843 protein-coding genes, 14 tRNA genes, 1 other RNA gene, 25 pseudogenes and 3 other annotated features (2 of these 886 running past the window's edge) are annotated in these 922,746 nt (G+C 53.0%); of the genes and pseudogenes, 423 read left to right on the top strand and 460 right to left on the bottom strand.

Features of this window, described 5'->3' with window-relative positions:
• Window positions 1-1,324 carry the 5' portion of a PLP-dependent aminotransferase family protein gene (locus ACQE32_RS06990; RefSeq protein ID WP_426981479.1) on the bottom strand. Its footprint begins 11 nt before the window's first position, so the window shows 1,324 of its 1,335 coding nt (coding positions 1-1,324); it begins with the start codon at window positions 1,322-1,324; its stop codon lies beyond the left edge, outside the window.
• A 109-nt stretch (window positions 1,325-1,433) separates the two neighbouring features.
• Here ACQE32_RS06990 and ACQE32_RS06985 point away from each other — a divergent pair, with 109 nt between their 5' ends.
• The gene (locus ACQE32_RS06985) at window positions 1,434-2,333 is read left to right on the top strand and encodes a DMT family transporter (protein WP_426972980.1); all 900 of its coding nucleotides are present in this window, start codon (window positions 1,434-1,436) and stop codon (window positions 2,331-2,333) included.
• 264 nt (window positions 2,334-2,597) lie between these two features.
• Here ACQE32_RS06985 and ACQE32_RS06980 read toward each other — a convergent pair whose 3' ends face one another.
• Entirely contained in the window at window positions 2,598-3,482 is an 885-nt protein-coding gene (locus ACQE32_RS06980; protein ID WP_426981480.1) for a LysR family transcriptional regulator, read from the bottom strand.
• Window positions 3,483-3,592: 110 nt separating this feature from the next.
• Between ACQE32_RS06980 and ACQE32_RS06975 the strand changes: the two genes are divergently transcribed.
• Both ACQE32_RS06975 and yajD read left to right on the top strand, forming a co-directional pair.
• Window positions 3,593-4,654 carry a hypothetical protein gene (locus ACQE32_RS06975; RefSeq protein WP_427021549.1) on the top strand — a complete coding sequence of 354 codons (1,062 nt, stop codon included), beginning with the start codon at window positions 3,593-3,595 and terminating at the stop codon, window positions 4,652-4,654.
• Window positions 4,655-4,873: 219 nt separating this feature from the next.
• On the top strand, window positions 4,874-5,221 hold the full coding sequence (yajD, locus tag ACQE32_RS06970) for an HNH nuclease YajD (protein ID WP_085072056.1): 348 nt from the start codon (window positions 4,874-4,876) through the stop codon (window positions 5,219-5,221).
• 111 nt (window positions 5,222-5,332) lie between these two features.
• On the opposite strand, the gene ACQE32_RS06965 is transcribed toward yajD, so the two are convergent.
• The gene (locus ACQE32_RS06965; RefSeq protein WP_426972976.1) at window positions 5,333-5,689 is read right to left on the bottom strand and encodes an ArsR/SmtB family transcription factor; all 357 of its coding nucleotides are present in this window, start codon (window positions 5,687-5,689) and stop codon (window positions 5,333-5,335) included.
• 139 nt (window positions 5,690-5,828) lie between these two features.
• Here ACQE32_RS06965 and ACQE32_RS06960 point away from each other — a divergent pair, with 139 nt between their 5' ends.
• The 3 genes from ACQE32_RS06960 to ACQE32_RS06950 all read left to right on the top strand — a co-directional run bounded on the left by ACQE32_RS06960 (window position 5,829) and on the right by ACQE32_RS06950 (window position 9,079).
• On the top strand, window positions 5,829-7,262 hold the full coding sequence (locus ACQE32_RS06960; RefSeq protein ID WP_427021548.1) for an MFS transporter: 1,434 nt from the start codon (window positions 5,829-5,831) through the stop codon (window positions 7,260-7,262).
• A gap of 296 nt (window positions 7,263-7,558) precedes the next feature.
• A protein-coding gene (locus tag ACQE32_RS06955; protein ID WP_427021547.1) for an IS3 family transposase occupies window positions 7,559-8,757 on the top strand; the annotation gives its coding sequence in 2 pieces (ribosomal slippage) (window positions 7,559-7,847 and window positions 7,847-8,757; 1,200 coding nt in all).
• The gene (locus ACQE32_RS06950) at window positions 8,675-9,079 is read left to right on the top strand and encodes a GNAT family N-acetyltransferase (RefSeq protein WP_427021546.1); all 405 of its coding nucleotides are present in this window, start codon (window positions 8,675-8,677) and stop codon (window positions 9,077-9,079) included. The genes ACQE32_RS06955 and ACQE32_RS06950 overlap by 83 nt, the downstream gene beginning before the upstream one ends.
• A 342-nt stretch (window positions 9,080-9,421) precedes the next feature.
• On the opposite strand, the gene ACQE32_RS06945 is transcribed toward ACQE32_RS06950, so the two are convergent.
• From ACQE32_RS06945 to ACQE32_RS06935, 3 genes are all read right to left on the bottom strand, one after another.
• Window positions 9,422-10,132 carry a hypothetical protein gene (locus ACQE32_RS06945; protein ID WP_427021545.1) on the bottom strand — a complete coding sequence of 237 codons (711 nt, stop codon included), beginning with the start codon at window positions 10,130-10,132 and terminating at the stop codon, window positions 9,422-9,424.
• A gap of 81 nt (window positions 10,133-10,213) precedes the next feature.
• The gene (locus ACQE32_RS06940) at window positions 10,214-10,588 is read right to left on the bottom strand and encodes a helix-turn-helix domain-containing protein (protein WP_427021544.1); all 375 of its coding nucleotides are present in this window, start codon (window positions 10,586-10,588) and stop codon (window positions 10,214-10,216) included.
• 79 nt (window positions 10,589-10,667) lie between these two features.
• The gene (locus tag ACQE32_RS06935) at window positions 10,668-10,943 is read right to left on the bottom strand and encodes a type II toxin-antitoxin system RelE family toxin (RefSeq protein WP_427021543.1); all 276 of its coding nucleotides are present in this window, start codon (window positions 10,941-10,943) and stop codon (window positions 10,668-10,670) included.
• Between the two features lie 229 nt (window positions 10,944-11,172).
• Between ACQE32_RS06935 and ACQE32_RS06930 the strand changes: the two genes are divergently transcribed.
• Window positions 11,173-11,550 carry a peptidase gene (locus ACQE32_RS06930; protein WP_427021542.1) on the top strand — a complete coding sequence of 126 codons (378 nt, stop codon included), beginning with the start codon at window positions 11,173-11,175 and terminating at the stop codon, window positions 11,548-11,550.
• Between the two features lie 29 nt (window positions 11,551-11,579).
• On the opposite strand, the gene ACQE32_RS06925 is transcribed toward ACQE32_RS06930, so the two are convergent.
• Window positions 11,580-11,969, bottom strand: a complete 390-nt coding sequence (locus ACQE32_RS06925) for a helix-turn-helix domain-containing protein (RefSeq protein WP_427021541.1) — start codon at window positions 11,967-11,969, stop codon at window positions 11,580-11,582.
• Window positions 11,966-12,268 (bottom strand): type II toxin-antitoxin system HigB family toxin, encoded by a 303-nt coding sequence (locus ACQE32_RS06920; protein ID WP_427021540.1) that lies wholly within the window; start codon window positions 12,266-12,268, stop codon window positions 11,966-11,968. Before ACQE32_RS06920 ends, ACQE32_RS06925 begins: the two co-directional genes overlap by 4 nt.
• A 129-nt stretch (window positions 12,269-12,397) precedes the next feature.
• Between ACQE32_RS06920 and umuC the strand changes: the two are divergent.
• Window positions 12,398-13,657 (top strand): annotated as a pseudogene (umuC, locus tag ACQE32_RS06915) (translesion error-prone DNA polymerase V subunit UmuC).
• A 298-nt stretch (window positions 13,658-13,955) separates the two neighbouring features.
• Here the strand turns inward: umuC and ACQE32_RS06910 are convergent.
• From ACQE32_RS06910 to ACQE32_RS06890, 5 genes are all read right to left on the bottom strand, one after another.
• Entirely contained in the window at window positions 13,956-14,273 is a 318-nt protein-coding gene (locus tag ACQE32_RS06910; RefSeq protein WP_427021539.1) for a cupin domain-containing protein, read from the bottom strand.
• Complete coding sequence (locus ACQE32_RS06905) at window positions 14,263-15,027, bottom strand: YqcI/YcgG family protein (RefSeq protein WP_427021538.1); 765 nt, start codon at window positions 15,025-15,027, stop codon at window positions 14,263-14,265. The genes ACQE32_RS06910 and ACQE32_RS06905 overlap by 11 nt, the downstream gene beginning before the upstream one ends.
• A 12-nt stretch (window positions 15,028-15,039) precedes the next feature.
• Complete coding sequence (locus ACQE32_RS06900; RefSeq protein ID WP_427021537.1) at window positions 15,040-16,248, bottom strand: ATP-grasp domain-containing protein; 1,209 nt, start codon at window positions 16,246-16,248, stop codon at window positions 15,040-15,042.
• Window positions 16,227-17,405: a hypothetical protein gene (locus tag ACQE32_RS06895; RefSeq protein ID WP_427021536.1), complete on the bottom strand. Its 1,179-nt coding sequence runs from the start codon at window positions 17,403-17,405 to the stop codon at window positions 16,227-16,229. The genes ACQE32_RS06900 and ACQE32_RS06895 overlap by 22 nt, the downstream gene beginning before the upstream one ends.
• A 522-nt stretch (window positions 17,406-17,927) precedes the next feature.
• Window positions 17,928-18,335, bottom strand: a complete 408-nt coding sequence (locus tag ACQE32_RS06890; RefSeq protein ID WP_427021535.1) for a hypothetical protein — start codon at window positions 18,333-18,335, stop codon at window positions 17,928-17,930.
• A gap of 148 nt (window positions 18,336-18,483) precedes the next feature.
• Here ACQE32_RS06890 and ACQE32_RS06885 point away from each other — a divergent pair, with 148 nt between their 5' ends.
• The 6 genes from ACQE32_RS06885 to ACQE32_RS06860 all read left to right on the top strand — a co-directional run bounded on the left by ACQE32_RS06885 (window position 18,484) and on the right by ACQE32_RS06860 (window position 22,337).
• Window positions 18,484-18,858: a hypothetical protein gene (locus ACQE32_RS06885; protein ID WP_427021534.1), complete on the top strand. Its 375-nt coding sequence runs from the start codon at window positions 18,484-18,486 to the stop codon at window positions 18,856-18,858.
• Window positions 18,859-19,577: 719 nt separating this feature from the next.
• Window positions 19,578-19,778: a hypothetical protein gene (locus ACQE32_RS06880; RefSeq protein WP_427021533.1), complete on the top strand. Its 201-nt coding sequence runs from the start codon at window positions 19,578-19,580 to the stop codon at window positions 19,776-19,778.
• Complete coding sequence (locus ACQE32_RS06875; RefSeq protein ID WP_427021532.1) at window positions 19,750-20,037, top strand: ParB/Srx family N-terminal domain-containing protein; 288 nt, start codon at window positions 19,750-19,752, stop codon at window positions 20,035-20,037. Before ACQE32_RS06880 ends, ACQE32_RS06875 begins: the two co-directional genes overlap by 29 nt.
• A 34-nt stretch (window positions 20,038-20,071) precedes the next feature.
• Window positions 20,072-20,722, top strand: coding sequence for an alpha/beta fold hydrolase (locus ACQE32_RS06870; protein WP_427021531.1), 651 nt, complete (start codon window positions 20,072-20,074; stop codon window positions 20,720-20,722).
• A 204-nt stretch (window positions 20,723-20,926) separates the two neighbouring features.
• On the top strand, window positions 20,927-21,838 hold the full coding sequence (locus ACQE32_RS06865) for an alpha/beta fold hydrolase (protein ID WP_426972964.1): 912 nt from the start codon (window positions 20,927-20,929) through the stop codon (window positions 21,836-21,838).
• 202 nt (window positions 21,839-22,040) lie between these two features.
• Complete coding sequence (locus ACQE32_RS06860) at window positions 22,041-22,337, top strand: chorismate mutase (RefSeq protein WP_427021530.1); 297 nt, start codon at window positions 22,041-22,043, stop codon at window positions 22,335-22,337.
• Window positions 22,338-22,601: 264 nt separating this feature from the next.
• Here the strand turns inward: ACQE32_RS06860 and ACQE32_RS06855 are convergent, their stop codons facing one another.
• Window positions 22,602-23,510 (bottom strand): LysR family transcriptional regulator, encoded by a 909-nt coding sequence (locus ACQE32_RS06855; protein ID WP_426981485.1) that lies wholly within the window; start codon window positions 23,508-23,510, stop codon window positions 22,602-22,604.
• Between the two features lie 100 nt (window positions 23,511-23,610).
• Between ACQE32_RS06855 and ACQE32_RS06850 the strand changes: the two genes are divergently transcribed.
• Window positions 23,611-24,738, top strand: a complete 1,128-nt coding sequence (locus tag ACQE32_RS06850; protein WP_426981486.1) for an FAD-dependent monooxygenase — start codon at window positions 23,611-23,613, stop codon at window positions 24,736-24,738.
• Between the two features lie 517 nt (window positions 24,739-25,255).
• Here the strand turns inward: ACQE32_RS06850 and ACQE32_RS06845 are convergent.
• Window positions 25,256-25,728: pseudogene (locus ACQE32_RS06845) on the bottom strand (primase-like DNA-binding domain-containing protein); the annotation flags it as partial.
• Between the two features lie 132 nt (window positions 25,729-25,860).
• On the opposite strand from ACQE32_RS06845, the gene ACQE32_RS06840 reads away from it, so the two are divergent.
• Window positions 25,861-26,679 (top strand): AraC family transcriptional regulator, encoded by an 819-nt coding sequence (locus ACQE32_RS06840; protein ID WP_426973086.1) that lies wholly within the window; start codon window positions 25,861-25,863, stop codon window positions 26,677-26,679.
• Here ACQE32_RS06840 and ACQE32_RS06835 read toward each other — a convergent pair.
• From ACQE32_RS06835 to ACQE32_RS06820, 4 genes are all read right to left on the bottom strand, one after another.
• Complete coding sequence (locus ACQE32_RS06835) at window positions 26,650-27,288, bottom strand: LysE family transporter (protein ID WP_426972959.1); 639 nt, start codon at window positions 27,286-27,288, stop codon at window positions 26,650-26,652. The two genes, ACQE32_RS06840 and ACQE32_RS06835, sit on opposite strands and share 30 nt — an antisense overlap.
• A complete protein-coding gene (locus ACQE32_RS06830; RefSeq protein WP_427021529.1) occupies window positions 27,285-28,586 on the bottom strand; it encodes a hypothetical protein in 1,302 nt (433 codons plus the stop codon). The genes ACQE32_RS06835 and ACQE32_RS06830 overlap by 4 nt, the downstream gene beginning before the upstream one ends.
• A gap of 325 nt (window positions 28,587-28,911) precedes the next feature.
• Window positions 28,912-29,304 carry a VOC family protein gene (locus tag ACQE32_RS06825; RefSeq protein ID WP_427021528.1) on the bottom strand — a complete coding sequence of 131 codons (393 nt, stop codon included), beginning with the start codon at window positions 29,302-29,304 and terminating at the stop codon, window positions 28,912-28,914.
• Between the two features lie 291 nt (window positions 29,305-29,595).
• Window positions 29,596-30,639 (bottom strand): NAD-dependent epimerase/dehydratase family protein, encoded by a 1,044-nt coding sequence (locus tag ACQE32_RS06820; protein WP_427021527.1) that lies wholly within the window; start codon window positions 30,637-30,639, stop codon window positions 29,596-29,598.
• 394 nt (window positions 30,640-31,033) lie between these two features.
• Here ACQE32_RS06820 and ACQE32_RS06815 point away from each other — a divergent pair, with 394 nt between their 5' ends.
• Window positions 31,034-31,522, top strand: a complete 489-nt coding sequence (locus ACQE32_RS06815) for a DinB family protein (RefSeq protein WP_427021526.1) — start codon at window positions 31,034-31,036, stop codon at window positions 31,520-31,522.
• Window positions 31,523-31,648: 126 nt separating this feature from the next.
• On the opposite strand, the gene ACQE32_RS06810 is transcribed toward ACQE32_RS06815, so the two are convergent.
• Window positions 31,649-32,167 (bottom strand): GrpB family protein, encoded by a 519-nt coding sequence (locus ACQE32_RS06810; RefSeq protein ID WP_427021525.1) that lies wholly within the window; start codon window positions 32,165-32,167, stop codon window positions 31,649-31,651.
• A 110-nt stretch (window positions 32,168-32,277) separates the two neighbouring features.
• On the opposite strand from ACQE32_RS06810, the gene ACQE32_RS06805 reads away from it, so the two are divergent.
• The 3 genes from ACQE32_RS06805 (at window position 32,278) to ACQE32_RS06795 (ending at window position 35,016) form a co-directional block, all read left to right on the top strand.
• The gene (locus tag ACQE32_RS06805) at window positions 32,278-32,589 is read left to right on the top strand and encodes a hypothetical protein (protein ID WP_426972950.1); all 312 of its coding nucleotides are present in this window, start codon (window positions 32,278-32,280) and stop codon (window positions 32,587-32,589) included.
• Window positions 32,590-33,345: 756 nt separating this feature from the next.
• The gene (locus ACQE32_RS06800) at window positions 33,346-33,744 is read left to right on the top strand and encodes a branched-chain amino acid transport system II carrier protein (protein WP_426972949.1); all 399 of its coding nucleotides are present in this window, start codon (window positions 33,346-33,348) and stop codon (window positions 33,742-33,744) included.
• A gap of 9 nt (window positions 33,745-33,753) precedes the next feature.
• Window positions 33,754-35,016, top strand: a complete 1,263-nt coding sequence (locus tag ACQE32_RS06795; protein ID WP_427021753.1) for an amino acid permease — start codon at window positions 33,754-33,756, stop codon at window positions 35,014-35,016.
• A 201-nt stretch (window positions 35,017-35,217) separates the two neighbouring features.
• On the opposite strand, the gene ACQE32_RS06790 is transcribed toward ACQE32_RS06795, so the two are convergent.
• The 5 genes from ACQE32_RS06790 to ACQE32_RS06770 form a co-directional block, all read right to left on the bottom strand.
• Entirely contained in the window at window positions 35,218-35,694 is a 477-nt protein-coding gene (locus ACQE32_RS06790) for a DUF1348 family protein (protein WP_427021524.1), read from the bottom strand.
• Between the two features lie 53 nt (window positions 35,695-35,747).
• Window positions 35,748-36,323, bottom strand: a complete 576-nt coding sequence (locus ACQE32_RS06785; protein ID WP_427021752.1) for a TetR/AcrR family transcriptional regulator — start codon at window positions 36,321-36,323, stop codon at window positions 35,748-35,750.
• A 640-nt stretch (window positions 36,324-36,963) separates the two neighbouring features.
• Window positions 36,964-37,386: an arsenate reductase (glutaredoxin) gene (gene arsC / locus ACQE32_RS06780; RefSeq protein ID WP_426972947.1), complete on the bottom strand. Its 423-nt coding sequence runs from the start codon at window positions 37,384-37,386 to the stop codon at window positions 36,964-36,966.
• Between the two features lie 30 nt (window positions 37,387-37,416).
• On the bottom strand, window positions 37,417-38,700 hold the full coding sequence (locus tag ACQE32_RS06775; RefSeq protein ID WP_427021523.1) for an arsenic transporter: 1,284 nt from the start codon (window positions 38,698-38,700) through the stop codon (window positions 37,417-37,419).
• A gap of 134 nt (window positions 38,701-38,834) precedes the next feature.
• Window positions 38,835-39,113, bottom strand: coding sequence for a hypothetical protein (locus ACQE32_RS06770; RefSeq protein WP_426972945.1), 279 nt, complete (start codon window positions 39,111-39,113; stop codon window positions 38,835-38,837).
• Between the two features lie 478 nt (window positions 39,114-39,591).
• On the opposite strand from ACQE32_RS06770, the gene ACQE32_RS06765 reads away from it, so the two are divergent.
• Window positions 39,592-39,667, top strand: a tRNA-Val gene (locus tag ACQE32_RS06765).
• A gap of 359 nt (window positions 39,668-40,026) precedes the next feature.
• A complete protein-coding gene (locus ACQE32_RS06760) occupies window positions 40,027-41,256 on the top strand; it encodes an amino acid permease (RefSeq protein ID WP_426972943.1) in 1,230 nt (409 codons plus the stop codon).
• A 75-nt stretch (window positions 41,257-41,331) separates the two neighbouring features.
• Here the strand turns inward: ACQE32_RS06760 and ACQE32_RS06755 are convergent, their stop codons facing one another.
• Window positions 41,332-42,891: a sensor domain-containing diguanylate cyclase gene (locus ACQE32_RS06755; RefSeq protein ID WP_427021522.1), complete on the bottom strand. Its 1,560-nt coding sequence runs from the start codon at window positions 42,889-42,891 to the stop codon at window positions 41,332-41,334.
• 661 nt (window positions 42,892-43,552) lie between these two features.
• Between ACQE32_RS06755 and ACQE32_RS06750 the strand changes: the two genes are divergently transcribed.
• On the top strand, window positions 43,553-43,801 hold the full coding sequence (locus tag ACQE32_RS06750) for a hypothetical protein (RefSeq protein ID WP_427021521.1): 249 nt from the start codon (window positions 43,553-43,555) through the stop codon (window positions 43,799-43,801).
• Between the two features lie 44 nt (window positions 43,802-43,845).
• On the opposite strand, the gene ACQE32_RS06745 is transcribed toward ACQE32_RS06750, so the two are convergent.
• From ACQE32_RS06745 to ACQE32_RS06730, 4 genes are all read right to left on the bottom strand, one after another.
• Window positions 43,846-44,448, bottom strand: a complete 603-nt coding sequence (locus tag ACQE32_RS06745; RefSeq protein WP_426972938.1) for a glutathione S-transferase family protein — start codon at window positions 44,446-44,448, stop codon at window positions 43,846-43,848.
• 176 nt (window positions 44,449-44,624) lie between these two features.
• Window positions 44,625-45,500, bottom strand: a complete 876-nt coding sequence (locus tag ACQE32_RS06740) for a DUF4198 domain-containing protein (RefSeq protein ID WP_427021520.1) — start codon at window positions 45,498-45,500, stop codon at window positions 44,625-44,627.
• Between the two features lie 230 nt (window positions 45,501-45,730).
• Window positions 45,731-45,991 (bottom strand): DUF2534 family protein, encoded by a 261-nt coding sequence (locus ACQE32_RS06735; RefSeq protein WP_250652441.1) that lies wholly within the window; start codon window positions 45,989-45,991, stop codon window positions 45,731-45,733.
• 171 nt (window positions 45,992-46,162) lie between these two features.
• Window positions 46,163-46,696 (bottom strand): hypothetical protein, encoded by a 534-nt coding sequence (locus ACQE32_RS06730; RefSeq protein ID WP_427021519.1) that lies wholly within the window; start codon window positions 46,694-46,696, stop codon window positions 46,163-46,165.
• Between the two features lie 483 nt (window positions 46,697-47,179).
• Between ACQE32_RS06730 and ACQE32_RS06725 the strand changes: the two genes are divergently transcribed.
• Window positions 47,180-48,037 carry a manganese catalase family protein gene (locus tag ACQE32_RS06725; protein WP_426972933.1) on the top strand — a complete coding sequence of 286 codons (858 nt, stop codon included), beginning with the start codon at window positions 47,180-47,182 and terminating at the stop codon, window positions 48,035-48,037.
• Window positions 48,038-48,059: 22 nt separating this feature from the next.
• Here ACQE32_RS06725 and ACQE32_RS06720 read toward each other — a convergent pair whose 3' ends face one another.
• On the bottom strand, window positions 48,060-48,299 hold the full coding sequence (locus tag ACQE32_RS06720; protein WP_426973094.1) for a hypothetical protein: 240 nt from the start codon (window positions 48,297-48,299) through the stop codon (window positions 48,060-48,062).
• Between ACQE32_RS06720 and ACQE32_RS06715 the strand changes: the two genes are divergently transcribed.
• Window positions 48,190-48,420, top strand: coding sequence for a DUF1272 domain-containing protein (locus ACQE32_RS06715; RefSeq protein ID WP_250652444.1), 231 nt, complete (start codon window positions 48,190-48,192; stop codon window positions 48,418-48,420). The genes ACQE32_RS06720 and ACQE32_RS06715 overlap by 110 nt on opposite strands.
• Before the next feature lie 166 nt (window positions 48,421-48,586).
• Here ACQE32_RS06715 and ACQE32_RS06710 read toward each other — a convergent pair whose 3' ends face one another.
• The gene (locus ACQE32_RS06710; RefSeq protein WP_426972932.1) at window positions 48,587-48,832 is read right to left on the bottom strand and encodes a biofilm development regulator YmgB/AriR family protein; all 246 of its coding nucleotides are present in this window, start codon (window positions 48,830-48,832) and stop codon (window positions 48,587-48,589) included.
• A gap of 666 nt (window positions 48,833-49,498) precedes the next feature.
• On the opposite strand from ACQE32_RS06710, the gene ACQE32_RS06705 reads away from it, so the two are divergent.
• The 3 genes from ACQE32_RS06705 to ACQE32_RS06695 all read left to right on the top strand — a co-directional run bounded on the left by ACQE32_RS06705 (window position 49,499) and on the right by ACQE32_RS06695 (window position 51,636).
• Complete coding sequence (locus ACQE32_RS06705; RefSeq protein WP_426972931.1) at window positions 49,499-49,852, top strand: anti-adapter protein IraM; 354 nt, start codon at window positions 49,499-49,501, stop codon at window positions 49,850-49,852.
• Window positions 49,853-51,092: 1,240 nt separating this feature from the next.
• Window positions 51,093-51,245 carry a hypothetical protein gene (locus ACQE32_RS06700; RefSeq protein WP_418304160.1) on the top strand — a complete coding sequence of 51 codons (153 nt, stop codon included), beginning with the start codon at window positions 51,093-51,095 and terminating at the stop codon, window positions 51,243-51,245.
• Window positions 51,246-51,369: 124 nt separating this feature from the next.
• Entirely contained in the window at window positions 51,370-51,636 is a 267-nt protein-coding gene (locus ACQE32_RS06695; protein WP_085072010.1) for a DksA/TraR family C4-type zinc finger protein, read from the top strand.
• 161 nt (window positions 51,637-51,797) lie between these two features.
• On the opposite strand, the gene ACQE32_RS06690 is transcribed toward ACQE32_RS06695, so the two are convergent.
• Window positions 51,798-52,040, bottom strand: coding sequence for a helix-turn-helix domain-containing protein (locus tag ACQE32_RS06690; RefSeq protein ID WP_085072009.1), 243 nt, complete (start codon window positions 52,038-52,040; stop codon window positions 51,798-51,800).
• A gap of 301 nt (window positions 52,041-52,341) precedes the next feature.
• On the opposite strand from ACQE32_RS06690, the pseudogene umuD reads away from it, so the two are divergent.
• A pseudogene (gene umuD / locus ACQE32_RS06685) lies at window positions 52,342-52,760 on the top strand (translesion error-prone DNA polymerase V autoproteolytic subunit).
• A 224-nt stretch (window positions 52,761-52,984) separates the two neighbouring features.
• Here the strand turns inward: umuD and ACQE32_RS06680 are convergent.
• Together ACQE32_RS06680 and ACQE32_RS06675 are read right to left on the bottom strand one after the other, a co-directional pair.
• Window positions 52,985-53,551 carry a C40 family peptidase gene (locus ACQE32_RS06680; RefSeq protein WP_426972929.1) on the bottom strand — a complete coding sequence of 189 codons (567 nt, stop codon included), beginning with the start codon at window positions 53,549-53,551 and terminating at the stop codon, window positions 52,985-52,987.
• Between the two features lie 303 nt (window positions 53,552-53,854).
• Window positions 53,855-54,541: an SDR family oxidoreductase gene (locus tag ACQE32_RS06675; protein WP_427021518.1), complete on the bottom strand. Its 687-nt coding sequence runs from the start codon at window positions 54,539-54,541 to the stop codon at window positions 53,855-53,857.
• Window positions 54,542-54,717: 176 nt separating this feature from the next.
• On the opposite strand from ACQE32_RS06675, the gene ACQE32_RS06670 reads away from it, so the two are divergent.
• On the top strand, window positions 54,718-55,650 hold the full coding sequence (locus ACQE32_RS06670) for an AraC family transcriptional regulator (RefSeq protein WP_250652450.1): 933 nt from the start codon (window positions 54,718-54,720) through the stop codon (window positions 55,648-55,650).
• Between the two features lie 136 nt (window positions 55,651-55,786).
• On the opposite strand, the gene ACQE32_RS06665 is transcribed toward ACQE32_RS06670, so the two are convergent.
• Window positions 55,787-56,374: a TetR/AcrR family transcriptional regulator gene (locus tag ACQE32_RS06665; protein ID WP_427021517.1), complete on the bottom strand. Its 588-nt coding sequence runs from the start codon at window positions 56,372-56,374 to the stop codon at window positions 55,787-55,789.
• On the bottom strand, window positions 56,371-56,967 hold the full coding sequence (locus tag ACQE32_RS06660) for an NAD(P)H-dependent oxidoreductase (RefSeq protein ID WP_427021516.1): 597 nt from the start codon (window positions 56,965-56,967) through the stop codon (window positions 56,371-56,373). The genes ACQE32_RS06665 and ACQE32_RS06660 overlap by 4 nt, the downstream gene beginning before the upstream one ends.
• 291 nt (window positions 56,968-57,258) lie before the next feature.
• Between ACQE32_RS06660 and ACQE32_RS06655 the strand changes: the two genes are divergently transcribed.
• The 5 genes from ACQE32_RS06655 to ACQE32_RS06635 all read left to right on the top strand — a co-directional run bounded on the left by ACQE32_RS06655 (window position 57,259) and on the right by ACQE32_RS06635 (window position 62,113).
• Entirely contained in the window at window positions 57,259-58,758 is a 1,500-nt protein-coding gene (locus tag ACQE32_RS06655) for a PTS transporter subunit EIIC (protein WP_427021515.1), read from the top strand.
• 84 nt (window positions 58,759-58,842) lie between these two features.
• Window positions 58,843-59,859 (top strand): substrate-binding domain-containing protein, encoded by a 1,017-nt coding sequence (locus tag ACQE32_RS06650; protein WP_426972915.1) that lies wholly within the window; start codon window positions 58,843-58,845, stop codon window positions 59,857-59,859.
• Window positions 59,860-60,054: 195 nt separating this feature from the next.
• Window positions 60,055-60,486: a carboxymuconolactone decarboxylase family protein gene (locus tag ACQE32_RS06645; RefSeq protein WP_427021514.1), complete on the top strand. Its 432-nt coding sequence runs from the start codon at window positions 60,055-60,057 to the stop codon at window positions 60,484-60,486.
• Window positions 60,487-60,812: 326 nt separating this feature from the next.
• Window positions 60,813-61,406: a sugar transferase gene (locus tag ACQE32_RS06640; protein ID WP_085071988.1), complete on the top strand. Its 594-nt coding sequence runs from the start codon at window positions 60,813-60,815 to the stop codon at window positions 61,404-61,406.
• 2 nt (window positions 61,407-61,408) lie between these two features.
• Window positions 61,409-62,113 (top strand): PIG-L deacetylase family protein, encoded by a 705-nt coding sequence (locus tag ACQE32_RS06635; protein WP_426972912.1) that lies wholly within the window; start codon window positions 61,409-61,411, stop codon window positions 62,111-62,113.
• An 85-nt stretch (window positions 62,114-62,198) separates the two neighbouring features.
• On the opposite strand, the gene ACQE32_RS06630 is transcribed toward ACQE32_RS06635, so the two are convergent.
• The 6 genes from ACQE32_RS06630 to ACQE32_RS06605 form a co-directional block, all read right to left on the bottom strand.
• A complete protein-coding gene (locus tag ACQE32_RS06630) occupies window positions 62,199-62,327 on the bottom strand; it encodes a hypothetical protein (RefSeq protein ID WP_426972911.1) in 129 nt (42 codons plus the stop codon).
• 64 nt (window positions 62,328-62,391) lie between these two features.
• Window positions 62,392-63,870, bottom strand: coding sequence for a SulP family inorganic anion transporter (locus ACQE32_RS06625; RefSeq protein WP_427021513.1), 1,479 nt, complete (start codon window positions 63,868-63,870; stop codon window positions 62,392-62,394).
• Window positions 63,871-64,265: 395 nt separating this feature from the next.
• On the bottom strand, window positions 64,266-64,373 hold the full coding sequence (locus tag ACQE32_RS06620; RefSeq protein WP_426972907.1) for an NAD(P)H-dependent oxidoreductase: 108 nt from the start codon (window positions 64,371-64,373) through the stop codon (window positions 64,266-64,268).
• A gap of 222 nt (window positions 64,374-64,595) precedes the next feature.
• Complete coding sequence (locus ACQE32_RS06615; RefSeq protein ID WP_426972905.1) at window positions 64,596-66,092, bottom strand: MFS transporter; 1,497 nt, start codon at window positions 66,090-66,092, stop codon at window positions 64,596-64,598.
• 173 nt (window positions 66,093-66,265) lie between these two features.
• Window positions 66,266-69,370, bottom strand: a complete 3,105-nt coding sequence (locus tag ACQE32_RS06610) for a multidrug efflux RND transporter permease subunit (RefSeq protein ID WP_426972904.1) — start codon at window positions 69,368-69,370, stop codon at window positions 66,266-66,268.
• Window positions 69,371-69,400: 30 nt separating this feature from the next.
• Window positions 69,401-70,531: an efflux RND transporter periplasmic adaptor subunit gene (locus ACQE32_RS06605; protein ID WP_426981503.1), complete on the bottom strand. Its 1,131-nt coding sequence runs from the start codon at window positions 70,529-70,531 to the stop codon at window positions 69,401-69,403.
• 135 nt (window positions 70,532-70,666) lie between these two features.
• On the opposite strand from ACQE32_RS06605, the gene ACQE32_RS06600 reads away from it, so the two are divergent.
• Together ACQE32_RS06600 and ACQE32_RS06595 are read left to right on the top strand one after the other, a co-directional pair.
• Complete coding sequence (locus ACQE32_RS06600; protein WP_426972900.1) at window positions 70,667-71,362, top strand: response regulator; 696 nt, start codon at window positions 70,667-70,669, stop codon at window positions 71,360-71,362.
• A 1-nt stretch (window position 71,363) separates the two neighbouring features.
• Window positions 71,364-72,419, top strand: coding sequence for an ATP-binding protein (locus ACQE32_RS06595; RefSeq protein WP_426972898.1), 1,056 nt, complete (start codon window positions 71,364-71,366; stop codon window positions 72,417-72,419).
• Between the two features lie 138 nt (window positions 72,420-72,557).
• Here the strand turns inward: ACQE32_RS06595 and ACQE32_RS06590 are convergent, their stop codons facing one another.
• Window positions 72,558-73,133 carry a TetR/AcrR family transcriptional regulator gene (locus tag ACQE32_RS06590; RefSeq protein WP_426972897.1) on the bottom strand — a complete coding sequence of 192 codons (576 nt, stop codon included), beginning with the start codon at window positions 73,131-73,133 and terminating at the stop codon, window positions 72,558-72,560.
• A gap of 91 nt (window positions 73,134-73,224) precedes the next feature.
• On the opposite strand from ACQE32_RS06590, the gene ACQE32_RS06585 reads away from it, so the two are divergent.
• Window positions 73,225-74,112, top strand: coding sequence for an ABC transporter six-transmembrane domain-containing protein (locus ACQE32_RS06585; protein ID WP_426972895.1), 888 nt, complete (start codon window positions 73,225-73,227; stop codon window positions 74,110-74,112).
• Window positions 74,113-74,634: 522 nt separating this feature from the next.
• On the opposite strand, the gene ACQE32_RS06580 is transcribed toward ACQE32_RS06585, so the two are convergent.
• Window positions 74,635-75,516, bottom strand: a complete 882-nt coding sequence (locus ACQE32_RS06580; RefSeq protein ID WP_427021512.1) for an ROK family protein — start codon at window positions 75,514-75,516, stop codon at window positions 74,635-74,637.
• A gap of 134 nt (window positions 75,517-75,650) precedes the next feature.
• Here ACQE32_RS06580 and ACQE32_RS06575 point away from each other — a divergent pair, with 134 nt between their 5' ends.
• The 8 genes from ACQE32_RS06575 to ahr all read left to right on the top strand — a co-directional run bounded on the left by ACQE32_RS06575 (window position 75,651) and on the right by ahr (window position 83,952).
• Entirely contained in the window at window positions 75,651-76,145 is a 495-nt protein-coding gene (locus ACQE32_RS06575) for a thioredoxin family protein (RefSeq protein ID WP_426972891.1), read from the top strand.
• A gap of 423 nt (window positions 76,146-76,568) precedes the next feature.
• Window positions 76,569-78,359: a copper resistance system multicopper oxidase gene (locus ACQE32_RS06570; RefSeq protein WP_426972889.1), complete on the top strand. Its 1,791-nt coding sequence runs from the start codon at window positions 76,569-76,571 to the stop codon at window positions 78,357-78,359.
• A 142-nt stretch (window positions 78,360-78,501) separates the two neighbouring features.
• Complete coding sequence (locus ACQE32_RS06565) at window positions 78,502-79,341, top strand: copper resistance protein B (protein ID WP_427021751.1); 840 nt, start codon at window positions 78,502-78,504, stop codon at window positions 79,339-79,341.
• A gap of 32 nt (window positions 79,342-79,373) precedes the next feature.
• Complete coding sequence (gene copC, locus ACQE32_RS06560) at window positions 79,374-79,754, top strand: copper homeostasis periplasmic binding protein CopC (RefSeq protein ID WP_250652474.1); 381 nt, start codon at window positions 79,374-79,376, stop codon at window positions 79,752-79,754.
• 4 nt (window positions 79,755-79,758) lie between these two features.
• Complete coding sequence (copD, locus tag ACQE32_RS06555; RefSeq protein ID WP_426972887.1) at window positions 79,759-80,691, top strand: copper homeostasis membrane protein CopD; 933 nt, start codon at window positions 79,759-79,761, stop codon at window positions 80,689-80,691.
• 31 nt (window positions 80,692-80,722) lie between these two features.
• Entirely contained in the window at window positions 80,723-81,403 is a 681-nt protein-coding gene (locus ACQE32_RS06550; protein WP_426972885.1) for a heavy metal response regulator transcription factor, read from the top strand.
• A complete protein-coding gene (locus tag ACQE32_RS06545; protein ID WP_426972883.1) occupies window positions 81,400-82,821 on the top strand; it encodes a heavy metal sensor histidine kinase in 1,422 nt (473 codons plus the stop codon). The genes ACQE32_RS06550 and ACQE32_RS06545 overlap by 4 nt, the downstream gene beginning before the upstream one ends.
• Before the next feature lie 114 nt (window positions 82,822-82,935).
• Window positions 82,936-83,952, top strand: coding sequence for an NADPH-dependent aldehyde reductase Ahr (gene ahr, locus ACQE32_RS06540; protein ID WP_426972882.1), 1,017 nt, complete (start codon window positions 82,936-82,938; stop codon window positions 83,950-83,952).
• Window positions 83,953-84,012: 60 nt separating this feature from the next.
• On the opposite strand, the gene ACQE32_RS06535 is transcribed toward ahr, so the two are convergent.
• The gene (locus tag ACQE32_RS06535; protein WP_426981510.1) at window positions 84,013-85,461 is read right to left on the bottom strand and encodes an amino acid permease; all 1,449 of its coding nucleotides are present in this window, start codon (window positions 85,459-85,461) and stop codon (window positions 84,013-84,015) included.
• Between the two features lie 565 nt (window positions 85,462-86,026).
• Here ACQE32_RS06535 and ACQE32_RS06530 point away from each other — a divergent pair.
• Window positions 86,027-87,301, top strand: coding sequence for a Glu/Leu/Phe/Val family dehydrogenase (locus ACQE32_RS06530; RefSeq protein ID WP_426972878.1), 1,275 nt, complete (start codon window positions 86,027-86,029; stop codon window positions 87,299-87,301).
• An 84-nt stretch (window positions 87,302-87,385) separates the two neighbouring features.
• Here the strand turns inward: ACQE32_RS06530 and ACQE32_RS06525 are convergent, their stop codons facing one another.
• The 5 genes from ACQE32_RS06525 to ACQE32_RS06505 form a co-directional block, all read right to left on the bottom strand.
• The gene (locus ACQE32_RS06525; RefSeq protein ID WP_250652478.1) at window positions 87,386-87,640 is read right to left on the bottom strand and encodes a hypothetical protein; all 255 of its coding nucleotides are present in this window, start codon (window positions 87,638-87,640) and stop codon (window positions 87,386-87,388) included.
• A gap of 215 nt (window positions 87,641-87,855) precedes the next feature.
• A complete protein-coding gene (locus tag ACQE32_RS06520; RefSeq protein ID WP_426973078.1) occupies window positions 87,856-88,128 on the bottom strand; it encodes a hypothetical protein in 273 nt (90 codons plus the stop codon).
• Between the two features lie 194 nt (window positions 88,129-88,322).
• Window positions 88,323-88,910, bottom strand: a complete 588-nt coding sequence (locus tag ACQE32_RS06515; RefSeq protein ID WP_426972876.1) for a YceI family protein — start codon at window positions 88,908-88,910, stop codon at window positions 88,323-88,325.
• Between the two features lie 31 nt (window positions 88,911-88,941).
• Window positions 88,942-89,070 (bottom strand): hypothetical protein, encoded by a 129-nt coding sequence (locus ACQE32_RS06510; RefSeq protein WP_426972875.1) that lies wholly within the window; start codon window positions 89,068-89,070, stop codon window positions 88,942-88,944.
• A gap of 56 nt (window positions 89,071-89,126) precedes the next feature.
• Entirely contained in the window at window positions 89,127-89,264 is a 138-nt protein-coding gene (locus ACQE32_RS06505; protein ID WP_426972873.1) for a hypothetical protein, read from the bottom strand.
• Between the two features lie 171 nt (window positions 89,265-89,435).
• Between ACQE32_RS06505 and ACQE32_RS06500 the strand changes: the two genes are divergently transcribed.
• From ACQE32_RS06500 to lysM, 3 genes are all read left to right on the top strand, one after another.
• A complete protein-coding gene (locus ACQE32_RS06500) occupies window positions 89,436-89,636 on the top strand; it encodes a hypothetical protein (protein ID WP_426972871.1) in 201 nt (66 codons plus the stop codon).
• A gap of 382 nt (window positions 89,637-90,018) precedes the next feature.
• Complete coding sequence (locus ACQE32_RS06495) at window positions 90,019-91,983, top strand: M10 family metallopeptidase C-terminal domain-containing protein (RefSeq protein ID WP_427021511.1); 1,965 nt, start codon at window positions 90,019-90,021, stop codon at window positions 91,981-91,983.
• A 96-nt stretch (window positions 91,984-92,079) separates the two neighbouring features.
• Window positions 92,080-92,520, top strand: coding sequence for a peptidoglycan-binding protein LysM (lysM, locus tag ACQE32_RS06490; protein WP_426972867.1), 441 nt, complete (start codon window positions 92,080-92,082; stop codon window positions 92,518-92,520).
• 120 nt (window positions 92,521-92,640) lie between these two features.
• On the opposite strand, the gene ACQE32_RS06485 is transcribed toward lysM, so the two are convergent.
• From ACQE32_RS06485 to ACQE32_RS06470, 4 genes are all read right to left on the bottom strand, one after another.
• A complete protein-coding gene (locus ACQE32_RS06485; protein ID WP_426972865.1) occupies window positions 92,641-93,807 on the bottom strand; it encodes a zinc-dependent alcohol dehydrogenase in 1,167 nt (388 codons plus the stop codon).
• The gene (locus ACQE32_RS06480) at window positions 93,807-94,346 is read right to left on the bottom strand and encodes an SRPBCC family protein (RefSeq protein ID WP_426972864.1); all 540 of its coding nucleotides are present in this window, start codon (window positions 94,344-94,346) and stop codon (window positions 93,807-93,809) included. Before ACQE32_RS06480 ends, ACQE32_RS06485 begins: the two co-directional genes overlap by 1 nt.
• 111 nt (window positions 94,347-94,457) lie before the next feature.
• A complete protein-coding gene (locus ACQE32_RS06475; protein ID WP_167373299.1) occupies window positions 94,458-94,634 on the bottom strand; it encodes a hypothetical protein in 177 nt (58 codons plus the stop codon).
• A 121-nt stretch (window positions 94,635-94,755) separates the two neighbouring features.
• Entirely contained in the window at window positions 94,756-96,522 is a 1,767-nt protein-coding gene (locus ACQE32_RS06470) for a sensor domain-containing phosphodiesterase (RefSeq protein WP_427021510.1), read from the bottom strand.
• Window positions 96,523-96,646: 124 nt separating this feature from the next.
• On the opposite strand from ACQE32_RS06470, the gene ACQE32_RS06465 reads away from it, so the two are divergent.
• Window positions 96,647-96,853 (top strand): DUF2767 family protein, encoded by a 207-nt coding sequence (locus ACQE32_RS06465; RefSeq protein ID WP_426972859.1) that lies wholly within the window; start codon window positions 96,647-96,649, stop codon window positions 96,851-96,853.
• A gap of 12 nt (window positions 96,854-96,865) precedes the next feature.
• Here ACQE32_RS06465 and ACQE32_RS06460 read toward each other — a convergent pair whose 3' ends face one another.
• Together ACQE32_RS06460 and ACQE32_RS06455 are read right to left on the bottom strand one after the other, a co-directional pair.
• Window positions 96,866-97,420, bottom strand: coding sequence for a hypothetical protein (locus ACQE32_RS06460; protein WP_426972858.1), 555 nt, complete (start codon window positions 97,418-97,420; stop codon window positions 96,866-96,868).
• Window positions 97,421-97,433: 13 nt separating this feature from the next.
• Window positions 97,434-97,796 carry a hypothetical protein gene (locus tag ACQE32_RS06455; protein WP_426972856.1) on the bottom strand — a complete coding sequence of 121 codons (363 nt, stop codon included), beginning with the start codon at window positions 97,794-97,796 and terminating at the stop codon, window positions 97,434-97,436.
• 214 nt (window positions 97,797-98,010) lie between these two features.
• Between ACQE32_RS06455 and ACQE32_RS06450 the strand changes: the two genes are divergently transcribed.
• Window positions 98,011-98,190, top strand: coding sequence for a hypothetical protein (locus ACQE32_RS06450; RefSeq protein ID WP_085071945.1), 180 nt, complete (start codon window positions 98,011-98,013; stop codon window positions 98,188-98,190).
• Window positions 98,191-98,259: 69 nt separating this feature from the next.
• Here the strand turns inward: ACQE32_RS06450 and ACQE32_RS06445 are convergent, their stop codons facing one another.
• Window positions 98,260-98,616 (bottom strand): DUF4186 domain-containing protein, encoded by a 357-nt coding sequence (locus ACQE32_RS06445; protein WP_426981513.1) that lies wholly within the window; start codon window positions 98,614-98,616, stop codon window positions 98,260-98,262.
• A gap of 192 nt (window positions 98,617-98,808) precedes the next feature.
• Here ACQE32_RS06445 and ACQE32_RS06440 point away from each other — a divergent pair, with 192 nt between their 5' ends.
• On the top strand, window positions 98,809-99,192 hold the full coding sequence (locus ACQE32_RS06440) for a hypothetical protein (protein WP_426972852.1): 384 nt from the start codon (window positions 98,809-98,811) through the stop codon (window positions 99,190-99,192).
• On the opposite strand, the gene ldcA is transcribed toward ACQE32_RS06440, so the two are convergent.
• Window positions 99,189-100,145: a muramoyltetrapeptide carboxypeptidase gene (ldcA, locus tag ACQE32_RS06435; protein WP_427021509.1), complete on the bottom strand. Its 957-nt coding sequence runs from the start codon at window positions 100,143-100,145 to the stop codon at window positions 99,189-99,191. The two genes, ACQE32_RS06440 and ldcA, sit on opposite strands and share 4 nt — an antisense overlap.
• A 188-nt stretch (window positions 100,146-100,333) precedes the next feature.
• Between ldcA and emtA the strand changes: the two genes are divergently transcribed.
• Window positions 100,334-100,948 carry a membrane-bound lytic murein transglycosylase EmtA gene (gene emtA, locus ACQE32_RS06430; protein ID WP_250652714.1) on the top strand — a complete coding sequence of 205 codons (615 nt, stop codon included), beginning with the start codon at window positions 100,334-100,336 and terminating at the stop codon, window positions 100,946-100,948.
• On the opposite strand, the gene ACQE32_RS06425 is transcribed toward emtA, so the two are convergent.
• Together ACQE32_RS06425 and ACQE32_RS06420 are read right to left on the bottom strand one after the other, a co-directional pair.
• A complete protein-coding gene (locus tag ACQE32_RS06425) occupies window positions 100,933-102,081 on the bottom strand; it encodes a mechanosensitive ion channel family protein (RefSeq protein WP_426972849.1) in 1,149 nt (382 codons plus the stop codon). The two genes, emtA and ACQE32_RS06425, sit on opposite strands and share 16 nt — an antisense overlap.
• A gap of 98 nt (window positions 102,082-102,179) precedes the next feature.
• Window positions 102,180-102,914, bottom strand: coding sequence for a flagellar brake protein (locus tag ACQE32_RS06420; RefSeq protein ID WP_426972847.1), 735 nt, complete (start codon window positions 102,912-102,914; stop codon window positions 102,180-102,182).
• A 221-nt stretch (window positions 102,915-103,135) separates the two neighbouring features.
• Between ACQE32_RS06420 and ACQE32_RS06415 the strand changes: the two genes are divergently transcribed.
• Window positions 103,136-103,333 carry a glycine zipper domain-containing protein gene (locus tag ACQE32_RS06415; protein WP_250652492.1) on the top strand — a complete coding sequence of 66 codons (198 nt, stop codon included), beginning with the start codon at window positions 103,136-103,138 and terminating at the stop codon, window positions 103,331-103,333.
• 13 nt (window positions 103,334-103,346) lie between these two features.
• Complete coding sequence (locus ACQE32_RS06410) at window positions 103,347-103,595, top strand: GlsB/YeaQ/YmgE family stress response membrane protein (RefSeq protein WP_085071937.1); 249 nt, start codon at window positions 103,347-103,349, stop codon at window positions 103,593-103,595.
• Window positions 103,596-103,744: 149 nt separating this feature from the next.
• On the opposite strand, the gene ACQE32_RS06405 is transcribed toward ACQE32_RS06410, so the two are convergent.
• Both ACQE32_RS06405 and treA read right to left on the bottom strand, forming a co-directional pair.
• Complete coding sequence (locus ACQE32_RS06405) at window positions 103,745-105,853, bottom strand: TonB-dependent siderophore receptor (protein ID WP_426981514.1); 2,109 nt, start codon at window positions 105,851-105,853, stop codon at window positions 103,745-103,747.
• 218 nt (window positions 105,854-106,071) lie between these two features.
• Window positions 106,072-107,739, bottom strand: a complete 1,668-nt coding sequence (gene treA, locus ACQE32_RS06400; RefSeq protein ID WP_426972844.1) for an alpha,alpha-trehalase TreA — start codon at window positions 107,737-107,739, stop codon at window positions 106,072-106,074.
• Between the two features lie 275 nt (window positions 107,740-108,014).
• Between treA and ACQE32_RS06395 the strand changes: the two genes are divergently transcribed.
• The 3 genes and pseudogenes from ACQE32_RS06395 (at window position 108,015) to ACQE32_RS06385 (ending at window position 110,295) form a co-directional block, all read left to right on the top strand.
• Entirely contained in the window at window positions 108,015-108,635 is a 621-nt protein-coding gene (locus tag ACQE32_RS06395) for a LysE family translocator (protein WP_427021508.1), read from the top strand.
• 63 nt (window positions 108,636-108,698) lie between these two features.
• Window positions 108,699-108,794 (top strand): annotated as a pseudogene (locus ACQE32_RS06390) (hypothetical protein); the annotation flags it as partial.
• 217 nt (window positions 108,795-109,011) lie between these two features.
• Entirely contained in the window at window positions 109,012-110,295 is a 1,284-nt protein-coding gene (locus ACQE32_RS06385) for a globin domain-containing protein (protein WP_427021507.1), read from the top strand.
• 353 nt (window positions 110,296-110,648) lie between these two features.
• On the opposite strand, the gene ACQE32_RS06380 is transcribed toward ACQE32_RS06385, so the two are convergent.
• Window positions 110,649-110,736 (bottom strand) — tRNA-Ser (locus ACQE32_RS06380).
• Between the two features lie 232 nt (window positions 110,737-110,968).
• Here ACQE32_RS06380 and ACQE32_RS06375 point away from each other — a divergent pair.
• The 4 genes from ACQE32_RS06375 (at window position 110,969) to ACQE32_RS06360 (ending at window position 114,900) form a co-directional block, all read left to right on the top strand.
• On the top strand, window positions 110,969-112,438 hold the full coding sequence (locus tag ACQE32_RS06375; RefSeq protein ID WP_426981515.1) for a peptide MFS transporter: 1,470 nt from the start codon (window positions 110,969-110,971) through the stop codon (window positions 112,436-112,438).
• A 106-nt stretch (window positions 112,439-112,544) separates the two neighbouring features.
• Window positions 112,545-113,486, top strand: coding sequence for a glyoxylate/hydroxypyruvate reductase GhrA (gene ghrA / locus ACQE32_RS06370; protein ID WP_427021506.1), 942 nt, complete (start codon window positions 112,545-112,547; stop codon window positions 113,484-113,486).
• A gap of 59 nt (window positions 113,487-113,545) precedes the next feature.
• Window positions 113,546-114,283: a phosphatase gene (locus ACQE32_RS06365; protein WP_427021505.1), complete on the top strand. Its 738-nt coding sequence runs from the start codon at window positions 113,546-113,548 to the stop codon at window positions 114,281-114,283.
• Window positions 114,284-114,318: 35 nt separating this feature from the next.
• Window positions 114,319-114,900, top strand: coding sequence for a TorD/DmsD family molecular chaperone (locus ACQE32_RS06360; RefSeq protein WP_426981552.1), 582 nt, complete (start codon window positions 114,319-114,321; stop codon window positions 114,898-114,900).
• An 82-nt stretch (window positions 114,901-114,982) separates the two neighbouring features.
• Here the strand turns inward: ACQE32_RS06360 and ACQE32_RS06355 are convergent, their stop codons facing one another.
• Together ACQE32_RS06355 and ACQE32_RS06350 are read right to left on the bottom strand one after the other, a co-directional pair.
• Window positions 114,983-116,359, bottom strand: a complete 1,377-nt coding sequence (locus tag ACQE32_RS06355) for a CoA transferase (protein WP_427021504.1) — start codon at window positions 116,357-116,359, stop codon at window positions 114,983-114,985.
• A gap of 60 nt (window positions 116,360-116,419) precedes the next feature.
• On the bottom strand, window positions 116,420-117,319 hold the full coding sequence (locus ACQE32_RS06350; RefSeq protein WP_250652504.1) for a DMT family transporter: 900 nt from the start codon (window positions 117,317-117,319) through the stop codon (window positions 116,420-116,422).
• Window positions 117,320-117,798: 479 nt separating this feature from the next.
• On the opposite strand from ACQE32_RS06350, the gene exaC reads away from it, so the two are divergent.
• From exaC to ACQE32_RS06330, 4 genes are all read left to right on the top strand, one after another.
• On the top strand, window positions 117,799-119,319 hold the full coding sequence (gene exaC / locus ACQE32_RS06345) for an acetaldehyde dehydrogenase ExaC (protein ID WP_427021503.1): 1,521 nt from the start codon (window positions 117,799-117,801) through the stop codon (window positions 119,317-119,319).
• A 120-nt stretch (window positions 119,320-119,439) separates the two neighbouring features.
• Entirely contained in the window at window positions 119,440-120,000 is a 561-nt protein-coding gene (locus tag ACQE32_RS06340) for a nucleotidyltransferase family protein (protein WP_426972831.1), read from the top strand.
• A complete protein-coding gene (locus tag ACQE32_RS06335) occupies window positions 120,000-120,968 on the top strand; it encodes an XdhC family protein (protein ID WP_427021502.1) in 969 nt (322 codons plus the stop codon). Before ACQE32_RS06340 ends, ACQE32_RS06335 begins: the two co-directional genes overlap by 1 nt.
• A gap of 233 nt (window positions 120,969-121,201) precedes the next feature.
• Window positions 121,202-121,402 carry a hypothetical protein gene (locus ACQE32_RS06330; protein ID WP_426972827.1) on the top strand — a complete coding sequence of 67 codons (201 nt, stop codon included), beginning with the start codon at window positions 121,202-121,204 and terminating at the stop codon, window positions 121,400-121,402.
• Window positions 121,403-121,477: 75 nt separating this feature from the next.
• On the opposite strand, the gene ACQE32_RS06325 is transcribed toward ACQE32_RS06330, so the two are convergent.
• The 3 genes and pseudogenes from ACQE32_RS06325 to ACQE32_RS06315 all read right to left on the bottom strand — a co-directional run.
• Window positions 121,478-123,034: a methyl-accepting chemotaxis protein gene (locus ACQE32_RS06325; protein WP_427021501.1), complete on the bottom strand. Its 1,557-nt coding sequence runs from the start codon at window positions 123,032-123,034 to the stop codon at window positions 121,478-121,480.
• A 379-nt stretch (window positions 123,035-123,413) separates the two neighbouring features.
• Window positions 123,414-123,587, bottom strand: a pseudogene (locus tag ACQE32_RS06320) (type I glyceraldehyde-3-phosphate dehydrogenase); the annotation flags it as partial.
• Between the two features lies 1 nt (window position 123,588).
• Window positions 123,589-123,781 (bottom strand): annotated as a pseudogene (locus ACQE32_RS06315) (glyceraldehyde 3-phosphate dehydrogenase NAD-binding domain-containing protein); the annotation flags it as partial.
• Between the two features lie 182 nt (window positions 123,782-123,963).
• Between ACQE32_RS06315 and ACQE32_RS06310 the strand changes: the two are divergent.
• The gene (locus ACQE32_RS06310; RefSeq protein WP_427021500.1) at window positions 123,964-125,085 is read left to right on the top strand and encodes an aminotransferase class V-fold PLP-dependent enzyme; all 1,122 of its coding nucleotides are present in this window, start codon (window positions 123,964-123,966) and stop codon (window positions 125,083-125,085) included.
• A gap of 26 nt (window positions 125,086-125,111) precedes the next feature.
• Here ACQE32_RS06310 and ACQE32_RS06305 read toward each other — a convergent pair whose 3' ends face one another.
• The gene (locus tag ACQE32_RS06305; protein ID WP_427021499.1) at window positions 125,112-125,780 is read right to left on the bottom strand and encodes a YecA family protein; all 669 of its coding nucleotides are present in this window, start codon (window positions 125,778-125,780) and stop codon (window positions 125,112-125,114) included.
• Between the two features lie 366 nt (window positions 125,781-126,146).
• Here ACQE32_RS06305 and ACQE32_RS06300 point away from each other — a divergent pair, with 366 nt between their 5' ends.
• The 3 genes from ACQE32_RS06300 to ACQE32_RS06290 all read left to right on the top strand — a co-directional run bounded on the left by ACQE32_RS06300 (window position 126,147) and on the right by ACQE32_RS06290 (window position 128,855).
• Window positions 126,147-126,473: a four-helix bundle copper-binding protein gene (locus ACQE32_RS06300; RefSeq protein WP_426981561.1), complete on the top strand. Its 327-nt coding sequence runs from the start codon at window positions 126,147-126,149 to the stop codon at window positions 126,471-126,473.
• 497 nt (window positions 126,474-126,970) lie between these two features.
• Window positions 126,971-128,206: a cation:proton antiporter gene (locus ACQE32_RS06295; RefSeq protein ID WP_426972822.1), complete on the top strand. Its 1,236-nt coding sequence runs from the start codon at window positions 126,971-126,973 to the stop codon at window positions 128,204-128,206.
• A 121-nt stretch (window positions 128,207-128,327) separates the two neighbouring features.
• Window positions 128,328-128,855, top strand: coding sequence for a DUF421 domain-containing protein (locus tag ACQE32_RS06290; protein ID WP_426972820.1), 528 nt, complete (start codon window positions 128,328-128,330; stop codon window positions 128,853-128,855).
• Between the two features lie 112 nt (window positions 128,856-128,967).
• Here ACQE32_RS06290 and ACQE32_RS06285 read toward each other — a convergent pair whose 3' ends face one another.
• The gene (locus ACQE32_RS06285) at window positions 128,968-129,213 is read right to left on the bottom strand and encodes a DUF2543 family protein (RefSeq protein WP_250652515.1); all 246 of its coding nucleotides are present in this window, start codon (window positions 129,211-129,213) and stop codon (window positions 128,968-128,970) included.
• A gap of 247 nt (window positions 129,214-129,460) precedes the next feature.
• The gene (locus ACQE32_RS06280; RefSeq protein WP_426972819.1) at window positions 129,461-129,943 is read right to left on the bottom strand and encodes a cold-shock protein; all 483 of its coding nucleotides are present in this window, start codon (window positions 129,941-129,943) and stop codon (window positions 129,461-129,463) included.
• A gap of 159 nt (window positions 129,944-130,102) precedes the next feature.
• Here ACQE32_RS06280 and ACQE32_RS06275 point away from each other — a divergent pair, with 159 nt between their 5' ends.
• Both ACQE32_RS06275 and ACQE32_RS06270 read left to right on the top strand, forming a co-directional pair.
• A complete protein-coding gene (locus ACQE32_RS06275) occupies window positions 130,103-130,459 on the top strand; it encodes a hypothetical protein (RefSeq protein ID WP_426972818.1) in 357 nt (118 codons plus the stop codon).
• Window positions 130,452-131,579, top strand: coding sequence for an ABC transporter permease (locus ACQE32_RS06270; RefSeq protein WP_426981578.1), 1,128 nt, complete (start codon window positions 130,452-130,454; stop codon window positions 131,577-131,579). Before ACQE32_RS06275 ends, ACQE32_RS06270 begins: the two co-directional genes overlap by 8 nt.
• 29 nt (window positions 131,580-131,608) lie before the next feature.
• Here the strand turns inward: ACQE32_RS06270 and ACQE32_RS06265 are convergent, their stop codons facing one another.
• The 4 genes and pseudogenes from ACQE32_RS06265 to ychF form a co-directional block, all read right to left on the bottom strand.
• Window positions 131,609-132,580: an alpha/beta hydrolase family protein gene (locus tag ACQE32_RS06265; protein ID WP_427021498.1), complete on the bottom strand. Its 972-nt coding sequence runs from the start codon at window positions 132,578-132,580 to the stop codon at window positions 131,609-131,611.
• Window positions 132,581-132,913: 333 nt separating this feature from the next.
• Window positions 132,914-133,111, bottom strand: a pseudogene (locus tag ACQE32_RS06260) (DUF2569 family protein); the annotation flags it as partial.
• Between the two features lie 252 nt (window positions 133,112-133,363).
• Window positions 133,364-134,189: pseudogene (locus tag ACQE32_RS06255) on the bottom strand (IS3 family transposase); the annotation flags it as partial.
• A 183-nt stretch (window positions 134,190-134,372) separates the two neighbouring features.
• Complete coding sequence (gene ychF, locus ACQE32_RS06250; RefSeq protein WP_426972812.1) at window positions 134,373-135,464, bottom strand: redox-regulated ATPase YchF; 1,092 nt, start codon at window positions 135,462-135,464, stop codon at window positions 134,373-134,375.
• 216 nt (window positions 135,465-135,680) lie between these two features.
• On the opposite strand from ychF, the gene ACQE32_RS06245 reads away from it, so the two are divergent.
• A complete protein-coding gene (locus ACQE32_RS06245) occupies window positions 135,681-136,373 on the top strand; it encodes an EAL domain-containing protein (protein WP_426972810.1) in 693 nt (230 codons plus the stop codon).
• Window positions 136,374-136,389: 16 nt separating this feature from the next.
• Here ACQE32_RS06245 and pth read toward each other — a convergent pair whose 3' ends face one another.
• Complete coding sequence (gene pth, locus ACQE32_RS06240; RefSeq protein ID WP_426972808.1) at window positions 136,390-136,977, bottom strand: aminoacyl-tRNA hydrolase; 588 nt, start codon at window positions 136,975-136,977, stop codon at window positions 136,390-136,392.
• A 250-nt stretch (window positions 136,978-137,227) separates the two neighbouring features.
• Here pth and ychH point away from each other — a divergent pair, with 250 nt between their 5' ends.
• Entirely contained in the window at window positions 137,228-137,515 is a 288-nt protein-coding gene (gene ychH / locus ACQE32_RS06235; protein WP_250652519.1) for a stress-induced protein YchH, read from the top strand.
• Here ychH and ACQE32_RS06230 read toward each other — a convergent pair.
• The 4 genes from ACQE32_RS06230 to lolB form a co-directional block, all read right to left on the bottom strand.
• Window positions 137,512-138,672: a diguanylate cyclase gene (locus ACQE32_RS06230; RefSeq protein WP_426972804.1), complete on the bottom strand. Its 1,161-nt coding sequence runs from the start codon at window positions 138,670-138,672 to the stop codon at window positions 137,512-137,514. The genes ychH and ACQE32_RS06230 overlap by 4 nt on opposite strands.
• A gap of 222 nt (window positions 138,673-138,894) precedes the next feature.
• Complete coding sequence (gene prs, locus ACQE32_RS06225; protein WP_038626473.1) at window positions 138,895-139,842, bottom strand: ribose-phosphate diphosphokinase; 948 nt, start codon at window positions 139,840-139,842, stop codon at window positions 138,895-138,897.
• A gap of 136 nt (window positions 139,843-139,978) precedes the next feature.
• Window positions 139,979-140,842 (bottom strand): 4-(cytidine 5'-diphospho)-2-C-methyl-D-erythritol kinase, encoded by an 864-nt coding sequence (gene ispE, locus ACQE32_RS06220; protein WP_426981581.1) that lies wholly within the window; start codon window positions 140,840-140,842, stop codon window positions 139,979-139,981.
• Window positions 140,839-141,456 (bottom strand): lipoprotein insertase outer membrane protein LolB, encoded by a 618-nt coding sequence (gene lolB / locus ACQE32_RS06215; RefSeq protein ID WP_250652715.1) that lies wholly within the window; start codon window positions 141,454-141,456, stop codon window positions 140,839-140,841. The genes ispE and lolB overlap by 4 nt, the downstream gene beginning before the upstream one ends.
• Window positions 141,457-141,678: 222 nt before the next feature.
• Here lolB and hemA point away from each other — a divergent pair, with 222 nt between their 5' ends.
• From hemA to kdsA, 6 genes are read left to right on the top strand one after another with little or no spacing between them, the layout of a single operon-like run.
• Entirely contained in the window at window positions 141,679-142,935 is a 1,257-nt protein-coding gene (gene hemA / locus ACQE32_RS06210; protein ID WP_426972801.1) for a glutamyl-tRNA reductase, read from the top strand.
• Window positions 142,936-142,971: 36 nt separating this feature from the next.
• The gene (gene prfA / locus ACQE32_RS06205; protein WP_085071902.1) at window positions 142,972-144,054 is read left to right on the top strand and encodes a peptide chain release factor 1; all 1,083 of its coding nucleotides are present in this window, start codon (window positions 142,972-142,974) and stop codon (window positions 144,052-144,054) included.
• Window positions 144,054-144,881, top strand: a complete 828-nt coding sequence (prmC, locus tag ACQE32_RS06200; RefSeq protein ID WP_426972800.1) for a peptide chain release factor N(5)-glutamine methyltransferase — start codon at window positions 144,054-144,056, stop codon at window positions 144,879-144,881. Before prfA ends, prmC begins: the two co-directional genes overlap by 1 nt.
• A gap of 14 nt (window positions 144,882-144,895) precedes the next feature.
• On the top strand, window positions 144,896-145,294 hold the full coding sequence (locus ACQE32_RS06195) for a SirB2 family protein (protein ID WP_250652716.1): 399 nt from the start codon (window positions 144,896-144,898) through the stop codon (window positions 145,292-145,294).
• Entirely contained in the window at window positions 145,291-146,100 is an 810-nt protein-coding gene (gene sirB1 / locus ACQE32_RS06190; protein ID WP_426972798.1) for an invasion regulator SirB1, read from the top strand. The genes ACQE32_RS06195 and sirB1 overlap by 4 nt, the downstream gene beginning before the upstream one ends.
• 35 nt (window positions 146,101-146,135) lie before the next feature.
• Window positions 146,136-146,990 (top strand): 3-deoxy-8-phosphooctulonate synthase, encoded by an 855-nt coding sequence (gene kdsA / locus ACQE32_RS06185; RefSeq protein ID WP_085072369.1) that lies wholly within the window; start codon window positions 146,136-146,138, stop codon window positions 146,988-146,990.
• Window positions 146,991-147,073: 83 nt separating this feature from the next.
• Here the strand turns inward: kdsA and chaA are convergent, their stop codons facing one another.
• Window positions 147,074-148,171 (bottom strand): sodium-potassium/proton antiporter ChaA, encoded by a 1,098-nt coding sequence (gene chaA, locus ACQE32_RS06180; RefSeq protein WP_426981671.1) that lies wholly within the window; start codon window positions 148,169-148,171, stop codon window positions 147,074-147,076.
• Window positions 148,172-148,561: 390 nt separating this feature from the next.
• On the opposite strand from chaA, the gene chaB reads away from it, so the two are divergent.
• Together chaB and ACQE32_RS06170 are read left to right on the top strand one after the other, a co-directional pair.
• Window positions 148,562-148,792: a putative cation transport regulator ChaB gene (chaB, locus tag ACQE32_RS06175; RefSeq protein WP_250652528.1), complete on the top strand. Its 231-nt coding sequence runs from the start codon at window positions 148,562-148,564 to the stop codon at window positions 148,790-148,792.
• A gap of 292 nt (window positions 148,793-149,084) precedes the next feature.
• The gene (locus tag ACQE32_RS06170) at window positions 149,085-149,762 is read left to right on the top strand and encodes a gamma-glutamylcyclotransferase (protein WP_426972797.1); all 678 of its coding nucleotides are present in this window, start codon (window positions 149,085-149,087) and stop codon (window positions 149,760-149,762) included.
• Between the two features lie 9 nt (window positions 149,763-149,771).
• Here the strand turns inward: ACQE32_RS06170 and ACQE32_RS06165 are convergent, their stop codons facing one another.
• The 9 genes from ACQE32_RS06165 to ACQE32_RS06125 all read right to left on the bottom strand — a co-directional run bounded on the left by ACQE32_RS06165 (window position 149,772) and on the right by ACQE32_RS06125 (window position 161,140).
• Window positions 149,772-151,190, bottom strand: a complete 1,419-nt coding sequence (locus ACQE32_RS06165) for a serine/threonine protein kinase (protein WP_427021497.1) — start codon at window positions 151,188-151,190, stop codon at window positions 149,772-149,774.
• A 54-nt stretch (window positions 151,191-151,244) separates the two neighbouring features.
• Window positions 151,245-152,171: a hypothetical protein gene (locus ACQE32_RS06160; protein WP_426973075.1), complete on the bottom strand. Its 927-nt coding sequence runs from the start codon at window positions 152,169-152,171 to the stop codon at window positions 151,245-151,247.
• A gap of 194 nt (window positions 152,172-152,365) precedes the next feature.
• Window positions 152,366-153,142 (bottom strand): PP2C family protein-serine/threonine phosphatase, encoded by a 777-nt coding sequence (locus ACQE32_RS06155; protein WP_426972795.1) that lies wholly within the window; start codon window positions 153,140-153,142, stop codon window positions 152,366-152,368.
• Window positions 153,139-154,317, bottom strand: a complete 1,179-nt coding sequence (tagH, locus tag ACQE32_RS06150; RefSeq protein ID WP_426981585.1) for a type VI secretion system-associated FHA domain protein TagH — start codon at window positions 154,315-154,317, stop codon at window positions 153,139-153,141. The genes ACQE32_RS06155 and tagH overlap by 4 nt, the downstream gene beginning before the upstream one ends.
• A 35-nt stretch (window positions 154,318-154,352) precedes the next feature.
• Window positions 154,353-155,048, bottom strand: coding sequence for a type VI secretion system-associated protein TagF (gene tagF / locus ACQE32_RS06145; RefSeq protein ID WP_426972793.1), 696 nt, complete (start codon window positions 155,046-155,048; stop codon window positions 154,353-154,355).
• A 10-nt stretch (window positions 155,049-155,058) separates the two neighbouring features.
• Window positions 155,059-157,173, bottom strand: coding sequence for a type VI secretion system membrane subunit TssM (tssM, locus tag ACQE32_RS06140; protein WP_427021496.1), 2,115 nt, complete (start codon window positions 157,171-157,173; stop codon window positions 155,059-155,061).
• The gene (icmH, locus tag ACQE32_RS06135; protein WP_426981587.1) at window positions 157,173-158,387 is read right to left on the bottom strand and encodes a type IVB secretion system protein IcmH/DotU; all 1,215 of its coding nucleotides are present in this window, start codon (window positions 158,385-158,387) and stop codon (window positions 157,173-157,175) included. Before icmH ends, tssM begins: the two co-directional genes overlap by 1 nt.
• Window positions 158,388-158,472: 85 nt before the next feature.
• Entirely contained in the window at window positions 158,473-158,928 is a 456-nt protein-coding gene (locus ACQE32_RS06130; RefSeq protein ID WP_426973073.1) for an SH3 domain-containing protein, read from the bottom strand.
• A gap of 424 nt (window positions 158,929-159,352) precedes the next feature.
• Entirely contained in the window at window positions 159,353-161,140 is a 1,788-nt protein-coding gene (locus ACQE32_RS06125) for a methyl-accepting chemotaxis protein (protein ID WP_427021495.1), read from the bottom strand.
• A gap of 168 nt (window positions 161,141-161,308) precedes the next feature.
• Between ACQE32_RS06125 and ACQE32_RS06120 the strand changes: the two genes are divergently transcribed.
• The 8 genes from ACQE32_RS06120 (at window position 161,309) to ACQE32_RS06085 (ending at window position 174,875) form a co-directional block, all read left to right on the top strand.
• Window positions 161,309-162,553, top strand: a complete 1,245-nt coding sequence (locus ACQE32_RS06120) for a nitrate- and nitrite sensing domain-containing protein (RefSeq protein WP_427021494.1) — start codon at window positions 161,309-161,311, stop codon at window positions 162,551-162,553.
• A gap of 240 nt (window positions 162,554-162,793) precedes the next feature.
• Complete coding sequence (locus tag ACQE32_RS06115) at window positions 162,794-164,059, top strand: CmpA/NrtA family ABC transporter substrate-binding protein (protein WP_427021493.1); 1,266 nt, start codon at window positions 162,794-162,796, stop codon at window positions 164,057-164,059.
• Window positions 164,056-164,931: a nitrate ABC transporter permease gene (gene ntrB / locus ACQE32_RS06110; RefSeq protein ID WP_426972787.1), complete on the top strand. Its 876-nt coding sequence runs from the start codon at window positions 164,056-164,058 to the stop codon at window positions 164,929-164,931. Before ACQE32_RS06115 ends, ntrB begins: the two co-directional genes overlap by 4 nt.
• An 11-nt stretch (window positions 164,932-164,942) precedes the next feature.
• Window positions 164,943-165,731 carry an ABC transporter ATP-binding protein gene (locus ACQE32_RS06105; protein ID WP_426972785.1) on the top strand — a complete coding sequence of 263 codons (789 nt, stop codon included), beginning with the start codon at window positions 164,943-164,945 and terminating at the stop codon, window positions 165,729-165,731.
• Window positions 165,732-165,741: 10 nt separating this feature from the next.
• On the top strand, window positions 165,742-169,830 hold the full coding sequence (gene nirB / locus ACQE32_RS06100) for a nitrite reductase large subunit NirB (RefSeq protein WP_427021492.1): 4,089 nt from the start codon (window positions 165,742-165,744) through the stop codon (window positions 169,828-169,830).
• Window positions 169,827-172,469, top strand: a complete 2,643-nt coding sequence (locus ACQE32_RS06095) for a molybdopterin-dependent oxidoreductase (RefSeq protein WP_427021491.1) — start codon at window positions 169,827-169,829, stop codon at window positions 172,467-172,469. Before nirB ends, ACQE32_RS06095 begins: the two co-directional genes overlap by 4 nt.
• Window positions 172,466-173,287 carry a uroporphyrinogen-III C-methyltransferase gene (cobA, locus tag ACQE32_RS06090; protein ID WP_427021490.1) on the top strand — a complete coding sequence of 274 codons (822 nt, stop codon included), beginning with the start codon at window positions 172,466-172,468 and terminating at the stop codon, window positions 173,285-173,287. The genes ACQE32_RS06095 and cobA overlap by 4 nt, the downstream gene beginning before the upstream one ends.
• Before the next feature lie 145 nt (window positions 173,288-173,432).
• A complete protein-coding gene (locus ACQE32_RS06085) occupies window positions 173,433-174,875 on the top strand; it encodes a YchO/YchP family invasin (RefSeq protein ID WP_426972780.1) in 1,443 nt (480 codons plus the stop codon).
• 259 nt (window positions 174,876-175,134) lie between these two features.
• Here the strand turns inward: ACQE32_RS06085 and ACQE32_RS06080 are convergent, their stop codons facing one another.
• Genes ACQE32_RS06080 through ACQE32_RS06070 form a run of 3 tightly spaced genes read right to left on the bottom strand, consistent with a single transcriptional unit; the run spans window position 175,135 to window position 177,752 of the window.
• Entirely contained in the window at window positions 175,135-175,293 is a 159-nt protein-coding gene (locus ACQE32_RS06080) for a DUF2474 domain-containing protein (RefSeq protein ID WP_420851634.1), read from the bottom strand.
• Window positions 175,294-175,305: 12 nt separating this feature from the next.
• Complete coding sequence (gene cydB, locus ACQE32_RS06075) at window positions 175,306-176,316, bottom strand: cytochrome d ubiquinol oxidase subunit II (protein ID WP_426981595.1); 1,011 nt, start codon at window positions 176,314-176,316, stop codon at window positions 175,306-175,308.
• On the bottom strand, window positions 176,316-177,752 hold the full coding sequence (locus ACQE32_RS06070) for a cytochrome ubiquinol oxidase subunit I (RefSeq protein WP_426972777.1): 1,437 nt from the start codon (window positions 177,750-177,752) through the stop codon (window positions 176,316-176,318). The genes cydB and ACQE32_RS06070 overlap by 1 nt, the downstream gene beginning before the upstream one ends.
• A 497-nt stretch (window positions 177,753-178,249) precedes the next feature.
• On the opposite strand from ACQE32_RS06070, the gene ACQE32_RS06065 reads away from it, so the two are divergent.
• Genes ACQE32_RS06065 through astE form a run of 5 tightly spaced genes read left to right on the top strand, consistent with a single transcriptional unit; the run spans window position 178,250 to window position 184,374 of the window.
• Entirely contained in the window at window positions 178,250-179,467 is a 1,218-nt protein-coding gene (locus tag ACQE32_RS06065; protein ID WP_426981596.1) for a bifunctional succinylornithine transaminase/acetylornithine transaminase, read from the top strand.
• Window positions 179,467-180,510 (top strand): arginine N-succinyltransferase, encoded by a 1,044-nt coding sequence (gene astA / locus ACQE32_RS06060; RefSeq protein WP_426972773.1) that lies wholly within the window; start codon window positions 179,467-179,469, stop codon window positions 180,508-180,510. The genes ACQE32_RS06065 and astA overlap by 1 nt, the downstream gene beginning before the upstream one ends.
• Entirely contained in the window at window positions 180,507-181,976 is a 1,470-nt protein-coding gene (gene astD / locus ACQE32_RS06055) for a succinylglutamate-semialdehyde dehydrogenase (RefSeq protein ID WP_427021489.1), read from the top strand. Before astA ends, astD begins: the two co-directional genes overlap by 4 nt.
• Window positions 181,973-183,304, top strand: a complete 1,332-nt coding sequence (gene astB / locus ACQE32_RS06050) for an N-succinylarginine dihydrolase (RefSeq protein WP_427021488.1) — start codon at window positions 181,973-181,975, stop codon at window positions 183,302-183,304. Before astD ends, astB begins: the two co-directional genes overlap by 4 nt.
• 56 nt (window positions 183,305-183,360) lie before the next feature.
• Complete coding sequence (gene astE, locus ACQE32_RS06045) at window positions 183,361-184,374, top strand: succinylglutamate desuccinylase (protein ID WP_427021487.1); 1,014 nt, start codon at window positions 183,361-183,363, stop codon at window positions 184,372-184,374.
• Between the two features lie 38 nt (window positions 184,375-184,412).
• Here astE and ACQE32_RS06040 read toward each other — a convergent pair whose 3' ends face one another.
• Window positions 184,413-185,690 (bottom strand): MFS transporter, encoded by a 1,278-nt coding sequence (locus ACQE32_RS06040; RefSeq protein WP_250652545.1) that lies wholly within the window; start codon window positions 185,688-185,690, stop codon window positions 184,413-184,415.
• Window positions 185,683-186,837 carry a mandelate racemase/muconate lactonizing enzyme family protein gene (locus ACQE32_RS06035; RefSeq protein WP_427021486.1) on the bottom strand — a complete coding sequence of 385 codons (1,155 nt, stop codon included), beginning with the start codon at window positions 186,835-186,837 and terminating at the stop codon, window positions 185,683-185,685. Before ACQE32_RS06035 ends, ACQE32_RS06040 begins: the two co-directional genes overlap by 8 nt.
• Before the next feature lie 479 nt (window positions 186,838-187,316).
• Here ACQE32_RS06035 and spy point away from each other — a divergent pair, with 479 nt between their 5' ends.
• Window positions 187,317-187,808: an ATP-independent periplasmic protein-refolding chaperone Spy gene (gene spy, locus ACQE32_RS06030; RefSeq protein ID WP_426972767.1), complete on the top strand. Its 492-nt coding sequence runs from the start codon at window positions 187,317-187,319 to the stop codon at window positions 187,806-187,808.
• Window positions 187,809-187,886: 78 nt separating this feature from the next.
• On the opposite strand, the gene ACQE32_RS06025 is transcribed toward spy, so the two are convergent.
• From ACQE32_RS06025 to ACQE32_RS06010, 4 genes are all read right to left on the bottom strand, one after another.
• A complete protein-coding gene (locus ACQE32_RS06025; protein ID WP_426972765.1) occupies window positions 187,887-188,918 on the bottom strand; it encodes an SDR family oxidoreductase in 1,032 nt (343 codons plus the stop codon).
• Window positions 188,919-189,014: 96 nt separating this feature from the next.
• The gene (cho, locus tag ACQE32_RS06020) at window positions 189,015-189,878 is read right to left on the bottom strand and encodes an excinuclease Cho (RefSeq protein ID WP_426972764.1); all 864 of its coding nucleotides are present in this window, start codon (window positions 189,876-189,878) and stop codon (window positions 189,015-189,017) included.
• A 258-nt stretch (window positions 189,879-190,136) separates the two neighbouring features.
• Complete coding sequence (nadE, locus tag ACQE32_RS06015; protein ID WP_426972763.1) at window positions 190,137-190,964, bottom strand: ammonia-dependent NAD(+) synthetase; 828 nt, start codon at window positions 190,962-190,964, stop codon at window positions 190,137-190,139.
• Between the two features lie 121 nt (window positions 190,965-191,085).
• Window positions 191,086-192,276: a multidrug effflux MFS transporter gene (locus ACQE32_RS06010; protein ID WP_426972762.1), complete on the bottom strand. Its 1,191-nt coding sequence runs from the start codon at window positions 192,274-192,276 to the stop codon at window positions 191,086-191,088.
• A 282-nt stretch (window positions 192,277-192,558) separates the two neighbouring features.
• Between ACQE32_RS06010 and osmE the strand changes: the two genes are divergently transcribed.
• A complete protein-coding gene (gene osmE, locus ACQE32_RS06005) occupies window positions 192,559-192,894 on the top strand; it encodes an osmotically-inducible lipoprotein OsmE (RefSeq protein ID WP_085071865.1) in 336 nt (111 codons plus the stop codon).
• 131 nt (window positions 192,895-193,025) lie between these two features.
• Here osmE and ACQE32_RS06000 read toward each other — a convergent pair whose 3' ends face one another.
• The 7 genes from ACQE32_RS06000 to hxpB form a co-directional block, all read right to left on the bottom strand.
• On the bottom strand, window positions 193,026-193,412 hold the full coding sequence (locus ACQE32_RS06000) for a DUF6515 family protein (RefSeq protein ID WP_427021485.1): 387 nt from the start codon (window positions 193,410-193,412) through the stop codon (window positions 193,026-193,028).
• Window positions 193,413-193,549: 137 nt separating this feature from the next.
• The gene (gene katE / locus ACQE32_RS05995) at window positions 193,550-195,814 is read right to left on the bottom strand and encodes a catalase HPII (protein WP_426972758.1); all 2,265 of its coding nucleotides are present in this window, start codon (window positions 195,812-195,814) and stop codon (window positions 193,550-193,552) included.
• 229 nt (window positions 195,815-196,043) lie between these two features.
• Entirely contained in the window at window positions 196,044-197,435 is a 1,392-nt protein-coding gene (locus ACQE32_RS05990) for an L-cystine transporter (protein ID WP_426981604.1), read from the bottom strand.
• A 190-nt stretch (window positions 197,436-197,625) separates the two neighbouring features.
• Window positions 197,626-198,201 carry a metal-dependent hydrolase gene (locus ACQE32_RS05985; protein ID WP_085071861.1) on the bottom strand — a complete coding sequence of 192 codons (576 nt, stop codon included), beginning with the start codon at window positions 198,199-198,201 and terminating at the stop codon, window positions 197,626-197,628.
• A 124-nt stretch (window positions 198,202-198,325) separates the two neighbouring features.
• Window positions 198,326-199,087, bottom strand: coding sequence for a 2-dehydro-3-deoxy-D-gluconate 5-dehydrogenase KduD (kduD, locus tag ACQE32_RS05980; protein WP_426972755.1), 762 nt, complete (start codon window positions 199,085-199,087; stop codon window positions 198,326-198,328).
• Between the two features lie 22 nt (window positions 199,088-199,109).
• Window positions 199,110-199,946: a 5-dehydro-4-deoxy-D-glucuronate isomerase gene (gene kduI, locus ACQE32_RS05975; protein ID WP_426972754.1), complete on the bottom strand. Its 837-nt coding sequence runs from the start codon at window positions 199,944-199,946 to the stop codon at window positions 199,110-199,112.
• A gap of 251 nt (window positions 199,947-200,197) precedes the next feature.
• Window positions 200,198-200,869, bottom strand: coding sequence for a hexitol phosphatase HxpB (gene hxpB, locus ACQE32_RS05970; RefSeq protein WP_426972752.1), 672 nt, complete (start codon window positions 200,867-200,869; stop codon window positions 200,198-200,200).
• 160 nt (window positions 200,870-201,029) lie between these two features.
• Between hxpB and ACQE32_RS05965 the strand changes: the two genes are divergently transcribed.
• A complete protein-coding gene (locus ACQE32_RS05965; protein ID WP_426972751.1) occupies window positions 201,030-201,566 on the top strand; it encodes a YniB family protein in 537 nt (178 codons plus the stop codon).
• 30 nt (window positions 201,567-201,596) lie between these two features.
• Here ACQE32_RS05965 and ACQE32_RS05960 read toward each other — a convergent pair whose 3' ends face one another.
• On the bottom strand, window positions 201,597-202,481 hold the full coding sequence (locus ACQE32_RS05960; RefSeq protein ID WP_427021484.1) for a fructosamine kinase family protein: 885 nt from the start codon (window positions 202,479-202,481) through the stop codon (window positions 201,597-201,599).
• Between the two features lie 74 nt (window positions 202,482-202,555).
• Window positions 202,556-202,849 carry a type V toxin-antitoxin system endoribonuclease antitoxin GhoS gene (ghoS, locus tag ACQE32_RS05955; protein ID WP_427021483.1) on the bottom strand — a complete coding sequence of 98 codons (294 nt, stop codon included), beginning with the start codon at window positions 202,847-202,849 and terminating at the stop codon, window positions 202,556-202,558.
• A 202-nt stretch (window positions 202,850-203,051) separates the two neighbouring features.
• Between ghoS and ACQE32_RS05950 the strand changes: the two genes are divergently transcribed.
• On the top strand, window positions 203,052-204,146 hold the full coding sequence (locus ACQE32_RS05950; protein WP_427021750.1) for an ABC transporter substrate-binding protein: 1,095 nt from the start codon (window positions 203,052-203,054) through the stop codon (window positions 204,144-204,146).
• 269 nt (window positions 204,147-204,415) lie between these two features.
• Window positions 204,416-205,177 (top strand): DUF481 domain-containing protein, encoded by a 762-nt coding sequence (locus tag ACQE32_RS05945; RefSeq protein ID WP_426972746.1) that lies wholly within the window; start codon window positions 204,416-204,418, stop codon window positions 205,175-205,177.
• Between the two features lie 58 nt (window positions 205,178-205,235).
• Here ACQE32_RS05945 and ACQE32_RS05940 read toward each other — a convergent pair whose 3' ends face one another.
• Window positions 205,236-205,724 carry a DUF1641 domain-containing protein gene (locus ACQE32_RS05940; RefSeq protein WP_427021482.1) on the bottom strand — a complete coding sequence of 163 codons (489 nt, stop codon included), beginning with the start codon at window positions 205,722-205,724 and terminating at the stop codon, window positions 205,236-205,238.
• Window positions 205,724-208,696 (bottom strand): formate dehydrogenase subunit alpha, encoded by a 2,973-nt coding sequence (gene fdhF, locus ACQE32_RS05935; protein WP_427021481.1) that lies wholly within the window; start codon window positions 208,694-208,696, stop codon window positions 205,724-205,726. Before fdhF ends, ACQE32_RS05940 begins: the two co-directional genes overlap by 1 nt.
• A gap of 220 nt (window positions 208,697-208,916) precedes the next feature.
• Here fdhF and ACQE32_RS05930 point away from each other — a divergent pair, with 220 nt between their 5' ends.
• The 16 genes and pseudogenes from ACQE32_RS05930 to ACQE32_RS05855 all read left to right on the top strand — a co-directional run bounded on the left by ACQE32_RS05930 (window position 208,917) and on the right by ACQE32_RS05855 (window position 223,040).
• Window positions 208,917-209,213: a hypothetical protein gene (locus tag ACQE32_RS05930; RefSeq protein WP_426972741.1), complete on the top strand. Its 297-nt coding sequence runs from the start codon at window positions 208,917-208,919 to the stop codon at window positions 209,211-209,213.
• Between the two features lie 424 nt (window positions 209,214-209,637).
• Complete coding sequence (thrS, locus tag ACQE32_RS05925; protein WP_426972739.1) at window positions 209,638-211,566, top strand: threonine--tRNA ligase; 1,929 nt, start codon at window positions 209,638-209,640, stop codon at window positions 211,564-211,566.
• Window positions 211,567-211,569: 3 nt separating this feature from the next.
• Window positions 211,570-212,112, top strand: a complete 543-nt coding sequence (infC, locus tag ACQE32_RS05920) for a translation initiation factor IF-3 (RefSeq protein WP_038626364.1) — start codon at window positions 211,570-211,572, stop codon at window positions 212,110-212,112.
• Between the two features lie 96 nt (window positions 212,113-212,208).
• The gene (gene rpmI / locus ACQE32_RS05915; RefSeq protein WP_038626362.1) at window positions 212,209-212,406 is read left to right on the top strand and encodes a 50S ribosomal protein L35; all 198 of its coding nucleotides are present in this window, start codon (window positions 212,209-212,211) and stop codon (window positions 212,404-212,406) included.
• A 40-nt stretch (window positions 212,407-212,446) separates the two neighbouring features.
• The gene (rplT, locus tag ACQE32_RS05910; protein WP_010616241.1) at window positions 212,447-212,803 is read left to right on the top strand and encodes a 50S ribosomal protein L20; all 357 of its coding nucleotides are present in this window, start codon (window positions 212,447-212,449) and stop codon (window positions 212,801-212,803) included.
• Window positions 212,804-212,916: 113 nt separating this feature from the next.
• Window positions 212,917-213,041 (top strand) — a sequence feature (Phe leader region).
• Window positions 212,926-212,967 (top strand): annotated as a pseudogene (gene pheM / locus ACQE32_RS05905) (pheST operon leader peptide PheM). It overlaps the preceding feature by 42 nt.
• A 72-nt stretch (window positions 213,042-213,113) precedes the next feature.
• Window positions 213,114-214,097 carry a phenylalanine--tRNA ligase subunit alpha gene (gene pheS / locus ACQE32_RS05900; protein WP_085071847.1) on the top strand — a complete coding sequence of 328 codons (984 nt, stop codon included), beginning with the start codon at window positions 213,114-213,116 and terminating at the stop codon, window positions 214,095-214,097.
• A 14-nt stretch (window positions 214,098-214,111) separates the two neighbouring features.
• On the top strand, window positions 214,112-216,499 hold the full coding sequence (pheT, locus tag ACQE32_RS05895) for a phenylalanine--tRNA ligase subunit beta (RefSeq protein WP_427021480.1): 2,388 nt from the start codon (window positions 214,112-214,114) through the stop codon (window positions 216,497-216,499).
• 4 nt (window positions 216,500-216,503) lie between these two features.
• On the top strand, window positions 216,504-216,803 hold the full coding sequence (ihfA, locus tag ACQE32_RS05890) for an integration host factor subunit alpha (RefSeq protein ID WP_038626354.1): 300 nt from the start codon (window positions 216,504-216,506) through the stop codon (window positions 216,801-216,803).
• A 217-nt stretch (window positions 216,804-217,020) separates the two neighbouring features.
• Complete coding sequence (locus ACQE32_RS05885) at window positions 217,021-217,452, top strand: DUF2502 domain-containing protein (RefSeq protein WP_426972735.1); 432 nt, start codon at window positions 217,021-217,023, stop codon at window positions 217,450-217,452.
• Window positions 217,453-217,553: 101 nt separating this feature from the next.
• Window positions 217,554-218,537: a vitamin B12 ABC transporter permease BtuC gene (gene btuC / locus ACQE32_RS05880; protein WP_250652562.1), complete on the top strand. Its 984-nt coding sequence runs from the start codon at window positions 217,554-217,556 to the stop codon at window positions 218,535-218,537.
• Window positions 218,538-218,570: 33 nt separating this feature from the next.
• On the top strand, window positions 218,571-219,116 hold the full coding sequence (locus ACQE32_RS05875; RefSeq protein WP_426972734.1) for a glutathione peroxidase: 546 nt from the start codon (window positions 218,571-218,573) through the stop codon (window positions 219,114-219,116).
• Window positions 219,116-219,871, top strand: a complete 756-nt coding sequence (gene btuD, locus ACQE32_RS05870) for a vitamin B12 ABC transporter ATP-binding protein BtuD (protein ID WP_427021479.1) — start codon at window positions 219,116-219,118, stop codon at window positions 219,869-219,871. Before ACQE32_RS05875 ends, btuD begins: the two co-directional genes overlap by 1 nt.
• A 70-nt stretch (window positions 219,872-219,941) precedes the next feature.
• Window positions 219,942-220,403 carry a C40 family peptidase gene (locus ACQE32_RS05865; RefSeq protein ID WP_426972732.1) on the top strand — a complete coding sequence of 154 codons (462 nt, stop codon included), beginning with the start codon at window positions 219,942-219,944 and terminating at the stop codon, window positions 220,401-220,403.
• Between the two features lie 380 nt (window positions 220,404-220,783).
• A complete protein-coding gene (locus ACQE32_RS05860; protein WP_426972730.1) occupies window positions 220,784-221,524 on the top strand; it encodes an EAL domain-containing protein in 741 nt (246 codons plus the stop codon).
• Window positions 221,525-221,600: 76 nt separating this feature from the next.
• A complete protein-coding gene (locus ACQE32_RS05855; RefSeq protein WP_426972729.1) occupies window positions 221,601-223,040 on the top strand; it encodes a protein adenylyltransferase SelO in 1,440 nt (479 codons plus the stop codon).
• A 169-nt stretch (window positions 223,041-223,209) separates the two neighbouring features.
• Here the strand turns inward: ACQE32_RS05855 and ACQE32_RS05850 are convergent, their stop codons facing one another.
• Window positions 223,210-224,256: a 3-deoxy-7-phosphoheptulonate synthase gene (locus ACQE32_RS05850; protein ID WP_426981609.1), complete on the bottom strand. Its 1,047-nt coding sequence runs from the start codon at window positions 224,254-224,256 to the stop codon at window positions 223,210-223,212.
• A gap of 140 nt (window positions 224,257-224,396) precedes the next feature.
• Entirely contained in the window at window positions 224,397-225,224 is an 828-nt protein-coding gene (gene ppsR, locus ACQE32_RS05845) for a posphoenolpyruvate synthetase regulatory kinase/phosphorylase PpsR (RefSeq protein WP_157130210.1), read from the bottom strand.
• Between the two features lie 485 nt (window positions 225,225-225,709).
• Between ppsR and ppsA the strand changes: the two genes are divergently transcribed.
• Window positions 225,710-228,085: a phosphoenolpyruvate synthase gene (ppsA, locus tag ACQE32_RS05840; RefSeq protein ID WP_426972726.1), complete on the top strand. Its 2,376-nt coding sequence runs from the start codon at window positions 225,710-225,712 to the stop codon at window positions 228,083-228,085.
• Window positions 228,086-228,153: 68 nt separating this feature from the next.
• Here the strand turns inward: ppsA and rprA are convergent.
• Both rprA and ydiK read right to left on the bottom strand, forming a co-directional pair.
• Window positions 228,154-228,263, bottom strand: an RNA gene (rprA, locus tag ACQE32_RS05835) — antisense sRNA RprA.
• 244 nt (window positions 228,264-228,507) lie between these two features.
• Window positions 228,508-229,638 carry an AI-2E family transporter YdiK gene (ydiK, locus tag ACQE32_RS05830; RefSeq protein WP_426972724.1) on the bottom strand — a complete coding sequence of 377 codons (1,131 nt, stop codon included), beginning with the start codon at window positions 229,636-229,638 and terminating at the stop codon, window positions 228,508-228,510.
• A 218-nt stretch (window positions 229,639-229,856) separates the two neighbouring features.
• Between ydiK and ydiJ the strand changes: the two genes are divergently transcribed.
• Together ydiJ and ACQE32_RS05820 are read left to right on the top strand one after the other, a co-directional pair.
• Window positions 229,857-232,910 (top strand): D-2-hydroxyglutarate dehydrogenase YdiJ, encoded by a 3,054-nt coding sequence (gene ydiJ, locus ACQE32_RS05825; protein WP_426972723.1) that lies wholly within the window; start codon window positions 229,857-229,859, stop codon window positions 232,908-232,910.
• Entirely contained in the window at window positions 232,910-233,341 is a 432-nt protein-coding gene (locus ACQE32_RS05820) for a hotdog fold thioesterase (RefSeq protein WP_427021478.1), read from the top strand. The genes ydiJ and ACQE32_RS05820 overlap by 1 nt, the downstream gene beginning before the upstream one ends.
• A gap of 3 nt (window positions 233,342-233,344) precedes the next feature.
• On the opposite strand, the gene ACQE32_RS05815 is transcribed toward ACQE32_RS05820, so the two are convergent.
• Window positions 233,345-233,749: a hypothetical protein gene (locus tag ACQE32_RS05815; RefSeq protein WP_426972721.1), complete on the bottom strand. Its 405-nt coding sequence runs from the start codon at window positions 233,747-233,749 to the stop codon at window positions 233,345-233,347.
• Window positions 233,750-234,141: 392 nt separating this feature from the next.
• On the opposite strand from ACQE32_RS05815, the gene sufA reads away from it, so the two are divergent.
• From sufA to ACQE32_RS05780, 7 genes are all read left to right on the top strand, one after another.
• Window positions 234,142-234,516 (top strand): Fe-S cluster assembly scaffold SufA, encoded by a 375-nt coding sequence (gene sufA, locus ACQE32_RS05810; RefSeq protein ID WP_426972720.1) that lies wholly within the window; start codon window positions 234,142-234,144, stop codon window positions 234,514-234,516.
• A 7-nt stretch (window positions 234,517-234,523) separates the two neighbouring features.
• Window positions 234,524-236,020 (top strand): Fe-S cluster assembly protein SufB, encoded by a 1,497-nt coding sequence (gene sufB, locus ACQE32_RS05805; protein ID WP_427021477.1) that lies wholly within the window; start codon window positions 234,524-234,526, stop codon window positions 236,018-236,020.
• A gap of 46 nt (window positions 236,021-236,066) precedes the next feature.
• Window positions 236,067-236,813 carry a Fe-S cluster assembly ATPase SufC gene (gene sufC, locus ACQE32_RS05800; RefSeq protein WP_085071831.1) on the top strand — a complete coding sequence of 249 codons (747 nt, stop codon included), beginning with the start codon at window positions 236,067-236,069 and terminating at the stop codon, window positions 236,811-236,813.
• The gene (gene sufD / locus ACQE32_RS05795; RefSeq protein WP_427021476.1) at window positions 236,788-238,068 is read left to right on the top strand and encodes a Fe-S cluster assembly protein SufD; all 1,281 of its coding nucleotides are present in this window, start codon (window positions 236,788-236,790) and stop codon (window positions 238,066-238,068) included. Before sufC ends, sufD begins: the two co-directional genes overlap by 26 nt.
• Window positions 238,065-239,288: a cysteine desulfurase SufS gene (gene sufS / locus ACQE32_RS05790; RefSeq protein WP_427021475.1), complete on the top strand. Its 1,224-nt coding sequence runs from the start codon at window positions 238,065-238,067 to the stop codon at window positions 239,286-239,288. Before sufD ends, sufS begins: the two co-directional genes overlap by 4 nt.
• A gap of 27 nt (window positions 239,289-239,315) precedes the next feature.
• Window positions 239,316-239,732, top strand: coding sequence for a cysteine desulfuration protein SufE (gene sufE / locus ACQE32_RS05785; protein WP_426972715.1), 417 nt, complete (start codon window positions 239,316-239,318; stop codon window positions 239,730-239,732).
• A 65-nt stretch (window positions 239,733-239,797) separates the two neighbouring features.
• Entirely contained in the window at window positions 239,798-240,817 is a 1,020-nt protein-coding gene (locus ACQE32_RS05780) for a L,D-transpeptidase family protein (RefSeq protein ID WP_427021474.1), read from the top strand.
• Between the two features lie 79 nt (window positions 240,818-240,896).
• On the opposite strand, the gene ACQE32_RS05775 is transcribed toward ACQE32_RS05780, so the two are convergent.
• The 6 genes from ACQE32_RS05775 to ACQE32_RS05750 form a co-directional block, all read right to left on the bottom strand.
• Entirely contained in the window at window positions 240,897-241,133 is a 237-nt protein-coding gene (locus ACQE32_RS05775; RefSeq protein ID WP_002908860.1) for a major outer membrane lipoprotein, read from the bottom strand.
• 298 nt (window positions 241,134-241,431) lie between these two features.
• Window positions 241,432-242,844, bottom strand: coding sequence for a pyruvate kinase PykF (gene pykF, locus ACQE32_RS05770; protein WP_250652579.1), 1,413 nt, complete (start codon window positions 242,842-242,844; stop codon window positions 241,432-241,434).
• 586 nt (window positions 242,845-243,430) lie between these two features.
• A tRNA-Val gene (locus ACQE32_RS05765) sits at window positions 243,431-243,507 on the bottom strand.
• An 11-nt stretch (window positions 243,508-243,518) separates the two neighbouring features.
• A tRNA-Val gene (locus ACQE32_RS05760) sits at window positions 243,519-243,595 on the bottom strand.
• Window positions 243,596-243,599: 4 nt separating this feature from the next.
• Window positions 243,600-243,676 (bottom strand) — tRNA-Val (locus ACQE32_RS05755).
• Window positions 243,677-243,814: 138 nt separating this feature from the next.
• Entirely contained in the window at window positions 243,815-245,188 is a 1,374-nt protein-coding gene (locus ACQE32_RS05750) for an MATE family efflux transporter (RefSeq protein WP_426981618.1), read from the bottom strand.
• 224 nt (window positions 245,189-245,412) lie between these two features.
• Between ACQE32_RS05750 and ACQE32_RS05745 the strand changes: the two genes are divergently transcribed.
• Window positions 245,413-246,060 carry a riboflavin synthase subunit alpha gene (locus ACQE32_RS05745; protein ID WP_426972709.1) on the top strand — a complete coding sequence of 216 codons (648 nt, stop codon included), beginning with the start codon at window positions 245,413-245,415 and terminating at the stop codon, window positions 246,058-246,060.
• A gap of 63 nt (window positions 246,061-246,123) precedes the next feature.
• Here the strand turns inward: ACQE32_RS05745 and cfa are convergent, their stop codons facing one another.
• Window positions 246,124-247,272, bottom strand: coding sequence for a cyclopropane fatty acyl phospholipid synthase (gene cfa, locus ACQE32_RS05740; RefSeq protein ID WP_426981620.1), 1,149 nt, complete (start codon window positions 247,270-247,272; stop codon window positions 246,124-246,126).
• A gap of 290 nt (window positions 247,273-247,562) precedes the next feature.
• A complete protein-coding gene (gene punC / locus ACQE32_RS05735; protein WP_426981621.1) occupies window positions 247,563-248,765 on the bottom strand; it encodes a purine nucleoside transporter PunC in 1,203 nt (400 codons plus the stop codon).
• 111 nt (window positions 248,766-248,876) lie between these two features.
• Here punC and punR point away from each other — a divergent pair, with 111 nt between their 5' ends.
• Window positions 248,877-249,785: a DNA-binding transcriptional activator PunR gene (gene punR, locus ACQE32_RS05730; protein WP_426972705.1), complete on the top strand. Its 909-nt coding sequence runs from the start codon at window positions 248,877-248,879 to the stop codon at window positions 249,783-249,785.
• A gap of 35 nt (window positions 249,786-249,820) precedes the next feature.
• Here the strand turns inward: punR and purR are convergent, their stop codons facing one another.
• Complete coding sequence (gene purR / locus ACQE32_RS05725) at window positions 249,821-250,846, bottom strand: HTH-type transcriptional repressor PurR (protein ID WP_085071820.1); 1,026 nt, start codon at window positions 250,844-250,846, stop codon at window positions 249,821-249,823.
• A 282-nt stretch (window positions 250,847-251,128) separates the two neighbouring features.
• Here purR and ACQE32_RS05720 point away from each other — a divergent pair, with 282 nt between their 5' ends.
• The gene (locus tag ACQE32_RS05720; RefSeq protein ID WP_426972703.1) at window positions 251,129-251,218 is read left to right on the top strand and encodes a YnhF family membrane protein; all 90 of its coding nucleotides are present in this window, start codon (window positions 251,129-251,131) and stop codon (window positions 251,216-251,218) included.
• A gap of 55 nt (window positions 251,219-251,273) precedes the next feature.
• Here ACQE32_RS05720 and ACQE32_RS05715 read toward each other — a convergent pair whose 3' ends face one another.
• Window positions 251,274-252,092: a C40 family peptidase gene (locus ACQE32_RS05715; RefSeq protein WP_426972702.1), complete on the bottom strand. Its 819-nt coding sequence runs from the start codon at window positions 252,090-252,092 to the stop codon at window positions 251,274-251,276.
• 358 nt (window positions 252,093-252,450) lie between these two features.
• Here ACQE32_RS05715 and ACQE32_RS05710 point away from each other — a divergent pair, with 358 nt between their 5' ends.
• On the top strand, window positions 252,451-252,786 hold the full coding sequence (locus tag ACQE32_RS05710) for a Grx4 family monothiol glutaredoxin (RefSeq protein WP_208615362.1): 336 nt from the start codon (window positions 252,451-252,453) through the stop codon (window positions 252,784-252,786).
• A 65-nt stretch (window positions 252,787-252,851) separates the two neighbouring features.
• Here the strand turns inward: ACQE32_RS05710 and rnt are convergent, their stop codons facing one another.
• The 4 genes from rnt to eptA form a co-directional block, all read right to left on the bottom strand.
• Window positions 252,852-253,547: a ribonuclease T gene (gene rnt, locus ACQE32_RS05705; RefSeq protein ID WP_250652586.1), complete on the bottom strand. Its 696-nt coding sequence runs from the start codon at window positions 253,545-253,547 to the stop codon at window positions 252,852-252,854.
• A 102-nt stretch (window positions 253,548-253,649) separates the two neighbouring features.
• A complete protein-coding gene (gene gloA, locus ACQE32_RS05700; RefSeq protein ID WP_085071815.1) occupies window positions 253,650-254,057 on the bottom strand; it encodes a lactoylglutathione lyase in 408 nt (135 codons plus the stop codon).
• 125 nt (window positions 254,058-254,182) lie between these two features.
• On the bottom strand, window positions 254,183-254,773 hold the full coding sequence (locus ACQE32_RS05695; protein ID WP_426981623.1) for a TetR/AcrR family transcriptional regulator: 591 nt from the start codon (window positions 254,771-254,773) through the stop codon (window positions 254,183-254,185).
• A gap of 38 nt (window positions 254,774-254,811) precedes the next feature.
• On the bottom strand, window positions 254,812-256,446 hold the full coding sequence (gene eptA, locus ACQE32_RS05690) for a phosphoethanolamine transferase EptA (RefSeq protein ID WP_427021473.1): 1,635 nt from the start codon (window positions 256,444-256,446) through the stop codon (window positions 254,812-254,814).
• Window positions 256,447-256,649: 203 nt separating this feature from the next.
• Here eptA and ACQE32_RS05685 point away from each other — a divergent pair, with 203 nt between their 5' ends.
• The 4 genes from ACQE32_RS05685 to slyA all read left to right on the top strand — a co-directional run bounded on the left by ACQE32_RS05685 (window position 256,650) and on the right by slyA (window position 259,482).
• On the top strand, window positions 256,650-256,889 hold the full coding sequence (locus ACQE32_RS05685) for a DUF1289 domain-containing protein (protein ID WP_250652721.1): 240 nt from the start codon (window positions 256,650-256,652) through the stop codon (window positions 256,887-256,889).
• Between the two features lie 71 nt (window positions 256,890-256,960).
• Window positions 256,961-257,857, top strand: coding sequence for an aldo/keto reductase (locus ACQE32_RS05680; RefSeq protein ID WP_427021472.1), 897 nt, complete (start codon window positions 256,961-256,963; stop codon window positions 257,855-257,857).
• Between the two features lie 91 nt (window positions 257,858-257,948).
• Complete coding sequence (gene sodC / locus ACQE32_RS05675) at window positions 257,949-258,470, top strand: superoxide dismutase [Cu-Zn] SodC (protein WP_426972696.1); 522 nt, start codon at window positions 257,949-257,951, stop codon at window positions 258,468-258,470.
• 568 nt (window positions 258,471-259,038) lie between these two features.
• Window positions 259,039-259,482 carry a transcriptional regulator SlyA gene (gene slyA / locus ACQE32_RS05670; protein ID WP_167373298.1) on the top strand — a complete coding sequence of 148 codons (444 nt, stop codon included), beginning with the start codon at window positions 259,039-259,041 and terminating at the stop codon, window positions 259,480-259,482.
• Between the two features lie 49 nt (window positions 259,483-259,531).
• On the opposite strand, the gene slyB is transcribed toward slyA, so the two are convergent.
• Window positions 259,532-259,999, bottom strand: a complete 468-nt coding sequence (gene slyB / locus ACQE32_RS05665) for an outer membrane lipoprotein SlyB (RefSeq protein ID WP_426972695.1) — start codon at window positions 259,997-259,999, stop codon at window positions 259,532-259,534.
• A 287-nt stretch (window positions 260,000-260,286) separates the two neighbouring features.
• Here slyB and anmK point away from each other — a divergent pair, with 287 nt between their 5' ends.
• From anmK to pdxY, 5 genes are all read left to right on the top strand, one after another.
• Window positions 260,287-261,405 carry an anhydro-N-acetylmuramic acid kinase gene (anmK, locus tag ACQE32_RS05660; protein WP_427021471.1) on the top strand — a complete coding sequence of 373 codons (1,119 nt, stop codon included), beginning with the start codon at window positions 260,287-260,289 and terminating at the stop codon, window positions 261,403-261,405.
• Window positions 261,406-261,424: 19 nt separating this feature from the next.
• Entirely contained in the window at window positions 261,425-261,739 is a 315-nt protein-coding gene (locus tag ACQE32_RS05655) for an MliC family protein (protein WP_426972693.1), read from the top strand.
• A 58-nt stretch (window positions 261,740-261,797) separates the two neighbouring features.
• Window positions 261,798-262,454: a pyridoxamine 5'-phosphate oxidase gene (gene pdxH / locus ACQE32_RS05650; protein ID WP_426972691.1), complete on the top strand. Its 657-nt coding sequence runs from the start codon at window positions 261,798-261,800 to the stop codon at window positions 262,452-262,454.
• A gap of 132 nt (window positions 262,455-262,586) precedes the next feature.
• Entirely contained in the window at window positions 262,587-263,861 is a 1,275-nt protein-coding gene (gene tyrS / locus ACQE32_RS05645) for a tyrosine--tRNA ligase (RefSeq protein WP_427021470.1), read from the top strand.
• Between the two features lie 57 nt (window positions 263,862-263,918).
• Window positions 263,919-264,779, top strand: a complete 861-nt coding sequence (gene pdxY / locus ACQE32_RS05640) for a pyridoxal kinase PdxY (RefSeq protein ID WP_085071804.1) — start codon at window positions 263,919-263,921, stop codon at window positions 264,777-264,779.
• A 55-nt stretch (window positions 264,780-264,834) separates the two neighbouring features.
• Here pdxY and gstA read toward each other — a convergent pair whose 3' ends face one another.
• From gstA to betT, 3 genes are all read right to left on the bottom strand, one after another.
• The gene (gene gstA, locus ACQE32_RS05635; RefSeq protein WP_426972686.1) at window positions 264,835-265,440 is read right to left on the bottom strand and encodes a glutathione transferase GstA; all 606 of its coding nucleotides are present in this window, start codon (window positions 265,438-265,440) and stop codon (window positions 264,835-264,837) included.
• A 125-nt stretch (window positions 265,441-265,565) separates the two neighbouring features.
• Window positions 265,566-267,053: a dipeptide/tripeptide permease DtpA gene (gene dtpA, locus ACQE32_RS05630; RefSeq protein WP_427021469.1), complete on the bottom strand. Its 1,488-nt coding sequence runs from the start codon at window positions 267,051-267,053 to the stop codon at window positions 265,566-265,568.
• A 533-nt stretch (window positions 267,054-267,586) separates the two neighbouring features.
• Window positions 267,587-269,596 carry a choline BCCT transporter BetT gene (gene betT / locus ACQE32_RS05625; RefSeq protein ID WP_426972684.1) on the bottom strand — a complete coding sequence of 670 codons (2,010 nt, stop codon included), beginning with the start codon at window positions 269,594-269,596 and terminating at the stop codon, window positions 267,587-267,589.
• Between the two features lie 162 nt (window positions 269,597-269,758).
• On the opposite strand from betT, the gene betI reads away from it, so the two are divergent.
• Genes betI through betA form a run of 3 tightly spaced genes read left to right on the top strand, consistent with a single transcriptional unit; the run spans window position 269,759 to window position 273,564 of the window.
• On the top strand, window positions 269,759-270,364 hold the full coding sequence (betI, locus tag ACQE32_RS05620; RefSeq protein ID WP_426972683.1) for a transcriptional regulator BetI: 606 nt from the start codon (window positions 269,759-269,761) through the stop codon (window positions 270,362-270,364).
• 11 nt (window positions 270,365-270,375) lie between these two features.
• The gene (gene betB, locus ACQE32_RS05615) at window positions 270,376-271,836 is read left to right on the top strand and encodes a betaine-aldehyde dehydrogenase (protein WP_426972682.1); all 1,461 of its coding nucleotides are present in this window, start codon (window positions 270,376-270,378) and stop codon (window positions 271,834-271,836) included.
• 42 nt (window positions 271,837-271,878) lie between these two features.
• The gene (betA, locus tag ACQE32_RS05610) at window positions 271,879-273,564 is read left to right on the top strand and encodes a choline dehydrogenase (protein ID WP_427021468.1); all 1,686 of its coding nucleotides are present in this window, start codon (window positions 271,879-271,881) and stop codon (window positions 273,562-273,564) included.
• 162 nt (window positions 273,565-273,726) lie between these two features.
• Here the strand turns inward: betA and nth are convergent, their stop codons facing one another.
• From nth to ydgT, 9 genes are all read right to left on the bottom strand, one after another.
• Window positions 273,727-274,362, bottom strand: coding sequence for an endonuclease III (gene nth / locus ACQE32_RS05605; RefSeq protein WP_426972679.1), 636 nt, complete (start codon window positions 274,360-274,362; stop codon window positions 273,727-273,729).
• On the bottom strand, window positions 274,359-275,048 hold the full coding sequence (locus ACQE32_RS05600) for an electron transport complex subunit E (protein ID WP_250652599.1): 690 nt from the start codon (window positions 275,046-275,048) through the stop codon (window positions 274,359-274,361). The genes nth and ACQE32_RS05600 overlap by 4 nt, the downstream gene beginning before the upstream one ends.
• The gene (gene rsxG, locus ACQE32_RS05595; RefSeq protein WP_426981632.1) at window positions 275,041-275,673 is read right to left on the bottom strand and encodes an electron transport complex subunit RsxG; all 633 of its coding nucleotides are present in this window, start codon (window positions 275,671-275,673) and stop codon (window positions 275,041-275,043) included. The genes ACQE32_RS05600 and rsxG overlap by 8 nt, the downstream gene beginning before the upstream one ends.
• A 3-nt stretch (window positions 275,674-275,676) precedes the next feature.
• Window positions 275,677-276,732, bottom strand: a complete 1,056-nt coding sequence (gene rsxD, locus ACQE32_RS05590) for an electron transport complex subunit RsxD (protein WP_426972676.1) — start codon at window positions 276,730-276,732, stop codon at window positions 275,677-275,679.
• The gene (rsxC, locus tag ACQE32_RS05585; protein ID WP_427021467.1) at window positions 276,733-279,033 is read right to left on the bottom strand and encodes an electron transport complex subunit RsxC; all 2,301 of its coding nucleotides are present in this window, start codon (window positions 279,031-279,033) and stop codon (window positions 276,733-276,735) included. It lies immediately after the preceding gene.
• The gene (gene rsxB / locus ACQE32_RS05580) at window positions 279,026-279,604 is read right to left on the bottom strand and encodes an electron transport complex subunit RsxB (RefSeq protein ID WP_085071792.1); all 579 of its coding nucleotides are present in this window, start codon (window positions 279,602-279,604) and stop codon (window positions 279,026-279,028) included. The genes rsxC and rsxB overlap by 8 nt, the downstream gene beginning before the upstream one ends.
• Window positions 279,604-280,185 carry an electron transport complex subunit RsxA gene (rsxA, locus tag ACQE32_RS05575; RefSeq protein ID WP_085071791.1) on the bottom strand — a complete coding sequence of 194 codons (582 nt, stop codon included), beginning with the start codon at window positions 280,183-280,185 and terminating at the stop codon, window positions 279,604-279,606. Before rsxA ends, rsxB begins: the two co-directional genes overlap by 1 nt.
• 125 nt (window positions 280,186-280,310) lie before the next feature.
• Window positions 280,311-280,754: a DUF2569 domain-containing protein gene (locus ACQE32_RS05570; protein WP_426972672.1), complete on the bottom strand. Its 444-nt coding sequence runs from the start codon at window positions 280,752-280,754 to the stop codon at window positions 280,311-280,313.
• Window positions 280,755-280,864: 110 nt separating this feature from the next.
• Window positions 280,865-281,080 (bottom strand): transcription modulator YdgT, encoded by a 216-nt coding sequence (gene ydgT, locus ACQE32_RS05565; RefSeq protein ID WP_157130207.1) that lies wholly within the window; start codon window positions 281,078-281,080, stop codon window positions 280,865-280,867.
• 681 nt (window positions 281,081-281,761) lie between these two features.
• Between ydgT and ytfQ the strand changes: the two genes are divergently transcribed.
• From ytfQ to yjfF, 4 genes are all read left to right on the top strand, one after another.
• On the top strand, window positions 281,762-282,718 hold the full coding sequence (ytfQ, locus tag ACQE32_RS05560) for a galactofuranose ABC transporter, galactofuranose-binding protein YtfQ (RefSeq protein WP_426972670.1): 957 nt from the start codon (window positions 281,762-281,764) through the stop codon (window positions 282,716-282,718).
• Between the two features lie 71 nt (window positions 282,719-282,789).
• Window positions 282,790-284,307 carry a galactofuranose ABC transporter, ATP-binding protein YtfR gene (gene ytfR, locus ACQE32_RS05555; RefSeq protein ID WP_427021466.1) on the top strand — a complete coding sequence of 506 codons (1,518 nt, stop codon included), beginning with the start codon at window positions 282,790-282,792 and terminating at the stop codon, window positions 284,305-284,307.
• The gene (ytfT, locus tag ACQE32_RS05550) at window positions 284,300-285,319 is read left to right on the top strand and encodes a galactofuranose ABC transporter, ATP-binding protein YtfT (protein ID WP_426972667.1); all 1,020 of its coding nucleotides are present in this window, start codon (window positions 284,300-284,302) and stop codon (window positions 285,317-285,319) included. The genes ytfR and ytfT overlap by 8 nt, the downstream gene beginning before the upstream one ends.
• Complete coding sequence (yjfF, locus tag ACQE32_RS05545; RefSeq protein ID WP_426972666.1) at window positions 285,312-286,304, top strand: galactofuranose ABC transporter, permease protein YjfF; 993 nt, start codon at window positions 285,312-285,314, stop codon at window positions 286,302-286,304. The genes ytfT and yjfF overlap by 8 nt, the downstream gene beginning before the upstream one ends.
• 196 nt (window positions 286,305-286,500) lie before the next feature.
• Here the strand turns inward: yjfF and araA are convergent, their stop codons facing one another.
• Window positions 286,501-288,003 (bottom strand): L-arabinose isomerase, encoded by a 1,503-nt coding sequence (gene araA, locus ACQE32_RS05540; protein WP_427021465.1) that lies wholly within the window; start codon window positions 288,001-288,003, stop codon window positions 286,501-286,503.
• A 9-nt stretch (window positions 288,004-288,012) separates the two neighbouring features.
• On the bottom strand, window positions 288,013-289,698 hold the full coding sequence (locus tag ACQE32_RS05535; RefSeq protein ID WP_426972663.1) for a ribulokinase: 1,686 nt from the start codon (window positions 289,696-289,698) through the stop codon (window positions 288,013-288,015).
• 372 nt (window positions 289,699-290,070) lie between these two features.
• Between ACQE32_RS05535 and ACQE32_RS05530 the strand changes: the two genes are divergently transcribed.
• The 6 genes from ACQE32_RS05530 to add all read left to right on the top strand — a co-directional run bounded on the left by ACQE32_RS05530 (window position 290,071) and on the right by add (window position 296,866).
• A complete protein-coding gene (locus ACQE32_RS05530) occupies window positions 290,071-291,054 on the top strand; it encodes an arabinose ABC transporter substrate-binding protein (RefSeq protein ID WP_426981636.1) in 984 nt (327 codons plus the stop codon).
• Between the two features lie 128 nt (window positions 291,055-291,182).
• On the top strand, window positions 291,183-292,706 hold the full coding sequence (gene araG, locus ACQE32_RS05525) for an L-arabinose ABC transporter ATP-binding protein AraG (protein WP_426981637.1): 1,524 nt from the start codon (window positions 291,183-291,185) through the stop codon (window positions 292,704-292,706).
• Between the two features lie 15 nt (window positions 292,707-292,721).
• Window positions 292,722-293,705, top strand: a complete 984-nt coding sequence (gene araH, locus ACQE32_RS05520; RefSeq protein WP_427021464.1) for an L-arabinose ABC transporter permease AraH — start codon at window positions 292,722-292,724, stop codon at window positions 293,703-293,705.
• A gap of 58 nt (window positions 293,706-293,763) precedes the next feature.
• A complete protein-coding gene (gene araC, locus ACQE32_RS05515; RefSeq protein WP_085071780.1) occupies window positions 293,764-294,681 on the top strand; it encodes an arabinose operon transcriptional regulator AraC in 918 nt (305 codons plus the stop codon).
• Window positions 294,682-294,980: 299 nt separating this feature from the next.
• Window positions 294,981-295,703, top strand: coding sequence for a GNAT family N-acetyltransferase (locus tag ACQE32_RS05510; RefSeq protein ID WP_426972658.1), 723 nt, complete (start codon window positions 294,981-294,983; stop codon window positions 295,701-295,703).
• A 164-nt stretch (window positions 295,704-295,867) separates the two neighbouring features.
• Window positions 295,868-296,866 (top strand): adenosine deaminase, encoded by a 999-nt coding sequence (add, locus tag ACQE32_RS05505; RefSeq protein ID WP_426981638.1) that lies wholly within the window; start codon window positions 295,868-295,870, stop codon window positions 296,864-296,866.
• A gap of 48 nt (window positions 296,867-296,914) precedes the next feature.
• Here add and ACQE32_RS05500 read toward each other — a convergent pair whose 3' ends face one another.
• The 3 genes from ACQE32_RS05500 to manA form a co-directional block, all read right to left on the bottom strand.
• A complete protein-coding gene (locus ACQE32_RS05500; protein WP_427021463.1) occupies window positions 296,915-297,697 on the bottom strand; it encodes a DUF1460 domain-containing protein in 783 nt (260 codons plus the stop codon).
• 201 nt (window positions 297,698-297,898) lie between these two features.
• Window positions 297,899-299,395: a YdgA family protein gene (locus ACQE32_RS05495; RefSeq protein WP_426972653.1), complete on the bottom strand. Its 1,497-nt coding sequence runs from the start codon at window positions 299,393-299,395 to the stop codon at window positions 297,899-297,901.
• Window positions 299,396-299,469: 74 nt separating this feature from the next.
• A complete protein-coding gene (gene manA, locus ACQE32_RS05490) occupies window positions 299,470-300,642 on the bottom strand; it encodes a mannose-6-phosphate isomerase (protein ID WP_427021462.1) in 1,173 nt (390 codons plus the stop codon).
• Between the two features lie 199 nt (window positions 300,643-300,841).
• On the opposite strand from manA, the gene fumC reads away from it, so the two are divergent.
• Window positions 300,842-302,239, top strand: a complete 1,398-nt coding sequence (fumC, locus tag ACQE32_RS05485) for a class II fumarate hydratase (RefSeq protein ID WP_427021461.1) — start codon at window positions 300,842-300,844, stop codon at window positions 302,237-302,239.
• A 93-nt stretch (window positions 302,240-302,332) separates the two neighbouring features.
• On the opposite strand, the gene tus is transcribed toward fumC, so the two are convergent.
• Both tus and ACQE32_RS05475 read right to left on the bottom strand, forming a co-directional pair.
• Window positions 302,333-303,271 carry a DNA replication terminus site-binding protein gene (gene tus / locus ACQE32_RS05480; RefSeq protein ID WP_427021460.1) on the bottom strand — a complete coding sequence of 313 codons (939 nt, stop codon included), beginning with the start codon at window positions 303,269-303,271 and terminating at the stop codon, window positions 302,333-302,335.
• A gap of 139 nt (window positions 303,272-303,410) precedes the next feature.
• On the bottom strand, window positions 303,411-304,667 hold the full coding sequence (locus ACQE32_RS05475) for an MFS transporter (protein WP_427021459.1): 1,257 nt from the start codon (window positions 304,665-304,667) through the stop codon (window positions 303,411-303,413).
• A 94-nt stretch (window positions 304,668-304,761) separates the two neighbouring features.
• On the opposite strand from ACQE32_RS05475, the gene ACQE32_RS05470 reads away from it, so the two are divergent.
• From ACQE32_RS05470 to bioD, 3 genes are all read left to right on the top strand, one after another.
• Complete coding sequence (locus ACQE32_RS05470) at window positions 304,762-305,661, top strand: LysR substrate-binding domain-containing protein (protein WP_426981645.1); 900 nt, start codon at window positions 304,762-304,764, stop codon at window positions 305,659-305,661.
• Between the two features lie 233 nt (window positions 305,662-305,894).
• On the top strand, window positions 305,895-307,112 hold the full coding sequence (mlc, locus tag ACQE32_RS05465) for a sugar metabolism global transcriptional regulator Mlc (RefSeq protein WP_427021458.1): 1,218 nt from the start codon (window positions 305,895-305,897) through the stop codon (window positions 307,110-307,112).
• A 131-nt stretch (window positions 307,113-307,243) separates the two neighbouring features.
• Window positions 307,244-307,927 carry a dethiobiotin synthase gene (gene bioD, locus ACQE32_RS05460; RefSeq protein ID WP_426972643.1) on the top strand — a complete coding sequence of 228 codons (684 nt, stop codon included), beginning with the start codon at window positions 307,244-307,246 and terminating at the stop codon, window positions 307,925-307,927.
• A gap of 112 nt (window positions 307,928-308,039) precedes the next feature.
• Here the strand turns inward: bioD and osmV are convergent, their stop codons facing one another.
• The 4 genes from osmV to ACQE32_RS05440 are packed head-to-tail and all read right to left on the bottom strand — an operon-like array spanning window position 308,040 to window position 311,469.
• A complete protein-coding gene (gene osmV, locus ACQE32_RS05455) occupies window positions 308,040-309,176 on the bottom strand; it encodes an osmoprotectant ABC transporter ATP-binding protein OsmV (RefSeq protein ID WP_426981646.1) in 1,137 nt (378 codons plus the stop codon).
• On the bottom strand, window positions 309,176-309,823 hold the full coding sequence (gene osmW / locus ACQE32_RS05450) for an osmoprotectant ABC transporter permease OsmW (RefSeq protein ID WP_426972641.1): 648 nt from the start codon (window positions 309,821-309,823) through the stop codon (window positions 309,176-309,178). Before osmW ends, osmV begins: the two co-directional genes overlap by 1 nt.
• Before the next feature lie 9 nt (window positions 309,824-309,832).
• Complete coding sequence (locus ACQE32_RS05445) at window positions 309,833-310,744, bottom strand: glycine betaine ABC transporter substrate-binding protein (RefSeq protein WP_427021457.1); 912 nt, start codon at window positions 310,742-310,744, stop codon at window positions 309,833-309,835.
• An 11-nt stretch (window positions 310,745-310,755) separates the two neighbouring features.
• The gene (locus ACQE32_RS05440) at window positions 310,756-311,469 is read right to left on the bottom strand and encodes an ABC transporter permease (protein ID WP_426972638.1); all 714 of its coding nucleotides are present in this window, start codon (window positions 311,467-311,469) and stop codon (window positions 310,756-310,758) included.
• Between the two features lie 379 nt (window positions 311,470-311,848).
• Here ACQE32_RS05440 and ACQE32_RS05435 point away from each other — a divergent pair, with 379 nt between their 5' ends.
• The gene (locus ACQE32_RS05435) at window positions 311,849-313,303 is read left to right on the top strand and encodes an MDR family MFS transporter (protein WP_427021456.1); all 1,455 of its coding nucleotides are present in this window, start codon (window positions 311,849-311,851) and stop codon (window positions 313,301-313,303) included.
• A 137-nt stretch (window positions 313,304-313,440) separates the two neighbouring features.
• Here ACQE32_RS05435 and ACQE32_RS05430 read toward each other — a convergent pair whose 3' ends face one another.
• Both ACQE32_RS05430 and ACQE32_RS05425 read right to left on the bottom strand, forming a co-directional pair.
• Window positions 313,441-313,737 carry a DUF1161 domain-containing protein gene (locus ACQE32_RS05430; protein WP_250652626.1) on the bottom strand — a complete coding sequence of 99 codons (297 nt, stop codon included), beginning with the start codon at window positions 313,735-313,737 and terminating at the stop codon, window positions 313,441-313,443.
• Window positions 313,738-313,789: 52 nt separating this feature from the next.
• A complete protein-coding gene (locus tag ACQE32_RS05425) occupies window positions 313,790-314,137 on the bottom strand; it encodes a DUF1283 family protein (protein ID WP_250652722.1) in 348 nt (115 codons plus the stop codon).
• A gap of 120 nt (window positions 314,138-314,257) precedes the next feature.
• Here ACQE32_RS05425 and ACQE32_RS05420 point away from each other — a divergent pair, with 120 nt between their 5' ends.
• On the top strand, window positions 314,258-314,584 hold the full coding sequence (locus tag ACQE32_RS05420) for a YnfA family protein (protein ID WP_085071761.1): 327 nt from the start codon (window positions 314,258-314,260) through the stop codon (window positions 314,582-314,584).
• 98 nt (window positions 314,585-314,682) lie between these two features.
• Here ACQE32_RS05420 and ydfG read toward each other — a convergent pair whose 3' ends face one another.
• Window positions 314,683-315,432 (bottom strand): bifunctional NADP-dependent 3-hydroxy acid dehydrogenase/3-hydroxypropionate dehydrogenase YdfG, encoded by a 750-nt coding sequence (gene ydfG, locus ACQE32_RS05415; RefSeq protein ID WP_426972636.1) that lies wholly within the window; start codon window positions 315,430-315,432, stop codon window positions 314,683-314,685.
• A 360-nt stretch (window positions 315,433-315,792) separates the two neighbouring features.
• Between ydfG and guaD the strand changes: the two genes are divergently transcribed.
• The 6 genes from guaD to bla all read left to right on the top strand — a co-directional run bounded on the left by guaD (window position 315,793) and on the right by bla (window position 324,890).
• Window positions 315,793-317,130 carry a guanine deaminase gene (gene guaD, locus ACQE32_RS05410; RefSeq protein WP_427021455.1) on the top strand — a complete coding sequence of 446 codons (1,338 nt, stop codon included), beginning with the start codon at window positions 315,793-315,795 and terminating at the stop codon, window positions 317,128-317,130.
• Window positions 317,127-318,569 (top strand): xanthine dehydrogenase small subunit, encoded by a 1,443-nt coding sequence (xdhA, locus tag ACQE32_RS05405; protein WP_427021454.1) that lies wholly within the window; start codon window positions 317,127-317,129, stop codon window positions 318,567-318,569. The genes guaD and xdhA overlap by 4 nt, the downstream gene beginning before the upstream one ends.
• Window positions 318,559-320,925 (top strand): xanthine dehydrogenase molybdopterin binding subunit, encoded by a 2,367-nt coding sequence (gene xdhB / locus ACQE32_RS05400; RefSeq protein WP_427021453.1) that lies wholly within the window; start codon window positions 318,559-318,561, stop codon window positions 320,923-320,925. The genes xdhA and xdhB overlap by 11 nt, the downstream gene beginning before the upstream one ends.
• Window positions 320,912-321,703 carry a xanthine dehydrogenase accessory protein XdhC gene (xdhC, locus tag ACQE32_RS05395; protein ID WP_427021452.1) on the top strand — a complete coding sequence of 264 codons (792 nt, stop codon included), beginning with the start codon at window positions 320,912-320,914 and terminating at the stop codon, window positions 321,701-321,703. Before xdhB ends, xdhC begins: the two co-directional genes overlap by 14 nt.
• A 49-nt stretch (window positions 321,704-321,752) precedes the next feature.
• The gene (dcp, locus tag ACQE32_RS05390; RefSeq protein ID WP_427021451.1) at window positions 321,753-323,906 is read left to right on the top strand and encodes a peptidyl-dipeptidase Dcp; all 2,154 of its coding nucleotides are present in this window, start codon (window positions 321,753-321,755) and stop codon (window positions 323,904-323,906) included.
• A gap of 117 nt (window positions 323,907-324,023) precedes the next feature.
• On the top strand, window positions 324,024-324,890 hold the full coding sequence (bla, locus tag ACQE32_RS05385; protein WP_426981653.1) for a class A beta-lactamase: 867 nt from the start codon (window positions 324,024-324,026) through the stop codon (window positions 324,888-324,890).
• Window positions 324,891-324,915: 25 nt separating this feature from the next.
• Here bla and hpxO read toward each other — a convergent pair whose 3' ends face one another.
• From hpxO to ACQE32_RS05370, 3 genes are all read right to left on the bottom strand, one after another.
• A complete protein-coding gene (hpxO, locus tag ACQE32_RS05380; protein WP_427021450.1) occupies window positions 324,916-326,073 on the bottom strand; it encodes an FAD-dependent urate hydroxylase HpxO in 1,158 nt (385 codons plus the stop codon).
• 155 nt (window positions 326,074-326,228) lie between these two features.
• The gene (gene glsB / locus ACQE32_RS05375; protein ID WP_427021449.1) at window positions 326,229-327,152 is read right to left on the bottom strand and encodes a glutaminase B; all 924 of its coding nucleotides are present in this window, start codon (window positions 327,150-327,152) and stop codon (window positions 326,229-326,231) included.
• 161 nt (window positions 327,153-327,313) lie between these two features.
• Complete coding sequence (locus tag ACQE32_RS05370) at window positions 327,314-328,381, bottom strand: SDR family oxidoreductase (RefSeq protein ID WP_426972623.1); 1,068 nt, start codon at window positions 328,379-328,381, stop codon at window positions 327,314-327,316.
• 93 nt (window positions 328,382-328,474) lie between these two features.
• On the opposite strand from ACQE32_RS05370, the gene ACQE32_RS05365 reads away from it, so the two are divergent.
• On the top strand, window positions 328,475-329,383 hold the full coding sequence (locus tag ACQE32_RS05365) for a LysR family transcriptional regulator (protein WP_427021749.1): 909 nt from the start codon (window positions 328,475-328,477) through the stop codon (window positions 329,381-329,383).
• Here ACQE32_RS05365 and ACQE32_RS05360 read toward each other — a convergent pair.
• The 6 genes from ACQE32_RS05360 to ACQE32_RS05335 all read right to left on the bottom strand — a co-directional run bounded on the left by ACQE32_RS05360 (window position 329,380) and on the right by ACQE32_RS05335 (window position 336,675).
• Window positions 329,380-330,261, bottom strand: a complete 882-nt coding sequence (locus ACQE32_RS05360) for a nickel/cobalt transporter (protein ID WP_427021748.1) — start codon at window positions 330,259-330,261, stop codon at window positions 329,380-329,382. The genes ACQE32_RS05365 and ACQE32_RS05360 overlap by 4 nt on opposite strands.
• 197 nt (window positions 330,262-330,458) lie before the next feature.
• Complete coding sequence (locus tag ACQE32_RS05355) at window positions 330,459-331,445, bottom strand: UV damage endonuclease UvsE (RefSeq protein ID WP_426972620.1); 987 nt, start codon at window positions 331,443-331,445, stop codon at window positions 330,459-330,461.
• A 157-nt stretch (window positions 331,446-331,602) separates the two neighbouring features.
• On the bottom strand, window positions 331,603-332,403 hold the full coding sequence (locus tag ACQE32_RS05350; RefSeq protein ID WP_426972619.1) for a MetQ/NlpA family ABC transporter substrate-binding protein: 801 nt from the start codon (window positions 332,401-332,403) through the stop codon (window positions 331,603-331,605).
• 120 nt (window positions 332,404-332,523) lie between these two features.
• On the bottom strand, window positions 332,524-333,558 hold the full coding sequence (locus ACQE32_RS05345; RefSeq protein WP_426972618.1) for a tyrosine-type recombinase/integrase: 1,035 nt from the start codon (window positions 333,556-333,558) through the stop codon (window positions 332,524-332,526).
• A 271-nt stretch (window positions 333,559-333,829) separates the two neighbouring features.
• Window positions 333,830-335,209, bottom strand: a complete 1,380-nt coding sequence (locus ACQE32_RS05340; protein WP_427021448.1) for an MFS transporter — start codon at window positions 335,207-335,209, stop codon at window positions 333,830-333,832.
• Between the two features lie 239 nt (window positions 335,210-335,448).
• Complete coding sequence (locus ACQE32_RS05335) at window positions 335,449-336,675, bottom strand: LysR family transcriptional regulator (RefSeq protein ID WP_427021447.1); 1,227 nt, start codon at window positions 336,673-336,675, stop codon at window positions 335,449-335,451.
• Window positions 336,676-336,801: 126 nt separating this feature from the next.
• Between ACQE32_RS05335 and ACQE32_RS05330 the strand changes: the two genes are divergently transcribed.
• The 5 genes from ACQE32_RS05330 (at window position 336,802) to ACQE32_RS05310 (ending at window position 341,312) form a co-directional block, all read left to right on the top strand.
• Window positions 336,802-337,542, top strand: a complete 741-nt coding sequence (locus tag ACQE32_RS05330; protein ID WP_420851638.1) for a PIG-L deacetylase family protein — start codon at window positions 336,802-336,804, stop codon at window positions 337,540-337,542.
• Window positions 337,539-338,258: a 4-carboxy-4-hydroxy-2-oxoadipate aldolase/oxaloacetate decarboxylase gene (locus tag ACQE32_RS05325; RefSeq protein WP_427021446.1), complete on the top strand. Its 720-nt coding sequence runs from the start codon at window positions 337,539-337,541 to the stop codon at window positions 338,256-338,258. Before ACQE32_RS05330 ends, ACQE32_RS05325 begins: the two co-directional genes overlap by 4 nt.
• A complete protein-coding gene (locus ACQE32_RS05320; protein WP_427021445.1) occupies window positions 338,255-339,337 on the top strand; it encodes a 4-oxalomesaconate tautomerase in 1,083 nt (360 codons plus the stop codon). Before ACQE32_RS05325 ends, ACQE32_RS05320 begins: the two co-directional genes overlap by 4 nt.
• A 10-nt stretch (window positions 339,338-339,347) precedes the next feature.
• A complete protein-coding gene (locus ACQE32_RS05315) occupies window positions 339,348-340,220 on the top strand; it encodes a DUF1932 domain-containing protein (RefSeq protein WP_427021444.1) in 873 nt (290 codons plus the stop codon).
• Window positions 340,221-340,334: 114 nt separating this feature from the next.
• On the top strand, window positions 340,335-341,312 hold the full coding sequence (locus ACQE32_RS05310) for a VOC family protein (RefSeq protein WP_427021443.1): 978 nt from the start codon (window positions 340,335-340,337) through the stop codon (window positions 341,310-341,312).
• 347 nt (window positions 341,313-341,659) lie between these two features.
• Here the strand turns inward: ACQE32_RS05310 and ACQE32_RS05305 are convergent, their stop codons facing one another.
• The 8 genes and pseudogenes from ACQE32_RS05305 to ACQE32_RS05270 form a co-directional block, all read right to left on the bottom strand.
• A complete protein-coding gene (locus tag ACQE32_RS05305) occupies window positions 341,660-344,149 on the bottom strand; it encodes a hypothetical protein (protein ID WP_427021442.1) in 2,490 nt (829 codons plus the stop codon).
• Window positions 344,150-344,702: 553 nt separating this feature from the next.
• A pseudogene (locus ACQE32_RS05300) lies at window positions 344,703-345,944 on the bottom strand (VWA domain-containing protein); the annotation flags it as partial.
• Window positions 345,945-346,015: 71 nt separating this feature from the next.
• Complete coding sequence (locus ACQE32_RS05295; protein ID WP_426972614.1) at window positions 346,016-346,591, bottom strand: TerD family protein; 576 nt, start codon at window positions 346,589-346,591, stop codon at window positions 346,016-346,018.
• 75 nt (window positions 346,592-346,666) lie between these two features.
• The gene (locus ACQE32_RS05290) at window positions 346,667-347,245 is read right to left on the bottom strand and encodes a TerD family protein (protein ID WP_426972612.1); all 579 of its coding nucleotides are present in this window, start codon (window positions 347,243-347,245) and stop codon (window positions 346,667-346,669) included.
• 58 nt (window positions 347,246-347,303) lie between these two features.
• Complete coding sequence (locus ACQE32_RS05285) at window positions 347,304-348,347, bottom strand: TerC/Alx family metal homeostasis membrane protein (RefSeq protein WP_426972610.1); 1,044 nt, start codon at window positions 348,345-348,347, stop codon at window positions 347,304-347,306.
• Window positions 348,348-348,381: 34 nt separating this feature from the next.
• Window positions 348,382-348,837, bottom strand: a complete 456-nt coding sequence (locus ACQE32_RS05280) for a tellurite resistance TerB family protein (RefSeq protein WP_085071737.1) — start codon at window positions 348,835-348,837, stop codon at window positions 348,382-348,384.
• Window positions 348,838-348,850: 13 nt separating this feature from the next.
• On the bottom strand, window positions 348,851-350,011 hold the full coding sequence (locus ACQE32_RS05275; RefSeq protein ID WP_427021441.1) for a TerD family protein: 1,161 nt from the start codon (window positions 350,009-350,011) through the stop codon (window positions 348,851-348,853).
• Window positions 350,011-350,589 (bottom strand): TerD family protein, encoded by a 579-nt coding sequence (locus ACQE32_RS05270; RefSeq protein WP_426973067.1) that lies wholly within the window; start codon window positions 350,587-350,589, stop codon window positions 350,011-350,013. Before ACQE32_RS05270 ends, ACQE32_RS05275 begins: the two co-directional genes overlap by 1 nt.
• 308 nt (window positions 350,590-350,897) lie before the next feature.
• Here ACQE32_RS05270 and ACQE32_RS05265 point away from each other — a divergent pair, with 308 nt between their 5' ends.
• From ACQE32_RS05265 to ACQE32_RS05240, 6 genes are all read left to right on the top strand, one after another.
• A complete protein-coding gene (locus tag ACQE32_RS05265) occupies window positions 350,898-351,989 on the top strand; it encodes an ATP-grasp domain-containing protein (protein WP_427021440.1) in 1,092 nt (363 codons plus the stop codon).
• Window positions 351,990-351,998: 9 nt separating this feature from the next.
• Window positions 351,999-353,132, top strand: a complete 1,134-nt coding sequence (locus ACQE32_RS05260; RefSeq protein WP_427021439.1) for a phosphoribosyltransferase domain-containing protein — start codon at window positions 351,999-352,001, stop codon at window positions 353,130-353,132.
• Window positions 353,125-353,907 (top strand): hypothetical protein, encoded by a 783-nt coding sequence (locus ACQE32_RS05255; protein ID WP_427021438.1) that lies wholly within the window; start codon window positions 353,125-353,127, stop codon window positions 353,905-353,907. Before ACQE32_RS05260 ends, ACQE32_RS05255 begins: the two co-directional genes overlap by 8 nt.
• Entirely contained in the window at window positions 353,904-354,989 is a 1,086-nt protein-coding gene (locus tag ACQE32_RS05250) for a cysteine protease StiP family protein (RefSeq protein ID WP_426981695.1), read from the top strand. The genes ACQE32_RS05255 and ACQE32_RS05250 overlap by 4 nt, the downstream gene beginning before the upstream one ends.
• Before the next feature lie 2 nt (window positions 354,990-354,991).
• Window positions 354,992-355,933, top strand: a complete 942-nt coding sequence (locus ACQE32_RS05245) for an HpcH/HpaI aldolase/citrate lyase family protein (RefSeq protein WP_426972601.1) — start codon at window positions 354,992-354,994, stop codon at window positions 355,931-355,933.
• A gap of 95 nt (window positions 355,934-356,028) precedes the next feature.
• The gene (locus tag ACQE32_RS05240; protein ID WP_427021437.1) at window positions 356,029-356,409 is read left to right on the top strand and encodes a tellurium resistance protein TerW; all 381 of its coding nucleotides are present in this window, start codon (window positions 356,029-356,031) and stop codon (window positions 356,407-356,409) included.
• Window positions 356,410-356,535: 126 nt separating this feature from the next.
• On the opposite strand, the gene mqo is transcribed toward ACQE32_RS05240, so the two are convergent.
• Entirely contained in the window at window positions 356,536-358,185 is a 1,650-nt protein-coding gene (gene mqo, locus ACQE32_RS05235) for a malate dehydrogenase (quinone) (RefSeq protein ID WP_426972597.1), read from the bottom strand.
• A 161-nt stretch (window positions 358,186-358,346) separates the two neighbouring features.
• Here mqo and ACQE32_RS05230 point away from each other — a divergent pair, with 161 nt between their 5' ends.
• Both ACQE32_RS05230 and dcuR read left to right on the top strand, forming a co-directional pair.
• The gene (locus ACQE32_RS05230) at window positions 358,347-359,978 is read left to right on the top strand and encodes a sensor histidine kinase (protein WP_427021436.1); all 1,632 of its coding nucleotides are present in this window, start codon (window positions 358,347-358,349) and stop codon (window positions 359,976-359,978) included.
• On the top strand, window positions 359,975-360,691 hold the full coding sequence (gene dcuR / locus ACQE32_RS05225) for a two-component system response regulator DcuR (protein WP_426972593.1): 717 nt from the start codon (window positions 359,975-359,977) through the stop codon (window positions 360,689-360,691). The genes ACQE32_RS05230 and dcuR overlap by 4 nt, the downstream gene beginning before the upstream one ends.
• 38 nt (window positions 360,692-360,729) lie before the next feature.
• Here the strand turns inward: dcuR and ACQE32_RS05220 are convergent, their stop codons facing one another.
• Window positions 360,730-361,752 carry an LLM class flavin-dependent oxidoreductase gene (locus ACQE32_RS05220; RefSeq protein WP_427021435.1) on the bottom strand — a complete coding sequence of 341 codons (1,023 nt, stop codon included), beginning with the start codon at window positions 361,750-361,752 and terminating at the stop codon, window positions 360,730-360,732.
• A gap of 244 nt (window positions 361,753-361,996) precedes the next feature.
• On the opposite strand from ACQE32_RS05220, the gene tyrP reads away from it, so the two are divergent.
• Both tyrP and ACQE32_RS05210 read left to right on the top strand, forming a co-directional pair.
• Window positions 361,997-363,208, top strand: coding sequence for a tyrosine transporter TyrP (gene tyrP / locus ACQE32_RS05215; RefSeq protein ID WP_427021434.1), 1,212 nt, complete (start codon window positions 361,997-361,999; stop codon window positions 363,206-363,208).
• A gap of 83 nt (window positions 363,209-363,291) precedes the next feature.
• Window positions 363,292-363,894 (top strand): hypothetical protein, encoded by a 603-nt coding sequence (locus ACQE32_RS05210; RefSeq protein WP_427021433.1) that lies wholly within the window; start codon window positions 363,292-363,294, stop codon window positions 363,892-363,894.
• Window positions 363,895-363,954: 60 nt separating this feature from the next.
• Here the strand turns inward: ACQE32_RS05210 and ACQE32_RS05205 are convergent, their stop codons facing one another.
• The 8 genes from ACQE32_RS05205 to araJ all read right to left on the bottom strand — a co-directional run bounded on the left by ACQE32_RS05205 (window position 363,955) and on the right by araJ (window position 376,743).
• The gene (locus ACQE32_RS05205; protein ID WP_426972586.1) at window positions 363,955-364,695 is read right to left on the bottom strand and encodes a nitroreductase family protein; all 741 of its coding nucleotides are present in this window, start codon (window positions 364,693-364,695) and stop codon (window positions 363,955-363,957) included.
• Window positions 364,696-364,844: 149 nt separating this feature from the next.
• Complete coding sequence (locus tag ACQE32_RS05200; protein WP_426981811.1) at window positions 364,845-366,545, bottom strand: tannase/feruloyl esterase family alpha/beta hydrolase; 1,701 nt, start codon at window positions 366,543-366,545, stop codon at window positions 364,845-364,847.
• Between the two features lie 499 nt (window positions 366,546-367,044).
• On the bottom strand, window positions 367,045-367,722 hold the full coding sequence (gene narI / locus ACQE32_RS05195) for a respiratory nitrate reductase subunit gamma (protein WP_426972584.1): 678 nt from the start codon (window positions 367,720-367,722) through the stop codon (window positions 367,045-367,047).
• Window positions 367,722-368,417: a nitrate reductase molybdenum cofactor assembly chaperone gene (narJ, locus tag ACQE32_RS05190; protein WP_426972582.1), complete on the bottom strand. Its 696-nt coding sequence runs from the start codon at window positions 368,415-368,417 to the stop codon at window positions 367,722-367,724. The genes narI and narJ overlap by 1 nt, the downstream gene beginning before the upstream one ends.
• A complete protein-coding gene (gene narH, locus ACQE32_RS05185; protein ID WP_426972580.1) occupies window positions 368,417-369,949 on the bottom strand; it encodes a nitrate reductase subunit beta in 1,533 nt (510 codons plus the stop codon). Before narH ends, narJ begins: the two co-directional genes overlap by 1 nt.
• Window positions 369,946-373,686 (bottom strand): nitrate reductase subunit alpha, encoded by a 3,741-nt coding sequence (locus ACQE32_RS05180; protein ID WP_427021432.1) that lies wholly within the window; start codon window positions 373,684-373,686, stop codon window positions 369,946-369,948. Before ACQE32_RS05180 ends, narH begins: the two co-directional genes overlap by 4 nt.
• Before the next feature lie 84 nt (window positions 373,687-373,770).
• A complete protein-coding gene (gene narU / locus ACQE32_RS05175) occupies window positions 373,771-375,153 on the bottom strand; it encodes a nitrate/nitrite transporter NarU (protein WP_426972576.1) in 1,383 nt (460 codons plus the stop codon).
• 411 nt (window positions 375,154-375,564) lie between these two features.
• Window positions 375,565-376,743, bottom strand: coding sequence for an MFS transporter AraJ (araJ, locus tag ACQE32_RS05170; RefSeq protein WP_427021431.1), 1,179 nt, complete (start codon window positions 376,741-376,743; stop codon window positions 375,565-375,567).
• Between the two features lie 112 nt (window positions 376,744-376,855).
• On the opposite strand from araJ, the gene ACQE32_RS05165 reads away from it, so the two are divergent.
• Window positions 376,856-377,437 (top strand): flavin reductase family protein, encoded by a 582-nt coding sequence (locus tag ACQE32_RS05165; protein WP_427021430.1) that lies wholly within the window; start codon window positions 376,856-376,858, stop codon window positions 377,435-377,437.
• Window positions 377,438-377,495: 58 nt separating this feature from the next.
• Here ACQE32_RS05165 and ACQE32_RS05160 read toward each other — a convergent pair whose 3' ends face one another.
• Entirely contained in the window at window positions 377,496-379,841 is a 2,346-nt protein-coding gene (locus ACQE32_RS05160; RefSeq protein ID WP_427021429.1) for a membrane-bound PQQ-dependent dehydrogenase, glucose/quinate/shikimate family, read from the bottom strand.
• 639 nt (window positions 379,842-380,480) lie between these two features.
• Between ACQE32_RS05160 and ACQE32_RS05155 the strand changes: the two are divergent.
• Window positions 380,481-380,795 (top strand): annotated as a pseudogene (locus tag ACQE32_RS05155) (MFS transporter); the annotation flags it as partial.
• Between the two features lie 151 nt (window positions 380,796-380,946).
• On the opposite strand, the gene ACQE32_RS05150 reads toward ACQE32_RS05155, so the two are convergent.
• Both ACQE32_RS05150 and ACQE32_RS05145 read right to left on the bottom strand, forming a co-directional pair.
• Entirely contained in the window at window positions 380,947-381,411 is a 465-nt protein-coding gene (locus tag ACQE32_RS05150; protein WP_426972571.1) for a hypothetical protein, read from the bottom strand.
• 276 nt (window positions 381,412-381,687) lie between these two features.
• Complete coding sequence (locus ACQE32_RS05145; RefSeq protein ID WP_427021428.1) at window positions 381,688-383,289, bottom strand: methyl-accepting chemotaxis protein; 1,602 nt, start codon at window positions 383,287-383,289, stop codon at window positions 381,688-381,690.
• A 527-nt stretch (window positions 383,290-383,816) separates the two neighbouring features.
• On the opposite strand from ACQE32_RS05145, the gene ahpC reads away from it, so the two are divergent.
• On the top strand, window positions 383,817-384,380 hold the full coding sequence (gene ahpC, locus ACQE32_RS05140; protein WP_085071716.1) for an alkyl hydroperoxide reductase subunit C: 564 nt from the start codon (window positions 383,817-383,819) through the stop codon (window positions 384,378-384,380).
• A gap of 65 nt (window positions 384,381-384,445) precedes the next feature.
• A complete protein-coding gene (gene ahpF / locus ACQE32_RS05135; RefSeq protein ID WP_426981706.1) occupies window positions 384,446-386,014 on the top strand; it encodes an alkyl hydroperoxide reductase subunit F in 1,569 nt (522 codons plus the stop codon).
• Between the two features lie 58 nt (window positions 386,015-386,072).
• On the opposite strand, the gene ACQE32_RS05130 is transcribed toward ahpF, so the two are convergent.
• Genes ACQE32_RS05130 through ACQE32_RS05120 form a run of 3 tightly spaced genes read right to left on the bottom strand, consistent with a single transcriptional unit; the run spans window position 386,073 to window position 387,773 of the window.
• On the bottom strand, window positions 386,073-386,507 hold the full coding sequence (locus ACQE32_RS05130; protein ID WP_426972567.1) for a thiol-disulfide oxidoreductase DCC family protein: 435 nt from the start codon (window positions 386,505-386,507) through the stop codon (window positions 386,073-386,075).
• The gene (locus ACQE32_RS05125) at window positions 386,500-386,889 is read right to left on the bottom strand and encodes a hypothetical protein (protein ID WP_250649968.1); all 390 of its coding nucleotides are present in this window, start codon (window positions 386,887-386,889) and stop codon (window positions 386,500-386,502) included. The genes ACQE32_RS05130 and ACQE32_RS05125 overlap by 8 nt, the downstream gene beginning before the upstream one ends.
• Window positions 386,890-386,945: 56 nt before the next feature.
• The gene (locus ACQE32_RS05120; RefSeq protein ID WP_426972566.1) at window positions 386,946-387,773 is read right to left on the bottom strand and encodes an arylamine N-acetyltransferase family protein; all 828 of its coding nucleotides are present in this window, start codon (window positions 387,771-387,773) and stop codon (window positions 386,946-386,948) included.
• A 666-nt stretch (window positions 387,774-388,439) separates the two neighbouring features.
• Between ACQE32_RS05120 and ACQE32_RS05115 the strand changes: the two genes are divergently transcribed.
• Window positions 388,440-388,787 carry a hypothetical protein gene (locus tag ACQE32_RS05115; RefSeq protein WP_427021427.1) on the top strand — a complete coding sequence of 116 codons (348 nt, stop codon included), beginning with the start codon at window positions 388,440-388,442 and terminating at the stop codon, window positions 388,785-388,787.
• 45 nt (window positions 388,788-388,832) lie between these two features.
• Here ACQE32_RS05115 and ACQE32_RS05110 read toward each other — a convergent pair whose 3' ends face one another.
• The gene (locus tag ACQE32_RS05110; protein ID WP_426981708.1) at window positions 388,833-389,702 is read right to left on the bottom strand and encodes an NAD(P)-dependent oxidoreductase; all 870 of its coding nucleotides are present in this window, start codon (window positions 389,700-389,702) and stop codon (window positions 388,833-388,835) included.
• A gap of 238 nt (window positions 389,703-389,940) precedes the next feature.
• Here ACQE32_RS05110 and pqqU point away from each other — a divergent pair, with 238 nt between their 5' ends.
• A complete protein-coding gene (gene pqqU, locus ACQE32_RS05105) occupies window positions 389,941-392,067 on the top strand; it encodes a TonB-dependent receptor PqqU (RefSeq protein ID WP_427021426.1) in 2,127 nt (708 codons plus the stop codon).
• Window positions 392,068-392,075: 8 nt separating this feature from the next.
• Here pqqU and ACQE32_RS05100 read toward each other — a convergent pair whose 3' ends face one another.
• On the bottom strand, window positions 392,076-392,642 hold the full coding sequence (locus ACQE32_RS05100; RefSeq protein WP_426981710.1) for a helix-turn-helix domain-containing protein: 567 nt from the start codon (window positions 392,640-392,642) through the stop codon (window positions 392,076-392,078).
• A gap of 80 nt (window positions 392,643-392,722) precedes the next feature.
• On the opposite strand from ACQE32_RS05100, the gene ACQE32_RS05095 reads away from it, so the two are divergent.
• On the top strand, window positions 392,723-393,901 hold the full coding sequence (locus ACQE32_RS05095) for a benzoate/H(+) symporter BenE family transporter (RefSeq protein ID WP_427021425.1): 1,179 nt from the start codon (window positions 392,723-392,725) through the stop codon (window positions 393,899-393,901).
• A gap of 309 nt (window positions 393,902-394,210) precedes the next feature.
• Here ACQE32_RS05095 and ACQE32_RS05090 read toward each other — a convergent pair whose 3' ends face one another.
• Window positions 394,211-394,393 (bottom strand): general stress protein, encoded by a 183-nt coding sequence (locus tag ACQE32_RS05090; protein ID WP_038626107.1) that lies wholly within the window; start codon window positions 394,391-394,393, stop codon window positions 394,211-394,213.
• Between the two features lie 294 nt (window positions 394,394-394,687).
• Entirely contained in the window at window positions 394,688-395,005 is a 318-nt protein-coding gene (locus tag ACQE32_RS05085; protein ID WP_426972555.1) for a hypothetical protein, read from the bottom strand.
• A 43-nt stretch (window positions 395,006-395,048) separates the two neighbouring features.
• Here ACQE32_RS05085 and ACQE32_RS05080 point away from each other — a divergent pair, with 43 nt between their 5' ends.
• Genes ACQE32_RS05080 through ACQE32_RS05070 form a run of 3 tightly spaced genes read left to right on the top strand, consistent with a single transcriptional unit; the run spans window position 395,049 to window position 401,796 of the window.
• Window positions 395,049-396,413 (top strand): SrfA family protein, encoded by a 1,365-nt coding sequence (locus ACQE32_RS05080; RefSeq protein WP_426981713.1) that lies wholly within the window; start codon window positions 395,049-395,051, stop codon window positions 396,411-396,413.
• A gap of 2 nt (window positions 396,414-396,415) precedes the next feature.
• Window positions 396,416-399,391 carry a virulence factor SrfB gene (locus ACQE32_RS05075; protein ID WP_426972551.1) on the top strand — a complete coding sequence of 992 codons (2,976 nt, stop codon included), beginning with the start codon at window positions 396,416-396,418 and terminating at the stop codon, window positions 399,389-399,391.
• Window positions 399,388-401,796, top strand: a complete 2,409-nt coding sequence (locus ACQE32_RS05070) for a virulence factor SrfC family protein (protein WP_427021424.1) — start codon at window positions 399,388-399,390, stop codon at window positions 401,794-401,796. The genes ACQE32_RS05075 and ACQE32_RS05070 overlap by 4 nt, the downstream gene beginning before the upstream one ends.
• 35 nt (window positions 401,797-401,831) lie before the next feature.
• Here ACQE32_RS05070 and ACQE32_RS05065 read toward each other — a convergent pair whose 3' ends face one another.
• The 3 genes from ACQE32_RS05065 to ACQE32_RS05055 form a co-directional block, all read right to left on the bottom strand.
• Window positions 401,832-402,104 carry a barstar family protein gene (locus ACQE32_RS05065; RefSeq protein ID WP_427021747.1) on the bottom strand — a complete coding sequence of 91 codons (273 nt, stop codon included), beginning with the start codon at window positions 402,102-402,104 and terminating at the stop codon, window positions 401,832-401,834.
• Window positions 402,105-402,222: 118 nt separating this feature from the next.
• Complete coding sequence (locus tag ACQE32_RS05060; RefSeq protein WP_427021423.1) at window positions 402,223-403,551, bottom strand: glycoside hydrolase family 28 protein; 1,329 nt, start codon at window positions 403,549-403,551, stop codon at window positions 402,223-402,225.
• 137 nt (window positions 403,552-403,688) lie between these two features.
• Window positions 403,689-404,042, bottom strand: coding sequence for a helix-turn-helix domain-containing protein (locus tag ACQE32_RS05055; RefSeq protein WP_085071702.1), 354 nt, complete (start codon window positions 404,040-404,042; stop codon window positions 403,689-403,691).
• Window positions 404,043-404,419: 377 nt separating this feature from the next.
• Here ACQE32_RS05055 and ACQE32_RS05050 point away from each other — a divergent pair, with 377 nt between their 5' ends.
• The 3 genes and pseudogenes from ACQE32_RS05050 to ACQE32_RS05040 all read left to right on the top strand — a co-directional run bounded on the left by ACQE32_RS05050 (window position 404,420) and on the right by ACQE32_RS05040 (window position 405,716).
• On the top strand, window positions 404,420-404,755 hold the full coding sequence (locus tag ACQE32_RS05050) for an AAA family ATPase (protein WP_427021422.1): 336 nt from the start codon (window positions 404,420-404,422) through the stop codon (window positions 404,753-404,755).
• Window positions 404,756-404,822: 67 nt separating this feature from the next.
• Window positions 404,823-405,243, top strand: a pseudogene (locus tag ACQE32_RS05045) (bleomycin resistance protein).
• A gap of 179 nt (window positions 405,244-405,422) precedes the next feature.
• Window positions 405,423-405,716 (top strand): metallophosphoesterase family protein, encoded by a 294-nt coding sequence (locus ACQE32_RS05040; protein WP_426972545.1) that lies wholly within the window; start codon window positions 405,423-405,425, stop codon window positions 405,714-405,716.
• Window positions 405,717-406,186: 470 nt separating this feature from the next.
• Here the strand turns inward: ACQE32_RS05040 and ACQE32_RS05035 are convergent, their stop codons facing one another.
• The 3 genes from ACQE32_RS05035 to ACQE32_RS05025 all read right to left on the bottom strand — a co-directional run bounded on the left by ACQE32_RS05035 (window position 406,187) and on the right by ACQE32_RS05025 (window position 408,932).
• Window positions 406,187-406,672, bottom strand: a complete 486-nt coding sequence (locus tag ACQE32_RS05035; protein ID WP_426972544.1) for an RrF2 family transcriptional regulator — start codon at window positions 406,670-406,672, stop codon at window positions 406,187-406,189.
• Window positions 406,673-406,863: 191 nt separating this feature from the next.
• Complete coding sequence (locus tag ACQE32_RS05030; RefSeq protein WP_426973064.1) at window positions 406,864-408,018, bottom strand: MFS transporter; 1,155 nt, start codon at window positions 408,016-408,018, stop codon at window positions 406,864-406,866.
• Between the two features lie 53 nt (window positions 408,019-408,071).
• Entirely contained in the window at window positions 408,072-408,932 is an 861-nt protein-coding gene (locus ACQE32_RS05025; RefSeq protein WP_427021421.1) for a helix-turn-helix transcriptional regulator, read from the bottom strand.
• Window positions 408,933-409,048: 116 nt separating this feature from the next.
• On the opposite strand from ACQE32_RS05025, the gene ACQE32_RS05020 reads away from it, so the two are divergent.
• The 3 genes from ACQE32_RS05020 (at window position 409,049) to ACQE32_RS05010 (ending at window position 412,508) form a co-directional block, all read left to right on the top strand.
• Window positions 409,049-410,470: an MFS transporter gene (locus ACQE32_RS05020; protein WP_426981717.1), complete on the top strand. Its 1,422-nt coding sequence runs from the start codon at window positions 409,049-409,051 to the stop codon at window positions 410,468-410,470.
• 276 nt (window positions 410,471-410,746) lie between these two features.
• On the top strand, window positions 410,747-411,085 hold the full coding sequence (locus tag ACQE32_RS05015) for a hypothetical protein (RefSeq protein WP_426972541.1): 339 nt from the start codon (window positions 410,747-410,749) through the stop codon (window positions 411,083-411,085).
• A gap of 241 nt (window positions 411,086-411,326) precedes the next feature.
• Window positions 411,327-412,508: a sugar transporter gene (locus ACQE32_RS05010; protein ID WP_426972540.1), complete on the top strand. Its 1,182-nt coding sequence runs from the start codon at window positions 411,327-411,329 to the stop codon at window positions 412,506-412,508.
• A 72-nt stretch (window positions 412,509-412,580) separates the two neighbouring features.
• Here the strand turns inward: ACQE32_RS05010 and rhaM are convergent, their stop codons facing one another.
• The 4 genes from rhaM to rhaB are packed head-to-tail and all read right to left on the bottom strand — an operon-like array spanning window position 412,581 to window position 416,464.
• On the bottom strand, window positions 412,581-412,895 hold the full coding sequence (rhaM, locus tag ACQE32_RS05005) for an L-rhamnose mutarotase (protein WP_426972539.1): 315 nt from the start codon (window positions 412,893-412,895) through the stop codon (window positions 412,581-412,583).
• Window positions 412,885-413,727, bottom strand: a complete 843-nt coding sequence (rhaD, locus tag ACQE32_RS05000) for a rhamnulose-1-phosphate aldolase (protein WP_085071694.1) — start codon at window positions 413,725-413,727, stop codon at window positions 412,885-412,887. Before rhaD ends, rhaM begins: the two co-directional genes overlap by 11 nt.
• Window positions 413,728-413,738: 11 nt before the next feature.
• A complete protein-coding gene (locus ACQE32_RS04995) occupies window positions 413,739-414,995 on the bottom strand; it encodes an L-rhamnose isomerase (RefSeq protein WP_426972538.1) in 1,257 nt (418 codons plus the stop codon).
• A complete protein-coding gene (rhaB, locus tag ACQE32_RS04990; RefSeq protein WP_427021420.1) occupies window positions 414,992-416,464 on the bottom strand; it encodes a rhamnulokinase in 1,473 nt (490 codons plus the stop codon). Before rhaB ends, ACQE32_RS04995 begins: the two co-directional genes overlap by 4 nt.
• A 298-nt stretch (window positions 416,465-416,762) precedes the next feature.
• Here rhaB and rhaS point away from each other — a divergent pair, with 298 nt between their 5' ends.
• Together rhaS and rhaR are read left to right on the top strand one after the other, a co-directional pair.
• On the top strand, window positions 416,763-417,587 hold the full coding sequence (gene rhaS, locus ACQE32_RS04985; RefSeq protein ID WP_085071691.1) for an HTH-type transcriptional activator RhaS: 825 nt from the start codon (window positions 416,763-416,765) through the stop codon (window positions 417,585-417,587).
• A 12-nt stretch (window positions 417,588-417,599) separates the two neighbouring features.
• Window positions 417,600-418,469, top strand: coding sequence for an HTH-type transcriptional activator RhaR (gene rhaR, locus ACQE32_RS04980; protein WP_427021419.1), 870 nt, complete (start codon window positions 417,600-417,602; stop codon window positions 418,467-418,469).
• A 114-nt stretch (window positions 418,470-418,583) separates the two neighbouring features.
• Here the strand turns inward: rhaR and rhaT are convergent, their stop codons facing one another.
• Window positions 418,584-419,618 carry an L-rhamnose/proton symporter RhaT gene (gene rhaT, locus ACQE32_RS04975; RefSeq protein WP_250649991.1) on the bottom strand — a complete coding sequence of 345 codons (1,035 nt, stop codon included), beginning with the start codon at window positions 419,616-419,618 and terminating at the stop codon, window positions 418,584-418,586.
• A gap of 397 nt (window positions 419,619-420,015) precedes the next feature.
• Here rhaT and aldA point away from each other — a divergent pair, with 397 nt between their 5' ends.
• A complete protein-coding gene (gene aldA / locus ACQE32_RS04970; protein WP_427021418.1) occupies window positions 420,016-421,452 on the top strand; it encodes an aldehyde dehydrogenase in 1,437 nt (478 codons plus the stop codon).
• 140 nt (window positions 421,453-421,592) lie between these two features.
• On the opposite strand, the gene ACQE32_RS04965 is transcribed toward aldA, so the two are convergent.
• The 5 genes from ACQE32_RS04965 to ACQE32_RS04945 form a co-directional block, all read right to left on the bottom strand.
• Window positions 421,593-422,516 (bottom strand): LacI family DNA-binding transcriptional regulator, encoded by a 924-nt coding sequence (locus tag ACQE32_RS04965; protein ID WP_427021417.1) that lies wholly within the window; start codon window positions 422,514-422,516, stop codon window positions 421,593-421,595.
• 20 nt (window positions 422,517-422,536) lie between these two features.
• Window positions 422,537-423,931, bottom strand: coding sequence for a glycoside hydrolase family 1 protein (locus ACQE32_RS04960; RefSeq protein ID WP_426981722.1), 1,395 nt, complete (start codon window positions 423,929-423,931; stop codon window positions 422,537-422,539).
• Window positions 423,932-423,942: 11 nt separating this feature from the next.
• A complete protein-coding gene (locus tag ACQE32_RS04955; RefSeq protein ID WP_426972527.1) occupies window positions 423,943-425,271 on the bottom strand; it encodes a PTS sugar transporter subunit IIC in 1,329 nt (442 codons plus the stop codon).
• Entirely contained in the window at window positions 425,271-425,591 is a 321-nt protein-coding gene (locus ACQE32_RS04950) for a PTS sugar transporter subunit IIB (protein ID WP_426972526.1), read from the bottom strand. The genes ACQE32_RS04955 and ACQE32_RS04950 overlap by 1 nt, the downstream gene beginning before the upstream one ends.
• A 250-nt stretch (window positions 425,592-425,841) precedes the next feature.
• On the bottom strand, window positions 425,842-427,428 hold the full coding sequence (locus ACQE32_RS04945) for an ABC transporter substrate-binding protein (RefSeq protein ID WP_426972525.1): 1,587 nt from the start codon (window positions 427,426-427,428) through the stop codon (window positions 425,842-425,844).
• Window positions 427,429-427,552: 124 nt separating this feature from the next.
• Between ACQE32_RS04945 and pepT the strand changes: the two genes are divergently transcribed.
• The gene (gene pepT / locus ACQE32_RS04940) at window positions 427,553-428,779 is read left to right on the top strand and encodes a peptidase T (protein WP_427021416.1); all 1,227 of its coding nucleotides are present in this window, start codon (window positions 427,553-427,555) and stop codon (window positions 428,777-428,779) included.
• Between the two features lie 64 nt (window positions 428,780-428,843).
• On the opposite strand, the gene ACQE32_RS04935 is transcribed toward pepT, so the two are convergent.
• Together ACQE32_RS04935 and ACQE32_RS04930 are read right to left on the bottom strand one after the other, a co-directional pair.
• Window positions 428,844-429,626 carry a transporter substrate-binding domain-containing protein gene (locus ACQE32_RS04935; protein ID WP_427021415.1) on the bottom strand — a complete coding sequence of 261 codons (783 nt, stop codon included), beginning with the start codon at window positions 429,624-429,626 and terminating at the stop codon, window positions 428,844-428,846.
• A gap of 17 nt (window positions 429,627-429,643) precedes the next feature.
• On the bottom strand, window positions 429,644-430,813 hold the full coding sequence (locus ACQE32_RS04930; protein WP_426981726.1) for a methionine aminotransferase: 1,170 nt from the start codon (window positions 430,811-430,813) through the stop codon (window positions 429,644-429,646).
• A 128-nt stretch (window positions 430,814-430,941) separates the two neighbouring features.
• Here ACQE32_RS04930 and ACQE32_RS04925 point away from each other — a divergent pair, with 128 nt between their 5' ends.
• The gene (locus ACQE32_RS04925) at window positions 430,942-431,811 is read left to right on the top strand and encodes a LysR substrate-binding domain-containing protein (RefSeq protein WP_426972521.1); all 870 of its coding nucleotides are present in this window, start codon (window positions 430,942-430,944) and stop codon (window positions 431,809-431,811) included.
• A gap of 18 nt (window positions 431,812-431,829) precedes the next feature.
• Here the strand turns inward: ACQE32_RS04925 and ACQE32_RS04920 are convergent, their stop codons facing one another.
• The 4 genes from ACQE32_RS04920 to ACQE32_RS04905 form a co-directional block, all read right to left on the bottom strand.
• Window positions 431,830-433,497, bottom strand: coding sequence for a methyl-accepting chemotaxis protein (locus tag ACQE32_RS04920; protein ID WP_426972519.1), 1,668 nt, complete (start codon window positions 433,495-433,497; stop codon window positions 431,830-431,832).
• A 237-nt stretch (window positions 433,498-433,734) separates the two neighbouring features.
• On the bottom strand, window positions 433,735-435,252 hold the full coding sequence (locus ACQE32_RS04915; protein ID WP_427021414.1) for a carboxylesterase/lipase family protein: 1,518 nt from the start codon (window positions 435,250-435,252) through the stop codon (window positions 433,735-433,737).
• 286 nt (window positions 435,253-435,538) lie between these two features.
• Window positions 435,539-436,876, bottom strand: coding sequence for a 2-oxoadipate dioxygenase/decarboxylase HglS (gene hglS, locus ACQE32_RS04910; RefSeq protein WP_427021413.1), 1,338 nt, complete (start codon window positions 436,874-436,876; stop codon window positions 435,539-435,541).
• A 141-nt stretch (window positions 436,877-437,017) separates the two neighbouring features.
• Window positions 437,018-438,328, bottom strand: a complete 1,311-nt coding sequence (locus ACQE32_RS04905) for an MFS transporter (protein WP_426981812.1) — start codon at window positions 438,326-438,328, stop codon at window positions 437,018-437,020.
• A gap of 318 nt (window positions 438,329-438,646) precedes the next feature.
• On the opposite strand from ACQE32_RS04905, the gene ACQE32_RS04900 reads away from it, so the two are divergent.
• The gene (locus ACQE32_RS04900) at window positions 438,647-439,570 is read left to right on the top strand and encodes a LysR substrate-binding domain-containing protein (RefSeq protein WP_426972514.1); all 924 of its coding nucleotides are present in this window, start codon (window positions 438,647-438,649) and stop codon (window positions 439,568-439,570) included.
• Window positions 439,571-439,633: 63 nt separating this feature from the next.
• Here ACQE32_RS04900 and smrA read toward each other — a convergent pair whose 3' ends face one another.
• Entirely contained in the window at window positions 439,634-440,197 is a 564-nt protein-coding gene (gene smrA / locus ACQE32_RS04895) for a DNA endonuclease SmrA (protein ID WP_426972513.1), read from the bottom strand.
• Between the two features lie 396 nt (window positions 440,198-440,593).
• Between smrA and ACQE32_RS04890 the strand changes: the two genes are divergently transcribed.
• The 4 genes from ACQE32_RS04890 to ACQE32_RS04875 all read left to right on the top strand — a co-directional run bounded on the left by ACQE32_RS04890 (window position 440,594) and on the right by ACQE32_RS04875 (window position 443,631).
• On the top strand, window positions 440,594-441,346 hold the full coding sequence (locus ACQE32_RS04890; RefSeq protein ID WP_085071672.1) for an FNR family transcription factor: 753 nt from the start codon (window positions 440,594-440,596) through the stop codon (window positions 441,344-441,346).
• Between the two features lie 118 nt (window positions 441,347-441,464).
• Complete coding sequence (uspE, locus tag ACQE32_RS04885) at window positions 441,465-442,415, top strand: universal stress protein UspE (protein ID WP_426981729.1); 951 nt, start codon at window positions 441,465-441,467, stop codon at window positions 442,413-442,415.
• A 281-nt stretch (window positions 442,416-442,696) separates the two neighbouring features.
• Window positions 442,697-443,041, top strand: a complete 345-nt coding sequence (locus ACQE32_RS04880; RefSeq protein WP_426972511.1) for a hypothetical protein — start codon at window positions 442,697-442,699, stop codon at window positions 443,039-443,041.
• The gene (locus ACQE32_RS04875; protein ID WP_427021412.1) at window positions 443,041-443,631 is read left to right on the top strand and encodes a hypothetical protein; all 591 of its coding nucleotides are present in this window, start codon (window positions 443,041-443,043) and stop codon (window positions 443,629-443,631) included. Before ACQE32_RS04880 ends, ACQE32_RS04875 begins: the two co-directional genes overlap by 1 nt.
• A 127-nt stretch (window positions 443,632-443,758) precedes the next feature.
• Here ACQE32_RS04875 and pntB read toward each other — a convergent pair whose 3' ends face one another.
• Window positions 443,759-445,150 (bottom strand): Re/Si-specific NAD(P)(+) transhydrogenase subunit beta, encoded by a 1,392-nt coding sequence (gene pntB / locus ACQE32_RS04870; protein ID WP_427021411.1) that lies wholly within the window; start codon window positions 445,148-445,150, stop codon window positions 443,759-443,761.
• A gap of 11 nt (window positions 445,151-445,161) precedes the next feature.
• Window positions 445,162-446,691 carry a Re/Si-specific NAD(P)(+) transhydrogenase subunit alpha gene (pntA, locus tag ACQE32_RS04865; RefSeq protein WP_426972505.1) on the bottom strand — a complete coding sequence of 510 codons (1,530 nt, stop codon included), beginning with the start codon at window positions 446,689-446,691 and terminating at the stop codon, window positions 445,162-445,164.
• Window positions 446,692-447,204: 513 nt separating this feature from the next.
• On the opposite strand from pntA, the gene ydgH reads away from it, so the two are divergent.
• Together ydgH and ACQE32_RS04855 are read left to right on the top strand one after the other, a co-directional pair.
• Window positions 447,205-448,158, top strand: a complete 954-nt coding sequence (gene ydgH / locus ACQE32_RS04860; protein WP_427021410.1) for a DUF1471 family protein YdgH — start codon at window positions 447,205-447,207, stop codon at window positions 448,156-448,158.
• 211 nt (window positions 448,159-448,369) lie between these two features.
• The gene (locus ACQE32_RS04855; RefSeq protein ID WP_426972502.1) at window positions 448,370-449,761 is read left to right on the top strand and encodes a basic amino acid/polyamine antiporter; all 1,392 of its coding nucleotides are present in this window, start codon (window positions 448,370-448,372) and stop codon (window positions 449,759-449,761) included.
• Here ACQE32_RS04855 and ACQE32_RS04850 read toward each other — a convergent pair whose 3' ends face one another.
• Entirely contained in the window at window positions 449,762-450,175 is a 414-nt protein-coding gene (locus ACQE32_RS04850; RefSeq protein ID WP_426972500.1) for a hypothetical protein, read from the bottom strand.
• Window positions 450,176-450,352: 177 nt separating this feature from the next.
• Between ACQE32_RS04850 and rstA the strand changes: the two genes are divergently transcribed.
• From rstA to ACQE32_RS04825, 5 genes and pseudogenes are all read left to right on the top strand, one after another.
• Window positions 450,353-451,075: a two-component system response regulator RstA gene (gene rstA / locus ACQE32_RS04845; protein ID WP_426981732.1), complete on the top strand. Its 723-nt coding sequence runs from the start codon at window positions 450,353-450,355 to the stop codon at window positions 451,073-451,075.
• On the top strand, window positions 451,075-452,382 hold the full coding sequence (rstB, locus tag ACQE32_RS04840; RefSeq protein ID WP_426972498.1) for a two-component system sensor histidine kinase RstB: 1,308 nt from the start codon (window positions 451,075-451,077) through the stop codon (window positions 452,380-452,382). The genes rstA and rstB overlap by 1 nt, the downstream gene beginning before the upstream one ends.
• A gap of 14 nt (window positions 452,383-452,396) precedes the next feature.
• Window positions 452,397-453,887, top strand: a complete 1,491-nt coding sequence (locus tag ACQE32_RS04835; RefSeq protein ID WP_426972496.1) for a carboxypeptidase M32 — start codon at window positions 452,397-452,399, stop codon at window positions 453,885-453,887.
• A 167-nt stretch (window positions 453,888-454,054) separates the two neighbouring features.
• Window positions 454,055-454,333, top strand: a pseudogene (gene asr / locus ACQE32_RS04830) (acid resistance repetitive basic protein Asr); the annotation flags it as partial.
• 353 nt (window positions 454,334-454,686) lie between these two features.
• Complete coding sequence (locus ACQE32_RS04825) at window positions 454,687-455,502, top strand: trypsin-like serine peptidase (protein ID WP_426972495.1); 816 nt, start codon at window positions 454,687-454,689, stop codon at window positions 455,500-455,502.
• A gap of 18 nt (window positions 455,503-455,520) precedes the next feature.
• Here the strand turns inward: ACQE32_RS04825 and hrpA are convergent, their stop codons facing one another.
• A complete protein-coding gene (hrpA, locus tag ACQE32_RS04820) occupies window positions 455,521-459,423 on the bottom strand; it encodes an ATP-dependent RNA helicase HrpA (protein ID WP_427021409.1) in 3,903 nt (1,300 codons plus the stop codon).
• Between the two features lie 254 nt (window positions 459,424-459,677).
• On the opposite strand from hrpA, the gene ACQE32_RS04815 reads away from it, so the two are divergent.
• Window positions 459,678-460,277: an FMN-dependent NADH-azoreductase gene (locus tag ACQE32_RS04815; protein ID WP_426972492.1), complete on the top strand. Its 600-nt coding sequence runs from the start codon at window positions 459,678-459,680 to the stop codon at window positions 460,275-460,277.
• A gap of 76 nt (window positions 460,278-460,353) precedes the next feature.
• Here the strand turns inward: ACQE32_RS04815 and ACQE32_RS04810 are convergent, their stop codons facing one another.
• The 3 genes from ACQE32_RS04810 to ACQE32_RS04800 are packed head-to-tail and all read right to left on the bottom strand — an operon-like array spanning window position 460,354 to window position 463,491.
• Window positions 460,354-460,677: a YdbL family protein gene (locus ACQE32_RS04810; RefSeq protein ID WP_427021746.1), complete on the bottom strand. Its 324-nt coding sequence runs from the start codon at window positions 460,675-460,677 to the stop codon at window positions 460,354-460,356.
• 11 nt (window positions 460,678-460,688) lie between these two features.
• Window positions 460,689-460,874, bottom strand: coding sequence for a YnbE family lipoprotein (locus ACQE32_RS04805; RefSeq protein WP_085071656.1), 186 nt, complete (start codon window positions 460,872-460,874; stop codon window positions 460,689-460,691).
• Window positions 460,864-463,491, bottom strand: coding sequence for a YdbH family protein (locus ACQE32_RS04800; RefSeq protein ID WP_426981813.1), 2,628 nt, complete (start codon window positions 463,489-463,491; stop codon window positions 460,864-460,866). Before ACQE32_RS04800 ends, ACQE32_RS04805 begins: the two co-directional genes overlap by 11 nt.
• A 184-nt stretch (window positions 463,492-463,675) precedes the next feature.
• Between ACQE32_RS04800 and ACQE32_RS04795 the strand changes: the two genes are divergently transcribed.
• Complete coding sequence (locus tag ACQE32_RS04795) at window positions 463,676-464,668, top strand: 2-hydroxyacid dehydrogenase (protein ID WP_085071654.1); 993 nt, start codon at window positions 463,676-463,678, stop codon at window positions 464,666-464,668.
• A 36-nt stretch (window positions 464,669-464,704) separates the two neighbouring features.
• Here ACQE32_RS04795 and ACQE32_RS04790 read toward each other — a convergent pair whose 3' ends face one another.
• A complete protein-coding gene (locus ACQE32_RS04790) occupies window positions 464,705-464,977 on the bottom strand; it encodes a putative hemolysin (RefSeq protein WP_426981735.1) in 273 nt (90 codons plus the stop codon).
• A 331-nt stretch (window positions 464,978-465,308) separates the two neighbouring features.
• On the opposite strand from ACQE32_RS04790, the gene ACQE32_RS04785 reads away from it, so the two are divergent.
• The 3 genes and pseudogenes from ACQE32_RS04785 to ttcA all read left to right on the top strand — a co-directional run bounded on the left by ACQE32_RS04785 (window position 465,309) and on the right by ttcA (window position 468,657).
• Window positions 465,309-467,300, top strand: a complete 1,992-nt coding sequence (locus tag ACQE32_RS04785; protein WP_426972490.1) for a BCCT family transporter — start codon at window positions 465,309-465,311, stop codon at window positions 467,298-467,300.
• A 164-nt stretch (window positions 467,301-467,464) separates the two neighbouring features.
• A pseudogene (locus ACQE32_RS04780) lies at window positions 467,465-467,677 on the top strand (site-specific integrase); the annotation flags it as partial.
• Window positions 467,678-467,721: 44 nt separating this feature from the next.
• A complete protein-coding gene (gene ttcA, locus ACQE32_RS04775) occupies window positions 467,722-468,657 on the top strand; it encodes a tRNA 2-thiocytidine(32) synthetase TtcA (RefSeq protein ID WP_426972488.1) in 936 nt (311 codons plus the stop codon).
• Window positions 468,658-468,710: 53 nt separating this feature from the next.
• On the opposite strand, the gene ACQE32_RS04770 is transcribed toward ttcA, so the two are convergent.
• The 3 genes from ACQE32_RS04770 to ACQE32_RS04760 all read right to left on the bottom strand — a co-directional run bounded on the left by ACQE32_RS04770 (window position 468,711) and on the right by ACQE32_RS04760 (window position 471,917).
• Window positions 468,711-468,866, bottom strand: coding sequence for a hypothetical protein (locus ACQE32_RS04770; RefSeq protein ID WP_250650019.1), 156 nt, complete (start codon window positions 468,864-468,866; stop codon window positions 468,711-468,713).
• 272 nt (window positions 468,867-469,138) lie between these two features.
• A complete protein-coding gene (zntB, locus tag ACQE32_RS04765) occupies window positions 469,139-470,122 on the bottom strand; it encodes a zinc transporter ZntB (RefSeq protein WP_085072352.1) in 984 nt (327 codons plus the stop codon).
• Between the two features lie 178 nt (window positions 470,123-470,300).
• A complete protein-coding gene (locus tag ACQE32_RS04760; protein ID WP_427021408.1) occupies window positions 470,301-471,917 on the bottom strand; it encodes a peptide ABC transporter substrate-binding protein in 1,617 nt (538 codons plus the stop codon).
• Window positions 471,918-472,071: 154 nt separating this feature from the next.
• On the opposite strand from ACQE32_RS04760, the gene mpaA reads away from it, so the two are divergent.
• On the top strand, window positions 472,072-472,797 hold the full coding sequence (gene mpaA / locus ACQE32_RS04755) for a murein tripeptide amidase MpaA (protein ID WP_085072351.1): 726 nt from the start codon (window positions 472,072-472,074) through the stop codon (window positions 472,795-472,797).
• On the opposite strand, the gene ycjG is transcribed toward mpaA, so the two are convergent.
• A complete protein-coding gene (gene ycjG / locus ACQE32_RS04750) occupies window positions 472,794-473,771 on the bottom strand; it encodes an L-Ala-D/L-Glu epimerase (RefSeq protein ID WP_426972485.1) in 978 nt (325 codons plus the stop codon). The genes mpaA and ycjG overlap by 4 nt on opposite strands.
• A gap of 175 nt (window positions 473,772-473,946) precedes the next feature.
• On the opposite strand from ycjG, the gene tpx reads away from it, so the two are divergent.
• The 4 genes and pseudogenes from tpx to ACQE32_RS04730 all read left to right on the top strand — a co-directional run bounded on the left by tpx (window position 473,947) and on the right by ACQE32_RS04730 (window position 476,519).
• A complete protein-coding gene (gene tpx / locus ACQE32_RS04745; protein WP_426972484.1) occupies window positions 473,947-474,450 on the top strand; it encodes a thiol peroxidase in 504 nt (167 codons plus the stop codon).
• 230 nt (window positions 474,451-474,680) lie between these two features.
• A pseudogene (locus tag ACQE32_RS04740) lies at window positions 474,681-475,553 on the top strand (DUF3289 family protein).
• Window positions 475,540-476,016: a DUF943 family protein gene (locus ACQE32_RS04735; RefSeq protein WP_427021407.1), complete on the top strand. Its 477-nt coding sequence runs from the start codon at window positions 475,540-475,542 to the stop codon at window positions 476,014-476,016. The pseudogene ACQE32_RS04740 and the gene ACQE32_RS04735 overlap by 14 nt, the downstream one beginning before the upstream one ends.
• Window positions 476,017-476,058: 42 nt before the next feature.
• Window positions 476,059-476,519: pseudogene (locus ACQE32_RS04730) on the top strand (DUF943 family protein).
• 93 nt (window positions 476,520-476,612) lie between these two features.
• Here the strand turns inward: ACQE32_RS04730 and tyrR are convergent.
• The 7 genes from tyrR to pspA all read right to left on the bottom strand — a co-directional run bounded on the left by tyrR (window position 476,613) and on the right by pspA (window position 482,631).
• Entirely contained in the window at window positions 476,613-478,178 is a 1,566-nt protein-coding gene (gene tyrR / locus ACQE32_RS04725; RefSeq protein ID WP_426972481.1) for a transcriptional regulator TyrR, read from the bottom strand.
• A gap of 286 nt (window positions 478,179-478,464) precedes the next feature.
• Window positions 478,465-479,496 (bottom strand): TIGR01620 family protein, encoded by a 1,032-nt coding sequence (locus tag ACQE32_RS04720; protein WP_426972480.1) that lies wholly within the window; start codon window positions 479,494-479,496, stop codon window positions 478,465-478,467.
• Window positions 479,493-480,890 (bottom strand): YcjX family protein, encoded by a 1,398-nt coding sequence (locus ACQE32_RS04715; RefSeq protein ID WP_426981741.1) that lies wholly within the window; start codon window positions 480,888-480,890, stop codon window positions 479,493-479,495. The genes ACQE32_RS04720 and ACQE32_RS04715 overlap by 4 nt, the downstream gene beginning before the upstream one ends.
• Window positions 480,891-481,022: 132 nt before the next feature.
• A complete protein-coding gene (gene pspD, locus ACQE32_RS04710) occupies window positions 481,023-481,238 on the bottom strand; it encodes a phage shock protein PspD (protein WP_250650026.1) in 216 nt (71 codons plus the stop codon).
• A gap of 55 nt (window positions 481,239-481,293) precedes the next feature.
• Window positions 481,294-481,656 (bottom strand): envelope stress response membrane protein PspC, encoded by a 363-nt coding sequence (gene pspC, locus ACQE32_RS04705; protein ID WP_250650027.1) that lies wholly within the window; start codon window positions 481,654-481,656, stop codon window positions 481,294-481,296.
• Window positions 481,653-481,877 carry an envelope stress response membrane protein PspB gene (pspB, locus tag ACQE32_RS04700; RefSeq protein ID WP_250650028.1) on the bottom strand — a complete coding sequence of 75 codons (225 nt, stop codon included), beginning with the start codon at window positions 481,875-481,877 and terminating at the stop codon, window positions 481,653-481,655. Before pspB ends, pspC begins: the two co-directional genes overlap by 4 nt.
• 88 nt (window positions 481,878-481,965) lie before the next feature.
• The gene (pspA, locus tag ACQE32_RS04695) at window positions 481,966-482,631 is read right to left on the bottom strand and encodes a phage shock protein PspA (protein WP_427021406.1); all 666 of its coding nucleotides are present in this window, start codon (window positions 482,629-482,631) and stop codon (window positions 481,966-481,968) included.
• 163 nt (window positions 482,632-482,794) lie between these two features.
• On the opposite strand from pspA, the gene pspF reads away from it, so the two are divergent.
• Complete coding sequence (pspF, locus tag ACQE32_RS04690; RefSeq protein ID WP_427021405.1) at window positions 482,795-483,850, top strand: phage shock protein operon transcriptional activator; 1,056 nt, start codon at window positions 482,795-482,797, stop codon at window positions 483,848-483,850.
• Between the two features lie 12 nt (window positions 483,851-483,862).
• Here pspF and ACQE32_RS04685 read toward each other — a convergent pair whose 3' ends face one another.
• From ACQE32_RS04685 to uraH, 3 genes are all read right to left on the bottom strand, one after another.
• Window positions 483,863-483,988 carry a hypothetical protein gene (locus tag ACQE32_RS04685; RefSeq protein ID WP_427021404.1) on the bottom strand — a complete coding sequence of 42 codons (126 nt, stop codon included), beginning with the start codon at window positions 483,986-483,988 and terminating at the stop codon, window positions 483,863-483,865.
• Window positions 483,989-484,029: 41 nt separating this feature from the next.
• Entirely contained in the window at window positions 484,030-484,893 is an 864-nt protein-coding gene (locus tag ACQE32_RS04680; protein ID WP_427021403.1) for an acyltransferase family protein, read from the bottom strand.
• Window positions 484,894-485,195: 302 nt separating this feature from the next.
• A complete protein-coding gene (gene uraH, locus ACQE32_RS04675) occupies window positions 485,196-485,606 on the bottom strand; it encodes a hydroxyisourate hydrolase (RefSeq protein WP_250650032.1) in 411 nt (136 codons plus the stop codon).
• 384 nt (window positions 485,607-485,990) lie between these two features.
• Here uraH and sapA point away from each other — a divergent pair, with 384 nt between their 5' ends.
• The 7 genes from sapA (at window position 485,991) to ACQE32_RS04640 (ending at window position 493,545) form a co-directional block, all read left to right on the top strand.
• Window positions 485,991-487,619: an ABC transporter substrate-binding protein SapA gene (gene sapA, locus ACQE32_RS04670; RefSeq protein WP_426972472.1), complete on the top strand. Its 1,629-nt coding sequence runs from the start codon at window positions 485,991-485,993 to the stop codon at window positions 487,617-487,619.
• Window positions 487,616-488,578 carry a putrescine export ABC transporter permease SapB gene (gene sapB / locus ACQE32_RS04665; protein ID WP_426981743.1) on the top strand — a complete coding sequence of 321 codons (963 nt, stop codon included), beginning with the start codon at window positions 487,616-487,618 and terminating at the stop codon, window positions 488,576-488,578. Before sapA ends, sapB begins: the two co-directional genes overlap by 4 nt.
• Window positions 488,568-489,458 carry a putrescine export ABC transporter permease SapC gene (sapC, locus tag ACQE32_RS04660; RefSeq protein WP_426972469.1) on the top strand — a complete coding sequence of 297 codons (891 nt, stop codon included), beginning with the start codon at window positions 488,568-488,570 and terminating at the stop codon, window positions 489,456-489,458. The genes sapB and sapC overlap by 11 nt, the downstream gene beginning before the upstream one ends.
• The gene (sapD, locus tag ACQE32_RS04655; RefSeq protein ID WP_426972468.1) at window positions 489,458-490,450 is read left to right on the top strand and encodes a putrescine export ABC transporter ATP-binding protein SapD; all 993 of its coding nucleotides are present in this window, start codon (window positions 489,458-489,460) and stop codon (window positions 490,448-490,450) included. Before sapC ends, sapD begins: the two co-directional genes overlap by 1 nt.
• A complete protein-coding gene (sapF, locus tag ACQE32_RS04650) occupies window positions 490,450-491,262 on the top strand; it encodes a putrescine export ABC transporter ATP-binding protein SapF (protein WP_426972467.1) in 813 nt (270 codons plus the stop codon). The genes sapD and sapF overlap by 1 nt, the downstream gene beginning before the upstream one ends.
• 158 nt (window positions 491,263-491,420) lie before the next feature.
• Window positions 491,421-492,209, top strand: a complete 789-nt coding sequence (gene fabI, locus ACQE32_RS04645; RefSeq protein ID WP_085071628.1) for an enoyl-ACP reductase FabI — start codon at window positions 491,421-491,423, stop codon at window positions 492,207-492,209.
• Window positions 492,210-492,408: 199 nt separating this feature from the next.
• Window positions 492,409-493,545: a CMD domain-containing protein gene (locus ACQE32_RS04640; protein ID WP_427021402.1), complete on the top strand. Its 1,137-nt coding sequence runs from the start codon at window positions 492,409-492,411 to the stop codon at window positions 493,543-493,545.
• Here ACQE32_RS04640 and ACQE32_RS04635 read toward each other — a convergent pair.
• Window positions 493,542-494,441, bottom strand: a complete 900-nt coding sequence (locus ACQE32_RS04635; protein ID WP_085071626.1) for a LysR family transcriptional regulator — start codon at window positions 494,439-494,441, stop codon at window positions 493,542-493,544. The two genes, ACQE32_RS04640 and ACQE32_RS04635, sit on opposite strands and share 4 nt — an antisense overlap.
• 247 nt (window positions 494,442-494,688) lie before the next feature.
• On the opposite strand from ACQE32_RS04635, the pseudogene ACQE32_RS04630 reads away from it, so the two are divergent.
• A pseudogene (locus ACQE32_RS04630) lies at window positions 494,689-495,066 on the top strand (IS3 family transposase); the annotation flags it as partial.
• Between the two features lie 86 nt (window positions 495,067-495,152).
• Here ACQE32_RS04630 and ACQE32_RS04625 read toward each other — a convergent pair.
• The 3 genes from ACQE32_RS04625 to ACQE32_RS04615 form a co-directional block, all read right to left on the bottom strand.
• A complete protein-coding gene (locus tag ACQE32_RS04625; RefSeq protein WP_426972462.1) occupies window positions 495,153-496,118 on the bottom strand; it encodes a chemotaxis protein in 966 nt (321 codons plus the stop codon).
• Between the two features lie 283 nt (window positions 496,119-496,401).
• Entirely contained in the window at window positions 496,402-496,611 is a 210-nt protein-coding gene (locus ACQE32_RS04620) for a hypothetical protein (protein WP_426972461.1), read from the bottom strand.
• 396 nt (window positions 496,612-497,007) lie between these two features.
• Complete coding sequence (locus ACQE32_RS04615) at window positions 497,008-498,600, bottom strand: PTS transporter subunit EIIC (protein ID WP_426981746.1); 1,593 nt, start codon at window positions 498,598-498,600, stop codon at window positions 497,008-497,010.
• 245 nt (window positions 498,601-498,845) lie between these two features.
• On the opposite strand from ACQE32_RS04615, the gene ACQE32_RS04610 reads away from it, so the two are divergent.
• The 5 genes from ACQE32_RS04610 to pdeR all read left to right on the top strand — a co-directional run bounded on the left by ACQE32_RS04610 (window position 498,846) and on the right by pdeR (window position 507,970).
• A complete protein-coding gene (locus ACQE32_RS04610) occupies window positions 498,846-501,152 on the top strand; it encodes an FdhF/YdeP family oxidoreductase (RefSeq protein ID WP_250650037.1) in 2,307 nt (768 codons plus the stop codon).
• 124 nt (window positions 501,153-501,276) lie between these two features.
• Window positions 501,277-503,208: an exoribonuclease II gene (locus tag ACQE32_RS04605; protein WP_426972457.1), complete on the top strand. Its 1,932-nt coding sequence runs from the start codon at window positions 501,277-501,279 to the stop codon at window positions 503,206-503,208.
• Between the two features lie 202 nt (window positions 503,209-503,410).
• Window positions 503,411-505,477, top strand: a complete 2,067-nt coding sequence (locus ACQE32_RS04600; protein WP_426972455.1) for a carbon starvation CstA family protein — start codon at window positions 503,411-503,413, stop codon at window positions 505,475-505,477.
• The gene (locus tag ACQE32_RS04595) at window positions 505,470-505,763 is read left to right on the top strand and encodes a YbdD/YjiX family protein (RefSeq protein WP_427021401.1); all 294 of its coding nucleotides are present in this window, start codon (window positions 505,470-505,472) and stop codon (window positions 505,761-505,763) included. Before ACQE32_RS04600 ends, ACQE32_RS04595 begins: the two co-directional genes overlap by 8 nt.
• A 221-nt stretch (window positions 505,764-505,984) precedes the next feature.
• Entirely contained in the window at window positions 505,985-507,970 is a 1,986-nt protein-coding gene (gene pdeR, locus ACQE32_RS04590) for a cyclic di-GMP phosphodiesterase (protein ID WP_427021400.1), read from the top strand.
• A gap of 6 nt (window positions 507,971-507,976) precedes the next feature.
• Here the strand turns inward: pdeR and ACQE32_RS04585 are convergent, their stop codons facing one another.
• The 3 genes from ACQE32_RS04585 to araD all read right to left on the bottom strand — a co-directional run bounded on the left by ACQE32_RS04585 (window position 507,977) and on the right by araD (window position 510,837).
• Window positions 507,977-508,843 (bottom strand): crotonase/enoyl-CoA hydratase family protein, encoded by an 867-nt coding sequence (locus ACQE32_RS04585; RefSeq protein WP_426981750.1) that lies wholly within the window; start codon window positions 508,841-508,843, stop codon window positions 507,977-507,979.
• Window positions 508,844-508,983: 140 nt separating this feature from the next.
• On the bottom strand, window positions 508,984-509,967 hold the full coding sequence (gene kdgT, locus ACQE32_RS04580; protein WP_426972450.1) for a 2-keto-3-deoxygluconate transporter: 984 nt from the start codon (window positions 509,965-509,967) through the stop codon (window positions 508,984-508,986).
• A gap of 168 nt (window positions 509,968-510,135) precedes the next feature.
• On the bottom strand, window positions 510,136-510,837 hold the full coding sequence (gene araD, locus ACQE32_RS04575; RefSeq protein ID WP_426972448.1) for an L-ribulose-5-phosphate 4-epimerase: 702 nt from the start codon (window positions 510,835-510,837) through the stop codon (window positions 510,136-510,138).
• A 396-nt stretch (window positions 510,838-511,233) separates the two neighbouring features.
• Here araD and osmB point away from each other — a divergent pair, with 396 nt between their 5' ends.
• Window positions 511,234-511,449: an osmotically-inducible lipoprotein OsmB gene (osmB, locus tag ACQE32_RS04570; RefSeq protein ID WP_103058444.1), complete on the top strand. Its 216-nt coding sequence runs from the start codon at window positions 511,234-511,236 to the stop codon at window positions 511,447-511,449.
• A gap of 81 nt (window positions 511,450-511,530) precedes the next feature.
• On the opposite strand, the gene yciH is transcribed toward osmB, so the two are convergent.
• The 5 genes from yciH to pgpB form a co-directional block, all read right to left on the bottom strand.
• The gene (yciH, locus tag ACQE32_RS04565) at window positions 511,531-511,854 is read right to left on the bottom strand and encodes a stress response translation initiation inhibitor YciH (protein ID WP_427021399.1); all 324 of its coding nucleotides are present in this window, start codon (window positions 511,852-511,854) and stop codon (window positions 511,531-511,533) included.
• Window positions 511,851-512,573 carry an orotidine-5'-phosphate decarboxylase gene (gene pyrF / locus ACQE32_RS04560; protein ID WP_426972446.1) on the bottom strand — a complete coding sequence of 241 codons (723 nt, stop codon included), beginning with the start codon at window positions 512,571-512,573 and terminating at the stop codon, window positions 511,851-511,853. Before pyrF ends, yciH begins: the two co-directional genes overlap by 4 nt.
• A 234-nt stretch (window positions 512,574-512,807) precedes the next feature.
• Window positions 512,808-513,977, bottom strand: a complete 1,170-nt coding sequence (gene lapB / locus ACQE32_RS04555) for a lipopolysaccharide assembly protein LapB (protein ID WP_426972444.1) — start codon at window positions 513,975-513,977, stop codon at window positions 512,808-512,810.
• Window positions 513,978-513,983: 6 nt separating this feature from the next.
• Window positions 513,984-514,289, bottom strand: a complete 306-nt coding sequence (locus tag ACQE32_RS04550) for a LapA family protein (protein ID WP_085071610.1) — start codon at window positions 514,287-514,289, stop codon at window positions 513,984-513,986.
• 143 nt (window positions 514,290-514,432) lie between these two features.
• On the bottom strand, window positions 514,433-515,203 hold the full coding sequence (pgpB, locus tag ACQE32_RS04545) for a phosphatidylglycerophosphatase B (RefSeq protein ID WP_426972442.1): 771 nt from the start codon (window positions 515,201-515,203) through the stop codon (window positions 514,433-514,435).
• A gap of 232 nt (window positions 515,204-515,435) precedes the next feature.
• Here pgpB and ribA point away from each other — a divergent pair, with 232 nt between their 5' ends.
• Window positions 515,436-516,029: a GTP cyclohydrolase II gene (ribA, locus tag ACQE32_RS04540; protein WP_426972441.1), complete on the top strand. Its 594-nt coding sequence runs from the start codon at window positions 515,436-515,438 to the stop codon at window positions 516,027-516,029.
• Between the two features lie 58 nt (window positions 516,030-516,087).
• Here ribA and acnA read toward each other — a convergent pair whose 3' ends face one another.
• The 5 genes from acnA to topA all read right to left on the bottom strand — a co-directional run bounded on the left by acnA (window position 516,088) and on the right by topA (window position 523,948).
• Window positions 516,088-518,763 carry an aconitate hydratase AcnA gene (gene acnA, locus ACQE32_RS04535; RefSeq protein WP_427021398.1) on the bottom strand — a complete coding sequence of 892 codons (2,676 nt, stop codon included), beginning with the start codon at window positions 518,761-518,763 and terminating at the stop codon, window positions 516,088-516,090.
• A gap of 518 nt (window positions 518,764-519,281) precedes the next feature.
• Window positions 519,282-519,446, bottom strand: coding sequence for a hypothetical protein (locus ACQE32_RS04530; protein WP_250650048.1), 165 nt, complete (start codon window positions 519,444-519,446; stop codon window positions 519,282-519,284).
• A 2-nt stretch (window positions 519,447-519,448) separates the two neighbouring features.
• The gene (locus ACQE32_RS04525) at window positions 519,449-519,604 is read right to left on the bottom strand and encodes a YmiA family putative membrane protein (protein WP_418304129.1); all 156 of its coding nucleotides are present in this window, start codon (window positions 519,602-519,604) and stop codon (window positions 519,449-519,451) included.
• Window positions 519,605-520,107: 503 nt separating this feature from the next.
• Window positions 520,108-521,082: an HTH-type transcriptional regulator CysB gene (gene cysB / locus ACQE32_RS04520; RefSeq protein WP_085071605.1), complete on the bottom strand. Its 975-nt coding sequence runs from the start codon at window positions 521,080-521,082 to the stop codon at window positions 520,108-520,110.
• 277 nt (window positions 521,083-521,359) lie between these two features.
• Complete coding sequence (gene topA / locus ACQE32_RS04515; protein WP_426981753.1) at window positions 521,360-523,948, bottom strand: type I DNA topoisomerase; 2,589 nt, start codon at window positions 523,946-523,948, stop codon at window positions 521,360-521,362.
• A gap of 404 nt (window positions 523,949-524,352) precedes the next feature.
• Between topA and ACQE32_RS04510 the strand changes: the two genes are divergently transcribed.
• Complete coding sequence (locus ACQE32_RS04510; protein WP_426972438.1) at window positions 524,353-524,604, top strand: DUF2498 family protein; 252 nt, start codon at window positions 524,353-524,355, stop codon at window positions 524,602-524,604.
• Window positions 524,605-524,631: 27 nt separating this feature from the next.
• On the opposite strand, the gene sohB is transcribed toward ACQE32_RS04510, so the two are convergent.
• Window positions 524,632-525,681, bottom strand: coding sequence for a protease SohB (gene sohB / locus ACQE32_RS04505; RefSeq protein WP_426972437.1), 1,050 nt, complete (start codon window positions 525,679-525,681; stop codon window positions 524,632-524,634).
• Window positions 525,682-525,875: 194 nt separating this feature from the next.
• Between sohB and ACQE32_RS04500 the strand changes: the two genes are divergently transcribed.
• Both ACQE32_RS04500 and cobO read left to right on the top strand, forming a co-directional pair.
• Window positions 525,876-526,637 (top strand): YciK family oxidoreductase, encoded by a 762-nt coding sequence (locus ACQE32_RS04500; protein ID WP_426972436.1) that lies wholly within the window; start codon window positions 525,876-525,878, stop codon window positions 526,635-526,637.
• A complete protein-coding gene (gene cobO, locus ACQE32_RS04495; RefSeq protein WP_250650053.1) occupies window positions 526,637-527,230 on the top strand; it encodes a cob(I)yrinic acid a,c-diamide adenosyltransferase in 594 nt (197 codons plus the stop codon). Before ACQE32_RS04500 ends, cobO begins: the two co-directional genes overlap by 1 nt.
• 54 nt (window positions 527,231-527,284) lie before the next feature.
• Here the strand turns inward: cobO and rluB are convergent, their stop codons facing one another.
• The 3 genes from rluB to rnm form a co-directional block, all read right to left on the bottom strand.
• Window positions 527,285-528,169, bottom strand: coding sequence for a 23S rRNA pseudouridine(2605) synthase RluB (rluB, locus tag ACQE32_RS04490; RefSeq protein WP_426972435.1), 885 nt, complete (start codon window positions 528,167-528,169; stop codon window positions 527,285-527,287).
• 268 nt (window positions 528,170-528,437) lie between these two features.
• Complete coding sequence (locus tag ACQE32_RS04485; protein ID WP_250650054.1) at window positions 528,438-529,058, bottom strand: L-threonylcarbamoyladenylate synthase; 621 nt, start codon at window positions 529,056-529,058, stop codon at window positions 528,438-528,440.
• Window positions 529,059-529,071: 13 nt separating this feature from the next.
• The gene (gene rnm / locus ACQE32_RS04480) at window positions 529,072-529,956 is read right to left on the bottom strand and encodes an RNase RNM (protein WP_250650055.1); all 885 of its coding nucleotides are present in this window, start codon (window positions 529,954-529,956) and stop codon (window positions 529,072-529,074) included.
• A gap of 148 nt (window positions 529,957-530,104) precedes the next feature.
• Window positions 530,105-530,201: a sequence feature (Trp leader region), on the top strand.
• 22 nt (window positions 530,202-530,223) lie between these two features.
• On the opposite strand from rnm, the gene ACQE32_RS04475 reads away from it, so the two are divergent.
• The 7 genes from ACQE32_RS04475 to ACQE32_RS04445 all read left to right on the top strand — a co-directional run bounded on the left by ACQE32_RS04475 (window position 530,224) and on the right by ACQE32_RS04445 (window position 537,235).
• Window positions 530,224-531,786: an anthranilate synthase component 1 gene (locus tag ACQE32_RS04475; protein ID WP_427021397.1), complete on the top strand. Its 1,563-nt coding sequence runs from the start codon at window positions 530,224-530,226 to the stop codon at window positions 531,784-531,786.
• Window positions 531,786-532,364 carry a glutamine amidotransferase-related protein gene (locus ACQE32_RS04470; RefSeq protein WP_250650057.1) on the top strand — a complete coding sequence of 193 codons (579 nt, stop codon included), beginning with the start codon at window positions 531,786-531,788 and terminating at the stop codon, window positions 532,362-532,364. The genes ACQE32_RS04475 and ACQE32_RS04470 overlap by 1 nt, the downstream gene beginning before the upstream one ends.
• A 15-nt stretch (window positions 532,365-532,379) precedes the next feature.
• The gene (trpD, locus tag ACQE32_RS04465; protein ID WP_426981755.1) at window positions 532,380-533,378 is read left to right on the top strand and encodes an anthranilate phosphoribosyltransferase; all 999 of its coding nucleotides are present in this window, start codon (window positions 532,380-532,382) and stop codon (window positions 533,376-533,378) included.
• A gap of 2 nt (window positions 533,379-533,380) precedes the next feature.
• A complete protein-coding gene (gene trpCF, locus ACQE32_RS04460; protein WP_426981756.1) occupies window positions 533,381-534,739 on the top strand; it encodes a bifunctional indole-3-glycerol-phosphate synthase TrpC/phosphoribosylanthranilate isomerase TrpF in 1,359 nt (452 codons plus the stop codon).
• A 45-nt stretch (window positions 534,740-534,784) separates the two neighbouring features.
• The gene (gene trpB / locus ACQE32_RS04455; protein ID WP_427021396.1) at window positions 534,785-535,975 is read left to right on the top strand and encodes a tryptophan synthase subunit beta; all 1,191 of its coding nucleotides are present in this window, start codon (window positions 534,785-534,787) and stop codon (window positions 535,973-535,975) included.
• Window positions 535,975-536,778: a tryptophan synthase subunit alpha gene (gene trpA / locus ACQE32_RS04450; RefSeq protein ID WP_426972430.1), complete on the top strand. Its 804-nt coding sequence runs from the start codon at window positions 535,975-535,977 to the stop codon at window positions 536,776-536,778. The genes trpB and trpA overlap by 1 nt, the downstream gene beginning before the upstream one ends.
• Before the next feature lie 142 nt (window positions 536,779-536,920).
• A complete protein-coding gene (locus tag ACQE32_RS04445; RefSeq protein ID WP_250650062.1) occupies window positions 536,921-537,235 on the top strand; it encodes a BON domain-containing protein in 315 nt (104 codons plus the stop codon).
• A 51-nt stretch (window positions 537,236-537,286) separates the two neighbouring features.
• Here the strand turns inward: ACQE32_RS04445 and ompW are convergent, their stop codons facing one another.
• Window positions 537,287-537,919: an outer membrane protein OmpW gene (gene ompW, locus ACQE32_RS04440; protein WP_427021395.1), complete on the bottom strand. Its 633-nt coding sequence runs from the start codon at window positions 537,917-537,919 to the stop codon at window positions 537,287-537,289.
• Between the two features lie 267 nt (window positions 537,920-538,186).
• On the opposite strand from ompW, the gene ACQE32_RS04435 reads away from it, so the two are divergent.
• From ACQE32_RS04435 to yciA, 4 genes are all read left to right on the top strand, one after another.
• Window positions 538,187-538,606 (top strand): YkgJ family cysteine cluster protein, encoded by a 420-nt coding sequence (locus tag ACQE32_RS04435; protein WP_426981759.1) that lies wholly within the window; start codon window positions 538,187-538,189, stop codon window positions 538,604-538,606.
• Window positions 538,607-538,631: 25 nt separating this feature from the next.
• Window positions 538,632-539,369: a YciC family protein gene (locus tag ACQE32_RS04430; protein WP_426972425.1), complete on the top strand. Its 738-nt coding sequence runs from the start codon at window positions 538,632-538,634 to the stop codon at window positions 539,367-539,369.
• 62 nt (window positions 539,370-539,431) lie between these two features.
• Window positions 539,432-539,968, top strand: a complete 537-nt coding sequence (locus ACQE32_RS04425) for a septation protein A (RefSeq protein ID WP_085072349.1) — start codon at window positions 539,432-539,434, stop codon at window positions 539,966-539,968.
• Window positions 539,969-540,028: 60 nt separating this feature from the next.
• Window positions 540,029-540,457 carry an acyl-CoA thioester hydrolase YciA gene (yciA, locus tag ACQE32_RS04420; protein WP_426981761.1) on the top strand — a complete coding sequence of 143 codons (429 nt, stop codon included), beginning with the start codon at window positions 540,029-540,031 and terminating at the stop codon, window positions 540,455-540,457.
• Window positions 540,458-540,526: 69 nt separating this feature from the next.
• On the opposite strand, the gene tonB is transcribed toward yciA, so the two are convergent.
• On the bottom strand, window positions 540,527-541,273 hold the full coding sequence (gene tonB / locus ACQE32_RS04415; protein ID WP_426972420.1) for a TonB system transport protein TonB: 747 nt from the start codon (window positions 541,271-541,273) through the stop codon (window positions 540,527-540,529).
• Between the two features lie 207 nt (window positions 541,274-541,480).
• Here tonB and ACQE32_RS04410 point away from each other — a divergent pair, with 207 nt between their 5' ends.
• Window positions 541,481-541,777 (top strand): YciI family protein, encoded by a 297-nt coding sequence (locus ACQE32_RS04410; RefSeq protein ID WP_426972418.1) that lies wholly within the window; start codon window positions 541,481-541,483, stop codon window positions 541,775-541,777.
• Between the two features lie 84 nt (window positions 541,778-541,861).
• On the opposite strand, the gene ACQE32_RS04405 is transcribed toward ACQE32_RS04410, so the two are convergent.
• Window positions 541,862-542,035 (bottom strand): YciY family protein, encoded by a 174-nt coding sequence (locus ACQE32_RS04405; RefSeq protein WP_250650067.1) that lies wholly within the window; start codon window positions 542,033-542,035, stop codon window positions 541,862-541,864.
• Window positions 542,036-542,190: 155 nt separating this feature from the next.
• Between ACQE32_RS04405 and cls the strand changes: the two genes are divergently transcribed.
• Together cls and ACQE32_RS04395 are read left to right on the top strand one after the other, a co-directional pair.
• On the top strand, window positions 542,191-543,651 hold the full coding sequence (gene cls, locus ACQE32_RS04400) for a cardiolipin synthase (protein ID WP_426972417.1): 1,461 nt from the start codon (window positions 542,191-542,193) through the stop codon (window positions 543,649-543,651).
• A 46-nt stretch (window positions 543,652-543,697) separates the two neighbouring features.
• Window positions 543,698-544,021, top strand: a complete 324-nt coding sequence (locus ACQE32_RS04395) for an HI1450 family dsDNA-mimic protein (protein ID WP_427021394.1) — start codon at window positions 543,698-543,700, stop codon at window positions 544,019-544,021.
• Window positions 544,022-544,077: 56 nt separating this feature from the next.
• On the opposite strand, the gene oppF is transcribed toward ACQE32_RS04395, so the two are convergent.
• The 7 genes from oppF to ACQE32_RS04360 form a co-directional block, all read right to left on the bottom strand.
• Complete coding sequence (gene oppF / locus ACQE32_RS04390; RefSeq protein WP_426981763.1) at window positions 544,078-545,079, bottom strand: murein tripeptide/oligopeptide ABC transporter ATP binding protein OppF; 1,002 nt, start codon at window positions 545,077-545,079, stop codon at window positions 544,078-544,080.
• A complete protein-coding gene (locus ACQE32_RS04385) occupies window positions 545,076-546,089 on the bottom strand; it encodes an ABC transporter ATP-binding protein (protein WP_250650070.1) in 1,014 nt (337 codons plus the stop codon). Before ACQE32_RS04385 ends, oppF begins: the two co-directional genes overlap by 4 nt.
• A gap of 11 nt (window positions 546,090-546,100) precedes the next feature.
• Window positions 546,101-547,009, bottom strand: a complete 909-nt coding sequence (gene oppC, locus ACQE32_RS04380; RefSeq protein ID WP_250650071.1) for an oligopeptide ABC transporter permease OppC — start codon at window positions 547,007-547,009, stop codon at window positions 546,101-546,103.
• A gap of 14 nt (window positions 547,010-547,023) precedes the next feature.
• Window positions 547,024-547,944: an oligopeptide ABC transporter permease OppB gene (gene oppB, locus ACQE32_RS04375; protein ID WP_085071578.1), complete on the bottom strand. Its 921-nt coding sequence runs from the start codon at window positions 547,942-547,944 to the stop codon at window positions 547,024-547,026.
• 88 nt (window positions 547,945-548,032) lie between these two features.
• Window positions 548,033-549,673: an oligopeptide ABC transporter substrate-binding protein OppA gene (gene oppA / locus ACQE32_RS04370; RefSeq protein ID WP_426981765.1), complete on the bottom strand. Its 1,641-nt coding sequence runs from the start codon at window positions 549,671-549,673 to the stop codon at window positions 548,033-548,035.
• Between the two features lie 167 nt (window positions 549,674-549,840).
• The gene (locus tag ACQE32_RS04365; protein ID WP_426981766.1) at window positions 549,841-551,466 is read right to left on the bottom strand and encodes an ABC transporter substrate-binding protein; all 1,626 of its coding nucleotides are present in this window, start codon (window positions 551,464-551,466) and stop codon (window positions 549,841-549,843) included.
• A 619-nt stretch (window positions 551,467-552,085) separates the two neighbouring features.
• A complete protein-coding gene (locus ACQE32_RS04360; RefSeq protein ID WP_426972413.1) occupies window positions 552,086-552,733 on the bottom strand; it encodes a YchE family NAAT transporter in 648 nt (215 codons plus the stop codon).
• Window positions 552,734-553,203: 470 nt separating this feature from the next.
• On the opposite strand from ACQE32_RS04360, the gene adhE reads away from it, so the two are divergent.
• The gene (gene adhE, locus ACQE32_RS04355) at window positions 553,204-555,891 is read left to right on the top strand and encodes a bifunctional acetaldehyde-CoA/alcohol dehydrogenase (RefSeq protein WP_426972412.1); all 2,688 of its coding nucleotides are present in this window, start codon (window positions 553,204-553,206) and stop codon (window positions 555,889-555,891) included.
• A gap of 161 nt (window positions 555,892-556,052) precedes the next feature.
• Here adhE and tdk read toward each other — a convergent pair whose 3' ends face one another.
• Window positions 556,053-556,658 carry a thymidine kinase gene (tdk, locus tag ACQE32_RS04350; protein ID WP_427021393.1) on the bottom strand — a complete coding sequence of 202 codons (606 nt, stop codon included), beginning with the start codon at window positions 556,656-556,658 and terminating at the stop codon, window positions 556,053-556,055.
• 509 nt (window positions 556,659-557,167) lie between these two features.
• Here tdk and hns point away from each other — a divergent pair.
• A complete protein-coding gene (gene hns / locus ACQE32_RS04345) occupies window positions 557,168-557,575 on the top strand; it encodes a histone-like nucleoid-structuring protein H-NS (protein WP_085071573.1) in 408 nt (135 codons plus the stop codon).
• A 131-nt stretch (window positions 557,576-557,706) separates the two neighbouring features.
• Here the strand turns inward: hns and ACQE32_RS04340 are convergent, their stop codons facing one another.
• From ACQE32_RS04340 to rssA, 5 genes are all read right to left on the bottom strand, one after another.
• Entirely contained in the window at window positions 557,707-558,711 is a 1,005-nt protein-coding gene (locus tag ACQE32_RS04340; RefSeq protein ID WP_426972411.1) for an NAD-dependent epimerase, read from the bottom strand.
• A gap of 14 nt (window positions 558,712-558,725) precedes the next feature.
• A complete protein-coding gene (locus ACQE32_RS04335) occupies window positions 558,726-560,066 on the bottom strand; it encodes a UDP-glucose dehydrogenase family protein (RefSeq protein WP_426972410.1) in 1,341 nt (446 codons plus the stop codon).
• Window positions 560,067-560,090: 24 nt separating this feature from the next.
• Entirely contained in the window at window positions 560,091-560,999 is a 909-nt protein-coding gene (galU, locus tag ACQE32_RS04330; protein ID WP_250650074.1) for a UTP--glucose-1-phosphate uridylyltransferase GalU, read from the bottom strand.
• Between the two features lie 194 nt (window positions 561,000-561,193).
• Window positions 561,194-562,207 carry a two-component system response regulator RssB gene (rssB, locus tag ACQE32_RS04325; RefSeq protein WP_426972409.1) on the bottom strand — a complete coding sequence of 338 codons (1,014 nt, stop codon included), beginning with the start codon at window positions 562,205-562,207 and terminating at the stop codon, window positions 561,194-561,196.
• Between the two features lie 100 nt (window positions 562,208-562,307).
• A complete protein-coding gene (gene rssA, locus ACQE32_RS04320; RefSeq protein ID WP_426972408.1) occupies window positions 562,308-563,207 on the bottom strand; it encodes a patatin-like phospholipase RssA in 900 nt (299 codons plus the stop codon).
• Between the two features lie 109 nt (window positions 563,208-563,316).
• On the opposite strand from rssA, the gene ACQE32_RS04315 reads away from it, so the two are divergent.
• The 5 genes from ACQE32_RS04315 (at window position 563,317) to xthA (ending at window position 566,124) form a co-directional block, all read left to right on the top strand.
• Window positions 563,317-563,775 (top strand): YchJ family protein, encoded by a 459-nt coding sequence (locus ACQE32_RS04315; RefSeq protein WP_085071567.1) that lies wholly within the window; start codon window positions 563,317-563,319, stop codon window positions 563,773-563,775.
• 53 nt (window positions 563,776-563,828) lie between these two features.
• A complete protein-coding gene (purU, locus tag ACQE32_RS04310) occupies window positions 563,829-564,677 on the top strand; it encodes a formyltetrahydrofolate deformylase (protein WP_085071566.1) in 849 nt (282 codons plus the stop codon).
• 149 nt (window positions 564,678-564,826) lie between these two features.
• Window positions 564,827-564,911 (top strand) — tRNA-Tyr (locus ACQE32_RS04305).
• A gap of 130 nt (window positions 564,912-565,041) precedes the next feature.
• Window positions 565,042-565,126 (top strand) — tRNA-Tyr (locus ACQE32_RS04300).
• 191 nt (window positions 565,127-565,317) lie between these two features.
• Window positions 565,318-566,124 (top strand): exodeoxyribonuclease III, encoded by an 807-nt coding sequence (gene xthA, locus ACQE32_RS04295; RefSeq protein ID WP_085071565.1) that lies wholly within the window; start codon window positions 565,318-565,320, stop codon window positions 566,122-566,124.
• A gap of 37 nt (window positions 566,125-566,161) precedes the next feature.
• Here the strand turns inward: xthA and ACQE32_RS04290 are convergent, their stop codons facing one another.
• The 3 genes from ACQE32_RS04290 to ACQE32_RS04280 all read right to left on the bottom strand — a co-directional run bounded on the left by ACQE32_RS04290 (window position 566,162) and on the right by ACQE32_RS04280 (window position 569,130).
• Window positions 566,162-566,473: a YnjH family protein gene (locus tag ACQE32_RS04290; protein ID WP_085071564.1), complete on the bottom strand. Its 312-nt coding sequence runs from the start codon at window positions 566,471-566,473 to the stop codon at window positions 566,162-566,164.
• Window positions 566,473-568,389: a DNA topoisomerase III gene (locus ACQE32_RS04285; RefSeq protein WP_426972407.1), complete on the bottom strand. Its 1,917-nt coding sequence runs from the start codon at window positions 568,387-568,389 to the stop codon at window positions 566,473-566,475. The genes ACQE32_RS04290 and ACQE32_RS04285 overlap by 1 nt, the downstream gene beginning before the upstream one ends.
• A 189-nt stretch (window positions 568,390-568,578) precedes the next feature.
• Window positions 568,579-569,130 (bottom strand): NAD(P)H nitroreductase, encoded by a 552-nt coding sequence (locus ACQE32_RS04280; protein WP_085071562.1) that lies wholly within the window; start codon window positions 569,128-569,130, stop codon window positions 568,579-568,581.
• 172 nt (window positions 569,131-569,302) lie between these two features.
• Between ACQE32_RS04280 and sppA the strand changes: the two genes are divergently transcribed.
• From sppA to pncA, 3 genes are all read left to right on the top strand, one after another.
• Window positions 569,303-571,159: a signal peptide peptidase SppA gene (gene sppA / locus ACQE32_RS04275; protein ID WP_426972406.1), complete on the top strand. Its 1,857-nt coding sequence runs from the start codon at window positions 569,303-569,305 to the stop codon at window positions 571,157-571,159.
• Window positions 571,160-571,252: 93 nt separating this feature from the next.
• Window positions 571,253-572,269 (top strand): asparaginase, encoded by a 1,017-nt coding sequence (gene ansA, locus ACQE32_RS04270; RefSeq protein WP_427021392.1) that lies wholly within the window; start codon window positions 571,253-571,255, stop codon window positions 572,267-572,269.
• Between the two features lie 14 nt (window positions 572,270-572,283).
• Window positions 572,284-572,895 (top strand): bifunctional nicotinamidase/pyrazinamidase, encoded by a 612-nt coding sequence (pncA, locus tag ACQE32_RS04265; RefSeq protein ID WP_426972405.1) that lies wholly within the window; start codon window positions 572,284-572,286, stop codon window positions 572,893-572,895.
• A 30-nt stretch (window positions 572,896-572,925) separates the two neighbouring features.
• Here pncA and ACQE32_RS04260 read toward each other — a convergent pair whose 3' ends face one another.
• Both ACQE32_RS04260 and msrB read right to left on the bottom strand, forming a co-directional pair.
• A complete protein-coding gene (locus ACQE32_RS04260) occupies window positions 572,926-573,207 on the bottom strand; it encodes a YeaC family protein (protein ID WP_426972403.1) in 282 nt (93 codons plus the stop codon).
• A 4-nt stretch (window positions 573,208-573,211) separates the two neighbouring features.
• The gene (gene msrB / locus ACQE32_RS04255; protein ID WP_427021391.1) at window positions 573,212-573,622 is read right to left on the bottom strand and encodes a peptide-methionine (R)-S-oxide reductase MsrB; all 411 of its coding nucleotides are present in this window, start codon (window positions 573,620-573,622) and stop codon (window positions 573,212-573,214) included.
• Between the two features lie 342 nt (window positions 573,623-573,964).
• Between msrB and gapA the strand changes: the two genes are divergently transcribed.
• A complete protein-coding gene (gene gapA, locus ACQE32_RS04250; RefSeq protein WP_250650083.1) occupies window positions 573,965-574,963 on the top strand; it encodes a glyceraldehyde-3-phosphate dehydrogenase in 999 nt (332 codons plus the stop codon).
• A gap of 77 nt (window positions 574,964-575,040) precedes the next feature.
• Window positions 575,041-575,919 (top strand): D-hexose-6-phosphate mutarotase, encoded by an 879-nt coding sequence (locus tag ACQE32_RS04245; protein WP_426972402.1) that lies wholly within the window; start codon window positions 575,041-575,043, stop codon window positions 575,917-575,919.
• A 72-nt stretch (window positions 575,920-575,991) separates the two neighbouring features.
• Here the strand turns inward: ACQE32_RS04245 and ACQE32_RS04240 are convergent, their stop codons facing one another.
• A complete protein-coding gene (locus tag ACQE32_RS04240; protein ID WP_426972401.1) occupies window positions 575,992-576,843 on the bottom strand; it encodes an aldo/keto reductase in 852 nt (283 codons plus the stop codon).
• 76 nt (window positions 576,844-576,919) lie between these two features.
• Window positions 576,920-577,669, bottom strand: a complete 750-nt coding sequence (locus ACQE32_RS04235) for a MipA/OmpV family protein (RefSeq protein WP_426972400.1) — start codon at window positions 577,667-577,669, stop codon at window positions 576,920-576,922.
• Window positions 577,670-578,092: 423 nt separating this feature from the next.
• Here ACQE32_RS04235 and yeaG point away from each other — a divergent pair, with 423 nt between their 5' ends.
• Together yeaG and ACQE32_RS04225 are read left to right on the top strand one after the other, a co-directional pair.
• A complete protein-coding gene (yeaG, locus tag ACQE32_RS04230) occupies window positions 578,093-580,027 on the top strand; it encodes a protein kinase YeaG (RefSeq protein WP_085071542.1) in 1,935 nt (644 codons plus the stop codon).
• Between the two features lie 93 nt (window positions 580,028-580,120).
• Complete coding sequence (locus tag ACQE32_RS04225) at window positions 580,121-581,398, top strand: YeaH/YhbH family protein (protein ID WP_426972398.1); 1,278 nt, start codon at window positions 580,121-580,123, stop codon at window positions 581,396-581,398.
• Between the two features lie 78 nt (window positions 581,399-581,476).
• Here the strand turns inward: ACQE32_RS04225 and ACQE32_RS04220 are convergent, their stop codons facing one another.
• Both ACQE32_RS04220 and ACQE32_RS04215 read right to left on the bottom strand, forming a co-directional pair.
• Window positions 581,477-581,998, bottom strand: coding sequence for a hypothetical protein (locus tag ACQE32_RS04220; RefSeq protein WP_426981771.1), 522 nt, complete (start codon window positions 581,996-581,998; stop codon window positions 581,477-581,479).
• Between the two features lie 495 nt (window positions 581,999-582,493).
• A complete protein-coding gene (locus tag ACQE32_RS04215) occupies window positions 582,494-583,204 on the bottom strand; it encodes a phage antirepressor KilAC domain-containing protein (RefSeq protein ID WP_250650089.1) in 711 nt (236 codons plus the stop codon).
• Between the two features lie 244 nt (window positions 583,205-583,448).
• Between ACQE32_RS04215 and ACQE32_RS04210 the strand changes: the two genes are divergently transcribed.
• The 3 genes from ACQE32_RS04210 (at window position 583,449) to ACQE32_RS04200 (ending at window position 586,793) form a co-directional block, all read left to right on the top strand.
• A complete protein-coding gene (locus ACQE32_RS04210) occupies window positions 583,449-585,176 on the top strand; it encodes a potassium/proton antiporter (RefSeq protein WP_426972395.1) in 1,728 nt (575 codons plus the stop codon).
• A 78-nt stretch (window positions 585,177-585,254) separates the two neighbouring features.
• Entirely contained in the window at window positions 585,255-585,488 is a 234-nt protein-coding gene (locus ACQE32_RS04205) for a DUF1480 family protein (RefSeq protein ID WP_085071537.1), read from the top strand.
• Between the two features lie 114 nt (window positions 585,489-585,602).
• Window positions 585,603-586,793, top strand: coding sequence for a multidrug effflux MFS transporter (locus tag ACQE32_RS04200; protein WP_426972394.1), 1,191 nt, complete (start codon window positions 585,603-585,605; stop codon window positions 586,791-586,793).
• A 1-nt stretch (window position 586,794) separates the two neighbouring features.
• Here ACQE32_RS04200 and dadX read toward each other — a convergent pair whose 3' ends face one another.
• On the bottom strand, window positions 586,795-587,865 hold the full coding sequence (gene dadX, locus ACQE32_RS04195) for a catabolic alanine racemase DadX (RefSeq protein WP_426972393.1): 1,071 nt from the start codon (window positions 587,863-587,865) through the stop codon (window positions 586,795-586,797).
• A 19-nt stretch (window positions 587,866-587,884) separates the two neighbouring features.
• Window positions 587,885-589,189: a D-amino acid dehydrogenase gene (locus tag ACQE32_RS04190; protein ID WP_427021390.1), complete on the bottom strand. Its 1,305-nt coding sequence runs from the start codon at window positions 589,187-589,189 to the stop codon at window positions 587,885-587,887.
• 505 nt (window positions 589,190-589,694) lie between these two features.
• Here ACQE32_RS04190 and ACQE32_RS04185 point away from each other — a divergent pair.
• Complete coding sequence (locus ACQE32_RS04185; protein ID WP_426972390.1) at window positions 589,695-591,230, top strand: SpoVR family protein; 1,536 nt, start codon at window positions 589,695-589,697, stop codon at window positions 591,228-591,230.
• 58 nt (window positions 591,231-591,288) lie between these two features.
• On the opposite strand, the gene fadR is transcribed toward ACQE32_RS04185, so the two are convergent.
• Window positions 591,289-592,005, bottom strand: coding sequence for a fatty acid metabolism transcriptional regulator FadR (fadR, locus tag ACQE32_RS04180; RefSeq protein ID WP_085071531.1), 717 nt, complete (start codon window positions 592,003-592,005; stop codon window positions 591,289-591,291).
• Window positions 592,006-592,219: 214 nt separating this feature from the next.
• Between fadR and nhaB the strand changes: the two genes are divergently transcribed.
• Both nhaB and dsbB read left to right on the top strand, forming a co-directional pair.
• Window positions 592,220-593,764 carry a sodium/proton antiporter NhaB gene (gene nhaB, locus ACQE32_RS04175; protein ID WP_426981772.1) on the top strand — a complete coding sequence of 515 codons (1,545 nt, stop codon included), beginning with the start codon at window positions 592,220-592,222 and terminating at the stop codon, window positions 593,762-593,764.
• A gap of 128 nt (window positions 593,765-593,892) precedes the next feature.
• Window positions 593,893-594,423: a disulfide bond formation protein DsbB gene (gene dsbB / locus ACQE32_RS04170; protein ID WP_085071529.1), complete on the top strand. Its 531-nt coding sequence runs from the start codon at window positions 593,893-593,895 to the stop codon at window positions 594,421-594,423.
• Window positions 594,424-594,439: 16 nt separating this feature from the next.
• Here dsbB and ACQE32_RS04165 read toward each other — a convergent pair whose 3' ends face one another.
• The 4 genes from ACQE32_RS04165 to ACQE32_RS04150 all read right to left on the bottom strand — a co-directional run bounded on the left by ACQE32_RS04165 (window position 594,440) and on the right by ACQE32_RS04150 (window position 597,109).
• A complete protein-coding gene (locus ACQE32_RS04165) occupies window positions 594,440-594,886 on the bottom strand; it encodes a YcgN family cysteine cluster protein (RefSeq protein WP_085071528.1) in 447 nt (148 codons plus the stop codon).
• Window positions 594,887-594,946: 60 nt separating this feature from the next.
• Entirely contained in the window at window positions 594,947-595,606 is a 660-nt protein-coding gene (locus ACQE32_RS04160) for a fumarylacetoacetate hydrolase family protein (protein WP_426972388.1), read from the bottom strand.
• Window positions 595,607-595,653: 47 nt separating this feature from the next.
• Window positions 595,654-596,748 carry a lytic murein transglycosylase gene (locus ACQE32_RS04155; RefSeq protein WP_427021389.1) on the bottom strand — a complete coding sequence of 365 codons (1,095 nt, stop codon included), beginning with the start codon at window positions 596,746-596,748 and terminating at the stop codon, window positions 595,654-595,656.
• An 85-nt stretch (window positions 596,749-596,833) separates the two neighbouring features.
• Window positions 596,834-597,109, bottom strand: coding sequence for a YcgL domain-containing protein (locus tag ACQE32_RS04150; RefSeq protein WP_250650097.1), 276 nt, complete (start codon window positions 597,107-597,109; stop codon window positions 596,834-596,836).
• Window positions 597,110-597,269: 160 nt separating this feature from the next.
• On the opposite strand from ACQE32_RS04150, the gene minC reads away from it, so the two are divergent.
• Genes minC through minE form a run of 3 tightly spaced genes read left to right on the top strand, consistent with a single transcriptional unit; the run spans window position 597,270 to window position 599,085 of the window.
• Complete coding sequence (minC, locus tag ACQE32_RS04145) at window positions 597,270-597,968, top strand: septum site-determining protein MinC (RefSeq protein WP_250650098.1); 699 nt, start codon at window positions 597,270-597,272, stop codon at window positions 597,966-597,968.
• Between the two features lie 31 nt (window positions 597,969-597,999).
• Window positions 598,000-598,812, top strand: a complete 813-nt coding sequence (gene minD, locus ACQE32_RS04140; RefSeq protein WP_085071523.1) for a septum site-determining protein MinD — start codon at window positions 598,000-598,002, stop codon at window positions 598,810-598,812.
• Window positions 598,813-598,815: 3 nt separating this feature from the next.
• Window positions 598,816-599,085, top strand: coding sequence for a cell division topological specificity factor MinE (gene minE / locus ACQE32_RS04135; RefSeq protein WP_085071522.1), 270 nt, complete (start codon window positions 598,816-598,818; stop codon window positions 599,083-599,085).
• 54 nt (window positions 599,086-599,139) lie between these two features.
• On the opposite strand, the gene rnd is transcribed toward minE, so the two are convergent.
• The 5 genes from rnd to ACQE32_RS04110 all read right to left on the bottom strand — a co-directional run bounded on the left by rnd (window position 599,140) and on the right by ACQE32_RS04110 (window position 605,578).
• Window positions 599,140-600,267, bottom strand: a complete 1,128-nt coding sequence (rnd, locus tag ACQE32_RS04130) for a ribonuclease D (RefSeq protein WP_427021388.1) — start codon at window positions 600,265-600,267, stop codon at window positions 599,140-599,142.
• Between the two features lie 108 nt (window positions 600,268-600,375).
• Window positions 600,376-602,055: a long-chain-fatty-acid--CoA ligase FadD gene (fadD, locus tag ACQE32_RS04125; protein WP_427021387.1), complete on the bottom strand. Its 1,680-nt coding sequence runs from the start codon at window positions 602,053-602,055 to the stop codon at window positions 600,376-600,378.
• Window positions 602,056-602,258: 203 nt separating this feature from the next.
• Window positions 602,259-602,849 (bottom strand): Slp family lipoprotein, encoded by a 591-nt coding sequence (locus ACQE32_RS04120; protein WP_426972382.1) that lies wholly within the window; start codon window positions 602,847-602,849, stop codon window positions 602,259-602,261.
• Between the two features lie 59 nt (window positions 602,850-602,908).
• Window positions 602,909-603,610, bottom strand: a complete 702-nt coding sequence (gene tsaB / locus ACQE32_RS04115) for a tRNA (adenosine(37)-N6)-threonylcarbamoyltransferase complex dimerization subunit type 1 TsaB (protein WP_426972380.1) — start codon at window positions 603,608-603,610, stop codon at window positions 602,909-602,911.
• 57 nt (window positions 603,611-603,667) lie between these two features.
• The gene (locus tag ACQE32_RS04110; protein WP_427021386.1) at window positions 603,668-605,578 is read right to left on the bottom strand and encodes an ATP-dependent DNA helicase; all 1,911 of its coding nucleotides are present in this window, start codon (window positions 605,576-605,578) and stop codon (window positions 603,668-603,670) included.
• 152 nt (window positions 605,579-605,730) lie between these two features.
• Here ACQE32_RS04110 and ACQE32_RS04105 point away from each other — a divergent pair, with 152 nt between their 5' ends.
• A complete protein-coding gene (locus ACQE32_RS04105; protein ID WP_085071517.1) occupies window positions 605,731-606,084 on the top strand; it encodes a RidA family protein in 354 nt (117 codons plus the stop codon).
• Here the strand turns inward: ACQE32_RS04105 and ACQE32_RS04100 are convergent, their stop codons facing one another.
• Window positions 606,085-606,273, bottom strand: a complete 189-nt coding sequence (locus ACQE32_RS04100; protein ID WP_085071516.1) for a YoaH family protein — start codon at window positions 606,271-606,273, stop codon at window positions 606,085-606,087.
• Between the two features lie 159 nt (window positions 606,274-606,432).
• Here ACQE32_RS04100 and pabB point away from each other — a divergent pair, with 159 nt between their 5' ends.
• The 4 genes from pabB (at window position 606,433) to ACQE32_RS04080 (ending at window position 611,870) form a co-directional block, all read left to right on the top strand.
• A complete protein-coding gene (gene pabB, locus ACQE32_RS04095) occupies window positions 606,433-607,815 on the top strand; it encodes an aminodeoxychorismate synthase component 1 (protein ID WP_426973059.1) in 1,383 nt (460 codons plus the stop codon).
• The gene (locus ACQE32_RS04090) at window positions 607,790-608,377 is read left to right on the top strand and encodes a CoA pyrophosphatase (RefSeq protein ID WP_426981816.1); all 588 of its coding nucleotides are present in this window, start codon (window positions 607,790-607,792) and stop codon (window positions 608,375-608,377) included. The genes pabB and ACQE32_RS04090 overlap by 26 nt, the downstream gene beginning before the upstream one ends.
• 267 nt (window positions 608,378-608,644) lie before the next feature.
• Window positions 608,645-610,009: an L-serine ammonia-lyase gene (locus ACQE32_RS04085; RefSeq protein WP_085071514.1), complete on the top strand. Its 1,365-nt coding sequence runs from the start codon at window positions 608,645-608,647 to the stop codon at window positions 610,007-610,009.
• Window positions 610,010-610,307: 298 nt separating this feature from the next.
• The gene (locus tag ACQE32_RS04080; RefSeq protein ID WP_426972377.1) at window positions 610,308-611,870 is read left to right on the top strand and encodes an EAL domain-containing protein; all 1,563 of its coding nucleotides are present in this window, start codon (window positions 610,308-610,310) and stop codon (window positions 611,868-611,870) included.
• 30 nt (window positions 611,871-611,900) lie between these two features.
• Here the strand turns inward: ACQE32_RS04080 and ACQE32_RS04075 are convergent, their stop codons facing one another.
• Window positions 611,901-613,466, bottom strand: a complete 1,566-nt coding sequence (locus ACQE32_RS04075; protein ID WP_426972375.1) for a TerC family protein — start codon at window positions 613,464-613,466, stop codon at window positions 611,901-611,903.
• A 520-nt stretch (window positions 613,467-613,986) separates the two neighbouring features.
• Here ACQE32_RS04075 and manX point away from each other — a divergent pair.
• The 5 genes from manX to mntP all read left to right on the top strand — a co-directional run bounded on the left by manX (window position 613,987) and on the right by mntP (window position 618,175).
• Window positions 613,987-614,949 (top strand): PTS mannose transporter subunit IIAB, encoded by a 963-nt coding sequence (gene manX / locus ACQE32_RS04070; RefSeq protein ID WP_426972373.1) that lies wholly within the window; start codon window positions 613,987-613,989, stop codon window positions 614,947-614,949.
• A gap of 65 nt (window positions 614,950-615,014) precedes the next feature.
• Entirely contained in the window at window positions 615,015-615,821 is an 807-nt protein-coding gene (locus ACQE32_RS04065) for a PTS mannose/fructose/sorbose transporter subunit IIC (protein WP_085071510.1), read from the top strand.
• 11 nt (window positions 615,822-615,832) lie between these two features.
• The gene (locus ACQE32_RS04060) at window positions 615,833-616,681 is read left to right on the top strand and encodes a PTS mannose transporter subunit IID (RefSeq protein ID WP_426972372.1); all 849 of its coding nucleotides are present in this window, start codon (window positions 615,833-615,835) and stop codon (window positions 616,679-616,681) included.
• An 84-nt stretch (window positions 616,682-616,765) separates the two neighbouring features.
• On the top strand, window positions 616,766-617,224 hold the full coding sequence (locus tag ACQE32_RS04055; RefSeq protein ID WP_427021385.1) for a DUF986 family protein: 459 nt from the start codon (window positions 616,766-616,768) through the stop codon (window positions 617,222-617,224).
• Window positions 617,225-617,605: 381 nt separating this feature from the next.
• Window positions 617,606-618,175 carry a manganese efflux pump MntP gene (mntP, locus tag ACQE32_RS04050; RefSeq protein ID WP_085072344.1) on the top strand — a complete coding sequence of 190 codons (570 nt, stop codon included), beginning with the start codon at window positions 617,606-617,608 and terminating at the stop codon, window positions 618,173-618,175.
• Between the two features lie 9 nt (window positions 618,176-618,184).
• On the opposite strand, the gene rlmA is transcribed toward mntP, so the two are convergent.
• From rlmA to ACQE32_RS04025, 5 genes are all read right to left on the bottom strand, one after another.
• Window positions 618,185-618,991: a 23S rRNA (guanine(745)-N(1))-methyltransferase gene (rlmA, locus tag ACQE32_RS04045; protein WP_427021384.1), complete on the bottom strand. Its 807-nt coding sequence runs from the start codon at window positions 618,989-618,991 to the stop codon at window positions 618,185-618,187.
• 162 nt (window positions 618,992-619,153) lie between these two features.
• Window positions 619,154-619,363 carry a transcription antiterminator/RNA stability regulator CspE gene (gene cspE / locus ACQE32_RS04040; protein WP_004386688.1) on the bottom strand — a complete coding sequence of 70 codons (210 nt, stop codon included), beginning with the start codon at window positions 619,361-619,363 and terminating at the stop codon, window positions 619,154-619,156.
• A complete protein-coding gene (locus ACQE32_RS04035) occupies window positions 619,350-619,517 on the bottom strand; it encodes a DUF2627 domain-containing protein (protein ID WP_103058347.1) in 168 nt (55 codons plus the stop codon). The genes cspE (ACQE32_RS04040) and ACQE32_RS04035 overlap by 14 nt, the downstream gene beginning before the upstream one ends.
• 536 nt (window positions 619,518-620,053) lie before the next feature.
• Window positions 620,054-621,058, bottom strand: coding sequence for an MBL fold metallo-hydrolase (locus tag ACQE32_RS04030; RefSeq protein WP_427021383.1), 1,005 nt, complete (start codon window positions 621,056-621,058; stop codon window positions 620,054-620,056).
• A gap of 28 nt (window positions 621,059-621,086) precedes the next feature.
• On the bottom strand, window positions 621,087-621,353 hold the full coding sequence (locus tag ACQE32_RS04025) for a YebO family protein (RefSeq protein ID WP_427021382.1): 267 nt from the start codon (window positions 621,351-621,353) through the stop codon (window positions 621,087-621,089).
• Between the two features lie 180 nt (window positions 621,354-621,533).
• On the opposite strand from ACQE32_RS04025, the gene ACQE32_RS04020 reads away from it, so the two are divergent.
• Window positions 621,534-621,776: a YobH family protein gene (locus ACQE32_RS04020; RefSeq protein ID WP_085071504.1), complete on the top strand. Its 243-nt coding sequence runs from the start codon at window positions 621,534-621,536 to the stop codon at window positions 621,774-621,776.
• Window positions 621,777-621,824: 48 nt separating this feature from the next.
• On the opposite strand, the gene kdgR is transcribed toward ACQE32_RS04020, so the two are convergent.
• A complete protein-coding gene (gene kdgR / locus ACQE32_RS04015; protein ID WP_085071503.1) occupies window positions 621,825-622,616 on the bottom strand; it encodes a DNA-binding transcriptional regulator KdgR in 792 nt (263 codons plus the stop codon).
• Window positions 622,617-622,804: 188 nt separating this feature from the next.
• Here kdgR and ACQE32_RS04010 point away from each other — a divergent pair, with 188 nt between their 5' ends.
• Window positions 622,805-624,187, top strand: a complete 1,383-nt coding sequence (locus ACQE32_RS04010; protein ID WP_426972366.1) for an MFS transporter — start codon at window positions 622,805-622,807, stop codon at window positions 624,185-624,187.
• Window positions 624,188-624,283: 96 nt separating this feature from the next.
• Here ACQE32_RS04010 and htpX read toward each other — a convergent pair whose 3' ends face one another.
• The 4 genes from htpX to ACQE32_RS03990 form a co-directional block, all read right to left on the bottom strand.
• The gene (gene htpX, locus ACQE32_RS04005) at window positions 624,284-625,165 is read right to left on the bottom strand and encodes a protease HtpX (protein ID WP_085071501.1); all 882 of its coding nucleotides are present in this window, start codon (window positions 625,163-625,165) and stop codon (window positions 624,284-624,286) included.
• 238 nt (window positions 625,166-625,403) lie between these two features.
• Window positions 625,404-627,449 (bottom strand): carboxy terminal-processing peptidase, encoded by a 2,046-nt coding sequence (prc, locus tag ACQE32_RS04000; RefSeq protein ID WP_426972364.1) that lies wholly within the window; start codon window positions 627,447-627,449, stop codon window positions 625,404-625,406.
• Window positions 627,450-627,468: 19 nt separating this feature from the next.
• The gene (gene proQ / locus ACQE32_RS03995; RefSeq protein WP_427021381.1) at window positions 627,469-628,158 is read right to left on the bottom strand and encodes an RNA chaperone ProQ; all 690 of its coding nucleotides are present in this window, start codon (window positions 628,156-628,158) and stop codon (window positions 627,469-627,471) included.
• A 96-nt stretch (window positions 628,159-628,254) separates the two neighbouring features.
• On the bottom strand, window positions 628,255-628,755 hold the full coding sequence (locus ACQE32_RS03990) for a GAF domain-containing protein (RefSeq protein WP_085071498.1): 501 nt from the start codon (window positions 628,753-628,755) through the stop codon (window positions 628,255-628,257).
• Between the two features lie 218 nt (window positions 628,756-628,973).
• On the opposite strand from ACQE32_RS03990, the gene yebS reads away from it, so the two are divergent.
• From yebS to rsmF, 3 genes are all read left to right on the top strand, one after another.
• Entirely contained in the window at window positions 628,974-630,215 is a 1,242-nt protein-coding gene (gene yebS, locus ACQE32_RS03985; protein ID WP_426972360.1) for a membrane integrity lipid transport subunit YebS, read from the top strand.
• Window positions 630,181-632,817 carry an MlaD family protein gene (locus tag ACQE32_RS03980; protein ID WP_426981781.1) on the top strand — a complete coding sequence of 879 codons (2,637 nt, stop codon included), beginning with the start codon at window positions 630,181-630,183 and terminating at the stop codon, window positions 632,815-632,817. Before yebS ends, ACQE32_RS03980 begins: the two co-directional genes overlap by 35 nt.
• Before the next feature lie 104 nt (window positions 632,818-632,921).
• On the top strand, window positions 632,922-634,361 hold the full coding sequence (gene rsmF / locus ACQE32_RS03975) for a 16S rRNA (cytosine(1407)-C(5))-methyltransferase RsmF (RefSeq protein WP_426981782.1): 1,440 nt from the start codon (window positions 632,922-632,924) through the stop codon (window positions 634,359-634,361).
• Between the two features lie 18 nt (window positions 634,362-634,379).
• On the opposite strand, the gene ACQE32_RS03970 is transcribed toward rsmF, so the two are convergent.
• Together ACQE32_RS03970 and ACQE32_RS03965 are read right to left on the bottom strand one after the other, a co-directional pair.
• Entirely contained in the window at window positions 634,380-635,027 is a 648-nt protein-coding gene (locus ACQE32_RS03970) for a metallophosphoesterase (protein WP_427021380.1), read from the bottom strand.
• A gap of 233 nt (window positions 635,028-635,260) precedes the next feature.
• A complete protein-coding gene (locus ACQE32_RS03965; protein ID WP_427021379.1) occupies window positions 635,261-636,142 on the bottom strand; it encodes an alpha/beta fold hydrolase in 882 nt (293 codons plus the stop codon).
• 204 nt (window positions 636,143-636,346) lie between these two features.
• Here ACQE32_RS03965 and ACQE32_RS03960 point away from each other — a divergent pair, with 204 nt between their 5' ends.
• From ACQE32_RS03960 to ACQE32_RS03940, 5 genes are all read left to right on the top strand, one after another.
• Complete coding sequence (locus tag ACQE32_RS03960; RefSeq protein ID WP_426972352.1) at window positions 636,347-637,045, top strand: CTP synthase C-terminal region-related (seleno)protein; 699 nt, start codon at window positions 636,347-636,349, stop codon at window positions 637,043-637,045.
• Between the two features lie 566 nt (window positions 637,046-637,611).
• Window positions 637,612-637,860 carry a CsbD family protein gene (locus tag ACQE32_RS03955; protein WP_250650120.1) on the top strand — a complete coding sequence of 83 codons (249 nt, stop codon included), beginning with the start codon at window positions 637,612-637,614 and terminating at the stop codon, window positions 637,858-637,860.
• A gap of 290 nt (window positions 637,861-638,150) precedes the next feature.
• Entirely contained in the window at window positions 638,151-639,362 is a 1,212-nt protein-coding gene (locus tag ACQE32_RS03950) for a diguanylate phosphodiesterase (protein WP_427021378.1), read from the top strand.
• Between the two features lie 516 nt (window positions 639,363-639,878).
• Window positions 639,879-640,067: a hypothetical protein gene (locus tag ACQE32_RS03945; RefSeq protein WP_426972350.1), complete on the top strand. Its 189-nt coding sequence runs from the start codon at window positions 639,879-639,881 to the stop codon at window positions 640,065-640,067.
• Between the two features lie 228 nt (window positions 640,068-640,295).
• Window positions 640,296-641,711, top strand: a complete 1,416-nt coding sequence (locus ACQE32_RS03940) for a hypothetical protein (RefSeq protein WP_426972349.1) — start codon at window positions 640,296-640,298, stop codon at window positions 641,709-641,711.
• Window positions 641,712-641,905: 194 nt separating this feature from the next.
• Here the strand turns inward: ACQE32_RS03940 and ACQE32_RS03935 are convergent.
• Window positions 641,906-642,004, bottom strand: a pseudogene (locus tag ACQE32_RS03935) (general stress protein); the annotation flags it as partial.
• 250 nt (window positions 642,005-642,254) lie between these two features.
• Here ACQE32_RS03935 and ACQE32_RS03930 point away from each other — a divergent pair.
• Entirely contained in the window at window positions 642,255-642,515 is a 261-nt protein-coding gene (locus ACQE32_RS03930; RefSeq protein ID WP_085071486.1) for a hypothetical protein, read from the top strand.
• Window positions 642,516-642,871: 356 nt separating this feature from the next.
• Here ACQE32_RS03930 and ACQE32_RS03925 read toward each other — a convergent pair whose 3' ends face one another.
• Together ACQE32_RS03925 and ACQE32_RS03920 are read right to left on the bottom strand one after the other, a co-directional pair.
• Complete coding sequence (locus ACQE32_RS03925; RefSeq protein ID WP_426972348.1) at window positions 642,872-643,405, bottom strand: hypothetical protein; 534 nt, start codon at window positions 643,403-643,405, stop codon at window positions 642,872-642,874.
• Between the two features lie 519 nt (window positions 643,406-643,924).
• The gene (locus ACQE32_RS03920; RefSeq protein ID WP_427021377.1) at window positions 643,925-644,098 is read right to left on the bottom strand and encodes a hypothetical protein; all 174 of its coding nucleotides are present in this window, start codon (window positions 644,096-644,098) and stop codon (window positions 643,925-643,927) included.
• 244 nt (window positions 644,099-644,342) lie between these two features.
• On the opposite strand from ACQE32_RS03920, the pseudogene ACQE32_RS03915 reads away from it, so the two are divergent.
• Window positions 644,343-644,705: pseudogene (locus ACQE32_RS03915) on the top strand (tail fiber assembly protein).
• A gap of 350 nt (window positions 644,706-645,055) precedes the next feature.
• Here the strand turns inward: ACQE32_RS03915 and ACQE32_RS03910 are convergent.
• Window positions 645,056-646,210, bottom strand: a pseudogene (locus tag ACQE32_RS03910) (IS3 family transposase).
• A 75-nt stretch (window positions 646,211-646,285) separates the two neighbouring features.
• The gene (locus tag ACQE32_RS03905; RefSeq protein WP_427021376.1) at window positions 646,286-646,504 is read right to left on the bottom strand and encodes a helix-turn-helix domain-containing protein; all 219 of its coding nucleotides are present in this window, start codon (window positions 646,502-646,504) and stop codon (window positions 646,286-646,288) included.
• 98 nt (window positions 646,505-646,602) lie between these two features.
• Here ACQE32_RS03905 and ACQE32_RS03900 point away from each other — a divergent pair, with 98 nt between their 5' ends.
• The 7 genes and pseudogenes from ACQE32_RS03900 (at window position 646,603) to ACQE32_RS03870 (ending at window position 652,490) form a co-directional block, all read left to right on the top strand.
• On the top strand, window positions 646,603-647,232 hold the full coding sequence (locus tag ACQE32_RS03900) for a LexA family protein (protein WP_427021375.1): 630 nt from the start codon (window positions 646,603-646,605) through the stop codon (window positions 647,230-647,232).
• Between the two features lie 74 nt (window positions 647,233-647,306).
• Window positions 647,307-647,948 carry a hypothetical protein gene (locus tag ACQE32_RS03895; protein ID WP_427021374.1) on the top strand — a complete coding sequence of 214 codons (642 nt, stop codon included), beginning with the start codon at window positions 647,307-647,309 and terminating at the stop codon, window positions 647,946-647,948.
• 289 nt (window positions 647,949-648,237) lie between these two features.
• On the top strand, window positions 648,238-648,450 hold the full coding sequence (locus ACQE32_RS03890; RefSeq protein ID WP_427021373.1) for a hypothetical protein: 213 nt from the start codon (window positions 648,238-648,240) through the stop codon (window positions 648,448-648,450).
• A gap of 265 nt (window positions 648,451-648,715) precedes the next feature.
• A pseudogene (locus ACQE32_RS03885) lies at window positions 648,716-649,464 on the top strand (HipA family kinase).
• Window positions 649,461-650,288, top strand: a complete 828-nt coding sequence (locus ACQE32_RS03880; RefSeq protein ID WP_427021372.1) for a DUF3037 domain-containing protein — start codon at window positions 649,461-649,463, stop codon at window positions 650,286-650,288. The pseudogene ACQE32_RS03885 and the gene ACQE32_RS03880 overlap by 4 nt, the downstream one beginning before the upstream one ends.
• A 216-nt stretch (window positions 650,289-650,504) precedes the next feature.
• Window positions 650,505-651,612 (top strand): annotated as a pseudogene (locus ACQE32_RS03875) (IS3 family transposase).
• A gap of 548 nt (window positions 651,613-652,160) precedes the next feature.
• On the top strand, window positions 652,161-652,490 hold the full coding sequence (locus ACQE32_RS03870; protein ID WP_427021371.1) for an antitermination protein N: 330 nt from the start codon (window positions 652,161-652,163) through the stop codon (window positions 652,488-652,490).
• Window positions 652,491-652,535: 45 nt separating this feature from the next.
• Here ACQE32_RS03870 and ACQE32_RS03865 read toward each other — a convergent pair whose 3' ends face one another.
• Window positions 652,536-652,892, bottom strand: coding sequence for a nuclear transport factor 2 family protein (locus ACQE32_RS03865; RefSeq protein ID WP_427021370.1), 357 nt, complete (start codon window positions 652,890-652,892; stop codon window positions 652,536-652,538).
• Window positions 652,893-653,178: 286 nt separating this feature from the next.
• On the opposite strand from ACQE32_RS03865, the gene ACQE32_RS03860 reads away from it, so the two are divergent.
• From ACQE32_RS03860 to ACQE32_RS03850, 3 genes and pseudogenes are all read left to right on the top strand, one after another.
• Window positions 653,179-653,472, top strand: coding sequence for a hypothetical protein (locus ACQE32_RS03860; protein ID WP_427021369.1), 294 nt, complete (start codon window positions 653,179-653,181; stop codon window positions 653,470-653,472).
• Window positions 653,472-654,275: pseudogene (locus ACQE32_RS03855) on the top strand (PD-(D/E)XK nuclease-like domain-containing protein); the annotation flags it as partial. The gene ACQE32_RS03860 and the pseudogene ACQE32_RS03855, both read left to right, overlap by 1 nt.
• Window positions 654,276-654,641: 366 nt before the next feature.
• Window positions 654,642-654,821: a tyrosine-type recombinase/integrase gene (locus ACQE32_RS03850; protein ID WP_427021368.1), complete on the top strand. Its 180-nt coding sequence runs from the start codon at window positions 654,642-654,644 to the stop codon at window positions 654,819-654,821.
• A 341-nt stretch (window positions 654,822-655,162) separates the two neighbouring features.
• On the opposite strand, the gene ACQE32_RS03845 is transcribed toward ACQE32_RS03850, so the two are convergent.
• Genes ACQE32_RS03845 through yobA form a run of 3 tightly spaced genes read right to left on the bottom strand, consistent with a single transcriptional unit; the run spans window position 655,163 to window position 656,793 of the window.
• On the bottom strand, window positions 655,163-655,504 hold the full coding sequence (locus ACQE32_RS03845; RefSeq protein ID WP_250650134.1) for a YebY family protein: 342 nt from the start codon (window positions 655,502-655,504) through the stop codon (window positions 655,163-655,165).
• Window positions 655,505-655,537: 33 nt separating this feature from the next.
• On the bottom strand, window positions 655,538-656,413 hold the full coding sequence (copD, locus tag ACQE32_RS03840) for a copper homeostasis membrane protein CopD (RefSeq protein WP_427021745.1): 876 nt from the start codon (window positions 656,411-656,413) through the stop codon (window positions 655,538-655,540).
• Window positions 656,414-656,415: 2 nt separating this feature from the next.
• Window positions 656,416-656,793, bottom strand: a complete 378-nt coding sequence (yobA, locus tag ACQE32_RS03835) for a CopC domain-containing protein YobA (RefSeq protein ID WP_427021367.1) — start codon at window positions 656,791-656,793, stop codon at window positions 656,416-656,418.
• A gap of 128 nt (window positions 656,794-656,921) precedes the next feature.
• Here yobA and ACQE32_RS03830 point away from each other — a divergent pair, with 128 nt between their 5' ends.
• Together ACQE32_RS03830 and exoX are read left to right on the top strand one after the other, a co-directional pair.
• Complete coding sequence (locus ACQE32_RS03830; protein ID WP_085071474.1) at window positions 656,922-657,149, top strand: DNA polymerase III subunit theta; 228 nt, start codon at window positions 656,922-656,924, stop codon at window positions 657,147-657,149.
• Between the two features lie 27 nt (window positions 657,150-657,176).
• Window positions 657,177-657,845, top strand: coding sequence for an exodeoxyribonuclease X (gene exoX, locus ACQE32_RS03825; RefSeq protein WP_427021366.1), 669 nt, complete (start codon window positions 657,177-657,179; stop codon window positions 657,843-657,845).
• Here exoX and ACQE32_RS03820 read toward each other — a convergent pair.
• The 3 genes from ACQE32_RS03820 to ACQE32_RS03810 form a co-directional block, all read right to left on the bottom strand.
• The gene (locus ACQE32_RS03820) at window positions 657,842-659,905 is read right to left on the bottom strand and encodes a prolyl oligopeptidase family serine peptidase (RefSeq protein WP_427021365.1); all 2,064 of its coding nucleotides are present in this window, start codon (window positions 659,903-659,905) and stop codon (window positions 657,842-657,844) included. The two genes, exoX and ACQE32_RS03820, sit on opposite strands and share 4 nt — an antisense overlap.
• Before the next feature lie 136 nt (window positions 659,906-660,041).
• Entirely contained in the window at window positions 660,042-660,713 is a 672-nt protein-coding gene (locus tag ACQE32_RS03815) for a tellurite resistance TerB family protein (RefSeq protein ID WP_427021364.1), read from the bottom strand.
• A 326-nt stretch (window positions 660,714-661,039) separates the two neighbouring features.
• Window positions 661,040-661,381 (bottom strand): YebG family protein, encoded by a 342-nt coding sequence (locus tag ACQE32_RS03810; protein WP_426972268.1) that lies wholly within the window; start codon window positions 661,379-661,381, stop codon window positions 661,040-661,042.
• Window positions 661,382-661,521: 140 nt separating this feature from the next.
• Between ACQE32_RS03810 and purT the strand changes: the two genes are divergently transcribed.
• A complete protein-coding gene (purT, locus tag ACQE32_RS03805) occupies window positions 661,522-662,700 on the top strand; it encodes a formate-dependent phosphoribosylglycinamide formyltransferase (protein WP_427021363.1) in 1,179 nt (392 codons plus the stop codon).
• 36 nt (window positions 662,701-662,736) lie between these two features.
• Here the strand turns inward: purT and ACQE32_RS03800 are convergent, their stop codons facing one another.
• Window positions 662,737-663,375 carry a bifunctional 4-hydroxy-2-oxoglutarate aldolase/2-dehydro-3-deoxy-phosphogluconate aldolase gene (locus ACQE32_RS03800; protein ID WP_250650142.1) on the bottom strand — a complete coding sequence of 213 codons (639 nt, stop codon included), beginning with the start codon at window positions 663,373-663,375 and terminating at the stop codon, window positions 662,737-662,739.
• 209 nt (window positions 663,376-663,584) lie between these two features.
• Window positions 663,585-665,060: a glucose-6-phosphate dehydrogenase gene (gene zwf / locus ACQE32_RS03795; RefSeq protein WP_085071467.1), complete on the bottom strand. Its 1,476-nt coding sequence runs from the start codon at window positions 665,058-665,060 to the stop codon at window positions 663,585-663,587.
• A 358-nt stretch (window positions 665,061-665,418) separates the two neighbouring features.
• Between zwf and ACQE32_RS03790 the strand changes: the two genes are divergently transcribed.
• The 6 genes from ACQE32_RS03790 to ACQE32_RS03765 all read left to right on the top strand — a co-directional run bounded on the left by ACQE32_RS03790 (window position 665,419) and on the right by ACQE32_RS03765 (window position 675,121).
• Complete coding sequence (locus ACQE32_RS03790; protein WP_427021362.1) at window positions 665,419-666,291, top strand: MurR/RpiR family transcriptional regulator; 873 nt, start codon at window positions 665,419-665,421, stop codon at window positions 666,289-666,291.
• Window positions 666,292-666,609: 318 nt separating this feature from the next.
• The gene (gene pyk / locus ACQE32_RS03785; protein ID WP_085071466.1) at window positions 666,610-668,052 is read left to right on the top strand and encodes a pyruvate kinase; all 1,443 of its coding nucleotides are present in this window, start codon (window positions 666,610-666,612) and stop codon (window positions 668,050-668,052) included.
• A 535-nt stretch (window positions 668,053-668,587) separates the two neighbouring features.
• Window positions 668,588-670,144: a pyridoxal phosphate-dependent decarboxylase family protein gene (locus ACQE32_RS03780; protein WP_427021361.1), complete on the top strand. Its 1,557-nt coding sequence runs from the start codon at window positions 668,588-668,590 to the stop codon at window positions 670,142-670,144.
• A 10-nt stretch (window positions 670,145-670,154) separates the two neighbouring features.
• Complete coding sequence (locus ACQE32_RS03775) at window positions 670,155-671,447, top strand: lysine N(6)-hydroxylase/L-ornithine N(5)-oxygenase family protein (protein ID WP_426972259.1); 1,293 nt, start codon at window positions 670,155-670,157, stop codon at window positions 671,445-671,447.
• 1 nt (window position 671,448) lies between these two features.
• Window positions 671,449-673,806: a GNAT family N-acetyltransferase gene (locus ACQE32_RS03770; RefSeq protein ID WP_427021360.1), complete on the top strand. Its 2,358-nt coding sequence runs from the start codon at window positions 671,449-671,451 to the stop codon at window positions 673,804-673,806.
• Between the two features lie 82 nt (window positions 673,807-673,888).
• A complete protein-coding gene (locus tag ACQE32_RS03765; RefSeq protein ID WP_426972257.1) occupies window positions 673,889-675,121 on the top strand; it encodes an MFS transporter in 1,233 nt (410 codons plus the stop codon).
• 139 nt (window positions 675,122-675,260) lie between these two features.
• Here ACQE32_RS03765 and lpxM read toward each other — a convergent pair whose 3' ends face one another.
• From lpxM to znuA, 3 genes are all read right to left on the bottom strand, one after another.
• Entirely contained in the window at window positions 675,261-676,235 is a 975-nt protein-coding gene (gene lpxM / locus ACQE32_RS03760) for a lauroyl-Kdo(2)-lipid IV(A) myristoyltransferase (RefSeq protein ID WP_427021359.1), read from the bottom strand.
• A 181-nt stretch (window positions 676,236-676,416) separates the two neighbouring features.
• Entirely contained in the window at window positions 676,417-677,736 is a 1,320-nt protein-coding gene (gene mepM, locus ACQE32_RS03755) for a murein DD-endopeptidase MepM (RefSeq protein ID WP_426972254.1), read from the bottom strand.
• 13 nt (window positions 677,737-677,749) lie between these two features.
• Complete coding sequence (gene znuA / locus ACQE32_RS03750; protein WP_426980902.1) at window positions 677,750-678,697, bottom strand: zinc ABC transporter substrate-binding protein ZnuA; 948 nt, start codon at window positions 678,695-678,697, stop codon at window positions 677,750-677,752.
• A gap of 77 nt (window positions 678,698-678,774) precedes the next feature.
• Here znuA and znuC point away from each other — a divergent pair, with 77 nt between their 5' ends.
• Window positions 678,775-679,527 (top strand): zinc ABC transporter ATP-binding protein ZnuC, encoded by a 753-nt coding sequence (gene znuC / locus ACQE32_RS03745; protein ID WP_426972250.1) that lies wholly within the window; start codon window positions 678,775-678,777, stop codon window positions 679,525-679,527.
• On the top strand, window positions 679,527-680,312 hold the full coding sequence (znuB, locus tag ACQE32_RS03740) for a zinc ABC transporter permease subunit ZnuB (RefSeq protein WP_426972248.1): 786 nt from the start codon (window positions 679,527-679,529) through the stop codon (window positions 680,310-680,312). Before znuC ends, znuB begins: the two co-directional genes overlap by 1 nt.
• A 44-nt stretch (window positions 680,313-680,356) precedes the next feature.
• Here znuB and ruvB read toward each other — a convergent pair whose 3' ends face one another.
• The 6 genes from ruvB to aspS all read right to left on the bottom strand — a co-directional run bounded on the left by ruvB (window position 680,357) and on the right by aspS (window position 685,776).
• Window positions 680,357-681,361, bottom strand: a complete 1,005-nt coding sequence (gene ruvB / locus ACQE32_RS03735) for a Holliday junction branch migration DNA helicase RuvB (protein WP_085071456.1) — start codon at window positions 681,359-681,361, stop codon at window positions 680,357-680,359.
• An 8-nt stretch (window positions 681,362-681,369) separates the two neighbouring features.
• Window positions 681,370-681,984: a Holliday junction branch migration protein RuvA gene (gene ruvA, locus ACQE32_RS03730; RefSeq protein ID WP_250650150.1), complete on the bottom strand. Its 615-nt coding sequence runs from the start codon at window positions 681,982-681,984 to the stop codon at window positions 681,370-681,372.
• A gap of 85 nt (window positions 681,985-682,069) precedes the next feature.
• Window positions 682,070-682,594, bottom strand: coding sequence for a crossover junction endodeoxyribonuclease RuvC (gene ruvC / locus ACQE32_RS03725; RefSeq protein WP_085071454.1), 525 nt, complete (start codon window positions 682,592-682,594; stop codon window positions 682,070-682,072).
• A 37-nt stretch (window positions 682,595-682,631) separates the two neighbouring features.
• Complete coding sequence (locus ACQE32_RS03720; RefSeq protein ID WP_426972246.1) at window positions 682,632-683,375, bottom strand: YebC/PmpR family DNA-binding transcriptional regulator; 744 nt, start codon at window positions 683,373-683,375, stop codon at window positions 682,632-682,634.
• Window positions 683,376-683,561: 186 nt separating this feature from the next.
• Window positions 683,562-683,996 carry a dihydroneopterin triphosphate diphosphatase gene (gene nudB / locus ACQE32_RS03715; protein ID WP_426972244.1) on the bottom strand — a complete coding sequence of 145 codons (435 nt, stop codon included), beginning with the start codon at window positions 683,994-683,996 and terminating at the stop codon, window positions 683,562-683,564.
• 1 nt (window position 683,997) lies between these two features.
• On the bottom strand, window positions 683,998-685,776 hold the full coding sequence (gene aspS, locus ACQE32_RS03710) for an aspartate--tRNA ligase (RefSeq protein ID WP_426972243.1): 1,779 nt from the start codon (window positions 685,774-685,776) through the stop codon (window positions 683,998-684,000).
• A 311-nt stretch (window positions 685,777-686,087) separates the two neighbouring features.
• Here aspS and ACQE32_RS03705 point away from each other — a divergent pair, with 311 nt between their 5' ends.
• Both ACQE32_RS03705 and ACQE32_RS03700 read left to right on the top strand, forming a co-directional pair.
• Complete coding sequence (locus tag ACQE32_RS03705; protein WP_427021744.1) at window positions 686,088-686,654, top strand: hydrolase; 567 nt, start codon at window positions 686,088-686,090, stop codon at window positions 686,652-686,654.
• Between the two features lie 108 nt (window positions 686,655-686,762).
• On the top strand, window positions 686,763-687,584 hold the full coding sequence (locus ACQE32_RS03700) for a DUF72 domain-containing protein (RefSeq protein ID WP_426972242.1): 822 nt from the start codon (window positions 686,763-686,765) through the stop codon (window positions 687,582-687,584).
• Between the two features lie 2 nt (window positions 687,585-687,586).
• Here ACQE32_RS03700 and ACQE32_RS03695 read toward each other — a convergent pair whose 3' ends face one another.
• On the bottom strand, window positions 687,587-687,991 hold the full coding sequence (locus tag ACQE32_RS03695) for a putative T6SS immunity periplasmic lipoprotein (RefSeq protein ID WP_426972240.1): 405 nt from the start codon (window positions 687,989-687,991) through the stop codon (window positions 687,587-687,589).
• Window positions 687,992-687,993: 2 nt separating this feature from the next.
• Entirely contained in the window at window positions 687,994-688,542 is a 549-nt protein-coding gene (locus ACQE32_RS03690) for a type IV secretion protein Rhs (RefSeq protein WP_426972239.1), read from the bottom strand.
• 307 nt (window positions 688,543-688,849) lie between these two features.
• Between ACQE32_RS03690 and cmoA the strand changes: the two genes are divergently transcribed.
• The 4 genes from cmoA (at window position 688,850) to ACQE32_RS03670 (ending at window position 692,350) form a co-directional block, all read left to right on the top strand.
• Window positions 688,850-689,590 (top strand): carboxy-S-adenosyl-L-methionine synthase CmoA, encoded by a 741-nt coding sequence (gene cmoA, locus ACQE32_RS03685; protein WP_426972237.1) that lies wholly within the window; start codon window positions 688,850-688,852, stop codon window positions 689,588-689,590.
• On the top strand, window positions 689,587-690,555 hold the full coding sequence (cmoB, locus tag ACQE32_RS03680) for a tRNA 5-methoxyuridine(34)/uridine 5-oxyacetic acid(34) synthase CmoB (protein ID WP_427021358.1): 969 nt from the start codon (window positions 689,587-689,589) through the stop codon (window positions 690,553-690,555). The genes cmoA and cmoB overlap by 4 nt, the downstream gene beginning before the upstream one ends.
• 155 nt (window positions 690,556-690,710) lie before the next feature.
• Window positions 690,711-691,160, top strand: coding sequence for a DUF4385 domain-containing protein (locus ACQE32_RS03675; RefSeq protein ID WP_250650156.1), 450 nt, complete (start codon window positions 690,711-690,713; stop codon window positions 691,158-691,160).
• Window positions 691,161-691,252: 92 nt separating this feature from the next.
• Window positions 691,253-692,350 (top strand): glycerol dehydrogenase, encoded by a 1,098-nt coding sequence (locus ACQE32_RS03670; RefSeq protein WP_426980895.1) that lies wholly within the window; start codon window positions 691,253-691,255, stop codon window positions 692,348-692,350.
• Window positions 692,351-692,423: 73 nt separating this feature from the next.
• Here ACQE32_RS03670 and ACQE32_RS03665 read toward each other — a convergent pair whose 3' ends face one another.
• The 6 genes from ACQE32_RS03665 to ACQE32_RS03640 form a co-directional block, all read right to left on the bottom strand.
• Window positions 692,424-693,290 (bottom strand): hypothetical protein, encoded by an 867-nt coding sequence (locus ACQE32_RS03665; RefSeq protein ID WP_426972232.1) that lies wholly within the window; start codon window positions 693,288-693,290, stop codon window positions 692,424-692,426.
• 72 nt (window positions 693,291-693,362) lie between these two features.
• Window positions 693,363-694,184: a hypothetical protein gene (locus ACQE32_RS03660; protein ID WP_427021357.1), complete on the bottom strand. Its 822-nt coding sequence runs from the start codon at window positions 694,182-694,184 to the stop codon at window positions 693,363-693,365.
• Window positions 694,185-694,217: 33 nt separating this feature from the next.
• Window positions 694,218-694,709: a hypothetical protein gene (locus ACQE32_RS03655; protein WP_427021356.1), complete on the bottom strand. Its 492-nt coding sequence runs from the start codon at window positions 694,707-694,709 to the stop codon at window positions 694,218-694,220.
• 400 nt (window positions 694,710-695,109) lie between these two features.
• On the bottom strand, window positions 695,110-696,801 hold the full coding sequence (locus ACQE32_RS03650; protein WP_427021355.1) for a hypothetical protein: 1,692 nt from the start codon (window positions 696,799-696,801) through the stop codon (window positions 695,110-695,112).
• 149 nt (window positions 696,802-696,950) lie between these two features.
• Window positions 696,951-697,208: a hypothetical protein gene (locus tag ACQE32_RS03645; protein ID WP_426972230.1), complete on the bottom strand. Its 258-nt coding sequence runs from the start codon at window positions 697,206-697,208 to the stop codon at window positions 696,951-696,953.
• Window positions 697,205-697,675, bottom strand: coding sequence for a glycoside hydrolase family protein (locus ACQE32_RS03640; protein ID WP_426972229.1), 471 nt, complete (start codon window positions 697,673-697,675; stop codon window positions 697,205-697,207). Before ACQE32_RS03640 ends, ACQE32_RS03645 begins: the two co-directional genes overlap by 4 nt.
• Before the next feature lie 135 nt (window positions 697,676-697,810).
• Here ACQE32_RS03640 and ACQE32_RS03635 point away from each other — a divergent pair, with 135 nt between their 5' ends.
• Window positions 697,811-698,449, top strand: coding sequence for a helix-turn-helix domain-containing protein (locus ACQE32_RS03635; protein WP_426980886.1), 639 nt, complete (start codon window positions 697,811-697,813; stop codon window positions 698,447-698,449).
• Between the two features lie 1,038 nt (window positions 698,450-699,487).
• On the opposite strand, the gene ACQE32_RS03630 is transcribed toward ACQE32_RS03635, so the two are convergent.
• Window positions 699,488-699,937 carry a hypothetical protein gene (locus tag ACQE32_RS03630; RefSeq protein ID WP_426972226.1) on the bottom strand — a complete coding sequence of 150 codons (450 nt, stop codon included), beginning with the start codon at window positions 699,935-699,937 and terminating at the stop codon, window positions 699,488-699,490.
• 385 nt (window positions 699,938-700,322) lie between these two features.
• Complete coding sequence (cutC, locus tag ACQE32_RS03625) at window positions 700,323-701,075, bottom strand: copper homeostasis protein CutC (protein WP_427021354.1); 753 nt, start codon at window positions 701,073-701,075, stop codon at window positions 700,323-700,325.
• An 85-nt stretch (window positions 701,076-701,160) separates the two neighbouring features.
• Here cutC and ACQE32_RS03620 point away from each other — a divergent pair, with 85 nt between their 5' ends.
• Window positions 701,161-702,309, top strand: a complete 1,149-nt coding sequence (locus ACQE32_RS03620; protein ID WP_426972222.1) for a MalY/PatB family protein — start codon at window positions 701,161-701,163, stop codon at window positions 702,307-702,309.
• Here ACQE32_RS03620 and ACQE32_RS03615 read toward each other — a convergent pair.
• Complete coding sequence (locus ACQE32_RS03615) at window positions 702,306-702,869, bottom strand: VOC family protein (RefSeq protein ID WP_250650167.1); 564 nt, start codon at window positions 702,867-702,869, stop codon at window positions 702,306-702,308. The two genes, ACQE32_RS03620 and ACQE32_RS03615, sit on opposite strands and share 4 nt — an antisense overlap.
• Window positions 702,870-703,508: 639 nt before the next feature.
• On the opposite strand from ACQE32_RS03615, the gene argS reads away from it, so the two are divergent.
• Window positions 703,509-705,242 (top strand): arginine--tRNA ligase, encoded by a 1,734-nt coding sequence (argS, locus tag ACQE32_RS03610; RefSeq protein ID WP_426973048.1) that lies wholly within the window; start codon window positions 703,509-703,511, stop codon window positions 705,240-705,242.
• Window positions 705,243-705,427: 185 nt separating this feature from the next.
• On the opposite strand, the gene flhE is transcribed toward argS, so the two are convergent.
• The 20 genes and pseudogenes from flhE to ACQE32_RS03510 all read right to left on the bottom strand — a co-directional run bounded on the left by flhE (window position 705,428) and on the right by ACQE32_RS03510 (window position 728,573).
• A complete protein-coding gene (gene flhE / locus ACQE32_RS03605; RefSeq protein ID WP_426972221.1) occupies window positions 705,428-705,823 on the bottom strand; it encodes a flagellar protein FlhE in 396 nt (131 codons plus the stop codon).
• A complete protein-coding gene (gene flhA, locus ACQE32_RS03600; RefSeq protein ID WP_427021353.1) occupies window positions 705,823-707,904 on the bottom strand; it encodes a flagellar biosynthesis protein FlhA in 2,082 nt (693 codons plus the stop codon). Before flhA ends, flhE begins: the two co-directional genes overlap by 1 nt.
• The gene (flhB, locus tag ACQE32_RS03595) at window positions 707,897-709,048 is read right to left on the bottom strand and encodes a flagellar biosynthesis protein FlhB (RefSeq protein WP_426972219.1); all 1,152 of its coding nucleotides are present in this window, start codon (window positions 709,046-709,048) and stop codon (window positions 707,897-707,899) included. Before flhB ends, flhA begins: the two co-directional genes overlap by 8 nt.
• 191 nt (window positions 709,049-709,239) lie before the next feature.
• Window positions 709,240-709,884, bottom strand: a complete 645-nt coding sequence (gene cheZ / locus ACQE32_RS03590) for a protein phosphatase CheZ (protein WP_085071433.1) — start codon at window positions 709,882-709,884, stop codon at window positions 709,240-709,242.
• Between the two features lie 9 nt (window positions 709,885-709,893).
• Window positions 709,894-710,283, bottom strand: coding sequence for a chemotaxis response regulator CheY (cheY, locus tag ACQE32_RS03585; RefSeq protein WP_085071432.1), 390 nt, complete (start codon window positions 710,281-710,283; stop codon window positions 709,894-709,896).
• 40 nt (window positions 710,284-710,323) lie between these two features.
• Window positions 710,324-711,373 carry a protein-glutamate methylesterase/protein-glutamine glutaminase gene (locus ACQE32_RS03580; RefSeq protein WP_250650172.1) on the bottom strand — a complete coding sequence of 350 codons (1,050 nt, stop codon included), beginning with the start codon at window positions 711,371-711,373 and terminating at the stop codon, window positions 710,324-710,326.
• Entirely contained in the window at window positions 711,370-712,245 is an 876-nt protein-coding gene (gene cheR / locus ACQE32_RS03575) for a protein-glutamate O-methyltransferase CheR (RefSeq protein ID WP_085071430.1), read from the bottom strand. The genes ACQE32_RS03580 and cheR overlap by 4 nt, the downstream gene beginning before the upstream one ends.
• A gap of 302 nt (window positions 712,246-712,547) precedes the next feature.
• Window positions 712,548-714,221 (bottom strand): methyl-accepting chemotaxis protein, encoded by a 1,674-nt coding sequence (locus tag ACQE32_RS03570; RefSeq protein ID WP_426972216.1) that lies wholly within the window; start codon window positions 714,219-714,221, stop codon window positions 712,548-712,550.
• A 202-nt stretch (window positions 714,222-714,423) separates the two neighbouring features.
• Entirely contained in the window at window positions 714,424-716,097 is a 1,674-nt protein-coding gene (locus ACQE32_RS03565) for a methyl-accepting chemotaxis protein (protein WP_427021352.1), read from the bottom strand.
• A gap of 143 nt (window positions 716,098-716,240) precedes the next feature.
• Window positions 716,241-717,899, bottom strand: a complete 1,659-nt coding sequence (locus tag ACQE32_RS03560; protein WP_427021351.1) for a methyl-accepting chemotaxis protein — start codon at window positions 717,897-717,899, stop codon at window positions 716,241-716,243.
• Between the two features lie 334 nt (window positions 717,900-718,233).
• A complete protein-coding gene (gene cheW, locus ACQE32_RS03555; protein ID WP_085071426.1) occupies window positions 718,234-718,731 on the bottom strand; it encodes a chemotaxis protein CheW in 498 nt (165 codons plus the stop codon).
• 24 nt (window positions 718,732-718,755) lie between these two features.
• Window positions 718,756-720,753 (bottom strand): chemotaxis protein CheA, encoded by a 1,998-nt coding sequence (cheA, locus tag ACQE32_RS03550; RefSeq protein WP_426973047.1) that lies wholly within the window; start codon window positions 720,751-720,753, stop codon window positions 718,756-718,758.
• Window positions 720,754-720,764: 11 nt separating this feature from the next.
• Window positions 720,765-721,796 (bottom strand): flagellar motor protein MotB, encoded by a 1,032-nt coding sequence (motB, locus tag ACQE32_RS03545; protein ID WP_426972211.1) that lies wholly within the window; start codon window positions 721,794-721,796, stop codon window positions 720,765-720,767.
• Window positions 721,793-722,680: a flagellar motor stator protein MotA gene (motA, locus tag ACQE32_RS03540; protein ID WP_426972209.1), complete on the bottom strand. Its 888-nt coding sequence runs from the start codon at window positions 722,678-722,680 to the stop codon at window positions 721,793-721,795. The genes motB and motA overlap by 4 nt, the downstream gene beginning before the upstream one ends.
• Before the next feature lie 133 nt (window positions 722,681-722,813).
• Complete coding sequence (gene flhC / locus ACQE32_RS03535) at window positions 722,814-723,392, bottom strand: flagellar transcriptional regulator FlhC (RefSeq protein ID WP_426972208.1); 579 nt, start codon at window positions 723,390-723,392, stop codon at window positions 722,814-722,816.
• Window positions 723,392-723,739 (bottom strand): flagellar transcriptional regulator FlhD, encoded by a 348-nt coding sequence (gene flhD, locus ACQE32_RS03530; protein ID WP_085071421.1) that lies wholly within the window; start codon window positions 723,737-723,739, stop codon window positions 723,392-723,394. The genes flhC and flhD overlap by 1 nt, the downstream gene beginning before the upstream one ends.
• 1,019 nt (window positions 723,740-724,758) lie before the next feature.
• Window positions 724,759-726,195 (bottom strand): alpha,alpha-trehalose-phosphate synthase, encoded by a 1,437-nt coding sequence (otsA, locus tag ACQE32_RS03525; protein ID WP_426972207.1) that lies wholly within the window; start codon window positions 726,193-726,195, stop codon window positions 724,759-724,761.
• A pseudogene (otsB, locus tag ACQE32_RS03520) lies at window positions 726,192-726,985 on the bottom strand (trehalose-phosphatase). Before otsB ends, otsA begins: the two are co-directional and overlap by 4 nt.
• Window positions 726,986-727,318: 333 nt before the next feature.
• Complete coding sequence (locus ACQE32_RS03515; protein WP_426972205.1) at window positions 727,319-728,002, bottom strand: SOS response-associated peptidase family protein; 684 nt, start codon at window positions 728,000-728,002, stop codon at window positions 727,319-727,321.
• A gap of 40 nt (window positions 728,003-728,042) precedes the next feature.
• Window positions 728,043-728,573, bottom strand: coding sequence for an isochorismatase family protein (locus ACQE32_RS03510; protein WP_085071418.1), 531 nt, complete (start codon window positions 728,571-728,573; stop codon window positions 728,043-728,045).
• Between the two features lie 319 nt (window positions 728,574-728,892).
• On the opposite strand from ACQE32_RS03510, the gene ACQE32_RS03505 reads away from it, so the two are divergent.
• The 3 genes from ACQE32_RS03505 (at window position 728,893) to ACQE32_RS03495 (ending at window position 730,341) form a co-directional block, all read left to right on the top strand.
• Window positions 728,893-729,456 (top strand): flavin reductase family protein, encoded by a 564-nt coding sequence (locus ACQE32_RS03505; RefSeq protein ID WP_426972203.1) that lies wholly within the window; start codon window positions 728,893-728,895, stop codon window positions 729,454-729,456.
• A gap of 123 nt (window positions 729,457-729,579) precedes the next feature.
• Window positions 729,580-730,119, top strand: coding sequence for a peptide-methionine (S)-S-oxide reductase MsrA (gene msrA, locus ACQE32_RS03500; RefSeq protein WP_085071416.1), 540 nt, complete (start codon window positions 729,580-729,582; stop codon window positions 730,117-730,119).
• Window positions 730,120-730,253: 134 nt separating this feature from the next.
• Window positions 730,254-730,341 (top strand) — tRNA-Ser (locus ACQE32_RS03495).
• A gap of 305 nt (window positions 730,342-730,646) precedes the next feature.
• On the opposite strand, the gene phoH is transcribed toward ACQE32_RS03495, so the two are convergent.
• From phoH to ACQE32_RS03465, 6 genes are all read right to left on the bottom strand, one after another.
• Entirely contained in the window at window positions 730,647-731,435 is a 789-nt protein-coding gene (phoH, locus tag ACQE32_RS03490; RefSeq protein ID WP_085071414.1) for a phosphate starvation-inducible protein PhoH, read from the bottom strand.
• Between the two features lie 66 nt (window positions 731,436-731,501).
• Window positions 731,502-731,702 carry a hypothetical protein gene (locus tag ACQE32_RS03485; protein WP_426972202.1) on the bottom strand — a complete coding sequence of 67 codons (201 nt, stop codon included), beginning with the start codon at window positions 731,700-731,702 and terminating at the stop codon, window positions 731,502-731,504.
• Between the two features lie 297 nt (window positions 731,703-731,999).
• Window positions 732,000-733,277: an iron uptake transporter deferrochelatase/peroxidase subunit gene (gene efeB / locus ACQE32_RS03480; RefSeq protein ID WP_427021350.1), complete on the bottom strand. Its 1,278-nt coding sequence runs from the start codon at window positions 733,275-733,277 to the stop codon at window positions 732,000-732,002.
• A gap of 5 nt (window positions 733,278-733,282) precedes the next feature.
• The gene (gene efeO / locus ACQE32_RS03475) at window positions 733,283-734,404 is read right to left on the bottom strand and encodes an iron uptake system protein EfeO (protein ID WP_427021349.1); all 1,122 of its coding nucleotides are present in this window, start codon (window positions 734,402-734,404) and stop codon (window positions 733,283-733,285) included.
• Between the two features lie 53 nt (window positions 734,405-734,457).
• Window positions 734,458-735,291 (bottom strand): iron uptake transporter permease EfeU, encoded by an 834-nt coding sequence (gene efeU, locus ACQE32_RS03470; protein WP_427021348.1) that lies wholly within the window; start codon window positions 735,289-735,291, stop codon window positions 734,458-734,460.
• Window positions 735,292-735,477: 186 nt separating this feature from the next.
• A complete protein-coding gene (locus ACQE32_RS03465; protein ID WP_085071410.1) occupies window positions 735,478-735,957 on the bottom strand; it encodes an Lrp/AsnC family transcriptional regulator in 480 nt (159 codons plus the stop codon).
• Window positions 735,958-736,119: 162 nt separating this feature from the next.
• Between ACQE32_RS03465 and ACQE32_RS03460 the strand changes: the two genes are divergently transcribed.
• The 3 genes from ACQE32_RS03460 to ACQE32_RS03450 all read left to right on the top strand — a co-directional run bounded on the left by ACQE32_RS03460 (window position 736,120) and on the right by ACQE32_RS03450 (window position 737,623).
• On the top strand, window positions 736,120-736,323 hold the full coding sequence (locus tag ACQE32_RS03460) for a hypothetical protein (RefSeq protein WP_427021347.1): 204 nt from the start codon (window positions 736,120-736,122) through the stop codon (window positions 736,321-736,323).
• Between the two features lie 17 nt (window positions 736,324-736,340).
• On the top strand, window positions 736,341-736,763 hold the full coding sequence (locus tag ACQE32_RS03455) for a DUF2000 domain-containing protein (RefSeq protein WP_426980876.1): 423 nt from the start codon (window positions 736,341-736,343) through the stop codon (window positions 736,761-736,763).
• A 233-nt stretch (window positions 736,764-736,996) separates the two neighbouring features.
• Window positions 736,997-737,623 carry a LysE family translocator gene (locus ACQE32_RS03450; protein ID WP_426980875.1) on the top strand — a complete coding sequence of 209 codons (627 nt, stop codon included), beginning with the start codon at window positions 736,997-736,999 and terminating at the stop codon, window positions 737,621-737,623.
• Window positions 737,624-737,685: 62 nt separating this feature from the next.
• Here ACQE32_RS03450 and ACQE32_RS03445 read toward each other — a convergent pair whose 3' ends face one another.
• Window positions 737,686-738,402, bottom strand: coding sequence for a GNAT family N-acetyltransferase (locus tag ACQE32_RS03445; RefSeq protein ID WP_427021346.1), 717 nt, complete (start codon window positions 738,400-738,402; stop codon window positions 737,686-737,688).
• A 99-nt stretch (window positions 738,403-738,501) separates the two neighbouring features.
• Here ACQE32_RS03445 and ACQE32_RS03440 point away from each other — a divergent pair, with 99 nt between their 5' ends.
• Window positions 738,502-739,965, top strand: coding sequence for a PLP-dependent aminotransferase family protein (locus ACQE32_RS03440; RefSeq protein WP_427021345.1), 1,464 nt, complete (start codon window positions 738,502-738,504; stop codon window positions 739,963-739,965).
• Between the two features lie 123 nt (window positions 739,966-740,088).
• On the opposite strand, the gene putP is transcribed toward ACQE32_RS03440, so the two are convergent.
• On the bottom strand, window positions 740,089-741,573 hold the full coding sequence (gene putP, locus ACQE32_RS03435; protein ID WP_426972194.1) for a sodium/proline symporter PutP: 1,485 nt from the start codon (window positions 741,571-741,573) through the stop codon (window positions 740,089-740,091).
• 433 nt (window positions 741,574-742,006) lie between these two features.
• On the opposite strand from putP, the gene putA reads away from it, so the two are divergent.
• On the top strand, window positions 742,007-745,957 hold the full coding sequence (gene putA, locus ACQE32_RS03430) for a trifunctional transcriptional regulator/proline dehydrogenase/L-glutamate gamma-semialdehyde dehydrogenase (RefSeq protein ID WP_426972192.1): 3,951 nt from the start codon (window positions 742,007-742,009) through the stop codon (window positions 745,955-745,957).
• A gap of 235 nt (window positions 745,958-746,192) precedes the next feature.
• Window positions 746,193-746,417: pseudogene (locus ACQE32_RS03425) on the top strand (ISNCY family transposase); the annotation flags it as partial.
• Between the two features lie 120 nt (window positions 746,418-746,537).
• Here ACQE32_RS03425 and ACQE32_RS03420 read toward each other — a convergent pair.
• The 8 genes from ACQE32_RS03420 to ACQE32_RS03385 form a co-directional block, all read right to left on the bottom strand.
• On the bottom strand, window positions 746,538-747,611 hold the full coding sequence (locus tag ACQE32_RS03420) for an acyltransferase family protein (RefSeq protein WP_426980872.1): 1,074 nt from the start codon (window positions 747,609-747,611) through the stop codon (window positions 746,538-746,540).
• A gap of 227 nt (window positions 747,612-747,838) precedes the next feature.
• Window positions 747,839-748,591, bottom strand: coding sequence for an L-cystine ABC transporter ATP-binding protein TcyN (gene tcyN, locus ACQE32_RS03415; protein WP_427021344.1), 753 nt, complete (start codon window positions 748,589-748,591; stop codon window positions 747,839-747,841).
• On the bottom strand, window positions 748,588-749,256 hold the full coding sequence (gene tcyL / locus ACQE32_RS03410) for a cystine ABC transporter permease (RefSeq protein ID WP_426972188.1): 669 nt from the start codon (window positions 749,254-749,256) through the stop codon (window positions 748,588-748,590). Before tcyL ends, tcyN begins: the two co-directional genes overlap by 4 nt.
• On the bottom strand, window positions 749,256-750,056 hold the full coding sequence (gene tcyJ / locus ACQE32_RS03405) for a cystine ABC transporter substrate-binding protein (RefSeq protein ID WP_250650195.1): 801 nt from the start codon (window positions 750,054-750,056) through the stop codon (window positions 749,256-749,258). Before tcyJ ends, tcyL begins: the two co-directional genes overlap by 1 nt.
• Window positions 750,057-750,253: 197 nt before the next feature.
• On the bottom strand, window positions 750,254-751,240 hold the full coding sequence (locus tag ACQE32_RS03400; protein ID WP_426972187.1) for a D-cysteine desulfhydrase: 987 nt from the start codon (window positions 751,238-751,240) through the stop codon (window positions 750,254-750,256).
• A 148-nt stretch (window positions 751,241-751,388) separates the two neighbouring features.
• Complete coding sequence (gene fliZ, locus ACQE32_RS03395; protein ID WP_085071397.1) at window positions 751,389-751,892, bottom strand: flagella biosynthesis regulatory protein FliZ; 504 nt, start codon at window positions 751,890-751,892, stop codon at window positions 751,389-751,391.
• 46 nt (window positions 751,893-751,938) lie between these two features.
• The gene (locus tag ACQE32_RS03390; RefSeq protein WP_085071396.1) at window positions 751,939-752,661 is read right to left on the bottom strand and encodes an RNA polymerase sigma factor FliA; all 723 of its coding nucleotides are present in this window, start codon (window positions 752,659-752,661) and stop codon (window positions 751,939-751,941) included.
• 147 nt (window positions 752,662-752,808) lie between these two features.
• Window positions 752,809-753,780 (bottom strand): HNH endonuclease signature motif containing protein, encoded by a 972-nt coding sequence (locus tag ACQE32_RS03385; RefSeq protein ID WP_426972185.1) that lies wholly within the window; start codon window positions 753,778-753,780, stop codon window positions 752,809-752,811.
• Between the two features lie 238 nt (window positions 753,781-754,018).
• Here ACQE32_RS03385 and rfbA point away from each other — a divergent pair, with 238 nt between their 5' ends.
• The 3 genes from rfbA to rfbD are packed head-to-tail and all read left to right on the top strand — an operon-like array spanning window position 754,019 to window position 756,260.
• Window positions 754,019-754,888: a glucose-1-phosphate thymidylyltransferase RfbA gene (rfbA, locus tag ACQE32_RS03380; protein ID WP_427021343.1), complete on the top strand. Its 870-nt coding sequence runs from the start codon at window positions 754,019-754,021 to the stop codon at window positions 754,886-754,888.
• Window positions 754,885-755,433: a dTDP-4-dehydrorhamnose 3,5-epimerase gene (gene rfbC, locus ACQE32_RS03375; RefSeq protein WP_085071393.1), complete on the top strand. Its 549-nt coding sequence runs from the start codon at window positions 754,885-754,887 to the stop codon at window positions 755,431-755,433. Before rfbA ends, rfbC begins: the two co-directional genes overlap by 4 nt.
• Window positions 755,418-756,260 (top strand): dTDP-4-dehydrorhamnose reductase, encoded by an 843-nt coding sequence (rfbD, locus tag ACQE32_RS03370; protein ID WP_426972183.1) that lies wholly within the window; start codon window positions 755,418-755,420, stop codon window positions 756,258-756,260. The genes rfbC and rfbD overlap by 16 nt, the downstream gene beginning before the upstream one ends.
• Window positions 756,261-756,934: 674 nt before the next feature.
• On the opposite strand, the gene ACQE32_RS03365 is transcribed toward rfbD, so the two are convergent.
• Window positions 756,935-758,416, bottom strand: a complete 1,482-nt coding sequence (locus ACQE32_RS03365; RefSeq protein ID WP_427021342.1) for a glycosyltransferase family 39 protein — start codon at window positions 758,414-758,416, stop codon at window positions 756,935-756,937.
• Window positions 758,417-758,784: 368 nt separating this feature from the next.
• Between ACQE32_RS03365 and treZ the strand changes: the two genes are divergently transcribed.
• From treZ to ACQE32_RS03335, 6 genes are all read left to right on the top strand, one after another.
• Window positions 758,785-760,572: a malto-oligosyltrehalose trehalohydrolase gene (gene treZ, locus ACQE32_RS03360; protein ID WP_427021341.1), complete on the top strand. Its 1,788-nt coding sequence runs from the start codon at window positions 758,785-758,787 to the stop codon at window positions 760,570-760,572.
• Window positions 760,569-763,103, top strand: a complete 2,535-nt coding sequence (gene treY, locus ACQE32_RS03355; protein WP_427021340.1) for a malto-oligosyltrehalose synthase — start codon at window positions 760,569-760,571, stop codon at window positions 763,101-763,103. The genes treZ and treY overlap by 4 nt, the downstream gene beginning before the upstream one ends.
• A gap of 69 nt (window positions 763,104-763,172) precedes the next feature.
• Window positions 763,173-765,248 carry a glycogen debranching protein GlgX gene (gene glgX, locus ACQE32_RS03350; protein ID WP_426972176.1) on the top strand — a complete coding sequence of 692 codons (2,076 nt, stop codon included), beginning with the start codon at window positions 763,173-763,175 and terminating at the stop codon, window positions 765,246-765,248.
• Between the two features lie 349 nt (window positions 765,249-765,597).
• On the top strand, window positions 765,598-766,767 hold the full coding sequence (locus tag ACQE32_RS03345; protein ID WP_426980866.1) for an ATP-grasp domain-containing protein: 1,170 nt from the start codon (window positions 765,598-765,600) through the stop codon (window positions 766,765-766,767).
• Between the two features lie 11 nt (window positions 766,768-766,778).
• Window positions 766,779-767,888 carry a Gfo/Idh/MocA family protein gene (locus ACQE32_RS03340; RefSeq protein WP_426972172.1) on the top strand — a complete coding sequence of 370 codons (1,110 nt, stop codon included), beginning with the start codon at window positions 766,779-766,781 and terminating at the stop codon, window positions 767,886-767,888.
• A gap of 36 nt (window positions 767,889-767,924) precedes the next feature.
• Complete coding sequence (locus tag ACQE32_RS03335; RefSeq protein ID WP_427021339.1) at window positions 767,925-769,031, top strand: FkbM family methyltransferase; 1,107 nt, start codon at window positions 767,925-767,927, stop codon at window positions 769,029-769,031.
• Window positions 769,032-769,109: 78 nt separating this feature from the next.
• Here the strand turns inward: ACQE32_RS03335 and ACQE32_RS03330 are convergent, their stop codons facing one another.
• The 5 genes from ACQE32_RS03330 to ACQE32_RS03310 form a co-directional block, all read right to left on the bottom strand.
• Window positions 769,110-770,258, bottom strand: a complete 1,149-nt coding sequence (locus ACQE32_RS03330) for a DegT/DnrJ/EryC1/StrS family aminotransferase (RefSeq protein ID WP_427021338.1) — start codon at window positions 770,256-770,258, stop codon at window positions 769,110-769,112.
• Between the two features lie 131 nt (window positions 770,259-770,389).
• Entirely contained in the window at window positions 770,390-773,866 is a 3,477-nt protein-coding gene (locus tag ACQE32_RS03325) for a glycosyltransferase family 2 protein (protein WP_427021337.1), read from the bottom strand.
• A 170-nt stretch (window positions 773,867-774,036) separates the two neighbouring features.
• Window positions 774,037-777,732: a glycosyltransferase gene (locus ACQE32_RS03320; RefSeq protein WP_427021336.1), complete on the bottom strand. Its 3,696-nt coding sequence runs from the start codon at window positions 777,730-777,732 to the stop codon at window positions 774,037-774,039.
• 193 nt (window positions 777,733-777,925) lie between these two features.
• Window positions 777,926-778,831 (bottom strand): flagellin, encoded by a 906-nt coding sequence (locus ACQE32_RS03315; protein ID WP_426972164.1) that lies wholly within the window; start codon window positions 778,829-778,831, stop codon window positions 777,926-777,928.
• Window positions 778,832-779,034: 203 nt separating this feature from the next.
• Window positions 779,035-779,940, bottom strand: coding sequence for a flagellin (locus ACQE32_RS03310; RefSeq protein WP_426972162.1), 906 nt, complete (start codon window positions 779,938-779,940; stop codon window positions 779,035-779,037).
• Window positions 779,941-780,192: 252 nt separating this feature from the next.
• Between ACQE32_RS03310 and fliD the strand changes: the two genes are divergently transcribed.
• From fliD to fliT, 3 genes are read left to right on the top strand one after another with little or no spacing between them, the layout of a single operon-like run.
• On the top strand, window positions 780,193-781,596 hold the full coding sequence (fliD, locus tag ACQE32_RS03305; protein ID WP_427021335.1) for a flagellar filament capping protein FliD: 1,404 nt from the start codon (window positions 780,193-780,195) through the stop codon (window positions 781,594-781,596).
• 13 nt (window positions 781,597-781,609) lie between these two features.
• The gene (gene fliS, locus ACQE32_RS03300; protein ID WP_250650212.1) at window positions 781,610-782,017 is read left to right on the top strand and encodes a flagellar export chaperone FliS; all 408 of its coding nucleotides are present in this window, start codon (window positions 781,610-781,612) and stop codon (window positions 782,015-782,017) included.
• Window positions 782,017-782,379, top strand: a complete 363-nt coding sequence (fliT, locus tag ACQE32_RS03295; protein ID WP_426980861.1) for a flagella biosynthesis regulatory protein FliT — start codon at window positions 782,017-782,019, stop codon at window positions 782,377-782,379. Before fliS ends, fliT begins: the two co-directional genes overlap by 1 nt.
• Before the next feature lie 72 nt (window positions 782,380-782,451).
• Here the strand turns inward: fliT and yedD are convergent, their stop codons facing one another.
• Complete coding sequence (yedD, locus tag ACQE32_RS03290) at window positions 782,452-782,931, bottom strand: lipoprotein YedD (RefSeq protein WP_426972157.1); 480 nt, start codon at window positions 782,929-782,931, stop codon at window positions 782,452-782,454.
• Between the two features lie 221 nt (window positions 782,932-783,152).
• Here yedD and ACQE32_RS03285 point away from each other — a divergent pair, with 221 nt between their 5' ends.
• Entirely contained in the window at window positions 783,153-783,476 is a 324-nt protein-coding gene (locus ACQE32_RS03285) for a DUF6388 family protein (protein ID WP_250650215.1), read from the top strand.
• Between the two features lie 183 nt (window positions 783,477-783,659).
• Here the strand turns inward: ACQE32_RS03285 and iraP are convergent, their stop codons facing one another.
• Window positions 783,660-783,950 (bottom strand): anti-adapter protein IraP, encoded by a 291-nt coding sequence (iraP, locus tag ACQE32_RS03280; protein WP_085071380.1) that lies wholly within the window; start codon window positions 783,948-783,950, stop codon window positions 783,660-783,662.
• A gap of 187 nt (window positions 783,951-784,137) precedes the next feature.
• On the opposite strand from iraP, the gene ACQE32_RS03275 reads away from it, so the two are divergent.
• Window positions 784,138-784,377, top strand: coding sequence for a DinI-like family protein (locus tag ACQE32_RS03275; RefSeq protein ID WP_038625468.1), 240 nt, complete (start codon window positions 784,138-784,140; stop codon window positions 784,375-784,377).
• A gap of 47 nt (window positions 784,378-784,424) precedes the next feature.
• Here ACQE32_RS03275 and ACQE32_RS03270 read toward each other — a convergent pair whose 3' ends face one another.
• From ACQE32_RS03270 to ACQE32_RS03245, 6 genes are all read right to left on the bottom strand, one after another.
• Window positions 784,425-784,571 carry a hypothetical protein gene (locus tag ACQE32_RS03270; RefSeq protein ID WP_167373296.1) on the bottom strand — a complete coding sequence of 49 codons (147 nt, stop codon included), beginning with the start codon at window positions 784,569-784,571 and terminating at the stop codon, window positions 784,425-784,427.
• Window positions 784,572-784,962: 391 nt separating this feature from the next.
• Complete coding sequence (gene cspE / locus ACQE32_RS03265) at window positions 784,963-785,175, bottom strand: transcription antiterminator/RNA stability regulator CspE (protein WP_085071379.1); 213 nt, start codon at window positions 785,173-785,175, stop codon at window positions 784,963-784,965.
• Between the two features lie 382 nt (window positions 785,176-785,557).
• Window positions 785,558-785,710, bottom strand: coding sequence for a hypothetical protein (locus ACQE32_RS03260; protein WP_250650216.1), 153 nt, complete (start codon window positions 785,708-785,710; stop codon window positions 785,558-785,560).
• Between the two features lie 98 nt (window positions 785,711-785,808).
• Window positions 785,809-786,150: an MliC family protein gene (locus ACQE32_RS03255; protein ID WP_427021334.1), complete on the bottom strand. Its 342-nt coding sequence runs from the start codon at window positions 786,148-786,150 to the stop codon at window positions 785,809-785,811.
• Between the two features lie 233 nt (window positions 786,151-786,383).
• Entirely contained in the window at window positions 786,384-786,704 is a 321-nt protein-coding gene (locus ACQE32_RS03250) for a hypothetical protein (protein WP_427021333.1), read from the bottom strand.
• 514 nt (window positions 786,705-787,218) lie between these two features.
• Window positions 787,219-787,632, bottom strand: coding sequence for a gas vesicle protein (locus ACQE32_RS03245; protein ID WP_426972150.1), 414 nt, complete (start codon window positions 787,630-787,632; stop codon window positions 787,219-787,221).
• Window positions 787,633-787,872: 240 nt separating this feature from the next.
• Between ACQE32_RS03245 and ACQE32_RS03240 the strand changes: the two genes are divergently transcribed.
• From ACQE32_RS03240 to ACQE32_RS03230, 3 genes are all read left to right on the top strand, one after another.
• Window positions 787,873-787,948 (top strand) — tRNA-Lys (locus tag ACQE32_RS03240).
• A 1-nt stretch (window position 787,949) separates the two neighbouring features.
• A tRNA-Gly gene (locus ACQE32_RS03235) sits at window positions 787,950-788,023 on the top strand.
• A gap of 138 nt (window positions 788,024-788,161) precedes the next feature.
• Entirely contained in the window at window positions 788,162-788,371 is a 210-nt protein-coding gene (locus ACQE32_RS03230) for a hypothetical protein (protein WP_085071375.1), read from the top strand.
• A 100-nt stretch (window positions 788,372-788,471) separates the two neighbouring features.
• Here ACQE32_RS03230 and fliE read toward each other — a convergent pair whose 3' ends face one another.
• Window positions 788,472-788,783 carry a flagellar hook-basal body complex protein FliE gene (fliE, locus tag ACQE32_RS03225; protein WP_085071304.1) on the bottom strand — a complete coding sequence of 104 codons (312 nt, stop codon included), beginning with the start codon at window positions 788,781-788,783 and terminating at the stop codon, window positions 788,472-788,474.
• A gap of 235 nt (window positions 788,784-789,018) precedes the next feature.
• On the opposite strand from fliE, the gene fliF reads away from it, so the two are divergent.
• The 15 genes from fliF to ACQE32_RS03150 all read left to right on the top strand — a co-directional run bounded on the left by fliF (window position 789,019) and on the right by ACQE32_RS03150 (window position 802,905).
• A complete protein-coding gene (gene fliF / locus ACQE32_RS03220) occupies window positions 789,019-790,710 on the top strand; it encodes a flagellar basal-body MS-ring/collar protein FliF (protein WP_426972145.1) in 1,692 nt (563 codons plus the stop codon).
• A complete protein-coding gene (fliG, locus tag ACQE32_RS03215) occupies window positions 790,707-791,699 on the top strand; it encodes a flagellar motor switch protein FliG (protein ID WP_426972144.1) in 993 nt (330 codons plus the stop codon). Before fliF ends, fliG begins: the two co-directional genes overlap by 4 nt.
• On the top strand, window positions 791,692-792,399 hold the full coding sequence (gene fliH, locus ACQE32_RS03210; RefSeq protein WP_426972143.1) for a flagellar assembly protein FliH: 708 nt from the start codon (window positions 791,692-791,694) through the stop codon (window positions 792,397-792,399). Before fliG ends, fliH begins: the two co-directional genes overlap by 8 nt.
• On the top strand, window positions 792,399-793,760 hold the full coding sequence (gene fliI, locus ACQE32_RS03205; RefSeq protein ID WP_426972141.1) for a flagellar protein export ATPase FliI: 1,362 nt from the start codon (window positions 792,399-792,401) through the stop codon (window positions 793,758-793,760). The genes fliH and fliI overlap by 1 nt, the downstream gene beginning before the upstream one ends.
• 45 nt (window positions 793,761-793,805) lie before the next feature.
• The gene (gene fliJ / locus ACQE32_RS03200) at window positions 793,806-794,255 is read left to right on the top strand and encodes a flagellar export protein FliJ (RefSeq protein ID WP_085071299.1); all 450 of its coding nucleotides are present in this window, start codon (window positions 793,806-793,808) and stop codon (window positions 794,253-794,255) included.
• Window positions 794,248-795,492, top strand: a complete 1,245-nt coding sequence (locus ACQE32_RS03195) for a flagellar hook-length control protein FliK (protein WP_426972139.1) — start codon at window positions 794,248-794,250, stop codon at window positions 795,490-795,492. Before fliJ ends, ACQE32_RS03195 begins: the two co-directional genes overlap by 8 nt.
• A gap of 132 nt (window positions 795,493-795,624) precedes the next feature.
• Entirely contained in the window at window positions 795,625-796,107 is a 483-nt protein-coding gene (fliL, locus tag ACQE32_RS03190) for a flagellar basal body-associated protein FliL (protein ID WP_426972138.1), read from the top strand.
• 4 nt (window positions 796,108-796,111) lie between these two features.
• Window positions 796,112-797,119 (top strand): flagellar motor switch protein FliM, encoded by a 1,008-nt coding sequence (fliM, locus tag ACQE32_RS03185; RefSeq protein WP_085071296.1) that lies wholly within the window; start codon window positions 796,112-796,114, stop codon window positions 797,117-797,119.
• Window positions 797,112-797,525 (top strand): flagellar motor switch protein FliN, encoded by a 414-nt coding sequence (fliN, locus tag ACQE32_RS03180; protein WP_085071295.1) that lies wholly within the window; start codon window positions 797,112-797,114, stop codon window positions 797,523-797,525. Before fliM ends, fliN begins: the two co-directional genes overlap by 8 nt.
• 2 nt (window positions 797,526-797,527) lie before the next feature.
• Complete coding sequence (fliO, locus tag ACQE32_RS03175) at window positions 797,528-797,932, top strand: flagellar biosynthetic protein FliO (RefSeq protein WP_250650225.1); 405 nt, start codon at window positions 797,528-797,530, stop codon at window positions 797,930-797,932.
• Window positions 797,932-798,663 carry a flagellar type III secretion system pore protein FliP gene (gene fliP, locus ACQE32_RS03170; RefSeq protein WP_250652739.1) on the top strand — a complete coding sequence of 244 codons (732 nt, stop codon included), beginning with the start codon at window positions 797,932-797,934 and terminating at the stop codon, window positions 798,661-798,663. The genes fliO and fliP overlap by 1 nt, the downstream gene beginning before the upstream one ends.
• Window positions 798,664-798,677: 14 nt before the next feature.
• Window positions 798,678-798,947 carry a flagellar biosynthesis protein FliQ gene (gene fliQ, locus ACQE32_RS03165; RefSeq protein WP_085071293.1) on the top strand — a complete coding sequence of 90 codons (270 nt, stop codon included), beginning with the start codon at window positions 798,678-798,680 and terminating at the stop codon, window positions 798,945-798,947.
• Window positions 798,948-798,989: 42 nt separating this feature from the next.
• On the top strand, window positions 798,990-799,775 hold the full coding sequence (fliR, locus tag ACQE32_RS03160) for a flagellar biosynthetic protein FliR (RefSeq protein ID WP_426972136.1): 786 nt from the start codon (window positions 798,990-798,992) through the stop codon (window positions 799,773-799,775).
• A gap of 649 nt (window positions 799,776-800,424) precedes the next feature.
• Entirely contained in the window at window positions 800,425-801,060 is a 636-nt protein-coding gene (gene rcsA, locus ACQE32_RS03155) for a transcriptional regulator RcsA (protein ID WP_085071290.1), read from the top strand.
• A gap of 144 nt (window positions 801,061-801,204) precedes the next feature.
• Window positions 801,205-802,905: a methyl-accepting chemotaxis protein gene (locus ACQE32_RS03150; RefSeq protein WP_426972134.1), complete on the top strand. Its 1,701-nt coding sequence runs from the start codon at window positions 801,205-801,207 to the stop codon at window positions 802,903-802,905.
• A gap of 67 nt (window positions 802,906-802,972) precedes the next feature.
• Here ACQE32_RS03150 and dsrB read toward each other — a convergent pair whose 3' ends face one another.
• Both dsrB and ACQE32_RS03140 read right to left on the bottom strand, forming a co-directional pair.
• A complete protein-coding gene (gene dsrB / locus ACQE32_RS03145) occupies window positions 802,973-803,170 on the bottom strand; it encodes a protein DsrB (RefSeq protein WP_085071288.1) in 198 nt (65 codons plus the stop codon).
• Between the two features lie 54 nt (window positions 803,171-803,224).
• On the bottom strand, window positions 803,225-803,383 hold the full coding sequence (locus tag ACQE32_RS03140) for a YqaE/Pmp3 family membrane protein (protein ID WP_085071287.1): 159 nt from the start codon (window positions 803,381-803,383) through the stop codon (window positions 803,225-803,227).
• Between the two features lie 340 nt (window positions 803,384-803,723).
• Between ACQE32_RS03140 and ACQE32_RS03135 the strand changes: the two genes are divergently transcribed.
• From ACQE32_RS03135 to ACQE32_RS03125, 3 genes are all read left to right on the top strand, one after another.
• On the top strand, window positions 803,724-803,942 hold the full coding sequence (locus ACQE32_RS03135) for a hypothetical protein (protein WP_426972132.1): 219 nt from the start codon (window positions 803,724-803,726) through the stop codon (window positions 803,940-803,942).
• A 371-nt stretch (window positions 803,943-804,313) separates the two neighbouring features.
• Complete coding sequence (locus ACQE32_RS03130; protein WP_085071285.1) at window positions 804,314-805,120, top strand: mannosyl-3-phosphoglycerate phosphatase-related protein; 807 nt, start codon at window positions 804,314-804,316, stop codon at window positions 805,118-805,120.
• 44 nt (window positions 805,121-805,164) lie between these two features.
• On the top strand, window positions 805,165-806,385 hold the full coding sequence (locus ACQE32_RS03125) for a glycosyl transferase (protein ID WP_085071284.1): 1,221 nt from the start codon (window positions 805,165-805,167) through the stop codon (window positions 806,383-806,385).
• Between the two features lie 69 nt (window positions 806,386-806,454).
• Here ACQE32_RS03125 and ACQE32_RS03120 read toward each other — a convergent pair whose 3' ends face one another.
• The 6 genes from ACQE32_RS03120 to ACQE32_RS03095 all read right to left on the bottom strand — a co-directional run bounded on the left by ACQE32_RS03120 (window position 806,455) and on the right by ACQE32_RS03095 (window position 809,369).
• Window positions 806,455-806,730, bottom strand: coding sequence for a hypothetical protein (locus ACQE32_RS03120; protein WP_250650228.1), 276 nt, complete (start codon window positions 806,728-806,730; stop codon window positions 806,455-806,457).
• 93 nt (window positions 806,731-806,823) lie between these two features.
• The gene (locus tag ACQE32_RS03115) at window positions 806,824-807,501 is read right to left on the bottom strand and encodes a LexA family protein (protein ID WP_426972129.1); all 678 of its coding nucleotides are present in this window, start codon (window positions 807,499-807,501) and stop codon (window positions 806,824-806,826) included.
• Window positions 807,502-807,611: 110 nt separating this feature from the next.
• Window positions 807,612-807,791: a YodC family protein gene (locus ACQE32_RS03110; protein WP_250650230.1), complete on the bottom strand. Its 180-nt coding sequence runs from the start codon at window positions 807,789-807,791 to the stop codon at window positions 807,612-807,614.
• Window positions 807,792-808,012: 221 nt separating this feature from the next.
• Window positions 808,013-808,144 (bottom strand): hypothetical protein, encoded by a 132-nt coding sequence (locus ACQE32_RS03105; protein ID WP_427021332.1) that lies wholly within the window; start codon window positions 808,142-808,144, stop codon window positions 808,013-808,015.
• Window positions 808,145-808,182: 38 nt separating this feature from the next.
• Window positions 808,183-809,085: a DUF808 family protein gene (locus tag ACQE32_RS03100; protein WP_426972127.1), complete on the bottom strand. Its 903-nt coding sequence runs from the start codon at window positions 809,083-809,085 to the stop codon at window positions 808,183-808,185.
• A gap of 14 nt (window positions 809,086-809,099) precedes the next feature.
• Window positions 809,100-809,369, bottom strand: coding sequence for a hypothetical protein (locus ACQE32_RS03095; RefSeq protein WP_085071279.1), 270 nt, complete (start codon window positions 809,367-809,369; stop codon window positions 809,100-809,102).
• A 340-nt stretch (window positions 809,370-809,709) separates the two neighbouring features.
• Here ACQE32_RS03095 and ACQE32_RS03090 point away from each other — a divergent pair, with 340 nt between their 5' ends.
• The gene (locus ACQE32_RS03090) at window positions 809,710-810,645 is read left to right on the top strand and encodes a hypothetical protein (RefSeq protein WP_427021331.1); all 936 of its coding nucleotides are present in this window, start codon (window positions 809,710-809,712) and stop codon (window positions 810,643-810,645) included.
• Window positions 810,646-810,655: 10 nt separating this feature from the next.
• On the opposite strand, the gene ACQE32_RS03085 is transcribed toward ACQE32_RS03090, so the two are convergent.
• Window positions 810,656-811,180 (bottom strand): very short patch repair endonuclease, encoded by a 525-nt coding sequence (locus tag ACQE32_RS03085; protein ID WP_426972125.1) that lies wholly within the window; start codon window positions 811,178-811,180, stop codon window positions 810,656-810,658.
• Between the two features lie 143 nt (window positions 811,181-811,323).
• Here ACQE32_RS03085 and ACQE32_RS03080 point away from each other — a divergent pair, with 143 nt between their 5' ends.
• Window positions 811,324-812,046 (top strand): hypothetical protein, encoded by a 723-nt coding sequence (locus ACQE32_RS03080; protein WP_427021330.1) that lies wholly within the window; start codon window positions 811,324-811,326, stop codon window positions 812,044-812,046.
• A 59-nt stretch (window positions 812,047-812,105) separates the two neighbouring features.
• Here the strand turns inward: ACQE32_RS03080 and ACQE32_RS03075 are convergent, their stop codons facing one another.
• Entirely contained in the window at window positions 812,106-813,518 is a 1,413-nt protein-coding gene (locus tag ACQE32_RS03075; RefSeq protein WP_427021329.1) for a DNA cytosine methyltransferase, read from the bottom strand.
• Window positions 813,519-813,671: 153 nt separating this feature from the next.
• Between ACQE32_RS03075 and ACQE32_RS03070 the strand changes: the two genes are divergently transcribed.
• Both ACQE32_RS03070 and ACQE32_RS03065 read left to right on the top strand, forming a co-directional pair.
• Window positions 813,672-814,328 carry an epoxyqueuosine reductase QueH gene (locus tag ACQE32_RS03070; RefSeq protein WP_426972122.1) on the top strand — a complete coding sequence of 219 codons (657 nt, stop codon included), beginning with the start codon at window positions 813,672-813,674 and terminating at the stop codon, window positions 814,326-814,328.
• A 128-nt stretch (window positions 814,329-814,456) separates the two neighbouring features.
• A complete protein-coding gene (locus ACQE32_RS03065; RefSeq protein WP_426972121.1) occupies window positions 814,457-816,043 on the top strand; it encodes a methyl-accepting chemotaxis protein in 1,587 nt (528 codons plus the stop codon).
• On the opposite strand, the gene ACQE32_RS03060 is transcribed toward ACQE32_RS03065, so the two are convergent.
• Window positions 816,044-816,325: a hypothetical protein gene (locus ACQE32_RS03060; protein WP_426972120.1), complete on the bottom strand. Its 282-nt coding sequence runs from the start codon at window positions 816,323-816,325 to the stop codon at window positions 816,044-816,046. It abuts the gene before it with no gap.
• A 69-nt stretch (window positions 816,326-816,394) separates the two neighbouring features.
• Entirely contained in the window at window positions 816,395-817,099 is a 705-nt protein-coding gene (locus tag ACQE32_RS03055; protein WP_426972119.1) for a phosphohydrolase, read from the bottom strand.
• A 635-nt stretch (window positions 817,100-817,734) separates the two neighbouring features.
• Here ACQE32_RS03055 and ACQE32_RS03050 point away from each other — a divergent pair.
• The 6 genes from ACQE32_RS03050 to ACQE32_RS03025 all read left to right on the top strand — a co-directional run bounded on the left by ACQE32_RS03050 (window position 817,735) and on the right by ACQE32_RS03025 (window position 825,206).
• Window positions 817,735-818,397 (top strand): hypothetical protein, encoded by a 663-nt coding sequence (locus tag ACQE32_RS03050; RefSeq protein WP_250650238.1) that lies wholly within the window; start codon window positions 817,735-817,737, stop codon window positions 818,395-818,397.
• A gap of 108 nt (window positions 818,398-818,505) precedes the next feature.
• Window positions 818,506-819,273, top strand: coding sequence for a DgsA anti-repressor MtfA (gene mtfA, locus ACQE32_RS03045; protein WP_426972118.1), 768 nt, complete (start codon window positions 818,506-818,508; stop codon window positions 819,271-819,273).
• Between the two features lie 110 nt (window positions 819,274-819,383).
• Window positions 819,384-819,459 (top strand) — tRNA-Asn (locus ACQE32_RS03040).
• 320 nt (window positions 819,460-819,779) lie between these two features.
• On the top strand, window positions 819,780-821,327 hold the full coding sequence (gene cadC, locus ACQE32_RS03035; protein ID WP_427021328.1) for a lysine decarboxylation/transport transcriptional activator CadC: 1,548 nt from the start codon (window positions 819,780-819,782) through the stop codon (window positions 821,325-821,327).
• Between the two features lie 332 nt (window positions 821,328-821,659).
• Window positions 821,660-823,000, top strand: coding sequence for a cadaverine/lysine antiporter (gene cadB, locus ACQE32_RS03030; protein WP_427021327.1), 1,341 nt, complete (start codon window positions 821,660-821,662; stop codon window positions 822,998-823,000).
• A gap of 70 nt (window positions 823,001-823,070) precedes the next feature.
• Window positions 823,071-825,206 (top strand): lysine decarboxylase CadA, encoded by a 2,136-nt coding sequence (locus ACQE32_RS03025; protein WP_426980843.1) that lies wholly within the window; start codon window positions 823,071-823,073, stop codon window positions 825,204-825,206.
• A 127-nt stretch (window positions 825,207-825,333) separates the two neighbouring features.
• On the opposite strand, the gene ACQE32_RS03020 is transcribed toward ACQE32_RS03025, so the two are convergent.
• Genes ACQE32_RS03020 through ACQE32_RS03010 form a run of 3 tightly spaced genes read right to left on the bottom strand, consistent with a single transcriptional unit; the run spans window position 825,334 to window position 828,030 of the window.
• Complete coding sequence (locus ACQE32_RS03020; RefSeq protein ID WP_426972114.1) at window positions 825,334-826,080, bottom strand: alpha/beta fold hydrolase; 747 nt, start codon at window positions 826,078-826,080, stop codon at window positions 825,334-825,336.
• A complete protein-coding gene (locus tag ACQE32_RS03015) occupies window positions 826,080-827,153 on the bottom strand; it encodes a class I mannose-6-phosphate isomerase (protein ID WP_427021326.1) in 1,074 nt (357 codons plus the stop codon). Before ACQE32_RS03015 ends, ACQE32_RS03020 begins: the two co-directional genes overlap by 1 nt.
• A 19-nt stretch (window positions 827,154-827,172) precedes the next feature.
• Window positions 827,173-828,030, bottom strand: a complete 858-nt coding sequence (locus tag ACQE32_RS03010; RefSeq protein ID WP_427021325.1) for a glucose 1-dehydrogenase — start codon at window positions 828,028-828,030, stop codon at window positions 827,173-827,175.
• Window positions 828,031-828,339: 309 nt separating this feature from the next.
• Between ACQE32_RS03010 and ACQE32_RS03005 the strand changes: the two genes are divergently transcribed.
• Window positions 828,340-828,837 carry a pyridoxamine 5'-phosphate oxidase family protein gene (locus ACQE32_RS03005; protein ID WP_085071259.1) on the top strand — a complete coding sequence of 166 codons (498 nt, stop codon included), beginning with the start codon at window positions 828,340-828,342 and terminating at the stop codon, window positions 828,835-828,837.
• A 131-nt stretch (window positions 828,838-828,968) separates the two neighbouring features.
• Here the strand turns inward: ACQE32_RS03005 and ACQE32_RS03000 are convergent, their stop codons facing one another.
• On the bottom strand, window positions 828,969-830,417 hold the full coding sequence (locus ACQE32_RS03000) for an EmmdR/YeeO family multidrug/toxin efflux MATE transporter (protein WP_250650245.1): 1,449 nt from the start codon (window positions 830,415-830,417) through the stop codon (window positions 828,969-828,971).
• Window positions 830,418-830,745: 328 nt separating this feature from the next.
• Between ACQE32_RS03000 and ACQE32_RS02995 the strand changes: the two genes are divergently transcribed.
• The 5 genes from ACQE32_RS02995 to ACQE32_RS02975 all read left to right on the top strand — a co-directional run bounded on the left by ACQE32_RS02995 (window position 830,746) and on the right by ACQE32_RS02975 (window position 835,186).
• Window positions 830,746-830,821: transfer RNA gene (locus ACQE32_RS02995), tRNA-Asn, on the top strand.
• Between the two features lie 320 nt (window positions 830,822-831,141).
• Window positions 831,142-832,140 carry an ABC transporter substrate-binding protein gene (locus ACQE32_RS02990; RefSeq protein ID WP_426972110.1) on the top strand — a complete coding sequence of 333 codons (999 nt, stop codon included), beginning with the start codon at window positions 831,142-831,144 and terminating at the stop codon, window positions 832,138-832,140.
• Between the two features lie 32 nt (window positions 832,141-832,172).
• Entirely contained in the window at window positions 832,173-833,177 is a 1,005-nt protein-coding gene (locus ACQE32_RS02985) for a FecCD family ABC transporter permease (RefSeq protein WP_427021743.1), read from the top strand.
• Window positions 833,177-833,938 carry an ABC transporter ATP-binding protein gene (locus tag ACQE32_RS02980; RefSeq protein ID WP_426980840.1) on the top strand — a complete coding sequence of 254 codons (762 nt, stop codon included), beginning with the start codon at window positions 833,177-833,179 and terminating at the stop codon, window positions 833,936-833,938. The genes ACQE32_RS02985 and ACQE32_RS02980 overlap by 1 nt, the downstream gene beginning before the upstream one ends.
• A 15-nt stretch (window positions 833,939-833,953) precedes the next feature.
• On the top strand, window positions 833,954-835,186 hold the full coding sequence (locus tag ACQE32_RS02975) for an MDR family MFS transporter (protein ID WP_427021324.1): 1,233 nt from the start codon (window positions 833,954-833,956) through the stop codon (window positions 835,184-835,186).
• A 96-nt stretch (window positions 835,187-835,282) separates the two neighbouring features.
• On the opposite strand, the gene ACQE32_RS02970 is transcribed toward ACQE32_RS02975, so the two are convergent.
• Window positions 835,283-835,573: a putative quinol monooxygenase gene (locus ACQE32_RS02970; protein ID WP_250650258.1), complete on the bottom strand. Its 291-nt coding sequence runs from the start codon at window positions 835,571-835,573 to the stop codon at window positions 835,283-835,285.
• A 205-nt stretch (window positions 835,574-835,778) separates the two neighbouring features.
• Between ACQE32_RS02970 and ACQE32_RS02965 the strand changes: the two genes are divergently transcribed.
• From ACQE32_RS02965 to ACQE32_RS02945, 5 genes are all read left to right on the top strand, one after another.
• Window positions 835,779-836,039 carry a hypothetical protein gene (locus ACQE32_RS02965; RefSeq protein WP_085071250.1) on the top strand — a complete coding sequence of 87 codons (261 nt, stop codon included), beginning with the start codon at window positions 835,779-835,781 and terminating at the stop codon, window positions 836,037-836,039.
• Between the two features lie 207 nt (window positions 836,040-836,246).
• On the top strand, window positions 836,247-836,738 hold the full coding sequence (locus ACQE32_RS02960) for a (2Fe-2S)-binding protein (RefSeq protein ID WP_426972106.1): 492 nt from the start codon (window positions 836,247-836,249) through the stop codon (window positions 836,736-836,738).
• The gene (locus ACQE32_RS02955) at window positions 836,735-837,733 is read left to right on the top strand and encodes an FAD binding domain-containing protein (protein ID WP_426972105.1); all 999 of its coding nucleotides are present in this window, start codon (window positions 836,735-836,737) and stop codon (window positions 837,731-837,733) included. The genes ACQE32_RS02960 and ACQE32_RS02955 overlap by 4 nt, the downstream gene beginning before the upstream one ends.
• Entirely contained in the window at window positions 837,730-840,033 is a 2,304-nt protein-coding gene (locus tag ACQE32_RS02950; protein WP_426980836.1) for a xanthine dehydrogenase family protein molybdopterin-binding subunit, read from the top strand. Before ACQE32_RS02955 ends, ACQE32_RS02950 begins: the two co-directional genes overlap by 4 nt.
• Window positions 840,034-840,096: 63 nt before the next feature.
• Window positions 840,097-841,557, top strand: a complete 1,461-nt coding sequence (locus ACQE32_RS02945; protein ID WP_426980834.1) for an AMP nucleosidase — start codon at window positions 840,097-840,099, stop codon at window positions 841,555-841,557.
• A 48-nt stretch (window positions 841,558-841,605) separates the two neighbouring features.
• On the opposite strand, the gene mdtI is transcribed toward ACQE32_RS02945, so the two are convergent.
• The 4 genes from mdtI to phnH form a co-directional block, all read right to left on the bottom strand.
• Window positions 841,606-841,935: a multidrug/spermidine efflux SMR transporter subunit MdtI gene (mdtI, locus tag ACQE32_RS02940; protein WP_427021323.1), complete on the bottom strand. Its 330-nt coding sequence runs from the start codon at window positions 841,933-841,935 to the stop codon at window positions 841,606-841,608.
• Window positions 841,922-842,290 carry a multidrug/spermidine efflux SMR transporter subunit MdtJ gene (gene mdtJ, locus ACQE32_RS02935; protein ID WP_426972101.1) on the bottom strand — a complete coding sequence of 123 codons (369 nt, stop codon included), beginning with the start codon at window positions 842,288-842,290 and terminating at the stop codon, window positions 841,922-841,924. The genes mdtI and mdtJ overlap by 14 nt, the downstream gene beginning before the upstream one ends.
• A gap of 549 nt (window positions 842,291-842,839) precedes the next feature.
• Window positions 842,840-844,135, bottom strand: a complete 1,296-nt coding sequence (locus tag ACQE32_RS02930) for an NCS2 family permease (protein WP_426972100.1) — start codon at window positions 844,133-844,135, stop codon at window positions 842,840-842,842.
• Window positions 844,136-844,386: 251 nt separating this feature from the next.
• Window positions 844,387-844,938, bottom strand: a complete 552-nt coding sequence (gene phnH / locus ACQE32_RS02925; RefSeq protein ID WP_426972099.1) for a phosphonate C-P lyase system protein PhnH — start codon at window positions 844,936-844,938, stop codon at window positions 844,387-844,389.
• A gap of 262 nt (window positions 844,939-845,200) precedes the next feature.
• Here phnH and ACQE32_RS02920 point away from each other — a divergent pair, with 262 nt between their 5' ends.
• A complete protein-coding gene (locus tag ACQE32_RS02920) occupies window positions 845,201-847,375 on the top strand; it encodes a bifunctional diguanylate cyclase/phosphodiesterase (RefSeq protein WP_426980832.1) in 2,175 nt (724 codons plus the stop codon).
• A gap of 77 nt (window positions 847,376-847,452) precedes the next feature.
• On the opposite strand, the gene ACQE32_RS02915 is transcribed toward ACQE32_RS02920, so the two are convergent.
• The 5 genes from ACQE32_RS02915 to nac form a co-directional block, all read right to left on the bottom strand.
• The gene (locus ACQE32_RS02915) at window positions 847,453-848,298 is read right to left on the bottom strand and encodes an oxidoreductase (RefSeq protein ID WP_426980831.1); all 846 of its coding nucleotides are present in this window, start codon (window positions 848,296-848,298) and stop codon (window positions 847,453-847,455) included.
• A gap of 159 nt (window positions 848,299-848,457) precedes the next feature.
• Entirely contained in the window at window positions 848,458-850,254 is a 1,797-nt protein-coding gene (locus tag ACQE32_RS02910) for a thiamine pyrophosphate-requiring protein (RefSeq protein WP_427021322.1), read from the bottom strand.
• Between the two features lie 71 nt (window positions 850,255-850,325).
• A complete protein-coding gene (locus ACQE32_RS02905) occupies window positions 850,326-851,150 on the bottom strand; it encodes a GNAT family N-acetyltransferase (protein WP_426972094.1) in 825 nt (274 codons plus the stop codon).
• A 68-nt stretch (window positions 851,151-851,218) separates the two neighbouring features.
• A complete protein-coding gene (gene cbl / locus ACQE32_RS02900) occupies window positions 851,219-852,175 on the bottom strand; it encodes an HTH-type transcriptional regulator Cbl (RefSeq protein ID WP_427021321.1) in 957 nt (318 codons plus the stop codon).
• 152 nt (window positions 852,176-852,327) lie between these two features.
• A complete protein-coding gene (gene nac / locus ACQE32_RS02895; RefSeq protein ID WP_427021320.1) occupies window positions 852,328-853,245 on the bottom strand; it encodes a nitrogen assimilation transcriptional regulator NAC in 918 nt (305 codons plus the stop codon).
• A gap of 565 nt (window positions 853,246-853,810) precedes the next feature.
• On the opposite strand from nac, the gene ACQE32_RS02890 reads away from it, so the two are divergent.
• Window positions 853,811-855,124 carry a CitMHS family transporter gene (locus tag ACQE32_RS02890; protein ID WP_427021319.1) on the top strand — a complete coding sequence of 438 codons (1,314 nt, stop codon included), beginning with the start codon at window positions 853,811-853,813 and terminating at the stop codon, window positions 855,122-855,124.
• A 157-nt stretch (window positions 855,125-855,281) separates the two neighbouring features.
• Here the strand turns inward: ACQE32_RS02890 and ACQE32_RS02885 are convergent, their stop codons facing one another.
• From ACQE32_RS02885 to ACQE32_RS02870, 4 genes are all read right to left on the bottom strand, one after another.
• The gene (locus tag ACQE32_RS02885) at window positions 855,282-856,211 is read right to left on the bottom strand and encodes an Rpn family recombination-promoting nuclease/putative transposase (RefSeq protein ID WP_426972090.1); all 930 of its coding nucleotides are present in this window, start codon (window positions 856,209-856,211) and stop codon (window positions 855,282-855,284) included.
• A gap of 315 nt (window positions 856,212-856,526) precedes the next feature.
• Window positions 856,527-857,546 (bottom strand): ABC transporter permease, encoded by a 1,020-nt coding sequence (locus ACQE32_RS02880; protein ID WP_427021742.1) that lies wholly within the window; start codon window positions 857,544-857,546, stop codon window positions 856,527-856,529.
• Window positions 857,547-857,576: 30 nt separating this feature from the next.
• Window positions 857,577-859,061 carry a sugar ABC transporter ATP-binding protein gene (locus tag ACQE32_RS02875; protein ID WP_427021318.1) on the bottom strand — a complete coding sequence of 495 codons (1,485 nt, stop codon included), beginning with the start codon at window positions 859,059-859,061 and terminating at the stop codon, window positions 857,577-857,579.
• A gap of 68 nt (window positions 859,062-859,129) precedes the next feature.
• Window positions 859,130-860,050: a sugar ABC transporter substrate-binding protein gene (locus ACQE32_RS02870; protein WP_426972087.1), complete on the bottom strand. Its 921-nt coding sequence runs from the start codon at window positions 860,048-860,050 to the stop codon at window positions 859,130-859,132.
• Window positions 860,051-860,545: 495 nt separating this feature from the next.
• On the opposite strand from ACQE32_RS02870, the gene ACQE32_RS02865 reads away from it, so the two are divergent.
• Window positions 860,546-860,621: transfer RNA gene (locus ACQE32_RS02865), tRNA-Asn, on the top strand.
• A 165-nt stretch (window positions 860,622-860,786) separates the two neighbouring features.
• On the opposite strand, the gene ACQE32_RS02860 is transcribed toward ACQE32_RS02865, so the two are convergent.
• Window positions 860,787-861,527 carry a hypothetical protein gene (locus ACQE32_RS02860; protein WP_427021317.1) on the bottom strand — a complete coding sequence of 247 codons (741 nt, stop codon included), beginning with the start codon at window positions 861,525-861,527 and terminating at the stop codon, window positions 860,787-860,789.
• Between the two features lie 434 nt (window positions 861,528-861,961).
• Between ACQE32_RS02860 and ACQE32_RS02855 the strand changes: the two genes are divergently transcribed.
• Complete coding sequence (locus tag ACQE32_RS02855; protein ID WP_426972085.1) at window positions 861,962-862,609, top strand: TetR family transcriptional regulator; 648 nt, start codon at window positions 861,962-861,964, stop codon at window positions 862,607-862,609.
• A gap of 75 nt (window positions 862,610-862,684) precedes the next feature.
• On the opposite strand, the gene ACQE32_RS02850 is transcribed toward ACQE32_RS02855, so the two are convergent.
• Window positions 862,685-864,517 carry a DNA/RNA non-specific endonuclease gene (locus tag ACQE32_RS02850; protein WP_427021316.1) on the bottom strand — a complete coding sequence of 611 codons (1,833 nt, stop codon included), beginning with the start codon at window positions 864,515-864,517 and terminating at the stop codon, window positions 862,685-862,687.
• Window positions 864,518-864,704: 187 nt separating this feature from the next.
• On the opposite strand from ACQE32_RS02850, the gene ACQE32_RS02845 reads away from it, so the two are divergent.
• The 4 genes from ACQE32_RS02845 (at window position 864,705) to ACQE32_RS02830 (ending at window position 869,380) form a co-directional block, all read left to right on the top strand.
• Window positions 864,705-864,780 (top strand) — tRNA-Asn (locus ACQE32_RS02845).
• A gap of 781 nt (window positions 864,781-865,561) precedes the next feature.
• On the top strand, window positions 865,562-866,290 hold the full coding sequence (locus ACQE32_RS02840) for a fimbrial biogenesis chaperone (protein WP_427021315.1): 729 nt from the start codon (window positions 865,562-865,564) through the stop codon (window positions 866,288-866,290).
• A gap of 91 nt (window positions 866,291-866,381) precedes the next feature.
• Window positions 866,382-866,912 carry a fimbrial protein gene (locus ACQE32_RS02835; RefSeq protein WP_426972081.1) on the top strand — a complete coding sequence of 177 codons (531 nt, stop codon included), beginning with the start codon at window positions 866,382-866,384 and terminating at the stop codon, window positions 866,910-866,912.
• A 68-nt stretch (window positions 866,913-866,980) separates the two neighbouring features.
• Window positions 866,981-869,380, top strand: a complete 2,400-nt coding sequence (locus ACQE32_RS02830; protein WP_427021314.1) for a fimbria/pilus outer membrane usher protein — start codon at window positions 866,981-866,983, stop codon at window positions 869,378-869,380.
• 96 nt (window positions 869,381-869,476) lie between these two features.
• Here ACQE32_RS02830 and ACQE32_RS02825 read toward each other — a convergent pair whose 3' ends face one another.
• The 5 genes from ACQE32_RS02825 to ACQE32_RS02805 all read right to left on the bottom strand — a co-directional run bounded on the left by ACQE32_RS02825 (window position 869,477) and on the right by ACQE32_RS02805 (window position 874,020).
• Window positions 869,477-869,809: a DUF496 family protein gene (locus ACQE32_RS02825; RefSeq protein ID WP_085072333.1), complete on the bottom strand. Its 333-nt coding sequence runs from the start codon at window positions 869,807-869,809 to the stop codon at window positions 869,477-869,479.
• A gap of 159 nt (window positions 869,810-869,968) precedes the next feature.
• Window positions 869,969-871,027 carry an FUSC family protein gene (locus tag ACQE32_RS02820; protein ID WP_426972077.1) on the bottom strand — a complete coding sequence of 353 codons (1,059 nt, stop codon included), beginning with the start codon at window positions 871,025-871,027 and terminating at the stop codon, window positions 869,969-869,971.
• Window positions 871,028-871,212: 185 nt separating this feature from the next.
• Window positions 871,213-872,250, bottom strand: a complete 1,038-nt coding sequence (locus tag ACQE32_RS02815) for a MerR family transcriptional regulator (RefSeq protein WP_426972075.1) — start codon at window positions 872,248-872,250, stop codon at window positions 871,213-871,215.
• Window positions 872,251-872,401: 151 nt separating this feature from the next.
• Entirely contained in the window at window positions 872,402-873,565 is a 1,164-nt protein-coding gene (dacD, locus tag ACQE32_RS02810; protein ID WP_426972074.1) for a serine-type D-Ala-D-Ala carboxypeptidase DacD, read from the bottom strand.
• Between the two features lie 227 nt (window positions 873,566-873,792).
• On the bottom strand, window positions 873,793-874,020 hold the full coding sequence (locus ACQE32_RS02805; RefSeq protein ID WP_085071223.1) for a YgdI/YgdR family lipoprotein: 228 nt from the start codon (window positions 874,018-874,020) through the stop codon (window positions 873,793-873,795).
• A 185-nt stretch (window positions 874,021-874,205) separates the two neighbouring features.
• Here ACQE32_RS02805 and ACQE32_RS02800 point away from each other — a divergent pair, with 185 nt between their 5' ends.
• The 5 genes from ACQE32_RS02800 (at window position 874,206) to sbcB (ending at window position 879,710) form a co-directional block, all read left to right on the top strand.
• The gene (locus ACQE32_RS02800; RefSeq protein ID WP_427021741.1) at window positions 874,206-876,530 is read left to right on the top strand and encodes an FdhF/YdeP family oxidoreductase; all 2,325 of its coding nucleotides are present in this window, start codon (window positions 874,206-874,208) and stop codon (window positions 876,528-876,530) included.
• A 305-nt stretch (window positions 876,531-876,835) separates the two neighbouring features.
• Window positions 876,836-877,330, top strand: a complete 495-nt coding sequence (locus ACQE32_RS02795) for a hypothetical protein (protein ID WP_427021313.1) — start codon at window positions 876,836-876,838, stop codon at window positions 877,328-877,330.
• Window positions 877,303-877,689, top strand: a complete 387-nt coding sequence (locus ACQE32_RS02790) for an HNH endonuclease signature motif containing protein (protein ID WP_427021312.1) — start codon at window positions 877,303-877,305, stop codon at window positions 877,687-877,689. Before ACQE32_RS02795 ends, ACQE32_RS02790 begins: the two co-directional genes overlap by 28 nt.
• Window positions 877,686-878,165 (top strand): YrhA family protein, encoded by a 480-nt coding sequence (locus tag ACQE32_RS02785; protein WP_427021311.1) that lies wholly within the window; start codon window positions 877,686-877,688, stop codon window positions 878,163-878,165. The genes ACQE32_RS02790 and ACQE32_RS02785 overlap by 4 nt, the downstream gene beginning before the upstream one ends.
• Before the next feature lie 105 nt (window positions 878,166-878,270).
• Complete coding sequence (gene sbcB / locus ACQE32_RS02780; RefSeq protein ID WP_426980932.1) at window positions 878,271-879,710, top strand: exodeoxyribonuclease I; 1,440 nt, start codon at window positions 878,271-878,273, stop codon at window positions 879,708-879,710.
• 42 nt (window positions 879,711-879,752) lie between these two features.
• Here sbcB and ACQE32_RS02775 read toward each other — a convergent pair whose 3' ends face one another.
• The 4 genes from ACQE32_RS02775 to ACQE32_RS02760 form a co-directional block, all read right to left on the bottom strand.
• Window positions 879,753-880,298, bottom strand: a complete 546-nt coding sequence (locus ACQE32_RS02775) for a YfaZ family outer membrane protein (protein WP_426972071.1) — start codon at window positions 880,296-880,298, stop codon at window positions 879,753-879,755.
• Between the two features lie 220 nt (window positions 880,299-880,518).
• On the bottom strand, window positions 880,519-881,880 hold the full coding sequence (locus ACQE32_RS02770) for an APC family permease (protein ID WP_426972070.1): 1,362 nt from the start codon (window positions 881,878-881,880) through the stop codon (window positions 880,519-880,521).
• Window positions 881,881-882,190: 310 nt separating this feature from the next.
• Window positions 882,191-883,486 carry a 4-aminobutyrate--2-oxoglutarate transaminase gene (gene gabT / locus ACQE32_RS02765; protein WP_427021310.1) on the bottom strand — a complete coding sequence of 432 codons (1,296 nt, stop codon included), beginning with the start codon at window positions 883,484-883,486 and terminating at the stop codon, window positions 882,191-882,193.
• 10 nt (window positions 883,487-883,496) lie between these two features.
• Window positions 883,497-884,912 (bottom strand): glutamine synthetase family protein, encoded by a 1,416-nt coding sequence (locus tag ACQE32_RS02760; protein WP_426972067.1) that lies wholly within the window; start codon window positions 884,910-884,912, stop codon window positions 883,497-883,499.
• A gap of 273 nt (window positions 884,913-885,185) precedes the next feature.
• On the opposite strand from ACQE32_RS02760, the gene puuD reads away from it, so the two are divergent.
• From puuD to ACQE32_RS02745, 3 genes are read left to right on the top strand one after another with little or no spacing between them, the layout of a single operon-like run.
• A complete protein-coding gene (gene puuD / locus ACQE32_RS02755; RefSeq protein ID WP_427021309.1) occupies window positions 885,186-885,944 on the top strand; it encodes a gamma-glutamyl-gamma-aminobutyrate hydrolase in 759 nt (252 codons plus the stop codon).
• On the top strand, window positions 885,941-886,498 hold the full coding sequence (gene puuR / locus ACQE32_RS02750) for an HTH-type transcriptional regulator PuuR (RefSeq protein WP_426972065.1): 558 nt from the start codon (window positions 885,941-885,943) through the stop codon (window positions 886,496-886,498). The genes puuD and puuR overlap by 4 nt, the downstream gene beginning before the upstream one ends.
• Before the next feature lie 18 nt (window positions 886,499-886,516).
• The gene (locus tag ACQE32_RS02745) at window positions 886,517-887,794 is read left to right on the top strand and encodes an NAD(P)/FAD-dependent oxidoreductase (RefSeq protein ID WP_427021308.1); all 1,278 of its coding nucleotides are present in this window, start codon (window positions 886,517-886,519) and stop codon (window positions 887,792-887,794) included.
• 11 nt (window positions 887,795-887,805) lie between these two features.
• On the opposite strand, the gene ACQE32_RS02740 is transcribed toward ACQE32_RS02745, so the two are convergent.
• The gene (locus ACQE32_RS02740; RefSeq protein WP_426980815.1) at window positions 887,806-888,630 is read right to left on the bottom strand and encodes an SDR family oxidoreductase; all 825 of its coding nucleotides are present in this window, start codon (window positions 888,628-888,630) and stop codon (window positions 887,806-887,808) included.
• 170 nt (window positions 888,631-888,800) lie between these two features.
• On the opposite strand from ACQE32_RS02740, the gene hisL reads away from it, so the two are divergent.
• The 9 genes from hisL to hisIE all read left to right on the top strand — a co-directional run bounded on the left by hisL (window position 888,801) and on the right by hisIE (window position 896,048).
• Entirely contained in the window at window positions 888,801-888,848 is a 48-nt protein-coding gene (hisL, locus tag ACQE32_RS02735) for a his operon leader peptide (protein WP_100396937.1), read from the top strand.
• Window positions 888,824-888,944 (top strand) — a sequence feature (His leader region). It overlaps the preceding gene by 25 nt.
• Before the next feature lie 44 nt (window positions 888,945-888,988).
• Complete coding sequence (gene hisG / locus ACQE32_RS02730; RefSeq protein WP_426972062.1) at window positions 888,989-889,888, top strand: ATP phosphoribosyltransferase; 900 nt, start codon at window positions 888,989-888,991, stop codon at window positions 889,886-889,888.
• A 4-nt stretch (window positions 889,889-889,892) separates the two neighbouring features.
• Window positions 889,893-891,200: a histidinol dehydrogenase gene (gene hisD, locus ACQE32_RS02725; protein WP_426972061.1), complete on the top strand. Its 1,308-nt coding sequence runs from the start codon at window positions 889,893-889,895 to the stop codon at window positions 891,198-891,200.
• Window positions 891,197-892,288, top strand: coding sequence for a histidinol-phosphate transaminase (hisC, locus tag ACQE32_RS02720; protein WP_427021307.1), 1,092 nt, complete (start codon window positions 891,197-891,199; stop codon window positions 892,286-892,288). Before hisD ends, hisC begins: the two co-directional genes overlap by 4 nt.
• The gene (hisB, locus tag ACQE32_RS02715; protein WP_427021306.1) at window positions 892,285-893,352 is read left to right on the top strand and encodes a bifunctional histidinol-phosphatase/imidazoleglycerol-phosphate dehydratase HisB; all 1,068 of its coding nucleotides are present in this window, start codon (window positions 892,285-892,287) and stop codon (window positions 893,350-893,352) included. The genes hisC and hisB overlap by 4 nt, the downstream gene beginning before the upstream one ends.
• Window positions 893,352-893,942, top strand: a complete 591-nt coding sequence (gene hisH / locus ACQE32_RS02710; protein WP_250650300.1) for an imidazole glycerol phosphate synthase subunit HisH — start codon at window positions 893,352-893,354, stop codon at window positions 893,940-893,942. Before hisB ends, hisH begins: the two co-directional genes overlap by 1 nt.
• Window positions 893,943-893,944: 2 nt before the next feature.
• Window positions 893,945-894,682, top strand: coding sequence for a 1-(5-phosphoribosyl)-5-[(5-phosphoribosylamino)methylideneamino]imidazole-4-carboxamide isomerase (gene hisA, locus ACQE32_RS02705; protein ID WP_427021305.1), 738 nt, complete (start codon window positions 893,945-893,947; stop codon window positions 894,680-894,682).
• A complete protein-coding gene (hisF, locus tag ACQE32_RS02700) occupies window positions 894,664-895,440 on the top strand; it encodes an imidazole glycerol phosphate synthase subunit HisF (protein WP_427021304.1) in 777 nt (258 codons plus the stop codon). The genes hisA and hisF overlap by 19 nt, the downstream gene beginning before the upstream one ends.
• Window positions 895,434-896,048 carry a bifunctional phosphoribosyl-AMP cyclohydrolase/phosphoribosyl-ATP diphosphatase HisIE gene (gene hisIE, locus ACQE32_RS02695; protein ID WP_426980811.1) on the top strand — a complete coding sequence of 205 codons (615 nt, stop codon included), beginning with the start codon at window positions 895,434-895,436 and terminating at the stop codon, window positions 896,046-896,048. Before hisF ends, hisIE begins: the two co-directional genes overlap by 7 nt.
• A 42-nt stretch (window positions 896,049-896,090) precedes the next feature.
• On the opposite strand, the gene wzzB is transcribed toward hisIE, so the two are convergent.
• The 19 genes from wzzB to galF form a co-directional block, all read right to left on the bottom strand.
• The gene (wzzB, locus tag ACQE32_RS02690) at window positions 896,091-897,101 is read right to left on the bottom strand and encodes an LPS O-antigen chain length determinant protein WzzB (protein WP_427021303.1); all 1,011 of its coding nucleotides are present in this window, start codon (window positions 897,099-897,101) and stop codon (window positions 896,091-896,093) included.
• A gap of 139 nt (window positions 897,102-897,240) precedes the next feature.
• Complete coding sequence (gene gndA / locus ACQE32_RS02685) at window positions 897,241-898,647, bottom strand: NADP-dependent phosphogluconate dehydrogenase (protein WP_426980809.1); 1,407 nt, start codon at window positions 898,645-898,647, stop codon at window positions 897,241-897,243.
• A gap of 167 nt (window positions 898,648-898,814) precedes the next feature.
• Window positions 898,815-899,228 (bottom strand): WbuC family cupin fold metalloprotein, encoded by a 414-nt coding sequence (locus ACQE32_RS02680; RefSeq protein WP_427021302.1) that lies wholly within the window; start codon window positions 899,226-899,228, stop codon window positions 898,815-898,817.
• On the bottom strand, window positions 899,215-900,429 hold the full coding sequence (locus ACQE32_RS02675) for a glycosyltransferase family 4 protein (RefSeq protein WP_427021301.1): 1,215 nt from the start codon (window positions 900,427-900,429) through the stop codon (window positions 899,215-899,217). The genes ACQE32_RS02680 and ACQE32_RS02675 overlap by 14 nt, the downstream gene beginning before the upstream one ends.
• Complete coding sequence (gene wecB, locus ACQE32_RS02670; protein WP_427021300.1) at window positions 900,429-901,559, bottom strand: non-hydrolyzing UDP-N-acetylglucosamine 2-epimerase; 1,131 nt, start codon at window positions 901,557-901,559, stop codon at window positions 900,429-900,431. Before wecB ends, ACQE32_RS02675 begins: the two co-directional genes overlap by 1 nt.
• A 9-nt stretch (window positions 901,560-901,568) precedes the next feature.
• Window positions 901,569-902,696 carry a UDP-2-acetamido-2,6-beta-L-arabino-hexul-4-ose reductase gene (gene wbjC / locus ACQE32_RS02665; protein ID WP_427021299.1) on the bottom strand — a complete coding sequence of 376 codons (1,128 nt, stop codon included), beginning with the start codon at window positions 902,694-902,696 and terminating at the stop codon, window positions 901,569-901,571.
• 3 nt (window positions 902,697-902,699) lie between these two features.
• The gene (locus ACQE32_RS02660; RefSeq protein WP_427021298.1) at window positions 902,700-903,743 is read right to left on the bottom strand and encodes a polysaccharide biosynthesis protein; all 1,044 of its coding nucleotides are present in this window, start codon (window positions 903,741-903,743) and stop codon (window positions 902,700-902,702) included.
• Window positions 903,744-903,764: 21 nt separating this feature from the next.
• The gene (locus tag ACQE32_RS02655; RefSeq protein ID WP_427021297.1) at window positions 903,765-904,892 is read right to left on the bottom strand and encodes a glycosyltransferase; all 1,128 of its coding nucleotides are present in this window, start codon (window positions 904,890-904,892) and stop codon (window positions 903,765-903,767) included.
• Complete coding sequence (locus ACQE32_RS02650) at window positions 904,867-906,225, bottom strand: hypothetical protein (protein WP_427021296.1); 1,359 nt, start codon at window positions 906,223-906,225, stop codon at window positions 904,867-904,869. Before ACQE32_RS02650 ends, ACQE32_RS02655 begins: the two co-directional genes overlap by 26 nt.
• Entirely contained in the window at window positions 906,216-907,682 is a 1,467-nt protein-coding gene (locus tag ACQE32_RS02645; RefSeq protein ID WP_427021295.1) for a hypothetical protein, read from the bottom strand. The genes ACQE32_RS02650 and ACQE32_RS02645 overlap by 10 nt, the downstream gene beginning before the upstream one ends.
• Window positions 907,682-908,749 (bottom strand): pseudaminic acid synthase, encoded by a 1,068-nt coding sequence (pseI, locus tag ACQE32_RS02640; RefSeq protein WP_427021294.1) that lies wholly within the window; start codon window positions 908,747-908,749, stop codon window positions 907,682-907,684. The genes ACQE32_RS02645 and pseI overlap by 1 nt, the downstream gene beginning before the upstream one ends.
• A gap of 11 nt (window positions 908,750-908,760) precedes the next feature.
• Window positions 908,761-909,282 carry a UDP-4-amino-4,6-dideoxy-N-acetyl-beta-L-altrosamine N-acetyltransferase gene (gene pseH / locus ACQE32_RS02635; RefSeq protein WP_427021293.1) on the bottom strand — a complete coding sequence of 174 codons (522 nt, stop codon included), beginning with the start codon at window positions 909,280-909,282 and terminating at the stop codon, window positions 908,761-908,763.
• Window positions 909,275-910,378: a UDP-2,4-diacetamido-2,4,6-trideoxy-beta-L-altropyranose hydrolase gene (gene pseG / locus ACQE32_RS02630; RefSeq protein WP_427021292.1), complete on the bottom strand. Its 1,104-nt coding sequence runs from the start codon at window positions 910,376-910,378 to the stop codon at window positions 909,275-909,277. The genes pseH and pseG overlap by 8 nt, the downstream gene beginning before the upstream one ends.
• Window positions 910,360-911,070 (bottom strand): pseudaminic acid cytidylyltransferase, encoded by a 711-nt coding sequence (gene pseF, locus ACQE32_RS02625; protein WP_427021291.1) that lies wholly within the window; start codon window positions 911,068-911,070, stop codon window positions 910,360-910,362. Before pseF ends, pseG begins: the two co-directional genes overlap by 19 nt.
• The gene (gene pseC, locus ACQE32_RS02620) at window positions 911,067-912,227 is read right to left on the bottom strand and encodes a UDP-4-amino-4,6-dideoxy-N-acetyl-beta-L-altrosamine transaminase (protein ID WP_427021290.1); all 1,161 of its coding nucleotides are present in this window, start codon (window positions 912,225-912,227) and stop codon (window positions 911,067-911,069) included. The genes pseF and pseC overlap by 4 nt, the downstream gene beginning before the upstream one ends.
• Window positions 912,228-912,408: 181 nt before the next feature.
• Complete coding sequence (locus tag ACQE32_RS02615) at window positions 912,409-913,644, bottom strand: lipopolysaccharide biosynthesis protein (RefSeq protein ID WP_427021289.1); 1,236 nt, start codon at window positions 913,642-913,644, stop codon at window positions 912,409-912,411.
• 138 nt (window positions 913,645-913,782) lie between these two features.
• On the bottom strand, window positions 913,783-914,829 hold the full coding sequence (wecA, locus tag ACQE32_RS02610) for a UDP-N-acetylglucosamine--undecaprenyl-phosphate N-acetylglucosaminephosphotransferase (RefSeq protein ID WP_427021288.1): 1,047 nt from the start codon (window positions 914,827-914,829) through the stop codon (window positions 913,783-913,785).
• Window positions 914,830-915,385: 556 nt separating this feature from the next.
• Entirely contained in the window at window positions 915,386-916,399 is a 1,014-nt protein-coding gene (gene galE, locus ACQE32_RS02605; protein ID WP_426972037.1) for a UDP-glucose 4-epimerase GalE, read from the bottom strand.
• Window positions 916,400-916,448: 49 nt separating this feature from the next.
• Window positions 916,449-917,345, bottom strand: a complete 897-nt coding sequence (gene galF / locus ACQE32_RS02600; RefSeq protein WP_426972036.1) for a UTP--glucose-1-phosphate uridylyltransferase GalF — start codon at window positions 917,343-917,345, stop codon at window positions 916,449-916,451.
• 377 nt (window positions 917,346-917,722) lie between these two features.
• Between galF and ACQE32_RS02595 the strand changes: the two genes are divergently transcribed.
• Window positions 917,723-919,558 carry a hypothetical protein gene (locus ACQE32_RS02595; protein ID WP_427021287.1) on the top strand — a complete coding sequence of 612 codons (1,836 nt, stop codon included), beginning with the start codon at window positions 917,723-917,725 and terminating at the stop codon, window positions 919,556-919,558.
• A gap of 210 nt (window positions 919,559-919,768) precedes the next feature.
• Here the strand turns inward: ACQE32_RS02595 and ACQE32_RS02590 are convergent, their stop codons facing one another.
• The 3 genes from ACQE32_RS02590 to ACQE32_RS02580 form a co-directional block, all read right to left on the bottom strand.
• Window positions 919,769-921,247, bottom strand: coding sequence for a lipopolysaccharide biosynthesis protein (locus ACQE32_RS02590; protein WP_427021286.1), 1,479 nt, complete (start codon window positions 921,245-921,247; stop codon window positions 919,769-919,771).
• Window positions 921,248-921,279: 32 nt separating this feature from the next.
• Window positions 921,280-922,302 carry a polysaccharide pyruvyl transferase family protein gene (locus tag ACQE32_RS02585; protein ID WP_426972032.1) on the bottom strand — a complete coding sequence of 341 codons (1,023 nt, stop codon included), beginning with the start codon at window positions 922,300-922,302 and terminating at the stop codon, window positions 921,280-921,282.
• Window positions 922,303-922,397: 95 nt separating this feature from the next.
• Window positions 922,398-922,746 carry the 3' end of a glycosyltransferase family 2 protein gene (locus tag ACQE32_RS02580; RefSeq protein ID WP_426972031.1) on the bottom strand. It continues 656 nt past the right edge of the window, so only the last 349 of its 1,005 coding nucleotides appear in the window; its start codon lies beyond the right edge, outside the window; the stop codon is at window positions 922,398-922,400.

Genomic DNA, 922,746 nt, shown 5'->3' with positions numbered 1-922,746 from the left:
TTTCATATTCTATTGTCTGTTTCACTGCGCTCAGGGCAAGCCGGAGCTTATCCAAAGTGACCGAGCCCAGCGCGAGGCGAATGGCGTGCGGCACGTTTTGTGAGGTGCTGAATGGCTCTGCGGTAGAAACGGAGATCTGCTGCTGCATTAAACGGTTCACAATTCGTTCAGCTCTGATCTCACAAGGTAGCGGTAGCCAGATAAAGTAGGAATTGGGATGGCTTACCCAGTCACTGTCACCCAGGATCTCGCGGGCAATAACCTGGCGCTGGCGGGCATCACGCCGTTTCAGTAACTCCAGACGCCTGATCGTACCATCCTTAATCCAGCCACAAACAATCGAGACCATGAGGGAAGGCGTATTCCACGTTGTGGCACGAATAGCACGCTCAAGCGCTCCACGCATGTGAGCTGGACAGACCACAGCACCGACACGCAGGCCGGTAGCAATATTTTTCGCAAAGCCGGTGACATAGACCGTTCTTTCCGGTGCATAGCAGGCGAGGGGGGCTGGTGGATGATGGACGAGAAAGGCATAGGCTGCGTCCTCAAGCACGAGGAGATCAAACGTTCTGGCAATGAGGGCGAGTTCCCTGCGCTGAGCATGACTCAGGACCCAGCCAAGCGGATTATGCAGCGTAGGCATTGTATAGATCGCACGAACGCGCCGGCGTTGGCAGATTTGCCTTAACGCATTCAGGTCAGGACCGTCAGAACCCGCAGGTATCGGTGCAAGTTCCAGATGATAAAGCGTGGCCAGAGCTTTAAAGCCAGGATAAATGAGCGCATCTACCGCTACCACATCGCCGGGTTTCAGCAGGCCCATCACAGCTATCGTGAGGCCATGCTGCGCACCATTCACAATCAGCACGTCATCCGCAGAGGATGAAATGCCAGCGTTCCTCAGCCATGAAGCAATAGTATTCCGATCGTTTTGTCTCCCGGCGTGAGGTTGGTAACGCAGCCCTGATTCAAGATCACCGGTTGTGGCCAGTGAACGAATCGCTTCACGCAGCAGTTCAGTCTGTTCCGGCAGAGAAGGGTAATTAAAGTTGAGATCCAGAACGTCTGACGCCACGACATGCTGGTCCGTTCCAAGCCCGGCAGGCAACGAAATATCTCGCACAAAGGTCCCACGGCCAGTTTCTCCACTCACAAGGCCCATGGCTTCCAGTTCTGCATAAACGCGGGTTGCGGTTGCCAGGGAAATGCGTTTCTCGGCGGATAGCGCCCTGTGGGTCAAAAGTCGGGTACCTGCCGGAAGGCTGCCGCTTCGGATCGCGCCCGCGTATTCATCCACGATAGCTTTATAGCGCGCCTTCATAAATTGTATCCATGACAATTTTTTGATTGTAATAAATCATGAGGGCTAGCATAGGGACTGTCAATTTTTGCGGCTTGCTGTTTCAGCCATGCTTCAATGCGGGGGTATTGTGGTGACCAATAGAGAGAATAAAGCAGTTCCCGGCGCGGTGTCCGGCTGGATCAATGGCTTACTGGGCGTAATAATATTCAGCGGTTCGCTGCCAGCCACACGAATAGCGGTTCAGGATATGAACCCTTTTTTCCTGACTTTTATACGAGCCTCAATCGCCGGTATGCTGGCAATCATGCTGATCCTGTTTTTCAGTCAGAAACGTCCGCAGCGCCATCAGATAGGCTCTTTAATCATTGTTGCGCTCGGTGTAGTAATGGGTTTTCCGCTGCTGACGGCAATAGCGCTGCAGCACATAACCTCTGCTCATTCAATCGTGTTTCTGGGGCTGCTACCACTGGCTACCGCCATTTTTGGCGTAATCAGAGCAGGGGAAAGACCACGCCTGCCATTCTGGATATTTTCTATAATTGGCAGCCTGTTAGTAGGGGGATTCGCTCTGTCGCAGAGTGTGTCGGTCTCCGCGATCGGTGACTTACTGATGCTGGCCTCTGTAGTTGTCTGCGGACTGGGCTATGCCGAAGGCGCAAAGCTTTCACGTGAAATGGGCGGATGGCAGGTGATAAGTTGGGCGCTGATTATTTCTTTGCCGCTGATGCTCATGGCCACGTTTATCACTATGCCAGAAGATGCCAGTGCGATAAGCGTACGAGGATGGACTGCGCTGGCATATGTCTCCCTTTTCAGCATGCTGATAGGATTTATTTTCTGGTACAAAGGATTGGCTACAGGCGGTATTGCCGCTGTGGGGCAGCTACAGCTGCTGCAGCCTTTCTTCGGGCTGGGGCTTTCCGCCTCGCTGCTGTCGGAAACTGTGACTCCTTTGATGCTTGCGGTCACGCTGGGGGTAATCCTTTGTGTCATCGGTTCGCGCAAATTTGCACGTAAAGCATCTTAATGCCGCTGCGGTAGAAACTACGCAGGGATGGCCGTTTCTGATTCCAGGTTGTCCGCCTCTAAGGGATGCCTGATATGCTGACAGACGATTGTTGCCCAATATCACGGCCCAGTAAGGCACCAGGGTAGCATGTAAGAGCCGGTCACCGGATCTTCGGGGATCGGCGGTTATATGCAACTTTCTATACTTAACAGCGCAACACGATAGAGAGGTTAATTCTGTAAAATGGCATGGATCAGTAAATATCCAAAACGCCGCATGCCATCAGGAAAAGTGAGCAACCATAAAGTCAACGAATACGCGTACTTTGGGTGATAAGTGGCGATTTTGCGGATACATCACGACCACTGGTTTTTCTGGCGTTATAAAGTCGTCAAGCACCCTTTCCAGTTTCCCCTCTTTTACAGCATTTTCAATCATATAATCCTGGCAATAGATGACTCCTGAATCACTAATTGCAGCATCTATCATTGCTTCCCCATCATCCAGCGATAATGTCCCGGCAGGGATGTGCACAATTTTTTGATTATTCCTGAAAAAAAGCCATTCGCTAATTCTTTTTGTCTGAGGAGAAATAAATGACACGCAATTATGATTGCGCAGATCTTCCGGTTTTTCAGGGCGGGGGTGTTGTTGAAAATAATGAGGGGAAGCGGCCACAACGAAACGGGTCACCCCTAAAGAACGTGCAACCATTCGCGTGTCAGGCAAATCACCAATACGCACGATGACGTCAAAACCCTCTTCCACCACATCAACAAAGCGATCGGTTACGCTGGCATCTACCTTAACCTGCGGGTAATGCTGCATAAAGGTAGAAATTACTGGTATCACTCGCGAACGTCCAAAACCAGCAGGAATGCTGATATGAAGACGCCCCTGGGGGGCATTCTGTGCGTGAGACATCGCGAGCTTAGCGTCATCCAGATCGTTCAGAATTTGCTTACATCGCTGGTATAGCGCAGTCCCATCAGCTGTCAGGCTCAGACTACGGGTTGTGCGGTTAAATAACCTGACGTGCAGTTCATTTTCCAGCCGTGAAACCGCTTTACTCACCCCTGAAGCACTGATACCCAGCTCTGCAGCCGCCACGGTAAAATTACCGCCCTCCGCTGCAGCTACAAAAGCAGCTATCGCGCCAAGATCCATAATGTCGCCTCACTGGAATTTTAGTCATCAATGTAGTGATTTGAGGCTTATATATCAACTTTAGTTTGTTATCTAAAGTGTGCTCTCTGACTATTCATTGAAAGAAAATCATGATCTCTCTCAAAATAAGTAAGCTCGTTGGCTTTACGCTGACCTTTTGCATAACAATCAATTCAGCGATGTTGCACGCACAGGAATTTATCGGCTATGTGGAAAACACCGTCAATCCGGAAGATATGGTGGTCATTCCTGATACCCCGTGGGTGGTCACATCAACAGACAGAACACCAGGGAAATCTAAACCAGGCTATTTATATCTCATTAATTCAGTGACTGGTGTCGCTCAGTTGGCTAATGCTAAGGTCGCACCTGTCTCTTCAGCGGGCGATCCAACCTGTAAACCTCTTGAGTTAAACGACCTGGCGATGAGTGGGCTTGCCATACGAAGTGCAACTGATGGCGCTCTTCAACTGATGGCGGTAAATCGCGGGAAACGAATGTCGATTGAATTCTTCAACGTTGATCTTCCAACATCTAAACCGGCTTTGACATGGAGCGGATGTTTGATCATGCCTGATAACGCTTTCCCCAATGCGGTTACTCCGCTCAGTAACGACAGTCTGGCAGTGACAATTTCTTTTGAAACGGATAATAAAAAATTCATGCAGCAGCTGGAGGATAAGGTTAATACCGGTTACCTGTTAGAGTGGACTAAACAAAAAGGTTTCAAAAGGATTGCTGACAGTGAACTCTCGCTGAATAACGGTCTTAAAATCAGTGCTGATGGCAAATTTTATTACATTGCGGGCTGGGGAAGCGAGGGCATCTTGCGGTTACCTACTTCTTCAGGCAGTGGTAAGGCTCTTCAGGTGAACATTGGTATGAAGCCAGATAATTTGAGTTGGTCCAGCGATGGAAATCTCATAGTCGCAGGCCAGCTTCAGTCAGCAACCAGCATTTTTAATTGTGTTGCTTCTGATAAAGATGTCTGCCCGGTTCCTTTTAAAATTATTGAAGTTGATCCTGATACTTTGGCTACCCTTCGGGTTCTGGTTGATGGTGAAAAGATGGAGAATTACGCTGCTGCAACAACAGGGCTGGAAGTTGGTAAAGAGTTATGGGTGAGTGCTTTTCGCAACACGAAAATTGCCCGTTATCGCCTGGACAAATAACTACTTAACAATGCCGGTGGCTAACTCATTACACTGGCAGCCTATTAACCCCATTTTTTTTTGACGTCTCCTTCAGGCACTCGGAGGACAGCAACTGGACGTGCGCTGTTTGCGATAAGCGAAAAGCGTACGGAGCAAGCAACTTGAAATTCCCGGTTAAGCAGGCTAGCTTGCTTAAATTGAATGGAAAATTATTTTTTATAACAGGTAACATCAGTAATGGCTCTGATCCCAAAAAACTATACGCGGCTGGAAAGTGGCTACCGTGAGAAAGCATTAAAAATCTATCCGTGGGTATGTGGACGCTGCTCACGGGAGTTTGTTTACTCCAATCTACGCGAGTTAACGGTTCACCACATCGACCACGACCATACCAATAACCCGGAAGACGGCAGTAACTGGGAGTTATTGTGTCTGTATTGCCATGACCACGAACACTCGAAGTACACAGAAGCTGACCAGTACGGCACAACTGTGGTGGCAGGGGAGGACGCGCAAAAAGATGTGGCGGCCGCAACCTATAATCCCTTTGCCGATTTAAAGTCGATGCTTAATAAAAAGAAATGAGGTTAGAAATGTCCGCCTCTGACACAAAGTAACCTATAGCGGCGGCGTTATGCCGCTGTGAACGAACAGCGGACTTATGCGTTCAGTTCACATCATTTTTTCATATACCTGTTATTCCGGGCGGAGAGGCGGCAGATGCCTTGTTGTTGACTGCTGCGTCAGTGCATCGTTTTCCACCGCGCCCAACAGAACATCAAGCAGCCCGGGGAAGCGGGCATCCAGATCTTCCCGACGCAGTGACAGTAAATTTTCGCGTCCGTAAGGACGCTGCCAGATAACGCCACTGTCTCGTAATACACGCCAGTGGTGAGTTAGCGTTGATTTGGGGATACCGCTCAGCACGGCGCTACAGGCATACTCACCACCGCCAGCCAGTACACGCACCACAGTCAGACGTAGCGGATTTCCCAAAGCCGTCAGCACATTTTCAAGACGTATTTGTTCTGTGTCAGGATGGTTAGAAAGCATCTGGTTACTCCTCGGCTTAGCAACATGCCAACACTCTACTTTAAATTTTATCAGTTGACTAATGTACGAGTACACTCATACATTAATTGTACGTATGTACTCGTACATTAGTTTCTTTGGTTTATATGGAGATTGTTTAATGGCTATTCCCTCACCGGTTTCAGGCATCCCTCGTTTACAACACTGGAGCCTTGCGCTGCTTGCGTTCGCCCAGCTTATTTATTCCCTGGATATCAATATTGTGTTTGTGGCTCTGCCAGTGATTGGCGCGGGCCTGGGATTTTCAGAGCACACGCTTCAGTGGGTGGTCAGTGCTTACACGGTATGCTGCGGAGGATTTTTACTGTTTGGTGGACGGGCTGCAGATCTGCTGGGACAGCGTCGCGTATTTATTAGTGCGTTGTGGGTTTACGCGCTCTCTTCGCTTGCTGGAGGTTTAGCATGGAGTCCTGTTGTCATCGTAATTGCGCGAGCTATACAAGGCATAGGCGCTGCAATGCTGTTTCCATCCACGCTTTCACTTATAAACAGGCTGTTTGAGGAAGGTCCCTCACGCAACAGAGCACTGGCTATATGGGGCGGCGCCGGAGCAAGCGGCCTGACGCTGGGATCGCTTGCCGGAGGTATTCTCACCAGTTTTTATGGCTGGCCGGCAGTGTTTTTCGTCAACGTTGTTCTGGCAGCTATCGCGATTTCTGCTGCTTTTTTCGTCTTACCCAAGGATAGCCTGCGCAATGAGCGCCGCCGTTTCGATTTTCCGGGCGCTTTGACAGTAACCGTGGGAGCAACCCTGTTGGTTTATGCCATGGTTCAGGGACCGGAAGACGGCTGGCTGTCAGGACATATCCTTTTATCACTGGTTCTGGCAGCTGTATTTCTGTTGACGTTTGCTGCCATTGAGTCACGCAGCCACGATCCACTGATGCCGGTACGCTTATTCAGAAACCGTAGTCTGGTCACAGGCATGGTAATTACATTCATTTATATGGGAACCTTTGGTGCTCTGCCTTATTTTCTGACAGTTATGTTTCAGAGCGTTATGGGGTACAGCGCCCTGCAAACTGGCCTGGCATTTATTATTCCTTCGCTGGCAATTTTTGCCGGGACGCAGCTCGGAGCCCGACTGGCAAATTGCCTGCCGGTGCGCACGACGTTACTGGCCGGTTTTTTGACCGGAATCGCCGGGACTCTGGCAATGGTGCCGGCAGTCTTTTCAGGCGCGTCTTATGCAGAAATACTGCCCGGGTTGGCCATTTCAGGAGCAGGCCAGGGAATTGTATGGACGGCAATGTGGATAGCTTCTGGCGCTGGCGTAAAGCATAACGAACAGGGGATCGCTTCAGGCATGGCATCCACAACGCTGAACGTGGGTAATGCTATTGGTATTGCTTTGCTGATAGCCTTATCCGGAAGTGGGGCCGAAAATCTGCAACGGGAAACCTCTGTGAGCAGCCTCGAAAATGCCATACAACTTGCTTTTTATCTGGCTGCAGCCGGACAGATGGCGGGACTTCTTGTTTCCCGTCTGTTGCCCTTCAAAGCTGCGACTGGTGTATCAGCAGAAACGACGTAACTGAAAATCAGTCTTCTTCTGTATCCGTTTCCAGATGAAAAACAGGCGTATCAAAGGCTTGCTGTCAGGCAGGTTTCACTAACGTTAATCTTCTGCGTTACCGGCTCACGCTAACGGGGAGTGAGAGGCTTAACGTGCCGATATGTGCCAGCTTGTATGTGGATGTCAGCTTCTGGCATGGGCTGCTGTAGCAGCCCTGACAAGCTCAAACTTCTATCAAGTCAAATATCTCTAACGCATCATCGACTTCAATATTGTAGTGGTTTACTGAATTTGGCCACCTGAACAGAGGTGATATGCTCACCTCAGAACATTACAGGTGCCTCAATGAAAAAAGAAATTTCAGCGCAGAGTTTAAACGCGAATCCGCTCAACTGGTCGTTGACCAGAACTACACCGTGGCAGATGCAGCCAGCGCTATGGATGTCGGCCTATCCACAATGACGCGATGGGTGAAAAAATTGCGTGATGAGCGGCAGGGAAAAACACCTAAAGCCTCTCCCATTACTCCGGAAAAAATTGAAATACGTGAGCTGAGGAAAAAACTACAACGTATTGAAATGAAAAGCGAAATATTAAAAAAGGCTACCGCGCTCTTGATGTCAGACTCCCTGAACAGTTCTCGATAATCGGGAAACTCAGAGCGCATTATCCGGTGGTCACACTCTGCCACGTGTTCGGGGTTCATCGCAGCAGCTACAAGTACTGGAAAAACCGTCCTGAAAAACCAGATGGCAGACGGGCTGTATTACGCAGCCAGGTTCTGGAACTTCATAGCGTCAGCCATGGCTCTGCTGGCGCAAGGAGTATCGCAACTATGGCAACCATGAAGGGCTTCAGGATGGGACGATGGCTCGCTGGCAGGCTCATGAAAGAACTGGGGCTGGTCAGTTGTCAGCAGCCCACCCATCGGTATAAACGCGGTGGTCCTGAACACATCGCTATCCCGAATCACCTTAAGCGGCAGTTCGCAGTGGCAGAGCCGAATCAGGTGTGGTGTGGCGATGTGACCTATATCTGGACAGGCAGGCGCTGGGCTTACCTTGCCGTTGTTCTCAACCTGTTCGCGAGAAAACCGGTGGGCCGGGCAATGTCGTTCTCACCGGACAGCAGACTGACCATCAAAGCGCTGGAGATGGCATGGGAGGCCCGGGGAAAACCAGCCGGAGTGATGTTCCATAGTGATCAGGGTAGCCATTACACAAGCAGACAGTTCCGGCAGGTACTGTGGCGTTATCGGATCAAGCAGAGTATGAGTCGGCGTGGAAACTGCTGGGATAATAGCCCAATGGAGCGCTTCTTCAGGAGTCTGAAGAACGAATGGGTACCGGTGACGGGTTACACAAGCTTCAGCGATGCAGCCTGGGCAATAAAGGACTATATCGTTTGGTATTACAGCGCGCTCAGGCCGCATGAATATAACGGTGGGTTACCACCAAATGAATCGGAAAGTCGATACTGGAAAAACTCTAAAGCGGTGGCCAGTTTTTGTTGACCACTACATCTTTGGGTTCACTAATGAAGGAACCTTGTTTGGGTACGCCCTAATTTTTGCGCATCCATCGCAAGACCTTCCGTTGTACTGCCATAAAATTTATGTATATGAGCAATATCGTGGTCATAAAATAGGCAGCAAGCTGCTGGCTGCGATTCTTGATTTTCCAAATGAAGTCGGTCTGCTTTGCTCGTCTGATTTGGTTCCTTTTTACGAATCTGCCGGGATGTACTTTAAGGGAAATTTCACTCCGCCACTATCAGACGCGGGGGTTCACAAAAACTCGCGGTATGTATGCAGGACTTTGCGTAATGAGCACTAATAATAGTGGTCAGTCTAAGAATCTGCCCATATTCATGTTGAACGATAGCGACATTGATAACATCATACAGGCTATTTTATCAGCCCAAAAGTGATCTCTATCCCCGGCATCGCCCAGGGATTTCAAAACAGATTTTTTCAAGCAGGTAACTGTTTGATTAATAAGCAATTAAAGACTTTCGTTAACCAGAGGGGCATCCTGATCAACCTCTATCCCCTCCACCAGCTCCTTTATTAGCACCCACTGTTACACACTTACGGGCTTGATCTGGTCAGGGTGTTTAGCCATATCCTCATCAAGCAGCTGCAGCATTTTTTTCATAATCAATCAGTGCGTTGATCATCACCTTCCCTCGTCGGTCATATTTCCACTTGATGAGGCCCATATTCCATCCCCTACGTACGCAGCGCCGCCATCACCGTCGGAAAAAACGCTATACGGGAACGAATAATCAAGATTCTCTTCTTCTATGCTTGGTAAGCCTTGATCTTTTCTTATGAAATTTTCTTTTTGTCTTGATGTAAGCCGATTGTTTTGGTAGACGCAGTAATATTCGAATTTATCCCATAGATCGATGGACATTATCTCATTTGAATATTTAAGAAATATTGATGAGAGAAGCCGGTAAATATCAAAATAGTTAATGCCCAAACCTTGTAACCGGCTGATTTTATCATATTCACCAGGTTCATAAAAAAGCTGAAAGGGTTGCATTAGTTCAGGTGCATTGCCCGGCTTATAGAATTGGATTTTATAATAGGAGGATCCTTCTGCTTCATCGATTGTCTCCATTAAACAGAATGATAGCCCGAAATGGCCTATACACCGACTGCCACTTTCTCTAACTGACTCTTCCTTTTTCCGCCAAAAAAAATCTTTTTCATTGTAGAAAGAGTATATTTTGTCAAAAAGAAATTTCGTTATGAATATCCGTTCAATGTAGATGCCTGAACCTTCAATTTCATCAGCAGACATACTCATCAAGTCATATCGCAAACTTGGTTTCGTGTGCTGATACTTGATTCGACCATCTCTTTTGGTAAATATTTTCATAAATCACCTGTAAAATGTTCATCCTGAGACGTAACGCTTACGTTAACAACATAAAAAACCCGCTATGCGCGGGCTTGTAATTCAATCAAGATACAGTTGCGTTACGCGGCAATCATACAGTTTTGCCAGCTTTTCAAGCGTCTTTTTTTGGGGCTTTGTACGCGTTTCCAGCTTGGCTACGCCGCTCGTAGTGATACCCAGCGCCTCCGCCACCTGCTCGCGGGTCAGGTTACGGTAGATGCGCCAGGCTACGTGCATCGGCACATTCTGTTTGCGGCGGATCATCACGACGTCATGAGGGAAAGTCTCTTCGTCGTTATCACCAGCCTCATAAGGAACAGGCTCGAAAAATTCGTCCAGCTCCGTTTCAGCCACCAGCTTTTCAAACAGCTCAATGGGAACCACCGCGCTGATTCGGTTGCCCTCGGCATCCGTTATAAATTGTATTGCGCTCATACGATTACACTCTTTGCGTTGAGTTTCAGTTTCCGGGCAATGATGGAGAGGCAGTTAGGCGGGTTTCCCCGCCTTCCTTTTACCGTTTGCTGTATGTGGTCGTTGTCCGTCTCAGCACATCGTGGATTTCGATAATCACCGGCTTACCTTTGATTATCTTATACAGTACCCGATAGTGACCGATGACCAGTTTATGCCGTTTTTCCTTGTCATCTGTCAGCTTCTCGACTTTCAGATGTTGAATGTTAGGCCACTTTTTCAGCTCTTCAATTTTCTCCGCTAAGTCGTCACCAACATCGCGGGGAAATTTGTCGAGGTTCCTAAGCGCTTTACCTTTCCAGACAAGCTCTGGCATTTGCCTCTCAATGTTTTTAAAGAACGTATCCCGGTTGGGATGGACTAAATATAATATAATTCAGTCCACAATACAAGGATCTTAGTCCATTTTATTTGGTATTTAGTCCATATGTTGCGAGATTTAGTCCTTTTGTTGCACGAACAGGCTTGGGTAGGATTCAGATAATAGCGAACGCCAGATAAAAAGCTAAAATTCAGAGGTAATTATCTGATGTATGAGGCATTTCATGGCGTTTCAAAATCCGGCGCAGAACTATTCTGAACACCGGCTAAGCTTGGGTGATCTGGTCTATCTTTCCCCACACTCAATCTATCTGATGCGCAGCGCCAGCGACTATCCTGATGCAGGTATTGTTAAAGGCTCACTGTTAGCGATTGATCGCTCCCTGACGCCGCAGCATGGGCATATCATCATAGCCATCGTAGAGGATGAACTGGTAATGCGCCGCCTGCTGCTAATTCCCTCTCCGGCACTCCAGGAACTAACTGGGGACGGTGTATTAACGCCATTGGCCGCCGATCAGGAATTACCTGTATGGGGCGTTGTGGCTTATGCTGTAACCGATCTGGCCGGTCTGGGCTTTAACCACGAATCTCAGGAATAAAAAAGCCCGCTCTAAGCGGGCTTTCATTACTAAATTCTTAGCTTGTCAGGTGAGGTCACACCCACCAGGGAAGCAAGCGGGATATTAAACATTTCGTGCAGATTGCGGATCATAGGAAGCGTCAATGGCCGCTTGTTATTCAGCACTTCATAGACGCGATTCTGACGCCCAATCGCTGGCACCAAGTCTTTAGCCGTCATCTGCATCTGTTCCATGCGAAATTTAATTGCCTCAGTCGGAGTGGGTGCTTCAATCGGATAGTGCTCTTGCTCGTATCTCTCAATAAGCAAGATCATTACTTCCAGAAAATTTCCGGCTTCGGATCCCGGCTCCGGCTCATTATCAAACAGCGGCGATACGGCAGCCAGGGCCGCCTCGTAATCTGCTTCGGTGTGAATTGGTTTAATTTGGTAAGTCATCGCATATCCACCGTGTTAGCGTCTATTTTGTCGTACTCAGCGTGAGTCCCTATAAATTTGATATAGACCGCCTGAAATTTGTAGGCTATTGCAACAATAAGGCGGTAAGTATTTCCTTTAATATTGAATACCACCCTGCTATTGTTCAGAAAATCTGCCGTGCTGTACGTCGCCTTTATGTCTTGTGGCGTTTTCCACTGAGCCTTACTGGCTTCATCTATCCAGGCCTTTAGCGGTTGCTCAGCCTGATTATGAATCTGATAAAAATTTTTGAGTGTTGCGGTCGATATGATACGCACAACCTATCCTTGATGTCCCGCTGTGGGATTAGTTTAACAGTCCCGCAGTGGGACATCAAGTTTTTAGACGCTCTTTTTGTTTGATGTATACTGTATGGATAAACAGTTAAAGGTTCGGACTAACCCATTATGTTCGCGCTCGCTGACGCCAACAACTTTTACGCATCTTGCGAAACCGTCTTCCGCCCCGATTTGAGGGGCAAACCTATCGTCGTGGTTAGTAACAATGACGGCTGCGTTATCGCCCGTAGCGCGGAGTCGAAAAAGCTCGGCGTTAAAATGGGCGATCCCCTTTTCAAGTTTGAAAATTTCTTTCGCCAGAACGGCATAACGGTGTTCAGCTCTAACTATGCGCTCTACGGAGACATGAGCAGCCGTATGATGTCCATTCTCGGCGAAATGGCACCCGACCAGGAAATATATTCAATCGATGAGTCCTTCCTTGACGCCTCCGGCATAGCCAGTTACATGCCGCGGGAAGAGTTTGGCCACCAGATGCGATCCCGTGTCCGTAAAGAAACCGGCCTGACTATTGGTGTCGGCTTTGGGCCTACCAAAACGCTCGCAAAATTAGCTAATTACTCGGCCAAAAAGTGGACGAAAACAAATGGGGTGGTTGACCTGTCCAGCCCCGTACGTCAGCGCAAACTGATGGCGCTGGTGGACGTTACAGAGGTGTGGGGCGTTGGTGGTCGCATCGCCAAGCGACTCCAGGCTATGGGCATCAAAACTGCGCTTGACCTAGCCGATAGCAATACCAGTTTGATCCGCAAAAATTTCAATGTTGTGCTGGAACGTACAGTGCGAGAACTTAACGGGGAGTCCTGTATAGCGCTTGAGGATGCGCCACCAGCAAAACAGCAGATCGTCTGTTCTAAATCTTTCGGTTAGCGCATTACCGAGCTGGAGGATATGCAGCATGCCGTTGTGACGTATGCGATGCGGGCGGCTGAAAAGCTACGCGAACAGGGGGCGAAGTGTTGACATATCAGCATTTTTATTGCGACCGGCAGGTACGGCAATGAGCCGCAGTATGCTAATACTGCCTCTCTTACGTGTGAATACCCCACCAGCGATACGGGGGATATTGTGGCGTTCGCTATGCGTGGTCTGGAAAAGATCTGGCGTGACGGCTACAGATATGCCAAAGCGGGCATAATGCTCGGAGATTTTTACCAGACTGGCGTTGCCCAGCTGAATATGCTCAGTGAACATCAACCGCGAGCAAATGCTGACGCGCTGATGTCTGCACTTGACCAGATTAATCGTTCCGGCCTGGGTAAAGTGTGGTTCACCGGTCAGGGTACGCATAACCCATGGCAGATGAAGCGGGAAATGCTTTCTCCCCGCTATACAACCTGCTTGGCTGAACTACTAGTTGTTAAGTGAATAGCTGCTAACTGATTATGGCAGACCATCTATCAGCTGATAAATTATTGAATTCTTCGTTACTCTTAGCTGCGCTGATATGACTCAACGAGGCTGCTTTAATCTCATTTTGGCAACGAGGTGCAGCATAAACAGTCCGCGAATAAATGCGCTGGAAATTGTAAGGAGGAGCTTTTAGATATCGCACCGAGTATGCTATCTGTTAGGGGGCCGTCTTCCGTGATGAGATGAAAAGCAGCGCACCGATGATAACAAAGCTGGCTCCCGAGCCAGCTTCTTAGAAACAGTATCGGAGCGATCAGGACAACGCTATCAGCTGTGTTGCTATAGCATAAACACAGCCATTATTCGAAGCGACCGACTGGTGCCGGAGCATGGATGGAAGATAGATAATATCTCCTGGCCAACAAGTGCGGACTTCATCTTCATAGAAGAAATCCAGCGCGCCTTCAATAATTAGCAGTGTTTCACTATTCTGGTGCTGGTGCCAGGCATGAGTTTTGTTTGCAGCATCGCGCTGAAACTCAATACAGCCCTGATCGGGCAGCATTCGATAAAGTAGGTCATATACAGCACTTTTATCAGAGACATCGATATGGGAAAACTCAATATTCATCTTGTTTCACTCCAGTGGTGTCAGATTGAAAGCAGGTTTGTGAATTATTTCTCTGCATTTTATGGAAAGGGCAGGCTATTTTTTTATCATCACCATCATCAAGGAAGTACTGTAACCATTCTCGATTATTAATATCACCATATTTACCTAAAAATGGCGATTTGGGGACAGCATCATAAGGCTCCAGTCTTTTAGTTACCGTAGCGAAGGCACTATTTGCTTTGCTATCTGTATCCAGAAGATCATCAAATACCCATCTTGGCTGAATGGTTAACATAAAACCTGGGCTGCGTCTGCTCAGTCTGTTTACATGTGCCGGCGTATTGCAAACTATAAACATAGGCACGCCATGAAAGCAAAACTCCCACGCAGGATCGTCCAGTTTCTCGGGTATGTCTGCTGGCCATGGCGTATTATCTAACTTGCTTAAGCCCTCTAAAATTCTCCAGAATTTTTTGCTGTACTCTTCAATACTGGTAATGGGGGATGGCCGTTCAAATACAACAAATGACGTTTGTTTACCGTAGGATTTATAATTTTCGCAAAATTCTATCAGATCATCGCGAAGCGCTTCGGCGGTAAGTTCTTCATAAAACGAAAACCTGAGCATGTCTTTTTTATAGCCATTTACACCAAAAATGCAGGGGAAAGGCCGATCCTTATTGCAAACAGTTGCATCGAAATCAGCGAAAATAATCTTCTGCCATTTAGTTAAAGAGACGCGACCATCTTTTATTTCACTGGCTGAATACATATACTCTTCCTTTCATTGAAAAAGATTACGGATTTGTTGCTCAGAAATATCTAATTCGGTATCTGAAGTTGCAACCAGAGAGACAATGCCCGGGCAATTGGAGAGGTCGATTGTCAATGGAACAGGCTGGTTATCATTTATAAAAAATTTAACGTGCTCAACGCACTTAACTGACAGCATCTGTTCTGTTAAAGCAGCCGTATCGGAGATAGTAAAGTGTTCTTTTTCATTAATCAGAAAGACAATGCGAGCTTTACTTGTCAGTCTCACAGGAGTTGTGTCAAAACTCTGAGTGAGCATATCGATAACGCTGGTTAACAAACCCGGCGAGTAACATTTTTCAAAAACCAGAGGGGCGATGCCACCGTGCAGCCTGGCACCCAGTTCTATAAGAATGGGGCCATTTTTTGTATTCATTATTTCCAGATGCGCCGGACCGAATTCAACACCAAGCACCATCACTGATTTTTTAGCATACTCAATGAGGGGTGTATAATTCGGGTCGTTAACATCCAATACTTCCAAGCTTTGATAAACGAAATGACTGCCATTATGCAAACCCTTTTTATAGCGGCATAGCGTACATACTTTAATATCTTGCCCGTCGACAACTAAATCAACAACAAACTCTTCACCGTCAAGCTTCTCTTGCACAAGATAGTATTCATTTGGCACGCCTGTGATGTTAGTTTGCTCCCAGTTGATTTGGGAGATCCAGTTAGTTGCTTCCTCTTTATTATCAAAAAATACAACACCATCGGTCAGACATGAACTATCTGGCTTAATAACATAGCCAGAATCGCTATTAATATCGCTGATGTCAGTATTTGTCTGACTTATTTTTTTAGAGGCAATATGTTTCAGGCCAGCCAGAGCCAGCTGCTGTTGCATGATACTCTTTTTTCTTCGGTAATCAGTAGTACGATAATCATTTTTAGTTACATTATAGGGAGAAGCTAATTTTTCAGCGCAATACACTCCAGTCTCTGAGCCTGGAATAATAGCCAGCAGATTATTACTATCGATTACCCCGGCAATTTCCCCGGCAGAGTACAGCGTTTTATCTACAAATCCTTCGCCGGTATACGATTGGGTAAATCTTTGAGGAATCGTTTCTGATGATAATACGCCATAACATTTAATGCCTCTTTTTTTTAATTCAGGTGCTATCAACGCGCCTGTAGAAAATGGGTCAACAATTACAACTGTGTCTTTTGGCATTTGACTTTTTTTCCTTGTTGCGATGAGAGAATGAAGATGAACATGCTGGCACCAACGAACGGAAACAGATATGCAGAAGAGTCAACCCCAAAGAACAGGCTGCTTGTCAGTATACCAAATGTCAAAGGGCCAATGGACTGGGAGAAGGTATAAATGGTCGCGCTAAATTTAGCTACGGCATTAGCTTCATGGAAATTAGTCGTTTCATCAATCATATCTTTTCGCAGGTTGATTCTGATGGTGTTAAGGGAAAAGCCAATTAAGAAACAGACCACTACAGATACCAAGGGGATACTACTCAGAGTGAAGATGGCATCGGACAAGGTTAATGTTATCGAAGGAAGCAGAAGTCGGAATTTATTTAGATTCACAAATGCCGCGAGGAACGCTCCAACTCCAGCAACGCCGCTACAGACGCCATAGTAATCAGCAGTTAAGTTTTTTACGTTTTGAAAAAGAATAGGAGTAAGGGTGTTAAACGCGCAGATATGCAGCCCGATTAACCCAATAGCAATGCTCAGGTATTTAAGCTTATTTGATAAAACTCCCTCATCATCGGCCACCTGGTGATCGCTGTGATTATCATCAGCGGCCGCTTTTTCTTTGTACAACCGATTACCAAACAAGCTGACTAGAATATCAAAAGCGCACAGCAGCATGATCAGCTGATTGTAGTCCAGCTTTGTCAGGAAGTAGCCGCTGGATAGGGCACCAAAAAAAGATCCTATTTGTACCAGAGTCTGCATCACCCGGGAGGCTCTTTGTGATGAAATATGTCCATCGAGAACCAGTTTGGCGTTACTGGATTCAAGGGTGCTTAAGGTTATCAAAGATAAGTAGCCGATACTCAGAGAGGTTATGATAAATCCGAATTTGCTATCCGAGTAATGAAGGAGGGCGGTGACCAGCAGTATCAGGTAAACAATAATGCGCCTTTTATATAAATCACTAACGGTGATAAATTTCTTAACTTTGTTAATATTGAGTTTTCTTAACAAAAAAGGTAATGCCGTACCGACAGAAAGAGTAACACCAAGAAAAAGTGGGGAAGATGTGACTTTTAATGAATTCCAGATGTTACTAAGAAGTAAAACCATATCTGAAAAATAAAGAAGAACCAGTAACGAATAAAATCGTATAACCGCAGAATTCAACATTGCAGACATCCATCTGTTTATGGCCCATATTTGCGTATAGATATTTGAACATTTGTATGCCAACTGTAAAGAAAATATTAATAATATTTAGTTATAAGGATATTCTCTTTGTGTGCCGATAAAAAAGGACGCTGACAGGAGACCACGGTCAACGGCAGAACGGTAGCAAATTCTGTTGCTACCCCCGGCTCTTTCAGTAAAAGGTAAGAACCAATATAAATAATGGTTTTATTAAACACAGCTTCTGGATCCATATTTCAACTGAAGTACACTGTCTTGCCCCCGCTTTCCGTATAGCATGACTCAAATGCGGGACTTGTCTGGAATAACTTAGCGATATGAAGATTAAAACATCTTTTATATCAGCCTATTAACTCGCTAACTGCCAATCGTTCTGAGCTTCTCCTAAGGTGTAAACATGAGCCTTATCAATGTTGGTGTTATACCCCGCGCCCTGATAGCAGTGAAAAGAGGCGTTACTCCCAACGGTGTCACGCAGGCAAAGCATATAAAAACGGTTTTTCATAAAGGCACAGCCGTATCGATAGGCTCGATAGCTTCATCATAATCTGACGGCTTAATTTGCCCGCTACTGAACGCCAGACTTAGACATGCCATTAGCCAGTAAAACGCGGTAGCGCCTGTGCAGTGCGATTCTTTACCGGAAGCGTAGTAAAACTCGCCGCATTCGCTGTGTTCGCCACCGGTTGGATAGATCGTTTTATGACATGCGAAAGAGGCAAAGCTGTTTTTAATGAGGTCTGACTTGATGCCATCCAGCCGCCCTTCATTCAGTTCAATTCCGCCCTCTTTCAGAAACGGGCAGTTGGCGCACGGCTTCTTCAGCGCAAAATAACAATCACTCTTTATAAACTTTACGCTTGAACTCAAAAATTTTGCCGACCTGATACGCGCCCATAATTTCTTCATCGAAACCGTAACGCTCCATAATTGCCGAACAGGCATGCTCCATTTCTTCTACGAAGGCATTGAATACGTCGACCTTCATTCTGTCTGTCCACCAGTCCATGTAGTGGTTTACTGAAATGACGCGCACGTACGCGCTGGAGAAAGAATAATGAGCTTCGGAGTGTTAAATGCTGTCCTGGTTATGGGCTACTGCATAATCTCGAAATGTTTCTTCCTTGAGCTGCACGGCGCAAGTTACTTTTTTGGCCTGGCCCTGTGCGTCATTGCGGCAAAAATCTTTGCCTCCGGAAAGAAAAACCCTGCTGGAGATGAGATGATTTTTCGGCTGCTGTTCCCGTTTACTGGGCTGGCGATGATTATTGCCGGCATCTGGTTTTATCCAGCGACCGAGGCGATTACCGCCTCAGAAAGCGATATTGTCCAGGCCAGTGGAGCGTTTCCGGAGGAGGTTTTCACCCTGTTCTTTATCTCTATGGGCGGCATCATCCTGATCCTGAGCATGGTCAGGATGCTGAAGAAATGAATCCTGATTTTACTGGCCGTATGAGGAGCAACCTTTACGGCCTGTATTCCGGTTCAGCCAGAAAAGCGGGCGGCCCTGCGGGCCGGGTAAAGACGGTGCTGACGCACCGCCTCTCTCCCTTCGCCTGCGCTTTCTCTCTCCGGGGCGCTGTCTCACGCTCTTCTCTCTTTGCTCCCTGCTGCTGTTAATCCTTCTGCTGCGCTGCAGCTGTGTCGTCAGCTCTCTTTCTCTGAAGGTCAACAGCGCCAACATCCTGATGGCCACCTCCGGCTCCCCGGCATAGCCGGGTCGTCAGCCCTACTGCGCTAACCGGCAGAGCCGGTAAGCTCCGCCGGACCGCAAGCGTTCCGGGCCTCACGGCTGGGGTCTGATGGCAACGGCCAGGTCAACCCCTGCAGCCGGCTGGCGCCGGCGCTTCTGCAGGCCGCCGCTGCGCGGCAACCTATAAGGACCAGCCCGGCACCGTGGTGTGCCGTTCCGGGGCTGTGCCCTGTTCATCTCCCGCGTTCTGTTTCGTTTCCCGAATCCCTTCGCCGTGCAGAAACCTGGCACCCGGGCGTCTTCACGCAAGGGTCGCACGCTAAACGGCGGCACCCGGTCCCTGCGGGCTGCGGCTTTGCCGTTTCCCCCTGCGTTCAGCCTGATGCCCGGTCGCCCGTTCTGCCCTCACGGCGAGGAACTCGGAGAAACATCACATGAAACTGAACAGGAGAAACAACATGTCACAGCAGAACGTCAACACCACGGCTTCAAAATCTGAAGAATCATCATCTTTAAAAACAAAAAAAACGCGTCGTCCCGCGAAAGCGAAAGCGGACAAAGCCGCAGCAGCGGCGGTAGAGCAGGCACTGGAAAAAAATCGACATCGAGATGATCCCGCTCTCGCGCCTGATGATTTCACCCCTCAACGTGCGCAGTAAGATCTACGTCCGGTCACGTATCGAGTCGCTTGCCGCCACCATTAAAAACGTCGGGCTGCTGCATAACCTGATCGCGCACGATATGGCTGACGGGATGCTGGGCGTGGCCTGCGGTGGACGCCGTCTTACCGCGATGCAGCTGCTGGTTTCGCAGGGCGTGTATCAGCCCGATCAGCCCATCCCGGTCAAGCGCGTCACTGAGGAGCTGGCGCGGGCGGCTTCAATGGTCGAAAACGGCGAGCGTAAGGTCCCCTTGTAATAATGCTTCATGGCCTCCTGATGGATGGGAAGTTTTGGAAAGACAATGGCTTAATATCAGCCCTGAGCCCTTTTTTCACATTGTTTGTCCGGATCTTATAGGCCATGGAAAAAGCGAAAAAACAAATGTGAAAGAATTTTATACCCAACAAAATCAGGCATTATCCATTGTTAAAATTATGGATGAGCTGGGTTATAAAAAAGCGCATGTCATCGGTTACTCCGCTGGAGCCTGGGTGGCTTTGGGCCTGCTAAATCGCTTTCCAGAACGGTTTAATTCCGTTGTGCTGGGCGGGTGGGACTTCAAAAGTGGGCTTCCAGATACGCCTGAAGGTAAGCTTAGTTTTGAGGTATTTATGTCTTATGCGAGATGCGTAGCGCCAGAACTTACCACCTCGCTTTCGACAGACGATGAAAAAAGTGTGAGATATTTTTTCGATGAGCTAAGGAAGTACCTGGGAAAGGAGGAAAGCTTTTTTCCTTATAGTATCCCAACACTGCTTTGGGCAGGTGCCAGCGACCCTTATTACGCATCTATGGCTGAGTTAGCAGAACTACATGCTTTACCACTTCTCACTGGTAAGGGGGATCATTTGAGTGAACTAAAGAATCTGGATAAGCGCTCAATGAATGCAATTCTTAAATTCATTCAATCTCCAGAAACCTTTATTTCGTCTGTTACCTGATCACTTAAATGCAAAGCACAGTGATTTTCCTACAGTCCGCTTTTGGCACAAAGCGGAATGACTTGGGCGCAATATCCGTTTTGAGCAAAAGCGGACCTTGTTGTCGGTGGCTGGCTGTTGTGCAAATGCATTGGCGACTCGCGGTCGAGCGCGGCGCCTGTTACTCTCATACCGCTTAGCGCTTAGCTTAAACTGGGAGGTCTGATGCATACCGCAAATATCTGTGCCATGATCGGAGCAACGCTTTTACTGATGTCACTCTGCGTCTCGGCGTCCGCAGCTCAGTCAACGTCTATAGTTTCAGAACATCCAAACTCACAGCGTATCTCTGTACAGACGCAAGGCTCGGGACCGGATGTGATATTGATTCCGGGGCTGGCCTCGCCTCGCGAAGTCTGGGCCGATTTAGCAGCAGATTTACGTAAGCACCACCGCATTCATCTGGTAGAACTGGCGGGCTTTGCCAGCACACCTGCCATTTCCAACCCAGAGGGAAAGGTCATCGCACCGGCAGTTGATGCCATCGCTGAATACATCCGCACCCATCACATCAACGCACCGGCGATTATTGGTCATTCTCTCGGAGGGGAAATTGCCCTGATGCTGGGTGCCCGTCATCCCGACCAGGTTGGTCGCCTGATGATCGCCGATGCCTTGCCGTTCTATACGTTGATGATTGACCCTGCCGCGACCAGCAAAACAGCTGTCCGGCAAGCCACTGCTACACGAGACTGGCTGCTGGCACAGTCGCCGGAGCAAAGGGTAGCGTCTCAGAAGACATCCATAGCCCGCTTAGCCAAAACCGAGGCGGTGAGGCCAGCTTTGGTGACTGCGGGGATCAATTCCGATCGTAAAACCGTTGCCGATGCCGTGTATGAATTGATGATTACCGATTTGCGTCCCGAGCTTGGTCGTATTAAAGCGCCGATTGAGATCGTCTACGCCTATGACGGCCTGTTCGGAGTGCCTGCCGCCGGCGTGGATGCGATGTACCGTCAAGCCTATGCCTCTGCACCAGATATTCATTTCACGCGGATCGATGACAGCTTTCACTTCGTCATGCTCGACCAGCCAGAACGGTTCTCCAGCGCGGTTGAGTCATTCTTAAATAAGTAAAAGCTCCAGGGGATGTTGGCATATTCACTCTCCATTAAATCAGGAGATGTGATTAGAGCTGTCCCCTGTGAGCGAAAAGCGAACCCAGTAAATTAGTAGACATTTTCTCAAACCTCTACCCACGGCATAGTTCTATAGATGGCACCTGTCAGAATTTAATGTATCCTACAAGAACTCGTGTACTAGTCCAGGGGTTCGTTTTATGTGTTTTTCCAGTATTGACGAAGTTAGAGAACGTATCGATCAAATCGATAGTGAGCTGGTTAAATTAATAGCTCAGCGTGCGGGGTGTGTTAAAGCCGCTGCTGCGTTCAAAACCGATAGTACCGCCGTTCGTGCTCCGGATCGCGTAGAGCAGGTCATCAGTAAGGCGCGTGAGAGAGCCGCGGAAATTGGACTTCCGAAAGTAATCATTGAAAAGATCTACCGGAGCATGATTGATGCATTTATTGACTATGAGCTTAAACAATATGAAAAATTGCAACAGGAAAAAGCCTGACAGCGCGCGAAATCAAAAATCGAAGTATTAGTAGTTGAGTATAAATATCTTCCGAGGTCCGCTTTTGGCACAAAGCGGACTGACATGCGGGCCAAAGTCCGCTTTGAGCAGGAAGCGGACGTTCTGACGGCACACTTAGATCGAGAGGTTTTTAATAAAGGGAAGTAAGTCAGCTTAATGCAGCTATACGAAAAAACTTCGCCTTTAAAACATTTTGCCGGCATTTCTTATCACCTGGACCAAAATAGTGGATTGCTTAGCCGATTATGTTCTGTCCTCACTATGTACACCCAAATGGCCAATAGCCCATTGCAGGTGTTCCAGAAAAGTCTTCACTTTAATTTGTAAGTATTTTCTGCCGGAATACAGCGCATATAGCACCAAATCTTCTGGTTCGCGGTTACAGTTAATTTTAACAAGGGAGCCGTTGTTAATTTCTGATTCACAGGCATGAAGAGGCAAGATGGCGAAACCAAGTCCTTTTAGTGCTGCAGCCTTGGCCATCTGTCCACTGTTCACCTTGTAGCTGGACTGCACCTGGACGGTTTGGTTCTGTTTGAATCTCCAGGGCATTCCCTGGAGTACCGACATACTAGTAATACAGGGGATTTTGGTTAGTTCATCAACCGATTGTGGTGATGGGTGACGTTCCAGAAGTTCTGGTGCGGCTACCACACAGCTCGGCCAGCGCAGAATTTCTCTGGCGACCCAGCAAGAATCCTCCAGTGGCCCACGTCCAAAGCGTAATACCAGATCGAATCCATCCAGTAGTCCCTCTGTTGGGTCCAATTGTGTGTCACAACTGAGCTGTATTTGTGGATGCCGAATGCAGAAGTCAGCGAGAATGTCTGCCATGAATGGAAGGTCTGGTGTAATGATCTTCAGGTGGCCTGATAGTGAATCACCAAACAGTGACACTTCTTCCAGGGCATGATCCAAAGCGTGCGTGAGCGGCTTAATGGATTGATACAGCAGTTTACCGGCTGCGGTTGGAATTATCTTACGCGTCGTACGCTCCAGCAGCCGCACATGAAGTTGTTGTTCAAGTAAAGTGATATGTCGACTGACATTGGACGATGGCAGCTGAAGCTGCTCTGCCGCGAGCTTAAAGCTCAACTTTTCGTAAACAGCCTGAAAACAGATCAGCCACTGTATTTCAAATTTTTCAATCATTAATTATCCCAAAAAATGAGATTAACAAAACTATAATTCCATATTTATCACTAATCAGGTGGTCATTACAATTCCCATTAAGTTTCGTAATAGGAAGGGAATGATGACCAGAACCAAGAAAATTGCCATCGTAGGCGCCGGGGTTGCTGGAATGGCACTGGCAATCCTCGCAACCAAACAGGGCCATCAAGTCAGCCTGTTTGAGCGTGGCAGCAATGTGTCTTCTATGGGAGCTGGTGTGACGCTGTGGCCCAATGCCATGTTCGTCATGCAGAAGATGGGGCTGGACAAAAAGGCCATGCAAGTGGGTGGTACACCATGCATGATGCGCCAGTTTGATCAGCATGGTCTCCTTCAGACTGAGTTCGATATTTTAGCAGTGAACTCACTTTGCGGTTTTCCCAGTGTGGCAGTTTTACGGCGTGAGCTGATGAGCTTACTGGCCGGTGCGTTAGAGAGTCTGGGTAGGGAGATCAAGTTCAATTGTTCAATCACTGCAGCGGACGTGATGAAGTTGAGCCAAGAGTTTGATCTGGTAGTCGGAGCTGACGGGCGTATGAATTCAGTCGTCCGTCAGGCAATGTATGCGGAGAAAGTCACTCCTCGTTATCATGGCTTTGTGAACGTAATAGGTGTGGGAAGACAACGAGAGGGCACCTTGAGCAACACTATTGATGACTTTCGTGGTCAAAGTGAGCGTTTTGGAATCGTCCCAGTAAATGATGGGTGGTGCTATTGGGCAGGAGCGTGGAAAGCTCCTGTTGACCATGAACTTCCTCGGGCGCATTGGCGCGATGAGTTGCATCGGCGTTTTCGGGACTGGCCTGATCCTGTGCAGAATGTGCTGCTGTCATGTGATAGTGCATCTGTGAGGGGAATTTTTGTGCATGACATTGATCCTCTTCCTTTTTGGCATAAAGACAATGTTTTACTCATCGGAGACGCGGCTCATGCTTCCTTGCCGACATCTGGGCAGGGTGCATGTCAGGCGCTGGAAGATGCATGGAGTCTTACTCGCTTACTGAAAGAGAGCGATGATCTGGAAATTGCTCTGCAAGGCTTCTACCAACAGAGACATATTAAGACCTCAGCAGCACAGTTGGTTGGAAGACAATTCGCGCAGAAAATTTTCTCTGAGCAGCCTGAGCCACTGTTGCCTGCATCCATTAATTCCGCAGCAGAACTCAGCCGGTTCTGGATGCAGGGTTTAAAGCATGTAGCCTTCTGAAACAGGTCATGAGGATGCGGTATAACTGTATGTCGGAAGAATACTAATCGGTGCGATGTTAGTGTTAAACGCTGACCTAAGAATGTCCGCTTTTGGCACAAAGTAGACGCTTGGCATGAGCTTCTGTGAATTACCAGTAAGGCCATCTTAAGATTTAGCAATCCTGCAGCCGGTGTGCTGTCCCGGCTGCTCCTCACATACTCCTCACCTGATTTTCTCAAAATCGATCTCAGCCCAGTCATATCAAGGGGCTCAGGAACTCTCCTCACTTCACCCCTCACTTTGCCGTCTGGTCATTAGCGTCATCACTTCGCCATCAACCTTAATTAGCCCTTTAGTTTCAAACTTTGTTATCCAGCTACTGAAGTTTTTAACGTCAAGCCCAGGCGCCTTCATATCATCCCTTATGACCGCACGGGTGCAGATGTCGTTGTTCATTGTCCGGCTGCGGATCAGGTTCCAGAGTGCGATATGATTTTCCGTAAGTTTTGCGATATCACTGAGTTCGGCAGCCAGTTCAGTAACATCGCGCGAAACATCCCGCACGGCCAGCGAAAGGATTTCTTCGCTCTCTTCGTCCGTAAACAGCTTTACCGGCTGCAGGTCGTATGCCCGACGTTTCGGCTTCCTGGCTAAGGGTGAGGTTAGAGCGTATATGACCCTTGGTACTTTTCTTGCGAAGATACGCTTTACCATACTCAGCCATGGCTCCGGGCATACTGTGCCGAGGCGAGTCAGAGATATCGGCTTGCTCAGCCCGTTCGCCCGCATGTAAGCCATGCAGGCGTGATAGAGATTACGACGCGGGCTGAAAGGAATCACTTCTGCGTTACCAATAAACATGCCGTCACACTGCTGTGAAGCCGTCAGGTAACCACAGAAATCCACCAGCGAATCGCACTCGCGCTTGATGGCCAGTGCCTCCTCAGACGTCTGCTGTTCAGACAGCACCTGACAAGCCTCCTGCTGGTCAACAAAGCGGGTGAGAAGATCACTGTCAGATTGAACCCACAGGATAATTTATTCGCTGACGCCCTAAAACCACCAGTTGAAAAAACGTTCAGTAAATGGTTTTATCATTCATTAATAACTATTCACTATTGCTGCATAAGGTCAGATAAGTTGTCACTAGAGTCTGCAGAGTGGTTTAGCCGGAATGGCATAGAGTGCTCACGGGTCAGGGCCCGTAATTCGGGCTTTCCGAAACATCTTCATGATGAATATGTCATCAGTGCAAACCTGACGGGGGTAGAGGAAATCTGGCTGGCAGGAAAAACCGCCTATGTTAAAAGTGGTCAGGTTACCTTATATAATCCGGGAACTATTCAGGCTTCGCGTTTTGATACTCAAGCCGTGGAATTCATCAGTGTGCACATACCCCAGACAGTGATAAAAATACTTGCAGATGAGGACAATCTCAATAGCGCTCATGAAACCCCAGTTCTGCGAGAAGGCATAATCAATAACACTCGCCTGTTTGACGCGCTGTACCGTTTTGCAACATCAGCCCGACTGGAGCGGGGCATGGATGAGGAGCAGGAATTGATTTTACTTTGTGGTGAGCTGCTTGAGACGTCAGCTCTACTTCAGAGATCTGATGAACAGAAAATCAATATTATTATCGAGTACTTGCGAGAGCACCTCAGCGTAAAACCGCAGCTGGAGATGCTCGCGCAGCTGGCGGGGATGAGCAAATATCATCTTGTTCGCTTCTTCACCCGGCATACGGGTATGCCGCCTCTGCAGTATCATATGCAGCTTCGTCTGCACCATGCCCGCGACTTGCTTCGCAGAAACGTGCATCCTCTCGATGCGGCGATAATGCTGGGATTTTACGATCAGAGTCATTTCATTAATGCATTTCGCAAAGTGATGGGAACAACACCCCATCACTATGCTTCGCAGGTCAGATCAGGTCACCATAAACTCCCGGTACCCTGACACAATCACGTAAAGCGCAAAATAGCTGAATATGATCGCTGAGGCTATATAGGAATATTTAAGCAGGCGTTGACCAAGCAGTTTGCCTCCAAAACTTCCAACCAGGCACAAGACACAGGTCCAAAACATTCCCGCAATGAAAAAGCCACTCAGAAACCAGGACGTTGCCGTAACGCTGTGCTGGCCCATCCGGGATATCAGCGCACCGCCCACTGTCGCAAACCACAGAATAGCCGTGGGGGATGACATGGCAAGCATCACGCCCCGGCTAAATTCACGCAGCAGCGGGCGATACTGATGGGTTTCGCTCACGTTAAGCTCCGAAGCCTTCCTGAAAGCGGCCATCAGCATTTTGCCGGCGAACCACAGAAGCATCGCGCCGCCGCCAATCCACAATATCCAGCGTACGGCTTCATACTGAAGCAGTACGGCCATTCCCGCCAGCGCCAGTAATGCATATGCCAGGTCACCCACACAAGTCCCTATTCCCAGCCAGAAACCATGAAAATATCCGCGTTGCATGGCAAGGGTAATCATGGCGATATTGGCAATCCCGATATCAAGACACAGCGAAAGGCTCAGTAGGAAACCATTTGAAAACTCGATCATAACGTAAAGCCTTTAATCTTCTGGTCGTACTCGATCATGTCGACAGTTTTACCCAGCCGGTTCAGCAGCAGATCCGCCTCTTCAGGCTGATGATGAGGTGAATAGCATTGCAGGAATGCCAGGGCTGCCTCTGTATCACCCTGCAATACAGAGTGTGTCATTGCTGTTGCCAGTGCCGTCAGAGCAGGCTTCACCGCGCTGAGGTCCACCGCATAATGCGTCCCATTCCAGTTCAGACACCGGTGTTCAGTTAGCCACTTGAGCTGTATATAGGCCGCCCCTGCATCAGGATAATCACATGGGCCGCGGCGCAAATATCTCAGCATTTCCAGCAAGAAAATTTTTAACTGCAACGTCTCATTCAGCTGCAGGGCCTGTCGGGAAGGCTCTGTCAGGCACATCAAAAGCCCAAAAACATCCGCCAGTGCTTCCTGCACAACCATTGATCCCCATCTGTCCTGTTTACTTAACTGGCCAAACATCATCTTTTCAAGAACAACGGAATGCCCCAGATCATGACCGCGGAACCAGGCAATCAGGTGGCGGGCACAAAGAGCGCTGTCCGGGATAGCGTCATGCTGCCAGCCAAGCAGGGCAGCCTGGGACCGGGCAAAGCATTCAAACAGGTTCAGATAGGTATTTGCAAACACGATGGTGCGCTTCTGTGAGGCGTATTTCACGCCTTCATCTTCAGGAAAAAAATAGGCAAAATGTTTTGGGTAGCTGTTAGCTTCGCCAGCAATGGCAAACAGGTCAACAATTTTGTATCGGCATCCAGGTAGCGCAATCAGCCGCTGGTCGATATGTTTTTGCAGCCAGCACAGGTTGTCCGGAAAGAGCTCATCCACCACATCCGAAACCTCCTGCAGTCCGCGATCGGGTAACCCAAACCAGGCGGAATAATGCTGCGTGCGGGACTTACCTACCCATGTCGACATGTAACCTATTCCCTGCACCAGCTCCTGTTCATCGAGTCCTGCTATCTGCGGGAGAATTTCTTTTGCTGTGCTGGCGTCAGTGAGGATTTCTGCGCGTAACTGCAACGCTTTGCAGGTATCCGGATCGCCAAATTCCTGCGCAAGCTTGAAACAGATAATGCTGAGCTTTTCTTCAACAGACTGAAGCAGCGAACTCCCGGTCCGAGTGGAAACCGGGTGAATATGACTGGCCGCCTCTGCAAGACGTGTAGCCTGGTGGATGAGGTCCAGCGCTGCGGGCGAAAGTGAGTCAGGCAGAGGGATATCCATCATGTGGATATGGTATGAGTCAGCAGCGGGCCAGAACGGTGTCGTAAACATGAAATTCCCTTCCATTATCAGTAACGAGAAGTCTACTTAACCATTGCATCTGTAATCGGTATTGGAAGGAATTGCGCGATGGGGCCGGAAAGAACGGTTCACTTCAAAACCATAACCGACTACTTCGTTTCATTGCCCTGCAACGCATAAATCAACAGAGTTCGGTTAGGGCAACGTCCGTTTCTGGCACAGAGCAGACCGATACGCAGGCCAGTGTCCGCTATGAGCGAGAAGTGGACGTTAGCTTTTCAGACCTGTTCGTACACTATTGGGCTGTTAAGTTGAAACAGTGCTGTAGCGTCCAAATGTGTTGATAGAGGTATCGTTACGCAAAGCTCTCCAGTATTTGCTTTGCATGCATGTAATCGTAAGACGTAACTTCGATCTTGTTGTTACTGAGATCGCTAAAGTATACGGACATCGATACATCGTGGTCACTGACGGTGAAAGGGATTTTATTGTCCTTGAGGATCGGTATTAGCTCAATGAAAGATGGCGCCCCCACTCCGAAAGCCATCGTATGACCAGGATGCTGAGACTTTCTGAGGAAAAGGGAAAGTGCCGCTCCGTTATTCCTTATGACCAGCGGTCCTCCCTGTTCAAACCAGAAGTACAGCGAGCTATCGCGTGAGAAACCAAGGATCTCTTTATACCATTGTTCTGCCTGCTCAATATCTTCAACATATACATGTATATGATCAATCTCGGCTATCTTCATAACATGGCTCCCTGATTTTTGTTACCGGAAATACTCGCTGAAGCAATTTTGATAAACGACCCGCAAAGCACATGACAACACATCATTTACCATAATCTTTTATGGCACATATAGCTGTTGTTAACGTCCGCTTCTGGCACAAAGCGGACGCTTATCCGGCATAGCTGTCAGGCGGACCGCCGCCCCGCCGCCTCGCTTCCTGAGCGATTTGTTGGTGTATTAATTCCGCCGTTTCAAAACGGGCCTGGAGAGTAGATCGGCAGCCTGCCAGACGCCAGGCTGCCTGAAATATCAGGGTATAAGTTTGCTGCTTCGCATGGCTTCCAGATGCTCAATCAACACGTCATCGGAGCGCCTGATCATGGCGTCAAACCCTTCCCGGCGCGCTTTGGTGACGTCAAATATGGCATCTTTCTCAACATGGAAGATAAAGTCACCAAATCCACCTAACGCCAACTTGTCGATATCTTTCTCTTGCAGTTGCGCCTTATCGGCGATGGATGACCAGAGGGGCTTAAGCGCGCTGAGACGTTCGCTAAGCGAGACAGGTTGCGCCTCGCCGACCGGTACGCCGAACCAGTCAGCCAGCTTCGGCCAGACGTGACACCAGCGGAACACGTCGCCATTTGTGATATTGAACGCGCCGAATTTGGCATTTTCGGCAGCCCAGACAGCGCTTTGACCAAGGATGCGACTGTCAGTGATGTTCACCAGCGTATTGCGATACGCTTCATCCGGGCCGGGGAAATGCAGAGCGGTTCCCGTTTCGCGGCAAATCGTACCGTACACGCCGATCAGATTTCCCAGGTTCATGGGCGATCCGAATGAGTGACCGATGACGATATCGGGGCGCAGTGCGGTCCAGCCGATGCCTTCGTCGCTAATCTTTCTCGCATAGTCTTCATGCCGGAAATAGAGGTTTGGTGGAAAATGACGGCTGTCCTCTTCCCGTGCTGGGGTGCGGTAAACGCCCAGGTGTGCGCCATAAACCTTTCCGCCCTGAACAAAGATAGTATGTTTCAGCGTATTGCCTGACGAACGTACCGCGCCGATCAGATTTTCAAACATCAGCGCATTGATATCCGCCTCCACGCCCGGATTGGGATCCTGGCGCAATGCGGCGTAAAAGATATGCGTCACTGTTTCAAACGCTTCGCGGTGTTGATTAAGATCCTCTGAAGAGGTCAGGTCGGCGCTGATATGAGGAGAAGGGTGAGGGCTGTGCGGCGAACGCCCAAGAGTAGTGATTTGCCAGCCCGCTTTATGGAAGGAATCATGAGCGGCAAAGCCAACTACGCCGCCAGCACCGACCAGCAATACGTGCTTATCATTCATATAATTCTCCGTTTGGTTTCATATAACAAGATTAGCTGCAACATACAGAGGGTTTTACCGCTGGCAGCAAACAGAACCGTTGCCGAATGCTGTTATTAAAAGGTGATCTATATAACATAATGAGTCAAACAACGATGAGCAGGCGAAGCAGCCCCAGGCGCTTTTCTCTCTGTTCGCGCCATACCACACAGTAATTTTTCGAGTCGCCGTAGATGTTTGTCGAAAGTGCCAATGTTGGCTTGTGACAAAAAGTAGCTGCAACAGCCCCATTCGGCAGCAATGAGCGAAAAGCGGACCTTGTTCACGCTTATGCTTATGCCTTAGAGGATGAAAGTCTGCTACAAAATGTGCATTATTGATATGCAATCGGGACAGGCAAATCAGGAGAAAATTCATGGACAAGAGCACACTAGTTACACTCTTAAAATTCAAGCGTTGGATTGATGCCGAAACTCTAAAAACAATTAAAGGCATCAGCGAATCTGCTTATGCAGAAAAACGTCATCTGATGCTAAGACTGATGAACCATATTCATGTGGTAGACATGATTTTTAGAGCCAATATTTCGGGACAGCAGCATGGTTATACTGCCCTGAATACCCCTGAAACACCCTCTGTAGATGAGCTTGAGGTCAAAATGGACGTCTGTACAAACTGGTATATCCAGCGAGTCAGCTCAATGGCTCCAGCCGATTTAGAAGAAACTATTAAGTTCAGTTTCGTCGATGGTGGTGAGGGAAAAATGACTGCCATAGATATGCTAAATCATATGCTTTTTCATGGAACCTACCACCGTGGGGCAGTAGGCTGGTTAATTTCTGAGTGCGGAGGTGTTCCTCCGAAAGATGTGCTGACAGTTTTTCTGAGGGATCATAATCACTGACAGGTAGTTCTTCTGCTAATTACCTATCTAGCGGCTTCGATGGCCGCTTTGAGCAAAAAGCAGACGTGTAGCTCATGGCGTTTGAGTATGTCCATTACATCGAACATAACACCCCGGCAACGAAATCTATCTCGAACGTTCCTGGGCATTCAGCGCCAGTCGTAGATGATGCTCTATAAAGTTCGCTTTAAGCGCGCTATAGCGATGAACATCGTTTTTACTGAGTAATGCTGCCGAGAGTTTTATCTCAGCATACTTCCCAGCAATGGCTCTGTTTTTTCTTAGGTAATCACGGAAAGCAAGATGTCTTACTACCTGCATATCTCCAACAGCAAAAGCATGCACTTGATGACTACGCTGATCACCGCCCTTAATGAAATATCTACGCCCCGAAATCCCGTTCTCTCCGCGAGCAACATACCCGGCGCGGGTCATTGCAGAGTTGTATCTATCCAGTTCATTGATGTCGGAGACTTCCAGCAGTATGTCAATTACGGGCTTTGCTGAGAGACCCGGCACAGATGTACTGCCAATATGATGGATACTTTTAGCCACTCCACCGAGCAATGTCTTTATCAGTAAACTTTCAGCTTCAAACATCTCAGGCCATTTATCATCGTATGGCACAACAATAATCGTTCGCATATACACCTCTTCCTGGCTCTGAGCATTTAACATTCGATTTCGTTTACGAATCACACCTCCTTCCACACTATGTTATGTTTAAAACCTTTCCAGAACATATGGGTAGAAACATGATTGTAAGAACATGGCACGGATGCGTACCAGTCAGGCATGCAGAAGGCTTTGCAAACCATTTGCAAAAAACCGGTGTTGAACATTCAGAGAGGACACCGGGAAATATGGGGGCATATGTACGAAGAGAGACGCAGGGTGAATGGGAGCATTTCTTCCTGGCAACTTACTGGAAAGATCTTGAGGCAGTAAAAGCATTCGCAGGCGAACAGTACCAGATTGCAGTTACCTATCCGGATGACGAGCAATTTCAGTTGCTATCCGATCCTTACGTTTTCCAGCATAACGTCCAAACGGTCTCCCCTTTGTAATAATTTGCGGGCTGATGCCATGAGGCGGTGTCTTCCCCTTTGGGGGTGCCCAGTACTCATATTTTACATAGCAGTGTGGGTGCCTACAGTTGATGTGAAGGTCCGCTCTTGGCACAGAGCGGACTGGAAGGGGTGTAAGGTCCGCAAGAGCGAAAAGCGGACGTTCAGCCTGCAAAATAAGTTCAGTAACACTGGGTTGGCACAGGCAAATAAATAGCACCTGAACTCGTTAACTTGATAATTTCTTAAGCGGTCAGGGACTCATTACGATGTTAAATGCATTTTTGAGATATTACCGGGCATCCCGACTGCATTATAACCATTCCTCTGACAGCCTCTTCCGGCTCCATACGCGTCGCCCGTCATAAAGCCTTTCGCACTTCATATGGCAAGAGGTTTAAAACACTGCATGTTGTTGTTTTGTCATAAATAAAAGGGCGGTGACATGTCACGACGCGCGGCAAAAAATACTGGATGGTTACCGGAATGTTTTCAGTCTGGTTTTTTAATGCCGTGTAAGCATACCTGTTAATACACGCTATAAAATGATCGAATAAGTATATCCTTCAGAATAACGGTTACTTATGGTAATTAATTAGTAAGGTATTTATTTTTAATTAACAGGCGTGCAGGCAGGGAAAGTCAGACGTTATTTATTCGTTGATTTAACATATGCCTTTTTTAATTAACCGCCTGTTAAAGTATCGTCATTAAATGATGATAATTGCCTGCAGGCATACTGACAAGGTTTACGGTATGCGAAAGCAATTCCTTCCCACCAGCGACGTGATAGCTCTGAGCTTCATGACCCTGGCGCTGTTCCTCGGTGCAGGTAACATTATCTATCCGCCAATTGTTGGCAAGATGACCAGCGAATATTATTTGATTTCTTCGATCGGGTTCAATATTTCCGGTGTGCTTCTTCCGATGCTGGCCGTCCCATACGATCGCGTTACCGGTATGGGTAAGCATCGCGTTCAGCACCTACACCGCCGTATTCAAACCCCTGGGCTTTACTGTCACCCTGCTGGATACGCTGCCGCTCGCCAGCGTATCACTGGGCTGGATCCTGCCGACCGCGCTTGTGGCGCTACTACTACTGCTAAAAGACAAAACCTCAAGAAAAGTAATCGTCGCCTCCAACTAACAGCGTGATAAACCATGATGAATACAGCAATAACTACCACAGGCAACATCACAACGCGCCGCAGCTGGCGCTGGCAGGACAACATCTGGACGCTGGGCCTGTATGGTACAGCGGTCGGGGCGGGAACGTTGTTTCTGCCTGTGGAAATTGGCACACGCGGCCCGGTCATCTTCCTGGTGATGTTGCTGCTGGGCCTGCCGTTATCCCTGATACCGCATCTGCTCCTGTGTCGTGTATACATGCGTGAGGAGCAGATCGCAGACGGCAAGCTGCCGATCTTTGGCTCCTTCTTCAGCGGACGCGGTGAAAAGCTGATCACACTGTTCTACTGCGTGACGTTCTTCCCGGTAACGCTGGTTTACGGAGTGGCGCTGGTTAATGCGCTGGATAACTTCCTGGTAGAACATATGCACATTACAGTGATCAGCCGTGGGCCGCTGTCGTTTATCGTGGTCGCTGCACTGTATGTGGTGCTGAGCAAGGGGCGCGACAGGGTGGTGGCCACCATGAGTGCGCTGGCGCTGCCGTTCGCTGTATCTGTACTGCTGATCGCCGTATCACTTATCCCGGACTGGCATCTGTCAAACCTGACCAGCACGTTCACCGAGGTGAAGGCCACGCCGATGCCGATGATCCTGAAAGGTATCTGGGTGACGCTGCCGCTCATTACCTTCTCTTTCTGCTGTGCGCCGATGGTGTCCCCGCTGACCTCTTACTACAGGGAAAGAAAAGCCGAGGGTGAGAGCAAGGCGTTGTTCGTGATCCGGGTGGCTTATATGGCTATCTTCACCAGCATCATCTTTTTCGTGCTGAGTTGCGTGCTGAGTATCCCGCATAGCAGCTTTGTGCGGGCGAAGGCGGAGAACCTGAACGTGTTGTCTGTGATGAAGGGGAACGGTGGTTTCAGCCTGATTTATTACGTCGCCCCGTTCATCGCTATCATCGGTATGACGAAATCCTTTCTGGGGGTAGGTTTGTCGGTCGCAGAGATGTGCGGCCAGCTGGCCGCCAGCGTATCCGGCAAAAAGACCACTACCAACAAGCGCGTGGCCTCTCTGGTGCTGTTTCTGCTGACCTTTAGCATCGTTTACGCCAATCCGGATGTGCTCAACCTGATTGAAACCCTTTGTGGGCCACTGATTGCGGTGATCCTGTTCCTGATCCCCGTGTACCTCATTTACACCCGCACTGCGCTGGCGCAGCTACGCGGCGTGACGGTATTTCTGGTCATGCTGGGTGGAGTGGCAACGCTGTCTGCACTGCTCTGGTCAATTATTTAATAAGTGACGATGGCAGAATAACGCTAAGAATATTCAGGTCCGATAGGTGATTTATTTGCCCAACATGCCTGCTTCTGGCACAACGCAGACAGCGGAGGGGCAGTCCACTGTCTGCGTTAAACATATATCGTTAATTTCGACTTTGAAAAAAGCCTTTGGCTAAGTGAGAGTGATAAGCCTGCCGGGAAAAAATGGAACAGGCTAGAGGCCCAGCTCCGACAGCCCCGGATGATCATCCGGACGACGTCCCAGCGGCCAGTGGAACTTGCGCTCGCTCTCATCGATTGGCATATCGTTGATACAGGCGAAGCGGCGGTGCATCAGGCCATCTGCTTCAAACTCCCAGTTTTCATTGCCATAAGAGCGGAACCAGTTACCCGAGTCATCATGCCATTCATAGGCATACCGTACGGCGATGCGGTTATCAGTAAACGCCCATAATTCCTTGATCAGGCGATACTCCAGCTCCTTTTTCCATTTACGGATCAGGAAACTTTTGGCTTCTTCACGATGAGTAACAAACTCGGCTCGGTTACGCCATTGAGTATCCAGCGTATAAGCCAGCGATACCTTTTCAGCATCGCGGCTGTTCCAGCCATCCTCAGCGAGCCGTACCTTTTCAATCGCCGTTTCGCGAGTGAAGGGAGGAAGGGGCGGGCGAATCTGTTTTTCGGACATGGTAGCGCCTCCAGGCGATCAGGATATATCAGTAGAGTCAATATTTTCGACGCTCAGGCCGGGTGAGTGGCCTGCTTCAGCAGCAGCTGCGCCACGTCTCTTGCGCTGTCGGCGGCGCTGGCATCGCCCATCACATGCGACATGGTGATGGCGCCCTCTGTGAGGATCAGTAGCTGTCTTGCCAGGGCTAACGGTTGCTCAATGTTCAGTTGACGGGTGAGTTCAAGCGTATAATCCAGCAGCTTTTGCTTATGAAGCTTTGCTATCTGCCGCACGGGATCGTCAGGATCACCAACTTCTCCGGCGGTGTTGATAAAGGCGCAGCCACGAAAGCCATCTGACTCAAACCAGCCTTTGAGTACAGTGAACATATTCAGGATACGTTCCTGAGGGGACGTGCCTTTATTACATTCCATTATGAACCATTGCATCCAGCGCTCATCACGCGCATTTAACGCGGCAGCGGCCACATCATCCTTGGTTGCGAAGTAGCGATAGATACTTTTTCTGGCCACGCCAGAGGTCCTGACCAGAAGGTCCATGCCGGTGGCATGAATGCCGTTCTGATAAATAAGCCGCTCTGCGGTTTCCAGGATTTTTTCCCGGGTGTCGGTTGTTTTTTTGTTCATGAGGCGATGGTAGAACGATCGTTCTACCCTGTCAAGCCACAGGGTAAGCACATTTTCAGAGAACGCAGGCAATGTTTTCCAAATGTGAAAGCGCTCTGGTTCACGCAGCCTGACGCGCATTTCTGTCACCCTCAAACGGCTGTTTCCCCGTGCCGGATAACGCCCTGTTGGGATCCCGTTCCTGCCTGCCCGGCCTGTTAGGGCATGGGCATGGTTCATGAAGGAAAGGTCGCTGCTCTTGTACCGGACCACGCTCTGAGCATCCGCGCAGGCGCCGATAACGAAAGCATTCAGCATTCTGCGAATTGCTTCAGATAAGCTAAAAAAGCGCGCTAAGCCAACCTGCCGCGCAAAAACGTCATGTGTGGGCTGCTAAGGTGAAAACAGCGCCTATAATAGGTGCGCAGGTAACAAGATACCCAGGCGCATCAGAAGGGGAGCTATGAAAAAGGTATTAATGCTGGTGGTCTGTTTATATCTTACCGGTTGTTCATGGGGTATGGCGTCACTGATCCCTGCCTCGGATGTTTGTCCAAACGGGCGGGATGGTATAACAGGGCAGTGTCGCTAGCAGGGCGTTTAGCAGGTCCAGGCGACTCACCGCCATCGTTCTGTACGATGGCGGTGAGCTACATTGCCATTATTTCAGGCGTTTCCCGGTCTCATCAATGATGATTTCGCCATCTTCTTTAACAAACATTCCCTGCTGCGGATTAGGCAGAATATCCAGAACTTTTTCTGCCGGGCGGCAGAGCCGGGTACCCAACGGCGTCACTACAATCGGGCGATTAATCAGTAACGGATACTGCACCATAAAATCGATAAGCTGCTCATCGCTAAAACGATCTTCTTCCAGTCCCAGCGTGGCATAAGGCTCAACGTTTTTTCGTAATACATCACGTACGCCAATGCCCATCTTTTCAAGCAGCGCTTTCAGCTCTGCCTGCGACGGCGGCGTTTCCAGATAATAGATAATGTGTGGTTCATCGCCGCTGTTGCGAATCAGCGCCAGCGTATTGCGCGAGGTTCCGCAGTTCGGGTTGTGATAGATAGTAATGCTCATTAAAGCCTCTCAAAAATAGCCACGGACAGATTATACTGACAGCCACAGCGCCAGTGCGATAAGCGTTACCACTAAAACCGGCAGCGTCATAACCAAACCCACACGGAAGTAGTAGCCCCAACTGATACGAATATCCTTTTGCGCCAGCACATGCAGCCACAACAGCGTTGCCAGGCTACCGATCGGGGTAATTTTAGGACCAAGATCGCAGCCGATGATATTAGCGTAAATCATTGCCTCTTTTATCACGCCCTGCGCATCACTGGCGTTAATAGAGAGTGCGCCGATTAATACCGTCGGCATATTATTCATTACCGAAGAAAGCGCAGCGGTAAGCAAGCCTGTGCCAAGCGTAGCGACCCAGATACCCTGTTGCGCCAGCTGATTGAGAAGGGCAGAGAGAAAGCTGGTCAGGCCCGCGTTACGCAGTCCGTAAACCACCAGATACATGCCGAGGGAAAAAATCACAATTTGCCACGGCGCGCCGCGTAATACTTTGCCGGTATCAATAACTTTCCCCTGACGGGCAATCAGCCAGAGGATCAGCGCGGCCACTGCAGCCACCAGGCTTACCGGCACGCCAAGCGGCTCCAGCACAAAAAAGCCGATCAGCAGGATAGCCAGTACAATCCAGCCCGCCCTGAAGGTGCGTCGATCGCGAATGGCCTCCTCGGGCGCTTTAAGCCGTGCGGTATCATAGACCACAGGAATACCCCGACGGAAGAAAAGGTGCAGCATTGCCAGACTGGCGGCAATGGCAGCAAGATCCACCGGCACCATAACCCGCGCGTAATCACTAAAGCCCAGATGGAAGTAGTCCGCCGTTACGATGTTGACCAGGTTGGAAACCACCAGCGGCAGGCTGGAGGTATCGGCAATAAACCCGGCGGCCATCACGAAGGCGAGCGTTGAGGCACGACTAAAGCCCAGCGCCAGCAGCATAGCAATCACGATGGGGGTGAGAATAAGCGCGGCGCCATCATTGGCAAACAGCGCCGCCACGCAGGCACCCAGTAGAATAATCAGGGTAAATAGCCGCTTTCCACGACCATGCCCGCCACGCGCCACATGCAGCGCTGCCCATTCAAAAAAGCCGCTCTCATCCAACAACAGACTAATAATAATAATGGCAATAAAGGTGGCCGTGGCGTTCCAGACGATTTGCCAGACAATGCTGATATCGCTGATGCTGACCGCGCCGCTAAGCAGAGCCAGCGCAGCGCCGATAGAAGCGCTCCAGCCAATCTGCAGGCCGCGCGGCTGCCAGATAACCAAAACAAGGGTAAAAATAAAAATTGCACCAGCCAACAACATGGCAACTCCGCTGTGAAAAAAAATGGTAATAACAAATACAGCAGCTAAAGACAAAAAAACAGCCCCGATCCTGTAAAACGCACCTCAGCAGCATGAGACGCGTACAGAAACGGGGCTGATACACAGGCCAGATATCAGGCTATGTCGCCTGAAAGCGAGTCGCGAGAGACAAAAATAATATGTGAAGGCGTTTCGTTACTCAGCAACATCTCTTCCACCTGGCCGCTGGCGGAAACAAAGGTCACGGTATCGCCCTGATTCAGCTCCTCAAAAGCTTCGGCAGGTTGCGTCGCCTTTAAAATTTCAAAATGGCTGCGTGGGGATGCATTTTCTCCTTCAGGCTGCTCCGTAAAATAGTTACCGGTGAATGCATATTCCGGATGGTCTTTGATGTGCAGTTGAACAGAGGGCATAACACCTCCTGATTACCGTGGTCTGAATTATCAGCCTAAACGCAGATATCCAGTTTGCCATTTAGCAAAGATGAAAGGGCGATGATTAAGATTTATCCTAAACGATCGCAGCGGCGGCACAACGCTAAGCCTGTTCGTGTAACCCTGACTGACAAATATAGATAAATATATGCAATTTTAATCAATACGGAGACTTGTTAAAGCGAAGGTTAAGCGTAGTCTTAAGGCTCGTCAGAAATGTACGAGATGTTATTTACATGAGGTGATTATGCATTCATTAAAGTTCTGTTGTCCCATCTGCGGTAGCAATAAATTCATCTTTACCTGCCAGTCCAGCACTAAAAAAACCCGGCACGGAGCGAGCTGCGCTTGCTGCCAGCGTCCTCTTACTATGGCTTCCTGTGTGACCAGCCCGGCTGAACATCCCCGGTGGGCTAAAAGCCTTTAGGCTGCTATCTTCCTTTCACACTTTTGCAATACGGGCGTGGTATAAGCGGTGATTACACCAGCCGTACCGGCTGAGGATGCGGGTTCGAGTCCTGCTGCCCGTTCCAACCCTGGCTGCCCTGGCAAACAGTTTATCTGTAATGCCTTTACGCTCACGGCCTGATTTATTTCATAAAGATAAATATTCTGTTAATTATTTGCTGTTGGCTAATAATTTCCCCTTTATAAAATAATAAGAGCAAAGATTAATAGAATAAATAGCCATATTTAAAATGACTTTCCCCGCTTTAATAGAATCTGATATTTTGTCTCATAATTATACAATTTACTGACACGCCGCCCTGTCATCTTTTTTCTGATAGAATGCGCCTCTGCAGACGTTTCTCTATCCTGACTGGTTCCCTTACCCAGAGACACAGAGTCTGTACATTTTATTTGATTCTTGATGGTTTATTTGTAGGTTTTTATGAAACAGCAGGGTTGGAAACTCCAGGATACGATCTGGACGTTAGGTTTGTATGGCACCACGGTGGGCGCAGGCACGCTTTTTTTGCCGATTGAGATTGGTACGCGTGGGCCGCTTATTTTTATTATTATGCTGCTGCTGGGGTTACCGCTCTCATTGCTGCCGCATCTGGTGCTGGCGCGCGTCTATATGAGTGAAGCCACGCCTCAGCGTCTGCCAGCCCTGAGCACCTGGTTTGGGCCGCGTGGCGACTGGCTGATGACGCTGCTCTACTGCGTCGCGTTTTACCCGGTAATGCTGGTGTATGGCATTTCGCTGGTTAATGCGCTGGATAACTTCCTGGTAGATCATCTCCACTTCGCCCGCATCAACAAAGGGTTACTGACTCTGTTATGTATGGTTGTGCTGTTTGGTATTCTGAGCAAAGGCCGCAGTAAAGTCGTCAGCACGTTAGGCACTCTGGCGTTGCCTTTTGCCGTGGCCATTATTGCGATTGCCGCCGTACAGATCCCAGCATGGCGCTGGAGTAACGTGACCGATGCCCTGAATGCGCTGCCCGATGCCTCTGCTGAAACCACTTTTAAAAATATCTGGCTGACGTTGCCGCTAATCACTTTCTCTTTTTGCTGTGCGCCGATTATCTCGCCTTTGGTGGCGCACTATCAGCAATCGCAAGATAAGCTGCGGGTATATCGGGTAATAAAAGTTGCCTATCTGGCGATATTCCTCAGTATTATCTTTTTTGTTTTCAGCTGTGTATTGAGCATTCCGCACGCAACATTTGTCGAGGCAAAAGAGAAAAATCTGAACGTGCTGTCGGTTATTTCATCACCGGGCAGCGCTGGCGTGCTGTTTTATATCGCGCCCCTGATCGCCATTATCGGCATGACAAAATCCTTCCTTGGCGTCTCGCTATCGGTAGCGGAAACCTTTAGCGACTTTACCGTCAGGCTGTTTAACTGCCGTAGCGATAAAGGCCGAAAAATCAGTCAGGCGGCGGCCATGCTGGCGATGTATGGCGTCACCTCGTTGATTGTTTACGAAAACCCAAACGTCATTACGTTGATCGAAGCATTCTGCGGCCCGCTGATCGCCATTATTTTGTTTTTAATCCCCGCCTGGCTGATTTATAACAAGCCCGGCCTCGCTTTTCTGCGCGGCGGCAAAGCGTTGGTGATTTTAGCGGGCGGTATCGCCACACTTTCGGCGCTGCTCTATTCAATGATGTAACCGGCGTAGCGGGAGAGGGAGGGCCCTTTCCCGCTCAGACAGAAGCGTTGCCAGCAACAGGCGGCAGCATGCAGATTATTCACTCGCCTCGCTTATCAATGCCCGGTTGCGGCCATTATGCTTGGCCTGATAGAGCGCATGGTCAGCGCCTTCCTTAATGCGCTGCGCATCCTGTGCGTCATCACTGCCCACCAGAACAATACAGCCAGCGCTGAGTGTCACCACGCCCGCTTCTAATGTGGTGCTTTCATGCGGGATGGCCGCTTCGCGTACCGCGTCAACGGCGTTTTGTGCAATATGCAAGGTCGCGTCAGGCGAGGTATCCGGCAGCACAATCGCAAACTCTTCACCGCCGTAGCGTGCTATTAAATCTGTTTGCCGCAGGGGGAGATTTTTCAACGCCTCTCCTACGCGCCGCAGGCAGTTGTCGCCAGCAACGTGACCATAGGTATCGTTGTAAAGTTTGAAAAAATCGATATCCATCATGATTAATCCCACCCCTTTACCGCTGAGCCCTGAACGTTTCAGGCTTTGACCCAGAAAAAGATCAAACTGGCGACGGTTCGCCAGGCCTGTCAGGCCATCCAGCAGCGCCAGCGCCTGCAGGCTTTGATTGATGGTGGTCAGCTCATCGCGCAGCGTGGTGAGCTCGACCTGGTTTTCTACATTGGTGCGTACCTGACGCAGAACCAGCGTGCCGATCAAAACGATGATCAGCAGCAGCGTACCGTTTAGCACCAAATCCGGCATGCTGTCATGCAACCACCGTGACCAGAGCGCAGATTTATCGAATCCGGCCGCCACAATCAATGGATACTGACCGGAGCGCGCATAGCCAAAAATACGCACTTTATCATCCAGCGCAGAGTTCCAGGTGCCTTTTCCCCGATCCGCACGAACCAGCTGAGTGGTAAACAACGGGCTGGCTGAGAGGCTTTGATTGATAAAAGTATCCGGGAGAGGGCGGACATAGAGAGCGGTTCCGTCATCCAGCAGCAGCGCCAGCAGGTCACCTTCGCCCAGCTCAAAATAGCTGTAAAAACGCTTAAAAGATTCAATCCGCACCGTTGCCAGCGCCACGCCGACGAAGCCGTTGCCCGCATCATTCAGGCGTATCGAAACCGGGATCACCAGTTCGCCGGTCGAACGGCTGCGGATCACCTGACCGATATGGATACCACCATGACGATTGTTACGATGGTAAGTAAAATATTCCCGATCGGCATTATTCATGCCGGTTGGCGTTTGGCCGGCGGCAGTGGCGATCCAGTTTCCCTGGGCATCATAGACAAACAGGCCATTCAACTGCGGCAGTCCGCTTTTCATCTCTGCCAGTGCGGCGTTTAGCGCTGCTTTATCCGCATGGGTTGGACCGCTAGCCGGAATCTCACGCTGGATAGCACGCAGCGTGATTTCTGTTTGTAAAAAGGTATCTTCTGCCTGGCGCGCCTGCGATACAGAAAGGTTGACCGCGCTGCTCTCGGTATCCTGCAGCTTACGCGACCAGGAGCGGTCAAGCGTCCATGCGCTAACCACCAACACTGCAGTCAGCAGCAGCAGCATAAATATCATCATTGTCCTGCCAAGCGAAGAGTGCAGAACAAACGTGCCGGAAAGTTTTTTGCTGATTTTCATGGATCTTTTCGCCGCCGGGGAAGGACTTTTAAGTAAAGCACAGCTTATGCTTTTACGGCATCAACGGATCAGCCTTAAGTCGTAGCGCTGTAATGGTCAGTCGGCAGCAGCAAAAAGACGCTGAGTTAACGCCATAAAAAAGCCCGCACGAAGCGGGCTGGACATTTCCGAAGGGCCGATAGCGATACCGGCAAGCAGCTTACAAGATTACGTCAGTGATTAGTCACCTTACGAGCAGGGCGAACCCACAGGCACAGCGCTATCTCGTCAGGTTTGATGACTATCGGCGCGCGGCGGTGGAACTTTAGCGCACGGATAAAAACGTCACTCTTCCTGTTCTGCCATTTGGGCGATCTGTTGGTTAATCAGACTATCGGATACGTGAATCGCCGCAGTAAAGCCTGCGGCTATTGCCAGTAGCCACATCAATTTTTTCAGCGTCATGACTTTCTCCATAGCGTTATTTATCTATTAATTTCCGGCTATCGTGGCGCGTTGAAGGCTCCGGTTGAAACACGCAAAATATCCTACAGACAAGGGAATTTTTTGTACAGAATGTTAATGGTTTCAACAGACATAATACGATTTTTAAGCTTTTGCCTATCTCAGGAAGAAGTACGATCAGCTGGCCTGGGCTGAGCTTTATGGAAATAATCGACGCATGACTACTTATCGTATTCGCGTTGGATTCCATAATCCTTCCGCCTTGACTTTTTTGCAGCTGAACGAGCTGCTGGAACCGCGTCGCTTCTGCCGGCTTAGTTCATATGGTGAGAAGTTTCGTTGTTATATTGAATATGAATATCAGTCGGAGGTGCATGACTACTGTTCTGTCTGCCAGCTTGCGTGGACCCAGGCCTGCAAAGTAAAAAGAAATCCGCTGGTACTGGTTGAAGTGAAAAATGTCTGAGACGTGTTGAGGGAAGGGAAGGCGTTCACGCCTTCCTGTGGATCTTAACGATTATTCATTTCTACTGCCCGAAGGCTGGCGGGACGGGAAAAACAGCGCTTTACATAATCTGCTAACGGTTCGCTAAGCGTCAGGCCAGCCGCCTGCGACCAGGCAAGATTATGCGCCAGGAAAATATCGGCCAGGGTAAAGTTTTCACCGGCGATCCAGCGATCCAAACGGGCCTGCGACAGCAGGCGCAGCGCTGTTTGAGCATCAGCCGCAGCGCTTTCGGCAACGGCTTTCACCCGCGCTGATTCAGGCAACAGCAGCTTGTGCTTTAATGTTAACCACACGGGCGCTTCCAGCTCGGTTATTGCAAAGCTTAACCATTGATCGATGATCGCCTGCTCCTCCGGCTGCACCGGATAGAGCACGCGTCCGGCATATTTCGTGCAGATAAATTTACAGATAGCCTGCGTTTCAGCCAGAAAAAATGAGCCATCTTCCAGCACCGGAACTTTACGCTGAGGATGAGGCGATCTTATTCCTGGCTCTCCCGGCTTCAGGGCGACCCGGACGGGCTGATAAGGGAGCTCCATTTCTTCCAGCGTCCATAACACACGCAGCGAGCGGCTTTTAGGATAGGTGTAGATTTTCAGCGTCATTCTCCTCTTATTTAGTTTCCCGTTGCGTCAGCGCAGTCTGACGCGGCAAAACATTGTTAGCAGCTTAGCGTAGCAGAAGAGGAAACCGCTCACACTGCTTAATGATTTGCACAGAGCGTTGCGGATGAGGATGCACTAAAATGAAAGCCTGGAGCCGCGCTCCAGGTTATCAGAAACTATTTAGCTACTGAAAAGCCAAAAGTGGTTTGATCGAGGTGAATATCGCAAACCGCTTTATCTTTGTAAGGCGTATCGTTAGCCGTCATCAGCAGCCATTGCCCGGCTTTCAGAATGGGCAGGCTTAATTTGCCGCTGCTGTCAGTACGATCTTTCATGGCTGCATTTTCATAAGCATAGGTATGCGCCAGGGCCGGGTGGCTCAGGTTGGCATCCACGCTGTGATGATGATGATGGTGGGCATGCGGTTTAGCGGCATCACGCGGAGCTGATAAATCCACCATGGCAATACTCACTTCATGATTAGCCAGCGGTTTTCCGTTAGCTAACAGCGTAAGGGTGAGCGTATCGCCGGTTTTGAGCGTAGCGGGATCGACCTCAGGCACAAATTCCAGTCGGACGCCGGTTGGCTGGGTCAGAGCGCTGTTAGTTCCCGGCGCGCCGACATAACTGACTGTTTTAGCGCTCATGGTGCTTTCCATGCAATAGCTGCCGGCCCACTGAGATTTATTGCTCTGACGCCACTGATATTTCTCACCGTCAGGCTTCAGAGACCAGAAAGCGGGCTTATAGGTGGCCGTCACCAGTACGGATCCGCTGGCGGCGTTGTTCTGACTGAATTTGTACTGTTCGCTGTTAATCGGGAACTCAGTGACTTTGCCATCGCTGCCTGTGACCCTGAGCGGAGCAAACAGCGCCTGACGCGCGGCTAGGATCGGCTCGCCATGCGGGAAATTTTCCCCATATCCCATCTCAATTTGTAGCGGATTGCCTGCCGTGACCGGCGGTACGTTTAACCATAGCTCATGCGCCTGCAGGCCGGTAGAGGTTAGCGCCGTGATGGAAAGCGTGGCACTCAACAGCATATTTTTCATTTTATCTCCTGAACATTCCCAAAGGTTCCAGTTGACCGGGCGCTTAACAGCGTCGAACGCTACAGTCGCCACGGGCGCGAAATGTTATATCATAACAAATTCTCACTGGGTAGCATTGTGATGGGGATTGCTGCAGATAAAACAGGTGGCCGTTGCTAAACAGAAAGCCTCAACTACCGTAGCGCAGGGCTGGCGGTAGTCGGGAGAGAGCAGAAAGTTAATGAAGCTGGTTAATGTGTCTCTTTTTCGCCCAAAAAATAGAATGCCAGCGGTAGAGAAAAGATAAGTGTAATTACCGTGGTGTAAACCAGCACCATTGCGCCCTGCAGGATATACATTTGCATTGACCAGGCTGAGAGCGGCAGGTTGTATTCTTCAATTACGCCGCCAATGGTAGCGCGAATAAGAATTGACAGCGCAATGATAAAAATTACCAGCACCGAAAGCAGAAACTTTTTGCCTTCAGGTTTTTTTAATTTTTCAAGCAACATACAACGCCTCTTTTGCGTTAATAACAGCGATCGTGCTAACCGCTAAGCAAGTATACCGTTTTAGCTGCTGACTATCTCGCCCATTGAACCGATAACCGGGCTCTGGACGCTGCGCCCTGCCTGTAAGAGAGGGCAGGAAAGGCCGTCCAGTACAAATAGCCCGGGCCTGCGTTAACCACTCCAGCCCAGTTGTTGGCTAATGGCACGACGATAGGGTGTATCTAACTGTTGCGGCACCTGAGCAAGGTAGTTACGTGCATGCTCACGCTTCTCGCCCTCCAGGCTACGAAGATAGGCGATGGCATCGTCAATCGTGGGAACTAATCCTTCGTTGTTCGCGCTGCGTGGCGGTAGTGCTGTCCAGATTACCGCATCAATTTGACGCTGCTGCGCCCACTCTGCCAGCGGACCAACAGGCGAACCCTGAGCAATCAGCACGCCGACGCCATCATTTCTGTCTTGCGGGATCTGTTCGCGCTGGCGCAACGCTTCGCAAGCCTGTTCCAACGTATCAACAGCCAACAGCGCCCAGAAAACCTGCACAGCAGGAGCATTAAGACAAACTGCGGTTGCCAGTTCACCATTATCGCCAATGCGGGAGAATTCAATCGGAAGCCAGGGACCATCAGCGTGCCACTCGCCGCTGACTGGTAGCGGATCAGGCTTCCACAGTAGCGAGCCCCAACCCAGACATGCAATATTCATTTTTACTCTCCTGAATCGCTTTAATTATTTTGCCGCTGACAATTTATAGCGCTGAAAGTGCTTCTATCAGCATAGAACGAACCGTGGGGAGTACCAGCTCCGCCCCGGCCGACAGGTTAGTTTTTTTGATACGGGCCGGGTGCAGGCAAATGCATGGGGCAATAACCGGTGAGAGAAGATTTCCGGTGATTAGACCTTTCGATTTGATAGGAAACGCCTTAAATATAATCATAAGGTCCGGGCATTGCCTGGTGCCGTTTAAAGAAATATCTGGCGGTTAAAATGCATGATAATGCGCAAATATGACGGTAACTTTCATCAAGATAATCGGGCTGCAGGCCAGGCGAAGCCAGACAAAATGATGCTGTATAGCATGTCTCAAATGAGAATCTTTATTATTGATATTTGATTTATGCATAAACACCTTCCAGGCTTGTTTAGGCTTTAGACGTTTCAACCTACCAGGCAAGAGAGGAGGATTGTATGTTTCACCACTCATCAAAAATGCAGTTTCCGGTACGAGTAGAAAAACCCGATCCAGAATTCGCGATGCTGCTGCAACAGGCTATCGGCGGGGTAGAAGGCGAAATTCGCGTAGCAATGCAGTATTTCTTCCAGGCAATGGGCGCGCGCGGCGATGCACGTATCAGGGATCTGCTGATGTCTACCGCCACGGAGGAGCTGGGTCATATCGAAATGCTGGCCTATGCCGTCGCGCTGAATCTTGAAGGTGCGCCGCTTTCTTATCAGGAAGCCTCAGCCAAAGATCCAGTGGTGAATGCCATTCTTGGCGGCATGAATCCACGTCATATTCTTTCTTCAGGTCTGGCGGCCATGCCGGTGAATGCTAACGGCATGCCTTTTGATATGAGCCATATCTATGCTTCAGGTAACGTTGCGGCAGATATGCTGGCAAACGTCACGGCCGAGGCGACAGGGCGTGTGCTGGCTACCCGCCTGTATAACATGACTGAAGATAAAGGCATGAAAGATTTCCTGTCCTTCCTGATCGCCCGCGATACCATGCACCAGCAGCAATGGCTGGCGGTGATTGAAGATATGGGTGGTCTGAACGCCTCTCTGCCTATTCCTAACAGCTTCCCACAGGAAAATGAGGCAACAGAGCATTCTTATTATTGTCTGAACACGTCTCTGGATAAACCGTTGCCGAAAGGTCGCTGGAGCGAAGGCCCTTCTTATGATGGCAAAGGGCAGTTTACCGCTAAAGAAAAACCTGAAATCCTTGGTGATGAGCCGTTACTGGGGCCAGCCCGTCCGGGATCTGGCGCGCAGAGTGAGCAGATTTCCGGTACGGTACCGCCAGCGGGCACGGTTAAATAAGCTGAACGCTGATTAGCGCTGTTCATTTTGCAAGCTGCACAAGGCCACCCTGCGGTGGCCTTATTTTTTGCTGTAAAAAAAGAGCATGCTTCTTTTTTCTGGCTTCTGTGCCAATATTGTTACGGGTTGAAATCATCGCTGTGGAGGCGGCCATGCTGGAATTAAGACCGAATTGCGAGTGCTGTGATTGCGATCTCCCACCGGAATCACCGCTGGCAATGATCTGCTCTTTTGAATGTACTTTCTGTCGCAGCTGCGCCACAACCCGGCTTCAGGAGCGATGCCCTAACTGCGGAGGTGAGCTGGTACGTCGACCTGTCAGGCCGCGTAATAAACTACTCGCTCATCCTGCCGCTACGAAAAGGGTGGTTTCGCCCTGTTAAAGCCGTGTTCTGGCTGCGTTAATCTCACATAAATAAGCGTGTAGCCGTGGTCTGCAGGCCATGCCGTTATTTGCCCGTTACCCAGTCGGGTGGTTAGCAATAACGGCTAACGCCGTAATTTTACCTCCTTTAACATGATGCGACCTGTCTGTGGCGCAGCGCAGTATTAATTTCTGCCACCACGTAATAATAGTTCCAGCGCCTGACGATAGAATTGAAGCCTGTCGCGATCATTTTCTGTTTCAATCTTTTCTAACAGGCTGGCAATGATGTTTTTTTCACTACGTCCATGTTTTTTGGTGGCCATCTTTTCCAGCAGCGTACGCAATATCTCTTCATTAGGGCTTTCTTTTGTCGCTGACTGTTTAAAGTAGTTGACGATCTGACTTTCAATTCCTTGTTCCTGATTCACAGTGCATCTCCGGTGAATAATATATCGTTATAAAGTTAAAAAAAGGTAACGTTTCACATGCGTTTGTTATCTGAAAGTAACCTCATGAAAATCGCGACAATATACCCATGTCTATTATAAGGTTATGACATGATATTTTATCGTCCGGTGCTGAAGTTATATCGCAAAATCAATATTTATCCATTTTTTATTAAGTAATTTTCTTACTGATTTCTGATGCAGGTAACTAGTATAGTCTGCTAATAATTTCTTTCTAATCTATTTGTTAGCTTAGGATTAGTTGCCGCAAATTTATTGATTTCATTTAGGTTGTTTATTGTTAATTCAGAAAGGCTTTAAACCATGATTAAGTGGGGTTAAGATCTTTTAAAGGCTATTTCTTTTTAATAACGTGAATTTTATGAAAATAAATTATGCAGAATATGTTGCTTAGTTAATGTCAAGTAGTGTCCTTAAACGTCATTGTTTATCTACTAAAGAAAGTTAATTAGATAAACCCTGGTTTTATTGATCTCTGTTTAATTTTATTTAAATAGTAAGAATTTTCCTTTCAAACATTAGCGAAGTGAAATAGTATTTCACCCACAGTTAAACATAACTGTATAGTTACATGGAATTGCTAAGTTAGCGATATTTAATGGATTTTTACGAGTGAGAGAGGGCGGCATGCATTATAACGTCATGGATTCTCTGATGTGTCCTTTAACAGGAACGGTTTTTAGCGGCGTTATAACCAGGAAAAACCTGAAGTTAATTATCTGGTATCAGGGAGAGACAATCGTTCAGGCTGGAGATGTACTATCCTCGACTGGAAAAGAATTACTGGTCAATGGTATAGCCAGCAATGTAAAGATTATTACCGTATTTCCTTTTAATCGCGCAAACTGGGCATTACTGTCCAGCCGCACTGGATGTCCGGCAAATGGAACGCGGCCACCTTCAGCCTGTCATCGTCCCGGAACATGTCGTTTTGCATCTTGTCCATATGGATTAGAAAAGTTGGCCGCAGTGGAGGAATGAAATAATATCAGGGCAACGGCAATCTTCCTCGTTCTTTTAATTTTTAATGGCATACATTATGGAAGATGCTGTTGTTCCTAAAGTTAATTTTGGCCTCAATTTTTAGCAATTTGGCTACTCTGACTCACCTGATATAGATCTCTCCGTAGCGGATCATAAACCTTTTAACGCAGAGGCAAGGTACGCGACTTTCTCTTTGTGCCAGATGTTAAAGCGCGATCAGTGTGAAACGAAAGGGCATTTTGTTATTCGGCACTTATGCTTATAAGCACAGGTGATGTGTGATTGCTGGCTATTACCAGGGCAGTTTTTATTGTAGTCATAGAGATTTTGCCAATACACTGCCCGAAATATAGAAACGTCAAGCATAGTAAAAGGCTGAATATACCCATTAACGATCAAACCATTCTCAGTTGTTTCCAGCCTGTCGCCGGGGAAGAGGTAAGACTCTGAACCGTACCATAAAACAAACTTCAGATTATAGGGCGAACTGACAAGCGAAAAAACGGTATCTGAATCGGGGCTGACAATAGAGTCAAGTACATACCAAACCATAACTGCTCCATTAAACGACAACAAAAAAATCCTGCTTTTTGAGTGTGAGAGTCTCGACTCTACTCAAGAGATTATAGTCAGAATTTACTGTTCTTCTTGAAAATCAGTTAATTTATTGCAACTTTTAAGCAGCCAGGATTTAACTTATTGATTATTTTGCGAAATGAAATAAGTGGTTATTGTGTAAAAGTGATGCAGAAGGAAGAGTGAGATACAGGACAAAACGCCAGGCGGAAATTTTTTGGAAAGCTCTCATACCTGTACTTTAAGAGAGTTGATACATAAGTTATTTTAAAGGAATATAGACCTCGTTGATTGCGGGCAGCCTAAAGCCGTTCAGGCCGCCCGGCAACAGCAAAGCCGTTACAGCATCATTTTGCTGTTCGGCGCAAAAAGCCATACGGCTGCCGCACCAGGGAAACCTTTCTGGAAACAGCACTACGCTTTTCTGGAAAAAACTATAAAAATTAATAGATATTAAGGCCGCCTTTGGGTGGCCTTTTTAATTTCATACTCCGTCCCAGAGTGTTGAACTGCGTGGCCGCTCCTTTTCCGTTTCGCCGTGCTCGCCCGATCTGACGTTACCGGCGGACTGGGCGATAAAAATAAAAATTACCAAGCACAAGACAGCATCAAGGAAGGGTGCTAAGCTGGTGAATCACTCAATAAATATTAAGGCTTTCTTATTTTAACTATTAAATACCGATGCTCTCGTTGTCAGGGTCATCAATGTCGTATCTCGTTGTTCGACGTCTCAATGCGTAACCCCCATGGCGCCATCTGCATCTTTTGTAAATCCCCCATGCTTGTAAGTTACCTGACGTCCCAGGCTGCCTGAATCGTTTCTTTTGTTGTCCTTTCCCTGAAAAGCGGGTTCTCTGCGTTTTGCTGATGCCCGGCGACTTGAAGTGTGGGACACCTGCAACCATATTTAATCTTAATCATCAGATCAGGAGGAAATCATGGCCAGCGGTTGGGCTTCTGACGAAGCCGTAAATGAACAGATTGATAGCACCATCAATGATGGCGTAGAGCGGGTCCGTCAGGCTCTTGGACAGGGCGAAAGTGAACGTTACTGTCAGGAGTGTGGCGAGGAAATCTCTGAAGCAAGACGAAAGGCGCTTAAAGGCGTACGCTTTTGTCTTGCTTGCCAAAGTGAGATGGATAAGAAACAACAAAACCTCAGCCTTTATAATCGGCGCGGCAGTAAAGACAGCCAGCTACGCTAATCGTATGGAAGGCAAAATAAGCCACCGATAAATAATCCTTGCGGTTATTGCTTTGCCTTTACAGGGTAAACAACAACCCTTTGTCTCTTTTTCCCCTCGTAACGCCCGAACCCCTTGTCAGACGCCCTTTACCGGCTATACATCTTATTTTTTAACACCTCTTATTTTCTTGGCGTCAGCAGATAATCGGGATGCTTCCCCGCCAGCAAAAGCAGCAGTTCATATTCACCCTGACTTAGTCCTCCGTTCTTGCTGGCTTCCGCTTCCGACTCTTTCTTTTGCCATACACGCAAACTGTAATCAAAGCGTTCTGCCGCTTCCGCCTGCGTCAGGCCAGCTGCCTGACGCGTGGTTTTAATGGTGGCACCGGTCGCAGGGATCATGGACAGTACTTTCAGAGGCATCGCATTCTCCACAACAATTTATAATAAGTTTTTTCCTAAGCATTAACACGGACGCTTCCGGTGTCAAGGCAAGCTAAATTGTTATAGTTTTATAATTAATTGATATTACAGTTGTTGGCTTATTTTTAGACATTATCAAATTTTAAATTTCAGTTAATACTGAAAAAGCAGAGATTTAGCGAAGCGGTAAAATGATCTATCGCCTGTGAAAGGCGATTTTCGCCTTTACGCGCTGCGTTTGATCAAAACCACCTGTTACGTTTACTGTGATTGTATACAGTTTTTATCAGGGTTATTTGTTATGGATTTCATCAGATCTGCTGAACTGCGTGCTATTTTGCATTTGCCGCTGTTTATCGGGCGGGTAGCATGTGGTTTTCCCTCTCCGGCGCAGGATCATATTGAACAGCGTCTTGATCTCAACGATCTGTTAGTGCAGCGACCCAGCGCCACCTGTTTTGTCAGGATAAGCGGCGATTCAATGATCGAGGGCGGCATCAGTGATGGTGATATGCTGGTGGTGGGTTGTTCGCTAACCTCAGAGCATGAAGATATTGTGATAGCGGCGGTAGTAGGGGAGTTTACAGTAAAAAGCTCCAGCTACGGCCGAATGTGCAACTGGTGCCGATGAATCCGGCTTATCGGCCTATTGTTTTGAATAGCGAAAAGGGGCTGCAAATTTTTGGCGTGGTGATCTTTACCATCAAAGTGGTGAAATAGACCCAGAGCAAACCACGCCTTGCCAGCCACGCAATCCCTTTGCGTCAGTTTTGCTCAGACACTAATATCACGAGCGTATCGGGTTCCCGCTTACCAGCGCCGGGATGGTGACCTCCCTGATGCGCTGTGTGAGTGTGATGTAAAGTAAGCGTAAAACCAGGCGCAGAAAATCAGCGGCGCGGAAACAGCGTTATGCTTACGCCGCCGCGCCGAAGAAAAACAGGTTAGTTTCTTTTACTTAAGCTCATGCCGTCATTATTTAAGCTGATGCCGGCATCATATTCTTTATTCAACCGACGCGCCTGATAAAAAACGGACTGCCAGTAAGGATTGTCCAGCGAGGAGCGAATCACGCCTTTGCTGGTGGAAGCATGCAGGAAATGCCGGTCGGTATCGTAAAAGCCGACATGCATTCCGCCATTGATGCGGAAGAAAACTAAATCACCGGGGCGCAATTGCGTTGGCTTAACATGCGTGCCCATATGAATAAGCTCGCGCGTAGTGAGCCGTTCAACCGGTAAATTAAAGCGGTCTTTTAACGTTCTCCAGACAAAGCCAGAGCAATCCACGCCTGATAATTTCGTGCCGCCCCATTCATAAGGCGTGCCGTGCCAGGTATGCATTTGATCGTGCAGAGCCGCAATCACTGGAATCAAATCAGCCTGATCGCCTTGCGCGCTGGCATCGGCTGAATCCTGCGCTGTTGCTGAGTTTTTACCCGGAGATGAAGAACAACCGGCAAGAGCAATAAAAGAGACAAGCAATAACGTTTGAGCCAGTTTGCGATTCATTTTTATTAGCACGCTAGATTAAGGGGAAAAGTTCTGAATATTCTGTTTTATAACTGAAAGAAGCGCTACCCAGAAACTTAACTTTTTCTTTTACGTTAATTTACCAGAAACCGGCCGGAAAGCGCCGGTTCTACAGCTTTTCTGCTGGATTAGCGCTTTATGTTGCTAAAATTATGTTACACATTAAGCACAAACAAACTGCTCGCTACCGGACATTACGCCTGCGTTTGGCAACGGTGCGTGAGGTTAGTAAGGGCTGGCGGTAGGGCGCACAATGATTTCACTGACGTCCACTTCATCAGGCTAAGCGATGGCATATGACATTGCGCGGGCAATGCTCTCTGGTTGCAGTGCTACCTGCCGGAAGGTCTGCATCGCCTGGCGCGCTGTGTCATCGCTGATAATATCGGCCAGCTCCGACTCAACCACGCCCGGCGAGATCACTGTTACCCGAATTTTATTGGTTTCCTGCCGCAGCCCGTCAGAGATGGCGCGAACGGCATATTTGCTGGCGCAATAAACGGCAGCGGTGGGCGAGACGCTGTGAGCGCCAATGGAGGCAACATTGATAATATGGCCGTACGCCTGCGCCTGCATAGCCGGAAGCACCGCTGCAATGCCATACAGCACTCCGCGCACGTTAACATCCAGCGTCAACTCCCATTCCTCTACCTTCAGCGCTGACAGCGGCGACAGCGGCATCACCCCCGCGTTATTAATCAGCACATCGATGCGGCCATATTTTTCCATGGCCAGACCGGCTAACCGCTGCAGCGCGCTACGCTCCAGCACATCACACTGTAACGCATCAATGCTTGCCCCTTCGGCGCGCAGTTCGGCGCACAGCGTTTCAAGACGATCGAGACGGCGTGCGCCTACAATCAGCATATGGCCTTCAGCCGCCAGCAGGCGGGCAGTTGCTTCACCGATACCGCTGCTGGCGCCGGTCAGAATGATGACTTTGTTGTTTCCACAAATTGTCTGGCTCATGGTTTTACGCTCCATAAAATCGTTGAGCCTTCAGCTTAAAAACATCCCACCATCCCGGATAGCGCTATTCCTCACTAAGTATTGCCTGATTATCTCGTTATCACTGCGACCGCTATTGCTGGCAAATAGAAAGAGGCTAATATTGCCTGACCTCTTATCGTCGGGACGATAACGGAATGATGTCAGCTATACAGCAGCAAATTTGCCAGTCTCTTCAGGTGCTGGCACCGCAGGAAGGCTATACCGCTTCGCTGCTGGAGGAGGTGCGTTTTATGCGTGCGGACCAGCCCATCGAACGTACACCAGTGCTCTATGAACCCAGCATTATTATTGTTTGCCAGGGGCGTAAGCGAGGCTATCTCGCCGATCGCATCTGGCACTATGATGCGCAGCAGTTTCTGGTGCTCTCAGTGCCTTTACCTTTTTCTTCAGAAACAGAAGCGACGCCGGAAGAGCCGATGCTGGCCGTGGCGGTAAAGCTTAACCTGGCGCTGGCGACGGAGCTTCTTATGCTGGTTGGGGAGTCGGGAAAGCAGCTTGCTTCTGCACCGGAAGGGATGGTTTCAACGCCGCTTGATGCGCCTTTGCTGGATGTGTTGCATCGGCTGCTGAAGGCGCTGCAATCTCCGCTGGAAACCAGGGCGCTGGGCGCATCGTTGCTACGCGAACTCTATTTTCGTGTTCTGATGAGCGAGCAGGGCGGCGCTATCCGCGCTGCGCTAGCCTGTCAGGGGCACTTTGGTCGCATTGCGCGTGCGCTAAATCATATACATCAGCAGTGGCAAAGCCCGTTAAATGTGCCCATGCTGGCGGAAAAAGCAGGAATGAGCGTGCCGCGTTTTCATATTCATTTCAAGGCTATTACCCACACATCGCCGATACAGTACATTAAATCTGTCAGGCTACATCAGGCCCGGCTGATGATGATACGCAGCAATCTCCCCGCTGCAAAAACTGCGCTGCAGGTAGGCTATGAAAGCGCATCGCAGTTTAACCGTGAATTTCGTCGTTTCTTTGGCCGTAGCCCAGGCGACGAGACTCGTCGGATGAAACAGGCCCTTGCTTTACTACCGCCTGCCGAGTTGGAAAGGCAGGCGATTTCCCATTGATAAGCGACTGGCGGAACGTTTCTGCCATTAGCGAGTAGTGGTCAGTCTGACGCAGCGCTGAATAATGGTTTCCAGGCAGGCCCGCAGCTTGCGGGCAGACGTCTTCACTGTGCCCCGATGAGCAGGCAATGATGCGTTAGCGGCTGCGTTCGATCGTCGTGATAATCAGTGCGGTAAGCTCCTGCAATCCTTCCTGCTGACTGATATCACCACAAATCACCGCACTGGAAATGGCATCTGCCGCCCCCAGCAATCCCCACATGGTAGCCAGAGGAATGCCGGAGGGCGCAACAAAGGCTGCAAACCAGCTGCGAAACTTTTCGATAAAATTGAGCTGATACTGGCGTTTAACCTCGGCAAGTTCCGGGGTGCTGTCCAGCGAAGAGAGAACATCAGGGATTTCGCGTCCCTGCGTCAGCACACAATTCACATAACTGGCGGCCATCACCGCAGCTTTGTCCTGTAGCCTGTGGCCCGCCGCCGCCATAGCCGCATCGAAAAGCGCGTTCTGACGAATATCAAAATCTTCGTACAGCGCAGCCAGCAAGCCGTGACGCGTACTGAAGTGATCGTACACTACCGGCTTGCTGACGCCTGCTTGTTCAGCCACGCGGCCCAGCGTGAGCGCATCGGTGCCTTCCTGGCGTACCAGATCCCATGCAACGCTTAACAGCTGCTGTCGTCTGGCCTGATGAGTCATACGCTGGCGTGAAGCCTGATTCATATCTTTTCCTTCTGTTCAAACAACTGTCGGCCAAGATTATAGGCCAGGGTGTAATGCGCGTCGGGATAGTTTTCATCGGCAGGCAGCAGCAGTTCGCTGGTTATCACCGGCGCGCCGCAGTAGCCAAAAATACCCAGGTCAATTTGGGTGCGCATGCTGCTGAAATAACCGCGACGGAGATAAGTGCGTGGGGTGGCTGCGCCCAGCGCCAGAAGATGCACCTGCAGATGTCCAAGCTTGCCAGTGACCTTATCCCCGGCTTCTTCATATGCCCAGCCCTGGGTAAACACCCGGTCGATCCAGCCTTTTAGCTGTGCCGGAAATGACCACCAGTAAACGGGATAGACCAGCACCAGCGCATTAGCACGGTTTAGCCGCTGCTGTTCGGCCAGCGCATCAGCAGGTAATGGCGAGCCATGTTTAAACTGCTCGTAGTCAGCCAGGCTGAAACACGGATCGAACTGCTCCGCAGCGAGGTTGACCTGCTCAAAAGTATGTGTGCCGCTGGCGGCAACGCCCTGGGCCACCTGTGAAGCTATCGCCTGGGTATGTGACTGACTATCGGGATGGGCATAAACGATCAGTGCGTGCATATCAATGACCTCATTTTCAGGTTACCTACCAACAGTAAGTTACTAATGGTAGGTTAATGGCGCACGTCTGGCAAGTCCGTTTCTGGCTGGCTTTAGCTTTGCAGATAGAATAAGCGCCAGCGCGATCTTTGATGGACTTCAAACAATCATAATTCCCTATGACCGGGCGTAAAATTTTTGTTGCACGCCGTTATCACTTATTTCACGATGGTAGAACGTTCTAATAAAACGTTCTACTTACAATAACAGCGCGTTTTTAGCGCAGGTAACGGCCTTAACCCGGGGAAGAAAATGAGTGTAATATCAGGGTTTGTGAAGTCGCTGTCTAAGCTTTCTATGATTGGGCGCGCATTGATGCTGCCTATCTCTCTGTTGCCCGCCGCCGGGCTGCTGCTGGCGTTCGGGGATAAGTTTCACTTACCGTTAATGATGAATGCGGGCGGGGTGATTTTCGATAACCTGCCGCTGCTGTTTGCTATTGGCTCCGCCGTGGGGCTGGCTTCTGAATCAGGGATTGCTGCACTCTCGGCTGCCGTCTCGGTGTTTATTACCAATATGACGATCGGCACCGTATTGTCGATTACCCCCGAAATGGCTGCACAGGGCGGAAAGTATGCAATGGTGGTCGGCATTCCTACGCTGCAAATGGGCGTATTCGGCGGCCTGCTGTGCGGCATTCTGGCAGCCTGGTGCTACAACCGTTTTCACACCATTCAGTTGCCGGAGTTTCTCGGCTTTTTCTCAGGCAAACGCTTTGTCGCTATTGCCACCGCGTTTCTCTCTTTCCTGCTGGGTCTGCTGTTGCCTTATATCTGGCAATATATTCAGTCCGGTATTGATGCGCTGTCGCTAGTGGTCAACGGCGATAACCAGGCAGCATCGACGTTTATTTTCGGGCTGGTGGAACGTGCGCTGATCCCGCTTGGGCTGCATCATATCTGGTATCCCTCTTTCTGGTATTCGTTCGGGGATTACACGACCCAGGCGGGGCAGGTTATTCATGGCGACCAGACCATCTGGTTTAAAATGCTGGAAGAGGGCACAAAATCTTTTAGCAGCGATACTTACCAGAATGCCGGTAAATTCATGCAGGGCGAATTCCCGTTAATGTTGTTTGCACTGCCGGCGGCCTGCCTGGCGATGTACCATGAGGCGCAAACCAAAAACAAAAAAATCGCTGCGGGGATCCTGTTCTCTGCTGCGCTGACCTGCTTCCTGACCGGGATTACCGAACCGGTTGAATTTACCTTTATTTTTGTCGCGCCGATCCTCTATGTGTTTAACGCAGTGATGGCCGGGCTCTCCTATATGTGTATGTATCTGATGCATGCGCATATCGCCAAATCTTTCTCTGCCGGGCTGATTGACTATATTTCGTTTGGCATCCTGCCCTCGTTTAACGGGTATCAGACTAACTTCCTTAATGCCATCATCATCGGGGTGCCGATGGGGCTGATTTACTACGTTACTTTCCGCTTTGTGATCCGCCGTTTTGATATCAAAACCCCGGGTCGGGCAGATGTCACTGCCGATGCCAGTGATAAAACAGACGACGAACTGGCTACGGAGATCATTGCTCTGCTGGGCGGCGCGCGCAATATTGATTCCGTGGGCGCCTGCATTACTCGTCTGCGTCTTGAAGTTGCCCAGGGCGGGCAGGTGGATAAAGATGGGCTGAACGCACTGGGGGCGCGTGGCGTGGTCTTTGTCGGTGAGAGAGGCATTCAGGTGATCTTTGGCGCACGGGCGCAGTTTATCGCCCAGAAACTGTCTCTGATGCTGGGCAAATAAGCGAGGCGGGCAGTAAAAAAAGCCTCCTGACTTTTCTCAGGAGGCTTTACTCTGGCGGATAAGCCGCACCTTCAGGGAGAAAATGTGAAAAGGGTTAGCATCGTTGAGGTCGCTAAACAGGCTGGCGTGTCGGTTTCAACCGTCTCGCTGGTGCTGCGTCAGAAAGGAAAAATTTCCGCTGCCACCATAGCGCGGGTGCATGAAGCGATGAGTGCGCTGGGCTATGTGCATAATGTGGCCGCCGCCAATCTGCGCGCCAATACTTCCAACCTGATTGGCCTGATTGTGCCTGATTTCAGCGACAGCTTTGCTGTTAAAGTGATGGCGAGTATCGTGCAGGAGCTGGAACGCCAGCACTATATGGTATTTCTGCGACAGCCACAGGATGAAGGCGACGCGCTTGAGCGTTGTCTGCTCTCCTTCAAACAGCAGGGCGTCGCGGGGGTGATCTATCTGGCATCAGATGTCACTGCCGCCTTGCTGCCGGAAAAGATCCGCTGCTGTGCGCTGCCGCTGGTGGTGGTTTCGCAATCCCTGCAACAGGATGGCTGTAATTTAGTGATGCGAGATAACCGGCAGGCAGCCTCTCTGGCTACCCGCTATCTGATTGAACGCGGACACCGTAATATCGCCTATATCGGCGGCACGGAGAACGATCGGATTCGCCAGCAGCGTCTGTTGGGTTTTAGCAGCGCCCTGGCACAGTACGGGATGGCGCTTCGGGAGACATTAACGCCCGCCTGCGCTGAAAGTACCCAGGCGGCAAGCCAGGTAACGCGTCATCTGCTGGAGAATAACAACACGATTACAGCGCTGCTCTGTCATTCACCCAATGCGATGATTGGCAGTATCAGCGCCATTTATCAGGTTGGTCGTACGCCTGGCAAAGATGTGTTTCTCACGCAACAGGTGGCGCTGCTCGGCTTCGAAGATATGCTGCATGTTAACCTTACCTCGCCATCCTTCACCTATGTCTCCTCTGCCAGCGAAGAGACAGGCCGACAGGCCGCTGCCCTGATCTTGCGCAAGCTGAGCGAGCCGGATCTCCCTCCGCAACGCATCACGCTTTCCGGCCAACTGGTGGTGCGGGAATCAGCATAAAGCCAAAACAGACGGAAGGTTTCCAGGGCGTTGGCGTCAGGCGTGTTATCTCACCGGTCAGCATCTCGATCTGCACGCTTTATAAGCAGTTTGGTTCGCATAAATCAGAAGCGTGGCGTTCTGACAGCACCAGAGAGAAAATGGTGTTTTTTCAGGGTGATAGTCTTTTGAACTTCACTTCAAAAGGAAGAGATCATGACCACGCTTCGTCTGCCTTATTTCAAACTCTCTAACGACGCTTATATGGGCCTTGTTTCCACTAAAAAAGCGTTAGAAAAAAGCTCTCTGGGAAAGGTGCTTATTGAGCTTATCTATCTGCGCGTTTCTCAAATGAACGGCTGTGCCTTCTGTCTTGAAATGCATGCGAAATCACTGCGGGAATCAGGGGTAGAGAACGCTAAGATTGATGCGCTTGCCGGATGGCGCGTCAGCCACCACTTCGATGATAAAGAAAAAGCCGCTTTGCAATGGGCAGAAGCGCTGGTCAGGGTTGATGAGACATTTGCCTCTGATAACGACTTTGAACCGCTCAATAAGTTTTTTACCGACGTTGAAATTTCCGATCTCACTTTCGCCGTTTCGCTTATGTCAGCCTTTAACCGGCTTGCCATAGGAATGAGACAGTAAACAAGCCTCAGCGGATCAGCTTCACTTATGTGCGGCTGATCGGCACGCTATTTTTAGCGCTACACAAGGGTAAACAGGCAATAAACCGCTTTTATTCACCTGCTAAAAGCCATCTCCTCCGATGTTTTATTTCCCGCAATGGTAAGGAAAATCTGAATATTCCTGTTTTTTCTCTGCGTAATCTTTTGAAATTACTGGATATTATCTTCAAGTTTTCACCATGTGATCTGAGTAGGTTTACTTGATTTTGCTTATATTTCAATCTGTATCTTTAGATTGCGTGATGTTTTGACATGGCGGATGGCTGAAGCCTTTCAGAGGTTGCTATGACGATAAAGAAACGCTTTTTCGATATCCTTGTTGCCTCATTTTGTTTGCTCCTGCTAATGCCGTTTATGTTAATCACGGCGCTAATTCTGTGGCTAACAGGCATGAAACCCTTGTTTAGCCATCCCAGAATGGGGCAGGGCGGCAAAATCTTTTACTGCCTGAAATTTACCTCCATGCTGCCGATGGAGAAAGTTTCTGCTGCTGAACAGGCGCGTATCCGGCATGAGCTGCAGCTCTACAGCGTGGTAAAAAACGATCCGCGCGTCACCCGTTTCGGCGCCTTCATCCGTAAAACCAGCATCGATGAACTTCCGCAGTTTATTAATGTACTTCGGGGCGATATGTCGGTTATCGGACCGCGTCCCATCGCGGCCTACGAAAAAGATAAATATGGGCGCAGTTACCGCTATTACTGTTCCGTAAAACCCGGCATTACCGGCCTGTGGCAGGTATCAGGGCGAGACGATCTGCCTTATCACCGTCGCGTGGCGATTGATCGCTATTACAGCCGCCGCCGTCGCGCCCGGATGGATATCTATATTTTTCTGAAGACGTTCGGCGTGGTGGCCGGTATGAAAGGGGTTAACTGATCATGGAACAGCTTTTTTCTTACCGACGCTGGCTGATCATCAGCCCGCACGCTGATGATGCAGAGTTGGGCTGCGGCGGCAGCATCGCCAGAGCTATCGACGCCGGTATTGAGGTGCATATTGCGGTGGTGATACTGAAAGGAGAAACCCATCTGCGTGGGCAGCGTTATGTTCCTGCTTCCCAGCGCCATCAGGAGCTGGCCGCCGCTATGAACAGCGCCGGAGCGCACTATTCCGTGCTGAATTTTGTTAACGAGGGGGAGTGCTTCGATCTGGCCTCTTCAAGCCAGTCAGCCTGTGTTCAGCAGCTGGATACGCTTATTGAAGACATTCAGCCTGAGCTGCTGCTGCTGCCGGTTCCCTCGTTTCATCAGGAGCATCAGTGGGTTTATAACTGCTGCATTGCCGCTACACGCCCTACCAAAAACCAACGCTCGCTGCGCCTGATCGCTGCGTATGAGTATCCGGCTGCCGGGTGGGGCAACTCCTCATCCTGGGACAGTTCGCGTGGCGCGCTCTATATCAATATCAGCGATTATTTAGCGGCGAAACTGGCGATGCTGGCAGAACATCAGTCGCAGATGTCTGCGACAAAAAATGCGCTCATCTCACTTGATGGCGTAAAGCGACTGGCATCATTTCGGGGCGTTGAAGCGGGATACGATTATGCAGAGATGCTTTATCTTATGCGCGGATGGATTGATTGATAAATCTTTCTGACCGCAGGCTGGAAAGCGCATCGCCGCTTAACGGCTGAGGAAAAGCGGCGCGCTGGTCACTGAACAATAGGGTTTACGCCTGCTCCAGCACGGAAAGTGCGCGAGCAACTTCGCTGCGATCGCGATCAGAAAGCGAAAGCAGCAGATGTGGCCGGCAGTCATGGTCGGCCAGGCGCAGGATGCTGACGGCGGGGGTTATCATAAAAGCCGGGTGGTTCAGGCCGTTAATTGCGGCCTGAGCGCCAGACGGGCCTGCCGCCTATGGCTTAATGACCCGCCATCAGTTTTTCTACCTCTTCCGGTTTATCATGTATTCCGAAACGTTCAACGAGGGCACGGGTTGCCGCGTTCATTCCCTGAATCTGCACCTTCTTTCCTTCGCGATGGAACTTCATCACCACGCGGTCCAGCGCGCTTACTGAGGTAATGTCCCAAAAGTGGGCGTGCGTTACGTCAATCACCACACGTTCAATCGCCTCGTGGAAGTCGAAGTGGTTGGTGAAGCGGTCAGATGAGGCAAAAAATACCTGCCCGCTGACGATATAGGTGCGGGTATCCTCCCTTAGCGATGAGTTAATCACCATAAAATGGGCCACTTTCGTGGCAAAGTTCAGCGCGGCAATCAGCACCCCGGCCAGAACGCCAAACGCCAGATTATGCGTAGCCACGACCACCGCTACGGTGGCCAGCATCACCACGCTGGTCGAGAGCGGATGTCGCCGCAGATCGGTAATTGAACGCCACGAAAACGTGCTGATGGAAACCATAATCATTACCGCGACCAGCGCCGCCATCGGTATCTGCGCCACCCAGTCACGTAAAAAGACAATCAGGCAGAGCAGCATCACGCCAGCGGTGAGTGTGGAAAGGCGTCCGCGCCCGCCGGATTTCACGTTGATAACGGATTGCCCAATCATTGCGCAACCCGCCATGCCGCCGATAAATGAGGTGCAGATATTGGCAATGCCCTGTGCCTTGCACTCGCGGTTCTTATCGCTTGGCGTGTCCGTCATGTCGTCCACGATAGTGGCCGTCATCATGGACTCCAGCAGTCCTACCACGGCGAGCCCCGCAGAGTAAGGCAGGATAATCAGCAGAGTATTGAGGTTAAAAGGTATATCCGGGATAAGGAATACCGGCAGGCTGTCGGGCAGTTTGCCCATGTCGCCTACGGTGCGGACATCCAGATGCAACCACAGGGAAATAGCGGTCAGCACCACGATACAAACCAGCGGCGAAGGGAGGGTTTTATTGAGACAGGGAAAGAGATAAATGATGCCAAGACCGGCGGCGGTCAGGGCATAAACGTGCCAGGTAACGTTGGTCAGTTCTGGCAACTGTGCCAGGAATATCAGAATCGCCAGCGCGTTGACAAAACCGGTCACCACCGAGCGCGACACGTAGCGCATCAGGCTACCAAGCCGCAGATAGCCGGCGGCAAGTTGCAGGACGCCGGTTAGCACCGAGGCAGCAAGTAAATATTGCAGGCCATGATCTTTCACCAGCGTCACCATCAGCAGCGCCATGGCTCCGGTTGATGATGAAATCATTGCCGGGCGACCGCCGAAGAAGGCCATAACAAGAGGAATACAGAACGCGGCGTAAAGTCCGACCTGTGGGTCTACACCCGCGATGACAGAAAAAGCGATCGCTTCAGGAATAAGCGCGAGCGCGACAACAATACCAGCCAGTACGTCGCCACGGACGTTACCCAGCCAGTCCTTACGCGTCGAGGACAGCAACATAGTCTTTTCTCAATTTTTGAATGCAGTCAGCCCGAGAGGGCAAAATTTTATGTACAAAAAAGCACATCCGCAGACGGGATGTTTTTGTGTGCGACTGAAGCTACTCAGTGCGACAGAGAGGGAGATAACTCAGGGTGGCGTAATACGCATAATGTTTTTTAAAACTCCTTTACGGCGGCGTGTGCACCTTCAGGAACCAAAATGCCTGCGGAATCGGTATGCAGGGCAGGCGATGAAAGTTAGCTGGCTGTCAAAAATCAGAAACGTCAAACCAGAACCGCGTTTAACTTTACACAAAATTTCCACAGGATCAATCAAATGATAACCCAAAATCGCTACGGGTATTCTTTTTCTCAGCGTGCTGACCCGTACAGCTATATTTATTAGCCATAATTTCAAACACAGCCAAGATAGGCTCTAAGCATTGATGGCATGAAGTACCACCAAACCGGGAAAACGAATAGCAGGTGGCCTACCTCAGACAACTCTGCCGATAAAGACATAGCAGACTGGCAATATGACCAGTCAACTTTTTCTGTCAGGAGGGGAGCAAGTGATATTTTATTTTCCCATAATGGAATACTCCTTAATTTATATGTCCAGGTTACATAATATTAAAGGGAAATACGCTTTTATAAAATATCACAATGATGTCGCTCTCCGTTCTCGCCAGGATGATAACCGGAGGGCGAGCATAATATAGTTAACAATGACTTCCCTGATTCCTAAGACATCTCCTCTTCAGATGCACGATATATATGGCGCGTCCATCCACCTAAAATTAAGCAGGTGGCAAGCAGAATGAAAATAGCTATGCTAAAAACCACAAAAAATGCCTTAAGAAAAGCCTCTTCTGCCAAATTACGTAATTTCTCACCCTGTGAGGAAGCCATCTCCTGAGCAAGCAGTAGGGCACCATCAATGCTGTCTTTTGCGCTAGCGGGTATAGAAGGGACCCCAGACATAAAATGCATATATACCGCAGACATAAAGCCCCCTAATAAAGCAATACCAATAGCACCACCTAATTCATAAGATACGCCCTCTACCGAAGCGGCGGTGCCAGCGCTGCTTTCCGGTGAGTTCAACATGATAGCCGTCGAGGCTGCAGTCATTGCACCTCCTAACCCTGCGCCCACGATGGAAAGCGATATGATTGACAACCACAGGCCAGCATCATAATAAAACAGATAAACTGCCGCGCCTGCTGCTGAAATGAGTAATGTGCAAAGGATTGCTCTTATTGAGCCTGTATAAGGAATAATATAGCCAATTACGGGGCCTATGAAAAAGGATGCCAGAGGTAGCGGTAAAATATACAGCCCGGCCCGTAAAGGTGACATGTCCAGAATAAGCTGAAGACGCTGCGTTATTGCCAGCTCAATGCCTGTAAGAGATGCTGAAGCAATTAAAGCTGTAATAACCCCCGCACTGAATAGACGACTTTTAAATATTGCTATGTTTAACATAGGTGCAGGGGAGATTTTTTGGCTGTGAATAAACTTAGCGGTCATTACTGCCCCGACGGCACCTGCCACAAGAAAGTGGCTCAGTTGCGGGTCGGGTTTGCTGAATTCTTTCATCGCATACACCAATCCGGTCATCCCCAGCAGAATCTGGCCAGCCGCGATAAAATCAAAAACACGGGTTGGATTGGCCGTAACAGGCGGAATGAGCTTAACGGAGAAAAGCAGTGTAATAAGGACAACAGGAACATTTATGAGAAAGACGGATCCCCACCAAAAATATTCAAGCAGTATACCGCCCACAACCGGACCCAGAGCTGCACCGCCTGATGCTACAGCGGCCCATACGCCGATGGCAAAAGAGCGTTCGGCAGGATCGTTAAATGTCTTACGTACGATAGATAAGGTGGCAGGCATCATGGCCGATGCGCCAATGCCAAGTAATACTCTGGCAATAATCAATAGCTCCGGAGAGGGAGCAAAGGCCGCTATAACTGAAGCCAGGCCAAAAATGATCAATCCGGCATTAAAAAACAGATGTGCACCGTATCGGTCGCACAACGCGCCCATACTGATAAGTAGTCCAGCCATGGTCAACGGATAAGAATTTACTATCCAAAGCTTCTGGTTAGCCGAGGCCATTAGATCGTGGGTTAAACGTGGCAGTGCCGTATAAAGTACTGTCATGTCGATAACAACAAGCAACATCGCGCCAGAAATCACAGCCAGCACTAACCAACGAAACGATGAGATCATCTTGGTTCTCCCAAAACGCTTGTGTAAATGTTTGTTGTGCGTCATAGCCTTAATGAAGAAAGGATAATGACCGTAAAATTTTCCTCCCTTTAATCATTTGCTGGTAACCCGGGAGCAAATCAGGCATTTATCTCTGTTATAGACGGCGCACCGGAACGGTGCGCCTCAAAACATTAAGCTGGCCTTTTTTTGGTAAATCTGGCGACAACGCTCATTACAGCAAAGTAAAAGAGCGGTACGAAGAAGATCGCGAGTAGAGTACCGCTGATCATGCCACCAAATACGCCGGTACCGATCGCATGCTGCGTTTCTGCGCTGGCTCCACTTGCAAGCATCAATGGCACAACGCCCAGCGTGAATGCCAATGATGTCATAAGTATCGGACGTAAACGCATTCTGGCAGCTTCCAGTGCCGCTTCGGTCAAACTTTTGCCCTCTTCATGAAGCTGTTTAGCAAATTCCACAATCAGAATGGCGTTTTTAGCTGAAAGTCCAATAATGGTAATCATACCCACTTTGAAAAAGACATCATTGGGCATGTCTCTTATCAGTACAGCCAGTACGGCACCCAGCAGACCAAGCGGTACAACCAGCATGACAGATAGTGGGACAGACCAGCTTTCATACAGTGCAGCTAGCACCAGAAATACCACCAGCATCGAAATAGCCATCAGCGCCGTGGCTTCTGACGCAGATTGTTGCTCCTGAAGCGACAATCCTGTCCATTCAATTGCGAAGCCCTCTGGCAATTGAGAGGCAAGCTGTTCCATTTCCTTAATCGCATCACCGCTTGAATATCCTTGTGCAGCATTGCCGGTGATTTTGACAGCCTGGTAGCCTTTGTAGCGCACCAGCTGCAGTGGTGAGGTTTCCCACTTGGCCTGAACAAACTCAGAAAGCGGAACCATCCCTCCACTACCATTACGGACATAGAGTTTTAAAATATCATTGAGTTGCATACGGTAAGGTGCATCAGCCTGCACAATGACCTGCTGCATCCTGTCAGCATTAGGGAAATCATTCACATAAAGTGAGCCAATCGCCCCTGATAAGGTCTGGCTGATTTCATCAAATGATACGCCTAGCGCAAAGGCCTTTTGTCGGTCAATTTGCAGATTGATTACCTGACCATCTGGCAGACCATCTACATAGACGCCCTCTACGATCTTACTTTTAGACGCCAACTCCAGCAGTTGATTTTGTGCTTCAGTTAGGGCGGCATAACCTTTCCCGGCTCTGTCTTCAAGACGGAGTGCAAAACCCGAAGAGTTGCCTAATTCATCAATAGCGGGTGGCATCAGGCTAAAGACATCGCCTTCAGGTACACCGCGCATCATATCCTGCACCCGAGCAGCCTCTGAGCCTGCTGTTGCACCGTTTCGTTGCCCCCAGTCTTTCAGGGTGGTGAACGCCATGGCGGAGTTCGGGCCCGAGCCTGCAAAGCTAAAACCCAGGATCGACAAATTCGCTTCTATTCCCGGACGTCCCAGTACACCATTTTCAAATGATTTCACTACTTCCAGAGTACGTTCGGTTGTAGCATCAGAAGGTAACTGAATAGAGGTCAGAAAATATCCCTGATCTTCCTCCGGCAGAAAAGCGGAAGGAACATTTTTCATCGTAAAGAACAGTACCAGGCATAACACCGCATAAACAGCCAGTGCACGACCGGTTCTTTTTAGCAGCCAGCCAACGCGAGACTCGTAACGATCGGTGAGCGCTGCGAATTTACGATTGAACCAGCCGAAAAAGCCTTTCTTCTCATGTGCTCCCTGCGCAACGGGCTTCAGCAGAGTGGCACATAATGCCGGGGTCAGGCTGAGCGCGAGGAAAGCAGAAAAAAGAATGGATACAGCCATGGACAGCGTGAACTGGCGATAAATTGCGCCGACAGAGCCGCTTGCCAAAGCCATCGGAATAAATACTGCGCTGAGCACCAGGGTAATACCGATCACGGCCCCGGTTATCTCTTTCATTGCTTTCTGAGTAGCTTCTTTAGGTGGCAGTCCCTCTTCAGCCATGATGCGCTCGACATTCTCAACCACAACGATAGCGTCATCGACGATGATACCAATAGCCAGCACCATGCCAAACATAGTCAGAACGTTGATGGAAAATCCTGCCATTAACATGACAGTAAAGGTTCCGAGCAATGCAATAGGGGCCACAATTGCAGGTATAAAAGTGTACCGGACATTCTGTAAAAACAGATACATCACAAGGAACACCAGTACCATCGCCTCTATAAAAGTATGCACAACTTTTTCAATGGAAATTTTAACAAAGGGCGCAGTATTAAACGGAATGGTGTAATGCATACCCGTCGGCATCGCTTTGCTCAGCTCTTCCAACCGCGCCGTGATTTGCCCGGCGGTCTGAACCGCATTAGCGCCAGGCGCTAGCTGCACGGCCGCGCCAGTAGAGACCCGACCATTCTCCCGGGTTGAATAGGCGTAGGTTTGTGGCCCCAGTTCAATCCTCGCTACGTCTGCGAGCCTCACCCTTGATCCGTCACGGTTAGAACGCAGTGTAATATTGCCGAACTCCTCTGGCGAACCAAGCTGCCCTGTTACCGTCAAAGGGTAAGATACACGTTGACCAGGTAATGCCGGAGCATCCCCTGTACGACCAGGAGAGATCTGGGCGTTCTCAGCGCTAATAGCCTGACTGATATCGCTAATGGTGAGGTTATACTGCGTCAACTTAAACGGATCGACCCAGATACGCATTGCTTTCTCGGCACCGAAAAGTTGCACCCTGCCCACGCCGCTTACCCTGCGCAGCTCTTCAGTGATATTACGTGCAAAGTAGTCGCTCAGATCGCTTTCTGAAAATGAACCTTCATCAGAAGAGAGACCAACCACCATCAAAAAGCTGGATGAAGAAGCTTCAACGTTCAGCCCGTTCTGGCGTACCACCTGTGGCAGACGTGGTTCAACCACTTTGATGCGGTTCTGTACATCAACCTGCGCCAGTTCCGGGTCGGTACCTGGAGTAAACGTTACCGTAATGGTAGCCATACCCGAAGTATCACTTGAGGACTCAAAATAGAGCAGGTTTTTGACTGAAGAAAGCTCACGTTCAATCAGGGCGACAACGTTATTGTTCATTGTCTCCGGCGTTGAACCCGGGTAGGTTGCATAAATGTTAACAGAAGGTGGTGCAACCGAAGGGTAGCGCGCAACGGGAAGTTTTGGAATCGCAATGAGCCCAAAAAGTATTATAAAAACCGCGATCACCCAGGCGAATACGGGGCGGTTAATAAAAAACTGTGGCATGAGGTATCCTGTTTAAAATAAATTCCGGTTTTAAATATGTGTCGTCTTAGTGTCGGCCTGTATCGGCATACCTTCCTGCAACCTTTCGGCACCCTGCACCACTAATCGATCTCCGGCTTGCAGCCCTTTGCGAACAAAATAATTACCTTTCAGAACTTCTCCCAGCTCTACCTCAGTTGAGCGAGCTTTACCTGCATCATCAATCCATACGCGGGTCTTACCATTTATACGTAGCACGGCTTCCTGTGGGATTAACAGACCACCAGGGCTCAACTGCCGTGATAGTTTTGCCTGCACATACATTCCGGGCAGAAGGGTTTTGTCTGAATTATTCACGCGCAACCTCATGACCACATCGCCAGTTCCGGGATCGACACTCACGCCTGTAAACAGAAGGCTGGCACTGTTAGTCAATACCTCTCCTGTTGCAGATATGACTTCTGCCTGAATCGGCAGTCCTTCTGTGGTGAGCTGGTTATGCTTAACAGGTAGCTGTGAAAGCTCCGCTGCGGGCTGGCGTACATCCACATATACGGAATCAATCTGTTGCAATGTCGCCATCGCCTGACTGTCACTGGCGCTGACCAGCGCTCCCTCGGTAACAAAGTTCTGATCGACGCGTCCATCAATAGGCGCCCTGACCGTCGCATAAGAAAGATCGAGCTTCTTACGCTCCAGAACAGCACGGGCCTCTGATACAGCCGCACTGGCCTGTGCTGTTACCGAGGCTGCATCCTCATAGTCTTGTTGACTGATAGCTCCGGTGCCACGTAGCTTTGCGAGGCGTGTGCTCCGTGACTTGAGCTGCTGGTGGCTGGCCTGCGCTTTCTCAAGTGCCGCCGCTGCACTGTTAACTTCAGCCTGGAAGGGGGCTGGGTCAATCTGGAAAAGCGGCTGGCCGGCTTTTATCTCACTTCCCTGGTTAAACAGCATGCTGGTAATAATCCCACTGACCTGAGGCCGGATTTGCGCCGTGCGCAACGCTGCGACCCGACCGGGATAAAGCTTTTCAAGAACAACAGGCTGCTCAGTTAGCACCTTTACGGCAACTACAGCCGGTGCTACTTCGGTCTCCACCTGGGATTCACTATCAGCATCACAGCCTGATAAACTGACAAGCATGAACAACAGTAATAACTTTGTAACGCTTCTGGTAAACATATCAACCCTGTTAACGTGTTTTTGATGGAGGAGAATGCTGTTAAATTCATTATAAAATCATTATATTGAGGTTTTATGGAGTTCGTGTGGAGATGGTGTGGAGCGTAAAAGAAAACAGGCCTGAAGCGAGGGAACATGAACACAATTAAATTGTTGTTGGCAGAAGATGAAGATGAGATAGCAGATATTCTTGGTGCTTATCTTCAAAAGGAAAATTTTGAAGTTATTCATGCGAAAGATGGACTTGAGGCCATTTCTTTTTTTAAAAAAGGGGACATCGCGTTCGTTATCCTGGATATCAAAATGCCCGCCATGGACGGATGGCAAGTATTGAATGAAATACGAAAAACGTCTGACGTGCCGGTCATGATGCTAACCGCGCTTGATGCCGATATTGACAAGATTCATGCTTTACGGAGCGGTGCCGATGATTATATTGTTAAGCCTTTCAACGCAGTGGAAGTGGTAGCCAGAGTTCACGTGATTCTACGCCGTATGGCTTTTTACGACATAAGTAAAAGCACAGGCCACTATAGTACCCGGAATATCATGTTAGACGTTACCAGTCATCAGGTAAAAATAAAAAAAACCAATGTTGATATCGGCGATAAACTGACTTTAACGGAATTCAAAATCCTGCAACATTTAATTCGTTATCCCAAGCGTGTTTTTTCACGCCAGGAATTAATAGAATATTGTCTTCCCGAGGGAGATGTTAGTGAGCGCACCGTTGACAGTCACATCAGTAAACTCCGAAAAAAAATTGAGCAGGCTGGTTTACAGGCTGTTCCTGAAAGTATACGTGGCTTTGGCTACCGGTTAGGGGACTAATATGGCTCAGGCAGGTATTCGCTACCAACTTTTTATTCTGACTACTAAAGTAGCTTTGAGCACTATCGTTTTATTATCCGCCGTTTATAGTATTTATATTTATTTTTTTTCCGACCTCGGGGACAGGTATAGCTGGATCCCATCAACACATGATTGGGCTTTAACAGTGATTGCGGGCTTGTTCTCTTCGGCAATAGCGCTATTTTTTGCATGGCGCTTTGCAAGAAAAATTATTTTGCCCCTTAATGCGCTTGCTTATAGCGCAAGGCGTATTGCTGAAGGCCGCCTGGACGAGCGCGCCGTTCATAATATGCATGAAATAAGAGAAGCGGGCTTAATGATCGATGACTTCAACCTTATGGCAGATAAGCTTGAGGTTATGTCTAATGATATGAAAAAGTGGAATGCGGCAATAGCGCATGAATTAAGAACGCCTGTTACTGTTCTCAAGGGAAGGATACAGGGGATGTCTGAAGGCATCTTTGATACAGAAAAAAAACAGTTTGATATATTACTTCGTCAGACAGAAGCTTTGTCAAGGCTCATAGACGATCTGCGTGTACTCAGTCTTTCCGACAGTGGTCAGCTTTATCTTTATAAAGAAACACTCCACCTTCAGGAAGTGATTATTTATTGTGTGGAGGCATTCAGAGATAAGCTCAGTGCACATGGGATTGAGCCGGTTATTGAAGCGGAAGAAGTTATCTGTTTTGCAGATGAAATCCGTATCCGGCAAATATTATCTGCGTTGCTCAGTAATGTCTGTAAATATGCTTCTCCTGGCGTAGTGATGGTGACTTGTCGCGCTGAGAATCATCAAATTGTTTTAACAGTTGAAGATGAAGGACCCGGTATAAGTGATAATGAGAGAGGCAGTGTTTTCGAAGCTTTTTTCCGGGCAGAGAAAGACCGAATACTTAAGCCTGATGGCACAGGTTTAGGCCTGGCGGTTGTGTACGCTATCGCCCGTGCGCATGGCGGAAAAGCGGCTTGTCGCCGAAGCAATCTGGGCGGAACCTGTATTGAAGTCGTTTTTACAGGAAACACTGAAAATTAAAGACACATATTGTAAACCAAATCCGCGATGAATTCGGAGCCGCTTTTTGAACCCGTTCCGCAAACATCTGAATAAAGATAATTGAAGCAGAACAACAAGGTTCGAGTCGGCAGCAGTGTTTCTCCGCTGAGATAACAATTAGCGTATTTGTTCAATAAAAGCATTAATATCAGTCACCGCTTCGCTGCGTTTTTCCGGTGTGAATTTGATGAGTAGATTATCAGAGTAACCATTGAGTAGGGCACTCAACTGGCGGGTGATACGAACAGTGTCAACGTCCCCAAAGGTGCCAGCGGCTTTTCCTTCATTGATTATTTTAGTGATAAATCTATCCCATTTTAGGGTGAGCGACTCTGCCAAATCAGCAAAGGCTGCATTATGCGCGGCCATTTGCCAGAGTGAGCTGTATAACTGCCAGACGGCATCGGGGGAATCGGGCAGATAGTTATCAATCAGGGCGTTGAGCTTTTCAGCAGGTGTCCTGTCTGTTATAGACGCAGAAAACGCTGCCAGGTCGCTTTCAAGATAATGGCTCAACGCCGCGATACAGAGCGCCTGCCAGTCACTGAAATAATAATAAATATGACTCCGGGAAAGGCCGAGAGCCTCGGTGACATCACGCGTCGAAACTTTTTCAACCCCTCGCTCAATGAACAGGGCAATCGCGCCATTCAGAATGCGTTGCTTTAACACTTCTTTTGATTCTTTCATCATTAGTTTCCATTGACACTATGGCGTTGCTCAAATAGACTGCCGTTAAATTTTGAGCAGTCGCTCAAGGTTAATCTTACCAGAATTGCAGGATATGAAAACCTCAAAAATAGCGCCGCCCGTTTCCCGTAGTGCCGCCCAGACGCTGAAGCTGCTTGGACGTCGTCACAGCAAGAAACTTATCCTAACATTACTGCTTGTGGTCGCAGAAAATGTTACCTATCTTCTTTATCCTCTGCTGGCAGGTTTCGCCATAAATGCCATCGTTGCCGGAAAAGCATGGCATGCAGTGTTTTATGCCATGATGGTTTTTACCATGTGGGTTATCAGCGCCGCCCGGCGTACGGTAGATACGCGTACTTTTGCCAGAATCTATGCAGAACTGGCGGTGCCGATTATTCTTGCTCAGCGCCGTGAAAATCATAACCCTTCGGTGATAGCGGCTCGTGTTGCTTTATCACGCGAATTTGTTGATTTTTTTGAGAAGCATTTACCGGTATTAATTACCTCTCTGGCCTCTATCGCTGGAGCAGCTATTATGCTACTGGCTATTGAGTTTTGGACCGGCATGGCATGCCTGGCAATTTTGTTATTTTTTGCTTTTTTTCTTCCGGGGTATACCCGCAAAAATGAAGCGTTATTCGTCAGGCTTAATAACCGACTTGAGAAAGAGGTGGATTTTGTCAACAGCGCCCCCACCATTTCGCTTATCCGACATTATGGTACACTGGCTCGCTTGCGTATTCGTCTGTCCGATCGTGAAGCGCTGGGTTATCTTTCAATCGGTGCCGTGTCAGCGCTACTGTTCGCTATGACAATCCTCGCGATGTCATTTCGCGGTGGTATTGACGCAGGACATATTTATTCCGTCATAACCTATATGTGGATGTTTGCAATGAGCCTGGATGATGGTCCTCAACTGCTGGAGAAATACTCCCAGCTCAAAGATATCGGGAAAAGGGTTAATACGGATTTGGTTTAAGATCCAGACTAACGCTGTCTGGAAAATACCCTGCAGTCGCCAGCTGCTTGTAGTGAGCTGTTTTCTGGCTTAAAAGCGCTGCGATATGAAGTTATGCTTTTCAGATATAAAAGGCTCCACATTATATATCGTTTAACCGTATATAGTGTGGAGTAAGAATTAAGCGTGCCAGGTAAGTTGTACCGTGAGCAGGGCGGTCAGATTAGACAGTAACTAAAAAATAAGGATGTACAGGCCAAGCCGTTTTTTACAGGAAATTAGTTTTTACTAAGAAAAATAGGGTTTAAGTGGGTAAACCTTCCAGCCTGTAAAATCAATTGCATTTTATGTGGTTTTTAAAGGGGTTATTTCAATGAGTACCCAGATGTTCTTAATCGCTACTTTCTAAATAAGCCTGATTAGGCGCTTTAATAACGTCGTTTTTGTCAGTAAATAGATCACTCTTTGACAGTTTCAGGCTACCACTGGAAATAAGACTGCCTTTATTGAACCAGCAGCAGCGGCATTTATCCAAATGTCAGATTAGGTTTTTTCCTGTTGGGACTGCAGGAAATGTTTTACTGCCCCCAGCATGCCGGAATCATTGCCGTAGGTGGCTGTATCCACCTGCACATCAAGATCAAACCACGCCAGATGATAGCGCAGCTCTTCCAGAAAGCTTTCCCGCTCGGTAATGCCACCGCCAAGGAAAATACATTCAGGGTTGAAAACGTGCGCAAGATTGTAGATGCCACCACAAAGATCCTGATAAAAATTCATCACTAATCGACTGCAAATCGGATCGTTATTATCGTAGCGGGCGAATATCTCTTCGCCGGTGATCTCTTCCTGCTTTTGACCCGTGTGCATACTGTAGTTTTGCGTCAGCACGCGCATCGTGCAGGTGGTGTTCATGGTATAGTGGCGAACATTCTCGCTGCCTGGTCGAGTGCTGAGCAGCGAACCGAATTCACCGGCGCGACACTGCTTGCCACGGACCAGCGCATTGTTGCAGAAGATCGCGCCGCCAACGCCGGTGCCGATGGTCATCATTAAAAAGTCAGACATCTCCTGCGCTTTACCCAGCCAGCGCTCCGCCAGTAACGCACAGTTGGCATCATTTTCTACGCTGACGGGCAGCGGCGTTTTTCCCTGCAACCACTCACCAAGATGGAAATCATCAAAATCGCGGATAGCGCCGCCCATCGCAATATAACCGCTGTCCGGATCCACATAGCCGGGCGTACTCACGGCTACGCCTTCACAGTCGGCATGTCGAGCCAGCCAGGTCAGCACACCATCCAGTATCTCTTTGCCGGAGTGGTTCATAATATCTTTTTTATCGCGCGCGACTATTTCGCCTTTATCGGTAACAATGCCCATTTTTAATGATGTGCCGCCGATATCAAACGCCGCTATTTTCACGTCATTTTCTCCTCTGGTTTTTAAAATATAAACATGAGTATAGGCCCGTCATGCGCAAGGCGATGTTCTGAGGTGTATGCGGCGGCGGATTCTTTTAAGATAGGCCACTATCGGTTGTTACTGGAGAAGGTTTGATGAGCGCATTTGAAACGCTGTTTAAGCAGGGGAAAAATACCGCAGAGTTTATTGCTAGCGGCACGCCGGAGCAGATCGCCGATCTGCAGCGCTGGCAGGCGATGCTGGAAAGCCAGAGTGAAGCGGTAGAAAAGGCGCTTGCGCCTGCACAACAGGCGGCAGGGCGCTTCCGGCTGCTGGTGGCGGCCGAGATGTGGTGTCCGGACTGTCATCGCAACATTCCGCCAATGGCGCTGCTGTGCCAGCGACTGCCTGACATCGAAATGGCGATTATCACTCGTGATGAGGCGCAGCCTTTTATTGAACTGCTGGGGGTGGATAAGGTGAAAATCCCGATGGCCGTGGTGCTGGATGAGGCTTTTACGCCGTTAGGCGTCTTTATCGAGCGGCCTGACTCGGTGGTGAATGGCGACGCGGAGCAGCTTGAGGCTTATCGTCGCGGCGAGCTGTTAGCAGAAACTATCAGTGATATCAGCGCTATTATCGCAGCGTAAAAACAGGACAGAGCCTCGATACATTTTCTGTGTACAGTACAGAGGCAGGCTACAATAAGCTAAGAATATAAGACAAAGCTGAACGGGGGAACACCGAGCCGGATTATCCCCCGTTTCAGTACTCGTAAATTTTGCCGTTAACGCTTTAATATCCTTTCTCCTGAAGGTGCAGATGATCAGCAGGAGATAAACAATTACTCACTGAAACTCTCTTGCTGGCAGAAATGCCTATTATTAGGTTTAATAAAAAACAATCTAAAACAGTGAGTTATAACATTACAGAATTGTAATAACCTTCGTGTTTTAGCTGTGATAACTTCCAGGTAACAAAAATTAAACTTCCTGAACGGTAAGTATAACTTGTACTTGCGTTATGGAGAGACACCTTGTTTTGAGGTGACATGAATGTGCTGGAGTTGAGTCATGCAGCTTAAAAGTTCACGACGTAATTTCATTAAAGGCATTACTGCCGCCGGTATTGTCGGCGGCCTGGGGCTGCGATCCTTCGATGCGTTTTCGGCGGTAAGCCTGATGCCTTCCCGTACGCTTACCGGCAGCGATTTTGATCTTTTTATCGGTGAAACGATGCTCAATATCACCGGTAAAACCCGTTACGCAAAAACCATTAATGCCGGCCTGCCGGGGCCGCTGTTGCGCTGGAAGGAAGGCGATACCGTTACGTTACGGGTTAAAAACCACCTGTCCGAAACCACCTCTATTCACTGGCATGGCCTTATTTTGCCGGCAAATATGGATGGCGTGCCGGGGCTCAGTTTTCATGGCATTGAGCCGGACGAGACCTATGTTTACTCCTTTCAGGTAAAGCAGAACGGAACATACTGGTATCACAGCCATTCCGGCCTGCAGGAGCAGGAAGGCGTTTATGGTCCGATTATCATCGAAGCGGCTCAGCCTGAGCCCTTTGTCTGGGACAGCGAACATATTGTGATGCTGACCGACTGGTCTGATGAAAAAGCCTCAGACATTCTCGCAAAACTGAAAAAGCAGTCAGATTATTACAATTTCGCCAAACCCACCGTTAGCGACTTTTTCCGCGATGCCAGGGAAAAAGGTCTCGGCAACACGTTAGCCGATCGGAAGATGTGGGCAGAGATGAAAATGAACCCGACGGATCTGGCTGATGTCAGTGGTGCCACCTATACCTATCTTATGAATGGCCAGGGGCCGGGTAAAAACTGGACTGGTCTGTTCCGCAAAGGGGAAAAAGTACGTCTGCGTTTCATTAACGGTTCAGCCATGAGCTATTTTGACGTGCGCATTCCCGGCTTGAAAATGACGGTGGTGGCTGCTGATGGACAGTATGTCACGCCTGTCTCTGTTGATGAATTCCGCATCGCCGCTGCTGAAACCTACGATGTTATTGTGGAACCGGTTGACGATGCCTACACCATTTTTGCCCAGTCCATGGACCGGAGCGGCTACGCGCGTGGCACACTCGCGGTTCGTGAAGGGCTCTCTGCACCGGTTCCGGTACCCGATCCGCGTCCCTGGCTGACCATGGACGATATGGGTATGGGCGACATGGATCATGGCAGTATGGATCACAGCCAGATGCAGAGCATGGACCACGGCACGATGGATCACAGCCAGATGCAGAGCATGGATCACGGCGCAATGGATCATAGCCAGATGCAGAGCATGGACCACGGCAGCATGAACCCTGGCCAGATGCAGCAACATCCCGCGAGCGAAACAGATAATCCTCTGGTCGACATGCAGGCCATGATGCCGACGGCAAAATTAAGCGATCCGGGCATCGGGCTGCGTAATAACGGCAGAAAGGTACTGACGTATGCCGATCTGAAAAGCACCTTTGAGGATCCGGATGGCCGTGAACCGTCACGCACTATCGAACTGCATCTTACCGGGCATATGGAAAAATTTGCCTGGTCATTCAACGGCATTAAATTCTCAGATTCGGAACCGGTCACGCTCCGCTACGGCGAACGTGTGCGTATTGTGCTGGTTAACGACACCATGATGACGCACCCCATTCACCTGCACGGTATGTGGAGCGATCTGGAGGATGAGCAGGGCAATTTTCTGGTGCGTAAACATACCATTGATATGCCGCCGGGAAGCCGTCGCAGCTACCGTGTGACGGCGGATGCGCTCGGGCGCTGGGCTTATCACTGTCATCTTCTTTTCCATATGGAAACCGGCATGTTCCGTGAAGTCCGGGTAATTGAGTGAGGTGGTGATGATGCCAGTTTCAGGGTGGAGTGATATGACAAAGAATTTTTCACGTTCAGCGGCAGGGCTGGCGATTTGGTCGGTGATTGCCGGGACCCCCTCTGCGCCCGCTTACGCAGCCCAGACCGATCCGTCTCAGCCTATGCAGCACAACATGTCGGGAATGGACCACTCTGCGATGCAGGGCATGGACCATTCGGCGATGGAAGGAATGGCGTCGATGTCGGGTATGGAAGCGATGGAATCCATGCAGCCTGCTGCACCCACGCAAAGCCGCACCCCCATTCCGCCGATTACGGAAGCTGACCGGAAAGCGGCGTTCCCGGATGTTCATGGTCATGAAGTTCATGACAGGAGCGTAAATTACTTTCTGCTTGCCGATCGGCTGGAATGGCAGAAGAACAGTGATCCCGGCGGTTTCAACTGGAACCTGAGCGGTTGGGTAGGGGGAGATATTGATCGGCTTTGGATACGCAGCGAAGGCGAAACCAGCGACGGTAAAACGGAATCGGCAGAAGTTCAGGCTCTGTGGGGACATGCCGTTACGCCCTGGTGGGATGTGGTTGCCGGTGTCCGTCAGGATTTTAAGCCCGGAAAACCACAGACCTGGCTTGCAGCCGGTTTTCAGGGAATGGCGCTCTATAACTTTGAAACGGAGCTGACGGCTTTTGCCGGAGAGCAGGGGCGTACCGCGCTGAGGCTGGAGGCGGATTACGATGTTCTGCTGACTAATCGTCTTATTTTGCAGCCCTCTCTGGAAGCCAATATTTATGGCAAAGATGACGACGCGCGCGAAACCGGCAAGGGGCTGTCCAGTACCGAATTAGCATTGCGTCTTCGCTACGAAGTGAAACGTGAGTTCGCCCCTTACGTGGGGGTTTCCTGGAGCCAGCTCTACGGCAATACCGCCGATATGGCTGCCCGTGAGGGTGAAAAAGATAACGAAGTGCGTTTCCTTCTCGGGGCTCGCATGTGGTTCTGATGCCGTTAATTCAAACAAAGCAGGTATTTATTATGAAACGTACTTATGCTGGCTACTTTATCGCTGTTGCTGCTTCTGTGGTTGCTTTTGCTGCACAGGCTCATCCGGAACTGGCTTCTTCCGTACCTGCGGACAAAGCTGAGGTAACGGCACCTGCAAAAGTGGAACTCCATTTTACTGAGGATCTGGTCACTAAATTCTCCGGTGCGCGCCTTGTGATGACTGCCATGCCGGGCATGGCTTCCCATGCGCCTATGCCGGTTGCAACTAAAGTATCAGCAGGCAGCGATGCGAAAACAATGGTTATCACGCCGGTAAAACCCTTGCCTGCCGGAACCTATAAAGTGGAGTGGCGGGCGGTATCCTCTGATACCCATCCCCGTACCGGGAACTACAGCTTCACTGTGAAGTAATCTCATGAACGATCAGCTTTTGATTGCTATCCGGTTTCTGCTTTATCTTGATCTCATGGTTCTTTTTGGCCTGCCCTTATTTGAGATGTACGGGGTGAAAGGCGCTCTAAAGAAACCGGTGTCTTTGTTCAGCGGCTGGTCGTTCTGCTTTACGCTCATCTCTGCGGGTATTGTTCTCTCGCTGGCGAATATGCTGCTTGTTGCCCAGTCGATGAGCGGCGTCAGTCATCCCGGTGAGTTAACCCTGCATATTATGAAAATGGTTGTCGGGGAAACCGCAGTCGGTATGAGCTGGGTGATCCGGCTCGTTGCGCTGGTCATGGCCTTTATGGGCCTCAGCCTGCGGATAAAATATACCAGGCTTTCATGTTATATGCTGGTCCTGTCTGGCGGCACGGCGCTGGCGACCCTGGCATGGGGCGGACATGCGGCCATGAACGACGGTGTCCGCTATTACCTGCATCTGCTAAGCGATATTATCCACCTGTTCGCGGCGGGAGCCTGGGTAGGCGCGCTGGCGGCCTTTAGCCTGCTATTGTGTAACGAAAAAGCAGAAGAAGCTGACTATGCCCGGCAACTGGCCGATGCGCTAACGGGGTTCGCCCGCACGGGAACCCTCATTGTGCTGAGCATTGTGATTACCGCCGTGGTTAATGTCTTATTTATCGTTGAAAAACCCCTGACTACCTTACCAGGGAGCGACTATGGGCTGTTGTTGCTGATTAAAACCCTACTGTTTTGCCTGCTGCTGCTGCTGGCTGCGCTTAATCGCTTTCGGCTTGCCCCGGCGCTGAAAAATGCGCTGCTTCAGGGCCACCATAAAGCAAGCATTATCCTGATGCGTAAAAGCATTATCACGGAATTTACCCTATCGATACTGATACTGGCCATCGTCGCCTGGCTCGGCACATTGTCGCCCGGTAGCGGTATGGCGTAACCCCCAAACGCAGCCCCAGGAAAACCGCATCATGACCACCATGCTGATTGTCGAGGATGAACTGAAAACCGGGACCTACCTGAAGCAGGGACTTCAGGAGGCAGGATATGAGGTGACGCTGGTGCATGACGGACGTCAGGGGCTGGAGCATATCCTGCAACAGCGTTACGATCTGATTATTCTGGATGTCATGCTGCCATCAATGGATGGCTGGGATATTCTGCGACAAATGCGAATGGCCTGCCACGAAGAACCGGTGCTGTTTCTGACCGCCAGAGATAATGTCAGCGAGAAGATTAAAGGTCTCGATCTGGGCGCGGATGACTATCTGCTTAAACCCTTCGATTTTGCCGAGCTGTTGGCCCGTGTCCGCATGCTGCTCAGGCGCAACCGCATGCAGGCTTCCGGGACACACCGCATTGCCGATCTGTTTATGGATGTTGCTCGCCGAAGCGTGAGCCGCTCCGGCAAAAAAATTCATCTCTCCTCAAAAGAGTTTGTGCTGCTTGAGCTGCTGTTACAGCGAACCGGAGAGGTATTGCCGAGAAGCCTGATTTCTTCCCTGGTCTGGAATATTAATTTTGACAGCGATACCAATGTGATTGATGTCGCAGTCAGGCGGCTTCGCAGCAAGGTGGATGATGACTTTACGCCAAAGCTTATTCATACCGTAAGGGGAATTGGTTATGTCCTGGAGATACGCGAAGATTGAAACGTAACGGCTCCCTGACCTCACGGCTGAGCATGATATTTGCGGGCGTGATGATGTCCGTCTGGCTGCTTTCCAGCGTCCTGCTGGTGGCCGCCCTGAGCAGCTATTTTCGCCATCAGGATGCCTCGTTATTAACCGGCAAGCTTGAACTGGTCACTGAACTGCTTGAAGGGGAAGTACATGCCGGAAGGCTCGACAGCGCGTCGCTTGCGCGCAAGCTTGCGGATGCCATGGTCGGTCACAGCGGGCTCTATCTTTCCGTTAAAACCTCAGATAATCAGATACTGGCTGATTACGCCTCATCTGGTTTTCAGGTTCCGCAGCAACGCTTTGCCGACGAAGCCGCCCGTCCGGAGACGCTGCAAACCGTAGAGAAACAGGGGGGACGGTATCATGTGTTGGTCAGAAAAATCAGTGCCCGCGACGCTGGCAGACAAAGCGACGTGCTGATCACAGCCGCTTATGATACCGGTTTTCATGATGCGTTTATCGGTCAGCTTAAAAGGTGGCTGGTCTGGTTTAACCTCGCCCTGATTTTTATTTCGGTATTTCTGGGCTGGCTGGTTACCCGTATGGGGCTGAGACCCCTGAATGAAATAAACCGGCTGGCCTCGGCGATCACCATTAATAACCTCAGCGAACGCCTTCCCGCGCATGATCTGCCAGCGGAGCTGAAGGCGACGGTAGCTGAATTCAACAGCATGCTTGAGCGGCTGGAAAATTCATTTCGTCGCCTCTCTGAGTTGTCATCTGATATTGCCCATGAGCTGCGCACGCCCGTCAGTAACCTGATGATGCAGACCCAGGTCGCCCTGTCCCGGGAGCGCGATGCGGAAAGTTATCGGGAGGTGCTTTTTTCAAATCTGGAAGAGCTAAGTCGGCTTGCCAGAATGAGCAGTGATATGCTTTTTCTGGCGAAATCAGAGAACGGGCTGATGCCTCTGGAAAAGCAGCGCGTTTCCCTTAACGCAGAACTGGCAGAACTTATCGACTTTTTCGAACCGCTGGCTGGCGACAGCGATAAAACCCTGTTACTGCAGGGGGAAGCCGCCGTCAAAGGCGATCGTCTGATGCTGCGTCGTGCGTTGAGCAATCTGCTGGCCAACGCCATAAAATATTCTTTACCCGCTTCAGCCATTAGCGTGCTGGTGGAACAGAAAGCGGGAGCGGTATTGGTACAGTTTTCTAACCCTACAGAAAATCTCTCTCAGGAAAACCTGGGGCGGCTTTTTGACCGGTTTTATCGTGGCGACGCCTCACGGCAGCATAATACGGATGGAGCCGGGCTGGGGCTGTCCATCACGCGCGCGATTTTACTGGCGCATGATGGCGATCTGCAGGTTGCCATGAAGGATAACGTCATTACGTTCACGGCTATTATTCCGGCGTCAGTCACCGCTCAGCAGCCATCGGATTAACTTGCAGAAAAACTAACTGACTGAAAAATAACCGTGGCATAAAGTGGAAAGTCTTTTGCTACTGCGCTTTGCTACACTCTCAGCTGGATCCCTAACGCAATCTGAGGTGAATTAGTGAAAATCAAGAGCTATGCAGCGATGGAAGCCGGTCAGGCTTTAGAACTCTATGAATATGAAGCAGCATCGCTGAGCGCCGAAGATGTTGAAGTCGAAGTGGAATACTGTGGCGTTTGTCATTCTGATTTGTCGATGATCGATAACGAGTGGGGCGTTTCTCAATATCCTGTGATCGCCGGTCATGAGGTGATTGGGCGCGTTTCCGCACTGGGCGAGGCGGCTAAAAACAAAGGCCTTTCCGTTGGTCAGCGCGTGGGCATTGGCTGGACGGCGAAAAGCTGCGAACACTGCGACGCCTGCATCACCGGCGATCAGGTCAACTGCCTGAACGGCATCGTGCCGACCATCGCTAACAAAGGCGGCTTTGCCGAGAAGCTGCGCGCTAACTGGCAATGGGTGATTCCGCTGCCGGAGAAACTGGATCCGGCATCAGCCGGTCCGCTGCTGTGTGCCGGCATCACGGTTTTCAAACCGCTGCTGATGCATAACATCACCGCCACCAGCCGCGTCGGAGTAATCGGCATCGGCGGCCTGGGCCATATTGCGATTAAAATCCTGCATGCAATGGGCGCAGAAGTGACCGCATTCAGCTCAACGCCGGAGAAAAAACAGTCGATTCTTGATATGGGTGCGGATCATGTGGTCAACAGCCGCGATCCGGCAGCGCTGGAAAAACTGGCCGGTCAGTTTGATCTGATCCTCAGCACCGTGGCGGTGGATCTCGACTGGCAGCCGTACTTTGCAGCGCTGGCACCGCGCGGTAAATTCCATACCGTGGGCGCGGTGATGAAACCTTTCGACGTACCGTCGTTCAGCCTGATTCTGGGTGACCGCGCGGTAACCGGTTCTTCCACCGGTTCGCCGGGCCAGCTGCGTACACTGCTGAAGCTGGCGTCGCGCACCGATATCGCGCCGAAAGTGGAGTTTTTCCCGATGTCGAAAATCAATGAAGCGCTGGATCACGTGCGCGCCGGTAAGGCGAATTATCGCGTGGTGCTGAAAGCAGATTTTTAATCTGCCAGCGCGCATAAAGATAAGTCAGGCGGCGAGATCATCTCGCCGCCTTTTTTTCGATCAGGATTCAATGCTGGTTTGCCAGGACTGGCGCGCCCGCGCCTGACGACGACGCAGCGTCAGCCGCCAGAAAACGGCCAGCAGGATAAACCAGACAGGCATGGCGCAAAGCGCCGCACGCGTATCGGCATCGAAAACCATAATCACCAGTGAAAACAGGAAAAACAGTAGCGTCAACCAGCACATCGCCCGGCCGCCCGGCATTTTAAACGTTGACTGCTGATGTAACTCCGGCTGACGCCGACGGTAAACCAGATAGGCCACCAGAATCATTCCCCAGCTGTAGATCACCAGAATCGCCGCCAGCGTGGAAACAATGGTGAACAGCGTCATGACGTTGGGCGTCAGAAACAGCAGCAGCGTGCCGCTCAGCATACAGAAGCAGGAGAACAGCAGGCTGCGCACCGGTATCGCCGTAACGCGCGACAGGATGCGGAACTGGCGATGCGCATGTTTTTCCACCGACAAGCCATACAGCATGCGGGTACTGGAATAGACGCCACTGTTGGCAGAGGACATGGCGGACGTGAGCGCAACAAAGTTAATCAGCGCGGCGGCGGCGGGCAGGCCCGCTTTATCAAACAGCGTGACAAACGGGCTGGTTTCTGGCGAAACGTGCTGCCAGGAGGTGACGGCAATAATCACCACCATCGATAGCACATAAAAAATAATAATGCGTAGCGGAATGGCCCGGATGGCGCGTGGCAGGATCTTTTCCGGCGTTTTGGTTTCCGCCGTCATGGTGCCGAGCAGCTCAATGCCGGTATAGGAAAAAATAGCGATCTGAAAGCCGGCAAAGAAGCCGACCACGCCGTGCGGCATAAACACTGCCGGATCGGTCAGATTGCCCACCGAGGCTTGCACGCCGTCTGGCGATGTCCAGCCGGTGGCGATCATCCACAGGCCGGTAAGGATCAGCGCAATAATGGCGATAACCTTGATGATGGCAAACCAGAACTCCGCTTCACCAAACATTTTGACCGACAGCAGGTTAAACGCAAACAGCAGCGCCAGCGCAAACAGCGCCGGGATCCAGGGCGACAGCGTCGGTAACCAGTACTGCACATAGCCGCCGCACACCACCACATCGGCGATGCAGGTCACCACCCAGCTTAGCCAGTATGACCAGCCGAGAAAGAAGCTTGCTTTCGGCCCCAGATAATCGGATACAAAATCTGCGAATGAACGGTAATCCAGCCGGGTAAGCAGCACTTCGCCCATGGCCCGCATCACCATATACATAAAAAAGCCGACCACGATATAGGTGATCAGAATGGAGGTGCCGGAAACGGCAATGGTTTTACCTGCGCCCATAAACAGGCCGGTGCCGATCGCGCCGCCGAGAGAGATCAGCTGGATATGTCGTTCGCTCAGGCCGCGTTGTAAGGTCTGCGGGGCACTCTGTTCATTGCCCGATGGTCTCGATCGCGGTGGTTGTTTTGCGGTCATGGCTTCTCCTCTTATAACGGCTGACCATGAAGTAAATTCCGATTGCAGACAAACGCACCCCCTCCCCGTAACGACGCAGGGATCAGGCGCTCAGCGCGCCAGGAACAGGGCAGGCTTGTCTGGATAATGAACGGTATTCAGCGGACTACAGGCAGCCTCATTTTCAACATTTTGAAAACGATAGCGATTTCTGATTCGCGAAAGAATCAGCCGGTACAACAGCAGCTGGCGGGTTAATGCTGGCTGGCAAATTTTACATTGTCAACTCTGTAAAATAACGAAAATTTAACTTTTTGATCGCTTTCAACTTTCTGAAAAGTCAGGAAAAATCTTTTTTATGCACAAATAGTGCATAATAAATGCATAAAGTCCGCATCCTTATGGCAACCAATAAAAGTAACTAATTATTCATCTCTGTTGCGATTGCTTTACGCAAAAACAATTTTTTCCATCAGACTGAAAAATCTATCGCCGATAATTAATGGTAAATTCATTAACGCATAGTGATATGCAGGTCATTTCCACGGTTAAACAATATAAATAACTTTGTTCAAAAAGGTTTGTTATGGAAAAGCTATCTTACGCGTCAGAAAGCGGTACATCGGCCTGGAACACCTACCTTCAGCAAATCGATCGCGTAGCCCCTTATCTGGGCGATTTGTCGCGCTGGATCGATACGCTGCGCCATCCGAAACGTGCCCTGATCGTTGATATTCCCCTGCAGATGGATGACGGAACCATCCGCCATTTTGAAGGCTTTCGTGTTCAGCACAATCTTTCCCGGGGTCCGGGTAAGGGCGGTATTCGCTACCATCCTGACGTGGATCTGAATGAAGTCATGGCCCTCTCCGCCTGGATGACTATTAAATGTGCCGCAGTGAACCTGCCTTACGGCGGGGCGAAAGGCGGCATTCGCGTCGATCCGTTCTCGCTGTCCGAGGGAGAACTGGAACGCCTGACTCGCCGCTATACCAGTGAAATCGGTCTGATTATCGGGCCGCAGCGCGACATTCCGGCACCGGATGTGGGCACCAACGGTAAAGTGATGGCATGGATGATGGATACCTATTCCATGAACCACGGCACCACCATTACCGGCGTGGTGACCGGCAAACCGATTCATCTCGGCGGCTCGTTGGGTCGTGAAAAAGCGACCGGACGCGGCGTATTTGTTACCGGTCGTGAAGTCGCAGGGCGCGCCGGTATTGAAATCGAAGGCGCAAAAATTGCCGTGCAGGGCTTTGGTAACGTCGGCAGCGAAGCGGCTCGTCTGTTTGCGGAAGCGGGCGCGCGCGTGGTGGTGATCCAGGATCATACCGCTACGCTGTTTAATGCGGACGGAATTGATCTGCACGCGCTCAGCGAGTGGCAGCTCAGCCACAAACAGATCGCCGGTTTCCCTGGCGCCCAGAAAATCAATAGCGAAGATTTCTGGACCACCAAAATGGATATTCTGATCCCGGCGGCGCTGGAAGGGCAGATCACGCGCGAACGTGCAGAGAAGCTTAGCTGCAAACTGGTGCTGGAAGGGGCGAATGGCCCAACCTATCCTGATGCGGATGATATTCTTAAGGCGCGCGGCATTACCGTGGTGCCGGATGTTATCTGTAACGCAGGCGGGGTAACGGTCAGCTACTTTGAATGGGTGCAGGATATGGCGAGCTTCTTCTGGAGCGAAGAAGAGATCAATGCGCGTATGGACAAGATCATGACCGAAGCGATGGTACATGTCTGGGATAAAGCCATAGAGAAAGAATGTACGCTGCGTACCGCTGCCTATATCGTTGCCTGCGAACGTATCCTGATGGCGCGTAAAGATCGCGGTATCTATCCAGGCTAAGTCGCTGGTTACGGCGTGTTGCGCTGTGAACAGAGCAGGCCCGACGCAATACAGAAGCTACGGGCCTGCGGTTAACCTCTCGCATCAGCTGGTCTGGCTGGTGCGTTTCCGATTCTGTGTGGTGTATTTGCGTCCTGCTCTGGCGCGGCTTAATGTATGCGTAAACAGCATGACATCTTCACGCAGCCAGACGCGAACGGAAAGTGGCGCATGATTCAGCGACTCAGGCAGCGATACGCCGTCAATGGTGCCGCGATTACAGATAGCGCGAATCAGTTCGGTCTCTTTGATACCCGCATACCGGGCAAACTCCGGGGCGGTAAAATGTTGGCGTGCCATACAGTCTCCTTAAGCCTGCTTTGAATAATGGTTAATAAAATTTAGCTTAAGGTTATTTTTTATCCTTTTTTCTGGCGAAATTATTGATCCATGTCAGAAAGTACGAAACTCTAAAGTAAAGTTTTCTTACCGTTTCGCTTGTTTAATCAGAGGGTTATTAGCGGCGTAACAGCACGCGGTAATAATGTTAGCCTCTAAGCCAGGCAAAGCCTGCTTCAGGTAATCTGCAAGATTGCACCAGGGGTTTTTAACATCTGAAACAGCTGCTGCTGGCTGGCGTCTGAAACCTCCTGCGTATCCCAGCCGTGCCGCCAGGTCAGGTGATGGATATGACCCAGCTGACGCCACAGCGCAATAGCAGAAGCGGCCAGTGAGCAGCTTTCATCGCTTTGCAGGCATTCAAACGTGGTATGGCTCTCTTCATCCAGGGCGTTAATAAACACATGCGTGGCCTCGGCGGGAATCACGACCCGCAGATCCTCCAGCATATCTGCGCTGACGGAAGCGGAAAGACGCAGGATAAATGACGCTGAATTCACGGTTACCTCTCTGATAAGCATCTGGTTACCAGAATGGTACGCCAGCAGCGTGAAGCGCGCGCGGTTTTCTTGCGGGTAAATGCAGCAGAAGGCGGTCCGGGAAGAGGAAAATCATCAGCCCTGACAGAGCAGGGCTGAAAGGATTATTTGGCCGCGTAGGCTTCGGTAGAGATAGTCAGCGTAACGTCATCGCTAACGGCTGGAATATACTGCTTCAGATTAAAATCGGAACGTTTTACCGTTGCCGTGGCGTCAAAGCCAATCGCCTGCTTTTTCAGCATGGGATGTTCTCCCTGCTTGTTCAGCGTGGCGTGCAGCGTGACCGGACGGGTAACGCCTTTAAGCGTCAAATCGCCCTGTACCTCATAGCGGTTGTTGCCTTTGCTGATAACGCGCGTGCTGCGGAAGGTCGCTGTGGGATAAGTGCCGGTATTAAAATATTGATCGCCTTTGAATTCGGTGGTCAGCGCCTCAACATGGGTATCAATATTGGTCAGGGGCAGCGTCACGTCGACTTTTGATTTTTCCGGATTCGCGCTGTCGAAAACCAGCGTGCCGCTGGTGCCGGAAATATCAGCGGTCGGATGAGAAAAACCAAAATGCGACCAGCTCATTACCACGGAGGTATGCTCCGGGTTCAGCTGATAGGTCTGCGCCTCAGCATGGCTGAACTGCGCCCAAAGGCCCAGGCTTAACACCAGCGGCGTGGCAATTTTTTTCATGCTCAACATAACGACAATCCTGCAATCACTAAAAAGGAATTTAAGTGTGGTCGCTGACGACAAGAACCGAAAGCAAAGATAATTGTTTTTGTTTTTCAAATAATTTGAAGAAAATCAGCGAGGCAGGCGATGCGGCATAAGAAAGACCCACCAGCGGCGGGTCTTGCACAGGGTCGAAAGCCCCATGTCTCTTGTCAGCCCTTCGGTAATTCAGGGAAGGGCGAATTAACGGCCAGGGCCGCCTTGATGGAATCCACCGCCATGACCGCCGCCCGGGCCGCCCCAGCCAGGGCCCCACCAGACACAGCCGCTTAATGATGCGGTCAGCATGACCGCCGTTAATAACATAAACACTTTTTTCATGATTACCTCCAGCAAGTGCGCGCGATTCTAAGATAAAAAAATGTGCCTTAAACCAGGCGACCCGCTGATTTTCACTTTCCTGACATTTTGCTGCGTTTTTCCTGCGACACAGGCGAAAAGGCCTTTGCTGCCAGGTTTTGCTATATTTAAAAAAAGAGACAGGAGGCAAGAATGGACGTGAATATTGAAAAACATCAGATGGCTAACGGCGAGTATGAGTATCGTGCCAGCTGTGAACAGCCGGGCTACCGCTTTACGCTTATTGGTAAAGGAAAAAACGCGACAGAAGCGGACAATAACCTGCGACAGAATCTTGAAGAGATGAAAACGCGTCTTGATGAAATTATTGAGATCAGCAAGGTTTCCGCCTGACGGTTAACCTTCCGTTTATGCAGCAACATTCGCTAACCGCAGGCCGGGCCGTATAACGCTGCCCGGCCTGTTTTGGTAATGAGCGCAGCGGAAATATTTGAGGCCGCTTTAATAATCCTGGCGATAAAAATAACTCTTATTTCGCTGAGCTATTTCTCTGAGGGACACAATGAAATCCGGTTATAATAATGCGTCCACAATTAGCGCCGCACCGGCAAAAAAAGTTCTCTAATGTTGCGCCTGTTTTGCCGATATAGCTAAAGACGGTGCTAAGGTCGTTTTAATCCAGAACCTGCAGTAAATTCGAAATGATTCGTTATTCCCTGTCAGGATGAGCGGGTAATGCTGGCTTCTCGGAACCTATTTTTCCGGAGAAAAGCCCTTGTCCACAAAGAGCATACGCACTTCCTGGTTCGACCCCGATCTGCAGGCTGCGACCAGCGCAACCAGCAGCAGTTACTATTCCAGTGCGCCCACTGTGCATTACAGCTCCAGCCAGGCTGCGGTTCAGCTCACTCGCAGCGGGCTGAGCTGGAATGGATATCAGGTCTATAACAAGCCGTTGGAAATCAGTTTCGCTTTTCCCGATAACCTTACGAGCACGCCATACGGTGATAAAGGCATTGTTACCTTTAACAGCGAACAGCAAGCGGCGGCGCTGAAATCGCTGCAGTCCTGGGCCGATGTGGCGAACATAAAATTTACGCAGGTGAGCAGCGGCGCCCGGTTAACCTTTGCCAACTATACGCAGTATGCCAATGGTCAGCAGGCGGACGATCAGGCGTATGCTTATCTGCCGGGCGGCAGCCGGGCGGCGGGTACGATGTGGTTCAATTACAATATGGCCAATAACCGCTTACCGGAACATTATGAGTATGGACGCCTGACGCTGACCCATGAACTAGGACATGCTCTTGGCCTGAGCCATCCTGGTGACTATAACAGCGGCACCGGAGAGATCTCTTATAGCGCCAGCGCTCCTTATATAGAGGATTCGCGTCAGTACACCTTAATGAGTTACTGGAGTGAAACCAACACCGGCGCTAATTTTTACGGGCACTATGCGGCTTCGCCGCTGCTGCATGACATTGCTGCTATTCAGCGTCTGTATGGCGCTAACATGACCACGCTGACGGGCAATACCGTGTATGGCTTCGGTTCGAATACCGGACGAGACTATTACACTGCACTCAGCAGCAGCGATGTGCTGATCTTTTCTGTCTGGGATGCAGGCGGCAACGATACGCTGAACTTTTCCGGCTACCGGCAGAATCAGCGGATTAACCTTAATGCAGAGACGTTTTCCAACGTGGGCGGGCTGATTGGCAACGTCTCTGTCGCGCTCGGCGTGGTAATTGAAAACGCCATTGCCGGCACCGGTCACGATACGCTGATTGGCAACGCGGTCGCTAACGGCCTGCGCGGCAACGCTGGCAACGATACGCTGTACGGTAACGATGGCAACGACACGTTGTATGGCGACAGCGGCAGCGATCGACTCTACGGCGGCAACGGCAACGATGTGCTGTATGGCGGTCTCGATATCGACACGCTGTACGGCGATAGCGGACTCGATCGTTTATACGGCAATGACGGCAACGATCTGCTGTATGGCGCGCTCGGTAACGATACGTTGTACGGGGAAAACGGTAACGATCGTCTGTTTGGCGGCGAGGGTGATGACCTGCTGTATGGCGCAAACGGCATTGATACGCTGTACGGGGAAAACGGCCATGACCGGATGTACGGCGGTGAGGGCGACGATCTGCTGTACGGCAATAACGGCAACGACCGTCTGTATGGCGAAAACGGCCACGATCGTCTGTTTGGCGGCGAGGGTGATGACCTGCTGTACGGCAACAACGGCAACGATCGGCTGTACGGGGAAAATGGTCACGATCGTCTGTATGGCGGCGAAAGCAACGATCTGCTGTACGGCGGCAGCGGCAACGATACGCTATATGGTGAAAACGGCATCGACCGGCTGGAAGGCGGAGCAGGAGCCGATCATTTATATGGCGGTGGCGGGGCGGATAAGCTCTACGGCGGCGCAGGTAACGATCGGTTTATCTTCACCAGCGCGAAAGATTCCCTGTCTGGACTGCGTGATTTAATCGGTGACTTCACCAGCGGCAGTGACAAAATCGACCTGTCAGCGCTGGACAGCCACGCATATCCGCTGCGCTTCGCCTCAAAGTTCACCGGCAGGCTGGGCGAAATGCAGATGACATGGGATGTCACTAACCATCTGACGCATTTAAAGCTGAATCTGTCAGGAGATATGCAGCCGGATATGATCATTGATATTGCGGCGCGCCCTAATATGCATATTGATTTTATTGTTTAGAAAGCAGCCAGGCCTGCGCTGCCGTTCGGGCTGAATAGCATCCATCTGCTACGCTTAGAGGAAGATAAATTTTTTTAGCGTAAAAATGGAGGATGCATGGGACTGTTAAGCTTTGTGAAAGACGCAGGAGAAAAACTGTGGGATACGGTAACGCATAACTCACAGGAACAGGATGCAAAGCTCAAAGAGCATCTACAGAAAACCGGGGTGCCGGATGCCGATAAGGTGCAGGTTGCGGTAAAAGATGGTCAGGCAACGGTAACCGGCGAAGGTTTGAGCCAGGAAGCAAAAGAGAAAATTCTGGTGGCGATCGGTAACGTAGCCGGAATCAGCGGCGTTGATGACAAGGTAGCAGTGTCACAACCCGCCACGGAAAGCCGTTTTTATACCGTGAAGAAAGGCGATACCCTGAGCGCTATCTCGAAAGAGATGTATGGCAACCCCAACGAATACAATAAGATTTTTGAGGCCAACAAGCCGATGCTGAGCAGCCCCGATAAGATCTATCCGGGTCAAACGCTGCGTATTCCGCAATAACGGTTCAGTCCCGCCTTGCGGCGGGCTACTATTGACATTTACTTGTAGATAGCCCGGGTTTGAAACATAAACAACGGGGACCATTCGGTCCCCGTTGTTTATTCCTGGACGACTGGCCGGTCAGGGCGCAAATACCGCCCGCAGGCAGCCATCTTCCTTGTGTTTAAACATCTCATAGCCGCGTGGTGCCTCTTCCAGCGAGAAGCGGTGGGTCGCCATAAACGCGGGGTTCAGTTCACCTTTCGCCACATGATCAAGCAGCCGATGCATATAACGCTGACCATGCTGCTGTGCGGTGCGGATTGTCAGGCTTTTATTAATCATCAGTCCCAGCGGAAACTTATCCATCACGCCGTAAACGCCCAGAATCGAAATATTACCGCCTTTGCGGCAGGAGTAGAGCGCCTGGCGCAGCGCAGCGCCTACGTCCGTTTGCAAGTGCAGCAGCTGTTTAGTGCGATCGTAAACCTGCGTCAGGCCTTCACCGCGCGCCTCCATTCCTACAGCATCAATACAGCTATCCGGGCCGCGTCCGCCGGTCAGCTCCAGCAGCGCCTCATGGATATCCGCCTTGCTGTAATCCAGGGTAATGGCACCGGCATAATCGCGCGCCATCGCCAGTCGTTCCGGGAAACGGTCAATCGCGATCACCTGATGCGCGCCCATAAGCCAGGCGCTCTGCATCGCCATCAGCCCCACGCCGCCGCAGCCCCAAACCGCCACGGTATCGCCAGGATGAATATTACAGAAATCCGCGCCCATGTAGCCGGTAGGGGCGGCGTCCGATAAAAACAGCGCCTGTTCGTCGCTGACCGTCTCCGGTACCACAAAGCAGTCATTATCGGCGAAAGGAACGCGCACATATTCAGCATGAGAACCGGCATAGCCGCCGAAGGCGTGGCTGTAGGCGTAAATTCCGGCGGTTGCGTGTCCCAGTACCGGTTCGCCTTGTTCCCAGTGTGGATTAGTATTATCACAGCAGGAAGGCAGTTCATGCTGACAATACCAACAGGAGCCACAGGAGATAAAAGAGGGCACCACCACCCGATCGCCGCGCCTGATATTTTTAACCGCGCTGCCGACCTCCACCACTTCACCCATAAATTCATGACCAAGAATATCGCCTTCGCGCATGGTCGGGATCAGGCCATCAATAACGTGCAAGTCGGAACCACAGGTGGTGGTTAAGCCTACTTTGATAATCGCATCATGCGGATTCAGCAAAGCGGGATCTGCCACGCTTTCTACCCGTAAGTCATTGACGCCGTTCCAGCATAAAGCTCGCATTACGCCTCCTTATCTTTTCGTTCTGTATGACGGCCCGCTGGCTGCCCGTCAAGGCTGGGGATCTCTCCGGTTTCGGCCAGGCTCTTAAAGCGGTGCAGCGCCTTGCTGAGCTGCTCTTTGGGAAACAGATCGAGCAGCGTAGTCACTTTTTTACCCAGCGCGCCGCCCGGTGGGTTAAAGCGCAGCGTCAGCGTCAGCTCGGTGCCCCATTCGCCAGGTGCAGGGCGAAACTGCAGCATGCCTTCGTTCGGTACGTCGGCACCGTCCAGCGATTCCCAGGCGATAACCACGCCCGGCTGTTGTTCAACAATCCGGCTGCGCCAGCGAAAGCTTTTTTTCAGCGGCCCCTTAACTTCCCAGTCGGCGTCGGTATCATCGATCACCGTTATCTGGGCAAAGTGAGCCATAATTTGCGGCAGTGTGGCGGGATCGCGCCATAACGCATAGAGCTGATCGGCAGGTTTGCCGATGGTGATCCAGCGGCGCAGCTGGGTTTCGTGGGCGTCATGGGTGCCCTTAGCGTGAACTTTCTTACTCACAAAACCTCCGGTTGTTAACAGCGGTTGTGATGCAGTCAGGAAGGGGAAGGAACGGCGTCGCGTATCCCAAATAACTTGCCCCTGCGCCGAAAGCCAGCGCAGGGGCAGATATCAGAACAGATGGAAATGGTGGCGCAGGCTGAAAATGCTCCAGTAGATGGCGGAAGCAACCAGGTACGCCCAGCAGCCCCAGTAGGCTACCGGTTCGCGTTTACTTTTCTCTTTCGGCAAATTCACAAACAAATAGAACGCAGAGGCGATCAGCGCAATAAAGTAAAATATTTTCAATTTACTCTCCTTTTTCCTTGGCTACTCTGAGCATAGCGTTGTAAAAGCTATAGCACAGAAGCGCAAAGAAGGAGAAATAAACGGCAGAAATCACCCGGCAAAGATGAGGCGAAATAATGGTTTACTGTTGTAACCATCTCTCCAGCGCGGTGGCTTTCATCGGTGCCGAGCAGTAAAAACCCTGCACTTCATCACAGCCCAGCGACTGCAGCTGTTCATAGGTTTCTTTATCCTCAACGCCCTCAGCCAGTACCACGTAATCCAGATCCTTCAGCATACTTATCACGTTACGGACAATAATGCCGCTGGCGGTATCATGCTGGAGACGGCTAATCAGAGAGCGATCCAGTTTAATGACATCAATCGGAATGCGCCGCAGATAGCTGATATTGCTGTAGCCAGAGCCGAAGTCATCTAGCGAAATCTTAAAGCCGCGCAGCTTCAGCATATCGAAACCGTGCAGCGCGTTGGGGCTGGCGTGGATCTCTTCCGTTTCCAGGCATTCAATACCTAAATATTCTGGCGTCAAACCGCAGCGCAGCAGCCGCTCTTCCTGGCGATCGGCAAAGTCGGGACGGCAAATATCGGAGACGCTCACGTTAACCGACACCGGCAGATGAATGCCTTTTTGCGCCCAGCGCTGCAGCTGCCTGATGGCGCTATCCAGCACCCAGTCTGTCAGCTCCGCCATCAGGCTGGTGCCGGCCGCCAGTGGAATAAAGCGGCCGGGCGGGATCTCGCCTTCAACAGGATGCTTCCAGCGCAGCAGCGCCTCCAGACCCACGGTTTTGCCGGTGTGCAGGCAAATTTTCGGTTGATAAACCAGGTAAAGGCCGTAGCGTCCGCGCACTGCCCGCGCCAGATCGTTTAGCCGCTGAAACTCCTGATTCCGTCTTTGATCGTTTTCGCTATCGAACAGCTGGAAGAGATTTTGTTGGGCGATCGCCTCATGTAACGCGCTGAGCGCACGGCGCATTGCCTCCAGCGGCGGCAGGGTTCGGGGAGAAAACTGCACTTCTCCCACACGAACCTGTAAATCGATGGTAATGGTATCGCCGAGACAGGCGTTAATGCCGCCCAGCTTTTCGCTGCAGAGTTTGCTGTCCATTCCCTCTTCGCTGTGAGTTAACAGCGCAAAGCGGCCATGATTAATCAGGTAGAGCATCGGCTCTTTGTCGTGAAGGCTCAGCCGCTGATACAGCACCCGGGTTAACTCATGCAGCAGCCCCTCAGACGCGGCAATCCCCAATGAGCGCGACACATCGAAAATGTGCTGCGGATCGATACAGTCAATCATTAACAGACGCCACTGCTGATCGGGCAGCATGTCGGCGCTTAATTCCAGATCGCGCAGTAAACGCTGACGATTGGGCAGGCCGGTAACGGTATCGATATAACCATTGGCATACCAGGCGTCGAGAAAGGCGGCGGCGAGGCGCGCTAATGTCGCCAGCGTTATCTGCTGCTCTTCGCTGAACGTGCGCGGCTGCGTATCAGTGACGCACAGCGTGCCGATGATGTCATCTTCACCGGAGATCAGCGGCGCGCCAGCGTAAAAGCGGATAAAGGGTGCGCCGCGCGTTAGCGGATGCTGCTCAAATCGCGGGTCTTGCCAGGTGTCAGGGCAAATCAGTAGGCGTTCGCACTGTATGGTATGACGGCAGAACGCATGCTGTAGCGAGGTTTCCATTAATGGAAACATCTGCGGCGCTTTAATGTACTGGCGCTCTTCATCAAGAATCGAAACGTAGCAGCTGGGAATGCCTAACAGCTGGCTGGTGAGTAACGTGAACTGACTAAGAATTTCATCCCGGCAGCGGTCATTTTTTTTCAGCAGTTCCAGTGCTGCACGCCTTTTGCTATTTAATGGTTGTAATGGGCTAAGCATGATTGTTCGCCTGGCGTCGGAACGAAAAATTAAAAGGGAATGATTATACTTAGCGAAGTATCGGCGCGTGCGGCCTTTGCTTTAGTTTTACTTTTGGGCCAGGTTCAGAAAAGAGGAGCAAGTAATGAAACGTGATGCACTAAGCGAAGATGATTATGACGAGGTTTGTCGGGTGATTGGCGATGCGGCAATCGTGTTATCGGAAAACGGCCTGAATACCGAGCGCGAAACGCTCGCCAGTTTGCTCTGGCAAACGCGCCAGCGCCGCCAGGATAGCGACCGGGACGAACAGAAAGTACTGGAGCATGCGATCCGGCTGATTAAGCCCTGAATCGCATCCGGATTATCTCTGTCGCGGCGGCAACGAGGGAAATTCTGTCACCAGGAAGTGACGCAGATGATCCAGACACCATTCGGCATCCTCGCTGTGCTGACAGCAAAAGGCGAGGGTGATTTTCTTGCTGTGTACGCCGCCCATCTCCAGTTCAGACCAGCTCCACTTTAGCGCGGAACGCGCATAGCTCACCATCGCACCATCGTTAATGTGATGATCGATCTCCTGTTTCGCCAGATACGCCCAAAAATAGTCATCCAGACTCACGGCATCCACCGTTAACGAGGCGGGTAAACCCGGGCGAAAGGTAAAATCCACATAGCCGCCGATCCCGCTTTCCAGACGTCGATAATCACAACCCAGCGTCATAAACAGTCCATCCTGCAAATTCACCTCTTCCAGCAGGCGTCGCAGGTTAGGAGAGCGTTTGGCTTCCTCAATCTCATCAATGCGCTGTGTCTCCTGCGTTAAATCGATACCGCCATAATTAATGCTGCCGTCGCTGTAATTTTCATGCGGATAGGGAAAGCTAATGAAGCGGTCGTGCTGTGTATCCTGTTCCATGCTGATATCTCATTCAGTTGAGCTTAGCGTTAGCTGTGGCGGATGACTTCCCGCAGGTCCAGGTAATCATCTGATCCTGTTGCGGATCGATCAGGCGAAACTGTTTATCGGAAATACGCTGGGCCAGATAACCCTCTTTAGTGACCGCTGCCGGGATGTAGCGGGTGCGATCGGTAGAATGGAGCGGTCCGCTTTCCACTTTGACGTCATCAGTAGCCACGCTAAACGAACTCACCAGATCGAACACGGTGCCGTGGGTAACATGACCTTCCTGACCGTAAATCGAGGCGACTTTGCCGGGACACTCAACGCCCTGCGGGCCGGAAGAGCAGGCAGCCAGCAAAAAGGGAAGCGTGAACATCATCACTCGCAGCATATGCATTGCCTTTTTATGTTATCGCTTTTCCTGCCCAATAAAACAGGACCGGCGCAGCAGTGCGCTACGCTTTCAACAGCATAGCATTCACCCGAAGAAATGATGGAATTCAGCCTTGCTGTTTCAACTGGACCAGTGAAAAAAAATGACTTAACTTGGTTTGGCGCAATAAATTTGGCAAACTGTGCGCCCTATCACGAAAGGGAAAAGCGGAATGAAAGAAGAAGAAGCCAGTCTGATGCTGATTCGCCATGCTATCGATAACCTGCCGCAGCCGCAGAAGGAGCGGGTAGAGCGCTGTATTGGCAGAATAAAAGAGACGTTGCGCGAGTATGAGGAAGAGGATGCTGGGCTGGCGTTGATGCTGGTGGCAGCGGAAATTGCCGCAGAGTAAAAAAATTGTGGCACAAATTTTGAGCGGATCTGAAAGCTGCACCATGCGGCGTTATTCCCGCCGGTGAATTCAGCGATTCATCTCTTTCACCAGCCAGGCGTGGATCACCGTAACAATATAGCGCTGCTGTTCGGCGCTTAGCGGTTGATGTGCGGCGATTCGATGCCACTTTTCCAGACAGCCACGGCAGCAGGTTGCGGTGGCATGCTGCGCAATAAACACCGGGTGCCCACGCATGGGCGTCTGCTTGCCATCGTTACGCGGCTCGGCAGCGGCAAGACGCTGGGCAATAAAATCCGCCGCATGGCGGTCAATCACCTCGGGGCCTTTTTCCAGGCAATATTGCCGCTCCTTACTGCCCAGCCGAAAGCGACGACGAAAAGTCGACGCGTCCAGGCGTTGAAACAACCGATCAAGTTCAGACATACATCGCTCCTGTTCACCGCATCGATGTTAATGGCATGACCCGCGTTGTCAAATCAACAGCTAACAGGGCGTCTGACAGCATTTTCAGTACCGGCTTGCGCCAGATCATCTCTTCCGTTCGCATTTCTGGCGATGTCAGGCTATGCATATTAAGGCAATATTTTGTGTAATTACGCTGAGGATGCATGCGTTATGAGAAAATTATTACTGGCGGCAGGATTGCTTACGCTGTTTACATCGTCTGCCCGGAGCGAAACTGAATTTCAAATCACCTGTCCGGGCAGGGCGGTGATGACCATCTCACGTGCACAGCACGGCCTGACCACGCTGATGTGGCCGCAGCGCCATTTCCAGGTCGCCTCGGGTCAGGTGCGACATACGCTGGAAAATGGTGCGAAGGTCGCCATTACTCGTTTTCGCAATGGCGATCGGTTGATCATTAATCAGAGCAGCGGCAAGGTCTGGTTTGCCTATCGCAATACCAATAAGCTGCTGCCCTGTAGCCGTAGCGTTAAACGCGAAGTAGAAGCGATCACCCTGGAGCGGTTTGACGATCGCGGTCATATTGATTCTTAACGCTCTGCTTCCGACGCTGCGTGGGCAGATAATACCGGATGACCGCTGATGCGCAGGCTGGCCTGGCCGCTCGCCACGCTCAGCGTGCCCTGCGCGCCCAGCGGCAGCGTTACCGTCGCCTGGTCATGACCAAAATCGAGCCCGTCGACGATCGGCAGACCGCTAAGCTCGCGCATGCGCTGCCACACGGTTGGAAAGCCGAAGCCGTTATCATAGTCGGAAAGTTTACAGCCGGTGAAGCTGCCAATAATAATCGCCCGCTGGCGCGCCAGGATACCGCACTGATGCAGCTGCAGCAGCATGCGCTCGGTGCGAAACGGATGCTCATTTACATCCTCGATCACCAAAATGCCGTCATCAATATCCGGCATCCACGGCGTGCCGATCAGCGTCATGATCATGGCCAGGTTGCCACCCCATAGCGTGCCGCTCAGCGTCGGCAATGTCGGCGTACTGCTTGCCCAGGTCAGGGTAAACTCAGGCGACGTTAACGCCTGCCAGAAGTGGTTCCAGCTGAATTCAGACAACTCCGGCGTGCCAAAATTGCCGCACAGCATCGGCCCGCTGAAAGTGATCAACCCAGACTGCGCCAGCAGCGCCAGCTGCAGCGCGGTAAAATCGCTATGACCGCACAACGCGACCGGCTTGCCCTGTAGCTGTTGTCGCAGGCCGGCGTAATCGATCTGGTCCATTAACCGCGTCACGCCGTAACCGCCGCGCACCGCCAGAACAATATCAGGCAGCAGGCTGAGCCGGGCCAGCGCGTTGATATCCTGCAGGCGTTCGGCATCGCTGCCAGCGAAGCGCTGAAAACGGCGACCGGTTACCGTCTGATTGGTTACCTGATGTCCCGCCTGTTGCAGTCGCTGGATACCCAGCGCGGCGGCAGGCTGATTATGGCAGTAACCGGACGGCGCGATCAGATGGATAGTACGAGGCGTATGCGGGTTCATTAACGGGACTCCTGTTGTTTATCGTCCTGCAGTCCAACTGCGTGATGATGACGAAAAGCGTGACTAAAGTCATCATTTGTCACACTTTATTCAGCAATTCAGATAAGCGGTAATTTTTAAAAGCGAACCGCTAAGTAAGATGGGCGCAGCAATCAGGCTTCGAGGAACCCTACAGCGTGAAAATCAGGATGCTGGTGCTATCGGCACTATTACTGGCAGGCTGTGCCAGTAAAACCACCAACCATACTGCCCAGGAGCGGCAAACGCCCTTAACCAAAGCCGCGCCAGCACACGTTTCGCAAACCTGGTCGATGTTTACGGAAAACGCCGCCAGCCATTATGGCGTTGACGAGCGCTTAATCAGCGCGATTATCAGCGTTGAATCGGGTGGCAATCCTGATGCGGTAAGCCGCTCGAATGCCGTTGGCCTGATGCAAATCAAAGCCTCGACCGCCGGACGTGAAGTCTATCGTGCACAGGGACGTCATGGACAACCTTCAACGCGCGAGCTGCGCGATCCGGCAAAAAACATTGATATCGGCACCGCCTATATCCGTCTGCTACAGCAGCGGGCATTGGCGGGCATTCGTGACCCGGAAACGCTGCGTTACGCCACGATTGTCTCTTATGCTAATGGCGCAGGTGCACTGTTGCGCACCTTTTCGCGTGACCGCGATCGGGCTATCGCCATGATTAATGAGATGTCGCCGGACGAGTTTCGACGCCATGTGCAGACCAGACATCCGGCTGCACAGGCGCCGCGTTACCTGTGGAAAGTGAATACCGTTTATCGCACCATCTGAGGCTGACGGTCAGCCTGCTGGTTATCCTCATCCTCGTTAGACGCCTTTTCCGCCATGTTGAGTTCCGGCAATGTCCCGCCGGTAAACTGAACGTGGCGGATCGGGAAGGCGAAATGCACATCCAGTTCGGCCAGACGCTCCATCAGCTGCAGGTTTATCTCCTGCTGAATATCCATATATTTGTTGTAGTCGGCATCGGTAACAAAATAGATCACTTCATAAGTCAGCTGGGAAACATCAAACGATAAGAAGTGCGCGCGGTCGAAACGGGTTTGTTCAACGCCCTCAATAATCTCTTTAACGATACCGCCAATTTTACGCGCTTTCTCTGCTGGCGTGTTATAGCTGATGCCAAAGCGAAACTGGATGCGGCGTTCCTGCATACGCTTATAGTTGTGAATGGTTTGCTGTAACAGCACCGCGTTAGCGCAAACGATCTGTTCACCGCTGAGGCTGCGAATGCGGGTCGTCTTCAGGCCGATATGCTCAATGGAGCCGGCAATATCGCCGAAAACAATAAAGTCGCCGATTTCAAACGGCTTATCCAGCCCGATAGCCAGCGAGGCAAAAACATCGCTCAGCACGGTTTGAATCGCCAGCGCGACCGCAATACCGCCTACCCCTAAGCTGGCGACCAGCGCAGTAATGTTGACGCCCATATTTGACAGGATCGCCAGCATCATAATCGCCCAGATAAATATCCGCAGCATAATGCCCAGGATCACCATGGTGACCGGGTTACGCACATGTGTAGGATCGCGCAGCATATTTCTCAGCCACAGGCGGACGCCGCAGTCCAGCCACAGCGCGAACTGCAGCATCAGGGCGATAAACCAGCCGTGAGAAATGTTGCTTTGCCAGGTGGCAGGCAGCTCGATAAATTTAATCGCAATCAGCAGGGAAAAGATAAACAGCAGCAGGCGGCTGGTGGTGCGCAACATCTCAACGGCGATGTTATAAAAGCGCGAGCGGTGATCGTTTTCAAAACGTCCAAGACGGGAGCTGATAAAGCCAATCAGCGAGCGCAGCAACCAGTAAATAATAAATGTGCCGGCAACAACGATAACCGTATTGAACCAGAACGTTTGGTTAAACAGCAGTGACAGATTCCGGTCGGAAAATAGAGTTTCCATCAGGGGAGCTTCTCCTTACGGTTGATTGAGTGGCCTGAAATCAACACTAAGCCTGGCTCAGGCGGATGTCCTTTGCCAGGCGAGAGAAGAAGCACCCTTTAACGAAAGCGCATCGCTTTTTCACGCGCAACGCGTTCAAGAGAGAAAATAATTTGCTGTAGTTGACGCTCCTGCGCGGCGCTCAGCGAGGCAAAACTAAAGCTCAGACGCGGCGTTGAAACCGTCTCATTTTTACTGCTCACGGTAGTGCGGGTGCCCACGTGCAGCAGCTGAGCATCTACCTGAAGCTCGCCATATTCGCCCATATCCAACCGCATGCTGCGCCAGAGATCTCCGCAGACAAGGTTTTCCGGCATGTCGCCTTCCACCAGTACGCCAATGCCGCCCAGGGAAATATCCTGCAAGCGGAAACGCGCCTTGCCGCCTTCAGGCCAGCTGGCATGACAGTAAAAAAGCGGGTCCAGCGGGGCGCTAATCCGAAAATATTCACGACGCTGGATCTGCAACAGTTCAGACGGCAGCGGGGTGCTGAAAGCGGGCAGGCCGCCAAAATGCGTCTCGTGCAATTGCTCCAGACTGAATTCGACTTTTGCCCCTTTCATTTCCGCAGTAATGGTCAGGCTGCGCATCTCCAGCGTGACCTGATTATCATAATCGTTACTGCCGTAATCGATTACCAGCAGCTCTTTATCAACGGACAGGATACGGCTAATAAACTGGCCGCGCGCATGGGAAACCATGATCGGCGTACCGTCACGTTCGATGTCGCGCAATACGCCTAACACCGCCAGCGTGCCACGTTTGTAATACTGCTCATTGTCAGGCTCTTTCACTTACTTTCCCGTCCCGGTCTGTTTCCAGATATTTCTGTAATACGCGTTATCTGCTGTTTATCGGCACTGCAACGTAGAAATTTATAGCAGTCGTTGCTTTTTTGGGTAAAAAAACTGCAAAAAGTTATCTCTGAAATCACATAGTTAGAAACCTGTCCTATACTTGTTGCCAGAAGTGTGATGAACAGGTCAGCCGCTCACCGATCTCAGGAGGACTGGGTATGTTTTCGAAAAAAGAAACGCGCGACAGTCTGGAATATGCGCAGGACCGTACACGCGAAGCAGGCAGTGAACTGTGTCGTGAAATGAACAACGTAACGCATCAGGCGTGTACGTATGTAAGAAGTAACCCCTGGGCAGGCGTCGGTGCCGGTGCCGTAGTGGGTCTCATTGTTGGTATGTTAATTAGCCGTAAATAAGAAGGAGTTACAGATGGGAATTCTGTCATGGATCATTTTTGGTTTAATCGCCGGTATTATCGCTAAATGGGTCATGCCGGGTAAAGATGGTGGTGGTATCATTATTACCATTATTCTGGGCATCATCGGTGCCGTAGTCGGCGGCTGGATCAGTACCTTCTTTGGCTTCGGCCGCGTTGATGGCTTCAATTTCGGCAGCTTTGTGGTCGCGGTGATCGGTGCCATCCTGGTGCTGTTTATTTATCGCAAGGTTCGTCATTAAGCTTTAAATACAAAAAGGAGGCTAACGCCTCCTTTTTTTATGTCTGCGATTCCACGTTTTTCATTGGTGTATGCTGTATCAGCGCAAAGGGCTTTCCAGCCAATTCGCCTGCGCCAGTACCCTTAGCAAGCCGACACAGCGTCGCGCCGTCAGAAATCGTAGCCGACGGTGGCGGTAACAGTCCGCTCCGCACCCCAGTAGCAGTTGCCGGTACCGTAACAGGCGGCAACATATTTACGATCGGTGAGGTTATTGGCAGCCACCTGTACCCATGCGCCTTTCAGCTGATGATTCCATACACCCAGATCCGCTTTTACCGAAGCATCAAACAGGGTAACGGAAGGTATGCGGCGGGTATTCGCATTATCCGCCCACTGTTTACCGATATAGCGTACGCCCGCGCCTGCGCTGATGCCGTAATCGAACTGATAATGGCCCCACAGCGATGCCATCTGGTTAGGCGTAATGTAAGGCGTATGCCCATCATTACCATCTACCGTTTCTTTATAACGGACATGGTTAAGCGTATAGCCTGCAATGGTACTCAGGCGAGGCGTAAGCTGATTACGCGCCTCCAGCTCAAGCCCTTGCGAATGGACTTTACCGGCGGGTTCATAATAGCCCAGGTTAACGTTACGGTTAGCCACATCGTTTTGCGTCAAATCATAGGCAGCAATACTATAAAGATCGCTGGTGCCTGGCGGCTGATACTTTAACCCGGCTTCGTACTGTTCTGATGTGGAGGGCTTCAGCAGTTGGCGCGTGTTCTGACCGCTAAATGCCGTTGGCGTAATCCCCTGGCTCCAGCTGATATAGGGCGAAAGGCCATTATCGAACGCATAGAGTAACGAGCTACGGGCGCTGATATAGTCGTCCTGGCGGCGATCCGTATCGCTGCCATTGGTAACAATACGATCATAACGACCAGACAGGTTCAGATGCCACTTATCCCATACCATTTCATCTTGCAGATAAGCGCCGGTTTGGTAATAGCGATGGATCAGCGTGTTATAATTCCGGTCAAACGCATTCAACGTGGTTGTATAGTTTTTTGCATCCAGGGATCCTATGATGCCGAGGTAAGGCAGTTCAGAAATGTTATTTTTATAACGATGATATTCCACACCCATCAGCAAGGTATGGGCAAGCGCGCCGGTAGTGAAATCTGCTTGTAGCTGATTATCAATGGCAAAGGCATCCAGCGAAGAGCGAGAGGAAGAGATACCTTGTTTAAGCGTATTAGTGTTGCCTATCCAGCCGGATTGATAAAGCTGATCGATCTCGACGTTCGAGTGGGTATAGTTGGCGTTTGAACGGAACGCCCAGGTATCGTTAAAGCGATGCGAGAAAGCGTAGCTATAAATCTGTTCACGACGTTTATATTGATTCGGTGCGCCAGGGCCATCATTAAAACCGGAGCTGAGTTTATAACCGTTGTGTTCATATAAAGAACCATCGGCCGGTACTGAGCCGTGGAAACCACCAGACGGATCTTTCTGCAAATAGGCTTTAAGTAATAATGAGGTATCGCTATCAGGCTGCCATAACAGGGATGGCGAAATAGCGTAGCGTTCTTCGCGCGCATGATCGTATTGCGTATCGCTTTTACGCGTCATACCGGTGAGACGCCAGGCCCACTGATTATTAATGGCATTGGTATAATCAAACGCGGCACCGTTTGTTTCCTGCGTGCCGGTGCTGAGGCGGAAATGACCTTCCTGATTAAATTGCGGAAGTTTGCTGGTCATATTCACTAACCCGCCGGGAATCGTCTGACCATAGGTAGCGGAAGAGGGGCCTTTAATAATATCGACGCGTTCAATAAACCAGGGATCGATTTGCAAAATGTTGTGACTGTTACTGTCACTCATTACGCGCAAACCATCGAGGAAGGTGTTATTGACGTCAGTACCGTGGAAACCGCGCAGGGAAATAGTATCGAAGCGGCTGGCACCACCGGCAAAGTTAGTAAACGCGCCTGGCGTGTAATTTAACGCCTGATTTATATTTATCGCGCCCTGATCTTCCATCTGCTGGCGCGTTACCACCGAAACAGACTGACCGGTAGTAATCAGCGGCTGATCGGTTTTAGTCGCGCCTTTACTGGTTTTAACGGTATAGCCTGAGGTCGGCGAATCGGCAGTTTCAGCAGGTTGCGCAGTGACCGTCAGCGTCTCTTCCGCGATAGATAAGCCCGGGACGGTGAGCGCCAGTGAACAAAGCAGCGCAGAACGTTTCAGGTTAAAAGGCATTCCCATGTGATATCCCTTAAACAGAGTCGAAAAGGCCGCCCGGTAACGGAACGCGGCCAGAGGCAATGTAAGATCATGTAACTGAAAAGACTAATGAGAATTATTATCTTTATCGGTTGACGATTCAAGATGTAATTTATCTGATTATTTCCAGATAATTTGTGAGGATTCAGGGGATTAAAAGGCGAGGACTGGCAGCCCGGCGGTTGCCGGGCTGCCAAAGTTTACTGTGATTTTTTCATATCACTCACGTTATTACAGGTGACATCTTTCGGGCAGTACATATCCATCAGCTTAAGAGTAACGCCATTGGTCCAGCCAAAGCCGTCCTGCAACGGATATTCACCGCCGCCGCCGCCGCCAAGGTTACCTTCCACCACATATTTCTCCACCAGCTTGTGCTCGCGGTCATAGGTGGCCTGAACGTTATCAAGGAAGCGCATCCCAATCTCTTTCGCCAGCGTCTGTTTGCCGTAGTGATTCAGACCTTCCACCGCGACCCACTGCAGCGGTGCCCAGCCGTTTGGGGCGTCCCACTGCTGACCATTATGCACATTGGTGGTCACCAGACCGCCCGCCTTGACCAACTGTTTTTCAACGGCGGCGGCGGTTTTTGTCGCCTGCTCGTCGCTGGCAACCTGCATATAGAGCGGGAACAGCGCGGCGGCAGTCAGCTGCGTGCGCACGCTGCTGCGTTTCCAGTCATAGTCGGCATACCAGCCGCCTTCCGCATTCCATAAATAGCGATTAATTGCCGCCTGACGTTTTTCCGCCAGTTCCGCATAGCGTTGGCTGTCGCTCTGCTTGTCCGCAACTTTACTGGCGCGTTCCAACGTTTTTTCCAGATGGAACAGCAGGGCGTTCAGATCAACCGGAACAATTTCGGTGGTGCGGATAGTGGAAAGATCTTTCGGGTCGTCAAACCAGCGCGAGCTGAAATCCCAGCCAGACGCCGCGCCGGAGCGCAGATCGCGATAGAGTTCCGCTTTATTGCGCTGTTTGGCTTTTTCCGCCGTGGCGATGTCATCCATATAAGATTCGGTGCGCGGCACATCGCGTGCGTCCCAGTAACGGTTCAGAACGGTGCCATCTTTCAGCTTCACGACGCGCTTGCTGGCATTACCGGCCGCCACGCTTTGGGCGTCCGCCATCCAGTATTGATACTCTTTTTGCAACTGCGGCAGATATTTACTGTAAGTGTTTTCACCGGCGTGCTGCGCCAGCAAATCAACCATCAGGCTAAAAAACGGCGGCTGCGAGCGGCTCAGATAGTAGCTGCGGTTGCCGTTGGGAATGTGGCCATATTTATCCAGCTCATGAGCAAAGTTATCAACCATATTCTGAACGCGGTCCCAGTGGCCGCTTTCCGCCAGACCCAGCATGGTGAAATAGCTGTCCCAGTAGTAAATTTCGCGGAAACGACCGCCCGGCACCACATAAGGTTTTGGCAACGGCAGCAGGGAATCATATTGATTTACTTTATCCGTAGTGCGCGTCAGCACCGGCCACAGGCCGTCAATATGCTCGCGCAGGCTTTGTCCCGCTGGCGGCACATAGGCTTCGCCTTTGCCCGGCAGGGTGAAATTAGCATCGACAAAGCGGCGTAAATCAAAATTGCGCTGGTTTTTTTGCATTTGCCAGTCAGCCAGAATGGACGCCGGATCAAATTTCGGCACCGCATCGGCAAAGGTTTTCTGATCCGGGAAGAACTTCGCTGACTGAACTGCATGATAAAGCGGCCCCAGGCGCACATCCGGCGGCTGCGGTGCCTGAGTCAGCAGGCGTTGATCGTCCGCCGCCTGTGCATAAAAAGATCCCGTTGCCAGCGCGCCGGTAATCAGTAAAGGCAATAACAGTGCGCCTTTCCATTGAGAAGGTACGGCCTTTTTCATCAGTATTCTCCTTGTCCAGACCCGACATGGCCTGTAAGTGTTTGACCATTCAAAAAACTTTAGACGAAATTAAAGAGTTTGCCTGGCGTGAAGTCGGGAAATGTGAGTTGGATTAGGGTTTTAACTTGTACGCCGGGGGTGAGGCGTTACGGGTCTGTTCAGCGGCTGGCTAATCAATAAGCGGTTGATTTTACCCCTGTTAAAGGTTAAAAATTTTTAACTATTATATCGTGCAGGTTGATTTTTACCTGATACTCGCCCTTGCGGAGAAAGAGATGTCCGTCACGGATTCACTGTTTGCCTTTTCATTTGCCGCATTGCTGTTAACGCTGACACCCGGGCTGGACACAGCACTTATTTTGCGTACTGCAACGGTTGAGGGCAGGAAAAAAGCATTCCAGGCGGCAACTGGCATCAATACCGGCTGTTTTATCTGGGGAGCACTGGTGGCGTTGGGACTGGGGGCGTTGCTGGCGGCATCTGAAATAGCTTATAACTTGCTGAAATGGTGTGGCGCGGCCTGGTTATGCTGGTTAGGAATAGGACTCATATTTAAGCCGCGAAGAAAATTAGTCACCTCAGACACGACGAATCCGATTACAACAAATTGGTTTGTAAAAGGGATGCTGGGTAATGTACTGAATCCCAAAATAGGCGTTTTTTACGTCTCATTTCTGCCGCAGTTTATACCTGCCGGACACTCCCCGGTGCTGTGGACATTCCTGCTGGTATCCATCCATATTGTTATCGGTACGCTGTGGTCAGCGGTATTGATAACGGGAACGCGTTTCGCGTCCGGAATATTAAGAAAAACACGATTTGTCCAGTGGATGGATCGCGCTACCGGCACCCTTTTTATATTGTTTGCAGCAAAACTGGCGCTGAGTCACCGCTAGCTATTTTTGGGTGGTTTAACGCGGGAAAACGTTCTTCCCCTTACAACCTAAAAGGAGCAAAAAATGATTGTCAGAACCTGGCACGGATATGTCCCGCTAAAACATGCAGACGGTTTCGCCAGATATCTGCAAAAAACCGGCGTTGAGCATTCAACATCAGCACACCATTCACTCCGTTTCTGCCCTGTAGCATGTTCCCGGTCGCCAGCCTGTGGCGCTGACCTGCCTGCGCTATTTCTTATCCTGCTTCTTATGATACTCAATGTAGCCAGACTTCAACTTGCTCAAAGGCTCTATATTTAAAGCAGCCAGGAGAGCCTTGCGTAGGGGGCTCAGTTTTTTATCGGTAATAAATTAAAAACAAAGTGAGGTATCAATGTTAAGCGAGAGGCAAAACGAGCTGGTTAAAGCCACAGTACCGGTACTAAAAGAGAACGGAGAGGCGTTAACGGATTATTTCTATAAGCGCATGTTAAAAAATAATCCTCACCTGAAAGAAACCTTCAACATGGGACATCAACGCAGCGGCGCGCAGGCTAAAGCGCTGGCGGGAGCGGTGCTGGCTTATGCCGAAAATATTGACGATCCCTCGGTATTGATGCCGGTTGTTGAGCTGATTTGCCATAAACATGTCAGCCTGAATATACAGGCTCCCGATTATAATATTGTTGGTGAGAATCTACTGCATTCCATCAGCGAAGTGCTTAACATCCCGATGGATGATGAGCTTATCACCGCCTGGGGCGTGGCCTATCAACAGCTGGCTGACATCTTTATTGCAACTGAAAAGCAACTGTACGAAGAGCGTAAAAATACCATCGGAAGCTGGACCGGCTGGCGAAACTTTATCGTGGATAAAAAGATAAAGGAGAGCGAGGAAATTACTTCGTTTTATCTGGTTCCGCAGGATGGCGGGCCGCTACCTGCTTACAAGCCCGGCCAATATATTACCTTACGGGTAGAGGTTGCGGCGTTGGGTATTAAACAGCCTCGCCAGTACAGTTTGTCCAGCAGCCCCTCTGACCCTTATCTGCGTATCTCGGTTAAGCGCGAAGATCCCCGTACGGAAGGTCAGGATCCGGGTTACGTTTCTTCCACGCTGCATGACGCTGTTAACGAAGGCAGCGTGGTTGAGCTCAGCGCTCCGGCAGGCAACTTTTATTTGCTGAATCCGGATGCCGTTAATGTGCTGATCAGCGCGGGCGTTGGGCTGACGCCAATGATCTCTATGGTTAATCATCTGCTGGCTGAACACGCCGATCCCAATGTTAATCCCGCGCTATATGAAGAAAACCAAGCCAGTAATACAGCGTATCGGACGCTGAAAAAAGATATCTATTTTATTCACGCCGCCCGTAGTTCTGAAGTGCATGCGTTGCGTAAAGAGCTGGAAAACCTGGCCAGCCAGAACGACAACCTGCATGTTTTTATTGCCTATGAGAATGTAAAAGAGAGCGAGGTGGCGGGCAAAGATTATCATATGCAGGGAAGGCTGGATTTAAAGGCACTTCCTGTTGGGTATCTGCCCAAAGAGGCGGATTACTATTTATGCGGGCCGATTCCGTTTATGCAGGAGCAGTATCGCGCTTTGATTGCGTTGGGGATCCCGCAGGATAAAATATATAGCGAGGCCTTTGGCACCGGCGGGCTGCATTTATAGCGCCTCGCTGCGTGCTTTATGCGCACAAAAAAAGCCTGAACGTTCACTCAGGCTTTTTGCTAATAAAAAAGCCTGAACTTTCGCTCAGGCTCTCTCATGCATACAAAAAAGCCTGAACTTTCGCTCAGGCTTTCTCATGCATACAAAAAAGCCTGAACTTTCGCTCAGGCTCTCTTATGAAATATGGCGGTGAGAGGGGGATTGACTCGCTTCGCTCGCCCTGCGGGCAGCCTGTGGCTGTCCAACCGGCTTTGCCGGTTGTCGAACCCGGCGGGGCTTCTCATCACCCCTCTCTGTGGTGCTCTATGCATACAAAAAAGCCTGAACTTTCGCTCAGGCTCTCTTATGAAATATGGCGGTGAGAGGGGGATTCGAACCCCCGATACGTTGCCGTATACACACTTTCCAGGCGTGCTCCTTCAGCCACTCGGACACCTCACCATATTGTCGTCAACAGGCACACTGCTGACCGGCGCTAATGTAGGGATTTTGCCGCGGCGCGTCAATCAACTTTCTGCGCTAAATGATGCGTTTAGTCAGTTTTAAACCACTTCGGCGCGAAAATAAGCGAAAAGCAGGGCAATGAACCCGAATAGCATAAATCATACTGCATAATCCGGGCTGGAGATGCATACTGATGCGCAATTTATGCTTAAAAATCACTGAGGTCAGCTTGAACAATCCAACCAAAGCGCAACCACAGGGGGTTCCGGCTGGAACCAGGGCGCTGTTCTTTATTCAAATTTTCGCAACGCTCGGCTTCGCCGTGCTTTACTCCACGCTGGTGCTCTATGCCACCAAACGCCTCGGCTTCAGCGAAGCGCAGGCCAATGCCACCATGGGCGTTTTCGGCGCATTCAACTACGGTTTGCACCTTTTCGGTGGCTACCTGGGCGGGCGTTTCCTCAGTAACCGTAATTTGTTCGTGCTGGGCATGGTATTACAGGTCATCGGGTGCTGGGTGCTGTCAGGTGAAAGCGCGCAGGGGCTTTACTGGGGGCTGGCGATGTTCCTTACCGGCAGCGGGCTGAATGTCACCTGTATCAATATGATGCTGACCCAGCGCTTTACGCCTGACGATCAACGCCGCGAAAGCGCGTTTTTATGGAACTACGCCGGGATGAACCTGGGGTTCTTTATCGGCTTCACCGGCGCAGGTTATTTTCAGCTTGGCGAGCATTATCAGGCGCTGTTCCTGTTTGCTACCGTGGGTAACGCGCTGGCTATTGTTATCAGCCTGCTGCGCTGGAAAATTCTGGCGGATATTGATACGCCGCTGCTGCATGCCAGCCCGCGTCAATACTGGTTGCGAATGGCAATCGGCCTGGCGGTACTGGTCGTGTTGGTGCCGGTTATTCGCATCATGCTGACGCACGCCGATTTTACCGGCTCTTTTGTTATTGCGCTGGGCGTGCTGATCTTCCTGCTGCTGTGTATTACTACGCTACGCCATCGACCGCGTCACGAGCAGCGCCGCATGTCAGCTTATCTGCTGCTGGCGTTAGGCTCGCTGGTTTTCTGGATGCTTTATCAGCTGGCGCCGATGGGGCTGATGCTGTTCGTAGAACACAACATTAACCTCAACATCTGGGGAGTGCGTATTGCACCGCAGTGGGTGCAAAACATTAACACGCTGGTGATCGTCATCGGCGGGCCACTGCTGGCCGTTGCCTTTAACCGTCTGCGTCAGCGCGGCTGGCGCATCGATATTCCGCTACAGTTTGCCTGCTCGCTGTTCTGTATCGGACTGGGCATGCTGGTTTTGCCGCTGGGCATTATGCTGGCGGGGGGCGACGGCATGGTGGCTTTCAAATGGATCTTCTTCAGCTACCTGCTGCAAAGCATCGGCGAGCTGCTGATTTCGCCAATCGGTTACGCGATGATCGGCAAACTGGCCCCGACGCGCTATCAGGGCATTATGATGGGCTGCTGGATGATGGTCACCGGTGTCGCATCGGTACTGGCGGGCTATGTGTCCGCACTGATGCCGGAAAACAGCGGCAGTAGCGCGCTGCTAACCAATCCTGGCTACAGCCATATCTTCAGCCTGCTGGGCTGGGGCGCAGCGGCGGTTGGTCTGGTGATGCTGTTGCTTATGCCGCTGCTGCGCAGATTGATTCAGTCAACCGCGCCGCAGGCGTAATCGTTTTCAGGCCCGTCCGCCGTGGCGGGCCATACTCTGCAATTTTTTCTTGCCAGCGCCTCCAATTTCCCCGAGCCTTGGGTGAAATAAAAACAAAGGAGGCTCTATGGACATCATTTTTTACCATCCCACCTTTAGCCCGGAAAAATGGCAGCAGGGCCTGCAACAGCAGCTTCCGCAGGCGCGGCTGCGGCTCTGGCAGCCGGGCGACAACGATCACGCCGACTATGCGCTGATGCGCTTCGCGCCAGTTGAAATGCTGCAGGGACGTCGCGGACTAAAGGCAATTTTTGCCATTGGCGCAGGCGTGGATGATATTCTTGGCCTGTTAAAACAGCATCCGGATATGATCGATCCGGCGGTACCGCTGTTCCGTCTGGAGGATACCGGCATGGGCCTGCAAATGCAGGAGTATGCGGTACACACCGTGCTGGGCTGGTTCCGCCGCTTCGACGACTACCGCTTACAGCAGCAGCAGGCGCTCTGGCAGCCGTTGCCTAACTACAAGCGCGAAAACTTTACCATCGGCATTATGGGCGCGGGCGTGCTGGGGCTGAGCGTGGCGGAAAGCCTGAAGCCCTGGGGTTTTCCGCTGCGCTGCTGGAGCCGCTCGCCAAAGCAGCTGACAGGAATTGAGAGCTTTCATGGCGCTGAGCAGATGGCAGACTTTCTTTCCGGCACTCAGGTATTGATTAACCTGTTGCCCAACACGCCGCAAACCCAGGAGATCATCAACCGTGCGCTGCTTGACCAGCTTAATGATGGCGCTTTTGTCATGAATCTGGCGCGCGGGGCGCATGTGGTGGAAGAAGATCTGCTGGCGGCGCTGAATGACAATAAAATCAAGGGCGCAGCGCTGGATGTTTTTGTTAATGAGCCGCTGTCGCCGGATCATCCGTTCTGGCTTCATCCGCGCGTCACGCTGACGCCGCATAATGCCGCAGTAACCCTGCAGGATGAAGCGATACGCTTTATCGCCGGCGCGATTGCGCAACTGGAAGCGGGGCAGCAGCCCGAAGGCCGTGTTGATCTGACGCGCGGCTATTAACCGTAACGATTATGATGGCAGGGCGCGGCCCTTGCCCAATCTCAAGGAGAAGGCCTTAAATGTATCCTGTAGATTTACATATGCACACTGTAGCCAGCACCCACGCATACAGTACGCTGCATGACTATATCGCTGCCGCAAAACAGAACGGCATCAAACTGTTCGCCATTACCGATCATGGCCCCGATATGGCCGATGCGCCGCACTACTGGCACTTTATCAATATGCATGTCTGGCCGCGCGTGGTGGATGGCGTGGGCATTTTGCGCGGCATCGAAGCGAATATTAAAAACACCGCCGGCGAGATCGACTGCACCGGACGCATGCTGGATGCGATGGATTTAGTGGTGGCCGGTTTTCATGAGCCGGTGTTTGCTCCGCAGGATAAAGCGACCCATACCGAAGCGATGATCGCCACTATGGCCAGCGGCAATGTGCATATTATCAGTCATCCCGGCAACCCGAAGTTTCCGGTCGATATTCCGGCGATTGCCGAAGCAGCGGCGAAATATCAGGTGGCGCTGGAGATTAACAACTCTTCCTTTACCCACTCGCGCCCCGGCAGCGAGCCGAACTGTCGCGCTATCGCCGCAGCGGTAAAAGAGGCGGGCGGATGGCTGGCGTTTGGTTCCGATTCCCATACCGCTTTTACCCTGGGAAATTTTGAACATTGCCTGCGTATTGCGCGCGAGGTGGATTTTCCGGAGGAACGCGTGTTAAATGTCACGCCGCGCCGCCTGCTTGATTTTCTGGAAATGCGGGGCGGGAAGCCTCTCGACGCGTTTGCTGACTTTTAACGGCGGCGTCTTAACCTCTGAACGGACTGAAAGTAATGAATGAGTTTTCCATCATCTGCCGCGTGCTTGGCTCGCTGTTTAATCGTCAGCCGCAGGATCCGCTGCTGGTGCCGCTGTTCACGCTGATCCGTGAAGGCAAACTGCAACAGAACTGGCCGCTGGAGCAGGATGAGCTGCTGACACGTCTGCAACAGCATGCCGAACCACAGGCGCTGGCCGCCGATTACAATGCGCTGTTTGTCGGCAGCGACTGCAGCGTGCCGCCTTATGGCTCGCAGTGGCAGGATGGTCCGGCAGAGGCAGAGGTACGTGCTTTTTTACAACAGCGCGGTATGCCGCTGAGCGATGCGCCAGCCGATCACTTTGGCGCGTTACTGCTGGCGGCCTCCTGGCTGGAAGATCAGGCGCAGGAAGATGAGATTCAGGCGCAGATCGCACTGTTTGATGAGTATCTGCTGCCCTGGTGCGGCGCGTTTCTCGGCAAGGTTGAAGCGCACGCCACCAGCGGCTTTTACCGTACGCTGGCAGCATTAAGCCGCGAAGCGCTGCAGGCAATGCGTGAAGAGCTGGCAGAAGCGGAAGAGGAAGCAGAACAAGAGGGCGAAGACGAAGCGTAATTACGCATCGTTGCTGTTTTCTGGTCAGGCCCTTTACCTGCGGTTAAAACGCAGTAGGTACCGGCACGGCAAAACCAAACCGCTACCGGTCTGGCAACCAGTTGGCGGAGGCTGAACCCAGCGGGCTGCCGCTGCGTGACCAGAGCAGCGGAGTGCCGGGCAGCCACAGCGGCGGTCGCAGCCGGTAGCCTATGCCCAGCGGGGTGAGTTCCAGCGTATCGCTTTCATCGTGCGGCTGCGTCGGGCCTGGGCCAATCGCTGCTGTGTTGGCTGCGTAAGGATGTGAAGTCAGCAGATGCGCAGTGCGTGCCAGAGAGAGCCGGGCCGTTATGCCGGAGCGATGCGCGACGCGTCGGCGCATGCCTTCCAGCACGGCTGCCGCCATCAGATAACCCGTTGCATGATCCAGCGCCTGGACCGGCAGGGGAGATGGCGCATCGGCAGCCTGCCAGCGCTGGCCCGCATCGGCGATGCCGCAGGCCATCTGCACCAGACTGTCGTAACCGCGTCGATTGCGCCAGGGGCCGCTCCAGCCCCAGGCGTTCAGGCTGACATCCACCAGTCCGGGCGCTAACTGTTGCCGACGTGCATTGTCGTAACCCAGTTTTTCCAGCGCATCGGCGCGATAGCCATGCACCAGCACATCTGCCTGTGCCAGCAGCTGTTCAAACTGCTGTCGCCCCTGCGCGCTTTTTAAATCGAGCCGGGCGCAGCGTTTGCCCTGCATCATCTCCTCTTCCAGCGAAGGCTCCTCCCAGTCAGGGGGATCGAGACGCAGCACCTCAGCGCCCAGCCCGGCCAGAAAACGAGTGGCCACCGGCCCGGCGATGACGCGCGTTAAATCCAGCACTTTAACGCCCCGTAACGGGCGTGCGATCGGAAGAGACCATGCGGGCGGCGCACCCTGCGTCTGTGTTTCCCAGGCGATTAGCGGCTCCTGCGCCACGCATTTCCCCTGTGGGTGCTGCTGCCATTCAGCCAAAGTGCGCATCTGTGCAGCACAGCCGCCGGCATCAATGATGGCCTGCTCAAGCGTCTGTTTTTGCCAGCCGGCAACCACTTTTGCCAGCACCACACGGTCCGTCTGTTTTCCCAGCACGCGCTCCATCGCCTGACGGTGATGCGGCGCATTAGTATGCAAACGGATCCAGCCGTCAGCGGTGGCGTAGTCACCTGAGAAAACATCCCAGGCGGCAGGCAGCGGGCGATTTATCGGACGAAAAGTGCGCTGGAACCAGCGTGAGGCGAGACGGATATCAACCGTGACCTTTTCAGGATTGCCAACCAGGCCAGCGGCGGACTGCGCCGCCAGTGCCATGCTGGTGGCGGCAAGTTCACTGACCGGAAAAGCTGATGCAAAGGCTTCATATCCCTGCAGGATCATGGGTGGGGGCAAGGTTTCTCCCTTTAGAGCATGCCACAGCTGCTGCCAGAAAAGTGCCGCCAGGTTGCTATCCATATCCTTCTCCCTCAGTTCTTTCTCTCTTTCACCTTAGCAATGGATGGACTTTTTTTCCTGTTATGGCTGACGCTTACGTCGTAGCGGCAAACGGGGGAAGCGGGCATGCATACGTAAACGACGGATATTGATTACTGCGATAGCGGTGCCACAAATAACCAGCAGCGAGCCGATAATTTTAAACATATTCATGCTGTCGCCCAGCACCAGCACGCCCATAATCACGGCCAGCACCGGCGTCAGCAGCGAATAGGGCATCAGCAGGTTGACGTTATATTTTTTCAGCAGCGCATACCAGAGCGAATAGGCCACAACGGAAGAGGCGATAGCGCTATACAAAATGCCGAACCAGCCCCGCCATGAAGCGTGCAAGAGCGCGTCAATCTGATGCGCTTCGGTCAGCCATGAGGTTACGCCTACGATGGGGATTGCCATAAACGACAGCCAGCCGGTCATGGTTAACGGTTTGATTGGCGGCGCTTTTTTGACAATCAGGTTGCTGATAGCCCAGCCGCATGCGCTGGTCAGCAGCAGCGCCAGCACCCACCAGTTGGGGATCGTTGGGCTGCCGGTCAAGACCACCACGCCGCTAAGAGAGATAGCGATGCCAAATAATTGCATCAGCGTTAACTTCTCTTTCAGGATCACCCAGGCGAGCAACATGGCAATCGGCGTGCCCAGCTGTACCAGCACCGCGCCGGTACCGGCATCGGTGTAGCTGATACCGACAAACAGCAGGGAAAAATGCATAAAACCAAAGGTAAATGCCAGCGCCGCCAGCCAGGGCAACTGGGCACGGGTGATACGGGTAAAGGGGATCAGAACCAGCGCGACGACCACGAAGCGCATAAAGGTCATAAATAACGGCGGCAGATCCAGCAGGCCCCATTTAATGGCCACGTTATTAAATGCCCAAATGGAGACGACCATCAACACCAGAAAAAAATGACGCAGAGCCACAACACCATCCTTAATTGTCTGCAATAAATCATTAACTATCATGACAGGTATCGACACACAGACAAGCCTTAGCGCGGCGGTTTTCTTTGCCTGCTTATTATCAGCCCGCACCCAAGTCTCAGAAAAAGTTATGAGACAGCCCTCAACAGAGCTGCAATACTGTGCAACCGAAACGCTCCCGTAACAGGAAAAGAATTCGGTATGGCCTGCACGCAGCATCCTCTTGCAACATTATGCAGGCCTGTTTGCCGGAGGGCGCGGATTTTAATCCTGCCGCGCAGCCGGATACCCATCAGCCACGCCTGATTTTACAGCGTTTCTGGCAAAGCCTGCGCCAGCGTGAGCAGCTTAGCGCCTGAGGCGCTGAATCTTTCCGCCGCGCTCACACTTTTCTCCTGTGGCAACTGACAAAGCTGCTGCACTCGGCCATGTTAATAAATGGTTACTTATTTGTTAGCTGACACCACAGGAGAATCGGTATGCGCTATGCCTGGCCCGGATATAAAGATTCGCTGATAACGCTGCAGCAGCGCTATGGCAACTACATTAACGGTGAATTTGTTGCGCCGGTTAGCGGCGACTATTTCACAAATACATCGCCGGTCGACGGCTCGGTTATCGGCGAATTTCCGCGCTCCGGCCAGCAGGATATTGAAAATGCGCTGGACGCGGCGCATGCCGCTGCCGATCGCTGGGGTAAAACCTCGGTACAGATACGCTCTCAGCTGCTGCTGAAAATTGCTGACCGTCTGGAACAGAACCTGGAGCGCCTTGCGGTACATGAGACCTGGGACAATGGCAAACCGGTGCGTGAGACCCTGGCGGCCGATCTGCCGCTGGCGGTGGATCACTTTCGCTATTTTGCCGGTTGTATTCGTGCGCAGGAGGGCACGGCGGCGGAGATTGATGAGCATACCGCCGCCTACCATATTCACGAGCCGCTGGGCGTGGTTGGACAGATTATCCCGTGGAATTTCCCGCTGCTGATGGCGGCCTGGAAACTGGCACCGGCACTGGCGGCCGGTAACTGCGTGGTGCTGAAGCCTGCCGAGCAGACGCCGCTGTCGATCACGCTTTTTGCTGAGCTGGTGGGCGATCTGTTGCCGCCGGGCGTGCTGAACGTGGTACACGGTTTTGGTCGCGAGGCGGGCGAAGCGCTGGCGAGCAATCCGCGTATCGCTAAAATCGCCTTTACCGGTTCTACCGCAACCGGCACCCATATTCTGGAGCTGGCGGCGAAAAACCTGATCCCGTCCACGGTGGAACTGGGCGGTAAATCGCCTAACATCTTCTTTGAAGATATTATGCAGGCGGAGCCTTCTTTTATTGAGAAAGCGGCAGAAGGTGTGGTACTGGGCTTTCTTAATCAGGGCGAAGTGTGTACCTGTCCATCGCGCGCGCTGATTCAGGAATCGATTTACGAGCCGTTTATCGCAGCGGTGATGGCGCGGATAAAAACCATTCGACGCGGCGATCCGCTCGATACCGAGACGATGATCGGCGCGCAGGCTTCGCAGCAGCAGTTTGATAAAATCCTCTCTTATCTGGATATCGCGCAGCAAGAGGGCGCAGAGATCCTGACGGGTGGCGGCATTGAGCCAACTGAAGGGCAACTGCAAAGCGGCTACTATATACAGCCAACGCTGTTGAAAGGCAGTAATAGTATGCGGGTGTTTCAGGAGGAGATCTTCGGACCGGTTGTGGGCATTACCACCTTCAAAGATGAGGCGGAAGCCATCGCTATTGCCAACGATTCAATTTACGGTCTCGGCGCAGGCGTCTGGACGCGCGATATTAACCGCGCCTGGCGCGTCGGACGCGCCATCAAAGCGGGTCGCGTCTGGACTAACTGCTATCATCTTTATCCGGCGCACGCGGCGTTCGGCGGTTATAAAAAATCGGGTATTGGTCGTGAAACCCACAAAATGATGCTCGATCATTATCAGCAGACCAAAAACCTGCTGGTGAGCTACAGCATTGAGCCGCTGGGCTTTTTCTGACTTTGCCTTCCCGCCTCAGGGGCGTTCCACGCCCCTTTTTTTATCCTTTGATACCAATTTTTGCAGGCCTGGTGCCCGACGATCTATGCTTAGCTTTTATCGTAACGCAACGGGACGTCTATGACCGTAGGGATTTTGCTGCTGGCAGCTGGAGAAAGTACGCGCTATCGCGCCGCCTGCGGTCGCCATAAGCTGCTGGAGCCGATAGAGGGCGAACCAATGCTGGCGCGCAGCTACCGTATCGCCAGAGAAAGCGGCCTGCCGGTGGCGGTGGTGCTCAGACCAGAGCCGCTGGCGCTGCGGCGCTGCATTGGCGGCGCACGCCAGATTATCCTGCCGAGCACGGGCATCGCCAGCTCTGTCGCCGCCGGGGTAAAGGCAACGGCACACTGGCATGGCTGGCTGATTATGCTGGCGGATATGCCGTGGCTGAGTCCGGCAACGCTACAGCAGACGGCAGAAGCGCTGAAAGAACATCAGCGGGTGCGCGCCTGCTGGCAAGGTCAGCCAGGTCATCCGGTGGGCTTTAGCCAGGAGTGTTATGCGCAGCTGGTGACGTTAAGCGGCGAAACGGCAGCGCGTGAGCTGTTAGCGCAGCATGACGTTTATCTGCTGGCGACGCAGGACAGGGGCGCGGTACGTGATGTCGATCTGCCGTCAATGCTGTCGGGAGAGGGATAATGCAGTCACTTGATCAACAGGTTATTGACCGCGCGCTGCAGTGGCATCTGCAGGGAGAGTGCGTCTGGCTCTGTACCGTATTGCACAGCTGGGGATCGGCGCCGCGCGCGCCCGGTGCGCTGCTGGTGGCAAATCAGCAGGGACAATTTTGCGGGTCGCTCTCCGGTGGCTGTATTGAAGAGGATTTTCTTGTGCGCTTACAGCAGGGAACTTTTAACGCCGCCAGCCAGATAGTGCGCTACGGTGAAGGCGGGCTGGCAACATCCACCCGGCTGCCGTGCGGCGGGGTGCTGGATGTGCTGATTGAACGGCTGCTGCCGGACGCAGCCAGCCTGAGCCATCTCCGCCGTCTGCAGCAGGCGCTGGCGGGCGGCGATCGGCTGCGCAAGCAGATTGTAATAGGGCAGAGTGCACAGCTGGAAACCGAGAGCGATCGCGTGCCGCGCGCATTGTGCTATGACCATGACAGCGTATCGTTATCAGTAGGCAGCGTGCCGACGCTGCTGCTGGCAGGCTATTCAGCGGTAGCCGGTGAATGCCTGCGCCTGGCGCTGATGCTGGGCATGCAGGTTATTGTGTGTGAACATCGTGATGCCTTCTGGCAACAGCTTCAGGAGCACCATTTACCGCAGCCGCATTTGCGCTGTATCAGTCAGCACCCGGCGCGCTATCTGGAGCTGCACGGCGCAAGCGATCAAACCGCGGTGATCTGCGCCACGCACGATCCGCGTGTGGATGATCTGGCGCTGCTGGAGGCGGTAAATACGCCCGCTTTTTATCTGGGAGCCATGGGATCCGCCAGCAACAGCCAACAGCGGCTGGCGCGTCTGCGTCGGATCGGTGAGCTGGATGAAAGCGCGTTACAACGTATTCATGCCCCCATTGGACTGCCGATCGGCAGTAAAACACCCACGGAGATCGCGTTGGCGATTATGGCCGATATCGTACGTGTCAAAAATGGGCGTTGATTATTCGCAGCTTACTGTTAGTTACTTTCTGATGTTTCAGAAACGCATAGCGATCATAATAAGAACATACGGCCAGCACGGCGCTGTTTGAGTTAACGACGTCAGCATATAAACCACGCTCTCATGAAAACGATAAGAGAAATATCGGAAAAAAAGCCGCTTACCCTGTTGATTTGGCGTAATGGTCCGATATTACTATGCTTAAAAAGATGCATTTTCACTGGAGAGAACTGATGTCAGTAAGCCGTAGCCTGTTTGACGAGCGTGATGAAACGCTGGATGCTCTTGAGGAAAGCCTGATTGCAGTGAACTTGCCGGGACGACAGCCGCTTCATCTGAGCGACAAAGAACGTTTCCCTGCGCTGATGAGCGAACATTACAGCGCGCTGCGCGATCCGCTTTATGACAGCGATGAGCGGGTGTTCTGGCGTTAACATCCCGCTGCGGATGAATATATTCCGTTAACTTTTAGGCAGGAGAAGCGGCCTCGCGCTTCTCCTGCTGTTTCGTTATAGCGCGGTGGTTTTGAAAATCGCCACACTGCGGCTGAGCTGTGACGCCTGATCCTCCAGCGCCGCCGCAGCGGAAGCGGCCTGTTCCACCAGCGTAGCGTTCTGCTGCGTGACCTCATCCATCTGTGTAACTGCCAGACCGACATGTTCAATACCGTTTGCCTGCTCACTGGAAGCCTGGGAAATCTCAGTCATGATCTCAGAAACACGCTGGATGGAAGTCACGATATCTTTCATCGTAATGCCAGCATCGGCGACCAGCGAGGTGCCTTCGGTTACACGTTCTGAAGATTGATGGATTAGCTGCTTGATCTCTTTCGCTGCGGTTGCACTGCGCTGGGCCAGTGCGCGCACCTCGCTGGCAACTACCGCAAAGCCGCGCCCCTGTTCGCCTGCACGTGCGGCTTCCACAGCGGCATTCAGCGCCAGGATGTTGGTCTGGAAGGCGATGCCTTCAATGGTGCTGATAATATCCACGATATGCTGTGAACTTTCTGCAATCGCTGACATGGTGACGACGACCTGATCTACGACTTCGCCACCGCGTAGCGCCACCTGCGACGCATCGCTGGCCAGTGTGCTGGCATGCCGGGCATTAGAGGTATTCTGCCGCACCGTAGCGGTCAGCTGCTCCATACTGGCCGATGTCTCCTCCAGCGACGCTGCCTGCTGCTCGGTGCGGCTGGAGAGATCGATATTGCCTGTCGCCACCTCTTTCGCTGCGTTATCAATTGAGGCCGACGCATTTTGAATATCAGAGACCACGCGCATCAGTTGTGCCTGCATCGATGCCAGCGCGTTAATCAGTACGCCGGTTTCATCACGCGAGTTTGCAGAAAGCGGAGTCGTCAGATCGCCGGTGGCAATTGCCTGAGCGGCATCCACTGCGCGTTGTAATGGAAGGGTGATTGCGCGCGTCAGCACATAGCCCAGCGTTATGGCAATAGTTAAGCCGAACAGTGCACCAAAAATCAGCGTCAGCGTGGTTTGCGATGTGATTGAATCCACGGCGGCCTGGCGTTGCTTAACCAGTACCTGCTCTGCTCCAGCGAATTCATTGATAATGGCGCGCATGTTATCCATCTCCGCTTTACCGGTATTGGCTTCAAACGCCTCAATAAATGCCTGCCCGGTCAAGGTACCGGCATCGGCGGCGCGACGGTTTTCCAGTAGGCGTGCGGCAAAATCGCTTTTCCAGGTCTTCTCAAATTCCAACAGACGATCCAGACGTTGCTGCTGGACAGGGTTATCCGACGTTAACTGGCGGGCCTTTTCCAGATGCTGCAGGAATACCTTTTGCCCGTCCGCATACGGCTGCAACATATCTTCTTTGCCATTAAGGGCATAACCGCGCAGGCCGGTCTCCATATTAATCAGGCTCTCAACCAGCCCTCGGCTTTCATCAATAACCTGCCAGGTATGCACGTTCCAGCTATTTGCTGTGACGATACGCGAAAAGTTTAAGTAAAAAGTCGCGCAGATAACTAACATCACTGCGACAACCGCCCCGAAAGCCAGAATAAACTTTCGCTTGATAGTTAAATTTCTAAACATGTGTTATTACCTGCGAACAGAGGTCAGTCCAGTTGAAGTGTTATTGTTGCTTAAGCATCGGCGGGGAAAGCGAAACCTTTAGTAGGTATACATAAGAAAGGTGCATGTTTTTTTTGCGGCTGTATTCGGCTGATCATCGATGCTATCGCGCCGAGAAAAAATCACAACGCAGGCTGGATGAGAGGGCAGGGTGATAAAATCAAATCCATGCACAAGCGCATTAGGGGCGTCGCTATTTTTACTGTTGACGCTGCCGATCTTGGCGAAGTAAGCAGCGTGGGAATAGTGCTGTGCTGTAGACGCAGGCGTCAGAAATGTAAAATATTCAAAAGGATTTCTGATAAATTCATGGATGAAATGCTGGCTATTCTGCAGGTCATCAAAGAGAGATTCTCTGTTCTGTTATGCGCTGATAATTAAGCGCCAGATCGACAAGGCGATTTGAAAATCCCCATTCGTTGTCATACCAGGCAAGGGTTTTGACCATATTGCCACCGATAACCAGCGTTGACAGCCCGTCAATAAGCGATGAACGCGGATCGCCCTGATGATTAACCATCGATGCTACGCTGCCCATGGCTTGCCTCCATGGCCGCCGGCAGCGTGCCCAGCAGAGAGCAGGTGAGCCAGCGTTTTGCTGTCTGTCAGATTGTTTATCGCCACAATCTGCAGCGCTGGGTTGCCCAGTGCTGCGCGTAGTACGTTGCGCCCGATCCTGCCAAATCCATTAATACCGATTCTGACCATGATAACCCCTTGTCTGTTGTCCCGGGTGGCGCGCAGAGAAGAAGAAGCGGCAACCTGTTTTGGGTGTGTTTTTCTGAGAATGATGTTAAAAAAATAAATCTTTTAACAAAATATTATGAGTATGCTGGCGCGACTGCCCGGTCGCCTTGCAGCATTAAGTCTGTCTTTCACAGGAGCGTCGCGTGTCTGTTAACATCCCTCAGCATTTAATTCCCTCCGATCCGCGTTTTGGCTGTGGCCCTTCATTAATTCGCCTGGAAGATCTGGCCCGCCTGCAACAGCAAGGGCCGCATCTGTTAGGCACCAGTCATCGCAAAGAGCCGGTAAAAGCGTTATGTCGGGAAATTCAGGATAACCTGCGCAGCTATTTAAATGTTCCTCAGGACTACAGCATCGTGCTGGGGAACGGTGGCGCGACCCTATTGTTTGATATGGTTGGACTTGGGCTGGTGAAAAAGCGCATCGTTCATCATGTCTGCGGCGAGTTCTCTGATAAATGGTTTAACGCTTCCCGACGTATTCCCTGGATCGAGGCGGAAAAGCGCCAGGTAGAAAATGGGCAGGGCAATGTGATGACGCAAGGCGAAGGCGCAGACGTTGTTGCCGTTACGCTGAACGAAACCTCTACCGGCGTAATGAATACCCTTTTGCCGGACGTTGATGAGCACTGCCTGCTGGCGGTAGATGCCACCAGCGGCGCGGGACAGGTAGCCTGCGATATTTCCCGTACCGATCTCTTTTTCTTCTCTCCACAAAAGGTTTTCGCCAGCGAAGGAGGGCTGTTTGTGGCCTTGCTGTCGCCGAAAGCGAAAGCCCGTATCGCGGAGGTCGCCGCGGATCGTGAGCGCTATATTCCGGTTTTTGCCGACTGGCGGCTGGCGCTGAGTAACAGCGAGCAGGCGCAAACTTATAATACGCCAGCCGTGGTAACGCTATGGCTGTTTGCTGAGCAGGTTAAGCGGATGAATGCGCTGGGATTCGCGCAGGTAGAGCAGCAGGCAAAAGAGAAGGCCGAGTGGATCTATCAATGGGCGCAGACGCATAACAGCTTATCCTGCTATGTGGCGGATCCGTGGGCGCGTTCAACTACGGTGGCGACCATCAACGTTGCCGATTCGGTTGACGTAAGCAAGCTGACAGCCTGGCTGGAACAGCGGCAGCTGGTTTATGGTATTGATGGCTACCGGGCGCTGGGCCGTAACCAGCTACGCATTGCGCTATTTCATAATATTTCGCTGGAGGATTTGAAAAAGCTTACGGCGTTAATCGATTATCTGATCGACTGCGGGGGATTTGCCGCATAAAAAATGCGCCCGCAGGCGCATCATGCTTAGTGCAGGCAGCACTGCTTATATTTTTTACCACTGCCGCAGAAACAGGGATCGTTGCGGCCTGGCTTTTGCCCGGTGACGATTGGCTGCTGCGGCGCAGGCACCGCTTCCGGCTGGGCGATCCAGTAATCGTGCAGCGCCAGCGCAGCAGGGCGAATGGCGGCAAATCGTGCTTCCATCTCTTCCGGGGAAAGGTTTTCCAGCTGCGGGAAATTTTCCTCTTTACCGTGCAGGGCGATGGCTTCCAGCGCAGGTTGTAAATTTTCCGGCAGCGTTGACCAGTCGCTCAGCGCCACGCCGCGCATATAGCCAAAGCACCACTCTTCCACCACGGTGAAATCCTGGCCTTCGGTTTCACGTACGCCAAACAATGGATCGAACTGCTCGGGAAAATCCGCAAGACGATCGGCAATATCGTTCATATGCTGGAAGCAGAGCTCCATAAAGCGGTTCATTTCACGCTCGTTGCTCCATTTCGGAATGCGCTTCTCACCGCCCCAGAGCGCTACCAGCCATTGGGCTGGCTCAATGGTTTTCGGACCGGAAAGCACGGCGGTCAGCAGGCCATCCAGCTCGGCAACATCCACGATTGACTCCTCGCTGCCATATTTATCCAGCATTTCGTCAAGCCATTGCAGCTCTTTCTCGGTCAATGGGCCTTCTTTCATACTGTTGCCTCCTGGGCGCTTAGATTTAAAACCGCAGCAGTGTACACGCTTATCCGCTCAGCTTAGCTATAAATATGACAACTGGCCTGGCGAGGCGGCGAGGGAATCAGGCGTCGGGTTTATTTTTGCCATTATTTTACGACGGCACTAAACAGCATCTATGCCTGCTTTTTGCAACAAGAACGTTGAAAGTGGTTTTGCGATCTGTTTCGGAAACCCCGGCAGCTTGTGAGTGGCTTTTCCTTTATCCTACCCGTTCGTATTCTGATAAATTTTACTGAAATTAACAGGCTACTTTGCAGCACTGGCTATTATGATCCAGGATTATTACTTACCAGACAACAATCAGGGTAAGGGAGAAAATATATGTCAGAAAAATACCGCAGCTGTATTGAAGCCTGTTATATCTGCGCCGCAACGTGTGATTACTGTGCCACGTCATGTTTGAAGGAGGCGGATGTCGATATGATGCGTGAATGTATCCGCTCGGACATGCAGTGTGCCGCCATCTGTCGTCTGGCCGCGCAGTTTATGACGCTTGAAAGTGAATTCTCTGCTGAACTCTGCAACCTCTGCGCTGATATCTGTCAGAAATGCGGCGATGAATGCGCGAAACATGAGCACAACCATTGTAAAAAGTGTGCCGAAGCCTGTCACCGGTGTGCCGAAGAATGCAGAAAAATGGCCGCCTGATAATGCGGAGGCCAGAGAGCTGACTGGATACGCCTTTCTGATATTCAACGTAAAGCGTTTCTTTTGGGCAGAAGACACCCCGGCTCTGTGAGATACGCCAGACATTTGCGCCAACTGAGCAAGGTTGCTTACGCATAAAATCTGACTGATCTCTTTTCACTGTCCCGACAACAATCCTGTTCCGCACCGGAAAGAGAGACTGGTTTTATAAAGGTCGTTGAAATCCTGTATTTCAGGCCAGCTGCCATCTAAAAAATACTCCTTCTAATGGAGCGGCTTCTTGCTCTTCCGATGCTGCCGAACGGCAGGAGCGTGCTGATTTCGGTGCTCTTTTTTTAACTCAGGGACGGGCATATAACAGCGGTGGGTTTGACTCCACCCCGGTGGGCTTTACAGGCAGCGCTGCGATTTATACCCCTGGCCGCCATGTCGTGGCAAAACAGGGGCGGGCTGCTGCTTTGTTCATGAACGGGCTATCTGGCTGAAGAGGGACTCAAATGCTGAACATTGCAGCCATCTTTTTGTGTATTACTGCTCTACTGGCGTATCTCAACCGGCGTTATGTTGGGCTGCCGTCGGCTATCGGCGTTATGGCCATTGCGCTGGTCATTTCCCTGTTTAATATGCTCGCCGACACGTTGGGAATCCCTGTTTTACGGACGCTTGAGCAATCTCTGGTTGAATCCGTAGATTTTTCCGAGCTGCTGATGCAGGGGATGCTGTCACTGTTACTGTTTGCCGGCGCTTTACATGTGGATCTGCATAAGCTGCGTGCCTACCGGTGGCAGGTGGCTTCACTTGCCATTATCGGCACGGCATTCTCAACCGTCATCATTGGCGTGTGTTTATGGGGAATTCTTACGCTCACCAGCCTGCAACTGCCTTTCGCTTATTGCCTGATTTTTGGGGCATTAATTTCACCTACTGACCCGATTGCCGTGATTGGTATTTTGCGTTCTGCCGGGGCACCCAAAAATGTTGAGCTCGTTATGTCAGGCGAATCGCTCTTTAACGATGGGGTCAGCGTGGTTTTGTTTTCACTGATTCTCTCCATGATTACCAGCGCTGAAGCCCCCGGCATTACGGAAGCTATGACTCTTCTTATCAGGGAGGCGGGGGGTGGGGCCCTGTTGGGAGGGGGTGTTGGTTACATTATTTATTTAATGCTCAAAAGCATCGACAGCTATCAGGAGGAAGTGCTGCTTACCCTGGCTGCGGTACTGGGCGGCTATGCGCTGGCTACGTACCTCGAAGTATCAGGGCCGCTGGCTATGGTAGTCATGGGGCTTATCATTGGGAATCAGGGCCGCTCAAACGCAATGTCAGAAGAGACGGAACGCCATATTGATATGTTCTGGGAGCTTATTGACGAGATACTCAATGCCGTGCTGTTTGTGCTGATTGGTCTGGAGGTGATATTGATTCATTTTACCCATAAGCTTCTGGGCGTGGCATGCATAGTTATTCTTCTGACGCTTTTTACCCGGCTACTGACTGTGGGCCTACCTATCGGCCTGTTTAACCGTATTTTCAGGTTGCCGAAGGGGGCATGGGCGGTGCTGACCTGGGGTGGGTTACGTGGCGGTATCTCAGTGGCATTAGCGCTTTCCCTGCCGACAGGGGAGCATCGCGACACCGTCGTGTCGCTTACCTATCTTGTCGTAGTATTTTCAATACTTGTTCAGGGTATGTCCGTTGGGAAGCTTGCCCGTCGCATTATACGACCAGATTAAGTTTTATAATGGCAATGCTGCATCACCTGAAAAAATGAGTTGCAGTTAACCCTATATGGCTAAGCGCCCGTACCCACAGACCCGGGAATTTCCTTTAATTAATGTAACTACCGGAGAAATAATGGAAGGGATATTTTTCAGTAGCGGCTCTGCGCTTGTTCGCACGCTGATTATTGGCATTCTTGCTTACGTTAACCTCATCATATTGCTGCGCCTGTCAGGTCGGCGTACGCTGTCTAAAATGAACGCGTTCGATCTGGTGGTTACGGTGGCACTGGGGTCAACGTACGCTACGGTCTTGCTTAACCGCAACGTGTCTCTTGCCCAGGGGACGCTCGCGTTTGCCCTGCTGATTGTGTTGCAGTATGGAGTCACCTGGTCCAGCGTCAGAGCTGGTTGGTTCCGCAAGCTGGTAACCGGTGAGCCAGCCTTATTATTCTATCAGGGCCATTTTCTTACCCAGGCGATGCGGTCGTCCCGTGTAACAAAAGACGAAGTCCGTTCAGCTATCCGGGCAGGGGGCTTTGCTGCCCTGGAAGACATCGAAGCGGTGGTGCTGGAAACAGACGGGAGCTTTAGTATCGTCAGGTCTGGGGCGGAAGGCCGTTCCGCGCTTTCTGACGTCACCATACAGAACTCCGATGACTGAATTTTCAACCAGCGCCGTTTAGCACGAAGTGGCAAGGCTGAGGGAGCGTTCGATCTGCAAAAACGGACACCACACTCACGTTGTATCCGTTTCAAAATCCCCTCAGCGGGAACTACTCATTGCCCCATTGATTCAGGAATGTGGCTATCTCATCAATACGCGCTTCATCGATACCGGCTTCATCAGCGATCTCTTTCTGCGCATCCTCACTGATCTCTTCGTTATTCATTAAGCGCGTAATCAGCAGTTGAAAATAGTGCGCCAGAGGATCGCGTTCTGCGTCGCTCACCGCCCTGGCCGTTTCCGTCGAATACTCATCCACGATGTCATAAAATTTAAGCGGTATTTCTTTGTTCATAAAAGATCCTCAGGGACTGTGTTTGGTGTCAGTTGCTGTTTGCATCGTCTGGCCTGAATAATATCATTCTTGTTGGGTTTTTTGGTCATCCAGTCGGGGCAGGGCGTTAAGGCGATCGGTTTTATGCCGGGAGCGGGCTGATGGCTGGCGAAGGTGATAAAAGAGTTGGCTATCACGGCGCACACAGGCCGATAGCCAGTGTTGAAACATGGCGCAAAATTTCAACACCGGGTCAGTACGCGTTATTTCAAACCTTGAGCAGCTTCACTGTGGCATCTATGTCTATTTCATCTTCCGAGAAGATTAACGTGGTTCCCTGAAAGGTAGTGATTGCCAGTTTTTTCAGTGAACGCATCTCACCAGGCTGCGCCGCTGATTTCGGCCTGATGCTTCTCATCAGTACGCCCACAGACAGTACGGGGCTTTCTTTATCGATGCGGGTATCGGCAGGCACTTCTTCGCTGTAAACCAGGTAGGATTTGATTGAGGTAAGCTTAACGCGCTCGCCTGCAATATAGAGATATTTACTTTCCGGTAAGACTTTTACCGCATATGCTGACAAGCCCTTGCTGTTGGTGGTGGGCTCGAAAGTTACCGCCGCATCTTTCTTTATCAGTTCAGGGTTGGCGACCTTGATCACATGAAAATAACGATTCTCGCCGTTTTCATCTTTGATAAATCCAAAACCTTTATCCTGAAACCACGTTGTGATTGTTCCGTTCATCGCCATTACCGCCTGATTAATCGTTTATCTACTGACTTTTTGCAGCGCGCAGTGTAAAGCACATTGCCTGCGCAGACCATGTCTTTGGTTTAAGTCTGGATGATAAATTTCAGGTATGCGAGGGGATAGCCTGGTAAAAGAGTCAGCGACACAGAGTGGAATTATATGGAAGAAGCGGAGTACCTCTGCGGACGTATCTGCATCATGAATCAAGGGGAAATCCTGACGCAGGGCAGCATGACGCAGCTGTTGAAAAAACATTGCGATGGTGAAGTGGTTGAGTGCCGTACTGCGCAGCCTCAAAGGCTGGAAGCCATCAGGAAGCATGCTCAGGTACTGGAATACAACGTTAATGAGAAGGAAGGCAGAGTGAGTATGCTTATTGTAAATGCATCCAGCTTTATCAGTTATTTACTGGCCTTTACGCAGAAAGAGGGCGTGGAAATCGGTGAGCTGGTGGTGCGCAAAAAAACGCTTGATGATCTTTTTATGTCGCTGGCGGGGAGAGGCTTTCATGAATAATGCCCTGTTTAACCTGATGCTCACGCAGTTTCGGCAATATATACGCGAACCGCAAATCCTGTTCTGGTCGTTCGGGTTTCCGCTGTTGCTGGTGTGGTTGCTGGGGCTTTCTTTTTCTTCGCAAGACATTCCGGAACGGCGTATTGGCGTTGTGTTACCGCAGGATCGCGCCGCCGCCGCCCAGGTTCGCCAGTGGAGCGAGCAGCTGTCTGCTAACCCGCATCAATTATCCGGCGTTATCAATTTGCCTGAGGTTAAACGTCAACATCTGATAAAGGTGACTTATCGCGTAAGCTATTATCAGAATCGTGATGAGGTGATACTGGCGCTTAAACGCGGCGACATTCAAATGTTTGTGGAAGCGACGCAACCAAAAGAGGGGGATAACGCCGAGCCAAAGCGGATTTACTATCTTGATCCGCAGGATAACGAAGCGATGCTGTCATATTATTTATTGAATGAGAAAGAAAAGGGCGCGCAACAGCCGCAGGATAATAATCTTTCGGTGCTGGAAACCGCAGGGCTACGATACGTTGACTTTTTGGTGCCTGGGCTGCTGGCGATGGCGATCATGGAAACCTGTCTGATTGCCGTCGGCTGGGCGCTGGTGGAAAAACGTATTACCCGCGTGACGCGGCAGATGTGTATTACGCCAATGCGTAAATCGACCTTTTTGCTGGCACATATCGGCGCCTGTTTCCTGATTAACTTTATCGAAATTTTGATTATCAACCTGTTTGCCCGCGTCTATTTTGATGTGGAAATTCAGGGATCTTTTAACGCGTTTCTGCTGCTGCTGTTTGCAGGCAATGTCTGTTTCTCTGGGATGGCTGTATTAGCTTCTTCAAGAGCGATGAAAGCGCAAACGGCCAACGGTCTGCTTGAAGTGACTATTCTGATTCAGGTTTTGCTCTCTGGCATCTTTTTCAGTTATAAAAATTTCCCGCACTGGATGGCTTCCATTATTGAATATCTGCCATTAACTGTTTTGGCGGATGCGATGAGGAAGGTCTTTATTGAAGGCGCGCATGTGCAGCTGGTGATGCCTGCTACGTTGATGCTGTTGGGTTTTGGCTTGATTACCTTTATTATCGGAATGAGAATTTTCCGTTGGTATTAAAAAGAGGCGGGGCTTTCCCGCCTTCTCTATTACTGGCAGTCACGGTGCTGCCAGGAAAATTGCTGCTGATCCTGTAAAAAACCAGGGTAAAAAATGGTTCGTGGAAAAAACAGCCCCTTGTACCCGCTTTTTACGAAAGACTCCTCGGTGCTTTTTTCCAGCATAGAGTGTGTGGCCTGAGGATAGCGTTTTATTTCCAGTTTATTCGCCCGGTTTAAATATTGACGGTATATCTGTTCAGTATTGTTAATATCGACATTGATATCTTTACCACCGAGCGCCAAAAATACCGGAGAGCGTATAGCGCTAAGATCCTGCGTGGCATCGGCACGATAATTTTTATGCACGAAATGCCAGCGCTCGGCAGTAAAGTCGGCGGCGTCACCCTGTGTTTTCTGATACTGCTCAAAAGAAGCATTATTATTAAGTAGCGATAACACCTGCCGGTCGCGCTTTAATTCCATATCGATTTCATGCTGCGAGCGGCCCTGTTGTTTCATGCTGGCGATAGTATTATAGCGACCCTGTTGCAGCCAATTAATTGCAGGGGAAACCGCGATCATAAAACAGAGATCAGGATATCTGACCGCAACTTTTGGCATAACCCAGCCTCCCTGGCTGGCGGCCCATAGCGCGATGCGCTGGCCATCCAACTGCGGCTGGCCTTTTATCCAGTGAATAGCTGCCACTACTTCATCGGCACGATCATCCATGCTTTGCTGCAACCAGTTACCGGGTGCGCCGCCAACGCCAGGCTTATTCCATGACAAGGAGGCGAAGCCTGAACGCGCCAGCGCTTCCCAGATCGGCCGGTAAAAGCCACCATGCGTTGCGTTGATGGGGCCATCGCCATGGATAAATATAACCACACCGGGTTTTCCATCCGCCAGCGGATGGCGTGGCATCGCCAGAATAGCATCAAGATTATTTGGCTGGTGAGAAATAGTGATGCTCTTTTCATTAAGCTGATAACTATTCTGATAGAGAATAATAGCCAGCACGGTTGAGCTTATGGCCAGAGTGCCTATCGTCTTCCTTTTTAATAAAAACCGCCTGATCAGTTTCATTGCTTTTATCTTAGGGGGAATGTAAAGGTACATTAATAAAAGCCATTAATCAGGTCAAGTACAAAGCGCCTTTGCACAGCAGTCAGAAATTAATTAATATTTAACGTTTTAATGCTTGCATTTAGCAATTTGCTGCGTACCCTGACTGGCGCAAGCCTTCCTGAACAGGTATACCGACCTGCCGAGAGGAAAGGTAACTTCTACTGAGCAGGATCATTATAAGCCAGGGGGGGGGCGTCGCCCTATAAATGACGGTGCGCTTAACGCCTACCGGATAAAAGTTTTCTTAACGCGTACAGAACAACGGAAGTAAGGTATCCAGATGCATGCGTAAATCGTATGCGTAACGATTCGCATCACCTGGTTAGCGTTCATCGGGATATCCGGATATATATAAGAGGTCGCCAGCCGGTCAAGGATCATAATGGCGAGCCCAGCAGCTATTAATAAAATATAAGCCAGCGGTAATTCCTTTTTTTACGTGCAAACAGCGATAACGTGTAAATAACATAAAGCAGAAGAATAAAATTAATGCCTGTTGCAATAAATAAATAGCTCGGTTGAGCAATTGACAGTTGACCTAACGTTTCCAGTCCGGTTTTTAACGTAACGGACAGAGAGGTGAAATAACCTTAGGAGACTAAAATCATATTGAGCTATGGCAGATATAGTAGGCCGCCTATTTTCCGGTACTGCTTTTGTTCACATTCAGGGCTGGCTACCCTGAGCGCCCTGGAACATCACCCCGACGGGCTTACCGCGAGTTTCCAATGCCATTTCCAGCGCTTTCATGGTGAGTCTGCTGTCTGGCGAGAACGACATTGCCCGGCCCACTGGTTTTCTTGCGAACAGGTCGAGAACAACGGTGAGGTACGCCCAGCGCTTACCCGTCCAGATATAGGTCACATCACCGCACCACACCACACCTGGTTTGGCTCTGTTACGGCGAACTGCCGCTCAAGGTGATTAGGGATAGCAACATGTTCATGACCACCACGCTTGTACTGGTGAGTTGGCTGCTGGCAACTCACCAGCCCCAGCTCTTTCATTAGCCTGCCTGCGAGCCAGCGCCCCATCTGGCAGCCTCTCTGGGTTGCCATTGTGGCGATGCTTCTTGCTCCGGCCGAACCGTGACTGATGCCATGCAGCTCAAGTACCTGACTTCGTAACATAGCCGTCTGCCGTCTGGTTTTTCAGGACGGTTTTTTCCAGTATTTATAGCTGCTGCGATGAACCCCGAACACATGGCAGAGAGTGGCCACAGGATAGCGCGCCCTGAGTTTCCCGATTATCGAGAACGGTTCAGGGAGTCTGACATCAAGAGCGCGGTAGCCTTTTTTAATATTTCGTTTTCCATTTCAATACGTTGTAACTTTTTCTTCAGTTCACGTATTTCGATTTGTTCCGGTGTTATCGGAGAGGCTTTTGGTGTATTGCCCTGACGCTCTTCACGCAGTTGCCTGACCCATTTTGTCATCGTGGAAAGACCGACATCCATAGCCTTAGCGGCATCAGAGACGGTGTGGTTTTGATCGACAACCAACTGTACTCATTTAGAATGAAGATGGAAGTCTAATGTACTCACCTATGTACTCAATTTTCACTGCGCTTCTACGACATCACCTGAGACAATATGAAATGAAAAATCCACACAAGTGCGTGGATTTAATGATTTTCTTTTATTGTTATGAGATTTAATAAAACCTCATGAGACAACAGATTTTATTTAGACGTTGAACAGGAAGTTCATCACATCGCCATCTTTAACGATATACTCTTTGCCTTCTGAACGCATCTTGCCGGCTTCTTTCGCGCCCTGTTCACCTTTGTAGGTAATAAAATCTTCAAAAGCGATGGTCTGCGCGCGGATAAAGCCTTTTTCAAAGTCAGTATGGATCTTACCGGCCGCCTGCGGCGCGGTGGCCCCGACAGGAATCGTCCAGGCGCGTACTTCTTTTACGCCTGCGGTGAAATAGGTCTGCAGATTCAGCAGCGCATAGCCGGCACGAATAACACGGTTCAGGCCCGGCTCTTCCAGACCCAGCTCCGCCATAAACTCGGCGCGCTCGTCATCTTCCAGCTCGGCGATATCAGATTCAACGGCGGCGCAAACCGGCACGACCACAGAACCTTCCTGTTCAGCGATAGCGCGTACCTGATCCAGATAAGGGTTATTCTCGAAGCCATCTTCATTCACGTTAGCGATGTACATGGTTGGCTTCAGCGTCAGGAAGCTCAGATAGCGGATCGCCGCTTTCTCTTCTTCATCCAGCGACAGGGCGCGCAGCATACCAGCATTTTCCAGGTGCGGCAGACACTTCTCCAGCACCGCCTGCTCCAGTTTGGCGTCTTTATCGCCGCCTTTGGCTTTTTTCTGTATGCGCTGCAGGGCACGTTCACAGGTATCCAGGTCGGAAAGCGCCAGCTCAGTATTAATGACGTCAATATCTTCCGCCGGGTTTACTTTGCCGGAAACATGAATGATATTATCGTTTTCAAAGCAGCGGACTACGTGGCCAATCGCTTCGGTTTCACGAATATTTGTCAGGAACTGGTTACCCAGGCCTTCACCTTTGGATGCCCCTTTTACCAGACCAGCAATATCAACAAATTCCATTGTGGTCGGGATAATACGCTGCGGCTTAACAATTTCCGCCAGCTGGTCGAGACGTGAATCAGGCATTGGCACCACGCCGGTATTAGGCTCAATGGTACAGAACGGGAAATTTGCTGCTTCGATGCCCGCTTTGGTTAACGCATTGAACAGAGTGGATTTACCCACGTTAGGCAGGCCCACGATACCGCATTTGAATCCCATGTTTGAATCACCTTAATTGCTGAGATAACCGGACAATAACCGTTGCCGGTAATGACATGAAAAATTTGCCGCTATTATACACGTAATTATGGCCCGGATGCGGCTGATTTCATCCTGAGCCAGTGGGAAAACGCGTTTTAAAACTGCAATTGTGCTGATTGTTGCTGATAATAAGAACGAGGCGTAACGAGAAGCGAGAGGCGCAACCAGTTTTCTATGATCAAGCTGCAACAGCCGCTGGAAATAATGTGCGATGTGCTGCATACGCCTGCTGGTCGTATCGTTGCGCTTGATCTGCACTATGATGAGCCGCATTCGGCCGCCTATCGTAGCGTAGTTGGTCGCCTGAAGCTGGAATCCCTCTCTACGGCGCAGCGGGAAGAGATGCTCATCCACCAACTGCTGAGCCTGGAAAGCATGTCCGCCTTGCTGCGTCAGCGCCAGTGGCTTTGTTGTATTACGCTCGATTTTGCGCTGGCGCAGCGGGTTACCGAATCGGCTTTTATACGCCATGCCCTACAACATCTGCCTTTTTTACGGCTGTCGTTATCTGAAGCTTTTCCCAACCTGCATGATGGCATCGATAATCCGTTAATCAGAACGCTGTCTGAGCAGATGAATATCTTATGGCTGAGCGATCTTGGCGCTGGCTACGCTAATCTGAATGCGGTGCAAAGCCATATTTTCGAGGCGGTGAGGCTGGACCGACGTTTTTTCGCCGAAAATGTGCATAAATCGATATTTATCGTGCTGCTGCGACAGATAATGCAAATGACTAACCGGCTGATTGTGGATGGGGTAGAAGACGAGGCGCAGCGGGTCATGCTGGAGCAGCAGGGCGTTTGGGCTTTGCAGAACTACCTGTACGCGCCGCTGCCGCTCAGCAAAATCGGTGACCTGCCGGATTAACGCAGCAGGTGTAACCTTAACTCGCTTTATAGCTATGCAGCCGGTTCATCGCCTTCAGCAAGTCATCTTTTAACCAGACTTCTGTACAGCGAGCTGCCTCATCAACCGCATTATCGATCAGCGTTTGCTCAGAGGTGGGCGGTTTACCCAGCACAAAACCCACCACCTTATTGCGATCGCCCGGATGACCAATACCAATGCGCAGGCGATGAAAGTTGGGATTATTGCCCAGTTTGCTGATGATATCTTTCAGCCCGTTATGGCCGCCATGTCCGCCGCCCAGCTTGAACTTCGCTACGCCTGGCGGGAGATCCAACTCATCATGGGCCACCAGAATCTCTTCAGGGGCAATGCGATAAAAGGTCGCCATCGCCGCCACCGCTTTACCGCTCAGGTTCATAAAGGTGGTTGGCACCAGCAGGCGCACATCTTTCCCCGCCACGTTAAGTCGTGCGGTATAGCCAAAAAACTTACTCTCTTCTTTCAGGGACTGATTATGGCGCTCTGCGAGTAAATCCACATACCAGGCACCGGCATTGTGGCGCGTTGCGGCGTATTCGGCGCCAGGGTTGGCAAGGCCAACAATCAGCTTAATCTCACTCACGGGGGTCTTTCCTGCTAAAAACCGAAGGGCGATAGTGTAGCGGCCTGCTGACAAGAATACAAAGCGGGTTAGGCTTTTAGTTACGGTAGTAAATAATATGTTTTCTATATAAATACAGACGGTTATCAATAAATTTTATCGAACAGTAGTTAAAATGTGTGATCGTGCGCCCAACGGGCAGTTGGGTCATCTCCTAAGCTTAGGGTGGTTTAACAGTATGTGCTGTGCAGCCAAAAAAAGGAGGCAGGGGATGAAACGTAAAAACGCAATGATTGCAGGTAATGGTTTGATGGGGCTGGGGTTACTGACCATGATTGCAGGCATCGGCTATGCGGTACTAAACCAGCTGCCGCAGCTCCAGTTGCCTCCAATGCTAACGCCTCTCGCGATCCTGAGTATTTTTATTGGCGCACTGTTGTGGCTGGTGGGCGCACGTATTAGCGGACGTGAAAAAGTGGCCGATAAGTATTACTGGTTGCGTCACTGTGGCGATCAACGTTGCCGTCGTGCCTCTCATCAACGCCCCCATAGCCATTAAAGGTTAAGGTTCACCAGCGTCGCGCTCTGCGGCGCTGTGGTTTTTATCTCAATACGGTTGCGTCCACCCGCTTTAGCTTCATAAAGCGCTTTATCCGCCATCATCATCAATGACGAAAAGCTGTGGGTTTTGCCAGCCGCAATGCCGATACTTACCGTGTATTCAATATTATCCGGGCGAGAAACCATCGCCAGGAGCCGAATCTCTTCACATAAACTCCGCGCTTTCTCTACATCACCGACAAAAAGTGCGGCAAATTCCTCACCGCCCAGTCGGGAAAAGGTACATTCTGCGGGCAAAACTTTCTCTACGACGCGGCAAAAATCCAGCAGCACCCGATCGCCCTGATTATGGCCATACCGGTCGTTGATGCTTTTGAAATGATCCAGATCGAAGACCATGGCGACCAGAGGAAGCTGTTTTTGCATGCTTTTTTTCTCAGCAAGCCCCGCCTGGGCAAATAACGCACGGCGGTTCCAGACGCTGGTTAGGGGATCGCGTAACGAAGCCTGTTTATAGCGTATCTGCGTGCGCTCATTCACCATTGCCAGAATAGTGAATGTCAGGCCAATCACAAACAGCGTTGATTCCAGGATAACGTAGCTGGAAAACGGGCTATGTCCCATCGCATTGTGAGCGGAGGAGCCGCTGTCGAAACACATGCGCGAGAGATGAAACACCAGATGAAAGCAGAGCAGGAGCTGAGCTGGCCAGAAAGTGATCTGCAGGCAGGCGCGTGAACGGACCAGCATAATAATCAATGCAACGGTATAGCTGATGCACAGCAGGCAGCTCACCATAATGCGCTTTGGTATCGAGTAATAAAACGAAGGAAAACAGCAGAGCAGCGCCCAAAGCAGCGCACCAAACAGCCAGCTAATCCCGGGGCGAAACCCGGAAAACACGCGAAAGGCGTTCAGCCACATGCCATAGGCCAGCATCACTAACGTGTTGCCCACCGCCACCGGCAGGAACAGAAGACCATGATTACGCAGGCTGCCGAGCCATACCGAGATCATCATGGCGATAATTGCCACGGTGGTGAAGCCCAGCACGCGATCGTACTGCGCGCCGCTCCAGGCAAAAATCATAATTATGCTCAGAAAGCCCAGCACATAGAGTTCACAGATAAACAGTGTGTAGACATCAAGTGCCATAACGCGCTTCCCTATAAAAAAACCGCAGCAAAATATCATGACTCGCCGGTTGTAAAAAGCGCTTAACGCAGCGGTAAAAGAAATGCCATGAACTTTACGCGCTTTGCTGATTATCGATCGTGGAATTAGCTATAGGTGCCACAGGCTTATCAACAGATAGCGGCAGGACGGGAGAGTATAAAAAAAAACCGGGCCTGAGCCCGGTTTTTATCATTTTAGCGATTAATGTTCAAACATCGCAGAGATAGACTCTTCATTGCTAATGCGGCGAATCGCTTCAGCCAGCATGCCTGAAAGGGTCAGGGTACGCACATTAGGCAGCGCCTTGATCTCGTCAGCCAGTGGGATGGTATCGCAAACCACGACTTCATCGATCACTGAGTGACGCAGGTTTTCCGCTGCGTTGCCCGAAAAGATCGGATGCGTTGCATAGGCGAAGACACGTTTAGCGCCGCGCTCTTTCAGCGCTTCAGCTGCTTTGCACAGCGTGCCGCCGGTATCGATCATATCGTCAACCAGTACGCAGTCGCGGCCTGCCACGTCACCAATAATATGCATAACCTGAGAAACGTTAGCGCGCGGACGACGTTTATCAATAATGGCCATATCGGTATCGTTAAGCAGCTTGGCGATAGCACGGGCGCGAACGACGCCGCCGATATCCGGGGAAACCACAATCGGATTCTCCAGACCAATCTGCAGCATATCTTCCAGTAAAATTGGGCTACCGAATACGTTATCAACCGGAACGTCGAAGAAGCCCTGGATCTGTTCTGCGTGCAGGTCCACTGTCAGCACACGGTCAACGCCGACGCTGGAAAGGAAGTCCGCAACCACTTTAGCGGTAATCGGCACGCGCGCTGAACGAACGCGACGGTCCTGACGAGCATAGCCAAAGTAGGGGATTACAGCGGTAATACGACCAGCAGAAGCGCGACGCAGCGCGTCTACCATTACAACCAGCTCCATCAGGTTGTCATTGGTAGGGGCACAGGTGGACTGGATGATGAAAATATCGCCACCGCGTACATTTTCGTTGATTTGTACGCTCACTTCACCATCACTGAAACGACCGACGGCGGCGTCGCCCAGGCTGGTGTAAAGGCGGTTGGCAATACGTTGTGCTAGTTCCGGGGTGGCGTTACCAGCAAAAAGCTTCATATCAGGCACGAGAAGAACCTCAGGCTTTGCGTCCAGAGAATGCACACAGGCGAACGGCAACGGGCGCGCTATATCCGTCGCATGCGTGCATACGGGTGTATTAAAGCGTTCTGTGCAGCGTCAGGAACAGGGTGACACTGTCACATTACGCCAGGTGCCCTGAAAGAATGCGGTGAAGAGGCGAAAGGTTTACGCCTTGCGCCACGAATCCCTGCATCCAGTTCGGGGCCAGCTCAAGCACCTGACGGGCTGCGGACTCGGTGTCGAATTCTGCAAACACACAAGCGCCGGTTCCTGTCAGGCGCGACGGCGCGTATTCTAGCAGCCAGGAAACAAGCGCATCAACCTCGCGAAAACGTTTTCTTACGACTGCCTCACAATCATTGCTGAAAGGAGCCTGTAACAGCGCATCAAATGAGCGTACCGGTGAATTACGCATCAGTTCAGGATCGTTAAACACCAGCGGCGTAGAAACGGCAACGCCAGGGTGCGCCACCAGATACCATTTCTCTGCCGGTGCGACAGGCTGTAACGCTTCGCCCACCCCTTCGGCAAAGGCGGCATGACCGCGCACAAAAACCGGAACATCGGCACCCAGCTGCAGACCCAGCGCGCAAAGCGTTTCATTTTCCAGCCCGGTATTCCACAGGTGATTAAGCGCCACCAGCACTGTTGCAGCATTGGAAGAACCGCCGCCCAGCCCGCCGCCCATTGGCAAACGCTTGTCGATAGCGATATCTGCACCAGCCTGAGCCGGCAGCGTGCCGCGATCGGCAGCGGCGCGCATCAACAGTCGGGCGGCGCGCACAATCAGGTTATCTTCATGCGCTACGCCGGGAACCGGTGTTAATAAACGGATCTCGCCATGGGTCTGCGGTGTGATCCGCAGACTGTCGCCATAATCAAGAAACTGAAACAGCGTCTGCAGATTATGGTAGCCGTCAGGGCGACGGCCAGTGATATAGAGAAACAGGTTTAGCTTCGCCGGGGCGGGCCAGGTGGTAATCATTGTACAGTCCAGCTATCCATGCGCAGTTTAATACGTTTATCGCCTTGTTTTAGCTCAATGCTGGCAGGCAACGCCGGGTTAACCTTGTGGTCATAGCCCTGAATGGTAACGTCCCACTGCTGCCCGTTGCGGCTGTAGCTCAGCGTGCGCAGTTGATATTGATCGTCCAGGGTGAAATCAGTGGCATCGCCCGGCAGGCCGAGCATCCACTGACGCAAGTTCGCCAGCGGGATATCCATGCCGGTCAGCTGTGAGATCATTTTTTCAGCATCGTTGCTGACGTAGCGTTTGCCTTTATTATCCACTAACTGCACCGTTGCGCCCTGCGCATCCAGCTGCAGTTCGGTGCTGCCGAGCGGGTTGGTCAGCAACAGACGATAGCGGTCAGAGGCAGTTTGCTGCCAGTTAAAGCGCGCATAAACTTTTTGCTGGTCAGAAAGCCAGGCAAAAGCGCCGCGCGTTTGATACTGGGTGATTTTTTGTACTGCCTGCTGGTGTTGCTGCCACTGCAATGAGGTAGGACTTTGACCGGGGCCTTGAGGTTTATTGATGGTACAGGCCGCCAGCAATACGCTGGCAAGGGGAAGCAGCCGCAACGAGCGGCGGGTAAACAGATCAAACACCGGGTCATCTCCTCAAACACACTTTTTAGAGCTAAACGAGTAACGCTAATCATTCACTGGTTACCCGTCAACGTGGAATTATCGAAATTCAGTCTTATCAGCTATATCTTATTACAGTCATAGTCTTTGTATGGCTTTTCATGATCTCCCGCATCTTGTAGAATGCGCCTCATAAAACCCCAACAACATTGGGATAACCCGATCTGATTCACCATGACGCTGCTGGCCCTCGGAATAAATCATAAAACGGCACCTGTTGCCTTACGCGAAAGAGTTACCTTCTCGCCGGATACGCTGGATGAGGCTTTAAACAGCCTGCTGGCGCAGCCGATGGTGCAGGGGGGCGTTGTGCTGTCTACCTGTAACCGCACAGAACTCTATCTTAGCGTAGAGCAGCAGGAAAACCTGCATGAACGTCTGGTGCAATGGTTGTGTGAATATCATAACCTGCGCGAAGACGAAGTGCGCAAAAGCCTCTACTGGCATCATGACAATGAGGCGGTCAGCCATCTGATGCGCGTCGCCAGCGGACTGGATTCGCTGGTGCTTGGCGAACCCCAGATCCTCGGTCAGGTGAAAAAAGCCTTTGCCGATTCCCAGCGCGGCCATTCGCTCTCCAGCGAACTGGAGCGCATGTTTCAGAAAACATTCTCTGTTGCCAAACGGGTGCGCACCGAAACCGATATCGGCGCCAGCGCCGTCTCTGTTGCCTTTGCTGCCTGTACCCTGGCTCGCCAGATTTTTGAATCGCTCTCTACGGTTAACGTATTGTTGGTCGGCGCGGGAGAAACCATCGAGCTGGCGGCGCGTCACCTGCGCGAACACCATGTAAAAAAACTGATGATCGCCAACCGTACCCGTGAGCGCGCCCAGCTGCTGGCGAATGAGGTTGGCGCAGAAGTGATCGGCCTGGCGGATATCGATAGCCGTCTGGCGGAGGCGGATATTATTATCAGCTCCACCGCCAGCCCGCTGCCGATTATCGGACGCGGTATGGTGGAGCGGGCGCTGAAGGCGCGGCGCAATCAGCCGATGCTGCTGGTGGATATCGCCGTACCGCGCGATGTCGAGCCGGAAGTTGGCAAGCTCGCAAATGCTTATCTTTACAGCGTCGATGATCTGCAGGCGATTATTGAAAATAATATGGCCCAGCGGAAGGCGGCGGCCGTACAGGCCGAAACCATCGTTGCGCAGGAAAGCAGTGAATTTATGGCCTGGCTGCGCGCGCAAAGCGCGGTTGAGACCATTCGCGATTATCGTGAACAGGCGGCGCAGATACGCGCTGAGCTGGAAGCAAAAGCGCTGGCCGCGTTGCAGCAGGGCGCGGATGCGCAGGAAGTGCTGCATGATCTGGCCCACAAGCTAACCAACCGGCTGATTCACGCCCCTACTAAATCCCTGCAGCAGGCTGCACGCGACGGCGATGGCGAACGCCTGCAGATCCTGCGTGACAGCCTCGGGCTGGACTAGAACAATCCCACACCAATACAGGGTAAATCATACCAGATGAAGACTTCTATTGTTGCCAAACTGGAAGCCTTGCAGGAGCGCCACGAAGAAGTGGAAGCGATGCTTGGCGATGCCAGCGTCATCGCCGAGCAGGAGCGTTTCCGTGCGCTGTCGCGCGAATATGCCCAGCTTACCGACGTCAGCCAATGCTTCCGTCAGTGGCAGCAGGTGCAGGAAGATATCGCCACCGCCGAGCAGATGCTTAGCGACGCGGAAATGCGCGACATGGCAATGGACGAACTGAAAATCGCCCGCGCGCAGAGCGAAGAGCTGGAACAACAGCTGCAGGTGCTGCTGTTGCCGAAAGATCCCGACGACGAGCGCGATTGCTTTGTTGAAATACGCGCAGGCGCGGGCGGGGACGAAGCGGCTATTTTTGCCGGCGATCTGTTCCGCATGTATAGCCGCTTCGCGGAATCGCGGCGCTGGCGCGTTGAGGTGATCAGCGCAAACGAAGGCGAACATGGCGGTTATAAAGAGATGATCGCGCGCGTTAGCGGCGAAGGCGCTTACGGTCGGCTGAAGTTTGAGTCGGGCGGGCATCGCGTGCAGCGCGTACCGGAAACCGAATCTCAGGGCCGTATCCACACTTCCGCCTGTACCGTTGCGGTGATGCCGGAGCTGCCGGAAGCGGAGCTGCCCGATATTAATCCGTCCGATTTAAAAATTGATACTTTCCGCTCGTCGGGCGCGGGTGGTCAGCACGTTAACACCACCGATTCGGCTATCCGTATCACCCACTTGCCTACCGGCATCGTGGTGGAGTGTCAGGACGAACGTTCCCAACATAAAAACAAGGCCAAGGCGCTGTCGGTATTGGGCGCGCGTATCCATGCGGCGGAAATGGCCCGCCGTCACGAGCAGGAAGCCTCCACGCGTCGCAATTTGTTAGGCAGCGGCGACCGCTCCGATCGTATCCGGACCTATAACTTCCCGCAGGGACGTGTGACCGACCATCGTATCAACCTGACGATCTACCGCCTGGATGAGGTGATGGAAGGTAAGTTGGATAGCCTGATCGAACCGATTGTGCAGGAGCATCAGGCGGATCAGCTGGCTGCGCTTGCCGGGCAGGATTAATGGATATTCGCAGTTGGTTAAAAGCCGCCTGCGCCACGCTGTGCGGCGGCGAAAGTCCAAAGCGCGATGCCGAAGTGCTGCTCTGTTTTGTCACGGGAAAATCGCGCAGCTGGCTGATGGCCTTTGATGAGACACCGCTGGATGCGGCGCAGCTGGCGCAGCTCAATGCCCTGATCGCCCGGCGGGCCCGTGGCGAGCCGGTTGCGCATCTCACCGGCGAGCGCGAGTTCTGGTCGCTGCCGCTTACCGTTTCGCCGGTTACCTTAATTCCCCGTCCCGATACCGAAATTCTGGTGGAGCAGGCGCTGGCGCGTCTGCCTGATTGCGCCGTGGATATTCTCGATCTCGGCACCGGCACCGGCGCGGTGGCGCTGGCCATCGCCAGCGAGCGGCCCGATTGCCGGATTACTGGCGTGGATCGGGTGGCGGATGCGGTGGCGCTGGCGCAGCACAATGCGCAAAAGCTGCAGATCGCCAACGTCACCTTTTTGCTCAGCGACTGGTTTAGCGCGCTGAACGATCAAAAATTTGCGCTGATTGTCAGCAATCCCCCCTATATTGATGCCGCCGATGCGCACTTACAGCAGGGCGATGTACGCTTTGAGCCGCTCAGCGCACTGGTGGCACAGGAGCAGGGGCTGGCCGATATCCGACATATTGCCCATGCGGCACGGCATTATCTGCTGCCGGACGGGGCGATAATGCTGGAGCATGGCTGGCAACAGGGTGAGGCAGTGCGTACTATCCTCTCTGCTCAGGATTATCAGAACGTAAAAACCTGCCAGGACTATGCGGGTCACGATCGGGTGACGATCGCCAATTATTAAACAGGGAGATCATGATGGCTGCTTATTATGGCGTAATTAAACATTTCCATTTGCTCACCGTCGCCGTCACGGTGCTGCTGTTTATTCTGCGTTTTTTCTGGCTGCAACGCGGCTCAGCCATGATGTCGCAGCGCTGGGTGCGTATCGTGCCGCATATCAATGATACGCTGTTGTTTATTAGCGGGATAAGCCTGGTAATGATTACCCACTTCTATCCGTTTACGCCGCAGGGTTCCTGGCTGACGGAAAAGCTGTTTGGCGTTATTATCTATGTCGCCCTGGGCGTTGTGGCTTTTGGCCGTCGCCCGCGTGAGGCTAAAGTACGCTGGATTGCCTTTATCGTGGCGCTGGCAGTGCTGGGCATCATTATTAAGCTGGCCGTAACCAAACTGCCGCTTTTGGGGATTGTATGACATCAGTAACAAATATCGATTTTAGCGAAGCGCCGCTATGTGAAGCGGTAATCGCCACCTCGCGCGCTATCCGCCATGACTTTCCGGCAGATGCGGTTAACGCACAGCTGCAGGCGCTGGTAGAGGAAGCGCGGGACTACGTTTCAACGGTACAGGGGCCTGACTTTCAGCTGGAGAAGCTGCTGGAGCTGTTTTATAAAAAGTGGAAGTTTGGCGGTGCCAGCGGCGTCTACAAGCTTTCCGATGTGCTCTGGCTGGATAACGTATTGAATACGCGCCGGGGAACGGCGGTATCGCTCGGCGTGGTGCTGTTGCATATCGCGCATCAGCTGGAGCTGCCGCTGATGCCGGTAATTTTCCCGACGCAGCTGATTTTACGCGCCGACTGGATGGATGGCGAAATGTGGCTGATCAACCCTTTTAACGGTGACACGCTCAGCGAACATACGCTGGAAGTCTGGCTGAAAGGCAATATCAGCCCAACGGCAGAGCTGTACGACGAGGATCTGGATGAGGCGGAGTCATCAACCGTTATCCGCAAAATGCTGGATACGTTGAAAACCGCGCTGATGGAAGAGAAGCATATGGAGCTGGCGCTCAACGTCTGCAACCTGCTGCTGGAAATCGATCCGGACGACCCGTATGAAATTCGCGACCGTGGCCTGATCTACGCGCAGCTCGATTGTGAACACGTTGCCCTGACCGATCTGATCTATTTTGTTGAGCAGTGCCCGGAAGATCCGGTCAGCGAAATGATTAAAGTCCAGATCCATGCAATTGAACAGAAACAGGTGACGCTGCACTAAGCGGCGTAAGCCATTCAATGAAAAAAGGCGAAGGCATGAAAGAAAAAGTTGTCAGTATCGGTGATATTCAGGTCGCTAACGATCTGCCGTTTGTACTCTTTGGTGGAATGAACGTACTGGAGTCGCGCGATCTGGCGATGCGCATCTGCGAACACTACGTGACCGTGACCAATAAGTTGGGCATCCCTTACGTTTTCAAAGCCTCTTTCGATAAAGCTAACCGCTCATCCATTCACTCTTACCGTGGCCCAGGCCTGGAAGAGGGAATGAAGATTTTCCAGGAGCTGAAGCAAACGTTCGGCGTGAAAATCATTACCGACGTGCACGAAGCGTCACAGGCGCAGCCGGTTGCAGATGTGGTAGATGTGATTCAGCTGCCTGCATTCCTGGCGCGTCAGACCGATCTGGTTGAAGCGATGGCTAAAACCGGCGCGGTAATCAACGTGAAGAAGCCGCAGTTTGTCAGCCCGGGTCAGATGGGTAATATCGTCGAGAAGTTTGCCGAAGGCGGTAACGACAAGGTTATCCTGTGCGATCGCGGCGCCAACTTTGGTTATGACAACCTGGTTGTAGATATGCTGGGCTTCAATGTCATGAAGCGCGTCTCTAACAACAGCCCGGTGATCTTCGATGTAACCCATGCGCTGCAAACGCGCGATCCGTTTGGCGCTGCGTCCGGCGGTCGTCGTGCGCAGGTGGCAGAACTGGCGCGCGCCGGCATGGCGGTGGGCATCGCTGGTCTGTTTATCGAAGCGCATCCGGATCCGGCTAATGCGAAATGCGACGGTCCGTCCGCGCTGCCGCTGGACAAGCTGGAACCTTTCCTGGTGCAGATGAAAGCCATCGATGACCTGGTAAAAAGCTTCCCGGAGCTGGACACCAGCAAGTAATTGCCAGGCGTTCAGGATCAAAAAAGCAGCGGCCAAACCGCTGCTTTTTTATTGCTGCTGTTACGCGCTGGTGAGCGCCCGGACTACAGCATAATTGTCATCAGATAGCCGATAAATAACGCCAGATGCGCGCAGCCGTTCAATACATTGGTACGGCCGGTAGAGAACGAGATGTTACACAGGATCAGCACCGCGCCCATCATCACCATATGCGGCGGCTCCAGGCCAAAAATTAGCTCTTGTCCGGTCAGTGCGGCGATCAGCGTTACCGCAGGCACCGTGAGTGAGATGGTCGCCAGCACCGAACCAAAAAAGAGATTCATGGCGCGCTGCACCTGATTTGCCAGCACCGCTCTGATCGCGCCTAAACCTTCCGGCGATAAAATCAACAATGCGATCAGGAAACCGGTGAACTGTTTCGGCGCATCCAGCTCCGTCAGCAAATGTTCCAGCGGCCCGGCGTTCATTTTGGTTACGGTGATCACCGCTACAAGATGAATCACCAGCCAGATAGCGTGCCACAGGCTGCTATGCGCGGAAGGTTTGCCATGATGCGGATCGTCATCATCGCCTTCATCCTCATGCTCATAAATAAACAGGCTCTGATGCGTTTTGGTCTGGATCAGCAGGAAAACGCCATACATGGCGGCAGAAATGGCGGAAATAATCAGTGCCTGAGTGGTGGTGAAATTGCCGTTCGGCAGGGCGTTAGGAAACACCAGCACCAGAATCGCCAGCGGGAAAATGGCAATCAGATACTGTTTCACACCGGCGAGGTTAACGTACTGCGTGGCAAATTTACGTCCGCCCAGCAGCAGTGCAAAACCCACCAGCCCGGCAGTGACAATCATAATGATCGAATAGAGCGTATCGCGCATCAGCGCAGGCGCTGCGTTGCCGGTTGCCATTAGGGCAGAAATTAAGCTGACCTCCAGAATCACCACTGACAGGCTCAGGATCAGCGAGCCGTAGGGTTCCCCCAGCCGGTGCGCCAGCACATCCGCGTGACGCACGACGCTAAATGCGCTACAGAGGATCCCTGCCAGCGCTAACAGATTAATTGAAACAACCAGCGGCATCGTATCTGCGTTACCGTACAGCCACAACACGGCCAGCGCAGCCAGAGGAAAAAAGAGTGAGTATTCGGTATGGCGGGTTTTCTTGCTGTCATGCGTACCCATAGGCAATATTATTCTCCTGTCTTAACGGTGCATCCCTTGTTACAGAAACCCAATGGTGAGCCTCTAAAGATTAAACGCTGTTATGTTTTTTACCAGCGCCCACAGTGTAATGACTCTGAATAAATGCGCATTGTTTTTTACTTTCTTTTACTTGTTCTCACAAATGGCATGATAAAGGGCGTTTTTAAATGATTTCCCTTTAAAGTACTTCTTTATCAGTTAGTTAAATTATTGTTAGGCAAAATAAATAAAACCTTTTCAGCGGGAAAGAGCCATGAAATCGGTATTTATGGCAGTTCTGCTGTGGAAAAATCCGCGAGCGCTGGTCTGTGCAGTTTGCGCAAAAAACAATGCCAGGCCACACTTAAACTCACTCATACAGGAGGAAATATGCCTTATAAAACCACAGCTTCACTGCCGGACAACGTAAAAAACGTTCTGCCTGCCCATGCTCAGGAAATTTATCAGGCAGCTTTCAACAGCGCCTGGGATGAATATAAGGAGAAAAAAGAACGCCGTGACGATGAATCACGGGAGGAAGTCGCGCATAAGGTGGCATGGGCAGCGGTAAAAAATAAATATGAAAAGGGCGATGACGATAAGTGGCATCCCAAAAAGTAGGCTAAGCGCCGGGTACGCCGCGCCGCGCGCCCGGTCCGCATCGGCTGCACTCTGCTTCCCGCCGTGAGTCGCATCAACTGCTGAAAAAATTTCCCTTAAATCCCTCAAGACTTGCGCTAAGCCGCCGATGCTTTTTATAACATCGTACTCTTATGTGATCGGCTTCACGCTTGCAAGCGCTGGCGGAAATGAATAAGGTCTTTTTAATCCTGACGAAACCACAGCGAAGCTATCGGCAACGAAATAAAAGCGGTTCGACAGAGGAAAGAAAGGTAAGGCTAAGGAGGTAAGGTTGTTAACACGCGAATTCTTATTAAAAGCAGACTGTAAAACCGCTTTTGGCGAAATTGAGGAGTCGCTGTTATGGACCTGTGAACAGCGCGCGGCATCGCTGGCAGCGACGCTGGCCTGTCGGCCTGATAACAGTCCGGTATGGATCTTTGGTTACGGCTCCCTGATGTGGAATCCGGTTTTTGAAGCGGAAGAGGTGGCGGCGGCGACGCTGCACGGCTGGCATCGCGCTTTTTGCCTGCGGCTAACGGTGGGACGCGGAACGGCACAGCAGCCCGGACGAATGCTGGCGTTAAAAGAGGGCGGCATTACCAGCGGGCTTGCTTTTCGGCTGCCCAACGATCGCCTGCATGAAGAGCTGGAGCTGCTGTGGAAGCGGGAAATGGTGACCGGCTGCTATTTACCCAGCTGGCGCGAACTGACGTTGAAAGATGGCCGTCGCGTCACTGCGCTGGTATTTATTATGGATCCGCGGCATCCCCTGTATGAAGCGGACACCTGCTCAAAGACTATCGCGCCGCTGATTGCACATGCCAGCGGGCCGCTGGGCACCAATGCACAGTATCTGTTTTCCCTGGCGCAGGAGCTGCATCAGCGCGGTATGGAAGATACCGCGCTGTCCGATCTTGCCAGGCAGGTGCGCGAACTTCAGGTCTCGCATCACAGCTTACAGGGCTAGCCTGACAGATTATTTGCTGCGCGCCGGATTAATGAGCCAGGTGCCGGCGCGATTAATCTCCAGCTGCTGGCTGTGTACGCTATCCTCCTGATGCACTTCAATCAGATAACGGCCTGCGGCCAGGTTAAGCGCCGCATAGCCGTTATTGCTCGGCTTCACGTCCAGCGTTTCTCCGTTCAGGCTGACCGTTTCATTACTGCGCAAGCGGAGATAAACCGTGGCCATTGTCGGCCCGCTGCCCTGCGGCTGCTGTTGCGCCGCATCGGTTGTCGCGTTGCTCTCACGGGCGGTGCTGGTCTGCTTATTGCCGCCGCTGTTCACCAGAACGGCGATAGCGATCACCGCCAGCAACGCGCCGCCGCTCAACAAAATTAACGGCAGCGAAACACGACGCGGCGTGCGCGGCGTTAATGGCTCGGCGCTGGAGGCACCATGATTGACCGCCAGTACTACCGGCTCCGGCGTGGTGGCTGCTTCCGGCTCTTTCTCCTGAACCGCATTTACGGCGCTGACCAGCTGCTGTACATCGCTGACCGGCAGGGAAATAAGCGTCGCCAGCTCATCAACGGACTGCGGACGATCGGAAGGCTTCATCATCAGAGCGCGATCCACGGCATGCAGCAACGACAGGGAATAACCTGCGGGCTGACGCTGCGCCAGCGGCTGATAGTGGTCCTCGATACAGCGCACCACGCTGGCTGGCGGCGGGCTGCCGGTTATCAGCGTATGTAGCACCGCGCCCAACGCATAAATGTCGGTCCAGGGGCCCTGTTCGCTATCGGTCTCTTCGCTGTACTGCTCGATGGGCGCGAAGCCAGGCTTCAGCATGATCTCCGTTTCGTCAGAAAGGTTACCGATCTCTTTGCGCGCCGAGCCAAAATCAAGCAGTACCGGCAGCTGGTTATCCTGGATTTGAATATTATCCAGCGCAATATCACGATGCAGATAGCCCGCCTGATGAATGGTGCCAATTGCGCCAAACAGCGGAGGCAGCAGCTGACGTATCCACTCTTCATTAATGGTATCGGGATGCTGATGTTGCCACGCTTTTAACGACATGCCGCTATACCAGAGCGTGCCCATATAGGCGGTGCCGTTCTCTTCCCAGAAACGCAGCACATGCAGCAGTCCGGGATGGTTAAAGCGCGCCAGCAGACGCGCCTCCTGAATAAAACTGCTCAGCCCGGCGTTGTACAGCTTGCCGAATCGCTCGCTGCGCAGGCCAAGCGAAAGATCGTCATTGCGTATCGCCAGCGACGCCGGCATATACTCTTTAATGGCGATGGTGCGCTCCAGCAAATGATCCCACGCGCGGTAGACAATGCCGAAACCGCCGCCGCCAATCACATCCTTGATTTCAAATTCATTGAATCGATGACCCGCCGGGAGGGCGCCAGCCACCATATTCTGTTCTTCATTTGCCGACATAGTTACCACTCTCTGAGCGTTTACGGCCTGTTTACTGCAGGCACGCGCCTGCGTTTAATTTAAGGTGCGGTATGCGCCAATCGCCGGATCGGCGAGGTCGGGATGCAGCGCATCCACCAGCATAACGTTTATCTTTTGTTTGGCGGGCAGCATACCGGACCAGGTTTTGCGCACCGCGTTCACCCGCGCCCGGACCGCCGTAAGGTCCTGGGCCGTGCTTTTATCCATTTTTATCAGCAGCGTGCCGCTGAACTGCCACACATGAAGATGATTATCAAAAGGCAGGATCAGCCAGCTATCTTCCGCGCTGGTATTGGTCACCACCATGCGCTGGTTATTGATATTTACCATGCTTAGCGTGGCGTTGTCCGGCTTCAGACCGATCAGCGGATAACCCTGCCAGAAATTCACTGTGACCGGCTCGCTTTTGCCGTTGTTCACCAGCGTTAGCTCGCTGGCGCCCTCCAGCCAGCCCTCGGTCGAGCAGCTCAGGTTGCGATTATCGGGAATAAACATCGACTGACCGTTATCGTCCCACCAGGTGCGGAAATGGCAGCCGCCCGGCAGTTCGAAGTGCTGTAGCGGCTCCGTGTTGGCGGGGCGAGAGAGATCGAGCGGAGCAGCATTATTGGCGTTTGCCGTCGCGGTTGCATCAGCGGTAACGATGGGCCGCCAGTTTTGTGCTTTCACTGCGGTTCCGCTGGCCAGCGCCGCACCCTGGCTATCCATCATCTCCCACGGCAGCTCCTGCAATTTTCCACACTGATTAGCCAGCAGGGTACCGACGCGGGGCAAAAAGGAGGTTAACACCGTGGAATCTTTGCTTTCGCCGGAAACAATGCGCAGATGCAGCGTTTCCTTACACCAGTCCTGCGGCGCATTGCTGGCGACATTATCAATAAACACCTCCAGTGCCATGCTGGGGGAGTAAACCACGCGATAATTCTCGGCGTTGGCGGCGGAGGCCACGAAAAGCGCCATAACGCCATGCAGCCAAATAACTGCTTTATGGCCAGTCACCCCGGCGCGCAGGGCATGGTGGCAGAGGCGTAATGCGCCCCGCGTTACAGTTAACGCAGAACAATCTGTCAGGAACGACGTTGTGTGCGTGTTTACCATCGGGCCGGACACCCGGCGCAGGCACTTGGTCAGCAATTTCATAACGCTCCTTGAAATTAATCGCGAGGCGGCAACAGGCGTGCCGAATCAGCCAGCGACTGTAATAATGTCGTCTCCTGCGGCGACCCGACCCAAATGGCGATGGCGCTCAGGTTATCGTTTTTGCGGGCCCGGTCGATGGCCTGCTGCATCAGCGTTAACCACTCCTCGCAGCTGTTTACCATGCGCAGCGCCTGCTCCATTTCAGCGGTGGCCAGATGAAGCCAAAAGCCATCGCTGCACACTAAAAAGGCATCGCCATCCTCCAGCGTAATCACCTCGCTGTGGCTGACCTCGCGCATCGCTTCTGCCCCGAGCGCATTATAAAGTAAATTACTGTTAATGCCGGTATTTTCATAACCTGCATCCTTCATTCGCTGCGCCAGACTGTGGTCGTGCGTCACCTGTTTCAGGTAGCCACGGCGGAAATGATAAATGCGGCTATCCCCAGCGTGCGCCCACCATGCCAGCTGTTGAGTCCGGTCAATAAACAGCGCGGCGAGGGTAGTGCTCATGCGCTGTAATTTCGGATTTATCTGCTGTGCTTCGCGGATAGCGCGATCGCTTTTTTCAATTGCCTGATAGCTCGCCTGAACGGTGAATGCCGGAAGCGAACTCAGCGTATCCAGTAGCGTATCGCAGGCGATGCGCGCCGCCTGTTCGCCGCCGGGCAGACCGGCCACGCCATCGCACACCGCAAAGCAGGCGTTTTGTTCAGTCAGCAGATGGCCTACCCGATCCTGATTGTTCGTGCGCTCGCCCTGTTGCGAGGTAATGGCAAAGGCGATATTCATTCGTTCTCCGTTCGCGTCTGAGAGTCTTTGTACTGATTCACTTCCATGTCATAGGCGTGCAAAAAGGCTTCGCCAAACAGGGAGTGAAAATCATCCTCCAGCTCGCCGGCGGTGCGCTGGTAGCTGCGCATAAAATAGTCCCACAGCGCCGCTTTACGATGCGCGGTAAAAGGCATTTTTGGCAGTTGTCCATCCTGACGCGCATTCTCTTCCAGCCGCTGCGGATTAAATGACTGCAGCATGGCGGCGATAATCGCCCGGATCCCGGCGATCATACCGAGCTGATGCGCCTGTAAATCCACCAGCGCATCGCGAACCGCCTGTTCCGGCTGCATAAAGCCTGGCATCTGGCTCTGGTACATCTGCATCAGCACCGTTTTGCCCGACGGTAAAATTTTAAAGGGATTGTTGGCTTCATTCAGAATCATGGTCATTTCAGCCTTAACCCCGCGCTTAAGAATCGAGCGCGAAGAGAGCAGAGCGACAGTACCCTGAGAAAACAGGCTTAGCATGCGGCCCGTCATCCGCATCTGCTCTTCAGTCAATGCATCCTTGCCATGATTATCCAGCCCCATCCCATCCAGCAGCGCCTGAATCAGCCGACCATCGCTGCATGGCTGCATGCCTTCAGCGCCTTCTGCCTGTTCGCTGCGGTCGCGCGGCAGCGGGTCGATATCCAGCCGTGCGCCGCTGTGCGCGTTTGTCCGGCTGGAAGCGCTGTCGCTCGCGGCAACGGGCTCCAGCGTGGAGGTCACCAGCGGAGAATAATCATAGTGCGCCATCCCCAGCGGATCGGAGCTCTGTGCGTTTTGCTGAAACAGCGAGAGCGGATCAAAGCTGCTGGCCAGATTCTCGCTGACGATATCATGGCGCGGATCGCGCACATCAATTTGATACTCGCCGATGGTCAGGGTATCGCCGTGCTGCAGCAGAACCTGACTGTCGCGATCCAGCGGGCGTCCATTTAACACCACGCTGGTGACGCTGCCGTGATTGGTTAATCGACATTCACCCTGCGCTGAAACATGAACCACCGCCTGCAGGCGGGAAATGGCACGCGCTTCATCCGGCAGGACTAAATCATTGTCCTGACTGCGGCCAATGGTCCCGCCGGGGGGTAAAAAGTCGACCGTCTGATAGGGCACGCCTGTCTGTTGCACAATGGTAAATCGCATGATGATTCCTGCATCAAAAGTCGGGACAAAAGGCACTACTCAAACATCGGTGGATAAAGACCGTTACGTCCCGGCTGCGCACCTGCGGCCGGGTTAAACAGCAGGGAAAAAAGCTGCGCGTTTAAAATGCCGCTGTGCTTGTGCGTGGCGTGAGGGAACCCGTCACAGCGGTTACTCCACCAGTAGCTGATAAAATGTTGTGGGTTAAAGCGATCGGCGACTTCGCGCCAGCTTAAGGTGCAGGGCAGATCCTGATAACCGATCACGTCCATAATAGCGGAGCGTTGTTTTTCTGGCACTGGCAGCGGGGGCAGCGCCAGCAGGTTTTGCTCCAGCGTATCGACCGGCTGCGATTCGCGTACCGCCTGCAGTAAACAGCCGCCCAGTTGACGATACCAGTCGCCGGCGATAATCAACTGCGCCGGATGCCACTGTTCAGGGGTAAAGGTTTTTACCGCCACCAGCGGCCAGCTGCGGCCTACGCGATCGCGTGAGGGCAGCAGGCAGCCCATCTGGATGCGCTGGAAACCGGGCGTGACTGGAATAATAAAGTTCCACACCGGTGCACGCTGAAAGGCTTCCGCCGTCACCTTTTGCTGGTGCCACTGGGTGATACCCTGCTGAAACCAGTTGGACCAGCCGGTGACCAGGCTATCCGACAGCCGACGCTGCAGGAAATCGCCGGTAACCGGTAGCTTGCCATACCAGCCCGGAGCTAATTTCTCCGCCATAACCGTTTCCTCACTGATGCCGATTGCCCGCTCGCTGCGTTGTTTCTGCGGACGCGATCACAAACTGCCTGCCGTCCGGCGTTGAGTCCGCCAGACTGGCTGCCAGCTTGCGCATAATTAATGCGTTGTCGCGAGCGAAAGGCGACGACTGTATCTGCCGATCCAGCAGTTGGCTAAGATGCCAGTCAAGCTGCTGAAGATCGTGCGTGGTGACGTTCGCCGGCAGGGTACGCTGTAAGTTCTGCATCAACCAGCCGCGCAGGAATTCGCCGTCATAATTGCGCGGCTGATAAAGCATCTGATAAGCGCGCAGGGCATTACGGCTAAATTCGCTGTCATTACCTTTATCACTGCCTAAAATGCGCGTGATTTCCTGCGCCACGCGTGGCAGCAGCAACGATTTCAGGGCGTTCTGATAGAGTACCCCAGCGGCGTCGCTAACCTGATCGCCGCGATAGAGTCCGGCCCGCATACTGAGCGGCGGATTATCCAGGGAAAAACGCTCTACCTGCGGCAACTTCACCAGGCTATTCAAATAGGGTAGCAGATCGAAAATGGTGCCGGCGTTTTGCCGGGCAAGTTCCTCGCCCTGATGTGTCAACGGCGGGACGCGCTGTGCAATCTGCTGAAGATAGTGCTGGTTTTGCAGATAGCTGGTAAACCAGAGCCCGCAGGCCAGCAACAGCCCGGCGGCCATCGCGCCATAGGCGGTCCAGTGCAGCAGGCGATTACGGTCTTCCCAGCGGCTATCGCTGCCGGCCAGCCCGCTTTCTTCAAAGATCAGGTCGCTCAGCAAGTGGCGGATAAAATAACTTTGCCCTTTGTTACCGGGAATGGGCGCGGCACGGTTCACGCTGTCCCAGGCGGCAATAGAGTGTTCGCCGGTGCGCGGCAACTGTAGTTTACGCGTCAGCTGCCCCATAATGCGATCGAACGGCAGGCCTTCCTGCGTGCCGCTGGTAAAGAACAGGCCGCGCGGCGACCAGGCAACCGCGCCGCCGACCGGCGAAAAGACAATATCCAGGTACTCTGCCAGAAGCGGACGCAGCGAGGCGAACTCCTGCGGGAACAGGAAGCAATCGGCGCGCTGCATCAGCTCGTTCTGCTGTTCCATGCGGTGCGCCACGTCGCGCTGTAGCTGCTGCTGCAACAGGGTAAACTGCTGCTCGAAATGGCCACTAAGCGGCGTGCTGCCGTCGCGGTGCGCCTCCCAGGGGAAGGTAAAGCCCCAGATGCGGTCGCGCTGCTGCTTATCCAGCGTGGCGAAATAGCCCATAAAGCCTTTCAGCAGATCGGTTTTTGTCACCATGATATAGACCGGAAACGCAATGCCGGTCTGCTGATGCAGTTCATGCATGCGTTGCCGCAGGGCGGTGGCCTGGGCATAACGCGCTTCGGCAGCATCGCTGAGCAGATCGGCGACGCTTATCGTCATGATTACGCCGTTGATCGGCTGACGCGCCCGAAAGCGTTTCAGCAGGGCGATAAACGTTTGCCATTCGCTGGCGTCGCGGGCGCGCTGGCTCTCCTGCAGGGTATAACGTCCTGCGGTATCCAGCAGGACGGCGCGATCGGTAAACCACCAGTCGCAGTGGCGCGTGCCGCCGATGCCGCGCACGGCGCTTTTGCCAAGGCTATCAGTTAATGGGAACTCCAGACCAGAGTTCAGCAAGGCGGTGGTTTTACCGGCGCCAGGCGCGCCGACAATCATGTACCACGGCAGCTGATAGAGCCACGGCGCGCTGTAGCGCTGCCAGCGGCTGCCATGACGCTTACGGCCAAACTGCGTTTTTTTCAGCAGAGTAATGGCTTCGTTAAAGCGCTCGGTCAGCATGCTTTCCGTTGCCTGTTGCTCTGCCGGGTCAAGCATCGCCTGCTGCTGCAGGTTCGTCAGTAGACGATTATTGAACCAGGCGTTATACAGTCGGGGGATCAGCTGCATCAGGATCCAGAAAAAATAGGCGAGCCCAATCACCAGCTGGCGATTAAACACCGGCTCCAGCGGGCGCGCATCGTTAATGACCAACAGCGGGCCAACAATCCAGATCAGGCAGGCAAAGGCGCTAATGCCGATAAAGCCCCAGGCCAGACGACTGGCAAGCAACGGGGGCCATGCTTTCTTCATTACGGCTTCTCCTTTTGCGCAGGGTTCACCGGCGCGGCGAACAGCGTAATTTCGATACGTCGATTACGGGCGCGATTTTCTTCACTGTCGTTCGGCAGGAGCGGATCGCTATCGCCGCGTCCCTCCGCCTTGATCTGATGTCCGGCGGTGAGTTGCTGATTCAGCAGGGCGGCGATGGTTTTCGCCCGTGCCAGAGAAAATTCATAGCTCGACGGAAAACGATTAGTGCGCGGCACGCGGTTATCGGTATAGGCGGAAACCAGCAGAGTGCCTTTGATATCCTGTACCGCGTCGGCGACACGCATCAGCAACGCGCGCCCTGAGCTATTCAGCGCGGTGGCACCCGGTTCGAAAAGTTTATCGGAGGAAAGAATAATTTTACTGCCAAAAGCACCATCACTGACTTCCAACTGACCTGCGGCCAGCACATCGCTTAAGCGCTGGCGTAAATTAAGTAGCGACTGCGGCGTCGCCGCGCCGCGTGACAGCGTCACTTCAGGCAACGGTGCCTGATAGATAGCGCGCAGCACCGGTTCAGCCTGGCTGCCCAGCCGCCAGTTAAGGCCGCTATAAATCAGCCCGGCAATTAAGGCGGTAATCAGCAAACAGCTCCAGATCGGCACCGGCGGTCGCCAGAACTGGCTGGAGAGCGGCCTGGCCTCAACCGTCACGCTGGTGGGGGTATTCTGATCCTGCCGGGTTTCGGCAATCAGTTGTCCAAGGCGAGTGCGCAGAGTATCGCGCTGTTGACGGCCATTTTCGATGCCGCGATAGCGGCCTTCATAGCCCAGCAGCAGACAATAGTGGATCACTTCCAGCAGCGCCAGATGCTGGGCCGGATTTTGCGACAGGCGGGAGAGCAGCTGAAAAAACTTCTCGCCGCCCCAGCTTTCGTTATGGAAGGTCACCAGCAGGCCGTTGCCCGACCAGACGCCACGAATGCCCCAGGGCGTCTGTGCTGCCGCTTCGTCCAGCGTGCTGCAAAGACAGTAGCGGGCGCCGATAATGGTTTCAAACGGCAACCCGGCCAGCTTGCAGCGGTTTTCAAACTGACGCACTTCTTCCACCAGTTGCAGGCGCAGCCCGGCCGGATCGTCATGCGTGGCAGCCATACGAATATGCACAATGGTATTCAACAGCGGGGAGGCCGCTGCCAGTAATATATTATCCGTGCTCGTGTTGTGTGCTTCACGGGCAGCATCTACAGGCGTCATTGAATCACATTATTCCAGACCGAAAATATCCCATTTTCAGCAGTAACCGGGAGTTCCTGCCGGGTTATGCGCCGGCAGGCGTAGTTTAATCAAGGATCCAGGTAGCGGTATTGGCTTTGCGACAGGCTTTACTGGCGCCGCCGACATCCACACAGACTTGCTTAGTGGCGCGGCGTGGACGCGGACGATCGTTGCGCAGCGTCTGCTCATAACGATCGCTGGGCACGCCCGCTTTCATCGGCACATAGCCGATAAGCTGCGTATCATCAGGCTCGGCGATGGCCAGCCAGTTATTTTCCACCTTGCCCAGCACCTGGAAAGGCTTGCCGTTTTCCAGATAGCGCACCACTTTGCCGCCGTAGTCGGGCGTGGTCATCACCGAAGCGTTGTACAGCGCGCGATAGCTTTCATCAATCGGCGTAAACTCGCCGGGCGCACTGACCGCATGACGATGGACCAGCGTCATGCCGTTGACGGTGCTGCTAACCAGCGTGTCGTCATTGACGGGCGGTGCAGGTGGTTTACAGCCAGCAACGGTCATAACAGCGAGTAATGTCAGCGCGAAACGAATTTTCACTTTGATCCTCACGATCTCATCAGATTATCTGGACAAAAGCCAGAGCGTGTAGCGCAGAGACGCGACGGGCAAACCTGATGCTTGCCGAAATTTGACGCGGCTGGCTGGAAAAATTGCTCAGATTTACAGAAAGATAAAACCAGGCTCAGTCTACCTGACACTTTTGAGATTTCAAACCATTGCGCGAGTCTGTTTCTCATGTTACTTGCGCGCCGTGCGTCACCTTAGCGGCATCGCCCGACGGCAGCGTCAGAACATTATCTGGCAAGTATAGACAGCAAAGCAGGCGCGGCGCAGGCTTAATGCAACGCGCGAAAAAAGAAAGGGCAGAGGGAAAGGGATATCGCCCGACAGCGCGCACGCACTGCCAGGCGAACTCTTTCAGAATTTACAGACGGAAGTGGCCTGCAGTATCGGCCAGCTCGTTAGCCTGAAACTTCAGCGCGCCGGCAGCGGCGGTAGATTGCACCACCAGTTCGGCATTCTGTTGCACCATTTCATCCAGTTTGCCAATAGCCAGATGTACGCCCTGAATGCCGTGCAGCTGCGTTTCACTGGCCAGCGTAATACCTTCCATGATTTCAGAAACGCTGGCCACATTGCTGACGATATCATCCATGCTTTCGCCCGCCATGCGGACATAGTGTGAGCCGGTCGCCACGCTCTGCGTGGTGCTGTCGATCAGGGTTTTAATCTCTTTCGCCGCTTGCGCGCTGCGCTGCGCCAGATTACGCACTTCACCGGCGACCACGGCAAAACCACGTCCTTGTTCACCGGCGCGCGCGGCCTCGACCGCAGCGTTAAGCGCCAGAATATTGGTCTGGAAGGCGATGCCGTCGATCACGCTGATAATATCGCCAATTTTACCCGATGCCTGTTCAATGGTTTCCATGGTGGCGATCACGCTGGAGACCACTTCGCCGCCACGTCGCGCGGCTTCAGAAGCGGAGGCCGCCTGCTGATTCGCCTGCATTGCCGACTGGGTTGATTCGGTTACCGACTGGCTAATCGCATCCATCGCGCTGACCGTTTCGCGCAGGTTATTCGCTGCCTGCTCGGTACGCCCGGAGAGATCGGCGTTGCCGCTGGCGATCTCATTGGCGGCAACCTGCACTGAGGCGCTGGCGTCGCGCAACTGCGTCATCACCGTAGCCAGCTTATCGGTAAAGGCGTTAAAGGCGCTGGCGATTTGCGAGACTTCATCATTGCCGTTGACCGGCAGGCGCTGGGTCAGGTCGTTATCGCCAGAGCTGATCGCATGCATCGCATCACGAATCGACAGCAGGCGACGCATCAGCGCGCCAATCAGCAGACCGATTACCAGTGCGGTGACCAGCACCAGTAGGATCAGCGAAACCGCGGAGGCAGAAAGCAGCGAATGCATACCGGCGTACGCTTCCGCACGATCCAGCGCAACCACCAGATACCAGTCGGTGCCGCTAACCGGTTTCGCCAGCAGCAGCTTGTCCACGCCGCTCAGCTGTGCTGCCACCGGCGTGTCGCTGCGCAGCAGGGCGGGTACGTCAAGGTCGGGCAGCAGATTTTTCACCGGTTTCAGCGCCATATCCGCATCGCTGGTGGTCACAATCATGCCGTTTTTATCGATCAGCAGGCCGCTGCTGGCGGGCGTAGGGTGAATAGAGCCAACGTTTGCGACAACGCTATCCATGGCCACATCGCCGGAGAGCACCGCCTGCAGCGTACCGTTCTCTGTTACCGGAATGGCGAAAGCCACCACCAGCTTACCGCTGGTGACATCGACATAGGGCGGCGTCACGATCGGTTTTCCGGCTGCCTGCGCCTGCAAATACCACGGACGCCCCGTTGGATCAAAGTCAGGGGGAATGCCGGTCGCATCGGAAAATTTCGCTATTTTGCTGGCGTAGCCGGCATAAACGTTAGTAAAGCCGCCCGCAGCCGCCACCTGGCGGAACGCCGGGACCGGATCGGCCTCCAGCGCCACCGGCTGCAGCGAGGCGATCATGGTGGACTTGCTGTTAACCCATTCGGCAATCGCGGCATTATGGCTGTCGGCTACCGCTTCCAGCGTGCTGGTAATGGCCTGCTGATTATATTTTTCCGTTACCAGATAGTTCAGCGTGGCGTTGATTATCAACGCTACCACCACGCAGGCGGTAGTAATAGCAACAATACGGGCACGAATTGAAGAAAGCATGGTGGAGCCTCATGAAACCGAGATCAGTTCTTACGGTATCGGTTATCAGCCTCAACAACTTGAGACTGATGCGTGAAATATAAGCAAAACCTATCGCTTCCCTGATGCGATAAGCGGCACGTACTTTGCTTGATCCTGAGCGGGATAAGGTTAACGGGGCGGTTGATAATGCAAAACACCACCGATTATGCCTGGCGTTACTGGTCAGCGTCACGGGAAAGCGAGCGGTTAGCGTTACAGGAATTGTTAAATAGCGAGGCGCTACTCGATGCGATTAGCGCTTTAATTCACGCCCTCCAACGCGAACGCGGCATCTCCATGCTCTGGCTCTGCCGCGACAGCGATTTAACGTTGCCGCAGCTGATCAGGCGGCAAGATGAAGTTGATAAGGCGCTGAGCGGCATGCTGACGCAGTTGCCGGAGCCGGAAAAGCGGGCCGCCGCCAGCGGTTTTTATGGGCGCGTGGCACTGACGCTACAGGCGTTAAGCGGGCTGACGGCGCTACGTGAAGAGGTGCTGCGCCATCAGCTGCCCTATAACGCTGCAATAGAGCAGTACAGCGAACTGATACGGCATCTGCTGCATTTGATATTCGAGGCGGCGGATAACGCCAGCCACAGCATGTCACGAGCGTTGCTGGCGCTGTTCAGCTTTATGCAGGGCAAAGAGCTGGCCGGGCAGGAGCGGGCAATCGGCGCGGCGGGCTTTGCCGCCGGCGCGTTCAGTAAAGCGGATCGTCAGCAGCTGGTGACGCTGCTGGAGAGTCAGGATCGCAGCTTCAGCACCTTTTGCCAGTTTGCCGACGAGCAGAGTCTGCAAGCCTGGCACGCCATCGCTGAAGCGGGACAGGAGACAGAAAAGCTGCGGCGCATTGCCTGTAGCGGGATGAGCACGCGCGGTGCTGATGCGCAGCGCTGGTTTCAGCTGCTCAGTGAGCGGCTGGATGGCATGAAGCAGACAGAACAGCTGCTCCGGCAGCAGGTCATGCGCACCTGTCGTGATGGCATTGCCCAGCTGGAAACGGCAAATGCCGCGCCGCTGTGGGAAGCATGTCGGCAGCCGTCAGGCTACAGCCTGTATGTCACCAACACCCCCTGGCTGGAGGAGGGCGGCATGCTGGACGCAGCGGGGATTGCGCCGCAGCTGGGACGTTCGCTGCTGACGCTGATAGAGAATCAGGCTCAGCGCCTGCAGGCGCAAGACGATGAGCTGGCGGCGATGCACGCCACGCTGACGGAGCGTAAGCAGATCGACCGGGCCAAAGCGCTGTTGATGCAGCATTACCAGTGCGATGAGCAACAGGCATGGCATACGCTGCGCAAAATGGCCATGGATCAAAATAAGCGGGTCGGTGAAATTGCGCGGGCGTTGACAGAGGTTGCTGCCGTGTTCTCGCTACCTCATACCAGGTAGCTGCACAATCAGCGTGCGTAACATGTCACACCAGAGTGCGCCGCCTGGCGCTCACCCTCCTAAAGCCGCCTGCGGAGCGCATTTAAAAGCTGGCACGTCGCTTGCAGTAACCTAACACAATGGATGCATTTGTTTCGCCAACGGCGGTGAAACGAGTGCTTTGGATAAAGGCGTCCGCTCGCAGGCTTTCACTCCCTGCGATGGACGCCTTTTTTTATCTCTTTTATCAGGAAGCACAAAATGAGCAACGCGCGTTTTATGTCGTCACGTCGCTGTTTTCTCGTTGGCAGCGCGCTGGCGGCGGGCAGTGTCCTGGTGCCGGGATTAGGCCGCGCGGTCTGGGCTGCAGGTTCTGACGCGCCGGAAAAGCCGCTGGTGCGCGTGGGCTTTATCCCGCTTACCGACTGCGCCCCGGTGATTATGGCGGCCCTGAAAGGGTTCGATAAAAAGCATGGCATCAACCTGCAGCCGTCGAAAGAGGCGAGCTGGGCGGCGGTGCGCGACAAACTCGCCTCCGGCGAACTGGATGCCGCACACGCGTTGTACAGCATGATCTATGGATTGCATCTCGGTATTGCCGGTAAGCAACAGGCGATGGCGAATTTAATGACGCTGAACAACAACGGCCAGGCGATCACGCTCTCCAGCCAGCTCAGGCAACAGGGCGTCCACGACGGCAACAGCCTGCAAAAGCGGGTAGCCGCCAGCGAACCGGGCACTTATCGCTTCGCGCATACCTTTCCCACCGGCACCCATGCCATGTGGCTTTACTACTGGCTGGCCAGCGTGGGTATCGACCCCTTCCGCGATCTGCGTCTGCTGGTGGTGCCGCCGCCACAGATGGTGATGAATATGAAAATCGGCAACATGAGCGGCTTCTGTGTGGGCGAGCCGTGGAACCAGCGCGCCATCAGCGAGCAGGTTGGCTATACCGCCGTCACCAGCCAGCAGGTCTGGCCGGATCATCCGGAAAAAATCCTCGCCACGCGCGCGCAGTGGGTACAGGACAACCCCAACACCGCCCGTGCCCTGACCGCTGCGGTGCTGGAGGCTGCCCGCTGGATCGATGCCTCAGAGGATAACCGGCGGGAAACCGCACGGGCGATAGCCGGGCGCGCCTGTCTCAATACCCGGGCGGAGAGCATTACCGGAAGAATGCTGGGCGAGTATCAGGATGGTCTGGGCCGTCGCTGGCAGGACGCGCACGGCATGCAATTTTTCCGCGACGGCGAAGTGAGTTTCCCCTGGCTGTCGGATGGCATGTGGTTTTTAACCCAGCTACAGCGCTGGGGCCTGCTGAAGCAGCAGCCCGATTACCAGGCGGTAGCGCGCGCCATCAACCGCACCGACATTTATCGTCAGGCTGCCAGCGCGGTGGGCAATATTTCGGTGCCGCAGAGTGAGATGCGCCGCAGCACGCTGATCGACGGCAACGTTTGGGATGGCAGCAATCCTGCCGCCTGGGCCAATGATTTCGCCATTAAACGCCGAGGAGAACCCGCATGAAGAACAAAGCTCAGATCGTACCGCGCGCAGAAACCGCGCCTGCGGTAGCGGAAGTGATCGTCTTGCCGCCCGCATTGCCGCGTCCCCGGCGGCGTCGCTGGTCGCTTAACGCGCTGCTGAAGCGGCTGATCCCGTTGTGCTGCGGCCTGCTGCTGCTGCTCGGCATCTGGCAGATTGCGGCGCTGAACAGCAACGGCTTTCCCACGCCGCTGGCTACCGGGCAGGCGGCGCTAACGCTGTTTGCCCACCCTTTTTATAACGGCGGCCCTAACGATCAGGGGATCGGCTGGAACATTATCGCCTCTCTGACGCGTGTTGCGGTGGGCTTTGGGCTGGCGGCGCTGGTGGGGATCCCGGCAGGTTTTCTGATTGGGCGCTTTCGCTTTCTGGCGCAGATGTTTAATCCGCTGATTGCGCTACTGCGCCCGGTCAGCCCGCTGGCCTGGCTGCCGATTGGTCTGCTGCTGTTTCAACGCGCCGAACCCGCCTCCAGCTGGACCATTTTTATCTGCTCCATCTGGCCGATGATCATCAATACCGCCGAAGGCGTGCAGCGTATCCCACAGGATTATCTCAACGTGGCGCGGGTACTGAAGCTCTCTGAATGGACCATCCTGCGCAAAATCCTGTTTCCGGCGGTGCTGCCTGCGGTACTGACCGGGGTGCGCCTCTCAATTGGCATCGCCTGGCTGGTGATCGTCGCGGCAGAAATGCTGACTGGCGGCCTGGGCATCGGCTTCTGGATCTGGAACGAATGGAACAACCTCAACGTAGAAAACATTCTGATCGCCATTTTTATTATCGGCGTGGTGGGTCTGCTGCTGGAGCAGGGACTCATGCTGCTGGCGCGTCGTTTTAGCTGGGAAAAATAGGGGAGTACGCCATGCAAAATATTATTCAGGTGCAGAGTGTCAGCCAGCGCTTTCATACTTCTGAGGGCGAATTTCTGGCGCTGGATAACGTCTCTTTTAACGTGCGCGCCGGAGAGACGCTGAGTCTGATCGGCCACTCTGGCTGCGGTAAATCAACTCTGCTTAACCTTATCGCCGGACTGACGCTGCCCAGCGATGGCGTACTGCTGTGTGATAACCGTGAGATTGCCGGTCCTGGCCCGGAGCGGGCGATGGTGTTTCAGAATCACTCGCTGCTGCCGTGGCTCACAGCGCAGGAGAATGTGGCGCTGGCGGTAGATCACCTCTTTCAACACAGCATGAACCGGGCGGAGCGACGGGAGTGGATTGAGCATAACCTGGCGCGGGTGCAGATGAGTCATGCAGCCCATAAACGACCGGCAGCGCTGTCAGGCGGCATGAAACAGCGTATTGGCATTGCCCGCGCGCTGGCGATGAAACCGCGCGTCCTGCTGATGGATGAGCCCTTTGGCGCGCTGGACGCCCTGACGCGCGCCCATTTGCAGGATAGCGTGATGCGTATTCAGCAGGAGCTGAACACCACCATTGTGCTGATAACCCATGACGTTGACGAGGCGGTGCTGCTGTCGGATCGGGTACTGATGATGACTAACGGCCCGGCGGCGACGCTGGGCGAAATCCTGACCATCGATTTGCCGCGTCCGCGTTCGCGCGTGGCGCTGGCGGACGAACCGCGCTATCACCAGCTGCGTCAGCAGATCCTGCATTTCCTGTATGAAAAACAGTGCCACGCGGCCTGAGGAGTCAGCAATGCCTGAACATCTGGTGGTTATCGGTAACGGCATGGCGGGAATGCGGATGGTGGAAACCCTGCTGCAGCTGGCGCCCGGACGCTATCGCATCACGGTGATCGGCAGCGAGGCGCAGGGCAATTACAACCGTATCCAGCTTTCGCCGGTGCTGGGCGGTGAAAAAAGCTTTCAGGAGACGCTTATCCACGCGCCGGAATGGTATCAGCAGCAGGGCATTCGCCTGCTGGCAGGAGAGAAAGTGCTGGCGGTGGATGTGCAACAGTGCCAGCTGACCACGGAACGGCGCAGGCTGAACTGGGATCGTTTGGTATTTGCCACCGGTGCCGAGCCGCGCCTGCCCGCGATCCCCGGCATTGAACAACCCCATGTCGGCGGCTTTCGCACAGTGCGAGACGTGGAGCGGATGCTGGCGCTGGACGGGCCGGTGGTGGTGCTGGGCGGCGGCCTGTTAGGGATAGAGGCCGCCGCGGCGCTGCGTTTGCGCGGTCGCGACGTCACGCTGGTGCATCGTCATCGCTGGCTGCTGGATCGCCAGCTGGATGAAACCGCTGGCGGCCTGCTGGCACAGGCGCTGACGCAGCGTGGCATCCGCTGCCGTCCTGGCGCAGGCATTGAAGGTATTCATCGTGACACCGTCACCTTAACCAGCGGTGAAACGCTGCCTGCCGCTAATGTGGTTATCGCCATCGGTGTGCAGCCCGCTGTCGCCGTGGCACGTAAAGCCGGTATTCCCTGCGCTCAGGGCATTCTGGTGGATAGCCAGCTGCGCAGCACGCTTTCAGGCATCTGGGCGCTGGGTGAATGTTGTGAAATTAACGGGGAAACGTTTGGCCTGCTGGCACCGTGCCTGGCACAGGCAGAAGTCCTGGCGCATCAGCTGGCCAATATGCCCATTGCTGATTTTCACCATCAGGCGCAGGGCACCCGATTAAAAGTCACCGGCATCGACATCTTTAGCGTTGGCGAGACCGGCAGCGCGCCCGGCAGCCGTTCGCTGACCGCCAGCGATCCGCTCAGCCAGCACTATCGTCGGCTGGTGCTGCGTGACGGCAAACTCACCGGCGCGATCCTTTATGGCGATACCTCAGCGGCAGCCTCGCTGCTGCAACATCTGCAACACAGCGCTCCCGTTACTGAGGGCGCGCTGTTTGGCTTCACCTATCCCCACAGGCAGCCTGAGGCTGCGGAGAGTAAAGCGATGAACAAACCGGTTATGGTGGTAATAGGTCACGGCATGGTTGGCCACTATTTTCTTGAACAGTTGGTAAATAAGCAGCTGCATTTGCGCTATCAGCTGGTGGTTTATGGCGAAGAGCCGCACAGCGCCTACGATCGCGTACACCTTTCCGACTACTTCTCCGGGCGCGATGCGCAGGCGCTGTCGCTGGTAAGTGAAGATTTTTTTACCCGACATAATATTGAGTTACGTTGTCACGAAAAGGTCACCCATATTGACCGCCAGCGTCGCTGCGTACGCGACAGCAGCGGACGTGAGATGGCCTGGGATAGGCTGGTACTCGCCACCGGCTCTTACGCCTTCGTACCGCCGATTCCGGGCTTCGACGCAGACAACTGCTTTGTCTATCGTACCTTAACCGATCTGGATGCGATCAGGGCACGCGCTGCCAGTGCCCGCCGCGGCGTGGTGATCGGCGGCGGTCTGCTGGGGCTGGAAGCGGCCAATGCGCTGAAAACCCTGGGCCTGGAAACGCATGTGGTGGAGTTTGCCCCGCGTCTGATGGCGGTGCAGCTGGATGAGGGTGGCGCGCAGATGCTGCGGCGTAAAATCGAAGCGTTGGGCGTTACGGTGCATACCGCCACCGAAACGCGTGAAATTGAAACGCTGGCGGATGGCTCGCTACAGCTGCATTTTGCCGATGGCGGTACGCTGCAGAGCGATCTGGTGCTGTTTTCCGCCGGTATTCGCCCGCGTGATGAACTGGCACGCGAGGCAGGCCTCACGCTGGGGCCGCGCGGGGGCATCGTGATCGACGACGGCTGTCGCACCAGCGATCCGGACATTGCGGCGATTGGCGAATGTGCGCTGTGGCAGGGGCAGATATTTGGCCTGGTTGCGCCTGGCTATCAGATGGCGCGCGTGCTGGCCAGCACTCTGGCAGATGAACCGGCCGCCTTCACCGGCGCGGATATGAGCACCAAACTAAAGCTATTGGGCGTGGAAGTTGCATCGCTGGGCGATGCGCATGGGCGCAGCGAAGGCAGTCAAAGCTACCACTGGATCAATGGCCCGCAGGAGATTTACAAGAAAATTGTGGTCTCCGCCGATGGCAAACGGCTGCTGGGGGCGGTGCTGGTAGGCGACAGCAGCGAATACAGCGAGCTGCAACAGATGATGCTGAATGCTATTCCGCTGCCGCCTCAGCCGGAAAGCCTGATCCTGCCGCGCACGTCTGGTGCGCCAACAAAAGCGTTGGGCGTAGCGGCGCTGCCGGAGAGTGCGCAAATTTGCTCCTGCCATAACGTCAGCAAAGGCGATATTTGCCATGCGGTCAGCAACGGCTGTGGGGACATGGCCTCATTGAAAAGCGGTACCAAAGCCGCCACCGGCTGCGGCGGCTGTAGCGCGCTGGTCAAACAGGTGATGGAACATCAGCTGGCGGCACAGGGCGTTGAGGTCAGGAAAGATGTCTGCGAACATTTCGCCTGGTCGCGTCAGCAGCTTTATCATCTGGTACGCGTGGGCCGGATCAAAACGTTCGAACAGCTGCTGGCACAGCATGGCCGTGGTCACGGCTGTGAAATCTGCAAGCCGCTGGCCGCCTCGATTTTCGCCTCATGCTGGAACGATTATCTGCTGAAACCACAGCACTTGCCCCTTCAGGAGACCAACGATCGCTACTTCGCCAATATACAGAAAGATGGCAGCTACTCGGTGGTGCCGCGTATTCCCGGCGGCGAGATTACGCCGCAGGGGCTGATTGCCATCGGTCAGGTTGCTGAGCGCTTTAATCTCTACAGTAAAATCACCGGCGGTCAGCGCATCGATCTGTTTGGCGCGGCGCTGGATCAACTGCCCGCTATCTGGCAGGCGCTGCTTGATGCCGGATTTGAAACCGGCCACGCCTACGGTAAGTCGCTGCGAACGGTTAAATCGTGCGTCGGCAGCAGCTGGTGCCGCTATGGCGTGCAGGACTCTACCGGCTTCGCCATCCAGCTGGAGAATCGCTATAAGGGGCTGCGCGCGCCGCATAAAATTAAAATGGCGGTGTCCGGCTGTACCCGCGAATGCGCTGAGGCGCAGAGCAAGGATATTGGCGTCATTGCCACGGAAAACGGCTGGAATTTGTACGTTTGCGGCAACGGCGGCATGAAGCCGCGCCATGCCGATCTCTTTGCCAGCGATCTGGACGAGCAGGACTTAATCCGCTATGTGGATCGCCTGCTGATGTTCTATATCCGCACCGCAGATCGCCTGCAGCGCACCAGCGTCTGGATGGATAACCTGGAGGGCGGGCTGGAATACCTGCGTGAAGTGGTTATCCACGATAGTCTGGGGATTGGGGCGGAGCTGGAGCAGGAGATGCAGCAGATTGTCGACAGCTGGCAGTGCGAATGGCGCACCACACTGGCGTCGCCGGATCGGCTGCGGCTGTTTCGCGCCACGCTGAACAGCGACGAGCCGGATGAAACGCTACAGTGGCAGCGGGAGCGCGGCCAAATCCGCCCGGCAACCGCGCCGCAGAGCGTGACGTTACCCCTGCCGCAAGAGCCCTGGAGCGATATCTGCACGCTGGGGGCGATTCCGCCGCAGGCGGGCATCGGCGCGCGGCTGGGCGGTCAGCGTATTGCGCTGTTCCGTTTTGGCGATGTGATTTATGCGCTGGATGATAATGAACCCGGCACCAACGCCAGCGTAATGTCGCGTGGTATTTTGGGCGATGTTGCCGGTGAGCCGATAGTGATCTCACCGCTTTATAAACAGCGTTTTCGCCTGCGTGACGGCATCGCGCTTGATGGCGCAGATTTGCAACTGCGCTGCTGGCCGGTGCGTATTGTAGCCGGACGGGTGCTGGTCGGCAGCGAGCCGCTGGCAGTGGGTAAGCTGAGCGTGGCGGAGGCATCATGAAAACCACCTGTCCTTACTGCGGCGTCGGCTGCGGCGTAGAGGTCAGGGCGGACGTGCAGGGCTGGCAGGTCAGCGGTGACCTGCAGCATCCGGCCAATGCGGGGCGTCTGTGCGTGAAGGGCGCGGCGCTGGCCGAAACGCTCATCCCGGCGGGCCGCCTGCTGTGGCCGCTGGTGGACGGGCGGCGCGTCTCCTGGCAGAGCGCGCTGGATAGCGTCGCCGAACGGTTACAGAAGATCATTCAGCAGCATGGTCCCAACGCCGTGGCGTTTTACGCTTCCGGCCAGCTGCTGACCGAGGATTACTACGTTGCCAATAAACTGATGAAAGGGTTTATCGGCAGCGGCAATATCGACACCAACTCGCGTCTCTGTATGGCTTCGGCGGTAACCGGCTACAAGCGTGCGCTGGGGGCCGATGCGGTTCCCTGCTGCTATGAGGATTTCGCCCGCGCGGAGGTTATCGTTCTGGTTGGCTCCAATGCGGCCTGGACACATCCCGTGGCGTATCAGCGGCTGGTGCAGGCGAAGCAGCAGAATCCGGCGCTGCGCGTGGTGGTTATCGATCCGCGCCGCAGCGCCAGCTGCGATCTGGCCGATCTCCACCTGCCGCTCGCGCCGGGCAGCGACAGCGCGCTGTTTAACGGGTTGCTACACTGGCTGGCGCAGGGCGGCTACGGTGACAGCGCTATGCAACCGCACCTGGATCAGGTGCCGGAAACCCTGGCGGCCGCAGCCGAGTGGACATCTGAACGTGTGGCCCAAACCTGTGAGCTGCCGCAGCAGGATATCCAGGCGTTTTATCGCCTGTTTGCAGCGCATCAACGGGTATTAACGCTGTGGTGCATGGGCATTAATCAGTCTTCCAGCGGCAGCGACAAGTGTAATGCGATTCTGAATGCGCATCTGTTTAGCGGCAAGATCGGGCAGCCTGGCAGCGGTCCTTTTTCTCTGACCGGCCAGCCCAACGCCATGGGCGGACGCGAAGTCGGCGGGCTGGCAAATCAGCTGGCGGCGCAAATGGACTTCACTCCGGAAAACAGCGATCGACTAAAACGCTTCTGGCAGAGCGAGCGGGTTGCGACGCAGCCAGGCCTGAAGGCGGTGGAGCTGTTTCAGGCGATTGGGCGTGGCGAGGTGAAAGCAGTCTGGATTATGGGTACCAACCCGGCGGTCTCGCTGCCGGACGGCAACGCCGTGGCGCAGGCGTTGCAGCGCTGCGAGCTGGTGATTGTCTCTGACGTTATGCGCGCCACCGATACCAACGCCTTTGCCGATATTCTGCTGCCGGCCCAGGCCTGGGGTGAGAAAAACGGCACGGTGACCAACTCTGAACGCCGCATTTCACGTCAGCGCGCCTTTATATCGCCGCAGGGCGAAGCGCGTCCTGACTGGTGGATGCTGGCGCAGGTCGCGCAGCGATTGGGATACGGCACCGCGTTCAGCTGGCAGCATCCGGCGGAAATATTTCGTGAGCATGCCGCACTTTCCGGCTTTGAAAATCAGGGACGGCGCGCCTTTGATATCAGCGGACTGGCGCAGCTCAGCAACAATGAATGGGACGATCTGAAGCCGCTGCAGTGGCCGGTCAACGGTGACTATCCGCAGGGGTGCGCCCGGCTGTTTGCTACACGCCGCTTCTATCATCCCGACGGCAAGGCGCGCCTGCTGCCGGTAACGCCTGCCGGACCGCGCGTTGCCGTGAGCCGCAGTTGGCCGTTAATGATGAACACCGGCCGAATCCGCGACCAGTGGCATACCATGACGCGTACCGGACTGGTGCCGCGTCTGCTGCAACATTATTCCGAACCCTTTGTGGCACTGCATCCTGATGATGCGCTGCGCTATGGCATCTGGCCCGATGCGCTGGTGCGTATTCAGTCGCGGCATGGCTGGATGCTGACGCGCGCTATCCTGACGGAAGATCAAACGCCGGGCACGCTGTTTGTACCGATGCACTGGAATCAACAGTATTGCGCCGAGGGCAATGTGGATCGGCTGGTGGCGCCCTGGCGCTGCGAACACTCTGGTCAGCCGGAGAGCAAACAGACCCCGGTACGCATTCAGCCCTGGCAGAGTGACTGGCAGGGCACGCTGTTTCTACGTGACAACGTCACGCCGGCGGCCGTTAACTGGTGGTGCCGCATACCGGTAGCAGACGGCATTGCCTGCTTTTCACTGGCACACCAGGGCGACCCACGTCGCTGGCTGCAGACAATGTTAAAGCCGGAATGGACGCTACAGCAGGCGGGCGATGAACAGGCTTTTTATCACCTGATTGCCTGGGATCGGGGCGAGGTTCAGCTCGCCTTTTATGCCGCTGCGCGCCGTCCGGTAACGGATGATGCCCTGATTGCCGCCGCTTTTCAGCAGCCGCCCGCTTCGTCAGCGTCACGCTTTGCACTGTTGGCGGGGCGCGCCATGCTGGAAGAAGCGCGTGGCAAAACCCTCTGCAGCTGCTTTGGCATTGGCGAACAGCAGATTACCGCTGCGATCCACCAGGGCGCGTTAAGCTGTGCGGCGCTGGGGCAGCAGCTGAAGTGTGGCACCAACTGTGGCTCCTGCCTGCCGGAGTTGAAAAAACTTATTGAACAACATGCCCCTCAGCAGGCTGAGGCGGTAAGCGGGAGGTCAGCATGACACAACGGTTACCTGCACTGAACAGGCTTTTAAGCGGCGGCATTAACCAGGCGCAGGGCAGCGTCTGGCTGGTGGGCGCGGGGCCGGGTGATGCCGAACTGCTGACGCTGAAGGCGCTGCGGTTGCTCGGCGAGGCGGACGTGGTGGTTTACGATCGGCTGGTCAGCGAAGAGGTGCTGGCACTGATCCCCACCGACACGCTGGCGCTTGACGTCGGTAAAACGCCGGGTTTTCACGGCATGAAACAGCATCAGATTAGCCAGCTGCTGGTGGATTTAGCCCGCAGCGGACGCAAGGTCGTGAGGCTGAAGGGGGGCGATCCCTTTATTTTTGGCCGTGGCGGAGAGGAGATGCAGCAGCTGCAGGCGGCGGGCATCGCCTGTGATGTTGTGCCGGGCATCACGGCTGCGACCGGCTGCGCCGCCGCCTGCGGTATCCCGCTGACGCACCGGGACATGGCGCAGTCGGTACGCTTTATTACCGGTCACGGCAAAGAGGGCAAGCCGCACCTTGCCTGGGAGAGCTTACAGGATGCCAGCCAGACGCTGGTGTTCTATATGGGACTGACCTGGGGCGCGGAACTCAGTAGTCAGCTGCGTCAGCACGGACGCGCTGCTGGCACCCCGGTTGCGGTGATTGAGCGCGGCACGCGGCATGACCAGCGCGTATTGATCACGACGCTGGCCCAGCTGCCGATGACCATCACGCACTATCAGCCGCTGTCGCCTTCGCTCATTATCGTGGGCGAGGTGGTAAGGCTCTATCGTGCCTCTCAGGCGGCAGAAGCAGTACCATGCGCGACAGGGGCTTCAGGGTGAGATTCGCGCTCATAACAGCGCGCTTTTCAGACTAATGACGCGTCGGGAAAATCATGATCCAGCTCACAATTATGCTAAGCTAAAGGCTTATTCACGCTGATTACGGCCACCCATGATGACAGCTTAAGTTAACCCCGACGCCGCTATGTTATTAATACACCGAGTTACCTTATCTACATTTTTGCTGCTGTTGCCCGGCACGCTGTTACTGAGCCGCGATGCCCATGCTTTTCAGCCGGAAAGCAGGGTGCCCGACGCCCCCTTTAACGATCCTGCACGCTTTAGCGCTGTACAGGAGAGCCTTCCCAGCCTTGGCGGCGATGTGTCGTCAGAAGATGCCTTTACCACGCGCCTGGCGCAGATCGCCAAAAGCATCGGCGAAGCCAGTAACAGCTCCAGCGACGCAAACTTTGGCCAACAGGCGGGAGTCTGGGCGTTTAATCATTTGCGCGATGAGGTTACCGGACGGCTGGTGGATGAGGGGCAGTCGCTGCTTTCTCCTTATGGCACGGCGCAGCTTTCGCTGCAGGTAGATATGGAGGGTAATTTTAATGGCAGTGGCGGCCAGTTGCTCACTCCCTGGCAGGATAACTATCACTATTTAACCTTTTCGCAGCTGGGCGTCACGCAAACCAGCGATGGGCTGGTGGGCAGTGCCGGACTGGGGCAGCGCTGGGTAGCGGACAACTGGCTACTCGGCTATAACGCGCTGGTGGATCGCCAATTCGATTCAGGTTTACAGCGCGCCTCGCTCGGTACCGAGGCCTGGAGCGATTTTCTGCGCCTCTCGGCAAATTACTATGCGCCGCTTAGCGGCTGGCGTAACAGCAGTGTTCTTCAACAAAACCGCATGGCGCGCGGCTACGATATTACTACCCAGGGCTATCTGCCGTTTTATCGCCAGCTGGGCGTTTCGGTAACCTGGGAGCAATACCTGGGGGATCAGGTGGCGCTGTTTAATAACGGCAGCCTGGAGAAAAACCCGGTTGCGGTGAAAGTCGGGGTCAACTATACCCCGGTGCCGCTGTTGACCTTTACCGCCTCGCATAAAGAGGGTGAAAGCGGCCAGTCGCAGGATCAGCTGGGCATGCGTATCAACTATCGCCCCGGCGTGGCGCTGAGCAAGCAGCTCTCCGCCGATAACGTCGCCGAGGCACGATCGCTGCGCGGCAGCCGTTACGATTTGGTTGAGCGCAATACCACGCCGGTACTGGAGTTCCGCCAGCGTAAAACGCTATCGGTATTTTTGGCGACGCCGCCCTGGCAGCTGAGTTCAGGTGAAGCGCTGGCGCTGAAACTTCAGATTCGCGCTGCCAATGACATTACTGCTGTGAGCTGGCAGGGCGATACGCAGGCGCTGAGCCTGACGCCGCCGCCGGACAATCGCAGCCCACACGGATGGACAGTGATTATGCCCGCCTGGGATAACTCGCCCGGAGCCAGCAATCAGTATCGCTTGTCGGTAACGCTGGAAGACAGCAAGCAGCAGCGCGTAACCTCTAACTGGATCACGCTGCAGGTCACGCCACCGATGACGCTGCAGACGCCCGCCGCAGACCGCTTCGACGTAATGCAGGCCGCACCGTAGCGCAGGAAGCCTGTATGAACTTTAATGCAGGCTACGTCCAGCTTAAAGCGCAGGGGCAGGCAGTGCGTTAGTGCGTTAGCTTTACGCAGACCACTCCTAACGTAAAGCACAGGGCGTTCAGGCAGAAGAGTAAAGCGCCCCGCGCCATGAAGGGCGCGGGGCGAGCTGTCAGGAATGACGTTTTTTGCGTCTTTACGATCGGCCTGAACGCCCTGTGCAGGCACTGCGCTAACAGGCGACACCCCGCACTAACAGGCTATCAATGCGTTTTCAAACCGGCAGCGGACATCAGCACGCGGAACAGACTGGCCACCACAAACAGCGCCAGCACGCTGCCGCCCCAGATAATCACCATCCACAGCAACCGGCGCCACAGCGGCTGCTTCGTGGTTTTCCCGGTCATGCGTTGAATTGCCATCGCATACTCCTGTTAATGGTAACCCTGATTCGGATCGATCTTGCCGCGGAATACATAATAGCTCCAGAAGGTATACACCAGAATCAGCGGGATAATAAACAGCGCGCCAACCAGCATAAAGCCCTGGCTCTCCGGCGGCGCAGAGGCCGCGCGGAACGTAATATCCGGCGGGATCAGATTTGGCCAAATACTGATCCCCAGCCCGCTAAAGCCCAGGAACACCAGCGCCAGCGTCAGAATAAAAGGCGCATAGTGCGCATCCGGCAGCCAGGCGTTACGCCACAGCGCCCATGACACCAACAATACCAAAACCGGCACCGGCAGGAAGAAAAACAGATTCGGCGTGGTAAACCAGCGGTCAGCAATCGACTGATGCGTCAGCGGCGTCCAGATGCTGACAATCGCCATTACTACCAGCAGAGCCAGCAGCAGCGGACGCGCCAGTTTACGCATGGTTTGCAGCAGATGGCCTTCCGTCTTGATAATCAGCCAGCTGGCACCCAGCAGCGCATAGGCCACCACCAGACCCAGCCCACAGAACAGACTGAATGGGGTAATCCAGTCGAACACGCTGCCGCTCCATTCTCGTCCCTGCACCGGGAAACCGTTCAGGAACGCCCCCAGCACCACGCCCTGCGCAAAGGTCGCGATAAAAGAACCGGCGATAAAGGACTTATCCCAGAAGCCGCGATGCGACACCGTGGCCTTAAAGCGGAACTCAAAGGCGACGCCACGAAAAATCAGCCCGATCAGCATAATCGTCAGCGGCACCGCCAGCGCATCCAGAATCACCGAATAGGCCAGCGGGAAAGCGCCGAAGAGCCCGGCACCTCCCATCACCAGCCAGGTCTCGTTGCCGTCCCAGACTGGCGCAACGGTATTCATCATTACGTCGCGGTCTTTAGTCTCGCGCACCATCGGATAGAGCAAACCGATGCCAAGGTCAAAGCCATCCATCACCACGTACATCAGAATGCTAAACACAATGATGATGAACCAGATCAGCGGAAGATCGATACCCATTATTTAATTCCTCCCAGTTCATCTTTCTTGGGCTCATCCAGCGACTCATCGGCGGCAGAGAGCGGACGGGCTGGCGTACGAGGCGTGCCCGGACCACCGTGCATCGCATGATCCACAAATGGCTGCGGCCCGCGCGCGACCAGTTTCAGCAGATAAACCAGACCCACGCCAAACACCGAGGCGTAAACCAGAATAAAGGCCAGCAGGCTTATCGACATATGCAGCGTACCGTGACTGGAAACCGCATCGCGGGTACGCATCAGCCCGTACACCACCCACGGCTGACGGCCAATTTCAGTGGTAAACCAGCCAGCCAGGATCGCCAGCAGACCGGATGGCCCCATCAGCAGCACAAAACGGTGGAACAGGCGCTGATCGTACAGCCGCTTACGCAGGCGCAGCACCAGGCTCCAGACGCCTGCCAGAATCATCAACAGGCCCAGCGCCACCATAATGCGGAACGACCAGAAAATAATGGTGGAATTAGGACGATCTTCCGGCGGGAAGCTTTTCAGCGCCGGGATCTGTTTGGTCATACTGTGGGTCAGGATAATACTGCCCAGCACCGGTATCTCTACCGCATACTTTGTCTCTTCCGCCTCCATATCGGGCAGGCCAAACAGAATCAGCGGCGTCGGCTCGCCAGGGGTATTCTCCCAGTGACCTTCAATCGCCGCGATTTTAGCTGGCTGATGCTCCAGCGTATTCAGGCCGTGCGCATCGCCAATACCGGCCTGGATAGGTGCAACAATCAGCGCCATCCACATCGCCATCGAGAACATCCGTTTAACTGCCGGGCTCTTGTTACCGCGCAACAGATGCCACGCGCCCGATGCGCCGACAAAAAAGGCGGTGGAGAGGAAGGCGGCGGTTGTCATATGCAGCAGACGATAAGGGAAAGAGGGATTAAAAATCACTTTAAACCAGTCAGCCGGGATCAGCTGGCCGTTAAGCACCTCATAGCCCTGCGGCGTATGCATAAAACTGTTGGAGGCGAGGATCCAGAAGGTCGACATCAGCGTCCCCAGCGCCACCATGCAGGTAGAGAAGAAATGCAGTCCCGGCCCCACGCGATTCCAGCCAAACATCATTACGCCAAGGAAGCCCGCTTCCAGGAAGAAGGCGGTCAGCACTTCATAGGTCAACAGCGGGCCGGTAATGCTGCCCGCATAGGCGGAGAACCCGCTCCAGTTGGTCCCGAACTGGTAAGCCATGACCAGGCCGGAAACCACACCCATACCAAAATTCACTGCAAAAATTTTCAACCAGAAATGATACAGGTCGCGCCAGGTGTTATTGCGGGTTTTCAGCCATAACGCTTCCAGCACCATCAGAAAACTGGCAAGACCAATGGTAATTGCAGGAAAAATTATGTGAAAAGAGACCGTAAACGCAAATTGTATCCTTGCCAGTTCGAATGCGTCTAAACCGAACATAGCCACCTCGAGATGTTCATTATTAAGCGTCCAAAGAGAAAGTCCTTGCTGATAACACAACAAGTGTAGAAGAGGGTGCAGTGAACCACAGAAATGATAGCTATAACAGAAACAGAAAATAGAAAATAACCTATAACAGTCAGGGCGCGTTGTGCACTGTTTTGATGCGCTTCGCCTTTTTACTGTGCCTGTTATGCCCTGTTTTAACAGCAAATGTTATTCAGGATCACAAAAGCAATATTTTATTTTATCGCTGCATAATTCCGCTGTTTGATCTGTCGTTTATGCCGCAGTCTCAGATATTTATTCACTATTTATGCATTTAGTGTGAATAGCATTGAATCGTAAGTGATTGATTTACGGTTGATGAGCCTGTTTTATGCATTTTTAACGCTGGCTGGCACACAGCATGCAATCTAGAGTAGAGCTGCAATGAATCATTTCATTAACATAATTTAAACTTTTGATTCACCCACGGGTGATGCTATGAGGCCGCTATGCAACAGTCAGTTTCTCGTCAGGATTTCGATCGCTGGATGGTTCCCGCTTATTCTCCTGCCAGTTTTGTGCCGGATCGTGCGGAAGGCTCAATGCTGTGGGATCAAAACGGTAAGGAATATGTCGATTTCGCCGGTGGTATTGCCGTTAATGCGCTGGGCCATGCGCATCCCGAACTTCAGCAGGCGCTGCAGCAGCAGGCGGCCAGACTCTGGCACACCGGCAACGGCTATACTAATGCGCCAATTTTGCGTCTGGCGAAACAGCTGATTGATGCCACTTTTGCCGAGCGGGTGTTTTTCTGCAACTCCGGTGCCGAGGCGAACGAAGCGGCGCTGAAGCTGGCGCGTAAGTATGCTCACGACCATTTCGGGCCGGAAAAAAGCAACATTATCGCTTTCAAAAATGCCTTTCATGGCCGCACGCTGTTTACCGTCTCGGCAGGCGGTCAGCCCGCCTATTCCAAAGATTTCGCGCCGCTGCCGGGCGGGATTGATCATGCGGTATTCAACGATCTTGATTCGGTAGCGAGCCTGATCAATGACCATACTGCAGCGGTCATCGTTGAGCCCATCCAGGGAGAAGGCGGTGTGCTGCCTGCCGAACCGGCTTTTCTGCGTGGGCTGCGCGAACTGTGCGATCGCCATAACGCGTTGCTGATTTTTGATGAAGTGCAGAGCGGCGTGGGCCGCACCGGCTCGCTTTACGCCTATATGCATTATGGCGTGACGCCGGATGTGCTGAGCACGGCCAAAGCGCTGGGCGGCGGTTTCCCGATTGGCGCAATGTTAACCACAGAGAAGCTGGGCGCGGCGCTGAACGTTGGCAGCCACGGCACCACCTATGGCGGTAACCCGCTGGCGGGCGCGGTTGGCGGCAAAGTCATGGAGCTGGTTAATTGTCCGGAGGTGCTGGAGGGCGTACATCTGCGCCATCGCTGGTTTACCGATGGTTTGAATGCCATTAACCAGCGCCTGCATCTGTTTAAAGAGATCCGCGGGCTCGGCCTGCTGATTGGCTGTGTATTAAATGAAGACTTTAGCGGCAAGGCGAAACAGTTCAGCCTGGCGGCGGCGGACGAGGGCGTGATGGTGCTGATTGCAGGCGCTAACGTGGTGCGCTTTGCGCCGTCGCTGATTATCAGCGAGCAGGATGTTAAAGAGGGGCTGGCCCGCTTTGAACGCGCCTGCGAGTCGGTTATTAAAGGAGCGTCGTGATGATGTATATTCGCCCCGTAGAGCGTGACGATCTGCCGCAGCTGATGGCGCTGGCGGGTAAAACCGGCGGCGGTCTGACCTCGCTGCCCGCCGACAGCAAAACGCTGGCGGCGCGCATTGAGCGCTCGATCCAGACCTGGCAGGATACGCTGCCGCGCGCCCAGCAGGGCTACGTTTTTGTGCTGGCCGACAGTGATACCCACCAGGCCTGTGGTATTTGCGCCATTGAGGTGGCGGTAGGGCTGGAGGATCCCTGGTATAACTTCCGCGTCGGCACCCAGGTACACGCCTCGAAAGAGCTGGACGTGTATAACAGCCTTGCCACGCTGTCGCTGTGCAACGATCACACCGGCAGCAGCGAACTCTGTACGCTGTTTCTCGACCCTGAACGTCGTGACGGTAAAAACGGCTATCTGCTGTCAAAATCTCGCTTCTTGTTTATCGCCGCCTTCCGCGAACGCTTTATGGATAAAGTGGTGGCCGAAATGCGCGGCGTCAGCGATGAGCAGGGACGCTCGCCATTCTGGGACAGCGTTGGCAGCCACTTTTTCTCTATGGACTTTACCCAGGCCGATTTTCTGAGCGGCACCGGACAGAAAGCCTTTATCGCCGAGCTGATGCCCAAGCATCCTTTATATGTCCACTATCTGTCGGCAGAGGCGCAGGCGGTAATCGGGCAGGTTCATCCGCAAACCGCGCCAGCCCGCGCAGTGCTGGAGGCCGAGGGTTTCCGCTATCAAAATTACGTGGATATCTTTGACGGCGGCCCTACGCTGGAGTGCGACATTGAACATATCCGGGCGGTACGCAAGAGCCGTCTGGTGACCGTCAGGGCGATCGATCAGGAGGCGTCCGCTGCTGATACGCTGCCGCTCTGCCTGGTCAGCAACGATAACTACTATCATTATCGCGTTCTGCTGTTGCCTGCCGATCCCAACAGCGGACAGATACGCATCCCGGCCGCCGCCGCCGAAATTTTACGCTGTCAGCCCGGCGATACGTTGCGGGCCGTGCCACTTTGTAGCGAGGAGAAAAAAGCATGACGCACTGTATCAATGGAGAATGGCTGAGCGGCCAGGGTGAAAGCCTGAGTAAAAACGATCCGGTGGATGGCGCGCTGCTGTGGCAGGGCAACGCTGCTGATGAACAGCAGGTGGCCGCCGCCTGCGCTGCGGCACGCGCCGCGTTTCCCGCCTGGGCGCGCCAGCCGTTCGCTGCTCGTCAGGCAATTGCAGAAAATTTTGCGGCTCAGCTGGAACAGCATAAAAACGATCTGAGCGAAACCATCGCCCGTGAAACCGGCAAGCCGCGCTGGGAGGCGCTGACTGAAGTGCAGGCGATGATCAATAAAGTCGCCATCTCCGTTAAGGCTTACCATGAGCGTACCGGTACGCATCAGCAGGCGGAGAGCGCACTACGCCACCGTCCGCATGGCGTGCTGGCGGTGTTTGGCCCTTACAATTTCCCCGGTCATCTGCCGAATGGGCATATCGTTCCTGCCTTGCTGGCGGGCAACAGCGTGGTGTTTAAGCCCAGCGAGCTGACGCCGCTGACCGCAGAAAAGACCATGCGACTGTGGCTGGAAGCGGGCATGCCGCCGGGCGTGCTGAACCTGGTGCAGGGCGCCCGCAGCGTTGGTCAGGCGCTGGCACAGCAGCCGCAGATTGACGGCGTGCTGTTTACCGGTAGCGCCAGCACTGGCTATCAGCTGCATCGGCAGTTTGCCGGTCAGCCGGAAAAAATGCTGGCGCTGGAGATGGGCGGGAATAACGCTCTGATCGTAGAGGATGTGGCCGACATTGACGCGGCCGTGCATATTGCCGTGCAGTCCGCCTTTATTACCGCCGGGCAGCGCTGTACCTGCGCGCGTCGGCTGCTGGTGAAGCGCGGCGCGGAAGGCGACGCGTTCCTGCAACGTCTGGTGGAAGTGACGCAGCAGCTGCGCATCGGGCGCTGGAATGATGAGCCGCAGCCGTTTATGGGCAGCGTGATTTCGCCGCAGGCCGCCGGACATATTTATCAGGAGTGGCAGAAGCGCATTGCAGCAGGCGGTAAGCCGCTGCTGAAAATGTGCTGGCCAGCGCGTGACAGCGCGCTGCTGACGCCGGGGATTATCGATCTCACCGGCGTCAGTAACGTGGCGGATGAAGAGGTGTTCGGGCCGCTGCTGGCGGTGGTGCGCTACGACAGCTTTGAGCAGGCGATAGCGCTGGCGAACGCAACCCGCTACGGTCTGTCGTGCGGGCTGATCTCGCCGCAGCGGGAGAAATTTGACCAGCTGCTGATTGAGGCGCGCGCGGGCATTGTTAACTGGAACAAGCCGCTGACCGGCGCGGCCAGCACCGCACCCTTTGGCGGTATTGGCGCTTCAGGCAACCATCGCGCCAGCGCCTGGTACGCCGCCGACTACTGTGCCTGGCCGTTGGCTTCGCTGGAAACGCCCGATCTTACCCTGCCTGCGACGCTGTCGCCAGGTCTTGACTTCAGCCAGCCGGAGACGCGCTCATGAAAGCCAGAGAAGTGAATTTTGATGGGCTGGTGGGGCTGACCCATCACTATGCGGGCCTGTCGTTTGGTAATGAAGCCTCGACGCGTCATCAGCATCAGCTCTCTAACCCCTGGCTGGCGGCAAAGCAGGGGCTGCTAAAAATGAAGGCGCTGGCGGATGCCGGTTTCGCGCAGGGTGTGATCCCGCCGCACGAACGGCCCCATCTGCCGATGCTGCGTCGGCTGGGCTTTAGCGGCAGCGATGCGCAGGTGCTGGCTAAAGCGGCACGGCAGGCGCCGCAGCTGCTCTCGGCGGTGAGTTCCGCCTCTGCCATGTGGGTGGCGAATGCCGCCACGGTTTCGCCTTCTGCCGACAGCGCCGACGGCAAAACGCATTTCACCGTGGCGAACCTGAACAATAAATTTCACCGGGCCATTGAGTCGCAGACCACCGGCGCGCTGCTGCGCGCGATTTTCCGCGACGAACGTTACTTCGCTCATCATTCTGCACTGCCGCAGGTGGCGCTGCTGGGAGATGAGGGTGCCGCTAACCATAATCGCTTTGGCGGCGACTACGGTGAGCCGGGCGTGCAGCTGTTTGTCTATGGTCGCGAAGAGAGTCATGGCGGCCTGGTACCGGCGCGCTATCCAGCGCGCCAGACCCGCGAGGCCAGCGAAGCGGTGGCCAGGCTGCATCAGCTCGATCCGGCCCGTACGCTGTTTGTGCAGCAGAACCCAGCGGTAATCGATCAGGGCGTTTTCCATAATGATGTTATTGCCGTCAGCAACCAGTGCGTGCTGTTTTGCCATCAGCTGGCGTTTCTGCATCAGGATAAGCTCCTGACGGATTTAAGCGAAAGAGTGCCCGGCTTTACGCCAGTTATTGTGCCGGACAATCGCGTGTCGGTGACGGACGCGGTCGCCACATATCTGTTTAATAGTCAGCTACTGAGCCGGGACGATGGTACTATGCTGCTGGTACTGCCGCAGGAGGCACGTCAGCATAGCGGCGTCTGGCAATATCTCACGGAGCTGGTGGAGAGCGGCGGGCCGATTCGCGAACTAAAAGTGTTCGATCTGCGCGAAAGCATGAACAATGGCGGCGGTCCGGCCTGTCTGCGTTTGCGCGTGGCGCTTAACGCTACCGAACAGCAGGCGGTTAACCCGGCGGTGATGATGAACGATCAATTGTTCGCCACGCTTAACCAGTGGGTCGATCGTCACTACCGCGATCGGCTTACCCAGGCCGATTTGGCCGATCCGCAATTACTGATCGAAGGGCGCGAAGCACTGGATGAGCTGACGCGTTTGCTAGACTTAGGAAGTGTTTACCCATTCCAGCAGGAATAAAGGCCCGACGGCGCGATGGTTTCGCGTCGTCGGTTTCCCGCGTCACAGGAGATTTCATGCAGGATTTGTTACAGCAAACGCTTTCCGGCAACCCGCCGACAATAACCAGTGGGACATTGCCAAATCTACACTGGCGATGGCTGGATGAGGGGATCCTTGAGCTGACCCCGCTGGTACAGGCTCAACAGGCCGTGGTTATTTCAGCCGGTATTCATGGTAATGAGACCGCGCCGGTTGAGATTCTGAATGCAATAGTGACCCGGCTGTTACAGGGGGAATTACCGCTGACGGTGCGGCTGCTGGTCTTGCTCGGCAACCCGCCTGCGTTGCGCGCCGGAGAACGCTATCTGCGCTGTGATTTAAACCGGCTGTTCGGCGGACGCTGGCAGCAGTTTGAAAATTGTCCTGAAGCGCAGCGCGCTTTATGCCTGGAGCAGGCGCTGGAGACATTCTGGCAGGCCGGGGCGCATCAGGAGACGCGCTGGCATCTTGATCTGCATACCGCGATCCGCGGCTCTTATCATACGCGCTTTGGCGTGTTGCCGTTCAGTATGCAGCCCTGGTCTGAGGATTTTTTGCACTGGCTGGCGGCGGCGGGCATGGAGGCGCTGGTGTTTCATCGCGCGCCAGGCGGCACCTTCAGCCATTACAGCAGCGAGCATTTTCAGGCTGCCAGCTGTACGCTGGAGCTGGGCAAGGCATTGCCGTTCGGTCATAACGATCTGGCACAGTTTCAGGCAGCGCAGCAGGCGCTGACATCATTGATCGCTGGCGAACCGCTGCCGGAAGCTACCGTGACACCGCGTCGTTATCGGGTTACGCAGCAGATAACACGTAACAGCGAGTATTTTCAGTTGTACATGAGCCCGCAGACGCTGAACTTCACTGCTTTTCCGCAGGGCACGCTGCTGGCGGAAGATGGTAAAACACGTTATTTCGTGCAGCAGGCGCAAGAGTATGTTCTGTTTCCCAATCCCAACGTTGCCCCTGGCCTGCGTGCCGGTTTAATGCTGGTGGAAGATAATGCTCATAACGCGGCGCTGAGCGGTGACGCGGCGGCGCAGCAATAGCCAAAGCGGCCCAGACTGACCGGGCCGTAGATACCGCGCTACGCCAGCGCGCGTAGCCTGGTTACGCTCTGTTGACGTACAAACAGCGCCAGCATCGCAATTCCGGTGAGCGCCAGTGCGCTGGCCAGCAGGAAGGCGGAAGAGTAGCCCCCGCCAAACTGGATCAGAAAGCCGGTGATCGCCGGAGAGAGGATCCCCGCAAGGTTTGCCAGTAAATGAACAAAACCACCCGCCGTGCCGATGCGTTCCGCCGGAACAATATCCTGTAACAGTGACCAGCACGCCTGCGGCGTCATATAGGCAAACACGCTGGCGAGCGTGATCAACGCCACGGCGAAGATGATGTTGTCAGTCCAGGCGGTAAACATTACGCTGACTCCCGCAACCGCCAGCCCGGCGAAAATCACCAGCTTGCGTGACAACAAAAAATTCCCGGTACGCCGGTAGATAGCATCAGAGATCAACCCCCCGCCAATAAAGCCTGCCGTTGCGCCCAGCCACGGCAGAATGCCGATCAGACTCATGCTTTTAATATCCAGATGCTGGTAATCGGTCAGATAGCTCGGCAGCCAGGAGAGGAAAAAGAACTGAATATAGTTAAAGCAGAAAAAAGCGGCGGCCACGCCCAATACCGGCAGCGAGAACACGTAGCGCCAGATGCCTGCGGGACGGGTTCCTGCTTCAGCGATGCGGGTAGCGGGGCGGTGCGCTTTAATCAGATGACGTTCAGCGTCGCTAACGCGTGGATGATCTTCCGGCTTATCCCGGAACAGCCACAGCCAGAAGCCCAGCCAGACAAAACCCAGTAGCGCAATCGCCACAAAGGAGAGGCGCCAGCCGAAATGCAGCCCCACCAGACCCACTATCGGAGCCGCCACCGCAGCGCCCAAAGGCTGCCCGGCATTGGTAAAGCCCACCGCGCGACCAGTTTCCTTACGTGGAAACCAGTTGGAGATCGATTTATTGGTGGTGGTGCCCATCGGACCTTCGCCAATCCCGAATAGCACACGCATGATCAGCAAATGGGTGAAGTTGCCCGCCAGCGCGGTAGCGCCGCAAAACAGTGACCAGACTGCTGCCGCCCAGCCAAATACCCGTCGCGGTCCAAAGCGATCCGCAGCCCAGCCGCCTAAAAAGCAGAACAGACAGTAGCCAATAAAAAAGCAGCTAAACAGGATGCCCATCTGCGCATCGTCAATATGCAGATCTTTTTTTACCAGCGGAGCCATAACCGATAAGGCTGCCCGATCGAGATAGTTCAACATTCCGGCAAAAAACAGAAGCAGAGCAACAACGCTGCGGTAATTTTTAAACATGACGGGTTCCCTCCATATCGATTTGCAAATGGCTGACGGTATGCTGTTTCATTACCTGCACATCAGGCGTAAAGCCCAGCCCCGGTGCGTCCGGGAGCACAAGGGTCGGCGAAAAGGCGAGCTGAGGATAGAGTGGGGAGGCGAAACGGATAAACGGCACTTCCAGCTGAACCTCGTCGGGCAGCGCTGCCACAATATGCGCCGTCGCCAGCAGCCCGGCGCCGTAATAGAAGCAGTGGGGAACGACCTTTACCCGATGCTTGCTCGCCCGTTGAATTACGCGCAGCAGCGCGCTAATACCGCCTACTTTCGCTACGCTGGGCTGAGCCACATCGATGGCGGCGTTGTTAAACAGCTCGGCGAAACCCCACTCGCCGCAGGCATTCTCTCCTGCGGCGATCGGCATTCCCGCACTGCGCACCCTTGCCAGACCATGCGCATCCTCTGGTGGCCAGACCGGCTCTTCCAGCCAGCCCAGCTTCAGCTCCGTGAGTTGCGCCGCACGCAGGCTGGCTTCTTCCACCGTCCAGGGGCAGTTTACATCGACCATCAGCGTCGCTTCTGGCGGCAGGGCGGCGCGGGCTGCGGCAATCGCCGCATACTCGGTTTCATGCAGCTTCAGAGTACGGAACCCCGCCTGCCAGGCGCGCATGACCTGACGGGCAACCTCTTCCGGCTGGTTGTTATAGCTGACCAGGCTGGCATAGAGGCCAATTTGCTGACGGCGAGCCCCCAGCAGCTGCCACAGAGGTTGAGCAAGCTGCTGTCCCAGCAGATCCCATAGCGCGATATCGATGGCTGACAGGCCAAAGCGCACCGGCCCGCCGCGACCAAAACCATGCAGCGCCTTTTCCGCCTCTGCCATTAGCGCCTCCAGCGCGGCACGGCTCTGTGGAACTGGTTTGCCTAAAAAGCAGGGGATCACCAGCTGCTGTAGAGCCTGAAGCGTCACCGGGTTGGCGAGATGGCCAAAAGCCTCGCCCCAGCCGTGGATGCCGCTGCTGGTTTCTATGCGCACCAGCAGCGTTTCCATCTGTTTAAGAGCCGGCGAGGCGGCGTTCCATGCGGTTTCCTGATCTGTCGCCGTGGGACGATCGCTGTCAAAAGGGAGGCTGAGGCGTATTACCTCAATGCTTGTTATTTTCATGCCATACACCTTAAAAGTAGGGGAAATAAGAGAGAGAGAGGCGTTTTAAAATATTTTTCAGCATTAACTGGAATTAACCGACAACAGTATAAAAAACAGGCGGGGCGGGGGCACTGTACAGGCGCATGAAGTTAGGGCGAGGAAACAGCATATCTTTTGGCAAATGAATAAGCGCTCGCGCGGCAGCTCACAAAAACAGCGCAGGAAAAATCTTCCCACAGGCGTTAACTTTTTCTTTCCTCTATTCTGTGCTCAGGGTTACACTTCTCCACTATTCCCTCTTTTTTCCGCATAGTGTCATATTCTTTTGCAATTCTTCACCCTAATCTTCTTATTCTCTCCAGGATTGCTGCATCTTTATCTTCTATGCTTTCAGGGCTTTACTCAGACTCTGAGTACTTGACGTTTGGTGTCGTAGACTCATTTCCGTAGCAGCGACATCAGCTGTCGTCATAAAACTGATAAGTAAGGACAATACAATGCGTAAACTCACCTCTATTTTGGTAGCATCGGCTCTGGCTTTCGGTGCGGCGACCGTTGCTCACGCAGCAGATGAGATCACCCCGCCGCCGGCAGGCAGCGAGCAGGCGATGCATCATAAAGGTCCGATGGGACATGGCCCGATGGGGATGTTCAAAAATCTGAACCTGACAGATGCGCAGAAACAGCAGATGCGTGACATCATGAAAGATGCCCGCAAAGATATGAAACGTCCGTCACTGGAAGAGCGCCGCGCTAATCACGCGATTATCGCCGCCGATAGTTTCGACCGTAGCAAAGCGGAAGCGCAGGCTGAGAAAATGACCGCCAATGCGAAAGAAAACGCTCTGGCGATGATGGAAACGCAGAACAAACTGTATAACGTGCTGACGCCGGAACAGAAAAAGCAGTACAACGCTAATTTTGAGAAACGTCTGACTGAAAAGCCGATGCGTGACGGTAAGATGGCTCCACCGCCAGCTGACGAATAATCGTCGCGCGGAGTAATTCCTGAGACCGCCGACGTTGTCCATGGCCTTGTGCCGTGGGCAGCGTCGGCGGTTTTTTTATCAGAAGGTGCCGGTGCCGCCGTCAGAGCACCAGACCTGACCTGAAGAAAAGCTGCTTTCCGCTGAGGCCAGCGTGACATAGAGCGGGGCGATCTCAACCGGCTGCCCTGGTCGACCAAACGGCGCTTCCTCGCCAAATTTCATCACTTTTTCCATCGGCTGACCGCCGCTGGATTGTAATGGCGTCCAGTAAGGGCCCGGCGCAACGGCATTGACCCGAATCCCTTTTTCCGCCACCTGTTTTGCCAGTGCTTTGGTAAAGGCAATAATCGCTGCTTTGGTTTGCGCGTAGTCCAGCAGGATAGCGCTGGGTTTGCCTGCCTGCACCGAAGAGGTATTGACAATGGCTGAGCCCGGCTTCAGATGCGCCATTGCCGCTTTGGTGATCCAGAACATCGCGTAGACGTTAGTTTTGAAGGTTTTGTCGAACGACTCGGTGGTCAGATCGGTAATCGACTCCACATACTGCTGTCGGCCAGCATTGTTAACCAGGATGTCCAGCCCGCCAAGCTGCGTTGCCGCATCGTTAACCAGCTTCTGACAAAAAGCCTCATCGGTAATATCGCCAGGGATAGCAACCGCTTTACGGCCCGCCGCCTGAATCAGATCGATGACCTCTTTGGCATCCGACTCTTCTTCCGGCAGATAGTTAATTGCGACATCGGCACCTTCACGCGCGTAGGCAATCGCCACGGCACGGCCAATACCGGAATCGCCGCCGGTGATCAGCGCTTTGCGGCCGGTGAGACGTCCGCTGCCACGGTAGCTTTCTTCACCGTGATCGGGGCGCGGCACCATTTTACTGGCCAGGCCCGGCGGATCCTGCGGCTGGCGTTCAAAAGGGGGTTTGGGAAAAGCGTCGAGCGGATTTTTACCGGTTAGCGGCGGAACGTTGTTTGGGGCTGCACCGGCGCTGCCGCTTTCCGCTGCGCTGGCGCTGCCCGCCATAGCCATACCGGTAACCGCCATGCTGCCCATCAGGCCGCCAACCACCTGGCGACGAGAAAACTTACTGTGATCGTGTTGAGACATGTGTTCTCCTTTCCATCAGTAAAGTGTCTAACAAACGGCGACACAACTGATTAAAAGGTAGACGCAAATCACAGTTCATGCGAAGCGGTGCCGGGATCAGAGCGGGATAATCGGATATTTTCCGCTCAGCATCGGGCGGCAAAGATATTTGTAGCCGTCATTATCAAAGCCCTTCGGCGGACTGGTGAGACTTTTCGCCTCGTCGAGGTGGCTGACGGAGCCAAGGTAGAACCAGTTATGGATAATGTGCATCTGCGTTTCCTGCGGGCCTTCCTCCACCAGCGCGACGGCACCCGGCCACGGCCAGCACACTACGCGGACTTTCTCCAGCGCGGCCAGCAATCGCTGGTGATGATCGCTCACCGACTCTTTGCCACAGCAGGCGCCAGCACAGCGTTTCAGGCTGGCACGGAAACAGGCGCGATTTTTACTGTGGCTTTCCAGCCCCAGCAGGCCATAACAGAGCTGATGTTCATCGGCGACAGACTTGAGCGTCTCCTGCGCCGCACGGCGGCTGGAATAGAGCCCAAACAGGTTAGGCGAGGCGGAGAAATCGAGATCGCGCGCATAAACAATGGCGGGCTGAGAGAGGCCGTCCCATTGAAGCGAACAGAGCTGCCGGTTGCGCCGCAGCCGTTTGTTGAACAACGGCTGTTGATTTTTGATCATCTGTGCTTCCAGCAGCAGCGCCCCCAGCTCGCCGGCGGTGGTTATCCAGCTCAGACGGCGCGTCAGGCGCAGCATTTTTGCCTCATCCGGCGTGCGGAAATGTGACATTACCCGCGTACGCAAGTTAATGCTTTTGCCGATATAGAGCGGCATAACGTCGCTGTCGCCGTGAAATGTATAGACGCCGGGCAGCTTCGGAATGTCGGCCAGGAATGAGCGAAGATGATCGGGATATTCATAAATGGCCGCCGCTTCAAATTCAAGGCGGTGGCTGGCAGCACGTCTTACCACAGGTGACTCCGTTTACTGGTTGCATATCCAGTCTATCAGCCGGGGCGGAAATTGAACAGCGCAAAAAAACGGCGCATTGCAGGTTTTATCATCGCCCGTAGAAGGGAGTCAGATTGAGCCACCTGCGCATATTGCAAACATAATGGGTAGACTGGCCGGGCAAACGGAAGTTACGAAAAGGCTGAGCGGGGCGGAAAGAGAGAGAGCCAAAAGCGAGCAAGCGAGCAGGCCGCATGCGGCAGTCTGCCCGCAGAGCGATTATTTTTTCCAGTAATCGTCAAAAACGGTGACCGGCAGGCGACGCTTATGCTCGGTTTTCAGATACCAGCCTTCTATCGTTTTGGCGGCAGATTCATCGATCTGCTGGCCTTCAAGATAGGCATCGATTTGACCATAGCTAACGCCCAGCGCCACTTCATCCAGCAGGCCCGGGCGATCGTCTTCCAGATCTGCCGTTGGGTGTTTGAGATAGAGGTGCTGCGGGCAGCCCAGCTCTTTTAGCAGCATTTTGCCCTGGCCTTTGGTCAGGCGATGCAGCGGGTTAATATCAGTGCCGCCGTCGCCATATTTGGTAAAGAAGCCGGTAACCGCTTCAGCCGCATGGTCGGTACCCACCACCAGGCCCTGGGTCATGCCGGCGATGCTGTATTGCGCCTTCATACGTTCGCGCGCTTTTTCATTGCCGCGTACAAAATCGCTAAGCTCAATACCTGCCTCTTTCAGCGCGCGCTCGCTGGCCTGCACTGCTTCTTTGATGTTTACCACCAGCGTACGATCGGGCTGAATAAAATCGAGCGCATCCTGACAATCTTTTTCATCCGCCTGCACGCCGTACGGCAGACGCACGGCAATAAACTGATAGGCGCTGTTACCGGTTTCTTCGCGCAGTTCGCTGATAGCCAGCTGGCTCAATTTGCCGCAGAGGGTAGAATCCTGACCGCCGCTGATGCCCAGCACCAGGGTTTTTAAAAAGGGATGGGCTTTCAGATAGGATTTCAAAAACTCAACGCTGGTACGAATTTCCTCTCTGGCATCGATCGTCGGCTTGACATCCAGCGCCTTAATTATTTCCTGCTGCAGTGACATAAACCACTCCTTAAATCAGTAGCCTGATGGCTCGTTGCGAATGCGTATCTGTTAAAGCTAACGTGCATCAGGCAAAACGACAAGCGGGTTTGCGCCTGAGAAATGTTCAGGCGCGGTTAATTCAGACAGTTTGCGGTTTTTTTGCCAGCAGGATAAAGGTTGTGATTGCCAACACGTAACAGCCAAAGATGGTAAAGGTCATGGTTAATACCGAGGTGCCGCCCAGGCCGGTAACCGGCACGCTGATCGCCCCAAGGGTAAACATGGTGACGCCAATCACCGCCGAGGCGCTGCCTGCGCGTTTGCCCTGGCTTTGCATCGCCAGCGATGCGGCGGTAACGGAGATGACGCCATTGCTGGCCACGGTAAAGAACAATGCCACCAGCACCAGCGGCAGCGCTGCGCCAGTGAGACCGGTTAAAACCAGACTGGTGGAAGCCATAAACGCCAGCATCAGACCGCCTTTCAGCACGCGATATTCACCCCACAGCGGACAGAGGCGGGCGCTGGTTTGTGATGCGATAATCAGCCCCAGCCCGTTCAGCGCAAAGCAGAAGCTGAACGCCTGCGGCGACAGGCCGTAGATCTGCTGCAGCACAAAAGGCGATGCGCCGATATAAGCGAACATCCCGGACATCATAAACCCCTGCGTCAGGCAGAACCCCATAAAGGGACGGTGGGTGACCACTTTGCCCAGAGCTCCCCAGGCAGAGAGCAGGGAGCCATGGCTACGCTGCTCAGGCGGCAGGGTTTCATGCAGCTTAACGCGCACCATAATCAGCAGCAGCAGCGGGATCAGCGCCAGCACCATAAATAGCCCGCGCCAGTCAAGGACAGCCATCAACGCGCCGCCCATCACCGGTGCGGCAATCGGGGCCAGACCATTCACCAGCATCAGCAAAGCAAAAAAGCGCGTTAAATCGTGTCCGCTATACATGTCGCGGGCAATAGCGCGTGACAGGACCGCGCCGCCAGCGCCAGCCAGCCCTTCAAACAGGCGCGCCAGTAATAGCTGGTCGATGTTTTGCGCCAGCGCGCAGCCTACCGAAGCAATAATCAACAGGATCAGCGACAGATTCAGCGGTCGCAGACGGCCCATTTTATCGCTGAGCGGGCCAAACAGTAACTGTCCTACGCCCAGCCCAAGCAGACCGGCAGTGAGGCTTAGCTGCGCGGTAGCAGTGGGCGTGTTCAGGTCTGCAGCCAGGTCAGGCAACGCCGGCAGATAAAGATCGATGCATAGCGGCCCTAACGCCGCCAGCAGGCCAAGGCTTATCGCATAGCCAATAGGGTTACGATGGGTTGATGTCATGTTGTTTTTATCTCCCTGTCTAAAACGGTGTGGCATGTTGTGCATTTATTGCGCAGACCTCTGCGGACTGCACTATCGCTGCGGGGGCAGGCGGCGCGATTATACGGTTTTACGCCTGGTTTCCCCACGGTTTCGCCGGGCAATGATTTCGCCGGGCAATGACCCTTGCGCAACGCTAAATCGGAGTCGGCTGAAAACCAACAAATCTGCGGCATAAATTTGATAAATCAGTAGTTGTGTTCCAGGATTACTTCACATGGACAATGAATGAGGAACATAAAGATGAAAAAACTCACAGGATTTATTGGTGCTGCAGTGGCTTTAGCGGTGTTATCTGGCTGTACCGCTTACGATCGTGCTGAAAGTTTCGTTACTCAGCCCGTCGTGAAGGATGTGAAAAAAGGCATGACGCGTGAACAGGTTCGTCAGGTAGCTGGCCCGGCGTCTACTGAAATCACCATGGTACACGCGCGCGGTACCTGTCAGACTTATGTACTGGGCGAGCGTGATGGCAAACCGCAGACCTATTTTGTCAGCTATAACGACACAGGTCGCGTGATGAACTACGGCTTCCAGAGCTGTAAAGAGTACGATACCGATCCGCAGGCCAATCAGTAAGGTCTGAACGAAATTAGCAGGGGCGGCCTAAGGCCGCCCCTGCTGTTTCTGCTTTCTGTTTATCTTGATGGTTGTTCCATCAGACAGGGCCGCTGCACAACAGACTTTCCTGCGTCCTATATTATCCCGGTCTATAGCCCCGGCGGACGCGGTACCTCAAGATATTCCCCGTCAATATTGCGTTCATAGTAGTGCCCATCCTGCACATAATAGCGTCGCCCGTTGTAGTCAAGCGCATGCATGCTGTTGTCGAGCGTAACGCGTTCTGCAGGCGGTTTTACTACCACGCAGTTTTCTCCATGGCGTTGGTAATAGGTGCCGTTGAGTAAGTAGTAAGTGAGGCCGCCAATCAACACGGCGGTTGCCGCCTCTGGCAGGAAGCTAAAGGGGGCCGGACGTCCCCAGCCGGGACCGCCGCCGCCATGGTGCCAGCCCGGGTCCGGTTCGCCTGGATGGGCCAGGGCAATAACCGGTGTGGTTAGCGTCAGGGCAAGTAGCGATGCGATAACCTTTTTCATGATAATTCGCCTGCATTAACTCACAGCAGAATCGATCTAAACGTGGGAATAAACAAGCGGGGAAGGGAGGATTTAGCGCATGGTTACTATGCTTAACGCTTCCTTAACGTGGCGGGCTAAATAGCCCGCCAACGGCATCAGGCTGGTACGCTTAGCGCTTTCTGGCTGCGAGACCAGATACGGTGCGCGCCGAGAGAAGCGATAAACTCGCTCATCAGTACTCCTTCGGCTTTCACATCCTCAACCAGTCCTTCTTCAGGCTCATCGTCGCCCAGGCCAAACTGCGCTTTGAAACGGCGAGCATCGCCGCTCAGGCCGATAACCTTCAGATGTTTATAAGCCTCCAGCAGATAATAGCGCGCATCGCCGCTCAGCAGCAGCGCATCAATATTACCGTCCGGCACAATCACCGCATCCACCGTAACCGAAGGCAGGCCGCTAAAGGTGCCGTCAATCGGCAGGCTGGAGCCATCATCGGCACGCACCTGTCCCATATGCGAGGCCAGTAGCCTGGCGTGCACGCCGTGCGCTTTCAGCTCCTGCAAAATCGCCAGCACGTCGGCCGCTTTCACGCCGTCGCTCACCAGCAGAGCAACCTGACGGCCTTTGATATTGCCGTTCGAGATGGCATACAGGCTCAGGCTGGCATCCTTTTTCAGGCCGTTAACATCTTTAGGCGGCGCGGTATGCAGTTTTTCATCCGACAGTGCAATGCCCAGATTCTGCGCCACGCCGTGCGCCAGCGACACATCAATATGCAGCAGATGATCCACGACGCGCTCGCGAATATAGGCACGCGCGACTTTACCCAACTCGAAAGAGAAGGCTTCAATAATATGCTGCTGCTCAATTGGCGTCTGGCTTAGCCAGAACAGACGCGGCTGGGAATAGTATTCGCCGAACGATGGGCTGCGCTCACGTACCTTGTGGCCTTCGATGCGCTCCTGATAACTTTCAAAACCGCCACGGCGCGGCTGCGGCGGCGTTTCGCGCGGCCAGTTATCGTTGATAGAGTTCGGTTCATAGTTCGCTGGATTAGTATCAATATCCATGCGATGCATGCCCTGGCGCTGGAAGTTATGGTAAGGGCAGACCGGGCGGTTAATAGGAATTTCATGGAAATTCGGACCGCCAAGGCGACTGATTTGCGTATCGGTATAGGAAAAGAGGCGACCCTGCAGCAGCGGATCGTTAGTAAAGTCGAGTCCCGGCACAATATGGCCCGGATGGAAGGCAACCTGCTCGGTTTCGGCAAAGAAATTATCCGGGTTGCGGTTCAGCACCATTTTACCGATCAGCTCTACCGGCACCAGCTCTTCAGGGATCAGCTTGGTGGCATCCAGCAGATCAAAATCAAACTTAAATTCGTCCGCTTCCGGGATCAGCTGCACGCCGAGTTCATATTCCGGATAATCGCCTGCCTCAATCGCTTCCCACAGATCGCGGCGATGGAAATCAGGGTCGCGGCCGGTCAGCTTTTGCGCCTCGTCCCACAGCAGCGACGCTTTGCCTGCCACCGGCTTCCAGTGGAAACGGACAAAGGTTGCTTTACCTTCTGCGTTAATCATGCGGAAGGTATGAATGCCAAACCCTTCCATGGTGCGATAGCTGCGCGGAATACCGCGATCGGACATTGCCCACATCACGTTATGCAGCGTTTCCGGCTGCAGCGAAACGTAATCCCAGAAGGTATCGTGCGCGCTTTGTCCCTGCGGGATTTCATTATGCGGTTCGGGTTTCACCGCATGGACAAAGTCAGGAAATTTATGCGCATCCTGAATAAAGAACACCGGCGTATTATTGCCCACCAGGTCAAACACGCCTTCCTGCGTATAAAATTTGGTGGCGAAGCCGCGAATATCCCGCACGGTATCGGCGGAACCGGCGCTGCCCTGAACCGTGGAGAAACGGACAAAGACCGGGGTGACCTGACTGGGATCGCGCAGGAAATCCGCTTTGGTGATGTCGCTCATGGAGCGATAGGGCTGGAAATAGCCGTGCGCCGCTGAACCGCGCGCATGCACGATACGCTCAGGAATGCGTTCATGGTCAAAATGCGTGATTTTTTCACGCATGATGAAATCTTCCAGCAGCGTCGGTCCGCGCGTCCCCGCCTTCAGTGAGTTTTGATCGTTGGCGATGCGCGTCCCCTGATTGGTGGTCAGCGGAAAGTTCTCACCGCCTTTGCGGTGCGCGTCCAGCTGATCGAGTTTGGCGTTACGCGTGGTGGGCGACTTGAGGCTTCCCGGCGCGGTAGGCTGTTTGCCTGGCGGCGTCGGTTCGGAAGAGGGTTGATGCGATCCATCCGCTGGGGCTAAAGAATCCAGACCTGGCCTGGCGGATTCGGGGCCTGTAGCCGGTGCGCTGTGGCTCAGCTCCTTATTATCGGTTTCTTTCGACATTAGCATTGCTCCTGTTGATGTCGTTTAAGGCTCCATTAACTATAGAACAGCACATTAGGTACGCCTGGAATTTCCGGGATTTTGTGTTATAGCGCATTAAGGCGGTTGAAAAGAAAATGTCTTCAGGCGAGCCACAGAGAAAAAAATAAGGGCCGGAAAATCCGGCCCTTAAGGGGTTTGTCCGACCTGAACGCAGCAGGCTCAGGTTCACTGTCAGGGCACAGCGGCGTTAGCGATGTGCCAGTTCGCTATGATCGTCGCTATTAAGCAGCGCCTTGTCTGTCTGGCGCAGCCAGCGGCTGGTGAGGGAACCGGCCGTCATTGAACCATTAACGTTCAGTGCGGTGCGGCCCATATCGATCAGCGGCTCAATAGAGATAAGCAGGGCAGCCAGAGTAACCGGAAGCCCCATCGCCGGCAGTACCAGCAGCGCGGCAAAGGTCGCACCGCCGCCGACGCCCGCCACACCGGCTGAGCTCAGCGTCACGATACCAACCAGCGTGGCGATCCATACCGGATCCAGCGGGTTGATGCCCATGGTCGGCGCAACCATTACTGCCAGCATAGTAGGATAAAGACCGGCACAGCCGTTCTGTCCGATAGTGGCACCGAATGAGGCGGAGAAGCTGGCGATAGATTCCGGCACGCCGAGACGCTGGGTCTGTGCTTCCACGTTAAGCGGAATAGAAGCGGCGCTGGAGCGGCTGGTAAAGGCAAAGGTGATCACTGGCCAGACCTTACGGAAAAAGCGCAGCGGATTAATGCCGTTAACCGACAGCAGCAGGGCATGTACGCCAAACATAATCGCCAGGCCCAGATATGAGGCCACCACAAAGCCGCCGAGCTTGATGATATCCTGCAGGTTAGAGCTGGCCACCACCTTGGTCATCAGCGCCAGCACGCCATATGGCGTCAGCTTCATAATCAGGCGAACCAGCTTCATTACCCACAGCTGTAAAACCTCAATCGCTTTCAGGACGCGCTCACCTTTTTCCCGGTCATCCTTTAACAACTGCAAGGCGGCAACGCCAAGGAAAGCGGCAAAAATCACCACGCTGATAATGGAGGTGGGGTTAGCACCGGCCAGATCGGCAAAGGGATTTTTCGGGATAAAAGAGAGCAGCATTTGCGGCGCGCTGAGATCGGCAACTTTACCCGCATAGTTAGACTGAATGGCCGACAGACGAGCCGTTTCCTGCACGCCCTGCACCAGACCTTCGGCGGTCAGACCAAACAGGGTAGTGACAAATACCCCGACCAGCGCCGCGATAGCGGTGGTAAACAGCAGGACGCCAATGGTCAGCGCGCTGATTTTTCCCAATGCGGAGGCGTTATGCAAACGCGCCACGGCGCTGAGAATAGAGACAAATACCAGCGGCATCACGATCATCTGCAGCAGCTGAACGTAACCGTTGCCTACCACGTTAAACCAGCTAATCGACTCTTTCAGTACCGCTGCGTTGTCTCCGTAGATCAGATGCAGCGCCAGGCCAAACAGCACGCCAATGACCAGACCCACCAATACTTTTTTCGACAGGCTCCAGCCCTGGCGGCCAAGCCGGGATAACACCACCAGCAGGACGATAAACGTCAAAATATTCAAAATAAGCGGAACATTCATTTTTTTTCTCCATGAGATTACCCCACCGCCGCGTTAAAACGCAGCCTGTGGGGTCGGAAGAAGTGTTTTTATCGGCGCAGTGTGTTGCGCAATGGGCGAAATGGTATCAGGTCAGCACCTGACGCCATTAGATCCGAATGGAATGGGTTATAACTTTTTGTCTGATTTTGTATGCAAATGCAGCAGGCGCTTAGTTCAACAGACGATCGATGCCCGTCTGTACATTATTCATTACGCGGGCAGGCCAGCCGTCCGCACCGAACTGGGGCATGCCAGGCGGAAACCATAACGCCCCGGCAACCAGCGCCAGGCAGAACAGACGTTCCAGCTGGTTGCCTGATTTTGTGTTTAATAGCGGCAGTCGAAAGCGCCAGCGGCATGGCCACAACAGCGGCACGCCAGCGGGCGTGAGCATATCAGCCGCAATATGACTGAGATAGCCTAATACCATGCCGTGCATGGCATCGCCCGGCAACGGCGAACCGTGCGGCAGATTAAACTGTAGCAGCACGATGCCGCCCAGCACCGCCAGTAAACTATGGGTAAAGCCCCGATGCCCGAACGCCCGCGCAATGGGCTGGGAAATCCAGCGAAAACGCTGCCCAAGGGTTGAGCGGGGATGATCGATATCAGGCAGCAGGCAGGTCAGCAGAACCGCCGGAATAATATGCCACCAGTCGCCGTTAGCCAGCTCTGGCGTAAGCTCAGCGCGCTTGGCAAAAATAGCGCTGGCAATGGCGAAAATAACGTGGCCTTCGGCCGTCATGGAGATAACCTGGATACATAACTGTCAATGTATCCAGTATAGGGGATTTATACAGTAGAATGGAAGTTGTGACGCTGTAACCAAAAGTGAATACCGGACAGAGCCAGGCCCTGTCCGGTAACCATTAGCGTGCCAGCCAGCCGCCGTCAACCGCCAGCGTATAGCCGTTAACATAATCAGAAGCGGATGAAGCCAGGAATACGACCGGCCCCATCATATCGTCCGGTTTACCCCAGCGTCCGGCCGGAATACGGCCAAGAATTTCCTGACTGCGACCTTCATCGTTACGTAGCTGCTCGGTGTTGTTGGTTGCCATATAGCCCGGTGCGATGGCGTTAACATTAATGTTATGCGCCGCCCACTCATTGGCCATCAACCGCGTCAGGCCCATTACCGCGCTTTTAGACGCGGTATAAGATGGCACCCGAATTCCGCCCTGGAAAGAGAGCATGGAGGCGATATTGATGATTTTGCCGCCGTTGCCCTGACTGATAAACTGACGCGCCACCGCCTGCGAGAGGAAGAATACCGTTTTGCTGTTGATATTCATCACGTCATCCCAGTTCTGCTCGCTGAATTCAATCGCGTCCTGGCGGCGAATAATACCGGCGTTGTTAACTAAAATATCGATACGACCAAAGGCGGCAACCGCCTGTTGCACCACTTGCGGGATGCAGCTGCTGTCCATCAAATTGGCATTGATGTTGATAAAGCGGCGGCCGGTAGCTTCCACCAGCGCGGGCGTGTCATCCGCGCCAGAGTGGTTAACGCCGACGATATCACAGCCCGCCTGCGCCAGCCCTACAGCCATTCCCTGACCCAGACCCGTATTACAGCCGGTAATCAGCGCCACTTTTCCTTCGAGGTTAAATGCATTCAGTATCATTTTTTGCTTCCTGTAATCGTCGTTAACGCAGTTCACTGACTTTGACGTGATCCATATCGTCAAAGACCTGATTTTCACCCACCATGCCCCAGATAAAGGTATAGCGTTTGGTGCCGACGCCGGCATGAATCGACCAGCTCGGCGAAATTACCGCCTGCTCGTTATGCACCAGCAGATGACGCGTTTCCTGCGGCTGACCCATCATATGAAACACGGCGGTTTCCTCATCCATATCGAAGTAAAAGTAAACTTCCATACGGCGTTCGTGGGTATGGCAGGGCATGGTGTTCCACAGGCTGCCTTCTTCGAGTTTGGTCAGGCCCATGGTGAGCTGGCAGGTTGGTAACACATCCGGCACGATAAATTTATTAATGGTGCGGCGGTTGCTGGTGGCGGGATCGCCCAGCGTGGCAGTCGAGGCCTCTTCCAGGGTGATTTTTTTATCCGGGTAACGCGTATGGGCCGGGGCGCTGTTGTAATAAAATTTAGCGGGCTGGCTGGCATCTACGCTTTTAAACACCACCGACTGCGCGCCCATGCCCACATAGAGCGCCTGCTGGTTACCAATTTCCCAGGCTTTGCCATCAACTTCAATCAGGCCCGGCCCGCCAATATTGATCACGCCCAGTTCGCGGCGTTCCAGAAAATAACTCACACCCAGTTGCTTACCCACTTCGCTGCCGATAGTGACGCTTTCACGCACCGGCATTACGCCGCCGACGATAATGCGGTCGATATGGCTGTAGGTCATGGTGTAGTTGTCAGCCGTGAATATGTTCTCAATAAGAAATTCGCGGCGTAAGCCAGCCGTATCAAGCTGACGGGCATGGTCGCTATGGATGCTTTGACGAACTTGCATGTCGATGCCTCTCTGAGGTTAGAACCTATAAATCAGGAATACGCTTGTCGTTAACAGAATCATAGGCAGGTCGGCATGCGAATTCAATAAAAATGAAATGGTGTTTTATTTATTTTGCACGTCGGATCATATTTGCGGAAAAAACAGTGGGGCTAAAGCAGGGCGTGGCAGCGATCGGAGACCAGCAGCAGAGTCAAAGTGACAGGGCGCAAAGGAAATAGCCTGCCTGCAAAGCGCAGGCAGGGTAAAAGTCAGTAGCCCTTTAACTGCTGGGCAGTGAGCTGTAACAGCGAATCCAGCTTAACGTCCGCCAGCGCCCAACGCCCATCGCTGCGATATTCAGCTGCGGGAACCACGACCGAGCGCATACGCGCCGCTTTAGTGGCAATCATGCCGTTAAAGGAATCTTCCAGCGTGACGCAGTTTAACGGATCCACGCCGAGACGTGCCGCGGCATCCAGATAGACCTGCGGATGCGGTTTGCTGTAGGGTAGCGCCTCGGCGGAGACCAGCACCTCGAAATAGTCGCGCAGATTAAACAGTGCCAGTACTTTTTCCAGCATATGCAGCGGTGAGGCGGAAGCCAGACCGATTTTTAAACCCTCAGACCGGCAGAGCTGCAGCGCCTGCTCCACGCCCGGCAACAGCGGTTTCTTCTCTTCCACCAGATTGATGGCGCGGGTAATGATGCGGTCGGTAACCTCCTGCTGGCTGGGTCCATTCCACGGCAGCGTTTCGAACCACATGCGCACCACCTGATCGATACGCAGGCCCAGCGTATCCGGCAGTTCGCTACGGCGCGACAGATCAACATCCAGCGTGGCGAATACATCCATTTCCGCCTGATCCCATAAGGGTTCAGAATCAATCAGCAAACCGTCCATATCAAATATCGCGGCCAGTACAGGTCGGGTGTAGGTCATACAAGGCTCCATTTTCACATTTTGTCTTTAACATAGCATGAAGCTTTCCAGCAGGCATGGTGGGACTCACAGGATAAAATAATTAGCAGCGCTTTTTTCCAGGCGCTTTTCCCTGACAGCGGGTAGACTTACTGCCAGACAACAGGTGCAAGGAGAAACCATGACTTATCAACAGGCTGGCCGTGTTGCCATTATCAAACGCGTGGCTGGCTGGATTATTTTTCTACCGGCGCTGGTTTCCACGTTGGTATCGCTAATGAATTTTATGTTCACGCACAGCGAAAAGCGGCCCGGCATTGATGCGGTGCTGCTCGATTTTATTCACGTGATGATCGATATGATCCGTTTCAATACGCCGTTTCTTGGTTTTTTCTGGCGTAATTCGCCGGTGCCCGACTTTAATGCGGGTGGCAATATCGGTTTCTGGCTTATCTATATCCTGATTTTTGTGGGTCTGGCGCTGCAGGCATCGGGCGCACGTATGTGGCGTCAGTCGCGCCATATAAAAGAAGGGCTCGAAGATATGCTGATCCTGGAACAGGTAAAAGGCGAGGAAGGGCGCAGCCGACAGCAGCTGGAGGAAAAAATCGTGGTGCCACGGCACACTATTTTCCTGCAAATCTTCCCGCTCTATGTGTTGCCGATCGTTATCGCCCTGGCAGGCTACTTTGTACTGTCAGTAACCGGTTTTATCTGAACAGCGTAACGGGCCTGAACAATGATCGCTTCAGGCCCGATTTTTCTGTTGCTCATCCCGTTCCAGCAGCAGGCCCACCGCGCGCTGCGCCTCACTTAGCCAGGCACCGCCAAACACATTGGCGCGGTTGAGCAGGTAATAAAGCTGATAAACTGGCTGACGCTGTGGATAATCCTCCGGCAGCGGCCATTCCGACTGATAACCTGCCAGAATGTTTTCCGGAAAAGCAGGATAGCGGGAAAGCATCGCCAGATCGCATTCACGATCGCCCCAGTAGCAGGCGGGATCGTAGATCCACGGTCCGCTTTCGCTGCCCGCGCAGTTAGTGGGCCATAAATCGCCGTGCAACAGCGAGGGCTGAGGATGATGAGTCGCCAGTGCGCGCTGAACGCAATCGATAATCAACTCGGTATTACCGTACAAAATGCCTTTTTCCGCCGCCAGCTGGAGCTGCCAGCCTATCCGCTGCTCGGAAAAGAAGCGCGACCAGCGACGCACCCAGACATTGGGCTGAGGCGTAGTGGTAATATTATTGTCGAAATCAAGACCGAAATGGGGCTGTTCGCTCCACTGATGCAGGCGGGCAAGCTGCTGCCCCAGCTGAAAGGCGCTGGCTTCATCCAGCGGGCGCGGCTCAATATACTCCAGAAGCAGAAAACTGTAATCGCGATCGCTGCCGATGCCATACACTTTCGGCACGCGTACCGTCTGGCTGCGTGCCAACAGCGCCAGCTGATCCGCTTCGGCGGTAAAGGCGCTCAGCATCTCCTGCGTATTGCACTTCATAAAGAGTTGATGTTCGCCATAGCGAATTTGCCAGGCAGCATGAACTTCACCGGCAGGCAGCTCCGTGCGCTGGGTAATTTCCGCATGTCCTAATTGTTCATTCAACAGACGACTTATGGCTGACCACATGGGGTTATCCTCATTCTCGCTGTGTAATGACAGAGCATAAAATCGGCGCCAACGCGCAGCTCGCTCTTCAGGCGTTAAGGGCGGTTCTGCTGGATATAATCCACAAAGGTTTGTACCTCCACCTCCGGCTCACTCTCCAGCGCGACTTCGCCGAGGCTGATGGCTTGCTGACGGATCTCATCAGCGCTTTTAGCGCTGACGATGCCGTAACTGTTGGTACCCAGCTCGTGCGTATGGCCCTCATCATCCTGCAGAGTAGCGCTAAAACCGCTGTTAGCCATCGCGCTGTTGAGTTCAAGACCGGCAGCCAGCCCCTTGTCCTGGTAACGAAAGGTAACAACATACCGGGTCACACTTGATGGGCTCATATTCACCTCGTTGTTCCCGAAAGAATTTTCAGCTTAGACCATCACTGCCAAAGCGGCGAATCAGTAACAAAACAGGTTTGATAATGCGATTAATTATCATTATTATCATGTCGCTAACCTTTTGAATAATAGTTGAACAGGCACCGTCTGTGACAAGGAGAACGATGTGCATCGCGCAATAAAATTTTCTGCCTCGGTTGTTATGCTGGCAGCTTCCGCATCGGCCGTAGCAACCACTTATCCCGTTACCCTGACTGATTTCGATGGGCAGAAAATCACCCTGGCTAAGGAGCCGCAGCGAATCGTGGTTCAGGACGGACGCGATATTCTTGCGCTGGCGCTGCTCGATCGCGCGGATCCTTTTCAGCGCGTCGTGGCCTGGAATAACCTGTTAAAGAAAAGCGACGGGCACACCTGGCAACTGATGCTGGGCAAATGGCCGCAGGCTGAGCATATTACCGATATGGGCTTCAGCGATAAGGGTGAGGTAAATCTTGAAAGCGTTATCGCCCAGCGGCCAGATTTAATGATTGCACAGCTGCGCTCAAAACCGTCGTTAACCCAGACCGGCGTGCTGGCAAAGCTTAAGCAGTTGAATATTCCGGTGCTGTTTATCGATACCTTTAAAAACCCGGTAAAGGATGCGCCAGCCAGCGTAACGCTGTTGGGTGAGGCGCTTAATCGCGAGCAGGAAGCGCAGCAGTACACCGATTTTTATCAGCAGCACTACCAGGCAATTCAGGATAAGGTGCGGACGGTTTCCCCGAAACCGCGCATCTTTATTGAAGCCAAAGCCGGGCTGGCCGGGCTGGAATCGTGCTGCTTTACCCACGGCCATGTTGGCTGGGGTTCTATGGTGGAAGCGGTCGGCGCGACCAATATTGGCTCAGAGCTGCTGCCGGGTGCAACTGGCGAGGTATCGCTGGAGAAGGTGATCGCCATGAAACCGGACGCCTATATCGTGTCGGGTTCACAGTGGGCAAGCAAAAATAATGCGGCCGTGCCGTTCGGCTATGGCGTAACGCAGCAGCAGGTTGATGTGGCATTTAATAAAATGAAACAGCGCCCGGGCTTTGCACAGTTACAGCCAGTGAAAGAAGGGCATTTTTATGGCGTTTATCATAATTTCTATAATCACCCATGGAATATTGTGGGTATTGAATATCTGGCGAAATTTATTTATCCGCAGCCATTCGCTCAGCTTGATCCAGCCAACAGCTGGCATGAAATCGTCACGCGTTTTACTACCATCCCGGAAGGCCAGGGCGTATTAGGCTCGGCGGCTCCACAAAAGTAACTGCGGTTTTAAGCACGCTTTTCGGCGTGCTTTTCTTTGATAACAAAGGGAAATAAATATTTTTCCAGCCGTGCTGCGTTTCGCCTGATTACCCTTTATAATGCGCGCCGTTAATAAGAAAATTCCAATTCATGACATCTTTTCCTTTGGATGCTTAGGTATTCACGCTGTTTAACGCCTGTTTACAATATTTACGGTAAGTGACGTTGATTGCAGCGTAAAACCCTTCAGACTCTCCCTTTTTTAAACTGTCGTACGGATCACAATAAATGAATTTGCTTAATAAGTTTTCTGCTGCGCTATTACTTTCTGCGGGCGCTTTCTGTCATCAGGCCATGGCTGATAACACCGTATTTACCGTTATGGATGACCCCTCTACCGCTAAAAAAACCTTTGAAGGCAATGCGGCGGCGGGTTATTTAGCACAGACGGGAAACACCAAAAGTTCTTCATTAACCGCACAGACCAATATGACATGGTATCAGCCGAATACCGCGTACAGCCTGTGGGGCAACGCAGCCAACACGTCTTCTAACGATGAGCGTTCTTCCGAAACCTATCAGGTAGGTGGACGTACACGTTATAACATGACCGACCATGACTATCTGTTCGGTCAGGCCAGCTGGCTTAGCGATCGTTTTAACGGCTATGATTCGCGTGATGTGCTGGCTGCCGGTTACGGTCGTCAAATCCTGAACGGCCCGGTGCATTCGCTGCGTGTGGAATTCGGTCCGGGCGTACGCTATGACGATTTCCATGACGGCGGACATGAAACGCAGGGACTGGGCTACGGTGCGATGAGCTATCAGTGGCAGATGACCGATACCACTAAGTTTATTCAGGGTGCCTCGGTGTTGAGCAGCTTTAATGACAACACCACGGTTAACTCTGAGACCGGCCTGCAGGTAGCAATTAACGCGCACTTTGCACTGAAGGTGACCTATAACGTGACCTGGAATAACAATCCGCCAGAGTCTGCGCCGGATCATACCGATACCAAAACGCAGGTTCTGCTCTCCTACGCGATGTAAAAACCGGTTTTACTGCGTGTGATAACAAAGGGCTGCCAGAGGCAGCCCTTAAATATTCTCAGGCATGGCTGTCTTTACCGGTAAAGGCGCTGATGGGTTTGTCCGGTGCCGGTTGCTCCATCGCGGTAGCGAACGCCTTTAAGCCGGCGACCAGCGGCATCACCGCATGCCACAGACTCTCATCGTGCAGCAACTTCCAGGTGCCGCTGACGCCGGGTGCAACCTCATGGTGCTGTTGGGTTTCAGCGTGCTGGTTCACTGCGTTTAAGGCTGATTTCACCGCGTAAACCGTTTTATGAAACTGCCCTGGCGGAATATCAGACAGCGCCATCAGCAATACTGAAAGGTTTTGCATCGCATTCTGCGAGCCCGGTTTGTTTAATCCCTCTACCAGAACTTTGGCAATCTGCGTGTTGGCTGAAACCATATCGTTGGCCAGACGCAGAAAACCGTGATGGTGCAGGCTGTGCAGTAGCTCATGCAACGCATCGTGTGCATCAGGTTCGGTTTTGGGTGGCGGGACATCATAATTTATCGGTTCAGCCATTAAAATTTCTCCGGATGTTGGGTGTGTTCAGGGGGAAGGGTATAACCCTCTTGCTGCCATTTGATTTCGATCGGCAGTCGGGTTTGCGGCGTGCGGCTGCCGTAGCGGAAGTTTTGATGCGGCAACGGCTCGGCCAGCGGTGGGTGCGCCAGCTTAACCATTTTTACCGCAATCTCTTTATAGGCCGGAGTGTTTACATCTGGATCGTGGTGGTCGCCGGTCAGACCATTAACGCCCGGCTTGCCATAGTGGATCGGCATAAACAGCACGTTGCCCGCGACACGATCGCTGACAATCACCGGCACCTCAATTGCGTTACGGCGCGATGCGATGCTCACCCAGTCGCCCTGCTGGAGTTGGCGCGCCTCGGCCAGCTGTGGACTGATCTCCACAAAGCCGTTTGGCGAAAGCGAAAACATACGGTCGCCGCGTCCGGTCTGGTTGGTGGACTGAAAATGCTCCAGCATCCGGCCATTGTTTAACCAGAGATCGTATTCGTCATCTGGCGCCTCCTGCGGCGGCTGCCAGTGAATGGGATAGAGTACCGCTTTGCCGTCGGGAAATTTAAAACCGTCGGTATAGAGCAGCGGGGTGCTGCTGCCGTCCGGCTTCACCGGCCACAGCTGAGACCGCCAGCCGCTGAGCTGCTGATAATCCACCCCAGCGAAGATATCGGCGATGCGTGCGGCTTCGGCCATGATCTCACCCGGATGGGTATAATTCCAGGGATAACCCAGCCGGGCGGCGAGATCGGTAAGAATACGCCAGTCGGGCAGGCTGTCGCCCAGCGGCGGCATCACCTCGTAAAAACGCTGGATGCGGCGCTCGGTATTAACATAGGTTCCCTCTTTTTCTACGCTGGGGCAGCCCGGCAGCACCACATCGGCAAAGGCCGCGGTGCGGCTCATAAAGATATCCTGCACCACCATAAACTCCAGCTTACTGAACGCCTCATGCACCCTGGTGGAGTTTGCATCGGAAAAGGCGGTTTCCTCACCAATGATATACATCGCTTTTAACGCGCCCTGATGCGCGTGTTCGATCATTAAATAATTATCCGCTCCCGCCTGGTCTGAGAGCGTTTCTGGCGTAACGCCCCAGGCATGAGCCCACTTCTCCCGCACCGCAGGGACGGTAACCTTTTCGTAGCCCGGATAAATATTGCTCAGACAGCCGAAGTCGCTGGCACCCTGCACATTATTATGTCCGCGCATCGGATAGCCGCCGGTGCCTGGCCGACCATAATTGCCGGTAACCAGCAGCAGGTTCGAGAGAGCGGTGCTGGTATCCGCGCCGTGGCTGTGCTGGGTAATGCCCATGGCCCACAGGATAGAGACCCGTTCCGCCTGGCCGATCATTTCCGCCGCGCTAATCATCTCTTCAACGCTCAGGCCGGTCTGCTCGCTGACCTCGTTCAGGGTAAAAGGCGCCAGCGAGGCGCGGTACTCCTCCAGCTGGTTGACCTTTCCGGCAAGAAACGCCGCATCAGCATAGTTATGTTCAAACATATAACGGGACATGGCCGAGGCCCACAGGCTGTCGCTGCCGGGTTTGATGCGCAGGTACAGATCGGCACGCTCGGCCATTTCATGTTTGCGCGGATCCACCACCAGCAGTTTTTGTCTGTGATGTTTTTGCGCGGCCTTGATGCGCGAGGCGATAACCGGATGGTTTTCCGCCAGGTTGCTGCCGACAATCACGATTAAATCAGCTTTTTGCAGATCCTCTATCGTGCCTGCGTCGCCGCCATAACCCACGGTGCGGAACAGTCCTTCGGTCGCCGGGTTCTGGCAGTAACGCGAAGAGTTATCGACATTGTTGGTGCCAAAAATCAGGCGGGCAATTTTCTGCGTCAGGTAAGCTTCTTCATTACTGCCTTTGCTGGAACCGATAAACCCGATACTGTCGCCGCCGTGCTGCGTGGCGATGGTTTTGAGCCGTTGTGCGACGAGATCCAGCGCCTCATCCCAGCTGGCCGGACGAAAGCGCCCGTTTTCACGGATCAGCGGTGTGGTCAGTCGTTGCGGACTGTTCACGAAATCCCAGCCAAATTTGCCTTTCAGGCAGGTTGAAATGCCGTTTACCGGCGCATCCGCCACCGGCTGAACTTTCAGGATATGGCGATCGCGCGTCCACATTTCGAAGCTGCAGCCGACGCCGCAATAGGTGCAGACGGTTTTGGTTTTTTTGATCTCTTTCTGCCGCATCGCCATATCTATCAGCGAAACGCCGGTAACAGGCTGCGCGCCAATGGTGTTTTCCAGCGACTTCACTAACTCAATCATGGGGCGTTTGAGATCTTCCGGCATTGCGGTAAAAGGCCCGGCGTCAGGCTGCATGGTTTTTTCCAGCAGTGCGTTACAGGGACAAACGGTAACGCAGTGGCCGCAGCTGACGCAGCTGGATCCAGCAATTTCGGTGCCGCCATCCCACAATACGCGCGGATGTTCCGCACCGTAGTCAATAGAGAGCGTTTCATTGACCTCAACGTTCTGACACGCCTCTACACAGCGACCACACAGAATGCACTGATCGGGATCATAGGTGTAGAAAGGGTTACTTTCATCTTTGAGATAAGGTTTACGTTGATAGGGATAGTACTGAATAGGGATACGCATATCGGCGACGGTATTATGCAGCGTGCAGTCGCCGGTATTGTGTTCGCACAGGGTACAGTAGAGTTCGTGACGCGCCAGCAGTCGATCCATGCCTTCTTTCTGCGCGGCTTTCGCTTCAGGCTGATGGCTGGAAATCTCCATGCCATCCCAGGTTCGCAACGTACAGCCGCGCACCAGCTCACCCTGATATTCAACCCAGCAGACATCGCACGATTGCAGCGGAGGCAGGGCAGGGTGATAACAGACGTGCGGCAAGATTTTTTCCTGGGCTTGTAAAAAATCAATCAGAGGCTGGTCAGCTTCACCGCTCAGGTGTTCGCCGTTATAAATAATGGTGCAGGTGTTCTGGCTCATCAGGCGCTCTCATAAGGCAATGCATCATGACCACTTCCTGTGTGCTTTCCCTGTTTTCGTAAAGTTATGTCATTGAAGGTAGACCCTGACGCTATTCCCGGCAAAAGGGCTGTGATAAAAAACCTGATTTCAAATGATAAAAATTATTTCAAACAGTGGCGCGCCTGCGGTTGCTGCCTACGCTTTAAAGTAAGGCTGGCTAAAGCGGGAGGGCCTTATCATGAGTGAAGTTATGTCATTACTGTCCGGGGGCTGGAGTTGGATACTGGGAGGGCTGGCGCTTATTGCCGGGCTTGCCGGCTCTTACTTTGGTGGAAAAAAAATTGGCAAGACGCAAGAGAAGGCTCGCGGGGATGTGGCAGCGGCAGAGCTGCAAACCCAACAGGCTGAGGCGATTGCAAAAAAACAGGCGGATAATATTAAGGTGGCTAAGCATGTGGAAACGTCTAACGCTACTGTCAGTGACGCTGCTGCTCGTGACAAGCTGCACCGGTCGAAGTACAACGTCGATGATTGACCGCGCCAGCGTCGATTCATCCTGTACGTTATTTCAGCCTATCTATACGCATGGCAAAGATGCCGAGGTGATGGACGTTCGCACGATACGCGCGATCAATACGCATAATGAGCTGTGGGACAGGCTCTGCAGTGAAGAAAAACAGTAAGGAGAACCTTTTCCTGAATGTGCTAACGGCCCGCTGATGCGGGCCGCTTTCTTTTGTAGGTCACGGCAAACACCTGTTTAACATCATCCCTTTAGCGTGTAAGATGTCCGCTCTTCAACTCTTACCCGGCCGGGCACTTCTGCATCTTGTCCCTGGCTGCGTACCAAATTAACAACTGTGGGTTAGTTTTGGCCGGTAATCCGTTGAAAATTAACTTCTAACCAATGTTTGCATGTAATCTTTCGTGTGGGTTACCACTGCAATTAAGGATATGAAATGCCTGTAATTACCCTTCCTGACGGCAGTCAGCGCAGCTTTGACCGACCTGTTAGCGTGATGGATATTGCGCAAGATATCGGTCCAGGGCTGGCAAAAGCCTGTATCGCCGGTCGCGTTAATGGCGAACTGGTGGATGCGGTTGATCCAATCGCCGAAGATGCCAGCGTTGCTATTATCACCGCTAAAGATGACGCAGGTCTGGAGATTATCCGCCACTCCTGCGCGCATCTGCTAGGTCACGCCATGAAACAGCTCTGGCCCAACGCGAAAATGGCTATCGGTCCGGTTATTGATAACGGTTTCTATTACGATGTCGACCTCGATCATACTCTGACGCAGGAAGATCTCGATCGGCTGGAAAAGCGCATGCATGAGCTGGCCGAAACGAACTATGACGTCGTTAAGAAAAAAGTCAGCTGGCAGGAAGCGCGTGACGTCTTTGCCGCACGCGGTGAAAACTATAAAACCACCATTCTTGATGAGAATATCAGCCATGACGATCGTCCTGGTCTGTATCACCATGAAGAATATGTCGATATGTGCCGTGGGCCGCACGTGCCTAATATGCGTTTCTGCCATCACTTTAAACTGCAGAAAATTGCGGGCGCTTACTGGCGTGGCGACAGCAGCAATAAAATGCTGCAGCGTATTTATGGCACCGCATGGGCGGATAAAAAGCAGCTGAACGCTTATCTGCAGCGTCTGGAAGAGGCGGCCAAGCGTGACCATCGTAAGATCGGTAAGCAGCTTGATCTCTATCATATGCAGGAAGAAGCGCCGGGTATGGTATTCTGGCACAACGATGGCTGGACTATCTTCCGTGAGCTTGAAACTTTTGTTCGCAGTAAGCTGAAAGAGTACCAGTACCAGGAAGTTAAAGGTCCGTTCATGATGGACCGCGTCCTGTGGGAAAAAACCGGCCACTGGGAAAACTATAAAGAAGCGATGTTTACCACCGCTTCTGAGAACCGTGAATACTGCATTAAGCCGATGAATTGTCCCGGCCACGTGCAGATTTTCAATCAGGGTCTAAAATCATACCGCGACCTGCCATTACGTATGGCGGAGTTCGGCAGCTGCCACCGTAACGAGCCTTCCGGCGCGTTGCATGGTCTGATGCGTGTGCGCGGCTTTACCCAGGACGACGCCCATATCTTCTGTACGGAAGAGCAGGTGCGTGCTGAGGTTAACAGCTGCATTAAGATGGTGTACGACATGTACAGCACCTTCGGTTTTGAAAAAATCGTGGTGAAGCTGTCTACCCGTCCGGAAAAACGCATCGGCAGCGATGAATTATGGGATCGTGCTGAAACGGATCTGGCTGCGGCGCTGGAAGAGAACGCGATTCCGTTCGAATACCAGCCGGGCGAGGGCGCATTCTACGGTCCTAAAATTGAATTCACCCTGCATGACTGCCTGGATCGTCCATGGCAGTGTGGTACCGTACAGCTCGATTTCTCATTGCCGAGCCGTCTGAGTGCCTCTTATGTAGGTGAAAATAACGAACGACAGGTGCCGGTGATGATTCACCGTGCTATTCTGGGTTCAATGGAACGCTTTATCGGTATTCTCACTGAAGAATACGCCGGTTTTTATCCAACCTGGCTGGCACCGGTACAAGCGGTGGTGATGAATATCACCGACGGGCAGTCTGATTATGTCAACGAATTAACGCGAAAATTACAGAATGCGGGCATTCGTGTAAAAGCAGACTTGAGAAACGAGAAGATTGGCTTTAAAATCCGCGAGCACACATTGCGTCGCGTCCCTTATATGTTGGTTTGCGGTGATAAAGAGGTAGAAGCCGGTAAAGTGGCTGTACGTACCCGCCGCGGTAAAGACCTTGGGTCCATGGACGTGGATGTGCTGATCGAGAAGCTGCAGCAAGAAATACGCAGCCGCAATCTTCATCAATTGGAGGAATAAGGTATTAAAGGCGGAAAACGAGTTCAACCGACGCGTCCCAATCGTATTAACGGTGAAATCCGTGCTACCGAGGTGCGTCTGACTGGCGTCGAAGGCGAGCAGCTTGGTATTGTTAGTTTACGCGAAGCTATTGAAAAAGCTGAAGAAGCAGGTGTTGATTTAGTTGAAATCAGCCCTAACGCCGAACCGCCGGTTTGTCGTATAATGGATTACGGCAAGTTCCTCTATGAAAAGAGTAAGTCTTCTAAGGAACAGAAGAAGAAGCAGAAAGTTATCCAGGTGAAGGAAATTAAATTCCGCCCTGGTACCGATGAAGGCGACTATCAGGTCAAACTACGCAACCTGATTCGTTTTCTGGAAGAAGGCGATAAAGCCAAAATCACCCTGCGTTTTCGCGGTCGTGAGATGGCGCACCAACAGATCGGTATGGAAGTGCTTAACCGCGTGAAAGAAGATCTGAGTGAACTGGCAGTAGTTGAATCTTTCCCTTCGAAGATTGAAGGCCGCCAGATGATCATGGTGCTCGCACCCAAGAAGAAACAGTAGGCTTTCAAGTAATAATGTCGCGCAGCGTTCGCGCTGTGCGATTTTATTCGCCTGTCTGGTTCATTTTATTAACAATGCGAAGTGGATATTTTATAAATGCCTAAGATTAAAACTGTCCGTGGCGCGGCTAAACGCTTTAAAAAAACCGGTAAAGGTGGCTTTAAGCACAAGCACGCGAACCTGCGTCATATCCTGACCAAAAAATCAACCAAGCGTAAACGTCACCTGCGCCCGAAAGCCATGGTGTCTAAAGGCGATCTGGGTCTGGTTATTGCCTGCCTGCCGTACGCATAAGTTAATTTTTTCAATCAGAATATAGAACAGGAGAGCTCAAATGGCTCGTGTAAAACGTGGTGTAATTGCTCGCGCACGTCACAAAAAAATCTTAAAACAAGCTAAAGGCTACTACGGTGCACGTTCACGTGTTTACCGCGTTGCCTTCCAGGCTGTTATCAAAGCTGGTCAGTATGCTTACCGCGATCGTCGTCAGCGTAAGCGTCAGTTCCGTCAGCTGTGGATTGCGCGTATCAACGCTGCAGCGCGTCAGAACGGTATCTCTTACAGCCGTTTCATCAATGGCCTGAAAAAAGCGTCCATTGAAATTGACCGTAAAATCCTGGCCGACATCGCCGTATTCGACAAAGTGGCTTTCACTGCACTGGTTGAAAAAGCGAAATCAGCTCTGGCGTAAGTCAGATGGAAGAGGGAGCGTGCTCCCTCTTTTATTTTATGTAACCGTAGCAAAAGATTGACTTTTCCGCCTGCTGGCATTTCAATAGAGCCGTCTAACGCAAGCGACAAGGTAAACCAAGCATGCACGCTATTTTTCGTTTCTTTTTTTACTTTAGCACCTGAATTTTGGGGGCTTGTGCGCGAAAAAAGAAACGAAAAATCGCACTGAAAGCCTCCCTCGTGGAGGCTTTTTTATTTTCCGCGAACTGATATGGACTTCTGGTCCCCACCTGAAACAGCCCGGCCTTAGGCTGGAAGAAGAGGAAACAATGTCCCATCTCGCAGAGCTGGTTGCCAACGCCAGGGCAGCCATTGAACATGCGCAGGATGTTGCGGCGTTAGATAACGTCCGCGTCGAATATCTGGGCAAAAAAGGGCATCTGACCCTGCAGATGACCACCCTGCGCGAACTGCCGGCCGAAGAGCGTCCTGCGGCAGGCGCGGTGATTAACGAAGCCAAACAGCAGGTGCAGGAAGCGCTTAACGTGCGTAAAGACGCGCTGGAATCCGCCGCGCTAAACGCGCGTCTGGCTGCAGAAACCATCGATGTTTCCCTGCCCGGACGTCGGGTAGAAAACGGTGGCCTGCATCCGGTAACCCGTACCATCAATCGCATTGAAGACTTTTTTGGCGAGCTGGGTTTTGCTGTAGTTACCGGACCGGAAATCGAAGATGATTATCATAACTTCGATGCGCTGAACATTCCGGGTCACCACCCGGCCCGCGCCGATCATGACACCTTCTGGTTTGACGCCACGCGCCTGCTGCGTACCCAGACTTCTGGCGTACAGATCCGCACCATGAAAAACCAGCAGCCGCCGATTCGCATTATCGCGCCGGGCCGCGTTTACCGTAACGACTACGACCAAACGCATACGCCGATGTTCCATCAGATGGAAGGCCTGATTGTCGATAAAGATATCAGCTTCACCAATCTGAAGGGCACGCTGCACGATTTCTTGCGTAACTTCTTTGAAGAAGATTTGCAGATCCGCTTCCGTCCTTCCTATTTCCCGTTCACCGAGCCATCTGCGGAAGTGGATGTCATGGGTAAAAACGGCAAATGGCTGGAAGTGCTGGGCTGCGGTATGGTGCATCCAAACGTGCTGCGCAATGTCGGCATCGATCCGGAAGTCTATTCTGGCTTCGCTTTCGGCATGGGTATGGAACGTCTGACCATGCTGCGTTATGGCGTGACCGATCTGCGCGCTTTCTTCGAAAACGATCTTCGTTTCCTCAAACAGTTTAAATAAGGGCAGGTTATCCAATGAAATTCAGTGAACTCTGGTTACGCGAATGGGTAAATCCGGCTCTTGACAGTGCGGCCCTGGCGGAACAAATCACTATGGCCGGTCTGGAAGTTGACGGCATTGAACCGGTCGCCGGCGCTTTCCATGGCGTAGTGGTTGGCGAAGTGGTCGAATGCGCTCAGCATCCGAACGCCGATAAACTGCGCGTAACCAAGGTCAACGTCGGCGGCGATCGCCTGCTGGATATCGTCTGCGGTGCGCCAAACTGCCGTCAGGGGCTGAAAGTGGCCGTGGCCACCGTCGGGGCCGTGCTGCCGGGCGATTTTAAAATCAAAGCGGCGAAACTGCGCGGTGAGCCGTCGGAGGGCATGCTCTGTTCTTTCTCTGAGCTGGGCATCAGTGATGATCACAACGGCATTATCGAACTGCCTGCGGACGCGCCGATTGGCACCGATATCCGTGAATATCTGCAGCTGAACGATAACAGCATCGAAATCAGTATCACGCCAAACCGTGCCGACTGCTTTGGCATTATCGGTATCGCACGTGACGTCGCGGTGCTGAATAGCCTGCCGCTCAACGCGCCGGAAATGGTTGCGGTGCCAGCGACCATCAGCGATACGCTGCCGATTCGCGTAGACGCCACCGATGCCTGTCCGCGCTATCTGAGCCGGGTGGTCAAAAATATCAATGTGAAGGCGGCCACGCCGTTGTGGATGAAAGAGAAGCTGCGTCGCTGCGGCATCCGCTCTATCGATCCGGTGGTAGACGTGACCAACTATGTGCTGCTGGAGCTGGGTCAGCCGATGCACGCCTTCGATCTGGATTGCATTGATGGCGGCATTGTGGTGCGCATGGCGCAGCAGGATGAAGCGCTGACGCTGCTTGATGGCAATGAAGTGAAGCTGAACAGCGACACGCTGGTGATTGCTGACCATCATAAACCGCTGGCAATGGGTGGCATCTTTGGCGGCGAGCATTCAGGCGTGAATGAAGAGACCACAAACGTGCTGCTGGAATGCGCCTGGTTTGCGCCGCTGGCGATTGCCGGCCGCGCACGTCGCCACGGTTTGCATACCGATGCCTCCCATCGCTATGAGCGCGGCGTCGATCCGACCCTGCAGCAACAGGCAATGGAGCGCGCGACGCGCCTGCTGCTGGATATTTGCGGCGGTGAAGCGGGCCCGGTTGTGGATACCAGCGCGCAGGATAAGCTGCCGGTACGCGCCACCATCACGCTGCGTCGTGAGAAGCTGGATCGACTGATTGGTCATCCTATTGCCGATGCGCAGGTTACCGATATTCTGCAGCGTCTGGGCTGTGAAGTAAGCGTAAGCGAAGGCGAATGGCGCGCGGTAGCACCGGGCTGGCGCTTTGATATGGCGATTGAAGAAGATCTGGTTGAAGAAGTCGCGCGCGTTTACGGCTATAACAACATCCCGGACGTGCCGGTTAAAGCCTCGCTGGTGATGACGCAGCATCGTGAAGCGTCGCTGTCGCTAAGGCGCGTAAAAAATCTGCTGGTGGATAAAGGTTACCAGGAAGCCATTACCTACAGCTTTGTCGATCCCAAAGTGCAGGCTCTGCTGCACCCTGGCGAAGAAGCGCTGCTCCTGCCCAGCCCCATCTCCAGTGATATGTCTGCGATGCGTCTCTCGTTGTGGACCGGTCTGCTCTCTGCCGTGGTCTATAACCAGAACCGCCAGCAGAGCCGTGTACGCCTGTTTGAAAGCGGATTACGCTTTGTGCCAGATACTCAAGCAGATTTAGGTATCCGCCAGGATGTTATGCTGGCTGGCGTACTGAGCGGTAACCGCTACGAAGAGCATTGGGACCTGGCGCGTCAGACCGTCGACTTCTATGATTTAAAAGGTGATTTGGAATCGGTACTGGAACTGACCGGTAAACTGGATGCCATTGAATTTCGTGCCGAAGCTAATCCGGCCCTGCATCCGGGGCAAAGCGCAGCGATCTATTTACAGGGTGAACGCATCGGATTTATCGGTGTGGTGCATCCGGAGCTGGAACGCAAGCTGGATCTCAATGGCCGCACCTTAGTGTTTGAACTGCTTTGGAATAAGGTTGCAGACCGCGTCCTGCCTGATGCGCGCGAGATTTCGCGCTTTCCGGCAAACCGTCGCGATATCGCCGTTGTGGTGGCTGAAACGGTTCCCGCAGCAGATATCATTGCGGAGTGTAAGAAAGTTGGCGCAAATCAGATAGTTGGCGTAAACTTGTTTGACGTGTACCGTGGTAAGGGTGTAAACGAAGGTTTTAAGAGCCTTGCGATAAGCCTGATTTTGCAAGATACCAGCCGGACACTCGAAGAAGACGAGATTGCCGCAACCGTCGCCAACTGCGTTGCGGCATTAAAAGAGCGATTCCAGGCAACCTTGAGGGATTGAACCTATGGCGCTTACAAAAGCTGATATGTCGGAATACCTGTTTGAAAAGCTGGGGCTGAGTAAACGGGATGCCAAAGAGCTGGTTGAACTGTTTTTTGAAGAGGTAAGAAGAGCTTTGGAAAACGGCGAGCAGGTCAAACTGTCTGGATTTGGCAATTTTGATCTTCGCGATAAAAATCAACGGCCGGGGCGTAACCCGAAAACCGGTGAAGATATCCCTATCACCGCGCGTCGTGTGGTGACATTTCGTCCTGGACAAAAGCTGAAAAGCCGCGTCGAGAACGCTTCCCCTAAAAACAGCTGATCTGTCAGCACCATAAAGGCCGCCTCGTGCGGCCTTTTTTATGGGTGTTTTACCGGCTGCTTCATCAGCACGGATTTTCCGCCTTTTCCATAAAGTCACCACAATGTAAGGAATGCGTAAGGCGCGGGAAAATAAGCCGAAAATCGGCTCAGGCTGATAGTGACAGCTACCTGATCACAGGTATAAACAGGGGATGAAACATGATGAGGTTACCCCGATGAACATAAAAAAATTACTTCCAGGTATCGTGCTGAGCATCGTGGCGGCGCTGCCCGTTGTCGCCAGCGCTGACGTTTCGTTTGATCTGACACCTGCTGGCGTAACGATCCATATTGGCGATCGCGATCATCGAGGCTACTACTGGGATGGTTATGACTGGCGAGCTCCAAAATGGTGGCAGGAGCATCATGGACGTCATATTGGCGAGAAGGGGCCGCGCGGCTACTGGAATGGCAACGGGTGGCAGCCACATCGACCTGAAGCGCATCAGCAGCAACCCGTGCGTAAAAAGCCGGTTACGCATCATCAGGAACCGGCACGCGATCGCCCGACGGCGCACCGTGACGCATCCGGTAGCGATCGACTGGCCGCAGATCAGCAGGCTCATGGCGCAGCAGGCCATCGTCCCGATTTCCAGCCGCACGGTTAAGCACATTATGCCGGACGACTGTGTCCGGCTTTTCTTATTCCTTTCTTTTTCTGCCTTAGCCACTACAATCAAATCTCTGTTTTCCTTATAAAACTATAGCTATGTCGCTGCTAACTGAACTCTCCCGTCAGGCGGATCGTCGCGCTTATCGCTGGCTGGTCTGGCTGAGCGCTATGCTGCTGGGCGTTACGCTGGTAAGCCTGTGCGCGGGAGAGACGTGGATTCTGCCTGACCGCTGGCTAAGCGAGGAGGGCAAGCTGTTTGTCTGGCAACTGCGTCTGCCGCGCACGCTGAGTGTGTTGCTGGTTGGCGCCTCGCTGGCAACGGCGGGGTGCGTAATGCAGGCGCTGTTTGAAAACCCGCTGGCGGAACCCGGCCTGCTTGGCGTATCAAACGGCGCGGGGCTCGGCCTTGTGCTGTGTGTGCTGCTGGGAAATGGCGATTTCTGGGCGTTCAGCCTGGCAGCCATTGCCGGTGCGCTGCTGGTCACGCTGATCCTGCTGCGTTTTGCCCGTCGTCATCTTTCTAACAGCCGACTGCTGTTAGCGGGCATTGCGCTGGGGATTATCTGTAGTGCGGCGATGACCTGGGTGGTTTATTTCAGCAGTAATCTCGATCTGCGACAGCTGATGTACTGGATGATGGGCGGCTTTAGCGGCATTGACTGGCGCTACCGCTGGCTGATGCTGGCGCTGCTGCCGGTGCTGATCTGGCTGAGTGGGCAGGCGAAAATTCTGAATCTACTGGCACTGGGCGAAACCAGCGCCCGTCAGCTTGGCCTGTCACTTTATCTCTGGCGCAACCTGCTGGTGGTGGCGATTGGCTGGTTGGTTGGTGTTAGCGTAGCGCTGGCCGGGGCAATTGGCTTTATTGGGCTGGTGGTGCCGCATTTGCTGCGGCTGAACGGGCTCACCGATCATCGTATGCTGCTGCCCGCCAGCGCACTGGCCGGGGCCGCCGTATTGCTTGCTGCCGATATCATTGCCAGACTGATACTTACCGCAGCGGAATTGCCCATTGGCGTTGTCACCGCTACGCTGGGGGCGCCGCTGTTTATTTGGTTATTACTCACTCAGCACCGTTAAGGGCTGTACCACACACCGAAACAGGAAACGCGCATGAGCATTTATGATACTGAACTGGTTATGCTGGATGGTAAACGCACCACGCTGGGACAATGGAAAGGCGATGTACTGCTGATAGTTAACGTCGCTTCTCAGTGTGGACTGACGCCACAGTATAAAGAGCTGGAGAACCTGCAGCGCGCCTGGAATAAGTCCGGCTTTAACGTGCTCGGTTTTCCGTGCAACGCCTTTCTTGGTCAGGAGCCAGGCAGTAATGAAGAGATCAGGGAGTTTTGCGACACCAACTACGGTATCAGCTTCCCGATGTTCAGCAAGATCGAAGTGAACGGTCCTGAGCGTCATCCGCTGTATCAGCAATTGATCGCCGCCTGCCCTGAAGCGGTCGAGCCAGAAAACAGCGGCTTCTATGAGCGTATGGCAAGTAAAGGACGTGCGCCGAAAGAAAAGGGCGATATTTTATGGAATTTTGAAAAGTTCCTCGTGGGGCGCAACGGTGAAGTGGTACAGCGTTTCGCGCCGGATATGACGCCGGAAGATCCTATTGTGATGGAAAGCATCAAGCTCGCGCTGGCAAAATAATGTTGTTGTCCATTGAGCAGGCGACCGTCCCGGGACGCCTGCAGGCTTTTAGTGCCCAGGTGAAAAGCGGCGATCTGGTTCATCTGCTTGGTCCCAATGGTGCCGGTAAAAGCTCCTTGTTAGCGCGTCTGGCCGGGCTGTTACCAGGCGCAGGCGTGGTGCGTCTTATCGGTAGGCCGCTGGAGGGGTGGCCGCGGGCGGCGCTGGCGAGACGGCGTGCCTGGCTACCACAGCAGCAGCAACAGTTGGGGCAGATGGCGGTTTTCCACTATTTACAGCAACATCTGATCGGGGCAAAATCCGGTCAGGATATGCTGCTGTCACGTCTGCTGGCTGCTTTTCAACTGCATGATAAGCTTACGCGTTCGTTAAGCCAGCTTTCCGGCGGTGAATGGCAGCGCGTCAGGCTTATGGCGGTATTGCTACAGGTTTGGCCGTGCGTCGCGCAGCCGGCAACGCTGCTGCTACTGGATGAGCCTTACGCCGGTCTGGACGTGGTGCAGCAGCAGGCGCTGGATCGCGAGTTAACCGCTTTTTGCGAGGCGGGCGGCGCGGTGATCACCAGCGGTCACGATGTTAACCATAGCCTGCGTCATGCGCGCGACGTATGGCTGATGCAACAGGGTAAAGTTATCCGCCAGGGACGGGCTGAGGCGGTCCTGCAGCCTGATACGCTGCGTATGCTGTATGGGCTGACGTTTCGTAAGCTACAGTCGGAAGGAGAAAGCTGGTTAGTGGCTGAAGAGGCGCGCTGAGAAGATTGCCAGCGTCAGGACTTACCGTTACAGTTAGCCCGGCTCCGCTCATACAGGATGGACTCAGGTTATGCGAATCGGTGTATTACTTTTGCTTAGTGTATTGCTTGTCGGCTGTAGTCATCATGCGCCACCGCCTAATGCGCGACTTTCTGATTCAGTTACCGTTATTGCCGAGCTGAACGATCAGCTAAGCCGCTGGCAGGGTACGCCCTATCGTTACGGTGGCCTGAGCCGCAGAGGTATCGACTGCTCTGGATTTGTTTATCTGACATTTCGCGATCGCTTTAATTTACAACTGCCGCGCAGTACACGCGACCAGAGCGATACAGGCACGCGCATCGATAAAGATCAGTTACTGCCGGGAGATTTGGTCTTTTTTAAGACTGGCCGTGGTGAGAATGGTCTGCACGTAGGCATTTATGACAGTGATAAAAGGTTTATCCATGCTTCTACCAGCAAAGGGGTAATCCGCTCTTCACTGGATAACAGTTACTGGCAAAAAGTATTTTGGCAGGCGCGAAGAATTTAAGATTAACCTGTTGAAAAAGCATCAATCGATTCAGAAAATGCTCATTTAATCAGCGCTTAAAATATGGAATGATATACCGGTAATGCAAATCGACAATGAATGAAATTTCAGCTTTACATAAGCAGTCTTTTTAATTGCTCAGTAAGTAAGATATTCCCGAAAACAACGAGAATGATCACTAAATCTTATTTATTTGGCTGATTCAGCGTAGAGAAACATAAGCGGTCATAAAGGTAAATTTGCGTTATATAGTTTAGTATCAGCAGTTTACTGCGTTAAAAGAAGCAGGGGCGGGCATTACTTATCATTAAATATACTATTGATTGTAATATTTCCTTGGTATAGGATGCGCGAATTGCCACTTTTTTATGGCTAAAAAAATGACAACAACAGTTTTTGCTGATTATTTTATTCATACAGCCTTCAACCCTGTTTATGCTTTAAATGGCCGATTACTTGCCGTAGATTTGCTATCCAGCTTTACACATACTTCTCTTAATGTTGTTGTGCCGCAGGATATTCTGTTACCTCAGTTCGACGGCGAACAGCGCTTGCAAACCTTACAAAAGCAGATCAGCGTTATTGAGCAGTATCACGACTTTTTCCTGCGGAATAATGTTGCAGTAATTTTGAACGTGGATGAAGAGATGGTTGAAACCCTTTTATCCAGCGAGTTTTTGCTACGTAAATTGCGACCGCTGCAGGCGCTGGAATTAGGGCTGAGTGAGAGTTTTCCTAACTTCAGGGCGGGAAAAGATAATCCGTTATTAAGCAGCCTGAACGATAATTTTAAATTAACCCTGACTAATTTTGGCTCAGGCAAAGCGCCTGCAAAAGCGGTTTACGATAATTTGTTTCATCGCATCCGGCTGGATAAATATTTTTTGCAGCAGACGCTGAAGCGCGCCTCATATCATTCCATGTTAAAGGCGATCGTTTATCAGGTAAGCGATCACTGCCAGCAATTTATCGTATCGGGCATTGACGATCTCACTACCCTGGAAAAAGTCGCCCCATTCGCCTTTACCGGTATGCAGGGCGCGCTGTTCCCCCCGGTTCCAGACAGCGAGCTGGCCGCTCTGATGGAGCCACCTCACGGCTTTTCTGACGGTCAATGCTGATAAACCCACGCGGTTTTCTGTTTACCACGGCATAACAGGGTTACACTTAAACTCTACTGCGGTAAACGGAGGCAGCATGGAGTTTAATAACACCTGGCATAACGAACTAAGCGGATTTTATACCGCGCTGAAGCCAACACCGCTGAAACAGGCCCGCCTGCTTTATCATAGCGAGGCGCTGGCGCGCGAGCTGGAACTGGATGAAAGCTGGTTCAACCAGGAAAATACCGGCGTCTGGAGCGGTGAAACGCTGTTACCTGGCATGCAACCGCTGGCGCAGGTCTATAGCGGCCATCAGTTTGGCGTCTGGGCCGGGCAGCTGGGCGATGGTCGCGGCATTCTGCTGGGCGAGCAGCAGCTGAGCGATGGCAGAAAATTTGACTGGCACCTAAAGGGAGCAGGCTTAACCCCATATTCACGTATGGGAGACGGGCGCGCTGTGTTACGTTCAACCGTGCGTGAGTTTCTCGCCTCTGAAGCCCTGCATCATTTAGGCATTCCCACCAGCCGGGCGCTGACCATTGTGACCAGCGATGATCCTGTTTACCGTGAAACCAAAGAGCGCGGGGCGATGCTGTTGCGCGTGGCAGAAAGCCATGCGCGCTTTGGTCATTTCGAACACTTCTTTTATCACGGCGAACCGGAAAAAGTACGCCAGCTGGCAGACTACCTCATCCATCATCACTGGCCGTCACTGGCGTCAGAGCCGGATCGCTATCTGCTGTGGTTTAGCGATGTGGTGGAGCGCACAGCACGCCTTATCGCCGCCTGGCAAAGCGTGGGCTTCGCTCATGGAGTGATGAATACCGATAATATGTCGATTCTGGGCCTGACGCTGGATTATGGGCCCTACGGTTTTCTGGATGACTATCAGCCTGGCTTTATTTGCAATCATTCGGATTATCAGGGACGTTACGCCTTTGATAATCAGCCGATGATCGGTTTATGGAATCTTAACCGGCTGGCGCATGCGCTGTCGGATCTGATGACTACCGAACAGCTTAAGCAGGCACTGAGTCTCTACGAGCCGGCATTAATGACGGCATGGGGCGAAAGAATGCGCGCGAAGCTGGGCTTTTTAATGCCGCAGGCGGAAGATAACGAGCTGTTGACCGGATTGCTGGCGTTAATGAGCCAGGAAGGGAGTGATTATACCCGCACCTTCCGTATGCTAAGCGAGACGCAGCAGCAGGAGAGCCGCTCACCGCTGCGTGACGAGTTTATCGATCGTGCCGCGTTTGACCAGTGGTATCAGCGCTATCAGCAGCGCTTATTAAAAGATGAGTGCAGCGATGCTGAACGCCAGCAGCGAATGAAAGCGGCGAACCCGGCGGTTGTTTTACGTAACTATCTGGCGCAGCAGGCGATTGAAGGCGCGGAACGCGATGACATCACCATGCTGCGACATCTGCATCAGGCGTTGTGTAATCCGTTCAGCGATGCGCCAGAATATGCTGATTTAACCCGACGTCCGCCGGATGAAGGTAAGAAAATCTCGGTAAGCTGTTCCAGCTAATCGCAGGGTGTCAGCGGATCTGGTACGGAGGTTCACTGCACTGAACTCAGGGCGCGGTGAGTGCAGGCAGAAAAGTAAAGCGGCCCGCGTCATAGAGGGCGCGGGCCGGGGAGCTGTTTTGCGTGTTTACGCTCGGCCTGTACTCCCGGGGCCGATGCCGATTTTTTAACTAAAAGCGGCTGTCGACTGCATCGGCGAGCTGTGCCAGGACCGCTTCGCTATCTTCCCAGCTAAGACAGGGATCGGTAATGGACTGACCATAAGTGAGTGGCTGTCCGCTTACCACTGGCTGATTGCCTTCCTGCAAAAAGCTTTCAATCATCACCCCGGCAATGGCGCGCGATCCGTCACGGATCTGCTGCGCTACCGATGCAGCTACGTCACGCTGGCGGCGATGCTGCTTCAGACAGTTGCCGTGGCTGAAATCCACAACCAGATGCTCTGGCAGATCAAAGGCACGCAGGCTGGCGACCGCATCAGCAATATCCTGTGCATGGTAGTTTGGCACTTTTCCACCGCGCATAATGATATGGCCGGAAGGATTACCGCTGGTCTGATAAATGGTCATCTGGCCATGCTTGTCAGGCGAAAGGAACATATGGCTTACCCGTGCCGCCCGGATGGCATCGACGGCAATGCGCGTATTGCCATCGGTACCGTTTTTAAAACCAACCGGGCAGGAGAGGGCGGAGGCCATTTCACGATGGATCTGGCTTTCCGTGGTGCGCGCGCCAATTGCCCCCCAGCTTACTAAATCGGCGATAAACTGGCCGATCACCATATCAAGAAACTCTGTCGCGGTAGGCAGGCCCAGCGCATTGATATCCAGCAGAAGCTTACGCGCGATAGCAAGCCCTTCATTAACACGAAACGAGCCGTCAAGATCGGGGTCGGAAATCAGCCCTTTCCAGCCAACAACGGTACGGGGCTTTTCAAAATAGGTGCGCATCACGATTTCAAGGCGGGAATGATATTTATCATGCAGCGCCTTGAGTTTAGCGGCATATTCCAGCGCGGCGCGCGGGTCGTGTAGCGAGCAGGGGCCTATAATCACCAGCAGGCGCGCATCCTCGCCGGAAAGAATGCGCGCAATGCGCTGGCGCGCCGAGGTGACATTCGCAGCAATAGCTTCGCTTATCGGATATTGCTCTGCCAGCGCTGCGGGCGTCACCAGCGTATCGATGCGAGCAGTACGCAGTTCATCAGTTTTGTTCATTGAGATCTCAAAATAATGTCTTCACAGCGGCAGAAGTACCGGGAAGTGATGGCGATCACAATAAACCAACCAGCAGTAAATTCAACCGTCCGGAAGGGGTAAAAGCGTGTTTTGCAGCACAATACGCGCCGGATTCTGGCCTAATACATCCGGCGGCTCAGCCCCATAATATCGAGAATTTTGGTGGCGATTTCTTCAACCGAATAGTTAGTGCTGTTGAGATAGCGTATTTGATGCGAGCGAAACAGCGCCTCCACTTCCCCTACTTCCAGCCGACACTGACGCATCGAAGCGTAGCGTGTGTTCTCGGCGCGCTCCTGACGAATCGCCGCCAGCCGCTCCGGATCGATCGTTAAACCGAACAGTTTGTGCTGGAAGGGCTTCAGGGCAGGCGGCAGCTTCAGATTATCCATATCATCGGCGATAAAGGGATAATTTGCGGCGCGCACGCCAAACTGCATGGCAAGATAGAGGCTGGTTGGCGTTTTACCGCAGCGGGAAACGCCCAGCAAAATCACCTGCGCCTCATCCAGACCGCGAAGTGAAATGCCATCATCATGCGCCAGGGTGTAGTCGATAGCGGCGATACGCGCGTCATACTTGCCCAGATTACTGGCCGTCAGACCGTGGGTACGGTGCGCCACCGGCGCAGGCGCGATGCCCAATTCCTGCTGTAGCGGTGCAACCAGCGCCTGCACTATATCCTGACAAAAGCCGTCGCTCTGTAGAATAATGTCGCGCACTTCCGGCAGTACAATAGAAAAAAACACTAAAGGGCGTAAGCCGCTTTGCTGATAAATGGCGTTGATCTGTGCTTTCACCGCCTGGGCGCGCTGCACGTTTTCAACAAAAGGCAGGGTAAAACTATTGGCCATTACCGGAAACTGCGACATAACCGCATGTCCCAGCACCTCTGCGGTGATGGCGGTGCCGTCAGAGATATAAAAAACGCTGCGTTCTGCCGTCATACTTATTCTCTCTTATCCAGGGTTAACCGAGCCTGACAGATAATCGCAGCGAAAATCAAGCGGGAAGTTCGTATAAATATTGAAATTAATTTTTCAAAAATAGTTAATGTGAATATTTTATTCTTTCTGGGTTTTATCCCGTACCGAAAGCATAAGAAAATGAAATGGCGTTCCTGTTTTCATTTATCGACAGGGCGGAACACAACAAACAAATGGATAAAAACAGGATTGTAGCGTTGCGCAACGGAATAAATAAGGTTAAGCGATTACATTAATTTATCCCGATGAAATGGCTGGGTTTTTTATAAAATAATATTGTTGCGCAAACGCACTATTATAGGCGGAGTTTTCTTAAAAATATTTTTTTACTCTGCTTTAACGATTCAACACTTTCGCTTTTACATTCTGCTGTGCCAGGCTGAATAAGCGTTATCAGCGCTATTTTTCCGTGTGCCCCTCAAATTTATCATAAAAGGATTGTCCCAATGTCCAATCAAGGCGAAATGCCGCTAGTGCTCTGGTATAGCCAGTTAGGCATGAACGATGTTGATCGCGTGGGAGGAAAGAATGCCTCTCTCGGTGAAATGATTACTAACCTGTCGTCGCTTGGCGTATCCGTTCCAAACGGTTTTGCGACCACCTCGGAAGCCTTCAATCAATTTCTCGATCAGAGCGGCGTTAACCAGCGTATTTATGCCTTGCTGGATGAAACCGACATTGATGATGTGGATGAACTGGCGAAAGCGGGTAAACAGATCCGTCAGTGGATTGTGGAGACCCCTTTTCAGCCGGCGCTGGAAGAGGCCATACGCGAAGCCTATCAGCAACTCTCGGCAGATGATGACGAGGCCTCGTTCGCCGTGCGATCTTCAGCGACCGCTGAGGATATGCCGGATGCCTCATTCGCCGGTCAGCAGGAAACCTTCCTTAACGTCCAGGGTATTGATGCCGTCATGGTGGCGGTAAAACATGTTTACGCGTCGCTGTTTAATGACCGCGCCATCTCTTATCGTGTGCATCAGGGCTACGATCATCGTGGCGTGGCGCTCTCCGCTGGCGTACAGCGCATGGTGCGTTCCGATGAGGCCGCTTCCGGCGTAATGTTTACCATTGATACGGAATCGGGCTTTGATCAGGTGGTCTTTATTACCGCCGCCTGGGGGCTGGGCGAAATGGTGGTGCAGGGCGCAGTTAACCCGGATGAATTTTATGTGCATAAGCCGACGCTGCAGGCTAACCGTCCCGCCATTGTGCGCCGTAATATGGGCTCAAAAAAAATTCGCATGGTCTATGCCGATTCGCAGGAGCACGGTGAACAGGTAAAAATCGAAGACGTGCCGCAACAGGATCGCGATCGTTTCTGCCTCAGTGATGACGAAGTACAGGCGCTGGCGCATCAGGCGCTGCAAATTGAGAAACATTATAAGCGTCCAATGGATATTGAGTGGGCGAAAGATGGCCATACCGGCAAGCTCTATATCGTTCAGGCGCGTCCGGAAACTGTGCGCTCTAACGGGCAGGTCATGGAACGTTATACGCTACAGGGCAAAGGCAAGATTGTGGTCGAGGGACGTGCAATTGGTCATCGCATTGGCGCCGGTGAAGTAAAAGTCATTCACGATATCAGCGAAATGAATCGCATTCAGAAGGGCGATGTGCTGGTCACCGATATGACCGACCCGGACTGGGAGCCGATTATGAAAAAAGCGGCAGCGATCGTCACGAACCGTGGCGGGCGCACCTGCCATGCGGCCATCATTGCCCGCGAACTGGGTATCCCGGCAGTAGTAGGCTGCGGCGACGCTACCGATCGACTGAAGGATGGTCATAAGGTTACCGTTTCCTGCGCCGAGGGCGATACCGGTTATGTTTACGACGACCTGCTCGACTTTGAAGTAAAAAGTTCGCAGGTGGATAAAATGCCTGATCTGCCGCTCAAAATCATGATGAACGTAGGTAACCCGGATCGGGCATTTGATTTTGCCTGTCTGCCTAACGAAGGGGTGGGCCTGGCGCGTCTGGAATTTATTATTAACCGCATGATCGGCGTGCATCCAAAAGCGCTGCTGGAGTTCGACCAGCAGACGCCGGAGCTGCAGCAGAAAATCCGCGAACTCATGAAAGGTTTCGACGATCCGGTCGAGTTCTATGTCGGGCGTCTGACGGAAGGGATCGCCACGCTGGGTGCCGCTTTTGCGCCGAAGCGCGTGATTGTGCGGCTGTCGGACTTTAAATCTAACGAATATGCCAATCTGGTTGGCGGCGAACGCTATGAGCCGGAAGAGGAAAACCCGATGCTGGGCTTCCGAGGTGCCGGACGCTACGTGGCAGATCGCTTCCGCGACTGCTTTGCGCTGGAATGCCAGGCCGTTAAACGCGTGCGCAATGAGATGGGGCTGACCAACGTCGAAATTATGATCCCGTTTGTACGTACCGTTGCGCAGGCGGAAGCGGTTATTGAGGAACTGGCGCGTCAGGGACTCAAGCGCGGCGAAAACGGCCTGAAGATTATTATGATGTGCGAAATCCCCTCTAATGCGCTGCTGGCGGAGCAGTTCCTGGAGCATTTCGACGGCTTCTCTATTGGCTCAAATGATATGACGCAGCTGACGCTGGGGTTAGACCGCGATTCCGGCGTGGTTTCCGAACTGTTCGACGAACGTAACGAAGCGGTAAAAGCGCTGCTGTCGATGGCAATTCGCGCCGCCAAAAAGCAGGGGAAATATGTGGGTATTTGTGGTCAGGGGCCATCCGATCATCAGGACTTTGCCGCCTGGCTGATGGAGGAGGGTATCGACAGCCTGTCGCTTAACCCTGATACGGTGGTTCAGACCTGGCTAAGCCTTGCAGAAATAAAGTAAAAGATCCCTTAATAATGTTACTTAACGATAAAGGCCGGAATTTTCCGGCCTTTTTACTCGAAAAAAGCATAAAAAAAAGCCCATCACATGGGATGGGCAAAGACTACACACAGCAATTCTTCACTTTACTCAGGGGAAAAAGGTTGTTTAAAAATCATAGGTTTGATCCTAAACATGGCACTCATAGTATTCAGCTACAGCTTGCCAGTCTTTAAGAATCCTCTTATTAGTTAATCATGCGTTACATTAAATGCGCCACTTTACTCTTTTAAGGCCCGAAAACAGTGCCAGTGGTAATCAGTTTCACGCAGGCACTACCTCATAAGATATAAAGCAGGGTAAATATTAAGAAGATTTAATATTATTCCGGGGGATTTACACAGGGGGAAAAGCCGGGCAGCGCTAAATGCCCGGCGGGAGGGTTAATTTGTGGTTGTGGTGTTCTTTACATCTTCTTCATGTTCAGCCAGTTCCTCTACCACATCTTCAGGATCTTCTTGCGGCATTGGTGCTTCATGCACCCAAACAGTGACCAGACGGTAGGAGACTGCCAGTACCACCGGCCCAATAAACAGACCAATCATGCCAAAAGCCACCAGGCCGCCGATAACGCCGGAGAGGATCAAAATCATGGGTAAATCTGCGCCCATGCGGATCAGCACCGGACGCAGCACATTATCCAGCGTACCGACCACGCAGCTCCAGACCAGCAGCACCGTACCCCATGTGGTATCGCCGCTCCAGTAAAGCCAGATAATCGCCGGGATAAGTACTGGTAGTGGCCCCGCCTGCACCAGACAAAACAGAATCATCAGCACCGTCAGCAGCGTGGCATAAGGTATCCCGGCTACGGCCAGGCCGATGCCACCCAGCACGCCCTGCACCAGTGCCGTAACCACGACGCCCAGCGCGACCGCACGAATCGCCTGTCCGGCAAGCAGCACCGATGCATCACCCCGGCGACCGGCCAGACGGAAAGCGAAGTGGCGAATGCCGTCGCCCACCTGCTCGCCGCGCCAGTAAAGCAGCACGCTGAACAGCAGCATCAGGCCGAGATGCAGCAAAAATCGGCCAAAATGGCCCGCCTGAGAGACAAAAAAGCCGGTGGTGCGCCCAATATAAGGCTGTACTTTTGTCATCACTGCGCCGCCGCCGCCGTCCAGCAGCAGGTGATAGCTGTGATAGAGTTTTTCACCAATCAGCGGCACCTCATTCAGCCAGGTCAGCTGAGGAGGATGAAGGTTTCCTGAGGTCGCCCAGGCGACCACTGGTCCGGTATTATCGATCAGGCTATTTACCAGCAGCGCGACGGGAATAATGAACAGCAGCAGCAGGATAAGCGTCATAGCGATAATCGCCAGCGTACGTCGTCCCCAAAGCAGAGCCTGTAGCTTGATCATTAACGGCCAGGTGGCAATAACCACCATCGCAGCCCAGGCAAATCCCAAAATAAATGGCTGCACTACCCAGAAGCAGGCAACGATCATCAGCAGGATGAACATCAAAGAGAAGAGAATCTGGGTTAAATCCATATCCTGTTGCAGTTTTCTCATACGAAAAAAGGATCCTTAATTTACGCCTTGCGATTATGAACAGCCCATTGCCGCTCAGCCCATAATAATGCGTGATTTCTTTACGTTGCGACAGAGTTAAGCGCCGGAAGTTTTTACGTTTCCTGAAAAAACAGCGGGGCATAAAAAAATGTGATACAACGAGATTTCGCAGATAAAACAGCAAGCGCAAACGATACACAACATTTGGTCACCCGATAATGATCCCACAGATTTCTCAGGCGCCAGGCCTCGTGCAACTGGTGCTTTCATTTTTGGACACGCTTAAGCAACAAGGCTTTACCGGCGATACGGCCACCAGCTATGCCGATCGTTTAACCATGTCGACCGATAACAGTATTTATCAGCTGTTACCGGATGCCGTGCTTTTTCCTCGCTCTACCGCTGATGTCGCTCTGTTAGCCAGAGTGGCGGCGATGCCGCAGTTTTCCCGCCTGATTTTTACTCCGCGTGGCGGCGGCACCGGCACGAATGGACAGTCGCTAAATCAGGGCATCGTGGTTGATATGTCGCGCTATATGAACCGAATCCTGGAGATCAATCCAGAGCAGGGCTGGGTGCGGGTTGAGGCGGGCGTGATAAAAGATCAGCTCAATGCCTTTCTTAAGCCTTACGGCTACTTTTTCTCGCCGGAGCTGTCAACCAGCAACCGCGCCACGCTGGGCGGCATGATTAATACGGATGCTTCCGGTCAGGGCTCGCTGGTATACGGCAAAACCTCCGATCATGTGCTGGGGCTGCGGGCGGTGGTGCTGGGCGGTGATATTATCGATACGCGCGCCATGCCGGTTGCACTGGCAGAACAGCTGGCCGCTGAGCAGACAACGGAAGGGCGTATCTATCACACTGTGCTGTCACGCTGCCGCCAGCAGCGCGATCTGATTACGGAAAAATTCCCGCCGCTGAACCGTTTTCTCACTGGTTACGATTTACGTCATGTATTAAGCGACGATCTGCAGACGTTCGATTTGACCCGCATTCTGTGCGGGGCTGAAGGCACGCTGGCCTTTATCAGTGAAGCCCGTCTGAATATTACGCCGCTGCCTGCGGTGCGGCGTTTAGTGAATATCAAGTATGACTCGTTTGATTCGGCGTTACGTAATGCGCCTTTAATGGTAGAAGCCAAAGCGCTGTCGGTAGAGACCGTTGATTCAAAAGTGCTGAATCTGGCGCGTGAGGATATTGTCTGGCATTCGGTTCGCGAATTAATTACCGATGTGCCGGGCAAAGAGATGCTCGGCATTAATATTGTGGAATTCGCCGGAGACGATCCTCAGCTGATCGACACCCAGCTAACGGCCCTGTGCCAGCGTCTCGATGCGCTGATGGCGCAGCAGCAGGGCGGCGTGATCGGCTATCAGCTTTGTAACGATATCGATGCCATCGAGCGCATCTACAATATGCGTAAAAAAGCGGTAGGCCTGTTGGGCAATGCCAAAGGACGCGCCAAGCCCATTCCGTTTGTGGAAGATACCGCCGTGCCGCCAGAGCATCTGGCGGACTATATTACCGAGTTTCGCACCTTGCTGGATAATCACGGCCTGAATTACGGCATGTTTGGTCATGTGGATGCGGGCGTGCTGCATGTGCGGCCTGCGCTGGATATGTGCGATCCGCAGCAGGAGATGCTGATGAAGCAGATCTCCGATGAGGTCGTGGCGCTGACGGCGCGCTATGGCGGCCTGCTGTGGGGAGAACACGGCAAAGGGTTCCGTGCGCAATATAGCCCTGCCTTTTTTGGCGAAACGCTGTATGAAGAGCTGCGCCGGATCAAAGCGGCCTTCGATCCCGCCAACCGCCTTAACCCAGGCAAGATCTGTACGCCCACTGGCGTCGATGAGCCAATGATGCAGGTCGATGGTGTGAAACGCGGCTATTATGACCGTCAGATCCCGCTGGCGGTGCGTAACGAGTGGCGTGGCGCGATGGAGTGCAACGGCAACGGCCTGTGCTTTAATTTTGATGTGCGCAGCCCGATGTGTCCCTCGATGAAAATTACCCGCGACCGCATCCATTCGCCGAAAGGGCGCGCCACGTTGACGCGTGAATGGCTGCGTCTGCTGGCGGAGAAGGGTATCGATCCGCTGACGCTGGAGCAGCAGATCCCGGAATCGGCTATTAGCCTGCGGGGGTTAATCGCCCGCACCCGCAACAGCTGGTATGCGCGTAAAGGTGAATATGACTTTTCGCATGAGGTGAAAGAGGCGATGTCAGGCTGTCTCGCCTGTAAAGCCTGTTCAACGCAGTGCCCAATCAAAATCGATGTGCCGGCCTTCCGCTCGCGCTTTTTGCAGCTTTATCACACGCGTTACCTGCGCCCGCTCAGCGATCATCTGGTGGCGGCGGTAGAAAGCTATGCGCCGGTGATGGCGCGCGCGCCGCGCACCTTTAATTTCTTCCTGCGCCAGCCCTGGCTGAGGACTTTGAGCCAGCGTCATATCGGTATGGTTGATTTGCCGCTGCTTTCTTCACCAACGCTAAAACAACAGCTGGCGGGCCATAGGGCGGCGACCACCACGCTGGAACAGCTGGAGAGGCTCGACGCTGCACAGCGGGAAAAAACGGTGCTGGTGGTTCAGGATCCCTTTACCAGCTATTACGAAGCGCAGGTAGTGGCGGACTTTGTGCGCCTGATTGAAAAACTGGGTTATCAGCCGGTACTGCTGCCGTTTTCGCCTAACGGCAAAGCGCAGCATATAAAAGGCTTTCTGAAACGCTTCGCCCGCACCGCACAGAAAACGGCAGATTTCCTTAACCGGCTGGCGCGTTTGGGGATGCCGATGGTCGGCGTCGATCCTGCGCTGGTGCTGTGTTACCGCGATGAGTATCAGCAGACGCTGGGCGATAAACGCGGCGATTTCCACGTTCAGCTGGTGCATGAGTGGCTGCATCAGGCGCTGTCGTCGCGCGCCATACAGCCACCTGGTGGCGAAGCCTGGTATCTGTTTGCCCACTGTACCGAGGTCACTACGCTGCCCGCAACGCCGAATCAGTGGGCCGCTATATTTGCGCGCTTTGGTGCGCGCCTGGAAAATATCAATGTGGGCTGCTGCGGCATGGCGGGTACCTACGGGCATGAGGCGAAGAACCTGGATAACTCGCTGGGCATTTATGAGCTTTCCTGGCATCCACAGTTGCAAAAACTGCCGCGTCAACGCTGCCTGGCCACCGGCTATTCCTGTCGTAGCCAGGTTAAACGTATCGAAGGCAATGGGATGCGTCACCCGCTGCAGGCGCTGTTGGAGTTAATATAATGGCGATCTGGCAACGACAGGCCACCCTCGAGCAGATCAACGCACAGGGCGAAGGCTGTATGGTAGGGCATTTAGGCATCCGCTTTACGGCGCTGCATGATGACGGCCTGGAGGCGGTGATGCCGGTGGATGCGCGTACGCGTCAGCCGTTTGGGCTGCTGCACGGCGGTGCTTCCGCCGTACTGGCGGAAACGTTAGGCTCAATGGCGGGTTATCTCTGCACGCAGGAGGATGACATGCTGGTGGGCCTGGAAATCAATGCCAACCATCTGCATGCGGTACGTGAGGGCGAGGTGCGGGGCCGCTGTCGGCCACTGCATCTTGGCCGCATGCATCAGGTCTGGCAGATTGACATTTATGATGATGAAAACCGTCTTTGTTGCAGTTCCCGGCTCACCACGTCAGTAAGGCCTGACGCAGCCAGAAACTGAGATTTACCAGATCCAGCCAGCATGCCTGACGAAATCGCTTTGCAGAACGGTGGCCTTTTCCCAGTCACCGCTCATTGTCAGGTGCTGGCAGAGTTTAGTCAGCGTATGGCGTGCCAGCTGGCACGCCTGCATACGGAACAGCCGTTCCCGTTGGCTATTGTTCACCTCCTGCAGCAGCCGATGATGAAGTTTTCCCAGCGCATGAAGATAACTTTGCTCATCGCCATTGAGCTGGCAGAGTTCGGCCATATCTAAACAGGTATCATTGAAATTACGAAGCTGATCGAGGGAGCAATCGGGACGGTTCAGTTTGGCCTGCGCCAGATAAAAATCCACCGTCATATCACGCACGGCAAATTTATATTCATCGATTTTATGCTGTAGCCAGGCATTAACGGAGAGGTTCATGCTTTACCTGAGATGTGTTAATGATAATCATTATCATAATAAAATTGCTGCAGGTTGCAATGGCGCGGCGGAAGAATTTATCGATTAATGCTTCCTGTTGATAAAATCGGCAATAGCAATCCCAACCTTCTTATATAAGCGTAAAATAGCTGGTGGAGCAGGTTAACTCAGGTAGCACTTTTTAAATGAATGATTTTAAAATATTATTCCCCACCAACAGGCGCGTTATGATGGTCTGCGCAATCTGGTCTGGCAGGTACTATCCTTAGTTAATGGGCCTTAAAACGTCAATTTTGCGCTTATCCCTGCAAAACAAGAGGTTGAAGCAATTATCATTATCACTAACATAGTGGGATAAGCCTGTAAGGCATCGCATCGCGAGGTAATAAACAATGCAATCTGCAAATCCGGCCTCTTTCTCTCCAGATGATTTTATCTGGAAGGGTTTGACCCTTACTGACAGCGCAGCGCAGCAAATCAAGGCGCTTACCGCTAACGATCCGCAAGTGTTAGGACTCCGGCTGGGCGTAAAACAGTCCGGCTGTGCGGGGTTCGGCTATACCATGGACCTGGTGAAAGAGCCTGTAGCAGACGATCTGCTGTTTACTCATCAGGGCGCAACGCTGTACGTGCCGCTTCAGGCGATGCCCCTTATTGACGGTACGCAGGTAGATTTCGTTCGCGAAGGCCTGAATCAGGTATTTAAATTTAATAATCCTAAAGCTCAACACGCCTGCGGTTGTGGTGAGAGCTTTGGCGTTGAGTAACAGTGCTATGTCCCAAAACAGTGAAGCATCAGACGACGTACAAATCTGGGAAGGCGGCCGCAAAAATTATAAAGAAGGCTTCTTTACCCAACTGCAAACCGATGAGCTGGCGCACGGCATCAGCGAAGAGGTGGTGCGTGCCATTTCCGCGAAGCGCAACGAGCCGGAGTGGATGCTGGAGTTCCGCCTGAAAGCCTATGAAGCCTGGCTGCAAATGGAAGAGCCGCACTGGCTGAAAGCCCATTACGACAAGCTGGATTATCAGGATTACAGCTATTACTCGGCGCCTTCCTGCGGCAACTGCGATGACAGCTGCGCGTCAGAGCCGGGTGCGCAGCAAACCTCCGGCGGTCAGGCAAGCAGCAGCTACCTGACGCAGGAAGTAGAAAAAGCGTTCGAACAGCTCGGCGTACCGGTGCGTGAAGGGAAAGAGGTGGCGGTCGACGCCATTTTTGACTCGGTATCGGTAGCCACCACCTATCGCCATAAACTGGCGGAGCAGGGCATTATTTTCTGCTCATTTGGCGAAGCTATTCAGGAACATCCGGAACTGGTAAAGAAATATCTTGGTACCGTGGTGCCGCATAATGATAACTTCTTTGCCGCGCTGAACTCGGCTGTGGCCTCAGACGGCACCTTTGTTTATATCCCGAAAGGGGTGCGCTGCCCGATGGAGCTTTCCACCTATTTCCGCATCAACGCGGCGAAAACCGGACAATTCGAGCGCACAATTCTGATCGCCGATGAAGAGAGCTACGTCAGCTATATCGAGGGCTGCTCCGCGCCGGTACGTGACACCTATCAGCTGCATGCGGCGGTGGTGGAAGTGATCATTCATAAAAACGCCGAAGTGAAATACTCCACGGTACAGAACTGGTTCCCGGGCGGCGAAGGGGAAGGCGGTATTCTGAACTTTGTGACCAAGCGCGCGCTGTGCGAAGGCGAGGGCAGCAAAATGTCCTGGACGCAATCGGAAACCGGCTCTGCAATTACCTGGAAATATCCAAGCGTGATCCTGCGCGGCGATAACTCTATCGGTGAGTTCTATTCTGTCGCGCTGACCAGCGGTCGCCAGCAGGCGGACACCGGCACCAAGATGATCCATATTGGTAAAAACACCAAATCGACCATCATCTCCAAAGGGATCTCCGCCGGTAAGAGCCAGAACACCTATCGTGGACTGGTAAAGATTATGCCAACCGCCACCAACGCGCGTAACTTTACCCAGTGTGATTCCATGCTGATAGGCCCGGACTGCGGGGCGCATACCTTCCCGTATGTTGAGACGCGTAACAACACCGCGCAGCTGGAGCATGAAGCCACCACCTCACGTATTGGCGAAGATCAGCTTTTCTACTGCCTGCAGCGTGGGATCAGCGAAGAGGATGCGATCTCCATGATTGTTAATGGTTTCTGTAAAGATGTCTTCTCTGAACTGCCGCTGGAATTTGCCGTTGAGGCGCAAAAGCTGTTGGCCATTAGTCTGGAACACAGCGTTGGCTAATGCCAGCGCGATGCATCGTTGCCTGTGGGCAAGCGAAGGATAAAACATGTTAAGCATTAAAGATTTACAGGTAAACATCGAAGATAAGGCCATTCTGCGCGGACTCGATCTTGAAATAAAGCCGGGTGAAGTTCATGCGATCATGGGACCTAACGGCTCCGGTAAGAGCACGCTTTCCGCGACTCTGGCAGGTCGCGAAGAGTATGAAGTGGTTGGCGGCTCGGTGGATTTCAAAGGTAAAGATCTGCTGGAGCTGTCGCCGGAAGATCGCGCGGGCGAAGGCATCTTTATGGCTTTCCAGTATCCGGTGGAAATCCCCGGCGTCAGCAATCAGTTTTTCCTGCAAACCGCTGTTAATGCGGTACGTAAATATCGTCAACAGGAAGAGCTGGACCGTTTCGATTTTCAGGACTTTATCGAAGAAAAAATCGAACTGCTGAAAATGCCGGAAGATTTGTTGACCCGCTCGGTTAACGTTGGCTTTTCCGGCGGCGAAAAGAAACGTAACGATATTCTGCAGATGGCGGCGCTGGAGCCGGACCTGTGCATTCTGGATGAAACCGACTCCGGTCTGGACATCGATGCGTTGAAAATTGTCTCTAACGGCGTGAACTCGCTGCGAGATGGCAAACGCGCCTTTATTATTGTTACGCACTATCAGCGTATTCTGGACTATATCAAGCCGGACTATGTTCATGTGCTTTATCAGGGCAAAATTGTGAAATCTGGCGACTTTACGCTGGTTAAACAGCTGGAGGAGCAAGGCTATGGCTGGCTTACCGACCAGGAGTGAAAACGCGCTGCAGCAGTGGCACCATCTGTTTGAGTCGCGCGGCGACGTGCGCTCGCTACAGGCACAGCAGCACTGGCAGCAGCTGATGCGGCTGGGATTGCCGACCCGCAAGCATGAAAACTGGAAATATACGCCGCTGGACGAGCTGCTCAGCCAGCAGTTTGTATTGCCTGAAGCGTCCGCGCTCACGGCTGAAGATGTTACTCGCCTGGCGCTGCCGCTGGACGCAGCGCGCCTGGTGTTTGTTGACGGGCATTTTAATGCTGCGCTGAGCGATACTCAGTTCGATCATTTTGAGGTGCAGGTAGCCAGCGCGGCGGAAAGACGCAATTTCGCCACTCCCGTGCAGCCGGAGGTGTTTCTGCACCTGACCGAGAGCCTGGCCGAGCAGGCGACCATGCTGCGCCTGCCGCGTGGCAAAGCGGCTGCACGTCCGCTCTATTTGCTGCATATCAGCAGCGGTCGGGCAGAACAGCAGCTGAATACGGTGCATTACCGTCATCATTTGCAGATTGATGAGGGTGCTGAAGCGCAGGTAATTGAACATTACGTTAGCCTGGATGCGCAGCCGCATTTTACCGGCGCTCGTCTGACCATGATGGTTGGTGACAATGCACAGCTGACGCATACCAAACTTTCGTTTGAGAATGCCGCCAGCTTCCATTTTGCGCATAACGATATCGTGACCGGGCGCGATGCGCGCGTCAGCAGCCACAGCTTCCTGCTGGGCGCTGGCCTGAGTCGTCACAATACCAGCGCGCAGCTGAACGGCGAAAATAGCGACCTCTCTATCAACAGCCTGGTGCTGCCGGTAGACAAAGAGGTATGCGATACCCGCACTTACCTTGAGCACAACAAAGGCTCCTGTCAGAGCCGTCAGCTGCATAAAACCATTGTGCGCGATCGCGCCCGTGCGGTATTTAACGGCATGATCAAGGTGGCTCAGCATGCGCTGAAAACGGATGGTCAGATGACCAACAACAACCTGCTGTTGGGGCGTCTGGCGGAAGTGGATACCAAGCCGCAGCTGGAAATCTATGCCGATGACGTTAAATGCAGCCATGGCGCTACCGTGGGACGCATTGACGAAGAACAGATGTTCTACCTGCGCGCGCGCGGCATTAGCGAAGAAGCGGCGCAACGTATGATCGTCTACGCCTTTGCTGCGGAACTTACAGAAGCGATTGACGATGAAACGCTGAAAGATTTTGTTCAGCAGCGCATCGCGCAACGTTTTCCCGGAGGCATTCAATGAGTTTTGATCTCGCACGCGTCAGGGCCGATTTCCCGATTCTGGCACGCGAGGTCAACGGACAGCCGTTGGCCTACCTTGACAGCGCGGCCAGCGCGCAGAAACCGCTGGCGGTGATTAACGCGGAAAGTCATTTCTACCAGCACGGCTATGCGGCGGTTCACCGAGGGATCCATACCCTCAGCGCTGCCGCCACGACGGATATGGAAAACGTGCGCGCCCAGGCGGCGCGTTTTCTTAATGCTGCCTCGCCGGAAGAGATTGTTTTCGTTAAAGGCACCACAGAAGGCATCAATCTGGTCGCCCACAGCTGGGGCGGCAGTCAGCTGCAGCCAGGCGACAATATTATTATCACTGCCATGGAGCATCACGCGAATATCGTGCCGTGGCAGATGGTGGCTGCCCGTACCGGCGCTACCATTCGTGTATTGCCGCTGACGGCGGATGGGGAGCTGGATAGCTCGCAGCTCGCTTCGCTGATTGACAGTAAAACGCGTTTGCTGGCGGTGACGCACGTTTCCAACGTGCTGGGCACCGTTAACCCGGTTAAAGAGCTGGTTGCGCAGGCGAAAGCGGCAGGGCTGGTGACGCTGGTGGATGGCGCGCAGGCCGTGATGCACCAGCGGGTAGATGTGCAGGACATTGACTGCGACTTCTATCTGTTCTCCGGGCATAAAATCTACGGGCCGACCGGCATTGGTATTCTGTATGGCCGCTATGCGCAGCTGTCAGCGCTGCCACCGTGGGAAGGCGGCGGCGCGATGATTGAGCACGTGGTGCTGCCGGAAGGCACAACCTACGCCAAAGCGCCCTGGAGCCTCGAGGCGGGCACGCCTAATACCGGCGGTATTATTGGACTGGGCGCAGCGCTCGCCTATGTGGAAGCGCTGGGGCTGGATAATATTCAGGCTCGTGAACAGTCGCTGATGCGTTATGCGCTGGATAAGCTGGCGTCGGTACCTGAGCTGACCATTTACGGGCCGCAGACGCGCGCCGGCGTGATCGCATTCAATCTTGGCAACCATCACGCCTATGATGTGGGCAGTTTCCTCGATCAGTACGGGATTGCTATTCGTACCGGTCACCACTGCGCAATGCCACTGATGAAGCACTATGGCGTTCCTGCTATGTGTCGCGCATCGTTCGCCATGTATAATAGCGAAGAAGAGGCCGATCGGCTTGCCGCAGGGCTGACACGTATTCATCGCTTGCTGGGAGGCTAAGCCATCCGGCGGGCAAGGGAGGAAGGAATGGCGATACTGCCAGAGAAAGAGAAGCTGGTGCGCAATTTTAATCGCTGCGCCAACTGGGAAGAGAAGTACCTGTATGTGATTGAACTGGGAGGGAAGCTGCCAGAATTGTCTGATTCCTTCCACCAGCCGGAATACAGCGTTTCCGGCTGCCAGAGCCAGGTCTGGATTGTCATGCAGCAGGGCACCGACGGTACCGTCGAACTGCTGGGCGATAGCGATGCGGCCATTGTTAAGGGCTTGATTGCGATTGTATTTAGCCTTTATCAGGGCATGACGCCGCAGCAAATTGTAGAATTTGATGTGCGTCCCTGGTTTGAACAACTGGCATTAACGCAGCACCTTACTCCGTCCCGTTCTCAGGGGCTGGAAGCCATGATCCGCACTATCCGCGCCCGCGCGCAGAGGCTCTGCTAAGCTACACTTCTCTCACACCCCGTTACGGTTAGCGGGGTGCGTTATTCATCACGAGAGAAGCCTACATGAACGCTCACCTTCCTTTTGCCGGCTGGTTGATATGCGCCGCGCTCTTTGTACCGCGCCTGGTCAGCGCCACTGAATATCCTTTGCCTGCCGAAAACAGCCGCTTGATTGGCGAAAACACCACGGCGCAGGTGCCGAACGATAAGCGGCCGCTGGAGTCGATTGCCGCGCGCTATCAGGTCGGTCTGTTAAATATGCTGGAAGCGAATCCCGGTACCGATCCCTGGCTGCCTGCCGCAGGCAGCGAGCTTACCATCCCTCATCAGATGCTGCTGCCCGATACCAAACGCGAGGGCATCTTGGTCAATCTGGCGGAGCTGCGTCTTTATTACTATCCGAAAGGGGAAAACAAGGTGATTGTCTATCCGATCGGCATCGGCCAGCAGGGGATTATGACCCCTTCGATGGTTACCCGCATTAGCCAAAAAATTCCTGGCCCAACCTGGACGCCAACCCCCAATATCCGCAAGCGCTACGCGCAGGAAGGGGTGAAACTGCCAGCCGTGTTTCCCGCCGGGCCTGATAATCCAATGGGACTGTTTGCGCTGCGTCTGGCCTGGGGTAGCGGTCACTATCTGATTCACGGCACTAACGCTGATTTCGGCATTGGCATGCGCGTCAGCTCAGGCTGTATTCGTCTGCGGCCTGATGATATCGAGACCCTGTTTAACAGCGTGTCGGAGAATACGCGGGTGCAGATTGTCAACCAACCGGTGAAGTACGCTATTGAACCCGACGGTAAGCGCTATATTGAAGTACATCAGCCGTTATCGCGTAATGAGCAGGATGACCCACAAACAATGCCGCTGCCGCTTAGCAAAGCGCTAAAGCGTTTTATCAACAGCAGCGAGAGCGATAAAGCGATCATCGAGGCGGCGTTAAAACGACGTTCAGGCATGCCGGTACTGGTTAACCTTGGCGAAGCGGTAAACCATGACCAGATAGCGCCGCAGAATGCGCTGGAAAGCGCGCAGGAGCATGAGACGGGTCAAGAGAGCGCTACGATGGGGAAAAGCTGAGAGGCACTTACAGCGGGCTGTTCAGAAAGCACAAAAAAAATGGTGCCCATTGGGCACCATTTTTATTACACCAGTACTCTTACTTACGGTAAGAATGAGCCTGGTTGTCCAGACGCTGGTTAGCACGAGCTGCGTCATCTTTAGCAGCCTGTACGTCAGAACGCATTGCGTTCACGTCGTTGCTCAGCTGGTCAACTTTCGCGTTCAGAGTCTGAACGTCGCTTGACAGCTGGTCGATTTTAGCATTGCTGGAGCAACCAGCCAGCAGAGTTGAACCCAGAATTACCGCGCCCAGTACCAGTTTAGTACGATTCATTATTTATACCCTCTAGATTGAGTTAATCTCCATGTAGCGTTACAAGTATTACACAAAGTTTTTTGGTATGAGAATAAATTTTTGATGAGAACATGCTTATTTTTACTCGTTCGCTCAAAGAAACATCTGTTAAGCCAATAATGCCAAAAAATAAGTTAAAACAGTCAGATTTAATTGATTTTATCTTGCCTGAAAGGCAGATTTTATTGTTATTTTCAATTGGAATTTTTGGAAATAACCGTTACGACAAAATAAAAAAAGCGCCTTACGGCGCTTTTATCTGCAGGGCTGTGATTATTTACAGTACATGTACAGAAGCAGTATTTGTTGTTCCGCTTGGTACCAGGGCACCTGAGACCATTACCACCACATCACCTTTCTGGCCGTAACCGCTCTCCAGCGCGATTTCTTTACCAATACGGTAGAAATCATCGGTAGAGGCGATCTCATTCACCACGCGCGCTTCAATGCCTTTGCTCAGCAGCAGCTGGCGTGCAGTGATTTCATTGGTGGTTAACGCCAGAATGGTGGCATCAGGGAAGTACTTACGCACCGACTTCGCGGATTTACCGCCTTCGGTCGCAACCACAATCAACGGGGCTTCCAGCTTCTCAGCGGTCTCAACTGCGCCGCGACATACCGCTTCGGTGATACGCAGTTTGCGGTTGTCGTTCAGCGTATCAATGCGTGATTTCATTACGCGATCGGTACGTTCGCAGATGGTCGCCATAATGCGTACCGATTCCAGCGGGTATTTACCTTTAGCACTTTCACCAGAGAGCATGACCGCATCGGTACCGTCAAGAATGGCGTTCGCCACGTCGCCGGCTTCCGCACGGGTAGGGCGTGGGTTTTTGATCATGGAATCAAGCATCTGAGTGGCAGTGATAACCACTTTGCGTGCTTTATTACATTTCTTGATCATCATTTTCTGCGCGAAAATCACCTCTTCAACCGGGATTTCCACGCCGAGGTCGCCACGGGCAACCATGATGCCGTCAGAAGCATCCAGGATCTCATCAAAGTTATTGAGGCCTTCCTGGTTCTCAATTTTAGAGATGATCTGGATATGCTCGCCGCCGTGCTTTTTCAGATGCTCACGAATTTCCAGCACGTCTGAACGCTTACGAATAAAGGAGGCTGCAACGAAATCCACACCCTGTTCGCAACCGAAAATCAGATCGCGTTTATCTTTCTCAGCCAGCGCAGGCAGCTGAATGGAAACGCCCGGCAGGTTAACGCCTTTGTTTTCACCCAGATCGCCATTGTTCAGCACGGTACAAACCACGCTGTTTTCAGTGACTTCAGTGACTTCCATACCGATCAGGCCATCGTCGACCAGTACGGTATTACCGATTTTCAGATCGGCAGCAAAACCAGCGTAAGTCACGGCAACGCGCTCGCTGTTGCCAATCACGGACTGATCGGTGGTGAAGGTGAACGTCTGGCCCGCTTTCAGCGAAACATCGTTACCGCCTTCCAGTTTCATGGTGCGAATTTCCGGACCTTTGGTATCCAGCAGGATAGCTGCCTGATGACCCGTTTTTTGCATAACCGCGCGGATATTGGCGATACGACGACCATGCTCTTCGTAGTCACCGTGAGAGAAATTCAGACGCATAACATTCATGCCCGCTTCCAGCAGGTTGGTTAGCATCTCTTCTGATTCAGTTTTCGGGCCGATGGTACAAACGATCTTGGTCTTTTTCATGACAAGTTATCTGTAAGTTGTGATGGATGATTAAGGTTTGAGGTCGATGCCTGGTGCATCGGGGAAATATTCATGCTCAGTGAGCGGACTGCGATACAAACTAAGAATAGGTGACAGATATGAAGCGTGCAGAGGAAGTTGAGCGATGATGTTCCGTGGCCCCTGTGGGCGAGTTGCGCAACTGGTTGTGAGTGTAGGTAAGGGCACGTCAATTGGCTGAAACCATTCAAGTGAAACACCGAAGGATAGTATAGACGCTAAGTATACGAAAACCAATCAAAAAGGGTGGAAGCAGCTGGTGCAAGATCAAGGAAAGTGACGTTGCGGCAACTGTATTTTGCCTTTGCGCGGGGCGGAATTAGCGATAGAGATCGTCTCGGGCATCCAGACGGAATGCCGGTTGTATACCAGGAAAGTTCTGATATGGCGGATTTTTATTAAGGCAGAATTGGCTGATAAAAAACTTTTTTTAGCGGGATAAATTATGAATAAAATTACACTTGCTGTAAGCCGTACAGATGAAAAACCGGCGTAAACAGAACAAGGCTGATGAGAGAAACAGAGAAAAGGGAGAATACAAAGAGAGTGGTGCGTTCTAATGGACTCGAACCATCGACCCCCACCATGTCAAGGTGGTGCTCTAACCAACTGAGCTAAGAACGCAACGTAATTTTTGGTGCGTCCGAGTGGACTCGAACCACCGACCCCCACCATGTCAAGGTGGTGCTCTAACCAACTGAGCTACGGACGCACTTTGGTGCGTTCTAATGGACTCGAACCATCGACCCCCACCATGTCAAGGTGGTGCTCTAACCAACTGAGCTAAGAACGCATCTGCCGTCTTGGGTGACGGCGGGGACGAATATTAGCGACACTGCTCACCGCTGGCAAGCAGAAACATGCAATTTTCTGCGCAACTGCCCATCAACTGTGCGACCCGCCGTTTTTTTAGACGCGGCGGGCGTTTAACTTAATGCGCCGCACGGCTCAGGATCAGTTCAGCCGGTAATTTTTGCAGTCGGCGAATGCGCCACAGCATCATTACTGCCGCTGAGGTTAACCCAAGAATAAAACCGCACCAGAAGCCTGCCGGGCCCATAGGCGGCACAATCCAGTCGGTCAGCGCCAGCAGATAGCCGCTGGGTAAGCCAACCACCCAGTAAGCCACCAGCGTAATAAAGAAGATCGAGCGCGTATCCTTATAACCACGCAAGATACCGCTGCCGATCACCTGAATGGAATCAGAGAACTGATAGAGGGCGGCCAGCATCATGAGCTGCGCGGCCAGCGCAACGACCTGCGGATTATCATTATAGAGCAGGGCAATCTGCTCTCTGAAGGTAACCGTAAACAATGCCGTCGCGGCAGCCATCATGATGCCCACGCCCTGACCGGTCCAGGCCGCGACTTTTGCCGCATCGACCGAACCCTGCCCAAGGCGGAAGCCGACGCGAATGGTTGTTGCTACCCCCAGCGAAAGCGGAAGGACGAACATCAATGAACTAAAGTTAAGCGCAATCTGATGACCGGCAACATTAACGATGCCCAGTGGAGAAACCAGTAGGGCGACCACGGCAAACAGGGTAACTTCAAAAAACAGCGCCAGCGCAACCGGCAGGCCGAGACGGGTTAGCCGCGACAGAACCGTCCAGTCTGGGGCGCTGAAGTAGCCGGGCAGGGTAATATCGCGCATGGAGCGCGCCCGACGCACCCACAACCGCATAATGATAAACATCACCCAGTAAACTGATGCCGTTGCAACACCACAGCCAACCCCGCCTAAGGCGGGCATGCCCAGATGGCCATAAATAAACACGTAGTTAACCGGAATATTGACCAGTAAACCGATAAAGCCCATCACCATGCCGGGTTTGGTTTTTGATAATCCTTCGCACTGGTTACGGGCGACCTGAAAAAACAGATAGCCCGGCGCGCCCCACAGCAGCGCACGCAGATAACCCACCGCCTTATCAGCTAAAGCGGGATCAATATCGTGCATTGCATGGATCATATAACCGGCATTCCACAGCACAATCATAATCAGCACCGAGACCATCGCCGCCAGCCAGTAAGCCTGACGCACCTGACTGGCGATGCGTTCACGATGTCCGGAACCGTTAAGCTGCGCCACCACCGGCGTTAAGGCTAAAATAAGTCCGTGACCAAACAGGATAGCGGGCAGCCAGATTGAGGTGCCGACTGCAACGGCGGCCATATCGGTCGCGCTAACCGATCCCGCCATAATGGTATCGACAAAACCCATAGCTGTTTGCGCAACCTGCGCCAGAATAACCGGAATGGCAAGAGCCAGTAATTGACGCGCTTCTGTCACATACTTCTGCACGTATACACCTTTTTATGTTTTAAGAAATGGATAGATAGTGTCCAGAGGAACAGGATAATTAAGAATAGATAATGATGCACAACGCTGGTGCAGGATCATAACCACATCAGACGGTGAAGGAAACCGCATTTTATGGTACCGGGGTGGCGCTTTTCACGCTTCTGCCGGCCTGCTCTGCGTTGGAGAGTATGTTAATATCAGCAAAAACTCACTGAGGCCGATCTATGTTTACCGGAATTGTGCAGGGCACCGCAGAGGTGGTTGCCATTGAAGAAAAAACTAACTTTCGCACTCATATTGTTAAAATGCCGCAGGCGTTATTACCGGGTCTGGAGCTGGGTGCGTCGGTAGCGCATAACGGTTGCTGTCTGACCGTAACGGAAATTAATGGCGATCGGGTCAGCTTCGATTTGGTAAAAGAGACGTTACGCATTACTAATCTTGGCGATTTGCAGCCGGGCGATACGGTAAATATTGAACGCGCGGCGAAGTTTAGCGACGAAATTGGCGGTCATTTGATGTCCGGTCATATTATGACCACGGCAGAAATCAGCAAAATCATTAATGCGGAAAATAACCGTGAGATCTGGTTTAAACCGCAGGACAGTACGCTACTGAAATATATCCTTCACAAAGGTTTTATCGGCATTGATGGTATCAGCCTGACCGTAGGCGATGTCACTAAAACTAAATTTTGCGTCCATCTTATTCCTGAGACGTTGATGCGTACCACGCTGGGCGCAAAAAGGCTGGGGCAGCGGGTCAATATTGAAATCGATCCGCATACGCAGGCGATTGTGGATACGGTGGAACGCGTACTGGCGCAACGTGATGCGGCGCTGGCGACCAGGCTGCAAAACAACGCGGAATAAGCTGGCACACCATAAAAAAACAGGCAACCGGGTTGCCTGTTTTTTTATTTGCCCGGCATACCGTTAATGGGGTACGCGTAATCCGCCTTCGATGCCGCGACTAAATAGCACCTGCCATAGCTGAATATCACGTGCACGAAACGCGCCAGCACAGGCGTTAAGGTAATAGGTGAACATGCGTTTAAAACGCTCGCCATATTTCTCCGCAAGCTGTGGCCACGCCGCGAGAAAACGCTCATACCATGCCATTAACGTAGTATCGTAATCAGCGCCAAAATTATGCCAGTCTTCCATAATGAAATGCGGTTCGCTGGCTTCGGCAATATGACGTACCGACGGCAAACAGCCATTGGGGAAAATATATTTATCAATCCAGGGATCAACATCCATATTGGTTTTAATCGCGCCAATGGTATGCAGCAGGAACAGACCATCCGGTTTGAGATTGCGATCGACCACGTTGAAATAGGTGGCATAGTTTTTAGGGCCAACATGCTCAAACATGCCGACCGAAACGATCCGATCGTACTGGTTATCTAAGTCGCGGTAATCCTGCAGCAAAATGTTCACGTCCAGCCCTTCGCAGCGCAGCTGGGCCATTTTCTGCTGTTCGGCAGAAATCGTGACGCCATCAACCGTGACGCCATAATGACGCGCGGCAAACTCAGCCAGCCCGCCCCAGCCGCAGCCAATATCCAGCAGCTTCATGCCCGGTTTCAGCGCAAGCTTTTCGCAGATCATTTTTAGCTTCGCCTGCTGCGCCTCTTCCAGCGTTTGGGCGGTTTTCCAGTAGCCGCAAGAGTATTGCATGAAGGGATCAAGCATCAGCGAAAAAAGATCGTTGCCTAAATCGTAGTGCTCCTTGCCTACCATCCAGGCGCGTTTTTTTGACTGTAGATTGGTCAGGCGCGCTGCTGCAATCCGCAAGGTATCTTTAAAATGATGAGGGAGTTGTTGATCCAATTTGTGTTTCAGCACGCGATGGAAAAACATATCAAGGCGTTCGCAATCCCACCAGGCGTCCATATAACTTTCGCCCAGGCCAAGGGATCCCTCCTGTAAAACCCGTTTAAAAAAGTCAGGATTCTTTACCTGAATATCCCAGGGGCGGTTACCGTTGATTTCAATATCAGCCATCTCCAGCATTTCATGGACGATACGATACCAATGGTTTTCCTCCAGGTTCACTTCTTCTATGCACGATGAACTCATAGCTTCTCCATCACCTGTGTGATACGAACCTGAGAAAGAGAATAGTCAATTTCTCAGGATTGTGAGAAATCTCACGGAAGACCGTGTGCCAGATATCCGACGTTAAACAGAGGATTGAAACTGAATGAAAGCCCGGCCAGGCACGACATTGTCGCCTGAAAAGCGCAGGATGACCGGGAAAAAACACGCTGATTATTATAAGTCACTGCCTTGCAAGGAGTATATGCTCCCGCAAGGCAATATACAACGGCTAATAGTTAGGTTGCTAACTATGCCTGAAGCCGCGAGGTTTAATCGCTAAGATCAGCGCTGGCGCTCTTTTTTGTGTCCGCAGCGCTGTGGCGCGCAACGTACTGTAAAGCGTAACCCACCACCACCAGCAGAATGGTCGACAGCATAACCGTGCTGGTGGTCAATAATGGATGAGTCAGCCAGGATGAGACGGCCAGGCTGGCGAAAAAACAGAGGCCCAGCTGTAAACAGTTCTGCAGCGCTGCCGCTTTACCTGTGTCATCCGGAAAAGGCAGCAGGGCGTTAGCCACCACGATGGGATAAATCGCGCCATTTGCCAGCGCCATGCCGCAAAAAGGAATCAATAAACCCCAGAGCGTAACCTGACCGCTAATCGATACCATAAACAGCGCCGCAACGCTTAGCGCGTAAAAAACCAGCAGGAAGGGCAGGAGCGTACGACCGCTACGGCGCTGCAGCGCCGAACGGCAGCCAAAGCCGCCGACCAGAAACGCGACGGTTTGCGGAAGATAGCTCAGGCCAATATCGGCAGGCGTGAGGCCAAGATCGTGCAGAATAAAGGGCGAACCGGTCAGCCAGGCGAAAAAGCTGGCGGAACAGGCAGCATAAATCAGCACGTTGCCGCTATAAATACGAGACGTCAGCAGGCGGAAAAAACCGCTGCGTTGCCGCGATGGATCGGAAGCGGGCGCGGTTTTTTTCAGGTTTGCCGTGGCGAACAGCAGCGGTAGCGTAACCAGAAACAGCGCCAGAAAAATCGCGCGCCATGAAAAATGGCTGAGGAGCCAGGCGCCCAGCAGCGGCGCCAGCGCCGGCGACAGGGCTACCAGTGGCATAATGGTGGCAAAAACCCGATTCGCCTGTGCGCCCCGATAGCGATCAACCACCAGCGCCTGCCAGCTTACCGCCGCCGCGCAGACACCCACCGCCTGAATAAAGCGCAGGGTCAACATCTGCCAGGTGGCATCCGCCCACAGCATGCCTGCGCAGCCCAGCGCAAACAGCGTAAGGCCCAACAGCAATATTGGCCGACGACCATAACGATCGGAGAGTGGCCCCCACAAAAGCTGAGCGCAGGCAAAGCCGCCTAAAAAAACGGTCAGGCTGGCGCTAATCACGCCAGCGGAAGTGTGAAAACTCGCCTGCATGGCAGTAAATGCAGGCAGATACATATCGGTGGCCAGAAAACCCAGCGTGCTGAGTAGCGCCAGATAGAGCATAAATCCTTTTGAAGCAGACATCTCTTTCTCATTTATAAGCAGGTGAACAGACGGCGCGAGGGTAAAGGATGTTTTTCTGAATGTGAAACGCTAAAATTTGCCGATTGATATCAAAATTTTTGCAGGCAAAAAATGTGGTCTGAATATGCACTGGAAGTGGTGGATGCTGTCGCACGCAATGGCAGCTTTTCCGCCGCCGCCGAAGAGTTACATCGCGTACCCTCCGCTATCAGCTATACGGTTCGTCAGCTGGAATCCTGGCTGGCGGTGCCGCTTTTCGAACGGCGTCATCGGGACGTGGTATTAACAGAGGCGGGAGAGCTTTTTATTCGTGAAGGGCGGGCTGTTATCAAAAAAATGCTAGCCACGCGCCGCCAGTGCCAGCAGGTAGCGAACGGCTGGCGCGGGCAGTTAAGCATTGCTGTGGATCGCATCGTTAAGCCGCAGCGTACCCGCCAGCTGGTGCTGGATTTTTACCGACATTTTCCGGATATGGAGCTGCTGATCACGCCGGAGGTTTTCAACGGCGTCTGGGATGCGCTGGCGGATGAACGGGTTGATGTGGCGATCGGCGCAACACAGGCGATCCCGGTGGGAGGGCGCTTCGCCTTCCGCGATATGGGCGCGCTGAACTGGCGTTGTGTGGTTAGCGTTGATCATCCTTTAGCCAGCATCACCACCGCGCTACAGGAGGATGATATTCGCCCGTGGCCGTCGCTGGTGCTGGAAGATACTTCCCGCGCGTTGCCCCGGCGCACGACCTGGACGCTGGATAATCAGCGTCGGCTGGTGGTGCCGGACTGGGAAAGCGCGTTTGATTGCCTGCGTGCCGGCCTGTGCGTGGGCATGGTTCCCGGTCATTTTGCCGCGCCGCTGCTTAAAGCCCGGCAGCTAACGGAGCTGAGGCTGCCGGTGCCTTTCCCCGACAGCTTCTGTTGCGTCAGCTGGTCAGAGCAAAGCGCTTCACCTGCGCTGCGCTGGTTACTGGACTATCTTGGCGATACGGAAACAATCAACCGGGAATGGCTGCGTGAAGAGTAGTAGGCTCAGAAAAGGAGGTTTTCTGAGCCATCACATTAACGACGGTAGTCGCGGAAAGGGCCGTCGGCGACGGAGCGACGTTCAATCAGCGTGGGATGAACCTCTATGGTTTGCGGCTCTTCGCGTTTGCTGGTAATTCTGTCCAGCAGCATATCAAAGGCGGTTTCGCCCAGCTGCTCTTTGGGCTGGTGGACGGTGGTCAGCGCCGGGGTAAAATAGCGAGCGTTGCGCACATTATCGTAACCGATAACCGAAATATCCTGCGGCACGCGCAGCCCCATTTCATCTGCTGCGCAAATCGCGCCCATTGCCATAATATCCCCGCCGCAGAACACGGCGGTAGGGCGCTGCTTTTGCGCCAGAATTTGCTGCATGGCGCGATAGCCCGACTCAGGTTCAAAGTCACCCTGTACAATCCACTCTTCGCGTACCGGGATATTAGCCTCATTCAGCGCTTTTACAAAGCCGGCAAAACGTCCGCTACCGGTATTGCGCTCCATCTGGCCTGGGATCACGCCGATGTCGCGATGACCGCGCTCAATCAAATAGCGCCCGGCAAGATAGCCGCCTTCGAAAGCGTTATCCAGCACGGTATCGGTAAAATCGCCGCGGGATTCGCCCCAGTCCATGACCACCATGGGAATATTGCGGTTTTCCTCAAGCATTTTCAGCAGTGCTTCAGGATACTCTGAACACATCACCAGCAGGCCATCCACGCGCTTTTGCGCCATCATTGACAGATAAGCCTGCTGTTTTTGCAGATCGTTATGGGCGTTGCCCAAAATCAGGGTATAGCCACTGGCGAAACAGCGCGTTTCTACCGCTTCAATAATTTCAGCAAAATAGGGCGCTTCACTGGAGGTTGCCAGCAGACCGATCGATTTAGTGTGGTTAACCTTCAGGCTGCGTGCGACTGCACTGGGCGAATAGTGTAGTTCTTTGATGGCTGCCCACACGGCCTCACGGGTTTCTTCCGCGACAAAACGGGTTTTATTGATGACGTGCGATACCGTGGTGGTGGAAACGCCGGCACGCTTCGCGACATCTTTGATTGTTGCCATTAAAAAGATACTCCTGCGCCTATCCTAATAGTTTGATAAGGCTAATGTTAATCGTTTGCGTCCACATGGCGTTATTCAGCGCGCGTTGAGGTTGTCATTATGCGGGCTGAGGTACGTCTGACAGGCGGGACGTCTTTAAAAAAGGGTGCCACGGTTGTTTTTTGTCGTTGCGCAACGCAAGGCGGGGATTCTACCAAGCTGGCGCAAAGAAAACGAGATTTTTACCAGGGAGTATGGGAAAATCTATACCGTTACATTTTATGTGGGTAAAGGAGAGACCAGATGAGCACCGATTTGAAACTATCAATAGGCACCACAGTCATGGCATTGCTGATGATTATGGCGTTTAGTTTCACTGCCGTTATGCACTGAGCGTTGCGCAATAAAAAAGCCTGTCATGAGACAGGCTTTTTTATTGCGCAACGCGTTAGCGAATGGTGCGCGGCGTCATAACGCGGCGCGCGCCGACATAGTGCCGCTGCCAGTAATCATCACTAAGCTGGCTAATCTGGATATCTTTACCGGTACGCGGCGACTGGATAAAACGACCATTGCCCAGATAGACGCCAACGTGATCGGCTGCGCCACGGTTATTGATGCGGAAAAACACCAGATCGCCTTTTTCCAGCGCTTCACGGTTAATGGGCGCTGCATCTCGCAGATGATACATCTCATTCGCGGTGCGGGGGATCTTGAATTTTACCACATCTTTATAGGCATACCAGACCAGACCGCTGCAGTCGAAGCCGGTATGGGGTGAAGTGCCTCCCCATAAATAGGGCTTCCCTAACTGGCTCATCAGTTTGTTCATCGCGGTTTCACGCGCTTTTTGATAGCGTTCACGGTGCGCCTTGCTCATCTCCAGCGGCCCGCGCCTGGTCGCTGCCGTTTTCTTATCGCCACGCTGGCGACCATAGCGCTGCGTGCCTTTTTTGCTGCTGCTTTTCTTGAAGCTGCTTTTTTTCACGCTGGCGGTTTTCACCGATGCGCGGCTTTTCTTTACGCTGGCGGCGGCAACGGCGGCCGGCTTGCTTTTTTTCTTTACCTTGTTTTTTTCAACGCTGGCCGTACGGGTTTTTTTACTGGTTGTTTTTACCGTCCGACGCTTGCGGCGGTCATCGTCACGGGCGGCTTTTTTATCAACTTTATGCTGACTGGCCTTTACCGGGGCCTGCGGTGAGGCATGGGCAACGTTGAAAAACAGTTGAGCTATAGCCAGCATAAAAAGCGTAATCAATAAACGCATGGTGTGGTTACACTCAAAGCGCAGTGATAGCGCAAGGTTAATCTTATTTCTGCCACATAGGGCAGACTCCTGGTGGGCAATTCTAATCGAACTTTTTCCGAAAAGATAAAGCCTTTTTTAATCAAATAAACTTTAAATGCATACAGATGTAAAAATAAGCATAGTCAGGTGCTTATCTCAGCAAATTTATTGCCAGGTATTAATCGTCGCTGCGGAAAGCGCCCAGGCTGGTGTTATTTTGGCCTGATAAACCGGTACAATAACCTGCATTATTTAACCTTACAGAAAATGTCGTTTTCAGCAACCCGCTACAGTCGCTACAATCAATAGACACGAAGCATGCTATTTAAGGAAGGCAATTATGAGTACTGTTGAAAAAATTCAACGCCAGATCGCAGAAAATCCGATTCTGCTCTATATGAAAGGCTCGCCAAAGTTACCAAGCTGCGGCTTTTCTGCGCAAACGGTCCAGGCGCTTTCTGCCTGCGGTGAGCGCTTCGCCTATGTGGATATCCTGCAAAATCCTGACATTCGTGCTGAACTGCCGAAATATGCTAACTGGCCGACTTTCCCGCAGCTGTGGGTAGATGGCGAGCTGGTTGGCGGTTGCGATATCGTAATCGAAATGTTCCAGCGCGGCGAACTGCAGACGCTGATCAAAGAAACTGCTGAAAAATATAAAGAAGCGGAATAAGCTGTTATCCCGCATTAAATCACGAAGGGCGCCTCAGGCGCCCTTTTTTTATGGCTGCTTAACGCTTATTCGCTGTCGCTGATTTCTGCATCGACAGGTTGTTCATCCACGGGCTGCTCATCGGCCACCGGCAGCGGCGGCCAGCCGCCCAGACGTTTCCAGCGGTTGACCAGTTCGCAAAACAGTTCAGCAGTGCGCTCGGTATCATACAGCGCCGAGTGCGCCTGACTGGCGTCAAAAGCGACGCCCGCCGCCTTACAGGCTTTCGCCAGCACCGTCTGGCCGACCACCAGCCCGCTCAGGGCGGCGGTATCGAAGGTGGCGAAAGGATGAAAAGGATTACGCTTTAATGCAGTACGTTCGGCGGCAGCCATCATAAAGCTGTGATCGAAATTGGCGTTATGCGCCACGACGATAGCCCGATTGCAGCCCTGATCTTTCATGCCTTTACGCACCTGCTTAAAGATAGCGTGCAGCGCATCGTATTCGCTAACCGCGCCGCGCAGCGGATTATCAGGATCGATACCATTGAACGCCAGCGCCTCCGGATGCAGAATCGCGCCCTCAAAAGGCTCTACGTGAAAATGCAGCGTCTGGTCAAGCTGTAACCAACCCTCTTCATCCATTTTCAATGTAACGGCGGCAATTTCCAGCAGTGCATCGGTTTTGGCATTAAATCCGGCGCTTTCAATATCAATCACTACCGGATAAAACCCGCGGAAGCGGTCAGATAAAGCGTTCAGTTGTTTCGATTCAGACATCAGGATCTCATTGGCGAAAAAATGCAGCGCGCATTATGGCAAATTTCCACAGGGGTTGCAGCAGCGGGAAAAAGCAGGGCGCCACCAGGCGCCCTGAAAAACTTAGTTGCCGAGGCCATGCCCGGCATGTTGATTTTCAATCAGTTCGATTTTATAACCGTCCGGATCTTCTACAAAGGCGATAATGGTGCTGCCGCCTTTCACCGGGCCAGCTTCTCGGGTCACCTTACCACCAGCCTGACGAATTCTTTCGCAGGTGGCGGCAACATCGTCTACCCCAAGCGCGATATGACCATAGGCATTGCCGAGGTCATATTGATCAACGCCCCAGTTATAGGTCAGCTCAATCACTGCGCCTTCGCTTTCGTCGGTGTAGCCTACAAACGCCAGGTTGTATTTATATTCCTGGTTTTCGCTTTCACGCAGCAGACGCATGCCCAGCACACGGGTGTAAAAATCAAGTGAGCGCTGCATATCGCCAACACGCAGCATAGTATGAAGTAAGCGCATAATAGTCTCCAAAAGGGTGTCATCATCCGATGACGGTCAAAAAAGCTTAGTATAGCCGTCTATGGCCAACCGGGAGTGCCGGCCAATAATGAGTAGACCGGTCTTCTTGAAAACAGGTTTTTTTATTAACTTTCCGGCAAGAGCTGTAAAATTGCCTGGAGCGCATGGGTTAACGCACTGCCATCGCGCCCTATTTTGCTCTGCAGACTGGCGCCCAGCCAGAGAGAATAGAGCGTTTGCGCCATAGCCTCAGGCGGGCAGGGAAGGTGAACTTCACCCTGCAAAACGGCGGTACGCAGCGTCGTGGTCAGAATTGCTATCTGAGCTGCGGCACCCTGTTCCAGCGCCACTCTCATCTCTTCTGACAGGTCGCAAACCTCGGCGGATATTTTAACCGCCAGGCAGTTTTCAATATGGCCGGTTTCATGAAAACGCTGTTCCGCCTGACGATAATAGTCAAGCAGACGCTGGCGCGGCAGCACAGGTGAATCGAACCAGGTCAGCATGCTACGTTGCACAGCGCTAAAATAGCGCTCAAGCATGGCGATGCCAAAAGCTTCCTTGGATCGAAAATAGTGATAAAACGATCCCTTCGGCACGCAGGCCTGACTGAGCAATTCATTCAGGCCCATGCCGGTAAAGCCACGTTGCAAACAGAGCTGCTCGCCAATAGCGAGCAGCTGTTCACGAGTATCATGTCGGATCGATTTACTCATAGGGCTCAGGGTAATAGACCAGTTGGTCTAATGCAACCCTAATGCGCCTGACAGACCTTAAGCAAGTCAAGACGGGGCTGATACAATGCAGTCTCAATGTTGACCATGCCGAGCAGCGTATGGAAAACATTATCCTGTGAAACCGCATCCTGCTGCGCATGCTGGCGCAGACAGGACTCATCAACGCCATAAGTTCGGGCATAATCGGAAGAGAGCCATAGCAGGAAAGGTATATGCGTCTGCTGGCTGGGAGCAAACAGATAAGGCGTGCCGTGCAGATACATACCGCGTTCGCCCAGTGATTCGCCATGATCCGAAAGATAGATCAGCGCCACATTAAAACGATCCTGATAAGACTTTAACAGATCGATGGTATCGCTCAGCATGGCGTCGGTGTAAAGCAGCGAATTATCATAGGTGTTTACTAACGCCTGATGATCGCAATCCTGGATTTGTTTACTGTCGCAGGTAGGAGTGAACTGCCGCATAGCCGACGGATAACGTAAATAGTAAGCGGGGCCGTGGCTGCCCATTTGATGCAGTACAATCACCGAGTCATCCTTCAGACTATCAATATAATGCGATAAACGGTGCAGCAGAACCTCATCCAGGCAGTAGTCGCTGTGGCAAATATCCGTGAGTTTCCATAAGGTCATATCGGTGTGTGGAATACGGTTGCAGGCGCCTTTACAGCCGCCATCGTTCTCGCGCCACATTACATTGACGCCAGCATGTGCCAGGACATCCATCAGCCCTTCCTGATGTCGCGCCAGGCTAGCGTTATATTGCGAACGCGGCATGCCTGAAAACATACAGGGCACGGAAATAGCGGTTTCTGTTCCGCATGAGCTGGCGTGCGGATAGTAAATGACCTGCTGCTGTTTCAGTTTGGGATTGGTCTCACGGCTGTAGCCACCGAGTGAAAAGTTCTCTGCACGTGCCGTTTCGCCCAGCACAAAAATAACCAGCGTCTTTTTCCCGGCTGCTTTGACCAGTGGGCCTTTATGAGCGTCCTGACCAATGCGCACCAGATCTTGATTACCCTGCAACCAGCGGTCGTCGGCATAGTGCATTACGCCGCTGACTACGTTCACTGGCGTTACCATTTTCACCAGCCCTTTGTTATTGCGAAACAAAGAGGCGTAGTCTTTATACATCAGCGCCGCTATCAGCAAAATCATCAGGATGGAGCCGACACACCATAACGCCCGTTTCGCCAGCGTAAACCACCACGGGCGCGTCCGCGTGATGCGGGTGGCACTTATCACTAATGCAGGTATCACGCCCAGTAACAGCAGCCAGAGCACGTAGCGCAGGCTAAGCAGGGCAGAGGCCTCCTGTAAATCTGTCTCAAAAACGTTTTGCACCATATTGGTGTCAATAACCGTACCGAAGCTATACATAAAGTAATTTGCCGCCGCGCCGCACAACAGCAAAATAATCAGCAGCGGCTTACGGATCCAGGGCAACGCCAACAGATTAAAAATCAGCATAAAAGCGCAAAACAGCACCACTGGAATGGTGGCGAGGAACAGATAATCGTGCAGACGGAGAAGAGGCGTTTTTTCTGCCGCACGAATAATAAACTGCGCGTTAAGAATAAAAGTAAAAAACAGGGCGCAACCAATAAGAAACACAGAGTCATTACAGCGTATTTTTTTCAGCATCTGCATAATCAAAATAAAAGTGGAAGAGTTTCGCGCAGACTATTTTAAAAACCTTAGTAAAACCTTAACGTGGACTAACAAAGGCGCCGCTATCCCCCCGCAAGTCACAGATGCTGGCTTATTGGCAGATAACATGAATTTTCTGAACAGGCTTGCGCTCCAGCCAGAAGCTGTCTTGAATGAAAGAAGACAATGACTCAGGAGGCGATGTGGCAGAGCAGCTTGAATTTTTCCCGGTGCCAAGCCCGTGCCGCGGTATTTGTCAGTCCGATGAACGCGGATACTGTCGTGGCTGCCTGCGCAGCCGTGAAGAGCGTTTTAACTGGATGAAATACAGCGATGCGCGCAAGCGCGAAGTGTTGCGCCTTTGTCGGCAGCGCTGGTTACGGCTGCATCGCAGCGAAAAACCCTCTTCACCTGAAGAACCCCAACAACCGTCACTGTTTTGATATCTTTCCCTTTTTTTCTCTGACGCCAGCGTATACTGCGGCCTGAAAACGTTAGTCGCAAAGGTGAAAAAATGACAGAACGAGTGCGTATCGCGCCGCAGGGGCCAGAATTTTCCCGTTTGGTGATGGGCTACTGGCGGTTGATGGAGTGGCAAATGTCCGCGCAGCAGCTGACAGGCTTTATTGAGCAGCATCTGGCGTTGGGCATTACCACCGTGGATCATGCGGATATTTATGGTGATTATCAGTGTGAAGCCGCTTTTGGTGCGGCGCTGCGCCTGCAGCCTTCGCTACGTCACCAACTGGAACTGGTAACCAAGTGCGGCATCGCCACTACTGCCAGACCAGAAAATGCGCTGGGCCACTATATTACTGATAGAGACCACATTATCCGCAGCGCAGAAACCTCCTTACGCCATTTCTCTACCGATTATCTCGATCTGCTGCTGATTCATCGTCCCGATCCGTTAATGGATGCGGACGAAGTGGCGGAAGCTTTTAGCGCGCTGCATCAGAGCGGTAAAGTGCGCCATTTCGGCGTATCCAATTTCACGCCAGCGCAATTTGCACTGTTGCAGTCACGCTTACCCTTTACGCTGGCGACTAACCAGGTGGAAATTTCTCCGCTTTGTCAGGATACGCTATTGGACGGCACGCTCGATCAATGTCAGCAACTGCGCATTAAACCCATGGCCTGGTCCTGTCTCGGCGGGGGACGGCTGTTCAGCGAAGATAAGTTTGCGCCGCTGCGTGCTGAGCTACAGACCGTTGTCGAAGAAACGGGGGCCGAATCGCCGGATCAGGTGGTTTATGCCTGGATTATGCGTCTGCCCTCTGTGCCGCTGCCGGTTATTGGTTCGGGTAAAATAGAGCGGGTGCGCGCCGCACAAAAGGCCGCTTCATTGCAGCTTAGCCGCCAACAGTGGTTCCGTATTCGAAAAGCTGCGCTGGGTTATGATGTGCCGTAAAGAAACGCAAAAAAATGCTGCATTGTTCAGCTTATACGTGATTTTCAGCCAGGCTGGAAAGGTAAGCTGACATTAATCTGCAGGAGGTTAGATGAAATATTACGGTTTGGCAGCGTTAACGCTGCTGGTATGTGGCTACGCACAGGCAGCCAGCGAAGAGGTGACGCTGCATAGCGTAACCAAAGAGGGCGTCGGCGCGGTTGTCGGCACGGTAACGATTGACGAAACGGCCTATGGCTTAACCTTTACGCCTAATCTCAAACGGCTACCGCCGGGCATTCATGGTTTCCATGTTCATGCCAAAGGCAGCTGTGAACCTGCCACTACCGACGGCAAAACGGTGCCGGCGGGCGCGGCGGGCGGCCACTTTGATCCGCAGAACAGCGGTAGTCACCTGGGGCCATGGGGGGAAGGTCATCTGGGCGATCTCCCGGCGCTGTATGCTAACGCCGACGGTGATGCCACCTATCCCGTACTGGCACCGCGTCTGAAAAAAATCAGTGACATTTCCGGTAAGGCGCTGATGGTGCATGCGGGCGGCGATAACCACAGCGATCACCCACAGCCTCTGGGCGGCGGTGGCGCGCGTTACGCCTGCGGCATTATTAAGTAAGCTTTGGTTGATATTGCTATGCCTGATTTTGGGATCGGGCAGATTTTATGTCGAACCCGGGTTCTGTTGCGGTAAAACACGCCAGGTTTACCGCACGATAGCCTGAACAGCCTACTTTAATCGACCCTTTGAGACGATACCCATTGATGTAACTGCCTGTCCCGGCATGATGACCGGGACGCACGCATCTGAATGCGCCGTGCGTGACGGTAAAATAACTCTTCATTTGGGCGTCTAACGCCCCGATCGGCTACAGCAAAGCCATCCTGGGCGATCAAGGCAAATGGATGAGCTGATACAGCACCGGCCAGTCACGCAGATCATTCTGACTTCCGCGTTGACGGTACTTAACTGAACCACAGCGTCTGGTCGGCCAGGTGAAAATCTGAAAAACATTGCTAAACAGCAGGATAGGCCAAACAAGCGATCCCTATTCACACAGAGATGCAAGGTGTTGAAATCAGAAACCAACGCCCGTTACACAGCGTGCTGAATTTGTATTTTGCCCGTTAAACTCGCAGAATAGACTAAAATCACGCTTGATTGCTAGCAAGCTAATTATAAGGAGATGAAATTGGATACGCCATTAGGAACGGATTTAGCACGCTTAGTGCGCATCTGGCGTGCGCTGATCGATCAACGTCTTAAACCGCTGGAACTGACGCAAACGCATTGGGTTACGTTGCATAATATCCATCAATTACCCCCGCATCAGTCACAAATTCAGCTGGCTAAAGCTATCGGCATTGAACAGCCTTCGCTGGTGCGTACCCTCGATCAGCTGGAAGAGAAGGGGTTGATTATGCGCTGTACCTGCGCTAACGACCGCCGGGCGAAACGCATCAAGCTAACGAAAGCGGCGGAGCCGGTTATCCAGCAGGTGGAACATGTTATTGACGCCACGCGTGATGATATTTTAGCGGGTATTTCGAAGCGCGAAGTTGAGCAGCTGATTACGCTTATTGCCCGTCTGGAAAAAAATATTGCCGAACTGCAAAAGAAAAGCGAGTGACAGGCGATAAAAAACCGACGCGACGCGTCGGTTTTTTGCGCAACAGGATTTAACGCGGAGAAACGGTCACCTGGCTGCCGTTTGAGGCAAGCACCACGCGCTGGCCCACAGAATAGCGGCTGGCAGCCTGTTTCTGTACCACCATAATGGTGTTGCCGTCATCCTTACGAATTTCCAGCTCGACGCCGTCCGCTTTATTCATCGCGCCCTGAACGCCCTGACCAGCCACGCCGCCCAGCACTGCGCCGCCTGCGGTCGCCAGACTACGGCCAGTGCCGCCGCCCACCGTATTACCCAGGAAGCCGCCCAGCACCGCGCCACCGATAGCGCCGATAACGTTACTGTCATCACCACCCTGAATTTTAACCGGGCGAACGGATACCAGCGTCCCGTAACTTACGCTTTGCACCTGTTTAGCTTCGTTAGCGCTGTACACGTCACCGGAAAGCGTATCCGTGTTAGCACAGCCTGCCAGCGTCATGCCTGCCAGCGCCACAACTAATAAACGCTTCATCATTATAAAGCTCCTTTCATGATTGTTGACTGCACTGTAAAGCAGCCACAGATGACCTAATTATACGGCAGAACCTACGCCTGTTTTAAAATAGTGAAAAAAAGACGAGGGCTGAGCATAGACCGTATCAGATAAACAAAGATTCAATTACGCCAGCAAAAAATCATGCCTGAATGTAAAAGCGTCGGGTCGTACATGAAAAACAACAATTAATCATAGAATTACCCAGCCTTTTTTGCCAGGCTGAGAGCTGTTTGAATTCTCTTCCAGAGCGGAAGTAAGGTCAGTTGATGAAATCGGGACGCTATATTGGCGTAATGTCCGGCACCAGCCTGGATGGCGTGGATGTGGTGTTAGCCGCGATTGATGAACGAATGGTGGCGCAACAGGCGAGCTATTGTCATCCGGTGCCGCAGGCGATACGCCAGCAGCTGTTGGCGATCAATCAGGGGCAAACCCTGACGTTGTCGCAGCTGGGGCAGCTGGATACCCGTCTTGGCCGCCTGTTTGCGGAGGCGGTATTAACGTTAATGAAACAGCAAAACCTGAGCGCCGATGATATCACCGCCATCGGCTGTCATGGCCAGACGGTATGGCATGAGCCCTATGGCGATGCGCCCAGTACGCTGCAAATTGGCGACAATAACCAGATTGCCGCTGCGACCGGCATTACCGTAGTCGGCGATTTCCGTCGGCGCGATATGGCGCTGGGCGGACAGGGTGCGCCGCTGGTGCCCGCTTTTCATCAGGCGCTGCTGATGCATCCGCAAGAGCGTCGCATGGTATTAAACATTGGCGGCATTGCGAATCTTTCGGTGCTGATCCCTGGCAGAGCGCCGGGCGGGTACGATACCGGCCCTGGCAATATGCTGATGGATGCCTGGATTTGGCGTCATCGTGGTCTGCCTTATGATAAGGATGGCGCATGGGCAGGCAGCGGAAAGGTCATTCTGCCGTTACTCAAGCAGATGCTGAGCGACGGCTGGTTTGCGCTGCCGGCACCGAAAAGCACCGGCAGAGAGTATTTCAATTTCGGCTGGATCGAAAAGCAACTAAGCCATTTCCCGGGCCTGGCTGCGCAGGATGTACAGGCTACGCTGCTGGAGCTGACGGCGATGACCATCAGCGAACAGGTGCAACTGAGCGGTGGCTGCGATCGCCTGTTGGTATGCGGCGGCGGGTGCCGTAATCCGGCGCTGATGGCGCGTCTGGCGGCTTTATTAGCAGGTACGGAAGTCTCAACCACGGATAAAGTCGGCATCAATGGCGATGATATGGAAGGGCTGGCTTTCGCCTGGCTGGCTTTCCGCACGCTATCAGGATTGCCAGGTAATTTGCCGTCGGTTACCGGCGCTCGCGAAGCCAGCATACTGGGCGCTATCTATCCGGCCAATCGGCCACCGCTGTGAGGTATCGTAAGGAGATCGCATGCACAAGTATCTGATACTGATTCCGATCATGCTGCTTTCCGGCTGTGGCCTGTTTGGCAAACATCAGCCGCAAGAGCAGACGTTACACTATCTGTGTGGCACGCTGCCGCTGACGGTTAAAATCGCGCAACAGCAGGCGCATTTTATTATGGACGGCCAGCCGCTCACGCTGACTGAGCAGCAATCCGCTTCCGGCGTGATTTACAGCGACGGTACCTACCGTTTCTGGTCAAAGGGCAACAGTGCGTTTATCGAGCGTAATCAGCGCATTATTGTCAATGATTGCCAGCTGCAGCACGCGCCTGCGCGTTGAATATTATCAGGGTGAATAGCACAATAGCGGCACCCTATTGCTATGGTTGGATCCGGTTATGAGTGACAATGAGAGTTTGCAACAGATAGCCCATTTGCGCCGTGAATATACCCGCGGCGGTCTGCGTCGTAAGGATCTGCCTGAGCAGCCGCTGGCCTTATTTGAACAGTGGCTGCGTCAGGCGTGCGATGCCCGGCTGCCCGATCCCACCGCGATGTGCGTGGCGACGGTTGATGCGCAGGGTCAGCCTTATCAACGCATTGTGTTGCTTAAGCATTACGATGAGCGCGGCATGATTTTTTATACCAACCTGGGCAGCCGTAAGGCGCAGCAGCTGGCTGAAAATCCGCGCGTGAGTTTGCTGTTTCCCTGGCATTTTCTGGAGCGTCAGGTGATGGTGCTGGGCCAGGTAGAAAAGCTGTCGACGCTGGAGGTGGTGAAATATTTCCACAGCCGTCCGCGTGACAGCCAAATTGGTGCCTGGGTTTCGCAGCAGTCCAGCCGCATTTCAGCGCGCGGAGTACTGGAAAGTAAATTTCTTGAGCTGAAACAGAAATTCAGTCAGGGCGAGGTGCCGCTGCCCAGTTTCTGGGGCGGATTTCGCATAAAAATCGACGCAATGGAGTTCTGGCAGGGCGGCGAGAACCGGCTGCACGATCGCTTTTTCTATCAGCGCGACGGCGAGCGCTGGAAAATCGATCGGCTGGCGCCCTGATTCACTAAATATCCGCCTGAGGCGCTGGCGCTGGCGGCAACAGCGCTTTATTCTATAGGCCTTCATTTCTCCGCACGTCAGCGGAAAGCTGTGTACCAGCATAGGTGCAGTCGTTACAACATGGAGTCTTTAATGACCAGCAGTAACCTGATTAAACAATTGCAAGAGCGGGGCCTGATCGCCCAGGTAACGGACGAGGATGCGTTAGCAGAGAGACTGGCGCAAGGGCCAATCGCTCTCTATTGCGGCTTTGATCCCACTGCCGACAGCTTGCATTTGGGCCATCTGGTACCTTTGCTTTGTCTGAAACGCTTCCAGGATGCGGGACATAAACCGGTTGCGCTGGTGGGCGGAGCCACCGGTCTGATTGGCGATCCCAGCTTTAAAGCGGCAGAGCGCAAGCTGAACACGACTGAAACCGTAAATGAATGGGTAGATAAAATCCGCAAACAGGTCGCCCCGTTCCTGGATTTCGACTGTGGTGAAAACCGCGCTATTGCGGCCAACAACTACGACTGGTTCGGCAGCATGAACGTGCTGACTTTCCTGCGTGATATTGGCAAACACTTCTCTGTTAACCAGATGATTAACAAAGAGGCGGTGAAGCAGCGTCTGAATCGCGAAGATCAGGGCATCTCCTTTACCGAGTTCTCCTACAATCTGCTGCAGGGTTACGATTTTGCCTGCCTGAACGAACGCTACGGCGTGGCGCTGCAGATTGGCGGCTCCGATCAGTGGGGTAACATCACTTCCGGCATCGATTTGACGCGTCGTCTGCATCAAAATCAGGTGTTTGGCCTGACCGTACCGTTGATCACCAAGTCTGACGGCACGAAATTTGGCAAAACGGAAGGCGGCGCGGTATGGCTGGATGCCGCGAAAACCAGCCCGTACAAATTCTATCAGTTCTGGATCAACACCGCCGATGCGGACGTTTATCGCTTCCTGAAATTCTTCACCTTTATGAGCATTGAAGAGATCAATGCGCTGGAAGAAGAAGATAAAAACAGCGGCAAAGCGCCGCGCGCTCAGTATGTGCTGGCTGAACAGGTTACCCGTCTGGTGCATGGCGAAGAGGGGCTGACTGCGGCGCAGCGTATCACGCAAAGCCTCTTCTCCGGCAGCCTGAGCGAGATGACCGAAGCAGATTTCGCACAGCTGGCGCAGGACGGCATGCCGACCATTACGCTGGAGGCCGACGCCGATCTGCAGCAGGCGCTGGTTAATGCGGAACTGGTGCCGTCCCGCGGACAGGCGCGCACCATGATCAATTCTAACGCGGTTACGGTTAACGGTGAAAAACAGTCTGATGCGGAATACCGCTTCAGCGACAGCGACAGGTTGTTTGGTCGTTATACCTTGCTGCGTCGCGGTAAGAAGCACTATTGTCTGGTGTGCTGGAAATAAAGATAAAAGGCCGGTTCGACCGGCCTTATTTTTTGGCAGGGCTGTGCAAGGTTTAACATGAAAAATATTCTCGCTATTCAGTCTCACGTAGTTTTTGGTCACGCCGGCAACAGCGCGGCGGAATTCCCGATGCGTCGTATGGGTGCGAACGTCTGGCCGTTAAATACCGTTCAGTTTTCCAACCATACGCAATACGGGCACTGGACCGGCACCGTTATGCCGGCTTCACATCTGACCGATATCGTGAAGGGCATTGCCAATATCGATCGCTTAAAAACCTGCGATGCGGTGCTGAGCGGCTATCTCGGGTCTGCCGAGCAGGGTGAACAGATTCTGGAGATTGTACGCCAGGTCAAACAGGCCAATCCCGACGCCTGGTACTTCTGCGATCCGGTGATGGGACATCCGGAAAAGGGCTGCATCGTGGCACCGGGCGTGGCGGAGTTTCACTGCAAAGCGTCGCTGCCTGCCAGCGATATCATTGCGCCGAACCTGCTGGAGCTGGAGATGCTCAGCGGCAGCAGCGTGACATCAGTCGATGAGGCGGTGACAGTGTCACGCAAGCTGATTGCGCAAGGGCCAAAAATTGTGCTGGTTAAACATCTGGCGCGCGCCGGACGTCGCAGCGATCGTTTTGAGATGCTGCTGGTTACGGCCCAGGAAGCCTGGCATATCAGCCGTCCCCTGATCGATTTTGGCGTCAGACAGCCGGTAGGCGTTGGGGATTTAACCAGCGGCTTACTGCTGGTGAATTTGTTAAAGGGCGAAACGCTGAAGCAGTCGCTGGAGCATATCACCGCAGCGGTGTATGAGGTGATGCTGAAAACCCATGAGATGGGCGAATATGAACTACAGCTGGTGGCGGCCCAGGATTTGATTGCGCAACCACAGCAGCATTTTGTCGCTGAGAAACTTTAAGCGGCCAACAGACGAAAAAGAAAAATAGCGGGACGCGACAGCGTCCCGTTCGATATCAGGCCAGGCCTTCCGCTTTCAATGCGGCAATCACGGCGGGTCGTTCAGCCACGCGCGCCTGCCAGGCCGACAACGCTTCCAGCGTGCTCAGGTCTAGCTGCACCGCGTTTGCCCAGCGCAAGACAACAAAGAGATAGGCATCCGCCACGCTAAAGCGCGAACCCACCAGCCACTGTTTATCCTGCAGCTCATCATTAACGTAGCGGAATTTGCGATCCAGCTGCTGACGCTGTTGCACCTTAACCTCTTCTGGCGTATCGGGGCGGAACAGCGGGGTAAAGCCTTTATGCAGCTCAGTGGCGATATAGTTCAGCCATTCCAGCGTATGGTAGCGTGTCAGGCTTCCGGCTGGCGCCAGCAACTGACGATCGGGCTTTAAATCGGCCAGATATTGTACAATAGCCGGGCCTTCAGTGAGCAGCGTGCCATCATCCAGTTCCAGGGCCGGAACCTGCCCCTTGGGATTGATCTGCCAATAGTCTTCGCCGCGCTCGGTTTTTTTGCTGGCTAAATCGACATTCACCTGGGTGAAATCAAGGCCGCACTCGCGCAGGATGATATGGGGAGAGAGGGAACAGGCACCGGCTTTACTGAACAGTTTCATACAATGCTCCTTGTTGCATGCGGGGGTGAGCCTCATCCTACTGCGGGCTTTGGCAAATGTCAGCGTAAAAAAACAATAAAAAAAGCCGTCACGAGGACGGCTTTTTTATGCATCACACCAGCCGCTTATGGCTGTTTAGGTGCATCATGATCGATAGTCATGCGGTTCAGGATCGGCGCGGTCAGCAGCATCAGCACGGCGATAACTGCGGTGGCGATACCGATCTTCTGGAACACATCGCTGTAGATTTGCAGCGACTGCAGCGGATCGTTAATGCCTTCCGGGACTGCCATCAGGTTAGCAACCTTACCGGCAATCATGGCAGCGCCAGCGGTGGTCAGGAACCAGGAGCCCATGATAAAGCCCATCAGACGCTGCGGCACCAGCTGAGCAACCATCGCCAGACCCAGTCCGGAAATCATCAGCTCACCGATACTTTGCAGCGCATAGCTCAGGATCAGCCAGCTAACGGATACGATGCCTAACTGATTAGCGAAGCTCGCGCCCAGCGGCAGTACCAGGAAGGCCCCAGAGCAAAGCACCATACCGATAGCAAACTTATGCGGCATCGGCAGGCGGTCGCCCATTTTGTTATAGACGGCGGCCAGGATTGGGCTGGCTACCATGATCCAGAACGGGTTCAGCGCCTGATACTGTTCAGGTTCGAAAGCAACGCCCAGAATATTGTGTTCTACGTTACGAATGGCGAAGAAGTTAAGCGAGGTCGGCATCTGCATATAGAGCACGAAAAACACAATCGCTTCGATCATCAGCAGGAATGCAACAATCATGCGGCGACGCGCCGCGCCTTTTAAGGCGAATGCTTCTTTCGCGAAGACCAGCAGAATGCCCAGCGCAATCACGCCCAGGACGATGCGGGCAATAAACTGATTATGCAGCAGCCAGGTGGCGATAGAAATAAGCACCACTACGCCGACCAGCGTTACCAGCAGTTTACCGATGTTCAGCGGTGCGAAATCGGGTTTAGAACCATAGTCCTTCACCATTTTCTGACACAGCAGGAAGTTAATAACCGTGATTGCCAGGCCGACCACGGAAAGGGCAAAGGCCACGCTCCAGCCGTAGCGCGCCGCCAGCCATGGCGTCAGCATCATGGAAACCAGCGAGCCCACGTTGATCGACATATAAAACATGGTGAAAGCGCCGTCGATACGCGGGTCATCTTTGTCATAGCAGGTGGAAAGCAGCGAAGACGGGTTAGCTTTAAACAGGCCGCTACCCATGGCGATGGTAGCCATGCCGATATAGACCATTGACACATCATGCCCTGACCAGGCAATCAGGCTGTAACCTACCGCCAGCACCAGCGCACCAAGCACGATCACACGTTTGGTGCCGAGCACTTTATCCCCCAGCCAGCCGCCGATAGCGGTCAGGCCGTAAACCAGTGCGCTGAACGATGAGAAAAGCGTGATGGAGTCAGATTCGGACATACCCAGCTGTTTAACCAGATAGACCGCCATAATGGCTTGCAGACCGTAGTAACCGAAACGTTCCCAAAGTTCGATAGAAAAGATCAGATAAAACGCTTTTGGTTGTTTGAACGCATTAAGGCTTGCCGCCTTGTCAGTGTGTTTGTTTGCTGTAGACACTGTTACCTCTGTTGTTTCAACCTGATTTTCATCAGGAAATAAGACTGCGTCGCTGGCGAAACCTGCGCGCGGTTCTGTAATAAAATCTGAAAAAACGGCGGTTAATTTCTCTTATCCCGCCACGAGTGGCAAGTGTTTTTTTATTTGCTATCCCAGCCTTAGCGCATAGGGTTAACAGCAAGAGTTAAGCGTGTTAAATAGTGTTAAGTACTATTTGGTAATTTATTGACGGAACAATATGTCATTTTAACCTGAGGGGCAGGGCTGAAGGGCGATTGTTTTCTGGTAACGCTATTAACCTTATGACACGCAAAAATTCACTAAAAACGCAGAATAAATCGCTAATAAAACGCTTTTAGTGAAAATTTTATCAATGTTTATAGAGGGTTGCACAACGGTGGAAATTAAGCAGCTTCAAGATGTGAACGGGATCACAATTTAACCGATTAATTCAGGATTCAAAATAAGTGGTGATGAATTAATAAACTATAAAAGCCGGGCATAACACTATTATGCCCGGCTAAAGATACAGATTAGCGAATTAAATGCAGGAACTGCAGATGTCGCTCATAGTGATCCAGAATATCGTTAATTATCTGCTCTTCGGTATAACCCACCAGGTCATATTCCTGGCTGCCCTCCCATAAATGGACTTCTGCACGATAATAGCGGCTGGCAGTAGGTAAATTACCGCCGCGACGCATAAAGGACGGGGTGCTGTAACCCTGCATCTGCACGCCGTATACAAAAGGCGCTTCCTCGCCGTGTTCGACGCGAATGCTCATTGAAAAATCCTGCGGCGACAGATCGCTTTCCACCTGTAAACCTTTCTCTTCCAGGACCTCAACGACCTTACTCAGCGCCGGACGCGCCGTCTCATCCATAAAACGATAAACCATATCGCGTCCCGGATAAGAGATAGCCCGGTTCAGGCGTCGACGCCAGCTGCTGGTATGGCCCGGACGATAACGCCCGTTAAGCAGCGGTGAGGCAATGGCCAACGAGCGGCTGCGATCGCGCTGTTTTTCATGATGCAGCGCACGATACATCGCCACCACAAACAGCACCAGTACCAGAGAAAAGGGCAAGGCGCTCAGCACCACTGCGGTTTGCAACGAGGTATAGTCACCGGCAAACAGCAGAGAAAGCGTGAGCATACAGACCGCCGCTGCCCAGAAAATTCGCAGCCAGTTGGGCGCATCGCTGCTGCTGTCGCCGGTACAGGAGAGATTAGCCACCACCAGCGCGCCGGAGTCGGCTGAGGTTACAAAAAAGATAAAGCAGATGGCTACCGCCAGCACAATAAGCGGCGTCGCCAGCGGATAGCTGGAGAGCATATGGTAAACCGCCATCGCCGGCTCGCTCAGAGCAATATCGCCCAGCTGTTTCATTCCATGCTGGAAGAAACTCAGCGCGCTGTTGCCGAATACCGACAGCCAGGCCAGCGTAAAGCCCATCGGGATCAGCAGCACGCCAATAACAAATTCGCGCAGAGTACGGCCACGGGAAATACGCGCGATAAACATGCCGACAAACGGCGACCATGCAATCCACCAGGCCCAGTAAAACACCGTCCAGCTGCCCAGCCAGCGCTCTTTACCACTATTGCCGTAGGCGTAGAGATCGAAAGTTTTACGCGGCAGGCTGGTAAAATAGTCGCCGAAGTTTTGCACCAGCGTGTTCAGCAGATGGCTTGTTGGTCCGGCAAACAGCACAAAAAAGAACATCAGCAGTGCCAGCAGCATATTCAGCTCCGACATCCGACGAATGCCTTTATCGACGCCGCTGACGGCGGAAAGGGTCGCAGCACCCATTACCACTACAATCAGAATCACCTGCATAGTATGACTCTGCGCGATGCCGGTTAAAAAGCTAATGCCGGAATTAATCTGCATTACGCCGATGCCCAGACTGGTTGCCAGGCCAAACATAGTGCCGACGATGCCGAATATGTCGACCGCATGGCCCACAGGGCCGTTGATACGATCGCCAATCAGCGGATAAAACGCGGATCGCAGCGCCAGCGGCAAATTATGACGATAGGCAAAATAGGCCAACGCCATCGCCACCAGCGTATAAATGCCCCAGCCGTGCAAACCCCAGTGCATCATGGTCAGCACCATGCCGTCGCGCGCCGCCTGGGCGGAGCCTGCAACCCCTTCCGGCGGCAGCAGCAGGTGATCCAGCGGCTCTGAAGCGCCAAAAAACAGCAACTCGGAACCGATGCCGGCGGAAAATAGCATCGCTGCCCAGCTGCCATAGCTGAAATCGGGCGTCGCGTGATCCGGGCCCAGTTTGATATCGCCATAGCGGGAAAGGGCGACAAACAGCACAAAGCCCAGATAAAAAGCCACCACCAGCATGTAATACCAGCCGAAGGTGGCGGAAGCCCAGGTTTGCGCCTTACCCAGTATCAGGCTCGCCTGTTCAGGAAAGGCGAGTACGCAAGAGGAAAAAAGCACAATGATCAGCGCAGCGCCATAAAACACTGCGCGGTTAAGCGTAACGGATTGAATGGTATCTCGGTCTTGTGACCCCGGCATGCAAGCTCCCCATCAAATTAAGTGAATCATCCCTGCCTGAAAGCCCCTGTAAAGTTCAAGGTTTTGTTATCCATTTGTTATAGATAGTAGGTTTTATTGATTGAACGTTCAATATAAAAAAGCTAGCCTATAGAGACTTTAGTGGTGAAAAGTGACAGCACGATGCCAAAAGTCGGAATGAAAGCCATACGCCAGGCGCAGCTAATCAAAGCGACCCTGACGGTAATCGATCGGGTAGGATTGGCGGAAGCCAGCATTGCGGTTATTGCCAAAGAGGCGGGTGTCTCGACCGGCATCGTCAGCCACTATTTTGGCGACAAAAATGGCCTGCTGGACGCCTGCATGCGGCAGATACTGGCCGATCTCTACCTGGCGGTAGAGCGACAAAGACGTCAGGTGCCGGATACGCCGGAGGCGCAGATACGCGCCATCATCGACGGCAACTTTGACCTTTCGCAGGTTGATGCTCCGGTATTAAAAACCTGGCTGGTGTTCTGGACGAACAGTTTGCATCAGCCCAGGCTACAGCGCCTGCAAAGCATCAACGATCGGCGGCTGTGGTCGAATCTGACCGCTCAGTTTGCCCGCGCCATGCCGCGCGAGCAGGCGCGAGCGGCGGGCAGCAGCATGGCGGCAATTATTGACGGATTGTGGCTGCGCATGACGTTATCGTCAGAGTCCATCGAAGATGGGCTCCGACGGGCCCGAACGCTCTGTTATCAGAATCTCGCGCTCTGGCTACGGTCGCCGGAGCAGAACCCGCATTAACAGGAGGAATCATGGCTGAACGCCGCGGAAACTATATTAACGGTTGCGAAGAGCAGGGTCAGGGCGCAATTTTTACCAGCGTCAACCCCGCTAACGGCAAGGTGCTGGCGGAAATCAGCGCCGCCAGCCGTGAGGATGTGGATCGCGCCGTGGCCAGCGCCCAGGCTGGACAGCGTATCTGGCGCAGCTATACGCCGGTTGAGCGTAGTCGCGTGTTGCTGAAGGCGGTTGCGCTGCTGCGGGAACGCAATCAGGCACTGGCTGAGCTGGAAACTGCCGACACCGGTAAGCCGATTAGCGAAACGGCCGCTGTGGATATTGTGACCGGCGCTGATGTGCTGGAGTATTACGCAGGCCTGGCGCCTGCGTTGCAGGGTGAGCAGATCCCGCTGCGCGACAGCGCGCTGGTGTACACCCGCCGCGAGCCGCTGGGCGTCTGCGCCGGGATTGGCGCATGGAACTATCCGATTCAGATCGCGCTCTGGAAAAGCGCGCCCGCGCTGGCTGCCGGTAATGCGATGGTGTTTAAACCCAGCGAGGTCACGCCCTTAAGCGCGCTGGAACTGGCCAAAATCTATAGCGAAGCGGGCCTGCCGGACGGCGTATTTAACGTGGTGCAGGGGGCTGCCGAGGTCGGTCAGGCGCTGAGCCAGCATCCCGACATCGAAAAAATCTCTTTTACCGGTGAAGTGAACACCGGCAAACGGGTGATGGCGGATGCGGCGCTGGCGAACCTGAAAGAGGTCACCATGGAGCTGGGCGGTAAGTCACCGCTGATTGTGTTTGATGACGCTGACCTGGAGCGCGCCGTTGATGGCGCCATGATGGCCAATTTTTATAGCAGCGGTCAGGTTTGTACCAACGGCACGCGCGTTTTCGTTCAGCGCTCACTGCTGTCGGCATTTGAACAGCGTCTGCTGGAGAAAATGGCCCGTATTAAAACCGGCGACCCGCGCGATCCGGCGGTGAATTTCGGTCCGCTGGTCAGCGCACAGCACTGTGAAAAAGTGGTCTCTTACTTGCAACTGGGCAAAGAGGAGGGCGCGCGCCTGCTGGCGGGCGGGCAGCGCATTACGGAAGGCGAGTTGGCTGCGGGTTACTACGTAGAACCCACGGTATTCAGCGACTGTGATGATGAGATGCGCATCGTACAGGAAGAGATCTTCGGCCCGGTCATGAGCATTCTGGTCTTTGACCACGAAGACGAGGTGATTCAGCGTGCTAACGCCACCGGCTACGGTCTGGCGGGCGGCATTTTTACCCAGTCGCTGAACCGGGCGCACCGCGTGATCCATCAGCTGGAAGCAGGCATCTGCTGGGTTAACAGCTGGGGAGAGTCCCCGGCCCCGATGCCGGTTGGCGGCTATAAGCAGTCTGGCGTAGGTCGTGAAAACGGCATCGATACGCTGCAGCACTATACCCGCACCAAATCCGTGCTGATTGAGCTGGGCGACTACCCGTCAGCGTTTTAATGCATACACCGGCGGCGCAGGCCGCCGGATTCTGGAGGTTTAATGCAGGAATTTGATTACATTATTATTGGTGCTGGTTCAGCGGGAAATGTGCTGGCGACGCGCCTTACCGAGGATGCTGACGTATCGGTACTGTTACTGGAAGCAGGCGGACGCGATCACCGCTGGGACTTCCGTACCCAAATGCCAGCCGCTTTGGCTTATCCGTTACAGGGTAAACGCTATAACTGGGCCTACGAAACCGATCCTGAACCCCATATGAACCATCGCCGGATGGAGTGTGGACGCGGCAAAGGGCTGGGCGGCTCCTCGTTAATCAACGGTATGTGTTACATTCGCGGCAACGCGCTGGATTACGATGGCTGGGCAAAAAAATCGGGGCTGGAGAGCTGGTCTTATCTGCACTGTTTGCCCTATTTCCGCCGGGCGGAAAAGCGTGATATCGGCGAAAACGACTATCATGGCGGCGAAGGCTATCTGAGCGTAACCACGCCGAAAACCGGCAATAATCCGCTTTATCGCGCCTTTATCGAGGCGGCAAAACAGGCAGGACACCCTGAAACCGACGATCTGAACGGCTATCGCCAGGAGGGTTTCGGGCCGATGGATCGCACCGTTACGCCACAGGGACGTCGCTCCAGCACCGCGCGCGGCTATCTTGACGTGGCAAAACAGCGTTCAAACCTGACGATTATTACCCATGCGCAAACCGATCGTATTCTGTTTGAGGGTAAAACCGCCAGCGGCGTAACCTGGCTGCGCAAGGGCGCGTGTCAGCAGGCCCGCGCACGGCGAGAAGTGTTGCTGTGCGCGGGCGCCATCGCCTCGCCGCAGATCCTGCAGCGCTCCGGCGTGGGGCCGAAAGAGTGGCTGAGCGAACTGGATATTGATGTAGTGCATGCGCTGCCGGGCGTAGGGCGTAATCTGCAGGATCATCTGGAAATCTATATGCAGTTTCGCTGTAAAGAGCCCATTTCTCTCTATCCCGCACTGAAATGGTGGAACCAGCCGGCAATCGGTGCCGAGTGGCTGCTGAAAGGAACCGGCATCGGCGCCAGCAATCAGTTTGAAGCGGGCGGTTTTATCCGCAGCGATAAACATCCGGAATGGCCGGATCTGCAATATCACTTCCTGCCAGTGGCAATTAACTATAACGGCAGCAGCCCGGTTAAAGAGCATGGTTTCCAGGCGCACGTCGGGCCGATGCGTTCCATGAGCCGCGGGCGTATTAAACTCAAGTCAAAAGATCCTTATGACGCGCCGTCAATCTTTTTCAACTATATGTCAGAAAAGCGCGACTGGGTGGAGTTTCGCGCGGCGGTGCGGCTGACGCGCGAGATCATGCGTCAGCCGGCGCTTGAGCCCTACTGTGGCGCGGAAATCCAGCCGGGCATCGCAGTGCAGAGCGACGATCAGATCGACGCCTTTATCCGCGAGCATGCGGAAACTGCTTACCACCCCTGCGGCAGCTGCGCGATGGGTTACGGTGAAATGGACGTGGTAGACAGTGAAGGACGGGTACATGGTCTGCAGCGGTTGCGCGTAGTGGATGCCTCGATCATGCCGCAAATCACCACCGGTAACCTGAACGCGCCAACGGTAATGATCGCTGAAAAAATCTCCGACTTGATCCGTGGCAAACAGCCGCTCACTCCATCGCAGGCGGACTATTACCGCCTGCAGCGCGAACAGGAAATAGCCGAGGCGGATGCGCAGGAAAGCGCGTAAGCAAAGCCGGCCAGCATCACCGGGCCAGTCAGTTCAGGCTGACTGGCCTTTTTTATAAAGAAGAAAGCGGTCAGGCATCCTGTACTCAGGAAGCCCGCTCTCCAGTAAACCCGATTGCAATGCCTGCCTGTCAGCAGGTGATTTGGCACAAAACACAACGTTTCAGAGCTCGACTTTCTCTTTATATTCGCACAGATCTTCAATCAGGCAGGAGCCGCAGCGCGGTTTACGGGCAATGCAGGTATAACGTCCGTGTAAAATCAGCCAGTGGTGGCAATCCACTTTAAATTCAGCGGGCACCACTTTTAGCAGCTTCTCTTCTACCTGCTCAACGTTCTTGCCAGGCGCAAAATTGGTACGGTTACAGACGCGGAAAATATGGGTATCCACGGCGATTGTCGGCCAGCCAAAGGCGGTGTTCAGCACCACGTTGGCGGTTTTACGCCCAACGCCGGGCAGGGCTTCCAGCGCGGCGCGATCTTCCGGCACTTCGCCATTATGCTGCTCCAGCAGTATGCGGCAGGTCTTGATCACGTTTTCCGCTTTGCTGTTAAACAGGCCGATGGTTTTAATGTACTGCTTTACGCCCTCGACGCCGAGCTCCAGCATCCCTGCGGGCGTATTGGCGACCGGATAGAGCTTCGCCGTTGCCTTATTGACGCTGACATCGGTGGCCTGCGCCGAGAGCAGCACCGCAATCAGCAGCTCAAAAGGGGAGTTAAACTGTAGCTCGGTTGTGGGATGAGGATTGTTATCCCGCAGTCGTGACAGAATCTGATAGCGTTTTTCTTTATTCACACCGCTTTCCCGGCTGGCTCCTGTGCAAGGCTCTGCTGCGCGGCGGCACGCGCCTTCAATTTCTGATCGATGATATATTTGGCCGCCAGCAGCATACCGAGGCCAATAAAGGCGCCCGGTGGCAGCATCGCCAGCAGCATTGGCGAATCGAAATGTACGACTTCGATGCGCAACACTTTCGCCCAACTGCCCAGCAGCTGATCGGCACCGTTAAAAATTGTACCGTTGCCAATAATTTCACGCAGGCAGCCCAGCACGAACATCGCGCAGGTGGCACCCATACCGATGGCAAAGCCATCCAGCGCCGACAGCGGCACAGAACTTTTTGAGGCGACCGCCTCCGCGCGTCCCACTACAATGCAGTTGGTAACAATCAGCGGGATAAAGATCCCCAGCGACTGATACAGGCCGTAAGCGTAAGCGTTAATCAGCATCTGCACACAGCTCACCACCGAGGCGATGATCATAACGTAAATAGGAATACGGATTTCCGACGGCACCCAGCGGCGCGAGGCGGAGATAGCGCTGTTGGTGATGGTCAGCACCAGCGTGGTCGCCAGCCCCAGCCCCAGCGCGTTGGTAGCAGTGGAGGTCACGGCCAGCAGCGGGCAGAGGCCCAGCAGCTGCACCAGCGAAGAGTTGTTCTTCCACAGGCCGCCGATTAATAAATTTTTAGCTTCACTCATTAGCGTCTCCACAAACGGGTAGCGCAGAAATTTTTTCTGGCAGAGATTCTATAAGCAGCGTAGCGCGTTTAGCCGCGTTAACCACTGCACGTGGGGTAATGGTCGCGCCGGTAAACTGATCGAAATCACCGCCATCTTTCTTTACCGCGAAATGGGTATCCTGTGCGCCGTTCAGTTGCACGCCACTAAAAGCCGTGATCCAGTCGGAAATGCGCAGATCAATTTTATCGCCCAGGCCTGGCGTTTCATGATGTTCAACCACCCGTACGCCCAGTACTTTGCCATGGAAATCGGCGCCAACCAGCATCTGGATCGCGCCGGAATAGCCGTCTGGCGCGGTGGTTTCCAGCGCTGCTGCGACCGGGCGATCGTCTTTACGCGCCACGTATAAACGGTGGGGCTTGTCATTGCCTAACGCGCTATCGGTGACAACGTAACATTCATCCTGCATTACGTTATTATATTTTTCAGGCGGCACCACCTGATCCAGCAGGATTTTTTGCTGCACTGCGGTTTGGTGAGCAATAGTCGGCCTGGTAACCGTATTGATCACTGCGGTCAGGCCGGTGGTTACAGCGGCAAACAGCGCCAGCCTTACGCCATTTTTACGTATGGTATCCAGCATGCTTTACTCCTTGCGGTGGCCGTATACGCGCGGCTGGGTATAGTAATCAATCAGTGGCACGCAGATATTCGCCAGCAGCACCGCAAAGGCAACGCCATCCGGATAACCGCCAAAACTACGGATCAGCCAGACCAACAGGCCAATCAGTGCGCCATAAAGCAGGCGGCCTTTATTGGTCGTGGAGGCGGTAATCGGATCGGTTGCGATAAAAAACGCGCCCAGCATGGTTGCGCCGGAAAAGAGATGAATCATCGGCGACGCCAGCGTAGCGGGAGAAAACAGCCAGCCCAGCGTGGCGCAGAGCAGCAGCGCAAGCAGAAAGCTCAACGGAATATGCCAGCGGATAGTGCCTTTCGCCAGCAGAAACAGCCCGCCCAGCAGAAAAGCCGCATTTACCCATTGCCAGCCGAGGCCGGCAAGCACGCCGCTGTAGATCGGCTGGGCCAGCAGCTGATCGGCGCTGTGGCCGGCGCGCAGGCCGGTTTTAAAATTATCCAGTGGGGTTGCCTGGCTAATGCCGTCCACGCCCAGCTGCAGCTGTTGCATGGTATCGCCTGCCAGCGTGTGATGCGTAAAGATCATGCTCAGCGAGTCAGCCAGGCCGGGCGTGACGGATTGCAGCGCCTGTGGCGGTAGCCAGCTGGTCATCTGCACCGGGAAGGAGATTAACAGCACCACATAACCGATCATCGCCGGGTTAAACGGGTTTTGTCCCAGCCCGCCATATAGATGCTTGGCGATGATAATGGCAAAGGCAGTGCCAATAACGATCAGCCACCAGGGAGCCAGCGGCGGCAGGCTAATGCCCAGCAGCACCGCGGTCAGCAGGGCGGAGTGATCTTTCAGGTTTACCAATACCGGCTGTTTACGCAGATGTAAAATGGCCGCCTCGGTGCCCCAGGCCGTCAGCGCCGCCAGCGCTATCTGAATAAGGTTGCCATAGCCAAAGAAATAGCACTGGGCAATGATGCCCGGTACGGCGGCCAGCAGCACCAGCAGCATAATGCGGCTGGTGGCGCGATGGTTATGCGTATAAGGGGAGCTTGCAATACGAAACATTTAATCCTCAAGGCTCTGCTGCTGTGCTTTACGCGCTTTGGCGCGGGCAACGGCGGCGGCAACGGCAGCCTTACGGCGTGCATCCGCATCCGTATCCGTTTCCATGTTGTTGTCCGCCTGCTGTTGCTGCTGTTGCTGTGCTTTTTTCGCTTTGGCACGGGCAATGGCGGCTTCTACCGCTGCCTTGCGCGGATCGACCGGCGCTTCGTCAGCCGCCGGGAGACGTTGCGGCTGCCCGTCAACGCCTGGCGCATCAGCGCTGGCGGCCTGCGCCTGTGCCGCTTTTTTCGCTTTGGCACGGGCAATGGCAGCCTCCACCGCTGCCTTGCGCGGATCGACCGGCGCTTCGTCAGCCGCCGGGGGACGTTGCGGCTGCCCGTCAACGCCTGGCGCATCAGCGCTGGCGGCCTGCGTCTGTGCCGCTTTTTTCGCTTTGGCGCGGGCAATGGCGGCTTCTACCGCTGCCTTGCGCGGATCGACCGGCGTGGCGGCGTCGGCAACCGGAGAGGTCGCATCGGTCGCTGGCACGCTGTGACTTTCCGCATTCATGTCATTCTCAGCTTCTGACCGCGCGACGCCTGCCGCCTGCGCTTTTTTCGCTTTGGCGCGAGCGATAGCGGCTTCCACTGCCGCCTTGCGCGGATCGCCTGCCTGACGCGACAGCGGCTCGGTTTCCGCCTGTTTTTCCGCCTGACGGGCGCGGGCCATCGCCTTACGCGCTTCGCGTTGCGCAATAACCGCAGCGTTGTCAGGTTCCTGTCCGGCTTGCACTTCAACAGTTTCGGCTGCTTTCCTGGCCTTCACGCGCTCAAGCGCGGCGGCGATTTCATTCTGCTCGCTGGCGCTGACCCGGCGTTTCGCCTGGGTATGACGCGCTTCGCGCTCCAGCTTTTCACGCTCAAGACGCGCCTGGCGCGCTTCAAAACGCGCTTTGGCCTCAGCGGTACGCTTTGCCTCCAGATCGATAGCGCGCAGTTCTGCTTTTTCCTGACGGTAATACTGCACCAGCGGGATATTACTGGGACAAACCCAGGCGCAGGCGCCGCACTCAATGCAATCGTCAATATGATAAGCCCGCGCTTTGTCATGATCGCCCCCCTGGCTATACCAGTAGAGCTGTTGCGGCAGCAGATTCGCCGGACAGGCATCAGCGCAGGCGCTGCAGCGAATACAGGAGAGTTCCTGTTGGGGCGCGCCCATCTCGCTGGCAGAGGGTGCCAGCAGACAGTTGGTGATTTTTACTACCGGCACATCCAGCGCGGGCAGGGTAAAGCCCATCAGCGGACCGCCCATAATCACCATCTGCTGCGGCTGCGGCTGGAAACCCGCCTGATGCAGCAAATGGCTGACGGGGGTACCAAGACGTCCCCAGACGTTACCGGGCTGCGTCACCGCTTCGCCAGTCAGGGTCACCACGCGTTCGGTTAGCGGCTCGCCGTCGATAATGGCGCGCTTAACCGCCCAGGCAGTGCCGACATTTTGCATCAGCACGCCAATATCAGAAGAGCGCCCGCCGTGTGGAACCTCTTTGCCGGTAAGAATTTTAGTTAACTGTTTTGCACCGCCGGAAGGGTACTTTGTAGGGATCACGCGGAGTTGCAGATCGGTGCTGTTGCCCAGCGCACGCTTCAGGGCGGCAATCGCTTCTGGCTTATTGTCCTCAATGCCGATCAGTACGCGTTCCGCCTGCAACACCCAGGCAAGAATACGGCTGCCTTCCAGCACCTCATCGGCACAATCCTGCATCAGCCGATCGTCGGCAGTGATATAGGGTTCACATTCGGCGGCGTTAATAATCAGCGTACGAGTGCTGTTAAGCCCGCCTTTTAACTTGGTTGCAGTAGGGAAGCCTGCACCGCCAAGACCTGCCACGCCTGCCTGATGAATACGTTTTATCAGCTCTTCACACGGCAGCTGGCGATAATCGGTCAGCGGTTGGCGCTCAATCCAGCGATCTTCACCGTCAGGAATGATAAATACAGAGATCTCAGCCAGCCCGGAAGGATGCGCAGTCATATGCGGACCAATCGCCTCTACCGTGCCGGAAGTGGGCGCATGTACCGGCAGCATTCGACCATTGCCGAATGTCAGCGGCTGGCCGCGCAGCACCTTGTCGCCTGGCTTAATGCAGAGTTCGCCTTCATGGCCGATGTGTTGTTTCAGCGGGATAATAAAGCGGTCCGCCAGCGGCAGATGACGCAGCGGCGTGCCGTTTGACTGGGTTTTCATTTCAGGCGGATGAATGCCGCCGTCGAAATCCCAGATTTTATCTTTACGGAATAGATTCAGAAGGTTAAGCATGATGTTCCACAGGAATAACCCGAACAGGGATAGTGTGCAGATCCCATTTCCAGTTGGCTGTCGTGGTGGCAACCGGGCGCATTTCAATACAGTCGGTCGGGCAGGGGGCGACGCAAAGGTCGCAGCCGGTACACACATCGCTTAGCACGGTGTGCATGGCACGGGTGGCGCCGACAATAGCATCTACCGGACAGGCCTGAATGCACTTGGTACAGCCAATACAGTTGGCCTCGTCGATCCAGGCAACGGTGCGTACCGGCTCTTTGACGCTGGCATCGCCATCCAGCGGCTGCGGCTCAACATTCAGTAGCTCTGCCAGTTTCAGCATGGTTTGCTCACCGCCGGGGGCGCATTTATTGATCGCCTCGCCATTGTTGCCGACCGCTTCGGCATAAGGGCGGCAGCCGGCGTAACCGCACTGCCCGCACTGGCTCTGCGGCAGAGTTGCGTCGATTTGTTCCACGATGGGGTCCGCTTCTACTTTGAAGCGGCGCGAAGCGTAGCCCAGCAGCCCGCCAAAAATCAGGCCCAGGGCGCTAATTGCAATAACAGCTATCCAGATAGCGGACATCAGAATTTCACCAAACCAGAGAAGCCCATAAACGCCAGCGCCATCAGGCCAGCGGTAATCAGGGCAATAGAAGAACCTTTGAACGGCGCCGGCACGTTAGCCAACACCAGACGCTCGCGCATCCCGGCAAATAACACCATTACCAGCGAAAAGCCCAGCGAAGCGCTGAAGCCATAGAGCGCCGCCTGCAAAAAGGTATGGTTGAGGTTAACGCTCAGCAGAGGCACCGCCAGCACCGCACAGTTGGTGGTAATCAACGGCAAAAAAATACCCAGCAGACGATAAAGCGGCGGACTGGTTTTACGCACCACCATTTCGGTGAACTGTACGGTTACCGCAATCACCAGAATGTAGGAGAGCGTACGCAGGTAAACGAGATCCAGCGGCAACAGAATCAGATGGTTCACCAGCCAGGAGCAAATTGAGGCCAGCGTAATCACAAAGGTGGTCGCCAGCCCCATGCCTATCGCCGTTTCCAGCTTTTTGGAGACGCCCATAAACGGGCAAAGGCCGAGAAACTTCACCAGAACGAAGTTATTCACCAGCACGGTGCCAACAAAAAGAAGCAGGTAATCGGTCATCGTTTCGCCCGGAGTAATAAAAGCCGCTTATTATCAAATATTCCCGACGCTATCACAACGGCACCGCGCCGTTAAAAAAGCAGCAAAAGCACTCAGGATTAAATTTAAGGTAATTTTCATGGCGCTCAGGGCGCGATAAACGTCGCTTTTACCCGTCGGGAACGTCTGAAATAGGGCACCAGTACCGCCGCCGCCAGCAAAGCGATCAGCAAAGAGCGCACCGCCGCGCCATCGGTGACCGGCGAAAAGGCGAAGGTTTTCAAAGCCAGCACCACCGTTAACAGCAGCCAGATAACGTAATGGCGTGGCAGGCGCCGCGAGCGCAAACAGAAAATCCACGTTACCCAGGCGCTGTAACACCATACGGCCAGCGAAGTTGCCAGCGATAATCCCCACTGTAAAAGAAACGTATGGTCATGACTGAACAGCAGTTCGCGCCACGCGGGATTAAACAGGGCGCTAATATACATCACCACGACCAGCGCACTGGTTATCAGGGTCACAATCAGCCAGGCGAGCGGCAGCAGTAGCCAGCCGCCAGGACGCGGCGGGGAAGAGGTTAATGACATAATGCATTCCTTACAGCAGAAACGGAGGCGTGAGACAGGCGTTGTCCAAGCGAATCACGCCTGTTGGACCGGGCATTATAGGGGAAAGAAGCGGAAGGAAACAGGCAGGATTAAACCACGTAGCGCCAAACCGACTTAGGCACTTCGCCTAAATTAAATAACCGTCCGCCGGAAACCAGCTCTGCACGACGATGATCGGCAGCGCGGTACATATTCATTAATTCCCGATCGTCAGTCAGCGAGTAATTAAGATGATCAAATAATTTTTCCAGACTTTCAGAGGTATTCACTTTACGAAATTTTAACAGGTAATCTTGCGCTGTCATAATAACCATAATTATGGAAAGAAGAATGAGCGACTCAGTATAGAGAGGCCGCGCCATCTGTCCAGATCCTGCCGGATAAAAATTGGTTAAATTCAGAAAATAGCGCTGTTCAGAAAGAGTTAAGATTCAAACTTAACCTTTGATCGGCTTTTTTATTATCGCAAACGATTACGCAGCGACTTATTACCAGAAATGAAGCGAGAGCTAGGATTTTTCCTAATAAATAATATTTAACTACAGAGTTGTCATATAAGGAAAAAGTGACAGATTCTCTGTCACAATAAACCTCTATATTCTTACATTCTGGCCATTTGCGCCTTAATTGTTAACATTTTTGCTAAAAATCACGCACTCCTGCATTGTGCGAATCATCACAAATCCATTATTTAACTGCCCGAATCTGGCGTTAACGCTGACGACTGAAGTTTACACGACTTTGTAATCGGTTCCAAAGATGGGTGCGCTAAGCGCTTCTCTTTATTACATTTATTTAACAGTCTCGCCATTCAGCTTCAGGTAAATTGTCCATATTGCCCACAGAAAATTATCAAAAATGAAACAGTTAACTCATTTAATTAATTGAATTTTGTGAAGTATATCCAAATCTGACGTAGCCGAATCGGCCAGGCTGTAGGGGCTTTTGTACCTGAACATCTGAATCCCATCAGAGGAATAAATATTATGTGGAAGCGTTTACTTATCTCAGCCATGGTGAGCGCTGCGCTCGCCGCGCCGGTGCTGGCGGCAGATTTAACCGTTGGCTTTTCCCAGGTTGGCTCTGAATCAGGCTGGCGCGCCGCTGAAACCAGCGTAGCGAAAAGCGAGGCGGCAAAGCGTGGCATCACCCTGAAAATTGCCGATGGTCAGCAGAAACAGGAAAACCAGATCAAGGCGGTACGTTCGTTTATTGCGCAGGGCGTAGACGCCATCTTTATTGCGCCGGTGGTGCAAACAGGTTGGGAACCAGTACTGGAAGAAGCCAGGGATGCGGAGATCCCGGTGTTCCTGCTTGACCGCGCTATCGTAGTGAAAGATCCGTCACTCTATATGTCAGTGGTCACGGCGGACAATGTGTTGGAGGGTCGGCTAATCGGCGACTGGCTGGTAAAACAGATGAACGGCAAGCCTTGTAACGTTGTGGAGCTGCAGGGAACGGTAGGGGCCAGTGTGGCTATCGATCGCAAAAAAGGCTTCGCTGAAGCGATCGCCAATACGCCGGGGATCAAAATAATTCGTTCGCAGTCCGGCGACTTTACCCGTAGCAAAGGTAAAGAAGTGATGGAAAGCTTTATTAAGGCGGAAAATAACGGAAAAAATATCTGCATGGTTTATGCGCACAACGACGATATGGCGATCGGCGCGATTCAGGCTATTAAAGAAGCCGGATTAAAACCGGGCAAAGATATTCTCACCGGCTCGATTGATGGCGTACCCGATATTTATAAAGCGATGCTGGCAGGCGAAGCCAACGCCAACGTTGAGTTAACGCCGAATATGGCTGGCCCGGCATTTGACGCGCTGGAGAAATTCAAGCAGAACGGCACCGTACCGCCAAAAGTGATTAAAACCGTGACTACGCTCTGGCTGCCTGCTGATGCACAAAGCGAGCTCGATAAGAAAAAAGATATGGGCTATTAAGGCGAGCTTAACCCCTGCTGTCGGCCAGGCATCGCTGCCTGCGCCGACCTTCTTATCTACCGAGGCGCATTATGAACGAGCAAACCGATCGGCTGCTGGATATTCGTGGCGTCAGCAAATTCTTTCCCGGCGTAAAGGCGCTGGATAATGTCTCTTTTAGCCTGGGGCGTGGAGAGATCATGGCGCTGCTGGGCGAAAACGGAGCGGGAAAATCAACCCTGATTAAAGTACTGACCGGCGTTTATCAGCGTGACGCCGGTGAGATTATCCTGGATGGTCAGCCGATAGCGCCGCGCAATACCGCGCAGGCGCAGCAGGCAGGGATCGGTACCGTTTATCAGGAGGTCAATTTGCTGCCGAACATGTCGGTGGCGGATAATCTGTTTATCGGGCGCGAGCCGCGCCGCTTCGGGATGGTTGATCGAAAGAGAATGGTCAGGGAGGCCCGCAGCCTGCTTAATCGTTATGGTTTCGAGCTGGATGTTAACCGCCCGCTGGGGCACTACTCTGTGGCGATGCAGCAAATTATCGCTATCTGCCGTGCGGTAGATCTCTCAGCTCAGGTGCTGATCCTGGATGAACCCACCGCCAGCCTTGATGCCAGCGAAGTTGAAATGCTGTTTAACTTGATGAATCAGCTCAGAGCCAAAGGCATGAGCCTGATCTTTGTCACGCATTTCCTTGACCAGGTTTATCGCGTCTGCGATCGCATTACCGTACTGCGTAACGGGCAATATATCGCTACCCGTGACACCCATACGCTATCCCAGCTGGAGCTGATTAAACTGATGCTGGGCCGCGACCTGCTGCAAACGGCGCTACAGCGTGCCGGACGCACGCTGCGCAGTGAAAAACCGGTAGTGGAATTTCATCATTACGGTAAGAAGGGCGTGGTTGAGCCGTTTGATCTGCAGGTGCGCCCCGGCGAAGCGGTGGGGCTGGCGGGGCTATTAGGATCGGGCCGTACTGAGACAGCTGAACTGCTGTTTGGCATTCGCCGTGCCGATAGCGGTACGGCCATTATCCGCGGTAAAAAGCAAAATATCCGTAGTCCGGTGCAGGCTTCGCGACTTGGCATGGGATTCTGTCCCGAAGATCGTAAAACCGACGGTATCATCGGTGCCGCTTCGGTCCGGGAAAATATCATTCTGGCGCTACAGGCGCAGCGGGGCTGGCTGCGTCCAATTAGCGATCGTGAACAGAGTGAGATCGCCCAGCGTTTTATTCGCCAGCTGGGTATTCGTACACCCAGCGACGATCAGCCTGTTGAGCTGCTCTCAGGCGGTAATCAACAAAAGGTACTGCTTTCGCGCTGGCTGGTCACCCGACCCCAGTTTTTGATTCTTGATGAGCCAACGCGTGGCATTGACGTTGGCGCACATGCGGAAATTATTCGCCTGATCGAGACGCTTTGCGCTGACGGGCTGGCGCTACTGGTGATCTCTTCAGAGCTGGAAGAGCTGGTGGGTTACGCCGATCGCGTGGTGATCTTGCGCGATCGACAGCAGGTCGCGGAAATTCCGCTGGAGAAACTGTCGGTGGCGGCAATCGTCAGCGCAATTGCGGATGGAGGAACTCAGCATGCCTGAAAGCCACCTGTTATCGGAGAAACCCGTGATGCAGAAGCGTAAATTCCCCCCTGGTATGCCGCAGCTGGCGGCGTTGATTCTGGTGCTGCTGGTCGACAGTCTGGTAGCACAAAACTTTTTTGCGCTGCATTTGCAGGATGGGCGACTGTTTGGCAGCCCGGTTGACATACTTAACCGCGCAGTGCCGGTTGCACTGCTGGCCATCGGCATGACGCTGGTGATCGCCACCGGGGGCATCGATCTTTCCGTGGGCGCAATTATGGCGATTGCCGGTGCCACGGCAGCAACCTTAACGGTAGCGGGGCATAGTTTGCCGGTGATTATTCTGGCCACGTTGGCCAGCGGCGCGCTGTGTGGCCTGTGGAATGGCATTCTGGTGGCACTACTGAAGATCCAACCGTTTGTTGCCACCCTGATCCTGATGGTGGCCGGGCGCGGGATTGCTCAGCTGATTACCCAGGGGCAAATCGTTACCTTTGACAGCGACGCGCTGGGCTGGATCGGTAATGGCGCGTTTGCGCTGTTGCCGGTGCCGGTGTGGATCGCTGCGATCGTCGCGCTGTTGGTTTGGCTGCTAACGCGTAAAACCGCGCTGGGGCTGTTTATCGAAGCCGTGGGCATTAATTTGCGCGCCGCACGTAACGCTGGCGTCAACGGCTGGCTGGTAGTGATGTCTGTCTATGTGATTAGCGGACTGTGCGCGGCGGTGGCCGGGTTAATTGTTGCAGCGGATATTCGCGGGGCCGATGCCAACAATGCCGGATTATGGCTGGAGCTGGATGCGATTCTGGCTGTGGTAATCGGCGGCGCTTCGCTGATGGGGGGGCGCTTTAATCTGTGGCTCTCGCTGCTGGGCGCGCTGATTATTCAGGCGATGAATACCGGCATTCTGCTTTCTGGCTTTCAGCCGGAGCTGAATCAGGTCGTCAAAGCGGTGGTGGTGATGGCGGTCCTGCTGCTGCAGTCACCGCGTTTTCTGCAATTACTGAAACGGCGAGGCAAAAATGCTTAAACGTCATTTACCCCTGATGATTACGCTGTTGGTGTTTGTCACGGGCTATCTGTTTTGTCTGACACAGTTTCCCGGCTTCGCCTCTACCCGCGTGATTGGCAATATTCTTACCGATAACGCGTTTCTTGGCATAGTCGCCGTCGGCATGACCTTTGTGATCCTCTCCGGCGGGATCGATCTCTCTGTGGGTGCGGTGATCGCCTTTACCGGCGTTTTTCTTGCCAGAGCGATTGGCGACCTCCATCTTTCCCCCTGGCTGGCTTTCAGCATTATTTTGCTGGCGGGTGCCGCTTTCGGCGCGCTGATGGGATGGCTGATCGATGCGCTGAAGATCCCGGCATTTATTATTACTCTGGCGGGGATGTTTTTCTTGCGCGGCTGTAGCTATCTGATCGCGGAAAGTTCGATACCGATTGATCATCCCCTTTACAGCACGCTTTCCAGTATGGCGTGGAAAATGCCGGGCGGAGGGCGGCTGAGCCTGATGGCGTTAATCATGCTGATGGTGGTGGCGCTGGGAATTATGCTGGCGCATCGTACGCGCTTTGGCAATCAGGTATATGCCATCGGCGGCAGTATGCATTCGGCGCAGCTAATGGGCGTTTCAACCCGCGCCACCACCGTGAAGGTTTACATGCTTTCCACTTTACTGGCAACGCTGGCGGGGATTGTTTTCTCGCTCTATACCTCGGCGGGCTATGCGCTGGCGGGCATGGGCGTGGAGCTGGATGCTATCGCATCGGTCGTTATTGGCGGCACGCTGCTTTCCGGCGGGGTAGGCACCGTGCTGGGCACGCTGTTTGGCGTGCTGATTCAGGGACTGATTCAGACCTGGATTAATTTTGACGGCACCCTGAGTTCATGGTGGACCAAAATCGCCATTGGCATTCTACTGTTTGCTTTTATCGCGCTCCAGCGTCTGCTGACAGTGATATGGGATCGGCAGCAGAATGCACCGGTGAGGCGTATTACGCTAAAACCCTAGCTATGGCGCACCATGTCTGACGGTATCCTTTGGCATGCCAGCCAGGGGTTACCGTTCATACGTGGTGTGCTTTTTAACAATATTAATTAGTTACAACATACTATGGAGTGGATTTCCGACCCGGTTTCAGCATGCACCGAACCCAAGTCATAAAAAAGCCGCATCATTGATGCGGCTTTTTGCTCAGCTAATGAAGTTAGCGGTTCAGGCGGTAATACACCTCATTCCAGCGCAGCGCATCCTTGAAAGCAGGCAGCGTAGTGTCATTATCAATCACCATCACCTCGATACCGTGCATCTCTGCATACAGACGCATATCATCCACATCCAGCGCCTGGCTGAAGACAGTATGATGCGCGCCGCCGCCGAGGATCCAGGCTTCAGACGCCGTGGCAAGCGAAGGCTGCGCTTTCCACAAGGCGTTGGCCACCGGTAGCTTCGGCAACGGCTGCGGCTGTTCAATCGCATCCACCACGTTGACCAGCAGGCGGAAGCGGTCGCCCATATCGATAACACTGGCGTTAACCGCCGGGCCGGCAGGCGTCGAGAAGATCAGGCGGGCCGGGTCGGCTTTGCCGCCAATGCCAAGGAACTGTACATCCAGCAAAGGTTTCTCTTCTTTAGCGATAGAGGGGCAAACCTCCAGCATATGCGAACCCAGTACCAGCTCATTGCCCGGCGAGAAGTGATAGGTGTAGTCTTCCATAAAGGAGGTGCCGCCAGGCCGATCTCCCGCCATCACCTTGAAAATATGCAGCAAAGCGGCGGTTTTCCAGTCACCTTCACCCGCGAAACCATAACCCTGCGCCATCAGGCGCTGAACCGCCAGGCCCGGCAACTGAGTCATGCCGTGCAGCGTCTGGAAGTTTGTTGTAAACGCGCGGCAGCCTTCATCGTCCAGAAAACGTTTCATACCCAGTTCGATACGTGCCGCTTCCAGCACGTTCTGGCGTTTCTCGCCGTTAACGGCGGCGACGGCACTAAACCGGTACTGGCTTTCATATTCATCAATTAACGCGTTAACATCGCCATCGCTGACCTGATTAATCACCTCTACCAGATCGCCCACGCCCCAGCCGTTAACGGCATAACCAAACTGGATCTGCGCCGCAACTTTATCGCCCTCGGTTACCGCGACTTCACGCATATTGTCGCCAAAGCGCGCCACTTTCAGCTGCTGACTGGCGTGACGCGCCGCCGAAGCGCGCATCCACTTACCGATACGCTGATGGCTCTGGCTCTCCTGCCAGTGGCCGGTTATCACACTATGAGAAAGACCCATGCGCGCGCCGATAAAACCAAACTCACGGCCGCCGTGCGCCGTCTGATTCAGGTTCATAAAATCCATATCCATGGTTTCCCACGGGATCTCCGCGTTAAACTGGGTATGGAACTGCAGCAGCGGCTTATTCAGCACCGACAGACCGCCGATCCACATTTTGGCCGGCGAGAAGGTGTGCAGCCAGGTAATAATACCGATGCAGCTGTTGTCATAGTTAGCGTCGCGGCAGAGCGCCAGCGCTTCGTCCGGACTTTTCACCAGCGGCTTCAGGACCAGTTTTACCGGCAGGCCCGCTTCGCGATTCAGCCCATCGACCACCTGCTGCGCATGATCGGCGACCTGGCGCAGCGTCTCCGGTCCATACAGATGCTGGGTGCCAATCACAAACCACACGCTCAGCGAATCGAACTGTTGCATAAAAACTCCTTAAATAGCGGAAGAGGGACGTGCGGCATAATTCGGTTCAGCTGTCGCACACCACTGTTGATAACGTTCATAAAGTTGCTGATAGCGCGCCACGCGCGACGCATCGGGCTGCAGCGTTTTCTCTACCGGGCTGGCCATCTGTTGCTGGGCGCTGGGAACATCGTCATACACGCCCGCCGCTACGGCGGCAAAGATCGCCGCGCCCAGTGCACAGCACTCATCGGATGCCACAATATCCAGCGGTCGATTCATCACATCGCAGCAGACCTGCATAATTGCCGGAGATTTACGGGCGATGCCGCCCAGCGTCAGGATGTTCTCTACCGGGATCTGCTGCTGTTCGAAACACTCCATAATGGCGCGTGCACCAAAGGCGGTGGCGGCGATAAAGCCACCAAACAGGGTGGGCGCGTCGGTACCCAGATTGAGATCGGTGATCACGCCTTTCAGGCGCTGGTTGGCAAACGGCGTACGGCGGCCGTTAAACCAGTCCAGTACCACGGGCAGATGATCCAGTTGCGGGTTAGCGACCCAGGCATCGGTTAACTGGCGCAGCAGGTCCTGCGACAACGCCTCAAGCTGCGGTTTTAACTCTGGCTGCTGACGGGCGGCCAGCTGCAGCGGCCAGTTCAGCAGACGACTGAACCAGGCATACATATCGCCAAAAGCGGACTGGCCCGCTTCCAGACCCATCGCGCCTGGCGTGACGCTACCGTCAACCTGACCACAAATTCCTTCAATCGCACGGCTGCCGACGCGTTCGCTGTCAGCAATCAGAATGTCGCAGGTGGAGGTGCCAATCACTTTTACCAGGGTATAAGGCTGGGCACCGGCGCCCACCGCGCCCATATGGCAGTCAAACGCGCCGCCGGAGAGCACCACGGAGGTAGAAAGGCCGAGACGCTGCGCCCATTCCGGGGTGAGCGTGCCAACGGGTTTTTCCGCGGTAAACGTATCGGTAAACAGGGGATAATCCAGCTGTTGAGTCAGCATGGGATCGAGCGCGTTAAAGAATGCCGCTTGCGGCAGGCCGTCCCACTGCGGATGCCACAGGGATTTATGACCAGCGGCGCAGCGCCCACGACGAATGGCTGCCGGAGCGGTGGTGCCGCTCAATAATGCTGGTACCCAGTCGCACAGTTCAATCCAGGAAACGGCGGCGTCGCGCACGGCGGCGTCAGCGCGGGAGACGTGCAAAATTTTTGCCCAGAACCATTCAGAGGAGTACACGCCGCCAATATAGCGCGAGTAATCTTCAAACTGGCCGCTGCGACAGAGTTGATTAATCTCCTCCGCTTCTTCAATGGCGGTGTGATCTTTCCACAGCACAAACATCGCATTGGGGTTATCAGCAAATTCAGGGCGCAACGCCAGTACGTTACCGTCACGGTCGATCGGTGCCGGCGTTGAGCCGGTAGAATCCACACCGATGCCGACAACCGCAGCGCGCTGCTCTTCGCTCAGGCGCGCCACCACGCCACAAATTGCTTTTTCCAGCGCCTCAATATAATCCAGCGGATGATGACGGAACTGGCTGACCTGCGGCACGCTATACTGGCCGGCCATCCAGCGCGTATAGGGCGCCACCTCTTTTTGTAGTTCCTCGCCGCTTTGGCAGTCTACTGCCAGGGCGCGAACCGAATCGCTGCCAAAGTCCAGACCAATCGTTATGGCACCAGCACGCATTCGGGCTCTCCTGTTAATGAACAATCGCAGGCTCTAACACTAAAAAGCGTGGCGGTTTTCGGTTAGCCCTTGCCAGCTGCATATATGCATTTTTCTGTCATCGTCATGGGTTATGTGAAGCCGGTCAAAAGTTAATGCTCGGTTAAATCTGCTGAATTTATGGATTAAATTGCTATTGTTTTGCTATGTGATACCGCTCTACATTTCCTGGTGCATTTCCCGCTAAAACTAGCCCAGCGTTTGTTCAGGTAACGCGCAATATTAAAGCTAATTACCTGATTTGCCGTTTTCATAATCTTTTTAATCCGATTGGTATCGTTTACACCGTTTCGTTGCGCACAACGAAATAATTACACTGCGCCGGAGAACACCATGCACAAATTCACTAAAGCGTTAGCCGCCATTGGACTGGCTGCCGTTATGTCACAATCCGCTATCGCTGAGACGATGAAACTCGGCTTCCTGGTTAAACAGCCGGAAGAACCCTGGTTCCAGACGGAATGGAAATTCGCTGATAAAGCGGGCAAAGATTTGGGCTTTGATGTGATCAAGATTGCGGTGCCTGACGGCGAGAAGACGCTGAACGCCATTGACAGTCTGGCCGCCAGCGGCGCGAAAGGCTTTGTTATCTGTACTCCCGATCCCAAACTGGGATCGGCGATTATGGCAAAAGCCCGCAGCTACGATCTGAAAGTGATCGCGGTGGACGATCAGTTTGTTACCGCCAAAGGCAAACCGATGGATAGCGTGCCGCTGGTGATGATGGCGGCGACCAAAATCGGCGAGCGTCAGGGCCAGGAGCTGTATCAAGAGATGCAGAAACGCGGCTGGGATGTGAAAACCTCAGCGGTCATGGCGATCACTGCGAACGAACTGGACACCGCACGTCGCCGCACCTCTGGTTCCATCGAGGCGCTGAAGGCAGCCGGATTCCCGGAAAAGCAGATCTATCAGGTTCCTACCAAATCTAACGATATTCCCGGCGCTTTTGATGCCGCTAACTCGCTGCTGGTCCAGCATCCGGAAGTGAAAAACTGGCTGATTGTCGGCATGAACGATAACACTGTGCTGGGTGGCGTGCGCGCCACTGAAGGTCAGGGTTTTAAGGCGGCCAACGTAATCGGCATCGGCATCAACGGCGTGGATGCCATCAGTGAACTCTCTAAAGGTCAGGCGACCGGCTTCTACGGGTCGCTGCTGCCCAGCCCGGATGTGCATGGCTACAAAAGTATCCAGATGCTGCACGACTGGGTGACCAACGATAAAGAGCCGCAGAAATTCACCGAAGTAACGGATGTGGTGCTGATTACCCGCGATAACTTCAAAGCTGAACTGGCGAAAAAAGGGCTGATGTAACGCGTGGTTTCATCGACGGGCGGCATGTGTCGCCCGGTAAGCAGGCCCGCACGGTTGATGCGGGCAGGTTGTGCTCATCTTACGCCGATTAACCGGCGTTCACAGTGAACAGGCAAAGCGGAGACACCATGAACACTGATTCAGCCTTTCTGTCGTTTCATGGCATCAGTAAAACTTTTCCCGGCGTAAAGGCGCTGCAGGATATCAGCTTCAGCTGCCGTGCAGGCGAGGTGCATGCGCTGATGGGAGAAAACGGCGCCGGTAAATCGACGCTGCTGAAAATCCTTAGCGGCAGCTACCAGCCCAGCGGCGGCACCATTCAGATTCAGGGCAGGCCGGTAAATTTCAGTCATACCACCGACGCGCTGAATGCTGGCGTGGCCATTATCTACCAGGAGCTGCACCTGGTGCCGGAAATGAGCATTGCTGAAAATATCTACCTTGGCCAGCTGCCGCAGCGCGGCGGACTGGTTAACCGTAAGCTGCTGCGCTATGAGGCAGGGCTACAGCTGAAAAACCTCGGCATGGATATCGATCCCGATACGCCGCTGAAATATCTGTCGCTTGGGCAGTGGCAGATGGTGGAGATTGCCAAAGCGCTGGCGCGCAACGCCAAAATCATCGCCTTTGATGAACCCACCAGCTCACTGTCGGCGCGGGAAATCGAGCAGCTGTTCCGCGTTATTCGTCAGCTGCGTGCGGAAGGGCGCGTGGTGCTGTATGTGTCGCATCGTATGGAAGAGATCTTTGCGCTTAGCGACGCCATTACGGTGTTTAAAGATGGACGCTACGTGCGCACCTTTGACGATGTGCCCAATACCAGCCACGACATGTTGGTACAGGCGATGGTCGGGCGCGATCTGGGCGATGTCTATGGCTATGCGCCGCGTGAGCATGGCCCGGTGCGATTGCAACTGGAGGGCGTACATGCGGTCGGCGTGCGCCAGCCGGTCTCGTTCAACGTACACGCCGGTGAAATCGTCGGGCTGTTTGGTCTGGTTGGCGCCGGACGCAGCGAGCTAATGAAAGGGCTGTTTGGCGCGACACGCCTGAAGGCGGGACGTGTGCTGCTGGACGGCAAAGCCCTGGCTATCAGCGAGCCTTCAGATGCCATTCGCGCCGGGATTATGCTCTGTCCGGAAGATCGCAAAGCCGACGGCATTATTCCCGTCCATTCGGTGCGCGATAACATCAATATCTCTGCACGACGTAATAACCTGACGGCGGGGTGTTTGATCGATCGGCGCTGGGAATCGCAGAACGCCGATAAGCATATCCGGTCGCTGAATATCAAAACTCCGGGACCTGAACAACTGATTATGAACCTCTCCGGCGGCAACCAGCAGAAGGCGATCCTCGGCCGCTGGCTGTCAGAAGATATGAAGGTCATTCTGCTGGATGAGCCGACGCGTGGGATAGATGTCGGAGCAAAGCATGAAATCTATAACCTGATCTATGCGCTGGCGCAACAGGGCATTGCCGTGCTGTTCGCCTCCAGCGATCTGCCGGAAGTCATGGGTCTGGCCGATCGTATTCTGGTGATGCGCGAAGGTGAGATCGCCGGTGAATTGTTACATGATGAGGCAACGGAACAGCTTACGCTGAGCCTTGCCATGCCGAAAAATACGCAACAGACGGCCGCCGTGGCCTGATGCAGGAGTAATGCTATGTCTTCCACGACTTCAAATACGTCGCCGGTAGCGCGTTCCGGTTTACGTTTGGGCCGTATCTGGGATAACTTCGGGATGCTGGTGGTTTTTGCCGTGTTGTTTATCGCCTGCGTACTGTTTATCCCTAACTTTGGCTCCTTTATCAATATGAAAGGGCTGGGTCTGGCGATGTCGATGTCCGGTATGGTGGCGTGTGGCATGCTGTTCTGCCTCGCCTCCGGCGACTTTGACCTCTCCGTGGCGTCGGTGATTGCCTGCGCCGGGGTGACCACGGCGGTGGTGATCAATATGAGCGAAAGCCTGTGGCTGGGCATCGGCGCGGGTCTGCTGCTGGGGATGCTCTGCGGCTTCGTTAATGGCTTTGTCATCGCCAAACTGAAAATCAATGCGCTGATCACCACGCTGGCAACCATGCAAATTGTGCGCGGCCTGGCCTATATCTTTTCCGATGGTAAAGCTGTGGGTATTGAAGATGAACGTTTCTTCGAGCTGGGTTATGCCACCTGGTTCGGCTTGCCGGCACCTATCTGGCTGACCATCGGCACCATGATTATCTTTGGTTTTCTGCTGAATAAAACCACCTTTGGCCGCAATACGCTGGCGATCGGGGGTAACGAAGAGGCGGCACGGCTGGCCGGCGTGCCGGTGGTACGTACCCGCATCATTATCTTTATTCTTTCCGGACTGGTTTCAGCCGCTGCCGGGATTATCCTTGCTTCACGTATGACCAGCGGTCAGCCGATGACTTCGCTGGGCTATGAGCTGATCGTTATCTCCGCCTGCGTGCTGGGCGGCGTATCGCTGAAAGGCGGAATTGGTAAAATCTCCTACGTGGTGGCAGGCGTACTGATCCTCGGTACCGTTGAGAATGCGATGAATCTTCTGAATATCTCACCTTTCTCACAATATGTGGTGCGCGGTCTGATACTGTTGGCAGCGGTGATTTTCGACCGCTACAAACAGAGCCATAAAGCGGCCTGATCGTCGTGGGCAGCCGCACGGCTGCCCGCAATTTCGACGCTTCGTTACGAGGATTATTATGTACCATCGTCAACCGATTGAGTCACAGCCCAACCCTTTACTACCGGGCTATGCGTTTAATGCCTGGCTGGTGGCCGGGCTGACGCCGATTAGCGCTGGCGGCGCGCTTGATTTCTGTATCGACCGCCCGCACGGCATGAAAGGCTATATTATCAACCTGACGATAAAAGGACGGGGCCGGGTATTTGACGGCGATGCCTCTTTCGACTGCGAGCCGGGCGAAATGCTGCTGTTTCAGCCCAAGACGCCGCACTATTATGGCCGGGCGCCCGATAGCGACTGTTGGTATCACCGCTGGATCTATTTCCGTCCACGCGCCTACTGGCATGACTGGCTGCGCTGGCAGGATGAAACCAATGGCGTGGGACGCCTGCGGCTGCCAGAGTCGCTGCGCGGTGAGTTTGATCGTCTGTTTGCTAATATTGAACAGACGCATAATTCCGGCCGTCGCTTTGCCGAAGAGCTGGCGATGAATTTGCTGGAGCGGCTCCTGCTGCGGGCAGTAGAGGAAGATCCGCGCTCGCATCAGCAAATTCGCGATCCGCGTATTATTGAAGCCTGTCAGTATGTGACCAGTAATCTGGCTGGCGAGCTAAAAATTGAGGCGGTGGCGAAGCACGTTTGTCTGTCGCCGTCGCGGCTGGCGCACCTGTTTCGTGAGCAGATGGGGGTAAACCTGCTGCGCTGGCGTGAAGACCAGCGGGTCATTCGTGCCAAGCTGCTGCTGCAAACCACCCAGGAGCCAATCGCTTCTGTGGGCCGTGAGGTGGGTTATGACGATCAGCTCTATTTCTCGCGTGTGTTCCGCAAACGCGTCGGTGTCAGCCCTAGCGATTTCCGACGCCGTAGCCAGGACGCGCATGACGCGTTGGTAGCACAGGAAACCTGGCAATTGCCAAAGCGAGCAGGGGAGTAAAAGGTTTGTTGGCCCGCGTCAATCGCATCGCGGGCCTTGTATTGAAAAGAAACAGTAGCATCGCTCATCTTTTTATCTGAAATATTCTTCTTTCTCTTTAGGCGTTACCACTCTTGCGCCTTACATCGACTGGCTTAGCGCCGCCTGTTTGCCGGAACTCTATGTTCAGGATCACAGGATATATATTGCATGATATTAATCTTTTATTTTTCGCTCTACATTATACTGTGCAATAAGCAGGGATTTCAGGCGGCTTACCGTCGTTATCTTTCAGGCAATAACCATGCGAAGGAGAAGGTATGCTTACTCATAACCACTATGGCCAGGCTTTAGGCAGAGAAATTAAAGATTGGGTGAAGAGAGCCGCTCCTGAAAAAGTCACGCTGAAAGGCGATTACTGTATCGTTTTACCGCTATCATCCGATCATGCCGAAGATCTCTTTCCTGAATGGCACAGCATTGACGATGACCGGGACTGGACCTATCTTTCTGATGCCAAACCTGCCACTAAAGAACAATGCTATCAGTATTTTAGAAAACTCAGCGCAGATAAAGATAAACTCTACTTCGCCGTGAAAGATATTCATGATGGTCACATAAAAGGCATGCTTTGCGTCACCCATATTGACCCGAATAATGGGGTATTTGCGCTGGCGGAAATCAACTGGACGCCGCTGATGAAAAGAACACGGCTCAGTACGGAGTCGCTTTTTCTGATCATTAGCTATTTTATGGATAAGCTGCATTACCGGCGATGCGAGTGGCAAACCAACAGCCTGAACACTCAGTCCATAGACTCGGCCCAACGTATCGGGTTTATCAGAGAGGGAATACTGCGTGATAAAAGGATCAGTAAAGGTTATGCCGAAGATATCGCGTTTTTTTCCATCACCGCTTCTGACTGGGTTGATACGGCTGCCGCACTTAAAGCCTGGCTGAGAAAAGAAAATTTTGATGAGCGTGGCAGGCAGATCCATAAGCTTGAGAGCTTCCGCGTTGCAGTGAACAGTGGCGAGGCATAAGCCGGGTTTAGGTTGAGTGCGCTTTGCGGCCTCTGCGCTGGCAACGCTCAGACGGCCATTTAATTAGCAGTTGGTTTAACATCTTGCGCAATTATCTGGCATAGTTGCGCAACTTATTTTTATACTACTCTGCACTTTACCTTAAAGATTAAAAGTGAGTGCATATGATCGACGCCCGCCTTCCGCTTACCGATATCCATCGCCATCTTGATGGCAATATTCGTGCCGCCACCATCCTTGATTTAGGTCGTGAATTCAACATTGCTTTGCCAGCCAACAGCCTGGAAGCACTGCGTCCTCATGTTCAGGTGGTCGAAAACCAGCCCGACCTGGTAAGTTTCCTGCAAAAGCTTGACTGGGGGGTAAAGGTGTTGGGATCGCTGGAGGCCTGCCGTCGCGTGGCGCTGGAAAACGTTGAGGATGCCGCCCGCGCCGGGATCCATTATGCCGAGCTGCGTTTTTCGCCAGGCTATATGGCGATGAACCATCAATTGCCCATTACCGGCGTAGTGGAAGCGGTAATTGATGGCGTACGTGCTGGCTGCCAGCAGCATAATATTGATGTACGCCTGATCGGTATTATGAGCCGTACCTTTGGTGAAGAAGCCTGCCTGAATGAGCTGGAAGGATTGCTGGCCCATCGCGATGGCATTACCGCTGTGGATCTGGCCGGTGACGAGCTGGGATTCCCTGGCAGTGAATTCCTCAGCCACTTCAATCGCGCGCGTGACGCAGGCTTTCGAATTACGGTACATGCCGGTGAGGCTGCCGGTGCGGAAAGTATCTGGCAGGCGATTCGTGAACTGGGCGCCGAACGTATTGGTCACGGGGTTAAGGCAGTAGAAGATCCGGCGCTGATGGATTTCCTTGCCGCGCAGGGGATTGGTATTGAGTCCTGCCTGACTTCAAATATCCAGACCAGCACCGTAGCGCATCTGAGCCATCATCCGCTGGTGAAATTTCTTGATCATGGCATTCTTGCTACGCTGAATACTGACGACCCGGCGGTGCAGGGGATCGAAATTGCTCATGAGTATCAGGTTGCCGCACCGCAGGCTGGGCTGACGGCTGAGCATATTCTTACCGCCCAGGAAAATGGCCTGAAGATCGCCTTCCTGAGCGAAGAAGAGAAGCAGCGTATCCGTCAGCGTGTAGCGGGCTAAGCGGAACTGAGCCAGGGCCAGCCCGCAGCGTAATACGTTACGGGCTGACTAGCGCGGACGGGCAACCACAATGCCTGGCCGCGTTTTAATGTAAGAGAGCAGCGGTGTATCGACAACCTTCATATTTTTCTTTAAAGAAGAGGCATTACGTAACCAAACCTGATTACCTTTTTTAATGATAATTCCGGTATGCGAAACATCCAGACCCGCCAGCGGCGAATAAATTCCCACATAGTCGCCCGTTTGCAACGCTTTTAAAGTTCCCTTATTAATATTATTAGCTGGAATATAATTAATTATTCGGGGCGTTATCGGCAAGCCAGGTAAATATTTTCCGCCATCGGCTTTTAAATTAAGCTGTTTAGTAATTTTAACCGTCGGGGTATTCAGTTTATCGGTAATATCGCGCGCATTTAAGGGGGCCAGGCTAAACCAGTCGGAGAAAAAATGTTTACGATGGACGAAACTCACCTCTCCCTGGTGATAACGCGTGAGGCGCAACTGAGTAAAAAAGTCGTCTCGGCTGCTGGCGTGGCTGAGCGCGGCAACATAATCCAGCAGCGTAAAGCAGTCGACGCCGTTAAAATTGACAACCAGCTGCTCTGGAACGTTATCCGATCCCGTTAGCGTATCTGCCTGATAAGGCGTCCCGAGAAAAGCCGCAGAGATATCGGCAATGCGCTCTCCCAGTGGTTTATTATGTGCGGGAATAACCTGCTGTTGCAGCATCTCATCAAGTCGCTCAGAGGTTTGTTTATCTATTACCGGGCGAGATGTAGTGGTGCAGGCGGCAAGAGAAAATATTAATAATAACGATGCTATTAATTTCATTTTTAATTCCTTCTGTATTATTTCTGTCAGGCAAGAAATAACCTCAATCCTGAGGATGGAGTGGCATAATTATTAAATAATCATCTGAGCGCAAATTTTATTCTTACGAATGAGAGGGAACGCGCAAAAAAAACGCTGATATAAAAAAGGGCGACATGATGTCGCCCTGAGAGTGAATAGCGCGTTAAAAGCGCAATAACCTTATTCCGGCAGGTTTTGTGCCGGCGCGCCCAGCATATAACGGGAGAGAAAGCCGTCGAGCGGCATATTTTCACCGTTCATCGTCACCTGAGTGCCGTTAAACTGCAAGCTGGTCACGATGTTATCATCCTGCTGCTGGGTCAGGCGGAACATTTGTCCCATCGCCGCCAGGCCTTTAACCTGCTGTTCAGCCAGCTTGCTGGCATCAGATTCCTGATAACCTTCCGCCATAGCAACCTGCTTCATCAGGGCGGTCGCCATCGGCATATTAATCACCAGTTTACCTTCCAGCGATTTTAGCATCCGGCTCAGCGCGTCAGCCGGCGTTTGCGCCACGCCCTGAGCAGTAGCGGGATCTTTAAAATGCGCCGCTAAGTTAAAGGTGCTTTCTCCTTTATCATTTTTCCAGCTTAGCGGAGCCACGGTCACCACCGGATCGCCTTTCAGCAGCAGCGGCAGGTTAGCGGCCATAATCTGACGTACGCCTTCCTGATAACGCTCGGGATCCTGTTCAATGCCGGGCTGATTGATTAATGCCTGCATCTGGCTGCGATAGTTATCCGAAGCCGTTTTCAATGCCTGTCCATCAAACTGTGACAGCTTCAGGGTCATCTTGCCGGAGCCAAAACTCTGTTTTTCCAGCATGAGGTTATCAATGGCGTAATCCATCTGGCCAGAGAGCGTATTGCCGCTGGAATCAAACTGCGTTTTGATATCCATGCCTTCCAGCGTTGCTGTTTCCTGGCCGTTAACCGCCGTGGTCAGCTTTTTCAGATTGAAGTGTTGATCGCCAATACGCACACCCTGCGGGCTAAGGTGGGTTTTACCGTTAAGGCTAATGCCATTCAGGGTGAACAGCACGGGCTGATTTGCTTCGTTTCTTATTGTCAGCGCCACGCTGTCAATATCGGAATCGAAATTAACCCGATCGCCTTCGGCATCGCTGTCAATGCCCAGCGTGCCGCCGTTCCAGGCGTAGCGCTCGCCGGTTTCACTGTTTTGATAATCCAGCGGCAACAGACGAATCGTTGAAGCGGTAGCGCCGCTGTAACCGATACGGGTATCCGCATCAATCACCGATTTACCTTTGGTCAGCTCAAACAGCTTTTTCAACGCGGGGGTATTTTCCAGCTCGCTGTGTACCGAGGCCATGCTGGGGATCAGATTAAAGTTTTTCAGCTGAGCGAAGGGGAAAGGGCCATGATCGATGGTCTCATTCAGCACCACGCTCTGGCCCGGCTTCAGCAGCGCATTATCTTCTGTCTGCGAACTGGCCTGTACTACCAGCTGAGTATGGCTGGTAAACAGGCCGCGCTGATAATTTTGGTAACTCACTTTCAGACGGCTGTCGGGCGCAAGCTTTGTCAGCTGCGCATTCGCATTTTGCACGATCTGATCCATGTGGCTTTCGATCTGCTTGCCTGTTAGCCAGGCCGCGCCCGTCCAGACCACTCCCAGCGCGACTACAACGCCAACCGCAATTTTCGTCTTGTTCATCGATTCGTCCTTTTTACGGCATCAATGCCTGATATTAATTTATTGAATAATCATAGCATTTGCAGAACTGGCCGTCAGCCTGGCAGGTTATAAACTCGGGCAAGTTGTCCCTGACCGCAAGCCGTTATCGGTGATTCGCTGGCGGCGACGAAACAGGATTCGCCTGCCCTGAGCGTCAGCGGCTGTTGGCCCGTCAGCCGGGCTTCGCCTTCAATACAGAACAGGATCGCCGCGCTCTGCTGGCAGAGCGTTATCGGTGTAGCGTTCAGCGCGTGAATTGCGAAAGCGAAATCATCCACCGGAACGGGAAATTCGCGCGTATTTCCCTGCTGCACCGGCTCGGTGAGCAGGGTATCCGCCGCGCGGGGCGTAAATTTTATGTTGGCCATCAGTTCATCAACATCAATATGTTTCGGCGTCAGCCCGGCGCGTAACACGTTATCTGAGTTTGCCATCACCTCCAGCGCCACGCCGCGTAGATAGGCATGGGGCGTCTCAGCAAATAAAAACATCGCTTCGCCCGGCTGTAGTTCAATCAGGTTTAGCAGCAGCGGAGAAAAAAGCCCGCTGTCATCAGGATACTCTTCAGCGATGTTGCGAATAGTCCGCCAGGGTTCGCCGTGTTGCGTATGCAGCGTGGCTTTAAGAATATCAATCGCACGTTGTTTCTCTGCCTGCTGTAACGAGAGCAGCGAGGAAAACAGTATGGCCAGGCTCGCCTCATCCGGCTGCTGTAAGAAGTGGGCGATGGCCGGATGCGCACCAGCAACCGGCTGCAGCAAGGAAATGATCTCCGCAAAAGGGCGAAAACCGTTAACGGCTAAAAAAGGGGTCAGCGCATAAACCAGTTCAGGCTTATGGTTAGCATCTTTATAGTTGCGTTCCGGCGCGTTCAGCGGGATACCCGCTGCGTTTTCACGTGCGAATCCAGCCTCGGCGGCGGATTTGCCAGGATGCACCTGAATCGATAGCGGCTGTTCGGCACACAGCACTTTAAACAAAAAGGGGAGCTCGCCAAAACGTGCCGCTACTTTTTCTCCCAGTAGGCCCGGCTTATCTGATTCGATCATCTCCCGCAGCGAGCGCAATTCGCCGTTCACTTCAATCCCCGAGCTGCTTTTAGGGTGTGCGCCCATCCAGAGCTCAGCCATCGGCTGCTGCGTCGGATTCCTGATGCCATACATCTCAGTTAGTGCCGTTTTACTGCCCCATGCATAGTTTTGCAGCGAATTGTGAAGCTTAAACATGATCTCTCCTTTTACTGGCGGCTGACCGCAGGTATTAAAGCAGAACGTGTTTTCGAAACCTGGACACAAGTCAAATAAGGACGATTGGCTCGCAGAATGTTAAATTATTGTATGTCACACTATGGCCCACGCCCGCTGTGTCGGATAGTCACAGGTCAGGGCTTTTTAAATCATATGTTTGTGCTAAAGGAGAGAAGTAATGGCAGCCAACCGCATTGAAAAAGATTCAATGGGACCTATTGATGTACCGGCTGATAAACTGTGGGGCGCGCAGACGCAGCGCTCGCTGGAACACTTTCGCATCTCTACAGAAAAAATGCCTGCCGAGCTGGTGCATGCGCTGGCGTTAACCAAACGCGCCGCCGCAAAAGTTAACAGCGATCTCGGCCTGCTGCCGCAGGAGAGAGCGCAGGCGATTATTCAGGCTGCGGACGAAGTATTGGCGGAAAAGCATACCGCTGAATTCCCGTTGGCTATCTGGCAGACCGGCTCCGGCACACAAACCAATATGAATATGAACGAGGTGCTGGCCAACCGCGCCAGTGAGATCCTCGGCGGTGAGCGTGGTATGTCTCGCCTGGTGCATCCAAATGATGATGTCAATAAAAGCCAGAGCTCCAATGACGTTTTCCCTACTGCTATGCATGTGGCGGCAGTGATCGCTCTGCGTGAGAACCTGGTTCCGCAGCTCAATATACTGAAGCAAACGCTGCAGTCTAAAGCGGAAGCGTTTAAAGATATCGTTAAAATTGGCCGTACCCACCTGCAGGACGCCACGCCGCTGACGCTGGGCCAGGAGATTTCCGGCTGGGTAGCGATGCTGGAACATAACCTGAAGCATATCGAGCAGAGCGTGCCGCACATAACCGAGCTGGCGCTGGGCGGCACCGCCGTTGGCACCGGACTGAATACGCATCCTGAGTATGCAGTGCGCGTTGCTGAAGAGCTGGCCGCGCTGACGCGTCAGCCGTTTGTGACCGCGCCGAATAAGTTTGAAGCGCTGGCGACCTGTGATGCGCTGGTGCATGCACACGGCGCGCTTAAAGGTCTGGCGGCCTCGTTGATGAAAATCGCCAACGATGTGCGTTGGCTCTCATCTGGCCCGCGTTGCGGCATCGGTGAAATTGCCATTCCGGAAAATGAACCCGGCAGCTCTATCATGCCAGGCAAAGTTAACCCGACCCAGTGCGAAGCCATGACCATGCTTTGCTGTCAGGTGATGGGGAACGATGTGGCGATTAATATTGGCGGCGCGTCCGGCAACTTCGAACTGAACGTGTTCCGTCCGATGGTCATTCATAACTTCCTGCAGTCGATTCGTCTGCTGGCGGATGGTATGGATAGCTTTAATCATCACTGCGCCGTAGGCATCGAGCCAAACCGCGATCGTATTACGCAACTGTTGAACGAGTCGCTGATGCTGGTGACCGCGCTGAATACGCATATCGGTTACGATAAAGCCGCTGAAATTGCTAAAAAGGCGCATAAAGAGGGGCTGACGTTGAAAGCGTCCGCGTTGAAGCTGGGCTATCTCACGGAAGAAGAGTTTGATGCCTGGGTTCGACCAGAAGAGATGGTTGGCAGCATGAAGCAGTAAATTATCTCCCGGGGCCAGCAGGCCCCGGTTTTTCTCTTTGCATCTGACCATTTAGCGCCGTTATGCCCTCTCTCTTTGCCTGTGATCTTTCCCTTAAACCGAGCTTACTGGCCTGTCGCAATAAAGATGCAGTCGCGGGATCAACAGCCACAGCGGATCCGCCTGCGGCTTATAGCGATGGGTAATATTTTCCGCATCATAATTTAACAGCTCACCTAATACCGGCACCTGTTGCCGATCCGGACAAAGCACCAGCAGCGGAGAAGGGCAGGCCAGCTGCGTCTGTTTTTGCTGCTCTTTATCCCAGATACGTGCAATCGGCTGCACTTTAACCGGCCGCTTGATTTTCAGCTTCGCGCCCGCAGGCAATGACTGCACCGCGATCAGCTCCTGCTGTACCTTCTCCGCCCATTGCTCACGGGTCCAGGGCGCCTGCGCGCGGCCCGCCTTCAGGCTCTTTTCCAGCTTTGCCACAATCTCCTGCGACGTTACATTTTTAATAATATGTTTGTTGGCCCAACCGAAGCGCACGCTGTCTGGCGCATCCAGCAAGGTAATGGCGCGGTAGGCGTTTAGCGTGAGCAGACCGCGCAGATGCGTATGCACAAATTCAAAACGTGCTTCACTCGGTAAGCCCGATTCCACGGTAATGATCTGCTCCAGCCGCGCCTTAAGCAGATTGATTTTATCAACCTGCTGATGGAGAAGGGCATGCTGGTGGCTGTCTGCTTCAAAGCAGAGTGCGCCGGGCAGGCGAACAGCGGCTTTGGTGCTGATATTTTCCGACTGACGTTGAATAAACAGACGACAATAATGCTGCAAAGCAAGCTGTCGCGCCTCATCCCCCAAATGCTGGGTTACGCTGATTTGCGCTATGGGATCGTGTTCAGCGCCTTTTGCCACTGGCGGTAACGAGAACACCCGGCCGACCAGCAGCGGCAGCGACGTTAATTGTTGCTGGAGAACGCTAAGCTCCTCATCAAGCTGATTAGCGCACTGACGCAAATCTTCCACTAAGTCATAGCGAGGCATGGTAGCTCCTGCGGTGAAAAATATTATTAGTTACAACATACATTTTAATAACCAAAAATACCAGTTCAGCAATGGGGAAATCATCAGTCAGGCAGAAAAAAAGGCCACGTGAGCGCGGCCAGAAGAAGACGAGGTGAGGCTAGAGTTTTTTACTGTGGAGTTGGCTGGCGACAAGCAACGCCAACAGCAGCATTATGGCAATAAATGTTGTAATGCCAGGCCAGCCCCAGGCGTGCCAGAATACGCCGCCCAGGGTGCCCGCAATGCTGGATCCCGCATAATAGCTGAACAGATACAGCGATGAAGCTTGCCCTTTGGCGCGACGCGTACGTGGTCCAATCCAGCCGCTGGCAACGGAGTGGGCGGCAAAGAATCCGGCGGTAAACAGCATCATTCCTGGGAAAATCAGCCACAGTGAATTGAAAAGCGTGATAAGCAGACCACACAGCATCAAAGCCGTAGAGAAAAACAGTACCGGGCCACGCCCATAGCGGGCTGTCATCGCCCCCGCTTTGGGTGAGCTCCATGAACCGGTGAGATAAACCACCGACAGCAGGCCAACAACCGCCTGGCTGAGAAACCAGGGCGCGCTCAGCAAACGATAGCCAATGTAATTAAATAGCGTAACGAAGGCGCCCATCAGCAAAAAACCCTCCGCAAACAGCAACGGTAAACCGCGATCGCGCCAGTGCAGGCGAAAGTTAATCGCCAGGCTACGGGGATTAAGTGAAGCTGGCCGAAAATGACGCGACGCAGGCAGAATTTTCCAGAACATCAGTGCCGAAGCCAGGGAAAAACAGCCGATCACGGCTACCGCCACGCGCCATGAGCTAAAATCAGTAATAACCCCGCTCAGCAGACGACCGCTCATCCCGCCAATAGAGTTGCCGCTGATATATAAACCCATGGAAAAGGCAACCACACTGGGATGAATCTCCTCACTCAAATAGGTCATACCGACCGCAGCCACCCCGCTTAGCGATAAACCAATCAGCGCCCGCATAATTAAAATACTGTGCCAGCTGTGCATGGTGGCGGAGATCAGGGTGCATATCGCTGCCAGTAACAGCGCGATCACCATTACCGGCTTGCGGCCCACGGCGTCGGAAAGCGGTCCGGTTACCAGCAGCCCCAGTGCCATAAGAGCGGTTGAAATTGACAACGAAATGCTGCTTGTTGCGGGTGACACGCCAAATTCATGGGAAAGCACCGGCAAAATAGGCTGAACGCAGTAGAGCAGGGCAAAGGTGGCAAGACCTGCGGAAAACAGCGCCAGCGTTACGCGCATAAACTGCGGCGTGCCGCGTTTGATATAGAGGTTTTTATTCACGACAGCGGGCGAGACACGCTGAACCTCGTCAGCGGGTAACGTCGCACCCTGAGATGAGCGTTCCACAATAGTTCCTTATTTAAACATCAACTATTTAATTGTGGGGCGACCTTATTATACTGTCTAATATATTAATTATCTGAATTGATACATGTAAAGTATGAATGTCGAACTTCGTCATCTTCGTTACTTCATCGCCGTTGCGGAAGAGCTGCATTTTGGTCGTGCGGCGCTGCGATTGAATATTTCACAACCGCCGTTAAGCCAGCAGATCCAGCAGCTTGAACAGCAGGTAGGCGCTTGTTTGCTGGCGCGCACCAATCGTAGCGTTCAGCTTACCGCAGCTGGACGTCAGTTCCTGCAGGATGCGCGCGTGATCCTGTTGGATGTTGAGCAGGCGGCCAGCCGCGCCGCGCGTTTGCATCAGGGGGAGGAAGGGGAGATCCGTATCGGCTTTACCTCATCGGCACCTTTTATTACCGCCGTTTCCGATGCGCTGTTTACCTATCGTCAGCGTTTTCCGCAGGTGCATATTCAAATGCAGGAAATGAACACCCGCCAACAGCTGACGCCTTTAAGCGAAGGGCGACTGGATTTTGGCGTAATGCGTAACACGCCTCTGCCGGAAACGCTGGCATGGCAGCTGCTGCTGCGTGAGCCGCTTTGCTGCATAGTGCATCATGCGCACCCTTTGGCGAGTCAGCAAAGCGTCTCGGTTACTGCCCTCGCCAACGAACCTTTTGTTTTTTTCGATGCGCAAAGCGGCACCGCACTGTATGGCGAAACGATGGCGCTTCTGCAGCGCTACCAAATCCAGCCTTATATTACGCAGGAGGTTGGCGAGGCGATGACCATCCTTGGCCTGGTTGCCACCGGGCTGGGCATATCTATCTTGCCCGCCTCTTTTCGCCGTGCGCAACTGGCTGGCGTGGTTTGGTTGCCACTACAGGAGGCGGATGCCTGGTCGGAAATGTGGTTGGTCTGGTCAAAACAGCGTGAAATCAGTGCGCAGATGAAGCAAATGAAGTCCTTGTTGCTAAGCGAAAGCTGGCGGCGCTGAGTTTGCAGCCCATTTATTGCTTACAATGGCGGATAGCTCCCGATTTATTCACATGCGCCTTGCAATATTACTCGGCGGGCCGCAGGCCTAATCGATCACAGCCTCTCTGCCTGGTCCTGTTTTTGTGCAGTAAATCACATTCCGAATCAAATAGTTGACGCCTGTTAATATCTCATCCACCATAGCCTGAGCAGGTTTATTTTGAAGCGCGAAAATAAGTGGGAGCAGGGGTAGTGATAGCGGACAGTCAACCTGGTCATATCGACCAGATCAAGCAGACAAACGCTGGGGCTGTATATCGCCTGATCGACCAATTTGGCCCGATATCGCGTATTGAGCTTTCCCGGCGGGCTCAGCTGGCGCCAGCCAGTATCACCAAAATTGTCCGTGAAATGCTGGAAGCCCATCTGGTACAGGAAACGGAGTATCAGGAGCCGGGCAGTCGTGGTCGGCCTGCGGTTGGCCTGATTCTGGATACCGTAGCCTGGCACTATCTGGCCGTTCGTATTGGCAACGGCGAGATCACGCTGGCGCTACGCGACCTCAGCAGCGCGCTGGTTACCGAAGAGACCCGGTCGCTGCCGGTGCAGAGCGAGACGCCGCTGCTAAACCGCGTGATCCTTGAAATCGATCAGTTTTTTATCCGCCATCAGCACCAGCTGGAGCGGCTGACCGCCATCGCCATTACCTTGCCCGGTATTATTCATTCCGGCAAGGGAATGGTTCATCGCATGCCGTTTTATCAGGTCGCTGATATGCCGCTGGGGCCGGAACTGTCCGCCCATACCGGTCTGCCGGTTTATATTCAGCATGATGTTTGCGCCTGGACCATCGCTGAATCGCTGTTTGGCGCATCGCGCGGGGCCAGCGATGTTATCCAGATCGTCATCGATGACAACGTCGGCGCAGGCGTAATCACTGGCGGTCGCCTGCTGCATAACAGTCGCAGTTCGCTGGTTGAAATTGGGCACACGCAGGTGGATGCGTATGGCAAGCAGTGCTATTGCGGCAACCATGGTTGCCTGGAGACGGTCGCCAGTATCGGCAGCATTCTGGAACTGACGTCACAGCGCATGCAGACCGCGCTCAGTTCTATTCTGCATCATCAGCCGTTAACCGTGGAATCACTGTGCGATGCGGCACTGAATGGCGATCCGCTGGCGCGCGATATCATTACAGGGATTGGCAATAGCGTCGGGCGCATTCTGGCCATTATGGTCAATCTGTTTAATCCGGAAAAAATCCTGATTGGTTCTCCGCTTAACCGCGCCGCCGAGGTGCTGTATCCGGCAATCGGCGCCTTGATCCGCCAGCAGGCGCTGCCAGCTTACAGCGCCGATATTCATGTTGAACCCACCCAATTTCCCAACGTCGGCACGATGCCTGGCGCTGCGCTGGTCAAAAACGCCCTGTATAACGGTGAACTGCTTATCAAACTGTTGCAGGGCTAATCTAATTTCAGTTATCACTAAAAAATTGCGCTAACGCAAGCTGTGCAAAAGCGCGATTTCCTACACTGTGCGACATAAACCGATGATTAATGTTTAACTATTTCAGGCCGACAGCCTGCCGGAGTGTTGCTATGCTGAGTCGTCTTTTCATTACCGGTACGGATACCGCCGTCGGTAAAACAGTTGTTACACGAGCCCTGATGCAAAAACTGGCGGAAACGCACCCGGCGGTAGTGGGATATAAACCGGTAGCCAAAAGTAGCCAGATGACGGCAGACGGGATACGCAATAAAGATGCGTTGATATTACATCGTGCCTCCACGCTTGATGTGCCTTATGAAGCGATAAATCCCGTTACGCTGCTAGAAGATGAAATCAGCACCCATCGCGGCGAAGCCATTAACTATGCGTGTCTGAGCAGCGGCCTGCAGGCGCTGGAAGCGCAGGCCGATGTGGTGGTGGTGGAGGGGACCGGCGGCTGGCGCAGCCTGATGAACGATCTGCGGCCGTTATCCGACTGGGTTATTCAGGAGCAGCTGCCGGTGGTGTTAGTTGTCGGCATCAAGCTGGGTTGTATCAGTCATGCCTTACTGACGGCGCAGGCAATCATTAACGATGGTCTGCCGTTGATGGGCTGGGTCGCCAACCGCATCAATCCGGGGCTGGCGCACTATGCGGAAATTATCCAGGTACTGCAGGAGAAAATCCCGGCGCCGCTGTTAGGCGAGCTGCCTTATTTGCCACGGGCTGAAGAGCGCGAGCTGGCAGGTTATATCGATCTCTCCTCGCTTTTACTGCCGCAGGCTGTCGCCTGATTCACAGAGGGCATACGCACAGTTATCGAATAAAGCGCGGGGGCAGGAAGAAAACGCCCCACGCAAACAAGGTAATCATTTTTTGATGCGCCCTCAGGGCGCAATCGTATGTTTAGCGACTGAGTGCGCGACGCGTACGGCCTGAACTCAGATAATCAGCGATATAATCCTGCGAAATTTCGCCGCTGTAGCGGCCTTCTTCATCCACAATGGGCATCCATACCAGATTATGTTCATAGAGTTTTGACAGTACCACACGCAGGTTTTCTTCCGCTTTGCCGGTTACGGTAAAATTGTGCAGTTTCTCTTCGCAGTAGCCGCTGGCTCCGCGCGCTTCACGCCGTTTCACAAAGCCCAGCGGGCGATCGTCGCTATCAACCACGGTAATGGAGCGCATATCATTATCATCCATGATCACAAATGCTTCTGACAACGGCGTGGACCGCTTAACGGTAAGGGTTTGCTGTTGATCGGTCACGTCGCCAGCCTGGACCAGCAGCAATCGTTTCAGTGTACGATCCTGGCCAACAAAAGAGCCAACAAACTCGTTGGCCGGTTTCGCCAGGAGTTCGTCAGGCGTGGCGCACTGCACAATTTTTCCCTGACCGAATACAGCGATGCGATCGCCCAGCTTGAGCGCCTCATCGATATCGTGGCTAACCAGCATGACGGTTTTCTTTAACTGGCGTTGCATTTCCAGAAACTCGTTCTGAATCGCCTCTCGGTTAATCGGATCGACCGCACCGAAAGGCTCATCCATCAGCAGGACCGGCGGATCCGCCGCCAGCGCACGAATGACACCTATACGTTGTTGCTGTCCGCCGGACATCTCTTTCGGATAACGATGCAGAAACTTATGCGGATCGAGTGCCACCATATTCATCAGCTCGCTGGCGCGATCGCGGCAGCGTTTTTTATCCCAGCCGAGCATGCGCGGCACGACAGTGATGTTTTCTTCGATAGTCATGTTAGGGAACAGGCCAATCTGCTGAATCACGTAGCCGATATTGCGGCGCAGGGTAACGGTATCCTGAGTGCTGGTATCTTCACCGTTAATGGTAATTTTACCGCTGGTTGCCGGAATCAAACGGTTTATCATTTTCAGCGTAGTGGTTTTTCCGCAGCCGGATGGACCAAGCAGCACGCACATTTCTCCCGCTGGCACGTGCAGGTTGACATTATCCACCGCATTAAACGTCGTGCCATTTTTCTGAATGAAGGTTTTAGTCAGGTTTTCCAGCTTTATCATTATCGAATCCCCTTCGGTGTCAGCACCAGCTGCAAGCGATGCAACAGCCAGTCAAGAATAATTGCCAGGAAGCAAATCAGCACTGCGCCTGCGATCAGCATACGAATATCGCTGCCGCTAATGCCGTCCAGCAACAGCAGGCCCAAACCGCCAGCACCAATAATTGCCGCAATCGCCATAACGCCTACGTTCATCACCACTGCCGTACGAATACCGCCGAAAATAATCGGGAGGGCAAGCGGGATTTCCACCCAGCGCAGGCGCTGCCAGAAGGTCATGCCGATACCGCGCCCGGCTTCGCGCAGACCAGGCGGCAGACTTTCCAGCGCGGTATGGGTATTGCGTACAATCGGCAGCAGGGAATAGAGAAATACCGCTGTAATCGCTGGCACCACGCCAATACCCTGACCAATAAGGGAAAAAAGCGGGATCATCAGACCAAACAGCGCGATAGAAGGGATGGTAAGCACAATGGTGGCGATCCCCAGCACCGGGGTTGCCAGCCATTTAAAGCGCACAATTAAAATGCCCAGCGGCACGCCGGCCAGAATAGCGCAGCCAACCGCTACCAGAACCAGCCACAGATGTTGCCAGCTAAGGGCGACGAGGTGAGGCCAGTTGTCGATCATATAGTGAATCGTATCCATAGCATCTCCTTACAGCATGCCTTTAGATTGCAGAAAATCGCGGGCGACCTGCTGCGGTGATTGATGATCGATATCGACCCGTTTGTTGAGTTCGGTAATTACGTCATCTGTGATCAATGCAGAAAGCTGATTGAGCGCCTCCGCCAGACCTGGATTCGCCTCCAGTACCTCTTTACGCACCAGCGGCGTCACGTTGTAGCTGGGAAAGAAATGCTTATCATCCTCCAGAATTTTCAGGTCGAAGCCTTTTACCCGTCCGTCGGTGGTATACACCAGTCCGGCCTCGACAAAACCGTCGCGAATGGCGTTATACACCAGCCCCGGATCCATCTGGCGGATTTGCGGACGATCCAGCGTTAATCCATACAGTTTTTGCAGCGGCTTCAGACCATCGGCGCGCCCGGCAAACTCCAGGTCCAGACCCAGCATCCAGTTATGGTCCGGATCCTGTTTGCGGATCTGCTCAATACGCGCCACCAGCTGTGAAACCGTGGTGATATGCTCTTTTTCGGCGCGTTGACGCTGCATGGCAAAAGCGTAGGTGTTATTCATGGGTGCCGGATTAAGCCAGATCAGACCTAATTTGCCATCCAGACGCTTTACCGTTTGGTAGGCCTGCTCAGAGGACATCCGGGTCGTAATATGATTAAAGACAATCAGTGAGGCGCCGGTATATTCCCAGGTCATGTCGATCTGTTTGTTCAGCATTGCGCTGCGCCCGATCGACACCGGGATATTCGTTTTAGGGATCACCTGAAAGCCTTTTTTATTCAGCCACAGCGTGGTCATTGCTGACAAAAGATGTTGTTCGGTAAAGCCTTTGGTAGCCATGGTAATCGGTGCGGCCTGCACGGAGGAGAGGCATAGTAATAGCGTCGCCAGCAGCGTACCCAGCGCCCGAGTCAAAACAGAAATAGTCATAAGGCTCCTTTTTACAGCGCATGTGGGCTTAACCAGCGACCCAGAGCCGCCAGCAGCATATCCAGAATCAGCGCAAACAGCGCCGTCGCCACCGCGCCTAAAATCAGGACGGGGAAGTCATTGAGGTAGATCCCAGGGAAGATCAGCTCGCCGTAGCTGCTGGCACCAATCAGGAACGCCAGCGGCGCGGTGCCAACGTTAATTGCCATCGCGATGCGAATACCGGAAAGGATCACCGGACAGGCGTTAGGCAGCTCTACCTGACGCAGACGCTGCATTTTTGTCATGCCGATGCCGTTGGCGGCTTCCCGCAACGATTCCGGTACGCCAATCAATCCTGCATAGGTGTTACGCACAATAGGTAATAGCGAAGCAAGAAACAGCGCGAAAATCGCCGGCCGATCGCCAATGCCGATCACTACCATCGCCAGAGCCAGCACCGCTAGCGGCGGCAGCGTATTGCCGACATTAAAGATCTGCATAATGTATTCCGCCCAGCGGCGCATATAAGGCCGACTGAGTAAAATACCGCTGGGAATGCCGACCAGTAGAGCGAACAGCATCGACCAACCCACCAGCCAGAGATGTTGCCTGCCAAGGTAAATTAAATCGACCTGACGCGCTTTAATCACCTCAGGGCCGACACCGTAAATCAACAGCGCAGCCACCAGCGCTATCACCAGCAACGCCAGAATGATTCGCTTAATCGCGGGGGAAAAATGCATGAACAGCGTTCTCCTGGGGATGACCTGAAGCGCATCCCTGCAGGATGGCTCAATTGTTATATTAATCCGTGTGCATAGCGCCGTGGAAAGCGGTACGCGTCAGCGACGCCGGACGATAAAGATAAAGTGCTGATTTTTACGTCTTTATCAGCAAAAAAAACGTGGTGCCTTAAATCTATAGCAGCGCGCAGACGGGTTCGCCAGTTTTGCGGCAGGATCAGCAGGATAGTTTTTCCCGGCAAGGGGAGAAAACATGTTTTCAAACGCCAGCGGCAGACAGGAAACAACCAAAGCAAACTTAAGTGACAACGTCACTTGAGGGATTGTACGCAATGCCCTGCGTTGGGCTACGCTTAGGAAATTAACAGGAAGGGAAAACATGGCAGAAGCTCAACATCAGACGGTCGCACACCGTCACTGGATTTTAATTGCCTGTATGCTGGCGATGTTTATGGCGGCAATTGAAGTCACTATTGTCGCGACGGCGATGCCCACCATCATTGCTCAACTGGGCGGCTTTTCGCAATTTGGCTGGGTTTTTTCCATTTACCTGCTAACCCAGGCGGTAAGCGTACCGATCTATGGGCGGCTCGCCGATCTGTGGGGACGTAAACGCATGTTCCTGATCGGCGCCTCGCTGTTTTTACTGGGTTCGGTGCTGTGCGGCATGGCGCACAGTATGACCTGGCTTATTCTGTTCCGTGCTTTTCAGGGGCTGGGTGCAGGAGCGATTATGCCGATCACCTCGACTATTGTGGCGGACATCTATTCGCCTCGCGAGCGGGCGGGCATTCAGGGCTGGCTTTCCAGCGTCTGGGGCGTTGCGGCGATTATCGGCCCGCTGACCGGCGCCTGGATTGTGCAACATTTCAGCTGGTCGCTGGTTTTCTGGGTTAACGTACCCTTGGGCATTATTTCAATGCTGATGCTGGCGCGCTGGCTGCCGGCGCATCAACAACCTTCAGAGCAGAGCCTTAACGTATCCGGCAGCGCCTGGCTGATGCTAAGCGTCAGCGCGCTGCTGGTTGCGCTGCTTCAGGCTGAGGCGCTGGGCTACTGGCTGTTGTTGTTTCTGGCCGTGGCGTTAATCGCCGGTTTTATTCTGCTGCGCCATGAAAAAAAAGCCGAGGCGCCGCTGTTTCCGCTGGCTATCTGGCGGAGCCGGGTCATTGTTGCCGGTAATGCCGGGAATTTGATTATTGGCGCGGCGATGATGGGCATCAGCGCCTTTTTGCCCACCTGGATTCAGGGCATCAATGGCGGTTCGCCGTTGCAGGCGGGCAGCGCGCTGGCCATGATGTCGATTGGCTGGCCGCTTGCCAGTACCTTTAGCGGCCGTCTGATGCTGCATACCTCTTATCGTTTTACCGCTCAGCTGGGCGCGCTGTTATTGATTGCGGGCACGGCGCTGCTGTTGACGCTGCATGCCGGGAGCAGCCTGTTGCAGGCTGGCTTTGCCGCTTTTGTGATCGGTACCGGAATGGGCATGACCAGCACCACCTTTTTGGTCTCGGTTCAGAACAGCGCCGATTTCGCTATTCGCGGTATCTGCACCGCCTCGATTATGTTTAGCCGCATGCTTGGCTCCGCATTGGGTACAGCCATTATGGGCGCGGTACTCAATTATAATTTGCTGCTGCGGTTGCCTGACGCGCAGGATCCGGTGCAGCAAATTATGTCGCCGGAGCGGCGGCAGGCGTTAGACGGGGGCACCCTGCATCAGATGACGCTGCATATCGCTGCTTCGCTGCACTGGGTATTTATTGTCTCGCTGGTGATTGCCGTTGGCAGCCTGTTTATCGCCTGGACCATGCCACGACGCAGACCGGAATAGGAACGCGTGAAACAAGAATCTTAACCCTATTCACTATTGAAAAATACCGGTACAAATAACCGGTAACTATCAGCTTAAATGTGATTAATAATTCGCTTGAGAAAAAACAGGCGCCGTTCAGGCGCCTTGAGGATAAATCAGGAAGCGGGGGCATCCTGTGCGGTACCGGCATCGGCAGGCACGTTAGTTTCACCGTCGACGCCGGTACGTTTATAAACGATTTTCTGTGAGTCGTTGTCACAATGTCCAACCACCTGGCCACCGGCAGCCTCAGCCTGATCGTTAGGCACAATATCCAGCGTAAAGCCTGATTCAGGCACGCCGTTATTGATGATCTTCTGACTAATATCCGCTTTTACCGATTCGCAAGATGCCTGGGCTGCCAGCGGAGCAACAACCAACAGGGCGCTTAACATCCACTTCTTCGCTCTCATCACATCATCCTTTTGCAATAAAACCAGCGGTAACTATAGCAGTAAAGTAAGATCAGGGTGTTACGGGGCGTCCGGTGCGTCGATCCAGGCAGCGCAGGGTATTGGCTTCCCAGTATGCGTTGACGTTATAGCTTTTTTCACAGGCGTCACGGCTATCAAAGGCACGATCGGTTTTATCAAACTCTTTTTCGACGCGGCTGTTGAGCTTTTTACGCAGCATTCGCGTGTCATCCCACTGTTCTTTATTCTGACGCGCTTCTTCATTGCTTAACGCATTACTTCCGTTTTCAATGATCAAACGCTCGGTGCGCGCCTGGGCCGACGCAGATGACAGCGCCAAAGCGCTGAACAGCGTAAACGGAAGCAGGGCGACAGCCAGACGGGTAAATAATGTTTGCATCATCGGTTCCTTATCTTTATGGCAACCTGCCATGAGGTGATACCGCTTTTAGTATATCATCGTCGCTTGTTTACTCACCAGCGAGCCAGACGCTTCGTTTAGCTTTGAGAACGCTTTTTTATGATCAAAACCACGCTGCTTTTTTTTCTTACCGCACTGGCGGAAATTGTGGGCTGTTTTCTTCCCTGGCTGTGGCTAAAAAAGGGCGCGTCGGCGCTGCTGCTGGTTCCGGCGGCACTGAGCCTGGCGGCTTTTGTCTGGCTGCTGACGCTGCATCCCGCCGCCAGCGGGCGCGTTTATGCGGCTTACGGCGGCGTTTATGTGGTCACGGCGTTGCTGTGGTTGCGCTGGGTGGATGGCGTACGCTTAAGCTACAGCGACTGGCTGGGCGCGGCGGTGGCTTTCTGCGGCATGCTGATTATTGTGGCGGGATGGGGCAAAGCGTAACCTTACGCCGGGCAACTAAACCTGAGGAAATCAATCAGGCTTAGTTGCCATACACCTCGCAGTGCCAGAGCCGGACGGATGTTCGTCCGCCTCTGGCGTCAGGATTCTTTCGCCACTTTTAGCCCGGCGGTGGTCTGGCTAACCGGCATCATTTCCAGCGTATTAATGTTCACATGCGCTGGCAACGTCGCCACCCAATATACCGCTTCGGTCACATCTTCTGGCGTCAGCGCGGTAGTACCGGCATACACACTTTCCGCCCGACTATCATCGCCTTTAAAGCGCACGTTGGAAAACTCGGTGCCGCCCACCAGGCCTGGCTCGATGTCAGTCACACGCAGCGCTGTGCCGTGCAGATCGGTGCGTAAATTCAGGCTGAACTGACGTACAAAGGCTTTAGTTGCGCCATATACGTTGCCGCCCATATAAGGCCAGTTACCGGCAACCGAGCCGAGATTAATAATATGCCCGGTATTACGCTCTACCATGCCAGGCAACAGCGCGCGGGTCATGTACACCAGCCCTTTATTATTGGTATCGATCATGGTTTCCCAGTCGTCGATGCTGGCCTGATGGGCAGGTTCCACACCCAGCGCCAGTCCGGCGTTGTTAACCAGAATATCGACCTGTTGCCATTCAGCCGGCAGAGTAGCCAGCGCAGCATCGATTGCAGCACGATCGCGGACATCGAATTGCAGGGTATACAAATTTTCACCCAGTTCAGCCTTTAGCGCATCCAGACGATCCTGGCGACGTCCGTTAGCAATCACTTTATGCCCTGCTGCGATAAAACGACGGGCGATCGATTGACCAAAACCGGCAGTCGCACCGGTAACAAAGATTATCATCTCGCTGTTCCTTAACAGGTTTTTCAGGATAATTACCATAACACTTCGTTTTGCTGCTGCCCAGTACCGGTTAATGATGAACAAAAAGCACTGTACTGGTGCGCATTGCACCAAAAGTTTGCCGACATAACAGGTCGTTCAGACGTTCCGGCAGGGGCTATCTGAAAGGCCTGGGAAATATTAACGCTTTAAAGGCAGGCAAGCGTTTGCGCAATCGTTTGGGATAGATAGAATGAGTGTTATTTATGGTAACTTATTGATTTTAATCATATTTAAATAAATAACCGGCTGGCATAACTCTTGCAGTTTGCTAAATACCTGCTCATTTGCCATAACGAAAATTTGGGTTAAGGAAGTTTTATGTCTGTGCCAGCCACTGAAACTTACGCCATTCGCAGTAGCTTTTTTGATATAACCGCTACGGTCAGCAATCCACAGGAGATCGAGCAACGGGCACGCTATATTGAAGACGGCCTGCTGCTGATCACAGCGGGAAAAATTGCCAGCCTGCGCCCGTGGCTGGAAGCGGAGGGCAGATTGCCTGCCAATTGCCCCATGCTCGATCGACGCGGAAGCCTGATCGTTCCCGGTTTTATCGACTGCCATATCCACTATCCGCAAACCGAAATGGTCGCTGCTTTTGGTGAACAGCTGCTGAGCTGGCTGGAAAACTACACCTTCCCGGTTGAAGGGCAATACCATTCAGCCGGGCACGCAGCAACAATGGCCGCCTTCTTTTTACAACAGCTGCTCAGCAACGGCACCACCAGCGCGCTGGTTTTTGGTACGGTGCATCCCGAGTCAGTTGAGGCGCTGTTCCAGGCGGCGGAACAGCGTGCGATGCGCATTATTGCCGGTAAGGTGATGATGGATCGCAACGCGCCAGATTATCTGCTGGAAACCCCGGAGCAGAGCTATCAGCAAACGCGCGCACTGATCCAGCGCTGGCACAAGCGTGGCCGCCTGGGATATGCGCTCACGCCACGTTTTGCGCCGACTTCATCACCAGAACTGCTGGAAAAAGTCACGCAGCTTCATCAGGAGTTTCCTGATACCTGGATCCATACCCATCTGGCGGAAAACCCGCAGGAGGTGGCGTGGGTGAAAAAGCTGTTTCCACAGCAGGCAGGCTATCTTGATGTCTATCACCATTATCAGCTGACCGGCCCGCGCAGCATCTTTGCGCACTGTTTACACCTGGAGCCTGATGAGTGGCGCTGCCTGCATCAGACCGATTCCGCTATCGCCTTTTGTCCAACCTCGAACCTGTTTCTTGGCAGCGGACTGTTTAATTTACAACGCAGCTGGCAGCAGCCGATCAAACTTGGCATCGGCACGGATATTGGCGCGGGCACCACCTTCAGCATGCTGCAGACGCTGGGCGAAGCCTATAAGGTCAGTCAGCTGCAGAACTATAAGCTGCATGCCAGCGAAGCTTTCTATCACGCCACGCTGGGCGGCGCACGGGCGCTAAACCTGGATCATCTGATTGGTAACTTTATGCCCGGTAAGGAGGCAGATTTCGTGGTGCTGCAGCCTGAAGCTACGCCGCTGCAGAAAATGCGCTGGCAAAACAGCCGTGACATCTGGGAAAAACTGTTTGTGCTCATGACGCTTGGCGACGATCGTACTATCGCCGAAACTTGGGTAAACGGCCAGCTTGCCTGGCAACAACACCATCAAGAGGCAGCGATATGATCCAGTTCCTGCTCAACCAGACGCTGGTAAGTGAGCATCAGATTGATGCAAATACCACGGTGCTGAACTATTTGCGCCAGCAAAAAGGGCGCTGCGGTACAAAAGAGGGCTGTGCCTCGGGCGACTGTGGCGCCTGTACCGTTACGCTGGGCAGCGTGGTGGATGGCAAAATGCGTTATGAGACAGTTAACAGCTGCCTGCTGCCGATTGGCGCGCTGGATGGCAAACAGCTGATCACCGTAGAGGATCTACGCCAGGGCGACCAACTGCACAGCGTGCAACAGGCGATGGTTAACTGTCACGCCTCGCAGTGTGGTTTCTGTACGCCAGGCTTTGTTATGTCGCTGTTCACACTGCAAAAAAACAGCAACGGCTGGGATCGCCAACAGGCGGAAAGCGCGCTGGCGGGCAATCTCTGTCGCTGTACCGGCTATCGGCCTATTGTGGAAGCGGCGCGCCTCGCCTGCAACCAACCGGAAAAAGACAGCTTTAGCCAGCGCGAGCAGGAGACCATCACGCGTCTGCAGGCGCTGCATCAGCACGCCATGAGTGACGTTGTCACTGATTCTGGTCGCTATGTGATACCTGAATCCTGTGCGCAGTTGGCAAGCTTTTATCTGGAAAACCCACAGGCGGTGCTGCTGGCTGGCGGTACCGATCTGATGCTACGGATTACCCAGCAATATCAAAAGCTGCCGCTGATGATTGCGCTGGAAAAGGTAGAGGAACTTCGGCAGTGGCAGGAAACACCGGAAGCGATTGTGATTGGCGCAGCCGTGCCGCTCAGCGTTTGTCAGCAGCGCCTGCACACCACCATCCCAATCTTTAGTGAAATGCTGCACCGCTTTGCTTCATTACAAATTCGCAATCGCGGCACGCTGGGCGGCAACATCGCCAATGCTTCGCCGATCGGCGATTGCTCACCAATGCTGCTGGCGCTGGGCGCATCGCTGATTTTGCAGCAGGGGGAACGCCTGCGTCAGCTGCCGCTTGATCAGTTTTTCCTCGGCTACCGGCGTACGGCACTGGAAAGCGGCGAGTTTATTCGCGCGATCCATATCCCCAGAGTGACACAGTCACCTGATTTCCGCGCCTGGAAAGTCTCAAAACGCCGTGAGGATGATATTTCTGCGGTATTTGCCGCTTTTAATCTCATACAAGATGACAGTGTGATCACCGAAGCGCGGCTGGCGTATGGCGGCATGGCCGGGGTACCGCGACGCGCTTTCGCCTGCGAAGCCGCACTCATCGGACAGACAATGTCAGCGACCACGCTGGAAAACGCCTGTCGGGCGCTGGAACAGGATTTTCAGCCGCTAAGCGATGCGCGAGCCAGCGCCGCCTGGCGCATGCAGCTGGCAAAAAATCTACTGCGCCGCTATTTCCACCAGCTGAACGGCGAACTGGCCGTGAGCGAGGTATCCCACTATGTCTCATAATCGTCCGCCGGTTAAGCAAGAGGTTCTTGAAGCACAGTATCTGGCTGGCATCCAGAACGGCGTTGGCCGCGATCGGCAGCATGAAAGCGCAGAAAAGCACGTTAGCGGCGAAGCGCAATATATTGATGACCGGTTAGCCTTTCCGGGTCTGTTGCACCTTTGCCCGCGTCTGAGCGCTCAGGCGCATGCGCGTATCCTGCATATCGATACCGCAGCCTGTTATGCCATTCCCGGCGTGATTGAGGTTCTCACCTGGCGCGACGTGCCTGGCGAGCTGGATATTGGTGCGCTGGAGCCGGGCGATCCGCTGCTGGCGGGCGACACGGTCTGTTATGTGGGACAGATAGTGCTGGTTGTGGCGGCGGAAAGCGAAGAGGCAGCACGGCGGGGCGCGGCAGCTGCCCATATTGAATATGCACCTTTGCCGGCAATTCTTGATGTGGAAACGGCTCTGGCACAGCGCCATTTTGTGCAGGAGCCGCATATCCATCAGCGTGGCGATGTCGATACCGCGCTGGCACGTGCGCCGCATCGCATTCAGGGGGCGTTTCATATCGGTGGGCAGGAGCATTTCTATCTGGAAACGCAGATCGCGCTGGTTGCACCGGGCGAGGATTGCTCTTTTCAGGTCTGGTCATCAACGCAGAATCCGACTGAAGTTCAGAAACTGGTTGCTTCAGTCATGGGCGTGGGGATGAATAACGTTACCATCGATATGCGACGCATGGGCGGCGGTTTTGGTGGCAAAGAGACCCAGGCGGCGGGTGTTGCTTGTTTATGCGCGCTGGCGGCGCATAAAACCGGGCGACCGGCAAAAATGCGTCTGGCGCGGCGTGACGATATGCATATCACCGGCAAACGTCATCCTTTCTTTGTGCGCTATGACGTGGGCTTTGATGATGACGGCCTGTTCTGCGGGGTAAACATCGAGCTGGCGGGCAACTGCGGCTATTCGCTCGATCTTTCCGGGTCAATTGTGGATCGTGCGATGTTCCATGCTGATAACGCCTATTATCTGGGCGATGCGCGCATTACCGGCTATCGCTGTCGCACCAATCTGGCTTCCAATACCGCCTATCGCGGCTTTGGCGGCCCGCAGGGCATGGTGGCGATTGAACAAATTATCGAAGCCATCGCACGCCACCGCCAGCTGGATCCGCTCACGGTACGTAAACGTAACTACTATGGACAGCAGACGCGTAATATTACCCATTATCATCAGCGGGTTGAGGATAACCTGCTGGAAGAAATTACCGCACAGCTTGAGCAGAGCGCTGATTATCAGACGCGTCGGGAAGCGGTACGGCGGTTTAACGCCGCCAGTGCGATCCTGAAACGTGGCCTGGCGCTGACGCCGGTGAAATTCGGTATCTCTTTTACCTCCAGCTTTCTAAACCAGGCCGGCGCGCTGATCCTGATTTATACCGACGGCACCGTTCAGCTGAACCACGGCGGCACCGAAATGGGCCAGGGGCTGCATACCAAGGTAGCGCAGATCGTAGCGGAAGTGTTGCAGATTGATGCAAGCGCCATTCGTATTACCGCGACCGATACCGGCAAAGTGCCCAATACCTCGCCGACGGCAGCCTCCAGCGGCACCGATCTTAATGGCAAGGCCGCTCAGCACGCGGCGGAGATTTTGCGCCAGCGACTGACGGAGATGCTGTGTCGCCTGCATCAGTGCCAGCCGCAGGAGGTAAGCTTCAGCAACGGCATCGTGCGGGTGAAGCAGCACTATTTTACCTTTAGTCAGGTCGCGCAGCTCGCCTGGCTGAATCAGGTGCCGCTGTCTGCCACTGGCTACTATCGTGTTCCCGGTATTCATTACGATCGTGAGGCGGGACGCGGTCAGCCCTTTTACTATTTCTCTTACGGCGCGGCCTGTAGCGAAGTACTTATTGATACCTTAACCGGTGAATATCGCCTGCTGCGTGCAGATATTCTGCACGACGTCGGTGCATCGCTGAACCCGGCTATTGATGTGGGGCAGGTCGAAGGAGGCTTTGTGCAGGGCATGGGCTGGCTAACCTGCGAAGAGTTGGTCTGGGATAGCCAGGGACGCCTGATGACCGATGGACCGGCCAGCTACAAAATCCCTACCCTGGGCGATCTGCCTGAGGATCTGCGCGTGACGCTGCTGGAAAACCGTAAAAATCCTCAGCAGACGGTATTTCATTCCAAAGCGGTGGGCGAACCGCCGTTTATGCTGGGTATTTCCGTCTGGGTCGCACTACAGGATGCGATAGCCAGCGTGGCCGACTATCGTCAGCATCCCCATCTGGATGCGCCCGCCACGCCAGAAAAGGTTTTCTGGGCGGTAAACCGGCTGGCGGGAGAAAATAATGCTTGTGCATGAGTGGATTGAAACGCTGCAGCGGCTACGAGCGCAGCGTCAGTCGTGCGTGCTGATTACCGTGCTTAACGAGCGCGGTTCAGTGCCGCGCGATCGCGGCAGCAAAATGATCGTGACGGCGGATGGGCAGTTTTTTACCATCGGCGGCGGACATCTGGAATTCCAGTGTATTGAGATAGCACGCAATTTGCTGATGCAGGGCCGCGAAAGTCTGCACAGCGAACAGTTCAGCCTGGGCGCGCGGCTGGGGCAGTGCTGCGGTGGTAGCACCACCATTTTGTTTGAGCCGCTGCTTTATGTGCAGCCGCAGATCGCTGTTTTTGGTGCGGGACACGTCGGCCAGGCGCTGGTCACGCTGCTGGCGACGTTACCCTGTCACATACAGTGGATCGATCAGCGTGCAGAGCTGTTCGCGCAGGTGCCAGCTGGTGTCAACGTCTGTCAGGTAGAAGAGCCGGTGGAGTATGTTTCGCAGCTGCCGCCAGAGAGCTATTTTGTGGTGATGACGCATCATCATCCGCTCGACCTGGCGCTATGCGAGGCAATTCTACGCCGCGATGACTATCGTTATGCCGGGGTCATTGGTTCAAATACCAAGCGTCAGCGCTTTGAGTATCGTCTGAGCGGCAAAGGATTCAGCCAGCAGCAGCTGGCGCGCCTGCGCTGTCCGGTAGGGCTGCCGCAGGTCAAGGGCAAACTGCCGGCGGAAATTGCCGTCGCCGTAGCGGCAGAAATTATCGCCGTTTATCAACAGATGCAGAATGCTGGCACCATCGGTTAACTGCGCTTATGATTCTGACTTTACAGGCAAGGAACAGGAGAGTAAGGATATGCGGTTATCGGTGTTATTTTTGGCCATTGGCCTGGCGCTGAGCGGCTCAGCTCAGGCAGCCGGTGCGACGGCGAATCACGATCAGGAGAAGACCATGTCCGGCGAACAGCACAATCCCTTCAGTCAGCCCAGCGCTCTGCCTTTTCAGGCACCGCCTTTCGACCGTATTAAGGACAGCGATTATCTTCCTGCGATTGAAGCGGGTATCCGCGATAAGCAGCAAGAAGTGGCGCGTATCGCCAACGATCCGCAGCCGCCTACCTTTGAAAATACCTATGTGGCGCTGGAGAAAAGCGGCCAGATGCTGAAGCGGGTGTTAAACGTGTTCGGCGCCATGACCTCTGCCAATACCAACGACGAATTACAAAAAATTGATGAAGAAACGGCCCCCAAACTGGCGGCGCTGGACGATGAAATCCACCTTAACAGCAAACTTTTTGCCCGCCTTGATGCGGTTTATCAGCAGCGCGACAAACTCCAGCTGGATGCGGAATCCCGTCGTCTGGTTGACGTTACCTGGCAGTCATTCCAGCTGGCTGGAGCCAGCCTGAGCGACCAGCAAAAAACCGAGCTCAAGGCGCTGAATCAGGAAGCGGCGACGCTGAGTACCCAGTTTACCAATCGTCTGCTTGCGGCTACCAAAGCAGGCGGTCTGCTGATTAAAGATAAGGCGGCGCTGGCTGGCCTGAGCGAAGGTGAAATCGCTGCCGCCGCAGAAGCGGCCGGGGCGCGCGGCCTGAAAAACCAGTGGCTGCTGGCGTTGCAAAACACCACCCAGCAACCGGAACTGCAAAGCCTGTCGGATCGTCAGACGCGTGAAGCGTTGTTCAATGCCTCCTGGCAGCGCGCGGAAAAAGGCGATGCCAACGATACACGTCAGCTGATTGCGCGTCTGGCTGCGGTACGGGCGCAGCAGGCGAAGCTGCTGGGCTTCGACAGCTATGCCGCATGGAAACTGCAGGATCAGATGGCGAAAACCCCGCAGGCGGCGCTGGACTTTATGCGCAATATCGTTCCGGCTGCCACAGCACGCGCGCAGCGCGAAGCGGCTGATATTCAGGCGGTGATTGATCAGCAGCAGGGCGGCTTTAAGCTGGCGCCCTGGGACTGGACCTTTTACGCAGAGCAGGTGCGTCGCGCTAAATACGATCTCGACGAATCACAAATTCGCCCTTATTTCGAACTGAACAACGTACTGGAAAACGGCGTATTTTATGCGGCCAACCAGCTTTACGGCCTGACCTTTAAGCGGCGTAACGATTTGCCGGTTTATCAGCCTGACGTACGCGTCTATGAAGTGTTTGATAAGGATGGCTCCTCGCTGGCGCTGTTCTATACCGATTTCTTCAAGCGTGATAACAAAGGCGGCGGGGCGTGGATGAGCAACTTCGTCGACCAGTCGAAGCTGCTGGGAACCAAACCGGTGATTTATAACGTTGCTAACTTCAGCAAACCGGCGGCGGGCCAGCCTGCGCTGCTGTCGTGGGACGATGTGATTACAATGTTCCATGAATTTGGCCATGCGCTGCACGGAATGTTTGCCGATCAGCAATATCCGAGCCTGTCCGGCACCGAAACCCCGCGTGATTTCGTGGAATTTCCGTCACAGTTTAACGAGCACTGGGCCAGCGATGATAAGGTGTTTAAACACTTTGCCCGCCACTATCAGAGCGGCGAACCCATGCCGCAGACGCTGCACGATAAGATCCTGAAAGCCAATAAGTTCAATAAAGGCTACGACATGACCGAGCTGCTGGCGGCGGCGCTGCTGGATATGCACTGGCACAGTCTTCGCGCCGGAGACGCGCAGCCAGATGTGGATGCTTTCGAGCAGAACGCACTGGCGCAGGATAAGGTCAACCTGCCGCAGGTGCCGCCGCGCTACCGCTCCAGTTATTTCCAGCATATCTGGGGCAACGGCTACGCGGCAGGCTATTATGCCTATCTGTGGACCGAGATGCTGGCGGATGACGGCTTTGCCTGGTTTAAAGAGCACGGCGGCCTGACGCGTGAAAACGGCCAGCGCTTCCGCGATATGATTTTGTCACGCGGCAACAGCAGCGATTTAAAGCAGCTCTATCATGACTGGCGCGGTCACGATCCTGACATCGAACCGATGCTGATCAACCGGGGGCTGAAGGAAGCACCTTAAACCGCCTCCTCATCATCAGGGGAAAAAGGGCGGCAATGCCCTTTTTTTCCATCTGAAAACAGTCGTTTGATGTACAATAACGTTCAGGCACCAGGCTAACCTAAAAGGACGTTCCACATGCAAAAAAACTGTTTCTGGCGCTATTCGCTGCTGGCCGGATTGTTTTCGTTATGGTCGCTCAGCGCGATGGCTGATGAAGCCACTCTGACGCAAAAGTTGGCCGGACTGGAGAAAGCCAGCGGCGGGCGGCTGGGGGTGGCATGGATTGATGGCGATCGACGCTACGGCTATCGCGCCAATGAACGTTTTCCTTTGACCAGCACTTTTAAAGCGTTGGCGGTATCGGCCATTCTGCATAAAAGCGTCAGCCAGCCCGGTTTGCTGGAGAAAAAGGTGATGATCAACAACGCGGACAATGTTCCCTGGACGCCCGTCACCGGTAACTATATCGGCAAGGCCATGAGCATTGGCGCGCTGTGCGCCGCCGCCATTGAATACAGCGATAATCTGGCGGCCAATTACCTGCTGCATGAGCTGGGCGGCCCGCAGGGCGTTACCGCATGGGCGCGTCAGCTGGGCGACCGGATAACCCGGCTCGATCGCTACGAGCCCGATTTAAACAGCGCGGTGCCGGGCAATCAACGCGATACCAGCACGCCAGCGGCAATGGCATCTAACCTGAATCAGCTGGCGCTGGGCGATATCCTGCCGGTAAAGCAGCGCCAGATGTTTAACCGCTGGTTAAAACAGAACACCACCGGCGATGAGAGTATTCGTGCTGGCGTACCCGAGGGCTGGGTGGTTGGCGATAAGACTGGCGCCGGTGATTATGGCACCACCAACGATCTGGCCGTGCTCTGGCCTGATAAAGCACAGCCGAAAATTTTAGCCATCTACTTTACCCAGCCGCAGCGAAAAGCTGCCAGTAATAAAGCGGTGCTGGCCGCCGCCACGCGTGCGGTTATCGCTGAACTTCACCCATAACGGGCCGGGCCTGAAGCCCGGCTTTTCACGCCAGCGGGCCGCCGACAATGGTCTCCTGCATACCGCTCAGGATCTGTTCGCCGGTTTCCCGCTTCAGTTCTTCATACCAGGCACGCGTTACCTCAGGCTGTTTACCGTGGGTCACATCGCAGCGTTTACGCGCCTTCAGCACCAGATCTTTGACCCGATCCGCGCGGCGAGCCTCATAGCGCCGCAGCGCATCCTCGATGCCCAGCGAGTGCGCCTGAAGCGTTAATGCCAGCACCACCGCATCTTCCATTGCGGCGCAGCCGCCCTGGCCAATATCCGGCGTAGTGCTGTGTCCGGCATCGCCCAGGAGCGCAACCCGACCTTTGACCAACTGCGGGAAAGGATCGATATCATGAATTTCAATACGGTTGGTGGTTTCCGGGTTAATCACGGCGATCAACGTCTGCACCGGTTCGGCCCAGCCGCTAAAATAGCGGGTTAAGTCCGCTTTTACAGTGCTGCGATCTTCCGCCAGCCCCTGCGGCAACGGCACATCAAAGAAAAAGTAAAAGCGGTTGCCGCTGACCGGCATCAAAGAGACGCGTTTGCCTTCACCGACAAAGGTGGTCCACTGATCGGCGGGAGCAATAGTTTCATCAATGCTCACCAGGCCGTTCCAGTTAACGTAGCCGGCATAACGCCGGTCAGCGCGCTGACCGGTTACCGAGGGGCGGATTACCGAATGCGTGCCGTCGGCAGCGATCAAAAAATCGCCGCGCGCTTCGCTACCATCCTCAAACCAGGCGGTAACGCCCGTGGCGTCCTGTTCAATATGGCTGACGCGTTTGCCGAAATTAACGCGCTGTGCGCCGTAGCGATCGAGCAGCATCGCCTGCAAATCAGCGCGCGCTACCGGATAGGGACGTTCACCAACGCTTTCCACCAGCGGCATCATGGAGAAGCGGGTAAGGGTTTGTCCGTGCCGGAAATCGTTATAGGCCATAAAAGCCATATTGCCGCCCAACGCCTGCAGCTGCGCTTTCAAACCCAGGAAGTTCAGGCATTTAACGCCGTTTGGCCAGATGGAAATCGCCGCGCCTACCGGGCGAATGGTTTTTACCGCTTCGTACACCTCGGTTTGATAACCGCTCTGTTCCAGCGCCAGCGCTGCGCACATCCCGCCAATACCGCCACCGATTACGATCGCTTTCATTGCTCTCTCCTTGCTGTTGATAGCAGGAAACTGCAACTTTTGTACCAGCTATGCAGGTGCCAAAAAGGGCGATGTTACCGTTGCGATTGCGCATTTACAGGGCAGGAGGCATGTTCAACGCTGCTTTAAGGTGCAACTTGCCTGTTGAACGCCCCTTAAAAGATTGAACAGCCGAGCCGCTCGGAAAGCAATTCCAGCACCGCAGTGCCTGCCAGGGAGTTGCCGGACGCGTCAAGGCCTGGCGACCAAACCGCGATCGTCATCTCCCCGGGTATAATGGCAATAATTCCTCCGCCCACGCCCGATTTCGCAGGCATTCCTACCCGCCAGGCAAATTCGCCTGCGCCGTCATACATTCCGCTGGTGATCAGCAGGGCGTTGATCTGGCGCGTCTGACGTACCGTCAGTATTGGCGTTGTCTCGCCCAGCGGGCAGCCCTGGTTGGCGAGGTAGAAGAAGCAACGCGCCAGTTCCTTACAGCTCATCGCCAGCGAACAGTAATGAAAATAGGTTTGCAGCACGCCGGGTACATCATTATCAAAGTTTCCAAAGGACTTCATCAGCCAGGCGATAGCGGCGTTGCGCGCCGAGTGATCGAACTCGGAGCGGGCAACATAACGATCGTAGTTAATCGATGGCTCGTCACACAGCTGACGCACTACCTCCAGCATCCTTTGACGCGGGGCGGTCAGACGGGTTTCCAGCATGTCGCAAATCACCAGCGCGCCCGCATTGATAAAGGGATTGCGCGGCTTACCGCGTTCCATCTCCAGCTGCACCAGAGAATTAAACGGCTGGCCGGAAGGCTCTTTACCCACGCGCTGCCAGATCTCCTGTTCCTGATAACGCGTTTGTGCCAGCGTCAGCGACAACACTTTGGAGAGCGACTGAATAGAGAAACGGACATCAGCATCGCCAGCCTGATACAGCGTGCCTTCGCGGGTGAGCACAGCGATACCCAGATAGTCAGGCGACACCTGCGCCAGCGCCGGGATATAGTCAGCCACTTTTCCCTGACGCGTTAAAGGGCGCACCTGCTGCAGGATCTCTTCCAGTAAAGCATTGCTGAGTTCAGCCACGACAATCTTCTCCGTTACGTTAGATGCGCAGCATGATGGGAGGTTGTCTTCACGGCGTCAATAAATTCAGAAAAAAGCGTCTGGCGCAGGAAAAGGTAGAAAGAAGGGATGGCCGGATCGCCTTGTAAACTGTCGCGTTCCGGCCTGTGTTTTGCGTGTGATCAGGATGGGATAATACGGTTAGCCTTCAGCTTATCAAACAGCGTAAAGAAGGCATCGCGCGTCGAGCGGTAACCGGTAAAGCCCGCCTTGCGACTTTTGCTGATGTCGGTAAAGACTTCCATCGGGCGACCGAGATCGGCATCGGTATGCCACCAGGAGGCGAGACGGGAAATCTCTTGCTCGCGCAGCTGGTACTTCTCAGCAATTTTTTCCCAGTCATGATCGGCGTTCAGCATGCGGCCTTCCAGCGGCTGCATCTCACCGGGGAACGGCGCTGCTTCAATTCCAAAGTAATCGGCGATCTGCTCCCACATCCATTTCCAGCGGAAGACGTCGCCGTTTACCACGTTATAATCCTGATTTTGTGCTGCGGGAGACGTCGCGGCCCATTCCAGCTGCTCCGCCAGCAGGCTGGCATCCGTCATATCAGTTACGCCATTCCACTGCGCTTCTGAACCCGGGAAAATAAAGGGCTTGCCGGTTTCTTTGCACAGGGTAGCGTAGACGGCCAGCGTCTGCCCCATATTCATCGCATTGCCCAGCGCATAGCCGATAATGGTATGTGGACGATGTACGCTCCAGGTGCAACCATATTTGTTGGCAGCGGCGAACAGCTCATCTTCCTGCGCATAGTAGAAGTTATCGACCGGCTGACGCCCCTGTTCTTCGCGGAACGGCGTCATTGGCACGCTGCCTTTACCATAGGCGTCAAACGGGCCAAGGTAGTGCTTCAGACCGGTAACCAGCGCGACATGGCTGCCTTTCAGGCGCTCGCCCATCGCTTCCAGAACGTTGCGCACCATCGCGCCGTTTACCCGGATATTCTCTTTCTCATTGGCCTGGCGCGACCAGACGCTAAAGAACAGGCTGTCAAAATGGAGATCTTTTAGCGTGGCGTTAACCGATTCCGCCGAGGTGAGATCGGCGGTCAGAGAGTGACAGCCCTGCGGCACCGGCGCGCGTCCCCGCGACAGACCGTAAACTTGCCAGCCATCCGCCTGTAGTTTTTCTGCCAGCGCGCTGCCAACTACGCCGCTTACGCCGATAATCAATGCTTTTTTGTTCATTACGCCTCCTGTAACAGATGCTGTTAAGCATAGTGCGGAATTAATTTCATATCTGCGGTATAAATTCACAAGATTTCGGAAAAGGGTTCATGAATCATGATTGGCAACGATCTGCTTAAGGGCATTATGCCGTTTGTGGCAACGGTAGAAGCGGGCAGTTTCAGCGCGGCAGCGGAGCGGCTGAATCTGACCAGCTCAGCTGTCAGTAAAAGTATAGCCAGGCTGGAGCAGCGCCTGGGATCGCGGTTGTTTGAGCGCACCACGCGTACTCTGCGGCTGACCGACGCCGGAGAAGCCTATTATCAAACCTGTCAACGGGTGGTGAATGAGCTGAGCGAGGCAGAAACGGTGCTGGCGGCACAGCGTATCCATGCGGTTGGACGCCTGCGCGTTGCAGTGCCGATGACCTTTGGCCGCACGCACGTCATGCCGTTAATCAATGACTTCTGCCGCGATTATCCCGACTTGCAAATCAACATGACCTTTGCCGATCGCTTTGTGGATCTGTTTGAGGAGAATATCGATATTGCGGTGCGCATTGGCGGCCCGGCGGATTATCCCGCCTCGCTGGGGGTGCGCTATCTGGGCAACGAGCAGCTGGTATTTTGCGCCGCCCCGGACTATCTGCAGCGCTACGGTACGCCGCAGAGTTTCGATGAGCTGCAGCAGCATCGCGCTGTGGCCTATGAACGGGTGGATGGCACCATCACGCCCTGGCGCTTTATGGCAGCCGACGGCCGTGTCGCCAGCCGGACGGTAAACGCCAGGCTGGCCTTTGGCGATAGCGAAGCACAGCTAAGCGCAGTCAGCGCTGGTTTGGGTATCGCCCAGATGGCGACATGGCTGATACGGGAAGCAGAGCAGGCGGGCAGGGTAAAGATCATCCTGCCACAGCTAATGCTGGATGGCCTGCCGCTTTGGCTGGTTTGGCCGCGCAAGAAACAGCTGCTGCCAAAAGTGGATGCGCTACTGAAAACCTTTCATCATCTGGTGATTCGTTAGCAGCCCGCTGCAATAAAATCTCCGCTCGGGCTGACCGGCACTACGGTCAGAAACAGGATCAGAGCAAAAAGCAGCAGCAGTACGCCACCGGCAATGCGGACCAGCGCCATAATGCTGGCGGCGGCAGGCGAATCGCGAAGCCAAACAGCGGTGACGGTATCGCGTAAACGGCTTACCGCCATAGCCAGTAATAACAGGGAAAGGCCGGTGCCCAGCGCCATGGTCATCACCGCCAGCATGCCCCATGTCACAATGCCAATTGCATTTGAGAACAATAAAACGGTAATCGCGCCGCTACAGGGACGTAAGCCGATGGCCATCATTACGCCAGGCAGCTCTTTCCAGTTTGCGGGCTGAGCCAGCGGCATATGATGACTACAGCCGCATGGCTGATGGGTATTATGATGAGAGAAAGAAAAACTGCGCAATCCACGTAGCAACATCCAACCGCCAAAAGCGGCGATCAGCAGCGCGCTGACCTTTTCCATAACCCAACGGCTAAGGCTTAAGTCACCAGCTACCAGGTTAAAACCCACGGCCAGAATAAACACAAACAGAATGGCGCTGAGTCCCTGAACCAGGCTGCCAACCAGCGGCACCGCTCGCCGCGCGGCAGATGCATGCTGCGGTTGGGTACTCAGCCAGGTAGTGACAACGAACTTACCGTGTCCCGGTCCAACCGCATGCAAAACGCCATAGAGAAAGGTGAAGAACAGCAGCCACAGCCCACCGCTGTACTGACCGTTGTTGATTTGCAACAGATGCAGTACCAGGTAACGATGCAGAGTAATCTGCGTCGCCAGACTCCAGGCGAGGAAATCATCCCAGTTCCACCAACAATACAGCGCCAGCAGCACCAGTGGCGTGACGACAACCATCAGAGCATGCTTGCCAGAAGAGAGGGAGCGACCAAACATAAAGCATCCTGATTAAGAAAAATCCGCCTTCAGTATACGGAGTCTGGTGCTAAGTGGAACGAAAACTCACGTTAAGCTATAAACGTCAGCCCGGAGCAATGATGGCGACAGAAGAGCATTATGGCCGAGTGCCGGCAAATACATCACCGGTTCGCGTCTTAATCCCGATATAAGGTCTGTAGCTTAGATCGGGACGCCTGCCGGTACTGGTAGAGCCGATCTCTGGCAAGGTTCTTCATTTTCACCTCGCACATAATATCGAAATCAACAAACGATAATGCCCAGTCATTTAGCGTGTTGTTGAAATAATAGTCTGAATGGGAACGGAGTTTCATTTTTGATAAACCCAATGCAGCCTGATCGGGAAAACCCTCTTCAGGAATCAAGCCTTCCTGCGATATTGAATAATGCAAAACGGGTTGCACACCGCGCCATGATTCCTTTACCTGTTCAATACGCGGATCATCAGGCTTAATAAATTCATTTTCCTTTACCCAGTGATGATGAATATCTAAAACCACCGCGCAGAGCGCTTTGGCCTGTAATACATCGTCCAGCGAACAGGAAATTTCGTCATTTTCAACGGTCAGCATTAATCGCGCTTCCGGGCTCAGTTTACCGAACGCCTGTTGAAAACCGGTAAATCCTTTTCGTCCGTTCATATGGATGTTGATTTTAAAATCCTGAAATGTGCGGCCATAGCCCATTAATTTTGCACAAAGCGCATGATATTCAACATCTTCAATGGCCCGGATTACCACTGACTCATCCTCTGAAGCCAGCACGGAATATTGTCCCGGATGGAAAGAGAGACGGATATTATTGCCTCTGGCAAAATCACCGCACTTAATAAATAACGGATAGAGGTCAGGTAAAAATTCCTGATATAAATCTGTTGCTTCGGGAACGGTATATAACGGCAACAGATCGCTGCCAATACGCATCATGCGTAAATCTTCGGGAAGCAAAGCCAACTGCTCCAGGGTTTGAAATAAATTAACCAGGTTGTTTTTAGCTAACTCATAAATAAGAAGGGTTCTTTGTTCATTATTCAGACTCAGAAAACGCTTCCTGGTGGTGGCTTTGAGCGGAAAAGGCTGTTTTAAATCAGCAGTAAGATATTTGCAAGCAAAGCCTAATTTCATAATTTCTCCTGTCTGTCGGGCATACTTAAGTGTAACAGCTAACAGAGAAATGAGATCATGCCGCAAGCAGTGTTACCGTACCGCTCGGGTCGGACAAGAAACAGATAAGCAAAAAAAGCCGCGCAAGCGTGGTTTGCGCGGCCTGTATCAGGGGAAATTACCAGCCTTTGATGATATCGCCTTTGTACAGTTCGTTGGCTTTGTCGAGCACTTGCTGCGAGCGGAAAGCCTCTTTCAGCTTCTGAACATTCGGGCTGTCTTTGTTGTCTTCACGCGCCACAATAGCATTCACATAAGGAGAGGCTTTGCCTTCCATAAACATACCATCGCGAGAGGCAGACAGATTCACCAGCGCGGCGAAGTTGTTATTGATAATGGAGATATAAACCTGCGGATCGTCCAGGGTACGGGCCAGCTGCGGCGTATCCACCTCAACAAACTTAAGTTTTTTCGGGTTAGAGGTAATATCCAGCGTGGTTGGTAACAGGCCAGCCTCTGGCTTAACGGTGATCAATCCCTGCGCCTGTAACAGCAGCAGGCTGCGGCCCAGCGTCGTAGCCTCATTGGAAATCGTAATGGTTGCGCCATCCGGCAACTCTTTTAATGTTTTGATTTTGTGTGAGTAACCCGCGATCGGGAAGACGAAAGTGTGGGTGATCACCGCAAAGCGATAGCCACGCTCTTTCGATTGTTTTTCCAGATAGGGCAGACTCTGGAAGGCGTTAGCGTCAACATCTTTGTTAAACAGCGCTTCGTTCGGCTGCACATAATCATTAAACGCCACCACATCCACATCCAGCTTATATTTATCATGAGCGACCTGTTTAACAGTTTCCCATAATTGCTGGTCGGGTCCGGTGTTAATCGCGACTTTGATTTTATTATCGCTGTCTTTATCACAGGCGCTGAGCAACGTTACTGATGCAGCAAGCAGGACCGTGAGCAGTGTTTTTTTCATTCTGTAGTTCCCTTATACGTGTTAGAAAAACACTATAATATACATCCAGACGTCTGTACATCCATAAGCGTTACGTTTGATGAAAATTCCGTCAGATTGCCAGGTTGAACTGACGGGGGGTTAACGCTGGCCGCTTTTCTTTTCCATCAGATCGATCATCGCTCCGGCATGGGCATCAACATTACGAATATAACGCATCAGCGTTTCCGGTTTTTTCCAGGTGCCTTCCTGCATAATCTGCGCTACGGCATAACCCTGTTTTGCCATATCCTGAGCGGCACCAACGCGAGCGCTGTGTCCGCTCCAGCCACGATAGCGATTCTTGTTGCCCTTTGGCCGACTCTGTCCGATCTCTCGCCAGGCATGAATAAAAATATCCTCCAGCGCCGGCGTGCTTAAAGGCCGGTGCGTGGTGATCAACGCTTTATTGGTGCGATGTACCGGACAGAAGAGGAAGGCATCCGGTTCGGCAGCAAGACCGGCAAGTTGTATCCATTCCGTGAGGCGCTGTGACGAGAGCGTGCTGAGTGCTTTGATCAAGCCGCCGGTTTGAACAATGGTTTTTGTCCAGGCGACGTCCAGAATAATGCGACCATCTTCGGCGCGCGTAATATCACTGACCCGCAGACGCGCCAGTTCGCTGACGCGTAATAGCGTACTGTATGCAACATGCAGAAATGCCAGATTACGCATCTCTTTTAATTGCGATGAATTTTGCCAGCGTACATCCAGGGCGTTTAAATCTGACAGGCAGAAAGGGACGGCCTGTCCGGTTCGTTCTCCTGACACCACAGCCATGCGGTTGATCTTCTTCATCGCCCGGAACACCGCAGGAGAGGTGTTAGGCGGCAGCAGCCCGGCATTACGATGAAGCATGGAAATCAATGATGCATGGGTGGCGATAGTGGAAGAGGCCCGTCCGTTCGCCTGTAAAAACGTCAGATAATCCCGCAAATCTTCCGGTGCCATTGGCAAAAAGCGGCGATCGTTTTCCGTGGCCCACTGATGGCAAATTCGCATAACGCTCAGTAACTGACGCCAGGTATTAGGCGAAAAGGCTTCCCGATCCTGCACAAAGGCACGCAATTGCCCGGCGATATCATCATCGGCGCTTAACGCCGGTAATTGCGCACTCTGTTGAATAATTTTTGTCATTTTTTGCCCGGTAAATAACCGCTTTAACGGCGATCGCGCTACGTGAAATCTGAGCCAGAAGCAGGGCAGTTACCCTGCAGAATTTACGTAGCGACGCCAAAACAAGGACCAGATATCATCCTCTTAAAAGAGCTGCCCATGATACCTGTCTGAAAAAACGCTGTCCTGACTTTATATAAGTCCCATTATATAAATCTAATCAGTTCAGATCGCAAGGATCGGGATCGGGCTGGGAATTCAGGTTAGTCCCAGCCCGATTACGGTTACATGCTTATCGGTTATTTAATGTTTCCGACAGAGCCGGGATTTCACCAAGTCCGGCACCTTTGATTTTCATCGTCAACTGAACGTTGCGATGCGTCACAATGCTGATGGCGGCAAGCAGCGCGGGCAGGGCAAGGATAAAGAAGATGGCAGACTGGCCAGGAAACGCCCCCATTAACAGACCGCCCAGGGATGAGCTCAGGATAGCGCCAATGCGACCAATGCCATGCATCCAGCTTACGCCGGTAGCCCGGATTTCAGTTGGATAGTAAGCGGGGGAATAGACCTGAAGTCCGTTTTGTGCGCCGTTGATACACATACCGGTGATAAAAATAATCACGCCCAGCGCTACGCCACTCAGCCCAAACACGCCTTGCGTGATCAGACAAGCGCAGCCGATGAAATAGACCACGCCAATAACCCATTTAGCATGCAGCTTATCCATGAGCGCGCCGACGATAACGCCACCCACCGGACCGCCCAGCTGGAATAACCCGGCGATAATAGCGGCCTGTTCCAGTGAGATACCCCCCGAGCGCATAATGGTCGGCAGCCAGCCGTTCAGCAAATAAATCACAAACAGCCCCATAAAATAGGTCAGCCAGAGAATAATGGTGCCGCGTGCAAAGCCATGACGAAACAGCTCTGTAATAGTGCTGTTACGTTTGATGCTGGGAGAGTTAAGGATAAAGGCGCTGTCATGACCAAAACGGCCTCCCATACGATTCAGCAGAGCGGCAATTTGCGCCCGTGGTGCCTTACGCACCACCAGATTCAGCGCCGACTCAGGTAATAACCAGGTGAACACCGGCAGCAGCAGCAAAGGCAAAGCGCCGCCAAAAATCAGCGCTGCCGGCCAGCTATAATGCGCCAGTAATCCAGCTGCAATAAATCCCCCCAGCCCGGAACCAATATTAAAACCACTGAACATTAAGGTGATCATGATGCCTTTACGGCGTTCCGGCATGTACTCAGAGAGCAGGGTGACACAGTTCGGCATCACTGCGCCTAACCCCAGTCCGGCAATAAAACGCAGCGCCGCCATCTGCATGGGCGTGGCGGCGAATGCGCAGGCGAGGCTGAATGCGGAAAACATCAATACCGACAATAAAATCACTCGTTTACGGCCGTAACGATCGGACATCGGCCCGGCGATCAATGCCCCGAGCGCGACGCCAAACATTGCCGCACCAAGAATTGATCCCATTGCTGAACGGCTGATGCCCCATTGTTCAATCAGCGCCGGGGCAATAAAGCCCATTACGGCGGCATCGTAGCCGTCAAACATAATGATAATCAGACACAGCGCCATTACGCGCCACTGAAAGGAGGAAATGGGACGTGCATCAATCCACGCTTTTACATTGACCAGGTTGTTTGCTGTCATTGGGTACGCTCTCTTCGGTGCTACACAGGGCAGCTATTGTTGTGGTGAGAGAAAGGTAACAATCGAGTAACACGTTAAGCGGGGAGAATAAGCCTGTCTGTCAAAAAAGGCTTTTAGCGGTATGAGTTAGGTTTATATTGTGACGCGTTTAACATAGCCTGAAAGCGCTATAAACAGCGCCAGAGTGCATGAAATGGCAGGTTTTCGCGGCCTGCGTTAAGTTGGCATATGAATTTCGTTTAGGATCTGTCAGGCAGCACGTTATTGATACAGCTCAGTAAGGCCCTGGCTGCCGGTGAGTGGAGCGCGCCCTGACGGAACGTTAACCCAATTTCACGGCGCGTATCCGGCAGATTGAGCTTCAGCGGCACAAGCGTTTTGGCGCGTAATTCATATTCAAGCTGGTGCGAAGAGACGGCTGCGACCATATCTGAATGCAGTAACAGCCCACGTACTATCGCCAGATCGCCGCTCTCTACAACCGGTTGTGGTGCGGGCATGCCCAATGCCTTAAATGCACGATCTAATAAATGCCGCGCAGGAGAGTTATCACGCGGCAGGATCCACTGCGTCAGCGCTAAATCATCAGGCGACAGCGTGCGTCCCGCCAGCGGGTGCTGTGACCGCGCCAGCAGAATAAGTTCTTCATCGAATAAAACCTGATTATGAATATCAGGCACCGTGTCATTTTGACGCAATGCCCCAAAAATGAAATCAATGTCGCCAGCCCGTAGTTCCGTTACCAGCGCGTCAAAGGCGCTCTCGTTGGTCACCACTTTGATACCAGGATGCCGCGTTACCAGTTGAGCAATTGCCAGAGGCAAAAAGCGGCTACGGCATAGCGGCAGCGCGCCGACATGCACGGTGCCGGTCAGCACCCCTTGTTGTGCAGCAAGATCTTCGGGTATATGCCGGATTTCATTCAGGGCGCGGCTGATAAAAGGCGCTATTTCACGTCCGGCGGGCGTTGGCATCATGCCCTTTGGCGTACGCTGAAACAGGGGGAATCCAGCTCCTTTTTCCAGCACCTTCAGTGCCGCACTAACCGCTGGCTGACTGATGCTGAGTGAAGTCGCCACGCTTTGTGTGTGGTGAAGCCGGTACAGCGCCAGGAAAATTTGCAGGCGTCGCAGGTTAAACAGCCAGATCGGCTCTGCTTCTTCACGCCCACTGTCGCGCTGTCTGAGCTTATTAAGTATCGCCGGGATCAGATGCAACTCCTGAATTGCACGCCTGGCACGGGGGAGCACACATTTTCCCATTTCCGTCAGCATCATGCCGCTTGCGTGACGCTCGAACAGCGGTGTGGCTAAAGTGTGTTCAAGATCACGGATTGAACGGGTAATGGCTGACTGCGTTCGAAATAATTTTTTCGCAGCTTCCGATACGGTTCCACGTTGCGCAATCATGCAAAATGCACGTATTTGCATGATTTTAAGATCGTTTTCTTGATTTTCTCTTTTCATTTTTTCCGCGCAGGGTATGAGGTCTAAATCGCAACATAAATAAAAATCATAACGCTTTCAAGGAAAGGCATTACCCGAGGGCTGAACCGCATGTCAGGATGAAAAAAACAGCAAATGCAGGAAGAGATGATGGAAAAAATCGCAAAAAAAAGTGCTTTGGTGGTCAGTGCGCACTCGGCTGATTTCGTCTGGCGTGCAGGCGGTGCGATTGCATTGCATACCTCCCGGGGTTATGACGTGCATGTGGTATGCCTTTCCTATGGCGAGCGTGGTGAATCAGCCAGGCTGTGGCGAAAGGGCAACATCACGGAAACCATCGTAAAGCAGAACCGTCAGAAAGAAGCTGAAGCGGCAGCGGAAATCCTCGGAGCCAGCATTGAGTTTTTTGATCTGGGTGATTATCCACTACGTGCAGATAAAGAGACATTGTTCCGACTGGCTGACGTGTTCCGCAAGGTACAGCCTCATTTTGTCCTGACCCATTCAGTGAACGATCCTTATAACTATGATCATCCGCTGGCTGCCAACCTGACTCAGGAAGCACGCATCATTGCTCAGGCCGAGGGCTATCGTCCTGGTGAGACCATTATCGGTGCGCCGCCCGTCTATTGCTTTGAACCTCATCAGCCCGAGCAGTGTAACTGGAAACCGGACGTACTGCTAGACATCACCTCGGTCTGGGATAAGAAATACGCGGCAATAGAGTGCATGGCGGGGCAAGAACACCTGTGGGAATACTATACGCGTGTCGCCCTGCAGCGCGGCGTTCAGGCCAAACGCAATGTAGGCATAGCCTCACCCAAGGTCATTAGTCATGGCGAAGGGTATCAAAGCCTGTTCCCCCGCGTGACGGAGGATCTGTCATGAATCTGGTTAACAGGAAAGGCGTAGTGGTAAGAAATATTGCGCGCGCCGAAGCGCAGTTAGTGACACGCTTTGCGCGCTACGGCGTGGCGACAACGCATGAAGCACAGGGACGTACAGGTTTGCTGGATGTACGCATACGTCCGGTTCAGCAAAATCGGACCATTGCAGGCAGCGCGGTGACGGTATTGGTTTCACCGGGTGATAACTGGATGTTTCATGTGGCGGTAGAGCAGTGTCAGCCGGGAGATGTGCTGCTGGTAGCGCCCACCTCCGATTGCCATGACGGTTTTTTTGGCGATCTGCTGGCAACCTCATTGAAAGCGCGCGGCGTCGTTGCGCTGATCGGCGATATTGGCATTCGCGACAGCCAGACGCTGCGTGATATGGACTTTCCCGTCTGGTCGCGGGCCGTGTATGCCCAGGGAACGGTAAAAGCCACGCTGGGTTCGGTTAATGTGCCGGTGATCTGCGCCGGACAGCTGGTTAACCCGGGCGATATCGTGGTGGCCGATGATGATGGTGTGGTTGTTGTGCCGCGCGAGCAGGCTGAAGCGGTTGACGCTGCGGCGCGTAAACGCGTTGATGCTGAAGAAGCTAAACGTCAGCGTCTGGCAGCCGGAGAGCTGGGGCTGGATATTTATCAGATGCGGCCAGCGCTGGCTGAAAAGGGGCTGCGCTATGTTGATTCGCTTGATGAACTGAAGAATGTCAGATGAAACAAAGGCTAATTCCTTGTGTACTGATGCGCGGCGGCACGTCTAAAGCCGCCTGTTTTCTGGCAAAGGATCTTCCTGCTGATGCGGGCACGCGCGATCGCGTGCTGTTGGCGGTAATGGGATCGCCTGATGCCCGTCAAATCGACGGAATTGGCGGTGCCGATCCGCTGACCAGTAAAGTGGCGATTGTTTCGCCATCAACGCGCCCGGATGCCGATGTCGATTACCTGTTTGCTCAGGTTAACGTTAATAAGGCAGTGGTGGATTATGGGCAGAACTGCGGCAACATTCTTGCTGCCGTTGGGCCGTTTGCCATTGAGAAAGGGCTGGTGGCGGTGCAGGGCGACGTCACGCGGGTGCGTATTTTTATGGTTAACACCGGGCAGATTGCGGAAGCGCAAATTGCCACGCCAGAGGGCGCAGTGGAATACCAGGGAGATATGCGTATCGATGGCGTACCAGGCTCTGCCGCTGAGCAGGTACTCAACTTTCAGGATATTGCCGGTTCGAGCTGTGGCGCATTACTGCCAACAGGCCATGCCCGCGATAATATCAATGGCATTGAGGTGACCTGCATTGATAACGGCATGCCAGTGGTTCTGCTACGTGCGGCGGATCTGCAACGCAGCGGGCTGGAAACGCGTGAACAACTTGATAATGATGAGGAGCTGAAAGCACGGCTGGAGTCCATCCGCTTACAGGCTGGCCCGTTAATGCATCTTGGGGATGTGACGCAGCGTACCGTTCCAAAAATGACATTGATTGCAGCACCCACTCAGGGCGGAACCCTGACTACCCGCACCTTTATTCCTCACCGCTGTCATGCATCAATTGGCGTACTGGGCGCGGTAAGCGTGGCCACGGCCTGCCTGATCCCGGGTTCAGTCACGGAAGGGCTGGCAAAGGTCAGCGAGGCGCGTGAGCAAAGGCTGGCAGTAGAACATCCAACGGGCGAGTTCAGCGTAATGCTGACGCGTGATGCCACAGGTAATGTCATCAAAAGCGGCCTGATTCGTACAGCCCGCCTGCTGTTTGAAGGTCGTGTGGCGATCCCTGGTTCACTGTGGTCCGGCAATTAAGGAGAGCAAGATGACATGCATAGCGATTATAGGCTTTGGTGAAGCTGGAAAAATTTATGCTCAGGATTTAGCGCGCGTTGCAGCGGTGCGTGTCTGGGATAAAAAGTTTCTGACTCCTGAAAGGGATCATTTACGCGCGCTGGCAACCCAGGCAGGCGTGCAGCCCTCAGCTTCACTGGCTGATGCGCTGGATGGTGCCGATTTAGTGTTATCGCTGGTCACCGCATCCAGCGCGCTGGAGGTTGCCAGCCAGGCTGCGCCACTGCTGCGTGCCGGCCAGATCCTGCTGGATTTTAATTCTGTCTCACCTGAAACCAAGCGTGCCGCTGCAAAAGCGGTAGCTGCAGGCGCTGGCAATTATCTGGACGTTGCGGTAATGGCCCCCGTGCCGCCAAAACGGTTGGCTACGCCGCTGCTGATCGGCGGCCCGACAGCCAGCCACGCTGCTGAGATATTAAGCGCGCTGGGCTGTAATGCATGCTCTGCCAGCGAAGCCATCGGTGATGTGTCGGCAATCAAAATGTGCCGTAGCGTGATGATCAAAGGACTGGAGGCGTTAACCACTGAATGTCTTAGCGCAGCGCGGCAATATGGGGTGGAAGAGGCGGTGTTAGCCTCATTGCATGCCAGCTTTCCCTTGCTGGGCTGGAACGATCAGCTGCCGCATTATCTTATAAGCCGCGTTGCTGAGCATGGCGTCAGGCGGGCTGAGGAGATGGGCGAGGTGGTAAAAACCTTGCAGGATGTTGGCATCGCCGGGGCGATGAGTCAGGCAACGCAGCAGGTACAGGCCGGGTTACCCGCCAGGATGGCGGAGCGGGGCGTGAGCTACAGCGAGCTGGTGCCTTTCCACTGGCAAGAGACGGTTGATCGGTTGAGGTAAGTGCGCTCCTGTAGCGACTGCCCGGCTGGTTTTTTTATAAAAGAGCAGGGTAGGCACTCATTATCTCCGGAAAAATAAAAACCTCAGTACACCTATACAAATAAGGAGAACCCAATGACAAATCAGCTGCCGGAACCCTGTCATGATATTGCTCATCTTGCGCATGTTGAGCTCTACACTGACCGGTTTGAGGAAAGCCTTGATTTCTTTGTCAACGTATATGGTTTAAGCATCTCGGCTCAGAATGAAAAGCATGCCTGGCTGCGTGCCTGGGATGACTATGAATTTCATACCCTGAAGTTGACGCGCCATCATACGACGGGAGTCGGACACATTGCCTATCGCGCCAGCTCGCAGGCGGCGCTGATGCGACGTGTCGCGGCAATAGAAGCCAGTGGATATGAAATCATTGGATGGGTAGATGAAGAGTTAGGTCATGGTCGCGCCTTCCGCTTTGCCGATCCTTTTGGTCATCTGTTTGAGATCTATTACGATACCGTGCGCTATCAGGCTGAAGCGGGTGAACGTCCATCGTTAAAAAATCTGGCGCAGCGCTATCATGGCCGTGGCGCTTCACCTCGCCGCCTCGATCATTTAAACCTGTTGGCAGCGGATGTCTCTGAATTTAAATGCTTTATGGAGACTTGTCTGGGCTCGCGGGTGACAGAGATGATCCAACTGGATAATGGCCGTATCGGTGGCTGCTGGTTTACCATTAACAATAAGACGTACGATCTGGCATGCACTGAAGAGCATGGTGGAGGCAACGGTCGTCTGCATCACGTTACCTATGCCACAGATACCCGTGAGGATATTTTGCGCGCTGCCGACATTTTTCTTGAGAACGGCGTGCACATTGAGACCGGACCGCACAAACACGCAATTCAGGGGACATTTTTCCTCTATGTCTGGGAGCCTGCGGGCAACCGGGTAGAGCTGGCAAACGCTGGCGCGCGTTTGATTCTGGCTCCGGACTGGCAGACGATCGTATGGACAGAGACCGAGCGTAAGAAAGGACAAGCGTGGGGGCTCAAGACCATCGAAACGTTTCATACGCACGGTACGCCACCAGTGACGAAAAGTCTGCAATAGACATTTTTGTTTTTCATAAACGGCGCACAACATGGACAGTCGTGTGCCGCAAATCACCGATCATGAAAAGCTGACGCCAGAGAAGCTCATAGCCAGTTAGCCGCAGCATGAGTATTCGAGCCTGAGATGTTGGCTAATTGAGGCTGAATATATGACTCAGTGAAGCTGACACTTAGGTGCGCATAATGTATATTATGTTAAATTGAATGTCGTAATGCTTATGCAATCTCTACATCCAGCGTTATTGTGCCCTTGCTCTTCACTCACCCATCCAGATGGATATGCTTTTCACTATTTGATAAAGCAAATGGTCAGGAGCAGAAAAATTCCCACTCCTGACCAATCAATCACACAATGCGGGTATCCAGATTATGCTGAACCAAAACTTCTGCCAACGTATTCTCTATAACCGGCAGATTTGACGATCCACTCGCCCTGTCCTGCGTAACGGGATCCCAGATTTCGCTGACCGCTTCCGCCAGCGAAATCTGCGCTTCCATTGGCATCGTTATGCTTGCCTGCGATGACTCTGCTTCTTGATTTTCATTGGCCAGCAATTGCATGATGTCCTGCTCGTGGCTCGCCTGCATCCCTAAAGTATCCAGCGTCAGCGCATCGGCCGTATCGGCCTTATCTACCAGCAGTGACTGCACTGCCGTCACTTCGCGTCCAAAGGCATCATTGGTTCGCACATAGACCGTATTTGATCCCTCCTCCAGCCGCGCCAGGTCCGCAGGTGTAAGCGTAAAGCTCCACGCTGACCCTTCCGGGATCGTGTAATACATACTCTCACCAATGATCATTTCAATCTCACTGCCGGGAGAAAACGTGCCTTGAAGTGTCCCACTAATCGTAAGCGGACTAAGCGCCTCTTCCGGCGTCAGGATTTGGTCTTCGCTAATGGGCGACATGGTGATACTGGACCTCGGAGGAGCCTGAATCTGCACAAGTTCAGAGGCGCTAACGTCCTGCTCCCACTCTGTGGTCACCCGTACTTCAATCAGTTCGCTGTTATTCGTCAGCGCCTGTAAATCCGCAGCGGGGACAACTATCGACCAGTCATCATCGCTGGAGGTCACCGTAGAGTATTCCTTTTCGCCGAGCTTAACCGTAATGGTCTGCCCTCGCTGGATATGCTGAGAGGTTCCGGTTATCAACTGATAAACCTGGCTTTCCGCATAGGAAAGCACGTTATCACCGGTAAAGGGATCGATAGTAATTTGAGGCTGGGGTTTGTCGACGTTAATGATCTGGACGCTGGTCGCTGTCTCACCGAGATCGGCCAGGCTGGCCAGCAGCGTCGCGCTTCCTAACTTCAGATCATGAAGGTCGATCCGAGAAATATTAAGATTCCAGTAACCGCCATCCTGTACCTGGGTAGTGTAATGTTCGCCATTGAGGGTGACCGTCACTATTTTACCGCTTGCCGCATTGTAAGCCCTGCCGCTAATCAGGAGATCCTGATAGTTCTCCAGCGCATTAAGCACGCTATCATCAGCGAGTGGATCAAGCGTGACCCGCGCCGAGTAGTTGTTCCCCAGGCCTGCAGTAACATCAATAACTTTATTATTGGTGTAAATATCGCCGCTTTCACTCAAGGCCTGAGCGCGTAACAGTACATTACCCTCCGGCAGCGCCAACATATCCGCGCTGGGGATCACAGCACTCCAGGCCCCTTCACTGGTTATCGTGGCATTATAGCTTTTACCGTTTAACATTACGGTGAGCTGGAGCCAGTCATTATCGATTTCATCCAGCATGCCGGATATAACCTGATCGACACGCTTCTCTCTGCCATTAAAATTGCTGTCTCCACTGACGTCATCAATGGTAATAGGCTGGTAAGGGGGAAAACGATCAACAATGAAATCGGCAATATCAGAGCTATAACGATAAAATTCATCATAGGTGTTTACATAAGCGTAATTATCGCCTTCATTCAGGCTTTGTACTTCACTTTGCGTTAGCGTGACTTCCCAGGTACCATCTTCCTGAATGAGTGCGTAGTGGTAAATGTCGTTTATGACGACCTCAACGGTGTTTCCAGTGGTAATCCCCTCGCTGGTACCGTTCACCTTTAACCACCCTAGCGCTTCATTGGCGTCAACAATATTATCTCCTGTGATGGGGTTAAGCGTTAAGCTTCCTCCCTCCGTTACGCTGTGCGCCACTATAAGCTGCTGTGAGGTTACTGCGGTTTCCGTCAGATCGGCCACAGAAGCCAGTAGCGATACTCTGCCATCTGGTAGCGCCTGAAGATCCTCATTGGGTAGCGTGATACGCCAGAATCCCCCCGGCTGCACCTGCGCGGTGTAGTCCTGATCATTAATCGTTACCGTGACCGTTTTTCCGCTGGCAACGTTATAGGTGCGGCCAGTAAATGAAAGGTCTTCTCCCGCGACGATGGCATCACGGATGGCATAGTCACCAACGGTATTGATCTCAATGCGGGCAGAATATTCATTGCCGGGTCCAGCCTGGACAGTAATTCCTTTCGCTGCGAACCGCTGGTTACCCTCTAAATCGCTAACCACGGCGGAGATCACGCCATCACCGGCAGGAAATAACGAGACATCACGGGAAGGGAGATTTACGCTCCAGACGCGGTCATTACCAACGGTGGTATGCCAGCGTTGGCCAAACGCCTCAATATCAACTCTTTCACCCACGGCGATATCCGCAGAGACGCGGCCAGAGATAAGCTGCTCAACCTGCTTTTCCCGGCCGTTAAGCAGGCCGTCACCGGAAAAGCTATCTATAGTAATCGGCGGTGCCGCCTGAATGGCGCTGGTAACCAGGCCACTCGCGCTGCGAAGATTAGAACTGTCTGAAGACATAATAAACTCCTTATACACCAGAGGGTTATATAACGCGCACGAAACAGTGCCGTAGCAGCACTACAGCGTTCGTTTGCGACATTAGCGTTAAGGTTTCCACAAGGGCGGAAACTTTCACTGGTGTATACCAGGATCAATCACGTCCCGGAACAGGATAAAAGTGTGATAGCGCTCGTAACGCCATACTTTTTTCTTCTACAGCTATAAGTAATAACGATGCCATTGTCGTTGATTAAATTTTATTCACTCGATTAGAGAAATTAATTACTCGCCGAAAACAATGGGCTTTAGATCCGATTATAATCGGCAAAATCTTTAAATAAGCTGGAGAGACATTGTTTTTATTTATATCGAACTAAGACCGGAAAAGGAAAATTCTTACTGGTTTATTATTGGCTGGACTTGAAAAAAAGGCATTGCCCCGCCCGGCCAGAATATGATTTTGTGATAACGACTGCACTTCCTCTTACTCACTGGAGATAATAAGAACGTCGCGATAAAGCAGACTGCTCGCGCGGAGCTAACGAGCCCGGCCTGAAGGCCGGTGCTCATATTAACGCAGAATACGTTTTGCTTTTGCTGTATCGATCCACTCTCTGAATTCAATCAACAGTTGATCGTAGAGCGTCTCATCGCTGACCTGTTCATAATCATCAACGGGGAAAAAATGAGTATTATCAACAAGTCTGTCGGAAAATTTATCCAGTGATTCAAGGATGCCATAATTTGAGCCACCCAGACCGAGGAATTTGTAAAACACCGGCAAGTTTGCCGATTCACGCAATTTGTCCTTGATCAGGCGCGTCTTACTGATTCCACCGTCAGTAATGAACACGACATACACAGGCAGCGTTGAGTCCTTAAATTCTTTATTAACAGCGTCCAGCACAGGCGGTTCATTGTTCGTACCGCCCAGCCCCGGCAGCACTTCCCACATGCTGCGCTTGCCCTCATTACGGATGCGATCGATATAGCCCTCAATATTATCCAGCGTCACATCGTCATAGCGCTTGAACTTTTCCCCAAAAGCCCAGACGGGCATCACGCCGTCATCATCAAACTGCACGGCCAGCGCCGTAACGCGTTCAAGAACCGCCTGCACATTACCCCGCCTGAATTGCCCCGACATTGAACCAGAAGCATCAAGAACAAAGGCCACCTGCGCCTTCACTTCTTTTAACCGGTGTTTTTCCAGACTAACGGTTATGGGTTTCGCCAGACTGATTAGCTTCGGTGCTTTAGAAAGCTTTTTCTCAAGGCTGACTGTGGGTACCGGGGCCGGTTCGGGATTTGATACATCCACGCCAAAATGCAACGCCAGCGGATGTAATCCGCCATTAAAGCCCTGACCAACAGCACGAAGTTTCCACATACCGTTATGTCTGTAAATATGTGCGACAATCAACGCCTTCTCTGTTCGTCCTGCAATTGGGATCGGAAACGTATGTCCGTCACACATAAGTTTCAGTTCCTGAAGGCCATCCAGCGTATCTTTCCCGTCAATAACAACCGTCACGGCAATTTTATTAACCGTAACAGGGACGCCTGCCAAATTAATTCTAAAGATGGCTTCACCTGGTCTGCTCTCCATCACCACGCTTTGATTTGCGTTTTGTGGCTGATTGAAGAAAATCATATCCAGATCGCCTGAAACCTTTTCATCGGCATCCAGCAAAAAGGCGGAAGCATCTATATCACTACAAAAATCATTTCGCTGGATGTAGGTGAGTTTTACTTCGATATCGTTCACATGAATAGCTGTATTCTGACCGGGAGCCAGTTCCATATCCTTCCCCTTTGTTAACCCTGCTCACGCAGGCAAAAAAAAGCCCCTTCACAGGGAAGAGGCTTGAAATTTGCTCTCGCTTAAACAGAGACGCCATGCTGTGCAGCCAGCGCTGCCAGGCCACCCGCAAAACCCTGCCCAACGGCCTTGAATTTCCACTCACCGTTGTGACGATACAACTCACCGAAGATCATCGCCGTTTCAGTGCTGGCATCTTCAGACAGATCGTAGCGAGCGATTTCGGTATTATTGTCTTCGTTAACGATACGGATGTAGGCGTTAGATACCATACCGAAGTTTTGCTTACGGGTTTCCGCATCGTAAATGGTTACTGCGAAGACCGCTTTTTGCACGTCAGCCGGTACGGTAGAGAGCGAGATTTTAACCTGCTCATCATCGCCCGCACCTTCACCGGTACGGTTGTCGCCCTGATGGACAACTGAACCATCCGGGCTGGTGCTGTTATTAAAGAAAACAAAGTGCTGGTCGGAAAGCACTTTACCTTCCGCGCCTACCAGGAACACCGACGCATCCAGATCGAATGACTGTCCGTCAGTGACGCGCGCATCCCAGCCAAGACCTACAATCGCTTTGGTCATGGTAGGTGCTTCTTTGGACAGGTTTACGTTACCGCCTTTAGTCAGATTAACTGCCATTATGAAATCCTCTTTGCTTTGGTCTGTTGCCCCGATAATGTGGGCGTAAGTTACTGCGTAAATGCGAAACGCGTTTTATGACGCGTTGATACCATACTGGGCGCACACGGATGCCAGTCCACCAGCATAGCCCTGGCCTACGGCACGGAACTTCCACTCACCGGCATGACGATACAGCTCACCGAACAGCATCGCGGTTTCGGTGCTGGCATCTTCGGAGAGATCATAACGTGCGGCTTCAACGTTTGTATCGTTGTTTACCAGGCGAATAAAGGCGTTGGCGACCTGGCCGAACGACTGACGACGAGCTGCAGCATCGTGAATGGTGACCACAAAAACAATTTTGGTCACCTCCTGCGGAACACGATTCAGTTCGATCACCAGGGATTCATCATCACCTTCACCCTCGCCCGTACGGTTGTCCCCGGTATGGGTAACGGAACCGTCTGAAGATTTCAGATTGTTATAGAAAATGAAGTCGTTATCACCGCGAACCTTGCCTGCGTCGGTCAACAGAAAAGCGGATGCGTCCAGGTCGAAATCCTGACCGTCAGTAGAACGCGTATCCCAGCCCAGACCGATCTTCACGTTTTTCAGTGACGGATCCACTTTAGCCAGGGATACGTTACCGCCTTTAGAGAGAGTCACTGCCATGTTGTTTTCCTCAAATCGTCGTGATGCATACTCGGTATGCTTTGATTAACGACGCGGCTTAGCCGCGTTCTTCGTCATTCTGCTCTTCTTTACCCGGGAAAAGCAGGCTTGCAATAATGCCCAGTACCAGAACCCCCATTACCACATAAAGGCTGGCGGTCGCACTGATTGAATAACCGTGATGGAAGAAGTGATCTGTTGCGTTCAGGCCCAGTTTCACCGCGATGAAAAAGAGCAGGACAATAACCGCTTTTTCCAGATGAACGAGATATTGCTTAAGCCCTTCCAGTACGAAATACAGGGTACGCAGACCAAGAATAGCGAACATCATTGCGCTGTATACAATCAGTGGCTCACGGCTGACCGCGATAACGGCTGGCACAGAGTCGAACGCAAACATCACATCTGAAAGCTCAACGACAGCTAAACAAAGCAGCATTGGGGTGGCGTAACGTCCCGCTTTGGTCAGGCGGCCAACCTGAACGTCGGCGTTTTCGGGTTTAGCCAGCTCCGCATCAACCTCTTTCTGGCTCAGCACAAATGCGCTGCCTTTGAGTTTTGGCCAAATTGGATAGAAGCGTTTCACCATTCGGTAAGCAAAGTGCTGAGAGTAATCCTCGATCTCGTCACCGTCATCGCCGCTTTTCAGCATCATTACTGCTGTCCAGCCAACAATAAGGGCAAACACAACCTCAACCCAAGGGCCAAGCGCAAGCAGACTGGTGCCGATGGCGACAAAAATACCACGGAACACAATCGCCCCGATGATGCCCCAATACAGCACGCGGTGGCGGTAATTGTTTGGAATAGCAAACCACGAGAAAATAGCCATCATGACAAACAGGTTGTCTACTGAAAGCACTTTTTCAAGCGCGTAACCGGTAACGAACAGACTCGCGACTTCCGCACCATGATGAACGTACAGGAAGCCCGCAAAAGCAAGCGCCATCAGGATCCAGAAAACCGACCATGCAGCGGCGCTTTTCAGGGAGATAGGCTTGTCATGACGGTGCATAAACAAATCGATGAAAATGGCACCAACTGAAAGCAGTAAAAACACCGCGACCGTTTCTATCGGGAACCCAATGTGGGTGGATTGCATGTGATCAACTCCAGAGACTTAAAATTATTACCCGTTAAAGGCCAAATTCGCTTGTCTGGAAGCCCAGGGCTTCGATAATTTCGCGCGCATTCGCTTTTTCGGTTTCATCAAAATTGCCGTCGCTTTTGGCAACGGCGATACCTACGCGTACAGCCAGTTGTGCCTGTTCCGGCTTGTTTTTTAATGCCAGAATGTATTTCATGGTTTCGCCCTTCCCAACTTCCAGATCGAAAGAAAAGGATGTCACCAGTTTTTCGAAAAATGTAATCACTTCTGTTGTATCGAAAATGCTGAGTTCAGGCGAAGCACGAAGAAAGCCCATCATTTTTTGCTTTTCTTCTGCGCTCACGCCATCGCTCGAAACTGCAATGCGTGCGCAGACGGCAACCGTACCTTCCAGAAAGGCGCGATTTTTATATCGGCCTACCTGTTTAGTTAGCTCATCGCGACCCGCGTTAAATTTCTCTTTAAGCGTATTAAAAAAACTCATGTTTACCCCCAGGTTACTTTGAACCCGCTTTCCAGTTAAATCCCCAGCCAAAAGCCTGATCAAGCTCCTGGTGACCGCTGAAATAGCGATTGATACGTTCTACACGGATTGCGCCACCTTCGTTTATCAGACGTGCAATGGCGCACATATTTTGACGGTTGTTCCCTTCCGTCATAAAAGTTTCCACAGGGGGCTGATCCGGAACGTGGATAGTAACGGAACCGTCCGTGCTCTCCCAGCTCGGCACGCCCTCATAGATGAAAGCGAAGATCAGCACTTCACGAATGTGCTTCCATTCAGTACCGTTGATATATATCCATTCGCCGTTACTGACTGCACCGGTACGATCGTCCCCCTGAAGCTCTACATAGGGTTCATCACGCACGCTGCCAAATTTGTTGCCAAGCGCCTGAACAATAGTGCGATAGCCGTTTGACAGTTCAACATACGCGGCAAGGTCAAGATCGATGCCTTTATTGTTATTGAACATGCTTTTGAAAAAGCCACCGTTGTTATTGCCCACGCGCTGATTCCAGTTAAGGTTCACGCGGATCTGGCCGTAATCATCCTTCTTTTTAAGGCTAATAGACGGCTTTTCTTTGGTAAGGCTCACCTTGCTGAGATTCACCGTAGGGGAAGACGTTGGCGTTGGCGTTGGCGTCGAACGAGCCGATGGCGCATCGGCAACATCCACACCAAAATGCTCGGCCAGCGGTTTCAACCCGCCATTGAAGCCCTGTGACACAAAGCGAAACTTCCATTCCCCGTTACGACGATACAGCTCACCCAGAATAAGCGCGGCTTCAGTGCGACCAGCCAAGTCAACATCACAGAGAAGGATGGCATTGCCGTTCGCTTCTACCTGTATGGCAAGACGCTCGACCTGAGAGACGTTTTTGCCGGCGTCACACGTAGCCGTAAAAGCAATTTTCTGAACGTCAGATCGCAGCTGCGGCAGGCTGACGGTAAACATGGTTTCGTTACCGGATGAAGAGTAACGAACGGTGCTATCGTCATTTTCACGTTGACCGTAGAAAACCATATCCAGATCGCCGCGTACCTTACCGGTGTCGTACAAACGGAAAGAGGAGACATCAATGGGGGTGCCAGCGGAAATCCGCACCACCAGCGACTGGTTGGGAACGGGGGCATTGCCCCCCGGCATCAGGTTCATTAGCGTGCTACCGCTTTAATGTCGGACGCCATGTCCTGAATGGTACGACCACGCGATGCATTACCGTGGGCGGTAAAATTCCACTCACCGCCGTTGCGGTGCAGGGACGCAATGATGACCGCCGTGTGAGAGCCTTGTTCAGTCAGCGTGTACCTGGCAAGCTCTTTACCCTGCTGATCAACCACACGACAGAAAGCATTTTCTACATCATTGAAAGACTGGCCGGTAAAGCTGTTCACCGTCAGAACCAGATGTTCAACGTTAGCAGGCAGGCGGGACAGATCAGCTATAATGGTTTCATCATCGCCATCGCCCTCACCCGTGCGGTTATCACCGCTGTGCTTCACGGAGCCATCATTAGACTGCATCTGGCGGAACCAGACGGTATCCAGCACGTTACCGGCATTATCGAGCAGCACGCAGCTGGCATCGAGGTCAATGCTGTCACCACCGCCGAGAAGTTTGCCAAACAGTCCCTTTTTTTTAGCAGGATCCCAGCCAAGGCCGAAACGAATTTGTGAAATCGCGCTGCTGGATTTAGCCAGCGAAATCGTCTGATTCTTACTGAGAGATACCATCATGTCCCCTTACTGATAGGTGTTTTGCCGTAGTAAAAATTGCCGATTAATTTCAAAGCTATGAAATCATAACATGACGTTTTTATAGTGCAAGAAAACAATCATCATATGACAACTTTCTATTTATATATGTATGAATAAAAGGGTAAAATAAGTTAAATTTGCGTTATGGAAGTTATTGCAATTCAAGGAAATCACACATTTGTTACAACGCTCAGTTAATAATCATATTATGATTGATAAAAGTTGTGCTTATGCCTACACTTGACCCTCTTGTGTTTTTAACGTGACGTAAGGACTTCGACAGAATGGTTAGACCTGCTGCTGTTTGGTTTATGGAAGGTGTTTCATCACAGAAAGATATACTTAAGCAGGTCAAACAGGCCCGCACTGAGGGAGACTATGTCTTCACCCTGATTGCTTCTCATCGTAATGAGCGGCCTGAAATCCTTTCTGAAGCTGACTTTTCATATATCGAACCCGCCGACAATGATGATCTGTTGTCTTTCATTACCAGCGTATGTGAGAAACACAATGTGGTTGCCATTCATGCAGGCAAGCGTGGCTGGCTGATGGAAAAAATGCGGGCGGATATTGAAACACTTGGCGTTAAGTTAACGACCGGCGCTTGTCACGTAGATACTTTTGAGCTGGCTGATAACAAAACGCTGTTCAGCGAACAGATGTTTTGCGCAGGGCTTGCTTCCGTTAAGTCAATTCAGGTTCAGACGCCTGAAGAAGTGTCCGATGCCATTTCCAGCCTGGAGTCCAAAGGGCTGCTTCCCTGTATTAAGCCCGTTCGTGGCATATATGGTATGGGTTTCTGGGTGCTGAAACGTAGCGTTAAGCAACTTGCGTTTTTTAATAATCCTGAGCATCGCCATATGCATCCCGACATCCTTCTTACTGCTTTGCGCAGCGCCGTAGCTGCGCAAGAAGAATTGCCGTTACAGATTGTGATGCCTTATCTGCCTGGCCCGGAGCGCTCAACAGATATGCTGGTTGAAAAAGGCCGTGTCATTGCCGCAGTGGCAAGACGCAAAGCCGGGTCAGTGCAGGCATTTGAAAATGAGGGTGCTGCATTTCAACTGGCACAGGCATGTGCACACAGACTGGGGGCTGACGGCCTGATCAATATACAGACGCGGGACAATGACCAGGGCGAACCGGTGCTGCTCGAAGCGAATCTTCGGCCTTCTGGTGGCATTGGATACACTGCCTTTAGCGGTATAAATCTGCCCGGCCTGTTTGCCTTGCGCCAGCTGGGCTTGTTAAACGACAGCGAAACGACCGAGAAGCTGGGGTTATTCAAATCTCTACAGGTCATTTCCACTCACAATGTCAAACCGCTGCCGGTCGTTGAGATCAGCACGCCAGACAATGTTTCATCTGAGGTTTAAGGCAGAGATATGTCACAGTCAAAACAGCAGATTTATCAACGAGAACTGGCAAGCGGTACGTTAACGGTTAAAACCACCAGCGACGTATGTCTGGACACCTTATTTGACATTGCTGAGCGCAGAAATCCCAGGCGGGCTTTTTTATTTGTCAGCAAGGTATTGGGACGTCATATCCCTGTTTCTCCCACCGTGATGAACAAAAGCTACGTTAATCTTGCCGCGGGTATGCCAGCCGATCTGCCTGAACCCGTACTGTTTATCGGCATGGCCGAAACGGCCGTTGGCCTCGCAGCCGGTGTCTTCCGCGAGGCCAGTAAGTGCATTGCACAATCGGTTTTCCTTACCAGCACCCGACATCCTGTAGACGGTGATTTGCTGTGCGAATTTAAAGAAGATCACAGCCATGCCACCGATCATCTTATCTACCATCCTGAAGATGCAACGCTGCGTGAGCGTGCGAAAAATGCCCGAACGCTGGTGTTGATTGATGATGAAGCCACAACGGGTAAAACGTTCCTTAACCTTCTCCAGGCATTACGTGATGCCGGCCTGGACACCCTGGCTCGCGTTGTCACCGTGACGCTTACCGACTGGAGTGGAGAGGCTATCTCACAGAATTGCCCTCTGCCTGTTGATGTCGTGTCGCTGGTTAAAGGTAGCTGGAGCTGGACACCTTGCCCGGACGCGCCGGTACCGGTGATGCCCTCTGTAAACGTCACGGCACGCGGGTCTGCTTCGCTCGCTAAACGTCAGGACTGGGGACGACTTGGAATGCATGAAACATCGTGCAATCTGGGGGATGCATTACGCACCGAGAAAGGAGAAAGAATTCTGGTTATTGGTTCCGGAGAGTTCGTCTGGCAGCCTTTCCTGCTCGCTGAGCGTCTGGAGAACGACGGCGCTGAGGTTCGATTTGGTTCGCTTACCCGATCGCCTATAGCCATCGGTATGGCGATAAAATCTGTCATCGCGTTTACAGACAACTATGGGTTAGGCATCCCTAACTTCATTTATAACATTGCTCACCACACTTACGACCGAGTGATTGTGTGTGTGGAAACGCCGGTTGATACAGTTTGTCCGGAGCTGCTCGCCCAACTCAGAAAAATCTCCCCCCGCGTAGAGGTTATCAGTTATGAATAAGCCCGTTGCCCTGTGTGACCTTGACGACACCCTTTTTCAGACCAGACGCAAAATGCTCAATGAAATGCACCTGAAGCCTGTTCGTATTGGTGCATACGATCGTGAACGCCAGCCCAGAAGCTTTATGTCAACTGAGCAGGCGATGCTGGTTGACTGGCTTCTCTCTACCGCTGAGCTTATTCCTGTCACGGCGCGTGGGACGGAAGAAACCGCCCGCGTCGCCGTGCCCTTCACATCATGGAAAGTGATGACGCATGGTGCGGTAATCGCTAATCCGGACGGCACGGTTAACCGGGAATGGCAGGATATTATCATGTCCGGACTTGCCACCATGCATGACCGGCTGGTGAGCTACCGGCAGATGCTGAGCGACAAGCTGGCTGAAGCGGGTATTGATGCATGGTGCAGGATGAATGTTGAATATAACGGCACGCCGGTTTATTTCGTCATGAAACACAGGGACAGCACGAAAATTCAGACGCTTTATGATTTCAATAAGGTGATGATGCAACAGCTTGATACCGAAGGCTTTTACATTCATTCGAACGGGAATAACATCGCCTGGATCCCGGCTGGCGTGCAGAAGGGACTGGCCGTGGAATGGTTACTGAAAAAACTGCGGGATGAGCGAGGGGCGTTTCCGGTTTTGGGGCTGGGAGACAGTTTAAGCGATCACACGTTCATGAAGCACTGCCACTGGTTTGGGATGCCTTCCCGCAGTCAGTTTGCAGAGGCCATTAACGAAAGATTGTTTCGTGAGGATAAGACAATATGACGGGCAAGACACTTAAACCGTTTCATGGCACTTACCTTCCTTCTGATATTCAGTTTCTGCTGGAACCGGTAGAGATCGAAATGACTTCAGTGGAAGAAAAAGAGCGACTGATCCAGTCCGGCCAGAAGCATTATTCCGATATGTTGAGCCAGGAGCCGGCCCCGACCCCGGCCCATCTTGAGTTGTTTGGTAAGGCTCTGGACGTTGGCGCGGGCAGAATGGCGCGCGAAGTTATCGCATTGGCCAAAGGACTGACAGAACAGGTTCAGGCTCGCCCTGTTATTCTGGTGAGTCTGGTGCGCGCAGGCGTGCCGCTAGGCGTGATGCTTCAACGCGCCATCACGGATATGGGGTATCTCTCTTTTCATTACGGCATCAGTATTATCCGTGACCGCGGTATCGATACTGAGGCGCTCGCTGTGATCGAAGCCCGTCACGGTACTGATGGGATTGTCTTTGTGGACGGCTGGACGGGAAAAGGCACCATCACCGGTCAGTTGACGGAAAGTCTTAAAAACCGTCCCGGTTATCCTGAAATGCCGCGCCTGGCTGTCCTTGCCGATCCTGCTGGCTGCGCATGGATAGCGGCCTCAGATAATGACTGGCTCATCCCTTTTGGCATTATGGGCGCTCCCGTTTCCGGCATGGTATCCCGATCCATATGGACTGAAACCGGCTTCCACGGCTGCGTTTTTTGTGAGCACCTGCGTGAATATGAGTGCAGCACCCTGTTGGTGGACACCGTTGATCAGTTCCGAAAGCAGATTAATGTCGGTACCGTGCCCGCTGCCCTTCCCTTCTCAACCCAATGCCATAACCAGTCCGGCATCAGCCAGAAGGTCATACAAAAGCTGGCAGAGAAATTCCACATAGCGAACATCAACCGGATTAAGCCAGGTATTGCGGAAGCGACTCGGGCGGTTTTGCGCCGCGTTCCGGATCATGTCCTGGTGAGTAATAAAGCCGATCATGATGTCTCTCTGCTGCTTTATCTGGCTGAACAGAAAGGGATCACGGTTGAAGAAGTTGGCGATACTATTGGGTTTTACCGCGCCGTAACCATCATCAAAAAGGTGGCCTGATCATGAAAAAATGCATTTCCCCTTTCATGCTGGGTGCAACCCTCTATATGCCTGCCACGCGTAGCGACCTTGCTGAAATCATTCTGCACGGAAAAATACCCGAACTCCGCTCGCTGGTTGTCTGCCTGGAGGATGCGGTAAGCGAATCCGATCTTGAACCGGCCTTAATGAATCTCGACGCGCTGCTTCAGGAGCTGAGTGAAAACGTCGGCCCCGATGAGGCCGCTCAACGTCCTCTTGTTTTTATCCGTCCGCGTCAAGAAGAGATGGCAGCGATGCTCGTCAGCAAATATAAACTGACCGGTATTGATGGTTTTGTTTTGCCAAAGTTTACCCACGCTAACTTATCCTGCTGGTGGCAAATTCTCGGGTCAACCCATCTCGCGATGATGCCAACGCTTGAAACGCGAGAGGTCTTTGACGTGAATGCGATGAACGCGCTTGCCATTGCGCTGGAGCAGCATCCCGCGCGGGAGAGAATCGTTGCTCTTCGTATCGGTGGGAACGATTTGATGAGTGTGATTTCAATGCGACGCCCGAAAAATCTGACGCTTTACGACGGGCCTATGGGATATGTAGTGAAAATGCTGGTTGCGGTTTTTGCGCCTCGCGGTTTTTCACTGACTGCGCCAGTTTGTGAACAGATCGACAATATCGAACTGCTGGAGCGGGAGCTGGCGCTGGATATCGCCCACGGCTTAGTGGGTAAGACAGCGATTCACCCTTCGCATCTTGAACTGATTCATCGTGGTCTGATGGTTGAAAAAGAGGAATATGAAGATGCGCTGCGCATTCTTAACTCAACCCAGGCTGTGTTTAAATCTCAGGGAGCAATGTGTGAACCGGCGACGCACTGGCGCTGGGCGACATCGGTCCTTGAGCGCTCGAAGCATTGTGGAATTGTGAAACAGTTTGACAATGTGTTTTTTGCCACGCGCCAGTAGGTGCGTGCTTATTATCACTATGGTGTGTTATGTCCCTGAGCGCTAAACAGTACAGACAATACAAACTGATCGTTTTATTAAGCACGGGAAAACCCGTGAGTAAGGATGCGCTGTTTCAGGAAATAGACTGTTCCGAACCTACATTTATTCGCGATTTAAGGGACATCAGAGAAGAATTTCATGCCGAAATAAAGTTTCACAAAGCCAGCGCTAAATACCAGATGATCGGGGCAGGTACGATTACGCCCAAGCTTGTAAAATACATGCGCGAGGCGATGACCATGCGTGAGCAGTCCAGGTCATCAACAACCGGTCAGAGTGTTGTGCTGGACAAGGAAGGAAAAAAACCGGTCTCTCTGTCGCTGCGTTTTTCCGTGCTCCGCAAAATAGAGACGTATGGCTATCGCAACGGAATGAACCGCAGTCAGGTCGTTGAATGGCTCGTGGAAAACCACTTTGGCAGTAAGAAAAAATAGCTGAAGATCGGTAGTGGGTCGTATAAAGCGGGCAATAAAAAGGCGGGGTTTTAAACCCGCCTTTTTACTTGCCATACCAGGGAATGCAAAGCTTACTTATTGATGCACTCGCCTGTTAAGCTCGCCTTACAGAGCCATATTATACTGCGGCTCTGACGCTTTTGACGTCTCTGCTGCCGGTGCTTCAGCGGATTTACCTGCCATATTAATCACCGGCGGTTTAGTCAGTTGCAGAGTAGCTGCCGTGTCGTTCCACACCTGCTGTGCCAGCGCAGGATCGTCGTTCAGTTTCTTGCCGTAGCTCGGCACAACCTTACGAATTTTTTCCTGCCATTCCGCAGATTTGAACTGCTCCGGGAAGAGTTGCTTAACCACATCCAGCGCAATCGGAGCTGCAGTTGATGCGCCCGGGGAAGCACCTAACAATGCCGCTACCGTTTTCTGCTGATCGGTCACAATTTCGGTTCCCAGTTTCAGCACGCCGCCCTTCTCTTCATCTTTCTTGATGATCTGTACACGTTGACCTGCCTGGATCAGTTTCCAGTCTTCTTTCTTCGCGTTGGGATAATACTCTTTCAGCGCGGCGAAACGGTCTTCTTCACTCAGCATAACCTGACCGACCAGGTATTTAACCAGATCAAAGTTATCCATGCCCACGTTTGTCATCGGAATAACATTCTTGGTAGTGGTGGTGCTCAGCAGATCAAACAGTGAACCATTTTTCAGGAACTTGGTTGAGAACGTTGCGAACGGTCCAAACAGGACAACCTTTTTGCCATCCAGATAACGGGAATCCAGATGCGGCACAGACATTGGCGGTGCACCAACGGAAGCCTGGCCATACACTTTCTGGTTATGACGTTGCGCAATTTCCGGGTTTTCCGTTACCAGGAATGAGCCGCCGACCGGGAAGCCTGCATACTTATCTGCTTCAGGAATGCCGGTTTCTTGCAGCAGCTTCAGAGCCCCGCCACCAGCGCCGATAAAGACATATTTGGCGTCAACGCTACGCGTTTCACCATTTTTGGCGTCTTTGATGGTGACATGCCAGGAATTATCGCTGTTACGTTTGAAATCGGTAACTTCAGAAGAGGTTTCCAGCTTGAAGTTATCATTCTTCTTCAGGCTGCCAATCAACTGACGGGTAATTTCACCATAGTTAACATCGGTACCGACCGGCGTCCAGGTTGCGGCTATTTTCTGCTTCGGATCGCGGCCTTCCATAATCAGCGGAGACCATTGCGCAATCTGCTTAGGATCGGTAGAGAATTTCATGCCCTGGAACAAAACGGTTTTTTGCAGAGCCTGATAACGACGGCTCAGGTAATCAACGTTTTTATCGCCCCAGACAAAACTCATATGATCAGTGGAGTTAATAAATGAGTGCGGATTATTCAGCACGCCCTTTTTAACTTGTGCAGTCCAGAACTGACGGGAAATCATAAAAGCTTCGTTGATTTCTAAAGCTTTCTTAACTTCGATTGAACCATCCGGACGCTCTGGCGTATAGTTCAGCTCCATATTTGCTGAATGGCCGGTACCCGCATTGTTCCAGCCATTGGATGATTCCAGCGCGACACCGTCAAGTTTTTCAACCATGATCTGTTTCCAGTCAGGCTGAAGTTCTTCAAGGAAAGTGCCTAATGAGGCGCTCATGATGCCGCCGCCGATCAGTAAAACATCGGTTTTCTCTGGTGCAGTTTCAGCATGCGCTGCAGAAGTTACTAGCAGAGCCAAAAGGGAAAGCGAAGGCAGTACTTTTGTTGATTTAATCATGCTTAGTCTTCAATATGTCGCAGTTATGGTTAAAAAAAGCTGATTAACTTTAAATTATTGTTACTTAATAGTTGATTTATTTTTAGTTATTTAATTAAAAAAACAGCACCGTCTGTTACTTTAGTTACTAAATGCGCTACGCTAAGAACCTTATTACCTTAATGAACCTGCCACCACAGCCAAAGCCCGCGCCTAAGCGTCCAATGAAACTCAGTACCCTGGCCATGTTAATGATGGGCGGGGTCATATTTACGGTGCTGTTAAGCGTTCATCTGCTCTACTTTATTCAAATTGACAACTTCACGCATGATCATGTGAAAGACAAGGCGCTTGCCGTAGCGCGAACGCTGGCCGAAGATCCACAAATTCAACACAGCCTTACCCTGCCCGCTAACGATGGCGTCATTCAGTCCATTGCTCAGGCGGCAAAAAAGCGCAATGACTTACTGTTTGTCACCGTTACCGATATGAACGGTATACGTTACTCACATCCCAACCGCGCCTTAATTAATAAACGTTTTATTGGCGAAGACCTGCAACCGGCGCTGGCCGGGCATGAAAACGTTGCGTTCAATCAGGGGACGCTGGTAAAAGCATTGCGCGTATTCACCCCGGTATTTAACACCCGGCATCAGCAAATCGGTGTCGTGGCGATTGGGATTTCACTCAGCGATGTTACGGCGCAAGTCAGTAAAAGCCGCTGGAACATTTTCTGGACCACCTTGTTAGGCGGCACAGTGGGATTATTGGGCGTCTTGATGCTGGTCAGGCGCCTGAAAACAATTCTGCTTGGTCTGGAGCCACATGAAATCTCCAGCCTGTTTGAACAGCGGCAGGCCATTCTTGACTCGGTAAAAGAGGGCGTGATTGCGGTTGATGCCCATGCGCGCGTGACGCTGATCAACCAGGCAGCGCAGCAGTTATTGCGCAAAACAGCCATCGAAGCACCGCTCAGTGGCGATCGGATCCCGGAAAACTCGCTGATGTTAAGCCACCTGCGGGAAGCCCTGCATGACGGTAAGGCGCGACATGATGAAGAACTTAACGTGCGCGGGCGCATTATGATTAGCAATACCGTGCCGGTTCGCAGCCGAAAGCGTATTATCGGCGCGGTGTGTACCTTCCGTGATAAAACGGAAATCAGTCAGCTGATGTTGCGCCTGGACGGCATGGTAAACTATGTCGATGCGTTACGTGAACGCTCCCATGAGTTCATGAATAAGCTGCACGTCATTCTCGGCCTGCTGCATATGAAAAATTATGCGCAGATGGAAGCCTATATTTTAAAAACGGCAAATAATTACCAGACGGAAATTGGGTCGCTGCAGCAACGCATTAAATCACCGGTAATGACGGGATTTCTGTTAAGTAAAATCAACCGCGCCTCAGATAAAGGACATCGCTTGATTCTCAACGATGCCAGTTATTTGCCGGATAGCGGCAGTGAGGAACAGGTTGCGGCGCTGATTATTATTCTGGGAAATTTGATTGAAAATGCGCTGGAAGCGTTAGATCAGCAGCAGGAAGGTGAAATTCATCTGTTGCTGCACTACCAGAATGGGTGGCTATCCTGCGAAGTCAGTGATGACGGTCCTGGCATTCCTGCCGCCCTGGAAAAATCTATTTTCGAAAAAGGCTTTTCTTCAAAAGGCGACGATCGGGGAATGGGTTTGTTCCTGGTTAAACAACAAACAGAAACGCTTGGCGGAAATATCAGCGTCGAATCTGAACCGGGTATCTATACCCAATTTTTTGTACAGCTCCCCTGGGGCAAAGGAAATCAGGCTTTATGATGAATGTGTTAGTGGTCGACGATGATGCTATGGTCGCTGAACTTAACCGTTGCTATATAGAACAGATCCCAGGGCTAACCTGTTGTGGTATCGCGTCAACCTTACAACAGGCAAAAGAGCGATTACTCCAGACCGAGCCGCCGGTTGATCTGATCCTGCTCGATATCTATATGCAGCAGGAAAACGGGCTCGATTTACTGTCAGAATTGCGCAATTCTCACTATCCCGTTGATGTCATCATTATCTCTTCCGCGGCAGATGCGGCAACGATTAAAACCTCGCTTAACTATGGCGTGGTTGATTACCTGATCAAGCCCTTCCAGTTCTCGCGTTTTGAAGAAGCGCTAACCCACTGGCGACAAAAAAGATCGCAGATGGATAATCAACAATATTATCAGCAGGCGGAACTCGACCGCATCATTCATGGCCGCTCACCAACCACCAGTGAGCAGCAACGCCTGCCTAAAGGGTTAACGCCGCAAACCTTACGCACTCTGTGTCAGTGGATTGATGCCCATCCGGACACGGAGTTCTCTACCGATGAATTAGCCGCAGAAGTCAATATCTCGCGTGTATCCTGCCGTAAATATCTGATCTGGCTGGCGGAAATTAAAATTCTTTTCACCACCATTCATTACGGCGCCACCGGCAGGCCGGTTTATCGTTATCGTTTGCAGGCGGAATATCACTCCCTGCTGAAACATTACTGTTAACAGACGTGGCCGGTAAGGGTTCCCCCTTACCGGCCTGCTTAGCGCCAGCCCAGTTCAGGCGCGACCTGAGTCAATACTGCTTCCAGCACGTGCGCGCAATAATCCACGCCCAGCTGATTGGGAATGGTTAGCAGCAGGGTATCCGCTTCGGCAATTGCTTCATCCTGCTTCAGCTGCGCGATTAGCGTCTCTGGCTCTGCGGCGTAACTGCGGCCAAAAATTGCCCGCGTTTTCTCATCCAGATAACCGACCTGATCGCCTTCCTGACGGCTGGCACCAAAATAAGCGCGATCCTTTTCATTCACCAGAGGAAAGATACTGCGGCTTACCGAAACCCGTGGCTTGCGCGCATGCCCCGCTTCCAGCCAGGCGGCGCGATAGGCGCGGATCTGCTTCGCCTGTTGAATATGAAACGCCTCACCGGTTTCATCATCTTTCAGCGTGGAGCTTTGCAAATGCATTCCCAGCCTGGCCGCCCAGATTGCCGTGGCGTTGGATCCCGATCCCCACCAGATACGCTCACGCAGGCCTTCAGAAAAAGGTTCTGGTCGTAACAGGCCTGGCGGATTGGCAAACATCGGCTGCGGATTGGGTTTAGCGAACCCTTCACCGCGCAGCACATCAAGCAGCACTTCGGTATGGCGTCTGCCCATGTCCGCGTCGCTTTCACCCTTCTGCGGCTGATAGCCGAAATAGCGCCAGCCATCAATTACCTGCTCTGGCGACCCCCTGCTGATGCCCAGCTGTAAACGTCCGCCGCTGATTAAATCGGCGACGCCCGCCTCTTCCGCCATATAGAACGGATTCTCATAGCGCATATCGATCACGCCGGTACCGATCTCAATACGCCGGGTACGGGCACCAACCGCTGCCAGCAAGGGAAACGGCGCGCTAAGCTGGCGGGCAAAATGATGTACGCGGAAATAAGCGCCGTCTGCGCCTAAATCTTCAGCCGCTTCGGCCAACGCGATCGATTGCTGCAGGGCATTAGCGGCGGTACGCGTTGCCGACTGGAACGACGGCCCCCAATGACCAAATGAGAGAAACCCGATTTTTTTCATGCTGTTGCCTTTTATAAAAATGCAGGATACCCGGCACGATTAATACCGGCTTTTTATCTGTTAACTGTAGCGGCCCGGTAGCCGGAAAGCATCTCCCTGCACCAGCAATCAGCCATTTTTATCGGGTAAAAAATGCTGTACAGCGGCAAGAAGAATATCTGTAAGCAAGATTTGACGCTCTGTAAAGATTACCTTACTCTGCGCGCATCGTGATGTAAGCGGAACCGTACATTCAGGGGAAAGCGTGAAGAACCGTACTTTGGGCAGTATTTTTATCGTGGCCGGTACCACCATTGGTGCCGGTATGTTGGCCATGCCGCTGGCCGCTGCGGGTATCGGCCCCGGCGTGACTCTGCTGCTGTTGATAGGGCTTTGGGCGCTGATGTGTTATACCGCGCTGCTGCTGGTTGAAGTCTATCAACACGCATCGGCGGATACCGGACTGGGCACGCTAACGCGCCGTTATCTGGGTCGTCCCGGTCAGTGGCTGACCGGTTTTAGCATGCTGTTTTTGCTCTATGCGCTGACCGCCGCCTATATCAGCGGCGCGGGCGAACTGCTGGCAGCCAGCCTGAGTCAGTGGTTCTCTACGGAAATTTCCGCCAGCAGCGGCGTGCTGCTGTTTACGTTGATTGCCGGCGGCATCGTTTGTGTTGGCACGCAGATGGTGGATATATTTAACCGTGTGCTGTTCAGCGCCAAGATAATTTTGCTGGTGATCATGCTGGGCCTGATGATGCCACATATCCATCAAACCAATCTGCTGACGCTTCCGCTGGAGAAAGGCCTGGTGCTGGCCGCTATCCCGGTTATCTTTACCTCTTTTGGTTTTCACGGCAGCGTGCCCAGCATTATCAGCTACCTGAACGGCGATCTGCGTAAGCTGCGCTGGGTGTTTATCATCGGCAGCGCCATTCCGCTGGTGGCCTATATCTTCTGGCAGCTGGCGACGCTGGGCGCCATCGACCAAAGCGCTTTCAGCGCCCTGCTCGCCAGCCATGCCGGGCTGAACGGTCTGCTGCAGGCGATTCGTCAAATTGTGGCTTCGCCGCACGTTGAGCTGGCGGTACATCTGTTTGCCGATCTGGCGCTGGCAACATCCTTTTTAGGCGTGTCGCTGGGCCTGTTTGATTATCTGGCGGATATCTGTAAGCGTAACGCCAGCGTTACAGGGCGTATGCAAAGCGGGCTAATGACCTTTCTGCCGCCGCTGCTGTTCGCCCTTTTCTATCCGCAGGGTTTTGTGCTGGCGCTTGGCTATGCAGGCGTGGCTCTGGCGGTGCTGGCGCTGATTATTCCCGCTCTGCTGGTATGGCGTAGCCGTCAGCAGCACAGCGCGGCGAGTTATCAGGTCGTGGGCGGCAGGCCTTTGCTGCTGCTGGTGTTTCTCTGCGGTATCGGCGTTATCGTTATTCAGCTATTGATTGCCCTGGGCTGGCTGCCGGAAGTGGGATGAGATCAATCGGACATTAACGTTATTCCGCTGGCAAGATTAACCCGGATATAACCTGCCTCAGAGGCAACCGTTAAAGGAATAACATGCTGACTAAAAAATTTAAACACCATTTTGCCTGGTGCCACACTGTAGAACAGTCGATCCGGCATGCCGATGTAAAAGCTCTGGATGCCACCCGGGAGCAGCTGATGGATAAGATGGGACAGCCGTTTGGCGTGCATACGCGCGGCGTGCCCTTGATCATTGCCACATTAACGCTGTTGCTGGGGTTTGCTATGGTGCAGATCCGTTTATGGGAGCTATTGTTCAGCGGATTTTCCGCCGGCCCACACAATCTGTTTTTTGGCATTTTACCCACGGCGCTGATCTTTGCTGTTGTGCTGAGCGCCACAGTTTACTTCATTGCCCAGGGATATATGGCGGCCGTCAGCCTGTTTTTAAGCATGGCGAAAACGATCCTGATTCTGGATCTGCTCCATTTTGTTTTGTCGCTGTATGACTTTATGCTAAACAAGCCTTATGCGGGAGCGCAACTTATCAGCGCACTACTCGGCATCCTATTTATTATTCTGGCTTTTCTCACTGTCAATGCCCCCTCTTTCAGGGTCATGCTGACCTTGATGTTACATAACCGTATCTGGCGCAGACAGCTACAGTTAAAACGTCAGGCGCTAACCCGGCGCTGAAACAAAACGGGCCAGACGGCCCGTTTTGTTTTCAAAAGGAATAACCTCAGCCCGGCGGGCTTATTTATCTTTGCCGAAGCCCTGCTTTAACAGTGCCGGCAGTACGTTCGGGAAGTAGATGTTTTTATAGTAGTTGGCTACGGTCTGGCTCCAGTTTTCGCCGCCGTCGCGCTTGATATCACGCCAGTGCTGCTCCAGTTCGTGGTTAAACTGACCAATCTTCTCCACCAGGCCTTCCGTCTGATATTTCTCTTCATGACGGAAAGTGGACATCGGCAGGCGCGGCTTGAGATCGGCAGGACGATCAACATAGCCCAGCGCAAGGCCCACCAGCGGGAAGGTCAGCGGCGGCAGCTCAAACAGTTCAATAAACTCTGCCGGGCTTCTTCTCATCCCACCAATCGGCACCACGCCCAGCCCCTGCGCACGCGCGGCGGCCATTGCCGATGCCAGGGCAATCCCGACGTCGGTGCTGCCGGAAACAATGCTTTCAATACTTTCATGCGCGATCTGCTGCTCATCGATCAGGCTCATCGCCTCGCGCGTCTTATGCATATCCAGAACAAAAGTGATAAACACCGGTGCCTGCGCGATCCACGGCTGACCGCCTGCCAGCTCGGCGATTTTAGCTTTGGTGGCTTTGTCACGCGTAACGATCACAGAGACCTGCTGTGAATGAACAGAGGTCGGCGCCCGATAAGCAGACAAAATAATATTATCCAGAACGGCATCCGAAACGGGTTTATCAAGATAGCTGCGATCGCTGCGGTGATTAATAAATGTGTCAATAACCGGATTCATTATATTTCCCTTGTTATAAATATCTGGCGCAGTGTAGAGGAGCGCAACATTAGCGGCTTCGCACTCTGTGCCGCCTGATATTTTCAATTTGCCTTCCCTGTCGCAGGATTTGCCGCCCTGATGCTCAGACATCGCGGCGGTTTTGTGGCCTATTTTTCTGCTAACTTCCCGTCACGCACCTGATACATTTTTTGATTATCGGGTCCGATAAAATCACTGGCCGGCTTGCCGATAATCAGCCGATCATAGGCGCTGGATTTTACGGGCTTATAGTTTTCCGCCTTATTCACCGCCCCTTTACCGGTATAGCGGGCAATATAAGGATAGGGCCAGACGGGGCGCGTCGATGTTACGGCAGCGGCCGGTGTTGCATAAGGCTGACTGGGTCTCTGTAAACCATGAAATTGTTTCTCTGCCGAAGCGCCTGGCTCAGGCGGCATTCCCTGGGGTTCTACCGATGCAGCCAGTTTGCCGGTAATGATTTTTTCCGGTGCCTGCCCTTGCTCAGTCCAGCTTATCAGCGGCGTCAGAAGATCGATCTGATCGTATCCTTCGCCATTGCCACAGTGCGCAACGCCCGGCAACAGGAAGAGACGCAGGAACTGATTAACCGCAGCTGCGCCAAGGGTTTTCTCAACGCCGCGATAATAGGCGATGGAAAATGCCGGACTAATGGAATCATCGGCCAGACCGTGCCAGATAATCAGTTTTCCGCCCCGCTGCTGGTAACGATGTAAATTGGTATTCGCTGCGTTGTACAGCGGTGCCAGCTCAGCGACTGCCGCAAAATTATGGCTGTTAAGCGGGAAATCCTTTATTGAGGTAAGAGTGCGTTTTCCGCCAGTCAGCAGCACCGACTGCAGCGCAGGCAGTACCATCATTTCGGACATAGAATGGCCCGATGCCGAGTCAGGAACGGGCCAGCGCAGCTCCGATCCCAACGGCAGACCGGCTGGAACAAACTGATTGCCAGCGCTGTCGTGCGCGCCACGATAGAGATTTTCTGCCACGGTAATCTCTTCGCGGGTCAGGCAGTCTGATTTATCCTGCTGTTTTTCATCACACTGTTTTACCCAGTTTGCTGAGAAGGTGCAGGCATAAGGATTTTGCAAGATACCATCGTCCACCCCTGACAGCGTAGGGCAATGTTGCAGAACCGCCCGATGCAGAACAGGCAAACGATCCTTTAACAGAATAGCGCTGCCGTCCGGACGTAAGTTCGCCGCCACATTCCAGCCATGATAAAAGGAGTTCTGGAACTGGAAAAATGCCGCAGGCGCGCCGGCAGAAATACCGTCGAAATCCTCCGGATACCGCTGGGCCTCCATTAGCGCTTCACGACCACCATCGGAACAGCCCATAAAATAGGCATACTTGGGCTGTTGACCATAATAGGCAGCAACGAGTGCTTTGCTCAGCCTGGCGGTCAGGTGATTGGCACGCCAGGCAAAATCGATACGTTTTTGCGGATCTTCGGCCCAGCTGGCGTCCATCATGCTGCCGCTGTGCCCCATATTGGTGGCGGCAACCGTAAACGCGCCGTTGGTGGCAGGCGTACAGCCGCTGGCATTAGAGAGCGTAAGATTAATATTGCCGCACAGCCCGCCGCAGCCCACCTGCAGAAAGCGCTGCGTCCACTTCTCCGTCGGCAGCGCCACTTCTATGCCGATCGCTGGCGCAATGGTTGCGGCTACCTTACAGAAGCTTCCCTTTTCTGTTTGTATTACTGAGGCAGAAGTTATGGTCACCGGCGCGCCCACCTTCTCGCTCAGTGAAAGCGTGCTTAACTGCGCACAAGCCATTACTGGCTTAATAACCGGAAGATTTTCCGCCGCGCCTGCAGGCATCATTGCCAGCCATAGCCAACCACAAGCCAGCACCAGTGCCGCCTGATAGCCTTTCTTTACCCACTGTGCCATTTTCATATCCAGTTTATCTGTTTGTCTCGATTTCGCGATCTGACGGTTCTCTCTTTGCCCTGTCTGGCAAAAGCGATGGAGGAGATAAATAGCATTTTTTTCACGGCTACGTCGGACGGAAATGTGAAGAAAACGTCAGGATTGAGCCAGCAAAGCGGAAAAGCATAGTCAGGCAGAAAGAGACAACGAGGGGAAAAGTAAGCATCAGGCCACTTTTTCTTGATAAATTTTTGTTATCAACCACTTAATTACCACCCCGTATTCAGTACCAGTGATAATTGGACAAAAAATAACCATACAGGCGGTGTGGACATTGATTTTCCGGTAATCTTGACTAACTTTATTTACGAGTTCCTGTGTAACCCTTTGCTGTAGACGCCTTTCGTCGTCCGGCACCGCTCATTGCCACGGTGCCGGATTTTTTTATGCCCTAGCGACGAGCCCGTACCAGTTGATAGCGGCGAGTGAAGTATTCAAACGGCGCACTCCAGACATGTACCAGGCGGGTAAAGGGAAAGATCAGGAAAATCGTCATCCCCAGCACCAGATGGACGCGATAGATCCACTCGACGCCATCCAGCCAGGTTGAAGCGTTACCCTGGAATGTCACCACTGACTGTGCCCAGCCTACCAGCTTCATCATCCCCACACCGTCCAGATGGCGTAGCGAGAACAGAATCGACGTCAGCCCAAGGATCAGCTGGATCATTAAAATACCCAAAATCACAATATCGGCCCGGCTTGAGGTCGCCCGTACGCGAGGATTAAACATGCGTCTCTTCAGCAGCATCAGGCCGCCAACCAACGCCATCAGACCAAATACCCCGCCCGCCGCCATCGCCAGTTTCTGCTTGGTGGCAATGGCCAAAAAAGGCTCATACACCCAGTGTGGCGTCAGCAACCCGAACAGATGACCAAAGAAAATGCCGATAATGCCGATGTGGAACAGGTTAGAGGCCAGGCGGAAATTCTTTTTATCCAGGATCTGGCTGGAACCTGCGCGCCAGGTGTACTGCCCATAGTCATAGCGTAACCAGCTGCCGATCAGAAACACCGTCCCGCACAGATAGGGATAAATCTCGAAAAAGAAGATGTTCAGATAGTGCATTATTTCGATCCTCCGGCTGACAAATCCAGATATTGCGGGATGGGCTGCTGTTGAAAACGCTGCTGATGCGCTTTCTCCAGCGAGGCGTCGCACGCCTGCGCCCGATCGTCGATAAACTTGATCTGCGCTTCTTCCCAGACGGCATCCAGAGCCTGACGGGTATCATCGCGAGGCTCCTTGCTCACCTGTCCGGCCACGCTGCTGCTGCGCAACGGGCTGCCTGCCCAGATTAATAAGGAATCAAACAGCTGGCTAAAGGCGCTGGCACGCTGTTGCAGCCGCCCGCCAATCAGCGCCAGGATTGGAGCCACATCCTGCACGCCCTGACGTGCCGCCGCCTCTGGCTGCTGGCTGAGATATTCAAGATAGAGCGGCAGATAGTCCGGCAGCTCACGACAGTCGAGCAGCAGCCCTGCCTGCTCATACTGCGCCAGCAGATCCACCATCGCCTGACCGCGATCGCGTGATTCGCCATGTACATGTTCAAACAGCAACAGCGAGGTGGCGCAGCCGCGATCGAAAGTTTCACACCACTCCGACTGCCGATCCAGCAGCTCGCCGCTAAGCCAGCGGGTTGCAAATGGCTGCAGCATTGGCGTCTGCTGCGCCACCAGCGCGTTCAGTTCATCCTTCTCCTGCCACAGCGCCTTATCCGGATATTCCAGCAGCAGCGCCACTACTTTTAGCATCAGCATTATTCCCCCTCCGCCCGGTGCGTAATGTTAATGGCGTCGATACGACGGCTGTTGAACAGGTTGAATTTGCTGTCGCTGCCGTGGCAGCCGTCGCCAAAGGTAAAGCCGCAGCCGTTGCGCTCCGGGAAGGCATCAGCCGCCAGTTCGCGGTGGCTGGTGGGGATCACAAACCGGTCTTCATAGTTGGCAATCGCCAGATAGCGGTACATCTCTTCCACCTGCGCCACGCTGAGTCCGACCTGTTCGATGGCGCGGGTATCGGTCTCACCCTCCACCGTTTGCGCGCGTTTATAGTGGCGCATCGCCATCATTCTTTTTAGCGCCCGCAGCACCGGTGCGGTATCGCCCGCGCTCAACAGGTTTGCCAGGTACTGCACTGGAATACGCAGGGTTTCTACCGCCGGCAGCGCGCCATCCATTGGCAGCGCGCCCGCATCAGCCACCGACTGAATCGGCGACAGCGGTGGTACATACCAGACCATCGGCAGCGTGCGATATTCAGGATGCAGCGGCAGCGCCAGCTTCCAGTCCATCGCCAGCTTCCAGACCGGCGATTTCTGCGCCGCATCCAGTACGTTCTCCGGAATGCCCTGCGCCAGCGCTTCGGCAATGACTTCCGGGTCATTGGGATCGAGAAACACATCAAGCTGACGCTCATAGAGATCGGTTTCATTTTCTGCGCTGGCGGCCTCAGCGATGCGGTCGGCATCATACAGCACCACGCCGAGATAGCGAATGCGTCCGACGCAGGTTTCTGAGCAGACGGTTGGCATGCCCGACTCGATACGTGGATAACAGAAGATGCACTTTTCTGATTTCCCGCTCTTCCAGTTAAAGTAGATTTTTTTATAGGGGCAGCCGCTGATGCATAAGCGCCAGCCACGACAGCGGTCCTGGTCAATCAGTACGATGCCATCTTCTTCGCGTTTATAGATTGCGCCGCTGGGACAGGTCGCCACACAGCTGGGGTTCAGACAGTGTTCGCACAGGCGCGGCAGGTACATCATAAAGGTGTTTTCAAACTGGCCGTACATCTCCTTTTGCATCGCCACAAAGTTGCTGTCCTGAGATCGCAGGCTGAACTCGCCGCCCAGGATCTCTTCCCAGTTTGGCCCCCACTCTATTTTCTTCATGCGTTTGCCGCTGATCAGCGAACGCGGGCGGGCAATCGGCTGATGTTTGCCTTCTTTGGCGTTATGCAGATGCTGATAATCAAAACTGAACGGCTCATAGTAGTCATCAATGCCCGGCACCTCCGGGTTAGCGAAAATCTTGGCCATTACGCCCGCTTTGCCGCCAAGCCGCGGCTCCAGCTTGCCGTTGATTTTACGGATCCAGCCGCCCTTCCATTTATCCTGATCTTCCCAGGCTTTTGGGTAGCCGATGCCCGGTTTGGTTTCAACGTTATTGAACCAGGCGTACTCCATGCCTTCACGTCCGGTCCAGACGTTTTTACAGGTAATGGAGCAGGTATGACAGCCGATGCATTTGTCGAGATTCATCACCATCCCGACCTGTGAACGTATTTTCATTGCGCTTCCCCCTGCACCTGGTCCTGGCCTTCGCCATCCAGCCAGTTAATGTTTTTCATTTTACGGATCATGATGAACTCGTCGCGATTAGAGCCGACGGTGCCGTAGTAGTTAAAGCTGTAGGCCAGATGCGCATAGCCGCCGATCATATGGGTCGGTTTCGGACAGATGCGGGTAACGGAGTTATGAAAACCGCCACGGATGCCGGTAACCTCCGAGCCGGGAATATTGGTGATGCGCTCCTGCGCGTGGTACATCATGGTAGAGCCAGGCTTCACGCGCTGGCTGACCACCGCACGGCAGGTCAGCGCGCCATTGGCGTTAAACACCTCTACCCAGTCGTTGTCTTTGATCTGCAGCTCACGCGCATCCTCTTCGCTCATCCAGATAATCGGCCCGCCGCGCGACATGGTCAGCATCAGCAGGTTTTCGCTGTAGGTAGAGTGAATGCCCCATTTCTGGTGCGGCGTCAGGAAGTTCAGCGCTTTTTCCGGATAGCCGTTTGAAGGGATATGCTGTAGCTGAGTGACGCTGCGCGTATCAATGGGCGGACGGTAGGAAACCAGGCTTTCGCCAAAGGCGCGCATCCAGGGATGATCCTGATACAGCTGCTGTCGCCCGGAAAGCGTGCGCCACGGGATCAGCTCATGCACGTTGGTATAGCTGGAATTATAAGAAACATGCTCATCCTCCAGACCGGACCAGGTGGGACTGGAGATGATCTTACGCGGCTGTGCCTGAATATCGCGGAAGCGGATTTTTTCCTCTTCTTTGCGTCGCGCCAGATGGGTATGCTCGCGCCCAGTGATTTCGCCCAGCGCTTCCCAGGCTTTTACCGCCACCTGACCGTTGGTTTCCGGTGCCAGCGTCAGGATCATTTCCGCCGCATCGATGGCGCTGTTGATCATCGGCTGCCCTTTCGCCGGCCCCTCCGCCTTGACGTAATTCAGCTTGCGCAGCAGCTCAACCTCATTTGCCGTATGCCAGTTAATGCCTTTGCCACCGTTACCGATGGTTTCCAGCAGCGGACCCACGGAGGTAAAGCGCTCCCAGGTGGCCGGATAGTCGCGCTCAACCGTAATAATATTGGGTGCGGTTTTGCCGGGGAGCAGATCGCACTCGCCTTTATGCCACTCCTGGATTTCATAGGGCTGTGCCAGCTCAGCGGGCGAGTCGTGCTGAATTGGCTGTAGCACCACATCGGTCTCCTGACCGAGATGGCCAACACAGAGGTCAGAAAACGTTTTGGCGATATCTTTGTAGATTTCCCAGTCGGAGCGCGACTCCCAGACCGGATCCACAGCGGCGGAGAGCGGATGAATAAACGGATGCATATCCGTGGTGTTCATATCATCCTTCTCATACCAGGACGCGGTCGGCAACACCACATCCGAATAGAGACAGGTGGTGGACATGCGAAAATCGAGCGTCACCAGCAGATCCAGCTTGCCTTCCAGCGCTTTGGTTTGCCACTCCACCTCTTCCGGGATCGCATCGCCTTTGCCGATGCACTCTTCGCCCTGAATGCCGCTGTCGGTGCCGAGCAGGTATTTCAGCAGATATTCATGCCCCTTACCGGAGGAGCCGAGCAGATTAGAGCGCCAGATAAACAGGTTGCGCGGGTGGTTATTACCGTTGTCGGGTTGTTCACAGGCGAAGCGCAGCTTGCCGCTTTTCAGCGCGTCAACGGTATAGTCAACCGGTGACTGGCCCGCCTCTTTTGCCAGTGCAGCGATGCGCAACGGGTTAGTATTTAGCTGCGGCGCTGAAGGTAGCCAGCCCATGCGTTCGGCGCGTACGTTGAAATCGATCAGCTGGCCGGTGAATTTTTGCTTTTGGGCAATAGGTGATAACAGCTCGCTGATGCTCAGTTTCTCAAAGCGCCACTGGCTGGCGTGCGCGTAAAACCAGGAGGTGCTGTTCATCTGACGCGGCGGCCGCGTCCAGTCCAGCGCAAACGCCAGCGGCATCCAGCCGGTTTGCGGCCGCAGCTTTTCCTGACCAACATAGTGTGCCCAGCCGCCGCCGGTTTGTCCCACGCAGCCGCAAAACACCAGCATATTGATCAGGCCACGGTAGTTCATATCCATGTGATACCAGTGGTTGAGACCGGCTCCCACAATGATCATCGACCGTCCTCGCGTTTTATGGGCGGTCCCGGCAAATTCGCGGGCGATATGCTCCAGGTTTTTGCGCGGCACGCCGCTGATCTGCTCAGCCCAGGCAGGCGTGTAGGCTTTGATCTCATCATAGCTTTGCGCGCAGTTGGCATCATCCAGACCGCGATCCAGCCCATAATTCGCCAGCATCAGATCGTATACCGTGACCACGCGTCCGATGGTGCCATCCGCCAGCGTAATTTGCTTAACCGGCAGCTGGTGCAGCAGGATGGGATCTTGCTTAACGTGGCGGAAGTTGGGGCTTTCATTACCGCCATAGTAGGGAAACGCCACCGGAACCACTTCATCACGATCGTCAATCAACGACAGGCGCAGCGCGACTTCGCTGCCTGCTGCCTGTGGCTCAAGGTTCCACTTCCCTTTTTCGCCCCAGCGGAAACCGATTGATCCGTTAGGCACCACCATCTCACCGCTCTCACTCAGGGCGACGGTTTTCCAGTCGGGATTGTTGGCCTCGCCCAGCGCATCGGTGAGATCGGCGGCGCGCAGCAGGCGGCCAGAGGTGTAATAGCCGCTCTCTTCCGGCTCCAGCAGCACCAGCATCGGCATATCGGTATAGCGCCGCGCATAGTTGAGGAAATAGTCGCTGGGGTTTTCCAGATGGAACTCTTTCAGGATCACATGCCCCATCGCCATCGCCAGCGCGCTGTCGGTCCCCTGTTTTGGTGACAGCCACTGGTCACACAGCTTGGCGACCTCTGAATAGTCAGGGCTGATGGCGATGGTTTTGGTGCCTTTATAGCGCACCTCGGTAAAGAAGTGGGCATCTGGCGTGCGGGTCTGCGGTACGTTCGAACCCCAGGCGATGATATAGCTGGAGTTGTACCAGTCGGCGGATTCCGGCACGTCGGTCTGCTCGCCCCAGGTCATCGGCGACGCGGGCGGCAGATCGCAGTACCAGTCATAAAAACTCAGGCTGGTGCCGCCGATCAGCGAAAGATAGCGCGTTCCGGCTGCGTAAGAGATCATCGACATGGCCGGGATCGGCGAAAAACCGGCCACGCGATCGGGGCCGCAGTGTTTGATGGTCCAGATATTGGCGGCGGCGATCAGCGTATTCAGCTCTTTCCAGTCGGAGCGGATAAAGCCGCCGTGCCCGCGCGCCTGTTTATAGCTGCGGCTTTTTTCGGGATCGGTGACGATAGCGTTCCAGGCGAGTACCGGATCGCCGTGCTGCGCCAGCGCCTCGCGCCACAACTCCACCAGCCGTCGGCGCACCAGCGGATACTTTAGCCGGTTGGCGCTGTAGATATACCAGGAGTAGCTGGCGCCGCGTGGGCAGCCGCGCGGTTCATGATTGGGCAAATCGGGGCGGGTGCGTGGATAGTCGGTCTGCTGCGTTTCCCAGGTGACCAGACCATTTTTGACATAAATCTTCCAGCTACAGGAGCCGGTACAGTTTACGCCGTGGGTGGAACGTACAATTTTGTCGTACTGCCAGCGCTGGCGATAGCTGTCCTCCCAGTCGCGGTTGCTGTTCATCAACTGCCCGTGTCCATCCGAGAAGGTGTCGCTTTTCTGGCGAAAATAGCGAAACTTGTCCACTAGCTTACTCATTACCCACTCCTGGCAGAGAGTTTCCCTGCGGTTACATGGCTCAAATTACATAACCTGAAAAACAGATCGAAGAAGATGCCGTGCTTAGTCTTTAGTAAAGCGGCGCCCGTAAACCAGCCAGGTCACCAATGTGCAGACAACGTAGAAGACCAGGAAAACTTTCATCGCTCCGACCGGCGAGCCGGTCATCGCCAGCGATGTGCCGAAGGCTTTTGGAATAAAGAAACCGCCGATAGCGCCGATGGCGGAGATAAAACCCAGCGCGGCGGCGGTCTCGGTCACCGCCACATGTTGCGCCTGCGCTTCAGTGCCGCCAGCCGCCAGCACGCGTTTGCGCGTCAGGGTGCGGAAAATCACGGCGATCATCTGAAAGGTTGAGCCGCTGCCCAGGCCAGCGGTGAGAAACAGACCCATAAACACGGCGTAAAAGGCAGTAAAACTGCCGGTGCCGTGTCCTGGCAGCGTCGAAAACAGCAGCAGCGTAAACAGAGCCATCAGCATAAAGTTCACCAGCGTGACGCGAATGCCGCCGAGCTTATCGGAGATAATGCCCCCAGCCGAACGCGCCAGCGCGCCTAAAAATGGCCCAAAAAAGGCCAGTTTCAGGATATCGACATCGGGAAACTGCGTTTTTGCCAGCATGCCAAAACCCGCTGAAAAGCCGATAAAAGAGCCAAAGGTTGCCAGATAGAGCAGGCTCAGCAGCCACATATGGCCGCGCTTCAGTACCGTAAGCTGCTCGCGTAGCGACGCCTGCGTGCCTGCCAGCGTATCCATACAGAACCAGGCGGCCAGTACCGCGATCATCAGCAGCGGCACCCACAGCCACGCGGCATTAGCCAGCCACAAACGGCTGCCGTCCGGCTGCTCTACGCCATGAACGCCCAGAAAGGTAAAAATCGGTAGCGAGATCACCACAGGCGTCAGCAGCTGCATCACGCTGACGCCCAAATTGCCCAGCCCGCCGTTAATGCCCAGCGCGCTGCCCTGACGTGCCCGGGGAAAGAAAAAACTGATATTGCCCATGCTGGAGGCGAAATTCGCCCCGGCAAAGCCGCACAGCAGCGAGATTACAATAAATACGCCGTAAGAGGTGTCAGGATTTTGTATGGCGAAACCCAGCCAGGCGCAGGGAATAATCAGAATGGCGGTGCTGATCACCGTCCACTGCCGACCACCAAACAGCGGCACTGCAAAGGAGTAAGGTACGCGCAGAATCGCTCCGGAAAGTGAAGGCAGCGCGGTAAGCAGAAACAGCTGATCGGTCGTGAAATGAAAGCCAACTTTATTAAGGTTTACCGCTACGGCGCTGAACAGCATCCAGACGCAGAAGGCTAACAGCAAAGCAAAAACAGATGTCCATAAATTACGTTGCGCGATTTTTTTGCCGGTTTTCTCCCAGTAGCGCGGATTTTCGGCATCCCAGCCGCGCAGCGCGGCATGCGTCGATTTCTCATGTGTGGCCATATTCACGTTCCATGGTAAGAATCAATGAAGGCGGACTGAAGCAAAGCGACAAATCCCCGTAAGCGTAGTCGGGTTATTTAGAGTGATCAATAATCAATCAGTAATTATGATTAGGGTAATAATCAGGCATGAAGGGAAAATTTACGTAGTTAAAACAAGAAACTAAAAATGAGACTCTTGTCTACCTCTAAAGAATTAATCGCCCCGCTTTGGGCATAAGGAAAAAGGAATGGTACGCAGCGGGCCGGTTTACCGCGCTGACCATTTCCTTGAAAAATGAAGGGATTTTATAGGGGGTAGCAATGGCTTATTTCCCACGAACGCACTGCATATAATTGTGGATTGACAGGGAACTGACTAACAACTTAGCGTGGCCCTGCCGCTGTTGTTTACTTGAACAATGTCACATTTTTAGCCTGTAACTTTCGCTCCAGAACAAAATACCGGGCGGGATTTTAAACGCCGGTAGAGAAGCAGCGACAGCATGGCCGATAACGACAGCAGCGCGGCGGGCAGAGCCACATAGTTATAGGGAAAATGGGCGGTAAGCATGGCTCCGCCGCAGAAGGCGCCCAGGGCGCTACCAAGGTTAAACGCGATTTGCCCGCCCGCCGCGCCCAGCATCTCACCGCCTTTGGCATTTTGTAGCAGAAGAATTTGCAACGGCGCAGAGAGCGCAAACAGTCCGGCGCAGATAATAAACGCCAGGCTGAGCGAGGCGATATTCTGATAAGCGAAAAACAGAGTTAACGTTAACGCGACGGCAATCGTGAAGTTAGTTATCGCTGCAATGCGCAGCGGCGAAAATCGGCTGGATAACCTCCCGCTTACTATATTGCCCAGTACCATGCCCAGCCCTGCCAGCATCATAATCAGCGGCATCACCTGATCGGGAAAGCCAGAGACGTAGATCATCACCGGCTTAATGTAGCTGAACCAGGCAAATACCCCGGCGTTGCTGCACAGGGTAGCCAGAAAAACCAGCCACGGCGCGGCTGATTTCAGGAAGTGGAACTGTTCGCTGAGTTTGGTTGGCGCGTTATCAGAAATATCAGGTATCCAAAAAACAATAGAAGTGATTACCGCGATATTAAAAACAGAGATCAGCAGGAAAGTTGATCGCCAGCTAAATTCATGGCTCAGCAATGTGCCCAGCGGAATGCCAATCAGGTTCGCCAGCGTCATTCCGGATACCATGCCTGCTACCGCTGCGGTCACTTTACCCGGCCTTATTACCCGGGTCAGGATAATCGCGCCGACGCCAAAGAATGCGCCGTGCGGAAAGCCGGAAATCAGGCGAGCAATAATCAGCATGGTATAGGAAGAGGAAAAGGTGAAGATAGCGTTGCCAGTAATGCACAGCGCCGCCAAAAATAGCAGAATCGTTTTCAACGAGAACTTATGGGAGATAACGGCAATCACCGGCGCGCCGATAACCACGCCGAGCGCATAAAATGAGATCATATGACCTGCGGAAGATACCGGGATGTCTATATCACGAGCCAGTTCGGTCAGTATGCCCATAATTCCGAATTCGGCCATGCCGAGTCCGAATGTTCCCAGCGCCAGGGAAATAATCACTTTGTTCATACTGCTAACCCTCGAGCTTTTTTTTATGGTGTCACGAATGGAGTTAACAGAGCATTCACTATTCTCGTGATGTTATTAATAAACCTGCTAATAAAAAATCTTAAGGTAAAGGATGTCATATTTTCAGCTCGTAGCGCTTAACCATGCCAGCCGTCTGCTTAATCACGGCCCTACCGTTCTGATCACCAGCTTCGATGCTGCCTCCGGCAGACGTAATGTTATGGCCGCGGCCTGGTCAACGCCGGTTGAGTTTGTCCCGGCGCGTATTGCTATTGTGGTGGATAAAGGCACCTGGTCGCGAGAAATCATTGAGCAGAACCAGGCATTTGCTATCTGCGTACCTACCGCTGCCATTGCTGATTTAACCTGGGCGGTTGGCAGCGTTTCCGGACGCGATAAGAATAAGTTTGAACACTACAATATTGAGGCTAAGCGTGGACCCGAGCTCGGCCTGCCGGTGATCGAACAGGGCTGTGCCGCCTGGCTGGAATGCCGACTGCTGCCGGAAACCCAGGCGCAGCAGCAGTACGATACCTTATTTGGAGAAGTGGTCGCTGCCGCCGCCGATACGCGTATTTTTAACCAGGGCCGCTGGCAGTTCTCAGCCGAACATCCTGAGCATCATACGCTGCATCATTTAGGCGCCGGAAGCTTTGTTACCAGCGGGCCGCTGATACAGGCAAAGCCGCTCTGATCTTTCAGCCATAAAAAAAGCGCCCTTGCAGGCGCTTTTTACTTTTGCTTCGCGTTAGTTATTTCAGGCGGAACGCCACTACGCTGTCTCCGGCTTTGGTACCCAGCGAACCGTGGCCGCCTGCGGCGATCACCACATACTGTTTGCCATCGCTGCCCTGCCAGGTCGACGGCGTAGCCTGCGCGCCAGCGCTCAGCTCGGTCTGCCACAGCAGTTCGCCAGTATTGATATCATAGGCGCGGAAGAAGTTATCCGCCGTCGCGCCGTGGAATACCACATCGCCTGCCGTCACCAGCGGACCGCCATGCGCCACCATTCCCATCGGGAAACCGATCGGGAAACGCCCCGGCAGGAAGCTGGTGTTGAGGTTTTTCGTGGTGCCCACGCGGCGCAGCCATTCGGTTTTACCGGTTTTCAGATCCACGCCAACCATACGTCCCCACGGCGGGGCGATACAAGGAATGCCCAGATCGGAAGCCAGCTGCTGAATATGAATGGCATAGTCGCCGTGGAAGTTCTCATTCCAGTAAGGCTGTCCATCCTGAGTGAACATACGTTTCGTAGCCGTTTCCGGCGTACGCTTGATCAGCGTATATTTATAAGCCAGGCGCACCGGCGAAGCGATCAGGATCTGTCGCTCTGGATCAACCGCCACGGACCCCCAGTTAAACACGCCGATATTACCCGGGAATATGATAGAACCCTGCTCGGTAGAAGGCGTCCAGGGATTACCGTCATAGCGCAGCGATTTAAAATCGATACGGCAGGCCATCTGATCGAACGGCGTAATGCCCCACATCGATTTTTCAGTCAGCGGCTCCGGCAGGAAGTTCAGGCTGGAAACCGGCTGGGTCGCGGCAAATTTCTCACCGGCAACGCCATCGGTCGAAACCGGTACCTGCCTGACGGGATAAACCGGCTCGCCGGTCAGACGATTAAGAACAAAAAGGTTGCCGGTTTTGGTCGGCAGGATCACCACCGGCTGTTTGCTACCCTGATAATCGATATCAAGCAGTGACGGCTGCGACGGGTTATCGCGATCCCACAGGTCGTGGTTAGAGCTCTGGAAACGCCATTTAAAGGTGCCGGTCTGCAGATCCAGCGCCACCAGCGCATCGCGGAACTTCTCGGTATTGCTGTTGGCATCGCGCTCGATACCCAGCTCATCCGGCGAGGCATTGCCAAACGGCACATAAACCAGGCCGTTATGCAGATCGGCGCTCAGAGTACCCCAGGCGATCGGCGTATCGTAAGGATAGTTTTGGTTAGCGGCAATCGGCTGGGTTTGCGTTGGGTTGGCAGGATCGAAATTCCATACCAGGCGACCACTCTGCACATCATAGGCACGAATCACGCCAGATGGGTTGCCCTTATCAAAACCGTTATCCATGACTGAGCCGCCAACAATCACCAGATTGCCCGCTACCAGCGGTGCGGCGGTCTGCATCAGCGCATGCGGACGGATTTCGCCCATATTGGCGCGCAGATCCACAATGCCGTCCTGGCCGAAATCGGCGCATCGCTTGCCGGTATCCGCATCCAGCGCCACCAGTTTGGCATCGGTGGTAGCATTAAAGATACGCTTGCGGCAGATTGCCGGCGCATTACCCTGCGGCTGAGCGGCGCTGGCTTCATAGTAGCTAACGCCACGGCAGGTCTGGTGCTGCTGCAGATAAGAGCGATTCTTTTGCGGCACATATTTCCATTTCAGCTTGCCGGTTTCCGGCACCAGCGCATGGATTTCATTATGCGGCGTACAGAAATAGAGCGTGTTATTTGCCTTGAGCGGCGTCGCTTCAAAGGTATATTCGCTGGCATCATCGCTTTGACGCAGATCGCCGGTGTGATAAGTCCAGGCAACCTCCAGATTATTCACGTTTTGCTTATTAATCTGGTTCAGAGCTGAAAAGCGCAGGCCGTTGTTAGTGCCACCGTAAGCGACCCAGTCATCGTGTGCGACGGCGGCACTGCTGGGCTGGCGGGCATTGGTAATTTTACCTTCCTGCGGCAGCGGATCGTAGAACATCAGGCCAATTACCACCGCGATAATAATAATCAGCGTAGACCCCAGGAACGGATGAAACTTACGTCCGGTCAGCGGACGTACCACCCACGGCATCGCCAGCCAGACACCGATCAGGCCGAGGACATCGCCACGCGGGATCCACTGCCATTTATCGAAGCCCACCTCATAAATAATCCAGAACAACGTAATCCACAATAAAACGGCACAGGCGGTTAAGGCGATTTTCTTATTCATCGCCAGGGTAATGGCGATAATCAATAGCCCGATGGCCATGACTGCGTAAAATGGGCTTCCCCCAAGCAGTAACAGCCTGCCGCCCATATAAAGCATAGCTATGCCGATCAGGGCGATAACTATCCCGGTAATTTTGTTAACCATGTTTCCCTCATAACAATTTACAAAAATTGAAAGTAAAACCAAAAAACATTACATCAAATCAACACAATTTTAACTTTGAAGCACAGGCATTAAAATCCCACAAAATCTTATCTGTTAAGAGCATTTGATGATTTTCCCGGTGAAAGATCGATCTCGCTTGCGCCTGCCGCTTCCAGCCATACATTGAAATTAATAAATTAGCGAAAATAATAAGACAGGCTGTAAAGCATAGAAAAGAATTGCCACGTAATGCTAAAAAAGTTGGCTTTCAGCGGGCGGGCTCTCTGATAAGGAAGGTTTTTTTGCCTGATAAAACGGCTGCGGGAAAGCGAGAGATGCAGGCAATTAATCAATTGCCGCAATAGTGTGCGCATCCCTGCGAATGGCACCATCCCTCTTCTTACAATGAACAACCTCTATGATTTTACACATCCTCCCTGGTACGCCCCGGCTGTTTGGCGCTGGCGAGTAATCTGCGCCCTGACTGCGCCCCTTTTTGGCTGACCGCTTCTGCACTAAAAAGATCTGGATCGTGGCGGGGGGCCTCTGGTCGATACTGGAAATTACCATCGCCAGGGCAGGCGAGATGGGAATGGCGCTGGTGGGCGAATTAGTTATTTGCTGCTGCTGATTGGCAGCTGTTTTCTGGCGATCCCGTGGATGCCCTCCGCCAGTACAGTTATTTTGATGATGACGCTGGGCAATACGCTGAATGCGTTGGTCAATAATGTCTACTGGTCAGTGGTGATTGACGTTACGCCGCACGCCAGCGTGGGCGCTTATAGCGGCATTACGCTGGCAATAGCAAACCTGGCATCGATCATTTCGCCCATGCTAAGCGGTGGGCTGGCGCAATATCAGGGTTATAACGCGATCTTTACCGCTACCGCGCTGATTGTTTTCGCCAGTATGCTGGAAATGTCGCTGCTGCAACCAGAAAAAAGCTGGTTATGACTGGGCGGGAGCCAGTGCCCGTTAGCCGGGTAACCACCTCTTAATTAACCGCGCCGCACAGACCCGCGCGTCAGCACAGAAAAAGCAGGCACTCGTTCCACCATGAATGGGAAGAATACCTGCTCTGTTTCTGTTTTATCGCACCGGGATATTATTTTTTCTGGTTAAGGTAATCGGTCAGGAAATGCTGTGCATTGCCATAGGATGAAAGTGATTCGCTGTAGTTAATGCGGTAAGGCTGCTTCTCATCGGGCAAATAAAGTTCGCCTGAATCCCTGCCAAAGACATTTAACACCACAAAACGATTACCATTAACCGTAAGTGAATAGCTGATCTTTTTATCACTCTTTTGCACATCCATTATCTGAATGCGTTGACTCCAGGGATGATCGATATTTGTGATCTGTACCAGTGCTTTATTATCCTGGCGCGGACCGTAGCGCAATATCCAGACCTGAACGCCCTCTTCGCCCTGCCAGGCCATCACTTTTTCAGCAACTTCCGGACGGGAAAATGATGCATTCTGAGAGGCTATTTTATCCTGCGCAATCACCTGGCTGGACAAGGGTATAAATGCCAGCACAGCCAGCATAAAAGCAATATTTATTTTTTTCACCGACAAACTCCTTTTTTGTTTCGGGGCGGGGAAAATAATAATCAATAAATATCTGTCGTCAATGGGGTTTATATAAATTAGCGACACTGGCCGTTAAAACGGCGCGCGGATTTATTTCGAATGTATATAATTGGCATGTTTTTATTAGTGGATTAATTAAATAAAACCGGCCATGAAAGGCCGGCTTAAATTAATTATTTTTTTAATGTCAGAACGCTTCCCATCCCTCTGTCGTGGAATTCTGTTTCGGACGCGCAGGCACAGAATATGCAACCTTTACAACCGTTTTTTTGCGGCTGCTTGTGACAACGTCACGCCTGTGGCAAGACGAAAGGTCGCTACCATCTGGTTCAGATGTCGGGCCTGATCTTCCAGCTGGCTGGCCGCCGAAGATGACTCTTCAACCAGCGAGGCGTTTTGCTGCGTGACCTGATCCAGTTCGACCACTGCAATGCCTACCTGGCTGATGCCACGGCTTTGCTCTTCAGAAGCAGAGGAAATTTCATCCATAATATCGTGCACCTGCTTAACCCCAACCACGATGGCTTCCATCGACTCTTCAGCGGCAACCGCCAGCTTTGTGCCTTTTTCCACACGTGAAGAGGACTCATCAATCAGCCCTTTAATATCTTTGGCCGCTGCCGCGCTGCGCTGGGCCAGATTGCGCACCTCTCCCGCAACCACTGCAAAGCCGCGCCCGTTTTCTCCGGCGCGTGCCGCCTCTACTGCAGCATTCAATGCCAGGATATTGGTCTGGAAGGCGATGCTTTCGATCACGCCGGTGATCTCAGCGATTTTCTTTGCGCTTTCTTCCAGGTCGTAAATGGTCTTGATTACCCCATCAACAATATCTCCGCCTTTCTCAGCGGTCTCTGACGCCGATAACGCCAGTTTGGATGCCTGCAGCGCATTATCCGCATTCTGTTTTACGGTAGCGGTGATCTGTTCCATGCTGGCTGCCGTCTGTTCCAGTGAAGCGGCCTGCTGTTCCGTACGCGATGAGAGATCGGCATTGCCTGCGGCAATCTCGCTAACGCCGGTAAGAATGGTTTCAGAGCCGCTGCGCACGTTGCTGACGGTATTGACCAGCGCCTGTTGCATACGCGCCAGGCCATTATGCAGTCGCCCCATTTCAGTACGCGCCAGCGGATCTATTTTTACCGGCTGCGTGAGATCGCCATGTTCAATCGCATTAATATGGTTAAGCGCGGCAGTGAGCGGCTGCAACAGCACGCGCTGCAGCACACGCCAGCTAAGCGCAACGCAGGCTAATACCAGTAGCATCACGCCTGTCAGCAACATTTTCATTCGCTGGAAATGTTGGCTGCTGTCCTCAGCGGCCTGGCTGGTCAGATAATTGACCGCGCTGCGCCAGCGCTCGTAATCTTCCAGCATCGCCTGCTGTTTCGGCGCGGCATTAATGGCAAACATTGCGGCCAGGCTGTGCGTATCCGCCGTGTCCATGAGTTGCTGCAACAGCGTCGAGTAAGCTTTATAGCTGGCGTTAAGTTCAGCAGTCAGATGCGGGTCAAGCTGTTTCAACGGCGCGCCAGACTGATATTCCTGATACCAGCGCTCCGCCTCCTGCAGCTGTTGGCGTCCATGCTGGATCATCCCCGGCACTTTTGCGCTGGCTGGGCCTTCCTGCTGGATCCAAATAACGATACGGTTAGCATCGGAGCGCACCGCATTCAGCGCATACCAGGCGTTGGTCAGCGCAGTGACCTTGTCATTGGCCGTGGTGGCAGTAAGGAAATTTTCCTTGTCATTGCTGAGTGAATTAAGAAACAGTCCGCCGGAAGCGAATTGCAGTAGGCCAAACAGAGCGATACAGCAAATCAGAAAGGTGGATGTTTTAATACGGCTAAAAAAGGACATAGCTCCCTCAAATAAAGTGATAAACATCACATTTATCGGCAACTTTACCGGTAACATTAGTATCATTGCTTAATCATCAGGCAGTTGAAAAGGCAGATTATGCTGTAATCTGTTGCTGTAAGAGATGGTGGTTACGAGAGAGTACAAAACCCGGTTAGATTATCCGTTAATCTGACGATCACCACGGCCCATTGATCCCTGGTTTATTTATGCATTTTGATCGGGCTGGATTGTCTGGTCATGAACAACGTATGATGACGCCGGTCATGCAGTGTTGTTACCCTGCTGGCCCAAACAGGGAAACCCTGTATAAATCAAACGCAGCGTAATGGCTATCTGTCAGAGCCGCTAACCTGTTGCAGCGCCTGAGCTACCGAAGCACATAGGATTGAGGGCAGAATTTGTCCATAATAAGTAATGCCTTAGCTGTTGTTAGGTTTTACTTATTGATTCAATAATGGATACGCATTAGATCTCAATCACATTTTTCGGTAACTTTCACGCTAACCAATATGAAGGAGTAACTGATGTCTATCATTAACACCAAAATCAAACCGTTCAAAAACAGCGCGTTCAAAAACGGTGAGTTCATCGAAGTGACTGAGAAAGACGTTGAAGGTAAATGGAGCGTATTCTTCTTTTACCCGGCTGACTTCACCTTCGTTTGCCCGACTGAACTGGGTGACGTGGCTGACCACTACGCAGAATTCCAGAAAATGGGCGTAGACATTTACTCTGTTTCTACTGATACCCACTTCACGCACAAAGCCTGGCACGGCAGCTCTGAAACCATCGCGAAAATCCAGTACGCGATGATCGGCGACCCGACCGGCGCGCTGACCCGTAACTTCGACATCATGCGCGAAGATCAGGGTCTGGCTGACCGTGGTACCTTCATCGTTGACCCGGAAGGTATCATCCAGGCAGTAGAAATCACTGCTGAAGGCATCGGCCGTGACGCCTCTGACCTGCTGCGTAAAGTGAAGGCAGCTCAGTACGTTGCCAGCCACCCGGGCGAAGTGTGCCCTGCAAAATGGAAAGAAGGCGAAGCAACACTGGCTCCGTCTCTGGACCTGGTTGGCAAAATCTAAGTTAGCCTCGCTCTTTATATTTTCATCGGGTGCTGCGGCACCCGATTTTTTGCCTGGAGACCCTCATGCTCGACACCACGATGAAAAACCAACTCAAGGCCTATCTTGAGAAATTAACCAAGCCTGTTGAGTTAATCGCGACGCTGGATGACAGCGCCAAGTCCGCTGAAATCAAAGCGTTGCTGACTGAGATTGCTGAGCTGTCTGAAAAAGTCACGTTCCGTGAAGACAACACCCTGCCGGAGCGTAAACCCTCATTCCTGATTACTAACCCAGGCAACACTACCGGCCCGCGTTTTGCCGGTTCGCCGCTGGGTCACGAATTTACTTCGCTGGTGCTGGCACTGCTGCAGACCGGCGGACATCCGTCAAAAGAGACACAGGCGCTGCTGGATCAGATCCGCCAGCTGGATGACGACCTGCATTTTGAAACCTATTACTCGCTTTCCTGCCATAACTGCCCTGACGTGGTACAGGCGCTGAACCTGATGGCGATTCTGAATCCGCGCATCAGCCATACGGCGATCGACGGCGGCGTATTCCAGAGCGAAATCCAGGATCGCAATGTGATGGGCGTTCCTGCAGTGTTCCTGAACGGTAAAGAGTTTGGTCAGGGTCGCATGAGTCTGGCGGAGATCGTCAGCAAAGTGGACGTTAACGCAGATAAACGCGCGGCGGAAGAGCTGAATAAGCGTGACGCTTACGACGTGCTGATTGTCGGCAGCGGCCCGGCGGGCGCAGCGGCAGCGATTTACTCAGCGCGTAAAGGCATTCGTACTGCTCTGCTGGGCGAACGTTTTGGTGGACAGGTGCTGGATACGGTGGATATCGAAAACTATATCTCCGTACCGAAAACCGAAGGTTCTAAACTGGCCGGCGCGCTGAAAGCGCACGTAAGCGAATATGCTATCGATGTTATCGACAGCCAGAGCGCCAGCAAGCTGATCCCGGCCAGCGTTGAAGGCGGCTTGCATACCATTAAAACCGCCTCCGGCGCTGAGCTGAAATCACGCAGCATTATCGTGGCGACCGGCGCACGCTGGCGTAACATGAACGTGCCGGGCGAAGAGCAGTACCGCACCCGTGGCGTTACCTACTGCCCACACTGCGACGGCCCGCTGTACAAAGGCAAACGCGTTGCGGTTATTGGCGGCGGTAACTCCGGCGTTGAAGCGGCGATCGATCTGGCAGGCATCGTTGAACACGTTACCCTGCTGGAATTTGCCCCAGCGATGAAAGCGGATGCCGTGCTGCAGGAAAAAGTACGCAGCCTGCAGAACGTGGACATTATTCTTAATGCGCAAACGCTGGAAGTGAAAGGCGACGGCAGCAAGCTGACCAGCCTGGAATACAAAGACCGCGTAAACGACACGGTTCATCAGCTGGACGTTGCCGGTATTTTCGTGCAGATTGGTTTGCTGCCGAACACCACCTGGCTGGATGGCACCATTGAGCGCAACCAGATGGGCGAAATTATGATCGACGCAAAATGCGAAACCAGCGTGAAAGGCATCTTTGCTGCCGGTGACTGCACCACTGTACCGTACAAGCAGATCATCATCGCCAGCGGCGAAGGCGCAAAAGCCTCACTGAGCGCGTTTGATTACCTGATCCGTACTCAGCCGGTCGGCTAAGGCCCACCCGCAAAAAAAAGCAGCGGCATCTTCGGATGCCGTTTTTTTTGCCCGGGGTTCAGCGGTCGAGAAAGCGTTGCGGATGATCCGCGATGAGAGACTGGACATTGTCGTAGCGCCCAAAGAGACGGTAGCGATTGCTGGCGATCAAATCATAGCAGCGGTTGCTGAGGGTCGCAGGCAGCAGACGCAACAGCGCCAGGATACGCCACGGCCAGGGCAGCCCGGCCATGACACGAAATATTGCTTCCGCGCGCAGATAAACTTTCCCCTGCCTAATCAGCACAATCGTACTGATGTTTTCTGTAGAGAGCCCTGCCCAGCGCAGTAGCGCTTTGCCCTGCTCGCTCTGCACCGCCGCCAGCCTCACCGTACGATATTTATCGTAGCGTAGCAGGAAATTCACCCACCCGTTACAGAGCCGGCAGGTGCCGTCATACAGCACTACCTGCTCGTCAGGTGAAATCAATGGCGGTGCGGCGCGATCACTCATTGCGGATGCCAGGATCCTCATCGCTAATCGACACAGGATCTTCATCTTCGGTGCCGCTATCCAGCTCATGCAGGCTAATCAGCTGTACCGGCGCATCTTCCAGCCTGTCCAGCCAGCGTTCGCTCACGTCCGGCAGGCTGGTAAACTGCCCGTCAAGAAACAAGAAATCGAGCTGCTCACCCAAATCTTCCAGTAATTCTTCTGGCGCGCTGTAGTTTTCGCCATGCAGATCGCTGCCATCAATTTGATACCCGATCAGCCCATCATGCACGTTCGCCTGGCCCAGTTCGATAACGTGGCCATCGATATTTTGCGCCAGTATGGTACCGTCGCAGTAGAAAAGGTTATAGGGCATTAAGTCCTGGTTACGATTATCGGGCATAATTCCTCCTGTATGGCATTCAGGTTGATAAGTATAGCCAGGCTCTGCAAGGACGCTTATTGTGTGTTGTCCAGCCGCGTCATCGCCTCGATAAACGCCTCTTCGCTCACGCCATACAGCGAATGCTTAACCCCAAGGCGGAACGCATCCTGCAACAGCTGATAAAGCGCGCGCAGATCATCCAGCGTGCGCCGCTCCGGCTGCGCGCCATAGCGGCTAAAACGTCGGTTCTCCAGCGACAGCTGACCGCCGTCCGGCAGATAACGTGCCGCCAGCAGATGATGCCGAAAGTGCGAGTGCGGCCAGGTCGAGACGAAATGATTGGCCATCAGGTAATCGGAAGGATACTGCGTCACCAGATCGAAGCGATAGAGCGGCAGCCACTCCTGGTTACGCCGCTGGCACAGCAGCCACTCTTCACCCAGCGACTGCAATTGATATTCGCCGTGCGGCGTGGTCTGCACCCGATCTGCCTGCAGGCGAATCGGCGCGCTCAGCGTCGGGCCGCCAAAGCCTACATCGGCAATCCAGAAATCCTCTTCCAGTTGCACCAGCAGCAACATATGGGTACGCGGCGGCACAGACGGCGGCTGGGCAATCACGACTCTGGCCGCCAGCCCGCGTGCATCGAACCCCATCTGCTGCAGCGCCAGCAGAAACAGCGCGTTCTGCTCATAGCAGTAACCACCACGCCGCGCTACGACCAGCTTCTCCTGAATTGCTTCGGTTTCAAGGTGAATCGGGCGATCAAGAAGCACATCCAGGTTTTCAAAGGGTATAGCGCATACGTGCGCCTGATGCAGCTGTGCCAGCGTCGTTAATGAAGGGCGCGTCGCGCCGGTAAAACCGATACGCGCCAGATAAGCGTGAAGATCAAACGGCATAATTTCTTCCTGGTGAAAACGATGCTTATCTTATAGCTGATTTCTGGCGCGGGGTTTGATGCCAGGTGCGCGAGGCATCCATTCATTTTATTTGACTAATCCCACGCTGTTTTTTAACAGCTGACGCGCTCGCCAACAACTTATAATCATTTCGTCGTCGTCCGCGTTGTCGGCCAGGCCGCCCAAACGCGAACAGAGCGCATCGTAACTCAATGCCCGCCTTTCCTGTGCTAACGCTACGACAGCCCGACCCACTAACGCCAAAAACTCGGAGTCATGCTCTACATCTTCAGATAACCAGGACAATTTTTTTTCCCTCCTTCGGTGAAAAAAGACCCCTTAACTATGAACGCTCAAAAAATTTGGGGATCCCTGTAATCGATTTCTGAGACTTATCTCACGTTGAAGATTGTCAAGGCGCAGCGGCGGCTGGGCAAAGCGCTTAGATAAATCTATAACATTTTAATAACCTACCTGCGGTTAATAAAAAAGAGGCAAAAATGAAATGGCGTTCTGGCGTCCAGCATGGATTGAATTTGTACAGAAGCTGTTCCGCCAGGCTTTCGCGGCAGCAGCCTGTCAGCGTCGCGAGCAGCGCCTCCGCTCCGTAAAAACATATCTCAGCTATGCTTAAGTAACGATTTAACAAGGCAAAAAGGAGCAAGAATGAAAAAGCGACTGGCGATACTGCTGTTGATGGCAAGCTGCGGCGTGGTACAGGCAGCAGACGAAGCAAGCAGCGAAGCGCAATCCTATATTGCGGGACTCTGCACCATCACCGGTGAACAGCAAGCGGCGGACGCATCACAGGAAGAGTATGTGCAGAAGCTTAAAGATATGGTGATGCGCGGTTCGGCTCCTTATGGCATGGACACGCCTGAATTTAATCAGGACGAAGCGGAAAAGGTAGCGGATGCTTATAGCAAACTGCCTGACGAGGTGAAAAAAAGTAATCTTAAAGATGTCGCCGCCTGTAAAAAAGCAACGCTGGCGCAGTATCAAAAAGCAGAGTAAATGGGTTAACAGAGCGGGCTACGGCCCGCTTCTGCCGGACAGGCTTTACTCTTTGCCAGTCAAAAAACGATAAATCACCGCAAGATCCTGCTCGCCATAGCCCGCTTCCACGGCCTGCTGCCAGAGCTGAGCAATATGCTGAAGTCCCGGCATCGACTGATCTTCCGCCGCGCTCAGCGCCAGCTGCGCATCTTTAAGCGCCCAGACCAGCTGCATTTGGGGCGTATAGTCGCCGCCCCTGATGGTCTCCAGCTTTACCTTTGCATAGGGCGCTGCTAACGGCCCGCCTTCCAGCACCGACCAGAGTTCGTCAGGAGTAAAACCAAACTGTTGCGCCAGACTGGTGCTTTCCGCCAGCCCCTGCATCATGCTAATCAGCCAGGCGTTTACCACCAGTTTCATTCGCGAACCGGCGCCCGCTTCACCCAACCAACGCGCGCCCTTGCTGATAGCGGCAAACACAGGCTCCAGGCGCGCCGCACGCTGCCGATCGCCGCTGGCCAGCACCAGAATCTGCGCATTTTCGGCAGGCGCTTTGGTGCCGGAAACCGGCGCATCGATATAGACCACATCCGGGCGCGCCGCGACCAGCTGAGAAATAAGTTTGTCGGTGGCTTCCACACCGATGGTGCCCATCTGGCAGAAGATAGCGTTGGGCTTTAACGCTGGCATTATTTGTTGCAGAACGCGTTCGGTGGTTGCGCCGTCTGACAGCATCGCCAACACAACTTCAGCCTGTTCTGCCGCCTGCTGCGGCTCATCACACAGTTGCATGCCCGCTGCCGCCAGATCCTCACCGCGTGCCCGGGTGCGGTTCCAGCCTGCTACCTGAAATTCTTTCTTTACCAGGTTAGCAGCGAAAGCATGCCCCATGGCGCCTAATCCCAATACCGCTACCGCGGGACGTTGATTCATGGTGTAAATCCTTCTGGTTAAATGTCGGTTAATACTGACCTGGGTCTTGATAATAGTCTCGTTTTATATCAGCCAGATTATTAGCTGTTTTCTGCGGCATTCCGGCGGTTTATGCGTGATTTGTCACCGCTGGACTGAAATATTTTATTAGCGCTTTTTGCAAAATATGACCGGGCTGCCAGGCTTAAACGCAGATGTTACGGAACGTTATCAATTATTTCTGCCGCAGGACGCCTTTATGAAAATCATCCTTCCTCCCTCTTCTGCCCGCTTTATAGCAGCACCCACCCTGCTGGTTTTTAGCTGCATCTGCGCAGCGGCCAGCGATAAATCGACCCTGGTGGTGAGCGCCTCCCCTGGCGGCCTTTCCGAACTGGACACGCCAGCTGCCGTGAGCGTGATCAACGGCGACGATCTGCGTCTGGCCGCGCCGCGCGTTAATCTGTCGGAGAATCTCTCCGGCCTTCCTGGCGTACAAATCCAGAACAGACAGAACTATGCGCAGGATTTGCAGATTTCGATTCGCGGGTTTGGCTCGCGCTCTACCTATGGCGTGCGCGGTATGCGTATTTATGTGGATGGCATCCCGGCAACGATGCCGGACGGTCAGGGCCAAACGTCTAATATCGATCTCAATTCGGTGGATCGCGTGGAAGTGCTGCGTGGTCCCTTTTCCGCGCTCTACGGTAACGCCTCGGGCGGCGTAATCAACATTGAGACCCTGAAAGGCAGTCAGCCCGCCAGCATTGAGGCCAGTAGCTATTATGGCAGCTTCGGTAGCTGGCGCTACGGCCTGAAGGCACAGGGCGCAACCGGCGATGGCAGTCAGGTGGGTGATGTTGATTATGCGGTTTCCACAACCCGTTTTAGCACTCACGGTTACCGCGATCACAGCAGCGCGCAAAAGAATCTCGGCAACGCGCGGCTGGGGGTGCGTATTGATGATGTCAGTACCTTAACGCTGCTGTTTAACAGCGTGGATATCAAAGCCCAGGACGCTGGCGGCCTGACCAACACAGAATGGCACGATAACCCGCGCCAGTCTCCGCGCGCGGAAGAGTACAATACGCGCAAAACAACAAAGCAAACGCAGGCCGGGCTGCGCTATGAACGTCAGATAAGCGAAAAAGATGACTTCCGCCTGATGGCGTGGGCGGGCGAACGTGAAACGGTGCAGTATCAGTCGATCCCGCGCGCGCCGCAGCTAAAACCGACCCATGCCGGCGGCGTAATTGATTTAACCCGTCACTATCAGGGTATCGATGTGCGCTGGACGCATCGTGACGCCATCGGCGCGATCCCCGTAACGCTCACCGGCGGGATTGATTACGAAACCATGAGCGAACGTCGCAAAGGCTATGAAAACTTCATTATGCAAAAGGGCACGCCAGCTTTTGGTCATAAGGGCGACCTGCGCCGCAACGAGCGCAACCTGATGTGGAACCTCGATCCCTATTTGCAGACCTCCTGGCAACTTACGCCTGAGCTGACGCTGGATGCGGGGGTGCGTTTCAGCACGGTGAATTTTGATGATAATGATCACTACATCACCGCTGACAACGGCGACGATAGCGGCGAAGCGCGCTATCACCGCTGGCTGCCTGCCGCCGCGCTGAAATATGCGCTGACGGATGCCTGGAATATCTACACCTCTGCCGGACGCGGTTTCGAGTCGCCGACCATTACCGAACTTTCCTATCGCAACGATGACCAGGGCGGTCTGAATAACCTCCTGCAACCCTCAACCAGCGATACGCTGGAGATTGGTAGCAAAACCCGTATTGGCAACGGTCTGTTCAGCGCCGCACTCTTCCAGACCGATACCAAAAATGAAATTGTTGTCGCCAACAGCGAAGGCGGACGCAGCAGCTATAAAAATGCCGGGCAGACGCGGCGACGCGGTCTGGAGCTGGCGCTCGATCAGCAGTTTGCCCTTGACTGGCGACTGCGGCTCTCCTGGACACTGCTGGATGCCACCTATCGCGACAGCAGCAGCAGCGCCAAAAATCCGGTGACGCGCGGCAATCGTCTGCCCGGCATTGCCCGCAATATGGCCTGGGCGGCGCTGGAATATGCGCCAGAAACCGGCTGGTACGGCGGTGCCGAGCTGCGCTATATGGGTGAGATTCAGGCCAACGATAGCAACAGTGAACAGGCTCCGACTTATGCGGTGACCGCGCTGAACGGCGGCTATAAGTACCGCGCCGGGAACTGGGTACTGGATCTGTTTGGCCGCGTTGATAATCTGTTTGACCGCCGCTATGTGGGTTCGGTGATTGTTAATGAAGGCAATGGCCGCTACTTCGAACCAGCGCCAGGACGTAATTACGGCGTGGGCGCTTCACTGAGCTGGGAATTTAATTAATTCTGCGTTTAGCCCGCACGCGGATAATGTATCAGGTCGTGAATTAACGCTGGCCGGTCGCTGCTATTGCGGTAGGCGTGCGGCACGTCGGCGTTAAAACGCAGCACTTCGCCCTGTTTCAACAGATGCCATTGTTGCGCAACCCGCACCTCCAGCGTACCGGCAATCACCACCACATGTTCTGTTACCCCTGGCGCGTGGGGAGCCGACTCGCTAAACGCACCGGCGGAAAAAGTAATCCCCAGCAGATCGAACCCCAGCAACGGATCGAAATCAGCCAGCGGCCTGACCTGCATCTGTGCATTGCGTTGCTGAAACGGCGGCCGTTCACCGTCGCGATAGTGCGTTACCTCCGCTGGCGCTTCAGGCGGCGTGATAAACAGCGAAAACGGCACGGCAAAGCCGGTGGCGATTTTCCACAGCGTGGCAACCGTAGGGCTTGATTCGCCGCGTTCAATTTGCCCCAGCATCGCCTTACTGACGCCGCTGTGTTCTGCTGCCTGCGTCAGGCTCCACTGGCGCTGCACACGTAAGGCTTTTAGCGTTTGAGCGAGGTGTTGCGTGAGTGCCTGCATCCTTTTCCTCCCGAATGTTATCTTGTGCGCTATAACGCACAATGCTACTGTGTGCGTTATAGCGCACAGGAGAGAATACTATGTTATCGGTGCCGCATGCACGTCAGATTGCTTTCCCGGCTGCGATCGCCGGGTTTATCGCAACGCTTATTGGCTACGCCAGCTCAGCGGCGATTATTTATCAGGCTGCCGCCGCTGCCGGTGTCAGTGCGGATGAGATCGGTGGTTGGTTTACCGCGCTGGGCCTGGCGATGGGCATCAGCTCCCTTGGCTTTTCTCTCTGGTATCGCCAGCCGATCCTTACTGCCTGGTCAACCCCTGGCGCCGCCATGCTGGCAACCAGTCTTGACGGCGTTACACTGTCACAAACTATTGGCGTTTTTATCTTTACCAATTTGTTAATTGTGCTGTGCGGCATTACCGGGCTGTTTGCCCGCTTAATGAAAGTGATCCCTCAGGCGATTACCGCCGCCATGCTGGCCGGGATTTTATTGCGCTTTGGTCTGCAGGCCTTCGGCGCGCTACCCACCGATCTGTTGTTATGCGGAATAATGTGTGTTAGCTGGCTGCTGGCGCGTCGGCTGCTGCCGCGTTATGCGATTATTATCACTCTGCTGGCAGGCCTGTTGGTGACGCTGGCGCGCGGCGATCTGCATTTGGCCCAGCCATTGCTGACGCTGCGCTGGCCATCGTTTACTATGCCGTCATTCTCCCTGTCAACGCTACTGGGCGTTGGGTTGCCTTTTTTCCTGGTGACCATGGCCTCGCAAAATGCGCCGGGCATCGCTACGCTGCAGGCGCATGGCTATAACGCGCCGGTTTCACCATTAATTGGCTGGAGCGGCATGATTGCCCTGCTGCTGTCGCCTTTCGGCGGCTTTTCCGTTTGTCTTGCCGCCATTACCACCGCTATCTGTATGAGTGAGGAAGTGCATCCCGATCGCACTAAGCGCTGGCTGGCTGCAGCCTGCGCCGGCATTTTTTATCTGCTGGCGGGCCTGTTTGGCGGTGCCGTGGGCCTGCTGTTGACCGCCCTGCCGATGGCGCTGATTCATATCCTTGCCGGGCTGGCGCTATTGAACACGCTGACCAGCAGTATTCAGCGAGCGCTGCATCAGGAAGAGACACGCGATGCGGCTATGGTTACCTTTTTAGTGACCGCTTCCGGCATTTCGCTGGCAGGCACAGGCGCGCCATTCTGGGGTTTATTAACAGGAATGCTGGTATGGCTGATATTATCAGCTCATCGGCTTCGCTAATAAGAACAAGCGTTTGTTTAACGTGCGCGTTCAGAGGTAATGGAAATAGCTGTACAGGTTTTTTATTTCTTGTACAGGTATGGGCGTTTGCCGCTTGATCATCACTTGCTTGCCGGATGAACAAACAATTAAATTACCTGTGGGTTATTACCCTGCGAAATATTCATCAGGGAAACAATAATTGAATAAGCTGATTAACCAGAAAGAGTGAGTTAATAGCAAAACAGCCGGGATAAAAAAACACTCCGACATAATTACAAAAATTATGTCGGAGTGAAGAGGCGTAAAAAATTGGAATTGCCGTGGGCGTTACTCTGCTGGTTTACGCCCTCCGCCATGGCTGTTCTGGCCGCCTTTGCGCCCAGCTTCTGAAGCTTTCTGCGGGTTATTCTTGAAGTTGCCCCCGCTACGCTGACCGCCTTTTTTGCCAGCCTCGGAGGCACGCTGCCGATCGTTTGCGAAATTACCTGCACCACCACGATACTGAGTCATAACAATTCCTCTTTTCTTAACATTAAAGGGGGCAACTCACTCTCCCAGTGGGAGATAAGTAAGCGTAACAACGTTATTAAATGTAGAAGCTCAGTAACGAAGTGCAACTATTTCACCTTCCCTTAAAAGCGCCTCCGTCTGATAAAACTGCTCAGCCTGCAATTGTTTTAATTAATAATTAATCCATAAATACATAATAAGAATTGCTGTTTAAGATTTTTCCTAAAATGAGCACAATTAAGCTTGCGTCTGATTTTTTTAGATAATTTCCACTTTGTTAACATTCATCTATAGTTACTCAGGGACAGGGAGAGAGCATGTTGATAAAAAGGTTGCGCTGCGAAAAGGCGTACCGCGAGAGAGAATTGTTTCTGGTGAGGATGGCGAATACGATCTCTTGCTCTTGTTGATCAACGCGCCCCGGCTGTTATGGTGATCAACTGGGCGTTTTTCAGGCAATGACAGTGCCTCCTGATGCCTTATTTTACAGCCACCTGTCGCATTTTCTGTGCTGCTTGCCTTTGCAAGGGGAATATCAATCAAATACGCGCTCTTTTCCGGCGTTTGATTTATCTCATGTAAAGATAAGATCATTCGAATAGCAGATACCATACGATTTTCTGCCTCTGGCAGCGTCAAATAAGGGCCCTTACAGGTGGCAAAAACATTTTTACGCAGTGGGAATTTGGATGCCGTACTTGCTTTAGGTGAGAATGGTCAGCCGGTTTACCTTTCTGCGCTTCAGTTGCGCGAAACTCTGCGCCTGCGCAAGCAGCAAAAACTTGCCGATTGTCTGGCGATCCCGCAGACCAACGAACGCGGCGACCGGCTGGACTGGTACGCCCCTTTTAATGGCCGGGTAAAATCCTGGCTTAACGCCAGCGAAAGCGAGCGTCGTCAGGCGCTGGCCGAGCTGGAAAGCTATCAACAAACGCTGACTGCCATGAGCCAACGCGCGCTCAGCGCGGACAAGCCAGCACTTAAACTCTTCGGCGCTCTGCTTAGCAAAGCCTTCCAGTTTCCCGATCGTCAATATGTTTATCTGGTAAATGGTCGCCCGGTGCTGACTTTCTGGGGCTTTGTCGATCTGGATAAGCGTTCACGCAGCGATGCGCTTGATTGCCTGCGCAGTTCGCTTCAGCCTGAGCCGATCTCCGATGCTCCTTTGATTAGCACACCTGTGGCTGAGATTTTACCGCTGCCGCCAAAAGCTGAACCCGAACCCGAACCCGAACCTGAACCGGCAGCGCAACCGGTAGCCCCCGCCGCCTCCATTAGCGCTTATCAGGCAATTAATGAACTGCATGAGGAAGAAGAACCCTCGGTCGAGCCGCAGCCGGTACCTACACCGAAGCGTTCGCGTCGTCTGCTGTGGGTCGCTGCGCCGCTGGGGCTGGCTATCGCCGCTGCGCTGGCGTTTACCTTCTGGCCTGCTCAACCGGAGCCTGTCACTGCCGAATCAGCCAAAACAGCAGAGACACTGCCAGCGATCAAACCGCGCGTGGTGATCCCGGCGGCCACCCAGGCACAAACTCTTGCGCTGCATAAAACCCTGCCGCTCAGCAACGCGGCGGTGGTGCCCGCGCAGCCGGAAACGCCTGTGTTACCGGATCCCGCGCCGGTTACCGCGCCGGCGGCCAAAGATGATCTGGTGATGCCGACCAACGCAGTGCGAAACGGTTCGGTTGCATTCCTTGACGGTAACTGGCGCGTTTCGTTACAGCTTCGCAATATGCCTGGTTTCAAAGCGCCTACCGTGCGTTATCAGTTCCGCGACGGTAAAGGCTCCGCAACCCTTGTTCAGGGCAATGGCACCCGCTGTAAGGCAGAAGCCACCGCTGGCCTGATGAGCTCAGGCAATCTGATTATCAACAGCCGCTATACCGCCCGGTGCGCGAACGGTACGCGTTATAAAATGCCGCAGCTGGTGTGTAAACAAGGGGATGGCGCCGCCGTGTGTGAAGCGCAGTTTGGCAGCGATGCCGCATTTCCAATGACGATCAAGCGTGAGAGTAAATAAGAATGCTGGCGCCCATCACCGATTTTAAACAAAAAATTACCCTGATTGCCGAAAGCGGTATTCAGTTTCTTGATTTTGCTATTGCCGTTCAGGAGAGCCAGTCGCGTAAATTTGTACGCCAGACGGCGAACGGCCCGCTGCTGCGCATTACGCATGATGCCGCCAGCGGCCGTTTTTTGCTGCCGCTGGAAGATGGCGCTGCGCCAGAGGTGGTGAAGCCAGAATGCAGCACCACTCAGGAGCAATCGCTGAACCTGCTTAACGGGATTTGGCTGCCTGTACCGGTTCTGCGCTGCGCTCCGCCGCGCCAGTTTATCGGCGGCCCGGAAAACTGGGCGCGCATGCAGATTGCCGCGCTGGATAAACCGGATGTGGAAGGCCATACCCATCGCGTGATCCTGGCATTTGATACCCAAACTGCGGCTGACGACAGCGATCAGGCGCAGCTGGCCCTGACCCCTTCTGACGCCAATAACGGCGTGGGCTTTGCCCTTGCCTGGCAAAACTATGAACTCGGCGACTTCCTCGACCTGACCTGGGTTGACGGCTGGCTACGTGAAGTTTTTACCCAGCGTGCCACTGAGCTGGAGTCGCGTCACGACAGCGACATTAAAATGGCGCTACGCGAATTTGAATATCAGGCGCACTACCTGAACCTGCTTGAACTGCTGGGCACCCAGCTGGCGCTGACCGATATTCGTGTTCTTACCGCCACGCTGCAGGAGCCGGTCGTGAATGTCGATCTGATCCTCGACGTTGGCAACTCCCATACCTGCGGCATTTTGGTGGAAGATCATCCCGACGAAGTCAACGGCCTGAAGCAGACCTACGAACTGCAGCTGCGCGACCTTTCGCAACCGCACCGGGTGTATAACGAAATGTTCGACAGCCGGGTTGAATTCGCGGAAGCGCATTTCGGCAAAAAGAACTTTTCCGTGGAGAGCGGGCGTGAAGAGGCATTTGTCTGGCCTTCATTAACCCGCGTGGGCCGCGAAGCGAGCCGTATGGCGCTGCAGCGTGCCGGAACCGAAGGAACCACCGGTATTTCCAGTCCGCGTCGTTATTTGTGGGATGAAGCCCGTTACGCCGCAGGCTGGCGCTTTAATCACGCCGATCGCGCGGGCGCAGAGCCGCAGGCGATCGCAGAACCGCTGATGACCCTGATTAACGATGAAGGCGAGCCGCTGTGGCAGATCGAGGAAGATGAGCGGCTGCCGGTGTTTTCAGCGCACTACAGCCGCAGCTCCCTGATGACCTTTATGCTGAGCGAACTGCTGGCTCAGGCGATGATGCAGATGAACAGCGCCGCTCAGCGGCAGAAAATGCCGCACAGCTATGCGCCGCGTCAGCTGCGTCACATTATTCTTACCCTGCCCTCAGCGATGCCGAAGCCAGAGCGGGAGATTTTCCGCAGCCGTATGCAGGATGCGATTGGTCTGGTATGGAAAGCGATGGGCTGGCATCCCGCCGATGCGCCGTTTGACAGCCTGAGCGATAAAGCACTCAGCAGCCGTCCGGTGCCCGATGTGCAGATGGAGTGGGATGAAGCGACCTGTGGACAGATGGTTTACCTGTTCAATGAAACCCAGGTTAACTTTGCTGGTCGCGCGGAAGCCTTTTTCGCCAGCATGGCGCGCCCCGATCGTCTGCGCGACGCCAATGAGCCTGCCGGTAAAACGCTGCGTATCGCCTCCATTGATATCGGCGGCGGCACCACAGACCTGGCGATTACCCATTACGCGCTGGACGACGGTCAGGGCAACAACGTAAAAATCAACCCGCGCCTGCTGTTCCGTGAAGGCTTTAAGGTGGCTGGCGATGATATTTTGTTGGATGTGATCCAGCTTTATGTCCTGCCTGCGCTGCATTCCTCCCTGAAACAGGCCGGACTGGGTAACCCTGATATACTGCTGGATAAGCTGTTCGGCTATGACGGGCGCATGGATGGTTTTTCCACGCTGCGTCAACAGGCGACGCTGCAACTCTTTATCCCGCTGGCACAGGCGATTCTTGAACGCTATGAGAGCTATGATCCGCTGGATGTCAGCGCGGAGATCGAAGCGCTGTATGGCGAACTGCTGACGCAGCGTCCCGGCGCGGCGGTGCTTGATTATATTAATGGCGAGGTGCAGCGCGCGCTTGGCGGCCAGCTGGCGTTTGATATTTTGCAGGTGCCGCTGGTGGTAAGCCTCAGCAAGCTGCACGGCGAATTTTTGTCGCACCGGATGGCAATTGTGCCTGCGCTGCGCTCGATGGCGGAGGTGATTTCACTTTACAGCTGTGATGTACTGCTGTTGACCGGTCGCCCTTCCCGTTTCCCTGGCGTGCAGGCGCTGTTCCGTCATCTGCAGCCGCTACCGGGCAGCCGCATTCTGTCGCTGGAGGGCTATCACACCAGCGACTGGTATCCGTTTAACAAAATGGGCCGTATTGATAACCCGAAATCAACTGCGGCGGTGGGCGCAATGCTCTGCCTGCTGGCTCTGGATTTACGTTTGTCGAGCTTCTGGTTTAAGGCCGGTGATTTCCAGCCTTACTCCACTATTCGCTATCTCGGGATGCTGGATGATAACCATGCGTTGTCCAGTGAAAACGTCTGCTACAGCGAAATCGACCTGGATGACCCCAGCTGGACGCCCGATCGCAAAAGCAGTTTCCAGATCCGTGGCAATGTTTGCCTGGGCTTCCGTCAGCTGGATAATGACCGCTGGCTGGCGTCGCCGCTATACAGTCTGACTATTAATGATGCGCAGCTGGCGCGTAAGGTCGCTGGCGACAGCGTACTGCGTGTAAAGCTGGCGGTGGAGCCTGGCACCCAGTCAGGATCGCCGGAGCGCTTTGTGCTGGCTGATGCCCGGCTGGATGACGGTACGCGCGTACCGCTTTCCCAGCTCAGCCTGAAACTGAATACATTGTCCGCCAGTGGCAATGCCAATGCCCAATACTGGATCGACAGCGGGAGCGTATTTAAGAAATGACAGCCTTTACGCTGAAACAGCAGGTTTCTTCGTTCAGCCAGCAGTTAGTGGAAATGAACGAAGGCATCGACCTCGCCCTTTCATGGATCGATGCACAGCGCGTGCAGTCGCCGCGCCTGGATATAGAGGCAGATGGCCTAAAACTCGCTCTGCGCCGGGGTAAATATCGGCTGCGCCAGATGCAAAAGACGCAGCCTGACGAAAACACGCTCGGCTTTTATGGACTTTCACAGGCGGGAAAAGCCTCGCTGCTGCAGGCGCTGGTAGGCGATGTTCAGGGAAAGTTAACCGCCAGTTTTGGCGGTAAAGCCCTTAACTATCTCACGCATATCAATCCCGGCAATCAGGATTATGGCATGGCAACACGCTTCAGCCACTGCCGCGAGCCAGAAGATGCCAGCCGGCCCCTGTGCTTAACGCTGTTAAGCGAAGCGGAAATGACGCGCATGGTGCTGATGGCCGCCTTTCAGCAGCCGCAGGGCGAACCGGAAGCGAAACAGCTTGAGGCGCGGCTGGAACATTTGCAGCGTCTGCGTCAACCGCAGCCGGTTAAAGGCGCTGCCAGCGATGAGCTGGTTGCGCTGTGGGATTTTTGCCGACGTCATGATGCAGGTCGTGCCGCGCTACTCAACCGCCATTTCTGGCCGCAGGCCTGTGAACTGGCACCGCTGCTCAGCGTGGACGACCGCGCCCAACTGTTCGCGTTACTGTGGAATGATGATGAAACCCTGACCGCGCTGTGGCGACAGCTGGCGCATACTCTGCATGCGTTACAGCATGCGCCATACGTACTGGCGCCGCTTTCGCTGCTGGTTGATGACTCACTGCTACCGGCCGAGCTGCTGTTCAGTACCGCCGCCACGCCAAACCATGCCACGCGCCGTGCGGAAGTGGTGCCCTGGCTGGCTGGACGCGCCGCCAGCCCGGTCACGCTGTCACTGACGGAACTGCAGTTGCTGACGCTGGAAGTGCAGATCCCATTATCTACTCCGCCGCGTCAGGCCCTGTTCGATCAGGTGGATGTGGTAGATATTCCCGGCTACGGCGTTGCACTGGATGAAGATACGCGCCAGGAGCAGGCGCAGGCTGCTCAACGCGATCCGCTGCTGGCACGGCTGATGCAGGCCAGGCGCGCGCTGTTTCTTGAGTTTTATGGTGAACGTCACGGTCTGGATCTGTTGCTGGTATCTACTGCCGCCAGCCAGCGCCATGACGCCAGTTTCGTTGCACGCATGTTAACGCAGTGGCTGAAAACCATGCGTCTCGGTGAAGGCGAACAGCAAAGCGGTCATAAGCCAGTGCTGGTATGGTCGGTAACCCGTTTCGATGGCCGTTATGTGCAGTCAGCGAATATCGACGAAGCGGTACAGCGCCAAACGGGCACCGCTGGCAGCGACTGGGGATCGATGCTGGCGCAGGATGCGGGCGGCATTGAGCGTATGGCAAGCTGGCTGCAAAACGAGATCAAACCGGAAAAAAAACAACAGCGCATGCAGGAACAGACGCAGCGTCTGAGCCGCGAGCTTAGCGATCGCCTGTTGGCCAGTTGGGCGCAGCCGGTTGACGATGTACAGCAGAAACAGCAGATTGCCGATGATCTGTTAAAAGCGCTGCAAACCCGTACCGGCCTGCACGGCGAATTACTGGAGCGATTACAACCCTCGCGTGAGCAGCTGCGCACGCTCTATTTGTTGCCGCAGCAGCAGGCCGCCGCCGGAGCGCATGCCACGCCAGCCGCGCCCAATTTACCGGGCAGCCATTTTGGCATTGGCTTTGAATTCGACCTGTTCAGCAATCAGCCAGAACCGGCGCTGGATGGTGAAAGCGAAGAACCGGTATTGGATAACGACAGCCTGTTTGCTCATAACGTGCAGCGCTACTGGATCTACCATTTGCGCAGCCTGCCGGATAACGATGGTCTGCTCTCGTTGTTGGGCGTAAGCAAAACAACGTTGCAAATGTTAACAGAGGAGCTGATCACCGCCAGTTTCCGCCTGGATATCGCAGGCAGCCTGTTACGCACGTTAACCGAGCATGAAGCCAGCAACGCGCCGCGCGAAGGCAAGGTGGATCGTCAGGTTTCACGAGCGTTGACGGTGCTGGGAGACTTTGTCGCCTGGCTCGGCTTCCTGAAGCGCGACGCGGCGGAACGGCCCGACAGCCGCGTGAATCGCGGCCAGAAGATTTTTGCCCAACCGCAAACGCCTGCTGTGACTTTTGGCAGCACGCAGCGTCTGACGCGCCTTTCCGCTGCGCCAGCCAATACTACCGCCTTTTATATTTATGACTGGCTGGTTGGCCTGAATACGCTGATTGTAGAGAACAACGGCTATGCGGGCGGCAGTGAGATTGCCGATAGCGCACGACTGCCGTTAAAGCAGGCGCTGAAACTCATCCGCGCCTAAAGATCCTGCAGGGCAACGCTGCCCTGCAGTTTTTATTACCCGCAAACCTGAACCCGCTGCACAATAAACTCCCCCTGTAATTCGCGCGCCGCCTCTTCCAGCAGCTCGATAATCGCCGCCAGATCTGCACGCTGCTGTACAGAAGGTAAATGATAAAGCCACGCGCGCGCCGGTAGCCGTAATTCGCCCGTCAGCATATCCCATAGCGCATCGATGCTGGCGCCTGGTTTTCCGACGATGCCGCTCTGCTCAGTAAAGCAGCGGTAAAACTCTTCGCCGCTGCGGATTGCTAAAAAATCGAAGTGCATTTCCAGCACAGATGACTCCACGCAGTGAAATTGCGGTTATGGTCGGTTGTCAGATAGATTAGCCCATCGCACAGATAAAGTGCCCGCCTTCCGGCTGAAAACTTCTTCTTTTTTTATTCTAATCAAGCTCAACGATAAGCTGCGGATTCCAGCCTGGCGGCAGCGGATCTGGCCGATGAATGGCTATCTGACTGAGCGACAGCGCCGTGACGCCCTGGGCAAACAACCCTGGCATCCCGCCAGGCCAGGCCTCCACGCCCCAGGGGCGGTCCGTTGCGGGATTAATGGCATAGGCATTATCCAGCCCCATGCCGGTCGGGTTCGCCGGATTGCAGGGTGGCCGAATATCATACCAGCCCTGCTCCGGATGCTCGCTGGGAAGCTGGTCGATTAACACGTGATCGAAGCTGATATGATGCAGCGCGCCGGCCGTTTCACAGTGCAGATTAATCGCCCCCTGCGTGGTACCGGTAAGATGGCTGAACTGTACCCAGGCAATTTCCCCGGGCGTAACCTCAGGATGACGCGGACGAACCGAGATAAATACCGGATCGGCTTTGCCCCAGTGAACCGGCGGCGCATAGACGCAATTAAAGGTGATATGGCTAAAAGAGAGACGGCGAAAGCGCCCGCCGTCGCGACTCAGCAACCCGATGCCGCGGTTTGAATCGATGATAGTGCAGCCGGTCACCACGACATCTTCAATATCATCCCAGGTTTCCGTGCCGATCTTTAGCGCGCAGCTGTTGGAGCGCAGAATGGTGCCGGTAATGGTAATATGCGCCGCCGGACCGCGCAGCGGCGTCGGCTTGTGGGTGGTTTTGATGCAGATGCCATCGTCCGCCGCGCTAAAATAGCTGTCGCTGATGTGAACATAGCGGCAGCTATCGATATCCAGCGCATCGGTGTTCGCCATCGTCAGATCGTTATCAACGCAGAGGCGGCTAATCCTGACCTGCTCGCAGCTCACCAGATGGATTGTCCACACAGGTGCCTGCTCAATGGTAAAATCCTGTAGCGTGACCTGACGGCAGGCTTCCAGTACCAGTATGCGTGGCCGTTGCGCCAGCGGCAAACGGTAGCCCATCTCATCTGCATGCGCAGCAAACCAGGCGCTGGCATTGCCATCTATGCGCCCTTTTCCTTCAATGGTGATATTTTTCTGACCGTACGCATACAGCAACGCCCGCGAGGAGCATTCCGCCTGGCTCTGTGTCTGCGTGGTATAATCTTCTGCCCGACAGCTGGCGATTAACGTTGCCCCAGCGGCAAGATGCAGCGTGAAATTTGCGGGAAGCGTCAGAGAGCCAATCAGGTATGGTCCGGGAGGAACATACAGTGTGCCGCCGCCCTGGGCGGAAATGTCATTAATAGCGCGTTGAAAATGGGCGGTGTCGGCTGTTACGCCATCGGCTGCGGGATGATAATCATCCAGTGAAATAAGCATCGGTGCGTTTCCGGAAAAAACGATGCGTTAATCCCAACACAGATTATATTGAAATGCCATTTCAGCATTGGCTGAATAAAAAGGAAATGTGAGATGTTTCACAACGCGGGCCGGAACGATCCGGCCCTGGCGATCGCTCAGCTCTGTAGTGATTTACCGTGCTGCTGAACCACGCTGCGACGCCATGCGCCAGGTGCCTGGCCGAACTGACGTTTAAAGCTGCGGTTAAAAGATTGCTGAGAATCGAAACCCAAAGAGATCGCTACGTTAAGGATCGGTTCATTGCTGCGGGTAAGGCGATCGGCTGATTTTTTCAGCTTTTGCGAACGGATATACTCGCCCAGCGGATGGCCGGTATGCTCTTTGAACATCCGCTGCAGATGCCATTTTGAATAGCCTGCACGCTCGGAAACGGTATCCAGGTCCAGTCGGCCTTCGATATTGTTGTCAATCCAGTCAATCAGATCGTGAATAAACGCGTCACTTCTCATCTTCTCTCTCCCGTCGCCAGGGCTAATAGTATCAGTATCAGTTGCAGTTACACTTTAACGGTGACTGATTTCACGGAAAATTGCAAACTATATTGATACATTAAATTGACGCCGACGTGCTGAGTGTTTAACGAACAGTAACAAACTCCATATAACGTATTGAAATTATTGATATATAAATGTGCCCCCCCTGTTTAGCATGCTTCTGCCAATAGCATTGATAGGCATACTCTGGCAGGCCTCGAACAGGTGTGACGATTTAAGCAAGAGGAGTGAGACGATGCTTCCAACTGGTATAGACGTCAGCAAAGGCGCACTGACGCCCTACATGGTTTACAACGGTATCAAAGGCTGCATCAAGACACTAAATATCCGGAATGGCTGGTGCGTTGTCCAAAACATATTTCATTGACTCAGGCTTCGCACTGCAGTCTGGAGGACGTACACGGAGTGACAGGTACATTCTTATGTTTATTAAAAACCAAAGAATTATTATTACAGGCGGCCCAGGTTCAGGTAAAAGCAAGTTACTGCGATCACTGAGTGCACAGGGTTTTCTCACTTCGGCTGAAGCAGAACGAGCAATAATTTGGGATCGGACAGCGACTGGAGGGAATGCTCTATCGTGGGTAGATTGTGAAACTTGTGCAGAAAATATGCTGAACTGGGAACTCTGCTCATGGCATGCGGCCGAAGGCAGCATCTCTCCATAACATTTCGGCGGCGAACGCTGCATAAGCCATCTGGTGTATGCTGCGTAAGTCAAAAAGGATAAGAAAAATGGCTGACACGAAAGAGCCCTACTGGAACCGCATGGTTCCCGAGTTGACCGTAAAGGATTTTCCAGCCTCCCTGCACTTCTATACCGACGTGCTTGGCTTTAGTGTCATGATCAGGCGCACAGAGCCGGATTTTGCCTATATCAGCCTTGGTGAGGCGCAACTGATGCTTGAGCAATATCATCAGGGCGGATGGAACACGGCAGAACTCGCCAGACCGCTGGGGCGTGGCGTTAATTTCCAGATAGAAGTGGACGACATTAAACAGATATTCAACCATATAAGAAGCGCATGGCGTAACGCTGTACCGGGATCTCCGCGATAACTACTACAACACCGGAGAAGCGACTGCCTGCCAGCGAGAGTTTCTCGTGCAGGATCCAGATGGATACCTTTTACGCTTCAGCCAGTACATTGAGTAGTGCTCCGATGGTTCTCCCGGGACTCTGCCGGTCACTCCTATTTAACATAAGAGATACGCAGACCAGTGTCCACTATGAGCGTAAGCGGACGTTTAGCGCATGGCGTTTGAGTATGTCCATTACATCGAACAGCCGGCTGGGAGGGGGCCTGAAAGTTAATACAATACAGAGAAAGCAGCATGAAACTGGCAGTAATATCAGATATCCATGGAAACCTTCCGGCGCTGGATGCTGTGCTGGCAGACATTCAGTCTCAGGGTGTCGATAAGATCGTGAATCTGGGAGACATCGTTTCGGGAGGGCTGTTCCCTGCGGAAACCGCTGACAGGCTGATACCTCTTAACATTCCGACTATAAGAGGTAATCACGAAAGGCAACTCCTTGAACAGGATGTTTCAGATATGAGCCTGTCCGACAGGCATGCGTTTGATCGTCTTCACGCTACACCGCTATGCAATTGTGGAACGACATAACGGGTTATGGAATGCAGAACTTAAAGCGATTGATTATGACTGGGAGTCAGCCGCTTCAGTTGCGAGCGCGAATAACCGTCCCGACTGGTTAAATGCACTCAGAACAGGACGGATGTAAGCTTTGTGCTGCTTTATTTCCTGTCATTTAATCGATCTAAGGTTTTTTAACGTCCCCTTCTGGCAAAAGCGGATGTTGTACGTTGAACTGCAATTCACAGCCTGATTTGGTGAGCGGGCTTTACAACGTAAAGGACGTGATTTCGGCTTACAGCTGAGGCTTAGGGGGTTAGCAACTACCTTCAGCGACATGTACAGAAATTAACGCAGTAGCTGCAAGGCAATGTAATCCTCGGTGCTAAGGTATCTTATTGGTATCTCTAATTAGTATGTTGTAACTAAAGACAGTGCAGGCTATGCGGCAGGCAGATTGGTTACACAGTAAGGATCAACAAAGATAAAAAAAGCCGCATTTAGCGGCTCTTTTTGCATGGTGTTTCAGCTTCTGGTTCAGGAACGGCCTCGCAGCCGCTGGTATCTCTGATTTTTAGCTCTTCCAGCGCATCGGCGACTGTGCGCTTTGCCAGCACCTTCAGCGAGGCTTCTTCCGCCTCCTGAGCAATGGCTTTGAAATACCAGCAGGCATTTGCGCTTACCACACAACGCGCGGGAACTTCAGGTCGCGATGCCCAAATTTTCTTGTCTTCAATTACTGAGACATAAATATCACGCAGCGTTATTTGATCGGCGGGCCGTCCGAGGTGAATCGAACCGGTACGGCCTAACGTGGACACGATAATGCCATCGCGCGTCAGCGGCACCATCAGCTTACGAATAAAGCTTGGGTTAGCTTCCAGACCATACGCCAGAATGGCGCTGGTGGAGCGTTTGCCTGACTGCTCCGCCATCGCTACGCTCAAAACCATCTGCAAAGCTGTCGGGAAGCGGTAATCTAACATTTCATCATCCTGAGTTGCGGCGAATCTTATTCTTTTTGGCACCGCGGCTGTGAAGAATCATACGAAATAATATAACAAACACAGTTGCTTTTATGAAGCCAACTAAGGGCGCAAGGCACATAATCACAATTCTTCGCTGCTTTTTCGCTGCGAAAAGCGGGCAACGCGGGTTGCGCCCTGCTGCCCTGCCGTTACGATTTCTCAGGCATTGCCCGCTGCTGCGGCAGCCGCATTTTTAACAGTACGGTAAGCAACACATTGATCAGCGCCAGCGCGCACAGCAGCAGCAAGGTAGCCTGCGCACCAAAGTGTTGAAAAACCCAGCCACCGATTAATGGGGTTAGCGCCTGCCCAATTAGCGCTGGCCGCGCCATCCGCCCGGCGACAATGGCATACTCTTCCGGTTTTACCAGCGCCAGCGGCAGCGTGCCGCGCACAATCGCCCGAAGACCGTTACCCGCCCCGTAAAGCAGCATGCCGATTATCGCCAGATGGGGAAACAGCAACAGAATAAGCAGCCCCAGCGCGACCAGCCCCACTGAAAACAGCGTGGTCCAGAGCGGATGACCGCGCCGGAATGCCATATCCACCACGCGCGAAGCCACCTGGCACGGCCCCAGGATGGCGCTTAACGCCAGCGCGGCAGCCAGCGTATAGCCCTGACTCTGCAATAACGTAATCAGCTGTACCGAAATGGCGGTCATGATCACCGACGCCAGGGTAAAGATAGCGCACAGCAGCCAGAAGAGATCCTGCGCTATCGCCTCCTGTTTGCCTGATGCCGTGTTAGTGACCAGGCTGATTTTGCGACCGCCTCCGGCCGGTAAAGAAAACAAACAGGCCGGGAGGACGCTAACCACCAATAATGCAGCATAAGCAAAACAGGCATGCCGCCATCCCAGCCATTCAATAAGCAAAGCGCAAAACGGCCATACCAGCGTGGTACAAAAGCCGGAAATGAGCGTAATGCTGGTAATGGCGCGGCGTGCCATTCCACCATACAGCGTGCCTAGCGTGGCAAACAGCGCATCATACAGCCCCATTGCCATACCCACGCCGATAATGGTCCAGGCCAGCAGAAAAAGCCACAGCGAATGACTCAGTCCGACCAGTACCAGACCCGCAGCCAGTACGCCGCCGCTGGCAGCAAGCATAGTGCGTCCGCCGGTGCGGGCGATGATACGGCCGCATAAGGGTGCCAGCATGCCGGAGATCAGAATTGCCAGCGACAGCGCACCGTAAATCCATTGCTGCGACCAGCCTGTCTCCCGGCTTATTGGCGCGGCCAGCACCGCCATAATATAGAAAGATCCGCCCCATGCGATGATCTGTACCATGCCTAACATAACGATGCCGGCCAAACCGGGATAAGCGATCTTCTGTTGCAATCCGTTTTCTCTTAGTTAGCCGTGGTGATGATCTTCAGCGCAGCCGCGCTGGCCTCATCGTCAGGAATATAAACCAGCAGGCGATCGCCGTTACGCGGTGCCGACCACCAGTTATTCTGCCGCAGCGCCAGCCTGCCGGCCTGAGGATGAGAAAAATGTTTCACCCGATTTTCAATGCTGCGTAGCTCATAGCGTTGCCAGGTATCGCGAAATTCGGCTGAGCTGGTGAGCAGCCGTTCCAGAAAATCTTCCCAGTGCGGATCGCCCAGGTGCTCGCCCATTTGCGCCCGAAACATTGCCACCATATGCGGCATCACCTCTTCCCAGTCGGCGACGGCGCTGCGCCAGCCAGCATGATTAAACGCCAGCCACATACAGTTGCGTTGCTCTTGTGGCAGGGTTTCCACATCAACATTCATCAGGCGCGCCCAGGCCTGATTGTGTCCCATAATATCAAAGCACTGGTTTTGCACCACGGCGGGCAGTGGATTCAGGCTGTCCAGCATAATGCGCGTATGGGCCGACAGTTTGGCGCAGGCTTTAGCAGCCTGAGACGCCGGATACGCTTGCCCGGCAAGGCGAAACAGATGCTGCGTCTCCGCTTCGTTACACTGTAACGCCGTAGCGATAGCAGCAAGGGTTTTAGCTGACGCTTTAATCTCTCTGCCCTGCTCCAGCCAGGTGTACCAGGTTACGCCGACATCAGCCAACTGCGCCACCTCTTCCCGACGCAGGCCCGGCGTCCGACGATGGCGCATACGCGGCAGGCCAAGCCGCACCGGATCGAGACTCTCACGCCGGCTCCGCAAAAAGTCGCCTAACAGGCGGCTGCCCGATTTTTCCGGCGTTTCCGCACGGCTTGCGTTTGGCATTTTCTCTTCTCCCTGGTCAGGCTGGTAGCACTAATACCATGATAAGCAAAAACTGGTACCCGTTTAATCAATGGTTGATGCTAAGCCCCACCTGTAACAAAAACAAGAGAAGCGTTATGAACACGACAACGTTAAGAAAAGCCGGACTGATGGTTTTGCTCGCCGGTCAACTGCTGCCAATGATTGATTTCTCCATTGTTAACGTTGCGCTGGATGCGATGGCCGCCAGCCTGCACGCAACCGCCATTGAGCTGGCGTTGATCGTCGCGATTTATGGCATCACCTTTGCCGTCTGTCTGGCGATGGGTAGCCGCCTGGGCGATAACTTTGGCCGTCGTCGCCTGTTTATCAGCGGCGTTTGGTTATTTGCTCTGGCCTCGCTGCTGTGTGGCCTGGCAAACAATGTTATTACGCTGCTGCTGGCGCGCGCGCTCCAGGGCATTGGCGCAGCGCTGGTGGTGCCGCAAATTCTGGCCACGCTGCACGTTACGCTGCAGGGACGCGAACATGCGCGGGCGATTGGTCTGTATGGAGGCATTGGCGGGCTGGCCTTTATTATCGGTCAGGTGCTGGGTGGCTTTTTGATCGGCGCAAATATTGCCGGTTACGGCTGGCGCAGCGTATTTTTGATCAACCTGCCGGTTTGCCTGGTGATCTTATTGACCGCAAGGCGTTTTATCCCTGAAACCCGCAATGCTCAGCCGTTGCCGATCGATAAAGCCGGAACGTTGCTGCTCGCGGGCGCAACCGGCAGTTTGATGGTGGCGCTGGCACTCGGGCCGGTGCTGCACTGGTCATGGCCGTGCCTGTTGCTGTTGATGCTGTTCCCGCTGCTGCTGATACAACTGTGGCGAACAGAAATCGCGCTGGAAAAGCGTGGCGGCGCGCCGTTGCTGCCTCCGGTACTGTTGCGCTTGCCCAGTATGCGTTTCGGCATCAGCCTGGCAGTGCTGTTTTTTAGCTGCTGGAGCGGTTTTATGTTTGCCGTCGCTCTCACGCTGCAGTCAGGCATTGGTATGAGCGCTTTTTCATCCGGCAACGCTTTTATTGCTTTAGGCGCGACCTACTTTATCGTTTCCGTCAGTTCGACGCGGATTGTGGAAAAGCTGGGTAAACGCCATACCCTGCTGCTGGGCTGCGTTATACAGATGAGCGGCTTATTGTTATTGATGGCAACCTTTTACTACGGCTGGTTAACGGTAAATATCTTCACCCTGATACCCGCAACAGCGATTATCGGCGGTGGTCAGGCGCTTATTGTCAGCACGTTTTATCGTATTGGCATGGCTGACGTCCCTAGCGATTATGCCGGGGCCGGTAGTGCTACCCTGTCTACGGTGCAACAGGCTGCATTTGGTATGGGCCCCATGGCGCTGGGCTCGCTGTTTACGCAAATGCTACAGCAGGGAGATTATCAACAGGCAGTGCTGGCTACGCTGGCAGCGGAATGGCTGCTGATGTTGGTTCTGGTGCTGCGTACCTTAGGCTCAAAACGCACCTTTGTCGCTTCCTGTCAGGCAGCCAGAACGTCCAGGTAGTACCAGGATGGATTATCCGGTCTTTTATTATTATTGACCGGATAGTCGCTGATGAAATATTAACAACAAGCAACCACTCATAAATATTGAAAAATATTAACAATTCTCATTCAATTAATTTGACGCTAATGTTCTTCACATAAAAATTACCGTCTCATTTTTCTTTTCACCACCCATTAAGTCATGATAAATAAAATTAACTATCTGTTTATTAAAGTATTTTATAAATAAAAAAACGTCTGTCATTATTTTTTTAGCGTTCTGAGAACGCTATTTTTGTTTTTACTGGGCTTTTTGAAAAAACGCACTATATTAAATAACCATGTTGCAAAATATTTCATCAACAGAGAACGCATCATGGGGAAATTTTATTACGTTAATATCAAGGCTGGCTCGTCAGGTGTTTATCGGGTTCATTCCGCCCACTGTGCTTCGCTCGCGCCTGAAAACGATCGCTTTTTCTTAGGCACTTTCTATGCGCCGCTTGATGCGATCAAGCAGGCAAAAAAGTATTACGCCCGTGCTGAAGGATGCAAAAACTGCTGCCCTCTGCCAAAAAAGAAAAAAGAATCCCATAAAAATCAGACATCTATTACTGCACTCTCTTCCTGCTAACGTTGCAGACTACACACACAGCTTCAGGCTCTGGCGCCGCTGAACCCCTTCAGACTGCCAGAGCCGGATATCCTACCGTCGCGCCCTTTCAGGTTAGACGGATGTTTGTAAGGATATTTTTTTATCGCACTGTTTCACTCTTGCTGTAAATCGACCACAATAGTCATTAAATGTGATGTAAATCACCTTTTGGTGATGAAATCATCAATTCTGTTAACACGTCTGGCATCCATTTATTCCTATGCAAACATCTGTTTCCCGTAAAACGGCCTGGCTACGCGTTGTTCTGCTGGCTGTCGCAGCTTTTATATTCAACACCACCGAATTTGTGCCGGTGGGTCTGCTTTCTGATATCGCCGCGTCATTTTCCATGGAAACGCCTGAAGTAGGCATTATGTTGACCATCTATGCCTGGGTAGTGGCATTAATGTCGCTCCCGCTCATGCTGGCAACACGCAATATAGAGCGCCGGCTGTTGCTGACGGTACTTTTCCTGCTGTTTACCCTGAGCCATATCCTGTCGCTGCTGGCCTGGAGTTTCCCGGTACTGGTGCTGTCACGCATTGGTATTGCGCTGGCACACGCTATCTTCTGGTCGATTACCGCCTCGCTGGCGATCCGCGTTGCCCCTGCCGGCAAGAAAACTCAGGCGCTCAGCATGCTGGCTACCGGCACCGCACTGGCGATGGTGTTGGGCGTGCCGATTGGACGCATTATCGGCCAGTATCTTGGCTGGCGTATGACCTTCGGTATGATCGGCGCGTCGGCGTTGGTACTGATGCTGATGTTGATTAAGCTGCTGCCGAAGCTGCCAAGTGAGCATACCGGCTCGCTCAGTAGCGTGCCGATGCTGTTCAGACGTCCGGCGCTGGTCGGCATGTATCTGCTGGTTACGCTGGTGGTCACCGCTCACTATACCGCCTACAGCTATATCGAACCCTTTATGCAGGTGATTGCCTCACAGGGGGAAAACTTTACTACTTTCCTGTTGTTGATTTTTGGCACAGCGGGCATTGTTGGCAGTATTATCTTTAGCCTGCTGGGCAACAGATTCCCTTCCGCGCTGCTGCTGAGCGCTATCGGACTGATTACATTGTGCATGGGGCTGTTGCTGTTCGCAGCGGTTCATCCGGTTGCGGTTTCCGTGCTCTGTGTGGTCTGGGGTATGGGCATGATGACCATTGGCCTGGCGATGCAGGTACGCGTGCTGTCGCTGGCCCCGGACGCTACCGATGTGGCGATGTCGCTTTTTTCCGGCATCTATAACATTGGCATAGGCGCAGGTGCGCTGTTAGGTAATCAGGTCAGCCTACATTTCAAAATGGCAGATGTCGGCAATGTCGGCGGTATCCTTGGCCTGCTGGCGCTGTTCTGGTGCATCTTTATTTTCCGGCGCTATCCTCAGCTACGCAGCAATGGTTAAATGAATGAAGGGGCCATTCGGCCCCTTCATTATTGCGTCCGTTTAACGTCGTGCGGGGTGATAACCTGCCCGCTACTCCAGATAAAATACGGGCTTCAGCGGCTGGCTTACCGGACTATTATCTGCATTTGAGGGCATAAGCTCACGCATTGATGCCCACCAGCGCTGGCAGATCTCAGTCTGCGCTATCGCTTCCCAGCGTTCTTCCGATTCAATTTCCACACAGGCAAACAACAGGCTGCGCTGCTCATCCAGAAAAATGCTGTAGTGATGCGCCCCATGCGCCTTTAGCGTCTGCTCCAGTTCAGGCCAGACAGGCGAGTGGCGCTGCTGATAGGTTTCATGGCAGTCTGGATAAACCTGCATCACAAAGGCTTTACGCAACATGGGCCGGTCCCGTATCCAGTGCGGCCTGCCAGGGATTAACGTTAAAGCGTTTACCCAGCGCCACCAGTTGTTCAGTGGTTATGCTCTGGCGCAGCCCCCCCATAGAGATGACCTTTACCAACACTTCCGACGATTTCTCAGCGGTATCGATCAGGCCGAAGGTTTCATCCAGCGTCGGCCCTGCGCCGAAAATACCGTGAAAAGGCCACATCACCAGGCTGTGCGACTGCATCTGTTTAGCGGTGGCATCGCCTATTTCATCGGTGCCCGGCACCATCCAGGGCACAATGCCAACGCCATCCGGGAAAACCACCAGACATTCAGTGCTGCCTTCCCACAGCAGGCGGGTAAAGCGTGCCGGATCCAGCTCCACAACATAGCTCAGCGCCATAAAGTTGGTGGCATGGCAGTGCATAATCACCCGATCGGCGCCGTTGGTAAGCTGCTTGCGCACGCTGTGAGACTGGAAATGGGAGGCCAGCTCGGAAGTTGGCACCCCACCGTTCACCAGCCCCCAGTGAATTTTACAGGAGAGGCCTTTATCATCCACCTGCAGCAGCGCCAGAGAGTCAGCGGGATCGAGCTGCACGTTGCGAAAAAACTTGCCGGAACCGGTCACGATAAACCAGTCATTGGCCAGCCCCGGTGCCGCCCGGCTCAGTTCAATGCAGCGCGGTTCAGCCACGAAGTCGTGCTGGAATGCGGCTACCTCTTCCGGCAGCAGGCGCAGGGTTATATTACCGCCGTTGCGCTCATCCCAGCCTTTTAGCCACATGTCGCTGGTGGCCTTAACCATTCCCTGGACAAACCAGGAAGAAAGAATCGATTGCATAAGTGTCATCCTTACCGTTGACTGAGGATCTGCTCTTCATAATCGCGCACGCTGCGCAGCCAGCCTGCATCCGCCGGCACATCGTGGCGCAAACAGTAACTTTCCCATACCGCCTGCCACGGCAGTGATTTTTGCTCTTCCAGCAGCGCCAGGCGTGCCGTGTAATCACCGGCAGCTTCAATGGCGTGTAGCTTCCCGGTTGGCTCCAGCAGCGCACGCAACAGCGCTTTTTTGGCATTACGCGTCCCGATAACCCAGGCGGCGATGCGGTTGATCGAGGCATCAAAGAAATCGAGGCCGATATGCACCTTATCGAACAGCTTCTGACGCACAATTTCATGCGCTATTGCCTGGGTTTCATCATCCAGCAGCACCACATGATCGCTGTCCCAGCGCACCGGACGGCTGACGTGCAGCAACAGACGCGGCACATAGAGCATCACGGCAGAGATTTTGTCGGAGATCATTTCGGTAGGATGGAAATGGCCAGCGTCCAGCGTCAGCGCGGTCTGGCGGCTGGTGGCATAGCCCAGGTAAAACTCATTAGAGCCCACGGTATAGCTCTCTGCCCCGATGCCGAACAGCTTGCTCTCGACAGCATCGATATGATGGGCCGGATTCAGCTTTTCGCTCAGCACCTCATCCAGCGCCTGCATCAGCCGCTGACGCGGAGCCAGACGATCCACGGTTACATCTTTCATGCCATCCGGCACCCAGATATTCATGACCGAGGGCGTACCCAGCTGTTCGCCGAACCAGGCGGAAACTTTGCGGCTTGCTTTGCAGTGATCGATCCAGAACTGACGAATGCGCTCATCCGCATGCGATAGCGTAAAGCCGTCGGCGCTCAGCGGATGGGAGAAACAGGTTGGGTTGAAGTCCAGTCCCAGCTGACGCTCTTTCGCCCAGCTCACCCAGTTAGCGAAGTGCTGCGGTTCGATCTCATTACGCTCCACCGGCCCGTCGCTTTCCAGATAAATCGCGTGCAGGTTAAAGCGTTTCGGGCCGGGGATCAGCTCCAGGGCCACATCAACATCTGCCCGTAGCTCAGAGGCGTTACGCGCGCGGCCCGGATAGTTACCGGTGGCCTGAATACCGCCGGTCAGCGCGCCCTGCGGATTTTCAAAACCGCGTACATCGTCCCCCTGCCAGCAATGCATAGATACCGGGATGGTATCCAGCTGCTCCATTGCGGCTTCGACATCGACGCCGTTATCAGCATAGCGCTGTTTCGCCAGTTCAAAAGCCTGTTCTGTAAGCCTGGTCATAAGCATAGTTCCTTACGCGGTTGTTTCAGCGCCTGAAAACGCAACCAGCCGTCGGTTAGCGCGCTGTCTGAGAGAGGTTGAATAAGATGAGAAGGAAAATTCCGGGCAACGCAGCGGCGGAAAGCGTTAACATCCGCCATTTCGCCGTGAGCAATCAGCTGGCTGCCGACATTGCCCAGCGTTGAGGCCTCAACAGGGCCAACGCTAATCGGCAACTGGCAGGCGTTGGCGCAGAGCTGATTCAGCAACGGATTCTGACTGCCGCCGCCCACAATATGCAGACGGGTAAAAGCGGTGCCGCGCAGCGCGGCCAGCTCCTCGCTGACCTGCCGATAGAGCAGCGCCAGACTATCGAAAATGCAGCGCGCCAGCGCTACCGGACTGTGGGGCACCGGCATCGCCTGCTCTACGCAGGCATCCTGAACTTCCCGCACCATACTGGCCGGATTGATAAAGCGCGCATCGTTGGCGTCGATAATCGACAAACAGGCGGGATAATGCGCAGCCTCATCAATCAGTGCGCAAAGATTGTCGATTTGCAGCTCATCGCAGATGCGCTGCAGCAGCCAGAGCCCCATAATGTTTTTCAGAACGCGATAGCGCCCCTCCGCTCCGCCCTCATTGGTGATATTGGCCTCCAGCGCGGCGTGGTCATTGAACGGCGTGCGGCTTTCAAAACCCAGCAGCGACCAGGTGCCTGAACAAAGATAGGCTTCATCGCTGTGGGCGAGCGGTGTCGCCAGCACGGCGCTGGCGGTATCGTGTGTGGCGACGGCGACCACCGGGATGCGTGCGCCGCTGCGGCTCTGCCATTCCCCTACGGGCATACCGGGCAGCTGCGGCTTGCCAAACCACCCGGCGTGCGCGCCAGCCCAGTTCAGCAGCGTGCTGTCCCACTCGCCGGTAGCCAGATTCAGCAGTTGCGTGGTGCTGGCGTTGGTATATTCCCAGTTCAGCTGACCGGTCAAACGGTACTGCAGATAATCGGGGATCATCAGGGCGTGCGCGACGCGATCCCGCTGTTCAGGATGTGCCTGGCTGAAGGCGCGCAGCTGATAAAGCGTATTAAAGGGCAGGAACTGGATGCCGGTATGCTGCCAAATAACATCACGACCAAGTTCGCGCTGCGCCTGCGCCATTAGGCCGTGAGTGCGTTTATCGCGATAGGAAACCGGCAGGCCGACGCGTTCGCCGGCCTGGTCGAGCATGATCATATCCACGCCCCAGGTATCGATGCCGATGCTGTCCGGCACCACGCCGCTCGCCAGCAGCTGCTCCAGTCCTGCACGAATCGACTGCTCCAGCGCGTCGATATCCCAACAGTCATACCCGTCAATCTGACAACGTTGATTCGCAAAGCGGCTAACCTGCTCCAGCGTAAGCGCCTGCGTTTCCGGCTGGTAGCGCGCCAGCATAATACGGCCGCTGGAGGCGCCGAGGTCGATGGCAACAAAATTGCGGTGCGTCATAAGATTCGCTTCCTGATGAAACATGCTCACCAGTGTAAAAAGCGGTGAATTCTGCACCTTGCTGACAGTGCCAATGTTTTAATCCGCCTGGCAGGGGCGTAAAGAAGAGCGTGAAGCAGCTCACAGATCTGTTGTTCCCTGTTGCCGCAACACGATGTGACCCTTGCCGCAATTCTGAAGATTTCCAGCTGTTTCTTGAAAAATTAACCGGTTAACCCTGTTTTGCGGTGCAAAATTCAAGGTAAGTTAAGCACGCGCTGGCTAGTATCGGTCACACAGAGGTCAACGAGGACGCACCATGACCGTATTACATAGTGCCGATTTTTTTCCAGATGGCGATCTGCCGGTCGCGATTGAACCCCGCGCCCCGCAAAGCGTGTTCCCTGAACATCATCATGATTTTCATGAAATCGTGCTGGTGGAACAGGGTGCCGGCATTCATATCTTTAACGGCCAGCCCCAGTCGCTGTGTGGCGGCTGCGTCTGTTTTGTTCGCGATCACGATCGTCATCTTTATGAGCAAACGGAAAATTTATTTCTGACCAATGTACTGTGGCGCGGACCGCAGGCGTTTCGCTTTCTGACCGGGCTGGAGGATTTACTGCCGCAGGAGTGCGATGGTCGTTACCCTTCCCACTGGCGCATCAGTAATCGGGTGATGGCACAGGCGAAAACGCTGGTAGCGCAGCTGCAGGAGCCTGACGGCAGCGATGCCATAGAGCAGCGTGTGCAACAGGAACTCACCTTTATGCAACTGCTGGTTTTGCTGCGTCAGGGCTGCCGGGAACAGGAGAGCGATGCGCAGGAGGCTCGTCTGTTGCGCCTACTTGACTGGCTAAACGAACACTACAGTGAAGATATTGACTGGGATGCGTTGGCCGATCGCTTTTCACTTTCGCTGCGCACGCTCCATCGCCAGCTTAAACAGCAAACCGGCAGTACGCCGCAGCGCTACCTTAACCGGCTGCGCCTTTTGCAGGCGCGTCACCTGCTGCGCCACAGCGAAATGCGGATTACCGATATTGCATTTCAGTGCGGCTTTGGCGACAGCAATCATTTTTCGACCCTGTTTCGCCGTGAATTTGGCTGCGCCCCGCGCGCTGAGCGACAACAGATGTGGTAACAGGAGAACAGCATGGGGTTAATTCTGGCGAAGGCGGACTATTTTCCCTCTGAAGCGATGCCGGTGGCGGTAGCCGACCGGGCGCCGCAGCCCTCTTTTCCGCCTCATCGTCATGAATTCAGCGAAATTGTCATCGTCTGGCGCGGTAACGGTCTGCATGTGCTTAACGATCGTCCCTGGCTGGTGACCTGCGGCGATCTGTTCTATATCCAGCACAGCGACTGCCACAGCTATGAGTCGGTAAACGATCTGGTGCTGGATAATATTCTCTATTGCCCGGAACGCTTTCGGCTCGGGCTGGACTGGAGCCAGCTGCTGCCGCTGGATGACGCGGACTATCGCGCCCACTGGCGCTTAACCACGCGCGGCATGGCGCTGGCGCGCGGCGTGATTGTACAGCTGGAGCAGGAGAGCCGTAAAACCGATATGCTCTCGATGCAGCTGGCGGAGGCGCTGTTCCTGCAGCTGGCGCTTATTCTGCGGCGGCATCGCTACGTGGCCGAACGCGCCGGCGAACTGCCGGAAGGCGAGCAGCTCGATCTGCTGATGTCCGCCATTCAGGCCAGCACCGCCCGCCCCTTCGATCTTGCCGCTTTTTGTCAGCATAACCGGCTCAGCGAACGCGCTCTGAAGCAGCTGTTTCGCCAGCAAACCGGCATGACCATTGGTCATTATCTGCGTCAGCTGCAGCTCTGCCAGGCTAAATATCTGCTGCGCAATACCGATCTGCTGATTGGTGAGGTGGCGTTCCGCTGCGGCTTTGATGACAGCAACTACTTTTCCGCCGTTTTTACCCGCGAAACCGGGTTCACTCCCAGCGCCTGGCGTCAGCGTTTTGAGCGCGCCAGCAAGCCACAGCCGCTGCCGGAACAGCAAAAATAGCCCGATTTTGCTTTTAACGCCGCTGTGTGAAAGCCTTCGCCGCTCTCCCTGATGCCACCTCAAACCCTGCATTCGCTCAGAAGAGCCTGCCGTGCGGCCAGGCTCTTCTGCCCGTTAGCCTGCCATTCCCATCCCAACGACATTTGCCGCCAGAATAATGACCAGGCAACCTACAGAGAGTACACGAACCGGACGACGTCCTACCGCATGCCACTCTTTCATCAGCAACCCGACTATGCCGCCGCACAGCACATACAGGCTCATATGCAGCATCCAGCTGACAAAGTCATACTGCGCCGGAATGTTGGCGTGACCCCAGGCATAGAAAAAGAACTGCAAATACCACATCAGGCCGCCCAGCATAGCAAAGGCAATATTCGCCCCCAGCAGCGGCTTCGCCAGCGAGAAATCAGCTTTTAGCGACAGCGACGGCTTCACTGCCAGACGGACAAAGCACCAGGCCAGGTTTACCAGCGCTCCGCCCCCCATGATCACCACATAGCTTGGCAAAGCGACGTAGAGGGGATTGATGCCGGCAGCGGCGGCAGCCTCATGCATCGGTTTCGCCGCATCCATCGCGAATGACATACCGGCGGAAAAAATCCCGCACAGCACCGCCAGCACCAGCCCCTTTTTCAGATTGAACTCTTCCGCGTTGATACCCAGCGCACGCTCTTTCAGGAAACCGGCACGGGAAACAATAATCACGCCGATCAGCGCAATCAGGACGCCCAGCAGCGTCATCCGTCCGCCAGCGGAGCTGAACAGCACCATAAAACGCCCCTGCAAAAGCGGCGTCATCAACGTCCCGACCACCAGCGTAATGCCGATGGCAATACCAATCCCCATCGACATACCGAGATAGCGCATGGTTAGCCCGTAGTTAACGTTGCCTATTCCCCACATGGCGCCAAACAAAAATACCGGCAGCAGCTGCGCGGCGCTGAACTGTTGAAAATAGCCCCAGAAATCGGGCAACAGCACCGCGCTGACCGCCCAGGGCAGAATTAACCAGGACATCAGGCCGCCCACTGACCACATGGTTTCCCATGACCAGTGTCGGACGCGTTTAAAAGGGGCATAGAAGCAGGCGGCGCTGGCGGCACCGACCAGATGCCAGAGAATGCCGGCAAGGATTGCGTTGTTCATCGTTATTCCTTCGTAAGGTTGAGGCCAGCAGGAGAAGACTCTCCCGGTTACCGCGAGTCTAAAGAGTTCATTTCCTCACCAGCCTTTCGCTGGCTGCCCGCCTGTGTCCCCTTGTGGCAAAAATCAGCAGATGGCCGCGATAACGATCACAAATTCATTACAATCACCCTGTTGCGTCCATTGCAGCCGCCGCCGCGCTAACCCCTTGCTTCAAAAGATGAATTTCAGGTTATGCCAGCCTCGTCAGGTTAATCCCTGTATTTTTGCCAGTTCCTGAAGCGCAATGGCATTCAGCGGAAGGTCAAATCTCTGCGTCCAGGTCAAGGTGGCAAAATCAAACAATTCCATATCTTTTTATTAACCATAAAAAGCAGAATTGATAACGGAGAGCGGATGAATGGCAACTATTCAAAAACAAATGTATATCGACGGCGAATTTCAGTCTCATCAGGGTGCCTGGATTGAGGTAATCAATCCGGCAACGGAAGCGGTGATTGCTCAGGTGCCGGAAGGTAGCCGCGAAGATGTGCAGCGCGCTATCGATGCGGCTGAGGCGGCACAGCCGCAGTGGGAAGCGTTGCCGGCGGTAGAGCGTGGCGTCTGGCTGCATAAAATCGCCGCCGCCATCCGTCAGCGTGAACCGGAGCTGACCGCAACGATTGTTGCCGAAGGGGGAAAAACCCGGGGCCTGGCGCAAACCGAAGTGCTGTTTACCGCTGACTATCTTGACTATATGGCGGAGTGGGCACGCCGTTACGAGGGCGAAATCGTGCAAAGCGATCGCCCTGATGAAAATATTTTCGTCTTTAAAAAGGCGATTGGCGTGACGACCGGCATTTTGCCGTGGAACTTTCCTTTCTTTCTGATTGCACGTAAAGCAGCGCCAGCACTGATCACCGGCAATACCATTGTGCTCAAGCCCAGCGAAGTTACCCCGCTCAACGCGGTGATATTTGCTGAGATTGCGCAGCAGGTGGGGTTGCCTAAAGGGGTGCTTAATATTGTTTTCGGCTACGGTCCGGTGGTGGGCCAGGAGCTGGCCGCCAATCCAAAGGTAGGCATGGTCAGCCTTACCGGCAGCGTCAATGCCGGAATTCAGACCATGACGGCGGCGGCGCAAAATGTGACTAAGGTGTCGCTGGAGCTGGGCGGCAAAGCGCCAGCGATTGTGATGGACGATGCCGATCTCGATCTGGCAGTAAAAGCGATTGTGAGTTCACGCATCATCAACTCCGGCCAGGTCTGTAACTGCGCCGAGCGCGTTTACGTACAGGAAGGCATCTATGACGCCTTTATGTCGCGTCTGACCACGGCCTTCAGCAAGATAACCTGGGGTAATCCGGCGGAACAGCAAGATGTGGATATGGGGCCGTTGATCAGTGCCGCTGCCCTGCTGCGCGTGGAAGAAAAAGTGGCGCATGCGCTGCAACAGGGCGCTCAGCTGATTACCGGCGGGAAGCGCGCTGGCGAGACCGGCTATTTCTTCCAGCCCACGATCCTGAGCGGCGTTAAACAGGATATGGCGATTATGCAGGAGGAGATCTTCGGCCCGGTCCTGCCGGTTACCACTTTCCGCACGCTGGACGAGGCGATTGCGCTGGCTAACGACAGCGAATATGGCCTGACCTCCTCGCTCTATACGCAAAACCTTAATACCACGATGATCGCCCTGCGCCAGCTGAAATTTGGTGAAACCTATATCAACCGGGAAAATTTTGAGGCAATGCAGGGTTTTCATGCGGGCTGGCGTAAGTCAGGTATCGGCGGTGCCGATGGCCGTCATGGACTGGAAGAGTATCTGCAAACCCACGTAGCCTATTTGCAGTTTAAATAAGTGGATAAGCGAGCGGCGTGGCGCTATCCACGCTACTCGCCTTATTCTGCCGGGGTCACGCACTCTATCAAGCCGGGCTGCCAGTAAGTGACATTGTCACATACAGAAAGTGACAATGTCATAACCTCTGAGCTCATCTCTCAGGGCGCAATCAGGCTGCCACGCAACGGAGGAAAACAGGCCTGCTCTCCGCTGATCAACTGTAGCGCCCGCTGCGCCAGCATATCCAGCGGCCACGTCATTTGCGGCATATCTGGCGCGCCGACCACCGGCACCGCGCCGTCAAGGCTGAATACCATCACATCCTGCGGCACCTGACGCTGATAGCGACGCAGCAGCGCAATCGCCTCACGGCTTTTGATATAGTCGGTCACCAGTAAGGCATCAAATGCAGTATGACGATTGATAAGGGCTTGCAGCGCAACGCTGACCGATTCCTCCTGGCCGCAGATAAGCTGACGGTTATAAGGCAGCGCGACGCTCTCCAGCGCATCGCAATAGCCTGCCAGCACCTGCTGCTCCGCCTCACCGTGGCTAAAGTTAAACAGCACGATTTTGCGTCGCTGCTGGCTGAAAAGGTAATGACAGGCGGTCAGGCTGGCGAACTGGTAGTCAATGGCCAGCTGTGGCCCTTCACCGCCGTCGAGACAATCAATCAGCACCGCCTGCTTTGCTTCATCCGGCAGCGCAAAGCGCGCCCCCACCACCATCACCGCATCGCAGCGTCCGGATCCCAGCTCTTCCATCGCCTGCGCAACCGCCGGCGCGCTGTTGGCAAAGCGCAGCAGCAGATGTTTACTCTCCTGGCTCAGCGCCTTTTCCAGCGCCTGCAGATAGCCGGTAGCCTGCTGCACATGTTCAGTTGCGCAGATCACGCCGATACAGTGGGTTTTCTGATAGCTTAAGGATTGCGCAATGACGTTCGGTTTATAATTCAGCTTCTCAACGGCGCGCAGCACGGCGTCGCGGCTCTCTTCCTTAACGCCGCGACTGCCGCTGAGCACCCGGGAAACGGTGGCTTTTGATACTTTTGCCAGGCGCGAAACATCATTAATACTCGCCATAAGGGTGCTTATCTCTCCGCTCAATCGCTGTTTTGCGTAAACCCATGCTCGCTGGCTACGCGCGCAAACCACTCACCGCTTTTTTTCACGCGGCGCTGCTGACTGTCAAGATCGAGCTGCACAAAACCATACCGGTTTTTATAGGCGTTGCTCCATGACCAGTTATCGATAAAGGTCCACATATGATAACCCAGACAGTGCGATCCCTCCTGCAATGCCCGATGCAGCCAGATTAAATGTTCGCGCACAAAGTCGATGCGATAGTCATCCTGGATCTGTCCCTGCTGCTCAAAACGCTGCTCATCCTCAACGCCCATGCCGTTTTCAGAAATAAAACAGCGCGGGTTGCCGTAATGCTCACGCAGATTGCTGAGAATGTCATAAATACCCTTTTCGTAGATTTCCCAACCGCGATACGGATTCATCTTGCGCCCCGGCATCGCATAATGTTCGAAAAACCACTCCGGCATAAACGGACTCTGTGGGTTGACCAGCGAATCACGGCATTTCACCCGACGCGGCTGATAGTAGTTGATGCCCAGTAAATCGACCCGCCCTTCCGCCAGCAGCGCCTGATCGCCGGGCTGGCTGGCAGGTAATTGCTGATGCTCTTCCAACAGCACAACCAGCTCAGCCGGATAGCGGCCCAGCAGCGCCGGATCGAGAAAGCTGCGGTTAAAAAAGAGATCGGCGATATGCGCCGCCTGCTGGTCAGCCGGATGCGCTGAGCGTGGGTAAGAGGGCGTCAGGTTAAGGATAATGCCAATTTCACCCGGATATTGCCCTTGGCGGAACAATTGCACCGCGCGCGCGTGCGCCAGCATGGTGTGATAGGCCACCGTCGCCGCACGCCGAAAATCCACCACGTTAGGGTAATGGAAATCATACAGATAGCCGCCTTCCACCGGCACAATCGGCTCATTAAAGGTGAACCAGTGTTTCACCCGATCGCCAAACAGGCGGAAGCAGGTTTGTGCGTATTGCGCATAGGCCTCAACCACTTCGCGATTTTCCCAGCCGCCTAGCTGCTGCATCACCATCGGCATATCAAAATGGAACAGATTGATAAAGGGCGTGATGCCCTGGCTTAACATCTCGTCAATGATTTGATTATAAAAGCGCACCGCTTCGGGGTTAACCGCGCCGCGCCCGTCCGGGATCAGGCGCGACCAGGCAATCGAAGTACGAAAAGTGTTATGCCGCAACTGTTTCAACAAGGCGATATCTTCACGCCAGTGCTGATAAAAAGCTGAAGTCTGTGCTGGCCCCACCTGTTGATGAAAACGGGTCGGCGCTTCAGCAAACCAGCGATCCCAGATGGTTTCACTTTTGCCAAAGTTCAGGCTTTCGCCTTCAGATTGTGGCGCGCTGCTGGCGCTGCCCCACCAAAAGTCTGCGGGAAACTGATAGTGCATAATGGTGCTCCTTATGGGGTTTGCAATCCGGCGCCGGACGCCGCTGCGCTTTGACTGGCCTGTGCTTCCTGCTGTAACAGACTACGCTCCCACGCTTTAACAAACGGCAGATAGATCAGCGCGGAAAGTGCCATACAGAACAGACACATTATTACCGGACTAAATGCCCAGTTTGCCGCCCAGGAAGCGCCAATCGGCGCAGGCGTCGTCCAGGGCGCCATTGAAACCACCTGCGCCACCCAGCCCAGTTTGGTGGCGGTCCAGGCAAACACGGCATTGATCATCGGCACCAGAATAAACGGCAGGAAAAAGAGCGGGTTCATGATAATCGGCATGCCGAACAGAATCGGTTCATTGATATTAAAGAAGCTTGGCACGATGCCCATTTTGCCAATGGTACGCAGGTGCGCTGCCCGGCTTCGCAGCAGCAGGAATGCCAGCGGCAGCGTGGAGCCGACGCCGCCAATCAACAGATAAAAATCCCAGAAGCCCATCAGGTAGGTGTGAGGCAGAGCCTGCCCCGCTTCCAGCGCCGCCTGGTTGGCGGCCAGGTTGGTAAGCCAAAAGGGATTCATTATGCCGGTGACAATCAGCGCGCCGTGGATGCCGGCAAACCAGAGGATCTGGCAAATCAGTACCGAAAGCAGCACCGCCGGCAGGGAATCGGAGGCGGAAACCAGCGGCTGCAACAGATGCATAATCGCCTGTGGAATGATCATGCCGGTCCAGGAGGCTACCAGCAAATTAAGCGGATGCAGCGTGGCGACAATCACGATCACAGGAATCAAAATTTCAAACGAGCGCGCAACCCCGGTAGGCACCTCTTTCGGCAGGCGGATGGTGATATTTTTCCGCTTCAGCAGCGCATAAATTTCGCTGGTATAGATAGCGGTAAGAATGGCGGTAAAGATCCCCTGGCCAGAGAAATAGTCGGTGGCGATTTTACCATCCTGATAAGGCGCGGCCACCAGCAGAAAACCCATAAAGGCCAGCAGGCCGGTCATTACCGGATCGAGCTTGTAGTGTCGCCCCAGGCTGGCGCCAATGCCAACCGAGATAAAAAAAGTCATTACGCCCATGCTGAGATAGTACGGCAGCATCAACTGGTCGCGATAGCGCAGCGAGAGATCGAGCCAGCCGCGCGCAAAGCTCCACTGACTGTCGGCGGCAAAGGGCGGGAAAATAAATACCAGCATAAAGGAGCCGATTATCATAAACGGCAGCGCAGAGACAAAGCCGTCACGGATAGCCACAACATGGCGCTGCTGACCGACAGCACCGGCCAGCGGCGTAATCTTGCGCTCAATGATATTAATTAAGCCCTGATAAAGTGATGCCATTATGCCACCCCTTTCTGCTCAATCAGCTGGATCGCATAATCCAGTACTTTATCACCGCGCATCGTGCCGTAATCCATCATGTTAATGGTGGCAACCGGGATGCCTTCGCTAACGGTTTTCGCCGCCAGGCTTTCCTGCATATATTTTACCTGCGGCCCCAGCAGCACCACGTCATAGTGGGCAAAGCGTTCATCAAACTCGGTGGCGCTGAAGGCGGCGATTTCCGCTTCCAGCCCACGATTTGCGGCTTCATCCTGCATTTTCTTTACCAGCATGCTGGTAGACATTCCGGCAGAACAGCAAAGCATAATTTTATACATGATCCTGGCCTTCTCACGGTTTCGACCTGCCTATAGGAAACAAAATGGAAACCGGTTTCCATAGCGGCCATATTATTTTGCGAGAGAGTTCATGTATTGGGTTTGGAAAAAAGAATGGGCTGTGATTTTGTTCACGATTATTAATGTAATAACGGCCATTCCCTGGGTAATAAAACTGTTTCAGAAGCGATACAGTACAGCGCGGATCAATCCCCGCGCTTTACCTGAGTGAGTGTGCAACGGCCAGCGTTTAGTTTTTAAGATCGACCTGATAAAAGATATGTTTGCCAAAAGGATCGATTTGATAGCCGATGACTTCCTTACGTACCGGTTCAAACAGGGTGGAATGGGCGATCATCACCGCTGGTGCCTGATCATGCATCACCTGCTGTGCCTGCTGATAAAGCTGAATGCGCTTGTTGTGGTCCTGCTCGGTACGCGCCTGGTTAATCAGCTTTTCAAACGGTTGATAGCACCATTTAGCCGAGTTGGAGCCGCCATTGGCGGCGGTGCAACTAAACAACGGACTGAAGAAATTATCCGGATCGCCGGTGGCGGTGGTCCACCCCATCAGCGCCGCCTGATGTTCGCCGTTTTTTACCCGCTTGAGATATTCGCCCCACTCATAGCTGACAATGCGTGCCTTGATGCCCACTTTGGCCCAGTCGGACTGGATCATCTCCGCCATGCGCCGTGCGTTGGGATTGTAAGGACGCTGCACCGGCATCGCCCAGAGATCGATAACGGTGCCCGGCTTAATGCCCGCCTGCGCCAGCAGCTGCTGCGCCTGCTGAGGATCCCAGGCATAATCCTTCAGCGCACTGTCTGCGCTCCAGACATCAGGCGGCAGCAGATTTTTGGCAACGCTGCCGGTCCCATGAAAAATCGCCTCGATAATCGCCGGTTTATTGATCGCCATGGTTAATGCCTGACGCACTTTGACATTATCCAGCGGCGGTTTTTGCGTGTTAAACGCGAGGAAACCGGTATTCAGCCCTGACTTTTTCATCAGCACCAGATCCGGGTTTTCCTGCATGCGCGGCAGATCGGCTGGATTAGGAAACGGCATCACCTGACATTCATTCTTTTCCAGCTTGGCATAGCGCACTGAAGCATCCGGCGTAATGGTAAACACCAGCCGATCCAGCTTCGCTTTGCCCTGCCAGTATTCCGGGAAAGCCTTATAGAGAATGCGCGAATCCTTTTGATACTGCAGCAACTGGAAAGGGCCGGTGCCAACCGGATCTCTGTCGACGCGCTCCGGCGTGCCCGCCTTCAACATTTTATCCGCGTATTCGGCGGAATGGATTGAGGCGAAATACCATGCCAGATCGGCCAGAAACGGCGCTTCAGCATGTGCCAGGGTAAAGCGCACCGTATGGTCGTCTACTTTTTCAATCTTCTTGATCAGGGTGCCAAATTCCAGGCTTTCGAAATTGGCATAGGTCCCGCCAGAAACGTTGTGGTAAGGATTTTTACTATCCATCTGGCGCATAAAGGAAAAAATCACGTCGTCAGCATTGAATGTGCGCGTCGGCTTAAAATATTTATTGCTGTGAAAGTGAACATCCTGCCGCAGATGGAAGGTATAAACCGTGCCGTCAGGGCTGATATCCCAGCGTTGCGCCAGGCTCGGCTCCAGTTCAGTGGTGCCGGTTTTAAACTCTACCAGTCGGTTAAAGATGGGAACCGCGCTGGCGTCAACGCTGGTGCCGGAGGTGTAAAGCTGGGGGTTGAAGTTTTCTGGCGATCCCTCTGCACAATAAACCAGCGTTTTCGCCGCTGCCGCCGTGCTGAACAGCATCATGAGCGCTACGCCCGTTACCGTTTTTTTCATCTCGGTCCTCGCTTTTAGTTGACTTAATCCGCTGGCAATGTGTAAAACAATTTAACATCTGGTTAATAAATAACATGTTTCTCCCTTTCACAGAACACTTAATAACCATGGATAAGGAAGCGCTATGAATCACAGGCTGGCTCGTCAGTTAACCGATCGCTTTTACCGCTATCTTGCTGTCAGCAGCCAGAGCAATAGCGCCGCACACATGTTGCCCAGCACGCCGGAACAGCATCAGATGGCGCGTCTGCTGGCGGCAGAGCTGGAGTCGCTTGGCCTGCAGCAGGTCATCATTGATGAGCATGCAACGGTAACCGCCGTAAAGCCCGGAAACCGGACCGGTGCGCCACGCATCGGCTTTATCACCCATATTGATACCGTTGATGTCGGTCTGTCGCCGCATATTCATCCGCAGACGCTGCGCTTTACCGGTGAGGATCTCTGTTTGAATGCGCAGCAGGATATCTGGCTACGCGTCAGCGAACATCCGGAAATCCTGCCCTACCGCGACCAGGAGATTATTTTCAGCGACGGCACCAGCGTACTGGGCGCAGACAATAAAGCGGCGGTGAGTGTGGTGATGACGCTGATGGAAAACCTTAACGGCGATCATGGTGACATCGTGGTGGCCTTTGTGCCGGATGAAGAGATAGGCCTGCGCGGCGCAAAAGCGCTGGATCTGGAAACGCGCTTTAACGTTGATTTCGCCTGGACTATTGACTGCTGTGAGCTGGGCGAAGTGGTTTATGAGAATTTTAACGGTGCGGCGGCGGAGATCCTGTTTACCGGCGTTCCGGCTCATCCGATGTCGGCAAAAGGGGTGCTGGTGAATCCGTTACTGATGGCACACGACTTTATCGCCCGTTTCGATCGCCAGCAGACGCCGGAGCATACCGCCGGTCGCGAAGGCTATATCTGGTTTAACGAAATCAACGCCAACGCCAGCGAGGCACGGCTAAAAGCCTCGATTCGTGATTTCGATTTAGCCGGCTTTAATCAGCGCAAACAACAGATCCACGACGTAGCGCAGCAGATTGCCGCACGTTATCCCACCGGCAAGGTTGCGGTGACGATCAACGACATTTACAGCAATATCAGCAATGCCATTGGCGACGATCGTCGTGCTATCGATCTGATTTTTACCGCACTGGCGGAGCTGGAGATTGAGCCGAAAGTGGTGCCGATGCGCGGCGGTACCGACGGCGCAGCCCTGTCGGCAAAAGGTTTGCTAACGCCTAACTTTTTTACCGGCGCGCATAACTTCCACTCGCGGTTTGAGTTCCTGCCGGTTCCCTCGTTTGTAAAATCTTATCTGGTAGCGGAAAAGCTCTGCTATCTGGCGGCCCGATAAACAAACGGTCACCCCCGAGTGACCGTTTCTGAGTTAGCCAAAGCGGGCGTTTTTCATCAGTTCGCTATGGTTTACTGACGCTGACGTTGATGCCGGGAAAATATTTCGCCGCCAGCTTTTGCAAGGTGCCATCCTGCTGCACTTTAACGATCGCCGCGTCCAGCTCGCTTTTCAGCTGACTGTCATCCTTACGCAGACCAAAACCGATGCCGGAGCCAAGGATTTTGTCATCCTCCACCGCCTTGCCGATAAAGGCGTATCCCTTGCCCTGCGGCTTATTCAGAAAGCCAGACTGGCCGGCCGCCGACATCACCAGTGTACCGTCCAGCCGTCCGGCCAGCATATCGTTGTACACCTGATTTTGATCCTGATAGGAGGTTACCGTGACACCGTGCGGCTCCCAGTGCTGCTTAGCGTAGGTTTCCTGAATCGATCCCTGTAGCACACCGATATTTTTGCCTTTCAGCCCGCCGGCGTTGGGCTGTAGCCCGGCATCCGCCTTGCCGACCAGCATGCTGGGAATGCGGTAAATGGGCTGGGTAAAGGCGATGCTTTTCATCCGCGCCTCGGTGATATTCATCGCTGAATTAATCGCGTCGAACTTTTTTGCCGTCAGCCCAGGAATCAGCGCATCGAAACTGCTCTCTACCCAGCTGCAGGCGAAATTTCCCGCCAGGCAAATCGCATTGCCCAGTTCAATATCAAACCCTTCCAGCTCGCCTTGCGCGTTGCGGCTCTCGAACGGCGGATACTGTGATTCCACCCCGTAGCGCAGCGTTTGCTGTGCCGTGGCCTGCGTCGCTGCAAACAGGCCGAGCGCCAGCCAGAGAAAAGAGCGTTTTTTCATGATTTTCCTCGCAGTGATTAGCGCGCCTTTAACAAACAGAGCGCCTGCGCGCCCGCCTGCAATGTTGCCTCGTCTTTGGCAAACGAGAGCCGAATTAACCGGTTATCCGTTCCGTCGGTATAAAACGCAGAGAGCGGAATGGTAGCCACGCCGTGCTCGATAATCAGCCGTTTCACCATCTCGCTGTCGCTTTCGTCGCTAAAGTGCCGATAGCTTGCCAGCATGAAAAACGAACCGGCGGTGGGCAGCAGCTCGAAAGGCGACTCCTGCAGCATCAACGCCAGCAGATCGCGTTTCTGCTGCCAGAATCCTGCCAGCGATTGATAGTGAGCTGGCTCACGCAGCCAGTCGGCGAAAGCAACCTGCATGGGCGTGTCCGCGGCATACATCAGAAACTGATGCACCTTCACCACTTCATTCATCAACTCAGCAGGTGCCAGGCAGTAGCCGACGCGCCAGCCGGTTACGTGAAAAGTTTTGCCAAACGAGGAAACGATAACGCTGCGCTGCGCCAGTTCAGGATGGGTAGCCATACCATGATGACGGCGTCCGTCGAACAGAATATGCTCATACACCTCATCAGAAAGCACAATGATGTCACTGTTGCGCGTCAGCGCAGCGAGCTGTGCCAGATCTTCGGCGCTCAGCACCTGCCCTGAGGGATTATGCGGCGTATTGATAATGATCATGCGGGTACGCGGCGTAATGGTCGCGCGCACTTCATTCCAGTCAATGGCAAACTGCGGCACCTTCAGTTTTATCGCAATCGGCGTGGCACCCTGCAACCGGACCACCGGCGCATAGCTGTCAAAGGCGGGTTCAAAAAAGATCACCTCATCGCCGGCATGAACCAGCCCGGAAATCGCCGCATAGAGCCCTTCGCTGGCGCTGGCGGTGATCAGCACCTCGCTGGCAACATCATAGTGCTGGTCGTACAGCGTGCTTACCTTTTCCGCCAGTGCCTCTTTTAATGGGAGATAGCCGGTCATCGGCGCATATTGATTATGCCCGGCGCGCATCGCCCGATCGACGCTGGCGATCAGCGCCTCATCACAGGGAAAATTAGGTGCGCCCTGCGCCAGATTGATGGCGCCATACTGCGAGGAAAGCTGTCCGATGACGCTGAAAATAGTGGTGCCGACATCCGGCAATTTTGAGCGATGCGTTACGGTTGAAGATAAAGCCATCCTGCTCCCCAGTGGGTGAATAAATATACATAATAATTATATAAGCATTCAAACCGAGCCTGGTTGTGACGGCAAGCGAATTGTTGTCATAATAGCTATGCACAAAATTCATAGCTCAGGATCGCCCTATGGTTCATCAACCGCTGCCGCTGAATGCCGTTCATGCTTTTCTGATCACCGCGCGCCACCTTAATTTGACCCGCGCCGCCGATGAGCTCTGTCTGACGCAAGGGGCCGTAAGCCGTAAAATCGCGGCGCTGGAGAAGTGGCTGGGCTTTGCCCTGTTCGATCGTCACGCACGGGGTCTGCGTTTGACAACGCGTGGCGCGGCGCTGCTGCCGCAGCTTCAGCAGGGTTATGAGCTGATGCAGAGCGCAACTGAACAGGCCCGGCAGCAGCCTGATAATGCCCTGCGCCTGCGTGCGCCCAGCTGCGTGATGCGCTGGCTGCTGCCAAGACTGGTACAGCTGGAGCAGCAGCATCCCGATCTGCATGTGAAGCTGACCACCACCCTGGCGCATAAAGATCAACTGGAAAATTTTGATGCGGCGATTGTCTACGGCACCGCGCCGACGGGCAGCCATCTGCTGTTTGAGGAGCGGCTGACGCCGGTTATGGCCGCAGCGCTGCTGGACAACCGTCCACTGACCGTCGCCGATCTCGCTGGCTTTACTTTTTTACATCCCAACAATGACGAACGGGACTGGCAGCTGTGGCTGCAGGCGCAGGAAGTGAAGCTGCCGATGCGGCGCAATCAGCATTTCGCCACCATGGATTTGGCGATTGGGGCGGCAATGCAGGGATTTGGCGTTACCGTTGCGGATATTACGCTGGTGAAAAGCGATCTGGCGGCTCAGAGACTGATTGCCCCTTTTACCTCTGCGGTCAGAACCGGGGCGACCTACAGCTTAATCAGCCGGGAGGGAAAAGAAACGCCACCGCATCTTACAACGCTGGTGGCGTGGCTCTGTCAACCCACTGACCAAAGCGCGCCCTGAGTGCGGGCGCGCGCAGGATTAGAAGGAGACCCACTCATCCGCCGAGCTGGCGGCGGTTGGGGTTTTCTGGCGTGCGGAGGCCGTGGTCAAAACCGGCGTCTTTACCGACTCTGGCTGCTGCTGCCGATCGTCTGCTGACAAACGGAAGCGGGCTACCGAGCGCTGTAGATCTTCGGTTTGACGCTCCAGCGCGGTGGCGGCGGTGGACACCTCTTCCACCAGCGAGGCGTTTTGCTGCGTTACGCTGTCCATCTCTGCAACGGCGGTGCCAACCTGTTCAATGCCTTTGCTCTGCTCTTCTGACGCGGCGGCAATTTGCTTCATGATTTCAGTGACATCGCCAACCGATTTCACAATGGCGCTCATGGTGCTGCCCGCTTCGTTAACCAGTTTCGAGCCGCTATCTACCCGCGCCACGGAGTCGCTAATCAGCGACTCAATCTCTTTCGCTGCGCCGGCGCTGCGCTGTGCCAGATTACGTACTTCACTGGCCACAACCGCAAAGCCGCGGCCCTGCTCGCCCGCACGTGCGGCTTCCACCGCCGCGTTCAGCGCCAGGATATTGGTCTGGAAAGCGATACTGTTGATCACGCTGGTGATCTCTGCAATTTTTTTCGAGCTGTCAGAAATACCGGACATGGTCTGCACTACATCATTAACCAGTTTGCCGCCCTGTCCTGCCGTCAACGAGGCACTGTCCGCCAAATCGCTGGCCTGGCGCGCGTTATCCGCGTTCAGCTTCACGGTAGCGGTAAGCTGCTCCATGCTGGCTGCGGTCTGCTCCAGCGCTGCTGCCTGCTGTTCGGTGCGCGAAGAGAGATCATTATTTCCCATGGAAATTTCTGCCGCGCCACGATAGATATTTTCCGTACCGCTACGAATGGCGCTGACTGCTTCACGCAGACTATCCTGCATGGCGCGCAGCAGCGGTACCAGTTTCCCGACGCAGTTACGGCCTAAATCATGAATCGGCTGGCTTAAATCACCCTCAGCAATTTTACTGAAATGTCCACGCAGCAGTTCCAGCGGACGTACCAGCATTGTCACCAGATAGCGATCGGTAAACAGCAAAATCAGCAGACCGCAGATAACCGCCGCAATAATAGTGATCCGGGTAATAATGGTGATGCGGTCAACGGTAACGCGGGTTTGATCGAGCATCAGGCCCGCTGCGGCGTTATATTTTTCCGCAACTGCACCAAACTCGCGGCTGAAGGTCGGCGTTACGCTGTTCGCATGACGGCGATAATCTTCTACTGAGGCCTGCTGCGCCAGTTGCATCTGGGGTCTGACGCCCTGTTCCAGCAACTGCGTCCATTTTTCTTCTACCGCCGTTGAAATCGCGGCATCCATCGGTCCTGGGGCTGCGGCTTTAAACTGCGCCAGCTGCTCTTCCATACCGTCAAGCGCTTTCTGTACGTTGGCAAACGCTGCCGCATCCGGCGTACCGCCAGTGGCGCGCACTTCCATCACCCGCGATAAACGCGTAACAAAACGAAAATATTGATCGTTACCTTTGCTCAGGATAGTCATTTGCGACACCAGCTGCCGGTCGACGCTGTTGCCTTCGCTCAGGGCGTTTAACGAATGGACGCTGTACATGCCAACCGCAGACCAGAGCAAACAAAACAGGCCCAGGATTGAAAGCATAACGGCGCGTATGGTGAAGTTTTTTAATAGCTGCATAGCTGCCTCAGTTCGGTCATAACCGTAGAATATTCCGCCAACTCTGGCGGGCTTATCGAGGGTTATCGGCAGCAGCGGCGGAAATTATACTGTTTTATAACATCCGCCCTGCCTGATTTTTTGAGGCCGCACTAAAAAGAAACCGTTTAACTTTTTGATATTTATAGAAAAAATAAGTTTTATGTTACCGGAAACGCACAAAATTTTGTCACTTAAAGTGACGATTTTGTTAAGTAATTAGCGCAGTTTGACCATCGCACGCATCAGCAAACGCAACAGGCGCAGGCGTACACGCATAAAACGGTGCTGCGGGATGACCGCCGCCTCGCCTTTAACGCCAAAACGCAAGGTAACGTCTTCGCCAGGGCGCCAGGCTGGCCAGCTGATTTCACCCGTAAGCTGATGCGAAAATTCCGTCGCGTCATGCGCAAAACGCAGCCAGTATTCGCTGATTCGCCGGGCAAACTGACGATCCCCTGCGGTAAAGGGACGATCCGCCATCTGTGGGTTCTCGGCACGCATTGTTTCCATCACGTAAGGGATTTCGTTTCCATGCCAGCTGCCATAGCGGCAGAGGTCGCGCGCGTTTTCCGAAACATAGTCAAAATAATAGCGCCAGCCCGGCACGCCGCGTCGATGCTGTGCCTGCACTGCCAGCCAGGTAATGGTGCCAAAAGCCATATCACGCGCAACTTTACGTCCAAGACGATGATCGTCATGTTCGTCATAAAGCGATTTAATCAGCTTCAGCAATAGCGGACGTCGCTGACGTAAACGGGTAATGGTGCTGGTGGGATCCATACCGAAATACTCCAGCACGCTGGCCTCATCACTGTTGTAACCGATCATCAGGGGATAACGGTGCTGGCGGGCAGCGGCAAACACCTCTACCATCGGTTTCGGCAGTACCCGGTCGCCAGCAATCGCTACCGGCCCGTTGCCCAGATGCGCCGGCAGCGAACAAAAACTGTCGGCAGGCAAGGCGCGCAACGCTTCCGCGCTGGCGTTTTTCAGGCCGAGATGATGCGCCACCGCCACGCCATTGGTCAGCGCCTCATCACGCTTTTTATCTGGCAGACTGTAGGCGCTCTGCACAATACCTTTGTGAAATAGCCCTGCCGCCAGCGGTGAAGCAAACAGCGACAGTACGCTGCGTCCGCCTGAGGATTCGCCAAAAATGGTAACGTTGCGTCGATCGCCGCCAAAGGAGGCAATATTACGCTGTACCCACTGCAGCGCTGCAATTTGATCGAGCAGTGCGAAGTTATTGATCGCTTCGCCAGGCGGGAACTCAGCATCCAGCGCCGGATGAGCAAAAAAGCCCAGATGCCCAAGACGATAATTGAGCGTTACCACTACCACGCCACGCGCCGCTAATGCTTTACCGTTATAAGGTGCCAGGCTGCCCGCGCCGATAGTAAAGCCGCCGCCGTGGATCCAGACCATAACCGGCAGTGGACGCGACGGCTGGATCTCCGGCGACCAGACGTTGAGATAAAGGCAATCTTCGCTGAGGTTGCCGGGATCGCCGCCGCCCGCCAGCACGCAATATTCACGCTGCTGCCAGCTGGCATTGCCCCACTGTGTGGCGTCACGCACCTCTTTCCACGGGGTGACTGGCCTGGGGGCACGCCAGCGCAGTGCGCCTGTCGGCGGAGCCGCATAGGGAATGCCCTTGAAAACAAAAATGCCTTCATCAATTGCGCCGCGTAATGCACCTTCTGCCGTGTGTATCCTTAAAGATTCATTCTTCATTATTTTTTCCAATGTGAAGCTCCGGCTTATTATTCGCAGACACGGTTTTAATGTCTATGCTGACGGCAATTTTGCAGATTATGCCGAGGCGAAATCAGCCTGATGAACAGCATTTCGGATAAACAGCGGGTTTAAGTAGCACAAAGGAACAGACAGAAGCGATAAAAACAGGAAATGCTGAGGGGCGTATCCAGCCTGAAACGCGGGCTGAATACGCCTGAATGATAAGGATCGTGATACTGTTCGCGCTGGCTATCAATGCCCGCCTGCACGAAATATTAGCGATTCAGCTTAATCCGCAGCGTTGCAGGCTTGCTGTCTGTCGCGCCTCATACAGCGTCATCTCATCGATAACGGCACCGCCTAACGCCTCTTCAAAACTGGCGCGGCTGGCGGCGGCTGAAAAAGATTCCTGCGCCTGTTCGCCCAGATTGGACTGGAAGATACCGGCGGCGCTGACGGGTAAGAAATCTTCGTAAATCTGCGGATCGGCCACCAGCAGCCCCTGGTCAATCAGCGCTTCTTTATCCGCATCGGGCGGAAATCCCTGCTGTCGGCCCTTTTCCGTTAGCCTGTACTCAAACCAGGCGAGTTGTTGCTGACGCAACAGCCGTTCGTTATCGGGAAAATCCTGAAAGATGTCGGCAAGATGCTGCTGATGCTGCTGGTTATCGCTGCCGCTGCCCGCCTGCGACAACAGGCTATCGTAACGCTGCCGTCCTGCGGGCGTCAGCGCCACGCCACGCTGTTCGATCTCACCAAAGCGCGCCGTGTGGCTGCCCTCGCCGCCATCACAAAACGTTACCGGCTCTTCCAGCGCTTTGAAACTGGTCTGGCGCAATAAAATGGGTACCTGGCGGCGCGGCGGCCCTTCAATGATCGCCTTGGGTACTATCCCCCGCTCTGGCATCAAGGCCTGAGCCCGATCGATATCCAGCGTGCGCGGCGTAAGGTGATTGATATGACATCCCGGAAAACTGACCACGTCGGCTATCAGACGGTGCTGCTGATGCAGCGCGTAATAAGTCGCACGGTCAACGGTGGTTTGTCGATGCCAGCGGAAGGTTTCAAGCGCCTCGCGCACAAACTCAGCGGCTGTCTGCTCATCGAAACCGCCCTGCTGCTGATGCTGCTCTATCAACGCCAGGCAGCGCGGCGTAAAAATCTCACGGGCCGCCAGTATCGACTGCGCCTTTTGCCGTAACGCCGCGTCCTCAATCAGCTCCAGCCGCAGCAAAGAGGTGAACAGCCGAAACGGGTTGCGACGCAGCGCGTCCGCGTCTACCGGACGAAAGGCCGTTGAGTGAACCGGCACGCCCGCCGGAGCCAGATCGTAATAACCCACCGGATGCATGCCCATAATGGCAAACAGCTGGCGCAGCGTATTCAACTCTTGCGCACTGCCGACCCGAATCGCGCCGTGACGCTCCACGCTCAAACGCGACAGCTCATCCGCCGCGGTAAGCCGCTCCGCCAGAGCGCTGTCCTGCGCCAGTACCTGCTGATTGACCTCCGCCACCAGCGTTAATAAGGTGCCATACTGCGGAACCTCCTGCTGATACATGGCGGACATCGCCTGAGAAAAACGTTCCCGCAGCGCATACGCGCTAACAAACTTTTGCATAACTCCGCCTTATTTTGCGTTTCTCTGTTGCCACTGTAGAGCAAGCAAAAAAGGGGCGGAAAAAAGTTGTTAAATTTGTGATCGCGACGGTGAAAGCGGCGCAACGCTGGCTGTCACGCCCTCTTTACAAGCGTGGCCGCATTAGCCCCAGCGCTGTTTCGCCAGCAGCATCAGCGTAGTAAACACCGCAGGCAACGCCAGCAGCATGAAAATTTGGCTAAACGACCAGCCCAGCGCCAACATTTGTGCGCCGGCGAAGGCGCTCAGGATAGCGCCGATGCGCCCGATACCGTGCATCCAGCTGGAGCCGGTAGCGCGCGCCGCCGTGGGATAGTAGCTGGCGGCCAACGCATTCATCCCGGTATTAGCGCCGTTGAAACAGAAGCCGCAGCAAAAAGCGATCCCCGCCATTAACAGCGGCTGGGCGGGTACGCAACCCAGTAAAATCGTTGTCAGCGCGCCACCAAAATAGATAGCCGCCAGCGCCAGGTTGGCGTTAACCCGATCCATTAACCAGCCAGCGAACAGCGATCCCACGGTGCCTCCTGCCTGATACATTGCGGTAATCAGCGCGGCGGCGGTCACGCTTAAACCCAGATCGCCTATTAGCGCAGGCATCCAGCTACCAATCAGGTAAACCAGAAACAGGCCCATAAAGTAGCCGCCCCACAGCATCAGGCTACCGAAACGGTATTGCCCGGAAAGCACAGTACGGATACTGCCCGCTCCCGGAACCCGTGCGGGATACAGGAAAGTGCTGTATGGCGTGGTACTGCCCGGCCACATCTTTTCGACGATTGCGCGGATGCGCCAGTGCGGTGCCTGATGCGCCAGCAGGAAACGTACCGATTCAGGCAGGTAACGCAGCAGCAGCGGCAGCAGCAACAGGGGTAAAATCCCTCCCAGCAGCAGTACCGCTTGCCAGCCGAAAGCCGGGATAAGCCAGGAGGCGGCAAAACCGCCGCTGGCCGCGCCGAAAGTGAAACCGCAAAACACAACGGTAATTAAAAATGCCCGCTGTCGCTCAGGCGCATACTCAGATACCAGCGTGCCCACGTTGGGCATCGCAGCCCCCAGCCCTAATCCGGTCAGCAGACGGAATAACATCATCTGCTCGATGTTTTGCGCCAGCGCCGTCGCCAGCGTCCAGAGGCCAAAAAAGAAAACGCTGCAGATAATGATCCAGCGTCGTCCGTAACGATCGGCCAGCGGACCGGCAAACATCGCGCCCAGCGCCAGTCCAACCAGGGCGGCACCGATCGCCATACCGAGCTGGTGACTGGAAATGTGCCAGGCGCTGCGCAAAGCGGGCGCAATAAAGCCCATCAATGCAATGTCCATTCCATCCAGCGCAACGATAATAAAACAGAGGGCAATAATCCGTCGCTGAAATGCACTTAAGGCGTGCTGGTTAATTTGTTGACGAACATCAATGGCCTGTGTGCTGTCCAGAACTCTACTCCCTGTGGCTGGTTAACGGATAAAGCGCCCGCGCAAAATAAAACGCCTTATCATAGCGAAACGCTGCGCTCTGCGGCTATGACTTTGCGCCTGCCTGAAATTTTCTCAACCAGCTTGTTTTGCCCGTGGCCGCTGCGGTTAACCATGCAGAAAAGTTATGGTGGCGTGCGAAAAGATTACCTTCGGGGCATTAAAAGCAGACGTTTTTCTGAACAAAGCACGATAATGTTAAATATAATTTGCAATAAAGTTAACAGAATTACAGCTTATTGCTTGCGTTCATTCTGCAGGTCTCTCTACTCTTTCTCTATGGACAAAAACTATCTGTTTAATCAGCGCATTCGTCTGCGTCATTTACATACGTTCGTGGCGGTTGCACAGCAAGGTACGCTGGGCCGCGCGGCGGAAACGCTCAGCCTGAGCCAGCCCGCGCTTTCTAAAACCCTTAACGAACTGGAAGAGCTGACCGGAGTACGCCTGTTTGAACGCGGGCGGCTTGGCGCGCAGCTTACTACCATCGGCGAACAGTTTTTAACGCACGCCATCAAGGTCCTTGATGCGCTTAACCATGCCGGACAGTCCTTCGCTAATCCCGTCAGCGACAGACCGGTGGTGATCCGCCTTGGGGCGCTGACTACAGCAGCGATGGGCATGCTGCCGCAAATTCTCGACCGTTTTCATCAGCAGCAGCCGCAGGCCACGGTGCAGGTTGCTACACTGCACAACAATGTGCTGCTGGCGGGATTGAAAGCGGGTGAGTTTGATATCGGCATTGGCCGCATGGCGGATGCCGATATGATGGCCGGGCTCTCTTATGAACTGCTGTTTCTGGAGTCCTTACGGCTGGTGGTCAGGCCCGAACACCCGCTTTTAAGTGACAACGTCACGCTTTCCCGGGCGCTACAGTGGCCGGTGGTGATTTCACCGGAAGGCACCGCGCCGCGTCGTATTGCTCAGGCCATGATGGATGAACAGGGCTGCCAGCTGCCCGCCAGCTGTGTGGAAACCTCTTCTACCTCGCTGGCGCGCCAGCTTGCACTGCGTTATGACTATGTATGGTTTGTGCCGTCGGGCGCGATAAAAGAAGATTTATCACACAGTTCGCTGGTGGCATTGCCTGTCGCCTCGCACGGACCCGGCGAGCCGGTAGGCATTATCACCCGTTCCGGCAACCCGCTCTCTCTTAGCGCCGAGATCCTGCTGGCGACCATTCGTAAATGTCATTCAGGATAACAGCGGCAGCATGAGTGCAGGCGGACAAAGGTATTAACATCTGGTCAACGCCAGCCGCAGAGGTTATCGGCTGCGTTTTGCGTGCCGTTCGCGGTTATCCAGCCGCGCCTGTTCTGTTTTACGCATCCCAACATATATTGCGCCGCTGCCGCCATGCTGTGGCTGGGCGATACAGTACGCCTGCACATCGTCAAACTGCCGCAGCCAGCGCGCCAGATAGCTGCGCACAATATTAGCGTGAGATTCATCCTGCCTGCCTTTGCCGTGCACAATCAACAGATTGCGCAGGTTATCCTTTCGCGCTTCCATGATAAAGGCAAAGAGCGCCTGTCGGCAGGACTCTACGGGTTGACGCAACAGATTAAGGCTGGCGTCGGGCTTGTATTTACCCAAACGCAGCTTATCAAGCACGCCCTGCTGGATGCCTTCGGCTTTATATTCCAGTGGCTCGTTCAGCGGAACAATATCGAGGTAGCCTCGGGTAAGGAAGTTCTCTACTTCCTCATTAACCGGCTGACGCGGCGCTTTTGGCGTCGGCGCTTTTAGCCAGTGTATATTAGCGCAATCTTTCAGCGGAGTGACATCTTCCATGGCGTCACGAAACAGATCTCTATCGTCAAGGTTCATGGGGCTTACCTCACGCCTGATATGTCGTGGCAATGCACGAAGAAGGAAATGACCGTGCGTCCCGGCAAGTTTAACCGATTGGCGAGGCGTTGCCAAAAGCCAAAGCTGCGCTTGAGCAGCGCGTTAACCAGTGTTGATTTATTAACCTTCCTGCCGATTATTTTTTGACAGGTTAGTTAAGTGTTAACAACAGGTTTCTGTTCGGCAACATTAAAAAAGTTGTTTTCCCTCATCAATTAACAAAATAACGCCTGAAATTTACCCTTATTATTACATTCAGGATATTAATCGATAACGTCCCTGCTTTTTATGCGGTTAAATGTGCGCTTATGCATTCCATTTCGCTCATGAAGAATGTTAAAATTGACCTCAGTCAATTATTGTCGAGGATGTATCATGATCCCGGAAAAACGAAGCATTCGTCGCATCCAGTCTGGTGGATGCGCAATTCATTGCCAGGACTGTAGCATCAGTCAACTGTGTATTCCCTTCACGCTGAATGAGCACGAACTGGACCAGCTGGACAATATTATCGAACGTAAAAAGCCGATTCAAAAAGGCCAGGCATTGTTCAAGGCCGGTGATGAACTGCGTTCGTTATATGCTATTCGCTCCGGAACCATTAAAAGCTACACCATTACCGAACAGGGCGATGAACAAATCACCGGTTTTCACCTGGCGGGCGACCTGGTGGGCTTCGATGCTATCGGCTCCGGGCATCACCCCAGCTTTGCTCAGGCGCTGGAAACCTCAATGGTCTGCGAAATTCCTTTTGAAACGCTGGATGACCTCTCCGGCAAAATGCCTGCCCTGCGCCAGCAGATGATGCGTCTGATGAGCGGCGAGATCAAAGGCGATCAGGATATGATCCTGCTGCTGTCCAAGAAAAATGCCGAAGAGCGTCTGGCTGCCTTTATCTGGAATCTGGCGCGCCGTTTTGGCCAGCGTGGCTTCTCACAGCGCGAGTTCCGTCTTACCATGACGCGTGGCGATATTGGTAACTATCTGGGCCTGACGGTAGAAACCATCAGTCGTCTGCTGGGTCGCTTCCAGAAAAGCGGTATGCTGGCGGTGAAAGGCAAATATATCACCATCGAAGACCATCCAATGCTGGCCGAGCTGGCTGGTCAAAGTCGCGGCGCTGCCTGATAAGTTAGCCGGATCACTAATTGTTATTTTATTGATCCGGCTACAACTTTTCCTCTTTTGCCTGACCCGCTAATGGGCTATCTTTAGCTGACACGCTCTGGTGTTTGGAGAAGCCGTTATGGTTAAGTATCAAAATATTCTGGTGGCGATAGATCCTGAACAGGACGATCAGCCTGCATTGCGGCGGGCTGTTTATCTCAACCAGCGTATCGGCGGAAAAATTAAGGCTTTTTTGCCCATCTATGATTTTTCCTACGAGATGACCACCCTTCTTTCACCCGATGAACGCGTCACCATGCGTCAGGGGGTGATTAGCCAGCGGACAGAATGGATTCGCGAGCAGGCACACGCTTATCTCGAAGCGGGCGTAAATATCGATATCAAAGTTGTGTGGCATAATCGTCCTTTTGAAGCGATTATTGAGGAAGTCCTCACCGGCCAGCATGATCTGGTGTTGAAAATGGCCCACCAGCACGATCGGCTGGAGTCAGTGATTTTTACCCCTACCGACTGGCATTTGTTACGCAAATGTCCCTGCCCGGTCTGGATGGTGAAAGATCAGCCCTGGCCAGAACAGGGTAAGGCGGTGGTTGCCGTTAACCTCGCCAGTGAAGAACCTCATCATGACGGTCTTAATCAAAAGCTGATTCGTGAAACCACAGAACTGGCCGCTATGGTTAACCATACTGAGGTGCATCTGGTAGGTGCCTACCCGGTTACGCCAATCAATATTGCCATCGAACTGCCTGATTTTGATCCCAGCGTCTATAACGATGCCATTCGCGGCCAGCATCTGGTGGCAATGAAAGCGCTACGGCAAAAGTTCTCTATTGATGAAAAGTTTACTCACGTAGCTAAAGGTTTGCCGGAGGAAGTGATTCCCGATTTGGCAGATCACCTTAACGCCGGCGTTGTGGTGTTAGGCACTATTGGGCGTACCGGGCTGTCGGCGGCATTTTTAGGTAACACCGCTGAACAGGTTATCGATCATTTACGTTGCGATTTGCTGGTGATTAAACCAGACAATTTTACCTCGCCGTTTGAGCTGGATGATGACGAGGATGATTAAAGCGCGCCGGTAATTACAGCGCAAACAAAAGCCGCTGTTGGCCCAATGCCAACAGCGGCTTTTACTTTTTAGGGGAAGCTGGCGAATCAGGATCGCGAGTAATGATCAGGTCCAGTCATTAGTCTCAGAAATGTTTACTGTCGCTGTACAGAGAGGGTAAAGTATTAATATAAATTAATAGCTTTTATCAGCTCGCTTCAGCTACTGGCCTTTTCACACAGATAAAAGAGGCCAGGGTAAATGTTATTGCTGCTTATAAACGTTGCAAAAAGGAAAGCAAAATGGCGCTGCCAGGATTCGCAAAAAGTACCCTCCCTGACTATAGCTTTACCCGTTTAACTCACAAAGGCATCTCTGATTTCGATTTTGCTGCTTTGGGCGCCGCTATGGATTGCACCCGCGATTTCAGCCTTGCAGGCATTATTTATGCGGAAGGCGAGCAACGTTATCTGGTGCGTCCTGGTAAACGTCACCCTAATGGACAAAGTGGGATAATAACGCATGTTATTGTAACCAAAATGCCTGAGAAAAGTACCACTCATAGCGTTGGCAAATCCCTGACCGCGGCGGTTTCCTCATCATCATTCTATATTAATGGCACCATTCAGTCGCTGGCGGTGCTGTAATGCAGTTGACACACTTTCTCTCGGGCCGATATTTCAGCGATTTGCTGCAGCATGGTCGTGAAGTGGACATAACGATCTCGCGTAAAGATGATAGCCTGCTACGGCACTCCACCATTGATATGGAACGCTGGTTCGCTAAGTCCAGCCATGAGATGCCAAAACAGAATGGCTTTCCTTTAGCTTTGGCGCTGCTGCTGTTTTTATTGGTTTTTGCGCTGGATATGTTAACTATGTTGGCAATGGTGCCATCGTTACCTTCTCCCCTGCACGCGCTGTTATTTTTCGCTCCCTCAATACTGTTTATATTGAGTAATCTCACCGTGACCTACCTTATCGCGCGTGGGAAAACAGCAGGCTTGCTCTGGTATAGCGGCGTTTATCATAGCCTTGCCCTGGTATCGTTACTGTTACTCTTCTGTGCTCTGGTTACTGGCGATATGCAGCATTGCCTGCTGATGGTAATTGCGCTGTGTTTATGGTTCGGATGCCGCTATTTGTTTAACAGCAGAGCATTTATTGCATTTGTTCTTTTTTGCCGGACTCAACGTATCGCTGCGCTGGCACGTGCTATGCGGCTGGCAAGAAATTGATGTTGAGTTAATTAGCCGAGCCTCCAGCGTCGATATACTGTGAGAGAAAATGTTCTCTGTGCAAGTTCGGGACTCGCAAACAAAAGCCGCTGTTGGCGTGACGTCAACAGCGGCTTTTTTGATTGCCTTACAGCGCTTTAAGGATCGCTTCTACGCTGACTTTGGCATCGCCAAACAGCATCTGCGTATTCTCTTTAAAGAACAGCGGATTCTGTACGCCCGCGTAGCCGGTGTTCATTGAGCGCTTAAACACCACTACGTTTTGCGCTTTCCAGACTTCCAGCACTGGCATACCGGCAATCGGACTGCGGGGATCTTCCTGTGCAGCCGGGTTCACGGTATCGTTCGCGCCAATCACCAGCACCGTATCGGTATTTGCGAAGTCATCATTGATTTCGTCCATCTCCAGTACCACGTCATACGGCACTTTTGCTTCTGCCAGCAGAACGTTCATATGCCCCGGCAGACGACCAGCAACAGGATGAATACCAAACCGCACATTGATACCGCGCGCACGCAGTTTCTCCGTGATCTCCGCTACCGGATACTGCGCCTGCGCTACCGCCATGCCATAGCCCGGCGTAATGATCACCGTGGAAGAGTTTTTCAACAGCTCAGCCGTATCCTGCGCGCTGATCTCACGATACTCGCCGCTTTCTTCGCCCTCACCTGACGCCGCGCTACTGTCGGTGCCGAAGCCGCCGGCGATGACGCTGATAAACGAACGGTTCATCGCCTTACACATAATGTAGGAGAGGATAGCGCCCGAAGAGCCCACCAGCGCGCCGGTGACAATCAGCAAATCGTTGCTCAGCATAAAACCTGCCGCCGCTGCCGCCCAGCCGGAATAGGAGTTCAGCATCGAAACCACCACCGGCATATCTGCGCCGCCGATCGAGGCGACCAGGTGCCAGCCAAAGGCCAGCGCAATTACCGTCATGATTAACAGCGCAAAGATTTGCAGCCCAACGCTGTCGGTGCGAACAAATATCCACAGCAGCAGGAAAGAAACCACCAGCGCCAGCAGATTAAGCTTGTGACGATGCGGCAGCATCAGCGGGCGCGACGAAATCTTTCCGCGCAGCTTGCCAAACGCCACCAGCGAACCGGTAAAGGTCACCGCGCCGATAAAGATGCCGAGGAAAATCTCCGTCAGGTGAATATTTTCCATCACCGGCTCCAGGCCGGGACCGTGATCGATATAGCTGTTCAACCCTACCAGCACCGCCGCCAGACCAACGAAGCTGTGCAGGATCGCCACCAGCTCCGGCATTTCGGTCATTTCGACCTTTTTCGCCAGATGAATACCGATAGCGCCCCCGATAACCATCGCCAATAAAATCCAGGCGATATTGCCGGTATCCGGGCCAAAGATAGTGGCAAAGAGCGCGATGCCCATGCCCGCCATGCCAAAAATGTTCCCCTGTTTCGAGGTTTCATGCTTCGAAAGCCCCGCCAGGCTACAAATAAACAGGATTGCGGCAACAATATATGCTGCAGTAACTAATCCGCCAGACATGTTGTTACCCCTTAATTTTTACGAAACATTTTCAGCATGCGCTGAGTTACGGTAAAACCGCCAAAGATGTTGATGCTGGCAATCAAAACGGCAATAAAGGACAGGAAAGTGACCCAGCCGCCGTGCCCCATTTGCAACAGCGCACCCACAACGATAATCCCGGAAATGGCGTTGGTTACTGACATTAAAGGGGTATGCAGCGAGTGGCTGACATTCCACACCACGTAATATCCCACCACACACGAGAGCGCAAAAACGGTAAAGTGTGAAAGGAAAGCCGCCGGAGCCACGTTAGCAAGACAGGCGAACAGCACAATCGCCAGCGCCAGCAGCAGATATTTACGCCACGGCGAGGCGGGTGTTGTCGGCACCGCCTGCGGCTCGGCTGCGGGTTGTGGCGCTTTCGGGGCGGCAGAAACCTGAATTGGCGGCGCAGGCCAGGTCACTTCGCCAGCGCGCACCGTGGTTACGCCACGGATCACCACATCGTCAAAGTTAATGTCGATTTCGCCGTTTTTCTCTTTGCACAGAAGCTTTAATAGATTGACCAGGTTAGTGCTGTAGAGCTGGGAAGACTGGGTGGGCAGACGGCTGGGCAAATCGGTATAGCCAATGATTTTTACGCCGTTGGCGGTGGTGGTAATGCTGTCCGCAACGGTGAGTTCACAGTTACCGCCGGTTTGCGCCGCCAGATCCACCACCACGCTGCCGGGCTTCATGGCGGCAACCATATCGCGAGTAATCAGGCGCGGTGCGGGTTTACCAGGAATAAGCGCCGTGGTGATAATGATATCCACCTCTTTGGCCTGGGCGGCGAACAGCGCCATTTCCGCCTCAATAAAGGCCTCTGACATCACTTTGGCATAGCCGTCGCCGCTGCCCGCTTCCTCTTTGAAATCAAGCTCAAGGAATTCGGCCCCCATGCTTTTGACCTGCTCTTTGACTTCAGGACGGGTATCAAAAGCACGTACAATAGCGCCCAGGCTACGAGCGGCACCAATAGCGGCCAGTCCCGCTACGCCTGCGCCGATGACCATAACTTTGGCTGGAGGCACCTTTCCTGCGGCAGTGATCTGGCCGGTAAAGAAGCGCCCAAACTCATGCGCCGCTTCCACCACTGCACGGTAACCGGCGATATTCGCCATGGAACTCAGCGCATCCAAAGATTGCGCACGGGAAATTCGCGGCACCGCATCCATCGCCATCACGTTGATGTTGCGCGCGGCCAGCTTTTCCATCAGCTGCGGATTCTGCGCGGGCCAGATAAAGCTTATCAGGGTGCTGCCCTCACGCAGCAGAGCGATCTCTTCGTCATCAGGTGCGTTAACTTTCAGCACAATATCGGCCTGCAAAGCCTGCTGGCGATCCACCAGCGTGGCACCTGCCTGCTGATAAGCGCTATCGGCAAAGCTTGCCGCAATGCCTGCCTGCTGTTCAATTGCCACGCTAAAACCCAGCTTCAATAGCTGTTCCACCGTTTTCGGCGTTGCAGCCACGCGGGCTTCATTTGGCAACCGCTCTTTGGGTACTCCAATTAACATAGTTTTCCCTTTCATCGGTTAGTGATGATATGGAAACGCAACGACAGCGCCGTTTTGCGTCCCGGACTTTGTATCAAAGTGTTTATAACCTACTGAATATATGTCGCGTAATCTACCCGCTACAGGCTGCGTTAAAAGTTTTCATGCAAAAATCCCTTGCCGCTGCGCTCATCCACTATATTTGCCATGTTACCTGCGCGTCATAAGCCATAATCTGCTGCAGAAGAGGCAATAAAAAAGCACATCGACCGCCACATTATTCTTATTTAACAACTAATTAACTAAATAAGTTGTATGATTAACCGCTTAAATCGATAACGGCGCCCTAATCCCGGGCAAATTGCGTTCATTGCAGGCGCACTTTTTAGTGATGAAATCTCAAAGCCTGAATGGCATAAATTGCCTGAGACAGCGACCATTATTACATGCAATAATCTCCAGCTAATCTGTTACACATCAAGAGTCCAGCACGTTTTCGTACTCAATTTTTGCGTAAGGCGAAGGATTATTTTTATGAAGCTGAAGAACACTCTTCTGTTGACTGCTCTGCTGTCATCAATGGCGCTGACCGCCCAGGCGGCGCAGGAGCTTTCACCAGAAAAAGCGGCCGCGTTGAAACCATTCGAACGAATTAATATTAGCGGTCGTTTTAATTCTATTGGTGATGCCAGCGAGGCGGTCTCCCGACGTGCGGATAGCAAGGGCGCAGCAGCCTTTTATATTCAGGGAATTAACGACGCAACGGGCAACGGCGGCAACTGGCGCGTTACGGCCGATCTCTATCACGCCGATGCCCCTGCCGCAGACAAAACACCAGACTATCGTTACTTTAGCGGCGTAAAAGAGCTGCCTAAAACGGAAGCTAATACGCTGGAGCCTTTCGATACCGTTTCCGTCAGCGGCTTCTATCATAGCCAGCCGGAAGTGAATGAAGCGATTGGCAAAGCAGCTAAAGAAAAAGGCGCCGCCTCTTTCTTTATTGTACGTCAGATTGACGCCAACAGCGGCGGCAACCAGTATGTCACCGCGTATGTCTATAAAGCCGATGCGCCAAAACGTCAGGTGCAAAGCCCGAATGCTATTCCACGTAACTCGGAAGCGGGTAAAGCGGCGCTGGCCGCTGGTGGCGCTGCGGCGAAACAGGTAGAGCTGCCCGGCGTAGCCTCGTCAGAAACGCCAAGCAACAAAGTTGGTCGTTTCTTCGAAACCCAGAGCTCTTCTGGTGAGCGTTATACTGTGCGCCTGCCGAACGGCACAGAGATTCAGGAAGTGAATGCGATTACTGCTGCGCAGATGCAGCCGTTTGATACTGTTACCTTTACTGGCCACTTCGGTACGCCAACGGAGATCTCTGAAGCGGTCGCCAAGCGTGCTGCAGAGAAAGGCGCCAAGTTCTATCACGTGACGCGTCAGTGGCAGAACCAGAGCGGCGGCAACCTGACCGTTACTGCCGATCTGTTTAAATAACCTTCTTCCCGGAGCGGCGCTTCTGCCGCTCCGTCATATTCTGAATAATCTGTAGCGCTTTTTGCATAGACACGCATTGCGTGACGCCTTCGCACTCCGTAAAATCCCCGCCTTATTTCAGCGGAAAAGAGGGATTTCATCTCTTTCTGCCTGATTAAAAGTCAACCGCTACGCGGTTCCCTGGTTATTTATTCTGTTTCAGGACGGTTTCTTGGACAAAAAATTAGGCCTTAGCGCGCTGACCGCGCTGGTACTCAGCTCCATGCTGGGCGCAGGGGTTTTTAGCCTGCCGCAAAATATGGCTGCGGTAGCCAGCCCCGCCGCGCTTCTTATCGGTTGGGCCATTACCGGCGCGGGTATTCTGTTTCTTTCGCTGGCGCTGTTGCTGTTGACGCGCCTGAAGCCGGAGCTGGACGGCGGAATCTTTACCTATGCCCGCGATGGATTCGGCGAACTGGTCGGCTTTAGCTCCGCCTGGGGTTACTGGCTGTGCGCCGTGATCGCCAATGTTTCCTACCTGGTTATCGTTTTCTCTGCGCTGAGCTTTTTTACCGACTCCCCGGGGCATGTGATTTTTGGCGATGGCAATACCTGGCAGGCGATGCTCGGCGCTTCGCTGCTGCTGTGGCTGGTACACTGGCTGGTTTTACGCGGCGTGCAGACGGCGGCCAGTATTAATATGCTCGCCACGTTGGGCAAACTGGTGCCGCTCGGCCTGTTCGTGGTGCTGGCGATAATCGCTTTTAACCTTGATCGGTTCCGCTTCGATTTTACCGGCGTTGAGCTGGGGCAGCCGGTTTGGGAGCAGGTCAAGCAAACCATGCTGATTACGTTGTGGGTATTTATCGGCGTAGAGGGTGCGGTGGTGGTTTCAGCCCGGGCGCGCAATAAGCGCGACGTCGGCAAAGCCACGCTGCTGGCGGTACTGGCGGCCCTTACCGTTTATCTGCTGGTTACCCTGCTCTCGCTGGGTATTGTGCCACGCGCTGAGCTGGCGGAGATGCGCAATCCTTCTATGGCCGGATTGATGACCAAACTGATTGGCTCATGGGGTAATGCAGTTATCGCGCTGGGGCTGGTGGTTTCCGTATGCGGCGCCTATCTGAGCTGGACGATTATGGCTGCCGAAGTGCCTTTAATCGCGGCGCAGCAGGGTGCGTTTCCGCGTAGTCTGAGCAGACAAAACCGTCATAACGCCCCTTCTGCCTCGCTGTGGTTAACCAACGGCAGCGTGCAGGTTTGCCTGATCTTAATCTGGTTAACCAATTCTGATTACAACACGCTGCTGACCATCGCGTCGGAAATGGTGCTGGTGCCCTATTTTCTGGTAGGCGCGTATTTGCTGAAGCTGGTGTGGAACAAAGGCGAGGCATGGATGACGGCGGTGGCGCTGGGCGCCTGCATATATGGCCTGTGGCTGCTTTATGCCTCCGGCCCGCTGCATCTGCTGCTGTCGGTGGTTCTCTACGCACCGGGTATGCTGCTGTTTCTGTTTGCCCGCCGTGGCGGTCGGGCATTCAGTGCGCTGAGCGTGGTTGAACGTGTCGCGATCGCTCTGCTGGTGGTGGGCGCCTTTCCGGCGACATGGATGTTAATAAAGTAACTAATGTGGAGCGGCTGGAAACTGAATGGTCAGCCGCTCCTCCTGCTGCGACAGCGACAATGGCTTGCGATATTCCTGATGAATAGCGTCAAGCTGTTCGCTGGAGAGCGGATAAGGCAATAATATATCAAACTGCGCGATATGCTGCTGTTCGGCTAAGGTGATCAGCCGGGCGATGTTGATTTCATCGCTTACCTGGGTCGAAATGATTTGCAGCGCTAATTCTTTTAAGCGCTCGGAAGGCGGCCGTTGCGAATCCGCCGGATTACGCGTCACCATGCCGAAAATAGGCATTACGCCATAAATTGCATCAACAAAGCTCCAGCGCTTTTTACAGGATGCAGCAAGAAAATCGGTATAATTGAAGCAGATGCGGTCGCTTAGCCCCGCAGACGCCAGCAGTTTATCTGACACCCTCACTCTCCTCCTGGCCAGAAAAAAGGGTTACAACCTACATTAACAACCCTGCAGATATAATGGCATAGTTTCCCCGGCTTGTAATAGACATCTTACGTCATTTAAGTGACGTTGATAGTTGTTATTAACTGAAAAGGTTATGCTGCTGTGATCCGCAGCCTGAATTCCCGTATCATGAATAAAATAGTTTTCGTAGAAGATGATCCCGAGGTAGGTGAGCTGATCGCCGCCTGGCTAATCCGTCACGGCCTTGAGGTGATTATTGAAAGCCGTGGCGATCGCGCTGAAGAGGTTATCGCCCGCGAACAGCCTGATCTGGTGATGCTGGACATTATGTTACCCGGCAAAGACGGCATGACATTGTGCCGTGATTTGCGCGCCAGCTGGCCTGGTCCGATTGTGCTATTGACCTCGCTGGACAGCGATATGAATCATATTCTGTCGCTGGAGATGGGCGCGAATGACTATATCCTGAAAACCACGCCGCCAGCGGTGCTGCTGGCGCGTCTGCGGCTGCATTTACGGCAGGCGAGCGTGGCACAGCATGATGAGTTTGCCCCGGTGGTTAACAGCCAAAAAGCGCTGCGCTTTGGCTCGCTCACCATCGATCCTCTTAATCGCCAGGTTACGCTGGGCGATGAGGTTATCGCGCTTTCCACTGCCGATTACGATCTGCTCTGGGAGCTGGCTATCCATGCCGGACAAATCCTGAACCGCGACGCCCTGCTGAAAACGCTGCGTGGCGTTAGCTATGACGGCATGGATCGCAGTATCGATGTGGCTATTTCGCGCCTGCGGAAAAAGCTTCAGGACAGCGCAACTGAACCTTATCGCATTAAAACCATTCGTAACAAAGGTTATCTGTTCGCGCCCCATGCCTGGGATATCCACGCGTAATGAGAAAACTTTTTATTCAGTTTTATCTGCTGCTGTTTGTCTGTTTCCTGGTGATGACCATGCTGGTGGGGCTGGTCTATAAGTTTACCGCTGAACGCGCCGGGCGGCAGTCGATGGATGACCTTATGAAAAGCTCGCTCTATTTGATGCGCAGCGAGCTACGGGAAATTCCGCCGCGCGACTGGAACAAAACCATCAATAATCTCGACCTTAACCTCTCCTTTAAGCTGCATATCGAGCCGATCACCAAATATCAGCTTGATGCTGGCAACATGCGCCGCCTGCGCGCCGGAGAGATTGTCGCGCTGGATGACGAGTACACTTTTTTACAGCATATTCCCCGCAGCCATTATGTGCTGGCGGTCGGGCCCATCCCCTATCTGTTCTTTCTGCATGAGATGCGGCTGCTGGATATTGCGCTCCTGGCCTTTATCGGTATGTCGCTGGCGCTACCGGTGTTTATCTGGATGCGTCCCTACTGGAAGGATATGCTGAAGCTGGAGTCGGCGGCGCAGCGCTTCGGTAAGGGCCATCTTGATGAACGTATCCATTTTGATAACGCCTCGAGCCTGCTACGCCTGGGAGTGGCTTTTAACCAGATGGCGGACAATATCAATACGCTGGTGGCCAGTAAAAAACAGCTGATTGATAACATTGCCCACGAGCTGCGTACGCCGCTGGTGCGGCTGCGCTACCGACTGGAGATGAGTGATAACCTTAGCGCGACAGAATCCACCGCGCTTAAGCGCGACATTGGACAGCTGGAGTCCCTGATCGAAGAGCTATTAACCTACGCGCGCCTCGATCGCCCGCAGGTAGATCTGTTTCTTCAGCCGGTCGATCTTGCCAGCTGGCTCAACGAGCGTATTGCTGACATTCGCTCTGTTCACCCTGACTATGACATCGCCCTGGATCTGCCGCAGCGCGACAATTTTGGCGTCTCCGATACGCGACTCATGGAGCGCGTGCTGGATAACCTGGTCAATAATGCGCTGCGCTATACACAGCAGCGATTGCGGGTTGGTCTGTGGTTCGACGGCAATCTGGCCTGTTTACAGGTGGAAGACGATGGTCCGGGGATCCCGGCAGAGGAGCGGCAGCGCGTTCTTGAGCCGTTTGTCCGGCTCGATCCCAGCCGTGACCGGGCCACTGGCGGTTGCGGTCTGGGTTTGGCGATTGTGCAGTCCGTGGCGCTGGCGCTTGACGGTCACGTTACCATCGACAGCAGCCCGCTGGGCGGTGCCAGCGTTCGCTTTTGCTGGCCGGTTGATTTACCCTTGCGAGATACGGCGAGCCGCCTTAACTGAGCAAGGAGATTTGCGTGACATCTGCTTATCAACAACTTACCCAAACCTTTCAGCGCCTGTCGCGCTTTGGACATCTTTCCGCCATTGCCGGCTGGGATATGCAAACCATGATGCCGCCCGCGGGTAGCCTGGCGCGCGGTGAAGCGCTGGCCGAGCTAAGCGTGTTGCAGCACCAGTTGCTCACCGACAGCCGGGTTAAAACCCTGCTGGAGGCGGCGCAACAAGAATCGTTGAATGATGTGGAGCAGGCCAACCTGCTGGAGATGCAACGTGCCTGGCAGCAGGCGGCGCTGCTTCCCGCTGCGCTGGTGGAAGCAAAATCGCTGGCGGGTTCACGCTGTGAACATGCCTGGCGGCAACAGCGGCCCGCGAATGACTGGCAGGGTTTCGCCGCCAATCTGAAAGAGGTGGTGCGCCTGAGTCGCGAAGAGGCAGAAATTCGCGCTCAGGCGGCGGGCTGTTCACGCTATGACGCACTGCTGGACCTTTATGAGCCGGGTATGACCAGCGCTCAGCTTGACGTAACCTTTGGCGATCTTATCCAGTGGCTGCCGGACCTGCTCGCGCGCGTAGTGGAAAAACAGGCTGCCGAGCCGGTTGATACGCCCGTCGGCCCTTTTCCAATTGAGGCGCAGCGTCAGTTGGGTTTGCAGTTGATGAAACTGCTTGGATTCGATTTTAATGCCGGTCGCCTGGACGTCAGCGCGCATCCTTTCTGCGGTGGCGTACCGGATGATGTGCGCATCACTACGCGCTATAACGAAAACGAATTCGTCAGCGCCATGATGGGCGTGATCCATGAAACCGGACACGCGCGCTATGAGCAAAATCTGCCGAAAACCTGGCGTGGTCAGCCGGTAGCGCTGGCACGATCCACTGCGGTTCATGAGTCGCAAAGTCTGTTCTTTGAAATGCAACTGGCGCGCAGCGCACCGTTTCTGCAGCACATACTGCCGCAGGTTATAGCGCAGATGGGCGAACAGCCCGCTTTGACGCCCGCTAATTTTGTGCGACTTAACCAGCGCGTGAAGCGCGGTTTTATTCGCGTTGATGCCGATGAAGTCAGCTATCCGCTGCATGTTATCCTGCGTTATGAAATCGAACGCGCCCTGATCGCCGGTGATATTGAGGTGGACGACATTCCGGCGCTGTGGGATGAGAAGATGCAGCGCTATCTGGGTCTGGATACCAAAGGCAACTACCGTGATGGCTGTATGCAGGATATTCACTGGACCGACGGCGCATTCGGCTATTTCCCAACCTATACGCTGGGCGCAATGTATGCGGCACAGCTGTTCCAGGCGCTGAAGCGCGCGCTGCCGCAGCTGGAAGCGCAGATCGCTGCCGGTGAACTGCAGCCGATTTTTAACTGGCTTTCGCAGAATATCTGGCAGCACGGCAGCCGCTTCCCTACCGCCCAGTTGATCACTCAGGCGAGCGGTGAAGATCTCAACCCGCTGCATTTCCGTCGCCATCTGGAACAGCGCTATCTGGCTTCTGCATAGCCTTCTGCCGTTAACTGGCCTGCTGACAGGCAGGCCACACTTCTTCCGCGCTGTACATTCGGTTACACGCCGATACCAATCACTCACGGAAAGCCCAACCGCGTTTCTCTATAGTCTCTTCACCGGCCCCGCAGTGGGCTAATGATAAAGAAATAGAGGGTTTTGCAATGAAAAAATTATTTGCTCTGGTTGTAGCCGCTGCTATGGGTATCTCTTCCGTGGCTTTCGCAGCGGATACTGCCGCCGCTCCGGCTGCCACCGCGACTACGACCACTGCTGCTCCGGCGAAAGCCTCACACAAAGTGGTCCATCACAAACATAAGAAAGCCGCCGCGCAAAAAGCGCAGGCCGCGAAAAAGCATCACAAACATGCCGCTAAGCCGGTAGCGCAGAAAGCGCAGGCGGCGAAAAAGCATCATAAAAAAGTTGTTAATCCTGCCGCAAAATAAGCATCAAAGCTCCTCGCGATGACCGCCTGACGACGCCCGGGTTACCGGGCGTGATAAGCGGCGACGCTTAAAATCGCCTGAGGCGCAGCTGCCTGGTTATCCATCTCAGACACCCGGTTTGCCGGGTGTTTTATCCTGGAGTAGCAGAAGTGGTACGTCGCTATCGTTTCGAAATTATTCTCTTCGTCATGATCCTCTGCGGTGTCATTGCGGCCTGCTTCTACGTTTGATGCACGTAGCGTACTGATATTCCGAATTAAACTCCCTTTTTTGCTTCTCACCGTCTATAGTTACGCATGACGCGTGTTAACCCTTTTCTTCTTATAATTCTCCCCTTGTTTGAGTGAGATATGCGCATAACGGCTGTGTTAGTAGTGGGTTTACTCTGTTTTTCCTGCTTTTCTCATGCGGATGATGAGAGCGATGATGCCCCAGGTCCTGAAGAGCTCAAGACCCTGTTCTTTGGTCATGACGATCGTCAGCCCATTGCGCATCCCGCCAGCGTGCCCTGGGAAGCAATTGGGCAACTGGAAACCGCCAGCGGTAACCTCTGCAGCGCAACGCTTATTTCAACACATCTGGCACTGACCGCCGGGCACTGCCTGGTTACGCCACCGGGCAAGCTTGATAAGCCAGTTGCGCTGCGCTTTATTGCCAGCGATAACGGCTGGCGCTATGAGATCCATGATATCGAAGGACGCGTAGATCCAGGTCTGGGGGAAAAACTCAAGGCGGATGGCGATGGCTGGATTGTGCCTGCGGCAGCAGCTCCGTATGACTATGGTCTGATTGTGCTGCGCAACCCGCCTTCCGGTATTACGCCAGTGCCACTGTTTAGCGGCTCGCGCAGCGATCTGACCGCCGCGTTAAAAACCACTGGCCGGAAAGTCACTCAGGCGGGTTACCCGGAAGATCATCTTGATGCGCTCTGGTCACACAGCGACTGTTTGATTACTGGCTGGGCGCAGCGTTCGGTACTGTCACATCAGTGCGATACCCTGCCTGGCGACAGCGGATCGCCTTTACTGCTGCAAACGGCCGAAGGCTGGCGGCTTATTGCAGTACAAAGCTCGGCACCGGCGGCAGCAGATCGCTACCGCGCCGATAACCGGGCGATAGCCGTGACCGCGTTTCATGACGAGCTGGAAGCGCTGGCCGCTGAATAACCCAGCGGCCAGGCTGCATCAGGCGGCAATCTGCTCCATTGCCTGCAGGATGCGTTTATCAGAGACAGGATAAGGCGTGCCAAGCTGCTGAGCGAAATAGCTGACACGTAGCTCTTCGATCATCCAGCGGATTTCCTGCACATCCTCATCATCGCGACGGGCAGGCGGCAGCTTATTCAGCCAACTCTGCCAGGCCTGCTGCACCTGCTCCACTTTCAACATACGCGCCCGATCGCTGTGCGGATCAACCGGCAGTTTCTCCAGCCGCCGCTCAATCGCCCGCAGGTAACGCAGCGTATCGGGCAGACGTTTCCAGCCGTTCTGGGTCACAAAACCACGGTAAACCAGGCCGCTCATCTGCGCTTTAATATCTGACAGCCCCAGCGCCATGGTCATATCCACGCGCCCTTTCAGCCGTTTGTTGATATTAAATACCGCGGTCAGGATCTGCTCGACCAGTTTGGCGATCTCCACCACCGTGTCGTTCAGCCCGGCACGTACCTTCTCATGCAGCTGTTGATACTCTTCATGTTTCCAGACCGGCCCGCCATTTTCCGCCATTAGTTTATCAATGCCGCAGGTAATGCAGTCATCAATCAGCTCCAGCACCTTGCCGTAGGGATTAAAGTAAAGCCCCAGCTTGGCTTTGTTTGGCAGCTTTTCATGCAGATATTTGATTGGCGAAGGAATATTCAACAGCAGCAGACGGCGCTGACCACGCCACATCATTTTTTGCTGCTCATGCTGACTGTCAAACAGACGAATCGCCACGCTATCTTTTTCATCCACCAGCGCCGGCCAGGCCTTCACGCTGTAGCTGCCGCGCTTCTGCTCAAACTGGCTGGGCAGATCGCCAAAGCTCCAGATATGCAGGTTGCTCTGCTCCAGCCCATCGTCGGCCACTTTCGACAGCGTCTCCTGCACCTTGCTTTTCAGCGCCGTCTTCAGCGCTGTCAGATCTTTGCCCTCTTTCAGCTTGCGGTTATGCTCATCCAGCACGCGGAAGGTGATTTTCAGGTGATCGGGTACCTGATCCCATTGCCAGGCGTCGCGGTCAATAGTCACGCCGGTCATGCGGCGGAACTCCCGCTCCAGCGCATCCATTAACGGCATTTCAGTACTGGTCACGCGCCCCAGGAATGCCTCGGCGTAGTTGGGCGCAGGCACGAAATTACGTCGAACCGGCTTCGGCAGCGATTTAATCAGCGCCACAATCAGCTCGCGGCGCAGACCGGGAATTTGCCATTCAAAGCCGCTCTCTTCGACCTGATTTAACAGCGGCAGCGGAATATGTACGGTTACGCCATCGGCATCAGCGCCGGGCTCAAACTGATAGCTCAGGCGTAGCTTGAGATTCCCCTGTTGCCAGAAATTGGGATAATCCAGTTTGCTGACCTTATCCGCGCCCTGCTTAATCAACATCTCTTTATCGAAGCTGAGCAGATCGGGCGTTTGCTGACTGGCCTTTTTCCACCAGCTGTCAAAGTGACGAGCGGAAACCACTTCATGCGCCACGCGGCTGTCATAAAAGGCAAACAGCGTTTCATCGTCCACCAGAATGTCGCGGCGGCGCGATTTATGCTCCAGATCTTCTACTTCGCTGCGCAGCTTCTGGTTGGCCTTAAAGAAGGCGTGGCGCGTTTGCCAGTCGCCCTCTACCAGCGCATGACGAATAAACAATTCACGCGACAGCTGCGGATCGATTTTGCCATAGTTGACCTTGCGCGCGTTCACGATCGGCAGGCCGTACAGCGTCACTTTCTCCATCGCCATCACCGCGCCCTGCGCTTTCTCCCAGTGCGGTTCGCTGTAGCTGCGTTTCAGCAGATGCTGGGCAATCGGCTCGATCCATTCGGGATCGAGCCGCGCGGCAATACGTCCCCAGAGTCGGCTGGTTTCCACCAGCTCCGCGACCATGGTCCATTTTGGCGGCTTTTTAAACAGCGACGAGCCGGGGAAGATGGAGAAACGAGCGTTACGCGCGCCGCTGAACTCCTGTTTCTCAGCATCCTTCATGCCGATATGCGACAGCAAACCGGTCAGCAGCGCGGTATGAATTTCACGGTACGGTGCCGGTTCGCTGTTTACCGGCATGCCCAGTTCACGTACAACCTGGCGCAGCTGGGTATAAATATCTTGCCATTCGCGCACGCGCAGATAGTTGAGATAGTCTGTTTTACACTGGCGACGAAAAGCGTTGCCGGACAGCGCTTTCTGCTGCTCCTGGAGATAGTTCCACAGGTTAACGAAGGCGATAAAGTCAGATTCTTTATCGGCGAAGCGGCGATGTTTCTCATCAGCGGCCTGCTGCTTTTCTACCGGTCGCTCACGCGGATCCTGAATTGAGAGCGCCGCGACGATAATCATCACTTCGCGCACGCAGCCATATTTCTGCGCTTCCAGCACCATCCGCGCCAGACGCGGATCCACCGGCAACTGCGCCAGCTGGCGGCCCGACGGCGTCAGGCGATAGCGGCCATTCTCCTCTTCGGTAATCGCGCCCAGCTCTTCCAGCAGGCGCACGCCATCCTGAATATTGCGCTTATCGGGCGCTTCAACAAACGGGAAGGCGCTGATATCGCCCAGCCCCAGCGCGGTCATCTGCAAAATAACCGATGCCAGGTTGGTACGCAGGATTTCCGGGTCGGTAAATTCCGGGCGGCTTAAAAAGTCCTCCTCGGAATAGAGACGGATACAGATCCCTTCAGAGACGCGGCCACAGCGTCCTTTACGCTGATTAGCCGATGCCTGCGACACCGGCTCGATCGGCAGACGTTGCACTTTGGTACGGTAGCTGTAGCGGCTGATACGTGCGGTGCCGGGATCGATAACATATTTAATGCCGGGCACCGTAAGCGAGGTTTCCGCGACGTTGGTGGCCAGCACGATGCGACGTCCGCTGTGTGACTGAAACACCCGGTTCTGCTCGGCGTTGGACAGGCGGGCGTAAAGCGGCAGGATTTCCGTATGCGGCAGGTCGCGCTTGCTTAGCGCATCGGCGGTATCACGGATTTCACGCTCGCCGCTCATAAAGATCAGGATATCTCCGCTGCTCTCCTGTGCCAGCTCATCGACCGCATCAAAAATTGCCTGCAGCTGATCGCGATCGCTGTCATCCACATCGTTAACCACCGGACGATAGCGCACCTCGACCGGATAGGTGCGCCCGGAAACTTCTACCACCGGCGCATTATTGAAATGGCGTGAAAAGCGCTGCGGATCGATAGTCGCCGAGGTAATAATCACTTTTAGATCGGGACGGCGCGGCAACAGCTCACGCAGATAGCCCAGCAGAAAATCGATATTCAGGCTACGTTCATGCGCTTCATCGATAATGATGGTGTCGTACTGCATTAACAGCCGGTCCTGCTGAATTTCCGCCAGCAAAATACCGTCCGTCATGAGTTTGATCTGCGTATTGTCGCTGACCTGATCGTTAAAGCGCACTTTATAGCCGACGCAGCCGCCCAGTGAGGTTTCCAGCTCATCGGCAATACGGTTGGCTACCGTGCGCGCCGCCAGACGACGCGGCTGCGTATGGCCGATCAATCCTTTGACGCCGCGCCCCAGCGTCAGACAAATTTTCGGCAGCTGGGTGGTTTTACCGGAGCCGGTTTCACCCGCCACGATAATCACCTGATGATCGCGAATGGCGTCAGCAATCTCCTGCTGTTTCTGGCTAACCGGCAGATTTTCCGGAAAGCGAATAACGGGTGTCGCCGTCTGGCGCTGCTGCAAACGCTGTTCAGCCAGCGCAAACTCTTTCTCCAGCTCCTCGGCGATACTCTGCCAGGCCGTTGGGTTTTTTACCTTTTTAGCACCGTGCAGGCGACGTTGCAGGCGCTGGCGATCCCGCAGCGTCACCTTATCCAGCCGCGCCCAAAAAGGGGCCAGCGGCGATGTGTTTGATTCGACAGACATAGTTATTACCTTATTAACACAACGGCTTCTGATTGCTGTTATGGCCGCCGCGTGGTCGGCACGGGCCGACATTGCGTTCATTTATTGCGGCGTATGGTAACACAGGCCGCGTGTTGACAAAGATTGCCTCTGGACTTGTTCAGGAATTTTGAATATAGGACTCGAAATATTGCGCTTTCACTGCTGAGTTAAACTCCCTACAGTGTAAACCATTGAGCAAACAGACTTCCCTAATCAGCAGACAGGAAAACAGCATGAGCAAAGTATTAGTTTTAAAATCCAGTATTCTTGCCGGTTACTCTCAGTCAGGCCAGCTGGCCGATTTTTATGTCGCCGAGGCCAGTGCGAACGGCGATCAGGTAACGGTGCGCGATCTGGCTGCAAACCCGATCCCGGTACTGGATGGCGAGCTGGTCGGCGCACTGCGTCCTTCCGATGCCGAACTGACACCGCGTCAGCAGGAAGCGCTGGCGCTCTCTGATGAGCTGATTGCTGAGCTGAACGCGCACGATGTGATTGTTATTGCGGCGCCGATGTACAATTTCAATATCCCTACTCAGCTGAAAAACTATTTCGATTTGATCGCCCGTGCTGGCGTCACTTTCCGCTATACCGAAGCGGGCCCGGAAGGCCTGGTTAAAGGGAAACGTGCGGTAGTGATTTCCAGCCGTGGCGGCATTCATAAAGATACGCCTACCGATCTGCTGACCCCTTATGTGCAGTTATTCCTCGGCTTTATCGGCATTACCGACGTGAGCTTCGTTTTTGCTGAAGGTATCGCTTACGGCCCGGAAGTGGCCACCAAAGCCACCGCTGAAGCAAAAGACGTTTTGCAGCAGCTGGCAACCGCCTGATGCTGGTGCTGGCCGCTACTGCAGCGGCCAGCATGTTATTCTCACGCCTGTGCTTTATCCTGGGCTCTCCGCCGCGTTACTGTTTTCTTACCCACCTGCCGTTAATCCCCTGCACATACTCCCCGGCGGCGGCGCGCTGCACCAGCTTTTCTCCGGCAATACGCGCAACTTCGGCGGTAGAAAGTTGGTTACGCTGCGCAACTTCCCGATAACGCTGCTCACGTTGCTGATTGATGTGCGTGATTAGCGCCTCTGTCTCTGCGTCATGCTGACGTGCTGCCAGATAGCCGCTCAGGGTTTCGCCAACGCGCCCCTGTTGACGCGCCTCATCCAGCGTCAGCGCCTGCGCCGATGTTGCAGTCAACATGCAGAGCAGAAAGAGTGCGATCCAGCCTTTCATCATGCTGCTCCTTAAAAAAGATTCTGATCTTTCAGCAGCGCTTCCACATCTTTATCTACCCGGATATGGATTTCATGCTCGATTTTCACATTCATATTGATGGTAATCGGTTCCTTTGGCGCCGCGACCTCAATACGCGGTACGCAGCCCCCTAACCCAAAACAACAGGCCAGCAGCAGCATCCGATTAATTCTCATGCTTTGAGTCCTTCTGTGAAGGCAGAGCTGCGTTTTGCTCTACCCAGGATTGCAAATTATCGCCAAAACGCAGGCTACGCCACAGCTGAAACAGGTTCTCCTGATGGCGATAGTTCAGATTTACATGCTGATCGCGATTGCTGAAACGACTGGTGCCGTTAACTTCCGCCTGCAGGGTGAGATCGCCGATGGTATTGAGATTCAGCCTGGCCCAGCTACGGGAGATTTCCATATAACGCAGCCAGTCCAGTGCGGCACCGGCGGCAATATTATTCTGCGTTATGGTGTCAGCCATCTGTTTATCCAGCCGCAGCGTCAGGTTGCCGCTGTTAGCGATCCAGCCATCCTTAACCAGCCAGGCGGAATTATCCAGCCACAGCGGCAGCTCGCCGTTGATGCGCCCGGACATGGCGATCTGCTTTGGCTTAAGGGCGGTGATCAGCTCGCTCAGGCTAATCTCGCGCAGACGAATAACCGCGGGCTGATGCTGCGGCAGACGCAACTGCTGCAGGCTCAGCGTGCCGCCCAGCAGCGCCAGACTGACGTTGCTCAGCGTAAGCGGTTCGCTCTCCTGCCACGGCCAGCTGCCCTGGAGCTGGGCGGTAACATCATGGATCAGAAACTGGTTATTGATTTTTTTGATGCGCAGCGATACGGGACCATGCGTGCCCAGTGACCAGCGGCTCTGATGCAGACGAAACGGCAGTGAGAAATCAACCCCTTCAATGCTGTTATCCGGCATCCATAACGCACCCTTTTGCACCACCCAGTGGCCACCTGCGGTAAAGCCCTGCTGTTCAGCAGCGGAAAAGGCCACCTGCGCCCATAGCGTGCCGCCGGTAATTTTCATTTTCAAATCGGGGCTAAGCAGAGGCTGGAAAACCGTCAGGGATTGCGCCGGCCACCAGGCCTGTCCGCGCAAACGCTCGCTGTCCCAGCGACCATGCACGCGAATCGGGCCGATCGACTCCGCCTGTAGGCTGCCGTTAAACAAAAAATGCGCCGGATCGCTGCCTTTTAGCGTGAGTTCCAGCCGCGACGGCGGCAGATAACCACCGCTTTCAAAGCGGGTCGCTGCAGCATCAAGCGTGATTTTACCGTGAAACGTGGCCTGCCCGGTATCGCGCTGCCAGACCAGCGGCTGCGCCAGCCGCAGTCGGGGCTGATTCACCCTGGTCATGTTGTAGCTGAGCCGGTCAAATCCGGTAGAGAGCGTCGTTAACGCAATTGCGCTATCCTGCCAGTTGCCGGTGCCCTGCACATCCCATTTGGCATCCAGCGGCGCCAGATAGCCGTTGCCCCAGTAGCGCCATGCCCAACGCCCACGATCGGGCCAGAATTCGCTGGCGCGACCATCCAGATGCAGCGTAAAGCGCCCTTTCTGGGTATCGTGTGCGCGCAAAATCGCCTGCAAACGACCATTAATGCCGGAGGCGGAAAGGCTTACCCCAGCCAGCGGCCAGCGCGCCTCGTCAACTTCCAGCGTGGAAAGCAGGCGTCCGCGCATACGCAGCAGCGCGCCCGGCGCGACAGATAACTGCGGATCCAGCAGGGAACCTTGCAGCGTGCCGGGTAGCGAGGCATAAAACTGCAGCGCCGCCAGCTTGCTTTCTCCGGTAAGGCGCAGCGGTAGCTGGCTGTCGGTAAGGGATAAATGCCCTGGCCCCAGCGTCAACACAATGTTGCCTTTGCCGCCACGGCCCTGCGTCAGCATATTCAGCCGTCCGCTAATTTCAGTGGCTTCCAGTCCCTGCTGCCAGTGAGAGAAGGCCAGCGCGACGCCACCCGCCAGCGGCTGCGCTGCCCACGGCCAGCGCCAGCGTCCGCTTTCAATGCGGATCTGCTCCGGCGTCACCTGCCAGGGAAGATCCACCAGCGGCTCGGCATCCTGCGGCGTTTGCAGTACCAGGCGGCCCTGCTGCTGCTGCCATGTCAGCGTAAAACGCAACGGATGCGGTACTTGCGTCAGGGTAAAATTGCCGCCGAGCTCGCCGCTTTCCGGCACGCCGTTGGCAAATTCTGTGAGCATCAGCGAACCGTGCAGACTAACCGGTTCGCTAAGCGTGGGCGCCTGTAGCGTTAGCTGGCGCAGCGAGAGACGCTGCCCCTGCAAATCGGCCAGCAGACGCAGATTATCGCCCTGATAGTCGAGCCGTTGCGCATCCGCATCCAGCGTCAGCCGCAGCGCGCCAGACCAGCTCTGATAAGGATTAATGATGAGACGATCGATAGCAACATCGGCAGATGGCAGCATCGCCTGCCACTGCGCCAGCGAACGCGGCGCAATGGCAGCGTCACTGTCGGCGGGTAAACGGCTCAGGCAGGCGGTGTCCAGCACCAGGCGTTGCGCACGCGCCTGCCAGCGCGAGCCCAGATACCCCAGGGAGAGATGCTGTAGCTCCGCCAGCTGGCAATCAGCAACCAGATAGCGCACCGCCGGAAAATGCAGCGCCCCCTGTTGCCAGCGCGGTGAAGCATCCAGCGCAATACTTGTGCCCACAGGCAGCCAGATTCCCGCCAGGCGCGGCAGCCAGTGCGTCACGCTGCTCAATAGCGCCAGCACCAGCAGAACCAGCGCCAGCAGCGAGGCCAGAGCAAAAGATAAGCGCCATCGCATTGCCATAACGGTCCTGTTTGGTAAAAAATCCTGCGGCTATGATGGCATGTTCATTACCCAGGGTGAAGGTTTCGCTACGCTTTTCTGTATTGCGCAGCGCCGGATGCGCGGGCAGCAGATTAAAAGTTACGTCGCAGGCCTGCCAGTCTAGAATGGATCAAGAGACAATAATAAGGAGTCGACAATGAAGCTTGCGGTCTACAGCACCAAACAGTACGACAAAAAATATCTGGATAACGTTAACCAGCGCTTTGGTTTCGATATCGAATACTTTGATTTTTTGCTGACCGAACGTACTGCGATAAACGCCGTCAATTGTGAAGCCGTCTGTATTTTTGTTAATGATGACGCCAGCCGCCCGGTGCTGGAAATCCTTAGCGCCCAGGGTGTAAAAATCATCGCATTACGCTGCGCCGGTTTTAATAATGTTGATTTAGCGGCGGCCGCCGAGCTGGGCCTGAAAGTGGTACGCGTACCGGCCTATTCGCCGGAAGCGGTGGCGGAACATGCGGTAGGCATGATGATGACGCTTAACCGTCGTATTCATCGCGCCTATCAGCGCACCCGCGACGCCAACTTCTCTCTGGAGGGATTAATCGGTTTTAATATGCATGGACGTACCGCTGGCGTGGTGGGCACCGGTAAAATCGGTATCGCGACGCTGCGGATTTTAAAGGGTTTTGGCATGCGTCTGCTGGCGTTCGATCCTTACCCAAACCCACAGGCGTTGGATCTGGGCGCAGAATATGTCGATATCAAAAGCCTGTTTAAAGAATCCGATGTGATTACCCTGCACTGTCCGCTGACGGCGGATAACCATCATTTACTGGATGCCGCTGCATTCAGCCAGATGAAGGATGGAGTAATGATCATCAATACCAGCCGTGGCGGACTGGTGGATTCTCAGGCCGCGATCGAGGCATTGAAACAGCAGAAAATTGGTTCGCTTGGCATGGACGTCTATGAAAATGAACGCGATCTGTTCTTTGAAGACAAATCCAACGACGTGATTCAGGACGATGTGTTCCGTCGCCTTTCAGCCTGCCATAACGTTCTGTTTACCGGTCATCAGGCCTTCTTAACCGCTGAAGCGCTCACCGCCATTTCAGAAACCACGCTCTCTAACCTGCAACAGCTGGCAAAAGGCGAGGCCTGCCCGAATGAGGTCAGCGTTTAGTCACTCTTTCTGGTGCGCCCTGTGCGCACCAAAAGGTTAAAAGCGCGTGCAGCTTCCGCTTTCCAGCGCGCGCTCACTACAGCGACGCCCGTTGGCTAACTGACACATTCCCGTACTGCTGCCGTCCAGCTGACGAGAAAATGCCAGGGTTCCGCCCGCGAGGGCGCAGTTGCTTTCTGCCAGAGAGGACATACTGACTCTGGGCTGAACATGCGCGGCAGTAGCCTGCTGTGGCGGCTCATTGTCACTGCTGCTGCATGCGCTAAGCAGCAGCGCAGCGCCAGCAAGCAGAAAAGTGGCTGCTTTCATTGGTCGGGCTCCGGGAATGATGGGGGTCAAGGCTTTGCCAGCATAAGCGACGTTAATGCGGGCGTCGAGACAGGAAACATCTTTTTACGTTATTTTCCTGTTAGAAAGTCACCAGGAATATTCTCGTTTCGCTTATAGAATTCACTGAAAATATGATGCCATAGGCAGTCAGCCCCCATCGGGTAAACAAGATTTACCTGAAAAAGTTGCATTTTTCTCTAAAAAATCCCTTTATCGGAGCAAAAAAACATAAATTTATTACATCCCGGGTTTAACTATTTCATACTGATTGTTACATTTAACGCAGTTTCAATCGCGTCAAAGGTAAACAATGAATCAAAATGAACCCGTACTTAAAGCTAAACGCAGCCAAATCAATCCGCCGGTTTTTTATACTTCCGCAGTTTTAATTTTCCTGCTGGTCGCCTTCTCGGCGATGTTTCCTGAACAGGCTGAACGCCAGTTAGGCGCGTTGCAAAGCGCCCTGTTTACCAATGCGAGCTGGTTTTACATTCTGGTTGTCGCCCTGATCTTACTGACCGTGACCTACCTGGGCATGTCGCGTTATGGCGATATCAAGCTGGGACCCGATCATGCCGAACCCGATTTTAGCTATATCTCCTGGTTCGCGATGCTCTTTTCTGCCGGAATGGGTATCGGGCTGATGTTCTTTGGGGTGGCTGAGCCTGTGATGCACTATATGGCGCCGCCCACCGGCACACCGGAAACCATTCAGGCCGCGAAAGAAGCGCTACGTATCACCTTTTTCCACTGGGGGCTTCATGCCTGGGCAATTTATGCGATTGTCGCCCTGATACTGGCCTTTTTCAGCTACCGTCATGGTTTACCGCTGACGTTGCGCTCGGCGCTCTACCCGATTATTGGCGATCGTATTTATGGCTGGATGGGACACGCCGTCGATATTTTTGCCGTTATCGGTACGGTGTTAGGTGTCGCAACATCACTGGGGTATGGTGTTTTGCAGGTTAACGCCGGACTGAACCATCTTTTCGGCCTGCCGGTTAATGAAACCGTACAGGTTATTTTAATTGTGGTGATAACCGCGCTGGCAACGCTTTCAGTGGTATCGGGGCTCGATAAGGGGATCCGTATTCTGTCTGAAATCAACCTGAGCCTGGCCGTATTACTGCTGATTATGGTGGGTATTCTTGGTCCAACCGTCCTGCTACTGAAATCTTTTGTAGAAAATACCGGCGGCTACCTTTCTGAGATCGTAACCAAGACATTCAACCTTTATGCCTATGAGCCTAAGTCCAGCAAATGGCTGGGTGGCTGGACGCTGTTTTACTGGGGATGGTGGCTGGCATGGTCGCCGTTTGTCGGCATGTTTATCGCTCGTGTCTCACGTGGCCGAACCATTCGTGAGTTTGTTTCCGGCGTCCTTTTTGTTCCTGCGGGCTTCACCCTGCTGTGGATGACCTTTTTCGGCAACAGCGCTATCTGGCTAATTATGCAAAAAGGCGCGCGCGACCTGGCCGAAACCGTTCAGGCCGATCAAACGTTGGCGCTGTTTAATTTCCTGGAGCACTTCCCTTTTAGCTCGGTGCTCTCTTTTGTCGCGATGGCGATGGTCGTAGTCTTTTTCGTTACTTCGGCTGACTCGGGTGCGATGGTCGTAGATACGCTTGCTTCCGGTGGGACAGATAAAACACCGATCTGGCAGCGTATCTTTTGGGCTGGATTGATGGGTGTGGTTGCCATCACGCTACTGCTGGCCGGCGGCATGAAAGCTTTGCAAACCGTGACGATCGCCAGTGCACTGCCCTTCGCTATCATCCTGCTGATATCAATGTATGGGCTTTTAAAAGCGTTGCGTCTGGATGCATGGAAACGCGACAGTAAACAGATAGCGACTATCGCGCCTACTGCGGCACGCAATCCTATTTCCTGGCAACGCAGGCTGCGTAATATCGCCTATTTCCCGAAACGTTCGCAGGTCAGACGCTTTATGAATGAAGTGATTACCCCAGCGATGAAGATGGTTGAAGCGGAGCTGGCCAAGCAGAATACGCCTTCGCGTACTGAGGATGGTGACGATCGCATTCATTTCGAAGTTGATCTGGGCAACGAGCTGAACTTTGTTTATGAGGTCCGGCTACGCTCCTATTTGCAGCCAACTTTTGCTCTGGCGGCAATAGGCGATAGCGAAAAGGACGATGAACAAAAGTATTATCGGGCGGAAGTTTACCTGAAAGAAGGTGGCCAGGATTATGATGTGATGGGCTGGACGCAGGAGCAGATCCTTCACGATATTCTGGATCAATATGAAAAACATCTGCACTTTTTACATGTGGTCCGTTAATCACGCTTTTTGATAACTGAGCAACTGCCGACAGAGGGATCTGTCGGCACGTTACCCGCTTTTGCTTACTTCGCTTTGCTACCTCTTGTTCCCGCTTTTCAGCCATCCGTTAAACGATGAAAAATCGTTTTCATTCAGCTCAGAAATAAAGCGCATCGGCTAAGGCAATAAAACATACTGGAATTCGGCGGCGTAATCCGTACCATACGCGGCATACTTTCGCATGTTGGCTGTTATCTGCCGGCGCTAACCCGTTATTTATAGCTCACCAGATGGGGCTTAAGAACGCGCAGAGGATGCATGAAACCTATTCTACCTGGTTTGAAGAGATGAACGGGAAACAGGTAGAGAAGCTGAAAATCTGGCTGGTGCGGTAAGAAACTTTGCACTGTATGCCCCATGGTTATTGAGACACTATAAAATGCAACAAGATCAAACCGTTAATAAGAAAGAACAATACAATCTGAACAAACTGCAAAAGCGCCTGCGTCGTAACGTGGGCGAAGCGATTGCCGATTTTAATATGATCGAAGAAGGCGATCGTATTATGGTTTGCCTGTCCGGCGGTAAAGACAGTTACACCATGCTAGAGATCCTGCGTAACCTGCAGCAGAGCGCGCCGGTTAATTTCTCACTGATTGCGGTTAACCTCGATCAGAAACAGCCTGGCTTCCCGGAACATGTGCTGCCGCAATATCTGGAATCGATCGGCGTTGAATATAAAATCGTCGAAGAAAACACCTACGGCATCGTTAAAGATAAAATTCCGGAAGGCAAAACTACCTGCTCGCTCTGCTCTCGCCTGCGTCGCGGCATTCTTTACCGTACCGCTACGGAGCTGGGCTGCACCAAAATCGCCCTGGGACATCACCGTGACGATATTCTGCAAACGCTGTTTTTGAATATGTTCTACGGCGGGAAAATGAAAGGCATGCCGCCGAAGCTGATGAGCGATGACGGCAAGCATATTGTGATCCGCCCGCTGGCCTACTGCCGTGAAAAGGATATCGAACGCTTTGCCATTGCGCGTCAGTATCCGATTATTCCGTGCAACCTGTGCGGTTCGCAGCCGAACCTGCAACGTCAGGTGATTGCCGATATGCTGCGCGACTGGGATAAACGCTATCCGGGTCGCATTGAGACCATGTTCAGCGCCATGCAAAACGTGGTTCCGTCGCATCTGGCCGATACGACGCTGTTTGATTTTAAATCGATTAAACATGGCAGCGAAGTAGTGGATGGTGGCGATCTGGCTTTCGATCGTGAATCTTTACCGCTTCAGCCGGTTGGCTGGCAGCCGGATGAAGAAGAAGATGCGCCTGTGGGACAGCGCCTGGATATTCTGGAAATCAAATAAGCACGCTGGCGCCATACCGGTAACAGCCAGTATGGTGCCAGGATTGTGATAAATTATTTCATATGCGGCGGCGGATCGAGAATCGGCTCGGGATCCGGCATTGGGTCGGGAACGGGCTGCGGCTGCGGGATAGGCTCAGGAACAGGGACCGGATCGGTGGGTATCGGGTCGGAAGCGGAAATCGGGTTGGTCATCCACAAAATCGGCATAGGTTCTTCCTCAGGTTGCTCGGTTTCTTAAGCGTAGAAGAAATTGCGCAGGGATGGCGAAGCGGCAAAAAAAAGCCGGCTTTAAGGCCGGCGTCGTACGAATCAATTGTGCTATGCAGTAATTCAAAAAAAGGAAGTAAGACAATATGGAGCGCAACGCCCATCGCTTGACGTTGCATTCACCTGCGGAAGAGAGTTTGCCCCAGCCCTGCCTACAGTTTATTGACGTCGATCAGCTTTTCTCCCCTTTTCTGGTTACCCGTTTGCTTTTGCTATAGCCACTTACGTTTATGTAACCACAGGGCAACGCCAGCCACCAGCAGCACTAACATCAGGCAGAAAATCGCAAAGCCATAGCGGCTTTCCGCTCCCGGGATACCGCCCAGGTTGACGCCAAACAGACCGGTCAGGAAGGTTGTCGGCAGAAAAAGCATCGCCAGCAGCGACATGGTGTAGGTTCGCCGGTTCATCGCCTCCTGCATTATCGATGCGATCTCATCCGCCAGCACCGCCGTGCGCGCCACGCTGGCGGCTAAGTCATCCAGCCCACGGCCAAGCCGGTCAGCAATTTCCTGCATGCGACGACGTTCATTGTCATCCATCCAGCCCAGCTTTTCACTGGCCAGACGCGCATAGACATCACGCTGTGGCGTCATATAACGGCGCATCACTATCAGCTGCTTACGCAGCAGCGCCAGTTCGCCACGAGCCGGTACGCGCTGATCCATTAACGCATCTTCCAGCTCAATAATTTTATCCTGCAGATCTTCGATAAATTCACTGGTGTGATCGGTCAGCACATCGCAAAGCTCTACCAGCCAGCTTCCGCCATCCACCGGACCATTGCCGTTTTGCAGCTCGGAGAGCACTTCATCGATAGCGTTCACCTTGCGCCGCCGCGTGGAAACAATCAGCTTATCGTTAATAAAAACGCGAATAGCCACCAGCTGTTCAGGTCGTGAATCGCTGTTGCGGTTCACGCTGCGTAGCGTAATCATAAAACCATCGCCCAGACGGCTAACGCGTGGGCGCAGACTGTCTCCGGCCAGCGCATCGCGTACCGCATCCGGGATGAGCGGCGTAGAAGAGAGCCACTCGGCGCTTTCGCGGTGGGTATAATTGAGATGAAGCCAGCAGGGGCGCTCGCAATGAATCACATCTTTATCTTCAATCGGGATCAGGCCGCCCTGCCCGTCAAGCTGGCAGGCGATAATCGCACCTGAAACCTGTAGCGCTTTTCCTTCAATGACGTTCACGTCATGCCTCATAATCAGCTGAATTCAAACGCTACAGTCTAGCCTGACGCCAGGCAGAATCAATCTTTCGGCGTCGCGGGCATGTTCAATAAATAGCGTCGCGGTCTGTGCGAAAAAAGAAAAGCAGCGGCGAGACGGTCATGGCGCATAAACCACGCGCTATGACCGCCCTGTACGCTTAGTGTTTGAGGATATAGAGCTGGCGACTGTAGGCAACGTCTTCAGGGTTATTAATGGGATAGCCTTTCACCCAGGGCTTGATTAAGCGCCCGTTGGTATATTGATAAATCGGCGCGATCGGCGCCTGCTCATCAAGGATCTGCTCTGCGCGATTGTAATCCTCGTTACGCGCCTGCGCGTTGTTTTCCCGGCTCGCCTTCGCCAACACCGCATCGTAATCCGCATTATGGAACTTAGCGATATTACCGCTGTGGCTGGAAGTCAGCAGGCTAAGAAAGGTGGAAGGCTCATTATAATCGCCAATCCAGGAGGCACGGATCACGTCGAAATTTCCGCTGTTGCGGCTGTCGATATAGGTTTTCCACTCCTGATTTTGCAGTTTCACCTCTACGCCGAGGTTTTTCTTCCACATTGAGGCTACCGCAATGGCAATCTTCTGATGGTTTTCTGATGTGTTATACAGCAGCGACAGCCGCAGCGGCCGGTTTGGCCCATAGCCAGCCGCAGCCAGCAGCGCCTTCGCCTGCATATTCAGTTCGGCCTGGGTGTGCTGCTGCAAAAAGGAGGGTTTGGGATTAAAACTGCTTACCACCTCCGGGGTGAGATGCCAGGCAGGTTTTTCGCCGGTGCCCAACACTTTTTCGGCGATAATGCGACGGTCAATGCTCCAGGAGAGCGCCCGACGCACGCGCGCATCGGCGGTCGGCCCGCGCTGCGTATTAAACGCATAGTAATAGGTTCCCAGCTGATCGGGCGTATAGACCTCATCCGGAATGTTTTTCTTTAGCATGCCGTAGAGGTTTTTCGGGAAGGATTCGGTAATATCGATATCCCCTGCGCGATAGCGTTTGGTGGCGCTGGACTCTTCGTTAATCGGCAAGAACGTAACCTGATTCAGTACCGAATGTGCGTTATCCCAATAATTCTGATTACGCACCAGCACAATTTTTTCATTTACTACCCGTTCCTTTAGCTGATACGCGCCGTTGCCGATCAGATTACCCGGTCTGGTCCAGGCATCGCCCCACGCCTCAATCGCCTTTTGCGGTACTGGATAGAGACTGACATGCGCGGTGAGACCGGGAAACCAGGCAACAGGTCGATCGAGCGTTACCTTAAGATGGGTTTTATCCAGCGCGGTGACGCCAAGGCTCTCGGGCGGCAGTTTACCCTGCGTTATCGCCCCGGCGTTATGAATAGCCGCCAGCCCGGCAAACCAGGCGAAAGGCGAGGCATTTTTACTGTCAACCAGACGCCGCCAGCTGTAGACAAAATCCTGGGCCGTTACCGGCTTGCCGTCTGACCAGCGAGCATCCTCTCGCAGCGTGAAGATCCAGCTCTGGTTATCATTGCTCTGCCAGCTTTGCGCCACGCCCGGCACAACGTTTCCCTGCGCATCCTGGTTGGTTAACCCTTCGAACAGATCGCGCATTACCTGGATTTCAGGGAGTCCCACAGCCTTTTGCGGATCGAGCGACGCCGGTTCATCTTTGATATGGCGCACGATATTCTGCCGTTCTGCCAGCTGGTCGCCAGGGGCCACCTGTGCAGCCTGCGCCGTGGTTAACAGCGAGGCGGTTAAAAAGGCACCCAGCGCAATGCGAAATGATTTCATCTTGTCCTACCCTTAAAGCTGCCGGTTTGGCAAAACATATTGGTGGCTTATGCTAACCGGCACTTTAGCGCAAATAATTGATCCTGAACCAGCTGTTTTGCTTATTGCAGTGGCCGCGCCGCCGGTTCTGCGACTTTTTTCACAGGAGCGAATGATGACAATGCAACAGCCGCGTTCACAACGCGGCGCGCTGACGGCGGAGATGACGCGTTACGGCACCTCGGTATTGGGAGCGCCGCTGCTCTGGTTCCCGGCGCCGCTGGCGGCACGCGATAGCGGGCTGATTCTGGCCGGCACGCACGGTGACGAAGGCGCTGCCGTGGTAACCCTTTCCTGTGCGTTGCGCACGCTGCCTGCACGTCTGCGGCGGCATCATCTGGTACTGGCGGTTAATCCCGATGGCTGCCAGCTGGGCTTGCGCGCCAATGCCAACGGCGTCGATCTTAACCGTAACTTTCCGGCTGCGAACTGGCAGGCTGGCGAAACGGTATATCGCTGGAACAGTAGCGCTGAACAACGTGACGTAAAGCTTTCTACCGGTGCGCGTGCCGCCTCAGAGCCGGAAACCGCAGCGCTCTGTCAGCTGATTCATACGCTGCGGCCTGCCTGGGTCGTCTCCCTGCATGAACCGCTGGCCTGCATTGAGGATCCGCAGCATAGCCAGCTCGGCGGCTGGTTAGCTGAACAGACAGGGCTGCCGCTGGTCTCCAGCGTTGGCTACAGCACCCCCGGTTCGTTCGGAAGCTGGTGCGCTGATATTGGCCTCCCCTGCATTACCGCCGAGCTGCCGCCGGTTTCTGCCGATGAGGCGACGGAACGTTATCTGCCAGCCTTAACCGGACTGCTTTACTGGCAGCCTGAGACACAAAAGAGGCGTTAATCCGTAGAGGTAAGGTCAATTTCTCCGCTGCTAAAGCGCAGGCCAGGATCCACATCCACCGCCAGCCATGTCGGGCCATCAAGATCGATAAGGCGCGCGCGCGGCACCAGCGGCAGCGCGGCGCTGACGGCGCGTGAAGTGCAAAGCATACAGCCCAGCATAAGCGTAAAGCCCGCCTCTTCCGCTGCGCTGGCCAGCGCCAGCGCTTCGGTAAGGCCACCGGTTTTATCCAGCTTGATATTGATCATTTCATAGCGCTGGCGCAATGCCGGCAGACTGCTGCGCGTATGGCAGCTTTCGTCGGCGCAGACCGGTAACGGATGAATAAAATTTGCCAGCGCTTCATCCTCGCTTGCCGGTAGCGGCTGCTCCAGCATTTCAACCCCCAAATCGGCCAACAACTGGCAGCGCGCCGCCAGCCCTTCGCTATGCCAGGATTCATTGGCATCCACAATCAGCCGCGCCTGCGGGACCGCGCTGCGAATCGCCATTAGCCGCTCAGTAATCAGATGGTCATCCAGCTTGATTTTTAACAGCATGGCCCCATTTTCCCAGAGCGCCAGCGCGCTGCTTGCCATTGATTCCGGCGTATCCAGCGTAACGGTTTGCGCCATACTCACCCGGCCGGGCAGCGTAACACCAAGCAACTGACACAGCGTCTGCTGCTGCTGGCGACAGGCGAGATCCCACAGCGCAGAGTCAATGGCGTTGCGCGCCGCGCCCGCCGGCAGCGCCTCCTGCAGCGCTTCGCGTGTCATGCCCATTTCCAGCTGCGGCAGCAGCAAGCTAATTTGCGCCAGCACCGAAGCCTCGCTTTCGCCATAGCGCCGGTAAGGCGTGCATTCCCCTACGCCTTTGATGCCATTTTCTTCCAGCTCTACCACCACTACACCCGCCTGCTCACGGCTGCCGCGCGAAATAACAAACGGCTTATTAAGCGGCCAGTCCTCGGGATAAACTTTAACCGTCCTCATATTTTTTCTCTCGTTAGTCAGAAGAGGCGTTCAGCGCAGTTGCGCTATGTGCAGCAAACAGGAGATTGCCGACGCGTGCCATAACCGGCGTTGTCTGCTATATAATTTCACTGTCTCACCTTTGCTCGTTCCTTTACACTGTGAATCTTGTTAAGCAAAAGTAAAAGGATAGATTATGTCTCAGACCGTTCATTTTCAGGGTAATCCGGTTAGCGTAGCAGGCCAACTGCCGCAGGCTGGCGAAAAAGCGAAACCCTTTACGCTGGTTGCTAAAAACCTGGCTGACGTTTCCCTTTCTGAGTACGTCGGCAAACGTAAAGTGCTGAACATTTTCCCCAGTATCGATACCGGCGTTTGTGCCGCATCGGTGCGTAAGTTTAATCAGCTGGCGGGCGAAATGGATAATGCCGTTGTTCTCTGTATTTCTGCCGATCTGCCTTTTGCCCAGTCACGCTTCTGCGGCTCCGACGGCCTGTCAAACGTTGTCACGCTCTCTACTCTGCGCGGCGGCAGCTTTAAAGATGATTACGGCGTAGCGATCGCCGATGGTCCACTGCAGGGCCTGACGGCGCGTGCGGTTGTGGTGCTGGATGAAAACGATACGGTGATCTATAGCCAGCTGGTTAATGAAATCACCACCGAACCAGATTACGACGCGGCACTGGCTGCGTTGAAATAATTGATAAATAATTTTATCGCCTCCTTTTGGGGGCGATTTTTTAATAACGCCGATCGCCTTCCCTTTATCAGCCGGCCTTTATTCTTCGCGTCATTTAATTAACGCATCGCGTTACCATTGATTTTATTTAATAATAAATTATACGCCCGCTAGCGAAAACGGCAATTTACAACCCGCCGGCACCCGATTATTATTCCAGCGCAACACGCAACACGCAACACGCAACATGGATGATAAAACAGGATGGAATCGCAATGGATGCACTAACCTTTCCCTGCAGTCTGTTTAAAACCCAAAAAAGAATGGATGACTATGGTGCCAGCGATATGCGCTGCGGTGATTTAACAGAAACACAATTAAAAAGAGAATTCCAGCTGGTGGATGTTTCTACCCAGGTGGATCCTTATACGCTGACAACGCTTAGCCCTTTCAGTCAGCCGCCGTCCATGTTTCATGGTTCCCACCGTCCAGCAAAAAAAATCACGCCGCAGGCGTGCGCCCGCATTCTGTTTGCTGAGTTTCGACATCTGGCACAGGCCTTTGCGCTTTTTGGCCCCTACAGACAGGTAATTGATGAGATGATTACGCATATGGAGGATAACAGCGGTTTTCCATTCGAAAGCCTGTATCTTAACAGCGCGTTAAAACAGCATATTATGAATGATAATAATATTGAGAACAGTACGCTTCTAAAAATAAGCAATGCCCTGTCTAAAAATATTGACTGAGAAAACGGCTGTTTTTCATTGGAACTGAAATACAAACATGAAGAGAGCATTCAGGAAGGGCGCCTGCCTAAGTTTAACAGATTACAGGACAGCTTTAACGGGTTGGGCATCAGCGTTCACGATACCTGGGCAACTCATATTACGTTAAAATCCCTACATATTGAGAAAAATCATTACTGCGCGAGGGTGCATTATAAGGTGTAGGATCACTTCGGACTGGACTCTGAGGATATACATAATATCCTGTTTAGTAATTTCCGACTGTTCCGCATCTGGTTTGTGCTGCAGCGCTATCATCGCTTTGGCTTTAAGCCTTTTATGACCAATATGAGTGCCGATATTAAAATTATCGGAGGGTCCAATGCAGATAAGTAAAAAACACGCTGTTCTGCTGCTGGCCGCTGCCGCGCTGCTGATTTACCTGCTCTGGTTCTTTTTGCGGCCAGTAGGAATTGTTACTGTTCACAAGAGAGGCAGAAGTTCAACAGCTGTTCTGGTTAAAAACTTCCCTTTTACCGATAAGGGGAAAATCAGCTGGTGGCTGGAAAATCGTGCTATGTTAAAAGAGAAGTATAACGCCCCCTATCTTGATGAGGATGGTACTTTTTGGGCCACCATTTTTCTTTTTGGTGATGGCTATCAAAAGGATATAATTGATGAGCGGCTCTGCTTTGATGAAATAAAGAGCGAGCTGCGCTGCATTAATAAGAATGCCGTAATGACCGTTTACAGCAACCGGGATAAACAGGTTTTTTTCAGTTTAGGCAAGGGGAAATATATATTAATAAATAACGGGAAAGTTGATAGATCCGAGTCATTTAAGGTCACGAACCCTTGATAAAAATATGCATTTCCGATGTTTGAATTACCGGAGAGCGTAATGACAATAAATAATAAAAAGCGCGCAATTCTTTTGCTGGCTGGTACCGCGCTGCTGATTTACCTGCTCTGGCTCTTTTTGCGGCCAGTAGAAATTGTTGCTGTTCATCAAAGAAGCACTAATGACAGTGCTATCCTGGTAAGGAATTTCCCTCTAAGCGATAAAGGTAAAATAAACTGGTGGCTTAAAAACCGAGCCATGATAAAAGAAAAATACAACGTCCCTTATCCTGATGAAAAAGGTTTTTTTCTGTAACCCTATGGCTGTTTGGCGAGGGATATAAAGAGGATAAGCAGGACGATGATCAATACTGCTTTAATGATATGAAAGTTAAAAAAAGATGTATCGAAAAAGATGCTGTTTTTATCATCGGTAGTAGCCCAGGGAACCAGGCATATTTTGGCGTTGACAACGGGAAATATAGATTAAGAAATAACGGCGAGGTTGATAAGGTCGAATAACCCCACTGTCTTCCTGCTTAGCACACTTCCATCCTCTGGAAGCATTATCAACGGGCGCCTGAAGCGCCCGTGAACCACCAGAGGAGACCGCACTTAGCTTTCAGGCTCGCCCTTTTTCTGACTCAGCCCATATTCGCGCAGCTTATTAGCGATAGCGGTATGGGAAACGCCCAACCGTTTCGCCAACTTGCGCGTGCTGGGATAGGAGAGATAAAGGCGCGTCAGCACTGAGCGTTCGAAGCGGCTGGTGATCTCATCCAGCGAGCCTTCCATTGCTTGTTCATCCAGCGCCAGCTGTTCAGTGAACTCCGGCAGCATGATGTCCTGCGGACGCAGTTCATAACCTTCCAGCTGCGCCAGCGCGCGGTAAAGCGCATTTTTCAGCTGACGCACGTTGCCCGGCCAGTTATAACGCGCCAGAAAGGCGTTTAGCTGCGGTGACAGACGGGGACGCGCGACACCCTGCTCATCGGCAAAGCGCGCCACGAACAGTTCGGTTAACGGCAAAATATCCTGCGGTCGGTCGCGCAGCGGCGGCAGATTTAACGTCAGCACGTTCAGGCGATAGAACAGATCTTCACGAAACTCGCCGCGCTGCACCAGCTCGGTGAGGTTACGCTGTGTGGCGCAGATCACCCGTACGTCTACATGCACCTCATGCTCTTCCCCGACGCGACGGAAAGTGCCATCGTTCAGGAAACGCAGCAGTTTTGTCTGCATGCGCGGCGACATTTCCCCAATTTCATCCAGCAGCACCGAACCGCCATTGGCCTGCTCAAAGAAGCCTTTTTTCCCCTCCAGCGCGTTGGGGTAAGCGCCTGGCGCATGGCCAAACAGCTCACTCTCCGCCACGTCATCCGGCAGCGAAGCGCAGTTCAGCGCCAGAAACGGCTTTTTACCGCGCGCGCTGCGCAAATGGCAGGCGCGTGCCAGCATATCTTTTCCGGTTCCGGTATCGCCGACAATCAGCAGCGGCGCATCCAGCATCGCCAGCTTACGCGCCTGCTCGATAACCTGACGCATTTTCGGGCTGACCGCCACAATATGCTGGAATTCAGTATCATCGTTGACCGCAAGCGTTTGCAACTGGCGTCCCATACGCGCGGTGGATTTCAGCATCACCATCGCGCCAACCGGCAGCGTAGCGCCCTCTTCTTCGGCAGTATAGACCGGGCGAGCCTCCAGCAGAAAATCACGCCCCTGGATCACCACGCGCTGCGTCTGAGCCTCTACCCGTTCGCTTTCCAGCCAACGGGTAAAGTTAAAACCGGTGACCAGAGAGGTAATCGTGTGATTGCGTATTTTATGTTCATCTATATCAAACAGGCTTTGCGCTGCCGGGTTTGCCAGCTCAACTTTGCCTTTCATATCAATGGAAAATACCGGTTCCGGCATGGCGGTCAGCAGCGCGCTCAGCGCCCGATGCTCACGCTCAGACGGCATATAGGAGATGGTGCGTACGTCCGTCACCCCCGGGATGCGGCGAATTTCCGCCATCAGCTGGCTGAACTGCTCAAAGGCGATAGCGGAAAAACTAAGATAAATGCGGCCAATCGGCGCAATTTCGATACCCCGTAAATCAATGCTGCGTTCAACCAGCAGATCGAGCAGTTCACGGGCGAGACCAATTCGGTCCTGACAAAAGACTTCCAAACGCATTCGGTGGCCTTATTGGGTTTGGTAACAGCGAATTATGAAATAATACGCCAACTTGCGATGAGCCAGAAGCACTCTGTCAGGATAAGTTGACAGAGTGCGGCGATGGCGAAAAGGAGTGTAGCGGAAGTGTTAGCGATAATCATGCGCTTACACCATTTTTTAGAGGTTTATAACAAATCTGCTACATCCTGCAGAACAGTGCCATATAAAATGTACTTTTTATCTCTATTTATGCCGCTGAAGGCTCAGCGGCAAAGCGCTCTGCGTTTTGTCGTTCCGCCCGGGATCAGGGCTTTTTAAACTGATTAAGCAGCTCACGGCGAAAATCGCCAAGTTTGGGACGGTCGTCGATCCACGGCAGTGGACGGCACAGCTCCATTGCCTTAATCCCCAGACGGGCGGTCAGCAGCCCGGCACCAATCCCCTGCGCGGCGCGGGCAGATAGCCTGGCGGCCAGATCCTGCGACAGCCAGTCCATACCTACTTCGCGCACCAGCTCAGAAGCACCGGCAAAAGCGATATTCAGCAGCACCAGACGAAACAAACGAATACGACTGAAATAGCCAAGATGGATACCGTAAACCGCTGCAATGCGGTTGATCATACGTAGGTTACGCCAGGCGATAAACGCCATATCCACCAGCGCCAGCGGGCTCACGGCAATCATTAGCGTTGCTTCTGCGGCATTACGACCAATTTCAGCACGCGCCTGGCGATCGAGAACCGGCTGCACCAGCTGAGCATAGAGCGCCACCACTTCGCGATCGTTATGCGTTTCATGCAGCGACGCCTGCCAGCGCTGCAACGCAGGATGCCCCTGATCCAGCCCGGCCTGCAGCGCCAGCTTTTCGCAGAACGCGCGCCCGCGCCCCATTCCATGACTGTGTAACAGCTCGCGCCCCACTTCGCGCTCTTCAGCGCGCTGGCGTAGCTGATAAAGATGCCGCCATTCCGTCACCAGCGCGCCCACGCCCGCCAGGATAATCAGTAAACCGGCCGCGCCCGCGCCCAGCGCAAACCAGGCCTGACTCTGCCAGGCATCCAGCATCCACTGCACGCTCTGGGCCACCGTGCTGGCGACAAACAGCCCGACGCCAGCCATAGCGATGCGCCGCCAGATGCTACGCTTTGGCCGTAACGCGGCCTCGACCACCTGCTCGCCGCTCTGCTCCTCCAGCAACGGATCCGCCTCTTGCTGGAGGGTAAAGTGTAAATTCTCCGCAGCGTCAAAATGCTGTGCAGGTTTCAGAACGCTTTCTTTTTCGCTTTCCAGCGGTTGCGCAAAATCGATGCGCGATTTCAACGGTGGCTGACTCATCGCAGCTTATCTCCCAGTAAAAATTCCAGCGCAGCATCCATGCGGATATGCGGCAGCGGTTGATCAACATTGAGCGGCTGCGGCCGGAACTGTTCAAAATGAAAACCCTGCTCCTGCCAGAAGCTGTGTTCTGGCAGACGTGACGGCACCTCGCCAGGAAATACCGTCAGCGGTGCGCCGTCGCTGAGACGATCTCCGCGCAACGCGGGAATTTTTTCGCCCTGATGATCCACTATGCCGCTTTGCGTCGCCTGCACCGAAGCCAGACCTATACAGTCCATATTAATGCCTTCGAAAGCCGCATTTTGCCAGGCGTCCTGAACCAGTTGCTGTAGCAGTGAGACCAGCCCCGCATGCTGGTCGGCGGTTATATGGTCCGCTTTGGTGGCCGCAAACAGCAGCTTATCGATAACCGGCGAAAACAGGCGGCGAAACAGCGTGCGTTGCCCATAGTGAAAACTTTGCATCAGCTGCGTCAGCGCCAGCCGCATATCATTAAACGCCTGTGGCCCGCTGTTTAGCGGCTGCAGGCAATCCACCAGCACGATCTGGCGATCAAAGCGCAGAAAGTGATTCTTATAGAAGCCCTTTACCACATGCTGACAGTAATAATCATAACGGGCACGCAGCATGGCAAGGTTGCTGCCTTTACCCGCCTGCGCAAGCCGCGCCTCATCGATATCGTTCAGCTGCGGCCACGGGAAAAACTGCAGCGCAGGCGCGCCAGCCATCTCTCCCGGCAGGACAAAACGGCCCGGCTGAATAAAATGCAGTCCCTCTTGCTTGCAGCGCAGCAGATAAGCGGTCCAGGCAGCAGCAATAGCCGCCAGTTGATTTTCATCCGCCGGGGCCAGCGGATCGAGATTAGCGCACAGCCGTTTCCACTCTGCAGCCCACTCCGCCCGATCGCCCTGCAATAAACCGTTCATCTGACGTGACCAGCTTAAATAGTCCTGCGCCAGCATGGGCAGATCGAGCAGCCATTCGCCGGGATAGTCAACGATTTCCAGATAGAGGGTGGCGGTTTGTTTGAAGTGTCGCAGCAGAGAATCCTGCGATCGGAAGCGCAGCGCCAGCTGCATCTCACTGACGCCGCGCGTCGGCGTCGGCCAGGCAGGTGGGCTGCCGTAGAGCTGGGCCAGCCCTTCATCGTAGGTAAAACGCTGAATGCCCATATCGCGCTGCGGCACGCGTTTCACACCCAGCAGGCGATCTTCGCGCACCACGGAAAATAACGGCAGCCGTGCGCCGCCATGCGTATTCAGCAACTGATTAACCAGCGACGTAATAAACGCCGTTTTCCCGCTGCGGCTCAAACCAGTTACCGCCAGTCGTAAATGCCGATCCACGCCGCGATTTACCCATGCCGCCAGTTCATTTTGAATTCGTTTCATCGGGCTCATCCCTGCTGCATCAAAAATAAGCCGGGACAGCGTCAGGCATCCCGGCGGGTTGACCATCAGTGTAATGCATTACTAAAAAGAACGGATAATGTGAGATGCGCTGGTCATCCAGCGCGCGCTGGATCAGCGCAGGCGAGAGGCAAGACGGTTAGCGACTTTTTTCAGCAGCGGCTCAAGCGCAAAGGCGATCAGCAAACGTAGCGGTCTGCGCGCTACGGCTTTTACCGCCCAGCCGCTGATGCCGACCGGAGCCAGCATCAGACCATGAATCAGAAGCTGTTTGCCCGCACGTTTCAGCACAGGCGTGGCGCGTATTGCGCGCTGACGAAAATTCGACATACCTCTCCTTATATTGATAACAGGCTGGTCGGACAGTGGCCGACGCAGCCCGGAATTAAAGCTGACGAAAACGGCTGCGTACGCTAAACGTCTCTGATGTGACGTAACGTTCAAGCTGGCGCAGCTTATGTTCATTTTGCGCCATTTCATCGCTTAACGCGTCCAGCAGCTCATCGGCCCGCAGCGGCGCCGTCTGCTGTTCAGCATGCGCCGGCATCGGCTCCAGCACGTAGCTGAGAACCACATAAGCGATCAGCGTAAACATAAACAGCCCAAACACCATCGACAGCACCACAATTACCCTGACGAGGGTAACCGGGATATCCAGATAGTGGGCGATCCCGGCGCAAACGCCTTTGACCTTGCCCTGCTGCGGGATACGCCACAGTTTTTTTCCACTGAATCGGCTTTTATTCATGGCTGTCTCCACTCCGGATGTTCTGCGTCGAGGATCTCCTCCAGCGTTTGAATGCGTTCACGCATGCGACGCGCATCCTGCGTCAGCTGTTGCAGACGCTGCATATCGCCTGATGAGAGGCTGGCACCGTTCTGACGATTGCTGTAATGCAGCCACAGCCAGACCGGTGCAACAAACAGCACAAAAATAGTCAGTGGTATGGCAAGAAATAGTGAGCTCATTCTCTCTCCTTGATGGTGTCGCCCCGGAGGGCAAAACGGCTAAAACAGTCAACAACGCCCTGCACTTTACAGGGCGGACCGCCCACCCTTATTCGCTGCGGTTCATTTTTGCCTTCAGCGCCGCCAGCTGTTCTCCGATGGCGTCGTCCGCTTTCAGCTCGGCAAATTCCTGATCCAGGGTTTTGCTTTTGCCAAAGCGATGGCTTTCCGCTTCCGCTTCCATATGATCGATACGACGCTCAAAGGATTCAAAGCGCGCCATGGCATCATCCAGTTTGCCGCTGTCCAGCTGACGACGAACATCGCGTGAGGAAGAAGCCGCCTGATGACGCAGCGTCAGCGCCTGCTGGCGTGCGCGGGTTTCACTCAGCTTTTTCTCCAGCTCAGCAACTTCGCCTTTCATTCGCGCCAGCGTTTCATCAATCTGAGTCACTTCCTGCTGCAGCAAGGCCACTAAATCGGTAAGCTTCTGCTTTTCAATCAGCGCGGAACGTGCTAAATCGTCTTTGTCTCTGCGCAGCGCCAGCTCTGCTTTTTCCTGCCATTCGTTCTGCTGAATTTGCGCCTGTTCAATACGACGCAGCAGCTGTTTACGTTCAGCCAGGCCGCGTGCAGAAGTGGAACGAACCTCAACCAGCGTGTCTTCCATCTCCTGAATCATCAGGCGCACCATTTTTTGTGGATCTTCCGCTTTATCCAGCAGCGTGTTGATGTTGGCGTTTACGATGTCGGCGAAACGAGAAAAAATACCCATAATTTACTCCTCCAGTTTTTAGCGCTTAATGACGCTTACCTGTTCTCTTTATCAAGTTCCGTGCCAACTTTTAATGCTTTGATATGTAATAATTTTTAATTTTGACCCAGGCAGAGATAGTTTTTATAGTTGTGAATAAAACCAACTTTCGGTGAAATTAACCATGAGCGAAACGAACGAAAACCTGCTGGGCGAAGCCAATAACTTTCTGGAGATGCTGGAACAGGTTTCGCGCCTGGCTCCGCTTAATAAACCGGTGCTGGTGATTGGCGAACGCGGCACCGGTAAAGAGCTGATTGCCAGCCGCCTGCATTATCTTTCCGAGCGCTGGCAGGGCCCGTTTATTTCGCTTAACTGCGCCGCGCTGAATGAGAACCTGCTCGATTCTGAACTGTTCGGCCATGAAGCGGGCGCCTTTACCGGCGCGCGGCAGCGCCATTTAGGGCGTTTTGAGCGCGCCGATGGCGGCACCCTGTTTCTGGATGAGCTGGCAACGGCGCCAATGCTGGTGCAGGAAAAGCTGCTGCGGGTGATTGAGTATGGCCAGCTGGAGCGCGTCGGCGGCAATCAGTCGCTGCAGGTGAATGTGCGGCTGGTGTGCGCAACGCACGCTAACCTGCCGGAGCTGGCGCAACAGGGCCAGTTTCGCGCCGATCTGCTGGATCGGCTGGCGTTTGATGTGGTACAGCTGCCGGCGCTGCGCCAGCGACGCAGCGATATCCTGCTGCTGGCCAGTCACTTTGCCATTCAGATGTGTCGTGAACTGGGGCTGCCGCTGTTTCCTGGATTTTCCCATCGCGCGCAGCAAACGCTGCTTGATTACCACTGGCCAGGCAACATTCGTGAGTTAAAAAACGTGGTTGAACGCTCTGTCTATCGTCACGCCTCCATAGATGAAGAGCTGGATGAGATTATCATTAACCCCTTTGCGCCGCGCCAGCCTGTTCAGGCACAGGCTGATGAACCTGCCCCTGTTGCTTATCAGCCCACGGCGGAGCGCGCTTCGCAGCCGCTTTCTGCCCCACAGAGCGCAGAGGATCTCCCTGCGCTTCCGCTCAATCTCAGACAGTGGCAGCTACAGCAGGAGCTTGCGCTGATGGAGAAAAGTTTGCAGCAGGCCAAATTTAACCAGCGCCGGGCGGCAGAGCTGTTAGGCGTTACCTATCATCAGTGGCGCGCTATGGTGAAAAAACATGAAATGTCGCCGCGCCCGGCATGATCGCCACCTGCCTTAGCCAGTAAGTGGACTCGCCGCTGCGGTCATGTTTTTCTGTTTAAAAAAGGCGTTTACAGGCTGCTCGATAAAAAGCCACGCCGCAATGCCAGCCAGAACGGCGACGAAAAGCAGCAGCGACACAAACAGCGTCTGGTTTTGCACCAGCTGAAGTTTGTGCAGGATCAGCGCAGACGGAGAAAGCGTAAAGGATGGATCAGATAGAGTGAATAGGATGCATTCCCCAACAATATCGCGCTTTTCTTGCCAGGAAAGGCGATTTTGCTTATTACGGGTTCAAGTCCCACGATGCCGGTAAAAAGTAGCAGCATCGGCACGCCACCGCTTAATACCCTGCCAGCCGCAGAGGCATAGAGCCCGTAGTGATTTTGCAGAAGCAACAACGCCATGCCCGCGGCCAGCAACAAAAAAGAAGTTACTGATGACAGTGGCACACGCTGTAAAAATATATATGCCAGCATGCCTAAAATAAATTCTGCGAAAAGTTTATCTGTAAGGAACTTCAGCGTTGGCTGCTGCGGCTGGAAATAGAGTCCCACCAGCACCATTGCCATCAGCACGATGGAAGAGAAAATAATCTGTTTTTTCAACGAAAAAACCACCAAAAAGCCTGCAAAAATCAGGTAAAACAGAAATTCATAGCTAAGCGTCCAGCCGTTCTGTACTAACAATTTTTTCCCTGTTGGTATCAGCGTCCAGGAAGAAAAAATGCTGGTTTCGCCGCCAGAGCTGTTAACCATTGAAGGTGCAACGAGATATACCATCAGCGCAGCGGCGGTAACGATCCAGTAAAGAGGAATGATTCTTTTAATACGATTGGCGATAAAGCGCCTGACGCTCAGCCTCTTCTGGCTTGTGGCGTGACACATGATGTAGCCGGAAATGATAAAAAAGAGATCAACACCAAAATAGCCAATATGGTAATCACTAAGCGCACCGCTATGATACTGTTCCGCCTTGTCAGCGATATGCTGCATGACCACCATCAGCGCCGCCAGCGCCCGTAATATTTGTACCGAAATAATCATAATTTATCCCACGTAATCCACTATCCCTGGGCAGCCTCGTCTCAGAGCGCTGACGCGACGATGTCTTGTCAGCTCGCCAATAGCGACGCTGCCCTTACGTGCCAACATAAATTAAAAGAATTTATCTATTTTGATGATTATCAACAGAAACAGTCTATTAGGAAATAGCCTTACTGTGCTGTTAGTAAAGCAGAACATGTTTTGATGTAAGGATTTTTAGGAATTTTTCTGACGGGAAATATCAGCGGATCGAGGGTTACGCGCATCAGCGCCACCGCGAGTGGCGCTAAGACAGTGGCGTGTCAGCTGCCGCGATAGGTGGAAAAACCGTACTGGCTCAGCAGCAGTGGAATGTGGTAATGCTCCTGCGTATTGGTGACCTGAAAATTCACCGGCACCTCCGGGAAAAAGGTCGCCTGATGCTGCTGCTGGAAATAGTCGCCGGTGTGAAAAGTTACGCGATACTCTCCGGCGCTAAAATTTTTACCTTCCGGATAAAAAGCGGCGATGCGGCCATCGGTATCGGTGGTTTTACTGGCCAGCGTGACCCATTTACCGCTCTGCTGCTGCTCCAGATCTACTTTTACTCCGGAGGAAGGTTTCCCGGTCTGGGTATTCAGCACATGAACGCTAATCGGGTTACGCGGCGCGTCAGCCAGCGCGTTGCCCATCATACCCAGCCCTGCCAGCAGTAAAACTGATTTAATTTTCATTTGTTGCTCCTTGGTAGTTTTCACCGCTGAGCCTACACGCTGTGGTCAGGAAGAGCGGAAAAAAGGGTTCAGATCAGAAATTTCCTGGAAGAGAGGCAAAAAAAAGCCCGCACTGGCGGGCAAGTAATACTGGAAGCAATGTGAGCAATGTCGTGCACTTCCCCGGTAGAGCCACCGCTGAAGCACAGATGAATAGTAATCATTCTCAATATCATTTGTAAAGCCATTTGTTGAGAATTTTTCTCATTACCACACAGATTCTGGGCTTACTTTGCGGCGTCTTGTGCAGAATGGCGGAAAAAACAGCGGCCGTCCCCGCAAACTTTGGGACAACTTGCAGAGTGCGATACACTCAGCATGTCACCCATTGAATGTTAACTTCCTATGTTGAAATTACTATCCAGGCTGTTGTCAGGGCTAATGCTGCTGAGCGCGGCCAGCCACGCCGCGACGCCGGAAGATATTCGTAACAGCGGTTTCGTCTACTGCGTTAATGGCATCATGAATACCTTTAATCCACAGCTGGCCAGCAGCGGGCTGGTGGTGGATACGCTTTCTGCGCAGCTTTATGACCGCCTGCTGGATGTCGATCCCTACACCTATCGTCTGATCCCTGAACTGGCAGAGCGCTGGGAAACCCTGGATAACGGTGCCACCTACCGCTTTCATTTACGTCGCCATGTCTCCTTTCAAAAAACCGCCTGGTTTACCCCTGGCCGCACCATGAATGCTGATGATGTGGTGTTCAGTTTTGCACGCATTTTCGATCGTCATCATCCCTGGCATAACATTAACGGCGGCGACTACCCCTACTTCGATAGTTTGCAATATGCTGATGCGGTGAAAAGCGTTAAAAAAATCGACAAGGATACGGTAGAGATCCGCCTGAAAAGCCCGGACGCCTCTTTTCTGTGGCATCTGGCTACCCACTACGCGCCGGTATTATCGGCAGAATATGCTCAGCAGTTGGCGGCGCGCGATCGCCAGGAAGAGATGGATCGCCAGCCGGTCGGCACCGGCCCCTTTATGCTGAATGAATACCGTGCCGGGCAGTATGTGCGCCTGGAGCGTAACCCGCATTACTGGAAAGGCCTGCCGCGTATGCCGCAGGTGGTGATTGATATGGGCGCAGGCGGCACCGGCAGGCTGTCGAAACTGCTTACCGGCGAATGCGACGTGCTGGCCTATCCTGCCGCCAGCCAGCTCACCATTTTGCGTGACGATCCGCGTCTGCGACTGACGTTGCGGCCAGGCATGAATATCGCCTATCTGGCGTTTAATACCCGTAAACCGCCGCTGGATCGCGTTGAAGTACGTCATGCGTTGGCGCTGGCGATCAATAACGAACGTTTGATGGAATCGATCTATTACGGTACGGCGGAAACGGCGGCTTCCGTGCTGCCCCGAGCCTCGTGGGCCTATGATAGCGAAGCACGCATCACGGAATATAATCCTGATAAAGCGCGCGAGTTATTGAAAAAAATGGGGCTGGAAAACCTGGAATTGACGCTGTGGGTGCCTTCCGCTTCGCAGTCCTGGAATCCCAGCCCGCTGAAAACCGCTGAGCTGCTTCAGGCCGACCTGGCGCAGATTGGGGTAAGCGTAACCATTGTGGCGGTCGAGGGGCGTTTTCAGGAAGCGCGTCTGATGCAAATGAATCACGATTTAACCCTGACCGGCTGGGCGACCGACAGTAACGACCCGGACAGCTTTTTCCGTCCGCTGCTCAGCTGCGCGGCAATTAATTCTCAGACGAACTATGCCCACTGGTGCAATACTGAATTTGATGGCGAACTGCAGCAGGCGCTGCTCTCGCAACAGCTGGCGTCGCGCATTGAGCATTACGATCGGGCTCAGCAGGTGCTGGCGCGCGAGCTACCGGTGTTACCGCTTGCCTCTTCTTTACGCCTGCAAGCCTACCGACACAATATACAGGGACTGGTGCTAAGCCCGTTTGGCAATGCTTCTTTTGCGGGCGTCCACCGCGATAATGGCGAGGAGTCGAAACCGTGATTATCTATACGCTGCGCCGCCTGGTGCTGCTGGTGGTGACGCTGTTTATGCTGACGCTGGTGGCCTTCAGCCTGAGCTATTTTACGCCGCACGCGCCACTACAGGGCGCTTCTCTGCTGGACGCCTGGTGGTTCTGGTTTACCGGCGTGTTGCAGCTCGATTTTGGCGTATCCAGCATTAACGGACAGGCGATCAATCTACAGCTGCGTGAGGTCTTTCCCGCTACGCTGGAGCTCTGTCTGCTCGCTTTTAGCGTGGCGCTGCTGCTGGGTATCCCGCTGGGCATTATTGCTGGCGTGATGCGCAATAAATGGCAGGATCGGGTGATAGGCGCGTTTTCCCTGCTCGGTTTTTCCATGCCGGTATTTTGGCTGGCGCTGCTGCTGACGCTGTTTTTCTCATTGAACCTCGGCTGGCTGCCGGTGAGCGGCCGTATCGATCTGCTGTATCAAATGAAAACGGTCACTGGCTTTGCCCTGGTTGATGCTTTTATCAGCGACTCGCCGTGGCGTCATGAAATGCTGACCAACGTGGCCCTGCATATGGTGCTGCCGGTTACCACGCTGGCAATTGCCCCTACTACAGAAGTCATCCGCCTGCTGCGCAACAGCACCAGCGAGGTTATTGACGCCAACTATATTAAAGCGGCGTCCACCCGTGGGCTGTCACGCTTTACGGTTATCCGGCGTCATGTGCTGCATAATGCGCTGCCGCCGGTGATCCCACGTCTGGGGTTACAGTTTGCCACCATGCTGACGCTGGCCATGATCACCGAAATGGTTTTCAGCTGGCCTGGCCTTGGCCGCTGGCTGATTAATGCGATTCGTCAGCAGGATTATGCCGCTATTTCTGCTGGCGTAATGGTGGTTGGCAGCCTGGTGATTCTGGTGAATGTGTTATCTGATATCCTGGGCGCGATGACGACCCCGCTGAAGCATAAGGAATGGTATGCCCGTTGATAATATTTACGCCGAGAAACGCCCTCCCAGCCCGTTTCGCTATACGTGGCGGCTTTTCTACCACGATACCAGCGCGATGGTGGGGTTTTACGGCTTTATCGCCCTGCTGCTGCTTTGCCTGTTTGGCGGCTGGCTGGCGCCGTATGGCCTTGCTCAACAGTTTCTTGGCTATCAGCTGCTGCCGCCCTCCTGGTCACGCTATGGCGATGTCTCGTTTTTCCTCGGCACCGATGATTTAGGCCGCGATGTGCTGAGCCGTCTGCTGAGCGGTGCAGCGCCGACCGTTGGCTCAGCGCTGCTGGTAACGCTGGCGGCGGCGCTCTGTGCGGTGGTGCTGGGCGTGCTGGCAGGAATAACACACGGGTTGCGTTCGGCGGTGATGAATCACATTCTGGATACCCTGCTGTCGATCCCTTCCCTGCTGCTGGCAATTGTTGTGGTTGCCTTTATCGGGCCGGGGCTGGGACATGTGATGCTGGCGGTCTGGCTGGCGCTGTTGCCGCGACTGGTGCGGGCAATTTATACCGCCGTACATGATGAGCTGGAAAAAGATTATATCGTGGCTGCGCGTCTGGACGGGGCCAGCAACAAGAATATTCTCTGGCATGCCATTCTGCCCAATATTCTGCCGTTGCTGGTGAGTGAGCTCACCCGCGCGCTCTCTATGGCTATTCTGGATATTGCGGCGCTCGGCTTTCTCGATCTCGGCGCGCAACTGCCTTCGCCGGAATGGGGCTCAATGCTGGGTGACGCGCTGGAGCTGATCTACGTTGCGCCCTGGACAGTCATGCTGCCTGGCGCCGCGATTATGCTGAGCGTATTGATCATCAATCTGTTGGGCGACGGGATTCGCCGCGCCATTGTGGCGGGAGTGGAATAATGCCGTTACTTGATATCCGTAACCTGACCATTGAGTTTATGACTGCCGACGGGCCGGTCAAAGCGGTCGATCGCGTTAATTTAACCCTGAACGAAGGGGAGATACGTGGACTGGTGGGGGAATCGGGCTCCGGAAAAAGCCTGATTGCGAAAGCCATTTGCGGCGTGACCAAAGATAACTGGCGCATCAGCGCCGACCGCATGCGCTTTGATGATATCGACCTGCTGCGCCTGTCGCCGCGCGAGCGTCGCCGCATTGTCGGTCATAACGTCTCGATGATTTTTCAGGAGCCTCAGTCCTGCCTTGATCCCTCTGCCCGCGTGGGCCGCCAGCTGATGCAGGCGATCCCCGGCTGGACCTGGAAAGGCCGCTGGTATCAGCGCTTTCGCTGGCGTCACGCGCGCGCGATTGAGCTGCTGCATCGCGTCGGCATCAAAGATCATAAAGATATCATGCGCAGCTATCCCTATGAGATAACCGAAGGGGAATGCCAGAAGGTGATGATCGCCATTGCGCTGGCAAACCAGCCGCGGTTGCTGATCGCCGACGAGCCGACCAACGCTATGGAACCCACCACCCAGGCGCAAATTTTCCGTTTGCTCAGCCGCCTTAACCAGAACAACAACACCACCATTTTGCTGATCAGTCACGATTTGCGCACCATGAGCCAGTGGGCGAACCGGATTAATGTTCTTTACTGCGGTCAAACGGTAGAAACCGCCGCCAGCCAGGATCTGATCGCCACGCCGCATCATCCCTATACGCAGGCGCTGATCCGCGCGATGCCCGACTTTGGCAGCGCGCTGCCGCATAAAAGCCGACTGAATACCCTGCCGGGGGCGATTCCATCGCTGGAGCATTTGCCCATTGGCTGCCGACTTGGCCCGCGCTGCCCCTACGCACAGAAAAAATGTATCGAAACGCCGCGCCTGGCAGGAGCAAAAAACCATCTGTTCGCCTGCCACTTTCCGCTGAATATGGAGAAACCCTGATGGTTGAAACGCTGCTGGAAGTGCGAAACCTCAGCAAAACCTACCGCTATCGCACCGGCCTGTTTCGTCGTCAGCACGTTGAGGCAGTGAAAGATGTCAGCTTTACCCTGCGCGAACGGCAGACGCTGGCGATTATTGGTGAAAACGGCTCGGGAAAATCGACGCTGGCAAAAATGCTGAGCGGCATGGTCGAGCCCAGCGCCGGAGAGATGGTCATCAACGATCATCCACTGCGCTACGGCGATTATGGTTTTCGCAGTCGACTGATCCGCATGATATTTCAGGATCCCTCTACCGCCCTTAATCCCCGCCAGCGCATCGGTCATATTCTTGATTTTCCGCTGCGTCTGAACAGCGATCTTGATCTCTCCGCCCGGGAAAAGCGCATCAACCTTACGCTGCGTCAGGTAGGTCTGCTGCCCGATCACGCCGCCTACTACCCGCATATGCTGGCGCCGGGGCAAAAACAGCGCGTCGGCCTGGCGCGCGCGCTGATCCTGCAACCCAAAGTGATTATCGCTGATGAGGCGATGGCTTCGCTGGATATGTCGATGCGCTCACAGCTGGTTAACCTGCTGCTGGAGCTGCAGGAAAAACATGGGCTTTCTTATATTTTCGTTACCCAGCATATCGGCATGATGAAACATATCAGCGATCAGGTGCTGGTGATGCATCAGGGTGAAGTGGTCGAGCGCGGCGGCACCGCTGACGTGCTGGCCGCGCCGCTACATGATTTAACACGTCGTATGATCGCCAGCCACTTTGGCGAGGCGCTGACGGCAGATGCATGGCGGCGCGATCCGCCCGTTTAGGCACTGCTATCCCTGTCAGCTGCGGTGCTTTTCGCCAACTGACAGGTCGGATTAACGCTATCCACAGACTCGTGCTAGAATCGCCGGGTCGATCAACGCGGTTGCGCATTTTTTGAGCTAAGCAGCCGCCAACAACAATGACCATAAGGATTACAGCTATGGGTTTTCTTTCCGGTAAGCGCATTCTGATTACTGGCGTTGCCAGTAAACTCTCCATCGCCTACGGTATTGCACAGGCGATGCACAAGCAGGGCGCAGAACTGGCTTTCACCTATCAGAACGATAAACTGAAAGGCCGTGTTGAAGAGTTCGCTAAAGATCTCGGCTCCGAAATCGTTCTGCCCTGTGACGTTGCTGAAGATGAGAGCATCACAGCGCTGTTTACTGAACTGGCAAAAACCTGGCCTAAATTTGACGGTTTCGTTCACTCTATCGGCTTCGCCCCGGGCGATCAGCTGGATGGCGACTATGTGAACGCCGTTACCCGTGAAGGTTTCAAAATTGCACACGACATCAGCGCTTACAGCTTTGTTGCGATGGCGAAAGAGTGCCGTGCGATGCTGAACCCAAACTCAGCTTTGCTGACGCTTTCTTACCTGGGCGCAGAGCGCGCTATCCCGAACTATAACGTTATGGGTCTGGCGAAAGCTTCTCTGGAAGCAAACGTACGCTACATGGCCAACGCTATGGGGCCGGAAGGCGTGCGCGTTAATGCCGTTTCTGCGGGTCCGATTCGTACGCTGGCCGCGTCCGGCATTAAAGATTTCCGTAAAATGCTGGCTCACTGCGAAGCGGTTACGCCGATTCGCCGTACCGTGACCATTGAAGATGTGGGTAATTCTGCAGCCTTCCTTTGCTCCGATCTGGCGGGCGGCATCACCGGTGAAATCGTTCACGTTGACGGCGGCTTCAGCATCGCTGCCATGAACGAGCTGGAACTGAAATAAGTATCTTCGGGCGAGGCGTCTGTCTCGCCCTTCTCTTTTCGTACTTCCTTTCTGATTAACCTTATAGCTTTCCGCTATTTGTTATCACCGAACATTCTTTGCCGCTGCGCAGCCCTTGTTGCAGGATAGCCATGCCGTTCCGACCCGGTTTTACAGTATTTTATGCCGCCGGGTTGGCTAACTTGTGAAAGGAATGATCATGGAACCACGCCGTTATTCCGGCAACAGCCACTGGTATCATGAAACGCAGGCCAGCGCGCGCGCTGAGCAGACGCCCCCGCTTTATCCTGAAGCCGCAGATATTGAGGATCGTTTCCTGCTGGGACTCCAGCAACATGCATCGATCCTGACGCCGCTCTTTCATACTTTTCGTCCGGTGCTGCAAGCGGGACAGGCGCTCAGCCACCAGCTGTTTCCGGACGACCTCACGCCGACGCTCACGCATACGCTCACACTGTACGACCGACTGGCGATTGCGTTGACCGCAGCCCAGGTTACCGGCATTCAGCGCTTGTGCAATCATTATGCGGCGCGACTCAATCCGCTGCCCGGTCCCGACTCTTCACGGGAAAGCAACAATCGTCTGACCCAGCTGACACAGTATGCGCGCCAGCTGGCCAGCCAGCCGGCAGTTATCGACACCGCTGCGCTACAACGGCTGGATGATGTTGGTTTAAGCACGCCGGATATTATCAGCCTGAGCCAGACTGTGGGGTTTGTCAGCTATCAGGCACGCGTAGTAGCAGGATTACAGGCGCTACTCGGCATGCCGGTGTGCTGGCTGCCCGGCCTGAATGAATGCATTGATGCCTCATGGCACGACTTTTCATCGCCAAAGGAATACCGTCTTCGCCTGCCGCCGCTGGAGCGGCGCTATGCCAGCGAGCAGCAGCTGGCGGCGATTGAGGCAGCCCAGGCATTGCCTGAACTAACCCACATGGTTTGGCTGGCGGCACATGATGCCGGTACTCTGCACGCCTGGAGCAGACTGCAAAGCTCACTGCCTTCGGCAACGCAGGAAGAAGCGCTGGCGCAGGCGGTTGCTGCACGTATTAACGGCAGTGCCTTATGCTTTGAAAGGTATCAGGGGCGCTTTTTGTCTGAACTGCAACGCGGGATTGATGATGCGCTGACCGCCAGCCGCCGCGAGCCGTTACCTCATGCCGTGATCCAGCTGGCCGCACAGCTGACGCGCGCGCCGGATCGCCTTAGCGCCGCGCATTTGCAGACGCTGCTGGCCCAGGGAATCACGCATCAGCAACTGTTTTGTCTGATGCAGCGGGTTGCGCTGGCAAACTGGAATAACCGGCTACTGCAGGCGCTGGGCGGATATTAGCCTGCGCTCAGGATACGCCGCACTTCATCGAAAAAGTGCTGCGCCAGCGGTGTGGCGCGCCCGGGCTCTGCAACCACCACCGCAGCATGGCGCGCCATAGGCGCAATGGCCAGCGGACGGCTATGCAGATCCGGATTCATATCAGGCAGCAAATGTCCCACCGGTGAAATCAGGCAGCCTAACCCCACCTGCACACCCTGCAGCAGCTGAAAAATTGAGGTGCTTTCCAGGATCACGCGTTGGGTTAAGCCAGCCTCGCGAAAGCTGGCGTCCAGGTAGCGCCGGAAATAGCGCGTAGGCTCTGCCAGGCAGAGCGGCAGCGCGGCAATATCTTCCAGGCGCAGACTGTGATAATTGTCCAGCTGCGGAAAATGCGCCGGATGATACACCAGCTCTACGCCGTTATCCGTTAAGGATTCCGCCTGGAAGTGCAGTTCACGCAGCGTTGCCAGCTCAAAAAAACCGATACCCACATCCACGGTATGGCTGTTCAGCGCCTCAAGCAGCTGATCGGCGCTGAGCACCGCGACGCGATAATCAAGTTGCGGATAGCGATCGCTGACCATTTTCAACAGCAGCGGCAGCGATACGCTGCACTGAGGCACCACGCCGATGCGCAATGTGCCATTTACGCCATGCTTGAGCGACTCTACTTCGAGTTTAAGCCCCTGATAAACCGACACGATTTCCCGCGCCCAGGCCAGTACCCTTTCACCTTCTGCGGTAAACCCATCGAAGTTATTGCTGCGGTTGATCAACGACAAGCCTAGCTCACGCTCCAGGTTTTTTAGCCGCATCGACAGCGTTGGCTGGCTAACAAAGCTGGCCTCCGCCGCACGCCCAAAATGGCGCTCACGCTCCAGATTGCAAAGATAAATTAATTGTTTTATATCCATAATTATTATAATTCAATGAGTTAGGATTGGTAAAATCTTGACGTTTGAAAGTTATGTACTAACAGGTGTACTAATTTAAATTTTACGATGCCTCACTGACGGGTTATCACTCGAGCAGAGGTGACGATGGTGCCTTTATGGAGGGATTATCTTAGCATACTAACCATTCGCTTCTGAGAGAGGTGTCGTAGCGCGAGGCGGAGAGCGCTCTTTGTGCTAAAAGAGGATGGGTAAGTCAGAAGCATGCATGGCTGTATGGCGGCGTAATCCCCAAAGACAGGTGCTGGTTCACTCGGACCAGGGCAGTCAGTATACAAGCCATGAGTGGCAGTCGTTTCTGAAATCACACGGTCTGAAGGGCAGTATGAGTCGTCGCGGTAACTGTCACGATAACGCGGTTGCAGAAAGCTTTTTCCAGCGACTGAAACGCGAACGGATAAAGAAAAAGATCTACGGAACGCGGGAAGAAGCTTGCAGCGATGTTTTTGATTACATCGAAATGTTTTATAACAGTAAGCGTCGGCATGGTTCGAGCGATAAGATGTCGCCGACAGAATATGAAAACGAATATTATCAACGGCTCGGAAGTGTCTGGATTATCCGTGGCGATTCAATTTTATCTTAACGGGCTGTTATATTGACCTTTAGTGCAAAACTCCGGGAGGGATAAGGGCTGCCGGGTAGAGTGAACGACACGACAGCCAGGTTATCTTAGCCAGCTACTTTTTCCAGCGCCGCCTGAATCGCCTCGGAAAGCTCGTTGATTTCAAATTTAGCCACATAGCCATCGGCTCCGACTTTACGCACATGTTCTTCATTGGCGCTGCCAGAAAGTGAAGAGTGAATCACTACCGGAATTTTTTTCAGGGTCTCGTCGCGTTTGATATTACGCGTCAAAGTAAAACCATCCATCTCCGGCATCTCCAGATCGGTCAGCACCATCGCGATGCGCTCGCTGATATGCTGCCCTGCCGCCTGCGCTTCACGCGCAATCGCCTTGATTTTCTCCCAGGCTTCCAGACCGGTGTTGTGCATAATCGCCGGGATGCCCATGGTTTGCAGCCCGTGTTCCAGCATGGTACGCGCTACTTTTGAATCTTCCGCCACGATAACTACCGCGCCCGGCTTGAATTTGAAGGTACGCTGTGTGATTTCTTTCGGCGCGGCGTCGCGTACTGAAGGCACGATGTCATAAAGGATCTGTTCAACGTCCAGCACCATGGCGAGGCTGGTAGTCTGATCATCATTATCCAGACAGGCGATACTGGTGATATTGCGGCTGCTCACGCCAGATTCAGCGGTATGCACCTGGCTCCAGTCGAGACGCACGATATTATCAACCGACTCGACGGCAAAAGCCTGCGTACTGCGGGCATATTCCGTTACCAGCAGCAGATTAAGTCCGGTCGCCGGTTTACAGCCAGCAACGGCCGCCAGATCGATGACGGGAATGATTTGCTCGCGGATGTTGGCCATGCCCAGCAGAGGAGATTGCATGCCTGCCGCTTTGGTAATGGTAGGCATCGGGACAATTTCACGCAGCTTAAATACGTTAATGCCAAACAGCTCAGCTTTTTCGCCTTCCAGAGAAGACCCCAGCCGAAATAATAACAGTTCAAACTTATTAGATAAGGCGAGATTCGCTCTCTCATCAATATCTTTCTGGAAGTTATCCATTTTTACCTCTGGTTATTATTGTGGCTGGCGTAAGCTCACAATGCGATATTTATCAGGCGTCACGAGGGCACGGCTACACCCGGCAACGTTAACGCTTATGCGTTTGCTCTAATGAGTTATCGGCAGATAAAAATAAAAATACAGAGTGAATCGCTTTTCTGTGGCGTGACTAACGGTTTAAGCTATTAAAAAACCTGTCAGCAGGGGAAAATGGCTGGGCGGGACAAAAAAGAAAACCCTGACACGCAGGGTGCCAGGGTTAGGATGCGTTACTCAGACAGCGTTAATGTTTGCCGTCGGTATCGTAAGGGTCTTCTTTATCATCGGTACTGTCATCGCGTTTACGCGGGAGCTCACCCTGCTCGTCCGGCGCGCCGTTAGCGCCAAGATCGTCTTCTTCATAGGGATTAGGCGCATGAGGAGCATCTTCAGGTAAGCCATGATGTTCGTGCTCGTCCGGGTAAGGCTTGTTATGATCGGGGCGTTCTGACATTGGTTCCTCCATTAACATTCACGCGGATACGTTAACTGAGTATAGGCGAGGATATGGCTCACTGCCTTGCTGTGCCGGACTTGCCTTCTGCTGACCGTGACGCGACAAAAATAAAAGGCCGCCCACAGGCAGCCTTTCGCTTACGATTAATTTTATTTATATAATTACTGAAGCGCTTAAGGCTTGCAGTGGGGTGTTTCCCTGGTGTGACAGTATTGCTATGGCTGCCTACCCGCTTACGGACGCATATTTAGAGCTGCAAGCAGTATTTGGTTGGTTTTAAAAAAACCGGGCGAACCGTTCTCGAGTAGACGCTGCCATTATTTATAAAATTACCTTATGATTCTACTCCCCTAAAGTACAGGTTATGCCTGACAGTGTCCTGAAATCGCTGTTTCAGGCTACGCCTAATGCGGTTTTCACTTCGTTAGCAATTTTTTCTACCTGCGGGCCGTAAATCACCTGTACGTCATGATCGCTGACCCGATTGACGCCGTTGGCACCGGTGGTCATCAGGGTTTGATCGACCACCTCTTTCATATCTTTCACCCGCACGCGCAGACGGGTAAAACAGCAGTCAACCTCTTCAATATTCCCTTCGCCGCCCAGCCCGCTGATGATCGTTTTGGTCCGCTCGTTGGCGCTAACGACCTGTGCCGGTGCTTCCTGCTCTTCTGATTCACGCCCAGGGGTTTCCACATTCATGCGTTTGATGACAAATTTGAAACCATAGTAATAAAGCGGCGCATAAATTGCTCCCAGTACCAGCGCCCACCACCAATGGGTTTTTCCACCACCGAGAATGCCAAATACCACCAGATCGATAGCCCCGCCCTGCACGTTGCCAATCATCAGATGCAGCATCGACATCAACATAAACGAGAGGCCGGTTAACAGCGCATGCATGATATAGAGCACCGGCGAAACAAAGATAAAACAGAACTCCAGCGGTTCGGTAATGCCGGTGGTAAAGGAGGTCAATGCCCCGGCCAGCACCAGCGCTTTAACGCGCTGTTTATGCTCCGGGCGTGCGGTATGGTATATCGCCAGCGCCGCCGCCGGCAGGCCAAACATCATTACCGGGATCTTGCCCTGCGCCAGGAACTGCGTTGCCTCACGCACGGTCTCGTCAGGAATGGTGCCCGGATGAGTTAGCGAAGTGTTGAAAATGTTCAGTGCGCCAACAATGGTCTGATTATCTACGGTAGCGATACCGCCAATCGGCGTAAAGCGCACGGTTTCGTTGAGGATATGATGCAGGCCGGTTGGGATCAGCAGCCGTTCACAGGTGCCCAGCAGAAACGCGCCATACTGACCGCTCTTGCCAATAAATTCACCCACCCAGGCGATGCCTGCGCCAATGCCAGGCCAAATCATCGCCAACAGCACGCCCACCAGCGGCAATACCACTACGGTTACAATCGGAACAAAGCGTCGTCCGCCAAAAAAGCTGATCGCCGTCGGCAGCTGCTGGGTATAAAAACGATTATGTAGCATAACCGTCAGCAGACCGGCAATTACGCCGCCCAGCACGCTCATGTTAAAGGTAAATATGCCCAGCATTTCGATATATTCCGCTGAGGTCATCATGGCTGTGGTTTGATCCATTCCGGCCTGCTGCAGTGCTTCCGGCGTGGTGGTTTGTGCCGTCAGCCCTCTGGCCGCCAGCGTGGCGCTGATCCCCACATGCATAGCGATGAATCCAATCACCGATGCGAAGGCCGCCGTGGGCTTTTCTGCTTTTGCCAGGCCAATGGCGCTGGCGACGGCGAAAAATATCGGCAGGTTGGCAAACAGCGCGCCCGCGACTTTGCGAATAAAACCGATAATAAGCTGAGGCGTGTGCATATTGGCGAAAGCATCGCCGGTGATCGCGGGGTTTTGCATTGCCGCCGCAACGCCAAGAAAAATACCGGCTGCGGCTATTACTGAAATAGGCATCATCAATGCTTTGCCGAACGCATGAACCTTACTGGTAAAATCTTTCATAAACCGCCTCTGTTGCAGGTCAGAAAGTTTCAGTATTAGTCAGTCAGGCGATAAGCACCGCACCGGCGGCGGCAGGTGGCGGATAAATTTTGAGCAAACTCACATTTCTGCCCGGCACGATAAATGAAAACTATCACACCATTAAGTCAATCAATTAGACAAAATATTTAACCCGCAGCAGACTTCCCGGCAAAAGAAGCAATAAATGCTTAACAATTCATAAACACAATAAGCCTGCATGAATCATGAAATTCAAATCACAAATTAAGCCATATCAGGCCGCGGCGGGCGGCTGGGGCTCACTTGAAGCCACCACCCGTTTCGTTATTGACAGCAAACAAGCACTGAAAAACATGCGCAACCTGATGCGCATGAACAAAGCCAAAGGTTTTGACTGCCCGGGCTGTGCCTGGGGCGACGATAACAAAAGCACCTTTAGTTTCTGTGAGAACGGCGCGAAAGCGGTGACGTGGGAAGCTACGCGCCGCTTTGTCGACGCTGAATTTTTTGCCACGCACAGCGTCAGCACGCTTTACCAGCAGAGCGACTATTTTCTGGAGTATCAGGGGCGTCTGACCGAGCCGCTGCGCTATAACCGCCTGACAGATCGCTATGAACCGATCAGTTGGGAAAATGCGTTCTCGCTGATTGCTCAGCATATTCACGCCATGGACAATCCCAATCAGATGGAGCTTTACACCTCAGGCCGCGCCAGCAATGAAGCCTCCTGGCTTTATCAGCTGTTTGGCCGCATGGTGGGCACCAATAACTTCCCTGATTGCTCCAATATGTGTCATGAAGCGAGCGGCAGCGGCCTGAAGCGTAGCATCGGCGTGGGTAAAGGCACAATTCGCCTGGATGATTTCGATCATGCGGACGCCATTTTTGTCTTTGGCCAGAACCCGGGCACCAACCATCCGCGTATGCTGCACAGCCTGCGCCATGCCGCCGATCGCGGTGCCAAAATCGTAACCTTTAATACCCTGCGCGAGCGCGGTCTTGAGCGCTTTGCCGATCCGCAAAAGCCGCTGGAAGTGGTGACATCAAAAGCGGGCACCATCAGCTCCACCTATTATCAGCCAAATCTTGGCGGTGATATGGCTGCGGTACGCGGTATGGTTAAAGCGCTGGCGGAAACTCACCGTGCCCGTATCGCCGCAGGTGAAAAAGGCCTGTTTGACGAAGCCTTTATCAATGCGGCTACGCAGGGCGTGGAAGATTACCTGGCAGCGGTAGATGCCACCAGTTGGGAAAAGATTGAACAACAGTCTGGCCTGAGCGAGCAGCAGCTGCGTGAAGCAGCAGCGATTTACCAGAGCGCCGACCGCGTTATCTGTACCTGGGCGATGGGCATCACCCAACATAAGCACTCTGTGGATACGGTACGTGAAATCGTTAACCTGCAGCTGCTGTTTGGCCAGCTGGGCAAAAAAGGTGCTGGTCTCTGTCCGGTGCGCGGTCACAGCAATGTGCAGGGCAACCGCACCATGGGCATTGATGAGAAACCAACTCAGGCCTTCCTGGATGCAATGGCGCAGCATTTTGGCTTTGAGCCGCCGCGCGAGCCTGGTCATAACACAGTACAGGCGCTGGAAGCGATGCTGCGCGATGAGATCAAAGTGCTGATCGCGCTGGGCGGCAACCTTGCCGCTGCCGCACCGGATAGCCCGCGCACGGAAGAAGCGATGCAGCGCTGCGGTCTGACGGTACATATCAGTACCAAACTGAACCGTAGCCATCTGGTGCCGGGTCAGGAGAGCCTGATTCTGCCAACGCTGGGTCGTACTGAACAAGATATGCAGGCCACCGGCTCACAGTTTATTACCGTGGAAGATTCATTCAGTATGGTGCACGCGTCTGAAGGCGTGGGCAAACCGCTGGCTGAGACGCAGCGTTCAGAAACCGCTATCGTCGCGGGCATTGCAAATGCAGTGCTTGGCAACGCCAGGGTTGACTGGCTGGCGCTGGCGGCAGATTACAATAAAATCCGCGATCATATTGCTGCCACTATTCCCGGTTTTGCCGACTTTAATCAGAAGTGCGAGCAGCCTGGCGGCTTCTATTTAGGCAACGCCGCAGCCGAGCTGCGCTTTAATACGCCTGGCGGTAAAGCGCACTTTAGCGCGGCAGCCCTGCCCACCTCGCTGTTCCCACAGCTGGGCGATGTGAAAGTGCCGTTTACGCTGCAATCGCTGCGCTCACACGATCAGTACAACACCACCATTTATGGTCTTGATGACCGTTATCGTGGCGTTTATGGTCAGCGTGAAGTGCTGTTCATTAACCCGGAAGATATGCGCGAACTGGGTTATGAAGCCGGGCAAAACGTGGATATTGAAACGCTGTGGAACGACGGTATTACCCGTCGGGTCAACGGCTTTAAGCTGGTGCCTTACAATATTCCACGTGGAAACCTTGCTGCCTATTATCCGGAAACCAACCCGCTGGTGCCCCTCTCCAGTTTTGGTGACGGCAGCGGCACGCCGACGTCAAAATCGGTGCCGGTAAAAATTTCTTTGTCAGCCGACGTGGTCACGCAGCGTATTGCCTGATAGCCTGTAAGCCTGTGTAAAAAGCCGGATCCTTCCGGCTTTTTACGTTTATTACACCTTGCCGGGCGCCAGCGAATCGCGTAAAACTGTCTGCCGCTCTTAGGCCACGAAACTGAATTCAACTATGTTCCAGGATAATCCGCTGCTTGCGCAGCTTAAAGAGAAGCTCCACGCCCAGACACCGCGTGTGGAAGGGGTGGTAAAAGGCACCGAGAAAGGTTTCGGTTTCTTAGAAGTAGACGCGCAGAAAAGCTACTTTATTCCGCCGCCGCAGATGAAAAAAGTGATGGCCGGCGACCGCGTCATCGCTGCGGTACAAACCGATAAAGATCGTGAAATTGCCGAACCGGAAACGCTGGTTGAGCCGTTCCTGACGCGCTTTGTTGGCCGGGTGCAGAAAAAAGATGACCGCCTTTCTATTGTTCCCGATCATCCTCTGATTAAAGATGCCATTCCCTGCCGTCCAGTACGCAGCCTGCAACATGACTTTCAGGCCGGTGACTGGGCCGTGGCGGAAATGCGCCGCCATCCGCTGAAAGGCGACCGTGGCTTTTATGCTGAACTCACTGAATTTATTACCACCGGCGACGACCATCTGGCGCCGTGGTGGGTGACACTGTCACGCCATAATCTTGAGCGTGAAGCCCCGGCAGAAACGTTCAGCGACATGCTGGATGAAAAGCTGGAGCGTGAAGATTTAACTGCGCTGAATTTCGTGACGATTGACAGCGCCAGCACCGAAGATATGGATGATGCGTTGTATGTTGAAGAGCTGGCGGATAATGCGCTGCGCCTGACCATCGCCATCGCCGATCCCACTGCTTATGTGCCTGCTGGCAGCAAGCTGGATGCTATCGCCGCCGAGCGTGCTTTTACTAATTATCTGCCGGGCTTCAATATCCCGATGCTACCGCGCGAGCTCTCTGATAATGTCTGCTCGCTGCGCCCGAATGAGCGTCGTCCGGCGCTGGCCTGCCGCGTTACCGTTGGTCAGGACGGCTCGCTCTCTGACATCGTATTCTTTGCCGCCTGGGTCGAATCTAAAGCCAAGCTGGTGTATGACGAGGTCTCTGACTGGCTGGAAAACAAAGGCGAATGGCAGCCAGGCAACGAAGCGATCGCTCAGCAGATTCGTTTACTGCATCGTGTTTGCCTCTCCCGTGTAGAATGGCGTCAGCAACATGCGCTGGTGTTTAAAGATCGCCCGGATTACCGCTTCCTGCTGGGCGAGAAAGGCGAAGTGCTGGACATTATTGCCGAGCCGCGCCGTATCGCTAACCGCATTGTTGAAGAGGCGATGATCGCCGCCAATATCTGTGCGGCCATGGTGCTGCGCGATAAGCTTGGCTTCGGCATCTATAACGTGCATCTGGGCTTTGATGTCACGAATGCCGAGCAGGCCGCTGCCGTACTGGCTAATCACGGCGTGACCGCTGATGCCGCTGCAATGGCGACGCTGGAAGGATTTATTCAGCTGCGGCGCGAGCTGGATGCGCAGCCGACTCAGTTCCTTGATAGTCGTATCCGTCGTTTCCAGTCCTTTGCTGAAATCAGCACCGAGCCAGGCCCACACTTTGGTCTTGGCCTGGAAGCGTATGCCACCTGGACCTCCCCGATTCGTAAGTATGGCGATATGGTTAACCATCGTCTGCTGAAAGCGATCGTGCGTGGTGAAAGCGCGTCACGCCCGAATGATGACGTGACGCTGAAAATGGGCGAGCGTCGTCGTTTGAACCGTATGGCGGAACGCGACGTGGGCGACTGGCTGTATGCCCGCTTCCTGAACAAAGCGGCCGGTACCGATACCCGCTTCAGCGCAGAAATCATTGATGTTTCTCGTGGCGGTATGCGCGTACGCCTGCTGGATAACGGTGCAGTGGCCTTTATCCCGGCACCTTTTATCCATGCGGTGCGTGATGAACTGGTGTGCAGCCAGGAAAACGGCACGGTACAGATCAAAGGCGAAGTGATCTATCGCGTTACCGATGTGATTGAAGTCACCATTGCTGAAGTTCGCATGGAAACACGTAATATCGTGGCGCGTCCTGCTGCCTGATAGTGCCATTAACGGGGCGGTATCACGCCGCCCCGTTTTATTAACTGCCTCTGATATTAATAATCTGTCCGATTGTCTTTCACAACTAAAACGCCTGCCGCCTCACACTTCTCTTAAATTTTCCTTTCTCTAACAAAACTTTAAATTATTTTTACCTTGCTTACCCATTTTCCTTCCCTCTGGATTCAGCAAGGAGTTAGTCATGAGAAACGTCAAAACCGGTTTGATCTGGTTAGCCGTGGCGTTGATTGGCGCATTTGCCTTCGCCATGCTGGCGATTAACCGTGGCGAGCCGGTTAACGCCGTCTGGCTGGTGGTGGCAGCCGTCGCCTGCTACAGCATTGCCTATCGCTTTTACAGCCTGTTTATCGCCAGGAATATCTTTGAACTTAACGATAGCCGCATCACGCCCGCCGAACGCTACAACGACGGTCTCGACTATGTGCCCACCAATAAATGGGTGCTGTTCGGTCACCACTTTGCTGCTATCGCCGGCGCTGGCCCGTTGGTTGGCCCGATCCTGGCGGCGCAAATGGGTTTCCTGCCCGGCACCATCTGGATCCTGGTGGGCGTGATGCTGGCGGGCGCGGTGCAGGATTTCCTGGTGCTATTTATCTCTACGCGACGCGATGGTCGTTCGCTGGGTGAGATGGCACGTCAGGAACTGGGTGCGTTTGCCGGCGTGATTACCATGCTCGGCGCGCTGGGCGTGATGATTATTATCCTGTCGGCGCTGGCGCTGGTGGTGGTAAAAGCGCTGGCTGACAGCCCGTGGGGCCTGTTTACCATCGCCGCGACCATTCCTATCGCCCTGCTGATGGGGATCTGGATGCGCTTTCTGCGCCCTGGCAAAATCGCCGAAGTGTCGCTTATCGGTTTTGTACTGATGATGGCAGCGATTATTTACGGGGGCGATATTGCGCAACATCCTTACTGGGGCCCCTTCTTTACCCTGAAAGGCACCACGCTAACCTGGGTGCTGGTGGGCTATGGTTTTATCGCCTCGGTGCTGCCGGTGTGGCTGCTGCTGGCTCCGCGTGACTATCTCTCAACCTTCCTGAAAATTGGCGTTATTGTCGGCCTGGCCGTGGGAATTTTATTCGCCATGCCTGAAATGAAAATGCCGGCTATTTCGCGCTTTATTGACGGCAGCGGCCCGGTGTTCTCCGGCGCGTTGTTTCCTTTCCTGTTTATTACTATCGCCTGTGGCGCAATTTCCGGCTTCCATGCGCTGGTCTCCAGCGGTACTACGCCGAAGCTGGTCGAGCGTGAAAGTCATATCCGCTTTATCGGCTACGGCGCGATGCTGATGGAATCATTCGTGGCGATCATGGCGCTGATCTGCGCCTCGGTGATTGATCCGGGTGTCTATTTCGCGATGAACTCTCCGGCGGCGCTGATCGGTACCACGGTAGAGAGTGCCTCGCAGGTCATTAACGGTTGGGGGTTTGTGGTAACGCCAGAAATGCTGACCGCCATCGCCCGTGACGTAGGCGAGACTTCGGTGCTGTCGCGGGCTGGCGGCGCGCCAACCTTTGCTGTCGGCATGGCACATATTATTACCGACGTCTTTAACAGTCGCGCCATGATGGCGTTCTGGTATCACTTTGCCATTCTGTTCGAAGCGCTGTTTATCCTTACTGCGGTAGATGCCGGGACGCGCGCCTGTCGCTTTATGGTACAGGACCTGGCGGGTACGCTGATCCCGGGCTTAGCCAATAACCGCTCCTGGCTGGGCAATATGGCGGGCACCACGGTCGCGGTCGCGGGCTGGGGCTTTTTTGTGTATCAGGGTGTGGTGGATCCGTTAGGCGGTATCAACACCCTGTGGCCGCTGTTTGGCATCGGCAACCAGATGCTGGCCTCAATGGCGCTGATCCTCGGCACCGTGGTGCTGTTTAAAATGAAAAAGCAGCGCTATGCCTGGGTAACAATTTTGCCGACCATCTGGTTATTTATCACCTCAATGACGGCGGGCTGGCAGAAAATTTTTCATGAAAAACCTGCTATCGGCTTTCTTGCACAGGCGAAAAAATTCAGTACGGCTATTGATAACGGCACCGTTATCGCCCCGGCAAAAAGCGTTGCGGATATGCAAACCATTGTGCTCAGCAATCAGATCAACGCCGCCCTGTGCGCTTTCTTTATGCTGGTCGCGGTAACCATGCTGATTTCCGCCTTTTTCGTGATCCGCCGCGCGTTGAAAAGCGAGCGTCCTACCACGCATGAAACTGAGCCGATGCTGCGTAAGGAGGTTCGTCATGTCTGAGTTGCTTCGCGCTGCCCACGCGCGACGTCAAATGGCGAAAATTCAACGCTGCCGTCCGCTGGCTTCCTCAGATACACCGCCGCCTCAGGGTTGGCGGCTGTTCTGGCTGCGGCTGTCGCAAAGTTTTCGTCTGATGGTTGGCGTGCAGGATTATCAGAATTATTTGCGCCATATGCGACAGCGGCATCCTGCCGCCGTGCCGATGACGGAAAAAGAATTTCATCGGTATTGCCTGGAGGCGCGTTTCCCGGCAAAAGGTGGAAAAATGGGAAAATGTCCTTGTTAAACTGTCAGCAGCTATTACGGCTTCCCGTTGACTGATAGTATCAACATACAAAGCAAACGTTCAGGCGCCCGTACCCGGGCGCCTGTTTAACGATCATTCGCGGAAGATGTTAATTTTTACGGAAAAAAGTCGCTTTTGGCATGCATAATGCTTATGTATTCAGTCATAAAGTATTACTAAACTTATGATAGTCACGCGATCTGCTTAACAGGATGGTTTGTATGCTTGAAGATCAGGGTCAAACATTACTCTATACGTTGTTTGGCACCCGCAGCCCTTACTGGCAGCTTACCTCCGACAGTGATGCCCTAAAACTTTCCCGGGAAGAACTGGCGGAAACGAGCCTGGCTGTTCCGCTTACGGCGTCTCAGGCGCAGCTGCTGCGCGCCATGACGGTAGTGACAACCAGCGTAAACATGGTAGTAAATTTGCGTGGCGAAGAATTGCCGATGCATTTTGTCGGACGCAAAGTCAATCAGGGAGAATGGGCTGGCACCGCATCGGCATGGGGCGATACCTCCTCCGTGGCGCGTGATTTGACCCAGGGGCTTTCTTTTGCCGAGCAGGTAGTCTCAGAAGCCAACTCGGTAATTGTCATCCTTGATCAAAACGGCAATATTCAGCGCTTTAACCGCCTCAGTGAAGAATACACCGGCCTGAAAGAGCAGGAAGTCATTGGCCGTAATGTCTTTCAGTTGTTTATGACTCGCCAGGAGGCGGTGGCCTCTCGCCGCAATATTACTGGCTTTTTCCGCGACGGCAGCTCTTATGAAGTAGAGCGCTGGGTGAAAACACGTAAGGGCCAGCGCCTGTTTCTGTTTCGCAATAAATTTGTTCACAGCGGCAGCGGTAAAAACGAAATATTCCTGATCTGTTCCGGCACCGATATCACCGAAGAACGTCGGGCGCAGGAGCGTTTGCGTATCCTGGCGAACACCGATACCGTTACCGGCCTGCCTAATCGTAACGCCATCCATCAACGCATCAGCGAAGTGCTGGAAAAACGCGAACAGCAGCAGATTGGCGTGGTTTATCTGGACCTGGATAATTTTAAAAAGGTTAATGACGCCTACGGCCATATGTTTGGCGATCAGCTGCTACAGGCGGTAGCGCTGGCGGTGCTCACCTGCCTGGAGCCACAGCAAACGCTGGGGCGTCTCGGCGGCGATGAGTTTATTGTGCTGGCGGAAAACAGCTCCCAGACCGCGCTGGAAGCGATGGCGTTACGCATTCTTACGCGCCTGCGTCAGCCTTTCCGCATCGGCCTGATCGAAGTGTATACCAGCTGTTCGCTGGGCATCGCGCTTTCGCCGCAGCATGGTGAAGATCGCGAAAGCCTGATACGCAATGCCGATACGGCGATGTATCACGCCAAAGAGAGCGGACGCGGGCAGGCATGCGTTTTTTCCGCTGAGATGAATCAGCGCGTCTTTGAATATGTCTGGCTGGATACCAATCTGCGTAAGGCGCTGGAGCAGCAGCAGCTGATTGTTCACTATCAGCCCAAAATCAGCGCAGGTAATGCGGTAATGAGCGCCGAAGCGCTGGTGCGCTGGCTTTCACCAGAGCGCGGCCTGATCCCGCCCAATGAGTTTATTTCTTATGCCGAGGAGTCTGGCCTGATTGTGCCACTTGGCCGTTGGGTGATGCTGACGGTGCTACAGCAAATTGTGACCTGGCGTCGTCAGGGGATTTATCTGCGCGTAGCGGTCAACGTCTCCGCGCGTCAGCTGATCGACCAGAGCATTTACAACGACCTGAAACAGGCTCTGCAGCTTAACGGCATGAACTCCAGCCCGATCGATATTGAGCTGACGGAAAGCTGTCTGATTGAAAATGAACAGCAGACGCTGGCCCTGATGCATAAGTTCCGCGAGCTGGGCGCAGAGGTGCATCTGGACGATTTCGGCACCGGTTATTCATCACTGTCTCAGCTGGCGCGCGTGCCAATCGATGCCATTAAACTGGATCAAAGCTTCGTTCGTGATGTTCATAAACAGCCCATTGCCCAATCACTGGTGCGGGCGATCGTTGCCGTGGCTAAGGCGCTGAATCTGCGAGTAATCGCAGAAGGCATTGAAAATCAGCAGGAAGAAGAGTTTCTGTTGAATAACGAAGTGGAAGAACGTCAGGGCTACTATTATGCGAAGCCAATGCCCGCAGATAAACTGGAGCATTGGCTTGCTCAGCGTCCTGCCAAGCCCTGAATCCTGTTAGCTTACTTTACGCAGCTGCGAACTGAGGCGGTTTTGCAGCTGAACCAGGCGCTCCATATAAGCCAGATCTTTTTCCTCAATGGTAAAGGCATAATCCACCCAATCCTCTGTGATATCCATCAGCTCGCCGCGTGAGAGCTGAAGCACGCGCTGACGCGCTTTGAGCATCGCTTTGACGCCGTTGAGTTTGGGCCGCAGCGTATCGATAAAGGTACGCGTAGCTCGATAGCCCTCCCCCTGCTGAAACAGGCGATCAACCAGACCGCGCGTTTCAAACCACTCGGCAGTATGACTCTCGCCTTCACAAATCAGCTCCTCAGCCAGTTTCATACCGGCGCGGCGCGCCACCAGTGAATAGCCGCCCATGCCGGGAAACAGGTTAAAAGCAATTTCCGGGAAGCCCATACGCGCATTATTTTGCGCCAGCAAAAAGTGATGGGCTAACGCCGCCTCGAAACCGCCGCCCAGAGCGCTGCCTTCAACCATGGCGATAGTCACCGCACCGACATCGAATCCCTGCGCTGCGGCATGAATGCAATCCACACAGGCGCGCGCATAAGCACGCAGCGCCTCGCGTCTGTTATTTTTTATGCACTCCACAAAAAACTGCAGGTCGCCGCCAGCGTTAAACATCGCCGGAACCAGCGACCCTGTTACCCAAAAATCAATGGGTAAACCAGAGCGCTGAGCGGCATAACGGAGATTCATGATCTCTTCAATAAGCGCATGATTAAAGGAAGGCCGCGGTTCCGCACGTAGCATCATCCACATCGTGCGCCGCTCTTCTTCATACCAGGCATCCAGCTGAGTGGTCTGTCCAGATTCAGTAAACAGTCGGCAGGTAGGTTGGTTTAGTAATGACATAGTCTCATCCTCGGTATAGTTGATGCGTTAAACGCAACACCAGCCTAATGCAGAGTGAGACAACACTGAATGAGCGACTGATTTTTAAGATAAAATACAAAAAAACCCCGCCGTGGCGGGGTTGATTTTTAGCCAATAAATTACTTAACTGCTGCGCGCTGGCCTGCGGCTGCGCGATGCCGTTTTATCTGTTTTGAATAAATTGCAGTAATGATTGGCACTAACAGAGAGGTCACAATAACCGAGGTGGCGACCAGCGCCGTCGCTGCGGGCGCTACCGGTTTAAACTGCGGCACCATCTCAGCAATCAATACCGGCGTGGCTACTGCCGCGCCTGCCGAACTGGAGGCAGCCACCCCGGCCGTACCGTCTCCGCCGCCGATCAGACGATCGGCAATAATCAATGGGATACCGGTAACGATAATAACCGCGACGCCCAGCATGATGCCCAGCAGGCCGGTCTGCGCGATAACCGCCAGATTGATGGTGTTGCCCAGTGCAAAGGCAAAGAAAGGAATCAGCGTCTGTACCGCCTTGCCGAAAAATTCACGCAGCTCAGGATCCAGGTTCCCTAAGGTAAAACCAACCAGGAATGGCAGCACCGCACCGACAAAAACATGTGGCTCAAACGAGGCGATCCCGGCGGTGCCTAAAATCACCATCGTCATTAACGGGCCCGATTCCAGTGACATCAGTACGAAGGCGCCCGCCTCTTCTTTAGTACCATACTGCTGCATTAAAGAAGCGTAGAGACCGCCGTTGGTCATATCCATTGCTGCTACCAGTGCCAGCGTTGACAATCCGGCCAGCATTCCCACTTCAAATCCATTTTCTGGTATCAGGCGGGAGGCGATAGCCGCCACAACCCAGGCCACAGCAATTTTTGTTACCACCAGCGTGCCCGACTTACGCAGCACGGTGCCGGTAGCGCTTAATTTTATTGATGCGCCCATACAGAAGAACCAGACGGCCAGAATCGGCACGGTTCCGCTCATCAATCCATTAGTAAACGATCCAAAGTACTTACCTGAATCAGGCGCAAATGTATGGCAAAGCGCCCCTAAGAACAGGGGCACCAGCATCATCCCGCCCGGTATTTTATCGATAGCTCTTTTGATATGCATGTTGCGTTCCACCCTTGTTGAGCAAGATGTCAGAACCATCCTGCAACGCCCATCGGGGCAATGGATAGCAACATACCGTGATTATTCAGCGGAAAAAGTGATCCTCTCGATATTTTTGAAACTACGTTTCAATTTTATAGAAAGCTTATTTTGCATTTGCGTGAGGCATCAACCTTTTTGCCCGTAATAGGCATTGGCGCCATGCTTGCGCAGCCAGTGTTTATCCAGCAAAGCCTGCTGCATTGCCGGTAAGTCTGGGGTAAGTTGTTGACTGAACAATGCCATGTAGGCCACTTCCTCCAGCACCACCGCACTGTGAACCGCATCTTTGGCACTTTTGCCCCAGGCGAAAGGCCCGTGGGAATGTACCAGCGCAGCAGGAACGGCCAGTGGGGCGATATCCCGCTCACGCAGCGTTTCGATAATCACCTGTCCAGTTTCCCATTCGTAGCGGTGCGCAATTTCTTCATCGGTCATCATACGCGTACAGGGAATCGGGCCATAAAAGTCGTCGGCGTGCGTGGTGCCCCAGGCAGGGATATCGCGTCCAGCCTGCGCCCAGATGGTGGCGTGACGCGAGTGCGTATGCACGATGCCGCCAACATCTGGCCAGGCCAGGTAGAGTGCCCGATGTGTATCGGTATCGGATGAGGGACGCTTATCGCCTTCGACAACTTCTCCGGTTTTCAGCGCCACAACCACCATATCGTCGCGCTTCATGGCGTCGTAACTCACGCCGGAGGGTTTGATAACCAGCAAACCGCGCTCGCGATCGATAGCACTGACGTTGCCCCAGGTAAAGGTCACCAGATTGTGTTCAGGCAGCGCCAGATTGGCTTCAAGTACCTGCTCTTTGAGTTCTTCCAGCATAATCTTTCCATCCACCCTTTTGTAAATGCACTATTGTTATTGGGCTGGCGCGGTAAAGGTATGGAAGCGCTGGCTGATTAGATAGCGCGATCTGGCTGATAAGCTGGTTTTGTGTAGTGAATTAGGAGTTTTTAACCTGTTGTAACTTTTGGTAGTGCCTATAATTAATCAAGGCAATTGAACCCTGGGTGATTATTAGCGCCCTTATTTTTAATAAGTACAATTGCTGTTCCTGACGTAGACAGACGATCGGAAATCAACCAGATTCTGCCGCAACAACGGCAAAACAGGGATGTGTTCCGATCTAAAATAAACGGTCAGCGAACCTGAGACGCGGAGCAACCCGACTATACTTAAAAGGGTTCCTCTGTGAGCAACAATTAAGGAGAAGTAATTATGACTAACAATGCAAAACGCATTTCCGCTACCGTGCTGGCTGTTGTCGTTGCCCTGTCTTTAACCGGCTGCAGCAACTGGTCTAAACGCGACCGTAACACAGCAATCGGTGCTGGCGCTGGCGCTATTGGCGGCTCGGTTCTGACTAACGGCAGTGGCCTGGGTACTATCGGCGGCGCAGCTGTCGGCGGGATTATTGGTCACCAGATCGACTAAACTTTAATATAATTATAATTCAAGGCTACGCAGCGCATCTACCCATACGACAAGGCCGTTCATTGAACGGCCTTGTTTTTTTCATCCGCCAGCCAGTTTCACCTTGAATCCTTTCGCTTCCAGCAGGCTTTTTAATTCATCGCGTTTGTCGCCCTGAATCTCAATAAAGCCCTCTTTCGCTGCTCCGCCGCAGCCGCACTTTTTCTTTAGCTCAGCCGCCAGCTTATTAAGCCCGGCATCATCCAGATCCAGTCCGGTGATAATGCACACCCCTTTGCCTTTACGTCCGCTGGTTTGGCGCTGAATACGGACAATACCGTCGCCTTTAGGGCGTGGGGCTTTGATTTCCGGCTGAGTAATGCGGCCGCTGTCAGTGGAATAAATCAGCGGATTATCTTTACTCATGCTCCCTCCTGCAGTGAAGTCAGAATAGCCTGTAGCGTGGCTGCCGGATCGGCTGACTGAGTGATCGGGCGTCCAATAACCATATAGTCAACGCCCGCCTGCTGTGCCTGAAGCGGCGTCATAATACGACGTTGATCGCCCGCCTCGCTGCCGGCAGGACGTATGCCTGGCGTAACCAGTTTAAACGCCTGGCCGAACTGCTGCTTAAAGACAGCGGCCTCATGTGCCGAACAGACCACGCCATCCAGCCCGCACTGTTGCGTCAGACGCGCCAGGCGTGCGGCATATTCTGCCGGCGTTGCCGTGATGCCCAGATCCTGCAGATCGGCGGCTTCCATACTGGTCAGCACCGTTACCGCAATCAGCAGAGGCGCATCCTTACCAAAAGCGGTCAATGCTTCACGGGCGGCCTTCATCATACGCGCCCCGCCGCTGGCGTGTACGTTAACCATCCACACCCCCAGATCGGCAGCGGCGGCCACCGCATGCGCAACGGTATTGGGAATATCATGGAATTTCAGATCGAGGAAAACCTCAAAACCACGCTGATGCAAATCACGGACAAACTGAGGTCCGAAAAGCGTGAACATCTCTTTGCCCACTTTTAAACGGCAGCTGGCAGGATCGATACCATCCACGAAGGCCAGCGCACGGTTACGGTCAGCGTAATCAAGCGCGACCAGAACAGGCGAGTCATTACGGTTTTGAGGTTGAGACATGTCTATTCCTTCAACAATGGGGCACCGCACGGCGCAGGAGAAAACGGCAAGCATTCTACCTGCCACTGGCGGCGGAAAACAGCTTTAAGCTGCAGCAAACAGGGTCAGAATCGACCTGCCAGGCAAATTATCCACGCTGCAAAGGGAGTCTGCTGCTATTGAGTTTTAAGTATGTTGTAACTAATGACAGCACGATAACCCGCTGTAAAACAGGTTACCGCAATGGTGGTTTGATTATTGGCCATCCAGCCCGCGTATGGGTTTAACCGTTGACCAGGCACGACAAGAAGGACAATGCCAGTAGAGCGCGTGCGCCGTAAAGCCACATTTTTGACAGCGATAGCGTGGCTTGGTGCGGATCTGCTCGCCTACCATATCACGCAGCACCATCAGGCTCTCTTTGGCTCGGCCATCTTCCGCCTCATGCAGATGGAAATCCATCAGGCGATGGAAAACGCGCATGGTAGGATGCCGCTGTAGCTGTCGGTTGATATAAACCTGCGCCACATCCGCGCCCTCTTCGCGCTCCAGAATATCTGCCAGATGAAGTTCGGCCAGCGCGCCGGTGTTTTCTTCCACGCAGCGGCGCAGATAATCAGCCCAGACGTGCGGCTGCCCCAACTGTTGATAACAACTCTCCAGCATATCAAGCGTTTCGCTGACCAGCTCTTTATCCTGCTCAATCACGCGTTGCAGATGACCCGCGGCTCGGGCGTAATCACCCTTCGCCATAAAAATACGTCCCATCATGATGGAAACGCGCGCGCTCTGACGGTCGGCCGCCTCTCCTTTTTTCAGCAGGCTAAGCGCCCGGTCAAGGTCGTCGCTGCCCATCGCCAGCAAAGCCAGCTCGCAGTAGAAGTGCGCAATTTCTATCTGATGATGACTTTTACCGAGCTTAACCAGCCTTTCAGCAACGTCTATCGCTTTTTGCCATTCGCTGGTGGCCTGATAGATAACCAGCAGCTGCTGGAGCGCGCTGAGACGAAAATCGGTTTCGTCAGTGAGCTGTTCGAACATCTCTTCAGCCCGGTCATACAGCCCTGCCGCCATATAGTCGCGGCCCAGCTGCTGTACCGCCAGCAGACGTTGTTCGTAGCTCAGGGAGGCACTCTCCATCAGGGATTGATGGATGCGTATCGCACGATCCACTTCACCGCGCGAGCGGAAAAGATTGCCCAGCGTCAGGTGCGCTTCCACCGTGCCGCTGTCCTCTTTCAGCATATCGAGGAAAAGATCGACCGCTTTATCCTGCTGGTTTGACAGCAGAAAGTTTACGCCGGTCACATAATCGCGTGACAGACGATTCGCCTCTTGCTGCTTATCCTGCTGCGCACTTCTGCGCCCCATGTACCAGCCATAGGCAGCGGCCACGGGCAGTAACAGAAACAGCAGTTCCAACATCGGGAGTTATTCCTTGACGACAGGCGGATGTGACGGAGTCACGTTGTCGGTCTGAACGGTTTGCTGCTGCAGACGCTTGAGTTTACGCTGTGCATTAGCCAGTGACACGCGCACTCGCAGCCAGAAAAGACCACAGATTGCCCAGCCCAGTACAAACCCTGCGCCGAACAGCGAGGCCAGTAAAGTAGAGATACGGTACTCGCCCTGCGCAATCAAAAAGTTAAATGAGACAACCTGGTCATTATGCGCGCCAAGCGTCACAGAGATGATGAATATCACCAGAACCAGTAAAAAGATCAGTAAATATTTCACATTTCGTCCTGTAATTCGGTGTAAGCCAAAGGATTATGCCAAAAATGTCATAAGGATGCTTGCTGAGATAGTGGCTTTACTCGTTATCTCAGCAAAAATCTGTTTTCTCACTTAGGTTATGGGGCCGAAAAGGCGCATTGCAATCATGATTCTTTATCCTGTTCGCGCTGGGCAATCTCCTGATGCTCATCGGGCGGAATGGTCAACGGGCCACACAGGCGCTGCGCCAGCCAGCAAGCCAGCGTCACCAGCAGCCAGCTAATCCAGGTAGCGACCAGCAGATCGCGCGGCCAGTGCATTCCCAACAGCACCCGACTTCCCATAACGGCAACTGCCCAAATCATCAGGATTGTCACGGTTTTTCGGTGGCGGCGCGGCCAAAGTAGCCCCACGCCCAGCAGTGCCCAGCTGGCAGCAAACATGGTATGCCCCGACGGAAAGGCAAAGCCTGTTTCAAATGCCCAGTGACGCTTCAGCCACTGTGGAATATGGTTATCATTCGCCACTAAACGCGTCACTATCTGGCCGCGCGCCTGCCGATCCAGCTGATAAAACTCATCGCCGGGAATGCCATGCGTTTTTTCCAGCCATACCACATAGGGACGTGGCTCCTGCACCCGCGCCTTGATAAAAGATTTGGTATATTGCCCGGCGAGAATCGCGGCGATCATAATCACCAGCAGAAACAGCGCGGGTTTTAAACGAAAGCGCAGACACCATAAAAACCAGGCGCACAGGATTGCGCTGGTGAGGATCCCCCATGGCCGCGTCACGGTTTCCGTCATCCAGAACAGCAAACGTAAACCCAATCCGCTGGCGCCTGGCTGCCACTGCCAGTGGGAAAGCCACATCAACAGCGGCATTATCGACAGTAACAGAGCGCCAAAGGCGGTGCGTTTTGCTATTTCCAGCATGCTGCTTCCTTGTCATTAATAAGTATTCAAGCGAATAGCTTTTAATAATAGCTTACAAATGAACAACATAACCATGAATACTTAGATAATCGTGCGTTATCACATTAATCGTCGTGACGTATTACCCGTACGCAGACGGGTTATGGCAAAATAGACGCCATGTTTTCGGTCAGCCTGACCAACAGGCGCTACCTTGATGATAGCGCAACCTAATATGGTTCTGGAGAGTTACATGCAGCTTAAACGGGTGGCAGAAGCTAAACTGCCCACGCCCTGGGGCGATTTCCTCATGGTGGGATTCGAAGAATTGGCTACTGGCCACGACCACGTCGCGCTGGTATTTGGTGATGTTAATAACAATGAAGCCGTACTGGCGCGTGTGCATTCTGAATGCCTGACCGGCGATGCGCTGTTCAGCCTGCGCTGCGACTGTGGTTTCCAGCTGGAAGCTGCCCTGAACGCCATTGCTGAAGAAGGCCGTGGCGTTCTGCTTTATCATCGTCAGGAAGGCCGTAATATTGGCCTGTTGAATAAGATCCGCGCTTATGCGCTGCAGGATAAAGGCTACGATACCGTTGAAGCGAATCACCAGCTGGGATTTGCCGCCGATGAGCGTGATTTTACCCTGTGTGCCGATATGTTTAAGCTACTGGGCGTTGATGAAGTGCGGTTATTAACCAACAATCCACGCAAAGTGGAGATTCTGAGCGAAGCCGGGATCAATATCGTTGAGCGGGTACCGCTGATTGTGGGGCGTAACCCCAAGAATGCGCACTATCTGGACACTAAAGCAGAGAAAATGGGCCATCTGCTGCCCAAATCCTGATAAGTCTGCCGGGCATTCCGTCGCATCATGCGTGTGTAGATGAATGCCCGGCGTCTGGTTAATTCAGCATATTACGAATCACATAATGCAATATGCCGTCGTTCTGGTAATAGGTTAGTTCATTGCCGGTATCGATACGGCAGCGCGTGCCCAGCTCTTCCCGGCTGCCGTCCGGGCGCGTAATAGTCACTTTCACCGTACCGCCGGGCTGCAAGTCACGCAGATTTTCAATATCAATCAGCTCCTCGCCACTCAGGTTTAACGTTTTTCGTGTTACGCCCTGCGGAAACTCCAGCGGTAAAATGCCCATACCGATCAGGTTGGAACGGTGAATACGTTCAAAGGATTCACAGATAACCACCCGAACGCCAAGCAGACGCGGCCCTTTCGCTGCCCAGTCGCGGCTGGAGCCAGAGCCATACTCTTTACCTGCAATCACCGCCAGCGGTACGCCCTGCTGCTGATAAACCATCGCAGCGTCATAAATCGACATCTGCTCGCCATTTGGCACTACACGCGTGATGCCGCCTTCCACTCCCGGCACCATTTCGTTGCGAATACGAATATTGGCGAATGTACCGCGCATCATAACCTCATGGTTACCACGCCTTGAGCCATACGAGTTAAAGTCACCGCGCTCCACGCCTCGCTCAAGCAAATAGCGACCCGCGGGGCTTTCCGCCTTGATGCTGCCTGCCGGAGAGATATGGTCGGTTGTCACCGAGTCGCCCAGCATTGCCAGAATGCGCGCGCCTTTGATGTCCTGCACCGGCTTGGGCGTTTTTTCCATATCATCAAAGAAAGGCGACAGGCGGATGTAGGTTGAGCCTTCATCCCAGTCGTAAGTGGCTGCCTCACTGACTTTGATCTGCTGCCATTCCGGCGTGCCATCAAAAACTTCTGAATACTCTTTCAGGAACATATCGCTGGAAACCTGCTGTACCGCCGCGGTGATTTCATCAGGCGTTGGCCAGATATCACGCAAATATACCGGCTTGCCGGTTTTATCCTCTCCCAGCGGCTCGCTCTGCAGGTTGATATTCATATTACCCGCCAGCGCGTAGGCAACAACCAGCGGCGGTGAAGCCAGCCAGTTGGTTTTGATCAGCGGATGAATACGGCCTTCAAAGTTACGATTGCCCGAAAGCACGGCACCGACCGTCAGATCGCCCTCTTTGATTGCGCTTTCAATATTTTCCGGCAGCGGTCCCGAGTTACCAATACAGGTAGCGCAGCCGTAGCCCACCAGATTAAAGCCGAGCTTATCGAGATAAGGGGTCAAACGCGCGGTAGCCAGATAATCGGATACCACTTTGGAACCGGGCGCCAAAGAAGCTTTCACCCAGGGCTTACGCTGCAAACCAAGCGAGACCGCTTTTTTCGCCAGCAGGCCGGCGGCCATCAGCACGCTTGGGTTGGAGGTATTGGTACAGGAGGTAATGGCAGCGATAGCCACTGCGCCGTCGGTTAATTCATGTTCCTGCTCACCGTCACGGTAAGTGACCCCATGGTGGGCTTTTTGCGCACGATTCACTTCCAGCTCGTTACTTTGCTGGAAAGCCTGCGGCACGTCGCCCAGGGAAACGCGATCCTGCGGACGCTTTGGACCAGCAAGGCTGGCTTCCACTTCATTCATGTCCAGGGCCAGGGTGCTGGTAAAAATCGGCTCTTCACCCGGCTCGCGCCATAATCCCTGCGCCTTAGCATAGGCTTCTACCAAAGCAGCCTGTTCGCTGCTGCGGCCGGTAAGTTTCATATAGCCGATGGTGACATGATCGATAGGGAAAAAACCACAGGTAGCGCCATACTCGGGTGCCATATTAGCGATGGTGGCGCGATCCGCCAGCGGCAAATCATCCAGCCCGTCGCCATAAAACTCTACAAACTTGCCGACAACACCCTGTTTACGCAGCATTTGCGTTACGGTCAGCACCAGGTCAGTGGCGGTAATGCCTGCACGTAATTTTCCCGTCAGCTTAAATCCCACTACGTCCGGGATTAGCATCGATACCGGTTGACCCAACATCGCCGCTTCCGCCTCAATACCGCCAACGCCCCACCCTAATACGCCAAGGCCGTTGATCATGGTGGTATGGGAATCGGTGCCGACTAAGGTATCGGGATAAGCGACACGCTTGCCATCCTGCTCTTCATGCCACACAGCCTGGCCTAAATATTCCAGATTAACCTGATGGCAAATGCCGGTGCCGGGCGGCACGACGCGGAATTTATCGAAAGCCTTTTGCCCCCAGCGCAGAAAAACGTAGCGCTCGTGGTTGCGCTCCATTTCCAGCCGGACATTTTCTTCAAAGGCATTATCATCCCCGAAGCGGTCAACGGTCACGGAGTGGTCGATAACCAGATCAACTGGTGAAAGCGGATTTACTTTCGCTACATCGCCACCCAGACGCTTAACCGCTTCGCGCATGGCCGCCAAATCAACCACAGCGGGGACGCCGGTAAAATCCTGCATCAGTACACGTGCAGGGCGATAAGCGATTTCACGATCGGCATGGGCGCTTTTTTGCCAGTCGGCAAGCGCCTGAATATCATCAGCGGTAACAGAACTCTCATCCTGCCAGCGTAGCAGGTTTTCCAGTAACACTTTCAGTGACTTGGGTAAACGGGAGAGATCGCCCAGCTGCTGAGCGGCACGTGGAAGACTATAAAAATGGTAGCGTTGCCCATCTACATCCAGCGTGTCCTGACTTTTATCGCGCAGGGATAACGACATAGCTCCTCCTTTTTATAATGCGCTTAATAACCCGATGCTTAACAAGGTCTGTGTTAAACATAGTACAAACTGTGGTTAACGTTTTTATAACAACACGAATCGACACATTCACAGGAAAAAACAGGAAACAGCAAGGCGGAAAATGGAAACGTACGAGGGAAAAAGAAAAGCAAAACGCCCCGCAGTAAACAGACGGGGCGTTTGGACGGAGAACCAGAGAGAGAAATAACTTATTGCATTAAAAGCCAGGCAGCGGCCATCCAGACTAATAAGGAATAGGCGGAAGCGCTAAACAACGGAAAAAAAGTAATATTCATTAGGCACCCTCTCAGGTCGATTTCCGACCAATAAGTCACTGAACCTTGAATCTATTAAAAAACATTAATAGATTCTACCGAATGCTGTAATTGGTTAATTTTATCGGGCGAAGTACAGTGCCCCGATCGGTTTGCCGATCAACAGAAAGGTCGAAATGAATAATTATTTTATTATTTTAGATAAATACGAATAGTTATAGTTTATTTATTGTTGTTATCTAGCATCAATTCAATAAAACTGCGCTGCGCGTCATTAAGATTCCATGATTCCGGAATCGTCGCTTTATCCTGTACTTTGGGTTTACAGCTGGCCGTTTTTAATTTGCGAACCGGCTGCGTTTTAAGCGGCAATGCTTGTTCCCACATAATTAACTCCAGATTTGCCAAACCATTAAGGCAACAACAGTCCAGAACAGGCCACACGCTGCAAATACTGCCAACCAGGCTTTGCGACGGATGCTGCTGCCACTTTTTGCCACCTTAGTGGCATTACCCTGTACGCCAGGTTGTATTGAAATTCTCATAGCCATAGTTTTTGATAATCACTCTCATTAAAACGATTGGTAACTTCAATCAGCTTTTAGGAGAAATCCTAAACATTTTAAGACCAAAAATCCAGCTATTTTTGTTGAGTTAAACGATAAGTACAATTTATCGTTCGCTAAAGATCGTATTAGTGATGCTTAACTTCATTCCCCTTTTTTAATCTTCCTTTAACTCAAATTACAGTAAGAAAATAACTTATAGATCCAGTTAATACTTGAGAAAAATTTTCTGAATCCCTTACTGGCTGCTGTTACGGGTTCGATTTAACTTGAGTATGAGAATTGTCCTGGCAGTGCGCAAAATTCCCCGCATGAAAATGTGTACTGTTTCTCATTTAATTAATAACAATTGAAAAACATGTGATGAATGTTTCATTTACAGAAAAATGATCCTAAAGATTCCAAAATTTGTGCAATTAGCTGGTATTAAAGACAAAAGGCCGCAGCAGCGGCCTTAATTCCACTCAATAAATAAGGTTATTCTATTTAAAAGGCAGACGGATATCTTTAAACATGGCTTCAATATCTTCATTTGAGCGTAGCGCCACCGCTGTATCAACCACGTCTCGCGTTAAATGCGGCGCAAAACGTTGAATGAAATCATACATATAGCTACGCAGGAAGGTACTGCGACGAAACCCGATTTTGGTGGTGCTGTTTGTGAAAATATCTGCGGCTTCAATACGAACCAGATCGGGATCGGCTACCGGGTCAACCGCCATACTGGCGATAACACCCACGCCCAGCCCAAGCCGCACATAGGTTTTAATCACATCTGCATCGGTAGCCGTAAAGACAATACGCGGCGTCAGGCCGGCACGATTGAACGCTGTATCCAGTTCTGAGCGACCGGTAAAGCCAAAGGTGTAGGTTACCAGCGGATATTCCGCCAGTTCCTCAATAGTGACATCGCTTTTTCCTGCCAGCGGATGATCGGGCGTGACCACAATGGCGCGATTCCAGTGGTAGCAAGGCAGCATGATAAGGTCGTCGTAGAGATGCAGTGCTTCAGTGGCAATAGCGAAATCCGCGTTCCCTTTGGATACCGCTTCGGCAATCTGAGTTGGCGACCCCTGATGCATATGCAGCGAAACGCGCGGGTAACGCTCAATAAAGCCTTTGATTACGCCAGGAAGCGCATAACGCGCCTGGGTGTGCGTGGTGGCGACATACAGCGAGCCTTTATCGGGCCAGGTGTGTTCACCGGCCACTGATTTGATGGCATCGACCTTAGAGAGCACTTCACGCGCAATGCGGATAATCTCTTCGCCTGCAGGCGTCACCTGGGTCAGATGTTTACCGCTGCGCGCAAATATCTGAATGCCCAGCTCATCCTCCAGCATACGCACCTGCTTACTGATACCAGGCTGCGAGGTATAAAGCCCTTCCGCAGTCGATGAGACATTCAGATTATGATTAACTACTTCCACGATGTAACGCAGCTGTTGCAATTTCATAGTTGTTTATCCCGGATAAAGTACGCACTAAACCCGCGCGCGACCCGGGAAAACTCTCAGGAAAAGGCGCCTGGCGGGCGAGTTATAGCGACAGGAAATATCAGAATTACTGCTATAACAACTATAACATTTTTGTGTTTGATGTATAGCTTTTAGCTATAAGCAAAATAAAAAGAAAAGGCCAGTCGAAGACTGGCCTTGAGGCGGTAGCACAAATTTAACTGTAGTTTCGCGTTTCTTTTCTATTAGCGCTGAGTAACAGTAGAAAAAATGCGGCTTATTTTTCTGTTACGCGCCATGCGCCGTCAACGTAAAAAGCTGACCAGCCGGTGGCTTTGCCCTCTTTTTCGGAGCTGACATATTGCTGTTTGGTTTTACGGCTAAAGCGTACCAGCGTTTTGTTGCCTTTATCATCCGTGGCGGGCGCATCGGCAAGATAACGCAGCTTTTCCGGTAACCGATCGCGGAAGCGTTGCAGTTCTTCCACCAGCGGCGCACGGGTTTCACGCGATTTCGGGAAAGTATTGGCTGCCAGGAACACGCCTGCCGCACCGTCACGCAGCACAAAATAGGCGTCCGATTTCTCACAGGGCAGTTCCGGTAGCGGCACCGGATCTTCTTTCGGCGGCGCAACTTCGCCATTACGCAGAATTTTACGGGTGTTCTTACACTCGTCATTGGTGCAGGCCATGTATTTGCCAAAGCGCCCCATTTTCAGGTGCATTTCGGAACCACACTTTTCGCACTCAACAATCGGCCCGTCATAGCCCTTGATACGGAACTCGCCCTGTTCAATCTCATAACCATCACAGCTGGGGTTATTACCACACACGTGCAGCTTGCGATGATTATCAATCAGGTAGCTATCCATCGCGGTGCCGCACTTCTGACAGCGACGACGCGCACGCAGCGCGTTGGTTTCCGCATCATCCCCTTCCAGAATATTCAGAACTTCATTTTCCGGAATCAGATTGATGGTTTGCTTACAGCGCTCTTTCGGCGGTAAGGCATAGCCGGAACAGCCAAGGAAGACGCCGGTGCTGGCGGTACGAATGCCCATTTCACGACCACAGGTCGGACAGTCGATGGACGTCAACACCATCGGGTTGGGCTGCATGCCGCCCTCTTCCGGATCTTTTTCCGCCTGGTCCAGCTGTTTGCTGAAATCGGCGAAGAAATTATCCAGTACCGCTTTCCATTCAGCCTGATCGTTGGCGACCTGATCAAGGTTATCTTCCATATGCGCGGTAAAATCATAGCTCATCAGATCGCGGAAGTTCTCTTCCAGCCGATCGGTAACAATTTCACCCATTTTTTCCGCATAGAAACGGCGGCTTTCCACGCGTACGTAGCCACGATCCTGAATGGTCGAAATAATCGATGCATAGGTAGAAGGACGACCGATACCGCGTTTTTCCAGCTCCCGCACCAGCGAGGCTTCGCTGAAGCGCGCCGGCGGCTTGGTAAAGTGCTGGCTTGGATTCAGCTGCTGCAGGCTCAGCTCATCGCCAATCTCAATGGCTGGCAGAATACGATCTTCATCGCCTTTACGCAGCGCAGGCATCACTTTTGTCCAGCCGTCAAAGCGCAGGATGCGCCCTTTGGCTTTCAATTTGAAATCGCCAGCCGCTACCGTCAGCGTGGTGGAATCATACTGCGCCGGCATCATCTGGCAGGCAACAAACTGACGCCAGATAAGCTGATAAAGCTTCTGGGCATCCGCTTCCATATCCTTCAGCTGTTCGGCCTGGATGGTCACGTCAGAGGGGCGTATCGCTTCGTGCGCTTCCTGAGAGTTCTCTTTGCTGGCGTAGGCGTTAGCTGTTTTCGGCAGATACTTATCGCCGAAATTTGATTCGATATAGCCGCGAGCCATCGCGACGGCATCCTGGCTCAGGTTAGTAGAGTCGGTACGCATATAGGTAATATGGCCCGCTTCGTACAAACGCTGCGCCAGCGCCATGGTTCTTTTAACGCCAAAGCCCAGGCGGGTACTGGCCGCCTGCTGCAGCGTAGAGGTAATAAAAGGCGCGCCCGGCTTGCTGCTGGTTGGCCGGTCCTCACGATCTTCTACGCGAAAACGCGCTTTTTCCAGCAGGCTAACCGCCGCCTGCGTCTGTTCTTTATTAACCGGTCGGAATGGTTTCTCACTCTGGTGAGTCACCTGCATCGGCAAGTCGCTGCCCTTCGGCGTGGTGAGATCAGCGCTTAACTCCCAATACTCTTCCGGTACGAATGCTTTGATTTCACGCTCGCGCTCTACCACCAGCCGTACGGCAACGGACTGAACGCGTCCGGCGGATAACCCACGGGCGATCTTTTTCCACAGCAGCGGGGAAACCATGTAACCCACCACGCGATCCATAAAGCGGCGGGCCTGTTGAGCATTCACGCGCTCAATATTGAGCTCGCCTGGCTTATCAAAAGCCTGACGAATTGCATTTTTGGTGATTTCGTTAAACACCACGCGGCTGAAGCGTTTGTCGTCGCCGCCGATCACTTCCCGCAGGTGCCAGGCGATGGCTTCCCCTTCGCGGTCAAGGTCGGTTGCGAGATAGATATGATCGGCTTCCTGCGCCAGCGCTTTCAGCTCAGCAACAACTTTTTCTTTACCGGGCAAAATTTGATAGTCAGCTTTCCAGCCGTGCCACGGATCGACGCCCATACGGTTAACCAGCGCCGTCTTTTCGTCTTTCTTCGCTTTTTTGGCAGGCCGAGCGTCAGCGCTCTTTTTCACCGTCGAGCCACTTGTCGGCAAATCACGTATATGACCCACGCTGGACTTAACCACGTAGTCTTTACCGAGATATTTATTAATCGTTTTGGCCTTTGCCGGGGACTCGACTATTACGAGAGCTTTACCCATATTTACCTTTACCTGATGAATACGTCCGAATGTAATGATGGCGTTTTCCAGCGTTGCCAGTCAGCGTGTCAACCTATATGAGCGAATCAAAAAGAATTCAACCTGGCCTGATTTGAAGCAAGCAACCTAATATACGACAGCTTATGGTACTGATTAGCAGACGATTTTAGCCGGAACCCGACGCTCATTGCTACTTGCGTAAAGTCATTTTTACGCCCGGACACTGAAACGCCCACACTGTACCTGATAAAATCGGATACGCAACTTAATTAGCATCTCGCCTGGTTTTACGCCACTTTTGGCGATTTTTCCCGCCGCCAGAATATCCATACTCTATTTGCGGTTAGCGACGTCAGGCCAGTAATATAGAAGAGAATTATAATCTGTCAAAATGGGGTTAAATAATGAACGCAAAAACGGTCGCGCTATCTCGCGGAGAAATACTCGAAAAAGCCAATGCGCTAATCCGTGAACATGACGATTATTTTGCCGGTATCGAAGCCAGCGAAGTGGAACAAAATGGTCAGCTACTGATTTTTCGCGGCGACTATTTTTTGGATGAAAACGGGCTGCCTACCGCTAAAAGCACGGCGGTATTTAACATTTTTAAAGCGCTGACGGTGGGGCTTTCAGAGAAATATCATCTGGCCGATTAACGCCCGGACCAGCCGGGCGTGAGGGAGTTACAGCAGCGGCTTGTCGCCACGCTGCCACAGTTTCAGCAACTGACGAGCGGCACTGTCGGCGGCGCTTTGCGTAAAGCGATCCATCAGCTTTTTACGGCGCATGTAACGCACGCTGACCACGCTGAAATGCTCCATGCGTTCGATAATTAGATCGTCGCTGGTTCCCAGCCCATCAATCAGCTGTTTTTCCAGCGCCTGGCTGCCATACCAATGTTCACCGGTCGCCACCCGATCGATATCTAATACCGGGCGCATTTGCTGAACAAACTGTTTAAACAGCAGATGCGTTTCATTGAGATCTTCGCGAAACTTATTACGACCCTGCTCGGTATTTTCGCCAAATAAGGTCAGCGTACGCTTATATTCTCCGGCGGTGTGCAGTTCCACATCAATATTGTTGCGCTTCAGCAAACGATTGAAGTTTGGCACCTGTGCCACCACGCCAATCGATCCAATAATGGCAAAAGGCGCGGCGATAATGCGATCGGCCACGCAGGCCATCATATAGCCGCCGCTGGCAGCGACTTTATCCACCGCGACCGTTAAGCGAATATTTTTTTCCCGCAGACGCTGCAGCTGCGAAGCCGCCAGCCCGTAGCCGTGCACCACACCACCCGGACTTTCCAGCCGCAGCAGCACTTCATCCTGCTCACGCGCCACCGCCAGTACTGCAGAAATTTCTTCCCGCAAAGAGGTGACCTCACCGGCATCCATGCTGCCTTTGAAATCCAGAACATACAGCACAGGTTTATGTTCTGCGCCGGGCAGGCCCTGCTTCGCCTGCTGCTTAGCCGTTTTCGCTTCCTGCTTCTGCTTTTTCTTTTCCGCTTTCTGACGCAGCTTTTGCTCCTGCGGCGGCAGTAACGCCAGCAGCATCGCTTTTTTCATTTCACGGTAGCGCTCGTTAAGCTGGGTGACCTGCAGCTGCCCGCTTTGCCCGCGCTTACGTTGCGTAGCGTTAACCAGTATCAGGGCTATCGCTGCCACAGCAACCACAACGGTAACGATTTTTGCTAAAAATAGTGCATAGGAGAACAGTAAATCCATTCGATCCGCCTTTGTTGATGTCCTTTTGAAACCAGAGCGTAGTGTAGCCGAGTCGGTCTGCTTCGTCGCCTGTAAAGCGGCTCGCCGCGGGGAAATGGGCGCAGCGACATTGAACTGGCGATATTTTTCAGGCATAACTCCTGCTTAGATCTTCTCAGCCCCGCGCTGAACCCTTACTCGCCGAGGAAGACGTTTTGCATTATCAACCGAAAAGCGATCTGCTTGATCAACGAATTATCCTTGTTACCGGCGCCAGCGATGGTATTGGACGTGAAGCGGCGCTCACCTACGCGCGCTATGGCGCGCAGGTTATCCTGCTGGGGCGCAATGCAGAAAAATTGCAGCGCGTCTGTGATGAAATCAGCGCACTGGGCAAAGCGACGCCGCTGATGCGTGTTCTCGATCTGGCTACGGTGACGCCGGAGAGCTGCCATCAGTTCGCCAGTGAACTGGCGCAGCAGGTCCCGCGCCTGGATGGCGTGCTTCATAATGCCGGTCTGCTGGGCGAAATCGTGCCGCTTGCCGATCTTGCGCCAGAAATATGGCAACAGGTGATGCGCGTCAATGTCGATGCCACCTTTTTCCTGACCCAGGCGCTGCTGCCGCTGTTGCTGAACGCAGAGTCGGGGTCGCTGGTTTTCACCAGTTCCAGCGTTGGCCGTGTGGGTCGCTCTGGCTGGGGCGCTTACGCTGTATCAAAGTTTGCTACCGAAGGCATGATGCAGGTGCTGGCGGAAGAGTATAAGAATCGTAATCTGCGGGTTAACTGCATTAATCCTGGCGGTACCCGCACCAAAATGCGCGCCAGCGCCTTCCCGGAAGAAGATGCGGACAAGCTGAAAACACCAGCGGAAATCATGCCTATCTATCTTTATCTGATGGGCGACGACAGCCGCCGCAAAACCGGCATCAGCTTTGATGCACAGCCGGGACGCAAGCCAGGACCAGCAGAATAATGGCCGCGCAGGATCGTCACCAGCAGCGGCAGCAGCGCCTGAAAGAACAGGTTGACGCCCGCATCGCCGCCGCCAGCGAAACCCGCGGCATTCTGATGGTGTTTACCGGCAACGGCAAAGGGAAAACCACCGCCGCATTCGGTACCGCAACGCGGGCGGCAGGACATCAGAAAAAGGTTGGCGTGATTCAGTTTATCAAAGGCGAGTGGCCCAACGGCGAGCGTAACCTGCTGGAAGCACACGGCGTTGAGTTCCAGGTTATGGCAACCGGGTTTACCTGGGAAACGCAGGATCGCGCGGCGGATACCGAGGCCTGCCTTGCCGTCTGGCAGCATGCGCGGCGTATGCTGCAGGACCCCATGCTCGATTTGGTCATTCTGGATGAAATAACCTATATGCTCAGCTTCGATTACCTTCCGCTGGCAGAGGTTATCGCTGCGCTCCAGCAGCGCCCCGCTCATCAAAGCGTGATTATTACCGGGCGCGGCTGCCACCGCGATATTCTGGCGCTGGCGGATACGGTCAGCGAAATGCGGCCGGTTAAACATGCCTTTGACGCCGGTATCCAGGCGCAACAGGGCATCGACTGGTAGAAAAAGAAAAGGCATCCCGAAGGATGCCTTTTCATACGCTTTCCGCGTTAACGCTTAACCGCGTTTAGGGCTTTCGCCGCGCTTTGCCGGACGACGATTGCCGCTTACCTGCGTATGGCGCTTCACTGCGCGACGGATCTGGTTCGCCTTGGTACGACGACGATCTTTTTCTACCGGCACCTTGCTGATGGTTTCCGGCGGCAATTCTACCAGCTCACGCAGATAGTTAACCGGCTGCAGATCCAGCTCGGTCCAGCCGCCACGCGGTAATCCCTTGGGTAACATGATATCGCCGTAACGTACGCGAATCAGACGGCTTACCTGAACGCCAACGGCTTCCCACAGACGACGAACCTCACGGTTGCGCCCTTCGGTCAGGGTAACGTTGTACCACTGGTTGATCCCTTCACCGCCGGTGAACTTAATGGTGCGGAACGAGGCTGGACCATCTTCCAGCTGTACGCCCAGGCTCAGCTGACGAATTTTCGCATCATCAACCTGCCCGAATACGCGTACCGCATATTCACGCTCTACTTCACGGCTGGGGTGCATCAAACGGTTAGCCAGTTCGCCATCGGTGGTAAACAGCAACAGACCGCAGGTGTTGACATCCAGACGCCCTACGGCAATCCAGCGCGCACCGCGCAGGCGTGGCAGACGATCGAACACCGTCGGACGCCCTTCAGGATCGTTGCGGGTACAGAGCTCGCCTTCCGGCTTGTAGTAAGCCAGTACGCGGCAAACCTGCTGGTTGGATTCACTAACGGAGACGACATGACCATCAATACGGATTTTTACCGTGGCGTTGGGTTCAATACGATCGCCTAACGTCGCCAGTTTGCCGTCTACGCTAATGCGCCCGGCAGAAATCATGGTTTCTATTTCACGACGAGAGCCATGCCCGGCCCGCGCCAATACTTTTTGTAACTTTTCGCTCATTGAGCTGCCTCACTGTCGCCTTCACAGGCGTCGTTTATTGCTTCTGTCACGGCGTGGCGAGCCATAACCTGAAAGGAGGGATTGCGCTGAGTCCGCCTTTTTATGGCGACCCCGTGCAATGTGGCCGCACAGTATACATGAAGTTTACCGACTTGCCTGTGTTTCCTGCACGCGCGCTTTCAGAGCGGATTGTTAGCGCTGCTGATGGCTTTCCATCCGCCGCCCTTTTCTCCAGCTGCATTGACCGGCGCTTAACGCCGGTCAGGGTTTAGCGGAAAGGACGGATGTCGCCGACGCCTTCCCGAATGACTTCTGGCGTATCGCTGGTTAAGTCAACCACCGTGGTCGGCTGCTGTCCCAGCGTGCCGCCGTCAATAATCAGGTCCACCAGCTTGCCGATACGATCTTCAATCTCTTCCGGGTCGGACTCGGTAAAGTCATTGCCGGGCAGCATCAATGAGGTTGACATCATGGGCTCATTGAGCGCCTCCAGCAGCGCCAGCGCCACCGGATTAGAGGGCACACGCAGGCCAATGGTTTTACGCTTGTCATTCATCAAACGACGCGGTACCTCTTTGGTCCCTTTCAGAATAAAGGTGTAGTTACCCGGCGTGTTGTTTTTAATCAGCCGAAACGCGCTGTTATCCACATGCGCATAGGTTGACAGCTCAGAAAGATCGCGGCAAACCAGAGTAAAATTATGATTGCCATCCAGCTGACGAATACGGCAGATACGCTCCATGGCGTTTTTATCTTCCAGCCGACAGCCCAGCGCATAGCCTGAATCGGTAGGATAAACGATCACGCCGCCTTTATTCAGCGCATCAACGGCCTGGCCAATCAGGCGCGGCTGTGGATTGTCGGGATGAATATGAAACATCTGACTCATAGCTAACCTCTTATCACCTTTCCGTGGAGGGCATTAATGTGGGAAAGCGGGACCATACGGCTTCCACGCCGCCCGGCAGCCACAGCTTTTTACCCAGCTCTATCCACGGACAGGGTTGATGAAAATCAGAGCCCTGCGACGCCGCCAGCTGATATTCCTGTGCATAGCGTCCCAGTTGGCTGCGTTCGTTTGGCGGTTGCTGGCACTGCGCCACTTCCATAGCGTCGCCCCCAATTTCGGCGAAATGGGCGATCAGGCGTTTCAGCCATTTGGCTGATAAACCATAACGCCCCGGGTGCGCCAATACCGCATAACCACCGGAATGATGAATAGCATCAACGGCTTGTTTAATTGTACACCATTGTGGCGGCACGTAGCCGGTTTTGCCGCGCGCCAGATAATGTTTGAATACCTGGGCCATATTGTCGGCTTTACCCTGGGCGATTAGCCAGCGGGCAAAATGGCCGCGCGTGATCGCCCCGCCTGCGGCTAACGCCAGCGCGCCTTCAAGCGCGCCTGGGATCTGCGCCTTTTCCAGCCGCTCGGCCATAAGCCTGGCGCGCGCCATGCGACATTCATTCTGCCCGGCCAAAAATTCGGTGATGACCGGGTGCGCGGGATCGATGCCTAATCCCACAATATGAATTTCATGATTTTCCCACAGCGTGGAAGCCTCTACGCCATCAATCAAGTGCAGCGGCAGCGCCTGCTGTGTAATCGCTTCTCTGGCGGCGGCTAAGCCGGCCACGCTATCGTGATCGGTAATCGCCAGTACGCCAACGCGCATTTCAACGGCGCGCAGCACCAGTTCCTGAGGGGATAACAGACCATCCGATGCGCGGGTATGGCTGTGTAGATCGTAAATGGGAAAGGCGCTTATTGGCGTGGTTGCGGTCAAAATAACTCCTGAAAAACATAAAACGTCGACGCATCATAACGGATTAACCGCTATATAAAAAAGTATTGACAATCAACCCCTGAACCCGTTAACTAGTACACAAGTTCACGCGGGGGTATCCATGATGATGTTTAAGCATAAATTGATGATGGGATGGTGGCGCACTTCTGCTGAAGGGCGACGATGTCACGCATCTGTATTGATCACATGCTGATACCTGAGCCCGCCGATGCGGGCTTTTTTTTGAGCGATTTTAGAGAACCGATTATGTTGAATGCAAAACCTGGATTGAAAGTGATTACCGGCTCGGCCCCCTATCGTGAAGATCCCGCTGCGGTTTTCCATCAGCTGTGCGGCGCCCGCCCGGCTACGCTGCTGCTGGAATCGGCGGATATTGACAGTAAACGTAACCTGAAAAGCCTGCTGATTGTTGACAGCGCGCTGCGCATTACCGCCCTCGGCAACCGTGTTACCGTGCAGGCGCTCTCGGAAAATGGCCGTCAATTGCTGCCGCTGCTGGATGCTGCGTTGCCCGCTGAGGTGAGTAATCAGCACCGTCCCGATGGTCGCGAGCTGCTATTTCCTGAAACAGGCGGCACCCAGGACGAGGACTCACGGCTGAAATCCCTGTCGGTTTTTGATGCGCTGCGCCTGATTGTTCAGCTGGTGGACGCGCCGCAGGATGAGCGCGAGTCGATGCTGCTCGGCGGACTGTTCGCCTACGATTTAGTGGCCGGCTTCGAGCCGCTGCCCGCCTTACGAAATGAGCAGCGCTGCCCGGATTATTGCTTCTATCTGGCCGAGACGCTGCTGGTGCTGGATCATCAGCATCAGAGCGCACGCCTGCAGGCCAGCCTGTTTGCTCCCTCTACCGATGAATTCCAGCGCCTGCAGCGCCGCATTCATCAACTGCATGAACAGATGTTACAGCCTCCCCAGCCGCTGCCGGTACAGCGCGTTGAGCAGATGACGCTGAGCTGTAGCCAGAGCGATGAAGAGTATTGCGAGGTGGTACGCAATATGCAGCAGGCGATCCGTGTGGGCGAAATTTTTCAGGTGGTGCCGTCACGCCGCTTCTCTCTGCCCTGCCCGTCGCCGTTGGCGGCTTACGAAACGCTGAAAAACAATAATCCCAGCCCCTATATGTTTTTTATGCAGGATCGCGACTTCACGCTGTTCGGTGCTTCTCCGGAAAGCTCGCTGAAATATGACGCCGCCTCGCGCCAGATTGAAATCTATCCAATTGCCGGTTCGCGTCCGCGTGGTCGCCATGCCAATGGCTCGCTGGATCGCGATTTAGACAGCCGCATTGAGCTGGAGATGCGGACCGACCATAAAGAGCTGGCAGAACATCTGATGCTGGTTGATTTAGCGCGTAACGACCTGGCGCGCATCTGCGAGCCCGGCAGCCGCTACGTTGCCGATCTCACCAAGGTGGATCGCTATACCTTTATTATGCATTTGGTTTCACGCGTAGTGGGCACGCTGCGCCAGGATCTGGATGTGCTGCATGCCTATCGTGCCTGTATGAATATGGGCACCCTGAGCGGCGCGCCGAAAGTACGCGCCATGCAATTGATTGCCGGTGCGGAAGGCACGCGGCGCGGCGTATACGGTGGCGCGGTCGGCTATTTCACCGCCAGCGGCGACCTGGATACCTGCATTGTGATCCGTTCGGCTTATGTTGAAGATGGCATCGCTACCGTTCAGGCGGGGGCTGGCGTGGTGCTGGATTCACAGCCGCAGGCCGAAGCGGATGAAAGCCGCAACAAAGCGCGCGCCGTTTTGCGCGCCATCGCCACCGCTCATCATTGCCAGGAGACGTTCTAATGGCTGATATTCTGCTGCTCGATAATATCGACTCTTTCACCTACAACCTGGTCGATCAGCTCCGTACCTTTGGTCATCGCGTGGTGATTTACCGCAACACTGTGCCGGCCGATACCCTGATTGCGCGCCTGCAACAGATGGAAAACCCGGTGCTGATGCTATCGCCTGGCCCTGGCGCACCGGCTGAGGCGGGATGTATGCCTGAGCTGTTACAGCGTCTGCGCGGTCGCCTGCCGATTATCGGTATCTGCCTGGGTCATCAGGCGATTATTGAAGCTTACGGCGGTCACGTTGGTCAGGCCGGTGAAATTCTGCACGGTAAAGCCTCCGCTGTTACCCATGATAACCAGGCGATGTTTGCCGGGCTGAGTAATCCGCTGCCGGTCGCGCGTTATCACTCGCTGGTAGGCAGCAATACGCCTGACGAACTGACTATCAACGCCACATTTAACGAGATGGTGATGGCCGTGCGCCACGATGCTGACCGGGTATGCGGCTTTCAGTTTCATCCGGAATCAATTCTGACCACGCAGGGCGCGCGCCTGCTGGAACAAACTCTGGCCTGGGCGCTGGCATAAGCTAAGGAGAAAAGGATGCAACATATTCTGGAGAAACTTTATCAGGGGCTGATGCTAACCCGGGCAGAAAGCCACCAGCTGTTTAGCGCTATTATCACCGGCCAACTGGAACCAACGCAGCTGGCGGCAGCGCTGATAGCGATGAAAGTACGCGGCGAACGTCCGGAGGAGATCGCCGGTGCCGCATCGGCTCTGCTGGCGGACGCACGTCCCTTTCCGCGCCCCGACTACGCCTTTGCCGATATTGTCGGCACCGGCGGCGACGGCAGCAACAGCATTAATATCTCCACCGCCAGCGCTTTTGTCGCAGCAACCTGCGGTTTAAAGGTGGCCAAGCACGGTAACCGTAGCGTCTCCAGCAAGTCCGGCTCGTCCGATCTGCTGGCGGCGTTCGGTATCAGCCTGGATTTACCGGCTGAACAGGCGCGTCAGGCGCTGGATGATCTTAACGTCTGTTTTCTGTTCGCTCCGCAGTATCACACCGGTTTTCGCCATGCGATGCCGGTACGCCAGCAGTTAAAAAGCCGGACGTTGTTTAACGTGCTGGGACCGCTAATTAATCCGGCGCGCCCGCCGCTGGCGGTGATTGGCGTTTACAGTCCGGAACTGGTGTTGCCGATTGCGGAAACGCTGCGTGTGCTGGGCTATCAGCGTGCGGCGGTGGTTCACGGTGGGGGTATGGACGAGGTGGCTATTCACAGCGCCACGCAGGTTGCGGAACTGCGCGACGGCGATATCACCAGCTATCAGCTGACCCCAGATGATTTCGGCCTGCCGTATCATACTAAAGAGTCGCTGGCAGGCGGGTCGCCGGAAGAAAACCGTGACATTCTGACGCAATTGCTCCAGGGTAAAGGCGAGCAGGCGCACCAGCACGCCGTGGCGGTTAACGTTGCTATGTTATTGAAAATTTTCGGCAATGAGGATTTACGTGATAATGCTCAGCGCGCGCTGAAAGCGATTGCGAGCGGTCAGGCTTACGAGCGCGTTGTCGCGCTGGCAGCAAGAGGCTAGAGATGCAAACCGTACTGAATGAAATCATCCGGGATAAAAGGCTGTGGGTGGAAAATCGCAAGAAGCTCCAGCCGCTGACCTCTTTTCAGCAGCAACTGGTGCCCTCAACCCGCAGTTTTTATCATGCGCTACAGGGCGCCCGCACCGCTTTTATTCTTGAGTGTAAAAAAGCATCGCCCTCCAAAGGGGTGATCCGTGCCGATTTCGATCCGGTAGCCATAGCTGAAGTTTATAAAGATTATGCGTCAGCCATTTCCGTGCTCACCGACGAGGCGTGGTTTCAGGGCAGTTTTGACTACCTGCCGCTGGTGAGCGCAGCGGTTAGCCAGCCGGTGCTATGCAAAGATTTTATTATCGATCCCTGGCAGATTTACCTGGCGCGCTTTTATCAGGCCGATGCGGTATTGCTGATGCTTTCCGTGCTGGATGATGAACAGTATCGACAGCTGGCTGCGGTGGCGCACAGCCTGGAAATGGGAATTCTGACCGAAGTCAGTAACGAAGCTGAACTGGAGCGCGCGCTGGCGCTGAACGCCAGAGTTGTAGGTATCAATAACCGCGACCTGCGTGACCTGTCGGTTAATCTGGATCGTACCCGCCAGCTGGCGCCACGATGTGGTCACGGCGTCACGGTAATCAGTGAATCTGGCATCAAGAGCTATGCGCAGGTTCGTGAGCTGAGCCGTTTTGCCAGCGGTTTTTTAATCGGCTCCGCCCTGATGAGCGAAGCGGATCTTCATCTGGCGGTACGACGCGTGCTGCTGGGAGATAACAAAGTTTGCGGCCTGACCCGACCAGAAGATGCCTTTGCGGCCTGGCAGGCAGGCGCCATTTATGGCGGCTTGATTTTCGCTGAGGGATCGCCGCGTAAAGTTGATATTGCCCAGGCGCGACGGGTGATTGCAGCGGCCCCTTTGGGCTACGTGGGCGTGTTCCGCAATGCGGCAATCAGTGACGTTGTCACAACCAGCCGAGCACTCTCCCTGAGCGCCGTTCAGCTGCACGGCAGTGAAGATCAGGATTATATTGATACGCTGCGCGCTGAACTGCCGCCAGAAATCGCAATCTGGAAAGCGCTTAGCGTGAGCAATCGGCTTCCGACGCGCAATCTCGCCCATGTCGATCGCTATGTTTTTGATAATGGCGCTGGCGGCAGCGGCCAGCGTTTCGACTGGTCATTACTCACCGGTCAGCAGCTGGATAATGTGCTGCTGGCGGGCGGTCTCGGTGCAGATAATTGCGTATCGGCAGCGCAGCTGGGCTGCGCCGGACTCGATTTTAATTCCGGTGTTGAAAGCGCGCCGGGCATCAAGGATGCCGAAAAGATCGCCGCAGTTTTTCAAACGCTGCGCGCCTACTGACAGCAAACGTCCGCACCGCGGGCGGTGATAAGGAAAATAACGCACATGACATTACTGAACCCCTACTTTGGCGAATTTGGCGGCATGTATGTTCCACAAATTCTGATGCCTGCGCTGCGCCAGCTGGAAGAGGCCTTTGTTAGCGCCCAACGCGACGCCGATTTTCAGGCGGAGTTTAACGGTCTGCTGAAGAATTATGCCGGGCGTCCTACTGCGCTGACGCTTTGTCAGAACCTGACCAAAGGCACTAAAACGCGTCTCTATCTAAAGCGTGAAGATTTGCTGCACGGCGGCGCGCATAAAACCAATCAGGTTCTGGGCCAGGCGCTACTGGCGAAACGGATGGGCAAAACGGAAATCATTGCCGAAACCGGCGCGGGTCAGCATGGCGTCGCCTCGGCTCTCGCCAGTGCCCTGCTGGGCCTGAAATGCCGTATCTATATGGGCGCAAAAGATGTTGAACGTCAGTCGCCCAATGTTTTCCGCATGCGTTTGATGGGCGCCGAAGTGATCCCGGTTCACAGTGGCTCCGCGACGCTGAAGGATGCCTGTAATGAGGCGCTGCGTGACTGGTCCGGCAGCTATGAAACCGCGCACTATATGCTCGGCACCGCCGCAGGACCGCATCCTTATCCTACTATTGTGCGTGAGTTTCAGCGGATGATTGGCGAAGAGACCAAAGCGCAGATCATGCAGGCTGAAGGACGTCTGCCGGATGCGGTGATCGCCTGCGTGGGCGGCGGCTCAAACGCTATCGGTATGTTTGCCGACTTTATTGATGAGAAAGATGTCGGCCTGATTGGCGTTGAGCCTGCCGGGCACGGTATTGAAACCGGCGAGCATGGCGCACCGCTGAAGCATGGACGGGTTGGCATCTATTTCGGCATGAAGGCACCGATGATGCAGACTGAGGATGGTCAGATTGAAGAGTCCTATTCCATTTCCGCCGGGCTGGATTTCCCGTCGGTGGGACCGCAGCATGCACATCTGAACAGCATTGGCCGCGCGGAATATGTATCCATTACCGATAACGAAGCGCTGGCGGCTTTTAAACAGCTTTGCCGGGCGGAAGGTATTATCCCGGCTCTGGAATCAGCGCATGCGCTGGCCTGGGCCCTGAAGATGATTCAGCAAGATCCAGAAAAAGAGCAGCTGCTGGTGGTTAATCTTTCCGGCCGCGGCGACAAAGATATTTTTACCGTTCACGATATTCTGAAAGCGCAGGGAGAGATCTAATGGAACGTTATGAACAGCTGTTTAAACGTCTGCAGGCCAGCAAAGAAGGCGCTTTTGTTCCTTTTGTCACGCTGGGCGATCCCTCGCCGGAACTCTCTTTGCAGATTATCGATACGCTGGTGGCCGCTGGCGCCGACGCCCTTGAGTTAGGTATTCCTTTCTCCGATCCGCTGGCGGATGGGCCGACTATTCAGAACGCCACGCTGCGCGCCTTTGCTGCCGGAACCACGCCGGCGCAATGTTTTGAGATGCTAACGACCATACGTCAGAAATATCCCGATTTACCGATTGGGCTGCTGATGTACGCAAACCTGGTGTTTACTAACGGCGTCGATGAATTTTATGCCCGCTGCGAACAGGCTGGCGTCGATTCGGTGCTGGTTGCCGACGTGCCGGTTGAAGAGTCAGGCCCTTTCCGTCAGGCAGCGATGCGTCACAATATCGCGCCGATATTTATTTGCCCGCCTAACGCCGATGACGATTTGCTGCGCGCGGTCGCTTCTTACGGACGTGGCTATATCTATCTTTTGTCGCGTGCCGGCGTTACCGGAGCGGAGAAGCGCGCCAGCCTGCCGTTAAAGCATTTAATCGACAAGCTGCGTGAGTACCATGCCGCGCCGACGCTGCAAGGTTTCGGCATTTCGGAACCCTCGCAGGTAAAAGAGGCGATTGCGGCTGGTGCAGACGGCGCAATTTCCGGCTCGGCCATTGTAAAAATTATTGAGAAGCACCACGCTGAACCGGAAGTGATGCTTGCCGAGCTGAAACGTTTTGTCAGCGAACTGAAAGCGGCTACCCGCTAAATCCTCTGTGCCTTGCCTCTGGTAAGGCACTCTTTATCCGCGCCTTTTCTCCTGCCCGTTTGTATTTCCCACTATTGTCTACCACACTTAATGAGCCGCTAATCGAAGCGGCAACGCCTTTTTTATGACAGGGAGTAGCGATATGAAAGCTGTTAAATTGTTTACCGGAACAGTGGCTGCTGCGGCGGTAGCCATGATGCTGAGCGCCTGCGCCCCGACTTCCACCCAGGAAGGAACCGGGGGATATATTGATGACACGGTGATCACCACCAAGGTGAAATCTCAGTTCCTGGGCGACGAATCACTGAAAGCACGTGAAATAAATGTGGAAACCTTTAAAGGTCGGGTACAGCTCAGCGGCTTTGTTTCTTCGCCGCAGATGGCTAACCATGCGGTAGAAGTGACGCGCCGCGTGCCGGGCGTGAAATCGGTGGTCAATAATATGCAGATTAAATAATTTTCCGCTCAGGCCGCTATGCCAGCGGCCTTATGCGTTTTAGCAGCACAATCAGAAGCGGTAACCCACGCCAAAGAAGAACACCCAGGGATCAATACGCGTATCGATATTCTGCTGCTGACCGCCCGCTTTGAATTTGACCTCGGTATCAATATCCATATACCAGACCGACATATTCAGCATCCAGTCTTGATCGATTTCATAATCCAGCCCCACCTGACCGGCCATGCCCCATGAATTTTTTACACTGAGATCGCTCAGGCCCGCGTCGCGCCCGGTCTGGTTAAAATCAGTATCGTAAAAGGTGGTGTAGTTAATCCCGGCCCCGACATAAGGACGCAGCTTACTGTTGCTGTCAAAAAAGTAATATTGCGCCATTAGCGTTGGCGGTAGCTGACGTACGGTTGCCAGCGTACCCGTCGCGGCGAGGCTGACTTTATGGCGAAACGGTGTCGCCGCCAGCAGCTCTACGCCAATATTATCAGTGGCCATCCAGGTGAACGTCAGACCAAGCTGCGTATTGTTATCAACGTCAAAAGAGCCCATTCCCAGCACGTTATCCGATCCTTCAGAGGGACGAACCGTCGCGCTACCCGCACGTATAAAAAAGTCGCCCGCCTGATGGGCGCTGGCAATAACCGGAAATGCCGAGAGGAACGCCAACGCTAATGCAGCTCGTTTCATAACTACTCCTTGTGTAATTAAAAGGGATTAACCCCTACCCACTCATAAGTAAGAAAAAAGTGTCAGAAGCCCCTTTTACAACGAAACGGCTGAAAAATCATGTAGATCAAATTTTCCATAGCGCTTAAAAAAGGCAACATTGATTTAGATCAATAAACAAAGCGGTAACACCTGTGAAATTCCCGTTGCAGGACGTTACATGAAAGATTATTTTGCTGATCTTCCCGTGTGATTTTGGTTCGATGCCTCGGAGGGGCGGGCGATCAAATGAGCGATAATTTTAATCCTTGTGTTTCCTGTGGTGCCTGCTGCGCCCATTTCCGCGTTTCCTTCTACTGGGCTGAGGCAGATGATGCCGGTGGAGGCGTCCCCGCCGATCTCACCGAGCCGCTTAATTTGCTGATGCGCAACATGCGTGGCACAAATGCCCGTACGCCGCGCTGTGTTGCTTTGCAGGGCGAAGTGGGTCAGTGCGTCTCCTGTGGTATTTACGAACAGCGTCCGACGCCCTGCCGTGAATTTGCCATGTCCGGTGAAAATGGTGTCTGGAATGAAGCCTGTGATCTTGCCCGGGCAAAATATGGTCTGCCGCCGCTGTTTTTTTCATCAAACCCGCCACTTACTGAAAGTTATGTAAGTCTGGGTGCCAGTCCCGCGTCAGACCATGTACAATCGCCGGATCTGTAAACCGGTAATTACCAAAGGAGTGTACATGTCCATCACGGCGGGCTCGCTATACCGTGACACGGGGAATTTTTTGCGTCATCAGCTGGTCACGATTGTGCTGATAGCATTACTGACATCACTGATTACAGTGATGATTGGTCATGTGTTAACACCGGACGCAGAACAGCTCTCGATACTGAGCGAAGGCGATAACGGCGGCGCCACTTCGTTAATTGAGGTGATCCAAAACCTGTCGCCGGAACAGCAGCAGGTTCTGCTACGCGCTTCAGCAGCCGGTACGTTTGCCTCTCTGGTCGGTAATACGTTGCTGCTCGGTGCCATGCTTTGCCTGATCCCGCTGGTGTCGGCGGGTCAACGAACCAGCGCGCTGCGGGCGATTGGCGCTTCTGCTCCTTTGCTGCCGCGTCTGCTGCTGTTGACCTTTCTGATTACGCTGGTGGTGCAGTTGGGCTTTATGGTGCTGGTTATTCCGGGCGTGATTCTGGGTATCCTGCTTTCTCTGGCGCCGGTAATTCTGGCGATTGAGAAAACCGGTATTCTTGCCGCGCTGCGCACCAGTTCCCGTCTCGCCTGGGCGCATATGCGTCTGATCGCACCGGCGGTCATCGTCTGGTTGCTGGCTAAAATGGCCTTGCTGCTGCTGGCCTCTTCCTTTACCGTCCTGCCGGCTAATGTCGCTTCTGTGTTGCTTAATGCGTTAAGCAATCTGGTTTCGGCAATATTGGTTATTTATCTGTTCCGTCTTTATATGCTGCTGCGTTAAGTCCTGACGGCATACTTTGTATGCCGTTATTCTTTTCTGCCGGGCACGATCTGGAATTCATTATGAAGCAACTACTCGATTTTCTTCCGCTGGTGGTCTTTTTCGTCTTTTATAAGCTGTACGATATTTATGTCGCCTCCGGCGCGCTGATAGCCGCAACCGGCCTGGCACTGGTCGCCAGTTGGATCCTCTATCGTAAGCTGGAAAAGATGACCATCTTTACCTTTGTGCTGGTCGCGGTATTCGGCACGCTGACGCTGGTTTTCCATAACGATGAGTTTATTAAATGGAAGGTCACGGTTATTTATACGCTGTTCGCTCTGGCATTATTGTTCAGCCAGCTTTTCATGGAAAAACCGTTGATTCAGAGCATGCTGGGCAAAGAGCTGCAGCTGCCGCAATATGCCTGGCGTAAACTGAATATTGCCTGGGCGCTGTTCTTTCTGGCGTGTGGGCTGGCGAATATTTACGTTGCCTTTTGGATGCCGCAGGCATTTTGGGTTAATTTTAAAGTCTTCGGCCTCACGGGTCTGACGCTACTGTTTACCTTGCTCAGCGGCGTTTATATTTACCGTCTGATGCCGCAGCAGGAAAAATAGTTCTGTTCTGCCCGGCTCCAATGCGCCGGGCTTTTATTTTGCAAACCAAAGAATTGAGTAATGGATAATAATCGTAAGCCGCAAGGCGAAATGGTGTTACGTACGCTGGCGATGCCGGCGGATACCAACGCTAACGGCGATATTTTCGGCGGCTGGCTGATGTCACAAATGGATATTGGCGGCGCTATTCTGGCCAAGGAGCTGGCCGAGGGACGCGTTGTGACGGTACGCGTTGATGGAATGACGTTCCTTAAGCCGGTGGCGGTAGGAGACGTTGTCAGCTGCTATGCCCGCTGTATTCGCACCGGCAGCAGTTCGATGACCATCAACGTGGAAGTCTGGATCAAGAAAGTCTCTTCTGAACCGCTGGGTCAGTTCTACTGTACTACCGAAGCGATTTTTATCTATGTCGCGGTAGATGAACAGGGAAAATCTCGTCCGCTACCAGCCGGGAAGAGTCATTATGTCGCACAGGAGAGTGCGGAATAAAGCGCCGCATCTGTAATTCATGAAAAAGGTGCCGCGCAGGCGCGGCACCTTTTTCAGCCGATAGCCGTGCTATTCAATGCTGGTGCCGCCGTTAATGCGAAACACGATGGTCATCGTCAGATTATTGCCTGGCTTGCCGCTCTCATAGCGCCACTTCCTCATAGCCTGCTTCACATCACGCTCAAACATATTACGCGGCTGCGCTGACAGAATACGGATGTTATCAACACGTCCGCTGCTGTCTACGTCATACTGCACGCGCACGCGCCCTTCAATACGCAGGGCAAAAGCGCGCGCGGGATAAACCGGCTTGCCGACGCTTAACGCTCGCGGCCCGTCAGAAACGGTGCGCGATGGCGCTGGCGAAGTTTTCGGCGCGCTGGAGGGTTTCGCCGCCGTGGTTTTGGCGCTATTTTCCTGGAAAGGCGATGCCTGCCGCGGCTGCGTCTGTGGTTTGATCTCTTTAGGCGGCTTCACCACCTCTTTTTTAACCGGTTTCGGTTTGGGCTTCGGTCTGGGTTTCGGCTCAGGTTTGGGGATCGGTACCGGCTCCGCCTTCGGCGGCTCAGGCGTCGGCTCCGGCTGGGGTTCCGGTTCTGGTTCCGGCATGGGCGCAGGCTCCGGTGTAGGCTGTGCCTGCGGCTGAACCTCCGGAGCCACCAGCGAGACGCTAATGGGCTGCGACATCTTAGGCGCTTCAACGCTCCGATTAAACGAAGCATACAACAAAGCGGCAATCACGCTGCCGTGCAGCGCCACTGAAAGCAACATGGATACTGATAAGCGGCGAGGTAAAGGAGTCGTCAGCGTTGTCATAACTATTCGCATGGTCAAGTGAGGTCGCAATTTTAAATGCAAATAGCAATCAGTTTCAACAACTCACCCACTACAGCAGCCAGAAAAAAGCATAAAACCCGCCTTCATTGCTACAGGTCAACAAGGCGTTATCTTTTCATTTGCACAAAACTTTACGATAAATTAACGTAGCTGCCAAACTGACCCGCCCCAACAGGAGTAATTATCGTGCTGTATGTTATTTATGCTGAAGACCATGCCGATTCGCTGGAAAAGCGCGGCGCCGTTCGCCCGGCCCACCTTGCTCGTCTACAGCTACTGCGGGACGAAGGTCGTTTAATTGTGGCCGGCCCGATGCCTGCCGTTGACAGTAACGAACCGGGAGCGGCGGGTTTTACCGGCTCAACGGTAATCGCTGAGTTCCCCTCGCTGGAAGCAGCGCAGTCCTGGGCTGAGGACGATCCCTATATCGCCGCTGGCGTCTATAAACAGGTCGCTGTGAAGCCGTTTAAGCGGGTATTTTGAGCGTAAACATCTTGCTGGCGGGTAAATAAGCGGGGCGAAAAGCCTCAGAGAAACATTAAGGGAGCCACAATGCTCCCTTTTTTCTTACCAGAAATAGTTGATAAACAGCACTGAACGGCGTTGCTGCTGCGCCAGCTGATGGCGAATGACATGGATACGTCGATAACGCCGCGACTGCCCTTCCAGCCAGCGCGCCTTTTTACGCTGGGCCTGACGCAACATACGCCAGCGAGCGACTTCATTCCTGCTTCGCTTCATAATATTTATCCGATTGCCAAACAACGCGGCGCATTATAGATCTTTTCCTCCGCTGGCAACATCCTTCTCTGTTGCTGATTAACGGCAAAGGGTTTCGCAGGTAGCTATCTCCACGTACACTCCCTGCATCAAAGCGCGAACCGGACTTCCACTTTATGACCACGTTCTACACTCTGATTAGTTGGCTCTTATTTTTCGGCTACTGGTTACTGATCGCTGGCGTGACGCTACGTATTCTGATGAAACGCCGGGCGGTAACGTCAGCGATGGCCTGGCTGTTGATTATCTATATTCTGCCGCTGGTGGGCATCATCGCTTATCTTTCCTTTGGCGAGCTCTATCTGGGCAAACGGCGTGCTGAGCGCGCACGCACCATGTGGCCCTCTACTGCCCGCTGGCTGCATGACTTAAAAAGCTGTCACTCTATTTTCGCCACAGAACACAGCGATGTGGCACGCTCGCTGTTTCAGCTGTGTGAAAATCGTCAGGGCATTGCCGGTGTGAAAGGCAACCAGCTGCAGCTGCTGACCAGTACTGACGATACAATGAAAGCCCTGATCCGTGATATTCAGCTGGCGCGCCATAATATCGAGATGGTGTTTTATATCTGGCATCCCGGTGGCCTGGCAGACGACGTTGCCGAGTCGCTGATGGCGGCGGCGCGACGCGGCGTGCACTGTCGCCTGATGCTGGATTCAGCCGGCAGCGTTACCTTTTTCCGCAGCCAGTGGCCCGCGATGATGCGCAATGCCGGGGTTGACGTTGTCGAGGCGCTGCACGTCAGCCTGCTGCGCGTTTTTCTGCGCCGTATGGATTTACGTCAGCACCGTAAAGTGGTGCTGATCGATAACTATATTGCCTATACCGGCAGCATGAATATGGTTGATCCGCGCTATTTCAAACAGGATGCGGGCGTAGGTCAGTGGATCGATTTAATGGCGCGTATGGTGGGCCCGGTAGCAACCACCATGGGCATTATTTACTCCTGTGACTGGGAGATTGAAACGGGCAAACGCATTTTGCCGCCGCCGCCGGATACTAACGTAATGCCCTTCGAACAGGAGAGTGGGCATACTATTCAGGTGATCGCCTCTGGTCCCGGTTTCCCGGAAGATATGATCCACCAGGCGCTGCTGACGGCGGTCTATTCGGCGCGCGAACAGCTGATTATGACCACGCCCTACTTTGTTCCCAGCGACGATTTATTACATGCTATCTGTACGGCGGCGCTGCGCGGCGTTGATGTCAGCATCATTGTGCCGCGTCATAATGACTCGCTGCTGGTGGGCTGGGCCAGTCGCGCTTTCTTTACTGAACTGCTGGAAGCCGGGGTAAAAATTTACCAGTTCGAAGGCGGCCTGCTGCATACCAAAAGCGTGCTGGTGGATGGGCAGCTTAGCCTGATTGGCACCGTTAACCTGGATATGCGCAGCCTGTGGCTGAATTTTGAAATTACGCTGGTGATTGACGACGACGGTTTTGGCAGCGATTTGGCGCACGTGCAGGATGATTATATTGCCCGCTCCCGTCTGGTGGATGCCAAACGCTGGGTGCGTCGTCCCTGGTGGCAGCGGATCGTTGAACGACTGTTTTACTTCTTTAGTCCGTTGCTGTAAAAGAGGCGGAAAATGCTATTACGCCTGCGGGCATACGGGATCAATCATGGACTTAAATAACCGTCTTACTGAAGATGAAACGCTGGAACAGGCTTACGATATTTTTCTTGAGCTGGCGGGCGATAACCTCGATCCGGCGGATATCATCCTGTTTAATTTGCAGTTTGAAGAGCGCGGCGGCGCGGAGCTGTTTGATCCCTCGGAAGACTGGTGCGAGCATGTCGATTACGATTTGAATCCCGACTTTTTCGCCGAAGTGGTGATTGGTCTTGGCGAAGCGGAAGGCGAACCGGTAACCGACGTTTTCGCCCGCGTTCTGCTGTGCCGTGAGAAAGATCATAAGCTGTGCCATATTTTGTGGCGTGAATAACGCGCGTCCCATGACGAAAAAAGGCTGCCTCCGGCAGCCTTTTTGGTATCAGCACGCTAGAGCGGATCCACCTTCAGGCAGGAAACCGCATGGCGGAAACTTCCCTCCAGCAGCGGGCGCGTTTTCGCGCATTCGGGTCCGGCAATCGGGCAACGGGTACGAAACACGCAGCCCGATGGCGGATTAATCGGCGATGGCAGCTCACCCTCCAGCAGCTGAATAGTTTTATTTCTCTCCCGATCGGGATCGGGGATCGGTACGGCAGACATCAGCGCCCGGGTATAAGGATGCTGCGGATTGTTATAAACCTCGCTGTAGGTTCCCAGCTCTACCGCATGTCCCAGATACATCACCAGCACGCGATCGGAAATGTGCTTCACTACCGCCAGGTCATGAGCAATAAAAATCAGTGAAAGCCCCATTTCACGCTGTAACTGCTGCAGCAGATTCACTACCTGCGCCTGAATTGAAACATCCAGCGCCGATACCGGCTCATCGCAAATGATCAGCTTTGGCTCCAGAATCAGCGCGCGGGCAATACCGATACGCTGACACTGACCGCCGGAAAACTCATGCGGATAACGGTTAATCAGGTTCGGTAGCAGCCCAACTTTCATCATCATCGCCTTAACGCGATCTTTTATTTCCTGACGCGGCATATTGGGATGATAGGTTCGCAGCGGCTCGGCAATAATATCGCCGATATTCATGCGCGGGTTCAGCGAGGCCAGCGGATCCTGAAAAATCATCTGAATATCGCTGCGCGCCTTGCGCCACTCCTCGTCGCTTTGGCCAAGCAGGTCGCGACCCAGCCAGGCAACGCGGCCATCGGTGGCCTTGACCAGACCGATAATGGCGCGCGCCAGCGTTGATTTGCCGCAGCCCGATTCGCCAACCACGCCCAGCGTCTCTCCCTCATACAGACGCAGGCTGACGCCATCTACCGCCTTCAATGTTTTTGACGGCTGCCAGAACCACTGTTTGCCGTCTTTAATATCGAAATGCACCTTGAGATCGGCGATTTCGAGCAGTACTTTTTTCTCAGCTACGGCGTTCATACCAATTCCTCCACCGGCTTAAAGCAGGCACGCAAACGCCCTTCGCCAAAGGCCTCCAGCGGCGGCGCGGCGGCGCAAATTTCCATCGCATAAGGGCAACGGGGCTGAAACGGACATCCTTTTGGCAGACGCAGCAGATTCGGCGGGTTGCCCGGTATGGTCAGCAGCGATTCCCCTTCCGTATCCAGACGCGGCACCGCGTTCAACAGCCCCAGCGCGTAAGGATGCGCCGGATGATAAAAGACGTCGCGCGCGTTGCCGTACTCCATGGTGCGTCCGGCATACATCACCAGGACCTTATTACAGATACCCGCCACGACTCCCAGGTCATGAGTAATCATGATAATGGCGGTATTAAACTCGCGTTTCAGCTCATTCAACAGCGTCATGATTTGCGCCTGCACCGTTACGTCAAGCGCGGTGGTCGGCTCATCGGCAATCAGCAGTTTGGGCCGGCAAAGCAGCGCCATTGCAATCATTACGCGCTGGCGCATGCCGCCAGAAAACTCATGCGGGTACATTTTCATGCGCTTGCGCGCTTCCGGCATTTTTACCGCATCCAGCATCCGTACCGACTCTTCAAACGCCTGCGCTTTGCTCATTCCTTTATGCAGTTGTAATACTTCCATCAACTGATCGCCGACGCGCAGATAAGGATTCAGCGAAGTCATCGGATCCTGGAAAATCATCGCCACCTGCTCTGCCCGCAGCGCGTTAAGCTGCTTCTCCGGCAGGTTAAGGATTTCACGACCGTTAAATCGCGCGGAGCCTTCGATGCGTCCGTTACTGGCCAGCAGGCCCATCAGGGCAAAAGCGGTTTGTGATTTACCAGAGCCGGATTCGCCGACAATCCCTAACGTTTCACCGGCCCGCAGGCTGAAGTTAAGGTCATTAACCGCGGTGACATCGCCGTCTGGCGTAGAAAAGGTGACGCGTAAATCCTTTACGTCGAGCAGTAAGTCGCTTCCCGCGCTTTTCGCCATTGCAGGCTGAACTTCAATCGTACTCATCGGGAAACTCCTTAACGATCTTTCGGGTCGAGGGCATCACGCAGGCCATCACCGATAAAGTTAAAACAAAACAGCGTGATAACCAGAAAACCTGCCGGATAAAGCAACAGCCAGGGCGACACTTCCATTGAGTTGGCACCGTCGCTCAGCAAGGCACCCCAGCTACTGAGCGGCTCCTGCGTTCCCAGGCCCAGAAAGCTAAGGAATGACTCAAACAGGATCATGCCCGGCACCAGTAAAGAGGCGTAGACCACGACCACGCCCAGCACGTTCGGCACGATATGGCGCAGTACAATCTTGATTGTCGAGACGCCGCCGACCTGGGCTGCTTCAATATATTCCTTTCGCTTCAGGCTTAACGTCTGGCCGCGCACAATACGCGCCATATCCAGCCAGGAGACCATGCCTATGGCGACAAAGATCAGCAGAATGTTCTGCCCGAAAAAGGTCACCAGCAGGATCACAAAGAACATAAAGGGAAAAGAGTTAAGGATTTCCAGCAAACGCATCATAACGGAATCCGTTTTCCCGCCCAGATAGCCTGCCAGCGTGCCGTACAGGGTGCCAACCACTACCGCTACCAGCGCGGCTGCAATGCCAACCATCAGTGAGATACGCCCGCCGATCGCCACGCGCACTAACAGATCGCGCCCGGAGGAGTCGGTGCCAAAATAGTGGCCTGATTCCATATCCGGCGCGGCAGACATCATCGCCCAGTCGGTATCATCATAGGTAAAGGGCGAGACCCAGGGAGCAATAATCACAAAAAGCGCGATCAGCAGTAAAATAAACAGGCTGGCCAACGCCGCACGGTTATGTATAAAACGACGACGCGCGTCCTGCCACAAACTGCGCCCTTCCACTTCCAGCTTTTCACTGAACGTATCAAGAGCGTCGCTATTTTTCTTACTTAAAATCATGGCGAGCCCCGGTATTAATAACGAATTTTCGGATCGATGACGGCATACAGCACGTCAACGATAGCGTTAAACACAATGGTCAGCGTGCCGACTAAAATTGTCAGGCTCAGTACCAGTGAATAGTCACGGTTCAGCGCGCCATTAACAAACAGCTGCCCAATTCCCGGTAGCCCGTAAATCGTTTCAATAACCATCGAGCCGGTAATAATCCCAACAAAAGCGGGGCCAAGATAAGAAAGCACCGGCAACAGCGCAGGCTTTAAAGCGTGACGTAACACAATACGCCGCGTCGGTAATCCTTTGGCGCGCGCGGTACGAATAAAGTTAGAGTGCATGACCTCAATCATCGAGCCACGGGTAATACGCGCAATGCTGGCGATATAGGCCAGTGACAGCGCCACCATCGGCAGGATCATAAATTTCAGCGCCCCGCCGTTCCAGCCACCGCCGGGCAACCATTTCAGAGTAATAGAAAAGATTAATACCAGCAGCGGCGCGACAACAAAACTGGGAATAACTATGCCGGTCATCGCCACCCCCATGACGACATAATCCCATTTACTGTTTTGATTTAACGCAGCGATAACGCCTGCCGTTACCCCCAGCAGCACGGCAAAAATAAAGGCCGCCGCGCCGAGCTTCGCGGAAACCGGGAACGAGCCGGCCACTAAATCGTTAACGGTATAATCCTTATATTTAAACGAAGGACCGAAATCGCCGTGCGCCAGTTGGTTAAGATAATCGACGTACTGCTTCCACATCGGATCGTTTAAATGATATTTCGCTTCGATATTCGCCATCACTTCCGGCGTTAAGGCACGTTCGCCGGTAAATGGACTACCGGGCGCCAGGCGCATCATAAAGAAAGAGATCGTAACCAGAATAAATAGCGTCGGAATTGCTTCAAGGCAGCGACGCAGGATGAACTTTAACATTGCCCGTACCTGATAAACCTGGCTTCAGCCGGATAGCCGAAACCATATTGCCCGAAATGGGCGGCCTGCGACCGCCCGGAAGCCTGCATTAATGTTTGATGATATAGAGATCTTTATCGTGCGAATTATCCAGCGGATCTTTGCCGGTATAGCCGCCGACATAAGGTTTCACCAGACGCAGGTTTTTGTAGTAGTAGATCGGCACAATAACGGAATCTTTATCCAGCACCTTCTCCGCTTCGGCGTAAATCTGGCTCCGCGTTGCCTCATCTTTTGCGCTCAACGCCTGCGCCAGCAGTTTATCGAACTCAGCGCTTTTATAGTGCGAGGTATTATTGCTGCTGTCTGAAAGCATGGTATTCAGGAAGCTGGTGGGTTCATTGTAATCGGCACACCAGGCGGCGCGCGCGACATCAAAGTTGCCCTGATGACGCGTATCAAGGAAGGTCTTCCATTCCTGGTTCTGTAGCTTGACCTCCACACCCAGATTTTTCTTCCAGATCGAGGCGGCGGCAATGGCCAGCTTTTTATGCAGATCGGAAGTGTTATACAGCAGGCTGAACGACAGCGGCTTATCGGCGGTATAGCCCGCTTCGGCCAGCAGCTTTTTCGCTTCTTCATTGCGTTTCTGCTGGGTCCAGCTCATCCATTCCGGTTTGGTCAGAGTGATGCCGTCAGTAAATGGCGGCGTATAGCTCCAGGCGGGGTCTTCGCCTTGCGCTTTTACCTTATTCACAATGATGTCGCGATCGATACCCAGCTTCAGCGCGGTACGTACGCGTGGATCGTTAAACGGCGGTTTCTGGTTATTAATTTCGTAATAATAGGTGCAGAGATACGGGTCGGCATGGATCTCATGCGGGATCTCTTTTTTCAGCTTCTGATACAGCTCAATCGGCAGATAGTTATAGGTCATATCGCTGCCGCCGCTGCGATAGCGGTTTGTATCGGTCACTTCTGAAGAAATGGGCAGAAAGGTGACTTTATTCAGTACGGTATGGGCGTTATCCCAGTATTGCGGGTTACGCTCTACAACCAGGCGTTCGTTAATCACCCACTCTTTAACCTTAAACGCGCCGTTACCAACAAAGTTTTCCGGCTGCGTCCATTTATCGCCAAATTTTTCGATAACGGGTTTATACACCGGCGACATAGAGTGGTGAATAATCAGCTTATAAAAATAAGGCACCGCTTCGCTCAGCGTAACCTCCAGCGTATGGTCATCAACGGCTTTAATACCGAGGGTATCCGGCGCTTTTTTGCCAGCAATAATATCATCCACATTCAGCAGATGGCCGTACTGTAGATAACTGGCGTAGGGCGATGCCGTTTTCGGATCGGCCAGGCGACGCCAGCTATAGACAAAATCATTGGCGGTTAGCGGCTCGCCATTGGACCATTTCACATTTTTACGCAGATGGAAGATCCAGACCTTACCGCCCTCCTTGCTTTCCCAGCTTTCCGCCACGCCAGGCTGAATTTTTCCCTCGGCGTCGTTAATCGCCAACCCTTCATACAGATCGCGGCTCACATAGGCTTCCGGCACGCCTTCGACTTTGTGGGGATCGAGCGACTGCAGCTCGGCGCCGTTGCCTCTGATCAGCTCCTGTTTTTCCGCCAGCTGCACCCCTGCCGGCACATTGGCTGCCAGCGCGCTGTTCACGTTTAATGCGCCTAGCGCTGCCATAACGCCCAGTGCCGCCAGGCTTTTATTTGTGATGTTGGTCATGTTTACTCCAGTTTTTTTATAATTACCGCGGTATTTACCTACGGCTTTCCCCCGCTGTACGGGTTACCTGTCACGCGCTCCGGAACCTGAAGCCGGACAGGGTTTGCTTCCTGTTTTCTTACGGCTGCCATCATCTACCGCCCGTTATCGATCACCCGGGCAGCGAATTAATGTTTGGTAATGTAGTAATTCTTAATATTCTGTCGGTCCTGCGCATCTTTGCCGGTAAAGCCGCCTACCCAGGGCTTCACCAGCCGCACGCTGACCCGGTAATAGACCGGCACCAGCGCTGAATCTTTATCCAGCTGCGCTTCCGCCTGTTGATATAACACGGCGCGCTGCGCATCGTCGGCCACCAGCGATTTCGCCATTAATGCATCAAACGCCGGGCTACGATAAAAACCGGTATTGGTTGAGGAGTCGCTCAGCAGCATATTCAGGAAAGAGGAAGGTTCGTTATAGTCGGAACACCAGGTTGCGCGCGCCACATCATAATTTCCCTCATGACGGGTATTCAGCATGGTTTTCCATTCCTGATTTTGCAGCGTGACGTTAGCACCAAGATTTTTTTTCCACATTGAGGCGGCGGCAATTGCCTGCTTTTTATTTTGATCGGAGGTGTTATAGAGCAGCGTAAAGGTCAGCGGCTTTTGCACGCCGTAGCCCGCCGCGGCCAGCAGCTGTTTTGCTGTGGCGTTGCGTTCTGCCTGCGTCTGAGTAAACCAGGCCGGCGCGGTAAATTTAGCCCCGTTAATATAGGGCGGCGTAAAGCCAAAGGCGGGAATTTGCCCTTGCCCCATGATTTTTTCAGCGATGATTTGGCGATCCAGGGTTAATTTTACCGCCGTACGCACCCGCGCATCATTAAACGGCGGACGCTGGTTATTCAATTCATAATAAAAGGTGCAGAGATAAGGGCTGACATGCACCTGAGCGCCCAGTTCTTTCTTGAGCATAGGAAAGAGTTCGGGAGGGATCGCGCTGTTGGTAATATCGATACCGCCGCTACGATAGCGGTTGACGTCGCTGGTTTCCGAGCTGATCGGCAAGAAGGTCGCTGTTTCAATAATCGTATGCGCATTATCCCAATAATGTGGGTTGCGCTTCAGCGTAATTTTCTCATTAACCACCCAGCTGTTCAGCGTATAGGCGCCGTTGCCGACATAATGCTCCGGGCGCGTCCATTTGTCCCCCCACTGCTCGAGGGTCTGGCGATGAACCGGCTTTAGCGGGGTATGTTCCAGCATCGCCGTAAAGTAAGGCACCGGCTGACTTAGCGTAACCTGCAGGTGATGATCATCCAGCGCTTTTACGCCCAGCGCCGAGGGAGGTTGCCTGCCTGCGATAATTTCATCGACGTTCAGAATATGTGCGTACTGCAAAAAACTGGCGTAGGGAGAAGCCGTTTTTGGATCCACCAGCCGTTGCCAGCTATAGACAAAATCGGCGGCCGTTACCGGATCGCCATTGCTCCAGCGGGCATCCGGCCTCAGGGTGAAGGTCCAGACATTATTTTGCTGCTGCCATTGCTGCGCAACACCCGGTACCAGACGACCGGCGTTATCAGTTACAAGCAATCCTTCCAGCAAATTAGTTATGACATCGCTTTCCGGGACCCCTTCGGTTTTATGTGGGTCCAGCGAGGCGACTTCGGTACCGTTATTAATAACAATGGTTTGATCCTGAGCTAACTCTACAGTAGGCGGCACGCTGGCTGCCCGCGCATTAACAGACAAAGCCAGGAGAACAATGAGTGCCGCTTTGCCAAAATAATCAGGATTTGCTGGATTCATAAAACCTTTTGCTCTTAGAAGTCACCTGCAGGCTGTAAAGCAAAATCCGTTCTCACTTTGCCCAGATCAAAAAAACTTTAATCGGAAGTTAACAGATGAATTTTTTTGTGCCAAAAACAAATAGTAAAAATGTTATCTATTTCTCTTTTATCATGATCGCTCTAAACACGGAAGTGTTATTTTTACTGATGAATTATGATTTATTCGATTGATATCAAAAGAAAAAACAGCCAGAAGCCTGCTTCAGAGGGCCGCTCAATATGGCAATCGCCTGAAAAAGCGGTAAAAAATCATAACAAATGCTTCACATAGAATGATCATCTATCAGTAAAGCAAAACAGCTGATAAAAATCTGGAGGATGAAAAATATTACGCAGTAACTGATGTGAAAATAATCACATTTCTGGACAGGTAAACCAAAGTCACAGAAAAATCAGCAATTAAACTAATAATTAGCATCCGCTATTAAGGAATATGAATAGAGGCACCAAAATAGTGCAGAAAAGTGCGCAATTGCACTTTTTTAGGGCAAAAAATGATTTAAAGGGAAAATTAAGTTGCCTGGCGCGGAAGAATAAAGCTCATAACCAATGTAACGCATACATCGGTTATGAAAAGGTTAATTAAGCAGGCCAGGGAAGCTTGCTCTGAGGCCAGTAACAATAAATTCTATGCCCAACGCCATAAGTAATAACCCCATGATACGGGTAATAACGTTGATGCCGGTTTGCCCCAGCACGCGCACCATAACCGGTGCGGCGCGAAACAAAAGCCAACAGCAAAAGGCAAATAGCGCAATGGCGATGCTAAAGGCCAGCAGGTTTATCCAGCTGTGATAACGCGTGCTCCAGACAATAGTTGAACTAATGGCACCCGGGCCCGCCATTAATGGCAATGCCAGCGGCACAACGCCAATGCTTTCGCGTACTGCCGTTTCTGATTTCTCCTGTTTATTCTGCTTATCTTCGCCCAGCTTACCGCTAATCATCGACATGGCAATGGTCACTACCAGGATGCCGCCTGCGATACGGAAAGAGTCGATAGAGATACCAAAGATATGCAGAATGGCATCACCCAGAAACAGCGATGTCCAGAGAATAATCGCCACAGCAAGGTTCGCCGTCAGGTTGGTTCTGTTTCTTTCAGCCACCGGCTGGTAGCTGGTCATGCTAATAAAAACAGGAATAATCCCGATGGGGTTCACCAGCGCAAACAGGCCAACAAAAAATTTAATATAGCCGGACAGATCCAGTGCAAGGGTATTCACAAACTACTCCGCAAATGCGCCAATAATAACCGCCTTAATTTAAAGTAAATATCATCCGCTTGCCAGCGGACAACCCCAGTCTAAAAAGCTGTAATTACCTTTCAACGCAGGTAAAAAATCCATTGTTAAAAGGTTGTTTAGCTAATGATGCGAAAAACAATTGCTGTTACAGCAGATTAGTCAAAACCTGATACTGGTCAAAAAATAATCACGCTGAAAGGTGTCAGCTTCAAGGAATATTGATCTAAATCAACAAGCATCTACCCCGTTCCAGGTAAGCTGGCCTCATCAAAAGGAATTGATAACAAGGCGCGCTGTCATTTACCAACGCCTTCGCCATAGAAACTCTTTCAGTAAACAGTACGGAGTAAGTAAAGCGCAAAATGGGTTATTTGCCTGCTCCAAAGTGTAATGCCGCATTTAGCCAGGCCTGTTTACTAAAAGAGTTTAACTTCCATCAGGAGAGCATTATGGCCGTTACCAATGTCGCTGAACTTAACGCACTTGTTGAACGTGTAAAACAAGCGCAGCGCGAATACGCCAATTTCACTCAAGAGCAGGTTGATAAAATTTTCCGCGCCGCCGCGCTGGCTGCTGCCGACGCGCGTATTCCGCTGGCAAAGATGGCGGTAGCGGAATCTGGAATGGGTATTGTGGAAGATAAAGTGATTAAAAACCACTTCGCTTCAGAATATATTTACAATGCCTATAAAGATGAAAAAACCTGCGGCATTCTGGAAACTGACGAGACTTTTGGCACCATCACCATTGCTGAACCCACCGGCCTGATTTGCGGTATCGTCCCTACTACTAACCCAACCTCCACCGCTATCTTTAAGGCGCTGATCAGCCTTAAAACCCGTAACGGTATTATCTTCTCTCCACATCCGCGAGCGAAAGACGCTACCAATAAAGCAGCGGATATCGTGCTGCAGGCTGCCATCGCCGCTGGTGCGCCGAAAGATATTATCGGCTGGATTGACCAGCCTTCCGTCGAGCTTTCTAACCAGCTGATGCATCATCCGGATATTAACCTGATTCTGGCAACCGGTGGCCCGGGCATGGTGAAAGCAGCTTACAGCTCGGGTAAACCCGCTATCGGCGTCGGCGCGGGGAATACCCCGGTCGTTATTGACGAAACCGCAGATATCAAGCGTGCCGTGGCCTCTATTCTGATGTCCAAGACCTTCGACAACGGCGTCATTTGCGCTTCAGAGCAGTCCGTTATCGTGGTAGACGCCGTTTATGATGCGGTACGTGAACGTTTCGCCAGCCATGGCGGCTACCTGTTACAGGGCGCAGAGCTGAAAGCCGTGCAGGATATCATCCTGAAAAACGGCGGGCTGAATGCAGCCATCGTGGGTCAGCCAGCAGTGAAAATTGCCGAAATGGCAGGCATCCATGTACCGGCAAGCACCAAAATTCTGATTGGCGAAGTGCAGCTGGTGGACGAATCTGAACCTTTCGCCCATGAAAAACTTTCGCCTACGCTGGCAATGTACCGCGCAGAAAACTTTGAGCAGGCTGTGGCTAAAGCAGAGAAACTGGTGGCGATGGGCGGTATCGGGCATACCTCTTGTCTGTATACCGACCAGGACAACCAGCATGAACGCGTAAATTATTTTGGCGACAAAATGAAAACCGCGCGCATCCTGATCAATACGCCAGCTTCGCAGGGCGGTATCGGCGACCTGTATAACTTTAAACTGGCACCTTCTCTGACGCTGGGCTGTGGTTCATGGGGCGGCAACTCAATTTCTGAAAACGTCGGTCCTAAACATCTTATCAATAAGAAAACCGTGGCCAAGCGAGCTGAGAATATGTTGTGGCACAAACTTCCAAAATCTATCTATTTCCGTCGTGGCTCTCTGCCTATCGCCCTGGAAGAGGTGGCTTCTGACGGAGCAAAACGCGCCTTTATCGTGACCGACCGCTTCCTGTTTAATAACGGTTATGCCGATCAGATTACCTCTGTACTGAAATCTCACGGCGTCGAAACCGAAATTTTCTTTGAAGTGGAAGCCGATCCGACGCTGAGCATCGTGCGCAAAGGCGCAGAACAGATGAACTCCTTTAAACCGGATGTGATCATTGCACTTGGCGGCGGCTCTCCGATGGACGCAGCCAAAATCATGTGGGTCATGTACGAGCATCCTGAAACCCATTTCGAAGAGCTGGCTCTGCGCTTTATGGATATCCGTAAACGTATCTATAAGTTCCCGAAAATGGGCGTGAAGGCGAAAATGATTGCGGTGACCACCACTTCAGGCACCGGTTCAGAAGTTACGCCGTTTGCGGTGGTGACCGATGATGCTACCGGCCAGAAATATCCGCTGGCTGATTATGCGCTAACGCCGGATATGGCTATCGTAGATGCCAACCTCGTGATGAATATGCCGAAATCGCTGGCCGCTTTTGGTGGTCTTGATGCGGTAACCCACGCGCTGGAAGCCTATGTTTCCGTGTTGGCCAATGAGTACTCTGATGGTCAGGCGCTGCAGGCCCTTAAACTGCTGAAAGACAATCTGGCAGACAGCTATCGCGATGGTGCGAAAAATCCAGTGGCGCGTGAACGCGTTCATAACGCCGCAACCATTGCCGGTATCGCTTTTGCAAATGCTTTCCTTGGGGTGTGTCACTCAATGGCGCATAAACTGGGATCTGAATTCCATATCCCGCACGGCCTGGCTAATGCCCTGCTAATCTCGAATGTTATTCGCTACAACGCTAATGACAATCCGACCAAACAGACAGCGTTCAGCCAGTACGATCGTCCGCAGGCACGCCGCCGTTATGCCGAAATCGCCGACCACCTTGGTCTGAGCGCTGCCGGTGACCGCACGGCGCAGAAAATCGAGAAACTGCTGGCGTGGCTGGAAGATATGAAAGCCCAGTTGGGTATTCCGAAATCGATTCGTGAGGCAGGCGTACAGGAAGCTGATTTCCTGGCGAAAGTCGATAAGCTGGCTGATGACGCGTTTGATGACCAGTGTACCGGCGCTAACCCGCGTTACCCGCTGATTGCTGAGCTGAAACAGATCATGCTTGATACCTTCTACGGTCGCGAATATGCAGAACCCTTTGAATCTGTCTCTGAAGCGATCATTGCTCAGCCGGTCAAAGAAGCTAAAGTAGAGAAGAAAGCTAAAAAAGTTTGATTCTCAGACCATAAAAAACCCGCTTCGGCGGGTTTTTTTTATCTCTGACGTCTGGACGCATTCCCGGTGTTCTGTGCTGTTTTCCCACCGCTTCACTTCCTGCATAAAACGTTCTGTAAGCCTCTGTAGCGCATCTGGCGCTGTAGCTTACGCTTCCCCTTTCAGGAAGGCTCTACGGGCTGTAAAACGCCTTTAGACAGCGCATCCTTATAATGCTTGCGACACACAGAAACATAGCGCTCGTTACCGCCGATAACTACCTGCTCGCCTTCGGCATAGGGTTTACCCTCACTGTCAAGACGCAGCACCATCCCGGCTTTACGGCCACAATGGCAAATGGTTTTTAATTCGATAAGTTTATCAGCCCAGGCTAATAAATACTGGCTTCCGCTAAATAATTCACCACGGAAATCAGTGCGCAAGCCATAACACAATACCGGTATATCCAGATAATCGACGACATCAGAAAGTTCTCGAACTTGTTCGCGCGTCAAAAATTGGCATTCATCAACAAGTATGCAATGTACCGGCTTTTTTTCATGTTCTTCAGTAATTTCATGCATCAGTAAAGTCTGATTGTTAAACAATTTAGCCGGTGACGAAAGGCCAATGCGTGAGCTGACTTTACCGCTACCGAAGCGATCATCTATCTCCGCAGTCCAGACCAAAGTCCGCATGCCCCTTTCCTGATAATTATAAGAAGATTGCAACAATGCGGTGGATTTCCCGGCATTCATTGCCGAGTAATAGAAATAAAGCTGAGCCATAGGGCTGAACTCCGCCAAAAGGGTTAAACAAAAACGGCGACGATTGTATCATAGCCTCAGTAGCACCGGCTGGATAACCTGCAATATGATTATGTTGTTTAACCGCGGCGCTTGTTTAACATCATCCGCAGTAACGCATAATCCCTGTCCATGGCATTAAATGATAAAACCTCAACCCCTGTTCTTATTATGGCCTTTTTTTAGTCGCTCTGAACCTTTGCACTTTAAGCTTAATGAGGCTAACGCTTTAGGTTATACGACGATTTTAAGCGCCGGGCTGAACAGATAATCCCCTGTAAGCCTAAGGCCGTTTAATGATAGCTTTTAATGGGACTGGCTTATTTTCGCCTGAGACAACTATAACTTTCCCCCAATTGCGTTATGCAAATCTCACTTTAATAAGACTTTGTGAATTTCTTACAAAATTAACTATTGCAGTTCCTTTTTTCCACCTCTATTATTATCAAGCAGAACATTTCTCCCACCCAATATATTTTGAGATTAGGACAATGAGCGAAGCACTTAAAATTCTGAACAACATCCGTACACTGCGCGCCCAGGCCAGAGAATGTACTCTGGAAACTCTGGAAGAAATGCTGGAAAAACTGGAAGTGGTCGTTAATGAGCGCCGCGAAGAAGAAAGTCAGGCGCAGGCTGAAATTGAAGAGCGTACGCGTAAACTTCAGCAGTACCGCGAAATGCTGATTGCCGACGGCATTGATCCGAATGAACTGCTGCAAACTATGGCAGCAACTAAAACAAGTGGCAAAGCCAAGCGTGCTGCACGTCCGGCTAAATATAAATACGTTGATGAAAATGGCGAAAGCAAAACCTGGACAGGCCAGGGCCGTACTCCTGCGGTAATCAAGAAAGCCATTGAAGAGGAAGGCAAGCAGCTGGATGATTTTCTGCTGTAATTCCTGTTCAGGGTGCTTCTCTTAACCCCATTTTGTTATGGGGTTTTTTATTGGTCTTTTTGTCGTATTTGTCATGCCAGGCCACACCCAAAAAAAGGAAGCCCCAGGCTTCCTTTTTTTAATTACTTAACTCAGACCTTATAAAAAGCCCGGTACCACTCCACAAAGCGTTTGATGCCCTCTTCCACGCCCGTTTGCGGTTTAAATCCGATCACATCGTACAGTGCCTGCGTATCCGCGCTGGTTTCCAGCACATCGCCTGGCTGCATCGGCAGCATATTTTTCTGCGCCTCTGTACCCAGCGCTTTCTCCAGGGCTTCTATATAAGCCATTAACGTTATCGGCTGACTGTTACCAATATTATAGACACGGTAAGGCGCAGAGCTGGTGGCAGGCGAGCCTGTTTCAACTGTCCAGTCAGGATCTTTTTGTGGTATCACATCCTGCAGGCGGAAAATCGACTCGGTGATATCGTCAATATAAGTGAAATCACGGCGCATTTGCCCCTTGTTATAAACGTCAATACTTTCGCCCGCGATAATAGCTCGGGTGAATTTAAACAGGGCCATATCCGGGCGTCCCCACGGTCCGTAGACGGTAAAGAAGCGCAAACCGGTCGTTGGGATACCGTAAAGATGTGAATAAGTATGCGACATCAGTTCATTGGCTTTTTTCGTGGCCGCATAAAGCGAAACCGGATGGTCTACGCTGTCGTCGGTGGAAAATGGCATTTTACGGTTCAGACCGTAAACAGAACTGGAAGAGGCGTACAGCAAATGCTCGATTTTATGATGACGACAGCCTTCAAGAATATTAAGGTGCCCCGTCAGATTAGCGTCTGCATATGCATGTGGATTATCAATAGAATAACGAACCCCTGCCTGCGCCCCCAGATGAATAACACGCTGGAAACGGTGCTGTGCAAACAGCGAGGCTATTGCATCCCTGTCAGATAAATCGCCTTCGATAAAAGTAAAGTCTGAAGAAGTGATTTGATTAAGGCGGGCACGTTTGAGATTTACATCATAATAATCATTCAGGTTGTCGAGACCGACAACCTGGTGACCGGCCGACAGAAGGCGTTGGGTAACGTGAAAACCAATAAACCCTGCCGCGCCGGTAACCAGATAGTTCATATTTACCTCATTAATTATGCAATTTGAATAGACGCTCCGCGGCCAATTGCATAATAAACAAAACCGCGTTTGCTAATTCTTTCTGGATCATACAGGTTACGACCATCAAAAATCACGGGTTGTTTTAAGGCATTTTTAATAACGTCGAAGTCTGGCGCACGGAAGTTCTGCCATTCGGTACAAATAACCAGCGCATCTGCACCCTGCAGAGCGGCTTCTTTTGTTCCCATCAGCTTCAGGTCCGTACGATGACCATAGATACGCTGAGCTTCATCCATCGCTTCTGGATCGAACGCCTGTACCGTTGCGCCTGCAGCCCACAGCGTTTCCATCAGCACGCGGCTGGACGCTTCACGCATATCGTCGGTATTGGGTTTAAATGAGAGTCCCCACAGCGCAAAGGTTTTACCCTTAAGATCGTCACCGAAATGGCGTTTGATAAAGGTCGGCAGCTTGAGTTTCTGATCATCATTGACAGCTTCCACCGCCTGCAGCAGACGAGGTTTATAGCCAATGGTTTCCGCCGTACGGATCAGCGCCTGTACATCTTTCGGGAAGCAGGAACCGCCGTAGCCGCAGCCCGGGTAAATGAAGTGATAGCCGATACGGGAATCTGAACCAATACCCTGACGCACTTTCTCAATATCCGCGCCCAGGCGTTCCGCCAGGTTGGAGATTTCATTCATGAAGCTGATTTTGGTCGCCAGCATGCAGTTTGCCGCATACTTGGTTAACTCAGCGCTACGGATATCCATCAGAATCAGACGATCGTGATTGCGGTTAAACGGCTCATACAGCTCACGCAGCAGCTCAACGACTTCATCGTTATCCGTTCCGACTACGATACGCTCAGGACGCATGCAGTCGCTTACTGCGGCACCTTCTTTCAGGAACTCTGGGTTAGAGACCACATCAAAGGTCAAATCCAGCCCACGCGCCTTAAGGGTTTCCTGCATGACGTTACGCACGCGGTCAGCGGTTCCGACCGGTACAGTAGACTTGTCCAGCACCACTTTATGCTCATCCATATATTGAGCAATGGTACGCGCTACCGCAGTAACATATTTCAGATCGGCAGAGCCATCTTCATCCGGCGGCGTACCCACGGCGATAAACTGCATAACGCCATGTTTAACGCCTTCTTCGGCATTGGTAGTAAAATTCAGTCGACCCGCTTCATAGTTTTGCTTAACCAGCGGCGTCAGACCCGGCTCATAAATGGGAATGATCCCTTTCTTCAGATTTTCGACTTTGTTTTCGTCGACATCAATACAAAGAACGTCATGTCCGACTTCGGCCAATACCGCAGCCTGAACCAGACCCACATAGCCGATACCAAATACGGTGACTTTCATTGCGTTATCCTGTTGCTGTGTGAATTACTTTTTATTTTCAACTGTATCGTTCAGCCACTGTTTGAAATCGCTGCCCAGTGACGGATGACGCAGACCATACTCAACGAAAGCCTGCATATAACCCAGCTTGTTGCCGCAGTCATGGCTAACGCCTTTCAGGTGATAAGCTTCTACGGTCTCTTTTTCCATCAACATGGCAATAGAGTCGGTCAGCTGAACTTCACCGCCTGCGCCCGGAGGCGTTTTAGCCAGCAGCGGCCAAATATCTGCAGAAAGGACATAACGACCAACAACGGCCAGATTAGACGGTGCTTCGTTGGCTTTGGGTTTTTCTACCACGCCAACCATCGGCGCGCTGTCGCCCGGCTGCAGTTCAGCACCCTGGCAATCAACCACGCCGTAAGCCGTAACGTCTGCTACCGGCTCTACCATGATCTGGCTACGGCCGCTTTCGTCGAAACGGTTCAGCATTTCAGCCAGGTTATCTTTGGTCGGGTTAGACTCATACTCATCGATAATGACGTCTGGCAGAATCACCGCAACTGGCTCATCGCCAACCAGCGGATGCGCGCACATTACTGCGTGACCCAGACCTTTTGCGATGCCCTGACGCACCTGCATGATGGTAACGTGTGGCGGACAAATAGACTGAATTTCATCCAGCAGCTGACGCTTAACGCGTTTTTCCAGCATCGCCTCCAGTTCAAAACTGGTATCAAAATGGTTCTCAATGGAGTTCTTTGACGAGTGCGTAACCAGCACAATCTCATTGATTCCGGCAGCAATGCATTCGTTAACGACATACTGAATTAACGGCTTATCAACCAGCGGCAACATTTCCTTTGGAATGGCTTTGGTTGCGGGCAGCATGCGCGTCCCTAAACCGGCAACGGGGATTACCGCTTTTTTTACTTTTGACTTATAGGCAGACATTAAGATACCTCTCTTATAGGCCGTTCAAGTTAATACTTGATATGTCGATTTAAAAAACGAAACGAGTATATCAGTTAAGGGGCGCCGGATTTATCCTGGATAACTTCTTCCCGGCTAAATTAAGATTATTACCCAAGTGTAAAAGTTATACTAAGGTCTGTCTGAGCGGCGCAAAAATAAAAAGCATTCGCTTGTTATTCAGGCGACAACATCAGACGCAGCCGCCCTCCATTTCCCCAAACCTGACATTGCCATGTATCGCCCTGCTGGTTAATTTGATTGAGATATGTACTGCCCATTGTGCCCAAAGGCACACCATTTCTGAGTTGTATTTCTTGCCCGCTAATGTTCAGCGTTGCGTTTAAGCCAGCAGAGACCAAAATCAGGTTTTTATAGGTTTGATGATAATACCCGACTAATAATGGAAACTGCCCCTTAAGATTTGCCTGGCGCAATAACAAATTAACCTGTTTAAGCACGCTGCTTAATTCAGGTAAACGCTGTTTCTGCCCGGAAAGCTGCTCCTGCAGTAGCCCGTTGAATAACGCGCGTAACAGCAGCGCAGCCAGCACGCCATTATCACCGGCACGCGTCACGTCCAGACAGTAAAAGGCCAGATCTTTATCCGATAAAGCCGCGATATCCAGGACCAGTCCAGGCTGTTCCGCCATCGTAAGCTGGCGATAGTTCATCCGGCAGTTAGCGATAACCTGCTGAACCGGCGGCTGCAGCTGTTTAAGTAGCTTGGCGGCCGCAGTGGGATCGCTGACTAATGCATCCCAGTCCTGAAACAGCTGCTCTTCTTCTTCAACCTGAGAAGTAAACATTGATGGATAGAGGCACTCGTAGACCGCCTCACGCAGGCGCTCCATATCTTTGATCGGTTTGAGCAGCACATCCTGTACGCCAAGGCGCAGAACGTGTGCTATATCGGACATCTGCTCGGTAGCAGAAATGACCAAAATGGGAACCTGGTTGCCGTTGGTGCGTAAGTGTTCCACTAACTTGATGCCATTCATACGAGGCATTTCTAAGTCGCAAATCAGCATATCGGGCTGATGGAAGCGCAACGTTTCGATAGCATCAAGACCATCGCTGGCTACCAATAGCGTAGCGCCAAGCGAGTACAAGAAATTTTCCAGCAGGGAGCGAAAAACAGCCTCATCTTCCACGATCAAGATCTGTTTTCCATTTAATGGTTTTTCCATTGTTTTCCCCCGTAAGCCAGATAACTCAATAGTGGTTCAAAAAACGCACTTGTGCCTGTCAGAATTGCCTGAAGTAACATGTGTGATTGACCCATTTTCATTACCGGCTCTGTACTAACGGTAATAATTCATCCATTTTTTTCTCAACTGCGGCTCTTCCGGCTGCAATCGCTTCCTCTGCACGATGAAAATCAAGCGTACTAATCTGGGGACAATAAGGCTGTATTAATACATCCGGCGGGTCCCCCGCCATGCGGTGACGCTTCAGGCGATTTTCAAGTACCTGAATTGAGGTTGTCATGATCTCCATCGCACCCGGCGAAAGAGATGTTCGTCGCTGTGTTAAATGTTGTGCCAAACGTTGGCGCAGCCTGCCGCGCCAGGATACAGATTCCTCCGGCATGTTTTGCATGGGTGTGGCAGAGAAAAGATCCTGCTGTATGAGATGCGCATCGTGCTGTAAATCAACAGCAATAACAATATCTGCCCCTAACGCTCTGGTCAGAGAGATCGGAACGGGATTCACCACCGCGCCATCCACCAGCCAATAGCCGTTATGTCTCACCGGCGGCAACAGTCCTGGCATACTGCAAGAGGCGCGTACCGCCTGATGCAAATCACCTTCGGTTAGCCATAGCTCTCGCCCGGTGCTCAGGTTGGTGGCTACCGCGCCAAAACGAATATGACACTGTTCGATAGACTCATCAGGCATTAAACGACGAATATGGTTAAATACGCGATTACCTCGCAGTAAACCGCCCCGCTGCCAAGAAAAATCCATCAACCGAATCACATCCCAGTAACCAAAGGATCTTACCCACTTTTCTAACAACGGCAATCGTTCGGTCGCGCAGGCTGCGCCAACCAATGCGCCAACAGAGCAGCCAGCAATAACATCAATACGGATCCCCGCACTCAACAACGCATCAATTACGCCGATATGCGCCCATCCTTTGGCAGCGCCTGAGCCCAGCGCCAGTCCTATTTTTACCTGTCTCATTGCATTCCTGTTTTCACCCCTTTTCATTGAATAGCGTTATATGTTCGGGTCAGATAACATAACGTAAAATAACGTCTTTCGCCCTGTTGTTGCAAAATCTGGAGTTCACGTGTCTGAAAATTGCCCATGCTGCAGCGGATTGCAGTATAGCCTATGTTGCGGTCCCTATCTAAGTGGCGAGCATATCCCTCCCAGCCCGGAAGCGCTAATGCGTTCCCGCTATACGGCCTATGCCCGACATGACGTTGATTATTTACTGGCGACCTGGCACAGCACGCATCGTACTTCACAACTGCGCCAGGCCTTATCTGAAAGTTTTCCACAAACCGTCTGGCAAGGGCTGACCATCGTCGCCCGCGAGGCGGGAAGTCATGATAATGAAGCTTATGTGACATTTTTTGCGCGTTATAGCGAAAATGGCCGCACAGGGGCGGTTTATGAACGCTCGCGCTTTGTCCGTGAGGATCAACGCTGGTACTATATTGATGGAACCGCACCCCAGGTGGGTCGTAATGACCGCTGTCCCTGTGGCTCCGAAAAAAAATACAAAAAGTGTTGCGGCCAGTAATGCTGGTGCCGTTCAGATCCACTGCTATCCCGCTTCGACAGGATTGATAACTCATGCAAGCGCAGAACTTACAACGTAAAGTACTTCGAACTATTTGCCCTGACGCCAAGGGCCTTATCGCCAAGATCACTAACATTTGCTACAAGCACGAGCTCAACATCGTGCAAAACAATGAGTTTGTCGATCATCGCACCGGGCGCTTTTTTATGCGCACTGAACTGGAAGGCATTTTTAACGATACGACGCTGTTGGCGGATCTGGACAGCGCGCTCCCTCAGGGTTCGGTTCGTGAGCTGCAATGTGCCGGACGTCGTCGCGTGGTGATTCTGGTTACCAAAGAGGCGCACTGCCTGGGCGACCTACTGATGAAAAGCGCTTTCGGCGGGCTGGATATGGAAATCGCCGCCGTTATCGGCAACCACGATACGCTGCGTTCGCTGGTGGAGCGCTTCGATATTCCTTTTGTTCTGGTGAGCCACGAAGGGCTGACGCGAGAAGAGCACGATAACCAGATGGCAGAGCAGATCGATCGCTATCAGCCTGATTACGTGGTACTGGCAAAATATATGCGCGTTCTGACGCCCGCTTTTGTGCAACGTTACCCGAACCAGATCATCAATATTCACCACTCGTTCCTGCCGGCGTTTATCGGCGCGCGCCCTTATCACCAGGCGTACGAACGCGGGGTAAAAATTATCGGCGCCACCGCGCACTACGTAAATGACAACCTGGATGAAGGCCCAATCATCATGCAGGACGTGATTAACGTTGACCACAGCTATACGGCAGAAGAGATGATGCGTGCGGGACGCGACGTAGAAAAAAATGTGTTAAGCCGTGCGCTATATAAGGTGCTGGGACAGCGTGTTTTTGTCTACGGCAACCGCACGATTATTCTTTAAGTTAAGCTTTACCGACGCCGGTTGTTCAACAAAGCGGCGCCGTGGGTAAAAAAACGGCGAACAGACCGCTTTTTTTCGTGGGGCGCTTTACAGCATCGTTTCATTTGTTATGATGCGCCCCGCTTTCAGGCAATATTGTCCTGACCCGTGGTGGGATTCCCGAGCGGCCAAAGGGAGCAGACTGTAAATCTGCCGTCACAGACTTCGAAGGTTCGAATCCTTCTCCCACCACCACTCTTCTGTTTCAGCGCAGAGGAATAAAACCCGCCGGGCATGTTGGCGAGTTTTATGGGCAAATCTGGCATCCATCATTTTGATGACGGATGAAGCTGAAAGCGACAATAAGAGCAAACCTGTTTTATCTGGTGGGATTCCCGAGCGGCCAAAGGGAGCAGACTGTAAATCTGCCGTCACAGACTTCGAAGGTTCGAATCCTTCTCCCACCACCATCTTTGTATACTCCCCCTGTTTTCAAACTCAGCGCTAATGCAGCACCTTCCCCCAGGGAGAAGGTGAGAAGCTTCGACAAGGTTCGCGTCGAGCAACGCGAGACAACGTGCGCAATCCGGTTTACATACTGTCATCAGCAAAACATCTCTGTTAACATCCTGCCATCTTTTTACTGTGCAGTTATCGCAATATGAAATTCATCTCTTTCAATATCAACGGGCTACGCGCTCGCCCCCATCAGCTGGAAGCGCTGATTCAGCAGCATAATCCTGACGTTATCGGCCTGCAGGAAACCAAGGTTCATGATGATATGTTCCCGCTGGAGGATGTCAGCAAGCTGGGTTATCACGTCTTTTATCATGGTCAGAAAAGCCATTATGGCGTAGCCCTGTTGACCCGCGAAATGCCGCTTATGGTACAGCGCGGTTTTCCTGAGGATGATGAAGAGGCGCAGCGCCGTTTGATTATTGCGCAAATCCCCGCCCCATCCGGGAATATTACCGTGATTAACGGCTATTTTCCGCAGGGCGAAAGCCGTGACCATCCGACAAAATTTCCGGCAAAGGAAAAATTTTACCGCGATCTGCAAAACTATCTGGAAACCCACCTGACGGCGGACGATCGGGTTTTAGTGATGGGCGATATGAATATCAGCAGCAGCGATCTGGACATTGGTATCGGTGAAGATAGCCGTAAGCGCTGGCTGCGTACCGGTAAATGTTCTTTCCTGCCGGAAGAACGGGAGTGGATGGATCGCTTGCTTAACTGGGGTCTGGTCGATACCTGGCGAGCCGCGAACCCCGCGTGCGCCGATCGCTTTTCCTGGTTTGATTATCGTTCAAGAGGTTTTGATGATAACCGTGGCCTGCGTATCGATCTGCTGCTGGCCACGCGTGCGCTGGCAGAGCGCTGTATCGATACCGGCATCGACTATCAGATCCGCGCTATGGAAAAACCGTCCGACCATGCGCCGATTTGGGCTGAGTTCCAGCTTTAAACAGCAGGCGTTGCGAGGCTTGTCGCAACGCCCTTGGTTATTTCACGATACGCCAGATCAGATTATTGGTGCCCAACGATTTTTCATCGCGTACGCACTGCAGTAGCACCCCTTCCGCTTTAACCACCGCGCCTTCGGTATAGCTACGATTTTCATAGATACAGCAACGCAAACAGGGCGGATTCTGCGAACGATTTTGCCCCTGCGTCCAGACTTCCGGCGGCATATCCACTATCACATCGCTGTTTATATCGCTCTGCTGATTACCGCCGCTATGATAATCATGGCGTTGCGCCTGCGCTGCCGTGCTTAACAGCAGTGCCAGCATAATTCCCCATGCCAGTTTCATTATTCCGTCTCCTTTGCTTTCGCCTTTTTACTACGACGTTTCTGGTTCCCGGCGGGTGCCGCTACGCCCCGAAAGGCGCGCGCCGAGCTTTGCTGACGCGCCAGCGCAATAAGGTCATGCAGCGTTGCGACCAAAGGCTGCATAAAATCCTGATAGCGACAGGCCTTTTCACTGATTTTCGTCAGCGTTGATTCCCACTGAGCCGTCATATCGGGACGCGCAGCCATTTCCGGCAGAGAGTGGATTAACGCTCTGCCCGCTTCGGTCGCATGGATATAACGGCCCTTTTTGGTCAGGAAGGCGCGCCGGAACAGCAGTTCGATAATGCCGGCCCGGGTTGCTTCCGTTCCTAAACCATCGGTCGCACGCAGGATTTTCTTTAGATCTTTATCCTGCACAAAGCGGGCAATGCCGGTCATGGCAGATAACAGCGTCGCATCGGTAAAGGGCCGTGGCGGCTGCGTTTGCTTTGCGGCGATCTCCCCTTTTTCACACAACAGCTCATCGCCCTTCGCTACCACCGGCAATGGCGTACCGTCATTCTCCTCATCCCGCTCTTTACTGCCCAGCAATGCTCGCCAGCCCGCCTCGGCAAGAAAACGCGCTTTGGCGATAAATTTACCACCAGCAATATCCAGCTCAATAATACATTTACGGTAAACCGCATCCGGGCAAAACTGCATCAGATACTGACGCGCAATCAACCCATAGATATTGGCTTCATTATCGCTCAGACGCACGGCGCTGCTGCGCGCGGTAGGAATAATGGCGTGGTGAGCGTCCACCTTTTTATCATCCCAGCAGCGGTTTTTACGGTTGGTATCGAAATCGGCCGGGGTTTTCATATCAGGCCGATGCGCACTAATGGCGTTTAATACTGCATGACGCCCGGCAAAATGCTCATCCGGCAAGTAACGACTGTCGGAGCGCGGGTAGGTAATCAGCTTATGGGTTTCATACAGCCGCTGGCAGGTATCCAGTACCGTCTGGGCACTCAGACCAAAGCGTCTGGCCGCTTCAATCTGCAGACTGGAAAGTGAGAAAGGCAGCGGCGCAGTATCGTTTTCCCGCTTGTCCTGATAACCGGTGACATGCGCAGGCTGACCGCCAATGCGCGCCAGCACATGTTCCGCCAGCGGGCGATGCAATAACCTTCCCTCTTCATCCTGCCAGGGTTCACAGGCGTCGCTGGGCTGCCAGAGCGCCACAAATCGCTCCTCTTTAGGCGTGACGATATGCGCTTTTACTTCAAAATAATCTTTTGGTATAAAGTTTTCGATCTCTTCATCGCGCCGCACCACCAGCCCCAATACCGGCGTCTGCACGCGCCCCACCGACAGCACGCCGTCGTAACCAGCATTGCGCCCCAACAGGGTCCATGCGCGGGTCATATTTATGCCATACAGCCAGTCAGCACGGGCGCGAGCCAGCGCCGATACACATAGCGGAATAAACTCTTTGTTTTGTCGCAGACGGTTAATGGCGCGCTCCACAGCCTGCGGATTGAGATCGTTAATCAGGCAGCGTTGGACGTTATCACGTTTAGCAGCGGGCAGCGCCAGATAGTCCAGCACCTCATCCACCAGCAGTTGTCCTTCGCGATCGGGGTCGCCGGCGTGGATCACTTCATCCGCCTGCTCCAGCAGTTTTTTGATCACATTCAACTGTTTCGCTACGGAAGGACGCGGCTGTAAACGCCACTTTTCCGGCACGATAGGTAAATCCGCTAATGACCAGCGCGCATAGCGGCTGTCATAGCTGTCGGGCTGGGCCTGTTCTAACAGGTGCCCCACGCACCAGGTAACCATCTGATCGTTTCCACAGGCAATGTAACCATCGCCACGACGATGCGGTTTCGGCAGCACATCGGCAATGGCGCGGGCCAGGCTTGGCTTTTCAGCAATAAACAGGCGCATGAATGGGGCAAAGCTCTCTTAAGACAAGATAATAAGGAACACCGGCTTTAATCGGCATCAGACCGCTCGCAATAAGAGCGGTCATCTATGTTAACGCGTTCGCTCTGGCGTGATAAGCCATCCCTGCGGCGGAGTGGATAAAAAGCAGGATAATCAACTTATCCTGCCAAAACGGCGGCGCGCGAGCTGTCAGAAATAACTGACAAAGGGGGCGGTATCAGGAGGTAAAACGGTGGTGGATGATTTTAACTGCGGCGTGCCCAGGTAAAGGAAGCCGACAATCGCATCCTGTTCGCGACAGTTAAATGCCGCTCTTACCGCGTCGTTATCAGTCCAGGCGCCGCTGCGCCAGATACCGTTAAAGCCCTGTGCGGCGGCAGCCATTTGCATTGCCATAACCGCACAGCCTGCTGATAACAGCTGCTCCCAACGCGGCACTTTATGATGCTCGACGCAGTGCGCAACCACGGTGATAATCATCGGCGCCCGGAACGGGGACTGCTTCGCCTTTTCAATGGCTTTATCATCCATGTTTCCGTCACGCGCAGCCTGCTCCAGCAGCGCGCTAAAGCGCTCTAATCCCTGCTTTTCAATAATATGAAAGCGCCATGGCTGTAGCGTGCCGTGATCCGGTGCGCGCATACCAGCGCGTATAATATTGTCCAGCGCTTCGCCCTGTGGCGCAGGCTCGGCTAAGCGCGATGCGGAACGACGGTTAACCAGTAAATCCAGTGCATCCATTTATGCCTCCTGATAATGATTAGCATTCACTGCAAACTAGCACAGGCTGACCTTTTGTTACAGCCGCGTGCGATTTCCTGCTGACATTTGCCCCACTGCTCTTTAGGATGTGGATGAAATTCTGGCAGAAAAGCTGCTTTTCTGTGCTCTGTCTGGTGATTATGGAGAAAACATGCGCACGTTGTGGCGAATCATAACCGGCTTATTTAAATGGACATGGCGGGTGCTGAACTTTGTTCGTGAATGCATCCTCAACTTATTTTTTATCTTTTTGCTGTTGATTGGCGTAGGGATCTGGCTACAGATTAAAAGCGTCAGCACACCGGCAGAGGTGCCGCGTGGCGCGCTAAAAGTCGATCTCTCCGGCGTGGTGGTCGATAAACCTTCGGTCAGCAACAAGCTCAGCAAAATTGGTCGTCAGCTGTTGGGTGCCAGCAGCGATCGTTTGAAAGAGAATTCGCTCTTTGATGTGGTGGCAGCGATCCGTCAGGCCAAAGAGGATGAGAAAATCACCGGAATCGTGCTGGACCTGCGTAACTTTGCCGGGGCCGACCAGCCTTCTCTGCAGTATATCGGCAAGGCGCTGCGTGAGTTCCGCGACAGCGGCAAGCCGGTTTACGCCAGCGGCGACAGCTATAGTCAGGCGCAATACTACCTCGCCAGCTATGCCAATAAAATTTACCTTTCGCCGCAGGGCACCGTCGATTTGCACGGCTTCGCCACCAACACGCTTTACTACAAAAGCCTGCTCGACAAGCTGAAAGTGACCTCACACGTTTTCCGCGTCGGCACCTATAAATCTGCGGTAGAGCCTTTCCTGCGTGATGATATGTCGCCGGCAGCGCGCGAGGCCGACAGCCGTTGGGTAGGCGAACTGTGGCAAAACTATCTGCATACCGTTGCCGCTAACCGTCAGATTAGCCCACAACAGCTTTTCCCTGGCGCGCAGGGGCTACTGAGCGGTTTGCAAAAAACCGGCGGCGATACGGCACTCTATGCGAAAGAAAACAAGCTGGTGGATCAGCTGGCGACCCGTGCCGAAACCGAGCAGCTGTTTACCAAACAGTTTGGCTGGGACAAACAGGATCAGGATTACAACGCTATCAGCATCTATGACTATCCGGTGAAGGATACCAGTTCGCAGAATGGCAATATCGCCGTGATCCTTGCGAATGGTGCCATTATGGATGGCGAAGAGACGCCGGGCTCCGTCGGCGGCGATACCACCGCAGCGCAGATCCGCGAAGCGCGGCTCGACCCGGCAATCAAAGCGATTGTACTGCGTGTAAACAGCCCTGGCGGCAGCGTAACCGCATCGGAAGTGGTGCGTCAGGAGCTGGCGGCAGCACGTACAGCAGGCAAGCCGGTGGTGGTTTCCATGGGCGGCATGGCAGCCTCTGGCGGCTACTGGATTTCAACGCCTGCTAACTACATTATTGCCAGCCCGGCGACACTAACCGGTTCCATCGGCATTTTCGGCGTAATTAATACGGTGGAAAATTCGCTGGATGCTATCGGCGTGCATACTGATGGCGTAGCGACCTCGCCGCTGGCGGACGTTGCCACCACCAAGGCGCTGCCGCCTGAAGTACAGCAAATGATGCAGCTCAGCATTGAAAACGGCTATCGCAACTTTATCGGCCTGGTGGCAAAAGCACGGCAGAAAACGCCTGAGCAGATCGATCAGATCGCCCAGGGTCATGTCTGGACCGGTGAAGATGCCAAAGCAAATGGCCTGGTCGATGCACTGGGTGATTTTGATGATGCCATTACTAAGGCGGCAGAACTGGCGAAGGTGAAGAATGTACAACTCAACTGGTTTGCCGATGAGCCTGCCTTTATTGACATGGTACTGGGCCAGATGGATGCTTCAGTACAGGCACTGCTGCCCGCTACGTTAAAAGCCTGGCTACCGGCCCCGATGGTGGATGTGGTAAGCGCCATGAAACAGCAGCCCGGGCTTCTGGGAACCCTGAACGATCCGCAAAACCGTTACGCTCTCTGCCTGACCTGCGGCGACGTGCGATAACTTTCAGCCCGGCCGGTATTGCCGCTGGTCGGGCTGCTCTTCCTGAGACTTTACCTTATACTGCGGTTTTACCGCCAAGCTGAGTCGCTTTTCATGCAAAAAAAATCCATTTACGTTGCCTATACCGGCGGAACCATCGGTATGCAGCGCTCAGAACAAGGTTATATTCCGGTTTCCGGCCACCTTCAGCAGCAATTGTCAGCCATGCCGGAGTTTCATCGTCCGGATATGCCTGACTTTACCATTCATGAATATCAGCCGCTGATCGACTCCTCTGATATGACGCCACAAGACTGGCAGGCGATTGCAGACGATATTCAGCAAAATTATGCGTTGTACGATGGTTTTGTGATTTTGCACGGCACCGATACCATGGCGTTTACCGCCTCGGCGCTCTCTTTTATGCTGGAGAATCTGGCCAAGCCGGTAATAGTGACAGGGTCACAGATCCCGCTGGCGGAACTGCGATCTGACGGCCAGCAAAACTTACTGAACGCACTCTTCGTTGCGGCTAACTACCCGATCAAAGAAGTCTCGTTATTTTTTAACAACACCCTTTACCGGGGTAATCGCACCACCAAGGCCCATGCAGATGGCTTTAATGCCTTTGCCTCGCCCAATTTGCCGCCGCTGCTGGAAGCGGGTATTCATATCCGACGACTGAATACGCCCGCCTCCCCACAAGGCGAAGGCGAACTGATCGTTCATCCTATTACGCCTCAGCCAATCGGGGTGGTGACCATCTATCCGGGAATTTCTGCTGAAGTGGTACGCAACTTTCTGCGCCAGCCGGTAAAAGCACTGATTCTGCGCTCCTATGGCGTGGGTAACGCGCCGCAAAACGCCGAATTCCTGACTGAGCTGCGGGCAGCCTCCGAACGCGGTATTGTGGTGGTTAACCTTACGCAGTGTATGTCGGGCAAGGTGAATATGGGGGGCTACGCTACCGGCAACGCCCTCGCCCATGCAGGCGTGATCGGCGGCTTCGATATGACGGTAGAGGCTACTCTGACCAAACTGCACTATTTACTCAGTCAGCCGTTAAGCTGCGATGAAGTGCGGCAGCTAATGCAGGTCAATCTGCGTGGCGAGCTAACCTCTGATAACTAATAGCGGAGTCTGTTATGACCCAGGCGTTGATCCTTATCGATTTGCAGAATGATTTTTGTCCGGGCGGCGCACTGGCGGTGGCCGACGGCGACGCGACTATTGCCGTAGCTAATCAGCTGGCCGAAGCATTTCACCGGCGTGGCGAACCGGTGATTGCCACGCAGGACTGGCATCCGGCAAACCATGGCAGTTTTGCTTCGGTTTCCGGTAAGGCCGTGAATACGCTGGGCGAGCTGAATGGCCTGCCGCAGATTTGGTGGCCCGATCATGCTGTTCAACATACGCAGGGTGCAGAATTTCATCCGGCGCTCAGGCGCACGTTAATCGATAAAATATTTCATAAGGGTGAGCAGCCTGATATTGACAGCTACAGCGCCTTTTTTGATAACGGTCATCGCCGTCAGACCGGGCTTGATGCCTGGTTACGTCAGCAGGGCATCAGGCGTCTGGTCATGATGGGTCTGGCCACAGACTATTGCGTGAAATTTAGCGTGCTGGATGCGCTGCGGTTAGGATATGAGGTAGAAGTGATTGCTGAAGGTTGCCGCGGCGTTAACTTACAGCCGCAGGACAGCCAGCAGGCCTTAGCGGATATGGCGGCAAACGGCGCGCTAATCCGCCAGTAAGGCCATTATCCCGCCGTGCTGGCGGGATAATTATTGCAGCGTGATACGCGTGACACTGTCACTGATACCGAACTCTTCTTTTAGTTCGCGTTTCGAACGGGTGACCAGCTCTCCGCCCGCGCCGATGCTCATATGCTGCGGCTGATGATTGTGCTGCGCCTGCCACAGCATAACCAGCTGCATACAGTGCTCTTTTTGCTCTTCCGTAAGCGCCACGCCATCTGGCCATTTTCCGATTTCTACCGCCGTTGCCAGACGCTGATAAATTTCGGGGGTCATTGCCTCGACTATCGCCTTGAGTTCAGATTTCATCGTATTAACCTTTAATCTGATTACCGTCATTATCGCTGAAGCTCAGCGAGGCCGAATTTACGCAGTAGCGTTCGCCGCTCGGCTGAGGGCCATCGGGAAAGACGTGGCCAAGGTGAGCGTCGCAGTTGCCACAACGAATCTCAATTCGCTGCATGCCATGTGAATTATCTTCCAGATAGTGAATCGCATCATCGCTGTAAGGCTGATAAAAGCTGGGCCAGCCGCAACCAGAATCGTATTTGGTTTCCGATAAAAACAACGGCGCGTTACATACCAGACAGTGATAAATACCTTCCGATTTGTTATGCAACAGCGCGCCGCTGAACGGCGGCTCAGTGCCCCGCTGCTGGGTAACATAACGTTGCATTTCACTAAGCTGGTTATCAGGCGTACGATCGTTCAATTCTTTAGCCATTTTCATCATCTCTGGCAGTGTTATTCTGGAAAAATCGGCTAGTATTCTAACAAACAGTTAACAAGAACAGCTTAATATTTTGTGCCTGGCGAATTTTCACCGCCGCTTAACTGTCAAACTGTGATGAAGATCACTTTCCAGTCAGAGCAGGCCTTTATATTCGGTAATCGAGGCGTAAAACTCCTGCGGGAGAATAGGCGCGGAAGCGGATTTTTACCTGCAAATTCACCATCACAGGTTTGATTTGTCGCAATAATTGACACGATTCCGCTTGACGCCTGGTAAGGATTTTGTAATTTTACAGGCAACCTTTTATTCACTAACAAATAGCTGGTGGAATATATGACTATCAAAGTAGGTATTAACGGTTTTGGTCGTATCGGTCGCATCGTTTTCCGTGCTGCGCAGCAACGTTCTGACGTTGAAATCGTTGCAATCAACGATCTGCTGGACGCGGAATACATGGCGTACATGCTGAAATATGACTCAACGCACGGCCGCTTCGAAGGCACCGTTGAAGTACAGGACGGCGCGCTGATCGTAAACGGCAAAAAAATCCGTGTTACCTCTGAAAAAGACCCGGCTAACCTGAAGTGGGACGAAGTCGGTGTTGACGTAGTAGCGGAAGCAACCGGTATCTTCCTGACCGACGAAACTGCACGCAAACACATCGCTGCTGGCGCTAAAAAAGTGGTTATGACCGGCCCGTCTAAAGATGACACCCCGATGTTTGTTCGTGGCGCTAACTTTGACAAATATGCTGGCCAGGACATCGTTTCTAACGCATCCTGCACCACCAACTGCCTGGCACCGCTGGCTAAAGTTATCAACGACAAATTCGGTATCGTTGAAGGCCTGATGACCACCGTTCATGCAACTACCGCAACGCAGAAAACCGTTGATGGCCCGTCTCACAAAGACTGGCGCGGCGGCCGTGGCGCAGCTCAAAACATCATCCCATCTTCTACCGGTGCGGCTAAAGCCGTAGGTAAAGTTCTGCCGGAACTGAACGGTAAACTGACGGGTATGGCGTTCCGCGTTCCGACTCCGAACGTTTCCGTTGTTGACCTGACCGTACGTCTGGCTAAGCCTGCTTCTTACAAAGAAATTTGTGAAGCCATCAAAGCCGCTTCTGAAGGCGACATGAAAGGCGTTCTGGGCTACACCGAAGATGCCGTGGTTTCTACCGATTTCAACGGCGAAACCCTGACTTCTGTGTTCGATGCCGCTGCCGGTATCGCACTGAACGACAACTTCGTGAAACTGGTTTCCTGGTATGACAACGAAACCGGCTACTCTCACAAAGTTCTGGATCTGGTCGCGCTGGTTGCTTCTAAATAAGTAACGGTGACAGACTAAGCTTAGAGGGCGACTACGGTCGCCCTTTTTTATCGTCTGAATTCCAGCAAGGTAACATCATGACCGAAAAAATCTTTTCGCTTCCCGTGGAAAACCAGATCTCCCCTTACCTGAGCCAACGACAGATTGGCGAATTGCCCGTTATTGTGGTTAATCATCCGAAAGTGCGTGCTGCGGTTACGCTGCAGGGCGCACAGCTGATTGCCTGGCAGCCAAACGGTGAGAAGCCGGTTATCTGGCTTAGTGACAAAACGGCGTTTACCCCAGGCAAGGCGATTCGCGGCGGCGTACCGATTTGCTGGCCGTGGTTTGGCCCAGCAGGCCAACCGGCACACGGCTTTGCCCGTAATCAACCCTGGACGCTCTCTGCTCACGATGAAAATAACGACAATGTTCTGCTGACGCTGGTGCTGGAAAGTAATGAGCAGACCAAAGCGCTCTGGCCGCATGATTTCACATTAATTGCGCGCTTTCGCCTGGGTGAACATTGTGAAATTGAGCTGGAAGCGCATGGTGAATACCAGGCAACCTGCGCCCTGCACAGCTATTTCAACGTGGCGGATATTGCGGAGGTGGAAGTCAGCGGTCTGGGCACGCACTTTATCGATAAGGTGAAAGGCGGCGAACAGGCAACCTCTGAGGATGGCAAACAGCGCTATGCCGGTCAGGTCGATCGTATTTATACCCGGCCAGAAGATTGCAGCCTGATCCACGATAAATCCGGGCAGCGGGTGATTGAGGTTTACCACCATCATCATAGCGATGTGGTTACCTGGAATCCGGGCGTGGAGTTATCCTGCAGCATGGCCGATATGGCGAACGATGGCTTTCAGACCATGGTTTGCGTAGAAACAGCACGTATCAATACGCCAATGAAGAGTGCGCCCGAGCAGCCGGCACGCCTGGCCACGACCTTCCGCCTGCGTAAAAAGCGCTAATTTATCTTGCTGTCTGAAAAGTATGCCAGCTGTTGCAGGTCGGGCAAATGCCCGGCCTGCATGACGTTATTTTCAGACCACATCCAGCGGCTGCTTGCTTTGCGGCGGCGGAAACAGCAGATCGATTTGCTTCACATGCGTTTCATCTAACGTCACGTTTAACGCGGCGGCGTTTTCCTGCACGTGGCTGATACTGCTGGCTTTGGGAATCGCCATGATGTTCGGGTGGCGGATCACCCACGCCAGCAGCAGTTGCGCTACGCTAATCCCCAACCGATCGGCCATGTCGTTTAGTTCGGGCGAGGTCATCAGGCCATGGCGCAAACGCCCAGCCTGAGCCAGCGGGCAATAGGCCATAACGGGCAGCTGGCGCTCAACACAGGCGGGCAGGAGATCGAACTCAATGCCGCGTGAGGCAAGATGATACAGCACCTGGTTAGCGGCACAGGCACTGCCGCCTGGCTCTTGCCAAAGCGACTGCATGTCCTCGTAGTCAAAATTAGACACGCCCCAGCGGCGGATTTTTCCCTGCAGCTGAAGTTTCTCCATTGCGCGGATCGTCTCCTCCAGCGGGATATTGCCGCGCCAGTGCAACAGATAGAGATCAAGATAGTCCGTCTTCAGGCGCTTCAGGCTGCGTTCACAGGCTTCCCTTGCATCATCAACGCCGGCATTCCACGGGTAAAACTTTGAAACCAGCCAGGCACGATCGCGCCTTCCCTGCAGTGCCTCACCAACAACCTGCTCCGCCCCGCCGTCTGCATACATTTCAGCGGTATCGATTACCGTTAAACCGCACTCCAGGCCAGCCTGTAAGGCGGCAATTTCCTGCTGACGTAGCTCAGCTTTTTCACCCATATACCAGGTACCCTGACCAATGGCTGGCAACGTCAAATCCGCAGCAAACGCTATATTTTTGCCCATCCTCCCTCCTTTGCACAGCGGGCATGCACCAAACAGGCGCAACGGAGCGCCCGCTGCCCTGTTTTAGCCTGCTTAATCAGAAGCTATAGCTAATTCCAGCCCAGGTGGTGAGTTGAGAATCTGTGTCGACCATCGGGCTATCTTTAATCTCATCAGCCAGACGCGTATAGCGTGCATAGACGCTGGTATTCCAGCGCTCGGTCAGGCGATAGTTAGCGCTTAGCTCAAGGTAAGGACTCCAGCTGTCATCCGGCTGATAGCGACGAATGCCGGTGCGCGCTGACTCGTGGCTGGACACGCCATAATAATAACGATTCTGATTGGCGCTGGTCCAGGTTGCGCCGATGCCAGGCGCCACGCTGAAGTCACCGAACTCAAAGCGATAAAGGTAGGTCAGATCCCAGACAATACCGTCGCTTTTGCCCAGTACATCGCCAAGCAGATTGGTCCGCACAATCCCCCACTCAGCAATATGACGGTATTCCAGGCCGCCCATCAGCGTCATGTGACGTTCATCAAGCCCTTTCATCGCGCCCAGATCGTTATCATCCGGATCGTAGCGCTGCGCCGAGCCTGCCAGGGTAACAGAAAGCTGATCCTGTTGATCTTTCCACAGATAATAACCACCCTGCAGCGTGCGCAGCCAGAAGCTGTCGCTTTCATAGTTGATCACCGGAAGCGGTAAATAGCGATCCTGTCCCCCTTTATAGGGACTCTGCACATACGCCACTGACGCACCCAGCGTGAGCGGAGACGTCTGTTCCGCCTGGGTGACACCACAAAGAGGCAGCAGCAAAGCAAGCGCGCTAATTTTGAATCGGTTCACAATATGTTTCTTCCATAAATAGAACAATTAGAGAGGCAGTTTAACGTCATTACGTGACAGGCTTAAATCTTAATACATTTTGTCATATTCGAAGGAAAGAAGGGTTCAGTTTGCTGAGCCTTTTTCCGCTTATTTACAAAGCCGTCACAGGCCGCGCCCCGCAAGGGCAATGCTTATTACCGGTCACACTTTCCTGGTGCAATTCAATAGCATTAAAGAAAATTCCTGAAATGCCATCTACAGTTAAAAGTAACCTATGTGATTCGTTCGAGCAGAGTAACCATCAAATCTGTGTACCCCGATAAAAATACGTCAGGTTGGCATAAGGGTTGCTGTACTCCCAAGAGAATATCTTCCGGAAGCTGATACACCTTTTATAACGCTTCCATTACCTGTGCTAAAAACGAAAGGACGGGCATCGCTATGAATATATTCGATCACTATCGTCAGCGTTATGAAGCTGCCAAGGACGAAGAGTTCACACTGCAGGAATTTCTTGCTACCTGTAAGCAGGATCGCAGTGCATACGCCAACGCGGCAGAAAGACTCTTGATGGCTATTGGTGAGCCAGTCATGGTCGATACTGCCCAGGAGCCTCGCCTTTCCCGACTGTTCTCAAATCGTGTGATTGCACGTTATCCGGCTTTTGAAGAGTTCTATGGGATGGAAGAAGCGATTGAACAAATCGTCTCTTACCTGAAACATGCGGCTCAGGGCCTGGAAGAGAAAAAACAGATCCTCTATCTGTTGGGCCCGGTTGGTGGGGGTAAATCCTCACTCGCCGAACGCTTAAAATCGCTGATGCAGCGCGTACCTATTTATGTTTTGAGCGCCGACGGCGAACGCAGTCCGGTCAATGACCATCCGCTCTGCCTGTTTAATCCACAGGAAGATGCCAATATTCTTGAAAAAGAGTATGGCGTGCCGCGTCGTTATCTGGGCACCATTATGTCGCCGTGGGCGGCAAAACGGCTGCATGAGTTCGGCGGTGACATCACCCGTTTTAAAGTGGTTAAAGTCTGGCCGTCGATTCTGGAGCAGCTGGCTATCGCAAAAACCGAGCCGGGCGATGAGAACAACCAGGATATTTCCGCGCTGGTCGGTAAGGTGGATATCCGTAAGCTGGAAAACCATGCGCAAAACGACCCTGATGCCTACGGCTATTCAGGGGCGTTGTGCCGCGCCAACCAGGGCATCATGGAGTTTGTAGAGATGTTTAAAGCGCCGATTAAGGTGCTGCATCCGCTGCTGACCGCAACGCAGGAAGGTAACTACAACGGTACGGAAGGGATTTCCGCCCTGCCGTTTAACGGGATTATTCTGGCGCACTCCAACGAATCTGAGTGGGTGCAGTTCCGTAACAACAAAAACAATGAGGCGTTTCTTGACCGTGTTTACATCGTTAAGGTGCCTTATTGCCTGCGCGTCTCGGAAGAGATCAAGATTTATGAAAAACTGCTTAATCACAGTGAGTTGACCCATTCACCTTGCGCGCCCGGTACGCTAGAAACACTGGCCCGCTTCTCGATCCTTTCCCGCCTGAAGGAGCCGGAAAATTCCAGCATCTATTCAAAAATGCGGGTTTATGACGGGGAGAGCCTGAAGGATACCGATCCGAAAGCCAAATCGTACCAAGAGTATCGCGATTATGCTGGTGTGGATGAAGGCATGAACGGGCTCTCCACACGTTTCGCATTTAAAATTCTGTCGCGGGTATTTAACTTCGATCATACGGAAGTGGCGGCAAACCCGGTCCATCTGTTCTACGTTCTGGAGCAGCAGATTGAACGCGAGCAGTTCCCACAGGAACTTGCCGAGAAATATCTGGAGTTTCTGAAAGGTTATCTGATCCCTAAATATGCCGAATTCATTGGCAAAGAGATCCAGACCGCCTATCTGGAATCCTATTCAGAATATGGTCAGAATATTTTTGATCGCTACGTGACCTATGCGGATTTCTGGATTCAGGATCAGGAGTATCGCGATCCCGATACTGGTCAGCTTTTCGATCGCGAGGCGTTGAATGCTGAGCTGGAGAAAATTGAAAAACCAGCTGGCATCAGCAATCCCAAAGATTTCCGTAATGAAATCGTCAATTTTGTCCTGCGCGCCCGCGCACAGAACAGCGGACGTAATCCAAACTGGACCAGCTATGAGAAGCTTCGCACGGTTATTGAGAAAAAAATGTTCTCTAATACCGAGGAGCTGCTGCCGGTTATCTCCTTTAACGCAAAAACGTCAACCGATGAGCAGAAAAAGCATGATGATTTTGTCGACCGTATGATGGAAAAAGGCTACACCCGCAAGCAGGTTCGTCTGCTGTGCGAATGGTACCTGCGCGTACGCAAATCATCGTAAGTGAGGCGTACCAGCCTATAAACGTAACGGAAGCGACAGTAAAGAGGTCGGACATTATGTCCGACCTTGCTTGCAACGTGGTTTGGGGGAGCTATGGCCTATTTTATCGATCGGCGGCTGAACGGCAAAAATAAAAGCGCGGTAAATCGCCAGCGTTTTTTACGCCGCTACAAGTCGCAAATTAAACAGTCGATCTCCGAGGCCATCAATAAACGTTCGGTTACCGACGTTGAGAGTGGTGAATCTGTTTCTATACCGGTAGATGACATTCATGAACCTGTTTTCCATCAGGGACGCGGCGGCACCCGACATCGCGTTCATCCCGGCAACGATCATTTTGTACAGAATGACCGTGTAGAACGTCCTCAGGGCGGCGGCGGCGGCGGAAGCGGCCAGGGCAACGCCAGCCAGGATGGTGAAGGTCAGGATGAGTTTGTTTTCCAAATTTCCAAGGATGAATATCTCGATCTGCTGTTTGAAGATCTGGCTCTGCCCAACCTGCGTAAAACGCAGCAGCGGCAGATGAATGAATATAAGACGCATCGCGCCGGCTTTACCTCTAACGGCGTGCCCGCCAATATCAGCGTGGTACGCTCGCTGCAGAATTCACTGGCGCGGCGTACCGCGATGACGGCAGGTAAACGCCGTATGCTGCATGAGCTGGAGGATGCGCTGCAGACTGTGGAAAAAACCGAGCCGGTGCAGCTTCTGGAAGAAGAGCGGCTGCGTAAAGAGATTGCTGAACTGCGGGCACGCATCGAGCGCGTTCCCTTTATCGATACTTTTGACCTGCGTTACAAAAACTTTGAAAAACGACCGGAGCCGTCCAGTCAGGCAGTAATGTTTTGTTTGATGGACGTATCAGGCTCAATGGATCAGGCAACAAAAGATATGGCAAAACGCTTCTATATTTTGCTCTATCTGTTCCTGAGCCGTACCTATAAAAACGTGGAAGTGGTTTATATTCGCCATCATACTCAGGCTAAGGAAGTGGATGAACAGGAGTTTTTCTACTCGCAGGAAACCGGCGGCACTATTGTTTCCAGCGCCTTAAAGCTGATGGATGAGGTGGTGAAAGATCGCTACGATCCCACGCAATGGAATATCTACGCCGCGCAGGCTTCCGATGGCGATAACTGGGCTGACGATTCACCGCTGTGCCATGAGATACTGGCAAAGAACATTTTGCCGGTGGTGCGTTATTACAGTTATATCGAGATTACCCGCCGTGCTCATCAAACGCTGTGGCGTGAATATGAGCATCTTCAGGCCGCGTTTGATAACTTTGCGATTCAGCATATTCGTGAACCAGAGGATATCTATCCGGTATTCCGCGAGCTGTTTCATAAACAGGCAAGCGAGATGAGCTAGTCTGTATAAGCTGGTGCCTTGAAAGCAGCCGCTGAAGGCTGCTTTTTTATCGCCATCATGCGCTCGTTGTCCAGCCCGTCAGAATTTTAACTGCAGACTAAGAACCAAAATTCCCGGCAGCAGAACGCCCGATCTGAAATTAACATGAGGGTTCATTTCATACTTAACGCCATGATAAATATAAGGAGCGAAGCCAACGCCAGTCATCTTCTTTATATCCTGGTACATACCCTTATCGCCACAGTTTGAAAACGACTTAAACCAAAACTCACCGGCATAGAGGTAAATGCCCTCAATGGTCAGGTTGTTGTAGGTTCCCCAATCCTTCTCAAAACCCAGTAGCGCGCATCGATTCCCTTCACTGTTAATCATGGTACCCGCATACAGACTGTAATCTGAGTTCTCGTTAACCCGCCTTTCCACAGCAATCAAATTATTTTTGAAGTACTGGTTATAATCTTTGGTCGGAGAATAAAGATGGTATGCAAATGAAGCGGTATGAAGGGAATAGAGATCCAACTCATCCGCCAGACAGAGGTTGGAAAAAGCTGCCACTCCAGTAAAAGCTATGCAAGCGACGCCTGTAAGTTTACCAGCCAAAGTGCTTCCTTTATGAGTTTGAATAGCAGAAGGCTTTCTGCGAACTAATATCATTTTCTGATTAAGACTACACACTCAATCTATAAAGTTAACGGATTTGTGTTGATAAAGTTCCCGTCCCTCTTCTCAAGGGAGAGTACCTTTAGTCAGCAATAAAAAATAAAGCAGAAAACCCGTAAAAACTAACAGAATGATTCAATATTTAAATTATTATTATTAAAACTGTGATCTACTTTTGATATAAGTTTATTTCAGTAAAACACCAGTTGCGCATCGACGCTGATTAAATCTCAGCTTTAAGCGAAAAGGTAGTAACAGGCGGTAGTAAAACAGCGCGAAGCCGCGCGAAGGATGAAAAACTCCGAACCGGTATAGCGCAGGCGATGTTACCCATGAGGCGAGCCAGGCGGATTTGAGAAACAAAAAAGCCGGTCCATGACCGGCTTTTAACTTGCATCGCATCCATTCATCGACGTTCTCCTTCCCGGCTTGTTATCAGGCCGCAGCGCCTTTCGGCTGCGATGCAATATGCCCTGCCCACAGGCTGGCAACCCACTTCACGCCCTTAGCCGTGAAGCGCGCCTGCGAAAACGCATGCTGGTTTTCGCCTACTCCGGAACGCAGAGTAAAGCGCCCTGCGTTGATATGCTGCTGATGCGGCGTAAGCGTGCCGTTCATGCGGTACATAATATGACGCTCCAGCAGGAACTGGCGAAAGTCAGGCTCTTTAACCTTCAGCATTTTGCACAGCTGACGGAAACCAAGCGACTCCTCTTCAACCGTGACATAACGATCAAAGAATTCAGCCTTGGGGGCGAAAAGCGCCAGCTGCTGCTCTGCTTTCTGACGCTGTTCAAACTGTTCGGCCCAGGCGCGCGCCGCTTCCGCTGGATTAGTAAAATCGGGCAGATGCGCCATTTTTTCCCGCTCCTGCCAGCGATCAAGCGCTTCAGCAGTAAAGGCTGGCGATAAACGCGCCACGGCCAGCACCGAGTCACGCTTGTTAAGACGATATTCCTGGCGTGTCGTGCCGTCAGCTTCGTAATCCCATGCGATTAACGGCTGTGACAGACGCTGGGCCGTTTCCAGACTTTTAATCAGACGTTTCACTTCACCATGGGTATTACCGGTCATCTCGGCGATTTCACGGCTACTCATTGTGACGGATTGATGAAGAGCGTTCAGGCTCTCAGTAGAAATCATCATAGCTTCACCATTGGCTTGCAAGTAGCATCAGCCCGTTAGGGAGTACAAATAGTATACGTATTACTGGTTTAATATCCAGTATTTTTTTTAAGCAATTTTACTTTGTGCCATGCTGCGAAAAGTACCCATTTTTTATCCTGCGTGCTGTGACAAGCTATTGATAAAGCATTATCTTTTGAAAACGGTTATAGTGTAACCACGTTTAAAATCGCTTTTGCCATCTGTTTTACGAGGAGAAAATGCCTTGGATGCCAGCACAATTTACAGTCTTTTCATTATTGGTTCCGTGCTGGTAGCATCAAGCATCCTACTCAGCGCCTTCTCTTCCCGTTTAGGGATCCCTATCCTGGTGATCTTTCTGGCGCTGGGTATGCTGACCGGCGAGGACGGTATCGGGGGTTTCGCGTTTGATAATTATCCGCTCGCGTATATGGTTTCTAACCTGGCGCTGGCGGTGATCCTGTTGGATGGCGGCATGCGCACCCGCGCCACTTCGCTGCGCGTCGCATTAGGCCCGGCGCTGTCGCTGGCTACGGTAGGTGTGATGATCACCGCCGGCCTTACCGGGCTCGCTGCCGCCTGGCTGTTCCGGCTGGATATGATGCAGGGCTTTTTGATTGGCGCGATTATCGGCTCTACGGATGCCGCAGCGGTGTTCTCGCTGTTGGGGGATAAGGGGTTGAACGAGCGCGTCAGCTCTACGCTGGAAATTGAATCCGGCAGCAACGATCCCATGGCAGTGTTCCTTACCATTACCCTGATTGAGATGATTCAGCAGGGAGAAAGCGGTTTAAGCTGGATGTTTGTGGTTCAATTAATCCAGCAGTTTGGTTTAGGCATTGTGTTGGGGCTGGGCGGCGGCTGGGCGATACAACAGTTGATTAATCGTATCTCTTTAGCCAATGGGCTTTATCCGCTGCTGGCCGTCAGCGGCGGGATTTTGGTTTTCGCGCTGACTACGGTGCTGGAAGGCAGCGGCATTCTGGCGGTCTATCTCTGCGGCTTCCTGCTAGGGAATCGTCCCATCCGCAACCGGCACGGCATTTTGCAAACCTTTGACGGGATGGCCTGGCTGAGCCAAATCGGCATGTTTTTGGTGCTGGGCCTGCTGGTGACGCCTTCCGATCTCTGGCATATCGCCGTACCGGCGATGATCCTTTCGCTCTGGCTGATTCTGTTTGCCCGCCCGGTTTCTGTTTTTATTGGCCTGCTGCCCTTCCGCAGTTTTACCCTGCGCGAACGCGTTTTTATCAGCTGGGTCGGTTTACGCGGCGCAGTACCCATTATTCTGGCGGTGTTCCCGATGATGGCTGGGCTGGAAAACGCCTCGCTATTCTTCAATATCGCTTTTTTCGTGGTGCTGGTATCGCTGATGCTACAGGGCACTTCACTGGGTTTTGCCGCGCGTAAAGCGAAAGTTATCGTGCCGCCTACCGCTTCGCCGATTAGTCGCGTTGGGCTTGATATCCATCCGGAAAACCCCTGGGAGCAGTTTGTTTATCAGTTAAGCGCTGATAAATGGTGCGTCGGCGCAGCGCTGCGCGATCTGCAAATGCCGCGTGAAACGCGTATCGCCGCCCTGTTCCGTCATAATGTGCTGATGCATCCCACCGGCAATACCCGCCTGCGGGAAGGCGATGTGCTCTGTGTGATTGGTCGTGAGCGCGACCTGCCCGCACTCGGCAGGCTGTTCAGTCAGTCTCCTCCGGTAGCGCTTGACCAGCGCTTTTTCGGCGACTTTATTCTGGATGCGGATGCAAGACTGCGCGACGTGGCGCAAATCTATGGTCTGGATCTGAATGAAGAGACCAACGATCAGCAATCGCTGGGGCAGCTGATTCTGGGCATGCTCGGCGGCGCACCGGTGGTGGGCGATCAGGTGGAATGGAATCATCTGATCTGGACCGTGGCGGAAAAAGAGGATAACCAGGTGATCAAAATCGGCGTGCGGGTGCCGGAAGAGAAGGAATAATCCTGACCTGACGGCCTCGAATTTCCCGCCAGAGCGACTAAGCTTATAGTTCACGTCTTTCCTGGAGGGAAATAACCCATGGGTCATGTAGTCAAAATTGGTCGCTACGAGATTATTGATGCAGATATGGATGCTGAACTGGCTGATACCATCAGTATCCCCTGTCAAACCAATCCCGGTCTCAGCTACCAGCTTGACGGCTGGGATGAAGAAACCAGCGTTCCCGCGTGGATTGACGGACAGCCGGTGGATCTGGAGATCGGTCACTATGATAAACAGCAGGATCGCTGGGTTTTAAAAAAACCTGCCTGATAAGTTAGAGGAGCAGCAGCCCGGCTGCTCCTGATTTCGTTACTTTTCCCTTTTCTTTTTCGTCACATCTCTCTACGCTGTGCAGCTCAAAAATATCGGATAATAACTTCCCTGATGCAAAAATTTACCTTGTTGTTGCTTAGCCTGGTGCTGTTAGCGCCCCTTGGCATCGATCTCTATTTGCCTACGCTACCGGATATCGCTCTGGGTTTGTCAACACCGGTCTCAACGGTGCAAACCACTATCCCCATTTTTCTGCTGGTTATGGGGCTGGGGCAAATTATCGCCGGACCGCTGGTAGATAACTTTGGCCGTAAGCCTGTCGCCATGATAGGTCTGCTGCTCTATATCTGCGGCAGCGCGCTCGCGGCCTGCGCAGTAAACTGGCCTATGTTTCTGCTGGCGCGTCTGATTCAGGGCTGCGCCGTTTGTTGTACCGCCGTGGTTGCTTTTAGCGGCGTACGCGATCGGTTGTCGGGTGATGAAGCGGCGCGCGCCTATGGCTTTCTTAACGGCGCGCTTAATATCGTGCCGGCGCTGGCCCCCATGCTGGGCGGTTTTCTGGCCGAAGCCTTTGGCTGGCGAGCGCCTTTCTGGTTCCTGGTCTGCTATGCGCTGGCAATCGGCGTGCTGATTGCGTTTCTGTTACCAGAAACGCGCCCTGCCGATACGCGTAAAGTGAAAGGTCTGCCGCTGCGTCAATATGGCGCTATTTTGCGCCAGCCGCGCTTTCTCGCTTTTGCCTTTGCCAACGCAGGCGCGCTGGGGATGGTGTTAACTTACGTTTCGCTGGCACCGCATGTGCTGATGACGGTAGGCGGTCTTAGCGCGCTTGAATTCTCTATCGCCTTCGGCGCAAACGGCTTCTGGATTATGCTGGTGAGCATACTGGTCAATAAAATGATCCGCAAAGTTGGACGTCCGGTTTGTCTGGCGCTGGGAACGCTGGCGATGCTGCTGGGCGCGCTGATGTTGTTTGCAGGTGAGCAGCTGTTTCCAGCCGCGATGCAAACCCACTGGGCGCTCTATATGCTACCTGTCGCCATCTCTGTAGCGGGCCTGGCCTTTACCGTAGGTCCGGCCACCAGCTATGCGCTGGAGCCTTATCAGCAGCAGGCAGGTGTCGCTTCCGCGCTGGCAGGATTTATCCAGATGGCGGGCGGTTCTTCGGCTGGACTGCTGATGATGGCGTTACCGCTGACGGAGAAAGATGCGCTGGCGCTGATGATGCTGGTAGGCGCAGCGCTCACGTTTCTGGCATGGCGCTGCAGTAAAAAAATGCGCGGCTCGCTGACCGCGCTGTAAACTATAAGACTTCAACCGGTACCCGCGGTGCGACGGCGCACATTAGCTCATAGCCAACGGTACCGGCACTGCTTGCCACCTCGTCGATTTTCACCTGTTCGCCCCACAACTCTACTTTGGAGCCAATTCCAGCCTGCGGACAAGGCGTTAAGTCCACAGTGAGCATATCCATCGATATCGCGCCGATGGTGGTGGTGCGCACGCCGTCAATGACTACCGGCGTACCGTTTGGCGCATGACGAGGATAGCCATCCGCGTAGCCGCAGGCCACAACCCCAATGCGCTGCTCCGCAACTGCATGATAGCGATAGCCGTAACCTACGCCAGCGCCGGGGCGCAGATGCTGGATGCCGATAATTTCGCTTTTTAGTGACATTGCGGGCTTGAGGCCTGTTCCGGCAATATCCTGCCATTGACCGCTTGGTGAAGCGCCATAAAGAATAATCCCGGGCCGCACCCAGTCAAAATGTGCTTCCGGATGCCAGAGCGTCGCCGCTGAGTTTGCCAGCGAACGCGGGCAGTTCAGCCCCTCCGCCGCCAGCTCAACCTGCTTCATGGGTTCAAGGATACCCTCTTCTTTTTCCGCCTCGGCGAAATGGGTCATCAGGGTCATCTCTCCGACATTCTCCAGCGCCCGCAGTTTTTGCCATACCTTATGCACCTGTTCAGGCATAAAGCCCAGCCGGTTCATGCCGCTATTCACTTTGACATAAATGTCGATCGGCGCGCTAAGCTGCGCTTTCGCCAGCGCCTGGATCTGCCAGTTGCTGTGAACGCTGGTCGTCAAACGATAGCGGTCCAGCAATTCAAGCTCATCGCTATGGAAAAAGCCCTCCAGCAGCAGAATCGGTTTTTTCCAGCCCTGTTCGCGCAGCAGAATCGCCTCTTGCAGATTTAACAGCGCAAAGCCATCCGTATCGCTCAGGTGCTGCCAGATGCGGCTGATGCCATGACCATAGCCGTTCGCTTTGACCACAGACCAGACACGGGATCCCGGCGCAGCGCGGCGCACGATCTCCAGATTTTGTCGCAGCGCAGCGCTATGAATGGTTGCGACAATCGGACGTGACATAACCTCTCCTTGTAACTCGTTAACGTGCAACGTTTGCTTTATGCAGTTGCGGGGGCGTTACCGGTGAATAACCAGGCAGATAACGCATTACAGAAAGATCATCTGCAGCAATCGCCGGTTTTTTTCCGGAAATAATATCAGAAAGCAGCTGTCCTGAACCGCATGCCATAGTCCATCCGAGCGTGCCGTGTCCGGTATTAAGGTAAAGATTTTTCAACGGCGTAGGCCCAACAATCGGCGTGCCGTCCGGCGTCATTGGACGCAGACCGGTCCAGAAGCTGGCCTGTTCAATGTTGCCGCCGTTGGGATAAAGGTCACGTACCACCATTTCCAGCGTCTCACGCCGTGCGGGCAGCAGCTGCGTATTAAAGCCGACAATTTCCGCCATTCCGCCAACGCGAATGCGCTGGTCAAAACGGGTAATAGCCACTTTATAGGTTTCGTCCAGAACGGTGGAAACTGGCGCTCCGGCCTCATCGCGAATTGGAATGGTTAATGAATAGCCTTTTAAAGGATAAACCGGAATAGAAACGATATCCGCCAGCAGCGCGGTGGACCAGGATCCGAAGGCAACAACATAGCTGTCTGCGGTAATAATCTCTGCGCCGCATTTCACGCCGACAATGCGATTATCCTCACGCAGCAGGCCATCCACTGGCGTATTAAAGCGAAAGGTTACGCCCGCCTCTGCCGCCATCTGCGCCAGCCGCTGGGTAAAAAGCTGGCAGTCGCCGGTTTCATCATTGGGCAAGCGCAGCCCGCCGGTCAGTTTATGATGGGTGGAGGCAAGTGCCGGTTCCACACGCGCCAGCTGGTGCGCCTCCAGCAGTTCATAAGGCACGCCGGCCTCTTTCAGAACGGCAATATCTTTACTGGCGCTTTCATACTGTTGTGCGGTACGAAATAGCTGCAGCGTACCGCCCTGACGGCCTTCATAGTTGATCCCGGTATGTTCCCGCAGTGCTTTCATACAGTCACGGCTGTATTCCGCAATGCGCACCATCCGGCTTTTATTCTCCTGATAGTGGCGCATATCGCAGTTACGCAGCATCTGCCACATCCATTGCAGCTGGAAGCGGCTGCCATCAAGACGGATCGCCAGAGGAGCATGCCGCTGGAACATCCATTTTATCGCTTTTAACGGTACGCCCGGCGCAGCCCAGGGGCCCGCATAGCCAGGAGAAATCTGCCCGGCATTGGCGGCGCTGGTCTCCTGCGCCGGACCCGGCTGACGATCGATAACCGTAACGTCATGACCCGCCTGCGCCAGATACCAGGCACTGGCGACGCCGACAACTCCACTTCCCAGAATGACAACTCGCATAATTCCCCCAGCACCCCCGATAGAACAATCCACTAATTCTTAGCCAACTCTATGGATGATAATTTTGCCGCATTCCCATCAACATAGCGGTGACATATTTCACATCTTTTTTACCTTAGCGCTGAGTAAAAACAAGATGCTGACTAAATTTCAGTGGAAAATATTATTTTTAAAGTTATCGCAGCAGCAAGTGAGGATTAAGCCGGTAAATTAGCCTGACGCCAGCAGATTTAGCATGGGTCATACAAAAACAGAATAAACAGGATTTTATACTGATGAACAGGCGTTTATTCGCATTATTCGTTATTTAAAATTTCGTTTTTAATTGCCGCTTTATTTTGTATTGCAGTTTCAGGTTGCATTCCGGTTTCAGATGGAAAACAGTGAACTATCATTAGAGTGTTCGCTCAGTTCTTTGGGCCTTCTTATTCAGGATGAGCCTTAAACAACAGGAATCCTTGCGGCAACGCTTTGCCCAATGGGATTCACCAACGAGGGGTGCGCTATGGCGACATTATTTGACGATCCGGTTAAGGACAGCAAACGACTCAGTGACGGACCCGACTGGACCTTTGAGCTACTTGATACCTACCTGGCGGAAATCGATCGCGTCGCGAAACAGTACCGCCTGGATACTTATCCGCATCAAATTGAAGTCATTACCTCTGAACAGATGATGGATGCCTACTCCAGCGTCGGCATGCCCATCAACTATGCGCACTGGTCTTTTGGTAAAAAGTTTATTGAAACCGAGCAGCGCTATAAACATGGTCAGCAGGGACTGGCTTATGAAATTGTGATCAATTCTAACCCCTGCATCGCCTACCTGATGGAAGAGAACACCATCACCATGCAGGCGCTGGTTATCGCTCACGCCTGCTATGGTCATAACTCATTCTTTAAAAATAACTACCTGTTCCGCAGCTGGACCGATGCCGGCTCAATCATTGATTACCTGCTGTTTGCGAAAAATTACATCGCCGAGTGCGAAGAGCGGTATGGCGTAGAGGAAGTAGAACGTCTGCTCGACTCCTGCCATGCGCTGATGAATTACGGTGTCGATCGCTATAAGCGTCCGCAAAAAATCTCATTACAGGAAGAGAAAGCGCGGCAGAAAAGCCGCGAAGAGTACCTGCAAAGCCAGGTCAATACGCTGTGGCGTACCCTGCCGCGTCGCGAAAAAGAAGAAGTGCATGCTGAGAAAGTGCGTTTCCCTTCTGAACCGCAGGAAAACCTGCTCTATTTTATGGAAAAAAATGCACCGCTGCTGGAGCCCTGGCAGCGTGAAATTCTACGCATTGTACGTAAGGTAAGTCAGTATTTTTATCCGCAAAAACAGACGCAGGTCATGAACGAAGGCTGGGCGACCTTCTGGCACTATACCATCCTGAATCATCTGTACGATGAGGGTAAGGTAACAGAGCGCTTTATGCTGGAGTTCCTCCACAGCCATACTAATGTGGTATTCCAGCCCGCCTATAACAGCCCCTGGTATAACGGAATTAACCCTTATGCGCTGGGCTTTGCTATGTTCCAGGATATTAAACGCATCTGTCAGTCGCCTACTGAAGAGGATCGCTACTGGTTCCCGGATATGGCCGGTTCGGACTGGCTGGAAACGCTGCATTTCGCCATGCGGGAATTTAAAGATGAAAGCTTTATCAGTCAGTTCCTCTCGCCGAAAGTGATGCGTGATTTCCGTCTGTTCACCGTACTGGATGACGATCGGAACAATTATCTGGAAATTGCCGCAATTCATGATGAAGCGGGCTATCGCGCGATCCGTCAGCAGCTTTCCGCGCAGTATAACCTGAGCAACCTGGAACCTAATATTCAGGTTTATAACGTTGATTTACGCGGCGATCGCTCTCTGACGCTGCGCTATGTGCCACATCAGCGCTCTCCGCTGGATAAGAGCCGGCGCGAAGTGTTAAAGCATGTGCATCGTCTGTGGGGATTTGAGGTTCATCTGGAACAGCAGAATGAAGATGGCAGCGTTGAAATACTGGATCGCTGCCCGCCGCGTCCTAACACTTTATAAAACCATCAGGGCCGGAGGCGAATCCGGCCCTGTTATTACTCAAACGGGTCAATCATACTCAGCGGCGATGAAGCTCATCATCCGGCATCGATTTTTGCATGCTGTGCCAGATTTCCCCACTCCGACGACCATATTCACGTACTGCGGTAACGATGTTTTCCGGCTCGGTGCCGTCGCAAAAAGAGAGCAGCTGCTGATAAAAACGCTGCGCTAAGGTACGCGCTTCGGGATTGGAAAAGTAGTGACGCCCCACGCGGGTATAAAGCCCTTTCAGCCCGTTAAGAATCAAGCCGTAGATCGGGTTGCCGGAGGCAAAAGCCAGCCCGCGAAAAATGCGATAATCCAGCTCGGTATAGGCATCCGCCTGATCCTCGACGCCTTCAGCCGCTTTCAGCACCTCACGCGCCTGTTCGGGAAAGTGACGGATAGCGCGACGGATAAAGATGGAGGAGACGTTAGTGCGCACGGAGAGCACGTTATCCATCAGTTGCGGTACGCTGTCGTGATCGAGACGCGCCAGCGTTTCAAGAATATTCAGACCGGAAGTTTCCCAGAAATCATTGACCCGCGTCGGCTTGCCGTGCTGAATGGTCAGCCAGCCATCGCGTGCCAGACGCTGAAGCACTTCTCGCAGCGTGGTACGCGTTACGCCAATCAGCTCAGAAAGCTCGCGTTCGGCAGGGAGGATAGATCCAGGGGGAAAGCGACTGTTCCAGATACTTTCAATGATGTACTCTTCCGCGAACCCGGCCGGGCTCTGCGCCTTTATAACCATAGCATTTCTCGTTGCTTTTTCATTAGGCAATATGCCACTCATCATACCAGAGGGCCCAGGCATCACCTAGCCTCGCTTCGTTTAAAACCTGAATCCAGCGCAAAAAATGATGAATTGAGTGGCTTTAATCGAATGCGCATTGCCTCGCTCGCTGGCGACGTTTACCCTTTGAATCTGAAAATTTTCTTAATCCTGTATGAGGATAACGTTACATATGGATATTTCCACCGGACGCGCCTTTACGCGTAATTTTCTTGGGCAATCTCCCAACTGGTATAAGCTGACGCTGCTGGGATTTTTGGTTGTGAATCCCCTGCTGTTTTTCTTCGTTAGCCCGTTTCTTGCCGGCTGGTTGCTGGTGGCTGAGTTTATTTTTACCCTCGCGATGGCGTTAAAATGCTATCCCCTGCTGCCCGGCGGCCTGCTGGCGCTGGAAGCGATTATCATCGGCATGGCCAGCGCGGAACAGGTAAAAGAGGAGCTGGCGAATAACCTTGAGGTGCTGCTGCTGCTGATCTTTATGGTGGCCGGCATCCATTTTATGCGGCAGCTTTTGCTGTTTGTGTTTACCCGCCTGCTGCTGACCATCCGCTCGAAGATGGTACTCGGCCTGGCATTTTGCCTGGCCGCCGCGTTCCTTTCCGCGTTTCTTGATGCGCTAACGGTTGTCGCCGTGGTGCTGAGCGTAGCCGCCGGCTTTTATGATATCTATCACCGCGTATTATCGGAAGGTGATGAACATGCCGAGTCTGAGGATATCAATCACAATGCGCGTCGCGAAACGCTGGAGAAGTTCCGCTCGTTTCTGCGCAGCCTGATGATGCAGGCTGGCGTCGGTACCGCCTTAGGCGGCGTCATGACCATGGTAGGTGAGCCACAGAACCTGATTATTGCAAAAGCCGCCGACTGGGACTTTATTGAATTCTTTTTGCGCATGGCGCCGGTGACGGTACCAGTACTGATTTGTGGTCTGATCACCTGCATGCTGCTGGAGCGCTTCCGCCTGTTTGGCTATGGCGAACCGCTACCGGAAAAAGTGCGCGAGATCCTGATGAATTACGATCTTCAGTCCCGGAAAAAGCGTACCCGTCAGGATCGCCTTAATTTGTGGATCCAGGGTGCCATCGCCGTTTGGTTGATCGTTGCGCTAGCGCTGCACCTGGCAGAAGTGGGCCTGATTGGTTTGTCGGTGATCATTCTCGCCACCTCGCTGTGTGGGGTGACCGATGAGCACGTTATTGGTCGGGCGTTTTCAGAAGCGCTGCCCTTTACCGCGCTGCTGACGGTATTTTTCGCCATCGTGGCAGTTATTGTGCAACAGGATCTCTTTAGCCCGCTGATCCATTTTGTTTTGCAGGCAGAAGCCAATATGCAACTGACCTGGTTTTATGTCTTTAATGGGGTGCTGTCCTCTATATCAGATAATGTATTTGTCGGCACGGTGTACATTAACGAAGCGAAAAACGCCCTTACCCGTGGCGAGATTAGCCTGCAGCAGTTTGAACTGCTGGCGGTCGCAACCAATACCGGCACCAATCTGCCCTCTGTCGCCACGCCTAACGGTCAGGCTGCGTTTCTGTTTATGCTGACCTCCGCACTGGCGCCGCTGATTCGCCTCTCTTACGGACGCATGGTATGGATGGCGCTGCCCTATACCTTTGTGCTGTCGCTGGTGGGGCTGTTCTGCATTATGTATGCGCTGGAGCCGATGACATTGTGGATGATGGCGCATGGCTGGCTGCCGCCACATGCGCTATAGCGCCCGGTAAAAATCGGGAACAAAATGATCTTACGTCATTTTTAATTCTGTTTTTTCGCTGCCCTGGCTGGCAGCGATGTGTATTTGCTTTACACTGCCGGTTCAACGCTAATGACAGGGAATGATTTATGTTGCGATACCTGAACCAATGCTCAAAAGGACGTGGCGCCTGGCTGCTGCTGGCGCTGACTGCTTTTGCGCTGGAAATGGTCGCGCTGTGGTTTCAACACGTTATGATGCTGAAACCCTGCGTAATGTGTATTTATGAGCGCTGCGCGCTGTTTGGCGTGATGGGTGCCGGGCTGGTTGGCGCGATCGCGCCAAAAACGCCGCTGCGCTATGCGGCGCTGCTGATCTGGCTCTACAGCGCCTGGGAGGGATTGCGTCTCTCCTATCAGCATACGATGCTGCAACTGCATCCCAATCCATTTACAACCTGTGATTTCGCCGCCCGTTTTCCCGGCTGGCTACCGCTGGATAAATGGCTGCCGTCAGTGTTTGTTGCCACGGGCGACTGCTCAGAACGCGTCTGGTCTTTTCTTACGCTGAGTATGCCGCAGTGGCTAATGATTATTTTCGCTGCTTATCTGCTGGTAGCGCTGCTGGTATTGATCGCGCAGCCGTTCAAACCCCGGCGTCGCGATCTCTTTTCCCGTTAAGCATTAACCGGCTGGATCAGCCTTTCCATTCCGGCCGGTTAATAATGTGATCTTCCCAGTCCCTGACTTCGCTCTCACGCACCGCGATATGACGCACCGAAATCCGTGCGGCATGCATTGCGGCACTTGAGCCACTGCGTAAAGGGTGCCAGACCGGCAGCGTTTTCCCTTCCGCCAGCAGACGGTAGGCGCAGCTGGCTGGCAACCAGGAGAAGGTAGGCAGATTATCACGCGTCAGCTTGATACAGTCTTCTTCATATTCGAAGCGACGCTCATAGTTACGGCACTGACAGGTTTTGATATTAAGCTGGTTGCAGGCCACGTTGGTGAAATAGATTTCATCCGTATCGGCGTCCTGCAATTTATTAAGGCAGCACTGGCCACAACCATCGCACAAGGATTCCCATTCCTCATCAGTCATTTGTTCCAGGCTCTTTTCCTGCCAGAAAGGGGTCTCAGTCATTGTGATGTCCGGTTAAGCAAAAGCGCACCTTATAAACAGTTCAGCGGTCAGATGCAAGCATCACAGCACGCGCGTGCTCACGCCGTGGCCTGCCAGCGAGACTTCCAGCTGGTCCCCTGCATGCAGTGGACCCACGCCTTCCGGGGTGCCGGTCAAAATCACATCGCCCGCGCGCAGGGTAAAATATTTGCTCATATAGGCAATCAGCGGCAGGATGGGCGTGATCATATCGGCGGTGCTGCCCTGCTGGCGCACTTCACCATTAACCACCAGCTTAAGTTCGCACTGCTGCGGATCGCCGGTGAATTGATTAACAGGAATAAAGCCGGAAAGCGGACAGGAATTATCGAATCCCTTGGCCTTTTCCCACGGCTGCCCGGTTTTTTTCAGGCCAGCCTGAATATCGCGCAGCGTCAAATCAAGGGCGACGCCGTAGCCCGCGATAGCCTGACCGACATGCGCTTCGCTGGCCTGTTTCAGGGTGGAGCCGATCAGAATCGCCATTTCCACCTCATGATGCACCGCGCCCATGTCGCGTGGAATCGAGAGCGGCTGTCGCAGATCGCACAGCGCCGTCTCAGGCTTGATAAAAATCACCGGCTCCTGCGGCGTCGCGCTGCCCATCTCTTTAATGTGCTTAGCGTAATTGCTGCCGACACAAACCACTTTGCTGACTGGAAAATCTAACAGCGCGCCCTGCCAGTTACGATGTTGATACATGCTTTTCCCCTTGCTGAGAGTGACAGCGCCAGGCCGGCGCCGCTAACCTACTGTGCTTGTGCTACCGCATCCGCCATTTTGCCGATGCTGATAGCGAAATAATATGAGCGATTCCAGCGCATTATGGTGCGGAAGTTGTCATACACCAGGAAGGCGCGTCCGCCCACGTTGTCCGGCAGTATAATCCAGCCGCGCTGCCCGGTATCCGGCAAGTTATCGCTGCTGCTCAGCCGCACGCCCAGTTTTTCCCATTCACCCACCGTTTTGGCCTGTGGTGTCTTCAGACCCGCCAGTTGGGGGGCAAAATCCACCGGCAGGATCACTTCGCGTCCCCAGCTTTCGCCAGAATTCCAGCCCTCTTTAGCCAGATAGTTAGCCGTGGAGGCAAACACATCGCGCTGGTTACGCCAGATATCAATTTTTCCATCGCCGTTGCCGTCCGCACCATAGTTCAGATAAGAGCTGGGCATAAACTGATTCTGCCCCATCGCACCCGCCCAGGAGCCTTTCATTTCCGGCGCGCTGATATGACCCTGCTGGATCATCTTCAGCGCAGCGATCAACTCCTTAGTGAAGAAGGCTTCGCGCCGCCCTTCAAAAGCCAGCGTGGCGAGCGCAGAGATAATATCTTCGCGGCCCTGAAGCCGCCCATAGTTACTCTCCATTCCCCACAGCGCCACAATATATTGCGGTGCTACGCCATATTGCTGGCTTACGCTTGTCAGCTCGTTCTGATATTGCTGATAAAGGCTGCGGCCCTGCTCAATCTTTTTAGGGGTAATGACCCGCGCCAGATAATCATCCAGCGTGATTTTCTGCTCGGGTTGATTACGGTCAGATTTAATCACCCGGTCAACAAAATGCACGTTAGCGAAAGCGCTATTTATGGTTTGCTCACTGATGCCCTGCTGACGCGCCTGCGCTTTCAGCTGCTCAACGTAAGCGGGGAACTCCGCAGGATCGCGCCCCTGCTGGGCCAGAGTGATTTTACCCGTCGGCGGCGTCAGAAAGCCGCCGCTTTTGGCGGCAGGTGTCGGCGCGACAGCCCCCGTGGTTTCAGGCGCTGAAGAGACGCTATTTTTACTGGCGCATCCCGCTAACATTATTGTCAGTAACGTTGCGCTCAGGGCATTTAGCTTCATATCAGTTCCTTATTAATCAATTGAAAATCGCCGGAAATAAATTGGGGAATTATTCGCCAATTTATTATTTACAGATGAATCTGAATTAAACCGGATCGTTTTTTCCTAAATGTATTTTCAGCAGATCTTCTACCGGTGGCGGCAGCTGCAAATAATAACCCTGCTCGCGCAGTGCCAGCTTTACTTTTTCAATATCCGCATTCGCCAGTTTCTTAGTGCGTTCAAGGGGTAACACCATTGCCAGCTGCGGTTTGCCAAAACCCCGCAGCAACTCCTCGGGCACGCGGGAAAAGTCGTCTTTTTTTTCAACGTAGAGATAAGTCTGATCGCGTTGGGGACTTCTGTAGATCACACAAAACATATTTTTTACTCGAATTAAGCGGGGTGGTGACTTGCCTGAATATAACAGTAACTATAACATGCTTGCAGTAGTTAGGAATAATGTCCCGCCTTGATTACGCGCTGGCTAAATCAGGCATAATTTAGTCGGGTTTAGACATAACAGGACTGAGCCAGGACAGATGTCGCAAACGCCAATCGAGTTTAAAGGCAGTAGTTTTACTCTGTCTGTTGTTCATTTACACCACACGCATCCCGATGTGGTTCGTCAGGCGCTTCAGGACAAAATTGACCAGGCACCTGCCTTTCTCAAAAATGCGCCCGTGGTTTTGAATGTAGCCTCTCTGGACGGTGACGTTAACTGGAAACAGATGCAGCAGGCTATCGCTTCGACGGGGTTACGCATTGTAGGCGTCAGCGGCTGTAAAGATGAGTCGCTTAAGCGCATGATCGCACGCGCCGGCCTGCCCATCCTGTCCGAAGGCAAAGAACAGAAAAAAAATCCTGAACCGGTAGAATCGGTTGCGGTAGCGGCGCCGGAAAGCACTCTGGTTAAAACGCGCGTGGTCACCACGCCGGTTCGCTCCGGGCAACAAATTTATGCGCGTAATACCGATCTGATCGTGACGAATAGCGTAAGCGCCGGTGCTGAACTGGTTGCCGACGGCAATATTCATATTTATGGCATGATGCGCGGACGCGCGTTGGCGGGCGCCGGTGGCGATCGTGAATGCCAGATATTTTGTACCAGTTTATCTGCGGAGCTGGTTTCCATAGCGGGCGAGTACTGGATTATGGATCAAATCCCGGCGGAATATTTTGCAAAAGCAGCGCGCCTTAGCCTAAAAGATGGCGCGCTGACAATACAGACATTGAATTAGGCCCCTTTTTATTTATAAGGAATTCTTATATATGGCACGCATTATTGTAGTTACATCCGGCAAAGGGGGCGTTGGCAAGACCACGTCAAGCGCGGCCATTGCTACCGGTCTGGCACAGAAAGGGAAGAAAACCGTGGTGATCGATTTTGATATCGGTCTGCGTAATCTCGATCTGATTATGGGCTGTGAAAGGCGCGTGGTTTATGATTTCGTCAATGTTATCCAGGGCGATGCCACGCTGAATCAGGCACTGATTAAAGACAAACGTACAGAAAACCTCTATATCCTGCCTGCTTCCCAAACGCGAGATAAAGATGCACTGACGCGCGAAGGCGTTGAAAAAGTGCTGAACGAACTGGATAAGATGGAGTTTGACTTTGTGCTGTGTGATTCGCCGGCAGGTATTGAGACCGGCGCGCTGATGGCGCTCTATTTTGCCGATGAAGCTATTATCACCACCAACCCGGAAGTCTCTTCGGTGCGTGACTCCGATCGTATTCTGGGCATTATCGCCTCCAAATCACGCCGCGCTGAAAACGGCCAGGAGCCGGTAAAAGAGCACCTGCTGCTGACGCGTTATAATCCAGGCCGTGTTAGCCGCGGCGATATGTTGAGTATGGAAGATGTGCTGGAGATTCTGCGTATTCCGCTGGTTGGCGTAATCCCGGAAGATCAGTCGGTACTGCGCGCTTCCAACCAGGGCGAACCCGTGATTCTGGATACTGAATCCGATGCGGGCAAAGCCTATGCCGATACCGTTGAGCGGTTACTCGGTGAAGAACGCCCCTTCCGCTTCATTGAAGAAGAGAAGAAGGGATTCCTGAAACGCCTGTTCGGGGGATAAACCATGGCCTTACTTGACTTCTTTTTATCCCGTAAAAAGAACACTGCTAACATAGCCAAGGAAAGGCTGCAGATTATCGTAGCTGAACGCAGGAGGGGCGATAGTGAGCCCCATTATCTTCCCCAGCTGAAGCGCGACATTCTGGAAGTGATTTGCAAGTATGTGAAGATTGATCCGGAGATGGTAACTGTACAGCTGGATCAGCGCGGTGATGATATTTCGATACTGGAATTGAACGTGACGCTGCCAGAAATGGAAGAAACCGCGAAATGATTCGTCTTCATTCCTGACCTTCCCCTGCCTTACGCAGGGGAACGTTTATGCAGGCTACTGCGGATAGTCCGCCAGTACCTGTTTGATTTCCTGTTCCATCAATTCGCCGCGCCATCCGCTTACCAGCTCGGGCAGCGTTTCTCGCGGTTTGATTTGCCAGTGCCAGCTCAGCAGCTGGTTGATTTGACGGCGTGACGCCAGCAGTTCGGTACTCAGCCCGCTGCGCTCGCTGACTTCCTGCACCACTGCTTTCAGCGCTTTAAACGCTTTTTTATAGTGCGGATGATCGTTAATATTGAGCAGCATCTCCGGCAGGCTCTCTTCCGGCAGCGCGTTGGCCTCATTAACCATATCCAGCAACGTTTTGCCGTGGAAACGGATTTCGTGACCGCTCAGTCCTAAGTGATCCAGCTCGCCGAGCGAACCCGGCAGATAGCGCGCTACCTTCCAGAGATTTTCCTCGCGTACGACAAAATTAACCGCCATATCCTTTTCGCGCGCCAGTTTCAGACGCCAGGCCGCCAGGCGCTGTAATGCCGCCAGCTGACGCGGACGCAGCAGCGAAGCGTTACTGATTTCCCGATACGCCTCTTCCGGCTGCAGCGTTTCAGTACGGCGCTGGCAAAGCAGCAGACATTCGCTGCGCGCCGCATCCAGCTGCCCTGCCGCTGCGGTTTCATCCATCAGCGTGTGGGCAATCGGCAACAGCCAGAACACATCGGCGGCCGCATATTCACACTGACGGGCAGAAAGCGGACGCGCCAGCCAGTCAGTGCGTGATTCACTTTTATCCAGCACTTCACCGGTAAAGTTTTCGACCATCGCGGCAAAGCCCATTGATAGCGGACGCCCGCTAAAAGCAGCGAGGATTTGCGTGTCAATCAGCGGCGTTGGCATGACCCCAAAGCTGTGCTGAAACACTTCAAGATCTTCACTACCGGCATGCAGGAATTTCGTGATGCTGGCGTCGCTTAGCAGATCGATCAGCGGCTGCCACTGGGTAATGGTCAGAGGATCAACCAGCGTGATCTGTTCGCCATCATAAATTTGCAGCAGGCCAGGTTGCGGATAATAGGTGCGGGTGCGGACAAACTCGGTATCGAGCGCAATAGCACGGTGTTGACGCGCAGCGTCACAGCAGGCCTGGAGCGCCTCATTGGTGGTGATATAGGTGTAATTCAAATGCTTGCTCTCTTGCCAGCGGTACGTTTGCGTTGCTAATGCTGATGAATACAATGAAAACGCCGGATTAACCGGCGCTTACATCCATAGCTTAACATACTCGCGGCATCAGGCGGCAGGCGCTTTATTTATCTCGTCACGCAACGCGCGTCGCAGAATTTTACCCACATTGGTTTTAGGTAGCTCTTCGCGAAACTCAACGATTTTCGGCACCTTATAACCGGTGAGATGACGTCGACAGTGGGCAATCAGCTCATCTTTGGTCAAAGAGGGATCCTTTTTCACGATACAGATTTTCACCGCTTCGCCAGAAAGGTCACTTGGTACGCCAATGGCCGCCGCTTCGCGCACTTTCGGATGTTGCATGACCACATCTTCAATCTCGTTCGGATAGACATTGAAGCCGGAAACCAGAATCATATCTTTTTTACGATCCACGATACGCAAAAAGCCCTCTTCATCGACGGTAACGATATCGCCGCTATAGAGCCAGCCCTCTTTTAGCACTTCATCGGTGGCATCCGGACGCTGCCAGTAGCCGGTCATAACCTGCGGCCCTTTGATACAGAGCTCGCCCGGCTCTCCTGTTCCCACTTCCACGCCGTTGTCATTCACCAGCTTGATCTCGGTAGAGGGCACCGGCAGACCGATGCTGCCGTTATGACAGGTAATATCATAGGGGTTAACCGAAACCAGCGGCGAGCATTCGGTCAGCCCATAACCTTCCAGCAGGTAGTGCCCGGTCAGCTTCTCCCAGCGCTCCGCCACCGCTTTCTGTACCGACATCCCCCCGCCCGCCGACAGACGCAGCGTGGAAAAATCGAGCTGCTGGAAATTTTTATCATTCAGCAGGGCGTTAAATAACGTATTCACCCCGGTGATGGCGGTAAAAGGATATTTGCTCAGCTCTTTTATAAAGCCGGGAATATCACGCGGGTTGGTAATCAACAAATTTTGCCCGCCGAGCTCAATAAATAACAGGCAATTTACGGTCAGCGCAAAGATGTGGTAGAGCGGCAGCGCCGTGACCACCAGCTCTTTGCCGTCGCGCAGCAGTGAGCCATAGGTGGCTTTGGTTTGCTCAAGATTAGCCTGCATATTGCGGTGGGTAAGCATGGCGCCTTTGGCAACACCGGTGGTGCCGCCGGTATATTGCAAAAAAGCCAGATCGTCATTCTGTAGTTCCGGTCGGAAATAATCCAGCTGTGCACCCTGCTGCAGTACGCTGCGAAATGAAACCGCATCCGGCAGGTTATATTTCGGTACCAGCCGCTTGATATATTTCACAACAAAATTGACCAGCGTGGCTTTCGCGGGCGAAAGCTGATCGCCCAGACGGGTCAGAATAACGTGCCTGACCGAGGTTTTCGCCACAACTTTTTCCAGCGTATGGGCAAAGTTAGAAACAATAACGATCGCTTTCGCGCCGCTGTCATTCAGCTGATGTTCCAGCTCGCGCGGGGTATAGAGCGGGTTTACATTCACCACTACCATACCGGCCCGCAGTATGCCAAACAGCGCAATCGGATATTGCAGCAGATTAGGCATCATAATGGCCACCCTATCGCCTTTGCTTAGCCCCAGCGTTTGCTGCAAATAGGCGGCAAACGCCCGGCTACGCTGCTCCAGCTTACGGAAGCTCATCGCCTGACCCATATTAATAAAAGCAGGACGATCGGCGTAACGCTGGGAAGCCTGCTCAAAAAGATCGATAAGCGACGTATAACGATCGGCATTGATCTCCGCCGGTACATCGGCGGGGTAACGGTTCAGCCAGACCTTATTCAAGGATTCACCTCGGAAATCATATTTATTCGCCATCGCAGCCTCGGCCCGCTGTTGTTAACAATATTTTAACTCATTGTACCAGTATGACTAACACCTGCCGTTCAGGCTGCGAAGCCCATCACTAAATTTTTTTGTTTTTTAACAATAAAATGGCCCGGTCACATAATAGGCGACCGGGCCGCTAATCATTACTACCAGGATGTTTATTCCGTCAGGATAGTTTGCACTTGTACCGGACCGGAATTGTAATAGTTGCCCCAGGGGCCTGGCCCCCAGAAACCAGCATGATGACGTCCCGGACCATACCAGATCCAGGGATCGATCGGCTGCATTGGCATAACAACCTGCTGCTGCAAACGCCAGCGTTGATAGCCAGCGACATCGACCACCACAAAGTTGTAGCTGGCCTTACCGATCTCGCCTTTTTCACTGCCCCTGATGGTGCCGACCACCGTTACCATTTGGTTATTTACATCAACTGGATCGACAAAGCCGTTGATATCGGCCCAGATACGGCCAACCGAGGCGGCATTCAACCGGGGCCGCGCGGTGTCATCCAGCGGCTGAGTGGCGATTTCCAGTCGCGTGCGGCCGTTAAGGTTAGTGACTTTTACCACCTTACCGCCGAAGCGCGCCTCCTGTCCGACATAAAGCTGAGGGGCGTTCATAACCCGCAGCAAATCCTGCTGCGGCACAGGCGAACGACCTTTAACGGTATCCGGGACGGTCACGCAGCCGGCCAACAGCAGCGTAGCTACCAGCAGAGCTGTTTTGTTATTAAGATATTTACGCATAGCTTTCTCCAGAAACCTGCCTGATTAGACTATTGCGTAATAAATAAGTTGCCGCCAGTCTATTCGCGTCCCGGTAGTTTTTTCCATGCCACTTCATTGCGTAAATAGGCGGGTTCCACCTGCTCCGGCGGTAAGGCAGCGCCCTGCTGCCAGAGCTGCTGTGCCAACGGCAACATCGCCTCCGCCGCAGGCAGGGTAATATCGCTGGCGTGCAGCGTCAGTGGGCTTTCCGTCACCAGATGTGGCCAGGCGGCCCAGCCGGTGCCAACCGTCATCCATTCGCCAGAAAGCTGCTGCATCCGCGCCAGCGCCGCTTCCGGCTTCAGCACCGCCTCACTCGCTGCGCCCTGCCACTGACCATCATCAGCACGCTGATATTCCGCCCAGTAGACTTCTCCCATGCGCGCATCAATCGCCGCCAGCACGCGGCGAGCGCCATGACGCTGCCAGGCAGCTTCCGCCATGGTCATCAGCGTGGAAACACCCAGCAGCGGCAGGCCTGCGCCAAACGCCAGTCCCTGCGCAATGCCGATGCCGATGCGTACGCCGGTAAAACTGCCCGGCCCACGACCGAATGCCAGCGCGTCCAGCTGCGACAGCGTCATCTGATGGCGCGTCAGCATCTCTTCTACCATTGGCAGAATACGCTGCGTATGCTCGCGTGCGCAAAGTTCAAAATGGGCGTCAACGACACCGTCCAGCAACAGCGCTACCGAACAGGCTTCAGTAGCAGTATCAAGAGCTAAAATTCGCGCGGACATAACAACCTCAGGCGAGAAATTTTTTTCGGCGCGCATCTTAGCACAGCCACCAGGGAATTACTTCTCATCGGGACGATGCAGGAAGCTGACCGCCTGCTGCAGATCGCGGGTACGCGGCGTTGGCGGCAGGCTATTAAGAAATACCGCGCCATAAGGCCGCATTACCAGGCGGTTATCGCAAATAACCAGCACGCCACGATCTTCCACATCGCGGATCAGGCGTCCAACGCCCTGCTTCAGGGTGATCACCGCATCGGGCAACTGCACCTCATCAAAAGGATCGCCTCCGCGCAGACGACAATCCTCCATACGCGCCTTCAGCAGGGGATCGTCTGGCGAGGTAAAGGGCAGTTTATCGATAATCACCAGCGACAGCGCATCGCCGGGAACATCCACCCCTTCCCAGAAGCTGCTGGTTGCCACCAGCAGCGCGTTGCCCGCCTCAATAAACTGTTTCAGCAGCTGCGCTTTGCCCGTTTCGCCCTGCAGCAGCACCGGCAGCGTCAGACTGGCGCGGAACTCCTCCGCCAGCGCACGCATCATCTGATGCGAAGTACAGAGGAAAAAGCAGCGGCCATTATTCGCTTCGATCAGTGGCAGCAGGCGGCGCGCCAACTGTTTAGCTCCGCCCGGTTGGTTAGGCGACGGCAGATCGCGCGGTACACAGAGCAAAGCCTGACGCGCATAGTCAAACGGACTGTTCAGGATCATGCTTTGCGCCTGATGCACGCCAAGCCGATCCATAAAGTGGGTCATTTTTTCGTTTACCGCCAGCGTGGCAGAGGTAAAGATCCAGGCAGCCGGGCGTTCGCTGATCACTTCACGAAAGCGCTCGGCAACCGAAAGCGGCGTCAGCGCCAGCACAAAATGTCGTGAGCTACATTCATACCAGTAGCTGAAGCCAGGCTCGCTAATATTTTTTAACCGCTTCAGGCGATTACGATACTGTGAAGCACGCTCGAAGGCGGCGTCCAGCAGCGCCGAGCGTCCCAGCGACATTTTCGCCACGTCATAACACAGCTCCAGCGCATCATCCAGCAATGTCAGGGCGCGCTGTACATCACGGTCATTGAGGATCTCGCGCAGATTGCCGCGAAAACCGGGATCGCCTAACGCCAGACGGAAATCCTGAGCGCTTTGCGCCAGCCGGTCGGCCGCTTTTTGCAGCTGCTGGACGTCGCGCACTTCGGTGCGATAGGCGATGGTAATATCTTTCGCCAGATCCAGCAGCTGCCGGCTGGTGAGCTGTTGACCAAAATATTGGCTGGCGATATCGGGCACCTGATGCGCTTCGTCGAAGATCATCACATCCGCTTCGGGGATCAGCTCAGCAAATCCGCTCTCTTTAACCACCATATCTGCCAGGAATAGATGGTGATTGACCACTACTACGTCGGCATCCATCGCCCGACGACGCGCCTTGACCACAAAGCAATCTTTATAGAGCGGACAATCATTACCGAGGCAGTTATCGTTGGTGCTGGTCACCAGCGGCCAGATTGCACTGTCTTCCGCCACGCCGCTACAGCCGCTGATGTCGCCATCCGACGTTTCGCTGGCCCAGCGGCGCAGATAAACCAGATCGCTGAGGGTCTGGACGGTCAGCTCGCCGCCGGTCATGCTTTGCTGTTCCAGCCGTTCCAGGCAGAGATAGTTAGAGCGCCCTTTCAGCAGTGCTGTTTTACCTTTATACGCCAGCGCCTTCGCCACTTTTGGCAGATCGCGGCTGTAAAGCTGATCCTGTAACGCTTTTGATCCGGTGGAAATAATCGCTTTCTTGCCGGCACGTAATACCGGCACCAGATAGGCGTAGGTTTTTCCCGTGCCGGTTCCCGCTTCTACTACCAGCTCGCCGCGTTGATCAATCGCCTGCGTGACCGCTACAGCCATCTGCTGCTGCGCCTCGCGCGGCCGGAAACCGGGTATTGCCTGCGCTAAAGCGCCATCGGCTGCAAAATCGTCTGCCACATATCCTCTCTGGTTGCGTTAAAACGGCCTGATTATACCTGAAATCATTCGAACGGCTGGCGGCAAAAGCATCACCCCGCCCTCATTTTGATGACAGCGCGGGCTTAACTGTGCCAGGCTAACGGCGAAAAAACGGAATAAGGAAATAAGCTATGTCAGTTACCCGTATTGATCCTGAACATCGTATGTCGGAAGCGGTGATCCACAACGATACCGTCTATTACACCAGCGTGCCGGAGAATCTGGATGAAGATGCTGAAGCGCAAACGGCGAATGCGCTGGCGGTTATCGACCGGTTGCTGACTCGCGTGGGTTCAGATAAAAGCCGCATTCTGGACGCCACTATTTTTCTGGTTGATAAGGCGGATTTTGCCGCGATGAACCGGGCCTGGGATGCCTGGGTTTCACCAGACAACGCCCCGGTGCGCTGCACCGTTCAGGCCGGTTTAATGAACCCAAAATATAAAGTAGAAATTAAAATTATTGCCGCGCTCAATCCCGCCTGATCAGGCCTCATCATCCTCATCTTCTTCAAAGAGTGCTGCGACATGTCCGCCAGTATGCGTCTGGCGGATCTCCTGAGCCACACGGGTAATGGCCTCTCCGCTACTCATTCCTTCGGCCATCAGTTTGTGGATACGCTCCACCGCCTGTTGCTGCTGTTCATGGCTTAACGCCGGTAAACCTGTAGACATAATGGCTCCTGTTATTAATTGAAACGGACAACAACGTGCCTGAATTTCGCGCGCGTTGTTGGTCAGCCGCATGAATATTTTACGGTAAACAAATAGATGCCAGCAGCGAAAAAATATGCCAGGCTTGCCGTTTGACCACCACTAACGCTGCTAAAAGTGATGCCTGTAGTCTACCACGCTTTACCCTATACGCCTGATGCGCTTTCTGAACTCTTTGATCGCGTTGCCCATTTGCCCTGGGCAATGCTGCTTAGCTCCGGTTCTGCCGATCATCCTGACAGCCGTTTCGATATTATGGTGGCTGATCCTGTTGCGACGCTGGAGACGCGCGGAGAGGTAACCCGCATCCGTAAAGGTGACGTTGTCACGGAATCAGCAGCAGATCCGCTGAGCTTGCTGCAGGCAGAACAGGCCAGCCTGCTCTCTGCGGTTGCGCCGCGTGACGATTTGCCGTTTCAGGGCGGCGCGCTTGGCCTGTTTGGTTATGATTTAGGCCGCCGGTTTGAGCGCCTGCCGCAGCAGGCCATTGCGGATATCGCCACGCCAGATATGGCGACAGGCATCTATAACTGGGCATTGATTGCTGACCATCAGCAACAAACGCTTACGCTGGTCGATCATCAGCCCGCAGATGCGCGGCTACGCTGGCTGAATAGCCTGCCGCCACCGATCGCTGCGCCGTTTCGTCTGACCTGCCGCTGGCAGTCAAACATGACGCCGGAAGGCTACCGTGAGCGTTTCGAGCGTATTCAGGCCTGGCTGCAGGCTGGCGACTGCTATCAGGTCAATCTGGCGCAACGCTTTCAGGCAAGCTATGAAGGCAATGAATGGCAGGCGTTCCAGCGGCTTAATGAGAGTAACCGTGCGCCCTTTAGCGCCTTTTTACGTTTGCCGGATAGCGCTATTCTTAGCCTGTCGCCGGAGCGTTTCCTTTCGTTAAAGCACGATGTTATCGAAACCCGGCCCATTAAGGGGACGCTACCGCGTCTGGCGGATGAGCAGGCCGATCGGCTGCAGGCGCGCAAACTGGCGGAATCGGAAAAGGATCGCGCCGAGAACCTGATGATTGTCGACCTGCTGCGTAATGATATTGGCCGCGTCGCGGTGCCCGGCAGCGTGCGGGTACCGGAGCTGTTTGTGGTTGAGCCTTTTCCTGCCGTTCATCATCTGGTCAGCACTATCCGCGCCCGCCTGAAGCCGGAGCTGAGCGCCTGCGATCTGCTGCGCGCCTGCTTTCCGGGCGGATCGATTACCGGTGCCCCCAAGGTACGAGCCATGGAGATTATTGAAGCGTTAGAGCCGCAGCGCCGTAACGCCTGGTGTGGCAGCATCGGTTATCTGAGCTGCTGCGGCAGAATGGACAGCAGCATTACCATTCGCACGCTGATTGCGGAACGCGGTCAGCTTTACTGTGCGGCAGGCGGCGGTATCGTTGCCGACAGCGAGGCGGAACTGGAATATCAGGAGACGCTGCATAAGCTGGGCCGCATTTTACCGTTGCTGGAGGATGGCGCGCCTGATGACCCTGCCGCTGACGCTTGATAGTTTTCTGACCCGCTTCCAGCTCCAGCCCCCGCCGCCGTCGCCCGGTTTTTTACTCGCCCGTCGCCAGGCGGCGGTACTGGTGCCGATTGTTGCCCGTCCCGAACCGGGGCTGCTGCTTACGCGCCGCGCGCCCTGGCTGCGCAAGCATGCAGGTCAGGTGGCTTTTCCCGGCGGCATGCGTGATGCCAGCGATCCCTCCCTGTGCTTTACCGCATTGCGTGAGGCACAGGAAGAGATCGCGCTGCAGGCGCAGGATGTGCGTCTTATTGGCACCTTACCCGTGGTAGGCAGCAGCAGCGGCTTTCAGGTAACGCCGGTAGTGGGGATTATTCCGCCCGATCTGCCGCTCCAGCCCAGCGCTGATGAAGTGGATGCCATTTTTGAAATGCCATTGCAGGAGGCGCTGCGTCTTTCGCGCTATACGTCGCTGGAGATTCACCGTGAAGGCATGACGCATCAGGTCTGGCTATCCTGGTATCAGGACTATTTTGTCTGGGGCATGACGGCCGGCATTATCCGCCAGCTTAGCTTACAGATAATGCCGGAACTGGCGACGTGATAACCAAATAAATGTTGGGCAAAAAGCACCCTTTCCGTGATTTTTCACTAAATTTTCCTGGGTTAGCGATCCAAATCACTTCCCTATTCCCACAAAATAGTTATATTTGGCGCGCTGACTCATCAGGAAGTTTCTGAGGTGTTTCGCATTAATCAGGTTCAGGCAGCCAGCAAGCACAACGGGTTTTCGTTCGGCTTTAACGTGAAGCATGACAGGTATACAGGCAGTGCATTGTGCTGCGAGATTAATAGTTAAGGAGCGTATAGCGTGATTAGCGTTTTCGACATGTTTAAGATCGGCATTGGCCCGTCGAGTTCCCATACCCTGGGCCCAATGAAAGCCGGCAAACAGTTTGTCGATGATTTGAGCCGGGATAACCGGCTATTGGACGTTACGCGCATCGCCGTGGAGGTTTACGGCTCGCTTTCGCTCACCGGTAAAGGACACCATACCGATATCGCCATTATTATGGGGCTTTCCGGCGCCTCGCCTGAAAGCGTGGATATTGATGCGATCCCTGCCTTTATTCGTGATGTTGAACAGCGCGAGCGTCTGCTGCTGGCAAACGGTCAGCATGAGGTCGATTTTCCGCGCGAAGGCGGCATGAATTTCCGCAGTGAAAACCTTTCTCGCCATGAAAACGCTATGCGCATCCATGCGTTCGCTGGCGAAACCTGCATCTACAGTAAAACCTATTACTCCATTGGCGGCGGTTTTATCGTGGATGACGAGCATTTTGGCGAACCGGTGCTGGATGAAGTTTCGGTGCCTTATGCGTTTAACTCAGCGAAAGAGCTGCTGGCGCACTGCCGCGAGACCGGGCTTTCTGTATCCGGCCTGGTGATGAAGAATGAGCTGGCGTTGCATAGCCGCCAGGAGATCGAGAGCTATTTTGCTGCCGTCTGGCAGACGATGCGCGACTGTATCGATCGTGGACTGAATACCGAAGGCGTACTGCCTGGCCCGCTACGGGTTCCGCGCCGTGCGGCTGCGCTGCGCCGGATGCTGGTCTCTTCCGGCAAGCACTCTAACGATCCGATGATCGTTATCGACTGGGTGAATATGTTTGCACTGGCGGTGAATGAAGAGAACGCTGCCGGTGGACGCGTTGTGACTGCGCCGACTAACGGTGCCTGCGGCATCGTGCCTGCGGTACTGGCCTATTACGATCATTTTATCGAATCGGTAAGCCCCGATATTTTCATTCGCTATTTTCTGGCATCGGGTGCTGTCGGCACGCTGTATAAAATGAATGCTTCCATCTCCGGCGCGGAAGTCGGCTGTCAGGGCGAAGTGGGCGTGGCCTGCTCCATGGCGGCGGCAGGCCTGGCAGAGCTGTTGGGCGCCAGCCCGGAACAGGTATGCGTTGCTGCAGAGATCGGTATGGAGCATAACCTTGGTCTGACCTGCGATCCGGTTGCCGGTCAGGTGCAGGTTCCCTGCATCGAGCGTAACGCTATCGCTTCGGTAAAAGCGATCAACTCGGCGCGCATGGCGCTGCGCCGTACCAGCGAGCCGCGTGTGTCGCTGGATAAAGTGATCGAGACGATGTACGAGACCGGCAAAGATATGAACGCCAAATACCGCGAAACCTCACGCGGCGGACTGGCAATCAAGGTGCAGTGCGATTAAATATCGCTCGTCTGAGCCGCGTTTGGAGCGCGGCTCTGGCTTATGATAAGGTGCCTGGCTGTCCGCGCATGGATATCAGGTGCCGCCCTGCCTGCACAGCCTCCTTGTATTAATTCCCCTTTCAGGTCGCTTCATCACGCCCGCAACATGATTCAGCCGGGACGGCTTGCTGTTGCTCTCTGAGGCTCAACGCTTACTCCCACAGACGCGTCTTTTTCTCCAACGTCGCTAAACTTAATGCTGCTGATGCCGATATGGAAATGTCGGAATTTTATTTGGGTGTAAAGGGTGGCTACGGATGCAAATATCCCAGCAGATTATTGGACAACTTCGCCGTAAAAGGCTGTTTATCGCGTCGATAGTCGCTGCACTGGTGCTTATCCTTACACTAACCTTTCGCTACTTAGAAGAAAAAAAGCGGATAGAGCAGCAGTCGCAACAGTTTGCCAGTAACGCTATTCAGCGTTTCGATCGCCTTTTCTCACCGCTGGACGTAGCAGCAAATAACACCGTCGGCCTGGTTGGACTTAAATGCAACGATATTCGCTTTTTGCTGCATGAAAAAATCTCCGCCATGCAAACCGTACGCGCCATCCTGTTAGTGGATAAGAATCGTGTTTACTGCTCCAGCGTGTTTGGCGAACAATCGCTCATCTTCAATGAAGCTTACCCCGAGCTGGCAGTAGATAATCAGCGCATGACGCTGGGCGTGGACAACGTTCTGATCAAAGGATCGCCGATTTTACTGCTCTGGACCGCCAGTTCGCTGGATAATCGCAGCGGCATTTTGCAGGTCATCAATATCGAATTGATGAGCCGTTATCTGCTGGAGCCAACGCAGCCCTGGGTAGAGCGCGCGGTGTTTAATATCGGTGGCAAAAGCCTGGAGTACGGTAATCCGCTAATTGAAAATACCCGCCCGGCAGAAGGTGAAGTCGGCTATCAACAGAGTTCGTTGCGCTACCCTTTTACCATTATCCTGTACGGGCCAGCACCCACCCAGTTGGCTCTGCTGTCACTGCCTTCACAGCTGCCGCTCGCCCTGCTGCTTAGCCTGCTAACCGGCTATATTGTCTGGCTGGCGACAGCTAACCGCATGAGCTTCTCCTGGCAAATCGGCTATGGTCTCTCTGCGCATGAATTTATGGTTTACTGCCAGCCGCTTATCGATAGCCGCACCGGTAACTGCGACGGCATTGAGCTTTTGTTACGCTGGCATAACTCGCGTCAGGGCTGGATACCGCCGGATCTGTTTATTCCGCTGGCCGAGCGTCACAATCTTATTGCCCCACTGACCCGCTTTGTCCTTAACGAAACCGTGCGCCATTTGCCGCAGCTGCCGCAGACCGCTGATTTTCATATTGCTATTAACGTTGCCGCCAGCCATTTCCATAACCAGGCCATTATTGATGACTTGCAAAAAATCTGGTGGCCAGCTAATCCGCTACCACGATTAGTGGTGGAGTTAACGGAGCGTGATGCGTTGCCGTTGATGGATCAGAGTGTGGTGGCGCAGCTGCAACAGTCAGGCATCAGGGTCGCGATTGACGATTTTGGCACCGGCCACAGCTCGCTTTCCTATCTGAGAACCTTAAGCCCGGATGTGTTGAAGCTGGATAAGATTTTTACCGCTGCCATTGGCACCGATGCGATTAACGCAACGGTAACTGATATGGTGATTTCTCTGGCGCAGCGCCTGCATATCAGGCTGGTGGCGGAAGGCGTGGAAACCGCCGAGCAGGCCAGCTATTTGCGCCAGCGCGGTGTGGATACCTTACAGGGCTACTACTATGCTCGTCCGATGCCGCTGGAGGCGTTTCCGGCATGGCTGGCCCAGCATCAGGCCAGCCTGCCAGAGTAACTGCCGGGACCCGCTGTCCCGGCTATCGCATTAACTTTCTTCTTCGTCCTGCGGCCGATCCTTGATGATACGCACCAGATCGATACGATAATCGGTCGCTTCGACAATCATGAAATGCAACGGCGGCATATCGATCGTCTCTCCCGGCAGAGGCAGTTGACCTTTCTGTGCAATCAGCAGGCCGGCCAGCGAAGCGTAATCATCGCCCGGCTTAACCAGATCGAAGTAGTCCAGCCGCTGCTGTAGCGAATGCAAATCGGTGCCGCCTTTTGCCAGCCAGCTATCGCCATCAACAACAATATCTGGCGTTTCATCTTCATCCGGGAACTCACCGGCGATCGCTTCCAGCACATCCAGCGGCGTCACCAGCCCCTGTACCACACCAAATTCATTGGTCACCAGCACAAAGCTGCCTTTTGCCCGTCGCAGCACGCCCAGTAAGTTAATGGGGTCCAGCGTTTCCGGCACGATCAGCGGCGGCGATGAGGCAGCGAAAGTATGAATATTCATGCCCTGCTCCAGCGCCACCAGCAGATCTTTGGCACGCACGATGCCGATAACCTCATCCAGCTCGCCACGGCAAACCGGGAACAGGCTGTGCGGCGTATCCAGCAACTGCATGCGGATCTCATCCAGCGGCTTAGTGGCATCCACCCAGGAAATTTCTCCGCGTGGCGTCATGATGCTGCGAATCGAGCGTGAGGCCAGCGTTAATACGCCGTTGATCATATAACGTTCTTCATCCTTGAAGGTTTCCTGCGGCAGCTTCGGGTTTTCTACGGTACTCTGCCCCGCTTCCACGTTTGCTGCCCCGCCACGACGTCCGCCCATCAGACGTAAGATCGCCTCTGCGGTACGTTCACGCATGGGGCGATGCGACTGATGACGGATAAAATTACGCCGGGCGATCTGGTTGAACAACTCAATCAGAATCGAGAAGCCAATCGCCGCATAGAGATACCCTTTAGGAATATGGAAACCAAACCCTTCTGCGACCAGGCTCAGACCAATCATCAGCAGGAAGCTCAGACAGAGCACCACCACGGTTGGATGCGCATTCACGAAATTTGTTAGCGGTTTGGAGGCCAGCAGCATAACGCCCATCGCGATCACCACGGCGGTCATCATCACCGGCAGATGATTCACCATACCCACGGCGGTAATGACCGCATCCAGCGAGAAAACAGCGTCCAGCACCACAATCTGAGCCACCACCGCCCAGAAGCTGGCGTAGCTTTTATTACCGTTGCTGTTGTGCGGATGGTTTTCCAGCCGCTCATGCAGCTCCATCGTGGCCTTGAACAGCAAAAAGAAACCGCCCGCCAGCAGAATAAGATCGCGTCCGGCAAAGCTAAACTGCCCAATGCTAAACAGTGGTCGCGTCAGGGTTACCATCCAGGAGATTAACGACAGCAGGCCCAGACGCATCAGCAGCGCCAGCGACAGGCCAATCAGACGCGCTTTGTCACGCTCCTTTGGCGGCAGCTTATCGGCGAGGATAGCGATAAAAACCAGGTTATCAATCCCCAGCACGATCTCCAGAACAATAAGCGTCAGCAGACCGGCCCAAATCGAAGGGTCTAAAAGAAATTCCATTACAGACTCCGAAAAATGCAGCAGGAAAACCGAACGCCGGGTTCAATAACCGTAGCGCGGCAGAACAGGAAAGCAGAACCAAGAGTGACGCCAGAAGGCGTTAACAAAGAAGCCGGATGACCCGGTGGTGTGAATAAAAGACGTCGGTGACAGTCCATAGGGAGGGCTGAGGCCCGTTACTCCTGTATTGAAAAAGAGGCAATGATATTAGCAGTTGCCCCAGGGTCGTCAAAATAATTTCTCATAGTTAATAAAAATTTACGCATCTTGATTACTTCTATTAATTATTCGTATCGAAATGATAAGCCTGTAAATAACTGAGGCGGGTCACAAAATTTATTTTTTCACTCACTAAAATAAATCCCGAAGTTATCTTTAGGTTGTCAGTTATATAAAAAGAAGCGCTCCGCTGACGGTAAGGCCTGCATGTTCATTACCGTTGAAACAGCAACGCCCGGATAACAACGTTGGCGAATCGGTTTTGGACTGAATCGCTCAATAATGAAAACGGAGGTAGCAAGTGACTATTGCTATTGTAATCGGCACACACGGTTGGGCGGCGGAGCAGCTGCTCAAAACCGCCGAAATGCTATTAGGTGAGCAGCAAAACATTGGCTGGATCGATTTCGTGCCCGGTGAAAATGCTGAAACCCTGATTGAAAAATACCACGCGCGTCTCGCTGAGCTCGATACCAGCAAAGGCGTGCTTTTTCTGGTCGACACCTGGGGAGGGAGTCCGTTCAACGCGGCGAGCCGTATCGTCGTGGATAAAGAGCAACATGAGGTTATCGCGGGCGTCAATATTCCTATGCTGGTGGAAACCCTGATGGCTCGGGATGACGATCCTGCGTTTGACGAGCTGGTCGCCATTGCGGTGGAAACCGGCCGTGAAGGCGTGAAAGCGCTGAAAGCCAAAGCGCCTGAACCGGTTGCGGCGCCAGCGGCCCCTGCGCGTTCAGCCGCGCCGCAGCCGGTGCTGGGTCCGGAAGATCATATGAAAATCGGCCTGGTGCGTATTGATGACCGTCTGATCCATGGTCAGGTAGCGACGCGCTGGACCAAGGAGACCAACGTTAACCGCATCATCGTCGTTAGTGATGAAGTGGCAGCCGATAAGGTGCGTAAAACACTGCTCACCCAGGTGGCGCCGCCAGGCGTCAGCGCACACGTGGTGGATGTCGATAAAATGGTACGCGTCTGGAATAACCCGAAGTATGCCCACGATCGCGTCATGCTGCTGTTCACCAATCCGACCGATGTAGTGCGGGTCGTTGAGCAAGGCGTTGAGGTGAAATCAGTCAACATTGGCGGCATGGCCTTCCGCCAGGGGAAAACGCAGGTCAACAACGCTGTTTCTGTGGATGACAACGATATCGAAGCGTTTAAAAAACTCAACGCTCGCAGTATCGAACTGGAAGTCAGAAAAGTCTCCAACGATCCACGACTGAAAATGATGGACCTGATCGCCAAAATGAACCACTGATCGCCATCCCACGCGCCTGATATTTCAGGTTTCATGCAGTTTTACTCTGTCACAGGAGAAGTGCAATGGAAGTCACCACTCTACAAATTGCGCTGGTGTTTATTGTCGCCTGTATTGCCGGTGTGGAATCCATTCTGGATGAGTTCCAGTTTCACCGGCCGCTGGTCGCCTGTACCTTAATCGGCGCCGTGCTGGGCGATATGAAAACCGGCATCATTATCGGCGGTACGCTGGAGATGATCGCGCTGGGCTGGATGAATATCGGCGCAGCCGTCGCACCAGACGCCGCGCTGGCCTCGATCATTTCCACCATCCTGGTGATTGCCGGCGGTCAGAGCATCGGTGCCGGTATCGCCCTGGCGATCCCTCTGGCCGCTGCAGGTCAGGTGTTAACCATTATCGTGCGTACCATCACCGTTGCTTTCCAGCACGCGGCAGATAAAGCGGCGGATAAAGGTAACCTCACCGCCATTTCATGGATCCACGTCACCGCGCTGATTCTGCAGGCAATGCGTATCGCTATCCCCGCAGTGATTGTGGCGGTATCGGTAGGTACCGACGCGGTCCAGAATATGCTGAACGCCATCCCGGAAGTGGTTACCAACGGTCTGAATATTGCGGGCGGCATGATTGTGGTCGTGGGCTACGCGATGGTAATTAATATGATGCGCGCTGGCTATCTGATGCCGTTTTTCTACCTGGGCTTTGTTACCGCCGCCTTTACCGATTTCAACCTGGTTGCGCTGGGCGTGATTGGCGCGGTAATGGCTGCGCTCTATATTCAGCTCAGTCCCAAATATAACCGTGCCGCTGGTGGCGCTGCGCCTGCCTCAGGCCCGGCCCGGAACGACCTGGATAACGAATTAGATTAAGGGGTATGCAAATGGTAGATACAACTACAGCAACGGCAAAAAAACTGACGCGCGGCGATGTGCGTAGCGTCTTTCTGCGCTCCAATCTTTTTCAGGGCTCATGGAATTTCGAACGTATGCAGGCGCTGGGCTTCTGCTTCTCGATGGTCCCCGCTATCCGTCGGCTCTACCCGGAAAATAACGAAGAGCGTCGTCAGGCCATCAGGCGTCACCTGGAGTTTTTTAATACTCATCCCTATCCGGCCGCGCCTATTCTGGGCGTCACGCTGGCGATGGAAGAGCAGCGGGCCAATGGCGCGCCCATTGACGATGCCGCGATCAACGGCATCAAAGTGGGCCTGATGGGACCGTTGGCGGGTGTCGGCGATCCCATATTCTGGGGCACCATGCGTCCGGTCTTCGCTGCGCTGGGTGCCGGTATCGCCATGACCGGCAGTTTGCTTGGCCCGCTACTGTTCTTTGTGCTGTTTAACGCGGTACGTCTGCTGTTTCGTTACTACGGCGTGGCGTATGGCTACAAAAAAGGGGTAGATATCGTTAATGATATGGGTGGCGGCTTCCTGCAAAAGCTTACGGAGGGGGCGTCAATTCTCGGCCTGTTTGTTATGGGGGCGCTGGTTAACAAGTGGACTCATGTTAACATCCCGCTGGTGGTTTCACGTATTACCGACCAAACCGGTCAAACCACCGTTACCACGGTACAAACAATTCTGGATCAGCTGATGCCGGGGCTGGTACCGCTGCTGCTCACTTTTGGCTGTATGTGGCTGTTACGTCGCAAAGTGAATGCGCTGTGGATCATCATTGGCTTCTTTGCTATCGGGATTTTCGGTTACTGGATTGGCCTGCTGGGCCTGTAACCCGCGCTTCAGAAGGTCAGTCGCTTGCCACGGCTGGCCGTTTTTTATTCAGCTCCGTCTGCCGGCGTTATCGGAGGAGTCTTTATGTCATTAACTGACATTGTTCTGGTGCTGTTTATCGCTCTGCTGCTGCTGTACGCCGTTTACGATCAGTGGATGATGCCACGTCGTCACGGCCCAACGCTGCTGCAGGTTCCCCTACAGCGCCGCAGCAAAGTCGATAATATTATTTTTATCGCCCTGATAATGATTCTTATTTATAATAACGTAGCCCAACAGGGACCGGTAATAACCACGACATTATTGATGGCACTCATTGTCGTTTCGGTTTATCTCTCATGGATCCGCACCCCGCAGTTATTACTAAAAAAGCAGGGGCTTTTCTTCGCGAATGCATGGGTTAATTATGACCGTATAAAAGGTATGAATTTATCAGAGGATGGCATTCTGGTTATTCAACTGGAACAACGAAACCTGTTAATCAGGGTCAGGGAACTGGACGATCTGGAAAAAATCCACCATGTAATGATTGAAAATCAATAAGATAAAATATAGCAAAAGGCATATTCAACAGGCTATAACATTGCACATAAAGTGTGTGCCTTTTTTATTTCATCATCATTCCTTTAACATTATCAGGATTATTTTTACCTGCTGTTATCAGCGCAACATATAATATCCATACAAGCTGTCGTGACACTATTTTTATTTTGAAGACAAAAGATAATGTGGTAAGGTGAGCGCCGTTCTTGGGGAGTAGCCGATTTCTGTTATTAATACAGAAATGCACCTGTCAACATACTCGTTGTTACAGCAACGTGGCGCGTGCGACCTTTTACGGTAGGCGAGACCATTGACCGATGTGCCTGTCTGGTTGGGAAGGCGCGTCAGGTTATGGTATTCCCAGCCGAGGTTACGACTTCGATGACTTTTTCCGCTCTGCTTATTCTTGCCTTTGGCATGTCAATGGATGCGTTTGCCGTCGCCATCGGTAAAGGCGCCGCCCTGCAACGTCCACAATTACGCGAAGCGCTGCGCACCGGGCTCATTTTTGGGGTTATTGAAACCCTGACGCCGCTGGTGGGCTGGTCGCTTGGCCAGTTCGCTACCCACTTCGTTGCCCGCTGGGATCACTGGATCGCTTTTACCCTGCTCTGCTTTTTAGGCGGACGTATGCTGATTGAAGGCTGCCGCCAGCAGCCCGTCACGGCAGCGCCTTGTGAACCGGTAAAACAGCATGGACTGGGCCTGTTGGTCACCACCGCTATCGCCACCAGCCTGGATGCGATGGCCATTGGCGTGAGTCTGGCGTTTATGCAGGTCAATATTGTTCTGACCGCGCTGCTGATTGGCCTCTCTACCTTTACCATGACCACTATTGGTATGCTAATCGGGCGCCTGATCGGCCCGCTGCTGGGCAAGCGTGCTGAACTGCTCGGCGGCGCAGTGCTGATTGCCATTGGCGCGCAGATCCTCTGGACGCATTTTGCCTGACATTTTCAATTAACTACGGCGCCAAAGACGCACAATAAAATCCGCCTCGCTGCTGAATTGCGCACTGTCGCGTAGCGCTTGCCATACGTCCGCGCTGGCGCGCCAGGCAAACGGCGTCATTTGCAGCAGCGTTACCGCATCCGCACCGCTTAACGTTAACGGATACGCCAGCTGCTGTTCCAGTTCCAGCGTAAATCCTGGCAGCACTTCCTGCTGCGTATCATGCAATCTCACCTGCGAATAGATCAGCGCTTTGAACTGCAGCAGATGGCGTGGACCAGGCGTTACGGTTAACAAACAGCCCCCGCTGCGGATCACGCGCGCCAGCTCTTCCGCCTTACAGGGCGCGTAAATGCGTAAAACACCGTCCAGGGAAGCATTGGCAAAAGGCAGACGATGACTGGACGCAACGCAAAAATCGATATGCCGATAGCGTTTTGCCGCAGCCCGAATTGCTACCTTAGCCACATCCAGCCCGCAAACGCTGGCCTGCTCTCCCGACGCATCGGCCACCGCTGCAGTGTAATAACCTTCGCCACAGCCAATATCCAGTATGCTGGCTTGCGCAGATAGCTGTTGCGTTAATAAAGAAGCCACTCTCTGCTGTAGCGGCTGATAGTAACCGGCATCCAGAAATTGCCGACGCGCCTGCATCATTTCTGCGCTGTCGCCGGGCTCTTTGGAGCGCTTATGCTGCACCGGCAACAGATTAACGTAGCCCTCTTTTGCCCGATCAAACTGATGTTGTTGCGCGCAGCGCCAGCTGTGATGAACCAGCGTTAATGGCTGCTGACAGAGGGGACAAAGATAATCCATGGTCTCTTTCTCTGGCTGAATCAGGCGCGCAGTTTACACGCTGCAGGCAATAGCGTCATCCGCCAAAAGCTGCCAAAAAAGAAAGGCCCCGGTCATTGACCAGGGCCTTTGCCTTATCTTTACGCAGTAAATAAAGCACCGCGTGAAAAGAAAAACAGGCTATCAGATAGCGACAACGTTAACCGCAGCCGGACCTTTCTGACCATCCTGAATTTCGAACTCGACGTTCTGGCCTTCGGCCAGGGTTTTGAAGCCATTACCCTGGATAGCAGAAAAGTGAACGAACACATCTTTACTGCCGTCTGCCGGAGTAATGAAGCCAAAACCTTTGGATTCGTTGAACCACTTAACCTGACCTTTAATTTTTGCCATCTTTGTAATTCCTTAGAATGTTTATTTGCCCGAAGGCGACTGACAGAAAACCAGAGACATTACTGAATGAGGCACTAATATAAGGTTCGGCAAGGAAGCGGTATTCAACGTCAACGTCTTTACTCATTACTTCTTTACTGAATATGCCATACATAAACAGAGCTGTACCTCGTTTTGCTTAATAGCGTTATCACATATCCGATAATTTATGGCAAGTAATTTTTAAACGGTGATCGACCTGCCGCACACTTATTGTGAATTCATTACAAAGTTTGCAGTTTTATGCATTAAGAAACGTTAAACGCCGCCCCTTCGCCCGGGCATGCTACATTACTGTCCGGCAGTGAAATCCAGCAGCCTGTGGGCCTGAAGAGATGTGCGTCTCAGTTTTTACCTTCGCCGCTTCTCACTGTAACGGAAGAATATTGCATAATTATGGCAACTCTACTTCACCTTTTTTCAACGTCTTCGCCTGATTTCAGGGCCATGCAATATCAGAAATAGCATCACTGTAATCTGCCTGTCGGGAGCAAATTTGCCAGGCTGCACCAAAAAAAGGAATATATAAATTCACCTGCCCCAAATAAACGCAGCATTATTATTTAAAAGTCATTCCGATCTTTTGAATAAGGCGAGGGCGTTTTAAAGCGTAACCGTTACACTATTAGATTATCCCTCGCTGTTATCAGATTATTCCTGGTTTATATTATTTAAATTGGCCCTTTCCCCTATTTTCCAGGGGCGGAAACGCATTTTATTCTGCTTAGCCGCCTCGAGCGCCCGTGCCAGCTCCTGTGGCGGCTCATCCAGTGCCTCATCAGCCAGCTCAAATACTCCCCAGTGGATAGGAATGGTTACCGGAGCGCCGATAGCCTGATGTAATGATACTGACTGTTGTGGGTCCATGTGCTGTGCCTGCATGAACCATCTTGGTGCATAGGCGCCTATGGGCAATGCCGCGAGATTGAAGGGTCCCAGACGACGCGCTATGTCCAGCAGACTGGGTGAATAGCCGCTGTCGCCAGAAAACCAGAAATTAAGATGTTCCGTTTTAATGGTCCAGCCACACCAAAGCGAACGATTACGATCGTACAGGGTGCGCATACTCCAGTGGCGCGCCGGTACGGCATGAAACGTTATCCCGTGACGCTGCGTCTGCTGCCACCAGTCAAGCTGCACCACATGGCGCGCGCCTGCCCGGCGGAACCAGGGCTCAAGCCCCAGCGGCACAATAAACTGGACCTGTGGGAAGCGTCGCAGAATAGCGTTAAGGGTCGGCCTGTCGAGATGGTCGTAATGATTATGCGAGATCAATACCCAGTCGAGAGAAGGCAGATCTTTAATAGCCAACGGTGCAGGCGTTTTACGCTGCGGCCCATAAAAGCGCAGCGGCGAAGCTCTTTGCGATAATACCGGATCGATTAAACCGTAGCGCCCATCCAGCCGCAGCATTATCGCTGCGTGGCCCAGCCACCATATGCAGTCCTGTTCACCGCTCAGATCGGCCTGCTGCTGCCACTGCTGCGTAAAAGCGTCATAACCCTGGCGTGGAGGAAACGGGACTCCCTGCGCTTTACGCTCTTTACGCCAGCGCTGAAGATCGCCCGACTGGCGCAGGTCAGGCTCTGGATTGCAAAATCCTTCCGGCGTGTGGTGTGATTTTTCCGCGTCGTACCAGGGATTTCTCCATTTCATCCTTCTGCTCCTTAGCCGTAATGACTGTTTATCGCTCCGGGATCAGGCGGGTGAAATCTGGGTCCTGCTCATCATCCCTCTGCTGTTGCTCACCGCCGACAACCTGCTGCGTCAGCTGATACAGGATAGCATTCTGTTTTTTCTGCTCTTCCAGCAGTGCTTCCAGTAGCCGAATCTGTTCACTGGCACGCACGCTGGCACGATTAACAAAAAACCAGGCAATCAGCCCCACCACTGCAAAAGCAATACTGCTGATAAGCGGCATCAGAGTGCCACCGCCATTTAATTCGTTCATAACAACCTCTGCTTGTCTTACGTTACGCCGACGATTTTACCTGGATTCACTGTAATGAATAGCCGCTGCGTCAGAACATCGCTTTAAGCTTCCTCCGATCGCTTTCATCCTGCAATCAGGCTATGCTGCTCCCCTTTCGGCAACGAAGCGGGAAGCTTGCCATTTTTACAGGGAGATAAAATGAAAATATTGCTTCGAATTGTGAGTTTACTGGCGCTCATCTGGCTGGGACTGTTGCTAACCGGCTATGGCATCCTGACCGGCAGCCACAAAAATGTCGCCGGTATCGGTTTACAGTGTCAGTATCTGACGGCTCGCGGGATGATCAAAGCGCAATATCTGCACAGCGACAGCGGCATTATTGGCGTGGCGGATTGTCCTGTGCTCAGAAAAAGCTCTGAGGTTGTGGACAATAACGGCTAGATTGCCCTTCAGCAACAGCGGCACCCTGAAGGTGCCGCTTTGTGTTCTTTAAAAAGGATAGTCGTGATAGCCCAGCTGCGATGAGAGCGTGCGTCCTGCGCGATGCAGCATCGCGACATATTCATGCTTGCGCTCTTCTGAAAAGCGAATAGTCGGGAAAGAGATACTCATACCGGCAATCACCACGCCGAAACGGTCAAAAACCGGTACGGCAATACAGCGCAGCCCCTCTTCCTGTTCTTCATTATCTTCGCCAAAGCCCTGAACTTTTACCACATCCAGCACTTTCAGCAGCTCTTCTTCACTGCCCAGCGTGTGCGGCGTGCTGCGGCGGAACTCCACCTCACGCAGAATATCATGCACTTCGGCACGATCGCGCCAGGCCAGCAACACCTTGCCAATCGCAGTGCTGTGCAAAGGATTGCGGCGTCCGATACGCGAATACATGCGCAGGTTATAGAGCGAATCGATTTTGTGAATATAGACAATGCTATCGTCTTCCAGCGCCCCAAGATGAATGGTCTCTTTGGTCAGCCGCGACAGCTCGCGCATTTGAATATCTGCGCTGCGAATCAGATCGACATTCTGCAACGCTCTGGCACCCAGCTCAAACAGCTTCAGCGTTAGCGCATACTTTTCTGATTCGCCTTCCTGAGAAACATAGCCCAGCGACTTCATGGTTTGCAGAAAACGATAAACGGTACTTTTGGACATCATCACGCGCTGCGATAGCTCGGTAATGCCGTTTTCACGCTCTTCGCCCAGAGCCTGTAAAATGCCAAACACCTTCAGTACAGAAGAGACCGAATCGGGCTGTTTATCGCCATCTACATTCGCCATAATCAAAGCCTTTTTAAAATTGTTTTATTAAAAATGGAACGCCATTTCCAGTATACGTGGCTCTTCCTGCCGCAGGCAATATTTGTGCGTGACAAGTGATGCATCTGTAAGACTTTTCGATGCAATTAAGATGCATCACGTTAAAAAAATCATTAGCATGGTGATATTCACCCTCTTTAATTTTAAGCATGCCTGTGACTACATCCTCTGACGGTTTACCGCTGCCGCGTCGTTATGGCGCGATAGCCGCTATTGCTTTAGGAATAACCGTTGCCGTGCTTGATGGCACCATTGCCAACGTCGCCCTCCCGACTATCGCTCGCGAGCTCCAGGCCAGCCCGGCGGAATCGATCTGGATCATTAATGCCTATCAGCTGGCGATTATCATTTCCCTGCTGTCGTTTTCTTTTCTTGGCGATCTGCTGGGTTACCGGCGTATCTATCAGGGCGGGCTGCTGCTGTTTAGCGCTACTTCGCTGCTGTGCGCCTTTTCTGACTCGCTCGGCATGTTAACTTTCGCCCGTGTTCTGCAGGGCTTTGGCGGCGCGGCGCTAATGAGCGTGAATACGGCTCTGATACGGATTATTTATCCGCAGCGCTATCTGGGACGCGGCATGGCGATTAACACGCTGATTGTCGCCGTCTCCAGCGCGGCGGGGCCAACGGTTGCTGCTGCGATCCTGGCAGTGGCGTCCTGGAAATGGCTGTTTCTAATTAACGTGCCTGCGGGCATGCTGGCGCTGGCGCTGGCCTGGCGCTTTTTACCGGACAACACCCAGAAGTCATCGCCAACGCAGCGTTTCGATATTACCAGCGCGGTAATGAATGCGCTGACTTTCGGCCTGCTGCTGTCAGCGCTAAGCGGCGCGGCGCAGGGCCAGGACTACCGGCTTATTGTGGCCGAACTGCTGGCGTTGCTGCTGGTCGGCACGCTGTTTATCCGGCGTCAACTGAGAATGCCCTTTCCGCTGCTGCCGGTGGATTTGCTGCGTATCCCCATCTTTTCGCTTTCAATCTGCACCTCGATCTGTTCCTTTCTGGCGCAGATGCTGGCGATGGTTTCCCTGCCCTTCTTTTTGCAGAGCGTGCTGGGCAGAAGCGAGGTGGAAACCGGTCTGCTGTTGACGCCCTGGCCGCTGGCCACGATGGTGATGTCGCCGATTGCCGGACGCCTGCTGGAACGCTTTCATGCCGGGTTGTTGGGTGGGATCGGGCTGGCCGTTTTTGCCTTTGGTCTGTTTGCGCTGGCCTGGTTGCCCGTTGCGCCGACGGATAGCGATATTATCTGGCGCATGATTTTATGCGGCGCGGGCTTTGGCCTGTTTCAGTCGCCAAATAATCACACCATCATTTCTGCCGCACCACGCCATCGCAGCGGCGGTGCCAGCGGTATGCTGGGCACGGCTCGCCTGCTGGGACAAACCAGCGGCGCGGCGCTGGTAGCGCTTATGTTTAATCTGTTTGATACGCAGGGTACGCACGCCTCACTGCTGCTGGCGGGGCTGTTTTCTACCCTCGCCGCGCTGTTCAGCCTGTCGCGCCTGCGCCAGCCGCTAGAAAAGCACAGTTAACGCCGGGGTTGGCCGTTATCCCTGAACCGCAGGCAATAAAAAACCACCTCCTGAGAGGTGGTTTTTTCATTATTCCAGCCAGGCTGGCAGAGACTTTTATTTCAGATACTGGCCGCTGCGCAGCGCTTCAATACGTTTATCCAACGGCGGATGCGACATAAAGAATTCGCTTAATGATTTGCCTTTACCGTTGATACAAAACGCCATCATGCTGCCCGGCTCCTGCGGTTCGTAGCTGGTTTTTAACCGCTGCAGCGCCGCAATCATTTTTTCACGGCCTACCAGACGCGCTGAGCCTGCGTCAGCATGAAACTCACGATGACGTGAGAACCACATGGTGATCATGCTGGCAAGAATACCAAACACCAACTCCAGTACCATGGACACGGCGAAATAGACCATTGGGTTGCCGTTGCTGCTCTCTTCATCTTCCCGGTTCCCGGACAAAAAGCCTGCGGCGATTTGTGCGAGGATACGGGAAATAAAGATCACAAAGGTGTTCACAATGCCCTGGATCAGCGTCATGGTGACCATGTCGCCGTTAGCAATGTGGCTTATCTCATGCGCCAGCACGGCTTCCGCTTCGTCACGGCTCATGTTTTGCAACAGGCCGGTAGAGACGGCGACCAGCGAAGCATCGCGACGTGCGCCGGTAGCAAACGCGTTGATATCAGGCGCATGGTAAATCGCTACCTGCGGCATAGCGATCCCTGCCTGCTGCGCCTGACGCCCTACCGTTTCCATCAGCCAGCGTTCCGTCTCATTACGCGGCTGTTCAATAACTTCACCGCCAACGGAACGCAATGCCATCCATTTCGACATCAGCAGTGAAACAAACGCACCGCCGAAGCCAAACAGACCCGCCATTATCATCAGGCCCTGCACACTGCTTGACTGAATTCCTGTCAGGCTCAAAATTAGCCCGAATACCAACATCACGGCAAGGTTGGTCAGCAGGAAAAGAGCAATACGCATCATAAACTTTAATCTTCCTCAGTTAACTAAGCGCCCATGCGCGGATATACATCGTAGGGGCATCGCGTAGCTTTTCAAGCATACTTAACGTTTAAGTGCTTAAAAAGACATAACTTTACATTTTGTCGCAATCTTTTTTTAACCTCACTTTATGCGATTAAACAGCCGGGCTAAACAATGGCGCGCAATAAAAAAGGCACCGCCAACGCGGTGCCTTTTAAAGGGAGGTTATATCGACGATTTATTTTGCCGTTGCCGCTTTTTTACCCGGCTGTTCCGGCGACTGATGCGCCAGATCGTTAGCAATATTTACCGTTTCGTCCAGATAAGGATCGGGCTCTTTATAATCCTTCGGCAGGTCGTCAAGCTTAGCCAGCGGCTTTTTCCCTTCCGCTTTATAGCGTGCGTTAATCCGCTCCAGACGCAGCGCATCATCTTCACGGTTCTCTTTCTCACGCTGGGCAAGATTGAGCGACACAATATTGCGCTTGTCCTTCATGGCGTTATAGCGCTGAATATCTTTGATGATGTACTGGAACTCGGCATCTTTAGCGATACGCTGCTGATGCGCTTTGGTCAACAGAGGCACCAGATCGCTTAAATCGCCCGATTTGGTATAGCTTGCCGCATTGATGCTGTCCCACGGCAGAGCGTTATCCTCGAACTTCTCGCCGGTTTCTGCCGCCTCGACACCGGTAGGCATCAGCAGATCGGGCGTAACGCCTTTACGCTGCGTACTGCCGCCGTTGATGCGGTAGAATTTTTGAATCGTGTACTGTACCGACCCCAGCGCAGGCCACTCAGGGCGCAGCATCTGATCGTAAATACGGTTCAGAGAACGATACTGCTGCACGGTGCCTTTACCGAAGGTTGGCTCGCCGACAATCAGCGCACGGCCATAATCCTGCATAGCCGCAGCAAAAATTTCTGACGCCGAGGCGCTAAAGCGATCGACCAATACTACCAGCGGGCCTTTGTAATAAACCACGCCGTCATTATCGCTGTCTTCACGGACTTTGCCGTTATTATCGCGCACCTGCACTACCGGGCCGCTGGGAATAAACAGACCGGAAAGCGACACCGCTTCGGTAAGCGCTCCGCCGCCGTTAGTGCGCAGATCGATAACCACGCTATCAACGTGTTGTTTTTCCAGTTTCTGCAGCTGTACTTTCACATCATCGGTCAGGCCGACATAGAAACCCGGAATATCCAGCACGCCAACTTTATCTTTACCGACGTTATGCACGCTCATTTTGACCGCGCGATCTTCAAGGCGTATTTTCTCGCGCGTCAGCGTAACGGTACGGGTTTTGGTGCCTTTACCGGCAGGCAGGATCTCCAGGCGCACTTTACTGCCTTTCGGCCCCTTGATTTTTGCCACTACATCATCCAGCCGCAGCCCGATGACATCTTCAATCGGTTTGCCCGGTTGACCCACGCCCACAATCCGATCGCCAACGCTCAGCGCTTTGCTTTTTGCCGCCGGGCCGCCCGCTACCATTGAATTGATGACCGTGTAGTCCTCATCCATTTGCAGCACCGCGCCGATACCTTCCAGAGAAAGGCTCATCTCAGTATTAAACTGCTCGGTATTGCGTGGCGAGAGATAGTTGGTATGAGGATCGATTTCATGCGCAAACGCATTCATCGCCAGCTGGAAAACATCTTCGCTGTTGCTCTGTGCCAGACGACGAATAGCGGAATTGTAGCGCTTGGTGAGAATATCTTTGATTTCAGTGTCTTGCTTGCCGGTCAGCTTCAGGCTGAGCCAGTCATACTTAACTTTCGCGTCCCACAGGGCATTCAGCTCAGAGGCATTTTTCGGCCACGGCGCCTTGCTGCGATCGGTATCAATGGTATCGTTGCCGGTAAAGCTCATCGGCCTGTTCAGCACTGTCAACGCATACTGATAACGCTCAAAACGACGCTTTTGCGCCAGATTGAATAAGTCGTAAAACACCGTGAGTTTACCGCTGCGCAGCTCATCGCCCAGCGTGTTTTTTTTATCAGCGAACTGCGCCACATCGGTTGCCAGCAGCACATTGTGGCTGTAATCCAGCATGTTCAAATAGCGGTCGAAGATTTTCGCTGAGAAGGCGTTATCGAGATCAAACTGACGGTAGTGAGAGCGGGTAAAACGGGAGGTAACGCGTTCGCTAACGGTAGCGTGCTGCGGCTCTTCCTGCAGCTGCGGGATTTGATCCGCGCGAGTAATGCTATCAGCGCCAATGGCGTGACCTGCCAGTAGCAGGCCCGCCATCACGCTCATCTTAAAAAACTTGTTCATGCCCAGGGTGGCCTCCGTTTCAGAACTGTAAATGTTCTGCGCGTACGATCATTGCCAGGCCGGATGCCAGCTGTACCCGGACGCCATCCTTGGAGATCTCAAGAACGGTGGCGTCCATTGCGCTTTTGCCAGCTTTAACTTTAATATTTTGACCAGGCTGCAGCGCTGACGTGTCGGTAACGGGTTGCGGACGCGGCTGACGCGGTGCGGCAGGCGCACGATCCTGAGCCGGGCGCGTCTCACTGGTGCGGGCTTTGCGCGCAGGCTGACCACCTTCGGCAGGTTTACGGCTGGCGGCTTTACGCGGACGACGCGCAGGCGCATCTTCACCGGCACCCGCTTCACGCTTTTTCGCCTGCTGCTGCTGACGCTGCTGTTGAATACGGGCTTTAGCCTCTTCAAGCTGCTTACGCGCATGTTCAACATGCTGCTCTTCCAGCTCACCGCAGGCATTGCCATCCAGATCAACACGGGTTGCGCCCGCTTTAACGCCGTACAGATAGCGCCAGCTGGAGGTATAAAGACGCAGAGCGGAACGTAGCTGCGTTTTGCTCAGGTTCATTTCACCCTGAACACGTTCGACGAGGTCTTGAAAGATACCGATTTTAAGCGGACGCGCTTCACCTTCGGCACTAAAGCAGTGCGGGAAACGCTCCGCAAGCCAGGCGATGACTTCTTTACTGCTATTCAACTTAGGTTGATTTTCCATGAAATTTCCTGATTACAACGGGTTTGCCAACCAGCGCGGGCATGAACAGGCGACATTATAATGACCCCATCAGCAATTGCCACGAAATCCAGCGCTTTAGCCACGATTCAGATGAATATATTTTTTAACATCGCTTTGGGCTAACACGTTGCAAAGCTCACTGGTAAAGGTTTGCAGGCCAGTTTCATCTTCACTGTCGAAGCGATTAAAGCGCGTACTGTCGATATCCAGTACCCCGATCACCTCGCCATCGACGATCAGCGGCAGCACGATTTCAGCGTTACTGGCGGCATCACAGGCGATATGACCCGGGAATGCATGCACGTCATCCACACGCTGCACGTTTTTCTCTGCAACTGCCGTGCCACACACGCCACGGCCAACCGGAATGCGTACGCAGGCGATTTTGCCCTGGAACGGCCCCAGCACCAGCGTCTTCTCTTCGGTTAACAGGTAGAAACCTGCCCAGTTAACCTCTTCCAGACGCTCAAACAGTAGCGCGCTGCTGTTGCTTAACGCGGCGAGAAAACTGGTTTCACCAGCGATAAGCGCACGCAGATCGCGGTTAAGATCGTGATAAAATTCTTGTTTGTTCATTTTCTGACCATCTTAAAAGCAAGCGGACGGCTACAATTGAGCCGTCCGGTAAAATAAGCATTAAATATCCATTGCCACAAGGTGAAGGATTCCGGCAGTTAATATAACCTTAGTATCTTGCGGATCGGATTATCAAAACGGGCTATGCCCCTCAGCGTCCGTTTTGCATCATTCAAGGACCGTGCTTATCTGCACGATGAGGGTCACTGCTTCACTATATGAAAATACATACTATCAGTCACGTTCTGCCCCATGAACGTTATCAGCGTTGCCCGCAATGCGATACCCTTTTTTCCTTACCGGATGTTAAATCGTGCCAGTCTGCTCATTGTCCGCGCTGCAACGCTAAAATCATGACCGGCCGGGACTGGTCGATGACCCGTTTGATGGCCATGGCGGTGACCATGCTGCTGTTAATGCCTTTTGCATTTATCGAGCCGCTTATCCAGATCCGCCTGTTGGGCACGCCCATTCGCGCCAACGTTCTGACGGGCATTATGCAGATGACCATGCAGGGTGACGTGCTGACCGCTGCGATGGTCACTTTTTGCACCATTGGCGCGCCGGTTACGCTGGTCGGCGCTATCGGCTTTCTGTTTTTCGGCAACCGACTGGGCATGAATTTGCGCCCGGTACTGCTGATGCTGGAGCGCCTGAAAGAGTGGGTCATGCTGGATATCTACCTGATGGGCGTTGCGGTCGCCTCTATTAAGGTAAAAGATTATGCCGATATCGACATTGGCTATGGGCTGGTGGCGTTTATCGCATTGATGATCCTTAGCCTGTTAACCATGATCCATTTGAATATGGAGCAGCTGTGGCATCGCTTCTATCCGCAGCCGCAGGCGGAAGTTGCGCAGGAGAAGCTACAGGTTTGCCTGAACTGTCATCATACCGGCTTGCCGGACGATCGTGGACGCTGTCCGCGCTGCCATACGCGTCTTGCTTATCGTCGCCCCCTGAGCCTGCAAAAATCGTGGGCGGCGCTCATTGCAGCCATCGTGTTTCTGATACCGGCCAACCTGCTGCCAATTTCTATCATTTATCTCAACGGCGCGCGTCAGGAAGATACCATCTTCTCCGGCATTCTGTCGCTGGCCTCCGGCAATATCCCGGTGGCGGCGGTTGTGTTTATCGCCAGTATTCTGGTGCCTTTTACCAAGGTGCTGGTGCTGCTGGTGCTGTTGCTCAGTATTCATTTTCGCTGTCAGCAAGGGCTAAAAACCCGTATCCGGCTGCTGCGCCTGGTGACCTGGGTGGGGCGTTGGTCAATGCTGGATCTGTTTGTGATTTCGTTAACCATGTCGCTGGTGAATCGTGACCAGCTGCTGGCTTTTACTATGGGACCGGCCGCCTTCTATTTTGGCGCCGCGGTAATTTTAACTATCCTTGCCGTACAGTGGCTGGATAGCCGTCTTATTTGGGATGCTCATGCAACAAACGCCGACTACACCGACTAGAGCGCGGATAACCAACAAGCGTAAAATTTCGCCGTTCTGGCTGCTGCCTTTTATCGCTCTGATGATTGCCGGTTGGCTGCTGTGGACCAACTATCAGGAGCGCGGCACCACGGTAACCATCGACTTTGCCCAGGCGGACGGCATCGTGCCGGGTCGCACGCCGGTACGCTATCAGGGCGTTGAGGTTGGCACCGTGCAGGGTATCAGCCTCAGCGACGATCTGCGTAAAATCAAGGTACGCGTCAGTATTAAAAGCGACATGCGCGACGCGTTGCGTGAAGATGCGCAATTCTGGCTGGTGACGCCCAAAGCTTCGCTGGCGGGCGTTTCCGGGCTGGATGCGTTAGTCGGCGGTAACTACATCGGTATGATGCCCGGCAAGAGCGGGCCGCGCCGCGAAAACTTCGTCGCGCTGGATACGCAGCCCAGATACCGTGTTAATACCGGTGAGATGATGGTGCATTTAAACGCGCCGGATTTGGGTTCGCTAAATACCGGCTCGCCCGTCTACTACCGCAAAATCCCGGTCGGCCGCGTCTATGATTACACGATTAATCCCGATAATAACGGCGTAACTATTGATGCGCTGATCGAGCGCCGCTTCACTAATCTGGTGAAAAAGGATAGTCGCTTCTGGAACGTTTCCGGTGTTAAGGCGGATGTGAACCTTAGCGGGGCGAAAGTAGAGCTGGAAAGCCTTGCGGCGCTGGTGAACGGCGCTATCGCCTTTGACTCTCCGCCCGCGTCACAGCAGGCCGCCAGCGAAAGCAGCTATCAGCTTTATCCCGATCTGGCACATAGCCAGCGTGGCGTCATCGTTACGCTCGATCTGCCCAATGGCAAGGGTTTGCAGGAAGGCAGCACGCCGCTGATTTATCAGGGACTGGAAGTGGGTACCCTGACCAAAATGACGCTACAGCCCGGCGGCACCGTGATTGGCGAGCTGACGCTGGATCCTTCCGTGGTGGGTCTGATGCGCAGCGGTACGCGTATTGAGATGCGTAGTCCGAAAGTTACCCTAAATAATCCTAACCTGAGTTCGCTGCTCACCGGCACCACGCTGGAACTGATTCCTGGCGAGGGCGACCCGCAAAATCGTTTTCAGGTCCGCCAAAGCAACGAGGCGCTGCTACAGCAGCCTGATGTGCTGACCGTGCGCCTGAGCGCGCCGGAAAGCTACGGCATTGATGCGGGCCAGCCGGTTGTGCTGCGCGGCATTCAGATTGGTCAGGTGATCCGTCGCCACCTCACCGAAAAAGGGGTGGAGTTCGAAGCGGCAATTGCCCCGGAACATCGCCAGCTGGTACATGCCGACAGCAAATTTATTATCAATAGCCGACTGGACGTTAAATTTGGTCTTGATGGCATGAAAGTATTGGGTGCCAGCGCCAGTGAATGGGTAGATGGCGGTATTCGCCTGGAGCCCGGTAGCAAAGGCGCGCCGCGCGATCGGTATCCGCTCTACGCCAATGCGGAGAAGGCGGAGGAAGGCATTACCGGCGAACGTCCGCCGACCACCCTGACGCTGACGGCTAACAGCCTGCCAGATATTCAGCCCGGTTCAGTGGTGCTCTATCGCAAGTTCCAGGTAGGTGAAATCGTTGATGTGACGCCGAAGGCCAACGAGTTTGTGGTGGCGGTGCATATTAAGCCGGAATATCGCAAGCTGCTGACCCCCGACAGTGTTTTCTGGGCGGAAGGCGGAGCCAAAGTGCAGCTCAACGGCAGCGGGCTGACGGTTCAGGCCTCACCGCTGAACCGGGCGCTGCGCGGTGCCATCAGTTTTGATAACCTTGAAGGAGCCAGCAGCAGCAAAAATGAAACGCGCGTGCTCTACAGTTCTGAAACTGCCGCTCGCGCCGTCGGCAGCCAGATTCTGCTGCACACCTATGATGGCAGCAAGCTCTCTGCCAACATGCCGATTCGCTACCTGGGTATTGATATTGGTCAGGTGGAGTCGCTGGCGCTCAGCCAGGATCATAATCAGGTGATCGCCAAAGCGGTGCTGTATCCGGAATATGTGCAAAGCTTCGCCCGCAACGGCAGCCGTTTCTCGGTAGTGTCGCCGGAAATATCCGCTACCGGGGTCAATCACCTGGAAACGCTGTTGCAGCCTTATATCAACGTTGATCCGGGTAAAGGCAGCCTGACGCGCCGTTTTGAGCTGCAGGAAACCACCATTACTGACTCACGCTATCTGGACGGGTTGAATATTGTGGTTGATGCGCCGGAAGCGGGATCGCTGGGCATCGGCACGCCGGTACTGTTCCGGGGCGTTGAGGTTGGTACGGTAACCGGCACCTCGCTCGGCAGCATGGCGGATCGCGTGCAGGTTCAGCTGCGCATCAGCAAAAAGTATCAGCATCTGGTGCGCAACAACTCGGTGTTCTGGCTGGCCTCTGGCTATAACCTGGAGTTTGGCCTGATTGGCGGCGTTGTGAAAACCGGCACCTTCCAGCAGTTTATTCGCGGCGGCATTCAGTTTGCCACGCCGCCAACGGTGCCGCTGGCGCCACGGGCCTCTTCCGGCAAACATTTCCTGCTGCAGGATGGCGAGCCGAAAGAGTGGCGTAAATGGGGGACGGCAATCCCCTCCTCCTGATCGCCTGAGGGGAGTCTGGCTGTCAGGCTCCCCTCTTCATCAGCTTTTGCCCTGGCTGTGGTACACTTCCCGCCTGATTTTTTTGCAACTACCGGAACTCTGTCGTGCCCCAACAATCCCGAGCCCCTTTCCCTGAGGCCTTTCTTGACCTGATGCGGCAAACGCTGCCCGATGAAGCCAGTCTGCAGGACTTTCTGGCTATCAGCCAGCAGCCGCTGCGCCGCAGCCTGCGTGTGAATACGCTGAAAATCAGCGTGGCGGATTTTTTAAGCCAGACGGCTGACTATGGCTGGCAGCTCACGCCGATCCCCTGGTGTGCTGAAGGTTTCTGGATAACGCGCAGCGAAGAAGATGAGGCCTTGCCGCTGGGCAGCGTCGCTGAACATCTCAGCGGACTCTTTTATATCCAGGAGGCCAGCTCGATGTTGCCGGTTAGCGCGCTATTTGCTGTACAGCCGCAACCTGAGCGCGTGATGGATGTGGCGGCTGCGCCCGGCTCGAAAACGACCCAGATGGCGGCGCTGATGAATAACCAGGGTGTGATTGTCGCTAATGAGTATGCGGCCAGCCGGGTAAAAGTGTTGCACGCAAATATCAGCCGCTGCGGTATCAGCAATACGGCAATCACCCATTTTGACGGGCGCGTCTTTGGCCCGGCGCTGCCGGAAACGTTTGATGCCATTCTGCTTGATGCTCCCTGCTCTGGCGAAGGTGTGATTCGTAAAGACCCCGACGCCCTGCGCAACTGGACGCTGGAAAGTACTCACGCTATCGCCGCCACCCAGCGCGATCTGATCGACAGCGCTTTTCATGCGCTCAGGCCCGGCGGCACGCTGATTTATTCCACCTGTACTCTGAACAGGCTGGAAAATCAGCAGGTCGTGACGTGGCTTTGCCAGCGTTATCCTGATGCCGTAGAGATCGATACACTAAAGGATCTTTTTCCCGGCGCGGATAAAGCCGTTACGCAGGAAGGCTTTTTACACGTTTTCCCGCAGCTTTTCGATAGTGAAGGCTTTTTTGTGGCGCGGCTGCGCAAAACGAACAGCGTGGAACCACTGCCTGCGCCAGGTTATAAGGTTGGCAAGTTTCCTTTTAGCCCGCTGTCACGTAAAGATGCGCAGACGGTGATTCAGGCTGCTGCAAAATCTGGCCTGCACTGCCCCTCTTCGCACTCGCTATGGCAGCGTGATAAAGAGATCTGGCTATTTCCCGGCACAGCAGAGCCGCTTTTTGGGCGGGTGCGTTTTTCGCGCATTGGGCTGAAGCTGGCGGAAACTTTCAACAAAGGCTATCGCTGGCAGCATGAAGCGGTGATCGCCCTCGCCTGTCCCGATGCCACCAATAGCGTTGAGCTAAGCGAAGATGAAGCGGAAGAGTGGTATCGCGGGCGTGATATCTGGCCACAGGCACCGCTGCCACGCGATGAAGTGCTGGTGACCTGGCAACAACAGCCGCTTGGCCTGGCGAAAAAGGTGGGTCAGCGTTTGAAAAACAGCTATCCACGTGAGCTGGTGCGCGACGGTAAACTGTTTCGGCGCTAACCGGACGCTGGCATCCGCTTACTGAATTTTAATGAGCGTGAGTTGATTGCCGAACACCGCGCCGGTATCAATAAAGTGTTGGTTCCAGCCGCTTAGCGGCTGGTCCAGCGGTGTATGACCAAAATAGAAATCATCCGCTCCGGTAATAATTTCTCCCTGACCGCGCTGTAAACGATGGATGCGTTCGCGTCCCCAGGCCACGTCATATTCATTAACAGGCTGTTCATAAGCGTAATGCGCTGCCGGATAGTCAGCATGCGCCACAACCACAGTACGCTCTTCCAGACTAATATGCAGGATCAAAGGCAGCGTCTGACACTGTATTAGCGCGCGCTGCGCCTCATCGCACTGCTCAGTATTCAGCCGCCAGAACCAATCTCCACCGTTCATTTTCCACAGCAGAGTTTCGTTCTGCTGCAGCGCGTTCAGCGCCATCTCTTCATGATTGCCGCGCACGCTGCGAAACCAGGGCTCTGCCAGCAGACGCAAGCAACCCAGACTATCCGGCCCGCGATCGATCAGATCGCCCACTGAGATCAGCAAATCTTCCTGCGGATCAAAGCGCGCTGCCAGCAGTTGGCGATCCAGTAAGGCACGGCAGCCATGCAAATCACCGACGATATAAATATGCCGCCAGTTAGCACCATCAAGGTATTGATACAACATGTTGGTTTTCCTTACAGCTGTAAGGGAGATGTTGATATGCGGTTAAGGCTGTTGCCTTTAAAGTGTAGCAGCGGAATCAATTCACAGGTGCGGAACAGAATGAATAGCCAAAAGAAATTTATTTTTATACTAATCTGCCTTTTTAGCGGCAACTTGCTGCTACTGGAGATTATAGCCCGCCTGGCACATAAACTCATTGTTGGCTAAGCGAGATGGTCGCCGCACCTTATACATCAAGTGCGGGATGTTTTATCATCAAGAAAGTGCAGCACCGCATCGGTGAACTCTTTCGGCGCCTGCAGAAAGGCAAAATGGCTGACGGTAGGCAGGATCAGCAGGCCGGCATCAGGAATGGTTGCGGCAATATGCTCCAGATGATGGCGATCGCTCGCCTCATCATGATCGCCATCAGCAATCATTACCGGTGCTGTAATCTTGCCTAAATCTTTGTCGCGCCACCCAGGCTGTGACTGCCACATCTGGCTAATCTGCCGCCTGAAATGCGCATAATCATTGGGCGTGGCCGACAGCTTTTTATACTCCTCTTCTGCACGGGAAATATAAGCCGCAAACAGCGGATTCTTTTCGGTGCCTGCTTTTACGCCCTGCGTCATAGTGTTTGGCGCAAAAGCAAACACTTTACTTACCCGCTGCGGATAACGCATCGCCATATCCAGCCCGATAATTGCTCCGTCGCTCCAGCCAACAATGGCGGCTGTCGGCAGATGCAGGCGATCCATCAAAGCAATAACATCGTCGGTCATCAAATCATAACCGTAAGGCTGCGCATTGCGCGTACTGCGACCATGTCCACGGCTATCGACCAGGATCACCTGATGGTGCTTCGCCAGCTCCGTAACCTGTAGCCCCCAGTAATCACTGTTAGCCAGCCCGCCATGCAGCAGGATAAGCGGCGCGCCTTTGCCTGTTGTGGCGTAATAAAGCTGGATACCGTTTACATCGGCATAGCCTGTTTGCATGCCAGCCACCGGAACGGGCGTAGCTGGCAGTCGCTGCCAACGTGTTCCCCAATGGCTGTGCTGCGTTTCCGCCTGCGCTAATGCAGGAGCGAGCGCCAGAACGCCTGCCAGTAAAATTGCTGGTTTGGTATGCATTAAACGGATTCCCGTGACGGTTATAAAGAAGATGAGTTGGCCGGACGGCGGGCTATCGCACAGGGACTGGTCCACCGGACCGTTGCGATAACTTCTTTTACTACGCTTAAATCTGTGCTCTTTATCGCATAAATTAACCAAAACCGCTATAAAAGGAGCAGAATTTGACGCATCTCCTTTTTTTCACTGCACAGGAAACTAAAGATGACCGCTGCTGTTCGTCTTGCCTTAGTCGGCGATTATCGCCCGTCCGCCGTTGCACATCAGGCTATTCCACTGGCCATTCCTCTGGCGCTAAGTGAGTTAAATATTACTGCCAGCTGGGACTGGCTGCCGACCACCTCGATTCATAACGCAGATGATCTGACAAGCTATGATGGCATCTGGCTGGTGCCCGGCAGCCCTTATCAACACGATCGCGGTGCCTTTACCGCTATTCGCTGGGCGCGTGAGCAGCAGGTTCCGTTTCTGGGCTCTTGCGGCGGGTTTCAATATGCGCTGGTAGAATATGCGCGCAACGTGATGGGCTGGCACGATGCCGGACATGCGGAAACAGACCAGACGGGACGCTTAGTGATTACACCGCTGGCATGCTCACTGGTTGAGAAAACCGGTGATGTGCAGCTGGTGCCAGGCAGCCTCATTGCTGACGCTTACGGCAGTCTGCAGACGCATGAAGGCTATCGCTGTAATTTCGGTGTTAACCCCGACTTTATTCGTGAACTGGAGGCGTTTCCATTACGCATGAGCGCCCATGATATGGCTGGCGATGTACGCGCTATCGAGTTGCCCGACCACCGCTTTTTTGTCGCCACGCTGTTTCAGTCTGAACGCGCAGCGCTACGCCAGGAAATTTCGCCGCTGGTGCTGGCATGGATTAAAGCAGCCGCAGCGCGTAACTGATCTAAAACAGGGGAAATGCTTTCCCCTTTTTTCACTTCTCTGCAATGCATCAGCATCAGCAAAAATTTTTATCCGTTAATAGGATTCACCTGGCAAGAAGTTCGCGCTGGCTTATTAACCACACTAAAAAAACAACTCATCGGTTAAATTATTTCCTTTCTATTGAGGCTTTATTTAACTACGCTGTGCTTCACAACAATACAGGCTTATTTACACAGATCGTAATTATTTTTCATCTGTTTAAATATTTCCTGACGCTACTGCCTGCACAGATTAATCTTAATTTATCTTTTTTTTATTAAAATTATCTTCCTGATGATTAACAAATCACAACAGACAAAAAAAACCATATTATTCAGTTAATAAGCTGCATGCCTGACCGCATGTCCTCACTGGATAATGCCTGCGTTAATTATTTACCATGCCGTTGTGGGTAAAACTTCTGCCAATAAATTGCGGTAAACAGGCCAAGCCGATGTGAATCCGCTCTGTTTTTTCCCATTGCGCGGCAGCTAATTTTATTTCTGCTAGACTTCATTTACTCAACGCTTTCAAAGGAGAAAAATATGTTAGGTAAAGTTGAAGATAAAGTACGTGAAGGCGCAGGTAAGGCTCAGGAAGCTTACGGTCGCGCAACGGATAGCTATACTGATGAAGCTCAGGGCAGCGCACGTAAATATGCCAGCCAGGCGAGCTACGCAGTACGGGATGCCGCTGATACCGTGCGCAGCCAGGTCTCTTCCAATCCGATGGGTGGCTTAGCTATTGCTGCCGCTGTCGGGGTAGTATTTGGTTATTTGCTGGGTCGTAAATAACGTCTCGCAGACTGGCAGGCTTCCTGCCAGTCTGATCCTCTCTAACCTATTAATAAGCTGTGACCTCTCTGCGCCCTGCCGCAACCAACCCGCCTTGCTTCCTGTCAAACAAGCCACTCAGCTTTTCTTTTCAACAGATAACATTAAAACCTCCGGAACGCCGCTTAAGCCACATTTCTAAACACGCATTGATCAGGAAAGATGTTGATGCTTTTTTAATAGATCTGGACAACAACGTAAAGGCTTCTGTTAAGGTGTGCAACATAAACACAAACACCACGGAATACGCTATGTTATCTACCCTTATCTATCGCAGCCACCTTGTCGATGACGTCCCGGTTAAAGAGCTGGAGCAAATGGTCATCAAGGCCAATAGTCACAATGAATTATATGGCGTTACCGGTATTTTACTGTTCAATGGCACCCACTTTTTCCAGCTGCTGGAAGGCCCTGAAGAATCGGTGCTTTCCATCTACGCAGCGATTTGCCGCGACCCACGACATCATAACCTGGTGGAACTGTTACGGGATTACGCACCTGCGCGTCGCTTTGGTAATACAGGAATGGAACTGTTCGATCTCCGAAAATATGACAAGGAGAGCGTTCTTCAGGCCGTACTGGACAGAGGCACCTCAAAATACCAGCTGACTTATAGTGACAGAGCGCTACAGTTCCTGCGCACCTTTGTCGAAGCCCGGGAAAAAGAGAACTATTTTGAAATCCCGCCGGCTGATTACTGGGAGTTCATTAGCGATAACGCCTCCCTTTCGCAGCCGGAAGCGCCAGCCACGGAAGCCGAAACCTTTAGCGTGGCCATGCAGCCCATTATCGATCCCTTTTCCTGTCAAACAGACTCGCTTGAAGCTTTGATACAGCCTGTGTGTGAAAGCTCGCCTTTGGACAGTTTATCAGCGCTTTCGCGCGATAAAATCTACCGGAACGATCTGCAATCCAAGAAGGCTGCCTTTGCGCTGGCTAAAAAGTTAGGGATTAAAGGACAAACGCTTTCTGTAAACCTGCTGCCGATGTCGCTGGTTATGGTGCCGAATGCCGTTAACTTTTTGTTGAGTGAGATTGAAGCAAATGGGCTGGTGCCTGAGCAGATCGTCGTTGAAATCACTGAGAACGAAGTTATTTCACGGATCGAGGAAGTTGAAACGGCCATTAAGCAGCTCAAGGCTGCAGGCATCAGCCTTGCTATAGATAATTTTGGCGCAGGATATGCCGGACTTTCACTACTGGTGAAATTTCAACCGGATCGGGTGAAAATCGACCACACCATTATTCGTGATGTCCATAAAAGCGGTCCGAAACAGGCGATTGTTCAGGCAATTATCAAATGCTGTTCTTCCCTGGAGATTTGCGTTATCGCCACGGGCGTAGAAAAACCGGAAGAATGGATGTGGCTGGAAGCCGCAGGTATCTGTAATTTCCAGGGCGATCTCTTTGCCAGGCCTAAACTGAACGGCATTCCTGCCGTGGCGTGGCCTGAAAAAAACTAATTAAAATCAATCGCTTTTTACTTGTTCCCTCTTTTTATCCCTGCCGGGGCTCTTTTCGAGATACGGGCGCGCTGACCAATGCGCGTGCCCGTACCCACCGCACACTATTCTCTTCTGTGGGCTAAGCACCCTTTCTCGCACTGGCTAACCACAGATTAAATCGCGGTTTAAAACCGCCGGTTAGTTATCCACAGAAAATGGGGGTAGCCTGTGCATAAATGCGTATAAATTGCGTTATGCCCCACAAAATGTTGCCTTCAGTCAGCGAGAGTGCACATCCAATCATGTCAACACTACTGTGCGTATGAATTTTGATCGACATCAGCTCAATGTCAGTCACAACTTAGGCACAATATGCCTCCGGTTGCGTTGTTATCCAGCGCACAGAAAGATGATAAAAGCAGTAGCTGTCATCATTAACGATCACTTGCCATGAAAATGGTTAAAGTTTTAGCAAAATTCGCCGATTAAATAATCACGGGGAGATACCCGACTTATCACCAGGGGAGGCAAAGAATGAGTTCAGTTAAGAAAAGTTGGTTCGTAAAGTTCATCATTAAAAAAGGCGAAAAAGCCGTTGAAATGTCTTTGCCAATTCATGGCGAAAACGCTGCTCGTGCTTTAAACGACTTCTTTGATGAGCAATCTGCCAGACATGGCATTCTACGATCTGACATCAACGTAACAGCTATGAATGCTGTTTGATATCATAAAGAGAGATGATGGGGTCGCTATGGCGACCCTTTTTATTGCTGGCAAAAAAGCATGCTGAAGTATGAAAATCACGGGTCTGCCATCGCAACATCTTTTACCCGGATCATTACCCAAACATAAGTAATGCTGATAAAAGCGCATTAATTACCCCCGTTATTTTCCCATAGATAATCGTCAGGCTCGTTACACTGAGCAAAACGATTAAAGGGGGATTGAACGTTGGCACAGGAACTGGTTTTTCTTAAAGAAATTAAGAGCTTATCTAAAAACATTGAAAGTAATGCAGAGCAAGCGGTTAATCAACTGGTGAAATGCCTGTCTGACCATCCCGCCTTTATCATGGATAATGAACCTACCATCAATCTGCTGAATAGCGTGGCAGCCGTGCTGGAAAGCGGGCTGGCGCAGACTGAAATAGGTTGCCTGAAAGAAGCGCTTTGGCATTACTGGTTAAATATTTTTCATCACCAAAAATTAGACATATTTTTCTTTGGTAATGAAGAACATGCCGGATATTTTTATCAATATCTGGATAAAAGCGCGCTGGGGAATTTTTACTTTATCAAATGCACCTTAACCGAACCGGTTTCTGCGGCAGCATTTCACCAGCAGCTTACTGAAAGCCAGCGGCCAATCATCATCTACGATCATGATGCGGCTAATATCCTCACGCTCCCTGAAGTTAATGCGGCCCTGCTCATTGCGGACTTTCAGGAAGTGATGTTCAACAAGGCGGCTCCCTTTTCATATAATGAAGATACTTTCATTGCTTATCTGCAGGAAAAGCATCTTCGTTTAATCAATAAAGATCCGGCGACCTTAATTGTTGGCAACTCTTATTGCTATCATGCATTCCCTCAAAAAAACCTTCGTTCCGCTGTTAATCTGGCAATGCACAGTATGGATATGAAACAGGCTCAGGCGATGATTGCGCATTACACTGTGAGAGGGAATGTTAAAGAGATCGTTATCATGTTTGGTATGTTTGATCTCTTTTATGAACTGGCCAAAACCAGAGCGGAAGAGAATATCCGTGTTGTAAATATTCTTAGTCATTACAATCAGTTAAACAATATTATCCCTCACCATAAAACCAGACAGCCGTTTGTTGATCGCACGGCTTGCGAATGGGCTGCGGAAATCATTCCTTTCCAAATGAATGTTCCCGCTCTCAACAATATTCATCAAAAACTGGACTGTGCTGAAACCCTGGCAAAATGCCATGATTTTTGGGAGCAGAGAAAAGAAGATGCCGCTTTTCTGGATGAAAGCGAGGCTCCAGTCAGCAGCGCAGCACGAGCAAAATTACACAGTAAAAATTATAAATATAAGCTTAGCCAGCAAGCGAACATGCGCTTACTGCTGGAGATAGCGGAACAAACTAAAAAAAGTGGCATAACCGTTCACTACGTCATCCCGCCTTTTCCTGCTGCCTACCGTGAACATATGCATCAGGGAATGTTGCAGGAAAACCGGACGTTTTTGGACAGCCTGTGTGGTGATGGTTTTGTTCTGCACGATCTTTCCGCGCATCAGGATTTTGATCGCATTGATTTCCTTGATGGCGATCATATTAATTATACCGGTGCCCTTAAAATTATTAAGGTGCTGGAGAATGCAGGCGTTGCACTATAGGTTAACGCATTGATAACTACTACATATTTCTATAGCCTGAATCAGGCTGCCATCTATACGCAATCTCTGTTTCAGGGAATTCTCCCCTACGGCTTCAGCGTGTAAACGGATTTTTCGCTCAGGACGCACCGGCCTGAAAAGTTATAGCCCCAACCTGTACCGTTGGGGCTGGCAGTTAAAAGAACACGGGTATCCTTTCGTCCACCGCCGTGGCTATGTTCCCCACCTTTTTTACCTGCCTCTGAAGCTTTTTCGCGGTTATTTGCAAAGTGACCGCAACCTCCACAATGTTTCCTCCTGAACATTTTGTCATTGGATTTATAGCCGCAGGCAGGTAATAAGCAGACAGTCAGGCGGTACGCGACGAAAAATAAGGATGTAATTCACCACGTCGCATCGATAGCAAGAGGCGTCTTATACGTCTGTTGCTACGCTAAATGCTTGCCCCAAACAACCCTTTAATCAGGCTATTCCGGCATTTGATAAGCGTTGCGCTACAATTTCTTCAAGACTCGTACAAATCTATCAGCAAGAGGAAGGGATATGCGTATTCAACATCTGTTGCTTTCCAGTGACGGTTATAACCGAATTATTGAAGCGGAAAAACTTGAAGACGAACTGGTTGTTCCGACCACATTGTCCTCTCCATCAGCGGGTCAGGGGGACAACGCTGCTGGCCACCGGGTTGTGGTAAAAAAGCATTACTGTAAAGGAAAGTACTATGCCGTTGCCCTTGACAGACATGCCGCCAGTAATGAGATCGATGATGTTATCGACCTGCTACAACCTGCCCCAATCGATTAACGAATTTAAAATTCGCAGCGTTCAGAGCATTGCTTTGAGCGCTGCTAAAAACCAGAAACCACTTGCCTCTTTCCTGCCGCTCTCGCTGTTTACTTCCGTGATTATCGCCACGCTAACAAGGATTATTAAAAGCGGTTTGTAAAGAAACAGCTAGCTATCTGGCTTATTGATTTGTTCTGTCAGGTTTATGACAAAATTGCTTTAGATCAAAATATAAGATTCTAATTATTTAATAATGCTTCTGTAACGACAGGTGCCTTGCATCCCCTCCAGAGATAATGGATTTCCCTTAATGGAGGGTTATTTTTTCGTCTGATATTTTATAATTTCACTGACTTAACTCTCTTGCTCCCTGCTTAACAATCCCATCCCAGCTGCTCACGGACAAGCTTACGATAAGGCGTATTGATGCTAGCTGGAACTTTTTTCAGATAGTTTTGAGCATGCTGAAGCTTTTCTCCCTCAAGTAAGCCGAGATATTCCAGGATATCTTCAGCGCAAGGGATACGGCCTTCAAGACCAGAAAATCTTGGCGGCAGAGCCGTCCATATTACCGCATCCAGCTTTTGCGCTACGGCCCAGTTAGCCAGAACCCCGGTTGGCATGCTTTTCAGTAAAAATTTTCCTACGCCATCCTCACGAGAGTCAGGGATTTTTTCTCGTTCGCGCAGGGAGGAGACAGCATGCTGGAGGGTATTGGTATCCAGCAAAGCCCAGTAAACCTGTATAGGTGGAGCATTCATGCAGATGGCAGTAGCCAGTTCGCCCTGATCCCCTACACGGGAAAACTCAATTGGCATAACAGGACCGTCCGGGTTCCAGTCAAAAGCTAAAGGTAAATTTTCCGGCTTCCAAATAAGCGAACCCCAGGCAAGGCAGGCAATTTTCATTTTTTATTCCCCGTTTTTATTGTAATTAATATTTTGCCCGGTCAGGCTGAAAGGATGTTAAAAGGCTGGCACAACCACCGCGTCCCGGGTAAAAAACATTTTGTTTTTCTTTGATTTTATAAATATTTTTATACTTCAGATGAGTTTACTGGCGGCTCCTTTTTTGTTCATATTTTAAGCATAGGGTATGCTTAACAAAAAGCCAGCGCTAAAAATTTATATTGTAGAAATGACATAATCACGTGAGCGATATTAGCTTAATGCATGATGTTGTAGCTGTTTTCACAGGCGTTAAGCTTGAGACCTTTTTCATATCATTGAAAAGAAAAACTATAAGATAATAAATGCTATGCATCAGACGCACCCACCGCAAGCGCCATACATTGCACCTCATGCCAGTTTGCTCATTTGCTACGCGTAACCACAGTTGAAACAGACGTGGCGTGGATGCAGAAAAGGCCCGTCAAAGCGAGCCTTACAGGATTTTGCCGTTATCTGTTCTCGTTACCAAGGCGCTTTTTAATTACCTGATGCAGTAGAATCCTCATCGCGCGGAAACTTTTCGCATAAAGCAGTACTCATTTCTATAACCGCATCTACGAAGTTACCTGGTAACTCAATTTCCGGATGTTGACGCAGTACCTCAACCAGTACCGCTCCTACAAGTAAATCCTTTTTCAATGCCAAAGCCATAACCGTTTCCCGGTTTTCTGTAAAGGAGATGTGATCTATAGCACAGGATTTATAACCATGAATGAACGTCTCTGTATCTATTGTATACAGATGTAAAATCCCCCAGCGAAGCAAGGAGCCTGTAACACAGAGTGCACGGGATGAATGAGAATCTGCCCTCTTCATTGCCAGAACATTTTATGATGTCGTGGGAGGCCTACAAAGCAAGGCAAGGCAAGGCCATTCATCGGCCCGATAACGTACGGTGCCACCAGCGGATCCCAGAGTACAACAACTGTTGCTGACCTGTTCGTCTGCTCTGCCGGGTGCTGGAAGTGCATCCAAGAGAGTTTTACGCCTGGCGCCGGCAACCGCGTTTGATAAATGGAACGGCGAAAAACGGGTAACGGACAGCGATGCACAACGGGCCGCAGCGGTGAGCGAGTCCGAAGCGGAAAAGGCAGCACGCATCAGCGAGGCTAACAATATGACTCAGGCGTGACAAACGCAGCTCAGGCTCGACATAATTACCGATGCGGATAAAGCATCGCTTACTATGTGGATGAAGTACGTGCAGGTCGTTGATACTGCCGCGCCGGATATTGCCTGGCCGGAAAAACCTGAATGAACAAATCCCCGTCATAGCGGGGATCATCAGTTAAACATTCAGATGTCGGAATACCTAATCCGCCACCACGCTGGACTTTGAGGTGCTGCTGTCTGATGTGGGATATGAGGCGGAAAAATACAAGGAGAAGGAAGAAGATAATTAAATGGCTCAGATAAAATTTGCGAAAAGAATTTAGCAGGCGGCGTCATACTTTATCTGATGCCCCATAAATATGCAGCGCTTTTGCACTCTGCAAAGTAAAGTTACTCAGAGATCATACTCAGCAAGGAGTTCTTCTACTTGCCTGTTACCCGGATATTTTTTCTTAAGCTGTTCTTGCTGCTGGCGAGCCATTGTGCAATATTTATCTACGCCTGCTTCAATTTGCTTTTGTCGGCTTGACCTGCCCCCACTATTAGATACAACCGTAAGTTAGGAATGTCAGTTTGTTTACCTTCGCATTTTCCATTTCGCCACTGTGCTGCAAACTCTGATGGCGCCTGATAATTCAGTGCCGAATGTGGAAGACACTCGTTATAATCCTGCCGCCAGTCATTAATGATTTTCCTGACGTGAACGATATCGCTGAACCAGTGCTCATTCAGGCATTCATCGCGAAAGCGTCCGTTAAAACTCTTAATAAATCCGTTCTGTGTCGGCTTTGCCGGGCTGGATAAGCCGCAGCTCCACGTCATGCTCATAAGCCCACTGGTGAAGTGCCCTGCAGGTAAACTCCGGCCCCTGGTCAGTTCTTATCGTCGCAGGCCAGCCTCGAAACAGTGCAATGCTGTCCAGAATACGCGTGACCTGAACGCCTGAAATCCCGAATGCGATGGTAATTGTCAGGCACTCCTTCGTGAAGTCGTCCACACAGGTCAGGCACTTGATCCTGCGACCAATGGCCAGTGCTTCCATGACGAAATCCAACGATCAGGTCAGGTTGGGTGCCGCCGGGCGGAGCAGCGGCAGACGTTCTGTTGCCAGCCCTTTACGACGTCCTCTGCGTTTTACGCCCAGCCCGCTCAGATGATAAAGGCGGTACACGCGCTTGTGATTAACATGAATGCCTTCACGTCGCAATAACTGCCAGATGCGGCGGTAGCCAAAACGCCTGCGCTGCAGTGCCAGTTCAATGATGGGCCCTGATAAATGCGCATCAGCCGTCGGACGCTGAGCCTCACAGCGGCAGGTCGGCAGGGACAAACCTGTAAGCCTGCAGGCACGACGTTGCGACAGACCGGTCGCATCACACATAAACTCAACGGCTTCCCGCTTCTGGTCTGTCGTCAGTACTTTCGCCCCAGAGCCACCTGAAGTGCCTCCTTATCCAACATAGCTTCGGAAAGCAGCTTCCTGAGTGTGGCGTTCTCTTCCTCAGGCGACTTGAGCCGCTTCACTTCGGGAACTTCCATGCCGCCAAACTTCTTGCGCCAGGTGTAAAAGGGGGCGTCTGAAATAGCATGCTTGCGGCAGAGTTCCCGGGCAGAAACCCCGGCTTCAGCCTCGCGGAGGATACTGATGATTGAATTGCCACGGACATTGTTTGTTTCGTAGATTGATGCGCTTTTTCAGCGCGGAATGTTTAAGAGCGGTGTTTCTTATGCGGCTCGAGAGCCATGTTTCTTGCCGTACAGTAACCAGAGCGGCTCGCACTGAAGAGCTGCGGCAAGCTCAAACAGGAAGCGCGGACGTTGCGTAGAACTTGCTTCAATTTGCTGTATTGATTGCAGCTTCATTCCAGCTTTCTCAGCTAATTGCGCTTGGGTCAGATTTAACTCCATACGCTTTTGTTTGAGGCGTTGAGAAATTGTATCCATCGCTCACCTCCACAATTTTATCTGTATTTTCCAACAGTCATTTCTGTTTGAAAAATACAGTTTTAACTGTAACGATGTAAGGAAACGGAGAGGATGCTATGAGCCTTGCAGATCGGGTAAAACAAAGAAGAATCGAGCTGGGACTTACTCAGGCTGAGGCAGCACAAAAAGCTGGAATCAGACAACAGTCTTGGGCAAGTATTGAGGAAGGCAAGACATTAAAACCCCGTAACATTGTAGGTATTGCTGAATCTCTTAGTTGTGACCCGACATGGCTGGTAAATGGTGGCAGCTTCCAGCCTAGCGAGGTGAATACAAGGAGGATTCCGTTGCTCAGCTATGTACAAGCTGGAGAGATGGCCACCAAACGCCCTATAGAGGTTCTTGATGGCTCTTGCGAATATGTTATGACCGATATGGATTGGTCACAGTACACCTTTGCACTAAAAATTGTCGGCGATTCCATGGAACCTGAGTTTAAGGCTGGCGATGTAATTATCGTGGATCCGGAAATAGAGCCAGCACCTGGCGAATTTGTCGTTGCGAAGAATGGTGAGCATGAAGCCACCTTTAAAAAGTATCGCCCGACAACGCTTGCAGAAGACGGTTGGCAGCATTTTGAGTTAATCCCGCTAAATGATGATTACCCCGTAATGCGTAGCACTGAAAGGCACATTCAAATTATTGGAACCATGGTTGAACATCGGATTTACCGCCGGAAAAGATAGTTCGCACTATCGGCAAAGTGGTAAAGGCAAAGTGGCTGGAAGAAACTTTTACAAACAATTAGATGGGTTTTGGTATGGATGCTAAAGAGTTAGCGAACAATATGGCGGACGCCATTAATGTTAAGAGTAATTTTTTGCGCAGTTTTGCCGGGGGAGCACTGGAGCTACCTGTAGATTTGTTTTATCTAGGCTATGACTTTCTGGACACAGATAATCGCTGGGAAAATATTTCTGATAAAGAGCGTTGTATCAGGCTGGTTAGAGATGGGTTTGCCAATCGTAAGTACATTGAAAAAATGGCAAATTACATTATTCAACGCTATCTGGATAAAGTAGACATAGAGAAGCTTAGAAACGTAGCGGTTAATAGTTCAGCAAGCCTTGCCGGTAGTGTAATCACAAACAGGTTAATATTGGGCAATATTGGCACTATGTTTACCAGCCATATGGCCGCAAAGATGGTCGTGGGATTTACTTTTTCAACATTACTTTCTTTAGGGGCATTACAGTCAAGGGCTGTTTATTCATCACGGGAGCTGAGCCGACGTGATCCGGAGCTTTACAATTATCTCCGCAGGTTGGGTAATCTTGATCTTCTCTATTTTCTTATTGAGAAACGAGTAAAGCCTTTTGAGGAAGCAACCGCTTTATGGCATCGCAACCGTCGTCTGTTTGAAGAAGTAACAACGTTATTTTTCCAGAGAGTAAGTTTATGACTTTCTTAAAAAAGCTAATGTCGCGTGGTATAGCAGGGATCAGCGATTGCATCATTTTAGCTACCTTTGGTCTCCTGTTCTGGTTCATTTTCATGTCAGAGTCTGATGATCGCTATCTTAAGGCAGGCATATCATGCTTAGGTTTTATCGCAGCCTATTTGGTGTACCGTATCGCCGACAAGGTTCATGATGGCATTTGAAGCTGTGAGATTAATCGTCACAATATTTGAAAATCTGATAAAGCTTAATTTTCCTAAATCTTGCAGATTTCATCAAAATGTGAAGCACGATGAAAATTTTAATGTTCTTTATCTTGGTAATTGCGGGTATCGTTTTGATACCGGACAGCTGGGTTAGCAGCTTCGTTGGTCATTACATACCCATAAACGGCGATGGCGAAGAAGCCATGGACGATTTCGCGTTTACTGTTCTCGGTACAAAGGCGGTTATGTCAGCTACAATCGCTTTGGCCCTGATGTGGATCTACCGCAAAGTTCGTTAGTAAGGTCAGCTTCGATTGATTTAAAGATACGTTTGGGTGATGAGATGAAAATTGGATACATCTTCCCAGCTGTATGTGGGGTAGCAGACATAGCACTTCTGGTGTGGGGCATAGCCAGCGGCGTGTGGATGCGTGGCACATAAAGGAAGTTACATTTGAGTGAGCATAAAAAACCGCGTTTATACAATAAATCAGCGCTTTTCTAATAGAAAAATACTTAAAGAGCAGGAAAGTGCATTACACTTATATCATGCAAGGGTAAGTGATGGAGAGTGAAACTAACACTAATGACGCAATTCCTAATGTCATTGAAATAATACGTCGTATCAATGAAGGCTCTACTCAACCCTATCTTTGCAAGTGCGATGATGGCCACTTATATATTCTGAAATCTAAGCCATCAATGCCCCCTAGGAATCTTCTCTCTGAATTTATTTCTGGTTGTCTTGCTAAAGAGATAGGGCTCCCCTTACCTGACTTCAAAATCGTATTTGTTCCTGAGGAACTTATAGAGTTTTCTCCTGATCTTCAGTGTGAGATTTCTACTGGTTACGCATTCGCCTCAATGTACATAGATGGTGCTGTAGCGCTTACCTTCACTCAATCTCGAAACGAAGCGATCGTACCTATTGACCAGCAAAAATTAATCTATGTCTTTGATAGGATTGTATTAAATGCAGACCGCACACTTACTGACAAAGGCGGTATGTCAACATACTTTATGATGTTGGCAATGATAAGTATTATCTAATTGACCATAATCTGTCCTTTGATCAAAATGTCGGTCCTGACGATTTTTCTGTTCATGTGTATGGTCCAGGGAATCGCAAGTGGGAGTATGATTTGGTAGACCGAGTCGAGTATCGTCAAAGGGTCGTAAACAGCACCTGCAAGCTCCCCACGATTTTTGAAGAAATACCAGAAGAGTGGATAACAGATGATGAATTTTTGCCTTTTGTTTCCGATACTTTAGAAAAAGGCGGTCGTGATGAATTTTGGAGCGAACTAGCATGACAACCCCATGCCTCTACAGCATTGTTCGATATGCGCCATATGCGGAGACTGAAGAATTCGCAAACATAGGCGTAGTCATGTGCGCACCAAAAGAAAACTTCTTTGATTTTCAAATTACTAAACGAAACGACTCTCGTGTACGCAACTTCTTCCACGACGATTGTATCTTCCCGTTAGCGAAAGACTCTATCCAAAGAGAGTTACAGTTCGCTAAGGCTCAAGCCAGTCAGATTGTTGGGCATCAGCAACTTGCTCAGTTCTTTAGGTATTTTACGGCCAAAAAAGAATCTATCTTCCAGTTCAGCACCGTAAGAGTGATTCTCAGCACTGACCCAAAGGAAGAGTTAGCGCGCATATATCATAAATATGTGAATCATTCGGATTACACTAAAGAGCGTCGTGAGGATGTCCTCGCAAGAGAACTAAAACGCAGCATCGATAGGATTGATGGATTGAAAAACGCATTTAAACAAGATTCCATTGATGGCTATTATGCGAAATTCTCTATGCCGTTAGTTGCCAAGAAGCAGGATGAAATCCTATGTGCCATTAAGCCACTGGCTTTTACTCAAACAGAGCCTGGAAAAATGATGGAACATAGTGATACATGGGTGATGAGAGTAACCAGAGCATCTGAGGAAAACCTAATGAATATCGAAGATGTCCTCTTTACCATTGAAATACCTGAATCACCAACATCAGCACAAAGCAAGGTGCTGGATAATATTAGAAAAACGATGGATGCCAAGAAAATTAACCATATTCCAGCATCCAACCATAAAGACACCATTGATTTTGCTAAAAAAATATTATTACAGACCTGAAATAGGTTTATTTTTCTTCAGCCCGGCCAGCGCGCCGGTTTTTTTTATTGCTTCTCTATATGAACAGAAAACTACTAGAACTTTACAGAAAAGAACGCCTGAATTTGAAGCCATAGGAGCCAACGTCCATACAGGAGCTTCAGCGTGACCTGCTCCCCGTTGATTAATACACCCCGATGTTAGTAATGTCTTCATAAGCCACATGAGGACATCCCCATGAAGAAGCGTTTTTCCGACGAACAGATCATCAGTATCCTCCGCGAGGCTGAAGCCGGGGTTTCTGCCCGGGAACTCTGCCGTAAGCATGCTATTTCAGACGCTACTTTCTACACCTGGCGCAAGAAGTTTGGCGGCATGGAAGTCCCTGAGGTAAAGCGGCTTAAGTCACTTGAAGAGGAGAACGCCCGCCTTAAGAAGCTGCTCGCCGAAGCCATGCTGGATAAGGAGGCGCTTCAGGTGGCTCTGGGTCGAAAGTTGTGACGACAGACCAGAAGCGGGAAGCCGTGGAAGTCATGTGTGAGGTCGCCGGTCTGTCGCAACGTCGTGCCTGTAGGCTGGCAGGTCTGTCTCTTTCAACCTGCCGTTATTCAGCTCAGCGTCCGGCTGCTGACGCGCAGCTATCTCTACGCATCACAGAGCTGGCGCTTGAACGCCGTCGCTTATCTGGCAGTTATTGCGTCGTGCGGGCCTTCACGTCAACCACAAGCGGGTATACCGCATTTATCACCTTAACGGCCTGAGTGTGAAGCGCAGACGACGTCGTAAGGGTCTGGCGACTGAGCGGCTTCCGCTGCTTCGCCCGGATGCGCCCAATCTGACCTGGTCAATGGATTTCGTCATGGATGCACTGGCCACCGGTCGCAGGATCAAGTGCCTTACCTGCGTCGATGACTTCACAAAGGAATGCCTGACTGTCACTGTTGCCTTTGGGATTTCAGGCGTGCAGGTCACGCGTATTCTGGACAGTATTGCGCTGTTTCTCGGCTATCCGGCTACGATAAGAACTGACCAGGGGCCGGAGTTTACCTGTAGAGCACTTGACCAGTGGGCCTTTGAGCATTGCGTGGAGCTGCGGCTTATTCAGCCCGGTAAACCGACACAGAACGGATTTATTGAGAGTTTTAACGGACGCTTTCGCGATGAATGCCTGAATGAACACTGGTTTAGCGACATCAGCCATGCCAGGAAAACCATCAGTGAATGGCGTCAGGATTATAACGAATGTCGCCCACACTCCACGCTGAATTATCAGACGCCGTCTGAATTTGCAGCGGGCTGGAGAAAGGGTAATTCTGAGAGTGAAGGATCCAACATTACTAACTGAGCCTTGTATCTAATACTGGGGGCAGGTCATACTGGTAAGCGCCAATAGTAGAAAACCTTTAAACAAGATTAATTGATATGCCCTCACTGTGGCACTTTCCTAAAGGAAGCCTCGCCCCTGCACTACGCCCGATAGCTTGAATCCGATCATATTCTGCCAGATGGGTGCCCAGCGTGGTCTAGAGAACGTTCGCTGTTAAAGCGGAAGAACTTCCTCCCTCTTCTATTGGTCGCTTTGTGCGCCCTTTTTTGTGCCTGTCAAAATTTTTCTCCTCTAAGATACAGATATTTATGTATTTATCCACAATAACATCGTTTTATCTGATGACATAAATACAGTTTTATCTGTACATTTGATCTATCAGCAGGACGCTGATGCACTAACAGGAAGTTTGCTCCTTAACATAGCGCGCTGAAGAAGCGCAAACATTCAAAGCAGAAAGCTTTGGGGTGTGATGGGCCAGTAAAACCGCGTAGCCGCGGTTATGGCTTGCAAGGTAATAACCTAAGTCCATCACACCACCAAAGCTTACTGACTGGAGAATGACTATGAACGCACAAGACCGCCGCCGTGAGCGTCGTGCTGCAAAGCAGGCAGAGTGGAAAAAGGCTAACCCTTTGTTGGTTGGTATTAAAGCCAAACCCAACTGTCGCCCTGTTCTGACGTTGAAACGTAAGCCGGTTGATCGTGTCGTTAAGGCAGTAGAGGTTGTTAATCCTTACGGGCAGCAGCTGCTTAAAGCTCTCGCCTATTACGAACCGCTGGCCATGAAGCGCGAAGAAGAACGCCGCCGCACGCATGCGCAGGTTCGCTCCGACGCGACACACATTGTTAGTGCCCACCAGAAGATATGCGGTAAGAGCATTTCGCTGATTTGAGCCGCCCGCCAGGCGGCTTGAGTACTGGGATATGAGTTTACAGCTTTATGCGAATGACGTTTTCAGGCCAATGACTTGCCACCTGCCATTCAGTTTTGCCCAGGTGCGTAAATGATGGAAGCGGGCATTTAATTCCTGGCCAGCGTACTTACCGTGAATCGAGATAATCACATCAACAACTGAACAGTTCTCATATTCAGTTATATTCAACGCGCCTTGCTCGATGGACTCAATTTTTATGGTCCCGCTGGCATGCATGCTGAGGTCCTGGGCCTTTGTTACCTGTTGCCCTTCATGATTAATAAAGAGCAGGTTATCAGCAATAAGTGCATCCAACGCTTCGATGTCTGATTTGAGCATCGCCTCGATCAGCTGAGCTTCAAGCTTTTCAGTTAACTCCATTTTGTTCCTCCTTACGTGGGAAATCGAAAATATCCCATTCAGAGTGAAATTTATACCAAAGCGGCTTCATTCGAGGCCGATTCGTTACGAACCCAGTTCAATCAAGGTAATTACCCATGCAATTAGCAACTGCTGGGGCTGCCCGCGTGGGTGGCCCTCATTTTGACGCATTTAAATCCGTCCAGTTTCACCTGAGCAATATCCTCACCAGCGCCAGCTTTACCCCTCCGCCACGCAAAAGCCTGCTGCAGCGCCTGGTTGAACTCCTCAACAGGAGTATCCAGCCATGATGAATCCTTACGTTATTCAGGAGCGCCATCTGGAACAGCTGGACATGGCTGAACAGGCGGAAGCGCAGCGTATATCCCGCATTGATGTTATCGCCGCTGATATCGCTAATAAATACCCCGACGTTTTGACCGACTTCGCCGCAATGGCTAACATCCCTGTCGAGCTTCGTATGTTCCTGCGCAGCGACAAAGCCCAGGACGAGTATGCGGCATTCGTTGACCGCCTCTCCCGGTTGCAGGCAGAGGAACACGACCAGTTAATTCAGTTCGGTTTTATGGAAGCGTCGTGATGGAGCCGGGTGTTTATTTCAGTCTCAGCAACGCTGAATACCACAGCGGCGCGGGCATCAGTAAATCGCAGCTGGATATGGTTGCGCTCAGTCCGGCGCTGCTGAAGTGGCAGAAATCCGCGCCGGTGGATGAAGAAAAGTTACAGGCGCTGGACATGGGCACCGCCCTTCACTGCCTGCTGCTGGAGCCTGACGAGTTCGATAAACGCTTTATTGTGGCTCCGGCATTCAACCGGCGAACCACAGCGGGTAAAGCGGCTGAAGCTGAATTCCTTACGGAGTGCCGGAGCATGGGCATGATCGTCATGGATGCCGAACAGGGCCGAAAACTGAAGCTGATGCGTGACAGTGCCCTCGCCCATCCCGCCGCGCGCTGGCTGCTGGAAGCCGAAGGCCATTGTGAAGCATCAATCTACTGGAACGACGATGAGACCGGCGAACTGTGCCGCATCCGCCCGGACAAGTTTCTGAAGTAGCACCCGGTGGTTATCGACGTGAAGAAAGTGGCCGACATGGCCCGCTTTGCGACGCACGTCGCCGAGTTCCGCTATCACGTTCAGGACGCCTATTACCGTGAAGGCTTTCAGCAGCAATACGGTGAGTATCCCCTGTTTGTGTTCATCGCCGTCAGTGAGTCGATCGACTGCGAGCGCTATCCCGTCCGTGTTTTCCAGCTCAGTGAAGACGACGTGGCCGCCGGCTATGACCAGTTCCGCCGCGACCTGCGTGCTTACCACGCGTGTCGTGAAGCAGATAACTGGGGCGGCATTGAAGAGATTACGCGCCCTGAGTGGGCCAAAAGAAACGTGAGCGTCTTTCACTGGAGCAGTTTATTGCAATACGTCAGGCGGCTTCTGAAATGGGAGGATGGATGGCGAACGCGATGAATATCGCATTGCTAACGGGGCAATGGCGAGAAGACATCACGTTAATGAAATTCAGTGATATTCATGACGGTCGCCTGTTTATCACGCAAAGCAAGACCGGGCACAAACTGGCCCTTCCGTTGACTCTTACGCTCAATCCCACAGGCATAACATTTCAGCAGGTCATGGACGCCTGCCGCAACGGTAACCCATCTGATCTATTCTGCCGTTCGTCGTGGCAGAAGAAGAGCTGGCCCCGTTTTACCCGATGCCCTGACCAGCACTTTTGCAGAAGCGCGAGAGTTGAGTGGTCTTCATTTCGGGCCGCACCCGCCCTCTTTTCACGAAATAAGAAGCCTTTCTGGCCGGCTGTACGAGACAGAGAATGGGAAGGAGTTTGCACAGCGATTACTCGGTCATAAGAACATCTCTATGACAAAGAAATATCTGGATTCACGTGGTCAGGAATATGTGATGGTTTAAAGCGGATACGAGTTTTCAGACAAATTTCGAATACCTTCGGGCGCCTCACTAAAAACTCATTACAAAACTATAAACAAAAAAAGACCGAATACGATTCCTATATTCGGTCCAGGGAAATGGCTCTTGTAAGAGCCGTGCGCTAAAAGTTGGCATTAATGCAGGCGATGTCGCCTTGCCTTATAAAGCGTAGAACAGTCGTGAGTAATGTCCAGTCAGATGCAAACAGGCTGCAAAGAAGAGTTTAAGTCTGTGAGAACAACGGCAAAAAGCAGCCCGGGCGCTGTCTTTTAGCACCAAAATTAGCTACAGGAAATTAGCGCGGCGATACCGCGCCTGAGGGTTTATCTACACAGCTTCTCTGCACGCTCAATAATAGGCTGCAGGCTGGCTTTTTGCCCTGGGTGCTGCGGATCGTCGGCCTGAATCACCGAAATAGGCTGAGCCGTGGCTTTGCCTGAGGTCACGTTCTTTGCCGCTTCATCATTGAGCGGATACTGCATCAGGGTGCTGGGGTTGATAGCAAACAGCGCATGCCCTTTCGTACAGGTGAGCATCACTTCTTCACGCGTAAAAGGCCATTTGTCCTTGCCAATTTCAAAACGACTTACGGTGATAATTTCTGACGCTGCCAGCGCACTGGTGCAGCATCCCATCGCCAGTATTAATCCGAGGATTTTTTTCATGGGGTTACCTTATTGTCTTACTTAACTTATTCATTACGGTTGTAGCGTGGCAAAGATGCTGACTGATATTACCACCAGTCCCGCTGTTGCTATTTCCAGCTGCGTTGCGTGCACAAACCATAACTGTGCCCTGCTGCCCGGCATGGAAAAACGCGGGACCAGCCAGTAGCGATTAAACAGCGCGGTGCATAACATCAGCGCCACCAGCCCAATTTTAATGGTCAGCCATAGCCGGTAATCATTATTTGCAGGCCAGGGCCAGCCAACGATAAAAGCCGTGTTAACGATGCCGCTTAGCAAAGTCAGCGCCACCGCCAAATGCCCATAGCGCGAAAAGCGCATCATGGTCTGGATTGCAGCGCTACGCTGCTGCGGCAATTGTGCATCACGCATCAACCCTAATAACGGCAGCAGGCCACCAGCCCAGAAGGCTGCGCCGGTAAGATGAATTGCCTGATTAACACGCTGTAACGCGCCGGGCCAGCCATCCAGCATAGCCGCATGTCCAACCAGCGCCAGGCCGCAGAGCTGTAGCAAACCACACAGCAGCAGTAAACGCTGGCGCGTGCTGCCGCCGGTTGCCAGAGCAAGGCCAGCCAGCAACGCCCCCAGCAGCTGTACGCACCAGGCATGACCAAAACCCGTCTGCATGACCGCCCACCAGATATTCGCCCGGGCAATATTGCGCCAGTCTCCACTCATCAGGCCGGTTTGAGCCGCCAGGATCGCCAGCGCGCTCAATAGCGTCAGGATAACGCAGAGAGTCAACAGCGGCATCAAACGCTGGCTTAGCACAGGCTGATAGCGACGCGGTGCCAGTAGCGCACTATAAAAGGCGCTGCCGGTTAACAGCAGCAAGGCGCTGAAGTGAACCCAGCGGCAAAATATATACAGCGTATCCAGCGTCATCACTATTTCACGCTGAAAGTGTAACTTCCTTTGGTTCGGTGACCATCTACCGACAGTACATGCCAGTTTACCTGATAGCTCCCACTGGACAGCGGTTTCTCCAGCGGCACAATCAGCTGATTATGTTGTTTAGGCGCACGCTCCACTTCAGCTACCGGCATCGTCTGCTGGTCAGCGGCAACAATATCAACGCCGCTGAAAGCAGGCTCAATATCTTCAGAGAATGTCAGGGTCAGCGCCTGCGGCGAGGCTTCTACATTGGCATTCGCGGCGGGATATTGCGATTTCAGATGGGCATGGGCCAGCGCAGCCGGAGAAAAGGCAACTGACAGTACCAGGGCGGCTGCACCAGGTAAAGCAGAGAAGCGGGTTTTCAACATGATTTCATCCTGTAAACTATCGTGGTTGTCACCAACGAGGCCGCAGCATACCTCCCGTACTTAAGCCTGTCGAGGCATTAACGGCGATTCAATATAAGCCCTGCGGCGCTTATACACAGGAGCAAAAAATGTCTAACAACCTGGCAACATTAACGCAGGAAGAAAAAGATAAAGTGAATGTCGACCTGGCCGCCGCTGGCGTCGCCTTCAAAGAGCGTTACAATATGCCGGTGGTAGCGGAAATCGTTGAGCGTGAGCAGCCAGAAGCGCTACGCGACTGGTTCCGCCAGCGTCTGATGCATCATCGACAAACCTCGATTAACCTTTCCCGCCTGCCATGGGAACCGAAGAAATAACAGTGCGCGTCAGCGCTAAGAGGCTTTATGCTCCGCGTGATTGATACTGAAACCTGTGGTTTACAGGGCGGTATCGTTGAAATTGCTTCCGTCGATGTGATTGACGGCCAGATCGTTAATCCCATGAGCGATCTGGTGCGTCCGGACCGGCCTATTAGCCGTCAGGCGATGGCCGTACATCGCATCAGTGAAGCCATGGTAGCGGATAAGCCGCCAATTGAAGCCTTAATCACCCGCTATCAGGGTAGCGCCTATTATGTGGCGCACAATGCCAGCTTCGATCGGCGCATGCTGCCGGAAATGCACGGCGAATGGATCTGTACCATGAAGCTGGCTCGCCAGCTGTGGCCCGGTTTAACCTATGGCAATCAGGCGTTGCGTCAGCATCTGCGGCTGGATGTTACGCCGCCAGCAGACCTGCACGCACACCGGGCGCTCTATGACTGTTATGTCACCGCCGCGCTGCTGATACGCATTATGGAAACCTCCGGCTGGGATGCGGCGCATATGGCTACGCGCATGCAGCAAACCGCAGCGGAAGTGGACGTGATGCCGTTCGGTAAATATCGCGGGCGTCCTGTTGCTGACGTAGCTAAACGCGATCCGGGCTATCTGCGCTGGATGTTGGAGGCCATCCCGGATCTTAAACCTGCCCTGCGCAATGCATTGCAGAAGCAGGTTAATCAGGATGATTAATAGCCGCTGCTGCCGTGCAGCGTGCCCTGCGCCAGGCCAATAATGAAAGCAAATTCCAGCGAGACACCTTCATAAGATTTAAAACGTCCCGATTTCCCGCCGTGGCCGGAATCCATATCGGTACAGAGCAGCAGCAGATTTTCATCGGTCTTCTGCTCGCGCAGCTTAGCAACCCATTTGGCCGGCTCCCAATACTGTACCTGAGAATCATGCAGGCCCGTGGTTACCAGCATATGCGGATAGTGCTGAGCGGTGACGTTATCGTATGGGCTGTATTGCTTCATGTAGTGATAATACTGTGGATCGTCAGGGTTGCCCCATTCGTCATACTCGCCGGTGGTAAGCGGAATCGACTCATCCAGCATGGTGGTGACCACATCCACAAACGGCACCTGCGCCACGACGCCATGAAAACGCTCAGGTTGTAAATTTATCACCGTTCCCATTAGCAGGCCGCCTGCGCTGCCACCCATTGCATAGAGCCGCTGTGGATCGCCATAGCCCTGTTGAACCAGCGCATCGGTTACGTCGAGAAAGTCATGAAAGGTGTTCATCTTGTTGAGTAAACGCCCGTCGTCATACCACTGCTGCCCCAGTTCGCCGCCGCCGCGCACATGAACCAATGCATAGATAAAGCCGCGATCCAGCAGGCTAAGGCGGCTGGAGCTGAAATCGGCATCCATAATGGTGCCGTAAGAGCCATATCCATACACCAGCATCGGGTTTTTCCCCGGCTGGTAATGCTGGCGGTGATAGACCAGCGAAACCGGCACTTCCACGCCGTCCCGCGCTTTGATCCATAAGTGCTCACTCTTATAGTTAGCGGAGTCAAAGCCGTTAATCTGCGTCTGTTTTAATACGCGCCGTTCGCCGGTATCCATATCCAGTTCAAACAGCGTGCTCGGGGTAGTCATGGATGAATAGCCGTAGCGCAGCTTGCTGGTCTCCGGCGAAGCGTTATAGGCCAGCCAGGTCACATAGGCGGGATCGTCAAAGGCGATCCCAAAGGTTTCGCCGGTACGCCAGCAGATCTGCCGCAGGCTGGACAGCCCACGCTGGCGCTCCTCAACCACCAGCCAGTCACGAAACAGCTGAAAATCCTGCATCACCACATGATCGCGCGGCGCGATAATGGTTTCCCATCGTGATTCATCCAGATAGCTGGTGCGATACAGGCCGAAGTTCTTGCCTTCACGATTCGAGCGCAGCCAGAAATGATGATCGTAATGATCGAGCGTGTATTCATGACCTTTGCGGCGCGGCACAAAAACACGGGGGCGCGCATCGGCATATTCAGCATCCAGCAGATGGATTTCGGTTGTAGTGGTGCTGTGCAGCGCAATAAGAACAAAATGTTCCGAAGTGGTTTTATGCACGCTGAGGTAAAAGGTGTCGTCACTCTCCTCATAGACCAGCTCATCATCCTGCTGCGGCGTGCCGACATTATGACGCCACACCTGATACGGCAGCAGCGTCTGCTTATCTTTGCGCACATAATAGAGCGTTTTTGAATCGTTAACCCAGGCAAAACTGGAAGAGACATTTTCCAGCACTTCGGGATACCAGTTGCCGGTTTCCAGATTACGGAAACGGATACCGAACTGACGGCGCGACAGGAAGTCTTCTGCCAGCGCCATAATGCGGTTATCAGGACTGATATCAAGCGAGCCCATGGTATAAAATTCGCTGTGAGCGGCGCGCCGGTTGGCATCCAGCAGCACTTCCCACTCCTCCGGCGTTTCGGTCTCCGCTGGCTGGCGATAATAGATAGCGTATTCGTTACCGGCCTCATAACGGCTTTGATAACGATAGCCGTTTTTCACGTAAGGAACCGAGTAATCCTGCGGCGAAATACGTCCGACCATCTCTTTCAGCAGGCGATCCTGCAACGCCTTTTGGGTCTGCATCACTTTATGACCATAGCTGTTTTCAGCGTGCAGATAATCCAGTACCTCTGGATCTTCACGCTGATCGTCGCGTAGCCAGTAGTAATTATCGACGCGCATATCATCATGCAGCGTCATTTCGTGAGGAACTTTTTTCGCTTTCGGTGGCATCATAACGGTTACTGTTTTCAGACAGACATACACTAAGGTTGGCAGTTAAGACCATGATTGCCAAGCGGCAGCGGTAAAAAGCAGGTGAGAAAGAAGTGGCAGCCCGTCGCCAGGCTGCGACAGGCCTTAACTGCGGCGATCAGGAAGGCAGTTTTTCTTTTTCGGCGCGAATATCTTTTTCAATATCTTCGCGCACGTCCCCAGGGATCTTCAGCGCATCGCCCAGCTCTTTCAGGTAGCTGCGCTCCATAAAGTGATCGACATCAATAGCCGCACAGCTCAGGAAATAGAGTTCCAGCGCCTCTTCCTCGTTTTTTATTCCCTGCGCCAGCCAGTGCGGATCCAGTGGACGGTTGATCGCTTGCTGAATCAGCGCCTCCGCCTGCTCGCCGTACCCTGCCTGATGGATATTTTGTTCAATGGCTTTACGTTCCTCGCCATCAATATGTCCGTCGCTTTTTGCAGCAAACACCAGCGCGGTGATTAATCGTTCTGCACGCTGATCCACTGGCGTCACCTGCTGACCAAACTCAGGCTCACCCTGATGAGCTTCGCGCACCCGCTGCTTGTATTTGTTCCATAGCAGGACGCCTGCCGCCGCGCTGCCACCGATCACCAGCGCGTTTTTGCCATATTTGCTTAACAGATTACGGGAAGATTTATTGGAAATGAGCATTCCGGCCAGGCCGCCGAGCGCGCCAGGCGCCAGCATTTTACTTAACCCTTCGCTGCCGCCCTGCGCTTTTGCGCCCGCGTTGCCAATTGCCGTATTGCTTAACATTTTTTGCACCTGCTGCAGCCAGTTACTCATAATCTCTCCTTTTTTGATGTGTGCCTTAGTGTGAAGCACCGGACGTCAAGAAGCGTAAGCGAGAGCAAATAGCAGAAAACGCCGCGCCGGATATTTCCGCAGCAGCGTCAGGTGATTAGCAGCGGGCCTGCTTGCGCCAAAGATCGCCCGTGGTAGAGCGAAAACGCGCCATCGAAGCTGTGGGGCTACATCGCTACCTCACCCTGCCTGTCCTGTATAAAACAGCACGGGATGAGACGGGAGCGCTCACCCCACTCTGCTTAAGATCGTTATCAGGAAAGTGTGGCTGATATTCAACAGGCTGCAATGTTAATCAGGCCGGTCAATCAGGCGGCCTTCACCGCGCGTACTTTTTTTGCCGTTTCGTCCTGCGCCTTACCGGCATCCGTTTCCGCTGCGGTAGCTTTCGCGGCTTTTAGCGCTGGCTGCGCTTCCGGCAGCTTGCTGGTACGCAAAATGTGCTGAACGGCATCTTTTTGTTCTGCCAGGAACAGCCCCAGGTTTTCCAGTTGCGCTTCCTCCAGCGGCAGCTCACTTTGTATCAGCCAGTCAGTAAAAGCTTCTGCCATATCGAGCATTTTGTCGTATGCGTCTGCTTCTTTTTTACTGGCAAATGTCATTTTTTCTTCACCTTTTCTGACCACAACAAATTTGGTTTCAACAGCCATGACTCACCTCGGGTTATACTGTATTTTTATACAGTATAACAGGCCAAACAGTGAGATCAAGTTTTCCCTGCAGCTGCCAACGCAAACGTTTTCGTATATACTGCGCGCGTTTTTAACTCTTCACTTTTCAGGTAAGTACTATGACGATTCTTGGAACTGCGCTGCGTCCGAGTGCGACGCGCGTGATGCTGTTGGGTTCAGGTGAACTGGGCAAGGAAGTGGCAATCGAATGTCAGCGCCTGGGCGTTGAGGTGATCGCTGTTGATCGTTATGCCGATGCGCCGGCCATGCATGTGGCCCACCGCAGCCATGTCATTAATATGCTGGATGGCGAAGCGCTGAAAGCGCTGATTAACCAGGAGCGCCCCGACTTTGTGGTACCGGAAATTGAAGCTATCGCCACCGATATGCTGATTGAGCTGGAGCAGCAGGGACAGCGCGTAGTGCCAGCCGCTCAGGCGGCGCGTCTGACCATGAATCGTGAAGGTATTCGCCGTCTGGCAGCTGAAACGCTGGGCCTGCCTACCTCCAGCTATCGCTTTGCCGACAGTAAAACCGCCTTTATCGCCGCAGCAGAAGAGGTGGGGTTTCCCTGCATCATTAAACCGGTCATGAGCTCTTCCGGCAAAGGCCAACGTTTTATTCGCGATACGTCACAGCTGGAAAAAGCGTGGGACTACGCGCAACAGGGCGGTCGCGCCGGAGCGGGAAAAGTCATTATTGAAGGCGTGGTAACATTTGATTTTGAAATTACCCTGCTTACCGTAAGCGCCGTGGATGGCATCCACTTCTGCGCGCCTGTCGGCCATCGTCAGGAAGATGGCGATTATCGTGAATCCTGGCAGCCGCAGCAGATGAGCCCGCTGGCATTAGCACGCGCTCAGCAGATCGCTGAAAAAGTGGTTAAGGCGCTGGGTGGCTTTGGGCTATTTGGCGTTGAGCTCTTTGTCTGCGGCGATGAGGTGATCTTTAGCGAAGTTTCGCCGCGCCCGCATGATACCGGCATGGTAACGCTGATTTCACAGGATCTCTCCGAGTTTGCCCTGCATGTACGTGCCTTTTTAGGCCTGCCGATTGGGGCGATTCGTCAGTACGGCCCCGCCGCGTCAGCGGTTATTTTACCGGAGCTGCAGAGCAACAATGTCAGCTATAGCGACGTGGAAAAAGCATTAGGTGCCGGTCAACAGCTGCGGCTGTTTGCTAAACCGGACATCGACGGCAAACGGCGGATGGGCGTAGCGCTGGCCACTGCGGAAAGCGTTGAGGAAGCGGTTAGTCGTGCGGTTGCGGCAGCGGCGACGGTCAGGGTAAGCGGTTGAGGAAACGGCTCTCCCGCAGTGGGAGAGCCATTGTGTTTAGCGAGCGCCAGCTACTGCTTCACGCGCCAGCTCGGTAATACGCTGATAGTCACCCGCTTCCAGCGCATCGTTCGGCACCAGCCAGGAGCCGCCAATACAGAGTACGCTTTTCAGCGCCAGGTAATCACGATAGTTGGCTGGCGAGATACCGCCGGTTGGGCAGAAACGCACCTGTGGGAAAGGCCCGCCGATCGCCTGTAAGGCTTTTACGCCGCCGTTGGCTTCTGCCGGGAAAAATTTAAATTCGCGCAGCCCATACTGCATCCCGGTCATCAATTCAGAAACGGTGCTGATACCCGGAATTAACGGAACGGTGCCTTCTGTGGCTGCCTGCAGCAGCGGTTCGGTAATGCCCGGGCTGATAACAAACTGGACGCCTGCCGCTGTGACTTCCGCCAGCTGCTGGGGATTAATCACCGTTCCGGCGCCGACGATAGCGTCCGGCACTTCCTGAATAATGGCTTTAATGGCATCCATCGCCACCGGCGTGCGCAACGTGACTTCCAGTACGCGAACGCCACCCGCCACCAGCGCTTTCGCCATCGGCACCGCATGTTCCAGTTTATTCACTACGATAACCGGCACCACCGGTCCCGTGGTCAGGATCGCTTCGGCACTCGTTTTCCAGTTTTTCATCGCACTTTCTCCTGTGAGGCCAGCGAACTCTCCGACCACTGGCAATAATGGCGCGTATCCGCGCAGCAAAGGAAACGGCAACTACCATACCTGATTTTTACCGCTGACGTCCACGCGCTTAATCAATTTTTGAAACTGCGGTTCATTTTCACCTGACAATTCTTAACGCAAAAAAAAGCCCGCATTACGCGGGCTTAGCAGGAAGCGGCTTATTCGAATTCGTTCCACGAACGACCATCGCGCGTAATCATTGCGACAGAAGCAACCGGCCCCCAGGTGCCAGCCTGATAAGGCTTAGGCGCATCGTTATCCGCTGCCCAGGCATCAATAATGGAATCGACCCATTTCCACGCGGCCTCTACCTCATCACGGCGCACAAACAGCGCCTGAATGCCACGCATGGTTTCCAGCAGCAAACGTTCATAGGCATCCGCCAGATGGGACTGGTTAAAGGTTTCTGAATAGCTCAGATCCAGTTTGGTGGTTTGCAGGTTATGTTTATGATCGAGACCTGGAACCTTATTCAGGATTTCGATATCCACCCCTTCATCCGGCTGCAGGCGAATTGTCAGTTTGTTCTGCGGCAGCTCTTGCCAGGAATCCTTGAACAGGTTCATTTCCGGATTTTTGAAATAGACCACCACTTCCGAACATTTGGTTGGCAGACGTTTACCGGTGCGCAGATAGAACGGCACGCCAGCCCAGCGCCAGTTGTCGATATCAACGCGAATCGATACGAAGGTTTCCGTATTGCTGGTTTTGTTAGCGCCCTCTTCTTCCAGATAGCCCGGCACTTTTTTGCCCTGCACAAACCCGGCGGTGTACTGACCACGTACCGTTTTGTCGCGCACGTTGCTGTGATCGATACGGCGCAGCGAGCGCAGCACTTTGACTTTTTCGTCACGGATGCTGTCAGCGCTGAGATCGGATGGTGGCGACATGGCAATCATGGTGAGGATCTGCAGCAAATGGTTTTGGATCATATCGCGCATCTGACCCGCTTTATCAAAATAGCCCCAGCGGCCTTCAATCCCTACCTCTTCCGCTACAGTGATCTGTACATGATCAATGGTGCGGTTATCCCAGTTATTGGCAAACAGGGAGTTGGCGAAGCGCAGCGCCAGCAGGTTAAGCACCGTTTCTTTACCCAGATAGTGGTCGATACGGAATACCTGGCACTCTTCAAAATACTCACCAACCTGATCGTTGATTTCCTGCGAGGTTTCCAGCGAGGTGCCAAGCGGTTTTTCCATGACAACGCGCGCGGGTTTGGCATTCAGCTTCGCCATCCCCAGCCCTTTACAGATAGCGCCGAAGGTGCTGGGCGGCATGGCAAAGTAGTTAATGGTTACGCGGTTCTGTTGATCCAACATTTTGCCCAGGCGCGGGAAATGCGAGGTATCGTTAACATCCAGATTACAGAAATCGAGGCGGCTGCTGAGGCGATCCCACAGCGCTTCGTCGATTTTTTCTTTCATGAACGTTTCCAGCGCTTCGCGTACAACTTTGGTGTATTCCGCTTTATCCCATTCCGCGCGTCCAACGCCGATAATACGGCTCTGCTCATGAATCTGCCCTGCCTTTTCCAGCTGGTACAGGGAAGGCAGCAGTTTACGGCGCGCCAGGTCGCCTTTAGCACCGAAAATAACCAGATCGCATGCCTGGGCTGTTTGTGTTACCGCCATTCTTATCTCCTCGTTGCAGGATGAGTCGGGCCCGGATAATCCTCAGTGACCCAGCTCTTATTGTAATTTTATTCCAGCACAATGTACTGTGTTTGCGCGATGCGGGTAAACCAGCACCCGCTTCTTTTGCCATAAACGCTTATTTTAACAACGCCTGACGGCTTTTACGCGGCGTGTTTCCCTGTAAATACTATGGCTTTTGTGCAATGAAATCAGACATAGCTCATATTCTGGCAAAAAACATCAGGTCAGGTTTTACCTGCGCTGCCATGCTGCGGCTATAGCGCGGTATATTCGCAATAAACAGCCATCGGATGCACCTGTATATGAAATTGACAAAAGTGATGAGCGGTACCGCATGAACAATATGTTGGAGAGAATACAGTCGCAGCTTCCTTTTCTCAGTAAATCCGAACGCAAAGTTGCGGCAGTGGTGCTCGCCGCGCCTGAAATGACTATCCACTCCAGTATCGCGCTGCTGGCCGCCGCCGCCGAAGTCAGCGATCCTACGGTAAACCGTTTTTGCCATCGCCTGCAAACCAAAGGCTTTCCCGATTTTAAACTGCAGCTGGCGCAAAGCCTGGCGACCGGCACGCCGTGGGTCAGCCGTAACATTGATGAGCATGATGCGGTAGAAATCTACAGCGACAAGATTTTTCAGTCAGCGCTGGCGGGTCTGGAGCAGGTGCGTCAACGCCTGGATATGCGGGCGATCCAGCGCGCCGTCGAGGTGCTGACCACGGCGAAAAAGATCGGCTTTTTCGGGCTGGGCGCGTCAGCCGTGGTAGCGCACGACGCCATGAATAAGTTTTTCCGCTTTAACGTACCGGTGTTCTATTCAGACGATGTGGTTATGCAGCGTATGAGCTGTATTAACAGTGGCGTGGGCGATGTGGTGGTGCTGATTTCCCACACCGGGCGCACGAAATCGCTGCCGGAGCTGGCTCAGCTGGCGCGCGAAAACGGCGCGGTGGTGCTGGCCATTACCGCTTCCGGTTCCCCGCTGGCGCAGGAGGCCTCGCTGCTGCTGGCGCTGGACGTGGCAGAAGATACCGATATTTATATGCCGATGGTGTCGCGTATGGCCCAGCTCATGCTGATTGACGTGCTGGCGACCGGCTTTACGCTACATCATGGTGCCAGCTTCCGCGATAATCTCAAACGCGTGAAAGAAGCGTTAAAGCCGTCACGGCTGGATAAAGAGATCGACCCTTTCCCCATTCAACGTTAAGCAGGCGCTGTTACGCTGACCGATGCGTTTTTTTACCGCCGTCGGCGTCTGCTTTTCATGTCCTTGTCTGCTGCCACGAAGCGATAAATCTTGTCTGTTATCAACGAACTTTTCCTTCACTGCGCGTGAAGAGTGACTTTAGCATCCGGTGTCAGTATTGTATTTGACGAGAAAGTAAAAGCTCTTTAGCACAGCGCCTGCAATGCACTCGGGCGTAACAGGAAGGAATATGAATTCGCCGTTATATCAATAATCATAAAAAGAACACGCATACTTACTCTACGCATCACTCAGGTTTTTACACCTTAAGGAAAACCCATGACTCGACGTCTCAGAAGAACCAAGATCGTTACTACTTTAGGCCCCGCTACTGACCGCGATAATAATCTGGAGAAGATCATTGCCGCCGGCGCTAACGTAGTCCGCTTGAACTTCTCCCACGGCACACCAGAGGATCATCAGCTGCGCGCAGATAAAGTGCGTGAAATTGCTGCCAAACTGGGACGCCACGTCGCCATTCTCGGCGATCTGCAGGGGCCGAAAATTCGCGTTTCGACTTTTAAAGAAGGGAAAATTTTTCTCAGCGTAGGCGACCGGTTTCTGCTTGACGCCAGTTTGGGAAAAGGTGAAGGCGACAAGGAAAAAGTCGGCATTGATTATAAAGGCTTGCCGGAAGATGTGGTGCCGGGTGATGTGCTGCTGCTGGATGATGGCCGCGTACAGCTGAAAGTGCTGGAAGTGCGCGAGAACAAAGTCTTTACCGAAGTTACCGTCGGCGGCCCGCTCTCCAATAATAAAGGGATTAACAAACTGGGCGGCGGTCTCTCTGCTGAGGCACTCACTGAAAAAGATAAAGCGGACATTCTTACCGCCGCGAAGATCGGCGTTGATTATCTGGCGGTCTCTTTCCCGCGCTGCGGTGAAGATCTTAATATTGCACGTCGTCTGGCGCAGGACGCGGGCAGCGATGCGAAAATTGTCGCCAAGGTTGAACGCGCCGAAGCCGTTTCCAGCCAGGAAGCGATGGACGATATCATTCTTGCCTCCGACGTGGTGATGGTGGCCCGTGGCGACCTGGGCGTGGAAATTGGCGATCCGGAACTGGTCGGTATTCAGAAAGCGCTTATCCGGCGCGCCCGTCAGCTGAATCGGGCGGTGATTACCGCCACGCAGATGATGGAGTCAATGATCACCAATCCAATGCCGACGCGTGCCGAAGTAATGGATGTCGCCAATGCGGTGCTGGACGGGACGGATGCGGTAATGCTCTCGGCTGAAACCGCGGCGGGTCAGTATCCGGCTGAAACCGTGAGCGCGATGGCGAAAGTCTGCCTGGGCGCGGAAAAAGTTCCCAGCATCAACGTGTCGAAACATCGTCTGGAAGTGCAGTTCGATAACGTGGAGGAAGCGATCGCTATGTCGGCAATGTACGCTGCCAACCATCTGCAGGGCGTAACGGCGATTATCACCATGACGGAATCGGGACGCACCGCCCTGATGACCTCGCGCATCACCTCCGGCCTGCCTATTTTCGCTATGTCGCGTCATGAACGCACGCTCAACCTGACGGCGCTCTATCGCGGCGTCACGCCTGTTTACTTTGACAGTAATAATGATGGCGTGGCGGCAGCGCATGATGCGATTAATCTGCTGCGCGACAAAGGGTTCCTGGTTTCTGGCGACCTGGTTATCGTGACCCAGGGCGACGTGATGGCCACCACCGGCACCACCAATACCAGCCGTATCCTGCGCGTCGAGTAATTCCGTAAGCTGCCGTAAACGCGGCAGCTTTTCCCTCAGCTCCCTGTTCTCACCGACCACGACAGCACCTGCTACGCAGCGCCCCGCTCACCATCTCCCTGATTTGTATGCTCCTGTTTTCCTGCTCACCGCGCCGTGGATATCCGTGAGTTTCGCCCGGTTATCTGAATATCCTCGCACGTACCCAGCACGTTAAACCCGAATAAACGTGATCTACATCACACTTTAAACATTAATGCTACTTATAGCTTCACTGTCATCAAAATTATATTGAATGATAATGATTGCTATTTATAATCACATTTTCATTCTCATGCGCAGCATTACGTTAACAAAATAGCGCGATAACCGCATAAAAAGGAGGTTTATCTGCTTCAGATGGTAGCTCCTCTGTTTTTATTTTATTGCGGGTAAATTATCCCCACCCGCAAAACATTAAAAAATTTTAACTGATGTCGTAAAACATCAGGCGTACAGGGCCGTCAGTTTTTTTACTGGCGGTACGGGTTCCTACGTCCAGAAAAAGGGTCAGGAAATGGCTTTAGTTTCCGCAATAACACAACAGACCGCCGCAGACAATTGCGACTATTCAGGCATTAGCGGTAGCGAATTTTTCTTTAACGAGGCTCAGCTGGAGCAATATGCGCAGCAGACTTTAAGCGCGCTGACTTTAATTCGGCATCAGATCCAGCAGACTGAGAAGCCGTTCAGTGGCATCCTGCCGCACGAGCTGGCACCAGCCTTACGTAATATCGATTTGGAGCAGCCGCTGGGCGATTCACAGGCGGCGCTTGCCGAACTGGCGGAAGTCTATCTGCGTGATGCGGTTTGGTTTCATCATCCTAAATATGTAGCACACCTGAACTGCCCAATCGTTCTGCCTTCTCTGTTGGCCGAACAGGTTATGAGCGCGGTTAACAGCTCGGTAGATACCTGGGATCAAAGCGCTGGCGGTACGCTGATTGAGCAGAAGGTTATTGACTGGACGCTGCAGCGCATCGGTCTGCCAGCCGGTTCAGACGGTATTTTGACCAGCGGCGGTACGCAGTCTAACCTGATGGCCATGCTACTGGCGCGCGACAGCTGGTGCGTGCGTCAACGCCCGGAACATCTGATCAAACAGCGCGGTTTGCCGCCTGAGGCAGGTAAATGGCGTATTTTTACCTCGAAAATGAGCCATTTCAGTATTCAGAAATCAACTGCCATTCTGGGCCTTGGCTATGATGCGGTGATCGCCATTGACCACGATGAGCATTACCGTATGGATGCCGTCAAACTTGAACAGGCTATCCAGCAATGTCGGCAGGATGGGCTGATCCCGATTGCCGTGGTGGCCACAGCAGGCACCACCGATTTCGGCAGCATCGATCCGCTACAGGCGATTAGCGATATCTGCCGTCACTACCAGCTCTGGATGCATGTGGATGCCGCCTACGGCTGTGGCCTGCTGGTGTCGTCACAGCATCGCTCGCGCCTGGCTGGCATTGAGCACGCTGATTCGGTTACCGTGGATTATCATAAATCTTTCTTCCAGACGGTGAGCTGCGGCGCTTTCTTTGTCCGTGAAAGCCAACACCTCAGCCACGTTACGGTACATGCCGACTATCTCAATCCGCTGAGCGCGCAGCAGGAAGGTACGCCCAACCTGGTAAATAAAAGTATTCAGACCACGCGCCGCTTTGATGCGCTAAAGATGTGGATGACGCTGCGTATTATGGGCGCGCAGCAGTTGGGTGCTGCCTTTGACAGCATACTGGCCCTCGCACAGCAAACGCATCGCCTGCTGCAGGCGCATCCCGCCATCGAAGTGCTGCATGCGCCGGAGCTGACCACTCAGGTATTCCGCTATATTCCCCGTCCCGGCCTGAGCGATGACACAACAGATGAGATCAACGCGCAGATCCGCAAAGCGCTGTTCCGCTCCGGCAATGCGGTGGTGGCCGGCACTAAAGTCAACGGACGGCAGTATCTGAAATTTACCCTGCTTAACCCCACTACCCGCGTCGCCGATATGGAAGACGTTATTGCGTTAATTAGCCATTACGGACGCGAACTGTCACGCAACACGCCGTTAAACGCTGCAAATCAGTAAGGACATAATGATGAACGACACCGTTTATGACTTTATCGGCATTGGCATCGGTCCGTTTAATCTGAGCCTCGCCTGTCTGACATCGCCGCTGGAGGAGATTAACGGTCTGTTTCTCGACCAGAATCCCGGCTTTGACTGGCACACCGGCATGATGCTGGAAAGCGCCCACCTGCAAACCCCGTTTATGGCCGATCTGGTGACGCTGGCCGATCCCACCAGCCCGTTTAGCCTGCTGAACTATATGAAGCAAAAGGGCAAGCTTTACAGCTTCTATATCCGGGAAAGCTTCTTTCTGATGCGTAAGGAGTACAACCAGTACTGTCAGTGGGCCTGCTCACAGCTGAATAACCTGCGCTGGAATACGCGCGTTGACTATGTCAGCTACGATGAGGGCCGCGAATGCTATCAGCTTCAGACCCTTGATACCCGCAGCGGCGAACGTCATAGCTGGCTGACGCGTAAACTGGTGTTGGGTACCGGCCCGGTCGCCTGGCTGCCGGAATGCAGCCGTCCGCTGCGCGATCGGATTGTGCACTCCAGCGACTATCTGGTGAATAAGCAGCAGCTGCAGGCGCAGCGCTCAATAACCGTGCTCGGCAGCGGTCAGAGCGCGGCAGAGATTTTTTACGATCTGTTAAGCGATATCGACAGTCACGACTATCAGCTCAACTGGATAACGCGCGCGCCGCGCTTCTATCCGCTGGAATATACCAAACTAACACTGGAAATGACCTCGCCAGAATGGATCGACTATTTTCACGCCCTGCCCCCGGCTAAACGTGACCAGCTGAATGCCGGACATAAAAACCTGTTTAAAGGTATCAACAGCAGCCTGATAAACGACATTTACGATCTGATGTATATCAAGCAGTTGGATGGCGACCTGAAGGTGCGGCTGTTTACCAATTCAGCGCTGACCGGCCTGCGTCGCCTGCCGGATAACCAGCTGGAGCTGTCGCTGCATCAGCGCGAGCAGGATGAGCACTATACGCGCCGTACCGAGGGTCTGGTGATGGCGACCGGCTATCACTACCGGCCGCCGCAGTTTATTGAAGGCATCTCTCACCGGCTGCGCTGGGATGAGCAGGGACGCTACGATGTGCAGCGCAATTACAGCATCGATCGCCATAACGCGGTGTTTGTACAAAATGCCGAGCTGCATACCCATGGATTTGTCACGCCCGACCTCGGCATGGCCTGCTATCGCAACTCGGTGCTGATCCGTGAAATCGCCGGACGGGAGATCTACCCGGTTGAAAAACGGATCGCCTTCCAGACCTTTCCGGCAGAGACGGAGCGTTAAGATGAGTTTTTTATATCGCTGCAAACGACCCGCCGGTGAATTTGCCCTGCGCCCAATGAACGCAGAGGACGCGCCGCTTATCCATCGCTGGGTGACGCAAAGCTACGCGCGCTTCTGGGGTATGCAAAACCACACGCTGGAACAGGTCGCTAACTTTTACCAGCAGCTGACCGCCCACGATCCGCAGGCGGCAATGATCGGCCTTTGCAATGACCGGCCAGTTTTCCTGATGGAGTTTTACCGCGCCGAACAGGATGAGGTGGGCAAATATTATCCGGCTCGCCCTGACGATTATGGGATGCATATTCTGATTGCACCTGCGGAAAAACCGCTGCCGCAGTTTAGCTGGCAGGTATTCAGCACGGTAATGGATTACCTCTTCAGCCTGCCGCAGGTGCGGCGGGTGGTGGTCGAGCCAGACGTGCGTAACGAGAAAATCCATCGTCTGAACAAACGGGCCGGCTTCCGCTATCAGCACACCATCGAAATGGGCCATAAAACCGCCTGGCTCGCCTTTTGCCAGCGCGAAGATTATCAGCAAGCGCAACTGCAGGAACAATTACAGATGACAACACACCCAACCTTGATCAACGGACACCACCTGAGCGGCGACAACTGGGCGCTGGCTAACCGCCTGCTGCTGCGCAAGGCGATTGCTGAGTTTGCCCATGAAAAACTGATTTCACCCCAGCCTGACGCCAACGGTAGCTATCAGCTGGCGGTGCCGGGCGGCGAAGCGGTATACACTTTCCACGCCCGCCGTCTGGCGCTTGATCACTGGCAAATTGATGCAGACTCACTGGAAAAGCGTGAAAATGGCGAGCCGCGGCCGCTGGATGCGCTGCAGTTTATTATTGAGTTTAAGCAGCAGATTGCTATCCCTGCCGCCATGCTGGCGATCTATATGGAAGAGATCACCAGTACGCTGTGTAGCAGCGTCTATAAGTTACAAAAGGGCAACCCGGACAGCGCGGCGCTGGTAAAAGCAGATTTCCAGACGGTGGAAGCGTCAATGACTGATGGCCACCCCTGCTTTGTTGCCAATAATGGCCGCATCGGTTTTGATGCGCGTGACTATCTCGCCTACGCGCCGGAAGCGGCCACGCCAGTGCGCCTGGTCTGGGTTGCGGTGCATACCCGCAATGCGCACTTCTCCAGCCTGGATTCGCTGAGCTATCAGCAGTTAATGCAGGAGGAGCTCGGAGAAACCACCATCGCCGGGTTTAATACTCGTCTGCGAGCGCTGGGCGTGGATGCGCAGGATTATCTGTTTATGCCGGTCCATCCCTGGCAGTGGCAGAATAAGCTGCTGACGGTTTTTGCACCCGATATCGCCGCACGCGATATTATCTGGCTGGGAGAAAGCGAAGATCACTATCAGGCGCAGCAGTCGATCCGCACTTTCTTCAACCGCAGCCAGCCCAACAAACGTTATGTCAAAACCGCGCTCTCAGTATTAAATATGGGCTTTATGCGCGGACTGTCGCCTTACTATATGGCCACCACGCCAGCGGTAAATCAGTGGCTGGAAAGCGTAGTGAGCCAGGATCGCTGGCTACAGCAGTGCGACTTCCGTCTGCTGCGCGAGGTAGCGGCGATTGGCTATCATAACCGTTACTATGAGCGCGCCATTCAGGGCGACTCCGCCTGGAAAAAGATGTTTGCCGCGCTGTGGCGCGATAATCCGGTGGCGAACCTGAAGCCTGACCAGCGTCTGATGACCATGGCTTCACTGCTGCATATCGATCAGCATCAGCAGCCGTTGCTGCCTGCATTGATTGCTGATTCCGGCCTGGCGGCGGAAGCCTGGATCGATCGCTATCTGACCTGCTACCTAAGCCCGCTGCTGCACTGTTTCTACCAACATGACATCGTCTTTATGCCGCACGGCGAAAACCTGATCCTGCTGCTGGAAGATAATGTGCCGATCGCCGCCTATATGAAGGATATTGGCGAGGAGATCGCGGTGCTGAACCCGGATGCGGTGCTGCCGGAGAAGGCACAACGCCTGGCGGTGGAGGTACCGGAAAACCTGAAAATACTTTCGATCTTTACCGATGTGTTTGACTGCATTTTCCGCTTCGTCTCTGCTATTCTGGATGACAGCGGGACGCTGCCCGAAGCACGTTTCTGGCAGCGCGTGGCGCAGTGCGTTCATGATTATCAGCAGGCGCATCCGCAGCTGGCACCTAAATTTGCCCGCTATAATCTGTTTGCGCCCACCTTCGCGCTTTCCTGTCTGAATCGCCTGCAGCTGGCGAATAATCAGCAGATGATTAATCTGGCCGATCCGGCAGAGAACCTGAAGTTTGCCGGGGAGCTGATTAACCCGATTGCCGCGTTCGCGCATCAGGAATAATTCATTTTTAATATAATTTTGATCGTTATACTGACGCGGCCGCATTTGCGGTCGCGTTTTTATCTTTCTGGAGCATACCTGCATGGCCGCATACACCCCGGTTTTCAACCTGACCTTCAGGCATTTACTTTTTCCGCTTTCGCTGGTGCTGTTTGAGTTTGCTACCTATATTGCGCACGACATGATCCAGCCTGGCATGCTGCTGGTCACCAACGAATTCAATGTTGGAGCCGAATGGGTTTCCGCTTCCCTGACGGCTTATCTGATCGGCGGCATTGTTCTGCAATGGCTGCTTGGCCCGTTATCAGATAAATATGGCCGGCGTCCGGTGATGCTGGCTGGCGTACTGTTTTTTATTATCTGCTGCGCGCTGATGCACTGGATTTCATCCATTGAGCAATTTATCGTGCTGCGTTTCTTGCAGGGCATCAGCCTCTGCTTTATCGGCGCGGTAGGCTATGCGGCGATTCAGGAAGCGTTTGACGAGGCGCGCAGCGTGCGGATTATGGCGCTGATGGCCAATGTCGCGCTGCTGGCGCCGCTGGCTGGTCCGCTGGCGGGTGCAGCCTTTTTAACCGTAGGTGACTGGCGCACCATGTTCTGGCTGTTTGCTGTTATCGCGGCGCTGGCGCTGATTGGCCTTTGGCGCGCCATGCCGGAAACCGCAGGCGATCGTACCGTTTCCATTAGCCTGAAAAATCTGGCGCGCAGCTATCTGGCGCTGGCACGCGATCGACAAATCATGAGCGGCTCGCTGGCGATCGGGCTGGTGTTTATTCCTATCCTCGCCTGGGTAGCGCTGTCGCCGGTCATTCTGATTCAGGATGAGGGGCTGTCGCGCATGGATTACGCCCTGCTGCAGCTGCCGGTTTTTCTGGCGATGATCGCCGGTAACCTGACCTTGAGCCGCCTTTCCAGCCGCCTGCCAATTGAGAGCCCGTTACGCTTTGGCGCATGGCCGATTCTGGCCGGACTGACTATCGCCGCGTTAGCCAGCCTGATCGATAACCACAGCTATCTGTGGCTGACCGCCGGACTGAGCCTGTACGCCTACGGCGCAGGCATGGTAAACGCCGGGCTGTATCGTTTAACGCTTTTTTCCAGCACTGCAGGCAAAGGCAGCGTGGCCGCCATGTTAGGGATGGTAAGTATTATTGCTTTTGCGTTGGGTATTGAGCTGACAAAATTCGGCTATTTTCATGGCGGGAGCGCCTGGTTTAGTCTGATCAATCTGGCGAGCGGCCTGCTGTGGCTGGTGCTGGTGACCGCTTTTCTGCGCGAGCGCAAGCGACGCAGTACGGTAAATCCGCTCTGAGCAGAGGTATGCATCTCCATGCGCTTCAGACGGCTCTTACCGGCTGCCTGAACGCAAATCCCGCGCCATGAAGGCGCGGGACGGTGGTCACTTCTGCCCTGCCTTTGCTTTATGCAACCGGCGGGTGCTTATCGTTTTGCTATTTACGCGGAAACAGCTCTTTGCGCTTATAGGGTTCGATCTCCCCTTCACGCCGCGTTTTAAGCAGTTTTAATATCCAGGTGTACTGCTCCGGATGCGGACGCACAAAATACTCAACTTCTTCATTCATGCGGCGCGCCAGCGTTGGGTTGTCTGCATCAAGCAGATCGTCCATTGGCGCGCGGATATAGATATCCAGCTGATGATTTTTGGCATTATAGACCGGGAACAGCGGCACCACGCGCGCACGGCATACTTTCATCAGCCGCCCCACTGCAGGCAACGTCGCTTTATAAGTGGCAAAGAAATCAACGAATTCACTTTGCTCTGCGCCATGATCCTGATCGGGCAGATAATATCCCCAATACCCCTGACGCACCGAGTTAATAAAGGGCTTTATACCATCGTTCCTGGCGTGCATACGGCCGCCAAAACGACGCCGCACCCGGTTCCAGATATAGTCGTTCAGCGGATTGCTTTGATTGTGAAACATCGCCGCTACCATCTGACCTTCTGAAGCCAGCAGCATGGCAGGAATATCGATTGCCCAGCCGTGCGGCACCAGAAAAATAACATTTTGCTTCTCTGCCAGCATCTCATCGATAATTTCCCGGCCGTGCCAGTGAACACGCTGACGGACGCGATCCGGATTACGCAGCGCCAGTTCGGCCATCATCGCCATTGACTGTGGAGCGGTGGCAAACATTTCATCAATGATCGCTTCACGCTCCGCTTCCGACAGCTCTGGCATGCAATACAGCAGGTTGATTTGCGCACGACGACGCGCGCTTTTTGCAAAACGTCCAGCAAGGCGGCCCGCCGCGCCAAGGATAGGATCGCGTAGCGCTGCAGGCAGCATTGCCATTACGCCAAACGCACCGATACCCAGCCAGGCTCCCCAGTATTTGGGTAACAGGAAGGATTTATCGAAGACGGGAATAAATTCTGTATTTTTTTTCTTGCTGGTTTCCATGCACTCGCCTCTATCAATAACCGGCTAATGATAGTGTCGGCAGGTAAATTTGCAACGCTTACCGCAGGTTGTCGTTAAACCAACCCTAAATAATACGAAACCAACGCACCCGTGGGGGAAAAGAGAGCAAGCGGAGACGCACGTTTTACCGTGCGCTCCGCTGATAAGAGAGTGCTGACGCTTAATTGAGTTTGAGCTGCGGCAGTACTTCTCTTGCCTGCGCCAGAAATGCGGAACGATCCTTGCCGGTAAGCCCTTCGGTGCGCGGCAGCTTCGCCGTCAGCGGGTTTACGGCCTGGTTATTGATCCAGATTTCATAGTGCAGGTGCGGACCGGTTGAACGACCCGTGTTGCCGGAGAGACCGATGCGATCGCCACGTTTGACCTTATCGCCTGGCTTCACCAGCAGCTTTTTCATATGCATATAGCGCGTCATATACTGACGGCCGTGGCGGATAGCAACATAGTTGCCCGCGCCGGAACTGCGTTTCGCCTGTACCACTTCACCGTCACCCACGGCCAGTACCGGCGTGCCGACCGGCACGGCAAAATCCACCCCTTTATGCGGTGCGACACGGCCTGTCACCGGATTCAGACGGCGCGGGTTAAAGTTAGAGGAGACACGGTACTGTTTTACCGTTGGGAAACGCATAAAGCCGCGCGCCAGGCCAGAGCCGCTGCGGTCATAGAATTTGCCATCTTCGGCACGGATGGCGTAGTAATCCTTGCCGCCGGTGCGTAAACGCACGCCCAGCAGCTGGCTCTGTTCATTTTTGCCATCCATTACTTCGCGCGACATCAGTACGCTGAATTTATCGCCCGCGCGCAGTTTGCGGAAATCCATTTGCCATTGCAGCGCTTTGATCACGCCGCTGATCTCCGCGCTGGTCAGCCCGGCGCGCTGAGCGCTGCTGACAAAGCTGCCTTTGACTTCGCCGGTCAGCACGCTGTTTTTCCATTCGCCTTTTTGCAGCTCGCTGGACATCTTAAAACCGTTACCGATGCGATCGTAGGTGCGGGTTTCGCGCCGCGACATCTCCCACGTCAGGCGTTGCAGCTGGCCTTCATCGGTTAGCGTCCAGGAGATTTGCTGCCCCACCTGAAGATTACGCAGATCGCTATCGGTTTTAACCAGCTGGTTGATTTCACCCATATCGATACCGTACTGGTTCAGCACGCTGCTCAGGGTGTCGCCGCTGGAAACCACATAGTCATGAGTGCCGCTTTCCGCCGTTACGTCCTGATCGATCTCATCCTGCGGCAGGTCATCTTCCGGCGCAGGCTGATCGAGCGGCTCGCTGGCTTCAGGCAGCAGCGTACGCAGCTGGTTTTTGTCAATTTCAATGGTTTTTACGATGGGCGATGTTTCACCCGGGTGATAAACAAAAGGCCGCCAGACAGCGACGGCCAGAGTAACAACGGTCAGCGACCCAAGCATAACGCGGTGGGGACGCGGCAGATTATTAAATGCCAGAGCGACAGAGCGGGCTATCTGTTGCACTTTTAGGGATTCCTCATGCTCCTTTCAGGCAGCTTTCATACTGGCTCGACAGCTGTGAGAGGAATTTCACATAACTGTCTTTTGCTAAGCTGATGCCCATTCCCAGCGGATCGAGCGTACCTTTACGCACCTGAGTTCCTCTGGCAACGGCATCGATTACGGCCGGCCTGAATTGTGGCTCAGCAAAAACGCAGGTCGCTTTTTGCTCAACCAACTGTGTTCGAATTTGATGTAAACGCTGCGCGCCCGGCTGGATTTCAGGATTAACGGTAAAATGGCCAAGTGGCGTGAGACCGTAGTGCTTTTCAAAGTAGCTATAAGCATCATGAAAAACGAAATATCCTTTTCCTTTAAGCGGCGCCAGCTGATGCGCAATTTGCGTATCGCTTTTCGCTAAATCTGCCTCAAATTGCTGCAGGTTAGCGTCAAGTTTGTCTTTGCGCTGCGGCATAAGTTCCAATAATTTTTCATGGATTGCAACCGCAGATTGGCGCGCTATTTCCGGCGACATCCACAGATGCATATTATATTGTCCATGATCATGATGTTCATGCGCTGCGTCATGATGTGCTTCATCATGTTCATGATGCTCATCATCCTCTTCCGCGCCGGTAATCAGCAACGGTTTTACTGTGGGCAACTGGGCAATTTCCAGATTCTTTTCCGCAGGAAATGCGCTGGCGGTTTTACTGATAAAGGCTTCCATATCAGGACCAATCCACACCACCAGATCCGCGCTCTGCAAGCGTTTAACGTCCGAAGGACGCAAAGCGTAATCATGTTCGGAAGCGCCATCGGGCAGTAAAACTTCTACCGGGGTTACGCCATCGGCGATTGCGGAGGCGATAAAGCCCAGCGGTTTAATCGAAGCGATAACCGCTGCGCTGGCAGGTGCGCTAAACGCAGCGGCAAAACCAAGGGAAAATAGCAGAGGAAAAAGGGCTTTTTTATTCTGTAACATAATGCGTCAATCCATCGTGACTGGGTGATGGATTGTGATATTATAACATCCGATAACTTCTGCAAGCATTAATAACTATGACCTCACTGATTAGTCTGGAAAATATCTCAGTCAGTTTTGGCCAGCGTCAGGTATTGTCCAATATCTCTTTAGCGCTGGAACCAGGACGGATCCTGACGCTCCTTGGCCCTAACGGCGCCGGTAAGTCCACCTTAGTTCGCGTCGTGCTTGGATTGATCGCGCCGGATAGCGGCACGCTGAAACGCAATAATCCGCTACGTATCGGCTATGTTCCGCAAAAATTGCATCTTGACCCAACGCTGCCGCTGACCGTAGAGCGTTTTCTGCGGCTGCGTCCGGGCACGCGCAAAGCGGATATTCTGCCTGCGCTCAAGCGCGTGCAGGCCGGTCACCTGCAGCATGCCGCGCTGCAAAAGCTGTCGGGTGGTGAAACCCAGCGCGTACTGCTGGCGCGCGCCCTGCTTAATCAACCACATCTGCTGGTGCTGGACGAACCCACCCAGGGCGTTGACGTTAACGGTCAGGTTGCGCTGTACGATCTTATTAACCAGCTGCGCCTTGAACTAAACTGCGCCGTGCTGATGGTCTCGCACGATCTGCATCTGGTTATGGCAAAAACAGATGAAGTGCTCTGCCTGAATCACCATATTTGCTGTTCCGGCACGCCGGAAGTGGTGTCGCGCCATCCTGAATTTATCGCTATGTTTGGCCCACGCGGCGCAGAGCAGCTGGCGATCTACCGGCATCATCATAATCATCGTCACGATTTACAGGGACGGATAGTTTTGCGTAAAGGACAGGAAAAATAATGCTTGAACTGTTACTTCCCGGCTGGTTGGGCGGCGTAATGCTGGCGCTGGCGGCCGGTCCATTGGGTTCATTTGTGGTCTGGCGTCGAATGTCCTATTTTGGCGATACGCTGGCGCACGCCTCGTTACTGGGCGTAGCCTTTGGCCTGTTGCTGAACGTTAATCCTTTTTACGCGGTGATTGCGGTCACGCTATTGCTGGCGCTGGGTCTGGTCTGGCTGGAGCGTCGTCCCCATCTGGCTATTGATACACTGCTGGGCATTATGGCGCACAGCGCCCTGTCGCTGGGGCTGGTGGTGGTGAGCCTGATGTCGAATGTACGCGTGGATCTGATGGCTTATCTGTTTGGCGATCTGCTGGCAGTGACGCCGGAGGATTTATGGATAATCGGCGGCGGCGTGGCGCTGGTGCTGGCGGCGCTCGCCTGGCAATGGCGACCTTTGCTCTCCATGACCATTAGCCCGGAGCTGGCGCAGGTGGATGGTGTCAATATCGCGCGCACGCGCATGCTGCTGATGCTGGTTACCGCTTTAACCATCGGCGTGGCGATGAAATTTGTCGGGGCGCTGATTATCACTTCGCTGCTGGTGATCCCCGCCGCCACCGCTCGCCGCTTTGCCCGCTCGCCGGAGCAGATGGCGTTTATCGCTATCGGTACAGGCATTGTTGCCGTGACCGGCGGCCTTACCTTCTCGGCCTTTTACGATACGCCCGCCGGCCCTTCGGTGGTGCTTTGTGCCGCAGTGCTGTTTATTATCAGCCAGATGAAAAAAGTGCCGGCCTGATAGCGGTTAACCAGACGAAAACGCCAGCTTAGCGCTGGCGTTTTTTATACTTCGCGGGTCATGCCGAAATGCTTAAAGGCGTGCTGTGTGGCGATGCGTCCACGCGGCGTACGCTGAATAAAGCCCTGCTGAATCAGGTAAGGCTCCAGCACATCCTCAATGGTTTCACGCTCCTCGCCAATGGCCGCCGCCAGGTTATCCAGCCCTACCGGCCCGCCGGTAAACTTATCGATAATGGCTAATAACAGCTTGCGGTCCATATAGTCGAAGCCTTCGTGGTCGACATTCAACATATCCAGCGCCTTCGCCGCGACATCGCCATCCATCACGCCTTCGGCGCGCACTTCGGCAAAATCGCGTACACGGCGCAGCAGCCGGTTAGCGATACGCGGCGTGCCGCGTGCACGTCGCGCCACTTCCAGCGCGCCTTCCGGGCTCAGATCCAGCCCCAGACAGGCGGCGCTGCGAGCCACGATGTGCTGCAAATCTTTTACCTGATAGAACTCCAGACGCTGCACAATGCCGAAACGATCGCGCAGCGGCGAGGTTAACGAACCTGCACGCGTGGTGGCACCAATCAGGGTGAACGGCGGCAGATCAAGCTTGATTGAGCGCGCCGCCGGGCCTTCCCCGATCATAATATCCAGCTGATAATCTTCCATCGCCGGATAAAGCACCTCTTCCACCACCGGCGACAGACGATGAATTTCATCGATGAAAAGCACATCGTGCGGTTCAAGGTTGGTCAGCATCGCCGCCAGGTCGCCCGCTTTTTCCAGTACCGGACCAGAGGTGGTGCGCAGGTTCACGCCCATCTCATTGGCAACAATGTTCGCCAGCGTGGTTTTACCCAGGCCTGGCGGGCCAAAAATCAGCAGGTGATCCAGCGCGTCGCCGCGCATTTTGGCCGCCTTGATAAAGATCTCCATCTGTTCACGCACCTGCGGCTGACCCACATATTCATCCAGCAGGCGCGGACGGATCGCGCGATCGATAATTTCTTCTTCGCTCACATTGCCAGGTGAGACCAGGCGATCGGCTTCAATCATGGTTTACCTCAGAGCGCAGCACGCAGCGCTTCACGAATCAGGGTTTCACAGTCAGCGTCCGGGCGGCCCACTTTGCTAACCATCCGGCTGGCTTCCTGCGGTTTATACCCCAACGCCACCAGCGCAGCAACCGCTTCGGCCTCGGCATCGTTGCTGTCGATGGCGGCATTCTCGCTGGTAAGCGTAAAGGTTGCGTCGCCGCCAAACAGATCGCCGTGCATGCCTTTAAAGCGATCTTTCATTTCCACTACCAGCCGCTCGGCGGTTTTCTTACCGACGCCGGGCAGCTTAACCAGCGTCGCGACTTCTTCACGCTCTACTGCGGTCACAAACTGCTGTGCCGACATCCCGGAAAGGATCGCCAGCGCCAGCTTCGGCCCTACGCCATTGACTTTAATCAGCTCACGAAACAGCGCGCGCTCCTGCTTGCTGGTAAAGCCATACAGCAGCTGGGCATCTTCACGCACAATAAACTGCGTAAAAATAGTGGCTTCCTGATTCAGCTCCGGTAGCTCATAGAAGCAGGTCATTGGCATGTGGACCTCATATCCCACTCCGTTCGCTTCAATTAATACCAGCGGCGGTTGTTTTTCCAGAATGATGCCTCGCAGACGACCTATCACAGTAGCTTCCTTTGATTCAGGGAGAGAGAAAGTGTCAGAGTTATAACATAAAAAAGGCTGGATGAATATCCAGCCTGATAATGGGTTACGAACGCAATCTGCCGCGCGTCAGGGTCAGACGCGTATCGCTTAGCCTGTTGGCATTCTGACTAACGTGACAGTGAGTGATCGCAATCGCCAACGCATCGGCGGCATCCGCCTGCGGGTTAGCCGCCAGCTTCAGCAAGGTGCGCACCATATGCTGCACCTGGCTTTTTTCTGCGCTGCCGATGCCGACCACCGTTTGTTTCACCTGACGCGCCGCGTATTCAAATACCGGCAGATCCTGATTGACCGCCGCCACGATAGCCGCGCCGCGCGCCTGACCCAGCTTAAGGGCTGAATCAGCGTTTTTCGCCATAAACACCTGTTCAATGGCAAAAAAGTCAGGTTGAAACTGCGTGATGATCTCCGTCACGCCCGCGTAAATCAGCTTCAAACGGGAGGGCAGATCGTCAACGCCGGTGCGAATACAGCCGCTGCCAAGGTAGGTCAACTGTCGCCCAACCTGCCGGATCACGCCGTAGCCGGTAATACGTGAACCCGGGTCAATGCCCAGAATAATCGCCATCAGGCTGCTCCGTCAGGTTGGTGAAGGGCAACAACCATTACAGGGTTGCCGCCACCTCGTCGGTCATTTCGCCGTTGTGATAAACTTCCTGCACGTCGTCACAGTCTTCCAGCATATCGATCAGACGCATCAGTTTCGGAGCCGTTTCAATATCCATATCCGCTTTGGTAGAAGGGATCATCGTCACTTCTGCGTTTTCCGCTTTCAGACCCGCCGCATCCAGCGCATCCTTCACTTCTCCAAAGGTTTCCCACGGCGTGAAGACGTCAATCGCGCCATCTTCATAGGTCACTACGTCATCCGCACCCGCTTCCAGCGCCGCATCCATTACCGTATCTTCATCCAGGCCCGGCGCATAAGAGATCACGCCTTTTTTGGTGAACAGATAGGCAACGGAACCATCGGTACCGAGGTTGCCGCCGCATTTGGTAAAGGCGTGACGCACTTCAGATACGGTACGGTTACGGTTATCGCTCAGGCATTCAACCATGACCGCCGTGCCGCCCGGGCCATAGCCTTCATAAATAATGGTTTCCATGTTGCTGTTATCGTCGCCGCCTACGCCGCGAGCGATAGCGCGATCCATGGTGTCACGCGTCATATTATTAGACAGCGCTTTATCCATGGCCGCGCGCAGGCGCGGGTTGGAAGCGGGATCGCCGCCGCCCAGCTTCGCTGCCGTCACCAGCTCGCGAATAATTTTGGTAAAAATTTTACCGCGCTTGGCATCCTGTGCCGCTTTGCGGTGTTTGGTGTTGGCCCATTTACTATGACCTGCCATAACTCTGCTCTCTCCAGTTTGACACCGGTCAGACGCCTCAAGGCCGGTTCCCTCTGCAGGGAAACAACGCACCTTATGTCTGACGCTGTTGATTTTGCATCAGTCCAGACTGACTGACAGCTTCAGCGCGCTATTGCTGATAAACAGCACGCACATTGCGGTGCGCTGCGCGGCTGTCGGCAGCGGTTAGCCGACGAATTCTTCTATCGCCTGGCGATTACTCCAGGACTTGGTTAGACGGGCGGCAGTGGCTGTATCCAGCCACTGCAAGGCCAGATGTTCGCTTAACATAATGCTGCGTTCGCCCGGCAAGGCCAGCCGAAACCAGTGCTCAATATTATGCGTAACGTGCGGCGCATAGCGATGACGAAAGTGCGGAAAGATTTCGAATTCAATTTGCCGCTGGCAATCTTCAAGCGTCAGCCCTTCAGCCGCCACGTCAATGCCCAGCTCTTCCCACACCTCGCGCCGCGCCGCCTCGACAGGCGCTTCTCCCGCCTCCAGGCTGCCGGTGACCGACTGCCAGAACGCAGGATCGTCGCGCCGCTGTAGCATCAGCACCCGCCCGGTATCCTGCGCGAAAATCACCACCAGTACCGAGACAGGATGCTTAAACGTCATCTTACAGGCTCTCTGGCTTTTCCTTTTTCACCACCTGAATGCTCAGCTCCTCCAGCGACGCTGGGTTAGCGAAGCTTGGCGCCTCGGTCATCAGACAGGCTGCAGCGGTGGTTTTCGGGAAAGCGATAACGTCACGAATATTATCGGTGCCGGTCAGCAGCATCACCAGGCGGTCAAGACCAAATGCCAGGCCTGCGTGCGGCGGCGTACCGAACTTCAGCGCATCCAGCAGGAAGCCGAACTTCTCGCGCTGCTCGGTTTCGGTAATACCCAGAATGCCAAATACGGTTTGCTGCATCTGACCGTTGTGGATACGTACCGATCCGCCGCCCACTTCGTAACCGTTAATCACCATATCGTAAGCGTTGGCGATGGCGGTTTCCGGTGCGGCTTTCAGCTGCTCCGGCGTCATATCGCGCGGCGCGGTAAACGGGTGATGCATTGCCGTCAGGCCGCCTTCGCCGTTGTCTTCAAACATCGGGAAGTCAATAACCCACAACGGTTTCCAGGCGCTGAGGTCGGTGATGTTCAGATCGCGACCCAGTTTCAGGCGCAGCGCACCCATCGCATCAGCCACCACGCCCGCTTTATCAGCACCAAAGAACACCATATCGCCATCCTGCGCGCCGGTACGTTCCAGGATCGCTTCCACGATTTCAGCGTTAAGGAATTTCGCTACCGGGCTTTGAATGCCTTCCAGACCCTGCGCGCGCTGGTTAACTTTGATATAAGCCAGCCCTTTCGCGCCGTAAATTTCAATAAACTTGCCGTACTCATCAATCTGCTTACGGCTAAGCTGCGCACCGCCCGGTACACGCAGCGCCGCTACGCGGCCTTTGGCATCGTTGGCCGGACCAGAGAAGACCTTGAACTCAACCTCTTTAACCAGATCGGCGACATCCACCAGCTCCATCGGGTTACGCAGGTCCGGCTTGTCGGAACCGTAACGACGCATCGCTTCAGCAAAAGTCATCTGCGGGAACTCGCCCAGATCGACGCCCTTCACTTCCAGCCATAGCTGGCGCGCCAGACGCTCCATCACTTCACGCACCTGCGGCGCGGTCATAAAGGAAGTTTCCACGTCGATTTGCGTAAATTCAGGCTGACGGTCAGCACGCAGATCTTCGTCACGGAAGCATTTAACAATCTGATAGTAACGATCGAAGCCGGACATCATCAGCAGCTGTTTGAACAGCTGGGGAGACTGCGGCAGCGCGTAGAATTTGCCTTTATGTACGCGGCTCGGCACCAGATAGTCACGCGCGCCTTCCGGCGTGGCCTTGGTCAGCATCGGCGTTTCAATATCAAGGAAGCCGTTATCGTCCATAAAGCGACGCACCAGGCTGGTGATTTTGGCACGCGCCTTCAGGCGCTGCGCCATTTCAGGGCGACGCAGGTCGAGATAGCGATATTTCAGACGCGCTTCTTCTGTATTGACCTGGTTAAAATCCAGCGGCAGCGGCTCGGCGCGGTTGATGATGGTGAGGTCGGTGGCGAAAACTTCTACTTCGCCGGTGGCCATATCGGGGTTTTTATTGCGTTCGTCACGGGCGCGGACCACGCCGGTCACCTGAATGCAGAACTCGTTACGCAGCTCAGACGCCAGATTGAACGCCTCCTGACGATCCGGGTCGAAAAAGACCTGGACGATGCCTTCACGGTCGCGCATATCAATAAAGATCAGGCTCCCGAGATCGCGGCGACGGTTAACCCAACCGCAGAGAGTCACTTGCTGGCCAACATGAGACGGATTGATCTGTCCGCAATATTCTGTACGCATAACGCTATCCTTTTAACTTCGCCGCTGCAGCATGGGCAGCGCTGATGTATCGTTCTGGAGTTGGTTATCCGGCGGATAACCCTCAGGCAGACGCTGCCGCAAAAAGGCAGGCATTATAATGTAAAAAGCGAGGCACGATAAGGGGGAACGGCGCGCAGCGCTGAATGTGTGCGCATTTGTTATTCCCTGCCGGCTCATGTTAGCGCCGCGCACACAGAAATTCACAAAATTCATGAATTAACGACATTTTTCTGCTCGCCCGCACGCCAGCAAGTCACGTAGGCTTACGCTTTTGTCTGTTCGCGGAGAACATTATGAAACTCAATCCTGAATCAACCGCGCTGGTTTTAATCGATTTGCAGGAAGGTATCCTGCCTTTTGCCGGCGGCCCGCACAGCGCGCAGCAGGTGGTGGCAGGTGCGGCCAGGCTGGCGGAAAAATTCCGCGCCGTAAACGCGCCGGTGGTGCTGGTGCGTGTTGGCTGGTCGCCTGATTTTGCCGATGCGCCGAAGCAGGAAGTCGATTCTGCGCTGATGCACGGCGCGCTGCCGGAAAACTGGTGGAACTACCCTACGGCGCTGGGCGTTACGTCTGGCGATATTGAAGTGGTCAAGCGCCAGTGGGGCGCCTTTTACGGCACCGATCTGGAGTTGCAGCTGCGTCGGCGCGGCATCGATACTATCGTCCTGGGCGGCATTTCCACCAATATTGGCGTAGAATCTACCGCGCGCAACGCCTGGGAGCTGGGCTTTAACCTGGTCATTGCCGAGGATATTTGCAGCGCTGGCAGCGTAGAGCAGCATAACAGCAGTCTGGAATGGATTTTCCCGCGTATCGCAAAAATACGTCGTAGCGATGAGATTATCGCCGCGCTGTAACCTGTGGTGGACACTCCCCTGTCCGCCCGTGAAGCCCCGGCGAGTGATCCGCTTTTCGCGTTTGCAGAGCGAGCCAGTTTGCCGGGGACACTTTGATACGGGAGCATTATGACACTTCGTCTGGGTTTGCCGCAGTGGCAACATCCGCACTGGAAACGCTATGGGCTGGAAACGCTGGCTGACTATGCCCGCTATTTTAACTGCGTTGAAGGCAATACCACGCTCTATGCGCTGCCAAAAGCAGAGGTGGTGTTGCGCTGGCATGATATGACCAGCGATGATTTTCGTTTCTGTTTTAAATTTCCCGCCACTATCAGCCATCAGGCTGCCCTGCGCGACTGCGACGATCTGCTGGATACTTTTTTCCGCACGCTGGATCCGCTTAGCGCCCGCATTGGTCAGTACTGGCTGCAGCTGCCTGCCACCTTTGGTCCCGATTCGCTGGCGGCGCTGTGGGCATTTCTTGATGGTTTGCCTGCCGGGTTCCGCTATGGCGTTGAAGTGCGTCACCCGGCTTTTTTCGCCAAAGGCGAAGCGGAGCGTGCACTGAATCGCGGCCTGCATCAGCGCGGCGTGAATCGCGTGATCCTTGACAGCCGCCCGGTTCACGCTTCTGATGCCGTTACGCCCGCCACGCTGGATGCCAAAGCGAAAAAACCAAAGGTGCCGCCACACGCTATCATGACCGCCAGCGACCCGATGGTGCGCTTTATCGGCAGCGAATCCCCGCAGGAAAATCAGATATGGTTCGAGGACTGGCTAAACAAGCTGCCTGGCTGGCAGGAAAAGGGAACGCCGTGGCTGTTTATTCATACGCCCGATATCGGCGAGGTGCTGGATCTGGTGCAAACGCTGTGGCCGCGCCTGCAGCAGGCGTTACCGCAGGTGGGTGAATCCCCGGACTGGCCGCAGCAGGCGGCGCTGTTCTGATTTTATATCCGGGTCGCCATCAGTTTGCCATCGACGCGGTAGAGTGTGAAAGTGGCGATAAACTTTCTACCGTCCATTTTTGCTACGGGTTTAATAAAGGTAGCGATCGAAACGCCGTAAGCCAGACCCTCTTTAAAGGGATAATCAAACAAGGGAACGCACTGGTTACGAGAAAGCGGTATCGCTTTATCATCCATTGAATAAAATTTTCTGAAAGTATTTTGCGCGCTATCAGAAGAATTGATTTCAATGAGGTTTAAATTCTCATTATCTTTCGCATCAATTAACACACAAACTTTATCATTTATTGTTGTTACCTTTGCCCGATAAAGGTAAAGCGTTTTTCCTTCGCAAGCAGTTAACATCGTGACTGCTGTAATGATTAATAATGCTTTTATAGCGCGCATAGTTAGCCTTTTTTCACAGCTGAATAAATGGTTTTTTGATATTGCGAAAGTAACCTTAAGCGATCAATACTGCCTTGATGAGTAACAACGGGATAAGTTTGTTGCCTGAACATATTCCATACCCTATAACCAAAAGTATAAAGTACAAAATAATCGGCAACGATTTGAGCCTGCTGCTCAAGTGAATATTGTAACAGTGGTTTACCATCAAGCTGATACGTATAGTCAGCAGCCCAGCTAAATAATCCTCTTGCCCGAACCCACATTCTCTGTTGGTATTGCCAAACATGCATCATTTCATGAATAAAAAGATGCTTTGATGATGCAGGCGTATAGATTGAGCCAAAGTTGGGTTCATAGAGTTCTTCTCTGAACCAAATTTCCCCATTAGGCGACATTGCTGTATCCCTTCTCTGCAAACCAAAAGGCAAATAGCTGTCGCAATGAATCCATACGCGTGCGTAATCTATCGATCCGCCAAAAATGGAATGTGCCAGCGCGATCTCTTCCAGCGTTAATAAACGCAGCGTTCCTTCTTTAACCCTGTCCATCGTTGCCGTTTCCTTTAGCCTGAAATATCCGTTCTGGCCGTTCTGCGTTTCCTTAAGCTACCCGCCATACGTCAGGGTATAAGCAGAAGGTGTAAACGCGCCAGCAGCGACAGAACATAACAGCGAACAAAAAACAATCTGTGCCCAACGCCATATTCACCGTTTTTGAGACCGTTCTTGCTAAGCGTGCGGCGCCTTCACGACTCAACGGTTGTCGCAGCCGCTGCGGTTCGCGCGACAAAAGATGCAGCGCGCCACGCTTTCTGCCAAAATAACGCCCTTTCCGTAGTTGACCGGATTTACCCCTATGTCTAATCGAGATACGCTGTTCTCCGCGCCTATTGATAAACTGGGCGACTGGACGTTTGATGAGCGCGTAGCTGAAGTTTTCCCGGATATGATCCAGCGCTCGGTGCCGGGTTATTCCAATATCATCTCTATGATCGGCATGCTGGCCGAACGCTTCGTTAAGCCCCATACCCGGGTTTACGATTTGGGCTGTTCGCTTGGCGCCGCCACGCTTTCCGTGCGCCGTTCGGTACAGACGGAAGGCTGCAAAATTATTGCGGTTGATAACTCTCCGGCAATGGTTGAACGCTGCCGTCGTCATATCGATGCCTTCCGCGCCAGCACGCCGGTTGAGGTTATCGAAGCTGACATTCGCGGTATCAATATTGAAAACGCCTCAATGGTGGTGCTGAACTTCACCCTGCAGTTCCTGGCACCTGACGATCGTCTGGCGCTGCTGGCACGCATCTTCCAGGGCCTGAATCCTGGCGGCGCGCTGGTGCTGTCAGAAAAATTCAGCTTTGAAAATGCGGAAGTGGGCGAACTGTTATTTAACATGCATCACGACTTCAAGCGTGCCAATGGCTACAGTGAACTGGAAATCAGCCAGAAGCGCAGCATGCTGGAAAACGTGATGCTGACCGACTCGGTGGAAACACATAAGGCGCGCCTGCGCCAGGCCGGTTTTCAACACAGCGAACTCTGGTTCCAGTGCTTTAACTTTGGCTCTCTGGTGGCGTTAAAAGCAGGTACGGCATGATCGACTTCGGCAATTTTTATCAGCGCATCGCGCAGGGCCCGCTGGCCAGCTGGCTTGAAGTGCTGCCGGCGCAGCTGGCAGCCTGGCAGCGTGAAAATCTGCACGGCCATTTCCGCAACTGGACCAAAGCGGTAGATAACCTGCCGCAGCTCACGCCGCAGCATCTCGATTTACAGCACAGCGTTACCGCCGACAGCGATGCGCTTAGCGAGCGCCAGCGTCAGGGCATCGAAAAACTGCTGCGCACCCTGATGCCGTGGCGCAAAGGTCCTTATTCACTTTACGGCACCCATATTGATACCGAGTGGCGCTCCGACTGGAAATGGGATCGCGTGCTACCGCACATCTCCCCGCTCACCGATCGCACCGTGCTGGATGTCGGCTGCGGCAGCGGTTATCACATGTGGCGCATGATTGGCGCGGGCGCAAATCTGGTGGTGGGCATCGATCCCACTCAGCTGTTTCTCTGCCAGTTTGAAGCGGTACGTAAGCTGCTTGGCAACGATCAGCGCGCGCATCTGCTGCCGGTCGGTATTGAACAGCTGCCGGAACTGAAGGCTTTTGATACCGTTTTTTCCATGGGAGTGCTCTATCATCGGCGCTCCCCGCTGGATCATCTCTACCAGTTGAAAAATCAGCTGGTAAGCGGCGGCGAACTGGTGCTGGAAACCCTGGTAATTGAAGGCGACGAGCATGATGTGCTGGTGCCGGGCGAACGCTATGCGCAAATGCGCAACGTCTGGTTTATTCCGTCGGCGGGGGCACTGGCGCGCTGGCTGGAAAAATGCGGTTTTGTTGATGTGCGCATCGTGGACTATTCCCGCACCACCACCGACGAACAGCGACGCACAGACTGGATGATTACCGAATCGCTGGCGGACTTTCTCGATCCCCAGGACAGCAGCAAAACCGTGGAGGGTTACCCCGCGCCTTTGCGTGCCGTGCTGGTAGCACGCAAGCCGTAACAGGAAAGTCAGGGGCATCCCGGGATGCCCTTTTTTAACGCCCCAGCGCCCTTCCCAATGCTTTATTCACTCCCCTCCTACCCAACGGCTCCGCCGCAGAAAAGCAGATTTGCGCGTTGAACACTAAACTTAACGCAGCGATTACAGGAGGGCCAATGAGAGAGTTTGATTATCAGCAGGATTTTAAAGCCATCGATTTTCGCCAGCACCCGGAACTGTATCAGGTAGGCCGGGGCGAACAGGGCGTACTGCTTGTCGAGCCTTACAAATCGGAAATTTTACCGCACTGGCGCTTTCGTACCCCAGCCATTGCGCGTGAGTCAGCAGAAAAAATTATGGCGCTGTTTGAAGCCTATCGACAGCAGGACGATTTTGTTGGTATGGATATGGCGCGTAAATTTATTCAGATGGGTTTTACCCGCGCGCGACGCTATGCCAATCATCCCGGCGGTAAAAAATATGATGCGCAGCGGCAGGTGCTGCCGCAACAGCTGGACGCAGAGAAAGTCGAATCGGCCACCATTTTCAAAGGATACTGGGATAAAATTCGTGCGGATGAAGATTACCTGCGACGCAAAAAAGCCCACCAGCAGCGCTATGGATAATTTCCCTTTTCCCACTCTTTAACAAACCCATTCCCGGAAACCTGCCAGGCTTTAGCTAACACGTTAAATCAATAGCTAAAAGGAGAACGGGAATGAGTAAGTTTGTTTTTTCCTCCCCACGCAAATATGTTCAGGGCGCTGGCGTACTGACTGAACTGGGAACCTGGCTGAAAGAATTAGGTGACAGCGCATTTCTGATCGCTGACGATATTGTCTGGGGACTGGTTGGCGAACAGGTGCAAAATACGCTGAAACAGAGCGATATCCAGCAGCACTATGAAAAATTCAATGGTGAGGCTTCCGGCAGTGAGATTACCCGCCTGGCAAATGCCGCACGCCAACAGGGCTCTGTGGTCGTGGTTGGTCTGGGCGGCGGCAAAACCCTGGATACGGCCAAAGCGGTGGCGGATGAGCTGCAATCGCCGGTGGCGATCGTGCCGACCGCCGCCTCGACCGATGCGCCCTGTAGCGCGCTCTCCGTTATCTATTCCGATAGCGGCGTCTTCGAAAGTTATCGCTTTTACAGTAAAAACCCCGACCTGGTGCTGGTGGATACCTGGGTCTGCGCTCAGGCGCCGGTGCGGCTGTTTGCTTCCGGCATTGCTGATGGCCTGGCGACCTACGTTGAAGCGCAGGCGGTGCTGCGCTCACACGGGAAATCGATGGTGAATGGCGATCCCACCATTGCCGGAATGGCGATCGCCCGCGCCTGTGAAGAGACGCTGCTGACCTGGGGCTACAGCGCCTGGACCGCCGTGGCGCAAAAGCGCGTAACGCCTGCGGTTGAAGCAGTGGTGGAAGCCAATACGCTGCTTTCGGGGCTGGGCTTTGAAAATGCCGGGCTGGCGGGCGCGCATGCGATTCATAACGGCTTTACCGCTATCGAAGGCGATATTCATCATCTGACGCATGGTGAAAAAGTGGCGTATGGCACGCTCACGCAGATGGTACTGGAACAGCGGCCCGATGAGGAGATCGCCCGCTATATCCGCTTTTACCGCGCCATAAACATGCCGACTACGCTGGCAGAGATGCACCTGGAAAATGAAAGCTGGGAAAATATGGTTAGAATTGGCGCGCTGGCAAACAGCGAAGGCGACACGTTGAAAAACCTTAATCCGGCACTGACGCCGGAAGCGGTCGCCAATGCTATTCTGGCGGTAGATGCGTTCAGTCAAAGCGTGAAATAGTGACGTTACGGCGTTAAATAGCAGAGGCGTCAACGGACGCCTCTGTTCAGGCCCTCACCGTGCGAAAAAGCGTTTAGCGATTTTCCTCTCCACTCTTCTCTGCCTCACTATCCCAGTACTCAAAGCGATACGCCGTCCCCAGCTGACGCTGCAGGGTTTCCTGCCCGGCAATTTCGGTTTCATGGGAATAGCTCAGCGTGCAGTTACCGGTTTTATCCCAGCTCTGGCACTCATCCAGCGTGGTAATGGTGCCGTTGCTGGTGGTATTAATCATCCGCATTCCCAGTTCACGCTGTTGCGCATCGTAAGTGTAACTCTCCTGGCTTTGCGCCGATCTGCTGCCCAGCAGCAATCCCGCTTTGTTCCAGCGATAGCGATATTCACCGTTGGTGAGCCTATCCGAGCCACGTGATGTGCTGGTGCTTAAACGCATTTGAGGATCATAGCTGTACGTTGTCTCGGTGAAACCTTTCTTCCCCATCAGCATAAAACTATCGCTGGCGCTGATGATATTGCCTTTGGTTCCCACCATATAGCTGATATTGCCCTGCTTGTTATTTACCTCAACCAGGGCATTCTCTTTTTGCACTTTCACTGAGATTTGGTATTCCGCCAGCCAGCCGTGATTAACGCGAAAAATATGCTGCTCCATAGCCAGAACAATATTTTGATCGTTTTTATCGTAGCTGATATCCGCGACGACAAGCTGACCGCAACGGTCGAACTGACCCAATACGCGCTTTTGCGAATTGACATTTTTGCCGAACTCGCCCATCACCACCTGTTTAACCGGCCCTTTTGCCGTGCCGCCCAGCAGAATGACGCTGTTGCTCTGTTTTATCGCTTCAGGAATGGCGCGGCAGGTTTCTGCCGCCAGGCTCAGGGTGCAAAAGCTCAGGCTGCAAATGCCGGTAGTCAGTGCCAGGTATCCAGACTTCATTATTAATTCCTGTGGTAATGCCATGGGGATACCAGCATCAAGGCCTCCGCCGTAGACGGCGGTAGCATCAGGTCAGGCAGGCGTAACTGAACGCGTGCTTTCCAGCATGGCCCATGGCGCTTTTGCCTCTTCACCCGTGGCATAGTAGTAACGTAGCTGCTTACTTACATCATAGCTCAGTACAATCTTGCCTGAGGATTTACCAATAGCATTTACGGCGGAGGCGGAGGACGCAAGCTGTGCCTGCGAATAGACAAAGCCGCTGTTAATGCCTTGGTTATTGTTAAACAGCCATTCGATTTTCGGCACATCCCCTTTAGTTGTCACGGTTGAGCCGCCGGATGCGTTGGTTTTGGCATAGCGTAAAGATAAGGGTTCAGAGGATTTAAGATTATAACAATTACTCCAAATAAACTTTTCGCTGATATTACGCATACTGACAGCATACTTATCTGAGGCATAGCCGGTGCTGGTAATATTTACCCTCGCCAGATCAAACAGGCTCATTGCATAATCATTACCATCAACATCAATAATACTGTGGTTAATTGATAATGATCCACCATTACCGCCCTGGAATAGAATTCCCGTAGCGGTACCGTTCCCCACCAACCGACACCCGGTCAGTAATATATTATTATAAGGCGCAGTGACCGCTTTAATTTTATTGGCGAGCCCTTCTGCATAGCAGTTGTTTAAATGTAAATCTTTCGCAGGCTGAAGTTCAAAAGCAAAATGCCGACGAAACGGTCCCCAGGCCAGATTATTTGTCATAATAGTGTGCTGCGCATCAAACTCAGGTCGGTCAGTGCCTGCTGTTACCGGCGCTTCGGCGTGAAAAGCAAGACGACCATCTGTGCCCTCTTTACAGGACGCATAATTACCGTCAATCACCGTGCCCGAACCCCAGATACTGACCGCATCCCCTCAGTCCTCTCGTCCCACGCCCAGACAATCGAAAAAATTATTTTCCAGAATGCGCGAACCATGGGCTCGATAAATAGATCCGGCAATTACCGCATTGACCTGATTGGTCATGGTACATCCCTGAATAACGCAAAAATCGGCCTGAATATCCACGGTACCCTGGCGTCCGCCGCCTTCTTTCGGCTCAGCGTCGCTCTGTAATAATAGAGGATTTGTTGAGGTTAAATTTAATAGCTTGCAGCGCGGATGATTCAGAACAATCATTGACAGAATGACCATACTATTGCCAATCGGTCTGATTTCGCCAGTTTCGGTGCCCTCTATAATTTGCCCATCAAAGGCGGTTTTAATTTTCCCGGAAAGATTAATAACGGTGTCGATAATAATATGTGTCGTTTGATTAACCAGTTTCTGCAAACCAGCCGTATTATCCGTGGTGTAATCTGTGGCACTATTGGTTCTGATATTCAGCGACGATGTGGAGACTGGCATAGCAATCCTCTTTATTTGATTAAATAAATGGACCTGAATTTTAGCTGATGCACTCCGACTTGCTCGCTGAGAATAGGGTAATAATATCTCCCGTAAATTATAAACACGTTAATTTTATGTATCCCAATAATATTAAGGACCAGACTTTACTTAATGCTGAGCTGATTTAATTAGGCGTTGTTTTATCAGAAAGGCAATTCATCAACACAAGAAGCAGAATTCTCTGAGGATTTTTAGAGAGAAGCAGGTCAGCATTTAGCTGAGGATTTCATTTTCTGTAGTCTGTAACGGTCTTCAATTAACTGAAAAGAGCAGCGTGAATGATGCCAGGCAGGCGCTGCTCACAGTTAAACATTCCTTATTAAAAGAGCCTTCTGCATTGCGCAGAAGGCTCGGACGATCAGGCTGGCGTTACTGTCTCAGCATTATCGAAAGAGACCCAGGGCGAGTTGGCCGCAGGCCCCATAGCATAGTAGTAACGTAGTTTCTTATCAGCGGTGTAACCCAGTACGATTTTACCCATTGCTTTGCCGAAAGTATTAACTGTAGAAGTCAACGATTTAAGCTGCGCCTGAGAATAGACGAATCCACAGGTAATGCCATCATTCTGATTAAACAGCCATTCAATTTCCGGTACATCACCTTCTGACGTAACAATCGGCGCTCCGCCTGTAGTACTGGTTCTGGTATAACGCAGGCTGAGCGGTACATCAGAATTAAGGTTATAACAGTTACTCATAACGAATTTTTCACCGATGTTTTGCAGACCAAGGGCGAATTTTGCTGCGGCATAACCGGTACTGGTAATATGAATTTTCGCCAAATTGAACAGGTTCATAGCAAAATTATTACTGCCTACGTCTATAATGCTATGGTTAATTGACAGTGTGCCGCCTGAACCGCCCTGAATTAATACACCGGTAGCGGTACCGTTGGTTCTTAAACGGCAACCCGTTAACAGGACGGTATTATAATCACTAGTGGTTCCTTTAATAACACTGGCGAAACCTGCGGCATAACAGTTATTCAAATGCAGATCTTCTGCCGGCACTAAATTAAAGGCGTTATTTCTTTCGTCTCCTTTATTCAGCATGGAGAGTTGCAGCGTCAGACGATGTTCAGCTTTCACCGTTGATGAGCGATCGAGAATAAAACCGTCGCCGACGGAGCCTTCGTCCATGACCACATTTGAACGGATACTTACGTTATATGACCAGTTCTGTACGCAAATCGCCCCGCGTTTCGGCGCCCAGTTGGCACCCTGCGTATCGGCAGATGTACGGGTATATTTAATCGTATTTTCCGCCAGCACATTGGTACACATAATATAAGCTTCGCCCCACCAGGTCGCGCCGCCGAGAGAGATGTTACCGATCGCCGTCCCGTTGGTAATCCCTTCCATCACAAAGTGACGGCGGAACGGGCCGTAGGCCAGGTTATTCGCCATAATAGTATGCTGAGCATCAAAATGGGCGCGTCCGCTGTTGGAAGTAACCGGCGCTTCGGCATGAAACGCAATGCGTCCATCGGTGCCTTCTTTACAGGAGGCGTAGTTATGAGCAATCACCGTACCGGAACCCCAGATACTGACGGCATCACCACGCTCTTCCAGACCAACGCCCAGGCAGTCCAGGAAGTTATTATTGATAATACGTGAACCATGCGCACGAAAGATTGAACCGGCAATAACGGCGTTAACCTGGTTAATCATGGTACAACCTTCAATCACGCAGAAGTCCGCCTGAATATCTACCGTCCCCTGACGACCTCCGCCTTGATCGCCGGGAACGTTACTTTGCAGCAATAATGGATTGGTCGATTTCAGACTACGCAGCTGACAACGCTTATGTTTCAACGCAATCATCGAACGGATACTCATAGCGGTGCCTATCGGCCTGATTTCACCCGTCTCCTTTCCTTCGATAATCTGCCCTTCAAAGGCAGTTTTAACCTGTGCAGAAAGATTAATAATGGTATCGACGATGACATGTCTTTCCTTATTAAGCAGCGCCTGAAAAGCGACGGTATTATCGGTTGTATAATCAGTTGCACTTGTTGCAGCAATTTTTTGAGAAGATGTAGTTAAAGCCATGATGAACCTCCAGAATGAAAAATAAGGGTTTTTATCCTTGTTAAAACTGTTCAGCGCACGAATTAAGGTTGCGGAAATCCCTTTCCGCTTCTATTACGGAATTATTTTTTACCGTTTTCATTATTAAGCCCTGGTGCGTAATATTTAATTCAAGGCGTATTATTTGTGCCTTCTCTATCAGCTGGCGTATTGGTATCAGGCGGTGCTTTTTGCCTGGTAATACGTGAAAACATTCCCACCAGCATGACAATGAATGAAGTAATTTGTAGCCAGTGAGACGGAATCAATGCTTTCCACTCAGCAGGCATTTCAAGCCAAATCGTAGGTAGCAGACCGAGTGCAACCAGCGCTTTCGTAGAATGCCAGCGCCACCAGTTTGGCCAATCCTTAACCAGCCGTAATTTCATATGATTACCCCTCTGTAACCCTCGTAACTGCCGCTACGCATCACATCCGCATGGCGCTTCGCCCGGTTAGGCGTTTGCCGTGCCCACTTACTCATCAACATACTGCTGGCCGCCGCGGTAAAATTTTCCTGAGAAATTAGGGCCAGCATATTCTTGAATCCGGCTAACCCCTCAACCCCCATTTGCCATGCCATGCTGTACAAAATATCGCTCCGCGGCTCGTTGCAATGTCGCAGCGCATCGACAATTCCCGGCATGGCATTCATTTGTAACCTGTTATTGCTCAACAGGGTTTCCAGCCATACGCTCCCCACCACCTCCGGCACCGTGAAGGTATAATTACTGATTGGGCATCCGCGCGGCCCAAGTTTGATGCCATAAGCCACGGTCGGATATCCTTCTGTATCGATATAAGGCTTTGCCCGATAACCTTCTTCAAATTTAAGAATTTTTATTATCTCGCTCATCGCACTCTCTCCTTCTCCAGCTTACCCGTGACCTTGTTAAAAATTGGCTCTGCCACATTGGTGGTTTTCATTCTGTTATGTATAATGCTTGAACCCATAACAAAACGTATCGAATCAGGCCATAGCAAAGCGTGTTTGACGAACAATACGGCGCGCTATAAATTTTCGTTTATGAAAACAGATTCTCTTGCTACGCGGCTCAATATAGCGATGAACTTGGCCGGAATGACTCAGGGTGCTTTAGCTAAAGCATCCGGCGTTTCCCAGCCTACTATCTGGCGTCTGACCAAAGGTCAGGCCGCTGGATCACGCAAACTGGTCGACATCGCGGCCGCACTCAACGTCAATGTCGAATGGCTGGCCAAAGGTCAGGGAGAGATGCAGGGGCCTTCTAACAAAGAAGGTTTTTCACATACTCCCGCGGCCAGTGACGTCCCTGTCTGGACGCTCGCAGGCAAAACCAGCGAGACCGTAACCACGCCTAACGGCGTCCGCGCCAAAAAAACCTGGCGAGCCTACTTGATAGATCGAAACAGCGGTTGTGCTGAAGCTACTGCGGGCAGTATCGTCATTATTGATACTGCTATTCCGCCAGAGTCAGGTGACCTGGTCATCGCTCGTGTTAATGAGCGCATCAGCGTCTATCGCTATCTCGAAGGTCCATCTAACGGCTTTTTAACCGTGGATGATCCACGTTTACCGGCTGTCGAACTCTCCTCCTCCGCCGAACTTATCGGCGTCGCTATCTTTTTAATCCGTGATTTGCGCCGGTAAGCCGCCACATCATCATCCGGTAAGGTGAACTCGCGATACTGCCCACCGGCGACACGATATAAGACATAAATCATGGCGAACCTCTTCAGCTACTCAGCCCGTCAGTTATCTAACTTCCCATCGGCGCCTGGGCGCCGCTCCGGGTTCAACTATGCTTCAACACGTCTATGAAGCATGAATGCGGCTTAATAGTTCGCTGACGAGGCGGTTAACACATCCACCACACTTCATAACCTTTGTTATTAAAAATACTATTAGCTATTAAAAAACTGTCAAGTTTGTTTGCTGGAAAAATGGGCTTGTTCACAGGCGATTTCGATAGCAAAACGTAGCACTGGCAGGCATTTCAGCAGGGTTACAGATGGGCTAACTTACTGTCAGCTAATCATTTTTCGATTTTTAATGATTAAACAGGCTTAACGGTAACAAGAGATGAAAATTTGCGTAAAAAAATTTCTGATAAGGTGAAAAACTTTCTTCCCCTCCAGTGATAACTTTCCCTCCTGTATAATTTATGCTTTAAATACAGTCAATTAGTGTAAAACCAATCAATAACTCGCTCTTTTAGGGTATTTTGCGAAAAATTCTTATTCGCATCAGAAAAAAGACACGAAAGAAAATAGCTATATCTTTCAATAAATTACAAAGAGTGGGTTTATTTTGCGGCGTGACGGAAGATCGGCACCAGATTCAGCAATGTGTTTAGCACTGGTAACCAATGTGAAAAATGTGACCTGGCTCATTTAGTTAAATTTGCTGCAGATTTAACTTTTCGCCCTCGTACCAAAGCGTATTAAAGTTAATAACATCCTTTTCAGACCTTAAAAAGTTTCCAGAGCGATGGCTACCAGAGGCAGGCAATAGGTTTTGTCGATATCTATCGTTAAAAAAGCTCAGGAGAGGCAACGAGGGAAGAATAAAAGTGCTGCCGGATTAGGCTCCGGCAGCATGGGGCAACCGCTGATATCACAAGTAGTGATACAGAATGACAGGCTTACCTGTTAACGCACAGGCTTGAAAAGAGATCTGCTCCCTCTTTTATGTTCCTGACTGGGCTTCGAAATCTTGTTTTAAACGTTCAGGATTAAGCGCGATATTTTGCGTATCGGTAGTGATAATCTGACGCAGCATCAGGTTTTGATGCGTATAACGTTTCGCCAGATCGTTAATCGCAACCACTACAGAACTCATTTTCGAGGTTTTATCCTGCTGAATGGAATAGAGCATAAACGATGATTCGTCTTCTTCTGGTTTGCATCCCACAAACCACTGCTCATCGCGATAAAGGAGTTTACAGGTCGCGCTAAAAAGACTCATCGCCAAACCGCTCTGAATGTCACTACGTGCAATAGCGGCCCAGTCAGGAGGCGTGATTGATTCACCTGCCTTATCTGGGTTTTTAACAAACGTTACACCTTCTTTCTCATTACACGCTGTTAAAGCCAGTACCATAACGGTGAGAAGCAATGTTAACTTCCTGTTTTTCATAGGCCTTTATCCTGACAATTTATCTAAAGCAATCTTGCTTTGTTTACAAAGCATCAATACCAGTTAAAAATTATATAAGAATTTAACCAGGATAATCGAGAATATTCTTATCGAAATTTAATAACAGTCAAAATCAGGCAGGAGAAAGCAGGATTAAATCTACTGCAGGAAGTGTTACGCTGATGTCAACATCCTGGATTGACAGGAAAATGAAGCGTGTGAAATCCACTAAAAATGATGCGGCAGGCAGGTTATGATTTCAAAGTCGCACTTTTTATCAGGCTCTTTTTGGCATAAAAAAAACCCCAACAAAGTGCTGGGGTTTGGTACTTGCAAACATCACGTCTGAGGAACGGCGTGCTGCGCGGCAAAAACTGTTTATGGTTCAGGCAACCCGAACAACATTCATCTGCATAATGCTCTTCATCGCCTCAACCATCTCACCATCAACACATTGACGGCTGAATTCATCGGTCTCGACATCGGAACTCATGGATACGCCCGCTTTCCGGTAGCGCATCGGGGAAGAAACCAGATGACTGGCGGAGCTGTGCAGCTCACGGATCCCAATATCCAGAAATTTTTGCAGGTTACTTAACCTGACGCCCGCACCCGCCATAATAATTGGACCTTTACTTAACTCAGTAAGTTCCTTTAACAATGCAATTCCGTTCTCCGCATTTTGTTGCTGGCCTGATGTAAGAATGCGCGCAACGCCCAGACCGGTCAATGTCTCCAGGGTACGTTTCGGACTATGGCAGAGATCAAAAGCGCGATGGAAAGTCACCTGCATATCGCCACACAGCGACATTATTTCCTCCATCCTGTTGATGTCTATATAGGCATCTTCATCAAGCATCCCCAGCACCACGCCAGGAAAACCCAGCTCCCGAATTAACGCTATATCTGATTTCATCGTGGCGAACTCACGGGCGCTGTAGCAAAAATCGCCGCCACGTGGACGAACAATAGGGTGGACCGGAATATCAAGATGTTCGCGTGCCGCCTGTAACATGCCTGCGGACGGTGTCAAACCGCCCTCTTTCGGCGCGGCGCAAAGCTCAATCCGGTCAGCGCCCGCCTGCTGGGCGTTAACCGCGCAGTCGATTCCGTAGCAGCAGACTTCCAGTTTAACCATTTCATCCTCCTGTTAATGACTGCTGGCTGGTTTCCTGATTCTCAGTTAGGCTCAGTTTGCAGGTAGTGTAAAGAGAGACGTAATCATGGCATTCAATTTCGACCAATGGATAGACCGGTATCACAGCGATAGCCTTAAATGGCGAAAATATGGCGATCGCGATGTTTTGCCGCTGTGGGTAGCGGATACTGACTTTCTTTCGCCGCCTGCGGTTATCGAGGCGCTGCACGCGCGCGTGGAACATGGCGTATTCGGTTACGGCAGCGAGCCCGACGAGCTTATCGATATCGTTATTGAACGTATGGCCACCCGCTATCAATGGCAGATTGAGCCGGACTGGTTAGTGTTTTTGCCCGGCGTGGTTGCCGGTCTCAATTTATGCGTGCGCGCCTTTACTTCCCCTGGCGAAGGCACCCTTGCCCCGACGCCCATTTATCCTCCTTTCAGACTGGCCGCCGCCTGGGCAGAGCGCAGCCAAATCAGTTTGCAAATGCGGCTGGAAAATCAGCGCTGGATAATGGATCTGGCAGCGGCGGAGATGCAGCTAAAGGGAAATGAGAAATTGCTGATGCTGTGTAATCCGCATAATCCCGGCGGCACGGTCTACCGGCGCGAAGAATTAGCGGAGCAGCTGCGGTTTGCTCAGCGCCACGATTTGATTGTCTGTTCTGATGAGATCCACTGCGATCTGATCCTGGAGCCGGGCTTAACGCATACGCCTTTCGCTACGCTTAGCGAGGATGCCGCGCAGCGTTCAGTGACGCTTATTTCACCCTCGAAAACCTTTAATATCGCTGGCCTGGGCGCATCGCTGGCGATTATTCCCAATAAAGCGTTGCGCCAGCGTTTCAAAGTGGCACGTCGCGGCCTGGTACCCTCGGTAGATATCCTGGCGCTGACCGCTGCTACCGCAGCCTGGCGCGATGGTCAGCCCTGGCTTGAGGCTCAGATCGATTATCTGCGCCATAATCGTGACTGGCTGTGTGAACGTGTTAATGCGCTGCCGGGTTTGTGCGTCGCGCCGCCGGAAGCCACCTATCTGGCCTGGATTTCAGCACGCTTACCCAATGTTGACAGCCCGACGCTCTGGTTTGAACAGCACGGGCTGGGTTTTTCACCGGGGCGGGAGTTTGGCGACGATGGCTTCGTGCGTTTTAACTTCGGCTGTACGCGGGCCACGCTGGAAGAGGCCGTGACACGCCTGGAACGCGCGGTCGCTGCGGCAAAGGCTTAATCCTGTTCGCTGGCAACAATCTCCTGCAAACTCCAGGGATGGAATTTAATGGTGATCTCTCCGTCGGTCACGGCAAGCGTGGGATTAGGCAGACGTTCGCCTTCGCCCTGCGGCGCACTGGTTTTGAATGAAATGCCCGGCTGCAGCAGGCCGCTGTCAGATAATAATGCCATTGCCCTGGCACCCAGCGTGGCCGGATCGCCGCGCAGGACAATTTCAACATGCTCCCATCCTTCATGGCGATAGAGTTTATTGCCCGGCCAGGGTAGCTCAACCACCTCGATCCGCCACGGCCCTACGCTTAGCGGCTCGTGCAGTTGAAACAGACAAATCGGCCTGCCGTTAATCATTTTTTCTGAGAACAACTTGCCAACCTGCATCAAGCCTTGTTTCCAGCGCTCCGCTGTCGCAATTTGATGGCAGCGCAGCGAAATATGGTCGGCCTCGAGGTTTTCCAGTACTAAACCCAACTTTTCCGCCAGATTCACCAGTGATTTTTCAAAACGCGGCAGATCGTTTGTCAGGTCAGATAGCGCTTCCAGATTATTCCTGAATGGCACAATTACTCTCCACTTTTAGACAATTTTCTTAAACATTGATTGCTTTATAAGCAATTTTGCAAGACCAGTTATAGTTGTAAAAACAGCGTTAATGACAGGTTTTTTTAGATAAGCTGGCGTAATTTACCTTATTTATGTCCAGTTTAGCACGGCACAGGTCCAGGAAATATTTTATAAAACCCCGGTTAACCTAATGTTTTTAATTATGTTTGCAGGGGCTTTAAGGTAATTCCTAATTGGTTGAGTGCGCAATTGCGACTACCAAGTCTTTCTTATAGATTTACCCGAACCATCACACAAGGAATGGCTTTATGCTTAAACTTATTATTATTGCAGTTCTTATCGCGCTGATGGGGTATGCTCTCACCCGCCACTGGAAGGTGCGCAATGAAAAAACGGTAAATAACCCATATCGGCATTCTCGACGTCGTTAACCTTTTTTCGTCGGTGGCGGAAACATCAACAGCAATGTTTCCGCCTGCTACGGCTGCTGACGCACCCCCGCAAATAACGTATACTTCCCCCCTTCTTTTTTCCGCGACGCTATTGTACAGCACCCTGCCAGACTGTCAGGCGTCGCGATGATTATGCCTGCCGCCCCTGGCGCGGTGGGCAGTGCAGACGGATGAAGGTAACTCGGTGAATATTCAGGCTCTCCTTTCGGAAAAAGTTAGTCAGGCGATGATCGCCGTTGGCGCGCCGGCAGATTGCGAACCTATGGTTCGTCAGTCGGCCAGAGTTCAGTTTGGCGATTACCAGGCCAACGGCATTATGGCGGTGGCGAAAAAACTGGGTCAGCAGCCACGTCAGCTGGCTGAGCAAGTGGTTCAGCATCTTGATCTCAATGGCATCGCCAGTAAGGTTGAAATCGCGGGTCCGGGCTTTATTAATATTTTCCTCGCCCCTGAATGGCTGGCGCAGCAGGCGGAAGCCGCGCTGGCATCGCCGCGTCTGGGCGTTGCGCCAGTGGATGCGCAAACTATCGTGATTGACTACTCAGCGCCAAACGTGGCGAAACAGATGCACGTAGGCCATGTGCGCTCAACCATTATCGGTGATGCGGCAGCACGTACGCTGGAATTCCTTGGTCATCACGTGATCCGCGCCAACCATGTCGGCGACTGGGGCACACAGTTCGGTATGCTGATCGCCTATCTGGAAAAGCAGCAGCGTGAGCATCATGAAGAGATCGCGCTGGCCGATCTGGAAGCATTCTACCGTGAAGCGAAAAAGACCTATGACGAAGATGAGGCTTTCGCCGAGCGCGCGCGCAGCTACGTGGTGAAATTACAGGGCGGCGATGAATATTGTCGCGCCATGTGGAAGCGGCTGGTTGATATCACCATGACTCAGAACCAGACGATCTACAATCGTCTGAACGTGACGCTGACGCGTGACGATGTTATGGGTGAAAGCCTGTATAACGATATGCTGCCGGGCATCGTTGCCGACCTGAAAGCGAAAGGGCTGGCGGTGGAAAGCGAAGGCGCAACCGTTGTCTTCCTTGACGAGTTTAAAAATAAAGACGGCGAGCCGATGGGCGTGATCGTCCAGAAAAAGGACGGCGGCTACCTCTACACCACCACCGACATTGCCTGCGCGAAATATCGCTATGAGCAGCTGCATGCCGATCGCGTGTTGTACTATATCGATTCGCGCCAGCACCAGCACCTGATGCAGGCCTGGACCATCGTACGTAAAGCGGGCTATGTACCGGAATCGGTACCGCTTGAGCACCATATGTTCGGTATGATGCTGGGCAAAGATGGGCGTCCGTTTAAGACCCGCAGCGGCGGCACCATTAAGCTCTCCGATCTGTTGGATGAAGCGGTTGAGCGCGCTACCGCGCTGGTATCGGAAAAGAATCCGGAGATGGATGCCGATGAGCTGCGCAAACTGGCAAATATTGTTGGTATTGGCGCGGTAAAATATGCCGACCTGTCGAAAAGCCGCACCACCGATTACATTTTCGACTGGGATAACATGCTGGCATTTGAGGGCAATACCGCGCCTTATATGCAGTATGCTTATACGCGCGTGCTGTCAGTGTTCCGTAAAGCCGGTATTGATGAGAATGCGCTGCTGGAAGGTACCATTCAGCTGAACGACGAGCGCGAAGCACAGCTGGCGGCGCGTCTGCTGCAGTTTGAAGAGACTATTACGCTGGTAGCACGTGACGGTACGCCGCATGTGATGTGTGCTTATCTGTACGATCTGGCCGGTCTGTTCTCTGGTTTTTACGAACACTGTCCGATTCTGTCAGCAGAAGACGCCGCAGTACGCCAGAGCCGCCTGAAGCTGGCGCTGCTGACGGCACGCACGCTGAAGCAGGGTCTGGATACGCTGGGTATTGAAACCGTCGAGCGTATGTAAGCCACAGGCTGCCCTTGTTTCTGGCGAAGCCCTGATAACAGCAAAAAATCCACGCTCCGGCGTGGATTTTTTTATCTGCTATCTGGCACCGGAAAGGTTGTTGTCAGAAAAGGCCACACGTGGAGTGGTTTGAGTCGCAGTGCTTACCCAGAGGAGCAGGCAGATCGGTGCGATAAGACGCGGTACTAGTTGTAATTTACCATTACCTGATTGCTGCGCACCCGCGTGACAGGAAACAGCCTTCCCTTCCCCTGTACGCTATACACAAAACGCAGCGTATCGCTGGCGGGCACATTGGTCAGGCCGCGCGTCGAGCCGCTGGCCCCTTCGATCGGCGTGCAGCGGGTGCTGGAACAGAGTTTTACCATCAGGCCAGCTGGCTGCGGGCCGGTCAGTTCAAAACGCCAGTAAATCACACTCATCAGGCCAGAAATCGGACCCGGCGGCGCAATCGGCGGCGATGATGCCTCCACGCCGCGATTGCTTAACGTCACGCCGGTGGCGCTCCCCTGCCAGGCACCGTCCGCCGCCTGCGTTGCCAGCGGCAACAGCAACATCAACGCACAGAGTGAAAGTCGCATTACTGACCTCCAATGGTTGCGGTCATACGGATATGGCGATTATCGCTCAGCTCCATATTCGAGAGCACCGCCAGCTGCGGCAGATTACGGCGCAGGAAGCGCGCCAGCAACGCACGCAGCGGATGATTAACCAACAGCACCGGCGGCGCGCCTAACATCTCCTGATTTTGCAGCGCGCGCTGCGCCTGCTCCAGCAAACGATCTGCCAGACCCGGCTCCAGTCCGCCACCGCCCTGCAGCGCCTGCAACAGCAGACGTTCCAGCGTCGCGTCAAGACCAATCACCTGCACTTCGCCATTGCCCGGGAACCACTGCTGGGTAATGGCGCGGCCCAGCGCCACGCGTACCACCGTCGTGAGCTCATACGGGTCATTCTGTACCGGCGCATGTTCCGCCAGCGTCTCAATAATGGTGCGCATATCGCGGATCGACACGCGCTCGGCCAGCAGATTCTGCAGCACCTTATGCAGCGTCGTCAGCGACACGATGCCCGGCACCAGATCTTCAGTCAGCTTCGGCATTTCCTGACTCACGCGATCCATCAGCTGCTGCGCTTCCTGACGACCAAACAGCTCACTGGCATATTGACCAATCAGATGATTAAGGTGCGTAGCCACGACGGTACTGGCTTCCACTACGGTAAAGCCCTGAATCTGCGCCTGCTCTTTCAGCGCGCTGTCAATCCAGATCGCCGCCAGACCAAAGGCCGGGTCAACCGTCGCTTCACCCGGCAGCGTACCGGCGGCCGTACCCGGGTTAATCGCCATCCAGCGTCCCGGATAAGCGTCGCCGCTGCCGATCTCAACCCCTTTCATCAGAATACGATAGCGGGCAGCGGGCAGATCCATATTGTCGCGGATATGCACCACCGGCGGCAGAAAGCCCATCTCCTGCGCAAACTTCTTACGAATACTGCGGATACGTCCCAGCAGCTCACCATCCTGCTGCTGATCCACCATAGGGATCAGGCGGTAGCCCACTTCCATCCCCAGTGAGTCTTCCAGTTGTACATCGCCCCATGTCGCTTCAACCGTTGCGGCCGTCTCCTGCGCACGCGGCAACGGCTGCGCTACCGGCTTCGGCTGCATCTCGCGGCCACGTTGCCACCAGGCTAAGCCTAACAGCACGGCGGTAAACAGCAGGAACACCAGGTTCGGCATGCCCGGCACCAGCCCCAACAGGCCTAATACGCCGGCGCTCAGCATCATTACGCGTGGATTGTTGAACAGCTGGGTCACCATCTGCTCGCCCACATCCTCATCGGTGCCGACGCGGGTAACAATCACACCGGCGGCGGTCGAGATCACCAGCGCGGGGATCTGCGCAACCAGGCCGTCACCGATGGTCAGCAGCGTATAGGTTTCCCCTGCGGTGCCCAGCGACATTCCGTGCTGGAGCACGCCCACCATCAGGCCGCCCACCACGTTGATAATCATGATCATGATGCCCGCGATAGCGTCACCACGAACGAACTTACTGGCACCGTCCATTGATCCGTAGAAATCGGCTTCCTGGGTGACTTCTGTACGGCGCTTTTTCGCTTCTTCTTCGCCAATCAAACCGGCATTCAAATCGGCATCGATCGCCATCTGCTTGCCAGGCATCCCGTCAAGTACAAAGCGCGCGCCCACTTCGGCGATACGTCCGGCACCCTTGGTGATAACCATAAAGTTAATGATGATAAGAATGACAAACAGCACAATACCGATGGCGAAGTTGCCGCCGACCAGGAAGTGGCCAAACGCTTCAACCACCTGACCTGCCGCCGCGGCGCCGGTATGCCCTTCCAGTAAAATAACGCGCGTGGAGGCAACGTTCAGCGCCAGGCGAAGCAGCGTTGAAAACAGCAGAATGGTCGGGAACGCGGCAAACTCCAGCGTCCGCTGGGTAAACATCGCTACCAGCAGCACCATAATTGACAGCGCGATATTAAAGGTAAACAGCAGATCGAGGATAAAGGGCGGCAGCGGCAGCACCATCATCGACAGGATCATCAAAATCAGCAGCGGGCCAGCCAGCACCTTCCACTGCGTATCTTTCATGTTACCCGGTAAGCGAAGTAAAGCGGCCAGATTAGCCATCAGTTCTCGTTTCTCCTGCAAAGTCCAGTTCAGCCGGCACCGGCAAACGTTGAGGTTTCTGCGGTATCAGGCCGCCCTCGCGCTTCCAGCGACGCAGCTGCCATACCCAGGCCAGCACTTCCGCTACCGCGCCATACAGCGCGCCAGGAATGTGCTGTCCAATTTCACTGTGACGATAAAGGGCGCGCGCCAGCGGCGGCGCTTCCAGTATCGGCACGCGATGTTCTTTCCCCAACTCACGAATCTTCAATGCCACGTCGCCCGCCCCCTTTGCCACCACTTTCGGCGCGCTCATTCTCTTCTCGTCATACTGCAGCGCGACGGAATAGTGCGTGGGGTTGGTAACGATCACGTCCGCTTTCGGCACGTCAGCCATCATGCGGCGACGAGCAGCTGCGCGCATCGCCTGACGGATACGGCCCTTAACGTGCGGGTCGCCTTCCATCTCTTTATATTCATCGCGGATATCCTGCTGCGACATGCGTAGTTGCTTGAAATGACTGTAGAGCTGCCAGAAGACGTCGAAGCCCACCATCGGCACCAGCCCCAACACCACCAGAAAACAGCATACGGCGACCATGCGCATGCCGTGTTCCAGCGCAACAAACGGAGATTCGCTGACCAGGTGCAGCATCTCTGGCCAGCTTACCCAGATATACCAACCAGCCACCGAGCTCACCAGCACCGCTTTCATCACCGCTTTTAACAGCTCGGCCCAGGTCTGCGCTGACACCATGCGCTTCAGGCCGCTCAGCGGATTCAGCTTGCTAAACTTGAATGAAATGGATTTACCGCTCAGGACAATCCCGCCCAGCAGCATCGGCGCGGCGATCGCTACCAGCACCAGGCCCGCCATCATCGGCACCAGCGCCCATACCGCCAGCCCCAGCAGACGACTGATGTGACGTACAATCTGACCAGGGTCGTTAATCAAATGATGATCAAAGCTAAAGCCGGAGGCGACCATCTCAGCCAGCTGACGCGCCATCGTCCCGCCGCCCATCCACAAAATCAGCAACCCCGCCACCAGCATCAGCAGAGAAGTCAGTTCGCGGGATCGCGGGACCTGCCCTTCTTTGCGTGCTTTCTCTAGTCGGTGGGGTGTGGGCGATTCTGTTTTTTCCTCGTCGCTACCTTCAGCCACGTTGATCACCTGCTCTGGAATAGGAATTAGGCATAGCTTGCCAAACCCAGGCAAATTTAATGGGTGGAGTAACAGGGTTAAACAGGGGTTATTTCAGGGAATGGAAAAAGCAGGCCGACGATCGGGCGATCGTCGGCCTGTGCACAAGCAAAAGGGCTGCCGCTCCGGTTTACCGAACGGCAGCGTTTAACTCAGAAGCCCAGACTATCGAGCAGGTCATCAACCTGATCCTGGTTCGCAACCACGCCAGGCGCGGCGGCATTGATCTGCGGGCCGTTCAGCAGGCTGTTCTCTTCCCGCTTCTGACGCGCATTCGCTTCCGGCATATTTTCCAGCAGCACCATCAGCAGCTGGCGCTCAATTTCCTGGATCACATCCATCATACGCTTGATAACCTGACCGGTAAGGTCCTGGAAATCCTGCGCCATCATGATGTCAAGCAGCTGTGCGTTGGTAAAGGACGTGTGTTCCGGCACGGTAGCCAGATATTCGCGCGTATCCGAAACCAGCACGCGCGCATCCGACAGCTCGATGGGGTCCTCAAACCAGGCATCCCAGCGTGTCTTAAGATCTTTGGCGCCGCGCTCCAGCGCATCCTGGCGCGGCTGTGATGCTTCTACGCAGTTCAGCGCGCGCTCAGCAGCCTGAGCAGTCATCTGAACAACATAATCAAGGCGGTCGCGGGCGTCGGGAATCGCTTCCGCCGCCTCTGCTATGGCCTGATCCAGCCCCAGCTCACGCAGACTGTCACGCAGCATGCGCGTTAACGAGCCAATGCGTGTGATGATGTCCTGCGCCGATGCCGCGTCGGTCGCTGGTTTCGTAAGTTCGCTCATCACGTCTCCTTACATACCTAATTTTTCGAAGATCTTACCTAACTTCTCTTCCAGGGTCGCCGCAGTAAAAGGTTTCACCACATAGCCACTGGCTCCCGCCTGCGCCGCAGCGATGATGTTCTCTTTCTTCGCTTCCGCGGTGACCATCAGCACTGGCAGCTTGCCCAGCGTGGCGTCGGCACGAATGGTTTGCAGCAGTTGCAGACCATCCATGTTCGGCATGTTCCAGTCGGAAATGACGAAATCGAAACCGCCAGCACGCAGCTTGGTCAGCGCGTCTGCCCCATCTTCGGCTTCTTCAACGTTGTTGAAGCCCAGCTCTTTTAGCAGGTTACGCACAATACGACGCATCGTATTGAAATCGTCCACCACTAAAAAGCGCATATTTTTGTCAACCATATCTACTCCTGTGTTATCTCAACCCGCTGGACGGGCCTGGTTAAATACGCAATGCCTGTCCGGCGCTAATTTTGGCCAACATATGCTGGCTGATTTGGTGCAGATCCACCACTTCACTGGCTCCCCCGTAAGCAATTGCTTCACGAGGCATACCGAAAACCACACAGCTTGCTTCATTCTGCGCGATGGTCCAGGCGCCGGCGCGCTGCATCTCCAGCAGCCCGGCCGCGCCATCATTGCCCATCCCGGTAAGGATGACGCCGACGGCGTTACGTCCGGCATGCTGCGCCACCGATTTAAACAGCACATCCACCGAAGGCTTGTGACGATTAACCGGCGGACCATCGTTCAGTTTCACCTGATAGTTAGCGCCGCTGCGCGCCAGCTCCAGGTGCATAGCGCCGGGCGCAATATAAGCATGGCCCGGCAGAATACGTTCGCCATCTTCCGCTTCTTTCACGGTGATCTGGCACAGCTTGTTCAAACGCTCGGCAAACGAGCGGGTAAAACCTGGCGGCATATGCTGCGTAATTAACAGCGCCGGGCTGGTCATCGGCAACGGCTGCAGCACATGACGGATCGCTTCGGTGCCGCCAGTTGATGCGCCGATGGCGATCAGCTTTTCACTACTGAGCAGCGGGCCCGCTTTCAGCATCACCGGCGCCGCCTGATTAAGGCGCGGCACCATACGCGCGCGCGCTGCGGCACGAATTTTGTCGGCAATCATCTGGCTGTAAGCCATCATGCCTTCGCGAATGCCCAACTGCGGCTTGGTAACGAAATCAATCGCACCCAGCTCCAGTGCGCGCAGGGTCACTTCCGATCCCTTCGCCGTCAGCGATGAAACCATCACTACCGGCATCGGGCGCAGACGCATCAACTTTTCCAGAAAATCGAGGCCATCCATACGCGGCATCTCGACATCCAGCGTCAGCACCTGCGGATTGAACTGTTTTATCAAATCGCGCGCCACCAACGGATCGGGCGCCGTCGCCACCATTTCCATATCGGGATGACTGTTGATGATTTCTGTCATCAGTTGTCGCATTAGCGCTGAATCATCAACGCACATTACGGTGATTTTGCTCATGATCTTTCCTTAGTCAGCCCGTAAACCGTTTGTCCGCGCAGATAAAACTCTTTGCTTATCTGGCTGAAGTTTTCCGAGTGACCCGCAAACAGCAGGCCACCGGGCTTCAGCAGCGGAACAAAGCGCCGCAGGATCTTTTCCTGAGTTTCTTTGTCGAAATAGATCATTACGTTGCGGCAAAAAATCGCATCAAACGGTCCGGGCAGCGACCATTCGTGCGCCAGCAGGTTAAGCTGGGTAAAGCTCACCATGCCTGCCAGTTCAGAACGCACCCGCACCATGCCGGAGTGTGGGCCGGTACCGCGCAAAAAGAAGCGCTGCATCTGCTGCTGCGATAGCGTGCGCAGCTCTTCCTGGCGGTAGATCCCCGATGAGGCCTTTTCCAGTACCTGGGTATCGATATCGCTGGCATGAACCGTAAATTTGCCCGGTCCGGTGCCCAACGTTTCCGCCAGCGTCATGGCGATGGAGTACGGTTCTTCGCCGGTAGAGGCCGCGGTACTCCAGACGTTGTAGTTTCCCCCGCGCCGTTTGGCATGCTCGGCCAGAATCGGAAAATGGTGCGCCTCACGGAAAAACGCCGTCAGGTTGGTGGTCAGCGCGTTAATAAACGCCTGCCACTCGGCGCTGTTCTGATCGTTTTCCAGCAGGGCGAGATAACGTCCGAAGTCATCAATGTTCAATGTGCGCAGACGACGCACCAGCCGGTTGTAAACCATCTCGCGCTTATGATCGGCAAGCACAATGCCGGCACGCTGATAAATGAGCTGACTGATACGGCGAAAGTGCGTATCAGAGAGAGGCAAGCGCTGGACCATCTGAGATAACAGCGTTGCGTTCTCGGGTGGTGCCAGTAATGTTGATTTCTTCATCCAGGTTCACCCAACAAAAAGCAGATAAAAGGTTAAAGGGCGCCGCTTCAGGGCGATAGCTTATGTGCATCCCGCCTGAATGCGCTGGTCTGGCAACCAGCAGCGCAAACCGCGCCGCTGTTACTCAGACGAATTAGCCAGGCTACAAGCTAATCCGTGGCCGTTGCCGCTTCCTCTCTCAGCGCGGCATTCTGCTGTGTGACCCAATCTGGCTGGCGGCCGTTCGTGTGGCTCGCCATTATTCGAAACTGGACAAGGACTTCCTGCTGTCAACACATCGCTTATTGCCACTGCGCACTTAATCAGAAGGTTTCCCAGTTCTCATCCGTGCCGGTGGATTTGCGCGCTGCCGTTGTCGGCGTAGCGCTCTGCAACTTTTTCGCTGCCGTATTAACGTTAACGGCGGCGGCAGCAAATTCTTTACGAATTCTGAACACGGCGACAGCCTGGCTGAGGCGGCTGGCCTGTTCTTCCAGCGTGGCAGCGGCAGTAGCAGACTCCTGCACCAGCGCGGCGTTCTGCTGGGTTACGCGATCCATTTCGGTCACCGCCAGGCCCACCTGGTCAATCCCACGGCTCTGCTCGTCCGACGCCGAGGCGATTTCGCCCATGATGTCGGTCACGCGCGTTACCGCACTGACGATATCGCTCATGGTTTCCCCAGCGCTTTCCACCAGTACTGAACCGGTATCGACGCGGGCAACCGAGTCTTCAATCAGCGTTTTGATCTCTTTCGCCGCCTGGGCGCTGCGCTGCGCCAGGTTACGCACTTCACCGGCAACCACCGCAAAGCCGCGGCCCTGCTCGCCGGCGCGCGCCGCTTCCACCGCCGCGTTCAGCGCCAGAATGTTGGTCTGGAAGGCGATGCCGTCGATCACGCTGATGATGTCGGCGATCTTCTTCGAACTGCCGGCGATGTCGTTCATGGTTTTCACCACGCCGTCCACCACCTTGCCACCCTTCTGTGCGGTTTCCGACGCGCTCAGCGCCAGCTGCGACGCCTGACGGGCGTTTTCCGCGTTCTGTTTCACCGTGGCGGTCAGCTCTTCCATGCTGGCAGCGGTCTGCTCCAGCGAGGCGGCCTGCTGCTCGGTACGGGAAGAGAGGTCGTTGCTGCCGGCGGTAATTTCACTTGCGCCGGTGTAGATGGCGTCTGAACCGTCGCGCACGTCGCTGACGGTGCGCACCAGCTCCTGCTGCATATGCTTCAGGCTGGCGGCCAGCTGGCTCATCTCATTGCGCCCTTCCACTTCAATCGGCTGCGTCAGATCGCCTGCGGCGATATAACGGATATGATCCATAGTGGTTTTCAACGGACGCAGCAGAATTTGGTGCATACCGGTCCAGACCAGCGCAACGATACTTGCCAGCACCAACAGAACGATGCCAATGATCCACAGTGCACGCTGATAGGCGCTCTCATTTTGTTCGGCACCGGCGGCCATAAAGGTGCTGGTGGTTTGTGCCCAGGTGTTATAAGCACTTTCAAAATCGTTCTGATAGCCCTGCGTCGGCTGGTCAACAAACCCTTTCAGGTTGCCTGCGCCCAGCATTTGCACCAGCTCGGTTAACGCGTCATGCAGCACCTTATATTTTTCATTTATCGCCACCAGGTAAGCCAGGTTTTTGACATCATCCGGCACTTCCTGTTGATAGGCGGCAAAGCTTTTATCCGCTGCTTCCAGCTGCTGATTGGCCAGCGCTACCAGCTCGGCAACGGTGCTGCCGCTGCCCGCATTATTGGCATCCAGCATATAGCGGATACCGGCGCGGTTAAGGGTGTTACGCGCCTGAATCAACGCTACCCAGGCGGCGTTGAGATTGATCTGCTCACGCTGGATCTTCTGCGTCAGCATAAAATTTTGCCGATCCCCTTTCAGGGCATTGAAAAACAGCCCGCTTGAAGCAAGCTGCAGTCCAGCGAATATCGTCAGCACCAGGATCAGTGCCGTCACAACTTTAATATGTTTAAACATAGTGAACCTTAAAGCGTGGTTGAATGAATGGATTTATCGGCACGCTTATCAGGATCTTTATCCTTATCTGAAATTAACCGCCGCCCGAACCTGTATTGCTCTGTAAATGTAGGTTTAGTGCGCTTTACATTTCCGCACAGGGATGCCGTCACAGAACGGCATCCCTGGTTATGGTTGTTTCGCGGATGCAGGGGTAAAAGAATTAAAAGGTTTCCCAGTTGCTGTCAGTAGCAGGGGCCGCTGCCAGCTTTGTTCCGGCAGGCTTGCTCAGTACCGGCGTTTTCAGCGGCATTGAACGACCAGCCTGCTCCTGACGCACTTTAAACACTGATACGGCCTGGCTAAGGCGACTGGCCTGTTCTTCCAGCGCGGCAGCAGCAGAGGCGGACTCTTCTACCAGTGCGGCGTTCTGCTGGGTTACGCGATCCATTTCGGTCACCGCCAGGCCCACCTGGTCAATCCCACGGCTCTGCTCGTCCGACGCCGAGGCGATTTCGCCCATGATGTCGGTTACGCGCGTTACCGCACTGACGATATCGCTCATGGTTTCGCCAGCGGTACCTACCAGCGCGGAGCCGGTGTCAACGCGGGAAACCGAGTCTTCGATCAGTGATTTAATCTCTTTCGCCGCCTGGGCGCTGCGCTGCGCCAGGTTACGCACTTCACCGGCAACCACCGCAAAGCCACGGCCCTGCTCGCCAGCACGCGCCGCTTCCACCGCCGCGTTCAGCGCCAGAATGTTGGTCTGGAAGGCGATGCCGTCGATCACGCTGATGATGTCGGCGATCTTCTTCGAACTGCCGGCAATTTCGCTCATGGTTTTCACCACGCCGTCCACTACCTTGCCACCCTTCTGTGCGGTTTCCGAGGCGCTCAGCGCCAGCTGCGACGCCTGACGGGCGTTTTCCGCGTTCTGTTTCACCGTGGCGGTCAGTTCTTCCATGCTGGCAGCGGTCTGCTCCAGCGAGGCGGCTTGCTGCTCGGTACGGGAAGAGAGGTCGTTGCTGCCGGCGGTGATTTCGCTTGCGCCGGTGTAGATGGCGTCTGAACCGTCGCGCACGTCGCTGACGGTGCGCACCAGCTCCTGCTGCATATGCTTCAGGCTGGCGGCCAGCTGGCTCATCTCATTGCGCCCTTCCACTTCGATCGGCTGCGTCAGATCGCCTGCGGCGATCGCTTTGATGTGCTGCATGGTTTTATGTAGCGGCGCGAGCAGAATGTTCTGCAGGCCAAACCAGCAAAGTACAATCACAGTCACGACCAGCACCATAATGATGCCCAGGATCCACAGCATGATATTAAAGGCGGTTTCGTTTTCAGCGATGCCTTTGGCTGACAGCTCCGCCTGCGCGTTGCGCCATTCGGTATAGACCGCCTGGGTCTCATCCTGTTTCTGCTCAATATTGAGCTTAAACATCCCTTCCAGCTGCTTCGCTTCCAGCAGGTCGGTCATATCAGATAACGCTTTAGCCAGCGTGGTATATTTTTCTTCCATGCGCAGTGAAAGGTTGCTGTATTGCTCATCCAGGCCTGGCGTGTTTGGCAGCGCCTTATATTCGCGGTAATGTTTTTCCGCTTCTGCCAGCTGCGCCCGGCTTTGCTTCACCAGTCCATCCAGTTTGCCGCCATTAATCTCGCTGGCCAGAGAGCTTTGCAGGCGCAGCATGCCACGGTTAAGCGTGATACGCGTCTGGTTAAGCGCAATCCAGGCATCGGTCAACGCGGCGATGTTCTGACTGGACGTTTGTGAAACGTTAAAATTGGTTTTATCTTTATTTAGCGCATGGAAAAACAGCCCACCCGCCAGTAGCTGCATTACGCCAAAAATGACCAGCACTGCAATCAGGCTGGTCACTACTTTAATTCGCTTTAACATATTTACCCCTGGTATTGAGAAAATGACTACCTGTCAGTTATCGGCAAGGGAGGGGTAAGTTTTATTTATTGAACTAAAAAAAGCGGACGGATTAGTAAAACTGATGCCGCCGGGTGACGGCATCAGAAAAGCAGATACAGCGGTTAAAATGTGATCCAATTGTCTTCAGCAGCTTGCGCTTTGTTTTCCAGCCTGGCGTGAGTTTGCGTCAACATCAGCGATGTCTTCTGCGCCTCTATGCTGTTACTGCCACCCGGCAGCGTAAACACCGCTACCGCTTTACTCAGGCGGCTGGCCTGTTCTTCCAGCGCGGCGGCGGCGGCGGCAGATGCCTCTACCAGCGCGGCATTTTGCTGGGTTACGCTATCCATTTCCGTCACCGCCTGGCTTACCTGTTCAATTCCACGACTCTGTTCATCCGAAGCGGCGGCAATCTCAGCCATAATATCGGTCACGCGTTTTACCGCGCTGACAATTTCATGCATGGTTTCACCTGCGCTGCTCACCAGCACGGAGCCGGTATCCACACAGCTGACCGATTCGTCAATCAGGTGTTTGATCTCTTTTGCCGCCTGCGCACTACGGCTTGCCAGGCTGCGTACCTCACCGGCGACGACTGCAAAGCCACGTCCCTGCTCACCGGCACGTGCCGCTTCCACCGCCGCATTCAGCGCCAGAATGTTGGTCTGGAAGGCGATGCCATCAATCACGCTGATAATGTCGGCCATCTTTTTCGAACTGTGGGATATTTCGCTCATGGTGGTCACGACATTGTTTACCACCTTGCCGCCCTTCTGCGCCGTTTCCGATGCGCTCAGGGCCAGCTGCGATGCCTGGCGGGCATTATCAGCGTTCTGTTTTACCGTGGCGGTCAGCTCTTCCATGCTGGCAGCCGTCTGCTCCAGGGAAGCCGCCTGCTGTTCGGTTCTGGATGCCAGGTCGCCGCTGTCGTGAGAAATGGTGGTGGCGCTATGATAAATAGTGTTCGCCCCACCGCGCACATCACTGACGGTGCACCGCAAAGAGTGTTGCATCTCACTCAGGCTGAGCGCCAGTTGGCTCATTTCGTTATCACCTTCAGCAGAGATGTCTTCCGTGAGATTACCGCGCGTAATACGCTTGATATGTTCCATTGTGGACATCAGCGGCTTTAGCAAGATGCGTCGCAGCATGATCCACATTAAAACGGTACTGATAACCGACAGACATGAAATAAAAATGGATAGCCCGATTGAATACTCATGATCCCGTTCGTTTATCGCGTTGGCTTCTTTAATCAGCGCCTGATTTTTCCTCAGCCAGTTTTCATAAGCCAGAATAAAGCGCTCCTGATATTGTTCCGTGGGCTGCGCCAGAGCGCCTGCCATATCACCTTTATTTAACATTTGTCGCAGCTCGCTCAACGCCTGATGCAGCTGGTGGTAAGCCGCGATAACCTCATCATTATCCTTCTCTTGCGACTGTTTTAGCGATTGCTGAAATGCATGGAATATCGTTTCAGCCTCCTCCAGATTTTTTTTGGAGCTAACCCACAACTCCTGCGCGGAAGCAGCAAGGCTTTTATCTTTTTCATGTAGCGTTAAATAAAGTGCGTAGCGAGCCAGGGTATTACGTGCTTTTAACAACGTCGTGCCAAGATCATATAAGTGCTCTTGCTGCACGCGAATAACATGGTCAATTTCAATATTATGCTGGTTTTTTTGCAGAGAGTAATAGAACAAACCGTTAGTTGTTAATTGCATTAGGCTAAATAATGCCAGCACGGCATACAACACCGTTACAATCTTTATATTTTTAAACATATAGTTCCCTTATTTCAAAAACAAAAATAACAGTTTGTGCAAAGAATACGCTGTCATGGATGGGTTTACTTCAGATACTCCGTTATTACTGCGGCCTTACCTGCAGCCGTAATTCGCTGTTTTCTTTCCCCGTGCGACGCGTTATTTTAAGTGATCGGTAATTGCAGATGTTTCCGACACGGGCTAATCTGCAACAGCATTAATATGCAACTATTGATGAATAAGAAATTTCCCAAAGACATAAAAAAAGGGCGTCATTATGACGCCCTTTTTTTATTGTGTCACCCCGCTACAATTTATCAGGTTTATTACCTGTCGGGGTTAACGGTATATTTTACGCGCTACGCAAAGTATCCATTAATGCCATTTCTTCGCTGCTTAACAGCTTCTCAATATCTACCAAAATAAGCATCCGCTCACCCAGCGCACCAAGCCCTGTCAGGTATTCGGTAGACATGGTCACCGCAAATTCCGGCGAAGGACGAATCTGATCGGTCGTCAGCGACAGCACATCAGAAACACCATCCACTACGATGCCCACTACGCGATGCTCCAGATTAAGCACAATTACTACGGTGTTATCGTTGTATTGAACGCCCGGCTGCGCGAACTTCACGCGCAGATCGATGATGGGTACAATCACGCCGCGCAGATTAGTTACCCCTTTGATAAACGCGGGGGTATTGGCGATACGGGTCACCTGATCGTAACCACGGATCTCCTGCACTTTCAGAATATCGATGCCGTATTCTTCGTCACCGAGCGTAAAAACCAGAAACTCTTGTCCGACGGTTTCACCGGCCAGTTTCGTTACATTTGCCATTCCAGTCATAGGTTTGCCCCTAATTGGTTACGTTTACGCGGCGCCGGCCACGCGCTTTTCGCGGTTCAATGATTGCAGTGCAGAGACATCAACGATCAGCGCGACGCTGCCATCACCAAGGATGGTGGCGGCGGAGATGCCCGGCACTTTGCGATAGTTGCTCTCAAGGTTTTTCACCACAACCTGATGCTGGCCAATCAGCTGGTCAACCAACAAGGCGTAGCGTTTGCCCGCGCTTTGCAATATCACCACGATGCCCTGAGTCGCCTCGGTTTTCGCGCCCTGCACATCAAAAACGTTCCACAGCTCTACCAGCGGCAGATATTCACCACGTACTTCAAGCACGCATTCGCCACCCGCCAGCGGCTTCAGATCTTCTGCGCTTGGCTGAAGTGATTCCATCACCGCATTCAGCGGCAGGATAAACACTTCATCCGCGACGCGTACTGACATGCCGTCAAGGATCGCCAGCGTCAGCGGCAGCAGAATACGGATAGTGGTGCCTTTGCCCTGCTTCGAGGCGATCTCAACGTGGCCGCCCATCTCCTGGATGTTTCGTTTCACCACATCCATTCCAACGCCACGGCCCGATACGTCGGTAACCTGCTCGGCGGTAGAGAAACCAGGGGCGAAGATCAGCATGCCGACTTCTTCATCGCTCATCGCATCGCTGACCGGCAGGCCAGATGAGAGCGCTTTCGCCAGAATACGCTCACGGTTCAAACCGGCGCCGTCGTCAATCACTTCGATGCAGATATTGCCGCCCTGATGTTCTGCTGACAGGGTCAGATTGCCCACTGCGGTTTTACCATTGGCAACACGCTTCTCGGGCGATTCAATCCCGTGGTCAAGGCTGTTACGCACCAGGTGCGTTAACGGATCGATAATGCGTTCGATCAGGCTCTTATCCAGTTCCGTTGAGCTGCCCAGCAGCGTCAGTTCGACTTCTTTGCCCAGCTTGCTGGCCAGATCGCGCACCAGACGCGGGAAGCGACTGAAGACATACTCCATCGGCATCATACGGATAGACATCACCGATTCCTGCAGATCGCGCGCGTTACGCTCCAGCTGGCCCATGCTGTTCAACAGATCGCCGTGAGCAACCGGGTCAAGCGCGCCAGAGCGCTGCGCCAGCATTGACTGAGTAATCACCAGTTCACCAACCAGGTTAATCAGCTGGTCAACCTTCTCAACTGCCACACGAATACTGCTCGATTCGCTGGTTTTCGCCGGCGCGGCCTTTTTTGTTTCACGTTTTACTGCTGGCACCAGTTCGGTGACCGTGGCTGGCGTCGCAGCGATCTCCGCTTCGGCCATAGTGGTCGGCGCAGCCGGTTCCGGTTCCGCTACCACAGGTGCAGGCGCAGAGGCCGCATCCAGGAAACTGATCTGAGATTCTTCAATAACAAAACAGAGCACCGCCACCAAATCATCTTTATCGATGGTGGTGTCGAGCGTGGCTTCCAGGCTGGTTTCCCCCTTCTGCACATTGCTAACGGTGCCGAGGTTGCTCAGCTCCTCCAGCAACAGGGCCACTTCGTTCGGCTTGAGAGCGCTCAGCTTCAGGCGCAGACCAGATGCAGCAGCAGGCGCAGCGGTAACCGGTTCGGCTTCAGCGGTTTTCGCTGGCGCGATCGTTTCGCCTTTTGCTTCCAGCGCCAGCTGGCGCAGGGCTTCGCAAATGTATTTAAAGCTTTCGGCGTCAGGCTCCTGACCCGCCTTATAGGCATCGAGCTGTTCCTGCATAATATCTTTGGTTTCCAAAAACAGGTTGATGATGTCAGTGCTGAGCTGCATTTCGCCCCGGCGCGCACCGTCCAGAATATTTTCCAGGATATGCGTGGTTTCCTGCAAAACCACGAAGCCAAAGGTGCCGGCCCCCCCTTTGATCGAATGGGCTGCACGGAAAATGGCGTTAAGCTGTTCCGAATCAGGCTCCTGCGGGTCTAACCCCAGCAGGTGTTGCTCCATGTCCGCCAATAGCTCGTCAGCTTCATCGAAGAACGTCTGATAAAAATCGCTGATATCCATGCTCACGGTTATCACCTCTGCTGTGAGTCGCGATCAGGCTGCGGCGTGCTGGCAGGAGCTGGCGGTAAATCGGTTACCGGCTTCTCCTGACTGACCGGCGCGGCCTGTGAAGGTTGAAGATCTGGGTTTATGACCGCAGCAGACGGCTGAGCCGGCGCGGTAATTTGTTTAATACTCTGTGGATCGCTTAGCTCTACAACGTCACTTTCGGCATTCTCTTTTTCGATTTGCGCCTGAGTGTCGCGATTTAGCACCAGCAGGCTGATGCGACGATTTATCGCCTCATTGCCGCCGCGGTTTTTCAGCCGCATGGTGTCGGACATGCCCACCACACGCAGCATTTTGCTGCCATCCAGGCCACCCGCCACCAGCTCACGACGTGAGGCGTTGGCGCGATCGGCCGACAGTTCCCAGTTGCTGTAGCCGCGATCGCCCGTGGCGTACTGAAAATCATCGGTATGGCCTGCAAGACTGATCTTGTTTGGCAAATCGTTTAAAATCGGCGCAATTGCCTGCAAAATATCGCGCATATAAGGCTCAACCTGCGCGCTGCCGGTTTTAAACATTGGCCGGTTCTGGCTATCGATAATCTGGATGCGTAATCCTTCATCAACCAGATTAATAATCAAGTGCGGTCGCAGTGTTTTCAGGCGCGGATCGGACGCGATCAGCTGGTCGAGGCGTTCGCGCAGGCGGTTAAGACGGAGCTTATCCAGCTTGCGTTTTTCCGCGTCCAGATCGATATGTTTCTGTACTTCCCCTTCTTTTCTGCTTGGATCGTCGCCGCCGCCGGGAATCGGGCTTTCACTGTCGCTACTGCGCTGACCGCCAGACAACGCCACTTTTAGCGGCGTCTGAAAATATTCTGCAATCTGCGTCAGCTGCTTGGGGTTTGCGACCGAGATCAGCCACATCACCATGAAAAACGCCATCATCGCGGTCATAAAATCGGCGTAGGCGATTTTCCATGAACCGTGACCACCCTCATGTTTTTTATGCTTGCGCTTTTTTACCACTACGATGGGGTGATTGTGGTTGTTCATGCGTCTTGGCCCGAATTCTGTTTACCGGCTGATTTCGCGTTGCGTACGTGCTCTTCCAGTTCGGTGAACGACGGACGCTCGGTGGAATAAAGCGTTTTACGACCAAACTCAACGGCAATCTGCGGCGCATAGCCGTTCAGGCTGGAAAGCAACGTCACCTTGATGCACTGCATCATCTTGGTGTTTTCCGCACATTTCTGACGCAGCACTGATGCCAGCGGCGAAATAAAGCCGTAGGCCAGCAGGATACCGAGGAACGTACCGACCATCGCATGGGCAATCAGCTCGCCCAGCTCTGCCGCCGGACGATCCGCTGAAGCCAGCGTGTGCACCACGCCCATCACCGCCGCCACGATCCCGAAAGCCGGAAGTGAATCGCCCATCGCGCCGATACTTTGCGCTGGCACGTCGCATTCATGCTCGTAGGTTTCGATCTCTTCATCCATCAACGCTTCAATTTCAAACGCGTTCATGTTGCCGCTGATCATCAACCGCATATAGTCGGTAATAAAGTCCACTAACCTGTTATCGGTCAAGATGCGCGGGTAATTAGCGAAAATTTCACTTTCTTTGGGGTTTTCAATATCGCGTTCCAGCGACATCATGCCCTGCTGGCGTGATTTGGCCATCAGACGATATAACAGCGCCATCAGGTCCATATACACGGCTTTATTATATTTAGAGCCGCGGAACAGCATTGGTAACGCTTTTAACGTTGCCTTAATCGCTTTGCCGTTATTGCCGACAATAAAAGCGCCAATACCGGACCCGCCGATAATAACCAGTTCGGAAGGTTGATAAAGCGCGCCCAGGTGACCGCCGACCATCATATAGCCGCCTAACACCGAGCCAACAACGAGGATATAACCCAAGATAACCAGCACAATAAATCCTTACGTCAGTAACGTGTTGGTGGAAGTTAAGCCAGAGAGCCGCAGGCGTTATTCGTCAAAGTGAGGACAAAAAAAAGCAGCGGTTAAAAACCGCTGCTGGATGCCTTTCACAGTGCGAACAAACTTAAACGGCGTGTTTAACCTGTTCATCCAGCAGTTGTGAATTGTTATCGGCAGTCTCTACCGAAAGTTTACGTCTTTTTACCGCACGTGACGGCGGCTGGCACAGGCTACAGGCAAAGCTGCCTACTGGCTGATGCGCATGGTTGATAAAGCTTCCACCGCAGCATTTGCAGTCGGACAGTTCGAGCATGCCACTCTCAACAAAGCGCACCAGAGTCCAGGCGCGGGTCAGCCCCAGCAGCGGGCCATTATCCGACTGCGGACACTGCTCAAGATACAGACGATACGCTTTGATAACTGCATCCACGCCGCTGGTGAGTTTGCTTTTCAGCAGAAACTTCCAGGCGTTACAGAACATTGAAGCATGAATATTCTGTTCCCAGGTCATAAACCAGTCGGTAGAAAACGGCAGCATGCCTTTTGGCGGCGGACTGCCACGTAGCTCTTTATATAATTTGATTAAACGGCCACGGCTAAGCTGCGTTTCACTCTCCAACATTTGCAGGCGCGCACCCAGCGTAATTAATTCCATCGCCAGTTGAATATCACGTGCTTCCTGTACAATACTTTTTTCGCTCATTATACCGCCCTCTTCTTCGGCGCTTCATCTTTTGCAGCATCGCGTAATAAACGGCTGGATAATAGAATACCTGTGTGAATTTGCTGCAAATCATCCACACGCGATTCCTGCGTCAAGCGGTTAATAAGATTATGGTCGTTAAACCGAAACTGACATACTAACTGGTTAGTTTCCGCTAATTTAACCATTTCCGGCAGCGTTAACTGCGACAAAGTATCAGCCATTGACTCATCGATACCCAAACGGAACATTGCAGAGGCTTTTTCCTGGTTAATTAAACGTTGAGCAAGCAGCAAATATGACAAGTTGATATCGTAAATATGTTTTAATAATTCGGATGTACCCATTTTTTTCCCATCCTGACTAACACTACTTTTAACTGTGCGGAATGGTTACCGCATTCTTGGTTGCTGGCTGGTAAATCTAAAGATGGCAAAAAATCAGCGGCAGAAGCCAAACATTTTCTGAACGTTTTCACATCCCACCGGGATACTGAGTCAGTAATAGTCATAACACCAGGCCATGCATTACTTGAGTTGTTGCTGTCTTCCGTGACGTTCGCTTACAGTTTTTTAAGATAATTCCGAAAGCAGTGCAAATGTATCCCCTCTGATTTCGACATACAACGAGCGATCGGTAAAATTTTAGATAAAGTGTGATCCACGTCACACTTTTAACGCAAATTCTCAAAAAAAATCCATCAGTAACGCTTGTGAATAGTTCATTACACCAGCAAAAAAGCCACTTTTTGCTAAGTTTTTAGCTTTCTGTTAACAAATTCGCATCAAAAAGTTGCTTTTTGCCCAGATTTTATCTGGAAAAGGAAAAATGTGCTGTTACGCAAAATTAACATCCGTCTATTTTCGTAACCGCCATATTTAATACTGGATCGGGCACAATGAACCCGTTGTGAAATTAATCACTTAGGGTAATTGTTTCGTACGAAGTGGATTGAATTAGCAGGAGTCAAGAGGTCGGATCACCGCTTTATGGCAACGGTTCGTTAACAGTGAAGCGTCATTGTATAGAGCATAGCAGAAGGTGTAACAAGCTGTTACATAAGGAATATGAATGATTTTATGCGAAGACGGAGGGTAGTGATCTACTATCGGCACGGATAAGCGGTTCTTTATCAATAAACGCGTTATTTTTCGCAAATAGTTCGCAACTGCACAAAAAATAGCCTAAGCACACTGCTTTGCGCGTTTTTTCGTTTAGTCTATTAATAAGCGGGAATGCATTATTTTATGCGGGATTCAGGCGTTTTTACTGGTAGCTTATTTCAGCCTCTTCAGGCGTAACGGCTGAGTAAACGGCGGCAAAAAAGAGAAAACGCATCAACCTCCCTGTCGATGCGTTAGCTTAATCAGGCAAGACGTTGAAAGGTTGCGACCTTGTTGTCCGTCTTACCATCTTCAGAGCGCGGCGTAATCGCGCGCAAATCCTGCAGGAAGTTTTCACGCCATGCGCTAATATCGTTTTTGCGCAAGATAGTCATCATGTCGTTATAGCGAGAAATACGCTCGGTACGCGACATGGTTAATGCCTTATCCAGCGCCGCCGCCACTTCATCGCGATCGTAGGGGTTGACGATCAGCGCCGAGGTCAGCTCGTTTGCCGCACCTGCAAAGCGTGACAACACCAGTACACCCGGATCTTCCGGGTCCTGTGCGGCAACGTACTCTTTAGCCACCAGGTTCATGCCGTCACGCAGCGGCGTAATCAGCGCAACGTCGGTCAGGCGGAAAATTTTCATCAGCAGACGGCGATCGAAATGCTGGTTCAGATAGTAGAGCGGCGTCCAGCCCAGAGTGCCGTATTTACCGTTGATACGCCCTGCTTCCGTCTCCAGCTGGTGACGAATGTCCTGATACGCCTGCACATCGCCGCGTGAAGTCGGCGCGATCTGTGAATAGCGAATTTTGCCGCGATGCTGTGGATAGTTCTCCAGCAGCGCTTCGTAAGCCAGAAAACGCTCCGGCAGACCTTTGGAATAGTCCAGGCGCTCACAGGCGATAATGTTCTTCGCATCGCCCAGCTCACGTTTCATTGCCACCATCTTCGGCGGCAGCGGGCCTTCTGCCATCTCTTTGATGCTGTCTGGCTCGATACCGATTGGATAGACTTCGGTAGCAAAAGTATTGCCAAAGGCGCGATGCAATTTCGGCCCTTTATGCTGAACCTGGGTCAGCATCGCCATGCACTCCAGGAAAGCCTGGCGATCGTTTTCCGTCTGGAAGCCCAGCAGATCGTAATCGCTCAGCATTTCCAGCAGCTCTTTATGCGGCGGCAGCGCGTTGAAGATTTCTGGCGTTGGGAAAGGGATATGCAGGAAGAAACCAATCCGGTTATTTACCCCGCGCTTACGCAGTTCGGCAGCAAACGGCAGCAGATGGTAATCATGAATCCACAGAATATCGTCTGGTTCAATCAGCGGCAGCAGGCGTTCTGCCAGTAGCTCATTCACATGACTATAGCCGTCCCATGCTTCACGCTGGAACTGCACTAAATCGAGACGGTAATGGAAAGCGGGCCAAATAACGGTATTGGAGAACTGGCAATAGTAGAGATCGTAATCGTTTTGATTCAACGGGAAAGAGGCGTAGGTAATGCCTTCCTGCTTAACAATATCGATTTCTTCACTATCTTCTTCACCAATGGCGCTGATCTCTCCATTCCAGCCGAACCATAATCCACCGGTCGTTTTCAGTGCATCCAGGATACCCACCGCCAAACCGCCAGCGCTGGCTTTTGATCCATCTGGTACAGCGATACGGTTAGATACGACTACTAAGCGACTCATAACCTTGACTCCTTACCGACGTTGTCTTGTCTTGATCTAATTGTAATTTGATTTGCTCCAGCCAGGCATAGACCTCACTTACCCCTTTCAGGCGAAAGTGCGCCTCGCTTGAACCTTCACCGACTTTTACGGATATGCCCTGCAGCGCGTTAACCGCGCGAAATCCTTTTTCATCCGTTAAATCATCACCAATAAATACCGGAATACGTCCGGCAAACGGCGCTTCTCCCATAAATGCTTTGATCGCTTCGCCTTTATCCACACCCTGTGGCTTGATTTCCACTACACATTTACCCGGCTGCAGCGACAGCGTCGGATAATGTTCAACCAGCTTTTGAGCCAGCTGCATGACTTCATCTTCATACTGCACGGCGCGACGATAGTGCAATGCAAACGCCATGCCCTTGGTTTCCAGCTGTGTACCCGGCCACTGCGCCATGGCATTGTGCAGGGTATCGCTCAGCTCCTGGCCCATCGAGGCTGGCAGAGAAATACGATGCAGTTCGCCGCTGGCGTCGCGTCGTTCCGCGCCATGTACGCCAGCTGCCGGCACCCGTAACGGCGCGGCCAGCATATCCAGCTCATGAATGGGACGTCCTGAGACCAGCGCCAGTGCGCCCTCGCTTAATCGTGAAAGCGTCAGCAGCGTTTCTCGTACCGGCTCAGGAATAAAAGCTTCGTCGGGACGCGACTGGATCGCAGCCAGCGTACCGTCAACATCAAAGAAGAATGCATAGAGGCCGCCGCTCAGGGAAGGTAATACGTGGTTTTCTACTGCTACGGTTGTCACACTCTTCCTCCTGCTCGGATTAACACGTTTAACCAGCCGAATAAGGGCTTTGGGTTAACGCGCTTAGAAATTTTTGATGCAGCAAAAGGATGACGAAACTGGGCAGGTTTACAGCGTGGCTGGATGAGACAAGTGGCACAATGCTGGATAGCTAATGATGGCGACTCTTCCGGGTTGACCTGTTACCTGGCCGGCCCTGAGCCGACTGCCCATCTCGCATCACTTTATGCGGACATCGTACCAAACCAGTATAGTCACCAATTCCGGCTTCGCCAGGAATGTACTAATTTTCAGAACATACTGAATTTTGCAAAAAAAGGTGGACTTACTGGTTTAACAGAGCGGGTCCTCGATGGGATCCACCAGTTCCGGCTGTTGATGATGTGGATTGCCTACTGCGCGGCTAACGGGGTGCCAGCTAAACTGCTGCGCATCCAGTGCTGCCTGCCCGGCCAGCTCGCCAGCGCGCTGAGCGGAGGTATCAGGATGTAGCCATTCGCTTACCGCCTGCGCTTCCAGCACCAACGGACGCCTGTCGTGCAGATCGACCATGCCGCGATCGCTGGCTGCGGTAATAATCACAAACCCTTCTTTTTCCTGCGGACGTGCATAAGGCGCATGACCTATCGCCGCGAAAAACAGCGGCTGGCGTTGGCGATGATAGATGTAGTAAGGCTGTTTCTTTTCGCCCTCACGTTTCCATTCGTACCAGCCATCGGCCATCACCACGGCGCGCCCGTGCTGCCACAGCGGACGAAACATTTTGCTTTCTGCCGCCGTTTCTACGCGAGCGTTGATCAAAGGCGCTTTATGCCACCAGGGCGGCGCATAGCCCCAAAATATGGGATCGAGATGCAGCGCATCGTCGCGGTGATTCAACAGCAGCACATGACTACCGGGCGCAACGTTGTAGCGCCCGATCGGCTGCTCATCCCAGGCGATATTGCGTTCTGCCTGGCCTTCAAGCGCTGACAGCCAGGCTTCACGTGATTGAATTTGAGTAAAACGTCCGCACATAGCGCCTCCTTTATAAAGCAGTATAGAAGGCGCGCAGAAATCAGGCGGCGGTACGCCATGCCTGTACGATCTCAGCGGTGCTGATAACCTGCACACCATTACCCGGCAGGATAAGATTGGCCCAGACTTCGTTATGCTGCTCAATCAGCTGCTCTGCCGTGGCCCAGCGGCGGCTGGAGGTGGTATGCGCGTCGGCTGCCACGCGGATAGCGTACCCCTTGCTGCTGCCGACTTTAATGGTGGTATCCACGCAATAGTCGGTGGCGCAACCGCAGATAACAAAGGAGGAGGCATCCAGCCGTTGTAACAGCTGATCAAGTTCGGTGTTCCAGAAGCTATCGCATGCCTGTTTATTAATGTAGAGCGAGCCCGGCGGCTGATGCAGCTCCGGTAATATTTGCCAGGCTTCGGTTCCTGGCTGCATATCCGTATCCAGATGTTGAATAAAAATGGTGTGTTCAGCGGCGTCAATCAGTTGATTAATACAGGCGACGCGCCCTGCCCGATCGAAACGCGGCGTATTAAAAACGCCGTTTTGCATATCAACCACAATCACTATACGTGCGGACATAGAGTTTTCTCAGTGAGAAAGGGAAGATTCCATCCTGGCTGATGCCTGACGCCGGGGTCAATCCCTGCAGTAGGCGTGGATCACAGTTTAGCATGCAAATGCTGAGGCGGCTGAGTGTCAATAACAGGTGGCATCACTTCGCGCATTAGCGCCATAAACTGGCACAGGCGGGCCGGAGCGGTGTGATAGCTCTGGCGACGCTGGCAGCGGCGGACGACCTGATTGTTCGTCTGCGTAGCCGTTAATGCGGGCCTTCGCTGGTGCCGCGCGCGTCACCCGCTACACTCAGAGAAGAGTCTCTTTCACCAGTGGAGGCATTATGACTGATTACAATAAGCAAAACTTTCCTGTGGAAAAAGTGCGCAAATATCTGGAACCTGGCCCGGTGGTTCTGGTGACATCGAGCTGGGAAAACCAAAGCGCTATTATGACGCTGGGCTGGCATACCATTCTGGAATTTTCACCGTCGCTGGTGGGCTGTATGATCGCCAGCATGAATGTCAGCCACGATTTCATCCGTAACAGCGGCGAATGTGTGATAAATGTCCCTACCCACGAGTTAATCGATCAGGTGGTGGCCATTGGCAACAGTCACGGCGATGAGGTGGATAAGTTCGCAGCTAACCGCCTGAGCATTGAACCGGGCAGCGTGGTTAAAGCGCCGCTGATTGCCGAGTGTTTCGCCAGTTTTGAATGTCGGCTTTACGACGGCGCGCTGGTCGATAATTACAACTTTTTCATCTTTGAAGTGGTAAAGGCGCACGTCGATCCCCAGGTAGCCTTCCCTGCTACGCTGCACTATACCGGCGAAGGTCTGTTTCGGGTTATGGGCGAACAAACCAGCGATCAGCATAAGAAATTCAAGCCGGAGATGCTGATTTAACATGAAAAATTTTCCAGTTAGCCGGTTAGCTGAACAGAAAGAGCGGCGTTAATTGCCGGTGAATAGCAGATTATGCGAGGATGGCTCCCTTAGCGTCACGACCCAATCTGGAGAAGTAAAACAATGGCAATTGAATATGCGGTAATTGCAGGTGGATGTTTCTGGTGTACCGAAGCGGTATTCAAGGACATCATTGGCGTTGAATCTGTAGAGAGCGGCTACACCGGCGGAACGCGCCCTAACCCAACCTATGAGCAGGTATGCAGCGGCGCAACCGGACATGCCGAAGCCATCCGCATCGGTTTTGATCCGGAGAAAGTGAGCTATGGCGATCTGCTGGATATCAGTTTTGTTACGCACGATCCGACCCAACTGAACCGTCAGGGCAATGATATCGGTACTCAGTACCGTTCCGCGATTTTCCCGGCGAACGCTGAACAAGAAGCGGAAGCCAAAGCAGCGATCGCGCGTGCGCAGCAGGATCACAGCGATCCGATCGTGACCACTATCGAGCCGCTGAAAGAGTTTTACCCGGCAGAAGATTACCATCAGAACTATTGGGAAGGCGAAGGCCAGCGCAACGGTTTTTGCATGGCGGTCATTCCACCCAAGCTGCAGAAGCTGCGTAAAAGTTTTGCTAACCGCGTGAAGTCATCTTCTTAAGCCATTGCAGGCGAGGCGAATTGTATAAGGCTTAACCGGCGCTAATAAAAGGGAAAAATAGTGCTTGACCCTTTTATAACAACTCCCTATAGTAGCGCCCCGTTGCCACCCAGCGCGGTGTCAGCAGACAATACGGTGAGGTGTCCGAGTGGCTGAAGGAGCACGCCTGGAAAGTGTGTATACGGCAACGTATCGGGGGTTCGAATCCCCCTCTCACCGCCATATTTAATGAGAAAGCCTGAGCGAAAGTTCAGGCTTTTTTATTTGCATAAAGCACCACAGAGAGGGGTGATGAGAAGCCCCGCCGGGGTTCGACAACCGGCAAAGCCGGTTGGACAGCCACAGGCTGCCCGCAGGGCGAGCGAAGCGAGTCAATCCCCCTCTCACCGCCATATTTAATGAGAAAGCCTGAGCGAAAGTTCAGGCTTTTTTATTTGCATGAAAGCCTGAGCGAAAGTTCAGGCTTTTTTGTATGTATAAAAAAGCCCGGACTGACGTCCGGGCTTGGGCTACAGCTACTCACTCAATCAACTATAAGCATGCAGCGCGCGCTGACAGAGCGCGGAACGCACACAATCCTCTTTCCCGAACCGCACTACGCTTACCATTTCATCTTCTACAAAACGGTCAAGCGCATCGGCCAGGCCCGATGTCACCCCCGCCGGCAGATCGCACTGGGTAATGTCGCCGTTGACAATAACCGTGACGTTCTCGCCCAGGCGGGTCAAAAACATTTTCATTTGGGCAGCGGTGACGTTTTGCGCCTCATCAAGGATGACCACCGCGTTTTCAAACGTACGTCCGCGCATATAGGCAAAGGGAGCGATCTCCACCTTACCAATTTCCGGACGCAGACAGTATTGCATAAAGGAAGAGCCGAGACGTTTAACCAGAACGTCATAGACCGGGCGAAAATAGGGAGCAAACTTCTCAGAGATATCACCAGGCAAAAAGCCCAGATCCTCGTCGGCCTGCAGCACCGGTCGGGTCACGATAATCCTGTCGACATCCTTGTTAATCAGGGCTTCTGCTGCTTTTGCAGCGCTGATCCAGGTTTTACCGCAACCTGCTTCGCCGGTTGCAAAGATCAGCTGCTTCGTCTCTATGGCGTTAAGATAGTGCGCCTGAGCCTCATTACGCGCTTCGATAGGTGAACGATCGCGTGAATCACACGCCATACCGATGGCGTCCAGGCCGCCCATGTGCACCAGCGAGGTGACCGATTCTTCTTCACGCTGCCGGTGGCTGCGTGAATCGCTACGAAGCACTCGACGTGCTTCACGACGCGCTTTGATCACTGCTTTCTGTCTTCCCATAGTGGCACCTTACAGTTGGTTTCATTTCCCGCACCGGAGCTGGTCTGGTGCGATTACGTGAACGCTTTAGAGGGTGGCTTCCTTCAGAGCCTTACGAGCCATTGAATGAGCGCATGCCGCAGACATACGCCGGAAATCATAAAAGGGACGAGTTAAGCCGAGAGGATTGATAAAAGAAGCAAATAGTCTGGAGAAAGAAAAACTCTCGCGAAAAGTCTTGCGATGTTTTTTATTTAAAACGGGCTGTCCATTACAGGACTTTTCCATTCGCATTCTCCATCGAGGAAGCTGAGCATTACAGACTACCGACCTGTATAAAGTGCAACAGATTCTTATAATTTTGCAATAGCAATTTTAACCAAATGAATAAAAAATAACCGCCCGGCATCCATAGAAAAGTGACCCTGTTAATTTATATTTATAAATCAGTTAGTTAAAAAACAAAAATAGTGGTGAGATAATTCAGAAACTTCATAACAGGAAAGAAAGCGGAATAGCAAAGAGAAAGATCGAGCAAAAAACCGTCTCCCGCCATTTATAACCTGGCGGGAAATCGTAAGTTAATCAGGCCTCCAGTAATGACTGAGCCAGATAATGTTGATTATTTATCACGCCCGGCAGCACAAAGAAATAGCCGCCCCCTGTGGGTTTAATATATTCCTCCAGCGCCTCGCCATTGAGCCGTTGTTGCACGGTTAAAAATCCTTTTTCTAAATCGTGCTGGTAGCACACAAACAGCAGCCCCATATCCAGCTGACCCGCAGACGTAATGCCGGCGGAATAGCTGTAGCCACGACGCAGCATCAGGCTGCTTTGTGTTTCCGGCGTACGTGGGTTGGCCAGACGAATATGTGCATCCAGCGGAATCATCTCCCCCTGCTGATCCTGCGCGTAATCCGGTTCGTCGTGCTCATGTTTCATCCCCAGCGGCGCGCCGCTGAGCTTTTCACGGCCAAAGATGGTCTGCTGTTCACCCAACGGCGTACGGTCCCAGAACTCGACGCGAAACTGAATAATGCGTACCGCCTGATAACTGCCGCCCACGGCCCAGGCGGGCTCCTGCTGATCCTGCGTCACCCACAGTATCGAATCCATTAAAGCCCGGTTTGTGGCGTCGGGATTGGCCGTACCATCTTTGAAGCCCAGCAGGTTAATGGGCGTTTCCTTGCCTTTACTGCGCGCCGCATGGTCCGGGATAAAGCCTTCGCGCCGCCAGCGTACCGCCAGCAAATCAGGCGTATGTTTAATGATATCGCGCAGCGCATGGATCACGGTATCGTTGGTGTTGGCGCAAATCTGCAGCAGCAGGTCACCATGACAGCTTTCCGCGTCCAGCGCGTCGTTGGGAAAACGCGTCATGGTTTGCAGCTTTGCAGGCTTCAGCGCCGTAAGACCGTAACGATCGTCAAACAGCGCCTCGCCTACCGAAACGGTGATCGTCAGATTATCGGGCCAGATACGTTCGCCAAGGATGCCGGAATCAAGCGGCGGCAACTGGGGATTGGTGACCAGCGGTGCCATGCCGCCCATGGTCAGAAAAGCGATGCGTTCAGTGAGCAGTTTAAACAGCCGCACAAGGTCGTTTTTATCGCCTGCCAGCACATCAAAAGCCACCAGCATTATCGCAGCCTGCTGCGGCGTGGTGATCCCGGCCTGGTGCGGCCCGTAAAACGGCTGGCGCTCTTCCCGGGCATTGGGAGAAAGCGCCCCTGGCGAGAAGCTTTCCGCCGCCGCAGCGCTTACCGGGCAACCGCTGCCAACCACAGCGGCCCCGCTCAACAGACCAAGTCCTTTTAACAGGCGACGCCGTGAAAGCATCGCCGCGTCGGTCACTTTTTCCATCCGGCTTAATCCAGTCCCAGCGTGCCACGCAACAGAGCCAAATCTTCCGCCAGGACGGTAATCGGCCCTTTTAAGCGGTTGCGATCGGTTATGGTCAATTTTTCATATAAGGCGAAGCCATCCTGCGTACGGTATTTGGTCAGGATGACATCGACTTTTTTGAAGTTGTTATCCACCTTGCTTAGCAGCTGCGGATTGGCTTTTTCCAACTGCGGACGCAGCAGATTGACGATTTTCTGCGCGCCATCAACGTTGGCCTGGAAATCCCACAGATCGGTACGGCTGTAACGATCTTCTTCGCCGGAGATTTTGCTGGCGGCGACTTCTTCAATCAGGCCAGCTGCGCCGCCCACTACTTTGCCCGGCGGGAAAGCCAGCGCATTGATGCGTTTTTGCAGTTCCAGCGTGTCCTGATACAGACGATCGGCATAATCGTTCATGCCCTCGGTGCTGCGATCGCCAAACAGTGCTTTTTCCAGACGATGGAAACCGGTGAATTTAGGATCCGCCGCTTTTTGTTCATAGTCATCTTCACGCGCGTCAATGCTGCCGTCCAGGTCCGAGAAGAGTTCAGCGATCGGTTCGATACGCTCATAGTGCTGCCGGGTTGGCGCATAGAGCGACTGCGCTTTTTTCACATCACCCGCTTTAACCGCGTCGGTGAAAGCTTTAGTGCCGCTGACCAGCTGCGCCACTTCGCCAACAACCCAGCTTTTATATTCGGTAATCGCCCCGCTTAGCTGCATCAGCTCAGCCTGTTTGCCACTGCTCTGCTCAGTGCCGGTTGCCTTAACGATCAGTTTGCCTTTCGGGTTGCTGAGCAGGCCGCAGGTCATCTCATATTCGCCAGGCTCAAGATTGGCGGTGAGCTTTTGCGTAAAGCCCGGCGCGATATTTTCACGCTCTTCTACGACCATAACGCCTTTGAGGATCTCCCACTCCAGTCCTTTCTGGCTGTTGTTACGAATAATAAACTGGGTTTTGCCGGCATTAACGGTGAGCGCCATCGGTTCACACTGTTTATCGTTAACGCTGACATTTACCTGCGGCACGTCAGCCGCGCCGGACACAGCGGAATACGCCAGAAGAGAAGCCAGTAAGGCTTTGCGGCGAGAAATCATGGTCATCAATGTAGTCCCTGTTAAAGTCACAAACAGGCGCGACAAACGCGCCATTGGTTTTAGCTTGTTGAACGTGCCGCTGCGGCACCCGGCCGGGCAGGCATAAAAAAGAACAGTAGTGCCGGAATCAGATAGATAAACCAGACTGCGACTTCGCTAACGGTAGGCGTCTCCTGGTAACCCAGCAGGCTTTCCAGTAGCGTCCCGAACAGGGTGTGCGTGGAGAGTGCGTTACTGAGATCAAAGGCGATGGTTTGGTAGTGATTCCACAGCCCCGCTTCATGGAAGGCGCGGATCGCCCCGGCAGCCAGGCCGGCAGCAACAAAAATGATAAACAGGCTGCTCCATTTGAAAAATTTTGCCAGGTTAAGTTTGACGCCGCCCCAGTAGATTAGCGCGCCGATAGCCGCAGCCGTGATCAGTCCGAGCACAGCGCCAACGGGCGGTGCCATCCCCACATCCTGGGTAAAGGCGGCCAGCAGGAAGAAGACCGATTCCAGCCCTTCGCGTGCCACGGCAAGAAACACCATCAGCACCAGCGCCCAGCCATGGTGACTGCCTTTTTGCAGCGCCTGGTCGACAGCATCTTCCAGTTGCGCTTTGACGTTGCGCGAAACGTTACGCATCCAGAAAACCATCCAGGTAAGGATCGCTACTGCTATCACCGCCACGATACCTTCAAACAGCTCCTGTTCCTTTTGCGGGAACTCACCGGTTGTGGTGTTGATGAACACGCCAAGCGCCAGACAGAGCGCGGCAGCAGTAAAGACGCCAGCCCACATGGCACCGAACCAGCGGGTGCGTTGGGTACGCTTCAGGTAGCTGGCAATCAGGCTGACAATAAGTGCTGCTTCCAGCCCTTCGCGCAGCATAATTAGAAAGGGTACAAACATGCCTGATCCTCAGTAGTTTTAGTTCGCGTAAAGTGACGTAAAGATGCGTAAACACAAACGATATTGATTATCATTATCGGCACAAAAAAAACAAGACGCCGCAGTGATTATTTATCAGGGCGCAGGAAATTTAAGCCAGCGACGTTTTTCTGCGTCAGTGCTGCTTCAGCGGCAAGTAGGACTACTTCAGCTCCCCTCCCCGATCTTTTTAATCGGCAAAGTCACCAGCGGTTTAATCTCTTTCAGCACAAACATACTTTGCATCTCTTTAATTCCGGGAAGACGCCGCACTACCGACATGGCGAAATCGGCATACGAATCCAGATCCGAAGCCACTACCTGCAGTAAAAAATCAGCATCGCCGCCAATGCTGTAGCAGGCCACCACATCTTCCAGCGCGGTCACTTCCTCTTCAAACTTCCTTGCTTCCGCTTCGCTGTGGCTGTCGATCGCTACTCGCACAAACACCATAACGCCCAGGCCTATTTTTTTGCGATTCAGGACTGCGCGGTAGCCCTGAATCACTTCATCCTCTTCCAGCTTGCGTACTTTGCGCCAGCATGGCGAAGCGGACATGCCGATTTTTTCGGCCAGTACCTGGTTTGTGACACGCGCATCATCCTGTAACAGCTTCAGGATTTTCATTTCTGTCGGGCTAAGCGCCATAAAAGAAAGTTCCTTTCGTTTTCACCGTGATAAAAGATGATTCTTTCCTGACACAAGCAATGAAGCAAGTAATATAGGTAACAATTTCCCTTCCGGCCACGGCATAATACATTCGCAACTTTAATGATTAATTGAAGTGAATGCCGAAAGGAATTGACTCGTATGTTAATGCATATCGTCTTGTTTACGTTTAAAACCCCATGGAGATGGGCATCCATTGATGCTATCGATGCGGAAAGAACGACGCGTGTGCACCCTGATTACATTTATGAAATTAAAGGATGGGCCTGTGGTCGCAACATCACCCGCCGTCATATCGCGGCTGATTTTGTGGTTATCGGCATGTTTGAAGGCCGTGCTTGCTGAAAAACCAGGAATCGAATATGAAATTTGATGCCAGCCAACATCGTTGCACAATTGTCATCGATAAAGATTTGCCCGCCGGTCTTGCCATCAACGCCGCGAGCGTGATCGGCGTTAGCTTTGGCCGCACCGTTGAAAACCTGGTAGGCCCGGACAGGCAAAGTCTGGACAACATCAATTACCCGGGCGTGATTTATGCGCCGCTCCCGGTACTGCTGGCGCCAGGCGAGGTCATCCATGAACTGCAAAGAACAGCTGAAAATGATGAAGAGATCTATGTTATGCCATTCAGCGCCCTCGCTCAGTCCTGTAAAACCTATGATGAATATGGCGAACGCATCTCTTCAGTCAACAGCAGTAATATCGAACTGGTCGCCATTGGGCTTATCGGCCCGAAAAAGAAAATCACCAAAATCACAGGCAACCTGCCGCTCTATAAATAACAAGTCATAACATGCCGAACGCCATCAAACAGGCAGCTTAATCGCAGAGGCTGGCTATTTTGTGCAGCAGCGTACAGGCATGCCCACATGATGATGGTGACATGGCCGTTCCGCTCTCTCACCGTTTGGGGAGCGCAGGGAGAAGGCGCTACCGTGTTTGCCAACCGGTGTCGTGAACATCTGGACCTTAAGCCCTGCTGGCGCAATCTTTCTTTTATTGAACAGGAATCACTATGCTGGGAACCGCACAAATCCTCTCTTATATCGCCGCGCTTGGATTAGCTGCGGCTATACCAGGTCCGGGGATGACCGCCCTGGTCGCCCGCAGCGTTAGCGGCGGTGCCGTGACGGGCTTCACCATGTTGACCGGTTTGATTCTGGGCGACCTGATTTACCTCTCTGTGGCGGTGTTTGGTCTGGCGGTTATCGCCCATAACCACACTTCGCTGTTTACCCTGATTAACTGGGCGGCCTCGTTCTATTTATGCTGTCTCGCCTGGCAGTTCTGGCGCTATCAGCCGCAGGCGGTGAATATCGATCAGCGGGCGACGCGCAAACAGCTGGCCTCCGCCTGGTTCTCCGGGCTGACCATTACGCTGGGCAACCCGAAGACTATCGCCTTTTATCTGGCGATCCTGCCGCTGGTGATTTCACTGGACAACGTCTCGTTGCAGATCTGGGGCATGATGCTGGTGCCGCTGACCATTTTTGTGCTGTTGGCAGTCGGTGCCGTATTTATCCTCGCGGCGCTTAAGATACGCCATTTCCTTACCAGCGCTGAAGCGCAGCGCCTGCTGTTCCGCTCTGCGGGCGCGATTATGTTGCTGGCGGCCATCGGTATGGTGGCAAAAACGCTGTAGCAGTATTCAGTTATCCACGCCCCCCGGGGCGTGGACTTCCCCGGGGGTATCAACACGCTCAGCTACCGCGTAGCGGATTGCGCTCGCAGGCTTTGCAGCGAGCGCCACTGACGACCTGCAGCATCAAAGTTTTCTGGCGCAAGCCAGCTACGTAGCGCCATATCCACTTCCGACCACTCTTTATCGATAACAGAAAACCAGTCGGTGTCGCGGTTACGGCCTTTTGTCACCAGCGCCTGGCGAAAACGCCCTTCATACTGAAAACCCAACCGTAACGCAGTACGACGAGAAGCTTCATTCAGACTGTTGCATTTCCATTCATAGCGGCGATAGCCCAGCGTCTCGAAGGCATAACGCATCAGCAGCCACTGTGCCTCGGTTCCCATTGCCGTGCGGGTTAACAGCGGTGAAAAATGTACGTGCCCCACTTCCGTCACGCCATTCACAGGATCGATACGCATCAGCGCCAGTGACCCGACAGGCATCATGTTCTGTTTATCGATTACCGCAAAGTGAAGCGGATCGTTGAGATTTTCCACGCTCTTTACCCACGCGACAAAGCTGGCGTTGCTGTTGTCAGGCTCCCGCAGCAGCCATGTCCAGTCGCGGGCATCGGGTGCATGCTGAAACGCGGCGTACAATGCCTGCGCATGGGTCATGCTTAGCGGTTCCAGGCGGCAGAGACGGCCCTCAAGCTGTGTGCGTTGCGGATGCGGGCGCGGCTGCCAGTCAGATAACGGTTCGCCAACTGGCTGACCAAATTCATTATAGTGATGCATTATGCCTCCTTAGCTGTTAAGAAGGCAGAGCGTATAAAAGTGCTGGTTCCTTAAAAAGCGCCACGGTGGTACGTTTTTATGGTACCACCAGGAGATACGATGAATATTCCCAACGACGCTTTTTATACGCTGCTTGAAAATGCGCTGACACAGCGAGGCAGCGTAACCCGCCAGCGTGCGCTGTACCAGGCTTTACGTGATGCCATTCTTGCAGGAAAGCTACAGGCCCGAAGCCGCCTGCCAGGCTCGCGTAGCATCGCGCAACGACTGACGCTATCGCGCAATACGGTTAACGGCGCGCTGGAACAACTGGCGCTGGAGGGTTATCTGCTACGCGACCGCAAAGGTTCGCAGGTCGCAACGCTGGCGGCGCAAAATACTTTTTCTGTAAATACCAACAGCGTTTCCTTGCCAGCGCATCTGATGCAGCTTCCGTCTGGTAGCCAGCGTGATTCGCCGCCTTTGCTTTTTACGCCCGGTACGCCCGCTCTCAACTATTTTCCAATGCCGCTCTGGCGTCGTTTACTGACTCGCGTTCTGCATGAAGAAGGTTGCACGCTGTTGGGCTATGGCGATGCAGCAGGTGAATGGTCGCTGCGGGCGGCAATTGCACGACATCTGGCGCTGGCGCGCGGCATTCACTGCGACGCTTCGCAGATTATCATTACTGAAGGCGCGCTGGAGGGGCTAAGCCTGTGCGCACGTTTGCTGACGCAGCCGGGCGAAAGCGCCTGGATTGAAGATCCCGGTTATCTGGGGGTGAAAAGCGCGTTTACTGCGGCAGGACTGGTCCCTGAAGCGATCCCTGTAGATAATGAAGGGCTATGCTTTGCTAATTTCACTGCCTTACCGCCCCGAATAATTTTTACTTCGCCATCGAATCAGTATCCCACCGGAGCAGTGCTCAGCGCCGCCCGCCGCCTGGCGCTGCTGACGTTTGCCCGGCAACATCACGCCTGGATTGTTGAAGATGATTATGACAGTGAGTTTCGCTACGACAATGCGCCCATACCGGCCATGGCAGGCATGCAGCCTGATGCGCCGGTAATCTATCTTGGTACATTTAGCAAAACCCTGTTTCCGGCATTGCGCACCGGATTTATCGTGTTGCCGCCCGCTCTGGCGGTGGCGGCGCGGCCAGTGGTAGGCGCGCTGCTGCGCGGCGGGCATCGGGCGGAACAGCGCGCGCTGACGCGATTCATCGAAGAGGGACACTATGCGCGTCATCTTGCGGCGATGCGCCGTCTCTATCGCAAACGACAGCAACAGCTACGCGCAGCGCTGGCGAATCATCTAACCGAGCCGTTCACCATTACTGGCGGAAACGGCGGCCTGCATCTTACCATCACGCTTAATGCTATTGATGATGTCAGGCTGGCCCAACAGGCGCGTCAGTATCAGCTGGCGCCCGCCCCGTTAAGTCAGTTTTATCTTGATAAGAACCCTGCCCGATACGGGCTGGTGCTGGGCTACGGCAATACCTCCGCCTCGCAGTTTGTTCCGGCGATAGAGCGGTTACAGCAATTGATGACACGTCTGCGCCATCAGGCGAGCGGAAAGTAGCCTTTACCCTGCGCTGAGCAAAAGGGGGAATGCAGCAGAAACAGTGCGGCCTGCCATAAGCAGGCAGGCCGCGATCAGAGGAAATATTCCTGTAAGGTCATCGGGCCTGTCGGCCCGGGAAAATTAATGCGTTTTATATTCTGCGTCGGCCGCATCGAAGCGCGCCTGCGCTTCAGCAGAGGGCGCACGCCCCATCAGGCTCACAACGTAGATCGCGATGCTGGCAAACAGGAAGCCAGGGATGATTTCGTACAGACCCAGCCAGCCATAATGTTTCCATACCAGCACCGTCAGCGCGCCAATTACCATGCCCACCAGCGCGCCGTTGCGCGTGGTGCGTTTCCAGCAGACCGAGAACAGTACTACCGGACCAAACGCGGCGCCGAAACCGGCCCAGGCATAACTCACCAGCCCCAGAACACGGTTCTCAGGATTAGAGGCCAGCGCAATAGCAATCAGAGCCACCACCAGTACCATCATACGGCCAAACCAGACCAGCTCTTTCTGACTGGCGTTTTGACGCAGCAGGCCTTTATAAAGATCTTCCGTTAGCGCGCTGGAGCAGACCAGCAGCTGGCAGCTTAGGGTAGACATAACCGCCGCCAGGATAGCCGAAAGCAGAATGCCAGCGATCCACGGGTTAAACAGCAGACGCGCCAGCTCGATAAAGACGCGCTCGCCGTTTTCACTTACGCCAGCCGCCTCTTCCGGATGGTTCTGGAACCAGGCGATGCCAAAGAAGCCCACCGCAACCGCGCCGCCCAGACAGAGGATCATCCACGCCATACCGATACGTCGTGCGGTACGGATCGAGCGATGCGAGTCGGCCGCCATGAAGCGCGCCAGAATATGCGGCTGACCAAAATAGCCCAGGCCCCAGCCCAGCAGCGAAATTACCGCAACAAAATTCAGCCCTTTCAGCATATCGATGTTTTCCAGGCTTTTCGCTTCAATCACCCGCAGGGAATCCTCAAAGCCGCCCACGGAGATAATCACCATAATCGGCGTTAACAGCAGGGCGAAAAACATCAAACTGGCCTGGACGGTATCGGTCCAGCTTACCGCGAGGAAACCACCCACAAAGGTATAAAGAATAGTGGCGGCCGCTCCGGCCCACAGCGCTGTTTCGTAGCTCATACCAAAGGTGCTTTCAAACAGGCGCGCCCCGGCCACAATGCCGGATGCACAGTAGATGGTGAAGAAAACCAGAATAACGATGGCGGAGATAATCCGCAGCAGCTTGCTGCGATCCTCGAAGCGGCTGGTAAAGAAATCAGGCAGCGTCAGGGCGTTATTGTGATGTTCAGTTTGTACGCGCAGGCGACCAGCTACGATTTTCCAGTTCAGCCAGGCACCGATAATTAGCCCGATGGCAATCCAGCTTTCTGAAATTCCTGACAGAAAGATAGCGCCGGGCAACCCCATTAGCAGCCAGCCACTCATATCCGATGCGCCCGCTGAAAGTGCGGTAACCAGGCTGCCCAGACTACGCCCCCCAAGAATGTAGTCATCGAAATTTTTGGTTGAGCGCCAGGCTATAAAGCCAATCAACACCATGCCAAGAATATAGATGATGAATGTCACCAACATCGGTGTGCTTAATGTCATCAGGTTCTCCATTTATTATCGGTATTAAGCAGAGGGTTGTTTGCCCTGTGTTCACCGCCGGAACGCAGCGGTTTTTATTAAAAACTTATCTTTGGCGCGCTATCCTGCCGGAAAGGTTTATAACGCACAACATTTAACACAGCTGTTACACTGAATTCACTCCCTCTCGTTATTAGAATTTCAGAAGGTTGCACCAGGTCACGTTTCAGTCAGTAACACCCTGGTCGCAACCGCGCCAATCTCAGAAAATTCGGGCTTTCGCAAAAGTGGCGAGGAATTTGCAGCAATATCCATGCCGCTTTCGCAGATTTAACAATTTGGCATTTGCGCGGAGTGTTAACAGGCTCACAATTAACACGGTTGCACAAAGTTGCAACATAGGTGATATTGCGCCATACAACGGTGATATAAGGTTTTGAGGAGCGTTAAAGGCATGGCAACGACGACCATGGGTGTCAAACTGGATGAAGCCACCCGCGAAAGAATCAAACAGGCTGCACAACATATCGATCGCACCCCGCACTGGCTGATCAAACAAGCGATTTTTAACTATCTTGAGCAGCTGGAGCAGGGTACGCAGCCCGCTGAATATCCGCTGCAGGCAGCAGCCAATGAATCAGAAGAGGCATTGCTGGAAGAGCCACATCAGCCGTTTCTTGATTTCGCAGAACAGATCCTGCCGCAAACGGTTACCCGTGCAGCCATTACGTCTGCCTGGCGTCGCCCGGAACCTGAAGCCGTCTCAATGATGCTGGAGCAGGCGCGTTTACCTGCCCCGCTGGCAGAAAAAGCCCATCAGCTTGCCTGGTCGCTGGCGGATAAGCTGAGGCACCAAAAAGGGGCAACCGGACGCGCCGGAATGGTGCAAAGCCTGCTACAGGAGTTTTCGTTATCCTCTCAGGAAGGCGTGGCGCTGATGTGTCTGGCGGAAGCGCTGCTGCGCATCCCTGATAAACCGACGCGCGATGCGCTGATCCGCGATAAAATCAGCAACGGCAACTGGCAGGCGCATCTGGGCCGCAGTCCTTCGCTGTTTGTGAATGCCGCCACATGGGGTCTACTGTTTACCGGCCGTCTGGTCGCAACGCATAACGAAGCCAACCTGTCGCGCTCCCTTAACCGTATTATCGGTAAAAGCGGCGAGCCGCTGATCCGCAAAGGCGTGGATATGGCGATGCGTTTGATGGGCGAGCAGTTTGTTACCGGCGAAACCATCGCAGAAGCGCTGGCCAATGCCCGTAAACTGGAAGAAAAAGGCTTCCGCTACTCTTACGATATGCTGGGCGAAGCGGCGCTGACCGCCAGCGATGCGAAAGCGTATCTGCTCTCTTATCAGCAGGCGATCCATGCCATTGGCAAAGCCTCTAACGGGCGTGGTATTTACGAAGGCCCGGGGATCTCGATCAAGCTTTCTGCGCTGCATCCACGCTACAGCCGCGCGCAATACTCGCGCGTTATGGAAGAGCTCTACCCTATTCTTAAATCGCTGACGCTGCTGGCGCGCTCTTACGATATCGGGATTAATATCGATGCCGAAGAGGCGGATCGTCTGGAGCTGTCGCTCGATCTGCTGGAAAAACTCTGCTTCGAGCCGGAACTGGAAGGCTGGAACGGTATCGGCTTCGTTATTCAGGCTTATCAGAAGCGTTGTCCGTTTGTGATTGACGCGCTGATCGATCTGGCGCAGCGCAGCCGTCGTCGTCTGATGATTCGTCTGGTAAAAGGCGCTTACTGGGACAGCGAAATCAAACGCGCGCAGGTCGAAGGGCTGGAAGGCTATCCGGTCTATACCCGCAAGGTCTACACCGATATCTCTTACCTGGCCTGCGCCCGCAAGCTGCTGGCTGTGCCTAACCTGATTTATCCGCAGTTCGCCACCCATAACGCCCACAGTCTGGCGGCGATCTATCATCTGGCGGGCAATAACTATTATCCCGGTCAGTATGAGTTCCAGTGCCTGCACGGCATGGGCGAGCCGCTGTATGAGCAGGTGGTCGGCAAAACCGCTGATGGCAAGCTGAACCGCCCGTGCCGTATCTATGCGCCGGTCGGCACCCATGAAACCCTGCTGGCTTACCTGGTGCGTCGTCTGCTGGAAAATGGCGCTAACACCTCGTTTGTTAACCGTATCGCGGATAAAACCCTGCCGCTGGATGAGCTGGTGGCCGATCCGGTTCAGCAAGTTGAGCGGCTGGCCGCAACGGAAGGCGCCATTGGTTTGCCGCATCCGAAAATTCCGCTGCCACGCGATCTGTACGGTAATAAACGCCCCAACTCCGCCGGACTGGATTTAGCTAACGAACACCGCCTGGCGTCCCTCTCCAGCGCCCTGTTAAGCAGCGCCGCGCATTTATGGCGCGCCGAACCGATGATTGAAGGCGAGCTCGGCCAGGGGGAATACCGCCCGGTGCTAAACCCGGCCGATCCCTCCGACCTGGTGGGCGAAGTGCGTGAAGCCAGCGAGCAGGAAGTAGCACAGGCACTGGAAGCGTCGGTAAATGCCGGTCCAATCTGGTTTGCCACTCCAGCGCAGGAACGCGCCGCTATTCTGGAACGCGCCGCTGAACTGATGGAAGGTCAGATGCAGACGCTTATCGGCATCCTGGTGCGCGAAGCGGGTAAAACGTTCAATAACGCCATTGCTGAAGTGCGCGAAGCGGTCGATTTCCTCTATTACTACGCCGGCCTGGTAAGCAGTGACTTTGATAATGAAACCCATCGTCCATTAGGGCCGGTGGTCTGTATCAGCCCGTGGAACTTCCCGCTGGCGATCTTTACCGGGCAGATTGCTGCCGCCCTGGCGGCGGGCAACAGCGTGCTGGCGAAACCCGCAGAGCAAACGCCGCTGATTGCCGCTCAGGCGGTACGCATTCTACTTGAAGCGGGCGTGCCGGCTGGCGTCATTCAGCTGCTGCCTGGCCTCGGCGAGACTGTAGGTGCCCAGTTGACCGGCGACGATCGGGTGCGTGGCGTTATGTTTACCGGCTCGACTGCCGTAGCGAGTTTGTTACAGCGTAACCTGGCCGGACGCCTCGATCCGCAGGGCCGCCCAACGCCGCTGATTGCCGAAACCGGCGGAATGAATGCGATGATCGTTGACTCCTCCGCGCTGACAGAGCAGGTGGTGCTGGATATCGTTTCCTCTGCCTATGACAGTGCGGGCCAGCGCTGTTCGGCGCTGCGTCTGCTCTGTATTCAGGAGGACGCTGCCGAGCATACGTTGAAGATGTTGCGCGGTGCGATGGCGGAGTGCCGTATGGGCAATCCGGAGCGTCTTTCCACTGATATTGGTCCGGTAATTGATGCCGAGGCGAAAGAGAATATTGAGCGTCATATTCAGGCGATGCGCGCCAAAGGGCTGACGGTGTTCCAGGCGGTACAGGAGCATCAGCAGGACAGTAAAGAGTGGACGCAGGGCACCTTTATTAAGCCGACGCTGATTGAACTGAACAGTATTGATGAACTGGATAAAGAGATCTTTGGCCCGGTACTGCATGTGGTGCGTTATACGCGTAGTTCACTGCCGCAGCTGATTGAACAGATCAATGCATCGGGTTATGGCTTAACGCTGGGCGTGCATACCCGTATTGATGAAACTATCGGTCAGGTAACCCAGCGTGCGAAAGTTGGCAACCTGTACGTTAACCGTAATATGGTTGGCGCAGTGGTTGGCGTACAGCCGTTCGGCGGCGAAGGCTTATCAGGTACCGGTCCGAAAGCGGGTGGCCCGCTTTACCTCTATCGTCTGTTATCGCATCGTCCGGATAACGCGCTGCAGGTCACGCTCGATCGTCACGATGCCGAACAGACGCTTGATGCGACGCTGCGCCCTGCCCTTATCGAAGCGCACAAGGCGCTGAGCGACTGGGCCAACGCGCAGCCGCAGCTGGCGGAAGTCTGCGCCCGCTATGAAAAACTGGCGCAGGGCGGCACGGTACGCTTGCTGCCGGGCCCAACCGGCGAGCGCAATACCTATATTCTGCTGCCGCGCGAGCGCGTGCTCTGTCTGGCGGATAACGAGCAGGATGCGCTGGTACAGCTGGCGGCGGTGACCAGCGTCGGCAGTCGCGCTTTGTGGCAGGATGATGAGCTGCATCGTAAGCTGGCACAGTCGCTGCCGGAGAAAGTACGCGCACGTATCGATTTTGCCCAGGATCCGCTGGCTCAGGAACAGCACTATGATGCGGTGATCTATCACGGCGACGCCGATCAGCTGCGTTTGCTGTGCGAGAAGATTGCCGCACGCGGCGGCGCGATCGTTTCAGTGCAGGGCTTTGCCCGTGGCGAAACCAATCTGCTGCTGGAGCGTCTGTTAATTGAACGCTCGCTGAGCGTCAATACCGCTGCGGCGGGAGGAAATGCCAGCCTGATGACGATTGGCTAACGCCACCGGTTACCACAAGCCGCCTTAATACAGGGCGGCTTTTTTTTACCCTGGTGCCTGGACAATCATTACCTTATCGAAGGTGGATACCACAAGGCCACGAGTACGCCATGACTGACAGGCAAGAACAAACCAGAGAAAAACAGCCCCCAACGCCTCACGATGCGGCATTCAAACAGTTTCTTACGCATCCCGATACCGCCAGAGATTTTATAAGCTTTTGTTTTCATTTATAAACCACATTGTGCAGGCAGGCGAACAGCCAGACGCAGAGGCCTTTGTACGCAAACTGGCACAAAGGGTGCCACAACACGAGGATGCACTGATGACCATCGCACAGCAGCTAGAACAGAAAGGCCTTGAACAAGGTATCAAACCTGGTGAACAGCGTGGCATTGACCGCTCCATCGTGATGAAGACCGGCCTTTCTGAACACGAGCTGGCACAGAGCCATCACTGATACGCAGCTTCTGTTTAAAAGAGGCTACTGTTAACCCGATGCGGTCAAACAAACGCGTTAACAAGCCTCTCACCCTTCGTAAAAACCTGATGCCCTGGTTATGGATTACGCGGCCCTGGTTTAGACATCAAACTTCATGCGCAGCAGACGCGGATAGATAAACAGCGATTTTCCCAGGCCTTTATTCAATAGCTTCCATACCGCTATCGAACACAGTGAACAGAGCGCCACCATGCCAACCGGAAAGCCGACCGCCCAGAGTATTGAGAACAGCGCGGAATCAAACAGGTGATGATCCAGCGCGAACAGGATGGCCGTCATACCGAAATATTCAATAAAGATGCGGTGCAACACATAAATTTGCAGCGTATTTTTACCGACCCAGTTCATCCACGTCATGCGGAAGTGGTTGTTCAGGGTGCGGCAGAGCGCGATGCAGAACAGGATAGCTAACGTGCACAGGAACAGATTTTTCTGTAGGCCCAGCAGTAGATGCACCACGGACAGTAACGCTAATCCCAGCCACGGCAGCAGGTTATTTTTGTGCCATTCGCTAAGATGGATAACCTGCGCGCTCCAGAATGAACCCATAATGAAATAGATAAAATATTGTGAGAGGCTTTCCGGTCCCCATCCAGGGATGATTTTTTCCACTGCCAGATAATTCAACAGCACCGCGACAATAACCAGTGGCAGGCGCTGTTTGCGGAACAGTTTCGCAAACAGAAAGAACAATCCCAGCGCATAGAGATACCAGGAACTGCTCATTGCCAGCAGCATCAGTGATATAAATTCCTGCGGTGATTCAGCATACGAGGAATTAATATTACTGGAAATACGATGATGAGTGATCTCTGAAGAGATACCGTAAATAGAAAGCCACTGAATAACACCCCAAAGAATATAAAGATAAAAAAGATTAGTTACGCGACTGGTAAATACTTTTTTCCACGGTTTGTCATTAATTGCCCGCGCGGCCAGCATGCCGGATACAAAAAAGAAAGCTGGCATACGCAACGGCGACAGAACGGTATTAAACGCCACCCACAGGTGGGCCGGTAGGCCGCCTGCCGTGAGATGTTTCAGCGTGCCTTCAAATCCAGGTAACACCACATGATAGAGCACCACCAGTAGAATGCAGCCGCCTTTTAGGGTATTGATCCATTGAATTTCCTGACTTTTTTTATCGTTCATTGCTGTGATTCCCGCTAAGTTGACGGAAGTAAAAAGGCAGAATAGCCAGCCTGCATTATTAACGGGACGTGAATGAAATCGCTGTAGCTTTTATCTTAAAAAGAATAATCGGCCCTGAGGCAAAGTAATCAGAGGGTCATTGAAACAATAAAAAAACGGGCAGCCCGCGAATGTGGCTGCCCGTTGGATAAATAGATTTAGGAGTAGCCTGGCGTCGGTAAGGCCAGTTATTGGCTAAGGAATTTCTCCAGGAACTGACGCGTACGCGCCTGTTGAGGATGCGCAAACAGCTCTTTTGCCGGCCCCTGCTCCACAATGCGTCCCTGATCCATAAAAATAGCGCGATCGGCTACGTCACGCGCAAAGCTCATCTCATGCGTAACAATTACCATAGTGCGTTTCTCTTCCGCCAGCGAACGAATGGTACTGAGCACCTCGCCGACCAGTTCAGGATCCAGCGCCGAAGTAGGCTCATCAAACAGGATCACTTCAGGACGCATCGCCAGCGCACGGGCAATGGCTACGCGCTGCTGCTGTCCGCCAGAAAGGCGGCGCGGATAGCTTTCCTCTTTACCGTGCAGTCCTACCTTCTCCAGCAGCGCCCGGGCGCGCGCTATCGCCTCGGCTTTGGGTTCACCCTTAACGATGACCGGACCTTCAATAATATTTTCCAGTACCGAGCGATGCGGAAACAGGTTAAAGCTCTGGAATACAAAGCCCACCTGCTGGCGCAGCTGGCGTACGCGCTCTTTCTGTTTACTGACAGGCAGAGCGGCATTGATTTCAATATCGCCCACTTTAATGGTGCCGCCGTCGGGTATCTCCAGCAGATTAATGCTGCGCAACAGCGTGGTTTTTCCCGAGCCGCTGGGGCCGATGATTGCCACGACTTCACCGGAAGCGACCTCAAGATCGATACCATGCAGCACCGTCTGACCGTTAAACCGTTTTACCAGTTTGCTGACTTCAATGGCGCTCATTTGGCCTCCCGATCCTGACGGTTAACATAATCTTCCAGGCGGTTTTGCAGCGCCGACAGCACGGTCGCCATCACCCAGTAGATCAGCGATGCCGCCAGATACATGGTGAAAACCTCCAGCGTGCGTGAAGTGATCAGCTGCGCCTGGCGGAACAGCTCCGGCACCTGAATGGTGGCAGCCAGCGAGGTATCTTTCACCAGGCTGATAAAGCTGTTGCCCAACGGCGGTAACGCGGTACGTGCCGCCTGCGGCAGCACCACGCGACGCAGTGTTTGCCAGCGCGTCATGCCGATACTGGCCGCCGCTTCCCACTGACCGCGCTCAATGGCGGCAATCGCGCCACGCAGCGACTCAGAGGCGTAGGCTGCGGTATTTAACGACAGGCCAATCATCGCCGACGGGATAGGATCAAGCTCGATGCCAAACTGCGGCAGACCGTAATAGATCATAAACAGCTGAGCAATCAGCGGGGTGCCGCGAAAAATGGAAACATAAATGCGCGCCAGCCAGTTGATTGGCCAGAAGGATGAGAGCCGCATCAGCGCCAGGATAAAACCCAGCACCAGGCCAAAAAACATGCCGCCAATGCTGAGCTGCAGCGTGAACAGCGCGCCCTTTAATAAAAAAGGTGCTGAATCCAGCACCAGTTGGATACTCTCTTGCATTATTTAGTAACGTCCGCGCCGAACCATTTTTGTGAAATCTTATTCAGCGTGCCGTCTGTCTGCATGGTGGCAATCGCCTGGTTAATAGCGTTCAGCATATCTTCATTGCCTTTACGCAGCGCCACACCCGCTTCCTGACGTGAGAATGCAGGACCTGCTACCGCCATGGTATTACCGGTTTTCTTCACCAGGTCGAGCGCGGCCAGGCGGTCAACCAGAATGGCATCCACACGACCAGAGCGCAGATCCTGATATTTAGTCGGGTCATCATCGTAGGTGCGAATATCAACATTTTTCACATTCTCACGCAGCCACTGCTCATAGTTGGTGCCAAGGCCGACGCCAACTTTTTTGTTCGCCAGATCCTGCGGGCTTTTAATGGTGCCTTCTTTATCTTTACGGGTCAGCGCCTGAATGCCGGAGACGGTATAAGGCGTGGAGAAATCATATTTTTTCTTACGTTCGTCGGAAATCGTGACCTGGTTAATCACCACATCGATGCGTTTGGAATCCAGCGATGCCAGCATGCCATCCCATTTGGTCGGCTTCAGGCTTGCCTTAACGCCAAGATGCTCAGCCAGCGCTTCGGCAAACTCCACTTCGAAGCCGGTCAACTTGCCGTTTTCATCCTGAAAGCTAAACGGCGGATAGGTGCCTTCCAGACCCACCAGCAGGCTGCCGCGCTCTTTAACCTTGTTGAGCAGGTTTTCCGCCGCGAATGTTTTTACGTTAACACCCGCGACCAACGCCACGGCCATCACGCCCAGAACCAGTTGACGACGTACCTGAGAAAAAATCATATTTACCCCGTTTATTGTTGGATTGTGTGTAAAACGCTTTCGTTAAAAAGCAAAGCCGAATAGTTCAGCTTTGTTACGAAAAAGCAAAGATCATTAAACAGAATGATTGTATACCCTAAATAATTCAAGCTGCATCGCCACGGCAATCGCCTGGATCCCGATGCAGTTACACCAGTAAGGGATTTTCGTTTTCGCCATCAGACCAAAGGGTGATAAGCAAATAATGCCGGTGCGCCACCGGTATGCACAAACAGCAATGGTCCTTCACGCTGGAAGCGCTGCTGACTGATACCATCGATTAATCCTGCCATCGCTTTGCCGGTATAGACCGGATCAAGGAAGATGCCTTCCAGGCGTGCCAACAGCTTCACTGCTTCCATGCCCTCTTCGCTGGGCATGCCGTAGCGCGGACCAAAATAGTCATCCCAAAGCGTGATTGCCGCGCTGCTGTGCGTCTCCAGCAGGCTGGCAACCTGCTGCTGGAGGCCGGTAACCAGCGGCAGCTGATCGACAACTTTGCGTGACACCGTCACGCCAACCAGCTCCGTTTCCGGCAGCAGATGTTCTAATCCCAGCGCCAGACCCGCATGCGTGCCCGCACTGCCGGAGGCCACAACCACCGCAGCGAAATCCACAACATCTTCGCTTTGATGAGCGATCTCCTGCGCGCACTCCACATAACCCAGTGCGCCCAGCGCGTTAGAACCGCCAACCGGCACCACATAAGGACGAAAGCCCTGCGCTTCCAGACGAATGCGCAGCTCCTCCAGCTGTTGCGCGGGCGCATGCAGCGTATCCACCAGCTCTACTTCGCAGTCCATGAGATCAAGTAGCAGGCGGTTGCCGTTGCTGAGATAGTTTTCCGCCTGAGTTTGGATCGGGTTCTCCAGCAGGGCAAAACACTTCAGACCCAGCTTTGCCGCCACTGCGGCAGTTTGGCGTACGTGGTTTGACTGGATAGCCCCGGCGGTAATCAACACATCGGCCCCTTCGCGCAACGCATCCGCCGCCAGAAACTCCAGCTTGCGTAGCTTGTTTCCACCCAGCGCCAACGGCGTAATATCATCACGCTTGATAAAAATATCGCGGCCAAGGTAGTCGGAAAGACGTGGCAAATGCTCCAGCGGCGTTGGGGCGCCAACCAGTTCTAGACGGGGGAATTGGATCAGATTAGACAGGGACAAAGCAGCCTCCACGCACACAGAATAATGGCTACAGTGTTGCAGAAGATTTGTCGGGGATCTATGGTCAGTTCGTGTGATGAGGCGCAGACGCGCCTGGCTGCTGAAAAAGTCAGCGCGGCACGGATGAAAACCCATCCGTGCCGAACACTTAATTACGCTGCCATCCTAAAAACTGGTCATATTTTCGCAGGGCAATGCGGTAGTTATTGTTTCCGGCATCCGGTAAATCTTTTTCCAGACATTCGTGCCAGCTTCCGCCGCGTAATTTTTCTGCCGGGTAATTTTTCGCCGACAGCATGTCATCCAGACGACGCAGACGAACCACATACTCACGTATTGTGCTGTGGCTCATTTCCGTCTGTTCAAACAGGTATTGTTTAAACGCCATAATGTCAAAATAATTGGGGTGCGTATTGCAGTAAATATCGCTGCAAAACCGGCACAGAGCGGTCAGTTCGTTTTGTAATTTAAGCCAGACCTGATCGTCGATCGGCTGGTCCATCCGGGATATGGCTTCTTTATTGATGATCTGACCGCGAAAAACTAACGCCATCCTGTCGAGTACTTTTCCGCAGTGTGAACAATTACTTTGGCTGTGTTTAAAGTCTTTAAGATAACGGCTTAATGGCCTCGTTTTTAGTTTGGTTCCCATTGAGGAGACCCCCGGTTATATGTCTCGAAAGCGAGAGCTGACGCTGTCAGCGCGCTCCCGTTAACCGGGCGCGCAGGCGTTTGATCGCCTGACTGTGCAGCTGGCTGACGCGGGACTCTCCCACCTCCAATACCGCGCCAATCTCTTTCAGATTCAACTCTTCCTGGTAATACAGTGTCAGCACCATTTTTTCGCGCTCGGGCAATGCCTCGATCGCTTCAATGACGCGTTCACGCAGATTCCCTTCCATCAGCTGGTGAAGCGGATTGGCATCTTCATGTCCTTCCGTCACCAGTTCCGCACTATCGCCATGCTCTTCGCGATATTCGTCATAGGAAAAAAGCTGGCTGTTGTTGGTATCCAGCAGAATCTGTCGATACTCTTCCAGCGAAACATTTAACTGCCTGGCAACTTCCTGCTCGGATGCGGCACGCCCCAGTGTCTGTTCACACTGATGCATCGCAGACGCGACTTCGCGCGCGTTGCGTCTCACGCTGCGCGGCGCCCAGTCACGGCTACGTAGCTCATCCAACATGGCCCCACGTATGCGTTGTACGGCATAGGTGGTAAAGGCGGTACCCTGTAGCGCGTCATAGCGCTCCACGGCATTCAGCAGCCCGATACCTCCAGCCTGCAGCAAATCATCCAGCTCAACACTTGCGGGCAGCCGTACCTGCAGACGTAGCGCCTCATGGCGCACCAGCGGTACGTATCGCTGCCACAGCGAGTGTTTGTCCATCACGCCATCAGCGGTATAGAGATCGTTCACTTTGACTACCCTGCGTTAGTTACGTTATCGGCATGATTATCCGATTCTGTAGGGCGATCGATTGGGGGAATAGGGATAAAAAAGGCGGGTTATTTAGAAAATGTGTGTGACCACTACCGGTGCGATGCCGATGGGATCACACTTTTGTTAAAACAGGCGCACCGTTTTCTTTAGCCGTTCGCGGGTTGCCGGCGGCACACCTTGCCAAAGCGCGCAGACTTTGCCATCGATGTCATGATAAATGTCATGCAGGTTATCTTCACTTTGCAGTGCCGGACGAATATGCACCGTTCCCTGTTCACCATCGATAAATAATCGTCCGCTGATAAACAGACGCCGCAGGTCGCTGCGTAAAAACAGACCGTTATCAACGCTGCTATCGGCCAGCAGACCTTCGCTGTTTTCGCTGGCGTCTATATAACAGGCCTCAACCCATGGAGCAGAAGCGCTCTCTGAAAGCGTAGTGCCGGTAATCACGCAACCGCCGTAGCGCGCGTTGACCGCCGCGCTGAATTCCGCCTGGCTGGCGCGCTGCAGCACTTTAACTCTGACGCGGCGTCCGACCTGCTGGCCGGCAATCACCGCGGCAGGCGCAGGCAGCATCGGCGTTTCCAGCACCACGATAAATTGCAGCGTGCGCGCCTCATTAAAGCAAGGCTGCGCTTTGGGATCATAAAGCTGCCAATAGTCGTCATCGCCCTGCTGACGCATCAGCGTTAGCCGATAGCCGCGGCTGGCCAGCAGATTTTGCGCCGTTGCCCCGTTGGGATCGAGCATCGCATAGACCCGGCTCTCCCCCATGACTTTCCATAACGTCCCGGCGGCATCATTGCGCCTGAGATACAGAAAGGATTGCCCCTGATGCATATAGTGCTCAAAGCGGCGCAGATAATTTTTTCGATCGTTATCATCAGAAACAAACAGCAGATCTTCCAGCGGACTGTTTTCGGCCTGATGGGCAAATACCGCCCGAATAACCAGCTGACGCGGACTGGTGGATGGGCTTAATAAGCCACGAAAGGTCAGTGCCTTTTCCGTTGGATATTTTTGCCCGTAGCGCTGGCTGATCTCTTCAAAGGTCAGCTGTTCCCCAGGTAACAAGTCATAATTAAAGCGCATAACCACTCCCGAAAAAGAGTCACGGGTTAATCAGCGAAGAGACGCTGCTTTGCCGTTATTATCGGCAGCGGGTTACTTTTCTGTAACGCAGAGTTAAAATCTTTCCCGCCCGCAGGTTATCCGCAATAAAGCCCCTGCTTTCCCCTCTTATTTGCGCCATTACTCATCGGATCTCAGGCGTAATCTTTATCACATCCCCGGGGAAGGCTCCCTGCATCCTGTTATATCGAGACTCTGTATGAAAGGTATCGTACTCGCTGGCGGTACAGGCTCACGCCTGCATCCGGTCACCTGCGGCGTATCCAAGCAGTTGCTGCCTGTGTATGACAAGCCGATGATCTATTATCCGCTTTCCGTGCTGATGCTGGCGGGCATTCAGGAGATTCTGGTGATCACGACGCCAGAAGATCTCCCGGCTTTCCAGCGGCTGCTGGGCGACGGCAGCCGTTTCGGTATTCAGTTGCAGTTTGCCGTTCAGCCGAAACCTGAAGGGCTGGCACAGGCGTTTATTATCGGCGAGGAGTTTCTTGCCGGTGAAGGCTGTGCGCTGGTACTGGGCGACAACATCTTCTTTGGGCAAAGCTTCGCCAAAAAGCTGGAAGAAGTGAGCGCACGTGACAGCGGCGCAACGGTTTTCGGCTATCAGGTGATGGATCCGGAGCGCTTTGGCGTGGTGGAATTTAATAAACAGTTTCAGGCGATCTCGCTGGAAGAGAAGCCGAGCCAGCCGAAGTCCAACTATGCGGTGACCGGCCTCTATTTTTATGACCGGCAGGTTTGCTCGATGGCGAAGCAGGTAAAACCATCCGCGCGCGGCGAACTGGAGATTACCACGCTTAACCAGATGTATCTGGAAGATGGCCTGCTGTCGGTAGAAGTGCTGGGGCGCGGTTTCGCCTGGCTTGATACTGGCACCCATGACAGCCTGCTGGAAGCATCGCATTTTATTCACACCATTGAAAAACGTCAGGGTTTCAAAGTCGCCTGCCTGGAAGAGATAGCCTGGCGTAAAGGCTGGCTAAGCGCCGGTCAGCTGCGCGAGCGGGCAAACTATCTCAACAAAACCCAGTACGGATCCTATCTGCATCAGTTGCTGGTGGAAGCATGAAGGTAATCAATACGCGTATTTGTGATGTAAAAATTATTCAGCCCGCCGTCTATGGCGATGCGCGCGGCTTCTTTCTGGAGACCTTCGAAAAAAAACGCTATCAGCAGCTGCTGGATATAAAGCTGGAGTTTGTGCAGGACAACTATTCCCGCTCTGGTAAAAACGTTTTGCGCGGCCTGCATTTTCAAAAAACGCAGCCGCAGGGCAAGCTGGTGCGCGTGGTACGTGGCGAAGTGTTTGACGTCGCCGTGGATATTCGCCCGGATTCACCCACCTTTGGCCAGTGGGAAGGCGTCATTCTTTCCGAAGAGAATAAGACGCAGCTCTGGATCCCACCCGGCCTGGCGCACGGTTTCCTGGTGCTCTCTGATATTGCGGATTTTGAATATAAATGTACCGATTACTACAACCCACAAGATGAAGCCTGTCTGCTGTGGAATGACCCCTGCATAAATATCGACTGGCCGGTGAAAGATCCGTTGCTGTCGGAAAAAGATAAAAAAGGTTTACCTCTTACGGAGTTGTTGCCATGCGCGTATTGTTAACCGGCGCTTACGGCCAGCTGGGCCGGAGCCTGCTGGACCGCTTTCCTGCCGACTGGATTTTACTGGCCTGCGGTTCAGCCGAGCTGGATATTACCAACCAGGCGGCAGTAGACCGCATTGTTCGTCGTTTTCAGCCCCAGGTGATTATGAATGCTGCTGCTTACACGGCGGTGGATAAGGCGGAGACCGATCGCATCCGCGCAATGAAAATCAATGCGATTGGCCCGGAAAATCTGGCACGCGCTGCGCGTGATAATGGCGCTCAGCTGATCCATATTTCTACCGATTACGTTTTTGACGGCACCAAAACCACGCCCTATGTTGAAAGCGACGTTCCCTGCCCGGTTAACTTTTACGGCTTAAGCAAATGGGAAGGCGAAAAGCGCGTGCAGGCGATACTGCCCCGCGCCATTATCGTTCGCACCTCATGGGTGTTTAGCGAACATGGCAACAACTTTGTTAAAACCATGCTGCGTCTGGCGCAAACTCAGCAAACGCTACGTGTCGTGAACGATCAGCGCGGCTGCCCAACCTACGCGGGCGATCTGGCGCAGGCGATGATCACGCTGGCTACCGATGCGAATGCAGCGGGAATTTATCACTACTGCGGCGATAAGGCGGTCAGCTGGTATGAGTTCGCACTGACTATATTCAACCTCTTCGGCCAGGAGTATCCTGCGCTGCGCTCGATTGAAGTCTGCCCGATATCCACGGCGGCCTTTAAACAACAGGCGTGCCGTCCGATCAACTCTGTGATGCAAAGCGAAAGAGCCGCGTCTCAGGCCTCCTGTTGGGATAAGGCGCTGGGCATGGTGATGTCAGCCTGAGCGGTAGAGTAACCGGAGGACTACACCGGGATCCCAGATTTGCTGGTTGGAGTTAAACCCAGCCGGCAGCTTTATTCCGTCAGGCCGCAGTTGACCCTCAGGAGATATATTCTGTGCAGCATTTGCCGGGCTGGGCAGGCTCATTGAACGTGATGATACCTTTTCCCGGCTCGCTGTACTCAGACAGAATGCCCGTGAGTTTGGCGGGCGTCAGAGGCTTCATGCACAGGAAAACGGATGATAACGGAAGCTGCACCGGGTGGCCTGTGATGTTTACCGGCGCTGAATATTTCGTCACGAAAACGTACACCAGTCTGATAAAGGCCCGGCATTCGCGTAAATCTTTCGGCTGCGGTAATGGCGTGGTTGCCGGTATACAGGAACTGCGTTGCGCCAAAAGCCATGGGTAGTACACAAAAAGCATGCCCCCACCCAGATCAATAATGAAACCATTGACCTGAGTACACTGGCTGTCGTCCTGAAACAGGAGTCACGAAAATATTGATGGTTCTGGCATAAAACCCTGCGGACACTTTCAGTGGGAAACCATGCCCCACAGGTAAAACAGGAGGTTATTCGTCTCTGCTGCCAACGCGCCTTGCTCAAATGATGTGTAAAAAACCATGGCAGAAGATCCGGGATAACCTCGCTTTTTTATCTATTAATTGTCTCTTTTATCCAGGTAGAGGAAGCGCAGGCTCTTTATGCAAAGAGAGTGTGTTCGTGCCCGGTTTTACAAATCCGAGGCAAAGCGGATAACCGCTATGTTCCTTATCCTCCTGAAAGGTTACCTGGCTAATGGCATCAAGCGATAGCTGCGGCCATTGCATCAGCGCCCGGGTAAACGAAGCGTGAGTACAGTTTTTATCAGACCGGCCAATCAGTAACGCACCTGAATGCCTGATATCGGCAAACTTGATATCTGCGTTATAAATATTAGGTTTAGCGCTGCTGCTCCAGGGGGTAATTGTCTTGGGTCTCGATGGCGCATAAAAAGTAAGCCAGTCGGCCAGATACTCTCCACCGACCAGGCGCAGAGGCGTACCATAACGTTCTTGCCATAGCTGTTCTACTTTTTGGCTGAATGGAATAATACCGCTCATTTTTCTTCCGGCATTACTCACATTAGTTGCCATGACAGTAACATACCCAAGCAGAACCAGTGCCGCTGTCCCCATTAGAATGGGACCCGCTCTTCTTACTGGCTGGGCATTGGGATTAACCGCGCACCCGACCACCAGTGCAGGTGCCAGAATGAAAAACGGCTGTAGCCACTCTGTCAGTCGCCCCCCATGATGAAACAGGAACCACAAACAAATCGGCACCAGCGGTAATAACGCAACTAATAATAGAACTTTTTTATTGCTGTCAGCAGGCCAGCGGAGTTGAATTTGGCTTCGATGCAATATCCACCATAAGAACAGCAGCGGATAATAGACACTCAGCAGTTTTATGAATAACCCTGGGTTAAACTGACGCTTGATCTGTGAGTCCACCCAGTGGAAAGCCACAAAGTTATGCTCCCACAGCCAGAAAAGGTTTGGCACAATAATGGCAAGGCCAACAAGTAGCGCCAGATAAAATACAGGCTGGCGATAGCAAGCTCGAATTCCTGGCACAACCAACGTGGCAATAAAAACCGCGCCGACAAAAGCCAGAGTCGAATATTTAGCCATTGATGCCAAACCTGCAGCTACGGCAAATGCCAGCCACCACGCTGGATGGCGGGCGATAGCCAGAAAAAAGAACAGCAACATCCACGGCCAAAGCATAACCAGCAAATAATTATCGTTATAGCTAATAATGTCGAAGTTAATAATCCCGGATAGATTAAGCGTGAGTACGGCAAGCCAGGCCAGACGTTCGCTGCCGCTCAGGTATTTTGCGAGAGACCAGCAACCTGTCATTCCGACAGCAATCGCCAAAAAATGCGTGATATACCAGTAAGCGCTCAGCGGAGTACCAGCAAACCACAGCGCCGGACGCCAAACCATACCAATCAGCCATGGATTTTTTGGCGATCCCCATTCTGCATTTTGTGCCCAATTCAGCGCTTCAACAGCGTCGTAAGGAACCGTGGGATCCAGAAAGATCGTTGCCAGACTCCACAAGAGAGCATATACACCCACCCACACTATTAAGAGCACGCGACTCATCTACTTTCCTTAAACACAACTTGATAAAGAGTGAAAAATCTTATCCTGAAGAATCCACGCTAAATTGCAGGTAAACAGAAAGTGATTTAATAGTTAAACAAAAGGCCAACATGTCGCTCCGTTACCCCAGCCCTTCAACTCTCGCTGCATAGTCTATGATTGTTCTGTGTATGCAGCCTGAGGCCAGGTTAACTGGACACCGTTTTATCTCCTCACTAAGCGGAACAGCCCTCTGATCGTTATCAGAAACGGGCCGCTCCGCTACGGCATCCTGATCGCGCTACAGGCTTAAGCGAATAGCTTGCATCACCGAACAAAATTACATGATGTCGTCCATGGGTCATTTCTGAGTGAAGCGAGGAAAATGAATGGAGTCCAAATCATTTCGTAAGAGTTGGGGCGCCGAATATGAGGCTGCCGATACAGTGCGTTTTCGTCTTTGGGCACCCGGCCAGCAGACGATAATTCTGAGAATCGACGGCCATGACCGCGAGATGAATGCAAGCGGCGACGGCTGGTTTGAACTGCAGGCTAATAATATTGCGCCCGGCACGGAATATAATTTTGTTCTTGCCGATGGCATGGTGGTGCCGGATCCGGCATCCCGCGCTCAGAAAGAGGATGTTAACGGTCCTTCTCTGGTTATTGATCCCACGCGTTATGTCTGGCAAAACAGCACCTGGCAGGGGCGTCCGTGGGAAGAGTCCGTGGTGTATGAGATGCATATCGGCACCTTTACGCCACAGGGTACATTCCAGGCTGCCATTGAGAAGCTGCCCCGGCTGGCCGAACTGGGTATTACCATGATTGAGGTGCTGCCCGTTTCGCAGTTTGGCGGCAACCGTGGCTGGGGCTATGACGGGGTGCTGCTTTACGCGCCGCATTCGGCATACGGCACGCCGGATGACTTCAAGGCCTTTATCGATGCCGCTCATGGTCATGGACTTTCAGTGGTGCTGGATATCGTTCTGAACCACTTTGGTCCCGAAGGCAACTATCTGCCGTTGCTGGCACCAGCATTCTTTCATAAAGAGCGGATGACGCCCTGGGGCGCGGGTATTGCGTATGACGTTGATGCCGCTCGTCGTTATATCGTTGAAGCGCCGCTCTACTGGCTGAAAGAGTTTAACCTTGACGGCCTGCGCTTCGATGCTATCGATCAAATTGAAGATAATTCTGAAAAGCATGCGCTGATTGAAATTGCCGAGCGTATTCGCACCGAAATCACCGACCGCCCTATCCATCTCACGACCGAGGACAGCCGCAACGTTATTTTCCTGCATCCGCGCGAACAAGATGGCTCCGTGCCACTGTTTACCGGCGAATGGAATGATGACTTCCATAATGCGGTTCATGTTATGGCGACCGGTGAGACGCATGCCTACTACAAAGATTTCGCCAGCGAGCCGGAAAAACGGGTGGCACGTATCCTCACGGAAGGTTTCGCTTATCAGGGCGAAGTTTCTGCGCAGTCGGGCCAGCCGCGCGGCGTTAGCAGCAGCAGCCAGCCGCCGGTTGCCTTTGTGGACTTTATTCAAAACCACGATCAGGTCGGCAACCGCGCTCAGGGCGAAAGGCTGATTGAGCTGGCTGGCGTTGAGCGCACTAAAGTGATGTTCGCCACGCTGCTGCTCTCGCCACATATTCCGCTGCTGTTTATGGGCGAAGAGTATGGCGAGACCAATCCATTCCTGTTTTTCACCGATTTCCATGGCGATCTTGCAAAAGCGGTGCGCGAAGGTCGCGCCAGAGAGTTTGAGGGCCACGCGGGCCATGAAGGTGAAAGCGTGCCCGATCCCAACGCCGAAGCCACGTTTGCAGCCTCGAAGCTGGACTGGCAGAAGCCGCAAAGCGAGCAAGGTAAAGCCTGGCTGGCGCTTACCTGTGAGCTGTTAGCGCTGCGCCAGCAGCATATCGTGCCGCTTTTGGCCAACGCGGGCGGCAATGCAGGCAAAGTGGTTAAAACAGCAGAGGGCATGGTTGCCGTAAGCTGGGCTTTCCCCGCAGGCACGTTGTCGCTGGCGTTTAATATTGGCGCAACCACGCAACCGCTGCCCGACCTGCCCGGCGAAACCCTGTTTGCCTGGCCGCAGGCGTCAGCGGAGCTGCCGCAGAATTCGATTATTGTCCGCCTTGCTCCAGGAGATACAGAGTGAAGATCCCGACCGCTACCTATCGTATTCAGTTTCGCAACGGCATGACGTTCGATCGTGCCGCTGGTCTGGTGCCCTATCTCAAGCGACTCGGCATCAGCCATCTGTATGCCTCGCCGATTTTTACCGCAACATCTGACTCCACTCACGGCTACGACGTGACTAACGCTAATGAGATCGATCCGGTACTGGGCGGGCGCGCAGGCTTTGACCGCCTGGTTAAGGCGCTGCAGGAGGCCGGGCTGGGCCTGATCCTGGATATCGTGCCGAACCATATGGCCGCCTCGCTGGAAAATGCCTGGTGGCGCGATGTGATTGAGCACGGTAAAAACAGCCGCTACGCCCGCTATTTCGACATTGACTGGTCGCGTCGCCTGACGCTGCCTTTCCTGGGTGATAGTTTTGAAGCGGTACTGGAAAATGGCGAAATCAGCGTCAAAGCCGATCCGAAAACCGGTAAGCCGGCGCTGGCCTATTATGAAAGCTTTTACCCGCTGACGCCGGAAAGCTGGCAGGGCCGTGAAGAAGAGGTGCTGCGGCTTACCGATAAGGCGGAGATCGCTAAGCTGCATGAGCGTCAGCCCTGGCGGTTGATGTCGTGGCGCGATGCGCCGCGCGATCTCTCTTATCGACGCTTCTTCGAGATTACCGGGCTGGCAGGCGTTCGTGTTGAGGACCCGCTGGTGTTTGATGATTCGCACCGGCTGATCCTGGAGCTGGTGCATTGCGGCGCGGTTGATGGGCTGCGAGTGGATCATGTGGACGGGCTGGCCGATCCCAAAGCCTATCTTGAACGTCTGCGCCAGCAGGCCGGGCCGGAATGCTATATCACCGTGGAAAAAATCCTTGGCAAAGATGAGCAGATCCCAGCGGACTGGCCCATCTCCGGCACCACTGGCTATGAATTTATCGAGTCGCTTTCCGATGTGCTGGTGGATGGTGAAAATATCCGTCTGCTGCGTAAAGCCTATGATGAGGTAACAGGCAAGCCGGTGAACATGGCCGCCGAGCTGCGCTCAGCCAAGCTGTTGATGACGGATCGCAATTTTGCCGGTGAATTTTCAACGCTGCTGCGTCTCTCCATGGAGATCGCCGGCATCGATAACGTGGCGCAGGAAGAACAGGCCATGCGCGCCGCCCTGCGTGAGCTGCTGATCGCTTTCCCGGTTTACCGCACCTACGGCACCGCTGAAGGATTGCCGGCAGAAAGCAACGAGATGCTGCAACGGGTGGCGGAAAAGGTAAGGACCAGCGCCAGTGCGCCCGCGCCTGAAGCGCTCGATTTCCTGGTACACATTTTATGCGGCGAAGTGTCACAGCAAGCCAACGAGGTCGCAGCCCAGTTTCGCACCCGCTTCCAGCAGCTCACGGGCCCGCTGATGGCAAAATCGGTAGAAGATACGCTGTTTTTCCGTCAGAACATGGAGCTGGCGCTGAACGAAGTAGGCGCCGAGCCAATCCCGCGCGCTTTCTCGCTCGATCGTTTCCACAGCGAAATGCAAACGCGGCTTGAACGGCAGCCCGATGCGCTTTCCGGCACCTCCACCCATGACACCAAACGCGGCGAAGATGCCCGCGCCCGGCTCTATACGCTGACTGAAGCGCCAGAGCGCTGGGCCGAATGCGTTGCCCGCTGGCGGCAGATGAACCGTTCAAAAATCAGCGTGCTGGAAGATGGCCCGGCCCCGAAACCCGCCGTGGAATGGATGCTTTATCAGGCGCTGGCTGGCGTCTGGCCACCAACGCTGCATCCGCAAGATGAGGCAGGTCTGCAGGCGCTGGAAACGCGTTTCCTGGTTTTTGTTGAAAAGGCGCTGCGGGAAGCGAAGCTGCGCACCGACTGGGCCGACAGCAATGATGCCTATGAGAAAGCGGTGCTGGACTATGTTCGTCATCTGCTTTCACCGGCTAATCAGGCCTTCCTGCAGGACTTTACCGAGGCGCTACAGCCTTTTATTCAGGCTGGCCTGGTCAACAGTGTTACTCAAACCATTATCAAACTGACCGCACCGGGCGTGCCAGATATTTATCAGGGCAGCGAAGCGCTGAACTTCAGCCTGGTGGATCCCGATAACCGCCGCGAACCTGACTTTGCGGCACTTGACGCCATGCTGAACGGCCATGAAACGCCGGAGTCTGCGTCGGAAGAGAGCTGGTTAAGCGGTCGCTTAAAGCAGCATATCACTGCACGCCTGCTGCATCTTCGTCAACAGACCCCTGTGCTGTTTCGCCAGGGTGACTATCTGCCGCTTTCCGCCAGCGGTCTGCGGGCAGAGAACGTTATCGCCTTCGCCCGGATGGAAAACGATGATGCGTTGATTGTTATCGCACCGCGCCTGGTTTTCAGCAGCCTTGATGGCGGCCTGGCTCAGCCGCAACCGCAGCGCTGGCTGGAAACGGAAATTGCCCTACCCGAGCGCCTCGCTAACCGTCGTTATCGGGACATCCTGAGCGGAGAATTTGTCTCGCCAACCGACCGCTTAAGCCTGGAGACGGTGGCCTGCAGTTCGTCTCTCATACTGGTAAGCGCATGATTTTAAGTAAATAAAAACGTTATAAATTGCTGTTGTGCTTAAAAATTATCTTTCAATGGAGAGAGATGTATGTCAAACGATCAGCCTTTTGAAATCACGACGGGGCATAGCCACCAGCTTGGGGCTAATTTTGATGGCGAGGGCGTTAATTTCGCTATTTTCTCTGCGCATGCCGAACGCGTTGAGCTGTGCCTGTACGATCAAGATGGCAAAACAGAGATTGCCCGGCTGGAGCTGCCGGAGTATACCCATGAGATTTGGCATGGTTATGTCCCGGGCCTGAAGCCTGGCGCGCTGTATGGTTATCGGGTGTATGGCCCTTACGATCCCGAAAACGGTCACCGCTTTAATCCCAACAAGTTATTGATCGATCCCTACGCGCGCGAGCTGGTGGGCGATATCGAGTGGAATGAAGCGCATTTTGCTTACGATCTGCTGCACGAAGACAAGGATTTAACCTTTGACACGCGCGACAGCGGTCCTTTTACGCCGAAGTGCCGGGTCATCGATCCCAGTGAATTTGACTGGCAGGACACCAATCGCCCGACCATTGCCTGGCCCAATACGATAGTGTATGAAGCCCATGTAAAAGGTTTTACCCAGCTGAATCCCGCCCTGCCGCCTGAACTGCGCGGCAACTTTGAAGGGATGGGGCACAAAGTTTCAGTGGATTACATTAAAAGCCTGGGGATTACTTCCGTTGAGCTGCTGCCGATCCACTGGTTCCCGGACGATCAGCACTTGCTTGAGAAAGGCCTGAAAAATTTCTGGGGCTATAACTCCCTCGCCTTCTTTGCGCCTGCCTCACGCTATTACGGTCCAAAGGGCATTCAGGGGTTCCGCGATATGGTGCGAGCGTTCCACGATGCCGGTATCGAAGTGATCCTTGACGTGGTTTATAACCACACGGCGGAAGGGAATGAGCTCGGCCCTACGCTCTCTTTCAAAGGCATCGATAACTTTTCTTATTACCGCACCCTGCCCGACCAGCATCGCTATTACATCAACGACACCGGTACCGGTAATACGGTAAATACTTCGCATCCGCGCGTGCTGCAAATGGTAATGGATTCGCTGCGCTACTGGGCGGAAACCATGCATATTGACGGTTTCCGCTTCGATCTTGGCACCATTCTGGGACGCGAGCCGGAAGGCTTCGATCAGCGCGGCGGCTATTTCGATGCGGTTATGCAGGACCCGGTACTCTCGAAGCTGAAGCTGATCGGCGAACCCTGGGATATCGGCCCCGGCGGCTATCAGGTTGGTGGTTTCCCGCCCGGCTGGGCAGAGTGGAATGACAAATATCGCGATACGGTGCGCGAATACTGGAAAGGCGATAACGTCTCAACCGATTTCGCCGCCCGACTGCTTGGCTCCGGCGATCTTTACGATTTGCGAGGCCGCCGTCCCTGGGCCAGCGTCAACTTTATTACCGCCCATGACGGCTTTACGCTGAACGATTTGGTTTCATATAACGAAAAGCACAACGACGATAACGGCGAGGATAACAACGACGGCCATAACGATAACCGCTCTTATAATTACGGTGTCGAAGGGCCAACGGATGATGAGGGCATCAATGCGGTGCGCGAACGCCAGAAGCGTAACTTCCTTGCTACCCTGTTCTTTTCTCACGGCACGCCGATGCTGCTGGCAGGCGACGAGTTTGGCCGCAGCCAGATGGGTAACAATAACGGCTACTGTCAGGACAGCGAGATCTCCTGGGTTCACTGGGAAAATCTGCCGCCGAGCGCCGAAGCGCTACGTGAGTTTACCCGTCAGATTATTGCGTTGCGTAGCAAACAGCCGCTACTGCGTCGCGAAAGCTGGCGCGACGGTATGGAAATTAAATGGTTTAACGCCGGCGGCGGCTTCCAGCAGCCTGAGCAGTGGGACGAAGGATCGACGCTGGGCGTCTATCTGGGGCGCTCCGATCTGCAGCAGGAAGAAGGCATTTGGCACGATGTCCTGATTTTGCTCAACCCGTTTGAAGGTAATGTACCGTTCCGTATTCCCCAGTTTGGCGAAGGCGGTTGGGTGCTTGAACTCTCCACCTCCGATACCGATCGGCGCGGTCTGGTGATCACGCGCGAGAAGGACTTTGAGCTGGAAGGCCGTAGTATCGTGTTGTTCAGAAGGCCGTAAACCACCGCACCCTAAGCCGTTGGCATTTAACGCTTAGGGTGCGGTTTTTCTGTATACGCATATAAACCTTTTTCCTCTTCCGGCACGCCCTTTCTGGTCTGTCTCTGCCCTGATAACGTCCCCACGCAACTTTTTTCAACGCCCGGGCGCATTTCCTGCGAACCAGGGCGCTGTTGCGCACCTTTCCAGCGTCTCTAATTAAGGCATAAAAGCAGCTCTGTTTAGCGAATCAGAAACTGGCCTGTTGCTTACAATTTGCAATATGCCTTAAGTACCGCCGCTACGCCGCAGTGATAGCGACGCGTTAACCGGCTTTAATATAATTCGCTGCATATTCTTCAGGCCATGCATGATGACAACCAAAAAAAAGGCATTACTGCTTGATGCCGGGTTCGCGGCCCTGCCTGTTCTGGCCGCACTGACTGAACAGGATTACCAAACCGCCGTTTGCGGCAGTAAGCCGCAGGATCCCGGACATCAGTTCGCCGATCTCTCTTTCGATATCAACTACGCAGATCAGCAGCAGGTGCTGGAACTGGCAACGTCGCTCAAGATTGATGCGCTGTTGCCTGGCGTTACTGACGTCTCTTATTTAACCGGCTGCCAGGTTGCTCATCAGCTTGGGCTGCCAGGTTTTGATCATCCTGATACGGCTGAAATCATTTTTAAAAAAGGGGCGTTCCGCCACTGGGCGAATCAGCACGGTTATCCGGTGCCGCAGGCGGTAAGCCATCCCAACGCGGCCGATGCGCTGCCGCTGCCTTTGATGATTAAACCGGTTGATGCTTACAGCGGCCTTGGGATTACGTTGGTCGATAACCGGGACACTATTCTGCCAGCCTGGGAACAGGCTTGTGCCGCCTCGTCCGACGGCGAGGCGGTCATAGAAACCTGGATTGAAGGCAGCCTGCACAGCCATTCCGCCTTTATACGTAACGGCAAGATCGCCGCCGAATATTTCGTTGATGAGTTCTGTACCGTCTATCCCTGGCAGGTAAACAGCAGCTCGCTAAGCACTGCGTTGGATGAATCACTAAAAAACCAGGTGAGTGACTGTTTACAGGCCCTGGTCAACGACCTGCAACTGTGCGATGGCCTGCTGCATACGCAGTTTATTCGTGGCAGAAACGGGTTCTGGCTGATTGAGCTTACCCGTCGTTGTCCGGGCGATCTTTACAGCCGTCTGATTGAGCTTTCTACCGCGACGCCCTATGCACTCTGGTTCGCTCAGCCGTTTATCGGCCAGCAGTCAGATATTCATGATAAACGTCCGGCACATCAACGTTTAATCGCGCGTCATACCCTGTCAGTCAGCCGCCGTACTCCTTTTTCCTGTTTTAGCTTTGGGGCATTGCCGGCACGTATTGTCGCTACCGTTCCGTTGAAAAAACCGGGTGAAATGCTGGAATGCGCGCCCCGCGATCGGGCAGGCATTATTTTTGCGGAATTTGATCAGCTTACTGAACTGGCGGCCTGTACCCCTCAGTTAAAAACGTATTTCACCCTGGGTCAGGGTTAAGGCTGTAGAAGATGAAAAAAGCATTGAAGATTGGTTTTATCGGCGGCGGACTTAACTCTGCTATTGGCCTGACCCACAGTATTGCCTGTCAGATGGATGGCCATTTTAAACTGGCCGCTGGTTGTTTCAGCCGTGATGAGGCACAGAACCGTCAGACCGGACTCGCATGGGGGGTGGAACCGGCACGAATTTATGCCCAGCCGACCGATTTTCTGGCACAGGAAAAAGATCGGCTTGATGCGGTGGTGATCCTGACGCCCACGCCGGGACATCGCGATTTAATTAATGCCTGCCTGCAGGCGAAGCTGCCGGTTATCAGCGAAAAAGCCATGGTGGATAATTATCAGAGCGCGTTAGTGGTGCTGGCCTGCCAGCAGCATCAACAGGGCAAACTGTTTGTCACCTATAACTACAGCGGTTATCCCATGGTACGCGAGCTGCAAAAGCGCGTACAACGTGGCGATTTTGGGGTTATCCAGCAGGTCATGGTAGAGATGCCGCAGGAAGGCTTTGCCCGCCAGAATCGTGAAGGTCAGGTAGCGCAGCCGCAATCATGGCGACAGCACGATGGCGAGCTGCCGACGGTTTCGCTGGACCTGGGCGTTCACGTTCATCAACTGGTGGATTTTATTACCGGTGATAGCGCAGCCGATGTTTATGCGGTTCACAGCACCTTTGCCAGCATTCCGGACGTTGTTGATACGGTTCATATTATTTCTCGCTACCGCAGCGGCATGATTTGTAACTACTGGTATGGCAAAGCGGCGCTTGGCTATCGCAACGGCCTGCGTATTCGCATCATGGGCAGTAAAGGCAGCGCGGAATGGCTACAGATGGATCCGGAGTTTTTGCATTTAAGCGATATCAAAGGCAACCGGATGATTATCGATCGCACCGCAGCCGATAATATCGTCGCTGGTCAGGCACGCTATTGCCGTTTTAAAGCAGGTCATCCTGCCGGATTTATTGAAGCTTTCGCCAATTACTATGCGGATATTGCTGCCGCGCTGCGCGAAGAAGAGTGTGAATATGCTATTGATGCACAGGTAGCCACTGCCGGGCTGAAGTTCCTTGAAGCGGCCAGTTTAAGCGCCCGTACTCAGCAAAAAATCGCCTGTTGAATCTAACTTTACCCTGACGTTTTAAGGAACTATCCGATGCGCTTCCTGGATTTAATCGTTGAGCAGCAAAACCATTTTCTTACCACCACTGCACGCATGCAGACCAATGGGCATCCCATCGTATTAATCGGCGCGGGGTGCCTGGCGCAAATGACCTGTAGCTTTATGCAGCGCGAGGCGCTGCGCATTGACCACATTGCGGTTAACCAACAATACTTAACCGCAGGCGCAACCTTTAATGAGTTTGAGCTGGAAGCTCTGGAGCACTTCATTCAGTCGGGCCAGCCCTGTAACTATATTATTGCGCTGCAGTTTGTCAGCGATGAATTTATTGCGCAGCTTTCTTCTCATGCAGCGGAAATATTGCTCTACGATCCGTCGTTTATCGGCGTTAATACGGATAGCTTTATTACCAGAGAATATTGTCAACAGCATGAAAGCGAATTTGATGCGCTTTATCAGCAGCTGGCAGATGACAAGTCTCGTCAAACGCTGGTCGCTTTTCTTAATCAACGTATTTGCGCCGAGCCAAAATATTATCAAACGGTCTTCGATCCTGATCATTATTTCCCAACGGATATTATTTCCCTGGGGAGTGATGAAGTGTTTGTGGACTGTGGCGCCTATAACGGCGACAGCATTGCCGCTTTCCTCGCGGCCATTGAGAAGCGTTCCCTGCCGCAGCCGCATAAAATCTATGGTTTTGAACCTGACAGCGGTAACTTCGCCAAACTCAGCGCAGCCACAGCGTCGCTGGGCTATTGCCACTGCTATAACAAGGGCGTCTGGAGCAGCACCACGACGCTGCATTTTGATTCAGGCAGAGCGCTGAGTTCAAAAATTTCTGATGATGAAAGCATGGCGAGTATCGATCTCATCACGATAGATGAAGTGACGGCTGGCGAAAAAGTCACCTTTATCAAGATGGATATTGAAGGCGCAGAGCTGGAAGCGTTGAAAGGCGCCAGCAGCAGCATCCAAAGCCACCGCCCTGTGCTGGCGATCAGCGCTTACCATAAGCCGGAAGATCTGCTGACGCTTCCGCATTACATCCAGAGCCTGGTGCCTGAATACCGCTTTTATTTACGCGCCCATCATTCGCTGCACGCCTTTGAACTGGTGCTGTACGCTATTGCTGATTGAGTGGTTCCCCCGTTATGGGGGAGCTTTCCATAAAAAAGGCGGCCTGTGGCCGCCTTTTTTATCACTGTCGCCGTACCGTCAGGCAGCATTAACCTGACTGGCGCGTATGATAATGTCGATGATGGTGTTCTGCTCCGCAGCAGTAAGATTAGGATGCACCGGCAGGCAGAGAACCTGCTGCGCAATCTGGCTGGCAACCGGCAGATTCTCAGGCGCTGAGGAATCATAACCCTTATACATAGGAAAATCGGAAATCAGCGGATAGAAATAGCGACGCACATAAATCCCCTGCTCTTTAAACAGGTTGTACAGGCCATCACGGGTTAGCGGAAAATGTCCTGGCTTAACAAATATCGGGCAGTAAGCGTAATTCCAGTCGGTGTTTTCCGGCAGCGGTAGCAGGTTCAGCCCGTGTACATGTGCCAGCGCCTGCTGATAGTTTTCATAAATCTCTTTACGAATGGCAAACGCGCGATCGACATGTTTCAGCTGTAGCAGACCAAAGGCTGCCTGGATCTCATTCATTTTGCCATTAATACCCGGCGCCACTACCGTGGTCTCATCAGCAAAACCAAAATTTTTCAGATAATCGATGCGGCGTTTGATTTTTTCATTGGGGCAGATAATTGCACCGCCCTCAAAGGTATTAAACACCTTGGTGGCATGGAAACTGACGATCGACAAATCCCCCTGATTCAGGATGCTGACGCCGCCCTGTTTCACGGCAAAGCAGTGCGCCGCGTCATAAATGACTTTTAAGCCATAGTTATCCGCAATGCGCTGGATCTTATCGGTTTCACAAGGGATGCCATAGCAGTGCACCGGCAAAATAGCGGTAGTCGCAGGGGTGATCGCCGCTTCGATTTTAGCCGGATCGAGATTGCAGGAGATCGGATCGATATCCACAAACACCGGCTTGATCCCGTTCCACAACAGGGAATGAGAGGTGGCGACGAAAGAGTATGGCGTGGTTATCACCTCACCGGTAATACGCAGCGCCTGCAGCGCGGTAACCAGCGCCAGCGTACCGTTAGCAAACAGACTAATATGCTGCACGCCCAGGTAATCAGCCAGCGCCTTTTCCAGCTCCTGATGATAGGGGCCGCCGTTAGTTAACTGTTTGCTCTGCCAGATGCTTTCAAGGTAAGGTAAAAATTCCTCAAGCGGCGGCATCAACGGACTGGTGACCAGTACATTGGGTAAAGGATTCTTTTCAGGGCTTTTCATTTATACACCTGCTTAATTCCGCTTCCAGTATCACGGCTACTGCCGCCCGTTGGCTGGCTGTTGCCAGCCCCGCACGTTGTCCGCCTTCGGACGCATGAGGCTCAGACTGAGCGTTAATCTATTGACCGTTATTATTCTTTTCCTGTTAGCGTTAGCGCCTGCAGAAAAAGCGTTTCCATGGCTTCTGCGCTGCTATACCGACGGGCAAACCACGCCGGGAAAGCCGCCGCCATTTGCCCGCTTTCCGCTGGCGCATCGCGACGCTGATCCAGCGCCAGGCGCCAGGCTTCCACACTGTTCTTTACCCGCCATGTGGGGAGCTCACTCGCCAGCGACGGGACATCACTACAGAGCGCCGGAATGCCCAGAGAGGCTAACTGCAACAAAATGAAGCTATCCTTAAAGCGGTTTTCATCACCGTTGCTGCGCGGCAGAACGGCAAACTCCACCGATAAACCGGCAAGCTGCGCCATCATGCGTGCCCCATCGCTACAGCGGTGCGTTTCACGTACGAAGGGCAGCCAGTCAGTGGGACAATCGCCCAAAATGATCCAGTCAAATACCGCTGCGCTCTGTGCTATCGCTGGTGCGATAAGCTGGCGCTCTTTTTCTGTCAGCAAACAGGTGGCGCAAAGCACGCGTCGTGTTGCACCGTTTGCTTTCCCCGATGATTTATCTTGCCACTGCGCCGTCAGAACATTGGGCAGAATAACGGCCTTTTTATGTCGCTTATTGAACCAATCAGCCTGCGCGCGGCTGTAAACCAGCCAGCTATCGATAAATTCCTGCTGTAGCAGCGGCTTCAGGCTGCGGGCCATCATTCTGCTGTCGGCAAGGTAAGCCACCCGAACACCGTGACTGGCTTTCACCTGCGCGATTGTACGGCGGGTTGCTTCATTCACTTCGCCGCTCAGTACGATACAGTCAGCCTGCAGACGCAGCAGTTCCGGCGCGGAAGGCGCGGTGGTGAGCAGCGTGAAATAGAATCGGCCACGCTGTGACAGCGTATGCAGCGTTTCCACCAGCCGCTGCGCATAGCTATCCATCGCGCCATCTTGTATGACCACGATGTAAGGGATGCCGTAATGCCGGAGTGGACGCCAGCGGGCGGTAAGCTGCGTATCCGGCGCGAAAAGCCGTTCGGTCAGGCTGTAGGCGCAGTGATAAGTCGCATCCTGAGCCAGAGCCGGCAGCCAGCGTTGATAAAAACCATCCAGCTCCAATGAAGGCTGTGGTAAAAAACGAGCGGGATAGCCGCTAATGGTCGCCTCGCTGGCGATCAGGCTGTAAGGGGTGCAGACCAGCAGCAGGCCCGCCTGCGCCACTTGCAAACAGAAATCGATTTCCGCCAGCAGCGGCAATGTGAACTGAGGATCGAAACCGCCAATATGCTGCCAGACGCTGCGGCGGATAAGCAGGCAGTGCGATGAAAGCGCCGCGCAGTGAGTCGAACTGTGCAGACGTGACAGATGTCCGCCGCTACCCCACCGCTCGCCATAACCCACGGGAAAGGCCAGGCCATTAACACCAAGAATATAGCCCGCGGAAAGCAGCTGTTGCTCAAAGTTGATTATCTGCGGTGCCACGCAGCCTACCTCCGGGCGCAACGCATCGCTGGCCAGCGCGTTCAGCCAGTTCGACATCACAAAAACCGAGTTTGCATCGAGCAGCAGCAGGTACTCGCCCTGCGCTTCAGCGGCAGCAGCATTGATGCAAAGCGTGGATCGATCCTCCGTCACATTAATCAGGCGTACCGGAAGATTACCGCCTGCCAACTGCTGTAGCCAAAGGGTGATATCCTGCGGCGTCTGCGGCTGCGTCACGATCAGTAATTCATAATTTGCCCACCGCGTCTGCTCAAAAAAGGTCGTCAGGCAGCGCTGTAGCTGCGCCAGGTTATCGCCGGCCAGCAGAATCGCTGACAGAGAAAACGCAGGCTGTAAATCATACTGCAAACGCCAGGGTTTCCCCGGCTGGCCCTCTACTGTGCCTTGCAGATAGCCGCGCTGATGCAGGTAACCGCGTAACAGCGCCTGCTGCTCCGGCGATGCGTCAAACTCACAGGCGGCCGCCGGCACCAGCGTCACCGTCTCGGTCAAATGACCAATCGCGCCGATATCATATTGCGCGATCATTTTAAGCACCGCGTCCAGTTCAAAGCTGTGCGGGAAACCGGTATCAAAACCGCCGGTCGAGATCAATGCGTCGCGCTGGAAGAAAGCACGTTGCAGATAAAGCCGTGGTGCGCTTAAGAAGAGATCGAGGTTAAAGTCCGGCTTGAAATGGGGAGACATCTCGCCATCCGCCAGCAGCAGCATCTCATCAGCGTAAACGATCGCCAGATTGTCCAGGCTGCCAAGCGCATCGCTTGCCAGCAGCAGCCCCTGCGCGCTGTATTGCGTCCCGGCTGGCACAGATTGTAGCCAGTCAAACGCCTGCTGCTGTGACAGCTCCGCCACCATCGCCATCCAGGCGGAAGCTGTACTCTGTTGAACCAGCGGATCGTCGCTAAGCGGAAGCGCGCTGTCGCTAACCAGCAACACCCGACTGCCGGTTAGCTGACGCAGCTGCGGCAGTAATGTCTCCAGCGTTTTGCTTACGGCATCAACCGTTTCATTATCCTGATGGATAACAATCAATAACCGGCGACCCGCGACCGGCTGAAGCTCAAGTCGCTCGCGCTCACCAGGCGTTAGCGTGCGCTGCATCAGCCAGACGGGTAGTGAACGCTGCTGCCGTTCATCAGCTACCTTTTGCGCCTGCCGTTGAGTTTGGTGAAGAAAATGCTGTAGTTGCCGATCGCTTTCGGCCCGCTGAGACAAAAAATAGTCACGCACCTTGTACAGATCACGGCGCACCCCGGCAATGGCTTCGGGAGAGGGATCCCAGCTAAAACCGGCACCGCCGTTATCCTTTAAGGTATCCGGGGTAATCGCGTACTGTTCATATCCGGGTGCCGTCAGCGCCACCACCGGGCTTCCACACAGAATCGCCAGCGCACAGGTGCCGGAGGATTCATACGAATAGAGTACGCGCGTGCGCTTCAACACTGCCGCCAGTTCCTGTAGCGACAGCGGGTTACGCATAGAAAGGATCTGGATACCCGGCGGCAGCAGCGAAAAATCTACCGCTGATTCAGGCACGCGGTTGAGATAGAGCAGATCGCGATCCTTATCGGGGTTATCGTCGCAGAACAGATCCAGGTCAAAGCTTTCAATACGCAGAATGTCTGGATTAACCGCTTTCTCAGCAAACTCTTTGCGATACCAAAAGAAGAGATCGTCCGGCCCCTCTTCAAGACGATTTTTCATAATCACGCCTTCGCGATTAAGCATATAGCGCACGCATACCGGCGCGGAAAGCGGATTCCCCGAGGTAACTTCTGGATATACGGCGATATAGGGCTGACCGCTGTGGATGATTGCATGCCAGCTCTCTTCATCCAGGCGCGGCGTATTCCATTGCGGATTAACCGTGCAGCCCACCATCCAGGCCTTCCCGCCCTGCTGGTTAATCATATGACCAAGCTGATGCATGACCTGAATCCCCTGGGAAGATTCACGATAGTCCGGTGCCATAATCAAATAAGGGAAGGTGAGCGATTGCATAATATTCTCAGCAGGTTGTGGTAACCGACGTTCAAAGACGTCGGTCTTTCGTTCAAAAAACTCAGCGGGAAGAAACCATTGCGCCCGCTAAAAAGAAAAAACCGACACGGTTAATCCGGCGCAGCACTGTGCAGTATTGACGGGTGTCGGTTATGGCACCCGCAGGTAAATTACTGCGGCGTAAGCCACGCCTGCTGCCAGTCATCCAGACCGCTGCCGCGCAAATACCATTGCTGGTGGATCGCTTCGCGTAGCGCATCGCCCTGACGGCGGGTTGCTGCCATATCGTTTAGATGCGCGCGTATCGCCGCCATCCAGTCTTTGAAACGGTTCTCAACCAGCGTTACCGGCAGACCGCAACGATAAGGTTCAATGTCGGTGGCGATGATTGGCACCCCACAGGTGCCGATCTCCAGCAGCCGCAGGTTACTTTTACATTCGTTGAACTGATTAATTTCCAGCGGCACTAACGCCAAATCCAGATTCAGGCTGGCCAGTTTTTCCGGGTACATCTCAAAAGGTACGCCCGGATGGAACTCACACTGGATGCCGCGCGGCTTCATGCCCATAAACACCCACTCCACCTCGCCTTCCAGCGCTTTGATGATCGGTAATAATATTTCCAGGTCGCCCGCGTGCGAGCTGCCGCCAGCCCAGCCGATACGCACTTTGCGCCCCGTACCGCGCTCGCTAAGCAGATGTCCCCATTGCCCTTCGGCAAGACGGTTCTGCGCAATGCGAATATCGTGATGGAAACGGCTATAGGCTTCAGCCAGCGGCGCAGTCGAGACGACAATCCAGTCAGCGCTTTCCATCACCTTGCGCAGGTTTTTCACCATATTTTGGGGGAAGTGTTTGCGGCTGCCGTTTTTCAACGGCACATTCAGCAGATAATCATCATATTCCACCACGATTTTGGCATCGCACACCTCGCGATACTGCGCCATGATGGCCGGGAAGCGGCTGCCGCTCAGCAGTTCCAGCAGGATCACATCGGGCTGCAGCTGTGCGGCTTCCATCACGCCGGGAATACCGTGGATCAGACCGCCTTCTGCCAGCAAATTGCTTTCCAGCGCTTTAAACGGCTGAACGACGCGATGATGGCCGCAGCCCTGCCAGTTCACATGGTTTGCCAGGATCACCGGCAGCGGTCGCCCCGGTAACGGCGGCTGAAAGCGTGCCGTACCCGGCCCTACGCTAAAAGCTTTGCCCATGCGCTGCATACGCGGATGATAGCTGGCATCATTCAGCAGCGCGCCTTTCCATTGAGCGCGCAGCGTGGCGTAGTCCGGCAGTAATGGACGTTCCTGCACCTGAAATTTTTCCGCCAGCAGCCGCGTTGCGCCGCCCATATGCCTGACGCGCGCCCAGGGCGTCCAGACATTAAGATAACCCTGCTGAACGGCCCGCAGCCCTAAATCCACATCGGCAAAATAGAGCGGATAGCGTTCTGCGTCGAAGCCGCCAAGGCTGAAAAAGACCTCCCTGCGTACCATCATGCAGGCGGCGCTAACGGCGGTCAGGTTATGCGCGGTTTTCAGATAGCCGTGATAGCCTTGACTCTCATTCGCCGCCCCTTCCCATGGGCTATCCACACCGTTGCGGACGCCCAGCAGATAGCCGCCGTGCTGTACGCGACCATCCTGAAACTCCAGACGTCCTCCCACCAGCGCGATTTCCGGCCTTAACGCCTGTTCCAGCAGCGCATCAAGCCATTCGCCCTCGATGATTTGACAGTCATTATTTAAAAACAGCAGCAGGTCGCCGCGTGCCTGTTCTGCGGCAGCGTTATTGATCGCCGCATAGTTAAACGGCGCGTCGTAGCGCAGCACGCGGATCTGTTCTACGCCCAGCGCCTGCAGGTCATTCAGAAAGCGGCAAGCCTGCTGGTCAGTTGACTGATTATCAACAATTAATAATTCATAACGTTGATAGCGCGTACTCTCCATCAGGCTTTCAATACAGGCTTTTAACAACGCAAAATGATCGCGCGTGGGAATGATGATTGAAACCAGCGGCTGGCTTTCCCAACGGTAGCGCACCCGTTGCGTTGTCGGCGTCAGCCCCGGCTCCAGCGTGGCCGCAATGCCCAGCCGTTGCAGATGCGCGGCTACCATCCGTTGATATTCATCCCGCACCTCTTCCCGCTCCGCCCACTCCCTGATGCGATCGTTGCTTTTTACCAGCACTTCCGGCAGATGACCCAGCGCGCCAGCGCCCTGCTGTTCCACGGCTCGCCACAGCAGATCGAACAGGCCGAGATGCGGATAATCCGCAGATAAGGCACCCAGCGCCTGCGCCGTTGGGCGACTGAACAGCAGTGTGCGCCCGATATAAGGTGTACTGCGTAACAGATCGATATTCACATCGGGTCGCAGCACCACGTCGGGCTCGCTGATACCGTCGCTATACATTTCATCCATATACCAGAATGGCGTTGCGGGCTGACGTAAGCGCTGCTCCGCCAGCAATAGCAGCGCATCCGGCAACAGCTCGTCGCCTGCCGACAACACCAGCAATGCTTCAGCGGATGAGTGATTTATTAATCGGTTGAGCTCAGCTGGCCAGCCCAGTGCGCAGCGGGCGACCTCGCCTTCTGCCAGGGTTAAATCAGCCACGCTGAAAATATCGATACTCACCGGCGGCCATGACTGCTGCATCACCGAAGCAAGCGAACGTTGAGATCGGGCACTGTCGCCCTGCTCATCGATAATAGCCACGCCAATGCTGCCGCTTTCCGGCAGTGACTGTACAAACGCCTGCAGTGCCTGACGACGCGTATCGCTGATGCGGCGATCTTCCAGCCAGCGCTCCATGGAGTAGTTTTTGTTATCCGCCGCAGCCAGTACCGTCTGGCTATGAAAACGCAGCGCATAAAGGGATTTTTCATCCGCCTTCCAGCTCTTAGCGACCAGCGGCGCGCTGATCAGCGCCTCAAGCAGAGAGGAGATGCTCCATTTCTGCTGGTGCGCCGCCTGCTGTTGGCGTGACCATTTTGCTGCCGCCGTAAATCCTTGCATCAGCAGCTCAAGCCACTCATCAGCATCCGGACAGGATCGCAGGTTGACCGCCGTAAAGTGCTCACCTTCCCAGCGGGCAATATTCTCTGCGCCAAGGTAGCCTTCCACATAGCCGCCAGCTGCGAGAAACAGCGGGATCCCCAGCGCCAGCGCTTTAGGCGCAATCTCTTCGCTGCCGATAACCACATCATACTTCTCCAGCCAGTCAGGCTGAATGCGGCTGACCGGCTGGCTGTTATCAAACCATTCCAGCTGAATACCTGCCGCGCTGAGCCGCTGCTGAACTTCATACATTTCCGCTGACATTTCTGGCGCTACGTAAAGCACCCGCTGCAGCGTAGATAAAATACGGGTAGGTTGATAAGCGGCGAAAACGGGTGCGACGGTATAAGGCAGTGGGTGTAACTGCTGCGGCGCAACGCCGGTGGCTAACAGGCGTTCAGTGACCAGCGGCGACAGCGATAACGTGCGTGAAGCGAGCTGATTTTCCAGCGTCACGCCGTAGGGAATATAGAGATCGTTGTAGTCGCTGAAGTGGCGGAAAATAACCGGCGCGCTGGCGGATAGCTCGCTGATCGCCTCCAGCAATTTACCGCTGAAAAATCCTTTATAGATCCAGATGAGCGTATAACTGTCGGCCAGCGCGCCCTGCTTATCCGTAATCAGGCGGAAAGCGCCGCTTTGCGTCAACCGCATCAGTTCGCCAGCCAGCGCCTTGCCTGCGCTGTGGGCAACGATATCGATCTGCCATCCCTGCGACAGCAACGCATCAATAATGTCGAGTATTTCGTTGTTATGCAGCGAATACGCTTCAAAACGATCGATGCTGATTAATAGCCTGCTCATCTGACATCCTCTTAATTAACGACGGTTTTCCTGTGGGCCAGGGCAGCACAGGTTACCGGTGACGATCTATTGTCAAGCAGCAGAGGGCAAGATGAGGGGCAGATTAACCCCCTTAAAAGCGCTTAGTTTTGCCGATTAGGCAAAAAAAAACGCCCTCGTATGAGGGCGTTGTCGGATGCGTAATTGATAACAATTAACGCAGCAGGGACAGCATGGTCTGCGGAACCTGGTTGGCCTGAGCCAGTACGGAGCTGCCAGCCTGCTGCAGGATCTGCGCGCGGGACATGTTAGACACTTCCGTTGCGTAGTCAGAATCCTGAATACGGCTGCGGGCTGCTGACAGGTTGTTTACCGTGTTGTTCAGGTTAGTGATGGTGGACTCAAAACGGTTCTGAGACGCACCCAGCAGGCTGCGCTGGTTGTCAACCGCTTTGATGGCCTTATCGATGTCTGCCAGCGGAGCGCCGTCGGTGGTGCCGCCAGAAGTCACAGTACCGCTCAGAACGTCAAAGCCTTTCGCTTCAGTAACACGAGCGTTACCGTTGATGGTCTGGCCAGAAGTCTGAGACGTTGTACCAGAAGCGTTGTTCAGGTTGTAGTCGTTGCTTGAGCTCAGGCTGATAGCGATGGTTTCGCCATCTTTAGCGCCAACCTGGAAGCTGTAGCTGCTTGAACCAGAACCGGTGTTCAGTACTTTGATGCCGTTAAAGTCAGTCTGCTCGGTTACGCGGTTGATCTCTTCCATACGCTGGTTAACTTCAGCCTGGATGGAGTCGATGTCAGAAGCAGAGTTGGAGCTGTTCTGCGCCTGAACGGTCAGGTCACGTACGCGCTGCAGGTTGTTGTTGATTTCGCTCAGCGCGCCTTCAGCGGTCTGCGCCAGAGAGATACCGTCGTTAGCGTTACGTGCTGCCACGCCAAGACCGTTGATGTTGGAGGTGAAGCGGTTAGCGATCGCCTGACCAGCAGCGTCATCTTTTGCACTGTTGATACGCAGGCCAGAAGACAGGCGCTCGATCGCGGTGCCCAGAGAAGACTGAGATTTGCTCAGGTTGTTCTGAGTCATCAGCGACAGAGTGTTAGTATTAATAACTGCCATGATAAGTATCCTTTAAGTTAAATTAGGGTTCGGCATTTGGCCTGCGGCTTCATCACCGTCATAAATGTTATCGACAACGTTAAGCAGGACTTTAGGTTTTTTTTGCAACTTCGCTAAATTAATTAATGCAGGTAAACGATAATCAACCGCTAAAAAAAACGCCCTCGTAATGAGGGCGTTGTCGGATGCGTAATTGATAACAATTAACGCAGCAGGGACAGCATGGTCTGCGGAACCTGGTTGGCCTGAGCCAGTACGGAGCTGCCAGCCTGCTGCAGGATCTGCGCGCGGGACATGTTAGACACTTCCGTTGCGTAGTCAGAATCCTGAATACGGCTGCGGGCTGCTGACAGGTTGTTTACCGTGTTGTTCAGGTTAGTGATGGTGGACTCAAAACGGTTCTGAGACGCACCCAGCAGGCTGCGCTGGTTGTCAACCGCTTTGATGGCCTTATCGATGTCTGCCAGCGGGTTACCGTCGGTGCCGCCGCCAGAAGTCACGGTGCCGCTCAGAACGTCAAAGCCTTCAGCATTGGTGGTACGTGCGTTGCCGTTGATGGTCTGAGAAGAAACATCACCCGTCGCGCTGGAGGTGTTGAACAGGTTGTAGTCGTTGCTTGAGCTCAGGCTGATAGAGATAGTTTCATCATCTTTAGAACCTACCTGGAAGCTGTAGCTGCTTGAGCCAGAACCGGTGTTCAGCACTTTGATGCCGTTAAAGTCAGTCTGCTTGGTTACGCGATCGATTTCTTCCATACGCTGGTTAACTTCAGCCTGGATAGAGTCGATGTCAGAAGCAGAGTTGGAGCTGTTCTGCGCCTGAACGGTCAGGTCACGTACGCGCTGCAGGTTGTTGTTGATTTCGCTCAGCGCGCCTTCAGCGGTCTGCGCCAGAGAGATACCGTCGTTAGCGTTACGTGCTGCCACGCCAAGACCGTTGATGTTAGAGGTGAAGCGGTTAGCGATCGCCTGACCTGCTGCGTCATCTTTTGCGCTATTGATACGCAGGCCAGAAGACAGGCGCTCGATCGCGGTGCCCAGAGAAGACTGAGATTTGCTCAGGTTGTTCTGAGTCATCAGCGACAGGGTGTTAGTATTAATTACTGCCATGATGTTTTTCCTTTAAAAAATGGTTCAGATTCAGGCATCTGTTCTACGGCTTCATCACCGTCAACCTCATTATCGTCAGCGCTAAAACAACCTTTAGAAAAATTTTCAAAAAATTCGCAAACGGGTAAAAGCCGGAAGTGCAATAAAGAAGGGCTTTTTATCTGCCCATTGATTTTTTTATCCAGGGCTAAGCTTTTACCAGACGCTGCCGATACCCTCTCCAGTGATAGTCAACCAACGAAGGATTACAACATGGCAAGTGTTAGCTCTCTCGGTGCGGGAACCAGCCTCGATCTGCAATCATTGTATGACAGCCTGGAGACATCAGAAAAAACACGCCTGACCCCGATCACCACCCAGCAGAGTTCCTATAAAGCGAAGCTGACGGCCTGGGGCATCGTGCAAACATCGCTGTCAAAATTGCAGACCGCTGCTGATAAGCTGAAGGATACCTCCAGCATCGCGTCAACCAAGGTCAGCAGCACTAACACCGCTTTTAGCGCAACGCTGGCTAACAGCGCGACGGCAGGCAACTATTCGGTGGAAGTCACAGCGTTGGCTAAAGCACAGTCGCTGCTCTCTAAATCTGCCACCAGCAAAGATACGGATCTCGGTGACAGCGCGATGGCTTCGCGCACGATTACTATTGCGCAAAGCGGTCAGGAAAAGCCGATGACCGTGACGCTGACGCAGGATAAAACCAGCCTGGCGGATATTCGCGACGCAATTAACCAGCAACAGGGCAGTGTTACCGCCAGCATTATCAAGTCTGACGACAATACCTATTATCTGTCGCTGACTTCACGCGATACCGGCACCGCTAATGAGATGACGATCACCACCGACGACAGCTCGCTGGCACAGTACCTTGGCTATGACAAAGCTGCGACGACCAATGGGATGACTCAACAGGTCGCTGCCGCCGACGCTCAGCTGACGATCAACGGCGTGGCGATCACGCGCAGCAGCAATACTATTACCGATGCGCCAGAAGGGGTCACCCTGACGCTGACGAAAACCAACGCCGGTAGCCCGGAAACGCTGACGGTGGAAAAAGATAACCAGCCGATGGTTGATGCGGTGCAGGCTTACGTTGATGCCTACAACTCACTGCAAACCACCATCTCTAACCAGACTAAATATACTGCGGTTGATCAGGGCAACGGCGCTCAAAATACCAGCAATGGCGATCTGTTGGGCGACGGCACGCTGCGTAATATCCAGACGCGCCTGCGTTCAACGCTCTCCACCTCGCAGGCCGGCGGCGATTTTACGCTGCTGTCGCAAATTGGCGTGACGCAGGATATTAACGGCAAACTGACGGTAGATAGCGATAAGCTGAACAAGGCGCTGGATGAAAAAGCGACCAGCGTAGCGACGTTCCTGTCAGGCGACGGCAGCACTACCGGTTTCGCAACACAAGTTAGCGCCCAGTTAAAGTCTATCCTGGCGTCTGACGGCTCAATCCAGCGTGCGGAAGACGGCATTAATACTACGCTGAAACGCCTGTCCGAACAGTATGATCGCGTCACCAAGCAGATTGAGGCGACGATGGCACGCTATAAAACACAATTTACCAGTTTAAGCACCTTAGTCTCATCGATGACGCAGACCGGGAACTATCTGACCCAACAGTTCAGTGCGATGAATAAATAACCAGAGGATTAAAATGTACGCAAAATCGGGAATCCAGGCCTACGCCCAGGTTGGCGTTGAAAGTGCCGTGATGAGCGCCACTCCGCATCAGCTGGTGGTATTGCTATTTGATGGCGCGTTAAGCGCCATGAAAAAAGCGGCCATTTTGATGGATCAGGGCGACATTCCCGGTAAAGGTCAGGCGCTCTCTAAAGCCATCAACATTATCACCAATGGTTTGCGTGCCGGCCTGAATCATGAGGCTGGTGGCGAAATTGCAGCGAATCTCGACGGTTTGTATGACTATATGACCCGCCGTTTGCTGCATGCCAACCTGCATAATGATCCGGAGGCTATTAGCGAAGTGGAAAGGCTACTAACCAATATTGCCGATGCCTGGAAAGAGATCGGTCCGAATGCGCAAGCTACCCAGGAAGCCTGATGATGTCAGCTAATGTTGATTTGCTTCGTCGTTATCAGCAGTTGCTGATGCTCAGTAATACCATGTTGACGCTGGCGAAGCAGAGTCAATGGGATGAGCTGATCGGTCATGAAGTAGGTTATATCCAGGCGGTGGAAAGCGTGACGCAGGCAGCAGCAGGTACTCCCCTGCCCGCTGCGATGCAGACGCAAATTCGTCCATTGCTGAAACAGCTGCTGGATAATGAAAAGCTGATTAAAGATTTGCTGATTAATCGGATGGATGAGCTACGCTCACTGGTTAATCAGGGTAATCAGCAGAAAAACGTCACCTCCGCCTATAGCCGTTTTTCCGGTAATGTCCTGCACCCTTCCGACCTGTAAATGAGGGTGACGGATCGAAGCCTGGGCGAAAAAAGTTAACAGATGACACGCGCTTGCGTGTCATCGCCTTTTTTACGGCTGCCGTTTAGCGGGCTGCGTGGCAAAAACAGCACGCATATTCTGCGGCTCAATGTTCTGGATAACCGCCGCATTTGGCTGAAGCGCAACCTGCTCCAGCGCTTGTTGGCATTCAATCGTGGGCTGCTGGACTTTCTTCAGCGTCAGTTTGTCGTAATGTAACTCACTGCCCTCAAGCTCCAGCGGCATAACGCGCAGCTGCCTGTTAACGTTTACGTATTTTCCATTCAGCAGCGTTAGCTTGCCTGGTTTTGCGATGACCCGCTGCCACTGACGACAATCCAGCGTATCTCCCTCGGCAGTAATAATCAGGCTTCCCATAGCGCGATCGCTAATCAACCCGCTCTGCGGCCCGATAGTTTGCCAGTAACCTTGCAGATTGGCCGGAGCAGGTGTTTTTACCGCCTGCTGGTATTGATTGATCTGTGCACAGCCCGTCAGCGCCAGCGCGCCCAACAGCATCCACTTTTTCATTCTGGCTCCCTAAACTTCATTTGATGGCGGCTACGTTATAATTTTTCCCCCTGCCAGCGCAAGAAACTTGCGCATCAGTCAGGTTAATGCAGGTGATTAAGGACATTTTTCCCCACCCCGCCCGGGCAGTGAGTAACTTTGCGGCGGTTAAATGGCGATCGCCTGACAGCTGCGTCGCCTCAGGTTACACTTAACACCATCTTTATTTACAGGTTACGCCCATGAAAACGCCTCAAGAGTATTATGCTATCGCCCGTTCAATGTTTTTGTCAGCCCATCCTGACTTTCAGGCTGCCCTTGATGGCCTGACGCAGGAAGAAGCAGACGGGTTTAATATGTCGCTGGCACAGTATCGCAGTATGCAGGCGGATCGGTTTTATGCCGCGTTTCTGCGGGCTAAAAATCAGGATGCCATTCTGTTTTCTATTCAGCTGGCGGAACCTGATAAAGAAGTAGCGATTCAGGCAATCGAAGCCTATCTGCAAGAGCACGCGGCAGCACTGGGGATGACGTGGGAAGAGTTTTGCCAGAAAAATGATTTATAAGGGCTAAATAATTTATCGTAAAATGCGTCAATAACGATGCCGCACCGTCGGATTAGCAGCAGATAAGATTGTAGAGAAGGATTTTTATCTGACCTTTCCGGTAACAGAATCACGCCAAACTTTGCAAGCGTGCATCGTACTGCCTCTGAAGATGTCGCTGGATCAACACCTTCAGAGGTTGTTTTAACTTCGCTCTACCACGTCTTCATCAATATAGCGCGTTACCGCCAGCAAACGGTTAATGTGCGTTAAAAGCAAATCGATATCAGACTGGATCACATCGGGCGATGCCCGCGAAGCAGCCAGTATGGCGTTGCTAATGTTCTTTTCGATGCTGTCAGATCCTTCTTTCCCGGCAGTTAACAACAGCGCGGCAACCAGCAGTGATTGTGCCTCCACCTGCGCTGTAAGTTCTTTGGCTTCCACATCCATTTTTGCCAGTTTCATCAAAATATCGATGACAAGGTGTTTCATGGTGATCCCCTTTTAGTTTTGCGAACGAAACTACCACGCAAATGGTGCAAGTTGTATAAGACAATACGTAAAGCAACCAGAATAATGATTTCTGATGTGCGCGTTAAAAAATGCATTTGATACTGTTTGCATATCCAGTATGATAACGGATGCTTCGAGCGGTGCCGAATCAAGAGGATTGCTACCCATGTTTGTTGAACTGATTTATGACAAGCGCAACGTTGCCGGGCTACCTGGCGCGCATGAACTTATTCTGGAAGAGCTGCAAAAAAGAATTCATCGCACTTTCCCGGATGCAGAGGTAAAAGCTAAGGCTATGCAGCGTAACGCCATTGAAAGCGACGCCAGCAAAAGCGATAAATCGATTATTATCCGCATTGTTGAAGAGATGTTTGATGAAGCGGATATGTGGCTGGTAGCGGAATAACCTGTCTGTCAGATAAAGAAACCGCCCTTTGGGGCGGTTTTTTTTGACTAGATTACCGTACTGGGATCCTGGCCTTCATCGTCATCATCTTCCAGCGGATCGGCATCGTCATCGTCGTCAGCGATTTCGTCCGGCGTTTGCGGTACGGGCTCATCATCTTCTAACGGATCATTTACATCAGGACGCTCTGACATTTTAACCTCCAGTAACCCGACAGGGGCTTAATAAGTGTAGGCGGTGGCCGTAGATAATCGGGCAAGAAATTTATCTCTTGTCGATGCGGTCACAGTTAATGCGTCTGGCCTGTCGTTTGTCCCGAACTGCCTTTACACCGGGCTTTTGCTGACCGCCTTTTATGTGCTTTAACGTGGCCCGGTTGATAACACTTTGCGGGCACATCTGATTTTCAGGCATAAAAAAAGCCCACCGAAGTGAGCCTTTTATTCAAAATACGTGCTGATAAATCAGCCGCTTTTGAAAGATTGCCCCGGTCAGCAGACCGAAGCTTTTGCCTTTATCACGCCCTTTGCTGCTCAGGTTAAAACCCTCATCGCTATCGCAAGGCTTGATACAGGCTAAAACGCCTTACAGCGCAACAACGTTAGTTGCTGACGGACCTTTAGCACCGTTCTCGATAGAGAACTCTACTTTCTGGCCTTCATCAAGGGTTTTGAAATCGTTGCTCTGGATTGCAGAGAAATGTACGAATACATCTTTGCTGCCATCTTCCGGAGAAATGAAGCCGAAACCTTTCTCAGCGTTAAACCATTTTACTAAACCAGTCATTTTGTTAGACATAGTAACTTCCTTCTTAATTGGTGAGCCAGCTAGCGTGGCATACAAGGTCTGTATTGCAGAGAATACTTACTGGGCACTTAGAAGAGGCTCAAGAAGAAGGGTATCTAAGATAACGCTTTAAATGAGGACTGCTTTACTAAAACTGCTTTCATAAGGTCTGACTTCCAAACCGATGCGTCATTTACTCATGGAACCTAATTGAGCGCAAGCGTTATTTTGAATTGTTTTACTGTGCGGTATGAAATAATAAGCGCAGCGCTTGTGGGTGCTAAGCGCAGCGATATGTAAAGAAACGTATAGAAAAAATAATGCTGCCTTGCTTTATTTTATTAATATTCTCTGCTACGCCGCACAAAAAGTAACCTGAATGGCAGCGGGCGTTTTATTCCCGCTTCGCTTTAATACTAAACCAGGCGGAAGCTGCCGCAAGGATTAAAAACATGACGCCAAAAGCCATGCCGCCGGCCATAAAACGAAGAATAGCACCAGCTAAAAACGCAACCGCTAAAATGGCAAAAAGTATACGTTTGTTCATGTATTTGCTCCCCTCATCTCTTTCCCTTAAAGATTAGCAGAGCCCCGGCGGCCCAAGATAAAAACTACGCGAAAACCTGCTGAAAAAGGTAACGATCACTATTCAGCAATTGCCTGACATTCCGTAGTGGTATCCTTCATCAGGTCGCTAAAAATACCGCTTCGGCCTTTGCTCCACCACTGCCAGATATTACCGTTATATTTCGCCCCACTGCCTGATATTACATTAGCCATCACTATTTCAGGACCGCCGCCCTTCTTTATTACTGCAAGTGCGTTGGGCTGGTTGTTAAAATAGGTGACCTCAAGCCGTTGCCCATCATCACACCGGTAAATCGCCTGAGTGGTGTCGGTAACGCCCTTTCCCGGCAGTGAATAGGGTGTGCTGCATCCGCAGAGCAATATAGCGATAACGGCCAGACCTGCTTGATTTTTATGCATAACTCCTCCTTAAAATAAGCGCATATGGAGGTGGATTTGGTACTTTCTGAAAGCCCCGAATTTATCCCGCCATCGTGATTAACATCCATTATTAGCGTTAATTATTCCGCCATTCAGCAAATAATAGTGACACAAAATTGGGGCATCGCAGAGCTGATACCGCCTGGCTCTGCGAGCGAATGCATAACGGGAATGACTCAAGAGTGGATTTTAAGCCCTGTACGTTATTAAGGCTACATCTTCACCCGACCAGATTTTAACGCTTGATCCGCATAGCTGTGTATCGTTGCGATAGCAACAGCCAGGCGTTTCGCCTTCGCTGGCGACTGGCTAATCTGTTCTATTTTTCGCGCCTGTGCGGCAATGGTTTTCTTGAGTTTTTCATTCTCCAGCAGCAGCGTGCTGCTATCATGACTGTGCAGCTGTTCGCAATAAAGCATTAAAGAGGAAAAATCATTAGCATTAAGCGTTACCGTTTCAGGCGTTCTTTTTTCAATCCAGCTAAGTAATGACCTGATACGCTCTGGCGACCAATCTGAAATCATTCTACTCATAAATAACCCTGGTATTTTGCTGTGCAAATAAAAACCAACAATAAGAACAAACTGTCATGCTTATTAAAGAGCGCTATTATTAGCCATTGCCTGATGTTGATAAAATGATCGAAATCAAGAATAAAAACGCAGTTTTATCCCTAATTCACTTATTCAATATAATAGTGCTTAAAATCAGATTTCCCCTGGCATCACAGATAGCGGAAAATGATGAAATTTCAGACAGATTATTATTTTCATCAAGTAGATCACCTTATAAAAAATTCCCCTGAGAATTGACGATGGCTAAAAACCTCCACCCAATTATTATTCAGCGTTCGTAATTTTCTTATTAATGTAATAAAAAATAGCGCTCACGATAAAAGATTGCTAATTATTCTTACTTATTTCATTTAATTATTGCTATCAATTATAAAACCCTATGATTGTTTATCCCATGTCCAAAACGCGCCCCCCCCGTGGCTTGCGGCAACAAAAAACCGCCCGCAGGCGGCCTGATAAACATAACAGCATGCTAAGAGACGTTACCCACAATGTGGCCATCTATCTCTTCGATTTTTAGCCGTAGCAGGGCATTGTGCATTTCATCAAACTCGCCGTTACCTGATTTAATTCTCAGATCTTTCATATGGATAAAGTTTGCCGGGATAGATTCGCTTTCAGAAACGGGGGTGTATACATCATCCGCGACCCGCGCAAAATGTTCCGCCAGGTTTTCACCGATATCTCCCACCTGTGCTAAGTTTTCAGCCAGCGTTGAGTAGTACTCTTTACCAGAAATCATTAAGCCGCTGATCACCGTGCCTTTCAGGAAAAGGGTAATCCCAAAAGATCCGCCGACCGCATTTACTATATTAGTGAGATAAACCAAATCCATATCGCGCATCTTGCTTGCCACGACGTTTTTAACTTCTCTATCTTCAGACATCACATCCCCCTTGCCATAATGAAGGTGATACAGCTGATAAGAATATCTTTAGCTTAGTAGAAACCTGATGATGTGCCCGCTCTTGTTGGGTGCCCTCGCTGCCTGCCAAAAACATAACGCATTTTTAATTACCGGCTATGTATTGATCGCTTTTGCTGCTGTCATGTTGTAACAGGTAACAGCTTCCCTTGATATGACGCAATTTTTACCTCATATGTTGTGGTAGGATACTTCCCGCCTGGGTCGTTAGCTCAGCTGGTAGAGCAGTTGACTCTTAATCAATTGGTCGCAGGTTCGAACCCTGCACGACCCACCAGGCGGCCATCGTATAATGGCATTACCTCAGCTTCCCAAGCTGATGACGCGGGTTCGATTCCCGCTGGCCGCTCCACGCTTCCCTCTTTTTTACATGCGATATGCCGCAGCCGGCAGATTTTAGTGAATACTTCAGGACGGTATCGAACATTACAGGCAGATCGCCGCGCCGTCGCCACACAGCATCGACGCGCAATCAGAAGGAGGAGAAACAGTGAAGAAAACAATCTACCTGCCCCAGTTTGATAAAAAGGCGGAGGCTGAGGTTTTTGGGGGCAAAATCACCGTACGATACGACGGTAATGAAGGCTTCCCACGCAACCTTAAAGTTAAAGATCAGTTCTACGTCGTTATAGATGAGCAGGAAAAGGTGATGATCCTGACCCGAAAAGCCATTGGCTCATGGCACTTCTCATTGCTGTAACAATCCACTGAACTCAACAAGCCTCGCTCCTGCGGGGTTTTTTATTATCAGGCAGATCTTTTCCAGGCGAGATTTAACCAACAGGCCTGAACCTGGCCCACTACACCTGCATATTCATGATTTCCTGATAAGCTGATACCAGCTTATTACGCACCTGAATGCCCATCTGCATGGAAACCGATGATTTCTGCAGATCGATCATTACGTCGTTCAGCGCGATACCCGGTTTACCCATCGTAAAGTCCTGTGCCTGCGCACGCGCGTGGTTTTGCGTTTCGCTGATCTTGTCCAGCGCCGCTTTCATCTGCGCAGAAAAATCAGCCTGCGCCACGCTGTCAGTGTTTCTGTTACTGGCCTGCAGCGAACCAAGCTGCAGCTGCTGAATCACGCTTTCTATCCCCTGGATTGCCATGTTAACCCTCGTTGTTATTGGCGGTTCGTTTAGTTTGTGCAAATAAACTTAACACAAAGTCAATAGGACAAAGGGTGTAAATGACAGCAAAAAACATGGCTTTTTGACCCATCGAAATTTGCGAATAGGAAAATAATGGCATCCATTGAAGTGGAACTTTTCTAAGCCGTATCAGGGAGTCAGTTTTGTCACCACTTAACACACAGTCCGGTCAACTGTCAGGCAGGAAATGGTCATGAATGCAACCGCAACTCAGGAAACAACAAATAAGAAAGGCTTAAATGACCTTGTTGCTCGCCTGCGCGCCAATCCGCGGATCCCGCTGATAATCGCAGCCGCCGCCGCTACTGCCATCATTGTTGCGATGGTACTGTGGGCAAAAGCACCGGCTTATAGCGTCCTTTATAATAACCTTTCAAATGAGGATGGCGGCGCAATCGTGACGCAGCTGACTCAGATGAATATCCCTTACCGCTTTGAAGATAAAGGCGGCGCCTTAATGGTGCCGGCAGAAAAGGTACATGAGCTGCGCCTGCGTCTTGCTCAGCAGGGGCTGCCAAAAGGCGGCGCCGTGGGCTTTGAACTGCTGGATAAAGAGAAGTTCGGTATCAGCCAGTTCAGCGAGCAGGTGAACTACCAGCGTGCGCTGGAAGGTGAGCTGTCACGCACCATCGAATCACTCGGTCCGGTAAAACGCGCCCGTGTACACCTGGCGATGCCGAAACCAACGCTGTTCGTTCGCGAACAGAAATCCCCTTCCGCCTCCGTCACGCTGAACCTGCAGCCGGGTCGTGCGATGGATGAAGGTCAAATCAACGCTATCGTTCATATGGTTTCCAGCAGCGTAGCCGGTCTCCCGCCGGGCAACGTCACGGTTGTCGATCAAAGTGGTCGCCTGCTGACGCGTTCCGACGCGGCCGGACGTGACCTGAACGATGCCCAGCTGAAATATGCAACCGAAGTAGAAAGCCGTTATCAGCAGCGCATTGAAGCGATCCTTGCGCCGATCGTCGGCAGCGGCAATGTGCACGCACAGGTCACCGCCCAAATCGATTTCGATACGCGTGAACAAACAGAAGAGCAATACAAACCAAATACCGATCCGGTGAATGCCGCTGTTCGCTCACGTCAGAGCAGTAGCAATGAGCAGATTGGCGGCCAGTATCCTGGCGGCGTACCGGGTGCGCTGTCTAATCAGCCTGCGCCTGCGAACAGCGCGCCGATCGAAACGCCAAAAGCAGATGCTAATGCGGCGAATCCGGCTGCGGCTAACACAACCACCACCGCTGCGCGTCCGGTGCCGTCTAATACGCATCACGATGAAACCACCAACTATGAGCTGGATCGCACCATTCGTCATACCAAGATGAATGTGGGCGGCGTGAAACGCCTGTCGGTTGCTGTAGTAGTGAACTACCGTGCCGATGATAAAGGCAAGGCGGTAGCGCTGAACGAGAAGCAGCTAAAACAGATTGAAGATCTCACGCGCGAAGCAATGGGCTTCTCCAGCGATCGTGGCGACAGCATCAACGTGGTCAACTCGCAGTTTACCCAGACTGAGGATACCGTCAGCGAACTTCCGTTCTGGCAGCAGCAGTCCTTCTTCGAACAGATGATGAACGCGGGACGCTGGTTACTGGTTGCTCTGGTTGCCTTCATCCTCTACCGCAAACTGATTCGTCCGCACCTGCTGCGTAAGCAGGAACTGACCAAACAGGCGGCTGAACAAGCGGCAGCGCTGGAGCAGCAACGTAAGGAACAAGAAGCCTTCTCTGTTTCGCTCAGCACAGACGATCAGGAGCAGGAACGTAAATCTAAACATCGCGTCAGCGCCGAAGTCATGAGCCAGCGCATCCGCGATATGTCTGAAAACGATCCACGCGTTGTGGCGCTGGTGATCCGCCAATGGATGAGTAACGAACTATGAGTCTGACCGGTACTGAAAAAAGCGCCGTCCTGCTGATGACGATCGGTGAAGACCGTGCCGCTGAGGTGTTCAAGCACCTCAGCACGCGGGAAGTGCAGCACCTTAGCGCAGCCATGGCCAATATGAATCAGGTTTCTCACCAGCAGCTGGCCGAAGTGCTACGTGAGTTCGAGACGGATGCCGAGCAGTTCGCGGCGCTGAGCCTGAACTCCAACGAATATCTGCGTTCGGTTCTGATCAAAGCGCTGGGCGAAGAGCGTGCTTCGACGCTGCTGGAAGATATTCTGGAAACGCGCGAAACCACCACCGGTATGGAAACGCTCAACTTTATGGAGCCGCAGGCGGCTGCCGATTTGATCCGCGACGAACACCCGCAGATCATCGCCACCATCCTGGTCCATCTCAAGCGTTCACAGGCGGCGGATATCCTGGCTCAGTTCGACGATCGTCTGCGTCACGACGTGATGCTGCGTATCGCCACCTTCGGCGGCGTGCAGCCAGCGGCGCTGGCGGAGCTGACCGAAGTGCTCAACTCGCTGCTGGATGGTCAAAACCTCAAGCGTGCGAAGATGGGCGGCGTAAGAACCGCAGCGGAAATCATCAACCTGATGAAAACGCAGCAGGAAGAAGCTGTTATGGAAGCGGTACGCGAGTTCGATGGCGAACTGGCGCAGAAAATTGTCGACGAAATGTTCCTGTTCGAAAACCTGGTGGATGTGGACGACCGCAGCATCCAGCGCCTGCTGCAGGAAGTGGAATCCGAATCGCTGCTGGTTGCACTGAAGGGCGCCGATCAGCCGCTGCGCGAGAAGTTCCTCAAGAATATGTCGCAGCGTGCTGCCGATATTCTGCGCGACGACCTCGCCAACCGTGGCCCGGTACGTATGTCGATGGTAGAAAACGAACAGAAAGCGATCCTGCTTATCGTGCGTCGTCTGGCGGAAAGCGGCGAAATGGTAATTGGCGGCGGCGAGGAAACCTATGTCTGATGCCTTTTCTTCCCGTCCGTGGCAGCGCTGGCAGCCTGACGATCTAACGCGCTTTGATCAGCCCGACGCTGAGCCGCAGGCCGAGCCCGATTTCGCCTTCGACACCAGCGAAGAAAGCGAAGACTTTTCGCCGCAGTCGCAGCTGGAGCAGATGCAGACCCAGGCACGCCTTGACGCCCATGCGCAAGGCTATGCCGAAGGCCAGCAGAAAGGCTTTAATGAAGGCAGGCAGGCGGGTTTTGATGCCGGTTTTCAGCAGGGGCTGGCGGAAGCTCAGCAGCAGCAGGCGCCGGTTCAGGCGCGCATGCAGCAGCTGGTAACCGAATTTCAGCATACGCTGGAAGCGCTGGACAGCGTCATCGCCTCACGTCTGCTGCAGCTGGCGCTGGAAGCGGCGCGGCAGGTTATCGGCCAGGCCACGGCGGTCGACGGCTCTGCCCTGCTGCGTCAGATTCAGCAGATGATCCAGCAGGAACCCATGTTCAGCGGCAAGCCGCAGCTGCGGGTTCATCCTGACGATCTGCAGCGCGTGGAACAAACGCTTGGCCCAACGCTCGATCTGCATGGCTGGCGTCTGTTGGCTGACAGCTCGCTGCATCCGGGCGGCTGCAAACTGAGCGCGGAAGATGGCGATCTGGACGCCAGCGTGGCGACACGCTGGCATGAACTGTGTCGCCTGGCGGCACCAGGAGAGCTGTAATGACGACTCGTCTTTCACGCTGGCTGGGTTCACTGGATGCGTTTGAAAAACGCATGGCAGAAGTGCCTGAGGTACGCCGCTATGGTCGCCTGACGCGCGCCACCGGTCTGGTACTGGAGGCGACTGGCCTGCAGTTGCCGCTGGGGGCGACCTGCGTTATTGAACGCCATGACGGTAAACAGGTTTCTGAAGTTGAGAGCGAAGTGGTTGGCTTCAACGGTCAGAAACTCTTTTTGATGCCGCTGGAAGAAGTGGAAGGCATTTTGCCCGGCGCGCGCGTATTCGCCCGCGTCAGCGGTGATAACGCGCAGAGCGGAAAACAGCTAATGCTGGGTCCTCAGCTGCTCGGTCGCGTGCTGGACGGCAGCGGTCGTCCGTTGGACGGCTTGCCCGCGCCGGAAACCGGCTACCGCGCCCCCTTGATTACCCCACCTTTTAACCCGCTGCAGCGCACACCGATTACCGACGTGCTGGACACCGGCGTACGCGCGATCAATGCGCTGCTGACGGTAGGCCGCGGTCAGCGTATGGGCCTGTTTGCCGGTTCCGGCGTGGGTAAATCGGTGCTGCTCGGCATGATGGCGCGCTATACCAAAGCCGATGTGATTGTGGTCGGCCTGATTGGCGAGCGTGGCCGTGAAGTTAAAGATTTTATTGAAAATATTCTTGGCACCGAAGGGCGTGCGCGCTCGGTGGTGATTGCCGCTCCGGCGGATGTATCTCCGCTGCTGCGTATGCAGGGCGCGGCTTATGCCACGCGCATCGCTGAAGATTTCCGCGATCGCGGTCAGCACGTGTTGCTGATTATGGATTCATTAACGCGCTATGCCATGGCGCAGCGTGAAATTGCGCTGGCAATCGGCGAGCCGCCGGCGACCAAAGGCTATCCGCCTTCGGTTTTCGCCAAGCTGCCTGCGCTGGTGGAACGCGCCGGGAACGGCATCGACGGCGGCGGTTCGATCACTGCTTTCTATACCGTATTAACCGAAGGCGATGACCAGCAGGATCCGATCGCTGACTCCGCGCGCGCCATTCTTGACGGCCACGTGGTGCTGTCGCGGCGGCTGGCGGAGGCAGGCCACTATCCGGCTATCGATATCGAAGCCTCAATCAGTCGTGCGATGACCTCGCTGATCGATGAAGCGCACTATGCGCGCGTGCGCCAGTTTAAACAGTTGCTTTCCAGCTATCAGCGCAACCGCGATCTGATTAGCGTCGGTGCCTATGCAGCCGGGAGCGATCCGATGCTGGATAAGGCAATCAAACTGTGGCCAATGCTGGAATCCTTTTTGCAACAGGGCATCTTCGAGCAGAGCCGCTATGACGATGCCTGCCTGCATCTCCAGGCAATTTTTGGTTGATGTCGTCGGGCCACGGTCCGGCGCGAGGAATGAGGTCACCTGACGATGGCTAAACCCAACAGTGCGATGGAAACCCTGCGCGACCTGGCGCAGAAAGAGGTGGAAGACGCGGCTATCCGGCTGGGCACGATGCGTCGCGCCCAACAGCAGGCGGATGAGCAGCTGAATATGCTGCTCAACTATCAGGATGAATATCGTCATAAGCTGAACAACAACATGTCGACCGGCATCGCCAGTTCGCGCTGGACTAACTATCACCAGTTTATTCAGACGCTGGAAAAAGCCATCGAACAGCATCGTCATCAACTGACACAGTGTACGCAGAAAGTCGAGCAGGCGCTTGACGTCTGGCGCAACAAACAGCAGCGGCTGCACGCCTGGGAAACGCTTCAGGCTCGTTCGCAGGCCAATGAACTATTACAGGAAAACCGTCTCGATCAGAAACGGATGGATGAGTATGCCCAACGGGCATCTTTGAGGAAGGCTAATGATTAAGTTGCCAACATCAGTGAATACCGTCAGCGCCGATAGTGGTGTCGACCTTACCAACGGCACCGGCCTTGTCAGCGGCGATGGCGCGGCCTCCGGCCAGCTGTCGGAGGCGTTCCTGACGCTGCTCGGCAATCGTCTGCTGACGCTGGCGAAACAGGGCGATGGAAAAGCCACGCTGCCCGCTGATGCGCAAAAAGCGCTGGCAGAAAAAAAACCGGTAAGCGAACTGAGCCAACTGCTGGCTGCAGTGCAAAATCCTGAAGCAATTGATGCGCTGCTGACGCCGGAAAAGGCTAAAGAGAACCTTAAACTCGCCGATGATAAAGAGGAGCTGAAACGAGACAGTTTAAGCGCTGCCGATCAGCAATCTTTACAGGCGCTGTTTGCCATGCTGCCGCAAACGCCGCTGGTACAGCAGGCCGCAAAAAGTAATGACGTGAAACTGGAAGGTAGTGGCCTCGGCGCACTCAATAGCCAAAGCGGCAACCTGAAAGCGGCGCTGCTCGCGCAACAGCCTGTTACCACGGATGCTGATGCGGAGAAAACCAGCCTGAGCAGCGGTATGCCGTTGGCTGCTGCTGCGACGACCGCTGCCGGTAGCGAGGAGGAATCTCCGCTTTCCAGCTTCCAGAATCTGATGAATGAAACGCGTCAGAATGAAGGCACAGAGAATAAAGAAAATCTGCCGACGCATACGCTAAGCGCGCTGTCAGCAGCAATGAATAGCGCAACCGCCGCAACCGCCGCCCCTGCTGCTTCGGCAACGGCCATGACGCCGGTAACCTCGCAGATTAATGCGCAGCTGGGCAGTCCGGAGTGGCAACAGGCGGTAAGCCAGCAGGTGCTGATGTTCAGTCGCAACGGGCAACAGAACGCCGAGCTGCGTCTGCATCCGGACGATTTGGGTGCGATCCAGATCAGCCTGAAGCTGGATAACGATCAGGCGCAGTTGAGTATGGTGTCAAACCATAGTCATGTACGCGCTGCGCTGGAAGCCGCCCTGCCTCATCTGCGCACCGCGCTGGCAGAAAGCGGCATCAACCTGACGCAAAGCAATGTCAGCAGCGACGCTTTCCCGCAGAGCCAGAGTTTCGGCAGCCAGCAGGAACCGCGTCGCGACCAGCCTCAGGGCGCATTTCCGCTGGCATCAGGTAGCGAAGATGACGTAACGCCGCTGGCGGTCCCCGCCGCATTACAGGCGCGGGCGGCGGGCAGTAGCGCAGTAGATACATTCGCCTGACGGCGACAAACGCCAAAGGTAAAAGCAAAAGGCGCGTCTTTTCCCCCCATTGATCGGCGAGAGACGCGCGATAATCACTTCCGGCTAGCCACTATGGCCTGCCCCAGATAATTCACAGGGTATATCTGCAAAATGTCTGATAACGCGAAAGCTAAAGGCCGCAAACGTTCCATCCTGATTCCGGTGTTACTGGTTGTAACGCTGGCCGCTTGCAGCGTGGCAGGCTATGTAGTGTGGCGAACAATGAATAAAACCGACGGACATCAGGCTGCCGCGAAAGTGGAACCGCCTGCCGCCCCGGTCTTTTATGCTCTTGATACATTTACGGTTAACCTGGTCAATGCGGATAACGATCCCGATCGCGTGCTGTACGTAGGCTTTACCCTGCGTCTGCCGAATGAGGAAACGCGTCTTCGCATGAACGACTATCTGCCTGAGGTTCGTAGCCGGTTGCTGCTGCTGCTCTCACGCCAGGATTCATTGAAGCTGGCATCGGAACAGGGTAAGCAAGAACTGGTAGAACAGATCAAGCAGTCGCTGGCACCGCCGCTGGTTAAAGGTCAACCTCCGCAGGTCGTAAACGATGTACTGTTTACCGCCTTCATATTGAGGTGAGTTAATGGGCGATAGCATTCTTTCACAGGCTGAGATTGACGCGCTTCTCAATGGCGACAGTGAAAGCGCGGAAGATGATAAGAATAAGAGTATCGGCGATGACAATATTCGCCCGTACGATCCTAATACCCAGCGTCGCGTGGTGCGCGAGCGCATGCAGGCGCTGGAGATTATCAACGAGCGTTTTGCGCGTCAGTTCCGTATGGGACTGTTTAACCTGTTGCGTCGTAGTCCGGATATCAGCGTTGGGGCGATTAAAATTCAGCCGTACCATGAATTTGCCCGTAACCTGCCGGTGCCGACCAACCTGAACTTGATCCACCTGAAGCCGCTGCGCGGCACAGCGCTGTTCGTTTTCTCGCCCAGCCTGGTATTCATTGCGGTGGATAACCTTTTTGGTGGCGATGGGCGCTTCCCGACTAAAGTTGAAGGACGCGAATTTACCCATACGGAACAGCGTGTGATCCGCCGCATGCTGAAGCTGGCGCTGGAAGGCTACAGTGATGCATGGAAAGCGATCTATCCGCTGGATGTTGAATATGTACGTTCGGAGATGCAGGTAAAATTTACCAACATCACCACGTCGCCGAACGACATTGTTGTTACCACGCCGTTTCAGGTGGAGATCGGCAACCTGGTAGGGGAATTTAATATCTGTATCCCCTTCAGCATGATCGAGCCGCTGCGTGAATTGCTGGTTAACCCGCCGCTGGAAAACTCGCGGCAGGAAGACAGAAACTGGCGCGATACGCTGGTGAAGCAGGTACAACATTCCGAGCTGGAGCTGATTGCAAATTTTGCCGACGTCTCTCTGCGTTTGTCGCGCATCCTGCAGCTGAAGCCCGGCGATGTACTACCGATTGAGAAACCGGATCGCATTATCGCGCATGTTGATGGCGTGCCGGTGCTAACCAGCCAGTATGGCACCCTGAATGGACAATACGCGCTGCGTGTAGAACACTTGATTAATCCGATATTGAATTCGCTGAATGAGGAACAGCCCGATGAGTGACAGCAAAAACACGTCCGATGACAGCATTTCTGCGGACGATCTGTGGGCAGAGGCAATGAGTGAACAAGCCTCGACCGACAGCGCGTCGTCATCCACCGAGAGCGTGTTCAAATCACTGGACAGCAAAGATGTCGGCGGTTCGCTGCAGGATATCGATCTGATCATGGATATTCCGGTCAAACTTACCGTTGAACTGGGCCGCACCAAAATGACGATCAAAGAACTGCTGCGCCTGGCGCAGGGTTCAGTGGTCGCGCTGGAAGGTCTTGCCGGTGAGCCGCTGGATATTCTGATTAACGGTTACCTGATTGCACAGGGTGAAGTTGTGGTCGTGAACGATAAGTATGGCGTCCGTATCACTGACATTATCACCCCGTCTGAACGCATGCGCCGTTTGAGCCGCTAATAATGAGCAACAGCACCCAGCAGGCAACGACTCAGCAAGCACCACAGCCCGCCTTTTCGACCGGCTCGGCATTAACGCAGGTCAGCAGCGTACTGGCAGGGATCGTCTTACTGATCCTCGCCTTCGCCTGGCTGGCCCGGCGTCTTGGCTTTACGCCGAAACGCCTTGGCGGCCCGCAGGCGCTGAAAATCAGCGCCAGTGTACAGGTTGGCCAGCGCGAGCGCGTGGTGATTGTCGAAGTAGAAGATGCCCGCCTGGTGCTGGGCGTGACGGCGCAGCAGATTACTCATCTGCATACGCTACCGCCTAAAGATCCCGAACAACAGGATGCGCCGCCCGCCCAGGCGGCACCTGACTTCCGTCAGATTTTACAGACGTTAGTGAAACGTCCCGGAAAACCACAATGATTCGTCGTCTGCTTCCCCTCCTGCCGCTGCTGTTGTTAACGCCGGAGGTGCATGCTCAATTGCCTGGTCTGGTTACTCAGCCGCTGCCGAATGGCGGTCAGAGCTGGTCTTTGCCAGTGCAGACGCTGGTTTTTATTACCTCGCTGACTTTTTTGCCAGCCATTTTGCTGATGATGACCAGCTTTACGCGCATCATTATCGTGTTCGGCCTGCTGCGTAACGCGCTGGGTACGCCTTCTGCGCCACCGAACCAGGTGCTGCTGGGCCTGTCGCTGTTCCTGACCTTTTTTATCATGGCGCCGGTGTTCGATAAGATTTATCAGGACGCCTACCTGCCGTTCAGTCAGAACAAAATCTCGATGGAAGTAGCGATAGACAAAGGCGCACAGCCGCTGCGTGAGTTTATGCTGCGTCAGACGCGTGAAGCGGATCTCGCACTGTTTGCCCGTCTGGCAAACACCGCGCCGATCGTCGGGCCAGAAGCGGTGCCAATGCGTATTCTGCTGCCAGCTTATGTTACCAGCGAGCTGAAAACCGCCTTCCAGATTGGCTTTACGGTGTTTATTCCTTTTTTGATTATCGATTTGGTCATTGCCAGCGTATTAATGGCGCTGGGGATGATGATGGTACCGCCGGCAACGATTGCCCTGCCATTTAAGCTGATGTTATTTGTGTTGGTTGACGGCTGGCAGTTGCTGGTTGGGTCGCTGGCGCAGAGCTTTTATTCCTGATACCCGGAGCAATCATGTCCCCAGAATCGGTAATGGTCCTTGGCCACGACGCAATGAAAATCGCCCTGATGGTGGCGGCCCCGCTGCTGCTGGCTGCCCTGATCAGCGGTCTGATTATTAGCCTGTTGCAGGCGGCGACCCAGGTCAACGAGCAGACGCTCTCTTTTATCCCCAAAATTTTATCCGTAGCCGCTACCGTAGTAGTGGCGGGCCCGTGGATGCTAAACCTGTTGTTGGACTATATCCGCACGCTGTTCAGCAACCTGCCCTATATGATCGGCTAACCGACCCGCTCTTCTCCGCCCGACCTTTAAGAGATCACACCTATGTTAACGCTGGACAGCAACCAACTGATGCTCTGGGTCGGCCAGTTTTTCTGGCCGCTGGTGCGTTTGCTGGCCCTGTTCAGTACGGCGCCCATTTTCAGTGAACGCGCCGTGAGTAAAAAGGTCAAAATAGGTCTGGCGGTCATGATTACCTGGATTCTGGCACCGCAGTTGCCGCCAACTAATGTAACGCTGTTTTCGGTAGACGGTTTTTGGCTATTAATTCAGCAAATTTTGATTGGCATCGCTTTGGGTTTCACCATGCAGTTCGCTTTTGCCGCAGTTCGCATGGCGGGTGAACTCATCGGATTACAGATGGGGCTCTCATTCGCCACCTTCTTTGATCCGGGCAGTCGACTGAATATGCCAGTGCTGGCACGTTTCCTGGATATGCTGGCAATGCTGCTGTTTCTCACCTTCAACGGGCATCTGTGGTTAATCTCGCTGTTAGCGGACAGTTTTCATACATTGCCGATTGGTGGAGATCCACTTAATGCCAATGCATTCCTGGCGCTTGCTAAAGCGGGCGGGTTAATCTTTCTCAACGGTATGCGACTGGCACTACCGCTTATCATTCTGTTGCTCACGATTAACCTGGCCCTGGGTTTGTTAAATCGTGTTGCACCTCAGCTATCCGTTTTCGCTATTGGCTTTCCTATAACCTTATCGATCGGAATTTTAACAATTGGCATACTTATGCCGCTCCTCGCCCCCTTTTGTGAGCATCTGTTTAGTGAAGTGTTTGATTTACTTTCTGACATACTTTCTGAAATGCCGCAAAACTAATCTCCAACAACTCTTAAGTTGACGCTTATGAATACTTAAGCACACACAATGTTTCTGCGTACTTTTCGAACCATTTTTACCAGAATTTCACTAAGGAAAATCTGATAAATACTTTAAAGCGATGAAAATTATTCGCATTAAATTACGCATCGCGTATTTTAAAACGGACTTCGCAACGGGTTTTATGTCAGGTCAGCCTTGGGCGGAATACGCAAATGGATGTTTTCGAAAGGAAAAATTTTTCTGCGTTTTTTTCTTGTCTAAAATGGATTTTTACGGCATTGTCTCGGCTCCCGAGTTTGCTACACATTCGCGAAACAAATCATTTTAAGATTTGTCCTATCAGGATTATCTTAGTTGTGCGCGATAGTGTAAGCGTTCTCAAAAGTTGCATCAGACGCCAACCGGGGCAGTTTGTCATTTTGACAAGATGCTGTTTGCGTTCTGCTGCGCTTAGAGGCAGTCATTTATGCTGCCCTGCGCAAAATCTGCTGTAGATACAAGGACGAAAGATGACCTCGGCACTGCTCCGTTTCGGATTCAGCACAGCTGAGTAAAATTACAAGATTGTTAATAGAAATCTTTCCCGTACCGCAAACGCGTATTCATCGTTGATTTAACGGATAACAAATTGGTGAGGGTCGCTATCATGCCAACGATTATTATGGATTCATGCAGCTACACACGTCTGGGATTAATGGATTACATGGCTACAAAAGGGATTAAAAAGAAAAATATCTCATCCGTTAACGATATTGAGCAGCTACAAATTAAATGCCAACAGCTAAAACCTGGCGTTGTCTTTATTAACGAGGAATGCTTCATTCATGAAGCCGATTCTAGCGAGCGTATTCGCAATATTATTCTGCAGCATCCTGATACGTTGTTTTTAATCTTTATGGCGATTGCCAATATCCATTTTGAGGAATACCTCTACGTTCGTAAGAACCTGATTATTACATCAAAATCGGTAAAGTCCGCCACGCTGGATAAGTTATTAAGCAGCTATTTACAGAAAAAGGTTAGCGCCAACACGCGCGCCTCTGCTGGCATTGATGCGAATCCATTGACGCTCAGCCAGACCGAATCAAATATGCTTAAAATGTGGATGTCCGGGCACGATACCATTCAAATCTCTGACAAGATGCAAATTAAAGCCAAGACGGTTTCATCCCACAAAGGTAACATTAAGCGTAAAATCAAAACGCATAATAAACAGGTTATTTATCATGTAGTGCGTCTGACGGACAACGTGACGTCCGGTATCTATGTGAATGTAAGATAAGCATGATGGCCGGCTTTTGCCGGCCATCATGCTTTTGCATTTTGCGACACGCCTCTCATTTATCCCGCTAAGCCTTTTGCCCGGGTTGCCGATGCTTATGACAGCTTCGACATCGCCAACCTTACCTACAGAGAGCAAAAGGATATGAAGAACACCTCCCCTGATGAGGCCCAAGAACGGGTCAGCTTTTGGCAACATCTACGTTTGGTTCCCCTGTTTACAGCAATTTTTAGCGGTATTTTACTGCTGTTTGCCCTGTGCATTGCGCTTTCCGGCTGGTTTTTGCTGCAAAGCAATCGTTCGCTGGACGAAGCAACACAGGAAATTCAGGTTCGTATGGCTTTATCTAACAGCTCTAACCATCTCCGTACTGCCAGGCTGCTGGTGATTCACGCGGGCGCTGCGGCGCGTATTGGGGAAATGGATGAATTCCGATCTATTCTGACGGCGGTAGAAAAACGTCTTACTCAGGCACAGCAAAACTTTGATACCTATCTGGCCCGCCCGCTCAAAAGCGAAGCCGACAGCGCGCTTGATGCGCCGCTAAAAACGGAATTTAACGCCTACCTTAATAAGGGGCTACTCCCGATGGTGAATTCAGCCAAACAGGGAAGCTTTGAAGGCGTGATAGCTCAGGAAACCGACGTAACCCGCAAGCTCGACGATCAATATAATCAGGTATTACTCAAAGCTATCAATATTCGTACCGCGCGCGCCGAGGCGATTAATCAGCAGGCAGATACGCAATCACACCTTGGCTTTGTGATTATGGGCGTGGCGTTTGCCGCAGCGCTGGTGCTGACGCTGATGACCTTTATCTTTTTGCGCCGCATAGTAATTAACCCGCTACAGCAGGCGGGTGAGCGTATCGCACGCATCGCCGCAGGCGATCTTACTGCCCCGGCCCGCAGTTGGGGCCGCAGCGAAATCGGCATGCTGGGCGCGAACCTCCAGGCGATGCAGCAGGCGCTGGTGCAAACCGTGGGTGTGGTACGTGAAGGTGCCGTAGCCATTTATCAGGGTTCCGGGGAGATCTCTGCGGGTAATACCGATCTCTCCTCGCGTACCGAACAACAGGCTTCAGCTCTGGAACAGACGGCAGCCAGCATGGAACAGCTAACGGCCACGGTAAAACAGAACGCCGATAACGCCCATCATGCCAGTCAGCTCGCTGCCGATGCCTCCGGCAAAGCGCGCGAAGGTGGTGATATTGTCAGCGGCGTAATCAATACCATGAACAATATCTCCGGCAGCTCGAAGAAAATTGCTGAAATCACCAATGTTATTAACAGTATCGCTTTCCAGACTAATATTCTGGCGCTGAATGCGGCGGTTGAGGCGGCACGGGCCGGTGAGCAGGGGCGTGGATTTGCGGTGGTTGCCAGCGAAGTGCGTAATCTTGCGCAGCGCAGCGCGCAGGCCGCTAAAGAGATTGATGGCCTGATCGCCGAATCGGTGCAATTGATTGGTCAGGGCTCTACGCAGGTCAGCCATGCTGGCTCTACCATGACCGATATCGTGGAAGCGGTACGTCGCGTTACCGATATTATGGCGGAAATTGCCGCCGCGTCCGATGAGCAGAGTCGCGGTATCCAGCAAGTTAGCCAGGCCGTTACCGAGATGGATAATGTTACCCAGCAGAACGCCGCACTGGTCGAAGAGGCTTCTTCGGCTGCTGTTTCGCTGGAAGAACAGGCCGCTCGTCTGACAAAAGCCGTCGCCACCTTCCGTCTGTCACAGCAGGAAAGCAGCGCTCCGGTTAGCGTTACGCCGGCTGCGCCAACCGCCGTCAAGCTGCGTCCGGCAGTGGCTGTGGCCTCTGACGATAACTGGGAAAAGTTTTAATCGCAGCGGCGGTACTTAAGAGGGTCGCCTAAACGTAAAAAACCCACCTCTGCAGGTGGGTTTTTATCTATTCACTGTCCGCCAGAGGCTCAACGAACACGCCTTCGTCATGGTCAGTTTCATTAAAAAACCAGATACCCAGCGGATAATCTTCCAGCGCCACCAGATACATGGTGCCCTCATTAAAATCCTCCGCTGCCAGAATGGTGCCTGGACGACGCGGGCCGCCATCGGTTTTTACCGTGACGCGATCGTTTACCTTCATCTTCATGCTCTCTTGCCTAGGCTTTTACATTAATAGCGGAGCATAAACGGCGAATTAACGACGTGCAATGACCCAGACCGCATGAATAATACCCGGAATATAACCCAACAGCGTCAGTATGATGTTTAGCCAGAACGCGCCGCCAAAACCTACCTGTAAAAATACGCCCAGCGGCGGTAACAAAATAGCAATAATAATGCGCAATAAGTCCATAACGTCTCCTGTTTTCTTCATTTTTCCCGCGGTTAAGTGTAGCAGGATTGTTATTTGTTGCCTGTAAGGCTGCGTAAATGCACGCAACAGAAAATAACCCCTCAAAATTTTCGCTTTCTTAACGTTTCACCGCGAGACTTCTGACAGAGGTTCTATCTACACTGTTTTTACTGCACCAACCCCATAGGCGCAGTCAACCTAAAAGTAACAAGGATTTTGCCCGCGCAGCGCGGGCTTTTTTTTAAGTTATTTCCTGGTTATACCAACCTGCGAGCGTTCTCTCATTTCCTGCCTGCTCTTTGCCTATACTTATCTGGCCATATGTTTGCCGGAGACCACCATGAACAACCATGAACCGCGTAGCGTCAGGGGAATGACTTACCCCGCATCCTCTTCCGTGCAGGAGAGTGGCTGGCTTTGCGATAAAATGGATATCCACAGCGAATGGGATCTGGCGCAACAGCAAAATATGTCTGCAGGTTATGGCTTTGGCCCACAGATCTTGCAATCGTTTGAATTTGATATTCATGACTGCTCGGTTAGCGAAGTTAATCGTTAAGCGGCAAAAAAATCCCGACCTCTATGAGGCCGGGATGACAGAACCGTCAATGAAATTCGTTACACCAGGTAATTCCTTAACGGCTACAGATTACGATATTTTTTCCTTAAGACAAATCTTATTTAGCCGTTAAAGGGGGTGTCAGTGGTTTATTGTCGACAAGTTAGCGCTTAGATATCGCCAGCTTATCTCTGTTTTACTCCCTTTTTTGCTACAGTCGGATGTGCCACAATTCCTTTTTTTTACAGAATTATCCGAGCAGAGAGTTCACCCGCCTTTTACGCTAATCACCCATCATAATTAACATCTGTCGTTATACTTAGGCATCAGCATTTATCGGAGCTGGCCTCCGTTATCATGAGGATTTAAGCATGCCGCATCTGCACGACCCGTTAATGATCATCACTGACCTGGATGGTTCTCTGTTAGATCATCACACCTACAGCTGGGAGCCAGCAGAACGTTGGCTAACTCTGCTAAAACAGCAGCATATTCCGCTGGTGATATGTACCAGTAAAACGGCTGCAGAGGTTATTCCGCTACAGCAAGAACTGGGTTTTCCCGGTGCGCCTTTTATTGCTGAAAACGGCGCGCTGGTACAGATCGATAATGCGCAGGGCGAAATGGTGCGCCATCACGCTGGTAAAAACTATGACGAAATCTGTGAGTGTCTGCGTCGTCTGCAACAGCAGCACCAGTTTCGTTTCACCGGCTTTAGTGAATTTACCGAAAAAGAGCTGGTAAATATTACCGGCTTGTCCGTGGCAAACGTCGCTCTGGCGCGCATGCGTGAGGCATCGGAAGCGCTGGTGTGGCGCGATACGGATGAACAGTTTGCGCTTTTTCGGCAGCAGCTGGAGCAGGAGTCGCTGATGCTGGTTCAGGGGGGACGTTTCTGGCATGTAATGCCAAAAGGCAGCGGCAAGGGCGAAGCGCTGCGCTGGCTGCTGCAAAATATGACCACGGCGGGCGGTAAACGCTTTATTACCGTCGGCCTTGGCGACGGCCCTAACGATGCGCCAATGCTGGACAGCGTTGACTATGCGGTCGTGATCAAAGGTTATAGCAAATTTCCGGTTGAACTAACGCGCCAGGATGAGCGTCACGTCTACCAAACCACGGAATATGGCCCGACTGGCTGGAGTGAAGGTCTGGACTATTTTATCGCGCAGGAATAACCCAATCGTGGCATTTTCGCCTGATTGCTTTATGGGGACTCGATATGAGTGATTTTTTCCAGAATGGCGTTATTACAAATTTTCATAATCTGACCGGTCGCTCTACTGAGTCACTGGAAAAAGAGATGGTGCAGTTTGCGCGTAAACGCAAAATGGGCTTGATTTTACCCTCCCTGTTTTCTGAACTGGAAGGACCGGCCCTTAACCATATTGTTGATGAACTGGCGAAGGTGCCCTATCTGGAGGAGATTGTTATTGGGCTTGATCGCGCCGATCGCGATCAGTTTCTGTTTGCGCGTGAATTTTTTTCCCGCCTGCCCCAGCGCCACCGTATTTTATGGAACGACGGCCCGCGTCTGAAAGCGCTGGATGCCGAGCTGGACAAAGAGGGATTGTCTCCCACCGAGCCGGGTAAAGGACGCAACGTCTGGTTCTGTACCGGCTATACGCTCGCCTCCGATCGCAGCAGCTGCGTAGCGCTGCATGATTGCGATATTGTGACCTATGAGCGCGGCATGCTGGCTCGTTTGCTCTATCCGCTGGCTAATCCGGCGTTTCAGTATGAGTTCTGCAAAGGCTTTTACGCGCGCGTGGCTAACAATAAGCTGAACGGGCGCGTGGGCCGGCTGCTGGTAGGACCGCTGCTGCGCTCGTTGCAGCAGGTTTATGGTCATTCTGAGTATCTGGAATATCTCAGCAGCTTCCGTTATCCGCTCTCCGGCGAATTCGCGATGCGTACCCATGTACTGAATAATATAAAAATTCCCGGCGACTGGGGGCTGGAGATAGGGGTGCTGTCAGAGATCTATCGGAACTATACCACCCGCCAAAGCTGTCAGGCGGAAATCGCACATAATTACGATCACAAGCATCAGCCGCTTTCAGAAGAAGATGGCACCGGCGGCCTGCGTCGTATGAGCAATGATATTGTGCAGTCGCTGCTGCGCAAGCTGGCCACAATGGGCGTAAGCCTGACCAGCGACTCTTTCCGGGTGCTGAAAGCGACCTACTATCGTAATGCGCTGGACATGATGGAAATCTACAGCCATGAAGCGACCATGAACGGACTGCATTTCGATCAGCACAGCGAAGAGGCAGCGGTGGAGATGTTTACTCAGGCGATTCTGGAGGCAGGTCAGGCCTTTATGGAGCGCCCTAACGATAAGCCTTTTATTCCCAGCTGGAGCCGCGTGCAGTCTGCCTTCCCTGATATTTTGCAGCGTATTTATCAGGCGGTCGAAGAAGATAACGAAGGTCACGTTTAACCTCAGCAGCAGAAGCGGTATAAACCGCCCTGCTCTGCCCGTTGACGCCTGCTATCGCATAGCAGGCGCTTACTCTTTAGGCGTTTCTGACGGCGGTCGGCTCTCCAGGTGCCGCAATTTTTTCCAGGCCTGACGCACGCCTTGTTGCGCCAGTTGGCTGACATAGCGTTCAAAAATTTCAGTACGTCGCCGCTGCTCGTTACGGTTGTCACGCCAGATCATGATGCCACGCAACATAGTAAAAACGATGCCAACCAGATAGCCCCATTCCTGAAGCGTTAGCTTACTGATAGAGCCTTTAACCACGCCCAACAGCAACAAGATGCCATTCATTATCAAATCCATTCCTCTTCTCCCGACGATAAAAGGATAGTGAGATAATGAACCAAAAGTACACTTGATACAAGAACAACTAGTTCACTTTGTTAACTGAATCGCTTAAGCTAAATTTTCCCATTTTGCTTCGACAACCACGCCGATAATGCGGCAATCATCATGAATTTCCTGCATTTTATACTCTGGATTTAGCGGCTTAAGATACTTACGCCCGCCATCTTCGATATAGCGTTTAAAGGTAGCTTCATTAGCATTGATTAAGCGCGCCACCACCAGTTTCCCGGAGGTGGCGGGAATATCAGGATCGACCAGAATCATCATGCCTTCCGGAATACTCAGCCCCACCGGCGAGGTCATTGAATCGCCTTTAACTTCCAGCCAGAAGCTGTTTTCGCTGACGTGACGCGTAGTGGCTGGCCAGCGATCGATTTCCGCCCGTGACCAGGGTTCTACCGCCTCGCTCCAGAGCCCGGCGCTGACCCAGCTTATCAGTGGATAGCTGTTATAGGCGGGCACCTGCGCAACCGCACGCACGTTATTATCAAGCGCCGTGGTGCCCAAGTGCAGCCACTCGCGGCTTACGTCCAGATAGTCCGCCAGCGCCTGCATTTTACCATCGCGCGGCATCGCCTCGCCGTTCAGCCATTTCCCAACGGCACGCGGCGTTACCGACAGGACACGCGCCAGAGTGACGCCGCGCCCGTGCGCTTCCAGTCCTTTACGATTACAGGCTTCAATAAGCCTTGCGGAAAAAGCGTGACGAAGAGTTTCTTCTGACATAGTTCACCTGGTTCATCAAAACGCAATATTGCGCTAAAAAAGATACATAATGAACCAAATGTACAAAAGCTCATCCCGCCAGTCAAGGCTGGCGGGAGAAGAGAAAGGATTTAGCTGGCAAGCTGGCGGGCAGAATTAACCGGGAACAGTTCTTCTTCATGAAATGCTTCGCGTCTTACGCTGTAACCGTCATACCAGCGACATTCCACCATTCCGCTGGCAATGCCGGTGACGATCATGGTTTGACCATCCTCTTTATGCTTCACTTCATCACTGACGCTGATAAACATAATGCGGCCTCCTTAGTTTGGTGAAAAAGCACCCATTATGTATAGCAGCCCCACTGAAAATTTCCTGCCGCGCGGTCCTAAAAAGCATCATGACGTACGGAAGTTGGCGAAATATCAGCAAAAAATAAAACAGGCAAGTTAACCCTGGTTTCATCTGCACCGAAGACAAAAAAAAACGGACAGCTGTCCGTTTTTAACATATTGCCGAGAAGCATTGATGATTAGATTTTGCAGCCTTCGCAATTAGCTTCATCATTCAGCTCAGTCGGCACTTCGCTGGCTTTCTTTTCAGCGTTAGCCTGCGCCTCTTCCAGCTGAGCATCAATATCAAATTCAAACATATCGTCGTTCATGGCCTGCTCCCGTTAATCAATTTCGCGCTCTTTATACCTTAAGCGCGCAGCTTCGCAATCAGATTTACCGCTAACAGCACAATCGAACCAATAATAAAGCCGATCACCAGGTTAGCGCCGTTTTCCAGCAGTACGGTAATCACACCATGAAAACCTTCGCTGAAGTGGGTGATCATATGGTGCAGCACCGGAATACCATGCACGACAATACCGCCGCCCACCAGGAACATCGCCAGGGTGCCAACCACAGAAAGCACCTTCATCAACCAGGGTGCCAGCACCAGCAGCGTTTTCCCCGCCGCCTGCGCTACCGCTGAAGATTTATCGCGTAGCCAGAAGCCAAGATCGTCCAGCTTCACGATAGCGGCCACAAGACCATACACGCCGACGGTAACCAAAATGGCGATACCGGATAAGACCAGAATCTGATTCAGCAGCGGTGCGGCGGAAACAATGCCCAGGGTGATGGCTACAATCTCTGCGGAGAGAATAAAATCAGTGCGCACCGCGCCTTTGATCTTCTTTTTCTCATAACCGGCAGGATCCTGCTCTATCAGTTTCTGCAGCCGCAGCTGTCGCGCCTCGGGCGTTTCAGCATTTTTATCATGCTGCAGGGTGTGCATCACTTTTTCCACACCTTCGTAACAGAGGTAAGCTCCGCCGATCATCAACAGCGGCGTGATTGCCCAGGGCGCAAAGGCACTGATAACCAGCGCCAACGGCACCAGGATCAGCTTATTAAGGAACGAGCCTTTCGCCACGCCCCACACCACCGGTAGTTCCCGGTTTGCGTTTATCCCGGTAACCTGCTGCGCGTTAAGGGATAAGTCGTCACCCAATACGCCAGCCGTTTTTTTCATCGCGACTTTTCCCATGATGGAAATGTCATCAAGTAAAGTAGCGATGTCATCAAGCAGTGTCAGTAAGCTAGTTCCAGCCAAGTTAGTTTCCTTTTTTACAGTTCATTATGCTGACAACAGGGACAAGCCTGTATCTCGCTGACCGCCATATCGGCAATGCCTTCACAGTCCCACTCAACGCGTAACGGTCCATTACCGGCCTGGTGGTGCAAATATTTGCTGACCGAACTTTCCGTCATGCCAGTAATCTCTTCCGTGGCGACCAGGGTTTCCCCAACATAAACGCGCGCCGTTGCGCGCGTATTAACCATGCGCTCTCCTTGCAGCTTATAGAGTCGCCGTACCGTAAGTTTAATGCTGGACATACTGTCCTCCCGGACCGGTTAGGCTAAAACAACGATCTAACCAATTATGGCCTGTTTTGGCAAACTTTGCGCCAGATCACTTTAGGCCCTGATAATGATTGCTTAAAAAATAGCGCCCGATCTAAGGCGCTGCCACTGACTGCGGAGCCTCTTAGAACGGGGTTAGCCCTTAGCGGCAATGATCACTGAAATGAGCATAATCTCTATTTGACAGGTTTGCTTACGGAACCTGATTATCAACCAGGTGCTTTCTGGCCGCTGGCTAAATAATTCAACATTACAGCACTTTATATTTTTTTAGTTTTTTTGTTTATACCGATTCTATTAATAACAAAATAAAATGGACAAGGAATTTTATGCGCAACATCAGGATTGTGACCGCCGCGAACAGTTTAATAATGCTTACTTTTATTGTTATTACTTTTTTATCGCTTACGTCATTAATATCGGATTAAGTTCCGAATATAACTTTGAACAGTCGAAAGTCTCCAGCCAAAAATATCTGATTCTGAATGAAATCAGATATAAAATTGCCATGACGCGTGCTGATATAAATGCGCTGGATGCGGATATATGGCGTAAAGATCCATTGACGCAGCGCTACGTTGACTCCTCTAAACGCCGGATTAAAGATATCAAAACTGCGGTGAAAAAATTGGAAGCGTTCAGGCAGGATCAGGATGTGGAAGAGATTATCAAATTTACTCACGAACTGGTGAGGATCTATAGTTCCTTGTTGCAGCAGCTTCTTGATGGCAGCAGCGCCACGACCTCTACCTCCAGTATACTGGCCGATTTAAGCGAACATGTGAATAATGTCCTACTGCAAGAGGAGGAAGAAAACAAACTGTACGCCAGCCTGGCGCGTGAATATAAAAATAAAATTGTGATTTTTTCAAGCGCCGTGTTTATTGTCATCATTATTATCTCTGTGACAACGTGGCGCTGGGTAAGAAATAACCTTCTCTATAAACTGCATCAGTCATCGCTCATATTTGCTGAGATCGGCAAGGGTAACTTGCTGGTGCCTGTTCCCTGTGAAGACAAAAATGAGTTCGGGTTGCTTTTCGCCGAAATGAATAAGATGAAAAATGCTTTGATCGCTATGATCTCATCGGTGCAACGTTCTGCTGCCCATATCGAGCAAAACACAAATAACATCGCGGTCGGAAATGATGATTTGTCCTCGCGCACCGAGTCACAAGCCGCCTCTTTGCAGCAAACTGCCGCCAGTATGGAAGAAATTAAGATTACCGTCTCCCAGAACGCTCAGTAAACCTCTGGCTTTAGCTTGCCCCCGGCGCTGGAAAGCCAGGGGCAGCACGATCCGGCCCAGCTGCCAGCATCAGCGGATGCATTCCCTGATGATCGATCGCGGCATTGCTGTCGCTGGCCAGGATCCACTCTTCAAGGCGACTCACCATCGCCTCATCATCCAGTTTTAGCTTTCCGCGCAGCGCGCATTCCCATACCACTAACACCTTCCACTGCTGCTGCGTTAATTGCGCAATATGGCGTCGGTCACGCTCGACATTACTGCCGATTTTCCCCATCCAGAAAGCGGTGCGGGTAGAGGGCACCTTGAAAAGATAACAGTGATGATGGTGCCAGAAGCAGCCATGCACAAAAATTATCGCTCGCGCCTCATCCAGCACAAAATCGGGCCGCCCGGCCAGATTTTTATCCTGTACACGAAACTGAAAACCGCGATCCGTCAGCAATGCGCCCAGACGTTGTTCAATAGCAGTATCACGCGTGCGGATTGCGCGCATATTCTTGCTGCGCACAGCAGCCGAATGCACATCAGCCATAATGTTCTCCTTTTTGCTTTATAAACAGTGTATGCGCCGATGGCAAAAACCAGCAAACCGCCTGCGTACTGCAATAATTTACAAGCCAGCATACATGCGAAATGGCAAGATATATTCTTCATAGCTGATTATCGGGAGCTTTCATGACTGACCTGCTTTATCGTACCGAACCTGCAGCCACACGTTGCGAAGCGCAGCTTATCGCCTGGGGAACAGATGAAAAAGGTACCTGGCTCGCGACCGACCGCACGCCATTTTATCCGCAGGGCGGTGGACAAATGTCCGATCGCGGCACGCTGACATTGGGCGGGCAATCGTATGATTCACCGTTGGCGCTGATGCGTGACGGCAGCGTGCGTCATTATATTGCGGCACTACCTGGCGCGCCGAGAGCGGGTGAATCGGTAACGCTGGCTATTGATGCTGAATTTCGCCTACTGGCTTCGCGTTCGCACAGCGCAGGTCATCTCATTTCCCACGTGGTTGAAACAATGCAGCCCGATTTAATTCCCGATAAAGGCCATCACTTTTTACCCGGCGCTTACGTTGAATTTCAGGGAGAACTGCATCAGGATGCGCAAACTTTTTTACAGCAGGCGCAGCAACAGATAAACGCAGCGCTGGCCGCCGCTTTGCCGATCGCTGTTACTGAAAGCAACTTTAACGATATCGCCACCCTGCGTCCGGAACTGGCGGAAAAAATCCCCCAGCAGCCGCAGATCCGCATCGTAACCATTGGCAACTATCGTCCTTTTGCCTGTGGCGGCACGCACGTTCCCCATAGCGGAGCGATTGGTGAGCTGACGCTGCGTAAAATCAAGGTAAAAAACGGCGTGCGTATCAGCTATGAGCTGTTACCGGGCTAAGCCAGCAGCCGCCCGCCTGCTCCAGCGGCAGGCGCTTTAGCAGGCATCCGCGGCTTGCGTCAGCGTTTACTGACCGCTTCCGCTATCCACGGCTGCAGCAGTTTTGCTACCGCTGCGAACACCGGCACGATAACTGAATTACCAAACTGACGATAGGCTTGAGTATCCGATACCGGAATACGGAATTTCTTGCCGCCGGGCGTTTCAAAACCCATGAGGCGTGCGCACTCGCGCGGCGTCAGACGCCGTGGACGACGCTGCTGGTTCTCCGGGTTATCAAACTCTTTTTCGCCAAGCGCGCGATCCCAGCCGCGATCGATAAGAATTTCCGAGCCATCTTTGTAATAGCGTGCCGAAAGCGTACGCACCACACCCTGCGTACTGGCGGGATCGAACAGGCCAAAGCCGAAACCGTTGCCCTTCGCCTGATGTTTGCGCGCGTAGTTATAGAGATATTTCCACAGCGTCGGCGTCAGAATATATTTCTCATCTACCTGCGGCTCCAGCAGCTCTGCCAGCGTACGCCGCTGCTGCGGCCAAAAACGGGAAATATCGCGCAGGGTGAAGCCCGGCTTTAATCCCAGCTCACGGCGAAAGCCCACCAGCACGATACGTTCACGGTGCTGCGGCAGAAAATGCTGACCATCGATAATTTTCGGGTCCGGCCCCGGCGGCGCGTCGGCATCCGCTACCTCATAACCCAGCTCATCCAGCGTCTGCATAATGATGCGGAAAGTTTTGCCCTGGTCATGGCTTTTCAGGTTTTTCACATTTTCCAGCACGAAAATCGCCGGCTTTTTGGCGGCGATAATGCGCGCAACGTCGAAAAACAGCGTGCCCTGAGCCTCACAGGCAAAGCCGTGCGCACGTCCCAGAGCATTTTTCTTTGATACGCCCGCCAGCGAAAACGGCTGACAGGGAAAACCCGCCAGCAGCACGTCATGATCGGGGATCTGCTGATTGATATGCTCCCACGCCGTTTGCTCATCAACATCGGCGTGCTGGCTTAGCGTGACATCCCGAATATCCTGATTAAAGCGATGCTGCTGTTCATCGCAATACCAGTTGGCTTTATAGGTGCGCACCGCATGTTTATTCCACTCGCTGGTAAATACGCACTGCCCGCCAATGGCTTCAAAGCCGCTGCGAATGCCGCCGATACCGGCAAACAGATCGATAAAACGAAACGCGTAGTTGGGATGATGCGCAGGCGGCGCTGGCAGCATCTGCTGCAACAGAGCCACTTCTGCCGCAGTAAGCGCACGCTGGCTGCTCTTACCAGCCAGCCAGCGGCTGAGCGATTCGCGCGTCCATTCATGTTGATTTAGCTGACGCAGACAGGTCGCTACGGTTTTTCGATCGTAAACCTCCAGCACCTGCAGCAGCAACTGACTATCTTCCATTCGTTTCCGCTGTTCGTCGGCCTGCGCCTGCTGAGCCAGCTGAAGCGCTACCTGGTCAAATTCGCTCATAACTCTGCTGTTTTAGGAAAAAGTGCCGCAAGTGTATCACCTGTTTGACCCAGCGCTCCATTGATTAGCATTATTGCTTTTTAAACCCCTTCGGGGTGACAACACAGCGCCTGGCCCCTAAACTGGCCGCAATAAAACATCAGGAGAGCTGAAATGAGCGAAACTGAACGACCGCAGCTGTCATTACCCAACGGCGCTAACAAGCTTTTATTACACTCCTGCTGCGCGCCCTGCTCCGGCGAAGTGATGGAAGCGCTACACGCTTCCGGCATCGATTACACCATTTTCTTTTACAATCCCAATATTCATCCGCAGAAAGAGTATCTGCTGCGCAAAGAGGAAAATATCCGCTTTGCGGAAAAACATGGCGTGCCTTTTGTCGATGCCGATTACGACACCGATAACTGGTTTGAGCGTGCCAAAGGCATGGAATGGGAGCCGGAACGTGGTGTGCGCTGCACCATGTGCTTTGATATGCGTTTTGAACGCACCGCGCTGTATGCCTGGGAGCATGGCTTCCCGGTCATTTCCAGCTCATTGGGCATTTCCCGCTGGAAGAATATGCAGCAAATCAACGACTGCGGAGAGCGTGCGGCGGCCCCTTATCAGGGTATGACTTACTGGGACTACAACTGGCGTAAAAAAGGCGGCTCGGCGCGAATGATAGAAATCAGCAAGCGCGAACGTTTTTATCAGCAGGAATATTGCGGCTGCGTTTACTCGCTGCGCGACAGCAATTTGCATCGTAAATCGCAGGGCCGTCCATTAATCAAGCTGGGCGTGGTCTATTACGGTGATGATGAAAGCTAACGCCGCGCTATTCTCCTCAGATTTGTCTTAATACCAGCAGAACTACTAAAACTACTCCTGGCGCTGCCGCTGTCACAAAATTGACATCAGTCGCGCCAATACTCCTTTTTATTTTTATGGAAAGGATTATGTCGCTACTTTCAGTGCTTCCGCTGCGCCTGGTGCGCCCTTTACGTTTTCGTTTGCCTGAGTTTTTATTCAGCCTTAGCGCGGCATTCTGGCTTTTCTTGGGTCTGTTCTGCCTGCTTCAGTGCGCCAGCGTACTGATCCTGACCCGCTCTGTCAGCCATACCCATACTTCAGTAGAAATCGCGCAGCAGCTGCATCAACGCCAGGCGCTGCTGGAAAATGCCCGCGTTGCGCTGCTGACGGCCAGCGATAACAGCCATCGTGCCGGCATCTGGTTTATGCAGGACAAGGAGACCGGATCGGTGGATAGCTGGAAACCACTGGCAGCCAGCGCAGCAGAGGCCCTTACCCAGGCGCAGCAAGCCTTTACCCGTTACGGCGCACCGCCTGATAGCCCGCTGGCGCAAAGTTTTCATCAGCTGGCAAGCGGTCTGCAGGAGCAGTTAAAAAGCCTGAGCGATAACAGTATCGACGGTTTTTTTATGGTGCCGATGGAGGCTTTTCAGCAGCAGTTTAGCGAGGCGTGGCGCGCCACCCTGGCCCAGGCCGATCGGCAGGCCAGCGCCACCAATCAGACCACGCTGCGTTCGCTGACCGACAGCCGCAATCTGCTCTTGTTCTTTTCTCTGCTTTTGTTAGCGATGCTGGTGGTGGCGGGAGGGCTGTTGCTGCGCGGCGTTCTGCAACCGCTGACCCAGGCTACCATCGAGCTGAAGCATATTGCCACCGGTAATCTGACGCAGCCCTTATCGGAGTCGGGGCGACAATCGCATGAGATGCAACGTTTGTGGCAGGCCATGCGGCAAATGCAGCAGGGTTTGCAGCATATTGTCAGCGAGATAAACGGCATTGCCGATGCGGTTATGCAGAGCGCCGAAGGGATCGTACAGCACAGCGATACGCTGAATAACAGTAATCAGCAACAGAGCAGCGCCTTTGCCCATATCTCTGCGCGTCTGACACGTATGGCGGAGGAAGTAGAAAGCAGCAGCCGCTTTACCCAACACGCTACCCGACAGGTGCAACACACCGATACGCTGACCCAGCGCTGCGGCGAAATGGTGAGTCAGGTGGATACGCACATGCGCGATATCGTGCTGGCTTCAGGTGAAATTTCAGGCATTGTCAGTCTGCTGGAAGGGTTATCGCTCCAGACGCGGATGCTGGCGCTGAACGCCGCCATTGAATCGGCCCATGCCGGCGCGTATGGTCGCGGTTTTTCCATCGTCGCGAAAGAGATTGGCTTGCTCTCGAATCAGAGCAGTCATTCCACGCGTGAAATCGATCGGCGGATCCAACATACGCATCAGCATATCTCAACCGGCTCTGAACGCGTGCAGGCGCTGGAAGCGCTCTACGATCAGATTCGTAAGGAAGTATCCGGGGTTGTGGTACTGCTGGCGGAGCTGGAACAGAATGCGACGGCACAAAGCGAGCGCGTTGGTAAGATTGCGGCGGAGATTTCAAGAATGGCGCAACAGGTAGAACAAAATGAAGCGCTGTCGCAACAAAGCGCCAGCGCCTCTCAAATTTTGATCGAACAGGCGCAGCGTCTTTCTGCCAGCGTGCGCCAGTTCAGTCTGTAGTTATTTCTTCTTTTTGCTTTTTTTCAGCAGCGTGCGAATTTGTTTCAGCTCGCTGCTGGTTAGCTGTGGCGCGTCCTCTTCTTCCTGCCCTGCCGTTTCCTGAGCATCAATTTCCTGGGTATGCTGGTTATCAATTGCCGGATGCGGCTGGGTCAATAAGCTGGCCTGTAAGCGCTGGCTCACTTCCTGGCTCAGCGACAGCTGGTTTTCCAGCGCCAGCGTTTTCAAGGTTTCTTTTAGGTTCGGATCAATTTTAATAGTTAAGCTAACCGTGTCAGTCATACCATTTCTCCTGGTTGTTTGGGTCAACGTAGCTGAACAGCCGGGAATTTAACAGACTGTCACAAAAATTTAATATTCGCCCAACGCCGGAGTGAAGTCACGCAACACGGATTCATCCAGCGAAACCAGGTCTCCCTGTAGCTCTGCGCACAGCTTGGCCATATAGGTCACCAGAAAGGCAACGTTGTGTCGGGCCAGCCGCTTGCCCTCTGCGGTTTGCATGGTATCGGGCAGCCGCAGCAGTTTCTTTTGGAAATGATCCAGAGTCCAGCTGGTGTCGTCCAGTTGACGATCGCGCCCCAGAGGATCTTCGCTGTCAAACAGCGCCCGGCCTAATGCGCCGGAGGTATAAAATACCCGCGCCAGGCCAATCGCGCCTAATGACTCCAGCCGATCCGCATCCTGAACGATGCGCGCTTCCAGCGTTTCCGGTTTGATACCGGCGCTGAAACTGTGCGCCTGCACCGCATGTGCAACAGGGTTATGCAGCTCAACGGGGAAATCAGGAAAATCTTCATTCAGGATACGGCGGGTTTCTACTGCCGCCTTGCTGGATGCCAGATGCCGCTGCGGATGATTTTTCGGCAAATTCACCACATCGTGAAAATAACAGGCGGTCATTACCACCAGCGGATCGGCGTCAGTGCCCTGCATAATGCGCTGTGCGCTTTGCCAGACACGCCGCAGATGCGCAATATCATGAGCTTTATCGTCCTGCGGCCAGCTGGCATGCAGCCAGTTTTCAAAGCGGGATTGCCAGAGAGTCAAAGACATCATCTTCTCCTTTTTATTATAAGCAGAGGTGCAAATGGCAGGACAGTATGCGGGAACAGGAGCAGCCTGCTCCTTCTGCGGATATACCGTTCTTATATGACAGCCTGATGATGCAGGCCAGCATTGCAATTCATGTAAAGCCACTTTTTAAAATGCGATCTACATCAAGTTATAGTGCTCCCATTACAAAATAACAACACAATTGCAACAGTCATCACGTTTCATCTGGCAAAAATAAATCTTTAAATATTATAAACGTTAATGATTTAGCAATAAATCAGACAACAAGCCTACTGCATGTCCGACCAGCTTGTGCCATATTGAAGCGGTCATCGCTTAAGCCAAACTCATTCCATGAAAGAATGGCTAATTGCTTTACTGGCGGTTAAGACACTGTAAAAATATACAATAAATCAATGAGACGCGAATATCTTTCAACACACTCGGTAATGTTTCCAGACGCTATCCGGGCAAACAGACCTTTTGCAGTAAAGCGGCCCATTTCATAAGATGTTCTCATGAATAAATATTGAAATGAACGCCCCTTTTATCATCAGTAATGTTAGGATTTATCCTATTGTCTGTTCCAAACAGCATTACCGGGAAGTTAAGAAAAGAAGAACAACGAGGTAGACATGAAAGAAAGGCCAATTCTGTTCTCTGAACAACGTGTACGCGCTCTGTTGGCTGGCCAGCAAACTCAAACCCGGCGAATTATGAAGTCTCAGCCTTTCGGCCCGGGACAAGATAATCATGAAGGTTGCTACGTTGTTGATGTAACAGGTAACTACTTGCACGGCAAAAAAATGATGAGTATGGCTAACCTGAGTTATCAGTGCCCTTACGGCCAGCCGGGCGATCGGCTCTGGGTACGTGAAACCTGGCGTGGCCCGATAGTGCCAGCAGAACAGCTACAGGCGTATGAACGGTCGCCGGGCAGTTTTCGTCAGGCAAAATATTGTCAGTATCGCGCCGACAGCAGGGAACTGGGCCTGCAGCACGATCAGGAAAGCGAAACCTTTGGCTGGCAGACCGGGATCCATATGCCCCGTTGGGCCAGCCGTATCGATTTGTTGATTACCAACGTGCGTGCTGAGCGCATCCAGGATATCAGCGATGACGACGTGATGGCGGAAGGCGTGCAAACCGACTCACACTTTTTAAACCACTTTTTTACGATGAACAGCGAATCTATCGCACCGAAAGAGGCTTATCGTAAAGCGTGGGAAAAACAGTACGGCGGCACCAGCTGGGAGGTCAACCCGTGGGTTTGGGTGATTGAGTTTCGCCGTGCCTGAGCAGTCAGGCTGTGACGTTGCGCCGCTTTAGCGCGTTCAGCGGTTGCGTGAAACGTCATGCTGCGGCATGGTACGCCGTGAATAACGTTGCGCAGAGTGAATATTGCGATGATCAAATGGCCATGGAAAGAAAAGGTCTTACCGACGCCTCTTCCCTGGGAACAGGCGCTGGCGGTGCCGATCTTTGCTTCATTACATCCTGATGAAGAGCAAGCGCTGATTCAGCTGGCGCAACGCTTTTTGCATCAAAAGCGGCTCGTTCCGTTGGCCGAGCTGCAGCTGGATGCATTGCACAGCGCGCGTATCGCCCTGCTATTTTGCCTGCCAGTATTAAAGCTGGGGCTGGAGTGGCTGGATGGATTTCATGAAGTGTTAATCTATCCCGCTCCTTTTGTGTCAGAAGAGAGCTGGCAGGATGAGGATGGGCTGGTTCACAACGATCGCAGCGTGCAGTCGGGACAGAGCTGGCAACAGGGACCGATTATTCTGAACTGGCTCGATATTCAGGATTCGTTCGATCTGAGCGGATTCAACCTGATTATTCATGAGGTCGCGCATAAGCTGGATGCGCGCGGCAGCGGCTTTACCAACGGCGTACCACCTATTCCGCTACGCGAAGTGGCCCCCTGGGAGCAGGATCTGCATGCGGCGATGGAATCGATTCAGGAAGAGATCGATCTGGTTGGTGAAAGCGCCGCCAGCATTGATGCCTATGCTGCTTCCGATCCCGCAGAGTGCTTTGCCGTGCTGTCGGAATATTTCTTCAGCGCGCCTGAGCTTTTGGCGCAGCGTTTTCCTGCCTTTTATCAGCGTATGACCCATTTTTACCGCCAGGACCCGCAGGCTCGTCTGCAGCCTGTAGTGGTAACCGGATAAAGCGAGGTACCGGCAAGAATTGCTTTAAAGCTAGCCAACTGAATAGTAATAGTTTTTTTGCTGTTGACAGTGCGGTAAGCTAACGGTAATATTCGCGCCACTTAACCGATTCCTCTGTAGTTCAGTCGGTAGAACGGCGGACTGTTAATCCGTATGTCACTGGTTCGAGTCCAGTCAGAGGAGCCATATTTTTGCTCAATGAGCGCTTTATCTGCTTTAACACAGAAGGCATTCGTTGAACGTTAAAAAAGCCTGACCGCATACTCTCGCCGTCAGGTTTTTTTATATCTGTGGTTTACGCTGTGGTTCGCTAAGCAGCCTCTGGGCCCCTTGATCGATGCACGCTTCTTTCCTGCCCTCTTTTCCCAAAAGCGATAGCTGCTTTCTTTTCTTAACGTGGGTTTGCTCACGCAGCATGCCGCAGACCAACGTGCCGCTCACTACGGTTAGCAACGGGGCGCAACGGGTCTGTGTTAAGATAAGGCTTTACTCTGCCGGTTTTTACTATGCAACAGCCCGATTTCCTTGTTGGTGAATGGCATGTTTCGCCATCAATAAATCAAATAAATCGTCCGGGACACAGCTTAACGCTCGAGCCACGACTGGTTGATCTGCTGCTTTACTTTGCCCAGCATCCAGATGAAGTGTTAAGCCGCGATGAGTTGATCGATAATGTCTGGAAACGTAACATCGTAACTAACCATGTGGTGACCCAAAGCATTTCTGAGCTACGTAAATGTCTCAGGCATGAAGAAGAAGAGGAAAGCCCGGAGTATATTGTCACCGTGCCCAAGCGCGGCTACCGTTTGGCCGCCTCAGTCAGCTGGTTAAGCGCTGAAAGCGAGATCGCCTCACTCAACGAGGGTGAACCCCTTCAGCCGCAAAGCGTTGCATACGCCAGCGCCTCTCCTCCCGCCGTTTCGCAGCCCGAACAGCGATCTGCGCCAGCGCTTGCCTCCGGAAGCCAGGCGCGCTCACCGTATCGCATCTGGGTATGGCTGGCATTTATCCTCTCTGTGGCTTGCGGAGTTGCGTTGCTGGTGGTGGGTCCATTCTCTTCGCCAACCTCGTCGCCAACCTCTGTCAGCAAAGGGATCATTAACCCGCGTGATATCGATATTCAGTTTAGCGGTCGCCCTACCTGTACCAGCTGGACGCGCCAGAGCACCTATATGATGGGCATCGCCGATCAGATTACCAATCTCTTTAATACCTACTCGACCTATATGGTGCATAACCAGACGGACTACCGCTACCGGGGCCCCACCAGCGCAGGCAAAATCTTAACCATCGAATTCGTCAACCAGCGCCATTATCGTGAACAGCAGTGCTTTATGGCGGTACGGCTGGTAGATAATGCCGATAGCTCGGTTATGCTCGATCGCCGTTATTTTATTACCCACGATAACCAACTGGCGATCCAGCACGATTTACTGAAAAGCCTTTCGCAAGCTTTACAACAGCCCTGGTCAGAAAAAACGCAGCGGAGCCTGAATATCATGCTGCCAAAACAGAGTGAGGCGCTGCAGCAATATTATGAGGCGCATAGCTTATTACTGAAAGGCGATCCTGATTCCCTGACCCGGGCCAGTGATATTCTGGACGAGCTGATTAACAGTAATCCCGACTATTTCTTTGCGCAGGCCGAAAAAGCGCTGGTAGATATTTTACGACATACCGGGCAACCGTTTGACGATCCGCAGTTAGCCCTATTACAGCAAAAAATTTCTCAGCTGGAAAAGCTGCCAGAGATTAAAGATGAAGCTATTTACTTTCAGATTAATACCATCGCGCTACTGAATCGCGGAAAAATAGATCTCGCAGCACAGCAAATTAACAAGAGCATTGAGTTGGAGATGTCCTGGCTTAATTATGTTTTGCTGGGCAAGGTCTATGAGATGCAGGGGCAAAAGAGACTGGCCGCAGATGCTTATATTACCGCCTTCAATCTCCGTCCCGGCGATAACATTTTATACTGGATCAGGAACACTATTTTCCAGACTTCACTGGCGGAAGTTGCCCCTTACCTGAACAATTTCACCCAGGAAAAGTAAATTTCATTCAGCCGATGGATAAAATTATTCATCGGCTCCTCTCGCCATCATAAAAACCCCTTCTCAATTTAACCTGAATATAGCATTTTTTAACATCACTTAACTCAAGGAAAACAAATCAACTTATTGAAAAATAAGGATGTTTATCTTTTCTTGACCCTACTATGACTTTTCATGTTAAAAGTAAAATTTCTGTCCCTGCATATTTATATTTAATTCACTTCTTTCGTATGTATTTACCTCGGCCTGCCCTTAATCTCCTGTCAACAGTTCAGGTAAGCCAGCAACACTTATTCACCTGAGCTATTTAAAATTAATTCAGGAGACAAATAATGGCCTCTGCAAAAAAAATTGGCCTTCTGGCCTGCACCGGTGTTGTAGCCGGTAATATGATGGGGAGTGGTGTTGCTTTACTTCCCTCAACCCTCGCCTCTATTGGCGGCATCGCTATCTGGGGGTGGGTAATATCACTTCTGGGTGCTATGTCGCTTGCCTATGTGTATGCACGTCTGGCAACAAAAAACCCGCAGCAGGGCGGCCCTATTGCCTACGCCGGAGAATTATCTCCAGCCTTTGGTTTCCAGACTGGGGTTCTTTATTACCATGCCAACTGGATAGGTAATTTAGCCATCGGCATTACCGCTATCTCTTATTTATCAACTTTCTTTCCGGTATTGCATAATCCGGTTCCGGCAGGCATTGCCTGTATTGCCGCCGTCTGGCTATTTACTTTTGTTAATATGCTGGGCGGAAGCTGGGTAAGCCGTTTAACCACCATTGGTTTGTTTATGGTGTTGATTCCGGTGGTGCTCACGGCGGTAGTGGGATGGCACTGGTTTGATATTGCCACTTATCATGCCAACTGGAATACCTCAAATACCACAGATACACATGCCGTTATTAACAGTATTCTTCTGTGCCTGTGGGCCTTTGTCGGCGTCGAATCCGCTGCCGTTAGCTCCGGTATGGTGAAAAACCCGCAGCGTACCGTGCCGCTGGCAACCATTTTGGGAACCGGTATTGCCGGCATCATCTATATCGCTGCAACCCAGGTGATTTCCGGGATGTATCCGGCCAGTGAAATCGCTGCATCAGGCGCACCTTTTGCCGTCAGCGCTTCAACCATTTTAGGTAGCTGGGCGACGCCGGTGGTATCTGCCTTTACTACCCTCGCTTGTCTGACCTCGCTCGGTTCCTGGATGATGCTGGTAGGCCAGGCCGGGGTACGCGCCGCCAACGATGGTAACTTCCCGGCGGTGTATGGCGAACTGGATAAAAACGGCGTACCGAAAAAAGGCCTGCTGCTGGCCAGCTGTAAAATGACCGCCCTGATGGTGCTTATTACCCTGTTAAGTTCCGGCGGCAGCAGCGCTGCAGACCTGTTCGCTCAGCTCACCGGCATCGCCGTACTGTTGACCATGCTGCCTTACTTCTACTCCTGCGTTGACTTGATTCGTTTTGAAGGGGTGACGCTGCGTAATCTTCTCAGCCTGATCGCCTCAGTGATGGGTTGCCTGTTCTGCTTTATCGCGCTAATGGGCGCTGGCTCATTCGAACTGAGCGGAACCTTTATCGTCAGCCTGATCATTCTGATGTTTTACGCCGGTAAGCTGCACCGCCGCCAGCATGCGCATGACGACAACCCGCACGACCATCTGATTCCGCATTCCTGATATTCAAAATTTGCCCTTCCATTCCTGCTAACCGGCTCGGGAAGGGCATCTTACACCTGGAGATAACTTTATGAACGTTATTGCAATCATGAATCACATGGGTGCCTTCTTTAAAGAAGAACCTATCCGTGAACTCCATCGCGCTCTGGAAGCCATTAATTTTAAACTGGTCTACCCTAACGACCGCGAAGATTTGCTGAAACTGATCGAAAACAATGCCCGCCTGTGTGGCGTCATTTTTGACTGGGATAAATACAGTCTGGATCTGTGCAAAGAGATTAATAAACTCAACGAGCATCTTCCGATTTACGCTTTTGCTAATACCCATTCATCGCTGGATGTCAGCCTTAGCGATCTGCGTATGCAGGTACGTTTCTTTGAATATACGCTTGGTGCTGCGGAAGATATCGCTAACAAAATCAAACAGAGCACCGATGAGTATGTTAATACCATCCTGCCACCGCTGACCCGCGCCCTGTTCAACTATGTGCGCGAAGGAAAATATACCTTCTGTACGCCTGGTCATATGGGCGGTACCGCTTTCCAGAAAAGCCCGGTAGGTAGCCTGTTTTATGATTTCTATGGCGCGAACACCATGAAATCAGATATCTCAATTTCTGTCTCGGAGCTGGGTTCGCTGCTTGACCACACCGGCCCGCATAAAGAAGCTGAAGAGTATATTGCCCGCGTGTTCAACGCTGAGCGCAGCTACATGGTGACCAACGGCACTTCAACCGCGAATAAAATTGTTGGTATGTACTCCGCCCCGGCGGGCAGCACCATTCTGATTGATCGCAACTGCCATAAATCACTGACTCACCTGATGATGATGAGCGATGTAACGCCCATCTATTTCCGCCCAACCCGCAACGCTTACGGTATTCTCGGCGGCATCCCGCAAAGTGAGTTCCAGCATGAGACTATCGCCAAACGTGTTAAAGCGACGCCGAACGCCAGCTGGCCGACACATGCGGTTATTACCAATTCCACATACGATGGATTGCTGTATAACACCGACTACATCAAGAAAACGCTGGATGTAAAATCGATTCATTTTGACTCCGCCTGGGTGCCTTATACCAATTTCCACCCTATTTATACTGGCAAAAGCGGTATGAGCGGCGGTCGGGTAGAAGGGAAAGTGATTTATGAAACGCAGTCTACCCATAAACTGCTGGCAGCATTTTCTCAGGCCTCAATGATTCATGTAAAAGGCGATGTTAATGAGGAGACCTTTAACGAAGCCTATATGATGCATACCACCACTTCGCCGCACTACGGCATCGTGGCCTCTACGGAAACCGCCGCCGCGATGATGCGCGGTAACGCCGGTAAACGTCTGATTGGCGAATCCATTGAGCGCGCACTGCGTTTCCGTAAAGAGATCAAACGCCTGAATGCGGAATCTGAAGGCTGGTTCTATGATGTGTGGCAGCCGGAACATATTGCCGAGGCGGAATGCTGGCCGCTGCGCTCAGACAGCGCATGGCATGGCTTTAAAGATATCGATAACGACCACATGTACCTTGACCCGATCAAAGTTACCATCCTGACGCCGGGTATGGATAAAAATGGTCAGATGAGCGACTTTGGTATTCCAGCCAGCCTTGTAGCGAAATACCTGGACCAGCAGGGGATCGTGGTAGAGAAAACCGGCCCGTATAACCTGCTGTTCCTGTTCAGCATCGGTATCGATAAAACCAAAGCGCTCAGCCTGCTGCGCGCCTTAACCGACTTCAAACGCGCCTTTGACCTCAACCTGCGGGTGAAAAATATCCTGCCTTCCCTGTGGCGGGAAGCGCCAGACTTCTATAAAGATATGCGTATTCAGGAGCTGGCCGCGAATATTCACCAGCTAATCCAGCGCCATAATCTGCCGGATCTGATGTATCGCGCCTTTGAAAATTTGCCGGCGATGGTATTAACGCCTTACCAGGCTTTCCAGAAAGAGCTGCACGGTGAAGTCGAGGAAGTGTATCTGGAAGAGATGGTGGGTCGGGTCAGCGCCAATATGATCCTTCCGTATCCTCCGGGCGTACCGCTGATTATGCCGGGTGAAATGATCACTGATGAAACACTGCCGGTGCTGGAATTCCTGCAGCTGCTGTGTGAAATCGGTTCTCACTATCCCGGCTTTGAAACGGACATTCACGGCGCTTACCGACAGGAAGATGGCCGTTATACGGTAAAAGTATTAAAAGATTAAAATAGAGGACAGAGGGTAACCTCCTTTGGGGAAGCAGCTGCTTCCCCTTTTTTCATCATTCATGCGTAATTACCCGCCTGACGCCCTTTTTAACAGTGCCCGCAATTGTCCAGGCCCGCTTTGACGCTTAGCAATCCGCAAATCGCAGGATGCGCTCGGCCAGTGCCTGCGGCGTCTGCATCGGCATCAGGTGTCCTGCCCCTTCGATAACTTCCAGCTTTCCCTGCGGCAGATGCGTTTGCATCATTTCCCGCTGCGCATCAATGCCAGGTACGTTTCTGTCCTCGCTTCCCAGCACCAGCAGCGCCGGAATATCGATACGACCAATGCGTTCACGCCACTCTTCCCGGCTGCCGGATAGCGGCCAGGCGTGCCAGGCCGCCAGGCTGGCGCTCTGCGCATCGGCAATCGCCACTTCGCGTAGCGGGTCGGGCAGACGCGCGGAACAGGAGCCGTCGACAAATTTCTCCGCTTCCTGACGTGTGCCCTGATAGCTGGCCTGCGCCTCCCGGTCCTCGTCGCTCATCGGCTGCGGTCCCGGCGGCGACGGCGCAACCAGCACCAGTTTCTGCAGATAAGCGGGCCGCCGCGCGGCTAAAGCCAGCGCAACTTTCCCGGTCATGGAATGACCTGCCAGGATCACCTTGTTTAATCCCAGACCACGCAGGGTTTCATCTACCTGGCGCACCATGGAATCCACGTCATAGCCCTTCACCTCCGCCGCATCGCCAAAGCCTGGCGTGTTCAATGCCACACAGCGGTAATGACGATCCAGATAAGGCAGAGTGGGAAACCAGGTTCGGTGCGAGCCGCCCAGATAATGCATCAGCACCAGTGTGGTCTCGCCCTGCCCCTGACTACTGTAAGGAAGCATCATTCCTCCTGACACATTGCCTGATGAATGTCGCCTAAAGCCGCGATCGCTTGTTCGCTGTAACCCGCCTGCCGCAGCGGCTGTAGCACTTCAGAAACGAGATCCGGCACGTAACCGATCAGAACTTCACCGGCAGTATGTAAGGTCACTTTATCCAGCGCAGCAGGCAGCAGCAGCGATTCGGCACGCCCGATGCTAACGCTGATGCCGTTTGCCTCAACCGTTAAAGGGTCGCCCAGATTGGAAAGAATACGCGCACTGTTAAAGCTGAAGCTTTGCGACTGGCTGAACCGCCAGCGCTCCAGCGCAAAATAGGGACCGGCACAGCAGAAAAGCCGCGTCAGATGCTGCGTTTGCAACGCCAGCCCGGCCTGCGGCTGACAACGCAGCTCTGGACGCAGCTCCTGCAGCAGCGCATCGATATTTTTCTCCCACTCCTGCTGACTCAGGCGTGAGCCATCTTCCATCCGCCACGGCATAGCGTGCTGCTGGATATCCGATGTCTGTTCGATTTCATAGATCAATGTGTCAGGGCCAAAACTGTGTAACATGCCGCCAGGCACGTAAAAGGTATCGCCCGTTTTTACCGGCACCCGATACATTACCGCATCGTAATCTTCCGCCAGCAAAGCGGCCTTTAGACGCGCATTGTCAATGCCTTCGCGCACGCCCAACAGACAGGTGGCATCCGGTGCCGCCCAGAGGATATGCCAGGCTTCGGTTTTGCCGTTTGGCTGCTGTTCCAGGCGCTGCGCCAGTTCGTCATTGGCGTGTAAGTGAACCGGCAGCATGCCGGTTCCGTCAATAAACTTGCTCAGCAGCGGGAAATGCGGGCCACGCCAGCCCGGAGCAACCATCTCATCAGGATAACGCAGGGTCAGTTCGCGCAGGCTGCTGCCTGCCAGCTCGCCATTGGTTACCGAGGCGATCATGCCGTCTACGTCACTGATTTCCCAGGTTTCGGCAATCCGCGTATCGGGCAGATCCGCTTTTCCCAACTGTTGCCTGATGCGCTGACCGCCGAAGATATGCGTGGCTAACGGCGTCGTCAGCTTTAAAGGATAAGCCTTCATCGCTCCCCCTTGCGCAAAGTTAGATAACCGCGACGCCGCCGGTAACGGCGATGGTTGCGCCGGAGATGTAGCTTGCTTCATCGCTGGCCAGCATCACGTAAGTCGAAGCCAGTTCAGCAGGCTGTCCCATACGCTGCAACGGCACTTCTCCACCGAAGCTTTCTACCTGTTCAGGCGGCATGGTGGCAGGGATCAGCGGCGTCCAGACAGGGCCAGGCGCAACAGCATTGGCACGAATGCCTTTATCAGCCAGCAGCGCCGCCAGGCTGCCGGAGAAGTTAACGATTGCCGCTTTGGTGGCAGAATAGGCAAGCAGTTTCGGCTTCGGCTGATCGGCGTTCACTGACGCCGTATTGATAATCGACCCGCCGGACGGCATATACGGTACTGCCGCCTTGCAGATGTAGAACATCGCATAGAGATTGGTTTTCATGGTGCGGTCGAATTCTTCGTCGTCGATCTCATCCAGCGCATTGCGCGTCATCTGATAAGCCGCATTATTCACCACGATATCAATTTTGCCGAACGCTTGCGCCGTCTGCGCCACAATGCTGCGGCAGTGATCGGCCTGGGTGATATCGCCTGCAATCAGCAGTGCTTTCTGTCCCGCTTCCTCAACCAGTTTCGCCGTATCTTTGGCATCTTCGTGTTCATCCAGATAGGAGATCACCACATCTGCCCCTTCGCGGGCATAGGCGATGGCAACAGCGCGACCGATGCCGGAATCACCGCCGGTAATAAGCGCAGTTTTACCTTTCAGACGGCCAGAACCCTGATAGCGGGTTTCACCATGGTCCGGCTTTGGCTGCATCTCCAGAAAGCTGCCAGGCCAGTTTTGCTGTTGTGCCTGTTGCGGATGTTGTGGACGGTTTGTCATACGTTTTTTCCTCTTATAAAAAGCAAAGTCGCCTGATAAAAACAGGCCTTTTGCCTGTGGAAAAGGGCGCTGAATCGTTACCGGTAACCAGCACTAAGTGTAGCAGCCGTCACAAAAACGCAAGGGCGGTTACGTAACGTAACAGTTTGAAGAGAAAACTATTTTTAAACGCAATAAGAGGCTACGCGGCAAGATAAGCCAGGGAAAAACATAGCGGAGAACAGCAAAAAGCCCGCTGAGCCGCACTGCGCGCCTCTACCGCAACCGTCTATACTGTGGGTTACGTTGCAAAACCCTTATGGAGGCATCATGGAAAGTGAAAGCGAGGTTTACACCCGTCCCGAACCAATTGTGGAATTACCCGAAGCAGTGTTTAACCGGCTGCGCGGCGAAATCAAGCCGCAGGCGGTGAACGAGGCTGTTCGTCTCTCTACCGTTGATGCCGATGGCTGGCCGCATGCCGCTCAGCTTAGCCTGGGCGAAGTGTTCGCCATTGATCGTCAGACATTACGTGTTGCCCTGTGGCCCGATTCTCACACCACCGAAAATCTGCGGCGCGATGGACGTCTTTCGGTGGCGCTTGCCTATGACAAAGGCATTATTGAGATGCGTGGGCGCGCGATTCAGATTGCCGAAAACGAGACCGATCTGAACCTCGCAGTATTTGAGATCGATATCGGCAATATCATGGTGCATCGCTCTGACTACGCTGAAGTCGCGACCGGCGTTACCTTTAAAATTCACGATGCGGAAAAAACGGCAGCACGCTGGCAGGCGCAACGCCATATGCTGTCATCGCTGGAGTAAACGGCACGCTTTCTTCGCCTATAAAAAAGCCCTGCAACGCAGGGCTTTTTACTGGCATCAATAGCCCGACTTAAGCGAGCATTTATAACGCATTATCGCTGCACGCGCGCTCTGGCCGTCGCCTTGCTGCGCTATCTCTTACTCAATATCCGTTTTGAGTCAGCCACTGGTCGATATTTTTGCAGCCATTTGCCGCTGATCAAGCGTCGCCAGAAGAAGATGCCGCGCACCAGCCAGTCAAGGAACATCCCCAGCCAGACGCCCACAACCCCCATTCCCAACACAATCCCCAACAGATAACCGGCGACCACGCGCGCGCCCCACATGCTGAGCATAGAGACATACATGGTGTAACGCGCATCGCGTGCGCCTTTCAGCCCGGCCGGTAATACCCATGAAGCGGCCCAAATCGGCATACAGGCGGCATTCAGCCAGACCAGATGTTTCACAACTTCAATAACATCCGCATCGCTGGTATAAAAACGCGCCAGCAGTCCGGCAAAAGGCACGGAAAGGAAGGCCAGCACGCACAAGCCAAAGGTCGCCAGCCAGAAAATATATTTTAGCTGGCGCGTGGCCTGACCAATCTGATTTTTGCCCAGCCGCGTTCCCACAATAATGGTCGATGCGGACCCGAGCGCGTTGCCCGGCAGGTTAATCAATGAAGCAATAGAAAAGGCGATAAAGTTACCGGCAATTTCGCTGGTGCCCATTCCGGCCACAAACACCTGCGTCAACAGCTTACCGCCGTTAAACAGCACGGATTCAATACTGGCGGGGACGCCAATGCCTAATACCTCCATCAGGATCTTGCTGTTCCAGCGGCTAAAATAGCTGCGCAGCGGAATGCGTAACGCCGGGGTAAAGCCCACCATCAGCACCACAATGATACCAATTGCGCCGATATAGCGCGTGATGGTCAGCCCCAGTCCTGCGCCGATAAAACCCAGCCCTTCCCATGAGAAGCAGCCATAAATCAGCACGCCACTGATAACGATATTAAGGATATTCATCCCGCCGTTGATCAACATCGGGATTTTGGTATTGCCCGCTCCGCGCAGCGCGCCGCTGCCGATGAGCGTGATGGCCGCAGCCGGGTAGCTCCATGCCGACATTTGCAGATAGCTCAGCGCCAGCGCTTTTACCTCCGGCGAGGCGCGGCCTGCGATGCCATCAATAATCACGTGACCATAGAATTCGATCACGCCTACCAGCAGCAGAGACAACACCGTCATCAGCGCCAGCGACTGCCGGGTCGCCGCCCGGGCACGCTCCCCGTCACGCTTGCCGAGGCTGAACGCCACCACTACCGTTGTCCCTAAATCCACTGCCGCAAAAAAGGAGATCACCACCATATTGAAGCTGTCGGCCAGCCCAACGCCCGCCATCGCCTCTTTGCCCAGCCAACTAACAAGGAAGGTGCTCAGCACGCCCATCAGCAGTACGCAGAGATTTTCGATAAAAATGGGCACCGCCAGCGGCGTGATTTCACGCCAGAACAGCACCCGATAAGAACGCCGTTTGGGATACCACGCCGTGCCTTCAATGGCGCGTCGCAGTTTGACGAGTAAAGTTTGCAAGATCGACCCGATGACTTTAATGGAGGTGAGAATAATGATGATGGGCAATGGTTAGCAATTATGCAAAATCTTTCCGTTACGGTTTAACGCTTTATTACAACTTCAGTTTTCACCGCTGCCCCACTCAGCGCGCTTTCATCCTGCCGGGATCATACGCCAAATTTTGCCAGCAGCCAGCGCCCTGATCGCCGGAAAAAGCATCAACTACGGCCATTTTTGCTGGTTATTACAGCAAACTGATTATGCTTTCCGCAAACAGTACCGCAGGGTGAAAAAAGGGTTTTGACATCATGGGGAAAATCAGTAATATGCGCCCCGTTCACACGATTCCTCTGTAGTTCAGTCGGTAGAACGGCGGACTGTTAATCCGTATGTCACTGGTTCGAGTCCAGTCAGAGGAGCCAAATTCAGAAAAGCCTGCTTTCGAGCGGGCTTTTTGCTTTTCAGTCTCTTGCCACACCTCTGCAACACTGCTTCTGACCGCCGATCGTTATCAAAGATAAAAACGTTAAAACCGGCTTCGCAGGTAAAAAGCTAACCTGAAGTTGCTTATCGGCATGTATTTGAAGCGCAACAGCCAACGGCAGCAAACAGATATTTCCCCAAATTGATAATAAACCTCAGGTATAAAAAGTTCTCGCTTTAGTAATAATTTTCATTATCATTTCACTTTAGCTTTAATAACTGAAAATACAGCAATAATTTTTATGAAGGGTAGCGTGAAATGAAGAGAGTCATCTGCGCAGCAGGATTAATGTTTGCCTCGGTCAGTTCTGTATTTGCAACCACTTACCCTCTGACAATTGAAAATTGCGGTTATAAAGAAACCTTTAACGCCGCGCCTGAACGCGTTGTGGCATTAGGGCAAAACACCGCTGAGATTTTACTGCTGCTGGGCCTGCAAGACAGGATGGTGGCAAGTGCCTTCTGGCCTTCGAAAGTCCTGCCGGAATTAGCAGAAAAAAACAGCAACGTTAAAACGTTAACCGTTGAAATCCCTACTCTGGAATCTGTTCTTGCGCAAAACCCTGACTTTGTCGCGGCGCAGCTTCCCCTGTTAATGGGACCAGAAAGCAAAGTAGCCAGGCGCGAGGATCTCGCCACTATCGGCGTAAACAGCTATATGTCGCCGGGCATGTGCGCCACGAAAAAAGCCATCGGTGATATGTACGGCAGCCGCCAGCAGCTGTGGGATATGAGCTATCTCTATCAGGAGATAGAAGATTTTGCGAAAATTTTTAACGTTGAGGCGCGTGGTCAGGCCTTAATTGCCGATTTCAAAAAACGTGAAATAGATTTACGTCAGGAATTCAGTAAAAGTAAAAAAGACCTCTCGTTTGTGTTCTGGTTTTCCAGTTCATCCCCTTCAGCTGACGCTTACGTGGGCGGTAAAAACAGCGCCTCGGGATTTATCGCTAATGTGTTGGGCGGTCATAATGCGATCAACGCTGAAGCAGAGTGGCCCACCGTTGGCTGGGAAAGCATCATTGCCGCTAACCCGGATGTGATTGTGGTTTCTACTCTCGATCGCAACCGCTGGGCGCTCGATAACGCAGAAGAAAAAATTAAATTCCTGAAAAGCGATCCCACCGTCAGCCAGCTTGAGGCCGTGAAAAAAGGTCATATCGTCATTATGGATGGTCAGGCGATGAATCCCACCATCCGCACGCTGTATGGCGCTGAACAAATTGGCGAACAGCTCAGAAAGATGGATATTCAGTAATGGCCGATGTTGTGCAACAAGCTCGGCGGGGGATGTTTCTCTCCCTGTCGTGTCTACTCTCCGTGGTGCTGTTGATTGTGGTGATTGCGCTGGGTGTTAGCGTTGGCGAACTGGCCATTCCGCTTGAGAGCGTATTATATGCGCTGGGTAATAAAGCCGGATTAACCCATGTGCCGCTGAATCGTATCCACGAAAGCGTTATTTGGGACTTTCGCCTGAGCCGGGCGCTGGTTGCCGTCTGCTGCGGCGCGGGACTGGCTATCTGTGGCGCTGTACTGCAAAGCCTGCTGAAAAATGCTCTTGCCGAGCCTTATGTACTGGGCGTTTCAGCGGGCGCATCAACCGGTGCGGTCTCCGTCGTGGTGTTGGGTATCGGCTCCGGTGCCGTCACGCTTTCAGCTGGCGCGTTTGCTGGCGCATTCGCCGCCTTTGCTTTTGTCGCCTTTTTGACCAACGGCGCACGCGGCGGTAACGAACGAACCATTCTCGCAGGCGTAGCCGCGTCGCAGCTTTTTAACGCCATTACCGCCTATACCATCAGCACCTCCGCCAGCGCTCAGCAGGCGCGCGACGTGATGTTCTGGCTGCTCGGCAGTTTCAGCGGTGTAAGGTGGCCTGAGTTCCAGCTGGCGCTGTGTGTAGTTCTGGTAGGCCTGGCTATCTGTCTCTACTACTCGCGCGCGCTCGATGCCTTTACCTTTGGTGACGATGCCGCGCTTTCGCTTGGCATTCCTGTTGCCTGGGTACGGCTCACTCTGTTTACCACCACCGCGCTGATCACCGCCACCATAGTCAGCATGGCCGGATCTATTGGTTTTGTCGGGCTGGTGGTTCCGCATGTTATGCGTTTCTTTTTTGGCCCGTTACATCGAACCCTGTTGATCGCCAGCGCGCTGGCGGGCGCCATCCTGATGGTGCTGGCGGATATCGCCTCGCGAATGCTGATCGCGCCGCAAAGTCTGCCTGTGGGAGTCGTGACAGCACTGGTCGGCGTGCCGTTCTTTGCCATTATTATTTATCGTTCAAGGAACAAGTAATGAGCATCTCTGCTGAAAATGTCACCTGGAAGGTGGGCAAGAAGGTTATCGTAGACGATGTTTCGCTCACGGTCTCTTCAGGCGAAACCGTGGGGCTGCTTGGTCCCAATGGCTCAGGTAAGTCTTCCCTGTTGCGCCTTCTTGCCGGCATTCGTCGCCCGCATTCCGGCACGGTGATGCTGGATGGTAAAAACATCCGTCATATCGCTAAAAAACAGCTGGCTCGCCGTATCGCCTTTGTTGAACAGCATGGCGCCACAGAAGCAAACATGCGCGTGCGGGACGTGGTTAAACTGGGCCGCATTCCGCATCACTCCCCTTTTTCCAGCTGGAACCCGCGCGATGATGAGATCGTGACTGAAGCGCTGCAAAAAGTGGATATGCTGAAATATAGCGATCGGGGATGGCAGAGTCTGTCCGGCGGCGAACGCCAGAGAGTGCATATCGCCAGAGCGCTGGCGCAAACGCCTGGCGAAATCCTGTTGGACGAGCCGACCAACCATCTGGATATTCATCACCAGATACAGTTAATGAAGCTTATCACCGAGCTGGGAGTAACAAGCATCGTGGCTATTCACGATCTTAACCATGCGGCGATGTTTTGCGATGCGCTGATCGTTATGCAAAAAGGCAAGGTGGTCGCCAGAGGGACGCCGCAGCAGGTGCTGACCGAGTCACTGCTGTGGGAGGTATTTCAGGTGGAAACCAGGATTGAAATCTCTCCCTATCACGGCAAAAAACATATCCACTACATCTCGTAACGTCAGGCTATTTTCATGTTTTTGCCTTTTCAGAGGCCGGTAACGCACGTCTGGCCGCCGGTTTTATTAGGTAGCCAGTTTGTTTTCAATATTGGCTTCTACGCCGTGGTGCCTTTTCTGGCGCTGTTTTTACGTGACGATATGCTGCTCTCCGGCGGCGCGATTGGGCTGGTGCTTGGACTACGCACTTTCTCCCAGCAGGGCATGTTTATCGTAGGCGGTGCGCTGTCAGATCGGTTTGGCGCGCGCGTTGTTATTCTTTGGGGCTGCTTTATCCGCATCGCGGGATATCTGTTACTGGCGTTTGGTCACACCCTGTGGCCGATCGTTCTTGGTGCCTGTCTCACCGGCATTGGCGGGGCGTTATTCTCGCCCTCTATTGAGGCGCTCCTCGCTAAAGCAGGCCAGCAAAGCGAGGCCAGCGGTAAACGCAGCCGCGCCGAATGGTTTGCTCTTTTTGCCGTCTGCGGCGAGCTGGGCGCCGTGCTTGGCCCGGTATTGGGGGCACTGTTTACCGGGCTGGGTTTCCGTTTGGTTGCGTTTGCCGGGGCCGCTATTTTTTTGCTGGCGTTAATCGTTCTTTCTGTTTGTCTGCCGCGCAGCGAGACAAAGCCACCCTCTCAGCAGCGGACGGCCTGGTGGGGCGTACTCCGTCAGCCACGGTTTGTGGTGTTCATTATTGCATACAGCTCCTGGTTGTTGAGTTACAACCAACTCTATCTGGCGCTGCCGGTGGAAATTCAGCGCGCCGGGGGCAATGAGAAAGATTTGGGGCCGCTGTTTATGCTGGCTTCATTGTTGGTCATCACCTTACAGCTTCCTCTGGCGCGTTTTGCACGGGTTATCGGGCCTGCATGGAGCCTGCCGACAGGCTTTGTTCTGGTGTCAGCCTCTTTTCTGAGCGTGGCGCTTTTTGCGGCGCATGAGCCGTCTGCAGGCTGGTTGCGTTTGTTGCCTGCGGCCTGCTTCGTCACGCTGCTGACCTTTGGGCAGATGTTACTGGTGCCCGCCGCGAAAGATTTTATCCCCCGTTTTGCTGAGGAGACGACGCTCGGTGCCCACTACGGCGCGCTTGCCAGCGCGGGCGGTTGCGCGGTGCTGGCTGGCAACTTTCTTTTTGGCGGCCTGCTGGACCGCGCGCTGACGCCCTCAACAGAAGCGATTACGCCCTGGCTGCTGCTGGCGCTGTTTCCGTTCTGTAGCGCGGGCATATTAATCCTGCTCTGCCGCCAGATGCGCAGGCGTTAACCGCGCGCCCGGCTGCGGCCAACCGCCTCAGCTCGCCAGAAAAAAGCCCGCTCAGGTTCCCCCTGGCGGGCTTGTGGCATTCAGCACCTTACGGCATCAGGCCAACACTTTCAGTTTCGTTATCTGCAGTTCAGCACGACCTTCGATAGTTTCCATCAAACGCAGGAACGGCGCGGCTTCGCTGTGCTGTTGCAGATGCGCTTCAGATTCCCAGCGCTCCAGCAGCACAAAGTGCTGCGGATTATCCAGATCCTGGTGCAGCTGATATTGCTGGCAGCCCGGCTCGCCCTGCACGTCGCGCTCCACGGTGCGCAGCGCCTGCTCAACCACTTCCGCTTCGCCTGCTTTTGGGATCACGGTGGCGACAATAGCGATAACTTCACTCATTTTGTTTCTCCCTGGATCGGTTTGATACATAGCGTCAGGTCAGAATAGTCGATATTGCGCCGCGAACGCATAGCGGTTTCTGTCAGAAGGCACGCAGCGCTTAAATTTGGCGAATAACTGCTGCGTTTTTAAGCTTGAAATTCCTGAATCGGCCAATATATAGCGTTCAGGATTGTCTGAAACTTGATTATCGGGAGCCTGGCGAATGAAACCGTGCGATGAAACCCTCTCTCAGCAGCCGCAAAAAATGGTGGCGGCGGCTAATCAGGACTCCGTTCAGGAGTTGCTCGCGCTGCTACAGCAGCAAAATTTGCCGCCGGAAACCGCGCTGGCAAACCTGGCGGTGGCAATGTCTCAACTCATGGCTAACACCGGCTGCCATCAGTTTATTCTTAGTAACCCGCTCTCACAGCTGTTGGTGCTGCTGCAAACCGGCGCGCCTACCCATAGCCATATGATCCATTAAGGCACGTCCGTTGTTGGCGGCAGCGCTGCCTGCCGCTTCCCCTGCTTAGCCTGCCACGCCTCGTTACCTGCTTATAACGTCTACACTTACCCGGTTACCTGATTAAGGGCCGTCATCGTAGCGGTCCGTGCTGCATTTTTTGATAAACGCAATGTGGGCAGTGCTGCCAGGCGCTGCCATCCCCTTATCCTGTTACGGGAGACCGCTATGGCTCAGCAACGAGTAATGCGCCTGCGCATCAACGGAAATGAACACCCTCTGGCGCTTGACGCGCGTGTAACCCTTCTCGATGCTCTGCGTGAACACGCCGATCTGCCGGGAGCAAAAAAAGGCTGCGATCACGGCCAGTGTGGCGCCTGTACCGTACATATCGACGGCGAACGGGTATTAAGCTGTCTGACGCTGGCGGCGCAGGCGGAAGGCCATGAGATCACCACCATCGAAGGGCTGGCTGGAGCGGATGAAACGCTGCATGCGGTGCAGGCAGCCTTTTTACGTCACGATGCCTTCCAGTGCGGCTACTGCACGCCGGGACAGATTATGTCCGCCGTGGCCTGTATTAATGAAGGCCATGCCAACAGCGACGATGAAATCCGCGAATATATGAGCGGCAATATCTGCCGCTGTGGCGCTTATCCCTTTATTGTCGCGGCGGTGCGCGAAGCGGCGCAGCAGCTACAACAGGAGCAAACGGCATGAGAGAGTTTGATTATCTACGCGCCGAAGATATTGCCAGCGCGACGGCCGCCACCAGCGTGCCGGGCAGCCGTCTCCTGGCGGGCGGCACCACCCTGATCGATCTGATGAAATGCGATGTCGAGCAGCCCGATCGCCTGATCGATATTACCTCCCTGGCGGGGATGTCAGCGATTGAGCTGGAAGAAAACGTTATTCGCATCGGCAGCCTGTGCAAAATGAGTCAGGTCGCGCAACACGAAGCATTGCAAAACATTGCGCCCGCCGTGATCCAAAGCCTCACCAGCGCCGCCTCCGCCCAACTGCGCAATATGGCGACCATCGGTGGCAACATCATGCAACGTACGCGCTGCAGCTATTTTCGCGATGCGCACGGCTACCAAAACTGTAATAAACGTCATCCCGGCTCCGGCTGCGCCGCCCGTACCGGTATGAATCGTAATCATGCCGTATTGGGCAACAGCGAACATTGTGTTGCCGTCTATCCCGGCGATCTGGCGGTGGCGCTAACCGCGTTCGATGCCACACTGCAGCTTCAGGCGGTGGATGGCAGCGAACGCCGCGTCACCGTTGAAGAGTTTTTACTGCTGCCAGGCGATCGTCCCGACCAGGAGCAGGATTTACACGCCGGTGAAATAATTACCGCCGTTGAGATTCCGGTAACCGCCGCGCTGCAGCGTTCACACTATCTGAAAGTACGCGACCGCAGCTCTTATGAGTTCGCTGCCGCTAGCGCCGCCGTCGGGCTGGAACTGGAAGAGGATGGCGTTACGCTGCGCGAGGTACGCATCGCGCTGGGCGGCGTCGCCACCAGGCCCTGGCGGCTTCGTGCGCTGGAACAGGCGTTGCGTGGCAAACCTTTTAACGAGCAGCAATTGCGTGACCTGGCGCCGCTGGCGATGCAGGAGGCCAGCGCGCTGGCGCACAACGGTTATAAAATTACGCTGGCGCCGCGCGTTATCGTACGGGCGTTGCTGAATGCGGGAGGCATAGCATGAGCGAGACCATCAAACGGCATAATCCCGACAGCGCGGCTCACGCACTTCAGGGGCTGGGCGCTCGCCGCGATCGCGCTGACGGCAAGCTGAAAATTCAGGGGCTGGCGCGCTACGCTGTTGATCACCCGGTAGATAATCTGTGTCATGCGGTGGTGGTACAGTCTTCCATTGCCGAAGGGGAAATCAGCCATATCGATAGCGTAAAAGCACGGCAAATGCCGGGCGTGCTGGCGGTTTACACCCATGAAAGCGGGTTGACCATTCATCCTGCTGCCACCTTCGCCAGCGGCGGCGCGGCGGCGCAATCTTTTGTCCCGCTGCAAAGCCCGCGCGTACGCTGGAACGGGCAGCATGTGGCGCTGGTGGTTGCTGAAACGCTGGAACAGGCGAAAGCCGCAGCGGCCAGCATTCACATTGATTACGTTACGCAACCAGCGATTATTCATCCGGATGACCCGCTTGCTCAGCCAAAACCGGTGGAGGATTTAAACGTTGACTGGGGCGACGCCCGGCAGGCAATTCAGCAGGCGAGCGTCTCGATTAGCGGCACCTATACCACGCCGCGCGAATATAATCTGCCGATAGAGCTGCACGGCTGCATCGCTGACTGGCGCGATGGTGAACTGACCTTATGGGAGCCAAGCCAGTGGGTCGGCGGTGCGCGTAGCGTGGTGTCGCAGTGGATGGGGATCGATATTGATAAAGTCCGCGTGCTTTCGCCCTTTACCGGCGGCGGTTTCGGTTCGAAAGGTGGCATTCAGCCTCACTCAGCGCTGGCCTGCGCCGCCTCGCGCGCGCTGGGCCGGCCGGTCAAGCTGGTGCTGACGCGCGGGCAAACCTTCACCGGCTTCGGCGGACGCCCCCGCACTCATCAGCAGCTGACGCTGGCGGCCAACAGTAACGGCAAGCTACAGGCGATTGTACATAAAAGCTGGAACGAAACCGCCCGTGAAGATACGCATCTTGAACCCTGTAACTCGGTTACTGCCCTGATGTACACGGTACCAAATTTTCATTCACGTCATAGCCTGGTGCCGGTCAATACCGTGAATCCCGGCTGGATGCGTGCTCCGGGCGAAAACCCCAGCAGCTGGGCGCTGGAAGTGGCAATGGATGAACTGGCGTATGCGCTGAAACTTGACCCGCTGGAATTACGTCTGCGTAACTATGCGGAAGAAGATCCGCAGGCTAACCTGCCGTGGAGCTCACGTCGGCTGCGTGAAGCCTATTCCGCCGGCGCGCAGGCGTTTGGCTGGTCGCAGCGCCCGCCGGAGCCAGGCACCCTGCGTGAAGGTCGACAGCGTATTGGCTGGGGTATGGCTTCCGGCAGCTATCCGGTGCGGCGTACACCGGGCGAAGCAGGGATCACGCTGCGTCAGGATGGCACGCTGGAAGTGCGCAGCAGCGGTGCCGATATTGGCACCGGCACCTATACCATCCTGGCGCAAACCGCCGCCGACGTGCTGAGCGTGCCGTCAGAACAGATCAGCGTGCTTTTAGGCGACACCAGCCTGCCGCGCGCGCCGGTGGCTGGCGGCTCGCAGTTGGCGAATCTCCTGACCGCCGCAGTATACAAAACCGCACTTAAGCTGCGTGAAGAGCTGATTACGCTGGCGCTCGGCAGCGCTGAATCGCCGCTGTTCGGGGCCAGACGCGAGGATGTGATGCTGGCGGAAGGTCAGCTACGCCTGTTCAGCCAGCCGGGCAGCAGCCTGAGCTTTACCGAGCTGCTGCGCGTCGCCGGAAAGGAAACGCTGGAAGTGCAGGCGGATACCTTTCCTTCTGACGCCACACAGCAAGATCGCGATGCCGCTGACCGCACCTCGTCAAAGATGATCCCGCCCACTTCCGGCGGCTTTTCTGCCCATAGCTGGAGCGCTATTTTTGTCGAAGTGGCGGTTGATGAAGATTTCGGCACTATCCGGGTTCGCCGCATCGTGGGCGCTTTCGACAGTGGTCGCCTGTATAACCCGAAACTGGCGGAAAGCCAGTGGATCGGCGCGATGGTGATGGGGATTGGTCAGGCGCTGCTGGAGGAAGGCTTGCTCGATGACGATAATGGCCGCGTGCTTAACGCCAGCCTGGCGGACTATCTGGTAGCGGTGAACGCCGATATTCCGGATATGGAAGTGATCAACGTCGGCGAACCTGACTATCAGGCCAGCGCGTTGGGCGGCAAAGCGGTCGGCGAACTGGGCATTGTCGGCGTGGCGGCCGCCATCAGCAATGCGGTGTTTCACGCCACCGGCAAACGCATCCGCGATCTGCCGATTACGCTGGAGAAAATGTTAGCGGACTAACGACTCGGGCGGAATGGTTCTAAGCTATAGTGCAATGCAAAGCTGAAAACCTGAGGAGAAAAAATGGCTAACGACCATTTCGCTAATGGACTGAATACGGCGCAGGCGCTGGAGCAACTGGATGCGCTCTATTACCAGGCGGTGAGTGCCCTGCGTGACGCCATTAAAGCCTTTGTTGAAGAGGGCACGCTGCCGGATCCGCAGGCGCGTGCCAACGGGCTGTTTGTTTATCCGGAGCTGCGTATCAGTTGGGACGGCACCTCGCCGCAGAAAAACCGCAGCCGGGCCTGGGGACGCTTCAGCCACGCCGGAAGCTATGCCACCACGATCACTCGCCCGCAGCTGCTGCGTCACTATCTGCGCGAACAGCTGGCGATTATCGAACGTGATTATGAGGTCACGATAGAAGTTGGCCCGTCGCGCCAGGAGATCCCCTTCCCTTACGTGATTGACGGCTCCGACTTTGGGCTGGACCGCACGATGAGCAGCGCGCTAGCGAAACATTTCCCTACCACCGATCTGGCGAATATTGGCGATGAAACGGCAGACGGCATTTTCAACACCACCAGCATTTTCCCCCTGAGCCACTTTGACGCGCTGCGTACCGATTTCTCGCTGGCGCGTCTGCGGCACTATACCGGCACGCCGCCGGAACATTTTCAACCTTTTGTCCTGTTTACCAACTACACGCGCTATGTGGATGAATTTGTACGTTGGGCCTGCGAGCAGATTAAAGATGAGAACAGTCCCTATACGGCACTCTCCTGCGCTGGCGGCGCGCTGATTACTCAGGAAACGGAGAATGCTGAAGCCGCCCTCTCCGACCTGGCGTGGAAAAAGCATCAAATGCCCGCCTGGCACCTGATCTCGCCAAACCAGCGTGGTATTACGCTGGTAAATATTGGCGTGGGGCCATCAAATGCGAAAACCATTTGCGATCATCTTGCGGTATTGCGTCCGCACGCCTGGCTGATGATTGGCCACTGTGGCGGCCTGCGGGAAAGTCAGCAAATTGGCGATTATGTCTTGGCGCATGCCTATCTGCGCGACGATCACGTACTGGATGCGGTGTTGCCGCCGGATATTCCTATTCCCAGCATTGCCGAGGTGCAGCGCGCACTGTATGACGCTACCAAAGAGATCAGTGGAATGCCGGGCGAAGAGGTAAAAATGCGGCTGCGTACCGGTACAGTGGTTACCACCGACGATCGTAACTGGGAGCTGCGCTATTCAGCCTCGGCGCTGCGCTTTAATCTCAGCCGTGCCGTGGCGGTGGATATGGAAAGCGCCACCATCGCCGCGCAGGGCTATCGGTTCCGCGTGCCCTACGGCACCATGCTGTGCGTTTCCGATAAACCGCTGCATGGCGAGATTAAACTGCCCGGTCAGGCTAACCGCTTTTATGAGGGTGCCATTTCCGAGCATCTGCAAATTGGCATCCGGGCGGTGGAGCTGCTGCGCGCCGAGGGCGATAAGCTGCACTCACGCAAGCTACGTACCTTTAACGAGCCGCCTTTCCGCTAAATATGCATAAAAAAGACGCCTGCGGGCGTCTTTTTTAGTATGCCGAAATTATGCCAGCTTGATCATCACCATGCCCACCAGCAGCAGCGACAGACCAACCCAGCCGCGCAGACGCAAACGCTGTTTAAACAGGATCCATCCTGCCGCCAGCGTTGCGATGACGCCAAAGCCGCCCCATAGCGCATAGGCGACCGCCAGATCGATGCCCTTCACCGCCTGCGCCAGAGCGCTGAAAGCGCCCATTACCATCAGCAGTGACAGGAGCCCTGGCAGTGGTTTGCGAAAACCATCCGAGTATTTAAGGAAAATATTCGCAGTGATTTCCAGTACCACCGCCAGCATTAAAAAGGCGATATGCCATCCATTAAGCGGCTGCATGCAACTCTCCTTTTTCATCTTTACGTTTGCCAGCTTTGTCGGTACCACCGTGCAATAACAGGATACCGGCAATCAATACCATCAGGCCAAGCCCCTTTATCAGCGGCAGCGATTCAGCGAACAGGGTGACGCTACAGAGCGTAATCAGCAATACGCCAACGCCTTCCCACAGCGCATAGGCCACGCCAAGCGCAATACGTTTTATCGCCAGTGATAACGCAATATAGGAAAGTGTGATCATGACATACATCATCAGATGTCCCAGCATGCCGCCGTACAGACTGGCATACTTCATAGAGAGCGTACCCGATACTTCTGCAACAATAGAAACTGCCAAAAAAAACCAATATTTCATCTTTAAACCCTCAAGATGGTAAAAACATAACTACTTACTGCTAAAGCGGCTAAAAATGCGCCCTACAGTAAAAATCTGCATAAAAAAACTTTTTATGAAAGTGTTAACCATTCTTCCGGTAAGCAGCCTGAGCCAGAATACCGGCACGCGGAATACGCGTATGGTCACAGAAGAGTAAACGGGGCTACAGCTCGCTACACCAGTGGGTTTCGCAAGTGACTATCGGCGAGATAAAACCAGTGACGAAGAAGTGTGATGAGAATGTCTTACTACCTTTCAGCATAATTTTTCACTGTGTCAGTAAGTAAAATGACCTGCTTCAGTGCCTCATTAAGTTAATAAATTACAGCTTAGAGTGAAATATAGCACGAAAACGCTATTTGCTGAAATCTCTCATTTATCAGCACGGATTTTCCTGATTTAAATCAAATTCTTTTGGGATTTGCAGGTGGAGTAAAGCGATAAAAATCGCTAATGCGTGGCATACAGGATCATGTCAGAAAGCGGGCGCAGCAAAGCAAGGGCCGCCACCGTAGACGGCCCGGAGAATCAGGCGCTCAGCCAGCCCAGCTTAATCACGAACAGCAGCGAAAGTACAATCAGCGCTGCGTTCAACTCATGACGGCGGCCGCTTAACAGCTTCACCAGCGTCCAGGTTATAAAACCAAAGGCGATGCCATTAGCGATGGAATAGGTCAAAGGCATGGTCAGGGCGGTTACGGTGACCGGCGCAGCGGTAGTGATATCTTTCCAGTCGATTTCAGCCAGTCCGGCCGTCATTAATACTGCGATAAAAAGCAACGCAGGCGCGGTCGCGTATGCTGGCACGCTGGAGGCGAGCGGCGAAAAGAACAGGCTAAGAACAAACAGGAAGGCCACAACAATCGCCGTGAGTCCGGTTCGGCCGCCCGCGCTGACGCCTGCGGCGGATTCGATGTAGCTGGTGGTGGTAGAGGTACCCAATAGCGAACCAAACAGCGCGGCGGCGCTGTCGGCAACCAGCGCTTTGCCCATTTTCGGGATATTGCCCTGCTCATCCGCCAGGCCGGCGCGTTTGGTAACGCCAATCAGCGTGCCGGAGTTATCAAATACATCCACAAACAAGAAGGCAAAAATCACGCTGACCAGAGAAATATCCAGCGCGCCTTTGATATCCAGCTGCAAAAAGGTGGGCGCGATAGAGGGCGGTGCGGAGAAGACTCCGGCAAAAGGCGACAGACCAAGCCCTATTGAGATAAAAGTGACCACCAGAATGCCGATCAGCACCGCGCCGGTTACGCGCCGCGCCTCCAGCACCACAATAATAATAAAACCCAGCATCGCCAGCAGCGGGCCAGGTTTGGTTAAATCTCCCAGCCCCACCAGCGTCGCTGGATTGGCAATCACTATGCCCGCACTTTGCAGCGCGATAATGGCCAAAAACAGTCCGATTCCTGCCGCGATACCGGAACGTAGCGGCAGCGGAATGCTGGTAATAATCCATTCACGAATTTTAAAAATTGATAAGGCGAAGAAAATCAGCGCCGACAGAAACACCGCACCCAGCGCGATTTGCCAGGTGTAGCCCATATGCAGTACCACGGTATAGGTGAAAAAAGCGTTCAGCCCCATCCCCGGCGCCAGTGCGATAGGATAGTTAGCAATCAGCCCCATCAGCAGCGAGCCAATTGCTGCCGCCAGACAGGTGGCAACGAAAACTGCGCCCTTATCCATCCCGGCGGCGCTAAGGATCGTAGGGTTAACAAACAAAATGTAGGCCATTGCCAGGAAGGTGGTGATACCGGCCAGCACTTCGGTACGCACCGTGGTGTGGTGTGCTTTTAGTTGAAATAGTTTTTCCAGCATGCTGCTTCTCTCGTAGCGTTAACGTCGTCACTTGCGTGAAGTTTCTCTTGCCAAAATAAAAGGAATAAGAGCATTCCTGATTAGCAAGAGCTATGCCACAGCAGCTACCTCGTGTTTTCAACCACGGCGCTATTCCGGGTTGCTTTTTATGCGCCTCCGCACTGTAAAAGGGCACCATAAAACCGCACCGCACCAGAATAGTGCTAACCGTAACGGTCTGCGCATCAGCGCAGATACTGAATCATCAGTCATTAACAGACAGCAACCTGCGCGCTGCGCGGCAGCACCATGACCATATCGCCACAGGTCAGCATCAAATTAATGCCCTGCCCGTTTAGCGGCCACTCACGCAAAAATGCGATCACCTGTGGCGGCAGCTGCGGCGCGACGGCGCGGCGCTCCTGAATGCCTGGCCCACGCAGGCGCAGCGTCAGGCCGCCGTTAAGTGCCGGAACCTCCAGGATCACCGTGGCACCCGCCGCTGCAATGGCATGCAGGTCAGGGTTGCTATCGCTGTGCAGCAACGCCAGGGCAGCAGACTGGGTATGGCTCAGCGGCGCGCTTCCGGCCTGGTACAGAGCATCGCGCAACTCAGGTGTATCCAGATATTCATCCAGCCACAGCGGAGTATCCGCTTCGCTCAGGGTCATCAACAGCGCCGTTGCCGCAGGTGAGAGACCTGCCCAACGCTGAGCGCAGGGCAGCGTGACGGCTACGCCAGCTTCGTTCATGGCTTTTAAAATTCTGCGCAGCACAGGCTGCGTGGCTACTACAGGGCGGTTTAAGCTCGCCAGTAAACTCATATTCTTCTCCGTTAGGTACAGCATGATGGCTACTTTGCCGCAGCTAAATGACAGACGGGTTACGCGGCGGTGGCAGCATGATGAATTTGTGTTAAGTCTGGCTACCCACCCTGCCACTGATTAACATCATTAATAAAAATATCATTCACTCCTAATGTTAGATCAAAACGTTAGATTTGCCGCTTCGCCAGTATCCATATGGAGCAAAATCTATTTTATCTGTCACAATTAACTATCAGAGAACAGTGGCATGAGTGGAAAAATGTTTAATAAAGATCAACTACCAGACACTTTTCGACGCGAGTTTATTCGTGAAGTGGTTTTGCCATTAGCAGCGGTCTTGTTCATTACCTGGTGCGCAGCCAGCTTCAGCCTGGTATGGACGGCAAAACACAATAACCACGAGGCGCTGGTACAGCAGGAAAATATCGTTAAAACCGCGTTTTCTCAGAGCATGACCGAACATTTACGCCAGTTACACAGCCTGAGCAACTGGCTGCCTCTGGTCCAGTATCTGCAGCAGCCCGGTAAGGATACGCTCTGGCTGGACGATAATATCGGCATCTGGCTATATGAGATGTTTGGGCATCAGGACATCTTTGTTCTTGATCCGCAGGATCAGGCACCGTATGGCTGGCAAAACGGAAAGCGCAGTGAGGCCTCCTACTGGAGCAAATTTGAACCTGCGCTGTCACCCTGGCTGGCACGCCAGCATGAACTGGGCATTCAGGATTTGGTTGACTATGTGAAAATTGGTGAGCGGGCGGCACTGGTAGCCATCAGTAATATTAGTACGGAAGGGAATAACAGTGGCTTCAGGATTATTAGCATTAAATATCTTGACGATGGTTTTCTCAATGCGCTGGCCCAGCGCAGCCTGATTGATGGTTTGCACTATATTGGCGATCGCCCCGCGCCTGCCGATCAGGCACGCTTTCAGCTTACCTCGCGTCTCGGCTTTTCCGCTGGCTATTTTGCCTGGCGACCAGAACAACCGGGCAGTGAGATAGTAAAAATGTTGATGCCGTTGATCGGCGCGTTACTGCTGGTTACCACTGTGGTTTGTATTGTGATGATGTATCGCCTTTGGCGCATGCAGCTGGGTCTGGCTCAGTCGATATTACGTCTGGGCGCCAGCGAAGCCCAGGCGCAGCATCTGGCATTTCATGATGTGCTTACCGGCCTCCCCAACCGCGCGCTGATTGACGATCGGCTGACGCAGGCACTGGCGCGTGCGACGCGTAACCGCAGCCAGGCGGCGCTGCTGCTGCTGGATCTCGACCGCTTTAAAAATATCAACGACACCTATGGCCACCATGCCGGTGACGATTTAATCATTGAGGTTTCACATCGCCTTGCTGCGCTATTGCGCGACAATGATACCGTTGGACGCATAGGCGGCGATGAGTTCGTTATTGTGATGGAGGATATTCAGGATCTCAGCGCAATTGATGTGCTGTGTCAGGAAATTCTCGATGCGCTGGCGAAGCCTTATAAACTGCTGGGCAGTGAAGCCTGGATTGGCGTCAGTATCGGCATCACGGTCGCACCGCAGGACGGGCTGGATCGTCAGGAGCTGATGCGCAAAGCAGATATTGCGCTGTACGAGGCGAAAAACGAGGGGCGTGCGCAGTATCGCCATTTCGCGCGTGCCATGGACGAATCGGTACAAACACGTCAGCAGATTGCAGCCGATCTGCGTCATGCGCTGCAGCAGAAACAGGGGCTGGAGGTCTGGTACCAGCCCTTAATGGACGTGAAGGGCGAACGAATTTTAGGATTTGAAGCCTTGCTGCGCTGGAAGCACGCGCAGCGCGGGTTTATCGCGCCGTCAGAGTTTATTCCTATTGCCGAAGAAACCGGATTAATTTTACAAATCGGCGAATGGGTGCTGCGCGAAGCGTGCCGGGTTTCTCTACGCTGGCCAACGCTGACAATCGCCGTTAATGTCTCGCCGCTGCAGTTTCGCGCCGCCGGGTTTGTACAGCGTGTTAAAGATATCGTGCAGATGGAAGGCGCTAATCCCCGCGCTCTTGAACTGGAGATTACCGAGGGCGTACTGATTGATAATGAGCCAGAGGCTCGCGCCATTATCATTGCCCTGCGTGAGGCCGGCTTCCGCATCGCGCTGGATGATTTCGGCACCGGCTACTCCAGCCTGAACTACTTAAGCAATTTCCCGGTGGATAAAATCAAAATTGACCGCTCCTTTACCCAGTCGCTGGGCGTGGCGGAGAACTCAACGGCGATTATTGAATCTGTCGTCCGACTTGGTCATGCCATGGGCCTGACGGTTACGGCAGAAGGCGTAGAAACAAACGGGCAGATGCTGGCACTGGCTGAGGCGGGCTGCAACCAGCTACAGGGCTATCTGTTTAGCCAGGCTGTGCCGTCTGAACAAATTGCTCTGATGCTGGAAAAGCGTAAAGCAGGATAAATGCCTCACCCTTAAACCGCTGACAATAGTTTCAGGGCGAGGCGGCTTGTTCCGCTATGCTGTGGCTGAGCTGGGCTTTACGCCGGGAAGTCGGTGCCAAGTGAGGTTTCTCGCCACGCTTCAATCTGCGCCAGCCGCTCACGGAGTTTATTAGTGACCGCCTCAAAGCCAAACGCTCCCATCACCAGATGGCGCGGCGGATGAGCATTTTCAGTAATCGCCATCATTACGGCGGCGGCGCGCGCCGGATCGCCCGGCTGTTGGCCACTGTAGCCTGCGGTATTTTTCATGCGCGCACCAGCGGTTTCCGCATAATCATCGATACGGTTTTCTGTCTGATGCAATGAGCGCCCCGCCCAGTCGGTGCGGAATGGCCCCGGCTCAACGCAGGTAACCTTGATGCCCAGCGGCTCACCCTCAACCGCCAGCGCATCGGACCAGCCTTCTACCGCATGCTTGCTGGCGGCATAGTAGCCGGAGCCAGGAAAACCAATCAGGCCCGCCACCGAGGTAATATTAATAATATGCCCGCGCCGCGCCTTGCGCATAGCCGGGAGCACCGCACGCGTCATGGCGAACAGACCAAAAACGTTAGCATCAAACTGCGCGCGGATCTCTTCTTCAACGCCCTCTTCAACCGATGACTGATAGCCATAACCTGCATTATTTACCAGCACATCAATGGTGCCAAACTTCTCCAGCGTTGCCTTAACCGCACCATCAATATTGGCGCTGTCGGTGACATCAAGCGCCAGCGCCAACGTCTGCTGTTCTTTACCCGGCACCAGGTCCGCAACTTTTTGCACATCGCGGGCGGTAACCACCACGTTAAATCCACGTTCAATCGCCTGCTTCGCCAGCTCACGGCCAAAACCGGTAGAGCAGCCGGTAATAAACCACACCGGGCGCGTTTCAGTTGTCATGCTGTTTTCCTTATGTGCGATCGGGCGAAGCAGGAAACTCCGTTAACTCACGGATATGTTCCTGACAGCCTCGCCCGTTGAAGAGAGGTTAACCTTTGATTTTTCGTAAACATAAGCCAGGAGCGGCGGTTTTACAAACGCCTTGCCACGCCGCTCAGGTTATCTCTTTTTAGTGGGCAACACTTCGTTCAGCAACTGGCTGGCGGTATCGCCAATCACCTGCGCAGCGCCGCGATCGCCCTTTAACATTGAGGTCATAAAGGCTTTCGCCTGTTTAAAGGTAATATGCGGTGGCAGCGGCGCTACTTCCGGATCGGTCTTCACTTCCAGCACTACCGGTCGGTCGCTGCTTAGCGCTTCCTGCCAGGCGGCACTGAGCTTTTCCGGGTCGTCGACAAAAATGCCCTTCAGGCCGAGCATCTCAGCAAAGGCAGCGTAGTGCACATTGGGAATATCCTGGCTGGCCTCAAAGCGTGGATTGCCTTCCATCACCCGCTGCTCCCAGGTCACCTGATTAAGATCCTGGTTATTAAACACGCAGACAATCAGCCGTGCATCGCCCCAGCCCTGCCAGTATTTCTGGATAGTGATAAGCTCCGCCATATTATTCATCTGCATCGCGCCGTCGCCCACCAGCGCCACCACCGGCTGATGCGGAAAAGCAAACTTGGCGGCAATCGCATACGGCACCGCCGCGCCCATGCAGGCCAGGCCGCCGGAAAGCGTGGCGCGCTGTCCCTGTTTGACCCGATAATCGCGAGCGAACCAGTTGGCACAGGAGCCGGAATCTGAGGTAACAATGGCATCGTCAGGCAGCAGAGGCGACATTTCCCATACCACGCGCTGCGGGTTAACGGGTTTCGCGGGTGCCATTGCCCTCTCTTCCATCACCTGCCACCACTCCTGTACCTGACGGGCGATATTCTCCTGCCAGCTGCGGTCTGCTTTATGTTGCAGCAGCGGCAGCAGCGCACGTAACGTTTCCGCCGCATCGCCATGCAGATTCACCTCGCAGGGATAGCGCAGGCCAAGCATTGAAGGATCGATATCAATCTGTACCGCTCGCGCTTTGCCCTCTTCTGGCAAAAACTCTGTCCACGGAAAGCCGCTGCCGATCATTAATAGCGTGTCGCAGTTTTTCATCATCTCTGAAGAGGGTTTGGTGCCCAACAGGCCGATAGAGCCGGTCACAAACGGCGCGTCATCCGGCAACACATCTTTGCCCAGCAGCGCTTTCGCCACGCCCGCACCCAGCACATTCGCCGCCTGCACCACCTCTACGGCCGCGCCGCGTGCGCCGGAACCAATCAGAATCGCAACTTTTTTACCGGCGTTGAGGATTTCTGCAGCACGTTGCAAATCATCCTCATAAGGCACCACTTTTGGTCGTTGATAGCCTGGGCCGGAATGGGTAAAGCCGTGCGCATGCTGCGGCTCCTGCCACGGCTCGTCCTGTAGGTCTTTCGGCAAAATCAGCACCGCCACGCCGTTTTGCGCTTTCGCAATACGCACGCCACGATCGACCAGATGGCGCACCTGCGCCGGGGCCGCCGCCTCCTGCACAAAATTAGCAACGTCAGAAAACACGCGATCGAGATTCAGCTCCTGTTGATAGTTGGAGCCGCGAGAGGTGGTTTCCGCCTGGCCGGAAATCGCCAGCACCGGCGCGTGGTCCATTTTTGCATCATACAGACCGGTCAGCAGATGCGTGGCGCCAGGGCCGCCGGTAGAGAGGCAAACGCCCAGTTCGCCGGTAAATTTGGCATGGCCTGCAGCCATAAATGCCGCCATCTCTTCATGGCGTACCTGAATAAACTCAATGCCGGCGCCCGCTTTATTTACTCGCTGAATCGCGCCCAGCACCCCATTAATGCCATCGCCGGGGTAACCGTAAATTCGCGTAACGCCCCATGCCTTCAGGCGCGCTACAAAAAAATCGCTGGTCTTCATTGCCATTGTCTGTTTCTCCCTCTCAGATTACACAGACTTTAAGCATAGCTGACCTGTTCAAAACACAACCGCCGCGTTTAGCCCATCGCCTGACTCATCAAACTCCAGGCCGTCATCCCCTGCGGCTGCCACTCGCTGCCGCGCACCATGCGCAACGGATTATCTACCGGTTGTAAACCAAGGGTTTGTAGCCACGAGCCCAGTCCTGCCTCGCGACGGCTGTCAATACGCACAAAAGCGCCAGCCAGTGGCTGCATCGCTTCAATAATCAGCTGTTGCGCCATTTGCCTGTCAGGTGCGATGACCGGGCCGATCACATAGCCATGCCCGAAACGGCGGGTAACAGCAAAGCCCAGCGGCACCGTTTGCTGACGCAGCAGCGTGATGCTGGCACCGCTCTGGAATAGCTGCTGTAGCAACGGTAGCCGCTGAAAGCCGTTTGCCTGCCAGTCAAGCTGCGCCAGCGCCGGAAGATCGCTCTGCCGCGCCATCTGTACCAGCCCGCTGGCGGGCGGCGGCGTCAACGCTGACGTTTGATACTGAATCACGTCGCCCGAGGCGACAAATCCCATCTGACGATAGAGAGGCGCGCCGGCGGCGGTAGCGTGCAGATGCAGCTGCCAGCCCTCCAGCTGCTGCAACGTATAGTGTAACAGCGCCTTACCGATGCCCTGACCGCGCAGCTGACCTGCGACAATGATCACGCCCAACGAGGCGCGCTCCGCGCCCCAGCGCCAGAACAGCGTGCTGCCGACCACACGCCCCTGCTGTTCCGCTATTACGCCTTCGCCCAGTTGCAGCATTAGTTGCCAGTCGGCAAGACGATGTGGCCACTTAACTTCCTGCGTGAGCGCCACACAGTCGTCCAGATCGTGCGGCGTCATTGCCCGTAACTTAATCATCCTCGCCCCTGCAAAAATAGCGACATTAGCCGCTGCTTTTACGATCTGCAATACACGGGACAAAGAGATTAAATCTGAAAGTCGATCGCTGGCTCCTCTTCCTGAACGCTAAGCGCCTGACGTTTCATCTCCTCCAGCGACAGGTTGGCGCTGCATAACTCAAGAAACTGCCAGACATAATTGCGCTGCAGTTGCCCGCGCTTTAGCGCCAGCCACACGGTGCTGGCCTCAAAGAGATGGCGCGCATCAAGCCGCGTCAGCGCTGATTGCGTATCCAGCTGGCATGCCTGATCGGCAAGGATCCCTACGCCAAGCCCCAGATCAACATAAGTTTTCACGACGTCGGAGTCTTGCGCGCTGAGGATAATGTCCGGTTTCAGCCCCGCAGCCTGAAAGGCGCGATCGACACGCGAGCGTCCGGTAATCCCCTGCCGATAGGTAATCAGGGGATAGCGGCTGAGCGCCGCCAGAGTAAGCTCCTGCTCCTGCCCCAGCTCATGTCCTTTTGGCACCAGCAGCGCATGATGCCAGCTAAACCACGGAAAGGCCGCCAGCGCCGACTGATTAACCAGCTGCTCGCTGGCGATACCGATGTCCGCTTCGCCAGCAGCAACCATCGCTACTATTTCCTGCGGCGATCCCTGATTCAGCTCCAGCCGCACCTGCGGCCAGAGCGCGCGAAAAGCTTTGATCACTTTTGGCAGGCTGTAGCGCGCCTGTGTATGGGTAGTGGCTATGGTCAGGACACCGCTGGTTTCGTTGGTAAAGAGATCCGCCAGCCGTCGTACCCGACTCGCTTCATCGAGAATGCGCTCAGCGATAGCCAGCAGCGCTTTGCCCGGCTCGGTCATGCCCAGCAGCCGTTTGCCGCGACGGATAAAGATATCTACACCCAATTCATCTTCTAAATCGCGTATATGGCGGCTGACGCCAGACTGTGAGGTAAAAAGCGTATTCGCCACCTCCGTCAGGTTAAACTCACAGCGTGCGGCTTCACGGATAATTTTAAGCTGTTGAAAGTTCAAACCGTTTCTCCTTATCTGGCGTTCAATGCTGCCTTAATGTTAAGCAGGCTTATTGATAGCTACAAATAATAAAAAACGGATTATTATGCATTTATGAGATAAAGGCGGACGACCAGTAATGATTAACCAGCCTGTCCGTGATCAAAGATGATCTAACCCACCAGCATCAGCTCACGCTCTTCCGCAACGGGCTTGTTCAGCAGAGTCAGCAGGATATTTTTCACCGCCTGAGCGGAAGGCGATAGCGGCAGACGCGAAGAGATATTGAGCGATAGCGGTAGATTAAGCGAAGGTGAATTAATACGCGCCATCCAGCCGTTAGTCGCGCTAACCAGGGCCCGTGCCGCCGACTCCGGCAGCACCGTTGCGCCCATACCGCTGGAAACGGCGGCGCTCAGGGTGGCAAGCGATTCAATTTCACCAATGATACGCGCGCTGAGGCGTCGTAATGAAAAAGCTTCATCGACCCGTTTACGCACCGCGCTGTAATCACGCGGCAAAAAGAGGTTCATCTGCGCTACCTGAGCCAGATCCACCATGCCGCCAGGCGCATCGCAGGCCCCTACCAAATAAAGCTCTTCTTTCATCAGCGGCGTGCTGGTAATGCCCGCCAGCGGCGTGCGGTCATATAATACCGCCATATCGAGCTGTCCGTTTATCACTTTTTCATGAAGCGAAGAGCCGCTGTTTTCATGCAGGTAAACCAGGATTTCCGGATACTCTTCACGCACCGTTTGCAGCAGCGGCATGGTTAGCGAAGAAGCAGCGGTGCCCGGCGCAAGACCGATAGAGACCTGACCGTTCAGCGTTTGTCCGGCATTGATCACTGCCATTTGCGCCTGTTCACACTGACGTAAAATGGTTCGCGCATGGGCATACAGAATTTTTCCGGCCTCGGTGGGCGTTACGCCACGTTTGGTACGGATCAACAGCTGTTGGTCCAGTTCATTTTCCAGCGTGGCCACCTGCTGACTCAACGCAGGCTGCGCAATATGCAGCACTTCCGCCGCCTGAGTCAGACTGCCAATATCGACAATTTTTACGAAGTATTTAAGCCGTCTTAAGTTCATGTTGCCTCCGTCGGGGTTACCGAATGTTGTTACCAGCTCAGGCGCGCATCGCGGCTGTAAGCCATGGATTGCAATATGCAGGCCAGTTTTCATCGCGGTCAAAATGCGGCATCGCTAACCCACGATAAAATAAGAGAATCTGATTACCCCAAACGAGTTAAACGGCTAAATTTATGTCGCCAGCCCGGCAGGTTAATGGTCTGTCGCACCAGAAGCGTGCAGCGGCTGCGTTTGTACTGTGCAGGCGATAAGAGAAACTTTTTATAAGCGCTGCGCCGCTACTCTTTCGATCTTCATCACAAAAACCTGCTTTCATACCGGTCGAAACATGAACTCTGTCACTGTTCCCCTTTTCACTTATGGCAAATGTAAAATTTTTGTTATTACCTTAATTCACAAAAAAATCGTAAAAACAGCAGGTTATCCCAAATGAAATTATCACTTCATTAACTTTTATGTGCCCTTTGTAAAAGATAGATAACGTGACGTCATACTATAACCTCTCACCACCAGAGATAAGCGGTAGTACGCCTGCTGTCTCCTTAATTTTTAGAAGGAAAGTATTTTGCTGACTGTGCTGGGTTTTTCGATGGTGATCTGCTTCATGTATCTGATCATGACCAGGCGAATGTCGGCGCTGATTGCGCTGATTATTGTTCCTACTTTTTTTGCGCTGGTAGGCGGTTTCTGGCACGGACTGGGCGAAATGATGCTTAACGGCGTCAAAACGCTGGCCCCTACCGGCGTGATGCTAACTTTTTCCATCCTCTATTTTGGTTTGATGATTGATGCCGGACTATTTGATCCGCTGGTGCGGCTGATTTTAAAAATTGTACGCGGCGATCCATTAAAGGTGCTGGTTGGCACGGCTGTGCTGACGCTGCTGGTTTCGCTGGATGGTGACAGCTCCACAACCTATATGATTGCCGTCGCGGCATTCCTGCCGCTGTATCATCGGTTGGGGATGAATGTGCTGCCGATGCTCTGTTTAATTAATCTGGCCAGCGGCATTATGAACCTGTCGCCCTGGGGCGGTCCAACCGCTCGCGCGGCAGCAGCGCTGCGTATTGATGCGCTGGATATTTTTATTCCCATGATCCCGGCGATGCTGCTGGGCTGTTTTACCCTGGTGGGAATGGCGGTGCTGTTCGGTCTGCGCGAACGTCGGCGGCTGGGCATCATGACGATGGAAAGTCATCATCTGGAAAATATCAGCCTGGGGCTGGGCGATGCAGAGGATTGTGAGGCTAACCGACGCCCTAAAATGTTCTGGCCCAATTTTATCCTTACCACCACGCTGCTGGTGCTGCTGGTCGTGGGACTGATGCCCATTCATATTCTGTTTATGCTGGCATTCGCCATCGGGGTGATGCTTAATTATCCCTCGCTGGAGCAGCAAAAAGAGCGCATCGGTGCGCACGCCGCTAATGTGCTGGCAGTGACCGCGTTGATTTTCGCTGCCGGGGTGTTTACCGGAATTTTATCCGGTACTGGCATGGTGGACGCTATGGCGAAGAGCCTGCTGGCGGTGATCCCTCACAGCTTTGGCCCTTATCTGGCGGTGTTTACCGCAGTAATCAGCCTGCCGTTTACTTTCTTTATGTCTAACGATGCGTTCTATTTTGGCATCCTGCCGGTGATCGCCCAGACCGCCGCAGGCTACGGTATCAGTGCCGAGGAGATCGCACGCGCTTCGATTATCGGTCAACCTTTCCATCTGCTCAGCCCGCTGGTGCCATCAATTTATCTGCTGGTTGGGCTGGCGAAGGTGGATATTGGCGACCATCAGCGCTTTTCAATTAAGTGGGGGATTGTGGTAAGTATGGCGCTGTTGGTGGGCGGAGTGGTGTTTGGCGCCTTTCCGCTCTGGCACCGCTGAGCAGGTCTGTAAACCTGCAGCTGGCGCATCGCGCCAGCTATGGCGATAGTCAGAGAAGGATTTAATCGCTATAGCGGAATAAGTCTGAACGGAATATTGCATGGCCGGTGCTTATTTAGTGAAGGCCCGGCCAGGCGATAAAACAGTAGGAAAGCAATTAATGGTGAAGCTGGGCCAGGTCATCCTCGGTTAAACCGGTCGCCTCCCGCACTGACTCACGAGGCATTCCCATTTTTAGCAGGCTGCGGGCAACTTCTAATTTGCCTTCATTTCGGCCCTGCTGTCGACCGAGCTGGATACCCTTCTCAATACCTTTCTTAATACCTTGCTGTTCAAGCTGTTGGGCGATGGTCATAAGTGCGTCCCCGTGTTGCGGCACACGCAGTGCCAGTTCGCGAACAAAAGCTTCGGAGTCGGCAGACTCACCTGCCTGTATTAAATATTGTATCAGCACCATTACCTGCGGTGAAGAAAGATAATCGGCCATCAGTAGCGTGACCAGACGATCTGTCAGGGTGGCAATATCACGCTGATGAATATGCTTCTGCAATAATGTGAGTGCTGCCATGCTGCGATGTTTCATGATTTCATCGTCAGGGATCACAGTGACATCCACCAGCGGAAAAGCACCGCTGTAAAGCTTGCCAGCCAGGTCAGGGTTATCAAATTCATTCAGCCAGCGTGTTGAATAGGGATAAGGGCTGCGTTTGCCAACATAAAAAAGCACCGGTATCACCAGCGGTAGCTTTTTATGACCCGCTTCGATATGGCGCTGCATCGCCGCTACGGCGTAACGCAACAGGCGAAACGCCATATGTTTATCCGGCGACGACTGGTGCTCGATCAATACATGAATGTAGCCATCACCTGCGGAGGTTTGCAGGCTATAAAGTACGTCACTGAAATACTGGCGCAGGTCACTTTCTACAAAGGATCCTGACTCCAGCTTCAACGTGCTGAGGTTGCAAATGGCGCGCAACGCAGGCGGAAGATGCAGCTCCATAAAATCACGCGCAATTTCAGGCTGTGACAAAAACTGACGGAAGGTAGCATCATGGGGCGTTGGTGTTCTGTTGTTGTTTTTCATTGACCAATCGTTTTTGTATATTGCTTCTCTTTTATTAATGCAACGCTATTATTTCCTCACCACCATTATCGCTATTCAGGCAGAAAAATAATGAAACGACGCTCATTATTCACCTGCCTGACTTATGCAACGAAAATAATAGCAGCGCAAACTTAATAGGCTTATTGACAATCCACTATAAACGCGATCAATCATCAGTTTATGCGTTATGAAAATCAACTTCATTAAGTCAAAAACTCAAATCAGCTCGCACTATTATTTCGCACAATTACGATGAGCATTACCCTGTTAATAGATTATCTGTAATAAAACGTCTTACCGCTTTTTGCGATTACGGTGCATATCGATAGAGACCGCAGCAACAATAATGATGCCTTTAATAATATCCTGTATATAGGCATCCACGCCTACAAAGGTAAATCCGCTTTTAATCAGCCCGAGAATGACCGCGCCGATCAGCGTGCCGGTAATGCGACCAACACCGCCCATCAGGCTGCTGCCGCCAATTACCGCCGCCGCGATAGCATCCAGTTCATAAGACATGCCCATGCTCGACTGCCCGGTACTGACGCGTGCCGCCAGCACAACGCCCGCCAGTCCGGCCAGCCCGCCGGCAATGGTATACACGATCACCAGATACTTATTAACGTTAATTCCAGAAACGCGCGCCGAGGTCATATTGCCGCCGATAGCGTAAACATATTTGCCGTAGCGCGTATGTTTCAGCGCAATGTGAAATATCACCGCCACCACCAGAAAGATCACGACCGGCATCGCGCCCTGACCGATGGCGGTAAAACCATCAGACAGAAAGCTGATAGGGTTGCCCTGCGTGTAATACTGCGCCAGCCCACGGGCGGATACCATCATGCCCAGCGTGGCGATAAAAGGCGGAATACCGGTGCGGGTTATCAGTACACCGTTAATCAAACCGCACAGGATACCCACCCCAATCCCGGCAACAATCGGCACCACGGCAGGCAGGTCAACCAGCGAAGGAAACATCGGCGACAGACTGTCCGAGGTTTGCGCCAGGCTGGCCGCCACCACCGCCGTTAACGCTATCAGCGAACCGGAAGAGAGATCGATGCCGGTGGTGATGATCACCTGCGTTACGCCAACGGCAATAATGCCGATAATCGCCACCTGCAGTACAATCAGCACCAGACGATTGGTGTTCAACAAAAAAGATTGATCGCGCACATACCAGCCTGCCACTTCAAAAATCAATGCGATGCCGAGCATCACAATAAAAATGCCGGTATCTTTTGGCAGCTTGCCCTGCAGCTGGCTGAACAGCGGCTGACGCGATGCGCGCGGTTGTTGAGTACTCATTTTCACGTTGCTCATAATCTTCCTCTCGCTTCACTCGGATGCCAGCGACATAATGGTTTCCTGATCGGCCTCTTCTTTATCGAGGATGCCGGTTATCCGCCCTTCGTGCATCACCATCACCCGGTCGCTCATGCCCAGGATCTCCGGCAGCTCTGACGACACCATAATCACCGCCACGCCACGGTTGGCCAGCTCACTGATCAATCGATAGATCTCTGCTTTCGCGCCGACATCAATGCCGCGCGTCGGCTCATCCAGAATCAGGATTTTTGGCTGCGCCAGCAGCCAGCGTGCAATCAACACTTTCTGCTGATTGCCGCCGCTGAGGTTATTGATGATCTGATCCATTGTGGGAGTTTTAATATTGAGCCGCCGGATCTGCTCCATACAATCCTGCGCCATTTGCACATGGCTGACGAAGCCGCCTTTGCTGCTGTATTCCGGCATATTTACGATGCTCATATTCTCCAGCACCGACAACACCAGAAACAGACCGGATTTTTTACGATCCTCAGTCAGAAACGCCATGCCCTTCTCGATCGCCGTTGAGGGCGAGTCGATGGTGACCGGCACGCCGTCAATCAATACTTCCCCGCTGTCGGCAGATGCCATGCCAAACAGGGTTTCCATTACTTCGCTGCGTCCGGCCCCCACCAGCCCGGCAACGCCAAGGATTTCACCACGCCGTACGCTAAAGCTGACATCTTCAAACGCATCCTGGCGCGACAGATGGCGCACCGTTAGCACCTCTTCGCCGATGGCGTTGTTGAATTTAGGGAACAACTGGGTCAGTTCGCGGCCCACCATCTGGGTGATCAATGACTGGCGGGTATAGCTGTCGGTCCGGTCGCTGCCTACCCAGCTGCCGTCGCGAAATACGCTGACCTCATCGGTGATGGCAAAGATTTCATCCATTTTATGGCTGATATAAACAATTGCTTTTCCCTGCGCCCGCAGATCGCGAATGATGGTAAACAGATGCGCGACTTCACCTTCAGTCAATGCCGAGGTTGGCTCATCCATAATCACAATATCGGCGTTCCACGAGACCGCTTTGGCAATTTCCACCATCTGCTGACTGGCAATGCTTAACTCTCCCACCATGCGATCCGCCGGCAGACGAATATTAAGCTTGCTTAGTAGCTCCGCGGTTTGCTGATTCAGCTGGCGATGATTCACCAGGCCAAACTTTACCGGCTCACGTCCCAGCCAGATATTTTCGGCTACCGTCATCCATGGCACCAAATTAAGTTCCTGATGAATCATTGAGATACCGGAACGTAGCGCATCCAGCGTATCCTGAAACTGCACCGGCTCGCCTTTGATACGGATAACACCCTGGTCGGGACGATAGATCCCAATCAGGCATTTCATCAGCGTGGATTTCCCCGCGCCGTTTTCTCCCATCAGCGCATGTACCGTGCCGGGCCTGACGCGCAGCGAGACGTTATCCAGCGCTTTCACCCCTGGAAAAAATTTACTGATGCCTTCAGCTTCCAGCGCATAAGCCGTCATGTTTTACCTCCGTACGACAGGTCGCCTGCCAGCGGCCCGCATAACGGGCGGCGGGCGAACGGAAAGAGTTATTTTTGGTTACGGCTGACAAACTGTTGATAATTCTCTTTGGTAATCAGCTGGTAGGGAATCATCACGCTTTTCTGAACTTTTTCGCCATTCACCAGCTTGATAGCTGTCTGAACGGCACCTTCGCCCTGCCCTTTGGCATCCTGGAAAACGGTAGCAACCATTCTGCCGTTTTTGATCTGCTGCAGCGCATCCGGCGTGCCGTCCACACCGGCAATCAGCACTTTGCTACTTTTACCCAACGCCATCAGCGCGCCGATAGCCATTTCGTCATTATTGGATGCGATAGCGTCAATTTGATCGCCTGCGGTCATCCAGTTGCTGACCACATCCACCGCCTCATTACGCATAAATTTGGCAGTTTGCTTCTGAACGATTTTGATCTGCGGATATTTAGCCACAACCGCCTCAACACCTTTGGTACGGTCGCGGGTGGCTTCGTTGGCCAGATCGCCCATTAAAATAGCGACGTTGCCTTTTTGATTCATCGCTTTCGCTAGTGCTTCCATTTGCAGGCGGCCCGCCAGTTCAGAATCCGATCCCACATAGGCCATTTTGTCAGTCAGCGCCGCCTGAGGACGCCGGTTAACAAAGATCAGCGGAATGCCTGCTTTACTGGCCTGATCCATAATCGGTTTTACTGCGTTGGTATCGACCGGATTCACGATAATTGCGTCAACGCCCTGACCAATAAAGTTCTGCACCTGTTGCAGCTGCTGCGCCACGTCGCCTTTGGCATCTTCCATCTGGCCTTGCACCTGATTTTTATCCATCTCTTTCTGCATGGCGGTACGCAAAATGGTCAGAAAATTGTCATCAAACAGCGCCATTGATATGCCCAGCTGAATATCTTTCGCCAGCACTGCCGCAGGCAGCAGGCAGGCAATAACAGAAGCAACAATCGCTTTTTTCATCTTCATAGTTCACCCTTTGAATCGTTAAGTTGCGCTGGCGGGCCGTTACCTCGAATGAAAAATATTTTTTACATTCACACAACATCACCAGGGTTTCCAGCTTCGAAAAGAGATAAAACCTTATAACTGTCGCGCTTTTTCTGTTTACACCTCCCCTTTTCAAATCCTTGATTTTTATCTTAATTATTGTAAAAAACCGTTTATTGAGCCCTGGTAACAACCCTCATGCATTGAAACAGTTCGTTTGTTTCATAATAACTTCTATTGAAATTTTCATAATGAAAGCATCGAAACGCCCGTTTTAAAATTACCAGATAACAAAAATTTGACATGCCTCTAACAACAGCCGGGAAAAGCGTTTAAATTGAGATCTACCCGGCAGATTAGAAAAGCAGCAAATGGCAGCTTATTGCTGGTTTTGCCAGCAAACGCACGGGGAAAGGCGGGAGAGGCTTTGACATTCAGATGGGTGCCAGGTAATATTCGCCTCGTTCACACGATTCCTCTGTAGTTCAGTCGGTAGAACGGCGGACTGTTAATCCGTATGTCACTGGTTCGAGTCCAGTCAGAGGAGCCATATTTAGAGAAGCCCGCTCAGGGAAACCTGAGCGGGCTTTTTGCATTCTGTGCTTGCTTGCTGAAGCGGATACTTGATATCCCTGTTTAGCCACCATCATTCACCAACTTTTCGCCATCGGCAGATGGGTTCTCTGTTTATTTATTCATCGCAACCTCATCAGTGCTACTTTGCCAGCAGTCGGTTCACCCTCACGATCGAGCGGGTCAGCGTGCTGCCATGATGCGGATCGCCAAAATGAAACAGCGCCGTCGCGCGTCGAAAGGCAGGATCGCACGGACCATTAGCATGAAAGGTGCGATAACCGTGAAAGAAGTAGATGTTGCCCGGCTTTAAGTAGAGCGTCATGGGTTTGACCAACCGGTGCTTGATCGCTTTCATTAACAGATAACGCGATAATCTGTTTTGCATCAGGCTCTTTTCCAGCACGTTGAATATTACGCTGGAGCGAAAAGGCCGCAGGTTAGGAAACAAAAGCAAATCCCCGCGCGCCTTCCCTTCCTGCGGGATTTCAATCGGCAGCAGTGCGGTAATGACGCTGGCATCATAATGAAAAGAGTTGGATTTCTTTTTACCGCTTTCTCCCTGTACACAGCGCAGTACGGCCAGAATATTTTGATCGGCTAACCGGCGCGCCAGCGACTTTTCCGCCATCCGCTGCATAAGTTGTCGAAAGTCAGCGTCTTCACTAAGCCGGGCCAGCGGCGTGTGATCAATTTTTTCCACATCGCCGAAAATCGCATGATATCCCTTTCCCGCCTCTGCGCTTACCTCGTCAATCCAGGCACGAAATTTTGCAAGCCCTTCATCGGTGACCACATTTTCCAGTACGGCATAACCCTGATTTTCAATGTTTTCTAATAAGCGTGGAACGTTATTCGGATCGATATTGGTAACAAAAGACATAGCACCCTACCTGTTATACTATTTTTGGTATAGAGCGTTCAGCGCTCTTTTTTAATACCCTGGTTTAACCGGCTTAATCATAGGAGCTCTGCTGAATAAAGAAATAGACTCGCGTCCAAAATAAGAATTATTAACATTAGGGGTCTGATTTTAACTGGCATCTTGTGGTTCATATGCTTTGCAAAAAGCTGATTTAAGCCATTGAATAAAAAAACAGGCTGCTGCTTTAAAAGTTTTACTGGCTTTTTATTGAGACCAATAATAAGTGAGTCACATCTGGCATGAGTTAAATAATCAGCGCTGCATCGGCGACGGTTTCAGGCAGATAAAAATGGCTTTCGTGGCGGATGTTTTCCAGCCTGGGCGCTGGCGTTGTGTTTAACGGATCAACACGTTACCCTGCCAACGGCTTAATTAACGGGAATTGCCCCAATATGGTTGAACAGGCAAAACGCAAAAACGATCCTGAAGGACTGAAAAAACGTATTCTTGAAGGCGCGCTAAAAGCCTTTGCCGAATATGGCATGCAGGGCGCGCGCCTGGAGCAGATTGCAGATAACGCGCAAACCACCAAACGTATGGTGGTCTACCATTTCAACAATAAAGAAAACCTCTATCTTGCAGTGCTGGAGCAGGTTTATCAGCAGATCCGCGAACATGAAACCGGCCTGAATTTACGCGAACTGCCGCCGGAAGAGGCGATTATCCGGTTAGTAGAGGAAAGCTTTGATTATCACGCTACGCATGCTGATTTCATGCGTCTGGTCTGTAGTGAAAACCTGCTGCGAGGCCGTTATATCAGCCAGTCGCCGCGCATCAAAGCGCTTAACCGTAGCGCGCTGGATTTGCTGGAGGATATTTTGACGCGTGGACAGCAGGCAGGCCTGTTTCATCGTGACGTGAATACCATTGATGTACACCGGCTGATCAGCAGCATATGCGTTCATCATGTTTCAAACCGCTATACCTTTAATGCGCTGTTCACTCCCGATAACAGTGAAGCGGAAAGTATTAAACGCAATCGACAACTGGCCGTCACCGCCACGCTGCGCTATTTACGCCGCTGTGATGCGCCGGCTTAATGCCGCTTTTCTGAGAAAACAGCAGGCTGGTCTCTGTCGCCAGCCTGCTTAACAAGTTAAATAGTCAGCGTTATATCAGAGCAGATCGCGCCATGACATTATCAGCGCCGCCGGTAATGGATCGGCACGCACCCCTGGCGATGGCTGCCAGCTATCCCAGGCGCGAAAAGCCGAGAAATCCAGCCCGGTCAGGCTTTCCAGCCCACTCACCGTAATCCGAAACTCATCAACCTGTGGCACCTTATCCTGCTGCGCGGTGGCAATGACTCGCCGTGGCTCATCCAGCAGATTCGCCTGGCTAACCAGTAGCGCCGTGGCCTGCGGCTCTCCTTCATTACCGATGCGTAATACCACTTTCCAGTACATCAGCGGCACCTTCGCCTCACCATATTGTCGCCACTGATCGTCAAGGACCGGGCCGGTGAGCACTGTAATCTGCTTTTTACTCTGCAGTACGCCATATTCCAGAATATAACGCTCTACGCCCTGCCAGTACTGCAGGCTCTGATTAAAACGAAAATGCTGCGGTGAACAGTTAGTAAAATGAAAGGTATCTTTATTGGCGCGGATCGCCTCCTGCGGCGTTCCCCAGGTTGGATCGCTGCGACGGGTCAGATGGCCGCGATCGAACCAGCGGCTGAATTCGCGATAAAAAGACTGAACCAAATAATAGCGGCTGTCGATGCGGCTATCCTCATACCAGCTGTCGCCTTCTGCCAGCAGCGAGGGCTGACCACTGTCGCGATTGATGTTGATATAGCGCGCGCCATCAATATTGGTGGCGGTAAGAAAAGCGATGCGTCGCTCGGCACAGAGGGCCAGCGAAAAGTTCTGGTAATCCAGAATCGCCTCGGTGCCGGTCGCGCCGGATCGCAGCGGGGCGATTTCCGCCGCTCTTGGCGTCAGGATCTGTGCCAGCGGCACCGCGTGATCGGTTAAAAAATCTGCCTGATAGCCGTTACGGTTAGCATAATTCGCATCTGGCGCGGCGCGTGCCAGTTCTGTGAGCGTCAGCGCGCGTTCGCCGCGTAGTGCTGCAATCAACCGCTGACGCGCTAAGGGTTCCAGCTTTACCGCCTCTGCTTTTAACCAGTCCACCAGGGCGCTGACACGAATGCCCTCATTAATCAGGGTGCCGCTTTCGTCCTGTGCCGCACCGTGATGAAGCGCCACCAACTCCCAGCTATCGTTAAAAACCGGCGCGCCGGAAGAGCCTTCTTCAGTATCCGCCGTGTAATGCAGGACATTTGCCGCCGCGCTGCCCTCTTCCCCACGCGCCAGCAAATAGTTATCACGTAGCGCCACCTGCTGCGCCGCGCCTGCAGGATGCTGAAGGATATTTACCGCCATGCCCAGCCGGTGTTTATCGGGTCGATCGCTAAGCATTATCTGGCCAGGCAGCGCCGCATCGGCATCGCCCGTGCGCTGTTCACCCAGCGCAACCAGCGTACAATCGAGCTCATCCTCCGGGCTGGTTAGCCAGAAACTATCGGCATCCAGCGAGTAAATAGCGGTTGCAGCGCTGTTATCCTGCTCATTCAGCCAGTAGCCGAACTCCACGCTATAGCCAGCGGCGCGCTGGCGATCCGGTAATACGTGAAAGCAGGTAACAAACAGTCCGGCCCCCGTGAGAAAACCGGTGCCTTTCGGGACGCCATCTTCCCGTACCAGCGCCACTGCTTTGGCCCGTTCAGCACCCTGCAGTAAAAAGCCGGTGGGTAAAAAATCCGCTTCCGGGCCGATGATTGCCGTCCTCTCCAGCATGCGCTGGAAAGCATAACGCTGCGCGCGTCGGCTATCCGGCTCAGCCAGCTCAAGTTTGCCTTCGGCTATGGCCTTCACGCTCTGTTTGCGCTGGGCCGTGGTCAATGTCAGCCGCTGCCGTACCAGATATTCTGTCTGCCTCATGGTTTCTCCTTTCGCCTTGCTGTTAAACCGCCTCCATAACCATAGTCACCTTTACGCACATCGGCACGGCGCTTAACAGAGCAGGATAACCTCGCATTGCTGTTTTCTTCAGCATTCAATCGCTTTTTGCGAATCAGGCTTTGACAAGCGCTAACGCCCTCGATATTATGCGCCCCGTTCACACGATTCCTCTGTAGTTCAGTCGGTAGAACGGCGGACTGTTAATCCGTATGTCACTGGTTCGAGTCCAGTCAGAGGAGCCAAATTCAGAAAAAGCAGACGCCAGGCGTCTGCTCTTTTGCTTTCCAGCTCCGAATACTTTTCACTCCCTTTCCTGCCTCGAAACAACTTACATCGTTCTGTACATTTTCCACTTATCTCAATACATCCCTGTACCTACGCCATAAAGCTATGCCGCCATAAAGTGACTGTTATAAGGCTTTTTTCGTGCCAGAGGTGATTTTTTGGTCATACATGCTGACCGGAAGCCACAAAATGATCTATTAGCAAAATTTCTGATGTTTAATTTTAGTTAAGTCAAAAAAACCTCCACAAAAGGAAAATGCAATTATAAATTTAAAAACTTGATTTATCTTCATGGCGGGATTTAAATCTTAAAAAAGCATCTCAAGTGCTGAAAGGCAGCATAAAATAGCGCTCAGGCGTTAAGTGTGTGCTAAAAGGCTCATTCGTTATAAAGCACTTGTCGTTAAATCCTTTCATAGACGGGTCAAGAACTTCCCATTGCGGCCGTTTTTTTTAATAATAATCTATAACCAATATTAATAATTTTTCCGCACTCCAACAAAAAATCTATTTTTATTATAAAAAACAGATTTAATATTCCTTTTTTACTTATTAGAGCCGTAGATGTAAGGCAGGTTATATTACTTCGTAAATAAAATAACCATCCTCTGTAATGAGGATTTACTTTTATCATCAATTTGACATGGCACTGTAAAAATAATTAATCTACGGCTCCTTGAAAGACCTATCAGATAATTCTTAGCGTTATAGCAACGTTATATTTATTGGTAAAAAAGCATGAACCTTAACGCAATGTTAAAGGGATTCAGATTATGGCGTGCAGGCAACGTCATATGCCAGGGAAGCGTTTCACTATTGTTAATGATGCTTGTTAGCGGCCAGGCACAGGCATCGTTAATACTTGATCAGAATCGAGTAGTGCTGAGCGCTAATGAAGGCGGAATGGGGGTAGTAAAAGTAGATAACCCTACAGACCGTGATTATCTCATACAAAGCTGGATTACCACTGATAATAACGGTGTGCAGGAAGCGCTATTTGTACAGCCGCCGCTGGTAAAAATCAAAGCACATCAGAAAGTTGCCTTGCATATAGAGGCTATCGACTCTTCTCTTGCTGAACAACCACAGGAGCAACTTTATCGGCTCAATGTTAAAGAGATCCCTAAAGTTGAAGAGAAAAGCGGCTCGCAGCTGATATTAGTGATGCTGACAAAGGTTAAAATATTATATCGCCCTGCTGCGGTATCGCCTGAGATGGGCAATCAATATAAAAAGTTGACGTGGAAAAAAGCCGCAGGAAAATTACAGGTTTATAATCCAACGCCCTATTATGTAACCTTTAGCAAAGTCTGGGAAGGAAACGACACGGCGCATGCGCTGGATGCCGACATGGTTTCGCCCCACTCAACAATGTTAATAAAAGGCTATCACGGCGCTTCTGATATTAATTACCGTATTATTAATGATTATGGTGATATCAGTATGCCGGTACATGTCAAATTATAATTTCTCCTGACATCCAGATATTTAACGTTTTCGATTGGTGTCGAAGATGTTGTTTACTACTTGTTGGTTAATATTAAAAAAGGAAAGAAAAGTGAATAAATTAAAAACAGTTTCTTTGGGCTTATTAATGGTGACCTCTTCTGCCGCTTTTGCGGAAGGTGAAGGCAGCGTGGTACATTTTAACGGTCATGTTAATGAACCAACCTGTGCCATTGTTCCTGCCGACCAGAATATTACGCTGGAAACTGTTGGTGCCAGTGCCTTTGACAAGGTAGCCATTGGCGATAGCATTGAAAATGGCTCCCGTGATTTTGAAATTCATGTTAATTGTGAAGATCAAAATTTAGGTAACCATATAAAACTGGTTATGAAGGCATCTGCTGATGAAAATCAACCCAAGGCATTAAGAAATGCCAGCAATAATACCAGCGGTGTTGGCCTGGAAGTTTTTTACAATAATGAAGTCCTGGCGCCTAATCAAGAACTGGATGGCAGCCGCATTAATAACCTTAATAAAGGCGATGACAATATTAATATGAAAGTGCGCTATGCGCGCCTTAGCAACAATATCACCGGCGGTGACGTAAGTGCCGACGTTACTTTCGTAACGGAATATCGTTAATTCTCGTTATCATCCTGCTAAAAATCAGCCATGGCTCAGGCCATGGCTGTTCTCTCTGGCTTAAAGTTATGAGCGCCGTAAATAAACCTGCTACAACGCTACTATTTGTTGTTTGTCTGGGCTGCATGGGCGCAGCATCATTGAAGGCCGAAGAGAAGTTCGATTTATCACTGCTGGAGAATCAAACACAGGTCAATCGACAAGATGCGGAAATATTTAACGGCGACAGCGATATCCTGCCCGGGAAGTACTCTTTTAAAATTTTAATTAACGATCAGGAAGTGGCAGAGCAGGATGTTGTGTTTCGTCTCTATCATGGTCGTAGCGAGCCGCTGTTCGCCTGTCGTGATTTACAGGAATGGGGCGTTCACATTGACCGCTGCCCTCAGGCAGAAAACTTTCTTTCCGCCTGGGTACATGATGCCAAATTTGATATTGATCTGAGCGAAAACAGGCTGATGTTAACGCTGCCTCAACAGGCCTGGAGCAAACCGAACCTGTATGATATCGCGCCTGGCTGGCGGTGGGATAACGGTATAAACGCCGCTTTTGTCAATTACGACCTCTCCGCGCAGCGTTATCAAAGCAGCAGCGTCAGCAACGATATTTATGGCAACCTGAGCAGCGGCGTTAATCTTTTTGGCTTTCGCCTGCGCAATGATGGCTATTTTTCTGCGCCTGGGATGGCGCATGCACGTTATCAAAGCAGCAGTAGCTGGCTGGCTTATGATATTGACCGTCTGCGCAGTACGCTAACCGTTGGCGACTTTTATACCAGCGGCAGCCTGTTTCAGGGAACCACGCTGCGTGGCGTCTCGCTGATGACCAATATGGCGATGTTTTCAAACACCGAACGCAGCTATGTGCCTGCCATCATAGGTTCCGTTAGTTCGAACGCCACGGTTATTGTTAAACAGAACGGCTATGTGATCGCCACCCGGCAAATTCCCCCCGGCGCCTTTAATATCAATGATGTCCCCGTTTCTTCCTCGGCGGGTGATATTGACGTGACGATTATCGAAGCCAGCGGGAAACGGCAGCACTTTACCCAGCCGTTCAATACCAACAGCTTTCAGCTACCGTCACATAGCCTGCGCTATACCTTAAACCTTGGCGAAAGCCGACAGCATAACGCACAGCGCCTGCTGGAAGGCACGTTGTTATATGGGCTGAACAATACCTTTACGCTGTTGAACGGCGTGCAGTATGCCGCTGATTACCGCAATGTTGCTATCGGGATGGGCGCTAACGTACGCTGGCTGGGCGGCGTCAATGTGCTGTTTAATCAAAGTCAAACCACACGCTATCAGCAACAGCGTACCGGTAGACAATTACAGCTGGGCCTGAGCCGTTTTCTGCCGCTGACCGACAGCTATCTTTATGCTTCCGCCACGCACCGCTTTAATCCTTACTATCAGGAGTTTGGCTACTCTCCGCGCGCGGTGAGTACCGGGCTGGCGAGCGGCTATCGCAATAAATATAGCGTGCAGCTCAGCCAGAACATTAAAGGGATGAATCTGGCACTGAATTACAATCAGGAAATTGACTGGCTCGGCAGGCGTTATCGTAACTGGCAGACCAACCTTAATTTCAATATCAGGCATGCTACGCTGCTTACTTCCTGGTCACGCCGCTATTCAGCGGGACATGCTGCTGAAAATTATCTCTCAGTGAGTATCAGCCTTCCTCTGGGAAGAGAGCGAAACCACTATCTTGATATGAGTCATAGCAGCGGCAACAGCCATAGCAGCCATCTCTCTTTGACGGGACAGATGGGCGAAGAGAGAAATCTCGCTTACAGCCTGGGCGCGGCTAAAAGCGGATCTGAATATCATTATGATGCCTCGGCCAACTACACTTCCAGCCAGGGGGTAGCCCGTGCCGCATGGTCGCGTGGCCGTTCAACGGAGCAATGGCAGGCGGGCGCACGCGGCTCGGTAGTACTGCATTCGCATGGCATAACGCTGGGTCAGTACCTGAGTGAAAGTGCTGCGATCGTTCATACACCACATATTGCCGACGTCAGGATAGAAAACGCACAGCATGTCGCGACCGACCGCTGGGGAAATGCAGTGGTGCCGAGCCTGGTGCCCTATTACTACAATGAATTAGCGCCCACGCTGGATAGGCGACACATTCGTACCATTAAGCTTGATGAAGTGGTGCATCGTCTGGTGCCGCGTGAAGGGGCGATTGTGGCGGTGGAACTTAGCGCCTCGCATCAGCAGCAACACTATGCGCGTATTACCCAAACCAGCGGACAGCCACTGCCGTTTGGTGCCATTCTGTATGATGCGGACAATCGTAACCGGGGCGTACTCTCCGCAGGCGGCGTCATCTCAATGGATATTTATCATCTAAAGTGGCCGCTGCATATCAGCCTGGCTGACAAACAGCGCTGCACTATTGACCAACCGGCAGAAAAAAGCACAGAGAAGAGAATCTGGCATCTGATCTGCCATCGTTGAAGCTGGCGGCAAAATAAGGCTGGCAGGAGAAAAAATAAAAACGGGCCGCAACGCGGCCCGATAAACATGGGTCAGCACAACCGCTGACCGCAGAGATTACTGATTCTGTCCCGGTACTTTATGAACGCCCATGGACTTGAGTTTTTTAGAGAGCTCACGACGCTCTTTTGACAGATCGGCATTTTTGATGATGTATTCATCCACGCGATCTTCATAGTCGCTGCGCATGCTGGCGATGATCTCCTGAATCGCTTCAACGCTCATGCCCGGTTTAATGTATTCGCTCAGGTTATCCAGCAGCAGCACACGTTTCTGGTTGTCACGAATTTTCTTTTCCACATCGTGAATTTCGCGCTGTAGTTTGTTCTTGCGACGGTTCATGCGCACGAACTCAAGCACGTCCTGAAATGATTGCTTTGCATTTTCCATGTTGACACCTTTCATTAGGCCTGCCTGAACAGGCGGTATTGTCGTAGCCTTCAGCTTAGCGGCTCGCCTGGGCCGATGGCAATTTTCACATTTAAATTCGGACTGTGGGACATTTTAGCGCGAAATCTTGCGCAGCCACAGCTTCGATTGTCGAAACGATTATTTACGCATGGCCAGCCGAATCAAATCCGACAGCCGTTCCAGCTGTTTCGCCAGCTCCAGGCTCAGCCAGACATAGCCATGAATCGGCGTTTCCACCAGCCGATCGCGGTCATTTTCCGCAATCAGCTGCCGCAATTCGCGCACGATCTCCGCCAGCTCATGATGATTGGCCGCGACCCGATCGGCGTTGCCTTTAATCAACATTTCCGCCAATGCGTTAAAGGTATTTTCCGTCATCTGCTGCGTACGACGTAAGGTGGATGCATTCAGCAAAATCAGATGGCTGGCACGGGAAGACCACCAGGCATTGATTTGCAGCTCGAGGGTACAGAGAATATTGCGGTTAGTGGTTTGGATCCCTTCCAGCACCGATTTCGGAATACGCGTCTCTTTGCTGGCAGGTTCCAGCAACGAACGCATACGCACCACATCGCTTAATACCCGCTGTAAAGGTTTATCGAGACGCGGCTTATCCACCAGGTTCGGTGAAAAGCCGGCATGATAAATTTTCGCCATTGCTGACAGCGAATCAGAGAGCTTAATGCGCCAGTGAATATAGGCTTTTTGTGGCCAGATACTGGTAAACAGCAGCGCCAGCAGCGAGCCGAGAATCACGTCGCCGCTGCGCCACAGAGCCGTGGTCATGTCACCCGCTGGCGCGCCGCAGACCACCGCCAGCGTAATGCCAATCAACAGTGCCATATAAGGCCGCCTGCCCAGCGTCAGGTAGCCGCAGATAAACATCACTACCGTACACCACGCCAGCATTACCGGCAGTGAAATCAGCTCCAGCTTCAGGGCAATCAGCCCCGATATCGAGCCAAAAAAGGTGCCGCCAATCCGCTGAAGCGCGCGCGGAAAAACGTTCCCCCACGCGGAGACCGGCCCCATCACTACCACCAGCGTAATCAGCGGCCAGCTTCCCTCCGGAATTTCGCTCAGGCGCACCAGCAAGAACGTCAAAACAAAGCCCAGCGCAATGCGAACACCATGGACGATACGGTAATGTCGGTAAACGCTGAATTCAACGGTTGAAAGCGGCTTATCGGGGCGCAAGCATAGTCTCCAGGGTAATGAAAAACGGAAGGTTATCATAACCTGGCGACACCATCAGGATGAGACTTTCGTCTATATTTTGCTGATGTTTAACTTCATTTTACATTAAGGAAAAGAGTGATTAACGCAGCAGATGACATATTGATACACCCGACGCGGTAGATCGCGTCAGGTGCGTACCGTTATTACCGCTCTGTGCCCGGTGCCATATGAGCCGTTACTGCCGCCTGCAAATATTGCAGCAGATCGGGCGTAAGCCAGGTCCCTTCCATCAGCTGCGGCTCCTGCTGCATCGCCTGACGGATTTTATTTTGCGTCTGTGGGTTATCGCTGGCATAAGAGCGAAACAGCGCCAGCCAGTGCGCACCGAGCGCCCGCGCCTCCTCTGCTTCCGGCGCGACGCCGCGCATCATCGCTTCGCGCAGTCGGCTAATCAACGCTGGCCACTCCTGCATGCGATCAAAGTAGTGCGCCCGTACAAAAGCGTACTCCTGTTCATCAAGATAGCGCTGGAAAATAGCCAGCTTGCTTTCCGCGAAGGCGCGCGTAACGTAATCCAGCATCGCAGGGGTGATCCCGGTTTGCTGCTGCATCGCTGGTTCATTGAGATGCATGGTGGTCAGACGCTGCAGGAAAGCGGGATTATGTGCGGTATCGCGCTCCAGCATCTGCATCCAGCGACGAGCCAGCGCCTGAGCCTCCGGCTCCTGCGGCGCAATGCCGTTGTCCTGTAGCTCCAGCAGCTTTTGTACCAGCTGCTGCCACTCCGCCTCTCGCTGCGCATCCGCCTGGTAAAAAGGCAGCTGCGTTAACTCTTCCGCCGTAAAATAGTTATCGTACATGGTCATCATCTCTAACGTTGTTAGCCAGTCCGTCAGCTCGGGTTCGCCGCCCCGGGAGAGCTGCTGATATAGCTGCCCCAGCCGCTGCCGCAGCTGTTGCATCTGTGTCAGCTGGCGATCGAGCGCCTCTATCTGTTGAGTCAGCACCTGCGGTAAAGAGAGTGCGCCATCGCTCAGCAGCGGATCGATTTCCGCCAGCGGCACGCCAAGGCGTTTCAACGCCTGAATCTGATGCAGACGACGAATATCGTCACGGTTGTACAGTCGATAGCCCGCCTCGCTGCGCGCCGACGGCACCAGCAGCCCGATGCTGTGGTAATAGTGCAGCGTACGTACCGTTACGCCCGTGCGTCGGGCCAGTTCACCTGCCTGCAATAACATGACTCTCTCCTTGCTCAACGTTAACCAAGGATAAAGGCTGACGTGGCGTCAGGGTCAAGAGGAATGACAAAGGAAAAACGTGAAAAGGAAAACAGGCGGATTTAGCATTAACAAAACACGGCAGAGGCGAGAGCTCGCCTCTGCCTGCCGGTTAAAATTTCTGCTTGAGATAATCACTGATTTTGGTCACGATACCGCCCTCTTCCACCTTATTCAATGTCATTAGCGGATAGCTGGCCAGCACCTGATCTTTGTCGATCACCTGAATCATGCCGACCTTCTCGCCCTGTTTTAGCGGCGCATCAAGATCTTTGCGATCGATAACATATTTCGCTTTGATGCTCTCTATCGCGCTACGCGGTACCGACAGATAAATATCCTCGGCGGCGCCTACTTCTACCTGATGCGGGTTGCCATACCACACGGTCTCTTTGCCCAGTGCTTTGCCAGCATGAAACAGCTGCACGGTATCAAAATTACTGTTGCCCCAAATCAGCAGTTTCCGCGCCTGCTCTTCACGGCCTTTAGCGCTTTTACCGCCCATGATGACGGCGATCAGCCGGTGACGGCCCTCCAGGCTGGAGGCGATCAGGTTAAAACCGGCGCTTTCGGTATGACCGGTTTTCAGGCCATCGACATGCAGGTTTTTATCCCACAGCAGCCCGTTACGGTTCTGCTGAGTGATGCCGTTCCAGGTAAGCGATTTCTCGCTGTACATCTGATAGAAATCGGGCTCGCCGTTGATGATGGCGCGCGAAAGCACGGCCAGATCGCGGGCGGTGGTATGCTGGCCTGGCGCATCCAGTCCGTGAACGGTTTCAAAATGGGTGTGCGTCAGCCCCAGCTTCGCCGCATAGTCATTCATCATTTTGACAAAGGCGTCCTGGCTACCGGCAACATGATCGGCCAGCGCGACGCAGGCATCGTTGCCGGAATCGATGATCACGCCACGACTCAGATCGCGTACCGTAACCTGTTCGCCCGGCTTGAGGAACATCAGCGAAGATCCTTTAAATACCGGATTTCCGGCGCCCCACGCATCCTGACCAATAGTCACCTTATCGTCCCGGCTGATGCGGTGCTGATCGATAGCGCGATCGACCACATAGCCGGTCATCAGCTTGGTCAGACTGGCAGGATTGCGCTGTTGATCAGCATTGCCTTCGGTCAGTATCTGCCCGGTGGTAGCGTCCATTAACACCCAGGATGCAGCATCCACCGACGGCGGCGTAAGCGGAAAAGAGATGGAAGCCGCATGGGCCTGAAATGCTAAAAACAGAAAACCGGTAAGAGTTGCAAACTGACGCCTTTTCAACGGAACACCCTCAATCAAAACATGAATTTAACCAGGGCGTTGTTGTACGGGATTAAGCGGTGATTTTTCTGAATAAATTGCAAATAATTATGTATTTAGCATCGGCCCATTTGCGGGTTATTGCGCCGTTTTTCTGCGGCATATTATTCGTCCCCATTAGCCCCTGACCTTCAATAATAAAAAAGCCACCTGACGGTGGCTCACCTGATTCACATTTGCTGAGGAAATTAGTGCGGGATTTCGGTCATTGATTTAACGTCAGAACGGTTGATCTGCTGCTCATTTCCGTTGGCGTCTTTATACTTAATCAAGCCGGTAGCATTGTCCTCTTTGGGTTTGCCATCACTGACAATTGTCCGTCCATCGTTAGTATGGATGGTGTAGTTGCTGCTGGAACATCCCGCTAATGGCAGGGCTGCGGCAAATGCAAATGCTAATAATGCTGTCTTTTTCATCATAACCTCCTGTTCAGATATTTACTCTTAATGTTTAGCACACTTTAATCATTACGCAATTTATCGCCTCTTTCTTTCCTGTGGCCTTTGTAATATTTCGAAAGCAATTAGCGCCCGGTTTTTCAGCTGCTTTGGCGACGTGTTCTATTCTTTAGTCACCGTTCCACAACAGAACACAGAGAATGATGAAACATAAAAATCGCACTATTGGTATTGCTCCCTACGGTGGATCGGCTGGCGGCTGGGGCGCGCTTAAGGCCGTTGCCGATGCATTGCGCGGACAGATGTCAGTGAAGCAGGATGTTATCGCGCTGTTTAAAGTCAACCAACCGCAAGGCTTCGACTGCCCCGGCTGCGCCTGGCCCGATCCACGTCACGCCTCATCTTTTGAGTTTTGTGAAAATGGCGCTAAAGCCGTCTCCTGGGAAGCCACCAGTAAACGCACTACGCCGGAATTTTTTGCCGCGCATACGGTAAGTGAACTGTGGCAGCGCAACGCATTTGAACTGGAGGGCGAAGGCCGCCTGACGCATCCCATGAAATATGATGCCGCCAGCGATACCTATCAGCCCATTGAGTGGGAAACTGCGTTTCGTGAAATAGGTGAGAGATTGCAAAGCTATAGCGATCCGGACAGCGTCGAATTTTACACTTCCGGGCGTGCTTCCAACGAGGCGGCTTTTCTCTATCAGCTGTTTGCGCGGGAATATGGCACCAATAACTTCCCGGACTGCTCGAACATGTGTCATGAGCCCACCAGCGTTGGCCTGCCGCAGTCGATTGGCGTCGGCAAAGGCACGGTTGAGCTGGAAGATTTCGATCATTGCGATCTGGTGCTCTGCATCGGCCATAATCCCGGTACCAATCATCCGCGTATGCTGGGAACGCTGCGCGAAGTCTCTAAACGCGGCGCGACTATTGTGGCGATTAACCCGCTGCGCGAGCGTGGGCTGGAGCGCTTTACGTCGCCGCAAAGCCCAATTGAGATGCTGTCGCTCGGCTCAACCGCGCTGGCCTCCACCTACTATAAAGTCCGTGTCGGCGGCGATGCAGCAATGTTAAAAGGCGTGATGAAAGCGCTGCTGGCGATGCATGAGCGGGCGCTAAAACAGGGCCAGCCAGGCGTTATTGATGAGGAATTTATCCGCGAACACACGGAAGGCTTTGAAGCGCTGAAGCAGGATCTGGAAGCGACCGAATGGCCGCATATCCTGAAGGTTTCCGGTATGGATTATAAGGAGATCCTGAACATTGCCCGCCTGTATGCCACATCAGAAAAAACCATTATTTGTTACGGCATGGGCATCACTCAGCATCAGTACGGCACCCAGAACGTACAGCAAATTGCTAATCTGCTGCTGATGCGCGGCAATATCGGCAAGCGTGGTGCCGGCATCTGTCCGCTGCGCGGTCATTCCAATGTACAGGGTGACCGCACCGTAGGCATTACTGAAATTCCCTCGCAGGAACTGCTCGACAGTATTGAGAAAGTGTTCGGTTTCAAGCCGCCGCAGCATCATGGTCATGGCGCAGTCGCTGCCATACAGGCAATGCGCGATGGCAAAGCAAAAGCGCTGCTCTGCCTCGGCGGTAACCTGGCGGAGGCGATGTCCGATCCCAACGTGACTTTTGACGCGATGCGTAAGTTGGATCTGGTGGTGCATATGGCCACTAAATTAAACCGTTCACATCTGCTGTTAGGCAAGCATAATTACATTTTGCCGGTACTGGGCCGTACCGAGCTGGATGTGCAGGCGTCCGGGGAACAAAGCATTACCGTAGAAGATTCCATGTCGATGGTTCATGCCTCGCGCGGTATGTTAAAGCCCGCTTCGCCCTGGCTAAAATCAGAGCCGGCAATTGTCGCGGGGCTGGCTAAGGCGACATTGCCTCATACCAAAGTCAACTGGGATCAGATGATCGGGGATTACAGCTTTATCCGCGCGGCAATTGAAGCCGTTTTCCCCGCTTTCAAAGATTACAACCGTCGTATTCTGCAGCCAGGCGGCTTCCGTCTGCGCAATGCAGCCTCCGAACGGGAATGGGACACGCCCTCAGGCCGGGCGCAGTTCAAGGTTATGGAAGGAATTAATGAGGATCCGCGCTCGCTGAAATGTCACGACCTGGTGCTGACGACGTTGCGCAGCCACGATCAGTACAACACCACGCTGTATGGCCTGAACGATCGCTATCGCGGCGTGACCGGACGGCGCGATGTGCTGTTTATCAATGCGGACGAGGCGGAAAAACGTCAGCTGCGGGTGGGCGACAGGGTAAATATCATTGCGCTGGATCCCGATGGCAAACGCACCGAGCGCCGTATGGATAATCTGACTATCGTGGTGCTGGATATGGCAGGCGGCTCAGCGGGCGCCTACTATCCGGAAGCCAACGTGATGGTCCCACTTGACAGCCATGATACCGCCAGCGGCATCCCGGCATATAAAAGCATTCCCATTGAGATGGAACCCTGCGCGGTGCCGGTAGAAACATCCGGCGCTCTGCGCTGATTAAACGACTAAGTGATAAAAAGCCTCCGCTATTATCGGGGGCTTTAATATTTCAGAAGGCATCAACATATTATGTCGCCAGCGATCGTCTTGCGAATAGCTTGTATTTAATGTCGATAAGCATAAAGCGCGTCTCGGCCAGGATGCTGGAATATACCCTGCATGCAGCAAAATAATTTATATCTGGTTGTTAACGATATGAGTAACCTTTTCAACTAAAAACAGATTAAAAAAACCATTATCAGGTTATTATCTCTTTTCGTGGCGTGTGAAATTATTTACCCATGAGGCTCGGCGGGTTTTCTGTGACAAAAGGCGCGCTGTTTTATATTAATGAGCACGGCGAACTGATTTGCCGCGACCCACTGGCGTTTAAGTTTGACGGGGCGCAGGATATTATCCGTGAATATAACCGATCGGTTGCTCGCCGCGAATATAGCAAACGGGGCGGTAAACCGCACCCTACTGCGTTACCTGCCCGGCTAACGAAAAAACAGCCCGCGCCGTTCAGCACTATCAACAGCAAAGCCGCCGGAAGACTGCTGGCGACAGGCGGGATTTATCATCAGAACCCAGAAATGTTTGCTGATACCGCACGTAAGCCAGGCGGAGATGCCACGAAAGAATTTGACCAGGTGCTAAATGAGCAGACTGCAGGATCGCTAATTGCATTAAGTGCTTTGTTTACTGCTGCCCGGACTGGAGTACACCCGGGCTCTATTATCGAATTAAAAAACTGGAAAGCTATCTGGGACGCTATAAAGGAAACCGAATGTTACTGCAAAACATTGATGTGGTAAAAATCAATTATGTCAAAAGAAGCAGCGCGGTTCAGAGAACGTTAAGGAATTCATTCAATAATAGTGTCAGACGAGAGTTTGCAAAAAACATTGCCGAGCATCCAGATATTATTAACCGTTTGGATGCACCACAACGAAAGATCCTACGGGCTGGACAGATACCAAATGGGTTTAGTGTCCATCATAAGCTTCCTCTGGACGATAACGGAACAAACGATTTTTCGAACCTGATATTAATCAGAAATAAAATAGAACATTCTATTTTTACAACTACTCAAAATGCCATCAGCCGTGGCCTGGCACCAGGCGACCGTAAAACAGTTTTATGGCCAGTTCCTAAGGGAGTAATTTATCCATGAAGGAAAAATTGAGCGGGTTAGCATTAGCTGGACATGAGTTTACTTTTTTGAGTAAAAACATGGGTTATGAGATTAGTCCTCCTTATACGGGTAAGATCCCCTCACACGATTTTGGTCGAGGAATTGCAGCGCAGCAGGCCAAATTTTGGCAGCAATATGGCGTATTATTATGCATTAGTAATGGATTATTCGCTGATGGTCATATTTTCTACGGCCTGACGACCGATGACGATGAACCCGGATTACTCAAATTTAATGATGTGTTGAATACACAAGGTTTCGAATGCGAGGGCATGCAGGGGCGCATTGTTATTGGCAGTAATAATACCGATACGCTTTATTACGACACCGCCACTGAGCGATGGGGATCCTGTGATCGCATCGGTACTGAAAAAGTATGGGAAACCTGCGAAACTCTGGCAAAATTAATAGAAACTCAACGCGCTATGTTGAGAGAGAACCACCCAAACTTATAGGTAAAAAGAGCGCCAAACTACGCGCCTCAACAGCATCGCTATCTGGCGGTTCTGATGAACCGGAATATGGTTTACCATGTAACGAACATTACCACTCAGCAGTCAATGGATAACATTTTGGCCAACGAACGCGCGCAACCGACCTTTCTCTTTCATGACTATGAAACCTTTGGTAAAAGCCCGGCGCTGGATCGACCAGCGCAGTTTGCCGGCATCCGCACCGATATGGATTTCAATATTATTGGCGAGCCGGAAGTGTTTTATTGCCAGCCCGCCGATGATTACCTGCCGCAGCCGGAAGCGGTAATGATCACCGGGATTACGCCGCAGCTGGCGCGGGCGCGCGGTGTTAAGGAAGCGGAATTCGCCCGGCGTATTCATGAGATTTTCACCGTCGAAAATACCTGCGTGGTGGGCTATAACAACGTGCGCTTCGATGATGAAGTCACGCGCAATCTCTTCTATCGCAATTTCTACGATCCCTATGCCTGGAGCTGGCAGAACGGTAATTCGCGCTGGGATCTGCTGGATGTGATGCGCGCCTGCTATGCGCTGCGTCCGGAAGGTATTGTCTGGCCAGAAAATGAGGATGGATTACCGAGCTTTAAACTGGAGCAGCTAACGCAGGCCAACGGCGTGGAACACACTCAGGCGCACGATGCGATGTCAGATGTTTATGCCACCATTGCTATGGCGAAGCTGGTGAAAACCAAACAGCCGAAGCTGTTTGATTTCCTCTTCAGCCATCGCACAAAGCAGAAAATCAATACGCTGATTGATATTCCACAGATGAAACCGCTGATGCATATCTCTGGCATGTTCGGCGCACTGCGCGGGAATACCAGCTGGATTGCGCCGCTGGCCTGGCACCCGGAAAATCGCAATGCCCTGATCGTTTGCGATCTGGCGGGTGATATCACGCCGCTGCTGGAGCTGGATGCCGACGCACTACGCGAACGCCTCTACACTCCGCGTCAGCAGCTGGGTGATGCTGCTGCGGTGCCGATTAAACTGGTGCATATCAATAAATGTCCGGTGCTGGCACCTGCTAACACGCTGCGCCCGGAAGATGCCAGTCGGCTTGGCATCGATCGCCAGCACTGCCTGAATAATCTGGCGGTGCTGCGCCAGCATGCAGAGATCCGTGAAAAAGTGGTTGCCCTGTATGCCGAGGCGGAACCTTTTACCCCTTCGCCGGATGTTGATGCCCAGCTCTATAACGGCTTTTTCAGCGATGCCGACAAAGCGGCAATGAACATTATTCAGCAAACGGCACCCGCTAACCTGCCGGCGCTCGATCTGACCTTTAACGATGCACGCATCGCCCCGCTGCTGTTTCGCTATCGTGCACGTAATTTCCCGGGCACGCTCGATGACAGCGAGCAGCAGCGCTGGCTGCAGCACCGCCGCGAAGCCTTAAACAGCGAACGCATTGAATCTTTCCTGCTGGAGCTGGAGTCGCTGGCTAACCTACACGACGGCGATAATGAGAAGTTAACGCAACTGAAAGCGCTGTATGACTACGCGCGTGAACTGGTCTCATAAAAAAGCCGTCCTGCGGGACGGCTTTTTGTCTTGCGCAAGGCATCAGAAGCGCAGTGAAGCGCCAATATATGGGCCGTCAGCCAGCACGTTATCTTTGCGATCGCCTTTGTTGTTCATTTCGGCATATTTATAGCCAACCCGCACGTTCAGCAGCGAAATCGGTGTAAAGCTGATGCCGCCAGAGGCTTCCTGATAGCTGTCGAGATGATCGGTAAAGGATTCCGGTGAATAGTAATATTCGCCGTACAGGCCGATCATCTTCGTGACCGGCAGGCTGATACCAGCGCCTACGGCGGCGGCAAAGCCACTTTTACCATCTTCCGGATCGATCCACATGGCTTTGATGCCAGGCGTCAGGAAAACAGAACCAATTTCCACGTTATAACCCAGACGCAGGCCCGAAACGTTGCCGTCATGATCGCTGCGCATCCAGTTGCCGGACAGGCTCAGGCCAGGGGAAGTGGTTCCCAGTCCAACGTTCAGGTTGGTGTAATGTTCACCCACATCAACGCTGCCTTCGATAGCCTGCGCTGCTCCCGTTGCCAGCATCAGCGCAAGACCGCTGCTTACCACTACTTTTTTAAACATTGCCAACTCCATTGATTCAGGCAGATATTGCTGGCGCAGGGTAACCAGGCATGCGACCGGTTACAAGGGATTTTGTCTGAGTCCCTCCGCCCTGAAGGCCGCCCCGCATCGCGCTTGCGCCAGACTATCGCGCAACGCCATTCGATAGTCAGCCACAAAAAAGGCCAGACAGTGGTCTGGCCTTAACATTTTGATGCCGGTAGCGATTAATCGCGGCGAATCAGAGTGATTCTTCGCTGTACTGCGGCACCGGATTACGGAAGCTGCGGGTGACGACGGCGAGATAAATAATCCCGACCGCAGCCCAAATCAGCCCCAGCACCATTGAACTCTCTTCGAGGTTCACCCAAAGCGCGCCTACTGTCAGCGCACCGCACAGCGGCAGCAGCAGGAAGTTGATATTGTCCTTCAGCGTATAACGGCGCTTTTCACGGAGCCAGAACTGCGCGATGACCGACAGGTTTACGAAGGTAAAGGCAACCAGCGCACCAAAGTTAATCAGCGCCGTGGCCGTTACCAGGTCAAAGCGGATCGCCAGTAGCGCGATAGCGCCAACCAGCAGCACGTTCAGCGCCGGGGTACGCCACCTGGGATGTACGTAGCCGAAGAAACGCTCCGGGAACACGCCGTCGCGCCCCATCACGTACATTAGACGGCTTACGCCCGCGTGCGCCGCCATACCGGAAGCCAGCACCGTAATGCAGGAGAAAATCAGGATGCCGAACTGGAAGGTTTTACCCGCCACGTAAAGCATGATCTCCGGCTGCGAGGCGTCAGGATCTTTAAAGCGCGAAATGTCCGGGAAATAGAGCTGCAAGAAGTAAGAGACCACGATAAAGATGATGCCGCCTACCAGCGCCGTCAGGAAAATTGCTTTCGGGATCACGCGCTCTGCATCTTTGGTCTCTTCTGAAAGCGAGCTGATACCGTCAAAGCCCAGGAACGAGAAGCAAAGAATAGTCGCACCGGTGATCATCGGCACCACATGAGCATTCTCCGACCAGAACGGACGGCTGCTCACCAGCGTGCCCGCGCCTTCACCGTGCGCAACGCCGTAAATCACCATCGCCATCAGCGCGATTATTACCGCGACCTGCAGCACCACAATCAGGCTGTTGAAGTTTGCTACGGTTTTGATGCCGCGCAGGTTCGTCAACGTCATAAAGCCCACCAGCAGCACGACGAAAATCCATGAAGGCAGATCCGGCACCAGCGCTTCAAAATAAATTTTCGCCAGCAGGATGTTGATCATCGGCATAAACAGATAATCAAGCAGCGATGACCAGCCAACCATAAAGCCAACGTGCGGGCTAATGGTTTTCTGCGCATAGGTGTATGCGGAACCCGCCGATGGGAAGCGGCGTACCAGCTTACCGTAGCTCAGCGCAGTAAACAGAATGGCAATCAACGCAAAAGCGTAAGCGGTGGCAACGTGACCCTCAGTCAGGCCGGATACGATACCGAACGTATCGAACAGCGTCATCGGCTGCATATAGGCCAGACCAATCATCACCACCGGTAATAAGGTCAGTGTTTTTTTCAGCTGCGTGCGCGGCTGTGCGGTATGCGTATTATGCGTCATGGTTTAGTCCCCCCATAGCGGCGGCCTGATTGAGGCGGACCACAGGGAAACTTCGCGCTATGCGAGAAAGAGTCTTCAGAGGCGTGAGGGAAGAAGCGTTGGCAAGGCTGCCGGTTGCGCCATAATCATCACGGAGTCGAACACCAGCGAAAGCCAGTGAGAAGTTAACGAGTTGCCCCATCTTGTTTTCCTTTAAACCACACGGTGAACGTGTTACGTGTATCTATCCGGCACGTAGGCCGGCCTCTTTTATGAATGAGCCTGATTAAATGCAAAAAAATAACCGACGCCTGAAGCGCCGGTTATCTGTCTATTTTGCAGGGCGCATATTCTGCACTACCCGGAGGGAGGATGACAAGATGTTGAGACCTTCAGATACAATTTCTTTTTCAGCCGTTAGGGGAATAAGAAAACGAATTACATTGGCGCGCACGCCACACGCCAGCAGCACCAGCCCCTGACGTCCCGCTTCCTGCACCAGCGCCTGGGTCAGCGCCTTCGCCGGACGCTGCGCATCGCCCTCTTCCACCAGTTCCATGGCGATCATCGCCCCCTGATGACGGATATCGCCGATACAGTCATACTGCGCCGCCAGCTGCTGCAGAAAGGCTACCACCTGCTCGCCCTGCTGCTGCGCACGCAGGTTAAGCTGCTCGCGTTCAATGATCTCCACCACCGCCAGCGCCGCAGCAACCCCCATTGGCGAACCGGCATAGGTGCCACCCAGCCCGCCCGCCTGCGCTTTTTGCATCAGTGAAGCACGACCCACCACCGCCGACAGCGGGAAACCGCCAGCCAGGCTTTTCGCCATGGTGATTAAGTCAGGCTCCACGCCACTGTGTTCGATGGCAAAGGTTTTGCCGGTACGACAGAAGCCGCTCTGGATCTCGTCAGCGATCAGCACAATGCCATGCTCATCGCAAAGATGACGCAGCTGGCGCATAAAGTTGGGCGATGCGGCATAAAAACCGCCCTCGCCCTGTACGGGTTCAATAATAATGGCCGCCACATCATCCGGAGAAACGTCGGCCGCAAAAATCCCCTGCAGCGCGCCCAGCGCCTGGCTTTCACTGATGCCTAAATAGCTGATGGGATAAGGCGCATGGAAGATACCGCCCGGAAAAGGACCGTAGCCTTTTTTATAGGGCTGCACTTTACCGGTCAGCGCCATGCCCAATAGCGTGCGCCCATGAAAGCCGCCGCGAAAAGCGATTATCCCGGCGCGACCGGTGGCGATACGCGCTACCTTGATGGCGTTTTCCACGGCTTCCGCGCCGGTTGACATCAGCAGCGTTTGCGTGGGTTCGGCAATCGGCACCAGCGCATTCAGCTTCTCCGCCAGCTCGACATAGCTGCCGTAAGGCGTAACCTGAAAGCAGGGATGGGTAAAGCATTCCAGCTGCGCCTGTACCGCGCGCATAACGTCTGGATGATTATGACCGGTGTTTAATACCGCAATGCCCGAGGCAAAATCGATATAGCGCCGCCCTTCCACATCCCACAGCTCCGCGTTGCGCGCTTTAGCGATATAGACCTGAAGAGAGTTCCCCACGCCGGGCGTAACCGCTGCCTCGCGCCGCGCCTGCCACTGTTGATTGGTTTGCATTATCACCACCTCAGGCGTTTTTTAACATCCAGTCAATTTCAGTTGCGGTAATCAGCCGTTCAAACTGCATCAGCTCATGATGTTTGCAGCAGTGCCAGACAAAGCTAAAGCGTTCGCCCAACAGATCCTGCAGCGTGCGGCTACGGGCAAACAGATCCAGTGCTTCGCTCTGCCGCACCGGGAGCGGCGTGCCCACTGCTTCATGACCGTTGCCGGTCACCGCTGCCGGAAGCGGCAGTGCATTATCCAGCCCGTGCAGAATGCCAGCGAAAATCGCTGACATCACCAGCCAGGGATTGGCATCAGCGCCGGCAACGCGATATTCAACGCGGCGGTTTTCAATGTCGCCACAGGGAATGCGCAGCGCGACGGTGCGGTTGTTATGTCCCCATGACGCCTGCAGCGGTACCCAGGATTCCGGGCAGAAGCGGCGGTAAGCATTCACGTTGGGTGCCAGCAGCGCCATCGAGGCAGGCATCAGATCGATCATCCCGGCCAGCGCCCGCTTCAGCAGTGGCGAATCGCTGCCGTCATCGCAGGCAAAGGCGTTATGGTCGGCAGCGTCCAGCATGCTGACATGCACATGCATACCGCTGCCCGCATACTCTTCATAAGGTTTCGCCATAAAGGTGGCGGTCATGCCGTGGTTTTCCGCCACCTGGCGAATCAGGCGTTTGAGCTGAAGCGCATGATCGCAGGCGCTCAGCACGTTGCGCGTATGCCGCAGATTGATTTCAAACTGGCCCGGCGAGGCTTCCGCCAGCGCGCCATCGCCAGGAATGCCCTGCAGCTGCGCCAGCCGGTCAATATCCCCCAGAACCTGGGCGAAATGGTCAAGATTATCCACGGAATAGACCTGGCTTTGCATGCTGCGCTCATCGCTGCCGGGCGTACAGGGCGGTTGAATAAAACCGTCGTGGTCGCGTTGTTTATCGACCAGATAGAACTCCAGCTCTACCGCTACCACCGGAAACAGTCCCCGGTTGCGCAAGCGCTGCCAGAGATTGTTTAAAACATTACGGGGTTCAACGTCAAAGGGAGTGCCATCTTGATTACGCATGGTCAGCAGCAGTTGTGCTATGCGGTCGGGATCGGAAGCGGAAGGAACCAGCGTGCCCTCAACAGGCGTACAGATATTATCCGGCTCGCCCAGCGCCTGGCCTAAACCAGCCTGCTCGACGGTATTGCCCAGAATATCCATCGCAAACACGGAGGCCGGGAAGTAACAGCCCTTTTCCAGTTTCGCCAGGCTGCCTATCGGGATACGTTTACCGCGAAAAATACCGTTCAAATCATTGAGGAGAATGTCGACATATTGCGTTTCAGGATGGCGTTCCAGATAGGTTTTTACCTCATTCTGGAACGCGCTGGTTCGCATCTCTTCACTATGTCTTGTGAAGTCTTCTACTTCTACCAGGTTTGTCATGATCCCACCCGCCATTTACCGTTTTAGAAGGGTTGTGCGTACTGCTCAAAATAACGGCCATATTTAGAACATAGTCATAAGACAAAAAGTGTGCAAATGTTACAGAGTGGTTTGAATATTGAACAAAGCCTGTCTAGATTGTAAACAGACAGGCAGGTCATAAAAAGCCTGTACGCGCTTAACCCGCCCGCCAGCGCCCCGCAAGGAGGTCAGGAAACAGCATAGGCTCTAAGCGGTTTTGTCAGAAATAATTGCCAGCCGGAGACCAACGATGTGGAAAGAATAATAGACAATCCGCTTATCGGCGTAGTGATGTGCCACACAGTAAAGGATGGGCATCCAGGCTGGGTTCTCTATCAAAAATATCTCGATGCGATTATGGATGCCGGCGGTGTGGTTATCGCGCTGCCCCACCGGCCAGGGCTGGGCGAGATAATCTCTCAGCGTACGCTGCCGTTGTTTGACGGCCTGCTATTGCCGGGCAGTCCCAGCAATATTGAACCCTGGCGCTATGGCGCGGCAGGTGAAGAAGAAGAGAGCGATCCGGGGCGTGACGAACTGGCGATGCAGCTGATCCCACAGGCGCTGGCGCTGCGGCTGCCGTTGTTGGCCATTTGCCGCGGCATGCAGGAGCTGGCTGTAGCCGCAGGCGGCACGCTCAACCGTCAGTTGCCGGATGAAAAGGTGCTGCATTATGCCGACACTGACGCACCGCTGGCTGAGCAGTATGCGCCAGCGCATCATATTGCGCTAACGCCAGACGGCCAGCTGGCGCGTCTGCTGGGCAGCGACGCACCGCTACAGGTTAATTCGCTGCATAAACAGGGCATCAAAGATCCGGGCCCACGGTTATGGCCGGAGGCGATCGCAGAGGATGGCGTGATTGAAGCGGTCTCTGTTCCCGAACACCCGTTTGCCATTGGCGTACAGTGGCATCCGGAGTGGCAACACCAGCATTCCTGCGCCTCATCCCGGCTGTTTGAGGCATTTATCAGCGCCTGTCATCAATATCGCAAGGAAAAACGGCTATGAACGAAGCCACTCTCGCCCCCGGACGACGTCTGTCTCAAATCCGGCAAGAGTTAGGTTTGTCGCAGCGGCGAGTTGCTGAGCTCGCCGGGCTGACCCACAGTGCCATCAGCACCATTGAACAGGATAAAGTCAGCCCTGCTGTCAGTACGCTGCAAAAGCTGCTGACGGTTTACGGGCTGTCGCTGTCAGAATTTTTTTCAGAGGCGGTAAAAAATAGCCCGCCGAAAATGGTGATTGAGCAGGATGAGCTGATCGATATTGGCAGCCAGGGCGTCTCCCTGAAGCTTATCCATAACGGCAGCCTCCGCCATAATCTGGCAATGCTGCTGGAAACCTACCAGCCAGGTGCCACGACCGGTGAAAAAATTCGTCATCCCGGCGAGGAAACCGGCACGCTGCTGGAGGGTGAAATCACGCTGACTATTAACGGGCAGCGCTACCAGCTGCATGCCGGGCAAAGTTATATTATTGATACCGGTCAGCCGCACAGTTTTAGTAATACCTCGAATCGGGTCTGTCGTATTGTCAGCGCCCATACGCCCGCTAACTTCTGAGAGCCAGAGGAGACCGCCGTGAATCATGTGGATAGCTATTACGCCGCAACGGCTAATTCGCATCAGCCCTGGCCGCAGCTGGATGGCTCGGTACAGTGCGATGTGTGTATTATCGGTGCCGGATTTACCGGTCTCTCTTCGGCGCTGTTTTTAACCGAGGCGGGCTATGAGGTGGTAGTGCTGGAGGCGGAGAGCGTCGGCTACGGCGCCAGCGGGCGCAACGGCGGACAAGTGGTGAACTCTTACAGCCGCGATATTGATGTGATTGAGCAGCGCTACGGCACCGACGCGGCGCGCATGCTGGGCAGTATGATGTTCGAAGGTGCCGATATTATTCGCGATCGCATCGACCGCTACGCCATTGACTGCGATTACCGACCCGGCGGCATTTTCGCCGCGCTGAATGCGCGTCAGATGCAGCATCTGCGCACGCAGCAGCAGCTATGGGAGCGCTACGGCAACCATCAGCTTGAGCTACTGGATGAGCGCGGCATCCGACGCGCCATTGGCACCGAGCGTTATGTCGGTGGGCTGCTGGATCGGCGCGGCGGCCATCTGCATCCGTTAAACCTGGCGCTGGGCGAAGCAGAAGCGATACGTCGTCACGGCGGCCGGATTTATGAACAGTCGGCGGTGGAAAAAGTAACCTACGGCACGCCCAATATCGTTAAAACCGCACGTGGCGACGTCAGCGCTAAATTTGTGATTTTTGCCGGTAACGCCTATCTGGCACCGGAGCTGGAGCCGCGTCTGAGCCGTAAAAGCATGCCCTGCGGCTCGCAGATTGTCACCACCGAACCGCTCAGCGCGGATCAGGCGCTGGCGCTGCTGCCGGACAATTACTGCGTTGAGGATTGTAACTATCTGCTGGACTATTTCCGCTTAACCGCCGACAACCGCCTGCTGTACGGCGGCGGCGTGATTTATGGCGCACGTGAACCGCAGGATATCGCCGCGCTGATCCGTCCGAAGCTGCTGAAAACCTTTCCTCAGTTGCAAAACGTTAAGCTAAGCCATTGCTGGAGCGGCAACTTTTTACTGACGCTGTCGCGGATGCCGCAGCTGGGACGGCTGGATAAGCAGGTTTATTACATTCAGGGCGACAGTGGACACGGTGTTACCTTTACCCATCTGGCGGGCAAGCTGGTGGCGGAAACGCTACGCGGCGACGCCGAACGCTTTGACGCATTCGCCCGCCTGCCGCATCTGCCCTTCCCCGGCGGTCGACGTTTTAAAGTGCCGCTGACCGCCGTCGGTGCCGCCTGGTATGCACTGCGCGATCGGCTTGGTGTCTAATTGCCGCTGCGTTAACCCAACGGCATGGTGGCCGGATCGGGGTAACGATACTCAAATCCCAGTTCGTCGCAAATTTTACTGCCATCGACAATTTTGCCTTGTTTATTACCGGCAGCGGCAAAGGTTGGCGGCGTTAATCCCAGCTGCTGGGCGGCTGCGCGATAGAATTGCTCACGGGCCGGATGCGCCGGAGCGCTAAGGTTATAGATATGGCCGCCTTTTGGCGTTTGCAGCAGCAGCGTAATTGCCGCTACCACATCATCCACATGCACCAGATTCACGCCAAGTTCACCATCCGGCACATCAGTTTTACCAGCAAGAAAGCGTCCCGGATGACGCTGCGGCCCGACCAGACCGGCCAGCCGCAAAATATCGACCGAGGTACCCGGCAGATCGTGCAGCCAGTTTTCCAGCTCCGCCAGTGTCTTTCCGGCAACGGTAACCGGCTGCAACGGGCTATGCTCTTTCATCACGCCCGCGCCGTTGCCGTAAACTGAGGTGGAACTGGTAAAGATAATGCGCGGCACGTTAAACGCCAGCGCGCTGTCGACCAGGTTTTGCACCGCACGCTGATAATTTTCGCCGCCCTCTGCCGTACGGCTGGCTGGCAAGGTCACCACCAGCGCATCTACCGACAGCAGCGCCTCCAGCTCATCGGCATCGCACGCCAGTTCCGGAGTCAGCCGCAGCTCACAGCAGGCGATCCCGCACATGCGCGCCGCCTCGACGCCATCCGGTGTGGTTTTGCTGCCGCTCACCTGCCAGCCGCGCGCCGTTAACGCCGTTGCCAGCGGCATACCCAGCCATCCCAGACCTACAATCGCGACCTTTTTCATTTCTGCTCCTGCCCCTTCAGCTTGATTAACAATAAGGCTACGTCACGCCTTCGCGCGTGACAATCTTCGCACAAAAAGAGATTTCTCTGCCTGGCGAAAAAACGGTTGCCAATGTGCGCTATCTCCGCTAGGTTAATCAGCAGGCAAATGAATATACATGCAGAGAAATTATGACACGCGTTCAGTTCAACCATCATCACCACCATCATCCTGACTAGTCTTTCAGGCGATGTGTGCTGGAAGACGTTTAGGATCTTCCAGTGGTGCAGAACGCAAATGGCCCCCGGAAGATCCTCTTCCGGGGGCTTTTTTTTGGCGGACTGCAACAGACAGGATAAATGAGAAGAGGACTGGAGAGATGTTAGATAACACCCGTTTACGCATAGCTATGCAAAAATCTGGCCGTTTAAGCGATGAGTCACGCGAGCTTCTGGCGCGCTGCGGCATTAAAATTAACCTGCAGCAACAGCGTCTGATCGCCTTCGCTGAAAACATGCCAATCGATATTTTGCGCGTGCGTGATGATGATATCCCCGGCCTGGTGATGGATGGCGTAGTGGATCTCGGCATCATTGGCGAAAATGTGCTGGAAGAAGAGTTGCTGACCCGCCGTGCGCAAGGTGAAGACCCGCGCTACTTTACTCTGCGTCGCCTTGATTTTGGCGGCTGCCGTCTGTCGCTGGCGATGCCGGTAGATGAGGAGTATACCGGCGTCCAGTGTCTGCAAAATACGCGTATTGCCACCTCCTATCCTCATCTGCTGAAGCAGTATCTTGATAAACAAGGCGTCGCTTTTAAATCCTGCCTGCTAAATGGCTCCGTTGAAGTCGCGCCGCGCGCGGGTCTGGCCGATGCGATCTGCGATCTGGTTTCTACCGGCGCCACGCTGGAGGCCAATGGCCTGCGTGAAGTGGAAGTGATTTATCGCTCGAAAGCGGTGCTGATCCAGCGCGACGGCGAGCTGTCAGCGGCGAAACAGGAGCTGGTGGATAAGCTGATGACGCGTATCCAGGGCGTGATCAAAGCGCGTGAATCAAAATACATTATGCTGCATGCGCCAAGCGACCGGCTGGAAGAGGTGATTGCGCTGCTGCCAGGTGCTGAACGTCCAACGGTGCTGCCGCTGGCAGGCGACCAAAGCCGCCTGGCGATGCACATGGTCAGCAGTGAGACGCTGTTCTGGGAAACCATGGAAAAATTAAAGGCGCTGGGCGCCAGTTCCATTCTGGTGTTGCCAATTGAGAAGATGATGGAGTAATGCCATGAGCCGCTTTGACACGCTTACAGACTGGCAGCAGTGCGACGAGGCGCAGCAGCAGGCGCTGCTGATGCGCCCTGCGATTTCTGCTTCCGATAACATTACGCAAACGGTGCGCTCGATCCTTGCCCGCGTCAGCGAAGCGGGCGATGCCGCGCTGCGTGAATATAGCGCCGCCTTTGATAAAACTCAGGTTGATGAACTGCGCGTTAGCGCGGCTCAGATTGCCGAAGCGGCTGCACGGCTTGACGATAACGTAAAGCAGGCGATGGCGGTGGCGGTAGCGAACATCGAAACCTTTCACCGCGCCCAGCAGCTGCCTGCGGTAGATATTGAAACCCAGCCGGGCGTGCGCTGTCAGCAGGTAACGCGCCCGATCCGCTCAGTGGGTCTCTATATTCCTGGCGGTTCAGCGCCGCTGTTCTCTACGGTACTGATGCTGGCAACGCCGGCACGCATTGCTGGCTGCGCACGCGTGGTGCTCTGCTCGCCGCCGCCGATTGCCGATGAGATCCTGTATGCCGCGCAGCTGTGTGGCGTAGAAGAAGTTTTTCAGGTCGGCGGCGCGCAGGCGATTGCCGCCCTCGCCTTCGGCACCGAATCGGTTCCGAAAGTAGATAAAATTTTTGGCCCCGGCAATGCCTGGGTGACCGAAGCCAAGCGCCAGGTCAGTCAGCGTCTGGATGGCGCTGCGATCGATATGCCTGCAGGCCCCTCTGAGGTACTGGTGATTGCCGATGATGATGCCACGCCCGCTTTTGTTGCTTCTGATTTGCTGTCGCAGGCGGAACATGGTCCCGATTCACAGGTGATCCTGCTGACGCCGTCGCGCCGCCTGGCACAGGCGGTAGCAGAAGCGGTGGAAGCACAGCTGGAACAGCTGCCGCGCGCGGCCACCGCGCGTCAGGCATTAGCCAGCAGCCGACTGATCGTTGCCCGCGATCTGCAACAGTGCGTGGAGATTTCCAACCGCTACGGGCCAGAGCACTTGATTATCCAGACGCGCCAGCCGCGCGAGCTGGTGGATCAGATCACCAGCGCCGGTTCGGTGTTTCTCGGCGACTGGTCACCGGAATCGGCAGGTGATTACGCTTCCGGCACCAACCACGTATTGCCGACCTACGGCTATACCGCCACCTGCTCCAGCCTCGGTCTCGCTGATTTTCAAAAGCGCATGACGGTACAGGAGCTAACGCCGCAGGGTTTCCTGAATCTGGCCCCAACCATTGAGACGCTGGCTGCCGCCGAGCAGCTTATCGCCCATAAAAATGCTGTCACGCTGCGGGTCGCCGCGCTAAAGGAGCAAGCATGAGCCTGAATATTGCTGAATTAGCGCGCGCTAACGTGCGTGCGCTGACGCCCTATCAGTCGGCGCGTCGTCTCGGCGGCAACGGTGACGTCTGGCTGAACGCCAACGAATATCCGCTGCCGGTCCCGTTTGAAATGTCGCAAAACACGCTGAATCGCTATCCGGAGTGTCAGCCAGAGCAGGTGATCCGGCGTTACGCCGCCTATGCTGGCGTGACGCCGGATCAGGTGCTGGTGAGCCGTGGCGCGGATGAAGGTATTGAACTGCTGATCCGGGCTTTCTGCGAGCCAGGCCAGGACGCTATTCTGTTCTGCCCGCCCACTTACGGCATGTACAGCGTTAGTGCCGAAACTATCGGCGTGGAGTACCGCACCGTGCCGGCGCTGGATAACTGGCAGCTGAACCTGCCTGCGATCGCCGCTGCGCTGGATGGCGTAAAGCTGATCTATATGTGCAGCCCGAATAATCCCACCGGCAACCTGATTGACCCGGAGGCAATTCGTCAGCTGCTGGAGATGACGCGCGGCAAAGCGCTGGTGGTGGCAGACGAGGCCTACATCGAATTTTGCCCCCAGGCGACGCTGGCAGGCTGGATTGCAGAGTACCCGCATCTGGTGGTATTGCGCACCCTGTCGAAAGCCTTTGCGCTGGCGGGACTGCGCTGCGGCTTTACGCTGGCCAACGCGGCGGTCATCGAGCTGCTACTGAAGGTGATTGCGCCCTACCCGCTCTCAACGCCGGTAGCCGATATCGCCGCGCAGGCGTTGAGCGACGACGGCATTACGCTGATGCGACAGCATGTGGTTGAGCTAAATACTAACCGCGCCTGGCTGGCGACCGCTCTGACCAGGCTTTCCTGTGTGGAACAGGTGTTTCCCAGCGAAACCAACTATATTCTGGTGCGCTTTACTGACTCTCCGACGATATTTAAATCGCTGTGGGATCAGGGCATTATTCTGCGGGACCAGAACAAAAACCCGGGGCTCGCCGGATGCCTGCGCATTTCCATCGGTACCCGAAATGAGTGCGAGCGCCTGATCGCCGCACTGCAAGCCTTACCCGGCGCCGCCGGCATTGTGGAGCAAGCATGAGTCAGAAAACCCTTTTTATCGATCGCGACGGCACCCTTATCAGCGAACCCCCGCAGGATTTTCAGGTGGATCGCATGGAGAAGCTGGCCTTTGAACCTGATGTGATCCCGGCGCTGCTGGCGTTGCAGAAAGCCGGTTACCAGTTGGTAATGATCACCAACCAGGATGGCCTTGGCACTGCCAGTTTCCCGCAGGCTGACTTTGACGGTCCGCACAACCTGATGATGCAGATTTTTAACTCGCAGGGCGTGCGCTTTACCGATGTACTGATCTGTCCGCATCTACCAGCGGATAACTGCGACTGCCGTAAGCCAAAAACCCAAATGGTGGAAGCCTGGCTGGCAGAAGGCGCGCTGGATAAGGCGCACAGCTATGTGATCGGCGATCGCGCCACCGATATCGAACTGGCGCAGAACATGGGTATTCAGGGATTACGCTACAGCCAGGACGGTCTGAACTGGAACGCCATCAGTCAAAAACTGACGCAGCGCGATCGCTACGCGAAGGTGAACCGCAATACCAAAGAGACGCAGATTGAAATCGAAGTCTGGCTGGATCGCGAAGGCGGCAGCAAAATCAACACCGGCGTTGGCTTCTTCGATCATATGCTGGATCAGATCGCTACGCATGGCGGCCTGCGTATGAACGTTGAGGTAAAAGGCGACCTGTATATCGACGATCACCACACGGTAGAGGATACCGGCCTGGCGCTGGGCGAGGCGCTGCTGAAAGCGCTGGGTGACAAGCGCGGCATCGGGCGCTTTGGCTTCGTGCTGCCGATGGATGAGTGCCTGGCGCGCTGCGCGCTGGATATTTCCGGCCGTCCGCATCTGGAGTTCAAGGCGGAGTTTAACTATCAGCGCGTCGGCGATCTCAGCACTGAGATGGTTGAGCACTTTTTCCGCTCTCTCTCCTACTCTATGGCCAGCACGCTGCATCTGAAAACCAAAGGCAAAAACGATCATCATCGTGTAGAAAGCCTGTTTAAAGCTTTTGGCCGCACGCTGCGCCAGGCGATTCGTGTAGAAGGCAACACCCTGCCGAGTTCGAAAGGAGTGCTGTAATGAACGTGGTGATCCTGGATACCGGCTGCGCCAACCTCTCGTCGGTAAAAGCAGCCATTCAACGCCTGGGCTATCAGCCGCAGGTTAGCCGCGAGGCGGATATTGTTCTGCAGGCAGACAAGCTTTTCCTGCCGGGTGTCGGCACGGCCCGGGCGGCTATGGATCAGCTACACGAACGTGATCTGGTGGATCTGATTAAAGCCTGCACGCAGCCTACTTTAGGTATCTGTCTGGGAATGCAGCTGCTCGGCAGCGGCAGCGATGAAAACGGCGGTGTAAAAACCTTAGGGATTATTGACCAGCCGGTAGATCTGATGAAAGACCAGGGTCTGCCGCTACCGCATATGGGCTGGAACCGCGTCACGCCGAAAGCGGGCGAGCATCTGTTCCGTGGCATTGAAGATAACAGCTGGTTTTATTTCGTCCACAGTTATGCGATGCCGGTTAACCCTTATACCATCGCCCAGTGTGACTATGGTCAGCCTTTTACCGCTGCGGTACAGAAAGATAATTTCTACGGCGTCCAGTTCCATCCTGAGCGTTCCGGCAAAGCGGGCGCGCAGCTGCTGAAAAACTTCCTGGAGATGTAAGGATGATTATCCCGGCGTTAGATTTGATTGATGGCAAAGTGGTGCGTCTGCATCAGGGAGATTACGGCCAGCAGCGCGATTACGGAAGCGATCCGTTGCCGCGTTTGCAGGATTATCAGCACCAGGGCGCGCAGCTGCTGCACCTGGTCGATTTAACCGGCGCGAAGGATCCGGCGGCGCGCCAGCTTACGCTGTTAAAACAGTTGCTGGCGGGCGTTGAGGTACCGGTACAGGTCGGCGGCGGCATTCGCAGCCGTGATGATGTCGCTGCGCTGCTGGAGGCGGGTGCCTCGCGCGTCGTGGTGGGTTCGACGGCGGTGAAACAGCCGGAAGACGTGCAGCGCTGGTTCAGCGAATTTGGCCCGCAGGCCATTGTGCTGGCGCTGGATGTGCGTATTGACGCCGCTAACCGCAAAGAGGTGGCGATCAGCGGCTGGCAGGAAGCGGCTGGCGTCACCCTGGAACAGGTTATTGAGCAGTTTCTGCCTTTTGGGCTGCAACATGTGTTATGCACCGATATTTCACGCGACGGCACGCTGAGCGGCTCGAACGTCTCGCTCTATCAGGAAGTGTCCGCACGTTTCCCGCAGGTGGCTTTTCAGTCTTCCGGCGGCATCGGCTCGCTGGCTGATATCGCTGCCCTGCGCGGCAGCGGCGCGCAGGGCGTGATCGTTGGGCGTGCTTTGCTGGAAGATAAATTCACGGTTTCGGAGGCCATTACATGCTGGCAAAACGGATAATTCCCTGTCTTGATGTGCGCGATGGCCAGGTGGTTAAAGGCGTGCAGTTTCGCAATCACGAAATCATCGGCGACATTGTGCCGCTGGCGCAGCGCTATGCTGAGGAAGGCGCTGATGAACTGGTTTTTTACGATATCACCGCTTCCAGCGATGGCCGCGTGGTGGATAAAAGCTGGGTGGCGCGCGTAGCGGAAGTGATCGATATTCCGTTCTGCGTTGCCGGTGGCATTAAAAGCGCCGAAGACGCCGCACAAATTCTCTCATTTGGTGCCGACAAGATCTCAATTAACTCTCCGGCACTGGCCGATCCTGAACTGATTACACGGCTGGCGGACCGCTTTGGCGTGCAGTGCATGGTAGTGGGCATCGATACCTGGTATGACGAACAGAGCGGCAAATATCACGTTAATCAATATACCGGCGATGAAAAGCGCACCCGGGTGACCGGGTGGGAGACGCTGGAGTGGGTAGAGGAAGTACAAAAGCGCGGCGCTGGCGAAATCGTCCTGAACATGATGAACCAGGACGGCGTGCGTAACGGCTATGATATGGTTCAGCTACAAAAAGTGCGTGAGGTATGCAAAGTGCCGCTTATCGCCTCTGGCGGCGCAGGCACCATGACGCATTTTCTGGAAGCCTTTCGTGATGCTAACGTCGATGGTGCGCTGGCCGCTTCGGTATTTCATAAGCAGATTATCAATATCGGCGACCTGAAACGGTTTCTGATTGAACAAGGTGTGGAGATTCGCCCGTGTTAACAGAACAGCAGCTTTCCCAACTGGACTGGGAAAAAACCGGCGGCATGATGCCGGTGATAGTCCAACATCAGGTTTCCGGCGAAGTATTAATGCACGGCTATATGAACCCGGAAGCGCTGGAGAAAACCCTGCGCGAGCAGAAAGTCACCCTCTGGTCGCGCACCAAACAGCGCCTGTGGACCAAAGGCGAGACCTCTGGTCATTTCCTGAATGTGGTCAGCATCACGCCCGACTGCGATAACGATACGCTGCTGGTGCTGGCGAATCCCATTGGCCCCACCTGCCACCTTGGCACCACCAGCTGTTTCTCTCCTGCCGCCCCGGACTGGACATTTCTCTATCAGCTGGAACAGCTGCTGGCTGAACGCAAGCAGGCCGATCCCGACAGCTCTTACACCGCTAAGCTATACGCCAGCGGCACCAAGCGCATCGCACAAAAAGTGGGAGAAGAAGGCGTCGAGACCGCGCTGGCCGCTACGGTTAACGATCGTTATGAGCTAACCAACGAAGCCTCTGACCTGCTCTATCACCTGCTGGTGCTGTTACAGGATCAGAACCTCGACCTGAGCGCGATTATTAATAACCTGCGCGCGCGTCATAAGGCGTAAAACAAAAAACCGGCCTGCAGGCCGGTTTTTTTATCAGAAAGACTATTTACGCTGTCGGTAAGCTGAAGCCATATTGCGCCCCAGCACCACCGCCGAGCCGACAATCCCGCCTAACAGCACCGCCAGCACCAGCGTCAGGCCCTTTTTCGGGCTGTCGCGACGCATAGGTAAATCAGGTTCCATGATATAGCGGAACGACTGCAGGTTATCGACCTGGATTTTCAGATCCTTAATCAAGCGCAGCGCACGCTGGGTAGCATAATAACTATCGTCCAGCGGCAACGGCTTAGTCGCTTCGTTGGCAATTGATGAGGAGAGCGCCTTCGTCCCAAGCAGATAGAGCGTATCATCCGATAAGAATTCCGCCTGGGTCAGCTGCGATGAAGTAATACCGGCCCCTTCGGCTACTTTCAACGCCTGTTTTAATGCTTCGATACGCTGCTGTTTTTTATCTTCCGCCACCTTCATCTGCGAAGTCAGCGAGTCAGTTAACTCGCGGGTTTTAACAGCCATATTACGCTTGATATCGTTGCCGTAATCATCTACCACTTCGCTATTCACCAGCTTTATAAAATGCGTTACCTGCGCCTGAGCCTCTTTCGCGGTCTGCGCGGTAAACTTAACGCTTAACGGGTCATTCTGGCCTGCGTTAACCGGGCCGACTTTTAAATCCAGCGGCGCATCCAGGTTCTGCAGCGCGCCGGAAAGCGCAGTGATAGAAGCGTTAAAGCGGTTAAACAGCTGACGCTGAAGATCCGCAACGCCAGGTTTATCCTGAGGATACTGGGAATAGAGCACGTTAAGCGCGGCGTTATAGTTTGCTACCTGGCCCGCGCTGGGCTGAGTAATGATCGCTTCTGATGTCCATTTCTCTTTCGCAAAAAAGAGATACGCGATCGCCAGTAACAGAAACAGAATCACGGTGGCGATAATGATCTTTTTACCATTCCACAGCTGAGCCACAACATCCAGCAGGTCAAGCTCATCATCATTATTGTAAAAGGTCTGACGAAGTAAAGACTGATCCGTAGTTGTCTTATTTTCTTGGTTCATGTTTCTGGTATGCCCAACTTATTAAATGAAAAGCGGAATGATAAACGCCAGGAAGAAAACAATAGCAAAAGGAACGGTAAAGAGTTATCTGAAATCAATAAAAAACCTCCCAATGGGAGGTTTTTTAGGCAAAACGGAATTAGTCCAGCCATTCAGTATGGAACACGCCGTCTTTGTCGATACGTTTGTAGGTATGTGCACCAAAGTAGTCACGCTGCGCCTGGATCAGGTTCGCCGGCAATACTGCAGAGCGATAGCTGTCATAGTAGGCAATAGCGGCTGAGAAGGTTGGCGTTGGGATACCGTTCTGCACCGCATAAGCGACCACGTCGCGCAGTGCCTGCTGATATTCATCAGCGATATTTTTGAAGTAAGGCGCCAGCAGCAGGTTCGCGATGTCCGGAGTATCTTTATAGGCATCGGTAATCTTCTGCAGGAACTGCGCACGGATGATGCAGCCAGCACGGAAGATTTTCGCGATTTCGCCGTAGTTCAGATCCCAGTTGTTTTCATCAGACGCGGCTTTCAGCTGAGAGAAGCCTTGCGCATAAGAGACGATTTTGCCCAGATAAAGCGCACGACGCACCTTCTCAACGAACTCAGCTTTATCGCCGCTGAACGCCTGGGCAGTCGGGCCGCTCAGAACTTTAGAGGCAGCAACGCGTTGGTTTTTCAGCGAGGAGAGGTAACGTGCGAATACAGACTCGGTGATCAGAGAGAGCGGCTCGCCCAGATCCAGCGAGCTCTGGCTGGTCCATTTACCGGTGCCTTTGTTCGCGGCTTCATCCAGGATTACATCAACCAGGTAGTTACCCTCTTCATCTTTTTTGGTGAAGATATCTTTGGTAATGTCGATCAGGTAGCTGCTCAGCTCGCCTTCGTTCCATTCGCTGAAGGTTTTCGCCAGGTCTTCGTTGCTCAGGCCCAGCGCATTTTTCAGCAGGGAGTAAGCTTCGGCAATAAGCTGCATATCGCCATATTCGATGCCGTTATGCACCATTTTCACATAATGACCTGCACCGTCCGGACCGATATAGGTTACGCAAGGCTCGCCTTCAGCACGTGCAGCGATTTTATCCAGAATCGGCGCAACCAGTTCGTAAGCTTCTTTCTGACCGCCAGGCATAATGGAAGGCCCTTTCAGCGCGCCCTCTTCGCCACCGGACACGCCGGTACCGATAAAGTTAAAGCCTTGCTCAGAAAGTTCTTTGTTACGACGAATGGTGTCTTTATAGAAGGTGTTACCGCCATCGATCAGAATGTCGCCTTTATCCAGATGCGGAGTCAGTGAAGCGATAGTTTTGTCGGTCGCTTCGCCCGCCTGCACCATCAGCAGGATACGACGCGGTTTTTCCAGCGAGTCAACGAACTCTTCAATGCTGTAGTAAGGCGCGAGTTTTTTGCCCGGGTTTTCGGCGATAACTTCATCTGTTTTTTCACGAGAACGGTTAAAGATGGATACAGTGTAGCCGCGGCTCTCAATGTTGAGTGCCAGGTTACGGCCCATCACCGCCATACCTACAACGCCGATCTGTTGCTTGGACATTATTTACTCCTGTCAGGTGTGTTCACTGCGATTCAGCAGCTTAAAGTATTCGCGATATTAACCCACTATTAGCGCCGGATAATAGCGATTGGTGCGATATCCTATATGACTGTTCAAACGCTAAACAGGTTAATTCTTAAAATAATTGCATTAATTGCTTAAACATATCAAACAGCCTGCCATTTCGGAAAGGCCTTAGCAAATTCAGGGTTGAACGGACCCTCTTTAATTTCCATCATTAATGCCTGTTCAGAAATACATTCCACGCTGTGAATATCACCCGGCTGGAATTCAACCACCGAAACGGGTAATTCAGGCCCCGCGATAAAATCGTTAACCACGTTTCCCTGTTTGTCATACAGTTTTATTCTTAGCTGCCCGCGCATAACAATAAACATTTCCCACTGGTTCGCCAGTTCATGGTAATGCGGCTCAACAAAACTGCCTTCTACCAGTGCGATCAGCAAACGCTGCACCGTCTCGCTATGAGATTTATGTAACAGAAGATGTGAACGTTTACGTTCCGACCTTTCTGCTTCCTGATATAAATCCATTATCATTTTCTTATCAAACAGACGCATGATAATCCTCAAAACTTTTTTCAATTAATTGCGCGACGGAGGTAACAGAAAATTCTTCGCACAATAATGTATAGGCGCTGCGCCCCATTTTTCTGCGCAAGTTAATATCATGATAAAGCGCTTTAGCCGATGAAAGCAGTTTCTCATCTTCGCCATTAATATGAATAAATCCGGCGTTATGTTGATTGATAATATCCTGCAGATCGTTACCCTGATTAACGCTGCCCAAAATGGGTAATGACTCAACCATATAGCCCAATAATTTACCCGGGAAATTATGCGCCGTATGTTGCGCAGAAAGCGAAAACAGACCAATATCAACATCGGCAAGAATATGTCGAAACTCATCCTGACTGACCGAAGATAAATAACTGAAGTTATTTAGCCCCCATTGCTGCGCCAGCTGATTAATTAATTGAACTTCATCGCCCTGGCCAATAAAAAGAAAATGGGCCTTTTCTTCCTGCTGCATACTGCGAGCCAGGCGCATTAAATTCGCCATATCCTGCGCGTGACCGATATTGCCGCCGTAGAAATAGATGACTTTATCCTGCAATCCTAGCCGCTGCCGCACAGAGAGGTAGTCCGCGCTCGCTTTTTTAACCGGCTGCAAATCTGCCCAGTTGCGTAACACCTCGCAGGGGTAGTTTGGGTGCAGTGAGCGAAACAGCTGCAGATTTTTATCAGACATCAGACCGATGCGTGTCGCCTGGCGGTAAGCGTCGCGCTCAAAATAACGAAAATATTTTGCGATCGGCGACCTTTCTTTCATTATGCCGGCATCTATTACCCATTGCGGGAAAAGATCGCGTAGCACTAAATAGGCCGGGCAGCGGCAGCGCTGCTTAATATGCTTCACCAAACGCCCCCAAAATATAGACGGCGAATAGTAGATAATGCCATCAAAGGTTTCTGGTTTAACCAGATGACTTATTGCACCCCACGCTCGGTATGAAAGCAGCGTTTCATTACTGGCGCGGCAGATTTTTCCCACATCTTTAATGGGTCCGCTTTTAAAACGCCACACAGTAATGCCGTCGATCTCATCAAACGATAACGCGGCTTTTTGGCGAAAATCAGGTGTAATAACCGTAATGCGATGTCCACGAAGACGAAGCTCAACGGCTAACTCGTGGAACATCTTTGCCCCAACACGCGTACTATGGGGTAAATAATCATCAATGATTAAAACCAGATTCATTAATACTGTTTCCAGACAACCCGCTTAATATAGTCAGTATAGGAATGCACAATCCTGACCACTTTGTCAGAGACATTCGGCATACTGTAATCCGCTACCTGACGTAAAAGACGCTCTTCACCCCGTGGCTGTGACGCGAGAATATCCAGCGCCTGCAGTACGCGGTTGGTTTCCAGTCCGACCATCATTACCGAGGCTTCTTCAAACCCTTCCGGACGCTCATGCGCTTCACGGATATTCAGCGCCGGGAAGTTCATGATAGAAGATTCTTCCGTGATGGTGCCGCTATCAGAAAGCACTGCGCGGGCATTTTTCTGCAGATGGTTATAGTCGTGGAACCCTAACGGTTTCAGCAACTGAATATTGGCATGGAAAGTAATGCCATTTTCTTCAATGCGGTGACGAGTTCGCGGGTGTGTGGAGACGATAACCGGCAGGTTATATTGTTCAGCTACCGTATTCAATGTCTCCGCCAGTTTGGCCAGCTGTTTCGGCGAATCAACGTTTTCTTCGCGGTGAGCACTAACCACAAAGAACTCACCTGCAGTAAGATTTAAACGGGTAAGCACGTCAGAAGCATCAATCTGCGGCATATAATGCGTTAGCACTTCATACATCGGGCTGCCGGTTTTGATAATCCTGTCGGCAGGCAAACCTTCAGCTAACAGATAATCGCGCGCGATATCGCTGTAGGTCAGATTAACATCCGCGGTATGGTCAACAATACGTCGGTTGGTTTCTTCTGGCACCCGTTGATCAAAACAACGGTTTCCAGCTTCCATATGAAAAACAGGAATTTTACGGCGTTTAGCCGGTAAAGCAGAGATACAGGAGTTAGTATCCCCCAATACCAGCATCGCTTCAGGCTGAACACTAGCTAAAACTTCATCAACCTTAATAATAACCTGACCGATCGTTTCCGCAGCGCTTTTACCAGCGGCATTCAAAAAGAAATCAGGTTTTCGTACGCCCAGATCGTTAAAAAAGACTTCATTTAATTCGTAATCGTAATTTTGACCGGTATGTACAATGATATGATCACAGTAGAGATCAAGCTTTGCCAGAACGCGAGACAGACGAATAATTTCAGGCCGGGTGCCGACGACGGAAACGATTTTTAATTTTTTCATAAACATCTCTTATAACGTGCTGGCAATAGTATCAGGATTGTTTCTGTCGAAATTTTCATTTGCCCAAACTAGAGCAACTAGCTCTTCTTCACCAATGTTAGTCACATCATGTGACCAACCGGGAATCGTTTCGACAATTTCGGTTCTAGCTTCGCTTGTTACCAGCTCATAACTTTCATTTGTGAGCATGTGACGAAACCTAAACCGTGCAGTCCCTTTTATTACCAGGAACTTTTCAGTTTTAGTATGATGATAATGCCCACCACGTGTTACGCCGGGATGAGCAGTAAAATAGGAAAACTGGCCAGAATCCCGGGTTTTGATTACCTCCACAAATGACCCACGCGGGTCTTTATATTCCGGTATTGAATATGAAAAATCTTTGGTCGGAATATAACTAATAAAGGTAGAATATAAGGCGCGAGTCAAACCAGAGCCTACCCTATCCATTATTAGGCTATCGCGACTTGTTTTAAACCCTTGAATAGCAGTGGCTAACTGACCTACCGTAATTTCGTATACAGGCGTAACTTTCAGGAAATTGTCATCGCCCACGGTACTGGCGTCATCATTTAACAGTTTAGAAAAGACATTGATAACATCATCGATATAAACCAGCGAGATAGCATAATCGGGATTATCAATATTAATTGGTAAGTTATGCGCAACGTTATAACAAAAGGTCGCTACAACCGAATTATAATTAGGTCGAGCCCATTTACCAAATACTCCCGGCAAACGGCATATATAGATTGGGATATCGTAATCTCTGGCTATTTTGACCACATAATCTTCAGCGATACGCTTGCTGTTACCATAGGGCGTATCTTTAGCAGCATGGATAGAGGAAGTTAACAGAAGAGGTATTTTTCGACCTGAAGTTCTGGCAACTGAAGCAATTCCGTCACAAAGAATACGCGTTAGCTCCGAATTACCATCAATAAACTCATCTGGATTTTGCGGGCGATTGACACCCGCAAGGTGATAAACAAAATCCACGCCCTGTAACAGTAACGGCAGCTCATGTTTTTCGTTGCGGCGAGTAAAACTGACAACCTCAACGCTGCTGTACTCTGCCAAACGTAAACAAAGATTTTTCCCTATGAAGCCATCAGCACCTGTGATCAGGACTTTCACTGCTTACTCCTCCGGATCGGCATGTTCGCCACATGCAATTTTCTTCATAAAGTTAAGCTTAAGCAGAAGTTTTTTCATGCCTTCAACGTCGAGACGATGAGTATTATGAGAATTGTACTCTTCTCCACATAATGCTTCCGTTAAACGCTGCTCGCCCTGTTCAACGTATTTTGCATAGTTGAGATCGCGCGAATCTGCCGGTACGCGGAAGTAATCTCCCATATCTTCTGCGCAGGCACGCTCTTCTTTGCCTAACAGGGATTCATACAGTTTCTCACCATGTCGAGAGCCGATAATATTGATTTGATGGTCAGGCTTGTTCATCAATTCAAGCAACGCCTTAGCCAAGGTCTCAACCGTGGCTGCTGGAGCTTTCTGCACAAAAATATCGCCATTCTTACCATGTTCAAATGCATAAAGAACCAAATCGACAGCGTCTGAAAGGGTCATCATAAAGCGCGTCATAGTCGGTTCGGTAATGGTGATCGGCTTATCTTCCTGAATTTGCCGAACAAAGAGCGGAATCACAGAGCCACGCGACGCCATGACATTACCGTAACGAGTCCCACAAATCACGGTTTCGGTGCCTTCCAGATTACGGCTGGCGGCCACCATGACTTTTTCCATCATTGCTTTACTGATGCCCATGGCGTTAATGGGATAGACGGCTTTATCAGTACTCAGACAAATTACACGTTTAACCCCAGCAGCAATAGCACAGTTAAGCACATTTTCCGTGCCCAGCACGTTGGTGCGTACCGCCTGCATCGGGTGGAACTCGCATGAAGGCACCTGTTTTAGCGCCGCCGCATGAAACACATAATCCACGCCGCGCATAGCAGCAGCAATGCTGTTTTCATCACGGACATCACCCAAATAAAATTTAAGCTTGCCGTTGTTATATTTCTTGCGCATATCGTCTTGTTTTTTTTCATCTCGACTAAATATGCGAATCTCGCCAATATCCGTATCCAAAAAACGATTTAAAACAGCATTACCAAACGACCCGGTCCCACCGGTAATTAAAAGAGTCTTACCTTTAAACATGACTATCTCCTAAAAAAACTACTAATTACCAGCTATAAGATATTGAAGGTATTGTTTTGCTCGCTCTTTAGCATTAGGAAAGCCCAATGCGTGCTGGCGAGCCTCATCCAGAATCTGAATACTTTCTGGGGAATCTCGATTTCTTAAAAAATAATTGGCAATTTTATTTGCTGCATCTTCCGCATTTAATGGATCGAAATATATTGCGTAATCTTTACATATATCATGATTAAATGGGCGATCGGAGGCAAAGAGAGGCTTGCTCATAACCATGGCTTCCAGAGGGGTGGCAGAAAAACACTCTAAAAGGCTTGGGAAGATAATAGCATCCATTGATTTATAAAAAGATGGACACTGCGCAATGCTTAAAACCCCAATGTTTGTTACATTTTTTTTAAATTCATCCGAACAAGCCTGCCATTCATCTTCATTGAAAGTCACATAACACTCAGCTTCTATATTATGTTTCTCTAACAAGTTGCTAACTATAGCAGGAAATAATTGGGTATTTTTATGCTTATAATTCCTTCCAACAAATCCAAGCTTGATTTTATTTTCATTATAATTTATAGGTAATTCTTTCCATTTTGTTTCATCAAAATAGATAGAGTTGATACAATTATAAATTATATTTATATTATTGGTTCCAGCAATGCCTTTTTCTTGCAAACCCTTCGCAACATGTTCAAGTTCAACAATAACAAGATCGCTTTTGCGGAAAAAAAAAGACTGAGTCGTAAATTTGAGCCGAGTTGTGATTCGTCTCCAAAATGACAAACCTTTAGAGATTTCATTATTTGGATAAATGATCCATGGCTGTGCAAACCCTACAATATTAAAGTTTTTGCTAAATAGGCTATATAGAGGACCAAAAATGGTAAAAACCCGATCGAAACTTCTTGTTTTTGCAATCGCCGGAGAAAATATGGCTTTTAACCCATAGGTATCGACAACTTCATATTCAGGCAGTGAAGAAAGGTCACACTCCAATGATTTAAGATTGGCATCAACTTCTGTTGAGGCCCAAACGGTGAGAGTTGCTGGCAAATCTGCGAATAGACTTAGTTCACTTATAACGGATGTTGCCACCTGAACGCCACCGCCGACATGTAAATTGCTGGCATTAAGCAGCATGCGTTGATGTTTCAAGCGATTTATTCCTGTAGGTAGACTTACAAAGCATTATATAAAAAACAATTGCAAGGACAGTTAATATACCACCTGTGAATGCGGTGAACATAATAACATACCATATCAAAAAAACAGTAAAAGATAACTTGAAAAGAAGGAACCCCATAATAAAATTTCGTTGGGAATTATAGATCACCATTCTGGCCTGCAAAAAACCCAGTAAACTAGAGACTATTGTTTGTAGGATCAACGTCGGTATGATACCTAATGTCAACAGTTGAAGCGCGGGAGCAAATCCTGAAAGCTCTGTACCAGTATTCATATAATGGATGTAAGTAGCAACAGGTAGATATTTAAAAGAGATATATTCTTTACCATTTGCAAAGCCATCACATCCGATAAAACAACTTATATTTAAATCAATTAAACCAGGAAAGTTTCCATTAAACGCACTCCACATAAGTTGCCCCTGTAAGGCGGCCCTAACAAATATAAACGAACCATCACGCCCTTGCATTACATATGATAAAACAATTATACATATAAGTATTGCACATAAAAAAACAACTAATAATAAATATCTGATATTAAATTTAAGATTATTAACAAAAGATGGCAGAAGCGACATAAAGACAGTGATATAAATTATAAATGCACTAAACTTTTGACCTAATATTAAAATTGTGGTTATGATATAAAGCCCAACGAATAGAAGCGCTTTGTGGTATCTTTTTTTACTTTGCTTTTTATAAAGACAGTAGAATACTACAAAATAAAAACTTTGCATTACTAAAGTCGGGAAAAAACTTAATCCTGTGGATTTCATTGACTCCCAAAACTCTACCCTGTTTACACCTTTAAGTACGGGTCCTGAATAAACAAGGAGAATAAAAAGCCCTAAAATCAATACAACGGTAATGACAATTAATAATGCTGCGCTAACTATTTTCAGTGATAATCGAGGAACATATTTATTATAACTTTTCTTCAACGTTAATTCAAAACTGCTCTTTGATATACCCAGCGAGAATATAAAAAAAGAGAGCATAATAAAAGCAGAACCGTTACCATCCCCCACCTTATTAATTTCTATCATATGCACACCTGAGGTAATCATTAAAAGGCTGATGCACATACCGATGTGATAATAAAATGTCATCCCACTAGTAAAAAGAAAGGCAGGTGAAGACTTATAGCAATAGATTACTAATAAAACAAGAGACAATGGAATAATTATAGATTCCAATGCTATAGCTTCGCTAAAGAATCCCATATTTTCCATATAGCCCATAATAAAAAAAATCACAGGCAATGGAAGTATTAAAAATAAGTTTGAAATCTTTATAGCCATAATTTTTTATTCTTAATAGCGTCAAGGTCAGAAAAGATGATTTCTTTAATTACTTTATTATATATCTCTTCAGCTTTTCTCCGTGCATTTTCGTCTTTAAGCATTAGATTTAATGACCCAGGATATGTCGCTAAGTAACAAGCAGCCAAGAAATCTAAGGTGTACTTTTTAGAAACAATGACTTCGTCCTTTAAGTTTTCATTTAATATATTAAATAAATCTGCAGGGGATTTAATTTTAACAACATTCCTATGGAAATTATAAAAAACCTCTCCATAAAGGAAAACCTTTTTCCCTAAAAGCAGAGCTTCATAACCCACTGTGCTAGTTAAAGTGATAACTGCTCGCGATCTTTTAATTAGCTGTTTCGTTGCCTCATTTGGCGAAAGAACTCTAACATTAGGAAGCTTTTTAAGTTTTTTATAGAACTCTATGGAGGGATATCCCCAGGCGCTCATATGATCTTTTACATAGAGCTTCATCCCTTCCGGAAGATTGAACGCAATATTTCTTATAACTTCATACTCATCTAAATAAGTCCCTGCAAGGATGGAGGTTGAAGATTCAGGATGAAAATGCATAGGGTAAAGTAAAAAAGATTCGTTACATCTGCTTTCATCATAATACTTCTTAAGGCGCTTAGTTTTTATTTTCCTCATCAGATTGCGGCTAAAAAGGTTCATATATGTTTTTACAGGATTTCCGGCCTGAAAAGAATAGTAACTTTCATCTTTTCGATGTTTTATTAATCTTAAGAATAATTTTATTTTTTCTGTATTAAAGTAGCGGCTCACGATCTTAACATTATCAAGACCGTTTATTTTCATATAGTCAGGCACTATATTTTCGATATTAGCTAGATAATTTTCAGCCCAATCCTTAACAGTGTCAGGGACCAAAACCTCACTGTTTTTTATAGCTGAAAAAAATAAAGAAGTTCGTGAATCATTAAGGGGATCGGAAGAAATTGAAAAGCGACCTGGAAGCCTTGAACCACCTATTCCGATATAACGTTTCCCTTTTCTTTGTGCGACTAACCATGCCAAATGAGAGAATGTATTTGAAACATTCTCGTAAAGAACGATATCTATTTTTCTTTCATCAAATATTTTTTCCCAAAAGGTTAGCAAAGCGCTTTTTAACCTATTAAAATATTCATCATCTTTTTCACCCCAGATACGATAAACCTGAGCACGCTCATAATCTGATAACAACGTACTATTCAGGTTGTACTCAGAGTAACGTGCCAATATATCGTGATCTGTTTTATGAGAACGAAAGAAGCTTGAAAACTCATAAACAGGAAAGCCGAGGGCGTTTATCTTATTATTTTCCCTAGATATTTCGCTATCTACAGCAACAGTAACTTCGGCTCCATCTTTATGGATCAATTGGGCCAAATGATTGAAAAAATAAAAGTAGTTAGGTGCATTATTTGATAAAAGTAAAACATTCATTAGAGCTTGAACTCATTTATTGATTCTACAGTAACAGGCGTATTTGCCTTGATATTGCTTTTCACTGACTTGCCGATAATCTGATCAAAATATTTTGGAGGCAAACCAAAGCCTGGACGCACGCTGCGAATCGAAGCCGTTGTTATTACATCCCCACAGGCCATATCTTTCACAAAATAGAGTGAGCGGCGGAATTTAACATTTCCCTGCTCGCTCGATTTTCGCCCATAGTCTACCTGACCTAAAGCAGCCCATGCGGTTTTCGCGCCATCACAAAGGGCTTTCATCTCTGGTGGTTCAAGTGAGAAGCTGTCATCAGGTCCACCGCCAGCACGGTTCAGTGTAAAATGCTTTTCAATGATTGCAGCTCCTAACGCTACGCTGGTAATAGCGGTGGTATTGTCAATGGTATGATCCGATAGCCCCGTTACCAGGCCAAAGCGGTCCATCATATCTTTAACGGTTCGCAAGTTATAATCTTCAGCTGGGGCGGGGTAGCCGCTAACACAATGTAAAATAGCCAGCTCTTTACATCCACCCGCTTTGGCCGCCTCAATGGCTTCCTGTATCTCTTCCGCATCCGCCATGCCCGTTGAAATGATCATTGGCTTACCCGTGCTGGCTACATAGCGAATCAAAGGGAGATCAATAGCTTCAAATGAGGCTATTTTATACGCAGGTGCGTTAAGATCCTCTAATAAATCAACAGCGGTATTATCAAACGGAGAGCTGAAAATAGTAATATCTTGCTTGCGGGCATGCTCAAAAAGAACACTATGCCATTCCCAGGGCATTGCAGCTTCTTTATATAAATTATAGAGAGTTTTACCGTTCCACAGGCCACCGTGTATCTGGAAATCTTCGCTATCACTATTCAGCGTAATGGTATCTGCTGTATAGGTTTGTAACTTTATAGCGTCCGCGCCAGCAATCTTTGCTTCTTCAATCAGACGCAAAGCATTTTCGATTTTTCCGTTATGATTGGCCGATAATTCAGCAATGATATAAGGTGGCTCATCTACTGCAATTCGACGACCCGCAATGTTTAAAAATGGAAACTTGCTCATTACCTTGTTCCTTAATTACCAATCCAGTCTGTTCTTAATAATCCAAAACACATCACGTCGTGATAAGCCTGGCCATCATAATGCTGTTCCCGCAGTATTCCTTCCAGCTTAAAACCCAGCTGTTGGTGATAACGTAAGGATCGTTGGTTAAAACCTAGCACCTGCCCACATATTTTATGAATATTCAGATGTTGAAAAGCATACGGCATAATCGCTTTTGCCATTCTCTTTCCGGTTCCTTTAGGTGCAGCAGGATCGGTGTAAAAACCCCATTCGCTTATACCGCTGTCTTCCTGGCAAGCCAGCTGTACAAACCCTCTCGCTTCGCCTTCATCTTCGTAGATGAGGAGATGACGGTTTGGATCGACAGACGCTTTTTCAAACCAGGTTTTATGGGTTTCAAGGCTAATCAGTTCGGTTGAAAACATCATCAAGCGAATATGGTCATGATTACGCCATGCCAGAACCATTTCCAAATCAGACAAAGCCATTTTACGCAGGCGTTGGCTTTTTAAGTTATCTTGCTTACCCATTGTTTTCACTCATTGCTTTAATGACTCTACGGACGCCAGCCCCATCCGTAATATCCGCACATATTCGCGCCATATGAGGTAAAGTCTTTTTATCGGATATAAGTTCATCAAGTAAAGAAGGTATGGCGACGCTAATTTGCTGAGGATGCCAGATAACTACGCACGCTTTTTGCTCTTCAAGATGTTTGGCAATGACATATTGATTATCAGCAATAACAATCATAATCGTCGGTAGGCCTAACGCACACCGCTCCCATGCCGTAGAGCCCGCCGCGCCGATCGCTAAATCGCTTTCGGCCATTAAATTGGCCATATCATTCACGCCAACTAATACGTTAGTTTTCCAGGGCAATTGTTCAGCGGCTTGTTTAACCTGAGCGATACCTGGCGCCGAAGCACCCATCACGACATTGATATGGCAAGATAATGGCAAGTTACTATGCATTAACGCGTTAAGCACCTGGCCGGTAATATTATCCTTATCCACTCCGCCTAAAGTAATCAGGACAGATTCACATTTTCCGTTTTTACGCTTTGCCAGACTCGCTTCTCGCTGTAGCGAAAATTCAGGTCGCAGTAACGCATACTGCGGTCCATAAAGTCTCTGACAATGTGTAGGAACAAGCGACTGATAATCTTCATCGCTACGTCCAAGATTCTGATCAAGTAAGAGCTCGCATTGATGTTTTCGGTTAGCTAAATCGTCAATCACCATCAGATTAGTGACCGCTTTTTTTATCAACAGCTCCCAATTTTCATCCAGCGCATAGTGATCAACTATTAACCAGTCAGGTTTACTTTCGTTTATTATTGCTAACGTTTCTATTGCATCCTGCTGCTGACTACAGCCAAGCCACCGCGCATAGTCTTCTTTTCCCTGGCTAACGGCAGAATTAGCTATAGGCAATAGATGGCAGGTAAAGCCTGTTGCTTCAATATGGCTAGCGATATTACCTTCATGTGCCCGGGTAATAAACTGACATTTCGCGCCTAACGAAGCAAGCGCGTTTGCTAATGTCAAACAGCGCATGACATGTCCAGTGCCTATATTTAGAGAAGCGTCCGTGCGGAAAAAGACTATTTTTCCTTTGAACATTTCCTATTACCCTTTAATAAATAATAGAGCTGCTCAGCACATTCCCAATCTTCAGGCGTATCAATATCCTGAACGCGCTTGCGCGGTAAAATTACCGGTGCTGCACGGCTCAAGAAAATAGGTTTTTGTGATAACCATGCTTCCGTGGTGCCCCAATAAAACTGCCCTGCATCGTGCCAGGCTTCTGTAAGATCCTGAGATCGCGTACTGTAAAGCTCAGGATAAAACATTGCGATCTCTCCACTTGATTCAATTTTTATTGCGCGCTGAACAGGAAAAGCGTAACTGGTTACTGAGAAAGCATAATCAGTCTTTTTTTGCTGTAGTAGCTCCAGTCCAGCCTCTAAATCTTCAGATTGGATAAAAGGAGCCGTGGCATAAATACAGCAGGCTGAAGATACTTCATGCCCCTGCTGAATCAACCAATCAACCGCATGTGCAATAACCGGAACGGTGCCGGTAAAATCATCAGAAAGTTCATCGGGACGCATAAAAGGCACCTTCGCTCCGTAACGAACGGCCGTATCAGCGATTTCGTTATCGTCAGTAGAAACCAGAATCAAGTCGAAAAGTTTGCTTTCTGCTGCGATTTTAATGGAATGCGCAATCATTGGCATCCCACAAAAGTCCCGGATATTTTTTCGGGGGATACGCTTGCTTCCCCCTCGTGCCGGTATTATCGCTACTTTCATTGCTGCAGCGCCGCTCTAAGAACATCCACAACTTCATTTTGCTGGGCATCAGTCATAGTAGGATACATTGGTATGCTAATGGCTTCCTGATAGTACTTTTCTGCTTCAGGGAAATCTCCCGCTTTAAAACCCATTTTTTCGTAATAGGGTTGAGTGTGTATGGGAATATAATGTAGATTAACAATAATATCCTTGCTTCGCATATAATTAAATACGTCTAAATGTGTCGTCTTAATTTTATCCAATTGTAAGCGTATAACATACAGATGCAAACCAGAATAACTATCAGGATGTTGCCAAGGCAAAGTAATCGGCAAATCGGATAATAGATTATTATAACTGGCGGCGATTTCATGACGGCGAGCCACATATTCACTCAGGCGGGTCATTTGGCTTACACCCAAAGCAGCCTGAATATCTGTCATGCGATAATTATAACCCAACGCGACTTGCTGATAATACCAAGGTCCGTCCATTGGTTTAGTCATTAGTTCAGGATCTCGCGTAATACCATGGCTACGTAGCAAACCGAGTTGTGTGGCCAATTGGTCATCATTGGTCACCGCCATCCCACCCTCTGCAGTTGTGATAATCTTGACTGGATGAAAACTAAAAATAGTAATGTCACTGTAACGGCAATTCCCAACTGGTTCATCACGGTAACGTCCGCCGATAGCGTGAGAAGCATCTTCAATGATGCGGAAACCATAACGATCGGAAAGAGATTTAATAGCACGCATATCACAAGGTTGTCCGCAAAGATGTACCGGGACTACAACCTTAGGAAGACGGCCTTCTTTTTCTGCTTTTATTAGTTTTTTTTCTAATTCTTGTGGGCAAAGATTATAAGTACGCGGATCGATATCCACAAAATCAACTTTAGCTCCGCAATATAAGGCGCAGTTAGCAGAAGCAACAAAGGTGTTTGGTGTTGTCCATAGCCAGTCACCTTCCCCTAGTCCTAAAGCAAGACAAGCAATATGAAGCGCGGAGGTGGCGCTGTTTACAGCAAAAGCATGTTTAGCACCACAGTATGCTAGTACGGACTCTTCAAAACGCGTTATAGCGGGCCCCTGCGTCAAATTTACTGAGTGTAAAACCTCAACGACTGCATCTATATCGGCTTGTGTAATATCTTGTTGACCATATCTAATCATATAGAAACCTAATATTTTAAATTTATTGAATCCCTTAGACGCACAGATTAAAGTTTAAATATCTTACAAAGTATCAAACTTCTTGCTGAGCGTTACTGTCTTTTAACACAAGAATTTGCATATCCGAGCGACATCTTCATCGGATTCATCAACAAAAATCTAATCAAATGCTAATCCTTGGTTATTTGTGGCTTTTTTTTACGATGTAATAAGCTACAGTCTTCCAGATTAAAATAAATAAAAAAGAGAAAACTAAACCAGCGGGCACAGCAACAATATGATTCCATTGACTTAAAATCCATGTACTCAATATAAATACAGGCACTGAACTTAAGTGGCTATAAATAATAGGCTTATCAAAATGCCTGGCATATAGCGCATAATGAGGAATCATGCCCAGAGCATTAAGCACTGTTGCAACTAACAGCCATTTATATATTACAACATAATCAAAATATAATACTTTCCCTGTCCAAGCTAATAGATAAGGCATAACAATCAGGCTGATAACCACAAAAAACAAAATAAAAATAATTGTAGCTCCTGCCATCTTAAAAAGATGTTGCCGAAATAGTCTTTCTTCGCCTTCGTTACTAAGCTTAATGAGCATTGGGTAACTGTACGTAAACACACCAGCATCCAGAAAGGCCATTAATGCACTGGTCATTCCTGCAAAAAGAACATAAGCGCCAACTACATCCAAACCATTCATTGATTGGATCCAGAAGCGGTCAAGAGTTTGAGTTCCTCTTATTGATAACGTTGCTAAAAGAAATATACCGCTAGTTTTTACGCCCAGTTTAATCCATTTTAGGTCAATTTGGTTTTGCCATCCACCCATGCCAATCTTTTTTAGATGTATAACACCGAGGGCAAATGTCAATACACCAGATAAAGCCCATAACGTCAGAACTGTAGTCAGATTTCTGGTGGCAGGAAAAGCAGCCATCACTATGACAACGATAATGGCCCAAAGCCCCTGCCTAAGGAAAAGCAAAACACTAGCCAAATTCTGGTTATTAATTGCTACAAATATGCGTGATAGCTCTTGATTGACATGTTCGAATAGAAGGATAAAGAAGAACCAGCTCGCTTGCTCAAGCGTAATCACGCCAAAAAGATAACAACCAGTTAATAGAAACAATAAAATAACATATAAAACAAATGACAGGGCAGCTTGATTTTTAATAAACCCGCCCCATCGCTCCACTGGACTTTTAAGTAGCTCTCGTGTGGTAAATATATAAAAATCAAGACCAACAAAATAAAGAGCGTAACCTACTGTTGCCGTAATAAGGCCATATTCACCTAATGCAGACGGTTGTAAAAACCGGGCCAAAAAGAATATGAAGAGAAAACGACTGACTAACGTCAATGCACGCAAAGCAATATTTAAAAATCTTTTGTATATCAACATTAAAACATCTGCCTGCTATAGCCTGACAAACAATCAGGAAAGTAATAATTATCATACCTATCTTAAACTACCCAACCCGTATTATTAGCATTATCAAATATTTATTTAATTTATTTGCAGTAGTTGGAAAGCGTTTTTTTACTTAACAGCATAATTTTTATTAAAAGCGGGCTTAAGCTTTCCTATAACTTTTATATTAAAACTAAATACTATAAACATTGTGAAAAAGAAAATTAGCTGCCAGAACTCTTCAACTCGAAAAGCCTGTAAACCTAGTCCTAATGAAATAAATAAGATTGAGCAAAGTAGCATAACACTCAGTGTACCATGCCCGCTAAACCCCACCCGCAGTAACACATGGTGCAAATGCTCCCGGTCCGGCTTGAACGGGCTGTCCCCTCTTCTGATACGCGCGATCATCACGCGCAGCATGTCCATCAGGGGAACGGCGATCAGCCAGAGCGCAGTGACCGGTCGCATCACCGCATCTTCACCCTGGGTGGCAATGATCAGTAACCAGATCACGGTAAAGCCAATCAGCGTACTGCCGGCATCACCCATAAAGACTTTAAACTTGCCGCCCCACGGGATGCCGAGGTTCAGCAGAATATAAGGCAAACAGGCGACCATCAGACACAGGCACCACAGCGCCATATTATCCCGCTCGCCCATCCAGAACACCACAGCCAGCGCGCCAAAGGTTACCGAGGAAAGTGCCCCGAGCAGGCCATCAATGCCGTCAACCATATTAAAAGCATTAATTGCACCCACTACCGCCAGCAGCGTGACCGCATAGCCGATAATGCCTAAAACCAGCTCGTAGCCAAACAGGATGTTCCCTAAAGAATAGAGGTAGAGACCGTTGTACATCATGATGCTGGCTACCAGCGCCTGTAATGCCATGCGCGGCATTACGGGAAGGTCAAGTTTGTCATCCAGCACGCCGACAACAATAAGCAGCGTGGCGCAAACCATATAAATGCTGAAGTCAGGCAGCCAGTCAGGCTGCATAACGTAAATAATCCATAGGGAAAGATAAACTGATACCCCGCCGACCAGCGGAATATGGCCGTTATGATGTTTCCGCGCGTTAGGTTTATCTACTAACCCTACTTTTTTGGCAATCTTGCGAGAGATAAAAAGTAGCGCCAGCGCTCCCAGAAAAACGAGCACGATTTCTTGCATGTTTGCACCAGTATTGAAATTGACCACAGTGACCTGAAAATGCCCACGCTACCGCCCCTGGCTTTAAGCAACCAGACGCTTCGCGGCTCAGGGCTCAAACAAGCATAGCCTGTGTGAGCAATAGGGTAATTTTTTCTCGCAACGCCATCAGAATGCACTGTAACCCTGCGCTAATAGTTTACGATTCTCGTACTATCGTCGCGTACAGACAAGCACAAAATGTCCTGTTTACCTGTTGAGTTATTGGCTTTCAACTAAAGAATGCATTGATTGTTTGCTTTGCAAACAAAGCGCTCAAAATATCAGCTTGCCGCACATCCCCTGATAAGGCTCAGGCTATTACCGCTGTGACACGCTTTGTGATGCTATTTTATCCATTAACCTTCTCTACTAATACTCATGCCGTTTAGCAACGGTTTAACTCACACCTGAAACAGAAATGGCCCCTGTTTCCAGAAGCCATCGATATTCATTAATACGTTTTGCTCTGCGCCACGCTTTTAACTGAATCGTAAAAGCGTAACAGCCGACAATAAATCATAAGAGCAACTTACCCTTAACGGTAGCCGTTAGGATTTTTTGACTGCCAGTTCCAGGTATCGCGCATCATCTCATCGATACCGCGCGTTACACGCCAGTTCAACTCTTTATCAGCCAGCGTAGCGTCAGCCCAGAAGGCGGCTAAGTCGCCATCGCGGCGCGGTTTAATGTCAAAAGGAACCGGCTTGCCGGAGGCTTTTTCGAACGCCTTCACCATCTCCATCACCGAGTAACCTTTGCCAGCACCCAGGTTATAAGCTTTATAGCCCTGCAACTGTTCCAGGTGATCCAGCGCTTTTAAATGGCCTTCCGCCAGATCGACCACGTGAATGTAGTCACGCACGCCGGTACCATCTTCCGTGGGATAGTCAGCACCGAAAATGCCGAGCTTATCAAGACGGCCGATCGCTACCTGGGCAATGTAGGGCAGCAGGTTGTTAGGAATGCCGTTAGGATCTTCACCGATTTCGCCAGACTCATGAGCACCTACCGGATTGAAGTAGCGCAGCGCGATCGCCTTAAACTGGCTGTCCGCTTTGGCGTAATCCTGCATGATCTGTTCAACCATCAGTTTTGAGGTGCCGTAAGGGCTGGTCGTGCCGCCAATAGGAGTCGTCTCAACGTAAGGCACCGGCGCGTTAGCGCCATAAACCGTGGCGGAAGAACTGAAGATGAAGTTATAAATGTTGGCGTTACGCATCTCTTCCAGCAGCACTACCGTACCCGAAACGTTATTTTCATAATATTCCAGCGGTTTGCGGGTCGATTCGCCTACGGCTTTCAGTCCGGCGAAATGGATAACGGCACTAATGCTATTGCTGGCAAAAATGTCGCGCAGGCAGGCGCGATCCAGAATATCACCCTCAACAAAAGTGGCTTTCTTTCCGGCCAGTTTTTCTACGCGATTAATCGATTCCCGCGAAGCATTACTGAGGTTGTCCATTACCACAACGTCGTCACCGCGCTGCAACAGCGCCAGCACCGTATGAGAGCCGATGTATCCCGCTCCGCCCGTTACCAAAATAGCCATGTGCACTCCTTTAATGCCGCGCAAAGGCGCGGCGTGTCATTGTGAGGAATTATTTTGCCAACAATTGTTTAATGGTTTCGCGGAAGGCCGCGCCCTGCTGCTTGCTGCGCAGGCCATAGCTGACAAACGCCTGCATGTAGCCCATTTTACGACCGCAGTCGAAGCTGTCACCTGTCATCAGGCAGGCATCAACCGGCTGTTTCTGGCTCAGGCTGGCGATGGCGTCCGTTAACTGAATACGGCCCCAGGCACCCGGCTCGGTTTTCTCAAGCTCAGCCCAGATATCCGCAGACAGAACGTAACGGCCCACTGCGGCCAGGTCAGAATGCAGCGTTTCCGGATGCTCAGGCTTTTCAACAAAACCGGTAATGGTGCTGACGCTGCCTTCATTTTCCAGCGGTTCTTGCGTAGAAATCACTGAATATTCTGACAGGTCGGCGCCCGGCATATGCTTCGCCAGCACCTGGCTGTGGCCGGTATCTTCAAAGCGCGCAACCATTGCGGCGAGATTATAGCGCAGGTGGTCAGCGGTAGACTCATCCATAATGACATCGGGCAGCACAACAACAAAAGGATTATCGCCGATCATAGGACGCGCACAAAGTACCGAGTGGCCAAGGCCCAGCGGTTGCGCCTGACGAACGTTCATGATGGTCACGCCCGGCGGACAAATGGATTGTACTTCACTCAGCAGTTGACGCTTCACTCGCTGTTCCAGCAGCGCTTCAAGCTCATAAGTGGTATCAAAATGGTTTTCTACCGCGTTCTTTGACGCATGCGTGACCAGAACGATTTCCTTGATGCCGGACCTGACGATTTCATCAACAATGTATTGAATCATCGGCTTATCTACGATAGGCAGCATCTCTTTAGGAATGGCTTTTGTAGCAGGGAGCATATGCATACCGAGACCCGCAACGGGGATAACTGCTTTAAGCTTGGTCATATTTTTTCCATATAATGATGTGAAGACATTCAGCGATTATGCAATAAACAAGCAATCGTTAAGTATAATCTTATTCTGAAAATTTTCATCAGCAATAGTGTTAAAGAAACAAAGAATTAAAAGATCTGGTGCATCTCTGTCGAATAAATCAAATGCAGCCGGAAAAACCCTGAACAACAATAAATCTCTCCTGCCCTAATCAACTTATTTTATTACAGCAAGCATTATTCGCTGAGATTAATCTGATAAAATTTCCGGCGCTTAACGCAAGTGTAAAAAAGCGTTTTCTTTTATCTGATTTTAAATATTACATCTTCCAATTATCTGGCTTAAATGAATAATGAAACCTGGCGTTGTCATTCTTAAAAGGGTCAGAGATGAGCATTAATGAAAAAGCCAGTGAAGAACGTATCCACTCGCGACGTAAGGCGTTAACAAAAATTCTGGCTTCGGCCGCTGCCATCGGCACGCTCGGTAGCCTGACGCGCGCCAATGCGGCCCCTGCCTCCACGCCGTCGGCACCAGCGCCGGATAGCGTTGCCGGTAAAATCAATGGCGCGCCGGGCATTATCCTCGATCACGCGTCCACCTCATGGGCTAAAATTCGTAATGATATTCATCGCAGCAACGGCCCGGTTGATAATTACGCTGCTTTGCAACAGCTGGTTGAGGATAAGAAATACCTTACTATTGATACACCAGTCAGTATAAATAAATCCATTACGCTCACGGTAAAAAACCAAATAATTGAAGGGCGTGGCAATGGTATTATTACGCCACTGGCAAATATGGGTAATGAATTTTTGCTGGTATTGAAAGCTGACGCGACGCAAATTCATGGCATAGTATTAGATAATCCTATGCTATTAAAAAGCGAAACCGGCGGTCGCCAGGGCGGAATTATGATTTCCGCGAACTATTGTGAAGTCTCTAACTGCTATTTTTATCGTATGCTGCAGTCGGTTATCGCCCCGGCCAGCTTTGGCGCTTACGGCACCAAAATCACTAACAACTGGTTTTTAGAGTGCCTGGGCGCCGGAACAGGTATGCGCGATCTGCATTCTAAACTGGGTGAGGATCGTGGCGATGCGGTAACCATCTGGGGCTCCGGCACGATCATGACCGGCAACCATGCCTACTGTAAGGCTGGCGAGGATGCTCGCCTGGCATTCCATGCTGAGGGGCTGCCGGGCGCACGCAAGCATGTGCGCGATTTCGATCACAAAGACATCATCATGGCGAACAATATGGCGAAGGGCAGCTTCCGTCGTCATTTCGCAATGGAAAACATCAATGGCGGTATCTCGATCGGGAATATCTCCATGGGCGGCGCTACCTGGTGGGGCGAAGCCTATATTCAGTGCAAAAATATCAACGTTAAGAACACCATTCGTTACAGCAACAGCCCGGATATACTGAACGGCAACGCCTGGCGGCCTATCAAAGCGGCGATCGCCGTGGTCAATTTCAACGAAGGCGTAAATATCGACAGCACCGTACTGATTGCCAAAGGTACCAAAGCCTACGGCTTCGCCATTGCAACCCAAACCGGCGATCATGACGTAACGCTGTCAGGCAGCATGATTAACGAAGGCGCTCGTACCAATACTGCGCTTTACCTGAATCAGCCGAAGCGCTTCCGCATTAATAATCTGGATACGCGCGGATTTGCCAGAGCTGCGCTGATTACTTCGAATCCTGACGTATTTATTTCCAGCAACAACAACTATCACGAGCTGAACGGTCAGGGTATTGGATTAGAGATGGCGCGTGGTAAAGGCGGCACTATCAACGTTAACGGCGACACTTACCTTAATGTCAGCACGGCATTTAAGCTGCCGAACCTGGATAATCTGAGTATTAAAAATACGCAGGTTAGCGGCGAAGGACGCTTCGCTAACCTGAGCGGCATTAGCCGGTCACTGACGATTAGCGACAATAGCGTCATTTCCGGCAACGAGATGCCCGTCGCGTATAGTAACGGCAGCTCGCCCGATATTGCCTGGACGGTACAAAACAATATTGGCATCAGAAGCAACTTTACCTACAGCAGCGATCAGCTCACATCAGAAAAATCACAGCTGAACCAGCGTAATAAATATGCCGGGAAAAATGTCTCGGTTAATAATAATTCGGTGTGGGTGGCGCTGGGTAATAATCCTGAAGCACCGTGGCTGAACCTGGCAACGCAGAAACAGGTGAAGCCGGCGTAAAAATCCGCCTTCTATGAAGGCGGCATTGATTACGCCCTGGAAGGGCGTACTAAACCCCTTAAAAAGAAGTCTCTGCCCGTCCTGTGAGATTTAAGTCCAAAGACAATAAGGCAGAGCCAAAACCCGTTGATGACCACGCCCATAGAACGTGGTGTTCAGATGCGGATAAAAAAAAGCCTCAGCGCTGGCGCTGAGGCTTTTTTCTTAAGGTCAGGCCGGTTTTTTACGATTCTTAATCATCGCTATGGCATGAGAAAATATCGCTAGCTTATGGCGAGGAATAAACATCATCACGTACAGGCCATAAATAACGGCGCCCGCAATAATATCCAGCACCAGTTTTTCCCAGCCGGTTTGCAAATGCAGCAGACGATCCATTGCAAACAGGCCCAGACACATCACCAGCGAACCGATGATCGGGCTAGCAATCTGCGCCAGATACTCTTTCCAGGTTACATTCAGCAACGTGAGCGCGCACCAGGCCGAAACCGGATAGAGCAGCAGTGTGCGCAACGAGTAGGAAAGCGCCATCGCTACCAGCCCGTAACGGACAAAGATAAAGAAAATAGTGATATTGGTCACTGCGTAGAGCAGCGTCAGGCGCGACTGCCAGTCCGGGCGATCGCGGGCAAACATCACCGTATGGTTATAGTAGCCAATAGAGACGATAAAGCCGGTCGCGCTGACAATCTGCATAACCGGCACCGACTCCATCCACTTCTGCCCTAACAGCAGCCAGGTGACATCATGCGACAGGTAGCACAGGCCGATAAAGGCTGGCGCAGTAAGCAAAATGGTAAAAAAGGTGGCGTTCAGATAGTGAGATTTAAACTCATCTAGCTGATTTTTCACCCGCGAAAACGCCGGTAGCGAAACGCGCATCAGCGCGGTAGCCATTACCGTATTCAGCGTGTTCACGATACGTTTGCCTGCGGAATAGACCCCAGCTGCTGCGCTGCCCAGATAGTAAGTAATAAAGAAAATATCACTGTTCTGGTTAGCGAAGTTGGTCACGCCGCTGAGCGCTACGTGGCGGGAAAAGCGCATCGACTCTTTAAACGACGCAACGGAGAATTTCAGGCGCGGTTTCCACGGCGTGGCCAGCCACAACGTAATGGTCGCCACAACCGAGGTCACCACCTGCTGCATGACCAGACTGGTGATCCCCATGCCTTTCCATGCCAGATAAACGCCGACAATGCCGCCTAGCCCAATGGAGGTAATGGAACGAATCGCCAGCGAACGGAACAGCAGTCGATGCGTCAACCAGGCCTCATGTGTTTTACTCAGGCCGCTGACCAGAATAATCACGCTGGTGCCGCGAATCACATCGGCCAGCCCTGGAACATCCATCATATTTTCCAGCATGTTGGCCGAGAAGAAGACAATGAGAAACGCCGGAACCGCAAACATACAGCAGCTTAAAAAGGCGGTATTAAAGTCTTCGTCGGTCGGTTCATGCTTACGAATGATCGATGTCGCGATACTTTCAAATATGACCGTCCTGAACAGCTGGGTAATCAATATGGACACGCTGAGCATGCCATAGAGATGCGGATCGAGTAAGCGCGCCAGCACCAGGAAGATAACAAAAGTGATACCCTGCGCCGCCACGTTATCGAGGATTGACCAAACGGCGCCGGAAGCGACGCTGCCTTTTGGCGTGGGTTTATCTGACTGTTTTCTCACTGTAATGTCCTGATTAGTGGAAGGTTTCAGCGTTACGCGCGGGCAATGACTTCAACCTGGCGCAAACGCTCCTGCAATTTTTCCACGTTCTCATAAAACACTTTGTCGTCGCTGCGCTGGCCGCTAAGCTGGGCCGCCTGACGCAGTTTCGCCGCCGCCTGGTCGATATAGCGATCGTTCCATTTCATATTGAAGCGCGTCTCTGCGCCGGTAAACAGGCGATCCGGCACCTCATGGGAGAAGTAGCGCGTATATTTCAGGTAGCGCGGCCACCAGGCGGTACTTTTCTGCTTGCGTACGCGAATAAATTCTTTAATGGCGTAATCAACGTCGGCATTTTTCAGGTGATAGTTCTCACCGTACAGCGCCAGCGTTCTGTCACGCATAGATTCACGGAAGGAGCTGCTGCCCAGCACCAGCGGCTGATAATGCTGATTAATCGTCTGCGTCCAGTCGAGCCATTTAAAGGTGTTGATCTGGCTGGAGCTAACCAGCGGCACCCACGGCACACGCATCGCATCGGCAATAATCGCGGCGTGCATAGCGTCAGCCAGGATCAGCCTGGCGTGACGAATACGGTTAATAATGGTTTTAGCATCACCCTGTGGGCTGATGTATTCGACGCCCGCGCGGCGACAGGCTTCTTCCCACTGACCTGTTTTTAACGCGTCATGATGAGGAATAAAAATAACGCCTTTGCGCTCGGCTTCCGGTACCGGCTGGAATTCCGCCAGCGTACTTAATAACGCCGCGCCATCAGTAATCGCTTTTTCTTTTGGCAGACCCAGCACGTGTGCAGTCAGCGGGCCGCGTACACTCAGAATATTCCAGCTTTCGTCGCCAAAGTTGGCTGGTGGGACGCCATAGCCGACGCCGCTGCTGAAAACGATCCATTTTTTAGCGGGGGGCAACGCAGAGCTGATAATAGTCCCAATACCGGCAAAGCGGCATTCTTCATTCTCATCAAATACCCCTGGTAATAAATCGTGCCACAGCCATTCGTTTAAATCGTCACCAAAGTTACCTGCGGCAGTTTTATAATAATGAACTTTCACTCTTCTCTCCTAAATAACCACCAATGATTAAAAACGTTAAAAGGTTAATCGAACGCCATTAATGGCGATCTTTCCCTTTTTTAAAGCGGGGGAATTTATCCTTTTTTCAGAATATGCTTACCCATGCGCCCCAACAGAACCAGCGTATACGGTGATGCAAACAGCATGACATTAAGGATATTTATTTTTTTATTTAACGTAGGGGATACAGAGTAAAACTCACGAAATGAGAGATGCGAACGGCATTTTTTAATCGCCTGTACCGCAGCGGAAAAGCTTACGGCACGTGAAACGGCCATAAATGCGACGCGCGCAATAACAGAATATTTATGACGCAGGAAAATTTTATGTTCTTCCTTATTTTTCCATACGCTGCCCGTCAGCTGGTCAGTCAGAGGCAGGTAATCTAAACGCATGGTTGCTTTATCCCAGGACTTTTTGGTC

The organism is Pantoea sp. FN0302, from assembly GCF_050113775.1.
GTDB classification, from domain to species: domain Bacteria; phylum Pseudomonadota; class Gammaproteobacteria; order Enterobacterales; family Enterobacteriaceae; genus Mixta; species Mixta alhagi.
The sequence above is the reverse complement of the archived record's forward strand: the minus strand, read 5'-3'. Positions and strand labels throughout refer to the sequence as shown.

Coding starts and splice junctions, on each gene's coding strand:
- ACQE32_RS04030 (WP_427021383.1), bottom strand. CDS start 621,058: ATGAAATGGAGAAATCCCTGGTACGACGCGGAAAAATCACACCACACG.
- spy (WP_426972767.1), top strand. CDS start 187,317: ATGCGTAAACTCACCTCTATTTTGGTAGCATCGGCTCTGGCTTTCGGT.
- rhaT (WP_250649991.1), bottom strand. CDS start 419,618: ATGAACAACGCAATCCTTGCCGGCATTCTCTGGCATCTGGTCGGTGCC.
- ACQE32_RS03005 (WP_085071259.1), top strand. CDS start 828,340: ATGGAAAGTGAAAGCGAGGTTTACACCCGTCCCGAACCAATTGTGGAA.
- ACQE32_RS05425 (WP_250652722.1), bottom strand. CDS start 314,137: ATGCAAACATTATTTACCCGTCTGGCTGTCGCCCTGCTTCCGTTTACG.
- ACQE32_RS04815 (WP_426972492.1), top strand. CDS start 459,678: ATGAGCAAAGTATTAGTTTTAAAATCCAGTATTCTTGCCGGTTACTCT.
- ACQE32_RS04100 (WP_085071516.1), bottom strand. CDS start 606,273: ATGTCTACAGGTTTACCGGCGTTAAGCCATGAACAGCAGCAACAGGCG.
- trpB (WP_427021396.1), top strand. CDS start 534,785: ATGACATTACTGAACCCCTACTTTGGCGAATTTGGCGGCATGTATGTT.
- xdhA (WP_427021454.1), top strand. CDS start 317,127: ATGATCCAGTTCCTGCTCAACCAGACGCTGGTAAGTGAGCATCAGATT.
- ACQE32_RS04525 (WP_418304129.1), bottom strand. CDS start 519,604: ATGAGAATTTCAATACAACCTGGCGTACAGGGTAATGCCACTAAGGTG.
- ACQE32_RS03895 (WP_427021374.1), top strand. CDS start 647,307: ATGGATGCTAAAGAGTTAGCGAACAATATGGCGGACGCCATTAATGTT.
- ACQE32_RS04120 (WP_426972382.1), bottom strand. CDS start 602,849: ATGCGTAAATATCTTAATAACAAAACAGCTCTGCTGGTAGCTACGCTG.
- thrS (WP_426972739.1), top strand. CDS start 209,638: ATGCCTGTAATTACCCTTCCTGACGGCAGTCAGCGCAGCTTTGACCGA.
- rhaS (WP_085071691.1), top strand. CDS start 416,763: ATGACCGTATTACATAGTGCCGATTTTTTTCCAGATGGCGATCTGCCG.
- ACQE32_RS04880 (WP_426972511.1), top strand. CDS start 442,697: ATGGCGCTGCCAGGATTCGCAAAAAGTACCCTCCCTGACTATAGCTTT.
- ACQE32_RS05315 (WP_427021444.1), top strand. CDS start 339,348: ATGACATGCATAGCGATTATAGGCTTTGGTGAAGCTGGAAAAATTTAT.
- cadC (WP_427021328.1), top strand. CDS start 819,780: ATGCAACAGCCCGATTTCCTTGTTGGTGAATGGCATGTTTCGCCATCA.
- xdhC (WP_427021452.1), top strand. CDS start 320,912: ATGCTTGTGCATGAGTGGATTGAAACGCTGCAGCGGCTACGAGCGCAG.
- ACQE32_RS06735 (WP_250652441.1), bottom strand. CDS start 45,991: ATGTTGCTTGAAAAATTAAAAAAACCTGAAGGCAAAAAGTTTCTGCTT.
- msrB (WP_427021391.1), bottom strand. CDS start 573,622: ATGGCTAAAGAATTGAACGATCGTACGCCTGATAACCAGCTTAGTGAA.
- ACQE32_RS06610 (WP_426972904.1), bottom strand. CDS start 69,370: ATGCCACAGTTTTTTATTAACCGCCCCGTATTCGCCTGGGTGATCGCG.
- ACQE32_RS05350 (WP_426972619.1), bottom strand. CDS start 332,403: ATGAAAAAAACACTGCTCACGGTCCTGCTTGCTGCATCAGTAACGTTG.
- ACQE32_RS06805 (WP_426972950.1), top strand. CDS start 32,278: ATGATTGTAAGAACATGGCACGGATGCGTACCAGTCAGGCATGCAGAA.
- ACQE32_RS02825 (WP_085072333.1), bottom strand. CDS start 869,809: ATGGAAAATGCAAAGCAATCATTTCAGGACGTGCTTGAGTTCGTGCGC.
- ACQE32_RS02815 (WP_426972075.1), bottom strand. CDS start 872,250: ATGTTATTGCAGGCAGGTGAACTGGCCCGACGCACGGGCGTAACGGTA.
- sohB (WP_426972437.1), bottom strand. CDS start 525,681: ATGGATTTACTGTTCTCCTATGCACTATTTTTAGCAAAAATCGTTACC.
- ACQE32_RS02965 (WP_085071250.1), top strand. CDS start 835,779: ATGAAACCGTGCGATGAAACCCTCTCTCAGCAGCCGCAAAAAATGGTG.
- ACQE32_RS03055 (WP_426972119.1), bottom strand. CDS start 817,099: ATGTCTTTGACTCTCTGGCAATCCCGCTTTGAAAACTGGCTGCATGCC.
- ACQE32_RS03245 (WP_426972150.1), bottom strand. CDS start 787,632: ATGTCTGAAGATAGAGAAGTTAAAAACGTCGTGGCAAGCAAGATGCGC.
- osmB (WP_103058444.1), top strand. CDS start 511,234: ATGACTAACAATGCAAAACGCATTTCCGCTACCGTGCTGGCTGTTGTC.
- ACQE32_RS03385 (WP_426972185.1), bottom strand. CDS start 753,780: ATGCGCTTTAATTATGACTTGTTACCTGGGGAACAGCTGACCTTTGAA.
- ACQE32_RS06615 (WP_426972905.1), bottom strand. CDS start 66,092: ATGATCTCATCGTTTCGTTGGTTAGTGCTGGCTGTGATTTCTGGCGCG.
- cheA (WP_426973047.1), bottom strand. CDS start 720,753: ATGGATATCAGCGATTTTTATCAGACGTTCTTCGATGAAGCTGACGAG.
- fliT (WP_426980861.1), top strand. CDS start 782,017: ATGATGTCAGCTAATGTTGATTTGCTTCGTCGTTATCAGCAGTTGCTG.
- ACQE32_RS06630 (WP_426972911.1), bottom strand. CDS start 62,327: ATGATAACCCCCGCCGTCAGCATCCTGCGCCTGGCCGACCATGACTGC.
- ACQE32_RS04165 (WP_085071528.1), bottom strand. CDS start 594,886: ATGACTGAGACCCCTTTCTGGCAGGAAAAGAGCCTGGAACAAATGACT.
- treA (WP_426972844.1), bottom strand. CDS start 107,739: ATGAAAAAGGCCGTACCTTCTCAATGGAAAGGCGCACTGTTATTGCCT.
- hisD (WP_426972061.1), top strand. CDS start 889,893: ATGAGCCGCTTTGACACGCTTACAGACTGGCAGCAGTGCGACGAGGCG.
- ACQE32_RS04365 (WP_426981766.1), bottom strand. CDS start 551,466: ATGAATCCAGCAAATCCTGATTATTTTGGCAAAGCGGCACTCATTGTT.
- ACQE32_RS03505 (WP_426972203.1), top strand. CDS start 728,893: ATGACTGATTACAATAAGCAAAACTTTCCTGTGGAAAAAGTGCGCAAA.
- araA (WP_427021465.1), bottom strand. CDS start 288,003: ATGCAACAGTTCGATTCGCTGAGCGTGTGGTTTGTGATTGGCACCCAG.
- ACQE32_RS03070 (WP_426972122.1), top strand. CDS start 813,672: ATGAGCGAAACTGAACGACCGCAGCTGTCATTACCCAACGGCGCTAAC.
- ACQE32_RS05090 (WP_038626107.1), bottom strand. CDS start 394,393: ATGACTCAGTATCGTGGTGGTGCAGGTAATTTCGCAAACGATCGGCAG.
- ACQE32_RS02775 (WP_426972071.1), bottom strand. CDS start 880,298: ATGTTTAAAAAAGTAGTGGTAAGCAGCGGTCTTGCGCTGATGCTGGCA.
- ACQE32_RS03820 (WP_427021365.1), bottom strand. CDS start 659,905: ATGATGCCACCGAAAGCGAAAAAAGTTCCTCACGAAATGACGCTGCAT.
- lpxM (WP_427021359.1), bottom strand. CDS start 676,235: ATGGAAACCAGCAAGAAAAAAAATACAGAATTTATTCCCGTCTTCGAT.
- ACQE32_RS06940 (WP_427021544.1), bottom strand. CDS start 10,588: ATGAGCGCAATACAATTTATAACGGATGCCGAGGGCAACCGAATCAGC.
- ACQE32_RS05180 (WP_427021432.1), bottom strand. CDS start 373,686: ATGAGTAAGCTAGTGGACAAGTTTCGCTATTTTCGCCAGAAAAGCGAC.
- oppF (WP_426981763.1), bottom strand. CDS start 545,079: ATGAACGCCGTAGCTGAGAAAAAAGTACTGCTCGAAATCGCCGATCTC.
- ompW (WP_427021395.1), bottom strand. CDS start 537,919: ATGAAACGAGCTGCATTAGCGTTGGCGTTCCTCTCGGCATTTCCGGTT.
- ACQE32_RS04890 (WP_085071672.1), top strand. CDS start 440,594: ATGATCCCGGAAAAACGAAGCATTCGTCGCATCCAGTCTGGTGGATGC.
- sufE (WP_426972715.1), top strand. CDS start 239,316: ATGGCGATACTGCCAGAGAAAGAGAAGCTGGTGCGCAATTTTAATCGC.
- cysB (WP_085071605.1), bottom strand. CDS start 521,082: ATGAAATTGCAACAGCTGCGTTACATCGTGGAAGTAGTTAATCATAAT.
- rluB (WP_426972435.1), bottom strand. CDS start 528,169: ATGAGCGAAAAGTTACAAAAAGTATTGGCGCGGGCCGGGCATGGCTCT.
- sufB (WP_427021477.1), top strand. CDS start 234,524: ATGTCCCAAAACAGTGAAGCATCAGACGACGTACAAATCTGGGAAGGC.
- yajD (WP_085072056.1), top strand. CDS start 4,874: ATGGCTCTGATCCCAAAAAACTATACGCGGCTGGAAAGTGGCTACCGT.
- tyrR (WP_426972481.1), bottom strand. CDS start 478,178: ATGCGTTTGGAAGTCTTTTGTCAGGACCGAATTGGTCTCGCCCGTGAA.
- ACQE32_RS04065 (WP_085071510.1), top strand. CDS start 615,015: ATGGAAGTCACCACTCTACAAATTGCGCTGGTGTTTATTGTCGCCTGT.
- ACQE32_RS06815 (WP_427021526.1), top strand. CDS start 31,034: ATGGACAAGAGCACACTAGTTACACTCTTAAAATTCAAGCGTTGGATT.
- fliM (WP_085071296.1), top strand. CDS start 796,112: ATGGGCGATAGCATTCTTTCACAGGCTGAGATTGACGCGCTTCTCAAT.
- ACQE32_RS05335 (WP_427021447.1), bottom strand. CDS start 336,675: ATGAAAAGAGAAAATCAAGAAAACGATCTTAAAATCATGCAAATACGT.
- ACQE32_RS06270 (WP_426981578.1), top strand. CDS start 130,452: ATGAATAATGCCCTGTTTAACCTGATGCTCACGCAGTTTCGGCAATAT.
- ACQE32_RS06155 (WP_426972795.1), bottom strand. CDS start 153,142: ATGAATATCGCCTTTGCCATTACCTCGCAACAGGGCGAGCGCACGAAC.
- ACQE32_RS03080 (WP_427021330.1), top strand. CDS start 811,324: ATGACTGACCTGCTTTATCGTACCGAACCTGCAGCCACACGTTGCGAA.
- pdxY (WP_085071804.1), top strand. CDS start 263,919: ATGAAAAATATTCTCGCTATTCAGTCTCACGTAGTTTTTGGTCACGCC.
- ACQE32_RS02675 (WP_427021301.1), bottom strand. CDS start 900,429: ATGAATCTGGTTTTAATCATTGATGATTATTTACCCCATAGTACGCGT.
- tus (WP_427021460.1), bottom strand. CDS start 303,271: ATGCCTCGCTATGACTTAGTGGAAGATTTGCGTCAGTGCGCTAATCAG.
- ACQE32_RS05110 (WP_426981708.1), bottom strand. CDS start 389,702: ATGAATCAACGTCCCGCGGTAGCGGTATTGGGATTAGGCGCCATGGGG.
- aspS (WP_426972243.1), bottom strand. CDS start 685,776: ATGCGTACAGAATATTGCGGACAGATCAATCCGTCTCATGTTGGCCAG.
- rhaM (WP_426972539.1), bottom strand. CDS start 412,895: ATGTTGCGTAAAGCCTTTGTGATGCAGGTTTATCCAGACTGCCATGAA.
- ACQE32_RS03445 (WP_427021346.1), bottom strand. CDS start 738,402: ATGCATCACTATAATGAATTTGGTCAGCCAGTTGGCGAACCGTTATCT.
- ACQE32_RS04770 (WP_250650019.1), bottom strand. CDS start 468,866: ATGCCGATTTTGTGGATGACCAACCCGATTTCCGCTTCCGACCCGATA.
- ACQE32_RS06550 (WP_426972885.1), top strand. CDS start 80,723: ATGACCACCATGCTGATTGTCGAGGATGAACTGAAAACCGGGACCTAC.
- ACQE32_RS02910 (WP_427021322.1), bottom strand. CDS start 850,254: ATGGCAATGAAGACCAGCGATTTTTTTGTAGCGCGCCTGAAGGCATGG.
- ACQE32_RS05165 (WP_427021430.1), top strand. CDS start 376,856: ATGTCATATTTTCAGCTCGTAGCGCTTAACCATGCCAGCCGTCTGCTT.
- cheW (WP_085071426.1), bottom strand. CDS start 718,731: ATGACTGGAATGGCAAATGTAACGAAACTGGCCGGTGAAACCGTCGGA.
- ACQE32_RS03420 (WP_426980872.1), bottom strand. CDS start 747,611: ATGAACGATAAAAAAAGTCAGGAAATTCAATGGATCAATACCCTAAAA.
- ACQE32_RS03720 (WP_426972246.1), bottom strand. CDS start 683,375: ATGGCAGGTCATAGTAAATGGGCCAACACCAAACACCGCAAAGCGGCA.
- ACQE32_RS04635 (WP_085071626.1), bottom strand. CDS start 494,441: ATGGATATAAAACAATTAATTTATCTTTGCAATCTGGAGCGTGAGCGC.
- ACQE32_RS05230 (WP_427021436.1), top strand. CDS start 358,347: ATGAACCTGCCACCACAGCCAAAGCCCGCGCCTAAGCGTCCAATGAAA.
- ACQE32_RS03110 (WP_250650230.1), bottom strand. CDS start 807,791: ATGTTTATCAGCGTCAGTGATGAAGTGAAGCATAAAGAGGATGGTCAA.
- ACQE32_RS05355 (WP_426972620.1), bottom strand. CDS start 331,445: ATGAAATTAGGCTTTGCTTGCAAATATCTTACTGCTGATTTAAAACAG.
- tpx (WP_426972484.1), top strand. CDS start 473,947: ATGTCTCAGACCGTTCATTTTCAGGGTAATCCGGTTAGCGTAGCAGGC.
- mntP (WP_085072344.1), top strand. CDS start 617,606: ATGACTTTTTCCGCTCTGCTTATTCTTGCCTTTGGCATGTCAATGGAT.
- ACQE32_RS05275 (WP_427021441.1), bottom strand. CDS start 350,011: ATGAACCTGATGCCGGGGGGCAATGCCCCCGTTCCCAACCAGTCGCTG.
- astA (WP_426972773.1), top strand. CDS start 179,467: ATGATGTATATTCGCCCCGTAGAGCGTGACGATCTGCCGCAGCTGATG.
- rsxC (WP_427021467.1), bottom strand. CDS start 279,033: ATGCTTAACCTTCTGAATCTATTCCGTAAAGATAAAATCTGGGATTTC.
- yciH (WP_427021399.1), bottom strand. CDS start 511,854: ATGAGTAAAGATAATCCGCTGATTTATTCCACTGACAGCGGCCGCATT.
- ACQE32_RS04805 (WP_085071656.1), bottom strand. CDS start 460,874: ATGAGAATTAATCGGATGCTGCTGCTGGCCTGTTGTTTTGGGTTAGGG.
- ACQE32_RS03565 (WP_427021352.1), bottom strand. CDS start 716,097: ATGTTAAAGCGAATTAAAGTAGTGACCAGCCTGATTGCAGTGCTGGTC.
- ACQE32_RS06295 (WP_426972822.1), top strand. CDS start 126,971: ATGCTGAACATTGCAGCCATCTTTTTGTGTATTACTGCTCTACTGGCG.
- ACQE32_RS02985 (WP_427021743.1), top strand. CDS start 832,173: ATGTTTCTCTCCCTGTCGTGTCTACTCTCCGTGGTGCTGTTGATTGTG.
- ACQE32_RS06660 (WP_427021516.1), bottom strand. CDS start 56,967: ATGCACGCACTGATCGTTTATGCCCATCCCGATAGTCAGTCACATACC.
- ACQE32_RS05095 (WP_427021425.1), top strand. CDS start 392,723: ATGTTATCGGTGCCGCATGCACGTCAGATTGCTTTCCCGGCTGCGATC.
- rssB (WP_426972409.1), bottom strand. CDS start 562,207: ATGGAAAAACCATTAAATGGAAAACAGATCTTGATCGTGGAAGATGAG.
- osmW (WP_426972641.1), bottom strand. CDS start 309,823: ATGGATACGATTCACTATATGATCGACAACTGGCCTCACCTCGTCGCC.
- ACQE32_RS04605 (WP_426972457.1), top strand. CDS start 501,277: ATGTTCCAGGATAATCCGCTGCTTGCGCAGCTTAAAGAGAAGCTCCAC.
- ACQE32_RS06325 (WP_427021501.1), bottom strand. CDS start 123,034: ATGTTTAGAAATTTAACTATCAAGCGAAAGTTTATTCTGGCTTTCGGG.
- ACQE32_RS06865 (WP_426972964.1), top strand. CDS start 20,927: ATGCATACCGCAAATATCTGTGCCATGATCGGAGCAACGCTTTTACTG.
- motB (WP_426972211.1), bottom strand. CDS start 721,796: ATGAACAACCACAATCACCCCATCGTAGTGGTAAAAAAGCGCAAGCAT.
- ruvC (WP_085071454.1), bottom strand. CDS start 682,594: ATGGCGATTATTCTGGGCATTGACCCGGGTTCACGTATTACCGGCTAC.
- ACQE32_RS03905 (WP_427021376.1), bottom strand. CDS start 646,504: ATGGATACAATTTCTCAACGCCTCAAACAAAAGCGTATGGAGTTAAAT.
- ACQE32_RS03465 (WP_085071410.1), bottom strand. CDS start 735,957: ATGGCGCTTAGCCCGACAGAAATGAAAATCCTGAAGCTGTTACAGGAT.
- ACQE32_RS03770 (WP_427021360.1), top strand. CDS start 671,449: ATGAGTTTTTTATATCGCTGCAAACGACCCGCCGGTGAATTTGCCCTG.
- ACQE32_RS03560 (WP_427021351.1), bottom strand. CDS start 717,899: ATGTTTAAAAATATAAAGATTGTAACGGTGTTGTATGCCGTGCTGGCA.
- yebS (WP_426972360.1), top strand. CDS start 628,974: ATGAAAATACATACTATCAGTCACGTTCTGCCCCATGAACGTTATCAG.
- ACQE32_RS06820 (WP_427021527.1), bottom strand. CDS start 30,639: ATGAATGATAAGCACGTATTGCTGGTCGGTGCTGGCGGCGTAGTTGGC.
- ghoS (WP_427021483.1), bottom strand. CDS start 202,849: ATGAGCCCATCAAGTGTGACCCGGTATGTTGTTACCTTTCGTTACCAG.
- ACQE32_RS06595 (WP_426972898.1), top strand. CDS start 71,364: ATGGCTCAGGCAGGTATTCGCTACCAACTTTTTATTCTGACTACTAAA.
- ACQE32_RS06340 (WP_426972831.1), top strand. CDS start 119,440: ATGACCGTAGGGATTTTGCTGCTGGCAGCTGGAGAAAGTACGCGCTAT.
- ACQE32_RS03670 (WP_426980895.1), top strand. CDS start 691,253: ATGAGTAAGTTTGTTTTTTCCTCCCCACGCAAATATGTTCAGGGCGCT.
- ACQE32_RS02970 (WP_250650258.1), bottom strand. CDS start 835,573: ATGAGTGAAGTTATCGCTATTGTCGCCACCGTGATCCCAAAAGCAGGC.
- purR (WP_085071820.1), bottom strand. CDS start 250,846: ATGGCAACAATCAAAGATGTCGCGAAGCGTGCCGGCGTTTCCACCACC.
- ACQE32_RS03460 (WP_427021347.1), top strand. CDS start 736,120: ATGTTAATGCATATCGTCTTGTTTACGTTTAAAACCCCATGGAGATGG.
- btuD (WP_427021479.1), top strand. CDS start 219,116: ATGTTGTTGTCCATTGAGCAGGCGACCGTCCCGGGACGCCTGCAGGCT.
- fliS (WP_250650212.1), top strand. CDS start 781,610: ATGTACGCAAAATCGGGAATCCAGGCCTACGCCCAGGTTGGCGTTGAA.
- ACQE32_RS03285 (WP_250650215.1), top strand. CDS start 783,153: ATGAAAACGCCTCAAGAGTATTATGCTATCGCCCGTTCAATGTTTTTG.
- ACQE32_RS05030 (WP_426973064.1), bottom strand. CDS start 408,018: ATGTTAGGCATGGTACAGATCATCGCATGGGGCGGATCTTTCTATATT.
- ACQE32_RS03860 (WP_427021369.1), top strand. CDS start 653,179: ATGATGAATCCTTACGTTATTCAGGAGCGCCATCTGGAACAGCTGGAC.
- ribA (WP_426972441.1), top strand. CDS start 515,436: ATGCAGCTTAAACGGGTGGCAGAAGCTAAACTGCCCACGCCCTGGGGC.
- ACQE32_RS06505 (WP_426972873.1), bottom strand. CDS start 89,264: ATGAAAAAAGTGTTTATGTTATTAACGGCGGTCATGCTGACCGCATCA.
- ACQE32_RS04800 (WP_426981813.1), bottom strand. CDS start 463,491: ATGCGATGGCGCTTATCTTTTGCTCTGGCCTCGCTGCTGGCGCTGGTT.
- sapD (WP_426972468.1), top strand. CDS start 489,458: ATGCCGTTACTTGATATCCGTAACCTGACCATTGAGTTTATGACTGCC.
- gabT (WP_427021310.1), bottom strand. CDS start 883,486: ATGCAAACCAATCAACAGTGGCAGGCGCGGCGCGAGGCAGCGGTTACG.
- ACQE32_RS06575 (WP_426972891.1), top strand. CDS start 75,651: ATGAGCGCATTTGAAACGCTGTTTAAGCAGGGGAAAAATACCGCAGAG.
- ACQE32_RS02930 (WP_426972100.1), bottom strand. CDS start 844,135: ATGCTGGAAAAACTATTTCAACTAAAAGCACACCACACCACGGTGCGT.
- ACQE32_RS06070 (WP_426972777.1), bottom strand. CDS start 177,752: ATGTTCGGTTTAGACGCATTCGAACTGGCAAGGATACAATTTGCGTTT.
- ACQE32_RS04595 (WP_427021401.1), top strand. CDS start 505,470: ATGTCTGAGTTGCTTCGCGCTGCCCACGCGCGACGTCAAATGGCGAAA.
- narJ (WP_426972582.1), bottom strand. CDS start 368,417: ATGCTGATGCTAAAAGTAGTGGCGCTGCTGCTGGAATATCCGGATAAG.
- ACQE32_RS06945 (WP_427021545.1), bottom strand. CDS start 10,132: ATGAAAATATTTACCAAAAGAGATGGTCGAATCAAGTATCAGCACACG.
- ACQE32_RS05470 (WP_426981645.1), top strand. CDS start 304,762: ATGAATGTCGAACTTCGTCATCTTCGTTACTTCATCGCCGTTGCGGAA.
- ACQE32_RS03125 (WP_085071284.1), top strand. CDS start 805,165: ATGAGTGATTTTTTCCAGAATGGCGTTATTACAAATTTTCATAATCTG.
- eptA (WP_427021473.1), bottom strand. CDS start 256,446: ATGCAGATGCTGAAAAAAATACGCTGTAATGACTCTGTGTTTCTTATT.
- ACQE32_RS04240 (WP_426972401.1), bottom strand. CDS start 576,843: ATGGGCAAAAATATAGCGTTTGCTGCGGATTTGACGTTGCCAGCCATT.
- ACQE32_RS06935 (WP_427021543.1), bottom strand. CDS start 10,943: ATGCCAGAGCTTGTCTGGAAAGGTAAAGCGCTTAGGAACCTCGACAAA.
- ispE (WP_426981581.1), bottom strand. CDS start 140,842: ATGATTACCACCTGGCCCGCCCCGGCGAAGCTAAACCTGTTTCTCTAT.
- ACQE32_RS03695 (WP_426972240.1), bottom strand. CDS start 687,991: ATGCGCGCTATAAAAGCATTATTAATCATTACAGCAGTCACGATGTTA.
- ACQE32_RS03945 (WP_426972350.1), top strand. CDS start 639,879: ATGAGTTCAGTTAAGAAAAGTTGGTTCGTAAAGTTCATCATTAAAAAA.
- ACQE32_RS05820 (WP_427021478.1), top strand. CDS start 232,910: ATGGCGATCTGGCAACGACAGGCCACCCTCGAGCAGATCAACGCACAG.
- sapA (WP_426972472.1), top strand. CDS start 485,991: ATGTTGAAATTACTATCCAGGCTGTTGTCAGGGCTAATGCTGCTGAGC.
- ACQE32_RS04010 (WP_426972366.1), top strand. CDS start 622,805: ATGCCTGTGACTACATCCTCTGACGGTTTACCGCTGCCGCGTCGTTAT.
- punC (WP_426981621.1), bottom strand. CDS start 248,765: ATGTCTGCTTCAAAAGGATTTATGCTCTATCTGGCGCTACTCAGCACG.
- ACQE32_RS05855 (WP_426972729.1), top strand. CDS start 221,601: ATGGAGTTTAATAACACCTGGCATAACGAACTAAGCGGATTTTATACC.
- tdk (WP_427021393.1), bottom strand. CDS start 556,658: ATGGCTCAGCTTTATTTCTATTACTCGGCAATGAATGCCGGGAAATCC.
- efeO (WP_427021349.1), bottom strand. CDS start 734,404: ATGACCATGATTTCTCGCCGCAAAGCCTTACTGGCTTCTCTTCTGGCG.
- pntB (WP_427021411.1), bottom strand. CDS start 445,150: ATGTCTGGCGGATTAGTTACTGCAGCATATATTGTTGCCGCAATCCTG.
- ACQE32_RS06625 (WP_427021513.1), bottom strand. CDS start 63,870: ATGTTGCTGTCCTCGACGCGTAAGGACTGGCTGGGTAACGTCCGTGGC.
- ACQE32_RS03010 (WP_427021325.1), bottom strand. CDS start 828,030: ATGACAAACCGTCCACAACATCCGCAACAGGCACAACAGCAAAACTGG.
- trpCF (WP_426981756.1), top strand. CDS start 533,381: ATGCAAACCGTACTGAATGAAATCATCCGGGATAAAAGGCTGTGGGTG.
- ACQE32_RS05680 (WP_427021472.1), top strand. CDS start 256,961: ATGACAGAACGAGTGCGTATCGCGCCGCAGGGGCCAGAATTTTCCCGT.
- ACQE32_RS06275 (WP_426972818.1), top strand. CDS start 130,103: ATGGAAGAAGCGGAGTACCTCTGCGGACGTATCTGCATCATGAATCAA.
- ACQE32_RS06395 (WP_427021508.1), top strand. CDS start 108,015: ATGTCCGTCACGGATTCACTGTTTGCCTTTTCATTTGCCGCATTGCTG.
- sufA (WP_426972720.1), top strand. CDS start 234,142: ATGCAATCTGCAAATCCGGCCTCTTTCTCTCCAGATGATTTTATCTGG.
- fumC (WP_427021461.1), top strand. CDS start 300,842: ATGGCAGCCAACCGCATTGAAAAAGATTCAATGGGACCTATTGATGTA.
- phoH (WP_085071414.1), bottom strand. CDS start 731,435: ATGGGAAGACAGAAAGCAGTGATCAAAGCGCGTCGTGAAGCACGTCGA.
- ACQE32_RS06520 (WP_426973078.1), bottom strand. CDS start 88,128: ATGCTGGAGGATCTGCGGGTCGTGATTCCCGCCGAGGCCACGCATGTG.
- ACQE32_RS03105 (WP_427021332.1), bottom strand. CDS start 808,144: ATGAACGACGATATGTTTGAATTTGATATTGATGCTCAGCTGGAAGAG.
- ACQE32_RS02915 (WP_426980831.1), bottom strand. CDS start 848,298: ATGACAACTGAAACGCGCCCGGTGTGGTTTATTACCGGCTGCTCTACC.
- ACQE32_RS04215 (WP_250650089.1), bottom strand. CDS start 583,204: ATGATGATTTCTACTGAGAGCCTGAACGCTCTTCATCAATCCGTCACA.
- ACQE32_RS03455 (WP_426980876.1), top strand. CDS start 736,341: ATGAAATTTGATGCCAGCCAACATCGTTGCACAATTGTCATCGATAAA.
- ACQE32_RS03325 (WP_427021337.1), bottom strand. CDS start 773,866: ATGCAATCGCTCACCTTCCCTTATTTGATTATGGCACCGGACTATCGT.
- tssM (WP_427021496.1), bottom strand. CDS start 157,173: ATGAAGAAAGCATGGCCCCCGTTGCTTGCCAGTCGTCTGGCCTGGGGC.
- ACQE32_RS03965 (WP_427021379.1), bottom strand. CDS start 636,142: ATGCATACCAAACCAGCAATTTTACTGGCAGGCGTTCTGGCGCTCGCT.
- sodC (WP_426972696.1), top strand. CDS start 257,949: ATGAAATATTACGGTTTGGCAGCGTTAACGCTGCTGGTATGTGGCTAC.
- mpaA (WP_085072351.1), top strand. CDS start 472,072: ATGACAATGCAACAGCCGCGTTCACAACGCGGCGCGCTGACGGCGGAG.
- ACQE32_RS04200 (WP_426972394.1), top strand. CDS start 585,603: ATGCAAAAATTTACCTTGTTGTTGCTTAGCCTGGTGCTGTTAGCGCCC.
- ACQE32_RS03925 (WP_426972348.1), bottom strand. CDS start 643,405: ATGAAAATTGCCTGCCTTGCCTGGGGTTCGCTTATTTGGAAGCCGGAA.
- ACQE32_RS02905 (WP_426972094.1), bottom strand. CDS start 851,150: ATGATTAAGTTACGGGCAATGACGCCGCACGATCTGGACGACTGTGTG.
- rpmI (WP_038626362.1), top strand. CDS start 212,209: ATGCCTAAGATTAAAACTGTCCGTGGCGCGGCTAAACGCTTTAAAAAA.
- osmV (WP_426981646.1), bottom strand. CDS start 309,176: ATGATAAAGCTGGAAAACCTGACTAAAACCTTCATTCAGAAAAATGGC.
- ACQE32_RS05055 (WP_085071702.1), bottom strand. CDS start 404,042: ATGAGAAGTGACGCGTTTATTCACGATCTGATTGACTGGATTGACAAC.
- ACQE32_RS04995 (WP_426972538.1), bottom strand. CDS start 414,995: ATGACCAGGCTTACAGAACAGGCTTTTGAACTGGCGAAACAGCGCTAT.
- ACQE32_RS03065 (WP_426972121.1), top strand. CDS start 814,457: ATGTCGCTACTTTCAGTGCTTCCGCTGCGCCTGGTGCGCCCTTTACGT.
- ACQE32_RS05145 (WP_427021428.1), bottom strand. CDS start 383,289: ATGTCCTTTTTTAGCCGTATTAAAACATCCACCTTTCTGATTTGCTGT.
- pseF (WP_427021291.1), bottom strand. CDS start 911,070: ATGAAAGTAGCGATAATACCGGCACGAGGGGGAAGCAAGCGTATCCCC.
- mdtJ (WP_426972101.1), bottom strand. CDS start 842,290: ATGAAATATTGGTTTTTTTTGGCAGTTTCTATTGTTGCAGAAGTATCG.
- ACQE32_RS06750 (WP_427021521.1), top strand. CDS start 43,553: ATGACTACTTATCGTATTCGCGTTGGATTCCATAATCCTTCCGCCTTG.
- ACQE32_RS05495 (WP_426972653.1), bottom strand. CDS start 299,395: ATGAACAAGACGAAAATTGCGGTTGGCGTTGTAGTCGCGCTGGGAGTG.
- ACQE32_RS05860 (WP_426972730.1), top strand. CDS start 220,784: ATGACAACAACAGTTTTTGCTGATTATTTTATTCATACAGCCTTCAAC.
- tcyN (WP_427021344.1), bottom strand. CDS start 748,591: ATGAGCGCCATTGAAGTCAGCAAACTGGTAAAACGGTTTAACGGTCAG.
- ACQE32_RS06825 (WP_427021528.1), bottom strand. CDS start 29,304: ATGAAGATAGCCGAGATTGATCATATACATGTATATGTTGAAGATATT.
- oppA (WP_426981765.1), bottom strand. CDS start 549,673: ATGACCAACATCACAAATAAAAGCCTGGCGGCACTGGGCGTTATGGCA.
- yjfF (WP_426972666.1), top strand. CDS start 285,312: ATGCTTAAACGTCATTTACCCCTGATGATTACGCTGTTGGTGTTTGTC.
- sufC (WP_085071831.1), top strand. CDS start 236,067: ATGTTAAGCATTAAAGATTTACAGGTAAACATCGAAGATAAGGCCATT.
- exoX (WP_427021366.1), top strand. CDS start 657,177: ATGCTCCGCGTGATTGATACTGAAACCTGTGGTTTACAGGGCGGTATC.
- pdxH (WP_426972691.1), top strand. CDS start 261,798: ATGAGTGACAATGAGAGTTTGCAACAGATAGCCCATTTGCGCCGTGAA.
- ACQE32_RS03780 (WP_427021361.1), top strand. CDS start 668,588: ATGGCTTTAGTTTCCGCAATAACACAACAGACCGCCGCAGACAATTGC.
- ACQE32_RS03700 (WP_426972242.1), top strand. CDS start 686,763: ATGACACTTCGTCTGGGTTTGCCGCAGTGGCAACATCCGCACTGGAAA.
- araC (WP_085071780.1), top strand. CDS start 293,764: ATGTACCATCGTCAACCGATTGAGTCACAGCCCAACCCTTTACTACCG.
- ACQE32_RS05530 (WP_426981636.1), top strand. CDS start 290,071: ATGCACAAATTCACTAAAGCGTTAGCCGCCATTGGACTGGCTGCCGTT.
- ACQE32_RS06565 (WP_427021751.1), top strand. CDS start 78,502: ATGCAGCACAACATGTCGGGAATGGACCACTCTGCGATGCAGGGCATG.
- ACQE32_RS05075 (WP_426972551.1), top strand. CDS start 396,416: ATGCTGGCGCCCATCACCGATTTTAAACAAAAAATTACCCTGATTGCC.
- ACQE32_RS06715 (WP_250652444.1), top strand. CDS start 48,190: ATGCTGGAATTAAGACCGAATTGCGAGTGCTGTGATTGCGATCTCCCA.
- ACQE32_RS06925 (WP_427021541.1), bottom strand. CDS start 11,969: ATGACTTACCAAATTAAACCAATTCACACCGAAGCAGATTACGAGGCG.
- ACQE32_RS04640 (WP_427021402.1), top strand. CDS start 492,409: ATGGAACCACGCCGTTATTCCGGCAACAGCCACTGGTATCATGAAACG.
- putP (WP_426972194.1), bottom strand. CDS start 741,573: ATGACATTAAGCACACCGATGTTGGTGACATTCATCATCTATATTCTT.
- araD (WP_426972448.1), bottom strand. CDS start 510,837: ATGCTGGAAGAACTCAAAGAGCAGGTACTTGAAGCCAATCTGGCGCTG.
- trpD (WP_426981755.1), top strand. CDS start 532,380: ATGCAACATATTCTGGAGAAACTTTATCAGGGGCTGATGCTAACCCGG.
- fliQ (WP_085071293.1), top strand. CDS start 798,678: ATGTCCCCAGAATCGGTAATGGTCCTTGGCCACGACGCAATGAAAATC.
- ACQE32_RS03960 (WP_426972352.1), top strand. CDS start 636,347: ATGACCGCTGCTGTTCGTCTTGCCTTAGTCGGCGATTATCGCCCGTCC.
- ACQE32_RS04160 (WP_426972388.1), bottom strand. CDS start 595,606: ATGTATCAACATCGTAACTGGCAGGGCGCGCTGTTAGATTTTCCAGTC.
- dsbB (WP_085071529.1), top strand. CDS start 593,893: ATGTTGCGATACCTGAACCAATGCTCAAAAGGACGTGGCGCCTGGCTG.
- ACQE32_RS05125 (WP_250649968.1), bottom strand. CDS start 386,889: ATGCCCGATAATCGTAACCAGGACTTAATGCCCTATAACCTTTTCTAC.
- ACQE32_RS03275 (WP_038625468.1), top strand. CDS start 784,138: ATGTTTGTTGAACTGATTTATGACAAGCGCAACGTTGCCGGGCTACCT.
- ACQE32_RS05085 (WP_426972555.1), bottom strand. CDS start 395,005: ATGGTATCTGCTATTCGAATGATCTTATCTTTACATGAGATAAATCAA.
- ACQE32_RS05655 (WP_426972693.1), top strand. CDS start 261,425: ATGCACAAGTATCTGATACTGATTCCGATCATGCTGCTTTCCGGCTGT.
- ACQE32_RS06500 (WP_426972871.1), top strand. CDS start 89,436: ATGGACGTGAATATTGAAAAACATCAGATGGCTAACGGCGAGTATGAG.
- chaA (WP_426981671.1), bottom strand. CDS start 148,171: ATGGGTACGCATGACAGCAAGAAAACCCGCCATACCGAATACTCACTC.
- rstB (WP_426972498.1), top strand. CDS start 451,075: ATGAGAAAACTTTTTATTCAGTTTTATCTGCTGCTGTTTGTCTGTTTC.
- ACQE32_RS06245 (WP_426972810.1), top strand. CDS start 135,681: ATGATCAAGCTGCAACAGCCGCTGGAAATAATGTGCGATGTGCTGCAT.
- prfA (WP_085071902.1), top strand. CDS start 142,972: ATGAAGACTTCTATTGTTGCCAAACTGGAAGCCTTGCAGGAGCGCCAC.
- ytfR (WP_427021466.1), top strand. CDS start 282,790: ATGAACGAGCAAACCGATCGGCTGCTGGATATTCGTGGCGTCAGCAAA.
- ACQE32_RS02955 (WP_426972105.1), top strand. CDS start 836,735: ATGAGAGAGTTTGATTATCTACGCGCCGAAGATATTGCCAGCGCGACG.
- rcsA (WP_085071290.1), top strand. CDS start 800,425: ATGCCAACGATTATTATGGATTCATGCAGCTACACACGTCTGGGATTA.
- pykF (WP_250652579.1), bottom strand. CDS start 242,844: ATGAAAAAGACCAAGATCGTTTGTACCATCGGCCCGAAAACTGAATCA.
- gndA (WP_426980809.1), bottom strand. CDS start 898,647: ATGTCCAAGCAACAGATCGGCGTTGTAGGTATGGCGGTGATGGGCCGT.
- exaC (WP_427021503.1), top strand. CDS start 117,799: ATGCGCTATGCCTGGCCCGGATATAAAGATTCGCTGATAACGCTGCAG.
- ACQE32_RS04875 (WP_427021412.1), top strand. CDS start 443,041: ATGCAGTTGACACACTTTCTCTCGGGCCGATATTTCAGCGATTTGCTG.
- ACQE32_RS04470 (WP_250650057.1), top strand. CDS start 531,786: ATGGCTGATATTCTGCTGCTCGATAATATCGACTCTTTCACCTACAAC.
- ACQE32_RS06120 (WP_427021494.1), top strand. CDS start 161,309: ATGCAAAACACCACCGATTATGCCTGGCGTTACTGGTCAGCGTCACGG.
- ychF (WP_426972812.1), bottom strand. CDS start 135,464: ATGGGATTCAAATGCGGTATCGTGGGCCTGCCTAACGTGGGTAAATCC.
- ACQE32_RS06115 (WP_427021493.1), top strand. CDS start 162,794: ATGAGCAACGCGCGTTTTATGTCGTCACGTCGCTGTTTTCTCGTTGGC.
- ACQE32_RS06095 (WP_427021491.1), top strand. CDS start 169,827: ATGAAAACCACCTGTCCTTACTGCGGCGTCGGCTGCGGCGTAGAGGTC.
- ACQE32_RS02870 (WP_426972087.1), bottom strand. CDS start 860,050: ATGAAGATGAAAAAAGCGATTGTTGCTTCTGTTATTGCCTGCCTGCTG.
- ACQE32_RS06665 (WP_427021517.1), bottom strand. CDS start 56,374: ATGAATCAGGCTTCACGCCAGCGTATGACTCATCAGGCCAGACGACAG.
- kdgT (WP_426972450.1), bottom strand. CDS start 509,967: ATGCATATCAAAAGAGCTATCGATAAAATACCGGGCGGGATGATGCTG.
- sirB1 (WP_426972798.1), top strand. CDS start 145,291: ATGACATCAGTAACAAATATCGATTTTAGCGAAGCGCCGCTATGTGAA.
- ACQE32_RS05985 (WP_085071861.1), bottom strand. CDS start 198,201: ATGACGGCCGAAGGCCACGTTATTTTCGCCATTGCCAGCGCTATTTTT.
- cmoB (WP_427021358.1), top strand. CDS start 689,587: ATGATCGACTTCGGCAATTTTTATCAGCGCATCGCGCAGGGCCCGCTG.
- ACQE32_RS05280 (WP_085071737.1), bottom strand. CDS start 348,837: ATGAGTTTTTTTAATACGCTTAAAGAGAAATTTAACGCGGGTCGCGAT.
- ACQE32_RS06620 (WP_426972907.1), bottom strand. CDS start 64,373: ATGTCTTTATCGGCAGAGTTGTCTGAGGTAGGCCACCTGCTATTCGTT.
- ACQE32_RS06890 (WP_427021535.1), bottom strand. CDS start 18,335: ATGAAGAAATTATGGGCGCGTATCAGGTCGGCAAAATTTTTGAGTTCA.
- fliR (WP_426972136.1), top strand. CDS start 798,990: ATGTTAACGCTGGACAGCAACCAACTGATGCTCTGGGTCGGCCAGTTT.
- narH (WP_426972580.1), bottom strand. CDS start 369,949: ATGAAAATACGTTCACAGGTCGGGATGGTGATGAATCTCGACAAATGC.
- efeB (WP_427021350.1), bottom strand. CDS start 733,277: ATGGAAAAAGTGACCGACGCGGCGATGCTTTCACGGCGTCGCCTGTTA.
- ACQE32_RS04760 (WP_427021408.1), bottom strand. CDS start 471,917: ATGAAATCATTTCGCATTGCGCTGGGTGCCTTTTTAACCGCCTCGCTG.
- ACQE32_RS06695 (WP_085072010.1), top strand. CDS start 51,370: ATGGCCAGCGGTTGGGCTTCTGACGAAGCCGTAAATGAACAGATTGAT.
- ACQE32_RS04825 (WP_426972495.1), top strand. CDS start 454,687: ATGCGCATAACGGCTGTGTTAGTAGTGGGTTTACTCTGTTTTTCCTGC.
- ACQE32_RS05345 (WP_426972618.1), bottom strand. CDS start 333,558: ATGACAAAAATTATTCAACAGAGTGCGCAATTACCGGCGTTAAGCGCC.
- smrA (WP_426972513.1), bottom strand. CDS start 440,197: ATGAACCTTGACGATAGAGATCTGTTTCGTGACGCCATGGAAGATGTC.
- ACQE32_RS04720 (WP_426972480.1), bottom strand. CDS start 479,496: ATGAGTCAGCCACCGTTGAAATCGCGCATCGATTTTGCGCAACCGCTG.
- cmoA (WP_426972237.1), top strand. CDS start 688,850: ATGTCTAATCGAGATACGCTGTTCTCCGCGCCTATTGATAAACTGGGC.
- ACQE32_RS03075 (WP_427021329.1), bottom strand. CDS start 813,518: ATGAGCGAATTTGACCAGGTAGCGCTTCAGCTGGCTCAGCAGGCGCAG.
- ACQE32_RS06790 (WP_427021524.1), bottom strand. CDS start 35,694: ATGTCCGAAAAACAGATTCGCCCGCCCCTTCCTCCCTTCACTCGCGAA.
- hisC (WP_427021307.1), top strand. CDS start 891,197: ATGAGCCTGAATATTGCTGAATTAGCGCGCGCTAACGTGCGTGCGCTG.
- ACQE32_RS06655 (WP_427021515.1), top strand. CDS start 57,259: ATGAGTGTAATATCAGGGTTTGTGAAGTCGCTGTCTAAGCTTTCTATG.
- anmK (WP_427021471.1), top strand. CDS start 260,287: ATGAAATCGGGACGCTATATTGGCGTAATGTCCGGCACCAGCCTGGAT.
- ACQE32_RS06330 (WP_426972827.1), top strand. CDS start 121,202: ATGTCAGTAAGCCGTAGCCTGTTTGACGAGCGTGATGAAACGCTGGAT.
- ACQE32_RS03115 (WP_426972129.1), bottom strand. CDS start 807,501: ATGTCAGAAGAAACTCTTCGTCACGCTTTTTCCGCAAGGCTTATTGAA.
- ACQE32_RS02880 (WP_427021742.1), bottom strand. CDS start 857,546: ATGAGTACTCAACAACCGCGCGCATCGCGTCAGCCGCTGTTCAGCCAG.
- adhE (WP_426972412.1), top strand. CDS start 553,204: ATGGCCGTTACCAATGTCGCTGAACTTAACGCACTTGTTGAACGTGTA.
- ACQE32_RS04020 (WP_085071504.1), top strand. CDS start 621,534: ATGAAAATATTGCTTCGAATTGTGAGTTTACTGGCGCTCATCTGGCTG.
- ACQE32_RS06745 (WP_426972938.1), bottom strand. CDS start 44,448: ATGACGCTGAAAATCTACACCTATCCTAAAAGCCGCTCGCTGCGTGTG.
- ACQE32_RS03485 (WP_426972202.1), bottom strand. CDS start 731,702: ATGGAAAAGTCCTGTAATGGACAGCCCGTTTTAAATAAAAAACATCGC.
- hglS (WP_427021413.1), bottom strand. CDS start 436,876: ATGCAAAAGTTTGTTAGCGCGTATGCGCTGCGGGAACGTTTTTCTCAG.
- dcuR (WP_426972593.1), top strand. CDS start 359,975: ATGATGAATGTGTTAGTGGTCGACGATGATGCTATGGTCGCTGAACTT.
- rlmA (WP_427021384.1), bottom strand. CDS start 618,991: ATGGATTATCTTTGTCCCCTCTGTCAGCAGCCATTAACGCTGGTTCAT.
- ACQE32_RS03310 (WP_426972162.1), bottom strand. CDS start 779,940: ATGGCAGTAATTAATACTAACACCCTGTCGCTGATGACTCAGAACAAC.
- ACQE32_RS04930 (WP_426981726.1), bottom strand. CDS start 430,813: ATGGCTTTATCTTCAACCGTAACGCATCGCTCAAAATTGCCGGATGTC.
- ACQE32_RS06160 (WP_426973075.1), bottom strand. CDS start 152,171: ATGGCGCTTTTCGTGGCCTCCGCCGCCAACGCCGAGAATTATCGCGTG.
- ydiJ (WP_426972723.1), top strand. CDS start 229,857: ATGATCCCACAGATTTCTCAGGCGCCAGGCCTCGTGCAACTGGTGCTT.
- ACQE32_RS06125 (WP_427021495.1), bottom strand. CDS start 161,140: ATGCTTTCTTCAATTCGTGCCCGTATTGTTGCTATTACTACCGCCTGC.
- btuC (WP_250652562.1), top strand. CDS start 217,554: ATGTCGCTGCTAACTGAACTCTCCCGTCAGGCGGATCGTCGCGCTTAT.
- yciA (WP_426981761.1), top strand. CDS start 540,029: ATGGATAATAATCGTAAGCCGCAAGGCGAAATGGTGTTACGTACGCTG.
- ACQE32_RS03345 (WP_426980866.1), top strand. CDS start 765,598: ATGATGACAACCAAAAAAAAGGCATTACTGCTTGATGCCGGGTTCGCG.
- fliF (WP_426972145.1), top strand. CDS start 789,019: ATGAATGCAACCGCAACTCAGGAAACAACAAATAAGAAAGGCTTAAAT.
- ACQE32_RS06285 (WP_250652515.1), bottom strand. CDS start 129,213: ATGAACAAAGAAATACCGCTTAAATTTTATGACATCGTGGATGAGTAT.
- ACQE32_RS03950 (WP_427021378.1), top strand. CDS start 638,151: ATGTTATCTACCCTTATCTATCGCAGCCACCTTGTCGATGACGTCCCG.
- chaB (WP_250652528.1), top strand. CDS start 148,562: ATGCCTTATAAAACCACAGCTTCACTGCCGGACAACGTAAAAAACGTT.
- katE (WP_426972758.1), bottom strand. CDS start 195,814: ATGTCGAAAGAAACCGATAATAAGGAGCTGAGCCACAGCGCACCGGCT.
- ytfQ (WP_426972670.1), top strand. CDS start 281,762: ATGTGGAAGCGTTTACTTATCTCAGCCATGGTGAGCGCTGCGCTCGCC.
- sbcB (WP_426980932.1), top strand. CDS start 878,271: ATGGATAACATTTTGGCCAACGAACGCGCGCAACCGACCTTTCTCTTT.
- nac (WP_427021320.1), bottom strand. CDS start 853,245: ATGAACTTAAGACGGCTTAAATACTTCGTAAAAATTGTCGATATTGGC.
- ACQE32_RS06760 (WP_426972943.1), top strand. CDS start 40,027: ATGAAACAGCAGGGTTGGAAACTCCAGGATACGATCTGGACGTTAGGT.
- tonB (WP_426972420.1), bottom strand. CDS start 541,273: ATGACAACGCTGACGACTCCTTTACCTCGCCGCTTATCAGTATCCATG.
- ACQE32_RS04615 (WP_426981746.1), bottom strand. CDS start 498,600: ATGAAAGATTTTACCAGTAAGGTTCATGCGTTCGGCAAAGCATTGATG.
- sufS (WP_427021475.1), top strand. CDS start 238,065: ATGAGTTTTGATCTCGCACGCGTCAGGGCCGATTTCCCGATTCTGGCA.
- ACQE32_RS03085 (WP_426972125.1), bottom strand. CDS start 811,180: ATGGCTGATGTGCATTCGGCTGCTGTGCGCAGCAAGAATATGCGCGCA.
- cutC (WP_427021354.1), bottom strand. CDS start 701,075: ATGGTTAAACTGGAAGTCTGCTGCTACGGAATCGACTGCGCGGTTAAC.
- ACQE32_RS04680 (WP_427021403.1), bottom strand. CDS start 484,893: ATGATTATTTCGGTACAAATATTACGGGCGCTGGCGGCGCTGATGGTG.
- ACQE32_RS06755 (WP_427021522.1), bottom strand. CDS start 42,891: ATGAAAATCAGCAAAAAACTTTCCGGCACGTTTGTTCTGCACTCTTCG.
- ACQE32_RS05040 (WP_426972545.1), top strand. CDS start 405,423: ATGAAACTGGCAGTAATATCAGATATCCATGGAAACCTTCCGGCGCTG.
- lapB (WP_426972444.1), bottom strand. CDS start 513,977: ATGTTGGAACTGCTGTTTCTGTTACTGCCCGTGGCCGCTGCCTATGGC.
- ACQE32_RS04795 (WP_085071654.1), top strand. CDS start 463,676: ATGAAGCTTGCGGTCTACAGCACCAAACAGTACGACAAAAAATATCTG.
- ACQE32_RS03990 (WP_085071498.1), bottom strand. CDS start 628,755: ATGAACAAACAAGAATTTTATCACGATCTTAACCGCGATCTGCGTGCG.
- cheY (WP_085071432.1), bottom strand. CDS start 710,283: ATGGTTGACAAAAATATGCGCTTTTTAGTGGTGGACGATTTCAATACG.
- ACQE32_RS06930 (WP_427021542.1), top strand. CDS start 11,173: ATGGCGTTTCAAAATCCGGCGCAGAACTATTCTGAACACCGGCTAAGC.
- ACQE32_RS02840 (WP_427021315.1), top strand. CDS start 865,562: ATGAACCTTAACGCAATGTTAAAGGGATTCAGATTATGGCGTGCAGGC.
- ACQE32_RS05535 (WP_426972663.1), bottom strand. CDS start 289,698: ATGCGTGCTGGTGCCATAACGATTGGTCTGGACTTTGGCAGCGATTCG.
- ACQE32_RS05265 (WP_427021440.1), top strand. CDS start 350,898: ATGGTTAGACCTGCTGCTGTTTGGTTTATGGAAGGTGTTTCATCACAG.
- narU (WP_426972576.1), bottom strand. CDS start 375,153: ATGGCCACACATGAGAAATCGACGCATGCCGCGCTGCGCGGCTGGGAT.
- sapC (WP_426972469.1), top strand. CDS start 488,568: ATGCCCGTTGATAATATTTACGCCGAGAAACGCCCTCCCAGCCCGTTT.
- pncA (WP_426972405.1), top strand. CDS start 572,284: ATGACCCAGGCGTTGATCCTTATCGATTTGCAGAATGATTTTTGTCCG.
- ACQE32_RS03270 (WP_167373296.1), bottom strand. CDS start 784,571: ATGTCAGAGCGTCCTGATGTAAATGATCCGTTAGAAGATGATGAGCCC.
- ACQE32_RS05310 (WP_427021443.1), top strand. CDS start 340,335: ATGACAAATCAGCTGCCGGAACCCTGTCATGATATTGCTCATCTTGCG.
- fliO (WP_250650225.1), top strand. CDS start 797,528: ATGAGCAACAGCACCCAGCAGGCAACGACTCAGCAAGCACCACAGCCC.
- cheZ (WP_085071433.1), bottom strand. CDS start 709,884: ATGAGCGAACTTACGAAACCAGCGACCGACGCGGCATCGGCGCAGGAC.
- ychH (WP_250652519.1), top strand. CDS start 137,228: ATGAAACGTAAAAACGCAATGATTGCAGGTAATGGTTTGATGGGGCTG.
- oppC (WP_250650071.1), bottom strand. CDS start 547,009: ATGATTTTAAGTAAGAAAAATAGCGACGCTCTTGATACGTTCAGTGAA.
- ACQE32_RS06680 (WP_426972929.1), bottom strand. CDS start 53,551: ATGAATCGCAAACTGGCTCAAACGTTATTGCTTGTCTCTTTTATTGCT.
- efeU (WP_427021348.1), bottom strand. CDS start 735,291: ATGTTTGTACCCTTTCTAATTATGCTGCGCGAAGGGCTGGAAGCAGCA.
- ACQE32_RS03775 (WP_426972259.1), top strand. CDS start 670,155: ATGAACGACACCGTTTATGACTTTATCGGCATTGGCATCGGTCCGTTT.
- fdhF (WP_427021481.1), bottom strand. CDS start 208,696: ATGAGCCAGAACACCTGCACCATTATTTATAACGGCGAACACCTGAGC.
- ACQE32_RS05210 (WP_427021433.1), top strand. CDS start 363,292: ATGCTGACTAAAAAATTTAAACACCATTTTGCCTGGTGCCACACTGTA.
- ACQE32_RS03315 (WP_426972164.1), bottom strand. CDS start 778,831: ATGGCAGTTATTAATACTAACACTCTGTCGCTGATGACTCAGAACAAC.
- ACQE32_RS02830 (WP_427021314.1), top strand. CDS start 866,981: ATGAGCGCCGTAAATAAACCTGCTACAACGCTACTATTTGTTGTTTGT.
- ACQE32_RS03815 (WP_427021364.1), bottom strand. CDS start 660,713: ATGAGTAACTGGCTGCAGCAGGTGCAAAAAATGTTAAGCAATACGGCA.
- ACQE32_RS04530 (WP_250650048.1), bottom strand. CDS start 519,446: ATGTGGGAACAAGCATTGCCGCTTAAAACGCAGCCGGTTCGCAAATTA.
- rsxG (WP_426981632.1), bottom strand. CDS start 275,673: ATGCTGGATACCATACGTAAAAATGGCGTAAGGCTGGCGCTGTTTGCC.
- ACQE32_RS04290 (WP_085071564.1), bottom strand. CDS start 566,473: ATGAAACTGGCATGGGGAATTATGCTGGCACTGCTGTTAAGCACGGCA.
- ACQE32_RS03440 (WP_427021345.1), top strand. CDS start 738,502: ATGAATATTCCCAACGACGCTTTTTATACGCTGCTTGAAAATGCGCTG.
- ACQE32_RS06300 (WP_426981561.1), top strand. CDS start 126,147: ATGTCAGAAAAATACCGCAGCTGTATTGAAGCCTGTTATATCTGCGCC.
- ACQE32_RS04790 (WP_426981735.1), bottom strand. CDS start 464,977: ATGAAAGCAGCCACTTTTCTGCTTGCTGGCGCTGCGCTGCTGCTTAGC.
- oppB (WP_085071578.1), bottom strand. CDS start 547,944: ATGTTAAAGTTCATCCTGCGTCGCTGCCTTGAAGCAATTCCGACGCTA.
- ycjG (WP_426972485.1), bottom strand. CDS start 473,771: ATGAGGACGGTTAAAGTTTATCCCGAGGACTGGCCGCTTAATAAGCCG.
- ACQE32_RS06065 (WP_426981596.1), top strand. CDS start 178,250: ATGCAACAGTCAGTTTCTCGTCAGGATTTCGATCGCTGGATGGTTCCC.
- ACQE32_RS06800 (WP_426972949.1), top strand. CDS start 33,346: ATGCGAAAGCAATTCCTTCCCACCAGCGACGTGATAGCTCTGAGCTTC.
- ahpF (WP_426981706.1), top strand. CDS start 384,446: ATGCTCGACACCACGATGAAAAACCAACTCAAGGCCTATCTTGAGAAA.
- ACQE32_RS06855 (WP_426981485.1), bottom strand. CDS start 23,510: ATGATTGAAAAATTTGAAATACAGTGGCTGATCTGTTTTCAGGCTGTT.
- ACQE32_RS06425 (WP_426972849.1), bottom strand. CDS start 102,081: ATGGAAACTCTATTTTCCGACCGGAATCTGTCACTGCTGTTTAACCAA.
- glgX (WP_426972176.1), top strand. CDS start 763,173: ATGTCAAACGATCAGCCTTTTGAAATCACGACGGGGCATAGCCACCAG.
- rsxB (WP_085071792.1), bottom strand. CDS start 279,604: ATGTCCGCTATCTGGATAGCTGTTATTGCAATTAGCGCCCTGGGCCTG.
- ACQE32_RS06950 (WP_427021546.1), top strand. CDS start 8,675: ATGAATATAACGGTGGGTTACCACCAAATGAATCGGAAAGTCGATACT.
- ACQE32_RS03510 (WP_085071418.1), bottom strand. CDS start 728,573: ATGTCCGCACGTATAGTGATTGTGGTTGATATGCAAAACGGCGTTTTT.
- nhaB (WP_426981772.1), top strand. CDS start 592,220: ATGGATATTTCCACCGGACGCGCCTTTACGCGTAATTTTCTTGGGCAA.
- ACQE32_RS03250 (WP_427021333.1), bottom strand. CDS start 786,704: ATGAGTAGAATGATTTCAGATTGGTCGCCAGAGCGTATCAGGTCATTA.
- rfbC (WP_085071393.1), top strand. CDS start 754,885: ATGAAGGTAATCAATACGCGTATTTGTGATGTAAAAATTATTCAGCCC.
- ahpC (WP_085071716.1), top strand. CDS start 383,817: ATGTCTATCATTAACACCAAAATCAAACCGTTCAAAAACAGCGCGTTC.
- phnH (WP_426972099.1), bottom strand. CDS start 844,938: ATGAGTTTACTGGCGAGCTTAAACCGCCCTGTAGTAGCCACGCAGCCT.
- fliG (WP_426972144.1), top strand. CDS start 790,707: ATGAGTCTGACCGGTACTGAAAAAAGCGCCGTCCTGCTGATGACGATC.
- ACQE32_RS05945 (WP_426972746.1), top strand. CDS start 204,416: ATGAATTTGCTTAATAAGTTTTCTGCTGCGCTATTACTTTCTGCGGGC.
- rssA (WP_426972408.1), bottom strand. CDS start 563,207: ATGAGACAGGTAAAAATAGGACTGGCGCTGGGCTCAGGCGCTGCCAAA.
- fliN (WP_085071295.1), top strand. CDS start 797,112: ATGAGTGACAGCAAAAACACGTCCGATGACAGCATTTCTGCGGACGAT.
- ACQE32_RS04395 (WP_427021394.1), top strand. CDS start 543,698: ATGGACTTAAATAACCGTCTTACTGAAGATGAAACGCTGGAACAGGCT.
- cspE (WP_085071379.1), bottom strand. CDS start 785,175: ATGTCTAACAAAATGACTGGTTTAGTAAAATGGTTTAACGCTGAGAAA.
- ACQE32_RS06405 (WP_426981514.1), bottom strand. CDS start 105,853: ATGGGAATGCCTTTTAACCTGAAACGTTCTGCGCTGCTTTGTTCACTG.
- araJ (WP_427021431.1), bottom strand. CDS start 376,743: ATGAACAAAGTGATTATTTCCCTGGCGCTGGGAACATTCGGACTCGGC.
- ACQE32_RS04435 (WP_426981759.1), top strand. CDS start 538,187: ATGAGCGATAATTTTAATCCTTGTGTTTCCTGTGGTGCCTGCTGCGCC.
- ACQE32_RS02740 (WP_426980815.1), bottom strand. CDS start 888,630: ATGAAAAAGGTCGCGATTGTAGGTCTGGGATGGCTGGGTATGCCGCTG.
- flhC (WP_426972208.1), bottom strand. CDS start 723,392: ATGAGCGAAAAAAGTATTGTACAGGAAGCACGTGATATTCAACTGGCG.
- copD (WP_426972887.1), top strand. CDS start 79,759: ATGAACGATCAGCTTTTGATTGCTATCCGGTTTCTGCTTTATCTTGAT.
- ACQE32_RS05035 (WP_426972544.1), bottom strand. CDS start 406,672: ATGTTAGATTACCGCTTCCCGACAGCTTTGCAGATGGTTTTGAGCGTA.
- ACQE32_RS06040 (WP_250652545.1), bottom strand. CDS start 185,690: ATGTTTAAAAATTACCGCAGCGTTGTTGCTCTGCTTCTGTTTTTTGCC.
- ACQE32_RS03340 (WP_426972172.1), top strand. CDS start 766,779: ATGAAAAAAGCATTGAAGATTGGTTTTATCGGCGGCGGACTTAACTCT.
- bioD (WP_426972643.1), top strand. CDS start 307,244: ATGCTGAGTCGTCTTTTCATTACCGGTACGGATACCGCCGTCGGTAAA.
- ACQE32_RS04960 (WP_426981722.1), bottom strand. CDS start 423,931: ATGCACTATCAGTTTCCCGCAGACTTTTGGTGGGGCAGCGCCAGCAGC.
- manA (WP_427021462.1), bottom strand. CDS start 300,642: ATGTTTAAGCTTCACAATTCGCTGCAAAACTATGCATGGGGCAGTAAA.
- pspD (WP_250650026.1), bottom strand. CDS start 481,238: ATGTCGAATTTTCGTCAGCGCGCAATACGCGCCACGCCTGTGCTGAAA.
- ACQE32_RS06585 (WP_426972895.1), top strand. CDS start 73,225: ATGAAAACCTCAAAAATAGCGCCGCCCGTTTCCCGTAGTGCCGCCCAG.
- ACQE32_RS02760 (WP_426972067.1), bottom strand. CDS start 884,912: ATGACAAACCTGGTAGAAGTAGAAGACTTCACAAGACATAGTGAAGAG.
- ACQE32_RS02945 (WP_426980834.1), top strand. CDS start 840,097: ATGGCTAACGACCATTTCGCTAATGGACTGAATACGGCGCAGGCGCTG.
- ACQE32_RS06130 (WP_426973073.1), bottom strand. CDS start 158,928: ATGACCGTTGCTGGCTGTAAACCACCTGCACCGCCCGTCAATGACGAC.
- ntrB (WP_426972787.1), top strand. CDS start 164,056: ATGAAGAACAAAGCTCAGATCGTACCGCGCGCAGAAACCGCGCCTGCG.
- ACQE32_RS04715 (WP_426981741.1), bottom strand. CDS start 480,890: ATGAAACGAATTCAAAATGAACTGGCGGCATGGGTAAATCGCGGCGTG.
- prc (WP_426972364.1), bottom strand. CDS start 627,449: ATGAACAAGTTTTTTAAGATGAGCGTGATGGCGGGCCTGCTACTGGCA.
- ACQE32_RS06795 (WP_427021753.1), top strand. CDS start 33,754: ATGAATACAGCAATAACTACCACAGGCAACATCACAACGCGCCGCAGC.
- slyA (WP_167373298.1), top strand. CDS start 259,039: ATGAAATTGGATACGCCATTAGGAACGGATTTAGCACGCTTAGTGCGC.
- ACQE32_RS06600 (WP_426972900.1), top strand. CDS start 70,667: ATGAACACAATTAAATTGTTGTTGGCAGAAGATGAAGATGAGATAGCA.
- ACQE32_RS03365 (WP_427021342.1), bottom strand. CDS start 758,416: ATGAGTCGCGTGCTCTTAATAGTGTGGGTGGGTGTATATGCTCTCTTG.
- ACQE32_RS04155 (WP_427021389.1), bottom strand. CDS start 596,748: ATGAAGCTAAATGCCCTGAGCGCAACGTTACTGACAATAATGTTAGCG.
- ACQE32_RS06445 (WP_426981513.1), bottom strand. CDS start 98,616: ATGTCTGAACTTGATCGGTTGTTTCAACGCCTGGACGCGTCGACTTTT.
- ACQE32_RS06675 (WP_427021518.1), bottom strand. CDS start 54,541: ATGAGCCAGACAATTTGTGGAAACAACAAAGTCATCATTCTGACCGGC.
- ACQE32_RS03655 (WP_427021356.1), bottom strand. CDS start 694,709: ATGCCAGTCTCCACATCGTCGCTGAATATCAGAACCAATAGTGCCACA.
- copC (WP_250652474.1), top strand. CDS start 79,374: ATGAAACGTACTTATGCTGGCTACTTTATCGCTGTTGCTGCTTCTGTG.
- cspE (WP_004386688.1), bottom strand. CDS start 619,363: ATGGCAAAAATTAAAGGTCAGGTTAAGTGGTTCAACGAATCCAAAGGT.
- ACQE32_RS06355 (WP_427021504.1), bottom strand. CDS start 116,359: ATGGATAGCAACCTGGCGGCACTTTTCTGGCAGCAGCTGTGGCATGCT.
- ACQE32_RS04510 (WP_426972438.1), top strand. CDS start 524,353: ATGAACGCAAAAACGGTCGCGCTATCTCGCGGAGAAATACTCGAAAAA.
- ACQE32_RS04925 (WP_426972521.1), top strand. CDS start 430,942: ATGGTTCATCAACCGCTGCCGCTGAATGCCGTTCATGCTTTTCTGATC.
- ACQE32_RS05815 (WP_426972721.1), bottom strand. CDS start 233,749: ATGAACCTCTCCGTTAATGCCTGGCTACAGCATAAAATCGATGAATAT.
- ACQE32_RS03515 (WP_426972205.1), bottom strand. CDS start 728,002: ATGTGCGGACGTTTTACTCAAATTCAATCACGTGAAGCCTGGCTGTCA.
- nirB (WP_427021492.1), top strand. CDS start 165,742: ATGCCTGAACATCTGGTGGTTATCGGTAACGGCATGGCGGGAATGCGG.
- galF (WP_426972036.1), bottom strand. CDS start 917,345: ATGACCAAGCTTAAAGCAGTTATCCCCGTTGCGGGTCTCGGTATGCAT.
- narI (WP_426972584.1), bottom strand. CDS start 367,722: ATGCACTATCTGAACATCTTCTTTTTCGAGATTTATCCCTATCTGTGC.
- ACQE32_RS06880 (WP_427021533.1), top strand. CDS start 19,578: ATGTCACAGCAGAACGTCAACACCACGGCTTCAAAATCTGAAGAATCA.
- ACQE32_RS04610 (WP_250650037.1), top strand. CDS start 498,846: ATGAAATTCAAATCACAAATTAAGCCATATCAGGCCGCGGCGGGCGGC.
- ACQE32_RS06485 (WP_426972865.1), bottom strand. CDS start 93,807: ATGCGAGCTTTATGCTGGAACGGCGTCAATGACTTACGGGTAGAAAGC.
- ACQE32_RS03845 (WP_250650134.1), bottom strand. CDS start 655,504: ATGAAAAAAATCCTCGGATTAATACTGGCGATGGGATGCTGCACCAGT.
- ACQE32_RS05260 (WP_427021439.1), top strand. CDS start 351,999: ATGTCACAGTCAAAACAGCAGATTTATCAACGAGAACTGGCAAGCGGT.
- ACQE32_RS05885 (WP_426972735.1), top strand. CDS start 217,021: ATGAACATAAAAAAATTACTTCCAGGTATCGTGCTGAGCATCGTGGCG.
- acnA (WP_427021398.1), bottom strand. CDS start 518,763: ATGTCGTTATCCCTGCGCGATAAAAGTCAGGACACGCTGGATGTAGAT.
- ACQE32_RS06460 (WP_426972858.1), bottom strand. CDS start 97,420: ATGGAACAGGATACACAGCACGACCGCTTCATTAGCTTTCCCTATCCG.
- ACQE32_RS02805 (WP_085071223.1), bottom strand. CDS start 874,020: ATGAAAAAGACAGCATTATTAGCATTTGCATTTGCCGCAGCCCTGCCA.
- ACQE32_RS06690 (WP_085072009.1), bottom strand. CDS start 52,040: ATGCCTCTGAAAGTACTGTCCATGATCCCTGCGACCGGTGCCACCATT.
- hpxO (WP_427021450.1), bottom strand. CDS start 326,073: ATGAAAGCGATCGTAATCGGTGGCGGTATTGGCGGGATGTGCGCAGCG.
- ACQE32_RS02595 (WP_427021287.1), top strand. CDS start 917,723: ATGAGCATTAATGAAAAAGCCAGTGAAGAACGTATCCACTCGCGACGT.
- mtfA (WP_426972118.1), top strand. CDS start 818,506: ATGATCAAATGGCCATGGAAAGAAAAGGTCTTACCGACGCCTCTTCCC.
- cadB (WP_427021327.1), top strand. CDS start 821,660: ATGGCCTCTGCAAAAAAAATTGGCCTTCTGGCCTGCACCGGTGTTGTA.
- ACQE32_RS03765 (WP_426972257.1), top strand. CDS start 673,889: ATGGCCGCATACACCCCGGTTTTCAACCTGACCTTCAGGCATTTACTT.
- cheR (WP_085071430.1), bottom strand. CDS start 712,245: ATGAAGAAATCAACATTACTGGCACCACCCGAGAACGCAACGCTGTTA.
- ACQE32_RS04190 (WP_427021390.1), bottom strand. CDS start 589,189: ATGCGAGTTGTCATTCTGGGAAGTGGAGTTGTCGGCGTCGCCAGTGCC.
- pqqU (WP_427021426.1), top strand. CDS start 389,941: ATGAAAATCATCCTTCCTCCCTCTTCTGCCCGCTTTATAGCAGCACCC.
- galU (WP_250650074.1), bottom strand. CDS start 560,999: ATGTCTGCCTATAAGTCAAAAGTAAAAAAAGCGGTAATCCCCGTTGCC.
- sufD (WP_427021476.1), top strand. CDS start 236,788: ATGGCTGGCTTACCGACCAGGAGTGAAAACGCGCTGCAGCAGTGGCAC.
- ACQE32_RS03095 (WP_085071279.1), bottom strand. CDS start 809,369: ATGTCCAGCATTAAACTTACGGTACGGCGACTCTATAAGCTGCAAGGA.
- ACQE32_RS03790 (WP_427021362.1), top strand. CDS start 665,419: ATGAACAATATGTTGGAGAGAATACAGTCGCAGCTTCCTTTTCTCAGT.
- ACQE32_RS02860 (WP_427021317.1), bottom strand. CDS start 861,527: ATGTCTTTTGTTACCAATATCGATCCGAATAACGTTCCACGCTTATTA.
- ACQE32_RS04080 (WP_426972377.1), top strand. CDS start 610,308: ATGCAAATATCCCAGCAGATTATTGGACAACTTCGCCGTAAAAGGCTG.
- flhA (WP_427021353.1), bottom strand. CDS start 707,904: ATGGCTAATCTGGCCGCTTTACTTCGCTTACCGGGTAACATGAAAGAT.
- ACQE32_RS04335 (WP_426972410.1), bottom strand. CDS start 560,066: ATGAAAGTCACCGTATTTGGTATCGGCTATGTGGGTCTGGTTCAGGCT.
- ACQE32_RS05370 (WP_426972623.1), bottom strand. CDS start 328,381: ATGAACAAAAAAGCATTGATTATCGGCGTAAGCGGCGTAGTTGGCAGC.
- rhaD (WP_085071694.1), bottom strand. CDS start 413,727: ATGCAATCGATTCTTTCTTCCTGGTTTGTCCAGGGAATGGTTAAGGCC.
- ydfG (WP_426972636.1), bottom strand. CDS start 315,432: ATGATAATCTTTGTTACCGGTGCGACTGCCGGTTTTGGTCAATCGATC.
- ACQE32_RS06605 (WP_426981503.1), bottom strand. CDS start 70,531: ATGTTTACCAGAAGCGTTACAAAGTTATTACTGTTGTTCATGCTTGTC.
- ACQE32_RS05205 (WP_426972586.1), bottom strand. CDS start 364,695: ATGAATCCGGTTATTGACACATTTATTAATCACCGCAGCGATCGCAGC.
- ACQE32_RS05010 (WP_426972540.1), top strand. CDS start 411,327: ATGCAAACATCTGTTTCCCGTAAAACGGCCTGGCTACGCGTTGTTCTG.
- ACQE32_RS04735 (WP_427021407.1), top strand. CDS start 475,540: ATGCAGATAAGTAAAAAACACGCTGTTCTGCTGCTGGCCGCTGCCGCG.
- ACQE32_RS02855 (WP_426972085.1), top strand. CDS start 861,962: ATGGTTGAACAGGCAAAACGCAAAAACGATCCTGAAGGACTGAAAAAA.
- ACQE32_RS04620 (WP_426972461.1), bottom strand. CDS start 496,611: ATGTCAGAACGCCCCGATCATAACAAGCCTTACCCGGACGAGCACGAA.
- ACQE32_RS03890 (WP_427021373.1), top strand. CDS start 648,238: ATGAAAATTTTAATGTTCTTTATCTTGGTAATTGCGGGTATCGTTTTG.
- ACQE32_RS02660 (WP_427021298.1), bottom strand. CDS start 903,743: ATGTTTAAAGGTAAGACTCTTTTAATTACCGGTGGGACCGGGTCGTTT.
- fliI (WP_426972141.1), top strand. CDS start 792,399: ATGACGACTCGTCTTTCACGCTGGCTGGGTTCACTGGATGCGTTTGAA.
- ACQE32_RS02800 (WP_427021741.1), top strand. CDS start 874,206: ATGAAACATAAAAATCGCACTATTGGTATTGCTCCCTACGGTGGATCG.
- pyk (WP_085071466.1), top strand. CDS start 666,610: ATGACTCGACGTCTCAGAAGAACCAAGATCGTTACTACTTTAGGCCCC.
- rstA (WP_426981732.1), top strand. CDS start 450,353: ATGAATAAAATAGTTTTCGTAGAAGATGATCCCGAGGTAGGTGAGCTG.
- ACQE32_RS05330 (WP_420851638.1), top strand. CDS start 336,802: ATGATGGAAAAAATCGCAAAAAAAAGTGCTTTGGTGGTCAGTGCGCAC.
- osmE (WP_085071865.1), top strand. CDS start 192,559: ATGAAAAAACTCACAGGATTTATTGGTGCTGCAGTGGCTTTAGCGGTG.
- gapA (WP_250650083.1), top strand. CDS start 573,965: ATGACTATCAAAGTAGGTATTAACGGTTTTGGTCGTATCGGTCGCATC.
- ACQE32_RS05305 (WP_427021442.1), bottom strand. CDS start 344,149: ATGTCTTCAGACAGTTCTAATCTTCGCAGCGCGAGTGGCCTGGTTACC.
- pheS (WP_085071847.1), top strand. CDS start 213,114: ATGTCCCATCTCGCAGAGCTGGTTGCCAACGCCAGGGCAGCCATTGAA.
- pheT (WP_427021480.1), top strand. CDS start 214,112: ATGAAATTCAGTGAACTCTGGTTACGCGAATGGGTAAATCCGGCTCTT.
- ACQE32_RS06450 (WP_085071945.1), top strand. CDS start 98,011: ATGAAAGAAGAAGAAGCCAGTCTGATGCTGATTCGCCATGCTATCGAT.
- fadR (WP_085071531.1), bottom strand. CDS start 592,005: ATGGTTATAAAGGCGCAGAGCCCGGCCGGGTTCGCGGAAGAGTACATC.
- prmC (WP_426972800.1), top strand. CDS start 144,054: ATGGATATTCGCAGTTGGTTAAAAGCCGCCTGCGCCACGCTGTGCGGC.
- ACQE32_RS04055 (WP_427021385.1), top strand. CDS start 616,766: ATGTCATTAACTGACATTGTTCTGGTGCTGTTTATCGCTCTGCTGCTG.
- ACQE32_RS06885 (WP_427021534.1), top strand. CDS start 18,484: ATGAGCTTCGGAGTGTTAAATGCTGTCCTGGTTATGGGCTACTGCATA.
- ACQE32_RS05600 (WP_250652599.1), bottom strand. CDS start 275,048: ATGAGTGAAGCTAAAAATTTATTAATCGGCGGCCTGTGGAAGAACAAC.
- hisA (WP_427021305.1), top strand. CDS start 893,945: ATGATTATCCCGGCGTTAGATTTGATTGATGGCAAAGTGGTGCGTCTG.
- ACQE32_RS05695 (WP_426981623.1), bottom strand. CDS start 254,773: ATGAGTAAATCGATCCGACATGATACTCGTGAACAGCTGCTCGCTATT.
- ACQE32_RS02615 (WP_427021289.1), bottom strand. CDS start 913,644: ATGTTGATATACAAAAGATTTTTAAATATTGCTTTGCGTGCATTGACG.
- cobA (WP_427021490.1), top strand. CDS start 172,466: ATGACACAACGGTTACCTGCACTGAACAGGCTTTTAAGCGGCGGCATT.
- ACQE32_RS02885 (WP_426972090.1), bottom strand. CDS start 856,211: ATGAAAAACAACAACAGAACACCAACGCCCCATGATGCTACCTTCCGT.
- ACQE32_RS05720 (WP_426972703.1), top strand. CDS start 251,129: ATGAGCACCGATTTGAAACTATCAATAGGCACCACAGTCATGGCATTG.
- ACQE32_RS04965 (WP_427021417.1), bottom strand. CDS start 422,516: ATGGCGAGTATTAATGATGTTTCGCGCCTGGCAAAAGTATCAAAAGCC.
- mdtI (WP_427021323.1), bottom strand. CDS start 841,935: ATGCAGCCGCTTAATGGATGGCATATCGCCTTTTTAATGCTGGCGGTG.
- ACQE32_RS02980 (WP_426980840.1), top strand. CDS start 833,177: ATGAGCATCTCTGCTGAAAATGTCACCTGGAAGGTGGGCAAGAAGGTT.
- ACQE32_RS06835 (WP_426972959.1), bottom strand. CDS start 27,288: ATGATCGAGTTTTCAAATGGTTTCCTACTGAGCCTTTCGCTGTGTCTT.
- dcp (WP_427021451.1), top strand. CDS start 321,753: ATGCGGTTATCGGTGTTATTTTTGGCCATTGGCCTGGCGCTGAGCGGC.
- ACQE32_RS06830 (WP_427021529.1), bottom strand. CDS start 28,586: ATGTTTACGACACCGTTCTGGCCCGCTGCTGACTCATACCATATCCAC.
- ACQE32_RS03255 (WP_427021334.1), bottom strand. CDS start 786,150: ATGCATAAAAATCAAGCAGGTCTGGCCGTTATCGCTATATTGCTCTGC.
- ACQE32_RS05340 (WP_427021448.1), bottom strand. CDS start 335,209: ATGACAGCAAACAACCTGGTCAATGTAAAAGCGTGGATTGATGCACGT.
- ACQE32_RS06740 (WP_427021520.1), bottom strand. CDS start 45,500: ATGAAAAATATGCTGTTGAGTGCCACGCTTTCCATCACGGCGCTAACC.
- pseI (WP_427021294.1), bottom strand. CDS start 908,749: ATGAGCAAGTTTCCATTTTTAAACATTGCGGGTCGTCGAATTGCAGTA.
- ACQE32_RS02990 (WP_426972110.1), top strand. CDS start 831,142: ATGAAGAGAGTCATCTGCGCAGCAGGATTAATGTTTGCCTCGGTCAGT.
- ACQE32_RS06785 (WP_427021752.1), bottom strand. CDS start 36,323: ATGAACAAAAAAACAACCGACACCCGGGAAAAAATCCTGGAAACCGCA.
- ACQE32_RS05025 (WP_427021421.1), bottom strand. CDS start 408,932: ATGCCAAACGCAAGCCGTGCGGAAACGCCGGAAAAATCGGGCAGCCGC.
- ACQE32_RS03900 (WP_427021375.1), top strand. CDS start 646,603: ATGAGCCTTGCAGATCGGGTAAAACAAAGAAGAATCGAGCTGGGACTT.
- icmH (WP_426981587.1), bottom strand. CDS start 158,387: ATGACGCCTGTAGATGCTGCCCGTGAAGCACACAACACGAGCACGGAT.
- ACQE32_RS06470 (WP_427021510.1), bottom strand. CDS start 96,522: ATGCTTAGCCCATTACAACCATTAAATAGCAAAAGGCGTGCAGCACTG.
- flhD (WP_085071421.1), bottom strand. CDS start 723,739: ATGGGTACATCCGAATTATTAAAACATATTTACGATATCAACTTGTCA.
- ppsA (WP_426972726.1), top strand. CDS start 225,710: ATGTCCAATCAAGGCGAAATGCCGCTAGTGCTCTGGTATAGCCAGTTA.
- ACQE32_RS06335 (WP_427021502.1), top strand. CDS start 120,000: ATGCAGTCACTTGATCAACAGGTTATTGACCGCGCGCTGCAGTGGCAT.
- cydB (WP_426981595.1), bottom strand. CDS start 176,316: ATGGGTATCGATCTTCCGCTGATCTGGTTCATCATCATTGTGTTTAGC.
- ACQE32_RS04935 (WP_427021415.1), bottom strand. CDS start 429,626: ATGAAAAAACGCTCTTTTCTCTGGCTGGCGCTCGGCCTGTTTGCAGCG.
- betT (WP_426972684.1), bottom strand. CDS start 269,596: ATGCCGGGGTCACAAGACCGAGATACCATTCAATCCGTTACGCTTAAC.
- ACQE32_RS06410 (WP_085071937.1), top strand. CDS start 103,347: ATGGGAATTCTGTCATGGATCATTTTTGGTTTAATCGCCGGTATTATC.
- ACQE32_RS05295 (WP_426972614.1), bottom strand. CDS start 346,591: ATGGCAGTTAATCTGACTAAAGGCGGTAACGTAAACCTGTCCAAAGAA.
- ACQE32_RS04105 (WP_085071517.1), top strand. CDS start 605,731: ATGTCAGTTACCCGTATTGATCCTGAACATCGTATGTCGGAAGCGGTG.
- fliL (WP_426972138.1), top strand. CDS start 795,625: ATGTCTGATAACGCGAAAGCTAAAGGCCGCAAACGTTCCATCCTGATT.
- ACQE32_RS04245 (WP_426972402.1), top strand. CDS start 575,041: ATGACCGAAAAAATCTTTTCGCTTCCCGTGGAAAACCAGATCTCCCCT.
- tsaB (WP_426972380.1), bottom strand. CDS start 603,610: ATGTCCGCGCGAATTTTAGCTCTTGATACTGCTACTGAAGCCTGTTCG.
- ACQE32_RS04260 (WP_426972403.1), bottom strand. CDS start 573,207: ATGAAATCTGAACTCAAGGCGATAGTCGAGGCAATGACCCCCGAAATT.
- ACQE32_RS03630 (WP_426972226.1), bottom strand. CDS start 699,937: ATGAAAAACAGGAAGTTAACATTGCTTCTCACCGTTATGGTACTGGCT.
- ACQE32_RS05285 (WP_426972610.1), bottom strand. CDS start 348,347: ATGCAATCCACCCACATTGGGTTCCCGATAGAAACGGTCGCGGTGTTT.
- minC (WP_250650098.1), top strand. CDS start 597,270: ATGTCGCAAACGCCAATCGAGTTTAAAGGCAGTAGTTTTACTCTGTCT.
- tagH (WP_426981585.1), bottom strand. CDS start 154,317: ATGCGATTTACCATTGTGCAACAGACAGGCGTGCCCTATCAGACGGTC.
- ACQE32_RS05930 (WP_426972741.1), top strand. CDS start 208,917: ATGAGTGAAGTTATGTCATTACTGTCCGGGGGCTGGAGTTGGATACTG.
- ACQE32_RS05120 (WP_426972566.1), bottom strand. CDS start 387,773: ATGCCGTTTGATCTTCACGCTTATCTGGCGCGTATCGGTTTTACCGGC.
- xdhB (WP_427021453.1), top strand. CDS start 318,559: ATGTCTCATAATCGTCCGCCGGTTAAGCAAGAGGTTCTTGAAGCACAG.
- ACQE32_RS06910 (WP_427021539.1), bottom strand. CDS start 14,273: ATGAATATTGAGTTTTCCCATATCGATGTCTCTGATAAAAGTGCTGTA.
- ACQE32_RS06645 (WP_427021514.1), top strand. CDS start 60,055: ATGACCACGCTTCGTCTGCCTTATTTCAAACTCTCTAACGACGCTTAT.
- ACQE32_RS05715 (WP_426972702.1), bottom strand. CDS start 252,092: ATGCGTTTATTGATTACGCTTTTTATGCTGGCTATAGCTCAACTGTTT.
- ACQE32_RS05960 (WP_427021484.1), bottom strand. CDS start 202,481: ATGTGGTCAGCCATAAGTCGTCTGTTGAATGAACAATTAGGACATGCG.
- ACQE32_RS06465 (WP_426972859.1), top strand. CDS start 96,647: ATGAAACGTGATGCACTAAGCGAAGATGATTATGACGAGGTTTGTCGG.
- cobO (WP_250650053.1), top strand. CDS start 526,637: ATGGCCGCGCAGGATCGTCACCAGCAGCGGCAGCAGCGCCTGAAAGAA.
- treZ (WP_427021341.1), top strand. CDS start 758,785: ATGGAGTCCAAATCATTTCGTAAGAGTTGGGGCGCCGAATATGAGGCT.
- ACQE32_RS03090 (WP_427021331.1), top strand. CDS start 809,710: ATGGACAAGGAATTTTATGCGCAACATCAGGATTGTGACCGCCGCGAA.
- hrpA (WP_427021409.1), bottom strand. CDS start 459,423: ATGTCTGTCGAATCAAACACATCGCCGCTGGCCCCTTTTTGGGCGCGG.
- proQ (WP_427021381.1), bottom strand. CDS start 628,158: ATGGAAAATCAACCTAAGTTGAATAGCAGTAAAGAAGTCATCGCCTGG.
- ACQE32_RS06860 (WP_427021530.1), top strand. CDS start 22,041: ATGTGTTTTTCCAGTATTGACGAAGTTAGAGAACGTATCGATCAAATC.
- ACQE32_RS03955 (WP_250650120.1), top strand. CDS start 637,612: ATGTTAGGTAAAGTTGAAGATAAAGTACGTGAAGGCGCAGGTAAGGCT.
- ACQE32_RS05160 (WP_427021429.1), bottom strand. CDS start 379,841: ATGGTTAACAAAATTACCGGGATAGTTATCGCCCTGATCGGCATAGCT.
- uraH (WP_250650032.1), bottom strand. CDS start 485,606: ATGAAAATTAAATCAGTTTTACTGCTGGCAGGGCTGGGTATGATGGGC.
- ACQE32_RS03970 (WP_427021380.1), bottom strand. CDS start 635,027: ATGTTGTATCAATACCTTGATGGTGCTAACTGGCGGCATATTTATATC.
- ACQE32_RS03640 (WP_426972229.1), bottom strand. CDS start 697,675: ATGAGCGAGATAATAAAAATTCTTAAATTTGAAGAAGGTTATCGGGCA.
- puuR (WP_426972065.1), top strand. CDS start 885,941: ATGAACGAAGCCACTCTCGCCCCCGGACGACGTCTGTCTCAAATCCGG.
- topA (WP_426981753.1), bottom strand. CDS start 523,948: ATGGGTAAAGCTCTCGTAATAGTCGAGTCCCCGGCAAAGGCCAAAACG.
- ACQE32_RS02975 (WP_427021324.1), top strand. CDS start 833,954: ATGTTTTTGCCTTTTCAGAGGCCGGTAACGCACGTCTGGCCGCCGGTT.
- ACQE32_RS05050 (WP_427021422.1), top strand. CDS start 404,420: ATGGCTGGTGCGTTGTCCAAAACATATTTCATTGACTCAGGCTTCGCA.
- ACQE32_RS06770 (WP_426972945.1), bottom strand. CDS start 39,113: ATGCCCTCTGTTCAACTGCACATCAAAGACCATCCGGAATATGCATTC.
- rfbA (WP_427021343.1), top strand. CDS start 754,019: ATGAAAGGTATCGTACTCGCTGGCGGTACAGGCTCACGCCTGCATCCG.
- ACQE32_RS06640 (WP_085071988.1), top strand. CDS start 60,813: ATGACGATAAAGAAACGCTTTTTCGATATCCTTGTTGCCTCATTTTGT.
- ACQE32_RS03650 (WP_427021355.1), bottom strand. CDS start 696,801: ATGGCTTTAACTACATCTTCTCAAAAAATTGCTGCAACAAGTGCAACT.
- ACQE32_RS06025 (WP_426972765.1), bottom strand. CDS start 188,918: ATGTCTCAACACGATCACAGTAAGTTTTCTCGTCGCCAGGTGGTTGGC.
- ACQE32_RS05850 (WP_426981609.1), bottom strand. CDS start 224,256: ATGAACAAAACTGATGAACTGCGTACTGCTCGCATCGATACGCTGGTG.
- ACQE32_RS04475 (WP_427021397.1), top strand. CDS start 530,224: ATGTTGAATGCAAAACCTGGATTGAAAGTGATTACCGGCTCGGCCCCC.
- ACQE32_RS06440 (WP_426972852.1), top strand. CDS start 98,809: ATGAGAAAATTATTACTGGCGGCAGGATTGCTTACGCTGTTTACATCG.
- ACQE32_RS06975 (WP_427021549.1), top strand. CDS start 3,593: ATGATCTCTCTCAAAATAAGTAAGCTCGTTGGCTTTACGCTGACCTTT.
- tagF (WP_426972793.1), bottom strand. CDS start 155,048: ATGGCGGAGAAATTAGCTCCGGGCTGGTATGGCAAGCTACCGGTTACC.
- ACQE32_RS02680 (WP_427021302.1), bottom strand. CDS start 899,228: ATGCGTCTGTTTGATAAGAAAATGATAATGGATTTATATCAGGAAGCA.
- ACQE32_RS03015 (WP_427021326.1), bottom strand. CDS start 827,153: ATGAAGGCTTATCCTTTAAAGCTGACGACGCCGTTAGCCACGCATATC.
- pabB (WP_426973059.1), top strand. CDS start 606,433: ATGCCTGTAGTCTACCACGCTTTACCCTATACGCCTGATGCGCTTTCT.
- ACQE32_RS04785 (WP_426972490.1), top strand. CDS start 465,309: ATGAATCAAAATGAACCCGTACTTAAAGCTAAACGCAGCCAAATCAAT.
- sapF (WP_426972467.1), top strand. CDS start 490,450: ATGGTTGAAACGCTGCTGGAAGTGCGAAACCTCAGCAAAACCTACCGC.
- ACQE32_RS06360 (WP_426981552.1), top strand. CDS start 114,319: ATGAATGAGTTTTCCATCATCTGCCGCGTGCTTGGCTCGCTGTTTAAT.
- aldA (WP_427021418.1), top strand. CDS start 420,016: ATGGCAACTATTCAAAAACAAATGTATATCGACGGCGAATTTCAGTCT.
- ACQE32_RS04150 (WP_250650097.1), bottom strand. CDS start 597,109: ATGTTTTGTGTGATCTACAGAAGTCCCCAACGCGATCAGACTTATCTC.
- ACQE32_RS06850 (WP_426981486.1), top strand. CDS start 23,611: ATGATGACCAGAACCAAGAAAATTGCCATCGTAGGCGCCGGGGTTGCT.
- ACQE32_RS03060 (WP_426972120.1), bottom strand. CDS start 816,325: ATGACTGACACGGTTAGCTTAACTATTAAAATTGATCCGAACCTAAAA.
- pyrF (WP_426972446.1), bottom strand. CDS start 512,573: ATGTCTCAACCTCAAAACCGTAATGACTCGCCTGTTCTGGTCGCGCTT.
- znuC (WP_426972250.1), top strand. CDS start 678,775: ATGACCTCACTGATTAGTCTGGAAAATATCTCAGTCAGTTTTGGCCAG.
- ACQE32_RS04385 (WP_250650070.1), bottom strand. CDS start 546,089: ATGAGTACGATTGAAGTTCAGCCTGCAATGGCGAAAAGCGCGGGAAGC.
- ACQE32_RS06290 (WP_426972820.1), top strand. CDS start 128,328: ATGGAAGGGATATTTTTCAGTAGCGGCTCTGCGCTTGTTCGCACGCTG.
- pdeR (WP_427021400.1), top strand. CDS start 505,985: ATGCTTGAAGATCAGGGTCAAACATTACTCTATACGTTGTTTGGCACC.
- ACQE32_RS04430 (WP_426972425.1), top strand. CDS start 538,632: ATGTCCATCACGGCGGGCTCGCTATACCGTGACACGGGGAATTTTTTG.
- ACQE32_RS02850 (WP_427021316.1), bottom strand. CDS start 864,517: ATGAGGCAGACAGAATATCTGGTACGGCAGCGGCTGACATTGACCACG.
- ACQE32_RS05270 (WP_426973067.1), bottom strand. CDS start 350,589: ATGGTATCTCTCAGTAAGAATCAGACGATTTCGCTGGCTAAATCCAGC.
- ACQE32_RS05250 (WP_426981695.1), top strand. CDS start 353,904: ATGACGGGCAAGACACTTAAACCGTTTCATGGCACTTACCTTCCTTCT.
- ACQE32_RS02960 (WP_426972106.1), top strand. CDS start 836,247: ATGGCTCAGCAACGAGTAATGCGCCTGCGCATCAACGGAAATGAACAC.
- ACQE32_RS06895 (WP_427021536.1), bottom strand. CDS start 17,405: ATGTTGAATTCTGCGGTTATACGATTTTATTCGTTACTGGTTCTTCTT.
- gloA (WP_085071815.1), bottom strand. CDS start 254,057: ATGCGCTTACTTCATACTATGCTGCGTGTTGGCGATATGCAGCGCTCA.
- ACQE32_RS05115 (WP_427021427.1), top strand. CDS start 388,440: ATGAAAAAGCGACTGGCGATACTGCTGTTGATGGCAAGCTGCGGCGTG.
- ansA (WP_427021392.1), top strand. CDS start 571,253: ATGCAAAAAAAATCCATTTACGTTGCCTATACCGGCGGAACCATCGGT.
- ACQE32_RS05440 (WP_426972638.1), bottom strand. CDS start 311,469: ATGCATTTTTCCCCCGCGATTAAGCGAATCATTCTGGCGTTGCTGGTG.
- ACQE32_RS06385 (WP_427021507.1), top strand. CDS start 109,012: ATGTTAAGCGAGAGGCAAAACGAGCTGGTTAAAGCCACAGTACCGGTA.
- msrA (WP_085071416.1), top strand. CDS start 729,580: ATGGCAATTGAATATGCGGTAATTGCAGGTGGATGTTTCTGGTGTACC.
- wzzB (WP_427021303.1), bottom strand. CDS start 897,101: ATGAACCAAGAAAATAAGACAACTACGGATCAGTCTTTACTTCGTCAG.
- ACQE32_RS03320 (WP_427021336.1), bottom strand. CDS start 777,732: ATGAGCAGGCTATTAATCAGCATCGATCGTTTTGAAGCGTATTCGCTG.
- ACQE32_RS06875 (WP_427021532.1), top strand. CDS start 19,750: ATGATTTCACCCCTCAACGTGCGCAGTAAGATCTACGTCCGGTCACGT.
- arsC (WP_426972947.1), bottom strand. CDS start 37,386: ATGAGCATTACTATCTATCACAACCCGAACTGCGGAACCTCGCGCAAT.
- purU (WP_085071566.1), top strand. CDS start 563,829: ATGCAAGCGCAGAACTTACAACGTAAAGTACTTCGAACTATTTGCCCT.
- kdsA (WP_085072369.1), top strand. CDS start 146,136: ATGAAAGAAAAAGTTGTCAGTATCGGTGATATTCAGGTCGCTAACGAT.
- sppA (WP_426972406.1), top strand. CDS start 569,303: ATGCGCACGTTGTGGCGAATCATAACCGGCTTATTTAAATGGACATGG.
- ACQE32_RS06535 (WP_426981510.1), bottom strand. CDS start 85,461: ATGACCGCAAAACAACCACCGCGATCGAGACCATCGGGCAATGAACAG.
- tcyJ (WP_250650195.1), bottom strand. CDS start 750,056: ATGATTTTTTCTCAGGTACGTCGTCAACTGGTTCTGGGCGTGATGGCC.
- dsrB (WP_085071288.1), bottom strand. CDS start 803,170: ATGAAGGTAAACGATCGCGTCACGGTAAAAACCGATGGCGGCCCGCGT.
- pntA (WP_426972505.1), bottom strand. CDS start 446,691: ATGTTAATTGGAGTACCCAAAGAGCGGTTGCCAAATGAAGCCCGCGTG.
- ACQE32_RS05430 (WP_250652626.1), bottom strand. CDS start 313,737: ATGAGAGCGAAGAAGTGGATGTTAAGCGCCCTGTTGGTTGTTGCTCCG.
- wecB (WP_427021300.1), bottom strand. CDS start 901,559: ATGAAAAAATTAAAAATCGTTTCCGTCGTCGGCACCCGGCCTGAAATT.
- ACQE32_RS03870 (WP_427021371.1), top strand. CDS start 652,161: ATGAACGCACAAGACCGCCGCCGTGAGCGTCGTGCTGCAAAGCAGGCA.
- ACQE32_RS06230 (WP_426972804.1), bottom strand. CDS start 138,672: ATGGCACTTGATGTCTACACACTGTTTATCTGTGAACTCTATGTGCTG.
- astE (WP_427021487.1), top strand. CDS start 183,361: ATGCAGGATTTGTTACAGCAAACGCTTTCCGGCAACCCGCCGACAATA.
- ACQE32_RS06965 (WP_426972976.1), bottom strand. CDS start 5,689: ATGCTTTCTAACCATCCTGACACAGAACAAATACGTCTTGAAAATGTG.
- ACQE32_RS04920 (WP_426972519.1), bottom strand. CDS start 433,497: ATGCAGCTATTAAAAAACTTCACCATACGCGCCGTTATGCTTTCAATC.
- ACQE32_RS05290 (WP_426972612.1), bottom strand. CDS start 347,245: ATGGCAGTGACTCTCTCTAAAGGCGGTAACGTATCCCTGGCTAAAGTG.
- ACQE32_RS06415 (WP_250652492.1), top strand. CDS start 103,136: ATGTTTTCGAAAAAAGAAACGCGCGACAGTCTGGAATATGCGCAGGAC.
- ACQE32_RS02920 (WP_426980832.1), top strand. CDS start 845,201: ATGTTTAATAAAGATCAACTACCAGACACTTTTCGACGCGAGTTTATT.
- ACQE32_RS04075 (WP_426972375.1), bottom strand. CDS start 613,466: ATGGAATTTCTTTTAGACCCTTCGATTTGGGCCGGTCTGCTGACGCTT.
- ACQE32_RS04280 (WP_085071562.1), bottom strand. CDS start 569,130: ATGGATGCACTGGATTTACTGGTTAACCGTCGTTCCGCATCGCGCTTA.
- ACQE32_RS05245 (WP_426972601.1), top strand. CDS start 354,992: ATGAAAAAATGCATTTCCCCTTTCATGCTGGGTGCAACCCTCTATATG.
- ACQE32_RS03930 (WP_085071486.1), top strand. CDS start 642,255: ATGCGTATTCAACATCTGTTGCTTTCCAGTGACGGTTATAACCGAATT.
- rhaR (WP_427021419.1), top strand. CDS start 417,600: ATGGGGTTAATTCTGGCGAAGGCGGACTATTTTCCCTCTGAAGCGATG.
- purT (WP_427021363.1), top strand. CDS start 661,522: ATGACGATTCTTGGAACTGCGCTGCGTCCGAGTGCGACGCGCGTGATG.
- ACQE32_RS04900 (WP_426972514.1), top strand. CDS start 438,647: ATGGACAAAAACTATCTGTTTAATCAGCGCATTCGTCTGCGTCATTTA.
- minD (WP_085071523.1), top strand. CDS start 598,000: ATGGCACGCATTATTGTAGTTACATCCGGCAAAGGGGGCGTTGGCAAG.
- ACQE32_RS03620 (WP_426972222.1), top strand. CDS start 701,161: ATGGCATTCAATTTCGACCAATGGATAGACCGGTATCACAGCGATAGC.
- htpX (WP_085071501.1), bottom strand. CDS start 625,165: ATGATGCGTATTGCTCTTTTCCTGCTGACCAACCTTGCCGTGATGTTG.
- ACQE32_RS05500 (WP_427021463.1), bottom strand. CDS start 297,697: ATGAAATTAATAGCATCGTTATTATTAATATTTTCTCTTGCCGCCTGC.
- ACQE32_RS06455 (WP_426972856.1), bottom strand. CDS start 97,796: ATGCTGCGAGTGATGATGTTCACGCTTCCCTTTTTGCTGGCTGCCTGC.
- ruvB (WP_085071456.1), bottom strand. CDS start 681,361: ATGATTGAAGCCGATCGCCTGGTCTCACCTGGCAATGTGAGCGAAGAA.
- ACQE32_RS03140 (WP_085071287.1), bottom strand. CDS start 803,383: ATGGACTTATTGCGCATTATTATTGCTATTTTGTTACCGCCGCTGGGC.
- emtA (WP_250652714.1), top strand. CDS start 100,334: ATGCTGGTGCTATCGGCACTATTACTGGCAGGCTGTGCCAGTAAAACC.
- hemA (WP_426972801.1), top strand. CDS start 141,679: ATGACGCTGCTGGCCCTCGGAATAAATCATAAAACGGCACCTGTTGCC.
- xthA (WP_085071565.1), top strand. CDS start 565,318: ATGAAATTCATCTCTTTCAATATCAACGGGCTACGCGCTCGCCCCCAT.
- hisH (WP_250650300.1), top strand. CDS start 893,352: ATGAACGTGGTGATCCTGGATACCGGCTGCGCCAACCTCTCGTCGGTA.
- bla (WP_426981653.1), top strand. CDS start 324,024: ATGCAAAAAAACTGTTTCTGGCGCTATTCGCTGCTGGCCGGATTGTTT.
- ACQE32_RS06010 (WP_426972762.1), bottom strand. CDS start 192,276: ATGACATCAACCCATCGTAACCCTATTGGCTATGCGATAAGCCTTGGC.
- ACQE32_RS05775 (WP_002908860.1), bottom strand. CDS start 241,133: ATGAATCGTACTAAACTGGTACTGGGCGCGGTAATTCTGGGTTCAACT.
- ACQE32_RS03645 (WP_426972230.1), bottom strand. CDS start 697,208: ATGAAATTACGGCTGGTTAAGGATTGGCCAAACTGGTGGCGCTGGCAT.
- gstA (WP_426972686.1), bottom strand. CDS start 265,440: ATGAAACTGTTCAGTAAAGCCGGTGCCTGTTCCCTCTCTCCCCATATC.
- astB (WP_427021488.1), top strand. CDS start 181,973: ATGAAAGCCAGAGAAGTGAATTTTGATGGGCTGGTGGGGCTGACCCAT.
- mqo (WP_426972597.1), bottom strand. CDS start 358,185: ATGATTAAATCAACAAAAGTACTGCCTTCGCTTTCCCTTTTGGCTCTG.
- pspF (WP_427021405.1), top strand. CDS start 482,795: ATGAGCGAAACGAACGAAAACCTGCTGGGCGAAGCCAATAACTTTCTG.
- zwf (WP_085071467.1), bottom strand. CDS start 665,060: ATGGCGGTAACACAAACAGCCCAGGCATGCGATCTGGTTATTTTCGGT.
- ACQE32_RS03830 (WP_085071474.1), top strand. CDS start 656,922: ATGTCTAACAACCTGGCAACATTAACGCAGGAAGAAAAAGATAAAGTG.
- ACQE32_RS06730 (WP_427021519.1), bottom strand. CDS start 46,696: ATGAATATTGCATGTCTGGGTTGGGGCTCGCTACTGTGGAAGCCTGAT.
- ACQE32_RS06905 (WP_427021538.1), bottom strand. CDS start 15,027: ATGTATTCAGCCAGTGAAATAAAAGATGGTCGCGTCTCTTTAACTAAA.
- ACQE32_RS04340 (WP_426972411.1), bottom strand. CDS start 558,711: ATGAACTATCTGGTTACCGGCGCGGCAGGGTTTATTGGTTTTCACGTT.
- ACQE32_RS04035 (WP_103058347.1), bottom strand. CDS start 619,517: ATGTATGGCATATTCAGTAAAGAAGTAATGAGTAAAGACGTTGACGTT.
- ACQE32_RS06590 (WP_426972897.1), bottom strand. CDS start 73,133: ATGATGAAAGAATCAAAAGAAGTGTTAAAGCAACGCATTCTGAATGGC.
- ydgH (WP_427021410.1), top strand. CDS start 447,205: ATGAAGCTGAAGAACACTCTTCTGTTGACTGCTCTGCTGTCATCAATG.
- fliH (WP_426972143.1), top strand. CDS start 791,692: ATGTCTGATGCCTTTTCTTCCCGTCCGTGGCAGCGCTGGCAGCCTGAC.
- ACQE32_RS03020 (WP_426972114.1), bottom strand. CDS start 826,080: ATGCTTCCTTACAGTAGTCAGGGGCAGGGCGAGACCACACTGGTGCTG.
- rhaB (WP_427021420.1), bottom strand. CDS start 416,464: ATGACGCACCGCAATTTTGTTGCCATCGACCTCGGCGCCTCCAGCGGC.
- nadE (WP_426972763.1), bottom strand. CDS start 190,964: ATGTCACTGCAGCAGGAAATAATTAAGGCGCTGGATGTCAAGCCGACG.
- ACQE32_RS03800 (WP_250650142.1), bottom strand. CDS start 663,375: ATGAAAAACTGGAAAACGAGTGCCGAAGCGATCCTGACCACGGGACCG.
- pspB (WP_250650028.1), bottom strand. CDS start 481,877: ATGAGCTCACTATTTCTTGCCATACCACTGACTATTTTTGTGCTGTTT.
- hisF (WP_427021304.1), top strand. CDS start 894,664: ATGCTGGCAAAACGGATAATTCCCTGTCTTGATGTGCGCGATGGCCAG.
- trpA (WP_426972430.1), top strand. CDS start 535,975: ATGGAACGTTATGAACAGCTGTTTAAACGTCTGCAGGCCAGCAAAGAA.
- ttcA (WP_426972488.1), top strand. CDS start 467,722: ATGCAACAAGATCAAACCGTTAATAAGAAAGAACAATACAATCTGAAC.
- ACQE32_RS03150 (WP_426972134.1), top strand. CDS start 801,205: ATGAAGAACACCTCCCCTGATGAGGCCCAAGAACGGGTCAGCTTTTGG.
- ACQE32_RS03865 (WP_427021370.1), bottom strand. CDS start 652,892: ATGGAGTTAACTGAAAAGCTTGAAGCTCAGCTGATCGAGGCGATGCTC.
- ydiK (WP_426972724.1), bottom strand. CDS start 229,638: ATGAGAAAACTGCAACAGGATATGGATTTAACCCAGATTCTCTTCTCT.
- ACQE32_RS05940 (WP_427021482.1), bottom strand. CDS start 205,724: ATGGCTGAACCGATAAATTATGATGTCCCGCCACCCAAAACCGAACCT.
- uspE (WP_426981729.1), top strand. CDS start 441,465: ATGGTTAAGTATCAAAATATTCTGGTGGCGATAGATCCTGAACAGGAC.
- ACQE32_RS03810 (WP_426972268.1), bottom strand. CDS start 661,381: ATGGCTGTTGAAACCAAATTTGTTGTGGTCAGAAAAGGTGAAGAAAAA.
- kdgR (WP_085071503.1), bottom strand. CDS start 622,616: ATGGCGAATGTAGATGGCGATAAACAGCCCGATTCGGTCTCTTCTGTA.
- astD (WP_427021489.1), top strand. CDS start 180,507: ATGACGCACTGTATCAATGGAGAATGGCTGAGCGGCCAGGGTGAAAGC.
- pgpB (WP_426972442.1), bottom strand. CDS start 515,203: ATGCTGGAAATAGCAAAACGCACCGCCTTTGGCGCTCTGTTACTGTCG.
- ACQE32_RS03025 (WP_426980843.1), top strand. CDS start 823,071: ATGAACGTTATTGCAATCATGAATCACATGGGTGCCTTCTTTAAAGAA.
- rsxA (WP_085071791.1), bottom strand. CDS start 280,185: ATGACCGATTACCTGCTTCTTTTTGTTGGCACCGTGCTGGTGAATAAC.
- pspC (WP_250650027.1), bottom strand. CDS start 481,656: ATGAATAAAAGCCGATTCAGTGGAAAAAAACTGTGGCGTATCCCGCAG.
- ACQE32_RS02645 (WP_427021295.1), bottom strand. CDS start 907,682: ATGAATGTTTTACTTTTATCAAATAATGCACCTAACTACTTTTATTTT.
- ACQE32_RS02770 (WP_426972070.1), bottom strand. CDS start 881,880: ATGACGCATAATACGCATACCGCACAGCCGCGCACGCAGCTGAAAAAA.
- add (WP_426981638.1), top strand. CDS start 295,868: ATGATCGACGCCCGCCTTCCGCTTACCGATATCCATCGCCATCTTGAT.
- ACQE32_RS05100 (WP_426981710.1), bottom strand. CDS start 392,642: ATGCAGGCACTCACGCAACACCTCGCTCAAACGCTAAAAGCCTTACGT.
- ACQE32_RS03120 (WP_250650228.1), bottom strand. CDS start 806,730: ATGGATTTGATAATGAATGGCATCTTGTTGCTGTTGGGCGTGGTTAAA.
- putA (WP_426972192.1), top strand. CDS start 742,007: ATGGCAACGACGACCATGGGTGTCAAACTGGATGAAGCCACCCGCGAA.
- dadX (WP_426972393.1), bottom strand. CDS start 587,865: ATGTCACGTCCGATTGTCGCAACCATTCATAGCGCTGCGCTGCGACAA.
- kduI (WP_426972754.1), bottom strand. CDS start 199,946: ATGCAAGTTCGTCAAAGCATCCATAGCGACCATGCCCGTCAGCTTGAT.
- ACQE32_RS06085 (WP_426972780.1), top strand. CDS start 173,433: ATGTTATTAATACACCGAGTTACCTTATCTACATTTTTGCTGCTGTTG.
- ihfA (WP_038626354.1), top strand. CDS start 216,504: ATGGCGCTTACAAAAGCTGATATGTCGGAATACCTGTTTGAAAAGCTG.
- pseG (WP_427021292.1), bottom strand. CDS start 910,378: ATGTTCAAAGGAAAAATAGTCTTTTTCCGCACGGACGCTTCTCTAAAT.
- ACQE32_RS04025 (WP_427021382.1), bottom strand. CDS start 621,353: ATGAACGAATTAAATGGCGGTGGCACTCTGATGCCGCTTATCAGCAGT.
- iraP (WP_085071380.1), bottom strand. CDS start 783,950: ATGAAACACCTTGTCATCGATATTTTGATGAAACTGGCAAAAATGGAT.
- rsxD (WP_426972676.1), bottom strand. CDS start 276,732: ATGTTTCGTATTGCAAGCTCCCCTTATACGCATAACCATCGCGCCACC.
- ACQE32_RS03135 (WP_426972132.1), top strand. CDS start 803,724: ATGAACAACCATGAACCGCGTAGCGTCAGGGGAATGACTTACCCCGCA.
- fliE (WP_085071304.1), bottom strand. CDS start 788,783: ATGGCAATCCAGGGGATAGAAAGCGTGATTCAGCAGCTGCAGCTTGGT.
- ACQE32_RS03330 (WP_427021338.1), bottom strand. CDS start 770,258: ATGAAAAGCCCTGAAAAGAATCCTTTACCCAATGTACTGGTCACCAGT.
- ACQE32_RS05060 (WP_427021423.1), bottom strand. CDS start 403,551: ATGCTTATTTCACTGGATGATTATCATCCCGCAGCCGATGGCGTAACA.
- ACQE32_RS03920 (WP_427021377.1), bottom strand. CDS start 644,098: ATGGCTTTGGCATTGAAAAAGGATTTACTTGTAGGAGCGGTACTGGTT.
- rfbD (WP_426972183.1), top strand. CDS start 755,418: ATGCGCGTATTGTTAACCGGCGCTTACGGCCAGCTGGGCCGGAGCCTG.
- cls (WP_426972417.1), top strand. CDS start 542,191: ATGACCACGTTCTACACTCTGATTAGTTGGCTCTTATTTTTCGGCTAC.
- flhE (WP_426972221.1), bottom strand. CDS start 705,823: ATGCGACTTTCACTCTGTGCGTTGATGTTGCTGTTGCCGCTGGCAACG.
- ACQE32_RS06165 (WP_427021497.1), bottom strand. CDS start 151,190: ATGTCGGCAAATGAAGAACAGAATATGGTGGCTGGCGCCCTCCCGGCG.
- ACQE32_RS06305 (WP_427021499.1), bottom strand. CDS start 125,780: ATGAAAGAAGGCCCATTGACCGAGAAAGAGCTGCAATGGCTTGACGAA.
- ACQE32_RS03580 (WP_250650172.1), bottom strand. CDS start 711,373: ATGAGCAAAATCACCGTAATGTGCGTTGATGATTCAGCGCTAATGCGA.
- pepT (WP_427021416.1), top strand. CDS start 427,553: ATGAATCACAGGCTGGCTCGTCAGTTAACCGATCGCTTTTACCGCTAT.
- wecA (WP_427021288.1), bottom strand. CDS start 914,829: ATGCAAGAAATCGTGCTCGTTTTTCTGGGAGCGCTGGCGCTACTTTTT.
- ACQE32_RS05200 (WP_426981811.1), bottom strand. CDS start 366,545: ATGATGCCTGCAGGCGCGGCGGAAAATCTTCCGGTTATTAAGCCAGTA.
- araG (WP_426981637.1), top strand. CDS start 291,183: ATGAACACTGATTCAGCCTTTCTGTCGTTTCATGGCATCAGTAAAACT.
- ACQE32_RS04185 (WP_426972390.1), top strand. CDS start 589,695: ATGGCGACATTATTTGACGATCCGGTTAAGGACAGCAAACGACTCAGT.
- ACQE32_RS02650 (WP_427021296.1), bottom strand. CDS start 906,225: ATGGCTATAAAGATTTCAAACTTATTTTTAATACTTCCATTGCCTGTG.
- ACQE32_RS05435 (WP_427021456.1), top strand. CDS start 311,849: ATGGCAGAAGCTCAACATCAGACGGTCGCACACCGTCACTGGATTTTA.
- hxpB (WP_426972752.1), bottom strand. CDS start 200,869: ATGACCTACACCCGACCTGTACTGGCCGCGATATTTGATATGGACGGT.
- ACQE32_RS03050 (WP_250650238.1), top strand. CDS start 817,735: ATGAAAGAAAGGCCAATTCTGTTCTCTGAACAACGTGTACGCGCTCTG.
- copD (WP_427021745.1), bottom strand. CDS start 656,413: ATGACGCTGGATACGCTGTATATATTTTGCCGCTGGGTTCACTTCAGC.
- yobA (WP_427021367.1), bottom strand. CDS start 656,793: ATGTTGAAAACCCGCTTCTCTGCTTTACCTGGTGCAGCCGCCCTGGTA.
- guaD (WP_427021455.1), top strand. CDS start 315,793: ATGTCTGTGCCAGCCACTGAAACTTACGCCATTCGCAGTAGCTTTTTT.
- ACQE32_RS04485 (WP_250650054.1), bottom strand. CDS start 529,058: ATGAGTCAGATGTTTCATATTCATCCCGACAATCCACAGCCGCGCCTG.
- ppsR (WP_157130210.1), bottom strand. CDS start 225,224: ATGACGGCAGAACGCAGCGTTTTTTATATCTCTGACGGCACCGCCATC.
- ACQE32_RS02790 (WP_427021312.1), top strand. CDS start 877,303: ATGTTACTGCAAAACATTGATGTGGTAAAAATCAATTATGTCAAAAGA.
- ACQE32_RS05020 (WP_426981717.1), top strand. CDS start 409,049: ATGAACACGACAACGTTAAGAAAAGCCGGACTGATGGTTTTGCTCGCC.
- ACQE32_RS04225 (WP_426972398.1), top strand. CDS start 580,121: ATGGCCTATTTTATCGATCGGCGGCTGAACGGCAAAAATAAAAGCGCG.
- punR (WP_426972705.1), top strand. CDS start 248,877: ATGTGGTCTGAATATGCACTGGAAGTGGTGGATGCTGTCGCACGCAAT.
- betI (WP_426972683.1), top strand. CDS start 269,759: ATGCCAAAAGTCGGAATGAAAGCCATACGCCAGGCGCAGCTAATCAAA.
- ACQE32_RS06195 (WP_250652716.1), top strand. CDS start 144,896: ATGGCTGCTTATTATGGCGTAATTAAACATTTCCATTTGCTCACCGTC.
- ACQE32_RS06725 (WP_426972933.1), top strand. CDS start 47,180: ATGTTTCACCACTCATCAAAAATGCAGTTTCCGGTACGAGTAGAAAAA.
- ACQE32_RS02950 (WP_426980836.1), top strand. CDS start 837,730: ATGAGCGAGACCATCAAACGGCATAATCCCGACAGCGCGGCTCACGCA.
- ACQE32_RS06280 (WP_426972819.1), bottom strand. CDS start 129,943: ATGGCGATGAACGGAACAATCACAACGTGGTTTCAGGATAAAGGTTTT.
- galE (WP_426972037.1), bottom strand. CDS start 916,399: ATGGCTATTTTGGTAACGGGCGGAGCGGGATACATCGGCTCTCATACG.
- pseC (WP_427021290.1), bottom strand. CDS start 912,227: ATGATTAGATATGGTCAACAAGATATTACACAAGCCGATATAGATGCA.
- tcyL (WP_426972188.1), bottom strand. CDS start 749,256: ATGCAAGAGAGTATCCAACTGGTGCTGGATTCAGCACCTTTTTTATTA.
- ACQE32_RS04955 (WP_426972527.1), bottom strand. CDS start 425,271: ATGGCATCACTTTATCAGGGCTTAATTAATATCATTGAGCGCAAGATT.
- ACQE32_RS04915 (WP_427021414.1), bottom strand. CDS start 435,252: ATGAAGAATGAATCTTTAAGGATACACACGGCAGAAGGTGCATTACGC.
- fliZ (WP_085071397.1), bottom strand. CDS start 751,892: ATGGGAACCAAACTAAAAACGAGGCCATTAAGCCGTTATCTTAAAGAC.
- betA (WP_427021468.1), top strand. CDS start 271,879: ATGCAGGAATTTGATTACATTATTATTGGTGCTGGTTCAGCGGGAAAT.
- ACQE32_RS06570 (WP_426972889.1), top strand. CDS start 76,569: ATGCAGCTTAAAAGTTCACGACGTAATTTCATTAAAGGCATTACTGCC.
- nudB (WP_426972244.1), bottom strand. CDS start 683,996: ATGACGTTTAAGCATCCTGTCTCGGTACTGGTGGTGATTTTCGCGCAG.
- ACQE32_RS05745 (WP_426972709.1), top strand. CDS start 245,413: ATGTTTACCGGAATTGTGCAGGGCACCGCAGAGGTGGTTGCCATTGAA.
- kduD (WP_426972755.1), bottom strand. CDS start 199,087: ATGATACTGAATGCATTTAACCTCGAAGGAAAAGTGGCGCTGATTACC.
- ACQE32_RS03675 (WP_250650156.1), top strand. CDS start 690,711: ATGAGAGAGTTTGATTATCAGCAGGATTTTAAAGCCATCGATTTTCGC.
- ACQE32_RS04950 (WP_426972526.1), bottom strand. CDS start 425,591: ATGTATAAAATTATGCTTTGCTGTTCTGCCGGAATGTCTACCAGCATG.
- ACQE32_RS04810 (WP_427021746.1), bottom strand. CDS start 460,677: ATGAAAGGCTGGATCGCACTCTTTCTGCTCTGCATGTTGACTGCAACA.
- ACQE32_RS05420 (WP_085071761.1), top strand. CDS start 314,258: ATGATCAAAACCACGCTGCTTTTTTTTCTTACCGCACTGGCGGAAATT.
- rnt (WP_250652586.1), bottom strand. CDS start 253,547: ATGTCTGAATCGAAACAACTGAACGCTTTATCTGACCGCTTCCGCGGG.
- ACQE32_RS05070 (WP_427021424.1), top strand. CDS start 399,388: ATGACAGCCTTTACGCTGAAACAGCAGGTTTCTTCGTTCAGCCAGCAG.
- hisB (WP_427021306.1), top strand. CDS start 892,285: ATGAGTCAGAAAACCCTTTTTATCGATCGCGACGGCACCCTTATCAGC.
- ACQE32_RS04600 (WP_426972455.1), top strand. CDS start 503,411: ATGAGAAACGTCAAAACCGGTTTGATCTGGTTAGCCGTGGCGTTGATT.
- ACQE32_RS06035 (WP_427021486.1), bottom strand. CDS start 186,837: ATGAAAATAACAAGCATTGAGGTAATACGCCTCAGCCTCCCTTTTGAC.
- ACQE32_RS03665 (WP_426972232.1), bottom strand. CDS start 693,290: ATGAAGTCTGGATACCTGGCACTGACTACCGGCATTTGCAGCCTGAGC.
- ACQE32_RS06530 (WP_426972878.1), top strand. CDS start 86,027: ATGGAAAAGCTATCTTACGCGTCAGAAAGCGGTACATCGGCCTGGAAC.
- araH (WP_427021464.1), top strand. CDS start 292,722: ATGTCTTCCACGACTTCAAATACGTCGCCGGTAGCGCGTTCCGGTTTA.
- yedD (WP_426972157.1), bottom strand. CDS start 782,931: ATGAAAAAGTGGATGCTGTTGGGCGCGCTGGCGCTGACGGGCTGTGCA.
- cfa (WP_426981620.1), bottom strand. CDS start 247,272: ATGAGTTCATCGTGCATAGAAGAAGTGAACCTGGAGGAAAACCATTGG.
- yeaG (WP_085071542.1), top strand. CDS start 578,093: ATGAATATATTCGATCACTATCGTCAGCGTTATGAAGCTGCCAAGGAC.
- ACQE32_RS03260 (WP_250650216.1), bottom strand. CDS start 785,710: ATGAACAAACGTATACTTTTTGCCATTTTAGCGGTTGCGTTTTTAGCT.
- ACQE32_RS05445 (WP_427021457.1), bottom strand. CDS start 310,744: ATGACTATTTCTGTTTTGACTCGGGCGCTGGGTACGCTGCTGGCGACG.
- ACQE32_RS03195 (WP_426972139.1), top strand. CDS start 794,248: ATGATTAAGTTGCCAACATCAGTGAATACCGTCAGCGCCGATAGTGGT.
- ACQE32_RS03130 (WP_085071285.1), top strand. CDS start 804,314: ATGCCGCATCTGCACGACCCGTTAATGATCATCACTGACCTGGATGGT.
- ytfT (WP_426972667.1), top strand. CDS start 284,300: ATGCCTGAAAGCCACCTGTTATCGGAGAAACCCGTGATGCAGAAGCGT.
- ACQE32_RS05255 (WP_427021438.1), top strand. CDS start 353,125: ATGAATAAGCCCGTTGCCCTGTGTGACCTTGACGACACCCTTTTTCAG.
- ACQE32_RS06365 (WP_427021505.1), top strand. CDS start 113,546: ATGTATCCTGTAGATTTACATATGCACACTGTAGCCAGCACCCACGCA.
- fliD (WP_427021335.1), top strand. CDS start 780,193: ATGGCAAGTGTTAGCTCTCTCGGTGCGGGAACCAGCCTCGATCTGCAA.
- ACQE32_RS04945 (WP_426972525.1), bottom strand. CDS start 427,428: ATGAAAAAAACGGTAACGGGCGTAGCGCTCATGATGCTGTTCAGCACG.
- ACQE32_RS06515 (WP_426972876.1), bottom strand. CDS start 88,910: ATGTTGAGCATGAAAAAAATTGCCACGCCGCTGGTGTTAAGCCTGGGC.
- ACQE32_RS05065 (WP_427021747.1), bottom strand. CDS start 402,104: ATGCACTTCGATTTTTTAGCAATCCGCAGCGGCGAAGAGTTTTACCGC.
- ACQE32_RS06000 (WP_427021485.1), bottom strand. CDS start 193,412: ATGAAAAAGGTTATCGCATCGCTACTTGCCCTGACGCTAACCACACCG.
- ACQE32_RS06525 (WP_250652478.1), bottom strand. CDS start 87,640: ATGGCACGCCAACATTTTACCGCCCCGGAGTTTGCCCGGTATGCGGGT.
- ACQE32_RS05950 (WP_427021750.1), top strand. CDS start 203,052: ATGCTGGCAGCTTCCGCATCGGCCGTAGCAACCACTTATCCCGTTACC.
- ACQE32_RS04285 (WP_426972407.1), bottom strand. CDS start 568,389: ATGCGCCTGTTTATTGCTGAAAAGCCAAGCCTGGCCCGCGCCATTGCC.
- ACQE32_RS06775 (WP_427021523.1), bottom strand. CDS start 38,700: ATGTTGTTGGCTGGTGCAATTTTTATTTTTACCCTTGTTTTGGTTATC.
- ACQE32_RS03335 (WP_427021339.1), top strand. CDS start 767,925: ATGCGCTTCCTGGATTTAATCGTTGAGCAGCAAAACCATTTTCTTACC.
- ACQE32_RS03880 (WP_427021372.1), top strand. CDS start 649,461: ATGACAACCCCATGCCTCTACAGCATTGTTCGATATGCGCCATATGCG.
- ACQE32_RS04060 (WP_426972372.1), top strand. CDS start 615,833: ATGGTAGATACAACTACAGCAACGGCAAAAAAACTGACGCGCGGCGAT.
- pspA (WP_427021406.1), bottom strand. CDS start 482,631: ATGGGTATTTTTTCTCGTTTCGCCGACATCGTAAACGCCAACATCAAC.
- ACQE32_RS04205 (WP_085071537.1), top strand. CDS start 585,255: ATGGGTCATGTAGTCAAAATTGGTCGCTACGAGATTATTGATGCAGAT.
- otsA (WP_426972207.1), bottom strand. CDS start 726,195: ATGAGTCGCTTAGTAGTCGTATCTAACCGTATCGCTGTACCAGATGGA.
- ACQE32_RS06810 (WP_427021525.1), bottom strand. CDS start 32,167: ATGCGAACGATTATTGTTGTGCCATACGATGATAAATGGCCTGAGATG.
- ghrA (WP_427021506.1), top strand. CDS start 112,545: ATGGACATCATTTTTTACCATCCCACCTTTAGCCCGGAAAAATGGCAG.
- znuB (WP_426972248.1), top strand. CDS start 679,527: ATGCTTGAACTGTTACTTCCCGGCTGGTTGGGCGGCGTAATGCTGGCG.
- ACQE32_RS05865 (WP_426972732.1), top strand. CDS start 219,942: ATGCGAATCGGTGTATTACTTTTGCTTAGTGTATTGCTTGTCGGCTGT.
- ACQE32_RS06900 (WP_427021537.1), bottom strand. CDS start 16,248: ATGCCAAAAGACACAGTTGTAATTGTTGACCCATTTTCTACAGGCGCG.
- fliJ (WP_085071299.1), top strand. CDS start 793,806: ATGGCTAAACCCAACAGTGCGATGGAAACCCTGCGCGACCTGGCGCAG.
- ACQE32_RS05965 (WP_426972751.1), top strand. CDS start 201,030: ATGACTTATCAACAGGCTGGCCGTGTTGCCATTATCAAACGCGTGGCT.
- ACQE32_RS05780 (WP_427021474.1), top strand. CDS start 239,798: ATGAACGCTCACCTTCCTTTTGCCGGCTGGTTGATATGCGCCGCGCTC.
- ydgT (WP_157130207.1), bottom strand. CDS start 281,080: ATGACAGCGCAAGATTACCTGTTAAAATTTCGTAAAGTGAATACCTCT.
- ACQE32_RS03450 (WP_426980875.1), top strand. CDS start 736,997: ATGCTGGGAACCGCACAAATCCTCTCTTATATCGCCGCGCTTGGATTA.
- ACQE32_RS05990 (WP_426981604.1), bottom strand. CDS start 197,435: ATGAATGTTCCGCTTATTTTGAATATTTTGACGTTTATCGTCCTGCTG.
- ACQE32_RS04445 (WP_250650062.1), top strand. CDS start 536,921: ATGAAAGCTGTTAAATTGTTTACCGGAACAGTGGCTGCTGCGGCGGTA.
- ACQE32_RS02785 (WP_427021311.1), top strand. CDS start 877,686: ATGAAGGAAAAATTGAGCGGGTTAGCATTAGCTGGACATGAGTTTACT.
- ACQE32_RS06670 (WP_250652450.1), top strand. CDS start 54,718: ATGATGTCAGCTATACAGCAGCAAATTTGCCAGTCTCTTCAGGTGCTG.
- ACQE32_RS05510 (WP_426972658.1), top strand. CDS start 294,981: ATGCTTACTCATAACCACTATGGCCAGGCTTTAGGCAGAGAAATTAAA.
- pseH (WP_427021293.1), bottom strand. CDS start 909,282: ATGGGTAAGCAAGATAACTTAAAAAGCCAACGCCTGCGTAAAATGGCT.
- lysM (WP_426972867.1), top strand. CDS start 92,080: ATGGGACTGTTAAGCTTTGTGAAAGACGCAGGAGAAAAACTGTGGGAT.
- ACQE32_RS03690 (WP_426972239.1), bottom strand. CDS start 688,542: ATGGACAGGGTTAAAGAAGGAACGCTGCGTTTATTAACGCTGGAAGAG.
- ACQE32_RS05130 (WP_426972567.1), bottom strand. CDS start 386,507: ATGAGTGATCGCGCCGCACCGCCATTGATTTCACCTGACGAGCAGGTA.
- ACQE32_RS06080 (WP_420851634.1), bottom strand. CDS start 175,293: ATGGCAATTCAACGCATGACCGGGAAAACCACGAAGCAGCCGCTGTGG.
- ACQE32_RS05360 (WP_427021748.1), bottom strand. CDS start 330,261: ATGGTTGTCGTCACGCCACTGGTGCTGCTGGCGCTGTATTGTTGGTGG.
- ldcA (WP_427021509.1), bottom strand. CDS start 100,145: ATGAACCCGCATACGCCTCGTACTATCCATCTGATCGCGCCGTCCGGT.
- ACQE32_RS05875 (WP_426972734.1), top strand. CDS start 218,571: ATGAGCATTTATGATACTGAACTGGTTATGCTGGATGGTAAACGCACC.
- ACQE32_RS05570 (WP_426972672.1), bottom strand. CDS start 280,754: ATGTCATTAACCTCTTCCCCGCCGCGTCCTGGCGGCTGGCTACTGCTG.
- ACQE32_RS03570 (WP_426972216.1), bottom strand. CDS start 714,221: ATGTTTAAACATATTAAAGTTGTGACGGCACTGATCCTGGTGCTGACG.
- hisG (WP_426972062.1), top strand. CDS start 888,989: ATGTTAGATAACACCCGTTTACGCATAGCTATGCAAAAATCTGGCCGT.
- ACQE32_RS02875 (WP_427021318.1), bottom strand. CDS start 859,061: ATGACGGCTTATGCGCTGGAAGCTGAAGGCATCAGTAAATTTTTTCCA.
- ACQE32_RS06705 (WP_426972931.1), top strand. CDS start 49,499: ATGCATTATAACGTCATGGATTCTCTGATGTGTCCTTTAACAGGAACG.
- ACQE32_RS06105 (WP_426972785.1), top strand. CDS start 164,943: ATGCAAAATATTATTCAGGTGCAGAGTGTCAGCCAGCGCTTTCATACT.
- ACQE32_RS04625 (WP_426972462.1), bottom strand. CDS start 496,118: ATGGATAACTTCCAGAAAGATATTGATGAGAGAGCGAATCTCGCCTTA.
- ACQE32_RS06980 (WP_426981480.1), bottom strand. CDS start 3,482: ATGGATCTTGGCGCGATAGCTGCTTTTGTAGCTGCAGCGGAGGGCGGT.
- znuA (WP_426980902.1), bottom strand. CDS start 678,697: ATGTTACAGAATAAAAAAGCCCTTTTTCCTCTGCTATTTTCCCTTGGT.
- tyrS (WP_427021470.1), top strand. CDS start 262,587: ATGACCAGCAGTAACCTGATTAAACAATTGCAAGAGCGGGGCCTGATC.
- ACQE32_RS05320 (WP_427021445.1), top strand. CDS start 338,255: ATGAAACAAAGGCTAATTCCTTGTGTACTGATGCGCGGCGGCACGTCT.
- betB (WP_426972682.1), top strand. CDS start 270,376: ATGGCTGAACGCCGCGGAAACTATATTAACGGTTGCGAAGAGCAGGGT.
- slyB (WP_426972695.1), bottom strand. CDS start 259,999: ATGATGAAGCGTTTATTAGTTGTGGCGCTGGCAGGCATGACGCTGGCA.
- ACQE32_RS06960 (WP_427021548.1), top strand. CDS start 5,829: ATGGCTATTCCCTCACCGGTTTCAGGCATCCCTCGTTTACAACACTGG.
- rplT (WP_010616241.1), top strand. CDS start 212,447: ATGGCTCGTGTAAAACGTGGTGTAATTGCTCGCGCACGTCACAAAAAA.
- ACQE32_RS04585 (WP_426981750.1), bottom strand. CDS start 508,843: ATGTCATTACTAAACCAACCTACCTGCCGACTGTTTACTGAATCTGGA.
- ACQE32_RS06635 (WP_426972912.1), top strand. CDS start 61,409: ATGGAACAGCTTTTTTCTTACCGACGCTGGCTGATCATCAGCCCGCAC.
- ACQE32_RS04425 (WP_085072349.1), top strand. CDS start 539,432: ATGAAGCAACTACTCGATTTTCTTCCGCTGGTGGTCTTTTTCGTCTTT.
- hns (WP_085071573.1), top strand. CDS start 557,168: ATGAGCGAAGCACTTAAAATTCTGAACAACATCCGTACACTGCGCGCC.
- fabI (WP_085071628.1), top strand. CDS start 491,421: ATGGGTTTTCTTTCCGGTAAGCGCATTCTGATTACTGGCGTTGCCAGT.
- ACQE32_RS04405 (WP_250650067.1), bottom strand. CDS start 542,035: ATGAAGCGAAGCAGGAATGAAGTCGCTCGCTGGCGTATGTTGCGTCAG.
- ACQE32_RS05220 (WP_427021435.1), bottom strand. CDS start 361,752: ATGAAAAAAATCGGGTTTCTCTCATTTGGTCATTGGGGGCCGTCGTTC.
- ACQE32_RS03980 (WP_426981781.1), top strand. CDS start 630,181: ATGCTCATGCAACAAACGCCGACTACACCGACTAGAGCGCGGATAACC.
- ACQE32_RS05325 (WP_427021446.1), top strand. CDS start 337,539: ATGAATCTGGTTAACAGGAAAGGCGTAGTGGTAAGAAATATTGCGCGC.
- minE (WP_085071522.1), top strand. CDS start 598,816: ATGGCCTTACTTGACTTCTTTTTATCCCGTAAAAAGAACACTGCTAAC.